The organism is Mycobacterium shigaense (assembly GCF_002356315.1).
GTDB lineage: Bacteria > Actinomycetota > Actinomycetes > Mycobacteriales > Mycobacteriaceae > Mycobacterium > Mycobacterium shigaense.
Genome location: NZ_AP018164.1, coordinates 115,344 through 1,038,089 on the forward strand (window position 1 = coordinate 115,344; position 922,746 = coordinate 1,038,089).

The 922,746-nt window shown below is 67.4% G+C and carries 827 protein-coding genes, 6 tRNA genes, 46 pseudogenes and 3 riboswitches (2 of these 882 running past the window's edge); of the genes and pseudogenes, 515 read left to right on the forward strand and 364 right to left on the reverse strand.

Annotated elements, in window-relative coordinates; translation table 11 throughout:
- Positions 1–334: the end of a TIGR03854 family LLM class F420-dependent oxidoreductase gene (locus tag MSG_RS00570; RefSeq protein WP_096443863.1), read on the forward strand. The gene continues 518 nt to the left of window position 1, outside the view; the window shows 334 of its 852 coding nt (coding positions 519–852); the start codon falls outside the window, past its left edge; the stop codon is at positions 332–334.
- Here MSG_RS00570 and MSG_RS00575 read toward each other — a convergent pair.
- The 3 genes and pseudogenes from MSG_RS00575 to MSG_RS00585 all read right to left on the reverse strand — a co-directional run bounded on the left by MSG_RS00575 (position 331) and on the right by MSG_RS00585 (position 3,328).
- A pseudogene (locus tag MSG_RS00575) lies at positions 331–1,229 on the reverse strand (class I SAM-dependent methyltransferase). The gene MSG_RS00570 and the pseudogene MSG_RS00575 overlap by 4 nt on opposite strands.
- Before the next feature lie 69 nt (positions 1,230–1,298).
- Positions 1,299–1,874: a hemerythrin domain-containing protein gene (locus MSG_RS00580; RefSeq protein ID WP_096443864.1), complete on the reverse strand. Its 576-nt coding sequence runs from the start codon at positions 1,872–1,874 to the stop codon at positions 1,299–1,301.
- A 65-nt stretch (positions 1,875–1,939) separates the two neighbouring features.
- Positions 1,940–3,328 (reverse strand): MFS transporter, encoded by a 1,389-nt coding sequence (locus MSG_RS00585; RefSeq protein ID WP_096436188.1) that lies wholly within the window; start codon positions 3,326–3,328, stop codon positions 1,940–1,942.
- Positions 3,329–3,453: 125 nt separating this feature from the next.
- Here MSG_RS00585 and MSG_RS00590 point away from each other — a divergent pair, with 125 nt between their 5' ends.
- Positions 3,454–4,173: an NUDIX hydrolase gene (locus tag MSG_RS00590; protein WP_096436190.1), complete on the forward strand. Its 720-nt coding sequence runs from the start codon at positions 3,454–3,456 to the stop codon at positions 4,171–4,173.
- Here MSG_RS00590 and MSG_RS00595 read toward each other — a convergent pair whose 3' ends face one another.
- Positions 4,174–5,244 carry an LLM class flavin-dependent oxidoreductase gene (locus MSG_RS00595; RefSeq protein WP_096436192.1) on the reverse strand — a complete coding sequence of 357 codons (1,071 nt, stop codon included), beginning with the start codon at positions 5,242–5,244 and terminating at the stop codon, positions 4,174–4,176.
- A gap of 55 nt (positions 5,245–5,299) precedes the next feature.
- Positions 5,300–6,238, reverse strand: coding sequence for a catalase family peroxidase (locus MSG_RS00600; RefSeq protein ID WP_096436194.1), 939 nt, complete (start codon positions 6,236–6,238; stop codon positions 5,300–5,302).
- Between the two features lie 250 nt (positions 6,239–6,488).
- Here MSG_RS00600 and MSG_RS00605 point away from each other — a divergent pair, with 250 nt between their 5' ends.
- The 5 genes from MSG_RS00605 (at position 6,489) to MSG_RS00630 (ending at position 13,423) form a co-directional block, all read left to right on the forward strand.
- Positions 6,489–7,277 (forward strand): TauD/TfdA dioxygenase family protein, encoded by a 789-nt coding sequence (locus tag MSG_RS00605; RefSeq protein WP_096443866.1) that lies wholly within the window; start codon positions 6,489–6,491, stop codon positions 7,275–7,277.
- A 152-nt stretch (positions 7,278–7,429) separates the two neighbouring features.
- On the forward strand, positions 7,430–10,360 hold the full coding sequence (locus MSG_RS00610; RefSeq protein ID WP_096436196.1) for an aminotransferase class I/II-fold pyridoxal phosphate-dependent enzyme: 2,931 nt from the start codon (positions 7,430–7,432) through the stop codon (positions 10,358–10,360).
- Between the two features lie 533 nt (positions 10,361–10,893).
- Positions 10,894–11,688, forward strand: a complete 795-nt coding sequence (locus MSG_RS00620; RefSeq protein WP_096436200.1) for an ABC transporter ATP-binding protein — start codon at positions 10,894–10,896, stop codon at positions 11,686–11,688.
- Positions 11,689–11,732: 44 nt separating this feature from the next.
- The gene (locus MSG_RS00625; protein WP_170063184.1) at positions 11,733–12,650 is read left to right on the forward strand and encodes an aliphatic sulfonate ABC transporter substrate-binding protein; all 918 of its coding nucleotides are present in this window, start codon (positions 11,733–11,735) and stop codon (positions 12,648–12,650) included.
- A 71-nt stretch (positions 12,651–12,721) separates the two neighbouring features.
- On the forward strand, positions 12,722–13,423 hold the full coding sequence (locus tag MSG_RS00630) for an ABC transporter permease (RefSeq protein WP_170063185.1): 702 nt from the start codon (positions 12,722–12,724) through the stop codon (positions 13,421–13,423).
- On the opposite strand, the gene MSG_RS00635 is transcribed toward MSG_RS00630, so the two are convergent.
- Positions 13,424–13,726 (reverse strand): hypothetical protein, encoded by a 303-nt coding sequence (locus MSG_RS00635; protein ID WP_142404491.1) that lies wholly within the window; start codon positions 13,724–13,726, stop codon positions 13,424–13,426. It lies immediately after the preceding gene.
- 100 nt (positions 13,727–13,826) lie between these two features.
- Between MSG_RS00635 and MSG_RS00640 the strand changes: the two genes are divergently transcribed.
- A complete protein-coding gene (locus MSG_RS00640) occupies positions 13,827–14,786 on the forward strand; it encodes an alpha/beta fold hydrolase (RefSeq protein ID WP_096436206.1) in 960 nt (319 codons plus the stop codon).
- Position 14,787: 1 nt separating this feature from the next.
- Here MSG_RS00640 and MSG_RS00645 read toward each other — a convergent pair whose 3' ends face one another.
- The gene (locus tag MSG_RS00645; protein WP_181159201.1) at positions 14,788–15,714 is read right to left on the reverse strand and encodes a 2-hydroxyacid dehydrogenase; all 927 of its coding nucleotides are present in this window, start codon (positions 15,712–15,714) and stop codon (positions 14,788–14,790) included.
- Positions 15,715–15,809: 95 nt separating this feature from the next.
- On the opposite strand from MSG_RS00645, the gene MSG_RS00650 reads away from it, so the two are divergent.
- Positions 15,810–16,670: an alpha/beta fold hydrolase gene (locus tag MSG_RS00650; protein ID WP_162899121.1), complete on the forward strand. Its 861-nt coding sequence runs from the start codon at positions 15,810–15,812 to the stop codon at positions 16,668–16,670.
- Here the strand turns inward: MSG_RS00650 and MSG_RS00655 are convergent.
- The 3 genes from MSG_RS00655 to MSG_RS00665 are packed head-to-tail and all read right to left on the reverse strand — an operon-like array spanning position 16,667 to position 20,461.
- Positions 16,667–17,884 (reverse strand): GNAT family N-acetyltransferase, encoded by a 1,218-nt coding sequence (locus MSG_RS00655; RefSeq protein WP_096436212.1) that lies wholly within the window; start codon positions 17,882–17,884, stop codon positions 16,667–16,669. The genes MSG_RS00650 and MSG_RS00655 overlap by 4 nt on opposite strands.
- A 34-nt stretch (positions 17,885–17,918) precedes the next feature.
- On the reverse strand, positions 17,919–19,157 hold the full coding sequence (locus tag MSG_RS00660; RefSeq protein ID WP_096436214.1) for an acyl-CoA dehydrogenase family protein: 1,239 nt from the start codon (positions 19,155–19,157) through the stop codon (positions 17,919–17,921).
- Complete coding sequence (locus MSG_RS00665; protein WP_096436216.1) at positions 19,157–20,461, reverse strand: NtaA/DmoA family FMN-dependent monooxygenase; 1,305 nt, start codon at positions 20,459–20,461, stop codon at positions 19,157–19,159. The genes MSG_RS00660 and MSG_RS00665 overlap by 1 nt, the downstream gene beginning before the upstream one ends.
- 99 nt (positions 20,462–20,560) lie before the next feature.
- Here MSG_RS00665 and MSG_RS00670 point away from each other — a divergent pair, with 99 nt between their 5' ends.
- The 4 genes from MSG_RS00670 (at position 20,561) to MSG_RS00685 (ending at position 25,653) form a co-directional block, all read left to right on the forward strand.
- Complete coding sequence (locus MSG_RS00670) at positions 20,561–21,646, forward strand: LLM class flavin-dependent oxidoreductase (protein WP_096436218.1); 1,086 nt, start codon at positions 20,561–20,563, stop codon at positions 21,644–21,646.
- Positions 21,647–21,940: 294 nt separating this feature from the next.
- Complete coding sequence (locus tag MSG_RS00675) at positions 21,941–23,110, forward strand: LLM class flavin-dependent oxidoreductase (RefSeq protein ID WP_096436220.1); 1,170 nt, start codon at positions 21,941–21,943, stop codon at positions 23,108–23,110.
- A 27-nt stretch (positions 23,111–23,137) separates the two neighbouring features.
- Positions 23,138–24,523 (forward strand): NtaA/DmoA family FMN-dependent monooxygenase, encoded by a 1,386-nt coding sequence (locus MSG_RS00680; protein ID WP_096443870.1) that lies wholly within the window; start codon positions 23,138–23,140, stop codon positions 24,521–24,523.
- Positions 24,524–24,528: 5 nt separating this feature from the next.
- Entirely contained in the window at positions 24,529–25,653 is a 1,125-nt protein-coding gene (locus tag MSG_RS00685) for an LLM class flavin-dependent oxidoreductase (protein WP_096436222.1), read from the forward strand.
- A gap of 31 nt (positions 25,654–25,684) precedes the next feature.
- On the opposite strand, the gene MSG_RS00690 is transcribed toward MSG_RS00685, so the two are convergent.
- Both MSG_RS00690 and MSG_RS00695 read right to left on the reverse strand, forming a co-directional pair.
- The gene (locus tag MSG_RS00690; RefSeq protein WP_096436224.1) at positions 25,685–26,896 is read right to left on the reverse strand and encodes an acyl-CoA dehydrogenase family protein; all 1,212 of its coding nucleotides are present in this window, start codon (positions 26,894–26,896) and stop codon (positions 25,685–25,687) included.
- A 26-nt stretch (positions 26,897–26,922) separates the two neighbouring features.
- On the reverse strand, positions 26,923–27,534 hold the full coding sequence (locus MSG_RS00695) for a TetR/AcrR family transcriptional regulator (RefSeq protein ID WP_096436226.1): 612 nt from the start codon (positions 27,532–27,534) through the stop codon (positions 26,923–26,925).
- Positions 27,535–27,678: 144 nt separating this feature from the next.
- Between MSG_RS00695 and MSG_RS00700 the strand changes: the two genes are divergently transcribed.
- Genes MSG_RS00700 through nrfD form a run of 4 tightly spaced genes read left to right on the forward strand, consistent with a single transcriptional unit; the run spans position 27,679 to position 33,945 of the window.
- Positions 27,679–28,566: a fructose bisphosphate aldolase gene (locus MSG_RS00700; RefSeq protein WP_258173951.1), complete on the forward strand. Its 888-nt coding sequence runs from the start codon at positions 27,679–27,681 to the stop codon at positions 28,564–28,566.
- A gap of 53 nt (positions 28,567–28,619) precedes the next feature.
- The gene (gene fdh, locus MSG_RS00710) at positions 28,620–31,907 is read left to right on the forward strand and encodes a formate dehydrogenase (protein ID WP_232011131.1); all 3,288 of its coding nucleotides are present in this window, start codon (positions 28,620–28,622) and stop codon (positions 31,905–31,907) included.
- Positions 31,907–32,881 (forward strand): 4Fe-4S dicluster domain-containing protein, encoded by a 975-nt coding sequence (locus MSG_RS00715; protein ID WP_096436234.1) that lies wholly within the window; start codon positions 31,907–31,909, stop codon positions 32,879–32,881. Before fdh ends, MSG_RS00715 begins: the two co-directional genes overlap by 1 nt.
- Positions 32,878–33,945, forward strand: a complete 1,068-nt coding sequence (gene nrfD / locus MSG_RS00720) for an NrfD/PsrC family molybdoenzyme membrane anchor subunit (protein WP_096443872.1) — start codon at positions 32,878–32,880, stop codon at positions 33,943–33,945. The genes MSG_RS00715 and nrfD overlap by 4 nt, the downstream gene beginning before the upstream one ends.
- A 1-nt stretch (position 33,946) precedes the next feature.
- Here nrfD and selD read toward each other — a convergent pair whose 3' ends face one another.
- Complete coding sequence (selD, locus tag MSG_RS00725; protein ID WP_096436236.1) at positions 33,947–34,924, reverse strand: selenide, water dikinase SelD; 978 nt, start codon at positions 34,922–34,924, stop codon at positions 33,947–33,949.
- An 83-nt stretch (positions 34,925–35,007) separates the two neighbouring features.
- Between selD and MSG_RS00730 the strand changes: the two genes are divergently transcribed.
- The 6 genes from MSG_RS00730 to MSG_RS00755 all read left to right on the forward strand — a co-directional run bounded on the left by MSG_RS00730 (position 35,008) and on the right by MSG_RS00755 (position 42,155).
- Positions 35,008–35,103: transfer RNA gene (locus tag MSG_RS00730), tRNA-Sec, on the forward strand.
- A 27-nt stretch (positions 35,104–35,130) separates the two neighbouring features.
- Complete coding sequence (gene selA, locus MSG_RS00735) at positions 35,131–36,450, forward strand: L-seryl-tRNA(Sec) selenium transferase (protein WP_096436238.1); 1,320 nt, start codon at positions 35,131–35,133, stop codon at positions 36,448–36,450.
- Between the two features lie 20 nt (positions 36,451–36,470).
- On the forward strand, positions 36,471–38,264 hold the full coding sequence (selB, locus tag MSG_RS00740) for a selenocysteine-specific translation elongation factor (RefSeq protein ID WP_197705009.1): 1,794 nt from the start codon (positions 36,471–36,473) through the stop codon (positions 38,262–38,264).
- A 41-nt stretch (positions 38,265–38,305) separates the two neighbouring features.
- Positions 38,306–39,634, forward strand: coding sequence for a sensor histidine kinase (locus MSG_RS00745; protein ID WP_096443874.1), 1,329 nt, complete (start codon positions 38,306–38,308; stop codon positions 39,632–39,634).
- A gap of 287 nt (positions 39,635–39,921) precedes the next feature.
- Positions 39,922–41,487, forward strand: a complete 1,566-nt coding sequence (locus tag MSG_RS00750) for a SulP family inorganic anion transporter (protein ID WP_096436240.1) — start codon at positions 39,922–39,924, stop codon at positions 41,485–41,487.
- Positions 41,488–41,564: 77 nt separating this feature from the next.
- The gene (locus tag MSG_RS00755; RefSeq protein ID WP_170063186.1) at positions 41,565–42,155 is read left to right on the forward strand and encodes a class I SAM-dependent methyltransferase; all 591 of its coding nucleotides are present in this window, start codon (positions 41,565–41,567) and stop codon (positions 42,153–42,155) included.
- Positions 42,156–42,180: 25 nt separating this feature from the next.
- On the opposite strand, the gene MSG_RS00760 is transcribed toward MSG_RS00755, so the two are convergent.
- The 3 genes from MSG_RS00760 to MSG_RS00770 form a co-directional block, all read right to left on the reverse strand.
- A complete protein-coding gene (locus tag MSG_RS00760) occupies positions 42,181–42,561 on the reverse strand; it encodes a hypothetical protein (RefSeq protein WP_232011132.1) in 381 nt (126 codons plus the stop codon).
- A gap of 88 nt (positions 42,562–42,649) precedes the next feature.
- Positions 42,650–43,987 carry an aromatic ring-hydroxylating oxygenase subunit alpha gene (locus MSG_RS00765; protein ID WP_096436246.1) on the reverse strand — a complete coding sequence of 446 codons (1,338 nt, stop codon included), beginning with the start codon at positions 43,985–43,987 and terminating at the stop codon, positions 42,650–42,652.
- Positions 43,988–44,004: 17 nt separating this feature from the next.
- Positions 44,005–45,765 carry an N-acyl-D-amino-acid deacylase family protein gene (locus MSG_RS00770; RefSeq protein WP_096436248.1) on the reverse strand — a complete coding sequence of 587 codons (1,761 nt, stop codon included), beginning with the start codon at positions 45,763–45,765 and terminating at the stop codon, positions 44,005–44,007.
- A gap of 294 nt (positions 45,766–46,059) precedes the next feature.
- Here MSG_RS00770 and MSG_RS00775 point away from each other — a divergent pair.
- Positions 46,060–47,176, forward strand: a pseudogene (locus MSG_RS00775) (catalase family peroxidase).
- Entirely contained in the window at positions 47,173–47,745 is a 573-nt protein-coding gene (locus MSG_RS00780; RefSeq protein WP_096436250.1) for a cytochrome b, read from the forward strand. The pseudogene MSG_RS00775 and the gene MSG_RS00780 overlap by 4 nt, the downstream one beginning before the upstream one ends.
- On the opposite strand, the gene MSG_RS00785 is transcribed toward MSG_RS00780, so the two are convergent.
- Positions 47,742–48,761, reverse strand: a complete 1,020-nt coding sequence (locus MSG_RS00785; RefSeq protein ID WP_232011133.1) for an alpha/beta hydrolase — start codon at positions 48,759–48,761, stop codon at positions 47,742–47,744. The genes MSG_RS00780 and MSG_RS00785 overlap by 4 nt on opposite strands.
- A gap of 68 nt (positions 48,762–48,829) precedes the next feature.
- Entirely contained in the window at positions 48,830–49,426 is a 597-nt protein-coding gene (locus tag MSG_RS00790; RefSeq protein WP_096436254.1) for a TetR/AcrR family transcriptional regulator, read from the reverse strand.
- A 194-nt stretch (positions 49,427–49,620) separates the two neighbouring features.
- Here MSG_RS00790 and MSG_RS00795 point away from each other — a divergent pair, with 194 nt between their 5' ends.
- The 3 genes from MSG_RS00795 to MSG_RS00805 are packed head-to-tail and all read left to right on the forward strand — an operon-like array spanning position 49,621 to position 53,494.
- Positions 49,621–51,846: an acyl-CoA dehydrogenase gene (locus MSG_RS00795; RefSeq protein WP_096436256.1), complete on the forward strand. Its 2,226-nt coding sequence runs from the start codon at positions 49,621–49,623 to the stop codon at positions 51,844–51,846.
- Between the two features lie 8 nt (positions 51,847–51,854).
- Entirely contained in the window at positions 51,855–53,075 is a 1,221-nt protein-coding gene (locus MSG_RS00800) for a thiolase family protein (RefSeq protein ID WP_096436258.1), read from the forward strand.
- A gap of 2 nt (positions 53,076–53,077) precedes the next feature.
- Positions 53,078–53,494, forward strand: a complete 417-nt coding sequence (locus MSG_RS00805; RefSeq protein ID WP_096436260.1) for a Zn-ribbon domain-containing OB-fold protein — start codon at positions 53,078–53,080, stop codon at positions 53,492–53,494.
- 21 nt (positions 53,495–53,515) lie between these two features.
- On the opposite strand, the gene MSG_RS00810 is transcribed toward MSG_RS00805, so the two are convergent.
- Positions 53,516–54,700, reverse strand: a complete 1,185-nt coding sequence (locus tag MSG_RS00810) for a sulfotransferase family protein (protein ID WP_096436261.1) — start codon at positions 54,698–54,700, stop codon at positions 53,516–53,518.
- Positions 54,697–55,772 (reverse strand): annotated as a pseudogene (locus tag MSG_RS00815) (DUF1214 domain-containing protein). The gene MSG_RS00810 and the pseudogene MSG_RS00815 overlap by 4 nt, the downstream one beginning before the upstream one ends.
- Positions 55,773–55,789: 17 nt before the next feature.
- On the opposite strand from MSG_RS00815, the gene MSG_RS00820 reads away from it, so the two are divergent.
- Positions 55,790–56,401 carry a TetR family transcriptional regulator gene (locus MSG_RS00820; RefSeq protein WP_096436263.1) on the forward strand — a complete coding sequence of 204 codons (612 nt, stop codon included), beginning with the start codon at positions 55,790–55,792 and terminating at the stop codon, positions 56,399–56,401.
- A 117-nt stretch (positions 56,402–56,518) separates the two neighbouring features.
- Positions 56,519–57,427: a DUF4436 domain-containing protein gene (locus MSG_RS00825; RefSeq protein WP_232011134.1), complete on the forward strand. Its 909-nt coding sequence runs from the start codon at positions 56,519–56,521 to the stop codon at positions 57,425–57,427.
- Here MSG_RS00825 and MSG_RS00830 read toward each other — a convergent pair.
- Positions 57,424–58,428, reverse strand: coding sequence for a LacI family DNA-binding transcriptional regulator (locus MSG_RS00830; protein ID WP_096436265.1), 1,005 nt, complete (start codon positions 58,426–58,428; stop codon positions 57,424–57,426). The genes MSG_RS00825 and MSG_RS00830 overlap by 4 nt on opposite strands.
- 201 nt (positions 58,429–58,629) lie before the next feature.
- Here MSG_RS00830 and MSG_RS00835 point away from each other — a divergent pair, with 201 nt between their 5' ends.
- Genes MSG_RS00835 through MSG_RS00860 form a run of 6 tightly spaced genes read left to right on the forward strand, consistent with a single transcriptional unit; the run spans position 58,630 to position 64,923 of the window.
- A complete protein-coding gene (locus MSG_RS00835) occupies positions 58,630–59,979 on the forward strand; it encodes an amidohydrolase family protein (protein ID WP_096436267.1) in 1,350 nt (449 codons plus the stop codon).
- 2 nt (positions 59,980–59,981) lie between these two features.
- Positions 59,982–62,321 carry a CaiB/BaiF CoA-transferase family protein gene (locus tag MSG_RS00840; protein ID WP_096436269.1) on the forward strand — a complete coding sequence of 780 codons (2,340 nt, stop codon included), beginning with the start codon at positions 59,982–59,984 and terminating at the stop codon, positions 62,319–62,321.
- Between the two features lie 12 nt (positions 62,322–62,333).
- Positions 62,334–62,687, forward strand: coding sequence for a hypothetical protein (locus MSG_RS00845; protein WP_096436271.1), 354 nt, complete (start codon positions 62,334–62,336; stop codon positions 62,685–62,687).
- A 12-nt stretch (positions 62,688–62,699) separates the two neighbouring features.
- Positions 62,700–63,860, forward strand: coding sequence for a thiolase family protein (locus MSG_RS00850; RefSeq protein ID WP_096436273.1), 1,161 nt, complete (start codon positions 62,700–62,702; stop codon positions 63,858–63,860).
- On the forward strand, positions 63,857–64,279 hold the full coding sequence (locus MSG_RS00855; protein WP_096436275.1) for a Zn-ribbon domain-containing OB-fold protein: 423 nt from the start codon (positions 63,857–63,859) through the stop codon (positions 64,277–64,279). Before MSG_RS00850 ends, MSG_RS00855 begins: the two co-directional genes overlap by 4 nt.
- Positions 64,276–64,923, forward strand: a complete 648-nt coding sequence (locus MSG_RS00860; protein ID WP_096436277.1) for a MarR family transcriptional regulator — start codon at positions 64,276–64,278, stop codon at positions 64,921–64,923. Before MSG_RS00855 ends, MSG_RS00860 begins: the two co-directional genes overlap by 4 nt.
- On the opposite strand, the gene fadD1 is transcribed toward MSG_RS00860, so the two are convergent.
- From fadD1 to MSG_RS00875, 3 genes are all read right to left on the reverse strand, one after another.
- On the reverse strand, positions 64,868–66,505 hold the full coding sequence (fadD1, locus tag MSG_RS00865) for a fatty-acid--CoA ligase FadD1 (RefSeq protein WP_096443878.1): 1,638 nt from the start codon (positions 66,503–66,505) through the stop codon (positions 64,868–64,870). The two genes, MSG_RS00860 and fadD1, sit on opposite strands and share 56 nt — an antisense overlap.
- Before the next feature lie 78 nt (positions 66,506–66,583).
- The gene (locus MSG_RS00870) at positions 66,584–67,354 is read right to left on the reverse strand and encodes an SDR family NAD(P)-dependent oxidoreductase (protein WP_096436279.1); all 771 of its coding nucleotides are present in this window, start codon (positions 67,352–67,354) and stop codon (positions 66,584–66,586) included.
- A gap of 441 nt (positions 67,355–67,795) precedes the next feature.
- The gene (locus tag MSG_RS00875) at positions 67,796–68,626 is read right to left on the reverse strand and encodes an alpha/beta fold hydrolase (RefSeq protein ID WP_096436281.1); all 831 of its coding nucleotides are present in this window, start codon (positions 68,624–68,626) and stop codon (positions 67,796–67,798) included.
- Between the two features lie 66 nt (positions 68,627–68,692).
- On the opposite strand from MSG_RS00875, the gene MSG_RS00880 reads away from it, so the two are divergent.
- Positions 68,693–69,301 carry a TetR/AcrR family transcriptional regulator gene (locus tag MSG_RS00880; protein ID WP_096436283.1) on the forward strand — a complete coding sequence of 203 codons (609 nt, stop codon included), beginning with the start codon at positions 68,693–68,695 and terminating at the stop codon, positions 69,299–69,301.
- Positions 69,302–69,518: 217 nt separating this feature from the next.
- On the opposite strand, the gene MSG_RS00885 is transcribed toward MSG_RS00880, so the two are convergent.
- From MSG_RS00885 to MSG_RS00900, 4 genes are all read right to left on the reverse strand, one after another.
- On the reverse strand, positions 69,519–70,292 hold the full coding sequence (locus MSG_RS00885; protein ID WP_142404493.1) for an HD domain-containing protein: 774 nt from the start codon (positions 70,290–70,292) through the stop codon (positions 69,519–69,521).
- A gap of 9 nt (positions 70,293–70,301) precedes the next feature.
- Positions 70,302–71,120 (reverse strand): polysaccharide deacetylase family protein, encoded by an 819-nt coding sequence (locus MSG_RS00890; RefSeq protein WP_096443880.1) that lies wholly within the window; start codon positions 71,118–71,120, stop codon positions 70,302–70,304.
- A gap of 201 nt (positions 71,121–71,321) precedes the next feature.
- Positions 71,322–72,704 carry an alpha/beta hydrolase gene (locus tag MSG_RS00895; RefSeq protein WP_096436287.1) on the reverse strand — a complete coding sequence of 461 codons (1,383 nt, stop codon included), beginning with the start codon at positions 72,702–72,704 and terminating at the stop codon, positions 71,322–71,324.
- A gap of 72 nt (positions 72,705–72,776) precedes the next feature.
- On the reverse strand, positions 72,777–75,056 hold the full coding sequence (locus MSG_RS00900; protein WP_096436289.1) for a heavy metal translocating P-type ATPase: 2,280 nt from the start codon (positions 75,054–75,056) through the stop codon (positions 72,777–72,779).
- 218 nt (positions 75,057–75,274) lie between these two features.
- Here MSG_RS00900 and MSG_RS00905 point away from each other — a divergent pair, with 218 nt between their 5' ends.
- Positions 75,275–75,745, forward strand: coding sequence for an SRPBCC family protein (locus MSG_RS00905; protein ID WP_096436291.1), 471 nt, complete (start codon positions 75,275–75,277; stop codon positions 75,743–75,745).
- 6 nt (positions 75,746–75,751) lie between these two features.
- Here the strand turns inward: MSG_RS00905 and MSG_RS00910 are convergent, their stop codons facing one another.
- Positions 75,752–76,312, reverse strand: a complete 561-nt coding sequence (locus MSG_RS00910) for a pyridoxamine 5'-phosphate oxidase family protein (RefSeq protein WP_096436293.1) — start codon at positions 76,310–76,312, stop codon at positions 75,752–75,754.
- A gap of 166 nt (positions 76,313–76,478) precedes the next feature.
- Here MSG_RS00910 and MSG_RS00915 point away from each other — a divergent pair, with 166 nt between their 5' ends.
- Complete coding sequence (locus MSG_RS00915; protein ID WP_096436295.1) at positions 76,479–77,099, forward strand: TetR/AcrR family transcriptional regulator; 621 nt, start codon at positions 76,479–76,481, stop codon at positions 77,097–77,099.
- A 63-nt stretch (positions 77,100–77,162) separates the two neighbouring features.
- Here the strand turns inward: MSG_RS00915 and MSG_RS00920 are convergent, their stop codons facing one another.
- Entirely contained in the window at positions 77,163–77,786 is a 624-nt protein-coding gene (locus MSG_RS00920) for a TetR/AcrR family transcriptional regulator (RefSeq protein WP_331716599.1), read from the reverse strand.
- 89 nt (positions 77,787–77,875) lie between these two features.
- On the opposite strand from MSG_RS00920, the gene MSG_RS00925 reads away from it, so the two are divergent.
- Genes MSG_RS00925 through MSG_RS00935 form a run of 3 tightly spaced genes read left to right on the forward strand, consistent with a single transcriptional unit; the run spans position 77,876 to position 81,917 of the window.
- Positions 77,876–78,493 (forward strand): TetR/AcrR family transcriptional regulator, encoded by a 618-nt coding sequence (locus MSG_RS00925; RefSeq protein ID WP_096436297.1) that lies wholly within the window; start codon positions 77,876–77,878, stop codon positions 78,491–78,493.
- 53 nt (positions 78,494–78,546) lie between these two features.
- Positions 78,547–80,355 (forward strand): flavin-containing monooxygenase, encoded by a 1,809-nt coding sequence (locus MSG_RS00930; RefSeq protein ID WP_096436299.1) that lies wholly within the window; start codon positions 78,547–78,549, stop codon positions 80,353–80,355.
- A 47-nt stretch (positions 80,356–80,402) separates the two neighbouring features.
- Positions 80,403–81,917: a flavin-containing monooxygenase gene (locus tag MSG_RS00935; RefSeq protein WP_181159197.1), complete on the forward strand. Its 1,515-nt coding sequence runs from the start codon at positions 80,403–80,405 to the stop codon at positions 81,915–81,917.
- A gap of 28 nt (positions 81,918–81,945) precedes the next feature.
- Here the strand turns inward: MSG_RS00935 and MSG_RS00940 are convergent, their stop codons facing one another.
- Positions 81,946–83,346, reverse strand: coding sequence for a DUF2252 domain-containing protein (locus MSG_RS00940; RefSeq protein WP_096436303.1), 1,401 nt, complete (start codon positions 83,344–83,346; stop codon positions 81,946–81,948).
- 138 nt (positions 83,347–83,484) lie between these two features.
- Here MSG_RS00940 and MSG_RS00945 point away from each other — a divergent pair, with 138 nt between their 5' ends.
- Together MSG_RS00945 and MSG_RS00950 are read left to right on the forward strand one after the other, a co-directional pair.
- Complete coding sequence (locus MSG_RS00945) at positions 83,485–84,567, forward strand: sulfate ABC transporter substrate-binding protein (protein WP_096443882.1); 1,083 nt, start codon at positions 83,485–83,487, stop codon at positions 84,565–84,567.
- Between the two features lie 16 nt (positions 84,568–84,583).
- The gene (locus MSG_RS00950; RefSeq protein ID WP_096436305.1) at positions 84,584–86,359 is read left to right on the forward strand and encodes a SulP family inorganic anion transporter; all 1,776 of its coding nucleotides are present in this window, start codon (positions 84,584–84,586) and stop codon (positions 86,357–86,359) included.
- Here the strand turns inward: MSG_RS00950 and MSG_RS00955 are convergent.
- The 4 genes and pseudogenes from MSG_RS00955 to MSG_RS00970 form a co-directional block, all read right to left on the reverse strand.
- On the reverse strand, positions 86,356–87,192 hold the full coding sequence (locus tag MSG_RS00955) for an SDR family oxidoreductase (RefSeq protein WP_096436307.1): 837 nt from the start codon (positions 87,190–87,192) through the stop codon (positions 86,356–86,358). The genes MSG_RS00950 and MSG_RS00955 overlap by 4 nt on opposite strands.
- 25 nt (positions 87,193–87,217) lie before the next feature.
- On the reverse strand, positions 87,218–88,516 hold the full coding sequence (locus MSG_RS00960; RefSeq protein WP_232011135.1) for a sodium:proton exchanger: 1,299 nt from the start codon (positions 88,514–88,516) through the stop codon (positions 87,218–87,220).
- A 247-nt stretch (positions 88,517–88,763) separates the two neighbouring features.
- Positions 88,764–88,910 (reverse strand): annotated as a pseudogene (locus MSG_RS25965) (SDR family NAD(P)-dependent oxidoreductase); the annotation flags it as partial.
- Positions 88,911–88,940: 30 nt separating this feature from the next.
- Entirely contained in the window at positions 88,941–89,480 is a 540-nt protein-coding gene (locus tag MSG_RS00970; RefSeq protein ID WP_232011136.1) for a carboxymuconolactone decarboxylase family protein, read from the reverse strand.
- 142 nt (positions 89,481–89,622) lie between these two features.
- Here MSG_RS00970 and MSG_RS00975 point away from each other — a divergent pair, with 142 nt between their 5' ends.
- The 3 genes from MSG_RS00975 (at position 89,623) to MSG_RS00985 (ending at position 92,893) form a co-directional block, all read left to right on the forward strand.
- Positions 89,623–90,579 (forward strand): LysR family transcriptional regulator, encoded by a 957-nt coding sequence (locus MSG_RS00975; protein ID WP_096436313.1) that lies wholly within the window; start codon positions 89,623–89,625, stop codon positions 90,577–90,579.
- A 90-nt stretch (positions 90,580–90,669) separates the two neighbouring features.
- The gene (locus tag MSG_RS00980) at positions 90,670–92,076 is read left to right on the forward strand and encodes an MmgE/PrpD family protein (protein ID WP_096436315.1); all 1,407 of its coding nucleotides are present in this window, start codon (positions 90,670–90,672) and stop codon (positions 92,074–92,076) included.
- 52 nt (positions 92,077–92,128) lie between these two features.
- Positions 92,129–92,893, forward strand: a complete 765-nt coding sequence (locus MSG_RS00985) for a DUF2127 domain-containing protein (RefSeq protein ID WP_096436317.1) — start codon at positions 92,129–92,131, stop codon at positions 92,891–92,893.
- A gap of 4 nt (positions 92,894–92,897) precedes the next feature.
- Here MSG_RS00985 and MSG_RS00990 read toward each other — a convergent pair whose 3' ends face one another.
- A complete protein-coding gene (locus MSG_RS00990) occupies positions 92,898–93,500 on the reverse strand; it encodes a PaaI family thioesterase (protein WP_096436318.1) in 603 nt (200 codons plus the stop codon).
- Between the two features lie 182 nt (positions 93,501–93,682).
- Between MSG_RS00990 and MSG_RS25055 the strand changes: the two genes are divergently transcribed.
- Positions 93,683–93,847 carry a hypothetical protein gene (locus MSG_RS25055; RefSeq protein ID WP_162899122.1) on the forward strand — a complete coding sequence of 55 codons (165 nt, stop codon included), beginning with the start codon at positions 93,683–93,685 and terminating at the stop codon, positions 93,845–93,847.
- 56 nt (positions 93,848–93,903) lie between these two features.
- Positions 93,904–94,339, forward strand: a pseudogene (locus tag MSG_RS00995) (5'-methylthioadenosine/S-adenosylhomocysteine nucleosidase).
- Here the strand turns inward: MSG_RS00995 and MSG_RS01000 are convergent.
- Positions 94,293–94,925, reverse strand: coding sequence for a CGNR zinc finger domain-containing protein (locus tag MSG_RS01000; protein WP_170063129.1), 633 nt, complete (start codon positions 94,923–94,925; stop codon positions 94,293–94,295). The pseudogene MSG_RS00995 and the gene MSG_RS01000 sit on opposite strands and share 47 nt — an antisense overlap.
- A gap of 86 nt (positions 94,926–95,011) precedes the next feature.
- Here MSG_RS01000 and MSG_RS01005 point away from each other — a divergent pair, with 86 nt between their 5' ends.
- The 3 genes from MSG_RS01005 to MSG_RS01015 all read left to right on the forward strand — a co-directional run bounded on the left by MSG_RS01005 (position 95,012) and on the right by MSG_RS01015 (position 97,052).
- Positions 95,012–95,701 (forward strand): SDR family oxidoreductase, encoded by a 690-nt coding sequence (locus tag MSG_RS01005; RefSeq protein ID WP_096436320.1) that lies wholly within the window; start codon positions 95,012–95,014, stop codon positions 95,699–95,701.
- A 77-nt stretch (positions 95,702–95,778) separates the two neighbouring features.
- Positions 95,779–96,234, forward strand: coding sequence for an SRPBCC family protein (locus MSG_RS01010; RefSeq protein ID WP_096436322.1), 456 nt, complete (start codon positions 95,779–95,781; stop codon positions 96,232–96,234).
- A gap of 11 nt (positions 96,235–96,245) precedes the next feature.
- On the forward strand, positions 96,246–97,052 hold the full coding sequence (locus MSG_RS01015; RefSeq protein ID WP_096436324.1) for an SDR family NAD(P)-dependent oxidoreductase: 807 nt from the start codon (positions 96,246–96,248) through the stop codon (positions 97,050–97,052).
- Here the strand turns inward: MSG_RS01015 and MSG_RS01020 are convergent.
- Positions 97,049–97,789, reverse strand: coding sequence for a methyltransferase domain-containing protein (locus MSG_RS01020; RefSeq protein WP_096436326.1), 741 nt, complete (start codon positions 97,787–97,789; stop codon positions 97,049–97,051). The two genes, MSG_RS01015 and MSG_RS01020, sit on opposite strands and share 4 nt — an antisense overlap.
- Before the next feature lie 223 nt (positions 97,790–98,012).
- On the reverse strand, positions 98,013–98,624 hold the full coding sequence (locus MSG_RS01025; RefSeq protein WP_096443886.1) for a TetR/AcrR family transcriptional regulator: 612 nt from the start codon (positions 98,622–98,624) through the stop codon (positions 98,013–98,015).
- A gap of 88 nt (positions 98,625–98,712) precedes the next feature.
- On the opposite strand from MSG_RS01025, the gene MSG_RS01030 reads away from it, so the two are divergent.
- The gene (locus MSG_RS01030) at positions 98,713–99,666 is read left to right on the forward strand and encodes an oxygenase MpaB family protein (RefSeq protein WP_096436328.1); all 954 of its coding nucleotides are present in this window, start codon (positions 98,713–98,715) and stop codon (positions 99,664–99,666) included.
- A gap of 8 nt (positions 99,667–99,674) precedes the next feature.
- Here MSG_RS01030 and MSG_RS25395 read toward each other — a convergent pair whose 3' ends face one another.
- Positions 99,675–99,794, reverse strand: a complete 120-nt coding sequence (locus MSG_RS25395; RefSeq protein ID WP_219845606.1) for an amidohydrolase — start codon at positions 99,792–99,794, stop codon at positions 99,675–99,677.
- Between the two features lie 123 nt (positions 99,795–99,917).
- Here MSG_RS25395 and MSG_RS01035 point away from each other — a divergent pair, with 123 nt between their 5' ends.
- Together MSG_RS01035 and MSG_RS01040 are read left to right on the forward strand one after the other, a co-directional pair.
- The gene (locus MSG_RS01035) at positions 99,918–101,009 is read left to right on the forward strand and encodes an acyl-CoA synthetase family protein (RefSeq protein WP_096436330.1); all 1,092 of its coding nucleotides are present in this window, start codon (positions 99,918–99,920) and stop codon (positions 101,007–101,009) included.
- 34 nt (positions 101,010–101,043) lie between these two features.
- Complete coding sequence (locus MSG_RS01040) at positions 101,044–102,408, forward strand: aldehyde dehydrogenase family protein (RefSeq protein WP_096443888.1); 1,365 nt, start codon at positions 101,044–101,046, stop codon at positions 102,406–102,408.
- Here MSG_RS01040 and rpsR read toward each other — a convergent pair.
- The 4 genes from rpsR to rpmB are packed head-to-tail and all read right to left on the reverse strand — an operon-like array spanning position 102,405 to position 103,358.
- On the reverse strand, positions 102,405–102,653 hold the full coding sequence (gene rpsR, locus MSG_RS01045; RefSeq protein ID WP_096436332.1) for a 30S ribosomal protein S18: 249 nt from the start codon (positions 102,651–102,653) through the stop codon (positions 102,405–102,407). The two genes, MSG_RS01040 and rpsR, sit on opposite strands and share 4 nt — an antisense overlap.
- Entirely contained in the window at positions 102,653–102,958 is a 306-nt protein-coding gene (gene rpsN / locus MSG_RS01050) for a 30S ribosomal protein S14 (protein ID WP_096436334.1), read from the reverse strand. The genes rpsR and rpsN overlap by 1 nt, the downstream gene beginning before the upstream one ends.
- Positions 102,958–103,122 (reverse strand): 50S ribosomal protein L33, encoded by a 165-nt coding sequence (gene rpmG / locus MSG_RS01055; protein WP_096436336.1) that lies wholly within the window; start codon positions 103,120–103,122, stop codon positions 102,958–102,960. The genes rpsN and rpmG (MSG_RS01055) overlap by 1 nt, the downstream gene beginning before the upstream one ends.
- Positions 103,122–103,358, reverse strand: a complete 237-nt coding sequence (gene rpmB / locus MSG_RS01060) for a 50S ribosomal protein L28 (protein WP_096436338.1) — start codon at positions 103,356–103,358, stop codon at positions 103,122–103,124. The genes rpmG (MSG_RS01055) and rpmB overlap by 1 nt, the downstream gene beginning before the upstream one ends.
- Positions 103,359–103,470: 112 nt before the next feature.
- Here rpmB and mrf point away from each other — a divergent pair, with 112 nt between their 5' ends.
- Complete coding sequence (gene mrf / locus MSG_RS01065; RefSeq protein ID WP_096436340.1) at positions 103,471–104,667, forward strand: ribosome hibernation factor-recruiting GTPase MRF; 1,197 nt, start codon at positions 103,471–103,473, stop codon at positions 104,665–104,667.
- Between the two features lie 35 nt (positions 104,668–104,702).
- Here mrf and MSG_RS01070 read toward each other — a convergent pair whose 3' ends face one another.
- From MSG_RS01070 to MSG_RS01080, 3 genes are all read right to left on the reverse strand, one after another.
- Positions 104,703–109,532, reverse strand: coding sequence for a cation-translocating P-type ATPase (locus MSG_RS01070; protein WP_096436342.1), 4,830 nt, complete (start codon positions 109,530–109,532; stop codon positions 104,703–104,705).
- Between the two features lie 158 nt (positions 109,533–109,690).
- Positions 109,691–110,275 (reverse strand): sigma factor, encoded by a 585-nt coding sequence (locus MSG_RS01075; protein WP_308737774.1) that lies wholly within the window; start codon positions 110,273–110,275, stop codon positions 109,691–109,693.
- A 97-nt stretch (positions 110,276–110,372) separates the two neighbouring features.
- Positions 110,373–110,597 (reverse strand): hypothetical protein, encoded by a 225-nt coding sequence (locus tag MSG_RS01080; protein ID WP_096436346.1) that lies wholly within the window; start codon positions 110,595–110,597, stop codon positions 110,373–110,375.
- Positions 110,598–110,790: 193 nt separating this feature from the next.
- Between MSG_RS01080 and MSG_RS01085 the strand changes: the two are divergent.
- Positions 110,791–111,045, forward strand: a pseudogene (locus MSG_RS01085) (HNH endonuclease signature motif containing protein); the annotation flags it as partial.
- A gap of 195 nt (positions 111,046–111,240) precedes the next feature.
- Here the strand turns inward: MSG_RS01085 and MSG_RS01090 are convergent.
- Positions 111,241–111,612 carry a nuclear transport factor 2 family protein gene (locus tag MSG_RS01090; protein ID WP_096436348.1) on the reverse strand — a complete coding sequence of 124 codons (372 nt, stop codon included), beginning with the start codon at positions 111,610–111,612 and terminating at the stop codon, positions 111,241–111,243.
- A 68-nt stretch (positions 111,613–111,680) separates the two neighbouring features.
- Between MSG_RS01090 and MSG_RS01095 the strand changes: the two genes are divergently transcribed.
- Positions 111,681–112,160, forward strand: coding sequence for an SRPBCC family protein (locus tag MSG_RS01095; protein ID WP_096436350.1), 480 nt, complete (start codon positions 111,681–111,683; stop codon positions 112,158–112,160).
- Positions 112,157–113,317 (forward strand): NDMA-dependent alcohol dehydrogenase, encoded by a 1,161-nt coding sequence (locus MSG_RS01100; RefSeq protein WP_258173954.1) that lies wholly within the window; start codon positions 112,157–112,159, stop codon positions 113,315–113,317. Before MSG_RS01095 ends, MSG_RS01100 begins: the two co-directional genes overlap by 4 nt.
- Before the next feature lie 16 nt (positions 113,318–113,333).
- Here the strand turns inward: MSG_RS01100 and MSG_RS01105 are convergent, their stop codons facing one another.
- From MSG_RS01105 to MSG_RS01120, 4 genes are read right to left on the reverse strand one after another with little or no spacing between them, the layout of a single operon-like run.
- Positions 113,334–114,107, reverse strand: coding sequence for an SDR family NAD(P)-dependent oxidoreductase (locus MSG_RS01105; protein WP_096436354.1), 774 nt, complete (start codon positions 114,105–114,107; stop codon positions 113,334–113,336).
- A gap of 1 nt (position 114,108) precedes the next feature.
- Entirely contained in the window at positions 114,109–115,725 is a 1,617-nt protein-coding gene (locus MSG_RS01110; RefSeq protein WP_096436356.1) for an AMP-binding protein, read from the reverse strand.
- Between the two features lie 10 nt (positions 115,726–115,735).
- Entirely contained in the window at positions 115,736–116,476 is a 741-nt protein-coding gene (locus MSG_RS01115; RefSeq protein WP_096436358.1) for a GntR family transcriptional regulator, read from the reverse strand.
- Positions 116,476–118,104 (reverse strand): SMP-30/gluconolactonase/LRE family protein, encoded by a 1,629-nt coding sequence (locus MSG_RS01120; protein ID WP_096436360.1) that lies wholly within the window; start codon positions 118,102–118,104, stop codon positions 116,476–116,478. Before MSG_RS01120 ends, MSG_RS01115 begins: the two co-directional genes overlap by 1 nt.
- Positions 118,105–118,319: 215 nt before the next feature.
- Here MSG_RS01120 and MSG_RS01125 point away from each other — a divergent pair, with 215 nt between their 5' ends.
- The 8 genes from MSG_RS01125 to MSG_RS01160 all read left to right on the forward strand — a co-directional run bounded on the left by MSG_RS01125 (position 118,320) and on the right by MSG_RS01160 (position 129,931).
- Positions 118,320–119,165, forward strand: coding sequence for an SDR family NAD(P)-dependent oxidoreductase (locus MSG_RS01125; protein ID WP_096436362.1), 846 nt, complete (start codon positions 118,320–118,322; stop codon positions 119,163–119,165).
- Entirely contained in the window at positions 119,165–120,541 is a 1,377-nt protein-coding gene (locus MSG_RS01130; protein WP_096436364.1) for an aromatic ring-hydroxylating oxygenase subunit alpha, read from the forward strand. Before MSG_RS01125 ends, MSG_RS01130 begins: the two co-directional genes overlap by 1 nt.
- Entirely contained in the window at positions 120,538–122,394 is a 1,857-nt protein-coding gene (locus tag MSG_RS01135; protein ID WP_096436366.1) for a flavin-containing monooxygenase, read from the forward strand. The genes MSG_RS01130 and MSG_RS01135 overlap by 4 nt, the downstream gene beginning before the upstream one ends.
- Complete coding sequence (locus MSG_RS01140) at positions 122,391–123,326, forward strand: SDR family NAD(P)-dependent oxidoreductase (protein ID WP_096436368.1); 936 nt, start codon at positions 122,391–122,393, stop codon at positions 123,324–123,326. Before MSG_RS01135 ends, MSG_RS01140 begins: the two co-directional genes overlap by 4 nt.
- 13 nt (positions 123,327–123,339) lie before the next feature.
- Positions 123,340–124,527 carry a CaiB/BaiF CoA transferase family protein gene (locus MSG_RS01145; RefSeq protein ID WP_096443890.1) on the forward strand — a complete coding sequence of 396 codons (1,188 nt, stop codon included), beginning with the start codon at positions 123,340–123,342 and terminating at the stop codon, positions 124,525–124,527.
- A gap of 2 nt (positions 124,528–124,529) precedes the next feature.
- Positions 124,530–126,242: a thiamine pyrophosphate-binding protein gene (locus MSG_RS01150; protein ID WP_096436370.1), complete on the forward strand. Its 1,713-nt coding sequence runs from the start codon at positions 124,530–124,532 to the stop codon at positions 126,240–126,242.
- Between the two features lie 15 nt (positions 126,243–126,257).
- Positions 126,258–127,688, forward strand: a complete 1,431-nt coding sequence (locus MSG_RS01155) for an aldehyde dehydrogenase family protein (protein WP_096436372.1) — start codon at positions 126,258–126,260, stop codon at positions 127,686–127,688.
- A 239-nt stretch (positions 127,689–127,927) separates the two neighbouring features.
- Complete coding sequence (locus tag MSG_RS01160) at positions 127,928–129,931, forward strand: acyltransferase family protein (RefSeq protein ID WP_096436374.1); 2,004 nt, start codon at positions 127,928–127,930, stop codon at positions 129,929–129,931.
- Positions 129,932–129,934: 3 nt separating this feature from the next.
- Here the strand turns inward: MSG_RS01160 and MSG_RS01165 are convergent, their stop codons facing one another.
- Entirely contained in the window at positions 129,935–130,594 is a 660-nt protein-coding gene (locus tag MSG_RS01165) for an O-methyltransferase (protein ID WP_096436376.1), read from the reverse strand.
- A 134-nt stretch (positions 130,595–130,728) separates the two neighbouring features.
- A riboswitch (M-box (ykoK) riboswitch) is annotated at positions 130,729–130,902 on the forward strand.
- A 228-nt stretch (positions 130,903–131,130) separates the two neighbouring features.
- Here MSG_RS01165 and MSG_RS01170 point away from each other — a divergent pair.
- Positions 131,131–131,346, forward strand: coding sequence for a hypothetical protein (locus MSG_RS01170; protein WP_142404494.1), 216 nt, complete (start codon positions 131,131–131,133; stop codon positions 131,344–131,346).
- Between the two features lie 106 nt (positions 131,347–131,452).
- The gene (locus tag MSG_RS01175) at positions 131,453–133,198 is read left to right on the forward strand and encodes an NRAMP family divalent metal transporter (protein ID WP_096436380.1); all 1,746 of its coding nucleotides are present in this window, start codon (positions 131,453–131,455) and stop codon (positions 133,196–133,198) included.
- Here MSG_RS01175 and MSG_RS01180 read toward each other — a convergent pair.
- Positions 133,178–134,140 carry an NADP-dependent oxidoreductase gene (locus tag MSG_RS01180; RefSeq protein ID WP_096436382.1) on the reverse strand — a complete coding sequence of 321 codons (963 nt, stop codon included), beginning with the start codon at positions 134,138–134,140 and terminating at the stop codon, positions 133,178–133,180. The genes MSG_RS01175 and MSG_RS01180 overlap by 21 nt on opposite strands.
- A 93-nt stretch (positions 134,141–134,233) precedes the next feature.
- Here MSG_RS01180 and MSG_RS01185 point away from each other — a divergent pair, with 93 nt between their 5' ends.
- The gene (locus MSG_RS01185; RefSeq protein ID WP_096436384.1) at positions 134,234–134,839 is read left to right on the forward strand and encodes a hypothetical protein; all 606 of its coding nucleotides are present in this window, start codon (positions 134,234–134,236) and stop codon (positions 134,837–134,839) included.
- 9 nt (positions 134,840–134,848) lie between these two features.
- Here MSG_RS01185 and car read toward each other — a convergent pair whose 3' ends face one another.
- Together car and MSG_RS01195 are read right to left on the reverse strand one after the other, a co-directional pair.
- The gene (gene car, locus MSG_RS01190) at positions 134,849–138,424 is read right to left on the reverse strand and encodes a carboxylic acid reductase (protein WP_170063130.1); all 3,576 of its coding nucleotides are present in this window, start codon (positions 138,422–138,424) and stop codon (positions 134,849–134,851) included.
- A 162-nt stretch (positions 138,425–138,586) separates the two neighbouring features.
- Positions 138,587–139,354 carry a L,D-transpeptidase gene (locus MSG_RS01195; protein WP_096436386.1) on the reverse strand — a complete coding sequence of 256 codons (768 nt, stop codon included), beginning with the start codon at positions 139,352–139,354 and terminating at the stop codon, positions 138,587–138,589.
- A gap of 162 nt (positions 139,355–139,516) precedes the next feature.
- Here MSG_RS01195 and MSG_RS01200 point away from each other — a divergent pair, with 162 nt between their 5' ends.
- Both MSG_RS01200 and MSG_RS01205 read left to right on the forward strand, forming a co-directional pair.
- Complete coding sequence (locus tag MSG_RS01200) at positions 139,517–140,170, forward strand: cysteine hydrolase family protein (RefSeq protein WP_096443894.1); 654 nt, start codon at positions 139,517–139,519, stop codon at positions 140,168–140,170.
- A gap of 53 nt (positions 140,171–140,223) precedes the next feature.
- A complete protein-coding gene (locus MSG_RS01205; protein WP_096436388.1) occupies positions 140,224–141,156 on the forward strand; it encodes a LysR family transcriptional regulator in 933 nt (310 codons plus the stop codon).
- Here the strand turns inward: MSG_RS01205 and oxc are convergent.
- The gene (oxc, locus tag MSG_RS01210; RefSeq protein ID WP_258173955.1) at positions 141,140–142,888 is read right to left on the reverse strand and encodes an oxalyl-CoA decarboxylase; all 1,749 of its coding nucleotides are present in this window, start codon (positions 142,886–142,888) and stop codon (positions 141,140–141,142) included. The two genes, MSG_RS01205 and oxc, sit on opposite strands and share 17 nt — an antisense overlap.
- Before the next feature lie 209 nt (positions 142,889–143,097).
- Between oxc and MSG_RS01215 the strand changes: the two genes are divergently transcribed.
- Complete coding sequence (locus MSG_RS01215; RefSeq protein ID WP_096436392.1) at positions 143,098–144,672, forward strand: FadD7 family fatty acid--CoA ligase; 1,575 nt, start codon at positions 143,098–143,100, stop codon at positions 144,670–144,672.
- A 10-nt stretch (positions 144,673–144,682) separates the two neighbouring features.
- Here the strand turns inward: MSG_RS01215 and MSG_RS01220 are convergent, their stop codons facing one another.
- From MSG_RS01220 to MSG_RS01230, 3 genes are all read right to left on the reverse strand, one after another.
- Positions 144,683–145,156, reverse strand: a complete 474-nt coding sequence (locus MSG_RS01220) for a DUF2231 domain-containing protein (RefSeq protein WP_096436393.1) — start codon at positions 145,154–145,156, stop codon at positions 144,683–144,685.
- A gap of 42 nt (positions 145,157–145,198) precedes the next feature.
- Entirely contained in the window at positions 145,199–147,358 is a 2,160-nt protein-coding gene (locus MSG_RS01225; protein ID WP_096436395.1) for an elongation factor G-like protein EF-G2, read from the reverse strand.
- A 113-nt stretch (positions 147,359–147,471) separates the two neighbouring features.
- A complete protein-coding gene (locus tag MSG_RS01230; RefSeq protein ID WP_096436397.1) occupies positions 147,472–147,915 on the reverse strand; it encodes a TIGR03668 family PPOX class F420-dependent oxidoreductase in 444 nt (147 codons plus the stop codon).
- Positions 147,916–148,039: 124 nt separating this feature from the next.
- Between MSG_RS01230 and MSG_RS01235 the strand changes: the two genes are divergently transcribed.
- From MSG_RS01235 to MSG_RS01255, 5 genes are all read left to right on the forward strand, one after another.
- Positions 148,040–149,065, forward strand: a complete 1,026-nt coding sequence (locus tag MSG_RS01235) for a S1C family serine protease (protein ID WP_096436399.1) — start codon at positions 148,040–148,042, stop codon at positions 149,063–149,065.
- Positions 149,066–149,174: 109 nt separating this feature from the next.
- On the forward strand, positions 149,175–150,950 hold the full coding sequence (gene treS, locus MSG_RS01240; protein ID WP_096443896.1) for a maltose alpha-D-glucosyltransferase: 1,776 nt from the start codon (positions 149,175–149,177) through the stop codon (positions 150,948–150,950).
- A 73-nt stretch (positions 150,951–151,023) separates the two neighbouring features.
- Positions 151,024–152,376, forward strand: a complete 1,353-nt coding sequence (locus MSG_RS01245) for a maltokinase N-terminal cap-like domain-containing protein (RefSeq protein WP_096436401.1) — start codon at positions 151,024–151,026, stop codon at positions 152,374–152,376.
- A gap of 30 nt (positions 152,377–152,406) precedes the next feature.
- Positions 152,407–153,093, forward strand: a complete 687-nt coding sequence (locus MSG_RS01250) for a YoaK family protein (protein WP_373421169.1) — start codon at positions 152,407–152,409, stop codon at positions 153,091–153,093.
- A 115-nt stretch (positions 153,094–153,208) separates the two neighbouring features.
- Positions 153,209–154,216, forward strand: a complete 1,008-nt coding sequence (locus MSG_RS01255) for an IS481 family transposase (protein ID WP_118915815.1) — start codon at positions 153,209–153,211, stop codon at positions 154,214–154,216.
- Positions 154,217–154,280: 64 nt separating this feature from the next.
- On the opposite strand, the gene ag85C is transcribed toward MSG_RS01255, so the two are convergent.
- The 5 genes from ag85C to MSG_RS01280 all read right to left on the reverse strand — a co-directional run bounded on the left by ag85C (position 154,281) and on the right by MSG_RS01280 (position 158,201).
- Entirely contained in the window at positions 154,281–155,309 is a 1,029-nt protein-coding gene (ag85C, locus tag MSG_RS01260) for a diacylglycerol acyltransferase/mycolyltransferase Ag85C (protein WP_096436405.1), read from the reverse strand.
- 247 nt (positions 155,310–155,556) lie between these two features.
- Positions 155,557–156,375 (reverse strand): ABC transporter permease, encoded by an 819-nt coding sequence (locus MSG_RS01265; RefSeq protein ID WP_373421122.1) that lies wholly within the window; start codon positions 156,373–156,375, stop codon positions 155,557–155,559.
- Positions 156,365–157,192: an ATP-binding cassette domain-containing protein gene (locus MSG_RS01270; protein WP_096436407.1), complete on the reverse strand. Its 828-nt coding sequence runs from the start codon at positions 157,190–157,192 to the stop codon at positions 156,365–156,367. Before MSG_RS01270 ends, MSG_RS01265 begins: the two co-directional genes overlap by 11 nt.
- Positions 157,189–157,647: a MarR family winged helix-turn-helix transcriptional regulator gene (locus MSG_RS01275; RefSeq protein WP_096436409.1), complete on the reverse strand. Its 459-nt coding sequence runs from the start codon at positions 157,645–157,647 to the stop codon at positions 157,189–157,191. Before MSG_RS01275 ends, MSG_RS01270 begins: the two co-directional genes overlap by 4 nt.
- A gap of 56 nt (positions 157,648–157,703) precedes the next feature.
- Positions 157,704–158,201, reverse strand: a complete 498-nt coding sequence (locus tag MSG_RS01280; protein WP_096436411.1) for a metallophosphoesterase family protein — start codon at positions 158,199–158,201, stop codon at positions 157,704–157,706.
- 35 nt (positions 158,202–158,236) lie between these two features.
- Between MSG_RS01280 and MSG_RS01285 the strand changes: the two genes are divergently transcribed.
- Together MSG_RS01285 and MSG_RS01290 are read left to right on the forward strand one after the other, a co-directional pair.
- Positions 158,237–158,692 carry a MaoC family dehydratase gene (locus tag MSG_RS01285; protein WP_096436413.1) on the forward strand — a complete coding sequence of 152 codons (456 nt, stop codon included), beginning with the start codon at positions 158,237–158,239 and terminating at the stop codon, positions 158,690–158,692.
- Between the two features lie 4 nt (positions 158,693–158,696).
- Complete coding sequence (locus MSG_RS01290) at positions 158,697–158,978, forward strand: DivIVA domain-containing protein (RefSeq protein WP_096436415.1); 282 nt, start codon at positions 158,697–158,699, stop codon at positions 158,976–158,978.
- 43 nt (positions 158,979–159,021) lie between these two features.
- Here the strand turns inward: MSG_RS01290 and MSG_RS01295 are convergent, their stop codons facing one another.
- Together MSG_RS01295 and MSG_RS01300 are read right to left on the reverse strand one after the other, a co-directional pair.
- Positions 159,022–160,314, reverse strand: a complete 1,293-nt coding sequence (locus MSG_RS01295; RefSeq protein ID WP_181159136.1) for an acyl-CoA dehydrogenase family protein — start codon at positions 160,312–160,314, stop codon at positions 159,022–159,024.
- Positions 160,315–160,431: 117 nt separating this feature from the next.
- Positions 160,432–161,529: a F420-dependent hydroxymycolic acid dehydrogenase gene (locus MSG_RS01300; RefSeq protein WP_096436419.1), complete on the reverse strand. Its 1,098-nt coding sequence runs from the start codon at positions 161,527–161,529 to the stop codon at positions 160,432–160,434.
- A 42-nt stretch (positions 161,530–161,571) separates the two neighbouring features.
- On the opposite strand from MSG_RS01300, the gene MSG_RS01305 reads away from it, so the two are divergent.
- Positions 161,572–162,177 carry a GNAT family N-acetyltransferase gene (locus MSG_RS01305; protein WP_096436421.1) on the forward strand — a complete coding sequence of 202 codons (606 nt, stop codon included), beginning with the start codon at positions 161,572–161,574 and terminating at the stop codon, positions 162,175–162,177.
- A 10-nt stretch (positions 162,178–162,187) separates the two neighbouring features.
- Here the strand turns inward: MSG_RS01305 and MSG_RS01310 are convergent, their stop codons facing one another.
- The gene (locus MSG_RS01310; RefSeq protein ID WP_096436423.1) at positions 162,188–162,859 is read right to left on the reverse strand and encodes a TetR family transcriptional regulator; all 672 of its coding nucleotides are present in this window, start codon (positions 162,857–162,859) and stop codon (positions 162,188–162,190) included.
- 70 nt (positions 162,860–162,929) lie between these two features.
- Between MSG_RS01310 and MSG_RS01315 the strand changes: the two genes are divergently transcribed.
- The 4 genes and pseudogenes from MSG_RS01315 to MSG_RS25970 all read left to right on the forward strand — a co-directional run bounded on the left by MSG_RS01315 (position 162,930) and on the right by MSG_RS25970 (position 165,870).
- Positions 162,930–164,021 (forward strand): ferredoxin reductase, encoded by a 1,092-nt coding sequence (locus tag MSG_RS01315; RefSeq protein WP_096436425.1) that lies wholly within the window; start codon positions 162,930–162,932, stop codon positions 164,019–164,021.
- 24 nt (positions 164,022–164,045) lie between these two features.
- Positions 164,046–165,176, forward strand: coding sequence for a fatty acid desaturase family protein (locus tag MSG_RS01320; RefSeq protein WP_096443902.1), 1,131 nt, complete (start codon positions 164,046–164,048; stop codon positions 165,174–165,176).
- Between the two features lie 35 nt (positions 165,177–165,211).
- Positions 165,212–165,466, forward strand: a pseudogene (locus MSG_RS25400) (LLM class flavin-dependent oxidoreductase); the annotation flags it as partial.
- A gap of 56 nt (positions 165,467–165,522) precedes the next feature.
- On the forward strand, positions 165,523–165,870 hold the full coding sequence (locus tag MSG_RS25970; protein ID WP_096436427.1) for a hypothetical protein: 348 nt from the start codon (positions 165,523–165,525) through the stop codon (positions 165,868–165,870).
- 3 nt (positions 165,871–165,873) lie between these two features.
- Here the strand turns inward: MSG_RS25970 and MSG_RS01335 are convergent, their stop codons facing one another.
- Together MSG_RS01335 and MSG_RS01340 are read right to left on the reverse strand one after the other, a co-directional pair.
- A complete protein-coding gene (locus MSG_RS01335; protein WP_096436429.1) occupies positions 165,874–166,986 on the reverse strand; it encodes a DUF1214 domain-containing protein in 1,113 nt (370 codons plus the stop codon).
- Positions 166,983–167,570, reverse strand: coding sequence for a TetR/AcrR family transcriptional regulator (locus MSG_RS01340; RefSeq protein WP_096436431.1), 588 nt, complete (start codon positions 167,568–167,570; stop codon positions 166,983–166,985). Before MSG_RS01340 ends, MSG_RS01335 begins: the two co-directional genes overlap by 4 nt.
- 28 nt (positions 167,571–167,598) lie before the next feature.
- On the opposite strand from MSG_RS01340, the gene MSG_RS01345 reads away from it, so the two are divergent.
- From MSG_RS01345 to MSG_RS26060, 5 genes and pseudogenes are all read left to right on the forward strand, one after another.
- Positions 167,599–168,834: a sulfotransferase family protein gene (locus MSG_RS01345; protein ID WP_096436433.1), complete on the forward strand. Its 1,236-nt coding sequence runs from the start codon at positions 167,599–167,601 to the stop codon at positions 168,832–168,834.
- A 91-nt stretch (positions 168,835–168,925) separates the two neighbouring features.
- On the forward strand, positions 168,926–169,333 hold the full coding sequence (locus MSG_RS01350) for a CsbD family protein (RefSeq protein WP_232011137.1): 408 nt from the start codon (positions 168,926–168,928) through the stop codon (positions 169,331–169,333).
- A gap of 28 nt (positions 169,334–169,361) precedes the next feature.
- Positions 169,362–169,649, forward strand: coding sequence for a hypothetical protein (locus MSG_RS25410; RefSeq protein ID WP_232011138.1), 288 nt, complete (start codon positions 169,362–169,364; stop codon positions 169,647–169,649).
- A gap of 531 nt (positions 169,650–170,180) precedes the next feature.
- Positions 170,181–171,515: a phenylacetate--CoA ligase family protein gene (locus tag MSG_RS01360; RefSeq protein WP_096436437.1), complete on the forward strand. Its 1,335-nt coding sequence runs from the start codon at positions 170,181–170,183 to the stop codon at positions 171,513–171,515.
- 72 nt (positions 171,516–171,587) lie between these two features.
- Positions 171,588–171,782, forward strand: a pseudogene (locus MSG_RS26060) (hypothetical protein); the annotation flags it as partial.
- Here the strand turns inward: MSG_RS26060 and MSG_RS01370 are convergent.
- On the reverse strand, positions 171,779–172,483 hold the full coding sequence (locus MSG_RS01370; RefSeq protein ID WP_096436441.1) for a GntR family transcriptional regulator: 705 nt from the start codon (positions 172,481–172,483) through the stop codon (positions 171,779–171,781). The pseudogene MSG_RS26060 and the gene MSG_RS01370 sit on opposite strands and share 4 nt — an antisense overlap.
- Before the next feature lie 1,073 nt (positions 172,484–173,556).
- Between MSG_RS01370 and MSG_RS01375 the strand changes: the two genes are divergently transcribed.
- The 6 genes and pseudogenes from MSG_RS01375 to MSG_RS01400 all read left to right on the forward strand — a co-directional run bounded on the left by MSG_RS01375 (position 173,557) and on the right by MSG_RS01400 (position 184,066).
- Positions 173,557–173,802 carry an acyl carrier protein gene (locus MSG_RS01375; RefSeq protein ID WP_162899125.1) on the forward strand — a complete coding sequence of 82 codons (246 nt, stop codon included), beginning with the start codon at positions 173,557–173,559 and terminating at the stop codon, positions 173,800–173,802.
- Between the two features lie 41 nt (positions 173,803–173,843).
- Positions 173,844–178,397, forward strand: a complete 4,554-nt coding sequence (locus MSG_RS01380) for a type I polyketide synthase (RefSeq protein WP_096436445.1) — start codon at positions 173,844–173,846, stop codon at positions 178,395–178,397.
- An 11-nt stretch (positions 178,398–178,408) separates the two neighbouring features.
- Positions 178,409–180,151 (forward strand): fatty acyl-AMP ligase, encoded by a 1,743-nt coding sequence (locus tag MSG_RS01385; RefSeq protein WP_096436447.1) that lies wholly within the window; start codon positions 178,409–178,411, stop codon positions 180,149–180,151.
- A 26-nt stretch (positions 180,152–180,177) separates the two neighbouring features.
- Positions 180,178–180,606, forward strand: a complete 429-nt coding sequence (locus MSG_RS01390) for an MmpS family transport accessory protein (RefSeq protein WP_096436449.1) — start codon at positions 180,178–180,180, stop codon at positions 180,604–180,606.
- Positions 180,603–183,483 (forward strand): annotated as a pseudogene (locus MSG_RS01395) (MMPL/RND family transporter); the annotation flags it as partial. The gene MSG_RS01390 and the pseudogene MSG_RS01395, both read left to right, overlap by 4 nt.
- A 214-nt stretch (positions 183,484–183,697) precedes the next feature.
- Positions 183,698–184,066 (forward strand): hypothetical protein, encoded by a 369-nt coding sequence (locus tag MSG_RS01400; protein ID WP_096436451.1) that lies wholly within the window; start codon positions 183,698–183,700, stop codon positions 184,064–184,066.
- A gap of 299 nt (positions 184,067–184,365) precedes the next feature.
- On the opposite strand, the gene MSG_RS01410 is transcribed toward MSG_RS01400, so the two are convergent.
- From MSG_RS01410 to MSG_RS25790, 4 genes are read right to left on the reverse strand one after another with little or no spacing between them, the layout of a single operon-like run.
- Positions 184,366–184,734 carry a NifU family protein gene (locus tag MSG_RS01410; RefSeq protein ID WP_096436455.1) on the reverse strand — a complete coding sequence of 123 codons (369 nt, stop codon included), beginning with the start codon at positions 184,732–184,734 and terminating at the stop codon, positions 184,366–184,368.
- On the reverse strand, positions 184,731–185,780 hold the full coding sequence (locus tag MSG_RS01415; protein ID WP_162899127.1) for an amidohydrolase family protein: 1,050 nt from the start codon (positions 185,778–185,780) through the stop codon (positions 184,731–184,733). Before MSG_RS01415 ends, MSG_RS01410 begins: the two co-directional genes overlap by 4 nt.
- Positions 185,767–186,723, reverse strand: coding sequence for an NAD(P)-dependent oxidoreductase (locus MSG_RS01420; protein WP_162899128.1), 957 nt, complete (start codon positions 186,721–186,723; stop codon positions 185,767–185,769). Before MSG_RS01420 ends, MSG_RS01415 begins: the two co-directional genes overlap by 14 nt.
- Positions 186,724–186,741: 18 nt before the next feature.
- Entirely contained in the window at positions 186,742–186,864 is a 123-nt protein-coding gene (locus MSG_RS25790; protein ID WP_258173932.1) for a hypothetical protein, read from the reverse strand.
- A 455-nt stretch (positions 186,865–187,319) separates the two neighbouring features.
- Between MSG_RS25790 and MSG_RS01425 the strand changes: the two genes are divergently transcribed.
- From MSG_RS01425 to MSG_RS01435, 3 genes are all read left to right on the forward strand, one after another.
- Positions 187,320–187,910 (forward strand): PPE domain-containing protein, encoded by a 591-nt coding sequence (locus MSG_RS01425; protein WP_162899129.1) that lies wholly within the window; start codon positions 187,320–187,322, stop codon positions 187,908–187,910.
- Between the two features lie 754 nt (positions 187,911–188,664).
- Positions 188,665–189,312 (forward strand): superoxide dismutase, encoded by a 648-nt coding sequence (locus MSG_RS01430; RefSeq protein WP_096436463.1) that lies wholly within the window; start codon positions 188,665–188,667, stop codon positions 189,310–189,312.
- Positions 189,313–189,781: 469 nt separating this feature from the next.
- Positions 189,782–190,675: an alpha/beta fold hydrolase gene (locus tag MSG_RS01435; protein ID WP_096436465.1), complete on the forward strand. Its 894-nt coding sequence runs from the start codon at positions 189,782–189,784 to the stop codon at positions 190,673–190,675.
- On the opposite strand, the gene MSG_RS01440 is transcribed toward MSG_RS01435, so the two are convergent.
- Positions 190,676–190,888: a TOBE domain-containing protein gene (locus MSG_RS01440; RefSeq protein WP_096436467.1), complete on the reverse strand. Its 213-nt coding sequence runs from the start codon at positions 190,886–190,888 to the stop codon at positions 190,676–190,678.
- 36 nt (positions 190,889–190,924) lie between these two features.
- Entirely contained in the window at positions 190,925–191,548 is a 624-nt protein-coding gene (locus tag MSG_RS01445; RefSeq protein WP_096436469.1) for a TetR/AcrR family transcriptional regulator, read from the reverse strand.
- Between the two features lie 131 nt (positions 191,549–191,679).
- Between MSG_RS01445 and MSG_RS01450 the strand changes: the two genes are divergently transcribed.
- Entirely contained in the window at positions 191,680–192,999 is a 1,320-nt protein-coding gene (locus MSG_RS01450; RefSeq protein ID WP_096436471.1) for a cytochrome P450, read from the forward strand.
- Position 193,000: 1 nt separating this feature from the next.
- Here the strand turns inward: MSG_RS01450 and msrA are convergent, their stop codons facing one another.
- On the reverse strand, positions 193,001–193,528 hold the full coding sequence (gene msrA / locus MSG_RS01455; RefSeq protein WP_096436473.1) for a peptide-methionine (S)-S-oxide reductase MsrA: 528 nt from the start codon (positions 193,526–193,528) through the stop codon (positions 193,001–193,003).
- Between the two features lie 87 nt (positions 193,529–193,615).
- Here msrA and MSG_RS01460 point away from each other — a divergent pair, with 87 nt between their 5' ends.
- The 3 genes from MSG_RS01460 (at position 193,616) to MSG_RS01470 (ending at position 195,591) form a co-directional block, all read left to right on the forward strand.
- Positions 193,616–194,122: a nuclear transport factor 2 family protein gene (locus MSG_RS01460; protein WP_096436475.1), complete on the forward strand. Its 507-nt coding sequence runs from the start codon at positions 193,616–193,618 to the stop codon at positions 194,120–194,122.
- The gene (locus MSG_RS01465; protein WP_096436477.1) at positions 194,119–195,144 is read left to right on the forward strand and encodes an NAD-dependent epimerase/dehydratase family protein; all 1,026 of its coding nucleotides are present in this window, start codon (positions 194,119–194,121) and stop codon (positions 195,142–195,144) included. The genes MSG_RS01460 and MSG_RS01465 overlap by 4 nt, the downstream gene beginning before the upstream one ends.
- 69 nt (positions 195,145–195,213) lie before the next feature.
- Positions 195,214–195,591 (forward strand): DUF427 domain-containing protein, encoded by a 378-nt coding sequence (locus MSG_RS01470; protein ID WP_096436479.1) that lies wholly within the window; start codon positions 195,214–195,216, stop codon positions 195,589–195,591.
- Here MSG_RS01470 and MSG_RS01475 read toward each other — a convergent pair.
- Positions 195,575–195,994 carry a nuclear transport factor 2 family protein gene (locus MSG_RS01475; protein ID WP_232011140.1) on the reverse strand — a complete coding sequence of 140 codons (420 nt, stop codon included), beginning with the start codon at positions 195,992–195,994 and terminating at the stop codon, positions 195,575–195,577. The two genes, MSG_RS01470 and MSG_RS01475, sit on opposite strands and share 17 nt — an antisense overlap.
- A gap of 60 nt (positions 195,995–196,054) precedes the next feature.
- Between MSG_RS01475 and MSG_RS01480 the strand changes: the two genes are divergently transcribed.
- Together MSG_RS01480 and MSG_RS01485 are read left to right on the forward strand one after the other, a co-directional pair.
- Positions 196,055–196,966 carry a DNA-3-methyladenine glycosylase family protein gene (locus MSG_RS01480; protein WP_096436481.1) on the forward strand — a complete coding sequence of 304 codons (912 nt, stop codon included), beginning with the start codon at positions 196,055–196,057 and terminating at the stop codon, positions 196,964–196,966.
- Between the two features lie 76 nt (positions 196,967–197,042).
- Positions 197,043–197,594 carry a Dps family protein gene (locus MSG_RS01485; protein ID WP_096436483.1) on the forward strand — a complete coding sequence of 184 codons (552 nt, stop codon included), beginning with the start codon at positions 197,043–197,045 and terminating at the stop codon, positions 197,592–197,594.
- Here the strand turns inward: MSG_RS01485 and MSG_RS01490 are convergent.
- Positions 197,591–199,036, reverse strand: a complete 1,446-nt coding sequence (locus MSG_RS01490) for a chloride channel protein (RefSeq protein ID WP_096436485.1) — start codon at positions 199,034–199,036, stop codon at positions 197,591–197,593. The two genes, MSG_RS01485 and MSG_RS01490, sit on opposite strands and share 4 nt — an antisense overlap.
- Positions 199,037–199,112: 76 nt before the next feature.
- On the opposite strand from MSG_RS01490, the pseudogene MSG_RS01495 reads away from it, so the two are divergent.
- The 7 genes and pseudogenes from MSG_RS01495 to MSG_RS01525 all read left to right on the forward strand — a co-directional run.
- Positions 199,113–200,078, forward strand: a pseudogene (locus MSG_RS01495) (pirin family protein); the annotation flags it as partial.
- Between the two features lie 19 nt (positions 200,079–200,097).
- Positions 200,098–200,733 carry a TetR/AcrR family transcriptional regulator gene (locus MSG_RS01500; protein WP_096436489.1) on the forward strand — a complete coding sequence of 212 codons (636 nt, stop codon included), beginning with the start codon at positions 200,098–200,100 and terminating at the stop codon, positions 200,731–200,733.
- Positions 200,734–200,812: 79 nt separating this feature from the next.
- On the forward strand, positions 200,813–201,760 hold the full coding sequence (locus tag MSG_RS01505; protein ID WP_096436491.1) for a class I SAM-dependent methyltransferase: 948 nt from the start codon (positions 200,813–200,815) through the stop codon (positions 201,758–201,760).
- Between the two features lie 26 nt (positions 201,761–201,786).
- The gene (locus MSG_RS01510) at positions 201,787–202,728 is read left to right on the forward strand and encodes a class I SAM-dependent methyltransferase (protein ID WP_096436493.1); all 942 of its coding nucleotides are present in this window, start codon (positions 201,787–201,789) and stop codon (positions 202,726–202,728) included.
- A gap of 92 nt (positions 202,729–202,820) precedes the next feature.
- The gene (locus MSG_RS01515) at positions 202,821–204,371 is read left to right on the forward strand and encodes an LCP family protein (protein ID WP_096436495.1); all 1,551 of its coding nucleotides are present in this window, start codon (positions 202,821–202,823) and stop codon (positions 204,369–204,371) included.
- Between the two features lie 152 nt (positions 204,372–204,523).
- Positions 204,524–205,945 carry an aldehyde dehydrogenase family protein gene (locus tag MSG_RS01520; RefSeq protein WP_096436497.1) on the forward strand — a complete coding sequence of 474 codons (1,422 nt, stop codon included), beginning with the start codon at positions 204,524–204,526 and terminating at the stop codon, positions 205,943–205,945.
- Between the two features lie 57 nt (positions 205,946–206,002).
- Positions 206,003–206,866 carry an SDR family oxidoreductase gene (locus tag MSG_RS01525; RefSeq protein ID WP_096436499.1) on the forward strand — a complete coding sequence of 288 codons (864 nt, stop codon included), beginning with the start codon at positions 206,003–206,005 and terminating at the stop codon, positions 206,864–206,866.
- Between the two features lie 3 nt (positions 206,867–206,869).
- Here MSG_RS01525 and MSG_RS01530 read toward each other — a convergent pair whose 3' ends face one another.
- Positions 206,870–207,697 (reverse strand): tyrosine-protein phosphatase, encoded by an 828-nt coding sequence (locus tag MSG_RS01530; RefSeq protein ID WP_096436500.1) that lies wholly within the window; start codon positions 207,695–207,697, stop codon positions 206,870–206,872.
- Positions 207,690–208,910 (reverse strand): acyl-CoA dehydrogenase family protein, encoded by a 1,221-nt coding sequence (locus MSG_RS01535; RefSeq protein ID WP_096443906.1) that lies wholly within the window; start codon positions 208,908–208,910, stop codon positions 207,690–207,692. The genes MSG_RS01530 and MSG_RS01535 overlap by 8 nt, the downstream gene beginning before the upstream one ends.
- Before the next feature lie 133 nt (positions 208,911–209,043).
- Between MSG_RS01535 and MSG_RS01540 the strand changes: the two genes are divergently transcribed.
- From MSG_RS01540 to MSG_RS01555, 4 genes are all read left to right on the forward strand, one after another.
- Entirely contained in the window at positions 209,044–209,505 is a 462-nt protein-coding gene (locus MSG_RS01540; protein ID WP_096436502.1) for a nuclear transport factor 2 family protein, read from the forward strand.
- Positions 209,506–209,579: 74 nt separating this feature from the next.
- Positions 209,580–210,680 (forward strand): Re/Si-specific NAD(P)(+) transhydrogenase subunit alpha, encoded by a 1,101-nt coding sequence (locus MSG_RS01545; protein WP_096436504.1) that lies wholly within the window; start codon positions 209,580–209,582, stop codon positions 210,678–210,680.
- Positions 210,681–210,998, forward strand: coding sequence for an NAD(P) transhydrogenase subunit alpha (locus MSG_RS01550; protein WP_096436506.1), 318 nt, complete (start codon positions 210,681–210,683; stop codon positions 210,996–210,998).
- Positions 210,995–212,419, forward strand: coding sequence for an NAD(P)(+) transhydrogenase (Re/Si-specific) subunit beta (locus MSG_RS01555; RefSeq protein WP_096436508.1), 1,425 nt, complete (start codon positions 210,995–210,997; stop codon positions 212,417–212,419). Before MSG_RS01550 ends, MSG_RS01555 begins: the two co-directional genes overlap by 4 nt.
- A 57-nt stretch (positions 212,420–212,476) precedes the next feature.
- On the opposite strand, the gene MSG_RS01560 is transcribed toward MSG_RS01555, so the two are convergent.
- Positions 212,477–212,605: a hypothetical protein gene (locus tag MSG_RS01560; RefSeq protein ID WP_181159135.1), complete on the reverse strand. Its 129-nt coding sequence runs from the start codon at positions 212,603–212,605 to the stop codon at positions 212,477–212,479.
- A 173-nt stretch (positions 212,606–212,778) separates the two neighbouring features.
- Between MSG_RS01560 and MSG_RS01565 the strand changes: the two genes are divergently transcribed.
- The 5 genes from MSG_RS01565 to MSG_RS25795 all read left to right on the forward strand — a co-directional run bounded on the left by MSG_RS01565 (position 212,779) and on the right by MSG_RS25795 (position 217,123).
- Positions 212,779–213,414, forward strand: a complete 636-nt coding sequence (locus MSG_RS01565; RefSeq protein ID WP_096436512.1) for a TetR/AcrR family transcriptional regulator — start codon at positions 212,779–212,781, stop codon at positions 213,412–213,414.
- A 208-nt stretch (positions 213,415–213,622) separates the two neighbouring features.
- Entirely contained in the window at positions 213,623–214,723 is a 1,101-nt protein-coding gene (locus MSG_RS01570; protein ID WP_096443908.1) for an NAD(P)H-dependent amine dehydrogenase family protein, read from the forward strand.
- A 16-nt stretch (positions 214,724–214,739) separates the two neighbouring features.
- Positions 214,740–215,480 (forward strand): glucose 1-dehydrogenase, encoded by a 741-nt coding sequence (locus MSG_RS01575; protein ID WP_096436514.1) that lies wholly within the window; start codon positions 214,740–214,742, stop codon positions 215,478–215,480.
- Between the two features lie 21 nt (positions 215,481–215,501).
- A complete protein-coding gene (locus MSG_RS01580; RefSeq protein ID WP_096436516.1) occupies positions 215,502–216,845 on the forward strand; it encodes an FAD-binding oxidoreductase in 1,344 nt (447 codons plus the stop codon).
- 125 nt (positions 216,846–216,970) lie between these two features.
- The gene (locus MSG_RS25795; protein ID WP_170063131.1) at positions 216,971–217,123 is read left to right on the forward strand and encodes a hypothetical protein; all 153 of its coding nucleotides are present in this window, start codon (positions 216,971–216,973) and stop codon (positions 217,121–217,123) included.
- A gap of 199 nt (positions 217,124–217,322) precedes the next feature.
- On the opposite strand, the gene MSG_RS25060 is transcribed toward MSG_RS25795, so the two are convergent.
- The gene (locus tag MSG_RS25060) at positions 217,323–217,475 is read right to left on the reverse strand and encodes a hypothetical protein (protein ID WP_170063132.1); all 153 of its coding nucleotides are present in this window, start codon (positions 217,473–217,475) and stop codon (positions 217,323–217,325) included.
- A gap of 497 nt (positions 217,476–217,972) precedes the next feature.
- Between MSG_RS25060 and MSG_RS01590 the strand changes: the two genes are divergently transcribed.
- Positions 217,973–218,473 (forward strand): MarR family winged helix-turn-helix transcriptional regulator, encoded by a 501-nt coding sequence (locus MSG_RS01590; RefSeq protein WP_096436518.1) that lies wholly within the window; start codon positions 217,973–217,975, stop codon positions 218,471–218,473.
- 22 nt (positions 218,474–218,495) lie between these two features.
- On the opposite strand, the gene MSG_RS01595 is transcribed toward MSG_RS01590, so the two are convergent.
- The 4 genes and pseudogenes from MSG_RS01595 to MSG_RS26065 all read right to left on the reverse strand — a co-directional run.
- Positions 218,496–219,035, reverse strand: coding sequence for a TetR/AcrR family transcriptional regulator (locus MSG_RS01595; RefSeq protein WP_096436520.1), 540 nt, complete (start codon positions 219,033–219,035; stop codon positions 218,496–218,498).
- Between the two features lie 53 nt (positions 219,036–219,088).
- The gene (locus tag MSG_RS01600) at positions 219,089–219,922 is read right to left on the reverse strand and encodes a thioesterase family protein (protein WP_096436522.1); all 834 of its coding nucleotides are present in this window, start codon (positions 219,920–219,922) and stop codon (positions 219,089–219,091) included.
- Between the two features lie 19 nt (positions 219,923–219,941).
- Positions 219,942–220,760: an SMP-30/gluconolactonase/LRE family protein gene (locus MSG_RS01605; protein WP_096436524.1), complete on the reverse strand. Its 819-nt coding sequence runs from the start codon at positions 220,758–220,760 to the stop codon at positions 219,942–219,944.
- Between the two features lie 70 nt (positions 220,761–220,830).
- Positions 220,831–220,917 (reverse strand): annotated as a pseudogene (locus tag MSG_RS26065) (SRPBCC family protein); the annotation flags it as partial.
- Positions 220,918–221,038: 121 nt separating this feature from the next.
- Between MSG_RS26065 and MSG_RS01610 the strand changes: the two are divergent.
- The 4 genes and pseudogenes from MSG_RS01610 to MSG_RS01625 all read left to right on the forward strand — a co-directional run bounded on the left by MSG_RS01610 (position 221,039) and on the right by MSG_RS01625 (position 224,806).
- Positions 221,039–221,920, forward strand: a complete 882-nt coding sequence (locus tag MSG_RS01610) for an acyl-CoA thioesterase (RefSeq protein WP_096443910.1) — start codon at positions 221,039–221,041, stop codon at positions 221,918–221,920.
- Positions 221,921–221,925: 5 nt separating this feature from the next.
- On the forward strand, positions 221,926–222,846 hold the full coding sequence (locus MSG_RS01615; RefSeq protein WP_096436526.1) for an LLM class F420-dependent oxidoreductase: 921 nt from the start codon (positions 221,926–221,928) through the stop codon (positions 222,844–222,846).
- 17 nt (positions 222,847–222,863) lie between these two features.
- A pseudogene (locus MSG_RS01620) lies at positions 222,864–224,029 on the forward strand (acyl-CoA dehydrogenase family protein).
- A gap of 48 nt (positions 224,030–224,077) precedes the next feature.
- Positions 224,078–224,806 carry a ZIP family metal transporter gene (locus tag MSG_RS01625; RefSeq protein WP_096436528.1) on the forward strand — a complete coding sequence of 243 codons (729 nt, stop codon included), beginning with the start codon at positions 224,078–224,080 and terminating at the stop codon, positions 224,804–224,806.
- Between the two features lie 69 nt (positions 224,807–224,875).
- Here MSG_RS01625 and MSG_RS01630 read toward each other — a convergent pair whose 3' ends face one another.
- The gene (locus tag MSG_RS01630; protein ID WP_096436530.1) at positions 224,876–226,579 is read right to left on the reverse strand and encodes an FAD-dependent monooxygenase; all 1,704 of its coding nucleotides are present in this window, start codon (positions 226,577–226,579) and stop codon (positions 224,876–224,878) included.
- Between the two features lie 372 nt (positions 226,580–226,951).
- The gene (locus tag MSG_RS01635) at positions 226,952–227,617 is read right to left on the reverse strand and encodes a DUF427 domain-containing protein (RefSeq protein ID WP_096436532.1); all 666 of its coding nucleotides are present in this window, start codon (positions 227,615–227,617) and stop codon (positions 226,952–226,954) included.
- A gap of 59 nt (positions 227,618–227,676) precedes the next feature.
- Between MSG_RS01635 and MSG_RS01640 the strand changes: the two genes are divergently transcribed.
- From MSG_RS01640 to MSG_RS01700, 13 genes and pseudogenes are all read left to right on the forward strand, one after another.
- Positions 227,677–227,955, forward strand: a complete 279-nt coding sequence (locus MSG_RS01640) for a hypothetical protein (protein WP_096436534.1) — start codon at positions 227,677–227,679, stop codon at positions 227,953–227,955.
- 10 nt (positions 227,956–227,965) lie between these two features.
- Complete coding sequence (locus tag MSG_RS01645) at positions 227,966–229,135, forward strand: CaiB/BaiF CoA transferase family protein (RefSeq protein WP_096436536.1); 1,170 nt, start codon at positions 227,966–227,968, stop codon at positions 229,133–229,135.
- A gap of 164 nt (positions 229,136–229,299) precedes the next feature.
- Entirely contained in the window at positions 229,300–229,860 is a 561-nt protein-coding gene (locus MSG_RS01650) for a hypothetical protein (RefSeq protein ID WP_096443912.1), read from the forward strand.
- A gap of 4 nt (positions 229,861–229,864) precedes the next feature.
- Positions 229,865–230,569, forward strand: a complete 705-nt coding sequence (locus MSG_RS01655) for an NIPSNAP family protein (protein ID WP_096436538.1) — start codon at positions 229,865–229,867, stop codon at positions 230,567–230,569.
- A 41-nt stretch (positions 230,570–230,610) separates the two neighbouring features.
- Positions 230,611–231,786: a cytochrome P450 gene (locus tag MSG_RS01660; RefSeq protein WP_096443914.1), complete on the forward strand. Its 1,176-nt coding sequence runs from the start codon at positions 230,611–230,613 to the stop codon at positions 231,784–231,786.
- A gap of 1 nt (position 231,787) precedes the next feature.
- Positions 231,788–232,754: pseudogene (locus tag MSG_RS01665) on the forward strand (zinc-binding dehydrogenase).
- On the forward strand, positions 232,751–233,494 hold the full coding sequence (locus MSG_RS01670) for an HpcH/HpaI aldolase family protein (RefSeq protein ID WP_096436540.1): 744 nt from the start codon (positions 232,751–232,753) through the stop codon (positions 233,492–233,494). Before MSG_RS01665 ends, MSG_RS01670 begins: the two are co-directional and overlap by 4 nt.
- A gap of 76 nt (positions 233,495–233,570) precedes the next feature.
- Positions 233,571–234,299, forward strand: a complete 729-nt coding sequence (locus MSG_RS01675; RefSeq protein WP_096436542.1) for an SDR family NAD(P)-dependent oxidoreductase — start codon at positions 233,571–233,573, stop codon at positions 234,297–234,299.
- Positions 234,296–235,810, forward strand: coding sequence for a flavin-containing monooxygenase (locus MSG_RS01680; protein ID WP_096436544.1), 1,515 nt, complete (start codon positions 234,296–234,298; stop codon positions 235,808–235,810). The genes MSG_RS01675 and MSG_RS01680 overlap by 4 nt, the downstream gene beginning before the upstream one ends.
- Positions 235,807–236,739: an alpha/beta hydrolase gene (locus tag MSG_RS01685; RefSeq protein ID WP_096436546.1), complete on the forward strand. Its 933-nt coding sequence runs from the start codon at positions 235,807–235,809 to the stop codon at positions 236,737–236,739. The genes MSG_RS01680 and MSG_RS01685 overlap by 4 nt, the downstream gene beginning before the upstream one ends.
- A 90-nt stretch (positions 236,740–236,829) precedes the next feature.
- Positions 236,830–238,023 carry an enolase C-terminal domain-like protein gene (locus MSG_RS01690; protein ID WP_162899131.1) on the forward strand — a complete coding sequence of 398 codons (1,194 nt, stop codon included), beginning with the start codon at positions 236,830–236,832 and terminating at the stop codon, positions 238,021–238,023.
- Positions 238,024–238,069: 46 nt separating this feature from the next.
- A complete protein-coding gene (locus MSG_RS01695) occupies positions 238,070–238,543 on the forward strand; it encodes an acyl-CoA thioesterase (RefSeq protein WP_096436550.1) in 474 nt (157 codons plus the stop codon).
- Positions 238,544–238,602: 59 nt separating this feature from the next.
- Positions 238,603–239,043: an SRPBCC family protein gene (locus tag MSG_RS01700; protein WP_096436552.1), complete on the forward strand. Its 441-nt coding sequence runs from the start codon at positions 238,603–238,605 to the stop codon at positions 239,041–239,043.
- Here MSG_RS01700 and MSG_RS01705 read toward each other — a convergent pair.
- Positions 239,040–239,735, reverse strand: coding sequence for a GntR family transcriptional regulator (locus MSG_RS01705; RefSeq protein ID WP_096436554.1), 696 nt, complete (start codon positions 239,733–239,735; stop codon positions 239,040–239,042). The genes MSG_RS01700 and MSG_RS01705 overlap by 4 nt on opposite strands.
- 150 nt (positions 239,736–239,885) lie before the next feature.
- Here MSG_RS01705 and fadD5 point away from each other — a divergent pair, with 150 nt between their 5' ends.
- The 14 genes from fadD5 (at position 239,886) to MSG_RS01775 (ending at position 255,618) form a co-directional block, all read left to right on the forward strand.
- Positions 239,886–241,538 (forward strand): fatty-acid--CoA ligase FadD5, encoded by a 1,653-nt coding sequence (gene fadD5, locus MSG_RS01710; protein WP_096436556.1) that lies wholly within the window; start codon positions 239,886–239,888, stop codon positions 241,536–241,538.
- Positions 241,539–241,794: 256 nt separating this feature from the next.
- On the forward strand, positions 241,795–242,607 hold the full coding sequence (locus tag MSG_RS01715) for an MlaE family ABC transporter permease (RefSeq protein WP_373421121.1): 813 nt from the start codon (positions 241,795–241,797) through the stop codon (positions 242,605–242,607).
- 1 nt (position 242,608) lies between these two features.
- Positions 242,609–243,478 (forward strand): MlaE family ABC transporter permease, encoded by an 870-nt coding sequence (locus tag MSG_RS01720; protein ID WP_096436560.1) that lies wholly within the window; start codon positions 242,609–242,611, stop codon positions 243,476–243,478.
- A 5-nt stretch (positions 243,479–243,483) separates the two neighbouring features.
- A complete protein-coding gene (locus tag MSG_RS01725; protein WP_096436562.1) occupies positions 243,484–244,785 on the forward strand; it encodes an MCE family protein in 1,302 nt (433 codons plus the stop codon).
- Positions 244,782–245,822, forward strand: a complete 1,041-nt coding sequence (locus tag MSG_RS01730) for a virulence factor Mce family protein (protein WP_096436564.1) — start codon at positions 244,782–244,784, stop codon at positions 245,820–245,822. Before MSG_RS01725 ends, MSG_RS01730 begins: the two co-directional genes overlap by 4 nt.
- Entirely contained in the window at positions 245,819–247,408 is a 1,590-nt protein-coding gene (locus MSG_RS01735; RefSeq protein ID WP_096436566.1) for a virulence factor Mce family protein, read from the forward strand. The genes MSG_RS01730 and MSG_RS01735 overlap by 4 nt, the downstream gene beginning before the upstream one ends.
- The gene (locus MSG_RS01740; RefSeq protein ID WP_096436568.1) at positions 247,405–248,997 is read left to right on the forward strand and encodes a virulence factor Mce family protein; all 1,593 of its coding nucleotides are present in this window, start codon (positions 247,405–247,407) and stop codon (positions 248,995–248,997) included. The genes MSG_RS01735 and MSG_RS01740 overlap by 4 nt, the downstream gene beginning before the upstream one ends.
- A gap of 170 nt (positions 248,998–249,167) precedes the next feature.
- The gene (locus MSG_RS01745) at positions 249,168–250,319 is read left to right on the forward strand and encodes a virulence factor Mce family protein (RefSeq protein WP_162899132.1); all 1,152 of its coding nucleotides are present in this window, start codon (positions 249,168–249,170) and stop codon (positions 250,317–250,319) included.
- Complete coding sequence (locus MSG_RS01750; RefSeq protein ID WP_096436572.1) at positions 250,313–251,863, forward strand: virulence factor Mce family protein; 1,551 nt, start codon at positions 250,313–250,315, stop codon at positions 251,861–251,863. The genes MSG_RS01745 and MSG_RS01750 overlap by 7 nt, the downstream gene beginning before the upstream one ends.
- On the forward strand, positions 251,833–252,549 hold the full coding sequence (locus MSG_RS01755) for an Mce protein (protein ID WP_096436574.1): 717 nt from the start codon (positions 251,833–251,835) through the stop codon (positions 252,547–252,549). The genes MSG_RS01750 and MSG_RS01755 overlap by 31 nt, the downstream gene beginning before the upstream one ends.
- Positions 252,546–253,529: an RDD family protein gene (locus MSG_RS01760; RefSeq protein WP_373421120.1), complete on the forward strand. Its 984-nt coding sequence runs from the start codon at positions 252,546–252,548 to the stop codon at positions 253,527–253,529. The genes MSG_RS01755 and MSG_RS01760 overlap by 4 nt, the downstream gene beginning before the upstream one ends.
- On the forward strand, positions 253,526–254,080 hold the full coding sequence (locus tag MSG_RS01765; RefSeq protein WP_096436576.1) for a mammalian cell entry protein: 555 nt from the start codon (positions 253,526–253,528) through the stop codon (positions 254,078–254,080). Before MSG_RS01760 ends, MSG_RS01765 begins: the two co-directional genes overlap by 4 nt.
- Positions 254,047–254,868, forward strand: coding sequence for a hypothetical protein (locus MSG_RS01770; protein ID WP_162899133.1), 822 nt, complete (start codon positions 254,047–254,049; stop codon positions 254,866–254,868). The genes MSG_RS01765 and MSG_RS01770 overlap by 34 nt, the downstream gene beginning before the upstream one ends.
- Before the next feature lie 48 nt (positions 254,869–254,916).
- The gene (locus MSG_RS01775; RefSeq protein ID WP_096436578.1) at positions 254,917–255,618 is read left to right on the forward strand and encodes a YoaK family protein; all 702 of its coding nucleotides are present in this window, start codon (positions 254,917–254,919) and stop codon (positions 255,616–255,618) included.
- On the opposite strand, the gene MSG_RS01780 is transcribed toward MSG_RS01775, so the two are convergent.
- The 4 genes from MSG_RS01780 to MSG_RS01795 form a co-directional block, all read right to left on the reverse strand.
- On the reverse strand, positions 255,615–256,709 hold the full coding sequence (locus tag MSG_RS01780; protein ID WP_162899134.1) for a phosphodiester glycosidase family protein: 1,095 nt from the start codon (positions 256,707–256,709) through the stop codon (positions 255,615–255,617). The two genes, MSG_RS01775 and MSG_RS01780, sit on opposite strands and share 4 nt — an antisense overlap.
- A 106-nt stretch (positions 256,710–256,815) precedes the next feature.
- Positions 256,816–258,264 (reverse strand): YhgE/Pip domain-containing protein, encoded by a 1,449-nt coding sequence (locus MSG_RS01785; protein WP_096436582.1) that lies wholly within the window; start codon positions 258,262–258,264, stop codon positions 256,816–256,818.
- A 35-nt stretch (positions 258,265–258,299) separates the two neighbouring features.
- On the reverse strand, positions 258,300–259,025 hold the full coding sequence (locus MSG_RS01790) for a pirin family protein (RefSeq protein WP_096436584.1): 726 nt from the start codon (positions 259,023–259,025) through the stop codon (positions 258,300–258,302).
- 5 nt (positions 259,026–259,030) lie between these two features.
- Positions 259,031–259,894, reverse strand: coding sequence for a MarR family transcriptional regulator (locus MSG_RS01795; protein ID WP_096436586.1), 864 nt, complete (start codon positions 259,892–259,894; stop codon positions 259,031–259,033).
- Between the two features lie 60 nt (positions 259,895–259,954).
- Between MSG_RS01795 and MSG_RS01800 the strand changes: the two genes are divergently transcribed.
- Entirely contained in the window at positions 259,955–261,094 is a 1,140-nt protein-coding gene (locus MSG_RS01800; RefSeq protein WP_096436588.1) for an NAD(P)H-dependent amine dehydrogenase family protein, read from the forward strand.
- Here the strand turns inward: MSG_RS01800 and MSG_RS01805 are convergent.
- Positions 261,085–262,035, reverse strand: coding sequence for a DMT family transporter (locus MSG_RS01805; protein WP_096436590.1), 951 nt, complete (start codon positions 262,033–262,035; stop codon positions 261,085–261,087). The two genes, MSG_RS01800 and MSG_RS01805, sit on opposite strands and share 10 nt — an antisense overlap.
- A gap of 170 nt (positions 262,036–262,205) precedes the next feature.
- Between MSG_RS01805 and MSG_RS01810 the strand changes: the two genes are divergently transcribed.
- Positions 262,206–263,057: a LysR family transcriptional regulator gene (locus MSG_RS01810; RefSeq protein ID WP_096436592.1), complete on the forward strand. Its 852-nt coding sequence runs from the start codon at positions 262,206–262,208 to the stop codon at positions 263,055–263,057.
- A 2-nt stretch (positions 263,058–263,059) separates the two neighbouring features.
- Here the strand turns inward: MSG_RS01810 and MSG_RS01815 are convergent, their stop codons facing one another.
- Together MSG_RS01815 and MSG_RS01820 are read right to left on the reverse strand one after the other, a co-directional pair.
- Complete coding sequence (locus tag MSG_RS01815) at positions 263,060–264,478, reverse strand: alpha/beta hydrolase domain-containing protein (protein ID WP_096436594.1); 1,419 nt, start codon at positions 264,476–264,478, stop codon at positions 263,060–263,062.
- Positions 264,479–264,502: 24 nt separating this feature from the next.
- Positions 264,503–264,685 (reverse strand): annotated as a pseudogene (locus tag MSG_RS01820) (RNA polymerase subunit sigma-70); the annotation flags it as partial.
- 165 nt (positions 264,686–264,850) lie between these two features.
- On the opposite strand from MSG_RS01820, the gene MSG_RS01825 reads away from it, so the two are divergent.
- Genes MSG_RS01825 through MSG_RS01840 form a run of 4 tightly spaced genes read left to right on the forward strand, consistent with a single transcriptional unit; the run spans position 264,851 to position 269,102 of the window.
- The gene (locus MSG_RS01825) at positions 264,851–265,693 is read left to right on the forward strand and encodes an alpha/beta hydrolase (RefSeq protein WP_096436596.1); all 843 of its coding nucleotides are present in this window, start codon (positions 264,851–264,853) and stop codon (positions 265,691–265,693) included.
- A 34-nt stretch (positions 265,694–265,727) separates the two neighbouring features.
- On the forward strand, positions 265,728–266,477 hold the full coding sequence (locus tag MSG_RS01830; RefSeq protein WP_096436598.1) for a DUF2786 domain-containing protein: 750 nt from the start codon (positions 265,728–265,730) through the stop codon (positions 266,475–266,477).
- Positions 266,474–266,989 (forward strand): TIGR04338 family metallohydrolase, encoded by a 516-nt coding sequence (locus MSG_RS01835; RefSeq protein ID WP_096436599.1) that lies wholly within the window; start codon positions 266,474–266,476, stop codon positions 266,987–266,989. Before MSG_RS01830 ends, MSG_RS01835 begins: the two co-directional genes overlap by 4 nt.
- Before the next feature lies 1 nt (position 266,990).
- Positions 266,991–269,102 (forward strand): beta-glucosidase family protein, encoded by a 2,112-nt coding sequence (locus MSG_RS01840; RefSeq protein ID WP_181159134.1) that lies wholly within the window; start codon positions 266,991–266,993, stop codon positions 269,100–269,102.
- A gap of 39 nt (positions 269,103–269,141) precedes the next feature.
- Here the strand turns inward: MSG_RS01840 and mymT are convergent, their stop codons facing one another.
- Positions 269,142–269,297: a copper-binding metallothionein MymT gene (gene mymT, locus MSG_RS25420; protein WP_096436601.1), complete on the reverse strand. Its 156-nt coding sequence runs from the start codon at positions 269,295–269,297 to the stop codon at positions 269,142–269,144.
- A 155-nt stretch (positions 269,298–269,452) separates the two neighbouring features.
- On the opposite strand from mymT, the gene MSG_RS01850 reads away from it, so the two are divergent.
- Positions 269,453–270,112, forward strand: a complete 660-nt coding sequence (locus tag MSG_RS01850; protein ID WP_096443922.1) for an O-methyltransferase — start codon at positions 269,453–269,455, stop codon at positions 270,110–270,112.
- An 8-nt stretch (positions 270,113–270,120) separates the two neighbouring features.
- On the opposite strand, the gene ilvD is transcribed toward MSG_RS01850, so the two are convergent.
- A complete protein-coding gene (gene ilvD, locus MSG_RS01855; RefSeq protein ID WP_096436603.1) occupies positions 270,121–271,812 on the reverse strand; it encodes a dihydroxy-acid dehydratase in 1,692 nt (563 codons plus the stop codon).
- Between the two features lie 76 nt (positions 271,813–271,888).
- Here ilvD and ricR point away from each other — a divergent pair, with 76 nt between their 5' ends.
- From ricR to MSG_RS01880, 5 genes are all read left to right on the forward strand, one after another.
- Positions 271,889–272,179 carry a copper-sensing transcriptional repressor RicR gene (gene ricR, locus MSG_RS01860; protein ID WP_096436605.1) on the forward strand — a complete coding sequence of 97 codons (291 nt, stop codon included), beginning with the start codon at positions 271,889–271,891 and terminating at the stop codon, positions 272,177–272,179.
- A 134-nt stretch (positions 272,180–272,313) separates the two neighbouring features.
- Positions 272,314–273,555: an MFS transporter gene (locus MSG_RS01865; RefSeq protein WP_096443924.1), complete on the forward strand. Its 1,242-nt coding sequence runs from the start codon at positions 272,314–272,316 to the stop codon at positions 273,553–273,555.
- Between the two features lie 117 nt (positions 273,556–273,672).
- Positions 273,673–274,707: a L,D-transpeptidase gene (locus tag MSG_RS01870; RefSeq protein ID WP_096436607.1), complete on the forward strand. Its 1,035-nt coding sequence runs from the start codon at positions 273,673–273,675 to the stop codon at positions 274,705–274,707.
- Between the two features lie 83 nt (positions 274,708–274,790).
- Positions 274,791–275,384: a TetR/AcrR family transcriptional regulator gene (locus MSG_RS01875; protein ID WP_096443926.1), complete on the forward strand. Its 594-nt coding sequence runs from the start codon at positions 274,791–274,793 to the stop codon at positions 275,382–275,384.
- Positions 275,374–277,623: a molybdopterin-dependent oxidoreductase gene (locus MSG_RS01880; protein ID WP_096436609.1), complete on the forward strand. Its 2,250-nt coding sequence runs from the start codon at positions 275,374–275,376 to the stop codon at positions 277,621–277,623. The genes MSG_RS01875 and MSG_RS01880 overlap by 11 nt, the downstream gene beginning before the upstream one ends.
- Here MSG_RS01880 and MSG_RS01885 read toward each other — a convergent pair.
- Complete coding sequence (locus MSG_RS01885) at positions 277,607–279,601, reverse strand: M13 family metallopeptidase (RefSeq protein ID WP_096436611.1); 1,995 nt, start codon at positions 279,599–279,601, stop codon at positions 277,607–277,609. The genes MSG_RS01880 and MSG_RS01885 overlap by 17 nt on opposite strands.
- Positions 279,602–279,679: 78 nt before the next feature.
- Here MSG_RS01885 and MSG_RS01890 point away from each other — a divergent pair, with 78 nt between their 5' ends.
- Positions 279,680–280,342, forward strand: coding sequence for a hypothetical protein (locus MSG_RS01890; protein WP_096436613.1), 663 nt, complete (start codon positions 279,680–279,682; stop codon positions 280,340–280,342).
- Complete coding sequence (locus MSG_RS01895; protein WP_096436615.1) at positions 280,339–281,025, forward strand: hypothetical protein; 687 nt, start codon at positions 280,339–280,341, stop codon at positions 281,023–281,025. Before MSG_RS01890 ends, MSG_RS01895 begins: the two co-directional genes overlap by 4 nt.
- Before the next feature lie 12 nt (positions 281,026–281,037).
- On the opposite strand, the gene MSG_RS01900 is transcribed toward MSG_RS01895, so the two are convergent.
- Positions 281,038–281,553, reverse strand: a complete 516-nt coding sequence (locus tag MSG_RS01900; RefSeq protein WP_096436617.1) for a transcriptional regulator — start codon at positions 281,551–281,553, stop codon at positions 281,038–281,040.
- Positions 281,550–284,597, reverse strand: a complete 3,048-nt coding sequence (locus MSG_RS01905; protein ID WP_096443928.1) for an MMPL family transporter — start codon at positions 284,595–284,597, stop codon at positions 281,550–281,552. Before MSG_RS01905 ends, MSG_RS01900 begins: the two co-directional genes overlap by 4 nt.
- A 320-nt stretch (positions 284,598–284,917) precedes the next feature.
- Here MSG_RS01905 and MSG_RS01910 point away from each other — a divergent pair, with 320 nt between their 5' ends.
- Positions 284,918–285,412: a hemophore gene (locus MSG_RS01910; RefSeq protein WP_096436619.1), complete on the forward strand. Its 495-nt coding sequence runs from the start codon at positions 284,918–284,920 to the stop codon at positions 285,410–285,412.
- Here the strand turns inward: MSG_RS01910 and MSG_RS01915 are convergent.
- A complete protein-coding gene (locus tag MSG_RS01915; RefSeq protein ID WP_232011142.1) occupies positions 285,409–286,596 on the reverse strand; it encodes a lysylphosphatidylglycerol synthase transmembrane domain-containing protein in 1,188 nt (395 codons plus the stop codon). The two genes, MSG_RS01910 and MSG_RS01915, sit on opposite strands and share 4 nt — an antisense overlap.
- A 138-nt stretch (positions 286,597–286,734) precedes the next feature.
- Between MSG_RS01915 and MSG_RS01920 the strand changes: the two genes are divergently transcribed.
- Complete coding sequence (locus MSG_RS01920) at positions 286,735–287,880, forward strand: AI-2E family transporter (RefSeq protein ID WP_096436623.1); 1,146 nt, start codon at positions 286,735–286,737, stop codon at positions 287,878–287,880.
- A gap of 18 nt (positions 287,881–287,898) precedes the next feature.
- Here MSG_RS01920 and MSG_RS01925 read toward each other — a convergent pair whose 3' ends face one another.
- The 3 genes and pseudogenes from MSG_RS01925 to trmB all read right to left on the reverse strand — a co-directional run.
- Positions 287,899–290,730, reverse strand: a complete 2,832-nt coding sequence (locus tag MSG_RS01925) for an MMPL family transporter (protein ID WP_096436625.1) — start codon at positions 290,728–290,730, stop codon at positions 287,899–287,901.
- A gap of 61 nt (positions 290,731–290,791) precedes the next feature.
- Positions 290,792–291,526 carry a PIN domain-containing protein gene (locus MSG_RS01930; RefSeq protein WP_096443930.1) on the reverse strand — a complete coding sequence of 245 codons (735 nt, stop codon included), beginning with the start codon at positions 291,524–291,526 and terminating at the stop codon, positions 290,792–290,794.
- 19 nt (positions 291,527–291,545) lie between these two features.
- Positions 291,546–292,214, reverse strand: a pseudogene (trmB, locus tag MSG_RS01935) (tRNA (guanosine(46)-N7)-methyltransferase TrmB); the annotation flags it as partial.
- 308 nt (positions 292,215–292,522) lie between these two features.
- Here trmB and MSG_RS01940 point away from each other — a divergent pair.
- From MSG_RS01940 to MSG_RS01965, 6 genes are all read left to right on the forward strand, one after another.
- Positions 292,523–293,608, forward strand: a complete 1,086-nt coding sequence (locus MSG_RS01940) for a hypothetical protein (protein ID WP_096436629.1) — start codon at positions 292,523–292,525, stop codon at positions 293,606–293,608.
- Positions 293,605–295,110: a hypothetical protein gene (locus MSG_RS01945; protein ID WP_232011143.1), complete on the forward strand. Its 1,506-nt coding sequence runs from the start codon at positions 293,605–293,607 to the stop codon at positions 295,108–295,110. Before MSG_RS01940 ends, MSG_RS01945 begins: the two co-directional genes overlap by 4 nt.
- 210 nt (positions 295,111–295,320) lie before the next feature.
- Entirely contained in the window at positions 295,321–297,162 is a 1,842-nt protein-coding gene (locus MSG_RS01950; protein WP_096436633.1) for a phosphoenolpyruvate carboxykinase (GTP), read from the forward strand.
- Between the two features lie 120 nt (positions 297,163–297,282).
- The gene (locus MSG_RS01955) at positions 297,283–297,573 is read left to right on the forward strand and encodes a hypothetical protein (protein ID WP_373421123.1); all 291 of its coding nucleotides are present in this window, start codon (positions 297,283–297,285) and stop codon (positions 297,571–297,573) included.
- Between the two features lie 79 nt (positions 297,574–297,652).
- A complete protein-coding gene (fadD4, locus tag MSG_RS01960) occupies positions 297,653–299,170 on the forward strand; it encodes a fatty-acid--CoA ligase FadD4 (protein WP_096436635.1) in 1,518 nt (505 codons plus the stop codon).
- Between the two features lie 4 nt (positions 299,171–299,174).
- Positions 299,175–300,152, forward strand: a complete 978-nt coding sequence (locus MSG_RS01965) for an enoyl-CoA hydratase/isomerase family protein (protein ID WP_096443934.1) — start codon at positions 299,175–299,177, stop codon at positions 300,150–300,152.
- On the opposite strand, the gene MSG_RS01970 is transcribed toward MSG_RS01965, so the two are convergent.
- Entirely contained in the window at positions 300,149–300,601 is a 453-nt protein-coding gene (locus MSG_RS01970) for a CD225/dispanin family protein (RefSeq protein ID WP_096436637.1), read from the reverse strand. The genes MSG_RS01965 and MSG_RS01970 overlap by 4 nt on opposite strands.
- Positions 300,602–300,712: 111 nt before the next feature.
- Positions 300,713–301,858: an acyl-CoA dehydrogenase family protein gene (locus MSG_RS01975; protein WP_096436639.1), complete on the reverse strand. Its 1,146-nt coding sequence runs from the start codon at positions 301,856–301,858 to the stop codon at positions 300,713–300,715.
- Positions 301,859–301,929: 71 nt separating this feature from the next.
- Here MSG_RS01975 and MSG_RS01980 point away from each other — a divergent pair, with 71 nt between their 5' ends.
- The 3 genes from MSG_RS01980 to MSG_RS01990 are packed head-to-tail and all read left to right on the forward strand — an operon-like array spanning position 301,930 to position 305,446.
- On the forward strand, positions 301,930–302,949 hold the full coding sequence (locus MSG_RS01980) for a MaoC family dehydratase (protein WP_096436641.1): 1,020 nt from the start codon (positions 301,930–301,932) through the stop codon (positions 302,947–302,949).
- A gap of 20 nt (positions 302,950–302,969) precedes the next feature.
- Positions 302,970–304,148, forward strand: coding sequence for a CoA transferase (locus MSG_RS01985; protein ID WP_096436642.1), 1,179 nt, complete (start codon positions 302,970–302,972; stop codon positions 304,146–304,148).
- The gene (locus tag MSG_RS01990; RefSeq protein ID WP_096436644.1) at positions 304,142–305,446 is read left to right on the forward strand and encodes an amidohydrolase family protein; all 1,305 of its coding nucleotides are present in this window, start codon (positions 304,142–304,144) and stop codon (positions 305,444–305,446) included. Before MSG_RS01985 ends, MSG_RS01990 begins: the two co-directional genes overlap by 7 nt.
- Here the strand turns inward: MSG_RS01990 and MSG_RS01995 are convergent.
- Positions 305,447–306,059: pseudogene (locus tag MSG_RS01995) on the reverse strand (alpha/beta hydrolase fold domain-containing protein); the annotation flags it as partial.
- Positions 306,060–306,131: 72 nt separating this feature from the next.
- Here MSG_RS01995 and MSG_RS02000 point away from each other — a divergent pair.
- From MSG_RS02000 to MSG_RS02030, 6 genes and pseudogenes are all read left to right on the forward strand, one after another.
- Positions 306,132–306,431 (forward strand): annotated as a pseudogene (locus MSG_RS02000) (Rieske (2Fe-2S) protein); the annotation flags it as partial.
- A 203-nt stretch (positions 306,432–306,634) separates the two neighbouring features.
- Positions 306,635–307,837, forward strand: coding sequence for an alpha/beta hydrolase (locus tag MSG_RS02005; RefSeq protein ID WP_096436648.1), 1,203 nt, complete (start codon positions 306,635–306,637; stop codon positions 307,835–307,837).
- A gap of 43 nt (positions 307,838–307,880) precedes the next feature.
- Positions 307,881–309,290, forward strand: coding sequence for a WS/DGAT/MGAT family O-acyltransferase (locus MSG_RS02010; protein WP_096443936.1), 1,410 nt, complete (start codon positions 307,881–307,883; stop codon positions 309,288–309,290).
- Between the two features lie 145 nt (positions 309,291–309,435).
- Positions 309,436–310,221: a crotonase/enoyl-CoA hydratase family protein gene (locus tag MSG_RS02015; RefSeq protein WP_096436650.1), complete on the forward strand. Its 786-nt coding sequence runs from the start codon at positions 309,436–309,438 to the stop codon at positions 310,219–310,221.
- 463 nt (positions 310,222–310,684) lie between these two features.
- The gene (locus tag MSG_RS02025) at positions 310,685–312,187 is read left to right on the forward strand and encodes a class I adenylate-forming enzyme family protein (protein WP_096436652.1); all 1,503 of its coding nucleotides are present in this window, start codon (positions 310,685–310,687) and stop codon (positions 312,185–312,187) included.
- Positions 312,184–312,480: a hypothetical protein gene (locus tag MSG_RS02030; RefSeq protein WP_096436654.1), complete on the forward strand. Its 297-nt coding sequence runs from the start codon at positions 312,184–312,186 to the stop codon at positions 312,478–312,480. The genes MSG_RS02025 and MSG_RS02030 overlap by 4 nt, the downstream gene beginning before the upstream one ends.
- Before the next feature lie 4 nt (positions 312,481–312,484).
- Here the strand turns inward: MSG_RS02030 and MSG_RS02035 are convergent, their stop codons facing one another.
- The 4 genes from MSG_RS02035 to MSG_RS02045 form a co-directional block, all read right to left on the reverse strand.
- A complete protein-coding gene (locus MSG_RS02035; protein ID WP_096443938.1) occupies positions 312,485–313,075 on the reverse strand; it encodes a TetR/AcrR family transcriptional regulator in 591 nt (196 codons plus the stop codon).
- 88 nt (positions 313,076–313,163) lie between these two features.
- Positions 313,164–313,295: a hypothetical protein gene (locus tag MSG_RS25805; protein ID WP_258173929.1), complete on the reverse strand. Its 132-nt coding sequence runs from the start codon at positions 313,293–313,295 to the stop codon at positions 313,164–313,166.
- A gap of 337 nt (positions 313,296–313,632) precedes the next feature.
- The gene (locus MSG_RS02040) at positions 313,633–315,105 is read right to left on the reverse strand and encodes an aldehyde dehydrogenase (protein ID WP_096436656.1); all 1,473 of its coding nucleotides are present in this window, start codon (positions 315,103–315,105) and stop codon (positions 313,633–313,635) included.
- Between the two features lie 42 nt (positions 315,106–315,147).
- Positions 315,148–315,918 carry a class I SAM-dependent methyltransferase gene (locus MSG_RS02045; RefSeq protein ID WP_096436658.1) on the reverse strand — a complete coding sequence of 257 codons (771 nt, stop codon included), beginning with the start codon at positions 315,916–315,918 and terminating at the stop codon, positions 315,148–315,150.
- 40 nt (positions 315,919–315,958) lie between these two features.
- On the opposite strand from MSG_RS02045, the gene MSG_RS02050 reads away from it, so the two are divergent.
- A complete protein-coding gene (locus MSG_RS02050) occupies positions 315,959–317,113 on the forward strand; it encodes a glycosyltransferase family 4 protein (RefSeq protein ID WP_096436660.1) in 1,155 nt (384 codons plus the stop codon).
- Here the strand turns inward: MSG_RS02050 and MSG_RS02055 are convergent.
- Together MSG_RS02055 and MSG_RS02060 are read right to left on the reverse strand one after the other, a co-directional pair.
- On the reverse strand, positions 317,097–318,803 hold the full coding sequence (locus MSG_RS02055) for a hypothetical protein (protein WP_096436662.1): 1,707 nt from the start codon (positions 318,801–318,803) through the stop codon (positions 317,097–317,099). The two genes, MSG_RS02050 and MSG_RS02055, sit on opposite strands and share 17 nt — an antisense overlap.
- A gap of 9 nt (positions 318,804–318,812) precedes the next feature.
- Positions 318,813–320,093 (reverse strand): DUF3068 domain-containing protein, encoded by a 1,281-nt coding sequence (locus MSG_RS02060; protein WP_162899135.1) that lies wholly within the window; start codon positions 320,091–320,093, stop codon positions 318,813–318,815.
- A gap of 253 nt (positions 320,094–320,346) precedes the next feature.
- On the opposite strand from MSG_RS02060, the gene MSG_RS02065 reads away from it, so the two are divergent.
- Positions 320,347–321,468, forward strand: coding sequence for an acyltransferase family protein (locus tag MSG_RS02065; RefSeq protein WP_096443942.1), 1,122 nt, complete (start codon positions 320,347–320,349; stop codon positions 321,466–321,468).
- Here the strand turns inward: MSG_RS02065 and MSG_RS02070 are convergent.
- From MSG_RS02070 to MSG_RS02080, 3 genes are all read right to left on the reverse strand, one after another.
- Positions 321,465–321,944 (reverse strand): type III secretion system chaperone family protein, encoded by a 480-nt coding sequence (locus MSG_RS02070; RefSeq protein ID WP_096436664.1) that lies wholly within the window; start codon positions 321,942–321,944, stop codon positions 321,465–321,467. The two genes, MSG_RS02065 and MSG_RS02070, sit on opposite strands and share 4 nt — an antisense overlap.
- Positions 321,945–322,013: 69 nt before the next feature.
- Positions 322,014–323,504 carry an AMP-binding protein gene (locus tag MSG_RS02075; RefSeq protein WP_096436666.1) on the reverse strand — a complete coding sequence of 497 codons (1,491 nt, stop codon included), beginning with the start codon at positions 323,502–323,504 and terminating at the stop codon, positions 322,014–322,016.
- Positions 323,497–324,477, reverse strand: a complete 981-nt coding sequence (locus MSG_RS02080; RefSeq protein WP_096436668.1) for a phosphotriesterase family protein — start codon at positions 324,475–324,477, stop codon at positions 323,497–323,499. The genes MSG_RS02075 and MSG_RS02080 overlap by 8 nt, the downstream gene beginning before the upstream one ends.
- Positions 324,478–324,584: 107 nt before the next feature.
- On the opposite strand from MSG_RS02080, the gene MSG_RS02085 reads away from it, so the two are divergent.
- The 3 genes from MSG_RS02085 to MSG_RS02095 all read left to right on the forward strand — a co-directional run bounded on the left by MSG_RS02085 (position 324,585) and on the right by MSG_RS02095 (position 328,024).
- Positions 324,585–326,294: an acyl-CoA dehydrogenase gene (locus MSG_RS02085; RefSeq protein WP_096436670.1), complete on the forward strand. Its 1,710-nt coding sequence runs from the start codon at positions 324,585–324,587 to the stop codon at positions 326,292–326,294.
- A 96-nt stretch (positions 326,295–326,390) separates the two neighbouring features.
- Positions 326,391–327,092 carry a TetR/AcrR family transcriptional regulator gene (locus MSG_RS02090; protein WP_096436672.1) on the forward strand — a complete coding sequence of 234 codons (702 nt, stop codon included), beginning with the start codon at positions 326,391–326,393 and terminating at the stop codon, positions 327,090–327,092.
- Positions 327,089–328,024 (forward strand): R2-like ligand-binding oxidase, encoded by a 936-nt coding sequence (locus MSG_RS02095; protein WP_096436674.1) that lies wholly within the window; start codon positions 327,089–327,091, stop codon positions 328,022–328,024. Before MSG_RS02090 ends, MSG_RS02095 begins: the two co-directional genes overlap by 4 nt.
- Positions 328,025–328,028: 4 nt before the next feature.
- Here MSG_RS02095 and MSG_RS02100 read toward each other — a convergent pair whose 3' ends face one another.
- Positions 328,029–329,405 (reverse strand): NADP-dependent succinic semialdehyde dehydrogenase, encoded by a 1,377-nt coding sequence (locus MSG_RS02100; RefSeq protein WP_096436676.1) that lies wholly within the window; start codon positions 329,403–329,405, stop codon positions 328,029–328,031.
- 82 nt (positions 329,406–329,487) lie between these two features.
- On the opposite strand from MSG_RS02100, the gene MSG_RS02105 reads away from it, so the two are divergent.
- The 4 genes and pseudogenes from MSG_RS02105 to MSG_RS02120 form a co-directional block, all read left to right on the forward strand.
- Positions 329,488–331,137 carry an acetolactate synthase large subunit gene (locus MSG_RS02105; protein WP_096436678.1) on the forward strand — a complete coding sequence of 550 codons (1,650 nt, stop codon included), beginning with the start codon at positions 329,488–329,490 and terminating at the stop codon, positions 331,135–331,137.
- A 49-nt stretch (positions 331,138–331,186) separates the two neighbouring features.
- Positions 331,187–331,510, forward strand: a pseudogene (locus tag MSG_RS02110) (HNH endonuclease signature motif containing protein); the annotation flags it as partial.
- Positions 331,511–331,544: 34 nt separating this feature from the next.
- Positions 331,545–332,453 (forward strand): LysR family transcriptional regulator, encoded by a 909-nt coding sequence (locus MSG_RS02115; protein WP_096436680.1) that lies wholly within the window; start codon positions 331,545–331,547, stop codon positions 332,451–332,453.
- Positions 332,454–332,556: 103 nt separating this feature from the next.
- Positions 332,557–333,639 (forward strand): annotated as a pseudogene (locus MSG_RS02120) (NAD-dependent formate dehydrogenase); the annotation flags it as partial.
- A 171-nt stretch (positions 333,640–333,810) separates the two neighbouring features.
- Here the strand turns inward: MSG_RS02120 and MSG_RS02125 are convergent.
- The 5 genes and pseudogenes from MSG_RS02125 to MSG_RS02145 all read right to left on the reverse strand — a co-directional run.
- Positions 333,811–334,162: pseudogene (locus MSG_RS02125) on the reverse strand (PPE family protein); the annotation flags it as partial.
- A gap of 516 nt (positions 334,163–334,678) precedes the next feature.
- Complete coding sequence (locus MSG_RS02130) at positions 334,679–336,127, reverse strand: lipase maturation factor family protein (RefSeq protein ID WP_096436682.1); 1,449 nt, start codon at positions 336,125–336,127, stop codon at positions 334,679–334,681.
- Between the two features lie 36 nt (positions 336,128–336,163).
- Positions 336,164–340,399, reverse strand: coding sequence for an alpha-(1->3)-arabinofuranosyltransferase (locus MSG_RS02135; RefSeq protein ID WP_096436684.1), 4,236 nt, complete (start codon positions 340,397–340,399; stop codon positions 336,164–336,166).
- Positions 340,400–340,571: 172 nt separating this feature from the next.
- Positions 340,572–340,745 (reverse strand): DUF2613 domain-containing protein, encoded by a 174-nt coding sequence (locus MSG_RS02140; RefSeq protein WP_096436686.1) that lies wholly within the window; start codon positions 340,743–340,745, stop codon positions 340,572–340,574.
- A gap of 107 nt (positions 340,746–340,852) precedes the next feature.
- On the reverse strand, positions 340,853–341,059 hold the full coding sequence (locus tag MSG_RS02145) for a DUF2613 family protein (protein WP_096436688.1): 207 nt from the start codon (positions 341,057–341,059) through the stop codon (positions 340,853–340,855).
- A gap of 127 nt (positions 341,060–341,186) precedes the next feature.
- Between MSG_RS02145 and MSG_RS02150 the strand changes: the two genes are divergently transcribed.
- The 3 genes from MSG_RS02150 (at position 341,187) to MSG_RS02160 (ending at position 344,331) form a co-directional block, all read left to right on the forward strand.
- Positions 341,187–342,326 carry a glycoside hydrolase family 3 N-terminal domain-containing protein gene (locus tag MSG_RS02150; protein ID WP_096436690.1) on the forward strand — a complete coding sequence of 380 codons (1,140 nt, stop codon included), beginning with the start codon at positions 341,187–341,189 and terminating at the stop codon, positions 342,324–342,326.
- A 67-nt stretch (positions 342,327–342,393) separates the two neighbouring features.
- Positions 342,394–343,038, forward strand: a complete 645-nt coding sequence (locus tag MSG_RS02155; protein ID WP_096436692.1) for a TetR/AcrR family transcriptional regulator — start codon at positions 342,394–342,396, stop codon at positions 343,036–343,038.
- Positions 343,039–343,062: 24 nt separating this feature from the next.
- On the forward strand, positions 343,063–344,331 hold the full coding sequence (locus MSG_RS02160) for a chloride channel protein (RefSeq protein WP_096436694.1): 1,269 nt from the start codon (positions 343,063–343,065) through the stop codon (positions 344,329–344,331).
- Between the two features lie 4 nt (positions 344,332–344,335).
- On the opposite strand, the gene MSG_RS02165 is transcribed toward MSG_RS02160, so the two are convergent.
- Both MSG_RS02165 and MSG_RS02170 read right to left on the reverse strand, forming a co-directional pair.
- Positions 344,336–345,178 (reverse strand): MaoC/PaaZ C-terminal domain-containing protein, encoded by an 843-nt coding sequence (locus tag MSG_RS02165; RefSeq protein WP_096436696.1) that lies wholly within the window; start codon positions 345,176–345,178, stop codon positions 344,336–344,338.
- Positions 345,178–346,554, reverse strand: a complete 1,377-nt coding sequence (locus MSG_RS02170; protein WP_096443944.1) for a 3-oxoacyl-ACP reductase — start codon at positions 346,552–346,554, stop codon at positions 345,178–345,180. The genes MSG_RS02165 and MSG_RS02170 overlap by 1 nt, the downstream gene beginning before the upstream one ends.
- A gap of 165 nt (positions 346,555–346,719) precedes the next feature.
- On the opposite strand from MSG_RS02170, the gene MSG_RS02175 reads away from it, so the two are divergent.
- A complete protein-coding gene (locus tag MSG_RS02175) occupies positions 346,720–348,063 on the forward strand; it encodes an acetyl-CoA C-acetyltransferase (protein ID WP_096436698.1) in 1,344 nt (447 codons plus the stop codon).
- Positions 348,064–348,344: 281 nt separating this feature from the next.
- On the opposite strand, the gene MSG_RS02180 is transcribed toward MSG_RS02175, so the two are convergent.
- On the reverse strand, positions 348,345–350,180 hold the full coding sequence (locus tag MSG_RS02180) for an acyl-CoA dehydrogenase (protein ID WP_096436699.1): 1,836 nt from the start codon (positions 350,178–350,180) through the stop codon (positions 348,345–348,347).
- A gap of 204 nt (positions 350,181–350,384) precedes the next feature.
- On the opposite strand from MSG_RS02180, the gene MSG_RS02185 reads away from it, so the two are divergent.
- Both MSG_RS02185 and MSG_RS02190 read left to right on the forward strand, forming a co-directional pair.
- A complete protein-coding gene (locus tag MSG_RS02185; protein WP_096436701.1) occupies positions 350,385–351,410 on the forward strand; it encodes an isopenicillin N synthase family dioxygenase in 1,026 nt (341 codons plus the stop codon).
- Positions 351,411–351,443: 33 nt separating this feature from the next.
- Complete coding sequence (locus MSG_RS02190) at positions 351,444–351,935, forward strand: flavin reductase family protein (RefSeq protein ID WP_096436703.1); 492 nt, start codon at positions 351,444–351,446, stop codon at positions 351,933–351,935.
- A gap of 38 nt (positions 351,936–351,973) precedes the next feature.
- Here the strand turns inward: MSG_RS02190 and MSG_RS02195 are convergent, their stop codons facing one another.
- The 5 genes from MSG_RS02195 to MSG_RS02215 form a co-directional block, all read right to left on the reverse strand.
- Positions 351,974–352,720: a succinate dehydrogenase/fumarate reductase iron-sulfur subunit gene (locus MSG_RS02195; RefSeq protein ID WP_096436705.1), complete on the reverse strand. Its 747-nt coding sequence runs from the start codon at positions 352,718–352,720 to the stop codon at positions 351,974–351,976.
- Positions 352,720–354,636 carry a fumarate reductase/succinate dehydrogenase flavoprotein subunit gene (locus tag MSG_RS02200; protein ID WP_096436707.1) on the reverse strand — a complete coding sequence of 639 codons (1,917 nt, stop codon included), beginning with the start codon at positions 354,634–354,636 and terminating at the stop codon, positions 352,720–352,722. Before MSG_RS02200 ends, MSG_RS02195 begins: the two co-directional genes overlap by 1 nt.
- Positions 354,637–354,678: 42 nt before the next feature.
- Complete coding sequence (locus tag MSG_RS02205) at positions 354,679–355,509, reverse strand: hypothetical protein (protein ID WP_096436709.1); 831 nt, start codon at positions 355,507–355,509, stop codon at positions 354,679–354,681.
- An 81-nt stretch (positions 355,510–355,590) separates the two neighbouring features.
- Complete coding sequence (locus MSG_RS02210) at positions 355,591–355,887, reverse strand: hypothetical protein (protein ID WP_096436711.1); 297 nt, start codon at positions 355,885–355,887, stop codon at positions 355,591–355,593.
- A 130-nt stretch (positions 355,888–356,017) separates the two neighbouring features.
- The gene (locus tag MSG_RS02215) at positions 356,018–356,512 is read right to left on the reverse strand and encodes a winged helix-turn-helix transcriptional regulator (protein ID WP_096436713.1); all 495 of its coding nucleotides are present in this window, start codon (positions 356,510–356,512) and stop codon (positions 356,018–356,020) included.
- Positions 356,513–356,618: 106 nt separating this feature from the next.
- Here MSG_RS02215 and MSG_RS02220 point away from each other — a divergent pair, with 106 nt between their 5' ends.
- The gene (locus tag MSG_RS02220) at positions 356,619–357,149 is read left to right on the forward strand and encodes a DUF302 domain-containing protein (protein WP_096436715.1); all 531 of its coding nucleotides are present in this window, start codon (positions 356,619–356,621) and stop codon (positions 357,147–357,149) included.
- A gap of 77 nt (positions 357,150–357,226) precedes the next feature.
- Here the strand turns inward: MSG_RS02220 and MSG_RS02225 are convergent, their stop codons facing one another.
- Positions 357,227–357,688 (reverse strand): Hsp20/alpha crystallin family protein, encoded by a 462-nt coding sequence (locus tag MSG_RS02225; protein WP_096436717.1) that lies wholly within the window; start codon positions 357,686–357,688, stop codon positions 357,227–357,229.
- Between the two features lie 243 nt (positions 357,689–357,931).
- On the opposite strand from MSG_RS02225, the pseudogene nirB reads away from it, so the two are divergent.
- Together nirB and nirD are read left to right on the forward strand one after the other, a co-directional pair.
- Positions 357,932–360,503 (forward strand): annotated as a pseudogene (gene nirB / locus MSG_RS02230) (nitrite reductase large subunit NirB).
- Between the two features lie 10 nt (positions 360,504–360,513).
- On the forward strand, positions 360,514–360,882 hold the full coding sequence (gene nirD, locus MSG_RS02235; RefSeq protein WP_096436719.1) for a nitrite reductase small subunit NirD: 369 nt from the start codon (positions 360,514–360,516) through the stop codon (positions 360,880–360,882).
- 22 nt (positions 360,883–360,904) lie between these two features.
- Here the strand turns inward: nirD and MSG_RS02240 are convergent, their stop codons facing one another.
- The 10 genes from MSG_RS02240 to MSG_RS02285 form a co-directional block, all read right to left on the reverse strand.
- Positions 360,905–361,357 carry a TetR/AcrR family transcriptional regulator gene (locus tag MSG_RS02240; protein WP_096436721.1) on the reverse strand — a complete coding sequence of 151 codons (453 nt, stop codon included), beginning with the start codon at positions 361,355–361,357 and terminating at the stop codon, positions 360,905–360,907.
- 24 nt (positions 361,358–361,381) lie between these two features.
- Positions 361,382–362,134, reverse strand: a complete 753-nt coding sequence (locus tag MSG_RS02245) for a sirohydrochlorin chelatase (protein ID WP_096443946.1) — start codon at positions 362,132–362,134, stop codon at positions 361,382–361,384.
- The gene (locus MSG_RS02250; protein ID WP_096436723.1) at positions 362,131–363,276 is read right to left on the reverse strand and encodes a uroporphyrinogen-III synthase; all 1,146 of its coding nucleotides are present in this window, start codon (positions 363,274–363,276) and stop codon (positions 362,131–362,133) included. Before MSG_RS02250 ends, MSG_RS02245 begins: the two co-directional genes overlap by 4 nt.
- 34 nt (positions 363,277–363,310) lie before the next feature.
- A complete protein-coding gene (locus MSG_RS02255) occupies positions 363,311–364,750 on the reverse strand; it encodes a nitrate/nitrite transporter (protein ID WP_096436724.1) in 1,440 nt (479 codons plus the stop codon).
- A gap of 511 nt (positions 364,751–365,261) precedes the next feature.
- Complete coding sequence (locus MSG_RS02260) at positions 365,262–366,671, reverse strand: nitrate/nitrite transporter (protein ID WP_096443948.1); 1,410 nt, start codon at positions 366,669–366,671, stop codon at positions 365,262–365,264.
- A 243-nt stretch (positions 366,672–366,914) separates the two neighbouring features.
- Positions 366,915–367,460 carry a GNAT family N-acetyltransferase gene (locus MSG_RS02265; RefSeq protein ID WP_096436725.1) on the reverse strand — a complete coding sequence of 182 codons (546 nt, stop codon included), beginning with the start codon at positions 367,458–367,460 and terminating at the stop codon, positions 366,915–366,917.
- 35 nt (positions 367,461–367,495) lie between these two features.
- Positions 367,496–368,413, reverse strand: a complete 918-nt coding sequence (locus MSG_RS02270) for a 5-oxoprolinase/urea amidolyase family protein (RefSeq protein ID WP_096436727.1) — start codon at positions 368,411–368,413, stop codon at positions 367,496–367,498.
- A 13-nt stretch (positions 368,414–368,426) separates the two neighbouring features.
- A complete protein-coding gene (locus tag MSG_RS02275; RefSeq protein WP_096436729.1) occupies positions 368,427–369,089 on the reverse strand; it encodes a 5-oxoprolinase subunit B family protein in 663 nt (220 codons plus the stop codon).
- A 110-nt stretch (positions 369,090–369,199) separates the two neighbouring features.
- Positions 369,200–370,201 (reverse strand): ABC transporter substrate-binding protein, encoded by a 1,002-nt coding sequence (locus MSG_RS02280; protein WP_096436731.1) that lies wholly within the window; start codon positions 370,199–370,201, stop codon positions 369,200–369,202.
- Between the two features lie 89 nt (positions 370,202–370,290).
- Positions 370,291–371,520: a DNA polymerase domain-containing protein gene (locus MSG_RS02285; protein WP_373421119.1), complete on the reverse strand. Its 1,230-nt coding sequence runs from the start codon at positions 371,518–371,520 to the stop codon at positions 370,291–370,293.
- 59 nt (positions 371,521–371,579) lie between these two features.
- On the opposite strand from MSG_RS02285, the gene fadD2 reads away from it, so the two are divergent.
- On the forward strand, positions 371,580–373,259 hold the full coding sequence (gene fadD2 / locus MSG_RS02290; protein ID WP_096443950.1) for a long-chain-fatty-acid--CoA ligase FadD2: 1,680 nt from the start codon (positions 371,580–371,582) through the stop codon (positions 373,257–373,259).
- 9 nt (positions 373,260–373,268) lie between these two features.
- On the opposite strand, the gene MSG_RS02295 is transcribed toward fadD2, so the two are convergent.
- Entirely contained in the window at positions 373,269–373,661 is a 393-nt protein-coding gene (locus MSG_RS02295) for an ATPase (protein ID WP_096443952.1), read from the reverse strand.
- A gap of 566 nt (positions 373,662–374,227) precedes the next feature.
- On the opposite strand from MSG_RS02295, the gene MSG_RS25065 reads away from it, so the two are divergent.
- A complete protein-coding gene (locus MSG_RS25065; RefSeq protein WP_162899108.1) occupies positions 374,228–374,581 on the forward strand; it encodes a hypothetical protein in 354 nt (117 codons plus the stop codon).
- Positions 374,582–374,704: 123 nt separating this feature from the next.
- On the opposite strand, the gene MSG_RS02305 is transcribed toward MSG_RS25065, so the two are convergent.
- The 4 genes from MSG_RS02305 to MSG_RS02320 are packed head-to-tail and all read right to left on the reverse strand — an operon-like array spanning position 374,705 to position 379,663.
- Positions 374,705–376,903: an acyl-CoA dehydrogenase gene (locus MSG_RS02305; protein ID WP_096436734.1), complete on the reverse strand. Its 2,199-nt coding sequence runs from the start codon at positions 376,901–376,903 to the stop codon at positions 374,705–374,707.
- A 51-nt stretch (positions 376,904–376,954) separates the two neighbouring features.
- Positions 376,955–377,911 (reverse strand): 2-hydroxyacid dehydrogenase, encoded by a 957-nt coding sequence (locus MSG_RS02310; RefSeq protein WP_181159133.1) that lies wholly within the window; start codon positions 377,909–377,911, stop codon positions 376,955–376,957.
- The gene (locus MSG_RS02315; RefSeq protein WP_096436736.1) at positions 377,902–379,035 is read right to left on the reverse strand and encodes an alpha/beta hydrolase; all 1,134 of its coding nucleotides are present in this window, start codon (positions 379,033–379,035) and stop codon (positions 377,902–377,904) included. The genes MSG_RS02310 and MSG_RS02315 overlap by 10 nt, the downstream gene beginning before the upstream one ends.
- 1 nt (position 379,036) lies before the next feature.
- Positions 379,037–379,663 (reverse strand): TetR/AcrR family transcriptional regulator, encoded by a 627-nt coding sequence (locus tag MSG_RS02320; protein ID WP_232011144.1) that lies wholly within the window; start codon positions 379,661–379,663, stop codon positions 379,037–379,039.
- A 121-nt stretch (positions 379,664–379,784) separates the two neighbouring features.
- Here MSG_RS02320 and MSG_RS02325 point away from each other — a divergent pair, with 121 nt between their 5' ends.
- Both MSG_RS02325 and MSG_RS02330 read left to right on the forward strand, forming a co-directional pair.
- Complete coding sequence (locus MSG_RS02325; protein ID WP_096436738.1) at positions 379,785–380,366, forward strand: VOC family protein; 582 nt, start codon at positions 379,785–379,787, stop codon at positions 380,364–380,366.
- Between the two features lie 35 nt (positions 380,367–380,401).
- Entirely contained in the window at positions 380,402–380,950 is a 549-nt protein-coding gene (locus MSG_RS02330) for a hypothetical protein (RefSeq protein WP_096436740.1), read from the forward strand.
- Here MSG_RS02330 and MSG_RS02335 read toward each other — a convergent pair.
- Positions 380,907–381,566 (reverse strand): TetR/AcrR family transcriptional regulator, encoded by a 660-nt coding sequence (locus MSG_RS02335; protein ID WP_096436742.1) that lies wholly within the window; start codon positions 381,564–381,566, stop codon positions 380,907–380,909. The genes MSG_RS02330 and MSG_RS02335 overlap by 44 nt on opposite strands.
- 90 nt (positions 381,567–381,656) lie before the next feature.
- On the opposite strand from MSG_RS02335, the gene MSG_RS02340 reads away from it, so the two are divergent.
- From MSG_RS02340 to eccE, 15 genes are all read left to right on the forward strand, one after another.
- Positions 381,657–382,565, forward strand: a complete 909-nt coding sequence (locus MSG_RS02340; RefSeq protein ID WP_096436744.1) for an oxygenase MpaB family protein — start codon at positions 381,657–381,659, stop codon at positions 382,563–382,565.
- Between the two features lie 93 nt (positions 382,566–382,658).
- Positions 382,659–384,293, forward strand: a complete 1,635-nt coding sequence (locus MSG_RS02345; RefSeq protein WP_096436746.1) for a PPE family protein — start codon at positions 382,659–382,661, stop codon at positions 384,291–384,293.
- 159 nt (positions 384,294–384,452) lie between these two features.
- The gene (locus MSG_RS02350) at positions 384,453–385,358 is read left to right on the forward strand and encodes a class I SAM-dependent methyltransferase (protein WP_096436748.1); all 906 of its coding nucleotides are present in this window, start codon (positions 384,453–384,455) and stop codon (positions 385,356–385,358) included.
- 164 nt (positions 385,359–385,522) lie between these two features.
- The gene (locus MSG_RS02355) at positions 385,523–387,013 is read left to right on the forward strand and encodes a PPE family protein (RefSeq protein ID WP_096436750.1); all 1,491 of its coding nucleotides are present in this window, start codon (positions 385,523–385,525) and stop codon (positions 387,011–387,013) included.
- 573 nt (positions 387,014–387,586) lie between these two features.
- Entirely contained in the window at positions 387,587–389,440 is a 1,854-nt protein-coding gene (eccA, locus tag MSG_RS02360; RefSeq protein WP_181159124.1) for a type VII secretion AAA-ATPase EccA, read from the forward strand.
- Positions 389,437–391,038 (forward strand): type VII secretion protein EccB, encoded by a 1,602-nt coding sequence (gene eccB, locus MSG_RS02365; protein ID WP_096436752.1) that lies wholly within the window; start codon positions 389,437–389,439, stop codon positions 391,036–391,038. The genes eccA and eccB (MSG_RS02365) overlap by 4 nt, the downstream gene beginning before the upstream one ends.
- Entirely contained in the window at positions 391,035–395,018 is a 3,984-nt protein-coding gene (gene eccCa / locus MSG_RS02370) for a type VII secretion protein EccCa (protein ID WP_096436754.1), read from the forward strand. The genes eccB (MSG_RS02365) and eccCa (MSG_RS02370) overlap by 4 nt, the downstream gene beginning before the upstream one ends.
- A gap of 11 nt (positions 395,019–395,029) precedes the next feature.
- The gene (locus MSG_RS02375) at positions 395,030–395,338 is read left to right on the forward strand and encodes a PE family protein (protein WP_096436756.1); all 309 of its coding nucleotides are present in this window, start codon (positions 395,030–395,032) and stop codon (positions 395,336–395,338) included.
- A gap of 2 nt (positions 395,339–395,340) precedes the next feature.
- Positions 395,341–396,846, forward strand: a complete 1,506-nt coding sequence (locus MSG_RS02380; RefSeq protein ID WP_096436758.1) for a PPE family protein — start codon at positions 395,341–395,343, stop codon at positions 396,844–396,846.
- A 54-nt stretch (positions 396,847–396,900) separates the two neighbouring features.
- Positions 396,901–397,194, forward strand: a complete 294-nt coding sequence (esxG, locus tag MSG_RS02385) for a type VII secretion system protein EsxG (protein ID WP_096436760.1) — start codon at positions 396,901–396,903, stop codon at positions 397,192–397,194.
- A gap of 30 nt (positions 397,195–397,224) precedes the next feature.
- The gene (locus MSG_RS02390) at positions 397,225–397,515 is read left to right on the forward strand and encodes a WXG100 family type VII secretion target (protein ID WP_096436762.1); all 291 of its coding nucleotides are present in this window, start codon (positions 397,225–397,227) and stop codon (positions 397,513–397,515) included.
- A gap of 10 nt (positions 397,516–397,525) precedes the next feature.
- Positions 397,526–398,404, forward strand: coding sequence for an ESX secretion-associated protein EspG (locus MSG_RS02395; RefSeq protein ID WP_096436764.1), 879 nt, complete (start codon positions 397,526–397,528; stop codon positions 398,402–398,404).
- Positions 398,405–398,484: 80 nt separating this feature from the next.
- Positions 398,485–399,897 (forward strand): type VII secretion integral membrane protein EccD, encoded by a 1,413-nt coding sequence (gene eccD / locus MSG_RS02400; protein ID WP_096443962.1) that lies wholly within the window; start codon positions 398,485–398,487, stop codon positions 399,895–399,897.
- On the forward strand, positions 399,894–401,285 hold the full coding sequence (gene mycP, locus MSG_RS02405) for a type VII secretion-associated serine protease mycosin (protein WP_096436766.1): 1,392 nt from the start codon (positions 399,894–399,896) through the stop codon (positions 401,283–401,285). The genes eccD (MSG_RS02400) and mycP (MSG_RS02405) overlap by 4 nt, the downstream gene beginning before the upstream one ends.
- Positions 401,282–402,286: a type VII secretion protein EccE gene (gene eccE / locus MSG_RS02410; protein WP_096436768.1), complete on the forward strand. Its 1,005-nt coding sequence runs from the start codon at positions 401,282–401,284 to the stop codon at positions 402,284–402,286. Before mycP (MSG_RS02405) ends, eccE begins: the two co-directional genes overlap by 4 nt.
- Here the strand turns inward: eccE and MSG_RS02415 are convergent.
- Positions 402,273–403,469 carry an alpha/beta hydrolase family protein gene (locus MSG_RS02415; RefSeq protein WP_096436770.1) on the reverse strand — a complete coding sequence of 399 codons (1,197 nt, stop codon included), beginning with the start codon at positions 403,467–403,469 and terminating at the stop codon, positions 402,273–402,275. The two genes, eccE and MSG_RS02415, sit on opposite strands and share 14 nt — an antisense overlap.
- 109 nt (positions 403,470–403,578) lie before the next feature.
- On the opposite strand from MSG_RS02415, the gene MSG_RS02420 reads away from it, so the two are divergent.
- Entirely contained in the window at positions 403,579–404,364 is a 786-nt protein-coding gene (locus tag MSG_RS02420; protein WP_096436772.1) for a trans-aconitate 2-methyltransferase, read from the forward strand.
- A gap of 12 nt (positions 404,365–404,376) precedes the next feature.
- Here MSG_RS02420 and MSG_RS02425 read toward each other — a convergent pair whose 3' ends face one another.
- Positions 404,377–405,741, reverse strand: a complete 1,365-nt coding sequence (locus MSG_RS02425; RefSeq protein WP_096436774.1) for a sulfatase family protein — start codon at positions 405,739–405,741, stop codon at positions 404,377–404,379.
- A gap of 123 nt (positions 405,742–405,864) precedes the next feature.
- Between MSG_RS02425 and MSG_RS02430 the strand changes: the two genes are divergently transcribed.
- Positions 405,865–406,743, forward strand: coding sequence for an SMP-30/gluconolactonase/LRE family protein (locus tag MSG_RS02430; RefSeq protein WP_096436776.1), 879 nt, complete (start codon positions 405,865–405,867; stop codon positions 406,741–406,743).
- On the opposite strand, the gene bluB is transcribed toward MSG_RS02430, so the two are convergent.
- Positions 406,659–407,429 (reverse strand): 5,6-dimethylbenzimidazole synthase, encoded by a 771-nt coding sequence (bluB, locus tag MSG_RS02435; RefSeq protein WP_096436778.1) that lies wholly within the window; start codon positions 407,427–407,429, stop codon positions 406,659–406,661. The genes MSG_RS02430 and bluB overlap by 85 nt on opposite strands.
- A 56-nt stretch (positions 407,430–407,485) precedes the next feature.
- On the opposite strand from bluB, the gene MSG_RS02440 reads away from it, so the two are divergent.
- On the forward strand, positions 407,486–407,767 hold the full coding sequence (locus MSG_RS02440; RefSeq protein ID WP_096436780.1) for a hypothetical protein: 282 nt from the start codon (positions 407,486–407,488) through the stop codon (positions 407,765–407,767).
- Positions 407,768–407,811: 44 nt separating this feature from the next.
- Positions 407,812–408,708 carry an alpha/beta fold hydrolase gene (locus MSG_RS02445; RefSeq protein WP_096443964.1) on the forward strand — a complete coding sequence of 299 codons (897 nt, stop codon included), beginning with the start codon at positions 407,812–407,814 and terminating at the stop codon, positions 408,706–408,708.
- Positions 408,709–408,717: 9 nt separating this feature from the next.
- On the opposite strand, the gene MSG_RS02450 is transcribed toward MSG_RS02445, so the two are convergent.
- Complete coding sequence (locus MSG_RS02450; RefSeq protein ID WP_096436782.1) at positions 408,718–409,200, reverse strand: hypothetical protein; 483 nt, start codon at positions 409,198–409,200, stop codon at positions 408,718–408,720.
- A gap of 58 nt (positions 409,201–409,258) precedes the next feature.
- On the opposite strand from MSG_RS02450, the gene MSG_RS02455 reads away from it, so the two are divergent.
- Both MSG_RS02455 and MSG_RS02460 read left to right on the forward strand, forming a co-directional pair.
- Positions 409,259–409,900 (forward strand): phosphatase PAP2 family protein, encoded by a 642-nt coding sequence (locus MSG_RS02455; protein WP_096436784.1) that lies wholly within the window; start codon positions 409,259–409,261, stop codon positions 409,898–409,900.
- Between the two features lie 60 nt (positions 409,901–409,960).
- On the forward strand, positions 409,961–410,641 hold the full coding sequence (locus MSG_RS02460; protein ID WP_096436786.1) for a L,D-transpeptidase family protein: 681 nt from the start codon (positions 409,961–409,963) through the stop codon (positions 410,639–410,641).
- 3 nt (positions 410,642–410,644) lie between these two features.
- Here the strand turns inward: MSG_RS02460 and MSG_RS02465 are convergent, their stop codons facing one another.
- Together MSG_RS02465 and MSG_RS02470 are read right to left on the reverse strand one after the other, a co-directional pair.
- Positions 410,645–411,124 (reverse strand): nuclear transport factor 2 family protein, encoded by a 480-nt coding sequence (locus tag MSG_RS02465; RefSeq protein WP_181159123.1) that lies wholly within the window; start codon positions 411,122–411,124, stop codon positions 410,645–410,647.
- A gap of 4 nt (positions 411,125–411,128) precedes the next feature.
- Positions 411,129–411,749: a TetR/AcrR family transcriptional regulator gene (locus MSG_RS02470; protein ID WP_096436790.1), complete on the reverse strand. Its 621-nt coding sequence runs from the start codon at positions 411,747–411,749 to the stop codon at positions 411,129–411,131.
- Positions 411,750–411,787: 38 nt separating this feature from the next.
- Between MSG_RS02470 and MSG_RS02475 the strand changes: the two genes are divergently transcribed.
- The 3 genes from MSG_RS02475 to MSG_RS02485 all read left to right on the forward strand — a co-directional run bounded on the left by MSG_RS02475 (position 411,788) and on the right by MSG_RS02485 (position 415,593).
- Positions 411,788–413,011, forward strand: a complete 1,224-nt coding sequence (locus MSG_RS02475; RefSeq protein ID WP_096436792.1) for a hypothetical protein — start codon at positions 411,788–411,790, stop codon at positions 413,009–413,011.
- Positions 413,012–413,164: 153 nt separating this feature from the next.
- Positions 413,165–415,114 carry an Hsp70 family protein gene (locus MSG_RS02480; RefSeq protein ID WP_096436795.1) on the forward strand — a complete coding sequence of 650 codons (1,950 nt, stop codon included), beginning with the start codon at positions 413,165–413,167 and terminating at the stop codon, positions 415,112–415,114.
- A 92-nt stretch (positions 415,115–415,206) separates the two neighbouring features.
- A complete protein-coding gene (locus MSG_RS02485) occupies positions 415,207–415,593 on the forward strand; it encodes a hypothetical protein (RefSeq protein ID WP_096443966.1) in 387 nt (128 codons plus the stop codon).
- Positions 415,594–415,608: 15 nt separating this feature from the next.
- Here the strand turns inward: MSG_RS02485 and MSG_RS02490 are convergent, their stop codons facing one another.
- The gene (locus MSG_RS02490; protein ID WP_096436797.1) at positions 415,609–416,361 is read right to left on the reverse strand and encodes a DUF3060 domain-containing protein; all 753 of its coding nucleotides are present in this window, start codon (positions 416,359–416,361) and stop codon (positions 415,609–415,611) included.
- A gap of 47 nt (positions 416,362–416,408) precedes the next feature.
- On the opposite strand from MSG_RS02490, the gene MSG_RS02495 reads away from it, so the two are divergent.
- Positions 416,409–417,437, forward strand: a complete 1,029-nt coding sequence (locus tag MSG_RS02495; protein WP_096443968.1) for an NADP-dependent oxidoreductase — start codon at positions 416,409–416,411, stop codon at positions 417,435–417,437.
- Here MSG_RS02495 and MSG_RS02500 read toward each other — a convergent pair.
- Positions 417,434–418,093 carry a hypothetical protein gene (locus tag MSG_RS02500; RefSeq protein WP_096436799.1) on the reverse strand — a complete coding sequence of 220 codons (660 nt, stop codon included), beginning with the start codon at positions 418,091–418,093 and terminating at the stop codon, positions 417,434–417,436. The two genes, MSG_RS02495 and MSG_RS02500, sit on opposite strands and share 4 nt — an antisense overlap.
- A gap of 116 nt (positions 418,094–418,209) precedes the next feature.
- Here MSG_RS02500 and MSG_RS02505 point away from each other — a divergent pair, with 116 nt between their 5' ends.
- From MSG_RS02505 to MSG_RS02515, 3 genes are all read left to right on the forward strand, one after another.
- Complete coding sequence (locus MSG_RS02505; RefSeq protein WP_096436801.1) at positions 418,210–418,629, forward strand: MarR family winged helix-turn-helix transcriptional regulator; 420 nt, start codon at positions 418,210–418,212, stop codon at positions 418,627–418,629.
- A 12-nt stretch (positions 418,630–418,641) separates the two neighbouring features.
- Entirely contained in the window at positions 418,642–419,478 is an 837-nt protein-coding gene (locus tag MSG_RS02510; protein WP_096436803.1) for a glycoside hydrolase family 16 protein, read from the forward strand.
- Positions 419,479–419,605: 127 nt separating this feature from the next.
- Complete coding sequence (locus MSG_RS02515) at positions 419,606–420,439, forward strand: glycoside hydrolase family 16 protein (RefSeq protein ID WP_096436805.1); 834 nt, start codon at positions 419,606–419,608, stop codon at positions 420,437–420,439.
- 3 nt (positions 420,440–420,442) lie between these two features.
- On the opposite strand, the gene MSG_RS02520 is transcribed toward MSG_RS02515, so the two are convergent.
- The 3 genes from MSG_RS02520 to MSG_RS02530 form a co-directional block, all read right to left on the reverse strand.
- Entirely contained in the window at positions 420,443–421,963 is a 1,521-nt protein-coding gene (locus MSG_RS02520) for a glycosyltransferase family 39 protein (protein ID WP_096436807.1), read from the reverse strand.
- 69 nt (positions 421,964–422,032) lie between these two features.
- Positions 422,033–422,257 (reverse strand): hypothetical protein, encoded by a 225-nt coding sequence (locus MSG_RS02525; protein WP_096436809.1) that lies wholly within the window; start codon positions 422,255–422,257, stop codon positions 422,033–422,035.
- A gap of 129 nt (positions 422,258–422,386) precedes the next feature.
- Positions 422,387–422,614, reverse strand: a complete 228-nt coding sequence (locus MSG_RS02530; RefSeq protein ID WP_096436811.1) for a hypothetical protein — start codon at positions 422,612–422,614, stop codon at positions 422,387–422,389.
- Positions 422,615–422,720: 106 nt separating this feature from the next.
- Between MSG_RS02530 and MSG_RS02535 the strand changes: the two genes are divergently transcribed.
- Together MSG_RS02535 and MSG_RS02540 are read left to right on the forward strand one after the other, a co-directional pair.
- On the forward strand, positions 422,721–423,026 hold the full coding sequence (locus tag MSG_RS02535; RefSeq protein ID WP_096436813.1) for a hypothetical protein: 306 nt from the start codon (positions 422,721–422,723) through the stop codon (positions 423,024–423,026).
- A gap of 24 nt (positions 423,027–423,050) precedes the next feature.
- A complete protein-coding gene (locus MSG_RS02540; protein ID WP_096436815.1) occupies positions 423,051–423,740 on the forward strand; it encodes a GAP family protein in 690 nt (229 codons plus the stop codon).
- Between the two features lie 12 nt (positions 423,741–423,752).
- Here the strand turns inward: MSG_RS02540 and MSG_RS02545 are convergent, their stop codons facing one another.
- Positions 423,753–424,526, reverse strand: coding sequence for a hypothetical protein (locus MSG_RS02545; protein ID WP_096436817.1), 774 nt, complete (start codon positions 424,524–424,526; stop codon positions 423,753–423,755).
- A 44-nt stretch (positions 424,527–424,570) separates the two neighbouring features.
- Between MSG_RS02545 and MSG_RS02550 the strand changes: the two genes are divergently transcribed.
- The gene (locus MSG_RS02550; protein ID WP_096436819.1) at positions 424,571–426,061 is read left to right on the forward strand and encodes a bifunctional phosphatase PAP2/diacylglycerol kinase family protein; all 1,491 of its coding nucleotides are present in this window, start codon (positions 424,571–424,573) and stop codon (positions 426,059–426,061) included.
- A 17-nt stretch (positions 426,062–426,078) separates the two neighbouring features.
- Here the strand turns inward: MSG_RS02550 and MSG_RS02555 are convergent, their stop codons facing one another.
- Positions 426,079–426,843 carry an alpha/beta hydrolase family protein gene (locus MSG_RS02555; protein WP_096436821.1) on the reverse strand — a complete coding sequence of 255 codons (765 nt, stop codon included), beginning with the start codon at positions 426,841–426,843 and terminating at the stop codon, positions 426,079–426,081.
- Between the two features lie 397 nt (positions 426,844–427,240).
- On the opposite strand from MSG_RS02555, the gene MSG_RS02560 reads away from it, so the two are divergent.
- Positions 427,241–427,756, forward strand: coding sequence for a hypothetical protein (locus MSG_RS02560; protein WP_232011145.1), 516 nt, complete (start codon positions 427,241–427,243; stop codon positions 427,754–427,756).
- Between the two features lie 129 nt (positions 427,757–427,885).
- Here the strand turns inward: MSG_RS02560 and MSG_RS02565 are convergent, their stop codons facing one another.
- The 3 genes from MSG_RS02565 to MSG_RS02575 form a co-directional block, all read right to left on the reverse strand.
- Complete coding sequence (locus tag MSG_RS02565) at positions 427,886–428,692, reverse strand: L,D-transpeptidase (RefSeq protein WP_096436825.1); 807 nt, start codon at positions 428,690–428,692, stop codon at positions 427,886–427,888.
- 134 nt (positions 428,693–428,826) lie between these two features.
- Complete coding sequence (locus MSG_RS02570; RefSeq protein WP_096436827.1) at positions 428,827–430,152, reverse strand: adenylate/guanylate cyclase domain-containing protein; 1,326 nt, start codon at positions 430,150–430,152, stop codon at positions 428,827–428,829.
- 19 nt (positions 430,153–430,171) lie between these two features.
- Positions 430,172–430,507 carry a winged helix-turn-helix transcriptional regulator gene (locus MSG_RS02575; protein WP_096436829.1) on the reverse strand — a complete coding sequence of 112 codons (336 nt, stop codon included), beginning with the start codon at positions 430,505–430,507 and terminating at the stop codon, positions 430,172–430,174.
- Positions 430,508–430,547: 40 nt separating this feature from the next.
- On the opposite strand from MSG_RS02575, the gene MSG_RS02580 reads away from it, so the two are divergent.
- Complete coding sequence (locus tag MSG_RS02580; protein ID WP_096436831.1) at positions 430,548–431,105, forward strand: carboxymuconolactone decarboxylase family protein; 558 nt, start codon at positions 430,548–430,550, stop codon at positions 431,103–431,105.
- Positions 431,106–431,163: 58 nt separating this feature from the next.
- On the opposite strand, the gene MSG_RS02585 is transcribed toward MSG_RS02580, so the two are convergent.
- A complete protein-coding gene (locus MSG_RS02585; RefSeq protein ID WP_096436833.1) occupies positions 431,164–431,967 on the reverse strand; it encodes a mycofactocin-coupled SDR family oxidoreductase in 804 nt (267 codons plus the stop codon).
- Between the two features lie 75 nt (positions 431,968–432,042).
- On the reverse strand, positions 432,043–433,152 hold the full coding sequence (locus tag MSG_RS02590; RefSeq protein WP_096436835.1) for a ferritin-like domain-containing protein: 1,110 nt from the start codon (positions 433,150–433,152) through the stop codon (positions 432,043–432,045).
- Positions 433,153–433,362: 210 nt separating this feature from the next.
- On the opposite strand from MSG_RS02590, the gene MSG_RS02595 reads away from it, so the two are divergent.
- Positions 433,363–433,737 carry a hypothetical protein gene (locus MSG_RS02595; protein ID WP_096436837.1) on the forward strand — a complete coding sequence of 125 codons (375 nt, stop codon included), beginning with the start codon at positions 433,363–433,365 and terminating at the stop codon, positions 433,735–433,737.
- 140 nt (positions 433,738–433,877) lie between these two features.
- On the opposite strand, the gene MSG_RS02600 is transcribed toward MSG_RS02595, so the two are convergent.
- Together MSG_RS02600 and MSG_RS02605 are read right to left on the reverse strand one after the other, a co-directional pair.
- Complete coding sequence (locus MSG_RS02600; RefSeq protein WP_232011347.1) at positions 433,878–435,176, reverse strand: adenylate/guanylate cyclase domain-containing protein; 1,299 nt, start codon at positions 435,174–435,176, stop codon at positions 433,878–433,880.
- Positions 435,177–435,409: 233 nt separating this feature from the next.
- Positions 435,410–435,483: transfer RNA gene (locus MSG_RS02605), tRNA-Gly, on the reverse strand.
- 149 nt (positions 435,484–435,632) lie between these two features.
- Between MSG_RS02605 and MSG_RS02610 the strand changes: the two genes are divergently transcribed.
- From MSG_RS02610 to rfbA, 8 genes are all read left to right on the forward strand, one after another.
- Positions 435,633–436,280: a hypothetical protein gene (locus tag MSG_RS02610; protein ID WP_096436841.1), complete on the forward strand. Its 648-nt coding sequence runs from the start codon at positions 435,633–435,635 to the stop codon at positions 436,278–436,280.
- 41 nt (positions 436,281–436,321) lie between these two features.
- A complete protein-coding gene (gene dcd / locus MSG_RS02615) occupies positions 436,322–436,894 on the forward strand; it encodes a dCTP deaminase (RefSeq protein WP_096436843.1) in 573 nt (190 codons plus the stop codon).
- A gap of 126 nt (positions 436,895–437,020) precedes the next feature.
- On the forward strand, positions 437,021–438,916 hold the full coding sequence (locus MSG_RS25285; protein ID WP_181159122.1) for a DUF7159 family protein: 1,896 nt from the start codon (positions 437,021–437,023) through the stop codon (positions 438,914–438,916).
- Positions 438,917–439,071: 155 nt separating this feature from the next.
- Positions 439,072–440,529, forward strand: a complete 1,458-nt coding sequence (locus tag MSG_RS02625; protein WP_441338205.1) for a DUF7159 family protein — start codon at positions 439,072–439,074, stop codon at positions 440,527–440,529.
- A gap of 97 nt (positions 440,530–440,626) precedes the next feature.
- Entirely contained in the window at positions 440,627–441,952 is a 1,326-nt protein-coding gene (locus tag MSG_RS02630) for a UDP-glucose dehydrogenase family protein (protein WP_096436847.1), read from the forward strand.
- A 25-nt stretch (positions 441,953–441,977) separates the two neighbouring features.
- Positions 441,978–442,733: a maleylpyruvate isomerase family mycothiol-dependent enzyme gene (locus MSG_RS02635; RefSeq protein WP_096436849.1), complete on the forward strand. Its 756-nt coding sequence runs from the start codon at positions 441,978–441,980 to the stop codon at positions 442,731–442,733.
- 53 nt (positions 442,734–442,786) lie between these two features.
- A complete protein-coding gene (locus MSG_RS02640; protein WP_096436851.1) occupies positions 442,787–443,149 on the forward strand; it encodes a nuclear transport factor 2 family protein in 363 nt (120 codons plus the stop codon).
- A gap of 17 nt (positions 443,150–443,166) precedes the next feature.
- Positions 443,167–444,033 carry a glucose-1-phosphate thymidylyltransferase RfbA gene (rfbA, locus tag MSG_RS02645; RefSeq protein WP_096436853.1) on the forward strand — a complete coding sequence of 289 codons (867 nt, stop codon included), beginning with the start codon at positions 443,167–443,169 and terminating at the stop codon, positions 444,031–444,033.
- On the opposite strand, the gene MSG_RS02650 is transcribed toward rfbA, so the two are convergent.
- The 4 genes from MSG_RS02650 to iniR form a co-directional block, all read right to left on the reverse strand.
- Positions 443,984–445,255 (reverse strand): YibE/F family protein, encoded by a 1,272-nt coding sequence (locus MSG_RS02650; protein WP_096443970.1) that lies wholly within the window; start codon positions 445,253–445,255, stop codon positions 443,984–443,986. The genes rfbA and MSG_RS02650 overlap by 50 nt on opposite strands.
- Before the next feature lie 31 nt (positions 445,256–445,286).
- The gene (locus tag MSG_RS02655; RefSeq protein WP_096436855.1) at positions 445,287–446,576 is read right to left on the reverse strand and encodes a pyridoxal phosphate-dependent aminotransferase; all 1,290 of its coding nucleotides are present in this window, start codon (positions 446,574–446,576) and stop codon (positions 445,287–445,289) included.
- Between the two features lie 30 nt (positions 446,577–446,606).
- Positions 446,607–449,480 carry a (Fe-S)-binding protein gene (locus MSG_RS02660; RefSeq protein WP_096436857.1) on the reverse strand — a complete coding sequence of 958 codons (2,874 nt, stop codon included), beginning with the start codon at positions 449,478–449,480 and terminating at the stop codon, positions 446,607–446,609.
- A 102-nt stretch (positions 449,481–449,582) separates the two neighbouring features.
- On the reverse strand, positions 449,583–451,991 hold the full coding sequence (gene iniR / locus MSG_RS02665) for an isoniazid response ATPase/transcriptional regulator IniR (protein ID WP_096443972.1): 2,409 nt from the start codon (positions 451,989–451,991) through the stop codon (positions 449,583–449,585).
- Positions 451,992–452,176: 185 nt separating this feature from the next.
- Here iniR and MSG_RS02670 point away from each other — a divergent pair, with 185 nt between their 5' ends.
- From MSG_RS02670 to iniC, 4 genes and pseudogenes are all read left to right on the forward strand, one after another.
- Complete coding sequence (locus MSG_RS02670) at positions 452,177–452,716, forward strand: Rv0340 family IniB-related protein (protein WP_096443973.1); 540 nt, start codon at positions 452,177–452,179, stop codon at positions 452,714–452,716.
- A 235-nt stretch (positions 452,717–452,951) separates the two neighbouring features.
- Positions 452,952–454,505, forward strand: coding sequence for an IniB N-terminal domain-containing protein (locus tag MSG_RS02675; RefSeq protein ID WP_096436859.1), 1,554 nt, complete (start codon positions 452,952–452,954; stop codon positions 454,503–454,505).
- Positions 454,506–454,562: 57 nt separating this feature from the next.
- Positions 454,563–456,405: pseudogene (locus MSG_RS02680) on the forward strand (dynamin family protein).
- Positions 456,402–457,898 (forward strand): isoniazid-induced dynamin-like GTPase IniC, encoded by a 1,497-nt coding sequence (iniC, locus tag MSG_RS02685; protein ID WP_096436861.1) that lies wholly within the window; start codon positions 456,402–456,404, stop codon positions 457,896–457,898. Before MSG_RS02680 ends, iniC begins: the two are co-directional and overlap by 4 nt.
- Here iniC and MSG_RS02690 read toward each other — a convergent pair.
- The 6 genes from MSG_RS02690 to MSG_RS02715 all read right to left on the reverse strand — a co-directional run bounded on the left by MSG_RS02690 (position 457,895) and on the right by MSG_RS02715 (position 463,831).
- The gene (locus MSG_RS02690; RefSeq protein WP_096436863.1) at positions 457,895–459,565 is read right to left on the reverse strand and encodes an Hsp70 family protein; all 1,671 of its coding nucleotides are present in this window, start codon (positions 459,563–459,565) and stop codon (positions 457,895–457,897) included. The two genes, iniC and MSG_RS02690, sit on opposite strands and share 4 nt — an antisense overlap.
- A gap of 56 nt (positions 459,566–459,621) precedes the next feature.
- A complete protein-coding gene (locus MSG_RS02695) occupies positions 459,622–460,092 on the reverse strand; it encodes a superantigen-like protein SSL4 (RefSeq protein WP_096436865.1) in 471 nt (156 codons plus the stop codon).
- 97 nt (positions 460,093–460,189) lie between these two features.
- The gene (locus tag MSG_RS25070) at positions 460,190–460,669 is read right to left on the reverse strand and encodes a hypothetical protein (RefSeq protein WP_096436867.1); all 480 of its coding nucleotides are present in this window, start codon (positions 460,667–460,669) and stop codon (positions 460,190–460,192) included.
- 27 nt (positions 460,670–460,696) lie between these two features.
- Complete coding sequence (locus MSG_RS02705) at positions 460,697–461,278, reverse strand: hypothetical protein (RefSeq protein ID WP_096436869.1); 582 nt, start codon at positions 461,276–461,278, stop codon at positions 460,697–460,699.
- A gap of 104 nt (positions 461,279–461,382) precedes the next feature.
- On the reverse strand, positions 461,383–462,333 hold the full coding sequence (locus MSG_RS02710; RefSeq protein WP_096436871.1) for an amidohydrolase family protein: 951 nt from the start codon (positions 462,331–462,333) through the stop codon (positions 461,383–461,385).
- Positions 462,334–462,340: 7 nt separating this feature from the next.
- Positions 462,341–463,831: an aldehyde dehydrogenase family protein gene (locus MSG_RS02715; RefSeq protein WP_096436873.1), complete on the reverse strand. Its 1,491-nt coding sequence runs from the start codon at positions 463,829–463,831 to the stop codon at positions 462,341–462,343.
- An 86-nt stretch (positions 463,832–463,917) separates the two neighbouring features.
- Here MSG_RS02715 and MSG_RS02720 point away from each other — a divergent pair, with 86 nt between their 5' ends.
- Entirely contained in the window at positions 463,918–464,859 is a 942-nt protein-coding gene (locus MSG_RS02720) for a LysR family transcriptional regulator (protein ID WP_096436875.1), read from the forward strand.
- Here MSG_RS02720 and MSG_RS02725 read toward each other — a convergent pair.
- Together MSG_RS02725 and MSG_RS02730 are read right to left on the reverse strand one after the other, a co-directional pair.
- Positions 464,813–465,955, reverse strand: coding sequence for a sulfotransferase family protein (locus MSG_RS02725; RefSeq protein WP_096436877.1), 1,143 nt, complete (start codon positions 465,953–465,955; stop codon positions 464,813–464,815). The genes MSG_RS02720 and MSG_RS02725 overlap by 47 nt on opposite strands.
- Positions 465,952–467,361 (reverse strand): cytochrome P450, encoded by a 1,410-nt coding sequence (locus tag MSG_RS02730; protein WP_096436879.1) that lies wholly within the window; start codon positions 467,359–467,361, stop codon positions 465,952–465,954. The genes MSG_RS02725 and MSG_RS02730 overlap by 4 nt, the downstream gene beginning before the upstream one ends.
- A 342-nt stretch (positions 467,362–467,703) precedes the next feature.
- Between MSG_RS02730 and dnaK the strand changes: the two genes are divergently transcribed.
- From dnaK to MSG_RS02760, 6 genes are all read left to right on the forward strand, one after another.
- The gene (gene dnaK, locus MSG_RS02735) at positions 467,704–469,572 is read left to right on the forward strand and encodes a molecular chaperone DnaK (RefSeq protein ID WP_096436881.1); all 1,869 of its coding nucleotides are present in this window, start codon (positions 467,704–467,706) and stop codon (positions 469,570–469,572) included.
- A complete protein-coding gene (grpE, locus tag MSG_RS02740) occupies positions 469,569–470,198 on the forward strand; it encodes a nucleotide exchange factor GrpE (RefSeq protein ID WP_096436883.1) in 630 nt (209 codons plus the stop codon). The genes dnaK and grpE overlap by 4 nt, the downstream gene beginning before the upstream one ends.
- A 76-nt stretch (positions 470,199–470,274) precedes the next feature.
- Positions 470,275–471,456: a molecular chaperone DnaJ gene (dnaJ, locus tag MSG_RS02745; RefSeq protein ID WP_096436885.1), complete on the forward strand. Its 1,182-nt coding sequence runs from the start codon at positions 470,275–470,277 to the stop codon at positions 471,454–471,456.
- A complete protein-coding gene (locus MSG_RS02750; protein WP_096436887.1) occupies positions 471,456–471,842 on the forward strand; it encodes a heat shock protein transcriptional repressor HspR in 387 nt (128 codons plus the stop codon). Before dnaJ ends, MSG_RS02750 begins: the two co-directional genes overlap by 1 nt.
- A gap of 102 nt (positions 471,843–471,944) precedes the next feature.
- Positions 471,945–473,120 carry an oxygenase MpaB family protein gene (locus tag MSG_RS02755; protein ID WP_096436889.1) on the forward strand — a complete coding sequence of 392 codons (1,176 nt, stop codon included), beginning with the start codon at positions 471,945–471,947 and terminating at the stop codon, positions 473,118–473,120.
- Positions 473,117–473,932, forward strand: coding sequence for a DUF5995 family protein (locus tag MSG_RS02760; RefSeq protein WP_096436891.1), 816 nt, complete (start codon positions 473,117–473,119; stop codon positions 473,930–473,932). The genes MSG_RS02755 and MSG_RS02760 overlap by 4 nt, the downstream gene beginning before the upstream one ends.
- A gap of 16 nt (positions 473,933–473,948) precedes the next feature.
- On the opposite strand, the gene MSG_RS02765 is transcribed toward MSG_RS02760, so the two are convergent.
- From MSG_RS02765 to MSG_RS02775, 3 genes are all read right to left on the reverse strand, one after another.
- Complete coding sequence (locus MSG_RS02765; RefSeq protein WP_096436893.1) at positions 473,949–477,131, reverse strand: ATP-binding protein; 3,183 nt, start codon at positions 477,129–477,131, stop codon at positions 473,949–473,951.
- Positions 477,132–477,220: 89 nt separating this feature from the next.
- A complete protein-coding gene (locus MSG_RS02770) occupies positions 477,221–478,111 on the reverse strand; it encodes an aldose 1-epimerase (protein ID WP_096436895.1) in 891 nt (296 codons plus the stop codon).
- A 28-nt stretch (positions 478,112–478,139) separates the two neighbouring features.
- Positions 478,140–479,309: an FAD-binding oxidoreductase gene (locus MSG_RS02775; protein WP_096436898.1), complete on the reverse strand. Its 1,170-nt coding sequence runs from the start codon at positions 479,307–479,309 to the stop codon at positions 478,140–478,142.
- 203 nt (positions 479,310–479,512) lie between these two features.
- Between MSG_RS02775 and clpB the strand changes: the two genes are divergently transcribed.
- Positions 479,513–482,059 carry an ATP-dependent chaperone ClpB gene (gene clpB / locus MSG_RS02780; RefSeq protein WP_096443975.1) on the forward strand — a complete coding sequence of 849 codons (2,547 nt, stop codon included), beginning with the start codon at positions 479,513–479,515 and terminating at the stop codon, positions 482,057–482,059.
- Positions 482,060–482,148: 89 nt separating this feature from the next.
- Here the strand turns inward: clpB and MSG_RS02785 are convergent, their stop codons facing one another.
- Positions 482,149–482,964, reverse strand: a complete 816-nt coding sequence (locus MSG_RS02785; RefSeq protein WP_096436902.1) for an enoyl-CoA hydratase/isomerase family protein — start codon at positions 482,962–482,964, stop codon at positions 482,149–482,151.
- Positions 482,965–483,063: 99 nt separating this feature from the next.
- Between MSG_RS02785 and ttfA the strand changes: the two genes are divergently transcribed.
- From ttfA to MSG_RS02805, 4 genes are read left to right on the forward strand one after another with little or no spacing between them, the layout of a single operon-like run.
- Positions 483,064–483,909: a trehalose monomycolate transport factor TtfA gene (gene ttfA, locus MSG_RS02790; protein ID WP_096436904.1), complete on the forward strand. Its 846-nt coding sequence runs from the start codon at positions 483,064–483,066 to the stop codon at positions 483,907–483,909.
- A gap of 46 nt (positions 483,910–483,955) precedes the next feature.
- Complete coding sequence (pyrE, locus tag MSG_RS02795; RefSeq protein WP_096436906.1) at positions 483,956–484,489, forward strand: orotate phosphoribosyltransferase; 534 nt, start codon at positions 483,956–483,958, stop codon at positions 484,487–484,489.
- A 13-nt stretch (positions 484,490–484,502) separates the two neighbouring features.
- Positions 484,503–485,402, forward strand: a complete 900-nt coding sequence (locus tag MSG_RS02800) for a hypothetical protein (protein WP_096443979.1) — start codon at positions 484,503–484,505, stop codon at positions 485,400–485,402.
- On the forward strand, positions 485,399–486,049 hold the full coding sequence (locus MSG_RS02805; RefSeq protein WP_096443977.1) for a TrmH family RNA methyltransferase: 651 nt from the start codon (positions 485,399–485,401) through the stop codon (positions 486,047–486,049). The genes MSG_RS02800 and MSG_RS02805 overlap by 4 nt, the downstream gene beginning before the upstream one ends.
- A gap of 109 nt (positions 486,050–486,158) precedes the next feature.
- Here MSG_RS02805 and eutC read toward each other — a convergent pair whose 3' ends face one another.
- Both eutC and MSG_RS02815 read right to left on the reverse strand, forming a co-directional pair.
- Positions 486,159–486,938 carry an ethanolamine ammonia-lyase subunit EutC gene (gene eutC / locus MSG_RS02810; RefSeq protein ID WP_096436908.1) on the reverse strand — a complete coding sequence of 260 codons (780 nt, stop codon included), beginning with the start codon at positions 486,936–486,938 and terminating at the stop codon, positions 486,159–486,161.
- On the reverse strand, positions 486,938–488,344 hold the full coding sequence (locus MSG_RS02815) for an ethanolamine ammonia-lyase subunit EutB (RefSeq protein ID WP_096436910.1): 1,407 nt from the start codon (positions 488,342–488,344) through the stop codon (positions 486,938–486,940). Before MSG_RS02815 ends, eutC begins: the two co-directional genes overlap by 1 nt.
- Before the next feature lie 48 nt (positions 488,345–488,392).
- On the opposite strand from MSG_RS02815, the gene MSG_RS02820 reads away from it, so the two are divergent.
- Together MSG_RS02820 and MSG_RS02825 are read left to right on the forward strand one after the other, a co-directional pair.
- The gene (locus MSG_RS02820; RefSeq protein ID WP_096436912.1) at positions 488,393–489,535 is read left to right on the forward strand and encodes a glycoside hydrolase family 76 protein; all 1,143 of its coding nucleotides are present in this window, start codon (positions 488,393–488,395) and stop codon (positions 489,533–489,535) included.
- Positions 489,532–491,493, forward strand: coding sequence for an acetoacetate--CoA ligase (locus MSG_RS02825; protein ID WP_096436914.1), 1,962 nt, complete (start codon positions 489,532–489,534; stop codon positions 491,491–491,493). Before MSG_RS02820 ends, MSG_RS02825 begins: the two co-directional genes overlap by 4 nt.
- Here the strand turns inward: MSG_RS02825 and MSG_RS02830 are convergent.
- Positions 491,449–492,117 carry a DedA family protein gene (locus tag MSG_RS02830; protein ID WP_096436916.1) on the reverse strand — a complete coding sequence of 223 codons (669 nt, stop codon included), beginning with the start codon at positions 492,115–492,117 and terminating at the stop codon, positions 491,449–491,451. The genes MSG_RS02825 and MSG_RS02830 overlap by 45 nt on opposite strands.
- Positions 492,118–492,241: 124 nt before the next feature.
- On the opposite strand from MSG_RS02830, the gene fbaA reads away from it, so the two are divergent.
- A complete protein-coding gene (gene fbaA / locus MSG_RS02835; RefSeq protein WP_096436918.1) occupies positions 492,242–493,276 on the forward strand; it encodes a class II fructose-bisphosphate aldolase in 1,035 nt (344 codons plus the stop codon).
- Positions 493,277–493,356: 80 nt separating this feature from the next.
- Here fbaA and MSG_RS02840 read toward each other — a convergent pair whose 3' ends face one another.
- Complete coding sequence (locus MSG_RS02840) at positions 493,357–494,220, reverse strand: Rv0361 family membrane protein (protein WP_096436920.1); 864 nt, start codon at positions 494,218–494,220, stop codon at positions 493,357–493,359.
- Between the two features lie 44 nt (positions 494,221–494,264).
- On the opposite strand from MSG_RS02840, the gene MSG_RS02845 reads away from it, so the two are divergent.
- Positions 494,265–494,687, forward strand: a complete 423-nt coding sequence (locus tag MSG_RS02845; RefSeq protein WP_096443980.1) for a DUF3151 domain-containing protein — start codon at positions 494,265–494,267, stop codon at positions 494,685–494,687.
- Here MSG_RS02845 and MSG_RS02850 read toward each other — a convergent pair.
- From MSG_RS02850 to MSG_RS02860, 3 genes are read right to left on the reverse strand one after another with little or no spacing between them, the layout of a single operon-like run.
- A complete protein-coding gene (locus tag MSG_RS02850; protein WP_096436922.1) occupies positions 494,684–495,583 on the reverse strand; it encodes a cation diffusion facilitator family transporter in 900 nt (299 codons plus the stop codon). The two genes, MSG_RS02845 and MSG_RS02850, sit on opposite strands and share 4 nt — an antisense overlap.
- 41 nt (positions 495,584–495,624) lie before the next feature.
- Positions 495,625–496,404, reverse strand: a complete 780-nt coding sequence (locus MSG_RS02855; protein ID WP_096436924.1) for a site-2 protease family protein — start codon at positions 496,402–496,404, stop codon at positions 495,625–495,627.
- 9 nt (positions 496,405–496,413) lie between these two features.
- Positions 496,414–497,076 carry a peptidase M50 gene (locus MSG_RS02860; protein ID WP_096436926.1) on the reverse strand — a complete coding sequence of 221 codons (663 nt, stop codon included), beginning with the start codon at positions 497,074–497,076 and terminating at the stop codon, positions 496,414–496,416.
- An 80-nt stretch (positions 497,077–497,156) separates the two neighbouring features.
- Here MSG_RS02860 and MSG_RS02865 point away from each other — a divergent pair, with 80 nt between their 5' ends.
- From MSG_RS02865 to MSG_RS02885, 5 genes are read left to right on the forward strand one after another with little or no spacing between them, the layout of a single operon-like run.
- Complete coding sequence (locus MSG_RS02865) at positions 497,157–498,455, forward strand: adenylosuccinate synthase (protein WP_096436928.1); 1,299 nt, start codon at positions 497,157–497,159, stop codon at positions 498,453–498,455.
- Positions 498,452–499,105 (forward strand): PaaI family thioesterase, encoded by a 654-nt coding sequence (locus tag MSG_RS02870; protein ID WP_096436930.1) that lies wholly within the window; start codon positions 498,452–498,454, stop codon positions 499,103–499,105. Before MSG_RS02865 ends, MSG_RS02870 begins: the two co-directional genes overlap by 4 nt.
- Before the next feature lie 41 nt (positions 499,106–499,146).
- Positions 499,147–500,391, forward strand: coding sequence for a formate-dependent phosphoribosylglycinamide formyltransferase (gene purT, locus MSG_RS02875; RefSeq protein ID WP_232011147.1), 1,245 nt, complete (start codon positions 499,147–499,149; stop codon positions 500,389–500,391).
- A gap of 19 nt (positions 500,392–500,410) precedes the next feature.
- Positions 500,411–500,827 carry a rhodanese-like domain-containing protein gene (locus tag MSG_RS02880; RefSeq protein ID WP_096436934.1) on the forward strand — a complete coding sequence of 139 codons (417 nt, stop codon included), beginning with the start codon at positions 500,411–500,413 and terminating at the stop codon, positions 500,825–500,827.
- Between the two features lie 7 nt (positions 500,828–500,834).
- Positions 500,835–502,064 (forward strand): O-succinylhomoserine sulfhydrylase, encoded by a 1,230-nt coding sequence (locus MSG_RS02885; protein WP_096436936.1) that lies wholly within the window; start codon positions 500,835–500,837, stop codon positions 502,062–502,064.
- Here the strand turns inward: MSG_RS02885 and MSG_RS02890 are convergent.
- Positions 502,061–503,434, reverse strand: a complete 1,374-nt coding sequence (locus tag MSG_RS02890; protein WP_096436938.1) for an NAD(P)/FAD-dependent oxidoreductase — start codon at positions 503,432–503,434, stop codon at positions 502,061–502,063. The two genes, MSG_RS02885 and MSG_RS02890, sit on opposite strands and share 4 nt — an antisense overlap.
- 501 nt (positions 503,435–503,935) lie before the next feature.
- Here MSG_RS02890 and MSG_RS25075 point away from each other — a divergent pair.
- Entirely contained in the window at positions 503,936–504,328 is a 393-nt protein-coding gene (locus tag MSG_RS25075) for a DUF4189 domain-containing protein (RefSeq protein ID WP_162899138.1), read from the forward strand.
- Between the two features lie 42 nt (positions 504,329–504,370).
- Here the strand turns inward: MSG_RS25075 and MSG_RS02900 are convergent, their stop codons facing one another.
- Positions 504,371–504,982: a TetR/AcrR family transcriptional regulator gene (locus MSG_RS02900; protein WP_162899139.1), complete on the reverse strand. Its 612-nt coding sequence runs from the start codon at positions 504,980–504,982 to the stop codon at positions 504,371–504,373.
- 220 nt (positions 504,983–505,202) lie between these two features.
- On the opposite strand from MSG_RS02900, the gene MSG_RS02905 reads away from it, so the two are divergent.
- The gene (locus MSG_RS02905; protein ID WP_096443982.1) at positions 505,203–505,817 is read left to right on the forward strand and encodes a hypothetical protein; all 615 of its coding nucleotides are present in this window, start codon (positions 505,203–505,205) and stop codon (positions 505,815–505,817) included.
- Positions 505,818–505,846: 29 nt separating this feature from the next.
- The gene (locus MSG_RS02910; protein ID WP_096436944.1) at positions 505,847–506,752 is read left to right on the forward strand and encodes a haloalkane dehalogenase; all 906 of its coding nucleotides are present in this window, start codon (positions 505,847–505,849) and stop codon (positions 506,750–506,752) included.
- Positions 506,753–506,765: 13 nt separating this feature from the next.
- Here the strand turns inward: MSG_RS02910 and MSG_RS02915 are convergent, their stop codons facing one another.
- Both MSG_RS02915 and MSG_RS02920 read right to left on the reverse strand, forming a co-directional pair.
- Entirely contained in the window at positions 506,766–507,365 is a 600-nt protein-coding gene (locus MSG_RS02915) for a hypothetical protein (RefSeq protein WP_096436946.1), read from the reverse strand.
- Positions 507,366–507,404: 39 nt separating this feature from the next.
- Complete coding sequence (locus tag MSG_RS02920) at positions 507,405–508,589, reverse strand: acyl-CoA dehydrogenase family protein (RefSeq protein WP_096436948.1); 1,185 nt, start codon at positions 508,587–508,589, stop codon at positions 507,405–507,407.
- Positions 508,590–508,625: 36 nt separating this feature from the next.
- Between MSG_RS02920 and MSG_RS02925 the strand changes: the two genes are divergently transcribed.
- The 6 genes and pseudogenes from MSG_RS02925 (at position 508,626) to MSG_RS02950 (ending at position 513,988) form a co-directional block, all read left to right on the forward strand.
- Positions 508,626–508,997 carry a DUF3054 domain-containing protein gene (locus tag MSG_RS02925; RefSeq protein WP_096436950.1) on the forward strand — a complete coding sequence of 124 codons (372 nt, stop codon included), beginning with the start codon at positions 508,626–508,628 and terminating at the stop codon, positions 508,995–508,997.
- Positions 508,998–509,004: 7 nt separating this feature from the next.
- A pseudogene (locus MSG_RS02930) lies at positions 509,005–509,952 on the forward strand (SAM-dependent methyltransferase).
- Between the two features lie 7 nt (positions 509,953–509,959).
- The gene (locus tag MSG_RS02935) at positions 509,960–510,448 is read left to right on the forward strand and encodes a GNAT family N-acetyltransferase (protein WP_096436952.1); all 489 of its coding nucleotides are present in this window, start codon (positions 509,960–509,962) and stop codon (positions 510,446–510,448) included.
- A complete protein-coding gene (locus MSG_RS02940) occupies positions 510,445–511,539 on the forward strand; it encodes an LLM class flavin-dependent oxidoreductase (RefSeq protein ID WP_096436954.1) in 1,095 nt (364 codons plus the stop codon). Before MSG_RS02935 ends, MSG_RS02940 begins: the two co-directional genes overlap by 4 nt.
- A complete protein-coding gene (locus MSG_RS02945) occupies positions 511,536–512,654 on the forward strand; it encodes an LLM class flavin-dependent oxidoreductase (protein ID WP_096436956.1) in 1,119 nt (372 codons plus the stop codon). The genes MSG_RS02940 and MSG_RS02945 overlap by 4 nt, the downstream gene beginning before the upstream one ends.
- The gene (locus tag MSG_RS02950; RefSeq protein WP_096436958.1) at positions 512,651–513,988 is read left to right on the forward strand and encodes an NtaA/DmoA family FMN-dependent monooxygenase; all 1,338 of its coding nucleotides are present in this window, start codon (positions 512,651–512,653) and stop codon (positions 513,986–513,988) included. Before MSG_RS02945 ends, MSG_RS02950 begins: the two co-directional genes overlap by 4 nt.
- Here the strand turns inward: MSG_RS02950 and MSG_RS02955 are convergent.
- A complete protein-coding gene (locus tag MSG_RS02955) occupies positions 513,963–514,310 on the reverse strand; it encodes a YnfA family protein (protein ID WP_096436960.1) in 348 nt (115 codons plus the stop codon). The two genes, MSG_RS02950 and MSG_RS02955, sit on opposite strands and share 26 nt — an antisense overlap.
- The gene (locus MSG_RS02960) at positions 514,307–515,059 is read right to left on the reverse strand and encodes an MBL fold metallo-hydrolase (protein WP_096443984.1); all 753 of its coding nucleotides are present in this window, start codon (positions 515,057–515,059) and stop codon (positions 514,307–514,309) included. Before MSG_RS02960 ends, MSG_RS02955 begins: the two co-directional genes overlap by 4 nt.
- 84 nt (positions 515,060–515,143) lie before the next feature.
- Here MSG_RS02960 and fgd point away from each other — a divergent pair, with 84 nt between their 5' ends.
- The 3 genes from fgd to MSG_RS02975 are packed head-to-tail and all read left to right on the forward strand — an operon-like array spanning position 515,144 to position 519,391.
- Positions 515,144–516,154, forward strand: coding sequence for a glucose-6-phosphate dehydrogenase (coenzyme-F420) (gene fgd, locus MSG_RS02965; RefSeq protein ID WP_096436962.1), 1,011 nt, complete (start codon positions 515,144–515,146; stop codon positions 516,152–516,154).
- Between the two features lie 11 nt (positions 516,155–516,165).
- Positions 516,166–518,250: a phosphate acetyltransferase gene (gene pta / locus MSG_RS02970; protein WP_096436964.1), complete on the forward strand. Its 2,085-nt coding sequence runs from the start codon at positions 516,166–516,168 to the stop codon at positions 518,248–518,250.
- Entirely contained in the window at positions 518,240–519,391 is a 1,152-nt protein-coding gene (locus tag MSG_RS02975) for an acetate kinase (protein WP_096436966.1), read from the forward strand. Before pta ends, MSG_RS02975 begins: the two co-directional genes overlap by 11 nt.
- Here MSG_RS02975 and MSG_RS02980 read toward each other — a convergent pair.
- Both MSG_RS02980 and MSG_RS02985 read right to left on the reverse strand, forming a co-directional pair.
- Positions 519,380–520,579, reverse strand: coding sequence for a DUF1501 domain-containing protein (locus MSG_RS02980; RefSeq protein ID WP_096436968.1), 1,200 nt, complete (start codon positions 520,577–520,579; stop codon positions 519,380–519,382). The two genes, MSG_RS02975 and MSG_RS02980, sit on opposite strands and share 12 nt — an antisense overlap.
- A gap of 11 nt (positions 520,580–520,590) precedes the next feature.
- The gene (locus MSG_RS02985) at positions 520,591–521,907 is read right to left on the reverse strand and encodes a DUF1800 domain-containing protein (protein ID WP_096436970.1); all 1,317 of its coding nucleotides are present in this window, start codon (positions 521,905–521,907) and stop codon (positions 520,591–520,593) included.
- A gap of 115 nt (positions 521,908–522,022) precedes the next feature.
- Here MSG_RS02985 and MSG_RS02990 point away from each other — a divergent pair, with 115 nt between their 5' ends.
- Entirely contained in the window at positions 522,023–522,877 is an 855-nt protein-coding gene (locus MSG_RS02990; protein ID WP_373421118.1) for an endonuclease domain-containing protein, read from the forward strand.
- 155 nt (positions 522,878–523,032) lie between these two features.
- On the opposite strand, the gene MSG_RS02995 is transcribed toward MSG_RS02990, so the two are convergent.
- From MSG_RS02995 to glnX, 3 genes are read right to left on the reverse strand one after another with little or no spacing between them, the layout of a single operon-like run.
- Positions 523,033–525,354, reverse strand: a complete 2,322-nt coding sequence (locus MSG_RS02995) for a serine/threonine-protein kinase PknG (RefSeq protein ID WP_096436972.1) — start codon at positions 525,352–525,354, stop codon at positions 523,033–523,035.
- A complete protein-coding gene (locus MSG_RS03000; RefSeq protein WP_096436974.1) occupies positions 525,354–526,325 on the reverse strand; it encodes a glutamate ABC transporter substrate-binding protein in 972 nt (323 codons plus the stop codon). Before MSG_RS03000 ends, MSG_RS02995 begins: the two co-directional genes overlap by 1 nt.
- Entirely contained in the window at positions 526,322–527,641 is a 1,320-nt protein-coding gene (gene glnX, locus MSG_RS03005) for a protein kinase G-activating protein GlnX (RefSeq protein WP_096436976.1), read from the reverse strand. Before glnX ends, MSG_RS03000 begins: the two co-directional genes overlap by 4 nt.
- Before the next feature lie 131 nt (positions 527,642–527,772).
- Here glnX and MSG_RS03010 point away from each other — a divergent pair, with 131 nt between their 5' ends.
- The gene (locus tag MSG_RS03010) at positions 527,773–528,408 is read left to right on the forward strand and encodes an NUDIX hydrolase (protein WP_181159121.1); all 636 of its coding nucleotides are present in this window, start codon (positions 527,773–527,775) and stop codon (positions 528,406–528,408) included.
- Here MSG_RS03010 and thiE read toward each other — a convergent pair.
- Entirely contained in the window at positions 528,380–529,060 is a 681-nt protein-coding gene (thiE, locus tag MSG_RS03015) for a thiamine phosphate synthase (protein WP_096436978.1), read from the reverse strand. The genes MSG_RS03010 and thiE overlap by 29 nt on opposite strands.
- A 35-nt stretch (positions 529,061–529,095) precedes the next feature.
- Positions 529,096–529,214, forward strand: a riboswitch (TPP riboswitch).
- Between thiE and thiO the strand changes: the two genes are divergently transcribed.
- Genes thiO through MSG_RS03035 form a run of 4 tightly spaced genes read left to right on the forward strand, consistent with a single transcriptional unit; the run spans position 529,215 to position 531,964 of the window.
- On the forward strand, positions 529,215–530,246 hold the full coding sequence (gene thiO, locus MSG_RS03020; RefSeq protein WP_142404443.1) for a glycine oxidase ThiO: 1,032 nt from the start codon (positions 529,215–529,217) through the stop codon (positions 530,244–530,246).
- Positions 530,243–530,452, forward strand: a complete 210-nt coding sequence (thiS, locus tag MSG_RS03025) for a sulfur carrier protein ThiS (protein WP_096436982.1) — start codon at positions 530,243–530,245, stop codon at positions 530,450–530,452. Before thiO ends, thiS begins: the two co-directional genes overlap by 4 nt.
- Positions 530,453–530,495: 43 nt before the next feature.
- Complete coding sequence (thiG, locus tag MSG_RS03030; RefSeq protein ID WP_232011230.1) at positions 530,496–531,200, forward strand: thiazole synthase; 705 nt, start codon at positions 530,496–530,498, stop codon at positions 531,198–531,200.
- A complete protein-coding gene (locus MSG_RS03035; RefSeq protein ID WP_096436986.1) occupies positions 531,197–531,964 on the forward strand; it encodes an SGNH/GDSL hydrolase family protein in 768 nt (255 codons plus the stop codon). Before thiG ends, MSG_RS03035 begins: the two co-directional genes overlap by 4 nt.
- A gap of 4 nt (positions 531,965–531,968) precedes the next feature.
- Here the strand turns inward: MSG_RS03035 and MSG_RS03040 are convergent, their stop codons facing one another.
- Together MSG_RS03040 and MSG_RS03045 are read right to left on the reverse strand one after the other, a co-directional pair.
- Positions 531,969–532,490 (reverse strand): serine/threonine protein kinase, encoded by a 522-nt coding sequence (locus MSG_RS03040; protein ID WP_096436988.1) that lies wholly within the window; start codon positions 532,488–532,490, stop codon positions 531,969–531,971.
- Between the two features lie 77 nt (positions 532,491–532,567).
- The gene (locus MSG_RS03045) at positions 532,568–533,089 is read right to left on the reverse strand and encodes a serine/threonine protein kinase (protein WP_096436990.1); all 522 of its coding nucleotides are present in this window, start codon (positions 533,087–533,089) and stop codon (positions 532,568–532,570) included.
- 59 nt (positions 533,090–533,148) lie between these two features.
- On the opposite strand from MSG_RS03045, the gene MSG_RS03050 reads away from it, so the two are divergent.
- From MSG_RS03050 to MSG_RS03070, 5 genes are all read left to right on the forward strand, one after another.
- Entirely contained in the window at positions 533,149–533,574 is a 426-nt protein-coding gene (locus MSG_RS03050; RefSeq protein ID WP_096436992.1) for a DUF2752 domain-containing protein, read from the forward strand.
- 51 nt (positions 533,575–533,625) lie between these two features.
- Complete coding sequence (locus MSG_RS03055) at positions 533,626–535,137, forward strand: M28 family metallopeptidase (protein WP_096436994.1); 1,512 nt, start codon at positions 533,626–533,628, stop codon at positions 535,135–535,137.
- Positions 535,134–536,603, forward strand: a complete 1,470-nt coding sequence (locus MSG_RS03060; RefSeq protein WP_096436996.1) for a M28 family peptidase — start codon at positions 535,134–535,136, stop codon at positions 536,601–536,603. The genes MSG_RS03055 and MSG_RS03060 overlap by 4 nt, the downstream gene beginning before the upstream one ends.
- 105 nt (positions 536,604–536,708) lie before the next feature.
- Positions 536,709–538,181 carry a neutral zinc metallopeptidase gene (locus MSG_RS03065; RefSeq protein WP_408632016.1) on the forward strand — a complete coding sequence of 491 codons (1,473 nt, stop codon included), beginning with the start codon at positions 536,709–536,711 and terminating at the stop codon, positions 538,179–538,181.
- A 78-nt stretch (positions 538,182–538,259) separates the two neighbouring features.
- Complete coding sequence (locus MSG_RS03070) at positions 538,260–538,706, forward strand: DUF4190 domain-containing protein (protein ID WP_096437000.1); 447 nt, start codon at positions 538,260–538,262, stop codon at positions 538,704–538,706.
- Positions 538,707–538,717: 11 nt separating this feature from the next.
- Here MSG_RS03070 and MSG_RS03075 read toward each other — a convergent pair whose 3' ends face one another.
- The 6 genes from MSG_RS03075 to MSG_RS03100 form a co-directional block, all read right to left on the reverse strand.
- On the reverse strand, positions 538,718–539,590 hold the full coding sequence (locus MSG_RS03075) for an LLM class F420-dependent oxidoreductase (protein ID WP_096437002.1): 873 nt from the start codon (positions 539,588–539,590) through the stop codon (positions 538,718–538,720).
- Between the two features lie 18 nt (positions 539,591–539,608).
- Positions 539,609–540,043, reverse strand: coding sequence for a MarR family winged helix-turn-helix transcriptional regulator (locus MSG_RS03080; RefSeq protein WP_096437004.1), 435 nt, complete (start codon positions 540,041–540,043; stop codon positions 539,609–539,611).
- A gap of 78 nt (positions 540,044–540,121) precedes the next feature.
- Positions 540,122–540,748, reverse strand: coding sequence for an alpha/beta hydrolase family protein (locus MSG_RS03085; RefSeq protein WP_096443990.1), 627 nt, complete (start codon positions 540,746–540,748; stop codon positions 540,122–540,124).
- Complete coding sequence (gene thiD / locus MSG_RS03090; protein WP_096437006.1) at positions 540,748–541,575, reverse strand: bifunctional hydroxymethylpyrimidine kinase/phosphomethylpyrimidine kinase; 828 nt, start codon at positions 541,573–541,575, stop codon at positions 540,748–540,750. The genes MSG_RS03085 and thiD overlap by 1 nt, the downstream gene beginning before the upstream one ends.
- Before the next feature lie 10 nt (positions 541,576–541,585).
- On the reverse strand, positions 541,586–543,232 hold the full coding sequence (gene thiC, locus MSG_RS03095) for a phosphomethylpyrimidine synthase ThiC (RefSeq protein WP_096443992.1): 1,647 nt from the start codon (positions 543,230–543,232) through the stop codon (positions 541,586–541,588).
- A riboswitch (TPP riboswitch) is annotated at positions 543,223–543,333 on the reverse strand. Its footprint overlaps the gene before it by 10 nt.
- A gap of 66 nt (positions 543,334–543,399) precedes the next feature.
- Positions 543,400–543,675, reverse strand: a complete 276-nt coding sequence (locus tag MSG_RS03100) for a hypothetical protein (RefSeq protein ID WP_096443994.1) — start codon at positions 543,673–543,675, stop codon at positions 543,400–543,402.
- Between the two features lie 62 nt (positions 543,676–543,737).
- Between MSG_RS03100 and MSG_RS03105 the strand changes: the two genes are divergently transcribed.
- Complete coding sequence (locus MSG_RS03105) at positions 543,738–544,004, forward strand: Rv1535 domain-containing protein (protein ID WP_096437008.1); 267 nt, start codon at positions 543,738–543,740, stop codon at positions 544,002–544,004.
- 34 nt (positions 544,005–544,038) lie between these two features.
- Here MSG_RS03105 and MSG_RS03110 read toward each other — a convergent pair whose 3' ends face one another.
- The 4 genes from MSG_RS03110 to MSG_RS03125 form a co-directional block, all read right to left on the reverse strand.
- A complete protein-coding gene (locus tag MSG_RS03110) occupies positions 544,039–544,500 on the reverse strand; it encodes a hypothetical protein (protein ID WP_096443996.1) in 462 nt (153 codons plus the stop codon).
- 158 nt (positions 544,501–544,658) lie between these two features.
- Positions 544,659–545,489: an exodeoxyribonuclease III gene (locus MSG_RS03115; protein WP_232011231.1), complete on the reverse strand. Its 831-nt coding sequence runs from the start codon at positions 545,487–545,489 to the stop codon at positions 544,659–544,661.
- 56 nt (positions 545,490–545,545) lie between these two features.
- Positions 545,546–546,310, reverse strand: a complete 765-nt coding sequence (locus MSG_RS03120; protein ID WP_096437012.1) for a GNAT family N-acetyltransferase, cg3035/Rv0428c family — start codon at positions 546,308–546,310, stop codon at positions 545,546–545,548.
- A complete protein-coding gene (locus MSG_RS03125; RefSeq protein WP_096437014.1) occupies positions 546,310–546,903 on the reverse strand; it encodes a peptide deformylase in 594 nt (197 codons plus the stop codon). The genes MSG_RS03120 and MSG_RS03125 overlap by 1 nt, the downstream gene beginning before the upstream one ends.
- A 225-nt stretch (positions 546,904–547,128) precedes the next feature.
- On the opposite strand from MSG_RS03125, the gene MSG_RS03130 reads away from it, so the two are divergent.
- From MSG_RS03130 to MSG_RS03160, 7 genes are read left to right on the forward strand one after another with little or no spacing between them, the layout of a single operon-like run.
- Positions 547,129–547,437, forward strand: a complete 309-nt coding sequence (locus tag MSG_RS03130) for a DUF3263 domain-containing protein (protein WP_096437016.1) — start codon at positions 547,129–547,131, stop codon at positions 547,435–547,437.
- Positions 547,438–547,456: 19 nt separating this feature from the next.
- Positions 547,457–547,939: a LytR C-terminal domain-containing protein gene (locus tag MSG_RS03135; protein WP_096437018.1), complete on the forward strand. Its 483-nt coding sequence runs from the start codon at positions 547,457–547,459 to the stop codon at positions 547,937–547,939.
- A 32-nt stretch (positions 547,940–547,971) separates the two neighbouring features.
- Positions 547,972–548,703: a superoxide dismutase[Cu-Zn] gene (gene sodC / locus MSG_RS03140; protein ID WP_096437020.1), complete on the forward strand. Its 732-nt coding sequence runs from the start codon at positions 547,972–547,974 to the stop codon at positions 548,701–548,703.
- Positions 548,684–549,823 (forward strand): glutamate--cysteine ligase, encoded by a 1,140-nt coding sequence (locus tag MSG_RS03145; RefSeq protein ID WP_096437022.1) that lies wholly within the window; start codon positions 548,684–548,686, stop codon positions 549,821–549,823. Before sodC ends, MSG_RS03145 begins: the two co-directional genes overlap by 20 nt.
- Positions 549,823–550,467 carry an LON peptidase substrate-binding domain-containing protein gene (locus tag MSG_RS03150; protein ID WP_096437024.1) on the forward strand — a complete coding sequence of 215 codons (645 nt, stop codon included), beginning with the start codon at positions 549,823–549,825 and terminating at the stop codon, positions 550,465–550,467. The genes MSG_RS03145 and MSG_RS03150 overlap by 1 nt, the downstream gene beginning before the upstream one ends.
- Positions 550,468–550,483: 16 nt before the next feature.
- Complete coding sequence (locus MSG_RS03155) at positions 550,484–551,506, forward strand: TIGR03617 family F420-dependent LLM class oxidoreductase (RefSeq protein ID WP_096437026.1); 1,023 nt, start codon at positions 550,484–550,486, stop codon at positions 551,504–551,506.
- Positions 551,503–552,321, forward strand: a complete 819-nt coding sequence (locus tag MSG_RS03160) for an enoyl-CoA hydratase/isomerase family protein (RefSeq protein WP_096437028.1) — start codon at positions 551,503–551,505, stop codon at positions 552,319–552,321. The genes MSG_RS03155 and MSG_RS03160 overlap by 4 nt, the downstream gene beginning before the upstream one ends.
- 12 nt (positions 552,322–552,333) lie before the next feature.
- Here the strand turns inward: MSG_RS03160 and MSG_RS03165 are convergent, their stop codons facing one another.
- From MSG_RS03165 to moeA, 6 genes are all read right to left on the reverse strand, one after another.
- Positions 552,334–553,251 (reverse strand): SDR family NAD(P)-dependent oxidoreductase, encoded by a 918-nt coding sequence (locus MSG_RS03165; protein ID WP_096437030.1) that lies wholly within the window; start codon positions 553,249–553,251, stop codon positions 552,334–552,336.
- Positions 553,248–554,702, reverse strand: a complete 1,455-nt coding sequence (locus MSG_RS03170) for an MFS transporter (protein WP_232011148.1) — start codon at positions 554,700–554,702, stop codon at positions 553,248–553,250. The genes MSG_RS03165 and MSG_RS03170 overlap by 4 nt, the downstream gene beginning before the upstream one ends.
- 141 nt (positions 554,703–554,843) lie before the next feature.
- Positions 554,844–557,009, reverse strand: a complete 2,166-nt coding sequence (locus MSG_RS03175) for an AAA family ATPase (RefSeq protein WP_096437032.1) — start codon at positions 557,007–557,009, stop codon at positions 554,844–554,846.
- The gene (gene pssA / locus MSG_RS03180) at positions 557,006–557,878 is read right to left on the reverse strand and encodes a CDP-diacylglycerol--serine O-phosphatidyltransferase (protein WP_096437034.1); all 873 of its coding nucleotides are present in this window, start codon (positions 557,876–557,878) and stop codon (positions 557,006–557,008) included. Before pssA ends, MSG_RS03175 begins: the two co-directional genes overlap by 4 nt.
- Before the next feature lie 26 nt (positions 557,879–557,904).
- On the reverse strand, positions 557,905–558,627 hold the full coding sequence (locus MSG_RS03185; protein WP_096437036.1) for a phosphatidylserine decarboxylase: 723 nt from the start codon (positions 558,625–558,627) through the stop codon (positions 557,905–557,907).
- 24 nt (positions 558,628–558,651) lie between these two features.
- Positions 558,652–559,851, reverse strand: coding sequence for a molybdopterin molybdotransferase MoeA (gene moeA / locus MSG_RS03190; RefSeq protein ID WP_096437038.1), 1,200 nt, complete (start codon positions 559,849–559,851; stop codon positions 558,652–558,654).
- 63 nt (positions 559,852–559,914) lie between these two features.
- Here moeA and MSG_RS26070 point away from each other — a divergent pair, with 63 nt between their 5' ends.
- Together MSG_RS26070 and MSG_RS03195 are read left to right on the forward strand one after the other, a co-directional pair.
- Entirely contained in the window at positions 559,915–560,235 is a 321-nt protein-coding gene (locus tag MSG_RS26070) for a VOC family protein (protein ID WP_408632017.1), read from the forward strand.
- A pseudogene (locus MSG_RS03195) lies at positions 560,166–560,567 on the forward strand (TetR/AcrR family transcriptional regulator); the annotation flags it as partial. The gene MSG_RS26070 and the pseudogene MSG_RS03195, both read left to right, overlap by 70 nt.
- Here the strand turns inward: MSG_RS03195 and MSG_RS03200 are convergent.
- Entirely contained in the window at positions 560,555–561,046 is a 492-nt protein-coding gene (locus MSG_RS03200) for a cupin domain-containing protein (RefSeq protein WP_096444000.1), read from the reverse strand. The pseudogene MSG_RS03195 and the gene MSG_RS03200 overlap by 13 nt on opposite strands.
- Before the next feature lie 31 nt (positions 561,047–561,077).
- On the opposite strand from MSG_RS03200, the pseudogene MSG_RS03205 reads away from it, so the two are divergent.
- Positions 561,078–561,779: pseudogene (locus tag MSG_RS03205) on the forward strand (M24 family metallopeptidase).
- On the opposite strand, the gene MSG_RS03210 reads toward MSG_RS03205, so the two are convergent.
- Positions 561,776–562,690 carry an SDR family NAD(P)-dependent oxidoreductase gene (locus MSG_RS03210; RefSeq protein ID WP_096437040.1) on the reverse strand — a complete coding sequence of 305 codons (915 nt, stop codon included), beginning with the start codon at positions 562,688–562,690 and terminating at the stop codon, positions 561,776–561,778. The pseudogene MSG_RS03205 and the gene MSG_RS03210 sit on opposite strands and share 4 nt — an antisense overlap.
- Before the next feature lie 103 nt (positions 562,691–562,793).
- Between MSG_RS03210 and MSG_RS03215 the strand changes: the two genes are divergently transcribed.
- From MSG_RS03215 to MSG_RS03225, 3 genes are all read left to right on the forward strand, one after another.
- Complete coding sequence (locus MSG_RS03215) at positions 562,794–563,360, forward strand: TetR/AcrR family transcriptional regulator (protein ID WP_096437042.1); 567 nt, start codon at positions 562,794–562,796, stop codon at positions 563,358–563,360.
- Between the two features lie 198 nt (positions 563,361–563,558).
- Positions 563,559–565,184: a chaperonin GroEL gene (groL, locus tag MSG_RS03220; RefSeq protein ID WP_096437044.1), complete on the forward strand. Its 1,626-nt coding sequence runs from the start codon at positions 563,559–563,561 to the stop codon at positions 565,182–565,184.
- Between the two features lie 394 nt (positions 565,185–565,578).
- Positions 565,579–565,731 carry a heme-binding protein gene (locus tag MSG_RS03225; protein WP_232011149.1) on the forward strand — a complete coding sequence of 51 codons (153 nt, stop codon included), beginning with the start codon at positions 565,579–565,581 and terminating at the stop codon, positions 565,729–565,731.
- Positions 565,732–565,782: 51 nt separating this feature from the next.
- Here the strand turns inward: MSG_RS03225 and MSG_RS03230 are convergent, their stop codons facing one another.
- The 3 genes from MSG_RS03230 to MSG_RS03240 are packed head-to-tail and all read right to left on the reverse strand — an operon-like array spanning position 565,783 to position 568,829.
- Positions 565,783–566,178 (reverse strand): hypothetical protein, encoded by a 396-nt coding sequence (locus MSG_RS03230; RefSeq protein ID WP_096437048.1) that lies wholly within the window; start codon positions 566,176–566,178, stop codon positions 565,783–565,785.
- Positions 566,179–566,223: 45 nt separating this feature from the next.
- Positions 566,224–567,051 carry a PPE family protein gene (locus tag MSG_RS03235; RefSeq protein WP_096437050.1) on the reverse strand — a complete coding sequence of 276 codons (828 nt, stop codon included), beginning with the start codon at positions 567,049–567,051 and terminating at the stop codon, positions 566,224–566,226.
- A gap of 38 nt (positions 567,052–567,089) precedes the next feature.
- Entirely contained in the window at positions 567,090–568,829 is a 1,740-nt protein-coding gene (locus MSG_RS03240; protein WP_096437052.1) for an N-acyl-D-amino-acid deacylase family protein, read from the reverse strand.
- A gap of 98 nt (positions 568,830–568,927) precedes the next feature.
- Here MSG_RS03240 and MSG_RS03245 point away from each other — a divergent pair, with 98 nt between their 5' ends.
- Genes MSG_RS03245 through MSG_RS03255 form a run of 3 tightly spaced genes read left to right on the forward strand, consistent with a single transcriptional unit; the run spans position 568,928 to position 571,713 of the window.
- Complete coding sequence (locus tag MSG_RS03245; RefSeq protein WP_096437054.1) at positions 568,928–569,443, forward strand: mycothiol transferase; 516 nt, start codon at positions 568,928–568,930, stop codon at positions 569,441–569,443.
- Positions 569,444–569,453: 10 nt separating this feature from the next.
- Positions 569,454–570,326, forward strand: coding sequence for a hypothetical protein (locus MSG_RS03250; protein WP_096437056.1), 873 nt, complete (start codon positions 569,454–569,456; stop codon positions 570,324–570,326).
- A gap of 1 nt (position 570,327) precedes the next feature.
- A complete protein-coding gene (locus MSG_RS03255; protein WP_096437058.1) occupies positions 570,328–571,713 on the forward strand; it encodes a cytochrome P450 in 1,386 nt (461 codons plus the stop codon).
- Positions 571,714–571,727: 14 nt separating this feature from the next.
- Here the strand turns inward: MSG_RS03255 and MSG_RS03260 are convergent, their stop codons facing one another.
- From MSG_RS03260 to MSG_RS03275, 4 genes are read right to left on the reverse strand one after another with little or no spacing between them, the layout of a single operon-like run.
- Positions 571,728–572,432: an anti-sigma factor gene (locus tag MSG_RS03260; RefSeq protein WP_096437060.1), complete on the reverse strand. Its 705-nt coding sequence runs from the start codon at positions 572,430–572,432 to the stop codon at positions 571,728–571,730.
- On the reverse strand, positions 572,429–573,007 hold the full coding sequence (sigK, locus tag MSG_RS03265; protein ID WP_096437062.1) for an ECF RNA polymerase sigma factor SigK: 579 nt from the start codon (positions 573,005–573,007) through the stop codon (positions 572,429–572,431). Before sigK ends, MSG_RS03260 begins: the two co-directional genes overlap by 4 nt.
- Before the next feature lie 57 nt (positions 573,008–573,064).
- Positions 573,065–574,795, reverse strand: coding sequence for a cytochrome c biogenesis protein DipZ (locus MSG_RS03270; protein ID WP_096437064.1), 1,731 nt, complete (start codon positions 574,793–574,795; stop codon positions 573,065–573,067).
- 44 nt (positions 574,796–574,839) lie between these two features.
- Positions 574,840–577,731, reverse strand: a complete 2,892-nt coding sequence (locus MSG_RS03275; RefSeq protein ID WP_105886853.1) for an MMPL/RND family transporter — start codon at positions 577,729–577,731, stop codon at positions 574,840–574,842.
- Between the two features lie 269 nt (positions 577,732–578,000).
- Between MSG_RS03275 and MSG_RS03280 the strand changes: the two are divergent.
- The 3 genes and pseudogenes from MSG_RS03280 to MSG_RS03290 all read left to right on the forward strand — a co-directional run bounded on the left by MSG_RS03280 (position 578,001) and on the right by MSG_RS03290 (position 582,175).
- Positions 578,001–578,688: pseudogene (locus MSG_RS03280) on the forward strand (TetR family transcriptional regulator).
- 71 nt (positions 578,689–578,759) lie between these two features.
- Positions 578,760–579,203 carry an MmpS family transport accessory protein gene (locus MSG_RS03285; protein WP_096437068.1) on the forward strand — a complete coding sequence of 148 codons (444 nt, stop codon included), beginning with the start codon at positions 578,760–578,762 and terminating at the stop codon, positions 579,201–579,203.
- On the forward strand, positions 579,200–582,175 hold the full coding sequence (locus MSG_RS03290; RefSeq protein WP_096437070.1) for an MMPL/RND family transporter: 2,976 nt from the start codon (positions 579,200–579,202) through the stop codon (positions 582,173–582,175). The genes MSG_RS03285 and MSG_RS03290 overlap by 4 nt, the downstream gene beginning before the upstream one ends.
- Positions 582,176–582,181: 6 nt before the next feature.
- Here MSG_RS03290 and MSG_RS03295 read toward each other — a convergent pair whose 3' ends face one another.
- From MSG_RS03295 to MSG_RS03315, 5 genes are all read right to left on the reverse strand, one after another.
- Positions 582,182–582,448 (reverse strand): hypothetical protein, encoded by a 267-nt coding sequence (locus MSG_RS03295; protein WP_096437072.1) that lies wholly within the window; start codon positions 582,446–582,448, stop codon positions 582,182–582,184.
- A 118-nt stretch (positions 582,449–582,566) separates the two neighbouring features.
- Positions 582,567–583,019 (reverse strand): DUF5078 domain-containing protein, encoded by a 453-nt coding sequence (locus MSG_RS03300; RefSeq protein WP_096437074.1) that lies wholly within the window; start codon positions 583,017–583,019, stop codon positions 582,567–582,569.
- A gap of 65 nt (positions 583,020–583,084) precedes the next feature.
- The gene (locus MSG_RS03305; RefSeq protein ID WP_096437076.1) at positions 583,085–583,999 is read right to left on the reverse strand and encodes a crotonase/enoyl-CoA hydratase family protein; all 915 of its coding nucleotides are present in this window, start codon (positions 583,997–583,999) and stop codon (positions 583,085–583,087) included.
- Positions 583,996–584,307, reverse strand: coding sequence for a hypothetical protein (locus MSG_RS03310; protein WP_096444004.1), 312 nt, complete (start codon positions 584,305–584,307; stop codon positions 583,996–583,998). The genes MSG_RS03305 and MSG_RS03310 overlap by 4 nt, the downstream gene beginning before the upstream one ends.
- A gap of 27 nt (positions 584,308–584,334) precedes the next feature.
- On the reverse strand, positions 584,335–586,365 hold the full coding sequence (locus MSG_RS03315) for a prolyl oligopeptidase family serine peptidase (RefSeq protein ID WP_096437078.1): 2,031 nt from the start codon (positions 586,363–586,365) through the stop codon (positions 584,335–584,337).
- A gap of 77 nt (positions 586,366–586,442) precedes the next feature.
- Between MSG_RS03315 and exaC the strand changes: the two genes are divergently transcribed.
- Genes exaC through MSG_RS03345 form a run of 6 tightly spaced genes read left to right on the forward strand, consistent with a single transcriptional unit; the run spans position 586,443 to position 591,038 of the window.
- Positions 586,443–587,966 carry an acetaldehyde dehydrogenase ExaC gene (gene exaC / locus MSG_RS03320; protein ID WP_096437080.1) on the forward strand — a complete coding sequence of 508 codons (1,524 nt, stop codon included), beginning with the start codon at positions 586,443–586,445 and terminating at the stop codon, positions 587,964–587,966.
- A complete protein-coding gene (locus MSG_RS03325; protein WP_096437082.1) occupies positions 587,966–588,514 on the forward strand; it encodes a DUF779 domain-containing protein in 549 nt (182 codons plus the stop codon). Before exaC ends, MSG_RS03325 begins: the two co-directional genes overlap by 1 nt.
- A 10-nt stretch (positions 588,515–588,524) precedes the next feature.
- A complete protein-coding gene (locus tag MSG_RS03330) occupies positions 588,525–588,803 on the forward strand; it encodes a putative holin (RefSeq protein ID WP_181159119.1) in 279 nt (92 codons plus the stop codon).
- Positions 588,796–589,344: a hypothetical protein gene (locus tag MSG_RS03335; protein ID WP_096437084.1), complete on the forward strand. Its 549-nt coding sequence runs from the start codon at positions 588,796–588,798 to the stop codon at positions 589,342–589,344. The genes MSG_RS03330 and MSG_RS03335 overlap by 8 nt, the downstream gene beginning before the upstream one ends.
- Before the next feature lie 17 nt (positions 589,345–589,361).
- Complete coding sequence (gene lpdA / locus MSG_RS03340) at positions 589,362–590,759, forward strand: dihydrolipoyl dehydrogenase (protein ID WP_096437086.1); 1,398 nt, start codon at positions 589,362–589,364, stop codon at positions 590,757–590,759.
- A 3-nt stretch (positions 590,760–590,762) separates the two neighbouring features.
- Entirely contained in the window at positions 590,763–591,038 is a 276-nt protein-coding gene (locus MSG_RS03345) for a hypothetical protein (protein WP_096437088.1), read from the forward strand.
- Here the strand turns inward: MSG_RS03345 and MSG_RS03350 are convergent.
- Together MSG_RS03350 and ramB are read right to left on the reverse strand one after the other, a co-directional pair.
- On the reverse strand, positions 591,035–591,610 hold the full coding sequence (locus MSG_RS03350; RefSeq protein ID WP_096437090.1) for a carboxymuconolactone decarboxylase family protein: 576 nt from the start codon (positions 591,608–591,610) through the stop codon (positions 591,035–591,037). The genes MSG_RS03345 and MSG_RS03350 overlap by 4 nt on opposite strands.
- Positions 591,607–593,034 carry an acetate metabolism transcriptional regulator RamB gene (gene ramB, locus MSG_RS03355; RefSeq protein ID WP_096437092.1) on the reverse strand — a complete coding sequence of 476 codons (1,428 nt, stop codon included), beginning with the start codon at positions 593,032–593,034 and terminating at the stop codon, positions 591,607–591,609. Before ramB ends, MSG_RS03350 begins: the two co-directional genes overlap by 4 nt.
- 146 nt (positions 593,035–593,180) lie before the next feature.
- On the opposite strand from ramB, the gene MSG_RS03360 reads away from it, so the two are divergent.
- The 4 genes from MSG_RS03360 to MSG_RS03375 all read left to right on the forward strand — a co-directional run bounded on the left by MSG_RS03360 (position 593,181) and on the right by MSG_RS03375 (position 597,513).
- Positions 593,181–593,987, forward strand: coding sequence for an acyl-[acyl-carrier-protein] thioesterase (locus MSG_RS03360; protein ID WP_096437094.1), 807 nt, complete (start codon positions 593,181–593,183; stop codon positions 593,985–593,987).
- A gap of 272 nt (positions 593,988–594,259) precedes the next feature.
- Positions 594,260–595,546, forward strand: coding sequence for an isocitrate lyase (aceA, locus tag MSG_RS03365; protein ID WP_096437096.1), 1,287 nt, complete (start codon positions 594,260–594,262; stop codon positions 595,544–595,546).
- A 173-nt stretch (positions 595,547–595,719) separates the two neighbouring features.
- Positions 595,720–596,577 (forward strand): 3-hydroxybutyryl-CoA dehydrogenase, encoded by an 858-nt coding sequence (locus MSG_RS03370; protein WP_096437098.1) that lies wholly within the window; start codon positions 595,720–595,722, stop codon positions 596,575–596,577.
- Positions 596,578–596,652: 75 nt separating this feature from the next.
- Positions 596,653–597,513, forward strand: a complete 861-nt coding sequence (locus MSG_RS03375) for a cyclopropane mycolic acid synthase family methyltransferase (protein WP_096437100.1) — start codon at positions 596,653–596,655, stop codon at positions 597,511–597,513.
- 19 nt (positions 597,514–597,532) lie between these two features.
- Here MSG_RS03375 and pcaA read toward each other — a convergent pair whose 3' ends face one another.
- Entirely contained in the window at positions 597,533–598,396 is an 864-nt protein-coding gene (pcaA, locus tag MSG_RS03380; protein WP_096437102.1) for a cyclopropane mycolic acid synthase PcaA, read from the reverse strand.
- A 190-nt stretch (positions 598,397–598,586) separates the two neighbouring features.
- On the reverse strand, positions 598,587–599,288 hold the full coding sequence (locus MSG_RS03385) for a TetR/AcrR family transcriptional regulator (RefSeq protein ID WP_096444008.1): 702 nt from the start codon (positions 599,286–599,288) through the stop codon (positions 598,587–598,589).
- Between the two features lie 134 nt (positions 599,289–599,422).
- Here MSG_RS03385 and MSG_RS03390 point away from each other — a divergent pair, with 134 nt between their 5' ends.
- From MSG_RS03390 to deoC, 6 genes are all read left to right on the forward strand, one after another.
- Positions 599,423–600,775, forward strand: coding sequence for a DUF445 domain-containing protein (locus MSG_RS03390; RefSeq protein ID WP_096437104.1), 1,353 nt, complete (start codon positions 599,423–599,425; stop codon positions 600,773–600,775).
- 94 nt (positions 600,776–600,869) lie between these two features.
- Positions 600,870–601,301, forward strand: coding sequence for a helix-turn-helix domain-containing protein (locus MSG_RS03395; RefSeq protein WP_096437106.1), 432 nt, complete (start codon positions 600,870–600,872; stop codon positions 601,299–601,301).
- 300 nt (positions 601,302–601,601) lie between these two features.
- On the forward strand, positions 601,602–602,204 hold the full coding sequence (gene hbhA / locus MSG_RS03400) for a heparin-binding hemagglutinin HbhA (protein WP_096437108.1): 603 nt from the start codon (positions 601,602–601,604) through the stop codon (positions 602,202–602,204).
- A 73-nt stretch (positions 602,205–602,277) separates the two neighbouring features.
- Positions 602,278–602,565, forward strand: coding sequence for a DUF2516 family protein (locus MSG_RS03405; RefSeq protein WP_181159118.1), 288 nt, complete (start codon positions 602,278–602,280; stop codon positions 602,563–602,565).
- Between the two features lie 4 nt (positions 602,566–602,569).
- The gene (locus MSG_RS03410; protein WP_096437112.1) at positions 602,570–602,989 is read left to right on the forward strand and encodes a DUF2599 domain-containing protein; all 420 of its coding nucleotides are present in this window, start codon (positions 602,570–602,572) and stop codon (positions 602,987–602,989) included.
- Positions 602,989–603,666 (forward strand): deoxyribose-phosphate aldolase, encoded by a 678-nt coding sequence (deoC, locus tag MSG_RS03415; protein ID WP_096437114.1) that lies wholly within the window; start codon positions 602,989–602,991, stop codon positions 603,664–603,666. The genes MSG_RS03410 and deoC overlap by 1 nt, the downstream gene beginning before the upstream one ends.
- A gap of 10 nt (positions 603,667–603,676) precedes the next feature.
- Here the strand turns inward: deoC and MSG_RS03420 are convergent, their stop codons facing one another.
- The 3 genes from MSG_RS03420 to MSG_RS03430 all read right to left on the reverse strand — a co-directional run bounded on the left by MSG_RS03420 (position 603,677) and on the right by MSG_RS03430 (position 606,224).
- The gene (locus tag MSG_RS03420) at positions 603,677–604,708 is read right to left on the reverse strand and encodes an LmeA family phospholipid-binding protein (RefSeq protein WP_096437116.1); all 1,032 of its coding nucleotides are present in this window, start codon (positions 604,706–604,708) and stop codon (positions 603,677–603,679) included.
- The gene (locus tag MSG_RS03425; RefSeq protein WP_096437118.1) at positions 604,705–605,559 is read right to left on the reverse strand and encodes a carbon-nitrogen hydrolase family protein; all 855 of its coding nucleotides are present in this window, start codon (positions 605,557–605,559) and stop codon (positions 604,705–604,707) included. Before MSG_RS03425 ends, MSG_RS03420 begins: the two co-directional genes overlap by 4 nt.
- Positions 605,560–605,711: 152 nt before the next feature.
- Positions 605,712–606,224 (reverse strand): DUF2505 domain-containing protein, encoded by a 513-nt coding sequence (locus tag MSG_RS03430; protein ID WP_096437120.1) that lies wholly within the window; start codon positions 606,222–606,224, stop codon positions 605,712–605,714.
- Positions 606,225–606,250: 26 nt separating this feature from the next.
- Between MSG_RS03430 and MSG_RS03435 the strand changes: the two genes are divergently transcribed.
- A complete protein-coding gene (locus MSG_RS03435) occupies positions 606,251–607,351 on the forward strand; it encodes a UDP-N-acetylmuramate dehydrogenase (protein WP_096437122.1) in 1,101 nt (366 codons plus the stop codon).
- Between the two features lie 31 nt (positions 607,352–607,382).
- Positions 607,383–608,774: a L,D-transpeptidase gene (locus tag MSG_RS03440; RefSeq protein WP_096437124.1), complete on the forward strand. Its 1,392-nt coding sequence runs from the start codon at positions 607,383–607,385 to the stop codon at positions 608,772–608,774.
- On the opposite strand, the gene MSG_RS03445 is transcribed toward MSG_RS03440, so the two are convergent.
- Positions 608,758–609,507: an SDR family oxidoreductase gene (locus tag MSG_RS03445; RefSeq protein ID WP_096437126.1), complete on the reverse strand. Its 750-nt coding sequence runs from the start codon at positions 609,505–609,507 to the stop codon at positions 608,758–608,760. The genes MSG_RS03440 and MSG_RS03445 overlap by 17 nt on opposite strands.
- A 169-nt stretch (positions 609,508–609,676) precedes the next feature.
- Between MSG_RS03445 and MSG_RS03450 the strand changes: the two genes are divergently transcribed.
- The 7 genes from MSG_RS03450 (at position 609,677) to MSG_RS25815 (ending at position 617,538) form a co-directional block, all read left to right on the forward strand.
- Positions 609,677–610,990 (forward strand): ROK family transcriptional regulator, encoded by a 1,314-nt coding sequence (locus MSG_RS03450; RefSeq protein ID WP_096437128.1) that lies wholly within the window; start codon positions 609,677–609,679, stop codon positions 610,988–610,990.
- Between the two features lie 58 nt (positions 610,991–611,048).
- Positions 611,049–612,383, forward strand: a complete 1,335-nt coding sequence (gene mshA, locus MSG_RS03455; protein ID WP_170063133.1) for a D-inositol-3-phosphate glycosyltransferase — start codon at positions 611,049–611,051, stop codon at positions 612,381–612,383.
- A 52-nt stretch (positions 612,384–612,435) separates the two neighbouring features.
- Positions 612,436–612,942 (forward strand): type III secretion system chaperone family protein, encoded by a 507-nt coding sequence (locus tag MSG_RS03460; RefSeq protein WP_096437130.1) that lies wholly within the window; start codon positions 612,436–612,438, stop codon positions 612,940–612,942.
- Positions 612,943–613,039: 97 nt separating this feature from the next.
- Positions 613,040–613,789, forward strand: coding sequence for a phosphoglyceromutase (locus MSG_RS03465; protein WP_096437132.1), 750 nt, complete (start codon positions 613,040–613,042; stop codon positions 613,787–613,789).
- Between the two features lie 174 nt (positions 613,790–613,963).
- On the forward strand, positions 613,964–615,193 hold the full coding sequence (locus MSG_RS03470) for a sensor histidine kinase (RefSeq protein ID WP_096437134.1): 1,230 nt from the start codon (positions 613,964–613,966) through the stop codon (positions 615,191–615,193).
- Between the two features lie 49 nt (positions 615,194–615,242).
- The gene (gene regX / locus MSG_RS03475) at positions 615,243–615,926 is read left to right on the forward strand and encodes a two-component sensory transduction protein RegX (protein WP_096444012.1); all 684 of its coding nucleotides are present in this window, start codon (positions 615,243–615,245) and stop codon (positions 615,924–615,926) included.
- Positions 615,927–616,266: 340 nt separating this feature from the next.
- On the forward strand, positions 616,267–617,538 hold the full coding sequence (locus tag MSG_RS25815; RefSeq protein ID WP_096437136.1) for a PPE family protein: 1,272 nt from the start codon (positions 616,267–616,269) through the stop codon (positions 617,536–617,538).
- A 58-nt stretch (positions 617,539–617,596) separates the two neighbouring features.
- Here the strand turns inward: MSG_RS25815 and MSG_RS03485 are convergent, their stop codons facing one another.
- Genes MSG_RS03485 through MSG_RS03495 form a run of 3 tightly spaced genes read right to left on the reverse strand, consistent with a single transcriptional unit; the run spans position 617,597 to position 619,835 of the window.
- On the reverse strand, positions 617,597–618,511 hold the full coding sequence (locus MSG_RS03485) for a hypothetical protein (protein WP_181159117.1): 915 nt from the start codon (positions 618,509–618,511) through the stop codon (positions 617,597–617,599).
- 10 nt (positions 618,512–618,521) lie between these two features.
- Entirely contained in the window at positions 618,522–619,007 is a 486-nt protein-coding gene (locus MSG_RS03490; protein WP_096437140.1) for an NUDIX hydrolase, read from the reverse strand.
- Between the two features lie 15 nt (positions 619,008–619,022).
- A complete protein-coding gene (locus MSG_RS03495; RefSeq protein WP_096437142.1) occupies positions 619,023–619,835 on the reverse strand; it encodes a hypothetical protein in 813 nt (270 codons plus the stop codon).
- Positions 619,836–619,935: 100 nt separating this feature from the next.
- On the opposite strand from MSG_RS03495, the gene MSG_RS03500 reads away from it, so the two are divergent.
- From MSG_RS03500 to MSG_RS03540, 9 genes are all read left to right on the forward strand, one after another.
- Positions 619,936–620,952, forward strand: coding sequence for a Ppx/GppA phosphatase family protein (locus MSG_RS03500; RefSeq protein WP_096437144.1), 1,017 nt, complete (start codon positions 619,936–619,938; stop codon positions 620,950–620,952).
- Complete coding sequence (locus tag MSG_RS03505; protein WP_096437146.1) at positions 620,949–621,998, forward strand: hypothetical protein; 1,050 nt, start codon at positions 620,949–620,951, stop codon at positions 621,996–621,998. Before MSG_RS03500 ends, MSG_RS03505 begins: the two co-directional genes overlap by 4 nt.
- A 15-nt stretch (positions 621,999–622,013) precedes the next feature.
- Entirely contained in the window at positions 622,014–622,856 is an 843-nt protein-coding gene (locus tag MSG_RS03510) for a sugar phosphate isomerase/epimerase family protein (RefSeq protein ID WP_096437148.1), read from the forward strand.
- Between the two features lie 25 nt (positions 622,857–622,881).
- Positions 622,882–623,706, forward strand: coding sequence for a thioesterase family protein (locus MSG_RS03515; protein ID WP_096437150.1), 825 nt, complete (start codon positions 622,882–622,884; stop codon positions 623,704–623,706).
- Positions 623,707–623,753: 47 nt separating this feature from the next.
- On the forward strand, positions 623,754–624,629 hold the full coding sequence (proC, locus tag MSG_RS03520) for a pyrroline-5-carboxylate reductase (RefSeq protein WP_181159116.1): 876 nt from the start codon (positions 623,754–623,756) through the stop codon (positions 624,627–624,629).
- A 140-nt stretch (positions 624,630–624,769) separates the two neighbouring features.
- Positions 624,770–625,027, forward strand: a complete 258-nt coding sequence (locus tag MSG_RS03525) for a cell division/environmental response transcriptional regulator (protein ID WP_096437154.1) — start codon at positions 624,770–624,772, stop codon at positions 625,025–625,027.
- Positions 625,028–625,196: 169 nt separating this feature from the next.
- Entirely contained in the window at positions 625,197–625,298 is a 102-nt protein-coding gene (locus MSG_RS03530; protein ID WP_003402602.1) for a 30S ribosomal protein bS22, read from the forward strand.
- A gap of 125 nt (positions 625,299–625,423) precedes the next feature.
- Positions 625,424–626,497, forward strand: coding sequence for an SDR family oxidoreductase (locus MSG_RS03535; protein ID WP_170063187.1), 1,074 nt, complete (start codon positions 625,424–625,426; stop codon positions 626,495–626,497).
- A complete protein-coding gene (locus tag MSG_RS03540) occupies positions 626,479–627,570 on the forward strand; it encodes a lysophospholipid acyltransferase family protein (protein ID WP_096437158.1) in 1,092 nt (363 codons plus the stop codon). The genes MSG_RS03535 and MSG_RS03540 overlap by 19 nt, the downstream gene beginning before the upstream one ends.
- Positions 627,571–627,649: 79 nt before the next feature.
- Here the strand turns inward: MSG_RS03540 and MSG_RS03545 are convergent, their stop codons facing one another.
- The 8 genes from MSG_RS03545 to MSG_RS03580 form a co-directional block, all read right to left on the reverse strand.
- Positions 627,650–628,579: a cyclopropane mycolic acid synthase family methyltransferase gene (locus tag MSG_RS03545; RefSeq protein ID WP_096437160.1), complete on the reverse strand. Its 930-nt coding sequence runs from the start codon at positions 628,577–628,579 to the stop codon at positions 627,650–627,652.
- Between the two features lie 9 nt (positions 628,580–628,588).
- Entirely contained in the window at positions 628,589–629,104 is a 516-nt protein-coding gene (locus tag MSG_RS03550) for an FAS1-like dehydratase domain-containing protein (protein WP_096437162.1), read from the reverse strand.
- A gap of 41 nt (positions 629,105–629,145) precedes the next feature.
- A complete protein-coding gene (locus MSG_RS03555) occupies positions 629,146–630,066 on the reverse strand; it encodes an HAD family hydrolase (RefSeq protein ID WP_096437164.1) in 921 nt (306 codons plus the stop codon).
- A gap of 120 nt (positions 630,067–630,186) precedes the next feature.
- The gene (locus MSG_RS03560) at positions 630,187–630,819 is read right to left on the reverse strand and encodes a hypothetical protein (RefSeq protein WP_096437166.1); all 633 of its coding nucleotides are present in this window, start codon (positions 630,817–630,819) and stop codon (positions 630,187–630,189) included.
- Positions 630,820–630,838: 19 nt separating this feature from the next.
- Positions 630,839–631,156 carry a TNT domain-containing protein gene (locus MSG_RS03565; RefSeq protein ID WP_170063134.1) on the reverse strand — a complete coding sequence of 106 codons (318 nt, stop codon included), beginning with the start codon at positions 631,154–631,156 and terminating at the stop codon, positions 630,839–630,841.
- Positions 631,157–632,039: 883 nt separating this feature from the next.
- Positions 632,040–633,347, reverse strand: coding sequence for a hypothetical protein (locus tag MSG_RS03570; protein WP_096437170.1), 1,308 nt, complete (start codon positions 633,345–633,347; stop codon positions 632,040–632,042).
- Positions 633,348–633,351: 4 nt separating this feature from the next.
- Positions 633,352–633,642 carry a WXG100 family type VII secretion target gene (locus tag MSG_RS03575; protein WP_096437172.1) on the reverse strand — a complete coding sequence of 97 codons (291 nt, stop codon included), beginning with the start codon at positions 633,640–633,642 and terminating at the stop codon, positions 633,352–633,354.
- Complete coding sequence (locus tag MSG_RS03580; RefSeq protein WP_096437174.1) at positions 633,635–633,946, reverse strand: WXG100 family type VII secretion target; 312 nt, start codon at positions 633,944–633,946, stop codon at positions 633,635–633,637. The genes MSG_RS03575 and MSG_RS03580 overlap by 8 nt, the downstream gene beginning before the upstream one ends.
- Before the next feature lie 70 nt (positions 633,947–634,016).
- Between MSG_RS03580 and MSG_RS03585 the strand changes: the two genes are divergently transcribed.
- The 7 genes from MSG_RS03585 to MSG_RS03615 all read left to right on the forward strand — a co-directional run bounded on the left by MSG_RS03585 (position 634,017) and on the right by MSG_RS03615 (position 640,331).
- The gene (locus tag MSG_RS03585; protein WP_096437176.1) at positions 634,017–634,274 is read left to right on the forward strand and encodes a glutaredoxin family protein; all 258 of its coding nucleotides are present in this window, start codon (positions 634,017–634,019) and stop codon (positions 634,272–634,274) included.
- 124 nt (positions 634,275–634,398) lie between these two features.
- Positions 634,399–635,799, forward strand: a complete 1,401-nt coding sequence (locus tag MSG_RS03590) for a glutamyl-tRNA reductase (protein WP_096437178.1) — start codon at positions 634,399–634,401, stop codon at positions 635,797–635,799.
- 13 nt (positions 635,800–635,812) lie between these two features.
- Positions 635,813–636,760, forward strand: coding sequence for a hydroxymethylbilane synthase (gene hemC / locus MSG_RS03595; protein WP_096437180.1), 948 nt, complete (start codon positions 635,813–635,815; stop codon positions 636,758–636,760).
- 32 nt (positions 636,761–636,792) lie between these two features.
- A complete protein-coding gene (locus tag MSG_RS03600) occupies positions 636,793–638,466 on the forward strand; it encodes a bifunctional uroporphyrinogen-III C-methyltransferase/uroporphyrinogen-III synthase (protein WP_162899142.1) in 1,674 nt (557 codons plus the stop codon).
- Between the two features lie 16 nt (positions 638,467–638,482).
- Positions 638,483–639,472 carry a porphobilinogen synthase gene (gene hemB, locus MSG_RS03605; RefSeq protein ID WP_096444014.1) on the forward strand — a complete coding sequence of 330 codons (990 nt, stop codon included), beginning with the start codon at positions 638,483–638,485 and terminating at the stop codon, positions 639,470–639,472.
- Positions 639,473–639,513: 41 nt separating this feature from the next.
- Positions 639,514–640,065, forward strand: coding sequence for a DUF3093 domain-containing protein (locus tag MSG_RS03610; protein WP_232011152.1), 552 nt, complete (start codon positions 639,514–639,516; stop codon positions 640,063–640,065).
- Complete coding sequence (locus tag MSG_RS03615) at positions 640,062–640,331, forward strand: MHYT domain-containing protein (RefSeq protein ID WP_096437184.1); 270 nt, start codon at positions 640,062–640,064, stop codon at positions 640,329–640,331. The genes MSG_RS03610 and MSG_RS03615 overlap by 4 nt, the downstream gene beginning before the upstream one ends.
- On the opposite strand, the gene MSG_RS03620 is transcribed toward MSG_RS03615, so the two are convergent.
- On the reverse strand, positions 640,312–640,752 hold the full coding sequence (locus tag MSG_RS03620; RefSeq protein ID WP_096437186.1) for an STAS domain-containing protein: 441 nt from the start codon (positions 640,750–640,752) through the stop codon (positions 640,312–640,314). The genes MSG_RS03615 and MSG_RS03620 overlap by 20 nt on opposite strands.
- 327 nt (positions 640,753–641,079) lie before the next feature.
- Here MSG_RS03620 and MSG_RS03625 point away from each other — a divergent pair, with 327 nt between their 5' ends.
- A complete protein-coding gene (locus tag MSG_RS03625) occupies positions 641,080–642,336 on the forward strand; it encodes an acyltransferase family protein (protein ID WP_096437187.1) in 1,257 nt (418 codons plus the stop codon).
- A gap of 146 nt (positions 642,337–642,482) precedes the next feature.
- Positions 642,483–643,178, forward strand: a complete 696-nt coding sequence (locus MSG_RS03630) for an Rv0518 family GDSL lipase (RefSeq protein WP_096437189.1) — start codon at positions 642,483–642,485, stop codon at positions 643,176–643,178.
- Position 643,179: 1 nt separating this feature from the next.
- On the opposite strand, the gene MSG_RS03635 is transcribed toward MSG_RS03630, so the two are convergent.
- The 3 genes from MSG_RS03635 to MSG_RS03645 all read right to left on the reverse strand — a co-directional run bounded on the left by MSG_RS03635 (position 643,180) and on the right by MSG_RS03645 (position 649,852).
- Entirely contained in the window at positions 643,180–646,497 is a 3,318-nt protein-coding gene (locus MSG_RS03635; RefSeq protein WP_096444018.1) for a helix-turn-helix transcriptional regulator, read from the reverse strand.
- 274 nt (positions 646,498–646,771) lie between these two features.
- A complete protein-coding gene (locus MSG_RS03640; protein ID WP_096437191.1) occupies positions 646,772–648,925 on the reverse strand; it encodes an acyltransferase family protein in 2,154 nt (717 codons plus the stop codon).
- Positions 648,926–648,976: 51 nt separating this feature from the next.
- The gene (locus tag MSG_RS03645; RefSeq protein ID WP_096437193.1) at positions 648,977–649,852 is read right to left on the reverse strand and encodes an alpha/beta hydrolase; all 876 of its coding nucleotides are present in this window, start codon (positions 649,850–649,852) and stop codon (positions 648,977–648,979) included.
- A 210-nt stretch (positions 649,853–650,062) separates the two neighbouring features.
- On the opposite strand from MSG_RS03645, the gene MSG_RS03650 reads away from it, so the two are divergent.
- The 4 genes and pseudogenes from MSG_RS03650 to MSG_RS03665 all read left to right on the forward strand — a co-directional run bounded on the left by MSG_RS03650 (position 650,063) and on the right by MSG_RS03665 (position 654,230).
- A complete protein-coding gene (locus tag MSG_RS03650; RefSeq protein WP_096444020.1) occupies positions 650,063–651,208 on the forward strand; it encodes an LLM class flavin-dependent oxidoreductase in 1,146 nt (381 codons plus the stop codon).
- Positions 651,209–651,210: 2 nt separating this feature from the next.
- Entirely contained in the window at positions 651,211–652,545 is a 1,335-nt protein-coding gene (locus tag MSG_RS03655; protein WP_096437195.1) for an MFS transporter, read from the forward strand.
- A gap of 92 nt (positions 652,546–652,637) precedes the next feature.
- Positions 652,638–652,787 (forward strand): annotated as a pseudogene (locus MSG_RS03660) (class I SAM-dependent methyltransferase); the annotation flags it as partial.
- Between the two features lie 99 nt (positions 652,788–652,886).
- On the forward strand, positions 652,887–654,230 hold the full coding sequence (locus MSG_RS03665; protein WP_096437197.1) for an amino acid permease: 1,344 nt from the start codon (positions 652,887–652,889) through the stop codon (positions 654,228–654,230).
- Here MSG_RS03665 and MSG_RS03670 read toward each other — a convergent pair.
- On the reverse strand, positions 654,227–654,622 hold the full coding sequence (locus MSG_RS03670) for a nitroreductase family deazaflavin-dependent oxidoreductase (protein ID WP_096444021.1): 396 nt from the start codon (positions 654,620–654,622) through the stop codon (positions 654,227–654,229). The two genes, MSG_RS03665 and MSG_RS03670, sit on opposite strands and share 4 nt — an antisense overlap.
- 152 nt (positions 654,623–654,774) lie before the next feature.
- On the opposite strand from MSG_RS03670, the gene hemL reads away from it, so the two are divergent.
- The 7 genes from hemL to MSG_RS03705 all read left to right on the forward strand — a co-directional run bounded on the left by hemL (position 654,775) and on the right by MSG_RS03705 (position 662,041).
- Positions 654,775–656,115, forward strand: a complete 1,341-nt coding sequence (gene hemL, locus MSG_RS03675; protein ID WP_096437199.1) for a glutamate-1-semialdehyde 2,1-aminomutase — start codon at positions 654,775–654,777, stop codon at positions 656,113–656,115.
- Positions 656,115–656,723, forward strand: coding sequence for a histidine phosphatase family protein (locus tag MSG_RS03680; RefSeq protein WP_096437201.1), 609 nt, complete (start codon positions 656,115–656,117; stop codon positions 656,721–656,723). Before hemL ends, MSG_RS03680 begins: the two co-directional genes overlap by 1 nt.
- A complete protein-coding gene (locus tag MSG_RS03685; RefSeq protein WP_181159115.1) occupies positions 656,720–657,322 on the forward strand; it encodes a TlpA disulfide reductase family protein in 603 nt (200 codons plus the stop codon). The genes MSG_RS03680 and MSG_RS03685 overlap by 4 nt, the downstream gene beginning before the upstream one ends.
- Entirely contained in the window at positions 657,319–658,110 is a 792-nt protein-coding gene (locus MSG_RS03690) for a cytochrome c biogenesis CcdA family protein (protein WP_096437203.1), read from the forward strand. The genes MSG_RS03685 and MSG_RS03690 overlap by 4 nt, the downstream gene beginning before the upstream one ends.
- 50 nt (positions 658,111–658,160) lie before the next feature.
- Entirely contained in the window at positions 658,161–659,741 is a 1,581-nt protein-coding gene (locus MSG_RS03695; RefSeq protein ID WP_096444025.1) for a cytochrome c biogenesis protein ResB, read from the forward strand.
- A complete protein-coding gene (ccsB, locus tag MSG_RS03700; RefSeq protein WP_096437205.1) occupies positions 659,738–660,715 on the forward strand; it encodes a c-type cytochrome biogenesis protein CcsB in 978 nt (325 codons plus the stop codon). Before MSG_RS03695 ends, ccsB begins: the two co-directional genes overlap by 4 nt.
- A gap of 90 nt (positions 660,716–660,805) precedes the next feature.
- On the forward strand, positions 660,806–662,041 hold the full coding sequence (locus tag MSG_RS03705; protein ID WP_096444027.1) for a MinD/ParA family ATP-binding protein: 1,236 nt from the start codon (positions 660,806–660,808) through the stop codon (positions 662,039–662,041).
- On the opposite strand, the gene MSG_RS03710 is transcribed toward MSG_RS03705, so the two are convergent.
- Positions 662,038–663,045, reverse strand: a complete 1,008-nt coding sequence (locus MSG_RS03710; RefSeq protein ID WP_118915815.1) for an IS481 family transposase — start codon at positions 663,043–663,045, stop codon at positions 662,038–662,040. The two genes, MSG_RS03705 and MSG_RS03710, sit on opposite strands and share 4 nt — an antisense overlap.
- Positions 663,046–663,171: 126 nt before the next feature.
- Complete coding sequence (locus tag MSG_RS25080; protein WP_096444029.1) at positions 663,172–663,333, reverse strand: hypothetical protein; 162 nt, start codon at positions 663,331–663,333, stop codon at positions 663,172–663,174.
- A gap of 44 nt (positions 663,334–663,377) precedes the next feature.
- Here MSG_RS25080 and MSG_RS03720 point away from each other — a divergent pair, with 44 nt between their 5' ends.
- Positions 663,378–663,752 carry a DUF4229 domain-containing protein gene (locus MSG_RS03720; protein ID WP_096437207.1) on the forward strand — a complete coding sequence of 125 codons (375 nt, stop codon included), beginning with the start codon at positions 663,378–663,380 and terminating at the stop codon, positions 663,750–663,752.
- Here the strand turns inward: MSG_RS03720 and fabH are convergent.
- The gene (gene fabH / locus MSG_RS03725; protein WP_096437209.1) at positions 663,749–664,756 is read right to left on the reverse strand and encodes a beta-ketoacyl-ACP synthase III; all 1,008 of its coding nucleotides are present in this window, start codon (positions 664,754–664,756) and stop codon (positions 663,749–663,751) included. The two genes, MSG_RS03720 and fabH, sit on opposite strands and share 4 nt — an antisense overlap.
- Positions 664,757–664,868: 112 nt before the next feature.
- Positions 664,869–665,747, reverse strand: a complete 879-nt coding sequence (locus tag MSG_RS03730) for a 1,4-dihydroxy-2-naphthoate polyprenyltransferase (RefSeq protein ID WP_096437211.1) — start codon at positions 665,745–665,747, stop codon at positions 664,869–664,871.
- Positions 665,748–665,781: 34 nt separating this feature from the next.
- On the opposite strand from MSG_RS03730, the gene MSG_RS03735 reads away from it, so the two are divergent.
- Together MSG_RS03735 and MSG_RS03740 are read left to right on the forward strand one after the other, a co-directional pair.
- On the forward strand, positions 665,782–666,558 hold the full coding sequence (locus MSG_RS03735; protein WP_232011153.1) for an S-methyl-5'-thioadenosine phosphorylase: 777 nt from the start codon (positions 665,782–665,784) through the stop codon (positions 666,556–666,558).
- Positions 666,555–667,574, forward strand: coding sequence for an NAD-dependent epimerase/dehydratase family protein (locus MSG_RS03740; protein WP_096437215.1), 1,020 nt, complete (start codon positions 666,555–666,557; stop codon positions 667,572–667,574). Before MSG_RS03735 ends, MSG_RS03740 begins: the two co-directional genes overlap by 4 nt.
- Positions 667,575–667,598: 24 nt before the next feature.
- Here the strand turns inward: MSG_RS03740 and MSG_RS03745 are convergent, their stop codons facing one another.
- On the reverse strand, positions 667,599–669,251 hold the full coding sequence (locus MSG_RS03745; RefSeq protein ID WP_096437217.1) for a DUF7937 domain-containing protein: 1,653 nt from the start codon (positions 669,249–669,251) through the stop codon (positions 667,599–667,601).
- A gap of 288 nt (positions 669,252–669,539) precedes the next feature.
- On the opposite strand from MSG_RS03745, the gene MSG_RS03750 reads away from it, so the two are divergent.
- The 3 genes and pseudogenes from MSG_RS03750 to MSG_RS03760 form a co-directional block, all read left to right on the forward strand.
- Entirely contained in the window at positions 669,540–671,243 is a 1,704-nt protein-coding gene (locus MSG_RS03750) for a hypothetical protein (RefSeq protein ID WP_096437219.1), read from the forward strand.
- A gap of 24 nt (positions 671,244–671,267) precedes the next feature.
- Positions 671,268–671,675, forward strand: a pseudogene (locus tag MSG_RS03755) (glycosyltransferase family 2 protein); the annotation flags it as partial.
- 102 nt (positions 671,676–671,777) lie between these two features.
- Positions 671,778–672,090 (forward strand): annotated as a pseudogene (locus MSG_RS03760) (glycosyltransferase); the annotation flags it as partial.
- Between the two features lie 11 nt (positions 672,091–672,101).
- On the opposite strand, the gene MSG_RS03765 reads toward MSG_RS03760, so the two are convergent.
- The 11 genes and pseudogenes from MSG_RS03765 to MSG_RS03815 all read right to left on the reverse strand — a co-directional run bounded on the left by MSG_RS03765 (position 672,102) and on the right by MSG_RS03815 (position 681,316).
- Positions 672,102–673,334, reverse strand: coding sequence for an APC family permease (locus MSG_RS03765; protein ID WP_096437223.1), 1,233 nt, complete (start codon positions 673,332–673,334; stop codon positions 672,102–672,104).
- 8 nt (positions 673,335–673,342) lie between these two features.
- Positions 673,343–674,695, reverse strand: a pseudogene (locus MSG_RS03770) (hypothetical protein).
- Between the two features lie 11 nt (positions 674,696–674,706).
- Positions 674,707–675,804, reverse strand: coding sequence for an o-succinylbenzoate--CoA ligase (gene menE, locus MSG_RS03775; protein WP_219845613.1), 1,098 nt, complete (start codon positions 675,802–675,804; stop codon positions 674,707–674,709).
- Between the two features lie 44 nt (positions 675,805–675,848).
- Entirely contained in the window at positions 675,849–676,187 is a 339-nt protein-coding gene (locus MSG_RS03780; protein ID WP_096437227.1) for a DUF3349 domain-containing protein, read from the reverse strand.
- Positions 676,188–676,240: 53 nt separating this feature from the next.
- Positions 676,241–676,540 carry a hypothetical protein gene (locus MSG_RS03785; RefSeq protein WP_096437229.1) on the reverse strand — a complete coding sequence of 100 codons (300 nt, stop codon included), beginning with the start codon at positions 676,538–676,540 and terminating at the stop codon, positions 676,241–676,243.
- The gene (locus MSG_RS03790) at positions 676,537–677,748 is read right to left on the reverse strand and encodes an inorganic phosphate transporter (RefSeq protein WP_096437231.1); all 1,212 of its coding nucleotides are present in this window, start codon (positions 677,746–677,748) and stop codon (positions 676,537–676,539) included. Before MSG_RS03790 ends, MSG_RS03785 begins: the two co-directional genes overlap by 4 nt.
- Positions 677,749–677,845: 97 nt before the next feature.
- Positions 677,846–678,253, reverse strand: coding sequence for a VOC family protein (locus tag MSG_RS03795; protein WP_096437233.1), 408 nt, complete (start codon positions 678,251–678,253; stop codon positions 677,846–677,848).
- Positions 678,254–678,275: 22 nt separating this feature from the next.
- Positions 678,276–679,172: an SDR family oxidoreductase gene (locus tag MSG_RS03800; RefSeq protein WP_096437235.1), complete on the reverse strand. Its 897-nt coding sequence runs from the start codon at positions 679,170–679,172 to the stop codon at positions 678,276–678,278.
- A gap of 33 nt (positions 679,173–679,205) precedes the next feature.
- Positions 679,206–680,108, reverse strand: coding sequence for a 1,4-dihydroxy-2-naphthoyl-CoA synthase (locus tag MSG_RS03805; RefSeq protein ID WP_096437237.1), 903 nt, complete (start codon positions 680,106–680,108; stop codon positions 679,206–679,208).
- Positions 680,101–680,301 (reverse strand): annotated as a pseudogene (locus MSG_RS03810) (deazaflavin-dependent nitroreductase); the annotation flags it as partial. The gene MSG_RS03805 and the pseudogene MSG_RS03810, both read right to left, overlap by 8 nt.
- A gap of 76 nt (positions 680,302–680,377) precedes the next feature.
- Complete coding sequence (locus MSG_RS03815; RefSeq protein WP_096437239.1) at positions 680,378–681,316, reverse strand: aldo/keto reductase; 939 nt, start codon at positions 681,314–681,316, stop codon at positions 680,378–680,380.
- A gap of 84 nt (positions 681,317–681,400) precedes the next feature.
- Between MSG_RS03815 and MSG_RS03820 the strand changes: the two genes are divergently transcribed.
- Positions 681,401–681,949, forward strand: a complete 549-nt coding sequence (locus MSG_RS03820) for a TetR/AcrR family transcriptional regulator (RefSeq protein WP_096437241.1) — start codon at positions 681,401–681,403, stop codon at positions 681,947–681,949.
- A gap of 94 nt (positions 681,950–682,043) precedes the next feature.
- Here the strand turns inward: MSG_RS03820 and fadD8 are convergent, their stop codons facing one another.
- The gene (gene fadD8 / locus MSG_RS03825; RefSeq protein WP_096437243.1) at positions 682,044–683,645 is read right to left on the reverse strand and encodes a fatty-acid--CoA ligase FadD8; all 1,602 of its coding nucleotides are present in this window, start codon (positions 683,643–683,645) and stop codon (positions 682,044–682,046) included.
- A 134-nt stretch (positions 683,646–683,779) separates the two neighbouring features.
- Here fadD8 and MSG_RS03830 point away from each other — a divergent pair, with 134 nt between their 5' ends.
- The 6 genes from MSG_RS03830 (at position 683,780) to MSG_RS03855 (ending at position 690,638) form a co-directional block, all read left to right on the forward strand.
- Positions 683,780–685,384 carry an amidohydrolase gene (locus MSG_RS03830; RefSeq protein WP_096437245.1) on the forward strand — a complete coding sequence of 535 codons (1,605 nt, stop codon included), beginning with the start codon at positions 683,780–683,782 and terminating at the stop codon, positions 685,382–685,384.
- The gene (locus MSG_RS03835) at positions 685,381–686,361 is read left to right on the forward strand and encodes an o-succinylbenzoate synthase (RefSeq protein WP_096437247.1); all 981 of its coding nucleotides are present in this window, start codon (positions 685,381–685,383) and stop codon (positions 686,359–686,361) included. The genes MSG_RS03830 and MSG_RS03835 overlap by 4 nt, the downstream gene beginning before the upstream one ends.
- Complete coding sequence (locus MSG_RS03840) at positions 686,358–687,140, forward strand: alpha/beta fold hydrolase (RefSeq protein ID WP_096437251.1); 783 nt, start codon at positions 686,358–686,360, stop codon at positions 687,138–687,140. The genes MSG_RS03835 and MSG_RS03840 overlap by 4 nt, the downstream gene beginning before the upstream one ends.
- Positions 687,141–687,238: 98 nt before the next feature.
- Positions 687,239–688,897 (forward strand): 2-succinyl-5-enolpyruvyl-6-hydroxy-3-cyclohexene-1-carboxylic-acid synthase, encoded by a 1,659-nt coding sequence (gene menD, locus MSG_RS03845; protein ID WP_096437253.1) that lies wholly within the window; start codon positions 687,239–687,241, stop codon positions 688,895–688,897.
- Positions 688,894–689,409 (forward strand): DUF3592 domain-containing protein, encoded by a 516-nt coding sequence (locus tag MSG_RS03850; RefSeq protein ID WP_096437255.1) that lies wholly within the window; start codon positions 688,894–688,896, stop codon positions 689,407–689,409. Before menD ends, MSG_RS03850 begins: the two co-directional genes overlap by 4 nt.
- Positions 689,410–689,486: 77 nt before the next feature.
- Positions 689,487–690,638 carry a glycosyltransferase family 4 protein gene (locus MSG_RS03855; protein ID WP_181159233.1) on the forward strand — a complete coding sequence of 384 codons (1,152 nt, stop codon included), beginning with the start codon at positions 689,487–689,489 and terminating at the stop codon, positions 690,636–690,638.
- Positions 690,639–690,649: 11 nt separating this feature from the next.
- Here MSG_RS03855 and MSG_RS03860 read toward each other — a convergent pair whose 3' ends face one another.
- A complete protein-coding gene (locus MSG_RS03860) occupies positions 690,650–691,474 on the reverse strand; it encodes an SDR family oxidoreductase (RefSeq protein ID WP_096437259.1) in 825 nt (274 codons plus the stop codon).
- Between the two features lie 64 nt (positions 691,475–691,538).
- Between MSG_RS03860 and MSG_RS03865 the strand changes: the two genes are divergently transcribed.
- Complete coding sequence (locus MSG_RS03865; protein WP_096437261.1) at positions 691,539–692,231, forward strand: demethylmenaquinone methyltransferase; 693 nt, start codon at positions 691,539–691,541, stop codon at positions 692,229–692,231.
- Positions 692,232–692,238: 7 nt separating this feature from the next.
- On the opposite strand, the gene MSG_RS03870 is transcribed toward MSG_RS03865, so the two are convergent.
- From MSG_RS03870 to menJ, 3 genes are all read right to left on the reverse strand, one after another.
- Positions 692,239–692,634: a DUF732 domain-containing protein gene (locus tag MSG_RS03870; protein ID WP_096437263.1), complete on the reverse strand. Its 396-nt coding sequence runs from the start codon at positions 692,632–692,634 to the stop codon at positions 692,239–692,241.
- 44 nt (positions 692,635–692,678) lie between these two features.
- Positions 692,679–693,353 (reverse strand): class I SAM-dependent methyltransferase, encoded by a 675-nt coding sequence (locus tag MSG_RS03875; RefSeq protein WP_096437265.1) that lies wholly within the window; start codon positions 693,351–693,353, stop codon positions 692,679–692,681.
- Between the two features lie 82 nt (positions 693,354–693,435).
- Positions 693,436–694,662 (reverse strand): menaquinone reductase, encoded by a 1,227-nt coding sequence (menJ, locus tag MSG_RS03880; protein ID WP_181159234.1) that lies wholly within the window; start codon positions 694,660–694,662, stop codon positions 693,436–693,438.
- A gap of 36 nt (positions 694,663–694,698) precedes the next feature.
- Here menJ and grcC1 point away from each other — a divergent pair, with 36 nt between their 5' ends.
- From grcC1 to msrB, 3 genes are all read left to right on the forward strand, one after another.
- Positions 694,699–695,706, forward strand: coding sequence for a nonaprenyl/(2E,6E)-farnesyl/geranylgeranyl diphosphat synthase (gene grcC1 / locus MSG_RS03885; protein ID WP_096437267.1), 1,008 nt, complete (start codon positions 694,699–694,701; stop codon positions 695,704–695,706).
- A gap of 103 nt (positions 695,707–695,809) precedes the next feature.
- Entirely contained in the window at positions 695,810–696,673 is an 864-nt protein-coding gene (htpX, locus tag MSG_RS03890) for a zinc metalloprotease HtpX (protein WP_096437269.1), read from the forward strand.
- 86 nt (positions 696,674–696,759) lie between these two features.
- A complete protein-coding gene (msrB, locus tag MSG_RS03895) occupies positions 696,760–697,242 on the forward strand; it encodes a peptide-methionine (R)-S-oxide reductase MsrB (protein ID WP_096437271.1) in 483 nt (160 codons plus the stop codon).
- 14 nt (positions 697,243–697,256) lie between these two features.
- On the opposite strand, the gene MSG_RS03900 is transcribed toward msrB, so the two are convergent.
- Both MSG_RS03900 and MSG_RS03905 read right to left on the reverse strand, forming a co-directional pair.
- Positions 697,257–698,801 (reverse strand): SulP family inorganic anion transporter, encoded by a 1,545-nt coding sequence (locus MSG_RS03900; RefSeq protein WP_162899143.1) that lies wholly within the window; start codon positions 698,799–698,801, stop codon positions 697,257–697,259.
- 246 nt (positions 698,802–699,047) lie between these two features.
- Positions 699,048–700,073 (reverse strand): NAD(P)H-dependent glycerol-3-phosphate dehydrogenase, encoded by a 1,026-nt coding sequence (locus tag MSG_RS03905; protein WP_096437273.1) that lies wholly within the window; start codon positions 700,071–700,073, stop codon positions 699,048–699,050.
- A gap of 239 nt (positions 700,074–700,312) precedes the next feature.
- On the opposite strand from MSG_RS03905, the gene MSG_RS03910 reads away from it, so the two are divergent.
- The gene (locus MSG_RS03910; RefSeq protein ID WP_232011154.1) at positions 700,313–701,695 is read left to right on the forward strand and encodes a trypsin-like peptidase domain-containing protein; all 1,383 of its coding nucleotides are present in this window, start codon (positions 700,313–700,315) and stop codon (positions 701,693–701,695) included.
- A gap of 7 nt (positions 701,696–701,702) precedes the next feature.
- On the opposite strand, the gene MSG_RS03915 is transcribed toward MSG_RS03910, so the two are convergent.
- The 5 genes from MSG_RS03915 to MSG_RS03930 all read right to left on the reverse strand — a co-directional run bounded on the left by MSG_RS03915 (position 701,703) and on the right by MSG_RS03930 (position 705,433).
- Positions 701,703–703,214 (reverse strand): flavin-containing monooxygenase, encoded by a 1,512-nt coding sequence (locus MSG_RS03915; protein ID WP_096437276.1) that lies wholly within the window; start codon positions 703,212–703,214, stop codon positions 701,703–701,705.
- A gap of 32 nt (positions 703,215–703,246) precedes the next feature.
- Entirely contained in the window at positions 703,247–703,750 is a 504-nt protein-coding gene (locus MSG_RS03920) for a DinB family protein (RefSeq protein WP_096437278.1), read from the reverse strand.
- Positions 703,747–704,361 carry an RES family NAD+ phosphorylase gene (locus MSG_RS25085; RefSeq protein ID WP_162899144.1) on the reverse strand — a complete coding sequence of 205 codons (615 nt, stop codon included), beginning with the start codon at positions 704,359–704,361 and terminating at the stop codon, positions 703,747–703,749. Before MSG_RS25085 ends, MSG_RS03920 begins: the two co-directional genes overlap by 4 nt.
- The gene (locus MSG_RS25090) at positions 704,358–704,867 is read right to left on the reverse strand and encodes a hypothetical protein (protein ID WP_170063135.1); all 510 of its coding nucleotides are present in this window, start codon (positions 704,865–704,867) and stop codon (positions 704,358–704,360) included. The genes MSG_RS25085 and MSG_RS25090 overlap by 4 nt, the downstream gene beginning before the upstream one ends.
- A 74-nt stretch (positions 704,868–704,941) precedes the next feature.
- Entirely contained in the window at positions 704,942–705,433 is a 492-nt protein-coding gene (locus MSG_RS03930) for a YajQ family cyclic di-GMP-binding protein (RefSeq protein WP_096437281.1), read from the reverse strand.
- Between the two features lie 69 nt (positions 705,434–705,502).
- On the opposite strand from MSG_RS03930, the gene MSG_RS03935 reads away from it, so the two are divergent.
- From MSG_RS03935 to MSG_RS03945, 3 genes are all read left to right on the forward strand, one after another.
- A tRNA-Tyr gene (locus tag MSG_RS03935) sits at positions 705,503–705,588 on the forward strand.
- Positions 705,589–705,925: 337 nt separating this feature from the next.
- A complete protein-coding gene (hsaA, locus tag MSG_RS03940; protein ID WP_096437283.1) occupies positions 705,926–707,110 on the forward strand; it encodes a 3-hydroxy-9,10-secoandrosta-1,3,5(10)-triene-9,17-dione monooxygenase oxygenase subunit in 1,185 nt (394 codons plus the stop codon).
- Between the two features lie 58 nt (positions 707,111–707,168).
- Positions 707,169–708,431, forward strand: coding sequence for a cytochrome P450 (locus tag MSG_RS03945; protein WP_096444035.1), 1,263 nt, complete (start codon positions 707,169–707,171; stop codon positions 708,429–708,431).
- Positions 708,432–708,541: 110 nt separating this feature from the next.
- On the opposite strand, the gene MSG_RS03950 is transcribed toward MSG_RS03945, so the two are convergent.
- The 7 genes and pseudogenes from MSG_RS03950 to MSG_RS03985 form a co-directional block, all read right to left on the reverse strand.
- Positions 708,542–709,492 carry an IS481 family transposase gene (locus MSG_RS03950; RefSeq protein WP_096437285.1) on the reverse strand — a complete coding sequence of 317 codons (951 nt, stop codon included), beginning with the start codon at positions 709,490–709,492 and terminating at the stop codon, positions 708,542–708,544.
- A gap of 105 nt (positions 709,493–709,597) precedes the next feature.
- Complete coding sequence (locus MSG_RS03955; RefSeq protein ID WP_096437287.1) at positions 709,598–710,740, reverse strand: Rieske 2Fe-2S domain-containing protein; 1,143 nt, start codon at positions 710,738–710,740, stop codon at positions 709,598–709,600.
- An 860-nt stretch (positions 710,741–711,600) separates the two neighbouring features.
- Positions 711,601–711,819, reverse strand: coding sequence for a hypothetical protein (locus MSG_RS03965; RefSeq protein WP_096437289.1), 219 nt, complete (start codon positions 711,817–711,819; stop codon positions 711,601–711,603).
- Positions 711,820–712,030: 211 nt separating this feature from the next.
- Positions 712,031–713,377, reverse strand: a complete 1,347-nt coding sequence (locus MSG_RS03970) for a hypothetical protein (RefSeq protein ID WP_096437291.1) — start codon at positions 713,375–713,377, stop codon at positions 712,031–712,033.
- A 94-nt stretch (positions 713,378–713,471) separates the two neighbouring features.
- Positions 713,472–716,063: an ATP-binding protein gene (locus MSG_RS03975; RefSeq protein ID WP_096437293.1), complete on the reverse strand. Its 2,592-nt coding sequence runs from the start codon at positions 716,061–716,063 to the stop codon at positions 713,472–713,474.
- A 9-nt stretch (positions 716,064–716,072) separates the two neighbouring features.
- Positions 716,073–716,443, reverse strand: a pseudogene (locus MSG_RS03980) (cytochrome P450); the annotation flags it as partial.
- Positions 716,444–716,474: 31 nt separating this feature from the next.
- Complete coding sequence (locus tag MSG_RS03985; RefSeq protein WP_096444037.1) at positions 716,475–718,640, reverse strand: FUSC family protein; 2,166 nt, start codon at positions 718,638–718,640, stop codon at positions 716,475–716,477.
- A gap of 88 nt (positions 718,641–718,728) precedes the next feature.
- On the opposite strand from MSG_RS03985, the gene galT reads away from it, so the two are divergent.
- Both galT and MSG_RS03995 read left to right on the forward strand, forming a co-directional pair.
- On the forward strand, positions 718,729–719,823 hold the full coding sequence (galT, locus tag MSG_RS03990; RefSeq protein WP_096437295.1) for a galactose-1-phosphate uridylyltransferase: 1,095 nt from the start codon (positions 718,729–718,731) through the stop codon (positions 719,821–719,823).
- Complete coding sequence (locus MSG_RS03995) at positions 719,820–720,941, forward strand: galactokinase (RefSeq protein ID WP_096437297.1); 1,122 nt, start codon at positions 719,820–719,822, stop codon at positions 720,939–720,941. Before galT ends, MSG_RS03995 begins: the two co-directional genes overlap by 4 nt.
- 260 nt (positions 720,942–721,201) lie before the next feature.
- Here MSG_RS03995 and MSG_RS04000 read toward each other — a convergent pair whose 3' ends face one another.
- The gene (locus MSG_RS04000) at positions 721,202–721,687 is read right to left on the reverse strand and encodes a hypothetical protein (RefSeq protein WP_096437299.1); all 486 of its coding nucleotides are present in this window, start codon (positions 721,685–721,687) and stop codon (positions 721,202–721,204) included.
- Positions 721,688–721,775: 88 nt separating this feature from the next.
- On the opposite strand from MSG_RS04000, the gene MSG_RS04005 reads away from it, so the two are divergent.
- Positions 721,776–724,397 (forward strand): GH92 family glycosyl hydrolase, encoded by a 2,622-nt coding sequence (locus MSG_RS04005; protein WP_096437301.1) that lies wholly within the window; start codon positions 721,776–721,778, stop codon positions 724,395–724,397.
- 8 nt (positions 724,398–724,405) lie between these two features.
- Here MSG_RS04005 and MSG_RS04010 read toward each other — a convergent pair whose 3' ends face one another.
- Positions 724,406–726,793 carry a lysylphosphatidylglycerol synthase transmembrane domain-containing protein gene (locus MSG_RS04010; RefSeq protein ID WP_096437303.1) on the reverse strand — a complete coding sequence of 796 codons (2,388 nt, stop codon included), beginning with the start codon at positions 726,791–726,793 and terminating at the stop codon, positions 724,406–724,408.
- A 161-nt stretch (positions 726,794–726,954) separates the two neighbouring features.
- On the opposite strand from MSG_RS04010, the gene MSG_RS04015 reads away from it, so the two are divergent.
- Positions 726,955–727,902 carry a class I SAM-dependent methyltransferase gene (locus tag MSG_RS04015; protein WP_096437305.1) on the forward strand — a complete coding sequence of 316 codons (948 nt, stop codon included), beginning with the start codon at positions 726,955–726,957 and terminating at the stop codon, positions 727,900–727,902.
- Between the two features lie 32 nt (positions 727,903–727,934).
- A complete protein-coding gene (locus MSG_RS04020; protein WP_096437307.1) occupies positions 727,935–728,450 on the forward strand; it encodes a nitroreductase family protein in 516 nt (171 codons plus the stop codon).
- A gap of 15 nt (positions 728,451–728,465) precedes the next feature.
- Here the strand turns inward: MSG_RS04020 and MSG_RS04025 are convergent, their stop codons facing one another.
- Genes MSG_RS04025 through MSG_RS04035 form a run of 3 tightly spaced genes read right to left on the reverse strand, consistent with a single transcriptional unit; the run spans position 728,466 to position 731,397 of the window.
- Positions 728,466–729,746 (reverse strand): cytochrome P450, encoded by a 1,281-nt coding sequence (locus MSG_RS04025; protein WP_096437309.1) that lies wholly within the window; start codon positions 729,744–729,746, stop codon positions 728,466–728,468.
- Between the two features lie 49 nt (positions 729,747–729,795).
- On the reverse strand, positions 729,796–731,187 hold the full coding sequence (locus MSG_RS04030) for an NAD(P)/FAD-dependent oxidoreductase (RefSeq protein WP_232011155.1): 1,392 nt from the start codon (positions 731,185–731,187) through the stop codon (positions 729,796–729,798).
- Positions 731,188–731,196: 9 nt separating this feature from the next.
- On the reverse strand, positions 731,197–731,397 hold the full coding sequence (locus MSG_RS04035; protein WP_096437313.1) for a ferredoxin: 201 nt from the start codon (positions 731,395–731,397) through the stop codon (positions 731,197–731,199).
- Between the two features lie 94 nt (positions 731,398–731,491).
- On the opposite strand from MSG_RS04035, the gene MSG_RS04040 reads away from it, so the two are divergent.
- Positions 731,492–732,511, forward strand: coding sequence for a patatin-like phospholipase family protein (locus MSG_RS04040; protein ID WP_096437315.1), 1,020 nt, complete (start codon positions 731,492–731,494; stop codon positions 732,509–732,511).
- A gap of 127 nt (positions 732,512–732,638) precedes the next feature.
- Here the strand turns inward: MSG_RS04040 and MSG_RS04045 are convergent, their stop codons facing one another.
- The 3 genes from MSG_RS04045 to MSG_RS04055 all read right to left on the reverse strand — a co-directional run bounded on the left by MSG_RS04045 (position 732,639) and on the right by MSG_RS04055 (position 735,064).
- Entirely contained in the window at positions 732,639–733,334 is a 696-nt protein-coding gene (locus tag MSG_RS04045) for a crotonase/enoyl-CoA hydratase family protein (RefSeq protein ID WP_096437317.1), read from the reverse strand.
- A gap of 78 nt (positions 733,335–733,412) precedes the next feature.
- On the reverse strand, positions 733,413–734,246 hold the full coding sequence (locus tag MSG_RS04050) for a hypothetical protein (RefSeq protein WP_096437319.1): 834 nt from the start codon (positions 734,244–734,246) through the stop codon (positions 733,413–733,415).
- A 95-nt stretch (positions 734,247–734,341) separates the two neighbouring features.
- Positions 734,342–735,064, reverse strand: coding sequence for an MBL fold metallo-hydrolase (locus tag MSG_RS04055; protein ID WP_096437321.1), 723 nt, complete (start codon positions 735,062–735,064; stop codon positions 734,342–734,344).
- 113 nt (positions 735,065–735,177) lie between these two features.
- Between MSG_RS04055 and MSG_RS04060 the strand changes: the two genes are divergently transcribed.
- From MSG_RS04060 to rplA, 12 genes are all read left to right on the forward strand, one after another.
- Positions 735,178–735,378: a type II toxin-antitoxin system VapB family antitoxin gene (locus MSG_RS04060; protein WP_096437323.1), complete on the forward strand. Its 201-nt coding sequence runs from the start codon at positions 735,178–735,180 to the stop codon at positions 735,376–735,378.
- Positions 735,379–735,474: 96 nt separating this feature from the next.
- Positions 735,475–735,547: transfer RNA gene (locus tag MSG_RS04065), tRNA-Thr, on the forward strand.
- Positions 735,548–735,581: 34 nt separating this feature from the next.
- Positions 735,582–735,655 (forward strand) — tRNA-Met (locus MSG_RS04070).
- 48 nt (positions 735,656–735,703) lie between these two features.
- Positions 735,704–735,871 carry a 50S ribosomal protein L33 gene (gene rpmG, locus MSG_RS04075; protein WP_003898538.1) on the forward strand — a complete coding sequence of 56 codons (168 nt, stop codon included), beginning with the start codon at positions 735,704–735,706 and terminating at the stop codon, positions 735,869–735,871.
- A gap of 57 nt (positions 735,872–735,928) precedes the next feature.
- The gene (gene hadA / locus MSG_RS04080) at positions 735,929–736,408 is read left to right on the forward strand and encodes a (3R)-hydroxyacyl-ACP dehydratase subunit HadA (protein WP_096437325.1); all 480 of its coding nucleotides are present in this window, start codon (positions 735,929–735,931) and stop codon (positions 736,406–736,408) included.
- Positions 736,395–736,823 (forward strand): (3R)-hydroxyacyl-ACP dehydratase subunit HadB, encoded by a 429-nt coding sequence (gene hadB, locus MSG_RS04085; protein WP_096437327.1) that lies wholly within the window; start codon positions 736,395–736,397, stop codon positions 736,821–736,823. Before hadA ends, hadB begins: the two co-directional genes overlap by 14 nt.
- 13 nt (positions 736,824–736,836) lie before the next feature.
- On the forward strand, positions 736,837–737,337 hold the full coding sequence (gene hadC / locus MSG_RS04090) for a (3R)-hydroxyacyl-ACP dehydratase subunit HadC (RefSeq protein ID WP_096437329.1): 501 nt from the start codon (positions 736,837–736,839) through the stop codon (positions 737,335–737,337).
- Positions 737,338–737,496: 159 nt separating this feature from the next.
- Positions 737,497–737,569 (forward strand) — tRNA-Trp (locus tag MSG_RS04095).
- 143 nt (positions 737,570–737,712) lie between these two features.
- Positions 737,713–738,156 (forward strand): preprotein translocase subunit SecE, encoded by a 444-nt coding sequence (gene secE / locus MSG_RS04100; protein WP_096437331.1) that lies wholly within the window; start codon positions 737,713–737,715, stop codon positions 738,154–738,156.
- Positions 738,157–738,188: 32 nt separating this feature from the next.
- Entirely contained in the window at positions 738,189–738,950 is a 762-nt protein-coding gene (gene nusG, locus MSG_RS04105) for a transcription termination/antitermination protein NusG (RefSeq protein WP_096437333.1), read from the forward strand.
- Between the two features lie 95 nt (positions 738,951–739,045).
- On the forward strand, positions 739,046–739,474 hold the full coding sequence (gene rplK, locus MSG_RS04110) for a 50S ribosomal protein L11 (RefSeq protein WP_077086342.1): 429 nt from the start codon (positions 739,046–739,048) through the stop codon (positions 739,472–739,474).
- 77 nt (positions 739,475–739,551) lie between these two features.
- Positions 739,552–740,259, forward strand: coding sequence for a 50S ribosomal protein L1 (gene rplA, locus MSG_RS04115; RefSeq protein WP_096444039.1), 708 nt, complete (start codon positions 739,552–739,554; stop codon positions 740,257–740,259).
- A gap of 3 nt (positions 740,260–740,262) precedes the next feature.
- Here the strand turns inward: rplA and MSG_RS04120 are convergent, their stop codons facing one another.
- The 9 genes and pseudogenes from MSG_RS04120 to MSG_RS04160 all read right to left on the reverse strand — a co-directional run.
- Positions 740,263–741,501: an RNA polymerase sigma factor gene (locus tag MSG_RS04120; protein WP_096437335.1), complete on the reverse strand. Its 1,239-nt coding sequence runs from the start codon at positions 741,499–741,501 to the stop codon at positions 740,263–740,265.
- Positions 741,502–741,510: 9 nt separating this feature from the next.
- Positions 741,511–742,209, reverse strand: a complete 699-nt coding sequence (locus tag MSG_RS04125) for a YciI family protein (RefSeq protein ID WP_096437337.1) — start codon at positions 742,207–742,209, stop codon at positions 741,511–741,513.
- A 99-nt stretch (positions 742,210–742,308) separates the two neighbouring features.
- Positions 742,309–743,205 carry a hydroxymycolate synthase MmaA4 gene (mmaA4, locus tag MSG_RS04130; RefSeq protein WP_096437339.1) on the reverse strand — a complete coding sequence of 299 codons (897 nt, stop codon included), beginning with the start codon at positions 743,203–743,205 and terminating at the stop codon, positions 742,309–742,311.
- A 173-nt stretch (positions 743,206–743,378) separates the two neighbouring features.
- A complete protein-coding gene (gene mmaA3, locus MSG_RS04135; RefSeq protein WP_096437341.1) occupies positions 743,379–744,260 on the reverse strand; it encodes a methoxy mycolic acid synthase MmaA3 in 882 nt (293 codons plus the stop codon).
- A 160-nt stretch (positions 744,261–744,420) separates the two neighbouring features.
- Positions 744,421–745,284 (reverse strand): cyclopropane mycolic acid synthase MmaA2, encoded by an 864-nt coding sequence (gene mmaA2, locus MSG_RS04140; RefSeq protein ID WP_096437343.1) that lies wholly within the window; start codon positions 745,282–745,284, stop codon positions 744,421–744,423.
- Between the two features lie 18 nt (positions 745,285–745,302).
- Entirely contained in the window at positions 745,303–746,163 is an 861-nt protein-coding gene (locus MSG_RS04145) for a cyclopropane mycolic acid synthase family methyltransferase (RefSeq protein WP_096437345.1), read from the reverse strand.
- A gap of 97 nt (positions 746,164–746,260) precedes the next feature.
- Positions 746,261–747,178, reverse strand: coding sequence for an alpha/beta fold hydrolase (locus MSG_RS04150; RefSeq protein WP_373421124.1), 918 nt, complete (start codon positions 747,176–747,178; stop codon positions 746,261–746,263).
- A complete protein-coding gene (locus MSG_RS04155; RefSeq protein ID WP_181159137.1) occupies positions 747,178–748,524 on the reverse strand; it encodes an ABC1 kinase family protein in 1,347 nt (448 codons plus the stop codon). Before MSG_RS04155 ends, MSG_RS04150 begins: the two co-directional genes overlap by 1 nt.
- A 169-nt stretch (positions 748,525–748,693) precedes the next feature.
- Positions 748,694–748,918, reverse strand: a pseudogene (locus MSG_RS04160) (mycothiol transferase); the annotation flags it as partial.
- A gap of 76 nt (positions 748,919–748,994) precedes the next feature.
- Between MSG_RS04160 and MSG_RS04165 the strand changes: the two are divergent.
- From MSG_RS04165 to rplL, 5 genes are all read left to right on the forward strand, one after another.
- Positions 748,995–753,194 (forward strand): glycoside hydrolase family 38 N-terminal domain-containing protein, encoded by a 4,200-nt coding sequence (locus MSG_RS04165; protein WP_096437347.1) that lies wholly within the window; start codon positions 748,995–748,997, stop codon positions 753,192–753,194.
- Positions 753,191–753,811, forward strand: a complete 621-nt coding sequence (locus MSG_RS04170; protein ID WP_096437349.1) for a DUF7158 domain-containing protein — start codon at positions 753,191–753,193, stop codon at positions 753,809–753,811. Before MSG_RS04165 ends, MSG_RS04170 begins: the two co-directional genes overlap by 4 nt.
- Before the next feature lie 6 nt (positions 753,812–753,817).
- On the forward strand, positions 753,818–754,723 hold the full coding sequence (locus tag MSG_RS04175) for an ROK family protein (RefSeq protein WP_096437351.1): 906 nt from the start codon (positions 753,818–753,820) through the stop codon (positions 754,721–754,723).
- Between the two features lie 262 nt (positions 754,724–754,985).
- Entirely contained in the window at positions 754,986–755,609 is a 624-nt protein-coding gene (rplJ, locus tag MSG_RS04180; protein WP_096437353.1) for a 50S ribosomal protein L10, read from the forward strand.
- 50 nt (positions 755,610–755,659) lie between these two features.
- On the forward strand, positions 755,660–756,055 hold the full coding sequence (rplL, locus tag MSG_RS04185; protein ID WP_096437355.1) for a 50S ribosomal protein L7/L12: 396 nt from the start codon (positions 755,660–755,662) through the stop codon (positions 756,053–756,055).
- A gap of 7 nt (positions 756,056–756,062) precedes the next feature.
- On the opposite strand, the gene MSG_RS04190 is transcribed toward rplL, so the two are convergent.
- Entirely contained in the window at positions 756,063–756,794 is a 732-nt protein-coding gene (locus MSG_RS04190) for a TetR/AcrR family transcriptional regulator (protein ID WP_096437357.1), read from the reverse strand.
- Between the two features lie 71 nt (positions 756,795–756,865).
- On the opposite strand from MSG_RS04190, the gene MSG_RS04195 reads away from it, so the two are divergent.
- From MSG_RS04195 to MSG_RS04210, 4 genes are all read left to right on the forward strand, one after another.
- Positions 756,866–758,377 (forward strand): carotenoid oxygenase family protein, encoded by a 1,512-nt coding sequence (locus MSG_RS04195; protein ID WP_096437359.1) that lies wholly within the window; start codon positions 756,866–756,868, stop codon positions 758,375–758,377.
- Positions 758,378–758,557: 180 nt separating this feature from the next.
- Complete coding sequence (locus tag MSG_RS04200) at positions 758,558–759,568, forward strand: ABC transporter ATP-binding protein (protein ID WP_096437361.1); 1,011 nt, start codon at positions 758,558–758,560, stop codon at positions 759,566–759,568.
- 464 nt (positions 759,569–760,032) lie between these two features.
- Positions 760,033–763,524 carry a DNA-directed RNA polymerase subunit beta gene (rpoB, locus tag MSG_RS04205; RefSeq protein WP_373421125.1) on the forward strand — a complete coding sequence of 1,164 codons (3,492 nt, stop codon included), beginning with the start codon at positions 760,033–760,035 and terminating at the stop codon, positions 763,522–763,524.
- A 35-nt stretch (positions 763,525–763,559) separates the two neighbouring features.
- A complete protein-coding gene (locus tag MSG_RS04210; protein WP_096437365.1) occupies positions 763,560–767,510 on the forward strand; it encodes a DNA-directed RNA polymerase subunit beta' in 3,951 nt (1,316 codons plus the stop codon).
- A 96-nt stretch (positions 767,511–767,606) separates the two neighbouring features.
- Here MSG_RS04210 and MSG_RS04215 read toward each other — a convergent pair.
- The 3 genes and pseudogenes from MSG_RS04215 to MSG_RS04225 form a co-directional block, all read right to left on the reverse strand.
- Positions 767,607–769,067: pseudogene (locus tag MSG_RS04215) on the reverse strand (APC family permease); the annotation flags it as partial.
- 129 nt (positions 769,068–769,196) lie between these two features.
- Positions 769,197–770,414 carry a saccharopine dehydrogenase family protein gene (locus MSG_RS04220; RefSeq protein ID WP_096437367.1) on the reverse strand — a complete coding sequence of 406 codons (1,218 nt, stop codon included), beginning with the start codon at positions 770,412–770,414 and terminating at the stop codon, positions 769,197–769,199.
- 78 nt (positions 770,415–770,492) lie between these two features.
- Positions 770,493–771,980 (reverse strand): gamma-aminobutyraldehyde dehydrogenase, encoded by a 1,488-nt coding sequence (locus MSG_RS04225; protein WP_096437369.1) that lies wholly within the window; start codon positions 771,978–771,980, stop codon positions 770,493–770,495.
- A 120-nt stretch (positions 771,981–772,100) separates the two neighbouring features.
- Here MSG_RS04225 and MSG_RS04230 point away from each other — a divergent pair, with 120 nt between their 5' ends.
- The 7 genes from MSG_RS04230 to MSG_RS04260 all read left to right on the forward strand — a co-directional run bounded on the left by MSG_RS04230 (position 772,101) and on the right by MSG_RS04260 (position 779,015).
- Entirely contained in the window at positions 772,101–772,625 is a 525-nt protein-coding gene (locus tag MSG_RS04230) for an Lrp/AsnC family transcriptional regulator (RefSeq protein WP_096437371.1), read from the forward strand.
- The gene (locus tag MSG_RS04235) at positions 772,622–773,977 is read left to right on the forward strand and encodes an aspartate aminotransferase family protein (RefSeq protein WP_096437373.1); all 1,356 of its coding nucleotides are present in this window, start codon (positions 772,622–772,624) and stop codon (positions 773,975–773,977) included. Before MSG_RS04230 ends, MSG_RS04235 begins: the two co-directional genes overlap by 4 nt.
- Positions 773,978–774,078: 101 nt before the next feature.
- Positions 774,079–774,837: a deoxyribonuclease IV gene (locus MSG_RS04240; RefSeq protein ID WP_096437375.1), complete on the forward strand. Its 759-nt coding sequence runs from the start codon at positions 774,079–774,081 to the stop codon at positions 774,835–774,837.
- Between the two features lie 60 nt (positions 774,838–774,897).
- Positions 774,898–776,526, forward strand: a complete 1,629-nt coding sequence (locus tag MSG_RS04245; RefSeq protein WP_096437383.1) for an acyl-CoA dehydrogenase family protein — start codon at positions 774,898–774,900, stop codon at positions 776,524–776,526.
- A gap of 61 nt (positions 776,527–776,587) precedes the next feature.
- A complete protein-coding gene (locus MSG_RS04250) occupies positions 776,588–777,526 on the forward strand; it encodes a crotonase/enoyl-CoA hydratase family protein (RefSeq protein ID WP_096437385.1) in 939 nt (312 codons plus the stop codon).
- A gap of 2 nt (positions 777,527–777,528) precedes the next feature.
- A complete protein-coding gene (locus MSG_RS04255) occupies positions 777,529–778,251 on the forward strand; it encodes a PaaX family transcriptional regulator C-terminal domain-containing protein (RefSeq protein WP_096437387.1) in 723 nt (240 codons plus the stop codon).
- Positions 778,248–779,015 (forward strand): crotonase/enoyl-CoA hydratase family protein, encoded by a 768-nt coding sequence (locus MSG_RS04260; protein WP_096437389.1) that lies wholly within the window; start codon positions 778,248–778,250, stop codon positions 779,013–779,015. Before MSG_RS04255 ends, MSG_RS04260 begins: the two co-directional genes overlap by 4 nt.
- A 15-nt stretch (positions 779,016–779,030) precedes the next feature.
- On the opposite strand, the gene MSG_RS04265 is transcribed toward MSG_RS04260, so the two are convergent.
- Together MSG_RS04265 and MSG_RS04270 are read right to left on the reverse strand one after the other, a co-directional pair.
- Complete coding sequence (locus tag MSG_RS04265; protein ID WP_096444047.1) at positions 779,031–779,465, reverse strand: DUF3060 domain-containing protein; 435 nt, start codon at positions 779,463–779,465, stop codon at positions 779,031–779,033.
- A gap of 78 nt (positions 779,466–779,543) precedes the next feature.
- Positions 779,544–779,912 carry a DUF3060 domain-containing protein gene (locus tag MSG_RS04270; RefSeq protein ID WP_096437391.1) on the reverse strand — a complete coding sequence of 123 codons (369 nt, stop codon included), beginning with the start codon at positions 779,910–779,912 and terminating at the stop codon, positions 779,544–779,546.
- Positions 779,913–780,111: 199 nt separating this feature from the next.
- Here MSG_RS04270 and MSG_RS04275 point away from each other — a divergent pair, with 199 nt between their 5' ends.
- From MSG_RS04275 to MSG_RS04320, 10 genes are all read left to right on the forward strand, one after another.
- Positions 780,112–780,756, forward strand: a complete 645-nt coding sequence (locus MSG_RS04275) for a TetR/AcrR family transcriptional regulator (RefSeq protein ID WP_096437393.1) — start codon at positions 780,112–780,114, stop codon at positions 780,754–780,756.
- Between the two features lie 281 nt (positions 780,757–781,037).
- On the forward strand, positions 781,038–781,412 hold the full coding sequence (gene rpsL, locus MSG_RS04280; protein ID WP_007167812.1) for a 30S ribosomal protein S12: 375 nt from the start codon (positions 781,038–781,040) through the stop codon (positions 781,410–781,412).
- Positions 781,412–781,882, forward strand: coding sequence for a 30S ribosomal protein S7 (gene rpsG, locus MSG_RS04285; protein ID WP_044509806.1), 471 nt, complete (start codon positions 781,412–781,414; stop codon positions 781,880–781,882). The genes rpsL and rpsG overlap by 1 nt, the downstream gene beginning before the upstream one ends.
- 92 nt (positions 781,883–781,974) lie before the next feature.
- Positions 781,975–784,080: an elongation factor G gene (gene fusA, locus MSG_RS04290; protein ID WP_096437396.1), complete on the forward strand. Its 2,106-nt coding sequence runs from the start codon at positions 781,975–781,977 to the stop codon at positions 784,078–784,080.
- 182 nt (positions 784,081–784,262) lie between these two features.
- Positions 784,263–785,453 carry an elongation factor Tu gene (gene tuf, locus MSG_RS04295; RefSeq protein ID WP_096437398.1) on the forward strand — a complete coding sequence of 397 codons (1,191 nt, stop codon included), beginning with the start codon at positions 784,263–784,265 and terminating at the stop codon, positions 785,451–785,453.
- 165 nt (positions 785,454–785,618) lie between these two features.
- Complete coding sequence (locus MSG_RS25820; protein WP_105886860.1) at positions 785,619–786,413, forward strand: PE family protein; 795 nt, start codon at positions 785,619–785,621, stop codon at positions 786,411–786,413.
- A gap of 133 nt (positions 786,414–786,546) precedes the next feature.
- Positions 786,547–787,368: an SHOCT domain-containing protein gene (locus MSG_RS04305; RefSeq protein ID WP_096437400.1), complete on the forward strand. Its 822-nt coding sequence runs from the start codon at positions 786,547–786,549 to the stop codon at positions 787,366–787,368.
- Between the two features lie 79 nt (positions 787,369–787,447).
- The gene (locus tag MSG_RS04310) at positions 787,448–788,275 is read left to right on the forward strand and encodes a mycofactocin-coupled SDR family oxidoreductase (RefSeq protein WP_096437402.1); all 828 of its coding nucleotides are present in this window, start codon (positions 787,448–787,450) and stop codon (positions 788,273–788,275) included.
- 9 nt (positions 788,276–788,284) lie between these two features.
- Positions 788,285–789,484, forward strand: a complete 1,200-nt coding sequence (locus MSG_RS04315; RefSeq protein WP_096437404.1) for an NAD(P)/FAD-dependent oxidoreductase — start codon at positions 788,285–788,287, stop codon at positions 789,482–789,484.
- A 5-nt stretch (positions 789,485–789,489) separates the two neighbouring features.
- The gene (locus MSG_RS04320) at positions 789,490–790,479 is read left to right on the forward strand and encodes a D-2-hydroxyacid dehydrogenase family protein (protein ID WP_096437406.1); all 990 of its coding nucleotides are present in this window, start codon (positions 789,490–789,492) and stop codon (positions 790,477–790,479) included.
- Positions 790,480–790,519: 40 nt separating this feature from the next.
- Here the strand turns inward: MSG_RS04320 and MSG_RS04325 are convergent.
- Together MSG_RS04325 and mftR are read right to left on the reverse strand one after the other, a co-directional pair.
- A pseudogene (locus MSG_RS04325) lies at positions 790,520–790,858 on the reverse strand (DUF2332 family protein); the annotation flags it as partial.
- A complete protein-coding gene (mftR, locus tag MSG_RS04330) occupies positions 790,859–791,455 on the reverse strand; it encodes a mycofactocin system transcriptional regulator (protein ID WP_162899146.1) in 597 nt (198 codons plus the stop codon).
- An 86-nt stretch (positions 791,456–791,541) separates the two neighbouring features.
- Here mftR and mftA point away from each other — a divergent pair, with 86 nt between their 5' ends.
- The 7 genes from mftA to mftG all read left to right on the forward strand — a co-directional run bounded on the left by mftA (position 791,542) and on the right by mftG (position 798,199).
- Positions 791,542–791,631: a mycofactocin precursor MftA gene (gene mftA / locus MSG_RS04335; RefSeq protein ID WP_096437408.1), complete on the forward strand. Its 90-nt coding sequence runs from the start codon at positions 791,542–791,544 to the stop codon at positions 791,629–791,631.
- Positions 791,616–791,945, forward strand: coding sequence for a mycofactocin biosynthesis chaperone MftB (gene mftB / locus MSG_RS04340; RefSeq protein WP_181159138.1), 330 nt, complete (start codon positions 791,616–791,618; stop codon positions 791,943–791,945). The genes mftA and mftB overlap by 16 nt, the downstream gene beginning before the upstream one ends.
- Complete coding sequence (gene mftC, locus MSG_RS04345; RefSeq protein WP_096437412.1) at positions 791,942–793,147, forward strand: mycofactocin radical SAM maturase; 1,206 nt, start codon at positions 791,942–791,944, stop codon at positions 793,145–793,147. The genes mftB and mftC overlap by 4 nt, the downstream gene beginning before the upstream one ends.
- Positions 793,148–793,149: 2 nt before the next feature.
- Positions 793,150–794,340: a pre-mycofactocin synthase MftD gene (gene mftD / locus MSG_RS04350; protein ID WP_096437414.1), complete on the forward strand. Its 1,191-nt coding sequence runs from the start codon at positions 793,150–793,152 to the stop codon at positions 794,338–794,340.
- A 232-nt stretch (positions 794,341–794,572) separates the two neighbouring features.
- On the forward strand, positions 794,573–795,304 hold the full coding sequence (gene mftE / locus MSG_RS04355) for a mycofactocin biosynthesis peptidyl-dipeptidase MftE (RefSeq protein WP_096437416.1): 732 nt from the start codon (positions 794,573–794,575) through the stop codon (positions 795,302–795,304).
- Between the two features lie 34 nt (positions 795,305–795,338).
- Entirely contained in the window at positions 795,339–796,751 is a 1,413-nt protein-coding gene (gene mftF, locus MSG_RS04360) for a mycofactocin biosynthesis glycosyltransferase MftF (protein ID WP_096444050.1), read from the forward strand.
- 8 nt (positions 796,752–796,759) lie between these two features.
- On the forward strand, positions 796,760–798,199 hold the full coding sequence (mftG, locus tag MSG_RS04365; RefSeq protein WP_096437418.1) for a mycofactocin dehydrogenase MftG: 1,440 nt from the start codon (positions 796,760–796,762) through the stop codon (positions 798,197–798,199).
- A gap of 21 nt (positions 798,200–798,220) precedes the next feature.
- On the opposite strand, the pseudogene MSG_RS04370 reads toward mftG, so the two are convergent.
- Positions 798,221–799,468 (reverse strand): annotated as a pseudogene (locus MSG_RS04370) (glycosyltransferase); the annotation flags it as partial.
- 348 nt (positions 799,469–799,816) lie between these two features.
- On the opposite strand from MSG_RS04370, the gene MSG_RS04375 reads away from it, so the two are divergent.
- Entirely contained in the window at positions 799,817–800,620 is an 804-nt protein-coding gene (locus MSG_RS04375; RefSeq protein WP_096437420.1) for a GAP family protein, read from the forward strand.
- Between the two features lie 96 nt (positions 800,621–800,716).
- On the opposite strand, the gene MSG_RS04380 is transcribed toward MSG_RS04375, so the two are convergent.
- Entirely contained in the window at positions 800,717–801,322 is a 606-nt protein-coding gene (locus tag MSG_RS04380) for a TetR/AcrR family transcriptional regulator (RefSeq protein ID WP_232011239.1), read from the reverse strand.
- 874 nt (positions 801,323–802,196) lie between these two features.
- Here MSG_RS04380 and MSG_RS04385 point away from each other — a divergent pair.
- The 4 genes from MSG_RS04385 to MSG_RS04395 all read left to right on the forward strand — a co-directional run bounded on the left by MSG_RS04385 (position 802,197) and on the right by MSG_RS04395 (position 827,115).
- A complete protein-coding gene (locus tag MSG_RS04385; RefSeq protein ID WP_096444052.1) occupies positions 802,197–802,433 on the forward strand; it encodes an MbtH family protein in 237 nt (78 codons plus the stop codon).
- 255 nt (positions 802,434–802,688) lie between these two features.
- Entirely contained in the window at positions 802,689–816,911 is a 14,223-nt protein-coding gene (locus MSG_RS26075) for a non-ribosomal peptide synthetase (protein ID WP_408632020.1), read from the forward strand.
- Complete coding sequence (locus MSG_RS26080; protein WP_408632021.1) at positions 816,815–825,715, forward strand: amino acid adenylation domain-containing protein; 8,901 nt, start codon at positions 816,815–816,817, stop codon at positions 825,713–825,715. Before MSG_RS26075 ends, MSG_RS26080 begins: the two co-directional genes overlap by 97 nt.
- Positions 825,716–825,792: 77 nt before the next feature.
- Complete coding sequence (locus tag MSG_RS04395; protein ID WP_232011156.1) at positions 825,793–827,115, forward strand: hypothetical protein; 1,323 nt, start codon at positions 825,793–825,795, stop codon at positions 827,113–827,115.
- Positions 827,116–827,196: 81 nt separating this feature from the next.
- On the opposite strand, the pseudogene MSG_RS04400 reads toward MSG_RS04395, so the two are convergent.
- From MSG_RS04400 to MSG_RS04420, 6 genes and pseudogenes are all read right to left on the reverse strand, one after another.
- A pseudogene (locus MSG_RS04400) lies at positions 827,197–827,691 on the reverse strand (integrase core domain-containing protein); the annotation flags it as partial.
- 68 nt (positions 827,692–827,759) lie between these two features.
- Positions 827,760–828,083 (reverse strand): YcgJ family protein, encoded by a 324-nt coding sequence (locus tag MSG_RS04405; RefSeq protein WP_197705011.1) that lies wholly within the window; start codon positions 828,081–828,083, stop codon positions 827,760–827,762.
- Between the two features lie 62 nt (positions 828,084–828,145).
- Positions 828,146–828,273 (reverse strand): annotated as a pseudogene (locus tag MSG_RS26085) (IS3 family transposase); the annotation flags it as partial.
- A 33-nt stretch (positions 828,274–828,306) separates the two neighbouring features.
- Positions 828,307–829,472, reverse strand: a protein-coding gene (locus MSG_RS04410) for an IS3 family transposase (RefSeq protein ID WP_096437424.1) whose coding sequence is annotated in 2 segments (ribosomal slippage) — positions 828,307–829,185 and positions 829,188–829,472 — 1,164 coding nt in all. Because the reading frame shifts where the segments join, the coding sequence is not laid out codon by codon here.
- A 90-nt stretch (positions 829,473–829,562) separates the two neighbouring features.
- A pseudogene (locus MSG_RS04415) lies at positions 829,563–829,727 on the reverse strand (transposase); the annotation flags it as partial.
- A gap of 138 nt (positions 829,728–829,865) precedes the next feature.
- A complete protein-coding gene (locus MSG_RS04420; RefSeq protein ID WP_096437428.1) occupies positions 829,866–830,639 on the reverse strand; it encodes a sulfite exporter TauE/SafE family protein in 774 nt (257 codons plus the stop codon).
- A 621-nt stretch (positions 830,640–831,260) separates the two neighbouring features.
- On the opposite strand from MSG_RS04420, the gene MSG_RS04430 reads away from it, so the two are divergent.
- Positions 831,261–831,635, forward strand: coding sequence for a hypothetical protein (locus MSG_RS04430; protein WP_096437432.1), 375 nt, complete (start codon positions 831,261–831,263; stop codon positions 831,633–831,635).
- Between the two features lie 20 nt (positions 831,636–831,655).
- Here MSG_RS04430 and MSG_RS04435 read toward each other — a convergent pair whose 3' ends face one another.
- The gene (locus MSG_RS04435; RefSeq protein ID WP_105886903.1) at positions 831,656–832,510 is read right to left on the reverse strand and encodes an IS1 family transposase; all 855 of its coding nucleotides are present in this window, start codon (positions 832,508–832,510) and stop codon (positions 831,656–831,658) included.
- Positions 832,511–832,598: 88 nt separating this feature from the next.
- Between MSG_RS04435 and MSG_RS04440 the strand changes: the two genes are divergently transcribed.
- The 15 genes from MSG_RS04440 to MSG_RS04515 all read left to right on the forward strand — a co-directional run bounded on the left by MSG_RS04440 (position 832,599) and on the right by MSG_RS04515 (position 844,171).
- Positions 832,599–833,159, forward strand: a complete 561-nt coding sequence (locus MSG_RS04440) for a hypothetical protein (protein ID WP_142404553.1) — start codon at positions 832,599–832,601, stop codon at positions 833,157–833,159.
- 26 nt (positions 833,160–833,185) lie between these two features.
- The gene (locus MSG_RS04445; protein WP_142404552.1) at positions 833,186–834,247 is read left to right on the forward strand and encodes an XRE family transcriptional regulator; all 1,062 of its coding nucleotides are present in this window, start codon (positions 833,186–833,188) and stop codon (positions 834,245–834,247) included.
- A 776-nt stretch (positions 834,248–835,023) separates the two neighbouring features.
- Positions 835,024–835,329, forward strand: a complete 306-nt coding sequence (gene rpsJ / locus MSG_RS04455) for a 30S ribosomal protein S10 (RefSeq protein ID WP_003873519.1) — start codon at positions 835,024–835,026, stop codon at positions 835,327–835,329.
- A gap of 15 nt (positions 835,330–835,344) precedes the next feature.
- A complete protein-coding gene (gene rplC / locus MSG_RS04460; RefSeq protein WP_096437443.1) occupies positions 835,345–835,998 on the forward strand; it encodes a 50S ribosomal protein L3 in 654 nt (217 codons plus the stop codon).
- Entirely contained in the window at positions 835,998–836,666 is a 669-nt protein-coding gene (gene rplD, locus MSG_RS04465) for a 50S ribosomal protein L4 (RefSeq protein ID WP_096437445.1), read from the forward strand. The genes rplC and rplD overlap by 1 nt, the downstream gene beginning before the upstream one ends.
- Positions 836,666–836,968 carry a 50S ribosomal protein L23 gene (gene rplW / locus MSG_RS04470; RefSeq protein WP_096437447.1) on the forward strand — a complete coding sequence of 101 codons (303 nt, stop codon included), beginning with the start codon at positions 836,666–836,668 and terminating at the stop codon, positions 836,966–836,968. The genes rplD and rplW overlap by 1 nt, the downstream gene beginning before the upstream one ends.
- Positions 836,969–836,997: 29 nt before the next feature.
- Positions 836,998–837,840, forward strand: a complete 843-nt coding sequence (gene rplB, locus MSG_RS04475) for a 50S ribosomal protein L2 (protein ID WP_096437449.1) — start codon at positions 836,998–837,000, stop codon at positions 837,838–837,840.
- A gap of 74 nt (positions 837,841–837,914) precedes the next feature.
- Positions 837,915–838,196 carry a 30S ribosomal protein S19 gene (gene rpsS, locus MSG_RS04480; protein WP_025738376.1) on the forward strand — a complete coding sequence of 94 codons (282 nt, stop codon included), beginning with the start codon at positions 837,915–837,917 and terminating at the stop codon, positions 838,194–838,196.
- Positions 838,193–838,747, forward strand: coding sequence for a 50S ribosomal protein L22 (gene rplV, locus MSG_RS04485; RefSeq protein ID WP_096437451.1), 555 nt, complete (start codon positions 838,193–838,195; stop codon positions 838,745–838,747). Before rpsS ends, rplV begins: the two co-directional genes overlap by 4 nt.
- Positions 838,747–839,589, forward strand: coding sequence for a 30S ribosomal protein S3 (rpsC, locus tag MSG_RS04490; RefSeq protein ID WP_096437452.1), 843 nt, complete (start codon positions 838,747–838,749; stop codon positions 839,587–839,589). Before rplV ends, rpsC begins: the two co-directional genes overlap by 1 nt.
- Before the next feature lie 3 nt (positions 839,590–839,592).
- Positions 839,593–840,009: a 50S ribosomal protein L16 gene (rplP, locus tag MSG_RS04495; RefSeq protein ID WP_044509828.1), complete on the forward strand. Its 417-nt coding sequence runs from the start codon at positions 839,593–839,595 to the stop codon at positions 840,007–840,009.
- On the forward strand, positions 840,009–840,254 hold the full coding sequence (gene rpmC / locus MSG_RS04500; RefSeq protein WP_096437453.1) for a 50S ribosomal protein L29: 246 nt from the start codon (positions 840,009–840,011) through the stop codon (positions 840,252–840,254). The genes rplP and rpmC overlap by 1 nt, the downstream gene beginning before the upstream one ends.
- A complete protein-coding gene (gene rpsQ, locus MSG_RS04505) occupies positions 840,254–840,598 on the forward strand; it encodes a 30S ribosomal protein S17 (RefSeq protein WP_096437455.1) in 345 nt (114 codons plus the stop codon). The genes rpmC and rpsQ overlap by 1 nt, the downstream gene beginning before the upstream one ends.
- 115 nt (positions 840,599–840,713) lie before the next feature.
- Complete coding sequence (locus tag MSG_RS04510) at positions 840,714–843,065, forward strand: arylsulfatase (protein WP_096437457.1); 2,352 nt, start codon at positions 840,714–840,716, stop codon at positions 843,063–843,065.
- A gap of 167 nt (positions 843,066–843,232) precedes the next feature.
- Complete coding sequence (locus MSG_RS04515; RefSeq protein WP_096437459.1) at positions 843,233–844,171, forward strand: DUF4436 domain-containing protein; 939 nt, start codon at positions 843,233–843,235, stop codon at positions 844,169–844,171.
- Between the two features lies 1 nt (position 844,172).
- On the opposite strand, the gene pstS is transcribed toward MSG_RS04515, so the two are convergent.
- Positions 844,173–845,309: a phosphate ABC transporter substrate-binding protein PstS gene (gene pstS, locus MSG_RS04520; protein WP_181159239.1), complete on the reverse strand. Its 1,137-nt coding sequence runs from the start codon at positions 845,307–845,309 to the stop codon at positions 844,173–844,175.
- Positions 845,310–845,756: 447 nt separating this feature from the next.
- Between pstS and MSG_RS04525 the strand changes: the two genes are divergently transcribed.
- The 4 genes from MSG_RS04525 to MSG_RS04540 all read left to right on the forward strand — a co-directional run bounded on the left by MSG_RS04525 (position 845,757) and on the right by MSG_RS04540 (position 849,935).
- The gene (locus tag MSG_RS04525) at positions 845,757–846,656 is read left to right on the forward strand and encodes a DUF4436 domain-containing protein (protein WP_096437461.1); all 900 of its coding nucleotides are present in this window, start codon (positions 845,757–845,759) and stop codon (positions 846,654–846,656) included.
- A 60-nt stretch (positions 846,657–846,716) separates the two neighbouring features.
- Entirely contained in the window at positions 846,717–847,616 is a 900-nt protein-coding gene (locus MSG_RS04530) for a formylglycine-generating enzyme family protein (RefSeq protein WP_096444060.1), read from the forward strand.
- Between the two features lie 377 nt (positions 847,617–847,993).
- The gene (locus MSG_RS04535) at positions 847,994–848,830 is read left to right on the forward strand and encodes a DUF4436 domain-containing protein (RefSeq protein WP_232011240.1); all 837 of its coding nucleotides are present in this window, start codon (positions 847,994–847,996) and stop codon (positions 848,828–848,830) included.
- Positions 848,831–849,005: 175 nt separating this feature from the next.
- On the forward strand, positions 849,006–849,935 hold the full coding sequence (locus MSG_RS04540; protein ID WP_373421205.1) for a DUF4436 domain-containing protein: 930 nt from the start codon (positions 849,006–849,008) through the stop codon (positions 849,933–849,935).
- Between the two features lies 1 nt (position 849,936).
- On the opposite strand, the gene MSG_RS04545 is transcribed toward MSG_RS04540, so the two are convergent.
- The gene (locus MSG_RS04545; RefSeq protein WP_096437463.1) at positions 849,937–851,376 is read right to left on the reverse strand and encodes an FAD-dependent oxidoreductase; all 1,440 of its coding nucleotides are present in this window, start codon (positions 851,374–851,376) and stop codon (positions 849,937–849,939) included.
- Positions 851,377–851,603: 227 nt separating this feature from the next.
- Here MSG_RS04545 and MSG_RS04550 point away from each other — a divergent pair, with 227 nt between their 5' ends.
- From MSG_RS04550 to rplO, 11 genes are all read left to right on the forward strand, one after another.
- Complete coding sequence (locus tag MSG_RS04550) at positions 851,604–852,026, forward strand: pyridoxamine 5'-phosphate oxidase family protein (protein WP_232011241.1); 423 nt, start codon at positions 851,604–851,606, stop codon at positions 852,024–852,026.
- A gap of 345 nt (positions 852,027–852,371) precedes the next feature.
- Complete coding sequence (rplN, locus tag MSG_RS04555; protein ID WP_003403649.1) at positions 852,372–852,740, forward strand: 50S ribosomal protein L14; 369 nt, start codon at positions 852,372–852,374, stop codon at positions 852,738–852,740.
- On the forward strand, positions 852,741–853,058 hold the full coding sequence (gene rplX / locus MSG_RS04560; protein WP_096437467.1) for a 50S ribosomal protein L24: 318 nt from the start codon (positions 852,741–852,743) through the stop codon (positions 853,056–853,058).
- 1 nt (position 853,059) lies between these two features.
- The gene (rplE, locus tag MSG_RS04565; protein WP_096437469.1) at positions 853,060–853,623 is read left to right on the forward strand and encodes a 50S ribosomal protein L5; all 564 of its coding nucleotides are present in this window, start codon (positions 853,060–853,062) and stop codon (positions 853,621–853,623) included.
- Positions 853,624–853,627: 4 nt separating this feature from the next.
- A complete protein-coding gene (locus MSG_RS04570) occupies positions 853,628–853,813 on the forward strand; it encodes a type Z 30S ribosomal protein S14 (RefSeq protein ID WP_003873499.1) in 186 nt (61 codons plus the stop codon).
- Between the two features lie 143 nt (positions 853,814–853,956).
- Positions 853,957–854,355, forward strand: coding sequence for a 30S ribosomal protein S8 (gene rpsH / locus MSG_RS04575; RefSeq protein WP_096437471.1), 399 nt, complete (start codon positions 853,957–853,959; stop codon positions 854,353–854,355).
- Between the two features lie 23 nt (positions 854,356–854,378).
- Positions 854,379–854,918 (forward strand): 50S ribosomal protein L6, encoded by a 540-nt coding sequence (rplF, locus tag MSG_RS04580; protein WP_096437473.1) that lies wholly within the window; start codon positions 854,379–854,381, stop codon positions 854,916–854,918.
- A 38-nt stretch (positions 854,919–854,956) separates the two neighbouring features.
- Positions 854,957–855,325 carry a 50S ribosomal protein L18 gene (gene rplR / locus MSG_RS04585; RefSeq protein ID WP_096444066.1) on the forward strand — a complete coding sequence of 123 codons (369 nt, stop codon included), beginning with the start codon at positions 854,957–854,959 and terminating at the stop codon, positions 855,323–855,325.
- A gap of 46 nt (positions 855,326–855,371) precedes the next feature.
- Positions 855,372–856,058 (forward strand): 30S ribosomal protein S5, encoded by a 687-nt coding sequence (gene rpsE, locus MSG_RS04590; protein WP_096437475.1) that lies wholly within the window; start codon positions 855,372–855,374, stop codon positions 856,056–856,058.
- Entirely contained in the window at positions 856,055–856,255 is a 201-nt protein-coding gene (gene rpmD, locus MSG_RS04595) for a 50S ribosomal protein L30 (protein ID WP_096437477.1), read from the forward strand. The genes rpsE and rpmD overlap by 4 nt, the downstream gene beginning before the upstream one ends.
- Positions 856,252–856,692, forward strand: coding sequence for a 50S ribosomal protein L15 (gene rplO, locus MSG_RS04600; RefSeq protein ID WP_096437479.1), 441 nt, complete (start codon positions 856,252–856,254; stop codon positions 856,690–856,692). The genes rpmD and rplO overlap by 4 nt, the downstream gene beginning before the upstream one ends.
- Before the next feature lie 114 nt (positions 856,693–856,806).
- On the opposite strand, the pseudogene MSG_RS04605 reads toward rplO, so the two are convergent.
- Positions 856,807–857,738 (reverse strand): annotated as a pseudogene (locus MSG_RS04605) (LLM class flavin-dependent oxidoreductase).
- Between the two features lie 39 nt (positions 857,739–857,777).
- On the opposite strand from MSG_RS04605, the gene sppA reads away from it, so the two are divergent.
- Complete coding sequence (sppA, locus tag MSG_RS04610) at positions 857,778–859,562, forward strand: signal peptide peptidase SppA (protein WP_096437481.1); 1,785 nt, start codon at positions 857,778–857,780, stop codon at positions 859,560–859,562.
- Between the two features lie 50 nt (positions 859,563–859,612).
- Here the strand turns inward: sppA and MSG_RS04615 are convergent, their stop codons facing one another.
- From MSG_RS04615 to MSG_RS04625, 3 genes and pseudogenes are all read right to left on the reverse strand, one after another.
- Positions 859,613–860,524, reverse strand: coding sequence for a class I SAM-dependent methyltransferase (locus MSG_RS04615; RefSeq protein ID WP_096437483.1), 912 nt, complete (start codon positions 860,522–860,524; stop codon positions 859,613–859,615).
- A gap of 9 nt (positions 860,525–860,533) precedes the next feature.
- Positions 860,534–861,458 (reverse strand): annotated as a pseudogene (locus tag MSG_RS04620) (class I SAM-dependent methyltransferase).
- The gene (locus tag MSG_RS04625; RefSeq protein WP_096437485.1) at positions 861,455–862,420 is read right to left on the reverse strand and encodes a class I SAM-dependent methyltransferase; all 966 of its coding nucleotides are present in this window, start codon (positions 862,418–862,420) and stop codon (positions 861,455–861,457) included. The pseudogene MSG_RS04620 and the gene MSG_RS04625 overlap by 4 nt, the downstream one beginning before the upstream one ends.
- Before the next feature lie 120 nt (positions 862,421–862,540).
- Between MSG_RS04625 and MSG_RS04630 the strand changes: the two are divergent.
- Positions 862,541–863,231 (forward strand): annotated as a pseudogene (locus MSG_RS04630) (zinc-binding dehydrogenase); the annotation flags it as partial.
- Here MSG_RS04630 and MSG_RS04635 read toward each other — a convergent pair.
- Positions 863,228–863,722, reverse strand: a complete 495-nt coding sequence (locus MSG_RS04635) for a methyltransferase domain-containing protein (protein ID WP_096437487.1) — start codon at positions 863,720–863,722, stop codon at positions 863,228–863,230. The pseudogene MSG_RS04630 and the gene MSG_RS04635 sit on opposite strands and share 4 nt — an antisense overlap.
- Positions 863,723–863,739: 17 nt before the next feature.
- Here MSG_RS04635 and MSG_RS04640 point away from each other — a divergent pair.
- Positions 863,740–863,929 (forward strand): annotated as a pseudogene (locus MSG_RS04640) (helix-turn-helix transcriptional regulator); the annotation flags it as partial.
- A 39-nt stretch (positions 863,930–863,968) separates the two neighbouring features.
- Entirely contained in the window at positions 863,969–865,510 is a 1,542-nt protein-coding gene (locus tag MSG_RS25445; RefSeq protein ID WP_232011242.1) for a xylulokinase, read from the forward strand.
- A gap of 70 nt (positions 865,511–865,580) precedes the next feature.
- Here the strand turns inward: MSG_RS25445 and MSG_RS04650 are convergent, their stop codons facing one another.
- Genes MSG_RS04650 through MSG_RS04665 form a run of 4 tightly spaced genes read right to left on the reverse strand, consistent with a single transcriptional unit; the run spans position 865,581 to position 869,183 of the window.
- Entirely contained in the window at positions 865,581–866,612 is a 1,032-nt protein-coding gene (locus MSG_RS04650) for an NAD(P)H-dependent amine dehydrogenase family protein (RefSeq protein ID WP_096437489.1), read from the reverse strand.
- Complete coding sequence (locus tag MSG_RS04655) at positions 866,609–867,505, reverse strand: MBL fold metallo-hydrolase (protein WP_373421203.1); 897 nt, start codon at positions 867,503–867,505, stop codon at positions 866,609–866,611. The genes MSG_RS04650 and MSG_RS04655 overlap by 4 nt, the downstream gene beginning before the upstream one ends.
- Before the next feature lie 26 nt (positions 867,506–867,531).
- Positions 867,532–868,188, reverse strand: coding sequence for an L-fuculose-phosphate aldolase (locus tag MSG_RS04660; protein WP_096444069.1), 657 nt, complete (start codon positions 868,186–868,188; stop codon positions 867,532–867,534).
- Between the two features lie 5 nt (positions 868,189–868,193).
- Positions 868,194–869,183, reverse strand: coding sequence for an NAD(P)-dependent oxidoreductase (locus MSG_RS04665; RefSeq protein WP_096444071.1), 990 nt, complete (start codon positions 869,181–869,183; stop codon positions 868,194–868,196).
- A gap of 21 nt (positions 869,184–869,204) precedes the next feature.
- Between MSG_RS04665 and MSG_RS04670 the strand changes: the two genes are divergently transcribed.
- The gene (locus tag MSG_RS04670) at positions 869,205–870,584 is read left to right on the forward strand and encodes a xylulokinase (protein WP_096437493.1); all 1,380 of its coding nucleotides are present in this window, start codon (positions 869,205–869,207) and stop codon (positions 870,582–870,584) included.
- A gap of 34 nt (positions 870,585–870,618) precedes the next feature.
- Positions 870,619–871,284 carry a GNAT family N-acetyltransferase gene (locus MSG_RS04675; protein ID WP_096437495.1) on the forward strand — a complete coding sequence of 222 codons (666 nt, stop codon included), beginning with the start codon at positions 870,619–870,621 and terminating at the stop codon, positions 871,282–871,284.
- Between the two features lie 3 nt (positions 871,285–871,287).
- Here MSG_RS04675 and MSG_RS04680 read toward each other — a convergent pair whose 3' ends face one another.
- The 3 genes from MSG_RS04680 to MSG_RS04690 are packed head-to-tail and all read right to left on the reverse strand — an operon-like array spanning position 871,288 to position 874,074.
- Entirely contained in the window at positions 871,288–872,217 is a 930-nt protein-coding gene (locus tag MSG_RS04680; RefSeq protein ID WP_096437497.1) for a class I SAM-dependent methyltransferase, read from the reverse strand.
- Between the two features lie 11 nt (positions 872,218–872,228).
- Positions 872,229–873,149, reverse strand: coding sequence for a class I SAM-dependent methyltransferase (locus MSG_RS04685; protein ID WP_096437499.1), 921 nt, complete (start codon positions 873,147–873,149; stop codon positions 872,229–872,231).
- Between the two features lie 10 nt (positions 873,150–873,159).
- Positions 873,160–874,074, reverse strand: a complete 915-nt coding sequence (locus MSG_RS04690; RefSeq protein ID WP_096437501.1) for a class I SAM-dependent methyltransferase — start codon at positions 874,072–874,074, stop codon at positions 873,160–873,162.
- A gap of 444 nt (positions 874,075–874,518) precedes the next feature.
- Between MSG_RS04690 and secY the strand changes: the two genes are divergently transcribed.
- From secY to MSG_RS04735, 9 genes are all read left to right on the forward strand, one after another.
- Entirely contained in the window at positions 874,519–875,844 is a 1,326-nt protein-coding gene (gene secY, locus MSG_RS04695) for a preprotein translocase subunit SecY (RefSeq protein WP_096437503.1), read from the forward strand.
- On the forward strand, positions 875,841–876,386 hold the full coding sequence (locus tag MSG_RS04700) for an adenylate kinase (RefSeq protein WP_096437505.1): 546 nt from the start codon (positions 875,841–875,843) through the stop codon (positions 876,384–876,386). The genes secY and MSG_RS04700 overlap by 4 nt, the downstream gene beginning before the upstream one ends.
- Before the next feature lie 2 nt (positions 876,387–876,388).
- Positions 876,389–877,189, forward strand: a complete 801-nt coding sequence (gene map, locus MSG_RS04705) for a type I methionyl aminopeptidase (RefSeq protein ID WP_096437507.1) — start codon at positions 876,389–876,391, stop codon at positions 877,187–877,189.
- A gap of 40 nt (positions 877,190–877,229) precedes the next feature.
- The gene (locus MSG_RS04710; RefSeq protein ID WP_096437509.1) at positions 877,230–877,775 is read left to right on the forward strand and encodes a sigma-70 family RNA polymerase sigma factor; all 546 of its coding nucleotides are present in this window, start codon (positions 877,230–877,232) and stop codon (positions 877,773–877,775) included.
- Between the two features lie 70 nt (positions 877,776–877,845).
- Positions 877,846–878,613: an anti-sigma factor family protein gene (locus MSG_RS04715; RefSeq protein ID WP_373421202.1), complete on the forward strand. Its 768-nt coding sequence runs from the start codon at positions 877,846–877,848 to the stop codon at positions 878,611–878,613.
- Positions 878,614–878,856: 243 nt separating this feature from the next.
- Positions 878,857–879,357: a MarR family transcriptional regulator gene (locus MSG_RS04720; protein ID WP_096437511.1), complete on the forward strand. Its 501-nt coding sequence runs from the start codon at positions 878,857–878,859 to the stop codon at positions 879,355–879,357.
- A 352-nt stretch (positions 879,358–879,709) separates the two neighbouring features.
- A complete protein-coding gene (locus MSG_RS25450) occupies positions 879,710–879,952 on the forward strand; it encodes a Rieske (2Fe-2S) protein (protein ID WP_096437513.1) in 243 nt (80 codons plus the stop codon).
- 152 nt (positions 879,953–880,104) lie between these two features.
- Entirely contained in the window at positions 880,105–881,013 is a 909-nt protein-coding gene (locus MSG_RS04730; RefSeq protein ID WP_096444075.1) for a metallophosphoesterase family protein, read from the forward strand.
- On the forward strand, positions 881,010–881,441 hold the full coding sequence (locus MSG_RS04735; protein WP_096437515.1) for a hypothetical protein: 432 nt from the start codon (positions 881,010–881,012) through the stop codon (positions 881,439–881,441). Before MSG_RS04730 ends, MSG_RS04735 begins: the two co-directional genes overlap by 4 nt.
- A gap of 34 nt (positions 881,442–881,475) precedes the next feature.
- Here MSG_RS04735 and mmsB read toward each other — a convergent pair whose 3' ends face one another.
- From mmsB to MSG_RS04750, 3 genes are read right to left on the reverse strand one after another with little or no spacing between them, the layout of a single operon-like run.
- Complete coding sequence (gene mmsB / locus MSG_RS04740) at positions 881,476–882,360, reverse strand: 3-hydroxyisobutyrate dehydrogenase (RefSeq protein ID WP_096437517.1); 885 nt, start codon at positions 882,358–882,360, stop codon at positions 881,476–881,478.
- A gap of 13 nt (positions 882,361–882,373) precedes the next feature.
- Positions 882,374–883,543, reverse strand: a complete 1,170-nt coding sequence (locus MSG_RS04745; RefSeq protein ID WP_096437519.1) for an acyl-CoA dehydrogenase family protein — start codon at positions 883,541–883,543, stop codon at positions 882,374–882,376.
- A gap of 4 nt (positions 883,544–883,547) precedes the next feature.
- Entirely contained in the window at positions 883,548–885,068 is a 1,521-nt protein-coding gene (locus MSG_RS04750; RefSeq protein WP_096437521.1) for a CoA-acylating methylmalonate-semialdehyde dehydrogenase, read from the reverse strand.
- Between the two features lie 105 nt (positions 885,069–885,173).
- Here MSG_RS04750 and MSG_RS04755 point away from each other — a divergent pair.
- The 3 genes and pseudogenes from MSG_RS04755 (at position 885,174) to MSG_RS04765 (ending at position 887,834) form a co-directional block, all read left to right on the forward strand.
- Positions 885,174–886,555, forward strand: a pseudogene (locus MSG_RS04755) (NAD(P)/FAD-dependent oxidoreductase).
- 38 nt (positions 886,556–886,593) lie between these two features.
- Entirely contained in the window at positions 886,594–887,142 is a 549-nt protein-coding gene (locus tag MSG_RS04760) for an RNA polymerase sigma factor (protein WP_096437522.1), read from the forward strand.
- Entirely contained in the window at positions 887,139–887,834 is a 696-nt protein-coding gene (locus MSG_RS04765) for a QcrA and Rieske domain-containing protein (RefSeq protein ID WP_096437524.1), read from the forward strand. Before MSG_RS04760 ends, MSG_RS04765 begins: the two co-directional genes overlap by 4 nt.
- Positions 887,835–887,873: 39 nt before the next feature.
- On the opposite strand, the gene MSG_RS04770 is transcribed toward MSG_RS04765, so the two are convergent.
- From MSG_RS04770 to MSG_RS04815, 10 genes are all read right to left on the reverse strand, one after another.
- Positions 887,874–888,938 carry an acyltransferase family protein gene (locus tag MSG_RS04770; protein ID WP_096437526.1) on the reverse strand — a complete coding sequence of 355 codons (1,065 nt, stop codon included), beginning with the start codon at positions 888,936–888,938 and terminating at the stop codon, positions 887,874–887,876.
- A 67-nt stretch (positions 888,939–889,005) separates the two neighbouring features.
- Positions 889,006–890,082 carry an acyltransferase family protein gene (locus MSG_RS04775; RefSeq protein ID WP_096437528.1) on the reverse strand — a complete coding sequence of 359 codons (1,077 nt, stop codon included), beginning with the start codon at positions 890,080–890,082 and terminating at the stop codon, positions 889,006–889,008.
- A 113-nt stretch (positions 890,083–890,195) separates the two neighbouring features.
- A complete protein-coding gene (locus MSG_RS04780) occupies positions 890,196–891,302 on the reverse strand; it encodes an acyltransferase family protein (protein ID WP_096437530.1) in 1,107 nt (368 codons plus the stop codon).
- 109 nt (positions 891,303–891,411) lie between these two features.
- The gene (locus tag MSG_RS04785) at positions 891,412–891,900 is read right to left on the reverse strand and encodes a lipoprotein LpqH (RefSeq protein WP_096437532.1); all 489 of its coding nucleotides are present in this window, start codon (positions 891,898–891,900) and stop codon (positions 891,412–891,414) included.
- On the reverse strand, positions 891,897–892,520 hold the full coding sequence (rfbC, locus tag MSG_RS04790) for a dTDP-4-dehydrorhamnose 3,5-epimerase (RefSeq protein ID WP_096437534.1): 624 nt from the start codon (positions 892,518–892,520) through the stop codon (positions 891,897–891,899). The genes MSG_RS04785 and rfbC overlap by 4 nt, the downstream gene beginning before the upstream one ends.
- A 1-nt stretch (position 892,521) precedes the next feature.
- Positions 892,522–893,517, reverse strand: coding sequence for a dTDP-glucose 4,6-dehydratase (gene rfbB / locus MSG_RS04795; protein ID WP_096437536.1), 996 nt, complete (start codon positions 893,515–893,517; stop codon positions 892,522–892,524).
- Between the two features lie 27 nt (positions 893,518–893,544).
- Complete coding sequence (locus tag MSG_RS04800; protein ID WP_096437538.1) at positions 893,545–894,411, reverse strand: LLM class F420-dependent oxidoreductase; 867 nt, start codon at positions 894,409–894,411, stop codon at positions 893,545–893,547.
- Positions 894,412–894,431: 20 nt separating this feature from the next.
- A complete protein-coding gene (locus MSG_RS04805; RefSeq protein WP_096437540.1) occupies positions 894,432–895,277 on the reverse strand; it encodes an LLM class F420-dependent oxidoreductase in 846 nt (281 codons plus the stop codon).
- 28 nt (positions 895,278–895,305) lie between these two features.
- The gene (locus MSG_RS04810) at positions 895,306–896,835 is read right to left on the reverse strand and encodes an ATP-binding protein (RefSeq protein WP_096437542.1); all 1,530 of its coding nucleotides are present in this window, start codon (positions 896,833–896,835) and stop codon (positions 895,306–895,308) included.
- A gap of 7 nt (positions 896,836–896,842) precedes the next feature.
- Complete coding sequence (locus MSG_RS04815; protein WP_096437544.1) at positions 896,843–898,519, reverse strand: FAD-dependent oxidoreductase; 1,677 nt, start codon at positions 898,517–898,519, stop codon at positions 896,843–896,845.
- A 256-nt stretch (positions 898,520–898,775) separates the two neighbouring features.
- On the opposite strand from MSG_RS04815, the gene infA reads away from it, so the two are divergent.
- From infA to truA, 8 genes are all read left to right on the forward strand, one after another.
- Positions 898,776–898,997, forward strand: a complete 222-nt coding sequence (infA, locus tag MSG_RS04820) for a translation initiation factor IF-1 (protein WP_003418601.1) — start codon at positions 898,776–898,778, stop codon at positions 898,995–898,997.
- 47 nt (positions 898,998–899,044) lie between these two features.
- Positions 899,045–899,158, forward strand: coding sequence for a 50S ribosomal protein L36 (gene rpmJ, locus MSG_RS04825; RefSeq protein ID WP_003879483.1), 114 nt, complete (start codon positions 899,045–899,047; stop codon positions 899,156–899,158).
- A 203-nt stretch (positions 899,159–899,361) separates the two neighbouring features.
- Positions 899,362–899,736: a 30S ribosomal protein S13 gene (gene rpsM / locus MSG_RS04830; RefSeq protein WP_096437546.1), complete on the forward strand. Its 375-nt coding sequence runs from the start codon at positions 899,362–899,364 to the stop codon at positions 899,734–899,736.
- 6 nt (positions 899,737–899,742) lie between these two features.
- The gene (rpsK, locus tag MSG_RS04835; RefSeq protein ID WP_046182344.1) at positions 899,743–900,159 is read left to right on the forward strand and encodes a 30S ribosomal protein S11; all 417 of its coding nucleotides are present in this window, start codon (positions 899,743–899,745) and stop codon (positions 900,157–900,159) included.
- A 10-nt stretch (positions 900,160–900,169) separates the two neighbouring features.
- Positions 900,170–900,775, forward strand: a complete 606-nt coding sequence (rpsD, locus tag MSG_RS04840; protein WP_096437548.1) for a 30S ribosomal protein S4 — start codon at positions 900,170–900,172, stop codon at positions 900,773–900,775.
- A 97-nt stretch (positions 900,776–900,872) separates the two neighbouring features.
- Positions 900,873–901,949 (forward strand): DNA-directed RNA polymerase subunit alpha, encoded by a 1,077-nt coding sequence (locus MSG_RS04845; protein WP_258173983.1) that lies wholly within the window; start codon positions 900,873–900,875, stop codon positions 901,947–901,949.
- A gap of 57 nt (positions 901,950–902,006) precedes the next feature.
- Entirely contained in the window at positions 902,007–902,555 is a 549-nt protein-coding gene (gene rplQ, locus MSG_RS04850; RefSeq protein WP_096437552.1) for a 50S ribosomal protein L17, read from the forward strand.
- The gene (truA, locus tag MSG_RS04855) at positions 902,461–903,405 is read left to right on the forward strand and encodes a tRNA pseudouridine(38-40) synthase TruA (protein ID WP_096437554.1); all 945 of its coding nucleotides are present in this window, start codon (positions 902,461–902,463) and stop codon (positions 903,403–903,405) included. The genes rplQ and truA overlap by 95 nt, the downstream gene beginning before the upstream one ends.
- Position 903,406: 1 nt before the next feature.
- On the opposite strand, the gene MSG_RS04860 is transcribed toward truA, so the two are convergent.
- Positions 903,407–904,051 carry a cutinase family protein gene (locus MSG_RS04860; RefSeq protein WP_096437556.1) on the reverse strand — a complete coding sequence of 215 codons (645 nt, stop codon included), beginning with the start codon at positions 904,049–904,051 and terminating at the stop codon, positions 903,407–903,409.
- Positions 904,052–904,162: 111 nt separating this feature from the next.
- Positions 904,163–905,038, reverse strand: a complete 876-nt coding sequence (locus MSG_RS04865) for a cutinase family protein (RefSeq protein ID WP_373421204.1) — start codon at positions 905,036–905,038, stop codon at positions 904,163–904,165.
- A 122-nt stretch (positions 905,039–905,160) separates the two neighbouring features.
- On the opposite strand from MSG_RS04865, the gene eccB (MSG_RS04870) reads away from it, so the two are divergent.
- Positions 905,161–906,552, forward strand: a complete 1,392-nt coding sequence (eccB, locus tag MSG_RS04870) for a type VII secretion protein EccB (RefSeq protein ID WP_096437558.1) — start codon at positions 905,161–905,163, stop codon at positions 906,550–906,552.
- On the opposite strand, the gene mycP (MSG_RS04875) is transcribed toward eccB (MSG_RS04870), so the two are convergent.
- Complete coding sequence (gene mycP / locus MSG_RS04875; protein WP_269458618.1) at positions 906,517–907,839, reverse strand: type VII secretion-associated serine protease mycosin; 1,323 nt, start codon at positions 907,837–907,839, stop codon at positions 906,517–906,519. The two genes, eccB (MSG_RS04870) and mycP (MSG_RS04875), sit on opposite strands and share 36 nt — an antisense overlap.
- Positions 907,836–909,142: pseudogene (gene eccD, locus MSG_RS04880) on the reverse strand (type VII secretion integral membrane protein EccD). The gene mycP (MSG_RS04875) and the pseudogene eccD (MSG_RS04880) overlap by 4 nt, the downstream one beginning before the upstream one ends.
- Positions 909,143–909,354: 212 nt before the next feature.
- Here eccD (MSG_RS04880) and eccCa (MSG_RS04885) point away from each other — a divergent pair.
- From eccCa (MSG_RS04885) to MSG_RS04900, 4 genes are all read left to right on the forward strand, one after another.
- A complete protein-coding gene (eccCa, locus tag MSG_RS04885; protein WP_096437560.1) occupies positions 909,355–913,092 on the forward strand; it encodes a type VII secretion protein EccCa in 3,738 nt (1,245 codons plus the stop codon).
- Between the two features lie 7 nt (positions 913,093–913,099).
- On the forward strand, positions 913,100–914,341 hold the full coding sequence (locus MSG_RS04890; protein WP_096437562.1) for a type VII secretion-associated protein: 1,242 nt from the start codon (positions 913,100–913,102) through the stop codon (positions 914,339–914,341).
- A 76-nt stretch (positions 914,342–914,417) separates the two neighbouring features.
- Positions 914,418–914,744, forward strand: a complete 327-nt coding sequence (locus MSG_RS04895) for a WXG100 family type VII secretion target (protein ID WP_096437564.1) — start codon at positions 914,418–914,420, stop codon at positions 914,742–914,744.
- A gap of 15 nt (positions 914,745–914,759) precedes the next feature.
- A complete protein-coding gene (locus tag MSG_RS04900) occupies positions 914,760–915,056 on the forward strand; it encodes a WXG100 family type VII secretion target (RefSeq protein ID WP_096437566.1) in 297 nt (98 codons plus the stop codon).
- A 131-nt stretch (positions 915,057–915,187) separates the two neighbouring features.
- Here the strand turns inward: MSG_RS04900 and MSG_RS25980 are convergent.
- Positions 915,188–915,405, reverse strand: a pseudogene (locus MSG_RS25980) (hypothetical protein); the annotation flags it as partial.
- Positions 915,406–915,664: 259 nt separating this feature from the next.
- Here MSG_RS25980 and rplM point away from each other — a divergent pair.
- The 5 genes from rplM to MSG_RS04930 all read left to right on the forward strand — a co-directional run bounded on the left by rplM (position 915,665) and on the right by MSG_RS04930 (position 919,881).
- Positions 915,665–916,108, forward strand: a complete 444-nt coding sequence (rplM, locus tag MSG_RS04910; RefSeq protein WP_096437568.1) for a 50S ribosomal protein L13 — start codon at positions 915,665–915,667, stop codon at positions 916,106–916,108.
- Positions 916,105–916,602 carry a 30S ribosomal protein S9 gene (gene rpsI, locus MSG_RS04915; RefSeq protein ID WP_373421201.1) on the forward strand — a complete coding sequence of 166 codons (498 nt, stop codon included), beginning with the start codon at positions 916,105–916,107 and terminating at the stop codon, positions 916,600–916,602. The genes rplM and rpsI overlap by 4 nt, the downstream gene beginning before the upstream one ends.
- A gap of 149 nt (positions 916,603–916,751) precedes the next feature.
- Positions 916,752–918,089 carry a phosphoglucosamine mutase gene (gene glmM, locus MSG_RS04920; RefSeq protein ID WP_096437570.1) on the forward strand — a complete coding sequence of 446 codons (1,338 nt, stop codon included), beginning with the start codon at positions 916,752–916,754 and terminating at the stop codon, positions 918,087–918,089.
- 47 nt (positions 918,090–918,136) lie between these two features.
- Complete coding sequence (locus MSG_RS04925; RefSeq protein ID WP_096437572.1) at positions 918,137–918,457, forward strand: type VII secretion target; 321 nt, start codon at positions 918,137–918,139, stop codon at positions 918,455–918,457.
- A 2-nt stretch (positions 918,458–918,459) separates the two neighbouring features.
- Complete coding sequence (locus tag MSG_RS04930; RefSeq protein WP_096437574.1) at positions 918,460–919,881, forward strand: hypothetical protein; 1,422 nt, start codon at positions 918,460–918,462, stop codon at positions 919,879–919,881.
- 5 nt (positions 919,882–919,886) lie between these two features.
- Here the strand turns inward: MSG_RS04930 and MSG_RS04935 are convergent, their stop codons facing one another.
- Complete coding sequence (locus MSG_RS04935; RefSeq protein ID WP_096437576.1) at positions 919,887–920,930, reverse strand: LLM class F420-dependent oxidoreductase; 1,044 nt, start codon at positions 920,928–920,930, stop codon at positions 919,887–919,889.
- A 208-nt stretch (positions 920,931–921,138) separates the two neighbouring features.
- Entirely contained in the window at positions 921,139–921,978 is an 840-nt protein-coding gene (locus tag MSG_RS04940; protein WP_096437578.1) for a dienelactone hydrolase family protein, read from the reverse strand.
- Positions 921,979–922,128: 150 nt separating this feature from the next.
- Between MSG_RS04940 and glmS the strand changes: the two genes are divergently transcribed.
- Positions 922,129–922,746, forward strand: partial view of a glutamine--fructose-6-phosphate transaminase (isomerizing) gene (gene glmS, locus MSG_RS04945; protein ID WP_096437580.1) — the start only. Its footprint extends 1,251 nt past the window's final position; the window shows 618 of its 1,869 coding nt (coding positions 1–618); its start codon is at positions 922,129–922,131; the stop codon falls past the right edge of the window.

Consider the following 922,746-nt stretch of genomic DNA (forward strand, 5'->3'; position numbering starts at 1 on the left):
CTTTCTCACGCCGGCCGAGGCGCGGGCCGGGCGCGAGGCGATCGAGCGGGCCGCCGAGCAGGCCGGCCGGCACATCGAGCCCGACCACTTCGGCATCAACTTGGCCGTGGTCGACGGGCAGGTGCCGCCCGAGTTGGCCGCGGCGGCCCGCAGCCGCCGGCCCGACGTCGATCCCGCCGAGCTGATCGCCGCGGGCTGGGACCGGCTGCACCGTCAGCTCGACGCCTACCTGGATGCCGGTCTGACGAAATTCGTCATCCGGCACGCCGGAGCCGGGCCGGTCGACGACTTCATCGAGCGGTTCGTCGCCGAGCTGGTTGCCCGGCAGAACTAGGCAAGCGTCGCCGACAGGTAGCCGGAATTGCCGCCGAACGAGGCCAGCTCGTCGTCAGGCACCTGAAAACCGTTGGCGGCGAAGGCTTCTTCGGTGGTGCGGATGGCCACGCGCCAGCCGTGCCCGGCGAGGTACTCGGCGGCGCCGTTGCGCTCGCCGGTGTAGAACAGCGACGCCAGGTCGATGTCGGAGCCGGCGCGTTGGGCCCGCTGCGTCAGCTTCTGCGCCCAGTCCGACGGGATGTTGCGCATGTCCATGTGTTCGGTGGCAATCCGGCTGCCGGCGCCGACAGGGCGGTGATGTTGTCCAGCAGGCGGTCCTGCGCGTCCGGGGGCAGGTAGACCAGCAGGCCTTCCGCGCTCCACGCGGTCGGCTGCGCCGGGTCGAAGCCGGCCGCGGACAGGGCCGCCGGCCAGTCGTCACGCAGGTCGATCGCGACCGTGCGCCGCGTCGCGCTGGGCTCGGCGCCCAGACCGGCCAGCGTCCGGGTCTTGAACTCGATGACCTCGGGCTGGTCGATCTCGTAGACCACGGCGCCGGCCGGCCACGGCAGCCGGTAAGCCCGGGTGTCCAGACCTGACGCAACGATCACGGCCTGGCGAATGCCGGACTCGGCCGCCCGCAGGAAGAAGTCGTCGAAGAAGCGGGTGCGCACGGTGATCTGCTCGCGGACGGGCTGGCGGCTGAGCACCGGGTCGGCGTTGTCACCGCGCTCGCCGTCGAGCAGCGTGATGAAGGTTTGCGAGCCCACCGCGCGAACCAGCGGATCGGCCCAGGGGTCGTCGAGCAGCGGCTCCGGCCCCTGGGACGCCATCGCACGTTGCGTGGCAACCGCCGTCGCGGTCGCGCCGACGCTGGACGCCAAATCCCAGGAGTCATTATCCGAACGGGCCATTCACAAGATCCTTCGCTGCGCGCGCGTGCGTTACTTAGTCAAGTTAAGTGATACGCCGTAGTCTACGGCTCATTGGCCTTTCAGGCTGCCGATGCGAAGGGAGAAATCATCGCGCCGGGGGCGGGGGCCGTTCGTGACCTCTTCGACGTAGCGCTGGGGGTCGCGGTCGATGATGGACAGCCCCTTGGTGGTGGGATGGGCGGCCATGAACTCGCTGTATTGCTGCCCGAGCGCCTGGCGCAGCCCGATCGGGGCGTTGCGGCGGAAGTCCGAAAGTCCTTCGCGCTCTTCTTCGCCCATGTGATCGTCGTTGGCCACCCGGGTGCGGCCGACCGCGGCCCACCACCGCTCGGTGCCGACTCCGGCGGCGTTGGCGTCGCGAACCCCGTCGCGGATGTCGTTGTGATCGCCGATGGCGTCCAGCGTCTCGCCCTCGGGGTCGGCGGTGCCCCGCTGCAGCAGTTGCGGGTAGAAGATCTTCTCCTCGATGTAGGCGTGCACGTCGAGCTTGTCGGCGAGCGGACGCCATACCCGCGCGAGCGCGCGGGGCGTGACCTCGGGCTGCGCCTGCAGCTCGTCCAGCCTGGCGAACTGCGCGCGGAACCATTCGTGGTCGGCGAGGATCAGCATGGTGATGTCCGCCATCGCAGAGTCCCCGCCTCCCATCGCCGCGCCTTTGGCGCCATCGTGTCCGACGACCGCTGACGGCGTCAACCGTCGTCGGCCGGGGACCGCCACCACACGGCCAGCGCGGTGGCGATCAGCGCTGCGGAGCCGGCCGCAACGGCGATGAATACCCACCCGCGCCGGATGGCGGCCAGATCGATCCCGGGCTGACAGATCATGGTGAGGACCGCGGTGCCCAACACCGTGCCCAGCTGACGGGCGGTGTTCGTCAGCGCCGAGCCGGCACCCCACCGATGGGAAGGCAGCGCGAGACCGCTGACCGCGGACAGGCTGGGCATCACCAGGCCCACGCCCGCACCGGTAAATAGTTGTCCCGGAAGGAAATCGGCGACGTAGTGCGGTTCGGGTCCCACCCGCAGCAACCAGATGACGATGCCGACGGCATACAGCGCCGCACCCGTTGCGGCGACCACGCCGACGCCGAGCCTGCCGATGAGCCGGCCGGCCAGTGTCAGCGAGACGACCACCACGACGACCGGTCCGGGAGACAGACACCATCCGGCGGCGGCCGGTGTCTTACCCCATACGGTGGTGAGCAGCATGACGCTGCCCAGCAGCATGGCGCCGAACGCCGCGGCGAATAGCAACAGCGCCAGGCAACTGCACCACATCGGCAGCACCCGCACGGCGGCCAGGTCCAGCACCGGCGAGGGATGGCGTAGTGAACGCCATATCGCGACCGCCATCGCGCCCGCCGCGCCGGTGGTCGCCAGCAGCACCTTCGAACCGCTGAAGCCCGACGCGGGCAGCTCGATGAGCGCCCAAACCAGCGCCCCGACGCCGAGCACCAGGCTTAGCGCACCGAAGAGATCCGGGATCCCGCTGCCGGTGGCGCGGGATTTGGCGATCACCCACGGACCGGCGGCCAATGCCAGCAGTCCAATCGGCAGATTGACGAAAAAGATCCAACGCCAGGATAATTCGACCAGGACACCGCCGATCGGCGGTCCCAGTGCGGCGGCCATGGCGGCCACCGCCGACCAGGTGCTGACCGCGACCGCGCGCCGCGGCGCTGCGACGGCGGCCAGCAACAGCGCCAGTGAACTCGGCATGAGCATCGCGGCGCCCAAGGCCTGAACGACGCGGAACGCCAGCAGCATCGGAAACGATCCCGACAGTCCGCATGCGGCGGAGGCCAGGGTGAATACCGCTAGGCCGCACAGGAAGATTCGGCGATGCCCGTAGCGGTCTCCGAGTCGGCCGGCCGGATTCAAAAAGGCCGCGAAGACCAACGTGTACGCGTTGAGAATCCAGGACATGGCACCGAGGTCGGCGGTGTGGAAGGCCCGACGGATATCGGGGAAGGCGATATTGACGATGAACAGGTCCAGGCTGGCCAGAAATGCCGCAGCCGACACCACGACGATCGTCGCCGTGGCACGCGTGGTCGGTGCGTGCGTCGTCGTTGCCAAGGCCGCCTCATCGTTGAATCGTTGACCGCTCGGCGAGCACCGACGGCCGCCGTTTGCTGAATATAGTTAACTATACTCTGCGCTGCTCGGGGGGCTCGAACTCGGGCCCGGCATAGGCTGCAGCGGTGACCATCCCCTACGACGAGTCGCTGCGCGACCGGGTGCGGCACAACCTGGCGGCGCACGACCGCCGCGCCGTGACCGATCCGAGCAAGCGCCACGCCGCCGTCGCGGTGGTGCTGGTCGAGTCGGAGGTCGGGGAGGACCGAGTAGATCCGGTGGTGGTGGACGACTGGAACGCGGGGCGCCCCATGGCGGCGCCCGGCCTGGACGGCCGCATGGTCGGGGTGTCCGGCGGTGCGGCTTTTCTATTGTGCCGCAGGACATCCCGGCTTAGTTCGCATGCCGCGCAGTGGGCGCTTCCGGGCGGTCGCCTGGATCCGGGCGAGACTGCGGTCGACGCGGCGTTGCGCGAACTGCAGGAAGAAGTCGGCGTCACGCTGCCCGACTCGACGGTGCTAGGCCTGCTCGACGACTACCCGACGCGATCCGGTTACGTCATCACGCCGGTGGTGATCTGGGGCGGCGGGCGGCTGGATCTACGTCCGGCGCCGGACGAGGTCGTGGCGGTGTACCGGGTGGGGTTGCATCAGCTGCAACGCGACGACTCGCCCCGATTCATCACCATCCCGGAGAGCCCGCGACCGGTCGTGCAGATCCCGCTGGGCAACGACCTCATCCACGCACCCACCGGTGCCGTCCTGTTGCAGCTGCGCTGGTTGTGCCTGGAGGGGCGAAGCGACCCGGTTGACGGGCTGGAGCAGCCGGTCTTCGCGTGGAAGTAGTTATCCCACGGCCTCTTTGCCAACGGACTGCGCGATGAGCGGCCGGCTCGGAATGAGTGCCCGCAGCACCGGGGCCACCTCGGACTGGAACAGCTCGAAACTGCGGCGCTGCTGGTCAGCCGTCACACCGTCGGCGTCGGCGGACACGTGCATCACCTCGTGGCCGAGCCGCTCATGGTAGCGACCGACCTTGTCGATCACCTGCTCGGGGCTGCCGATCAATGCCGAACTTCGCTCGACGAAGTCGTCGAGCGAGTCGAAGACCGCAGGGAGCCCGGCGCGGCGCGCGAACGCCGTGCGTGCCTCGAACGTCGGCCGGTAGGCGTCCACGGCCTCCTGTGACGTCCGAGTGACGTAGAACCCGGCGGTGCCCGCACCGACGAGCGCGTCCCGGGGGTGACGACCGTAGAACTCCCAGCGCTCCCGGTAGTGACGAACCAGCTCGGCGTAGGGCTCGACGGGATGGCTGACGTTCGCTGAAAAGATCGGGTCACCGTGGCGCGCGGCGAGGTCGACGGAGTCCTTGCTCGTTGCGCTGCCATGCCAGACGCGGATCCGCTCCTGCAGCGGACGCGGCAGGGCCTTGGCGTTGACGAGCGGTGGCCGGAACCGGCCGGACCACGTCACGTTGTCGCTCTCCCAGAGCCGGCGGAACAGCTCGTAACCTTCCCGATTGCGGTCCCACTGATCGGCGGTGGTCACCTGGAACAACTCCGCCTGCGCTGCGCCGTTGCCCTTGCCGATGATCAACTCCAGGCGCCCGCCGGACAGATTGTCCAGCGTCGAATAGTCCTCGAACGCGCGAACGGGGTCGAGCAGACTCAACGTGGTAACCCCGGTGAAAAGGGCGACTTTCGAGGTGCGCGCGGCGATGTTGCTCAGCACCACCGGCGGCGAGGAGGAGATGAACGGATCCTCGTGCCGCTCACCGACCGCGAATCCGTCGAACCCCAGTTCCTCGGCGAGCAGCGCCTTGTCGATGACATCACGCAGCCGATCCGCCGGGCTCTTCTTCTCGCCCGAAACCGGGTCGGGGACGTGGGTGATCAGCGTGATCAGCAGAAACTTCATTGGCTTGTATGAACCGACGGGCGGCTGACTTCATTCCTGCATCGGTGGGCCCACGTCACGCCGTGCGGCGCCGGCGCCCGCTGATCAGGTAGAGCGCGGCGCGGAACTCCAGCAGCGGGTCGTCGGACGGCTCGATACCCGCCAACCGGGGGATCGGGTCGAAGATGATCTGTTTCTGCTGCGCGGCGTCGTCGGCGACCGGGGTGGCCAGCTCGATCGTGCCCAGCTCGACGACCTCCCGGTCGGCCGGCCACCGCACGGTGATGTCGTTGACCTCGTCCCCGTCCTCGGCCAGCTGCAGCGTAAGCGTCAGCCGCGTCGGCCGGGCCGCGATGCGCTCGACGATCTCGGTGAACAGGTAGTTGTCGTCTTTGGACCGCACCGCCTCGTCGTCCAGGTACTCGTTGCCGGCCTCCGGGACGATCCGGTAGCGCCCGAATCTGCTCCGGCCCGCCGCGTCGGTGAATTTCAGCGCGTTCAGGCCGAAATACGATTCGCGTGCAAAACTGGCCGGAAATGGTTTGGGCTGAACGAAATTCAGCGCAGCCGGGTGCGTACCCAAAAATGCCTCCAGCGGCGATCCGGCCGGGTTGGCCGGATCGCTGCTTGCCAGCGCCTCGAGAAATTCCAAGAATTCCTCGCCGTCGCGTGCCGGGAACGCGTCAGCCGAATGGCCGATGACGTCGGTGTGCACGTGTTCGGCCAATACGAATCGGACACCAATTCCCTTGGGGAGGCTGTTCGGATCGGTGTCGGGAATCGTCGGAAGCCCCGTGGAGTCCGAGAACCGGACGAGCACCGGAGTCGATGCCTGCTGAAAGTGTTGCGCGACCGACAACTCGGCAGCGGCGGCCGTGGGGGTGAAGGTCCCACTCAACAGGATGCCCTTGCCGTGAGCCGGGCGAATCCCGGGATGCTCGCCGAAGATCTTCGCGAACGCGGCCAGAACGTCGTCGCTGAGTTGCAATAGCTTCTCGTCGGTGGGCAAGGGCACGGTGTTTCTCCTGTCCGGCGCCGGGTGTGGCGCAACAACTGTAAACCGGTCGGCGCCCGCGGGCAGCGAGGCCGACGGGCCCGCCAGGCCCACCCTTGCGACCGGTGGGATCGAAAAGCCAAGGCACACTGCGGGTATATGAAATGGCGCCGATGACTGTTGCATCGGCGCATTCGGATCCAAACCATTCCGCTTCGCGGGTGGGTGCGGGAGAATTTTCTCCGACACGAGGCAAGTGGAGGCGATTCAGATGACGACCACCCAAGCCGTCCCGTATGTGGTGGCACCGGCCAGTCCGATCCTGGGAGCCGAGATCGTCGGTCTGGACCTGGCCGGCGGTGTCGATGAGGCGACCGCCCAAGCGCTGCGCGAGGACTTTTACCGCTACAAGGTGCTGGTCTTCCGCAACCAGCAGCTGTCCCCCGACGCGCACGTCGAGGCTGTGCGGATCTTCGACGAACCGTTCGATCACCCGCTGTGGCGCAAGCGCGACCAGCACAACCGGCTGGTCTATGTCTTCGATCTGGAAAAGGCTGGCGCGGCCGCGAGTTGGCACATCGGCGGCACATGGCGCAACCCCCCGTTCAACATCGAATCGCTGACCTATCAGGTGGTGCCCGAGATCGGCGGCCGCACGCTGTGGGCTGACCTGCAGGCGGCTTACGACGGCCTCTCCGAGCCGTTCAAACAATTACTGGAGTCGGTGGGCGCCGAGTACAGCGCCTATCCGGGCGACGGCACCTACCACCGCCCACCGGCGACGGAGACTGTCGAACACCCGGTGGTGCGCACGCACCGGCACACCGGCCGCAAGGGGCTTTTCCTCAGTTCGTCGGCGATCCGTCTCACCGGCATCGAGCAAGCGGAGGGGCAAGCGCTCCTGCCGTTTCTGCTGGCACACGCGTCCTCGCCCAACTATGCCGTCGGATTCAGCTGGAAGGCCGGGGATTTCGTCATCTGGGACAACCAGGCCACCTGGCATTTCGCCGTCAACGATTACCAGGGGCCGCGGGCCTATCGCAAGGTGATCGGAGGTTGACCTCCGGTGCCCGTGCCGGGATCCCGCGCACTGTTAGCTGACGGACACGCAGTGTTTGCCTGCTGGCCACCATGGGGGACCGGCAGGTCTGCAAGCCTGGACCGCATGCACGGGGGCGGATGAGTCGCCGCGCGACTCGGGAAAGGGCCGTCATGACAGAGCATTTGCGCGCATACAACAGCCTGTGGCAGGTCCGCAGCGACTCCTGGTGCCGGTTGGAGGAAGCTGCCGACCGCCTCACGCGCCCGACCACCACCGGGGAGCTGCGGGAAAAGTACAGCGAAATCTGCCGCGAACTCCTGGGGCGCCTGAGCACGCTAGAGCCCTACTGGGCATATCCGGGTTGGCCTCAATTCGCACGCATAACAAGGCTTTTCGCTTCCGGAAATTTTGACAAGTTCGCTCAGACGCTGGTCCGGGTCAACCGGGCGCTGACCACGGAGTCTTACCGGACCGGCGACGTGGACAACGCCGGCGCCGACGAGCTGGACATGTTCCCGGCCGATCCGCGCCGGCTCGAGGAACTCTCGACGCAACGCGACCGCCCCTATTTCGAGGTGCTCGTCGTCGAGAAGATGACCGAGGACCAGGAGCGGGCGCTGCACACCGAGGTGCGCAAGTGGCGGCGTCCGGACGACGAGTTCGTCTACGAGCTGGTGGTGGTGTCCAGCGGCGAAGAGGCTCTGATCGCGGCCCGGCTCAACGTCAACCTGCAGGCCGTGGTGATTCGGCGGCGCTTTACGGCAGATTCGACGCGCGACCTGTCCGCCCTGGCGGAGTTCGTCGACGACGATGTGTCCCACGACTTGCTCGACCACCAGTCACCCGACGAGCGGGCGCAGATCCTCGCGGTCTCGCTGGGCAAGCTGCGGCCCGAAATCGACCTGTACCTGATGACCGAAGTCGAGGTAGAGGACATCGCCGGGCGGCTGGGCCAGTACTTCCGCCGGGTGTTCCATGCCCGGGAAGGCATGCTCGAACTCCACCTGTCGATCCTGCAGGGCGTGGCCGCGCGATATCGCACGCCGTTTTTCAGTGCTCTCAAGCAGTACAGCCACCGGCCAACGGGTGTCTTTCACGCCCTGCCTATTTCGCAGGGCAAGTCGATCGTCAATTCGCACTGGATCAAGGACATGGTTGGCTTCTACGGCCTGGACGTGTTCATGGCCGAGACGTCAGCGACCTGCGGCGGCCTGGACTCGCTGCTGGAACCGACCGGTCCGCTGCGGGAAGCACAGCAACTCGCCGCCCAGGCCTACGGATCCCGTCATACCTACTTCGTCACCAATGGGACGTCGACGGCGAATAAGATCGTCACCCAGGCGCTGGTGGCTCCCGGCGACATCGTGTTGCTGGACCGCAACTGTCATCAGTCGCATCACTACGGGATGATGCTCGCCGGCGCGAAAGTCAGTTACCTGGAAGCGTATCCGCTGAACGACTACTCGATGTACGGCGCGGTGCCGCTGCGGGAGATCAAGTCGAAGTTGTTGGCGCTCAAGCGCGCCGGCAAGCTCGACCGGGTAAAGATGATGTCGCTGACGAACTGTACGTTCGACGGCATCGTCTACGACGTACAGCGGGTCATGGAGGAATGCCTCGCACTCAAGCCCGATCTGGTGTTCTTGTGGGACGAGGCATGGTTCGCTTTCGCGCGGTTCCACCCGGTTTACCGCAATCGGACAGCCATGGCGGCAGCGGCGACGTTGCGGGACCGGTTAGGCGATCCGGATTACAAACGTCGCTACTCCCAGCAGCTGGCGGCCCACGGTCCGCTCGACGAGGCAACCGACGACGAGCTGCTGCAGCGGCGCCTGCTCCCCGACCCGGCGCGAGCCCGGGTACGGGTGTACGCCACGCAGTCGACGCACAAGACCTTGACCGCGCTGCGCCAGGGGTCGATGATCCACGTCTTCGATCAGGACTTCGATCAAAAGGTCGCCGAGCCGTTCCACGAGGCGTACATGGCGCACACCTCGACGTCGCCCAACTACCAGATCCTCGCCTCGCTGGATCTGGGCCGCCGCCAGGTCGCGTTGGAAGGTGTCGAGTTGGTGCAGCGGCAGATTGAGAACGCGATGCAGCTGCGCGATGCGATCGACAATCATCCGCTGCTCAGCAGGTACGTGCGCTGCCTGCGGACGTCGGATCTGATCCCGGAGAATTTCCGGCCGTCAGCCATCGACCAGCCGCTGCGCTCGGGGCTGCGGAACATGATGGCAGCCTGGGAGCACGACGAATTCGTGCTCGACCCGTCGCGCATTACCCTGTACATCGGCAACACCGGCTACGACGGCGACACTTTCAAGCGCCAACAGCTGATGGACCGGTATGGAATTCAGATCAACAAGACGTCGCGCAACAGCGTGTTGTTCATGACCAACATCGGCACCACGCGCAGCTCGGTCGCCTTCCTGGTCGAAGTTCTGGTCAGCATCGCCCATGAGCTCGACCAGAACATCTCCGAGATGAGTCGCGGTGAGCGTGAGTATTTCGAGCGCGCTGTGCACCGGTTGACCAAGCAACCCGTGCCGCTGCCCGACTTCAGCGGCTTCCACCCGGCATTCTTGGACCACAGCGGGTCCAAGCCGACACCCGAAGGAGACGTCCGGCCGGCGTTCTACCTGTCCTACGATGACGCCAACTGCGAATATCTCACCGGCGAGCAGATCGACGAAAAGCTGGACGTCGGAATCGACATCGTTTCAGCCACTTTCGTGACGCCGTACCCGCCGGGCTTCCCCGTTCTGGTGCCGGGGCAGGTGGTCAGTCGCGAAATCCTGCAATTCATGCGCGATCTCGACACCCCCGAGATCCACGGCTACCTGCCGAACTTCGGCTACCGTCTCTACACCGAGAAGGCCATCGAAATCGTCACGGAATCAGCGGGGGTGGTTCTCAACGGCCATCGCCCCGGAGCGCTGCCGACATCGGAGAAGGCGTCCAAAAAGAAACCGACGAAACGCAGCGGCGGCGACGGCAATCGCAATCTCCCTGAGGTCGGCCACGACGAGTTGCTCGACCAGCAGCATCCCGGTGACGCGGTGACGGTGCCGCCGCCGATCAGCAATCCCACCGCATAGCTGTCGAAGACCGCGTCGAGCGTGCTCCTGTCGACATGCTGGCGGTCGCTCAGCGCCGGGATCAGCCCGGCGAAATGATTGGCGGCCCCACCCGTCGCCAGCAACAAGGCCAGCAGCCCGGCGAACAGAAACCCGGCGGCATCGAAACCGCCGCGCTCGACCCGCTCGTCGGCCGTGACGACACCCTATCGCGCGACCGCAACCTTCGACGAAGACACGGACCTCCCCATTAAGGCGTCTTTGGACAGTCGACCGAACGACGACGCCGCCCCGGGAGTTATTCCCGTCGATTCGGATGCAAACCACTGTTGTCAAAGGCGAAGCGCTGTTGACGCGCGGCCCATTGCGGGTCCAGGCCCACCGACGGATTCCGCCACGGCGTGCATGAGATCCTGCTCGGCGTAAGAAGATAACGCGCTCACGACATGCTCGGCGCGGCACCGGTTGGAATCACGGACAATCCAAACCTGGCACCCGACGAGGACGGTTCCTAGGCTACTGCGGTGACCTCGACAGGCGCGGCTCCCGCGCGGGTGTCTCTCCGGGGCGTCAATCGCACGTTCGGCAGCCACACCGTGCTCCACGAGGTCGATGTCGAGATAGAACCCGGCGAGGTGGTGGCGCTGCTCGGCTCCTCCGGCAGCGGCAAGTCCACTCTGCTGCGGCTCATCGCGGGTCTGGACCAGCCGAGCGACGGGTGGATCGAGATCGACGGCGACGGAGTCCGCGGAATCGACCCGCGGTGCGCCGTGGTATTCCAGGAACCGCGGCTGCTGCCATGGCGAACGCTGGCAGGCAACGTCGAATACGGGCTGCCACCGGGCACACAGCGAGCGAAAGGCACTGACGCAGTCCAGCATTGGCTCGACATCGTCGGGCTAGGCGACTTCGGCTCGCACTACCCGCGCCAGGTCTCCGGCGGTATGGCGCAGCGCGCGGGACTGGCTCGCGCGCTCGCACGGCGCCCAGGGGTGCTGCTGCTCGACGAGCCGCTCGCCGCACTCGACGCCCTGACCCGGCTGCGCATGCAGGATCTGCTCGACGAGGTCCAGCAAGAGACTGGCACCACAACAGTTTTGGTGACGCACGATGTCGACGAGGCCGTGATCCTGGCCGACCGAGTGCTGATCCTGCGGGCCTCGGACGGGGCAGCCACCGGCGGTGCCCGTATCGCCGCGACATCCGACATCGCGATTCCCAAGCCACGCGATCGCGCGGACCCGCGCATCGCGGCATTGCGTGACCAATTGCTGGACGAACTCGGCGTTCCCCGACGCAGCAGTGACAGCCTGCGCAACGCTGTCAAGGAGGATACGAACGTATCGTGAAAAGTCGTTATTTGGACCCGATTTCGGTGCTCGCTGCCCTGTTCATGGTGTCCGGCTGCGGCTCGAGTGGCGGGACAGCGGCGTCGAAAGACATTCATCTGGATTACGCCTACTACAATCCGCTGAGCCTGGTGATCCGCGATCAGCACCTGCTCGAGAAACAGGGCTACAACGTCACCTGGGTGCTTTCGCAAGGCAGCAACAAGGCCAACGAAGGCCTCCGTTCGAAGGCCCTGGACTTCGGCTCCACCGCCGGTTCCGCCGCGTTGCTGGCGCGGGCCAATGGGACCCAGATCAAGACCATCGATGTGTATGCCAGATCGGAATGGACCGCCCTGGTCGTCGCCAAGAACTCGCCGATCAACTCAGTTACCGACCTCAAGGGCAAGAAGGTCGCCGTCACCAAGGGGACGGACCCCTACTTCTTCTTGTTGCAATCGCTTGCGGCAGCTGGCCTTTCGCCCGCCGACATTGAGATCGTCAATTTACAGCACGCGGACGGCAAGACCGCCCTCGAGCGCGGCGATGTCGACGCGTGGTCCGGACTGGACCCGTTCATGGCGGAGACGATTCAGCAACAAGGCTCCCGGATCGTCTACCGCAACCCGGACTTCAATTCCGGCGGTGTATTGGACGTTAGCGAGGACTTCATCGCCAGCCACCCCGATACCGTCCAGTTAGTGGTCAACACCTACGAGGAGGCCCGGAAGTGGGCGAAGACGCACCCCGACCAGCTGGCGGCATTGCTGGCCTCGCAAGCGAAGGTGACGCTGAGCGTGGCGCAAGAAGAATTGCAGCGAACGGCGTTGGACATCGACCCGGTGCCGGCGGATTGGCTGCACCAGGTGCTGACCCGGGTCGAGCCGCTGGCCGTGGCCGACGGCGATATCAAATCCGACGAGGCCGGCCGCAGCGCACTGAACACGCTGTTCGAGCCGAAATACGCCCAGCAAGCTCACTGACGTCGCGGCTGGGGCCGCCGGCCAAGTGGCGGGCGGCGCTGATCGGGCTGATCGTCCCGGTGCTGCTGCTGGTGGTCTGGCAGCTTGCCACGGCCGTGACCGGATACTTCTCGCCCAGCCAGTTCCCTCCTCCGCTCGACGTGGTGACGGCCCTGGGCGGGCTGCTGCGGCAGGGCGACCTGTGGACGCACCTGGAGGCCAGCGGCTCGCGGGTGCTGATCGGCTACCTGGCGGGCGCGGCGGCCGCGCTCGCGCTGGGTTCGCTTGTCGGGCTGTCGGCGTTCGTGCGAAAACTGCTGGCGCCGACCGTCGCCGCCTTCCGCACCGTGCCGTCCCTGGCCTGGGCCCCGTTGCTGCTCTTGTGGTTTGGCATCGACGAAACCCCGAAGATCCTCATGGTCGCGATCGGTGCGTTCTTTCCGATCTACACGACGACGGCGTCGGCGCTCTCCCACGTCGACCCGCAACTTTTGGAGGTGGGACGGGCCTACGGTCGGCACGGCGCCGCACTGCTGACGACGGTGATGCTGCCCGCCGCGGCGCCGGAATTGGTGAACGGGTTGCGGCTGGGACTGGCGAATGCGTGGCTGTTCGTCGTCGCCGCCGAGCTCATCGCGTCGTCGAAGGGCCTCGGGTTTCTTCTGATCGATAGCCAGAACACGGGCCGCACCGACGTGATGCTGCTCGCGATCGTGTTGCTGGCCGGACTCGGCAAACTCAGCGACGCGCTGTTAGGCGCGATCGAGGACCGGATGGTGCGGCGGCGTCGGTAGTCACGGGCGCCGAGTGCTCACGATATCGATGGCGATAACCAGCTGCCACAGGATAATTGAGTACACGCTGCCGCGTTCCCATGCCCCGTCGGGCAGCAGCTCGGCCCGGGCTGTCCGCGCGTTGATTGTCAGCATGATCAGGCACAGCACGCCGAAGGTCGCGACGAGGATGCAGATGCGGCGATACCAATGCCGAGCCGCGTAGCCGTAGGTGGGCCCGGCACTTGCGGCCACGGCGGACTCGAGGACCAGGTACCCGACGGCTGCGAGGATCCAGAGCACGGCTCCACGCGTGGCAGCCAAGGTGGTTGCCTCCCGCGGCGCCGGCCCTCGCTGCGATTTCAGGCGCGACACGTGATGCGCGCAGCTAGCTAGCCCATGCGCGGCCCCGCACAATGACCGGATGCGGATAGTCGGTAGATTTCGGGCTCGGCCGTCGGCGACGGCCAGCAGCGCCGCCCGTCGGTTCCTGTCGATCACCGCTGCGCTGCTCGCGCTGGCGGGGTGCGGCCAGCACAGCCGCGCGGGATCGGGCTCATCGGGCGACTTTCGCGGCCCGATCGCGATCGGCAACGGACGCCATCTGTATCTCGAATGTCGCGGAAAGGGCGGCCCCACCGTCATTCTGGAGTCGGGATATCACAACTCGTCAGATCTGTGGAATCAGGCCGACGTTACCGCGCCGGCCGTGGGCCCCGCCGTGGTGTCCGCCTTGGCCGGCTCACATCGTGTTTGTGCCTACGACCGGCCTGGCACCCTGCGTGCTTCCGACCCGCTCACCATCACCGACCGCAGCTCGCCGGTGGCAATGCCACGTACCGCGGCTGACGTCGTCAGCGACCTGCATGCGCTGCTCGCCGCGGCGCATCTTCCGGGTCCATATCTGTTGGTCGGGCACTCGCTGGGCGGTCTGTTCGCCCGGTTGTACGCCCAGACCTACCCCGACCAGGTGTGCGGGGCGGTCTTCGTCGACGCCTTCGCCGCAGAGATACCCAGCGCCTTGGGACCCGATTGGCCCGCCTATCGCCAGCAACTGGACGGGCCTCCGCCGCAGTTCGCCGATGCGCCCGCGTTCGAGGAGATCGACATCGACAAAAGCGTCGCGCAGGTCGGCACCGCCGCCTTCCCGGCGGTCCCCATCGCCGTACTGGCCAGGACCGAGCCGTTCCTGATTCCCCCGACTGCCACCGCAGAGCAGGGCGAGAAGCTGGAGCGGGCATGGGCAGACGGCGCCTCGGCTCTTGCCGCGCTGCGGCCGCAGACGCCGCGCATCGTCGCGACGTCCAGCGATCACTTCATCCAGATCCACCAGCCGGACCTGGTGGCGGCTGCCGTCGGTCTGGTGTCGGCCAGGTCCCGCTGACTCACCTGCGTGGGTGCAGCACTGGTGTCACCAGCTGACCGGTGTTCAGATACGTGTCGAGGTTTTGAATCGCCAACGTCGCCATTGCTCTCCGGGTCCGTCGCGTTGCGCTGCCGATATGCGGGAACAGCACCACGTTGTCCAGATCACGAAGTGCCGCAGGCACATTCGGCTCGTCGACGTACACGTCCAGCCCGGCTCCGCCGAGCCGCCCGCCCTGGAGCAGGTCCACCAGCGCGTCCTGGTCGATGACGCTGCCGCGCGCGATGTTGATCACATACCCCGCGGGGCCCAGCGCCTCGAGGACGGCGCGGTCGACGAGATTGCGGGCCTTCGGGTCACCCGTGGTGGCGACGACGAGAACGTCAACCGACTCGGCCAGCTCCAGCGGCGACGCCGCATATCGGTACGGCGAGCCGTCGATCCGGTGACGGTTGTGATAGGCGATGGCGCAACCGAATCCGAGCAATCGAGTTGCGATCGCCGAACCGATCCGGCCCAGGCCCAGGATGCCGACCTGTAGTCCGCTGAGGTCGCGGCCGTAGGGGAACCGTCCCTCGCTCGCCCACCGGCCCGCCCGCACGTAGCGATCGGCGGCGCCGAAACGGCGCAGCGTCATCAGAATCAGACCGAGTGCGGTATCGGCGACGGTGTCCGACAGCACGTCCGGGGTGTTGCTCACGGCGATCCCGCGTCGCCGCGCGGCTTCCAGGTCAATCGAATCCACGCCCGCCCCGTAGTTGATGATCGCCTCCAGGTTGGGCAGGGCCGCGATGGTGTCGGCGTCGATGCCGAGGGGTGGGCCGGAGGTCAGCACCACCCGAATATCGGCGGCATGCTCGGCGAGAAAGGGAGTCCGCGCCGGGCCGCCGGGGAGCTCGGCGATTTCGTACCGCGCGGCCAGTTCCTCTTCGTAGGTCGGTTCCATCCGGCCGGTGCGCAGCACGTCATCCCTTTTTTCGACCGTCACGATGGTTTCGTCTCCCGCCGATGGCCCCCGCTGATATGCGGCAGAATAACCTCATGGATGCTCCCGGGGCGTGGCAATGGATCGGGCAGTGCGAGACCTTGCTCAGCCGGCGGGGACACCGCATCGCTTTCCGACGTCGCGGCCACGGGCCGAAAATCCTTCTGCTGCATGGATTTCCTACCTGGTCCTACGACTATGCCGAGATCGCCGCGGACCTTGCCGCCGACCATGACGTGATCACCCTGGACTTCCTCGGCTATGGCGCCTCGGACAAGCCGAACCCCTACGACTACTCCGTCGCCGAATCGGCCGATGTGGTCGAGGATTTGGCGGCGCACCTGCAGCTGGAATCGGTCTGCCTGGTCGCCCACGACTATGGGGGCATCGTCGCCCAGGAGCTGATCGACCGAGTGCGGGCGGGCGCGCTCGGGTTCCGAATTTCCAGCCTCGTGCTGCTGAACTCGGGCGTCAGCTACAGCGCGTATCGGCCGACCCGGTTGCAGCGCCTGTTGATCCTGCCGGTGATCGGCAAGCTGGTCGCGGGCCGGATCACTGCCGGCCGGCTGCGAGCGGTGCTGGACGGGGTGCGCGCGTCGCGGCTCACCGACGCCGAGTTGGACGATCTCTGGTACGGCGTCTCGCTGTGCGACGGGCACAAGCTCGCGCATCTACTCATCCGCTACAACGCCGAGCGCGCGGCGCATCATCGGCGGTGGGAGCAGGCCCTGGCGCAATGGGACGGTCCGCTGCGGCTGGTGTGGGGACTCGACGACCCGGTGTCGGGCCGCCACGTTCTCGAGGCGGCCACCGCGACCCTGCCGCGCGCCGGGGTGACCGCGCTCGAGAACGTTGGCCACTACCCGCAATCCGAGGCGCCGCAGGCCGTGGCGGCCGCAATACGCGCGCACTCCTAGAAGAACGTTCCCGAGTAGGGCGCCTCGGGCACCCCGAACAGCCGGTCGGCCACGGCCAGTATCGCGGGATCGTCGGCCCGCGCCAGGCCCGCCAGGGCCAGGCTGCGCCAGGTGGTGCCGCCGAGCAGCGCCGCGCCGAGTCCCTCAATCCCGACGTGGATCTGCGCGGGCCGCTTGGTGGCTTCCGCGCCGTCGGCTGTGATGGCGAATGCCAATGAATTCTGCTGCAGCAGTGGGTCATTGACGGAAATCGTCACGGAGCCTGCACCGGCATAGCGGCGAGATCCCAGCGCCGCGCCGGCATCGACGACGCGCAGCCACGTTTCGTCGCGGACCGCGGTGACTTTGACGGCCCTCCGGTCGGTCAGGAGCCAGGGCAGCGGATTGTCGACCGGGAGCATCCAAAACGTCACGCGGTCAATCAAATCCAGCTCGAGGAGGAATCGCACCAGCCCCACCCAGGCGTCGATGGTGGGCGCGAAGAAGTCCTCGACGACGATGGTGCGTTGGTCGCTGACGAACCATCTCTCGGTGCCGGTGGGGCGATAGCGGACGAAGCCCGACTCGGCTCCAGGCTCCCCGTACACCGCGACATACCATGCTCCCGAAGCGGATTCGGTGCGCATCCGGACGCCGTGCCACCACGACGCGGGCCGGGCGATGGTCCCCGGCCGGGACGGGCGATTGGCGTCGTAGATGCGCGGCAGGGTATCCCACACTTCGGCGACGCCGAGCAGGCGCACCGGACCGCCGACTGTCACGCCGGGACGCAGCGTCGCGCGCGTGGTGTGCACCTCGACGGTCTGCGCCGAGCTCGCTACGCCGTAGCCGTAACGCTCGTAGATCGTCGCCTCGGAGGCCCGCAGCGTGCCGACGACCTCGCCGCGTGCGGCGATATCGCGCAACTGGTGACGTATCAGATCGGTGGCGATGCCCCTGCGGGTGAAGGATGGCAGGACCCCGATGTGCGTGACGGCGGCGTGGCCGACCGTAGCTCCACCGGGCAGGGTCAGGGTGCTCGTCACGGCATCGGTCGTCCCGACGAGTTGCCCGTCGACGAATGCACCGAGGGTGCGCCCGGGATCCAACAAAGCGGTGATCTGGCCGGCCGGCAGATCCGGCAGCGGCGGAAAGCCCACCATCGCGACGCGGAACAGGTTGAGCGCGGCGACGAGGTCGTCCTCGGTCTCGAGAACGCGGAGCTCAATGGTCACCCGAACATCATGTCCTCTTGCCGTGGCCGCCGTTTCAGTTGCCCTGCCCGCCACGGCCGAGCTTCTCCAGATCAGGCACCGGGTCTTTGCCGTTGATCAGCCAATCACCGACGATGCGCGCCTTGTAGACCCGCGGGTTGTGTGACGCCAGCGTGCGGGCATTGCGCCAGTGCCGGTCCAGGAGCAGCTCCTCGGACACTCCGGATGCACCCAGCGCGTCGAAGACTGTGGTGGTGGCCTGCAGCGCGGCGGCGATGATCACCAACTGCGACTGGGTGACTGCGACGTCGGCCTCGATCAGGCGTCGCCGGTCGCTGGCGGCATCGAGGCCGTCGAGTTTGCCGGCGACGACGTGATCCAAACTGCGGGCGGCCTTTTCCAGTGCGGCTTGGGCGGCGAACACTTCGGCCGACACCTGCCCGATGACTTGCAGCAATTGTGGATCCTCGGCCGGCCTTTCGGCCAGGCCCTGCGGGTAGTTGCGGACGCGGCGCTGCAGCGCGGCCCCGCCGTCGCGCAACGCTGCCCTGGCGATCCCGGTCAGCGCGGCCAGCATCGCGAATTGGTAGAAGTGCGGTTGATAGCTGAATCGCTCGGCGACCGGAAACACATCGCCCCGCTCGGCGCGCACCCGGTCGTAGCGGGCCGATCCACTGGCCGTGGTGCGTTGCCCGAATCCTTGCCAGTCGTCGACGAGCGTCACGCCGTCGGCGTCCGCGCGCACCAGCGCCGTCCAGAGTTGGCCGTCGTCACCGCGTCCGATCACGTCGAGCCAGTCGGCGTAAAGGCTCCCGGTGGCGTAGAACTTCGCCCCCGACACCGCCCAGTGGTCGTCTTCGGCCACCACCGTGGTGGCGATGTTGGCCAGCGTGCCGTTGTTGGCTTCCGTCCAGCCGCCGCCCACGAACGTCCCGGCCAGGAAACGCTTGATCCATCGGTCGTTGGTGTCCGACACCGCGGCGTTGAGCCGGTCTTCGACGAACGCCAGATGGTTGCGCCAGATGTGTGACACGTTGGCGTCGGCCTCGCCGAGATCGGCCAGCAGCGCGAAGGTCTGCTCGAGCGATGCGCCCAGCCCGCCGAACTCCTCGGGAATGCGCACGGCGCCCAATCCGGCGTCACGAAGCCAGCGGACCTGCTCATGGGGGAAGATGCGGGAGCGCTCACGTTCCACGTTGTCCTCGGCGACTCGATCGAAGATCGACTCGAACCGTGCTCGCAACTGTGCGCTGCTCGCCGTCGGTTCTCTCAGATACGTTGGGGGGAAGTTCATTACACCTCGTGTTGATTGACGGGCGGAGCTAGGCCCAGGTGGCTACGCAGGGTGGTGCCGGTGTACTCGTGGCGAAACAACCCCCGCTTACGCAGTAACGGCACGACCTGTTCGACGAAGTTCTCGAATTGACCCGGCAGCCCGGAATCGCCCAGCACGAAACCATCGGAGGCCCGCGAGGCGAACCACTCCTCGATCTCGTCGCAGATCTGCTCCGGCGTTCCGGTGACGCTAGCGCCCCAGCCATTCACTGTGCGATACAAGAACTCTCGCACGGTAGGCCGGCCGTCCGCGGCCAGCGCCCGGTAGCCGGCGAGCGCGGTTTGGTGGGTCTGGGTGCTCTCGGGAAATGCCGAGGCGGGCACCGGCCCGTCCAGGTCGGCCCCGGTGACGTCGACGTCGACCTCCAGCAGCCAGCCGGCCTGGTACTCGGGACTGAAGTACTCGTAAGCCTCCCGTTCGTTGCGCCGCACCTCTTCTTCGGTCGAACCGACGAGGAAGCGCAGGGAGGGGGTGATCAGCGGTGGCGTGCGCCCGACGCTGTGCGCCGCCTCGTGGATCTGCCGATAGAACTGCTGAGCGCCGGCGCGGGTGCCCTGGCCGGTGAAGATCACCTCGGCGTGCCGGGCGGCGAAGTGCCGGCCCGTCGGTGAGGATCCGGCCTGGAACAGCACCGGTTGGCCCTGCGGCGAGCGGGCCGAACCCAGCGGCCCACGCACGTCGAAATATTCGCCGTGATGGTCAGCCACCCGAATCTTGCTGACATCGTTGAAGATTCCGGCCGCACGGTCTTCGACGATGGTGTCGTCGGACCAGCCATCCCACAGCTTCCTCACCACCGCGAGGGCTTCCTCGGCGATGCGGTACCGCTTGTCATGGTCGACGACGCCGCGGGCGCTGAAATTGTCGGCCGCCGCGGCGGCGAAGCTGGTGACCAGGTTCCAGCCCGCTCGACCACCGCTGAGGTGATCCAGCGACAACAGCTGGCGCGCCAGGGCATACGGGGGGACCAGGGTCGCCGAACCGGTGACGACCAATCCGATGGCCTCGGTGACCGACGACAGGGCCGCCGTGGTGGTCAGCGGTTCGAAGTCCTCGGTGGTCTTGTACGCCCAGGTCGCCGGTGGTCCGTAGTTGAGACCGTCGGCGAAGAACAGCGCATCCAAACCGCCGGCCTCTGCGGCCTGGGCCCGGGCGATCAGACGCCGGCGAACACCCGCGGGGCTGTTGTCGATCGCGGGATGCCGCCACGGCCCGGCCGATCGCGTGTTTCCGAAGGCCAAAAGATGCAGTTCGCGCGGCACGCGAGGCAAATGTAGTCCGCCCAGCCGGGCAGGGGACGGGTTAAATCCGCCCGGAGTGCAACTTGTCCTTCGACCGCCGCGCCCCTACCTTGGCCAGAGATGTCTGCACGATTTTTCTGGTTCCTGCCGACCACAGGTGACAGCCGTTCGATCGTCGGCGGTTCGCACGCCTCGTCGAACCGCGATATCCCCGCCGGGTATCGGGCACCGAGCCGCCGCTACCTGGCCGAGGTGGCCCGCGCCGCCGACCGTCTGGGCTTCGAGGGTGTGCTGACGCCGACGGGGACCTGGTGTGAGGACGCGTGGCTCACCTCGGCCGCGCTGTTGGCCGAGACCGAGAAGCTGAAGTTCCTGGTCGCGTTCCGTCCCGGGCTGGTGCCGCCCACCCTGGCCGCGCAGCAGACCGCGACGCTGCAGCGCTTCTCCGATGGCCGGGTGCTGCTCAACGTGGTCAGCGGCAGCGACGACGCCGAGCAGCGCCGGTTCGGCGACTTCCTCGGTCACGACGAGCGTTACGCCCGCACCGCCGAGTTCCTGCACATCGTCCGATCCGTGTGGACGCAGGAGTCGGTGAACTTCACCGGCGAGTACTACAAGGTGGAAGACGCCCGGGTGTCGGCGCCGCCGAATCCCTTGCCGGAGATCTACTTCGGCGGTTCGTCAGGGCCCGCGCTGCCCATCGCGGGGCAGTTCTCCGATGTCTACCTGACCTGGGGCGAGCCCCCACAGACCGCGGCCGCCAAGATCGAGAAAGTGCGGGCCGAGGCCGAATCTCGGGGCCGCAAGGTGCGGTTCGGGATTCGGCTGCACACCATCAGCCGGGACACCTCGGCGGCGGCCTGGGCCGTAGCCAACGATCTGCTCGCCGACATCACTGACGAGCAGATCGCCAAAGCTACTGCGCTGCATTCCAGTTCGCAATCCGAGGGACAGCGACGGATGACGGCGCTGCACGGCGGTCAGCTCGACAACCTGGAGATCTACCCCAATCTGTGGGCCGGGGTGGGCCTGGTGCGTGGCGGTGCCGGCACCGCGTTGGTGGGCAGCCATCAGGAGGTCGCGAACCTGATTCGCGAATATCATTCGCTGGGCTTCGACGAATTCATCCTGTCCGGCTACCCGCACCTGGAAGAGGCCTACTGGTTCGCTGAAGGCGTCCTGCCGCTGCTGGCCAAGGCGCAATAGCGGCACTGGGGACGGTTTTACTCGCGGTGATTTAAGCAGGGCCACTGCAACATGGGCCCGGTGAAGTATCCGGGCCGGGAATTAACGACACGACGTGGTCGGTTCTACCTCACTAGCATGGCAATTGCGCGATATGAGAGCGCGATATGAGAGTAGGACGGGAGTCGGCGATGCGGTCAGCACAGTGTTGTCAGCCGTCGGCACCACGTGCGTGCGCGGCGGCTTTCCCGGCTTGACCATTCCTCCTCGTAGCGGGGATTGACTGCCCGTCCCATAACGAAAGTTTTTCCGCCGATGACCGATTCGTCTAATCGTATCCGCCTCGCGATCGCCTTGGACGGTGCGGGATGGCACCCGGCGGCCTGGCGCGAGGCCGATGCTCGCCCGGACGAGTTGTTCACCGCGGGCTACTGGGCGGAACTGGTCGCAGAATCCGAGCGGGGGTTGCTGGATTTCGTGACGATCGAAGACGCGCTGACGCTGCAGTCCGACCATCCCCTCGAGCCCGACGACCGCGTCGATCGCGTCCGCGGGCGGCTGGACGCGGTGCTCATTGCCGCCCGGGTTGCCCCGCGCTCCCGGCACATCGGGTTGATACCGACGGCGATCGTGACGCACACCGAGCCGTTTCACGTCTCGAAGTCGATTGCCACCCTCGACTACGTCAGCACCGGGCGCGCCGGGGTCCGAGTGCAGATCACACCGCGTCCCGATGCGGCCGCGCACTTCGGCCGTCGCGACGCGGGACAGCAGGATGTGGGCGAATACTTCGCTGAGGCAGCGGATTATGTCGAGGTGCTGCGGCGGCTGTGGGACAGCTGGGAGGACGACGCTGAAATACGTGATGTCACTACGGGGCGGTTTATCGACCGAAATCGGTTGCACTACATCGACTTCGAGGGTCGGTGGTTCTCCGTCAAGGGGCCATCGATCACCCCGCGTCCGCCCCAGGGTCAGCCGATCGTCGCGGCGTTGGGTCTCGGCGGTCAGTCTTACCAGCTGATCGCCGAGGCCGCCGATATCGGATTCGTGACCCCGCGTGACGCCGCGGAGGCGGCCGACATCGTCGTCGAGATCGGCGCGCTGAGCCAGGCGGTCGGCCGCAGCCCTGCCCGCGTGCACGTCTTCGCCGATCTCGTCGTCTTCCTCGATCGCACGCCGGAGGCCGCGCAGACTCGCAAGGATCGGCTCGACGAGCTGCTGGATGCCGAATATCGCAGCGACGCGGACATTTTCGTCGGCACACCGGCGCAGCTGGCCGACCAGCTGCAGGACTGGCATGCCGTCGGGCTTTCGGGCTTTCGGCTGCGTCCGGGCACGCTGCCGCATGACCTGGCCCAGATCACCGAGTCATTGGTACCCGAGTTGCGCCGCCGCGGGGCATTCCGCGACGCCTATGACACCGACACGCTTCGCGGGTTGCTCGGACTTGGCCGTCCCGCCAACCGTTACGCGACCGCCTGAGTCACCCGGGAGATTTCGATGACTTCAATAACCAAGCCCATCAAGCAGATTCATTTGGCGGCGCATTTCCCTGGCGTCAACAACACCACGGTGTGGAGCGATCCCGCCGCGGGCAGTCACATCGAGTTCAGCTCGTTCGCACAATTCGCGCAGAGCGCCGAGCGCGGCAAGTTCGACTTTTTGTTCCTCGCCGAGGGATTGCGGCTGCGCGAGCAGGGCGGCGAAATCTACGATCTGGACGTGGTCGGCCGGCCCGACACCTTCACCGTGCTGGCGGCGCTGGCCGCGGTCACCGAGCGCATCGGACTGACCGGCACCATCAACTCCACCTTCAACGAGCCCTACGAGGTGGCCCGTCAGTTCGCCTCGTTGGACCATCTGTCCGGCGGCCGGGCCGCCTGGAATGTCGTGACGTCGTGGGATGCGTTCACCGGGGAGAACTTTCGCCGCGGCGGCTTCCTGGCCGAGGACCAGCGCTACGAACGGGCGAAGACGTTCCTGCAGACCGCCCAAGAGCTGTTCGACTCCTGGCGCGGGGACGAGATCGTCGCGGACAAGGCAGCCGGAGTATTTTTGTCCGACCCACGCGCCGGCGAGTTCATGCACCGCGACGCGCATTTCGACATCCGAGGCCGCTTCAACGTCCCGAGGAGCCCGCAGGGCCGCCCGGTGATCTTCCAGGCCGGTGACTCCGACGAGGGCCGCGAGTTCGCCGCCGCCGCCGCGGACGCGATCTTCTCGCGGCACAGCACCCTGGGCGCCGGGCAGGCGTTCTACGAGGACGTCAAGGGCCGGCTGGCCCGCTACGGCCGCCGCCGCGACGAGCTGCTGATCCTGCCCGCCGCGACGTTCGTGATCGGCGATACCGACGCCGAGGCCGACGAGATCGCCCAGCAGGTGCGGCTGGCGCAGGTGTCGCCGCAGACGGCGATCAAGTTCCTCGAGCAGCTCTGGAACCGCGACTTGTCCGACCACGACCCCGACGGGCCCCTGCCCAGCGTGGACCCGGTCGTGGGCGAGAACACCATCTCGCGCGGCCGCGCCAGCGTCCGCATGTTCCGCGACCCGATCGCGATCGCCAACGACTGGCGGGCCAAGGCCGAGGCCGAGAATCTGACGACCCGCGAGCTGATCGTCGAGGTCACGGGGCGGCAGTCCTTCGTCGGGTCGCCGCAGACCGTCGCGGCGACGATCAACGACTTCGTCCAGGCCGACGCCAGCGACGGCTTCATCCTGGTACCCCACATCACACCCGGCGGGCTGGACCCCTTCGTCGACCGGGTGGTGCCGCTACTGCAGGAGCGCGGGGTGTTCCGCGCGGACTACGCCGGCAGCACGCTGCGCGAACACCTCGGTCTGGCACCGCTGCCCACGCCGCGGCGGCCCGCCGCCTCGACCGAGGTGGCGTCGTAAGCGCCATGACTACTCCGCTCAACGTGCTCGACCTCGTCCCGATCTCGTCGGGCTCGAACGCGACGCAGGCCCTGCGCAACAGCATCGATCTGGCTCGCCGCACCGAGGCCCTGGGATACGCGCGCTACTGGTTCGCCGAGCACCACCTGAACCCCGGCGTCGCCGGGACGTCGCCCGCGGTGGTGCTCGCGTTGATCGCGGGGGAGACCTCCACGATCCGGCTCGGCTCGGGTGCGGTGCAGATGGGGCATCGCACGGCGCTGGCCACCGTGGAGGAATTCGGGCTGCTGGACGCGCTGCACCCGGGCCGGTTCGACCTCGGCCTGGGGCGCTCGGGCGGCAAACCGCGTGAGCCGGCACTGGTATCGTCGGCGCCCCGGCAGCCGGTGATCGACGGACGTACCTCCAACGGGCTGCTCATCCCGCCGAAGTTCGACTTCACCCCCCTGCTGAAATCGCCGCGGTTCGCGTTGCACCGGGCGCTGCTGCAGCTGCCCGGCGCGGAGTCGCAAAACTACACCGAGCAAATCGGCGACGTCCTGGCGCTGATCGCCGACACCTACCGCTCCGACGACGGCGAGCGGGCGCACGTCGTGCCGGGCGGTGGCGCCGATCTGCAGATTTGGATCCTGGGCAGTAGCGGCGGGGAGAGCGCCGTCGTCGCCGGCAACCGGGGGTTGCGGTTCGCCACCAACTATCACGTCGCCCCGGCCACCGTGCTCGAGGCGGCCGACGGCTACCGGGCTGCGTTTCGGCCCTCGGCCGAGCTGGAGAAGCCCTACGTCGCGGTGTCCGCGGACGTCGTCGTCGCCGACAACGAGGCCACCGCGCGCGAGCTGGCCACCGGTTACGGGCTGTGGGTGCGCAGCATCCGCACCGGCGAGGGCGCCATCCCGTTCCCCACCCCGGCCGAGGCGCGCGCCCACACCTGGACCGACGCCGACCGCGCGCTGGTCGCCGACCGGGTCGACACCCAATTCGTCGGAACCCCATCGCAAGTTGCCGACGATTTGGAGCGGTTGCGGGACGCCACCGAGGCCGACGAACTGATCGTCACGACGATCACCCACGACCACGAGGACCGGGTGCGGTCTTATCAGCTGCTCGCCGAGGAGTGGGCGCGCCGCTGACTACTGCGCCCGGACACCGATTCCATGTATGTCATCGAATCGGGAGGCCGGTCAGCGCCCGAGAGATCACCAGCCGCTGGATCTCGCTGGTGCCCTCGAAGATGGTGAAGATCTTTGCGTCCCGGTGCATTCGCTCCACCGGGTAGTCGCGAGTGTAGCCGTTGCCGCCGAGAATCTGGATGGCCTCGTCGGTGACGTACACCGCGGTCTCGCTGGCCACCAGTTTGGCCATCGAGCCTTCGGCGGAATCGAAGGCCTGGTTGTTGCGTGCCATCCAGCCGGCCCGCCACACCAACAGGCGGGCGGCGTCGATCCGGCTTCTCATGTCGGCCAGCTTGAACGCCACCGCCTGGAATTCCCCGATCTTGCGGCCGAATTGTTCACGCTGCGAGGCGTATTCGAGGGCGTATTCATACGCGGCCCGGGCCACGCCGACGGCCATGGCGCCGACGGTCGGCCGGGTGCGTTCGAAGGTCTTCATCGCCGCCTGCCCGCCGGCGGAGGAACCGGACTTCACCCGGGCGATGCGTGCCTCGAACTTTTCGCGGCCGCCGAGAATGCCGTCCTCGGGCAGCCGGACGTTGTCGAGGACCACCTCGGCGGTGTGCGAGGCACGGATGCCGTGCTTCTTGAATTTCTGGCCCTGAGCCAGGCCTTTGGTGTCCGGCGGGATGACGAAGGAAGCCTGGCCGCGGGTGCCGAGCTCGGGATAGACCGAGGCCACCACGATGTGCACGTTGGCGATCCCGCCGTTGGTGGCCCAGGTCTTGGTGCCGTTGAGCACCCACTCGCCCGCGGCCTCGTCGTAGCGCGCGCGGGTGCGGATTGCGCCCACGTCGGAGCCCGCATCGGGCTCCGACGAGCAGAACGCCCCGAGCTTGGGGTCGCCGGGCGTCCCGAACATCTCGGGGAGCCAGCGACCCAGCTGTTCGGGAGTTCCGTTGCCCGCCAACGCCGCCGCGGCCAGGCCCGTCCCCATGATGGACAGCGCGATACCGGCGTCGCCCCAGAACATCTCCTCGAATGCGGCCAGCATGCCCAGCCCGGTCGGCTCGGCGGCCTGCTGCGCGAAGAAGTCGGGCGAGTACAGCCCGACCTTCGCCGCCTCCTGGATCACGGGCCAGGGAGTTTCCTCGCGCTCGTCCCATTCGGCCGCGGCCGGCCGGATGACCTCGGCCGCGAATTGATGCACCCAATCGCGGACTTCGATCACGTCTTCGCTGAGTTCTAATGAGAATGTCATGTTCTGCTCCTGGAATCGCTTGGTAGTCAGGGGTTTTTGGGATTCGTGTACTGGGCGAGGACGCTGACCGTCTGGTTGACCCACGCCTCGAAATAACGCTCGCCGTCGATGTTGCCCGGCATACGGCCAGTTAACGCCTGCAACGTCGGGGCGTAGGACAGCGAGCCGATCGCCACGGCGGCGGCCGCCTCGGGGTCCGGGATGCTGGTGCGCCCGGACCGGTTGGACGCGACGAGCTCGTCGGCAAATCGCTGATAGGCGTTGTCGGTGATGACCTGCCACGTCTTCTCGTCGAGGTCGCCGACTTCGTCTGGCTCACGCAGCATCACCTTGAGCACCTCCTCGCTTTCGACGAGGTTGCTCCAGATCAGTTGGCCCGCGGTGCGCACGGCGTGCTCGACGCTGCCCGGCTCGTCGGCGTCGAACTGCTCGCGCGCAGTCACAATGCTGTCGATCCGGTGGGCCACGGCCGCCTCCAGCAGCTCGCGCTTGGAGGCGAAGTGTTTGTAGAGCGCACCCGAGCCCGGTGCCAGGCCGGACGCCCGCTGGATGTCCGCCACCGAGGTCGCCGCATAGCCCTTTGCGGCGAACAGCTTCAGTGCCTCGGCCAGCAGCCGATTCCGTCCGGAGAGGACCATGGTGAGAGAGTACTCACTCACCACACAGGGTGGCAAATCCGGGGGTGGTGGTAGCCCGAGGGCATCGGGATGCGCGATGCTGGGACTCAGCTCGCGGCTCCCGGGGGCACCGGGGCCGGCGGGCGCGACGACGGAAGGAATGCAGTGAACGAAGAGCAGCGCAACGTTATGGCGTCGGGCCGCGGCTTCATCGCCGCACTGGACCAAAGCGGCGGCAGCTCGCCAAAAGCCTTGAAGCTCTATGGGATTGACGAGGACACCTACAACGGCGACGACCAGATGTTCGACCTCATCCACCAGATGCGCGCGCGGCTGATCACCAGCCCGAGCTTCACCGGCGCTCACGTGATCGCGACCATCCTGTTCGAGCAGACCATGGACCGGACTGTCAACGGCGAGGACTCCGCGGCTTTCCTGTGGAAGCAGAAGCACATCGTGCCGTTCGTGAAGGTTGACCAGGGGCTGGCCGACGCCGAAAACGGCGTGCAGCTGATGAAGCCGATGACGAAGCTCGACTCCCTGCTCGAGCGGGCCGTCGACAAAGGGATTTTCGGTACCAAGATGCGCTCGTTCATCCAGGAACCGAACGCCGCGGGCATCAGGGCGATCGTCGACCAGCAATTCGAGTACGCGGACAAGATCGCCGTGAGCGGGCTGATCCCGATCATCGAGCCCGAGGTCAGCATCAAGAGCCCCGACAAGCCCGCGGCGGACAGCCTGCTGGTGTCGGCGCTGACCGCCAAGCTCGACGAGCTCCCCGGCAACCGTCAGGTCATGTTGAAGCTGACCCTGCCCGACGAGGACAACCTGTATGCGCCGCTGATCGGCCACCCCCGGGTATTGCGGGTGGTTGCCCTGTCCGGCGGCTACAGCCTCGCGGAGAGTTGCACGATCCTCGCCCGCAACAAGGGGTTGATCGCCAGCTTCTCGCGGGCGCTCACTGAGGGGTTGACCGTTCAGCAAAGCGACGCGGAATTCGACGAGAAGCTCGGATCGAACATCGAGCAGATCTACCAGGCGTCGATCACCTAGCCCGGCTTTCGCGTCCGTCGCAGGCGGTGGCGGCGCGCACTACGCTTTCAAGCATGGCCCCGAAGCTGCCCTCGCCGAAGATCCTCCTCGAATGGCCCGTACTCCGTCAGCTGCGTTCGGGCGATGCGTTCGGCCGCGGGACGGCGGTGACGTCCAAGCACACCCGCGCTCTTGCTCCGCGCACCACGACGGCCGATCGCGTCGTGCAGAGCGTGTGCCCGTATTGCGCGGTGGGGTGTGGCCAGAAAGTTTTCGTCAAGGACGAGCAGGTCGTGGCGATCGAGGGCGATCCGGACTCGCCGATTTCGCGGGGTCGGCTGTGCCCCAAGGGGTCGGCCAGCGAGCAGTTGGTCAATTCGCCGGGACGGCAGACCAAGATGCTCTACCGCGCCCCGCGGGCAACCGAATGGCAGTCGCTGGATCTGGACACCGCCGTCGACATGGTGGCCGACCGTTTCGTCGAGGCCCGTCGCCATGCTTGGCAGGACATCGACAAGAAGGGCCACCCGTTGCGGCGCACCATGAAGATCGCCGCGCTCGGCGGCGCCACACTGGACAACGAAGAGAACTACGTCATCAAGAAGCTCTTCACCGCCGCCGGCGCCATCCAGATCGAGAACCAAGCTCGTATTTGACACAGCTCCACGGTTCCCGGTCTGGGAACCTCCTTCGGGCGCGGTGGCGCCACCCAATCACTGCAAGACATGGCCAACGCCGACTGCATCGTTATCCAGGGCTCCAACATGGCCGAGTGCCATCCGGTGGGATTCCAGTGGGTCGAGGAGGCAAAAGCGCGCGGCGCGAAGGTGATTCACGTCGACCCCCGGTTTACCCGCACCTCGGCGGTGTGCGACAGGCACGTCGCGATCCGAGCCGGGTCCGACGTGGTGCTGTTGGGTGCGCTCATCAATCACGTCATCAGCAACGACCTTTGGTTCAGGGAGTATGTGGTCGCGTACACCAACGCGGCCACGCTGATCAACGAAAACTACCGTGATGCCGAGGATTTGGGCGGGCTGTTCTCCGGCTTCGACCCCGAGACGGGACAGTACGACCCGTCGACGTGGGCGTACGCAGGACAGGAAGCGGACGAGGCCGACACCGAACATGGGGCCAGTGCGTCCGCCCGCGCCGCCGGCGATGTGCACGGCAGCGGTGGCCCGCCGTTGCCGCACGCTCGGGTGCAGCGCGACGAGACGTTGCAGCATCCGCGCTCGGTGTTCCAGATCCTCAAGCGGCATTACGCCCGCTACACGCCGGAGATGGTGAAGAACGTCTGCGGCATCAGCCTCGAAGACTTCGACTTCCTCGCCCGCACGATCACCGAGAACTCTGGTCGCGAGCGCACCACCTGTTTCGCCTATGCCGTCGGCTGGACGCAGCACACGCTGGGGGCCCAATTCATCCGCACCGCAACGATTCTGCAGCTGCTGTTGGGTAACGTCGGGCGCCCGGGCAGCGGCATCATGGCGCTGCGCGGGCACGCCACCATCCAAGGCTCCACCGATATCCCGACGCTGTTCAACCTGCTGCCCGGTTACCTGTCCATGCCGAAAGCCGGTGTGCACGACACCTTTCAGGACTACATCGAAGCCGTCGGGCCGAAGAATCAGAAGGGTTTCTGGGCTAACGCGGACACCTACATCGTCAGCCTGCTCAAGGCGTGGTGGGGAGACGCCGCGCGCGCGGACAACGACTGGGCCTACGACTACCTGCCCCGGCTATCCGGCCCGCACGGCACCTATCAGACGGTGATGTCGATGCTCGACGACGAGGTCGACGGATACTTCCTGCTCGGCCAGAACCCGGCCGTCGGGTCGGCACACGGCCGAATGCAGCGCATGGGCATGTCGCACCTGAAGTGGCTGGTGGTGCGCGACCTCAACCTCATCGAGTCGGCCACCTTCTGGAAGGACGGCCCAGAGATCGCATCCGGCGAGCTGAAGACCGAGGACATCGAGACCGAGGTGTTCTTCTTCCCGGCGGCGACGCACGTCGAGAAGGCCGGCTCGTTCACCCAGACGCAACGACTGGTGCAGTGGCGGCACAAGGCCGTCGAGCCGCCCGGCGACTGCCAGAGCGAGCTGCAGTTCTTCGTCGAGCTGGGCAACCGGATCAGGCAGCGGCTGGCCGGGTCGACCGATCCGCGCGACCGGCCGCTACTCGATCTGACGTGGGACTATCCCGTCGACGAGAGCGGCGAGCCCGATGCCACGGCAGTCCTGGCCGAGATCAGTGGCTGCTACCTGACCGGGCCCGACGCCGGCAAACCCGTTCCCGGATATACCGAATTGGGTGCCGACGGGTCGACGGCATGCGGGTGCTGGATCTACTCGGGCGTGTTCGCCGACGGCGTCAACCAAGCCGCTCGCCGGGCGCCGGGCGGCGGCCCGGCGCCGAACCAGTCGCAATGGGGTTGGGCATGGCCGGCCGACCGGCGGATTCTGTACAACCGTGCCTCGGCCGACCCGGACGGAAAGCCGTGGAGCGAGCGCAAGCGCTACATCTGGTGGGACGAAACGTTGGGTCGATGGGTTGGTGATGACGTGCCCGACTTCCCCGTCGACCGTGCGCCCCACGTCCGCCCGGACCCCGACGTCGGCGGCCCCGACGCGTTGGCGGGCGACGACCCGTTCATCATGCAGGCCGACGGCAAGGCCTGGCTGTTCGCGCCCAAGGGCATGGTGGACGGACCGCTGCCCACCCACTACGAGCCGCAGGAGTCGCCGGTCGCCAACGCGCTGTATCCGCAGCAGCAGAATCCGTCGCGAATCATGTTCCCGCGCAAGGACAATCTCTGGGCACCGAGCGCGGGCGACCCCGGCGCGGACGTCTACCCGTATGTGTTCACCACCTACCGGCTCACCGAGCACCACACCGCCGGCGGGATGAGCCGTTGGCTGCCCTATCTGTCCGAGCTGCAGCCCGAGATGTTCTGCGAGGTGTCCCCGGAACTGGCCGCCGAACGCGGGCTCGAGCCCTACGGGTGGGCCACGATCGTCTCGCCGCGGGCCGCGATCGAGGCGCGGGTACTGGTCACCGAACGGATGACGCCGCTGGTGATCGGCGGCCACACCGTGCACCAGATCGGGCTGCCCTACCACTGGGGCGTCGGCAGTGACGCGGTGGTGAGCGGTGACGCGGCCAACGACCTGCTCGGTGTGACTCTCGACCCGAACGTGCAGATCCAGGAGTCCAAGGCCGGGTCCTGCGACATTCGCCCGGGCCGCCGGCCGCGGGGCGAGGCGCTGCTGCGGCTGATCGACGAGTACCAGTCCCGCGCGGGGGTAACCGTGGAGACGGACAATATCCGGATCACCGAGCCTCGCGAGGAGGGCTGATGGGGCAGCTGAGCGGTCCGACCGACCCCGCCGCGGCCGCCGGCTGGGCTGCTGCCAAGCCGCGCAAGGGGTTTTTCACCGACACCTCGATCTGCATCGGTTGCAAGGCCTGCGAAGTCGCGTGCAAGGAATGGAATCGCAACCCCCGCGACGGCGACCTCGAACTGCTGGGCTCTTCGTACGACAACACCGGGGCACTGGGGGCGAGCACCTGGCGGCACGTGGCCTTCATCGAGCAGGGACGGGACCGCATCGAGGAGGCCCGCGAATCCGGCCGCGCGCTCGTCGGTTTGGGGATGCCCGCGATCCCCGGATCCGCCGACGCTCAGGCGGCTGCGAAGCCGCCGGACACCCCGGAGTTCCGCTGGCTGATGTCCTCGGACGTGTGCAAGCACTGCACGCACGCCGGCTGTCTCGACGTCTGCCCGACGGGCGCATTGTTCCGCACCGAGTTCGGCACCGTCGTGGTGCAGCACGACGTGTGCAACGGCTGTGGGACCTGCGTGGCGGGCTGTCCGTTCGGCGTGGTGGAGCGGCGCAGCGACGGCACCTACGCGACTCCGGTGGAGCGACCCGGCCGCCCGAAAGAGGATTTCGTCACGGGAGTGGCCCAGAAGTGCACGCTGTGCTACGACCGCCTCGTCGAGGACCAGACACCAGCCTGCGCCCAGACCTGCCCGACCACGTCGATCAAATTCGGCGATCACGACGACCTGGTAGCTGCTGCGCGGCAACGCGTCGCGCAGCTGCATGACGAAGGCCGCACGGAGGCAAGGCTTTACGGCGCCAACGAAAAAGACGGCGTCGGCGGCACGGGATCGGTGTTCTTGTTGCTCGACGAGCCAGAGGTCTACGGCCTGCCGCCCGACCCGCGGGTGTGTACGGCCGACCTGCCGACGATGTTCAAGCGGGCGACCATGGCCGCGGCCGGCATGGTCGGCGCGGCCGTGTGGGCGTTCTGGAGAAGTCGGTGAGTACCTCCGAATTCGACAGCCTCCGGCCGCCGGAGCCCGCGGGGGGCAAGCGCCGTCGTCGAGGTAAGGGCCGCCGCCGCGACGAGTCGTTGATGGTGCCCGAGGCCGAGTTCACCTCGTATTACGGGAGGCCGGTGGTCAAGCCCGCGCCATGGGGACACGAGGTGGGGGCCTACCTCTTCCTGGGTGGCGTCGCCGGCGGCTCGGGCCTACTGGCGGCCGGTGCCCAGCTCAGCGGGCGAAAGATGTTGCGCCGCAACACCAGATTATCCGCCCTGATCGCGGTGTCGCTGGGCGCCGTCGCGCTGGTGAAGGACCTGGGTCGGCCCGAGCGCTTCGTCAACATGCTGCGGACGGTGAAGCTGACCTCGCCGATGAGCATCGGCTCCTGGATTCTCAGCCTGTTCAGCGCCGGCATCGGTGTCGCCGCGGTCTCCGAGATCGACCGGATGACCGGGGAGCGAATCCCGTTGGGCCCGTTGCGGCCCGTGCTACGCGCGGTCGAGGGGCCGGCCGGATTGGAAGCCGGCGTCTTCGCGGCGCCGCTTGCCGTCTATACCGCCGTGTTGCTCACGGACACCGCGACACCGACGTGGAACGCCGCGTACCGAGACCTGCCGTTCGTGTTCGTCAGCTCGGCGACCCTGGCGGCATCGGGCTTGGCGATGATCACCACCCCGGTCGCCGAGGCCGGGCCCGCCCGCAAGCTGGCGGTCATCGGTGCGGTCTGCGATCTGATCTCCGCCCGGTTCACCGAGTCCCGGATGGACCCGCTGACCAGGGAGCCGCTACACCACGGCACGCCGGGCCGATTGCTGCAGTGCAGCGAATTGCTCGCCGCCGCAGGTGGTTTGGGGGCGTTCTTCGGCGGGGGCCGCCGCGACGTCGCGGCCCTGTCGGGACTGACGCTGCTGACGGCGTCGGCAATGCTGCGGTTCGGTTTCTTCGAAGCCGGCAAGGAATCGGCGCGCGACCCCCGCTACACGATCGAGCCGCAAAAGCGCCGGCTGGCCGCCCGCCGCGCGGCGGGCACCACCGACGACTCGATCACCACCGCGGGTTGACTCAGCCGATCTCGATGCCCTCGCCCGCGACGGTGTGGCCGATCACCGGGTGACCGGGTAGCTCGCCGACGACGAGGAGGCCGCCCGACGTCTGTGCGTCGGCGAGCAACAGCAGGTCGTCCTCGGTGACCCCGGGTCCCGAATGTAATTGCGGCCGAACCCAATCGAGGTTACGTCGCGTCCCGCCGGAGACGAAGCCGTCGCGCAGTGCGTCCCGAGCGGCATCGAGCACCGGTACCGCGGCGCGGTCGATGACGGCGCCCACCTTCGAAGCCCGGCACATCTTGTAGAGGTGGCCCAGCAGGCCGAACCCGGTGACATCGGTGGCCGCCTTCGCGTTCGCCGCCAGGGCGGCCTCGGCGGCGTCGCGGTTGAGCCGGGTCATCGTCGCGATGGCTTCGGCGAACACCTCGCCGGTCTGCTTGTGGCGGTTGTTGAGCAGCCCGGTGCCCAGCGGCTTAGTCAGCGTCAGCGGCAGATCCGGCGCGGCGGAATCGTTGCGCAACAATCGATGTGGATCGGCCACGCCCGTCACCGCCATACCGTACTTCGGTTCCGGGTCGTCGATGGAGTGGCCGCCGATCACCGGGCAGTCTGCCTCCGAGGCCACCGCGAGCCCGCCGCGCAGCACCTCGGTCATCAGCTCCAGGGGTAGCAGGTCCCGGGGCCAGCCCACCAGGTTGATGGCGACGACCGGGCGCCCGCCCATCGCGTACACATCCGACAGCGCGTTGGCCGCCGCGATGCGGCCCCAGTCGTAGGCGTCGTCGACGACCGGCGTGAAGAAGTCCGCCGTGGACAGCACCGCGAGATCGCCGACCAATACCGCCGCCGCGTCGTCGCCGTCGTCGAGCCCGACGAGCACGTCCCCGTGGGTCTGTCCGGCCAGCCCGCGCACCGCCTCCTCGAGCTCGCCGGGCGGGATCTTGCAGGCGCAGCCGCCGCCGTGGGCATACCCGGTGAGGCGTGTGGGGGTCATGGCGCGAGCCTACGACCTCCGCAGCCGCCGGTGGGACGAGTGTTGGTCGGCCGGGACGGGTGCCGACCGCTACGTTGATGCGTGGAGGCGTTTGGGTTCCTGGTGGTCCCCCCGGTCTTCAAAACTGGTGAGGCCGAGCATCTCGGTCTGGCGGGTTCGATTCCCGTCCGCCTCCGCCAGCCGTGCCGAGGAGGTCGAGGACGTAAGTGACACAGGTCGACCCGCGGCGCCTGATTCCGCGCACCGATCAGCTGCTGGCGCTCGCGGCCGTGCAGCAGGCGCGGACCCGGCTGGGCGACACCGTCGTCCGGGCGGTGGTGCGCGACGTTCAGGATGCGGCGCGGCGCGGCGACCTGGCCCCCGATCAGGTGCAGGACGCCGTGCTGTCGGCCCTGGACGCCCACCGGAACACCCGGCTGCGGCCGGTGCTCAACGCCACCGGTGTCGTCGTCCACACCAACCTGGGCCGTGCGCCGCTCGCGGCGAGCGCCGTCGAGGCCCTGATCGCCGCGAGCGGCTACGTCGACGTCGAGCTCGACCTCGCCACCGGCACGCGGTCCAAGCGCGGCGTCGTCCTTCGCCAGGCGCTGCTGGGCGCCTGCCCCGCGGCCGGGGAGGCGTTGGTGGTCAACAACGGCGCCGCCGCGCTGGTGCTGGCGACCACGGCGCTGGCCGCCGGGCGTGAGGTCGTGGTCAGCCGCGGTGAGCTCATCGAGATCGGCGCCGGCTTCCGGCTGCCCGACCTGATCGCCTCGACCGGTGCCTATCTGCGTGAGGTGGGCACCACCAACCGCACCCATCTGCGGGACTACGCCGACGCGATCGGGCCGCAGACCGGGTGCGTCCTGAAGGTGCATCAGAGCAACTTCCGGGTCGAAGGGTTCACCACCGCCGTCTCGACGCCCGAGCTTGCGGCGTTGACCACGGAAAACGGCGTCCCCCTGGTCGTCGACCTGGGCAGTGGGCTGCTCGCGCCCGACCCGCTGCTGCCCGACGAGCCCGACGCGGCCACCGCCCTGGCCGAGGGCGCCGACATCGTCACCGCAAGCGGCGACAAGCTGCTCGGCGGACCCCAGGCTGGCATTGTGTTCGGGAGTGCCGAGGTCGTCGCCCGACTGGCGCGGCACCCGCTGGCCCGCGCGGTCCGCGCGGACAAGCTCACCCTCGCCGCGCTCGAGGCAACGGTCCGTGCCGGCGCCTCGCCGGTCACCCAGGCCCTGCACGCCGACGCCGAGTCGCTGCGTGCCCGGGCGGAGCGGCTGGCCGGTGCCGTCGGCGGGTCGGTGGTCGCCCACGACGGCCGCGTCGGCGGCGGGGGAGCACCCGGCGTGCCGCTACCCGGATGGGCCGTCCGCCTGCCCGAAGCCGCCGCCGCGGCACTGCGCACCGGAGACCCCGCCGTCTTGCCGCGTGTGCACGACGGCGCCTGCCTGGTCGACCTGCGTTGCATCCCCGAATCCGACGACGACCGGCTGCTGGCCGCGGTGCAGGCCGCCCTGGCGACCCTGCCGGGGGCGGACCGCTGAACACGCACGGCACCTATGTCGTGGCCACCGCCGGCCACGTAGACCACGGCAAAAGCACGTTGATCCGGGCCCTGACCGGGATGGAACCCGACCGCTGGGCCGAGGAACGCCGCCGCGGGCTGACCATCGACCTCGGCTTCGCGTGGACCACGCTGCCGTCCGGGCGCGAGATCTCCTTCGTCGACGTGCCCGGCCACCAGCGCTTTCTGGGCAATACTCTGGCCGGGCTGGGTCCGGCGCCGGTGGTCTGCTTCGTCGTCGCCGCCGACGAGGGCTGGCAGGCGCAATCCAGCGATCACCGCGACGCGATCGCCGCGCTGGGCATCGAGCACGGCCTCATCGTGATCACCCGCGCCGACCGCGCACCCGACCGGGCGGACGACGCCCTCGCGCAAGCGCGCACGGAACTGGTCGGAACCGGACTGCGCGATGCGCCCGGCCTGATCGTGTCGGCGGTCGAGGGCGCCGGGTTACCGGAATTGCGCGCCACCCTGGACCGGGTGCTGGCCCAACTGCCTCCACCGCAGACCGCCGCCCGGCTGCGGCTTTGGGTCGATCGCTGCTTCTCCATCGCCGGGGCGGGCACCGTCGTGACCGGCACTTTCGCGGCCGGCAGCCTGGCCCGCGGGGACCGGCTCGATCTGCTCGGCGCCGAGACCCGCTCGGTGGTCATCCGGGGCCTGCAGAGCCGCGGCAGGCCCTACCCGGCGGTGGGACCGGTGGCTCGCGTGGCACTCAACCTGCGCGGCGTCTCGCGCGACGCCGCCCGGCGTGGCGACGCGCTCCTCACCCCGGGTGCGTGGCTCACCACCCACGCGCTCGACGTGCGCCGCACCACCGGCGATCCGCTGACCGAAGGTCCGGCCGGGGTGATCGCCTATGTCGGCACGGCGGCCGTGCCCGCCCGGCTGCGACCGTTCGACGACGACCACGCCCGGCTCACCCTCGACCGGCAATTACCGCTGATCCTCGGCGACCGATTGGTGCTGCGAGACCCGGGTGGCAGCCGAGCCCTGGGCGGCGTCCTGGTACTCGACGCCGACCCGCCCGCGTTGCGGCGACGCGGGGACGGCGCGCGCCGGGCCGCGGCGCTGAGCGGGCTGGACGTCTCCGGCGACCTCACCGCCGAGGTGGCCCGCCGGGGCGCGGTCCAAGAAAGCCACCTGCGCCGGCTGGGCCTGTTGCACGGCGCCGACAGCACGCCGCCCGCCGGGGTACGCGTGCTCGACGGCTGGTGGGTGCACGCGGCGACCTACGACGCGTGGCGGCACCGCCTGCAGGCCGCGGTGACCGAACTGCATACGCGAGATCCCTTGGCCGAGGGCCTGTCTCGCGGGGCTGCCCGGGACTTGCTGGAGCTGCCCGACGAGTCGCTGCTCGATGCGCTGGCCCGGGACGCCGGCCTCGAACAGGGCGGCGGCCACATCCAGGCGGCCGGGGCGCCCGACGACCTCGGTGCCGCCGAAGCCGCAGTCAGCGAACTGGAGGCCCGGCTGTGCGCCGAGCCGTTCCACGCACCGGAGGCCGACGACCTGTCGGCGCTGCGCCTCGGCGCCCGGGAGTTAGCCGCGGCCGAACGCGCCGGGCGGGTGCTGCGGTTGCGCGACGGCTCGCAGACCGGGATCGTGCTGCTGCCGACGGCACCCGCATTGGCCATGCGCGCTCTTGCCCGGCTCGACCAGCCGTTCACCACAAGCCAAGCGCGCCAGGCTCTTGACACCTCTCGACGTGTCGCGATTCCGTTGCTGGAACACCTTGACGCGCGGGGCTGGACCCGCCGATTGGATGCCGGTCACCGCGAGGTCGTGCGCTGAGAACGATAATCGGGGGGATGTTTGATTCGATTCGGCTGCCGATGCGGGTGCTGTCTTTGCGCACCATCGTCATCGTGGCGCAACTCGGCGTCATCGCCCTCGTCGTCACGTTGGGCGTCTGGGTGTGGGTCGGCGTCACCAACGACCAATACAGCCAGCTCGACCGGCGCCTGGATTCGGTGAACAGCCTCGGCGACATCAACACGCTGCTCAATAGCCCGCAGCAAACCAGCGCCGATCGGCCGTCGCCGGACGGCAATGTGGTGCGGACCGCCCGGATCGGGGGTGTCACGGTGTCGGTGCCCAGCAACATCGTGGTGCCCAAACTCGACGACGGTTATGCGAACACCACCATCAACGGCGTGAAGTACCGTGTGCGCACCTTCTCCGCGGGCCCGGCGTCGATCGCGCTGGCGGCGCCGCTGGCCGAGGCACAGCACCGGATCAACGAATTGCATCTGCGGGTCCTGTTGATCTGTGGCGGCGTCATTACCGGCACCGTCCTGGTCGGCTGGGTGATCTCGCTGATCATGGTCAATCCCTTCCTGCTGCTGGCCCGCCAGGCTCGCGCCATCAACGCCAAGTCCAGCCCGGACGAGGTTCAGGTCCGCGGCGTGCGTGAGGCCGTCGAGATCGCCGAGGCGGTCGAGGGCATGCTGGATCGCATCGGCAGGGAGCAACAGCGCACCACGGCCGCGCTTGAATCGGCGCGCGACTTCGCCGCCGTCGCCTCCCACGAACTGCGGACGCCGCTGACCGCGATGCGGACCAACTTGGAGGTGCTGTCCACTCTCGAGCTCGGCCCCGAGCAGCGCCAGGAGGTGCTCGGTGACGTCATCCGCACCCAGAGCCGGATCGAGGCCACGCTGACCGCTCTCGAGAGGCTGGCGCAGGGCGAGCTGACGACCGTCGATGACTTCGTCCCCTTCGACATCACCGAGCTGTTGGACCGCGCCGCGCACGACGCGCCGCGCACCTACCCGAACGCGGTGGTGTCGCTGGTGCCGTCGCCGACGGTGTTGATGATCGGTCTGCCGACGGGTCTTCGGCTGGTGATCGACAATGCCATCGCCAACGCCGTCAAACACGGCGGGGCCACCAAGATTCAGCTCACCGTGAGTAGTTCCGGTGAGGGAGTCGAGATCACTATCGACGACAACGGGACGGGTGTTCCCGAGGAGGAACGCACCGCGGTGTTCGCACGCTTCTCGCGCGGGTCGACGGCATCGCGATCGGGGTCCGGGCTGGGCTTGGCGCTCGTCGCCCAGCAGGCCGAATTGCACGGCGGCAGCGCCTCCTTGCATGCCAGCCCGCTGGGCGGAACGCGCCTGCTGCTGAAGCTCGCCGGCGATGGCCGCGGACCCGACTGATCAGGATCACTCGAAACTGTCTAGGAATCAATGCCTTTGCCATTATGTGTGCGTCACGCGCACGTAACATATGGCCCTTCATAAGATTTGCGTTCCGTATGCAGGAGGCTCGTTCGGTTGACCCGTGCGCGACCGCGCACCTACCTTCGAACCCAGCAGCCTGGCGTGCCCAGCCGGACAACGGAGTTGGTGGATCGCGTAATCGCCTGTGCTCTAACGAACAGACCGCTGCCGCTACTCGCGGGTGGTAACCATGCCCGGTTTTCAGACCTGACCAGGGAGGGTCGATGCAGCGGAGGACACAGGCCGACAGCGAGGCCGGGCAGGGCCCGGCCTCGCGATTGGGCCGACTACGCGCGGTGATTTGCCACGACATGTCGGCGTCGCTGGTGGTTTTCCTGGTCGCGCTCCCGTTGTCGCTGGGCATCGCGATCGCCTCGGACGCGCCGGTGCTCGCCGGTCTGATCGCCGCGATCGTCGGCGGCATCGTCGGAGGGGCGATCGGCGGCTCGCCCCTGCAGGTCAGCGGTCCCGCGGCCGGGCTGACGGTCGTCGTCGCCGATCTCATCGGCGAATTCGGCTGGCAAATAACGTGTTTCATCACAGTGATCGCGGGGATCATGCAGGTTCTGTTGGGCCTCAGCCGCGTCGCGCGCGCCGCTCTGGCGATCTCGCCCGTCGTCGTCCACGCGATGCTGGCCGGCATCGGAATCACGATCGCCCTGCAGCAGGTTCACGTGCTGCTGGGCGGCGAGTCGATGAGTTCGTCGTGGGACAACGTCACAGCGCTGCCCGCGCAGATTCTGAGCGCCCACCGGCCCGGGCTCGTGCTGGGTGTGCTGGTGATCGGCATCCTGATCGCCTGGCGCTGGGCCCCGGCCAAGGTGGCCGCTGTTCCGGGCCCGCTGGTCGCCATCGTGGTGGTAACGGTTGTCTCGCTGATCTTTCCGTTTCGGGTGTCCCGCATCGAGCTGGACGGGTCGGTGCTGGAGGCGGTGCAGTTGCCAGGCATTCCCCACGGAAACTGGGGCGCGGTCGTCGTCGGCATCGTTACCGTCACGCTCATCACCAGCGTGCAGAGCCTGCTGACCGCCGTCTCGATCGACCGGATGCATCACGGTCCGCGCACCGATTTCAATCGCGAGCTGATCGGTCAGGGCGCGTCGAACATCGTGTCCGGGGCCATCGGAGGCCTGCCGATCGCCGGCGTCATCGTCCGCAGCGCGGCAAATGTCAACGCGGGCGCTAAAACCCGCGCCTCGACGATCATGCACGGCTTCTGGATCCTTGTCTTCGCCCTGCCGTTCGCGGAGCTGGTGGAGCAGATACCGACCGCGGCACTGGCCGGGCTGCTCATCGTCATCGGGATCCAGTTGCTGCAGCCGGCCCATATCGAAACAGCGATGAAGACAGGCGATTTCACCGTCTACCTGATCACGGTCGTCGGCGTGGTGTTCCTGAACCTGCTGCAGGGTGTGATGATCGGGCTGGCTGTGGCCATCGCCCTGACCGGGTGGCGGGTGATACGGGCCAAGGTGGAAGCCACACCCGACGGCGACGACGAATGGCGGGTGGTCGTCGAAGGGGCGTGCACCTTCCTCGCCCTGCCCCGGTTGACGCGCGTGTTGGCCTCCGTGCCGGAGCGCACCACCGTCAACGTGCACCTGCTGGTGAATTACCTGGATCACGCCGCGCATCAGGCGATCAGCGACTGGCAGAACCAGCATCGTGCCCGCGGCGGCACGGTGGAGATCCACGGCGCCACCGAAGTAAGCCGGCTCACGCGCCGCGTCGACCACGATCCCGCGCAAGCCCATCACCTGACACTCGTCGACGCGAAGACGCCGGCCTAAGCGGCCCTTGCAATCACTTGAAGTTAGGATACCCTAAGTTCAACGACGAGCAAGGAGGCGCTATGCCGACAACGTGGGTGGACGCATTGCTGCACAAGGCGCGCGAGAAGGGCGCCTCGCCCTATCCGCATCAGGCGGCGTTCTTCCTCAATAACCCTGTGCGCCGGGCGTTTTCCAAGCCCGGCCGGATCGTCGACGAGATCGGACTCAACGGATCCGAGCGCGTACTGGAGGTCGGGCCAGGGCCGGGCTTCTACAGCGTGGAGATCGCCCGCCGGCTCATCTACGGGCGCCTCGACCTGTTCGACCTGCAGCCCGAGATGCTGCAGAAGGCGCGGCGGGAACTCGAGCACGCCGGCTTTCACGACGTCGGCTTCACGGCGGGGCAGGCCGCCGAGGGATTCCCGTTCCCGGATCACGCGTTTGACACCGCATTCCTGGCGGCGGTGATCGGCGAGGTGCCGGACCAGCAAGCGTGCATCCGGTCGCTGGCCCGCGTGTTGAAGCCGGGCGGGCAGCTGGTGTTCGCGGAGGCGTTCCCCGACCCCGACCGCCTGAGTGTTCAGCGGCTGCGTGAACTCGCCGAGCCGGAAGGCTTCGAATTCGTCGACGCGACCGGCAATCGATGGCGAGACTTCGTGCGTTTTCGCAATGGCAACGCCGCCTGAGGCAGTGCCGCCGCGCGTCGAGCAGTTACAACGGCGGGGCCTGGTCGGTCAGGTTCAGCATGAGATAGGCGATGCAGAACAGGAAGTTCAACACCAACAAGATCAGCCCGGCAAATATCGCCGAGCGGGTGCCCTGGCGTTGCAGGCGCTTGAACTTCGCGGTGCGCTGATCGCGTTCCATCTGCGTAGCGATCAGGGCGAAATGGATATCGGTCGCTTCGTTTTCGGTGCAGGGCATGCCCGCGAGCATCTGCTGAAGGCGATCCGGCGCGGTGTCTATTCCGACACGGGCAAACCGCCGGCTCATCCGCCGTGCCCGCCGCTTTCCCAGAATCTGATATCGCATGTGAACTTGGTGCGAGAGTCGTCCTCGTTCTTCGTCAAGGGGATTCGAAGCGGCTGTCACAAGCGGGAGTCTAGACCCGTTCGGGCGCTTTCGGGTGTGCAGCGCGTGATTACTTTGGCCGAATCCGATGCGCGATTTCGGGTGCTGCTCATGGGGCGTCGGCACCCCCGCTCATCCGCTCCGATTCGGGTAGGTCGAGGTAGCGCTCGAGGTTGCGATGCAAGTTGATCACCCGGCGTTCCTCACCCGAAAGGGCGAGGTGCGTGAAGCCCGGCTGGTGCATGCCCCGCTGTAAGCCGGCGAGCACGCGAATGTCTTGGCTCAGCACCACGCCCGGCTCGGCCGCCTCGGCGGACAACCGAACGTCGGCCGGATTGGTGCGGGGCGCGCCCGGCGCCATCCGCGTCATCAGGAACATCACCAGCTCACCGTGATCGGGGTCCATGCCCGGGCGCGAGCACATGATCGTCAGGTGGTCGGCATTGGCCAGCAGCGTCATGTTGGGGAACACGTTGTACTGGTGCAGCCGCGTGATCCGATCGGTGTCGGCCCATTCGAGATTCACGCCCCGCGAAGCCGCGAATTCCCGGGTGCGCGCCGCGATCAGTTCCTGGACGGTCAGCCCGGCCCGGCATTCGTCGGCCGGGAAGGCCGTGCCCTGGGCCGCGCCCATTAGCGCGCCCTGGGTGTATACGTAAGCGTCCCAGACCTCTTCGTCGCTCAGCGCGCCCTCAAAGCGCGGGCTTGGCACGCCGTAGGGCTGGTCGGATTTGCCGGTATGACCCCAAATCTGTTGCGGCGCATGTATATCGTCGACGCAGCGCAGCAGCTCCGGATGCAGGGTCTGGATGTGGTAGGTCTCGCTGTAGCCGTCGGCGATCGTCTTCCAGTTTGCCTCGACGTCGACCGTGAGGCTGGCATAGCACCGGAAATCTTCCAGCTGACACCAGGCGATGTCATCGGGTATCTCCTCGAGATAGTCGAGCAATGGCATCGCGTCCGGGTCGAGATTGACGAAGACGAGCCCCGCCCAGCTGTCGACCCTAGCTGGCAGCAAGGGGAACTCGGCCAGGCGCAGCGCGCCGAAGGCCTTGCGATTGGGCACCCGCTTGAGCTTGCCGGCCAGATCCCAGGTCCATCCGTGATATCCGCACTTGAGCTCGCGCAGACCCGAACCCGAGCCGGTGCACAGCGAATTGCCGCGATGGCGGCAGGCGTTCTGAAAAGCGCGCAGCACACCGTCCTCGCCGCGGACGATCAGCACCCCGTACGGGCCGCAGCGGTATTCGAAATAGTCGCCCGGTTCGGCGACGTGGTCGACCATGCAGGCGACCTGCCACACTTTCGGCCACATGCGTTCGGTTTCGAGCGCCGCGAACGCCGGGGAGTAATAGCGCTGCGCCGGAACCAGAGTGGGGCTCGGCGGCGGGATGCCGATGGCGTCCTCGTCGCGGCTGCGAGTCCGGTTGCCTGCGGCTGCCGTCATGGGTCTGCCTCGGAGCCTTACCGCGCTCCTCGGACCAGACGCCCGGGCCGTGCCCCGGTGTCGACGTCCTTGCGGCGGGTCACGGTACCGCTGACGATGGTCGCGGCGTACCCGCTGGCGCCCTGCAGGATCCGGTTCCCGCCGGCCGGCAGGTCGAACGCCATCGCCGCCGGGTGCAGCGTCAGCGCATCCAGGTCGATCACGTTGATGTCGGCCTTCTTGCCCGGCTCGATCGTGCCGCGGTCGGTGAGGCCGAACAGGTGCGCGGTGTCGCGGGATTGCTTGCGGATCACGTACTCCAGCGACAGCTTGTCGCCCCGGTGCCGGTCCCGCGCCCAGTGCGTGAGCAGGAACGTGGGATAGGAAGCGTCGCAGATCATCCCGCAGTGGGCGCCGCCGTCGGACAGCCCGAGCACGCCGGCGGGGTGCAGCAGCATCTCCCGGATTGCGTCGTGGTTGCCCTCGGCGTAGTTGAACAGCGGCAGCATCAGCATCGCGGTCGCGTTCCGCTCGAGCATCAGGTCGTACAGCGTGGAAAGCGGGTCCTCGCCGCGCGCCTTGGCGATGGCCGCGACCGTGCGGTCGGGGGTGGGCTCGTAGTCGGGCGGATCGCCCAGGGCGAAGAGCCGGCCCAGCGAGTGCTGCACCAGCGCGAACATGCCGTCGAACAGCAGGCTCGGGTTGGCGGGCAGGTCTTCCTCGGACAGGATCGCGGCCTTCACCGCGGGGTCGGCTAGCCGTTGCACGAGCTCTTCGCGGCTGTGCTCCGCCGCCAGCCGGCGGTAGGTGGGCCGATGGCTGAAGCCGTGGTGGCCCTGGAAGCCGATCATCATGCCGAACGGCCGGGCAGCGACCTGCGGGTACAGCCGGGCGCCGTCGGCATGCGCGTCGGCCGAGCGGTCGAGCATCTCGCGCCACAGGTTCGGATCGGCGTCCACCTGGATGAGGGCGAACGACACCGGGCGGTCGATCTCGGAGCTCAGCCGTCGCATCCAGTCCAGTTCCTTCTTGGGCGCGACGATGTCCTCACCCGCGGACCCCTGCGGCGCCAGCTCGAACACCGCCTGGCCGCCGGCGGCCATGGCCCGGCCCAGGCCGAACAGCTCATCCTCGGCCGCGTAGGTGCCGGGGACCGGTTCGCCGTCCATCGCGCGGTGGCCCATCGTGCGCGACGTCGAGAAGCCCAGCGCACCCGCCTCGATCGCCTCGCGAACCAGCCGGCCCATCGCCTCGATGTCCTCGGGGGTCGCCGGCTCGTTACGCGCACCCCGCTCGCCCATCGCGTAGGCGCGAATGGCGCCGTGCGCGACCTGGCTGCCCACGTCGATCGAGAAACTGTGCTTGCCGATCGCGTCGAGGTATTCGGGGTAGGTCTCCCAGCCCCATTCGATGCCCTCGGTCAGGGCGGTACCGGGAATGTCCTCGACACCCTCCATCAGCTCGATCAGCCATTGCTCGCTGCCGGGGCGCACCGGCGCGAAGCCGACGCCGCAGTTGCCGGTGACGATGGTGGTGACGCCGTGGCCGCTGGACGGCTCGAGCAGGCCGTCCCAGCTCACCTGGCCGTCGTAGTGGGTGTGAATGTCGACAAAACCGGGGGCCACCACATGACCTGTCGCGTCGATGGTTTCGGCCGCCGGACCGCCCAATTCGGGGTCGTTGGCCCCGCGCCGAAAGACGTCGACGATCTTGCCGTCTTTGATGCCGATGTCGGCCTGGTAGCGCTCGGCGCCCGCCCCGTCGACGACAGTGCCACCGGTGATTTTGAGGTCGAACACGAGTTCCTCCGGGTCTGTTCGGGGTCGCCATGGGCTGGCTGGCCGAAGCTGGTGGACACGAGACCGGGGGCCGCCCGGCCTCGGCCGCCATTTACGCTACGCCTCGTCCCGTAAATAGTGAAGGCATTCGCGGTGATGGGTTGAACGTTTCCCTGTCGGCCGCCGTGATCCGGGTTGTCTGAATCGATCGCCACAGAAGTTGCGCACGCGATAGGCCCGTGGGTGAATTGCGTTCACCGACTTCGTTCCCACGCCGCGCGCTACCGCAGGAAAAAAGCGGAAAGGACGGTGGGCATGCAGCCCGCTGATCGCGACAGCGAGCACAATGACGAGCCGGCCGCAGCCCCGCCACCGCGTGCACTGAGCCGCCGGGGTGCGCTGCTTGGCATCGGCGCGGTGGCCGGTGCTGCCGCGGTCGACGTGGGCGGGTTCGGCTATGCCGGTGGTTGGCTGCGGCCCGACGACCTGACCCCGCCGCGGTTCGCCGATCGCTTCGAGCATGTCTACGGCCGCCATGACGGGTTTCGGCGCAACCACGCCAAAGGCCTCAGTGCCACAGGGGTTTTCGAAAGCACCGGGGAAGCCGCGGCGATCTGCCGGGCGGCATTGTTCCGCCGGGGCAGCGTCCCGGTGACGGGCCGGTTCTCGCTGGGCGGCGGACTGCCCGACCAGGCCGACAAGCCGGACACGGTCCGCGGCCTGGGCCTGCTGTTCCAGGCGGCCGACGGCCAGCAGTGGCGCACTGCGATGATCAACCTTCCGGTGTTCACCGACCGCACGCCGCAGGGCTTCTACGAGCGGTTGCTCGCGTCCAAGGCCGTGCCCGCCACCGGCAAGCCGGACCCGCAGAAGATGGCCGCATTCCTCGACCGGCATCCCGAGACCGCCGCCGCGCTGAAAATTATCAAGCAGACGCCGCCCAGCACGGGCTTCGCCGACAGCACGTTTCACGGCCTCAATGCCCTTCCTGTTCACCAACGGCGCCGGCGCGACCGTTCCGGTGCGATGGTCGGCGGTGCCGCAGGCCGGCGAAACGGCCGCACCGCCGTCGCTCGGCAAGGACTACCTGTTCGACGCGCTCATCGACACGGTCGCGCAGCGGCCGGTGCACTGGCGGCTGGTTGTCACGATCGGAGAGCCGGGCGACCCGACCGACGACGCCACCACACCCTGGCCCGGGTCGCGGCGGTCGATCGAGGCCGGCACCATCACGATCACGGCGGTGCAGACCGAGGAGGCGGGCAACGCCCGCGATGTCAACTTCGACCCGACGGTGCTGCCGGACGGCATCACCGTCTCCGACGATCCCCTGCTGGCCGCGCGCTCGGCCGTCTACGCCCGCTCGTTCACCCGCCGCGCCGAGGAACCGAAATCGCCCAGTGAGGTCGATGTCCGCGCGATGCGCTCATGAACACGCGTGAAGACGAAAAGTCAAAGCTAACAGTACGATTCACGGTGCTTTCCCGGATCCTGCACTGGACGATGGCGCCGATGGTCATCATGCAGCTGCTGATCGGCGTCACGATGATCGCCTCCCTGAGCTACTACCCGCTGTTGCTCGCGATCCATCGGCCGCTCGGAATCGCGATCCTGGTCTTCGCGGTGGTCCGCTTGGCGAATCGGCTGACACATCGCCCGCCGCCGTTCCTGGCGACCATGGGCCGCGTCGAACGACGGATCGCGACCTGGTCGGAGTACTTGCTGTACGCCTTGTTGTTGGCCCAGCCCGTCGTCGGGTGGGCCATGCTGTCGGCCGCGCGGTTCCCGATCGTCATCGTGGGCCCGATCCGGCTGCCCGGCATCGCACCGCACAATCTCGACCTGTACGCGGTGCTGCAGGAATGCCACGGCATCTTGGCGGTTCTGCTCTTCGCGGCGTTCACCGCACATGCCTGCGCGGTGTTGTTCCACACCCTGGTGCTGCGCGACAGGCTGATCGACCGGATGGCGCTGTGGCCCGCCCGGACCGGCCGTGGCTAGAGTCGGCCGCGCAAGTAGTCGACCGACTTGCGGCGAAAGTCGGTCATCGCCGGTGCCTTCGGGGCCATGATGTCGGCGCCGTGGTACATGCCGGGAACGACGAGCAGCTCGCAGGGCACCCCGCTGGCCCGCAACGCCTCGGCGTAGGCGACGGATTCGTCGTAGAACAGGTCGAGGGTGCCGACGCCGATCCAGGCCGGGGCCAGACCGGACAGGTCGGTGCGCCGGGCGGGCGCCGCGTACTCCGGCGCGTCGGACAGCCGCGGCGGCCTGCCGAGGTACGCCGTCCACCCGAAGCGATTCGATTGGGCGGTCCACATGAATCTACCTCGGCCGCAATGGTTGTCACGCAGGGCGGTGCGGTCGTCGAGCATCGGGTAGCAGAGGATCTGGGCGCGTAGGGCGATGCCCTCGTCGTGTGCGCGTTGAGCGACGGCCGCGGACAGGCCGCCCCCGGCGCTCGAACCGATGACCGCGATGCGGTCCGGGTCGAGGCCGAGTTCCTCGGCGTGGTCGCGCATCCAGTGCAGCGCCGTCATGCAGTCGTCGAGGGCGGCGGGAAAAGGGTGTTCGGGTGCGAGGCGATAATCCGGTGAAACCACTACGACGTCGAGTTCGTCGGCTAGCGGGCCGTAACCACCGGCCTCCAGTTGCGGTGAGCCCAGGATCATTCCGCCCCCGTGAATCCACAGCAGCGCCGGTCGGTTGCGTGGTCCCGGGCGGGTCGGTGTGGCGACGAGGACGGTGACGGGGCAGACGTCGCCGGCCTGTCGGCTGGTCAGCGCCACCCCATCGCCCGCCGATGCTTTGATCCGGGCAAGCGGCCGGCTGAGCCGCATTCTCGGCGTGGTCATGGGGCCGGTGAGCAGCAGCAGGGGACTACGCAGCGCGGGGTCGATTTCGCCGATGGCATCACGCAGGGCCAGATAGCGCCGCGCGACGAAACCGGCTCCAGCAACGGCCAGCACCGCCAGGGCCTTCTTGAACACCGGGGCACCGCCTTTCGTGGTCGTCACGATCGTCGGATTATGCCCCATCCGACGAGCCGAACTGCGCCAGCGCCCACGTCACGCGGACGACGTGGTCAACGAGCTAGCGAGTCGACGACGAGCCGGGCGGTCAGCTCGGCCCGCTTGCGCGAGAACGACTGTGCGTCAGACAGGATCGGGTAGACCACGCCGCCGACGATCGCGTCGGCGGCCGACGCGGCGGTCGGCTCGTCGATGCCCTCGGCCAAGAGCCGGGTCCGCACGCTGTCGTGCAGCGGCAGGCTGAACCCGGCCCGCAGTCTGACGGCAGTGTCCTCGTGTTCCATGCAGGCGACGGTCAAGGTGCGCAGCATGGCCGAGCCGCGTGCCGTCGTCAGCGTCGCCGTGAGTTTGAGCACCCAGCCCACCAGGTCGGCCGCGAGGTCGCCGGTGTGGTCCACCGACGCGAGGATTTTGTCGGCGTCTTCCAGCATCACGTCGGCGACCAGCGCGGGGCGGCTGGGCCACCAGCGATAGATGGTCTGCTTGCCGACGCCGGCCCGCGCGGCCACGGCTTCGATGGTCAGGCCGTCGAAGCCGCGCTCGAGGAGCAGCTCCCGGGTGGCGGTGACGATCGCCGTGCGTGACTTCTCGCTGCGCCGCCGCGTCGAGCCGGCCGCTGGTGGGCTCGCCCGGGTGGGGTCGGCTGACATTTTGTGATCCTCGTTTCTGCCGATACCGCGCGGTGATGGCCCTCGCCGCCCGCACCGGGCGCGCTTTACATATCCTGACCCGGACCGTAATCTTCCACAAGACGAGACGGTTCGTCTTGTAAGACGGAAGGATATCAGTCCGTGCGGCCTAAGCCCACGTTCGCCACTTTCGGAACCTGCTGCGGACCACTCTCATGACCCTGGGACTCACCCCCGAGCAGCACGACCTTGGTGCGGCCGTCGGCCAGTTCGCCGCTCGGCATGCACCGATCGCCAGCACCCGCGACAGCTTCGACGAGTTGGCGGCGGGAAAGCCGCCGCAATGGTGGGATATGTTGGTAGGAAACGGCTTTCATGCGGTACACCTGCCCGAAGAGCTCGGCGGCCAGGGCGGCCGGCTGATCGATGCGGCGTGCGTGCTGGAGTCGGCGGGCAAAGCCCTGCTGCCCGGGCCGCTGCTGCCCACTGTGACGGCGGGCGCCGTGGCTCTGCTGGCAGACCCGTCGCCGGCCGCCGAATCACTGATCCGCGACCTCGCTTCGGGCACACCCGCCGCGCTCGTCCTGCCCGGCGACGCGGACTTCTGCGCGCGCCGCGACGGCCAGCGCTGGCTGCTGGCCGGCCGCTCGAAGGTGACCACCGGCGCCCGCGCGGCGCGGGTGATCCTGGTCGGCGTTCACGCCGACGGCGGCGAGATCGTCTGGGTGCCGGTGCATACCGGAAACCCGTCCGTCGCAGTCGAATCGGTGCCGGGCACCGATCTGGTCGGCGATATCGGAGTCCTGCGGCTCACCGACTACGCCGCGGACCAGTCGAGTGCCCTGACCGGCATCGACCCGGACCGCGCCGCGGGTGTCGTGGTGGGGCTGGTGGCGAGCACGATGGCCGGTATCGCGCAGTGGTGCGTCGACGTCGTCACCGCGCACCTGCGCACCCGCGAACAGTTCGGCAAGGTCATCGGGACGTTTCAGGCTTTGCAGCACAACGCGGCGATGCTGTTGGTGAACAGCGAGCTGGCCACCGCCGCGGCCTGGGACGCGGTGCGCGCCGCGGACGAACCACTCGACCAGCACCGCCTGGCGGCGGCCGGGGCGGCGACGATCGCCGTCTCGCCGATACCGGACCTGGTGCTCGACGCCCTGACGATGCTCGGGGCCATCGGGTTCACCTGGGAGCACGACATGCACCTGTACTGGCGGCGGGCGATCAGCCTGGCGGGCTCGATCGGCCCGGCGAACCGCTGGGCGCGACGGCTGGGCGAGCTCACCTGCACCCAGACGCGCGACATGTCGGTGAATCTGGGTGACGCCGAAGCCGACTTCCGGGCGTGGGTCGCCGAAACGCTGGATGCGGCAATGCAATTACGCAATGACACGCCCGCACCGCACGGCGACTACCCGGACCAGGCCTCGGGGCCGCAGCGCACGTTGATCGCCGACGCCGGCCTGATGGCACCGCACTGGCCGGCGCCGTGGGGCGTCGACGCCGGACCCCTCAAACAGCTCATCATCGACGAAGAGTTCGCCAGGCGGCCGGACCTGGTGCGGCCATCGTTGAATATCGCCGAGTGGATCCTGCCCTCGGTGCTGGCCGCCGCGTCGAAAGAGTTGCAGGAGAAGCTGATCCCGCCGACCCAGCGCGGTGATATCCATTGGTGTCAGCTGTTCAGCGAACCCGGAGCCGGCTCCGACCTCGCGTCGCTGGCCACCCGGGCGACCAAGGTCGACGGCGGCTGGCGCATCAGCGGCCACAAGATCTGGACGTCGCTGGCACAGTACGCCGACCTGGGGGCGCTGCTGGCGCGCACCGACCCCGAAGCCAGCAAGCACCGCGGCATCGGCTACTTCATCATCGATATGCGCTCTCCCGGAATCGAAATCCAGCCGATCAAGACGGCCACCGGGCAGGCGCACTTCAACGAGGTGTTTTTCAACGACGTCTTCGTGCCGGACGAGATGCTGCTCGGCGGTCCCACCGACGGGTGGAGCCTCGCGATCGCCACTATGGCCGAAGAGCGCTCGGCCATCAGCGGATACGTCAAGTTCGACCGGGCCATCGCGCTCCGCCGGCTCGCCGCGCAACCCGGGCCGGATCGGGTCGACGCGCTGCGGGCGCTCGGCGAACTCGACGCCTACACCAACGCGATCCGGGCGCTCGGCGTGCGGGAGACCATCCGGCTGCTCGACGGGCAGGCGTCGGGTCCAGCGTCGAGCATCGCCAAGGTGGCAATGAACGTGTTGCTGCGCCGCACGTTCGAGGCCACGCTGCAGTTGACCGGACAGGTAGCGATGGTCGATGACGTCGAGGCCGCGGTCGTGGAACCTTACCTGCATCTGCCGGCCGAGTTGATCGGCGGCGGAACGAGGGAGATCCAGCTCAACATCATCGCGCAGATGATTCTTGGTCTACCCCGGAAATAAGGACGCTGATGGGATTACGTGGAGAAGCCGCGATCGTCGGGTACGTCGAGCTACCGCCGGAGCGCATGACCAAGGCGTTGAACCAGTCTGAGCCGGCCCCGTTCGCGATCGAGCAATGGGCCGAGCTCGGCGCCGCCGCGCTCGGCGACGCGGGACTGCCGTTCGAGGTCGTCGACGGCATCGTGGCCTCGCACCTGGCCGAGTCGGAGATCTTCGTGCCCTCGACCATTGCCGAATACCTGGGAGTGGGAGCGAGATTCGCCGAGCACGTCGATCTCAGCGGCGCGAGCGCCGCGGCCATGGTGTGGCGGGCCGCCGCCGCGGTCGAACTCGGCATCTGCGACGCGGTGCTGTGCGCGCTGCCCGCACGCTACATCACCCCGATGTCTCCTAAGAAGCCAAAGACCTACGGTGATGCGTTGTATTTCGGGTCATCGAGCAACCAATACGGCTCTCCGCAAGCCGAATTCGAGATTCCCTACGGAAATCTCGGCCAGAACGGCCCATACGGTCAGGTGGCGCGGCGTTATGCGGCGGTCTACGGCTACGACGAGCGGGCAATGGCCAAGCTCGTCGTCGACACGCGCGTCAATGCCAACCATACCGACGGCGCGATCTGGAAGGACAAGCCGCTCAGCGTCGACGACGTGCTGGCCAGCCCGGTGATCGCCGATCCGCTGCACATGCTGGAGATCGTCATGCCCTGCGTCGGCGGCGCGGCCGTCGTCGTGGCCAACGCGGACTTGGCGCGGCGGTCGCGCAATCGCCCGGTGTGGGTCAAGGGCTTCGGCGAACATGTGCCGTTCAAGACCCCGACCTACGCCAAGGATCTGTTGCACACCCCGATCGCGGAGGCCGCCGCCACCGCTTTTGCCATGACCGACCTGACCCGTGACCAGATGGACATGGTGTCGATCTACGACTGCTACACCATCACCGTACTGCTGTCCCTGGAGGACGCGGGCTTCTGCGAGAAGGGCAAGGGCATGGAGTTCGTGGCCAACCACGACCTGACCTTCCGCGGGGACTTCCCGCTCAACACCGCCGGCGGCCAACTCGGTTTCGGCCAGGCCGGATTGGCGGGCGGCATGCACCACGTCTGCGACGCGAGCCGGCAGATCATGGGCCGCGCGGGTGCGGCCCAGGTCGCCGACTGTAACCGCGCCTTCGTGTCCGGCAACGGCGGCATCCTGTCCGAGCAGACGACGCTGATCTTGGAGGGCGACTGACGGTGGCCGCTTTCGAACGACCAATGCCGGTGAAAACGCCTACCACCGCACCATTTTGGGCTGCGCTGGCTCAGCACCGCATCGTCATCCAGTATTCGCCGTCGTTACAGTCCTACGTGTTCTACCCGCGGGTGCGTGCGCCCGGCACCCTGGCCGACGACCTGGAGTGGCGGGAGATCTCCGGCCTGGGGACGCTGTATTCTTACACCGTGGCGCACCGGCCGGTCAGTCCGCATTTCGCCGACGCCGTCCCGCAGCTGCTCGCGATCGTCGAATGGGACGAGGGCCCAAGGTTTTCCACCGAGATGGTCAACGTCGACCCGGCCGACCTGCGAGTCGGGATGCGGGTGCGGCCGGTGTTCTGCGACTACCCGGAGCACGACGTCACCCTGCTGCGCTACGAACCGGCCGGGGAGTAGCCCGAACGCCGGGCGCGATCGTCAGCGCAGTTCTTCGGCCGGGACCCCGTAGCGCTCCTGGTAGGCACTCACCCGCTCGCGCACCTCGCCGGCGTCCAGGCCGGTGTCCGACCAGGTGTAGCGGCCGCGCCCGCCGTCGCCGGGATGCTCGGCCAAAAAATCGCGCATCTTCTGCTCGGTGCCGGGCTTCAGCTCGCGGCCGAGCTTGGTGTAGATGTCCTTGATCGTGGTCCACGGATCGTTGATGAAATCCGTGAACTGTACGTCGATCACCTGGCCCTCGGGGACCACGCCCTTGTCGCGCAGTGCCATCCCCCGGTCGAGGCCGACAACGATCTCCTCGTAGGACTGCGCCGCGCACTCGGCGATGTTGGACTCGTCGCTGGCCATGCGGCGCAGATGATGGGTCAGCGCGGCGATGGACGAGATGACGTTGAGCGGGTCGCGGTGTGTCTGCACGATCAACGCGTCGGGATACTCGGCGAGCAGCTTGTCCAGCTGCCACAGGTGCGCCGGCGACTTCAGCAGCCACTGACCTGGCACGCGGGACTGCAAGTGCTGCAAGAAGATTCGGTGATAGCGGTACGCGCCGGTGTGGTCGGCGTCGTACAGCAGCCAGCGATAGTAGGTCGGCAGGCGGTACTGCACCGTGAAGATCATGCTGGTGAATTCGCTGGCGGTGATGCGCACGCACTCCTGGCCCACCAGAGCCCCCATCGGGTGAAACTTCAGGAACCCGGGAATGATCTGCTCGGACATCTCGATGCTGGCCTGCGCCTGGGCGATGCGCGGATCGGTGTGGTAGGTCTCGGGCTGCGGGACCGGGAACGGCGCGTCGACCTCCCAGGTCAACGGTGCGCGCAGCTCCGGATCCTGGGCGAGTAGGTCGTAGAGGATCGTTGTCCCGGTGCGGGGCTGGCCGACGATAAAAATCGGCGCGTCAATGGGTTTGGTGGCGATGTCCGGATTCAGCTTGCGCCACGCGATCACATCGAGCCGGTTCTTCAGCGCGCGGATCACGTCGAGGTGGGCGACCTCCACCCCGATCGGCGACAATCGCGCCTCGTTGGCCAACCCGTCGGCGACGAGCTGAAGCCCGTGCCGCCAGCCCTCGAAGCCGGGAGCGTCGCCGAAGTCGTCGCTGCCGGCTTCCGCGCACGCGGCGGCAATCAGGGCTTCCGGATCGAATCGCTCCTGCAGCGTCATGGCCGCCCCTCACCTCGGCGCACCGACACCGCGACGGCGGGCGGCTCGGGGTTGTCCAGCCAACGCAGCACGACGAATCCGCGATGGCGGCCGCCGGTGTCGAGCCAATGCCCGAACCCGTAGTCGGCAGCCGAAATGGCGATGCGCACCTTGCCGTCCTCGTCCGGCCGCACCGCGCGGCTGGTCACCGAGCTGTGCCGGCGACGGGGCTCGAGGCACTCGTGCCAGATGCTTTCCAGCGTGACGTTCCAGTATCTGGTTTCGGGCGGGTCGATCTCGAGGACCAGGGCCTGATCGGCTTCCAGCCGGAAGGTGCCCATCATGTACAGATTGTCCGGCGTGGTGTCGGCCGCACCCAGCTCGCGGCCTCGGCGGTCAGCAGCGTGTTGGGGTTTTGCAGCAGCTCCGGCTTGATAGTGCGATGCAGCGTAACGAGTTTCATCAGAGTCCACGCCATCGCGGTGAATTGTTCGGCGAGTTCGCCGTCGGAGAGCGGCGCCAGCGGGTCGGGGTCGAGGGCCTCGATTCGCATGGTGGCCAGCTCTTCGGTGGCCTGGTCACCGATGTACTCCCGGACGACGACCGACGAGGCGTCCTCGGGGATTCGCACCCAGTGCGCGCCGCCGAGATCCGCGGGCTCATCGGCTGAGAGCACGAGCGCGAATTCGCCGGAGCGCAGGGTCAGGTCGACGTCACTGACGTAGTTGGACATTCGCCGTGGCGTCAACCCGGTGCCCGCCAGGATCTGGAAGCCGAGGTAGGCGCTGGTGCCGCGGGTGCCGGTGATCCGGAAGTGTCGGTCGCCCCGGATCATCGCCAGGTAGTAATTGCCGTCGGGGTTGGGGCCGCCGATCATCCGGTTCGGCGAGCACATATCGAAAAACGACGGGGCTCCGAGGTCGGCCTCGACGGACAATTGCGAGCACAGCGACGAGACCCTGGCGATGACCCGAAGCCCCTCCAGCAGCTCACATTCCGTTTCGGCGTCCTCGGTAACGATCTTGGTGACATCGGCGAGCATCTGCTGGAAAAACTGCCACGCCGCCAGCGCCTTTGCCGGACTTTGAGTCATAGTCTTACATTTAGACTATGTCTCACCCATTGTCCAGCACGACCTCGCCCATCGAGCGCCGGCGCGCGGCGACGCGCCAGCGGGTTGCGGCGGCGGCCGCGCAGCTGGTAGCCGACCGCGGCCTGGCGGCGGCAACGGTGGAGCACATCGCCGATGCCGCCGACATCAGCCGGGCGACCTTCTTCCGGTATTTCAACTCCAAGGAAGACGCCATCGCCGAGGGCGTGAACCTGGTGTGGCTGAATCGGATCACCGCCGCGCTCGCGGTCCAGCCGCCCCAGCTGACGGGCACCGAGGCCGTCGTCGCGGCCTTCGCCGACCTCGCGCTCGGATTCGCTGAGATCGAGGACCAGGTACGCGAATTGGCCTTGCTCACAAGGTCATCCGAAACACTGGACGCCTGGACGCTGCACATCTACGCGCGATACGAATCGGCCATCGCCGAGCTGGTCGCGCCGCGGATGGCCGACCTGGCCCCCCAGGATCCCAGGCCGCGCCTCCTCGGCGCGCTCGCGATGGCCGCGGTGCGCATCGCCCTGGACGATTGGCTGACCCACGGCGGATCGCTACCCGATCGGGTGCATCAGGGTCTTGCGGCGCTGGCCATTTCAGAATCCGCGGGGCCGTAGGGCGGCTTCCGCACGTAACCTGTTGAACTCCTTGGAAGGCCCTGCCATACCCGGGTGTCTCGCGCGTGCCCGACTATTGTGGAACGAACGTCACGGTTGGGAGGCAAAGGGGTGCCGGTGCAGTTGGCAGCGCGAGCCGAACCTGAATCCACGGTCGCCGCGCGCACGTCACACAAAAGGGTCGGCGTCGTCGTGCTGCTGGCCGTCGTCGTCGGCGCGATGTTCATGTCGATCGTGCTTTACATCGATGGTGCTGCGCCGCATCGTGTTTCAAGCGATGGACGGACGGCCGGCACTGGCACCGCCGTGACACTGGACGTCGAGAGTATCCAATCCAATTACAGCCTGCTCATGGGCAACCTCGAGATCTCGCCGGGATCTGCGCTACTCGATCGGGACACCCAGAGCCTCAAGCAAGACCTCACGGTAGAGGTCACCTCGGTCGCGACGCCGGTCAAGCGCACCTGGCGCAAGGGCATGCTGCCCGGTGTCATTCCTGTGCCGCTGACCTTGTCGCGTGACGTCGAACGCTGGCCATTCGATCGCTACTACACCGGACCGATCACGGTCGAATTGTTCGTCGGCGCGGCGCCGACACCCGAACGCGCCCACGTGATGATCGTCGACCGACTGCCTGGCTGGAGGCTCGACTCCGGGGGGCCCACGAAGTCCAGCCCGTTCGCGCCGTACGAGCTACAGATGCGACGCTCGGTGAGCACCATGGTGTTCGCGATCACCATCCTGTGCATCCTGGTCGCGATTGCCGGTGCGGCCGTTTTCGTGGCCGTCCAGACACTGCGGGGCCGGCGAAAGTTCCAGTCGCCGCTGACCGCCTGGTACGCGGCCATGCTGTTCGCGGTGGTCCCGCTCAGAAACGCCCTTCCCGGGTCGCCGGTGTTCGGCAGCTGGATCGACCTGACGATCGTGTTGTGGGTGCTGGTCGCGCTGGTGGTCTCGATGCTGCTGTACATCGCGAGTTGGTGGCTGCAGCTGCGGACCGGGCCGGACGGCGGCGCGCCCGGCTAGGTCGTCGCCCGGACCACGAGGCGGGCGATATCGGAGGACTGGGGCGCCGCTTCGGCGGGATACCCCAACTGGTCGTAGACGGCGGCAAGCGCGACGTCGGCGACGGCGCGTGGTTCGAACTTCACCGTCGTCAACGGGGGCGTGCTCACCAGCCCCATGGCGCTGGCGTCCGCACCGATCACGGCGAGGTCGTCCGGGCAGCGCAACCGCGCCTGGTGCATGCCGTAGAGCACCATGCACGCGATCTCATCGCTTTGCGCGCAGACCGCGCTGACACCGTCGCGCACCCACCTGATCACCACCTCCTCGGCGGTCTCGGGGGTGACCACGGCGACGGCCAGTGGCGGTAGTTGGCGCGACCGCGTCGCGCGTGAGACGCCTTCGAACCAGTAATCGCCCAGCTCGCGCCACCGCGGAATTCCGGTGTAGGCGAAGGCCATTCGCTGATGGCCGCGCGAGACCAGGTGCGCCACCCGCATCTCGCCGACCGACAGGTGGGGTTCGCCGAGCGCGGGCAGCGTGCCGATGTTGATGTGCGGTATGCCGGCCGCGCGGATCGCGGCGCGGGCTGCGGCGCTGAGCGGGAACAAGCTGGTGACCGCGATCGGGTCGAGGTTTTGAATCGCATCCACCACGTGCCGGTCGTCCTCGGTCTCGAAGATCTGCACCTGCAGCAGGCCCAGCCGGGCCAAGGCGGTGGTCATGCGACTGCCTGCCTGCATGGGCATCTCGCCCAGCGCCACGTGCGGGACCACGTAGACAACCACGCTGCTCTTGCCGCGGGCGAGATTGCGGGCGGCGAGATTGGGCCGGTAACCCAGTGACTGCGCCGCGCGGTGGACCGCGTCGCGGGTTTGCGGGGAGATCTTGCGGCCCTGGGCGTTGTTCAGGACGTAGCTGACGGTCGCCGTCGACACCCCGGCCAACCGGGCCACGTCGGCGTTGGTCGGACGGGCAAACTTGTTTGCCGTCATCGTGCCTTTTCCCCCGGGCCCGGCCATGGCTCATGGTGGCACGCGACACCAGGCTGCGGGGCGTGATCGGGCGATATCGCCCGGACAAATCCAACAGACTAATAGTCACTCAAATCAAGCCGAGTTAGTGGGATTAGTCGGCGACAATTCGCCGGAATACACGCTTTTGGTGCATTGACAGTGCATTCGATACCATTGTCTACTAGTCACATAGCGAAGGAATGTGACATGAACAAGGACGATCTGATCCTGATCAGCGTGGACGATCACATCGCCGAGCCGGCCGACATGTTCGACGCGCACGTCCCCGCCAAATACCGGGATCGGGCCCCGCGGGTCGTGCTCGAGCCCGACGGCATCCAGCAGTGGTACTACGGCGACGTGCGCGGCCGGAACATGGGCCTCAACGCCGTCGCGGGCAAGCCGCGCGAGATGTACAACATCGACGCCTCGCGCTACGACGAGATGCGGCCCGGCTGCTTCAACGTCGACGAGCGGGTCCGCGACATGAACGCCGGCGGCCAGCTGGCGGGCCTGAACTTCCCGAACTTCACCGGCTTCTCCGGCCAAGTGCTCAACCAGGGCCCCGACCGCGACGTCAACCTGGTGATGATCAAGGCCTACAACGACTGGCACATCGACGAGTGGTGTGCGGCTTACCCGGGCCGGTTTATTCCGTGCGGCATCCTGCCGCTGTACGACGTCGCCGAGGCGGCCAAGGAAGTCAACCGCCTGGCCGACAAGGGGTGTCACGCTGTGACGTTCTCCGAGAACCCAGAAGCGTTGCAAATGCCCAGCATTCACACCAGGTATTGGTATCCGCTGTTCGAGGCCGTGTGCGAGAACAAGACGGTGCTGTGCACGCATGTCGGCTCCGCTTCGCGGTCTGCGCAGGTGTCGACGGACGCGCCGCCCAGCGTTCAGATGACGGCGTCGTCGATGATGAGCATGTTCACCTTCACCGAGCTGATCTGGGCCGAATTCTGGACCGATTTCCCGCAACTGAAGTTCTCACTCACCGAGGGTGACGTCGGCTGGATCCCCTACTTCCTGTGGCGGGCCGAGCACGTCTACAACCGGCACTCGGGCTGGACGCTGGCGCAATTCCCGCCCGGCTACGACGGGCCCATCGATGTATTCAAGCGGCACTTCTACACCTGCTTCATCAGCGACAAGGTCGGCGTGCACAACATGGACTGGTTCAACGAGGACATGCTGTGCTGGGAATCCGACTTCCCGCATTCCGACAGCAACTGGCCGTTCGCACCCGAGGACATCATCGCGACGATGGGTCATCTCGACGACGCGGTCATCAACAAGATCACCCACGAAAACGCCATGGCCGCATACTCGTTCGACCCGTTCGAACACGTCCCGAAGGAGCATGCGCGGGCCGGGCAGCTGCGAGCACAGGCCACCGATGTCGACGTGGTCACCCACGTCGGCCGCCGGGCCAGTCAGCGGGACAGGGACGCTTGGACGCGGATGACACAGTTCGCGCTGCGGGCGCAGGTCTCGGGGCAGGCGACGGTCGAGGCGGCCGGTATCGCCGGGCGCGCCACCACCCTGGGCAACTGAGCGTGGGAGCCGAGGCCCCGTTCGCCGGCTGGCGCGTCCTGGAGTTGTCCAACGGTATTGCCGTGTCGTACGCCGGCAAGATGTTCGCCGACGCGGGCGCCGAGGTGGTGAAAGTCGAGTCCCCGCAGGGCGATCGCCTGCGCGCGAGGTCTGCCGGGGGGCCGCCCGGAGCATTGTTCGGCTACCTGGCCGCCGGCAAGAAATCGGTGGTCGCCTCCGATCATGCCGAAGTCCGGCCGCTGTTGGCCGGCGCCGACGTCGTTCTCACCGACCTGACCGGCGGATGGACCTTGCACGACATCACCGCGCGCACCGGCGATTCGGCGGTGGTGGTCTGCGTGACGCCGTTCGGAACGACGGGACCCTACGTCGACGAGGGCGTGGTGGCCAACGAATTCATCCTGCAGGCCTTGTGCGGATCGACCGCCGGACGCGGCTGGCCGGACGACGAGCCCGTGCAGGCCGGCGGCCAGCTCGGTGACTGGTTGTCGGGCACGTTCGCCGCGGCGGTCGGCGCGGCCTGCGCCCGGCATGCCGCCCGGGGCGGTGGCGGCGAGGTCATCGACGTCTCCGCCTACGAGGCGATGGTGATCGCGATGGGCGGCCTCTCGGCGATGTCGGCCAGTGTCCTGGGCGCGGATTCCCTGATCAGCCAACGCAGTCTGGAACTGCCCTCCATCGTTCCGACCGCCGACGGCCTGGTGGGCTTCTGCACGATCACCGCGCAGCAGTTCCAGGATTTCCTGGTGATGATCGATCGTGCCGACCTGGTCGACGACGCCGAGCTGGCATCGTTCGCCGGGCGCGTCGCGCGCCGCGACGAGTTCCTCGGCATGGTCACCGAGTGGGCGCGGACCCGCACCACGAGCGAGATCGTCGACCTCGCGGTGGCCTTCCGAATCCCGGTGGCCCCCATCGCCACACCGGCCACGCTGCCCGACGTCGATCACTTCGTCACACGCGGCGTGTTCGTCGAGTCGGAACTCGGGGCGCTGCAGCCGCGGGTGCCGTATCGCAGCGCCGCCATCGCGACGAAGCCGCCCGGGCGTCCACCGCTGCTGGGCGCCGATACCGGCAATGTGCACTGGCCGCCTCGCCCGCATCGACGCGGGCCCGCCGATCCGGACGCGCTGCCGTTGGCCGACATCCGAATTACCGACTTCACCGCGTTCTGGGCGGGGCCGGTCGCGACCCAATTCCTCGGCGCTCTCGGCGCCGACGTGGTCAAGCTCGAAGGTGTGCGCCGGCCGGACGGCATGCGTTATTCCGCCGGACGACCCCCGGACTGGGACCAGTGGTGGGAATGGGGGCCGGTTTTCCTGTGCAGCAACAGCAACAAGCGCGACGTGAGCGTCGAACTCAGTACGGACGCCGGCCGGTCACTCGCGTTGCAGCTCGTCGCCGTCAGCGATCTCGTGCTGGAGAACTTCTCGCCCAGGGTGATGGAGAACTTCCGCCTGGACTGGGACGCCGTCGCGGCCGCGAATCCTCGTGCGATCATGGTGCGGATGCCCGCATTCGGCCTCGACGGCCCGTGGCGCGATCGGGTCGGCTTCGCACAGACGATGGAACAGGCGACCGGAATGGCTTGGACAACAGGTCATTCCGACGGCCCGCCGGTGATTCCGCGCGGTGTGTGCGACCCGATAGCCGGTTTGCACGCCGCCTTCGCCGCCATCGCGGCGCTGGCGGTCCGTGACCGGCGGGGTGCGGGCATGCTCGTGGAATCGACGATGGTGGAATCGGCGTTGAACGTGGCCGCCGAAATGCTGGTCGAGTATTCCCGCAATGGAATCCAATTGCGCCGGGCGGGAAATCGTGGCGTCGAGGCGACACCGCAGGGCGTCTACCGCTGCGCCGGCGACGACGACTGGGTGGCCCTCAGCGCGCTCGACGACACCGCCCGGGCGGCGCTGGCGAACCTCATCGGGCTTCCCGAACTGGATGCCGACGAGGCCGGCTGGCGCGATCGGGCCGACGAGGTCGACAAGCTGATCGCCGACTGGGCCGCACGACGTTCGCTGGCCGAGGCCGTCGACGCCCTGCGGGCGGTGAGGGTGCCGGCGGCCCCGGTCACGGAATCGCCCGCGCTGCTGAACAATCCGCACCTGCGCGCGCGGGGCTTCTGGGAGAGGGTCGACCACCCGGTCGCCGGCTCCTTCCTGTGCACCGGGATGCCGTTCGCCTTTGTCGGAAAGCCGCGGCGCTGGATTCGGCGGGTGCCGCCGCTGTACGGCCAGCACAGCGACGAGGTGTTGACGGGTCTGCTGGGGCACAGCCCGCAAGAGGTGGCACAGTTGCGGGCCGCGGGGGCCACCGGTGTCCGGCCGGCGGGCCTGTGAAGGGGCGCTGACATGGCCGTCACGTTGTGTGTGCCGCCGCGCCCCGGCGAGTTGTGTGCCCCGGTCCGCTTCCTGGTCCGCCAGGACTCCGTCGTGATGGAGCTGACCGCGCGGCATCGCATCGTCAGCGTCGAGTGGGACGAGCGCGAACACGCGGTGGCGATGGTCGTCGAGATCACCGACCCGCAGACCGCGCGGCCAGTCGACGTGCGCATCGACGTCGTGGAAAGAGGCGTGGCGCCAGGAGCCAAATCCGACGCCGGATCCTCGAATGCGCGGACAGCCACCATCGGCACCGTTGTGCGGGGCGGCCGCCAATGCGACGTAGTGGGCACCTATCTAGGGGTAGTAGCGGATGAAAATTGAAGGGCCACAAGGGTGAGCAGGAGACCGCGCACCGCGGCAATCGTCGGGGTGCACAACACCCGGCAGGGGCGCCGCCTGGACGGAGAGACCTCACGCGGCCTGGCGCTCAAGGCGATCCAGGGTGCGCTCGGCGACGCGGGCCTGACCCTAGACGACGTCGACGGGCTCAGCGCGGGCCCGCTGTCCACCGCGTTGATCTACGACCTGCGGCTGGGGCCGGCGTGGCAGGGGCTGGCGTTCGGGGTGGGCATGATCACCGAGGCGGCCACCGCGATCGAACACGGCATGGCCGATGTGGTGGTCCTGGTCGCCGCCCAGGCGGGCGAATACCGCGATCACGAGTCGACGGCCCCGTGGACGCGGCCCGAGAACGAATTCGTCGCGCCGTGGGGGATGTTCACCACCGCAGAGTTCGCGCTGATCGCCCGGCGGCACATGCACCGCTTCGGCACCACGCGCGAGCAGTTGTCGATGGTCGCGGCGACCATCCGTAACAACGGGTCGCAAAACCCGGAAGCCGTGTACTACCAACGCGGCCCGTTCACGCCCGACGACATCACCGCCTCCCGGCCCATCGCGGACCCGTTCCATCTGCTCGACTGCGCCACCACCTCCGAGGGCGGTTGTGCGCTGGTCGTCGCCAACGTCGATGAAATCGACGTCACAAGCCAGCCGATCTACGTGTTGGGCAGCGGGGCGGACTTTCACGGCCCGTCGTATCAGCATCCGCCCGCGTGGGATCTGGCTGGCCGGCGCGGTGACTACGTCAACGGTCTGGTCGGCGGACGCGCCGCCGACCTCGCGTTCAGCCACGCCGGCCTGCGCCGCGACGAGGTCGACGTGCTGGAACTCTACGACCCGTTCTCGTTCGAAATCATCCGCCAGCTCGAGGCTTTCGGATTCTGCGGCGAGGGCGAGGGCGGCCCGTTCGTCGCCGACGGCCACATCGCCATCGACGGCAGCCATCCGATCACCACCGACGGAGGGACCATGTCTTTCAGCCACGCGGGATCCAATCCGCAGATGATGCAGCGCGCCATCCGAGCCGTCCAGCAGTTGCGCGGCGATGCCGGTGGCCTGCAGGTGCCCGACGCGCATATTGCGTTGTGCAGCAACGGCGGAGCGGGCGCGCTGTTCACCACGCTGCTGATCCTGGGGGACGAGCGACCATGACTTCCGAGTCCCTGCGCCCGCAGACCGGGCCCGTGCCCCACGCCAGCAGTCAGCTCAGCATCCCGTTCTGGCGGGGCTGCGCCGAGGAGGAGCTGCGTTACCAGCGCTGCGCGTCGTGCGATGAGGCCAACTTCCCGCCGACCGAACACTGCCGCCAATGCCTTTCGCTCGACCTGCGGTGGACCACCAGCGGGGGGTTCGGCGAGATCTACAGCTGGACGGTGGTCTACCGCCCGGTGTCGCCCGAGTTCGCACCGCCCTATGCGCCGGCCATCATCACCCTCGACGAGGGGTACCAGATGTTGAGCAATGTCGTCGGGGTCACGCCCGAGGACCTGGCGGTCGGGATGCGCGTTCGGGTGCGATTCCATGCGGTCGGCCCGGACCTGACCCTGCCGTACTTCACCGAGTTCTCGTGAGCCCCGTCCGCACCAGCAACGGCCTGCCGGCGACGGCTTACCTGGTGCTGGGCGTGCTGGCTGCCAACGACGAACAACTCACCGCCGGCGAGATCAAGGTGCGGGCCGAACTGTCCGTCGGCCACTTCTACTGGTCCCCCTCGGTCAGCCACGTGCGACGTGAGCTCAGCCGGCTGCTGCAGCGGGGGATGGTGAGGCAGATCCGTGCCCAAACCGGCAAGCGCGCGATTACGCTTTACGAGACAACGGATTCCGGGCTCGACGCGCTGCGGCAGTGGGTCCAGCTCTTTCCCGGCCAGGACCAGGTAGTCATCAAACACCCGGTCATCTTGAAGACCTGGCTCGCGCGCGGCGAGGATCCCGAGCGCATCGTCGACACGCTGGATCGGCACCTCGAGTCGACCCGGGCCCGGCTGGACGAGGCGCTGTGGTCGCGGCAGCGCTCCCGTGAGCTGGGCATCGTCGACGACCCGGACCAACGCTTTTCGTTTGCCGTCCTGGATTACGCGATTCGCGGTCTGTACTCCGAGATCTCCAACATCTCCCAGCTACGTGACGAAATCGCCAGCGGCACAACCAAGGATCCCGTCACCCGGGTGCGACGGGCGAAGGGGCAGATCCGACGCCGGGCACCGAAGAGCTAGGCGCGGCGATCCGGTAGGCAGTGCCGCGCGGATCCCGGTGCCACAGGATGCCGTCGGGGCCGACGGCCGTTCCCTGGGCGATCAACTGCCGCTTGAGAACCTTGTGGGTCGCGGTGCTCGGCAGGTCGGCCGCGATCCACACGAATCGGGGGCGTGCCTTGGGGGACAGGTCGGGTTGGGCGTCGAGGAATGCCTCGAAGGCAGCGGGTTCGAGGACCTGGCCGTCGTTGAGTACCACCGCGGCCATCACCTGATCGCCGACATGGCCGTCCGGCACGGCATACACCGCGACGCGGTTGATAGAGCCGTGCCGCAACAAGATTCGCTCGATCGGCGCCGCGGCCAGGTTCTCGCCGTCCACCCGCATCCAGTCGGCGGTCCGGCCGGCCAGGTAGATCCATCCCTCCGCGTCGCGGTAGGCTAGGTCACCGGACCAGTACATGCCGTGCCGCATGCGTTCGGCATTGGCCTCGGGATCGTTGTAGTAGCCGGTGAAGAAGCCCGATCCGGCGGTGTTGACCAATTCGCCCACGGCCTCGTCGGCGTTGGCCAGCGCGCCGTTCTCGTCGAAGCATGCCACCGCGCACTCGGTGACAGTGTCACTGTTGTAGATCGCGATCCCGTCGATGCCCCGGCCGATCGAACCCTTCGGGGTTCCCTCCTCGCGGATGACGATGACCGCGTTCTCCGTCGAGCCGAAGCCGTCCTCCACCCGCACGCCGAAGCGGCGCCCGAATTCCGCGATGTCCTTGTCGTTGGCCTCATTGCCGAAGGCCACCCGCAGCGGGTTGTCGGCGTCGTCGTCGCGTTCGGGGGTGGCCAGGATGTAGGCCAGCGGCTTGCCGACGTAGTTCATGTACGTCGCGCCGTACCGGCGCACGTCGTCGAGGAAGCTGCTCGCCGAGAACTTCGCCGGCACGATCGCTGCCCCCGAACAGACCGCCGGCGCCCACCCCGCCACGACGGCGTTAGAGTGAAACAGCGGCATCGACACGTAACACGTGTCCCGATCGGTCAGGGCGAAGCGCTGGACCAGGTTGGTGCCGGCGAACATGGCCATCAGGTGAGATACCTGAACCGCCTTGGGATTTCCACTCGTCCCAGAGGTGAAGATCATCATGAACGCGTCCATGGCGTCCACTTCCCGGTGCGGGACCAGATCGCCGGCTCCGTCGATTAGTTCGGTCCACTGCGCGGTCGAGATGTCGAGGACCTGCGTGGCCCCGAGATCCAGTCCGTCCAGCAACGGCCGGTGCTCGGCGTCGGTCACGACGTACTGACAGTCGGCCCGCCGGATGTCGGCGGCCAGCGCCTCGCCGCGCCGGGTGTTGTTCAGGCCGCACAGCACGTAACCACCGAGCCCGGCCGCCGCCATCTGCGCGCACATCTCCGGGGTGTTGCCCAACAGCGCGCCGACGTGCATGGGCCGGTGCGGGTCGGCGGCGGCGATGAGTGCCGCGGCCCGGGCCGCCGATAACGCCAGATACTCGCGCCAACTCCATTGGAGGTCAACGTGTTTCACGGCGATACCGGGGTCGGACAAGCGGCGGCGCAGAAACGCCTGCATGGTGTCGTCGGTCATCGGCTCGGTGTCCACCTCCGCTATCCGCCTTTTACGAGACGAGACGGTCCGTCTTATACTAGCGGCCGACCAGGATCGCTAGCCGCCCACCATCATTAGGCCGCCGTCGACGGCCAGCAGCTGCCCGGTGATGAAGTCCGAGCCGGTGCCGGCCAGGAATACCAGCATCGGGCCGAGGTCGCGCGTCGGGTCGCCCAACGTCCCGCCGAGCGGGATCATCATTTTCATCTGCTGGTCGATCAGTGCGGCAGCGTCCGGCCCCAGAAAATCCCGGAGCCGGTCGGCACCCGCGGTCTGGACCGCGGGCGCCAGGGCGTTGACGGTGACGTTGTCGGCGGCCCAGGCCTTGGCGGCCGACCGCGTCCAAGCTTGCACGGCGCCCTTGGTCGCGGCATACACGGCGGAAATCGGGCTGCCCATCACGGCTTCGGAGGACCCGAAGTTGATGATCCGGCCGCCCCTGGGGGCTTGATCCTTCATGACGGCGTAGGCGGCCTGATTGGTCAGGATCGTCGCCTTGATGTTGGTGTCGAGCAGGAACGATATGTCGTCGGCACCGATATAGCCCGGAATGCCGGCTTGCCACAGACCCGCGGCGTTGACCAGGACGTCGAGGCCGCCGAGGTGCTCCGCGGCCTGCCGGACCATCGCCGAAACGGCGTCGGCGTCGCGCACATCGCACCGCAGCCAGGTGGCCGCGAGACCGTCCGGCGGCGGCGTCTGATGCTGGGTCGCGGCGACAGCCGCGCCGGCCTCGGCGAGGACCGCGACGGCAGCAGCACCGATGCCGGACGCACCGCCGGTGACCAGAATTCGCCGGCCGTGCAGGGGTGAGGTCGCATTCGACATGGGCGAAACGCTACCAACCGTCCAACCGGCCCCTCGGCTCCGAATCCAGCGGAGTGGCAGGGTTTGCTTACGCGATCGTCATCTGGGGGACTTATCGTGGGAAACGTGATGACTAGGGCCAGTAGGGCGATCGCGGCGGCGATCTGCGTCGCGGTCGCACTCGCGCCGGGCGGGCCATCGGCGACCGCCGATACCACGACGCCCGGTGCCACGGGGCAAACATCTGCACCCCCAAGCGATCCCGGGGCGGGCGGAGCGGTGCCCGTGGTTCCGGTGCACGGCGGGTGCATCATCGGACTCAATTGCGGGTGCATCCGCGGGACCACCGGCCCGTGCAGTGGCCCCCCGCTGTTGAAGCACCCCGCCATCCATGACGCTCCACAGAACGCCCGCACCGGCGCCGCGGACGGTCACCCCTGATCCGGCGCCGCGGGTAGTGCGCTAGGTCCGCACCGCGATTCCGGACAGCAGCTCGGCGAGCCGGTCGGGCCGGTCCAGCATCGAAAAGGTCCGCGCCCCGTCGATGACTTCGAAGCGGGCGTTCGGAATGGTCGCGGCCAGTCTTTCGCCATCGCCCAGCTCGAAGAATGTGTCGTCGGCGGACCAGGCGATGAGCGTGGGCTTGTCGAACTCGGGCAGCCGGGCGGCGACGCCGGTGGTGACCTCCGTGCGCATCGAGAGCGTGAACTGGCGCAGGTCCTCGGCGATCGCCGGGTCGGCGATCCCCGGCTGCACCCAGGCCTCGGTGAGCGCGTCGATGTTGCGATGGGCCAGCCCGTCGAACGCGCGGTTGCGCACCGCCGGGACCCGCATGGCCTGAGCCGCGGCCCGAAATGTCTTCTTGGACTTGGCCGCCAGGATCACCGGCTTGAGGACCGGTGGCGGAAAGTGCTCGAATGCGTCGCAACTGGTGAGCACGAGCGCGCCGAGCCGTTCGGGGTGGTGCACCGCCACCAGCTGGGTGATCACTCCGCCAGTGTCGTTGCCGACCAGCACGACGTCCTCGAGGTGGAGAGCGGCGAGGAACTCGGCGACCATGCCGGCGACGCCGGTGATGGTGCGGTCGGCACCGGGGCGCAGCGGCTGCGGATGTGCGCCGAGCGGCCAGGTGGGGGCGATGCAGCGCAGACCGAGGCTGCCGAGGCGCTCGCTGACGTCGCGCCACAGTTCGCGGCCCATCAGGTAGCCGTGCACGAAGACCACGGGCCTGCCGTGCTCGGGTCCGGTTGCTTCGTAATGGATGGTTGCGGCACTAATGTCGATCGTCGACATAAATGACTCCTACTCGAGAATGCATTTACAAACAGACTGTCTGTTCGTAAATTACCAACAGGTTGTATGGAAATCAAGAGACGCACCCAGGAGGAGCGCTCCGCGGCGACCCGCGACGCGCTGATCTCGGCCGCCCGCTCGTTGTGGGGCCAACGGGGCTACGCGGAGGTGGGAACCCCGCAGATCGCCGCGGCCGCAGGGGTTACCCGCGGCGCGATGTATCACCAATTCGCCGACAAGGCAGCGCTATTCCGCGAGGTCGTCGAGGTGGTGGAGCAGGACGTGATGACGCGGATGGGCAGCATCGTCGCCTCGTCGGGTGCAACGTCGCCGGCCGATGCCATCCGGGCCGCCGTCGATGCCTGGCTGGAGGTTTCCGGCGACCCGGAGGTGCGTCAGCTGATCCTGCTGGATGCGCCCAGCGTGCTCGGCTGGGCCGCGTTCCGCGATGTCGCCCAGCGGTACAGCCTGGGCATGACCGAACAGATGCTCATCGAGGCGATCAAGGCGGGCCAGCTGGCTCACCAGCCCACCCGGCCGCTGGCCCATGTGCTGATCGGCGCGCTCGACGAGGCGGCCATGGCCATCGCCACCGCCGACGACCCGAAGCGCGCCCGCCGGGAGACCAGGCAGGTGCTGCAGGCGCTCATCGATGGCATGCTGAACGAAGCCTGAGCCGCGGCGGTCCCGACGCGACACTGAACTCACGCAGGCGACACGCCGTGCGTAGGGTGCGTGGTTTCAGTCTCGGCGCGGCGGCGGGCTTCACCAGCCAGTCGTCGCGCACATCATGCGCGCGACGCTCAAAGAGCTTTGGTTCCAAGCGCGGTGGGACCGCCGGGTTGGCTGCGATGATTGCCGACACGATCACCGAAGAGCCGGACATTGTGGTTCAAGAGTCGAATGGCGCCAGCCGCACGGCCAGGGGCATTCCGCAGCGAACGAGCAGCCCGAAGCGCCCGTCCGGCACTGCCGCCGCCTCCGCTCGAATCATGTTCACCAGATCGCGCTTGAAATCGCCTCGCGGGTAGCGCCGTAAGGCTTCGGCCACGTTGTCCGGAGCGATGTCCCAGATGCGCAGCCCGGCGCCGTCGACCATGGCGCCCCATTGCAGATAGCAGCCCATCACCCCGTCGGCTTCGACCGTGATACCCGGTGTCGTGTGCACGCAGATGCCGTCGCCAAGCAACTCCGCGCGTTGGTCATCGACGCCCGCGGCACTCGCGCAGGAGAACATCCGCTCGGCGCTGCCCAGCGTGAAATCTCGGTTGGCCGTTGGGTTGACGATGCCGTAGTCGTGCAGCAGCGCCCCGCAATAGAAGAGCTCGTCGTCGAGCTCGCGCCCATCGACCGCCGCGAGTGCATGACCGAACAGCCAGGTGCGGTAGGAGTGGCCTTGGAGCGTCGGCGGCAGTTCCGAGCAGGCATCTTCGGCCTCGCGCGCGAATCGGGAATCGGGTATTCGCAACGCGTTCAGGTCGACCCGTGCGGCCGCCGCCGGAATCCGGCCCAGCGCGAGCTTGACCCGTCCGACGGCGTTGGTCCACTGGCCGACTGCCGTCGCCAGTAGCAGGCGCCTGCGCTCCGCGCGCGAGAGCCGCCCACCGGTGCGACGCACCCAGGCCAGACCTCCCAGCCGGTGCGGATCCGTTGTGCTGCCTGCCAATTGGGGTCGCTATGGCGTCCGCAGAAAGACGTCGTTAAGCGTGACAGTGCGAAGGTTGCGCTCGCGGATGGTGTCGAGAAGTTCCGGATACACGTGCGTGACGGGCGGGTGGTTGAGGTGCCCGATCACGATGGCCTGGGGAACGAAGTACTCGTCGGCCATCTTGACGATGTATTCCTCGGTGATCAGCGTCGAGTCCGACAGCGAACCCGACCACAGCGTGGGCACGGTGTAGCCGAGTTCGTCGGCCACCGCGTCGACGGCGGCGTTGTGCTTGCCGTAGGGCGGCCGGTAGTACGGTTTGGCGCCGATGCCATAGGTGTTCTTCAGGAAGTCGTCGTTGCGCTTGAGCTGTTCTTCGACCTTGCTTTGCGGCACCGACGTCAGGTCCGGGTGCGACCAGGTGTGGTTGCCGAGTTGGATCTGCCCGGAGTCCACCAGCGGATGCAGCAGTTCGCGATTCTCGGTCCAGGAGTCGTAGATGCCGTTGACGAAAAACGTCATCCGCAGGCCGGTGTCCTTGGCCAGTTGCGCGTAGGCGCGCACGACCTCACTGTTGACCCCGTCATCCAAGGTCAGCGCGAGTAAATCCCCGTCACCGGGGATCTTCGTCAGCGCGCCGCCGCCCGGTAGCGGGATGCGGGCACTCAGCGGTGGCGGCGGCAACAGGCCCCCCGCCGCGGAGGGGGCGACCGGTCCGGAGGTTGCGGCGCCGGCATCTACCGGCGAAGCGAACGTGCGCGGTTGCGGGTCGACGATCAGGCGGGCCGCTCCCACGCCGGCAACCGTGGCCGCGGCCAGCGATCCCAGAAAACGGCGGCGATTCAGCTCAGGCATGGCGGCCACGCCCGCGGTCCGACTGAGGAAGCGGCGCGGGCCGGAAGAGAGCCCGCCGGGGACTCCCTACCTCGACAAACATCGCATCCACAGCAGCGAACCGTACCACCCGACGAGGGATTATGTCGGCGACGTTACGGGAGGGTCAGCTGGGATTCGCGTTGCAAATAGATAACGGTGCAGACCAGGTATTCAGCGCGGCTCGTCGCCGCCGCGCTGCGGCAGCGGCACCGGCGGGACGCCCGGGGTGCCCAGTCTCGAGGCAAGCCAGGGCAGCGATGCCGTGAACGCCTGCGCAGCAAACGGCCAGTCGTGCCGGCCGGGCTGGGTGACCACCGCGCAGCTGATGCCGTGCGCGCCGGCGATGGTGCATAACGCGTTCGCGGCCGCGTCCTGGCCCTCCGGGTTGACGGACGAAGTGGCGTCCAGGGCCTGGTCGGCCGCCTGTGCCCCGCTGTGCGCGCCGGGCGGTGCGGGCACGTCGAACCACCCCGACAGCCCGGTATAACGCCCGTGCCTGGTCATGACGCTGATCGGGTCGAATTCGGCCCACGCGCGGGCGTCGCCGCCGAACAATCGGGCGATGCTCTGGTCGGTGGGGCCGATGCCGGGGCGGATGTCGCCGGCGATGTCCACGAACGCGCTGAACAGGTCGGGGTGCATCACGGCGAGGGTGACGGCGCAGGTGCCGCCCATCGACCATCCGGCCACGCCCCAGTTGGCGCGGTCGGCGCTCACCCCGAAGTTGGCGACGACGAACGGCACCACGTCCTTGGTCAGGTGGTCGGCGGCGTTGCCCCGGCTGCCGTTGACGCACTCGGTGTCGTTGTCGAACGACCCGGTCGGGTCGACGAACACCAGCACCGGGGCGAAGCCGTGATGCGCGGCGGCGAAGTCGTCGATGGCCGTGAAGGCGCCGCCGGGGCCCAGCCAGTCGGCCGTGGTGTTGAACGCCGAGCTGATCATCATGACCGCCGGCAGCCGGGGTGGCGGATTGGTGTTGAACCACGCCGGGGGCAGGTAGACGAGTTCCTGGCGGTGCGCGAAGTGCGAGGCGTCGGCGTCGATGGTGACCGGCACCACGACGCCCTTGGACGGCTTGGTCCCGGCGACTTGCATCTCGGTGACCCGAAGCCGGTCGATCTGGTCGGGCAGGGGCACCGACGTCAGCTGATTCCACGCGCTGAGCACCGTGGGGAAGTAGCCGACCCAATCGTTGAGGGCCACGCCCGCGCACAACACGCAGAGGGGCACCGAGAGCACGGCCACCCCGCGACGCCACCAGCGGATGCCGCGCCACCCGAGCAACAGCAGGGTCGCGGTCAGCCCGCTGGCCGCGATCCACACCCACAGCGACACGGGCGCCGGGTCGCCGGCCACCCCGATGGACCCGATGTACCAGTACGCCAGCCCCGCCGTCGCGGCCCCGGCGATCAGTCCGGCCGGCAGTGCCCTTTTACACCAGCTGCCGCGGCGCCAATCGACGGCGGTGACGGCGACGAGCGCCGCGAGAATTTGCAGTGTCGGCGGCAACCAACCGCGCAGCAAGGACAGCTGTCCGAAGAATTCGCGCAACGATGAGAACCTTCGCTAAATCCGATTGCCGCGCTAGACGCGCTGTGGTTGCCGAGGCGTGGGCCAGTTCAACTATCCCACATCACCTGGTGTGGTCAGGCTCGCGAAGGAACGCAGCCGCAGACTGTTGGCGACCACGAAGAAGCTCGAGAACGCCATCGCGGCACCCGCGAGCATGGGATTCAGCAGGCCAAGCGCGGCCAGCGGGATCGCGGCCACGTTGTAGCCGAAGGCCCAGAACAGGTTCGCCTTGATCGTGGCGAGGGTCCTGCGCGAAAGCCGGATCGCGTCCGCGGCGGCACGTAGGTCGCCGCGCACCAGGGTGAGGTCCGCGGCCTGGATCGCCGCGTCGGTGCCGGTGCCCATGGCCAGGCCCAGATCGGCGGTGGCCAGCGCGGCGGCGTCGTTGACCCCGTCGCCGACCATCGCCACCACCCGGCCGTCGGCTTGCAGTCGTTTGACCGCCGCGACCTTACCGGCGGGCAACACCTCGGCGATGACCCGGGTGATGCCGACCTCGTCGGCGATGCGCCGCGCGACGGTGTCGTTGTCCCCGGTCAGCAACACCGGCGTCAATCCCAGTCGCTCGAATTGCCGGATGGCCTCGGCGGAGGTGGGTTTGACGGAGTCGGCGATCACCAGGATGCCGCGGGCGATGCCGTCCCAGCCCACCGCGACCGCGGTCTTGCCCTCGGCCTCGGCACGAACCTTAGCCTCCGACAAGGCTTTTGGAAGAGCGACGGACGGCTGCCTGCCGACGATCACCCGATGCCCTTCGATAATCCCTTGCACGCCTTGGCTTTCGGCGTTCGCAAAGTCCTCGGATGTCGGCAGCGAGCCCAGTTCCGACCTGGCACCCTTGGCGATCGCCCGGGCGACGGGGTGTTCGGAGGCGTCCTCGAGGCCCCCGGCGTAGCGCAGCAGCGTCTCACGATCGGTGTCGGCTGCGGTGATGACCCCGACGAGGGTCATCCTGCCGGTGGTGATGGTGCCGGTCTTGTCGAGCACGATCGTGTCGACTCGCCGGGTCGACTCCAGCACTTCGGGTCCTTTGATGAGCACACCGAGCTGAGCCGCGCGCCCGGTGCCCACCAGCAGCGCCGTCGGAGTGGCCAGTCCGAGCGCGCACGGGCAGGCGATGATGAGCACCGCGACCGCCGCCGTCATCGCCGCGGTGAGCGCAAAGCCGGCCAGCAGCCACCCGGCGAGGGTAGCCAGGGCGATGGCGATGACGATCGGAACGAAAACCCCGGAGACGCGGTCGGCGAGACGCTGCACGTCGGCCTTGCCGGCCTGGGCCGCTTCGACGAGCGCGGCCATCTGCGCCAGCTGTGTTTCGGCGCCGACCCGGGTGGCTCGGACGGTAAGGCGCCCACCGACATTCACGGTGGCGCCGGTGACCGCGTCGTCGGGGCCCACCTCGATGGGGGTGGACTCGCCGGTGAGCAGCGCGGCGTCGATGGCCGAAGAGCCGGACACGACCACCCCGTCCGTGGCGATTTTTTCGCCGGGGCGCACCACGAACTCGTCGCCGACCCGCAACTGGTCGATGGGGATGCGGATTTCGACGCCCGGGGTGCCGGGGCGCAGGATGTCGGGGCGCAGCACCGCGACGTCTTTCGCGCCGAGCTCGAACAGTGCGCGCAATGCGGCGCCGGCTCGGCGCTTGGCGCGCCTCTCGAAGTAGCGCCCGGCCAGAACGAAGAGTGTCACGCCCGCGGCCACTTCGAGGTAGATGTTGCCGGCGCCCGTGCTGCGCCCCGCGGTCAGGTGGAAGTGGTGATGCGTGCTCGCCTTGCCGGCGGTCCCGAGGAACAGTGCGTACAGCGACCAACCGAATGCCGACAACGTCCCGATCGAAATGAGCGTGTCCATGGTGGCCGCGCGGTGCCGCAGGTTGGCCCAGGCCGCCGCGTGGAACGGCCGGCCCGCCCACAGGACGACCGGTGCGGCGAGCGCCAGCGAGACCCACTGCCAGTAGCGGAACTGCAGGGCCGGGATCATCGCCATGGCGATCACGGGGGTGGCGAGCACCGCCGCGGCGATCAGCCGGGTGCGCAGCGAGGCCAGCTCCGGGTCGTCGGTCGCGGCCTTCGCAGCCGACTCGGCGCGGCGTCGCGGCAGGGCGGCGGTGTAGCCGGCCTTTTCGACTTCGGCGACCAGCACCCGGGGGTCGAACCCGGATGGCACTGTCACGGTGGCGGTTTCGGTCGCGTAGTTGACCGACGCGTTCACGCCGTCGAGCTTGTTCAGCTTCTCCTGGATGTGCGCCGCGCACGAGGCGCAGCTCATCCCGGCGATGTCGAGCTTGACGCTGCTCTGCTCAGCCGGTGATGCGGTCACCCGGAACATTGTGCCTGCATGCGGCCCGCGGTGCGGTCGTGCGTGTTCGCTCGTGGTCATGACGGGCCTCCCAATACCCCCAGTGGGTATTAAACGTACCCGGCAACATATACCCCCGGTGGGTAACCCAGTCAAGCGCTACCGGCTGCTCGCTGTCGCCGGACCCGAACTCGTCCGAGCCGCAGAACCCGGCGGGCTAGGCTGCGCGGTAGACCGAAGGAGACACCATGGATGTCACTGTTGTCGATCGGGGACCTCGCCAGGTGAGCCGGCGGGTCGATGTCGCCGCGCCGGCCGACGACCTGTGGGCGCTCGTCGCCGATCCCCGGCGGCATCACGAACTGGACGGGTCCAAAACCGTTCAGGGAAACCTCGAGGTGCCGGCGGAAGTCGTTGCGGGATCGAAGTTTTCGACGAGCATGAAGATGCTCGGCGTCCCCTACCGGATCACCAGCACCTTCACCGTGTTGAAGCCCTACGAGGTGGTCGAATGGCGCCACCCCTTGGGTCATCGCTGGCGCTGGGAATTCGAATCGCTCGGGCCGAGCCTGACCAGGGTCACCGAAACGTTCGACTACCGCGACGCGGGCCCGATCAAGAACACGCTGAGATACTACGAGCGGACGGGTTTCGCCAAGGCCAACGCGAACGGCATCGAGGCCACGCTGGCCAAGCTGCGCGATCGCTTCGCGCACTAGAGCCGCTCAGCCGGCCACCGGATCGGCGGCATCCCACGGGACCACGCCCGACACCCAGTGACTGAGTTGCGCGACCTCGTCGTTGCGGTGCAGGTGGCGCGGCGGGGTCGCGAAGGTCGCATAGGGCCGGCAGCGGATGACCACGCGGTGCTCCCGCGCCGACATCGCCGCGATCTGCGGCCGCGCCTCCTCGCCGAGCGGTTGGCCCGACATCCGGCCGGCCACCGCCATCATCACGTCGACCGCGAGTTCGTGATTGTCTTCGATCGTTGCGTCGGCGTAGACCTGCAGGTAGGTGAAGGGCCACCGCTCGTCGAGGACGCACAGGCTGACCTTGCCGTCGCGGCCGATGACGCGGGCTTTCCCGCGGCCGGCCATCGTGGACACGAGGAGCTCGTCGGTATCGGTCGGGATGTAGTAGACGACGGACATGCCGGGGCCGTCGTTGCGCCGGCGGTAACCGAATACGCAGGTGCGGTGGGTGCGGACGAATTCGCGGCGCTCGGACGGGAGCATGTCGCGATCGGTCGGGGCGCTGAACGGTTCCGGTGCGAGGGGCAACAGCATGACGAAACATCCTCACGTGCAAGCGTATTGATCCGGATCCGATTTACGGATACAGTGTGACCGTTATTTATCGAAGTGTCAAGCCGCGGAAGGATCACCAGTGGGCGATGGGAATACCGCCGACCGGTCGTCGTCGGGCCGATCCCGCGGGCGCCCTTCCCTCCCGGTGGACCGCATCCTGTCGGCCGCAGTCGAGCTCGTCGATGAGCAGGGGGCCGATGCGTTGTCGATGCGGTCGCTGGCGCAGCGCCTGCAATCGGGTACCGCCACGCTCTATCGTCACTTCGCCAACCGATCGGAACTGGTCTCCGCGGTAATCGATCACATCCTCGGAGAGGTCGACCTCGATCCGGAGGCACTCACCGTACTGCCCTGGCAGCAAGCCTGTATCTCGTTCGCCCAGCACATGCTCGACGCGCTGAGCCGGCACGGGAATGTCGCGGTCCTGCTGATCGAGTACACCCCGGTCGGGATGCATGCGCTGGCCATCCGCGAGGTGTGCCTATCGGTGTTGCTCGCCAACGGTTTTCAGGGAAGGGTGGCCGCTCACGCCTATGCGATGCTGGCTCGTTACGTCCTCGGCTTCGCGATCCAGCTGTCCGGCACCGCGGCGGGCGACAGCGAGCACGACGCCCGGCTGGCGGCCGCCTTTCGCGAGCTCGACCCGGCACGCTATCCCGCGACCGTCGCCGTGGCCGGCGATCTGCCGGTCCCGTTGGCCGACGAGTTCACTTTCGGATTGCGGCTCATCGTCGGCGGACTCGAGCAACTTCGGCTAAGCGGGTGAACCAAACGCCGACACGCCTCGTCTCGTCGATGATCATCGAATCGGTGCGACGAGCATCTGCGGCTACCTCGCGAACAATGATCCCCGGATGAGTTTGTTGGCCGAGACGAGCGTGGCTTCGTAGGCGGCCGGCGACGGGGCGCCCGCGCGCTCCGACAGGCCACGGTTCAGCGCGCAGATGGCCTCCACCACGGCCTCCTGCCCGGCCCCGGGCAACGATCCCGGGGGCCGCGCGCGACCGGGCCGCATGGTTGCGCCGGCGCGGACCGCCCGGAGGAAGGCGGCCAGGTCGGGGTAGTCGCGGATCAACCGCTGCGACTCGTCCAGCACCACTTCCAGTCGGTCCAGCACGTCGGCGGAGTGGGCGGCCGCGGCGCGCAATCGCGGCCTGACGATGTTCTCGATCTCGTCGCCCGTCGCCTCGAGCAGCTCGGACTTGTTCGGAAAATAGTGATAGAGGCTGGCGCTGGTCATGTCGGCGGCGCGGGCGATCACGCGGATCGTCGTCTGCGAATAGCCGACCTCGGCCACACAGCGCATTGCCGCGGTGAGGATGCGGCGGCGCGTCTGCGCGGCATTCGCGCCGACCGGCCGGCCGAGCCGTTCACGCACCGCACACCTCCGCGCCAGCCGGTCCTCATCGGTGAGACGAATATATTCCACCGTTTCGGGCGAGAAGTTGTGCAACGAAAGCCGAAGTCAGCTGATGGGAGACGTTAAGGACGACGCGATCGTCAATGACATCAGCTAGCGACGACCGGAGCTATATTCGACGGATGTCCCGGACACAGCTGGGTCGCCCCGTCGGTGCAAGTGGTGAAGAGACCCGGCAGCGGATCATCGTCGCGACCATGAGATGTGTTGCCCGCAAGGGATATTCGCGGACGACGATCCGGGAGATCGCCCGCCTGGCCGACATGACCAGCGCCAGTCTGTACAACTACTTTCCGACCAAGTCCGAACTGATCAAGGCGACGATCGCGGCCCGGGCCGAGGTCGCCATGCCGCGGCTGCGTCGGGCCGCCGCGGGCGCGGGGAACGTCGTCGACCGGATCGAAGCGGTGTTGGAGGAATCGGGCGCGTTGATGCGTGAGTATCCGGACCTGGCGGCATTCGAATGGGCGATCCGCGCCGAGAATCTGCTCGCCTCCGACCACGGCCACGCCGAAGGGTTCGAGGTGTTCCGCGCGATCATCGAGAACGCGGTCGACGACGCCCACCGCCGCGGCGAGCTGGGCGAGCACGCCGACCCGCGCGGGGCGGTGGAGGCGATCTACGCACTCGTCTACGGGCTGACCGAGCTGGCCGCCGCCACCACACCGGCGGACTACCAGGCCGCGCTGAGCGCGGCGAAGTTGCTGATCAGGGGAGCCCTTTTCACCGACTCCCCTTGATACGATCAAGCGATTGATTATCTCGTCGGCTCACGAGAAGCGGAGTCGAGACCTTGACCGAGACTGCTGACCTGACGTTCGACGTGGAAGCGTTGCGGCAGAAATATGCCGAAGAGCGCGCCCGCCGGATGCGCCCCGACGGCATCGCCCAGTACGTCGAGATCGCCGGCGAGTTCGCGCACTTCGGGGAGGACCCCTGGGTCGACGGCACGGTGGCTCGCGAACCCTTCAGCGACGAGGTCGACGTGGCGATCATCGGCGCCGGCTTCGGCGGCCTGCTGACGGGAGCGCGGTTGCGCGAGCGCGGCGTCGAGAGCGTGCGGCTCATGGACCGGGCAGCCGACGTCGGCGGCACCTGGTATTGGAATCGGTATCCGGGCATCGCCTGCGATGTCGAGTCCTACGTGTACATGCCGCTGCTGGAAGAGCTCGGCTATATCCCGACGGAGAAATACGCCAAGGGCGCCGAGATCTTCGCGCACTGCCGGCGCATCGCCGAACACTACGATCTGTACCGCGACGCGTGCCTGCAAACCGACGTCCATGAGGTCCGTTGGGAGGCGGCGTCTTCGCGCTGGATCATCCGGACAAACCGCGGCGACGAGATGCGGGCCAAGTTCGTCTCGATGGCAAACGGGTATCAAGCCAAGCCCAAGCTGCCCGGCATCCCCGGTCTGGGCACGTTCCGCGGCCACACGTTCCACACCAGTCGGTGGGACTACGGTTATACCGGCGCGGAGCTGGAACACCTGGCCGGCCGGCGTGTCGGCATCATCGGCACCGGCGCGACGGCGGTCCAGTGCGTGCCGCATCTCGCCGCGGCGGCCGGGCAGCTCTTCGTCTTTCAGCGCACCCCGTCGTCGGTGGATGTGCGGGCCAATCAGCCGACCGACCCGAAGTGGGCCGACGCGTTGGCGCCCGGCTGGCAGCGCCGGCGGATACAGAACTTCCAGATCCTCACCGCCGGTGGGCAGGCCGCCGAGGATCTGGTCGCCGATGCCTGGACGAGCATCACCCGCAAGCTGCCGGTGATGCGGCATGACAGCGAAGATGCTCGCGGCTCCGCGGACCCCGCGCAGCGGAGCCGCGACATCGAGATCGCGGACTTCGCGAAGATGGAGGAGATCCGCGCACGGGTCGACGGGATCGTCACCGACCGCGCCACCGCCGAAGCGCTCAAGCCCTGGTATGGCTACTTCTGCAAGCGGCCGTGCTTTCACGACGAGTACCTGCAGACGTTCAACCGGGACAACGTGACGCTCGTCGACACCCGCGGCCTCGGTGTGGAGCGCATCGCCGAGTCCGGAGTGGTGGTGGACGGGACGTCATACGAGCTCGACTGCCTGATCTTCGCGACGGGTTTCGAGGTCGGCACCGACTACTGCCGCCGCACCGGCTTCGAGCTGATCGGCTGTGACGGGGCGACGCTGACCGAGCACTGGCGTGACGGGGTACGCACCTTTCAGGGCTTGTGCGCCAACGGTTTTCCAAACTGCTTCATCGAGAGCATCTCGCAGGCCGGCTTGACGGTGAACTTTCCCTACCTGCTGGACGTGCAGGCAAAGCAGGCTGCCTGGATCATCGCGTGGGCCCTCGAGCACGGCGCCACCGAGGTCGAGGCGTCCGCCACCGCCGAAGCCACGTGGGTCGACACGGTTGTCGCGCGATCGGCCGCCACCGCCGAGCGGGCTGCCAGCTGTACTCCCGGCTATTACAACCGAGAGGGCAAGGCCGACGCCAAAACACGTCAGGGCAGCTTCTTCTTCGGTACGCCCACCGAGTACGCGGACATCCTGGAAACCTGGCGCGCCAAGGGTGATTTGGCGGGGCTGGACATTCGCGGCGGCGAGGTGGTGCCGTGACGAGCCGGCGCGCCCGGCTCCGATATGCCGTTGGCCGCGTCCGGGCGATGACGAGGCGCCGACCCGCACCGAGGGTCGCGATCATCGGGGCGGGCTTCGGCGGGCTGGCCACGGCGGTGGCGCTGCGCCGGGCAGGGATCGACGACCTGGTCATCATCGAGGCCGGCGACGGCGTCGGCGGCACCTGGCGGCGCAATACCTATCCCGGCGCCGCCTGCGACATCCAAAGTCACCTCTACTCGTTTTCGTTCGCGCCCAACAAGTCCTGGAGCCGCACCTACGCGCGGCAGCCGGAGATCCTGGCCTATCTGGAATCGGTGACCGACGATTTCGATCTGCGCCGCCATCTCATGCTCGACACCAGCCTGCGCGCCCTGCGGTGGGGTGGGGAGACCTGGGATTGTGAGCTCGACGGCGTCGACGGCAGCCGCACGTTGACCGTCGACGCCGTGGTCTGTGCCGTCGGGTTGTTCGGATCGCTGAGATTGCCCGAGATCGACGGGCTCGACGATTTCGGCGGTGTGCTGATGCACACCGCCCAGTGGGATCACCGCGTCGACCTGACCGGGCGGCGGGTGGCGGTGATCGGGACCGGCGCCAGCGGAGTGCAGGTGGTTCCCGAGTTGGCGAAGATCGCCGAGCGGGTGACGGTATTCCAGCGCACCCCGCCGTGGATGGTTCCCAAAGACGATCGCCCATACACCGCAATCGAATTGACGCAGTTTCGGCGCAACCCGCTGGCCGTGCCGCGCACCCGCTGGCAGATCTGGAAATTTCAGCACGACAACACCGCGACCTTCGCCGACGACCCGATCGTCGCCGCGCGCAGCGACTTCGCCACCGCATTCCTGGAACGCACCGTGTCCGATGAGCGGCTGCGGCGCGCGCTGACACCGGGCTACCCGTTTAGGTGCAAGCGGGTGCTGCTCGGCGACGAGTACTACCGGGCGTTACAACAAGACAATGTCGAGCTGGTCACCGACCCCGTCGAACGGATCACCCAGCACTCGGTGGTCACCACATCCGGCCGCGCGGTCGACGCGGACGTCATCGTGCTGGCCACCGGGTTCGAGACGTCGCGGTACTTGTCGGGCATCGAGGTCATCGGCGCGAAAAGCCAACGGCTGCACGGCCGGTGGGGCGACGATCCCAGCGCATATCTGGGCGTCGCGGTCAGCGGCTTTCCCAACTTCTTCATGCTCTACGGCCCGAACACCAACCAAGGCGGTAACTCGATCGTCTACATTCTCGAAGCCGGCGCGCGCCTGGTGGCCAGCGCGGTGAGCAGGGTGGCGCGGCGGGGCGGCTACCTGGATGTGCGCCCCGAGGCCGAAAGGCGTTACAACGAGCGGCTTTCGCGCGATCTGGAGCGCACCATCTGGACGCAGTGCGACAGCTACTTCCGCTCGCCGAGCGGGCGCATCGTCACCCAGTGGCCCTACACCGAGCTGGAGTACGCGCGTCGGACCTGGCGCCTGCGGCCACGAGATTGGCTGCACCGCAACGGCGCACCGGCGGGCCCTCGACCAGCGAATGTCGGAATCGAGCACGCCGCGCACTGATTGAACGGCGGCGAGGTTGGCGCCACGCTCACCGTGCGGGGTCGTCTGCCACCTCGATGTCGCCGGCCTTGGCGGCTGCGTGCAGTTGGTGGAAGTCGTGGAGCGACTTGTCGGCGTATGCGTATGACCATTCGGCGACCGCGTCGTGCACGGCGTTACTGGTGCCGACGTAGCCCCGCAAGATCGACGCGTTGGCGCTCTGCGCATGCGCTCGGGCCAGCAGCACCGCACAGGCAACGGTGTACTCGGAGAAGACGGCGGCCGACATCGCCTCGACGTCGATGCTGCCTTTCATGTCGTGGAATTGGCGGACGTAGTAGTCGCGGCCGTCGTTGCGGGTGGTGCCCAGAAACACATCCGACATCGCCTGCAGGATCAGCTGGCCATCGACGACCCGGACCCCCTGTCCCTTGGCCGCAACGGCTGCGGTCAGCGTGTCGGGTTGCGGCCACCCGCCGTATTCGTCGAGCACCGATCGGGTGGCCTCTTTGATCTGCAGGATCAGGGGCGTTCCGCCGGGTCCGACCAGGATGACCAGATAGCACCGGGTGCCGACACTGCCGACGCCGACGACGCGCAGCGCGACATCGGTGACGCGGAAATGCGACAGCAGCAACGCCACGTCGGCGGGGACGGCAGCGAGATACTCCCCGACCGACGCCACCAAAGGAGCTTCGATGTCCTGTTCCACGTGCTGTAGGACGGGTGGTGCCTCCCGAAGACGCGGAGTACCGTCTGGCCCAATCATCATGATCTGCTTGAAGACTCGGGCTGACGTCCGAGTGCGGGCCCGCGAGATCGTCTTCTGTATCACGGCCTGCAGGCCCTTGGACACCTTGCCGGTGTAATGCTCGGGTTCTACCCGCAGGTAGTAGCGGTCGACAACGTTCATCTCCTCGAGCATCGCTTCGAGACTGGTTTGATAGCCCGTCAACGCCTGTTCGACACAGCGGCGGATAGCCTTGGCCGGGTATCCGGCGTGGCGGCCTCCGATGATGGCGCTGGTGATCAGGCGTTTGACATCCCACTCGGCGGGTGCCACCGCAGCCTCGTCGAAGTCGTTCAAGTCGAAGACAATTGATCGGTGCGGCGCAGCGTACAAGCCGAAATTCGACACGTGCGCGTCACCGCAGCACATGATCTCGATGCCGCTCGACGGGCTCGCCGCCAGGTCGGCAGCCATGACCGCGGCCGAACCTCGGTAGAAAGAGAACGGATCGGCGAGCATTCGGGCAAACCGGAGCGGGACGAGTTCGCTTAGCCGCCCGGAATTTTGGTCGACGAGAATTTCCGTGGCCGTCCGCACGGACGGGGTCAACTGTCCCAGTGAGCGCCTGGGCACGGTCTTGCGCAGTGCCCGGCCGCGAGCGACGTCCTCGCCCGGCACCTCGAGATCGATCAGGCGGTCACGCAACACCGGTTGCGGCATTTGACCAGCATAGTTTCCGCGCGCATTTGCGTCAGGCTGATTTTCAGGGCTGTCCGAAAGTGGCCTGTTGGTTAACATCGGCAAAAGTGCTCGATGCCAGACTCCATGCTGGTCGATCGCGTGAGGGGACGGCCGTCGATGTCAGAAACGCCGCCGTTGACTCGGCGCGCGCCGGCGTGGCGGCGCATTCCCTGGCTCAACATTCTCGGCGTGGTCGCCATCGTCTTCGCTGCGACCGCGCTCGTGGTCAAGAACGTGCCCTCGGCCAGTAGAAACCAGATCCTCAATGTCTCCTACGATCCGACGCGCGAGCTGTACGCGGCGATCGACAGGGCGTTCATCCCGCAATATCGCGCGCGCACCGGAAATACGGTGGAGGTCAAGGAATCCCACGGTGGTTCGGGCCGCCAACTGCGCAGCGTGCTCGACGGCAGTCAGAAGGCCAGCGTGGTGTCGCTGGCGTTGATCAGCGATATCGACGCCTTGAGTAAGCGGGGGCTGGTCGCTGCGAACTGGCGACAGCGCCTGCCGAACGGGTCGGTGCCCTACACCTCGACCATCGTCTTCGTCGTTCGCAAGGGCAACCCGAAGGAGATCCACGACTGGCCCGACCTGATTCGCCCGACCATGTCGGTGGTGTCCCCGAATCCGCGAACCTCCGGCAACGGGCAGTTGAGCATCCTCGCGGCGTGGGGCTCGGTGACCACGCGCGGCGGCAGCCCGGCGCAGGCGGGCACGTACCTGAGGTCGTTGCTGCAGCACGTGGTGGTCTCGGACGCCGGGGCCCGCGGTGCCGGCGACAGCTTCACGATCGCGAAGACCGGTGACGTCCAGCTGACCTGGGAGAACGAGGCGCTGCGCGAGGTCGCCGCCAATCGCGACGAGCTGCAGGTTGTCTATCCCCCGGTGAGCATCCTCGCCGAGCCCGCGGTGGCCTGGGTCGATGCGAACCTCACCGACCCCAGGACGGCGACGTACGCGAAGGCGTACCTGGATTACTTGTTCAGCGATGCCGCGCAGGAACAGGTGGCTCAATACGGCTACCGGCCGTTCAAGGCGGAGGTGCTGGCCAAGCACGCCGACCGGCTGCCCGCGCTGACGCTGTTTCCCGTCAGCGCCATCGCCAAGGATTGGACCGACGCGCGCGAACAGTTCTTCGGCAGCAACGGAATTCTCGACACGGTCTCGTCGGCGCCGCCGGGTGCGGTGTCGGGCATCTAGCGAAAGACGAAACACGGTGGCCCTCACTCTGAATTACGACCTCGTGAAGGGCCGGCACGATGTGATCGCCGGCCTCACCGTCGCCGCGATCTCCTTTCCCCAGGCGATGGCGTACGCGCTGATCGCCGGCGTCGATCCTCGGTTCGGTGTCTACTCGGCGATCGTCGTCACGATCGTCGCGTCGATTTTCGGGTCGTCGTCACACCTGATCAACGGTCCGACGAGCGCGATATCGCTGCTGGTGTTCACGGCGTTGGCCTTCATCGACTCGGAGAACAGCACGGAGCTGTTCGAGGGCCTGTTCTTGTTGGCGGTCCTCGTCGGCGCGTTTCAGATCGTGATCAGCCTGTTCAAACTGGGCAACCTGACGCGTTACATCTCCGAGTCGGTCATCGTCGGATTCATGGCGGCCGCGGCATTCCTGCTCGCCGTCGGGCAGTTGGGCAACGCGCTGGGCGTCCACGACAAGGGCAACGGGCATATGCAGGTCCTGCGCCGCCTATGGCTGACCCTGTTCCACGGCGATCAGTACAACTACCGTGCGCTGGCGCTCAGCGCCGGGGCGGTGGCCCTGGCCGTAATTTTGCGAAAACTGGTGCAGCGCTTCGGTTTACCGCAGATCGATATGCTGGCAGTGCTGATCATCACGGCGTTGGTCGCCTACTTCGCGGGATGGTCGATTCCGGGAGCCAACGGGCACACCGCGGTGTCGGTGGCCGCCAAGATCCCCCGGAGCCTGCCCACGCCGCACGTTCCCGAGGTGAACACCGAGTGGCTGCCGCACCTGTCGACGGGCGCGCTGGCCATCGCCTTCGTCGGCATCATCGAAGCGTTGTCCATCGCCAAAGCCATTGCGTACCAGACCCAACAGAAGATCGACTACAACCGGCAGATCATGGCCGAAGGCCTGGCCAATCTGGCGGGCGGCTTCTTCCAGAGCCTGCCGGGCTCGGGTTCGCTGTCCCGATCGGCGATCAACTTCCAGTCCGGCGCCAAGACGAGATTCTCCGGAATCGTCTCGGCCGCAACGGTGGCCGCCGCGCTGTTGCTGTTCGCGCCGTTGCTGCGCTATGTGCCCCAGGCGGCACTGGCCGGGCTGCTGCTGGTGACCGCCGCACGGCTGGTCGATTTCAAGCGCTTGGTCTACACCCTCAAGGCGTCCCGCTATGACGCCGGTCTAGTGATAATCACAGCCTTCACCGGGGTGGCCATCGATCTCGACAAGTCGGTGCTGCTCGGCGTGATCCTGTCCATCGCCTTGTTCGTCCCGCGGGCGGCCAAGCTGAAGGCCAAGGAACTTACCGTGACACCCGAACGTGTGGTACGCGAACGCATCCCCAGCGACCCGCCGGACCCGTCGATCGTGATCTACGACCTCGAAGGCGAGCTGTTCTTTGGGGCGGCACCGGAATTGGACCGCTATCTCCTGGACCTCAGCAAGCGGATCGCCGCCGACGACGTGAAGTTCGTGGTGCTGCGGCTCAAACGGGTGCGCAATCCCGACGTCGTCTGCATCGAGCGCATCGAGCACTTCCTGCGCGCGGAGACCGCGCGCGGCGTCACCATACTGCTGGCCGGGGTGCGCCCCGACACGCTGCACGTCTTGAACAACGTGGGCTTCCAAGACTGGTTCGACGCCGACCATGTCTTCGCCGAACAGGACGAGGAGTACTCGGCGACGCTGAAGGCGGTGCGATACGCCCACAACAAGCTGGCCGAGCTCCAACTCAAACCGCCGTTCACCTCAGCCCCGGAGCTCGCCCCGCACACCGAGCTCTACTACCTCGTCTAGCCGGCGGCGGCCGCCCGGGCTCGTTCTGTCATCGAGGCGACGACGCCACCATCGTTGAGGATGTCGGCGCCGGTGAGGTAGCCGGCCTTGTCGCTGGCGCAGAAGGCGAGCAGCTCCGCCATCTCCTCGGCCTTTCCCCACCGCGGGACAGCGGCGTCGGCGACCATCGCCCCGGCCCCGGCCTGCTCCTCGAGCCGGCCCATCTCGGTGTCGGTGGAGCCCGGGGACACCGAAACGATGCGTAGTCCGCGCGCGTTGAACCGCTCGGCCTGCGACTGGCTGTACCACTTCACGAAGGTCTTGCTCAGGGCATAGGCGATGCCGGATCGGAACTCTTCCGGGGCTATCTCACACGCGGTCAACATCGCGTCGAAGAAAGCGTCAGTGTCGTTGAGCGCCAGCGGGAATTGCCCAAGGGGAATCACCTCGACAGGCAACACGTGCGCCGCCATCGATGCCACGTTGACGATCACCGAGCCCTCGTCGGCCGTCGCGTGGAAGGCCTCATTGACGTGGATCGTGCCGATGGCATTGGTGCGCATGACGTAGTCCGCGGCACCCATGCTTGGGCTGACTCCCGCCGTGTGAATGACCGAGGCGAGGGTGCCGAGGGCCTTGGCGGTGTCGAGCAGTTCCGCGACGGCGGCCCGATCGGTGACATCGCAGTTGACGGTCGTCGCCTCGATGCCGAGATCCTTAAGCGTGGTGGCCGCGCCGTCGAGCCGATCCTGCCGGACGTCGCAGAGGACGACCGTGTGGTCGCGGCCAACGACCTTCGCCGTGGCCAGACCCATGCCGCCGACACCGCCTGTGATTACCGACACTCGAGTCATATCTGCGACCGTATATGCACCGCGGCTACCCGGCGGGGCCGGGTTCCTCGGCCAGATGGCGGGGGTGACCGGTGTGCAGGATGGCCGTGCCCACGAATGGCGCCCGCACGGTGGCGCCCAGGTAGCGGTGGTTGACGAGCAGCCCGCCGGCGGCGATCACGCCGTAGACACCGCAGAGCACCAGTCGGCCCGGGGTCGAGGTGACCGGGAATTGCACGAGGAACAGCACGAGCAGCGCCCAGGCGGACACCCGGCCGAACCGCAGCGCCAGGATCACCGTGACGCCCATCAGCGTCTGGATCGCCGTCAGCAGGACCTCCTCGACCTGGCGCGCATCGAGGTCGAGGGAGAAGCCGCCACCGCCCAGCAGGTGCGCGATCGGCAACGAGCCGATCAGCAGCGTCCACTGATTGACCTTCGACGAGATCAGCGTCGCGATCGCCGCGGTGCCCTTGCCGCGCGAGGCGAAGATGGTCGCGATGATGAATTCCGGGGCCTCCGAGGCCAACGGAGCGAGCCACTGCACCAACAGGAACCGGTCGATGCCCAGCTCGGTGCCCGCCGCGACCAGGTTGTCCGCAAAGGGCTTCGCGCACAACAGGATCACCGCGCCCGACACTACGAACAGGCCGCCGACGATGATGCGCCGGAGCAGGTCCGAGAGTGCCCCGAGGGCGGCGGCGGTGCCGATCAGGTCGGGCTCCTCCACGTCCCCGTGGCTGATCTTGTAGAGGTAGAAACCGAACCAGGCCAGCAGCGCCAGCCCGAGCGCGAAGTGAATTTGACCGGTTGCCGGAATCGCGAACGCCACCACGCCGGCGAACAGCAGGAAGCCGAGCTCGACGCGGTTGGCGGGCTCCAGCGTCAGGCCGGTGGGCTTTCCGGCGCCGGACTTGCGCGCCACCACAATGCTGACCAACACCACCACCGGCCAGCCCAGGCCCATCAGCAGCCGGTTCGATCCGGTCATGTTAGCCGCCGCGTACTGCGTGTACTCGGGATTGTGCCCCGATACGTACGCGTAGTAGAGGTCGACGGCGTACTCGGGCAGTACCGCGACCAGCGCCAGCGCCGCGATCGCTAGTCCGCCCGCGACGTCGATCTGGGCTGCCTCGGCTCCCCACGCCAACAGGAAGCTCGCGGCCACCACCGCGGCCCCGTAGAGCACCAGGGCGGCAACCGGGTCGAGATGCAGGCCGGCAATGCGCACCACCATCGCGGGGACGATGAACACGGCGGTGACGACGGCCGAACGGGTCAGAGTGCGCCAGGGCGCCCGGGCCCCCGCCGCCGCGGCGGCAACGGGCCTGTCGGTGGCAAGCATCGTCATCCTTCGGTCGACGGGGCCGATCATCAATCGCTAGGTCGGTTCGCGGCCGTGGCTTGATCTGCTCGCTCACGCTACCTGGCCCTCGCGGTCCCAGCAACGCGGCGAGAGCGCCAAGTGGTACCGACCGATGCCTCGTCTTTGCTGCATAAGGGCCACAATAGCGAAAGTTAGGGCCGCCTAATTCCAAGTTTTGGCAAACCGTCTCCGCCGAGTCCGGGGTTGCAGCTGGGAGTCTGCAGCGATCGGGACCCATCGCCGCGGCGGCGGCCAGGGTGAGCAGCTCGACGATCTGCTTGCGGCTCAAGGCGGCCATCATTTGCAGGGCGGCACGCAGGTCTTCGCCCAGCATCCAGGTCGGACCGTTGGTCAGGTTCGCGAATGCCTCTGAGCGGGATCCGGATGCAGTGCCTCGCGTCGTCTAATCGGAGTCGTAGGCATTGAGTGTCACGGCAACCATGGAAAAGCAGCCCACCAGAAACACGATCTCGGCGGCCCCTTGCTCGCCGAACCGATGCACCGCGGCGCGATAGGTGGTGTCCGGAAGGGTCCCACCGCGGTTGAGCGCGGCTGCCATGTCGTAGGCGACCCGCTCGTCATCGGTCAGGTCCGCTGGCCGTTCGCCGGCGACGACGGTTGCGATTTTGTCCTCGGGCAGCCCGGCACGGCTCGCGAAGTATTCGTGGCCGCGGATCTCGTAGCGCGCTCCGAATTTCGCGCCGGTGACGAGGATGACCAACTGATGAATCGCGGGGGGCAGCGCGGCTTTTTCCCACAGCGACTTGTTGAAAGCCCAAGCCGGCGCGCCAAATTGGGGAAAGTGCAACCAGCCGTTGAACGGACCGATGAGCGCGCCGTCCTGCCGGCAGGCCACGAGTTCACCGAAGCCACTGTCGATTACGGCGCGCATGTCGCTATAGAGAGCCTGCTGCGCCGCGGTCAGACCGCTCGGCGGCAACAACGGAAGTCGCATGCGGCACCCCTTAGGTGATTACGGTTGGTTACTCCAGCAAATCCCGCAGCGGTCGGCGTCGCCACGATGCGTTTTCGACCGCTCTTAAGTGCAGCTTCCCACCGCAGCTGGGGCCACCTAGGCTCGTCGAATGGAGCTGCGGCAATTACGCTACTTCGTGGCGGTTGCCGAGGAGTTGCACTTCGGGCGCGCGGCCACCCGGCTCCACCTCTCGGGACCGGCTTTGTCCCAACAGATCATCGCTTTGGAACGCGAGCTGGGAACTGATCTGTTCGTGCGAGACCGGCGCGGCGTCCAGTTAACCGAAGCCGGACGCACGTTCCTGCCGGACGCGCGCGGGATATTGGCCCAGGCCGACGATGCCAAACGCCGGCTGCAACGGGCGGCAAGCGAAAGTGCGCCGCTGCGGCTGGGATACGTCAGCTGGTTGCCAGACGACATCAACTCCCTGGTCGGGCACGCGGTGGCGCTGCGCGTCGACGATTGGGTCTTGCCGTCGCACGCGCAGGTCGACCGGGTGGCGGAGGGCACGCTCGATGTCGCGCTGGCGTGGGTGACCGCTGCGCACGCCAGTCGGCGTGGACTGGCCGCACACCTGCTGCGCGCGGAGCCACTGCGTGCTGTCGTTCCGGGCATGAGTTCGACCGAACCCGTTGCTGCCCAACAACTAAGCGTATTGATCGATGCCGACGAGTCGGCGTGGTCGTCGTGGAATCAGTTCGCCCTGGAATTCGGCGATTACGCCGGCGCACAGGTGGTCCGGATCGACGACGGCGGCATCACCGGAGACGCGTTCTACGCCCACGTGCGCAAGATCGGCGCGCCGGTGCTCGCCTCACCGAAGCGCAACAACGCGGTGATCCCGCCCAGTCTGGGTCAGCGTCCCGTCACCGAACCCGTTCCACTGTGGACATGGTCGTTGGTGCATCGCCAGGACGACGCACGGGCGGGGGTGCTTCGTGTCGTGGATTCCTTGCTCGCGGCCGGGCGCGGCCACGGCTGGCCGATGCCTCCCACTGGGCGGTGGTGGGCGCCCGCCGGCGACCCACACCGGCGTGCTCTCGTTGCGGGCGCTGACCAGCGGTAGAAAGTCGAACCGAGCACAGGTAAGAGGTCGGTTCTGGACGCCGGATCGTCACCGCGCTTGAGTGGGAAGCGTTGGCGGAAGGGCTGACTTATGGGGCAACAGTATGTGGTTCGGGATATTGGAAAATTCGTCGCCGGTGCCGAGGCCTCGGATTTGGTTGGTCGCTCGCGGAGGCAGCTGAAACGCAATGTGCTGGACAGCATCGCGTGCGCCGTCGGCGCGCTGGACGGTGAGCTGATCGGCACGATTCGTGAGCACGCGGCCCAGTTCAGTGGCGTCCCCACGGCGACATTGGTCGGCGGCGGACGCGCCTCGGTCGACCAGGCCGCCTTTTTCAACTCCGTGCTGGTGCGCTACCCCGACCTGCTCGACACCTATCTGACGGCGGGCGGATTGTGCCATCCCGCGGACAACTTCGGCGCCGTCCTTGCCGTGGCCGAGTACACCGGCGCCAGCGGCGCGGACTTCCTGCTCGCTTTGGCGGTCGCCTACGAAGTCCAATGCCGCTTCAGCGCAAAGGTTCCTGTGATGGCGCGCGGCCTCAACCATGCGCTGCAGCTGGCGATGTCGGTCGCCGCGGGATCGGCGAAGCTGCTGGGATTGGGCGTCGATCAGACGGCCAGCGCTATCGCCGCCGCCGCGGTTGACAACGTATCGCTGGCGGCCGTGCACGCCGAACCGGTTTCGAACTGGAAGGGCATCTCGCCGGCCATCACCGGCATGCGCGCGATCTATGCGACGATGTTGACCGGCCGCGGCATCACCGGTCCTGACGCGCTATTCGACGGGCCGTACGGATTGGCTCAACTTTTCGGTGAGCCAATCGATTTCGATGCCGACGATCGGCCGCTGACCGCGGTCGAGCAGACCTATCTCAAGCAGTACTGTTCGTTGATCCACGGCCAGGCGATCGTCGACGCCGTGTTGGCTATCCGCACCGAGAACCAGCTGAGTGGCCAGGACGCCGCGAGTGTCACCTTGGAGGTCTTCCAGGGTGCATATGACTTCGCCGGCGGGGGAGCCTATGGCGCCAAAGATCACCCGCGGACCAAGGAGCAGGCCGACTACAACCTCAAATATCTCAGCGCCGTCGCACTGATCGACGGCGGGGTGGGCCCCGAACAACTTGAAAGCAAACGGGTTACGCGCGCCGATGTCCAGGACCTGCTGGCCAGGGTCGAGGTGCGGCCGGCGGCCGACCTGACCGCCGACTATCCGCGTCGCACCGCGGCCCGCGTGCATGTCAGGACGCGCGACGGGCGGGAATTCAGCCGCGAGGAAACCGATTACGAGGGATCGCCCACCCGACCGATGTCCTGGGAGCGGGTGGTGGACAAATTCGACTGGCTCGCGGAGCCGTTCTGCGGCGCCGCGTTGCGCGCCGACATCGTGGCTGCCGTCGCCCAGATCGACGAGATCCCCATCACCGAGCTCACGGCGCTTCTCGGTGCGGTGAGCCCGGTCGCCGCGGGCCCACGATCGAAGCCCCGTTTCTGAACTACGCGCGAGTCCCCTTGCGCGGCTCGCCGCCGGCGTTCGATGATCGGCCATGCGTAAAGATCGCGGCATCAACCGCTGGGAGCTGGTCACCTGCGCGGTGCAGGGACATGTCACCTACGCACCGGACGAGCAGGAATTGGCCGACCGCCTCAGCGGCACGACCGGGTTGGGCGAGGTGTGGCGCTGCCTGCGCTGCGGTGAATTCACTGTCGGCCAGCCACACGGCCGTGGCCGTGCCGAGGACGCGCCAATGATCATGCGCGGCAAGGCTTTACGCCAAGCGATCGTCATCCGAGCGCTCGCCCTCGAGCGGCTGTTGCGGGCCGTGGTCATCGCCCTCGCCGCCTACGCCGTGTGGAAATTCCGCGGCGCGCGGGGGGCCATCCAGGAAACCCTCGACCGCGACCTGCCGGTCTTTCGCGCCGCGGGCTTCCGGGTCGACCAGATGACCGCCGTGCACGAGCTGGAGAAGGCGTTGGCCGCCAAACCCTCGACGTTGGTATTGCTGACGCTCGCGCTGACCGTATACGCGCTGATCGAGGTCCTCGAGGCGGTGGGGTTGTGGTTGCTCAAACGCTGGGGTGAGTACTTCGCGGTGATCGCCACTTCGGTATTTTTGCCGCTGGAGATTCACGACCTGGCCAAGGGCATCACGATGACGCGGCTGGTGACCTTCGCGATCAATATCGCCGCGGTGCTCTATCTGTTGTTCTCCAAGCGACTGTTCGGTCTGCGGGGCGGCCGCAAGGCTTACGACGAGGAACGACGCGGTGAGCAATTGCTCGACGTCGAGCGGGCCGCCGCGGCGAGCTGATGCCTCACCGCCGGGGGGAGATGAACACGCCCTCCGCCTCGACCGTTTTGCCGTCGTCGTCGGCCAGGTGACCGACGGAGAAAGTTTTGACCCCCTCGGTGCGCTCGACGCGAGCCTCGACCCGCAGGCGCCGGCCCAGTGCGGTCGGGCGCCGGTAGCGCAGCGTGAGCGTTCCGGTGTACGCGGGGCGGCCTGGTTGGTGCGCCGTCGCGCCCAACACGTGGTCGAGGATGAGGGCGGACACGCCTCCGTGCACGTGGTGCGGTGGGCCCTCGTAGGGCGCGCCGAGTTCGAACTCCGACCACACCAGCCCGTCGGGATCGTGATGGAGCACTAACGGCGGCGCGACGGGATTGCGCAGACCGACCACCGCGTTGCCCCAGGCGATGGTCCGGCCGTCGGGCAGATCCTGCACACCAAACGGCTCCGACCGCGCCGAAACTTTCAATTCCGCAGTGGCGCTGTCGATTTTGTCCTTGACCGCTGCTATGGTCATGGGGTCGGCTTCGGTGCGGATGCTGATGTCAACGAGGCGGCGGATTGATTCGGCCAGCGGGCCGAACACCGATCCGAGTCGGCTGTCATCAATGCAGAGTTCGTCAGACATATAGGCAACCTAACATTCTGTCGGCTGACGAGCCTGATGAGCGGCCCCGGCTTCCCTACCTGTGCGCTAGGCCACAAGCGGGCTTATCGCGGCGTTCACCGATGTCCTGCACACTTGTAAAGCAGCCGAGGTGCAACTTGACGGATCGGCCAGTTCGGCCGAACGAAGGAAAGGTCGCGACTGTGTCAACACTGCAGACCTGGATCAACCAGAATTCAACCAACCTTGACGTGGTGACCCCCATCAAGGAACGCGCGTGCGACGCGCTCGCCGCCGTGCTACGCAGCAGGCCGCGCCGGGCGAAGGCGGACTCGCGGGTCATGCGTAAGGGCGTCGAGCGCTGCTGAGCGGTCGACGGCGTTGCAGGTCCGCGACCTGCTGACCGATCGATACAATTCGCGCGGTGACAATCGGCGTCATTTGTGACATCCCGCAGGAGTGGGCACACCTGCGCAGCGTGCTGGCGGGTCCCGGCCGGCAACACGTTGCGCACACCACCTTTGACAGCGGCGAGCTTGACGGGCATCGCGTGGTGCTGGCCGCCACCGGCATGGGCAAGGTCAACGCGGGACTGGTCGCGACGCTACTCCCGACCGAGCGGCTGGGCTACCCGGTAGCACCCGCGACCGGCTGCACCAGGATCTGGGCGGCCTCGCCGTGGAGATGCAAGGCGGTGCGGCGGCAAGGGTCTGCGAGGCCTTCGGTATGCCGTGGCTGGTGATCCGCGCGCTGTCCGATCGGCCGGTGCCAACTCCGGCCTGGACTTCAACCGGTTCGCCGCGGAGGTCGCCGTCAGCTCGGCCCGCGTCCTGCTGCACCTGCTGTCGGTGCTGGGCTGAGTGCGTCGCCAGCGCGTTCGCGTTCGCGGCGCCGGGCTCGCGAGGCCCGCAGATTCTCGGCGTTACCGCATGTCTTCACGTTGTGCCAGACGCCGCTGTTGTTCTTCGAACGGTCATAGAACGTCGAATCGCAGCCGTGCCGCTGGCATTGCTTGAGCCGTCTGAAGGTGTCGGCCTGTTGGCTCAGCAGGATCTCCGCCCACAAGATCGACGCCAGCCAGCGCCAGCCGCTGCCGGCCGGCTTCAGTTGCACCCGATTGCCGCATAGCCCGAACGACGCCGACACGGTGCCCACGACCGAGTCGTCGACCTGCTCGCCGCGCACCAGCTTCGCGATCGTGTCACGCAGGGCGCGCAACTTGGACAGGTCACCCTCGGTCAGGGCGGGCACCGTGGCAGGAACGCCGCGCAGCGCCGACCACGTCCGCGACGCCCCCGCCGACCACTGCTGGGCGAGCGGCCCGTCGGCCAGCAAGTCTGGGCCGTAGTCGCCGATCCCGACGGTGTTCAGGAAATCCTGCACCAGCCCGAGCCCGCCGGGAGCCGTGGCGAGTTCGTAACGGTGTGACGCAGGCCATTGAGACATATCCAAACTCTACTTGACTATGTCAGATCCGTCAATTAATTTGACAGAATCAAACAAGCTTCATCTCAGTCAAAGGAGGACGAGTCATGGTCAACATCAAGGGGTCGACGGTCGTAGTCACCGGTGGACAGCGGGGTCTGGGCAAGGCCATTGTGGCGGCGTTCTTGGCGGGTGGTGCCGCAAAGGTGTACGCGACCGCACGCACGCCCAAGACCTCCGACGACCCGCGCGTGGTGCCCGTCGAGCTCGATGTCACGAAGCCGGAATCCGTTGCAGCCCTGGCTGTTACGGCGGCAGATGCCGATATCGTCGTGAACAACGCGGGCGTGCTTGGAGCCGCGAAGCTGCTCGACAGCGACATCGAGGAGGTCAAGGCGGTGTTCGAGACGAACTACTTCGGCGCGCTCCGGGTCGCCAAGGCCTTTGCGCCGATCCTGGCTGAAAACGGCGGCGGGGCGCTGGTGAACGTCAGCTCCGTGCTGTCCTGGGTCGGCGGCTTCGGCGGCTACGGCGACTCGAAGGCCGCCATCTGGTCGCTGAGCAACTCCCTGCGCATCGAGCTCGAGAAGCAGGGCACGCTGGTCACCAGCGCGCACCTGGGGTACACCGAGACCGACATGACCACGGGATTCGACGTCCCGAAGAACGACCCGCGCGACGTGGCCCGCCAGATCGTGGATGCTGTCCGGCAGGGCGACTCGGAGGTGCTCGCCGACGACATGACGCGGCAGTACAAGGCCATGCTGTCCGGACCGGCTGAGGCGCTGCGCGCCTGACGCTTCCCGATTCACCCGACTGGGGGCCGGCACGATGCCGGCCCCCAGTCGCGCGCTCGACATGTTTGGATTGGCCTATGACCGAACCCGAACAAATCGTGAGCGCGACCCGGGCGATTTCTGCCAGCGCCGACACGATCTTCGAGCTGATCGCCGAGCCGTCCAACCAGCCGCGCTGGGACGGCAACGACAATCTCGCCTCGGCCGCGCCCGGCCAGCGCGTCCGCCAGATCGGCGACGTGTTCAAGATGACGCTGACCAACGGCGCGGTCCGCGAAAACCACGTGGTGGAATTCATCGAGGGCAGCAAAATCGCTTGGCGCCCAGCCGACCCCGGCAAGCAACCGCCCGGTCACCTGTGGCGTTGGGAGCTGAGCCCGATCAACGCCACGCTGACCAACGTGACGCACACCTACGACTGGTCCGCGCTGACCGACCGGAACCGGATGGAAAAGGCACGCGCGACGACACCGGAGATGCTGCGCGAGTCGATGGACAAGCTGGCGATGCTCGCCCAGTCCGCCGCTTTCTGAGGGCGGCGGGCATGTCGCTTCCGGCACCGGCGCCCGACCGTGCGGCCATTGTCACCGGTGCCTCCTCGGGCATCGGCGAACAGCTGGCCGGGATCCTCGCCCGGCGCGGCTACCAGGTGGTGCTGGTCGCCCGCAGCGCCGATCGCCTCGACCAGCTCGCCGCGCGGTTAGGGCCGGGGGCACACCCGTTACCCGCGGACCTGTCCGATCGGTCCGCGCGGGCGAAACTCCCCGACCGCGTCGCAGGCCTCGGGTTGACTGCCGACATCCTGGTCAACAACGCCGGGTTTTCGACCTTGGGAGTGGTCGCGAAAGCGGTTCCGGAGCAAGAGGTCAACCTCGTCGAGGTCGACGTGGCCGCGGTGGTCGACCTGTGCAGCAGGTTCCTGCCCGGCATGGTGCAGCGTGGGCGCGGCGCGGTGCTGAACGTGGCCTCGGTGGCGGGCTTCGGCCCGTTACCCGGCCAAGCCGCGTACGGCGGCGCCAAGGCATTCGTCCTGTCCTACACGCACAGCCTGCGCGGCGAGCTGCGCGGCACCGGCGTCAGCGCGACCGCGCTGTGCCCCGGGCCGGTGGACACCGGGTTCGGTGACGCGGCCGGCTTCAAGAAGGAAGAGGCCGAGGCCGCGCTGCCCCGGGTGATGTGGATTCCCGCCGACCAGGTGGCCCAGGCCGGGATCGACGGCCTGGCCGCCGGCAAGGCGGTGGTGGTGCCCGGCCGCGTCAACCGGATCGCGGCAGCGTTTTTCCGGATTGCCCCACCGGAGTGGTTGTTGCCGGTGCTGAGGCGCGGCCACCCGGCCTTCAAAAACGCCTAGCCGTTCTTGGCGCGTATCGTCTGGAACATCCCGAAATTGTTCACCCGCACGGCGGCAAATCCGATGTCTTCCAGGATGTCCGCGATCTCGTCCTCGCCGAAAGCGTGCGCCCCGATGTCAGGCAGTAGCCGCCACAGCCGGGCCGCCCGCCCCGCGGTCGGGACCATGATGGCTAGCCTCCCAGCCGGGCGCAACACCCGCGCCATCTCGGCGAGGGCAGCGGCCGGATCCGGCACCAGTTGCAGGACGGCCATCGATACCACGGCGTCAACAGTGTTGTCGCGCAGCGGAATTCGTTGCGCGTCGGCGCGGATGAAGCCGACGCGGGGGCCGGCTTCATTGTGGACGGCCCGGGCCAGCATCGCCTCGGAGATGTCGAGGCCCAGGGCCAGTCCGTCCGGACCGGCGCTGCGCGCGAGCGCCGAAGTGACGTTGCCCGGACCCGAGCCGACGTCCAACGCGACCCCGCCCGCCGGGATGTTCAGCCACTCGGCGGGATGCTGAAACGCGGTCAGCAGCCGGCGCGATATCGCCTGCGCGTTGTCGTAGAGCATCGACCCGAGCGGGGATGCCCACGCCGCCTGGATGGGGCCGGTGTTCTTCGCGACGGTGTCGCCCGCGGCCGCGCCGATCAGATCGAGGTACCCCTTGGTCACGTCCGGTGCCGCCGGCGGGTCGGCCAGCAGCTCCATTGCGCGGCGCAGTGCGGGAGGAAGCGAGATGTGCACGTCGGTCATGCGTACTCCTTCGGGCAAATGCCAAGCCGTGCGCGGAAATCGGAGTGGGATCGGCAACGCTGACCGACCCCGACAGCAGCCTACGCCCGGCGATCGGGCGTCTCGACTCGTCGTGAAGTGGCCTTCGTCGACGCTGCGTGACCGCGTGTTCGCGTACCAGCGCGCACAATTGCATATCGGGCTCGTGGCGCCTCGGACCACCCGGCCACGGATACGGGCTAAATCACGGGACCGACAAGCCGGTGCCGCCGATGATCGGGACCAGATACCGCGCGGCGTAGTCGCGGACCGCTTTCTCGTCGGAGGTGTCGAGGCGGTCGGTGGGGAAGACGATGATGCCGAGCGCGACGCGCAGCAAGACGTCGGCGATGTCGGCCAGGTCGGCGTCGGGCAGGTCGGCCCCGCACCGGCGCAACGTGTGGGCGATGCCGTCGGAGAATTGGCGGATCGGGAACACGTCCGATCGGGAGAACAAGCCGAACAGCTCGGGCTCGCTTTCGACGATCCGGGAGTACAGCGCCGAGTCCTGGACCAGACGCACGCCCAGCGTGAACGCCTCGATCACCGCCTGCTGCGGGTTTCGGCCCGTGGTCGCGCGGTCCAGCGTGACGAAGAACAGTTCGGCCTCACGGCGCACCACCCGCTCGAACAGGTCGTCCTTGGTGGGAAAGCGCCGGTAGACGGTGCTGCGACTGACCCCCGCACGCACCGCGATGTCCTCGATGTTGGCGCGGCGCAGGCCGTAGGTCTCGAACACCATGCGCGCGGTGTCCAGGATGGTCCGTTCCACGTCGGTGCTCTCACCGAGATCACCGCTGGGGTTGTGGTTGTGCATGATCACGGTCCCCTCGGCGACATCGATACGGCGATGATAGGCTTGAAACAAAGATACAGTTTTGTGTCAGTGCGTTACAGGAGGTGCCATGACCGCCCAGCATGACCAGCTTGCCGGGCCGACGGCCGGCGCCCGGTTCGACAGCGGGGTCCGCGAGGCGGTGCCTATGCCGATCGACGACATCCCCGACGCCGGCGCTCGGTTGGGGCCCGATTCGCTGATCTGGAAGTTTTACGGCGATTACCGCACCCAGCTGTTCGGGTTCCAGCGCGTCGCCGGCGTCGAGAACTGCATCGAGCAGTTGGGCCAGGGCGTGCTCGACCACTCGGTCGTTTTCAGCGACACCCTCGGCCGGGCCAAGCGCACCGCGCCGCCGTTGATGAACACCGTCTATTCCGACGACCCCCACGAGTGGGGGCGCAAGGTCCGGGATTTCCACAAGCCGATCAAGGGCACCGTCAGCGACGGGTCCAGGTATCACGCCCTGAATCCCGAGTTGTTCTATTGGGCGCACGCCACTTTCGTCGATCAGGTTATCTACAACACCGACACGTTCATCCGGCGGCTCTCGGAGGCGGAGAAGGAACAGATCTTCGAGGAAGGCAAGATCTGGTACGGCTGCTACGGCGTCAGCGACCGCGGCCAGCCGCAGACGTACGCCGAGTTCCTGACGTACTGGGACGACATGCTCGAACGCTTCGTCCCGCACAAGACCGTCCTGTACGGCACCGGCTACATCCGCAAGGGATTGCCAGGCCCGCGCTGGATTCCCAAGCCGGTGTGGAAACTGCTGTCGGCGCCCCTGAACGCCTACACCCGGCTGGTCCTGGTCGGCACACTACCGCAGCAAATGCGTGACGTGTGCCAGCTCGAGTGGAATGCCAAGAAGGAAAAGCGCTTTCAGCGGTTCGCCGCCGTCGTGCGCGCGCTCAACCCGCTGGTCAATCGGCTTCCACTGGCGGTGATCTACGCGCCCTGGGCGGCGACCGCATGGCGGCGCGCCGGCGTCGATCCGCGCGGGCTGCACAACGTCGCCGCCTGACGGATACGTCAGATGCGAAGCAGCCGTTCGGCATTGCCGTGCGCGATCTTTTGCCGGTCCGCGGTGGCCAGCGTCTTCTGCTCGAAGCCCCGGATCGGCTCGTAGGAAGACTGACATGCGTTCGGCACCTATCGATAGGTGCCCGCGTCGCAGAGAATTCGCCGCGACATCGGCCAACGTTCAGTCTTTGTATGCCCGGTGGACCGCGAGCCGATTGCCTGGCCGGCCCGGCATGCGACAGGATCGGTGACATGGCCGAAGTCGATTTCTCGCTGCTGGATGTCCCGAGAGCGGTTCCGATCGACGACCCCGAGGCCTACCTGCGTGCCGCGATCGCGTGGCACTTCGGCGCGGACACCGGCTCGGCGTTCTGGCTCCGCCACGCCCAGACGCTGGACTTCGACCCGCTCACCGATGTCAGGACCTTCGCGGATTTGCGCCTGTTTCCCAACCTGCTCACCGAGCTGCGCAATGTGCCGGTGGAGGACCTGATCCCCCGGGGATACGGCACGCCCCCGCCGGTGCCGCAGGTCTTCGAATCCGGGGGCACCACGGGCGCGCCGAAACGCACTGCGCAGCTTCCGGATTGGGTCGCCCAGGTCATCGAATGGCAGACCGAGGACTTCGCCGCCGGCGGATTTCGGCAGGGGCTGGGTTTCCTGTGTCTGATGCCGAGCGGCCCGCACGGTGTGGGGTTCTTCTCCCGGGTGGCCTCGCAGCGGCTGGGCTCGGCGTTTCACGCGATCGACATCGATCCCCGCTGGGTGAAGAAGATCGCGGCGCGCAATGCCGCAGGCGAGGTGGCAGCCTACCTCGACCACGTCCTCGAGCAGGCCAGGCACGTGCTGCAGACGCAGAACGTGGCCAACCTGCACGCCACGCCGCCGATGCTGGACGCGATCGCCCGCAACGACGACCTGGTCGACCTGGTGAACGCCAAGATTCGCTATCTGCTGCTCAGCGGCGCGCATGTGGACGCCGACACGCTGGACCTGTTGCGCGACATCTTCCCGGAGACGACGATCACGATGGCGTTTGGCAGCACCATGATTCTCTCGCAGGCCATCACCCGGACGGAGGGCGATGCGTTCGTCTTCGACCCGCGGACGCCGTACGTGGTGTTCTGGGTGATCGATCCGGACACCGGGGAACAGGTGCCCTACGGAGAGCTCGGCCAGGTGGTGATGAATCACATCAGCAAGGGCATGTTCCTGCCGAACAACCTGGAACGTGACATGGCCGTCCGCCTGCCGGGGCCGACACCGGAGCTCAGCGACTCGGTCAGCGCCGTGCGGCCGGTCGCCACGTTCGAGGGCGAGGCCGTCATCGAAGGCGTGTACTGACGTGGTCGGCGAAACACCCGGTGTCGCGGCCGATCTGATCGGCATCGATGCGCTGGGCCCGGACGGTCCGTACCGTACCCGTAACCGCGAGGTCGTGCTGAGCACCGCGGGCGTGCCGGTGGCGGAGCTGAGTATCGTTCCACCGCTCTATGTTTCGCGTGCCATCGGGGCCCAGCGCAAGGTCCGGCCGTTGCCCCTGGCGCAGCGCGAGGCGGCGCTGGCCAGCGCGGCGGATGTGTTCGTGAACTCGGTCGTCGCCGGCCTGGACTTCGCCGGCTATGTCGAACTGGTCAGCCGGATCTCGGGGCTGCCTATCGCGGTGGCCCGCGCCGGCGCCCGCAGCGTGGCCGAGGCCACCGCGACCGCATTCGATGCCGTGCGGCCCGCGCGCCCGGTGGGTGCGGCTCTGGACTGGCGCGAGGAGCGCACCCGCACCGGCGGCGCGGTCTGGGCGCGCCGCGGCGAGGTGTTCGCCGTGCACGCCGCTGGCAACGGCCCGGGCGTGCACGGCCTGTGGCCGCAGGCGCTGGCGTTGGGCTACCGGGTCGCGGTACGCCCGTCGCGACGTGAACCGCTGACCGGGCACCGGCTGATCAACGCATTGCGCCAGGCCGGTTTTCGTAGCCAGGACGCGGTGTATCTGCCGACCGATCACGGCGGAGCCGACGAGATCATCCGGTCGGCCGACCTCGCGATGGTGTATGGCGGTCAAGACGTGGTGGACAAATACGCCGCCGATCCGGCGGTGGTGGTGAACGGGCCCGGCCGCACCAAGATCCTGATCACCGCCGATCGCGATTGGCGCGACTATCTCGACGTGATCGTCGACTCGATCGCGAACCTGGGCGGCATGGCGTGCGTCAACACCACCGCGGTGCTCTACGAGGGCGACCCGGGCCCGCTCGCCGCGGCGATCGCGGAGCGCCTGGCGGCGATCGAACCGCTGGCCTCCGAGGACGAGCGAGCGATCCTGCCCACCCAGCCCATCGTCAAGGCGCAGGCGCTCGCGGACCACCTGGCGATCAAGGCCGCGGGCACGTCCGCGCTGCTGGGCGCCGACCAGGTCGTCGCCCCGCTCGGCGACGGGTACGCCGCCCTGCGCCCCGCCGTGCACCTGCTGGCCGAGCCCGATGCCGACAAGCTCAACGTCGAACTGCCCTTCCCGTGCGTGTGGGTGTCGGGATGGTCACGTGCGGCCGGTGTCGCGCCGCTGCGGAAGTCATTGGTGATCAACGCGATTACGGATGACGACGACCTGATCGACGACCTGATCGCCGAACCGACGGTGGCCAACGTGTACCGCGGACACCACGCGACCTACTACGGCGCGCCCGAAATCCCGCACGACGGATTCCTGGCGGACGCTCTGATGCGCAACAAAGGTTTCATCCGGGACTAACGCAAGCCGACGTAGGGCAACAGCGCCATCTCGCGGGCATTCCTGATCGCGGTGGCGACTTGGCGCTGCTGTTGAACAGTCAGGCCGGTGACGCGTCGCGATCGCATTCGACCGCGATCGGAGATGAACATCGGCAAAGTGGTGATGTCTTTGTAGTCGACATGCGTAAGTCCCATGCTCGTCAAGAGATTCTTCTTTTTCGAGACCGGCTGAATGCGGCTCGGACGCTTGGGTTTACCGGCCATCACCAACTCGCCTTGCGTACGCCTGGAAGCTGGCCCTGATGGGCGAGTTCACGCATTCGCAGTCGGGACAACCCGAACTTTCGCAGGTGCCCGCGGGGACGACCGTCGACCGCGTCGCGATTGCGCAGGCGCACAGGGCTTGCGTCCCGGGGCTGGCGGCCGAGTTCCTGCTGCGCGGTCAGGCGTTGGTCGGGAGTGCTGGCCGGCGACCGGATGATCTCCTTGAGCTCGGCGCGGCGCTGGGCGTAACGCGCCACAACCTCGCGGCGCCGCTCGTTCTTCGCGATCTTGGATTTCTTCGCCATCAGCGCTCTTCCCGGAACTCGACGTGGCGGCGGATCACCGGATCGTACTTGCGCAGGGTCAGCCGGTCGGGGTCGTTGCGCCGGTTCTTGCGGGTGATGTAGGTGTAGCCAGTGGCCGCGGTGGAGCGCAGCTTGACGATCGGACGAATCTCGTTGCGCGCCATCAGAATTCCACACCCTCGCGGCGAAGTCGGGCGACGACGGCTTCGATGCCGTCGCGGTCGATGACCTTGATGCCTTTGGCGCTCACTCGCAGCGTGATGCGGCTGCCCTGCGACGGCAGGTAATACGTCTTGGTCTGGATGTTGGGTGACCACCTGCGCCGGGTGCGGCGGTGCGAGTGTGACACCGCATTACCGAATCCCACAGTGCGGCCTGTTACTTGGCAGCGCGCGGACATGACGCCCCTTCCCACGGCTCAGCGCTTGTTGAAAATCGTTTTCGACAACGACTGTCCCGCACTGTACTGTCAATGGTGCATTATTGAAAACCATTTTCAAAAAGGAGCGGGGATGCGGACTCCCGTGGTGCTGGTGGCGGGCGATGGTGACACCGACGCGGTGGCGGGCGCATTGTTGCGCCGGCCAGGCACCATCGTCGTCGAGCACCGGTTCGACGGGCACGTCGTGCGGCGCACCACGAGCGTCTGGCGCGACGGAGAACTGGCCGTCACCGAGGATGCGCTGGAGCTGGCCCACGGCTGCGTGCCGTGTACGGTGCGTTACGACCTGCTGGTGCTGCTGCGCAAGCTGCACCGCCGTGACGGCATCGACCGCATCGTCGTGCACCTGGCCCCGGCGCTGGAACCCGAACCCATCTGCGTGGCGATCAATCACGTCGACGTCCGCGTCGGCCCCGGCTTCCAGGACGGGCCGGCCGCCCTGGATGTGGAGATCGCCGGCGTGGTCACCTGCGTCGACTCAGACACCTGGCTCAGCCGCGCGCTCGGTGAGGACAGCCTCGCCGACGGGCGCACGGTCGCCCAGGTCGCCGTCGGGCAGGCCGAATTCGCCGACGTGGTGGTTCCCACCCGCCCGGAGCCGGTGACGCTGGCGGTGCTGCGCCGGCTGGCTCCCCGCGCGCGGATCACGGTCGGCATCGACCGCCTCGAGATGGCGCTGGCCAACCTGGACGATGATTCCCGGCGCGGCCGCAGCGATCATCCGCACGGCTGGCTGCTGGCCGGCCTCCCGCCGCTGGGCGCCGACGGAGCGGTGCGGATCGTCGAGTTCAACGCGCGCCGTCCGTTTCACCCCGAGCGTCTGCACGCCGCTGTCGACCTGCTGCTGGCCGGGGTGGTGCGTAGCCGCGGCCGGCTGTGGCTGGCCAACCGGCCCGACCAGGTGATGTGGCTGGAATCCGCAGGGGGCGGCCTGCGGGTTGCCTGCGCGGGCAAGTGGCTGGCGGCCATGACCGCCGCGGAGGCGGCCACCGTCGACGCCGAGCGGCGGATATTCGCCGAGCTGCAGTGGGAGTATCGCTTCGGCGATCGGCACACGGCGATGACGGTGCTGGTCTGCGGCGCCGATCCCGCCCCGATTCTCGACGCGCTGAACGGCGCGCTGCTCACCGACCGGGAGCTGGCCGCGCCGCAGGAGTGGCGCCGGTACTTAGACCCCTTCGGCGACTGGCATCAGGACCCGTGCGACGAATCGGCGGAACCATCGGATGGGGTCGCGTCGGAGCGCGACGGCCGTCGCGAATCGTGACCTGACCGCCAGGTCATCCGCAAGGAGCTGGCGACCTAGGCGGTGCCGTTGGGCTGAATGGCGCCGATGGCCTTGTTCAGCCAGTTGGGCGCGAGCACCGAGATCGCGGTGGCTCCTGCCGTCGCGCCCATGACTCCCGACCAGGCCACCGGGCCCAGCGGTGTACACCCGAAGAATTGACTGACGACCGGCGTCTGGACGATGCCGATCAGAACACCCGCGCTGCCCAGCGCGGTGGCCACGACAAGCGGGCTGTGCTGACGGGTCAGCAACGTCTGCGCCAGCTGGGTCGTCACCAGGGCCGTCAATCCCATTGTCGCCGTTCGACGTTCGGTACCGGGCGTGTAACGACCGATCGCCCAGGCTGCCGTTGCACCCGCGGCGGTGACGGCACCGCGGTTGACGATCTGGCGCATCAACGGGGCATCGAGCGACGGCGTCGGTCCGGTCAGCACCGCGAGACGGTGTGCGGCGCGGGCCCTTTCGGCTTGTTCGCCGGTCTCGAACTCGGCTTCGTCGGGCTCGACGTACTGCGAGGTCACGGCAACCGCGAGCGCCGGGAACATATCGGTGAGCAGGTTCACCAACAGCAACTGGCGGGTGCCGATCGGCGCCCGCCCATGCCCGAACGCGGTCCCGATGATCGTGAAGAGCACCTCTCCGACGTTGCCGCCGACCAGGATGGTGACCGCATCGCGCACGCCGGCCCACATGCTGCGGCCCTCGACCAAGGCGTCCAGCAGCACGCTCAGGTCGCGGTCGGTCAGGACGATGTCGGCCGCGCCCCGGGCGGCCGACGAACCGCGACCGCTCACCCCGATGCCCACATCGGCCATCCGGATCGCGGCCGCGTCGTTCGCGCCGTCGCCGACCATCGCGGTCACCCGCCCGTTGCGTTGCAGCGCGGCCACGATCTGCACCTTCTGTTCCGGGCTGACCCGGGCGAACACCTGAACGCCGGCAACGAGTTTGGCGCACGCGTCTTCGTCCAGACCGGTGAGCTCGGCGCCGGTCACGACCCGGACGTCCTCCATGCCCAGCTGGCGCGCGATCGCGCGCGCGGTGATGGGGTGGTCGCCGGTGATCAGCACGACGTTGCGGTTGGCGTCCACCAGGGCCTCGATCAGCGGACGCGACGAGGCGCGCGCGGTGTCCGCCAAACCCACGTAGCCGAGCAGCTCGAGGTCCTGTGCTGTGCCGTCGACGGCGTCGGCATCGGTGTCGTCGTCGTGGTTGGTCCCGTTGGGCCAGGGACGCTGTGCGACCGCCAGCACCCGCAATCCCTGTTCGGCGAGGCTGTGGACCAATGCCTCGGCGTGTGCCACGTCGGCATCCGGGTCGGCGAAGCGGCAGCGGGGCAGCACCACCTCGGGAGCGCCCTTGAGCATCAGCATCGGCGCGTCGGACGAGTTGCTCAGTGTTCCGATGGCGGCTGCGAAACCGCGACTGGACTCGAACGGCACCTCGGCGAGTACCGCCCATCCCGAATCGCTCTCGCTGATAAGCGAACTGGCCGCGGTGAGAATTGCCTCGTCGGTGGCGTGCGCATGGCCCTGGCCGTCTTGCGGCTGGGTGGATGCCCTTGCGGCAGCCCGGAGCACGGCGGCGGACTCCGGGTCGGAGGCATCCGGGAAGGACTCGTGCGGTCGGGCCGTGTGGGGCAAGGCGCAGACGACCCGCAGCCGGTTCTCGGTGAGGGTGCCGGTCTTGTCGAAGCAGATGGTGTCGACCCGGCCCAATGCTTCGATCGTGCGTGGCGAGCGGACTAAAGCCCCACGCGCCGTGAGGCGTTGGGCCGCGGCGAGCTGAGACAGCGTGGCCACCAACGGCAGCCCCTCGGGGACGGCCGCCACCGCGATCGCGACGCCGTCGGCAACGGCTTGGCGCAGTGTCGCGCTCCGCAGCAGCGCCAGCACGCTCACCGCGGCTCCGCCCGTCAGGGTAAGCGGCAGCACCTTGTTGGTGAGTTCCTTCAGTCGGGCCTGCACCCCGGCGGATGTTTCGACGTCCGCGACCGCCGAGATCGCCCGGTGCGCAGCGGTGTTGACGCCGGTGGCCACGACGATTGCCCGCGCGTGCCCCGCGACGATCGTGCTGCCCTCGAACAGCATGCTCGCCCGGTCGGGGTCGTTCACCGCGACGGGGTCGACCTGCTTGTCCACCGGCAGCGACTCGCCGGTGAGCAGTGACTCGTCGACCTCGAGGTCTTCGGCGACCAGCAACCGGGCGTCGGCCGGGACCACCTCGGGTGCGGCCAGATCGATGATGTCGCCCGGCCGCAGCGACTTGGCCGACACCTTGGCCGTCCGCGTGGCATGTTGCGCGGCATCCAGCCGGCGTCGTGTCGTGGCCACCGCCGGAACGACGACGCGGCGCACCAGTTGGTCCTGTTCGGCGAACAGCTCGGCGGCGGCGGCCTCGGCGCGAAGCCGTTGCACACCACCGGTTATCGCATTGACGGTCATCACGCCGGCGACCAACAGCGCGTCGACATTGCTGCCGACGATCGCCGACGCCGCCGCGCCCACGGCCAGGATCGGGGTCAGCGGGTCGGCCAGCTCGGACCGGGTGGCCGACGCCAGCCGGGCCAGGTTGCCGGCCGGCCCGCGCAGCGGCGCCAGCGCCGGGCTGTAGGTCAAGTCGTCGAGGCGCCGCCGCCAGTAGGACGCGCCGGTCTCGACGGCCAGCGGTCGCGCGCCGCCCGCCAGGCGTGAGAACACGATCTCCGGGTCCAGCGCGTGCCAGGCGGTGAGTGGCTGCGGGGTGGGATCGGGCAGCCGCAGCACCCTGGTGGCCGAAAAGCTGCCCGCCAGAAGGGCAGTCGCGGCGGCGGTGTTGACCGGGTTGAGCCAGCGGCGGAAGCTCACCGGGTTGCTCGGACGCTCCTGCTCGCTGCCGGTCACCAGGAGCAGCCCCGCCAGCGTGGTGCCGCCTTGGGCGAGGTGGACGGCAGATTCGCTGGCCGAGCGCGCCACCGGGATCGCCGACAGGATCCGCACCGCATCGGCCAGGTCGGTGCCGGTGATGATGTCAGCCGTCCACGCCGTGGCCGCGCGCGGATCATCAAGGGCCACACCGACATCGGCGATGGCTAGCGCCGCCAGCGTGTCGGTGGAGGCGAAATCGCGATGTAAGGCGGTGATCAGCAGGACCGGCCCCCGGTCGCCGCGCAGCTCACGCACCAGGTTGAGCAGCGGGGTGCCGGGCGGATGCGAAGCGCCGACGCTGGCGGTCAGGTCCTCGGTGCCCGCCACATGGCGCAACACCACCCGGGCCCCGGTCCGGTTCGCGGTCTGCAGCAGGGGGATCGCGTACGGATCGACCTCCCAGCCGACGTCGACCCGGCCCACGCGTTCGCCATCCACCAGCAGGTCGGCGCGTTCCAGTCCCTGCGCCGGCATTTCCGAGGGGCCTTGTAACGGAACCCATTTCAGCCGGGCGCCGGTGGCGGGCAACTCGTCGGGATCGGGTTCGGGCGCCTCTTCGCCGTGTAGCAGCGCGTCGGCCACCTCGTAGACGCGGTCGTCGTCCCAGCCGGGGGCCTCACCCGTCGATTGCAGTACCGCCCGGTGGTCACCACGCAGGGCGGCGCCGTCGATGACGACCACCTTGACGCGGTCCAGGCGGCGCAACGCGCCGGGGTCGAGCACCAGCTGCCCGGAGTTGGCGAGCCCGCGGCCGAGCACCGTCGCGAAGGCCTGACGGCCCATGTGCGCGGCGCGCGGCACCCCGGCTTCGATCGCGGCCGCCGCGTCTTCGGTGCCGCCGCCCGCCACCAACGCACTCACCGCGGCGATCAGCGAACCGTTCGCCGCCGAATCGATGTAGCTTTCCACCGGCCCGGCCATCGAGCCCTTCGCCGTGTCCATGGCCGCGTCGACCGCCCCGCCAACCACGACGTGCGAGGCCTCGCCCGCCGCGGCGGCCGCCCAGCTATGCCGGGGCACCTCGGACTTGGCCGACGAGATGACCGGCACCACCGGGGCTTGCGGTCGCTCGGGCGAGGCGAGATGGGGTTCCCGATCGCGCCAGACGCGGCGGTGTGCGGTCGCCTCGGAGATCTGCAGGGTGCGCTGGGTCAGGTCCAGCATCGGGGTGCCCCACGCCTGGGTGAGTCCGTTCGCGGCCGCCGTGGTCGCGGCCAGCGCGATGTCGGCACCGACCCGCCCCAGCCGCTTCTCCAGGATGGACACCATGCGCGGTTGGTGATTGATCAGGGCCGCCGCGGCCCGGGTCGTCTGCGGCGCCGCGGGCAGCCGCGTCACCCACCCGGTGAATGCGGCACTCATCGCGACGAAGTCCATCGCGGCGGCGGTCAGCGGCACCAGGATCGCCAGCGGATTACCGGGATCGGCGAACGGCGCCGAACGCGGCGCCGACTCCGACTTCGTCGCCGCCAGGTCGATCGCGAGGTCGGCAACCGTCGACCGCACCTCGTCGACGACGGCGGCGTTGTCGGCGTCCTGGTCCAGCTCGACCACCAGGCGACCGAGTGCGCCCTCGACGTGGGCCTTGGCGACGCCCGGGATGCGGCGCACCGGTTCCTCGACCACCGCGGAGTACTCGTACCACCGGGAGAACGGCAGCAACGGATCCAGGTCGAGGTGCACGCGCTGGCCGCTGTGCCAGCGCACCGGCGGCAGGGCGACGTGGGGAGAGCCGTCCGCGGGGGCGTTCATCCCCAGTGCGCGTCCGGTCGAATCGGCCATCGACTGCATCACCGGTCCGGCCAACTCAACGACTGGACTGGCCAGCAGTTGCACCGCGCCGGCGGCGCTTGCCGCAGTGGACACGCCCGCACGCACTATGTGGGCCGCTCCGTCGGTGACACCAGCAACCACGCTGGATACACCCGGAATCCTCATTCAGTCACCCTTCGATTAACCTCTGCCGCGCCCCATGATCCCGGCGTGCCGCGGACCTGTCCACAGATGGCCTCGTGGGCAGGCCCCGCGCTGACGTCGGTGGGTGCGGGGGCGCGGTGTCCGCACGTCGGACGACGCGCCATGTATTCCATGATGGCTTATCGGCTGGGCGGCAAGCCAAACGCGGAGAACAGCGCCCGATCCAGGAAGACGGTGATGGCAGCGATCCCGGCAGAGTTCGCGTCCAGGACATGGATCGAGTGCGCTTGCCTGATGTCGTCCGCGGTGCGCCGGTATTCCGCCACCGCGGGTTGGATTTTGACCGCCGTCGGGAGCATGACTACATCACGGCGCGCCGGCAGCTCCTGCAGGGCTGTCATCACGGCCAGCCGGACACTGTGCCGCACCGCGACGGTGTCCTCCGGGGTCGGCGCCGGGAGCGCGGCCAACAGGCTGTCGGGAATCGGCTCGAGCCACTGATGGGTGCCGCCGTTGTCGTCGAGGCTCGCCTTCGGGTCGACCGAGCTGTCACCGAGCCCGGCCGGCAGCACGCGTCGGCCTCGGTGCTGCAGCGCACGCAGGCACGCCGTCGTCGCGATCCGGTACAGCCAGGTCCGCAGCGCGGCCCGCTCCTCGAACGCCGGGTAGCCACGCCAGCCGCGCAGATAGGTCTCCTGGACGAGGTCCTCGGCATCGTGCACCGAGCCGAAACCACGGCATCCGGCCGCGCGGCGCTTAGACAGGACGGTCCAATCGACCTCGAGACAGGCGCCGAATAACACGAATGCGCGGTAGCCGTCCGACGGCTACTCGCGCACTATCCGGGCAAGGAGAATTCGGTTACAGAATTCGGTGGTGTGCCCTATCGACCTGATACCCCGCCGGGAATGATTTCTCGATGACCTGCAGCCGGTGATCGATCCTGGATTCGAGTTCGAGCACCACGCAGCTGTCGCCGACGGTTTTCGACTCCAGGACTATGTACCGCTGACCACAATCGGTGATCGGGTCGCCGGAGTGCAATTTCTCGACCGGCACCGACTCCGGAGTTGCCTCTGCCTCCATCCATCACACGGTAGGTCAATACCGCGGACGAGGAAATAGATCGCTACGGGCCGGCTGCCGCCGGTTTCGTCGGTCTTTCGCCGGCCGGCTGTTGCCGGCTCGTTGACGCCGCCTAACAAAGCCGCGCAATGGTCCTGCGCTCCAACCCGCAAACCGACGACCGCCACCGTTGATCGGCTATTGCGATAGGCGCACCGAGTTGTCCAATCTGGTGCTGGTCTGCCCGTATCACCATCGGCTGCACCACCAGGGCACCATCACCCTCACCGGCCCCGCCGCCGACCTGCTCGTCACCGACAGCTCCGGCCGGCGGCTCGGCGCGGGATCGCTCGCGTGTCCGCCGAACCTGCCCCCGCCGAACGTTCCACCGTGTCCCGGCCCCACCGGTGAACGCGCCGACTGGTGGTGGTACACACCCTTCCAACCCCAACCACTGCCCACCAACTAGCATTGCTGGGCAGCATAATATCGGCGCTGAACTCGTTGAGACATCGAGGAATTCGGTGTGCGCTACCCACTGCCATCCGACCTTGACAGTCGAGGTCAACAATATCGCCGCACCACCGCCCACCCGATACCCACGGCTCTTATCAAGATCCACGCCGACGCGCGCACCAGCTTGAGCCCAGCCGGGAATAGATCGCTAAGCGGTGTCGGCACGGCGTTGCTTGAAAAAAACGCTGAACCGGGCGATCAGGCCGTCGTCGTCCCGCTCGAAGCGGGTGCATTCGGGCCAGGTGGTCGCGACCTCGTCGATCTCGAACGTCTCGGACAGTTCGGCGTAGGACACCCGGGAGTCGACGTGCGATACCCGCTGCACCTGCAACCGATGGCCCTTGAGCGTGGTGCACACCTTGCGCAAGTAGGCGACATTGCGCGCCTTGCCCTCGACGACATCGCAGAACGGCCCCTCCCGGGTCAGGCCTGCCTCGGCAATGGTGTCGGCCAGCCCGTCCCAGTCGTGCGCCGCCAGGCAGTCCAGGTAGCGCTCGACCACTCGACCGTCCGTGCCCACGTCGTCTCCATCGCTCGGCTAGGTCAAACGGTAGGCCCGGCGCTGCCGTGGGGCTAGGTTCGATTGCTATGAGCTGGTGGACCGTCCACGCCGACCGGATGCTGTCCGAATGGGTGCCCGCGCCGCCCGAGGCCGTCCGCGGCTTCTACGTGGACCTCGACAACATCAGGCTCGTGCATCCGTTGATCGTCTCCGTGGAAACGGTGTCCCGCACCGAAACCGACGCTGGTTACCAGCAGACCTACCGGGTGGTCGACCGAATCCCTCTGGGGCCGTTCACCATTCGGACCGTGTATCAGGCCCGGCTGCGCGTGCCCACGCACGGCGATGTGCTGACCGAGGCCGATCAGTCACCCGGGGTGCGGCTGCGCGGGACGGTGAGTTTCGATCCGGTCGACGGTGGAACCCGGGTCACCGAGCGAATAGGGATCACCGCCCCACGGTTGCTGGCCGGGGTGACCATCCGCGAGGGGGCCAAGGCGCACATCAAGATGCTGGCGGGGATCCGGAGTCACTTCGAATCCGAAACGCCGAGGAGATCGCAATGAAGTGTCGTGGCGCTGTGCTCGAAGGAGTCGGCAGGGACTGGCAGATCCGTGAGATCGAGCTCGACCCGCCCCGCGACGGTGAGGTCCTGGTGCGGATGATCGTTGCCAGGGTCTGCCACTCCGACGACCACCTGGTCACCGGCGACGTGCTGCCGACCCCCGAGGTGCGGGCCTCGACCGGCATCCCTGAGCCGGACTGGTTTCCGATACTCGGTGGTCACGAGGGCGCCGGTGTCGTCGAGGAAGTCGGGCCCGGCGTGACGGCGGTGCGGCCGGGCGACCACGTGGCGATGTCGTTCATTCCCGCGTGCGGCAGCTGCCGGTTCTGCGTCGACGGCCAGAGCTATATCTGCGACGCCGGCGCGACGCTGTTCTTGCGGGAGATGCCGACCGACGGCACCTGCCGCCATCATCTCGGCGACGAAAACCTCATGGCCTACGGCCAACTCGGCACCTTCGCGGAATATGCGGTGCTCACCGAACGGTCCGTCATCAAGATCGATGACGCGATCCCCTTCCATGCGGCCTCGCTGGTGTCGTGTGGCGTCAGCACCGGCTGGGGATCCGCGACGATTTCGGCGGGCACCGAGCCCGGTGACACCGTCGTGGTCCTGGGCACCGGTGGTGTCGGGATGAACGCCCTACAAGGCGCGCGCGCCGCTGGCGCGAAACACGTCGTAGCGGTGGATCCCGTTGAATACAAACGGAATTCGGTCAAGATCTTCGGCGCCACGCACAGCGCCGTCTCGGCCGAGGAGGCGATACTGCTGGTGGCCGACATCACGGCGGGCGTCATGGCCGATCGCGTCGTCGTCACAGCCGGTGTCGTGCACGTGGACCTGATCCCGTTGGCCATGCGGCTGCTGCGCAAGGGCGGGACGTGCGTGATCACCGGCATCACCCCCTACACCGAGGGAACGGTTCCACTGGTCCTGCAGGAGATGGTGCTGTCGTCCAAACAACTCAAGGGTGCGCTCTACGGCGGGATGAACCCGCGCACCAGCGTGCCGATGTTGCTGTCGATGTATCAGGCGGGGGCGCTGAAGCTCGACGAGTTGGTCACCCGCCACTATCGGCTCGACGAGATCAACGAGGCGATGGCAGACCTGCGCGAGGGCCGCAACATCCGCGGAATCGTCGACTTCGCCGGGGTGTGAGCGGCGGTCGGGCCGACTACTGCTCGACCCACCGCGACGACAGCGCGAACTCCGACAGATATTTCGTCGAACTCCACCCGCCGTCGACCACGATCGTCTGTCCGTTGATGAACGCCGCACCCGGCGAGCACAGGAAGGCGACGGTGCTGGCGATGTCATCGATCGTGCCCAGCCGCGGGTGCGGCGTCATTTCGGTGTTGATCTTGCGGAATCGCTCGTCCTGCAGCCGTTTTTCGACCATCGGCGTCGCCGTCACCCCGGGCGCGACGGCGTTACAACGGATGCCGGACGCACCGTACTGGCAGGCGATGTGCGTGGTCAGCGCGGTCAGTCCGCCCTTGGCGGCCGAGTAGGCGCCGCCGCGCAGGCCGCCGACGACTGCGAACGTCGATGTCACGTTGATGATCGCCGACCCGGGCGCCATGTGCGGCAGCACGTCCCGGGCGAGCCGAAACGGCGCCCGGAGCATCAAATTCAGGAAGTAGTCCAGGGTCTGGTCGTCGGTCTCGTGCAGCGGCTTGGGGCCCCCCACTCCGGCGTTGTTGACCAGGAAGTCGACCTGGCCCCACCGATCGACCGCGAGGTCCACGATGCGCCGCGGCGCGTCGTCGTCGGTCAGGTCGACCGCAAGCGTCGCAACGCGATCGGGATCGCCGACCGTCTTTTCGAGCGCGGCCAGCCGGCCCCGGTCGCGGCCGGTGCCGACGATCGCCATGCCCTGCTCGGCAAGCTTGGTGGCGCACCCCAAGCCGATGCCGCTGCTTGCTCCCGTCACGATTGCGACCTGCATCTCACCCCTCCTTCGTCTGTGCCCGCGTCAACGACGCCCGGATCTGATGTTTCAGAACCTTGCCCGCGTCGTTCTTCGGCAGGGCATCGGTGATCACAACCTGTTCTGGCGCCTTGAATTTGGCGACTCCCTTGCTTACCAGCAGGGCGAGCAGGCTTGCGACGTCGGGGTGCGCCGCGGCGGTGGGCACGATCACCGCGCAGGCCCGTTCTCCGGTGCGTTGGTCGGGTAGCCCGACGACGGCGATCTCGGCGATGCCGGGATGGTCGGCGAGCAGGTCCTCGACCTCCTTAGCGGAGATGTTCTCGCCGCTGCGGATGATGACGTCCTTCGCGCGGCCCGTCACGACGAGATATCGCTCATCGGAACCGGCCGAGACCCAGCGCCCCAGGTCGCCGGTGCGGAAAAAGCCCGCCTCGTCGAAAGAGTCGTCTTCGGGATGGCGATAGCCGACCAGCATCTGCGGGCCGCGCACGCAGATCTCGCCGTCACCGGCCGGTGCGGCCTCGTGCGCGACGAGCTTGATCTCGGCGATCCCGGGCCGCCCGTCCGTGTCGGCGGCGTGGTCGGCCTCGTTCGGCCGGGGCGCGCCGACGGTCGCGACCGGCACCTCGGTGCAGCCGTAGACTCGGGTGACGGCCGCATGATCGAAATACCCTGCGGCGCGGTGAATTAGCGATGGCGATACGGAGGCGCCGCCGCAGATGAACACCTTCAAGTCGGGCAGCCGGGTGCCGGCGCCTTCGGCTGCGGCCAACAACTGCTGCAGAAACGGTGTGGCCCCGGCCATGTGGGTGCACCGCTGCGAGTCCATCAACGCGACCGCCTCGGCCGGCTCCCAGCGGTCCATGAGCACCGCTGTCGTGCCCAGCAGCAGCGGGCATTCGAACGCATAGATCGACCCGCCGATATGGGCGATCGGCGAGGGCACCAGGAACGTGTCGCCGGGGGCGATCATCCACTGGTCGCGCAGCTGACAGATCAGCGCGTGCATCGAGTTGTGGCTGTGCAGCACGCCTTTCGGTCGGCTGGTGGTACCGGAGGTATACAGGATCATTCGTACCGAATCGGGATCGAGCGCGGGAAACACAGCGGCATCCGGGGCCTGTTCCAGCAGCGCCGGGTACGCGGTGTGCGCACCGGGGTCGCCGCGCAGCACCACCACCTCCGGGGCTGGGCTCATCGCGGCGGTCACGCGACCCAGCATCGCCGCGTAGTCGTGGCCGCCGTATTTGTTCGGAACGAAAACAATTGCGGCGCGGCTGTCTTCGAGGATGAAGCGTAGGTCGTGGTCGCGCAGCGACGGCAGGATCGGATTCACGACCATTCCGGCCAGCGTCGCGGCCAGATAGACGACGGCGGCTTCGTGCCAGTTCGGCAACATGAACGACACGACGCTGCCGGTCGGCATCCGCGCCAGCAGGGCCGCCGCCAGGCCGCGGGCCTGTGTGTGCAGCGTGCCGCAGTCGAGTCGAATATCCTTGTCCACCAACAATGTTCGCTGCGGTGACGCCTCAGCGGCCGCACGCAGCGAATCGGCCAGGGTGGTGTGCACCCACAAGCCGCTGCGGTATGCCTGCGACGCGTATGCCGTGTCCTGCGCGGCCCGGGTAATCATCTCCGCCGGCCTAATTATTCACGCGGCGCATCGTCATCGCGTAGCGGAACTTCGACGACAGGTGCGTGTTGATCGTCACCTGGGCCACCTCGCCGTCGGAGGTCGTATAGGTGCGCCGCATCTGCAGGGCCGCCGTGCCGGCCTCGGAGCCGAGCCCGTCGGCCAGCTCCGGCGACAGTGGCACTGCGGCGATCTCCTGGTGTAGTTGGGCCACGCTCACGCCGAACAGGTCCTCGATCAGCGGGAAGATCGGGCCGGCATGACGTTGCAGCAACCTGCCGACCGCGGCGAAGGTCCGGCTGATGTAGTACTCGGTTCGGCACAGTGGCACCGCCGCACCCTCGGCCTGCCGGAAACCGCGAACCGATAGCCACTGGCTGCCGACCTCGAGTCCGGTCCGGGCCGCCAGATCGGCGTCGATCGTGACCATCGCGTTGGATTCGATGGTCAGCTGCGCACCGGCCGCGAACGCGACGAGGTCGTCGATCGACATCGCATCCTGGGCATAGGAACTCGACGCCGGCCGGGGAACCACCCGAGTGCCCGCCCGCGGTCGCGACGCGACCAGGTTGTCCTCCCGCAGCCGGCGCAGGGCCTCGCGGACCGTGTAGCGGCTCACCGCGAAGCGCTCGCACAGTTGGTGTTCGGTCGGCAGCTGCGAGCCCACGGGGTAGACCCCGTCGACGATCTCCTTGCGGAGCGTGCGGGCGATCTGGAGGTAGCGGTGGTCGCCCGCGACGGCCTGGGACATCAACGGCCGTCCGGTTTCGGGCGTAACGCCAGCACGCTGCCGTCGCCGTCCGCCGAGACGTAGAGCGTCCCGTCGGCCGCGGCGGCGATACCGGCGAACGGGCCCTGCGGCCCGGAAAACGGTGGCATGCCGAGCAGCGGCTTGGGCGTCACGCCCGGAGGCGGACCCACCGGCAGCCCGGATGCGATCGTGCGCCGTGCGCCGGTGGTCGCATCGAACGCGATCAGCTCTTTGGCGCCGGCGTCGACGATGTAGAGCACCCCGCCGCGGACCAGAATGCCCTGCGGGCGTTGCAGATCGGAAACGACGGTGTCAACGGTCGACCCGTGCGGCCGGACCACCCGTCCGGCACCGGCCTCGGCGACCAGACACGTCCCGTCGGCTTCGACCGCGACGCCGACCGGCTCACGCAGCCCGGTGGCCAGCACCTCGATGCCGCCGGACCGCAGCGAAAGCGACAGCACCCGTCCGGCGCCCAGCTCCGCAAAGACGACCGCGCCGGGGCTCAGGGCCACGCCGTAGAGCTGGTCGAAACCGTCTGCGAGCAACTCGGTTTCGTTCGCTTCCGGCCGGTAGCGGCTGACCTGGCCGCCCGAGGTGGTCACGACGAACTCGCCGGGTCCGCTTGCCGCGACGCCGCGCAGGAATCCAGGATAGCCGGGACTGAACAGCATTCCGGCGGTGTGCAGGGACCCGTCGGGCAGCGCGACGTAAAAGTAGGTGCCGTCGGCGATGTAGAGCTGACCGTCGTGCCCCATCGTCAGGTCCATCGGCCAGTTGAGCCCGCCGGCAAGCACGGATTCTGTGGTCCCGTCGGGGGAGATCTCGGTGATCTCGCCGGTGAAGTTGGAGACGAACAATTGGTCGCCGACGAAGGTGCAGTTGTCCAGTCCCGGATTCAGCTGGGCGAGCACCCGCCGTTCGCCGCTGCGCGGATCGATGCGCAACACCTGCCCGTTGGCCACCTGCGTCGAGACGAGGTAGCCGTGCGCGTCGAACTTGACCGAGTCGGGCACTCCGAGATCGCCCGCGACCCGCTGCGCCGCGCCGCCGTCGGGGTCGATGCGCCAGATCTCGTTGGCCCCCATCACCGGGAAGTAGAGCAGGCCGTCAGGGCCGACCTCCATCGCGTTCGGCGAGGGCACGTTCTCCAGGAGCACCCGCGGCGGCCCGCCGGAGAGGTCGAATTCCAGCAGCCGTCCGCCCTCCCGGCATTCGCCGATGAACAGCCGGCCGTGGTACACGGTGATGCCGTTGGCCGACGGGACGTCGTCGCGCAACACCCGTGTCCGGCCTGCGGTGTCGCGCACGCTGACCCGGCCGTCCATCACCTCGGTGGCGTACAGGTTGCCGCTGGCGTCGAAAGCGACATCGTCGGGCGCCACGATGTCGCCGCCCTTGGGGCTGGCGGTCACGAGTTCCCCGGTGCGATGGTCCAGCACGCTGATCTGACTGCCGGTCACCTGGGCGATGTAGATGCGACCGTCCGGCCCGGTGCGCAGGCCGTTGGCGCCGAACAGCCGACTGGGGGCGGTGACCCGCTCGAGTTCCCAGCCCTGCGCGACTTCGACCGGATGCGGCGCCGCATAGCGCGATGGCTGCGTCGAGATGGCTCGCGAAACGGACATGCTTGGCGGGTGTCCTTCCGTCGGCCGGTTGGACTGGACGCTATCAACTGCTACTAGTCCAGACAATAGCTGGCGATGCTTCCCGGATTGGCCTTGACAGCAAAGTCTACCGATCGGAATAGTATTCTCCGATGGACAGAATGACATATTTTGTCCGGACATAAGCACACCACACCCGCCGCGGGCAGTGCGGTCAGCGCAGCGGAGAGCAGGTCATGGACGATCCTTTCGGCCTCGACGGTCGTGTCGTCGTGGTTTCCGGCGCCGGCGGGGGCGGCATCGGCACCACCGTCACGGCCATGACCGCCCGCGCGGGTGCGACGGTCGTCGCGGTGAGCCGGTCGAAGGAAAACCTCGACGAGCACATCGCCCCGCTGGCGGCCCAGGGGCTGCCGGTGGTGCCCGTCGCGGCCGATGCGTCCACCGACGAGGGCATCGCCGCGGTGCTCGACCGCGCGCGCCGCGCCGACGGCACGCTGTACGGGTTGGTGAATGTCGCAGGTGGCGCCGCTCCTTCGACGTGGATGCCGTCGACCCGGGTGACGCGTGCGGACTGGCGCACGATCTTCGCCGACAATCTCGAGACGACCTTCTTCATGAGTCGGGCCGTGGCGGCCGAGCTCGTCGCGCAGCACCGGCCGGGGTCGATCGTGTCGATCTCCTCGATCAGCGGCATGAACACGGCTCCGTTTCACATCGCCTACGGCACGGCCAAGTCCGCGATCGCGGCGATGACGCGGACGATGGCCCTCGAGTTGGCGCAGGCGGGAATCCGCGTGAATGCCGTGGCGCCCGGCGTCACCGAGACGGCGGCCTCGCGCACCTACGTCGACGAGGATCGCGAGCGGGACCGCCAGGCGATCGCGATGGGGCGGCGCGGGCGGTCCGAGGAGCAGGCGGGGGCCATCCTGTTTTTGCTCTCGGAGCTGTCGAGTTACGTCACCGGCCAGACGCTGCTCGTCGACGGCGGCCTGGACCTCAAATGGAGCCATCTGGGCGCCGACAACACGTCACTTTTCCTCAAGGACGAGTCCTTCCGCGCGCAGATCAGGAGGATGTGATGACCGACCTGGCCAAAGATACGGCGGCCGAGGAACTTTCGACACCGATGACGATCGGGGTCGAGGCCTACATCTCCGCGGAGTACGCCCGCGCCGAACGGGACAAGCTGTGGCGCAAGGTCTGGCAGCAGGTCGGCCGCGTCGAGGAGCTGCCCGAGGTTGGCAGTTACCTGACCTACGACATCCTCGACGACTCGATCATCGTGGTGCGCAGCGGTGCCGATGAGTTTCACGCGCACCACAACGTGTGTATGCACCGCGGCCGGCGCCTCGTCGACACGCCCGAGGGCGCCAAGAACGCCTGTGCCCGCACGCGAAAGTCGTTCGTCTGCGGCTTCCACGGCTGGACCTACGGCCTCGACGGTGCGTGCACGCACATCCGCGAGCAGCAGGACTGGCAGGACGCGCTCACGCCCGACAACACCCACCTGTGCCCGGTCCGGGTCGATACCTGGGGCGGCTGGTTGTGGATCAACATGGACCCCGACTGCGAATCGCTGGCCGACTTCCTGTTCCCCGCCGCAAAGATGCTCGACCCCTTCTGCCTGGAGAACCTGCGCTACAAATGGCGCAAGTGGCTGAACTTCGACTGCAACTGGAAGGTCGCGCTGGAGGCCTTCAACGAGACCTACCACGTCTACACCACGCATCCGGAGTTCAACAAGTTCGGCGAATTCAAGGGCTGGGCGAAAGCGCAAGGCAGGCACAGCAATATCGGCTACGACGCCCCGGACGACCTCGCGGCGACCAAGTCCAAGATCCGCCTCGGCACCGGCGCCGATCCCCGCGTGTCGACCGCTCGGATGCAGATCTACACGATGGAGCAAACCAACACCTCCACCACCGAGACGCTGGTGAACGCCGCCAGAAGGCTGGTCGACGAGCTGCCCGAGGGCACCTCGGCCGACAAGGTGCTCGAGCACTGGCTGGCGTCGGCACGCCGCGACGACGAAGCCCGCGGCGTCATCTGGCCGACGATTCCCTCCGACATCCTCGGGCAGGCCGGCACCGCGTGGCAGATCTTTCCGAACTTCCAGATCGGGCAGGGTCTGACGGTTGCGCTGTGCTACGGCGCGCGGCCGCACCCCAGCTACGATCCCGACAAATGCATCTTCGAGGTTTCTGTCTTCGAGCTGTACCCGAAAGGCCAAGAGCCGCAGACTGAATGGGAGTACACGCCGGTCGGCGACCCCCGGTGGCGCTCGGTGCTGCCGCAGGACTTCTCCAACATGGCCGCCGTGCAACAGGGCATGAAATCCCTCGGCTTCCCGAGCACCAAGCCCAACCCGTACCGCGAGCGCAGCACCGTCAACCTGCACTACCAGCTGTCGAGATACATGGGCACCGGCGAGCCGCAGGAGCTTCGAGATAGATGACCATCGCTGACACGCCGTGCGGACCCACCGAGGTACCGCAGGACGTCGACATCGACGCGATGCGGGCCAAGTACGCCCAGGAGCGCAAGAAGCGCCTGCGCAAGGATGGCGGCGCGCAGTACCTCGAACTCCACGGTGACCTGGCCGACCTCTACGAGGTAGACCCATACACGCCGGTAGCCGATCGCGCCCCGGTCCACGAAGACATCGAGGTGGTCGTCCTCGGCGGCGGGTTCTCCGGATTGTTGTCGGGCGCCTACCTGAAAAAGGCTGGTGTGCAGGATGTTCGGATCATCGAAATGGCCGGGGACTTCGGCGGAGTGTGGTATTGGAACCGTTTCCCGGGCATCCAGTGCGACAACGACGCCTACTGCTACATCCCGATGCTCGAGGAACTCGGCTTCATGCCGAGCAAGAAGTTCGCCGACGGCGCCGAGATCTTCGCGCATTGCCAGGCCATGGGCAAACACTTCGACCTCTACGACGGCGCGATCTTCTCGACCCGGGTCGAGACCATGCGCTGGGACGAGAACAGCAAGCGCTGGCGGCTGATCACCAACCGCGGCGACGACATTCGCGCGCGTTTCGTGGTGATGGCGCAGGGCTCGTACAACAAGCCAAAGCTGCCCGGCATCCCCGGTATCAAGGAGTACTTGGCTGCCGGCGGCCACGCGTTCCATTCCGCGCGCTGGGACTACGACTACACCGGCGGCGACTCGGGGGGCGGCCTGCACAGGCTGGCCGACAAGCGGGTCGCACTCGTCGGGACGGGGGCCACCGGCGTGCAGCTGGTACCGCATCTCGGACGGGACGCCAAACAGCTCGTCGTGTTCCAGCGCACACCGTCGTCGGTGGACATGCGCGCAAACACGCCCACCGACCCGGTCTGGGCCGCGGCCCTGCAGCCAGGTTGGCAGGAGCAGCGCAAGCGCAACTTCCACAACTGGTCACCGTTTGTCGGGGTGGTCTTCGGCGAACCGGATCTGGTGTGCGACTTCTGGACCGAATTGGGCCGCAACATGACCGCCCGGATCGCCGCCAGTCCGGATCCCGCCTCGCTGGGGATCGAGGAGATCATGGCGATACGGGAGGAAGAGGACTACAAGATCATGGAGCGGCTTCGGCGCCGCGTGGCCGCGCTGGTCGACGACCCCGACACTGCCGAGGCGCTCAAGCCGTACTACCGCTTCATGTGCAAGCGGCCGTGCTCGAGCGAGACGTACCTGCCTGCGTTCAACCTGCCCAACGTGACACTGGTGGACATATCGGAATCCAAGGGCGTGGAACGCCTGACGGAAAAGGGTATCGTCGCCAACGGCGTTGAGTACGAGGTCGATTGCGTCGTGTTCGCCAGCGGATTCGAGATCTCCACGGAGATCAGCCGGCGCTTCGCGGTCGACGTCATCGAGGGCCGAGACGGGCTGTCGCTGCTCGACTACTGGCACGACAAGTACCAGACGCTGCACGGCATGACCACCCGCGGATTCCCCAATCAGTTCTTCACAGGCTTCATCCAGGGCGGCGTCTCGGCCAACACCACCGCGATGTTCGAGCAACAGGCCGAGCACATCGCCTACATCATCGGCGAGGCGCAGAAACGTGGCGCGCGGACCGTCGAACCCAGTCAGGAGGGTCAGGACGGGTGGGTCAAGACGGTCGCCGACCTCGCGATCGACAACTCGTCCTTCGAGATGTCCTGCACCCCTGGTTATTACAACAACGAGGGTCAAGGCGGCGCCAAAGACAATGGTGCATTCCTCGGCGATTTCTACTCGCCGGGCTTCTACGCCTTCGGTGACCTGATCGCCGAGTGGCGCGTCAGGGGTGACCTGAAAGGCCTTGAGCTTTCATGAGCGAGTTGCGATTTGACGGCCGCGTCGCCGTGGTGACCGGGGCCGGACGCGGGCTGGGCCGCGCCTACGCGCATCTGCTCGCCTCGCGCGGGGCGAAGGTGGTCGTCGACGACGCGGGTAGCGAACTCGACGGGGAGGGGGCGGACGCCGGCCCAGCCAAACAGGTGGTCGACGAGATCACCGCGGCCGGTGGGCAGGCCGTCGCGTGCGGCGCCTCGGTCGCGACCGCCGAGGGGGGCCAGGTCATCATCCGCACGGCGCTCGAAACCTACGGCGGAATCGACATTCTGGTGCACAACGCCGGCAACGTCCGGCGCGGGTCGCTGAAGGAAATGAGCTACGAGGATTTCGACGCCGTGCTCGACGTGCACCTGCGCGGCGCGTTTCACGTGGTGCGGCCGGCCTTCCCGCCGATGTGTGCGGCGGGCTACGGCCGCATCGTGCTGACGTCGTCGATCGGCGGTCTGTATGGCAATCACAACGTGGCCAACTACGCCGCCGCCAAGGCCGGCGTGATCGGGTTGTCGAACGTCGCCGCGCTCGAGGGCGCCGCGGAGGGCGTGCAGTGCAACGTGATCGTGCCGGCCGCGGTGACGCGCATGGCCGAAGGCATCGACACCTCGGCCTACCCGCCGATGGGCGCGGAACTCGTTGCCCCCGTAGTGGGTTGGCTCGCACACGAATCGTGCTCGGTGACGGGCGAGCTGTTCGTCGCGCTGGCGGGTCGCGTGGCGCGGGCGGTCATAGCCGAGAGTCCCGGCGTGTGCCGGCGCTCATGGACGATCGAGGATGTCGGCACCCATTTGGACGCGATCCGGTACGCCGAGGCACCGCTGATGTTTCCGGTCGTTCCGGACGGACACAACGACCACCTCCGCTACAGCTTCGAGCTGGCTCACCGCGCGAACGAGCAAGGAGCGCTTCATGCCTAGCCCGACGGGACCGCTGGCCGGTGTGCGCGTGATCGATTTGACGGCGATGGTGATGGGGCCGTACTGCACGCAGATCATGGCCGACATGGGCGCCGATGTGATCAAAGTCGAACCCCCACAGGGGGATAACACGCGGTACATCTCGGTGGGTCCGGCACCGGGCATGAGCGGGGTGTTCGTCAACGTCAACCGAGGCAAGCGTGGCATCGTGCTGGACCTGCGCACCGACGCCGGTGCGGCCGCGTTACTCACGCTGGTCGAGACGGCCGACGTGTTCATCCACTCGATGCGCGCCAAGGCCATTGCGAAGCTCGGCTTCGGTTATGACGAAGTCGCCGCGATCAACCCCGCGATCGTGTACACCAATTGTTACGGATACGGACGACGCGGACCCGATCACGACCGCCCCGCCTACGACGACACCATCCAGGCCGAGTGCGGATTGCCCGCGGTGCAAGAGCAATTGACCGGAGAGGCCGATTACGTCGGCACCATCATGGCCGACAAGGTCGCCGGGCTGACGGCGCTGTACGCGACGACGATGGCGCTGTTCCACCGGGAGCGCACCGGACAGGGACAAGAGGTCGAGGTCGCCATGTTCGAGACCATGGCCTCGTTCATGCTCGTCGAACACGCCAGCGGCGCCATTTTCGACCCCCCGCTCGGGCCCGCGGTGTATCCGCGCACCGTGGCGCCCAACCGCCGCCCCTACCGGACCAGCGACGGTCACATCTCCGCGTTGATCTACAACGACAAGCATTGGAACGCGTTCATGAAGGCCGTACAGCCGCCGTGGGCCAGCGATTTGTACGCGACGCTGGAACAACGTGCCCGCCAGATCGACACCGTCTACAGCCTGGTGGCCGAGACGATGAAGGAGCGGTCCACCGCGGAGTGGCTGGACCTGCTGCGCCAACTCGAGATACCGGCCGCGCCGCTGAACACGCCCGGCGCGCTCTTCGACGATCCGCATCTGGCCGCCGTCGGCATGTTCGAGACGGTGGACACCCCGCACGGGCCGGTGCGCTTCCCGGGCGTGCCCACCTGGTTTTCCCGGACGCCGGGACGTGTCGCGGGGCCGGCGCCGGAACTAGGCGCCCACACCGAGGAGGTGCTCGCCGAAATCAGTCGGGACAGCATCAACCCAAACACGCGGCCGGAGCGTGATTTTGCCGCGGCCCGCGAGGGAAAGGAACTTTGAGCATGGCCGTGCCCGTCTACAAACGCATCCTCGACCTGTTCGAGGCCGAGGGCGTCAATACCCTGTTCGGCATCCCGGACCCGAACTTCGTGCACATGTTCGCCGAGGCCGACGCTCGCGGCTGGTCGGTGGTCGCCCCGCATCACGAACTGAGTGCGGGATTCATGGCGGAGGCGGCGTCGCGCATGACGGGCAAGCCCGGACTGTGCATCGGCACGCTCGGCCCGGGCATGGCCAACATCGCCGGAGCGATGCAGTGCGCACTCGTGGAGAACTCGCCGGTGATCTTCCTCGGCGGGCAGCGCGCCCGCATCACCGAACGCCGGGTGCGGCGCGGGCGCATCCAATTCGTGCAGCAGGAGCCTCTTTTCGCCGCATCGGTGAAGTACAGCAGCTCGATCGAATACGCCGACCAGACCGACGAGATCATCCACGAGGCCATCCGCCGGGCCTTGTCCGGCACCCCGGGTCCCGCCTACGTCGAGTTCCCGTCGCATGTCATCCTCGAGGAGCTCGACGTACCGGACCCGTTGCCGCCCAACCGGTACCGGCTGGTCGACCAGGGCGCCGGCACCCGCGAGGTGGCCGAGGCCGTCCAGCTGATCCGCGAGGCCAAGAGCCCGATTCTGTTGGTCGGCCACGGCGTGCACACCTCCCGCACCCAACAACAGGTCAGGGAGCTGGCCGAGCTGATGGCCTGCCCGGTGATCCAGACCTCCGGCGGCACCTCGTTCATCCCGGGCTTGCAGGAGCGGACCTTCCCGTACCTGTTCTCGCCGGCCGCCAACGAGGCCGTCGAGGAGTCCGACCTGTGCGTGGCGCTCGGCACCGAACTGGGTGAACCCATGCACTACGGCCGGACTCAGCATTGGGCCGGCAACGACGCCAACCGCAAGTGGGTGTACGTCGAGCAGGACCCGGCCGCCATCGGCGTCAACCGCCAGTTCGACGTGGCACTGGTCGGCGATCTGCGCGGAGTGGTGCCGCAGCTGGTCTCCGCACTCAGGGATTCGCCGCGTCAACCCGCACCCGCGCTGCGGCTGCTGATCGACAAGGATGCGAAAGAGCGTGCGGACGTGGCGGAATCGGCTCCGTCCGGACGCTCGCCGATCCACCCGGCGCGCTACGTCGTCGAAGCGACCAAGGCGCTCAACGAACTCGAGGATCCCATCCTGGTGCGCGACGGCGGTGCGACGGTGATCTTCCAATGGACCTACTCACAGTCCAAGCCGCGCGACGTCATCTGGAACCAGAACTTCGGCCACCTCGGCACCGGGCTGCCGTACGCGGTCGGAGCCTCGGTCGCCGAGGGCGGAAAGCGCCCGGTGATGCTGCTGACCAGCGATTCGGCATTCCTCTTCCACATCGCCGAGTTGGAAACCGCTGCGCGGCAGAACCTTCCGCTGGTGTGTGTGGTGGGCGTCGACCACCAGTGGGGCCTGGAAGTGGGCGTGTACAAACGCACTTTCGCCCAGCCGTCTCCGCAGCCGGGTGTGCACTGGAGCAAGGACGTCCGGATGGACAAGATCGCCGAAGGCTTCGGTTGCCACGGTGAGTACGTCGAGAAGGAATCCGAGATCGGCCTGGCGATCGCCCGCGCCTACGCCAGCGGCAAAGTCGGCGTGGTCCATGTCTGCATCGATCCGAAGGCCAACTCCGAGGAGATGCCCAAGTACGACCGATTCCGGACCTGGTATGCCGAAGGAACGCAGTAGGAAAAGGATGAGCTGATGCGCGAATACCTCAAGTTCTACATCGACGGAAAGTGGGTTGATCCGTTGCAGCCCAATCCCTTCGACGTGGATAACCCCGCGACCGAGCAGGTGTCCGGGAAGATCTCGCTGGGCTCGGCGGCCGACGTCGACGTGGCTGTCAAGGCCGCCCGGCGCGCTTTCGCCGGCTGGTCGCAGAGCACCCGCGAAGAGCGCTTGGACCTGTTGCAGGCCATCCTCGCCGAATACCAGAAGCGGGCGGGCGATATCGCCGCCGCGATCACCGAGGAAATGGGCGCGCCGCCCTCGCTGGCCGCGGGGCCGCAGGTCTTTCTCGGGATCGGGCACCTGACGACGGCCATCGACGCCCTGAAGAACTTCCCGTTCTCCGAGCAGCGCGGGGAGACGCTGATCGCCAAGGAGCCGATCGGTGTCTGCGGTCTGATCACGCCGTGGAACTGGCCGATCAACCAGGTTGCGGTCAAGGTCTACCCGGCGCTGGCGACCGGCTGCACCGTCGTCCTGAAACCGTCTGAGGTGGCGCCGTATTCGCCGTATCTCTTCGCCGAGGTGCTCGATGCGGCGGGCGTGCCCGCCGGGGTGTTCAACCTGGTCAACGGTGACGGCGCGGGCGTGGGCGTGGCCCTGGCGACCCATCCCGACATCGACATGGTGTCGTTCACCGGCTCCACGCGCGCCGGCATCGAGGTGGCCAAGCTTGCCGCCCCGACGGTCAAGCGGGTGACCCAGGAGCTCGGTGGCAAGAGCCCCAACATCGTCCTGGACGACAGTGGCTTCACCGAGAGCGTGACCGCCGGCGTGGCCAACATGATGCCCAACTCAGGGCAGAGCTGTAATGCGCCGTCGCGGATGCTGGTTCCGAATTCGCGGATGGACGAGGCGATTACCATCGCGCGTGCGGTGGCAGAGGAGGTCCGGGTGGGTAAGGCCGACGACAAGACGGCGATCGGCCCGGTGGCGTCCAAGACGCAGTTCGACAAGGTTCAGGGCCTGATCCAGAAGGGCATCGACGAGGGCGCGACCGTCGTGGTGGGGGGCCCGGGCCGGCCGGCGGGGCTGGTGCAGGGTTACTACGTAAAGCCGACCGTCTTCGCGCATGTCACCAACGACATGACGATCGCGCGCGAGGAGATCTTCGGGCCGGTGCTGTGTATCCTCGGCTACGACGACCTGGACCAGGCCGTCGAGATCGCCAACGACACCGAATACGGCCTCGCCGGGTACGTTTCGGGAGCCGACCTGGACAAGGCCCGCGAGGTGGCCCGCAAGATCCGCGCGGGCTGGGTGACGATCAACCACGCCTTCGACATGAACGCGCCGTTCGGCGGCTACAAGCGCAGCGGCAACGGCCGCGAATGGAGCGCGTTCGCCTTCGAGGAGTACCTGGAAGTGAAGAGCACCCTGGGCTACGCACCCAGCAGCGCCTGAAGCTCGAGCCGAAATCCGCACGCATCGCAGCGGAAAACCGTTGCGTGTCCTCCACTGAATCACGCCCGCCCGCCTCTAGGCTGGCTTGCTGAAATCAAGAGGAGGGGCAGCGACGTATCGGCAGCAACTATGGCGCCGTGCGACACGACGGGCAGGGCGCTCGAACAGCGGGCACTGAACCGGGCGGGGCGCATCCCGCACCGGCCTCTTCTGCTCGGCAGCGCGGCTGGGTCGACCCGGTGCGCCGCGCCGGCCGGCTCGCGATCTGGGACAAGCCCGAGCGCCCCGGTGGCATCCCCGCGCTCGACGGGCTGCGCGCACTAGCCGTCGCCCTGGTGCTCGCCGACCACGGCGGCATCGCCGGCATGAGCGGTGGGTTCCTCGGCGTCGACGTGTTCTTCGTCCTGTCCGGATTCCTCATCACCTCGCTGCTGCTCGACGAGCTGGGCCGCAGCGGCCGTATCAGCCTGACCGGGTTCTGGATTCGCCGCGCCCGCCGCTTGTTGCCGGCGCTGGTGCTCATGGTGCTCGCCGTGGGCGCGGCCCGTGAACTGCTGCCGGCGCAGTCGCTCAACGGGTTACGCGACGATGCGCTCGCCGCGTTTCTGTGGGTGGCGAACTGGCGGTTCGTCGCGCAGCACACCGACTACTTCACGCAGGGCGCCCCGCCGTCGCCGCTGCAGCACGCCTGGTCGCTCGGGGTCGAGGAGCAGTACTATTTCGTCTGGCCAATGCTGCTGATCGGCGTGACCCTGCTGCTTGCGTGGCGCGCCAAGCGCTACTTCCAGCGGGCCACCGTGGGCGACGTTCGATTCGCCATCTTCCTGATCGCCACGGTAGGCGCGTTGGCGTCCGCGGCCGCCGCCATCGTCTTCGTCTCCGACCGCACGCGGGACCGGATCTATTTCGGCACCGACACCCGCGTGCAGGCGTTGCTGGTCGGCTCGGCGGCGGCGGCCCTGCTGGTGCGGGACTGGCCGTCGCTCAACCGCGGCTGGTGCTTGATCCGCAGCCGCTGGGGACGGCGGCTCGCCCGCGCGCTGCCGATCGTCGGACTGGCCGGCCTGGCCGCGGCGACGCACTGGGCGACGGGCAGCGCCGGCGACTTCCGGCACGGCCTGCTGATCGAGGTTGCGATCGCGGCCGTCCTCGTCGTCGCGCCGGTCGCCCTCGAGCAGCGCGGCCTGGTGGCCCGCGCGCTGGCCCTGCCTCCGCTGGTGTGGCTTGGGGCCATCTCCTACGGCATCTACCTATGGCACTGGCCAATCTTCCTGGCGCTCAATGGCGAACTCACCCGGTGGAGCGGGCTGCCGCTGTTCGCGGCCCGATGCGGGGCCACCCTGGTGGTGTCCGCGGCCTCGTACTGGCTGATCGAGCAACCCATCCGGCGCTGGCGACCCGCCCGGGTGGCGTTGCTGCCGCTGGCAGCTGCAACGGTGGCCTCGGCCGCTGCGGTGACGTTGCTGGTCATCCCGGTGGGCACCGGCACCGGCCTGCATGAGGCCGGCCTGCCGCCCGGGATATCGGCGGTCGCGGCGGTCTCCCCGGCGCAGCCGGGCGGCAGCCGCCCGGTCGGGCCGCGGGATCCCAACCGGCCGTTCACGGTTTCGGTGTTCGGTGATTCGATCGGCTGGACCTGGATGCACTACCTGCCGCCCACACCGGGATTCGCGTTCCTCGACCACACGGTGATCGGCTGCAGCCTGGTGCGCGGAACTCCGTACCGCTACCTCGGCCAGACCCTCGAGCAAAGATCGGAGTGCGACGGCTGGCCGATCAGATGGGCGGCCCAGGTCAGCCAGGACCAGCCGGACGTCGCGCTGCTGGTCATCGGCCGCTGGGAAACCGTCGATCGGGTCAACGAGGGGCAGTGGACGCACATCGGCGATCCCACGTTCGACGCCTACCTCAACGGCGAGCTGCAGCGAGCCCTGAACATCGTGAGCGCCAACGGTGTTCGCGTGGTGGTGGCCAGTGTGCCCTACAGCCGCGGCGGCGAGAAGCCGGACGGCCGCCTGTATCCGGAGGACCAGCCGGACCGAGTCAATCAGTGGAACACCATGCTGCGCAACACCGTTGCGCAACACCCGGGCGTGCAGATCCTGGACCTCAACAAAAAGCTATGCCCCGACGGTGTCTACACCGCCAAGGTCGACGGCATCAAGGTGCGCAGCGACGGCGTCCATCTGACCCCCGAGGGGGTGCGATGGCTGACGCCGTGGCTCGAGGAGTCGCTGCGTTAGGCGTCAATCCCCGGTGCGGCAGCTGATTTCCATGCTGTCGGCGTCGCGGACGAGGAAATTGAAGCTCACGTAGCCGCTATCCTGGTTGCGCACTCGATCCAGATACGGCGCCATGTCAGCCGAGCTGGCGTTGTCCGCGATGACCAACGCGCCGGTGGACAGGCGGGGCTCCAACAGCTCGATCACGGGCAGGTACAAATCCTTCCAACCGTCCAGCAGCACGAAATCAATTGCGCCGTCAACGCTTTCCAGCGTGGTCAGCGCGTCGCCTTCCAGGATGGTGATCACGTCGTCCAGGCCCGTCTCGGCGAACGTCTTCTTCGCCGCCGCGATCTTGGTCTCACTGAGCTCGGTGGTGACCACCCGCCCGGAGCCGTTGTCGCGCACCCCGGCCGCCAGATGCAGGGCGGAGATACCGAAGGACATGCCGAATTCGACGATGGTGGCGGGGCGGGTGGCCCGCACCAGCGAGTACAGCAGCCGGCCGGCGTCCGGCGTCACCGGGATGTAGAAGTCGCTCATCGCCTCGGCGCGCTCCCGCGTGGTCATCGGGCGATTGAAATCACGGCCCCGCTCGTGCAACTGCGACATCTGCTCTTTCGATGCGGTGTACATCCGGTCCAGCACGGTCGCGACGCGGGGGTCTTGCAAGGTAGTCGACATATTTTCGAGGATAGGCCCCGCAAACTAAGGCACGCTCAGTGGCCGAACTGGTGAGGGTGAGCCCGATCACGCCGACGTAACGGGAGCGGTAAGCCGTTTGACGTGCGGCGGGTCGCGGTGCGAACATGGTTGGGCAAGCACCTCGGTAGGTGAGGCGTCTGCATGGATACAGGCCACTGACCCCGAACGTCGAGAGACGCCCCGGGTCAGGACAGCTCTTCCCGGACCGAAGGGTCGAGCCCAAGTGGCTTCTGGAATTACTCCAGATACGCCGTGCAGTGCCAAAGCTCCGACGAGAGGGGTGCGAGCGGTGGCATTTCCGCTGCTCCTCCGCGCCTCTTCTCAGACAGGTGAGGTAGCGACACCCGCGTGTGTCCCGGCCGCGAGGAGGTGAGGACGAGATGAGTCCCGGCGATAGTCCCTATCCGAAATCTGTCTTATCCCGATCCGGTCGCGGCATTCCTTCTGGCACCTGAACTTTCGCGGGTACGCCGCGGGGTGACGCGAGCCGATCGGATCTCCGAGAGGGAAAGATCATGGCTTTTGTTGTCACACATCACGTTTCCGGCATGAACGGGTTGCGCGGAAGGTCGATGCTGCGTGCGGGCCGACTGCTGTTGGGGAAGTTGTGCGCACGGACCGCGCTGACTCCGCAAGAGCGGGCCAACCTGTATGTATCGCGGATGCCGATTGCGGTGGTCACCGCATCGCTTGGTGGACATTCGCCCGATGCCGTCGATCACCGTCGGTAGTTCGTTTGCACTCAGCGGCGCGCGGCGACGCGACGCGCGCCGCTGAGTGCCCGCCGGAACAACACCGTCCGCAGCCACCCGTCAACTCGAGTTAGTGAGAACCCAAATGACTTCATTGCTACCTGGAAGCACTCCCCACGAGGCGGTGGGGCAGGCCGTCTTGGACCCGGCGCACACCGGCGATATCGTCGGCGCGTTCGGCCGCATCCGCCGCGACGGCGACGGCGCCTTCACCGGCCGCCTTCGGCGACTACGGACGCTGCTGGTCATCACCGGCCCGGGGTTGATCGTGATGGTCGGCGACAACGACGCGGGCGGTGTCGCGACCTACACACAAGCCGGGCAGAACTACGGCATGGCGTTGCTGTGGACGTTGGCGCTGCTGATCCCGGTCCTTTACGTGAACCAGGAGATGGTGTTGCGCTTGGGTGCGGTCAGCCGGGTCGGCCACGCGCGCCTCATCTTCGAGCGCTTCGGCAAGTTCTGGGGCGCCTTCAGCCTCGCTGACCTGTTGATCGTCAACGCGTTGACGATTGTCACCGAATTCATCGGTGTCGCAATGTCACTCGGATTCCTGGGTTGCCCCAAAGTTGTTGCGGTCCCGGCCGCCGCCGTGCTGCTGTTCGCTGTTGTCGCGGGCGGATCGTTTCGGCGCTGGGAAGCTTTGATGTTCCTGCTGATCGCGGTGAACGTGCTGTTCATCCCGATGGTCCTGCTGGTCCACCCCTCCCTGACGGGAACCGCCGCCGGTCTGGTACCGCAGTTCCCGGGCGGGATGAATTCCACCGTGTTGTTGTTGACCGTCGCGATCGTGGGCACCACGGTGGCGCCGTGGCAGTTGTTCTTCCAGCAGTCCAACGTCGTCGACAAGCGCATCACGGCTCGTTGGATTCCCTACGGGAGAGCCGATTTGGTCATCGGGATTATTGTTGTCACGGTGGGTGCGACGGCCCTGATGGCGGTGAGCGCCTTCGGGTTGGCCGGCACCGCTGATGCCGGCAACTTCACCGATGCCGGTGCGGTGGCGACCGGGCTGTCCCACCACCTCGGCAGCACGGTGGGTGTCTTGTTCGCCGTCATCTTGCTGGACGCATCGTTGATCGGGGCCAATGCCGTCGGACTGGCGACCACATATGCCATCGGCGACGCGATGGGCAAGCGGCACTCGCTGCACTGGAAGGTCACCGAGGCCCCGCTGTTCTACGGTGGATACGCGGTGATTCTCGCCGTCTCGGCTGGTGTCGCTTTCAGCCCGGACCACATTCTGGGGCTGGTGACTCAAGGTGTGCAGGCACTGGCCGGGGTCTTGCTGCCGTCGGCGACGGTCTTTCTGGTGCTGCTCTGCAACGACCGCGCCATCCTGGGACCGTGGGTAAACACGTTGCGACAGAACATCGTTGCTTGGATAATCGTGTGGTCTTTGGTGCTGTTGTCGCTGGCGCTGACGGCTACGACGCTCTTCAGCAACCTGTCCACCGCCGTCATCGAAGCAGGGTTCGCGGCTGGCGCCGCACTCGGAATCGTCGGCGGCGCTGCCGCCATCGTGGCGGCTCGGCGCTACAACGACCGATGCGAGGCACGCGTCGTGGCAGCAGAACTCGGCGGAGGGCTGAACCCCAAGGACGTCGATGAGATCGACGACGTCCCGTCGCTCACGCGTGCCGAACGCCGGGCGGTCCTCCGGCAGGACCGCAACACGTGGCAGACACCCAACCTGGCGACCCTGGAACGGCCGACGATGTCGCCGATTCGCCGGGCGGGTCTGTTGACACTGCGTGGCTATCTGGTCCTGGCCGTCGTATTCGTCGTGATCAAGGTCGTCGAGGTTGCCTTAGCCGTGCACGCTGGATGATCCTGACCCGTTGGGCAGCAGGACGATTTTGCCGTGCGTGTGCCGCTTTTCGAGCTCCTCGAAGGCGTCGGCAACCCGGTCCAGCGGATAGGTCGCCGCGATGTCGAACTCGAGGGCACCGGAAGCGATCAGCTCGGCGATCTCGGCGAGCACTTCCCGCGTCGACGCATCGGTGCTGCCCTCCGTCTTGGCGCCGACCTCGGCCGCCTTCGCGAACGAGATGATGGTGTCGATCCGCTGCGGTGCTACACCGAGGTCGACGGCCACCTGGATGTAGTCGGGGCCGAACAGGTCGATGAACGCATCGATTCCGTTCGGCGCGGCCGCCCGCAGCCGGTCGGCCAGCCCGTCCCCGTAGGGGATCGGCGTGACGCTGCGCGCTCGCAGCCAGTCGGCGTTGCCCGGCCCGGCGATGCCCAGCACCCGCGCCTGGCGCAGGGTCAGCAGTTGCACTACCAGGCTGCCGACGCCGCCGGCGGCAGCCGACACGGCGACCGTCTCGCCGGGCCGGGGGTCGACCGCGCGGACGGCGGCGTAAGCCGTCGCGCCGACGACATACAGCGAACCCGCCGCTGCCCAACTCAATTGGGCAGGTTTGCGGATCAATTGCTGCACCGGGACGACGGCGTGGGTGGCATGGCTGGACCGCTGGAAACTGAACCCCAGCACCTCGTCGCCGACCGCGAAATCCCCGACCCCGGGTCCCACCGCCGTGACGACGCCGGCCAAGTCGCTGCCTTCGCCCGACGGGAACGTGGCGGGGAACAAATCGTGCAGCGCGCCCGAGCGGATGGCGGCCTCGCCGGGGTTGATCGCGGCGGCGCGCACCTCGACGACCACCTCGTCGGCTCCGGGGCGCGGCATGTCGATGTCGGCCACATACAACACGTTCCGATCGCCGTACCGGTCGAACCGCACCGCGCGTGCCGTTGCCGTGGCCATCTCGATCTCCCTATCCCTCGAATCCAACCCGTTGCCGGCTACACCGGGCGCGTATCTTCGTATCCGCTGGCCTTTTCCACGGAAGGAATGCCCATGCACAGTGCCCAAAAACCCGTCGCCGGCCGGGCGGTCGTCGCCATTGTGATGGCTGCAGCGGCTGCCGCCGGCTGCGCCAACAGCGGCAAAGCCCCGTCGTCGACCCCCGCCCCGCTTCCCGGCCCGGGCGCGATGACCGGCCCGTCACCCGCACAGGCCACCGACTACAGCGGGTTGCTGATCAAGCCGAACGACCTGGGTGCGGATTTCGTCGCGGCGCAGCCGCCGGTGCTCAACCCGAACAACACCTCCGGTGTTTCGCAGTTCTTCATCAACGCCGACAAGAGCCGCCGGGTCGGCGACAGCATCCAGATCGTCGCCGATCCCGCCACGGCGGTGGTCGGCGTCGACAACACCAAGACGAACTATGGGGGCAAGGTCAGCGGCGCCTGGCAACCGGTCGACGTCGGCTCGAACGGGGTCATCATTTCGGGTGTGTCGCCGGATAATTCCCAATCGATGACGGTGTTGCTGTTCACCGAGGGCAGGGCGTTGGTCGACCTGGAATTCGATGGGGCTCCCGATGATCCGATCGACCCCGCCGTGGCGACGGATATCGGCCGCAAACAAGACGCCGCGATCAAGAGCGGATTGCACAGCTAGCCTGGGAGTTCAGATCAGGCCCAGCAGCCGCAGATCCGCGACGTACTTGTCGATCAATGCCGCCGAGAGGTTTGGAATATCTTTGTCCGCACCAATTTTGGCTTCCCGCACCGCCGCCCGGAACGCATCCGTGGGAGCCGGCGCGCCACGCAGCGGTCGCTCCGGCCTGCGGTAGGCGTTGAGCAAGGGCAGCACCGACAGCTGACGCTGCTTCTCCGGTAGGGCCCGTAGCGCGGTCTCGAAGCGCGCGAGCCATTCGTCATGGTCGTCGATACGCCGGATGTCGTGACCGGCCTCGATCAGCCAATCCACGAACACATCCAGTGAGATGCCGTCGTCGTGCGGATTCATCACGTCGAATGACCGGTAGCTCGCCGTCGTCTCGACGCAGGTGGCCGTCTGCTCGCCGAGTGTGGTGACCGATTCGGCGACGAACTCCGCTGGCAGACCGTCGAAATGCGCGATCGCGCGGTGGCCCTGGGCGTCGGTCTGGTAGAACGAGAACGGCGCGATGCCCGTCGCCAGCAGGCTGATGATCAAGCGGGTGAACATGTCCGGCACGTTCAACTGCCCCGCGTAGCGGCTGTGGGCAAGGATCAGGTCGGACCTGAACACCGCGACCGGCAGGCCGCACAGGTCGTTCGCCTCGCGCAGCAGCACCTCGCCGGCCCACTTGCTGTTGCCGTACCCGTTGGCATAACTGTCGTCGATGGGCCGGACCGGGCTGATCGCGCGGATGTCGCCGTCCTCGGTGAACCTGGCCGGATCGACCGACATGGCCACCGAGACCGTCGACAAGTAGGTGATCGGCTTGATGCGCGTGGTGATGGCCAGCCGGATCAGCTCGGCGGTGCCGACGACGTTGGGGCCGAACAACTGGTCGTAGGGCAAGACGTGGTTGACCAGGGCCGCGGGATGGACGATGAGGTCCACCCGCTGCGCCAGTTTATCCCAGACTGCTTGATCCAGACCAAGATTCGGCTCACCGATATCGCCGACGATGATCTCCAGGTGTGCGGCAGCCAGATCGCGGAACTGCTCCAGTAGTTGCGGATCCCCGCTGTCGAAGACGCCCTCGAGCCGGCGCGCGGCGGCGTCCGGGTCGGCGCCGCGCACGATCGTGACGAGCTTGCCCCCGCTCTCGGCCAGCCGCTGCAGCCACTCGAGCGCCAAGAACCGCCCCAGATAGCCGTTGGCGCCGGTCAACAAAACCGTGTGTGGTGTGCCGGTCACCCGCGGCAGGTTGGGGGACTCGGCCAAGGTTTTGGCGTCGATGAACTTGTCCAGCGTCAGGTCGGCCGCGCGAACCTGTGTCGCGCCGCGCCCGTGCACGGTGGCGAAGGTGGGCCGCTTGGATCCCGAGCGGCGTTCAGCCTCAACGTAATCAGCGATCTGTCGCAGGCTCGACGCCGGGCTGATGATCTGACCGACCGGCACCTCCACGTCGAAGAGGTCGTAGAGCAGGTTGGAGTAGGTCAGCGCAGACAACGAGTCCCCGCCGAGTTCGAGGAACTGCGCATCCGGTTGCGGCGGACCGCCGGGCAGGCCCAGCAGCGATTGGGCGGCGCGCGTGAGCGTGTCGATCACCGGACGGTCGGCGGCGCCGTCGCGCAGCGCGCGCAGGTCGGCCGAGCGGCTGGCCGACAGCTCGGCGTAGCGTGCCTCGAGCTGCTCGCCGTAGTGCTCCTTGAGCTTGGGCCGCAACAGCTTTCCCACGCTCGACAGCAGCCCGTTTTCCTCGCTGAACGGCTCGTCCTCCACGAGGAAGTCGGCGGGTATCTCGTACGATTGCAGCTCAGCCTGATTGGCCGTCTGGCGCAGCGATTCGCTGAGCACCGCTCTGAGTGCATCGCCGGCGAACTTGTTCCGCGCCTCGTCGGTCGGGACCACGACGGCCAACAAGTAAGGGCGCTCGCTATTGCCGTACAGGAAGATCTGCCGGACCAGGGCGGCGGTGGAGAACACGGCTTCCAGCCGCGCGACGGCGACGAATTCGCCCTGCGCCAGCTTCAACACGTTGTTGCGCCGGTCGACGTACTTGACGTGGTCGGGCCCGAGCTCGGCCATCACGTCGCCGGTGCGGTAGTAGCCGTCGTCGTCGAACGCGGCCGCGGTGACGTCGGGGCGTTTGAAATACCCGGGGAAAGCCGTCTCCGACTTCACCAGCAGCTCGCCCCGCGGAAATGGCTTGTCGGTCAGGAAATAACCCAGCTCGGGAACGTCGACCAATTTGTAGTCGATGACGGGCGGCCGTGCCATCACGCCGTCCCTGGCGACCATCAGCAGCTCGGTCAGGCCGTACCCGTCGAAGACATTGACGTCCAGGCAAGCCTCGATGAAGTTCTTCATCTCGGCCGCCAGCGGCGCCGTGGTGGAGAAGCTCTTGACGATGCGGCCACCCAGAATATGCTCGCGCAGTTCGGTTTTGGCCTCGGCGTCGGCTTCCGCGGGATCGGCGCCCTCGAAGACGAGACGGTCGACCGCGCTCTGATAACGCTGGTAGAGCATCTCGGCAACCCGAGGCACCATGCCCAGGTCGGTGGGACGCACCAGGTTCCAGTCCTCGAACAGCGTGGACAGGTCGCTTTCCGGGACGAAATAGCTGGTCCCCCCGGACTGGAACGCCGTCGCCAGCGGAATGCGCCCGCCGACGTGATTCAGCGGCATGAAGTTCACGTTGAACACCGGGATGTCGGCGAAGTCGGGTTGCAGCTCGGCGGTCCACCACTTGGCGACCATTCGTTCGGTTTGCATGGCGCCCTTGGGCAATCCGGTGCTTCCCGAGGTGTAGAGGATCATGGCCAGCCGCTCATCGGTATCGCCGGTAAACATCGGCTGGGCCGGCAGCGCCCGACCGCGTCGAACCAACTCGTCGAAAATCTCGATGGTCACCGCCATGCCGGCGTCGGCCAGCCGCGCCCGCGCCCGCGCCAGGCTTTCGCGTTGCTCGTCGACCTGCGGTTCGTAATCGAAGACCACCAGCCGCCGCAGCGAGGAGCTGCCCAGGGCCGCGTCGACGGCCAAATCGAGATACCCTGCGCCCGAGGCAATTACCCGGGGCTCGACCTCGGCGATGATCGGCTGCAACCGCGATGCTGCGGCACTCTGCTGCAAGGGGACCGCCACCAGGCCGAGGTAACCGCAGGCCAGGTCGAGGGTCAGATACTCCGGGCTGGCGAAACCGACGGTGGCGACGAAATCGCCCGGCGTCAGGGGATCGGCCACGTCCTGCGCCCACGCCGCCGCCACCGCGCGGACGTTGGCCCACAGATCGCGGTAGGTGATGGTGTCGAACCGCGGCAGCAACCGCGCGGCGGTGCGGCCCGTCGCCGGATCGGTCACCAGCGAACGCGCCCGCCACCCCAGCGCCGGGCGATCGGCGTATCCCTGGACGAACATCTCGAGGATCTGCGGCAGCCGCAGACCGGGCCGGCGGGCCGCCTCTTGCAGGGAAAGGTCAGGTTTGGCGTTGCGGAACTGTTCGTCGTCTGCCTGCAACCGGCCGATTCGCTCGGCCGCCCTGGCCCGGGCCGTCGGGAACGTGTCGGGATTGGCGTCGTCGATGAGTTTCGCAACCTCAGTCATGGCCGGCCTCTCGTTCGGGTGACTCCCTAAACGGAACTTGCCGTCTGCCCGGAGTCTTCCATCAGGCCGGTGTGACTGCCGCCACACACCTGTCGAGAGGCCGGGCCCGCGATGCGGGTTCGCATGTCAGGGCCGTTGAGAGCGCCGGCACAACAGCCGTTGTCAGGCCACGACCTCGATGGGATCGCCGACGTTGACCTGGTTGAAATACCAGGCGGCATTGTCCGGGCTCAGGTTGATGCACCCGTGACTGACGTTGGAGTGGCCCTGCGAGTCGACCGACCACGGCGCCGAATGCACGTAGACGCCGCTCCAGGTCACCCGGACCGCGTATTGAGCGGTGATCTTGTATCCCTCGGGGGAGCTCAGCGGGATGCCGATGGTCCGCGAATCCATCACGACGCTGCGCTGCTTCTCCAGGGCGGTGAAGTTGCCGATCGGTGTCGGACGACTGGGTTTGCCCATCGATGCCGGCATGGTCCGCAGTACCTCGCCGTTGCGGCTGGCGGTGAAGGTGTGTCCGGAGATGCTGGCGACGCCGAGGAACTGGTCACCGACATCAAAGCCCGTCGTCAGCTCCTGCACGCCCACCGCGACGTGGCTGTGAGCGGGCCAGTAGTGATTCGGAATCCACTGCACGACATTGTTCTCGGGCCACTCGAAATGGCCGGTCATGTTGCCGGGCGAGCTGACCCGGATGGTGCGTTCGGCCCCGGCGCGATCGGTCACCGGCGCGGTGAATGTCACGACGACGGGATGCGCGACGCCCACCACGGCACCATCCGCGGGCAAAACCGAGGCGACGGTGGGAGCCGATTGGGGTAGTGCGACCGAGGCGCCGCTGGGCGCGGGCGATGCTACGGTGGTTCCGGCGATGCCCAAGCCCGTGATCGCGGCCAGCACAGCCAGATAACGAACCCCTCGACGCATGGCGCCCGCCCTTCGGGATGGTGCGATTACTACGACGATATCGTACTGGCTGTCTCGGCATCAGGGGTTTTGGGCAAACGTGGGATTCCCGCTCGCGGTGACGATTCGATCTCGGTTTGAGGTCGATCCCAGCACTGGCCGGTGGACAGGGAGCGGGTTGAGGTGACGCAAGGCGACCGGTATACCCGCCCGCTGGCGGAATCGGCGGCATTGCTGCTGATCGACGTGCAGCGCGATTTTCTGGACGCACCGGGCGGGCAGGCGGCGATGCCCGTCGCGGGCACGCATGCGGTGATCCCGGCAATCGCGAAGCTGGCCACCGCGTTCCGGCGGCGGGGGCTGCCCATCGTCCACATCGTCCGGCTGCATCGACCGGACGGGTCGAACGTCGACCTGGTCCGGCGGCAGTCGATCGAGCAGGGGGCTCGCATCGCGCTGCCGGGCAGCCCGGGGTCACAGATCGCCGCCGAATTGCTACCCGCAGAAATCGAACTGGATTATGAGCTGCTGCTGTCCGGCGGCCTGCAACAAATCGGCCCAGCAGAGCACGTCTTGTACAAGTCGCGTTGGGGCGCCTTCTACGACACCGGACTTGAGCGACACCTGCGTGAGAGTGGCAGCAGCACTCTGGTTTTCGCGGGCTGCAATTTTCCCAACTGTCCGCGGACGTCGATCTACGAGGCCTCCGAACGTGATTTCCGGGTCGTGCTGGTCTCGGATGCGGTGTCGGGGGTCTACGAGCGGGGAATCGGCGAATGTTCCGCCATCGGGGTGGCGGTCCTCGACACAGCGCGGACGCTGGATTGGCTGGCCTGATGGCGGCACGCTAGCCTCAGCGAAATCGGTGCGGGCCAGACCGAGGAGGTGCGGTGCTCTTCCGACAATTGGAGTACTTTGTCGCGGTTGCCCAGGAGCGCCACTTCGCGCGAGCCGCGGAGAAGTGCTACGTGTCGCAACCCGCCCTGTCCGCCGCGATCGCCAAACTGGAACGCGAGCTGAACGTCACGCTGATCAACCGCGGCCACAGCTTCGAGGGTCTGACCCCCGAAGGCGATCGGTTGGTCGTGTGGGCCAAGCGGATCCTGGCCGAGCACGACGCGTTCAAGGCCGAGGTGGACGCGGTGCGTTCCGGAATCGCCGGAACCCTGCGGCTGGGCACCGTTCCCGCCGCGTCGACGACGGTGTCGCTGCTGCTGTGGGCATTCTGCTCGGCGCACCCCCTGGCGAAGGTTCAGATCAGCTCCCGGCTGGCTTCCACCGAACTCCTTCGCCGCCTGCGCGAGTTCGAGCTGGACGCCGCGATCGTGCACATTGCCCCGGACGACGCCGACGACGTCGAGATGACACCGCTTTACCAGGAGCGCTATGTGCTGCTGTCGTCGGCGGAGATGTTGCCCGCCGGCGGCTCGACGTTGACCTGGCCGGAAGCCGCGCAGCTGCCGCTGGCACTGCTCACGCCGGACATGCGCAACCGGCAGATCATCGACGAAGCCTTCGCCGCGCACGCGATCACCATCGAGCCCCAGGTCCAAACCGACTCTGTGGCTTCGCTTTTCGCCCAGGTGGCCACGGGCAACTGGGCGTGCATCGTCCCGCATACCTGGCTGTGGGCGTCGCGGCCCAGGGCCGACATCCGCGCGGTCGAGATGGTCGATCCGGTTATCAAATCCGAAGTCGCGCTCGCGACCAGCCGCGTCGGGCCGGGATCGCCGATCGCCCGCGCGCTCATCGCATCCGCCCGGCAGCTGGCGCTGAACGAGTTCTTCGACGCCCAGCTGACCGACGTCACGCATCGGCGCTGACCGCGGCGGGAGACGCGGTCGCCGCGCTGGCCGGGTTGAGGCCTGCCAGATGTCCGCTCTCCACGCCGGCCGCCGGGTCGAGCTCACAGTCGACGATCGACGGCCCGCCCGAGGCGACCGCTTCGGCCAGCGCCGCGCGCAGCTCGGACGGCGTCGAGACGTGATATCCCTTGCCGCCGAACGCCTCTGCGATCAACTCGTGACGGGCCCGTGCGTTGAGCACGGTGGGTGCCGGGTCATCCCCGGTTGTCGCCTCGTCGCCGCGGTAGACACCGCCGTTGTTGAGGATGACGACGGTCACCGGCAACTGGTAGCGGCAGATCGTCTCTATCTCCATGCCGGAGAAGCCGAAGGCGCTGTCACCCTCGATCGCGACGACCGGCCTGCCGGTCTCGACGGCGGCCGCGATGGCATAACCCATGCCGATACCCATGACGCCCCAGGTCCCGGTGTCGAGCCGGTGTCGCGGCAACTGCATTTCGATCACGTTGCGGGCCAAATCGAGTGCGTTGGCTCCCTCGTTGACCACGTATATGTCCGGATTGTCCTGCAACACGGCATGAATAGCGCCGAGTGCGTTGTAAAACCGCATGGGGTAAGGGTCTTCGTCCAGCCGTTCGCGCATCTTGGCGTCGTTGCGTGCCCTGCGCTCGGCCAGCTCGTCGGTCCACTGCGCGGACACCGCGATCGGACGGGCGCCCAGGCCGTCGCAGAGCGCCGACAGCACCGACCCGATGTCGCCGACCAACGGCGCAAAGATCGGCTGGTTGCTGTCGAACTCCGTGGGCGCGATGTCGACTTGCACGAATTTCGCATCGGCGGACCACTGCGGTGACTCCCCGTGGCCGAGCAGCCAGTTCAGCCGGGCGCCGACCAGCAACACCGCGTCGGCGCGGGCGATCGCCAGCGAGCGCGCCGCCGCGGCGGACTGCGGGTGGCAGTCCGGCAGCAGGCCCTTCGCCATCGACATCGGCAGATACGGAATCCCGGTGGACTCAACGAATTTCCGGATCACGCCGTCGGCCTGCGCGTAGGCTGCGCCCTTGCCGAGCACGATCAGCGGTCGCTGCGCGCCCGCGAGCACTTCGAGTGCCCGATCGACCGCCTCGGGCGCCGGCAACTGTCGCGGAGCCGGGTCGACCACCCGCCAGACGGTGTCCGCCGCGGCGGACACATCCATGGCCTGGCCCAGTACGGCGCCGGGGATGTCGAGGTACACGCCCCCGGGACGTCCGGAGACCGCGGTGCGAATCGCGCGGGCGACGCCCCGGCCGATGTCCTCCACCCGGGTGATCCGGTAGGCCGCCTTCGCGAACGGCCGTGCGGCCTCCAGCTGATCGAGGTCCTGGTAGTCGCCGCGCTGCAAGTCGACCAGCGCGCGATTGCTCGATCCGGAAATCTGGATCATCGGGAAGCAGTTCGTGGTGGCGTTGGCCAGCGCGGGCAGGCCGTTGAGGAACCCGGGTCCGGAGGTCGTGAGGCAGATGCCGGGACGCTGGGTGAGAAACCCGGCGGCCGCGGCCGCGTTGCCGGCGGAGGCCTCTTGCCGGAAACCGATGTAACGAAGTCCGGACGCCTGTGCGACGCGGGCCAGGTCGGTGATCGGGATGCCGACGATCCCGTAGATGGTGTGGACGCCGTTGGCCTTCAAGGCATCCACCACCAGGTGAAAACCATCGGTCAGTGTGGTCATGTGCCGACTCCTCGTGTGTCTGTGCCTGTCACCCGTCACTGTGGCCCGGGTGTCCCGCCGGTGTCCAAGACCGAACCGCTATGCACCGATCCACGCTGATTATCGACCACCGGCGGCCGCGGGGAGCCGACTCGATAGCTGCCGATTATCGATCGTGAGCTGAACAGTATTGGACGAATAGGGAGGTTTCTCGGCATCGTGCAACCAGGTACTGGTACACATTCGAGCAAAGCGGAAGGACCACGGCGATGTCTGACTTGATCACCCCGTCGGCGGAGTTGACCGACGAATCCCCCAGCGTCGCCGATCTGGTTGCCGCGGCGGCGGCCCGGGACCCCGAGGCGCCGGCGCTGGTCGTCTCGGCCGATCGCCTGCCGATCAGCTACCGCGACTTGTCCGCCCTGGTCGAGGACCTGGCCGCGCAATTGAAGCAGGGCGGACTGGCGCCAGGTGACCGCGTCGGGCTGCGTACCGGGAGCAGTGCCGAATTCGTCGTCGGGTTGTTGGCGGCAGCGCGGGCCGGGCTGGTTGCGGTGCCGTTGGATCCGGCGTTGCCCGTCGGCGAGCAGGTGGTGCGCAGCGATGCGGTGGGCGCGCGTGTGGTGCTCGTCGACGGTGACGGCGATCCCGAGGCCGGCGCGCGGTGGTGGCCCCTCGCGGTGACCCCCGGCGGCGACGGCCGCGCTCCCGGGGTCGCCCTGGACACCGCGGCGGCGCCCAGGTCGGATGTTGCGACGCCGCAGGGGCTGCGTCGCGACGACGCCATGATCATGTTCACCGGGGGCACGACGGGCGTGCCGAAGATGGTGCCGTGGACTCGGGCCAACCTGGCTGACTCGGTTCGGGCGATCGTCGCCGGCTATCGGCTGGGCCCGCGGGACGCCACCGTCGCGGTGATGCCGCTCTATCACGGGCACGGGCTGGTGGCCGCGCTGTTGTCGACGCTGGCATCAGGGGGGACGGTGTTGTTGCCGGCGCGCGGGAAGTTCTCTGCGCACACCTTCTGGGACGACATCGATGCCGTCCGGGCCACCTGGTACACCGCGGTCCCGACGATCCACCAGATCCTGTTGGAGCGCGCGAAAACCGAGCAGCCCGACAGCGACAAGATCGCACTGCGCTTCATCCGCAGCTGCAGCGCCCCGCTCACCACGGAAACAGCTGCGGCGCTGCAAGATACGTTCTCGGCTCCGGTGGTGTGTGCGTTCGGGATGACCGAGGCCACCCATCAGGTGGCCACCACAGGTATCGACGCCCACGAAAACCCTTCTGAGACTACGGGTCTCGTAGGCAAGTCGACCTGCCCGGAAATCCGGATCGCCGGCCCCGACGGGCAACCCCTTGCCGCCGAGTCCGTCGGGGAGGTCTGGCTGCACGGCCCGACGGTGGTGCGCGGCTATCTCGGGGATCCGGCGATCACCGCCGCCAACTTCACCGACGGCTGGTTGCGCACCGGCGATCTGGGATCGCTTTCGACCGCAGGCGATCTCACCATCCGGGGCCGCATCAAGGAACTCATCAACCGGGGCGGGGAAAAGATTTCCCCGGAGCGCGTCGAGGGCGTGTTGGCCAGCCACCCGGGCGTGCTGGAGGTCGCCGTGTTCGCGCTGCTGGACAAGATGTACGGCGAGACGGTGGCCGCGGTGATCGTTGCACGGGAACCTGGTTCACCGACGCCGGACGAGCTGGCGGCGTTCTGTCGCGACCGGCTGGCGCCGTTCGAAATCCCGACCAGCTACGTCGAAGCCGAAGAGTTGCCGCACACGGCCAAGGGCTCGCTGGATCGTCGGGCCGTGGCCGAACAATTCGGCCGACCCGCGTGAGCGCGGGCGCTCACCCGGCCGACGACGTCAGGTTGCCCCAGGCGGCCCGGGCGCCCGAGTCGCCGACGCGGTAGGTCTGCACCAGCGTGGCCACGGCCGCGACGACGACCAACACCGCGATCGCTGCGTGCAGCGCCGCTTTGACGTGCACCCCGCGCTCCAGCCGAACGTGCAGGGCGGCCAGCAGCGCCACCGTGCCCGCCAGCGCCGCGATGATGTAGATCAGCGTCGAGCCGAGCTGTTCGTGATTGATCAGGATTGGCGACGGCCTACCGACGCGGGCCGACAACCACACGCCCGCGGTGGTCGTCATCGGCGTCAGCACGAGCGTGCCCACCGCCAGCAGCAGGACCAGCCAGATCAGCCGGCGCCGCGCCGCGGGCCACACCACGCACACGATCGCCAAGATCGCGGTCAACGGGGCAAAAACGACGATGAAATGGTTGAGCAGGATGTGGACGGGCAGGCCGTTGAACGTCGACATGATCGAATCCGAGGTCCCAATCTGGTTGCTTCTCAGGTGCTTTCACACAGTAGCCTGCACCCGGTTCGCCGCGGATTCCGGCATCGGTTCGTAGCGGGCAAACGAACGCGTGAAGGACGCGGCCCCGTGCGCCAGTGACCGCAGATCGATCGCGTACCGGGTCAGCTCGACCTGCGGCACCTCGGCCCGCACCACCGTGCGGTCGTGGCCCGCGGTATCGGTGCCGAGCACGCGGCCCCGACGGCCCGACAGGTCGCCCATCACCGCCCCGACGAAATCGTCGGGTATCAATACCGAGATCTCGTCGATCGGCTCGAGCAGGCTGACCTTGGTGGCGGCCGCGGCCTCCCGCAGCGCGAGGGAACCGGCCATCTGGAACGCGAAGTCCGAGGAGTCCACGCTGTGGGCCTTGCCGTCGAGCAGGGTGACCCGGATGTCGACCACCGGGTAGCCGGCGTGGACGCCCTTGTCCATCTGCGCGCGCACGCCCTTCTCGACGCTGGGGATGAACTGCCGCGGTACCGCGCCGCCGACAACTTTGTCGAGGAACTCGAAACCCGAGCCCTCGGGCAGCGGTTCGACTTCGATCTCGCAGACCGCGTACTGGCCGTGGCCGCCGGACTGCTTGACGTGCCGGCCGTGCCCTTTTGCCTTGCCGCCGAACGTTTCTCGTAGCGGCACGCGCAGCTCGACGGTGTCCACCGTGACGCCGTACCGGTTGGCCAGCGCATCGAGCACGACGCCGGCGTGAGCCTCGCCCATGCACCACAGCACGATCTGGTGCGTTTCCTGGTTCTGCTCGATCCGCAGCGTCGGGTCTTCGGCGGCGAGCCGTCCCAGCCCCACGGAGAGCTTGTCCTCGTCGGTCTTGGCGTGCGCGGCAATCGCTATCGGCAGCAGCGGTTCCGGCATCGCCCAGGGCCGCAGGACCAGGGGTTCGGACTTATCCGACAGCGTGTCACCGGTTTCGGCCCGGCTCAGCTTGCCGATCGCGCAGATGTCGCCGGCGACCACAGCCGGCGCCGGACGCTGCTGCTTGCCCAGCGGGAAGGACAGCACGCCGATGCGTTCGTCCTCGTCGTGGTCGGGGTGGGTGTTGCCGTTCCCGTTGGACTCGCCGAAGAACGACGAAAAATGGCCCGACACATGGACGGTCGTGTCGGGCCGGATGGTCCCGGAGAAGACCCGGACCAGGCTGACCCTGCCGACGTAGGGGTCCGAGGTCGTCTTCACCACCTCGGCCAGCAGCGGGGCCCCCACATCGCACGCCAGCTCGGCGTGCGGGGCGCCCAGCGGGGTAAAGACTTCGGGCATCGAGTGTTCCATCGGGGAGGGGAATCCGCGGGTGGCGATTTCCAGCAATTCCAGCGTGCCCACGCCGGTACCGCTGCACACCGGGAGCACCGGGAAGAACGAACCGCGGGCGACGGCCCGCTCCAGGTCTTTTATGAGCACCGACTCGTCGATCCTCTCGCCGCCGAGGTACCGCTCCATGAGTGACTCGTCCTCGGATTCCTCGATGATGCCTTCGATCAGGGTGCCGCGCGCGTCCTCGACGCGCTCGGCATCGGCGGGATCCGGGGGCTCGGCGGTCCGCTTGCCGCCGGAGTACAGGTAGCGCTGCTGCGACAGCAGGCCGATCAGCCCCGTGCAGGACGGTAGGCCGGTCGGCAGATACAGCGGCATGACCTTGTCGCCGAACGCGTCCTGGGCGGCGGCCAGGGCCTCGGCGTAGTTGGCCCGGGCGTGGTCGAGCTTGGTGATCACTACGGCGCGGGGCATGCCGACCTGGCTGCACTCTTGCCACAGCGATTTGGTCGGCTCGTCGACACCCTCGTTGGCCGCGATCACGAACAGTGCGCAGTCCGCGGCCCGCAGCCCGGCCCGCAGCTCGCCGACGAAATCGGCGTAGCCGGGGGTGTCGACCAGGTTGATCTTGATGCCGTCCTGCACCAGGGAGGCCACCGCGACGCCGACCGACCGTTGCTGGCGGATTTCCGCTTCCTCGTAGTCGCAGATGGTGCTGCCGTCGACGACCGAGCCGGGCCTCGTCAGCACCCCGCCCGCCACCAGCAGGGTCTCGACCAGCGTGGTCTTGCCGCCGCCCGACGGGCCTACCAGCACGATGTTGCGAACGTCGCCCGGACCGTTCGCGGTGGGAGCGGCTCCCGTCCCCGGGGCGGCGTTCGCTTTGTCGGCCATCACGTTCCTCCACTTCGGCCGCGCCGGCGGGACCGTGCCGCGCTCGGTGTGGCCCAGCTCACAGATCTAGTAGGCAACCTTTCTCTCAACTGCGGCTCAGCACAAGACCGGCGTCAGGCGTGCCAGCCCGACCAACGGCGCACCGTTACCGCGATCACCGGACCGTCTAGCGAAACAGATTGGTACTGAGGGTATTTCGCGCGCAGCAGTGCATATCCGGTGTCCATTTGGGCGCCGTCGGAATGAACCGCGGCGGTGCCGTCAGCGCGGACCCACCACAACTGCGTCCACTCCTCGGTGTAGTGGTCGACGAGCAGGCTCACCTGCGGATTGGCCTGGATGTTCGCGAGCCGGCGCAGCCGTTTGGTCGTCTTCGGCTTCGCGTCGACGGCCGTGTACACCACGTCGTACCCGTCGTACCCGTCGTGCCCGTCCGGCCCGCCGGTGGCCACCGCGAACACCACCGGCACCAGGTGCGGGTTGCCGTCGGGCGTGCTGGTGGCCAACCGCGCCACCGGGGACTGTGAGAAGCTGGCCCGCGGGTCGAATTCGCCCATCCTGCCAGCTTATGGACCTGAGCGGCGTCTCAACTAGCTACCTGCACTACGGTGATGTACACAATCTGTACCGCTCAGAGCAAAGGCTGAGCGGATTCTGATCTTCGCAGCAGGAGGCACGGGGATGAATAGACGGCACCACCGCCCGATCTGGTGGTCATGGTTGGCCAGCGTGCTGGCAGTGACCGCGCTGGGTCTGGGCCTGGCCACGGTGCCGGCGTCCGCCACACCCCTCAGGCCGCTGCCGCTGGATCCCGCGGCAATCGTCACGCCGCAGATCGTCAACGTCAACACCAAGTTCGGCTACAACAGCGCGATCGGCGCCGGCACCGGCATCGTCATCGACCCGGGCGGCGTCGTGCTGACCAATAACCACGTGATCTCCGGCGCCACCGACATCAACGCCTTCGACGTCGGCAACGGCCAGACCTATGCCGTCGACGTGATCGGCTATGACCGCAACGCCGACGTCGCGGTGCTGCAACTGCGCGGCGCGGGGGGCCTGCCCACCGCGGCTATCGGCGGCGGCGTCGCCATCGGCGAGCCGGTGACCGCCGTCGGCAACGCCGGCGGCAGCGGCGCGCCCGAGGCGGTGCACGGCCGGGTCGTCGCGCTCAACCAGACCGTCTCGGCCACCGACACGCTGACCGGCGCCGACGAACGGCTGGGCGGCCTGATCCAGGCCGACACCGCGATCCGCCCGGGCGATTCGGGCGGCCCGCTGGTCAACGCCGCGGGCCAGGTGGTCGGGATGAACACCGCGGCCAGCGACAGCTACAAGATGTCGGGCGGGCAGGGCTTTGCCATCCCGATCGGTCGCGCGATGGGGGTGGCCGGTGCCATCCGCAGCGGGGCCGGCTCCAACACCGTGCACATCGGACCGACGGCCTTCCTCGGCCTCGGAGTCGCCGAGGGCGGCGGCAACGGCGCGCGGGTTGCGCGGGTGGTCAACGGGGGGCCGGCCGCGGGCTCCGGGATCGCGGCGGGTGACACCATCATCGGCGTCGACAACGTCCCGATCAACGGTCCCACCTCGATGACCGACGTGCTGGTGCCGCATCACCCCGGGGACACCATCACCTTGCGCTGGCGCTCCCAGGACGGCGAGCACAGCGTGCCGGTGGTGCTGGGCGACGGGCCGCCCGCCTGATCGTCGCGCAACTACCGTCCGGCGACCGGCCAATTCGGTTGTCATTAGGCAAGTCTGCTCACGTGATTCCCAAGTTGCGGCCTCGGGTACCCGTGGCATCGTGGAATTGATGAACGACGCAAAAGACGCTGTCGAGCACCATCCCGCCGGGGGCAGTCACGTCGAGGGAGGCGTGGTCGAACACCCCGAGGCCGAGGATTTCGAGAATGCCACCGCGCTGCCCGCCGACCCGACGTGGTTCAAGCACGCCGTGTTCTACGAGGTTCTGGTCCGGGCGTTCTGCGACGCCAACGCGGACGGCTCGGGCGACCTGCAGGGGCTGATCGGTCGCCTGGACTACCTGCAGTGGCTGGGGATCGACTGCATCTGGCTGCCGCCGTTCTACGACTCCCCGCTGCGCGACGGCGGCTATGACATCCGCGACTTCTACAAGGTATTACCCGAGTTCGGCACCGTCGAGGACTTCGTGGCGTTGCTGAACGCCGCGCACGAGCGAGGAATCCGTGTCATCACCGACCTGGTGATGAATCACACCTCGGATTCCCACCCGTGGTTCCAGGAGTCCCGGCACGACCCGGACGGCCCGTACGGCGACTACTACGTGTGGAGCGACACCAGCGAGAAGTACGAAGACGCCCGGATCATCTTCATCGACACCGAGGAGTCGAACTGGACGTTCGACCCGGTGCGCAAGCAGTTCTACTGGCACCGGTTCTTCTCGCACCAGCCGGACCTGAACTACGACAACCCCACCGTGCAGGAAGCGATGATCGACGTGCTGCGCTTCTGGCTCGACCTCGGGATTGACGGATTTCGGCTGGACGCCGTGCCGTACCTGTTCGAGCGCGAGGGCACCAACTGCGAGAACCTGCCGGAGACGCACGCCTTCCTCAAGAAGGTCCGCAAGGTCATCGACGACGAATTCCCGGGCCGGGTGCTGCTGGCAGAGGCCAACCAGTGGCCGGCCGACGTCGTCGAATACTTCGGGGATGCCAGCACCGGCGGCGACGAATGCCACATGGCGTTCCACTTCCCGCTGATGCCGCGCATCTTCATGGCCGTCCGCCGGGAATCGCGGTTCCCGATCTCGGAGATCCTGGCGCAGACGCCGGACATCCCGGACATGGCGCAGTGGGGGATCTTCCTGCGTAACCACGACGAGCTGACCCTGGAAATGGTCACCGACGAGGAACGCGACTACATGTACTCCGAGTACGCCAAGGATCCACGGATGAAGGCGAACGTCGGGATTCGCCGCCGGCTGGCGCCGCTGCTGGACAACGACCGCAACCAGATGCAATTGTTCACCGCATTGCTGTTGTCGCTGCCGGGCTCACCCGTCCTCTATTACGGGGACGAAATCGGGATGGGCGACGTGATCTGGTTGGGTGACCGCGACGGGGTGCGCACCCCGATGCAGTGGACGCCGGACCGCAACGCGGGTTTCTCGAAGGCCACCCCCGGCCGGCTGTATCTGCCGCCCAACCAGGACTCGGTCTACGGATATCAGGCGGTCAACGTCGAGGCACAGCGTGACACCTCGACGTCGTTGCTCAACTGGACGCGCACCATGCTCGCGGTGCGGCGCCGCCACGAGGCCTTCGCCATCGGCTCGTTCGAGGAATTGGGCGGGTCCAACCCGTCGGTGCTGGCGTATGCGCGCCAGGTGCCGGGCGACGGCGACACCGTGCTGTGCGTGAACAACCTGTCGCGTTTCCCGCAGCCCATCGAACTGAACCTGCAGCAGTGGAGCGGGTGCACGCCGGTCGAGCTGACCGGCCAGGTGGAGTTTCCCCGCATCGGCCACCTGCCCTATCTGCTGACACTGCCGGGACACGGGTTCTACTGGTTCCAGTTGCTGCACCACGCCGAGGAGAACGCATGACCACCGCGAATCGCCATGCAGCGGAGGTACTGCCCAACCGCGGCGGACGCTGCGATGAGGAGGAACGTCGCTCATGACACGAACTGCCAACCTGCCGTGGGCCGAATGGCTGCCACAACAGCGCTGGTATGCCGGACGCAACCGCGAACTGTCGACCGCCGAGACCGCTCTCGTCGTCTCGTTGCGCGACGACCTCGACCTGGTGCTGGTCGACGCCGGCTACACCAATGGCTCGTCGGAGCGTTACCAGGTGATCGTTGAATGGGACGTCGCGCCGGTCTCCGAATACAGCACGGTCGCCACGATCGGCGCCGCGGACGACCAGACCGGCTTCGACGCGCTCTATGACGCCGACGCGCCGCAATTCCTGCTGTCGTTGATGGACTCCGCGGCTGTGCGCGACGGGACGGGCGCCGAGGTGTCGTTTGCCAAGGAGCCGGACACCGTCCTGCCCCTGGATGCGGTGCCGCACGTCTCCGACGCCGAGCAGTCCAACACCAGCGTCATCTTCGATCGCCGCGCCATCTTCAAGGTGTTCCGCCGGGTCAGCCGCGGCGTCAACCCCGACATCGAACTCAACCGGGTGCTCGGTCGCGCCGGCAACCCGCACGTGGCCCGATTGCTCGGCACCTACGAGCTCAACTCCGACGGCGCCCGGGCCGCCGATGCCGCGTGGCCGCTGGGCATGGTGACGGAGTTCGCGGCCAACGCCGCCGAGGGCTGGGCGATGGCCACGGCCAGCGTTCGCGACCTGTTCGCCGAGGGCGACCTGTACGCCCACGAGGTGGGCGGTGACTTCGCCGGCGAGTCCAACCGGCTGGGCGAAGCCGTCGCGTCCGTGCACGCGACCCTGGCCGAATCCCTGGGAACGGAGCAGACGACCTTCCCGGTGGACACGGTGCTCGCCCGGTTGGCGGCGGCGGTCGAGCTGGTTCCCGAATTGAGGGAACACGCGGACGCCATCGAGCAGCAATTCCAGAAGGTCGAGGGCGAGCCGGTGACCGTGCAGCGCGTCCACGGCGACCTGCACCTCGGGCAGGTGCTGCGCACCCCCGAGCGCTGGCTGCTGATCGACTTCGAAGGTGAGCCGGGTCAGCCGCTCGAGGAGCGGCGGGCACCAGATTCGCCGTTGCGGGACGTGGCCGGTGTGCTGCGCTCGTTCGAGTACGCCGCTTACGGCCCGTTGGTGGATCAGGGTTCGGACAAGCAGCGGGCCGCGCGCGCCCGGGAGTGGGTGGAGCGCAACCGGACCGCGTTCTGCGAGGGATATGCGGCCGCGTCGGGCGTCGACCCGCGGGATCACTCGCAGCTACTGGCCGCGTACGAACTCGACAAGGCGGTGTACGAGGCCGGGTACGAGGCGCGTCACCGGCCCGGGTGGCTGCCGATCCCGCTGCGTTCCATCGCTCGGCTCGCCGCCGTTTGACGGGCGTGGGCCCGCGCCGTTTGACAGCATATGCGGGTGACAAGTCCGATATTCGACAGCGAGAACCGCTTGTCGTGGCTGCTGGCCGCGCTGGCAGGCGTGTTGGGGGCGACCGCATTCACCCATTCCGAGGGTTATTTCGTCACGTTCATGACGGGCAACGCGCAGCGCGCGGTGCTGGGGTACTTCCGGCATGACGTGTTGCTCTCGATCACCGCGGGGCTGCTGCTGGTGTGCTTCGTCGCCGGCGTGGTGATCGCCTCGGTGGCCCGCAGGCGCTTCTGGTCGGGGCATCCGCACGGTCCCACGGTGCTGACGACGACCAGCCTGGTGGCGGCGACCGCGCTGGACGTCATCGAAGACGGCTGGGGCGAGAACATGCTCGATTTCGCGCCGATCATGTTGGTGGTCTTCGGTATCGGCGCGCTGAACACCTCATTCGTCAAGGACGGCGAGGTGTCGATCCCGCTGAGTTACGTGACGGGCACGCTCGTCAAGATGGGCCAGGGCATCGAACGGCACCTGGCCGGCGGAACCATCGCGGACTGGCTGGGATACTTCCTGCTGTTCATCAGCTTCGTGCTCGGCGCCGCGTTCGGCGGCGCCATCAGCCTTGTCGTCAACGGCACCTGGATGCTGGTGGTGGCCACCGTCGTCTGCGCGGTGACCACCGCCTTCACGTATTTGCACATGGACCGCCGCCGCGCCGTGGACTAGCTGTGATGTCCAGGGAGGTTGTTTCTCCCGTTATCGGTGAGTCTGTGTGACAGGGAAGGCCTCCGGTTGTGAAGTGGAGCTGTCTAGGAACCGCTTCATCAACCAGGAGGCCTTCGTGTCCCACGCTAACGCTGCACTGACCCCGCGCGCTCGATTGAGGCTCGCCAGACTCGTCGTCGAGTCCGGTTGGACCTACGCGGCGGCGGCGAAGATGTTCATGGTCGCCCCGCGAACCGCCAAGAAGTGGGCCGATCGGTTCCGCGCCGAGGGGCCCGCCGGGATGGCCGACCGCAGCTCACGTCCGCACGTCAGCCCCACCAGGACCGCACCGGCGCTGATGCGCCGGATCGTGGATCTGCGATGGCGCAAGCGGCTCGGGCCGGTGCAGATCGGCGGGCGCTTGGGGGTGCCGGCCTCCACTGTGCACGCGGTACTGACCCGGTGCCGCATCAACCGGCTATCCCACATCGACCGCGTCACCGGCGAACCGCTGCGCCGCTACGAACATCCCCATCCCGGCGCGTTGATCCACGTCGACGTCACCAAGTTCGCCAACATCCCCGACGGTGGCGGTCACAGATTCCTGAGTCGAGAACAAAGCAAACGCAACGCCATCGCCACCGGCCACCGCACCGGGGAACGCGGTGGCATCTCGACGAATTACCGCCCGAAGATCGGAATCGCGTTCGTACACACCGTGATCGACGATCACTCTCGGATGGCTTACGCCGAGATCTGTACCGATGAGAAGGCCGCGACGGCCGTCGCCGTGCTGCAGCGCGCAGTCGCGTGGTTCGCCGAGTGCGGGGTCGTCGTCGAACGGGTGCTCTCAGACAACGGATCGGCCTACCGATCCTTCGCGTGGCGTGACGCCTGTGCCGAGTTGCGCGTCACTCCGAAGCGGACCCGCCCGTACCGGCCGCAAACCAACGGAAAGATCGAGAGATTCCATCGCACCATGGCCGACGGTTGGGCCTACGCCCGTCACTACCAGTCCACTAAAGAACGCGACACCGCTTTAGCGGGCTGGCTGCACTTCTACAATTTCCATCGAGCCCACTCCGCCATCGCAGGCAAGCCACCAGTCACCAGACTGACCAACCTCCCTGGACATCACAACTAGCTCGCGAAAAAAGCATCGGCAGCAGCGCTGACCGGTGCGCTGCTGCCGATGCTGGCTTGGGGAATCAGGTCCCCGGCGTGGCGGCTGGGGCCGGCGGGGGCGTGTTGACCGCGTTGATGACCTGAATCATGTCAGGCTTCATCGCCATCAGCTGCTGATTCCAGTAGGGCCACGAGTGCGTCCCGTTGGCAGGGAAGTTGAACACGCCGTTGCGTCCACCCGCTGCCGTGTAGGTGTTCTGGAACTGCTCGTTGGTGCGCAGCGTCAGGCCTTCGAGGAACTTCGCCGGCATGTTGTCGCCGCCGAGGTCGCTCGGTGTGCCGTTACCGCAGTAGATCCAGACGCGGGTGTTGTTGGCCACCAGCCGCGGGATCTGCAGCATCGGGTCGTTGCGCTTCCAGGCAGGGTCGCTCGACGGGCCCCACATGCTGTTGGCGTTGTAGCCGCCCGAGTCGTTCATGGCCAGGCCGATCAGCGTCGGCCACCAGCCCTCGGACGGGTTGAGGAAGCCGGACAGCGATGCAGCATAAGGGAACTGCTGCGGGTAGTACGCGGCCAGGATCAGCGCGGAACCGCCCGACATCGACAGACCCACCGCGGCGTTGTTGAGCGGGGAGACCTGCTTGTTGGCCTGCAGCCACAGCGGCATCTCCTGGGTCAGGAACGTCTCCCACTTGTAGGTGTAGTTCTGGCCGTTGCCCGACGACGGCTGGTACCAGTTGCTGTAGAAGCTGGACTGGCCGCCCACGGGCATGATCACCGACAGGCCGGACTGGTAGAACTCCTCGAAGGCCGGGGTGTTGATGTCCCAGCCGTTGTAGTCGTCCTGAGCCCGCAGACCGTCCAGCAGGTACACGGCGTGCGCACCGCCGCCCTGGAATTCGACCTTGATGTTGCGGCCCATCGACGGCGAGGGGATCTGCAGGTACTCCACGGGCAGCCCCGCCTTGGAGAACGCCCCCGCGGGCGCCGAGCCGCCGCCGGCGGCCACCAGACCCGACAGCAGGGCCGCACCCATGGCCGCGATCGCCAGCCGGCGCGGCATGCCCGCCGCGGCGACACGCAACCTTCGCACCTCTTGTAAGAACGACATAGCCCTCTACCCCATCTCAACTTTCAATCGTTTTCCGGTGCCGTGCACCACACGTGGAATCCGTTCTCGGGGAGTGAAACACAGCCGCCCGACGTAATCGGTGCGTCACGGCCGCGCGACAAGATCGCGGTTGGGCAACGATTGGGACACGGCCGGCAAACGTCGCAAACGAGTCACGATCGCCTATCGAAACGATGCGGCCACCTTGCAGATCTGGGTACCGGTGCGCTATCGGCCCGCGGTCCCGCTACGCGACGAGGCGACGCAATAGCGTTGCGGCCGTGCCGATTCCGATCACAGCGGCGGCCGCCAGCACGCTGAAGTCCAGCGGATTGAGCGGCGTGCCGATCAGCATCGCCCGCAGGGCGTCGACCTCGTAGCTCAGCGGATTGACGGTGCTGAGCACCCGCAGCCAGGACGGCATGACGTCGACCGGGTACAGCGCGTTGGACCCGAAGAACAGCGGCATGGTGATGGCCTGACCGATACCCATCAGCCGGTCGCGGCTGCGCACCAACCCGGCCAACGTCATCGACTGGCAGGCGAAGAACGCCGCGCCCAGCATCACGACGACCATCGCCGCCAGGATCCGCAGCGGGTTGACGGTGAGGCCCACGTTCATCACGTACGCCAGCGCCAGCACGCCGACGACCTGCGCGACCGAGCGCACCCCGGCGGCGAATGCCTTGCCGGTGATCAGTGCCGACGCCGGAGCCGGGGTGACCATGAGTTTGGCCAGCACGCCGGCATCGCGATCCCAAATGATCTGGATGCCATAGAAAATCGAGCTGAACAGCGCCGACTGCGCGATGATGCCCGGCGCCAGAAATGCCAGGTAGGACACCGACCCGGTGTGGATGACGTGTAGCTTGGAAAAAGTCGTGCCGAAGATCAGCAGCCACAACGCCGGCTGCACCATGCGGGTGACGAGTTCGGTGCGATCGTGCCGCAGCTTCTGCATTTCGACGATCGCGAAGGCGCCGACGCGGCTCATGGTGGCGCACACTCGCTGCCACCCCCGCGGGGCGCGGACCAGGGTCGGCTGGACGGCTTGGTCAACTGGCACGGCTGGCAACCCTTCTACTGGAACGGATTTCGCGGAACTCGGACGACGCCGCAGATTCGGTGAGGTCGGAGGCCGCGTAGTGGCGGAATACGTCCTCGAGCGTGGCGCGGGGCGACACCTTGGACACGTGTGCCTTTAGATCTGCCGGCGTCCCCACCGCCCGTAACACGCCGCGATGCATCAGCGCCACCCGGTCGCACAGGGCGTCGGCTTCTTCCATGTAGTGGGTGGTCAGCAGCACAGTCATGCCGAACTGGGCCTGCATGCTCTGCACCTGGGTCCAGACGCCTTCGCGGGCAATGGGATCCAGTCCGACGGTCGGTTCGTCGAGCACCAGCAGCGACGGGCGGTTGACCAGTGCCTGGGCGACTTCCAGGCGGCGCACCATGCCGCCGGAATAGGAGCCCGCCAGCCGGTCGGCGACTTCGAGCAGCTCCATGGCGGCCAGCGCCTGCTCGACGCGGTCCGCCCGTTCGGCGCGCGGGACGCCGTACAGCCGCGCGAACCATGCCACATTTTGCCGCCCGGTCAGCGCCGGCTCGATCGAGAGTTGTTGCGGCACATAGCCGATATTGCTGCGGATATCGGTGGTCTGACGCACCGAGTCCAGCCCGAAGATGCGCAGCTCGCCGTTCTGGACCGGTGTCAGCGTGGTCAGCATCCGCACCAGGGTCGTCTTGCCGGCGCCGTTCGGCCCGAGCAGGCCCATCGTCTCGCCGGGGCGCACCTGCAACGTCAGGTCATCGACCGCGGTGAACTGGCCGTAGCGGTAGGTCAGGTGCTGGCAGTCGATCGCCATCGGCAGTAGTTCGGTCATGGTCTGCGCTCCCGTAATCGTCGTGTCATCGTGTGGAGAACCCTCAACCCCGCTGTCAGAGAATCGATTTGATCGCTGTCGAGTTCGTCGAGCACGTCGGACAGCAGCACCCGGTGGGCGGCTCTGGACGCGTCGACGATCTGCTGTGCGGGCTCGGCGAGCCGCAACTGGCAGGCGCGCCGGTCGGCCGAGTCGACGGTCCGGATCAGCAGGCCGCCCGCGACCAGCTTCGAGACCAGTGTCGAGGCGGTGTTGGGCACCAGCCCCAGTTCGGCCGCCGCGGCGCGCACCGAGATCCCCGGTTGCCGGCCGATCAGCCACAGCAGCTCCGACTGTGACTCGGTGACCCGGGCGGAGGCAAAGCCGCGACCCGCGGACCGCAGCTGCCGCCGGAATCGGCCGAGGACGCCGAACACCTCGGTGACCAGGTCGACCTCAGACTTCACTGCGGGCATACAGCTCTGTTTACGAGCTAACTATGTGCGCGGGCTATGTCGCGCCTGTCCCTGCGCTAGTTGTCGAGGCGGTGCAGGATGACGTCCGTCACGTTTCCGTCGTCGACGCGGGCGGTCATGTAGCTGCAGAACGGCTGCCGGCGCCGGTCGGTGGGCGAGCCCGGGTTGAGCAGGCGCAGTCCCGTGTCCGTCGTGGTGTCCCACGGGATGTGGCTGTGCCCGAACACCACGACGTCGCGATCCGGGTACAGCCGCGACATCCGGGCCTCGCGGCCGGCGGCAGCGCCGGTCTCGTGCACCACGGTCAGGCGGAGGCCGGCCAACGTCACGTCGGCCAGTTCCGGCAGCCGCGCCCGCACCGCGGGCCCGTCGTTGTTGCCCCAGCATCCGATCAGCCGGGCAGCCCTGGCTTGCAGCTCGTCGATCAACTCGACCCCCACCCAGTCACCGGCATGCACGACGACGTCCGCGCCGGCGACTTCGTCCCACAGCTGCGGGGGCAACTGGCGGGCCCGCTTCGGAACGTGGGTATCGGCAATGAGCAGCAGTCGCATGAGTTCTATGCTTACCCACGATCAAAGGAGAGGCCATGCGCACTTTCGAGTCAGTCGCCGACCTCGCCGCCGCCGCGGGCGAGACCATCGGTCAGAGCGACTGGGTGACCATAACGCAGGAAGAGGTCAATCTGTTCGCCGATGCGACCGGCGATCACCAATGGATCCACGTCGACCCGGAGCAGGCGGCCGCCGGTCCGTTCGGCACGACCATCGCGCACGGCTTCATGACCCTGGCGCTGCTGCCGCGGCTGCAGCATGACATGTACACCGTCAAGGGCATCAAGCTCGCGATCAATTACGGCCTCAACAAGGTTCGCTTTCCCGCGCCGGTTCCGGTCGGTTCCAGGGTGCGCGCGCAGAGTTCGTTGGTTAGCGTCGACGACGTCGGCAATGGGGCCGTGCAGGCGACGGTGTCGACCACCGTCGAGATCGACGGGTCGGCCAAGCCGGCCTGTGTGGCCGAAAGCATCGTGCGCTACATCTCCTGAGCGCATGCCGAAGTCGCGCCGCGAACTTCTCACCGCCGACGACGTCCGCGAGGTCACGTTCTCGTCGCCGCCGATCGGCGAACGCGGTTACCGCCGCGATGACGTGGACGACCTGCTGAGGCGGATCGAAGAGCGTCTCGAATCACACAACAGGCTGTCAGCGCAGGAGGTGCGTACCGCGGTGTTTCGCCCACCGCCGCTGTTTCGCCGCGGCTACCACGAAGATCAGGTTGACGAATTTCTCGACCGCGCGGTGGTCGCCATCCAGTCGCTCGAGTCGGGCTGACCTTGCGCCCCGCGCCCGGCAGGCCGGCGCTCTGCCGGTGCCGCTAGAACTCGGCGATCGAGTGCTCTAAACGTGCGGCCAGCCGCGCGTGCGACTCGGCGCGCCGGGTCGGTATGTGCGCGGACGGGAAAGGCGTCGTCACGGGCTGATATTCGCGCAGCGTGCGTCGGGCCACCGTCATCTTGTGCAGCTCGGTGGCGCCGTCGGCGATACCCAGCGACTCCGCGGCCACCAGCATCTTGACGAACGGCATCTCGTCGGAAACTCCGAGCGCGCCGTGCAGGTGCAGGGCTCGCTGAGCCACGTCGTGCAGCACCGCGGGCATCGCGACCTTCACGGCGGCGATGTCGCGGCGCACCTTCTGGTAGTCGTGATGCTTGTCGATCAGCCAGGCGGTGCGCAGCACCAACAGCCGGAACTGCTCGATCTGGATCCAGCTGTCGGCGATCTTCTCCTGAGTCATCTGAAAATCGGAGAGATGGCCATGCCTGGTCTTGCGTGACACCGCGCGCTCACACATCATGTCAAAAGCTTTGCGGGCCAATGCAATTGTGCGCATCGCGTGGTGAACACGGCCGCCACCGAGGCGCGTCTGGGCGATCATGAACGCCGATCCCTCGCCGCCCAGCACATGATCGGCAGGCACCCGGACGTCGTTGTAACGGACGTAACCGTGCGACCCGTGCTTTGACTCGCCGCCCACCCCGACATTGCGAATGATCTCGATCCCCGGCGTCTCGCCCGGGACGATGAACAGCGACATCTTGTCGTACGTGCGCGCGTCAGGTTTGGTCACGGCCATGACGATGAAGAATGACGCGTGCTTGGCGTTGCTGGAAAACCACTTCTCCCCGTTGATGACCCAATCGTCGCCGTCGCGGACCGCGTTCGTCACGAACATCCCCGGATCGGAGCCGCCCTGGGGTTCGGTCATCGAGTAGCACGAGGAGATCTCGCCGTCGAGCAACGGCTGCAGGTAGCGGGCCTTCTGCTCGTCGGTGCCGAACAGCGCGAGGATCTCGGCGTTACCGGAATCCGGCGCCTGGCAGCCGAACACCGACGGCGCCCAGCGGGAGCGCCCGAGGATTTCGTTGAGCAGCGCCAACTTCACTTGACCGAAGCCCTGACCGCCGAGTTCGGGCCCCAGATGCGCGGCCCACAGACCCTGGTCCTTCGCCTGCTGCTGCAGCGGCCGCAGGATGCCCATCATCTCGGGGTTCTGTTTGTCGTACGGATCAAGGGCGACCAGATCGAGCGGTTCCAGCTCGTCGACCATGAACTTTTCGACCCAGTCCAGCTTCGCCTGATATTCCGGGTCCGTCTCGAAGTCCCACACGGTGGCCAACCATTCCCCGGCGCACCGTCGCGCCGGCATCTGAGCGATCGCTAGTTGGAGCTACCTCATCGTAGGTGCGCGGCACCTAGGGCCTCGTTGCGACCGCCGCGTTGATGATCAGTGCAGCTTGGGCAAGACGTTGTCGCGATAGAAGTTGATGGCGGTGATCGGGTCGTCCTGCGGGAAGTGCAGGAACGGGACGGCACCGGCGTCGAGCAGCGCCTGCACGGCGGCGACGTGCGCGCCCGCATCCGTGCCGACCGTCCAGTTGGCCAGCACCTTGTCGAGCGGAACCGACGCGGCGGATCGCTGGATCTCGGCGGGGTTGGGCCGGTCGAAGCCACCGGCGCTGAACCGCCACAGGTCGGCGGCCTTGGTGGCCTGCGCGTTATCGCCGACGACGGCGAACATCTCGACGCGCTTGCCCAGGGTCTTGGGGTCGCGCCCGGCGGCCTGCGCACCCGCGTTCAGCGCGGCGACGAGCTTCGGGTTCGTGACGTCGCGGGCCTGGGTGATCCAGCCGTCGCCGTACTGGCCGGCCAGTGTCGCGCTCTTGGGGCCGCTGGCCGCCACGAAAATCGGCGGCGGTGCGGCCGGCACGTCGTACAGCTTCAAGGAATCGGTTTGAAAGTAGCGGCCCGCAAACGAGATTCGCTGGCCGCTCCACAGCTGGCGGATCAGCCCGATCGCCTCGACCAGCCGGTCGTGCCGCTCCCTGTACTTGCCCCAGGTGTTGGTGGTGGCCAGCTCGTTGAGCTGCTCGCCGGTACCCACACCGAGAAACACCCGCCCCGGGCTGAGAATCGCCAGGGACGCGAACGCCTGCGCGACGATCGCGGGGTGGTAGCGGTAAGTCGGGGTGGTGACGCCGGTGCCGAAGGTGATGCGGCTGGTGCTGTTGCCGACCAGCGCCAGGGTCAGCCAGGGAAACATCGAGTGGCCTTCGTTGTCCTGCCACGGCTGGATGTGGTCGCTGGCCCAGACGTACTGAAAGCCGGCATCTTCGGCTGCCTTGGCCTGTGCCACCAGCTGATCGGTGCGGAACTGCTCGTGTGCGAGCACCAGCCCCACATTCTTGGGCGCCGGTGGCGGGGGAGCGGCGGGCTTGGCCTGATCGCCGCCCTGCTTGCCGCACGCGGCGGCCGCCCCGGCGGCACCGAGCACGCCAGCCCCGGCGGCCACCCGCGCGAACGTCCGCCGCGAAAAATCGGCCATCGGAGCAGAATAACCGCTCCGGCGACCCGCTAGCCTGACGATGTGACCCCGCAGGCACGTCCGGCGCACCAGTCCGACATCGGCGAACTCGCCGCCACCTTGAGCCGGGCCTTCTACGACGACCCGGTCATGGAATGGATCCTGCCCGACTCGGGTAAGCGGCTGCGTCAGCTGAGCCGCATGTTTACGGCGATAACCCGGCACCACCACCTGGCCCACGGTGGGGTGGAGGTCGCGTCCGACGGGCCGGCCATCGGCGCTGCGGCTCTGTGGGATCCGCCGAATCACTGGCGGGAGACACGTCGTGCGGAATGGGCGATGGTGCCGAGTTTTCTGCGGGTCTTCGGCTTGCGCACGGCACAGGCCCGCGGGGTGCAGGAACTCATGAAGCGCTTCCACCCCGAAGAGCCGCACTGGTATCTGGCCGCCATCGGCAGCGCCCCCTCGGTCCGTGGCCAAGGTTTCGGGCAGGCGTTGATGCGGTCCCGGTTGGACCGCTGCGACGCCGAGCACTGTCCGGCCTATCTCGAGTCGAGCAAGCCCGAAAACGTGTCGTATTACCAGCGTTTCGGCTTCGCGGTCACCCGGGAAATCGAGCTGCCCGGCGGGGGACCCCCGTTGTTTGCGATGTGGCGGGACGCGCGTTAGCGGCCCGGACTCACGGTTTGCTTCGCCAGCCGGCGATGCCGATGGCGATCATCCGTAGCTGCTTGACGGCAAGGCGGCGGATATCGTCCAGCGCCTCGGCGGTCTGGGCGTCCTCGATCGCCTCGGCGATGACGATCATCGAGTTGACGAACAGGGTCGCCAACACGTTGAGGTCCTCGGTGCTCCACGCGTTGAGGCCCGGGAAGCGGGCCAGGTCGGTCGCCAGCTCCGAGGTGATCAGCCGGATCTCGGTGCGAATGGCGTAGCGCAGCACGCTCAGCCCGCTGTTGCGCTCGCGGCCGATGAGCCGCCAGTGCTCCCGGCGATCGGCGACGCTGGCGACCAGAATCTCGACGGACGACTCGATCACCCGGTTCGGATCGAGCTTGCCGGCGCGCGCCTCGCGCAGCGTGTCGCGCAGGCTGCGGAACGACTCGTCGACGAGCACGAGGCCCAGTGCTTCCATCGACTCGAAGTGGCGGTAGAACGCGGCAGGCACGATGCCGACCTCCCGCGTGACCTCGCGCAGGCTCAGGCTGGACAGGCTGCGGTCCTGCAAGAGCTTGAGTGCCGCGGCGATGATGGCGCGCCGGGTCGCCTCCTTGCGCTCCTCGCGCGACTGGCTTTCGCCCGAGCGGCTCCGGCTGGACTTGTGCCGTGAACCAGGAGTACGACCGTTCACTATGTGAACCCTACCACAAACCGCGGCAAAACCCTTGACGATCTGGCTCTAGCGCCTACACGGTGTACATATGTTCACTCAAAATCTGACCCGGACGCTGACCCAACGCGTCCTGGGCTCGGACCTGGTCGACCTGCTGGCCGGGCCGCACGGTGTGGACCGCTACACCGAGCTGGTGTCGCCGACGTGGACGCTGGGTGAGGCCCGCGCGAAAGTGGTCGACGTGCGCCGCAGCACGCCGCGCAGCGTCACCCTCACCCTGGCGCCGAACGCGACCTTCCGGTCCGCCCACACCGTGCAGGCCGGTCAATACGTCAACCTCACCGTCGAGATCGACGGCCGCCGGCATACCCGCTGCTATTCCCCGGCCGACGCCCAGGGCAGCCGCACCTTCGAGCTCACGATCGGCCGCCATGAGGGCGGCCTGGTGTCGAATTACCTTTACGACTACGCCCACCGCGGCATGGTGGTCGGGCTGGCGGGGGCGGGCGGCGAGTTCGTGCTGCCCGCGCAGCGGCCGCGGCGGATCCTGTTCGTGTCGGGGGGCAGCGGCATCACGCCGGTGCTGGCGATGCTGCGCACCCTGGTCGCCGAGGGCCACGTCGACGCCGGAGGGGAGCTGGCGTTCGTGCACTACGCCCGCACGCCCGCCGAGGCGTGCTACCGCGAGGAGCTGGCCGCCGTGCCGGGCGTGCGTGTGCTGCACGGTTTCACCCGATCTGGCGACGGTGACCTCGAAGGGGCCTTCGGACCGCAACACCTGGCCGCGGCCATGCCGGCGCCGGACGCGGTATTCGTCTGCGGGCCAACCCCTTTGGTCGACACCGTCCGACAGCACTGTGAAAACGTGTTCACCGAAAGCTTTGTGCCCCCGGCCTTGACCACTCCACCCGCCTCGACCAACCCGTCGGGCGGCCGGGTCACGTTCGCCGACAGCGGCATCGACACCGGCGACGACGGCCGGTCGCTGCTCGAGCAGCCCGAATCGGCTGGCCTGAACCCGCAGAACGGATGCCGGATGGGCATCTGCCACACCTGCACCCGCCGCAAGAACACCGGCACCGTGCGCAGCCTGACCACCGGAGCGGTGTCCAGCGCACCCGACGAAGACATACAGATCTGCGTATCCGTCCCCGTCGGCGATGTCGACCTATCGCTCTGACACCGGATGATGGGAGCAAAAATCATGTCAGACAACAAGATCACCCTCACCCCCGAGCAGGCCGAGGAATTCGGCCGGGAACTCGATGCGGTCAGGGATCGCGTGATTGCGCAGCTCGGCGAGGAAGACGCCGACTACATCCGGCGTGTCATCAAGACGCAGCGTGCCTTGGAGCTGAGTGGTCGGGCCCTACTGTTTGCCGGGTTTCTGCCGCCGGCCTGGCTGCTCGGAACCACCATGCTGGGTCTGTCGAAGATCCTGGACAACATGGAGATTGGCCACAACATCATGCACGGCCAATACGACTGGATGCGTGACCCGGCGATCTCGGGCCGCACCTTCGAGTGGGACACGGCCTGCCCGGCCGACCAGTGGCGGCATTCGCACAACTACATGCACCACACCCACACCAACATCGTGGGCATGGACCGCGACATCGGCTACGGCATTCTGCGGATGAGCCAGGACCAGAAGTGGCACCCCTACTACCTGGGCAACCCCGTCTACGCGTTTCTGCTGATGGTGCTGTTTCAGTACGGCGTCGCGCTGCACGAACTGGAAACCGAGCGCATCCGTTCCGGCGAGATCAAGCTCCGCGACAAGCGCGAGGTGCTGCGCGAGATCTGGCAAAAGACGCGCCGGCAGACCCTCAAGGACTACGTCGCCTTTCCGTTGCTGGCCGGGCCGTTCGCGCCGTTCGTCCTCACCGGCAACCTGACTGCCAACCTGATGCGCAACATTTGGTCGTACATGATCATCTTCTGCGGCCACTTTCCGGACGGCACACGGGAATTCACCGTCGAGGAGACCCAGAACGAGTCGCGCGGCCAATGGTATTTCCGCCAGGTGCTCGGTTCGGCGAACCTGACCGGCGGTAGGTTCTTCCATCTGTTGTCCGGCAACCTGTCGCATCAGATCGAGCATCACCTGTTCCCGGACCTGCCGGCGCGCCGGTATTCCGACATCGCGCCCGAGGTGCAAGAGCTCTGCCAGCGTTACGGCATCCCGTACAACAAGGGCCCGCTGCCGCAGCAGTTCGCGACCGTGGTGCGCAAGATCGTCAAGCTGACCTTCCCGACGCCGGGGAAAGTCCTGTCCTTGCTGCCGAAGATCAACGCCGGCAACCCGGGCGATCGGGACCCCGTCGCGGCCTAGGACCCGCCTTCGGGTGGGGGCACAATGGGGTCCGTAGGCAGGGCTGGGCCGAGGTCGCCGGCGAGGTGCGGGGGCGCTGGCAGCGCGGTGACCGCGACGGTGCGGCGCAGCTGGTGACCGACGACATGCTGCTGGCCACCACGCTGATCGGGACCGAGGACAGAGTCTGCGAACGCCTTGCGGTCTGGCGCAACGCCGGGGTGAACACCGTGCGGCTCTATCCCGCGGGCGACACCCTGGATGCCAAGCTCGCGACGCTGGCCCGCGGCATCGAATTGTCCCGCGAGGCCGAGCGCCACCGCGAAGTTGTGATCGGTAGCGACGGCCAGGGCCTGGACTTGACGCCATGTACCGCACAGTCATCAAGGGAATGGCGGCGGCCGCCGTGGCGCTCGGCTCGGTGGGCCTGGCCCTGGGGGTCACGGCCGCCGCGCACGCAGCGCTGAGCCCCGCGCCGGAGTCGCCGAGCCCGTTCGCCACGGACAACTTCACCGTCCCGCACAACTGGTGCCCGGGCCAACCGTTGCCGATGCCTGACGTCCGCTGGGACATGAACGTGTGCCACCACTGGTACTGGGTCGCCGTCGGCGGCACGGGCAACGTCGGCCAATTCGTCTGGGAGGGTGCCGCTCCGCGCCGCCCGCTCGGGCCGCCCCCGTGCTACGGAGCCCCGATCTGCTTACCCGGTCACTAGCTCTCAGGACGGCTGGGTCGGCGCGTCGGCGACCTTCACCAGCTGCACCTGCGGACGGGCCGGCACCTCTTCGGCGAGGAACCACCGGAATGCCAGATTGCCCCGCGGATAGCCCAGGGCGGTAAGCGAATTCGGGTGTTTGGTCAGTCCGCGCGACAAGACGACGGTGACGGTGCCGTCGCTGTTCGGTACGGCGCTGTGGCCGTTGATGGAGCAACGCGCGTCGGGCCCCTCGGCGGGCCCGAACGTGGCCATGAACTGGTTCCACACCACCAGGTTCCAGAACCGGCACGCCGGCGGCCGGTGTGTGACGACCAACGCCTCGTCCTCATCGAGCACGAAACTGCCGTACGCGTAGCAGGCGTCGCGCGCCGACCACCCGAAGTTCGCATCCGGCACCTGATAAGGCTCGGCGAATTCATTTGCGGCGTGCACGGTTTCGTGCCCGAGGGCGTGCTCGTCGTCGAGCCGTGTGCCGACGGCCATCGGCACGATCGCGAACATGGTCCGCAGCCAGGTGGCTGCCGCCCGTAGGCTCGCGGCCGTCTCGGCGTCGCCATGCCGGATCGGGTCGGGCTCGTCGAGCGTTTCGATGTTCCACACCACCGGCCGGCCGGTCAGCGGATTCCCCTGGTAGTCACGGGTCATCAGCACCGCCGCTTCGGGCGTGGCGGGGAACTCGAAGCTGAAATTGCCGTCGGCGTCGACGTCGAGGTCGGTGTCCCTGATTATCGTCACGACCCGGTCCGACCAGGCGCCGGGCGCGGGCTCGTTGTAGGCCGTCAGCGAGAAGTACACGCTGTCGCCCTTGTTGCCGCTGACGCGGTAGCGCCGCTGCGGGTCGACCGGACAGATGAAGTAGTAGGCGTCGGTGTTGTCGCCACCCCACCGGCGGTCCCGGCGGAACGGCGTGTTGACCGCGACGAACTGCGGCCGGCTGGGCTCGGGGAACAGATAGGTGTCGAGTGCGACGCCCAGCGTGGCGGCGATCATCCGGTAGCCGTCGGCTATGTGCCGATCGTCGGTGACCGCGCGGTCGCCTTCGAGGAAACTGTGGTCGACGTCGCCGAGGGTGGCGAGCAGCTCATTCCACGCGGCCGTCGATTCGTGCGTCATGCGCTGATTCCTTTCAAGAGCAACGTGGTGGTGCGGTCGACCCAGCTGTCGTCGAGTTCGCCGGGGCGGGTGAGCAGGCCCATCAGGGTGATACCGGCGATGGCCTCCGTAAGCTGCGCGGCGAGCTCGGCGGCGTTGAAGTCGGGTGAGATCTCGCCGCGCGCGCCCGCACGCCCGAGCAGCTCGGCGAGGCCACCGCCGATGACGCCGGCGAACCGCTCCAACAGGGCCGAATGCAGCGTCGGGTCCGCGGCCATCTCGCCGACCAGCCCCGGCAGCGCCGCCCGCGCGGCCGGGGTGGTGAGGAAAGCCATTGAACGACAGACCATTTCGTGTAGGTCCTCGGGCAGCGACCCGGTGTCGGGAAGCTCCGTGGCGGCGCCGAGGGGAAAGACCGCTTCGTGCACCAGGTGTGCCTTACTCGGCCAGCGCCGGTAGATGGCGGGCTTGCTGGTGCCGGCGCGCTCGGCGATCGCGGAGACCAACAGCGAGGCGTAGCCGGTCTCGGCGAGCAGCTCGACGGTCGCGCTCAGGACCGCGGCGTCGATCCGCGGGTCACGAGGCCGGCCAAAGTCTACTACCATTACGAAACTCAGAGTAACATAAGTTGCCGTGACCGACGCCGTTCGCCTTGATGACCTCGCCCACCCCCAGTTCGGCCCCGAGGCCCAGCAGATCCTCGACATGATGGCCGCGATCGCTCCGGGTACTCCACTGGATGCCGACGTGCTGCATGCCCAGGCCAGCGCCGATACCGGTCTGCATGACTTCGGCCCGGGCGACTACCGCGAACGGCTCGACGTCTATCTCGCGGCGCTGCGCGAGATAGCGGGGCTGCACCCCGCCGGGATCGTGAACTTCTACGGCCAGGTGCTGCAGCTGCTCAAGAACCGGTTGCTGCTGACGGATCTGCTCACCCGGCATCCCGAGATCGACGACATCGAACTGCGCTCACCGGTCGTCATCGCCGGCCTGCCCCGGACCGGCACTACCCACCTGCACAACCTGCTGGCCGCGCCGCCCACCTTCCGCACCATGCCGTACTGGGAAAGCGTCGAGCCGTTTCCGTTGCCGGCCGAGGTCGGCGTCGAGCCGGATCCGCGGCGCGCCCGGATGGACGTCGCCGTCGGGCTGGTCGACACCGTGATGCCGCATTTCGCGCTGATGCACGAGATGACGACCGATCACGTGCACGAGGAGATCCAGCTGCTGGCCAACGATTTCTCGACGATGCTGTTCGAGACGCTCGGCGAGGTGCCGCGCTGGCGCGACTATTACCGCGCCCACGACCAGACGCCGCACTACCGATACCTGGCTCGGCAGCTCAAAGCCATGCAGTTCCTGCGCGGTGGGCGCCGCTGGCTGCTGAAGTCGCCCCAGCACCTCGAGCAGGTGCCGGTGCTGGACCGCGTCTTCGGGGACAGCATCGTCGTGTTCACCCACCGCGATCCCGTGCCGGTGGCGTTGTCGATGATCGCGATGATCACCTACTCGGCCCGCATGCACCGCACCCCGGTGCCGGTGGAACAGATCGCGCGGTCCTGGATCGACCGGCTCGATCAGATGCTGACCGCCCTGATCCGCGATCGCGACACGCTCGGCCCCGAGCGCTCGATCGACATTCGCTTCGACGATTTCATGGCGAACGAGCTCGGTGTCGCCGAGCACGTGTACGCGCTCGCCGACGAGCCATTCACCGACGATGCGCGCGGCGCCGTCGCCGACTACCTGGCGGGTCACCGGCGCGGCCGGCACGGACACGTCGAAACATCGCCCGAGATGTTCGGTCTGACCGAGCGAGCGCTGCGCGATCGTTTCGCGCCCTATGTCGAGCGCTTCCTGGAATAGTTTCGATTACGCGACTCGTGCCACGGCACGTGGGAACTCCTTAACCAGTCGGGCTGAACAGCAGTCCTTCAGTGCGGGGTCATGCGCCGGCGTGCGCTTCGAAACCCATGAAATGACCGGGTTTCGCGCGCCAACCCACATGCAGCGCCGAAGGAGAGCTATGGCTGAACACGTTAAATCCGGCCAAGCGCGTCGGGGACTGATTGATTCCATCAAGGGCAAGGCGAAAGAAGTCTCCGGCGCGATCACGGGTAACGACTCGCTGACCGCCGAGGCGCAGCTCGAGCAAAAGCAGGCACAGGAACGTAAGGAAGCCAACGCAATTGAGGTCCTCGCGGACGCCGAGGCCCGTGAGGCTCGCGCCGAGGAAGCCGAGACGAAGGTCGATGGCGCCGCCAAGCAGCAGAGCTCGGTGCAGGCGACCGCCGACGAAAAGCTGGAAGCCGATCGCCTGCGACGCCAGGCCGATGATCTCACCAACGAGGTCGGCCTGCCCTGACGACGTGACGGACAGAGGAGCAATACGCATGAAGATATCCGGTATTCCATTGGCGGCCTTGCGGTTTCAGTACAATCTCGCCAGGCTTCCGCTGCAGCTGATCGAGGGCCGCGTGGTCACCCGGGTCGGTAGCGAAGTGCCTGCGCGGCTGCTGTACGAGCGCTCGCTGGGCATGCTGGACGCCACCGTGGGTCGAGCGCTTCGCGACGCGGACATCGTCGAACGCGGCGCCGCGCTGCTGGAGCGCACTGACGCGCTGGGGCGGGCGGCCAGGCTCGACGCGAAGGCAACGGCGCGGCAGGTGCAGGCCGATTAAATACTGAAGGCTTTGCGCGACAAAGTGATCGAAGAAAGACGGGAAGCTCGCGAGGCGACCGAGCAGGAGATCAAAGACGTCCGCACTGCCGCGCAGGAGCGCAAGTGAGAAGCGGTCGATGCCGCGCTGAAGCAGAGCGCCGCGGCCAGGCGCCAGGCCGAGCAGGCCGCCGCCAGCCGCAAGGAGGCCGCCGAATCGGCCCGTAGTCTGGCGGAGAAGAAGACGCGCGTCGCCGAAAAGGTCGCGTCCAACACCGCAGGCTCGAAGCGCGAGAAGGCGCAGTCTAAGCGGGACGAGGCCGCAAGCATCGTGCCGAGGCGGATCGGATCGCGGAATTGGCGACCGCCGAGAAGGAGAAACGCCGGGCCGAGCGCGCGACCGACTAGCCGGCTGCCGGCCGTCGCTGCTGTGAGCGGCCGGCACCAGCACCAGCCTCCCAGGCCGAGGCCGCTGCAGGCCATTCGCCGACACATATATACTCAGCAATATCACATATAGGTGTCGCGAGAACAGGCAGGTCTTAGGCAGGCAATGGACATCCAAAGATGGTCTAAGACTCTCGATCGGTGGCTCGATGGAAGCCTGCAGGCCAACGAACTCCACCAGTGGCAGTGCGCCTCGCTTCGTGCGGTTGTCGACCACGTTCAACGCCATTCGCGTTTCTACGCCGACCAACTGGCGTGGGTTCGGTCATCGACACTGACCCTGGAAGACATCGTCACGCTGCCGTTCACCACTAACGACGACGTGCGCGACGCGATGTATGACATCCTCTGCGGATCGGTCGGCGACGCCCAGCTTTACTTCGAGACCATGGGTACCTCCGACTACCCCACCCCGTGTCCCAGCACCGAAATCGACTTTGACCTGAACTATCGTCCGGTGGCGCACGCGCTACGCGCCGTCGTTGACCGTCATTTTTCGGATGGCAAGAGACCCATACTTGCTGTCGTCGTCCCCAATGAACTGCATCCCACATGCAGCACTATCGCTTATGCGGCAAAGGATGTCGGAATCACCAAGCTCGACATCTTTCCGTTGTCGCCTACCGTAGGCTTCGATCGATTCTTTGAGGTGCTGCTGGACGTCGGGGTCAGCTTGGTGCTGGGCTCCCCGTCCATGCTGATGAGAGTGGCAGATTTGAGTCAACGCTACGGTGTTGACATCCGCCAAGACCTCGACATCCGCGGTGTCCTGGCCACCGGCGAATCCTGTTCCGACGGGATGAAGGCCTTGCTGGCCCAGGCCTGGGGCTCAACCGTATACAACTTGGTGTACGGCCCGCCGGAGGTCGGCGTTGCCGCGGTCTTCACCGCGTCGGGCGAGCTCGCCGCCATCGCTCCCAATTATCTGTACGAAGTCGTTGATCCCGATAGTGAACGGTCGCTTGGTTTCCAAGGCTCCGGCGAGCTGTGCGTGACTACCCTGATCCCCGGAATCAAGCCATTGATCCGGTACCGAACCGGAGATCTCGTCACCCTCGCGCCCGATAGCCGATCCGAACGAATGACCGTCGACATGCTCGGTCGGGTCAGCGACCGGGTCTGCATCGCGGGGCGGCAACGGACCACATCCGAGATCGAAAATGCGATCCTCGTCGACGCGGGGTGGATCACGGGATACGTCCTCGACATTTACACCCGGGACGAGAGAGACCATCTCGAAATTCGTCTCGGCGCAAAAGTCGATGCCGATCACGATGCTCTCGAGGCCGCGGTCCGGGATCGTGTGCTGCGTGCCTTTGACATCGGCGCCGATGTAAAGAGCTTTCCCTGGTCGGACTTCCCTGACTTCAAGGGTGTCGGAGCCGAAAGTGATTGGCAGGGCTGGAAGTCAGGTCGCGTACGCGACTTCAGACACGACTGAGGAAACAGGACGCGGTAATCCTGCTGGCTCTGCAGGCACCAGTCGCCGGTGTCCACCATGTCGGTTGATCAGCACTGGACGCACGGCGGATCGGCCGCCGTCGATGCCACACTGCGCGAGCGCTGCTACGAACGCTTCGCCGGTCACGCCGTCCAGATCGGCGACAGGATCACTTTCCAGGCAACCGGCACAGCTGTGCGCGCGCCAGCCCGATCGATCCGGTCGAGGCGCGCGGCGTGGTGGTGCCGAAGCGGTCAGTCGGGTTAGCCGGCCGGGCTTTCGAAGGACTTCAACATGATGTTGATGACGCGGTCTAGGTGTTCAGCTCTGGCGTGCGCCGCCTTGGCGGGATCGCCTTTTCGGATCGCCGTGACCACAGTTCGGTGGTACCGGTTGGCTTTGACCGCTAGTGCTGGATCGTCTCGCATCATTTTTGCCACCGGAAGCATTGATCGGTTGCGCAACGTTTCGATCATGTTGAACAACAAGGGCCACCTGGTACGCAGGGGTTCGACGAGGCATGCGTGCAGGTCGTGATTCAGCGTCGTCCATGCGCCCATGTCTGTCTCGCTCTCTATCTGCTTGACCAGTCTGGACGCGATGGTGCAGGCGACGATCCGGTCCTCTTCGGCTAGCGCAGCCACCTCAGCCATCGCTCGTGATTCCAGCAGCGATCGCAACGAATAGATTTCGGTCAACTCGGCGGCACTGGACGCGTGCACCCGGGCACCCTTATGTGCGTCGATGTCGACCAATCCGGACGCAGCAAGGTCACGCAACGCCTCACGAACCGGAGTGACGCTCGTCCCGATCCGCTTCGCAACGTCGGCGAGGATCACGCGGCTACCGACTTCGATCTCCCCCCGTACAATCATGTCCCGCAACGTGTCGCGCGCTAGATCCACTCCGGTGCGAGGACTGTCAGGATGTCCGTCGCTCCTGTAAGTGGCGTAAGATACGCTGCCCATCTTCGCATGTGCTCCTTGCTGCCGCGTCCGTCTTACAAGATCGTATATTTTCTAGCCTGCGATTCCTAACCGAATCGCTTGACAGGATCGGACTGATTTGTAAATTCTTGGTGTCGCGCGAGAGCTTCCTCGCGCGGTGGGCCCCGGGGTGCGTAGCGGCTATTGAGCGAATCTCTCAGTCGTGACAGTACCCGGGTCATCCCGGAATCAATCTGGCGTAGTTCTACATTCTCGGCGCACACGCGTTCCAGTGGCCGAGCACATGCCACGATCACAACCGGCCAAAACCGGTGAGGACTGATGCTCAATAGGAAGGCCTCCCTGACTGAGATTCGCGACGGGAGCCAATACCAGCGCGCAACGCGAAGCGCTGGCCGGTGTTGAGCCTTCGTCGCACCCACTGATGGGCGCCGCCACCTCGGATGGCCTGGCATCGTTGTCGAGGTTGAGGGCGCCGCGATCGTGCCGATCTAAATGGTCGAAGTTGCGATGGTCGAAGTTGCGGTGAAGCAGATCACATTTGCTGACGGCAGCGGCGTTTGCCCACCCGAACAAGTCCGATGACGCCGTCGCCGACACCCACGATAAGTCCCGTTGCGAGTCGGGAGCAGAACGTCACCGAGGGTAACGGGTCTTCTGGCGTCATGGCTTTGTCCGTCCATGCGTAGCGCTAGAGGATTGGTACGCCGGGTAGTCACTGCCCGGCGTGGCTGCGAGCGCCCTTTTCCCACAACAACATTGACGGTGCGAGCTTGATGCTGGTAGTCGATCACCGTGCCGCCCCTGTTAGACGGCTAGTAGGAAAAATATATGAAAAATCTACTGTATGTCAGTGGCCCGACCTGGGCGTCGCCACTGGATACGCCAGCCGAACCGTCACTCCGGCCTCGTCGGCATGCGAATATATGACTGAATCGATAATATACGAAATCCGTAAGTTGATGTTGTTCAGGGGGCTACGGTAGCCGTAGGTTGATATTGCTCGGGGGGGAGCTGTGGGCCGATGTATCGATGAGGCCGGCAGTACCTCCAATGCAGACAGTGCGATTGGAGACATTTCGATGACGATGCGTATGCCACAGACCGAAGACGTTCTAGACATCATCAAGCTGGGGGTGGTGTCGGTGGCTGAAACCCGAACACCGGAAATGACGACCGATCTTGAGATCGAGGACCTAGGGCTTAACTCTGTGCAAACCCTGGAACTGTTGGCGTGCATCGAAGAGATCGCTGGCGTCTCGTTGCCGCGGGAGGCGTTGATGACAGTGGAAACCATCGCGGATCTCGCGGCTGTGGTGTCGTCGACGATGTCGGAGTGAGTTGGACCGCCGCCTGACGCTAGCTCACGGAGGAGGAGCCTATGCCACAACAACCGCAGGATCGTCAGCGATTGGCCGTAGTGGGAATGGCAGCCAACTTCCCCGGAGCTGCTGATGTGAAATCGTTTTGGCAGATGTTGGTGTCTGCGGAATCTGCGTTCGGAAAGGTCCCGATGCAGCGCTGGGACCACCGGCCGTTCTTCGATCCTCAAGGGCGCAAGCCAAATAGCGCCTACAGCGACGTGATAGCCACCGTCGCCGATATCGACGGGTTCGACGCACTCGGGTTCGGGATTTCGCCTCGACAAGCCGAGGTGATGGACCCCCAGCACCGAATTCTGTTGACAGCAACCCGCGAAGCATTAGACGACGCCGGGCTGGATGCGCGGAAGCTCGCCGACAGTGTGGTCGGAGTCTACGTGGGGATCTCTGCCAGTGACTTCCGTGAGGTGATGGTCGCTCCACTACGTGCCACACAGTTCGCGACAGGTGCGTTCGGTGCACCCGGTGACGGTGACATTGCCGACGTGGCCTCTGCGGTGCCTCAGGTGCGAGCGTTCACCATGCCGGGATCGCTATTGAATATGGCTGCGGCGGCAATCAGTCGCGCGTTCAATCTGCGCGGCCCCTCGATGGCAGTCGATGCCGCGTGCGCTTCGTCGTTGGCGGCCCTGTACAACGCCGTACTGGCACTACGTGCCCAGCAGTGTGAAGTCGCGATCGTGGCGGGTGTACACCTCAACCTGGTGCCCGACGGTTTGGTCCTGTTCTCCAAGATCGGTGCAGTGTCGAAGTCTGGCATCTGTGCACCCTTCGACGCCCACGCCGACGGCTTTGTTCTCAGCGAAGGTGTTGGTGTGGTCGTGATCACGCGCGAAGATGCGGTTCCCGAGTTCAGTGACGTCTACGCCTGGGTGCGGGGCATTGGGTGCACTAGCGATGGCGGGGGCGCCGGCGCGATGGAACCTCAAGTCGGTGGTCAGCGTGCGGCCATCGAAGCGGCGCTTGCGGATTCCGGAATTTCGAGTGCCGACATCGACTACATCGAAGCGCACGGTACTGCAACGGTAGTCGGCGATCTGGTAGAGGTCGAGTCGTTGGGCGCGTGCCTGCCGCCAAGGGATGCTCTGCCGCGATTCCTCGGCAGCGCGAAAGCCAACGTCGGACATGCGATGTCAGCAGCTGGTGCAGCCGGTCTCATCAAGGCGGCCTTGGTATTGCGGCATGGAGTCGTTCCGCCACAGCCCAATTTGAAAAAAGAGCGGACCGAGCTCCGGCTGTCCGAGCGGGGATTCGCGATTGCACGCGAGACTTGCGCGTTGCCACAGGTGGAGCGGCCGCATGCGGCAGGGGTCAGCGCATTCGGCTTCGGCGGGACCAATGTCCATGTAATTCTGGAGGCCGCCGATACCGAGCCGGTGCAGAACTCGCGATCGAGCTGGATCATTCCGGTCCGCGGACAAAGCCGTGGTGAGATCGCGTTCCGGTGCACAGCACTACTAAATGACCTCGACTCGGATCCCGGACTAGATCTGGGCGAGGTGGCGACCACGTTGCACCGGCGCGCAGATCGTGGCGTCGAATTGATTCTGGTGTCCTCGTCGACGATGGAATTGCGCTGCCAGCTGCTCGATGCATTGGCTGCCGTCGAGGGAGACCATCTTGCCAACGGCCAGATAGGCGACGGTATCTATTATCGGAGCGCCGATTTCGCTGCAGAGAACCCGCCCCAGCTGTGCTTTCTGTTCCCGGGCCAGGGCTCTCAAACCGTCAGTGATGCAGCAATATTGCGGTCCTACGATCCGGCGCTCGCGCGGTCGGTCGAATACCTGGGAGCCGCTGCCGACAGCCCCGGTCTACTGGCGGCGATGTATCCGGCTGAGCCGAGCGCCCAGTCCGCGGCAGCGCTGGCCGCGACCGAACTTTGCCAACCGGCGTTGATGGTGACCCAACTTGCGGTGGCTTGTCAGCTCCGGGCGGCCGGGATCAGCCCGGACGTGGTGCTAGGCCACAGTGTCGGAGAGTTCTCCGCGGCAGCAGTCGCCGGCGTGTTGGCACCCGAGGACGCGGTCTACTTCGCTGCCAGGCGCGGTGAAGCGATCGCCAACACCGACATCCCCGAGGGGGGCATGTTGGCGTGCCGAGCAGATGAAAACACGGTGCGGGGCTTGCTCGGTGGCGAATTGCGCGCGTGGATCGCCAATGTCAATTCTCCGAGGCAAACCGTGGTGGCCGGCACAGTCGACGCGATCGCCCTGGTCGCCGAGCGGCTGAGCAGCGCCGCCATCGCCTTCAAAAAGCTGAACGTGTCCCACGCTTTCCATAGTCCGTTGATCGAGGACGCCAACTTTCACATCGCGAAGCACGTCGATGCTCTGGCTCTGGCTGATCCAGCGGTCCGGTTCGTCTCGTGTGTGTACGCGCGGCAGTACGAGGGTGTCGACGAGATGCGCTCCGCGTGGCGCCAGCATGCAATTCTTCCGGTCCGGTTTGGCGCCGCCCTCGCCGAGGTCGACATCGAAAACACGGTGTTCGTCGAGATCGGCTCGGGGTCCACGCTGTTGAACCTGGCACGGGACGCGGGGGCACCGCGCCAGCACCTGATCGCCTCCGGTGACTTCGAGGGCGACGCCGAGCGCGCTACCAACCGTATTCGAGCTCAACTGTGCGCACTCGGCGTGCCGATGGCTCAACCCGCCCCGCAACCGCGCAGAGGTGCGTTGCTGTCTGCCAAGCCCTACCCGGCACCACCGTTGTGGCCGTTGCGGACTCGGCCTACTTCGCGCACCGACTGGCAAGCCGGGAAGCTCCTGCTCGCGGGCGGGGCGAGACGTAACCCCCAAGTCGGCGACCCGGCCAACGCAAGGCCGGAACTGGACGGCAACGTCGATCACCACGATGAGAGAAAGGACATCGTCATGCATGAACTGGTCGCGCTATGGCGCGAGCAGACGGCTGTAGCTGCCAAGTTGATCGACCGCCATGCCGCGGAGCAGCCGGCAGCTCCGCGTGCCGTGCTTGGCGACCACGCCCACGCCCACGCCGACACCGAAGCCGACACCGAAACCGGCGCGGCTGCCCGGCCAACGGATGCAGTCCTAGCTCAAATCGCTGACATCGGCGCATATGACGTAAATCAGTTGAAGCCCGAGCACCTGCTGCTGGGCGATCTGGGATTCGACTCACTGATGATGACCCAGTTAATGAACCGACTGCGAAGCCGCCACCCGGATTTGAAGGTACAGCACCTCAACCCTGCGGAGCTGACCGTGCAGGCGGTCCTCAACGCGGCGACTGGACGACACCGCGCCGTGGACGATTTCGACGACCGCCCGGTGGCGCAGCTCCATGCCGAGCCGGCCATCTCACCCGTTGTCGCAGAGCGTGGAATCAAAGAATTCCCCGAATGGCGGGCGCTCAGGGATCGTCTCAAGGCGGCCGAAGACGCCGGACTCGGCAATCCCTACTACACCGTGCACGAACGCGTCGTCAACGACACCACGCAAATCGGCAGGCGGGTGATGGTCAACTACTCCAGCTACAACTACCTGGGCTTGTCGGGCGACCCGCGCGTCAGCAGCAGTGCCCAGGAGGCTATTTCCCGTTATGGCACTTCGGTTTCGGCCAGCCGATTGCTGTCCGGCGAAAAACCCGTCCATCGGGAGCTGGAAGCCTCGATCGCCGGTTTGCTCGGTGTCGAGGACGCTGTCACCTTGGTGGGCGGACATTCGACCAACGTGACGGCCATCGGCCACCTGTTGGGTGAGCAGGACATCGTGTTGCCCGACGCGCTGGCCCACGACAGCATCATGCAGGGTTGCCTGCTCTCCGGCGCGAGCCGGCGCCCATTTCGGCACAACGATCCGGCACACCTGCGGGAGCTGTTGTCCAACAGTCGCGGCCGTTACCGCAGGGCTCTGGTGGTCATCGAAGGCGTCTACAGCATGGACGGCGACATCGCCGATCTGCCGGCATTCATCGACGTGGCCAAAGAATACGACGCGATGCTCATGGTCGATGAGGCACATTCGATCGGCGTGCTCGGGGCGACCGGGGGTGGAGTCGGCGAGCACTTTGGCGTGGACAGAACGCAGGTCGACATTTGGATGGGGACTTTGTCGAAGTCCTTGTCGAGCTGCGGGGGCTATCTGGCCGGATCGAGTGAACTCATCGAATACTTCAAATACACCTTGCCCGGCTTCATCTATAGCTGCGGTCTCCCGCCGGCGTCTGCCGCTGCTGCGCTTGAAGCGATCGAGATCTTGCGCGCAGAACCCGAGCGGATCCGGGCCTTGCACGCCAACGCCGACCACATGCGATCGCAATTTACCGCTCATGGATTGCAGTTTGAAAAGAGTAAGGGAACACCGATTATCCCGTTCGTCGTGGGAGATTCGATGCTGTGCCTGTCGCTGGCTTCCCGGCTGCGGGATTCGGGGATCAACGTCGATCCGATCATGGACCCGGCAGTTCCGAACGACCAAGCACGCCTTCGGTTTTTCGTCACGGCGATGCACAGCCATGGACAGATCGACAGAACGGTCGATTTATTGGCCCGCGAATTCCGGAATCTGACCGATTGCGCAATCCTCTGAAAGGAAGACCGATGCCCCCTGCTGTGCCGGTATCCCTGGTGGAAAGACTGCAAATCAATGCAGCCTGCAACTCGCATGGATTCACGTTTGTCAGCGGCAATCGATGTGAGACCGAAACGTTCGTATCCGCCGCCAGGCTGCGCGATTCGGTCGCGCGTGCGGCCAATAACCTGTGCGCCCGCGGCGTCCGCAAGGGCAATCTGGTGGCCCTGATCGTCCCTGACGCACAAGAATTCGTGATCGGTTTTCTCGCCGCCGTGTGGGCCGGAGCGGTCCCAGTACCGCTCTATCCGCCGGTCGGTTTCGGCAAGCAGCAGGCCTATCTGAACTACGTCATCGGCTTGATCGATGCGGCTGGCGTCGACGCCCTCATCATCCCGGAATGGCTCGACGGGGTGCTGGGTTTGGGTCAACGATTCCGCGCCCAGAACAAGGCGGTGGCTCACGCCGATGCACTGGACGCCGGCGAGGAACTGTTGGACCCCGTCGAACGTGGACCCGACCAACCCGTCTTCTTGCAGTTCACCAGCGGCAGCACCGGCAAGCCCAAAGCCGTGGTCGTCAACGGTTCGTCGTTGTGGGCGAATTCCAAATCTTTTGTCACGGCCTTGGGTTGCACCGAGCAAGATCACGGCGTCAGCTGGTTGCCCCTCTACCACGACCTGGGCCTCGTCGGAAAAGTGCTTGCCCCACTGCTTTTCTCGGTCGCGGTCACCTTTGTGCCAACGATGTCTTTCCTAGGGGATCCGGGCGTTTGGCTCGATGTCATCTCCCGTAAACGTGCCACGCTGTCGTTTGCGCCGAATTTCGCCTTCGCCTTGACGGCGAAAAAGGCCAGGCAACGGGACCAAGCGTGGGACTTGTCGAGCATGCGGGTGTTCGGCTGCGGCGCCGAGCCCATCAACGCGGACACGTTGGATCTCTTCATCGATACGTTCACGCCATATGGATTGAGGTCCGAATCGGTAGTACCCGCGTACGGAATGGCCGAGGCGACGCTTGGCATCACCTTCGACCGCATCGACCGCCGTTTCACGCGGCTGCGGGCCAGTGCCGACTCCTACCACGCCAGCGGTGAGATCAAGGCGCCGGTGGGCGATGAAGAGACGTTGTCGTTCGTCAACTGCGGCAGAGCACTCGAAGGACATTCGTTACGGATCGTTGACGATCAAGGAGTCGATCTGCCGCCGGGCCGCGTTGGTGACGTGGAACTGCGCGGGCCGTCCTTGGCGGCCGGCTACTACGACAACCAAGCAGCGACTGACGCAACCTTTCGTGCAGACGGCTGGCTGGTGACCGGGGACCGGGGCTTCATCGTCGAGGGCGATCTGTATGTCACCGGCCGCAAGAAAGATGTCCTCATCGTCAACGGGCGCAACTACGATCCGCAACACGTCGAATGGGCCGCGGCCGACGTACCGGGGATCCGCAAGGGAAACGTCGTGGCGTTCTCGATCCCGGGCGACGCCACCGAGCGGGTAGTGGTGGTCGCCGAGTGTGCCGACTTCGCCGATGATCTTCACCAGCAGGTGCGACGTTCCGTCCACGCCCAAACCCGTCTAGTGATCGATGAGCTGGTGTTGCTGAACCCCGGCCAACTACCAAAAACCTCCTCCGGCAAGGTGCAGCGATCGCAGACCCGAGATTTGTACCTGACTGCCGCACTGGTGGATGTCACGGTCGCCACCCGTACGCACGCGCATGCCGGCCCCGCTGGCGACCCGACGCGAGGCCTGCCGACTGAGTCCGGGTAACGACGACACAAAAGGAGGGCAAGAAGATGTTTTCCGCATTCAAGTATGGCTGGCTGCCGTTGGTGGCCGTAGCGGTGATCGTCCTATCCGGCTACGCGGTTTTCCAGCTACACGACGTCTTTGGCTCGCAAAACATCAACACCGCCACTGAGACCAAGGACGACTCGCGAAACACGATGCCCAAGGACGTGGTGTACGAAATTTTCGGGCCGTCTTCCACCCGCGGCCAGGTCAACTATCTAGATGAGCGAACCCAACCGCAGCGCGAATACTTCACCGCGCTGCCATGGAGATTCGTCATCACTACCACGCTGCCGTCAGTATTCGCAAGCGTTGTCGCACAAGGAGATAAAGACAGCATCGGGTGCCGCATCATCGTCGATGGAGTGATTCGCGACGAACAAACCGCCCACAATCGAGATGCCCAAACCTTTTGCTTGGTGAAAGCAGCATGACAATACAAAATTCGCTCACGCAGCCCACGCGTTCCGCACACTTCGTCCGCCGCTATTCCGTAGCGATCATCCTGGCGTGGCTCGCGCTCACTGCCGTGCTCAACATCTTCGTCCCACAGTTGGAGGCGGTCGGAAAGACCAACTCGGTATCGTTGGCGTCCAAGGCGTCACAGTCCTACAAAGCCCTCAAACGTCAGGGCGCCCTCTTTGAGCAATTCGACTCCGACAGCATCGCGATGGTGTTGCTCGAAAGCGATGCCCCGCTTGGGGACGATGCCAAAGCCTACTACCGCGGCTTGGTAAGGCGGCTGCAAGACGATACGACCCACGTCCAACATGTCCAAGACTTTTGGGGCGACCGCATCACCGCGGGCGGTGCTCAAAGTTCCGACATGAAATCGGCGTATCTGCAGTTGAACCTGGTCGGCGATCAAGGCACTACCACGGGGAAGAATTCCGTGCAGGCGGTGCGTCAGATCGTCGACCATGATCCGCCGCCTGCGGGCGTGAAAGTCTATGTGACCGGGCAGGCGGCACTGACGGCCGACATGAACAACGCGGGCGATCAGAGCCTCACCAAGATGACGGTGATCACCATCGCGGTTATCACCGTGGTGTTACTGCTGATCTACCGTTCCATCAGCACCGTCTTGCTGGTCCTACTGGTGGTTATTATCGAGCTCGGCGCGTCTCGCGGTGTGGTTGCGTTGCTGGGCAATTACCATTTGTTCGGGTTGTCGGTATTTGCCGTGAGTCTGATCACGTCACTGGCCATCGCGGCGGGCACCGACTATGTGATCTTCTTCCTGGGGCGCTATCAGGAAGCACGTGCGGCAGGCCGGGACCGGATGACCGCGTACTACATCACCTACCGAAGTGTCTCGCACGTTGTGCTGGCGTCCGGACTGACGGTTGCCGGTGCGACCTTGTGCTTGAGCTTCACCAGATTGCCTTATTTGCAGACGCTCGGCATTCCGTGCTTCATCGGAATGCTCGTTATCGTGGCGGGCGCGCTCACCATTACGCCCGCAATATTGTTGCTGGCAACCCGATTTGGACTCATGGAGTCGACCACTCTCGACCAGAGGCTGGCGCCGAATCGGTACCGCTACGGTGCGCTGGCCGGTGCCGATCCTGGCGGTCACTGGCGTGGTGGCGTTGGTCGGAATAGCGGTCCTTCCTTCGTATTCGGTGAGTTACAACGAGCGATACTACGTTCCGGACCGGCTCGCGGCGATTCAGGGTCTCGAAGCGTCCGAAAAGCATTTCTCCAAGGCGAGGATGAACCCGGACATATTTTTGATCCACGCCGACCATGATCTGCGCACGCCGGCCAACATGCTGGTGCTGGACAAGATCGCCCGTAGCATCTTCCAGCTCAAGGGAATCGACAAGGTACAGGCCATCACTCGTCCGCTGGGGTCGCCGCTCGAGCATAGCTCAGTGCCGTTCCAGGTCAGCCTGCAATCCATCCCGATCAACGAGAATCTGCAGTTGCTGAAAGACCGTATGAATGATCTGCACAAGATGATTGGCGACACTGGCAGGTTGATCGCGATCATGGAGCGCATCCAAAAAGACATGGGCGAGCTGACCAAGACCAACCACATCGCGCTGCAAGACACGAGAGTGATGCAAGGCAATACCTCGGATATGCGCGACCAATTCGCCGACTTCGACGACACGTTCCGTCCGCTACGCAGCTACTTCTATTGGGAGAAGCACTGTTTCGACATTCCGTTGTGTTGGGGCATCAGATCGCTGTTCGATTCGGTCGACAAGATGGACCAGCTGAACGACAACATGACGGTGATGAACGACCACTTTGCGCAGATTGACGGGTACTTGGCGCAGATCAACGATCAAATGGAACCGTTGATTGCTGTATCGAAGACGATCAAGGACACGATGTCGATCATGTACAGCAGCTACAGCAACATGGTCGACCAGATGGGCCGCATGGCCGATACAGCCGACGTCATGGGAATGGCATTCGACGAAGCCAAGAATTCCGATCTGTTCTATCTGCCACCGGAGGCGTTCGACAACGAGGACTTCAAGAAGGGGATGAAACAGTTCCTGTCTCCAGATGGCAAGACCGCCCAGATCATCATCACCCACAAAGGTGACCCTGCCAGTAACGCGGCGCTAACCACGACGGATGCCGAGCTAGAAGCGGCGCAAAATGCAATCAAAGGCACGCCGCTGGACGGTGCCTCTGTGTATCTCGGTGGCACGGCAGCCTCGTATCACGATATCGGCGAAGCGGTGAAATACGACCTGATGATCGCGGTGATCGCATCGCTGAGTCTCATCTTCATCATCATGCTGGTGATTACCCGCTCCGTGGTTGCTGCCTGCGTCATCGTCGGCACCATCGCGGTTTCGTTGGGGTCATCGTTCGGTCTGTCAATTCTGCTCTGGCAGCACATTATTGGCCTTCCCTTGCACTGGATGGTCATGCCGTTCACGGTTATCGCATTGTTGGCGGTGGGATCTGACTACAACCTGCTACTGGTATCACGGATCAAAGAAGAACTCGATGGCGGGTTGAACACCGCGATCATCCGTGGTGTAGCTGGCTCCGGACAGGTGGTCACCGCGGCCGGACTGGTGTTTGCACTCACGATGGGTTCGATGATCGTCAGCGATCTGAAGGCAATCGGGCAGGTGGGTACTGCGATCTTTTTGGGTCTGCTGTTCGATACGTTCGTGGTGCGGGCCTTGATGACACCGTCGATTGCGGCTTTGTTGGGGCGGTGGTTCTGGTGGCCGATGAAGGTGCGCAAGCGGGCCGCCGCGCCGCAGGAGGTGCAATCAGCCTCGCCTACCCGCGAATGGCAGCTGGCGTACACGGCACCGATCCCCATCGTGCCGGTGTCTCGCGACGAGCAGAGGCCGCTGGTCCGGAGAACAAACCCGATGGTTCGCGTATTGGCCCGTCGCTGCCGGCGTGCGCTGGGGTTAGCACCGAGACAGCAGGATTCGGCGTCGGCACCGGTGAAGCCTGCGATCCGTGAGCCGGTGGCGCCTACTAGACAACGGTGATCCGGGCTCAGAAGCTAGTCGTGCAACCAGTGGAGGCATCGCAGTGCAGGTGGCGTTCGGCAATCCGCTGAAGAAGCTCACGTTGGTCTACGAGGTGTCGCACTGCAAGGGTTTTCTTCCCGCTCCTGATCTCTACCTGTATGACAACGGCACGTATTGGATTCGATCGGCCGGTGTGGACTTCTACGGGGTTTACGCTGTGACAGCGGGCTCGTTGAGCGATGCACGCTTCGGTATCGACTTCATCGCCTTTCCGTCCCCGTACAGCGGTGGGCAGACCGTGCATCATCATCTTCATTTCGACGCGATGGCAGGCGAGTTCACCCAAGATGCGGCGGCTGCGCGGAATTCGGGAATTCCCCCGCAGTGCGGGGTTTTTCGCATGGAGGACAACACGACTGTCGTCCGCTGATCGATCTCGGGCCGCAATTCCTCAGCTGTGCCACGTTTCGGTGTGCGCCGCGGACCCGTGCGTGCCGGCCGCGACAGCGAGGTAGACCGCCGGGTCGACAGGAAGGCGGTAGTAGCACCCGACTACGGAGATTGCCTCCGCCAATGCCTCAGTGGTTCGCTTCGGCACGGCGAACATGGCTGCTGCCCTCGACTCAATGCTCGACTTGATCCGTTGCAGCGCGGCGGCAGTCGCCCAAATCGTCGTGCAGCCTGCTGCGAATAGAAATGACATCTCAATTCCTCCTTCGGGTGCCGTCCTCAGGCCCCGGTCGGTGACTCATCGTTGGCATAGGAGCCGACGTCGAGCGGGTGATCGCGGTAAGCGGCCTTGACACGCGCAATCGCGGCGGCCGAGAGCCGCACGTCCTGCATCACTACATCGGTGACGCCCGGGATCTCCATCAGACGCTGTCGAACAGAAACGGCATAGGTCACCGCTTTGAGGGGGCAGGCCCGGCAGGCATCGTGAAAGCAGAGTTGGACTACGCCTTGTTCGGATACTGACAGCACTTCGAGGTCGCCGCCGTGGACATGCAGCAACGGCCGAATCTGAGATTCGACTACGTCGATGACGCTCGCCCGCGTCCGAAGGGACGTAGGGGAGTTGGCACTGGCGCGCCTCGTCATGGCGCGTCACCGCTGGTCCTGCCGCTGCGCGCACGTCTGATGACTCGTTGGGGATCAACTCCGAACAGACGTGCCTGATTGAGCCCGAGGATGTTTCGCTTGTCGCTGTCACTGATGGCCGGATAGCCATGCCTGTCTTGTAGCTCGTCGTCGATCTGCATCTCCCAAAACCACTCGATTGCGGGCCGTGGTGGTCCGGTGAGCGGCGCTTCGGATCCCCAGAGCACGCGATCGGAGCCGACATCACGGAGTAACCGGCCGACGTATGTCTTGAAATCCCAGGGTGCAACGAAGGGAAGATGCATGGTGCCAGACAGGACCAGGACGATATTGGCATGGCGCGCAGCCATATACACGCACTCCTCGAAGTACGGCAAGGCCAGGTGGTGGATCGCGAATATCAAATCGGGAAAATCAAGGGCGGCGCGTTCGATGTCGAGCGGACGCAGCGATTCCAGTGGTGCCCGTGTAATCGGGAAACCCTTATGGAATTGCAGCACTTTGACGCCGAGCTCCTGTGCCTGCTCGTACATGGGGTATGCCAAATCGCGGTCGTCGCAACGCCACGAGCTGTCGATATGGCCGTTGTAGAACTTGAACGATCGTGCTCCTAACTCGACGACTTGCTGCGTCATGGCGTCGCGCGTGCTGTGGCTGCTTCCTAGATGGAGCGGGTCGACGCCACCACAGAAGAGAACCTTGTCGGGGTAGGCTTGCGCGAATTCGTATTGAGCCCGCACCGGTGCGAACCCGTCTTTATACACGTCGTAGAGGACGACGGCTTGTGCCATCGCCATGTCGGTGACGCCGTCGGCGAACACCACTCGGGCCATGTCGTGCACCGACCAGCGGCGATCGTATCCGTGTCCGACCCCAGGGTTGCTTGGACTCTTGCTCCGTGAACGATCGGCCTCGCCGCGCATGCGGGATCCAATGGTTAGATGTCCCAATCGGTCTTCGCCCGACTCGGGACGAACAAGATTGTCATCCGATAGGTCATACATGTGCACGACGTTGTCGAAAACGAAAACGTCATCGTTGAGCATGCGCAATCCCGTCGGGCTCGGGGTGGTGGTCCCTGACGGCCGCATGCTGCCCGTGAGGGCGGGGCAACCTTGCGTACACGGCGTGAATTGCGCTGACATCGTGACCGCCGAAGCCGATCGCTTCTGCGGCGCGGTAGAGATCGGCGGCCGTAGTCAGCAGCGGGGCAGGTGAATTGGTCGCGCACACGAGTTCGCTTATCAGATCGACGTCTTTGACGAAGGTGGCGACGGTAGCCGTCATGGGCTTGTAGGTACCCGACGCCATCATCGGCCCGCGCAATTCCAACTGACGCGAACTAGCACCCGTTCCAGCTAAGACATCGACGGCCATTTCGGGATCGATGCCGAGCCGTTGCGCCAAGTTGATCGCTTCAGCGGTCACTGCGTTATGAACGGTGACAAGGTGATTCGCGACCAGCTTCATGTTCGCGCCGGCTCCCAGTTCGCCCATGTACTCGACTCGCTTGCTGAACGTGTCAAGCACACACTTGATCGCTTCGATCCCGGCCCTGGGGCCTGACGCACAGACGACAACGTCGCGTCCGTACGCCTGAGCGCTGGTGCCGATGATCGGGCAGTCCAGCAACGTAATGCCGGCCGGCTGCAAACTTGCGGCAGCTTCGGCCTTGGCGTCGGCGGGAAGCGTGCTCACGTCGACCAGGTAGCGGGTCCGTCGGTCGCGACACCGCTTCAACTGTGCGCAAACCGCATTGAGCGATTCGATGCTCGGTAGCACCGTAATGACGACGCGAGCCGCATTGGCCGCTTCGGCGAGGTTGTCGACGACGGGAATACCCACGGCACTGGCCGTCGCCCTTCGGTATGGGTCGATGTCGACACAACCGGCTAGCTGATGTTCCGAGCCGAGAAGGTGAAGGGCAATAGGAATGCCGAGAAGTCCCAGCCCGACGACGGTTGTGGAAAGGCGCTGCGGTTCAGCCATTGTCATGAGGCATTCCAGTTAGTGCAGCCGGCGAATGTGGCTGTAGCGCTGCCGATCCGGATCGGGGCGGATGTGGGCGTAGCCGCATTCGATGCCCTCACCAAGGCGATCGATGGCGGGCTGCAGGGGCAGGTCAACCAAGCGACTCCCACGGATGTACCGCCCTATCGGTTACTGGTATATAATCAAATCGACCGTATATGAGTCGCACGAGGGGGGCAACCTTTTAACCCAGATTCCGGTCGACGGCCTGGCCTTGCCAAAAGGTAGGGTGCAAGCCACCCGGCGTGACCAAGGGTGTAGCTCTGAGTTCGTATGAACCCATCGGGGGGTCCGTCCGCAACCAACACCCGGGCGAAGCTCGGAAAGTGTGACCGATATCAATCAGGGTTAGCAACATTGGTTTTGTCCGGCAGTGCAGTTGACTGCTGGCCCGCCGCCTGCTGGATCAAAGAATAACTGATTCGGACATGCCCATCATCGTCCGCCAGCTTGCGCATCGGCGGCCTTGTGCTGAGCACAGCCGCTCGAAGATGGGGCCGAAGAAAAATGCTGTCGCGCGTCGCTAGAAGTCGCTCGACCAAAGAGGAGGAATGATGAATGACTGTACCTCGTTATGGCCGGAGATGAACCCCGCCAACAACTTTGCTACGACGGCCGCGGAGCCGTTGTTCGTCGCAGCTGCGGCATGGGAAGACCTGGCCGCCGACCTCGGGGCGTCGGCTTCGTCCTTTGGAGAGGTGATTTCGATGGCGTTGGGAAGTGAAGCTTGGTCGGAGCCTTCGTCGGCGCCAGTGTCGGCTGCTCTGCGGGGCACCGCAGAGGCATACTTGGATTGGTTGAAAATAGCCGCGTCTCAAGCCAAGCAATCGGCGTTGGATGCACGCACCGCGGCAACGATTGTCGGCCCCTCGACTACGGGCTCCCTGCCTCCGACTGCTATGGCTGCGAATCGAAAGATGCGGGCATCACTGATCGAGAACAACTTCTTTGGACAGAACGCGGCGACGATCGGCTGCTTGGAGGCGGCCTATGCGGAAATGTGGACGACGGAACTCAGTGCGAGGCTAAACAACGAAACGAGAGATCCGTCGGCGAGGTCGATGTCGAAGCGCGCCTGCGGGTTCACGGCCGAATTATCCAGTCCCTCCGGCGATTTGGATCGCCTCGCAGCGGAAGAGCGTTGATGTGCCGATGCTCGATCTGGTCTCGTTGTAGGAGATATCAGCGAATCTAGCGCGATGCTGGGAGTGGCCGGGCGACGCCGTGGCCGATGCCGACGTGACCTACTCCGGTAGTTGTTGCCGCGCGGATCGTCTCGATCATCGGGCTGCTTGATGGCCGCGAAGGGGCGCACCGAGTCGATGACGCCCCGATATATGACAATAGCTATAATATACGTATGCTACGGTGCTGGAACGCCGGGCGTGAGCGAGGGGTGACGCCCGGCGTGCCAGTGCCGACCGACGGCAGACGTGAGCAGGAGGGGACGGGATGTCGATACACGGCGTGAGTGCTGTTGTCGGGGGCCCTACCGGGCCGGGAAGCTGAGGCAACAAGAGGCGAACGACAAGCTCGACATGGTCAACCAGGGTGCGCAATCCATGCGCGATGTCGACACCAACCAGCCCCTTCCCGGCATCGGCCTCTTTCAGCGCGACGGACGCGTCGATAACAGCATGAACGACGCTGTCGAATCGCTCTTCCGATCCCCGTGGCGCCTATCGGGCCGGTCGCCGATGCCAGAACGCTGAATTGCTGCAGATTCGATTGCCCCATAACAGTTCCTGTGCGGGCTGGGGTCTGCCTGTCGGCGCGTCTGTTGTGACGACCCCGATCGTTTTCGGCGGTGTTTCGAGGCGGCAAAATAAATAGTTCGTAAAGCCTAACTTCCTGGGTTAGAGTCAAGTTGCGACATCGAAGCTGACGAGAGGTACCAGTATGCCGAGGTATCGGTTGCCAGAGCTGCCGTACGATTACGCCGCGCTCGAACCCGCCATCAGCGGAACGATCATGGAGCTCCATCACGGCGCGCACCACGCCGCGTACGTCAAGGGTGCCAATGCGACTGCCGAGCAGCTAGCCGAAGTTCGAGCCGGCGGTGATCTCGGGACTGTGCCTGGGCTGGAACGTACTTTGGCGTTCTTCCTGGCCGGGCATGCGTTGCATTCGATCTTCTGGCGGAACCTCTCCCCCGATGGTGGCGATGAGCCCCACGGCGCGCTAGCCGCGGCCATCGACGAATTCTTCGGCGGATTCCAGAGATTCCGCGCGGAAATGACTACCGTGACCGTGACTCTGCATGGTTCAGGTTGGGGCGTGCTGGCCTGGGATCCGATCGGGCAACGGCTCGTCATACACCAAATCCACGACCATCATCTCAATCTGGCCATCACCAGCATGCCCTTACTCGTCTTCGATGCGTGGGAGCATGCCTTCTACCTGCAGTACCGCAACGACAAAATCGCCTACATCGCCCAGTTGTGGTCCCTCGTGGATTGGGCTGATGTCGGGGCTCGATTCGAGGCCGCCCGCGCCGGGATCCCTGGTGAATTTCTGAACTGTGCCGAGATGAGCGAATCGGGTTGACTGCCTGTCGCTTCCCGGATTCCAAGTCGAAGTTAGGTCAGCGCCATCAAACTAGTTCGTGCCCGGTGAGATCCACATCGGGGGTCATGGGCCGGAGACTCACGGCCTCGCAGTGATTTTCCGCTTGCTGTCGAGAAGCAGCACAGGCAGCTCTCCCCGGCGCTCCGAAGCAGCATCGCCTCACCTACATATGGTATGCAGGATTGCATAGCTACGACGGATGGCCGAACTTGCGCTACAAGGGAGTAGTCGGTGCGACGGGCAGAAAATTCCCCGAAGACTGCGGACACCTTCCAAAAGTGTTATTTGCAAACTATTTTCAGCATGACTATGCCGCAAGTAAGTCGAACCGACCGAGACACGGATGGGGTATCGCCGCCGGCACTGGGGTGATGTCGTGAAACAGCTGGGGCCACATGTCTAGATTGAGAGGTTCCTGAAATCATCACTGTCGGCTACGTTCTCCAGCATGGTCACCATGCCCGTGCTGGACGGCTCTATTGCTTTGGAACATCGGTACATCGAACTGGGTGACGGCGTCACCATCCACGTCGCCGATGCGGGCCCGGCTGACGGGCCGGCGGTGATGCTGGTCCACGGCTTCCCGGAAAACTGGTGGGAGTGGCACGAGCTGATCGGGCCGCTGGCCGCCGACGGCTATCGGGTGCTTTGTCCCGACCTGCGCGGCGCGGGATGGAGTTCGGCGCCCGATAGCCGCTACACCAAGGCGGAGAAGGCCGAGGATCTGGCCGCCGTGTTGGACCACCTGGGCATCGATCAGGTGAAACTCGTCGCGCACGACTGGGGTGGACCCACCGCGTTCATCATGATGCTGCGTCATCCGGAGAAGGTGACCGGCTTCTTCGGGATCAACACCGTGGCGCCCTTCGTAAAGTTCAGTCCCGCGTCGGTCCTCAACCTGTGGCGGCTGTGGTACCAGATTCCGATTTCGCTGCCGGTCATCGGCCCGCGGTTACTTCGCGACCCCAACTCCCGGTTTCTCCGGATGTTGGGTCCTTGGGTCGGCGGCGGGTTCTCGATTCCCGACGACAGCGCACACCTCTACCTCGCGTGCATGCGCGAGCCCGGCCATGCGGAGGCGGGCTCGCGCTGGTACCGCAGCTACCAGGCCGGCGAGATGCTGCGCTGGGTGCGCGGCGAGTACGCGGACGCCCGCGTCGACGTTCCCGTCCGCTGGCTGACCGGCACGCGGGATCCAGTGATCACGCCCGACCTGACCCGCGGATATGCCGACCACATCAGCGATTTCGAGGTGGAGTTGGTCGACGACGCCGGTCATTGGATCATCGCGCAGCGACCGGACCTGGTGCTCGACCGGTTGCGAGCGTTCCTGAAGCTGTAGTCAGTCGACGCCGATGATGACTTCGGTGGACTTGATGAACACCGTCGCGGCCTGACCGACCGCCAGGCCGAGGTCAAGCACCGCATCCTTGGTCACCGAGGACGTGACGATCTGATCGCCGCCGTCGAGCCTGACCTTGACGATCGCCATCACGGCACCGAGATCGACCTCGGTGATGGTCCCTTTGAGCTGGTTTCGGGTGGATAGCCGCATGCGGTGAGCGTAGCCGGGCAATCGAGCCCGGACGGGCTAGTGGCGCGGACCGAGCAACGCGATGGAAGCATCCACGGCCGGTTCGACGATGTCGCGAACGGGCTGCTGGTCTTCGACGGCCAGCGCGGTCAATTCGCGCAGCCCGCCCAGCAGGATCACCGCCAGCGGGGCGGTCAGGGGCGGCAGCTCGGCGCGCCGGAAACCCGGGCTGGCGCTGAGGTCGATCAGCAGGGTCGACAGCAGCTGCAGCCCGCGGCGCTGTACCGGGCGGGCGACGGCTCCCAGCGAGGGCAGTTGGCGAATCCAGCTCAAGGTGATGGCCGGCCGGGCCTCGATGTAGCCAACATAGGCCTCGACCGCCTGACGGATCTGGCGGTGCCAGTCGGCCTCGGGATCGACAGCGGCCTGGATGTTTTCGCCGAGCCTTTCGATGTCGGCGCTCAGCAGTTCGAGGAAGCACTCCTCCTTGCCGGCGAAGTGGCCGTAGAACGTGCGCTTGGACGTGCGCGCGTGCCGCACGATGTCGGCCACGGTGCTCGCCGGGTAGCCGCGCTCGCAGATCGAGGCGGCCAGGCCGTCGAGTAGGCGCACCCGAAACGGGTCGGGCTCATCGGCAACCGCGTTGTCGACCGGCGCTGGCGCCGTCGTCGCTGCTGGCACGGTTCGCGGCCCTCCCGTCGGATCTGACGTCTTGTCAGGCTTGGTACCACAGAGTACCGTACTGGGAAAGAACTTTGGTACACCGCCGTACCAACCCCGGGTTGGGGGGAGATGTTGGGAGCAGCGCCGCCATGAGCGATCTAGCCACCGCCCCGGCGGTCCCCGCAATCAACTTGCCTCCGGCCGCCCGAATGCCGAAGTTGTTGCAGGGCTTGGGATTTTCGATGTCGCGGCGAATGATGATGCAGCGACTGTCCCGTCGTTACGGCAACGTGTTCACGCTGCGCCTGCCGATGTGGGGGCATGTGGTCATGGTCAGTGACCCGCAGCTGGCCAAGCAGATCTTCACCACCAGCCCGGACGAACTCGGCAACATTCAGCCCAATCTGAGCAGGTTCTTCGGCTCCGGCTCGGTATTCGGGCTCGAGGGCGACGACCATCGCCGGCGGCGGCGGCTGCTGGCACCGCCGTTCCACGGCAAGAGCATGAAGAACTACGAGAGCATCATCGAGGAAGAGACACTGCGCGAGCTGGCCGGCTGGCCCGAGGGCAGGTCATTGGCGACCTTGGCGCCGATGATGCGAATCACCCTCAACGCGATCCTGCGCGCGGTCTTCGGGGCCGAGGGCGCCGAACTCGACGAGCTGCGCCGACTCATTCCGCCGTGGGTCACCCTGGGCTCGCGGATGGCCGCGCTGCCGAAGCCCAAGCGGTATCCCCCGTTCGGCCCATGGGCACGGCTGGACAACTGGCGGCGCGATTACGACAGCGTCATCGAAACGCTGATCGCCGCCGAGCGGGCCGACCCGAACTTCGCCGACCGCACCGACGTGCTCGCGCTGCTGCTGCACAGCAGCTATGACGATGGTGCAGCCATGTCGCACAAGGAGATTGGCGACGAGCTCCTGGCCCTGTTGGCCGCCGGCCACGAGACGACGGCGTCCACGCTGGCGTGGGCTTTCGAGCGGATCAGCCGACACCCCGAGTTGCTGGCGACGCTGGTCGAGGAGGCCGACGGCGGCGGCAGCGAGCTGCGCCAGGCGACGATCCTGGAGGTCCAACGGGCAAGGACGGTAATCGATTTCGCCGGCCGCCACGTCTACCCCGAGGCCTACCGGCTGGGCGAATGGTCGATCCCGCGCGGATACTCGATCATCGTCGGCATCGGGCAGATACACGACAATGCCGACGTATTCCCCGATCCCAGGCGCTTCGACCCGCAGCGCTTCATCGAATCGAAACCGTCGGCGCTGTCCTGGATCCCGTTCGGTGGCGGCACCCGCCGGTGTGTGGGGGCGGCGTTCGCCAACATGGAGATGGACGTGGTGCTGCGAACGGTGTTGCGGCACTTGACCATCGATACCACCGACGCGCCCGACGAGCATTGGCACTGCCGGGGCGTCGCCTTCACCCCGAAGGACGGCGGCCGAATCGTGATGCGGCGGCGCTGAGTTACTGTGCCGCCGGGGCGCGCTTACCTTCTCGGACGGGCAGCTTCCAGCCCGGCCGGATGTAGTGGCAGGTGTATCCGGTGGGGTAGCGCTCCAGGTAGTCCTGATGCTCGGGCTCAGCCTCCCAGAAATCGCCCGCCGGGCTGACCTCGGTCACGACCTTGCCGGGCCATAGGCCCGACGCCTCGACATCGGCGATGGTGTCCCGCGCGATGCGCCGCTGCTCGTCGTCGACGTAGAAGATCGCCGACCGGTAGCTGGTGCCGATGTCGTTGCCCTGACGGTTCTTCGTTGTCGGATCGTGGATTTGGAAGAAGAACTCAAGCAGCGTGCGGTAGTCGGTGGCCGTGGGGTCGTACTCGATCTCGATGGCCTCGGCGTGTGTGCCGTGGTTGCGGTACGTCGCGTTGGGGACATCACCGCCGGTGTAGCCGACGCGGGTGGAGACGACGCCGGGAAGCTTGCGGATCAGATCCTGCATGCCCCAGAAGCAGCCGCCGGCAAGGATCGCCTTTCGGGTGTCTGCCATGTCTTGTCCTCCTCAACCGGCCACGGCCTGGGCACAATCAAGCCCAGGTTACACTCCGCCGATGATCTGCAACGGTGCCGCGAAGCCATGAGCAGGCCCAAGTTCTCCCGGAGCGAACTGGCTGCCGCCTTCGAAAAATTCGAAGCGACGGTCGATGCCGCCGCCCGGTCGCAGGACTGGGACGCCTGGGTCCAGCACTACACGCCCGACGTCTTGTACATCGAACACGCGGCGGGCACCATGCGCGGGCGCGACGAGGTCCGCGAATGGATCGGCCGCACGATGGGCAGCTTCCCGGGCAGCCACATGGTCGCGTTCCCGTCGCTGTGGTCGGTCATCGACGAGCCAACCGGACGCATCATCATGGAACTCGATAACCCGATGCGCGATCCCGGTGACGGCACCGTCATCGGCGCAACGAACATCTCGATCATCACCTACGCCGGCGACGGCCTGTGGCGCCAGCAGGAAGACATCTACAACCCGCTGCGGTTCGTCCAGGCCACGCTGAAGTGGTGCCGCAAGGCGGCCGAACTGGGCACCCTCGACGAGGCGGGCGCGCAATTCATGGAGCAGTACGGAGGGGCTCAGTGACCACCAAACCCAAGCTAGTCATCGGCGCCAACGGCTTTCTGGGTTCCCACGTCACCCGGCAGCTGGTCGGCCAAGGTGCCTCGGAAGGCCACCAGGTGCGGGTGATGGTGCGCGAGGGAGCCAACACCCGGTCCATCGACGACCTCGACGTGACCCGCTTTCACGGCGACGTGTTCGACACCGACACCGTGCGCGCGGCGATGGAGGGCGTCGACGACGTGTACTACTGCGTCGTCGACACCCGCGCGTGGCTGCGCGACGCCGCGCCGCTGTTCCGCACCAACGTCGAGGGGCTGCGCAACGTCCTGGACGTCGCCGTCGACCAGCCCCTGCGCCGGTTCATCTTCACCAGCACCTACGCGACCGTCGGCAGGAAGCACGGCCGCGTGGCGACCGAGGACGACGTGATCGCCGCCCGCGGGCTGACGCCCTACGTGCAATCCCGCGTCCAGGCCGAGAACTTGGTCATGCGCTACGTCGCCGACGCCGGCCTGCCCGCCGTCGCGATGTGCGTGTCCACCACCTACGGCGACGGCGACTGGGGTGGCACGCCGCACGGCGCCTTCATCGCGGGGGCAGTCTTCGGCAAGCTGCCCTTCCTGATGAACGGCATCCAGCTGGAGGTCGTCGGCGTCGACGATGCCGCCCGGGCCATGATCCTGGCCGCCGAGCGCGGCCGCATCGGCGAACGGTACCTGGTCTCCGAGAAGATGATGGCGCTCAACGACTCGATCCGGATCGCGGCCGACGAAGCCGGCGTCCCGCCGCCGCAGCGCGCGATCTCCGTACCGATGCTCTACGCCCTGGCCGCCGCGGGCACGCTGAAGGCCAAGCTCACCGGCACGGACGCCCAACTCAGCCTGGCGTCGGTGCGGATGATGCGCGCCGAGGCTCCCGTGGACAGCAGCAAGGCCAAGCGGGAGCTGGGCTGGCAGCCGCGCCCGGTCGAGGAATCGATCCGCGACGCCGCCCGGTTCTGGGCCGCGATGCGCGCCCCGCGAACGGCCGCCCAACCCGAATAGGCGAAAACGGGAAGTGTTGCGCGCCCGTCGGTGTTGCAGACGCTGTCTGCGTCTGAGGAGGTTTCACCCATGACCCACCGCGAAGTCCTAGAACCCAACGCGGGGCACCCGATCACCATCGAGCCCACCAAGGGGCGAGTGCAGGTTCGCATCAACGGCGAGGTCGTCGCCGACACCACCGCGGCGCTCGAATTGCGGGAGGCCACAATCCCTGCTGTGCAATACATTCCGCTCGCCGACGTGGCCGCCGAACGGCTGACGCGCACCGACACCGTCACGTATTGCCCGTTCAAGGGTGACGCCAGCTATTACAGCGTGACCACCGCGACCGGGGAGACCGTCGAGGATGCGATCTGGACCTATGAGCAGCCCTACCCCGCGGTCGCCCAGATCGCCGGGCACGTGGCGTTCTACCCGAACAAGGCCGAGATCAGCGTTCTTCAATAGGCGACGGGGCGCCCCAGTCGGGGAACACCTCCGCCGCCGATTCCGTGTCGCTGTATTCGCGCATCGACACGATCAGTCCGTCCTGGGTGTCGAAGACGCAGATGAACGGGGATTCGTAGTGCCTGCCGTCGGTCAACTTCCCGGTGGCGGACGCCTCGACGACCACCGTGTCGCCCTCGTGAATGCAGCGGAGCAGATCGATGCCGAACGCGACGAACTGCCTGCGGCGGTCGATCTCGCGCCGGAAGTCGTCCTTGCCGATGCACAGTCGCGTATACAGGCTCCAGTAGGTGAAATCGTCGTGCAGCAGCGTGAAACCCTCGTCCACATCGCCGCCCTCGCTGAGGCACTGCAGGAACATCCACACGAGTTCGGCGAGCGGGGCGTCGAACGGCGTCGTCACCTCGCAATAGTGTCTTGGGAAGTAGTTGCCGGTCAATGACGGCGGGATTCGGAGCGTGGGGTGGATAACGCGCGCACGGTGACGTTGTCCGGAGCGGCCAACTTCGGGCACACGCTGGCGCCGCTTCGGCGCGGACCACGAGATCCGTGCTTTCAGCTGCCGGGGGACGGCACCATCTGGCGGACCAGCCTGCTGCCGACGGGAGCCGTGACGGCGCGGTTGCGCCGTGCGGCTCCCGACGCCGTGCACTGCCAGGCGTGGGGGAGCGGGGCCCAGGAGTTTCTCGACGCGCTGCCCGCGGCGCTGGGCGCGGACGACGACCCGTCGGATTTCGAGCCGCGGCACCCGACGGTGGCCGCGGCCCATCGGCGGGTGCCGCACTTTCGCCTGGGCCGCACCGGCCAAGTCCTCGAGGCGTTGATTCCGGCGATCATCGAGCAGCGCGTGCCCGGTGCCGACGCGTTTCGGTCCTGGCGGGTGTTGGTGTCCAAGTACGGCACACCGGCGCCCGGTCCGGCGCCGCCCGGAATGCGGGTGCTGCCGTCGGCGCAGGTCTGGCGGACCATTCCGTCCTGGGAGTTCCACCTCGCCAACGTCGATCCGCGGCGGGCGCAGACGGTGGTCGCCTGCGCGCGACGGGCCGAGTCGCTGGAACGGTTGGTGTCGCGTCCGGCCGAGCAGGCACGCGAGGCGTTGATGGCGTTGCCCGGGGTGGGCGTGTGGACCGCCGCCGAGACCGCGCAACGCGCCTTCGGCGACGCCGACGCCCTCTCGGTCGGCGACTATCACGTGCCGAAGATGATCGGCTGGACGCTGCTGGGCCGTCCCGTCGACGACGCAGCCATGCTCGCGTTGCTCGAACCGATGCGGCCGCACCGGCACCGGGTGGTCTGCCTGCTCTATGCCAGTGGGCTGGCCTGCGAACCCCGCCGGGGTGCGCGACTGCCGGTACAGCAAATCCAATCGCTCTGACCGGCCAGTGTTTTCCGCCCGGGCCATCGGGTACCCGCCCGATTAAGTACGTGTGCGAAACCCAGGGAAGGAAGCAATGACTCAGTTCACGATTCCGGGATTGACCGACAAGCAGGCGGCGCGGCTCACCGAGCTGCTGCAGAAGCAACTGAGCACCTACAACGATCTTCACCTCACCCTCAAGCACATTCACTGGAATGTGGTGGGCCCCAACTTCATCGGGGTGCACGAGATGATCGACCCCCAGGTGGACGCGGTGCGCGCCTACGCCGACGATGTCGCCGAACGCATTGCGGCCCTTGGGGCTTCGCCGCAAGGCACGCCCGCCGCCATCATCCGGGACCGGTCCTGGGACGACTATTCCGTCGGCCGCGACACCGTGCAGTCACATCTGGCCGCGCTGGACCTGGTGTACAACGGTGTGATCGAGGACATCCGCCAAGCCATCGACGAAACAGACGAACTCGATCCGGTCACGCAGGATCTGCTCATCGGGCAGGCCGGAAGCCTGGAGAAATTCCAGTGGTTCGTCCGCGCCCATCTGGAGAGCTCCGGCGGGCAGCTGCAGCACGAGGGCTCCTCGACGGAGAAGAGTGCCGCCGACTCCGCGCGAGGCAAGTCGAGCTAGTCCGGCGACCCTTGTCGCTCCCGCTCCGCTTGTGCGGCTTCACGATTGAGCCGCTGCGCTTCGTAGATGGTCACGTTGGTGCGCGACAGCAGCAGCGCGGCAATGCCCACTGAGATGATCGCGCCGGGCACGACTGAAAACGAGCCCGTCATCTCCGCCACCATGATCATGATCGCCAGCGGCGCGCGGGCGACGCTGCCGAAACAGGTCATCATCCCGACCACCACGAAGATGCCGGGATCGGGTGGCACGCCGGGTAGCTGACACAGCTCGCCCAGCCGCCAGATGGCGCCCCCGACAAACGCGCCGATGACGATGCCCGGGCCGAACAGGCCGCCGGATCCTCCGGTTCCGATCGACAGCGACGTCGCGACGATCTTGGCGATCGGCAGGACGACGACGATCCACAACGGGATCTGCATCAGCGAGCCGCGCTCGGCCGCGAGCTGGGCCCAGCCGTAGCCGCTGCTCAGGATCTCCGGTATCAGCAGTCCGAGCAGCCCGACCAGGAGGCCGCCCACCGCGGGCTTGAGCACCGGACCGCCGGGCAACCGGTGGCTGAGCCGGACCGTGGTGTGGAAGGTGCGGGCATACAGGTAGCCGACCGCGGCCCCCACCAGGCCGATCACCACGAACCACAGCAGTGGCCCCGCCTTTTCGAAGCGGTACTCGGCATCGATATAGCCGAACAGCGGATCGAAGCCGAGGAAGGAACCGAGTACGGCGTATGCGGTGCCCGAGGTGATGAAACCGGGCAGCAGGCACCGGTAGTCGAAGTCGTCGCGGTAGGTGATCGACGCGGCCAGCACCGCTCCGCCCAGCGGTGCGGCGAAGATGGCGCCGATACCCGCGCCGATACCCAGCGCCACCGCGATCCGGCCGTCCTCGTCGGACAGGCGCAGGCGCCGGGTCAGCAGCGAGCCGAAGCCCGCCGAGATCTGCGCCGTCGGGCCTTCGCGGCCGCCGGACCCGCCCGAGCCGATGGTCAGCGCGCTGGCCACCATCTTGACCAGCACCGCGCGGAAGCGGATCGCGCGCGGGTCGCCGTGCACCGCTTCGATGGCCTCGTCGGTGCCGTGACCGGTCGCTTCCGGGGCAAGTTTGGTGACCAGCACCGCCGACACGAGCGCCCCGGCGGTCGTCACCAGGGGGATCGCCCAGGGGCGGGAGAATCCGGTGGATCCGTGGCTGCCGCCTTCGCCGACGGGCGTCGGCTGGTGATAGCCGGCCAGGTGCCCGAGCAGAAAGTCGGCGGTGTATTTCAGGCCGAGGTAGAACACGACAGCGCCCAGGCCCGAGATGACGCCGATGGTGGCACCCAGCAGGAACCATTTGCGCAAGTAGCCCGAGCTTCGAAGCACCGCCCCGAATCGCCCGCCGGCGGCTGCGGCCGGAGCTACCGAGGGCTGGGGCTCGTCCTCGGTCGGCTCAGTGGCGGGCACCGGGCCATCCTAGGCCACCGAGGAATAAATGGACCGTAGTCCGGTTATATTGGCAGCATCGGAAAAGGAGATTCACATGCCTGCTATCACCGCAAACACGTTGACGTTGCCCCGGATCACGTCGGCCGGCGCCGGTGACACCGAGCGGCCGGTACGGTCCATCACCACCGGGCCGCGCGGGTACGAGGGCGAGGGCTTCCCCGTTGTGCGGGCGTTCGCCGGGGTCAGTGCCGCCGCCCTGGACCCTTTCGTCCACATGGACCAGATGGGCGAGGTGAACTATCAGCCGGGCGAACCCAGGGGGACCGATTGGCACCCGCACCGCGGTTTCGAGACGGTCACCTACATGATCGACGGCAAATTCGCGCACCAGGATTCGCACGGCGGCGGCGGTCTGATCACCGACGGCGCCACGCAATGGATGACGGCGGGATCAGGCATCTTGCACATCGAGACCCCGCCCGTCGAGTTGGTCGAAAGCGGCGGACTCTTCCACGGGATCCAGCTGTGGGTGAATCTGCCCGGAAAAGACAAGTTCTCGACGCCGCGCTATCAGGCCATCGACGGTGGCGACACCCGGTTGCTGGCCTCCGACGATGGCGGGGCACTGGTGCGCATTATCGCCGGTGAGGTCGACGGTCACCGCGGGCCCGGTGTCGCCCACACGCCAATCACGTTGGCGCATACGACGATTCAAAATGGCGCCAGGCTGAATATGCCGTGGCGACGCGATTTCAACGCCCTGGTTTATGTGCTGTCGGGTAGTGGATATGTCGGCCCGGTGAGTCATCCAGTTCGCGCGGGTCAGCTGGTCGTGCTGGGGCCCGGTGATCGAATCACCGTCGGCGCTCAGGCGGCCCAGGAATCCGCGGACACCGCGGAAATTGACGTTTTGCTATTGGGCGGCCGACCGATTCGCGAACCGGTATTCCACTACGGGCCTTTCGTGATGAACTCGCGGGTGGAATTGATCGAGGCACTGGAGGACTACCAGGCGGGGAAGTTTGGCCATATTCCGCCGAACGCGTTAATGCCGCATCGTGGCGTGGCACAATCCGCTAGTGTCATCAACGGGGAGGCGCAGGCCGGGGCGCCCCCCAGCCGCGAAAGCAGATGAGACGCGCAAGAGGATCTTGCGCGCCGCTCGCTTGGTGTTCAGCGAACGTGGGTACGAGGGGGCCACGTTCCAGGCCATCGCGGTGCGCGCCGACCTGACACGGCCCGCCATCAATCACTACTTTTCCAGCAAGCGTGTGTTGTATCGGGAAGCGTTGGCGCAAACGGCCGAACTCATATTCGGCGCCGGTATCGCACAGGCGGACCGGGAGACGACGCTGTTGCCGCGGCTGACCGGGTTCATCGCGGCGGCCGTGGCGGTGAATCGCGAGTATCCCTCGGCCTCAGCGTTTTTGATGGGCTCGATCCTGGAAACTCAGCGCCACCCGGAATTGAACCAAGCCGAAAACGATGCGGTGCTGATTTGCCGCGGGTTTTTGACCCGGGTGGTCAACGAGGCCATCGAGGCCGACGAGATAGACCCCGCCATCGACGCCGGCGCCCTCATCGAGACCCTGCTGGTCGTCATGTGCGGGGCGGGGTTCTATTCCGGGTTCGTGCACAGCTATCCGGAGTTTCAGCCCATCACCGAGATGCTGGGACTGCTGCTCGACGGTGCGCTGTCGCGGTCCAAGGATTGACCCACGGTCCGCCGCGGCCAGTGAGATCGGGCACAAAGCGTATAGGCTAGCTAACTTATTCGGGTATCATGGCCGGGAAATGACTGATTTAGGCGACTCCTCTTCGTCAGTGTCCTCGTTGCGTACCGAGGGCGACTCCTGGGCCATCACCGAACTCGTCGGCGCGACCGCGCTGGGTGTCGCCGCATCGCGCGCGGCGGAGACGGCCGGCCCGAACCCGCTGATTCGCGACGAGTTCGCCCGGACACTGGTCTCGGCGGCCGGACCGGCGTGGGCCCGCCTGACCGACCCCGAACTCGCCTGGTTGGACGGCGACGAGGCGGGGCAGCGCGCACACCGCCTCGGCATCGATTACCAGGCCGTCCGCACCCATTTCTTCGACTCCTACTTCGCCGACGCCGTCGCCGACGGGCTCCGGCAGGTGGTGATCCTGGCTGCCGGGCTGGACTCGCGCGCCTATCGCCTGGATTGGCCCGCCGGCACCGCGGTCTACGAGGTCGACCAGCCCAAGGTGCTCGAATACAAGACCGGAATCCTGGAAGCCCACGGCGCGGTGCCTGCCGCCGACCGGCGCCCCGTGGCGGTGGATCTGCGCGGCGACTGGCCGGCCGCGCTGGCCGCCGCCGGTTTCGACCGGAGCCGCCCGACCGCGTGGCTCGCCGAGGGCCTGCTGCCCTACCTGCCCAGCGACGCCCAGGACCGCCTCTTCGAGATGGTCACCGCGCTGAGCGCCCCGGGCAGCCAAGTCGCCATCGAGGCGTTCGGCCCGAACACGATCAGTAACAACAGCCGCCGGCAGCGGATGCGCGACCGCCTCGGCCTGGACGTCAACGTCGAGGCGCTGACCTTCCACGAGCCCGACCGGTCAGACGCCGCCGAGTGGCTGTCCGACCACGGCTGGCAGGTGCGCGCGGTGAGCAACCGCGACGAGTTGGCCCGATTGGGCCGTGCCGTCCCCCAAGATCTGGCCGACGACGCCGTGCGCAGCACCCTGTTGCGGGCCCGTCTCGACAGCCAGTCCACCTAGCCCAACGTAGAAAACTGGGAGCATCCATGAGCTCACTGCGCACTCACGACGACACCTGGGACATCAAGACCAGCGTCGGCAGCACCGCGGTCATGGTGGCCGCCGCGCGCGCCATCGAGACCGAGCAGCCTGACGCGCTGATCCGCGACCCCTACGCCCGGCTGCTGGTCGACAACGCCGGCGCCGAGGTCTTGTGGGAGGCCATGCTGGCCCCGGAGGTCGTGGCCAAGATCGAGGCGATCGACGAAGAGTCCGCCGCTCGTATCTGGCACATGCGCGGCTACCAGGCGGTGCGGACCCACTTCTTCGACTCCTACTTCGCCGAGGCCGTCGCCGCCGGTATCCGGCAGGTGGTGATCCTGGCGTCGGGACTGGACTCCAGGGCGTACCGGCTGGACTGGCCGGCCGGCACCACGGTGTACGAGATCGACCAGCCGCAGGTACTGCACTACAAATCGACCACCCTGGCCGAAAGCGGGGCCACGCCGTCCGCCGATCGCCGCGAGGTCGCCATCGACCTGCGCGAGGACTGGCCCGCCGCGCTGCGCGCGGCCGGCTTCGACCAAACCAAGCCGACCGCCTGGCTGGCCGAGGGGCTGCTGATGTACCTGCCCGCGGAAGCCCAGGACAAGTTGTTCACCCAGATCGGCGAGTTGAGCCCGGCCGGCAGTCGCGTCTCCGCCGAAACCGCACCCATGCACGCTGAGGAGCGGCGCCAGCAGATGCGGGAGCGCTTCAAGAAGGTGGCCGACGAGCTCGGCTTGGCAGAGACCATCGACATCGGCGAGCTGATGTACCGCGACGAGCATCGAGCGGACGTCACCGAGTGGCTCAACGAACACGGCTGGCGCGCCACCGCCCAGAACTCGATCGACGAGATGCAGCGGCTGAACCGCAGGGTGCAGAGCGTCGAGCTGGACGACGACAAGGACGCCTTCTCCGACTTCGTCGTCGCCGAGAAGTTGTAATGCCCAAGCCTTGAGCGCCGGGGACTCGCCGCTGGCTCGCGGTTGTGGTTACCGCGAAATGGCCAGCTCGTCGGGAACAATGTTCAGTCATCATGGCTGACGGTGAAGCTGACCAATCGCAGCGTTGGGTGCTGAGAAAGGGACGGTTTGTCGCCGCCCTCGCCTCGGCTTCCGTGATGGCCGTCACCGGCATGGGGTGGACGGGTTACCACACGGCGCTGGGCAAAATCATCATCTCGCACGCGCTCCCGAATGCATCGTCGTCGCTGAGCGGGGACCAGAACATCCTGTTGATGGGCCTGGACAGCCGGTTGGACCAGAACGGGCGGCCGCTGCCCCAGGACGTCTACGACGCATTGCACGCCGGGGACGAAAGCTCGGGCGGCTACAACGCGAATGTGCTGATCGTCGTTCATATTTCGGACGGCGACGGGCCGGTCACCGCGGTGTCGATTCCCCGCGACGACTACGCGGAGTTGCCGGGCTGCCCGGGGTCGGTCTGCACGGGCAAGATCAAGCAGGCCTACGGTCTGGCCTACCAGCAGTCGTTGAACGCGCAGGCGTCGGGCAATTCCGACGGCGCGGGTGCCAACGATTTGGCGGCCCGCGAGCAGACCGCGCGCGAGGCCGGCCGCAAGGCCGAAATCGCCGCCGTCAACGACTTCCTCGGCATCTCGGTCGACCACTTCGTCGAGGTCACACTGGGTGCCTTCTTCCAGATCGCCAAGGCCGTCGAGCCAATCACGGTGTGCCTCAACGGCGATACGCGAGACAGCTACTCGGGTGCCGACTTCCACCAAGGGGTGCAGCGCATCGATGCCGCCGACGCGATGGCCTTCGTGCGGCAGCGGCGCGACGAAGACGACGGCTCCTTCACCGATTTCGACCGGACCCGGCGACAGCAGGCGTTCCTGGTGTCGTTGGTCGCCGCGGCGCGCAACGGCGGTGCGTTGTCCACCGTGAGCGGGCTGCGCAAGCTGCTGCAGGTCGCCCGCGACAACGTCGCCGTCGACTCCGGGCTGGACCTCGTCGACCTTGCGTCGCGGGCATCGAAGCTGACCGGGCGACCGTTGTCGCTGTACACACTGCCGATCTCGGGCTTCGGCAAGGATTCCAACGGATCCGACATCAACCTCGTCGACCTGCCGACCATCCGGCGCATCGTCCACGAACGCTTCGACTCAGACGCCCCGGCCGCGCTCGACGCCGCGTCCCCGACCACCCTGTCGCAACCGGTGACCCTCGACGTCGTCAACGCCACCGCGCGCGACGGGCTGGCCGCCGCGATCGAGGAGTCGTTCGCCGCGCGCGGCTTCACCCGGGGCAGTGCCACGACGGCCGCGACCCCGTCGGATCAGACCGTGATCGAGTACGGCCCCGGCGCCGATCAGGGCGCGCAGTTGCTGGCCGAGCAGCTGCACGTGCCCGCGACCGCCAACAGCGCCGTGGCCGCCGGGACGGTCCGGTTGACGGTGGGCACGCAATTTCCGGCGGGTGACTACCTAGGCCGGCCGGGTGCCGGAGGCGGCGCGTCGGTGCCCGGGCAGGTCGCGACCGTGGCCGCCACCGGCAGCGGTGATCGCTCGCCGGCGCCGACCGACCTCAGCCAGATGACGGCGACGAACGTTCCCTGCGTCAAGTAAATCGGGCTACGGGCTGAGCGGGTCAAGGCCGCAACCACAGCGCACTTACTGCCCTCCCAACCGGATGGTTAGGATCGCGGGTATCACCCAATCTAGTGTCCGCGTGCCGAGCAGCGGGCACCCCTGGGAAGGTGCACAAGGGAAGGACAACGATGACCACCGAATCGGTTGCACCAAAGACCTCCGCCGCCAACGGCGCCGCCCAGCCGGCCGACGTCGCAGCAACGGTGGCCCGGCTTCGCCGGACCTTCGCCACCGGGCGCACGCGCGACATCGAATGGCGCAAGCGGCAGCTGGTGCAGCTGACCAAGCTGATGGAGGAGAACGAGGGCGCCATCGCGGCCGCCCTCGCCGAAGACCTCGACCGCAGCCCGTTCGAGGCGTTCATCGCCGACATCGCGACGACGTCCGGCGAGGCGAAGTACGCGGCCAAGAAGCTGCGCCGATGGACGAAGCGTCGCTACCAGCTGCTTGAGATGCCTCAGCTGCCCGGCCGCGGCTGGATCGAGTACGAGCCCTACGGCACGGTGCTGATCATCGGCGCCTGGAACTACCCGTTCTACCTGACGCTGGGGCCGGCCGTCGGCGCCATCGCCGCGGGCAATGCCGTCATCCTCAAGCCCTCGGAGATCGCCGCGGCGTCGGCCCATGTGATGGCCGAGTTGGTGCCGCGCTACCTCGACAGCGACGCGATCGCGGTGGTCGAGGGTGACGGCTCGACCAGCCAGGAGCTCATCGCGCAGGGGCTGGACCGGGTGCTGTTCACCGGCGGCACCGAGATCGGACGCAAGGTCTACGAGGGCGCGGCACCGCACCTGACCCCGTGCACGCTTGAGCTGGGCGGCAAGAGCCCGGTGATCGTGGCCGCCGACGCCGACCTGGACGTCGCGGCCAAGCGCATCGCCTGGATGAAACTGCTGAACGCAGGACAGACCTGCGTCGCACCCGATTACGTGTTGGCCGACGCCAAGATTCGCGACGAGCTGGTCAGCAAGATCGGCGCGGCGATCACCAAGTTCACCGCTGACAAGCCCGACGGCATGCGGATCGTCAATCAGCGGCAGTTCGACCGGATCAGCGGCTACCTGGCCGGCGGGGACGGCAAGGTCGTCGTCGGCGGCAAGTGCAACGCGTCGAACCTGCGCATCCAGCCCGCCGTCGTCGTCGACCCCGACCCGGACGGCCCGCTGATGCAGAACGAGATCTTCGGGCCGGTGTTGCCGGTCGTCACCGTCCAATCCCTGGACGACGCAATACGTTTCGTCAACTCGCGGCCCAAGCCGCTGTCGGCGTACCTGTTCACCAAGACGCGCGAGACCCGCGAGCGCGTGATCAAGGAGGTGCCCGCCGGCGGCATGCTGGTCAACCACCTCGCCTTCCAGGTGTCGACGGCGAAACTGCCCTTCGGTGGCGTCGGCGCATCGGGCATGGGTGCCTACCACGGCAAGTTCGGCTTCGAGGAGTTCAGCCACCGCAAGTCGGTGCTGACCAAGCCGACCCGGCCCGACCTGTCGAGCTTCATCTACCCGCCGTACACCGCGCGAGCCATGAAGCTGGCCCGCCGCATGTTCTGATGGTCTTCGCACCAAGCCGTTTGCTAGACAAAGTTTTTCACATCAGAGAGGAAACTCATGCCCGGAGTGCAGGATCGCGTCATCGTCGTCACCGGAGCCGGTGGGGGATTGGGGCGTGAGTACGCTCTGGCCCTCGCCAAAGAAGGCGCCAGCGTCATCGTCAACGACCTGGGTGGATCCCGTGACGGCACCGGCGCCGGCCACAACATGGCCGACCAGGTGGTCAAGGAGATCAAGGACGCCGGCGGCCGGGCGGCCGCCAACTACGACAGCGTCGCCGAGCCGGAGGGCGCCGAGAACATCATCAAGACTGCGCTCGATGAGTTCGGTGCGATCCACGGCGTGGTGAGCAACGCGGGCATCCTGCGCGACGGCACCTTCCACAAGATGACGTTCGAGAACTGGGACGCCGTGCTCAAGGTGCACCTGTACGGCGGGTACAACGTGATCCGCGCCGCCTGGCCGCACTTCCGCGAGCAGAGCTACGGCCGCGTGGTCGTCGCCACCTCGACCAGCGGGCTGTTCGGCAACTTCGGCCAGACCAACTACGGCGCGGCCAAACTCGGGCTGGTCGGACTGATCAACAGCCTCGCGCTGGAAGGCGCCAAGTACAACATCCACGCCAACGCGGTCGCGCCGATCGCGGCAACGCGGATGACCGAGGACATCCTGCCCAAGGAGGTCCTGGAGAAGCTGACGCCCGAATACGTCGCGCCGGTGGTGGCCTACCTGTGCACCGAGGAAAACCCGAACAATGCTTCGGTTTTCGTGGTGGGCGGCGGCAAGGTGCAGCGTGTCGCGCTGTTCCAGAACGACGGTGTCAACTTCGACAAGCCGCCCACGGTCGACGACGTCGCCGCGCACTGGGACGACATCGCCGACCTGTCGGCGGCCAAGCAGGCCGACTTCAAGCTGGGATGAGGCTCAGGCGAGCAGTTCGTCACGCAGGCGGTCCACCACCGCCTGCGTGACACCCGCGTCGCGCAGGTAGGCATCCAGCGACCCGAACTCCGCGTCGATCGTCTGGCGTGCGGCCGCCAGGTACTCCGGGCGCACGCCCAGCACACCGTCGGCCAGCCGGGCCTTGGTGAACGTGACTACCTCCGGGGTCAATTCGACGTCGGAGCGTTGCTGGATCATCTGGTAGATGTGCTCGCGCAGCTGCGGTACCGCAGCGTTGCTGCGCAGGTAGTCGGCGACGATGGTGTCCTGATCGATGCCGATCGTCTCCAGCACCGTGGCGATCACGAAACCGGTGCGGTCCTTGCCCGCAAAGCAGTGCGTGAGCACCGGACGTCCCGCTGCCAGCAACGAAAAGACATGTGCCACAGCACGTTGCGCCCCTTTGCGGGTGGGGAATTGCCGGTATTCGTCGGTCATGTGGCGGACGGCGGCCGCATTGACCTCTTCGTCGGACTGATCGGTGTCGCCCTGGAACAGCCGCCGAAACGCGGTCTCGTGCGGAGCGTCGTGATCGTCGGTCTGCTCCTCGTCGCCGAGGTCGGGAAAGGGCAGCAGATGGATGTCGATACCATCGGGTACCAGTCCCGGCCCGCGCCGGGCGACTTCGCGCGCGGCGCGCAGATCCGCGACGTCGGTAACCCCCAACTCGCGCAGCGTGGCGCGGCCCTCGTCGTCGAGGCGGCTCAGCTCACCGGACCGGAACAGCCGGCCCGGCCGCAGCGCGGGAGTGCCGTCGGCGACATCGCGAAAGTTCCACGCGCCGGACAGTTCTCGAAGAGTTTCAGTCATGCGCGGTGACCGCCGCGGCGAGCGCAGATCTTTCCCGGCCGAGCTCGGCGCGCGCGATGGTCCGCATGTGCACCTCATCGGGCCCGTCGAAGAGCCGCATGGCGCGGTGCCAGGCGTACATCCTGGCCAGCGCTGTGTCCTCGCTGACGCCGGCGGCCCCGTGCACCTGGATGGCGCGGTCGATAACGTTGCACGCCACCTGCGGGGCGACCGCCTTGATCTGCGAGACCAGCGTATGTGCGGCCTTGTTGCCGTGCTGGTCGATCGTCCACGCGGCCTTTTCGCAGAGCAACCGGGCCTGGTCGATCTCGTTGCGGGACTTGGCAATTTGCTCGCGCACCACGCCCTGTTCGGCCAGCGGGCGGCCGAACGCCACCCGCTTGGAGGCCCGGTCCACCATGAGCGCCAGCGCCCGCTCGGAGCCGCCCAGCGCGCGCATGCAGTGGTGGATGCGACCCGGCCCCAACCGGGCCTGCGCGATCGCGAACCCCCCGCCCTCCTCGCCGAGCAGGTTGGTGACGGGGACCCGGACGTTGTCGTAGATGATCTCGCAGTGCCCGGGCTGGTCCTGGAAGCCGAAGACCGTCGTCGAGCGGACCACTGTCACCCCTGGGGTGTCTATGGGCACCAGCACCATCGACTGCTGCTGGTGGCTGGCCGCCTCCGGGTTGGTGCGCCCCATCACGATGAGGATCTTGCAGCGCGGGTCCGACGCCCCGGAGGTCCACCACTTGCGGCCGTTGATGACGTAGTCACCGCCGTCGCGGACGATGGAGGTCTCGATGTTGCGGGCGTCGCTGCTGGCGACTGCGGGCTCGGTCATCGAGAAACCGCTGCGGATCTCGCCGGCCAGCAAGGGCTCCAGCCATTGCTTGCGCTGTTCCTCGGTGGCGAACAGGTGCAGGGTCTCCATGTTGCCGGTGTCGGGGGCCGCGCAGTTGAGCGCCTCGGGGGCGATCTCCAGGCTCCAGCCGGTGATCTCGGCCAGCGGCGCGTATTCCAGGTTGGTCAGGCCCGACTCCGCCGGCAGGAACAGGTTCCACAGGCCCTGCGCCCGGGCCTTGATCTTGAGCTCCTCGACGATGGGCGGGACCGTGTGGTCGTGCGGGCCGGCTTCGTCGCGGTATTTGTCGTACTCGGCCTCGGCCGGAAAGACGTACTCGGTCATGAAGTCGGACAGTCGCTGGTGGTAGTCGCTGGCTTTGGCCGACATCGCGAAGTCCATTCCGTCACGATAGGACACCCGCGTGAACCCCCGGCGAGCAGACGCAGACTCGCGCGATTCGCTGAGAATTCATGCGATTCTATGCCTGCTCGCGGTGGGGCCGGCGGGAGACTCTGAAGTCATGACCGAATCCCGCCCACCGTTTCCCCCGTTCACCCACGAGACGGCGATCCAGAAGGTGCAGGCCGCTGAGGATTCCTGGAACACTCGCGATCCCGAGAAGGTCAGCCTGGCCTACACCCCCGACTCGCAGTGGCGAAACCGCAGCGAGCATGTCGTCGGCCGGGCCGAGATCGTGGCGTTTCTGACCCGCAAATGGCGACGCGAACTCGATTACGTGCTGCGCAAGAGCCTGTGGGATTTCCACGACAACCGGATCGCCGTGCGGTTCCAGTACGAGTGCCACGACGCCACCGGGCAGTGGTACCGCAGCTACGGCAACGAGCTGTGGGAATTCGCGCCTTCCGGTTTGATGGCGCGCCGGGAGGCAAGTATCAACGACGTGCCGATCGAGGAATCGGAACGGCGCTACTTCGGGCCGCGGCCGGCTGCCGAGCACGGTCAAGACATTCCGCTCTGGTAGTCCCCGCTAGGGTGTTCAACTCGGGCGGTGTTCGTATTCACGCAGCTTAGCTAAGGAAAGTAGATGTACGCGCCATGACAGAGCCGCAGGCCAATGCGATCAGGGTCGGGGTGGTTGCCGAGTCCGGGACCGATGAGCGGCGCGTCGCGCTGGTACCCAAGGCGGTCGCATCCCTGGTGAACAGCGGCGTGGCGGTCGTTGTCGAGTCCGGTGCGGGCGAGCGGGCGCTGCTGCCCGACGAGCTCTACACCCAGGCCGGCGCCACCATCGGCGACGCCTGGTCCGCCGACGTCGTTGTCAAAGTCGCGCCGCCGACCGCCGACGAGGTGGGCAAGCTGCACAGCGGCCAGACCCTGATCGGCTTCCTGGCCCCGCGCAATGCCGAAAACGTGATCGGTGCGCTGACGCAGGCGGGCGTGCAGGCATTCGCGCTGGAGGCGATCCCGCGCATCTCGCGAGCCCAGGCGATGGACGCGTTGTCGTCGCAGGGCAACGTGTCCGGCTACAAGGCCGTGCTGCTGGCGGCGTCGGAGTCCACCCGGTTTTTCCCGATGCTGACGACGGCGGCCGGAACGGTGAAGCCCGCCACGGTGCTGGTGCTCGGGGTCGGCGTGGCCGGCCTGCAGGCGCTGGCGACGGCGAAGCGGCTGGGCGCCCGCACTACCGGTTACGACGTTCGTCCGGAGGTCGCCGACCAGGTGCGCTCGGTGGGCGCGCAGTGGCTCGATATCGGAATCGATGCCGCCGGCGAGGGCGGCTATGCCCGCGAACTCACCGAGTCCGAACGCGCGCAGCAGCAGCAGGCGCTGGAGAAGGCGATCAGCGGGTTCGACGTCGTGATCACCACCGCGCTCGTTCCCGGCCGGCCGGCGCCGCGGCTGGTGACCGCCGCGGCCGTGCAGGCGATGAAGCCGGGCAGCGTCGTGGTCGACCTGGCCGGCGAGACCGGCGGCAACTGCGAGCTCACCGAGCCCGGGCGCACGGTCGTCAAGCATGACGTCACGATCGCCTCGCCGTTCAACCTGCCGGCCACCATGCCCGAGCACGCCAGCGAGCTCTACAGCAAGAACATCACCGCGTTGCTGGACCTGTTGATCGCCGACGGCAAGCTGGCACCGGATTTCGACGACGAGGTCGTCGCGGAGTCGTGTGTGACCCGCGGGAAGGATTCCTAGATGTACGACGAGCTGTTGGCTAACCTGGCGATCCTGGTGCTGTCCGGGTTCGTCGGGTTCGCGGTGATCTCCAAGGTCCCCAATACCCTGCACACGCCGCTGATGTCGGGGACGAATGCCATCCACGGCATCGTGGTACTCGGCGCGCTGGTGGTGTTCGGGGAAGTGGAGCATCCGTCGCTGGCGGTGCAGATCATCCTGTTCGTCGCGGTGGTGTTCGGGACCCTCAACGTCATCGGCGGGTTCATCGTCACCGACCGGATGCTGGGCATGTTCAAGGGGAAGAAGCCCGCCAAGGCGGACGAGGTCGCCAAGTGAACTACCTCGTCACGACCCTCTACATCATCTCGTTCGCGCTGTTCATCTATGGTCTGATGGGGCTGACCGGGCCCAAGACCGCAGTGCGTGGCAACCTGATCGCCGCGGTCGGTATGGTCATCGCCGTCGGCGCGACGCTGATCAAGATCCGGCACACCGAGTCGTGGGTGCTGATCATCGCCGGCCTGGTCGTCGGCGTCCTGCTGGGCGTGCCCCCGGCGCGGCTGACCAAGATGACCGCCATGCCGCAGCTGGTGGCGTTCTTCAACGGCGTGGGTGGCGGCACCGTCGCGCTGATCGCGCTGGCCGAATTCATTGAGACGAAGGGCTTTTCGGCCTTCCAGCACGGCGAATCGCCGACGGTGCACATCGTGGTGGCGTCGTTGTTCGCCGCGATCATCGGGTCGATCTCGTTCTGGGGCTCGATCATCGCGTTCGGCAAGTTGCAGGAGATCATCTCCGGCTCGCCGATCGGCTTCGGGCGGGCCCAACAGCCGATCAACCTGCTGCTGCTGGTCGCCGCGGTGGCCGCGGCCGTCGTCATCGGCCTGCACGCGCATCCCGGTACCGGCGGGGCTCCGCTGTGGTGGATGATCGGCCTGCTCGTCGCGGCCGGCGTGCTCGGCCTAATGGTGGTGCTGCCCATCGGCGGCGCCGACATGCCGGTGGTGATCTCGCTGCTCAACGCGATGACGGGGCTCTCGGCCGCGGCCGCGGGCCTGGCGCTGAACAACACCGCGATGATCGTGGCCGGCATGATCGTCGGCGCGTCGGGCTCGATCCTGACCAACCTGATGGCCAAGGCGATGAACCGCTCGATCCCGGCCATCGTCGCCGGCGGCTTCGGCGGCGGCGGGGTGGCGCCCAGCGGCGGGGACGGTGGCGACAAGACCGTCAAGGCCACCTCGGCCGCCGACGCCGCGATCCAGATGGCCTACGCCAACCAGGTGATCGTGGTGCCGGGTTACGGCCTGGCCGTCGCGCAGGCCCAGCACGCCGTCAAGGACATGGCGTCACTGCTGGAGAGCAAGGGCGTGACGGTCAAGTACGCGATCCACCCGGTGGCCGGCCGGATGCCCGGGCACATGAATGTCTTGCTGGCCGAGGCCGAGGTCGACTACGACGCGATGAAGGACATGGACGACATCAACGACGAGTTCGCCCGCACCGACGTGGCGATCGTCATCGGCGCCAACGACGTCACCAACCCGGCGGCCCGCAATGACGCCTCCAGTCCGATCTACGGCATGCCGATCCTCAACGTGGACAAGGCCAAGTCGGTGATCGTGCTCAAGCGGTCGATGAACTCCGGGTTCGCCGGCATCGACAACCCGCTGTTCTACGGCGAGGGCACCAGCATGCTGTTCGGCGATGCGAAGAAGTCGGTGACCGAGGTCGCCGAGGAACTCAAGGCCCTCTAGGGGCGGGCGTACCGCGCTCGCGCGGCGGCGACCCCTCAGCCGGGCAGGTCGGGCTGGTCAGACGGGCGGGTAAGCGGGCGGCGGGTAGCCGTGGCCGTCCTCGACGCCGCGCAGGCCCCAGGTGAGATACCGCATGAAGAACTCGATCTCGTCACTGCCGTCGTAGTCCGGGCTCGGATCCATCAGCGTTACCTCTCCCACCCGCGGTCTAGTTCGAAGTTCGAGTCTAGTCCCATCCGCAACGGTGCGACAGGCGGCGATGGTCTTAAACTGTCCAACCAGTTAGTTGGTACTTTGCCTTTGCCGGGCCGCACCGGAACCGTATACCGGCCCGCGGGCAGCGACGATAGCGAGAACAGATGTCATCGGAGAGCAGCACCGCCAACGGTTTGACGCGCCGCGAGGAGTTGCTGGCCGTGGCCACCAAGCTGTTCGCCGCGCGCGGCTATCACGGGACCCGGATGGACGACGTCGCCGACGTGATCGGCCTGAACAAGGCCACCGTCTACCACTACTACGCCAGCAAGTCGCTGATCCTTTTCGACATCTACCGCCAGGCCGCCGAGGGCACGTTGGCCGCCGTGCACGACGACCCGTCCTGGACCGCGCGCGAGGCGCTCTACCAGTACACGGTCCGGTTGCTCACCGGGATCGCGGCAGACCCCGAGCGCGCCGCGGTCTACTTCCAGGAGCAGCCCTACATCACCGAATGGTTCACCGACGAGCAGGTCGCCGAGGTCCGCGAAAAGGAAGCCCAGGTCTACCACCACGTGCACGGCCTCATCGACCGCGGGATCGCCAGCGGTGAGTTCTACGAGTGCGACTCGCACGTGCTGGCGCTGGGCTACATCGGCATGACGCTGGGCAGCTACCGCTGGCTGCGGCCCAGCGGGCGCCGGTCGGCCAAGGAGATCGCCGCGGAGTTCAGCACCGCGCTGTTGCGGGGGCTGATCCGCGACGAGGGCGTCCGCACGACGTCCCCGCTCGGGCCGTAGTTCCTAGCCGCGCGCGGCTGTCTGTCGAGCTAGGTCTTTCGCGCCGAACGTGCACTCGGCGTGGCAAATCCGCCGGGATCTCGCAGTGATTGCACGTTCGGCGCAACGAAGCCTCGCCGACGTCGCGACGGAAGCCACCCCGGTAGGCGCCACAGAAATTGTGGACTACTGTCTGGAAAAGTTTCAGGCTCAAGGGATGGAGGCTGTGATGGCGATCCGTGTCGCGCACGTCGGTACCGGAAATGTCGGAAGGCTTGCCCTCGCTGAGCTCGTCACCAACCCGCAATTTGAGTTGACCGGCGTGTGTGTCTCGACGCCCGAGAAGGTGGGCAAGGACGCGGGGGAACTCTGCGGCATCGGACTGGACGTGCCGGTCGAGACGGGGGTCAAAGCCGTCAACGACCTGGACACCCTGCTGGCCACCAAGCCCGAGTGCGTCGTCTACTGCGCCATGGGCGACACCCGGCTGCCCGACGCGATGGCCGACGTCATGCGCATCCTGGCCGCCGGCGTCAACGTGGTGGGGTCGTCGCCCGGGCTGCTGCAATTCCCGTGGGGCGTGATGCCCGATAAGTACATCGGGCGCGTGGAAGACGCTGCTAAGCAAGGTAATTCGAGCATCTTTATCAGCGGCGTCGACCCCGGGTTCGCCAACGACCTGCTCGCGTTCGCGCTGGCCGGCACGTGTCAGCGCATCGAGCAGGTGCGCTGCATGGAGCTGCACGACTACGCCAGTTACGACGGCGAAGAAGTCATGAGCTACATGGGGTTCGCCCGGCCCATGGACGAAATACCGATGTTGCTGCAGCCGGGCATTCTCAGCATCGCCTGGGGAACCGCGATCCGCCAGCTGGCCGCTGGACTGGGCATCGAGGTCGACGAGATCGCCGAGTCCTACCAGCGTGAGCCGGCGCCGGAAGACTTCGACATCGCCATCGGCCGCGTGGCCAAGGGCACGGTTGCCGTGCTGCAGTTCGAGATTCGCGGCATGGTCAAGGGTCACCCCGCCATCGTCATCGAGCACGTCACCAGGCTGCGGCCCGACCTGCGACCCGACCTGCCGCGCCCCGCCTCCGGCGACGGCTCGTACCGCATCGAGATCACCGGCGAGCCGTCGTATGCCGTCGACATCATTCCCAGCAGCCGCAAGGGCGACCACAACCACGCCGCCATCGCCGGCGCGGCGGGCCGGATCGTCAACGCGATCCCGGACGTGATCGCCGCGCCGCAGGGCATCCGGACGACGCTCGATCTGCCGCTGGTGACCGGCAAAGGCCTTTACGCGCCAAGCACTTTGGTGACCACCTAAACGAAAGGAGACCCGCGTGGGTCGGGTAGACGGCAAGGTAGCGCTCATCAGTGGTGGCGCCGGGGGTATGGGAGCCGAAGACGCGCGGCTGCTGGTCGAAGAGGGCGCCAAGGTCGTCATCGGCGACATTCTGGACGACCAGGGCAAGGCGCTGGCCGACGAGATCGGCGACTCCGCGCGCTACGTCCATCTCGACGTCACCCAGCCCGATCAGTGGGACGCCGCCGTGGCCACCGCGATCGGCGAATTCGGCAAGCTCAACGTATTGGTCAACAATGCCGGCACCGTTGCGCTCGGCCCGCTGAAGAGTTTCGATCTGGCCAAGTGGCAGAAGGTAATCGACGTCAACCTCACCGGGACGTTCCTGGGCATGCGGGCTTCGGTCGAACCGATGATCGCGGCCGGTGGCGGCTCGATTATCAACGTGTCGTCCATCGAGGGGCTGCGGGGCGCGCCCATGGTGCACCCCTACGTCGCGTCCAAGTGGGGCGTGCGTGGCCTGGCGAAGTCGGCCGCATTGGAGCTGGCGCCACACAACATTCGGGTGAACTCGGTGCACCCGGGGTTCATCCGGACGCCGATGACCGCTCACCTGCCCGAGGACATGGTGACGATTCCGCTGGGGCGGCCGGGCGAAGTCCGGGAAGTCGCGACGTTCGTGCTCTTTCTGGCCAGTGACGAATCGTCCTACTCCACCGGCAGCGAGTTCATCATGGACGGCGGGCTGATCACCGACGTGAATCACAAGGAGTTCTAGGGCGGTGCTATAACCGCGAGCATGCCCCTGGAAACCCTGGCGAGCATCGTCGGAGCCAGCCACGTGATCACCGATCCCGACGTGCTGGCCGGGCGCAGTGTCGACCACACCGGGCGTTATCGCGGCCGGGCCAGGGCGTTGGTGCGACCCGGCGACGCCGAGCAGGTCGCCGACGTGTTGCGGGTGTGCAGTGCGGCCGGGCTGAACGTGACCGTGCAGGGCGGGCGCACCTCGCTGGTGGCCGGGACGGTTCCGGAGCACGACGACGTGCTGCTGTCCACCGAGCGGCTGACCGCCATCGGCGACGTGGACACGGTGGAGCGCCGCGTCGAGGCCGGGGCGGGCGCCACGCTGGCCGCGGTGCAACACGCCGCGGGTGTGGCGGGCCTGGTGTTCGGCGTGGATCTGGCCGCCCGCGACACCGCGACCGTCGGCGGCATGGCCTCGACCAACGCCGGTGGCCTGCGTACGGTGCGCTACGGCAACATGGCCGAACAGGTCCTCGGGCTGCAGGTCGCGCTGCCCGACGGCTCGCTGATGCGCCGGCACAGCCTGGTGCGCAGCGACAACACCGGATACGACCTGCCGGCGCTGTTCGTCGGCGCAGAGGGCACCCTCGGCGTCATCACCGCGCTCGATCTGCGGCTGCATCCCACCCCGTCGCATCGGGTGACGGCGGTATGCGGATTCGCCGATCTGGAGGCGCTGATCGAGGCGGGCCGGGCCTTTCGCGACGTGGACGGCATCGCCGCGCTGGAACTGATCGACGGCCGAGCGGCCGCGCTGGCCGCCGAGCACCTGGGCGTCGGCGCCCCGGTACAGGGCGACTGGCTGCTGCTGGTGGAACTGGCCGCCGACCACGACCAGACCGAGCGGCTGGCCGAGCTGCTGGACGGTGCCCGGCTGTGCGACGAGCCCGCGGTGGGTGTGGATTCGGCTGCCCAGCAACGACTTTGGCGTATTCGCGAATCGCTGGCCGAGGTGCTCGGCGTGTACGGGCCACCGTTGAAGTTCGACGTGTCGCTGCCGCTGTCGGCCATCGGCGCCTTCGCCCGGGAGGCCGCCGCCCTGATCGAAGCCCGGGTCAGCGACGCTGTGCCGGTGTTGTTCGGCCATGTCGGCGAAGGCAACCTGCACCTCAACGTGCTGCGCGTGCCGGTCGACGAGGAGAAGGCGTTGTACGGGCCGATGATGGACTTGATCGCGCAGTGCGGCGGCAACGTCAGTTCCGAACACGGTGTCGGCAGCCGCAAGCGCGCCTACCTCGAAATGTCCAGGGAGGCAGCGGATATCACGGTGATGCGGTCGGTCAAGGCCGCGCTGGACCCGACCGGCTACCTCAATGCGGCGGTGCTGTTCGACTAGTCACGGCTTCCGGCGACGATATTTCGGGCGGCGGGCAATGCCCACCGCCCGAAATCGTCCCCCCGCCGGGCTGGCTTCCCGCTGAGTGTGCAGCACTAGCGACGGCCGCCACCACCGCCGGAGCTGTGGCCGCCGCCACCACCGCCGAAGCCGCCACCACCGCCGAAGCCGCCACCACCGCCGAAGCCGCCACCACCGCCGAAGCTGCGCCCGCCGCCGCCCCCCGAGCCACCCCCGCCGAAGAGGCCACTGCCGCCACCGCCGATGGCTGGGCCTGAGCCGCCGCCGATGGCGGCAGGGCCTCCTGCGCCACCGCCGATGGCTGGGCTTGAGCCGCCGCCGATGGCTGGGCTTGAGCCGCCGCCGATGGCGGCAGGGCCTCCTGCGCCACCGCTGGTGGGGCCGCCATCTGTCGGGCCAACGACAGCGGTCCCGCCGCCCGTGGGGCCGCCGGCGGCAGCTCCGCCGCCGTCTGGTTTAGCGGGCGCCGCCGTTGCCGGGGTGTCTGGTTTGGCGGGCGCCGCCGTTGCCGGGGTGTCTGGTTTGGCGGGCGCCGCCGTTGCCGGAGGTATCGGCGTTGCCGGCGTAAGCGGTGTCCATGGCACCGAGGGCGGAGGCGGAGGCGGCCACCAGCCCGGGGTGTTCCAGTCCGGGTCGTCGAGATACCACGTATAGATCGGCCAGATAAACGGGTAATTCTCGTACTGCCGTAGGCAGAACGCTTTAGCCTCCGGGCTGTTGTCATTGATCGGGTTGGGGCCCAAGCACAGCGGTGGCGGTGGCGGTGGACCCGGGGGCGGCGACGGGTCGGTTTCGGTGTCCACCAATCGCACCGATGTCGATTCGAGAGCAGGCCCCGGCGTACCGGGTGGCGCGGCTTCGAACACGGCGAACATCGCGGTTGCAGCCGTCGCGGCAAGAACTGCCGACTTCAACCGGGATTGCAATCCGCCGCAGCCGCGGATTGTGTGCTGCCGCCGGTGCTTTCCACCGGCGGCCCGTATTCTCTTTGTCATCATCTGTGGCCCTATCTTCAATTGGCGTATGTGATCATTATTTAAATATGTGACTAGACAACATATATACGATCTAACGAATCATAAGCGGGCTGGTCTATACTGTCAACCGTGGTTGTCAAATCTGATGTAGAGGCGCCCCAGACCGATTTCGGGGAGGCGTTGCGGGTTGCGTGGTGGAGTTACTCCCAGCGCATTGATGCGGAGCTGGCGGCTATTGGTTTGCCGGGGCGTGAATTCCCACTGAACTATGTGTTCGCGCTGTATGGTCATCCCGGTCCGATGACGATTTCGGAGATGGGTCGGCAATTTGCTATCAGTCGTCAGGCGGCCAGCAAGATCACGGCCGAACTGGGCCGGCGCGGGTATATAAGGGTGGCTGCGTCGAGGACCGATCAGCGGGAGAAGGTGGTGGAACTCACGGCAAAAGCGGTCGAGCTCGTCACTGCGCGCCGGAGCGCGGCAGCCGCGCTGGACGGGGAAATCTGTGAACGCCTGGGCTCGGCCGGGCTTACCGAGCTGCAACGTGCCATGGAAACCGTGGGTGAGGTTTCCATGGGTAAGAAACGCGTCGATTTCGGCAACACTTACCGCTCACCCAAGCTGTGGTGAGGGCGTTGCGAAGCGGGGACCGCTAGTCGACAGTCGGTTTGATTCCGACGGCGTGCCGTAGCTGGGCCAGGAACTGCTCGCCGTCGTCACTGCGAACGATGTAGTGCGAGATGGCGATTCGGATCACGGTCGCGGCCTTCACCGCGGCGTTGGGGCCCGGAAGGTGGCGCTGCAGCCCGTCGCGCATCTGCGGGATGACGTGAGCGAACGCGGCGATGGTGTGCTCGGGTTCGACGTCGACCATGCGCACACCCGAATACGAATGCTGGTACTCGACGATGAAGCGCAACACCGCATCGAGCTTGTCGATCCCCTTGAGCCCCGCGGTGGCCTTGGCCAAACCGCTTTCGAAAACCTGCCGCTCGTAGGCGGAAAACGCGGAGAGCAGCTCCTCTTTGGACGCGAACCATCGATACAACGTGGGCCGGGACACGCCGGCCTGGGCGGCGACCTCGGACAGGCTGAGTTTGGACTTGCCGTTTCGGCCCAGCACCTCGGCGGTGGCCGCGAGGATCCGCTGCGGGGTCGAGCCGTCGGTTTCGGCCGTCAGCGGATTGCTCATATCTGAGACTTTACGAACTATTGCCGAAGTAGCCACGTTCTTCTGCCCTCGCGTCAGGCTCGGGGTGGCCGGCGGCGCACCAGGACGGACTGCTGGATAGCGCCGACCGCGCCCTGCTCGTCGTACAACGTGCCGATCGTGGTCCCGATGCCGTCCGGCCCATAGCTGGTCTCCGCGCGAATGCCGACCCACTCCCCGTCGGGAACGCGAAAGACGTGCACCGCCAAATCGGTGTTCAAGAAGGTCCACTTGGTGATGTCGAGCTTGCTGCCGATGCCGTTGGCGCAATCGGCCACCGCGAACAGCCGCTCCAGCTGCGTCATCGTCTCGCCCTGGACCAGGTCGACCTCCGGCTTGATCCATGACTCGCCCGGGCCCGGCGTTAGCGGCTCGGTGAGCCACAGCCACTGAAGGCTGTGCACGTAGTTGCGGTCCCACTCCTTGGCCTTGAGGTTGCGGTTGCGGGCTTCGGCGCGCGGCCGGGGCAACTCGGCCGCCGCGTGCGCGATCGCCTGGGTGTCCTGCAGCTGCAGCCGCCAACCACTCGCCCGCGCGACGGGCCGGGGCTCGCCGTCGGGACCGGTGGCCAGCATCTCGGCGGTCACCAGCTCGATCTGCTTGCCGCGGCGCTGAACCTCCGAGCGGACCCAGAGGTCACCGTCCGACGGCACGCCGCCCAGTAGGTCGATCACGACCCGCGACAGCCGGGTGTCGTCGCGCCGCTCGCAGCGCTCCAGCGCCCGGACCAGCAGCGCCGAGACCGGGCCGCCGTGCTGGATCGCCGCCGACCAGGTGCCGCGAGCCAGGTCGGTCGCGCGGAACTTCTCGCCCAACGCATCGGCCAGGCCACCAGGGGGGTCGATCAGCTCGTAATAGGAGTCGGTCACGTGTGTCCTCTCGGGTGTCTCAGGGCAACCCGGCGCCGGGCATGGCGACCTGCACGGCGTCGAGCCGCGATCCCCGGGTGCCCACCAGGCGCTGAGGATAGGCGTCGGTGCTCGACAGCAGAAACAGGATGCGGCGTTCGGGGCCGCCGAGCGCGCAGGCAATCGCGACGCGCTCGCCCATGTCGATGCGGTCGGTGACGGTGCCGCCCTCGACGATCCGCTCGAACTGGTGCGCCAGGGTCATCGACGTCCACACTGCACCGTCGGCGTCGAGCGCGATGCCGTCCGGCGGGCCGTCCAGATCGTCGGCGAAAACCCGCCGATCCCGTAGCGCGCTGTCATTGTCGATGGTGAACGCGGTGAGCCGCCGGCCGACCGACTCCGCGACGATCAGCGTCGTGCGGTCGTCGGTGATGACCATGCCGTTGGGAAAGTCGAGGTCAGAGGCGACAATACGGGCGGTGTCGTCGGGATCGAGCCGAATGATCACCCCGCCCGAACGCGCCTGGGAGCCGATGTAGGCGCGGCCCCGGTCGTCGACGACCATGTCGCCGAGGTTGGTCGGCGCCAGGCCGGAGAGGTCGGCGATGGGCACGACCGTCTCCCCGTCATAGCGCAGCACCTGCCGGTCCTCGGAGGAGGCGATCAGCAGCGACCCATCGGGCCGGAAGCCGAGGCCGGACGGGGAACGCCCGGGCAACGGCAGTGTCGTCAGGGAACCGCTCAGGGTCGACGTGTGCACGGCCTCGCCCAACATGTCGGAAAACCACAGCAGGCCTTCGAACCAGCGCGGGCCCTCGCCGAAGCAGAAACCGTTGGCCAGCGGCTCGGGGATCATCCGGTGCCTCTGGACACAATTTCCGCTTTACAAAACACCGCAGAAGTGTCATGCACCGCGGGTGCCGGTGTCAATTGCCTGCCAGCTCGCGCGCGACGGCCGCGTGGTACTCGTCGATTTTGGCGGGGTTGGCCTGCTGGAAGAGCTGATCGGGCACCCGTCCGGCCGGCGGTTCGGCGTCTAGTTAGCCGAGCTTTACAAATCTTACGTAAAGTGTCACGCTGTGCGGTGGGCTGCGCTCGCGACTCGGCCATCGATAACTAGAGGTGGAGCGGATTTTGACCACGGAATCTGAGCAGACTGAGTGGACCGTGCAGGGGCTGCTGGACCTGTTCGACGTCCAGGAAGACGGACAGGACCGGTTCACCGGCGAGACGGGCATCGCCGTCGGCGACGAACGCCAGGTGGTCGAGGGCACCCAGGTGCTGGCCCAGGCGATCGTCGCGGTCGCCAAGCGATTCCCGGACAAGTCGGTTCGCTCCGCGCACGCGGTGTTCTCCCGCGCCGTCACGGTCGGGCCGCTCGTCGAGCTGATCCTCGACGTCGTGTCCGACGGCCGGTCGACGGCGACAGCCGTCGTCGCCGTGCATCAGAATGGGCGGCGCTGCCTGAGCATCACCGTGTTGGCCGACGTCCCGACCGCCGACGTCATACGCCACCACCTGCCGCGACCCGACGTCGCGCCGCCGGCCCAGGCCAACCACTCGCCGATGCCGATGATCGGGCGCGAACTGCGCCTGGTCGACGTCGTCGACGTCAACAGCCCCGACGAGGTCGGGCCGCCGGAGCTGTACGCCTGGCTGCGCTACGACCCGATTCCAGAGCGCGACGACCTGGCCAAGGCGCTGCTCGCGTACTTCACCGGGCATCTCGGGATCTCCACCACGATGCGCGCGCACGAGGGCATCGGCACCGCCCAGGCGCATCTGACCGTGTCTACGGCGCCGATGAGCATCTCGGTCGCGTTCCACGAGCCGGTGCACTGGACCGGTTGGCTGCTCTACACCCACGAGAGCACCCAGGTCGGCGCGGGGATGTCCTATGTCCGGGGCGCCGTGCACTCCGAGGAGGGTGAGCTGTTGGCCTCGTTTACGCAGGAGGCGCTGATCCGCCCGCTGCGCACCTCCGACACGGCGATCGATTCCCGCGCGCGCTTCTGACGTCCATGCACTTCACCATCACCCACCCGATGCACAGCCATCCCTACAACCCGGAGTTGGTGAGCGGCGCCGGCATCGGAAAGGTGGCTGCGGCCGCCGAGGCGGCGGGCATCCACGGGTTCGGCTTCACTGACCACCCGGCACCCTCGCAGCGCTGGCTGGACGCCGGCGGGCACGACGCTTTGGATCCCTTCGTCGCCTTGGGTTTCGCGGCAGCCACGACGACGACGCTACGACTGATTCCCAACATCGTGGTGCTGCCGTATCGAAATCCCTTCGTGGTGGCCAAGTCCGGCGCCACCCTGGACCTGCTGTCCGGGGGGCGGTTCACGCTCGCGGTCGGCGTGGGTTACCTCAAGCGCGAATTCGCGGCGCTGGGGGTGAGCTACGACCAGCGAGCAGAGCTGTTCGAGGAGTCGCTCCAGGTGATCCGGGCCGTCTGGACCGGCGACGACATCTCTTTCGAGGGAAAGCATTTCAGCGCACGGGGGATCACTGCGCATCCGCGGCCGCTCAGCGATCCGCACCCGCCGATCTGGATCGGCGGCAACACATCGGCGTCGCGGCAGCGGGTGGCGCTCTACGGTGACGGCTGGTGCCCGTTCCCCGCCCCGCCGCAGCTAGCCCAGACCGCGGGCACGGCGTCGATCACCTCTACCGAACAGCTATCGGCGGCCGTCGACGACCTGCGACGCAGATGCGATGCGGCGGATCGAGATTGGTCGACGATCGACATCACGTTCACCAACTTCGAGGGCGGCAGCATCACCGACGACGACTTCAACGCCGACGCCTACCTGCACGGCTTGGCGAAGCTGGAGAAGTTGGGGGTGACGTGGGTCAGCGTCCACCTGCCCGGCGACAGCATGGCGCATGCCCTGGACACCCTCGAGCGGTTCCGTACCCTCGTCGTCGAAGCGGCGTAGCTGGACTGAAGACGAAAATGGACTTCTCCCGCGTCGAACTCTCACCCGAGGACCAGGAATTCAGAGACCAGTTCCGGGCGTTCCTGGCCGAGCATGTCACCGACGAGGTACTGCGGCGCGACCGCGAATCCGGTGAAAACTTCAGCGAACCCGTGCATTTGGCACTGGGTGAAGCGGGCTATCTGGAATCGGATTTCAAGCAGGAGGCCGACGGCGGGTTCGACCCCGTGCGCCGCCGGATCTTCCAGTTGGAGATCGGCCGCGCCCATACACCGTGGTTCCACTGGGGAACCACGGCGGTCGTCGCCAAGTTGATGCGGCAATTCGGAGATCCCAAGCTCGTCGACGCGGTGCTGCCCGGTGTGCTGTCCGTGAGATCCGGCTGTGCCTGGGCTACACCGAGCCCGAGGGCGGCTCCGACGTCGCGACGTGCAAGACCCGCGCCGTGCGCGACGGTGACGGATCTAGCTGGGTGATCAATGGCTCCAAGATGTTCACCTCCAACGCGCAGCACGCCAAGTATGTCTTCCTGCTCACCAACACCGACCCGAACGGCCGCAAGCACCAGAACCTGACCATGTTCCTGGTGCCGCTGGACTCGCCGGGCATCGAGATCCAGGGCATCCGCACGCTGGATGGCGACCGCACCAACATCGTGTACTACAGTGACGTCCGCGTCGACGATCTGTACCGGATCGGCGAGGTCAACGCCGGCTGGACCGTGATGCGGTTCGCCCTCGACGCCGAGCACGGCATCACCGACCCGGCAGACCATGGGCTGCAGAACATTTCGATGATGTCAGAGCACGGCCACCTGATGGCCGAGGCCGCCGACGGCGTCGCGGCGATACTGGCGCAGCGTGGCGACGACGCGGTCAACTACCGCTTGGGGCGCGCCATGGCCCGCATCGAGGCGGCGCTGTCCACCCCGGGGACCTACGGCCGCGTCGCGCTGATCCAGACCATGCGCGAGGTGTCGGCGGAATTGATGGACCTGCTCGGAGCCGCGTCCGCATTGCCCACCGACACAACGGGATCCGCCGACTTCGCCGACAATGGCGCGATCGAATTCATCTTCCGCCACGCCGTGCCCGCCGGCATCTACGGCGGAACGATGGAGGTGTTTCGCAACATGATCGCCCAGCACGAGCTCAAGCTGGGCCGCCCCAGCTATGGCGGCTGAGGGGTAGCCTGCTAGCGGATCGATCGTCCGAAGAGAGGCGGGCCGGTAGTGGCTGTGCTCGTGGCCCTCGGTTCGTTCATCACCACGCTGTTGGGCGGCTATTCGGCGCTGCGCATCGGCTCCTATCGCAACCTGGTGCTCGGGTTGGCCGCGGGGCTGATGCTCGGCGCGGTCGGCTTCGACCTGCTGCCCGAGGCGCTGAGCCCGGGATTCTGGGTCTTATGGGGCATCCCTACTCCGTTGCTGGCCTTCGTTTCTGGCTTCCTGGTGCTACACATCGTCGAGCGAACTGTGGGCATCCATCTCGGTCAGACATCGAATGACGCGGATGTCTCCGACGCCCCGGGCGTCGGGCTCTTGGCGGCCGCGGGGCTGGTGGGCCACAGCGTGATGGACGGATTCGCGATCGGCGCCGCGTTTCAGGCCGGGACCGGCGTGGGGGCGGTGGTCGCGGTCGCGGTGATCGGACACGACTTCGCCGACGGCTTCAACACCTACACCATCACGTCGCTCTATGGGAACGACCGGCGCAGGGCGCTGACGCTGCTGGCCGCGGACGCCGTCGCACCAGTTGCCGGCGCTGCCCTGACGCTGGCGGTGACGATTCCCCATCGCGTCCTCGACGTGTATCTCGGATTCTTCGCCGGTTTCCTGATGTACCTGGCGAGCGCCGATGTCCTGCCAAGGGCACACACCGGCCGGCGCACTGCTGCGACCCTGGCGTGCACCGTCGGCGCGGTGCTGTTCATGCTCGCGGTCGTCGGGCTGGCGAGCTGAGGATCGCACGGAATGTCGGCGCGGGCGGTGTCGAGTCGGCCGGGAAGACATAGGCTTTTGGTGTATGCGTCAGGTCGGCTCGAGTGATGCTGTTGATTCGGTGGACAGCAGGTAAGCACTCAAAAACGGCGCCAACGTGTTCCGGTCTTGCCACGCGGACCGGAACGCGATATAGCAGTCGGGCCGAATAACGATCACGGTCGGTGTTGTTGCGCCGTAGGCCTTGTGCATCTCGGCCGCCACGTCGTGTACTAAGGGGAAGCCAAAGGTGCTGGCTTTCCAGGTATCTCGCAGGCGCACACCGATGAAGTGCAACTCGTCGCCGAATACGTCGCGCAGCTCTCTGGCGAAATCGACGACGGCGTCGCCCGCCAGATCCGTCTGGCGCTTGCCCTGCAGGAAAACGACGGTGTGCCCGTTGTGGCGCAGCAGGTCGTACAGCCGGATCGTCGGCGAATCGGGCAAGAGCTTGAGATGTGGTGCGCGGGGAGCGTGGTCCCCCGGCTGGGCGACCAGTCGCGGGCGCCGCCCCCATTGCCGTTGCCGGGCGCCATCGGCTGGGGCCGGGCTGGTGTAGCCGCGCGCACGGTAGTTGATGCCGACTTGGCTGATCGAGCGGGTCAGGTAATCGTGAACTGGCAAGAGCCCGATCGCGAAGCGGCCCAGCGTGTTTAGGGTCTGCTGGTCGACTTTGCGGCGCAGCGTGAATGCCCTGGTTGCCAGATCGGTGCCCCACAGGACGCTGCGGATGACCGGGAGTCTCTCCTCCTCGTAGGTGTCAAGCAGTCGTGGCTCGGCCTGGCCGCGCACGGACAGGGCGAGCTTCCAGCCGAGGTTGATCGCGTCCTGTAATCCGGTATTCATGCCTTGTCCGCCGACCTGGCTGTGAATATGTGCCGCATCTCCAGCGATGAAAACGCGCCCCACCCGAAGCCGGTCGGCCTGTTTGTGTCCGATGCGGAACGGCGTGATCCAGATGGGGTCGAAAACCCGAACCGCACGGCGCGTATGTTTCAGCAACACCGTCTCGAATTCCTCGACGGTCGCGGGAGCGGCCGCCTCGGTGGGGTCGGCGACCTTGCGCACGGCTATCAGCCGCCAGCGATCTCCGGGGAGCGGAAAGACCGCCAGGAAATGCCGCAGCTCGACAAACAGCGATGCCTCATCGCGGACAAAGAAGTCGGTCTCCAGCTGGACGTCGGCAAGGATCCATTCCTCCTCGTAGGCCAGCCCTTCGAAGGTGATTCCCGCCTTGTCGCGGACCGTGCTGCGGGATCCGTCGCAGCCAACGAGATATCGGGTGCGAACCTCTTCGATCGACCCGTCCGGGTGACGCAGTCGGCTCGTGACGCCCCCATCATCCTGATCGAAGTCGAGGAACTCCACGGACCGTTCGACGTGCACGCCCACGTCGGCAAGGCGGGTGCCAAGGATGTTCTCGGTGACGTCCTGCGGGATGCAGAGCACGAATGGATAGCGCGTGTCGGTGCCGACAAAGTCCAGCTGCGCCACCCGCTTGGATTGGACGAAAAACGACACCGAATGGACCATCGTTCCGCGGGCCAGGAATGTCTGCTCAAGCTCCAAATGATCGAAATGCTCCAGCATTCGCGCGTGCACGATGACGGCCTTCGACTTGTCCGTCGGCTGTGGCGCTCGATCCACGATGCGACACGTTGCCCCGTACCGCTGTAGTTCCGCCGCGAGCGTCAGGCCGACCGGTCCCGCGCCCACGACCAACACGTCGATTGATCCCGGGCGTTCGTCAGCCATGGGCCTTCCTTCCGTCCGGACACGTCCGGCAGCTCAATGTCACCTATACCGCATGAGCGGCGGATCGGACGACCGGCGACGATTGTGCCTCCCAATGCGAGCGGCGACCGACGCGAAAGCGTGGCCCGCCCGCGAACGCCGCGTGCCACGCCGGCGGCGCGCTGGAGCCACGCGGATCGGCGTCCGAGGTTGGGCCGCAACGTTGCTCGGGTGTCACCCGGGTGGAACGGGCCAGCAGCGCACCCCCGCGGCATGGCGGGAGCCGGACCATCGATGACCGGGGCGGCCGGCGTTGGTGTCGCGTTCAAAAAGATCGGGCCGATTGTATGTGGTCGATCCGGCCGCCACGTCCCGGTGCGCGATCGCGTGCGACTAGGGGTTAGGCAGCTCCGCAAGGATCTCGACGCGCGTCGGGTCGAAGCTCAAAAACCCTTTGATGGGAAGGCTTTCCGGCAGCGGATCCGGATAGCACCAGGCGACGTCGTCGACATCGCCGGTGGACCAGTACGTCGCGGGACCCTTGTAGTTGCAGTAGCTCGACGTCTCCGAGCGGTGCAGCAGATCGGTGTGTACCAGCGCCGGATCGACGTAGAGCCGGGGTTCCAGCGCGGTCTCGAAGACGATCACCGTGTCATCGGTGTCCACCAGCGTGGCGCCGGCGACATCGACGCGCAGGCGTCGCTTGGTGGGCCGGCAGTCGACCCGGTGGTAGGGATTCGGTGGGTAGTGGACGAGCTCGCGGCCTTCCTCCAGCCAGGTGTCGACGGCGTCCCACGGAACGTGGACGTGGCCAGGTGCCTCCGGCTCGGGCTCGGACGGCAGTCCCGCGACGACGTAGGCCGGGAAGATGTAGCTCAGCGGACGGCCCTGCCGGTGCACCAGCAGCGCCTGCTCGGTGTCGATCACCACGCGCCCGCCCCGGAGCGCCTGGATGCGGCGGGGGTGTGGCTCGATGTAGACGGCGCCGGCGGGGATCGGGGGAGCAAACCGCCCGGCCGGATCGCTGGACAGCGGTCCACGTCCTGCTACCAGAGTCATAAAGTCAAAGCTTATGGTCGGGGCGACTGCAGAAGTACGGAACATCGCCAACGATCGCGATGTTGTGTGAGCCGGACGAACACAGCGGCCTTCCCGTCCTCGTCAACGGACACTTTGCCGATCCCCGGCATGCGGCCTCCGTCATCGAGTCCGGGATCGGTGACGTCGTCACACTGGCTAAACCAGCATTGGCCAACTGCAATTGGCCGGATTTGGTTCGCGCGGCTCAGACGCTCGCCGGCGACATCCCCGCCGGTCTATTTGGCCCCGTCGCCGACATCAAGGACCTGGAAACTGGTCGCCCCGGCAGGGCCAAGCTGATCCTGGCATCGGGCTAAGGTGCCAGTCATGGCGGGACCGCTGGCAGGCATCAAGGTTGTCGAACTCGGAGTGTGGGTGGCCGGCCCGGCCGCGGCCGGCATCCTGGCCGACTGGGGCGCCGACGTCATCAAGATCGAGCCGCCGACGGGCGACCCGGCGCGAACGTTCGGCCGGATCATGGGACTCGACGTCGGGGTCAACCCGCCGTTCGAAATGGACAATCGCTCCAAGCGCAGCATCGTCTTGAACCTCACGGCCGACGAGGACAGCGAGGCCGCGCTCGAATTACTCTCCGACGCAGATGTTTTCGTGACGAACGTGCGTCCCGGCGCACTACAACGGCTGGGCCTGGACTTCGAGTCGGTGGCGCCGCGAAATCCCCGCCTGGTGTACGGGCTGATCACCGGATACGGCCAGCACGGCCCCGATGCCAATCGGCCCGCCTACGACGTGGCGGCGTTCTGGGCGCGGGCCGGGGTGGCTCATCTGCTCACCCGGCCCGGGCAGACGCCGCCGTTCCAGCGCGGTGGAATGGGCGACCACTCCGCGGGCATGACGCTGGCTGCCGCGATCTGCGCGGCGCTGGTGGCCCGGCAGGGCACCGGGAGCGGCCAGCTGGTCACCACCTCGCTGTACCGGCAGGGCGCTTACACCGTGAGCTTCGACCTGAACACCTACCTGTTGGCCGGCCAGGCCATCGCGGTCGGGCAGCGCGAAACCATGGCCAACCCGTGTATGAACAACTACGCGACCGCCGACGGGCGGCGGTTCTGGATCGTCGGGCTCGAAGTCGACCGCCATTGGCCCCCGCTGTGCCGGGTCGTCGGGTACCCGGAGTGGCTGGACGATCCCAAGTTTTCCGACGCCTACGCCCGCTTCCTCAACGCGGCGGAACTGATCGGCGAGTTGGACGTCATCTTTGCCACCCGCACCCTCGACGAATGGGCACAGGCGTTCGCGGCCGAACCCGATTTCTTCTGGTCGCCGGTCAACAGCCTCGAGGACGTCGTCGCCGACGAGCAGTTCCATGCCGCGGGTGGATTGGTGGATGTACCGGAGGGGCAGTCCAGCGTCGCAATGGTCGCCACCCCGGCGGATTTTCACGGCACCCCGTGGTCGCCGCGTTCTGCGGCACCGGAACTGGGTCAGCACACCGACGAGATTCGCGCCGAACTCAAGGCGCGCCGCGGCTCCTGACCACAGCACAGAACCTTTACAAAATTCGGCATAAGTGTCACGCTGTCGGGTGAGTCGCGTCACCCGGGGCACCGCCGCGTGATGCGACATGGCCCAGGACGAAGACGCCCACCGAAGACGTGTCAGCTCGCGACGCGGACCCCGGGCGGTGAGGAACGGATGTGATGGTCAGTCCAACGATCGACATCAGCGGGAGCGGGCGGGTCAGCGCCGGTGCTTGCCTGCGTTATCGGCTGGACGTCGTTGCGGCCGACGCCGTTGACGTCGTGCACGCGGCGGGGGGTTGGCTGTACGACCGGGTGATGGCGGGATGGGAGGTGACCGTGCTGCTGCCGAACGACCGCAACACCCGGTCGTTGCGCATCCTCGGCGTCTCCATGGTCGACGCCGAATCGGAGTTCATCGAGGCCGCGCTGAACTCGACGAGCCAGACGCTGGCGGTCAGCGCCGCGGCGTTCACCGTGGATGCGCGGCTGCGGGACAAGGTGCGCGATGCCCTGGACAACCGGTTGACCGAAGTTGCTCTGTGGGGCGAGCGGTGGCCGCTGGGAGTGGACCGCGGCCTGGCCGCGGCGCAGCACCTGCTCAGCGGGGCGGCCCGGCGGTTCAAGGCCGCGGCCCTGGCTGCCGCGGAAATCCCTTGCGGCGCGGTTGGTTTCACCGAGACGCTGCTGTGTGATGCATCTCGCTCGCCCGGCGACTCGGAACTGATCCGACTCACCTGACGCGATGAAGAAGTACTACGGCCACACACTGCTCTATCTGCACGAGACGATTTCGCTGGGATCGGGCCGAAGCGACCGTTTCACCGAGGTCTTCGCCGACACCTACCGGCCGATGATGGACGAACTCGACGCGCGGTTGTTCGCAATCTGGGAATCCACCGCGTACAACGGGCACTGGCCGCAGGTGACGATCATCTGGGAAATCGACGGGTTCGCTGACTACGCCCGGATCGGGGCCGCCCAGGCCCGCGGCGGCAGCCACGAGGCGGTGGCCGGCAAATGGTCGGAGTTTCTGGCCGACATCGGCGCCTCGGGCGAGGGCCGCATCATGTACCCCGGCCCGAGCAATAAAACGCTGGCGCAGCTGCGCGAGGCCAATTTCACTGCGCCGCTGGTGATCCAGGAGATCATGCAGACCAAGCCGGGCCGCCAGGACGATTACATCCGCGAGCTGGAACGGCTCTACGTCCCGTGGTCGGAGCGCACGGGCAAACGGTGGCTGGGCTCGTTCACCACGACCTTCCGCTTCAACGAGGTCATCCACTACTGGGCGCTGGACGGTGGCTGGGACTGCTTCGCCAACCACTACCCGTCGTGGAAGGACAGCCCGCCCGCCGAGATCGTCACCTGGATGAGCGTGGCTCCCGCGCTGCGCGACGGCTGGGAGGACTCGATCCTGCAAGCCCTACCGCCATCTCCGCTGCAGTGAGTAGCCCGGACTTCGCCTACGACCCGTTCGACCCGCGGGTGATGGCAGACCCGCTGTCCTACTACCGGGCGCTGCGCGACCACCACCCGGTGTACTACATGCCGCAGTGGGATACCTACGCGCTCTCCCGATTCGAGGACATCTGGCAGGTGCTGGAGGTCAACGACGGCACCTTTGTCGCGACGGAGGGGACGCTGCCGCCTGCCTCGGTGCTGGCCAAGCACAACGCCGGACCGCTCGACGATCCACCGCTGCACCCGTTGCCGTTTCACGCGGTGTTCGACGCCGACCTGTACGGCGAGATCCGGCGCGCGCACTCGGCGCCGCTGCGGCCGAGGTCGGTTGCCGCCCTGGAAAGCAGAATCCGCGAGCTGGCCAACGAACGACTCGACCTGCTGCTGCCGCGGGGATCGTTCGACCTGACCCAGGAGTACGGCGGGGTGGTGGCGGCCTCGATGGTGTGCGACTTGCTCGGTCTCCCAACGGATCTCGCGCCCGAAGTGTTGGCGGCCGTCAACGCCGGCAGTCTGGCGCAACCCGGCGAGGGCGTGGACACCGCGCAGAACCGCCCCAACTATCTGCAATACCTGACGCCGGTCGTCGAGCGCCGCAGGGCCGACGCGTCCGGCGCGCCGCTGCCGGTAGTCGACGGCCTGCTCGGCTACCGCCTGCCTGACGGCAGCGCGCTGTCCGATCTCGAGGCCGCCACGCAGATGCTGTGCATCTTCATCGGCGGCACCGAGACGGTGCCCAAGATCGTCGCGCACGGACTGTGGGAGCTGAGTCAGCAGCCCGACCAGTTGGCGCGGGTGCGCTCCGACCCGGGCACCAACGTCGCCATCGCCCGCGAGGAGATGCTGCGCTTCTGTGCCCCCGCGCAGTGGTTCGCTCGCACGGCGCGCAAGCCGTACCCGATTCACGGCACCACGATTCAGCCCGGCCAGCGCATCATCAGCCTGCTGGCGTCGGCCAGCCGCGACGAGCGGGAGTATCCGGACCCCGACGAGTTCGTCTGGAACCGGGAGATCCGCCGCACGCTGGTGTTCGGTCGCGGCCAGCACTTTTGCATCGGCTATCACCTGGCCCGGCTGGAAATCGATGTGCTGTTGACCGAATGGCTGCGCCGCGTGCCGGACTACGCGATCCAGGCCGGCGCCGCCACCCGGCTGCCGTCCAGCTTCCAGTGGGGTTGGAACAACATCCCGGTGGAGGTCTGAGGTGTGGTCCTACCGGCTTGTCGCCCCCTATCAATTCGAGCGCGCGGCGATTCCCGACAAGACGCCGGACGACCTTGCCGACGGGCAGGTGCTGTTGCGCTTCCTGGCCGCCGGTGTCTGCGGCAGCGACATCCCGGCCTTTCGCGGCGCGCAGGGCCGGCTGCCGGGCGACGACGGCCGTAGCGCCGCGGAGAAGGACGGGTTCCCGGTGCACGAGGTGGTCGGCGAGGTGATCGCCAGCCGGCATCCCGAGCACCGGCCCGGCGATCGGGTGGTGGGCTGGGCCTCCGGATTCGACGGGCTGATGCAGCGGGTCATCAGCGACGGCAACGGGCTGGCGCCCTACGACCCGGCACTGACCCCGGCTCAGGCCGTGGGCCTGCAGCCGCTGGCATGCGTCCTGTACGCCTGCGAGCAGCTACCGGAGCTGGCCGGCCGGCACGTCGCGATCATCGGACAGGGTTCGATCGGATTGCTGTTCGCCTATGTCGCCAAGGCGGCCGGCGCCCGGCGTCGACCCGGTCGACCGGTTGAGCCTCGCAGCCACATTCGGGGTCGACGACCCGGTGCGAGCCACCAGCGACCGGTGGGTGGGCCAACTGGCGGCCGCCGACCGGGCCGATATCGTCATCGAGGCCGTCGGACATCAGGTCGCCACACTGAGCCACGCCATCGAGGCGACCGCGTTCGGCGGCACCGTCTTCTATTTCGGGGTGGCCGACGACGAGGCCTACCCGATCAGCATGCGGCTGATGCTGCGCAACAACCTGACGCTGAAATCCGGTGTGACACTTGACCGGCGCCGGATGCTCGAGGCGGCGGGCAAATTCGCCGCCGGGCACCCCGAGCTGCTCGGCACCTACCTGACCCACACCTTCGCCGTCCAAAATGTTGATGACGTGCAGGGCGCGTTCGAGTTGGCCTCTCGCCCTGTGCCCGAGCGTGTGAAGATTGCGATCGCGCAGTGAACGCCTTCGCGCGGGCGCTGAAGAGACCACCGATCTGGGGCGGTTGGATCACCGGTCCCACCGCGATCGGTCCGGAGGAATTCGCCCGGGCCGGTTACGACTACGTGGGGTTCGACGCCCAGCACGGGTATCTTGACGACGCCGACGTCGCCAGCATGCTGCGGCGCCTCGAGCACGTCCCGATCGGCACCGCGGTGCGGCTGCCCAACGCCGACCCCGCGCCGATCGGGCGGGTGCTCGACGCCGGGGCCGACGCCGTGTTCATCGCGATGATCGAGTCCGCCGACCAGGCCGCTGACGCGGTGGCCGCGACCCGCTACCCGCCGGGCGGCAGCCGCAGCTTCGGCCCGCTGCGCGCCGGCCTGGGCTACGACAGCGCCGCGCTGCAGGCCCGGGTCAGCGTGTTCGCGATGGTCGAAACCGCCGCTGCGCTGTCCGGCCTCGAACAGATCTGCGCGGTGGACGGCCTGGCCGGAATCTACGTCGGCCCGGCCGATCTGGCCATCTCGATGGGATTCGACGCCGTCGGCTCGACCAGGAACCCCGACGTGCTGGACGCGATCGAGCAGATCCGTGCGACGGCGACGGCCGCCGGGCTGATCGCCGGTATCCACGCCAGCGACGGCAGGACCGGTAATGTCATGGCGCAGAGCGGCTTTCAGCTGATCACCCTGGCGGCCGAAGCGCAGGCGCTGCGCCGCGGAGCGGCCGAGCATCTGCGTGAGGCCACCGGGCAATGAACAAGCCGTCGACCGATCAGGCCAGCCGGTTCAGCACCAGCAATGGCCTGTCCGACCCGCCCGAGGAGGCGTGCGCATGACCCCACGTGTCGCTCTGGTGACCGGCGCCGCCGGCGGCCAGGGCTGGGCAATCACCAAACGGCTTCGCTCGGAAGGCTATTCGGTGGCGGCCGGCGATCTGCGGTTCGACGACGTCGCCGCCGCGGTCGCCGAACTGGCCGACGAGGAGGTGATTGCGGTCGGCCTCGACGTCACCTCCGCCGAGCAGTGGGACGCGACGGTGCGTCGGGTGGTGGATCGGTTCGGCGCGCTGAGCGCGCTGGTCAACAACGCCGGAATGCTGCACCGGGCGTCGTTGGCCGACGAAACGCCGGAGGGTTTCGAAAAATCTTGGCGGATAAACTGTCTGGGCGCTTTCCTCGGCATCCGGGCGGTACTGGATCAGCTGCGCGCGGCCGACCACGCGTCGATCGTCAACATCTGCAGCACCGGGGCGATCCGTCCCTTTCCGCAGCACTGCGCCTATGGTTCGGCGAAATGGGCGCTGCGCGGCCTGACCCAGGCCGCGGCCGCCGAACTGGGTTCCTCCGGTATCCGCGTCAACGCGGTGTTCCCCGGACCGATCGCGACCTCCATGCTCGACGAGGTCACCCAGACCCGGCTTGCGGCCACGGCCATGTTCGGGCGCATCGGCCGGCCCGCCGAGATCGCCGACGCGGTCACGTTCCTGGTCTCCGAGGCGGCCTCGTTCATCACCGGCTCCGAACTCGTCGTCGACGGCGGCCAATGCCTGCAAATCAAATGACGGACAGCTTCACGATCGGCATCATCGGGGCCGGACCGGGCGGGATAGCGCTGGGAATCCTGCTGTCCCGTGCGGGTTTTGACGACTTCACCATCTTCGACCGGGAAGATGACGTGGGGGGCACCTGGCTGATCAACACCTATCCGGGGCTCGCATGTGACGTCAAGTCGCATCTGTACTCCTATTCGTTCGACCTGAACTCGGACTGGTCGCGACTGTGGCCGGCCCAGCCCGAGATCCTGGCATACTTCCAGCGCTGCGCCGACAAGTACGGGCTGCGCACCCACTTGCGGTTGAACACCGACATCCGTTCGGCGCGTTGGGAACACGCATCCCGGCAATGGTGCCTGACCACCGCGACCGGAGACGAACAACGGTTTGACGTCGTGGTCTCCGCCGTCGGCGTGTTCGGCCGGCCCCGTCTCCCGGACTTGGTCGAGGAGGAGCCGTTCGCCGGCACGGTGATGCACACCGCACGTTGGGAGCATTCGGTTTCGGTCGAAGGCGCACGAGTGGCGGTGTTGGGCACCGGTTCCACTGCCTCGCAGCTGATACCGGAATTGGCCAAGGTGGCCGAAAAGGTCTACTCGGTGCAACGATCACCCACTTGGGTGTTGCCCAAGCCGGATCGGCCCTACACCCGGCGAGAGCGTTGGCTGTTCGCCCGGATACCGTTCGCCAAGAAGCTGTATCGGACTCGGCTGTGGTTGCGCAGCGAAGCCAACATCTCGGTGATCGAGCATGGCAGTGAGAAGACCAAGGAGTTCACGGCGCTCGCCCTCGACCTCCTGGAAAAGACCGTCGCCGACGAGGACCTGCGCCGCAAGCTCACTCCGGACTACCCGATGGGTTGCAAGCGACTGGTGTTCTCCTCGGACTTTCTGCCCGCGCTGACGCGACCCAATGTCGAGGTGGTGACCAGCCCGGCGCGCGCCCTCAAGGCCCGTTCCCTGGTCACCGAGGACGGCACCGAACGCGAGGTCGACGTCGTCGTGTGTGCCACCGGATACGCTGCGGCGGACTACCTGGGGGAGCTGGACGTCGTGGGCGAAGATGGAATCACGTTGCGAAAGCGGTGGAATGACGGGGCTCAGGCGTATTTCGGCATGGCGGTTCCGGGCTTCCCGAACTTCTTCATGTTGTACGGGCCCAACACCAATGTCGGGTCCAACAGCGTGATCTTCATGCTGGAAGCCCAGGCGCGCTACATCGTGCGGGCGCTGAGATACCTGCGGCGCAACAACAAGGCCTACATCGCGGTGCGCCCGTCCGCGTTGGCGGAGTTCATCGCCAAAATCGACCAGTGGATGGTCGGCACCGTGTGGACCACGAAGTGCAGCAACTACTTCCGCGCGGCCAACGGGCGGGTGGTCACCCAGTGGCCGCGCAGTGCTCGCAGCTTCTGGGAGATGACGCGCAGGTTCAAGGCGGCCGACTACAGCTTCTCACCGCCGCGGGGCGCCCCCGTCGACGACGGTGCGCTCACCGCGCCGGACGGGCGGGCCCAATGACCGAGTTGGACGGCGCCGAGCGGCTCGACCCAGCCCTGCGAGCCATCGCCACCACGCGGACCGCGTTCTCGATCGAGGCGATCCAGCTCATGCGCGAGCCGTTCGATGAGCGCCGCCGCGACTACGCCCGGAACGCCGACACACCCGGCGTGCAGATCAGCGAACACCACGTCATCGCCGAATCGGGCGTCGTGCCCGTGCGCCTCTATCGCGGCGGGCCCGCGCCCGCTCCGGCTGTCGTCTATTGCCACGCGGGCGGATTCGCGCTGGGCAACCTCGACACCGATCACCGCCAGTGCGTCGAGCTCGCGCGGCGCGCCAAGTGCACGGTGGTGTCCGTCGAGTACCGCCTTGCGCCCGAGCACCCATATCCCGCTGCCTTCGACGACGCGATCGCGGTGCTGAATTGGGTTGCCGGCAATGCGAAGGGGTTGGCCATCGACGCGGCGCGGCTGGCCTTCGCGGGCAGCAGCGCGGGCGGCGCGCTGGCCGCCTGCCTGGCGCACGGCGCCGCCGACGAGTGGCTGCCTCCGATCGTGTTCCAGCTGCTGCATCAGCCGGTCCTCGACGATCGCCCGACGGCGTCGAAGACCGAGTTCCGCACCAGCCCGGCCTTCGACGGCGAGGCCGCGGACCTGATGTGGCGGCACTACCTGGGTGAGGACGAGCCGTCGCCTGACGCCGTGCCGGCGCAGCGCGCCGAATTCCACGGCGTCGCACCCGCTTTGATCACGTGCGCCGAGATCGATCCGTTCCGTGACGAGGCCATCGACTACGCGCTGCAACTGCTGCGGGCCGGAGTCTCGGCCGAACTGCACGTGTTCGGCGGGGCATGCCACGGCTTCGATTCGCTGCTGCCCGACTGGGCCGGCTCGCAGCGGCTGTTCGCGTTGCAGGGTGACGCCCTGTTGCGCGCCTTCTCCGGCTGACCCGGCGCCGCGTTGCAGGACCTTAGCCCCTACCGCGGCCAAGGTCGACTGGGGAAAGATTCTCCTGCGTCGACGCTGGAGAGGGGCACCGTGAAGATCACCGGCCTGCAGGTCGTCCCCTTCGAGACGTTCGTGGATCGTGTCTCGTTCGGCGAGTTGCTGACGGACTACCGCGTGGTGCAGACGGTCACCAAGGTGCTCACTGACGAGGGGGTCGAGGGCTATTACTTCGGCGGTCACTTTCACGGAGACCAGGACGGCCTGCTGCCCGGCGATCAGGCGTTGATAACGCAATTTCTCAGTCCGCTTCTCGCGGGCCAGGATCCGTTGGACCGGGCGGAGATCTGGCGGCAATTGTGGGCGGCGAAGCTACCCGAGAACGTCTGCAGCGTGATCGATCTGGCGCTGTGGGATCTCGCCGGCCGGGTGGCCGGGCTGCCCGTGCGCAAGCTGCTGGGCGGTGCCCGCGAGCGGGTCAAGGCCTACGCGAGCAGCTTCAACAACCTCGGATCGCCCGACGAATACGCGGCCCATGCCGCCGAATGCCGGCGCCGGGGCTACCGCGCCTACAAGATTCACCCGTACCACTACTGGAACCCGGCGACGCGCGAGCCGGCGTTGCCCCGCCCGTCCTATGTGGACTGGGATCTCGAGGCGTGCCGGCAGGTTCGCGCGGCGGTGGGCGAGGACATGGTGCTCATGTTCGACCCCTGGGGCACTTATCACACCTACGAGGACGCGCTGCGGGTCGGCCGGGAGCTGGAGCGGCTGGGGTTCTACTGGTATGAGCATCCGATGCCCGAGTACCGGGTCGAGTCGTATGTGAAGTTGGCCGGCGCGCTCGATATCCCGATCTGCTCACCCGAGATCGCCGAGGGCGGCATCTACACGCGGGCCGACTGGATCCTGCGCAATGCGTCCGACATCAGCCGCATCGACGTGCTGCGCGGCGGTATCACCGGCGTCATGAAGCTCGTCGGGATGTGCGAGGCGGTCGGCATGCGCTGCGAGCTGCACATGAGCGGCTTCGGCAACCTGCAAGTCCTCGGCGCGACGGGCGACGACGTCTGCGAATACTACGAGCGCGGTCTGCTTGGACCCGGGGCGCGCTACGACACCGTCCCGCCGTATCTCGCGGCCGCCTGCGACCCGCTCGGCCCGGACGGGTTCGTCGATCTGCCGGCGGCGCCCGGGCTGGGCTACCAAATCCATTGGGACTACATCGAAGGCCACCGCCTCCCCGATTCGACGGTGGATCCGGTCGCGCCGCTGCATCCGAGGTAGCCGCCGGTCGAGGTCGGTCTGTCGGCAACCGTGCTGGAATACAGCCATGACTTCGGTTCCATCCGCACCCGACGGGCTCACCGGCGGTGACTTCCCGGTGTGGTGGCCGGTGGGCACCCGGTGGGCGGACAACGACATGTTCGGCCACCTCAACAACGCGGTCTACTACCAGCTGTTTGACACCGCGATCAACGCCTGGATCAACACCAGCACCGGGCTCGACCCGATGGCCACGCCCGCTTTGGGCGTCGTCGCGGACTCGGGCTGCCGCTACTTCTCGGAACTGCAGTTCCCGCAGCGTCTGGCGGTCGGGATCGCCGTGACCCGGCTGGGCCGCAGCAGCGTCACCTACCGGCTCGGGTTGTTTCGCTCGAGCGGCGGCCAACGGGAAGACCGGGCCGAGCCGATCACCGCGCTGGGGCACTGGGTGCACGTCTACGTCGACCGGATCAGCCGCAAGGCGGTGCCGATTCCCGAGGCCATCCGTTCGGTGTTGGCGACGGCCACCGTCGACGCCTGACCTCCGGCTGGAATAGCGCCCCGCGCTTCGGCTTTCACGTGCCCGGCTATGCTTCGGCAATGCCGGTTCTGAGCAAGACGGTCGAAGTCGGTGCCGACGCGGCCGCGATCATGGCCATCGTCTCCGACTTCGAGCGCTACCCGGAGTGGAACGAGGGGGTCAAGGGCTGCTGGGTGCTCGCGCGCTACGACGACGGCCGCCCCAGCCAGCTGCGCCTGGACGCCTCCTACCAGGGCTTCGAGGGCGTCTTCATCCAGGCCGTCTACTACCCGGGCCCGAACCAGATTCAGACCATCCAGCAACAGGGCGAGTTGTTCAAGAAGCAGGAGCAGCTGTTCTCCGTGGTGGAGATGGGAGCGTCGAGCCTGCTGACGGTGGACGCCGACGTCGAGTCGTCCCTGCCGGTGCCAGCGCTGATGGTGAAGTCGCTGCTGAACAACGTGCTGGAACGCCTGGCCGACAACCTCAAGCAGCGCGCCGAGCAGCTGGCCGCCGGCTAACCCAGGATTCCCGCACGGTCCCGCATCTCGGTCAGTCGCTGGGCCGCGTCGGTGAACTGCCAGACCGTGTGCTCGATGACCGCGGGGGTGTCGCGCCGGCGCAGCGCGGCGATCAACTGGCGGTGATTCTCGACGGCCGCGACGCCCCACTGCGGGTCGGCGGCGTAGACCAGCACCGGCATGTAGCGCGCGGCGTTGAGGAGGAACCACGCCAGTTTGATGCGTCCGCTCGCCTGGTTGAAGACGCGGTGAAACGCGAACTCGATCCCCGCGACCGTCTCGGCATCGCTGGTGCCTACGGCCTCGGCCAGCGTGCCGTTGACGCGCTCCAGCTCGTCGATCTCGGCGTCGGTGATGTGGGCCGTCGCCGTGCCGGCCACCTCGCGGGCGATCGTCGCCTGCAGCCAGATGATGTCGTCGATGTCGTGCGTGGTCAGCGGGAGCACGACGTGGCCGCGATGCGGCTCCAGCTGCACCATGCCCTCGCCGCGCAGCTTCAGCAGCGCCTCGCGCACAGGTGTCACGCTGACCCCGAGTTCGGCGGCGGTCTCGTCGAGGCGGATGAACGTTCCGGGTCGCAACGCCCCCGACATGATCGCTCCGCGCAGGTGGCCCGCGACCTCGTCGGACAGCTGCGGCCGCCGCAGTGGTCGGCGCCTTCTGAGAGGCCGCGCGGATATCGGTGCGTTCACGTCGGCTGCCTGGGTTTTTTGAAGTTTCTTAGGGATTCACCGGGGTCTTGTCATCAGGGCGATCAGGCCATAGCGTGACCCACACAACACCATGTTTTATCAAATATCAACCTGTCGCAAGCGGTGCGTAAGTGAAGGGAATACATCTAGTTGACCGCGCAACTTGCCAGCCACCTGACACCACAGGAGTCGCACGGCTCGCGCGTCCATGAGCAGCCATACCTGGCCCGCCGGCAGAACTGGGTCAACCAGCTGGAGCGGCACGCGATGATGCAGCCGCAGGCGACCGCGCTGAGGTTCACCGGCCGCACGTGGACGTGGGTGGAACTGCATCGCCGGGTCGCAGCGCTGGCCGGGGCCCTGAGCCGTCGAGGGGTCGGCTTTGGGGACCGGGTCATGATCCTCATGCTCAACCGGACCGAGTTCGTCGAGTCGATGCTGGCCGTCAACATGCTCGGCGCGATCGCGGTTCCGTTGAACTTCCGCCTCACGCCGGCCGAGATCGCGCTCCTGGTCGACGACTGCGAAGCCCGCACGATGATCACCGAGGCGGTGCTGGCGCCGGTGGCCACCGCAGTCCGCGAGGTCGCGCCCCTGGTGGGCACGATCGTCGTCGCCGGTGGCGGGTCGGACGAGCAGGTCCTCGGCTACGAAGACCTGCTCGACGAGCCGGGCGATCCTGCGCAGCTCGTCGACATCCCGAACGACTCGCCCGCGCTGATCATGTACACCTCGGGCACCACCGGCCGGCCCAAGGGCGCGGTGCTGACTCACACCAATCTGACCGGTCAGACGATGACCGGCCTCTATACCAATGGCGCCGACATCAACAACGACGTCGGCTTCGTCGGTGTCCCGCTCTTCCACATCGCCGGGGTCGGCAACCTGCTGGGCGGCCTGCTGCTCGGCCTGCCGACCGTGATCTATCCGCTGGGCGCGTTTGAGCCCGGCCAGCTGCTCGACGTGCTGGCCGCCGAGAAGGTGACCGGCATCTTCCTGGTCCCGGCGCAGTGGCAGGCCGTCTGTGCCGAGCAGCAGGCCCGGCCCCGCGACCTGAAACTGCGGATCATGTCGTGGGGGGCGGCGCCGGCGCCGGACGCCCTGCTGCGGGAGATGTCGGCGACGTTCCCCGGCACCCACATCCTGGCGGCGTTCGGTCAGACCGAGATGTCGCCGGTCACCTGCATGCTGCTTGGCGAGGACGCCATCCGTAAGCGCGGCTCGGTCGGCAAGGTGATCCCGACGGTCGCGGCCCGCGTGGTCGACGAAAACATGAACGACGTGCCCGTCGGTGAGATCGGCGAAATCGTCTACCGCGCACCGACGCTGATGAGCGGTTACTGGAACAACCCGGAAGCCACCGCGGCGGCGTTCGCCGGGGGCTGGTTTCACTCCGGAGACCTCGTCCGGATGGACGAGGAAGGCTACGTCTGGGTCGTCGACCGCAAGAAGGACATGATCATCTCCGGCGGCGAGAACGTCTACTGCGCGGAAGTGGAAAACGTACTCGCCGAGCACCCGGTCATCGTCGAGGTCGCGGTCATCGGCCGGGCCCACGACAAGTGGGGCGAGGTACCGATCGCGGTCGCGGCCGTCACCGACGCGGCGTTGCGGCTCGAGGCCCTGGACGAGTTTCTGACCGAGCGCCTTGCGCGCTACAAGCATCCGAAGGCGCTCGAGATCGTCGACGCGCTGCCCCGCAACCCCGCCGGGAAGGTCCTCAAGACCGAGTTGAGGGTTCGCTACGGTACCCAGGATTTTGCTGAAATCCACTCGTTACCAGCAGATTTCACGCCTAAATAGGAAATTTGAGGATTCCGTAACGTTTGCCAGCTGTTGACGAAGGGTTAATTGTGCATCTGCGGTTCACACATGCTTGGCCATCGGGTACATTCCTGTGGTCTCCGTTACTACTTGCCAGTAGGGAGCCGATGGTCACATATGTGGGTTCCGGGCGAAGTGAGGGTTTCCCCGGCCGCGCGGCGGCCTGGGCTGGGGGCGTGCAGCACGATCCGCCGCGGCGCTGGGAGGCCCGTGGGACTGGCGTGAGGGGACAGGTGTGACGGCTTCGACAGGTCGACAGGGCCCCTATTTGGTTGGCTACGTACGCGACCAGTTGCAGACGCCGCTGACCCTCATCGGTGGGTTTTTCCGGATGTGCGTGCTGACCGGTAAGGCGCTGTTCCGCTGGCCGTTCCAGTGGCGCGAGTTCATCCTGCAGTGCTGGTTCATCATGAAGGTGGCGTTTCTGCCGACGATCATGGTGGCGATCCCGCTGACGGTCCTGCTGATCTTCACGCTCAACGTGCTGTTGGCGCAGTTCGGCGCCGCCGACCTGTCCGGCGCCGGCGCGGCGATCGGCGCGGTCACCCAGCTCGGCCCGTTGACCACGGTGCTGGTGGTGGCCGGGGCCGGCTCGACGGCGATCTGCGCGGACCTGGGTGCGCGCACCATCCGCGAGGAGATCGACGCGATGGAGGTGCTGGGCATCGACCCGATCCACCGCCTGGTGGTGCCCCGGGTGGTGGCCGCGACCCTGGTGGCCACCCTGCTCAACGGCCTGGTCATCACCGTCGGCCTGGTGGGCGGCTACCTGTTCGGGGTGTATCTGCAGAACGTGTCGGGTGGGGCGTATCTGGCCACCCTGACCACCATCACCGGCCTGCCCGAGGTCGTCATCGCCACCGCCAAGGCCGCCATTTTCGGCCTGATCGCCGGGCTGGTCGGCTGTTATCGCGGCCTGACCGTCAGGGGCGGCTCCAAGGGATTGGGCACCGCGGTCAACGAGACCGTGGTGCTGTGTGTGGTCGCCCTGTACGCGGTCAACGTGGTGCTGACCACCATCGGCGTGCGCTTCGGAACGGGGCACTGACATGTCGACTGCTGCCGTGTTGCGCGCCCGCTTCCCGCGGGCAGTTGAGAATCTCGATCGCTACGGCGGTGCCGCCGGCCGGGGGCTCGACGACCTCGGCCGGATGACCTGGTTCGCAATGGTCTGCATCGGGCAGGTGCCGCACGCGCTGCGCAACTACCGCAAGGAGACGTTGCGGTTGATCGCTCAGATCGGCATGGGCACTGGGGCGATGGCCGTCGTCGGCGGCACCGTGGCGATCGTCGGTTTCGTGACGCTGTCGGGTAGCTCGCTGGTCGCGATCCAGGGTTTCGCCTCGCTGGGCAACATTGGCGTGGAGGCGTTCACCGGCTTCTTCGCCGCGCTGATCAACGTGCGCATCGCCGCGCCGGTCGTCACCGGGATCGCGATGGCCGCCACGGTCGGTGCCGGCGCCACCGCGGAGCTGGGGGCGATGCGGATCAGCGAGGAGATCGACGCCCTGGAGGTCATGGGTATCAAGTCGATCTCGTTTTTGGCGACCACCCGGTTCATGGCCGGGCTGGTGGTGATCATCCCGATCTACGCGCTGGCGATGATCATGTGCTTCCTGTCGCCGCAGATCACCACGACCGTGCTCTACGGGCAGTCCAACGGAACCTACGACCACTACTTCCGCACGTTCCTGCGTCCCGATGACGTGTTCTGGTCGTTCCTGGAAGCCATCATCATCACCGCGGTCGTGATGATCACGCACTGCTACTACGGCTACAACGCCGGCGGCGGACCCGTCGGCGTGGGCGAGGGCGTCGGCCGCTCCATGCGCTTCTCGCTGGTCTCGGTCCAGGTGGTTGTCCTGTCCGCCGCGTTGGCGCTCTACGGCGTCAACCCCAATTTCGCCCTCACGGTGTAGCCGCCATGGTCAGGCCCGTCAAGAGCAACAAATCGCGGACGCCCCCGTACAAGTGGGCCGGCGTCGGGCTGCTGGTCGTCGCGGCGCTGGCTTTCGCGCTGATCTTCGGGCAGTTCCGCGGCGACTTCACGCCGAAGACGAAGTTGACCATGCTGGCCTCGCGAGCCGGCCTGGTGATGGACCCCGGCTCCAAGGTCACCTACAACGGCGTGGAGATCGGCCGGGTGGCCACCATTGCGGAGACGCAGCGCGACGGTAAGCCGGCAGCCAAGTTCACCCTGGACGTGTACCCGAGGTACCTGTCGCTGATCCCGGCCAACGTCAAAGCCGACATCAAGGCCACCACCGTGTTCGGCGGTAAGTATGTATCGCTGACGACGCCGCCGAACCCGTCGGCGCAACGGCTGTCGCCGTCCTCGGTGATCGACGCCCGCTCGGTGACCACCGAAATCAACACGCTGTTCCAGACCATCACCTCGATCTCGGAGAAGGTGGACCCGGTCAAGCTGAACCTGACGCTGAGCGCGGCCGCGCAGTCGCTGGCCGGCCTGGGTGACAAGTTCGGACAGTCGGTGGTCAACGCCAACGCCATCCTCGACGACGTCAACCCGCAGATGTCCCAGGCCCGCCGCGATATTCAGCAGCTGGCGGCGCTGGGCGACACCTACGCCAATGCCGCACCCGACCTCACCGAATTCCTCAACAACGCCGACGTCACGGCGCGCACGATCAATGCGCAGCAGAAGGACCTGGACTCCGCGCTGCTCTCGGCGGCCGGATTCGGCAACACCGGCGCCGAGATCTTCGAGAAGGGCGGGCCGTACCTGGCCCGCGGCGCACAGGATCTGGTCCCGTCGGCCCAGCTGCTGGATACCTATAGCCCGGCGATCTATTGCACGCTGCGCAACTACCACGACATCGAACCCAAGGCCGCCTCGTTCCTGGGCGGCAATGGTTACTCGCTCAATGCCCACACCCAGGCACTCTCCGGGCTGGGTCTGGTCGCGAACCCGGTATCGGCGGTCGCCGTGATCGCGAGCCTGCTGGGCGGGGTCGCCGGTGTGGTCGGCGGTGCGCCCAACCCCTACACCTATCCGGAGAACCTGCCGCGGGTGAACGCCCGTGGTGGACCCGGTGGCGCACCGGGGTGCTGGCAGCACATCACCCATGACCTGTGGCCCGCGCCGGAGCTGGTCATGGACACCGGCAACAGCATCGCGCCGTACAACCATCTGGATACCGGTTCGCCATACGCCATCGAGTACGTCTGGGGCCGCCAAGTCGGGGACAACACGATCAACCCATGAAAATCACCGGAACCATCATCCGACTCAGCATCTTCTCGCTGGTGCTGCTGCTCTTCACGGTGATGATCGTCGTCGTGTTCGGCCAGATGCGCTTCGACCGGACCAACAGCTACTCGGCGGAATTCAACAACATCAGCGGGCTGCGGCAGGGCCAGTTCGTGCGCGCCTCGGGGGTGGAGATCGGCAAGGTCTCCTCGGTCGAACTCGTCGACGGCGGCAAGCGGGCTCGGGTGAACTTTGACGTCGACCGCTCGGTGCCGCTGTACCAATCGACGACCGCGCAGATCCGTTACCTCGACCTGATCGGCAACCGCTACCTGGAGCTCAAGCGCGGCGAGGGCGAAGGCGCCGACCGGGTGCTGCCGCCAGGTGGGTTCATCCCGCTGGCCCACACGTCGCCGGCGCTGGACCTCGACGCGCTGATCGGCGGGTTCAAGCCGCTGTTTCGGGCGCTGGACCCCGAGAAGGTGAACACGATTGCGACGGCGCTGGTCACCGTCTTCCAGGGACAGGGCGGCACGATCAACGACATCCTCGACCAGACCGCACAGCTGACCAACGCGATCGGCGAGCGTGACCAGGCGATCGGTGAGGTCATCAAGAACCTCAACATCGTCTTGGACACCACGGTCAAACATCGCCAGCACTTCGACCAGACGATCAACAACCTCGAGGTGCTGATCACCGGGCTGAAGAACCACGCCGAACCGCTGGCCGCCGGCACCGCGCACATCAGCGATGCCGCCGGAACGGTCGCCGATCTGCTGGCCGAGGACCGCGGGTTGCTGCACAAGACCCTCAACTACCTCGACCAGGTGCAGCAGCCGCTCATCGATCAGCGCGAACAGCTCAACGACTACTTCCACAAGGTGCCGACCGCGCTGAACCTCATCGGTCGCTCGATCGGGTCCTACGGGGACTTCGTCAACTTCTACGCCTGCGACGTCACGTTGAAGATCAACGGGCTGCAGGCCGGGGGCCCGGTCCGCACGGTCCGGTTGTTCCAGCAGCCGACGGGTAGGTGCACGCCGCAATGAGGACCCTGGAACCTCCCAACCGGATGCGCATCGGCCTGATGGGCATCGTGGTGACTTTGCTGGTGATCGGCGTCGGCCAGAGCTTCACGAGCGTGCCTATCCTGATGGCCCGGCCGGCCTATTACGGGCAGTTCACCGACTCCGGCGGCATCAACGCGGGCGACAAGGTGCGCATCGCCGGGATGGACGTCGGCAAGGTGGAGGGTCTCGACATCGACGGTGACCACATCGTCGTGAAGTTCTCCATCGGCACCCACTCCATCGGAACCGAGAGCCGGCTGGCGATCAAGACCGACACCATCCTGGGCAAGAAGATCATGGAGATCGAGACGCGCGGCACCCAGCAGCTGCGGCCCGGGGCCACGTTGCCGATCGGTCAAAGCACCACGCCGTATCAGATCTATGACGCGTTCTTCGACGTCACCAAGGCCGCGTCGGGCTGGAACATCGACGAGGTCAAGCAGTCGCTGCACGTGCTATCGCAGACCATCGATCAGACCTACCCGCACCTGAGCGCCGCCCTCGAAGGCGTCGCCAAGTTCTCCGACACCGTCGGTCAACGCGACGAGGAGGTCAAGCATCTACTGGCCCAGGCTAACCAGGTGGCTACCATCCTCGGCGATCGCAGCGAGCAGTTCGACCGGCTGCTGGTCAACGCCAAGACGCTGCTGGCCGCCTTCGACGAACGCGGCCGGGCGATCAATGCCCTGCTGAGCAACATTGCGGCGTTCTCCGAGCAGGTCAAGGGATTCATCAACGACAACCCGAACCTCAACCACGTGCTCGAGCAGCTGCACACGGTCAGCGACGTCCTGGTCCAACGCAAAGACGACATCGCCAAAGGTCTGGTCGAGGTCGGTGCGTTCCTGCCATCGCTGAACGAAGCCATCGCGTCCGGACCGTTCTTCAAGGTGGTCCTGCACAACCTGGCCTTCTACCAAATTCTGCAGCCCTGGGTCGACGCCGCCTTCAAGAAGCGCGGCATCGATCCGGAGAACTTCTGGCGCAGCGCCGGGCTGCCGGAGTCCAAGTGGCCCGACCCGAACGGGACCCGGTTCCCCAACGGGGCACCGCCACCACCGCCGCAGCTGCTTGAGGGCACCCCGGAACACCCGGGACCAGCCGTCCCACCGGGGTCGCCCTGCTCGTATACGCCGGCGAATCCCGGCGGCAATGTCACCGTCGGCGACGAGGGTCTGCCACGGCCGTGGAATCCGTTGCCGTGCGCGGGAGCGGCGGTTGGCCCGTTCGGCGGCGCCTCGTTCCCGGCGCCGGTGGACATCGCGACCTCGCCGCCGAATCCTGATGGTTTGCCGCCGACGCCGGGCATCCCGATCGCCGGGCGCCCGGGTGATCCGCCGCCGGATGTACCGGGCACCCCGGTGCCGTTGCCGGCGCAGGCGCCGCCGGGTGCGCGTACTGAGAACCTCGGGCCGCCCGCGCCGCTGGGACCACCGTCGGCGTTCGCGCCGGCGCTTCCGCCGGGCCCGCCCGCGCCCCCCGGGCCGGGCAACCAGTTGCCTGCTCCGTTCATCAATCCGGGGGGATCGGGTGGCAGCGGCGTGACGGGAGGTAGCCAGAATTGAGCACCATCTTTGATATCCGCAATGCGCGGCTACCGAGGCTGACCCGGACGTCGGTGATCATCGGGTCGCTGGTGGTGGTGTTGGCCCTCGTCGTCGGCTACATCGGCTACCGCCTTTATGACAAGCTGACCAACAACACCGTGGTGGCCTACTTCCCGGCGGCCAACGCGCTCTACCCGGGCGACAAGGTCCAGATCATGGGTCTGCGGGTGGGTGCGATCGACAAGATCGAGCCGGCCGGCGACAAGATGAAGGTGACCTTTCACTACGAGAACAAGTACAAGGTCCCGGCCAACGCCTCGGCGGTGATCCTCAATCCCACCTTGGTGGCGTCGCGGGCCATTCAGCTCGAGCCGCCCTACAAGGGTGGGCCCGCGCTGGCCGATAACGCGGTGATCCCCGAGGAGCGCACCCAGGTTCCGGTGGAGTGGGACCAGCTGCGCAACAGCATCACCAACATCATCTCCAAGCTCGGTCCGACCAAGGAGCAGCCGACCGGGCCCTTCGGTGAGGTCATCACCTCGTTCGCGGATGGGTTGGCCGGCAAGAGCACGCAGATCAACACCACCCTCAACAGCTTGTCGCAGGCGCTGAACGCACTGAACGAGGGGCGCGGCGACTTCTTCGCGGTGGTGCGCAGCCTGGCGTTGTTCGTCAACGCGCTGCACCAAGACGATCAGCAGTTCGTCGCGTTGAACCAGAACCTGGCCGACGTCACCGGTCAGCTCGCGAGCACTGACGGCGCGCTGTCGCAGGCGATACAGCAGTTCGACAGCCTGCTGTCCACCGTGCGGCCGTTCCTGGACAAGAACCGGCAGGTGCTCACGCAGGACATCAACAACCTGGCCACCTCGACCAACACGCTGCTGCAGCCGGAGTCGTTGAACGGGCTGGAGACTGGGCTGCACGTGCTGCCGACGGCCGCGGCCAACATCAACCAGATCTATCACCCCTCGCACGGCTCGGTGGTCGCCATTCCGTCGATCACCAGCTTTGCCAACCCGATGCAGTTCATCTGCAGCTCGATTCAGGCCGGCAGCCGGCTGGGTTATCAGGAGTCGGCCGAACTCTGTGCGCAGTACCTGGGACCGATCCTGGATGCGATCAAGTTCAACTACCCGCCGTTCGGATTGAACCTGTTCAGCACCGCCGAGACGCTGCCCAAGGAAGTCGCCTACTCCGAGCCGCGGCTACACCCGCCACCGGGCTACAAGGACACCACCGTGCCGGGTATCTGGTCGCCGGATACGCCGACGTCGCATCGCAATACGCAGCCGGGCTGGATCGTGGCCCCGGGCATGCAAGGCCAGCAGGTGGGCCCGATCACCGCCGGTCTGATGACCCCGGACTCGCTGGCCGAACTCATGGGTGGCCCCGACATCGCGCCAGTCCAGTCCCAATACCAGACGCCGCCGGGACCGCCGAACGCCTACGACGAAAACCCGATCCTGCCCCCCATCGGCCTACGGGCTCCCACGCCGATCCAGCCGCCGGCGCCGGGACCGGGAGTGCTTCCGGGTCCGGTCGCCCCGACGCCGGCACCCGGGGGCGGTCCGGCTTCACCCGCTGACTTCGGGGGTGGCCAGTGAGGCGCGCGATGAGCGCGGTATGCGCGAAGAGGAAGCCGAACAGACAGCCAGTGAGGCGCGCGATGAGCGCGGTATGCGCGAAGAGGAAGCCGAACAGACAGCCAGTGAGGCGCGCGATGAGCGCGGTATGCGCGAAGAGGAAGCCGAACAGACAGCCAGTGAGGCGCGCGATGAGCTTGATGCAGCGCGGATCCTGGCAGGCGCTGGTGCTGCTGGTGGCCGCGCTGGTGCTGAGTTCGTGTGGTTGGCGCGGCATCTCCAATGTCGCGATCCCGGGTGGCCCCGGCAGCGGATCGGGTTCCTACACCGTGTATGTGCAGGTGCCCGACACTTTGGCGATCAACGGCAACAGCAAGGTGATGGTCGCCGACGTGTTCGTCGGCTCGATCAAGGCCATCCAGCTGAAGAACTGGGTGGCGACCCTGACGCTGGGGCTGAGCAAGAACACCAAGCTGCCGAAGAACGCCCTGGCCAAGATCGGCCAGACCTCGCTGCTGGGTTCGCAGCACGTGGAGCTGGCCGCGCCGCCCAACCCGTCGCCGGAGCTGCTCAAGGACGGCGACACCATCCCGCTGAAGAACTCCTCGGCCTATCCGACTACCGAGCAGACGCTGGCCAGCCTGTCGTTGATCCTGCGCGGCGGCGGCATCCCCAACCTCGAGGTGCTGCAGAACGAGGTCTTCAACATCTTCAACGGCCGCGGTGAGCAGATCCGGGCGTTCCTGGGCAAGCTGGACACCTTCACCAGCCAGCTCAACGCGCAGCGCGACGACATCACCCACGCGATCGACTCCACCAGCAGGCTGCTGACCTACATCGGCAACCGATCCGACGTGCTGGACCGGGCGCTGACGGACTTCCCGCCGCTGATCAAGCATTTCGCCGACACCCAGAACCTGCTGATCAACGCGGTGAGTTCGGTGGGACGGCTCAGCGGGGCGGCCGACCAGTACCTGTCGGAGGCACGCGCGCCGCTGCACACCGACCTGCAGGCGCTGCAATGCCCGCTCAAGGAATTCGGGCGTGCCTCGCCGTACCTGGTCGGTGCGCTGAAGTTGATCCTCACTCAGCCCTACGACATCGACACCGTGCCGAAGATGTTCCGCGGTGACTACCAGAACATCTCGCTCACACTCGACGTGACCTACAGCGCGGTGGACAATGCGTTCCTCACCGGTACGGGATTGTCGGGAGCACTGCGCGCACTCGAGCAGTCCTTCGGTCGCGACCCGGAGACGATGATCCCCGACGTGCGCTACACGCCGAACCCAAATGACGCGCCCGGCGGTCCGTTGGTGGAAAGGGGGGACCGGAATTGCTGACCCCCTTCATCAAGCGCCAGCTGGTGGCGTTCGGAATTCTGACGGTGATCTCGCTGCTGGTGCTGGGCATCTACTATCTGCAGGTGCCCAGCCTGGTCGGGATCGGCCGGTACACCTTGAAGGCCGAGCTGCCCGCATCCGGGGGTTTGTACCCCACGGCCAACGTCACCTACCGCGGCATCACCATCGGTAAGGTCACCGACGTCGAGCCCACCGAACACGGCGCCGAAGCGACGATGAGTCTCGACAGCCACTACAAGATCCCGGTCGACGCGGTGGCCAACGTCCACTCGGTGTCCGCGGTCGGTGAGCAGTATCTGGACCTGGTCTCCACCGGCAACCCTGGACGGTATCTGTCGGAGGGACAAACCATCACCAAGGGCACCGTCCCGGCCGAGATCGGGCCGGCATTGGACACGGCTAACCACGGGCTCGAGGTGTTACCGAAGGACAAGATCGCCACCCTGCTCGACGAGACCGCGCAATCCGTCGGCGGGTTGGGGCCCGCACTGCAACGGCTGGTCGACTCCACCCAGGCGATCGTCGGGGATTTCAAGACGAATATCACCAGTGTCAACGACATCCTGCAGAACTCCGGCCCGGTGCTGGACAGCCAGGTGAAGTCCGGTGATGCGATCGAGCGCTGGGCGCGCAACCTCAACTCGTTGTCCGCGCAGGCCGCGCGGCGCGATCAAAACGTGAAAAGCGTGCTATCCCAAGCGGCGCCGACCGCCGATCAGGTCAGCTCGGTGTTCAGCGACGTCAAGGAGTCGCTGCCGCAGACGCTGGCGAATCTCGAGGTGATCTTCGACCTGCTCAAGCGCTATCACGCCGGCGTGGAGCAGGTGCTGGTGTTCCTGCCGCAGGGCGCCTCGATTGCCCAGACGGTGGCCGCGCCGTTCCCGAACCAGGCCGCGCTCGACCTGGCGTTGTCGATCAACCAACCGCCGCCGTGTCTGACCGGCTTCATCCCGGCGCCGGAATGGCGGGCCCCGGCCGACACCAGCCTGGCGCCGTTGCCCTCGGGTACCTACTGCAAGATCCCGATGGACACCCCGGCCAACAGCGTGCGTGGATCACGCAACATGCCGTGTGTCGACGTCCCGGGCAAGCGGGCCGCCTCACCACGGGAGTGCCGCGACCCCAAGCCCTACGTCCCGGCAGGAACCAACCCCTGGTACGGCGACCCCAACCAGATCCTGACCTGCCCCGCGCCGTCGGCGCGCTGCGACCAGTCGGTCCGACCGGGCATGGTGATCCCCGCACCCTCGGTCGATAACGGCATGAACCCCGCGCCGTCGGACCGGGTGGCCGGGACGCCGCCGGCGACCAGCGATCCGTTGTCTCGTCCGGGGTCGGGAACGGTGCAGTGCAACGGCCAACAGCCCAACCCGTGTGTCTACACGCCGAGCGGGCCTCCCTCGGCGGTGTACAGTCCCCAGAGCGGCGAGCTGGTAGGCCCCGACGGCGTCAAATACTCCGTCGAGAACTCGAAGAAAACAGGAGACGACGGATGGAAGGAGATGCTGGCGCCAGCCAGCTGAACCCCCCACCGATGTCGGTGATCAGTCGTCTACGCCGGCGACGGCCGAAGGATCCGCAGGAACCCGGCGAGGCCGCCGACGAGACCGATACCCAGGCCGCGACCGAGGAGTCGCCGGTCGCGGACACGGAAGCCGCGACCGAAGCGGAGGCCGAGGTCGCCACCGCGGGTGCGGCCGTCGAGCGTGGACCGTCGTGGCTCAGCGGCAAGTGGCGAGTGGGCATCGCGGCACTTCTGGTCGTGGTGGCCGGAGCCGTCGGCGCCGGTGGCTACCTCACGCTGCGCTTTCACCAGCAGAGCCTGGCGATCGCGCGCGACGACGCGGCCGCGGTGAAGGCGGCGATCGACTGCGTATCGGCGACGCAGGCGCCGGACACCAACACGATGCTGGCGAGCGAACAGAAAATAATCGACTGTGGCACCGACGCGTTCCGCACCCAGGCCATCATGTACACCCAGATGCTGGTCCAGGCCTACCGGGCGTCGAACGCCCACGTGGAAGTGTCCGATATCCGGGCGGCCGTCGAACGCAACAACCCCGATGGTTCGATCGATGTGCTGGTCGCAATGCGGGTCAAGGTATCCGGCGACCAGGCGCAAAACGAGACCGGCTACCGGCTGCGGGTGAGGATGTCGAATGCCGAGGGCGCCTACCGGATTGCCAAGCTCGACCAGGTGACCAAGTGACGGCGGTGGTCGACGAACACCCGATCCAGACTCAGACCACGGCGGTGACCTCAATGTCATCGGGAAATATTTTGGCGCCGTGGCATATTCGCGCCCGCGCCTGGGCGATCGACGTGCTGCCGGCTATCGCCGTGGTGACGACGATGGGATTGGTGTCCTTCACGGTGCCGGCCCGTGGCCCCTGGTGGTGGGGGTGCGTGTCACTGCTGGGCCTGGCGATCCTGGCGCTGCTGGTCAATCGCCTGCTGCTGCCGGCCGTGGTCGGCTGGAGCCTGGGGCGGGCGCTGTGCGGGATCGCCGTGGTCCGCGGCGACGGCGCCGCCGTCGGAGCGTGGGGGCTGCTGCTGCGGGACCTGGCGCACCTGCTCGACACCGTGGCCATCGTGGGATGGCTTTGGCCGCTGTGGGATTCACAGCGTCGCACGTTCGCCGACATGTTGGTGGGCACCGAGGTGCGACGAACCGAGCCGGTCGTGCCGCTGCCGAAGGTGCGGCAGTGGGCCGCCGCGGCGGTGTTGACCGCCGCGGCGCTGTGCCTGGGCGGTGCCGCCGTGAGCTACGCGGTGGTGTACTCCCGGGATCAGGCGACCGAGCGGACGCGGGCCCAGATCGCGATCCAGGGGCCCAAGATCGTCGCGCAAATGCTGACCTACGACCCGAAGTCGTTGCAGGATGATTTCGCGCGCGCCCGCTCGTTGGCCACCGACAAGTACCGGGGCCAGCTGAAGACCCAGCAGGACATCGTGCAACACGGCAACCCGGTCATCAACGAATACTGGGTGACGGACAGCTCGATTCAATCGGCATCGCCGGATCGGGCGACGATGCTGCTGTTCATGCAGGGGCGACGCGGTGTCGCGCCCGAAGAGCGCTACATCACCGCCACCGTTCGGGTGAGCTTCGCCAAGGTCGGCGACGATTGGCGCGTCGACGACCTGGCTGTCCTGACCAAACCGAAACAGCCGGGGAACGGAAAATGAGTCCCCGCCGCAAGATCGAGCCGGGGGAGGCGCCGCTGCTCCACGACCAGCCGGTGCCGCCGGGGCCCGCGTGGCGGCTGCCGCTGACCGGTGCGGTCGCCGCGGTGCTGATGATCGCGGCGATCACCGTGTGCACCCTGATGTTGATCTCGCACGAGTCCCGGGAGAGCACCGCGTCGAAGAATCGCGAGGTACTCAATTACGTCACCGGGTTCATGACGGGGTTCACCTCACTTGATCCGTTCCACGCGAACGACTACATCGCGCGGGTGCAGGCGCAGGCCACCGGCGAATTCGCCAAGCAGTACCGCGACAAGGCAAACGAGATCCTGCTGCAGGTCGCCCGTGCCGAACCGGCCACCGGGACCGTGCTCGACGCGGGCGTGGAGCGCTGGAACGACGACGGCAGCGTCAACGTGATCGTGGCGACCGAAGTCACCTCCAAGTCGCCGGACGGCAAGCAGACTTTCGAGAACACGACTCGTTGGATGGCAACCACTACCCGGGAAGGAAATCAGTGGAAGATAAGCAACCTGCTGCGGGTGGTCTGACGGACGACGAGGCCGTGACGGCCGTTGTCGCAACGGAATCCGACGACGAGCAGACGGCGGACGAGAGTGCGGCCGAAGACGCTCCGGTGTGGCGTAAATGGTTGCGCGGGAAACGCTCTCGCGGCTTGTCCGCCACCGGATCCGTCGCCGACACGGCGCCGACCGATGCCGATGACGCCGAGGCGACCGCGGCACCCGACGCCGCCGCGACCGACGCCGGCGACGCGGCCGTCGGCGACGACACCACGGACGGCGAGGCCCCGCGACGATGGCGCAGCGACAAGTGGGCGGGCATCGCCGTCGCGACGGCCGCGGCGCTGTTCATCGGCTCCGCGGCGTTCGCGGGCGCGACCTTGCAGCCCTACCTGACCGATCGCGCCACTGCGGCAACGAAATTGAAGGTCGCCCAGACCGCCGCGAACGCGATCACGACGCTGTGGACCTACACCCCCGAGAACATGGACAAGCTGGCCGACCGCGCGGCGTCTTACCTCAGCGGTGACTTCGAGGCGCAGTATCGCAAATTCGTCGACGCGATCGTCGCACCCAACAAGCAGGCGAAGATCACCAACAGCACCCAGGTCACCGGCGCGGCCGTCGAATCGCTGGACGGCCCGACCGCCGTCGTCATCGTCTACACCAACACCACCTCCACCAGCCCGCTGACCAAGGACGTCCCGGCGCTGAAATACCTGTCCTACCGGCTGTTCATGAAACGTGTCAGCGGACACTGGCTGGTTACCAGGATGACGACCGTCACCTCGCTGGATCTCACGCCGCACGTGTAGGGTTCGGGCCGAACGAAGCCGAGGCCGCAGCGAAAGGTACTGCACCCCATGGCCGTTACTTCGCCGGTCGCCGAGCGCTGGCTCACCGTCGCCTTGCTGCTGCTCACTTTGGCGACTGGACTAGCCGACTCGATCAGCATCCTGATCTTGGGCCACGTCTTCGTCGCCAACATGACCGGCAACGTGATCTTCCTCGGCTTCTGGTTGGCCCCGCGGTCCACGGTCGATCTGACCGCCGTCGTGGTGGCGCTGCCTACCTTCGTGTGCACCACGATCGTCAGCGGGCGGCTGGCGCGGCACTTCAGCGACCGGACGCGAGTGTGGATCGGCACGGTGCTGTGCACCGAGATCGCCCTGCTGCTGACCTTGGCGGTCCTGGCAGGAGCGGGCGTGCTGCACTATCACGACAACACCAAGCTGATCATGATCGCCGCTCTGGGGGTGACGTTCGGCCTGCAGCACTCGAGCGCGCGCCAGTTCGGGATTCAGGAACTGTCCACCACGGTGCTGACGTCGACGATCGTGAGCTTAGGGCTGGACAGCCGCCTGGCTGGCGGCACGGGTGCGCGCGAAAAGCTGCGTATCACCGTCGTTTTGACGATGTGCGCGGGCGCCTTCGCCGGGGCGACCATGTCGCGGTTCGTCGTCGCCCCGGTGTTCGCGGTGACCGCGGCCGTCATCGCGGTCAGCCTGTCGATCTTCTTGCTCGGGCCGGTGGCCGCGAAAGAGGTTGCGCTGGAAGGTGACTAGTTGAACGCCAGCCAGCTGGGCAGCGCGCGCTCATGAGAATCACAGAGCACCCCGCGGATGTCACACGATCCCCTTGGTGAGCCGGCGCCGGCCCACATCCCCCCGGTATCGCGGCGCAGCACGATCGCCGAGGATCCGCCCCCGTCCAGCAGGACCGCCGTGTCGCTGCCCAGGCCGCGGAACAGGTCCTGCATGTTGTCCGGGGTGTAGCTGCCACCTTCGAAGATGTACATCTCGTCGCGCTGCTTGACGTAGGCGAGGGCCGTGCGCGCCGCGCTGGGTCCGCCGTCGTGCAGCTGTTGCGTCTGGCCGGGGGCCAGCAGCCCGATCCCGGACACCGCGACAAACTTCTCGTTCTTGTTGAGCAGGTCGGCGACCACCGGGGTGGCGGCGTCGTAGTCGTTCTTGCTACGCGGCCACACCACGTACGGCGCACCGCCGGACGGCAGGATCATCGTCGTCAACGACGACCAGCTCTCGCCGCCGCCGGACAGGCCCTGCTTGCCCGGGTAGGCGATGGTCCCGGTGACCGCCTGGTTGGCGCGGCCCTGCCCGTTGGTGTTGTCCACGAACGCGCCCAGCGGCGAGCTGCAACCGGTCTGGCGCCAACTGCCGCCCTTTTGCCCGCGCACGTCGAAGAAGTTGGCGTTGATCGCGATGCTCGGCTGCCCCATCCGCTGCCACGCCTGCAGCGGCGTGTAGAGCTCGGAGGCCTGCCACAACCCCTCACTGGTGCGGGCCCCGGGATTGTTCTCGCAACGCGCCTGGTCGCCCTGGTGCGTGTCGACCAGCAGGTGCGGGGACAGCCGGCTCGCCGCGTTCTTGATGATCATCAGGTGGCCGCCGTTGTTCATCTCGTACCAGTGACCGGCGGCGTTCAACAGCGGGGTGGGGTGCCCGGGGCCGAAGTTGTACACCAGATATGTGCCCTTGGTGGCGCCGATGGCGCTCGCCAGCATCTCGCGGCCGTCGGCGGCGTGCGCGGTGGGCGCGCCCGCGACGGTGGCCAGCGTCACGCACCCCACGACCGCCGTCAGGCTGGCCGCGAAGTTGGCCGCCAGTCGGCGCAACCTGGCGGTACGTGTCCGCACGATAGCCCTTTCGGCCCGAACGTCAGTGCAACATAAACATCATCAGCCACATCTGTCACAGTGTCAATCAAAGTCACGGTTGCATGACGCTTCAGCAGCGCCGGAATTACGTTCGGTCGCTTGGGGTTTCGGGCCGGGGGTCATCCGCGGGCGCGGCGTCGTGCGTGGGCTCGGGGTCGCCAGCGGCCGCGGCGTCCCGCTTGGACCCCGCGGGCGATGCCTGCGCGGTCTTGCGCGACTTGTGGTGCGCCTGGTGGGCCTCGGCGATCGCCAGCTCGACCGCCCCCGGGATCCGGTGAAAGCCGCTGCGGTCGTAGATCCGCGTGATGATGCCGCCCACGAGCAGGCCGATCACCAGGCCGAGCGACGTCATCCACAACGCCTGCGAAAGGCCGGCCTGGCCGGCGCCGTTGAGGTACAGCAGCGCACGCACGCCCAGGAAAACTTGGTGCATCGGCTCGAATTCGGCCAGCCAACGGAACAGCGGTGGCACCGCCTCCAGCGGCACCGTGGCGCCCGCCGAAGGCAGGCCGAGGATCACGAAAACCAGCATGCTGAATAGCAATCCGGTCGAGCCGAGCACCGCGATCAGCGAACTGGACGTGACGCCGACCGCGACGATCGCGAACACCCCGAACGCCCACAGCGGGAAACCGAGCGGGATGGGCATGCCGAGCGCGTGCGCGATGGCCAGATAAATTGCCGACGTCGCCAGCGCCAGCACCACCATGATCGCCCACTTCACCAGCAGGGTGCGGAAGCGCGAGATGTTGGCCTGTTCGGCGAAGCGGTATACGGGGCCCCACTCGGCGGGCACGTAGCCGAGCAGGGAGTCGACCAGCGTGCTGACCACGATGCTGCCGGTGAATCCGGCGAGCAACAGCAGCAGCGCGTAGTAGAACGCCGACAGCCCGTTGCCGGTGCCGTTCGGCAGTGGGTTGTAGGTCGTCGACTTGAAGTCGATCGGACTGGCGAGCCCGAGCTGCGCGGCCCCGGTCAGCGGCGCGCCGCCGGACTGGGCAGCGACCTGATCCGAAAGTTCTTGGCCTACGGCCTGATTGATGTTCACCGCGGCCGAGTTCAGGGTCTGCCCCGCGATGCCGGCGCCGAGGGTCCCGGCGCGCTGATTGGTTAAAATCGTGATCGACGGGCGCTCCACCCGGCCGGGCACCAGCGAACCCTCGCCGAATTCACGGAGCCGGGTCGACAGGTTGACCGGAATCGCCATCTCGCCATACACCTGGGCGTTGTCCAGCAGGCGCTTGGCCTCGTCCCGCGAAACCACCCGAACGTCGAATTTGTCCTTGTCCAGGTTGGTCGTCAGACCCGCGACGATCCGTGCGCCGGTAGGCCCGGCGTCCTCGTTGACCACCGCGATCGGGAAGTGGTGCAGGTTGGTCGCCGGGTTCAGGATGCCGCCGAGATACAGGGCGCACAGGGCCAACATCAACGCCAGCGTGGCCAGGATCGGCAGCGCCCAGAAGCGCACGCTGCGTAGGGCTTTTACGTTGTGCTTCGGGTTGGGCGCCGCGTGCCGCGGCTGCGATTGAGACATGCGGGCTCCTGTTCGTCGTGCGCAACTCTATTGGGCTAGCCGCCCAGGCCCGCGTGCATCTCCCAGATCAGGACTTCCGCCGGCTCGCGCGCCGTCAGGCGCCGGCTGTCGGCGTCGGTGAACCGGACGGCGTCGCCCGCCCCGAGCTCGCCGATGCCCTCCACCGCGACCGCGCCGCGCGGGACGAACAGGTGCACGTAGCGGGCGGCGGGCGTGACGACGGTCGCGCCCGCTTGCAGCCGCGCGGCGTGCAGCGCGGCGTTGCGGTTGTGCAGCGAGATGGCGGCATCGTGCCCGGGCATTCCCGACGCGATCGTCACCAGGCCGGCGGTCAGCAGGTCGTCGTCGACGAGCTGCTGCTGGTAGCCGGGAGAGATGCCGGTCTCGTCGGGCACCACCCACATCTGCACGAAATGCACCGGCTCCGTAGATGACTCGTTCTTCTCGGAGTGCAGAATCCCGCTGCCCGCCGACATGCGCTGCGCCAGCCCGGGATAGATCACGCCATGATTTCCGGTTGAGTCGGAGTGGGTGAGTTCGCCGGCGAGCACCCAGGTCACGATCTCCATGTCCCGGTGCGGGTGGGTGTCGAATCCCGAATCGGGTTCGACGATGTCGTCGTTGTTCACCAGCAGCAGCCCGTGGTGGGTGTTGTCGGGCTCGTAGTGGTCGCCGAACGAGAACGAGTGCCGGGATCGCAGCCAGGGCGCCGTGGTGACCGCCCGGTCGGCCGCTCGGCGAAGCTCCGCGGTGGCAGGCATGCCGTTCAGGGTAGTGCCGCCAACAGATCCTGTGCATGTCTGAGCGCGGCATTCAGTGCGGCCAGCGACAGACCGGCCGGGCGGCCCAGATGGATCTCGATCTGGTATTCGGGTTGGTCGTCTTGCCCGAAGATGGGCAGGACGACGAATTCGGTTGACGGCAAATCTTTTTCGAGCGATCCGGTCACCGACTGCAATGTGACCATCGTCATCAACGTCGTCAGCTGGTGGGCGACCTGGGCGGTGGGCTCCAGCGAGGCCAGGACGCCGGCCAGGCGGTGGTGCAGGGACTCGTGGGTGTCGTCGAACCGCCACGCGCCGTAGCCGCGGGTCCGGATGTCGGCGAGCACCCGTTGGTGCTGCGCAATCTCGGCGCGGGTCAGCCTCGGCAGGACGCGCTGCAGCCAGGCCTGGACGGACTCTTCGTCGCGCCACGCCATCGCGACCAACCCGAACGGCGGGTCGATCGGGAAGTGCTGCCCGACGGCGTGCCCGCCGTCCGCGCCGTGCCCGACCGTGTCGATGGTGGTGAGCCGCCGGCCGCCGATCCGCGACATCGAACAGCCCGCGCCGAGCGCGTCGTGCAGGAAGTCCAGCGCTTCGCGCCCCCGGTCCAGCAGCGGGAACTGCACCCGCAGTCCGTGCACCAACCCGAACAGGCCGCTGCCCAGACAGAACCGGCGATCCGCGCGGCGGGTCACCCAGGACCGGCGTTCCAGCTCGGTCAGCACCAGCGCACACGTCGACGTGCTGATGCCGCAGATCTTCGCCAGTTCGGCCGAAGTGCGGCCCTGCGGTGAATTCGCCAACGTGCCAAGCACGTCCATCACCCGGCCGGTGGGCGGCGACTTGGCGGTTGACGTATCCATGCCTGGTTCCTACCATCCGTCCAAAATATAAGAAAGAACGTCCTAATATTAGGAGTACTCGTGATCAAGGTGGGGGTCTGGGGCCCGGGCTCGATGGGGGTGATCGCCCTGCGCGCGGTGATCGACCACCCCGAGCTGCATCTGGTCGGCGTGGTCGTGCACAGCGACGCCAAGGCCGGGCGCGACGCGGGGGAGCTGTGCGGCAGCGCGCCGGTCGGGGTGGTGGCCACGCAGGATCCGGCCCAGCTGCTGGCCGGCGATGCCGACGTGGTGGTCTACGCCGCCGGCGCCAACCTGCGCCCGCTGGAGGCCGTCGCGGACATGGTGTCGATCCTGCGGGCCGGAAAGAACGTGGTGTCGTGTTCGGTGGTGCCGCTGGTCTATCCCGACGGCGTCGACGCGGCGTTCACCGAACCGCTACGACAGGCCGCGCTGGACGGCGGCGTGTCCTTCTTTACCACCGGCATCGACTCCGGGTTCGCCAATGACGTTCTGCCACTGGTGCTCACGGGGGTCTCCAGGGTCATCGAATCGGTGCGGGTAACGGAGATGTTCAACTACGCCACCTACCCGGACAAGGCCGCCGTCTACGAGATCCTCGGGTTCGGCAAGCCGCCCGAGTACCAGGCCTTCGCGGCCCAGCCGGGAATCTTCACCTTCGGCTGGGGGCCCGTCGTGCACCAGCTCGCCGCCGGGCTCGGCGTCAAGGTCGACCGCATCGAGGAGAGCAACGAACGGGTCGCCGCGACCGAGTCGTTCGACACCCCGACTGGACGCATCGAGGCCGACACGATCGCGGCGATGCGCTCCACCCTGACCGGATACATCGGGGAGACGGCCACTTTCGTCGTCGACCATGTGACCCGGATGCGCGACGACATCGCCCCCGAGTGGCCCCAGCCGCACATCAGCATTGCGCCGAAAGACCTCGGCTACGGGCTCGCCTCGGGCCGCGGCGTGTACCGCGTCGAGATCGAGGGATCCCCGAGCATGCGCTGCGAATTCGAGATGGCCGAGGACCACGACCACGACCTGGGCGCGCGCATCGCGGGCTCGTCGCGGATGGTCAACGCCATCCCCGCGGTGTGCGCGGCGGCGCCCGGCCTGCTGTCCGCGCTGGATCTGCCCCTGATCACCGGCGCCGGCCTGGTCCGCCCGGTGGACGGCCCACCGCCGGACAGCCGGCTGCTTCAGTTCTGACCGTCGGCGTAGACCGACGCCGAACACGTCGCCATCTTCGGTTGCACTGCAACGGGTTCCGGCTCAGCGACCTGTTGCGCCGCGCGACGCCGGCCCGCGGCCCGGCTGTTCAGCCAGCACGCCAGGCCGCCGGCGACCAGCCCGATCGCCACACCGATGTCCGGGCGCTGCCCGAGCGCCAGCCAGCACAGCATCGCGGCCACCGCGGGAATGACGGCGAACAACATCGCGACCGCCGCCGCCCCGTGCATGCTGATGGCGCGCAGGTAAAGACTGACCGCGAGCGTGGCGTTGAGCAGCACCATGGCGGTGACGGCGAAGGCGGCTTTGACCGCGTCGTGGACGGCGAAGGGTGTCAGCAGTGTCAACGCCGCCGCGGGTAGCAGGGCGACGGCATTCTGCACGGCACCCATGGCACGGAAGTCGACGCCCGCGCAATACCGCTGCTGGTACACGCCTCCTGCCGACAACCCGAGCAACGCGGCGACGAGCAGGACAATGACGGGGTCGACGCCGTGCGAGCCCATCAGTCGGCGGGCGCAGGCGGCCAGCACCGCGGCGACGCCGAGGGCCAGCGCGGCGACTCGCAGCGGACCGATCCGCTCACGCAGGAAGATCGCGGCCAACAGGGCCGTGGCGACCGGGTTCATGGCGATCACCACCGCGCAGAGCACCGCCGGCGCCCCGAGCAGCAACGCCTCGTAGACACAGCAGAATTGCACGGCCTGGACGAACAGCCCGGCGACCACGACATGCCAAAACTGCGTTCCGCGCGGCCAGGCTGACCTGGCGAGCAGCGCCAGGGCCGCCAAAATGATTGCTGCAGAACTGAATCGGAGCACCAGTACGGCCATGGGAGACATCGAGGAGACGGCGAGCGCCCCGATGGGAAAGCCGACCGCGTAGGTCAGCGTCACCCACGACGCGGTGGTCCATGGCATACGGGGGAGATCCATGCCGCCCATCGTCGCGAAGATCGACCCATTCCGTCCAACGATTATTGGCGATCAAGATCGATCACCCTGTCTTATCAATTATCGCCTAGTAGGTGCATTTCATGGATTCTTCCGGAATAATTGATCATTATCCCTAATCGACCTAGGGTGTTGATATGCCTCAGGTGCTCGATATCGCGCCGCTGCGCAGCCTCGTCGCCGTCGCCGACTGTGGCGGATTTCACCGGGCCGCCGCCGCGCTGCATCTGAGCCAGTCCGCGGTCAGCCAGCACCTGCGCAAGGTGGAGAGCGTCGTCGGCCAGCCGGTGGTGGAGCGTGCCGGCCGTGGCGTGCTGTTCACCGAGGTCGGTCAGAAGGTGCTGCGGCACGCCCGCGCTATCCTGGCGGCGCACGACGCGGCCCTGCATGATCTGGGCGCCACCGAGCCCAGGCTGTTGACGATCGGCGCCACCGAGCACGGTGCCGACGTGATGCTGCCCGCCCTGACCGGCACGCTGCGCAAGCGGCTGCCCGATCGCCGGCCGCGCTTCCGGCTGGACCGCAACGTGTCGCTGGCCGACGCGCTGGACCGGGGCCTGGTGGACCTGGCGATCCTGCTCGACGGTTCGGGACTGGACCGGGCTAACGCCTCGGGAATCGTTGGGCTGCAATGGGTATCGGCGCGATCCTTCAATGTTCCCGCGGGCGGTCCACTGCCGTTGGTGATCTATTCCGAGCCGTGCACGCTGCGTGAGCCGGCCTTCTCGGTCCTGGAAAAGCACGGCGTCGACTACGAGATCGTAGCCGAATGCGGGGATTTGTCGGGGCTTTACGCGGCGGTGCGGTCCGGTCTCGGGGTGGCGCTGCTGCCGATGATCGGCAAGCTGCCCGATGGGCTGTGCCCGGCCGAGGGGATGCCGGCGCCCAATTCCGCCTCGATACTGGTGCGCGGCCGCGCCGGCATCGACCAGGAGCTGCTGGCGACCGTGGATGCCGCCGTGCGCGACGTGCTGGTCGCCGAAAACTGAACTCAGGTGCGGTATGTCGCGGCCGCGAGGTCCAGGATCTCGGCGCGGTCGGCGGGCAGGATGAACCCGGATTGGATCGCCGCGTCGAGCGCGGTGGTGAAGCGATCCAGGTATTCGGCCACCCCGCCCGGGTAGAGCCGACTCAGGGTCGCGGCGTCGAACGGCTCGCCCGAGCCGAAGATCGCGGACATGACGTTGGTGGCGGCGAGCTCGGCGCCACCCGCGCCGGACGTCCGGGCGATCGGCACGTCGACCCACGGGGTGCGGACACCGCCCTGGGCGAGCCCATTGCTGTCCGAAACCGGTTGTAAATCTTCGGTTTCCCGAATCTGGATCGGGTCCGCGGCGGACGCCGGCTCGCCGGTTTCGACCCACCCGCGCAGCGCGGCCAACGCGGCCTGCACGACGTAGTGGTGTTGCGGCGCGAAGTTGAGGTAGTGGTCGAGTTGTTGACCCATCAGCATGTCGGTGGGCGCGTAGGCGGCCACGATGTCGTCGAGCGGCGCGGTCCCGGTGTCGATCGGTGCGACCTGGATCGTGTAGTTGTCCGCGTGCGCGGCACCGGCGATTTCCCAGACCCGCAGCCGGTCGGTGTCCGGTTGCCGGGCGAAGTAGTAGCCGTGCTGGACGGCGCCGAAAAGGTCGGTCTCGGTGATGATCGTGAGGACCGGAACCCGCAGATCGGGGCGGAACTTCACCGCCTGCGGGGTGGGGTTTTCCAGGTGGTCGAAGATGGAACTGCCGTCCAGCGGGGCGACGGACCCGAATCGGGAGTGCACCAGGAAGCCGTCGTACACCGTGGCGAGCGGATCGACGGCGTTGAGGTAGCTGCTGAGGAACATCGCCGATTGCGATTCACCCAGGGCCACAACGTTTTCCGCGCGCAAACCGCGCAGCGGGGTGTCGTCTCCGACGGCCCTGGCCAGCGCTCCGGCCTGCGAGAAGATGTCGAAGCAGAACGCGTCGCCCGGGTGCCGTAGGCCGGCGTACCGGGCGGGATCCTGGCTCTTGAGCGACATGTCCATGCCGAGCAGGCTGGCGCCGCCGTCGACCCCGACCTTCTGCGCCGACACCGCGACGTAGGCGTAACCCGTGCGCACGATCTCCCGGTGCGCCATCATCCACACCGCCGGGGCGTCGATGCCGCCGCTGACGTTGAGCCATTCGACCAGCACCGTGCCGTTGAAATGGGCGCGGTCGGCGGGGGTCAGCACCACGATCCGCGTGGTGTACTCCTGCTCGTCGGCCGGTGTCACCGGCCAGCGCCCGTCCGGGCCCAGCTCGCCGGCCGGGGCGTAGGAGGTCGCCGTTCCGGAGACGAAGAATTCCTCGGCGACATAGCCCAGGCTCGCGATCTCGAAGCCCCCCAACAACAACGCGGGCTTTCCGGGCACGGGCGTAGCGAGCGGCAAATCCGTCATGGGCACACCTTCGTGGGCGAGCCGTCACAGCGAACTGGGCAGCCCGAATTTCGCGAACAATCTGTCGTCGAGGAATGCAACCACATGCGAAACCCCGTCGCCGCGGACGTCCAGCACATGCAACTGGAAAGCCGCGCCCATCCGCAGGTACATCGCCGCGGCGGGCTGGCCGTTGGCGGGCAGCGGGATCATGCGCATGTCGCCGACGGGGCACTGCAGTTCGCGAGCTATTCGCGCCGGTAGGGGTCGGCGACCGCGGAAAAATCCGCGTCGCCGGACCGCTCCGCGAGCACGCTCACCCGATCGAGCCTACGCAGTGCCTACGACCCTTAAATCCCAAAGGGCTGTGCGTGAGCCACTACGCTGCCCGTAATGACAACGACGACGCGCACGGAACGGACCTTCGACGGCGTGGGCGGCGTGCGCATCGTGTACGACGTCTGGACACCCGACACCGCGCCGCGTGGGGTGGTCGTGCTCTCGCACGGCCTCGGTGAGTACGCCCGCCGCTATGACCACGTGGCGCAGCGCTTCGGGGAGGCCGGGCTGGTCACCTACGCGCTGGACCACCGCGGCCACGGCCGCTCCGGCGGCAAGCGCATGCTGGTGCGCGACATCGGGGAGTACACCGCCGACTTCGACACCCTGGTCGGCATCGCCACCCGGGAACAGCACGGGTGCAAGTGCATCGTGCTGGGGCACAGCATGGGCGGCGGGATCGTCTTCGCCTACGGCGTCGAACGCCCGGACAACTACGACCTCATGGTGCTGTCCGCTCCGGTGGTGGCGGCCCAGGAAGGGGTGTCGCCGCTGCTGGTGTTCGCCGCCAAGACGCTCGGTACCGTGATCCCCGGCGTGCCGGCGCAGGAACTCGACGTCGACGCGATCTCCCGCGATCCCGCCGTGGTCGCGGCCTACCGGGCGGACCCCCTGATCTACCACGGCAAGATTCCCTTCGGCGTGGGCCGGGCCTTGCTGCAGGTCGGCGAGACCATGCCGCAGCGCGCGCCGGCGCTGACCGCGCCGCTGCTGGTGGTGCACGGGTCCGCGGACCGGCTGGTGCCCGTCGAGGGCAGCCGCCGCCTGGTCGCTAGCGTGGGCTCCTCCGACGTCGAGCTGAAGGTGTATCCCGGGCTGTATCACGAAGTCTTCAACGAGCCGGAGCAAGACCAGGTGCTCGGCGACGTGGTCGCGTGGATCACCGCTCGGCTCTGAGCGAAATGTCGGACCGCTGTCGTAGGTTGGCGCTGTGAGTGACGACAAGATGCTGGCCCGCATCGCCGCGCTGCTGCGTCAGGCCGAGGGCACCGACAACACGCACGAGGCCGACGCGTTCATGAGCGCCGCGCAGCGACTGGCGACGTCGGCCTCGATCGATCTGGCCGTGGCCCGGTCGCATTCCTCGAATCGTTCGGCGGCGCAGGCCCCGACGCAGCGGACCATCACGATCGGGGAGGCCGGCACCAAGGGCCTGCGGACCTACGTGCAGCTGTTCGTGCTGATCGCGGCGGCCAACGACGTCAAATGCGACATCGCCTCGAATTCGACGTTCTGCTACGCTTACGGGTTTCCCGAGGACATCGACGCCAGCCACGCCCTATACGCCAGCCTGGTGGTCCAGATGGTGCGTGCGTCGGATGCCTACCTCGCCACCGGTGCGCACCGGCCCACGCCGACGATCACCGCCCGGCTGAACTTCCAGCTCGCGTTCGGGGCCCGCATCGGTCAGCGCCTGGCCGAAGCCCGCGAGGAGGCCCGGCGCGAAGCCACCAGGGATCGTGCGCGCCGACCAGGAACCGCTATTGCTCTGCGGGACAAAGAGGTTGAGCTGCGCGACTACTACCGCGGCACGTCCAAGGCGCGCGGCACCTGGCAGGCCAGCCGGGCCACCGCCGGCTACTCGTCTGCCGCGCGGCGCGCGGGCGACCGCGCGGGCAGGCGGGCGCGGCTCGGGAACAGCCCCGAGTTGCCGGGGTCGCGGAGCGCGTTGGGCCGGTGACGGAGGCGGGCTCCGGTCAGCGGGATTCGCAGCGCACCAAGGTTTACGCCGCTGAGGAGTTCGTCCGGACAATGTTCGACCGGGCCGCCGAGCGCGGCCTGCCCAACGTCGAGTTCTTCGGCACCCAGTTGACGCTGCCCCCAGAGGGGCGATTCGGCTCGGTGGACGCCGTCCAGCGCTATGTTGACCAAGTGCTCGAACTACCGGCGATACGGCAACGCTGGCCGGGCGTGTCGCCGCTGCGGGTACGGCCCCGCCGGGCGGCCACCGCGGCTCACTACGAAAATCGCGACGGCACAGGCGTTATCGCGGTGCCCGACCGGGACACCGCCGACTGGGCGCTGCGTGAGCTGGTGGTGCTGCACGAGGTCGCCCACCACGTCTGTCAGGCGGAGCCGGCGCACGGTCCCGAGTTCGTCGCGACGATCTGTGAGCTGGCGGAGCTCGTGATGGGCCCCGAACTGGGGCACGTGCTGCGGGTGGTCTACGCGAAAGAGGGTGTGCGTGGCTGACATGGCGGATCCCGACGCCCGGGCGCGCGAGGTCGAGAGTCGGATGACCGACGACGAACGCTTCTCGCTGTTGGTCGGCGTGATGGGGGCGGGCGAGCTATGGCCGTTGCCCGACAAGCGTATTCCTCCGGGCACACCGATGAGCGCCGGGTACGTGCCCGGCGTTCCCCGGCTCGGCGTACCGGCGCTGCTGATGAGCGATGCGGGCCTGGGTGTCACCAACCCCGGATATCGCCCCGGCGACACCGCGACCGCGCTGCCGGCCGGCCTGGCGCTGGCCGCCGGCTTCGATCCCGCCGTGGCCCTCGCCGCGGGCCAGGTGATCGGCCGCGAGGCGCGCAGCCGCGGATTCAACGTCCAACTGGCGGGATCGATGAACCTGGCCCGGGACCCGCGCAACGGCCGCAACTTCGAATACCTCTCCGAGGACCCGCTGTTGACCGCGACGATGGCCGCCGAGCAGGTCACCGGCATCCAGCAGCAGGGCGTGATCTCGACGGTCAAGCACTTCTCGCTGAATTGCAATGAGACCAACCGGCATTGGCTCGATGCGCTGATCGACCCCGACGCGCACCGCGAATCCGACCTGCTGGCCTTCGAGATCGCCATCGAGCGCGCGCAGCCGGGCGCGGTGATGACCGCCTACAACAAGGTCAACGGCGACTACGCGGCGGCCAACCACGTGCTGATCAGCGAGGTGCTCAAGGGCGCGTGGGGGTTTCGCGGTTGGGTCATGTCCGACTGGGGCGGGACGCCGAGCTGGGAATGTGCGCTCGCCGGTCTCGACCAGGAGTGCGGCGCCCAGATCGACGCGATCTTCTGGCAGGCGGAGACCTTCACCGACCCGCTGCGCACCGCCTACGCCGACGGTCGGCTGCCCAAGGAGCGGCTGTCCGACATGGTACGGCGCATCCTGCGGTCGATGTTCGCCGTCGGGATCGCCGATCGCGGCCCGGCACCGCAGCCGGATATCAACGCGCACAACGAGATTGCTCTGCAGGTCGCGCGGCAGGGCATCGTGCTGCTGCAGAACCGCGGTGTGCTGCCGTTGCGCCCCGAGTCGACCAGCCGGATCGCCGTCATCGGCGGGTACGCGCAGCGGGGTGTGCCGACGGGGTGCGGCTCGAGTGCGGTCGTCCCGCCCGGGGGCTACGCGGACGTGATCCCGATCGGCGGATCCGGGATGATGGCCGGCACCCACAACCTGTACCTGCTGCCGCCGAGCCCCGTCGCAGAGCTCCGCAAGCAATTTCCGAATGCGCAGATCGAGTTCGACCCCGGCATCAGCCCGGCCGAGGCGGTGCTGGCCGCGCGGCGCGCGGACGTCGTCGTGGTCTTCGCGATCCGCGTGGAGGGCGAGGGCGCCGACAGCGCCGACCTCTCGCTGCCCTGGGGCCAGGACGCGGTGATCGAGGCGGTCGCGGCCGCCAACCCCAACACCGTGGTGGTGTTGCAGACCGGCAACCCGGTGGCCATGCCCTGGCGAGAATCCGCGAACGCCATCGTGCAGGCGTGGTATCCGGGGCAGGCCGGCGCGACGGCCATCGCGGAAATCCTTGCAGGACGGGTGAATCCGTCTGGGCGCCTACCGATCACTTTCCCGGCCGACCTGTCCCAGACGCCGCGGCCCGAGTTGCCCGGCCTGGGCGACCCGTTCGGCACGGCCACCACGATCGACTACTTCGAGGGCGCCGAGGTCGGTTACCGCTGGTTCGCGCAACAAGGCGTGCACCCGATGTTCGCCTTCGGACATGGCTTGTCCTACACCAGGTTCGAGTACTGCGACCTGGTGGTCACCGGGGGGGATACCGTGCGGGCCGGCTTCACCGTCGTCAACGTCGGCGAGCGCCGCGGGGCCGACGTCCCGCAGCTATATCTGACCTCGGGGCCCGACGGGCAACGCCTGCGCCTGCTCGGATTTCAGCGCGTGCAGCTCGAGCCCGGCGCGGCCGCCCGCGTGGACATCGAGGCCGATCCGCGGCTGGTCGCCCGTTACTGCGGCGGCGCCTGGCGCATCGCGCCGGGCGGCTACGCGGTGGCCGTCGGGGCGTCGGCGGTCGCGCCGGTGCTGACCGCCGAGGTCGAGTTGGCCGGCCGTGTGTTCGCGGGCTGAGAAGCAGGGGCCGCCGCGAACGCACGACCGGCCCGTGCGCTAGCTGACCGGCGTCAACTCGTCGCCGCAGGTGCAGCGGTACGCGACAGCGGAGTCGGAGCAATGACACTCGACCTCGACACGCACGCGACAGCCGCAGCCGTCGTGCCCACAGGTCAGCAGGGTTCCAGCCTCATAGTTCGCCATGTGAATCATCCTTGTCTGGTTGGGATTCCGGTGCACCCACCGGCAGGACCCACTGTATACCCCATACCGGTATGCAGTAAATACCCGCGGCCGTGTCGGCACCGTCGATCCCGGCCGAACAGGCGTTACTGCACGGCCCGGGCCGCGAGGCTAGCGTGGACGGCATGAGTCAAACCCCCACCCCGCAAGACGTTGACGCCTTCTTGGACAGCACGACCATCGGCGACGACCCGGCGCTCGCGGCCGCGCTCGAGGACAGCGACGCGGCCGGGCTGCCGCACATCGCGGTATCGGCGCAGCAGGGTAAGTTCCTGTCGCTGCTGGCCGGCGCCATCCAGGCGCGCCGCATCCTCGAAATCGGCACTCTTGGTGGCTTCAGCACGATTTGGCTGGCGCGCGGGGTGGGCCCGCAGGGGCGGGTGGTCACCCTGGAATACGAGCCCAAGCACGCCGAGGTCGCACGGGCCAACCTGCGGCGCGCCGGGGTGGCCGACCGGGTGGAGGTGGTGGTCGGCGCCGCGCTGGACACCCTGCCGGCGGTCACGGGCGGCCCCTTCGATCTGATCTTCGTCGATGCCGACAAGGAGAACTACCCCGCCTACCTGGACTGGGCGGTCAAGCTGGCGCGGCCAGGCTCGGTGATCGTGCTGGACAACGTCATTCGCGACGGCCAGATCCTCACGCCGGAGCACGCGGACGAGCGCGTGCGGGCGACGCGGCGGACGCTGGAGCTGATGGGCGAGCACCCGCGACTGGACACCGCGGTGATCCAGACGGTCGGCGCCAAGCATTGGGACGGCTTCGCCCTTGCGACCGTGAAGTAGCCGGCGGCCTATCCGCAGACCGCGCCGATGGCCGCCGAGCTGACCAGCTTGACGTACTTGGCCAGCACGCCGGTGGTGTAGCGTGGCGGGGGAGGCGTGAAACCCGCACGGCGGGAGTCGAATTCGGCCGCGTCGACCAACACGTCGAGCGTGCCGGTGGCCACGTCGAGCCGGATATGGTCGCCGTCGCGCAAGAAGGCGATCGGCCCGGCGTCGACCGCTTCGGGCGCGACGTGCCCCACGCACAGGCCGGTCGTCCCACCGGAGAACCGGCCGTCGGTGAGCAGCAGCACGTCCTTGCCGAGCCCGGCGCCCTTGATCGCGCCGGTGATGGCCAGCATCTCGCGCATCCCCGGGCCGCCCTTCGGGCCTTCGTAGCGGATCACCACCGCGTCGCCCTTGGTGATGGTGCCGTCCTCCAAGGCGTCCAGGGCGGCCCGCTCGCCATCGAAAACCCTTGCGGTGCCTTCGAAGACGTCGGAGTCGAAGCCGGCCGACTTGACCACCGCGCCCTCCGGCGCCAGCGAGCCGTGCAGGACGGTGATGCCGCCAGTCGGGTGAATCGGGTTGGCCAGCGCCCGCAGCACCTTGCCGTCCGGGTCCGGCGGGGCGATGTCTGCCAGGTTCTCGGCCATGGTCGCACCGGTCACCGTCAGGCAATCTCCGTGCAGCAGACCGGCATCCAGCAGCGCCTTCATCACCACCGGCACGCCGCCGATGTGGTCGACGTCGAACATCACGTGCTTGCCGAACGGCTTGACGTCGGCCAGGTGCGGCACCTTCGATCCGATCCGGCTGAAGTCCTCGAGCGAGAGCGCGACGCCGGCTTCGTGCGCGATGGCCAGCAAGTGCAGCACCGCGTTGGTCGAGCCGCCGAACGCCATCACCACCGCGATCGCATTCTCGAAGGCCTCTTTGGTGAGGATGTCGCGGGCGGTGATGCCGCGGCGCAGCAGTTCGATGACGGCCGCACCGCTACGTCGCGCGAACCCGTCGCGGCGGCGGTCGGTCGCCGGCGGCGCCGCGCTGCCCGGCAGCGACATGCCCAGCGCCTCGGCGGCGCTGGCCATCGTGTTGGCCGTGTACATACCGCCGCAGGCGCCCTCGCCTGGACAGATCGCGCGCTCGATGGCGTCGACGTCCTCGCGCGACATCAACCCGCGGGCGCAGGCACCGACCGCCTCGAAGGCGTCGATGACCGTGACGTCGCGCTCGCTGCCGTCGGACAACTTGGCCCGTCCCGGCAGGATCGAGCCCGCATAGAGGAAGACCGCGGCCAGATCCAGCCGCGCGGCGGCCATCAGCATCCCGGGCAGCGACTTGTCGCAACCGGCCAGCAGCACCGAGCCGTCCAGCCGCTCGGCCTGCATCACGGTTTCCACGCTGTCGGCGATCACCTCGCGGGACACCAGCGAGAAGTGCATTCCCTCGTGGCCCATCGAGATGCCGTCGGACACCGAGATGGTGCCGAACTCCAGCGGGTAACCGCCCGCGGAGAACACGCCCTCCTTGACGGCCTTGGCGAGCCGGTCCAGCGACAGGTTGCACGGCGTGATCTCGTTCCACGACGATGCGACCCCGATCTGCGGCTTGGCGAAGTCCTCGTCGTCCATGCCTACCGCGCGCAGCATCCCGCGGGCGGCGGTCTTCTCCAGACCGTCGGTGACGTCGCGGCTGCGGGGTTTGATGTCAGGGGCCATCGGTCAAGTATGCGCGGTGCGGCCAAGCCAATATTTGCCGGCATACCCCGTCGGGGTATGAGGTAGAATCTAACGCGTGACGACCGAGCGCGGGTATTCCGAGCAGAAGGACAACTACGCCAAACGGCTGCGGCGCATCGAGGGTCAAGTGCGCGGGATCGCGCGGATGATCGACGAGGACAAGTACTGCATCGACGTGCTGACCCAGATCAGCGCAGTCAACAGCGCCCTGCGGTCGGTGGCGCTGAATCTGCTCGACGAGCACCTGGGCCACTGCGTCACCCGAGCGGTCGCCGACGGCGGCAGCGAGGCGGATCAAAAGCTGGCCGAGGCATCGGCCGCCATCGCGCGGCTGGTTCGTTCCTGATCGGTGACTCAAGTGAGACCGATTCCCGCGCCCTAAGTCGGGGAATCTGGTTGTCGGGGTGCGTACCGTAAGGCAGTGTGATCGCATTAGGCTCGACCACCCAGGAACTGGGTGCCCCGGCCGACACCGACGCCATGACTGCCGAACCCGCAACAGCCACCGCCGCCGCGCGGACGTGGACGCCACGCATCGCCGCGCAGCTGGCTGTGCTGGCCGCGGCGGCCTTCACCTATGTGACCGCCGAGATACTGCCGGTGGGCGCGCTGTCCGCGATCTCCCGCGACCTGCATGTCAGCGTCGTTTACGTGGGCACGCTGCTGACCTGGTATGCGCTGGTCGCGGCCCTGACCACCGTTCCGCTGGTGCGCTGGACGGCGCACTGGCCGCGCCGGCGCACGCTGTTGCTCAGCTTGACCTGCCTGACTGCCTCCCAGGTTATCTCGGCGCTGGCGCCTAACTTCGGGGTGCTGGCCGCGGGCCGGGTGCTGTGCGCCTTCACCCACGGGCTGCTGTGGGCGGTGATCGCGCCGATCGCCACCCGGCTGGTGCCGCCCAGCCATGCCGGCCGTGCCACCACGTCGATCTATCTGGGCACCAGCCTGGCGCTGGTGGTGGGCAGCCCGCTGACCGCGGCGATGAGCCTGATGTGGGGCTGGCGCCTGGCGGTGGTCTGCGTGACGGTGGCCGCGGCCGTCGTCACGGTGGCCGCACGGCTGATGCTGCCGCCGCTGGTGCTCACCGAAGACCAGCTGCTCTACGTGGGACCGCGGTCGCGCCACCACCGCAACGCGCGGTTGATCAAGGTGAGCATGCTCGCGATGATCGCGGTCACCGGGCACTTCGTGTCCTACACCTTCATCGTGGTGGTCATCCGCGACGTGGTCGGCGTGCGCGGACCCAACCAGGCCTGGTTGCTGGCCGCCTACGGTGTGGCGGGCCTGTTGTCGGTGCCGCTGGTGGCGCGGCCGCTGGACCGTCGGCCCAAGGGCGCGATCCTGCTCTGCATGGCCGGGCTGACCGTTCCCTTCGTGGTGCTCACCGCGCTGGCGTTCCACGCCGACACCAACGCCGCGACCGTTCTGATCGGCACCGGCGCGATCGTGCTGTGGGGTGCCATGGCCGCCGCGGTATCGCCGATGATGCAATCCGCGGCGATGCGCGCCGGTGCCGACGACCCGGACGGGGCGTCGGGTATGTATGTGACGGCGTTCCAGGTGGGCATCATGGCGGGCTCGCTGTTGGGCGGACTGCTCTACGAGCGTGGGGTGGCGCAGATGCTCACCGCGTCGGCAGTCCTGATGGGTGTCGCGTTGCTCGGTGTCGCCGCGAACAAGCGGATGCTGGACTTTGCTCCGACACGCTCACGTGATTCATAGTCGCGCAGTTCAGCTCGACTAATTTGGGATTTTCCGGCCGTTGGTACGGGCCCCGAGATAGGTAGCTGGCTGCCGCGCTATGGGACACTGGTCAGAACTTTGACTGGAGGTACGCATATGTCGGGCTGGACGTCGGCCTGGGGTACACGGGGTCTGTTCGCGGCACTGAACGCGGCCGGACTGGCGGCCGCGCTGGTGCTGGGCGCCGGCCCCGCCGTGGCGGATCCGGACCCCCCGCCCGGGGACCCCGGCGTGGTCGCCGCCCCGCCGGCTCCGTCCCCACCGCCCTTCCAGCTGCCCTCGTTGCCGGGGTGGCCACCCTCAACTCCCGCGCCGGGTGACCCCGCGGCGCCACCACCGCCGTGGGCGCCCCCCGGCGCGGTGCCGGTTGCCGCGGGTGCCGCCGACGGGCAGGACCCGACCCCGTTCACCGGCACCGCCCCGTTCGGGCCGCCGTCGTTCGTCCCGAAGACCGGATCGATGGTGGGCGTCGCGCAGCCGATCATCATCAACTTCCCGGGGACGGTCGAGGATTCCGGCGCGGCCCAGGCCGCCGTGCACGTGTCGTCGATCCCGCCGGTACCGGGCAAGTTCTACTGGATGACCCCGACTCAATTGCGTTGGCGCCCCATTAATTTCTGGCCCGCCAATACGGCGGTGAACGTCGACGCCGGCGGCACCAAGACGAGCTTCCGCACCGGCGACCAGCTGATCGCCACGGCCGACGACGCCACGCACCAGCTGACCATCACCCGCAACGGCACCGTGGAGAAGACCTTCCCGATGTCGATGGGCATGACGTCGGGCAATCACCAGACCCCCAACGGCACCTACTACGTGCAGGACAAGAAGGCATCGGTGGTGATGGATTCGTCGACCTACGGCGTGCCGGTCAACTCGACCTACGGCTACAAGGTGACGGTCGAGGACGCGGTCCGCTTCGACAACGTCGGCGACTACGTGCACAGCGCGCCGTGGTCGGTGGACGATCAGGGCAAGCGCGACGTCAGCCACGGCTGCATCAACATCAGCCCGACCAACGCCAAGTGGTTCTTCGACAACTTCGGTCCCGGCGACCCGATCATCGTCAAGAACTCCAGCGGCGGCTCGTACAAGAAGAACGACGGCTCCAGCGACTGGATCACCAACTAGCGTTCGCCCCCCGAAAACACGGGGGCTTTCGCTGGCCCAGGGATTATGTATAGCATCATACATAGCCTGGTGAAGGGGTGGCGATGCGAAGTCCACGCGAGCGGATGGTTGTCTCCGCCGCACTGCTGATCCGGGAGCGCGGCGCGCACGCGACGGCGATCTCCGACGTGTTGGCGCACAGCCGCGCGCCGCGCGGATCGGCCTACCACTACTTCCCGGGCGGGCGTACTCAGCTGCTCCGCGAGGCCGTCGACTACGCGGGCGACCATGTGGGCGCCGTCATCGCCGGGGCCGACACCGGGCTGAACCTGCTGGACACCCTGATCGACAAGTACCGGAAACAATTGCTGGACAGTGACTTTCGCGCGGGATGCCCGATCGTGGCGGTGTCCGTCGAATCCGGTGACGATCAGGACCGCGAACGGATGGCCCCAGTGATCGAGCGGGCGGCCGCCGCCTTCGACCATTGGACCGACCTGATCGCCCAGCGCTTCATCGCCGACGGCATCCCGGCCGGCGAGGCCACCGGATTGGCGGTGCTGGCGATCTCCGCACTCGAAGGGGCGATCGTGCTGGCACGCGTGCGGCGCGATGTGGCACCCCTGGAACTCGTTCACCGCCAGCTGCGGAACTCGCTGCTGACCGCGCTGGGAAGGACGCCCACCGATGACCGCTGAGTGGCAAGCCACCGCCTGCATCCTCTGTGAATGCAACTGCGGGATCGTCGTGCACGTCGAGGATGGCCGGCTGGCGCGCATCCGGGGTGACAAGGACCATCCCGGATCGCAGGGCTATACCTGCAACAAGGCGTTACGCCTCGATCATTACCAGAACAACGGTGCACGCCTGACGTCGCCGCTGCGGCGCCGCCCCGACGGCATCTTCGAGGAAATCGACTGGGACACCGCGATCGTCGAGATCGCCGAGGGGTTCAAGCAGATCCGCGACAGCTACGGCGGTGACAAGATCTTCTACTACGGCGGCGGCGGGCAGGGCAACCACCTGGGCGGGGCCTACAGCGGGGCGTTCCTCAAGGCCCTGGGGGCGCGATACCGGTCGAATGCGCTGGCGCAGGAAAAGACCGGCGAAGCCTGGGTCGACGCGCAGCTGTACGGCAGCCACACGCGCGGCGAATTCGAGCACGCGGAGGTGTCAGTGTTCGTCGGCAAGAACCCGTGGATGTCGCAGAGCTTTCCGCGGGCCCGGGTGGTGCTCAACGAGATCGCCAAGGACCCCGCCCGATCGCTGATCGTGATCGATCCCGTGGTCACCGACACCGCGAAGATGTCCGACTTCCACCTGCGGGTGCGCCCCGGCACCGACGCGTGGTGCCTGGCCGCGCTGGCCGCCGTGCTGGTGCAGGAAAACCTCTGCGACGAAGCGTTCCTCGCCGAGCACGTGCACGGCGCGGACGCCGTCCGGGATGCACTGCGCGACGTCCCGATCGCCGACTACGCGCAGCACTGCGGCGTCGGCGAAGAGCTGATCCGGACCGCGGCCCGGCGCGTCGGCACCGCCGCCAGCGTCGCGGTGTTCGAGGACCTCGGCATCCAGCAGGCCCCCAACAGCACCTTGTGCTCCTACCTGAACAAGATGCTGTGGATCCTGACCGGCAACTTCGCGAAAAAGGGCAGCCAGCATCTGCATTCGACCTTCGCGCCGCTGTTCGGCACCGTCTCCGGCCGGACCCCGGTCACCGGGTCGCCGATCATCGCCGGGCTGATCCCGAGCAACGTCGTTCCGGAGGAGATCCTGACCGACCACCCCGACCGGATCCGGGCCATGATCGTCGAGAGCAGCAATCCCGCTCATTCCCTTGCCAATTCGTCAGCCTGCCGCGAGGCTTTCAGCGCGCTGGAGCTGATGGTCGTCGTCGACGTGGCGATGACCGAGACCGCCCGGCTCGCCCACTACGTGCTGCCCGCGGCCTCCCAGTTCGAGAAGCCGGAAGCCACTTTCTTCAATTTCGAGTTCCCGCACAACGGCTTTCACCTGCGCCGGCCGCTGTTTCAGCCGCTGCCGGGAACGCTGCCGGAACCGGAGATCTGGGCGCGGCTGGTGCGGGCGCTCGGCGTGCTCGACGACGCGGAGTTGCGGCCGTTGCGCGAGGCTGCCGGGCGCGGCCGGCAGGCCTACGCCGAGGCGTTCTTCACCGCCGTCGCCGCCAATCCGACGGTGGCAAAACTGGTTCCGTACGTCCTCTACGAGACGCTCGGGCCCACGCTGCCGGACGGACTGGCCGCCGCGGCCGCGCTGTGGGGGCTCGCGCAGAAGACCGCACTGACCTACCCCGACGCGGTGCGGCGGGCCGGCCACGCCGACGGCGACGCGCTGTTCGACGCCATCCTGAACAGCCCGTCCGGGATCACCTTCACCGCGCATAACTACGAGGACGACTTCGCCCTGATTGGCCACTCCGACCACAAGATTGCCCTGGAGATTCCCGAAATGCTCGGCGATCTGCGCGAACTCGCCGGCGCCCCGGCGCAGCTGACCACGCCGGACTTCCCGATCGTGCTGTCGGTGGGCGAGCGGCGGGCCTACACGGCCAACGACATCATCCGCGACCCGTCCTGGCGCAAACGCGACACCGACGGGGCGCTGCGCGTCAGTGTGGAGGACGCCCAAGCCCTCGGTCTGGTCGACGGTGGCCGGGTGCGTATCACCACCGCGGCCGGCAGCGCCGAGGGAGCCGTCGAGATCAGCGAGACGATGCTGCCCGGACATGCGGCACTGCCCAACGGTTTTGGGCTCGACTACACCGAACCCGACGGCCGTACCGTCGTCCCGGGCGTGGCCCCCAACATGCTGACTTCCACGCAGTGGCGCGACGCCTACGCCGGCACCCCGTGGCACAAGCACGTGCCCGCGCGCATCGAGGCCTTGGTGGGCGCCGGCGTCAGTTCCAGATCCTGACCCGGCGCTGCGGCGCCAGGAAAAGCTCGTCGTCCTCGGCGACCGCGAAGGCCTCGTAGAACGCGTCGATGTTGCGCAGCACACCGTTGCAGCGGAACTCCGGCGGCGAATGTGGATCGATCGCCAGCCGCCGGATCGCCTCGGCGTCACGGGATTTGGTCCGCCACACCTGCGCCCAGCCGTAGAACACCCGCTGCACGCCGGTGAGCCCGTCGAGCACGGGCGCGGGCTCGCCGCCCAGCGAAAGCCGGTAGGCCAGCAACGCGATGGACAGCCCGCCCAGATCACCGATGTTCTCGCCGACGGTGAACGCGCCGTTGACGTGATGGCCGTTGTCGAGCTGGCGCGGGATATAGGCGTCGTACTGCTCGATGAGTGCCTTGGTGCGGGCCCCGAACTCGGTACGGTCGTCGTCGGTCCACCAGTCGACCAGATTGCCGTCGCCGTCGTACTTGGCGCCCTGATCGTCGAAGCCGTGCCCGATCTCGTGTCCGATGACCGCGCCGATGCCACCGTAGTTGGCGGCGTCGTCGGACTCGGCGTCGAAGAACGGCGGCTGCAGAATGGCTGCGGGAAAGACGATTTCGTTCATGCCGGGGTTATAGTACGCGTTGACGGTCTGCGGCGTCATGAACCATTCGTCGCGGTCCACCGGGCCGCCGAGCTTGGCCAACTCGCGCTCGTGCTCGAGCGCGTAGCCGCGCTGGTAGTTCCCGTACAGGTCGCCGCGGTCGATCACCAGCGCCGAGTAATCCCGCCACTTGACGGGGTAGCCGACTTTGGCGGTGAACTTGCTCAGCTTGGTCAGCGCGCGTTCTCGGGTCTGCGGCGTCATCCAGTCCAGTTCGCTGATGGACAGTCGGTAGGCCTCCCGCACGTTGTCCACCAGCGTGTCGATGCGGGCCTTGGCCCCCGGCGGGAAATGCCTTTGCACGTAGAGCTTTCCGACGGCATCACCCATCAGGCTCTCCACCAGCGAAACGCCGCGCTTCCAGCGGTCCCGGATCTGCTCGGCGCCGGTCAGCAGGCGACCGTAGAAGTCGAAGTCGGCGGCGACGATGTCGTCGGTCAGCCAGCTCGCGCGGGAGCGGATCAGCCGCCACCGCGCCCAGTTCTTCCAGTCCTCGAGATCGGCGCTGCTCCACAGCCCGGCGAAGGAGACCAGGTAATCCGGTTGGCGGACAACGACTTCTGCGAGGATTTCGGCACTGCCGCCCAGCGCGTCGACCCAGCCGGCCCAGTCGAAGCCCGCTGCCTCGCTTTGCAGTTCGGCGAAGGTGCGCAGGTTATAGGTCAGGTCGGCGTCGCGGCGCTTGACCACATCCCAATGCGCCGCGGCGAGTTGGGTCTCCAGCGCCACGATGCGGGCCGCGGTGTCGTCGTGTTGGGCGGCCTCGCCGCCCAACACCAGCCCGAACATCCGCGCGATGTGTGCCGGGTAGGCCGCGAGCACCCGCGCGTGCTGCGGGTCGCGGTAGTAGGACTCGTCGGGCAAGCCGAGGCCGGACTGGTTGAGATACACCAGGTACCGAGCGGAGTTCTTCGAATCGGTGTCCACGTACGCGCCGACGCCGCCGCCCACCCCGGTGCGCTGCAGGGCGCCGACGGCGGCGGCCAGCGCGGCCGCGTCGGCCGCCTCGTCGATGATGCCGAGCTCGTCGCGCAGCGGCCGGGTGCCGCGGCGCTCGACCGTCTCCTCGTCCAGGAAGCTGGCGTAGAGGTCGCCGATGCGCTGCGCGTCAGCGTCGGCGGTGCCGTTGCTCGAGGCCTGCTTGCTGGCTTCGATGATCAGGTCGCGCACCTGCTCCTCGGCGCGGTCGTACAAGTGGCGGAACGCGCCGTCGGTGGCCCGGTCGGCGGGAATGTCGTAGTCGGCCAGCCAGCGGCCGTTGACATGACCGAACAGGTCATCCTGGGGTCGCGCGTTCTCGTCGAGGTAGCTCAGGTCGATGCCCGAGCGAATGGCGGCATGCGTCACCCCGCCATCCTTCCATCTCCCGCGGGTGCGGCGCGGGGGGCGCGCGCCCGGGATGGGCCGCGAGGTACCCTCGCGCCCATGCCCGACGGCGAGCAAACCGAGCGACCGGCCGACGAGGCGGACGACGCCGAGATCGATGCCGGCCCGGCGGAGCCCGCGGCCGACGATCGCGACGAGGGTGCGGTAGGCCCGACGTTCTCGAACTACGGCATCGCCTCGGCGGTGCTGGGCGTGCTGTCGGTCGCCGCGGTGGTGCTCGGCGCCATCGTCTGGTCCGCCCACCGCGACGATGCCGCCGAGCGCACCTACCAGTCCCGCGTCATGCAGACCGCGGCCGATTGGACGACCGTGCTGATCAACATGAACAGCGGCAACGTCGATGCCAGCCTGCAGCGCCTGCACGACGGCACGGTCGGCGAACTCAACACCTACTTCGATGCTGCGGTGCAGCCCTATCGGCAGGTGGTCGAGAAGTTGCAATCGCACAGCACCGGCCAGCTCCAGGCGGTGGCGATCGACGCCGTGCACCGCGACCTGGACAGCCGGCCCGGGGTTTCGCGGCCGGTCGTCACCACCAAGTTGCCGCCGTTCGCCTCCCGCACCGACTCGGTGCTGCTGGTTGCCACCTCGGTGAGCGAAAACGCCGGCGCCAAGCCGCAGACCGTGCACTGGAACCTGCGGCTGGACGTGTCCGACGTCGACGGCAAGCTGATGATCTCCAAGCTGGAGTCGGTCCGATGAGGAACCTGTGGCGGCTGCTGGCCTTCGACATCGTGGCCCCGCTGGCGACCATCGGCGCACTGCTGATGATCGGGGTGGTGCTCGGCTGGCCGCTGTGGTGGGTGTCGGCGTGCTCGGTGTTGCTGCTGCTCATCGTCGAGGGTGTCGCGATCAACTTTTGGCTGCTGCGCCGCGATTCGGTCAGCCTCGGCACCGACGACGAGGCGCCGGGGCTGCGGTTGGCCGTGGTCTTCCTGTGCGCGGCCGCGCTGTCGGCGGCGGTGCTGACCGAGTACACGCACTGGACCGCGACCGATCGGGACTTCAAGCAGGATTCCCGTGAGGTGGTGCAGATCGCCAGCGGGATGGCCGAGGCGCTGGCGTCGTTCACCCCCGGCGCGCCGGGCAGTTCGATCGATCGGGCCGCGGCGCTGATGGTGCCCGAGCATGCTGGGGCGTTCAAGGAGCAGTACCAGAAGTCGAGCGCGGAGATGGCCCAGCACAACGTATCGGCCCAGGCCACGACGCTCGCGGCCGGGGTGGAGGCCCTGGGGCCGTCGGCGGCCAGCGTGGCGGTCATCCTGCGGGTCGTGCAGACCACGCCCGGCCAGCCGCCGAGTCAGGCGGCGCCGACGCTGCGGGTGGCGCTGACCAAGCGCGGGGGCACCTGGCTGGTGTCCGACGTGGTGCCGATCCGGGCTTAGGTCAGATGGAGCTCAGTTGGTTTCGGCGGACCGCTCGGACTTCGCCTTGGCGAAGCGGTCCGACAATCGGCGGATCCGGATCATCAGCGACGCGGACGGGCTGACGCTGCCGTCGAGGTAGGTCGCCAGCAGGTCGGGCGCCACCCCGATGCGCGCGGCGAACTCCTGCTCGCCCAGTCCCGAGCGCTCGATCAGCAGCCGCACATGGCGGGCCACCTCGGCGCGCTCGTTGGCTTCGAGGTGGACGCGGGCGCGGTCCAGGACCTCCCACAGCGCCTTGGAGATGCCGTACGGGCGTGCGCCCTCGAGGATCTCCTCGACCTGACGGGCGGTGCGGCCGTACGGGTCACGCTTCAGCGCCGCGGCGATGCGTTTCCAGGTCTCGATGTCGCCGCCCTGCATGGCAGAGCGGATGGCCGAGGTCGGCCAGAACTCCACCGGCTGATCGAAGTCGGGAACCGGCCCGTTCCTGTCTAACGCGGGCCGCTGAGGGGACGGCACGCGGCGTCGGTCGGGTGCCAACGTCACCTCGCCTCCTCCAGCATCGCCACGGCCACCGACAGGCAGCGCTGCCGGACTTCTTCCCAGTCTTCCTGAAATTCTGGCGCACCGGTGAGATCGGCGGGATGCGGATCGGCAAGACGGCGGACCAGCTGCGAGGCGATCCACTGCTGCCTGGGCGCGCGGCAACCGTAGTACCTGTCCATTCCGGCCAGGACCACGGCGGCGGTCTCCGGCTCCACGGTGTCGACCATGTCTGCGAATTCGGCGAAATCCCGGCTGCTGTTACGGCTCATGATCAGGTAGCCCTTGAGGCGCAGGGTCTCGGCGCCGGTCGGGACCTGCAGCCGGTCGCCGGTGGGCAACTGCACGTGGGTGGTCTCCACCGGGCTGCGCCGTTCGTACTTCGGCTGGTCGGCGGTGCCGCGTTTCGCGACGCCCTGGGTTTCCAGCGCGTCGATCGCGACCGACAGCCGGCCCCGCCACAGGGTGACCGGATGGATCGGCCGGCCGCCGCCGACGATCGCGCGGGCGATCCCGTTGCGCGACGTCAGGCCGTCGACCAGCTTCTTGGCCCCCGATTGAGCCCGGGGGAGCCCGTCGGCTCCGTTCTTCGGGCTAGGGCCCGTCCCGATCCCGACGACGTCATCGGTGATGTTGACCTGGTGGGGAATATCTCCGGGGCCAAGGTGGGGAATATCTCCGGGGCCAAGGCCGCGGCTGTCGTCGGTGGCCTTGCCGCTGCGCCCGCAACCGGTAAAGGCCAGCGGATCGGCCACGCAGATCGCGTCGGGCGCCAGGTGCTTGAGCTTGGCGGCCGACTTGAGCACCATCCGCAAGTCCGCCGAAGGCGCGGTGAGCGCTGAGATGTCGTCGGGGATGACGACGACATCGGCGAGGTCGACCTCGGGCAGCGGCCGGTCGAAGTCGACCGACGGCAGGATCCGGGCCATCCACCGGGGCAGCCACCAGTTCCACTGCGCGAACATCGCCATCAGCGCCGGCACCAGGACCAGCCGCACGACGGTGGCGTCCACCGCGATGGCGACGGCACACGCCACGCCGATCTCGGCGACCAGCGGCATGCCCGCGAACGCGAACCCGACGAACACCGCGATCATGATCAGCGCGGCGCTGGTGATGGTACGGGCGCTGGTGCTGACGCCGTAGGCGACCGCGTCGCGGGTGTTGCCGGTGTGCAGGAAGCGTTCCCGGATGCGGGCGAGCAGGAAGATCTCGTAGTCCATCGACAGGCCGAACGTCATGGCCAGCACCAGCGGGGGAACGGTGCTGTCAATCGAGCTGATGTGGGCGAACCCGAGGTCCTGCCCCCAGCCCCACTGGAAGATCACCACCAGGCTGCCGTAGGCGGCGGCGACCGACAGCAACGTCATCAGCACGCCCTTGAGCGCCAAAAACACGGAGTGGATGGAGATCAACAGCATCACGAACGCGATCAGGGCGACGAAGACCAGCACCAGCGGCTCGGTCGCCGAGACCCGGTCGTCGAAATCCTTGATCAGGGCGGTGGACCCGCCGACGTCGATGCGGGCGCCTGCGTCCCCGGCGGCCTTGGGCAGCTGGCTGCGCATCCAGTCGACGGTTTGCCGGGCGCCCATGTCCTCGGGATCGACCGACAGCACCGCCGTCATCAGCGCGCTGGTGTTGTCGTCGGCGAATGCCGGCGGCGTCACCGAGATGACGTTGGGAGCCTGTGTCATGCGCTGGCGAATCGCCGCCAGGGTATGGGTGTGCTCGGGCGCGGACGCGCCGGTCGGGTAGGAGACCAACACCTGAATCGGGCCCTGGGCGCCGGGTCCCAGCGCCTGGGAGGCGGCGGCGACCCCGGCGCGGATCTCGTGCGAGGAATCGAATTGCCGCAACAGGCTGTTGCCCAGCACCATCGACGCCGCCGGCACCGCCATGATCAGCAGCACCGTCGACGCGGCGACCGCCGTGATCCAGGGCCGGCGCATGACGAATCCGACCCAGCGGTTCCAGAACCGCGACTGCGTGCTCTCCGGGCGGCGCGACCAGTGCAGCAGCGCCGACCGCTTGGCGGCCGACCGCCCGAACGTCGCGAGCACCGCCGGCGTCAGAGTGGTCGACGTCAGCATCGCGACCGCGACGGCCAGGATCGCCCCGGTGGCCATCGATTTCAGCGCCGGGGTGTTGATCAGGTAGATGCCGGTCAGGGAGGCGACGACGGTCATCCCGGACAGCACGACCGCCAGGCCGGAGGTGGCCATCGCGGCGTCGACGGCCTCGCGCGGCTCGCGGCCGGTGCGCAGTTCCTCGCGGAAGCGCATCAGGATGAACAGCGAATAGTCCACGGCGAGCGCGATGCCGAACATCGAGACCGTGGACGTGACGAACACCGACATCGTGGTGAACGACGACAGCAGATAGACCAGGCCCATGGTCACCGCGACCGTGCAGACACCCAAGGCCAGCGGGATCGCCGCCGCCGCGAGCGACCCGAACACCGCGAGCAGCACGACCAGGATGATCGGCAGGTTCCAGCTTTCCGCCTTCGCGATGTCATGTTTGGTGTTGGCCGCCGCCGCGGCGGACAACGCGCCCTGCCCGATGACGTAGAGCCGCACTCGGCCGTTCTCGGTCTGCCCGGACTGATCGCCGTTGATGCCGACCGTCTTGCGCAGCTGCTTGGCGACGTCGCTGGTGCCGGACAGGGTGGGGTCCAGCCGCAGCGTCACCACATAGGGCCGGTCGGGTTGCGGCGGGCGCTGGGCGGGGTTGGGCTTCTCGGTCACGCCGGGCACGTCGCCCGCGATCTGCCTGAGCTGAGCCACCGCGTCGTTGATGTCCTGATACGTGGCGTCCGGGCGCGGGGCGGCCACCAGCGCCAGCGAGGAAGCGCCGAGATCGTGGTACTGCTCCTGGAGCTGATCGTGGACCAGCAGCGATTGCGAGCCGGCCACTTCGAAGCCGCCGCCGGTGAGGTTCCCTGATTCAGACATCACGAGATAGACGGCCGGCACCAGTGCCAGCAACCAGCCTGCGAAGACCAGCCACCGGTACCTGCGCAGGCTGCGGCTCAGGCGCAACATGAACTGCTGGATGTCGTCACTCCCCGATATCTCGCGCAACGCGTGAGTCCCGAGAATACCGCAGCAACCTGTGGAATACGGCGGGTTGGAAAGTTCCTGAGCTGCGCAGACGCTCCCGTAGCCAACTTGCGGCCAAGTCGTTGTGAACCGGTTAACGAGCGGGATCTGGGTCACACCGGGTGGGCATCCCGCGGGCCCGAATGGCAAGATGTCGCTGTCCGCGGGGGGCCGCGGGGTCTCGGTGATATCCCGTCTCGTCCATCGCAATGGTGTTGCGGCACCCGGGAAGTCGGCCGGCTTCGCAAACTGAGGAGTTACGCATGAAGGCAACCGGCGCGAGGCGACGCCGCAGGTTTGTCGGCGGGCTGATGGCCGCCGCCGTCCCGGGCGTTGCCCTTGCCGTCCTGGCCGGGCCGCCCGCGACGGGCGCCAGCGACCCGTGCGCGGCCAGTCAGGTCGCCCGCACGATCGGGTCGGTCTCCAAGTCGATGGGCGACTATCTGGACTCCCATCCCGAGACCAACGAGGCGATGACCGCGATGCTGCAGCAGCAGGCCGGGCCCGAATCGGCCGCCTCGCTGAAGTCTTATTTCCAGGGACACCCGACGGTCGCTGCCGACCTGGCATCGATCGCCCAACCGCTGACCAACATGTCGATGCAGTGCAAGCTGCCGATCAGCATTCCGCAGGCCCTGGGCCTGGCCCAGCAGGCCCAGGGAGGCGGCGGCCTGCCCGCTCTGCCGCCCGCCGCGACCGCAGCGATTCCGCCGGGCGGTGCGCTCGGCGGGCCGTCGCGGCAGAACAACGTCGGCTAGCGCTGACGGTCACTTTCGGACGTTCGATCGAGGGCTTCCTCGGGCGGCGGTAGCGGACCCTGCAGCGCGCTGTCCGTCGGATCGTTCCAGGGCTGCGGGACCTGCAGGATGGGCAGGGGCCCGGTGGGCGAATCGTCGTCGGAGCCGGCGAGGCTCTCGGTGCGGAACACGAAGAAGAACACCACCCACCCGACCGCGGAGATGAGCAGCCAGCTGATCAGCCGGTACAGCAGCATCGCGGAGATGGCGTTGGGCAGCGACATGCCGCTGGACACCAGGCCCGGCACCAGCACCGCCTCGACCACCAACAGCCCGCCGGGCATCAGCGGGATGGTGCCGACGGCGCGCGCGGCGGCGTAGGCGACGGTCAGCCCCGCCACCGACGCGTGGTCCCCGGCGGCATACGCGGCGAAGCCCAGGCAGGCCACGTCGGCGATCCAGTTGAACATCGACCAGCTGAACGCCACCCCCAGGTCGCGGCGGCCGAGGCTCACCGATTCCAGCTGCATCAGCGTCTCGCGCCACTTCGCCAGGCCGGTGTCGGCCGGTTTGCCACGAACCGAGTTGGCCCGCGCCAGCAGCCGGCTGCCGATCCCGTCGATGAGCTCGGGCCGCGACGCCACCGCCTGGGCCAGCAACAGCAGCGCGACGAAACCGCCGAGCGTGAACAACAACGAGAAGGGGTTGTTCTTCGCGCCCAGGAAAAACGCTCCACCCAGCCCGAGCAGCGCCAATCCCACGGCCTGCAACACGCCCGACATCACCAGCTGCCAGGACGCCACCACCGTCGAGGCACCCCACATGCGTTGCTGGCGGAACAGGAACGTCGTCGACAGAACCGGTCCGCCGGGCAGCGTGGTGCTCAGCGAATTCGCGGCGTAAAACGCCGCCTCGGACCGCAACTGGTTGACGTGCACCCCGGCAGATTTGAGCAGGGTCCGCTGGATCTGGGCGAAGCTGTGCATGCTGGCCGCCGCAGCCAGCACTGCCGCGAGCAGCCACCACCAGTTGGCCTCGTAGAGGCTCATCCAGGCCTTGGCCAGCTGATTCCAGCCCAGCGAAATCTCGACGGCGAGCACGATCGCGACGATGCCGAGCACCACCCAGCGCAGCCACCAGTACCTGCCACGCGAGGTCTCGTCGTGCGGCAAGTCGATTTTGCGGGCGGGTGCGTCGTAGGACACGCGTTTTAGGGTAACCGTGCAGGTGGCACGGCCCTCGGTGCGCAGCTCCGACCGTGTCGTGGAAGTTCCGAGGTCGTAACCCGATTGTGCCGCGTTCATGGCACCCGACCAGGCGTGCGCGCCGGATAGGCTGGCCGAATGTCAGCAAACGTCGAAGATGCCGCGGTCGAACCGCTGGTCCGCAAAACCGCGGCCTGGGCGTGGCGGTTGCTGGTCATCTTGTTAGCCGCCATGGCGTTGCTGTGGGTGGTCTCGAAGCTCGAGGTGATCGTGGTGCCGGTGCTGCTGGCGCTGATGCTCAGCGCGCTGCTGTTGCCGGGGGTCGACTGGCTGGACCGGCACGGCTTGCCGCGCGGCGGCGCGGTGTCGCTGATCTTGCTGAGCGGATTCGCCGTGCTCGGCGGCATTTTGACGTTCGTGGTCCTGCAGTTCATCGACGGCATTCCGGGGCTGACCGAGCAGGTGACCCGCAGCATCGACTCCACCCGCCGATGGCTGATCCAGGGTCCGGCGCATCTGCGCAGCGAGCAGATCGACAACGCGGGTAACGCGGCGATCCAGGCGTTGCACGACAATCAGGCCAAGCTGACCAGCGGGGCGCTCTCCACGGCGGCCACCGTCACCGAGCTGGTCACCGCCGCGGTGCTGGTGCTGTTCACGTTGATCTTCTTCCTGTACGGCGGCCGCAACATCTGTGAGTACGTCATCAAGATCTTCCCGGCCGGGGTCCGGAACCGCGTCCACGAAGCCGGCATCGCCGGCTACGGCTCGCTGATCGGGTACGTGCGCGCGACTTTTCTGGTGGCGCTGACCGACGCCGCCGGCGTCGGCACCGGGCTGGCGATCATGGGGGTGCCGCTGGCGCTGCCGTTGGCCTCGCTGGTGTTCCTCGGTGCCTTCATCCCGCTGATCGGTGCGCTCGTCTCGGGCCTGGTTGCGGTGGTCGTCGCGCTGCTGGCGAAGGGGATCGTCTACGCGCTGCTCACGCTGGGCCTGCTGGTGGTGATCAACCAGCTGGAGGCTCATATCCTGCAGCCGCTGGTGATGGGCCGCGCGGTCTCGATCCACCCGCTGGGGGTGGTGCTCGCGATCTCCACCGGCGGGGTACTGGCCGGCATCGTCGGCGCCCTGCTGGCGGTGCCGACGGTCGCGTTCCTCAACAACGCGCTGCAGGTGCTGCTCGCGCCCGACCCGGCCGCCGAAGCCGACAAACAGACCGAAGGCGCCGGTGACAAAGCCATCATTGCGGCGAAGCCAGACCGTCCACGGGACGAATCCGGTTGAGCATCAGCAACTTTCGGGTTATAACCGGCCCTCGCGGCGCAGCAGATCCTGGGCGGACAGCCCGCCGCCGGCGCGGCGCCGCGGCCGCGGCTCCTCGCCGTTGTCGCTCTGGGCGCCCTTGCCGCGGGCGTTGATCTTTTCGGTGGCAGCCTCGGCGTCGTCGCCCTCCGGGCGCATCGCCGGAAGCGCGGTGGTGGGTTCGGCCGGGTCGCCGTTGCCCGGGAGCGGCATGGCCCGGGTCTGACCGTCCGCCGGCGCCGCCGGACGCGGCGCCGGGGCGCCCGGCACCGACAGGCGCGACGTCTGGGCTTCCGTGGGCTGGCTGGGCCTGGTCTGGATGCGCGTGGTGCTGGCTCCCGACGGCGGGACGTCGACTCGTTCCACGGCCGGCTTGGCCTCCGGCAGCCCGGCCGGGCGCGCCCGCGACGGCTCGGGGAGCGCGCCGGGATGGGTGGGGTCGTGCGCTGGGCGCGGCTTGGCGGCGACCAGGCTGGCCGCCACCGGCGGACGGGCCGGCCGGCCGCTGACCGTGGGCCGCTTGCGCTCGTCGGGCAGGTCGATCTCCCCCAACCCGATGCGGTTCTGCAGCCGCCGGGCCCAGCGCGGCGCCCACCAGCAGTCGTCGCCGAGCAGCTTCATCACCGACGGCACCAGGAACATCCGGACCACGGTTGCGTCCAGCAGCAGCGCCGCGGCCAAGCCGAACGCCAGGTACTTCATCATGACCAGGTCGGAGAACATGAACGAGCCGGCGACCACGGCCAGCACCAGCGCGGCGGCCGTGATCAGGCGACCGGTGGTGGCGGTGCCGATCCGGATGGCTTCCGCGGTCGACATGCCGCGCTCGCGGGCCTCGACCATGCGGGACACCAGGAACACCTCGTAGTCGGTGGCCAGGCCGAAACCGACCGCGACGACCAGCGCGATCAGCACCACCATCAGCGGCGTTGGCGTGAAATTCAGCAAGTTCGAGAAGTGCCCGTCGACGAAGATCCAGGTCAGGATGCCCAGGGTCGAGCCCAATGTCAGCGCACTCATCAGCGCGGCCTTGATCGGCAGCACCACCGAGCCGAACGCCAGGAACATCAGCACCAGGCTGGCGCTGAGCAGCAGCACCAGCATCAGTGGGGCCTTGTCGAACAGGCTATGGATGCTGTCCTGCTCCAGCGCCGGCGTGCCGCCGACCAGCAGGGTCAGCCCCTTCGGCGGGCTTATCGCCCGCAGCTCGGTGATTTTCTTGGCGGCGTCGTTCTTGTTGACCAGCCCGTTCTGGATCACCCGCAGCGAGTCGTCCTTGGGCTGCGTCGTCCCGTTCGGCCCGGCGACGCAGGGGTTGCCGGCGATGTTTGGGCACGGCCGCTCCTCCCACGTCTTGTCGGTGAAGCCGGTGACCGATGCGAGCCTGTTGCGGATGTCGGCGACCTGCTGGTCGGTGACCTTGCTGTGGTTGTTGCTCTGGATCACCACCGTGAGCTGCTCGGTCCGGTAGCCGGGGAAGAGCTTGTCGAAGTGCTCCTGCGCCAGGCGCACAGCGTTGTCCGGCGGCAGGTACTTCTCGCTCATGCCGCCCAGCGACAGGTTGCCCAGCGGGATGACCAGCAGGATCATGCCGACGGCGATCGGGATGGCGAAGGCCAGCGGCCGCTTCATCACCCAGTTGACCAGCTTGCCCCAGAAGCCGGCCTCCACCTCTTCGCGGGTCTTGGTCTTCTGCAGCCGGTCCGCCAGCCAGTTCAGGTAGGCGCGCGAGTACTTCCAGTTGCGCAGGAACGGCACCCGAAACGCGGTTCGCACGCCCAGCGCGTCGACGTTCGCCCCGAGAATGCCCAGGCAGGCCGGCAGCAGCGTGATCGACAGCAGCGCCGCCAGGCCCACCGCCGCGAAGATCGCGTAGGTCAGCGAATGCACGAATCCCTGGGGCAGCACCAGCAGGCTGGCGCTGCAGGCGATGATCAGCAGCGCCGAGAACACGACGGTGCGCCCGGCCGTCATCACGGTGCGGCGCACTGCCGCCTCGGTGTCGTAGCCCTCGGCGATCTCCTCCCGGAACCGGCTCACGATGAAAAGGCCATAATCGATGGCGATACCGAAACCGATCAGTGACACCACCGGCTGGGCGAAGAAGTGCACGGGGCCGAACATCGCGGCGAACCGCAAGATACCCGTCGCACCCGCGATGCTGAGCCCACCCACGATGACGGGCAGGCCGGCGGCGACCGCGCCGCCGAACACCAGGAACAGCACCACCGTGACCAGTGGTAGGCCGAGATACTCGAGGAGCTTCTGGTCGCTGGCAATGGTGCCGGTCAGGGCGTTGGCGACGGGCTCAAGGCCGGCGAGCTCGACCTTGCCGCCCTCCAGCTTCTGCAGGTCTGGCGCGATGGCCTTGTAGTTGTTCAGGATGGAATCATCGTCGTCGCCCTTGAGCGGGATGGTGACGAAGGTGTGCTTGCGATCCTCCGTCGCCATCCCCTTGATCTGCGCGTTGGGCGCCTCGGCGCCGGGGGGCAACGCCAGCCAGCCGGCCCAGCCGAGCACCTGGTCGGGATGGTCCTTGACGAACTTGTTCAGCTCGTCAACGGTCTGCTGGTGCCAGGCCGGGTCGTCGACGGTCTTGCCGTCGGGAGCGGTGAAAGTCGCCACGATCTGCGCGGTCCGGTCCCGGCCGTAGGTCTTGTCGCCCAATATCGACGCCTTGACGGACTGGCTGCCGTCGTCGTAAAAACCACTCTGCGTGACATGCTTGCCCAGGCTCAGGCCGAAGATGCCGCCGCCGAGGCACAGGGCCACCATGACCCCGATCACGATGTACCGGTACCGGTACACGGTTCGACCCCACCAGGCGAACACGTAAGCTCCTTACTGGATCGCTAACGACCCGCGCAGCGTCTTTCGGTTTTTCAAGCCAGTGTCACACACGCGTGGCTAATAGCGTGGACAGCGGCCGGAACGGCTGCAGCCACGCCCCCTGGTCAGGCAACGAATCAAGGCCGATTCGCGGCAACGGCTCCCGGAAGACACCGTCGATGTCTTCCAGGTCGATGAATTCCAAGGTATCCGACGCTAGTGCCCAACTGGCGTGCTCGCGAAATCCGATCACCTGGACCGGAACTTCCCCCATCCCGGCGCGCGCGATGTCCTCCAGCGGCTGGCGAAATGCCTGTCCGTCCGCGGATGCCACGACCAGCGCCGCGAGTCCCTCCCGACGCCGCTGTTCGATGTGGGCGAGCATGTCGCGGTCGACATCGCTGTCTTCATCGATCTTTGGTTTGGCGAAGACCGCGAAGCCCACGTTACGCAACGCGTCGACCCACGGTCGAACGACGTCGGCGCTACCAGGGGCGATATTGGTGAAGACGGTGGCCTCGGGTTCGACCACGACGCCGGGGCGGCCGGCGCTGACCTCCGCGGTGCGTGCCAGCAGCCACCGGCCCAGCGCGTCGAACCGCGGGCGCTCCAGGGCGGTCGGCCGCCGGCCCAGGATCGAGCCGAGCCCCATGTCGAGGTTGGGTGCGTCCCACACCAGCAGCACGCGGCGCGGCGCGGCGTCGAACTCGCCGGAGGACTCGATGGCGGTACCGGTGACCTCCGCCGAAGTCGAAACGTCGTCCGGTGCCGGCGTTGCCGTCGCTTCAGTAAGACTCATGGTCATCGTCTTTTCCGTGTCAACGGCGCTTCTCCCAGATCAACTCGGTCACCGAGCTGCCCGTTTCCCGGGCCTTCATCTCGTACTTCGTCGTCGGGCGGGCGACCGAGATCGGCAGTGCGTCGCCGGGGTCGACGCGACGCAGCCGGGATTCGGCGTCGCCGACTTCGGCGATCTGCTCGGCGTAACCGGTGTGGTCCGTCGCGGCGTGCAGGACACCTCCGGGGAGTAACCGGTCTCCGATCAGGCCAATCGTGGACGGTTGCAGGAACCGGCGTTTGTGGTGGCGCGCCTTCGGCCACGGGTCGGGGAAGAACACCCGCACCCCGATCAGGGAGGCCGGGGCGATCAGATGCCGCAGCACGTCGACGCCGTTGCCGCGGATCAGCCGGATGTTGTGCACCTGCTCGCGGTCGATCGAGGACAGCAGCTGCGCCAGCCCGCGTTTGTAGACCTCCACCGCGATCACGTCGATGCCCGGCTCGGTCTTGGCCATCTCCAGCGTCGATGTGCCGCTACCGCAACCGATTTCGAGCAAAACGGGCGCCGTGCGGCCGAACCACGCGGCGGTGTCCAGCGGCGCGAAGTGCTCGGGGATCTCGGACCTGCCGAGCTCGGGCCACAGCCGCTCCCAGGTGTCGCGCTGAGCGCCCGACAACGTGGACCGCCGGGAGCGAAAGCTCGTGGCCGGCAGGTAGCCGTGCTGGGGCGCGCTGGGACCCGGGGGCTCGGGTGTCGGGCTCACGTCGTCACTGGCCTCCGCCTCCACCGGCGGGTCGGGAGGTGTCCCGACCCCGGGTTGCGCGTGCATTTGTCCATGGTGGCGCATGAACGCCGGATGTAGCCGCCCCTGGTCCAGATTGATACCCAACAGTTGCCTTCAGCTGGTAACTGATAAACAGTGGCTCGCATCCCGATGACACAGGTGCCACCATTCGGTGGAACCCAAGCCTCCCGGCACCCCGCTGCGGTCCACCCGGCTCGGGCAGACCGCACATGAAAGGACAGGGGCACCACATTTTCGTCGACGAGCTGAACCGTTTCGCCGCCGCCCAGGACGACGCCCGCGTGACGGCGATCGCCGAGCGTGCGGCAGCGCCGCTGCAGGTAGCTGTCCAGGGCCGACGGGGAGTCGGTCGCGGCACCGTGGCGCGCGCCCTCGGCCGCGCCGCGGCGGCGGGGATCACGGTGCACCCGCCGGGGGCCGGCACCGGCCAGGACGTCGACGTCGTCGTGTACGTCACCGCGGAGGTGATCAAGCCCGAGGACGCCGACGCGATCGCCGCGGCCCGCCGGCCGCTGTTGGCGGTGCTGAACAAGGCCGACCTGACCGGCTCGCTGTCCGGGCGGACCGGCAGTGGGCCGATCGCGGCGGCGCGGGTCCGGTGCGCCGAACTCGCGGTGCTGGTGGGGGTGCCGGTCGAGCCGATGATCGGGGTGCTCGCCGTCGCCGCGGACGGGGGTTTGGACGACACCTCGTGGGCGGCGCTGCGGATACTGGCCGCCCATCCCGGCGGCGCCGACGGCCTGGACGGCTCTTTCGAAGGCTTTCTCGCGGCGGACAATCCGGTGCCGCCAGACGCGCGACGGCGGTTGCTGGACACCCTTGACCTGTTCGGCACGGCCCTGGGCGTGGCGGCGGCCCACCGGGGTCGCACGCGGGCACAGGTCGCGGCCCTGCTGCGGCGGATGAGCGGCGTCGACGCCGTCGTCGACCGGGTCGCGGCGCTGGGTGCCGAGATCCGTTACCAGCGGTTGCTCGACGCCGTCGCGGAGTTGGAGGCCCTGGCCGTCGGCCATAGCGGGATCGCGGACCGGATCGGCGGATTCCTCTCTCACGACGACACCGTGGTCGCGCGGATGGCCGCAGCGGTGGACCTCGCCGAGGCGGCCGGGCTGGACGTCGGGCGCTGCGACGAGCCGGCCGAACACCTGCCGCGGGCGGCGTGCTGGCAGCGCTACAGCCGCGGGTCGGTCAGCGACCTGCACCGGGCTTGCGGCGCCGACATCGCCAGGGGGTCGCTGCGGCTGTGGTCGCAGACCTGCGGGTCGCTGCCCGAACCGCACGGGGAGTCATGGTGAGCGAGTCCGACGACGACGATCCGGCCAGCGAGGTGGACGCGGTGGTGGCCGCGTTCGGGCCGCGCCTGGAGCCGCCTGCCGTCGACCGCCGCGACGTGGTGCTGGTGACCGGCCCCTGGATGGCCGGGGTGACCGGATTGGTCGCGGCGCTGACCGAGCGGCTGCCGCAGCACACCTTCGTCGAGACGGCGGAGTTGGAGCCCGGCGAGGCGCCGCTGGCGGTGGTCTTCGTGGTGTCCGCGGCGGCGCAGCTGACGGAATCGGACTGCGTGCTGCTGGATACCGCCGTCGAGCACACCGACGTGGTGATCGGCGCGGTCGCCAAGATCGACGTGCACCGCAACTGGGGCGACGTGCTCAACGCCAACCGCGACATCCTGGCCGCACACGCGCCGCGCTATGCGAAGGTGCGCTGGGTGGGTGTGGCCGCCGCACCCGATCTGGGCGACCCGATCCTCGACGACGCCGTCGACGCCATCTCGGCGGCGCTGGCCGATCCCCAATTCGCACGGCGAAACAGGTTGCGGGCGTGGGAGTCCCGGCTGCGTACCGTGGCGCAGCGATTCGACCGCGACGCCGACGGCGCGGGCCGTCAAGCCCGGGTCGCTGCGCTGCGCGAGCAGCGCAGCGAAGCCCTGCGCCAGCGGCGGCAGGAGAAATCCGAGCGCGCCGTCGCGCTGCGCGGCCAGCTCCAGCAGGCGCAGGTCCAGCTGTCCCACTACGCGCGCAATCGGTGCTCGTCGCTGCGCGGCGAGTTGCAGGCGGACGCCGCGCAGCTGTCCCGGCGGACGATGGCCGGCTTCGAGGCGCAGACGCGGGAGCGGGCCGCCGTGGTGGTGACCGAGGTGAACCAGGGCACCGTCGCCCAGCTCGACGCCGTCGCCGAGGCGGTCGGGATGCCGCTGACGCTGCCGGCACTCGACACGCTGCCGACGGTCGACGTCGCCCCACCGCCGTTGCGGGCGCGGCGCCAGGAGACCTGGCTGATGATGCTGCTGGGCGCCGGGTTCGGGCTGGGGGTGGCGCTGACGCTCAGCCGGCTGATGGCCGGCGCCACCGCGAAGCTGAACCCCGTGTTCGCGATCGCCGCGGGGGTGGCGTGCGTGGTGATCGGCCTGGCGGTCACCTTCGTGGTCGTCAAGCTGCGCAGCCTGCTGCGCGACCGTGCGTTGCTGGACCGCTGGGCGGGTGACGTGACGACGTCGCTGCGCTCGGCGGTCGAGGAGCTGGTCGCCACCCGCGTGCTGACCGCGGAGACGCTGCTGACCACCGAGCTGAACACCCGCGACGAGGCGGCCGCCGCGCAGGTATCCGAGCAGGTCAGCGCCATCGACAGCGAACTGCGCGCGCACGCCGTCGCTGTCGCGCGGGCCGCGGCCACCCGCGACCGGGAGATGCCGACGGTGCAGGCCGCGCTGGACGCCGTGCGTGCAGAACTGGGCGAACCGGGTATACCCCACAGCGAGAACCACGCTGGGGAAGCCGCCGAAGCCGAAGAATAGGTCTTTTGAGAACCGCCGTTGGACATATTGGACGACGTTTTTCGGGCCTTCTGAATCGGTCCTGTGAGAAGGCTTATACCCTCCCGGACCTTCCCCAGCAAGGTGATCACGATAGCCTGTAGATAAAGCTTCGCCGTGTCAACAGTTGTGTGGGTGAATGCGAACAACGCAGCAGTCCCACCCTTACTTGAATGAATTCAGGAGAGTTCGATGACCTCAGCGACCATTCCCGGTCTGGATACAGCGCCCACCAAACATCAGGGGCTGCTGTCGTGGGTGGAGGAGGTCGCCGAGCTGACCCAGCCCGACCGGGTGGTGTTTGCTGACGGCTCCGACGAGGAGTTCAACCGGCTGGCCGCGCAACTGGTCGAGGCCGGCACCCTGACGAAGCTGAACGAGGAGAAGCGGCCCAACTCCTACCTGGCGCTGTCGGACCCGTCCGACGTGGCGCGGGTGGAATCCCGGACGTTCATCTGTTCCGAGCGCCAAGAAGACGCCGGCCCCACCAACAACTGGACTGACCCGACCGAGATGCGGGCCACCCTGAAGGACCTGTTCCGCGGCTGCATGCGCGGTCGCACCATGTGGGTGGTGCCGTTCTGCATGGGCCCGCTCGGCGCCGACGACCCGAAGCTGGGTGTGGAGATCACCGACTCCGAGTACGTCGTCATCTCGATGAAGGTGATGACCCGGATGGGCCAGGCCGCGCTCGACAAGATCGGCGGCGACGGGTTCTTCGTCAAGGCGTTGCACTCGGTGGGCGCCCCGCTCGTAGACGAGTCAGGACTCCGAAAAGACGACGTGCCGTGGCCGTGCAGCGACACGAAGTACATCACCCACTTCCCGGAGACCCGCGAGATCGTGAGCTACGGCTCGGGTTACGGCGGTAATGCGCTGCTGGGCAAGAAGTGCTACTCGCTGCGCATCGCGTCGGCGATGGCCCACGACGAGGGCTGGCTGGCCGAGCACATGCTGATCCTCAAGCTGATCTCCCCGGAGAACAAGGCGTACTACTTCGCCGCGGCCTTCCCGTCGGCGTGCGGCAAGACCAACCTTGCGATGCTGCAGCCGACCATTCCGGGCTGGCGCGCCGAGACGCTCGGCGACGACATCGCCTGGATGCGGTTCGGCAAGGACGGCCGGCTCTACGCCGTCAATCCGGAGTTCGGCTTCTTCGGCGTCGCGCCGGGCACCAACTGGAAGTCCAACCCGAACGCCATGCGCACCATGGAGGCCGGCAACACCGTCTTCACCAACGTCGCGCTGACCGATGATCACGACGTGTGGTGGGAAGGCCTGGAGGGCGAACCCGAACACCTGATCGACTGGAAGGGCAACGACTGGATCCTGCGCGAGTCGGATACCAAAGCGGCGCACCCGAACTCGCGGTACTGCACCCCGATGTCGCAGTGCCCGATCCTCGCGCCCGAGTGGGACGACCCGCAGGGCGTGCCGATCTCCGGCATCCTGTTCGGCGCCCGCCGCAAGACGACGGTGCCGCTGGTGACGCAGGCCCGCGACTGGCAGCACGGCGTCTTCATGGGCGCCACCATGGGCAGCGAGCAGACCGCCGCGGCCGAGGGCAAGGTCGGCACCGTGCGCCGAGACCCGATGGCCATGCTGCCCTTCCTGGGCTACCACGTCGGTGACTACTTCCAGCACTGGATCGACCTGGGCAAGAACTCCGACGAGTCCAAGCTGCCGAAGGTGTTCTTCGTCAACTGGTTCCGCCGCGACGAGGACGGCGGCTTCCTGTGGCCGGGCTTCGGTGAGAACAGCCGGGTGCTGAAGTGGATCGTCGACCGCATCGAGCACCAGGCCGGCGGCCAGGACACCCCCATCGGCATCGTGCCGACGGCCGACGACCTGGACCTGGACGGACTCGACATCGCGGGCGGCGACGTGGCCAAGGCGCTGGCGGTCAACGCCGCCGAGTGGCGCGAGGAGCTGCCCCTGATCGAGGAGTGGTTCGACTTCGTCGGCGACAAGCTGCCGACCGGCGTCCGCGACGAGTTCGAGGCTCTCAAGCAGCGACTGTCGGAATCCGACTAGTCAGCACCACTTGAAAAACCCAAACGCCCATCGCGACCGGGCGTTTGGGTTTGTTCTGCTTGGTCTACAGATAGCTAACAGAACGTTCCTGGAAGGCCGACAGTGAAGTCAGTGAAGTCAGTGAAGTCCCAGACACTTGCGCCGATCGCGACAGCGATTGCCGCGGCGGGAATTCTGCTCAGTGGATGTTCGGCATCGCAGGTGATCAACACCGGTGGCGATACGAAGTGCAAGGACTTCAGCACCCAGGAGCAGAAGAAGCAGAACGACGAGATCAGCAAAATGCTCAAGGACAAGAGCGGCACCGATCCGACCAATCTGCAGATCGACGCCACCCGACTGTCCGCCCAGACCTGGTGCCAGATGCTGGGCAAGCCGGACAGCAAGATCTCCGAGGCGCCACACGGCTGACGGCGCCCGGCTTCTGGCCTGACGCACCGTCCCCGGCCCACTTAACACCCGTCAACTTTGGCGGTTGTACAGTCGGCCCATGCAGATACGCCCCTATGTCGGCGCCGACAAACCTGCCATCATTCTTTACCCGTCCGGAACGGTCGTCACCTTCGGCGAGCTGGAGGCACGGGCCAACCGGCTGGCACACCGGTTCCGGCAGGCCGGGCTGCGCGAGGGCGACAGCGTCGCGATCCTGATGGAGAACAACCAGCACATCCACGCCGTCATGTGGGCGGCCCGGCGCAGCGGCCTGTACTACGTCCCGATCAACACCCACCTGACCCCGGCCGAGGCCGCCTACATCATCGACAACAGCAATGCCAAGGCAATTGTCGGGTCGGCGGCATTGCGGGACACCCTGGCCGGGCTGGCCGAGCACCTGCCGAACGGGCTGCCCGAGCTGCTGCTGATCGCGGACGGCGACCTGCCCGGCTGGGAGCGTTACCCGGAATGCGTTGCCGGTCAACCGGATACCCCGATCGACGACGAGATCGAGGGCGATCTGCTGCAGTACTCCTCTGGCACCACGGGCCGGCCCAAGGGCATCCGGCGCGAATTGCCGCACCTCCCACCGGAAGACGTACCGGGCATGATGTCGGCCCTGGTCGGCTTCTGGCTGGATCCCGACGCGGTGTACCTGAGCCCGGCACCGCTCTACCACACCGCGCCGTCGGTGTGGTCGATGACGATTCAGGCCGCCGGCATCACCACGGTGATCATGGAGAAGTTCGACGCCGAGGGGACGCTGGACGCGATCCAGCGTCACCAGGTGACCCACGGCCAGTTCGTCCCGGCCATGTTTGTCCGGATGCTGAAACTGCCTCAGGCCGTTCGTGATTCGTATGACCTGTCCAGCCTCAAGCGGGTGATGCACGCCGCGGCGCCGTGTCCGGTGCAGATCAAGAAACAGATGATCGACTGGTGGGGACCGATCGTCGACGAGTACTACGCGTCCTCCGAAGCGCACGGGTCGACCCTGATCACCGCCGAGGACTGGCTGGCGCATCCGGGTTCGGTAGGCAAACCCATGGGCGTCGCGGTGCACATCCTCGACGAGGACGGCAACGAACTCCCCCCCAACCAAGCCGGCGAGATCTACTTCGAAGGCGGCTACTCGTTCGAATACCTCAACGACCCGACCAAGACCGCTGGGTCCCGCGAGAAGCACGGCTGGGCCACGGTCGGCGACATCGGCTACCTCGACGAGGAGGGCTATCTGTACCTGACCGACCGGCGCCATCACATGATCATCTCCGGCGGGGTGAACATCTATCCGCAGGAAGCCGAGAACCTTCTGGTCACGCATCCGAAGGTGCTCGACGCCGCGGTGTTCGGGGTGCCTGACGACGAGATGGGCCAGCGCGTCATGGCGGCGGTGCAAACGACCGATCCGGCCGATGCCACCGACCACTTCGCCGACGAGCTGATCGGGTGGCTGCGAGAACACCTGTCGCATTTCAAATGCCCGCGGTCGATCGCGTTCGAGTCGCAGCTGCCGCGCACCGACACCGGGAAGCTCTACAAGAACGGGCTGATCGAGAAGTATTCGGTGTGAGGTGATGCTGCGCGTGGTCGACCTGTCGGATGCGGAGCCGAGCGCACCGGATACCGGGTCGGCCGCGCCGCCCGGTGTGATCGTCGCGGTAGGGTCGGGCGCTGACCTGGTCTGGGCCGAATCCTGGCTCGAGGCAGCGACTTTCACGCTCACCGAGGAACCCAGCGCCGATCGTCGGGTGATCGCCGTCGAATCTGTGTCCGAAACCCTCGCCGCGCTTCGGCAGCGCTGCGAACGCTGGCCGCACGCCAGCGCAGTCTGCGACGACGTGCTACGTGCGGTGCGACCCGAGGCCGCGGCCCTGGCGGGCGTCATCACCGAGTCGTTGGCGTACTCGACGCTGCAGGCCGGCCCGGAATTCGCGCGGTGGCTCGACGAACGCGGCCCGGCTCGGCTGCCCGGGACCGCCGACCCGGTGACCGCCGAGCGCGACGGCGACGTCGTGACGATCAGGTTCAATCGGCCGCAGCGGCACAACGCATTCTCCACCGACGCCCGCGCCGCCCTGCTGGAGGCGCTGGCCGTCGCGCGGCTCGACCCGTCGGTCGCCGGAGTCGTGTTGACCGGCAACGGCCCGTCCTTTTGCAGCGGTGGCGATCTCGCCGAATTCGGCACGTTCGACGATCCCACGAGCGCGCATCTGGCCCGCACCCGGCACAGCCCCGCGCTGGCCCTCGACGCGCTGACCGCCAGGCTGGGACGGGCGTGTCGCGCCGAGGTGCACGGACGCGTGCTGGGCAGCGGGCTTGAGATGGCCGCATTCTGCGGATGGATTGAGGCACACGAAGATTCGGTCTTCGGTCTGCCCGAGTTGGGGCTGGGGTTGATCCCCGGCGCCGGCGGTACCGTCAGCGTCACCCGCCGGATCGGCCGGTGGCGCACGGCCTACCTGGTGCTGACGGGGCGCACCCTGGGTGCGGGCACCGCGCTGCAGTGGGGCCTAGTGGACGCGATTTACGCTGCGGCCCAACAACTTCCCTAGAAGCCCGGGACCGTGGTGGTCGTGGTCGGGATGTTGGGCAGCTCGTGGACGACGACCGCCGCGATGAACGCGAAGTAGATCACCAGGAAGGCGATGTAGAGGATCGGGCCGACGATCGCACCGATGATGGCCCACTTCTTTGCGTTGTTGGCTGCCTCCTGCGCCTCGGGGTAGCGGCCCTGCGCCCACAGCCCGGAGACCTTGTTGGAGTAGACGATCGAGACGATCCCGAAGGGCAGGCAGCACAGCACCGTGACCAGAATGGCCCACACCAGATAGTTTTCCGGCTCCTGTTGGGCCGGCCAGCCTGGCTGCTGGCCACCCCAGCCCGCCGGCGGCGGGGTTTGCCAGCCAGGTTGCTGCTGAGGCTGCCACTCGGGTGGTTGCTGCGGCGGCTGCTGACCCTGCCACTCGGGGGAACCTTCATACGGCCCGGGGGGATAACTCATGGCAGTTGCCTTCCTTCGGTTTCCTCCGGCCCGAACCGGATTACCTCCGCACCGCTTTGCTGTGCCGAAGTCAGCAAGAATATAACGCACGCACCTGCCAATCGGAGATCTTTAGATCCCGCCGCGGGCCATCAGCTGGCCGGCGATCACGTTGCGCTGAATCTCGTTGGTGCCCTCGCCGACGATCATCAGCGGCGCGTCGCGGAAGTAGCGTTCGACGTCGTACTCGGTCGAGTAGCCGTAGCCGCCGTGGATGCGCACCGCGTTGAGCGCGATTTCCATCGCGACCTCGGAGGCGAACAACTTCGCCATCCCGGCTTCCATGTCGCAGCGCTCGCCGCTGTCGTAGCGCTCGGCGGCGTAGCGGGTGAGCTGACGCGCGGCGGTAAGCTTGGTCGCCATGTCGGCCAGGTAGTTGCCGATCGCCTGGTGCTTCCAGATCGGCTGGCCGAAGCTCTCCCGCTGCTGGGCATACGCCAGCGCGTCCTCGAGCGCCGCGGTCGCCACGCCCAGGGCCCGGGCGGCGACCTGAATGCGGCCGGTCTCAAGGCCTTTCATCATCTGCGAAAAGCCTTCGCCCGTCCGGCCGCCCAGGACGGCCGAGTTCGCGGTGCGATATCCGTCGAACGACAGCTCGCAGGACTCGACGCCCTTATAGCCGAGCTTGGGCAGATCCCTCGACACCGTCAGGCCCGGGCCGTGCTCGACCAGCACGATCGAGATGCCCCTATGGCGCGGAACGGCGTGCGGGTCGGTCTTGCACAGCAGCGCGATCAGACGGGAGTGGCGCGCGTTGCTGATCCAGGTCTTCGAGCCGTTGATCACCAGACCGCCGGCCCCGTCCGGCCGCGCGGTCGTCGACATGTTCTGCAGGTCGGAGCCGCCGCCCGGCTCGGTCAGCGCCATGGTGGCGCGAACCTCGCCGGTCGCCATGGCCGGCAGGTAGGCCTGCTTCTGCTCGTCGGTGCCGAACAACGTCAGCAGCTTGGCCACCACGGTGTGCCCGCCCATCGCGCCGGCCAGGCTCATCCAGCCGCGGGCCAGCTCCTGGGTGACCGCCACGTAGCAGGGCATCGACACCGGCGACCCGCCGTATTCCTCGGGAACGGCCAGGCCGTAGATGCCGATCTGCTTCATCTGGTCGATCCACGCCTCGGGGTAGGAGTTGGCGTGCTCGATTTCACGGACGGTCGGCTTCACCTCGCGGTCGACGAACGCGCGCACCGTGGCGACCAGCAGGGCTTCCTCGTCAGTCATCACCGTCTGACCCTTCCTTCCGCCCCTGGGGCGTTGCGCTCAGATTCGACAGCCTGCCAGCATGTGGCGTTGTGACGAGTAACGGGTACGCGGGGGTCCGCGACGGCGGGGCCTATTTCGACGAGCTCACGGTCGGTCAGGTGTTCGACTGGGCGCCGACGATGACGCTGTCGGCAGGGCTGGCAGCCGCCCATCAGGCGATCGTGGGGGACCGGTTGCGGCTGGCGCTGGACACCGGCCTGTGCAACGCGGTGACCGGCGCACCGGGGCCCCTGGCGCACCCGGCGCTGGTGTGCGACGTCGCGATCGGGCAGAGCACGCTGGTCACCCAGCGGGTGAAAGCCAACCTGTTCTACCGCGGCCTGACGTTTCACCGCTTCCCGGTCGTCGGCGATTCCCTGTACACGCGCACCGAAGTCGTTGGGCTGCGCGCCAACTCGGTCAAGCCCGGCCGCGCGCCGACGGGCCTGGCTGCGCTGCGCATGACCACGATCGACCAGGCCGACCAGCTGGTGCTCGACTTCTATCGCTGCGCCATGCTGCCCGGCAGCCCCGGCTGGAACCCCGGCCCGGCCGCCTCCGGCGACGACCTGTCGACCATCGGCGCCGACGCGGTGCCGCCGGCGTCCGATCCGGCCGCCCGGTGGGACGGCGCCGCGTTCCGAATGCGAATTCCCGGACCGTATTTCGACACCGCCATGTCCGGTGCGCTGTTGCGCAGCACCGCCGACGTGGTCAGTAGCGCGCCCGAACTGGCCCGGCTTACGCTGAATATCGCCGCTGCGCATCATGATTCGCGGGTCGGCGGCCGGCGGCTGGTGTACGGGGGCCACACCATCGGCCTCGCGCTTGCGCAGGCGAGTCGGCTGCTGCCCAACCTGGCCACGGTGCTGGGCTGGCACTCCTGCGACCACACCGGGCCCGTGCACGAAGGTGACACGCTGTACAGCGAGCTACAGGTGCAGTCCGCTCGTCCCGCCGACCAGGGCGGCGTGCTGGAGCTGCGTTCGGTGGTCTACGCGGTCGGCGACTCGATCGACGAGCCGGACCGCCAGGTGCTCGACTGGCGGTTCAGCGTCCTGCATTTCTGACCGCGCGCACAATGGTTCGGATGAGCGACGCGGCAACCCGGTGGGGGAGCAGCGGGCTGGCCTGGCTGACCGGGCCGCCCGACGGACCTCCCGACTTCTCCCGCGCCGCCGTGCTGAGCCGCGCCGACCGCGTCGCGGCCGCGCTTGGCGAGCAGCTGGGCGTCGCCGTCGATGCGGCACTGTTGCTCGGCGGGCGGGCCGGTCTGCTGGGGTTGACCCGCGGCGGCCAGACGTCGGCCGGCGGCGCCACCCGGTTACTGCAAGCCCGGGACGGCTGGTGTGCCGTGACGTTGTCGCGGCCCGACGACATCGCCGCCGTCCCGGCGCTGCTGCACGCCGACGCGGCCCCCGCTGACCCGTGGCCGACGCTGGGGCATTGGGCTGCAACATGTCCGGTGTCCGAGATCGTCGATCGCGCCGCGCTGCTGGACATCCCGGTGGCGAGCCTGGGTGAGGCCGTGGCCGAGCCGCCGAGGGTCTCGGCGATCGGCGAGCGGGCACCCCGGCGGTCGCTGACCGGCCTGCTGGTGACGGATCTGTCCTCGATGTGGGCCGGCCCGCTGTGCGCGGGCCTGCTGGCCCACGGGGGTGCGACGGTCGTCAAGGTCGAAAGCCCCGGCCGGCCGGACGGCACCCGCGCGGGCAACCCCGCGTTCTTCGACTGGATGAATGGCGAAAAGCTATCGTATTGTCTGGATTTCGACGATCAGATCGACGAATTGCGCGCCCTGCTCGCGGTCTCCGACGTCGTGCTCGAGGGCTCGCGGCCCGCGGCGTTGGCCCGGCGCCGCCTCGGGCCGGAGCACGCGGCTCCCCGGGCCGGCCGAATCTGGGTGCGGATCACCGGCCATGGCGCGGATTCCGGGCGCGCGGCATTCGGCGACGACGCCGCGGTGGCCGGCGGCCTGGTCGGCGCGGGCCCGGTCTTCTGCGGCGACGCCATCGCCGACCCGTTGACAGGGCTGGAGGCAGCCGCGGCGGTGGTCGCCGCGCTGGGCCGCGGCGGCGGCGAACTGATCCAGTTCTCGATGGCGGCGGTGGCCGCGACCTACGCGGCGCTGCCGGTCGCGGCACCGGGCTCGCAACACCCCGCGGCACGCCCGCCGGTGCCGCCTGCGGTCACCCCGGTGCCGCCGCTGGGCGCCGATAACGCCGCCGTGCGCCGCCTGGTCGACGAAAAGCGGTGTTTGTCATGCTGATTCGGCGCGCCAGGTTGCTAAGCGGTGCGGCAGCCGACATCCGGGTGGGCGCCCGGATCGAGGCCGTGGGCGCCACGCTTGCCGCCGAGCCGGGCGAGCGCGTCCTCGACGCGGCCGGCGGAACGGTGCTGCCCGGGCTGCACGATCATCACGTGCACGTGCGTTCGGCGGCGTCCGCGCTGGATTCGCCGTCGGTCGGGCCGCCCGCGGTTCGCACGAAAGAGCAACTGGCGCAACAGCTCACGCAAGCCGTGCCGGGCTACGACGGATGGATTCGCGCGGTCGGCTACCACGATTCGGTCGCCGGCGAGCTCGATCGCGGCGACCTCGATACCCTGGTGCCGGAGACGCCGGTGCGCATCCAGCATCGCAGCGGAGCCCTGTGGATCCTGAATTCCGCAGCGCTGCACAGAATCGGCATGACCGATCATCCTGACGGTCGCCTGCGCGCCGCCGACCGCGGCTGGTCGGATCGGTTGCAGCGCCGCGACACCGACCTTGCCGAACTGAGCAGTCGCCTGGTCGCCCTCGGTGTCACCGGGGTCACCGACGCCACCCCCGATCTCGACGCGAACGACATGGTGGCGCTGCTGGTGGCGCATCGGCGCGGCGAGTTTCGCCCGCGGCTGGGCTTTCTGTCGCCGGGCAAGAAGATCCTGCGAGACGACGATCTGGACCTGGACACGCTGACCGGGTGGATCGCCGACATGCACGCCGAACAACGGCCGGTAGCCGTGCACTGCGTCACCGCGGCCCAGCTGGTCGTGGCGATAGCCGCGCTGCGCGCGGCCGGCGGCCATCCGCACGACCGCATCGAGCACGCCGCGGTCGTCGACGACGACAGCCTGACCGACCTCGCCGAGCTCGGGGTCACCGTGGTGACTCAGCCGAATTTCGTTGCCGAACGCGGAGATCAGTACCTGGCCGACATTCCGGCGGCCGAACACGGTCAGCTCTGGCGGGTCGCGTCCCTGCTCGAGGCGAACGTGCGGGTGGCGCTGTCGACTGACATGCCGTTCGGCCGTGGCGACCCGTGGGCGGCGATGCGGGCCGCGGTGCACCGCAGCACGCCCAGCGGCGCGGTGTTAGGCGCCGACGAATGTGTTTCGGCGCGAACGGCTTTGACGATGTTCCTCGGGCATGCCGAACAACCGGCCCGGGCCCGTGGCGTCGCGGCCGGGCAGCCCGGGGACCTGTGCGTGCTGGCGGTGCCGCCCGCGACCGCGTTGGCCGAGCTGGACGCCGCCATGGTGGCCGCCACGATCATCGGCGGCGAGATCGCCTACGCGGTGAAATAGTCAGGCTGCCGCAGCCACCCCGACCCGCAGCACGTCGCATTGGCTGTCGAAAAAGCGGCGCGACACTTGGGCTTTCGGCACGAACAGGTCGAAGCCGTGAAAGGCGCCCGCGATGACGTCGACCTGACACGGGACGCCCGCGCTGCGCAGCCGCTCGGCCTAGGCGAGATCCTCGTCGTGGAACAGGTCGTGGGTTCCGACTCCCATCCACGCCGGCGGCAGTCCGGCCAGGTCGTCGCGCCGGGCCGGGACCGCCACGTGGGGATCCGCGTCACCGAGGTACGCCGTCCAGCCGAAGTGGTTGCTGCGCGGGCTCCACAGCCGGTAGTTGGGGTCGGCTGCCGTCGCCGAGCTGCGGTCGTCGATCATCGGGTACGACAGCAGCTGGAAGGCGGGGCTGAGCTCGCCGCGGTCGCGGGCCAGCAACGCCAGGGCCACCGCGAGGCCCCCGCCGGCACTCGCGCCGCCGATCGCCACCCGGCCGGGGCCCACGGACGGCTGCCCGGCCAGCCATTTCAGCGCGGCATAGCAGTCCTCGAGCGGCGCGGGATACGGATGTTCGGGCGCGCATGCAGAAATCGGTCGATGCGTACGAGGACCCGTGGCGGCAGGACCGAAAACCCGACGCGGCAAAAAACTTTCGGTCAGCCTTGCCACTGATTCCGCTTCCGCGGGTGCCAGTCCGATGAGCGACATCGCGCTGGGTTCCGTGGATGACATCCCGCTGGGCGAGGGCCGCGCTTATGCGGTAGAAGGCCAACAGATCGCGGTCTTTCGGTTGCGTGACGGCTCGCTGTGCGCCTTGGACGCGGTGTGTCCGCACCGCGGTGGGCCATTGGCCGACGGGCTCATCGACACAAAGGTTGTCGTGTGTCCGCTGCACAACTTCACCTACGACCTACAGACCGGATCCGAGGTTGCAGGTGGTGGCGTTGCGGTGACCGCCTATTCCGTGCACGCCGACGAGACGGGGATGCTCCGCCTGCGCATGGACGGCAATAGCCCACCCCTGCGGTGCGGCGACACCGCGTCGTCGTCAGCTGAAGATTTTCCGGTTTGGTAGCCATTCGGGCCCGGCCGGGTGAAACCCGCCGTCAGCAAAGCCCTGCCGGGCGGAATTCCCGTCGCGCCCGCCGCCTTGACCCAAACGTCAGTTTCCGGCCTCGCCGCAAGGGTAGTCTGCCCTTCATGGCGGCGAGGGTTCCGGGCGTGATTCCTTCTTTGAAATGGCTGCTGCGGGCTCGCCCTGCCGACTACGCGCTGGCGATGAGCGTCGCCAGCGCGTCGCTACCGGTCGTGGGCAAACACCTCGAACCGCTGGGCGGCATCACCGCGATGAGCGTGTGGGGGATGCGGCTCGCGCCGGAGGCGATCTCGGCGATACGCAAGGACTTGATGACGCCGGGCAAGGGAGACACGCGCCGCCGCGACCGCCAAAGCACCCACCAGGTCTCCATCGCCGCGCTGCGCGGGGTGGTGTCGGCCGCGGACCTGGACGCGGAGTGGCCCGCGCCCGACCGCACCCCGCCCATGTGGAGTGTCCTGCGTCAGCGCCCGTACCTGTACCGCCGCAGCGTCCACTACGGTGACCACCCGGCGCAGCTGCTCGACGTGTGGCGGCTCAAGGAGCTGCCCGTCGAACCCGCGCCGGTGCTGATCTTCGTCCCGGGCGGCGCTTGGGTGCACGGCCGCGCCATGCTGCAGGGGTCGGCGCTGATGTCCTACCTGGCATCGCAGGGGTGGGTGTGTCTGGCCATCGACTACCGCGCCTCGCCGAACCATCGCTGGCCGCGGCACATCACCGACGTCAAGACCGCCATCGCCTGGGCGCGCGCCAACGTCGACAAATTCGGTGGCGACCGGAATTTCGTTGCGGTGGCTGGTTGTTCGGCCGGCGGGCACCTGTCCGCGCTGGCCGGGCTCACGCCCGACGACGCGCGGCTCGGGTCGAAACTGCCCGAGGGCGCTGACAGCTCGGTGGACGCCGTGGTCGGCATCTATGGCCGCTACGACTGGGAGGATCGCTCCACGCCCGAACGCGAGCGATTCGTCGAGTTCCTGGAGCGGGTGGTGGTCAAACGCAGGATCGCGCGCCATCCCGAGGTGTTCCGCGACGCGTCGCCGATCGCCCGTGTGCACCGAAATTCCCCGCCGTTCTTGGTGATTCACGGCAGCAAAGACAGCGTGATCCCTGTCGAACAGGCGCGCAGTTTCGTGGAGCGGTTACGTGCCGCCTCGCAGTCGATGGTCGGCTACCTCGAGCTGCCCGGCGCCGGACACGGCTTCGACCTGGTGGACGGCGAACGCGCCGGCGTGGTGGCCCACGCGATATCGCTGTTCCTGCACCAGGTGTATCGCACGGCAACACAGCGGGCGAAAGAGGTCATCTAAAGCCCGCCCCTGAGTAAAGTCCGGTTATAGGCAAGGGGTGGCGGTGAAGCGGCTAAGCGGCTGGGATTCGGTACTGCTGTACAGCGAAGCGCCGAACGTGCACATGCACACTCTCAAAGTCGCGGTGATCGAGCTGGACCCGAATCGCCGGGACTTCGACATCGACGCCTTCCGTCAGGTGATCGGGGCCCGGCTGAACAAGCTCGAACCGTTCACCTACCAGCTCGTCGACATCCCATGGAAGTTCCACCACCCGATGTGGCGGGAGCACTGCGCGGTCGACCTGAGCTATCACATCCGGCCCTGGCGGCTGCCCGAGCCGGGCGGGCGACGCGAACTGGACGAGGCGATCGGGCAGATCGCCAGCACCCCGCTGAACCGGGATCGTCCGCTGTGGGAGATGTACTTCATCGAGGGTCTGGCCAACAACCGCGTCGCGGTGGTCGGCAAGATCCACCACGCCCTGGCCGACGGCGTCGCCTCGGCGAATCTGATGGCGCGCGGCATGGATCTGGTGCCCACCCCGGAAAGCGGCCCGCAGGTAACCGACCCGGCGCCGTCGCGGCGAAAGCTGGTGGGGTCGGCGTTCGCCGATCACCTGCGGCAGGCGCGCAAGTTACCCGGCACCATTCGCTATACGGCCCAGGGCATCGCACGGGTCCGGCGCAGCTCGCGCAAGCTCTCGCCGGAACTCACCATGCCGTTCACCCCGCCGCCCACCTTCCTCAACCACCGCATCACCCCGGAGCGCCGGTTCGCCACCGCGACGCTGTCCCTCGCGGACGTCAAGGAGACGGGCAAGAAGCTCGGAGTCAAGATCAACGACGTGGTGCTGGCCATCTCGACCGGCGCGCTGCGCACCCTGCTGCTGCGTTACGACGGCACCGCCGAACCGCTGTTGGCCTCGGTGCCGGCGAGTTTCGACTTCTCGCCCGAGCGGATATCGGGCAACTACTTCACCGGGATGATGGTGGCGTTGCCGGCCGACCTCGATGATCCGGTGCAGCGGCTGCAGGCCTGCCACGACAACGCCAACTCCGCCAAGGAAGCCTTCCACCTGGTCGGGCCCGAGCTGATCAGCCGGTGGTCGGCGTACCTGCCGCCGCTGGCCACCGAGTCGTTCTTCCGCTGGGCGTCCAGCCGCGACGGCCAGAACAAGGTGCTCAACCTGCCGATCTCGAACGTGCCCGGTCCCCGCGAGCGGGGCAAGGTCGGCGACGCCATGGTCACCGAGATCTACTCGGTCGGGCCGCTGACGGCCGGCAGCGGTCTGAACATCACCGTGTGGAGCTACGTCGATCAGCTCAACATCTCGGTGCTCTCCGACGGCGCCACCGTCAAGGACCCGCACGAGGTCACCGAGGCGATGGTCGCCGACTTCATCGGATTACGCAGGGCCGCAGGACTTTCCGAGGAATTAACCGAGGTCCCGGCCGCGATGGCACCGGCCTGACGGCCGCTGCTCGCCGCGCTGCCCGTAGTTGGGGTAACGGGACTCTTTGCTGGTGTTAATGCCATTTCCGTCGGCCGCTACCATCAGTCGTTGACAGCCACTGGATTGCGACAACGCCGACATTCGAAGGAGCTGGGTAGCCACCGTGAGCACAGGCAACGAGGAAGCCAACGAGCCCGAGGTTCTGGTCGAACAACGAGGCCGGATCCTGATCATCACGATCAACCGCCCGAAAGCCAAGAATGCGGTCAACCTCGCGGTGGCGACCGGCCTGGCCGAGGCCGTCGACCGGCTCGACGCCGACGCGGGTCTTTCGGTCGGGATCCTGACCGGCGCCGGGGGGTCATTCTGCGCCGGCATGGACCTGAAGGCGTTTGCGCGCGGCGAATTTCCCGTAGTCGAGGGCCGCGGTATGGGATTTACCGAGCGGCCGCCGGACAAGCCGCTGATCGCGGCCGTCGAAGGCTACGCGCTGGCCGGCGGCACCGAGCTGGCGCTGGCCACCGACCTGATCGTGGCGTCGAAGGATTCGGCATTCGGCATCCCCGAGGTCAAACGCGGTCTGGTGGCCGGTGGTGGCGGGCTGCTGCGGCTGCCGCAGCGCATTCCGTCGGCGATCGCCATGGAGCTGGCATTGACCGGTGCGAACCTGAGCGCTGAGCGGGCTCACGCGCTGGGCATGGTCAACGTGCTGACCGAGCCGGGTGGCGCGCTGGACGCCGCGATCGAGCTGGCCGAGCAGATCGCCGCGAACGGGCCGCTGGCGGTGGCCGTCACCAAGCGGATCATCGTTGAGTCCCGCGGCTGGAGCCCGGACACCATGTTCGCCGAGCAGGGCAAGCTGCTGATGCCGGTGTTCGGTTCCAACGACGCCAAGGAAGGCGCGATCGCGTTCGCCGAGAAACGGGCGCCGCAGTGGACCGGCACCTGAGTTCAGGCGGCCTGCTCCTCGTTCTCGTCGGCGTCCGCACTGTCTTCGACGGTGACGGGGCCCGCCACCGTTAACGCGGCATCGGTGGTCGGCGGCGGTGCCGGGCAGGCCGACCACGTTGAGTGCGCAGGTGCCCAGGCCCAGTAGCAGCAGCACGAAGGTGCCGAAGAATTCGGCGAGCGTCGCGCCGGGCAGCCCCGCGCGCATTCGGACAGATATCGATGCCGATTTCACGTGTTTCCCACTGGATCGCAGGTGCGGTCGGCCGCGGCGCCGTTGGGCGGCAGGATGGGTTTCGCGGTGGGTTAACCCATCCCGGCCTGGGCGTAAACGTGGTTGGAGCGCCCCGATTTTCGGCCAGGCCCATGCGCTGGGCCGGAAGATCCGCGCGTGATCTAAACTACAGTCGAGCATGACACTTCGGGTCATGTTTGTAACGTGTCGATAGTGGAGACGATCAAGCGTGAGTATTTCGTTGCTGCTCGAGATGGCTGCCTCGAGCGACGCCGATCGCACGGCGATCGTCTCGGGCGATCTGCGGCTTACGACGCAGCAGCTCAGCGATCTCGCCGACGGCGGTGCGGGCGTCATCGCGGAGTCGGGCGCGCAGCACGTGGCCTACGTCGGGGTGGGCGGCGCGATGCTGCCGGTGCTGATCTTCGCCTCGGCCCGGGCCGGGCTGGCCTTCACACCGCTGAACTACCGGCTTTCCGCGGAGTCCCTGCAGGCTCTGATCGAGCGGTTGCCCGAGCCGCTGATCGTTGTCGACAGCCGCCACCGGGACATGATCGGTGATTCGTCCAAGCGGGTCGTGCTGTCCGACGACTTTCTGGCCGCCGCCCGCGCCGCCGATCCGGCCACCGATAGCCTCGCGTTCCCCGACCCGGATTCGGTCGCGATCGTGCTGTTCACGTCGGGCACCACGTCACAGCCCAAGGCCGTCGAACTTTCGCACAACAATCTGACCAGCTACATCACCGGGTCGGTGGAATTCGAGTCGGCCGACGAGGCCGACGCGGCGCTGATCTGCGTGCCGCCGTACCACATCGCCGGGGTCAGCGCGGCACTGTCGAATCTGTATGCCGGCCGCAAGATGGTCTACCTGCCCGACTTCGATGCCCAGGAGTGGGTGCGGCTGGTCAACGCCGAGCACGTGACCACCGCGACCGTGGTGCCGACCATGCTGGACCGCATCGTCACCGCGATCGAGTCGGCCGGCCACCAGCTGCCGTCGCTGCGCAACCTCGCCTACGGCGGCTCGAAGGTGGGTCTGCCCCTGGTCCGCCGGGCCCTGGAGCTGCTGCCGGGGGTGGGGTTCGTCAACGCCTACGGGCTGACCGAGACGAGCTCGACTATCGCGGTGTTGGGCCCCGACGACCACCGCACGGCGCATGCCGCCACCGACGTGGCGATCACCCGGCGGCTGGGCTCGGTCGGGCAGCCGGTGCCCGGGATCGAATTGCAGGTTCGCGACGATGAGGGCAACGTGCTGGGCCCAGGTGAGACCGGTGAGCTGTTCGTGCGCGGCGAGCAGGTCTCGGGGCGCTACACCGGGATCGGGTCGGTGCTCGACGAAAATGGTTGGTTCCCAACCAAAGACATCGCGATGCTCGACGAAGACGGCTACCTGTTCATCGGCGGCCGCAGCGACGACACGATCATCCGCGGCGGTGAGAACATCGCGCCCGCCGAGCTGGAGGAGGTGCTGATCGAGCACGCCCATGTGCGCGACGTCGCCGTGGTCGGAGTCGAGGATCCGCAGTGGGGCCAGGCGATCGTCGCCGTGGTGGTGCCGGCAGTGGGCATCGATCCTGATCCCGAGGAACTGCGCGAACATGTCCGCAAGAGTCTGCGGGGGTCGCGCACCCCGGACCGGGTAGTCTTTCGCGACGAGCTGCCCACGACTCCCACCGGGAAGGTACTTCGCCGGGAAATCATCGAGAACCTCAAAGGACTACACGCATGATCAAGAACGGAACCCGGCTCGCCAGCCAGGTCTGTGACACCCAGGTGATCGTCGTCAGAAGTTCGGACAGTCTGGACGACCTGCGTTGCGGCGGTGCGCCGATGGTGCCGGTCGGCGGCGAGCGGTCGGGCGAACTCGACCCGGCGTTCTCCGACGGCACGGTGATGGGCAAGCGCTATGTTGACGAGACCGGGGCCGAGGTGCTGGTGACCAAGCCGGGCGCCGGCAGCCTGAGCATCGGCGCTACCGCGCTGTCGCTCAAAGAGGTCAAACCGCTGCCCGCCAGCGACTGACTCGCTAGGAAGCGGGCGCTTCCTCGTTTTTGGCGGGAAAGCCGTTGCGGCTGACGAATTCCCTTGCCTTGATCAGGAATTCGAGTTGCTCGCCGACCTGGCTGAGGGGACGCACGCAGCGCGTCGAGCGAGACAGCACGATCGCGCCTTCCAGCGCGGAGATCGACATCACCGCCAGGGATGCGGCATCGTCGGCGTCGAATCCGTCGCTGACGAACGCCTGAGTGAGTGCGCTGCACCAGCGGCCCAAAATGAGGCCGGCTTCCGAGGTCAGCTGGAAATCGTCCTCGCCGGAACCGATCGCGGCCGCCACCACGGGGCAGCCGGCGTGGAAGTCGCCGTCGGTCAGCAGGCGTTCCCACAGTTCGATGAACTCGCGCAGCAGGGCCCGGGCGCCGCGGCCGGCGGCGGCATCGATGGTGGCGGTGATGGAATCGCCAGAGTACCGCAGCGCCTCCGTCAGAATCTGAGTGCGCCCCTCGGGGAAGTGGTAGTAGACCGAACCGCGCGGCGCGCCGCTACGGGCCAGGACGGCATCGATGGTTACGCCGGACGCCCCGCGCTCGCGCATCACGTCGGCGGCGCTGGCCAACATTTTCGCCCGGGTACCGCCGCGCTTGGCGGTGACGGAAGTCGGGGTGGTGTCGCTGGTAGTCGGCACTGACGCACCTCCTCTAGCTAGGTCACGCAGCGTTCGAATGCCGCAGTACCGGCCAGTGGATATTACGCGGGCTGAAGCGGAACGGCGGACGTTTCACGCCGGGAAACTCGCGCGTGAAGTGATAGCCCGCGACGTTGACCTCGATGATCCACATGTTCTCTCCCGGCCTTGGTGTTGCACTCATGTGCCGGGGCCGGCGGCTCATAAGATTATGCTTAGAACCATATAAGACATCGGTCTACTAAGCAAGTTGTTAGTCCACCTAATACCGCAGACCAGGGGGATTTGTGACCTAGGTCATTCCGACGGCGCAGCGCAAAGCTAAGCGTACTATAAAATTTATGGTTTTTTGCATAATTACACGAACGGGCCTGTCTTCGCTCGCATCGTTGTAACGGCCCGGCCGGCCGGCTTCTTCCCGGCACACGTATCGGGGCCCGAGCGCGCCTCAAGCCGCACACTCGAGCCCCGATACGTAGTTGGCGGGACGGCTAGCCCTCCAGGGTGTAACCTAGAGGCATCAGCACGCTCTTCTGCTGCGTGAAGTGCTCGACACCCTCGGGCCCGTTCTCGCGGCCGATGCCGGAGTTCTTGTAGCCGCCGAACGGGCAGCACGGGTCGAACGCGTACCAGTTGATCGCGTAGGTCCCGGTGCGGATCTGCTCCGAGACCTTGATGCCGCGCGGCACGTCGGTGGTCCACACGCTGCCGGCCAGTCCGTAGGCCGAGTCGTTGGCGATCTCGATCGCGTCTTCCTCGGTGTCGTAGGGAATGATGCTCAGCACCGGCCCGAAGATCTCCTCCTGGGCGATCGTCATCTTGTTGTCGACGTCGGCGAACACCGTCGGGTTCACGAAGAAGCCCTCGTCCAGGCCCTCGGGGCGGCCGCCGCCGCACACCAGCCGCGCGCCCTCCTCGATGCCCTTGGCGATGTAGCCCTCGACCCTGGCGCGCTGCTTCTCCGAGATCAGCGACCCGATCTGGGCGGCCGGGTCGTCCGGCTTGCCGACCGGCAGCGTCTGCACGAAATTGCTTACCGCGTCCACGATTTCGTCGTAGCGCGAGCGCGGCGCCAGGATGCGGGTCTGGGCCACGCAGGCCTGCCCGGTGTTCATGATCCCGGAGAACACCAGCATCGGGATCGAGGCCGCCAGGTCGACGTCCTCGAGGACGATCGCCGCCGACTTGCCCCCGAGCTCCAGGGTGCACGGCTTGAGCAGCTCCGCCGCGCGCTTGCCGATCTCCTTGCCGACGGCCGAGCTGCCGGTGAAGGAGAACACGTCGACGTCCGGGTTCGACGTCAGCGCCTGACCCGTCTCGATGCCGCCGGGCACCACCGACAGCACACCCTCGGGCAGGCCGGCCTCGGCGAACGCCTCCGCGAAAGCGTTTGCGCTCAAGGGAGTTTCGGCGGCCGGCTTGAGCACCACGGTGCAGCCGGCCAGCAGTGCCGGGCCCAGCTTGTTGATCGCCAGGAACAGCGGCACGTTCCACGCGACGATCGCGCCGACCACGCCCAGCGGCTCCCGATGGACGATGGTCTGGCCGTAGCCGCCGGTGCGGATCTCCTGCCACTTGACCTGGTCGACGGCGGGGCCGGCGAAGAAGTTCATCGCCCCGATGCCACTCATCCACTGCATCGTCTCGACCGAGGTCGGCGGCTGGCCGGTCTCGAGACCGAGAATCTTGACGAAATGGTCCTTGCGCTCCTCCATCAGTTTGAGCACGTTGCCGATGACGGCCGCGCGCTCCTTCGGCGGCGTCGACGGCCACGGGCCGTTGTCGAACGCGGCGCGTGCCGCGGCGACCGCGGCGTCGACGTCGGCCTTGGCGGCCAGCGGCACCTTGCCCACGTACTCGCCGGTGGCGGGGCAGTGCACTTCGATGACTTCGGCGGACGACGGCGGGGTCCACTTGCCGCCGATGAAGAGTTTGTCGTATTCGGTCTTGGCTTCGTCGCTCATGGCCGCGAGCCTACCCAAGCCGAGGCAAAACGAGAACATGTTTCATTCTCGCGGCGAAAGCACCAGCACGAGATTGCTCACCAGGAACTCGCGCAGCATCGGTACGCCCGTCAGCCACCACGCCCATCGCGGGTGGTAGCGCGGAAATGCGGCCACCAGCGCCCCGGTGTTCGCGGCCCAGCTCAGCCCGTCGGCGGCGGAAACGGCGAACAACGACGATCCGTAGTTGTTTTTGGCCGGACGGCCGTGTTTGCGGGCGTAGCGGGCGGCGGCTCGCGCCCCGCCCAGGTAGTGCGTCAGCCCCATCTCGTGCCCGCCGAACGGGCCCAGCCAAACGGTGTAGGACAGCACGACCAGCCCGCCCGGCTTGGTCACCCGCAGCATCTCCCCGCCGAGCTGCCACGGCCGCGGCACGTGCTCGGCGACGTTGGACGACAGGCAGATGTCTACCGAGGCGTCGGCGAAGGGCAGCGCCATTCCCGAGGCCCGGACGAAGGTGTCCGTCGCGGCGCCGACCGCCGGGCCCGCGGCGTGCATCTCGCTCTCGTCCGGCTCCACGCCGATATAGCGGACGCCGGCGTCGGCGAACGCCGTCGCGAAATACCCCGGGCCGCCCCCGACGTCGAGCAGCATGCGGCCGGCCGGCGGCTCACCGTGCCCGGCCCGCCACAGGTCGCCGATCAGGGCGACGGTGTCGTCGGCCAGCGCGCCGTAGAACCGCGCCGGATCCGCCTGCTCGTGTTGGAACTCAGACAGCAGCCGCACCGAGCGGGCCAGGGTCGCCCGTCGTGCGAAGAGGTCCGTCACGGTCACAACAGGAACCCTACGGACATCCCCGCTAGGCTGACGATTGATGTCTGACCTGCGATCCGTCCTGCTGCTGTGCTGGCGCGACACTGGCCACCCGCAGGGTGGGGGCAGCGAGACCTACCTGCAGCGCGTCGGCGCGCAGCTGGCCGCGTCCGGGGTCGCCGTGACGCTGCGCACCGCTCGCTACCCAGGCGCGCCGCGTCGCGAAGTCGTCGACGGTGTCCGGATCAGTCGCGCGGGCGGGCGCTACACCGTCTACGTGTGGGCGCTGCTGGCGATGGTCGCGGCCCGGCTGGGCCTGGGGCCGCTGCGTGGCGTGCGCCCGGACGTCGTGGTCGACGCGCAGAACGGCATTCCTTTCTGCGCCCGGCTGCTGTACGGCCGGCGCGTGGTCGTCCTGGTGCATCATTGCCACCGTGAGCAGTGGCCGGTGGCCGGGCCGCTGCTGGGCCGGCTGGGCTGGTTCGTCGAGTCGTGGCTGTCGCCGCGGCTGTACCGGCACAACCAATACCTGACCGTCTCGCTGCCCTCGGCGCGGGACCTGGTCGCGCTCGGCGTGGGCAACGAGCGGATCGCGGTGGTGCGCAACGGCCTCGACGAGGCGCCGGCGCAGTCGCTGACCGGCCCGCGCTCGGCTGCGCCGCGGGTGGTGGTGCTGTCGCGGCTGGTGCCGCACAAGCAGATCGAGGACGCCCTGCAGGCCGTCGCCGAGCTGCTGCCCGCCTTGCCCGAGCTGCACCTGGACATCGTCGGCGACGGATGGTGGCGACCGCGACTCGTCGAACACGTCGTGGCGCTCGGCATATCCGACGCGGTGACCTTCCACGGTCACATCGACGACGACGCCAAACATCATGTGCTGCAACGCTCCTGGGTCCACGTGCTGCCCTCCCGCAAGGAGGGCTGGGGCCTTGCCGTCGTCGAGGCGGCCCAGCACCGGGTGCCGACCATCGGCTACCGGTCCTCGGGTGGTCTGTCGGACTCGGTCGTCGACGGCGTGACCGGGATTCTGGTCGACACGGGCGCAGAGCTGTCCGATCGCCTGCACGAGCTGCTGATCGACCCGGTGCTGCGCGATCAGCTCGGCGCCAAGGCGCAGACCCGCAGCGGCGAGTTCTCCTGGGCGCAAAGCGCCGAGGCCGTGCGCGACGTGCTGCTGGCGGTCCGCGACGGCCGGTTCGTCAGCGGCGTCGTCTGACCCGGCGCCGGGCCCCGAGCACGAGCACGCCGCCGGCGCCGGTGACGAGCATGGCCAGCCACGCCAGATGCGCGATCAGCGTCACGCGGCGCCCGGGCGCCGCCCCGGCGATCCCGTCGCCCACCCGATAGAGCGCGAACTCCTTGTCCTGCAGGACCGGTGTGAGCGCGCCGAGCGTGCGACCGGCCGCGCCCAGGTCGCCGGCGCTGTCGGATTCGACGACGAGCCAGCGCAGCCCGGCCGGGGCGAGCGCCGACGGATCCGGCCCCGACAGCAGCAACTGCTGCACGGCCCGGGCGCGGTCGCCCTCGCCCGGGATGGTCACGCCCGAGATGGTGAGGTCTCCGGTGATCAGCACGTCGGCGCGGACCCAGCGGGGCAGCGGATCCAGCACTGGTACGGGACCGGACCAGGAGAACCGTCGCATCGTGCCGGCGGGCAACACCGCGACGACGCCGGGCGATTGGTTGATCGCGGCGGCCACGGCGGTCCAGCCGGGCGGGTACCGCACCGCGACGACCTTGCCGCCAACGCCCCACGCCAGGTCGGGCAGGACCAGGATCACCGCCAGGCAGCAGACCAGCGCCGTCACACCGGGCCGCAGCCAGTGGCGCAGCGTCACCACCGCCGCGGCGGCCGCCAGGGTGTAGCCGGGCTCCGCCAGCGCCACCCACTTCTGCCCGTCCCGCAGCACGCCGAGGCCGGGCACGGCGTCGATCACCGCGCTCAGCAGGTGCAGGCCCGGGCCGGTCGCCAGGGCGGCCGGCACCACCACGGCGACGGCCGCCAGCGCCAGCAGCGGAACCGCCGCCGGCCGCCGCGTCGCCGTCGGCAACCCGGCCACCAGCACCGCCAGCAGCACGAGCGTCGCGGACACCGCGAAAAGCGTTGTCCGCGAATCGGGTACGGCCTCGCCATTCCAGATCCCGCCGAGGCCGGCCAGGCTGCCCAGCGTGCCCAGGCCGGGCTCGGCGCGCGGCGCGAACGCGGTGACCCCGAGCGCGCTGCCCGACGTGCGGCCGCTCAACGTCGCGCCGATCGCCGACGCGGTCAGCCAGGGCAGCGCCGCCACCGCCGCGGCGCCGAGCGCCACCGCCGCGCACCGTCGGCGCGATTGGCCTTCGCCGGGGCCGACCACGCAGACCAGCGCCACCGTCGCGGCCAGCATCTGCCCCGTCGGGGTAAGGCCGGCCAGCGCCAGCCAGAAGCACATCCCGAAAACGCCGGACCAGCCGCCGGCGGTGTCCGAGCGCAGCGTCAGCATCACCGTGGCCACCCAGGGCAGGCAGCCGTAACCGAGCAGCAGGCTCCAGTGGCCCTGCAAAAGCCGTTCGGCGACATAGGGATTCCAGATCGCCAGCGTCGCGGCGACGAACTGGCCCGGCACGCCCGCGTCGGGCAGCACGGTCGCGACCAGCCGGGCCGCACCCCAGCCCGCCAGCCACAGCCCCGCGAACAGCAGCGCCTTGACGACCATGCCGCCGTCGATCACGCGGGAGGCCAGGGCCAGCGCGAAATCTTGCGGCGTCGCGCGCGGCGCCGCCGTCAGCCCGAGGGCGGCGTCGGTCAGATACGAGCGCGGCGTGGACACCGCGTCGCGCAGCAGCAGGTACCCGGGCCGCAACAGGGGCGCGAGCACCAGCAGCGCCAGGACAAACGCGTACGCCGGGAGGAGCCAGCCGCGCCGCATTGCGTTGCGCTAACCCCGTTCGGGCGGGCCGGGATCGGCTGGTCCCGATTCGGGCGGCTCGCCCGAGAGCTCCGGGTCCGCCCCGGGCGCACCCGGATCCGAGCGCACATCGGGGCGCTGCGTAGGCAGCTTCTCGGTCTCGGCTTCGGCGCCCGGAACCTTTTCTTCCAGCCCGCTGCGACCGAAGAACTCGTCGTCGCCGCGGTCCAGGCCGGGGTCGGTCAGCGCGCTCTCGGTCCGCAGGCTGAACGAGGCGAACAGGCCGCCGCCGATCAGCGCGATCAGGCCCACTGCGGTGAACGTGATGGGCAGCACCCGCGACCACAGCGCCAGCCGGTCGCGCTCGTCGCGGGCGGCGTTGACCTGAGATTCGATGGTGTCCTCGTTGGAGGCGACCTTGTAATCGACCAGCGTCACCTCGGGCTTCAGCGGGTCCCGGGCGAAGTAGTGGTCGGCGTGCTCGGTCTCCTTGACGATGGTGCCCGACGTCGGGTCCACCCAGAAGATGCGCTGCGCGGCGTAATAACGGGTCATACTGATCTGCTCGGCGGGGTCGCCGCCCGGTAGGCCCCACATTGCTGCGGACGCGGTGACCTTGGCGTCTTCGTCGCCGGCGTAGAGCGACGGATACTTCACCGGAGCCACCAGCTTGCCGTCGCCGTTGTAGCCGACGTTCTGGGTGAACTTGTAGGTGGTCAGGCCGTTGACGTCCTCCTGGCTGTCGTAGTTGACGTCGAATGCCTTCTGTGCGATCGGATCGAAGTAGGGGTAGGTCTTCTTCTCGGTGTGGAACGGGAACCGGTAGGACAGCCCGTCGTGGCGCAGCGGGGAGGCGGTGGGCGGGTTCTCGTCGCCATAGGCACGCGGCTTCTGCAGCGAGCCGCCGGTGTGCGTGTCGTCCGACACGGCCAGCGCCGTCTTGCGGTTCAGCGTCACGGTGTCGACGATCGCCAGCAGGAGTCCGTTGTCCTTCTGCTTGTCGGTGCGCCGCAGCGAGCTGCCGACCTGCAGCGTCACCACGTCGGCGTTGGCGGGCGACTCCACGCTGACTTGCTGCTGGGAAACCACCGGCACGTTCTGGTTGATGATGAAGTGGTCGCCCGACAACGACGCGGTGTCCAGCGCCTGGCTGGCGACGCCGTCGCTGACCAGAGTGGCGTCGATGTCGAGGGGGACTTTGGCGATCCGGCTGCTGGTGTACGTCGTGAGCAGCAGCGCGGCTATCAGCAGGGCGGCCCCGAGTCCGATGATTCCGCATGCGGCGAAGCGCAACATGACTGCGCGGTTCACGTTGCTGTGCCCTCCTAGTGGTCCCTGAAAAATCGTTGGACTCATCGGCCGCGACCCGCTTCGACCCGACCAAGCAGCGAGGCAAACCCGTTCGACCCTAACAGCAGAAACTAAGGCACCGACCTACCAACCCTGCGCGGCTTTGCCCGGGTGTACCCGCTTCGCCGGAGACCACACGACAGGCAGACTTAGGCGCGTGACCGAAAGCGAGCAGGCGGGAGGAATCCGCAGCTTCCTGCCGGCCGTAGAGGGAATGCGCGCCTGCGCAGCGATGGGCGTCGTCGTCACGCACGTCGCTTTCCAGACCGGGCATTCCAGCGGGGTGGACGGCCGCCTGTTCGGCCGTTTCGACCTTGCCGTGGCGGTGTTCTTCGCACTGTCGGGCTTCCTGTTGTGGCGCGCACATGCCGCCGCGGCAAGGGGTCTGGGCACCCGGCCGCGCACCGGCCACTACCTGCGATCCAGGGTGGTGCGCATCATGCCGGCCTACCTGGTGGCCGTCGTGGTGATCCTGACTCTGTTGCCCGAGGCGGATCACCCCAGCCCGACGGTGTGGCTGGCTAACCTGACACTGACCCAGATCTACGTGCCGCTCACCCTGACCGGCGGCCTGACCCAGATGTGGAGCCTTTCGGTCGAGGTCACCTTCTACTTGGCCCTGCCGATCCTCGCCCTGCTGGCCCGGCGCCTGCCGGTGGCTGCGCGGGTGCCCGCGATCGCCGGGCTGGCGGTGCTGTCCTGGGCCTGGGGCTGGGTGCCCGTCGCGCAGGCCGGGCCCGGCATCAACCCGTTGAACTGGCCACCGGCCTTCTTCTCCTGGTTCGCCGCCGGCATGGTGTTGGCGGAATGGGCCTACAGCGGCGTCGGGCTGCCGCACCGGCTGGCCCGAAAAAAGGGGGGCCGCGTGCTGATGGCCGTCGTCGCGATGGCGGCCTTCCTGGTCGCGGCGTCCCCGTTGGCCGGGCCCGAAGGGCTGATTCCCGCCACTGCCGCGCAGTTCGCGGTGAAGACGGCGATGGGCGCGGTGGTCGCGTTCGCGTTGGTCGCCCCGCTGGTGCTCGACCGTGTCGACACCGCCCACCGGCTGCTCGGCAGCACCGCCATGGTGACGCTGGGTCGCTGGTCCTACGGGCTGTTCATCTGGCACCTGGCCGCGCTGGCGATGGCGTTCCCGGTGCTCGGGACGTTCGCCTTCACCGGCCGAATGCCGACGGTGTTGGTGCTGACGCTGTTGTTCGGTTGGGCGATCGCCGCGGTCAGTTACGCCCTGGTGGAATCGCCGGCCCGAGAAGCGTTGCGCCGCTGGGAGAAACGCGAGAAGGCGGCCGGCGCGGACCAGGCCGTCGATGCCGAGGCGGACGCGATCGCGCCCTAGCCGGTGCGGTCCATCCACTCTTCCAGCGTGTCGGCGGACGGCAGGGCAATGGCCTGGTCGATCTTGCCGAACAGATCGGCTCCGTACTCGACGCCGGACTTGATGAAGTTGCCCAGCGCCGCGAGGTGGATCCCGTCGGCCAGTAGGTAGGCGGTTTCACCGACCACGCTGACGCGACCGGGCTCCGGGGTTTCGCGGACAAACGCCTTGGGCCAGTGGTTGTCGCGGTTCCAGTCGTTCACCAGCTCCATCAGGCGCGCGCGCTCGCCGGCCTGGTAGTAGCCGGCGGGGCTGATCGCGATCTCCAGGATGTCGCGGCGCAGGCCGTTGATGCGCAGGTTGACGTGCAGCTTGCCGCGCTCGTAATTGGACAGCACCAGCAGGAATTCCTCGCCGTCGCCACTGCGGAAATACCGCAGCTGCCGCGACTGCAAATAACGTTCGATCAACTCGGTGCTCAGGGGCTCGATCTGCATGGCCCGAAGCCTGGGGCCGCGGGCTACGGGGATCCTTGGCGGATTCTTGGCGCCCAGGTCGGGTGCATGTCAGGCCGGCTCGGCGGCCTGCAGGCGCGCGATAATCTCGGCACGCACCGCCGATCGACGGGCCTTGCCGGCGTCGTCGCGCAGCGGTGTGTCGACGAATTCGATGAACTCGGCCGACGGCGGCACCTTGTACCCGGCGATGCGCTCACGCAGAAACTCCCGAACGCCCGCGGCGTCCAGCGTGGATCCGTCGGCCGTGTGCACCAGCGCATAGGGGACCTGCCCCAGGTCGCCGGCGTTCGGATCGGGAACCCCGACGACCAGGCAGGACAACACCTCCGGATGCGCCGACAGCGCTCCCTCGATCTCGGCGGGGTACACGTTGCGGCCGCCGACGGTGAACATGTCCACCCGGCGATCCGACAGGTACAGGAACCCGTCTTCGTCGAAGTAGCCGAGGTCGCCCAGCGACTCCCAGCCGTCGCGGCTTTTGGCCGAGGCCCCGACGTAGCGGTAGGTCGGCGCGCTGCCGGGCGCCGGACGCATGTAGACCTCGCCGACCACGCCTGGCGGACAAGGGTTTGCGTCGTCGTCGAGCACCTTCATCTCCCCGGCGACCACCACGCCGACCGAGCCGCGGTGGGTCAGCCACTGGTCGCCGCGGATGAACGTGAGAGCCTGTAATTCGGTGCCGCCGTAGAGTTCCCAGACGACCTCGGGACCCACCAGGTCGATCCAAGCCTCCTTGACGGCCGGCGGGCACGGCGCCCCCATGTGCCAGAACCGCCGCAGCGACGACAGGTCGTAGTCGTCCGGATCGGCGTGGTATACCGGCAGCGCCCGCTGCATGATCGTCGGCACCGTCGTCAGGAACGTGACGCGATGGTCGGTGATCAGCCGCAGGAACCCATGCGGGTCGAATCGGCTCATCACCACCAGATGATGGCGCATGATCAGCGCGATCGTCGCGGTGGTGAAACCGGTGTTGTGCGACAGCGGGATCGGCACCAGCGTGGTGTCGCCTTCCTGTGCGCCCAGCGGATAGCCGATGGCGGCGGGGATGCGGCTGTCACCGCCGGACTCGATGAGCTTGGGCCGCCCGGTGCTGCCGCCGGAGCCCATCGCCTTCCACACCGGCGAGACCGCCTCGGGCAACGCGGCGTCCGAGAGCGCCGGATCGGGCACGAAACCTGTTGGCAAACTAGGTATTTCATGGCTATCACGACCCACGAGCAGGGCGGGCGGGCGCAGGCCGACCAGGCCCTGCAACTCGGCGTCGGGCAACCGCGCCGACAACGGCTGCGGCACCGCACCGAGCTTCCAGCACGCCACCGCGACCTGGATCCACTCGATCGAGTTGGGCAGCACCATCGTCACGTAGTCGCCGACGCCTACGCCACGCTCGGCATAGGCACGCGCCAGTCGGTTGGTCGAGCGGTCGAGCTCGCGGCGGGTGAGGGTCACGCCGTCGCAGCTGACCGCCGGCTCGTCGGGGGCCAGCTCGGCCAGCGCGGAAATCTGCGCGCCGATCGGCGGGGTGGGCTCACTCATAGGCACCCTGACTCTCGAAGATGCGGCGGGGGTTGTCGATCAGCATGGTGTGCAGCTGCTCGTCGCTGACCCCGCGGTCCTTCAGGGCCGGGATGACGTCGGTGTGGATGTGCAGGTAGTGCCAGTTCGGCATCACCTGGGACACCAGTTCGTCGGGCAGCGCGTCGAAGTAACAGTTGGCGTCGTGCGAGAGCACCATCTTGTCGGCGTGCCCGCGCTCGCACATCCGGGCCACCGTGTTCACCCGATCCTCGAACGGCAGGAACGCGTCGATGCCGAAGCGGTCCATCCCGAGGTAGGACCCGGCGGCGATGAGCTCCTCGAGGTAGCCGATGTCGGTGCTGTCGCCGGAGTGGCCGATGATCACCCGGGTCAGGTCGACGCCCTCTTCTTCGAAGATGCGCTGCTGATCGAGGCCGCGCCGCAGGCCCGCGTGCGTGTGCGTCGAGATCGGCACGCCGGTGCGTTTGTGGGCCTGGGCCACCGCGCGCAGCACCCGCTCGACGCCGGGGGTCAGGCCGGGTGTGTCGGTGGCGCATTTGAGGATCCCGGCCTTGATGCCGGTGCCGGCGATGCCCTGCTCGATGTCACGCACGAACATGTCGGTCATGATCTCCGGGCCGCCCAGCTCACCGCCCGGGCCGAGGTAGTGAAAGTACATCGGCACGTCGTTGTAGGTGTAAAGACCGGTTGCCACAACGATTTTCAGGTCGGTGGCTGCCGCAACGCGGGCGATGCGGGGAATGCAACGGCCGAGGCCGATCACCGTGAGGTCGACGATGGTGTCCACCCCGCGGGCCTTGAGTTCGTTGAGCCGTTCGATGGCATCGGCGACGCGCTTGTCCTCGTCGCCCCACGCTTCCGGATAGTTCTCCGCGATCTCGGTGGTCATGATGAAGACGTGCTCGTGCATAAGGGTGACGCCGAGATCGGCGGTGTCGATTGTTCCGCTTGCGGTATTGAGTTCTGACACGTCGCTGATGCTAGGCCCGCGCGGCGGTGGTCCAACAGGGGTGTTTTTCTACCCGCCTGCTCAAGTACCGTCGCTCTCGTCCAGGTCCGAACCCGCAGGAGTCCGTCATGTTGCTCAATCCCAACCAGCTGCAACGCTGGTACCCCGATCGCCGCTCGGGCGAGATCATGGCGGCTACGGTGGATTTCTTCGAGTCCAGGGGCAAGGCCCGGCTCAAGGAAGACGACCACGAACGGCGGTGGTATTCCGATTTCTTAGACCACGTGGGCCGCGAGCGCATCTTCGCCGCGCTGCTGACCCCGTCGTCCTACGGTGGTGCCGACTGTCGCTGGGACACCTACCGAATCAGCGAATTCGCCGAGATCGTGGGCTTTTACGGGCTGAACTACTGGTATCCGTTCCAGGTCACCGCCCTCGGCCTGGGTCCGATCTGGATGAGTGACAACGAGAACGCCAAGCGCAAGGCCGCTGCTCAGCTGGACGCCGGGGAGGTCTTCGGCTTCGGGCTGTCCGAGCAGACCCACGGGGCCGACGTCTACCAGACCGACATGATCCTCACCCCCGGCGACGGCGGCTGGGTGGCCAACGGCGAGAAGTACTACATCGGCAACGCCAACGTGGCTCGCACGGTGTCGACGTTCGGCAAGATCGCCGACTCCTCAAAGGACGCCGACGAGTATGTGTTCTTTGCCGCCGACTCGCAGCACGACCGTTACGACCTGATCAAGAACGTGGTGAACTCGCAGAACTTCGTCGCCAACTACGCGCTGCGCGACTACCCCGTCACCGAGGCCGACATCCTGCACCGCGGCCCCGCGGCCTTCCACGCCGCGCTGAACACCGTCAACATCTGCAAGTACAACCTGGGCTGGGGCGCGGTCGGCATGTGCACCCACGCCATGTACGAGGCGGTCACCCACGCCTCCAACCGCATCCTGTACGGCACCGTCGTCACTGACTTCACCCATGTGCGACGGCTGCTCACCGACGCGTACACCCGATTGATCGCGATGAAGCTGGTCGCCACCCGCGCCTGCGACTACATGCGCGGCGCATCCGAGACCGACCGTCGCTACCTGCTCTACAGCCCGCTCACGAAGGCGAAGATCACCAGCGAAGGCGAGCGCGTCATCACCGCGTTGTGGGATGTCATCGCCGCTAAAGGTGTTGAGAAGGACACCATTTTCGAGGCCATGGCCCGGGAGATCGGTCTGCTGCCCCGGTTGGAGGGCACCGTCCACATCAACATCGGGCTGCTCGCCAAGTTCATGCCCAACTTCCTGTTCGCCCCCAACAGCGACCTGCCCATTCTCGACCGGCGCGACGACGCGGCCGACGACGCGTTCCTGTTCGCCCAGGGGCCGACCGGCGGCCTGGGCAAGGTGCGGTTCCACGATTGGCGGCCGCCGTTCGACGGCTTCGCGCACTTGCCCAACGTCGCCGTGCTGCGCGCCCAGATCGAGGTGTTGGCCGAGATGTTGGCCGGCGCTACCCCGGATGCCTTGCAGCAGAAGGACATTGATTTCGCATTCGCCGTGGGGCAGCTGTTCGCGGTTGTGCCGTATGCCCAGCTCATCCTGGAGGAGGCGGCGCTGTCCGACGTGGACGAGACGCTGATCGACGCGATCTTCGCGGTGCTGGTCCGGGACTTCAACGGCTATGCCGTCGAGCTCAACGACAAGCCGTCGACCACCGATGCGCAGAGCCGCTTCGCGACGCGGATGGTCCGCCGCCCGGTGCACGACCCGTCGCGCTACGAGCAGATCTGGAAAGAGCACATCGCACCGATCAACGGCGCTTACCAGATGCGGCCGTAGGTTCGGCGCCGCGCGACGGAGGCCGTCGGTACCCGCCCTTGACTGTGGCGTGGCTCACAGTAAGATGACCACTGGTCATTGACGCAAGGAGGCGCGGTGCCGACGGTCACATGGGCGCGGGTCGATCCGGCTCGGCGCGCGGCGATTATCGAGGCCGCCGAGGAAGAATTCGGGGCGCACGGATTCTCCCGCGGCAGCCTGAACGTCATCGCCCGGCGGGCGGGGGTAGCCAAAGGCAGCCTCTTCCAATACTTTGCGGACAAGCGGGACCTGTTCGCGTTCATCGCCGACATCGGCAGCCAGCGCGTGCGCGACTACATGGAGGGCCGGATCCGCGAGCTGGACCCGGGCCGGCCGTTCTTCGAATTCCTCACCGACTGGCTCGACGTCTGGGTTAGCTACTTCGCCGACCACCCGCACGAGCGCGCGCTGCACGCCGCGGCCTCGCTGGAGGTCGACACCGACGCCCGCATCAGCGTGCGGTCCGTCATTCACCGCCACTACCTCGAAGTGCTGCGGCCGCTGGTGCGGGACGCCCAGAGGCGGGGCGACTTCCGCGCCGACGCCGACATCGACGCGATGCTGTCGCTGCTGCTGTTGATCTGCCCGCACCTGGCGCTCGCGCCCTACCTGCGCGGCCTGGACCCGATCCTCGGGCTCGACGAGCCGACGCCCGAGCAACCGGCGCTGGCGGTGCGCCGGCTGGTGGCCGTGCTGGCCGCGGCATTCTCGGCATCGCCTGAAAGCCCAAGCGCCGCCGTCGACTCAGCCCCATTGCGATCTGAGGAGGTCACATGAACAGAACCCGAATTGCCTCGATGGCACAAGGCGGACTCAACTGGGATAGCTTGCCGCTCAAGCTGTTTGCCGGAGGTAATGCGAAATTCTGGAACCCCGCCGACATCGACTTCTCCCGCGATCGCGAGGACTGGGAACGGCTGACCGACGACGAACGCCACTACGCGACCCGGTTGTGCGCCGAGTTCATCGCCGGCGAGGAATCGGTGACCCAGGACATCCAGCCGTTCATGGCCGCGATGCGGGCCGAGGGCCGGCTGGGCGACGAGATGTATCTGACGCAATTCGCCTTCGAGGAAGCCAAGCATGTCCAGGTCTTCCGCATGTGGCTCGACGCCGTCGGCGTCACCGACGACCTGCATCCGTTCATCGACGACGTCCCGACCTACCGCACGATCTTCTACGAGGAACTGCCAGAGTGCTTGAGCGCCTTGACCGTTGACCCGTCGCCGGCCGCCCAGGTCCGGGCGTCGGTCACCTACAACCACATGGTCGAGGGCATGCTGGCGCTGACGGGCTACTACATCTGGCACAAGATCTGCGTGCAACGTGGCATCCTGCCCGGCATGCAGGAGCTGGTGCGGCGCATCGGCGACGACGAGCGGCGCCACATGGCCTGGGGCACCTTCACCTGCCGCCGGCACGTCGCCGCCGACGACGCCAACTGGGGCGTGTTCGAAACGCGGATGAACGAGCTGATGCCGCTCGGGCTGCGCCTCATCGAAGAGGGGTTCGTCCTGTACGACCCGATGCCCTTCGGTCTGTCGACGGACGAGTCCATGGCCTACGCGGCGGACAAGGGGATGCGCCGGTTCGGCACCATCTCCAGCGCCCGGGGGCGCCCGGTCGCCGAGATCGACCTCGACTACTCACCGGTGCAGCTCGAGGATACCTTCGCCGACGAGGACGAAAAGGCCCTGGCGAGCGTCTGAGCCGCTAACCGACCCAGACGGTCTTGGCGTTGACGAAGGCGCGGATGCCTGGGGCGGCAAGCTCGCGGCCGTAGCCCGAACGTTTGACGCCGCCGAACCCCAACTCGGGGTAGGACACCGTCATCCCGTTGATGAAGACTTGCCCGGCCTCGATGTCGTCGATGAAGCGTTGTTGCTCCGCCTCGTCGTTGGTCCAGGCGTTGGACCCCAACCCGAACGTGGTGGCGTTGGCGATCTCGATGGCCTCGTCGATGTCCTTGGCGCGGTACATCGATGCCACCGGGCCGAACACCTCCTCGGTGTACAGCGCCATCTCCTTGGTGATGTCGGTGACCACGGTCGGCGGGTAAAACCAACCGGGCCGGTCGATGGACTTACCGCCCAAGCGGATGGTGGCCCCGGCCGCTGCGGCGTCGTCGACCTGCTTGGCGATCTCGTCGCGGCCCGACTCCGTAGCCAGCGGGCCCACATCGGTGTCCGGGTCGGTGGGGTCGCCGATCTTCAGCGCCTGCATCCGCTCGGTGAACTTCTCGACGAACGCGTCGTAAATGTCGGTGTGGATGATGAACCGCTTGGCGGCGATACAGGACTGGCCGTTGTTCTGCACGCGGGCGGTGACCGCGGTCTTGGCAGCCTCGTCCAGATTGGCCGACGGCATCACGATGAACGGGTCGCTGCCGCCGAGCTCGAGCACCGTCGGCTTGATCTCGTCGCCGGCGATGGCGGCGACCGACTGCCCGGCCGGCTCGCTGCCGGTCAGCGTCGCCGCTGCGACGCGCGGGTCGCGCAGGATGCGCTCGACGGCGCTGGACGACACCAGCAGCGTCTGGAAGCAGCCCTCGGGGAAGCCGCCCCGGGTGATCACATCGGACAGGTACAGCGCGCTCTGGGGCACATTCGAGGCGTGCTTGAGGATGCCCACGTTGCCGGCCATCAGGCCCGGCGCGGCGAACCGGACGGCCTGCCAGAGCGGGAAGTTCCACGGCATCACGGCCAGCACCACCCCGAGCGGCTGGTAGCGGGTGTAGGCGCGCTTCGCGCCCACCGCCTTGGCGTCGGCCGGCTCGTCGGCGAGCAGCTGCTCGGCGTGCTCGGCGTAGTAGCGAAAACCCTTGGCGCACTTGAGCGTTTCGGCCTTGGCCGACTTCAGGGTCTTGCCCATCTCCAGGGTCATCATCGCCGCGACCTCGTCGGCCTCCGCTTCCAAGAGGTCGGCGGTGGCGTTGGCCCACTGCGCGCGCTGGGCGAAGGTGGTGTTGTGGCGGTAGTCCTGATACCGGGCATACGCACGGGCGATCGCGGCATCGACCTCGTCGTCCGTCGCCGGGGTGAAGGTTTTGACTGTCTCGCCGGTAGCCGGGTTGATGGTGGCAATGGGCACGCTGACATCCTTCGGGTTTAATAGTTGGCAATGCGTCCAACACCTAGCCTGCCACTATCGTTCCCTTCAAGGGAGGTGCCGGATGAGTAGAGCGGCTGAACTGATGGTCAAGTGCCTGGAAAACGAGGGCGTTGCCGTGGTGTTCGGCCTGCCGGGCGAGGAGAACATCCGCTTCGTGCAGGCGCTGGCGTCCTCGACGATCCGCTACGTGCTGACCCGGCACGAGCAGGGGGCGGCGTTCATGGCCGAGATGTACGGGCGGGTGACCGGCCGGGCGGCAGTGGTGTCGGCCACGCTGGGTCCCGGCGCGATCAACATGCAGCTGGGCGTCGCCGACGCGACCACCAACAGCACCCCGATGGTGGCGATCTCCGCGCAGGTCGGTCAGGATCGCGAGTACAAGGAGTCCCACCAATACGTCGACCTGGTGTCGATGTTCGCCCCGATCACCCGGTGGGCGGCCAGGGTCCCCACCCCGCACGCGATTCCGGAGATGTTCCGCAAGGCGTTCAAGCTCGCCGAGAGCGAACGCCCAGCCGCCGTCTACCTGGCGGTGCCGGAGAACATAGATGCAGATGCCGCCGACTATCCCGATCTGAACCCGTTGCCGCGCAATGTGGTTCGTGCCGACGCGCCGGCGCCCGGGCAGATCGAGCGCGCGGCAGAAATTCTGCGGGCCGCGAAGCGACCGGTGGTGCTGGCCGGGCACGGCGCCGCCCGCAGCCATGCGACCGAGGCGCTGGTGCGCTTCTCCGACAAGCTCGGCATCCCCGTGGCCAACACCTTCCACGGCAAGGGCGTCATGCCCGACGATCACCCCAACGCCATCGGGACGCTAGGGTTCATGCGGCATGACTACGTCAACTTCGGCTTCGACAACGCCGACGTCGTCGTCACGGTCGGCTACGAGCTGCAGGAGTTCGACCCCGTCCGGATCAACCCCCAGGCCGACAAGAAGATCATCCACATCCACCGTTTCCCGGCGGAGGTCGACGCGCACTATTCGGTCGACGTCGGCATCATCGGCGACATCAGCGCCTCGGTGGATGCGCTCACCGACGCGCTCGCCGGCCACGGCTTCGACGCCGAGCCGGAGGTCCCCGGATCGGGCTTGCTGGCCGAGGAATTCGCTCGGGGACAACAGGATTCGCGCTATCCCCTGGCGCCCGCGCGGGTGGTGGCCGACACCCGAGAGGCGTTGGGCCGCAACGACATCGTGCTGGTTGACACCGGGGCCACCAAGATGTGGATGGCCCGGCTCTACCCGACGTACGAGCCGAACACATGCCTGATCTCGAATGGTTTGTCCACCATGAGTTTTGCGCTGCCGGGGGCGCTCGGTGTCAAGCTGGCCATCCCCGAGTCCAAGGTGTTGGCCGTCGTGGGCGACGGGGCCTTCCTGATGAACTCGCAGGAGATCGAGACCGCGGTGCGCGAACGCATTCCGTTGGTGGTGCTCATCTGGGAGGACGGCGGCTACGGGCTCATCGAATGGAAGATGGATCTCGAACTCGGCGAGCACTACTACGTGAAGTTCGGCAATCCCGACATCATCAAATACGCGGAAAGCTTTGGCGCCAAGGGCTACCGGATTAACAGTGCCGAGGAACTATTGCCGACGCTGCGGACCGCGCTGGCCGACGACGGCGTCTCGCTGATCTGCTGCCCGGTGGACTACTCGGAGAACCTGCGGCTGACCGACCGGCTGGGGGAGTTGGACGAGACGCTCTAGTCATTCGCCAAAGTTATTGTACGAGTGTGCATCCAGGGTGTTCCGGGGCCTGGCCTCCCCAGGCCAACGAATCGTCCTGTACGCCAAGGACCGCGGCTGCAGCGCCCCCGGCTGCACCGTGGGCGGCTACTACTGCGAAGTCCACCACATCACCGACTACGCCTAATCCCACACCACCGACATCAACGAGCTGACCTTCGCCTGCGGCCCGCATCACCGACTCCTGCGACCAAAAGGCTGGACCACCCGAAAACACCCCAACGGCAAAACCCAATGGATCCCCCCACCACACCTCGACCACGGTCAACCCCGCACCAACACCCACCACCACCCCGAACAAATGCTCCTCGACGAAAACGACGACGGCAGGTAACCGCCGCCGCGCGACCTCGTGATCGAATGAGTCCATGCTGTTTCGTCAGCTGGAGTACTTTGTCACGCTGGCCCGCGAGCGTCATTTCGCCCGCGCCGCCGAGGCCAGCCACGTGTCCCAGCCCGCGCTGTCGGAGGCCATCCGCAAGCTCGAACACGAACTAAAGGTGCCGTTGGTCCGGCGCGGACAGAAGTTCGAGGGCCTGACGCCCGAGGGCGAACGGCTGGTGCATTGGGCCCGGCGCATCCTGGCCGACCGTGACGCGCTCACGCTCGAAGTCGCGGCGCTGCAGACCGGCCTCGTCGGCGAGCTGCGTCTAGGCGTGGTGCCCAACGCCGCGACTACCGTAGCGCTGCTGACGGATCCGTTTTGCGCCGCGCATCCGTTGGTGCGGGTGCAGGTGGAGGCCAACCTGCGTTCGGCCGAGATCATCGAACGGATCCGCCGATTCGAATTGGACGCGGGCATGCTCTACCCGGACCGACACGACACCCAGGAACTGCTGGTCACCCCGCTGTATCAGGAACACCAGGTGCTCGTCGTCGGCGGCGACCTGCTGGCCGGGAAGCCCGACACCATCAGTTGGTCTGATGCCCTGGCGCTGCCGCTGTGCCTGCTGACCGTGGGGATGCGCGGACGACGCGTCATCGACGATGCGCTGGCCACCCAGAGCCTGACCATCAATCCGCAACTCGAAACCGATTCTGTCGCAACATTATTCGCGCACATCGCCACCGGTCGCTGGGCGAGCATCGTGCCGCACACCTGGATACGAGTCCTCGGGGTCCCCGCCGGCGCTTCGGTGCTGCGGCTGCACGATCCGTCGGTCACGGCGCCGATGGCGCTCGTCACCAACGCCGCTGAACCCGGCTCGGTCATCACCCGGGTGCTGCTGCAGACCGCGCAGGACGCGGACCTCGGCGAGGCATTCGGCCGCGTTTGAGTCTGATAGGCGGGACCTATCGGCCAGTCGGAATCCCGTCTTGGACAGCGGCGACTCGACGGCGAAACCTGGGAGGGGAGGAACGCGCCCAAAGGAGAATGCGATGGCCAAGTGTGTGATGGTGCTCTACCCGGACCCCGTCAACGGGTACCCGCCGAAGTACGCCCGCGACAGAATCCCGACGATCCAGAGCTATCCCGACGGCAGCACGGTGCCGTCGCCGTCGGGCATCGACTTCACCCCGGGTGAGTTGCTCGGTTGCGTCTCGGGCGCGCTGGGGCTTCGCAAGTTCTTCGCCGACGGCGGCCACGAGCTGGTGGTGACCTCGGACAAGGACGGGCCGGACTCCGAATTCGAGCGTGAGCTCGTCGACGCCGACGTCGTTATCTCCCAACCGTTTTGGCCGGCTTACCTGACCAAGGAGCGGATCGACAAGGCGCCGAACCTCAAACTGGCGCTGACCGCGGGCATCGGCTCGGACCACGTGGACCTCGAGGTGGCCCAGCAGCGCGGGATCACCGTGGCGGAGGTGACCTACAGCAACAGCATCAGCGTCGCCGAGCACACCGTGATGCAGATCCTCACGCTGGTGCGCAATTTCGTACCGTCGCACCGATGGGCCACCGACGGCGGCTGGAACATCGCGGACTGCGTGGAGCGCGCCTACGACGTGGAGGGCATGGACGTCGGGCTGATCGCCGCGGGCCGCATCGGACGGGCGGTGCTGCGCCGGCTGGCCCCGTTCGACGTCAACCTGCACTACACCGACACCCGCCGGCTCTCGCCGGAAGCCGAGAGGGAACTCAACGTGACGTTTCACCCAGACGTGGAGTCGCTGGTGCGCTCGGTCGACATCGTCTCCATCCATTCACCGCTGTACGACGCGACCCGCCGGATGTTCGACGAGCGGCTGCTCGGCACGATGCGCCGCGGCTCCTACATCGTCAACACCGCCCGCGGTGAGGAAACCGTCCCCGAGGCGATCGCGGCCGCGCTGCGCAGTGGGCAGCTCGCGGGATACGCCGGCGACGTCTGGTACCCGCAGCCGCCGCCCGCCGACCACCCTTGGCGGACCATGCCCAATAACGCCATGACGCCGCATGTTTCGGGCACCACGCTGTCCGCGCAGGCGCGGTATGCGGCCGGCACCCGGGAGATCCTGGAGAGTTGGCTGGCCGGTACACCCACCCTCGAGAGGAGCTTCAAACAGGCGGATCGGGTGTCCATGGCGGTGAGCCATGGCCGCCTTTACCGCCGCCGGCATCTTGCAGCTGTCTTGGGCAAAAGGCCTTCGCCGATATGGTCGCGAACTGGGCGGCGCCGGTGCTGCTCAGCCCGGGGTTCTTGTCCTCCAGGTTGCCAACAACGACCGGTTGGCCGCGATCACCGGTGGCGGCACAGTCGCCACGAAGACGGCCTCGTATGCGCCTGCCGCCGCCCTGGCTTGAAGTGCTGTTTGCTCAGCCTGCGCAGCGCTTTTGGCGAGCCATGCGATGTACGGCGCTACCGCGACCGCCATCGTCGTCGCGGACGGGCCGTGCCAGCTGGTACTCAGCTCCGAAATTTGTGATCCGTAAGATGTTGCCGCCCGAATCTAATTCGGCGGCCAATCCATCCCAGGCGGCCGCGGCGGCCAACAGCGGCGCCGGTCCTGGCCCAGAGTAGATCCTGCCGGAGTTGATCTCCGGTGGCAACGCTCCGAAATCCATGTGGTCCCTCCTTCTCCGGGGTGCTATCACCAACAGATGACAGTAGAAGCCACCGATAGCGTTGATGTGCAACGTAATTCGGAAAATTCAGCCATCGCGATCCCATGGCTGCGGGCGCCGCAATGCTCGTGTGACCAGAACACTAGCCAGCTCTGTGGCAACCGAGGCCCGTCGGCACCGACCGTCGCGGCGCCAGCGGAGCCTGCCGAGGCGGGCCGCGGCAGCTCCGGGACTTCGTCGAGCGCGGCAACCAATTAGGCCCGGCCACCTGCGACGCTCTCAGATCTGTCAGGCAGCCAAGCAGAAGATAAATCTGGGAAAAAGTATCCTGAAGAAACTATGTCAATAGATTAAAAATCCGGGTCGAAAAACTAACTTGCGGGACTCTCACCCTGAACGAGGCATTCGCCGCGCCGTCGGTCGAGTCGGCCGAGCGGACAACCTCGTCGCCCGTACTCGGCCGTCGATAACAGTCGACGGCTAAGGGCGCAGGTCAGCGTAAGCCCGGGGATGGAGCTAACCGTGCTGCCGCGAAGGCTCCGCCGGCGCCGCGAGTGGTCCCGCGTAGCCACCGACCAGGGCGCGATGCCACCACGCCCGGTCGCGCCGCAGTTCGGCCGGCGTCGTGAAGCGGTACCGATAGAGCTGGGCGCGCACATACGTCGGCGGCGACGCCGGGAAGGGGTTGTGCCGCAGCAGGCGCAGCGTCGGCGCGTCGTTGCGCAGTAGCCGCTGCAGGAACGGCGTCAGCCACGGCTGCGCGTAGCCCGGTGACAGGGCGGCGAACCACATCAGCCAGTCCAGCCGCAGATGATAGGGCGCAAATTGTCGCGACAGCCGGCCCACCGCGCCGGGCTTGCCCTTGAATTCGTATTCCCGCCAGACCGTTTGCGCGGAGATCCTGGCCTCGTCGGTGCCCTCGATCACCACCTCGCGGCGCACGCGACCGATGCTGCCGAAGGCTCCGTAGGTATTGACCAGATGAAAGGGGTTGAACGACATGTTCATTCGCTGCCGCGACGACAACATGTTGCGTATCGGCCAGTAACTGAGGAACACCACCGCGGTCGCGAAGGTGCACACCGCGACGACGAACCACGCCGGTGGCGAGCCCCAGGTAGGGGCGGCGGGTATCGACAGCAGCGCCGCCAGCGACGACTGGTCGATCGCGCTGCACGCCAAGACGATCGTCACCCAGTTCAGCCAGGCGAAGTTGCCCGACAACACCAGCCACAACTGGGTCACGACGATGATCACCGCGGCCACGGTGGCGACGGGCTGGGGCGCGAACAGCCCGAACGGCACGATCAGCTGGGCAAAGTGGTTGCCCGCCACCTCGATCCGGTGCAGCGGTTTCGGTAGATGGTGGAAGAACCAGCTCAGCGGACCGGGCATCGGCTGCGTTTCGTGGTGGTAGTACAGGCAGGTCAGTTCGCGCCAGCACGGGTCGCCGCGTAGCTTGATCAGCCCGGCGCCGAACTCGACCCGGAACAGCAGCAGCCGCGCCATCCGCAGCGTCAGCACCGGCGGTCCGGTGCGGTCGTTGCCCAGAAAGATCATCAGGAAGCCGGTCTCCAGCAGCAGCGATTCCCACCCGAACGAGTACCAGGCCTGGCCGACGTTGACGATCGACAGGTACAGAATCCACAGGGTCAACCACATCAGCATCGCGACCCACAGCGGCGCCAGGTCGGCCACGCCGGCGACGATCGCCGTCGACAGCGCGGCGCCGAACCAAGCGAGGCTCGCGAAGAGCCGGTCGGAGTAGCGGAGATGGAAGATGCTCGGCGTTCTCCAGAACGATCGGTCAGCCAAAAACCTTGGCACCGGCAGCATTCCGTATTCTCCGATGAGTGCGCGGAACTGGACCGCGGCCGCGACGAAGGCGATCAGGTAGATCGCCGCGGTGCCGCGCTCCAGCAACAGTCTGCCCAGCCAGTACCCGGGTGCGGTAAACCATCCCATGGCCGTAACTCCTCGGACGGCGGCGATTTGACCAACCTAGCAGTCGTCGCGGGAGCGTCCCAGGTGCTCGGGCAGCACGACGACCGACGCGGTCACCGCGGCGAGCGAAATCAATGCCAGCAGTTGAACACTCGCGGAATGGCCGGCATAACCGTCGACCGATCGCCAGGGATGCCGCGACAGTGCCGCGCCGGCGAGGATCAGGCCGCCGGCGCTGATCGCCACGGTGAGCTGGTTACGCAGCCGATCCCGGCGGCGCAGCGCATACCGCAGGCCCAGGGCGCCGCCGACCAGCACGGTCCCGGCCGCCCCCGCGATCAGCGCGCTGGCCGCCACCGCCGGCACCGCGGCCCAGGGCCCGGAGGGCCACGGCTGCGCGGGTGCGTCGTCGGGCCGAGCGCGGCGGGTACGCCACAACGCGAGCACCGCCAGCAGCGGCAGCAACGCCAGGCCCGTCGCCAGCCCGGCCCGGTACAGCGAGTTGGACGCGAAGGTCAGCGTGATGGTTTCGGCGTCTCCCGCGGGCACCACCCAGCCCTGCTGCCAGCCGTTGACCGCGACCGGTGTCAGCCGGGCCCCGCTGCCGGTGCGCGCCACCCAGCCCGGGTTGATGCTCTCGGGAATGACGAGCACCCGCGAGTTGGCCGATGCGGGGGCTCGTATTTCGCGCCGGTCGGCGCTCCAGGCCCCGGTGGTGGCGGCGACCGGGGGCGGACCGGCGGCGCCCCGGTCAAAGCCGGGAGCCGACAACCGCGCGCCGTCCACCACGAACTGGGCGCCAGGGCTGATCAGGAATTCCTGCTGTCCGGCCGGCAGCGCGATCGGCGCGCGGTCGCAGGGGATGGCGGGAATCGGTTCGTCGCCCAGCAGCGCGCCCGCCGTCGTCCGGATCCAGGTGTGCACGAACCGGCCGGCGACCGCCATCACCGGCCCGTGGTCGCAGTCGACGACGATCTCCCGCTCGCGGTTGCGCGCGGAATCCGCGGGCGCGATCGGATTACCGTCGGCGCCGAGTACCGCGACACCGGCCAGTCCGGGCGGCTTGAGCTGGTCGAAGCCCAACGCGTTGCGGTCGATCACGTCCTGCCAGTCGAGCAGGCTCAGCGTGACGGTGTCGGTCAGCCGGGGTCGCAGTGACAGCACGCTCTCGTCGCCGTGTAGTGCCCGTACCTGCGGGCCGTCGCCCAGGTCGACCGCCACCATCGTCGGGTGGGCCGGCAATGCCGAGCGGCTGGCGGTCAGCCGCAGGCCGGCGACCTCCGCCGGGCGCGGCAGCGTCACGGTCAACGTCGGCGGGGTCTTGTACTGCACCACGCGCTGCGGCGCCGTCCACGCCGTGGCCGGGTCGCCGTCGGTGGCCGCATAGGCCGACCCGAGGAGGTCCAGCGCATCCGAATCGCCTTGGGCGCGAGTCGTATTCGGCTCGGCGATCAGGTCGGCAAGTTTTGGGCCCTGCCGCGGGCGCACCCACAGCGCTGGCGTCACCGACACCGGCGTCGCGACGGTCAGGGTCCGGCTGAAGTTGACCGGCTCCTCGGGCGCCAGGGCCATCGACGACGCGCAGCGCACGGAGTCGGGTGCCGGGGCGCAGCCCGGCCGACCGCGTAGGTCCGAGCCCAGGTCCCACGCCGCGACCGGCGCGCCGGGCGGCGGCCCGGGTACCTGCACGGTGTGCCGCAGGTTCACCGGGTGCGCGAAGCCGGCCGCGTCGTACTGCGTAACCGACAGGTCGGTGATGCCGAATTGCACACCGCCGGAACCGTTTTCGGTGCCGATGGCGGTGACCCGCACCCACGGCGTCTCGCCATAGGGCAGGGCGGCGGTCAGCGGCTTGCCGGCCTCGTCGAACCGCAAAGTGGTGCTGCCGTTGGCGGTCTCGATCAGGATGCGCCGGACCTGGGCGCCCACGGCGGTCGCACTGGGCGTCAGGGTGATCGCGGCGTTATTGACCGGGTGGTCGAAATCCACCCGCAGCCACTGCCCGACGGCGGTCTGCAGGGCGTTGGACACCCAGGACGTCGCCGGGTCGCCGTCGATCGCGGCGGCCGGCGAGGTGGCCGGCGCGACGTCGGGCATCGCGGTCGAATCCGACGACGAGCTCGACACGCTGATCCGGCCGCCGGTCCAGCCGCCGTACACCGGGTCGGCGCCCGGGACGGGGTAATCGGGCACGCGGTTGTAGGTGTGCCTGGTGTCCCCGGCGGCGCGAATCGCCGACGAGTGCTCGTCGACCCGGCCGTAGTCCGTCTCGCGCGCCAGCGGAGTGTCCGTCACGGTCACCGGGGCGGCCATCAGCAGGCCGGCGCCGCGGGCATCCCTCAAATCCTGGTTCATCAGTACCGGCCCCAGCGGCGGGAGGCCCTGCAGGCGGCGCCGCTCGTCTAGGCGCAGCAGCACCTCGGGGCCGCCGTCGACGCGGGCCAGCCGGTCGGTGTCGACGAAGTAGGGCGCACCGGGATTGCCGGGCGCGACCCCGCTCGGCGCGACGGAAAAGATCTCGACCGCCGGGTAGCTCGGGCGCAGCCCGCTGTCGGCGACGAACCCGGCCAGGGTACCGGGCCCCACCGGGTCGCCGAACTGCGCGACCTTGACCAGCCCCGGCGAGCCCTCGATGGCGCGGTGCACCAGGATCGGGCGGGCCGAGCGTGACGTCTCGGGATCCAGGTCGTTGCGCAGCACGACGTACGAAATACCTTGGCGGGCAAGGGTATCGGCCAGCCCGGCGGAGGGGAGCCCGGCGGCGAACAGGCGCTGCACCGAATCCAGCGCCCGGATGGTCTGCGGCGGGGTCAACGGGATCGAGTCGCGCACGCCCCAGGGGCTGGTGCCGAGCACCTGCAGTGGCTCGTCGTGGCTGGTGCCCCAGGTCTGGGTGGCGAACGGCGCCCCCGGCGCCACCAGCACGCGTCCGGGGGTGGGCGTCCCGGTGTTGTGCTGGGCGAGCCAGTCGGCGGTCTGCTGCCAATACCGCGGTATCGCGCTGAACGTGCCCGGCGGGGTGAGCCGGCCGGTCCAGGCCAGCGAGGTGCCGGCGGTCAGCGCGGTCAGTATCACGACGCCCGCGGCGACGCGCCTGTCGCGCTCGGGGTGCGCGAAGGCGGGCAACCACACCGTTCGCGGCGCGCTGCCCGGCAGCGGGATCCGGCCCAGCAGCTGCGCGACGCCCAGCACCAGCGGGATCCGGATCACCGATTCCAGCTTGTGCACGTTGCGCAGCGGGGCTCCCGCGGCGTCCAGGAAAACCTGCACCTGGTGGGCCAGCGGCGAGCCCAGCCCCCCGCTGTATCCGACGGCCATCAGGACCACGCCGACCAGCAGCATGGTCACCAGTCGTCCCCGCGCCGGCATCCCCCTGCTGGCCAGCCCGGCCAGGCCCGCCGCCGCGACCAGGGAGGTGGCCAGGATGGCCGCCGACCCGGTCACCAGCGGCGCGCCCGCGGTGGCGGTCGGTGCGACGAACGGGGTCCAGCTGTCGGTGCCGCGCAGCATCTCGGTCAGCGACGACCACTGCGTCGTCACGCCGGACGATTCGATGAAGTCGAGGAACGGCGGGCTGACCTTGCGCAGCAGGACCAGCGCCACCACCCACCACAGCGTCGCCAGGGCCAGGGTCAGCAGCCACCACGCGGTGTAGCGCCGCCACCGTCGGTTGGGCCGATGACTGGCCCACCAGATCACCGCGGGCAGGCAGCCCGCCAGCGTGGCAATGGCGTTGACGGCGCCCATCAGCGCCACTGCCAGCCCGGCCTGGCCGGCCAGCGCGCGCACCGACCGGCCCGAAGTCCCTCGCCCCCCAAATCTCAAAGCGAGGATCGTCGGCAGCAACACCCACGGCGCCAGCATGATCGGCAGCGTCTCCGACGAGATCGAGCCGAGGGTGGTCAGCACACGCGGAGACAGCGCGAACGCCGCGGCGGCGATCACCCGCGACGTCGGGCTACCGATTCCCAGCGCCTCGGCGACTCGCAGCAGACCCCAGAAGCCGACCGTCAGCAGCAGCGCCCACCACAGCCGCTGGGTCACCCAGCCGGGCAGCCCGAGTACGTGGCCGAGCAGAAAGAAGGCGCCGTGCGGAAACAGGTAGCCGTAGGCCTGGTTCTGCGCCTGCCCGAACGGCAGCTGGCTGTTCCACAAGTTGGTGGCGCGCAGCAGGAGCCGCAACGGGTTGGCGGTGAGGTCCAGCTTGGTGTCGGGGGAGGTCCGCCCCGGCGACTGCAGGAACGTCAACGCCAGCGCGAGAATCCCGACCAACACCAGCCAGCGGCGCGACAGCGGGCTTGCCGACGGGCCCCCGGCCGGTTGCGCAAGCCCGGACGACGGGGTCTGGGCCGTCGTTGAGTCCGATGGCGCCGACCCGCTGCGCGCGGCTACTTCCGGTGGTGGCGACCCGCTGCGCCCGGCTACGCCGCCCTTGCGATCGCCGCGGCCGCGCTTGCGATCGCCGCTAGCTACGGTTGCCGTACTCGACCCGGTTGAGCACTGACGACTGCGGATCGCCCCCGGGGATTGGCGGCTTCGTGTCCTGTTGCACCATCAGCGTGACGCCGAAGATCGCCGCCGCGCCCAGCAACAAACCAACCACCACGCTCGCGGCGGCGGGCGCAATGATGCGGTTCATTCGATGGCTCCTTGGAGTTCACGGTCGTAGCTGAGACGACCTAACGCCAACCTAGCAGAACGCCTGGTGCGGGTCCGGCCGCGAGTCGCGCGGGCTCATGAGGGCCCTCATGAAGGCCAGGGAATACAGTGCCCGCGCCAGCACCGGTCGCCGTAATTCACCAGATACGGCCCGGTGGGGAGCTGCGTCGCCGGGGTCGTCGCGGGCACGGCGGCGTGGCCCTCGACCGCGATGGTGACGCCGACCGCCGCCGCGGCGCCGATCGTCAGGCCCGCCGCGATGCTCGCCGCGGCAGCCAGCGTGAACCCGGGCATCGCCAGCCCCCTTGCGTCGTCCCTGCTAGCTCGCGCTAGTACCCCCGCCGGTCAAACCGGTCAATCGTCAAGGTAACAGGGGTCGCCCCCTGGGCCCGGGTCGAAACACCCGTGACAACATGGCCCGATGCCCTTTCCGCGCACTCTTGCAGCGCTCGTCGCCGCATCGGTGCTGGTGGTCGGTTGCGGGCACACCGCGACGCGACCCAGCCCGTCCACCTCCGGCAAGCCGGTCGCCGCGCCCGCGCCGCCGGTGTGCGGCGACCCCACCACGTCGTTGTCGACCCGCGACAAGCTGGCTCAGCTGCTGATGGTCGGCGTGAAGAACGCCGACGATGCCCGGGCCGTCGTGGACACCTACCACGTCGGTGGGATCTTCATCGGCGGCTGGACGGACCTGTCGCTCTTCCAGGGGCCCCTGGCCGACATCGCGGGCAGCGCCGGGCCGTTGCCGCTGGCGGTCAGCGTCGACGAGGAGGGTGGGCGGGTGTCGCGGTTACGGTCGCTGATCGGCTCGGCCCCATCGGCCCGGACGCTGGCCCGAACCCAGACCCCGACCCAGGTGCACGACCTGGCCGCGCAGCGTGGCAAGAAGCTGCACGACCTGGGCATCACGATCGATTTCGCGCCGGTGGTCGACGTGTCGGACGAGCCCGACGATGCCGTGATCGGGGACCGCTCGTTCAGCAACGATCCGCAGACGGTCACCGACTACGCCGGCGCCTACGCGCAGGGCCTGCGCGATGCCGGGGTGCTGCCGGTGCTCAAACACTTCCCGGGTCACGGGCATGGCTCGGGCGATTCACACAAGGGCGGGGTGGTGACGCCGCCGCTGAGTGACCTGCAGACCGTCGACCTGGTGCCGTACCGGACGCTGGTGACCGCCGCGCCCGTCGGAGTCATGCTGGGTCACCTGCAGGTTCCCGGGCTGACCGGCGACGACCCGGCCACTCTGAGCCGGCCCGCGGTGCAGTTGCTGCGTGACGGCATCGGCTACGGCGCCCCGCCCTTCGACGGCCCGGTGTTCAGCGACGACCTGTCCAGCATGGCCGCGATCACCGAGCGGTTCGGCGTGGCCGAGGCGGTGCTGCGCACCTTGCAGGCCGGTATCGACGAGGCGCTTTGGGTCACCACCGACGAGGTGCCGGCCGTGCTCGACCGACTCGAGAAGTCCGTCGCGGCAGGCGAATTGGCCCTGCCCGCGGTGAACCAGTCGGTGGCGCGGCTGGCGGCGATGAAAGGCCCAAGTCGGGCGTGTGGACACTAATTTGCCGCATCATCGTTACTCTGGATTCAGATAGACGAGGCCCGGGGGCCTGAAAGGGCAGAGCACGATGGCAGGTGGTACCAAACGGTTGCCGCGCGCTGTCCGGGAGCAGCAGATGCTCGACGCCGCCGTGCAGATGTTCTCGGTCAACGGCTACCACGAGACCTCGATGGACACGATCGCGGCCGCGGCCGAGATCTCCAAGCCGATGCTCTACCTGTACTACGGCTCCAAAGAGGATCTGTTCGGCGCCTGCCTGAACCGCGAGCTGACCCGGTTCATCGAGGCGGTGCGCGCCGACATCGACTTCACCAAGAGCCCCCGGGACCTGTTGCGCAACACCATCGTGTCGTTCCTGCGCTACATCGATGCCAACCGCGCGTCGTGGATCGTGATGTACACCCAGGCCATCAGCTCGCAGGCGTTCGCCCACACCGTCCGCGAAGGACGCGAGCAGATCATCGAAATGGTGGCTGGGCTGGTGCGTTCCGGCAGCCGCACGCCGCGCTCGGACGCCGAGCACCAGATGATGGCGGTGGCCTTGGTGGGTGCCGGTGAGGCGATGGCCACCCGGCTGTCCACCGGGGACATCGACGTCGACGACGCCGCCGAGCTGATGATCGGGCTGTTCTGGCACGGCCTGCGCGGCGCGCCCCAGGACCGCGACGGCGCGCTGCCGGAAGTGGACGGCCACAACGTCGCTGCCGGCTGACCGCCGGTGACATAGATTCGAGCCGTGGCCTTCCGCGGGCGCCGCCAGTCGCACGTCGACTTCTTCTGCGCGGTCGTCATCGTCGGGTTGCTGGCCGGGGTTGCGGGCTTGTCCACGACGTTCGTGCTGCGCAGCGTTCAGCACCTGACCTATCACTACAGCTTCGGCACCATGCTGTCCGGCGTCAGGGCCAGCAGCACCACTCGGCGCGTGCTGGGACCGATGGTCGGCGCCGCACTGGCCGGGGCCGGCTGGTGGATCCTGCGGCACCGGGCCGAGGTGCCGCCGCTGGCCGGGACCATCGCCCGGTATGAACGGATACCCCGGTGGTCCTGGAGCATCGACGCCATGCTGCAGGTGCTGCTGGTCGGCTCGGGGGCGTCCCTGGGCCGGGAGGGTGCGCCGCGCCAATTCGCGGCCGCACTGGGCGATTTGGCGACGGGCTGGCTGCGGCGGCTGTCCGGCCGCGACCGCGAGATCCTGCTGGCCTGCGCGGCCGGCGCCGGGCTGGGCGCGGTGTACGCCGTGCCGCTGGCCGGGGCGCTGTTCTCGGTGCGCATCATGCTGAACACCTGGCATCCGCGCGCGCTGGGCGCGGCGTTGCTCACCTCGAGCCTGGCCGTCGCGGTCGGTTCGGCCAGCACCCGCGATCAACCCAGCCTGGATTGGCCGATCGGAGAGTCGACGTACCTACTGACCGCGCACGGGCTGGTGATGGCGCCGTTGGCGCTGGGCGTCGGGCTGGCGTTCAACCGGATCATGGCCGCGGCGCGGCCAACCCGGCAGATCCGCGGCTGGGTGCTGGTCCCGGCGCTCGCCGGCGCCGGGCTGGTAATGGGATTCTGCGCGCAGTGGTGGCCGGAACTGCCGGGCAACGGCCGCAGCATCCTGACCGTCAGCCTGGCCAGCGGGCTGACGCTGTCGGCCGCGGCGGCGATCCTGCTGCTCAAGCCGCTGCTGACCGCCCTGTTCCTGCGCGCCGGCGGCGCCGGCGGCATGCTCACGCCGTCGCTGGCCACCGGCGCCGCGGCGGGAGCGTTGCTGGTGTTGACCATCAACTGGCTGGCCGGGACGCAGCTGCACGTCCCGGCGGTGTCGCTGGCCGGCGCGGCCGGCGTGCTTGCGGTCACCCAGGGGTCGCCGATCTGGGCGGCGATCTTCGTCTGGGAGCTGGCCCGGCCGCCGCTCTGGCTGTTCGGCGTCTTCCTGCTGACCGCTACCGGCGCCCACGGGCTCCGCCGGCTGCTGCGCCGCCGCCTGCCCGCGCAAAAGCAGGACGAACGCGCCGGGTGAGCGGCTAAAGGGGCTGCACGCGACCCGTCAGGTGCGGGTATCCCTTCGCGATGTTGCGCAGCGAGAGGTCCCAGCCGGCGTCGTCCTCGTCGATGTAGAGGCCGACGGTGGCAGGCAGCACCACCGGCTTGCCGAACCGCACCGAATACTGCACGGCGTCGGGCAGTCTGGCCTCGATGTTGGCCAGTACCGCTGCCGCACTGAACATTCCGTGCGCAATGACGGTCGGGAATCCGAACAGCTTGGCGGCGATCGGAGTGGTGTGGATCGGGTTGTGATCGCCGCCGACAGCCGCGTAACGCCGGATCCGGCCGGGGGTGATGCGCAGCACGGTGCTCGGCGGTGGCAGCTTGGGCTGCTTCTGCGGCGGCGGCTTGGGCTCGTCGGACAGGCTGGTGCGCTGTTGGTGCAGGAACGTCGTAACCTGGTGCCACGCAACGTCGTTGCCTACATGTAAGTTGGTCACCAGGTCGACTAGCAGGCCCTTGCGGTGCTCGCGCAGGTTTTCCGCGTGCACCTGCACCCCGACCGTGTCGGTGACCGAGATGGGCCGGTACTGCGTAATGTTGTTCTCGGTGTGCACCGATCCCATTGCGGCAAAGGGAAAGTCGAGCCCGGTCACCAGGGCCATCAGCGCGGGGAAGGTCAGCGCGAACGGGTAGGTGAGCGGGACGTTGTTGCCGAAGCGCAAACCGGTGACAGCCGCGTACTCGGCGACGTTGGTCCGGTCGATGGCCAGCTCGTCGACGGTCACGGTGCGGCCGGGCAGTCTGTCGCCCCGCGGCACCAGGGGCAGGGCCCCAGCGACCGCCCGCAGCATGTTTCGCAGGCCGCTAGGTTGTTCCATCATGCGCCTAACATGGCCTGACCGCAGACGCGGATGACGTTGCCCGTCACCGCGTTTGACGCCGGGCTTGCGAAGTAGGCGATGGTCTCGGCGACGTCGACGGGCTGGCCGCCCTGCAGCAGCGAGTTCAGCCGACGGCCGACCTCCCTGGTGGCCAGTGGAATGGCCGCCGTCATCTTGGTCTCGATGAAACCCGGGGCCACCGCGTTGATCGTGATGCCCTTCTCGTAGAGCCCGGGAGCCAGCGCCTGGGTGAGCCCGATCATGCCGGCCTTGGTGGTGGCGTAGTTCGTCTGGCCGCGGTTGCCCGCGATGCCGGCCATCGAGGACAAGCCGATCACCCGGCCCCCGGCGCCGATGCTGCCGTTGTCGATCAGTCCTTCGGTAAGCCGTTGCGGGGCAAGCAGATTGACGGCCAACACGGCGTCCCAGCGGGCGTCGTCCATGTTGACCAGCAGCTTGTCGCGGGTGATGCCGGCGTTGTTGACCAGGATGTCGGCGTGCCCGGCGTAATGGTCGCGCAGGTGCTCGGTGATCTTCTCGACCGCGTCGGTGGCGGTGACATCGAGCCACAGCGCGGTGCCGCCTACGCGACTCGCGGTCTCGGCCAGGGCCTCCGCGGCGGACTCCACGTCGATCGCGACGACCCGCGCGCCGTCGCGGGCGAACACCTCCGCGATTGTCGCGCCGATGCCGCGGGCGGCGCCGGTCACGATGGCGACCTTGCCGTCCAGCGGCCGGTCCCAGTCGGCGGGCGGGGTCGAGTCGGCCTCCCCGACGTAGAAGACCTGCCCGTCGACGTAGGCCGACTTGGCCGACAGGATGAACCGCATCGTCGATTCCAGGCCGGTCGCGGCGGGTTTGGCCTCGGGCGACAGGTACACCAGCGCGACGGTGGAGCCGCCGCGCAACTCCTTGCCCAGCGAGCGGGTGAAGCCCTCCAGAGCGCGCTGCGCTATCCGCTCGTCGCTGCTGGCCGCCAGGTCGGGCGTGGTGCCGACGACGACAACGCGGCCGTTGCGGCCCAGATTGCGCAACAGCGGCGTGAAGAACTCGTGCAGCGCCTTGAGCCCGGACGGGGTCGTGATCCCGGTGGCGTCGAAGACCAGGCCGGCGAACTCGTCGGCCCAACGACCGCCCAAGTTGTTGCCCACCAGGTCGTAATCCTTTTCCAGCGCCACACGCAGCGGCTCGACCACCCGGCCCTGCTGGTCCGGGGGGCCGCCGATCAACACGGACCCAGCCAGGGGCGGGTCGCCGGGTGAGTAGCGGCGGAGGTTTTCGGGTCGCGGGACACCAAGCTGCTTCGCGACGAACGACCCGGGGGCGGAGTTGACAACCTGCGAGAGCAGATCGGACGAATGAGTGGTAGCCACGGAGCTGCCTTCCATATTTTTGGCGGTCGAAATGTAGGGGTGGGATGTGCCGGGTATTAGCCAACCGTAACGAAGGACGAACTTACTGCAGAGTAAGAACCGTGAGTAGTATGGCCTCGTCGGGCGATCCTCAAACTGCCAAAGCGCAAGAGGCACGGAGAAAACATGGCTGCTGCGAGTTCCGAAGCGAATAACCAGGCTGCTCAGGCGCGGGCAGCCCGGAGAAGGGTCGCCGTGCTGGGCGGCAACCGCATTCCGTTCGCGCGCTCGGACGGCGCCTACGCGGAGGCATCCAACCAGGACATGTTCACCGCCGCCCTGGGCGGGCTGGTGGACCGGTTCGGGCTGGCGGGCCAGCGCCTCGGCGTCGTTGTCGGCGGCGCGGTGATCAAGCACAGCCGGGACTTCAACCTGACCCGCGAGTGCGTGCTGGGCTCGGAGTTGTCCTCTTACACGCCGGCATTCGATCTCCAGCAGGCGTGCGGCACCGGCCTGCAGGCGGCCATCGCCGCCGCGGACGGCATCGCCGCCGGCCGCTATGACGTGGCTGCCGCCGGCGGGGTCGACACCACCTCCGACCCGCCGATCGGCCTGGGCGACAACCTGCGCCGCCAGTTGCTGAAGTTGCGCCGGTCCAAGTCCAACGTTCAGCGGCTGCGCCTGGTCGGCACGCTGCCCGCCGCCCTGGGCATCGAGATTCCGGTCAATAGCGAGCCGCGCACCGGTCTGTCGATGGGAGAACACCAGGCGATCACCGCCAAGCAGTTGGGGATCAAGCGCGTCGACCAGGACGAGCTGGCCGCCGCCAGCCACCGCAACATGGCCGCCGCCTACGATCGCGGCTTCTTCGACGACCTGGTCACCCCCTTCTTGGGGCTGTACCGCGACGACAACCTGCGCCCGGACTCGTCCGCCGAGAAGCTGGCCAAGCTCAAGCCAGTGTTCGGCGTGAAGGCCGGCGACGCGACGATGACGGCCGGCAACTCGACCCCGCTGACCGACGGCGCTTCGGTCGCGCTGCTGGCCTCCGAGGACTGGGCCGCCGAGCATTCGTTGTCGCCGCTGGCCTACCTGGTGGACGCCGAAACCGCCGCGGTCGACTACGTCAACGGCCGCGACGGGTTGCTGATGGCGCCGACCTACGCGGTGCCCCGGCTACTGGCCCGCAACGGGCTGAGCCTGCAGGATTTCGACTTCTACGAGATCCACGAGGCGTTCGCCTCCGTGGTGCTGGCTCACCTGCACGCCTGGGAGTCCGAGGAGTACTGCAAGGGGCGGCTGGGTCTGGATGCCGCGCTGGGGTCGATCGACCGGTCCAAACTCAACGTCAACGGCTCGTCGCTGGCCGCCGGGCACCCGTTCGCGGCCACCGGCGGGCGGATTCTGGCGCAGACGGCCAAGCAGCTGGCCGAGAAGAAGGCCGAAGGCACAGGTGGCGGGCCCGTCCGGGCGCTGATCTCCATTTGCGCCGCCGGGGGCCAGGGTGTGGCCGCAATCCTGGAGGCCTGATACCCGCCGGATAACGATGCGGAATGAAAATTGTCACAGTGGCTTAGGCGCCGGACTACGTGGGTAATCCACTCCCTGGATAGCCCCGTGTTGTGGTCAGACCCCCGACCCCGACGGCGACACGGGGCATCTCCTAGGGCGACCGCCGGCCAGTGGCACGGCGTGCGAAAAGGGCCGCCGCTGGAGTGAGGGGATCCAGCGGCGGTCTTTTTTGCACGCTGCCCATGAACACAAGAACCCCCGCTTCAATGGGGAAGCGGGGGATTCTTGCGTCTGGAGATCTAGAAGGCGGCTTCGTCGAGCTCCATGATGTCGTTGTCCAGCGTCTCGATGATCTCGCGCGTGCTGGTCAACAGCGGCAGGAAGTTCTTCGCGAAGAACGACGCCACCGCGATCTTGCCCTCGTAGAAGGACCGCTCGGAGCCGGTGGCGGCGGCGTCGAGCGCCTCGACGGCCACCGCCGCCTGACGCTGCAGCAACCAGCCGATCAGCAGGTCGCCGACGCTGAGCAGGAAGCGCACCGAGCCCAGACCGACCTTGTACAGGCTGGATACGTCCTCCTGGGCGGACATCAGGTAGCCGGTCAGTGTGGCCGCCATCGCCTGGACGTCGCCGAGCGCCTTGGCCAGGTGCTCGCGCTCGTTCTTGAGCCGGCCGTTGCCGGACTCGCTGTCGACGAACTTCTGGATCTCCCCGGACACGAAGGCCAGCGCGGCACCCTTGTCGCGGACGATCTTCCGGAAGAAGAAGTCCTGCGCCTGGATGGCGGTGGTGCCCTCGTACAGCGAGTCGATCTTGGCGTCCCGGATGTACTGCTCGATCGGGTAGTCCTGCAGGAAGCCGGAACCACCGAAGGTCTGCAGGCTCTCGGTGAGCTTGGCGTAGGCCTGCTCGGAGCCGGCGCCCTTGACCACGGGCAGCATCAGGTCGTTGATCCGGACGGCCATATCCGCATCCACGCCGTGCACCGCTTCGGCGACGGCCGCGTCCTGGAACGTCGCGGTGTAGAGGTACAGGGCGCGCAAGCCCTCGGCGTATGCCTTCTGGGTCATCAGCGACCGGCGGACGTCGGGGTGGTGCGTGATGGTCACCCGCGGCGCGGTCTTGTCGGTCATCTGGGTCAGGTCGGCGCCCTGGACCCGCGACTTGGCGTATTCCAGCGCGTTCAGGTAGCCGGTGGACAGCGTGGCAATTGCTTTGGTGCCCACCATCATTCGGGCCATCTCGATGACCTCGAACATCTGGGCGATGCCGTTGTGCACCTCGCCGACCAGCCAGCCCTGGGCGGGCACGTCGTGCTGACCGAAGGACAGCTCGCAGGTCGCCGAGACCTTCAGGCCCATCTTGTGCTCGACGTTGGTGACGAACACGCCATTGCGCTCGCCGGGTTCGCCCGTCTCGGGGTCGAACAGGAACTTGGGCACGATGAACAGCGAAAGGCCCTTGGTGCCGGGGCCGGCGCCCTCGGGCCGGGCCAGCACCAGGTGGACGATGTTCTCGAACAGGTCGTCGGAGTCGGCGGAGGTGATGAACCGTTTGACGCCGTCGATGTGCCAGGAGCCGTCGGCTTGCTGGACCGCCTTGGTGCGGCCGGCACCCACGTCCGAGCCGGCATCCGGCTCGGTCAGCACCATGGTCGCGCCCCAGCCGCGCTCAGCGCACAGCACGGCCCACTTCTTTTGCTCCTCGGTGCCGAGGTGGTAGATGATGTTGGCGAATCCGGCGCCGCCGGAGTACATCCACACCGCCGGGTTGGCGCCGAGCAGGTGCTCGTGCAGCGCCCACACCAGGGCCTTGGGCATCGGCATGCCGCCGAGCACCTCGTCGATGCCGGCCTTGTCCCAGCCGGCGTCGATCACGGCGCGGACGGACTTCTTGAAGGATTCCGGCAGCGTCACCGAGTGCGTCTTGGGGTTGAACACCGGCGGGTTGCGGTCACCCTCGACGAAGGACTCGGCGACCGGTCCCTCGGCCAGCCGGCTCATCTCGGTAAGCATTTCTCGGGCGGTGTCGACGTCGAGGTCGCTGAACACGCCTTGGCCTAGTGCCTTGTCAACGCCCAACACCTCAAACAGGTTGAATACCTGGTCGCGGACGTTGCTCTTGTAGTGGCTCACTCTAGTGTTCCTCCTCGTTGAGAATGCCACGTGTGGTTGGGTACTCGGGCTAAGTTACCCACCAGTAACACCGCTAAAAGTAATCGGGCCCTGACGCGGATGCAAGTTAATGTGAGCTACATTGCACCGCCTAACTAACCAACCGGTTGGCCTATCCGATTTTGCGCCATTTGCAGCCCCTCTACCTGCGGCGATAATGGAGAGATGACCAGTGTGGCGGCGGGCACAGCCCTACCCGTCGTGGACCTGCGCGCCCCGTCCGGCCAACTACGGCAGACCCTGCGCGAGGCCGCTCACGAGGTGGGTTTCTTCTACCTGACCGGCCATGACGTGCCCGCGACGCTCGTCGATCGGCTACTCGCCGCGGCGCGCGAATTGTTTTCGCTTCCCCAGGCCGACAAGGACGCGATCGCGATGGCGCGCAGCCCGCACTTCCGGGGCTACACGCGGCTCGGCGGCGAGTTGACCCGTGGGCAGGTGGATTGGCGCGAGCAGATTGATATCGGGCCCGAGCGCCCGCCGGCCGGCGGGCCCGGCGCACCCGACTACCTGTGGCTGCAGGGGCCGAACCAGTGGCCCTCCGCCCTGCCCGAGCTGCCCGCGATCGTCGCCGAATGGGATGCGGCGCTGTCCGCGGTGGCCCGAACGCTGCTCCGCCACTGGGCGGCCTCGCTCGGCGCCGCGCCCGACGTCTTCGACGCGGCATTCGCCGGAGCCCCCGCCACCTTGATCAAGATCATCCGATACCCCGCCCGCGCGGCCAGCCCCCAGGGTGTGGGCGCGCATCGAGATTCCGGGGTGTTGACGCTGCTGCTGGCCGAGCCGGGCAGTCGCGGCCTACAGGTTCGGCGCGCGGCCGACGGATGGATCGAGGTGCCGCCGCTCCCAGGGGCATTCATCGTCAACATCGGTGAGCTGCTCGAGCTCGCGACCGGCGGCTACCTGCGTGCGACCGAGCACCGGGTGAACCTGGCCGGGCGGGCGGCCGAACGAATCTCGGTGCCGTTCTTCTTCAATCCGCGGCTCGACGCGCAGATCCCGGTGCTGACGCTGCCCCCGGAACTGCTGGCGCTGGCGCCGCGGGCCGGTAACCGGTGGTCGCCCACCGAGGATCCGGCGGACCCGATCTTCTCGATTTACGGGCGTAATGCATGGAAGAGCAGATTGCGGGCGCACCCGGATGTGGCTGACGCACATGGGTACTCGGCAGGTAGGGTCAATCAGCAGTAATCCGTCTTCGGCTCGAGGGGCGACTGAACTGTGGTGAACGCGACCAACAAGCTGACGCCCACCTCACTGCGCGAGGCCTTCGGCCACTTCCCGACCGGCGTGGTCGCCATCGCCGCCGAGGTCTCCGGGGTCCGGGTCGGCCTGGCGGCGAGCACCTTCGTCCCCGTCTCGCTCGACCCGCCGCTGGTGTCCTTCTGCGTGCAGAACACCTCGACCACCTGGCCCAAGCTCAAGGACCTGCCGATGCTGGGCATCAGCGTGCTGGGGGAGGCCCACGACGAGGCCGCCCGCACGCTGGCCGCGAAAACCGGGGATCGTTTCGCCGGTTTGGAGACGGTGTCCAACGAATCCGGTGCGGTCTTCATCAAGGGCACCGGCTTGTGGCTGGAGAGCGCGATCGAGCAACTGGTCCCGGCCGGCGATCACACCATCGTCTTGCTGCGCGTCAACGAACTCACGATCGACGCCGACGTGGCGCCGATCGTCTTCCACCGCAGCGCTTTTCGGCGACTGACGCCGCACTGAGTCCACTCAACGGCGAGTCTGCTCAATGGCGAGTCCGCTCAGCGGCGAAACAGCTTGTTGCCCAGCCACACCACGGGGTCATACTTGCGGTCGGCGACGCGCTCCTTCATCGGAATCAGCGCGTTGTCGGTGATCTTGATGTGTTCCGGGCAGACCTCGGTGCAGCACTTGGTGATGTTGCAGTAGCCCAGGCCATGCTCCTCTTGCGCCTGGTCGCGCCGGTCGAGGGTGTCCAGCGGATGCATTTCCAGCTCGGCGATGCGCATCAGGAAGCGCGGTCCGGCGAACGCCTCCTTGTTCTCCTCGTGGTCGCGGACCACGTGGCAGACGTTCTGACACAGGAAGCATTCGATGCACTTGCGGAACTCCTGCGAACGCTGCACATCGACCTGCGCCATCCGGTACTCGCCGGGTTGCAGGTCCTTGGGCGGCGCGAAGGACGGGATCTCGCGGGCCTTCTCGTAGTTGAACGAGACGTCGGTGACCAGGTCGCGAATCACCGGGAAGGTCCGCAACGGCGTGACGGTCACGACCTCGTCCTCGGCGAACGAGGACATCCGGGTCATGCACATCAACCGGGGCTTGCCGTTGATCTCGGCCGAGCACGATCCGCACTTGCCCGCCTTGCAGTTCCATCGCACGGCGAGGTCAGGCGTCTGGGTCTGCTGCAGGCGGTGGATGATGTCGAGCACCACCTCACCCTCGTTGACCTCGACCGTGAAGTTTTGCAGCGCGCCGCTGTCGTCGTCGCCGCGCCAGACCCGCAGGGTCGCGTTGTAGCCCATCAGCCTCTCCGTCCTGAGTGGTCGGCCAGCTCGTCGTCGGTGAAGTACTTCTCCAGCTCGGAGATCTCGAAGAGCTCCAGCAGATCGGCCCGCATCGGCACCTGGTCTTCGCGAGTGATGCTGACGTCGGGAATGACGTCGTCGCCGCCGCCGGCACGGCAGACCAGCAACACCTTGCGCCACGACGAGTCCATGCCCGGGTGGTCGTCGCGGGTGTGTCCGCCGCGGCTCTCGGTGCGCTCCAGTGCGGCCTTCGCGACGCATTCGCTCACCAGCAGCATGTTGCGCAGGTCGATGGCCAGGTTCCAGCCGGGGTTGTACAGCCGATCGCCCTCGACCTTGATGTTCTTGAACCGTTCGCGCAGCTTGACGAGCCGCTCCAACGCCTCGGAGATCTCCTCGGACTTGCGGATGATGCCGACCAGGTCGTTCATCGACTGCTGCAGCTCCAGTTGCAGCGTGTACGGGTTCTCGGGGGTGACCCCGTTGGCCGGTCCGTCGAAGGGCGCCAGCGCCCGCCGCGCCGCTGCCTCGACGGCCTCGTCGCTCACGGTGGGCCGGCTGGCCAGGGCGCGCGCGTAATCGGCGGCGCCGAGTCCGGCGCGCCGGCCGAAGACCAGCAGGTCGCTCAGCGAGTTACCGCCCAGTCGGTTGGAGCCGTGCATGCCGCCGGAGCACTCGCCCGCGGCGAACAGGCCGGCGACGGTGGCCGCGCCGGTGTCGGGGTCGACCTCGACACCGCCCATCACGTAGTGGCAGGTGGGCCCGACTTCCATCGGTTCCTTGGTGATGTCGACCCCGGCCAGCTCCATGAACTGGTGGTACATCGACGGCAGCCGGCGCTTGACCTCGTCGGGCGTCAGCCGCGAGGCGATGTCCAGGTAGACGCCGCCGTGCGGGGTGCCGCGGCCGGCCTTGACCTCGGAGTTGATCGCGCGGGCGACCTCATCGCGGGGCAGCAGGTCCGGGGTGCGGCGGGCCGAGTCGTTGTCCTTGAGCCATTGGTCGGCCTCTTGCTCGCTCTCCGCGTACTGGCCCTTGAACACCGGGGGGATGTAGTCGAACATGAAACGCTTGTTGTCGGAGTTCTTCAGCACTCCGCCGTCGCCGCGCACACCCTCGGTGACCAGGATCCCTTTCACGCTGGGCGGCCACACCATGCCGGTCGGGTGGAACTGGATGAACTCCATGTTGATCAGCGTCGCACCGGCGCGCAGGGCCAGGGCGTGGCCGTCGCCGGTGTACTCCCACGAGTTCGACGTGACCTTGAACGACTTGCCGATGCCGCCGGTGGCCAGCACCACCGCGGGCGTCTCGAACAGGACGAACTTGCCGCTCTGTCGCCAATAGCCGAAGGCCCCGGCGATGACGTCGCCGTCCTTGATCAGCTCGGTGATCGCGCATTCTGCGAACACCTTGATGCGTGCCTCGTAGTCGCCGAGTTCGGCGAAATCCTCCTGCTGCAGCGAGACGATCTTCTGCTGCATGGTGCGGATCAGCTCCAGGCCGGTGCGGTCACCCACGTGCGCCAGCCGCGGATAGGTGTGCCCGCCGAAGTTGCGCTGGCTGATCTTTCCGTCCTTGAGGCGGTCGAACAGCGCGCCGTAGGTCTCCAGCTCCCAGACCCGTTCCGGGGCTTCCTTGGCGTGCAACTCGGCCATCCGCCAGTTGTTCAGGAACTTGCCACCGCGCATCGTGTCGCCGAAGTGGGTCTTCCAGTTGTCCTTCGGGTTCGTGTTGCCCATCGACGCCGCGCAGCCGCCCTCGGCCATCACCGTGTGCGCCTTGCCGAATAGCGACTTGGACACCACCGCGACCTTGAGGCCTCGTTCCCGTGCTTCGATGACCGCACGCAATCCGGCGCCGCCGGCGCCGATGACGACTACGTCGTAGGCATGCCGCTCGACCTCAACCATGAAACCCTCGCTCGCTATCTCTGATTACTGTGAAAAAGCCTGTCAGCCAACAAATCTCAGGTCTGAGATGGTGCCACTGGCCACCAGTGCGATGTAGAAGTCGGTGAGCATCAGCGTGCCCAGTGTGATCCATGCGTACAGCTTGTGCCGAGTGTTGAGCCGACTGACTTGGGTCCAGATCCAGTACCGCACAGGGTTTTTGGAGAAGTGTTTAAGGCGCCCGCCGGTCACGTGCCGGCACGAGTGGCAGGACAGCGTGTAGACCCACAACATGATGACGTTGCCGACCAGGATCACGTTGCCCAGGCCGAAGCCGAAACCGCCGGGGCCGGAGTCGGAGTGGAACGCGACGATCGCGTCGTAGCTGTTGATCACCGAGATGATGCCGGCGACATAAAAGAAATACCGGTGCGTGTTCTGCACGATCAGCGGGAACTTGGTCTCGCCCGTGTAGTGCACGCGGGGCTCGGCGACCGCGCAGGCCGTGGGCGACTGCCACACCGTGCGGTAGTAGGCGCCGCGGTAGTAGTAGCAGGTCAGCCGGAACAGCAACAGGAAGGGCAGCGTCAGCGCGGCGTACGGCAACCACCAGACGTCCGGCAGGACCCGGGGCCAGAAATCGCTGGACTCCGGGACGCACCCCTGGCTGACGCACGGCGAGTAGAACGGCGTCAAATAGTGGTACTGGGCGACGTAGTAGTTGTTCTGCAGGAACGCACGCACCGTCGCATAAATGACGAATGCGGCAAAACCCAGGTCGACCCGCAGCGGCGACAACCACCACCGGTCGGTGCGTAGTGTGCGTTGGGAAATTTGGGCTCGCGTCGGTGAAAAGACGCCGGAGGCAGGACGGTTCGCCGCAGGTGCGCTCATCTACTGTGTTCCTCTTCGAACGGGCTGTTGAGTCGAAGGGTACACAGACAAGGCCCCCCATTTCGCGGGGGGCTTCGATTGTCAGGACCGGCTGTGACCCCCGACACCCTCGTCGTCGACGTCGCGCCAGAAATCGCTGTCGTACTGGGTGTCGGGAATGGCGATCTTCTCGCCGGATTGCTGCACGGTAGCGCGTGCCCAGTCCAATTCCGAAACATCGGTGTCGAGTAATTCGACGTCGCTCAGGATCCGGTCGGCATCAATGACAATGCGGCGCATTGCCGGATTGTCCCCGTAGCGCTGCTTTAAGGAGTTCACGCACCGCCGCAGACCGCCGATGAGATCGTGCAGTTCGGTGATTTCAGTAGTGGCGGACAATGGATCTCCTCGGCCAGATGGTGCTACGGATCACAGTATGACTTTCGATACTATCCACCGCACCCGACTGGCGTCGGCAGATCACTCAGCGCTGGCCGGGCCGCAGCGCTGCCGGCGCGCCGGGCCTGAGTCAGATCTGTTCCAGCATCCGATGCGGTCGCGCCAGGGCGCGGCTGACGGGATCGTCGCGCCGCGGATCGTGCGGGCGTCGCGGCGGGTGGACGACGAGCTCACCGACCTCGGGCACCTGCGCGCAGCGCTGGCAGGTGCGATTGGAGTCGATCGAGCCGCCGCATCCCGCGTGCCGATACGTCCGGGTCGGCTGGTTCAGCAGGTGCTGTTTGCCCCACGTGATCATCGACCAGATCAGCGGCCACAGCTGTAGGCCCTTGGCGGTGAGCCGATACTCGCTGCCTTCTTTGGCCAGAACGCCTTCGGCCACCAGGAACGCCAGGCGGTCGGCCAGCACCGCCTTGGGGACGCCCAGGTGATGGTGGAAATCGCTGAAGCGGCGGGCCCCGTAGAACGTGTCGCGCACGATCAGCAGCGTCCACCGCTCGCCGACGATCTCCAGGGACCGCGCGATCGGGCAGTTCTCGTCGGGATACTCGCGGGGCAGGGCCATACCGCAATCCTACCCTTGTCGGTTCATTCACCGAACCGTATACTCGGCCGCGGTGAGTTCAGTGACCGAACCAGAGAGTCCAGACGAACGGATCGTGAGGAACACCATGACAACTACCGTGAAAAACTTCGAGGTAGTCCGGCACGTCATGAACCGCATCGACATCGCGACCGGAGTCGACTTCGACGAATTCCGGGCCGCCTTCGAAGCGGCCGCACCAACTTTCGATCCGACGCCGGTGCGTGAGATCGCCGAGCGAGGTGGCAGCTGGGACGAGGTCCTGGCGGCCGCGGCGGACAACGCGCCGCACGAGCTGATGGTCTACGCGACCATCGATGCGCTGCCACTGTTCGGCATCGCCGGCCACACCACCAGGGCGGTGGAGTACCTGCTCGGCAACCACACGATCGCCGAGACGATGTTCCGTCACGACCCAAAGGCGTTGCTCTACGCACCGTTACGGGTACTCATCCACGCTGATGCCGACGGCAACGCGATCTTCTCGATCGACCAGCCCAGCGCCGCCTTCGGCAGCCTCGGCATCGCCAAGGTCACGAAGGTGGGCCAGAGCCTAGACCGCAAGATGGCAAACCTGTTGCGAGTCTTAGGGATTGAGGCCGATCAGGCCTTCTCCTGATGCGCCGACGTCGAGTTATCGGGCGATTCTGTCGAATTCGGTCCCAATAACTCGACGTTCGGACTGCCGCGTTGGGCTTACGTGGTGATCTCGATGCGCTGCGCCGGGCTTTCGGCGGGCTTTTTCAAGGCACCGGTGACCCGCACGGTCAGCACGCCGGCGTCGTAGGAGGCCTTGACGGCCTCGCCCGTGACGTGGGCGGGCAGCCGGAACGACCGGCGGAACGAGCCATACCGGATCTCGCGCAACGTGCGGCCGTTCTGCTCCTCGGCGTGCTCGTCGCGGTGTTCGCCGTGGATCACCAGGCGGCTCACCCCATTGTGGGAGTCCACCTCGACGTTGACGTCCTTCTCGACGTCGACGCCGGGCAGCTCCAGGCGTACCACCGCGTCATCGCCGTCCGTGACGATCTCCGCCGCGGGGGTGAAACCACTGGTCACCGGCTTGGCCCAGTCGGCGGCGGCCGCCGGTCCGAAGAAGTCGCGCAGCCACCGGTCGGTGTCCCAGGCCGGTCGCGACCACAGTGCGAGGTTGCTCATGTCGTCTCCTCTTTGCTTCCTTGAACTTCTTTGCTTCCTTGAACTTCATTGTGAGGTTGCTGTGACCGGCGCCTTGCCGGCCGGCTGTATCCAATAACTTGAGTCAACTACGCTTAAGTTCCACTCGGCCGTTCGCCCGGAGTGAACACTCATCACACAGGAAACTGTGAGGTGTGAGACCCACGTCATGCGAGCGATACATTGCGCGATTGTTGCTTAATTTGCGGCCCATATCCTCGACGTATGGCCCGCACCCCGAATTCGAGCGCAGGCTGTGCCGCCCGTCACATGGTGGTGGTCGGGCACGGCATGGTGGGCCACCGTTTGGTCGAGGCACTGCGAGCCCGCGATGACGACGGGACTTGGCAGATCACGGTTTTGGCCGAAGAGTCAGATGCCGCCTACGACCGCGTCGGCCTGACCTCGTATACCGAAAGCTGGGACCGTGCGCTGCTGGCGCTGCCCGGGAACGACTACGCCGGTGACGAACGGGTGCGGCTGCTGCTGAACGCGCGGGTCACCGAAATCGACCGTGCGGCGAAGTCGGTACTCACCGCGGACGGGCAGCGGCACGACTACGACACCCTGGTCCTGGCCACCGGTTCCCACGCCTTCGTCCCGCCGGTGCCCGGACACGACCTGCCCGGCTGCCACGTATACCGCACGCTGGACGACCTCGACGCGATCCGCGCGGCCGCCGAGCAAGCCCACCACGCCGGTCACGACAGTGCCGGCGTGGTGATCGGGGGTGGCCTGCTCGGGCTGGAGGCCGCCAACGCGTTGCGCCAGTTCGGCTTGCAGACCCACGTCGTCGAGATGATGCCGCGGCTGATGGCCCAGCAGATCGACGAGGGCGGCGGCGCACTGCTGGCCCGGATGATCACCGACCTCGGCATCGCCGTGCACGTCGGTACCGGCACCGAGTCGATCGAGGCCGTCGGGCGGCCGGACGGTTCGTCGTCGATGCGGGTGCGACTGACCGACGGCGAGGTCGTCGACGCCGGCGTGGTGATCTTCGCGGCCGGCATCCGGCCACGTGACGAGCTGGCCGCGGCGGCCGGCTTGAAGCTCGCCGAGCGTGGCGGTGTATTCACCGACTTGGCTTGCCAGACAAGCGATCCCGACATCTACGCCGTCGGCGAGGTGGCCGCGATCGACGGTCGCTGCTACGGCCTGGTCGCGCCGGGCTACACCTCCGCGGAGGTCGTGGTGGACCGGCTGCTCGGCGGTGGCGCCGAGTTCCCCGAGGCCGACATGTCGACCAAGCTCAAGCTGCTCGGCGTCGACGTCGCCAGCTTCGGTGACGCGATGGGGGCGACCGCGAACTGCCTCGAGGTCGCCATCAACGACGCGGTGAATCGGACCTACGCCAAACTCGTGCTGTCCGACGACGCCAAGACCCTGCTCGGCGGAGTGCTGGTGGGTGACGCCTCCGCCTACGGAGTACTGCGACCGATGGTCGGCAGCGAGCTGCCCGGCGATCCGCTGGCGCTTATCGCGCCGGCGCAATCCGGTGGCGGCGCTTCGGCATTGGGGGTGGGCGCGCTGCCGGACTCGGCACAGATCTGCTCCTGCAACAACGTCACCAAGGGCGATCTGAAGTGCGCGATCGCTGACGGCTGCGCCGACGTTCCGGCCCTCAAGTCGTGCACGGCGGCCGGTACCTCATGCGGGTCGTGCGTGCCGCTGCTCAAGCAGTTGCTGGAAGCCGAGGGTGTCGAGCAGTCCAAGGCGCTGTGCGAGCACTTCAGCCAATCACGCGCCGAGCTGTTCGAGATCATCTCGGCGACCGAGCTCCGGACCTTCTCGGGCTTGCTGCAGCGCTATGGTCGCGGAAGGGGTTGCGACATCTGCAAACCCGTGGTCGCCTCGATCTTGGCCTCCACCGGATCCGAGCACATCCTGGACGGCGAGCAGGCCGCGCTGCAGGACTCCAACGACCACTTCCTGGCCAACATCCAGAAGAACGGCAGCTACTCGATCGTGCCGCGGGTTCCCGGCGGCGACATCAAGCCGGAGCACCTGATCCTGATCGGCCAGATCGCCCAGGACTTCGGGCTGTACACGAAGATCACCGGCGGCCAGCGGATCGACATGTTCGGGGCGCGGGTGGACCAGCCTTCCGGAGATCTGGCGGCGACTGGTGGACGGCGGCATGGAGTCGGGCCACGCCTACGGCAAGGCGCTGCGCACGGTGAAAAGCTGTGTGGGCAGCGACTGGTGCCGGTACGGGCAGCAGGATTCGGTCCAGCTGGCCATCGACCTGGAGCTGCGCTACCGCGGTCTGCGGGCGCCGCACAAGATCAAGCTGGGTGTCTCGGGATGTGCGCGGGAATGCGCCGAGGCCCGCGGCAAGGACGTCGGCATCATCGCCACCGAAAAGGGTTGGAATCTCTACGTAGCCGGCAACGGCGGGATGACTCCGCGGCATGCCCAGCTGCTGGCCGGTGACCTGGACACCGAGATCCTGGTCCGCTATATCGACCGGTTCCTCATGTACTACATCCGCACAGCCGACCGGCTGCAGCGCACGGCGCCGTGGGTCGAATCGATCGAGGGCGGACTCGACCATGTGCGCGACGTCGTATGCGCGGACTCGTTGGGTCTGGCTGCGGAATTCGAGGCCGCAATGGAGCGCCACGTCGCGAACTACAAGTGCGAGTGGAAGGGCGTGCTGGAGGACCCGGACAAGCTGTCGCGATTCGTCTCCTTCGTCAACGCCCCCGACGAGATCGATTCGACAGTGACCTTCACCGAGCGTGCGGGGCGCAAAGTGCCTGTGCCCATTGGCATGCCCCAGGTCCGTTCACGATGAGGGAGGAACCATGACACTTCTCCACGACATCTGTGTGTGGACCAACGCTTGCGCCTACGACCACCTCCTTCCGGGCCGTGGTGTGGGCGTGCTGCTCGACGACGGCTCCCAGGCGGCCCTGTTCCGGCTCGACGACGGCTCGCTGTACGCGGTGGGCAACGTCGACCCGTTCTCCGGCGCGGCGGTCATGTCGCGCGGCATCGTGGGCGACCGGGCCGGCCGCGTCACGGTGCAGTCGCCCATTCTCAAGCAGGCGTTTTCGCTCGAAGACGGTTCCTGCCTGGATGACCCGGCGGTGTCGGTGCCGGTGTATGCGGTGCGGGTGACGGCCGACGGCCTCGTTCAGGTCGGTCGCGACTTCCAAGAGCGGATCGCCTGAGTCGCGGCCCGGCCAGCCGGCTTCACCGGCCTATGTCGCCGACCAGGTAGCGCTGCATCGTCGGGCCGATGGCGTCGACGAGCGCGTCGACCGACAGGGAGTGCAGCGGCTCGGAGCGTACCCCGTAGCGCATGATTCCCAACCCGACCAGTTGCGAGGCGCACAAGGACGCCCGCACGGCGGCCTTGTCGGCGCCGAGCATTCTGAGCATCGGGCCGAAAACCGGCCCGATGAACATGTTCTGCACGATCTCGGCGGTCTTGGCCAGGCCGGTGGACGCGATGGCACTGGCCGCAAACGGGCCGCCGCCCGCGGCGTCCCAGGTATTGATCAGCAGATTCAGTGTCTGACGGCCCACCTGATTGACCCCGCCCGTGACGATGCGATCGATGAATTCCGTTGTGCCGAAAGGCAACCGCAGCGCCTCCGCGACGGGATCGAGGAGCCCGCGCGACGGCTCCTCGCGACGGGGCATGGTGTCAGGATCGCCCCTGGGCCATCAAAGATCAAGCATTGCCGGGCCTGTCGGCGTGCCCGCTCGGTGGCGCCGGACCGGGCGGCGGCCGCCGGCGTTCACCACCGGAGGCACTGCGCGGCGGAACCGGTCGGCGATCAAGCGCGCCATTCCCGGATGAGTGCCCAGCGGCCGGCTGACCAGGTCGGCGCCGGCGGCCTGCAGCCTGTCCTGGAACAGGCCGTCGGACAACAGGTAGGACGCCACGACCACGCGGCGCGCACCGTCGGCGCTGGCCCGCACCACCGCCTCGCGGATGCGCGGTTCGCCGGTGGCGGCGAAGCCGAGGTTCACCCGCGAGCCGGTCATCGCCGACAACAACGTGGCGGTGGTGTGCAGGTCCGCGCCTGCCCGGACATCGGATGTCCCCGCCGCGCCGAGAATCACCGAATCCCCTGGACGCCAACCGATTTGGATCAGCTGATCGGCGACGATCCGCGCGATGCGGCCGCCCGGTCCCAGGGCCGGGGTGACGACGACATCGTGGTGTCCGCTGGCCGCGACGTGGGCGGGCAGATCGGTCCGGACGTGGTAGCCGCGGGACAGGAACGCCGGCACCACGATGGCACGCGGGCCGGCGGCGGCGGAAAGCACTTCGCTGGGCGTAGGGCCCAGGACGTCGACAAAGGCAACTTGCACGGTCCGGCCGAGTAGCGTGCTCACCCGCGCGGCAAGGTCTCCGACCATCGCGACGCCACCCGGCCGGCGGGTGCCGTGCGCGGCCAAGATCAGGCTCACCATGTCCGGTCCTGTTCGTCGATCGCCAGCCGGTAGCCGCGCTTGACCACTGTCGCGACAATGTTCTTGTCGCCCAACGCCGTTCGCAGCCGCAGCACGGCGGTGTCGACGGCGTGGGTGTCGTTGCTGCTGCCGGGCAGCGCCCGCAGCAGGTCAGCGCGCGAGACGACGTCGCCGGGGCGCTGCGCCAGCGCGCGCAGTATCGCCATCCCCGATCCGGACAGCGATTTGACCGAGTCGTCGACCAACACGCAGGTACCCCGGATCTCTACTATGTGACCGGCGGCCCGCACGGTGCGTGACACCAGCGGCGGCAGCTCGTCGGCGATGTGACGCGCCAAGGCGCCCAGGCGCATTCGCTCCGGCGACGACGTCGGCACGCCCTTGCGGATCAGCGGCTGGGAGGTCACCGGTCCGACGCACATCGCATGCACATCGGTGCGCAGTGCCTCGAGTACCTGGTTCTCGATCTGCAGGTCGCGGCTGCGCTCCAGGACCGCGGCGGCCGCGGGTGCGGAGGTGAAGCTGACCGCGTCGAATTGCCGGCGCGCGATTCCGGTGACCAACTGGTCGAAGTTGCCGCCCAACGGCGTTGACTTCCAGCGATAGACGCGGATGGGCACGACTTCGGCACCGGCCGCGCGCAGGCCGCCGACGAATTCCGGGAAGGGATCCCAGGCATCCGCGGCGCCGTGCAGCTGGACGGCGATGCGTGCGCCGGACACTCCCGTGTTGAGCAGGTATTCGAGAAGCTCCTGGGAGGATTCGGATTTCGGGGACCACTCCTCGTGCAGGCCCGCGGCACGCAGCGCGCCGGTGGCCTTCGGCCCACGGGCCACGACCCGGGCCTTGGACAGCGCCGCGACCAGCTGGCTGGACAGCCCCCAGCCCTCGGCCGCGGCCAGCCAGCCGCGGAGGCCGATACCGGTGTGGGCGACCAGGATGTCCGGCGGTTCGGCGATCAGGGCCTGGGTGCTGGCGTGCAGTTCGTCGTCCTCCGGCAGCGCGATCATGTTGATGGCGGGGGCGCTGCACACCTCGGCGCCGTTGCGGCTCAGCAACGCGCACAGCTCCTCGGAGCGCCGCGCCGACGTTACCGCAATGCGGTAGCCCGTCAACGGCGTCGAGGCGGGCTGGGACATATGCCTTGTGTATGCCTGTGACATTTCCGTCGCATTACCAAGTGATTGCTGCAGCATTGCTCTGTTGCGCTGTCGATCGCGCCCGCGCGGGCCTGGGCTCGAGCGCCGCGTCGGGCACGACCGGAGCCGTGGCCGGGCGGCGAACGTACACCATCCAAGCGAGGACGGCCGAGATGACGTAGGAGGCCAGGAACAGCCAGTAGGCCGATGTTTCGGTGCCGCTGCGCAGGTAGGACTCGCGCAGCGACAGGTTGATGGCGACGCCGCCGAGCGCGCCGACCGCCGAGCAGATGCCGATCAGGGAGCCCGATTTCGAGCGCGCCCACTGGCGGCGCTGCGCCTCGCCGAGCTCCAGTGAACGACTGCGCGCCTCGAATACCGTTGGGATCATCTTGAACACCGATCCGTTGCCCATCCCGGACAAGACGAACAGGATCAGGAAGCCGATCACGCAACCGACCATCGCGGTCGTGGTTGCGCCGGCCTCAGGACCGTTCGCCATGCTGATGGCGGCCAGCAGCCCGGCAGCCAGGGTCATGCCGCCCAGGATCCAGAGGGTGACGTGGCTGCCGCCGAGGCGGTCGGCCAGCCGGCCGCCGTAGATTCGTGCCAGCGAGCCCAACAGCGGTCCCACAAAGGCGATTTGGGCGGCGTGCAGCGACGCATGCCGGGCCGATTCGCCATTGGCCAGGAAGTTGACCTGCAGCACTTGGCCGAAAGTGAAGGAAAACCCGATCCAGCTGCCGAAAGTGCAGATGTAGAGCAGCGATATCAGCCAGGTGTCGCGGTCGAACAGGATCGACCGCATCTGGTTCGGTTCGTCGCCGCGATCGAGGTTGTCCATGAACAGCGCCGCGGCGATGCCGGCGGCGCTAAGCAACACCAGATAGATCGCGCACACCCAGTACGGCGCCTCGTGCCCCGCGGTGGCCAGCACCAGCAGACCGACCAACTGAACGACCGCGACGCCGAGGTTGCCGACGCCCGCGTAGACGGCCAGCGCCGTGCCCTTGAGCCGTTGTGGATAAAAGGCATTGACGTTGGCCAGGGAAGCCGCGTAATTGCCACCGCCCAGGCCGGTCAGCGCCGCGCACACCACATACGGCCACAGCGGTGACCCGGGGTTGTCGAGCAGCACGATAGTGCCCGCCGTCGGGATCAGCAGCACGAACGCCGAGAAAGTCGTCCAGGTACGCCCGCCGAATGCGGTGGTGCCCAAGGTGTAGGGGATGCGGGCGCAGCGTCCCACCAAGGTCGCCACCGCACCGAGCAGCAGTTTGTCGCCAGCCGAAAAGCCATAGACGGACGCCGGCATGAACAGCGCCATCACCGACCAGAGGCTCCAGATCGAAAACGCCACATGGTCGCCCGCCATCGTGCAGAGCAGATTGCGACGGGCGATTTTGTTGTTGCCGCCCGCCCAGGCGGTCGTGTCTTCCGGATTCCAGTCCGTCAGGTGATGGCTGCGACTCATGCGAACTGGACCGTTCGTGGCCGAACTGCCGGCAATCGCACCGGAGCACCTATGGGTAACGAAATCTGTTGGGCAACAGAAGAATAGACATTGACGCCCGATGCGATCACGCACACCCCCGTCGATAACCTGGCGTGCATGAACCCCCCCTCGTCGAGCCGGGCGGCAACGAGCCCACTCCTGAGGTGGAGAAGTGTGCTGCTGCCCGGCTGTCGATTGCCCTTGCGGGCGCCGCGATTTGAGAGTCGTGCCCTGCCGTGACTTTGATGCTCACATTTCGAGCGGAAGGCAGTCAACTCAGTTCGGCCCATTTCGCCTGTAAGTTGCTTCCCAGTTATCTGGTAAATCCATGATGGGCAACACTACTGACGAATCCGCACGTCAGAAGCGAATCGGGGCGCCATATGGCGCCGGGGCGGCGCAAATCGACGACGCCATTCAAGGCGCTGCGGAATTCGGTGTGGCGCGAAATACATCTCGTGCTAATCCGATTCGGTATCGATGCCGGGGACTACACGCGGGCCAGGGTTGCCGCGGCCGGGGAGCCCGCCTCGGCCGGCGGGCCCACCTGTAGCGGCCTGCGCACGTAGATCGCCCAGGTCAGCACCGAGGCCGCCACGTAGACGACCGTGAATGCCCAGAATGCCGCCGTCGCCGAGCCGCTGTGTAGATACGACTGCCGCAGAGCGAGATTGACGCCAACACCGCCGAGTGCACCGACCGCACCGGCAAACCCGATGAGCGCCCCGGACATCGAGCGCGACCACTGCCGGCGCTCGGTCTCGCCGACCTGCAGCTGGTGGCTGCGCGACTCGAAGATCGACGGAATCATTTTGTAGACCGAGCCGTTGCCGATGCCCGACAAGATGAACAGTGCGACAAAGCCGATGACGTAGCCGACCATCACCCCGTCTGACGTGCGGCCTGCGCCGTGGCTGCCGAAAGTGCTCGCGCTGACCAGTATCCCGGCGGCGAGAATCATCGAACCGAAGACCGCCAGCGTGACTGTGCCCCCGCCGACGCGGTCGGCGAGCTTGCCGCCGTACACCCGCGAGATGGATCCTAGTAACGGCCCCAGGAAAGCGATCTGAGCGGCATGCAGCGAGGCCTGTGCCGCATTCTGCCCGCTGGCGACGAAGTTCATCTGCAACACCTGGCCGAACGCGAACGAGAAGCCGATGAACGAACCGAAGGTGCCGATATAGAGCAGGGAGATCACCCAGGTGTGCGGCTCGGCCAGCACCGCGCGGATAGTGTTCATCTCGATGCGGTAGTGCTCCAGATTGTCCATGAAGAGCGCGGCGCCGATGCCCGCGAAAGCAAGCAGCACAAGGTAAATCGCGCACACCCAGTACGGCTGGCGATTACCCGCCGTTGCGATCACGAGCAGGCCGACCAGTTGCACCACCGGCACGCCGAGGTTCCCGCCGCCCGCGTTGACCGCCAACGCCCACCCCTTCAGTCGCTGCGGGTAGAAGGCGTTGATATTCGTCATCGAGGAAGCGAAGTTACCGCCGCCCAGCCCCGCCAGCGCCGCGCAGATCAGATAAGGCCACAGCGGCAGGCCGGGGTGGGCCAGCAACAGCATGGTACCCACGGTCGGAATCAGCAGCACGAAGGCGGAGAACACCGTCCAGTTGCGACCGCCGAATTTCGCGGTGGCGAACGTGTAGGGGAACCGCAGGCAGGCCCCGACCAGCGTGGAGGTGGCTCCGAGCAGGAACTTGTCGCCCGCCGAGAAGTGGAAGACCGAGGCGGGCATGAACAGCACCATTACCGACCAGATCGACCAGATCGAGAAGCCGATGTGCTCGGCGGCCACGGACCAGATCAGGTTGCGGCGGGCGATCTTGTCGTTGCCGTTCTCCCATGCCGCGGTGTCTTCGGGGTCCCAGTCCGAGAGGACGTGCGAGCGGCCCAGCGAGATTCCCATGCGACTCCCATCGTCATCGCTCTTGGCGATAACGCTAGAAATCCTTTGTTGCCCGGGCGCTGCCGGCAATGACCCGGGCGTGAATTTCAGCTCACCACATCGCGACTGGTCCTGTGAGGGCGGCCGAACCACGTGATGCGCGCCACATTGTCGAGACCGGCGCGACGGTTCAGCTTTCCGTCCGCGCACTCATTGATCAGCGAAAAAGGTTGCTGCACAGCTGTTTTCGCGTCACCACGCGTCACCCGCCCGCCAATCGCACATCAGCTCCGCGGAGGTGTCCACGCCGACCTGGACCGGCAACACGAAAATCGTTCCGTCGTCCTCGGGTGTGCGCATCGGCCCGTGTGGGGTCAGCACTGACGTCGGCCCGTCCCACGGCAGCCAGCCGCGCCGCGCGTAGAGCCCGCGGGCACGGGCAGACGAACTCAGCGCGCCGAGTTCGTAGGCGCCTCGCATCACCTGCTCGACGCCGTCGAGCAGGGCGTGAACCAGCCCTCGTCCGCGGCAATCCTCGCGCACCGCGACGCCTTCGACGTAGCCGCAGCGCAGCGCGGCGCCCGCGTAGAACAGCCGCCGCTGGACGACGGCGGCGTGGGCGATGATCGCGCCGTGCCGCCAGACCAGCGCGTGCATCCCGCCGAGCGCGTGCTCCCAGTCGTCCTCGGTGAAGTCGCCCGCGAAGGCCTCGCCGACCATCTCATGGACCTGCTGCAGGGTCGTGCTGTCGAGATCGGCGGTGTGTACCAGGCGTGCGGTGTGGACCTGGGTATGCACGCTCCCTGTCTACCAGCCCGGGCCGGCGGTACGCATTACGAGAACGGCCAGCCCGCGCCGCTCGATGCCGACACCGCGCCCACGCCCGCCCGGGGCCGCGCCCAATGCAACCGCACCCGCTGGCCGGCCCGCACCTGAGCGGCCTTGTCCATGTCCTCGTCGATCACTACGCCGACCACGGGGTATCCGCCGGTGACGGGATGATCGGGTCCCAGGATCACGGGTAATCCGTTGGGAGGCACCTGAATTGCGCCGCGGGTGGCCCCCTCGCTGGGCAGCTGCCGGTCCGGGAAGCGGTGCTGCAGCGGGCGGCCCACCAGTCGCATGCCCACCCGGTCACTGCGATCCGACGCCACCCATTCGGTATGCACCAGCAGGTCCGGATCGACGAACCAGTCGTCGCGGGGTCCGGGCACCACCGAGAGCTCGATCGCGTCGCCGGTGATCGCCGCCACCGGGGCCTGGTCGATTTCGGGGTAGTCGGCAGTGTGCTCGCCGATCGGCAGCTGGTCGCCGGCGCGCAGCGGCGCCGGCCCGATCGCGGACATCACGTCGTAGCTGCGCGAGCCGAGCACCGGTTCCACGCAGATTCCACCGCGTACCGCCAGATAGGTCCGCAGCCCGGCGCGCGGAGTGCCGAATGAGATCAGCTGGCCGTCACGGACATGCTGAATGCTGTTGGTGCCGAACTTGATTCCGTTGACGGCCGGGTCGGTGTCGGCGCCCGTTACCGCGATGTCGATGTCGCCGCCGCGGACCCGGGCGCAGAATCCGCCGAACGTCACCTCCACGGTGGCGCGGTCGTCAGGGTTTGCGACCAGCCGGTTGGCCAGCTTGTGCGACCGGCGATCGGCCGCCCCGGACCGGCCCACGCCGAGGTCGCTCCGGCCGATCCGGCCGAGGTCCTGGATGACGGCGAGCGGCCCGGTGCGCAGGATTTCCAGCGTGGTCACGGCTTGCTCCTTGTCAGGCGGGGCGGAACTGAACCCACATGCCCTGGGCGAGCAATGCGGGATTGTCTCGGTCGAGGTCCCACAGCACCGCGTCGGTGTGGCCGATGAGTTGCCAGCCGCCGGGGGATCGGCGCGGGTAGACGGCGCTGAATTCGCCCGCGAGCCCGACCGAACCGGCCGGAACCGAGGTCCGCGGCTCGGCGCGGCGGGGGACCCGCAGGCGGGGATCGCCGTCGACGAGGTAGGCGAAACCCGGTGCGAATCCACTGAATCCGATGCGCCACGGGGTGGCCGTGTGAGCGTGCACGATCTGAGCCGTGGTCAGCCCGGTGTGGTGGGCGACCTCGGCGAGGTCGGGGCCGTCGTAGACGACGTCGATCACGAAGTCGGCGCGGCGCTCCGCCGGGGCGGCGGGCCCGGCGTTGATTCGCATCGTGCGGAGCCGCTGCCGGACGACTCCCTGGTAACGCGGGCCGTTGAGCTTCACCAGTACGGTGCGGGCGGCGGGAACGACGTCGAGCACACCGGGCAGCGCCGCGGCACGCAACGCATCCGCCCATGCCAATACCTCAGCGGTACTGCCGCACTGCACCAACAGGGCCTGGTCGCCGTAATCGTGAACGACGCTGCCGACCAGCTCCGAAGCCAGGTCCTGGGAAACATCCGCCACGCTCATTACTCGAGAGTAACTTGGGATCGCGGCAGGCGGGAGGGGTCGGACCCGGATTTTCGAACACTGCCAGAGCTGCCTTAGCGCACGCTCAAACAGGCGGGGCGCAGCGGGTTTTAGCCCAGGATCTTGCTGATTTGTGGCGGCAGTTGATCGGCGACCAACGGATAGCTGAGCGGTGAGGAGAAGGCGATCGCGCCGGCCTGCTCCTTGGTGGTGAAGACGTGGTGGTTCTGCGCGGTCGCCCCGGACGCCGCCACCTCGGGATCGGCCAGCAGCGCCTTCTGGTCGTCGGGGCTCTCGGTCGTCCAGATCACCACATCGGCGGAATCGAGCACCGTCTTGATCTGATCGCGCGGGATGACGGCACGATGATCGTCGGTGCCCAATCCCTTGATGCTGTCGGCGATGACCAGACCCATCTGATTGAGGAAGTCGGTTCGCCACCCCGCGAGGGTGGCGACCACCGTGCCGCGCCAGAGCTTGCCCTGCATCAGCAGCGCCTTCTTGCCCTGCCATTGCGGATTCCTCTGGGCGACGGCGGCGAACTGCTTGTCGACGTTGTCGACCAACGACTTCATCTGGTCGGCCTGGAACACGGCTTGGCCGATCGTCGCCGCCTGCACCTTCCACGGCTCGAAGAACGCGTCGCCGTCCGCCTGCGCGATGGTCGGGGCGATCGCGGTCAGCTTCTGGTAGGTGTCGGCGTCCAGGCCCGCGTTGACCGCCACGATCAAATCCGGTCTCAGGCCGGCGATCTGGTCGACGGGAATCCCGTTGTCCAGGTTCAGCACCGTCGGGTGCGCGCCGCCGAGCTTGGGCTGGGCCCACGGCCACACCCCGGACGGTTGGTCACCGAACCAGTTGGTCACCGCGATCGGCACCACGCCCACCGCGAGGAGGTCGTCTTGCTCGGTGAAGCCGGCGCTGACCACCCGCCTGGGTGGATCCTTGATGACGGTCTGGCCGAACAGATGGGTGACGGTGACCGACCCGCCGCTTGCGGGATTGGACGCCGGTTTCGGTGACGAGCACCCCGCCGAAACCGCGGCGCCGGTGGCGGCCGCGGCAGCCCCGGCGAGCTGGAGGAAGCCCCGCCGATTCCATGCCTGTCGCATCGCGTGAGAGTATCGCGTCCGTAGCCCTCACCTGCATCGCCGCGCGGTTTGCTCGATCAGCCCGGCCCGGCTGCCGCGTCCACCCTAGTTCAATGACCTTGCCAGGGACTGTAATCGGCGATCAGGTCTTCTTGCGGCGGACGCTCGGCGGGCGGCACATGCTGCAGGTTGATCCGGATGCGGTACCAGATCGAACTTGGTCCGCGCATGCCGTCGACCAGGACATCGGCCGGCTGCAGCCGCTCGGCGACCGCGGGATAGCGGGCGCGCCAGGTGTCCAGCGCGGCCACCGCCTCGTCCTTGGTCTTGGTGCGGGCAATCTCGATCAGCGGCTTGGACGACTGGCGTCTGCCGTCCGCGCCCTTGGCCGAACCTTTCGGCGCGCGCTCCGGGGGGCCGAGGTCCTCGGCCAGCATGAGCAGCCGATCGAGCTCCCCGGCCGCGTCGTCCATTCCCGCCCAGGGATCGCCGATGTCGGCGAACCGGTCGGACACGGTCGCGATGGTGAACGCCGCCGGCCGGCAGCCGGCGACCTCGTCCCACTGCAACGGCGTCGACACCCGGGCGTCCGGCGTGGCCCGCACCGAATAGGCCGACGCGACTGTGCGGTCCTTGGCGTTCTGGTTGAAGTCGACGAACACGCCCTCGCGCTCTTCCTTCCACCAGCGGCTGGTGGCCGCCTCGGGTATCCGTCGTTCGATCTCGCGGGCGACGGTCTGCGCGGCCAGCCGCAGCTGGCGAAACTCCCAGCGCGGGACGATGCGGGCGTAGATGTGAAAGCCGCGCGAGCCGGAGGTCTTCGGCCAGGCCACCAGGCCGTAGTCCTCGAGGACCTCGCGGGCCACCAGCGCGACGTCGACGATGCGCTGCCAGCCGACCCCGGGCATGGGGTCCAGGTCGACGCGCAGTTCGTCGGGGTGGTCGAGGTCGCCGGCCAGCACCGGATGCGGGTTGAGGTCCACGCAGCCCAGATTGATGACCCAGGCCAGCCCCGCGGCATCGTGGATGACGGCTTCCGCCGCGGAGGTGCCGCGCGCATAGTGCAATTCGGCGACGTCGACGTAGTCCGGCCGGTTGGCGGGCGCCCGCTTCTGGAACACGGCCTCTTGCCCGATGCCCTTCACGAAACGCTTGAGGATCATCGGCCGGCCCGCGACGCCGCGCAGTGCCCCGTCGGCGACGGACAGGTAATACCGAACGAGGTCGAGCTTGGTGTGCGGGCCCGAGCCGTCGTGGGCTTCGAATACCACTTTGTCGGGGTGGGTGACGGTGACCTCGCGCCCGGACACCTCCAGCGTCACGGGGCCCATGTTCATCATCGTAAGTCCGTGGGTACTAACCCCTGGTAATGCGACGGACGTCACATATGGTGGGATCCATGCCTAATCTGATTGGTCTTCCCGGGCAGGCGGTTGCCAAGGTCCAGCAGTATCTGGAGCGCGGCTCCGCCGAACTGCACTATCTGCGCCGCATCATCGAATCGGGCGCGTTCCGACTGGAGCCGCCGCAGAACTACGCCGCGATGGCTGCCGACATCTACAAGTGGGGCGAGTTCGGCATGCTGCCGTCGCTCAACGCCCGGCGCACCCCCGACCGTGCGGCGTGCATCGACGAGGACGGCGAACTCACCTATCGCGAGCTCGACGAGGCGGCCCACGCGGTGGCCAACGGCCTGATCGACAAGGGGATCAAGGGCGGCGACGGCGTCGCGCTGCTGGCCCGCAACCATCGCTGGTTCCTGATCGCCTACTTCGGGTGCGCCCGGGTCGGCGCCCGCGTCATCCTGCTCAACAGCGAGTTCTCCGGCCCGCAGATCAAGGAGGTGTCCGAGCGTGAGGGCGCCAGGCTGATCATCTACGACGACGAGTACACCAAGGCCGTCAGCAAGGCCGAGCCGGAGCTGGGCAAGATCCGGGCGCTGGGTGTCAATCCGGATGCCGACGAGCCGTCCGGCAGCGAAGACGAGACGCTGGCCGACCTGATCGAGCGCAGCAGCAAAGAACCCGCTCCCAAGGCCGCCAAGCACGCGTCGATCATCATCCTGACCAGCGGGACGACCGGTACCCCCAAGGGCGCCAACCGCCGCACCCCACCGACGCTCGCGCCGATCGGCGGCATCCTGTCCCACGTCCCGTTCAAGGCCAACGAGGTGACGTCGCTGCCCGCTCCGATGTTCCACGCGCTCGGCTTCCTGCACGGCACCATCGCGATGTTTCTGGGCTCGACGCTGGTGCTGCGGCGAAAGTTCAAGCCACCGCTGGTGCTCGAGGACATCGAGAAGCACCAGGTGACGGCCATGGTAGTGGTCCCGGTGATGCTGTCGCGGATCCTCGACGCGATCGAGAAGATGGACTCCAAGCCGGACCTGTCCAGCCTGCGCATCGTGTTCGTGTCCGGGTCGCAGCTGGGCGCCGAGTTGGCCACCCGTGCGCTCAAGGACATGGGCCCCGTCATCTACAACATGTACGGCTCGACCGAGATCGCCTTCGCCACCATCGCCGGGCCCAAGGATCTGGAGAAGAACGCGGCGACGGTCGGCCCGGTCGTCAAGGGCGTGAAGGTCAAACTGCTCGACGACAACGGTAAGGAGGTGCCGCGGGGTGACGTCGGGCGGATCTTCGTCGGCAACGCGTTCCCCTTCGAGGGCTACACCGGCGGCGGCCACAAGCAGATCATCGACGGCCTGATGTCCTCCGGCGACGTCGGCTACTTCGACGAGGACGGCCTGCTGTACGTCAGCGGCCGTGACGACGAGATGATCGTCTCCGGTGGCGAGAACGTCTTCCCCGCGGAGGTCGAGGACCTCATCAGCGGGCATCCCGAGGTCGTCGAGGCGACCGCGATCGGCGTCGAGGACAAGGAGTGGGGCCACCGGTTGCGCGCGTTCGTCGTCAAGAAGGACGGCTCCGACGTCGACGAGGACACGATCAAGGGATACGTGCGCGACCACCTGGCCCGCTACAAGGTGCCTCGCGAGGTGGTCTTCCTCGAGGAGCTGCCGCGCAACCCGACCGGCAAGATCCTCAAGCGCGAGCTACGCGAGATCGAGGTCGAGTAGCGGGGCGCGTCAGCGCCGGTCTTGAATGGCCTGGGTGATCTGGGCCGCGAGCTTGGGATCGGCCAGCAGTTGGTCGATGAGCGCGGTCAGCACCTCCTGACCGGTCACCCGGGCCACTCCGAGGCGGTCGGCCGCTTCGCGTTGCCAAATGTCGAGGGCGCGGTGCTTGGCCGCGGGCAGGTCGACCGTGCGTCGTGTCCGCTGGATGCGCGGTTGCTGATCGCCGCCGGACCGGTCGCTCGGTCGGGGTTCGCCGGACGGGCTGGACGGCCGATGGGCCCGCGGCTGCCGGAAGCCGGTGAGGCGCTCCGTGGGCGCGGCGTCTCCGGAGGGCGTCGCGGCGTACACGTTGGCGCGGAGCTGTCCGGCGCCGGATCCGATGTGGCCGGGGTTCAAGCTCACTGCGGCGACCGTCCCTTCCTGGGTGCCCATCAGTACACCGTGTCTTACGCAGATACTGATTGTCTCACTGGGCCCAGCTTAAGTCGCGACGCCGAGCCGAGGGTGTCAGCGCGCGGGCGCATCGGCGGCCGTCGGCGAATCGACGCCACTACCAGCGATTTGCGGTCGTAATGGGGCGGTTCCGTCGACCTATATCGCGAATATTCGCACGTCGGTGCGGGGTGTTCTGGTGGCGAGCACGGAATCGGACGAAAACCATTCGATTTCCGCTTGTATGCGAATAAGATAATACGAATCCACGGATGTACTGAATTGTGCAAATCTGCATTTCAGTAACTCAGTGGATAGATTATGAGCTGCGGTTATGTAGGTCCATGGGAAGTACTGATTTCAGTATCCGCGGAGCTCAGTAATGGCGTGCAAATTTCAGTAATGGAGCAGCTCTGGAAATGTGAGGATTGTCAGTAAATTGGCAGCATTGAATTTCGCATTTGGTGTTGTTTGCCGTGGAATTGATGGGTACTTTCTGAATTGTCAGTACCAAGCTCTCGGAAGGAGCCACCCGCATGATGCTGTCAATGCGAACGATCCGCGGCGCCGCCGCCGGCACTATCGGCGCCGCCGCGGTGGCCACAGCCATGCTGTTCGGCGGCACGCCCGCCGCGAACGCCGCCCCAGCACCTTCTCCCTCGACAAGCTTCGCGACGGTCGGCCCGCACGGCCCCGCTGATATCCCGAGTTGGGGCGGCCACGGTTTCGGTGGCGGCCACGGCGGTTGGGGTCACGGCGGTTGGGGTCCCGGCGGCTGGGGACGCGGTGGCGGTTGGGGCCATGGCGGTTGGGGTCCCGGCGGCTGGGGACGCGGTTTGGGCCACGGTGGTTGGGGATGGTTCAACCGCGGCTGGAACCCGTGGTGGTAACACACCAGCCTGCGTGGGTCACCGCCTTCTCTCCTGCCTGAGTCACCAGTTGGCGGGCCCACGTTCACGGGGGATTCATGCCGGCCTGGCACCAGCCAGGCCGGCATGAATTTTTTACGCTGATTACGGATCTCGGGGCAGGCCGAGCAGCCGCTCGGCGATGATGTTGAGCTGCACTTCGGAGGTGCCCCCGTAGATGGTGGTGGCCCTGCTGGCCAGCAGATACTCTCCCCACCTGCCCGGCGGCTCGGCGGGATCGCCGATCGCCGCGTCGGTGCCGAACGAGGACACCGCGAATTCGGCGTAACCCTGCCCGGTCCGCATCGACAACAGCTTGGAGATCGCCGCGGACGGCATCGCGTCGCCGCCGGCCAGCGTCAACAAGGTCGAGCGCAGGTTCAGCACCTTGGCGGCATGGCCTTCGGCGATCAGCTGCCCGGCCCGCTGCTGGGCCACCTGGTCGAAATGCCCGTCGCGTACGAAGTCTACGAACTGCGGCAGCGTCGCCAGGAAATTGGCGTCGCTGCTGCCGATCGAAACCCGCTCGGCCGTCAGGGTGTTGCGGCTGACCTCCCACCCGCGGTTCACCTCGCCCAGCACGCATTCGTCGGGGACGAACACGTCGTCGATGTAGACGGTGTTGAACATCGCGTTGCCGGTGAGCTCGCGCAGCGGCTTGACGTCGACGCCCTCGCTCTTCATGTCCAGCAGGAAGTAGGTGATGCCGTTGTGCTTCGGCGCCGACGGGTCGGTCCGGGCCAGCAGCGCGCCGTAGTGGGAGAACTGCGCGGCGGTGGTCCAGATCTTCTGGCCGGTGATGCGCCAGCCGCCGTCGGTCCGGGTGGCCTTCGTGGTCAGCCCGGCGAGGTCCGAACCGGCGCCCGGCTCGGAGAACAGCTGGCACCAGATCATCTCGCCGCGGAACGTGGGCGGCAGGAAGCGCTGCTTTTGCTCCTCGGTGCCGAACGCGACGATCGACGGAATGATCCACGCCGCGATGCCCACCTGCGGCCGCTTGACCCGGCCGGTGGTGAACTCCTGGGCGATCAGCACCTGTTCGACCGGGCTGGAGCCGCGCCCCCACGGCTTGGGCAGATATGGCAGCACCCAGCCGCCCTCGGCGAGGGCGACCGTGCGCGCTCCGCGCTCCATCTCCTTGAACGCCGCCACCTCGTCGCGGATCTCGGCCCGCAGCTTCTCGGTCTCGGGGTCCAGGTCGATATCCACCGGGCGCATCCCAGTGGTGGTGGCGGTGTCGACGACCTTTTGCGGATACTCCGTGCGGCGGCCGAAGCAGGCGGCCACCATCAGCGCCCGGCGGTAGTAGACGTTGGTGTCGTGTTCCCAGGTGTAGCCGATACCGCCGTGCACCTGGATGCAGTCCTGCGTGCACCGCTGGGCGGCGGCCGGCGCCAGCGTCGCCGCCACGGCCGCGGCGAACTCGACGGCCGAGGCCTCGATGTCCCAATCGTTTTGGCTCGCGTCGTCGATCGCGCGGGCGGCATCCCAGACCGCGGCGGTGGCCCGCTCGGTGTCCGCGATCATCTCCGCGCACTTGTGCTTGATCGCCTGGAACTGCCCGATCGGCCGGCCGAACTGTTCGCGGATCTTGGCGTACTGCGCCGCCGTGTCGGTTGCCCAGCGCGCCACCCCGACCGCCTCGGCGGACAGCAGCGTGGACATCAGCGCATAGGCGGTGGCCATGGTCAGGTTGCTCAGCGCGTCGTCGTCGCCGACCTCGACGCGGTCGGCCACCACATGCGCGATCGGGCGCAACGGGTCCAGGCTCTTCACCGGCACGATCTCGAGTTGATCGGCGCGCAGCACCACCCACTCGTCGCGGCTCTCGATCGCCACAGGTAGCACCAAGATAGAGGCCTGCGCCGCGGCGGGCACCGCGCGGACTTCGCCGCGGATGACCAGCACGTCACCCTGCTGCGTGGCGGTCAGCCCGGAATCCAGCGCGTAAGTGGCGATGGCCGCGCCCGATGCCAGCTCGGCGAGCACCTTCGCATGCGGGTCGTGCGCGGCGATCAGCGCGCTGGCGATCGCCGACGGCACGAACGGTCCTGGCACCGCCCCGTAGCCGAATTCGGCCAGCACGATGGCCAACTCGAGGATGCCGAAGCCCTGCCCGCCGACCTCCTCGGCCAGGTGCACGCCCTGCAGGCCCTGCTCGGCGGCCGCCTGCCAGTACGGCGGCGGGTTGTCGAGCGGCGTCTCCATGGACGCGTGCAGCACCTCCGACGGCGCGACGCGCGCCACCAGGGACCGCACCGATTCGGCCAGGTCTTGGTGCTCAGGATTTATCGCGATCGGCATTGGTCGCCTTCCCATGCGCTCGGGGTTCGTTTCGGCCAAGCAACCCTCAATCTAATAACCGGTCGGTTGGTTGACCAGATTGGCCGGGGGTTGCCCGTCGTGCAGCCGACGGCAGTTGGCCACGGCTTCGATCAGATAGCGCCGCATGGTGTCGGCGGTGTACCAGGTGACGTGCGGCGTCAGCACCACGTTGGCAAGGCCCAGCAGGGGGTTGTCGGTCGCAACCGGCTCCGCCTCGAAGACGTCCAGCCCCGCGGCGGCCAGCCGCCCGCCGGACAGCACGTCGACCAGCGCCGTTTCGTCGACGACTGCACCGCGCGAGGTGTTGACCAGGACCGCGTTCGGTCGCATCCGGGCCAGCGCGTCCCGGTCGAGCAGATGATGGGTCTGTGCCGTCAGCGGCAGGTGCAGCGAGACGACGTCGCTGGCGGACAGCAGTTCGGGTAGCGGCCGCCAGCCGGGCCGCCCGTCGTCGCGGGTGCTGGTGTGCACGACGTCGGCACCCATGGCGCCGACGATCGCGGCGACGCGCTGGGCGATGTTGCCGAAGCCGACCAGGCCGACGGTGCAGCTGCCGAGATCGCGGACCGTCTCGCCCAGCGCCGGATCCGTCGGCCAGCCGCGGCCCTGACGGGTTGCGCGGTCGAGGGCCGGCAGTGTGCGCAGGGCCGCCAGCATCAACAGCACGGTCCCCTCGGCCACCGACGGCGCATTGGCGCCGGGCATGTTGGCGACCGCGATGCCGCGCTCGGTCGCGGTCGGCACGTCGATGGTGTTCACCCCGGCGCCCAGCTTGTGCACCAGCCGCAGCCGCGTCCCCTGCCGCAGGTCGTCGCCCGACAGCGGCCGCAGCACGTGCCACAGCACCTCGGCCTCGGGCAACTCGCGGTAGAAGGTCGCGTCGTCGTCCTCCGCGCACCAGCGGATGTCCAGCCAATCTGATTCGGCCGCAAGAAAATCCAGGACTTTGTTGCCGGGAACGAAGTGGGCGAGAACCCTCAGCGCCACCTTTTGCTGATCCACCTGGCGATGGTATCGGCCTGCTCGGTGCGCGCGCCCGGGGTGGTGAAGTAGTGGTCGGTGTCGATGGAGGTCTGCGATTTGTCGGTACCGGCGAGCGCGTCGTAAATGCGCTGGGCATCCGACGGGAACACCCCGGTGTCGGCCGCGGCGTTGATCACCAGCGCGGGGGAGGTGATGCGGCCCAGGTGCGGCTCGGCCCGGGTCTGCGCGACGCGCAGGCTCCACATGCTCAGCCAGTTGCGCAGGGTGCAGGCCGCGGCGATGCCGTACGCCGAGCGGTTCGCCTTGACGGGCACGCCGGCGTAGCACTGGTTCGGCGGTCGTTTGGTCGGCTCGATATCCGGATCCACCATCCGGGGGTCCGCCCAGGTGCGCATGACGGTGAAGGGCCGATCCGAAAAGCCCTTGACACGAACCCTTTTGAGCTCGGATTCGACCCAGTCGGTGATGGCATGGTTGCGCGCGACCTGCGCCGCGCGGTAGCGGGCGAGGAACTCCGGTGAGTACGGCGGGCCGTTGTTCCCCTCGAACAGGTCGAGCTCGGGATCGGTGGCCACCGGGTCGTTTTCGTCGACCACGGCGGCGTCCATCCACGCCGTCAGCACCTCCGGGCGCCCGGGGTGGGCGGCGGTCGCGACATAGCCGTCAGCGGGTGGCAACTCGGCCAGGCCCGCGGCCGGGCGCATGCCGTCGAAGGGAGTCACATTCGGGTCCACGGCCTGCGACTGGTAGGCCGCCATCAGTGATCCGCCGCCCGAATTGCCCAGCAACACAACGGCGTCGACTCCCTGGACCTGGCGCAGCCAGCGCACTCCGACGCCGATGTCGACCAGCGCGTGGTCGAGAAGGAAGTTCGTCTCGAAGCCGCGGAACCGGGTGTTCCAGCCCAGAAAGCCGATGCCGCGGATGGCCATGTAGTCGGCGAGATAATGTTCGGAGAAATCGATCTGATAATGCGTGGCGATCATCGCGACCTTGGGTTTGCGCCCGACCCCGCGGTAGTACAGGCCCTGGCATGGATGCCCGCCCGCACCGGCGCGTCCGGCGGTTCGCGACGGCAGTCCGACGAATTCACGGATGACCCCTGCGGTACCCCCACGACCGGTCAAATCAACCCCTTGGTGAATAGATGGCGCGGTAATAGATGTTGGCCAGGGTTGCAATGCACGCTACGTCGTCGGGTTCGCCCGACCGCGTTCCGCTGAGCTGGGCGTAGCAGAACTGATTCAACATCGCCACGATGGCCTCGGCGATCAGTCGCGGGTCGTCGCCGGCGCAGTAACCCTGCGCCTGGGCGCGTCTGACCGACTCCGCGATGAAAGATATTGGCATCTCGCAAATCTCGGCCCAGAACTGGGTGAAGTCGTCGTTGATCATCGCCAGCTGGATCACGCCGATCACCTCGGCCAGCCGATTGCGGAAGGTGAGCCACTGCGCGGCGGCGAAGTAGTGCGCGCGCTGCTGGTCGGACCGGCCATGCCGGGTCACCGAAAGCGCGCGCTCGTTGGCCTCGTCGCGGAAACGCAGGGCCCACTGCCGGACCATCGCCTCCTTGGAGTCGTAGTAGTTGTAGAACGACGCTGGCGAGCGCCCCGCCTCCGCGGCGATGTCGGCGATGGTGGTCGCCAGAATGCCCTTGCGCGCCACCACGGTTCGGGCGGCCGCATCGATGGCGGCCTGCGTCCGCCTGCCCCGGTGCGTCGGAAACTCGGCCGGCCGGCCGGGCGGGCCGACCACCGGATTCGGCCGCGATCGACAATGCGCCGCATCCTCCCCTGGATCGAAACTGAACCTGATGTTAGGTTCAGATTTGGATCTTGGCCAGGGCGCCTTCGGAGGTAATGAAGGGAACCGCAACATGATCAGGCCGCAGAACACCAACACCGAATTCGAACTCGGGGGGATCAACCATGTGGCGTTGGTGTGCTCCGACATGGAGCGCACGGTGCACTTCTACCGCGACATCCTCGGTATGCCGCTGATCAAATCGCTGGATCTGCCCGGCGGGGCGGGGCAGCACTTCTTCTTCGACGCCGGCCACGGTGACTGCGTCGCGTTCTTCTGGTTCGCCGACGCACCCGACCGGGTGCCGGGCATCTCGTCGCCGGGAGCGATTCCGGGCATCGGCGACATTACCAGCGCCGTGAGCACGATGAACCATCTGGCGTTTCATGTCCCGCCCGAGAAGTTCGACGCCTACCGTCAGCAGCTCAAGGACAAGGGCGTGCGGGTAGGCCCGGTGCTCAATCACGACGAGAGCGAGCGGCAGGTGTCGGCGACGGTGCATCCCGGCGTCTACGTACGCTCGTTCTACTTCCAGGACCCCGACGGCGTCACCCTGGAATTCGCTTGTTGGGTGAAGGAATTCGCTGAGGGCGAGGCCAAGGCCATGCCGAAGACCGCGTCGGATCGGAGGCCGCGCGTCCAGGTCGTAGGCTGACGAGTAAAACCGTGCCGACCCGGGGGTGAGCCACGATGACCGACGGACTGTTGACCGACGAGCAGATCGCGGCGCTGACGCCGGAGCAGCGACGGGATCTAATCACGCGGCTGGAAGCGCCGCTGAATGAGGTGATCGATCCGGAGTTGCTGAACCGGATTCGGCGTATCCGCTTGGGGCTCATGGTCGGTGGTTCGATCGCGATGATTCCGTGGCTGGCGTATCTGGCGCTGACGTTGCCGGAAAGCTACGTCGCCCGCAACTGGTGGCTCACCTGGGTGGGCTTTGACGTCTTGTTGGTCGGATTCATGGTGGCGACGGCGATATTCGGGTACCTGCGCCGTCAGGTGCTGCTGTTTGCCGCGTTCACCGCCGGGGTGCTGATGATCTGCGACGCGTGGTTCGACCTGATGACCGCCGGACCCAACGACATCTGGCTGTCGGTGGTCACGGCTCTGGGGATCGAGGTACCGTTGGCGGTCCTCCTGATTACTGGTGCGCAGCGCATCATGCGACTCACCATGATGCGGTTGTGGATGCTCAATCCCGGGATGCGGCTTTGGCACCTGCCGCTGTTTCCTTGAGGCCGTACAGGTTTGGGTGAGCGATCTCATCGAGCAGCAGCGCCAGCTGATCGATGAGCTGGTCGGGCTCGAGCCGGACGTCGCCGGACAACCACGCGCTGATCATCTGCCCGACGCCGCCGACGGCGAAGTACGCGCCCCCCTTCATGCGCTCGTTCGCCGGCATCCGCGCCGCCGCGCCGGCGTGTTGCCCCAGCAGCATGGCGAACAGCGCGGTGGATTCGGCGCGCTTGCGCATGATCACGGCGTCGGCCAGCTGCGTGCTGAACAGCAAGCGGCCGATCCGGGAGTCCGACGCGACGGTCCGCACGATGTTGGCCATACCGGCACGAGCCTGTTCGGGCACCGGCGCCGCGGCGACGGCGGCCTGAGTCGTGGCAGCCAGGTCGGCCACCACCCAATCGAAGACGGCGCCGACGAATTCGTCCTTGTCGCCGAAGCCTTCGTAGAAGTAGCGCGGGGTCAGCCCGGCACGGCCGCACACGGCCCGAACCGTCACCGCGGGCCCGGTCCCCAGCAGGTCCAGACCGGCGTCCAGCAGCCGGGCGCGGCGTTCGGCCACCCGCTCGCGCGCGTCGACGCCGCGGTAGGGGCGGTCGCTCGCGGTGTCGGCCATCGCACCATCTTGACACCGAAGCGGCGCCCCGGCAATATCAGGAAACGTTCGTTATCACATTAGGCGGCGAGGGCCCCGGGAGGTCGTGCAATGGCAATTCGACAGACGCTGCACCCGCCCGTCCCGCATGTCGAACGCCCGATTGCCGACCCGCCCCGGTCGCACCCGGCCAGGCGTCCGCGGCGGGTGGCCGAGGACTACGCGCTGATGGGGGTGGCGCTGCTGGCGGGTTCGGCCAACGTGATCATGGAGCTGTCGCATCCGAGCGTGGGCCACGGCGTGGCGGAGAGCCGCGTCGAGAGCGGCCGGATCGACCGCCATCCAATCAAGCGGGCGCGCACCACGTTTACCTACATTGCGGTGGCCAACGCCGGGACCCCCGAGCAGAAGGCCGCCTACCGCCGCGCGGTCAACCGGTCGCACGCGGAGGTCTATTCGAGGCCCGGCGATCCGGTGCAGTACAACGCCTTCGATCCGGACTTGCAGTTGTGGGTGGCGGCGTGCATCTACAAAGGCGGGGTCGACATCTACCGCACCTTCGTCGGCGAAATGGCCGACGAGGACGCCGACCGGCTCTATCGCGAGGCCATGACACTGGCCACCACGCTGCAGGTGCCGCCCGAGATGTGGCCGGCGGATCGGACCGCCTTCGACAAGTACTGGCAGAAGTCGCTAGACCGGGTGCACATCGACGACACCGTGCGCGAATTCCTGTATCCGATCGCCGTCTCCCGAGTGCGGGGGGTTCGCCTGCCTCGCCGGGTGCGGGAACCGCTGGAGAACTTCAACCTGCTGATCACCACCGGCTTTCTGCCGCAACGCTTTCGTGACGAGATGAGGTTGCCCTGGGATGCGGCCAAACAGCGGCGCTTCGATCGGTTGATGGCGGTGGTGGGTGCAGTGAACTGCAGGCTGCCGAAGGTCGTCCGGCAGTTCCCGTTCAACCTGATGCTCTGGGACCTGGACCGGCGGATCCGGACGGGCAGGCCGCTGGTGTAGGGAGGCGGGGCCACCGGCTCCGGTTGATAATGACAATCATATTCATTAAGCTCTCTTCGGTCAGGTTCGACCCCAGCCCGAGGAGTTCGTCGTATGACCGCGCCGATTTGGATGGCCGCGCCGCCGGAGGTGCATTCGGCGCTGCTGAGCAGCGGACCGGGGCCGGGCCCGTTGGTGGCGGCCGCGGGCGCTTGGAGCGGCCTCAGTGCCGAATATGCCGCGGTGGCAACCGAACTCGGCGCGCTGCTGGCCGAGGTGCAGGGCGGGGTGTGGGAGGGTCCGAGCGCGGCGTCGTACGCCGCCGCGCACGCGCCGTATCTGGCGTGGTTGACCAAGGCGAGCGCCGACGCCGCCGCGACCGCCGCCCAGCACGAGACGGCGGCCGCTGCCTACACCGCGGCGCTGGCGGCCATGCCGACCCTGCCGGAGCTGGCCACCAACCACGTGGTCCATGGCGCGCTGCTGGCCACCAATTTCTTTGGTATCAACACGATTCCGATTGCGGTCAATGAAGCCGACTATGCGCGGATGTGGGTCCAGGCCGCCACCACCATGGGCACCTATCAGGCGGTGTCCACCGCGGCGCTGGCCTCGACGCCGCGGGCCGATCCGGCGCCGCAGATCCTGAAATCCGACGCGCAAGCCCAGTCCTCGTCGGGTTTCAATTTCTGGCAGTGGTTGCAGAACTTTCTGTCCGGCATCTCGAACCAGACCGTCGACCACGACCCGACGGTCAACAACTGGCTCGACCAACTGATCGCCTCGATGCTGCGCAATTTCGGTTACGTGTGGGACCCGGCTCAAGGCACACTGAATGGCCTTGACTACGACGCCTATACGAACGCGGGCACCCTGAGCTTTTGGGTCGCGCGGGCCCTGGAGTTGTTCGAGGATTTCCAGCAGTTCTTCGTGTACCTGCAACAGAATCCGATCTTGGCGATTCAGTATCTGATCAGCCTCGCATTGTTCGACTGGCCGACGCACATCGCCGAAATCTTCTTGTCCCAGCCGGAGTTGTTGGCGCCCGCACTGATCGTGGTGGCCGCGCCCCTCGCGCCGCTGGGTGCGTTGGCGGGGCTGGCCGGGTTGGCCGCGGTTCCGGCGCCGGCGGTGGTTCCGGCGCCGCCACCGATTGTGCCCGCACCGCCGTCGCTGTTACCGGCGCTCGGATCGACGCCCCTTGCCGCTCCGGCCGGGGTCCCCGCTTCGGCGCCGGCGCCCGCTGCGACCGCCACCACCGGCACGGTTGCCGGGTCCACACTCCCGCCTGCACCGCCGGCGCCGGGCGCACCCGCATTCTTCCCGCCGTACGTCGTCGGACCGCCGGGCATGGGCGTCGGCTCCGGCGTGAGTGTGGCTGCCGGCGCCGGCGCGAAAAGGAAGTCACCCGAACCCGATACGACGGCAGCGGCGGCCGCGGGCGCGGTGCGGGAGACCGCCCGCGCCCGCCGCCGCCGGCGGGCGCGGCAGCGCGACCATGGCGACGAGTTCATGGAGATGAACGTCGACGTCGACCCGGACTGGGGCGCCGATCCCGTCGTGTCCGCGTCGGATCGCGGTGCCGGCGATCTGGGGTTCGCCGGCACCGCCCGCGGACGGGCCGCGGGGGCCGCGGGCCTGACCACGCTGGCGCCCGGCGAGTTCGGCGGCGGCCCGCGGATGCCGATGCTGCCCGGCAGCTGGACCCCCGACGGTGAGCCCTACCCGCGCGACGACAGCGCGCGGTAGCCCGGCGAGCGCCGGTTCGATGGTCGACCTCCCAACCGTCAGCGTGAGCGTGGCGCTGCCAGCATCGCAGGCCGACACGCGGTTTGCCACGTCCGTGTCCACCACTACTGTTGCGCCCCACAGGGAAAGGGTGTGGCCGACGCGGCGTAGTCTCGTGGAGTGCGTAGCGAAGGCGATACCTGGGACATCACCACGAGTGTCGGTTCGACGGCGTTGTTCGTCGCCACAGCGCGAGCGCTCGAGGCGCAGAAGCCCGACCCGCTGGCCGTCGACCCATACGCGGAGATCTTCTGCCGCGCCGTCGGCGGCGAGGCTGCCGACGTCCTCGACGGCAAGGCTCCCGATCACCAGCTGAAGACCGTGGATTTCGGCCAGCATTTCGTCAACTTTCAGGGCGCGCGTACCAAGTATTTCGATGAGTACTTCCGCCGGGCCGCAGAGGCCGGTGTCCGGCAGGTGGTCATCCTGGCCGCCGGGTTGGACTCGCGCGCCTACCGGCTGGACTGGCCCGCGGGCACGGCGATCTTCGAGCTGGACCAGCCACAGGTGCTGGATTTCAAGCGTGAGGTGCTGGCTGGCCAGGGCGCCACACCGCGGGCCGACCGCCGGGAGATCGCGGTCGATCTGCGTGACGATTGGCCACAAGCATTGCGGGACAGCGGTTTCGACCCCGACAAGCCGTCGGCCTGGATTGCCGAGGGTCTGTTGATCTACCTGCCGGCCACCGCCCAGGAGCAGCTGTTCACCGGTATCGACTCGCTGGCCGGGCCGGGCAGCCATGTCGCGGTCGAGGACGGCGCGCCGATGACCGCCGAGGCGTACGAGGCTGCGGTCGCCGAAGAACGCGCCGCCACCGCCGAAGGTGACGGACGGGTGTTTTTCCAGCTGATCTACAACGAGCAGCACGCACCGGCCACCGAATGGCTCGACCAGCACGGCTGGACCGCAGTCGGCACCCCGCTGACCGATTATCTGCGGGAGGTCGGCCGGCCCGTGCCCGGTCCGGATACCGAGGCCGGCCCGATGGTCGGGCGCAACACGCTGGTCAGCGCCGTCCGGCCCTAATCCATTCGCACGCGGCCGGGCGCCGATTGGCGCCCGGTTTGGATGTCTTTGTGATGAGTCGCTTCGGCGCGGGAACTTTTGTGCGCCGCCGACCGACTACTGACGAGCTGATATTTGTGCCGCCTCCGGCTCAGGTGGCTGTGCTCAGCCCGTGAGGAGTCCTTATGACCGCGCCGGTGTGGATGGCGCTGCCCCCGGAGGGGCATTCCACCCTGCTGAGCAGCGGCCCGGGGCCGGGCGCCCTGCTGGCCTCGGCGGCGTCCTGGAGTTCGCTGAGTGCCACCTACGCGTCGGTCGCCGACGAGCTCGGCGCGACCCTGGCCGCGGTGCAGGGCGGTGCGTGGGAGGGGCCCAGCGCCGCGCAGTACGTCGCCGCCCATCAGCCCTACCTGGCGTGGCTGGTGCAGGCCAGCGCCGACAGCGCGGCGCAGGCTGCCGAGCAGGAAACCGCGGCCGCCGCCTATACCGCGGCGCTGGCGGCGATGCCGACCCTGCCCGAGTTGGCTGCCAACCACATTGTTCATGGGGCGTTGGTGGCCACCAACTTCTTTGGCATCAACACGATTCCGATCGCGGTCAACGAGGCCGACTACGTCCGGATGTGGGTCCAGGCCGCCACCACCATGACCACCTACCAGGCGGTGTCGACCACCGCGCTGGCCGCCGCCCCGCAGACGACCGCCGCCCCGCAAATCATGACGGCCGACAGCGGCGGCAACGGCGACAGCGGCGACAGCGGACTTCTCGACATCGTCGACAACGACGGCGGCAATCCGTACGACCTGTGCTGGTGGATCAACCGCTTCCTGGAAATCCCGCAGACCCTGTTTCGCGATCTGCAACTGATCGCCGAGGGTGACCCCGAAGGCTTCCTGCAACTGGAGACCGACATCTTCGCGCTGATCGGTGACGAGGTCGGCCACGTGGGCGAGGTTATCCAGGCTTTCCTGCCCCAGATCGTGGCGCTGGCGGTGGCGGCACCGGCCGTCCTCGCCAGTGGCGTCGCGGGTCTGGCCGGGCTGGCCGGTATTCAGCCCGCACCGGCCCCGGCCGTCGCCGTGCCGTTGCCGCCGCAGGCACCGAGCATGCCGACGGTGGCCGCCGGCGCTCCCGCCCTCGGCGCCGCGGGCGCGGCCCCGACGCCCTCGTCGTCTCCGGCCTCCGCGCCGGCTGCCGCCGCCACGGCGGCCCCGGCGCCGACGGCCCCGCCGTCACCTCCCGCCGTCGCGGGAGCCGCCTTCCCCTATCTGGTGAGCCCCCCCACCATCGGGAACGGGCTGGGTGCGGGTGCCGGTGCCCAGCGCAAGGCGCCCGAGCCGGATGCCGTGGCCGCCGCGGCGGCGGCAGCGGCGTCCGCACGGGAGGCGCAACGAGCGCGCCGGCGGCGAAGGGCCGCGATGAATGCCGACCAGCGCGGCTATCGCTACGAATTTCTCGACGCCGACCAGACCGTGGACGCCGACCCGGGCGAACAGGTGGTCGGCGCGACGCGGCCGTCCGATCGCGGGGCGGGGCCGCTGGGCTTTGCCGGGACGGTCCGCCAGAACGCCGCCGAGGCGACGGGATTGGCCACGCTGATCGGCGACGACTTCGGCGGCGACCCGAAGCTCCCGATGATGCCGGGTACCTGGCAGTCCGACGACCACGACCGGTGAGGGCGACCGAGTTCGTCGCCAGACTCGTGGCCCCACAGCGGGAACTTTTCCGGGCCGCCAGCCGACTAGTTTTTGCCTGCTCGTCGCGCCGTCCCGGCCCGGGCGGTTGCCCGAGTGCATCCCTGATCGGTGAGGAGTCGCGTGCTATGACTGCGCCGGTCCGGATGGCATTGTCGGCCGAGACGCGGCAGTCGGTCCTTTGCTGGAGCCGTCCGCAGAGACACCGTCGAGTGGCCATATCGGGGCCCGCCGGACGGGGGTGGCGCCCGGCGGGGATCGCCGCCTCGCACAACGCGGTCGTGCCCCCGATCCGCCCCGGATTGCTAATGAAAATCATTTTCAGTAAGGTTCCCTGCATGGCTGCCGCGGAAGGCGCCCCGCCCCGCCTTATGCGGCTTTACCCGAAGGCCAAGATGGGGCGAGTGATCACGGATGGGGCCAGTGTGAGCGGAACCGGAGCGGGGTGCGGGGGCATGAGTCGAGGGCTGCCGAGCACCTCGACAGTTAGCTTATGCAATGCTAACTTCAGGCGAATTGGGTTAGGGGAGACTACCTAGATGGAAAGAGTGAGCCGTGGAACGCGGTGAGACCGGCATGCTCGCAGCTCAGCCGGCCAATTCGGGCCTGAACGGCAAGGTCGACGGCGACGTCGTCAGCCGATTCGCCACCTGTTGCCGGGCGCTTGGCATCGCCGTCTACGAGCGCAAGCGACCCGCCGATCTGGCGGCCGCGCGCTCCGGTTTCACCGAACTCGCCCGCATCGCCTACGACCAGTGCGACGCATGGACGGGTCTGGCCGCGGCCGGTGATCCGTCGCTGCGCACACTCGAGGCGATTTCGCGCACCGCGGCGACGGCCGGCAGGCTGCAGCGGCAGGTCGAACTCGCGCCCGGCGCCCTCGGCTTCCGCTACGACACCGGGTTGTACCTACAGTTCCGCGCCAGCACCACCGACGAATTCCACCTCGCCTACGCCGCGGGCCTAGCAACCGCCGGACGGTTTGCCGAGGCCGACCAGATCGTCACCGGCCTGACCGGGCGCCGCCCCAATTGGCGCGAGGCCCGCTGGGTCTCCGTCGTCGTCAACTACCGCGCCGAGCGGTGGTCGGATGTCGTCAAGCTGCTGACCCCCATCGTCAACGACCCCGAACTCGACGAGTCGTTCTCGCACGCGGCCAAGATCGCCCTGGGTACCTCGCTCGCCCGGCTGGGCATGTTCGCCCCGGCGCTGTCCTACCTCGAAGAGCCCGACGGCCCCGTCGCCGTGGCCGCCCTCGATGGGACGCTGGCCAAGGCGCTCGTGTTGCGCTCGCACGTCGACGAGGAGTCGGCGAGCGAGGTGCTGCAGGACCTCTACGCGGCCCACCCGGAGAACGAGCAGGTCGAGCTGGCCCTGACCGACACCAGCTTCGGGATCGTGACCACCACCGCCGCCCGCGTCGAGGCGCGCACCGATCCGTGGGATCCCGCCACCGAGCCCAGCGCGGAGGACTTTGTCGACCCGTCCGCCCACGAGCGCAAGGGCGTGCTGCTGCACGAGGCCGAACGCCAGCTGGACGAATTCATCGGCCTGGAAGAGGTCAAGAATCAGGTGGCGCGGCTCAAGAGCTCGGTGGCCATGGAGATCCTGCGCAAGCAACGCGGTCTCGCCGTGGCGCAGCGCGCTCACCACCTGGTCTTCGCCGGCCCGCCCGGGACCGGTAAGACCACCATCGCCCGTGTGGTCGCCAAAATCTATTGCGGGCTAGGCCTTTTGAAGCGGGAGAACATCCGGGAGGTGCACCGCGCCGATTTGATCGGCCAGCACATCGGGGAGACCGAGGCCAAGACGAACGCCATCATCGACAGCGCGCTGGACGGGGTGTTGTTCCTCGACGAGGCGTATGCGCTGGTGGCCACCGGGGCCAAGAACGACTTCGGCCTGGTGGCCATCGACACGCTGCTGGCCCGCATGGAGAACGACCGCGACCGGCTGGTCGTCATCATCGCCGGCTACCGCGCCGATCTGGACAAGTTCCTCGACACCAACGAGGGCCTGCGGTCGCGGTTCACCCGCAACATCACCTTCCCGTCGTACAACGCGTCGGAGTTGGTGGAGATCGCGAACACGATGGCCCAACAGCGCGACAGCATCTTCGAGCAATCCGCGCTCGATCACATGGCGGCGCTGTTCGAGAAACTGGCCGCGACCAGCACGCCCGACTCCAACGGAGTCGAGCGCCGCAGCCTGGACATCGCGGGTAACGGCCGGTTCGTCCGGAACATCGTCGAACGATCCGAGGAAGAACGGGAATTCCGGTTGGACCATTCAGAACAGGCGGGCACCGGCGAGTTCAGCGACGCCGAACTCATGACCATCACCGACCAGGACGTCAGTAATTCCGTGGAGCCGCTGCTGCGCGGTCTCGGGTTGTCGGTGCCGGCATGACCAACCCGGAACCGCTCGATGAACGCCGCTCCTTTTCCTCCCGGACCCCGGTCAACGACAATCCCGACAAGGTCGTCTACCGGCGCGGCTTCGTCACTCGTCACCAGGTGACCGGCTGGCGTTTCGTGATGCGCCGCATCGCCTCCGGAATCGCCCTGCACGACACCAGGATGCTGGTCGACCCGTTGCGCACCCAGTCGCGGGCGGTGCTGATGGGTGTGCTCCTCGTGGTCACCGGCCTCGCGGGCTGCTTCGTGTTTTCGCTCATCCGGCCCAACGGGCAGGCGGGCAACAACGCGGTACTCGCCGACCGGGAGACGGCGGCGCTGTATGTGCGGGTGGGCGATGCGCTGCACCCCGTGCTCAACCTGACCTCGGCCCGGCTGGTCGTCGGTAAGCCGGTCAACCCGACAACCGTGAAAAGCACTGAGCTGGACCGCTTTCCACGCGGCAACCTGATCGGGATTCCGGGCGCTCCGGAGCGGATGGTGCAGAACACCTCGCGCGACGCGAACTGGACGGTCTGCGACACGATCAGCGAAGCGGCCCCGGGCGGCCATGCCGCCCATAGCACCGGCATCACCGTGATCGCGGGCCCGCCCGACACCCACGGCGCGCGTGCCACCAACCTCGGTGCCGCACAGGGCATCCTCGTCGACAACGCCAACAGCACCTGGCTGCTGTGGGACGGCAAGCGCAGCCAGATCGATCTGGCCGACCGCGCCGTCACCAACGCCCTCGGCCTCGGTGCCGACGTCCCGGCGCCGCGGCCCGTGGCGCCGGGGTTGTTCAACGCGATTCCGGAATCCCCGGCGCTGACGGCCCCGGCCATCCCGAATGCCGGTGCCGCGCCGGCATTCGCGGCTCCCGGCCCGATCGGCTCGGTGCTGGTGTCCTACGGCTTGGACAGGTCGGCGTCCGACGCGGTGCGGTACTACGCTGTGCTGCCGGATGGCCTGCAGCCGATCTCGCCGGTGCTCGCCGCGATCCTGCGCAACACCAACTCCTACGGCCTGGATCAGCCGCCGCGGGTCGGCGCCGACCAGGTGGCGAAGCTGCCGGTGTCGCGGTTGCTGGACACCGCTGGCTATCCCGACCAGTCGCTCAGCCTGGTCGATGCGGCCAAAAACCCTGTCGCCTGCGCCTATTGGACCAAGCCCGCCGGAGCCGCCAGCAGCTCGCTGAGCCTGTTGTCGGGCTCGGCGGTGCCGGTGCCCGATGCCGTCCGCACCCTCGATCTCGTCGGGGCGGGCGGCGGCGTCGCCACCCGGGTGGCCCTGGCGCCGGGCACCGGCTACTTCGCCCAGACCGTCGGCGGCGGCCCGACCTCACCGGGCGTCGGATCGTTGTTCTGGATCTCCGACACCGGAGTGCGCTACGGCATCGATACCGAATCCGACAGCTCCGGGGCCGGACGCTCGAAAGCCGTTGAGGCCCTTGGTCTCAACCCGCCGGCGGTGCCGATCCCGTGGTCGATCCTGTCGCTGTTCGCGAGCGGGCCGACGTTGTCGCGCGCCGATGCGCTGCTCGCGCACGACGGATTGCCGCCCGACAGCAAGCCCGGCCGCCCCGTGTCGGCCGAAGGAGGACCTCGATGAGCCGCCTGATCTTCGAAGCGCGCCGACGGCTGGCGCCGCCAACCACCCGCAAGGGCGCCATCGCCATCGAGGCGCCCCCCGAGCTGCCCCGGGTGATTCCGCCGTCGTTCCTGCGGCGCGCGATGCCGTATGTGATCGTCATTCTGATTGTCGGCATGATCGTCGCGCTGGTCGCGACCGGGATGCGGGTGATTTCCCCACAGACCCTGTTCTTCCCGTTCGTGCTGCTGTTGGCGGCGACCGCCCTCTATCGCGGCAACGACAACAAGATGCGCACCGAGGAGGTCGACGCCGAGCGGGCCGACTACCTGCGTTACCTATCGGTGGTCCGGGACAACATCCGGACCCAGGCCGCCCAGCAGCGCGCCGCGGCGCAATGGTCGCATCCGGAACCGGCGGCCCTGGCGGCCATCCCGGGATCGCGTCGCCAGTGGGAGCGCGACCCGCACGACCCCGATTTCCTGGTGGTGCGGGCGGGCCGCGATCAGGTGCCGCTCGACACCGCACTGCGGGTCAACGACACCGCCGACGAGATCGACCTGGAACCGGTGTCGCACAGCGCATTACGTAGCCTGCTCGATACCCAGCGCATCGTCCGCGACGTGCCCGTCGGGATCGATCTGACCAAGGTCTCCCGCATCACCGTGCTGGGTGCGGCCGACGAGGTCCGGGCGGCGCTGCGCGCGTGGGTCGCTCAGGCCGTCACCTGGCACGACCCGACCGTGCTGGGGGTGGCGCTGGCCAGCCGCGACCTGGAGGGCCGCGACTGGTCCTGGCTGAAATGGCTGCCGCACGTCGACATTCCCGGCCAGGTCGACGGCGTCGGGCCGGCCCGCTATCTGTCGACCAATGCCGACGAGCTCGCCGCGTCGCTGGGCTCGACGGTCGCCGATCGGCCCGCGTTCACCGGCGGGGCCGCCGATGCCCTGCGGCACCTGCTGATCGTGGTCGACGACCCCGACTTCGATGTGCACTCCTCGGCGCTGGCCGCGGACCGGGCCGGGGTCACCGTCATTCAGCGCCGCACCACCGAGCCGAACCGCGAACAGTATTCGGATCCCGAAAGGCCGATCCTGCGCGTCGAACGCGGTTCGCTGCAGCGCTGGCAGACCGGCGGTTGGCAGCCCTACATCGACAACGCCGATGCGTTCGGTGCCGACGATGCGGGGCACCTCGCCCGGCAACTGTCGCGCTGGGATTCCAATCCGACGCACACCGGGCTGCGCTCGGCGGCCACCCGGGGCGCCAGCTTCACCACGCTGCTGGGGATTTCGGACGCCTCGCAGCTGGACGTGGCCACACTGTGGGCGCCGCGGCGCCGCGACGATGAGTTGCGGGTTCCGATCGGCGTCACCACGACCGGCGAGCCGCTGCTGTTCGACCTCAAGGACGAGGCGGAGGGTGGCATGGGGCCGCACGGCCTGATGATCGGTATGACCGGGTCGGGCAAGTCGCAGACCCTGATGTCGATTCTGTTGTCGCTGTTGACGACTCACTCCGCCGATCGGCTGATCGTGATCTATGCGGACTTCAAGGGTGAGGCCGGGGCCGACAGCTTCCGTAACTTCCCCCAGGTCGTTGCGGTGATCTCGAACATGGCCGAGAAGAAGTCGCTGGCCGACCGGTTCGCCGACACCCTGCGCGGTGAGGTTGCCCGGCGCGAGACGCTGCTGCGCGAGGCCGGTCGCCGCGTTCAGGGCAGCGCGTTCAACTCGGTTACCGAGTACGAAAACGCTCAGGCATCCGGCGCGCCGGGCGCCGCAGATCTCCCGCCGATCCCGACGCTGTTCGTGGTCGCCGACGAGTTCACCCTGATGCTGGCCGACTACCCGGAGTATGCCGAGCTTTTCGACTACGTCGCACGTAAGGGCCGGTCGTTCCGCATCCACATCCTGTTCGCGTCGCAGACGCTGGACGTGGGCAAGATCAAGGACATCGACAAGAACACCTCCTACCGAATCGGGTTGAAGGTGGCGAGCCCTTCGGTATCACGCCAGATCATCGGCGTGGAGGACGCCTACCACGTCGAATCCGGCAAGGAGCACAAGGGGGTGGGCTTCCTGGTCCCCGCTCCCGGCGCCGCCCCGATCAAGTTCCGCAGCACCTACGTCGACGGCATTTACGACCCGCCGCGCGCCGCCAAAGAGCTTGTCGTGCAATCGGTCCCGGAGCCCCGGCTGTTCGCGGCGGGGTGGGTCGAGCCGGACCAGGGCACCGTGATCTCCGGTGCCGACGAAGCGGAGTTGCCCGAGCCGCCGCGCAAGCTGATCGCGACCATCGGCCAGCAGCTCGCGCAGTACGGGCCGCGGGCGCCCCAGCTGTGGCTGCCGCCGCTGGACGAGCCCATCCCGTTGACCGAGGTGCTGGAGCAGGCCGCAGTGCCGCCGCGGCAGTGGCGCTGGCCGCTCGGCGAGATAGACAAGCCGTTCGAGATGCGCCGCGACCCGCTGGTCTTCGACGCCACCTCGGCAGCCGGCAACGTGGTGATCCACGGCGGGTCCAAGTCCGGCAAATCGACCGCACTGCAGACGTTCATCCTGTCGGCGGCCAGCCTGCATTCGCCGCGCGACGTCACGTTCTACTGCCTGGACTACGGCGGCGGGCAGTTGCGGGCGCTGGAGAACCTGGCGCATGTCGGCAGCGTGGCCTCGGCGCTGGAGCCCGAACGTATTCGCCGTACCTTCGGCGAGCTGGAGCAGCTGTTGCTGTCCCGGCAGCGGCGCGAGCTGTTCCGCGACAAGCACGGCAGCGCCCCCGACGACGGCTTCGGCGAGACCTTCCTGATCATCGACAACCTGTATGCCTTCGGCCGGGACAACACCGACCAGTTCAACACCCGCAACCCGTTGCTGGCCAGGGTGACCGAACTCGTCAATGTCGGCTTGGCGTATGGCATCCACGTGATCATCACCACCCCGAGCTGGCTGGAGGTGCCGCTGGCCATGCGCGACGGCCTCGGGCTGCGGCTCGAGCTCAAGCTGCACGACGCGCGCGACAGCAACGTGCGGGTGCCCGGTGCACTGCGCCGGCCGGCCGAAGCCGTGCCGCACGACCAGCCCGGCCGGGGGCTGACGATGGCCGCCGAGCACTTCCTATTCGCCAGCCCCGAGCTGGACGCGGAGACAGACCCGGTGGCCGCGATCAACGCCCGCTACCCCGGGGTGGCCGCTCCGCCCGTCCGGTTGCTGCCGACCAACCTGTCGCCCGACGCGCTCGGACCCTTGCATCGGGGCCAGGAGAAGGTGGTCATCGGTCAGCGCGAAGAAGATCTGGAACCGGTCGTCGTCGACTTCGCCGAGAACCCGTTGTTGATGGTGTTCGGCGACAGCAAGTCTGGAAAGACCACGCTGCTGCGCCACGTCATTCGCACGATCCGGGAGAACTCCACCGCGGATCGGGTGGCCTTCACGGTGCTGGACCGGCGGCTGCATCTCGTCGAGGAGCCGCTGTTCGCGGACAACGAATACACTGCCAACATCGATCGGATCATCCCGGCGATACTCGGCCTGTCCAACATCATCGAATCGCGCCGCCCGCCGGCGGGCTTGTCGGCGGCCGAGCTGGCCCGGTGGACCTACGCGGGCCACACCCACTACCTGATCATCGACGACGTGGACCAGATCCCCGACGCACCCGCGATGAGCGGTCCCTACGTCGGGCAGCGGCCGTGGGCCAGCCTGATTCCGCAACTGTCGCAGGCCGCCGACTTGGGGTTGCGGGTGATCGTCACCGCCCGCGCCACCGGGTCGGGGCACGCGTTGATGACCAGCCCGTTGTTGCGGCGGTTCAACGACCTGCAGGCGACGACGCTGATGCTGGCGGGCAATCCGCAGGACAGCGGGAAGATCCGAGGCCAACGATTCGGCCGGTTGCCCGCCGGACGCGCAATTCTGTTGGGGGACAGCGACAGTCCCACCTATGTGCAGCTGGTCAACCCGTTGGTTGGCGAGTCCGCCGTGTTTGGTGAAACGCGACAGTAGAAGGAGTTGCCATGACATTGCGAGTGGTTCCCGAAGGCCTGGCCGCGACCAGCGCGGCGGTCGAGGCGCTGACGGCGCGGCTGGCGGCCGCGCACGCGGCGGCCGCCCCGGCCATCACCGCGGTGGTGCCGCCGGCGGCGGATCCGGTGTCGCTGCAGACCGCCCTCGGGTTCAGCGCCCAGGGTCAGGAGCACGCCGCGGTCGCCGCCGAGGGTGTCGAAGAGCTGGGCCGCGCCGGCGTCGGCGTGGGCCAGTCCGGCGTGAGCTACCTCGCGGGCGACACCGCGGCCGCCGCGAGCTATGGAGTGGCGGGCGCCTGACGATGACCGCGCCCGTCTGGATGGCTTCGCCGCCGGAGTTGCACTCCGCGCTGCTGAGCGCTGGCCCGGGACCGGGCCCGCTGCTGGCGGCCGCCGGCGCGTGGATGTCGTTGAGCGCCGAATACGCCTCGACGGCAGCCGAACTCGGCGGGCTGTTGGACGCGGTGCAGGCGGGGGAGTGGCAGGGGCCGAGCGCCGAGCAGTACGCCGCGGCTCACCTGCCGTATCTGGCGTGGTTGCAGCAGGCCAGCGTCGACAGCGCCGGTGTCGCCGCGCAACACGAGGTCACGGCGGCGGCCTACACGAGCGCCCTGGCGATGATGCCGACGCTGCCGGAGCTGGCCACCAACCACGTCATCCACGCGGCGCTGGTGGCGACGAATTTCTTTGGTATCAATACGATTCCGATCGCGCTCAACGAGGCTGACTACGTCCGGATGTGGGTGCAGGCCGCCACGACCATGGGGACCTACCAGGCGGTGTTGGGGACCGCGCTGGCGGCCGCGCCCAGGACCACCGCGGCACCCAACATCGTCAATCCCGGTGCAATGGAGGCCGACAACGTGTCGACCTTCGCCGCGCCGAACGCCACCGGTTCGGGCAACTGGCTGCAACAACTCCTGCAGCAGATTGCGCAGCTGCTGCAGACTTTCATGCAGGACCTGTCCGACATGCTGCAAAACTTCGCATCGGAGTTCTTGCCGTGGTTGGTGGCCAACTTCCCGCTGCTGTTCTTCGTCGCCTACCAGCTGTTCTTCAACGCCATCGGCTGGCCCACCTGGGGCGCGATCCTGACTGCGCCATTGTTGATACCCCTGGTGCTCGCCATCGGCATCACGATGTATCTGCAGCAGCTTCCCGACTTGGGTCCCCTCGACGATATGCCTGCCGCCGCATCGGGTCTCGGGTCCCAGAGTCCCGCGCCGATGCCGGCGGCGGCCACGGCTCCGCCCTCGGTGGGCACGGCCGCAGGCGCGCCCGCCTCGTCCCCCGCCAGCGCCGGTGCGCCTGCCCCGTCGGCCCCGGCACCGGCTCCGGCAGTGTCCTTTCTCTACGCGGTGGCCATGGGTGGCGACGAGGGGCCCGGCTTTTCGCCGACCGTGGGCGGTCGCGGCGGCATCAAGGCGCCGGGTAGCACCATCCCAGCGGCCGCGGCGGCGGTACCGGCCAGCGCCGCGGCGGCGCGGCGGCGACGGCGCGCGGCCATGCGCGACCACGGCGACGAGTTCGCGGATATGAACGTCGACGTCGACCCCGACTGGGGTGCGCCGCCCAACGACGCGGAGGCACTGACCTTCGCGACGGCCTCCGCCAGCGGGGCAGGGCCGTTGGGATTTGCCGGGACCGCGGCCAAAGACGCGGACATGCGGGCCGCGGGGCTGAGCAAGCTGGCCGGCGACGACTTCGGCAGCGGGCCGCGCATGCCGATGGTGCCAAGTACCTGGGATCAGGACACCGATCGCCCGAACGGGTCCGGTGAAACAGGGAGGGGGGGTCGAGACAGTTAGCAGCACGGTTTTCGAAGACCTAATTCCAAACAGACGGAACAGAAAGGAATCACGATGAGTCTTCTCGATGCTCACATCCCGCAGTTGGTGGCGTCACAGTCGGCGTTCAGCGCCAAGGCGGCGCTGATGCGCAGCACCATCAGCCAAGCCGAGCAGGAAGCGTTGTCCGCGCAGGGATTTCACCAGGGTGAGTCCTCGGCAGCGTTCCAGGCCGCGCACGCCCGGTTCGTCGAAGCCGCTGCGCGGGTCAACACGCTGCTGGACATCGCGCAGGCGAACCTGGGCGACGCCGCGGGCACCTATGTGGCCGCCGACGCCGCCGCCGCGTCCAGCTACACCGGATTCTGACCCGACCGATAACACACGAAAGGACTTGTGATGTCGCAAATCATGTACAACTACCCGGCGATGCTGGGTCACGCGGCGGACATGTCGGCCTTCTCCGGCACGCTGCAGGGGCTCGGCGCCGACATCTCCACCGAGCAGGCCGCGCTGCAGAACGCGTGGCAGGGCGACACCGGAATGACCTACCAGGTTTGGCAGGCGCAGTGGAACCAGGCGATGGAGTCGTTGGTGCGGGCCTACCAGTCGATGGCCACGACCCACGAATCCAACACCATGGCGATGTATGCGCGCGACACCGCCGAAGCCGCTAAATGGGGCGGCTAGTTTTACCTAGATGAGTGCCGAACCCAACGCCGTCGAGCTGACAGTCGACCACGCGTGGTTCATCGCCGAAACCATCGGAGCCGGTAGCTTCCCGTGGGTACTGGCGATCACCACGCCGTACTCTGATGCCGCGCAACGAGACGCGTTCTTCCAACGTCAGAAGGACGAGCTGACTCAGCTGGGTCTGGTGTCGGCAGATGGTGTTGTCAACCCAGCGGTGGCCGACTGGATCCGGGCGGTGTGCTTCCCGGACCGGTGGCTGGATCTGCGTTACGTGGTGCCTGCCACGGCTACCGCTACCGACGAGTTGCTGCGCGGCGTGATCGCGCAGCGCGTCATCGGCACCGACAGAACACCGAAAACGGTCGTCGCGCTGCGCAGCGCGCAGCTGATCACGTTCACCGCGATGCATATCGACGACGCGCTGGGGCTGGTACCGGTGCTGGGCGTCGGGCTGGGCCGGCGCCCGCCCGCACGCTTCGACCAGTTCAGCATGCCCGCCCGCGTCGGGGCCCGCGCCGACGAACGGCTGCGGTCCGGCGCTTCGCTGGCGGAAGTCGTTGACTACCTGGGCATCCCGCGCTCGGCACGGCCGGTGGTCGAGTCCGTTTTCACCGGGCCGCGCAGCTACGTCGAGATCGTCGCGGGCGTTCGCCGCGACGGGCAGCACCACACCACCGAGGTCGGCATGAGTCTGGTGGACACGACCGCGGGCCGCGTACTGGTCAGCCCGTCCCGCGCGTTCGACGGCGAATGGGTCTCGACGTTCCAGCCGGGAACCCCCATTGCGATCGCCACCGCGATCGAACAGCTGACCGCCAGCTTGCCCGACGGCCACTGGTTCCCCGGCCGGCGGCTGTCCCGAGATTCCTCCACCCAGCACGCGTAACAGCATCGAAAGAGAGAGAGCACGATGTCCCAGCAATGGCCCCAGCGTAATCCGGGGGTCCGGTGACCGCCGGCACCGTCATGCCGATCGTCCGCGTCGCGATTCTCGCGGACAGCCGGCTGACGGAGCTGGCCCTGCCCGCGGAGCTGCCGCTGCGCGAAATCCTGCCCGCGGTGCAGCGATTGGTCGTTCCCTCAGCCCAGAACGGCGATGGCGGCGGGCACACCGACGCCGCGACCGGCGCGGTCTCGCACCTGAGCCTGGCGCCGATCGGCGGGGCGCCGTTCAGCCTGGACACCAGCCTGGACACCGTTGGCGTCGTCGACGGCGATCTGCTGGCGTTGCAGCCGATTCCCGTGGGTCCGGCCGCGCCCGGCATCGTCGAGGACATCGCCGACGCCGCGATGATCTTCTCCACGTCGCGGCTGAAACCTTGGGGTCCGGCGCATATCCAGGGAGGCGCGCTGGCCGCGGCCATCTTCGTCGCGCTTGCGGCGACGGGGCTGGGCATCACCTACCGGGTGGTCACTGGCGCGCTGACCGGCCTGGTCGCCGTCAGCGTGGTTGCGGCGCTGACCGCGGTGGCCGGCTTGCTCGTCACGGCGCGGTCGGAGCGCACCGGCACGGCGCTGTCGATCGCCGCGCTGGTGCCCATCGCCGCCGCCTGCGCGTTGGCGGTGCCCGGCAAGTTCGGGGCGGCGCAGCTGATGCTGGCCGCGGCGGGAGTTACCGCGTGGTCGCTGATCGCCCTGTTGGTGCCCAGCCCGGAACGCGAACGCATCGTCGGTTTCTTCACCACCACGACCGTGGTCGGCGGTGGCGTGCTGCTGGCGGCCGGTGCCGAATTGCTCTGGCGGCTATCGCTTCTCACCATCGGCGCCGGGCTGATCGTGGCGGCGCTGCTGGTCGCCGTCGAGACCGCGCAACTGTCCGCGCTGTGGGCACGCTTCCCGCTGCCGGCCATCCCGGCACCGGGAGACCCCACCCCGTCGGCGCCGTCGTTGCGGGTCCTCGAGGACTTCCCGCGGCGGGTCCGCATCAGCGACGCCCACCAGAGCGGCTTCATCGCCGGCGCGATGCTGCTCAGCGTGCTCGGATCGGTGACGATCGCGCTGCGACCCGAAGCGCTGAGCGTGGCGGGCTGGTACGTGGTGGCCGCCACCGCGGCCACTTCCGTGCTGCGCGCCCGGGTGTGGGACTCGGCCACCTGCAAGGGGTGGCTGCTTGCTCAGCCCTACCTGGTGGCCGGTGTCCTGCTGGTGATCTACACCGCCACGGGGCGGTACGGCGCCGCGCTCGGTGCGGTGCTGGTGCTCGGCGTGCTGCTGGCGGCGTGGCTCGTGGTGGCGGTGAACCCGCTCATCGCCTCGCCGGACAGCTACTCGCTGCCGCTGCGCCGGCTGCTGGGCTTCGCGGCCTCGGGCCTTGACGCCTCGCTGATCCCCGTCATCGCCTTTCTCGTCGGTCTGTTCAGCTGGGTCCTGAATCGATGATGCGGGCCGGCCTAGCCTGCCTGACCGCGACCCTGACGGCCACGGTCTGGGCCTGCCCGACGGCGCTGGCGATCAACCAGCCTGCGGTCGACCCGGGGGCGCCGCCGCCGAGCGGCGCGCCGGGGCCCGTACAGCCGACGGAGGAGCGCGGCCCGTGCGGCACGTCGGGCGTCGTTTCCGGCAGCGACGCGGACGCCGTCACGCCCAGCCAGGCGATGCTGAATTTGCCTGCGGCATGGCAGTTTTCCCGCGGTGAGGGCCAGCTGGTGGCCGTCCTCGACACCGGCGTGCGACCGGGTCCGCGGCTGCCCAACGTCGAGCCCGGCGGCGATTTCGTCGAGACGACCGACGGCCTGACCGATTGCGATGGGCACGGCACGTTGGTCGCCGGACTCGTGGCCGGCCAGCCGTCCGGAGCGGACGGCTTCGCGGGCGTGGCGCCGGCGGCCAGGGTGCTGTCGATCCGCACGACGTCCGCCAAGTTCTCGCCGCGCACTCCCGGCGGTGATCCGCTGCTGAGCAGGGCGACGCTGGACGTCACCGCGTTGGGCCGCGCGATCGTGCACGCCGCCGACCTCGGTGCGCGGGTCATCGATGTGTCGACGGTGATCTGCGTGCCCGCCGACCGGCCCGTCGACCAGGCGGCGCTGGGCGCTGCGGTCCGTTACGCGGCGGTGGACAAGGACGCGGTCGTCGTGGCGGCCGCCGGCAACACCGGGTCGACGGGATCGGCCGGCGAAGGCACGTCCTGCGAGTCCAACCCCCTCACCGACCTGAGCCGCCCCGGCGACCCGCGGAACTGGGCGGGCGTCACCTCGATCTCCATCCCGTCGCAGTGGCAGCCCTACGTGCTGTCGGTGGCGGCGTTGACCCCGGACGGTCAGCCGTCGAAATTCAGCATGGCCGGACCGTGGGTGGGCGTCGCGGCGCCGGGCGAAAACATCGTCTCGGTGAGCAATCGGGACGGCGGCGGCCTGGCCAACGGGTTGCCCGACGAACATCAGCAGCTGGTCGCGCTGAACGGCACCAGCTATGCGGCGGGCTATGTGGCCGGGGTCGCGGCGCTGGTGCGCAGTAAGTATCCCGCGCTGAGCGCACCGGAGGTGATGCGTCGCATCACCGCGACCGCCCACAACGGTTCCCGTGCGCCCTCCGACGTTGTCGGCACCGGCAGCGTGGACCCGGTCGCGGCACTGACCTGGCAACTGCCCGCCGGCAGCGCCCCGGCCGCGCCGTCGGTGAAGCCGGTCGCGCTGCCGCCGGCGCCGGCGCCGGCGGACACCACACCGCGCACCGTCGCGTTCGCCGGCACCGCCGGCCTGGCTTTGGTTGTTGCGGTGATCGCCGCCGTCGCGGTGATCACCCGGAGGAAGGAGTCCACCCAATGAGCCAGCTGCGCTCGATCCCGATCCCCAGCCCGGGCCGAATCACGTTGGCGGCGTTGGTCGTAGTGCCCGCGGTGCTGGCCTACCCGTGGCACTCCGCCCGCGACTACTGGCTGCTCGGCATCGCCGCTGCGGTCGTCGTCCTGTTGTTCGGCTGGTGGGGGGGACTGCACTTCACCACCATCCTGGGCCGCCGCCTGGCGATGACGGGCCGTCGCGGAAAGCCCATCCCGCCCGCGGAATCCGCGACGACGACCGTGCTGGTGCGCATCGGGCCGCCGGTCGACGAGCGCGAGGTGCTGCCGCTGCCGGTGATCGCCCAGTACCTGGACCGCTACGGCATTCGCGCCGACAAGATCCGAATCACCAGTCGCGACAACGCCTCCGACACCTCGCGGCGTCAGACGTGGATCGGCATCACGATCGCGGCGGCCGATAACCTGGCGGCGCTGCAGGCCCGCTCGGCGCGGATCCCGTTGCACGAGACCGCGGAAGTCGCGGCGCGCCGCCTCGCCGATCACCTACGCGAGATCGGTTGGGAAGCCAACACCGTCGCGGCCGACGACGTGCCGCGGCTGGTCACCCCGAACGCCCGCGAGACGTGGTCCTCGGTGCAGCGCGGCGCATCGGATCACGTGGTGGCATACCAGGTCGTCGTCGACGATGCCCTCGCCGAGACGCTGGACGAGATCCGGTCGTATCCGGCGCGCGAGACGTGCACGGCGCTGGAGATCGCGGGCGGCGGCTCGGGTCGCCCCCGTACCATCGCGGCCGCGTGCGCGTTTCTCACCGAGGCCGTTCCCGAGACGGGGACACCGCTGCCCGGCCTGATCGCACAACGCGGCAATCAGCTGCCGGCATTGATCGCCTTGGATCTGTTGTCCACGCGACGGCTCGACGGGCACACGGCGGCGGCCGACGGTGTGCTGGCCGGCTTGGATTGGCCCACTCCCGAGGCTGGGGCGCACCGGGCTTCGGAAAGCGCGCACGCTAGCCGAACATGACCTCGTGTAGGAAGCCGGTCATCCGGCGCAGGTAGTCCAGCTGGCTCACGTGCAGCACGTGATTGCCGGGAAACCAGTGCAGCGCGCAGCGATCCCAGTGGTTCCACAGCAGGACGGCCTGTTCCGGTGGGGCCATCCGGTCGCCCAGTCCGGTGATGATCATCCGGCGATCCCGGGGCAGCCGCGGCCGGTAGTTCAGCGGGCCGTGGTAGGCCAGGCCCGCGTCCAGCTCCGCGCGGTTGATGTCGTACAGGTGGAACCCCAGCTGGACGAGTTTGTTGGCCGGGAACCATTGGTCGAACATCGTCGCGGGGGTGACGACCGGGCAGTTGGGGATGACGGCCTCGAGCCGATCGTCCACCGATGCCACCAGCGCACTGGTGTAGCCGCCCAGCGAGATTCCGGTCAGCGCGATGCGCTGCACACCGGTGTGCCGCAAATAGTCGATGACTGAACGGAAGTCGTGTACGGCCTGCGCCATTGACTCGGCGAACCCGCTGAGCCCACCGGCGAAAAAGCCGAAGCCACTGAACGGGGACAGTTTTTCGGCTCGTTGACCGTGAAACGGCAGGGTGAACATCAGCACGTCGTAGCCCGCCCGGTAATACCACGGCATCGAGAAGAACCGGCCGTTGGCCAGATACGACGACCCCATGAAGCCGTGGATGACGCACAGTGTGGGGCGGGGCCCGTCGTCGTGGCGCCAATGTTGGGCGCGCACAACATTGTTCGACTTCCACCCGGCCCAGCGCTTCCGCAGCGCCGGATTGATGGCCGTGAAGCTGCTGTCGAAGGAGATGTTGTCGACCGTGCCGCGCGCGAGCCAGGCCGCGAGCCGGCCCGCGGGCCGGGACGAAACTCGGGGCGGTTCGATGGGCGGCGGAAACGACTTCTCCGAGTCTCGTGCGGCCGCGAGTTCGGCGTAGAAGTTCAGGTTGCCGCGCTCGTCTCGGGATTGACGCAGCGACGTCGCGGCGACGAGTGGCGTCACCGTGGTGGCCAGCAGCGAGGCGACCCAGGTACGTAGCGCGAGATCGCCGAGCGCAGATGCCCCGACGACGAGTCGGGTACTCGGGGTCAGCGCCGACAGCGGTGGTAGTGTGTCGGCGCCGGGGGGTAGATCGGCACCGGGGACATCGGGAAGCCCCGGGGGCGAATCGATCGGATCCGAGTCGGACGCCACAAACTTTGATGTTATCGGTTCGCGGCGGATCCCCGCCCCAACCGGGCCCGTGTGCGCCGTACCGTAATACGGTTGCTATCCGCCGAGGTTGCTGAGCAGGAGGACCGACATGTGGGATCCCGACGTCTACCTGGCGTTTGCGGACCAGCGCAGCCGCGCGTTCTACGACTTGCTGTCGCGGGTCGGGGCCGAGCGACCGCGTCGGGTGGCTGACCTGGGTTGCGGGCCCGGCAACCTGACCAAGTACCTGGAGAAGCGGTGGCCCGGCGCGGTCATCGAGGCATTGGACACCTCTCCGGAGATGGTCGCCGCAGCCCGGGAACGCGGCATCGACGCCACCGTCGGCGATCTGCGCGACTGGACACCCAAGCCCGACACCGACGTGGTCGTCAGCAACGCGGCGTTGCATTGGGTGCCCGAACACGCCGACCTGTTGCTGCGCTGGGTCGCAAAGCTGGCGCCGGGATCCTGGGCTGCCGTGCAGATTCCGGGCAATTTCGAGACACCGTCACATGCCGCGGTGCGGGCGGTGGCCCGCCGTGAACACTACGCAAAGACTTTGAAAGACATACCGTTTCGGGTAGGCGCCGTGGTCCAGCCGCCGACGGACTACGCCAACATCTTGCTGGACGCCGGATGCCGCGTCGACGCCTGGGAAACGACGTATCTGCACCAGCTCACCGGGGAACACCCGGTGCTGGAATGGATCACCGGCACCGTGCTCGTCCCGGTGCGGGAGCGACTCGACGACGCGGGATGGGCGGAGTTCCGTCAGGAGCTGATCCCGTTGCTCGACGACGCCTACCCCGCCCGCGCCGACGGCACGACGATCTTCCCGTTCCGGCGGGTGTTCATCGTCGCCCAGGTCGGCGGCTCGAGCCGCTCGCCTCGGTAGCCCGGGCGGCGTTCACTCCTCGATACCGCGGTCGACGGCGATGGCCGACCGGCTGCTGGGCGCGTTGAGGTGGATCTGCACATACGTTTCGGTGTAGCGCAGCGCGATGCGGCTGCCCGCGAAGTCCGAAGGGATGACATCGCCCGTCCGCTGGCGCCAATCATGCAGGCGCACAGCAAGATCGGCTGCGATGGCCTCCGCACCCGGATCGCCGTCGGCGAGCAGATTAAGGGTCTCGGTGGGATCGGTTCGAAGATCGTAGAGTTCGCGCGCCGGCCGCGGCGACGTGACGAACGGTGCGACCGCCTGACCCGAGGGGCTCTCCTGGATGTCCCACGGCAGGTCCAGCAGCGGCCGGGGCACGTAGTTCTCGATGTAGCTGTATTCCTTGGTGCGGATGGCGCGAATCGGGTCGAACGAGTCGTGATAGGTCTTCATGCTGTAGACCTGCTCGCGCACCGGGTCGGCCGGGGTATCGGGTGCGTGCAGGGCGTGCGCGTGGGAGACGCCCTCGACGTCGGCGGGCACGTCGAGGCCCAGCAATTCCAGCAACGTCGGCACCAGATCGACGCCGCTGAACAACTCGTCGTAGACGCCGGATGCGATGTCTCGGCGGCCGGCGGGCGGCCGGATCAGCAGGGCGACGCCGGTTCCCGCGTCATACAGCGTGGATTTCGCGCGAGGCAGGGCCGGACCGTGGTCGGTGAAGAACACCACCCAGGTGTTGGCGTCCAGCCCGGTTTCGGCCAGCGTGTCCAGGATCCGGCCGACCGCCGCGTCGGCGGTGCTGATGGCCCCGTAGAAGCCGGCGAGGTCGCCGCGCACCTCGGGGGTGTCGGGCAGGTAGTCGGGCGGCTCGACGGTCGCGCTGTTGGCCGGTTCGTAGCGCTCCTGCGGGTAAGGCCGGTGCGTCTCGAAGAACCCCGCCGTCAACAGGAATGGTTGCCCGGCGCGGCACGGCACGTCGCCGTGCAGCCAATCGATCACCTTCTCCACCACGTACTCGCAGTAGGAGTTGGACACGTCGAACTCGTCGAAGCCCAGCCGTTTGGGGTATGACGATTCGTGTTGCATCCCGAAAAGCGCCGAATACCAACCCGATTGCGAAAGTATCTGCGGCAGCGTCTGGACATCGGCGCGATACTCCCACCCGTGGTGAGCCAGCCCGACCAGCCCGTTGCTCTGGGGGTAGCGACCGGTGAAAAACGATCCCCGCGACGGCGAGCACAACGGTGCGCAGGCATGGGCTCGGGTGAACAGGATGCTGTCGGCGGCAAGCGCGTCGAGCCGGGGGCTGGACACGTCTTGGTGACCGTAGGCGCCGAGGTAGCGCCCCAGATCGTGCCAATGCACGAGCAGCACGTTGTCGCCCGCCATCCGCGTCACCTCCTCACCATGCCTTGCGACCGGCGACGATACCGCAGTCACTTGCGATGATTCTGAGTGTGCCGACCAGTCAGACCACGCAGATGGCATTTTGCTCTCGGTGAAGGGAACCCGATGCGGACGCTGCTGAGCGGCCTGGGATTGCTGGAATCGCCGCGCTGGCATGACGGCCGGCTATGGGTGGCCGACTGGACGGCCGGCTCGATCGGCCGCATCGACGGCGCGGGCCGGGTCCGCACCGTGGTCGAACACAAGTCGTTGCCACTGTGTTTCGATTTCCTGCCGGACGTGCCCGGCGGCGAGGCGCTGGTGCTGGCGTCGAGCGCGCAGCGGGCGTTGCTGCGACTGTCGGCGGACGGCACCCTGACGCGGTATGCCGAGCTGGCGTCGTTGTCCCCCCACGGCCCCAACGACATCGTGATCGACGGCCGCGGCAACGCCTACGTCAACAACGTCAACTTCGACTTCGCGGCGGGTCCGCCGGCCGGGGACATCGCCCCCGGGTTCGTCGCCCTAGTGCGCGCCGGGACCGCCCGCATCGTCGCCGCGGACCTGTCGTTCCCCAACGGCATGGCGGTGACTCCCGACAACGCCACCCTCATCGTGGCGGAGTCGTACCGCCACCGGCTGACGGCCTTCGACATCGCCCCCGACGGCTCGCTGTCGAATCGCCGAGTGTGGGCGGAGTTGGGCGCACACTCACCCGACGGCATCTGCCTGGATCGCGACGGCGCCGTCTGGTACGCCGACGTCGGCGACCGGTGCTGCGTCCGGGTACGCGAGGGTGGCGAGGTGGCCGACCGGATCCGGCTCGATCGCGGCGCATTCGCCTGCATGCTCGGCGGCGACGACCGCGCCACGCTGTTCGTGGTCGCCGCGCACTGGCCCGGCCCGCAGCGCCTGCTGCGTCACACCGACTGGGACGGCACCGTGCTGGCGGTTCCGGTCTCCGTACCCGGCGCGGGCTGGCCGGGCCGGGTATCGGCCGGCTGACCCCATTGGTTATCGGAGACGAACTCCGAGAGCGGCCGCGCGTGGGTCCACCCGTCGAGCTCGAGGGCCGGCCGGTCCGGGAACTCGGGCACCGGGCCCACGCACAGGATGGCCACCGGCTCGGCATCGGCGGGCATTCCCAGCAGCCGGGCCAACGGTTGCGGGTCGAACAGCGACACCCAGCCGACGCCGAGGCCCTCGGCCCGGGCCGCCAGCCACAGGTTCTGGATCGCGCAGGACACCGACGCGAGGTCCATCTGTGGCAGCGTGCGCCGGCCGAAGACGTGCATGTCGCGCTTGTCGGCCAGCGCCACCACCAGCAACTCGGCGCATTCCAGAATGCCCTCGACCTTCAGCCGCAGAAACTCCGCGCCGCGCGGTCCCAGCGCCGCCGCGGTACGCGGCCGCTCCTCGTCGACCAGGGCGTGGATGCGCTTGCGCAGCGCCTCATCGGTGACCCGGATGAAACGCCACGGCTGCATCAGGCCGACGCTGGGCGCGGCGTGCGCGGCCTGCAGCAGCCGGGCCAGGACGTCCTCGGGCACTGTGCTGCCGGGCACAAAGCGGCGCATGTCGCGCCGTTCGGCGATCACCCGGTAGATGGCTCGGCGTTCCTGGGCGCTGAACGCATACCCGTTGACAGCGCCATCGGAGAAATCGGGGAAGTCGCCAGGCGAGAATGGCATTAGCGTGAATGTACCAACGAGACGGTCCCGCAACACCAGCACAAGGGAATGTCGAAGTGAAGTATTCGGAAGTTCTCGCGCAACTGCCCGCCGACCGGTCCGTCCGCGGGTACGGCGAGCCGTACCAGACGCCCGACGGGGCCACCGTGATCCTGGTGACCAAGCCCAGCGGCGTGTTCGTCATCCGCGACGGCGTGGCCTCCTGGGTGCCCGCCATCGACGCGAACAGGGTCGCGTTGATCGGCGTGATCACCGGACTGCTGGCGGCCGTGATCGGCAGCCTCGCGGTGCTGCGGCAGCCGCCGTGGCCGCGGATGACGGTCACGGAATACCGGTAACGCCGCTCGCGCGCCCGCCGCACCGCGTCAGGCAGGATCAGGACGTGTTTTCCCGTTCTCACCTGACGCCGGCCGAACCGTCCTGGTTCACCGCCGCGCTTGCCCAGAAGCCGGACCATCTTGACGTCGACGTCGGCGGTTGCCGGGTGCACGTGCGCGCCTGGGGCGCACCCAATCAACCGCCTGTGGTGTTCGTCCACGGCGGCGGCGCGCACTCGGGCTGGTGGGACCACATCGCGCCGTTCTTCTCCCGCACCCACCGTGTGGTCGCCCCCGATCTGTCGGGGCACGGCGACAGCGGCACCCGTGCCCGCTATGACCTGCAGACCTGGGCGAGGGAAGTCATGGAGGTGTTGCCGGCCGCGGGGGCCTCGGGCCGGCCCACCATCGTCGGCCACAGCATGGGCGGCTGGGTGGCCGCGACTGCGGCCACCCGCTACGGCGACGACATCAACAGCGTCGTGGTGGTCGACTCGCCGTTGCGCGACCGCGCGCCCGAAGCGGCACGACTGCGCAACCCCAAACCCAGCGACTACGGGTCACGCGACGAAATCCTGTCTCACTTCACCCCGGTGCCTCGGCAGGAGCTGGTTCTGCCCTACATCGGGGCGCACATCGCGTCGGAGTCGATACGCAAAGTGGGCAAAAGGTGGACGTGGAAATTCGACCGGGCGATTTTCCGGGGTGAGTTCCTCGAGGCAAGTCCCGCCGACGACGAGTCGATGGAGGCGATGATTGCCAAAATGCGTTGCCGAATAGGCTATCTGAGCTGCGAGGCCGGTTTGGTATCCGCGACGATGGCCGCGCGGTTGCGCTCGATCTTCCAGCTCAGGGGCCCGTTCGTGGAGCTGGCCGAAGCGGGCCACCATCCCATGCTCGACCAACCTCTTCCGCTCGTCGCGACGTTGCGGACCCTGCTTGAATTCTGGTCGATCACCTAGCCGGGGCGATCACGGGCTGTAAGTGACCCCGACCGCCCGGTAGATGTACTCCGGCGGCATGTCGAAGGCCAGCTCCCGCAGCGGCAACCCGGCGAGCACGTCGGCCGGGATCGTCGTCTTGTAGTGCAGCGAGAGGTCGCCGCTGAACTTCGGGTCCACCCGGGCGACGTCGAGGTCGACGCGCAGGCCGGTCGACGAGATCTCGGCCGTCGCCGCCCCCGCCTGCGCGGCGTCCCAGCGCACGTCGACCGTCGGGCCGGCGAGCCGGGGCAGCTGCGAGATCGTGGCCAGCACCCGCTGCGAGGTGAAGGCCAACGAACCGGTGTAGCTGGCGACGCTGTGCGGCAGCCGCACACCGGGAATGGCGCCGCTGAAGCGCCGGGTCACCGCCACGTAGTCGGCGAGGTAGACAAGGCCCTCCGCCTCGAGCTGAGCGTGCAGGTCGTCGGGCAGCTTGCCGATGCCGAACAACCTTCGGACGAAGACGGGCATGACGCCAGTATGACTCCGAACGCCGCGGCCGCCGGCCGGTGCTGGTATCGGTGTAGGCATGACCCGCACCCGGACCGTGGTCCTCGGCGCCGCCCTAGCCGCCGCGGTGGTCTACGCGGTCATGTGGGTGGGCTTCCTGCAGAATTGGGGCTGGTTGCACGGCCTGGACTGGTCGTTGTTGACCGCGGCACACGACGTCGCGGTCAAGCATCCGGGCTGGCTGCGCTTCTGGGCCGGGCTGTCGACCGTGCTCGGCCCGGAACCGCTGCGGCTGCTGGGAGCGGCCGTGGCGGTGGTCCTGCTGGTCCTGCGCCGCCTGCGCGCGGCGCTGCTGGTGGTGGCCTGCGCGCCGCTGAACGGATTGGTCACGACGGGGGTCAAGGCGCTGGCGAACCGCCCACGGCCGCCCACGATGTTGGTGTACGCGCCCTCGACGTCGTTTCCGTCGGGCCACGCGCTGGAAACCACCGCGGCCTGGCTGGCGCTGTTGATCCTGCTGTTGCCGGTGCTGAGCCGGTCGCTGCGGGGGGTGGCGACCGTGGTTACCGCGGTGATCCTGCTGTTGGTCGGGATCTCCCGCGTGGCGCTGAACGTGCATTACCCGTCCGACGTGCTGGCGGGCTGGTCGCTGGGCTATCTCTATTTCCTGCTGTGCCTGTTGGTTTTTCGGCCCAGATCGGTGTTGGTCACGGCGCAGTGACCCAACTGGGTCTAAAGCTTGACTTGACCTCAAATGCTGCGGCGCTTGACGATTGAACGTATGCGCCGACTGCTAGCTTTGCTGCGCGCCGCGGCGTGCGCACTATTCACGTTGTTCGTGCTGACCCCGGCGGCCAGCGCGGCCCCGACCGGCAACCCCCTGGCCGGCACACCCTGGTTCGCCAACCAGGTCGGCAATGCCACCCAGGTGGTTTCGGTCGTCAGCACCGGCGGCTCGAACGCGACCATCGACATTTACCAGCGCACTGCCGCCGGCTGGCAGGCGCTGCGCACCGGGGTTCCGACCCACGTCGGTTCGGCGGGCATGGCGCCGCAGGCCAAGAGCGGGGTGCCGGCCACCCCCACGGGCGTGTACAGCCTTGACTCCGCGTTCGGCACGGCGCCGAATCCCGGCACCGGTCTGCCCTACACCCAGGTCACCGACGGCAACCATTGGTGGAGCGGCGACGACCACAGCCCCACGTTCAACTCCATGCAGGTCTGCGCGAAGGCGCAGTGCCCGTTCAACACGGCCGACAGCGAGAATCTGCAAATCCCGCAGTACAAGCACGCGGTCGTGATGGGCGTCAACAAGAACAAGACCCCGGGCGGCGGTGCGGCGTTCTTCTTCCACACCACCGACGGCGCGCCCACCGAGGGTTGCGTGGCGGTCGACGACGCTCAGCTGGTGTCGATCATGAAATGGCTGCGCCCCGGCGCGGTCATCGCGATCACCAAGTAGGGCTCAGTCGACGCCCGCGATGGCGCGGCCGGGCTTGACCGTGAAGTTCAGGCCTTCCAAAGACATTGTGGCGTCGTAGGTTCGGTCGTAGCCGGTGCCGCTGATCTTCCAGCCGCCGTCGGTGCGCCGGTAGGTGTCCTTGTAGAACGCCGCGCCGATCAGCATGAAGTTGAGGTCGCCGACGATGACGCGGTCCTGCAGATACCAACTGCCCGTTGCGGTATCGCCGTTGACGACGATGTCGGGATGGGTCACTCGGTGTTCGGTGATGACGTTGGCCGGCAGCGAGGTGCGCATGTACTCGACCAGGTCGGCGCGGTTGGTGAAGTGCAGTTCGTTGCCGATGGACGGGCCGTAGTCGGCCTTGATGTCCTCGGCGAGGGTGTCGCTGAAGTCGTCCCAGTGCTTGGTGTCCAGCGCGCGCAGATAGCGGTATTTGACTTGCTTGATGGCTTCGATATCGGCCAGATCGTCGAGGGTCATCCCGTCATTGCAGCACACGGGTGACCATGTCGATCAGGGCCCGCCGTTCCAGGCTCCAATCGACGTCGCCGCCGGTCACCATCTGCACCAGCACCACCCCCCGCAGCGTGGCCCAAATGACCTCGGACACACCGGTATTGGCGGGATCGTCGGTGATCAGCCGGCCTAGCTCGCTGATTGCGGAGTTCATCTCCAGCAGGTGGCGACGCGACGATGAGCCCAGGGCGCCGCGGGTGGCCCGCAAGATCTCGAAGGCCGCCAGCGACGTCGGGCTGCTGTAGCAACTCCACGCGGTGTCGACGACGACTTCGATGCGCTCGCGCAGCGGCAGCTCGCTGACGTCGGCGGCGGACAGGCTCTCGATCAGCCGGTCCACCCCGTCGTCGACGACGGCCATCAGTACGCCGTTGCGGTCGCCGAAGTGGTACTGGATGACGCCCCAGGTGACGCCGGCGCGTTCGGCCACGTGCTTGGCCGTGGCGGCGGCGAAGCCCTCCTCCACGATGCAGCGGACCGTCTCGTCGATGATCTTGGCCCGGGTGGCGTCGCCGCGCTTGCGTGGCGCGCTGGTGCGCCGCGTGGGGCTCGCCGACCGCGCGGGCGCCTGGCCTGCAGCAATGGACATTATTGACTTTATAACATAGCCACCACTATTTTTGGGCCGTGAGCCCATCCCGCTACGCGAAATTGTCCCGTGAACAGCTGGCCGTGTTGGTGCCCGAACTGCTGTTGATCGGACAGCTGATCGACCGTTCCGGCATGGCCTGGTGCATCAGCTCGTTCGGCCGCGACGAGATGGTGCAGATCGCCATCGAGGAGTGGGCGGGGTCCAGCCCGATCTACACCCGGCGCATGCAGCGGGCGCTGAACTACGAGGGCAACGACGTCGTCACGATCTTCAAGGGCCTACAGCTCGACATCGGCGCCCCACCGCAATTCATGGATTTCCGCTACACCGTGCACGACCGGTGGCACGGCGAATTCCACCTCGACCACTGCGGCGCCCTGCTCGACGTGGAGCCGATGGGCGAGAAGTACGTGTTCGGGATGTGCCACACCATCGAGGACCCGACGTTCGACGCGACCGCGGTGGCCACCAACGCCCGCGCCCAGGTGCGCCCGATCCATCGGCCGCCCCGAACACCGGCGGACCGGCAGCCGCACTGCGCCTGGACCGTCATCATCGACGAGTCCTACGCCGAGGCCCAGAGCATCCCAGCGCTGGACCTCGTCGGCCAAACCCGGGCTGCGACATGGGAACTCGACCCCATCGATCGCTCCGACGACGGAGCGGCGGACTACTCGGGTCCGCTGCTGTCCGATTTCGACTTCGCCGCGTTCTCGCATTCCGCGCTGGTGCGCATGGCCGACGAGGTCTGCCTGCAGATGCATCTGCTCTACCTGTCGTTCGCGATCGCCGTGCGCGCCCGCGCCGCCGACGAGGCCGAGGCCGTCAAGGTGTGCACGCAAGGCCTGATCGGCATCGCCGGTGTGGCCGCCGAACGCATTCACCGCGCGCTGGGCCTGCCCGGCGGAATCCAGGGTGTGCTCGAGGTCCTCGAACTGCACCCGTTGCTGAACCCCGCGGGCTACGTGGTGGCCGAAACCGCCAATCGGCTCGTCGTGCACCGCTCGCCGGCGCACGACGACCGTTCGTGGATCTCCTTGTGCTCTCCGGAGTCCGTGCTGCCGCTGCGGGCGGTCGCCGCGGCGGTGGATCCGCGCATCGATGTTCGAGTTAGCGGAACGGACACCGACTGGACCGCCGAGTTCTTCGAAACCGACACCGCGGCCGACGAACTGCCAGAGGTTTCGGTGGTCAAAGTCAGTGGCGGAGCGTCGTTTGTGTTCGAGCCGAGGCGTTCGCTGCCGCTGACCGTGGTCTGATCTCGGCGACTTTGTCAAGGGGGTCTTGATACCGCTTCGGTGACACGATCGCATCGAGGCGGTACCAATGGCATTGCAAGCCATCGGCTTTCCGCGTGTCCGCGGCTATCGTTAACGCTGGCCACGACCCCTATAGACGAAAGTATTCGCTCTATGTACGACCCCGTTGGGTTGTCGATCGGGACCACGAACCTGGTCGCCGCGAGTAGTGGAAGTACGCCGGTGAGCCGCCGCGCCGTACTGACGCTCTACCCGCACTGCGCGCCGAAAATCGGTGTGCCCGGCGGTAACCCACCGCACAGCGAGCCGGGCATGATGCTGGGCGGCTTTGTTGAGCGCATCGGCGACTCGGTGGCGCTGGTGTCGGCCGACGGGTCGGCACACGACCCGGATCTGTTGATGGTCGAGGCCCTGGACGCAATGGTTCTCGAGGCCGGTGCGGACGCGGCCTCCTCGGAGATCTCGATCGCCGTTCCCGCGTACTGGAAAGCCGGCAATGTGCAAGCGTTACGCAACGCGCTACGAACGCATTTGGGCTTCGTCCGAAGCGGCATGGCACCCCGGCTGGTCTCGGATGCCATCGCGTCGCTGACCGCGGCGAACGCGGAGCTCTGCCTTGCGGCGACGGGCGTGGTCGGCGTGATCGACTTCGGCGGATCGGGAACCTCCGCCACCCTGGTGAACATCGCTGGGGATTTCGAACCCGTCACGCCGACGCTGCGCTATCCGGACTTCTCCGGCGACGAGATCGACGCGGCAATATTGTTGCGGGTGTTCGAGGAACTGGGACACGCCAGCGGTATCGACCCGGCGAGCACCGCCGCGGTCGGGCAGCTCGCCAAGCTCAGGGAGCAATGCCGCACCGCCAAAGAGCAGTTATCCATCGACACGGCAACGGAATTCACGGCGGAGCTGGGTGGCCGCAGGTCGAGCATGCGGCTGACCCGCGACGAGCTGGGCGACCTGATCCAGGACCGGCTGACCGGGTTGATCTACGCCCTGGACAAGATGCTGGTCAGGCACCACAAGAGCTGGACGGACCTGGCGGCGGTGGTCACCGTCGGCGGCGCGGCCAGCATTCCGCTTATCACGGAGCGTCTTTCGGTGCATTCCCGCCGCCCGGTGGTATCCCCGGCCGAACCGGCGTTGGCGGCCGCCGCCGGCGCGCTGATGCTGGCCTCTCGTGGGGAGGAAGTGGATCTTCGCACCCGCACGTCCGTGGGCCTGCTCGCTTCGTCGGCCGCCGCCGGCGAGGTCGTCGACCTCGGTGCCGGCGACGTGCTGGTGATCGACCACGACGCGCTGACCGATCGCGAATTGGCCTGGTCGCAAACCGAATACCCGGGCGATATCCGGCTGCCGTATGTGCCCGAGGACTACGGCGAGGACAACCAGGCCGGCTGGTCGATGCGGCTGAACGTGATAGACCCGGTCCCCGTCGGGCGGCCGTGGCGGCGATTGCGCTTGTCGCAGTTCATCATCGGCATGTGCGCCATGGTCGCCATGACGGCGATCGGCGGCGTGGCCTACACCTTGGCCGGTATCGAGAACCGCGAGGCACCGCCGGTGCCCACCGTGGTGCCGGTGCCCGCGCCACCGGTCAGCTCGCTGATGCCCCGTCCCGCCCCGCCGCCGCCCACGGCGGTCCCGCCGCCGCCCAGTGTCGAGCCGGTGCCCAGCAACGTGCCGCCACCGCCACCGCCACCGCCGCCGCCCCCGCCGGTGGTGGTCAGCCCCGAGCCGCCGCCCGTCGTGACGACGCATCCGCATCCGCATCCGCCGCCGTCGACCCAGGCGACTCAGACGCCGACCATGACGACCCCGACGACCATGACGACCCCGACGACCCCGCCACCGCCGCCGTCGACGACGACCCCCCCGCCGCCGCCGACCACCACGACCACGACGGTGCCGATGACCACGCAGTGGGTTCACGTCCCACTGCTGCCGATACCGATACCGATTCAGGTCCCGGCAAGTCAGGCGCCGCAGACCCCGCAGTACCCGGGGCAGTACCCCAGCCAGTATCCGGGGCAGTACCCCGGGCAGTACCCCGGGCAGTACCCGGGCGGCGGTAACCCGTTCCTGAGCCCGGGTTACTAGCCCGCGGAGTTCGGCTGGGAGCAAATCCCATGGCGGATCGCGGCGGCCGGGCGCACACTGGCAGGGACACCTACAAGCGGCGAGGAGGCCACGTGGCTGAGTACGGTGCGTTCGGATTCGATCCCGACGAGTTCGATCGGGTGATCAGGGAAGGTAGCGAGGGTCTGCGCGACGTGTTCGAGCGCGTGAGCAGGTTTGTCGGAACCCCGGGTGGCCGGACGGGGTGGTCGGCGTTCTTCGACGACATCTCGCGCCGGCCGCGGGCCACGCCGGAAACCGCCGGCGAGGCCGGGGACGGCGTGTGGGCCATCTACACGGTGGACGCCGCCGGCGGCGCCCGCGTCGAGCAGGTCTACGCGACCGAGCTCGACGCGCTGCGCGCGAACAAGGACAACCTCGACCCGAAGCGCAGGGTCCGCTTCCTGCCGTACGGCATCGCGGTCAGCGTCCTCGACGACGACGCGGAGGGCCCCGCGTAACGACGCCTTGCGGCGTCAGCCCTGGCTCACGACGTTGTCGACACCGGAGTTGGAGATCTTCGGCGCGCCCGCGTGATACGTCACCTGGTTGTTCATGCCCGACGCCTCGATGGTGTCGACCGCGTCGACGGTGACCGAGTTCTTCATGCCGGACACGGTCACGCTCGCGCAGTGGCCGGTGATGACGATCGTGTTGGAAATCCCGCTGACGGTGACGGCGTTGTCGTTGCACGCGACCGTCTTGTTCTCGTCGATGCCGGACACGTCCAGCGGTCCGCCGGGCGACGGTGACGTCGACGTCGACGGGGTCACGGTGCCGGTCGACGGCCTCGGGCTGCGCGTCGTCGTCCGGGGCAGCGTCGGCACCGTCGTGCTGCTTGGCAGGGTCGAGTTGATGATCGAACGGACCCCGGACAGTTGGTGTGCGGCGAAGGCGGCGATGCCTCCCGCCAGCGCCAGCACACCGACGACGATCAGGGTGCCCACGATCCACCACATGCGGTTGCCGCCGCCGGGATTCGGCGTCCCCGTCGAGTACGGCGTGTTGTAGCTGTACGGGGGCGGGGTGCCGTACTGGGGCGGCGTGTCATAGCCAGGTGGCGCGGTGTAGGTGGGCGGTGGCACGGGGCCCGGTGGGGGCGGCGGATAGGGATGCGAACCGGGCGGAGTCCTGCTGAAATCGGAGCCCAGTTCGGAGGCGCGCGCGGTGTCGGCCAGCGGGCGCTCGAGGTCCCGGATGCGTTTTTCCGGATCGTCCTGCGATTCCATGGACCGATGCTCCCACCGCGCGGCCTCTAATGGGTAGTTTCAGCACCGTGCCCGAACTGCCGAACCGCCACATTCTGTTGCGTCGCCGTCCCACCGGCCTGGTTGCGCCCGGCGACACCGAGCTGGTGACCACCCCGGCACCCCGACCCGTCGAGGGCGAGGCGTTGCTGCGCACCACCTATGTGGGGCTCGACGCCGCCGTCCGGACCTGGCTCAACGACCAACCGGGCTACCTGCCGCCGGTACAGCTCGGCGAGGTCATTCGCGCGGCCGGCATCGGCGAGGTCGTCGAGTCGCGGTGCGGCGCCTTCGCGGTCGGGGACGTGGTCACCACGCTGTCCGGTTTCCAGGAGTACGTGATCATTCGCGACGACGTCTTCAGCACGCCCGTCCCGAGCGAGGACGAACAGCAGGCGGTGATGTCGGTCTACGGCCCGACCGGGGCCACTGCCTACATCGGCATGGTCGACGTCGGCATGCCGCAGGCCGGTGAGACGGTGGTGGTCTCGGCGGCGGCGGGTGCCACCGGGTCGATCGCCGGCCAGATCGCCAAGATCGCCGGCGCACGGGTGGTGGGCATCGCGGGCGGGCCCGAGAAGTGCCGGGCGGTGGTGCAGGACTTCGGATTCGACGCGTGCATCGACTACAAGAACGACGACCTGCCGGCCGCGCTCAAGCAGCACTGCCCGAAACGGGTCGACGTCTACTTCGACAACGTGGGCGGACCGATCCTCGACGCGGTGCTGGGGCGGTTGGCCGCCAATGCTCGCGTGGTGCTGTGCGGGGTCATATCCAGCTACCTGACCGGGGAGCACCCGGGGCCGTCCAACTATGTGAACCTGCTGTCGAAGACCGCGCGGATGCAGGGATTCAACGCCCTCGACCAGTGGGGCCGGTTCGATGAGGCGCACGCCGCGTTGCGCAAGTGGGGGGCCGAGGGCCTGCTCACGCATCGCGCGACCGTCTTCGACGGCATCGGCTCCTGCGTGGACGCCCTCAACGGGCTGTTCACCGGCGCCAACATCGGCAAGACGTTGGTCAAGCTGAGCGAACCCTCGGCCCCCGCTGGCCGCTAGTCCTCGCCGAGGACGCGGTGCAGCGTCTTCTTGACGTCGGTCAGGGCTTCCAACAGCTTGGTCCGGGTCTCGGCGAGCTGTTGCTTCTGCTCGTCGGTGCCCGTCCAGGCAATGGTGCGAGCCAGTCCGGCGACTTCGAAGAACGTGCGACGGATCTTGAAGACGTCGGCATGCTTGGCCCGATGCTTCAGGAATGCGTGCGCGCTCTCGCTGCTGACGCCCCGGTACTTGAGCAGGTTCTCGCCGAGTTCGGTCAGCGTCGCCACGCCGTTGTCGACCTTGACTACGCCGCGGCCGGCGAGCAGGCCGATGGCAAGCTCCACCCTGTCCTGCGGCGGGGTGAATGCGCCGTCGGTCGCGTCCGCTACGCGCTGCACGATTTGCGCGGCGTCAGCCGGCCCGTCGACCAACAACGCCGCGGTGACGAACGCCGCGCGTTTGAGCGGCGGCAGGCCACCGGGGCCACCGAAGCCGAAACCGCCTGGGCCGCTGCCGAAGCCGGGCCCGCCCGGTTCGCCCTGACCCCAACCGTGCTTGCCCCAGCCACCGCCGAAACCACCGGGGCCACCGAAGCCGAAACCGCCTGGGCCGCCACCGAAACCGCCGGGGCCATCGAACCCTGGGCCGCCGAAGCCGCCGAAAAATCCACCAGACATCCTTGCCATTCCTTTCCAGCCAAAGTATCAACCTCCTTGATACCACTGTGTGCGGCAATGTCAATGAAATTGATGGTTGCTGATGCGAACCGATAGCTGCGTGCCAGCATGTAGCTATGGGTCGATCCGACGACGAGCCGCTGGGCTTCCTGCTCTACCGGGTGATGGCGTCGTTGCGGCCCCAGGTCGCCGCCGAGCTCAAGCCGCTCGACCTCGGCCTGCCCGAATTCGTGTGCCTGCGGATTCTGGCCAGCCGGCCCGGACTCACCAGCGCCGAGTTGGCCCGCGGCACCAACGTGTCCGCGCAGGCGGCCAACCAGGTGCTGCGCGCACTCGAGGAGCGCGGCGCGCTGTGCCGCCCTGCCGTCACACCGGCCGGCCGGGCGATGCCGGCGCAGCTCACCCGGCAGGGCAAGGCGCTGTTGAAGCGCGCGGATGCCGCGGTGCACCGGGCTGAACAACGAATCTTGACGCGGCTCTCCGCGGAGCAGCAAAGCCAGCTCAAACAACTGCTTTATGCTGCGGGAAGCCCGTAACCCGAAAGCAGCGTGCTCATGCCAGAGATGGATCGTCGCCGGGCGATGATGCTGGCGGGGTTCGGCGCACTGGCGGCCGCGGTTGTCGCTCCGCGCGCCGCGGCGGCCCCGGCGACGGCGGGCGGGGCCTACCTCTTCCACGACGAGTTCGACGGCCCGGCCGGCTCGGCCCCCGATGGGTCGAAGTGGGTGGTGTCCAACAACCGGACGCCGATCAAGAACCCCACCGGATTCGACCGCCCCGAGTTCTTCGGCCAGTACCGCGACAGCCGCCGAAACGTGTTCCTGGACGGCAACTCCAATCTCGTGCTGCGTGCCACCCGCGAGGCCGACGGCTACTACGGCGGGTTGGTCAGCGGCACCTGGCGCGGCGCCATCGGGACCACCTGGGAGGCCCGCATCAAACTCAACTGCCTCGCCGGCGGGTGCTGGCCGGCCTGGTGGCTGTCCAACGACGATCCCGGCCGCAGCGGGGAGATCGACCTGATGGAGTGGTACGGCAACGGGCAGTGGCCGTCGGGCACCACCGTCCACGCCAACCCGGATGGCACGGCCTTCAAGACCCAACCGATCGCGGTGGACGGCGCCTGGCACACCTGGCGCGTTAGCTGGAACCGCGGCGGGATGTCGTTCTGGGAGGACTACGCCGAGGGCGCGCAACCGTACTTCAGCGTCCCGGCGACCGGCATCGACGACCTCAACGACCCCATCCGCATGTGGCCCTTCAACGACGTCGGCTACACGGTGTTTCCGGTGCTGAACCTGGCGGTGGGAGGCGCGGGTGGCGGCGACCCCGCGTCGGGTGTCTACCCGGCGGAAATGCTGGTCGATTGGGTTCGCGTGTTCTAAGCCCCACCTCATCCGGGGGTGCGCGCCCTGCCCGCGCATGATTTCATAACACCGTTTGCGAAAAGTTATCAAGGGGGATCGCAGCGGGCTTGACGTCCCCGACCGATTGATTGGTGGGTATTTGCAGATGGATCGTCGCAGCATGTTGTTGACGACGGGGCTCGGCATGCTGGCGGCGGTGGCGTCGATGCCGCTCCCGGAGGCCGCGGCTGTCCCGTCGGCCCCGAAGGCACCGCCGTCGGCCGGGGGCGGCCCGTACATCTTCGCCGACGAGTTCGACGGGCCCGCGGGTTCTCCTCCCGACCCGGCCAAGTGGACGATCCAGACCTGGCAGGACGACGTGTACCCGCCGGTCGAGGGGATCTATCGCAACGACCGCCAAAACGTGTTCCAGGACGGCCACTCCAACCTCGTCCTGTGCGCCACCCACGATTTCATGAACAACACCTATTACACCGGCAAGCTGCGCGGCAACTTCCGCAGCATGATCAACCAGACTTGGGAAGCGAAGATCAAGCTCGACTGCCTGTTCCCCGGCCTGTGGCCGTCGTTCTGGGGCGTCAACGAGGACCCACTGCCCGACGGAGAGGTCGACATCTTCGAGTGGTACGGCAACGGCAACTGGGCCCCGGGTACCACGGTCCACGCCGCCTCCAACGGCAAGACGTGGGAAGGCAAATCCATTCCCGGCCTGGTCGACGGGGACTGGCACACCTGGCGGATGCATTGGGGCCCTGAGGGTTTCGAGTTCGCGCGGGACGGCGCCGAATACTTCAAGGTGCCCAACAAGCCCATCCACGTCGCCGGCGGCGCTCCCGACGACTTCCGGTGGCCGTTCAACATCCCGGGTTACTGGATGACGCCGATGTTCACGCTTGCCGTGGGCGGTGTCGGCGCTGGCGATCCGGCCGCGGGTACCTTCCCGGCGTCGATGCTGGTCGACTACATCCGCATCTGGTGAGCGTCAGCGCTCGGCTTTGATCACCTGAACCAGGTTGAACTGCCAGCGCTCGACGAGCCGGAATCCCAGATCGTGGGGCACGGCGAACGCCGGGGTGAATCCGTAACGCGGGCCGGGCGGGATCGCCGGACCCTGTTCGTGGGCGGGCATCGACTCGTCGGCTTGGGTGATGATCCACACGACGCGGCAGTGGCCGAGCGGCGCGGCGACGACCTCCGGGATGAGGTTGGTGTCGAACACCTCGTTGCGATCGGCGGCCCGTTGCCACAGGGTGAGGTCGATCAGCTTCCGGTAGGCGTCCGGTCGGGCCGCTAGCAGCGGGCGCATCGGGGCCGGCATGAACGTCACCGTGTCGTTGACCAACAGGCAGTCGCCGGGCGCGGCCTTGGCGGTGATCAGGTCGGCGACCTGGCTGTAGTCCATCCCGTACTTGGCGTACGGGCCGCGCTGCGCCCGAACGTAATTGGGGGTCGCGGCCACGGCGAACAGGCCGACGATCGCGGCTGCTATCCATGGCTTGGCGGCCGCGGCGCCCGCACAGACGCCCAGGATCAGCGCTATCGCCGGCGTGGTGAACGACAAGTAGCGTGGCGTGTAGATCGGATGTGCGGCAACGGCCGAAAAGGTCACGATCACGGCGGTCGGTATCACCAGCCATGCCACCGCCAGCGTCAGCAGTTGCCGATCCGCCGCGTCGGGCCGGCCGGATGTGCGCAGCCACAAGGCAATTGCCGTCACGACTAGTACCGCGGAGAGAACGGCGAATGGCGGGCTGCGTTCGAAGTATTGCTGGACCACCACGTCTTCGATCGTCCGCCGGCCGATCGGTGCGATCCATTTGATCTGCGGGGCCTGCCGGACGACCTCGATCGCGAACGGGGTCATGACGCCGACCGTCAGCACCGAAGCAAGGACGAACGGGACGACGACCGTGCGGGTGCGCCGGAACGAGAAGATGAAGACGACGTGTGCCAGCAGCACCAGCGAGAGATACACGTCGAGCAGCATCGACATCGCCAGGGCGATCGCGTAACACAGCCAGAGCCAACGACTTTCGCGTCGTGTGGTGACAACCAACAGCACGGTCAGCCACACCGCGGCCGCCATCGACAGGGCATATGGGCGAGCCTCGATGCCGGCCCAGGTCGACCGCGGCAGAATCGCACACATGGCCCCGGAGGCCAGTGCGACGGTGCGAGAGCAGAACTGCCGGCCCAGCACGACGACGCCGGCTGCGGCGGCGCCGACGGCCAGCCCGCTCGGCGCGCGAGACCAGAACTCGCTTGCGCCGAATACCTGGAACCAGGCGTGCATGAGCAGGTAGTACAGGCCGTGGACGGCGTCGACGGTGCCCAGCATGTGCCACAGCGCAATCAGCGGACGGGTGTAGGACGCCGAGATGGTCGCGGCCTCGTCGTACCAGAACGACGGGCGGGCGGCCCCCGCCAGACTTATCGCCGCGGCAAGGATTCCGATGACCAGCGGGTCGCGCCAGACGGGCGCACCACGGGACTCGCTGGACACGCCGCTATGTTGCCAGAAGCGGCCCAGCGCCTTTCGCCGGCCGAACCGGCGCGGTTGGCGAGCTGCGGGTTAGGGGCTCAGCCAAACGTGCCAGAAGCCGTCGGAGCCCAACCGGCAGTCGAAGTGGTGGTAGAGGTTGTCGTTGTAGGTCAGCTCGACGTGCGGACCGTCGGCTAGGCAACCCGCCTCGCTCGAGTAGTTGCCCTCGACCTCGACGTCGGCGTTTGCCACACCAACTCCTGCGGTCAGCAGGCCGACGAATGCCACCAGACCGGCAGCCACCATTCTGATCATGCGGATTTCCCCTCATAGACGTCCGTCGCGCGGCCCGTCGCGCGGGCCCAACTATAACGAGCGCACGGGCGCGCCGCGCGGGAAATGAACGGACTCCGCAAACTTCGGATGTCGTGCCGTGGGCGTCGGCTAGTTGGTCAGGTAGAGGTAATAGAGACCGTCGCGACCCTGGCGGCAGTCCCAGTGCGTCCACAAATTGTTGTTGTGGGCGACTTCGACGTACGGCCCGTCGGTCTGGCAGGCCGACAGCGTCGCGTAGCCGCCGTTGACCTGGATTTCGTCGGCTTCGGCCACCGTCGCCGGGGTGGCCAGCAGCATGCCCAGCGCCAGCGATCCTGCGGCGAAAACCCTATTCATGCGAACCCTTTGGGTGGCTGTCGGTTCCGAGCCGGACTCTATCGAGCCGGCGGGCCGAACGCGAGGCAGAGGTTCCGCCCCGGCAATTCGAACGTATGATCGATCAATGGGTTCGCTTGCCTCGATCGGGTACAACGGCCAGCCGGCCCGGGACCCGTTTCGGGCAGTGTGGCCGCCGATCGCCGTGCTCGTCGATCTGACCACGCTGTTCCCCCGCGCACCCCACCGCTCGGGTCGCTATCACCCCAACGGTCTGCAGCTGCACAAGGTGGTCGAGGGGCGGCTCAGCTGCTGGGGCATCTGCGAGCAGGGCGACTGGTGGGGACTGGTCACCTACCCGGTCGCATACGGCTCCAAGCGGCGAACGGTCACGCACTGGGTGCCGGCGTGGACGTTGCGGCGCAAACCCTAGGCCGGTGGCACCGCGGCGGTGGGAATGAGAGGATTGCTGCCCGTGGCAGGTAGCTGGACGTCGGTGTTGGGCACGCTGATTGCGTTGGCACTCGTGATCGCCGTCTCCCCGCTGACGCTCATCCCGGCAGTCCTTGTCCTGCACGCGCCGCGGCCCCGGCCCGCCGGGCTGGCGTTCCTCGGCGGCTGGGTGTTCGGGCTGGCGGCGCTGACGGTGCTCTTCGAGGCGGGTTCCGGCGCGCTCGGCGACATGCACAATTCCCCGCCCGGCTGGGCGTCCTGGTCGCGCGTGGTCCTGGGCTCGGCGCTGATCGTGTTCGGCATCTACCGGTGGTTCACCCGGCACGGTCGCATCGAGTCACCGGCCTGGATGCGACCCTTTACCAGCATGACCCCCAGGCGCGCCGCCATCACCGCACTAGTGCTGACGGTGGTCCGGGTCGAGGTGTTGCTGATGTGCTTGGCGGCCGGCCTGGCCATCGGCACCAACCACCTCGGTGACACCGACAAGGTGGTGGCCGGCGTAGTCTTCGTCGCCATCGCCGCGTCGACGGTCGCGGCCCCCATCCTCGCCTACGCCGCCGCCGGCCAGCGCCTCGACGCATTCCTGGAGAAGCTCAAGAACTGGATGGCGAACAACAACGCCGCGCTGATGGCGGCCATCCTGGTCCTGATCGGTTTTATGGTGCTGCACAACGGGATTAGTGCTCTGTAACCCGCGCGGCGGTCACCGGTAGCCGCCGTCGGCCAGGCCGGCGTCCACTTCGAGCCGATTCGCCTTGCGAAAGGCTTTGTCGCGGAACACTTCCCAGAGGTACGCGGCGATCATGCGGGCGTGACCCTTGTCGGCCCACTGCTGAGCGTGCAACTCCTCGTGGTGCAGCACCCGGTCCAGCGCGAGCTTGCTCTGGCACGGCTTGCCCGTGCGGTCGGTGTACCAGGCGCGACCCGACTGCACGATTTGGCGCAGCCGACGGGCGGGGTCGCCGCCGAGGTTGACCAGGAAGATGTCGCCCCAGGCGGTGCCGCCCTGCCGGCTGAATTGCTGCTGGATCCAGTTGCCGCCCAGGCCCATCAGCATGCCGTTCGGGGTGGTGACCAGGCGCCCACCGTTACCGTCTACGAATGCGACGTCCTGGTCGTAACTCCAGCTGTTGGCGTGCTGCCGGTCGATGATCCGCTGTACCTCGTCGGCGGAGTATGGCGTCTCGGCGAAGTCCGTCGGCTGCTTGTGCGCATCGCCGTAGCCGGTGCCGGCGTTGACGATGTAGGTCAGCAGCGTCGCCCGGCGGGCGTCGCGCGCGTCGGTGCCCCGGGGCAGCAGGAAGAAGGACTTGCCGTCCGGGTCGTTGATCTCCATCAGCCTCGCGAGGACGGCGAAACTGTCCGCGGTGATGCCGTGCCGTTGGGCGATCTCGGCCATGACCGTCGACGGCACGCCCCGGCGCTCGGCGTTTTCCCGCCACTTCGCGTGGTAATCGGTAACCGCGAGCCTGGTCATACTTCGTCAATTCTTATCAGCGGGCGCCGGTTAGGGTGTAGCAAATGAACTTCGGCCCTTGGCGACGCCCGCGCGGCATCAAACAGATCACCCGGGGTCTGGGCACCCTGGACCGAGAGTTGTTCGCGGCGATCGCCGATAGCCCCACCCCGCTGCTCGACACCGTGATGCCACCGCTCACCCGGGCGGCCGACCATTCCAAGCTGTGGCTGGCCATCGCCGCCGGGTTGCTCGCGTCGGGCAAGCCGGACATACAGCGTGGCGCGACCCGCGGGGTCGTGACCGTCGGCGTCACCAGCCTCCTGACCAATCAGGTGGCCAAGCGAATACACCAGCGCCCGCGCCCGTTGTCCGACTCGGTGCCGGTGGTCCGGCGGGTCCGGCGCCGTCCCACGTCGAACTCGCTGCCGTCGGGGCACTCGGCCAGCGCCGCCGCGTTCGCCGTCGGGGTGGGTCTGGAGAATCCGCCGTTGGGCTTCGTGCTGGCACTGCTGGCCGGGCTGGTCGGATTGTCCCGTGTCGCGACCGGGGCACACTACCCGGGCGACGTCGTCGCGGGATTCGCCATCGGCGCCGGGATCGCGGTGGCCGGTGGCCGGCTTGTCCCACCGATCGCCGAAACCCGCCTGCCCAGAACGGAACCGCTGCGGGTCGCGACGCCCGAGCGGCCGGACGGCTCCGGCGTGGTGCTCGTGCTCAACCCGAACTCGGGCAGCGGCACGGGCGGCCGCGTCGCCGACGAGGTCCGTGCCGAACTGCCGAGGGCGCAAATCCGTGAACTCGGCCCCGACGACGATCCGGCGGAGGTCTTGCGCGGCGCCGCCGCCGATGCCGAGGTGCTCGCGGTCGGTGGCGGCGACGGCACCGTTTCCACGGCCGCCGCGGTTGCGGTCGACGCGGGATTGCCGCTGGCGGTCTTTCCCGCCGGAACGTTCAACCACTTCGCCAAGGATATCGGCTGCGACACCGTGGCCAAGACGGTGGATGCGATCCGGCGCGGCAGCGTGGTGCGCGTTGACGCGTTGTGCCTCAACGAGAATCGGACGGTGCTCAACACCGCCAGCATCGGCGCCTACCCCGCGTTCGTGCGGCGGCGCGAGAAGCTGGAAAAGCGGATCGGCAAGCCGCTGGCGAGCTTCTACGCGATGCTGCGCACGTTGCGCAGCGGCCAGCCCGTGCGCATCCGCTACGACGACAAGACGCTGCTGACGTCGTTGTTCTTTCTCGGCAACTCGGTATATCTGCCGACGGGATTCGCCCCGTCGCGCCGCAGTCGGATGGACGACGGCCTGATCGACGTGCGCATCCTGGAAGCCGGCCGCCGGTTCGCGCGGACCCGGATCCTGACCGCGCTGGCGCTGGGGCGGTTGCAGCGCAGCCCGCTCTACCACGAGCTGCAGGTGCCCGAGTTCAGCTTCACCGCCGTCGACGGTCCGACGGTCGTCGCCCGCGACGGCGAGCTCGACGACGAGTACGAGCATGCCAGCTTCGTCGCGAAATACCGTGTCTTGCCCGTCTTTTCGCTATTGCCCTAGGGCCGGGGCGTCGGGTCCTAGTTGGGCGCGCCGAGGTAGGCGTCGGCCCAGGCGCCGATGATCCGGCCGGCCCGTTGAGCCTGGCCGCGCACGGTGAGCAGGTGATCGGAACCCTCGAGTGAGACGAAGCTGCGTGGGTGCCGGGCCAGCAGAAAGATTTCGCTCGCGTTCTCGATGCCGACGGTGTTGTCGGTGGGGGAGTGCAGGATCAGCAGCGGCAGCCGCAAGTTCGTGATCTTGTCCTCGAGGTGAGCGGCGCGGACGTCCTCCACGAATGCGCGCTTCAGGGTGAGGGTGCGTCCACCGGTCATCCATTCGGCGGCTCCATCGGAGAACACGCGCTCAACTACTGCGTCGTAATGCTTTTCGACGTGGCTGGGGTCGAAAGGGGCGGCCACCGTGACCACCGACCGCACGCCCGGGGCCCGCATCGCCGCGGCGATGACGGCCGCGCCTCCCCACGAGTGCCCCACCAGGATGCCGGCCGGGGTCCCGCGGTCGGTCATGAACTGGCATGCCCTGATGATGTCGTCGACCTTGACGGTGAACGAGCCGTCGCCCCAGTCGCCCTCGGAGGCGCCGAGTCCCAGCGCGTCGAAGCGCAACATGCCGATGCCGTCGGAGGCCAGCTGTTTGCAGATGCGGGCGGCGGCCGGGCAGTCCTTGCCGAGCGTGAAGCCGTGCGCGAACACACCCCAGCCGCGCACCGGTCCCTCGGGCACTTCGACGGTCCCGGCCAGTGTCGGGCCGGTGGAGCTTGAAAATGTCACACGTTCGGCCATATTTCCGATCTAACCCGCTGCGGGCGGGTCTTTCGTAGTTTGAGTGTGCATTAGCGGCTTTGAGCGTGCACCGGCGGCGGGAAATCGGCCGAGACCCCACCCTGGAGGCACCTTCAAAGCCCTGATTGCACGGCCGACGCCCCGGCCGCACACTTTAGCCGCTTTTGCGCGCGCTGATCGGTACTCCACGGTGAAAATGTGATCTCGCTATGCGTCCCGGGGCGCCGCGGTAAGCAACGTCACCGTTTGGAAACGGTTGCAAACGGCGCGGTGCGGCGCGGCGTGTCTGGTATGTCGGCTGCTCACAATTGAGCCGGTCGTCTAACCATGACCTCGGTACGGCTCGGCAGTGTCGATTGAAGAAATATCTGGGCGCGAATATAAGGAGTTGACGTTGATGGCGATCTTCGATCGGTTCAACATCAAAGTGGTGGCCAGCGCTGGGTTGTTCGGAGCCGCGATAGCGATGAGCCCGGACGCGGCAGCCATGCCGCTGAAAACGGGTGGTGCGTGCATTCAGGGACAGGCGGGTGAGGTTCCGCCGCTGCCCGCCGCGGGCGCCCCAGCGGTGGCCGGAGCGCCGGTCGCCGCCGCGTGCGGCGCTCCGCTCACCGACATGGCCGGTGGTGTCCCGATGGCTTTTCCCGGGCCCGTGCCGGTGGTGCCGTTAGTGCCCCCGGTGCCGCTGGTCCCCCCGGTGCCGGTGGTGCCGGCCGGTGTTCCAGTAGGCGCTCCGCTCCCGATCGGCGCGCCGCTGGTCGCCATGGGCGGTGCTCCGGTGGATGGCCCGCCCGGCGTACCGCTGGTCGACATGTCCGGGGTCAAGGATGCTCCCATCGGCCCGGCACCGACGGGCGGGCCACAACCCGGTAAGCCGATTCAGCCCGGCCCTGCTGATCGGCCTCCGAGTTAAAGCCGAATCCCCCTTTCGAAAAACGGGCCCGCTGGTTGTTACCAGCGGGCCAGTTTTTGTGTTGGGTCTAAAAGGCTTGCGCGAAGGTACGTTAGCGGCGGACCGCTACAAAAACGGCTGTCGCCGAGGTTATTCCTGAACGATCACCGGGTCGCCGACGTTGACGGTGTTGTAGTACCACTCGGCATCCTGCGGGCTCAGGCTGATGCAGCCGTGGCTGACGTTCTGCAGCCCGAGCGCATTGACCGCCCAGGGAGCCGAATGCACGAACAGGCCGCGACGAGTGATGCGAACGGCGTAGTCCACCGACAGCAGATAACCGTTGGGATCGTCGACCGGAATGCCTACGCTGCTCGAATCCATAAGCACCGTGCGGTCTTTCGACAAGACGGTGTAATTGCCGACCGGTGTTTCGTACTCGGGCCTACCCATCGAGGCCGGCAACACGCCCGGTTCGCCGAAATGCGGCCGATGATGCGGCACGGGGAGTGCCGGCGGCGGCCCATCGTCGACTCCGTCCACGCTCACCCGAAACGTGTGCTCCGACAGGCTGGCGACCCCGACGACCTTGGGGCCTGTTTTGAACTCCTCGGACCGCCCGTCCACCGAGAGTGCCACCGTGGTGTGCGCCGGCCAGTACCGGTCGGGAACCCACTGCACGACCTTGTTGTCGAGCCAGTCGAACTTGCCGGTTATCGCGGGCGTCGACGTGAGGTGAATCGCCCGCTCGGCGGCGTGCCGGTTGGCAACGGGCGCATCGAAAGTCACCACCACCGGGTGTGCGACGCCCACGACCTCGCCCGGCGTCGGCAGGATCGACGCGATGGCCAGGTCGGACGACCGGCTGGCCGCGGTCAGCTGCACGCCGGGCGGCTCCGCAATCGCGCTCGCGGCAATCCCGATCGCCGTAACAGCACACCACAAGACCGGCCGCATATTCCAATTCCTTTGACTGACAGCGTTGCAATGGTGATGATGGTAAATGCGCCCTGACCAGTGGAACTGAAAGGGCGCGTGAGTAATTGATCAAGGATTCGTCACGATTTGGCCACGGCGCGGTTGGCGCGCTGTTATCCGCGCAGGCGGCAGACGTCGACCTCGTCGGGCAGGCCCTTGAGTCGTTGCGGTCCAAGGCTTTCGAAGGTAAGGCCCGATCCGGCGGACAGATCGCGAACCGTGCGGCTGGTCAGGACCTCGCCCGCGGCCGCCAGTGCGCCGATGCGAGCACCGGTGTGCACCGCCATGCCGCTCCACTCCTCGCCGCGCCGTTCGCATTCGCCGGTGTGCAGGCCCGCGCGGATCCGGATGCCGCGGGTGGCCAGGGCCAGGATCAGTTCCAGCGCGCAGCGCGCGGCCTTGGTGGGGCCGTCGAAGAGCGCGAAGATTCCGTCCCCGGTGTGTTTCGCGCGTCGGCCGCCGTATTTCTCCAGCAACCAGTCAACCGCCTTGTCATGCGCGTCGAGCTGGCGACGCCACTGGGCGTCGCCACGGGCACTGAGCAGTTCGGTGGAGCTGACAATGTCGGTGAAAAGCACCGTCTTGACCACTCGTTCGTCGATGGCGGCACCGACTGTGCCGCAGACGAAGTCGAGAACCGCTGAACCCACCACATCGTCCAATATGGAATGCGGTCCCTCGGGCAGCGTCTTGAGCTGGGCCCCGGGGATAGCAGCCACCATTGCCGCCGCGCCCTCGAAAGGAGCCACTCGGTCATCCGGCCTGGCTAGCACCAGCGTAGGGGCGCGGACGGAACCAAGAATTCCGCGCACGTCGATCTCCAGGAGCGCCTGCCACAGCCAGGCAGCCATCGTCGGGCTTGCGCTCACCCGTTGCACCCGGCCATAGAAGTCACGAAATCCCGGGATGTCGGCAAAGTCACCGAAGAACAATTCGCCGAGCGCGCCTTCGCCCCAATGACTTTCGATGTCTTCCAGATGTGCGGCCTTCTCTTCGGCGGTGAATCCCCACGGGTAATCCGGCAATTCCTGCGAAAACCGTGCCGAGACGCCGTACATCACCAGGGACTGAACGCGCTCGGGGTGCGTGGCCGCGAACAACAGGCTCATCGGGCCGCCCTCGGACATACCGAAAAGGGCCGGGCGCTCCACCTGCGCCGCATCGAGGACGGCGCGCAGGTCGTCCATCCGCTCGTCGAGTGGGGGCACGTGGGTGGCCGGATCCGACAGACCGGTGCCGCGTTTGTCCCACACGATGAGGCGGGTGGCCTCGGCCAGCTGCTCGATGACGCCCATGATCGGGCTCATCGGCTCATCGAGAATTTCGACGTTGCTGAACCAGCCGGGGTTCCACACGAGCGTCGTCTCGCCCCCGCCGAATTCGCGGTACGCGAGCCGGGTCGAGCCGTTGCGTGCATAGCGAACTCGCCGGTCGCTCATGCCGACATCTTGGCACCACTCAGGGCTGGCGGTGTCCAGAATCGGCGGCCCACTGCTCGGCCCACGCTTGCAGCGAGTTCAGAACCTGCCCGAGCTGGTGCCCCTGTTTGGTGAGGCGATAGCCAGCCTCTTTGTGCTCGATAATGGCGAGGTCGCGAAGTTCCCGCAGGCGGGTGTTGATCGAGCCGGGGTTACTCTCACACGCCGCCTGCAGAGCGCGGAAGGTCAACGGGCCGTCGCGCAGCTCCCAGAGCACCCGCAGGGCTCCGCGCCGTCCAAGGACGTCGAGGACCACCATGATCGGTCGCCCGGTCGACGAGCCCCGTACAGGGACACCCGCCTTCGGAGAACTCATGCTTTACATTTTATAGCATACGCAAGTATGGTTCACGGCCATGAGTAGCTATAGGAATCATAGCGCCCGTGTCGAGCCCGCGCCGCCTCCGCTGCCGGCCGACATCCGCGCGGCCATCGATGCCGTCATGCGGGGGAGCGAACCGCTGGTTCTGTTCACCACACTGGCGCGCGATCGCCGCCTATTCGGCAAGTTGTTCAGCGGCGGTCTGCTCGACCGCGGTCACCTGACCATCCGGCAGCGCGAGATCGTCATCGACCGCGTGACGGCGCAATGCGGTGCCGAATACGAGTGGGGCGTTCATGTTTCGGCATACGCCGCCAAAGCTGGTCTCGATTCCGAGCAGATCGCGGCACTGCTGCGAGGCGGTGACGCTCAATGGAGCGAACAGGACCAGGTGCTCATCCGGCTCTGTGACAGCTTGCAAGCTACCTGCACCGTCGATGACGAATTGTGGGAGAGCCTCGGCAGATACCATTCGGACGAGGCGATCATCGAATTGCTCATGCTCGCCGGCTATTACCGGATGGTGAGCTATCTGGTGAACGGGCTTCGGCTACCGCTGGAGCCGGGGGCGGCGCGATTCGCCGATTTCTGACGGCGTTCCGGACGCGGTGGCCGAAGTCGAGGGCGAGAACATGCGGCCCGTAACGGTGTCAGTGGATGCGCGCGCTGCCGCCAAGGGCGATCTCTAAGACGCTTCCGGTGATCACGCCCGGGTCGGTGACCAGATACAGCACCCCGCGACTGACGTCCTCTGGTTGCAGCCACGGCTGAGGGATCGGGTTGGCTCTCGTCATCCGGCGCACCAGTTCGTCGGGGACGTCGTCACTTCCGGGGGGCTGCACCATCGGTGTCTGGGTGGTGGTCGGGCAGACGACGTTGATCGTGATGCCCTCCTTGGCGACCTCCAAGGCGGCCGACTTCGCTAGGCCGATGACACCCCACTTGGTGGCGTTGTAGGCGGCCAGCTCAGGGATGCCCATGCGGCCGCCCATCGAGGAGGTCACGACGATCCGGCCGAACCGCTGGCGTCTCATCACCGGGATGGCCGCCCGCAGGGTGTGGAAGGCGCCGGTCAGGTTGGTGTCGACCAGCTGTCGCCACACCACGTCGCTGACGTCTTCGAGCAAACCGGTGCTGACGATTCCGGCGTTGGCCACCACGATGTCCAGGCTGCCCATGTCCGCGACGATCTGCGTGACCGCGGCATTGACCGCGGCCCCGTCGCGCACGTCCAGAGCTAGCGGGACACAACGTCCGCCCAACTCGTCGACCAGCTTGGTCGTTTCCCGTAAGTCGGCCTCGGTGCCCAGCGGGTAGGTCAGGTCCGTCATTGCACCGGGCGCATCGGCGACGACGACGTCGGCCCCTTCGCCCGCCAACGCCAGCGCGTGCGCGCGCCCCTGCCCCCGAGCTCCGCCGGTAATCAAGGCCACACGTCCAGTCAGGGCGCCCATGGGGGTAAAGCTACCGGCGCGTGTCGCAGCGGCCACGTTCGGTCCGCGGCTGACTACGAAAGCGCGTGCTGCGGTCTATGTTTCGACGGTCGCGCCAACCGCGATCACCTGGTCCACCTCGACGGCCCGGGCGGCCATCTCGGCGTGCGCCTGGTCCAGCGCTTCGGCCTGGTCCTCGTCGGCCTTCATCAGCGCATCGATGTCGAAGCCGCCCATGTCGAGGACGCCCATCTCCGCGAAGGCCTTCTGCACCTTGTCGCCCCACAAGCCGATGTCCTTGACGATCGGCACGACGCGGCTGAACAGGTGCGCGCGGAACTGGACCATGATCGGCGACGTGTCGACCCACTCGGCACAGGCCTTGACGTCGAGGCCGAGGGTCTCGAACACCTCCTCGCCGCGGAACCGATCCCGCATCAGGTAGCAGGCATCCACGACGAACTCTTCGCGCTCGTCCCGCTCGGCTTTGGTCAGCGCGGAGTAATAGTCCTTCAGCGAGATTCGGCCGAAGGCGACATGGCGGGCCTCGTCCTGCATGACGTAGGACAGCAACTGCTTGGCCAGCGAGTCCGGCGTCGCCAAGTCACGCAGTGTTCCGAAGGCGGCAAGCGCGAGCCCCTCGATGAGCACCTGCATGCCGAGGTAAGGCAAGTCCCAGCGTGAGTCGCGCAGGGTGTCGTCCAGCAGTGCGGTCAGGTGCTTGTTGATCGGGTAGACCACGCCGACCTTCTCCTGCAGGAACCGCGAGAAGGCTTCCACGTGCCGGGCCTCGTCCATCGTCTGGGTGGCCGCATAGAACTTCGCGTCCATATCCGGGACGACCTCGACGATCTTCGCCGCGCACACCATCGCCCCCTGCTCGCCATGCAGGAACTGCGAGAACTGCCAGGCCTGGCTGTGCTGGCGCATTTGCGCGCGAAGCGATTCATCGGCGTCGTTCCACATCGGGCTGTTGAACAGCGGGTGGAACTCGTCGGGCAGTCCTACCGGGTTCATCGGGTCGACGTCCTGGGACCAGTCGATGCGCGACTGCGCGTCCCACTGTTTGTCTTTTCCCTTCTGGTACAGGGAGAGCAGGCGGGCGCGGCCCTCGTCGTACTCCCAGGTGAAGCGCGCGTCGCCGGCGCTCGGGACAACCATGGAGAACGGCTCGGGCACGTCGGTGTACTTGTCCCTCGTGGTCATGAGCTGCGCCTCTCTGCGGGGATGACCAGTGGTCATGTGATGGCTATCACAATGCGCCGCACCGGGTGGCGCAGTCAACCCTCTCGAGCTTGGCAGCGGTGAAACCGCAGCACACGAGTAGTCGGCTACTTCACCTTTTGCGATCGGTAGCGACCCGCAGAAGGTGCACTTTTCGCGACGAGCCAGATCGGTTCTCCCCGAGGAGGTCCCATGCGGATTGCCGCGATCGTGCTCGCCGGCCTGGTGGCCGGCGCACCGCTTACCGCAAACACCGCCCAGGCAGACGTGCCGGCCGGGCCGGTGCCGGCGCACGTGTATCCGCTGCAGCCACCGCCCGGTCCGGCTATCGACCCCGATCCGCTGGTGGCGGTGCAGAACTTTCAGGGTCACATCGCGGATCTGCACGACAACTGGGAGACGCTCAGCCCGGATGAGCGCAGTCGGCGGCTGAAGGCCCTGCAGCAGGAGGCGCCCATGGTCGAGGCCGAGACTCGCAACTTGCCGCCGGGTCAGCAGTTGCAGGTCGAGGGCATGCTGTTGTCGGCGATGTTCCAGCTGACCGATCTTCTCCGGAGGATGCGCTAACCGACGACCCGGTGGACAAGCGTGGAGCGGTTTCGAGCGCGCCAGCGGAATCAGGTCAGGGGGGTCACACCGGCGACTACGCTATCGCGGTGCTCGGCGCGTTGGCGATACCAAGGCTCAAGGCGAGCAATGTGATAGCGCTACTTCGCTAAGCCTCTGGTCGGTGTGGTGACCCGGTAGACATCGACCTCTTCGGGCAAGCCCTTGAGCCGTTGTGGACCAAGGCTTTCGAAGAGCAGGTCTGATCCTGCGGAAAGGTCACGCACCGTTCTGCTGGCCAGCAGTTCCCTGGCACCCGCCAGTGCGGCGATGCGCGCCCCGGTGTGTACGGCTATTCCGCTCCATTCTTGGTCCCGCCGTTCGCATTCACCGGTGTGAATGCCCGCTCGGATGAGTATGTCGCGCGCGGCCAGGGCCGGAACAAGGTCCAGTGCACAGCGCGCGGCCTTCGTCGGTGCGTCGAACAGGGCGAAGATTCCGTCCCCGGTGTGTTTTGCGCGGACCCCGTCGTGACTTGCGAGCAGATGGCTGACCAATGTGTCGTGACTGTCGAGCTGATGGCGCCAGTGTGCGTCGCCGTGCGCTGTCAGCCGCTCCGTGGAGCTCACGATGTCGGTGAAAAGCACCGTTTTGAGCACCCGGTCGTCGGCTGGACCGTTCGCTTCGGCGCCAACGAATTCGGTTACCTGCGTTATCAATTCGTCAAGAATGTCGAATCCGTTGTGTGCGCCTGCACGCAGCGCGTGGAAACTCGAATTCGGGATCGCCGTGGCCAGGGCGGCCGCCGCCTCGATAGGTACGAAGCGGTCGTCGGGGCGTGCTAGAACCAGCGTTGGCGCCCGGACCGCAGGAAGGACCGCGCGGACATCGATCTCCATCAATGCCTGCCACCACAGCTTTGCCGTGGTCGGGCTGGCGATCGAGCGTTGGCGCTTGCCGAACATCTCGCGTACCCCCGGCACCTCGGCGGTTGCTCCGTGGTAGACCTCGGCAAGTGCCCCCTCCCCCCAGTGCTGGTCGATATCGTCGATCTGCGCTTCGACCTCCTGCGAAGTGAAGCCCCACGGGAAACCAGGAAGGTCCTGGGAGAAGCGAGCCGCGCTCGCATAGATCCCCAGTGAACGGACGCGCTCTGGATAGGTTGCCGCGAAGAGGATGCTGATCGGCCCGCCTTCGCCCGACCCGAGGATCGTCGGCTGGTCTGCTCCGACCGACTCGACGACCGCGCGGAGGTCGTCCATCCTTTCGTCCAACGACAAGATCTGGGCAGCCGGATCTGAGAGCCCGGTTCCACGCTTGTCCCAGATGACCAACCGCATGAATTGCGAGAAGGCGGTTACCAGCTTGGCGTAGGGGCTGCTCGGTTCGTCGATGGTGTCGACGTTGTCGATGACCCAACCCGGTGTCCAGACGACAACCGGCCCTGTGTCGCCGAACATCCGATAGGCCAACCGCACGTCCCCATTGCGCGCGTAATGCACCCGACCGCCACTCACATCAATATCGTGACATTTCGCCGGCGTCTGAACACGGGCTACGGGCGACGACCTGTCCAGACGACCGCTGAGATGGTTCGTTGCCGTTCGCCGCGCGGACCGGTGACCTCCCCGACCGAGCAAGGGACTGCCAGCCCCCGGCGCGGGCGAGCAGGCAGTTATGCCCAGTTCACGCGTGGAGCCGATGACGGGAATCGAACCCGCGTATTCAGCTTGGGAAGCTGATGTTCTGCCATTGAACTACATCGGCACTTCTCGCCAAGAGAGGCTAGCACCTGGCGACAGACGTGGTGGCCAGCTCGTGTGGGCGGCGCGACTCGGGCGGATAAGTAATATTCTTTTCGTGAATTTACAATTCCCATATTTATTAATTCGTTATTGCGCCGTAATGTGCTTGCCGTGGGCCGCCACAGGTTAGCCAAGAAGCGTCGCAGTTCGGCGGTAGTCCTGGCTGCACTGCTGCTCACCGCCGATGTCTTCTTCGCCGTGGGCGGCGATGTCCACCCATTCGCCAACGCCGAAGCCGCCAAACCCGTGATTGGTGATGCCGCGCCCAGTGATCTGGAAATCGTCGCGGCGGGACTGAAGACGTCGCACCACTCGGCCGAGACCGCATTCCCCGACGGCCAGCAGGCGGCATCGAGATACCACACGCGATCGCGCTTCTTGCCCGCCGGCGTCGCACCGGAACACGGGTTGCAGGTCCGCACCATCCTGGTCGCCCGCAGCATCAGCGCGAAGTTCCCCCAAATCCACGAAATCGGCGGCGTGCGACCGGATCCGCTGCCGTGGCACCCGCTCGGCCTCGCCATCGACATGATGATCCCGGACCCCGGAAGCGCGCAGGGCATCGCGCTGGGCGACGCGATCGTCGCCTACGTCATGTCGAACGCGAAACGGTTCGGGATACAGGACGCGATTTGGCGCGGCGTCTACTACACACCCGACGGCGCCAAGGCGAGCCGGCTCGGTCACTACGACCACGTCCACGTCACGACGACCGGGGGCGGATACCCCACGGGCGGGGAAATGTATCTCGCCGATTGAAGGCGCGGCGATGCGCGCCGGGCAACGGTTAGGCTCGTCGCGTGCTGCTCTCCGATCGTGACCTCAGAGCCGAAATCACCGCCGGGCGGTTGGGCATCGACCCCTTCGACGACACCTTGGTGCAGCCGTCCAGCATTGACGTTCGCCTCGACTGCATGTTCCGGGTGTTCAACAACACCCGCTACACCCACATCGACCCGGCCAAGCAGCAGGACGAGCTGACCACCCTCGTCGAGCCCGCGGCCGGCGAGCCCTTCGTCCTGCACCCGGGCGAGTTCGTGCTCGGCTCGACGCTGGAGCTCATCACCCTGCCCGACGACCTCGCCGGCCGCCTGGAAGGCAAGTCCTCGTTGGGCCGGCTGGGTCTGCTGACGCACTCGACGGCCGGCTTCATCGACCCCGGTTTCAGCGGTCACATCACGCTCGAGCTCTCCAACGTCGCCAACCTGCCGATCACGCTGTGGCCCGGCATGAAGATCGGGCAGCTGTGCATCCTGCGCCTGACCAGTGCGGCCGAACATCCCTACGGCAGTTCGCGCGCCGGTTCGAAGTACCAGGGCCAGCGCGGCCCGACGCCGTCGCGGTCCTATCAGAATTTCATAAGTTCTACATAAGTTGCGGAGCGTGCCCGCAACGCCTCGATGCGCAATGATTAGTTAGTCAAAAGATTTCCTCCTCCGCCGGAGCATCGCTCGGCTCGCACCGCCTTAGGAGGGGTTGGTTTGCATACCGTGCTCGGGGTGTCGATGGCACCGGCCTCGGTCCAGATGGTTCTGGTCGAAGGCGAAAACGCCGATGGCGCTTTGATAGAAGAGGACGAGTTCGCAGTCACCGCCGCCGCAGACTCCGACCCGACGGCGCTGCCGGATCAGGTCATCTCCGCCATCCTGGGTACTCGCGAGGGCGCGGCCGAGGCGGGGTTCGACGTGGCTTCTATCGGGGTGACGTGGACCGACCAGGTCCAGGCTGCCGTCTTGCGCGACGCCCTGTCTGCCCACCGGCTCGACAACGTGATGCTGGTCTCGTCGTTCCTGGCTGCCACCGCATTAGGCCAATTCGTCGGTGGCGCAATGGGTTATGAGCGCACCGCGGTGCTCTTCGTGGAACCGGAGACCGCGACTCTGGCGGTGGTCGAGACCTCCGACGGCTCCATAGTCGACCTTTACAAGGAACGCATCGAAGCGGAGTCCTACGACGAAGCCATCGCACAGCTCACCGGGATGGTCTACTGGCTGGAGGAGCAGGCTTGGGCTCCCGGGGGCGTATTCGTCCTCGGCTCGGGTGTCGATGTCGCCCCGATCATTCCGGCACTGGCGTCGGCGAGTTCGCTTCAAGTGAATGCCGCCGAAGAGCCGGCGACGGCGCTGGCGCTCGGTGCCGCCCTGGCTTCAGCCAACGCGCCGTTGTTTGCCTCGTCGACGGCGGCGCTGGCCTACGCGCAAGACCCCGGCACCGGCTCGGTCAGCCCCTATGTCATGCCCGAATATTTCGTCAATCCCTTTGCAAAACACGATGATTCGGCTGATGAGCTGGCCTACAGCCTGGTGTTGGATGAGGACGCCGACGCCCCGACCGTTGTCATCGACACCTCCGACGGGTTCGGTTCGGACGAGAGTCAACGGCGCCGGCCCGTCCTGCTGGTCGGCAGCGGGCTCGCGGTGGTCGCCATCAGCGCGGTGGTGGCGCTCGAGATTGCGCTGGCGATCGGCATCCGCACGACGGTCGCGTTGCAGCCCAGCCCGAGCCAAAGTCTCATCGTCCCAACCCAACAGGCCCCGGCGCCTCCTCGAATCGAGGCGTCGGCCCCGGCGCAGAAGATCAATCTGCCAGCCCCGGTGGCGGCACCGAAGCCGCCGGTCCTCGCAGCGTTGCCCGCGGCCCCGGCTCCCGCAGCGCCTCCGTTGCCCGCGGCTCCACCGGTGCCGGTCGCGGCCCCGCCGATCGTGCCGATTCCGGTGCCCGTTCGTTTGCCGGTTCCGGGTCCGGTGCTGCGACCGCCGGTGATCGAGGCCCCGCCGGTGCTGCGACCGCCGGTGATCGAGGCCCCGCCGGTGCTCTCGCCGCTGCAACACGTCGTGACCGAGCCTCCGCACCAGCTTCCCCCGATGCAGGGCCTGCCGCCCAACCCCAGCCAGGGTGAGGGCCACACGCTGCCTCCCGGCGCGGAGCCAGGCGGTCCCAATGGCGTTGGGCTAGGCCATTTTCCGGGTAGCAGCCCCGGTGGTCTCGGCGGTGGGCCGGGCAGCCCGCCGTCACTCGGGAGTGGTCACGGCGGCGGGCCCCTCGGTGGCGGGCCGTTCGGCGGTGGTCTCGGCGGTGAGCCGGGCACTCCGCCCCCGCTCGGCGGTGGTCATGGCGGACCCGTCGGCGGCGGACTACTCGGTGGCGGCCCGCTCGGTGGTGAGCCGGGCAGTCCGCCCCCGCTCGGCGGTGGCCACGGCGGTCCGTTTGGCGGCGGCGGTCCGCGCGGCGGCGGCCCCTTCGGCGGCGGCGGCGCGCCCAGCGGTCCGTTCGGCGGCGGCGGCGGGTTGGGCGGCTTCGGTGGCGGTCACGCCGGCGGCGGCCTCGGCGGCCTCGGCGGCGGGCATCTGCCCTTCGGCGGTGGCCACGGCTCTGGTGGCTTCGGGCATCGCTAGCGTGCGTTGTCGCAGCCCGGAACGAGCAGGGTGGCGGGCTTAAAATTGAAAAATAGGGGAATACGGGGGGTATTCGAATGGTCCGGTCTAGGGCTGGCGTTTGCGACGAAGACGCTTCCGATATCACTGGCTAGCAAACGATTGAGGGAGGAGCTTTGGACACCGTACTTGGTGTTTCGATGGCACCGACAGCGGTCAGGATGGTGCTGGTCGAAGGCGAGAATGGTGACGGCGCCACCGTCGACGAAGACAACTTCGACGTTGCCTCCGACGACGATGCGGCAACGCTATCTGCCGCCGACCAGGTGGTCTCCGCAATTCTGGGCACCCAGGAGGGTGCGGCCCAGGGCGGCTATCAGCTGACCTCGACCGGAGTCACATGGACGGACCCCATCGAAGCCGCCGCGCTGCGCGATGCGCTGGCCGCGCACAAGGTCGAGAACGTGATGCTGGTCTCGGCCTTCCTGGCCGCGGCCGCGTTGGCCCAGACCGTCGGCAGCCAGACGAACTACGCGCAGACGGCGCTGTTGTTCATCGAGCCCGACACCGCCACGCTCGCGGTGGTCGACACCTCCGACGGTTCCATCGCCGACGTTCATCGTCAGGCCCTGCCGGAGGACGACGAGGCGGCGGTGGCGCAGCTGACCTTGATGATCTCCGAAGCCGAGAAGTTACAGACGCGCCCCGACGCCGTCTTCGTTGTCGGCTCCGGCATCGATGTCCCGCTGATCAAGCCGGCCCTCGAGGCGGCGACAACGCTGCCGGTTACGGTGCCCGGGGAGCCGGAAACCGCGCTCGCCCGCGGAGCGGCCCTGGCCTCGGCAAATGCGCCGCTGTTCGTGTCGTCGACGGCGGCGCGCGCCTACGCCCAGGACCCGGGCACCGGAGCGATCGACCCGTTCGCCGTCGCCCCGGGCTACTTCGACACCCCGCAGGCGGGTGACGCCGCCCTCGCTTACAGCGCGGTCGGCGACGACTTCGCCGACCCGTACACGGGTGCGCAGACTGCCGCGACCGAGCTGGTCAACACCGACCGCCGGGAGCGCAAGTCGTTCGGCCTGGTCGGAAGCGCCCTGGCCGGGATCTTCATCGTGGGGGTGGCCGCGCTCGTCGTCTCGCTGGCGATCGCGATCCGGCCAACGGCCGGGGTCCGTCCCGTCCCGGGCCAGAACGTCGTCGCACCCGCGCAAGGGGTCCCCGCGCCCGCGGCTCCCGCGCCCGCTGCCGCACCCGCCCCGGCGCCGGCTGCTGCGCCGGCTCCTGCGCCCGTGCCCGTTCCCGCGGCGCCGGCACCCGTCGCGGCGCCCGTGCCTGTTCCCGACGCGCCTGCCCCGCTTCCCGCGGCGCCCGCTCCGGCCCCGCCCCCGGTGGCGGCGCCGATTCCGGTGCCGATCCCGCTGCCCATCCCGCCGATCATCGGCGCGCCCGGGGCCCCCTTCGGGCCCGGTGGTGGCGGTCCGGGTGGCCCCGGCCGCGGTGGCTTCCCCGGCGGCGGACACCCCGGCGGCGGTGCGGGACCGATCGGTGGGGGTGGCGGACCGTTCGGCGGCGGCCACGGCGGCTTCGGCGGGCCCTTCGGGGGCGGCGGTCACGGAGGGTTTGGCCACCGCTAACGCAGTGGCGGCATCGGGGTCACCTGGTCACCTCCCGTTTGCCTCCCGCTCAGCGCCGCGATGCAGTTAGCTCACCGCGGCCCCCTACACCAGTTGTATGCGATGCACCGTCTTCGGCACCGGTTACCTGGGCGCCACGCATGCGGTCGGTATGGCCGAACTGGGACACGAGGTCGTCGGGGTCGACATCGACCCGGGCAAGGTCGCCAAGCTAGCCGCGGGCGACATCCCGTTCTACGAACCCGGCCTGCGTACGCTGCTGACCGACAACCTGGCTGCCGGCCGGCTGCGGTTCACCACTGACTACGCCATGGCGGCCGACTTCGCCGACGTGCATTTTCTGGGCGTGGGCACGCCGCAGAAGAAGGGCGAGTACGGCGCCGACCTGTCGCACGTGCACGCCGTCATCGACAGTCTGGTGCCAAGGTTGTCCAGATCGGCGGTGCTGGTTGGCAAATCGACGGTGCCGGTAGGGGCCTCGGCGGAGCTTCGGCAGCGGGCGGCCGCGCTGGCGCCCGCGGGAGTCGACGTCGAAATCGCGTGGAATCCGGAGTTTCTGCGCGAGGGTTACGCGGTGCACGACACCTTGCATCCCGACCGCATTGTGCTTGGCGTGCAAGATGATTCGCAGCACGCCGAGGCCGTGGTCCGCGAGCTGTACGCGCCCCTGCTCGACGCCGGCGCGCCGCTGCTGGTGACCGACCTGCAGACCGCCGAGTTGGTCAAGGTTTCGGCTAATGCCTTTCTGGCGACTAAGATTTCGTTCATCAACGCCATCTCCGAGGTCTGCGAGGCCGCGGACGCCGACGTCACCCTGCTGGCCGACGCGTTGGGCTATGACCCGCGGATCGGACGCAAATTCCTCAACGCCGGTTTGGGTTTCGGCGGCGGCTGCCTGCCCAAGGACATCCGCGCGTTCATGGCCCGCGCCGGCGAGCTCGGGGCCAACCAGGCGCTGACCTTCCTGCGCGAGGTGGACAGCATCAACATGCGCCGGCGCACCAAGATGGTCGAACTGGCCACCACCGCCTGCGGCGGCTCGCTGCTGGGCGCCAACATCGCCGTGCTCGGTGCCGCCTTCAAACCCGAATCCGACGACGTGCGTGACTCTCCCGCACTCAACGTCGCCGGCCAGCTGCAGCTCAACGGCGCCGCGGTCAACGTCTACGACCCGAAGGCGTTGGAAAACGCCCGCCGGCTCTTTCCGACCCTGAACTACGCCGTCTCGGTGACCGAGGCGTGCCAGGGGGCCGACGCCGTCCTGGTGCTCACCGAGTGGACCGAGTTCACCGAACTCGACCCCGACGAGCTCGCCGACGGGGTGCGGGCCCGGATCGTGGTCGACGGCCGCAACTGCCTGGATGCCGAACGCTGGAAGCAGGCCGGCTGGAAGGTGTTCCGGCTCGGGGCCCGGCGGCCGTAGCACCCCGGCGGGGTAGCCTGAGCGCGTGGACTACGCGGCCGCCTTCCTCGCCGAAAACCACGCCTTTTCCGAGCTTTTCCACGACGCCGACGACGCCACCCCGGTCCCGACATGCCCGGGCTGGAGCCTCGATCAGCTGTTTCGTCATGTCGGCCGCGGCGATCGATGGGCGGCCCAGATCGTGCGCGACCGCCTCCAGGAGTTCCTGGAATTCCGCAGCGTCGAGGCGGGCAAACCGCCGCCCGGCCGGGCCGAGGCTATCTCCTGGTTGCACGGCGGGGCGCAGCGGCTGGTTGCCGCCGTGGAGATGACCGGGGCGGAAACGCCGGTGTGGACGTTCCTCGGCGGCCGCCCGGCGAACTGGTGGATCCGGCGCCGGCTACACGAGACTGCGGTGCATCGCGCGGACGCCGCGCTGGCCGTCGGCGCCGACTTCGCGCTCGCGCCCGAGGTGGCCGCGGACGGGATCACCGAATTTCTGGAGCGGATCGCGGTCCAGGCCGGCGCTGACGGCGCAGCGTTGCCGCTGGACGACGGCCACACCGTGCACCTGCACGCCACCGATGCCGGACTCGGTGTTGCCGGTGAATGGACGATCGCCGTGGACCAGGGGCGCATCGCGTGGTCGCATGAGCACGGCAAGGGCAGCGTCGCGCTGCGCGGCGGCGCCACCGAGCTGTTGCTGGCGATGGTGCGGCGCACCGGCATCGGCGACACCGGCATCGAGCTGTTCGGCGACGACGCCGTATGGCAGAACTGGCTGAATCGCACGCCTCTCTAGCCAGCGCAGGGGAAACGGCATGCTGGGAAGGGTCACACGGTAACTTTCAGATCATGACCACATCGGAGATCGCCACCGTGTTGGCTTGGCACGACGCGCTCAACGCCGCTGACATCGAGACCTTGGAGGCCTTGTCCAGCGACGACATCGACATCAGCGATGCACACGGCGCCCAGCAAGGCCACCAGGCGCTGCGCCGGTGGGCCGCCTCCCACCCGGTGGCCGCCGAACTCGGCCAGATGTACGTGCACGACGGCGTGGTGGTCGTCGAGCAGAAGGGCGGTTCCGACGATCCCGGGACGGCCGCGCTGGCGTTCCGGGTGGTGCACGACCGCGTCGCCTCCGTCTTCCGGCACGAGGATCTGGCGTCGGCGCTGGCGGCCACCGAACTCACCGAGGCCGACCTCGTCACCTAGGCATAGGAGCCACACCCATGCGCGGAATCATCTTGGCCGGCGGGTCGGGCACCCGCCTGCATCCCATCACCATGGGCATCAGCAAGCAGTTGTTGCCGGTCTATGACAAACCGATGATCTACTACCCGCTGTCCACCCTGATGATGGCCGGCATTCGCGACATCCTGGTGATCACCACCCCGCACGACGCCGACGGCTTCACGCGACTGTTGGGCGACGGCTCGCAATTCGGCATCAACCTGAGCTATATCCAGCAGGAGAGCCCCAACGGCCTGGCGCAGGCTTTCGTCTTGGGGGAGCGTCACATCGCCAATGACTCGGTGGCTTTGGTGTTGGGGGACAACATCTTCTACGGACCCAGGCTTGGCACCAGCCTTCTTCGCTTCCAATCCATCAGCGGCGGAGCTATTTTCGCGTACTGGGTGGCCAACCCGTCGGCCTACGGTGTCGTCGAGTTCAGCCCCGACGGCCTGGCGCTGTCGCTGGAGGAGAAGCCGGCGACGCCGAAGTCCAATTACGCGGTACCCGGTCTTTATTTCTACGACAACGACGTGATCGAGGTCGCCAAGGGCCTTAAGCCCTCGGCGCGCGGCGAATACGAGATCACCGACGTGAACCGGATCTATCTCAACCGTGGGCGCCTGGCGGTCGAGGTGATGGCCCGCGGTACTGCCTGGCTGGACACCGGAACGTTCGACTCGCTACTCGATGCCAGCGACTTCGTCCGCACCCTGGAGAGGCGGCAAGGCCTGAAAGTCAGTGTGCCCGAAGAGGTTGCCTGGCGGCAGGGCTGGGTGAGCGACGAGGAGCTCGAGGCCCGAGCGCACACCATGATCAAGTCCGGCTATGGCGGCTATCTGCTGGAGCTGCTGGAACGGGGCTGACCCCGCCGGGTTTGGCGAGCACGGCGGCTATCCCCGTCGTCAACGGCACCGACAGAGCCAACCCGATGCCGCCCACCGCCGAGCGGACGATCTCGATGGCCACGCTCTCGCTCATCAACACATCGCCCAGCGAGCGGTTGGCGACGCTGAACAGCAACAGCAGCGGCAGCGAACTGCCCGCGTAGGCCAGCACCAGCGTGTAGACGGTGCTGGCGATGTGGTCGCGCCCGACCCGGATCGCGCTGACGAAGATGGCGCGCCGCGACGTGTCGGCGCCGACATGGGCCAGCTCGAAGACGGTCGACGCCTGCGTCACGGTCACGTCGTTGAGCACTCCGAGCGAGCCGATGATGAAGCCGGCCAGCAGCAGGCCGCTGATCGACACGCTGCCCAGGTATGCGCTGACCGTGGAGTTCTGCTCATCGGCGAGCCCGGTGAGATGAGTCAATTCGATTGCCGTCCAAGACAAGAGGGCTGCCAGTAGCAGCGATGACAACGTCCCGAGCAGGGCGGCGCTGGTCCGCAGGCTGACGCCGTGTGCCAGATAGATCACCGCATACAAGATCGCCGCCGACGCCACCAGTGCCACCGGGACCGCTGGGGCGCCCTCGCGCAGGGCCGGCAGCAGGAACACCACCAGCACCGCGAACGACACCAGGATGCCGACCAGCGCCAGCAACCCGCGCCAGCGGGCGACGGCCACGATCACGACGGCGAACACGATGGCGATCGCGACCAGCGACCAGCCACGCTCGAAGTCGTAGAACGCATAACTCGTGCCGCCCTCGGCGTCGACCTGCCGCGAGACGCGGATGTGGTCGCCCACCGCGAAATGTGGCTGGCCGGGTCCGGGGGAGGACTCCAGCAATGTGTTCGCGCCGGCGTTCGGCCCAGAGTCGATCGCGACCAGGGTCAGGATGCATCGTCCCGAGCCGGGCATGCCCGGCTGCGGCGCGTTGGTCAGCACCTGGTTGGCCGACGGGCTGCCGCAGTCGCCCAGCCCGCTGGACAGCACGTGCCCGCGCTGGGTGCTCACGGCCCCGCCGACGGCGTTCTGCAACGGCATCGGGATGTCGACGTGCTGGCGGCTCGGCCAGAGCAGCGCCGCGCCGGCGATCACGGCCACCCCGATCGCGACCAACAGCCCGACGACGATCTTGGCGGGCAGCGGTCCCAGCGGGGACGGGCCGGACGACAAGTTGTGCGAGTGTGCGTGGGTCACCCGCTCCACCGTAGAGGCGGAGCCTTGCCGCTTACTGTCGGTAGCCGGTCAGGAAGTTGCCCAGCCGGTCGATCGCGGCCGACAGGTCGCGCGCCCAGGGCAGCGTCACGAGGCGCAGGTGGTCCGGGGCGGGCCAGTTGAAGCCGGTGCCCTGGGTGACCAGAATCTTCTCCTGTAGCAGCAGGTCGAGGACGAGCTGCTCGTCGTCCTCGATGTCGTAGACCTCGGGATCCAACCGCGGGAAGGCGTAGAGCGCGCCGTCCGGCTTGACGCAGGACACCCCAGGAATCGCGTTGAGCTTGGTCCAGGCGATGTCGCGCTGCTCGAGCAGCCGGCCGCCGGGCAGGACCAGGTCTTCAATGCTCTGATGGCCGCCCAGGGCCACCTGGATCGCATGCTGCGCCGGGACGTTGGGGCACAGCCGCATGTTGGCCAGCAGGTTGATGCCCTCGATGAAGCTGCCGGCGTGGTCCTTGGGGCCGGTGATCGCCAGCCAGCCCGCGCGGTAGCCGGCGACGCGGTAGGCCTTCGACAGGCCGTTGAAGGTCAGACACAACATGTCGGGCGCCAGGCTCGCCAGGCTGATGTGCTTGGCCTCGCCGTAGAGGATCTTGTCGTAGATCTCGTCGGCCAGCAGCAGCAGCTGATGCTTGCGTGCCAGATCGACCATTTGCGTGAGGATTTCGCGGCTGTACACGGCGCCGGTGGGGTTGTTCGGGTTGATCACCACCAGCGCCTTGGTGCGCTCGGTGATCTTGGATTCCAAATCGGCGATGTCCGGCTGCCAACCCTGCGTCTCGTCGCACAGGTAGTGCACCGGAGTGCCGCCCGCCAGCGAGGTCGATGCCGTCCACAGCGGGTAGTCCGGGGAGGGGATCAGGACCTGATCGCCGTTGTCCAGCAGTGCCTGCAGCGTCATCGTGATCAGCTCGGAGACGCCGTTGCCCAGGTAGACGTCGTCGACGTCGAATCGCGGGAAGCCCTCGACCAGCTCGTAGCGGGTGACCACCGCTCGCCGGGCCGGCAGGATGCCCTGGGAGTCCGAGTAGCCCTGCGCATAGGGCAGCGCCTGGATCATGTCGCGCATGATCACGTCGGGCGCCTCGAAGCCGAACGGCGCCGGGTTGCCGATGTTCAGTTTGAGGATGCGGTGCCCCTCGGCCTCCAGGCGCGCGGCGTGCTGGTGCACCGGGCCGCGGATCTCGTACAGAACGTCCTGAAGCTTGGACGACTGCGCGAACGTCCGCTGCCGGTGATGGCCGGTCAGGTGCGCGGGCAGCTGGTGAGTGGTCACGTCACCTATGGTGCCACTGTTGTCCAGCGAGATTTGCTGACAGAACCCAATCTGTGATCAACGCTTGCCCGGCGGGCGCGCGCCGCGCGCGATCCCCAGGCCCTTCACGGGCGGCTGCTCGGCGGCCCCGTTGCCGCCGGATTGCTCCTTCGACTCCGGTTTCGCCTCGGCTTCCGGTTTCGCTTCCGGTTGCTCGGCGGACGGGGCCGCGGGGGCTTCGGCCTTAGCTGCGGGCGCGGCGGGGGTCGCCTTCTTGGCGCCGGGGCGCTTGGCCCCGGCGGTGATGCCCAGCCCCTTGACCGGCGCGGCGGGCGTGGCCGGTGCGCCGGCCGTCTTCGGTGTCTCCGCCTCGGTCGCGGGGGCCTGCGCGGGCGCTGCCGGTGCCGCCTTCTTGGCGCCGGGCCGCTTGGCGCCGCCGGCGATGCCGAGGCCTTTCACCGGCGCGGCCGGCGCCTTGGCTTCGCCGGCGTCCGCGGTCTCGGCGGCGGGTTCGGCCGCCTTCTTGGCACCCGGCTTCCTGGCGCCACCGGCGATCCCCAGCCCCTTGACGGGGGCGGCGGTCGCCGCGGGCTGCGCGGGAGCCTCCTCGGCTTCTTCCGCGGCCGCCTCGACGGGTGCCTCCGCGGTTGCCGTCGCGACCGCAGCCTTCGGCGTGGCCTCTTCGGCCTTGGCGGCCCGCTGTTCGGCTTCCTTTGCGGCCGCGCCCTTTTCGGGCAGCGTCGCCTTGTCGTAGTCGAGGGACGCGAGCAGGACCTGCGACACGTCGAGCACCTCGGCGGTGTGGCCGGCCTCCTCGGACCGGTCGTTGACGCCGTCGGTGACCATCACCCGGCAGAACGGGCAGCCGGTGGCGATGGTCGCGGCGTTGGTGGCCAGCGCTTCGTCCACCCGTTCGTGGTTGATCCGCTTGCCGATGTGCTCTTCCATCCACATCCGGGCGCCGCCAGCGCCGCAGCAGAAGCTGCGCTCGGCGTGTCGCGGCATCTCGGTGAGCCTGGCCCCCGTGGCGCCGATCAGCTCACGCGGCGCCTCGTACACCTTGTTGTGCCGGCCCAGGTAACACGGGTCGTGGTAGGTGATGTCCTGCGAGACCGACGTGACCGGCACCAGCTTCTTGTCGCGCACCAGCCGGTTCAGCAGCTGGGTGTGGTGCAGCACCGAGTAGCTGGCGCCCAATTGCCGGTATTCGCGGCCCAGCGTGTTGAAGCAGTGCGGGCAGCTGACCACGATCTTGCGGTCGACGGTCTCGACGCCCTCGAACAGCCCGTCCAACGTCTCGACGGCCTGGGCGGCCAGTTGCTGGAACAGGAACTCGTTGCCCGAGCGGCGGGCCGAGTCGCCGTTACAGGATTCGCCGGTGCCCAGCACCAGGAACTTCACCCCGGCCACGGCGAGCAGTTCGGCAACGGCCTTGGTGGTCTTCTTGGCTTTGTCGTCGTAGGCGCCCGCGCAGCCCACCCAGAACAGGTACTCGAAGCCGTCGAAGCTGTCGACGTCCTCGCCGTAGACCGGGACGTCGAAGTCGACCTCACTGATCCAGTTGGTTCGGTCGGCCGCGTTCTGCCCCCACGGGTTGCCCTTGGTTTCCAGATTCTTGAACAGCGTGGACAGCTCGGTGGGGAACTCCGACTCCATCATCACCTGGTAGCGGCGCATATCGATGATGTGGTCGACGTGTTCGATGTCCACCGGGCACTGCTCCACGCAGGCGCCGCAGGACACGCAGGACCACAGCACGTCGGGATCGATGACGCCGCCCTGCTCGGCCGTGCCGACCAGCGGGCGGGTCGCCTGGGCCGGCCCGGACCCGGTGATCCGGCCGAAGCCCGACTCCGGCACATGGTGCTCCTCGGCGTGCTTTTCGCCGGCCAAGTCCTCGGCGACCCCGCCCTCAGGGGTGCTCTCCAGCGGAGTTTCCTTGTCGCCCAGGATGTATGGCGCCTTGGCCATCCAGTGGTCGCGCAGGTCCATGATGACGAGCTTGGGCGACAGCGGCTTGCCGGTGTTCCATGCGGGGCATTGCGACTGGCAGCGCCCGCACTCGGTGCAGGTGGCGAAGTCGAGCATGCCCTTCCAGCTGAAGTCCTCGATCTTGCCGCGGCCGAACACGGCGTCGTCGGCGGGATCTTCGAAATCGATCGGCTTACCGCCGGACTCGACCGGCAGCAGCGGGCCCAGGCCGTCGGGCAGCCGCTTGAACGTGACGTTGATGGGCGCCAGGAAGATGTGCAGGTGCTTGGAGTGCAGCACGATCAGCAGGAAGATCAGCGCCACGGCGATGTGGGCGAGCAGCGCGAAGGTTTCGATCCACTCGTTGGCGGTGGTGCCCAGCGGCTGCATCAGCGCGCCCATGGCGTGCGAGAAGAACGCGCCTTTGCCGTACTGGAAGTTTCCGGTGACCACCGACGCGCCGCGGAAGATCGCGAAGCTGATGATGACCAGGGAGATCATGAACAGGATCAGCCAGGCGCCACCGGTGTGCGAACCGTAGAAGCGGGATTGGCGACCGTATTCCTTCGGCTCGCTGCGCAACCGGATGATCGCGAAGGTGATGATGCCGGCCAGCACGGCCAGGGCGATGAAGTCCTGCAGGAAACCCAGCGCGTCCCAGCGGCCGACGATCGGGATGTGGAAGTTGGGCTGGAACAGGGTGCCGTATGCCTCGATGTAGACCGTGATGAGGATGAAGAAGCCCCACATGGTGAAGAAGTGGGCGAGGCCGGGCACCGACCACTTCAGCAGCTTGCGCTGACCGAATACCTCGGAGACCTGCGCCCAAATCCGGGCGCCGACGTCGTCGGTCCGTCCGCTTGCCGGCTGGCCGGACATGACCAGCCGGTACAGCCACCAGACCCGCTTCAGTGCCAACAAGACCACGACCGCGGTCAAGCCGAGCCCCAACACCAGTCTGATGAGCGTCTGCGTGGTCACAGCAGGTCTCTCCCCAATGCGTCGTCACGGAACGAAAATTCGTTCGATCTTTGCCCTGCTCATAGTGACATCTGTGCGGCTTAGGACGCGAGAAAGGCTGCCCTAACTGCCGGGCTCCAGCATGGCGCGCAGCATCGACAGCATCTCCGATCGAGACCCGGCCCCGAGCCGCCGCCGGATCCGGGCGACGTGGTGCTCGACGGTCTTCGCCGAGATGAACAGCTGCGCGCCGATGTCCCGATACGGCATGCCCAGCAGCAGCAGCTCGGCGACTTCGCGTTCGCGATCCGACAGCGGCGACCCGGCCGGCGGCTGGTGCGAAGCCGCCGCCGTGGCACCCTGCGGCTCGTCCCCGGGCGGCTCGACGGGAAGGTCGCCGGGCGCCGCCCCCAACTTGAGATCGCGGGCCAGTTGCAGCATGGCGCCCGACACCCGCCCGTCCGACGTCTGCAGGGCGGCCTGACCGGCCAGCCGGGTCGCGTCGGAGGTGAGTCCGACCTGCGACAGCGCCCGGGCCGCCGCGGTGACCTCGTCGTCGTTGACCTGGTCGCCCAGCACCCGCAGCCAGGTCCGGCCGGCCGCGGACAGCGCCCGCGCCAGGCTGCTATCACCCGCCGCCGCGGCCAGGGCTTGCCCGTGCGGCGCGACGGATTCCGGCGAGTTGGCCAGGATGCTCGCGTGCACCCCCGACCAGTGCAGCGGTATCGACCACAAGGCCGGGCTGCCCAGCGATTCCAGCAACCCGAAGGCGTGGTCCAGGTGGTGGCGCAGCTGGTCGGCCCGCCGCATCCGGGCGCCTGCGACCCACAGCTCGCCCAGGGGCAGCAGCGCGCACAGGTCGATGGAGTACTCGGCGAGCACGTCCATGGCCGCGTACCAGTACTTCTGTAGGGCGCCGGCGTCGCCGCTGCGACGCGCGATCGCGGTCTGCAGCGCCGCCGCCCATAACGCGTCGCGCGGGTGCAGGTCGGCGGTGCCGACGGCGCCGGCGTCCGCGCTGGCCGACGGCAGTTGCCCGTCGTGCATCTTGATCCAGCCGGACAACAGGATGTGCCGGGCATCGAAGAGCGCGACACCGCGGGCCCGCAGGGCGCGGCCGATCACGCTGCGGGCCCGGACCGGATCGCCGGCGTGGATCGCGGCCAGGGTGACCAGCGCGGCCGGGCTGTCCGGGAGCGCGTGCGGCATCGGCTGGTCGGCCGCGATCGCCTGGCCGAGGCGTGCCATTGCCGCCGGGTAGGGCCGATCCATCGTCAGCAGCAGGCCCTCGGCGAGAGCGCGCGAGGTGCGTGCGGCGGTGGTCGGCGGATCGGCGTTCGCCGGCTCCAGGGCGGCGCGGGCGGCCGCCAGGTCGCCGGTCGCGGCGAAGGTGACGGCCGCGGCCGCGCCGACGATCGCGTCTGGGTGCGGGCCCAGCCAGCCGAACAATTCTGCGGCCTGGCTCGCGGCGCCGTCGTGGGCGGCGACGCTGGCAGCGACGCGCACCGCGGCGGCGCGCTCCGCGAAATCGCTGGAGCCGAGCAGCCTGTCGGTCAACGCCGCCGCGGCCGCGCAGTCTCCGGCGAGCGCCAGGGCGTCGGCGAGGTGCGCGGTCAGGCCTTCGGCGCCGGCATCGACCGCGGCCCGGTACAGCCGCGCGGCCCGGGCATCCTCGCCGCCCGCGGCTGCGGCGTGTCCGGCGAGGATGCCGGCCAGCCGCTCGTCGCGCAGGCCGTGTTCGGCGAGCCGCAGCGCGAGGCCGGGCGACATGGCCGAGAGGTCGAGCTGTGAGCGCACCAACGCGGTCTCGACGTCGCGGTGGTGGGCGTTGCCGGCGAGCTGGGCGAGCGCCCCGTGCAGCAGGTGCAGGAATTCCGGGCCGTGTGAAGGCTCGGCGAGCCCCGCGGCGCGAGCTCGGTCGACCCACTGGTGTGCCTGCGTCGCCGAGACGCCCAGCGCGGCGGCCACGTCGGCGGCGCCGAGCTCGTGGCTGAGCGACATCAGCAGCAGGGTGTCCAGCGTGCGGTCGTCGAGCCGCCGCAGGCGTTCGATCAGCGCGAACCTCGCTGCCTGCGCCGGGGGTGTCGCCACGTCGGCGGTCGCGTGCACCAGGAACGGGACGCCCCCGGTGCAGTCCCGGAGTTGCCCGGTGACCGGCAGCGGACCCAGCGCGATGCGCGGCCGCTCGCGTTCGATGGCCACGGCCAGGTCCCGAAGCTGCTCCCGGGGCTCGGCGGCCACCACGACGGTCGCCCCGGCGTCGGCGACGCGCTCGGCCAGCGCGCGCAAGTCGGGCTCGCTCAGCAGGTGGGCGTCGTCGACGGCCACCGCCGCGTCGGGGGGATCGCCCGCCCGGGGCGGACGTGCGAGGACCGTGAGCCCGGCCGCGCGCAGTACCTCGCGCGCGGCCGCCAGAGCGGTGCTCTTGCCCGTGCCGATACCGCCGGTGATCAGGACTTTCGCCGGGATTGCCGCGACCGCGCGGACGGCCTCCCGAGTGCCCGGTAACGCCTCGGCAGACGGCTCGGAAATCGGGCGGCTCGCCACCCCCGTAACGCTACCGTTCCCCTAATGGGGCATCCCCTAATGGCGCGGCGAGTCCGGTGGGTTTCGCACCGATCTCACGGGCGGCCGCAGCCGATAGCATCGTGATAGTCGCCTGGGGCTTCGCGCGGGGCCCGGACGTGGCCGCACCGGCGACGCGAGGAGGTGTGCGGGTGGCAAACTCGTTGCTCGATTTCGTCATCGCGCTGGTGCGCGACCCCGATGCCGCGGCGCGCTACGCCGCGAACCCCGCGCAGTCGATCGCCGACGCTCACCTTACCAATGTGACCAGCGCCGACGTCAACAATCTGATCCCGATGGTGTCCGATTCGCTGTCGATGTCCGGCTCCGGAATCGCCGGCGCGGGAGCGCCGGTCGCCGACCACGGCAACGTGTGGGCGAGCGGTGCGGCCGCGGCCGCACTCGACGCATTCACGCCGCAGGTGCCCGCCGCGCCGACCGACCCGCACCCTTCTCAGGGCGGGGTGATCAGCCAACCGCCCACCCAGCCGCCTGCGCCGGCGGCGGGGTACCCGCACCCGCTGGACCTCGAGTCGCAGGGGCCATCCCCGCTGCTTACGGGCGCGGATGTGTCCGATCCCGCAGTGCATCACGGCGGGCTGCCGGCCGACGATCCGGGTATTTGGGCTCACCCGGGCCCGCGCCCGCATCCCGCCGACCCCGATCACCACGATTTCGGCATCCACGGCTGAATCCATCTTCCGAATCACCTGCTGAAGTGCGCAAATGCCGCACATCCGGGGGCGTTACGGACCCCTAGGAACGGTCTGAAAATCCCCTAATCCCCTAACCGGATGGCGCGGACGATCCCGGGGAGGTCCCGATCAGCTGGGGGATCGCGCCCCGATTCCACGGGACCGCGAGATCCATAGCGTAGGTAACGGACGCCGGTCAGCCCGGCGCGGGAGATTTCGGAGGGAACCGATCATGAACGAGCTGATCCAGTACATCCTGGGCCTGTTTACCAACCCGGCGGCCGCGCAGGCGTTCGTGTCCGGCCCTAACCAGGCCATGATCGACAACGGCCTGGTCAACGTGGCGCCCGACGAGTTCTCGTCCGCCGTGGCCAGCGCGATGCCCGGCGTGGACCTCGGCCCCGGCGACCCGATCGGCGGTCTGCAGCAAGTGCTCACGGACCAGTACGGCTTCGACCAGGGCTATGCCGGCTACGACGCGGGCTACGGCGGGTACGGCGGCGGATACGACGCGGGCTACGGGCCCGTCGTGGATGGCGTGGGCGCAGTTCTCGGTACCGGCGATGCCATCGCGGGTGATGTGGCCGGCGGACTCGTCGGAGCCGTCGATGCCGGCCTGTACGGCGGAGCGGGCGGGTTCTTCGGACCGGTTGGACCCGGGTTCGGCTGGCAACCGGGATGGGGAGCATTTGGTCCAGGAACCGGTGACTGCGGTCCCGGTTACGGGCCCGGCTGGTACGGGCACCGGCCGGGATGGGGGGAACCGCGGCCGGGCTGGGGTGAACCGCGACCAGGCTGGGACGGGTACCGGTCAGGTTGGGGCGAATTCCGGCCCGGTTGCGGCCCAGGCACCGGCGATTGTGGGCCCGGTTGGGGTCGGCCGGGCTTTGGTGTTGGTGAGCGCGTCGGCTTCGTTGGCGGCGCCGGACTCGGTGGCGTGAATGGCGCTGCCGGTCTTGGCGGCCAGGCGGCCCTGGGTGCGGGTTCTGCCGGCAATGTCGGCGGGCTCGCTGGCGGCAATGCGGCGCTGGGTGCCAGCGCGAGCGGTCAGGTGGGGTTGATCGCTAGCGAAGGTGCCGCGCTGAACGGCGCCGCCACCCCGCATGTGGCGGGGCCGCTAGGCGGTGTCGGTGTCGGCGGTCAAGCCGGCGTCGGTGCCGCGGGCGGCGCTGGCCTGGGCCTCGGGGGTGAACGCGGCATCGCCTCGGTTGGTGGCAACACCGCGTTCGGCGGCCACGCCACGGCCCAATCCGGCACCCCGGCCCTGGCGGGCGGGGCCGGACTGGGCGGTCACGCCGGTGGCGGTGCCGCCGGCGGAGTCGGGCCGGGCGGGCAGGCCGCCGGTGGTTCTCTGGGTGCCGGCGCGGGCGGCGGAGTTCACGGCGGCGGCATCCTCGGCCAAGAGAGCGCGGCCCTCGGCGGCGGCGGCACGGTCGGCGGTGGTGCGGGAGTCACCGCCCCGCACAGCCCGGGTGCCCTGGGCGGCGCGGGCCCGGTCATCCAGGGCGGGGCCGGTGCCGGCGGCACCGTCGGCGGCCACGCAGGTATCCCGTCGAGCCCCGGACCCGTCAACCACGGCGGCGGCACACCCGTAATCCAGCAGCCGCAGGTGCATTCGCCGGCCCCGGTCGAGCACGCACCGGCGCCGGTGCAGCATTCGCCCGCGCCGGTTCAACACGCGCCGGCCCCGGTCGAGCACGCGCCCGCCCCGGCGTCGCACAGCCCGTCGGTGTTCGAGGGCACGCCGCACGCGCCCGCGCCGGTGCACGCCGGCCCGCATGGGTGAGATGGATCCGCTGAGCGCCTACCGTGATCACATCGCCGCGAGAAGTGGAGTAGCACGGTGACTCAGCCCCAGGATCCGCGACGGGTCGGTGTGATCGTCGAGCTGATCGACCACACGGTCGCGATCGCCGAGCTCAACGATCGCGACGACCTTGCGCAGCGACTGGCTCGGGCCCGCCGGCGCATCACCGATCCGCAGATCCGGGTGGTGATCGCCGGCCAGCTCAAGCAGGGCAAGAGTCAACTGCTCAACTCGCTGCTGAACCTGCCGGTCGCCCGGGTGGGCGACGACGAGGCCACCGTGGTGGTCACGGTCGTCGGCTACGGCGACCCGCCGTCGGCGCGGCTGGTGGTCGCGTCCGGACCCGACGGCGAGACCGTCGCCGTCGACATCCCGATCGACGACATCAACACCGATCTGCGCGGGGCGCCGCAGGCCGGCGGCCGGGAGGTGCTGCGCGTCGAAATCGGCGCGCCCAGCCCGCTTCTGCAGGGCGGGCTGGCGTTCATCGACACCCCCGGCGTCGGCGGCCACGGGCAGCCGCACCTGTCGGCGACGCTGGGACTGCTGCCCGACGCCGACGCGCTGATCATGGTCAGCGACACCAGCCAGGAGCTGACCGAACCCGAGATGTGGTTCCTGCGGCAGGCACACCGGATCTGCCCGGTGTCGGTGCTGGCGGCCACCAAGACCGACCTGTATGCGCATTGGCGCGACGTCGTCGACGCCAACGCCGGATACCTGCAGCGCGCCGGGGGTGTCGATTCCCATCGTGGCGGTCTCGTCGCTGCTGCGCAGCTACGCCGTCTCCAGCAACGACCAAGAGCTCAACGAGGAATCCAATTTCCCGGCGATCGTCAAATTCCTCAGCGAGCGGGTGCTGTCGCGCGAGACCGATCGAGTCCGCGACATGGTGCTTGGTGAAATACGTTCGGCGGCAGAGCAATTGACGATGTCGGTGGGCTCCGAGCTGGCGGTTGTCAACGATCCGGGGCTGCGTGACCGGATCACCGACGACCTGGAGCGGCGCAAGCGCGAAGCGCTGGGCGCGCTGGAGCAGACCGCGTTGTGGCAGCAGGTGCTCAACGACGGGTTCACCGACCTGAGCACCGACGTCGACCATGACATGCGGGCCCGGTTCCGGTCGCTGACCGAGGACATCGAGCGCCAGATCGATTCCTGTGACCCGACGCGGCACTGGGCCGAGATCGGTGCCGACGTGGAAGACGCGGTCGCTACCGCCGTCGGCGACAATTTCGTGTGGGCCTACCAACGTGCCGAGGCGCTCGCGGACGACGTCGCGAACTCCTTCGCCGACGCGGGTCTGGATTCGGTGGTACTGCCCGCGCTGAGCCCGCACGAGATGGGCGGCGATTTCGGCGGTCTCAACTCACTGGCCCAGCTGGACGCCAAGCCGGCCGGCAAGGGACAGAAAGTGGTGACCGGCCTGCGCGGTTCGTACGGCGGCGTGGTGATGATCGGCATGCTCTCCTCGGTGGCCGGGCTCGGCCTGTTCAACCCGCTGTCGGTGGGGGCGGGACTGCTGCTTGGCCGGATGGCCTACAAGGAGGACAAGGAGAACCGGTTGCTGCGGGCGCGCGCGGAGGCGAAGACCAACGTGCGGCGTTTCGTCGACGACGTGTCCTTCGTGGTGGGCAAGGAATCTCGGGACCGGCTCAAGCTGATCCACCGCGCCCTGCGCGACCACTACCGCGGCATCGCCAACGAAATCACCCGGTCGCTCAACGAATCGCTGCAATCCACCGTCGCCGCGGCGCACGTCGAAGAGGCCGAACGCGACAACACGGTCCGCGAACTCGAGCGGCAGTTGAATATCCTGAACCAGGTCACCGACAATGTGGACAAACTGACGCCGAAGGTGACCGTAGGACGGGTGTGAGCACAAGCGATCGGGTCCGCGCAATCCTGGGCGGGACCATCGAGGCCTATCGAGGGGAGCCGGCGTTCCGGCAGCGGCCCGAAGTCTTCTACGAGCTGGACCGCATCGGCGCCCGTCTCAACGAGCCCGTCCGCATCGCGCTGGCCGGCACGCTCAAGGCCGGAAAGTCCACCCTGGTCAATGCGTTGGTGGGCCAGGACATCGCCCCCACGGATGCCACCGAGGCCACCCGGATCGTGACCTGGTTTCGCCACGGGCCGACTCCGCGGGTCACCGCAAACCATTGGGGCGGAAGGCATTCCAACGTTCCGATCAGCCATGACGGCGGACTGTCCTTCGACTTGCGGGCGCTCGATCCGGCCGACGTGGCCGATCTGGACGTCCAGTGGCCCGCCGAGGAGCTTGTGGACGCCACGCTCATCGACACGCCCGGGACGTCGTCGCTGACGCGCGATGCGTCCGAGCGCACCCTGCGCCTGCTGGTGCCCGGCGATGGCGTGCCGCGCGTGGACGCGGTGGTGTTCCTGCTGCGCACGCTCAACGCCGCCGACATCGCGCTGCTCAAACAGATCGGCCAGCTCGTCGGCGGGTCGGCGGGCGCGCTGGGCATCATCGGGGTGGCCTCGCGGGCCGACGAGATCGGCGCCGGGCGCATCGATGCGATGCTGTCGGCGGCCGACGTGGCAAAGCGGTTCACCAGTGAGATGAATCAGACCGGCATCTGCCAAGCGGTGGTGCCGGTATCCGGATTGCTGGCGTTGACCGCGCGCACGTTGCGCCAAGGCGAGTTCATGGCGTTGCAAAAACTCGCCGGCTCCGACCCCGCCGAACTCGGCAAGGCCCTGCTCAGCGCGGATCGCTTCGCGCGCACCAACGATCGGCTACCGGTGGACGCGGCGACCCGCGCCGATCTCCTCGAACGGTTCGGCATGTTCGGCCTCCGGATTTCGATCGCCGTGCTGGTCGCCGGCGTCGGCGATGCGGCGGCCCTGGCCGACGAACTGCTCGAGCGCAGCGGGCTGGTGGCGTTGCGCGACGTCATCGACCAGCAGTTCGCCCAGCGCTCCGACATGCTCAAGGCGCACACGGCGCTGGTGTCGTTACGCAGGTTCGTCGAGGCGTTTCCGATCGTGGCGACACCGTACGTGATCGCCGACATCGCCCCCCTGCTCGCCGACACCCATGCCTTCGAGGAGCTCCGGCTTCTCAGTCAATTACATTCGCGCACGACGACATTGAATGAGGAAGAGATCGTCTCGTTGCGCCGTATCATCGGCGGTTCAGGCACCCTGCCGGCCAGCAGGCTGGGCTTGAGCGTCGACGATCCGGACGCCGCGGCGCACGAGGGCCCGCGCGCCGCCTTCGCCGCCGCGCAACGCTGGCGGCGGCGCGCGGAGCATCCGCTCAACGACCCGTTCACCACCCGCGCCTGTCGTGCCGCGGTCCGCAGCGCCGAGGCGATGGTCGCCGACTTCACCGTCCAGCCGCGCTAGAAGCGCCACCGCGGGAACAACCGGGGCCTGTCTCGCGTGGGCGGGGATTCGGTGGTGGTGATCGTAGGCACGGTCGTGGTCACCGGCGGCTGTGTCGTCGTGACGGGAGGCGGTGTCGTCGTCACCGGCGCCTCCGTGGTGGTGGTGGTCGTCGACGGTGGTGGCGGCGCGGTCGTCACGGTCGTCACGGTCTCGGTGGGCGTGTCGGTGACGGTCACGGTTTGCGGCGATGGCGGGGGCAACGGGGGCGGCGCCGGCGTCGACCGGGTGGGTGGGGGAGCTGGTGGGGTCTCCGGGTGGTCGAGAGTCAGTGCCAGCACCACGCCCAGCAGCAACAGCGCCACCGCCGCGCCGACCACGCTCAGCACCAGCACCGTGCGCTTGTACCACGGCAGGCGCCCCACCTCGGCGGCGTAGCGATTGTCCTCCGGATCGTCGAAACCCATTGCCTCCCGGGCATATTGACCGCTGTGCTCCGGGCCGGTGTAGGGAACCGGCTCGTCGGCCTCGGGGTCTTCCGACCAGGCCAGCGGGTGCTCCTCCTCGATCCGCGCACCGGGGATGGCCTGGGTCATGTCGAGTGGGGCGGCGCGTGCCAGCTGCGTCGGGTTGTCCAGGACCGGACCCGCTGCGGGGCTCGCCGGGGGCTGCTGCTCACCGATCAGCGCCGCCCCGGCGGCGGCGCACAGCGCCGGCGCGGCCGCAGTGAGGACCGGCACACCGAGTCTTGCCGGAATCCGGCCGGCGAGCAGCGGAATCGCGGCGCCGCCGCCGACGGTCGCCACCGCTGCCAGTTTGTCCCTCGGAATGTCGTTGCGCTGCAACACTTGTTCTACCGTGGCGAGGAATCGGTCCAGGGGCTCGGAGATGAGCTCCTCGAAGTCGTTGCGGGACACCTCGACATCCTCACCGGCGCCCAAAGCGACGGTGGCCACCTCGTCGGTCGACAGCCGCTCTTTGGCGCGCCGGCACTGGTCGAGCCCGCGGGCCAGCGAACCCATCCGGGTGGTGCTGGCGAGGCCGCCGGTGGTGTCGGGGCTCGCGACGTCGTCGCGCACGTGGTTCAGGATCAGCTGATCGATCGCGTCGCCGGAGAATTCGGTGTAGCGCACCGACGGGCCGATCTGCGCACCGGCCGATCCGGCGTTGGCCAGCGTCACGGTCGTGCCGCCGGCACCGAAGTCGCACAGCGCGACGACGCCCTCGGCGGGGAAGCCCGGCTCGGCGCGCAGCGCCTCGAGCGCGGCCGTCGCATCGGAGATCAGCGTCGGCGGTGCACCGTCGGACGTCAGCCCGGGTTGGGCAAAGAACTCCTCGCGCAGCTCGTCGGCCTGCTCGTCGGACCAATACGCCGGTACCGCGATGGTGATCGGCGTGCCGTAGCCGACGGTGCGTGCCATCACCTCCAGAGCCTCGACCGTCAGCGCGTCACCGAGGTACTTCGTCCCGTCGGACGCCACCAACGGCGTGCGGTCCCCGACCCGTTCGACGAAGCCCCGTATCAGCAGTCCGGATTCGGCCAGGTTCGAATGTTCTTCCGGCAGGCCGACTTCGGAGGGCTGGTCATCGAAGAGGGTCAGCACGGACCGACGGGCCACCGGGTTGCTGCCGGCGCGCGCTGCGACCAGGTTGGCCACCCCGATCGACAACCCGAGCGACTCGCTCATCTCGCATACCCCTACTGGTGACTGTGGATCTCGTGAGTCTAGGTGGGCGAGGAGTGCTACAGGCCCGGGGGCAAGGTGATCTCGGTGGGCAGGCCGGGCAGCGCCGGCAACGTGATCACCGACGGCAGCGGGGGCAGCGGGAACGCCCCGGGCGACGAGGGGCTGCCGGTGGTGAGTGGCGGCACGGTGTCGGCGGCCGTGGTCGAAGGGGCCGGAATCTCCGTGGTGGCGGTCGGGGTCGTCTGCTGGAACGTCCGACGTTGGGTGGGCGGGGGCACCGGCGCGGCGCTGGACGACGGCGTCGTCGCCGGGGTGGTGATCGTGATCGCCGGCTCCTGCGGCGCGCTTCCGTGCGCGAGTTGGATGATGCCCCAGACGATCAGCGCGACCAGGACCGCGATGAGGATGCCCCACCCGGCCAACGCAAGTGGCGTGCGCCAACCCGGAATCGGCTCCTCGGGTTCGCACTCCTCGGACCACGCGGTCGGGTCGGTGACGCCGTAGTCGGGCGGCGCGAGCCTTGCCATGGTTGCTGAGCGTATCGGTGCCCGTCCCACCTGCTCGGTAGCCACCCCCGCGGCTACCGAGCAGCAGCCAAACGTTGACCTGATCGCAACCAAACCGTTAGGGCAATTGCGGCACGGTCGTGGGCAGCCACGACGGCCAGTGATGCCGGTGTGTGGGCTGTTGTTGGGTCGGCTGGCGGGTCGGCTGTTCCGACGACGGCACGACGGCCTCGGTGCTGGTCGACGTCGTGGTGCTGGTCGCCGGTGGTGTCGTGGTGGTCGTGGTCGTGGTCGTGGTTGAGGTTGTGGTGGTCGTCGGCGTGCGGCTGGTCGTCGACGTGGTGCTGGGGGTGGTACCGGTGCCCTGGTCGTGCACCAGCTGGAGGATCCCGTAGACGATCAGCGCGACCAGGATCAGGACGGACAGGGCCCAGATGAGAAGCCCCGCGGGCCTGCGGTACCACGGGGCGGGTTCGGGCTCGTCGCCGAGCGGTTCCAGGGCAGGCTCCGGCTCTTGCGGGGGTGGTTGCGGTCCAGCCGCATTGGCGTGCCGGGTCACCTGGTTGTTGAAATCGTCCGGTGGTCCGTTGGGTGGCACGGCACCGATCGTACTGAACCCGAGCGCCTAGAACGTGGTGACCTTCTCGACGCTGACGAACATGCCGTGACCGGTGCGGTCGTTACTGAACCTGGTGCCGGCCTCGGTGGCGTCGATGGTCCAGCCCTGTGCGCCGTATTTCTTGTAGTCGATGGTGACGGCCGGGATGGCGCCCAGGTTGCCCAGCACCCACTGCACCGAGCCGCCCGCGCTGATGCTGACGCCGTTGGCGTGCTCGCCGTCCTGCATCGGGGAGTTGGTGAAGGGCGCCTCGCATCCGACGGTGTCGTTGTTGATCTGGCAGCGGGTGATGCCGGACTTGGTCTCGATGAACACGTACCCGTTCTGGTCCGGCGGCAGGGGTATGGCGCCGGCCGGCGTGGTCGGCCCGACGGGCGCCGGGTTGGGGTTGGTGGGCGTCGTCGGGGGCAGCGCCGTGGCGCTGGGCCGCGGCGTCGGAAAGGTGGGCTCGGTCGGGCCGGCTCCCGGCGCGGCGATCGGCTTTCCGTCGATTTTCGAGCTGCAGCCAGAAACCAGCACCGGGCTGGCCAGCGCGAGCAACAGCGAACCACCGGCCAGACCTCGTCGTGCATTCTGCGATAACCGCACGCGTTGCTCCCCGCAAATCTCCGAATACCAGGGGCCAGGGTACGCAGCTACCGGCCGAAGTTGCTGGCGCGACGCGGTTTTGAAATAGCGCCGATAGTAAAGTGTTACCGGCCGAGCAACTTTTCGGCGTTGCGGTGGCTGATCGCGGCCCGGTCGTCGTCGGACAGCGGCAGGTGGTCCAGGAAGGCGCGGGCGGCCTTCATCGATCCGAACGGGTAGTCGGCCGAAAACGCCACGCGCTCAATGCCGACGTGGGCGACCAGGTTGGCATAGGTTGCCTCGTCGTTGAAGTTGGCGAAGGTGTAGTACAGGTTGTGCCGCAGGTAGGCGCTCACGGGATGGCGCAGTCCCGTCAGTTCGGGCCGCAGCGTGGCGTCGAAGCGCGGCAGCATGAACGACGTCCCTTCGCCCATGTGCCCAATGATGATTCGCAACCCGGGGTAGCGGTCGAACACGCCGCCGAGAATCAGCCGCAACACATGCGTGGCGGTGTTGATGTGCCAGCCCCAGCCCACCGTCGCCAGCGCGAAGGTGACCTCGTCCGAGAAGCCCGCGTAGCTGGACTCGATCACGCCCGCGGGTGGGATCGTGGGATGCAGGTAGATCGGAACGTTCAGTGCCGCCGCGCGGCCGAGCACCGGATCGAAAAGCGGGTCGTCCAGGTAGCGACCCTGGCTGTGCCCGTTGATGACCGCGCCGACGAACCCGAGTTCGTGAATTGCCCGCTGCAGCTCGTCGGCCGCGGTGTCGGGCGCGCTGATCGGCACGGTCGCGAAGCCGGCCAGCCGGCCGGGGTACCGCGCCACCGCCGCCGCCAACTCGTTGTTGCAATCACGCGCCAGCGCAATAGCTTCCGGGCCGTCCAACTGCTCGACACCGGGAGCGGCCAGCGAGAGCACCGCGAGGTCGACCCCCGCGTCGTCCATCGCCGCGATGCGACCGTCGCCGAGGTCGGAGATCGGCTCGATCACCCCCGCGCGGGCCGTCAGCCAGCGGCCCGGCCCGTCCAGGAAGGCCGTTGTGGCGTAATGCTCTTCGAGCGCGACCGTCCGCATCCGGGTGTTACCCCTCCAGCACCCGGGTGGCAGCCGACCAGTAAGCCAACTCATCGGGCCGTGCGGGCAACCGGATTGTCTTGGTGTACCCGTATTCCGCCAGCGTCTCCTGGGCGTGTTCGCGCCCGAATCCGCTGTGGCCGACCCCGCCGAACCCGGTGCCGACCGATATCCGCTGGTAGTTGTTGACGAAGACGGCTCCGGCACGGATCTGCCGGCTGACGCGCAGCGCCCGGTCGCTATTGCGGGTGTACACCGCGGCCACGAGCCCGAAGGGGGTGCTGTTGGCGATTCGCACCGCCTCGTCATCGTCGCCGAACCGGAGCGCGGTGACCACCGGGCCGAAGATCTCCTCGCGGGCCACCCGCATGCGCGGGGTCACGTCGGTCAGCACCGTCGGTGCGACGTAGAAGCCGGCGGTTAACCGTGGATCGTCGGGCAGGGGCGCCTGGGCCGCGACGCGGGCGCCCTCGGCCACGCCGATCTTGAGGTAGTTCAGGACCTGTTGCTGTTGGCCGCGGGTCACCAAGGGCCCCACGTCGGTGCGCGGGTCGACGCCATCGCCCACCCGCAGCCGGGTCACCGCCGCGCACAGCCTTTCGGTGAATTCCTCATAGACTTTGTCCTGCAACAGGATTCGTGATGCAGCGGTGCAGGCCTCGCCTTGGTTGAAAAAGTCGCCGTCGACGGCGGCCAGTAGTGCCTCGCGCAGATTCGCGTCATCGAACACCAGCAGCGGGTTCTTGCCGCCCAGCTCCATCAACGCCGGCGTGAGGTTGTTCGCCGCGGTGTGCAACACCGCCGCGCCGGTCTTGGGGGAGCCGGTGAACGAGACCTTGCCCACCAGTCGATGCCCGGCCAGCGCCGCGCCCACGTCGCCCCGCCCGGGCACCGCGTGCACCACGCGCTCGGGCAGCACGGACTGCATCAGTTCGACCATGCGAAGCACCACCGACGGCGCCTGTTCCGGCGGTTTGAGCACGACGGCGTTGCCGACGGCCAGCGCCGGGGCGACCTTGCCGGCGGTGTGGATGGGCGGCCAGTTGAACGGCACGATGCCCGCGATCACCCCGTAGGGTTCCAGCGTGGTGACGTCCAGCACCGGACCGTAGTCGCGGGCCTGGCTCGGCAGCGCCTCCACCGCGCCCGCGAAATACTCGAAGATCGAGATCGCCATTTCGACGTCGAAGGTGCGTGCCTGGGTGATCGGCTTGCCCATTTCCAGCGATTCGAGCTCGGCGATTTCGTCCGCGTGCGCGCGGATGACCTCGGCGATCCTGCGCAGGTAGGCGCCGCGCTCCCGCGCCGGGCGCAATTTCCAGCGCAGGTGGGCGAGGTGGGCCTTGCGCACCGCCTGGTCGACTTCGACCGGTCCGGCGCCTTGCACGACGGCGATGGTCTGGCCGTTGGCGGGGTTCTCCACCACGAACTGGTCGTCGGTGGACGCGGAGGACCAGCGAGTTCGGGTGCGTGTCAAGGGAAACGTCTGCTGCGTCATACTGCGCTCGACGCTACGGTGACCTGCGCAATCAGGTCCAACGACAGCTTTTGATGGATACCAGCAGCTGAGGTGATAATGGCTGCGTGGAGCTGCGCCACCTCGAGTACTTCCTCGCCGTCGCCGAGAATCGGAGCTTCACCGCAGCCGCGAAGCGCCTGCACGTCGTCCAGTCCGGGGTGTCCGCGACCATCAAGGCGCTGGAACGCGAACTCGATGCGGAGTTGTTCGTCCGGGGTCCGGGGGGCGTGGCCCTGACCCCCGCCGGCGAGGAGCTGCGACCGCGTGCCCGCGAGACCCTGGACGCCGCCCGCGCGGCCAAAGATGCCGTCAACGCCACCCGCGGCTCCATTCGCGGCACGGTCACGCTCGGTACCTTGACGAGTATCAACGTCATCGACCTGCCCACGCTGCTGGTCGAGCTGCATGACCGGCATCCCGACGTGGTGGTGCACCTGCGCGCCGCCGCCGCCGGATCGGACGGACTGCTGCGGCAACTGCGCGACGGCGACCTCGACGCCGCCTTTTTGGTCTTCACCGGCCCGCCGCCCGTCGATCTGCAGGCCCGGCTCATCGCGGCCGTCCCGCTGCTTCTGGTCGTTCCCGCCGAACATGAACTGGCCCATCGTGATTCGGTGCGGCTGACTGACCTGGCCGGAATGTCGTTCGTGGACAGCCCGCCCGGGTATGGCACCCGGACCGTGATCGACAACGCCTTTGCCGCTGCGGGCATCCAGCGGACCGTCGCAGTGGAGGTCGCCGACCTGGGCACGGCCGCCAGGTACATCCGAAATCGGTTGGGCATCGGACTGTTGAGCTGGCCCATCCTCGACGACACCGACGATTCCGGCCTGGCCACCGTCCGCATCGCCGATTACGACCTGCAATGGCGGCTGTTCGTGACGACGTCGGCCCTGCGGCCGCCCGGCGCGGCCACCCGCGCCCTGCTCGCGCTGATCGAGGAAAAGGCCTATCCGCTGGCTACCGCCGCACCTCATGTGCCGTGCGATAACCGTAACGATCGATGAGTTGGCCCCAGTTCTCGTCGACCGTCGCGCGCTGTTCGGCCGTCAGCTCGTAGCTGTTGGTTCGGTAGTTCACGTGCTCGGCGAGATACTGGCGCAGGCGCGGCAGGTAGCGGTCGAACTCGCCTAGGCCCAGGTGCTCGTAGAGGCGACGCAGCTGCTCCTCGGGATCGGCGATCAAGTCCTCGTAACGCAGTTCGTGAAAGCGGGACGGGTCAACGAGTTTGCGCCCCTCATCGACCTTGCGGTACAGGTCGACGTAGGTCGCCAGCACCCTTTCGTCCAGGCCCTCGAACCTCGGCCGCTGCAGGCTGTGCACCCGCGACAGCGACTTGAGCAGATGGATGCTGGACGGATACACGACATACGGGTCGCGCACGATGTGGATGAACTTCGCCTGCGGAAAAACGTCCAGCAGCACCCTGATTCGGAAGCTGTGGTTGGGATTCTTCAGGACCACGGTCTTGCGGTGGCGGTAGTACAGCTGCTGAACGAAGCGCAGCAACGGCCGCTGCCATGCCGCCAGTTCGTCCGGGGTCAGCTCTTCGAGATCCAGGTACCGCTCGTGCTCGGGCGGCCGGTTCGGAAACGCCAGCGTCAGGTAGGGAGACGGCTGGCCCTGCATGATCCAGACGAATTCGTCTTCCTGCGGATGGTTCAGGCTCGAGTCCATGTTGTCCATGGCCCGATGCTTAGACACCATGAACCCTGCCAGCGGCGCGAACCGTTCGGTAAGCAGAAAATGTTGCGGTGCAACGCATTCAAATCCCGTCGGCCCGACGAAGCGATCGTCGAGCACCAGCATTTCGTGCAGCAGCGTGGTGCCGGTACGCCAATGTCCGATGACGAAGATGGGCGGCTCGGCGATCACGGTGTCGGCCACTCGCCTGCCGAACACGGCCTTCTGCAGCAAGCCCAGGGCCGAATTGACAACGCTGACAAACGTATACAACACGACGTAGTGCCAGCGGCTCGGATGCACGGCGAACCGGTTGCGGATCAGCAGCCGCGACCAGGCCGAGAAGTTGCAGCCGATCCATACCGGTGCCGCCCACTCGCGCCACCGGGATAACAGCGACGCCCAGCGGCGCGTCGTCATCGCACGGGCGACAGGCTCGGCGCGGCTACCCGGGGCGCGACGGCGACCCGCAGTCGGGCCAGGCCGCGCAGGTTGGCGTTCGTCGTCCACGCCGGGGGCTCGATCACGTCGATGCGGCCGATGTTGGCAACGATCTCGCGCAGTACCGCCTGGCCCTCCATCCGGGCCAGGTGCGCGCCCGGACACCCGTGGATGCCGGTGCCGAACGCTAGATGCCCGGCCGGATTGCGGTCGACGCGAAAGACATCCGGATCCTCGAATTGCCGCGGGTCGCGGTTGGCCGCACCCCAGGCCAACAGCACCAGCGAGCCGGCCGGGATGACCACCTCACCCACGCGGTAGTCGGCGCGCGTGGTCCGGCAGATGTTTTGCACCGGCGACATCAGGCGGAGTTGTTCCTCGATCGCCGGTCCGATCAGCTCCGGTCGCTGCGCGAGCAGCTCAAGCTGATCCGGATGGTTGGCTAGCGTCAGGAACAGGGTGCTGATCATGTTGGCGCTGGTCTCGAAGCCGGCGACCATGAGCAGCACCGCGAACAGCGACAATTCGCTGTCGCTCAGCCGCCCCTGTTCGGCGTGCGCGGCCAGCCGGCCAAGGACGGTGGCGTCGCGCAGCGTCCCGTTATCGCGCCGATGGGTGAACAGTGCGCGCAGGCGCCGGAATCCCGTGATGCCCTGCACCAGCGAGACCAGGCCCGGCACCGAGAAATTGACGTCGGTGATGCGGATGGCCTGGCTGGACAGCTTGCGGAACGCCTCTACGTCGGCGCCGGCGACGCCGAGCACGTTGGTGATCGTGCGCATCGTCATCGGAGTGGCCACGGTGGCGACGACGTCTGCGGTCGTCTTGGTCAGCAGGTTGCCGACCACCTCTTGGGCGAGCCGTTCGACCAACGGGCGCCAGGACTCCAGCGCGCTGCGTGTCATGCCCGGCGACAGCTGCTTGCGCATCCGCGTGTGCTCCGGCTGGTCGGAGGTGGGCAGAAAGGGCGGCGACCCCTGGGAGAACGTGACTCCGCGGGCGCTGGAGAGCACCTCGTGGTCGCGCGCGGCCGCCCGGACGTCGGCGTAACGACTCAGGATGTAGGCGTCGCGCCGGGGGTTGTAATGCACTCGCTCGCCCGCCAGGAGCTCCCGGTAGTACGGGTACGGGTCGGCGGCGATCGCGGGGTCCAAGGGGTCGAAAGCGGTGAGCTGTACGTGTCTATCTGCGTGCGCGCCGGCCAGCTTCGTCCGGGCTTTTTTGGCGGTGGTGAGCGCGAGAACCTTGGCGACCATCGGCGCGGAAACCCGGGCCAGCTGCGCGTCGCGCTTCATCGTTGTTGCAGGTCCAGCCGTTGCGCTGGACCTGTACGGACAGCAAGGTTCCCCGTCCTGTGCTGCCGCGGATTGCCGCATAGCGGTCATCTGCTGCGCCCTTCCCCCACGGAGCTTTCGATACGACCGTACTAATCCGGTCGTCCGTCCACACCGTAGTTAACGGAAGTGTAATTAAGGCCGGGTGGCCTCCAGGACACAATTTTGGGAACCAAACCTGGGCGTCACCTGTGCGGATCGTGAGCATTGCCACAGCGATCGTGAAGACCCCGGGAACAAGTTGGGCCAGTCGCCCGTTAGCATCATCGATAAGTTGAGTGAATCGGACTCAATCCTGGGTTGACAGCATGGCGTCGCCGGTAGCAGGCTTGAGCGAGGTTCACTCAGCATAGTGGCACCAAACATGCTCTACAGAAATCAGGAGGAATCACTATGGCTCGTGCGGTCGGTATCGACCTCGGGACCACCAACTCCGTCGTCGCAGTTCTCGAGGGCGGCGACCCCGTGGTCGTCGCAAACTCGGAGGGCTCGCGGACCACGCCGTCCATCGTCGCCTTTGCGCGCAATGGAGAGGTGCTCGTCGGGCAGCCCGCCAAGAACCAGGCGGTCACCAACGTCGACCGCACGATCCGTTCGGTCAAGCGGCACATGGGCACTGACTGGTCCGTCGAGATCGACGGCAAGAAGTACACCGCTCAGGAGATCAGCGCCCGCACTCTGCAGAAGCTGAAGCGCGACGCCGAGGCCTACCTGGGCGAGGACATCGCCGACGCGGTCATCACTGTGCCGGCGTACTTCAACGACGCCCAGCGCCAGGCGACCAAGGAAGCCGGCCAGATCGCCGGCCTCAACGTGCTGCGCATCGTCAACGAGCCCACCGCCGCGGCCCTGGCCTACGGCCTGGACAAGGGCGAGAAGGAACAGACCATCCTGGTCTTCGACCTGGGCGGCGGCACGTTCGACGTCTCGCTGCTCGAGATCGGCGAGGGAGTCGTCGAGGTCCGCGCCACCAGCGGTGACAACCACCTCGGTGGGGACGACTGGGACGACCGCGTCGTCGAGTGGCTGGTCGACAAGTTCAAGGGCACCAGTGGAATTGACCTGACCAAGGACAAGATGGCGATGCAGCGGCTGCGTGAGGCCGCCGAGAAGGCCAAGATCGAACTGTCGAGTTCGCAGAGCACCTCGATCAATCTGCCGTACATCACGGTCGACGCGGACAAGAACCCGCTTTTCCTCGACGAGCAGCTGACCCGTGCCGAATTCCAGCGCATCACACAGGATCTGCTGGACCGCACCCGTCAGCCCTTCCAGTCCGTGATCAAGGACGCCGGCATCTCGGTCTCCGAGATCGACCACGTGGTGCTGGTGGGTGGTTCCACCCGCATGCCCGCGGTGACCGACCTGGTCAAGGAGCTCACCGGCGGCAAGGAGCCCAACAAGGGCGTGAACCCCGACGAAGTCGTGGCCGTCGGAGCGGCCCTGCAGGCGGGTGTGCTCAAGGGTGAGGTGAAAGACGTTCTGCTGCTTGATGTCACACCGCTGAGCCTCGGTATCGAGACCAAGGGTGGCGTGATGACCAAGCTGATCGAGCGCAACACCACGATCCCGACCAAGCGGTCGGAGACCTTCACCACGGCCGATGACAACCAGCCGTCGGTGCAGATCCAGGTCTTCCAGGGTGAGCGCGAAATCGCTTCGCACAACAAGCTGCTCGGCTCCTTCGAGCTGACTGGCATCCCGCCGGCTCCGCGCGGCGTGCCGCAGATCGAGGTCACCTTCGACATCGATGCCAACGGCATCGTGCACGTCACGGCCAAGGACAAGGGCACCGGCAAGGAGAACACGATCAAAATCCAGGAGGGCTCCGGCCTGTCCAAGGAGGAGATCGACCGGATGATCAAGGACGCCGAGGCTCACGCCGAGGAGGACCGTCAGCGTCGCGAAGAGGCCGACGTCCGCAACCAGGCGGAATCGCTGATCTACCAAACGGAGAAGTTCGTCGCCGAACAACGGGGCGCAGCCTCCGAGGGCGGGTCGAAGGTCCCCGAGGACACGCTGGGCAAGGTCGACGCCGCGATCGCCGAGGCCAAGTCGGCACTCGGCGGAACCGACATCAGCGCGATCAAGTCGGCGATGGAGAAGCTGGGCGAGGAGTCCCAGGCGCTGGGTCAGGCCATCTACGAGGCGACCCAGGCGGCCGGGGAGCAGACCGGTGCCGGCGCGGCCGGCGGCGCCTCCAACTCGGCTGACGACGTCGTGGACGCGGAGGTGGTTGACGACGACCGGGAGTCCAAGTGACGGAATCGAATCAGGAACCGGTGACCGTCACCGACAAGCGGCGGATCGACCCCGAAACCGGTGAAGTACGGCATGTCCCTCCCGGCGCTGAGCCGGGAGGGACGGCATCCGGCCCATTCGCGGGCGAAAGCCCGGAGGAGGCCGGCAAGGCCGCCGAACTGCTCGGCGACCTGCAGCGCGTCCAGGCCGACTTCGCCAACTACCGCAAGCGGGCGCTGCGCGACCAGCAGGCCGCGGCAGACCGCGCTAAGGCCGCCGTCGTCGGCCAATTGCTGGGCGTACTCGACGATCTCGACCGGGCGCGCAAGCACGGCGATCTGGAGTCCGGACCGTTGAAGTCGGTGGCCGACAAGCTGGAGAGCGCACTGTCCGGGCTCGGGCTGACCGCGTTCGGCGAGGAGGGCGAGGACTTCGACCCGGTGTTGCACGAAGCCGTGCAGCACGAGGGTGACGGCTCTCGTCCGGTGATCGGCACCGTCATGAGGCAGGGCTACCGGCTCGGCGATCAGGTGCTGCGGCACGCTCTGGTCGGTGTCGTGGACACCGTGCCCGGCGAGGGCGAACAGGGCAACCCCGGGGCCAGCGCAGTCGACACCGACGAAAATGTCGACACCTCGGGCAGTTAAGGCACAGAATCTCAATCCAAAGAGACAACGACGAACAAAAGAAATGAAATAGAGAAAGGTGAGGGGGTGACGCGACATGGCCCAGCGTGAGTGGGTCGAAAAGGACTTCTACAAGGAGCTGGGCGTCTCCTCCGACGCCACACCCGAGGAGATCAAGCGCGCCTACCGCAAGTTGGCGCGCGATCTGCACCCGGACGCCAATCCCGACAACCCCGCCGCCGGTGAGCGTTTCAAGGCGGTGTCGGAGGCGCACAACGTGCTGTCGGACCCGGCCAAGCGCAAGGAATACGACGAAACCCGCCGGCTGTTCGCCGGCGGTGGCTTCGGCGGGCGCAGGTTCGATGGCGGTGGATTCGGTGGCTTCAGCAGTGCGGGCGGCGACGGCGCCGAGTTCAACCTGAACGACTTGTTCGATGCCGCCGGTCGCAGCGGGGGCACCAACATTGGCGACCTGTTCGGCGGGCTGTTCGGGCGCGGCGCGGGCGCCCGTCCCAGCCGGCCGCGACGCGGCAACGATCTCGAGACCGAGACCGAGCTGGATTTCGTCGAGGCCGCCAAGGGTGTGGCGATGCCGCTGCGGCTGACCAGCCCGGCGCCGTGCACCAATTGCCATGGCAGCGGGGCGCGCCCGGGCACCAGCCCCAAGGTGTGTCCCGCCTGTAACGGCTCCGGCGTGATCAGTCGCAACCAGGGCGCGTTCGGTTTCTCCGAACCCTGCACCGACTGCCGGGGCAGCGGCTCGATCATCGAGAACCCCTGCGACGAGTGCAAGGGCACCGGGGTCACCACTCGCACCCGCACCATCAACGTGCGAATCCCGCCGGGTGTCGAAGACGGACAACGGATTCGGCTGCCCGGGCAGGGCGAGGCCGGGTTGCGCGGCGCCCCGTCGGGCGACCTCTACGTGACGGTGCACGTACGGCCGGACAAGGTCTTCGGTCGCGACGGCGACGACCTCACCGTGACGGTGCCGGTCAGCTTCAGCGAATTGGCTTTGGGCTCAACCCTTTCGGTACCCACACTGGATGGCAAGGTTGGCGTTCGGGTGCCCAAGGGCACCGCCGACGGCCGCATCCTGCGAGTGCGCGGACGCGGTGTGCCCAAGCGCAGCGGCGGCAACGGCGACCTGTTGGTCACCGTGAAAGTCGCTGTGCCGCCTAACCTGGAGGGCGCCGCGGCCGAGGCGCTCGAGGCGTACGCCGAAGCCGAGCGGTCCAGTGGCTTCAATCCCCGGGCTGGATGGGCAGGTAATCGCTGATGGCCAAGAACTCCAAACGAGAAGAGGCTCGGACCTTCCTGATCTCCGTGGCGGCGGAACTGGCCGGCATGCATGCCCAGACCCTGCGCACCTACGATCGCCTCGGGCTGGTGACCCCCAGCCGGACTTCCGGTGGGGGGCGCCGGTATTCGCAGCACGACGTCGATCTGCTGCGCGAGGTGCAGCGGCTGTCGCAGGACGAGGGCGTCAACCTGGCCGGCATCAAGCGCATCATCGAGTTGACCAATCAGGTCGACGCGCTGCAGTCACGGCTCAAGGAAATGGCCGAGGAGATAGCCATGCTGCGGGCCAACCAGCGCCGCGAGGTCGCGGTGGTGCCCAAGAGCACCGCGCTGGTGGTCTGGCAGCCGCGCAAGCGTCGCTGAGGCCGCCGCGCAGCAGGTAGTCGACTACTCCATTTCGGTGATATCAGGGTGAACTGACAGTTTGCTCTGGCACGGGCGTCGCCGATCTGCCATGCTGCCTGCATGACGGGCGCACCTGGGGGCTCCCGGTGGACGGACACGCTGCTGAATAGCAAGCGGCAGCAGGGGGATCCCTTCGGGGACGACGTCGTCGAAAAACTGTTTGCGCAGGGCAACGTCCAGGCAGTTAATGATCTGATGCGCACGCTGGTGAGCAATGACCAGCCGGTGCCGGCGGGTTTGCCCACGCTCGTGCAGGGCTACCTAGCCAAGAATGTAGCGCTGCCGGTGTGGGCCGAACCCGCCAAGATCAAGCGCGGGCAGAAGTTGTTCGAAGAACTCGGCCTGCAGATCTCACTGTGTCTGTTCTGTGCATCGCTGCCGTCGGCCTACGCGGCGGCCAAGGGCGTCAAGGTGCTCAGTCGCACGGCTCAGCTCGAAACGAATGCGCGCAGGCGGGTGATGGAGACCGGCCAGTTCCTGATCAACGTGCTCGCCGTCGACAGCTTCGAGCCACAGGGCAAGGGCTTTCGCGCCATCCAGCACGTCCGGCTGATGCACGCCGCCGTGCGCAAGATGATCGTGAACCGCAACAACCAGCACCCCGGCTTCTGGGACCCCAACTGGGGCGTCCCGATCAACCAGGAAGACCTTGCCGGCACGATGCTCTCGTTCTCCTATGTTCCGGTCGGGCCGATGCGGCAGTTGGGTGTCGAGCTGTCCACCGAGGACAAAGAGGCCTACCTGCACCTGTGGAACGTCATCGCCCACCTACTCGGCGTCGACGACGACATGCGGGTGGAAGGTATCGAAGATGCCACCGCCCTGGTCGAGACGATCCGGCGCCGACAGTTCAGGGCGTCGCCGGAAGGCCAGCAGATGGCAGCCGCGCTCATGGAGCTGCTCGACGAACTGACGCCCGGGCACGAGTTTGACAAGACGATTCCGCCGTTGATCCGTCACCTGGCCGGCGACGACATCGCCGACATGCTGGCGGTACCGCCGTCGAAGTTCACCGACGACCTGGGACGTCTCACCCAGGTGGCCAATTGGTTCTGGTTGCGTGCCTTCGGCAAGAAGTTGCGTAGTAATTCTCCGCGCTATCAAGTGGTTTCGGATCTGGTCCGCCCGTTCGGGCGCGAGCTGATGCTGGGGATGTTCGCCCTGCAGCGCGGTGGGGTGCGAGCGGCATTCGACATACCTGATCACCTGGCCAGAAAATGGGAGGTATCGAAATGACGCCACTGGGCCGCCTCGCCGAGCCTCAGTCGGTCGAGGACGTTCTGCACAACATCGATCAGATCATCGACTGGGCGACCAAAGCCGAAAGCCACATCGGCTACTTTGCCGTTCTCTATCGGAGGACCACCCTCGCCATTCGAGACGCGGTCAAAGCAGGAGCGTTCGAAGACGGGCCGCGCATGGAAGCGCTCGACGTCGCGTTCGCCCGGCGCTACTTCAACGCGGTGAACGCATATTTCCAGCCGGGCTCTGCCGATGGGCCGACGCTGCCGTGGGAGGTGGCGTTCCTCGGCGACCACGATGGTCAGGCGATCATCCTGCAGCACTTGATGGCCGGACTGAATGCCCACATCACGTTCGACCTCGGGCTCGCCGTCCATGCGATTGCGCCCGAGTCGATGGACAGCCTGGAGGTGGATTTCTTCCGGGTGAACAAGGTCTTGTGTCAGCAGCTACCCGGCGTCCTCAAAGTCATCGACCAGCTCTCCCCCGAGATCCGCTGGACTCGTTGGCTGATACCTGGCGAGGTTCAGGTGCTCGATCGAACCCTCATGAAACTGCGACGGGGAGCCTGGGATTTCGCCTACTACCTGGCAACGCACCGGCCGACCGTTGCCCAACGGACGGTGCACCAAGAGGCCTTCGCGGCGGCAGTGGGTTCATGGTACCTGCAACCGCCGGCACGGGTGACTCCCTTCCCTGCGCTCGTACGCCAGATCGGCAAGCACGAAATCCGTGACGTGCCAAGCAATCTGAAAGCGCTCGATGAAGTGTCACACAATCCGTACAAGCCCCAAAAAGGTTACTGACCTTACCGCGCGCGGGTTATGAGAGCAGCTCCTGTGTCCGCGCGAATTCTGGCCATCGAGCATCGCCTGGGAACCGAGAAGCAATGTCGCTGAGGGCGGAGCGATCACCGTAAAGATCGAAAAGATCTAAGCTACAACGTAATTCGAATAACGTAGCGCCCTGGCGTTGGCTGAACTGCAGCGCAGCAGTCAGGGCGTTGCGGCGTTCCTGCGGGTCGGCGAGCGTTTGCGCGCGCACCCGCAGTAGCTCACCATCGTAGAAATGCATTCCCGTCTCAACCGCGTGGCCCAACGCTATCTCCAATCGTTCCCGCGCCCGCTCTGGTAGGCCCGCCGCAATCAGCAGGCGGCCGATGATCGCATCGTGAAACGTGAGGAACATCTTGAGATGCATGCGGCGGGAGCTGTCCACCCACCGCGCCAACTTTTCGGCGCGGGTGGTCAGGGTGGCGGTGTCGGCCTCCGCCGTCAACGCTGCTAGTGCCTCAACGGTAGCGTGTTGGGTCCTGCCGACCCATTGCCACAGGTCCAGTCCAGACCGTTCGCTGAGCTCGCGAAGTTCCGCGACCAGAGCCGCGGCCTTGTCGATTTGGCTGTTCTCCAAGCGCATCCAGATTTCCATGTAATAGGTGTTCGCCCTGTTATAGGCATTCCGCGGGAATGCCAAGCCATCGCATCGTCGGAACGAATCGGTCAACTCCGTGTGTGCGCTGTCGATATCACCGCATACCGTATCCGTGAGCGCCATATACGTGTGCGCCAACGAGATGGGGTCGACGTTCACCCACCAGGCGGTGTCCAGCACATTAGGATCTGCCGCCGAACTTTCCGCCAGCGCCCGCAACAAGTGCTCGCGGGCAGCCGAGAAATCGCCTTCCAGCCAGACGACAGAACCCAGCACCGCCGCTATGGCTGGTTGAATCCAGGATCGGGTGATCCGGCCGGACAGCGAGTCGAGCAGATCGTGGGCCCGGCGCAGTTCGGCGCGCGGGACGTAATAGCCGATCAAACCTATTAGGGTGGTTAGCAATTCGTCCTCATAGTCGCCGTTGCTCGCCAATGCCAGGCAGCGTCGGAAGTCGGCAGGTCCCTCACCACTCATGCTGCCCTGGGTGGCGCCCGCCAGGAAACCGCGCTCCATCCGGATCGCAATCTCTGTGCGGTCGCGTGTCGCGCCCGATGGGCAGCATGTGAGCTCGTCGAGCGCATTGGTGAGGCACGCGACAGCCTCGTGTGCGGCACCGCGGCGTCTGGCGCTGATCGAGGCCTTGCGATAAGCGTCGACGGCTCCGTCGTGATGGTCTGCATGCTCGAAATGGCCTGCGATCAGCCGCCAATCCGGTTCGGCGGTCGCCGCGGCGGCGACCAGAGCGCGGGCGGCACGCGCGTGCAGGTTACGGCTGACCGAGGGCGGGGCCAGCTCGGCGGCCACCTCGCGGAGCAACTCGTGGCGGAATCGCCAGCCGTCGGTCCCGCGCCTTTCGAACACCCGCACCCGCTCGAGTTCCGCGACGATGTCGTCGACGCCGTCGACGTGCGGATCGACCACAGCGCGAAGCAATGCCAGGTCACCAGCGCGCCCGATCACCGCGGCCGCCTCGACCACCGGCACGACCTCGGCATGCGAATGATGCAACCGGGCGAACAGCGGCTCGTACAGGGCCTCGGGTACCCCGGCGTCGGGCTCGACGACATCGAGTTCATTGAGGACATGCTCGATGTAGAACGGCACCCCATCGCATCGGGCGCGCACCGCGGCCCGCTGGGCAGCGGTCACCGACGGCTCCAACGCGTCGATCAGCGCGTCGGACTCCTGGTCGGTCAGCGGTGAAAGTTCGAAAACCGTTACCGGCCAGTCTTTTTTCAGCCAGCCGTCTTCTCGCCCGGTCAACACGACAAGCAGCCGTCCGTCCGCGCCGGTCAGTATTGAGTCGAGCAGTTCGACGGTGGACGGATCGAACCAGTGCACGTCCTCGGCGACCACCAGCCCGGCTTGATCGCCGAAGCCGGCCAGCATGTATTGGCGAACCGTCGCGCCGATAGCGTCATAGAGCGAGCGGCCCTCGACTGCGGCGGCCTGATAACCGTGTTCGGGGCCGACACCGATCACCGGGCCGAGCAAAGGCACGGCGCTGTCCGAATCCAGACCACGCGCGCGCAATTCGGCCTGCAGCAGGCGCAGCCGCTCGGCCCCGCCGGTGAGCCGGGTGATGCCACAACGGCGTTCGATGAGCCGGCGAACCGGGTGCAGGCCGGTGTCGGAATGCAGCGGCGAGCCGAACAGCGCGATCACGGGCGCCCTTGAGCTCTGGGCCAATTGGGCCGCCTCGGCGACCAGTCGGGTCTTGCCGATGCCCGCCTCGCCGCGAAATGCGACACCCGGGGTGGTGAGGACGCCGTCGCGCGCCTGTTGCCAGCTCTGCTGAAGCCGCGTGCGCTCACGGTCGCGACCGATCAGTGGCGGCGTCCGTGGCGGCGGTGCGTCCTGGCGTTCCCCGAGCACCTGGTGATGGCCGATCAATCCCTCGACGCCTTTGACTACGACGGGTAGCCCGGCGTGGAGGTCGAACGCATCGGCCACCAGTGGAGCGACGGCATCGGACACCGACACAGTGCCCGGACTGGCCATGGCACAAAGACGGGCCGACAGGTTCGCGGCGAATCCGTAGACGTCGTCCTGGTCGGTGTCGAGATAGACCAGGCCGCGGTGGATGCCGACCCGAACGTTGATAGCCACGCCGAACTTGTGTTCGGATTGGATGCTCAGCTGCGCGACGACGCGGGTGATGTCCAGCCCGGACGCGACGGCGCGCCGCACGTCATTCTCATGCGCCTTGGGGTGGCCGAAGACGGCCAACAGGCCGTCGCCCTTGATCGAACAGACATGGCCCTCGTATCGGTCGACGACCCGCTGCACCTCATCGCGATACCGACCGACCAAGGCGCGATACGTCTCGGGTTCCAGCCGGGTGGACAGCGCGGTCGAGTCGACGAGGTCGGCGACCAGGATGGTCAGCCGGCGGATTTCACCGAACCGCGGCGGCGCGGTGAGCAGGTCCTCGGCCTCCGGGTTGCCGCGGTCGACCGCGAGAACCTGCGCCGCCAGTGCGGTCGCCGTCGTGCGGTCGCCATCATTGATGGCCCGCACCGCGCGCTGCAGCAAGTCGTCGATCGATGCAACGCTGTCGCTAGCGCCCAACCCGCGCCTCCTGTCTGCCCCCAGGATTGGCTCAGAATACCGATCTATCCCGCGTATTTCAGCGGATGGGCAGCAGAACTTTCGGGGTGCTAGACGCGAATCGAGAACACCGCGACCGCGGGCTCGCCGGGGCGCGCGCTGCGGTAGCCGCCGCGGCGCAGTGCATCGGTCGGTGCGGTCATCGGCTCGAAGCAGATCAGGTCCTCGGCCGGCGGCGCGAAGATCTGGGTGGCCGAATAGCCTTGCTCGAAGCGGACTTCCATGCGACGCCCGCCGCCGGAAACCGCGAACACCGCACCGTCCTCGATCTGGTCGTAAGCATCGTCAAAGGCCTTGTCGCCCAGCAACTCCGAGCCGGGCGGCTGGGCCGCGGTCGCGCCGTTGGGCAGACCGCGCTCGTCGAGACTCAGATGCCGCAGCGCGGGCGTCTCGATGAGCCATTCGCCGCGGGCCGCCTCCGGCACGCGCAGATATGGGTGGAACCCAAAGCACAGCGGGACGGCGGTGTCACCGGTCGCGGTGACGGTGGTGCGCACCGTCAGCGTCCGGTCGGCCAGCAGCACGCTCACCGCGAGCAGGTGCGGGTACGGGAAGCTGGCCAACAGCTCCGGTTCGGCACCGAAGTTCACCTCGGCGGTCAGCTCGTTGTCCGAGTTCGCCGTCACCTTCCAGCCCGGGTAGGCGGCCAGCACGCCGTGGATGGGCAACCCGTTGGGATCGGCCCGCACCCCGTGTTCGCCCGGCGTCAGCGTCACCGTCACGTTTTCGGCCGTATAAGTGTTGGCACCCAACCGGTTTGCCCACGGATACAGGATCGGTATCCCCATGGTCTTGCCGGCCTCGAGGTAGGCATCGAGCCCGCGCCGTTGGCCGAGCAACTCCACCGCCGCGTCGGTCAGCGAGGTGCCGATCATGCCCGCCTCCGGGACGAACTGCGCGGCGACCGCCGAGGACGGGTCGCGCAGGGTGACGACATGCACGCCGTCAGACTAACCCGTGGCCGCCGGCTTAGCGGGACAGCGGGTCGTGCTGAATGCGCTCGGGCGGGGCGCCTTTGGCGGTCAGGGCGGCCGCGGTGGCACGGACCATCGCGGGTCCGCCGCAGATCAGGATCTGGCGGTCGCCCCAGCCGCCGTACTTGGTGACGACCTCGGGCAGCCGTCCGGTCTGGTGCACATGCAGCCCCCGCGGCGGGGTCACGTCGGGATAGTCGGCCGCCCACGCGGGGTCTCGGCTGTACTCCGACACCGGCGATACCGACAGCCAGGGATTGTGCGAGGCGATCTGCCAGAGCGTGGGCAGGTCGTAGAGCTCGCAGCGGTAGCGCGCGCCGTAGAACAGATGTATTCGCGGGTTTTCCGCGAGGCGGGACAGGTCCATGATCAGCGAGCGCAGCGGGGCCAGGCCGGTGCTCCCGGCCACCATGAGCACGTCGCCGCCGTCGCGGTCGACGTGCAGGCCGCCATGCGGGCTGGACATCCGCCACCGGTCACCCATGCGGGTCTCGTTGACGATCGCCGTGCTGACCAGGCCGCCCGGGACCTGGCGGACGTGGAACTCGATGCCGCCGTCCGGGTCGGCCGGAATCGCGGGGGACAGGTAACGCCAGCGGCGCGGGCACTGCGGGACGTGGACGTTCACGTACTGGCCGGGGTGATAGTGCATCGGGCGGTCCAGGCGCAGCCGGACGACGGCGAGATCGCGGGACATGCGGTGGTGCTCGACGACTGTCCCGTCCCACCACGCGGGCCCCTCCTCGGCGTCGGCCGCTCCGCTCATGACTCCGGTGATCAGGTTGAGCGAGGACGCCGCGGCGGCGTCGACGGCGTCGGTCCACGCACCGCCGAGCCGGCTGCGCAGCGTCGCGTACAAGGCGCGGCGCAGCGTCTCGTAATGGCTTGGCAGCACACCGTATTTACGGTGGTCGCGACCGAGCTGGGCGAGGAAGGCCACCGGCTTGGCGGCGCGCTGGGCCACCAGTTCCTCGTAGACCCAGTGCATCGCGTGGCCGAAAGCGCTTCGCTGTGCGGCCATTTCGGGTGGAAAGAGGTCGCGAACCGACACGTCGAGGGCGAACCAATGGTTGTAGAACCGGAGGACGAGTTCGCCCGCGTCCGGCCCGTCCGGCTGGAAGGCATCGCGCAGCACCCGCAACGCGTCGGAGTCCTCGAGGCTCACGGAGCCCGATTCTAGGCTCGCGCGCCGCCGTGGCCGGCCTCGTCGCGGGCGAGGTCGTTGTGCGTCTGAATCATGGACTAAAGGCCTCTATCGGAGCGCGCGGAAAAAAATTAAACTTGAGCGGAACAGACTCAACCTTGACGGCGTTGAACAACGCGACAAGCATTTTGCATATCCCTTTTAGACCCACGATGGAGGGCGGAGTGGACTCCTTTAACCCGACAACCAAGACTCAAGCGGCCCTGACGTCGGCCTTACAGGCGGCCTCAGCTGCCGGTAACCCCGAGATCCGGCCCGCCCACCTGCTGATGGCCCTGCTGACGCAGGCGGACGGCATCGCCGGACCGCTGTTGGAGGCCGTCGGCGTCCAGCCCGCCACCATCCGCACCGAGGCCGAGCGCCTGGTCGAAAAGCTGCCCCAGACCAGCGGCGCCAGCTCGCAGCCCCAGCTGTCACGCGAATCGCTGGCCGCGATCACCACCGCCCAGCAACTGGCCACCGAGATGGACGACGAGTACGTCTCGACCGAGCACCTGCTGGTCGGCCTGGCCACCGGCGATTCCGATGTCGCCAAGCTGCTGACCGGCCACGGCGCGTCGCCGCAGGCCCTGCGGGACGGCTTCGTCAAGGTCCGCGGCAGCGCCCGCGTCACCAGCCCCGAGCCCGAGGCCACCTACCAGGCACTGGAGAAGTACTCCACCGACCTGACCGCCCGCGCCCGGGAAGGCAAGCTCGACCCGGTGATCGGGCGGGACAACGAGATCCGCCGCGTCGTGCAGGTACTCTCCCGTCGCACCAAGAACAACCCGGTGCTGATCGGCGAGCCCGGCGTCGGCAAGACCGCGATCGTCGAGGGCCTGGCCCAGCGCATCGTGGCCGGCGACGTCCCGGAAAGCCTGCGCGACAAGACCGTCATCAGCCTGGATCTGGGTTCGATGGTGGCCGGCGCGAAGTACCGCGGTGAATTCGAGGAGCGGCTCAAGGCCGTGCTCGACGACATCAAGAACTCCGCCGGGCAGATCATCACGTTCATCGACGAGCTGCACACCATCGTCGGCGCCGGCGCGACCGGTGAGGGCGCGATGGACGCCGGCAACATGATCAAGCCGATGCTGGCGCGAGGCGAGCTGCGGTTGGTCGGCGCCACCACCCTCGACGAGTACCGAAAGTACATCGAAAAGGACGCCGCGCTCGAGCGCCGCTTCCAGCAGGTGCTGGTCGGTGAGCCGTCCGTGGAGGACACCGTCGGGATTCTGCGCGGCCTGAAAGACCGCTACGAGGTGCACCACGGCGTGCGCATCACCGACTCGGCGCTGGTCGCCGCGGCGACGCTGTCCGATCGCTACATCACCGCCCGCTTCCTGCCGGACAAGGCCATCGACCTGGTCGACGAGGCCGCGTCCCGCCTGAAGATGGAGATCGACTCGCGGCCCGTCGAGATCGACGAGGTCGAGCGCTTGGTGCGCCGCCTCGAGATCGAGGAGATGGCGCTGGCCAAGGAGGAGGACGCGGCGTCCAAGGAGCGGCTGGAGAAGCTGCGCTCCGAGCTGGCCGACCAGAAGGAGAAGCTGGCCGAGCTGACCACCCGGTGGCAGAACGAGAAGAGCGCCATCGACGTCGTCCGCGACCTCAAGGAGCAGCTGGACGTGCTGCGCGGCGAGTCCGAGCGCGCCGAGCGCGATGGCGACCTGGCCAAGGCCGCTGAGCTGCGCTACGGGCGGATCCCCGAGCTGGAGAAGAAGCTCGACGCCGCGCTGCCCCACGCCGAGGCCCGCGAGAACGTGATGCTCAAGGAGGAGGTCGGTCCCGACGACATCGCCGACGTGGTGTCCGCGTGGACGGGCATCCCGGCCGGCCGGATGCTCGAGGGCGAGACCGCCAAGCTGCTGCGCATGGAAGAGGAGCTAGGCAAGCGCGTCATCGGGCAGAAGAAGGCGGTGACCGCGGTGTCCGACGCCGTGCGCCGTTCGCGCGCCGGGGTCGCCGACCCCAACCGGCCGACCGGCTCGTTCATGTTCCTCGGGCCTACCGGTGTCGGTAAGACCGAGCTGGCCAAGGCGCTGGCGGAGTTCCTGTTCGACGACGAACGGGCGATGGTCCGCATCGACATGAGCGAGTACGGCGAAAAGCACTCGGTGGCCCGGCTGGTCGGCGCCCCGCCCGGATACATCGGCTACGACCAGGGCGGCCAGCTGACCGAGGCGGTGCGGCGGCGTCCGTACACGGTGATCCTGTTCGACGAGATCGAGAAGGCGCACCCGGACGTGTTCGACGTGCTGCTGCAGGTGCTCGACGAGGGCCGGCTGACTGACGGACAGGGCCGCACGGTCGACTTCCGCAACACCATCCTGATCCTGACGTCCAACCTGGGATCGGGTGGCAGCGAGGAGCAGGTGATGGCCGCGGTGCGCTCGGCGTTCAAGCCGGAGTTCATCAACCGGCTCGACGACGTGATCATCTTCCACGGCCTCGAACCCGGTGAGCTGGTCTCGATCGTCGACATCCAGCTGGCCCAGCTGCAGAAGCGGCTGGCGCAGCGTCGCCTCATGCTGGAGGTGTCGTTGCCGGCCAAGCAGTGGCTGGCTCAGCGCGGTTTCGACCCGGTGTACGGTGCCCGTCCGCTGCGCCGGTTGGTGCAGCAGGCCATCGGCGACCAGCTGGCCAAGCTGCTGCTGGCCGGCGACGTCCACGACGGCGACACCGTGCCGGTCAACGTCAGCCCGGACGGCGACAGCCTGATCCTGGGCTAAATCAGCTGCGCCGAACGTGCACTCACCGTCAAAATCGGGCGATTTTTTCGCAGTGAGTGCACGTTCGGCATCCGCTACCGGCGCGCCGGCTAGCTGGAGCCCAGCTCGAACTCTCGGGTCTGCGCGCCGGCGTCGACGATCGCATCCAGCAGCCGGCGGGCGGCCGGCTGGGCCACGGTCTCGCGCAGCAGCTGATCCTCGATGCGCAGGCCGGTCCTCACGTCGATCCGCTCGTCCAGGGCGGCGTCGACGGCGCGCTTGGCCGCCGCGATCGCGGCCGGCGGGCTCGTCGCGATGCGCGCGGCCAGCCGGTCGACGAACGGCCGCAACTTCTCCGCCGGCAGGGCCCGGTCGAGGTATCCCCACGCCTCGGCGGTCGCGGCGTCGACGTCTCGGCCGCCGAGGATCACTTCGAGGGCCCGGCCGCGGCCGACCAGCCGCGGCAGTCGCTGCGTGCCGCCGCCACCGGGGATGATGCCCACCGACACCTCCGGGTGGCCGAGCACCGTCGTGCCGAGCGCCGCGTAGCGCAGGTCGAAGGCCATCACGAATTCGCAGCCGCCGCCGCGGCAGACACCGTCGATGACGGCGACGGTGGCCTTGGGCAGCGTCCGGACCTGTTCGGTGATGGCGTGGAAGAACGACAGCTCCTCGTGCAGCCCGACGTCGTCCGGCGGCAGGTGCTGGATCAACGCGATGTCGGCGTGCGCGATGAAGATCTGCGGGTCGGCCGAGTCGACGATCAGCACCCGCACCTCGTCGTCGGTCCCGACCTCGTCCAGCAGGCGGTTGAACTCGGTAAGGAGCGGCACATCGAGGAGGTTGACCGGCGGATTGTCGATCGTCGCCCGGCAGATACCGCCCTGCGCCGCGACGCGAATGAGCTGGTAGTCCTCGTAGGCCATGGCCGGAACGCTACCTGCCAAGCGGCCCAGCAAACCTTAATTTGGTTGTGACCTGGTCGCATTCTCGGTTCCGGGGCAAAAACAGATACCCTGTTTGGGATGGTCCCCCTTTGGTTCACGCTCTCCGCGCTGTGCTTTGTCGGCGCGGTGGTGTTGCTGTACGTCGACGTCGATCGACGCCGCGGTCGCAGCAGACGCCGCAGGTCGTGGGCGCGGTCGCATGGCTTCGACTACGAGCGTGATTCGACCGACATCCTCAAGCGCTGGAAGCGCGGCGTGATCTCGACCGTCGGCGACGTTCCCGCCTACAACGTGGTGCTGGGCCAGATCCGCGGCGAGGCGGTCTACATCTTCGACCTGGAGGAAGTCGCGACGGTGATCGCGCTGCACCGCAAGGTGGGCACCAACGTCGTCGTCGACCTGCGGCTCAAGGGGCTCAAAGAGCCACGCGAGAGCGACATTTGGCTGTTGGGCGCCATCGGGCCGCGGATGGTGTACTCCACCAATCTGGACGCGGCCCGGCGGGCCTGCGACCGGCGTATGGTCACCTTCGCGCACACCGCGCCCGACTGCGCCGAGATCATGTGGAACGAGCAGAACTGGACGTTGGTCGCGCTGCCCATCGCCAGCACCCGCACCCAGTGGGACGAGGGGCTGCGCACGGTGCGCCAGTTCAACGACTTGCTGCGGGTGCTGCCGCCGATACCGGCGGAGGCGGAAGAGGGCGCGGCTCCGCGCAACGTGGCGCCGAGCCGTCCCTTGGCGCCGGCCGGCCGAGCGGAGCTACCGCCCCGGCGTGAGGGCCAGGACGTGGCCGGACTCCTCGGGGACGCCGCGCGCCGCGGCCCGGAGCCGGTCCGCCGCGAGGAGGCACGCCCGGACACGCTCCGGCGCCCGCCACCGTCCGGACGCAACGGCCATCAGGCCTCGAACTACCAGCACTGAAAACCTCTGCACCGCAATCGCGGGGCGCTTCGCTACGCTATCGGTCATGTCTGACCGCGACGAGCTGGCCGACCTGGTGAGCCGGCTGTCGGTGGTGCACGGACGCGTCACACTGTCCTCCGGCAAGGAAGCCGATTACTACGTCGACCTGCGCCGCGCCACCCTGCATCACCGGGCGTCGGCACTCATCGGCAAGCTGATGCGCGAACTCACCGCGGATTGGGACTATTCGGTGGTCGGGGGCCTGACGCTGGGCGCCGACCCCGTCGCCACCGCCATCATGCATTCGCCCGGCCGTCCCATCGACGCGTTCGTCGTCCGGAAGTCGGCGAAAACCCATGGGCTGCAACGGCTTATCGAGGGGTCCGAGGTGTCGGGTCAGCGGGTGCTGGTGGTCGAGGACACCAGCACCACCGGCGGTTCGGCGCTGACGGCGGTGCACGCTGTGCAGGAGGCCGGGGGCGAGGTGGTCGGCGTGGCCACCGTGGTGGACCGCGCCACCGGCGCCGCCGAGGCCATCGAAGCCGAAGGACTGCCGTACCGCAGCGTGCTCGGCCTTGCCGATCTGGGGCTGGGCTGAGGCCGCCATCGTTGTGCGCATACTCATCGCGGTAACCGCCTGCCTGGCGCTGCTGCTGTCGGGCTGCTCGAGCTCGCGCCACCCCGCCCGCCCCTACGGGGCGCAACGGGCGCGGATCGGCGAGTCACTGGCGCTGCTCGGCTGGAATATGTCGGTGGCGGATCTGCGCTGGGACGGCGACTATGTGCTGATCGACGTCGACGCCTCCCCGACGGACCCCAAAGCGCCGCATGCCAAGCCGGACGACGTCCGGTTCGGCCTCTACGGGGCGCTCGCGCATCCGCTGGAGGCCAACGCGCTGGGCAGCTGCGATGCGGCGATGACCACCGTGCGCGACATCCACACCCCGCTGACGGCGCCGCCGGACCGGATGACCGGCACCGTCTGCCTGGGCCCGTTGAAGGACCGCAGTCAGGTCCGCGGTGTGTACGGCTACTCGACGCGCGACCGGATCTCGGACACTTCGGCGGCCTACCCGGCGGCGTTCCCGGTGGGGTTGATGCCGACCAACGTCAACGACACCGGCCTGGTGGTGAAGACGATCAGCCTGTCGGCGTGGCGCGCTGACGGAGTCCCGGTGACCAAGGCCCAACTCGGCGACCCCGCCGCCTTCACCGGCAACGGCTACATGCTGCTGGGCTTGCAGGCCGACGCCTTGGCCGACCGCTATCGCGACGACTCCGCCAAGCGGGGCGGCCCGATGATGCTGCTGGCCTCGCCGACCCTGCCCGGCCGCGGCCTGAACCCCGCCTGCGCGACGTACGGCGCCGCGGTGCTGATCCTGCCGGACGCGGCGTTGGACGCGGTGCACGTCGACGCGTCGCTGTGCACCCAGGGCGAGATCAACGACGCGCTGCTGTACGCGACGGTGGCGATCGTCGGCACCCACGCCGGCGTGTGGACCACGCGATGAGCGAACCGGGGCCGGGGCCCACCGAATGGGCGGCTTCGGTCAACGGAGTCGGGCCGTGGGTGGGCGACCCGCCCGGCGATCCGCGGTATGACCCGATCCTGTTGCGCGACGGCGATACCCGCAACGTCGTCGACGCCTACCGCTACTGGACCCGCGAGGCGATCGTCGCCGACATCGACACGCGCCGGCATCCGCTGCACGTCGCGATCGAGAACTTCGGCCACGATGCCAACATCGGCTCGGTCGTGCGCACCGCCAACGCGTTCGCGGTCGACACCGTGCACATCGTCGGGCGCCGGCGTTGGAATCGGCGCGGGGCAATGGTGACCGATCGCTACCAGCGGCTGTGCCACCACGACAGCACCGCCGAATTGCTGGCGTTCGCAACCGAAGCCGGGTTGACGGTGGTTGCGGTGGACAACGTCCCCGGCGCCGCACGCCTCGAGGAGACGACGCTGCCGCGCCAGTGTCTGCTGGTGTTCGGCCAGGAAGGCCCCGGCATCACCGACGGCATCCGGGACGGCGCGGCTCGCACGGTCTCGATCGCCCAGTTCGGCTCGACGCGCAGCATCAACGCCGGCGTGGCCGCCGGGATCGCGATGCACACCTGGATCCGCCAGCACGGGGACCTGAACACCGCCTGGTAGTTACGGGTGGGGCATCGGGTGTGCCTGCACGGTGACGCGAGTGCATCCTTGGCATCGAGCGTGCGTTCGCGGCGGCGACACGCCGAGCTGGGCCGCCGCGAGCGCACACTCAAAACCCTGAGGGCGCACTCAAAGTCCCTGGGGTACAACCAAAGTTCGTCGATGGCACACTCAATCCGCGGGTGGTGTCCTTCAGTGCGACGCCGGAGCGGCCGAGCTTGCGGGCCCCGGCCACCAGTGCCGCCGCGACGGCCGCGGCCGTCGCGTAGTCCAGGCCATCGGGCGGATGGATGTTGGAGATGCAGTTGCGGTCGGCGTCGGTGACGCCCGGCTTCGGGCGATGCGTCAGGTAGATGCCCAGGCTGTCGGCGACCGACAGGCCCGGGCGCTCGCCGATCAGCACGAGAACCGTTGCCACGCCAAGGGATTGACCGATGTGATCGGCGAGCGCCACCCGCGCCTGGGTCGCGACGACCAGCGGCGCGATGCGGTAGCGGCCGTCGAACTGGCGGATCAGCGCGCCGACCATGCCCGCGCCGTGGTCGGTCAGGGCACGCGGGGAAAGGCCGTCGGCGAGCACTAAACCGATGTCCGCGTTGCACTTTGGCAGGTGCGACAAACCTTCGGGGCTGCGACCGAGGTCGGGCCGGCGTAGGTACTCGCCGCGGGTGGTCGCCCGGCTGCGCACCCGCAGCGGCTCGTCGACGCCGATGTCGCGCAGCTGCCCGACGAGGCGGTCGACGTCCAGCGGGTCATGCACGGCGTCGCGCGCCGCGGCGTGCGCGGCCTGAAACTCCAGTACCCGCCGGGTCGGCAGCGAGTAACCTGCGCGCCCCAGCCCGATGCGCGCCTGCGTGGTCGCCCGCAGCGGCGCCCAAAGGTCGGTCATCAGCCGGCCGCCAGCGCCCGCAGGGGCGACGTGGCGAGATCGACGGGCAGGATCCTGCCGTCGGCGTCGGCCATGCCCAGGCTCGCCAGCCAGGCCTCGAATTCGGGTGCGGGCCGCAGCCCCAAGGCTTTTCGCGCGTACAACACGTCGTGGAACGACAGGCTCTGATACCCGAGCATGATGTCGTCGGCGCCGGGCACGGCGATCACGAACGCGGTGCCCGCCGTGCCCAGCAGGGTCAGCAGCGTGTCCATGTCGTCCTGGTCGGCTTCGGCGTGGTTGGTGTAGCAGACGTCGACGCCCATTGGCAGCCCGAGTATCTTCCCGCAGAAGTTGTCCTCCAGCCCGGCCCGGATGATCTGCTTGCCGTCGTAGAGATACTCGGGCCCGATGAATCCGACCACGGTGTCGACCAGCATCGGTTGCAGCGCCCGGGCCACCGCGTAGGCCCTCGCCTCCAGCGTCTGCTGGTCGACCGGTTGGTTCCCCACCCCGAGATGGGCCCCGGCCGACAGGGCCGCGCCCTGTCCCGTCTCCAGGTACATGACGTTGTCGCCGACGGTCCCGCGGTGCAGCGACCGGGCCGCCTCGTTGGCCTCCAGCAGCATCGCGATCGACGTGCCGAAGCCGGTGTTGGCGCCCTCGGTGCCCGCGATCGACTGGAACACCAGGTCGACGGGCGCGCCCCGCTCGATCAGCTCCATCGTCGTCGTGACGTGGCACAGCACGCACGACTGCACGGGGATCGCGAACCGCTGGCGGATGTTGTCGAGCAGGTTCAACAAGTCCGCCGCGGCGTGCGGCGAGTCGGTCGCGGGGTTGATGCCGATGACGGCGTCGCCGCAGCCCAGCAGCAGGCCGTCGAGCATCGCGGCCGCGATGCCGCGTGGGTCGTCGGTGGGGTGGTTGGGCTGCAGGCGGCTGGCCAGCGTGCCCGGCAATCCGATGGTGGTGCGAAACGCCGCGGTGTTGGTCGCCGCGGCAGCAACCAGGATCAGGTCCTGGTTGCGCATGATCTTCGACGCCGCGGCCACCATCTCCGGCGTCAGCCCGGGCGAGACGGCGGCGATGCGTGCCGCGCCGTCGTCGCGGGACGCAGCATCCAGCAGCCAGTCGCGGAAGCCGCCCACGGTCAAATGCGCGATCGGGGCGAACGCCTCGCGGTCGTGGCCGTCGATGATGAGCCGGGTGACCTCGTCGGTCTCGTACGGGACAACCACGTCGTCGAGGAACGTTGCCAGCGGGATGTCGGCCAACACCCAGGCCGCCGCGGCCCGCTGCGCATCGGAGTCGGCGGCGCAGCCGGCCAGCTGGTCACCGGAGCGCAGCGGCGTCGCCTTAGCCATTACGTCGACCAGCCCAGCAAAGGAATGGGTGGTCCCCGAAACGGTTTGCCGGTAGCGCATATGCCACAGTAGGCCACCCTTGACTCGGCATGCGGCAGGATCGGCGGTATGGACCAGCTATGGGCGAACCGGGCGGCCAGCTCCGAAGCCGCTGTCGCGCAACGACACCTGCGGCGCCTGTGGGGGCTGCCCGGCACGCAGCTGGGCGTGGTGGCCTGGCCGCCGGCGCGCCAGGAGCGGCTGTTCGGTACCTGGCACTACTGGTGGCAGGCGCACCTGCTGGATTGCCTCGTCGACGCGCAGTTGCGCGACCCCCAGCCACACCGCCTCACCGAGATCAAGCGTCAGGTCCGCTCGCACCACCTGCGCAACATCACCTGGACCAACAACTACTACGACGACATGGCATGGCTGGCGCTGGCGCTGGAGCGCGCCGCCCGGCTGGCGGGCGTCGAGCGCAAGCGCGCGCTGCGCACGTTGGCCGACCAATTCGTGCGGGCATGGATGCCCGAGGCCGGCGGCGGCATCCCGTGGCGCAAGCGCGAACAGTTCTTCAACGCCCCGGCCAACGGCCCGGCCGGCATCTTTCTCGCCCGTTACGGCGATCACCTGCGGCTCGCCGGGCAGATCGGGGACTGGATCGACCAGACGCTGATCGACCCGGAGACGCACCTGGTGTTCGACGGCATCAAGGACGGGTCGATGGTCCGCGCGCAGTACACCTACTGCCAGGGTGTGGTGCTCGGGCTGGAGACGGAGTTGGCCGCACGCACCGGGGCCGAGGTCAGGAACCGGCACGCCGAGCGGGTGCACCGCCTGGTCGGGGCCGTCGGCGAGCATATGGCGCCGTCGGGGGTGCTGCAGGGCTCCGGCGGGGGCGACGGCGGGTTGTTCGCCGGCATCACGGCCCGCTACCTCGCGCTGGTGGCTACCACGCTGCCGGGCGAGTCCGCCGACGACGTGGTGGCCCGCGACACCGCCCGCGCGATCGTGCTGCGGTCGGCGAAGTCGGCGTGGGACTACCGGCAGACCCTCGACGGGTTGCCGGTGTTCGGCGCATTCTGGGACCGCGATGCCGAGGTGCCGACGGAAGGCGGGCAGCAGGCGCAGTTCGTCGCCGGCGCGGTGAACGCCTCCGAGACGGCCGAGCGGGATCTTTCGGTACAGCTGTCCGGGTGGATGCTGATGGAGGCCGCAGGTAAGGTCACCGCCGTGACATCAGGCAACGACGCCGACCGGCCGTCGCCGTGAGTGAGTTCGACGGCAGCTGGACCCCGGACGAGGCGAACCTCGCCGCGGCGAACCTGACCCGCTTCACGGGCTGGCTCGCCGAGACCGGGCGCGGTACCTACACCGATTACCAAGAGCTGTGGGCGAAGTCGGTCGACGACGTCGCCTGGTTCTGGGACGCCGTGTGGAACTACTTCGACATCGAGACCGACGGCCCGCCGACCGCGGTGCTGGGCAACTCCGAGATGCCGGGCGCCGAGTGGTTTCCCGGCGCCACCATCAACTACGCCGGCGAGATCTTCCGGCACGCCACCGACGCGCGCCCTGCGATGATCGTCGTCGGCGAGGACGGCTCGACCGAATGGTCGTGGGCACGGCTGCAGCGCGAGACCGCCGCGTTCGCCGCGTACCTGCGCGGCCTCGGGGTGCGGTCCGGCGACGCCGTCGTCGGGTATCTGCCCAATGTCGGCGAGGCCGTCGTCGCCGCGCTGGCCGCGGCCAGCATCGGGGCGATCTGGGCGGTGTGCAACCAGGACGTGTCGGTCGACGGCGTGATCGCGCGGCTGGGTCAGCTACGGCCTTCGGTGCTGGTTGCCACCGACGGCTCGCTGTACAGCGGCAAACGCATCGACCGGCGCACCGAACTGGCCGCGATCCGCGGGGGGATGCTGACGCTGCGGGCCACCGTGGTGGTGCCGCGTCTCGGCCTGGACCTCGAAGACCAAGGGGCGCAGGTGGTTTCGTGGGCGGCGGCGGTCGAGGCGGAGGCGCCCCTCGAGATCGCGCCGGTGCCGTTCGCGCACCCGCTGTGGGTGATGTTCTCGTCGGGAACCACCGGCAAGCCGAAGGGGATCGTGCACGGCCACGGCGGCGCGACGCTGGAACACCTCAAATACCTGACGCTGCAACTGGATTTACACGCCGGCGACCGATTCTTCTGGTACTCGTCGACCAGCTGGATGATGTGGAACTTCCAGGTCTCCGGGCTGCTGGTGGACACCACGATCGTGCTCTACGACGGCAGCCCGACCTACCCGACGACCGACGGCCTGTTCAAGGTGGCCGCCGACGCCGGGGTTACCTTCCTGGGCGCCGGCGCCGGCTATTTCCTCGGCTGCGCGAAACAGGAACTCACACCAGGCAAGTCGTATCAGCTCGACCAGGTGCGCGCGGTGGGGTCGACGGGGTCGCCGCTGCCGGCGGCGGCATTCCGCTGGGTGCAGGAGGGGCTGGGTCGGCGGGTTCCGGTGATCTCGATGTCCGGCGGCACCGACGTCTGCACGGCCTTCATCGGCGGCAGCCCGACCATGCCGGTGGTCGCGGGCGAGCTGAACTGCATCTGCCTGGGCGCCGCCATCGAGGCGTGGGTGGGCCCGCAGAGCCCGGTCATCGGGGAGGAGGGCGAGCTGGTCGTGACCAAGCCCATGCCGTCGATGCCGGTGTTCTTCTGGAACGACGACGACGGCAGCCGCTACCGCGCCGCCTACTTCGACAAGTACCCGGGCGTCTGGTGCCACGGTGATTGGCTGACCATCAGCGAGCGGGGATCGGTTGTGGTGCATGGACGTTCGGATGCCACGCTGAACCGGATGGGCGTGCGGATGGGCAGCGCGGACATCTACGGCCCCGTCGAACGCATGCCCGAAATACGCGACTGCGTCGTGGTCGGCATCGAGCAGGACGACGGCGGCTACTGGATGCCGCTGTTCGTTGACCTGGCCGACGGCGTCGACCTGGACGAGGACCTGCGCTCGCGAATCGTCGCGGCCATCCGGACCCACGCCTCGCCGCGGCACGTCCCCGACGACATCCTGGCGGTGGCCGGCATCCCGCGCACGTTGACCGGCAAGCGGCTGGAAATCCCGATCAAGCGGATCCTGCTCGGCACGGCGCCCGCCGATGCGGTGCAGAAGAGTTCGGTGGACCGGCCCGAGCTATTCGACGGGTTCGTTCAATACCGCAGGACTCGGGTCTCCTGAGCGGCGCGCGCGTCGGCGGCCCAGGTAGCCGCGCCCGGCGGCGATCAGCGCCGGCAGCAGCGACACGAACAGGATGACCAGGATGATCTTCTCCAGGTTCTGGTGCACCAGCGGCACGTTGCCCAGGAAGTAACCGGCCACCGTCACGCCGCCGCCCCACAGCACGCCGCCGACGATGTCGAACGCCAGGTACACCGGGTAGCGCATGTAGGACACCCCGGCGACGACCGGCGTGAACGTCCGGATGAACGGCATGAAGCGGGCCAGGATGATGGCCGCAGGTCCGTACTTCTCGAAGAAGGCGTGCGAGTCGGTGACGTAATGCTGCTTGAAGAACCGGGAGTCTTCCTTCTTGAACAGCGCGGGCCCGATCCGGCGGCCGATGAAATACCCCGTCTGGTCGCCCAGCACCGCCACCACCGCGACGGCCGGCGCCAGCACCCAGATGTTCAGCGTTCCGTGCGCGGCCAGCAAACCACCGGTGAACAGCAGCGACTCACCCGGCAGCAGGGGGAACAGCAGGCCGGTCTCGACGAAGACAATGACCAGGATGGTCGGCAACACCGCGGAGGCGAACAGGCCCTGGGGCCCGATCCAGAACATCGGATCGATGATGTCGGGCATCAAAACCACTCAGCCGTCACGGCGGTGCTCATGTCGTCACAACTTACCGGTCCCCGGTCGGCTGCCCACCGGCAACGCGTCCTTGCCATACTTAGGCGACCGCAGTCTCTCCAGGAGGAACGTCATGCCCATCGCAACGCCCGAGGTCTACGCGGAGATGCTGGGCCGCGCCAAGGAGAACTCCTACGCCTTCCCGGCCATCAACTGCACCTCGTCGGAGACGGTCAACGCCGCCATCAAGGGCTTTGCCGACGCGGGCAGCGACGGCATCATCCAATTCTCCACCGGCGGTGCGGAATTCGCTTCCGGGCTTGGAGTCAAGGACATGGTGACTGGCGCGGTGGCACTGGCGAAGTTCACTCGGACCATCGCGGCCAAGTACCCCATCAACGTGGCCCTGCACACTGACCACTGCCCCAAGGACAAGCTGGACACCTACGTGCGCCCGCTGCTGGCCATCTCGGCCGAGCGGGTGGCGGCCGGCAAGAACCCGCTTTTCCAGTCGCACATGTGGGACGGCTCGGCGGTGCCGATCGACGAAAACCTGTCGATCGCCAAGGAGCTGCTCAAGACGGCCGCGGCGGCCAAGATCATCCTCGAGGTCGAGATCGGCGTGGTGGGCGGCGAGGAGGACGGCGTCGAGGGCGCGATCGACGACAAGCTGTACACCACCCCGGAGGATTTCGAGAAGACCATCGACGCGCTGGGCCACGGTGAGCACGGCCAGTACCTGCTGGCCGCCACGTTCGGCAACGTGCACGGTGTCTACAAGCCGGGCAACGTCAAGCTGCGTCCCGACATCCTCGACGAGGGCCAGAGGGTCGCGGTCACCAAGCTCGGGCTGCCCGAGGGGTCCAAGCCCTTCGACTTCGTGTTCCACGGCGGCTCGGGGTCGCTGAAGTCGGAGATCGAGGAGGCGCTGCGTTACGGCGTGGTGAAGATGAACGTCGACACCGACACCCAGTACGCGTTTACCCGGCCACTGGCCGCTCACATGTTCACCAACTACGACGGCGTCCTCAAGGTCGACGGCGAGGTCGGCAACAAGAAGGTCTACGACCCACGCAGCTACCTCAAGAAGGCCGAGGCGTCGATGACCGAGCGCGTGATCGAGGCCTGCAACGACCTGCACTGCGCCGGCAAGTCCCTCGGCGCTTAGCTTTCTGCGCCGAGCGTGTACTGACTGCGAGATATCGGCCCGAATTTCGCTGTGGTTACACGTTGGGCGTTAAAGCAGGCTTAGCCGCTAGGGGACTGGCAGATCTTCCACTGGTCGTCGCGGAACTGTAGGTCCAGGCTGCGCGTCGAGCGGACCTGCGGGTCGTAGGCTATGAATGTGGTGATGTTCGCTTCGGCGTGCTGGCCGTTGACCACGACCTGGTCGATGCTGGCGATCACCGGGTACTGCCTGGCCGCCGAAACCCGGTGGTAGGTCTCGTCCCACGCGCGCTCGTCGTAATCGACATAGCCGTCCCGCGCGGTGCCGCACGTCATGGTGCGCAGCGCGGCCAGATCGCCCCGCTGCACCGCGACGTCGTAGGACTGGATGGTCTGGCGCACCTGGTCTTCCTGCGACACCCTGGCGTGCTTGCCGCGCGTCAACAGCACGGTGCCCAGGATGGCGATGGCCGCCAGCGCCAGCACGATCACGGTGATCGCCAGCACCCAGCCCCAGTTGAAGTTCTTGCCCAGCGACCGCAGCTTGCCGTCATCACGGCCCGGAATTGATTGCGGCACAGCAGATTTAGGGGAAATTGGGGGGGTCTGTCCCGGGGGGAACGGCGGCGGTGCGGGCGGCGGCACCGGCTGGCCCGGCGCCGCGGGCGGGCTCGCGAACACCTCCGTCGCGGGATCGGCGGCGGTCGTGATGATCGCCGTCTCCTTCGCGTCGAAGCCGGGGGCGGTGAACCTGCGTTCGGGCTGCTGGTCTTCGGACTCCGGCGCCGGCTCGTCGGCCGGACCGGGCTTGCTGATCACCACGGTCTCGGTCTCGGGGTCGGGCGGCAACAGGGGATAGTCCTCGGTTGCGTCTTCGGCCTGCTCGGTGCCCGGCTGGTCGCTAGGCGCCGCGTCACCGCGGTCGGGCTCCGATGCGTTAGGCATGATTGGAGCTTAGCGACCAACGGCGGAACGGCAGAATGGAAGCCATGACGCCGATGGGTGACCTCCTAGGACCTGATCCGATCCTGCTGCCTGCCGACAGCGAAGCCGAAACCGAACTGCTCGCCGGCGAAAAACCGGGCATCGTGGCGGCCGCGCATCCGGCGGCCTCGGTCGCCTGGGCGGCGCTGGCCGAGGCGGCCTTGGCTTCCGGGGCCGACGACGCGGCCATCACGGCCTACGCCTACGCGCGCACCGGCTACCACCGCGGCCTCGACCGACTGCGCCGCAACGGCTGGAAGGGCTTCGGCCCGGTGCCGTATTCGCACGAACCGAACCGGGGCTTCCTGCGGTGTGTGGCCGCGCTGGCGCACGCCGCCGACACGATCGGGGAGACCGACGAATACCGGCGCTGCCTGGATTTGCTCGACGACTGCGATCCCGAGGCCCGCAAAGCCCTGGGGCTCTAAAAAGTATCCGAGCAGTCGCCGCTGCGGTCCGGGTTCTCGATCTGCACGGTGGCGTGCTCGATCCCGCGGTGGTGCAGCACCTCGCGGGCGTCGCTGAGCACACGGGCGGAGTCGCTGGCACTGGTCAGGTGCACGGTGCACATGTCCTTGCCGGGCGATAGCGTCCACACGTGCAGGTCGTGCACCTCGCTCACGCCGTCGACGGCGCCCAGCGCGGACCGCAGCTCCTCGACGTCGATGTGGGCCGGCGACGTCTCGGACAGGATCCTCAGCGCCGCGCGGGCCAGTGCGATGGCGCGGGGCAGCACCCAGAGGGCCACGAGTACGGCGACGACGACGTCCGCGTACGGCCAGTGCGTCGTGACGGTGACGATTCCCGCGATCAGCACGCCCAGGCTGCCGACGGTGTCGGCGACGACCTCCATATAGGCGCCCTTGACGGCCAGGCTGCCCTCGGAGTGTGACCGCAGCAGCATCGCCACCACGAAGTTGGCGACCAGCCCGGCCAGCGCCACCACGATCATCGGTACTCCCGGCACCTCGGCGCCCTTACCGAGTCGTTCGCCCGCCTGGTAGAGGATGAACGTCGCCACCCCGACCAGCAGCACGGCGTTGGCGACCGCGGTGAAGACCTCGGCGCGGTGCCAGCCGTACGTGCGATCCGGCGACGTGCTGCCGCGCTTGGCCAGCACGATCGCGGCCAGCCCCATGAACACCGCGACGACGTCAGTCAGCATGTGCCCGGCATCGGCAAGCAGCGCAAGCGAATTGATCAGCAGCGAGGTGGTCAGTTCCACCACGAAGAACGTCGCCAAGATCCCGGCGGCCATGACCATGCGGGGAATCATCCGAGACGCATCGGCCTCGGCAGGGGTGTGACTGTGTCCGGCGCCCATGATCGATCAATATATGCGTGCTATCGCATATATCGCAAGCGTTAGAACCACTGGCTCCAGAAGCGGGTCAGCGAGTTACCCGCGGTTGCCAGCAACACCGGCACACCGGAGAACTCGAAGAACCAGGCCGACAGGCCGTAGAGCCACTGCCCCACCGCCGGCGCCAGAAACAGGAACAGGAGGATGAACACCGCGTACTGCTTCGCCGGAGCCACGGCCCGCTGGGTCTCCGGGCTCAGATGCGGCTCCAGGGCGTCGTAGCCGTCCAGACCGGGGATGGGCAGCAGGTTGAGTATCACGGCCATGATCTGTAGGAAGCCCAGAAACGCGACGCCCGCCCACAGCACCCAGTGGTTCGGGTCGAACAAGAACCGGGTCAGTGTCAGCAACAGCACCGCGAGCACCACGTTGGCCGCCGGGCCCGCGAGGCTGACCAGGGTGCGGCGCGTCGGCGTCATGAACCAAGTCCGCAGATAGACCGCGGCCCCCGGCAGGCCGATCCCGCCCAGCGCGATGAACACCATCGGCAGCAGCAGCGACAGCCCGGGATGGGAGTAGTGCCGCGGATCCAGGGTCAGGTAACCGCGGACCGCGTCGTCGCGGTCGCCGAAATGCCAGGCGGTCGCCGCGTGCCCGAACTCGTGCAGGCACAGCGAGACCAGCCAGCCGGCGATCACGAAGACGAATACGCCGGCGTAGGCCAGCGGGCGGGCGGTCGCCCCGGCCAGCCAGGCCAGCAGGGCCCCCACGGCCGTCACGCCGACGAGAGCCAAAAAGATGGGGCTGGGCCGGACCGATCCTCGGGCTCTGGGGAAGCTCACCGGATGAAACTACCGGACCAGCAACCAGCCTTCGACGTGGCGGTAGAACGTCGATCGGCGCGCGCTGCGGGGCGCGCGCACGCCGTCACGCACCACCACGACACCGGTGCTGCCCAGCTGCGCGGCGCGGCCGGCGACCCAGCGGCGCCAGGATCGGTGCGGGCCGTGGACGGAGGTGCGCAGGCCTGGCACGGCCAGGGTCGGTTCGATGCGGACGCCGGCCGCATCGCCGTCGAACAACACCGTGTCGTCTACGACCGCCTCGCCGTGCAGCGGCTGCCCCGGAGCGGGCGGCAGCCAATCGGCCCGCCCGACGATCACCGAACCGGTCTCGTCGCGGACCAGGGTCACCCGCCGGGCGGTGCCGCTGAGGGCACGCCGGGCGGCGCGGCGTCCCGCCGGCAGCCGGTACACGCGGGTGGCCGGGGTGCGGCCGGGCGGCACGTAGGCCACCTCGACGTCGAGCCGCTCGGCGCGCAGCAGCCCGCCCAGCGTCGCGGCCAGGTCGGCGTCGCCGCCGACGACCACCAGCCGCCGGTTGGGCCCGACTATCGCGTCGAAGTCGGCGGGGCCGTCCACCCGGTGAACGGGCAGGCCGCGCAGCGGCGCGGGGGCGCGCGCGGCGCCGAACAACAACACCGCCACGCTGGACGTGTCGGCGGCGATATTCATGAGCTCCTCGCGACCTGCTGGGATAGGGTTGGTCCCCGGCTGGACCACAATAAGCAGGCGAGACCAGGCAGGAGCATGCCATGCCGGCAATCGTCCTCATCGGCGCCCAATGGGGTGACGAGGGCAAAGGTAAGGCCACTGACCTGCTTGGTGGCCGCGTGCAGTGGGTGGTGCGGTATCAGGGCGGCAACAACGCCGGGCACACGGTCGTCTTGCCGACCGGCGAGAACTTCGCGCTGCACCTGATTCCGTCGGGGGTGCTGACGCCCGGGGTCACCAACGTCATCGGCAACGGCGTGGTGATTGATCCCGGTGTGCTGCTCGACGAGCTGAAGGGCCTCGAGGACCGCGGCGTGGACACCTCCAAGCTGCTGATCTCCGCCGACGCGCACCTGCTGCTGCCCTACCACGTCGCCATCGACAAGGTCACCGAGCGCTACATGGGCAACAAGAAGATCGGCACGACCGGCCGCGGCATCGGGCCGTGCTACCAGGACAAGATCGCCCGCCAGGGCATCCGGGTCGCCGACGTGCTCGACCCCGAGCTGCTCACCCACAAGGTCGAAGGCGCGCTGGAACTGAAAAACCAGATCCTGGTCAAGATCTACAACCGCAAGGCGCTGGATCCCCACCAGGTGGTCGACGCGCTGCTGCGCCAGGCCGAGGGCTTCAAGCACCGCATCGCCGACACCCGGCTGCTGCTCAACGAAGCGCTCGAGGCCGGCGAGATCGTGCTGCTGGAGGGGTCGCAGGGCACGCTGCTCGACGTCGATCACGGCACATATCCCTATGTGACGTCGTCGAATCCGACGGCGGGCGGCGCGGCCGTCGGGTCCGGGATCGGCCCGACCCGGATTACCACCGTGCTGGGAATCCTCAAGGCCTACACGACGCGGGTGGGCTCGGGCCCCTTCCCCACGGAGTTGTTCGACGAGAACGGCGAGTACCTGTCCAAGACCGGCGGTGAGTTCGGGGTCACCACCGGGCGCCGCCGGCGCACCGGCTGGTTCGACGCCGTCATCGCGCGCTATGCCACCCGGGTCAACGGCATCACCGACTACTTCCTGACCAAGCTCGACGTGCTGTCCAGCCTGGAGACCGTGCCGGTGTGCGTCGGTTATACGGTCGACGGTTCCCGCACCGACGAGATGCCGATGACCCAAAGCGAGCTGCACCGCGCCCAGCCGATCTATGAGGAGCTGCCGGGCTGGTGGGAGGACATCTCAGCGGCCCGGGAGTTCGACGACCTGCCCGCCAAGGCGCGCGACTATGTGTTGCGGTTGGAAGAGCTTGCGGGAGCCCATGTTTCGTGCATCGGTGTGGGCCCCGGCCGGGATCAGACCATCGTGCGCCGCGACATCCTGGCGGCGCGCCCGTGACGGATGCCGCCCGGGATCCCAAGGAGCTCGACCCGGAGTACGAACACCACGGCGGCTTTCCCGAATACGGGGTGGCCAACCCCGGACCCGGATTCGGGCGATTCGTCGCGGCCATGCGCCGGCTGCAGGACCTCGCGGTGTCGGCCGACCCCCCCGACGAGGTGTGGGACGACGCGGCCGATCGCGTCGTCGCGCTGACCGAGCTGCTGGGGCCCTTCCAGGCTCTGGAGGGCCAGGCGCCGTCCGGGCGCGCGCCCGGCCTGCCCGGCATGGGCAGCCTGCTGCTGCCGCCGTGGACGCTGACGCGCTACCAGCCCGACGGCTGCGAAATGCGGGGTCATTTCACGCGGTTTCACGTCGGCGGCAACATGGCGGTGCACGGCGGCGTGCTGCCGCTGCTGTTCGACCACATGTTCGGGATGGTCTCGCACGCGTCCAACCGGCCCATCAGCCGCACGGCGTTCCTGCACGTCGATTACCGCAAGATCACCCCGATCGACGCGCCGTTGGTGGTGCGCGGCCGGGTCGACCGCACCGAGGGCCGCAAGGCGTTCGTGTCCGCGGAGTTGGCCGACGCCTCGGAAAATCCAGGCGCGCTGCTGGCCGAAGCCAACGGCCTGATGGTGCAGTTGCTGCCGGGCCAGCCGTGATCGGCGCCCGCAGCCGTGCCCGGCGCACCTATCCTTAGCTGGTGACCGATGGCGTGACCGAAGGACAGCACGAGCCCCTACGACCCCGAATTGTGCTGCTCGGATCCGACGAACTCAGCCGGGAGCTGGCGATCGCCCTGCGCCATCTCGGCGCCGAGGTGATCGCCGTCGACGATCACCCGGATGCGCCCGCGCACGCGGCGGCCGACCAGTCGGTGGTGATCCCGATGACCGACGCCGGCGAGTTGTCGGCGTTGATCAAACGGCTGCAGCCCGACTTCGTGGTGACCGCCTCGGAAGCGGTCGCCCTCGACGCCCTGGATGCGTTGGTGGCCGGCTTCGACAACGACCTCACGGAGCTGGTACCCGGTGCCCGGTCCGTCCGGCTCACCGCGGACCGGGAAGGTCTGCGCCGGCTGGCCGCCGACGAGCTGGGCCTGCCCACCGCACCGTTCTGGTTCGCCGGATCGCTGGACGATCTCAAGGCGGTGGCCGCCCACGCCGGATCTCAGCTGTTGGTCGAGCCGGTCAGGGGCCCGGTCGGCCAGCGGCGTTCGGTGATCCGGGGGCCGGGCGATATCGAGGCTGCCTGGCAGCGGGCCGTGGGATCGGTGAGCGCGCCGGAGCAGCAGCGGGTGCTGGCCGAGACGGTGGTCGACGTCGAGTTTTACGTCACCCTGCTCGCAATACGCAGCGACGGCCCCAACGGTCCGGTGATCGAATTCTGCTCGCCCATCGGCCACGGCGGCGCCCAGGCCGACGCGGTTGAATCCTGGCAACCGCAGCAGCTGAGCCCGGCTGCGACCGACGCCGCCAAGTCGATCGCCGCGCGCATCGTCAAGGCGCTGGGCGGCCGCGGCGTGTTCAGCGTCGAACTGATGATCAACGGAGACGAGGTGTACTTCGCCAGCGTCAGCACCAGGCTGCCCCCGACCGCCTGGGTCACTCTGCGCAGCCAGCGGCTTTCGGTGTTCGAGCTGCAGGCGCGGGCGATTCTCGGCCTGCCGGTGGACACGCTGATGATCTCGCCGGCCGCCGCGCGGTCGATACGGCGCGCACCGGATGCGGGCCGCGCGCCGGCGGCCGCCGCGCTGAGCGCCGACGCGCTTGCCGCCGCGCTGGGTGTCCCGGAAACGGACCTTCGCGTGTTCGGGCGGGGCTCGGCGCGGCTGCTGGGTGTGGCGCTGGCGATGGGGCCGGACGTGGCTGGCGCCCGCGCCCGCGCCCGCGACGCGGCCGCCGTCCTGTCCGGCGTGTCGGCTACGGGTTCGCAGCGGCCCAGCTGAATATGCGAGACTCACGCGAATGAGCTACGCAGGAGACATCACGCCGCTGGAAGCCTGGAAGCTGCTGAGCGACAACCCTGACGCGGTACTGGTCGATGTGCGCACCGACGCGGAATGGCGGTTCGTCGGGGTGCCGGACTTGTCGAGCCTGGGCCGCGACGTGGTCTACATCGAGTGGAACACGTCCGACGGGCGCCGCAACGAGCACTTCCTCACCGAACTGCAGGAGCAGGTGCCGTCGGCCGAGGGCGAGCGCCCAGTGGTCTTCCTGTGTCGCTCGGGCAACCGCTCCATCGGCGCCGCCGAGGCCGCCACCGCGGCCGGTATCGTCCCGTCCTACAACGTGCTGGACGGCTTCGAGGGAAATCTCGACGCGCACGGTCACCGTGGCGAAACCGGTTGGCGAGCAGTCGGATTGCCCTGGAAACAGGGCTGAAGCGGCAATGACCGACAGCGATTCGGTCCGCACCCCCAAGGCGTTGCCCGACGGCGTGGACCAGGCCACCCTCGGAGTGCGCGGCGGACTGCTGCGGTCCGGATTCGACGAGACCGCCGAGGCGATGTATCTGACCTCCGGCTACGTCTATCCGTCGGCCGCCGTCGCGGAGCGGTCGTTCACCGGTGAGCTGGACCACTTCGTGTACTCGCGCTACGGCAACCCGACCGTCTCGATGTTCGAGGAGCGGCTGCGCCTGATCGAGGGGGCGCCGGCCGCGTTCGCCACGGCCAGCGGCATGGCCGCGGTGTTCACCTCCCTGGGCGCGCTGCTGGCCGCAGGGGATCGATTGGTGGCCGCGCGCAGCCTGTTCGGCTCGTGCTTCGTGGTCTGCAACGAGATCCTGCCGCGCTGGGGCGTCGAGACCGTCTTCGTCGACGGCGACGACCTCTCGCAGTGGGAGCAGGCGTTGTCCAAGCCGACCCAGGCGGTGTTCTTCGAGACGCCGTCGAATCCGATGCAGTCGCTGGTGGATATCTCGGCGGTGGTCGAGCTGGCTCACGCCGCGGGGGCAAAGGTGGTGCTGGACAACGTCTTTGCCACACCGTTGCTGCAGCAGGGGTTTCCGCTCGGGGTCGACGTGGTGGTGTATTCGGGCACCAAGCACATCGACGGCCAGGGCCGGGTGCTGGGCGGGGCGATCCTCGGCGACAAGGAATACATCGACGGGCCCGTGCAGAAGCTGATGCGGCACACCGGCCCGGCGATGAGCGCTTTCAACGCCTGGGTATTACTCAAAGGGCTTGAAACACTTGCGATTCGCGTTCAGTACAGCAATTCGTCGGCATACCGGATCGCGGAGTTCCTCGAGGCTCATCCGGCGGTGAGTTGGGTGCGCTACCCGTATCTCGCGTCGCACCCGCAGCACGACCTGGCCAAGCGCCAGATGTCCGGCGGCGGGACGGTGCTCACCTTCGAGCTCAAGACCCCTGCGGGTCGCGAAAGCACGGCCAAGGATCGGGCCTTCGAGGTGCTGGACAAGTTGCGGCTGATCGACATATCGAACAACCTCGGCGACGCCAAATCGCTCGTCACACATCCCGCTACGACGACGCACCGGGCGATGGGCCCGGAGGGTCGGGCCGCGATCGGGCTGGGTGACGGGGTGGTGCGGATCTCGGTCGGCCTGGAAGGCACCGACGATCTGATCGCCGACATCGACCAGGCCCTCAGCTAACCGGCCCGCTGTTCGACCGGCGGATTTGCGGCCTGCGTCGCCGGTTCCTGCGTCTGGGATTCCACCCAGTTGGTCACCACCCGGGCGTACATCATCTGGTTGGTGATGGCCATCTGACTGCGGCCGTCACCCAGGAACGTGATGAACCAGGCGACCACCGTGGTGAACCGGTTCTTGAAGCCGACCAGGTAAAGCAGGTGCAGTCCCAGCCACGCCAGCCAGGCGATGAAGCCGCCGAACTCCAGCTTGCCGACCTGGGCGACGGCGCTGAACCGGGAGATGGTGGCCATGCTGCCCTTGTCGAAATAGGTGAAGGGCTTGCGGTTTGCCGGATCGTCGGTGCCCTGGACCGTGTGCTTGATCAACGTGGCGGCGTAGCGCGCGCCCTGGATCGCGCCCTGGGCCATGCCGGGGACTTCGGGAACCGACATCAAGTCGCCGACGATGAAGACGTTGGGGTGGCCCTTGACCGTCAGATCGGGCTCGACGATGACTCGTCCGGCGCGGTCGACCTCGGTGCCGTCGGACTGGTCGGCGATGATCTTGCCCAGCGAGCTGGCTTGGACGCCGGCCGCCCAGACCTTGCACGCGCACTCGATGCGGCGCTTCGTGCCGTCCTTTTCCCTGATCGTGATGCCCATGTAGTCCACGTCGTCGACCATCGCGTTGAGCTGGACCTCGACACCCATTTCCTCTAGCCGGTGCTGTGCCTTGAGGCCCAGCTTCTCGCCCATCGGCGGCAACACCGTGGGCGCGGCGTCGAGTAGGATGACCCGGCAGTCGCGGGGCTCGATGGTGCGGAACGCTTGCTTGAGGGTGCGGTGGGCGAGTTCCTTGATCTGTCCCGCTACCTCGACTCCGGTGGGGCCCGCGCCCACGACGACGAACGTCAGCCGGCGCTGGCGCTCGGCCGGATCGTGGGTGAACTCCGCGGCCTCGAACGCGCTGAGGATTCGCCCGCGTAACTCCAGGGCGTCGTCGATGGTCTTCATGCCGGGCGCGTACGTCGCGAACTGGTCGTTGCCGAAGTAGGACTGCTGGGCGCCCGCGGCCACGATGAGGCTGTCGAAGGGTGTCACCGTCTCCATGCCCATCAATGTCGACGTCACGGTGTTGGCCGTGATGTCGATGCCGGTGACCTCGCCCAGTAACACCTGGACGTTTTTCTGCCGCTGCAGAATCAGGCGGGTGGCCGGCGCGATCTCGCCCTCGGACAGGATGCCGGTGGCCACCTGATACAGCAGCGGCTGGAACAAGTGGGTGGTCGTCTTCGAGATGAGGGTGACGTCGACGTCGGCGCGCTTGAGCGCCTTGGCGGCATTCAGCCCGCCGAATCCACTACCGATGATGACGACGCGATGGCGCGACATGCTGATCCCTTCCGGTACCCGACGTTCTGCTGGTTTCCAATGGTCTCCGCAGCTCATGTCCACCGTACGACTCCACGTAACGCCTTGATGTCGCGGTCGTGACACTCAGCTTTCCGGGGCCGGTCGGGGCCGGTTACCCGCTTTAGCATTGAACACATATTCGACTTCGACGTCGTCGACCGGATGCGCGACGCGGGGCGGGCCGAGGCCCCGGGCGGCGGCCGGCCGGCTGGACGCGATCGGCGACTTGTTCGAGCTGCGTCCCCGTCGGCCGGTGTCGGGCCGCGAGGCCGCGATGCCCATCGGGTCTCGCACCCGTGCGCGGGGCCGCGCCCAGCGTGTCGCGGCCGAGCGCCGGCGCAATCACCTCGATCGTCAAGCATGGCAAACGGTTTCGGTACCCATACCGTCCACAGCGAGCGATCCCGACCCGCCGCCGTTCTAACGGTCTTCAGGGTCGATTCTCACGTCGCTGAAAGCTGCGGCTGCGATGTTGTGGCCATGAAAAGCGTTGGGACGGCGGCGTTGGTCGGCGCGCTGGTCGCGGCGGGCTCGGCGGCGCCGGCCGCCCGCGCCGACATCTCGTTGTACTGCAGACCGGGGTGCTGGGGTGCGATCGCGACGTCGCAGTCGACCGGACAAATCTCGCTGCGGCTCAACTACACGGCTCAGCAGCGGGCCGAGGACGCCGCCCTGATGTGGTGCGACATCCTGGGCCAAACGAACGACTGCCAGGTGGCCATATCGGGGCTGGGCTGCCTGTCCATCGCGGAGAGCAGCGACGGGAAGCTCGCGGGGCGCCAGGCGTTCACCCAGGACGCCGCCGACGCCGCGGCGTTGGACAGCGCGGGCCCCGGGTCGAAGATCGACCTCAACGGGTGCAGCGGCTGGTGAATCGCACGGCCACCGGGCTATCCGTCGTCTTGAGCCTGCGGGTCAAGCCGCGAGCAACACCCGCAGCGCCGACCGCCACGATCGGCTGATCTGTCGGGGAGAACGGCCATGGGTCCTGGTCATCACCTCGAACGCCTCGGGGGAGGTTAGCGAGTCCAGCAGGGACCACAGGTGTGAGGTGTCGGCCTCGCTGCGCCCGGTGATTTCGGTCCAGAAGCACTCGCGGGTCTGCGCCGCCAGCGCGGCACGGTTGTACGCGACCGCTTGGGCCATCGTTTCGTGGTCGAGTGCGCGGCCGCGAGCCAGCATCAACAACTTCCCGGCGCGCTCGTACAACCCGACCCGAGTGCGGACGAAGAACCCGATTCGTGATTCGAGGTCTGCGCCCGGCGCCGGCCTGGCGGAGACGAAATGCGAGTAACGGGATTGGAACTGACCCAGAGCCTGGCGCTGAAGGTCGGCCAGGCCGTCGAAATTTCGGAACACCGTCGAGACTGACACGCCGGCCCGCTCGGCCACGTCCTGGACCGACGGTGGGGCCGTGCCTTCCAGGATCAGCGCGAACGCCGCGTCGACCACCGCCTGTCGGCCGCGCTCCCGGCGGGCCCGCCTTCCGTCGGATTCCGCAGTCGGGGCATCGGGGTGCGCGCTCACCTCGACGAGCGTACGGCGTGAGGGATGCCCGTGTATTGCGAGTAACACTCGCAATACACGGGCGGTGCATGGTTCACTTGTCGGCGTGGGATCTCATCGACATCGCGGCCGGGTCGCGGTGGTGGCCGGCCTCGCCGGGTTGAGCCTGGTGGCCGTGGCGTGCGGCTCGGCGCCGGCCACCGCCCCGGCGGCCTCCGCGCCGGCCGCCACCTCGCGCGCGGTGGCCAGCGGCCTGCTGGACAAGCGGTATTGCGAGGTTTTGTTGGTCTACGCGGGTCTTAGCGGGTTGAGCGCGGACGTCTACAACTCCTACGGGCTCAATGACTGTCCGCAGTCGGCATGGTCGGCGTTGAACGCGGATCGGATCGCCGACGACAACGGCGCGCTGACCGCCGTGCTCAACGGGCCGCGGTATTGGCTGATGGATTCGATCACCAAAGACAATCCGGCGCAGCAGACCAAGACCTTCGGCAGCCTCGCCATGCGCAAGGAGGCCACCGTGGACATCGGCGATCCGCTGACGGCCAGGCGACCCTACACGGCGCATGCCGTCAACCGCCAGACGGTGTTCAGCTTCGACGCCGGACGCCAGATCTACGAGCTGGTGGAACCCAGTGGGACGCGCTGGGTCATGCAGACCTGGAGCCAGCAGAAGGATCCCCGGCTCTCCCGAGCCGATCTGGCAAGCCTGGGGTCTCGGTTGTCCCTGCCGGCCGGGTGGAAATATGAAGTGCGGACTCTGTCCGCGCCTCTGCAGATCGTCACCACAGCAACCAACGCCCTGGTCCTGCAGGACGACCTGAACAATAGTTACAGCAAGCAGTCCTCGGGTTGACCTGAATTGGCCTGCACTTGGAGAGTGTTATGAAAATTCTGCGCACCCCTGATAGTCGCTTCGACGGTCTGCCGGACTGGCCCTTCACGCCGCATTACACCGAAATCTCCGATGCGGACACCGGGCAAGTCCTGCGGGTGGCCTCTGTTGACGAGGGTCCTCGCGATGGCCGCACAGTGTTGCTGCTACACGGTGAGCCGAGCTGGTCTTATCTCTACCGGCATGTCGTGCCTACGCTCGTCTCGGCGGGCCTCCGCGTTGTCGCTCCCGACCTCATCGGCTTCGGTCGTTCCGACAAGCCGGCCGACCGGCACGACTACACCTACGAGCGCCATGTCGCGTGGCTCAGCGATTGGTTCACGACAGTGAACCTGCAGGATGTGACGTTGTTCTGCCAGGACTGGGGTGGACTGCTGGGCTTGCGACTCGTGGCTGCTTTCCCCGAACGCTTCGCCGGCGTTGTCGTCGCCAACACCGGGCTGCCGGTGGGAACGCCACTGTCCGAGAGTTTCATGCAGTGGCTGGCCTTCAGCCAAAGCACGGCCGACCTGCCCATCGGCCAGATTGTTGCCGGCGGGACCGATCGGGAACTGACTCCGGCCGAGGTGGCGGCCTACGACGCGCCATTTCCTGACGCAAGCTATAAAGCAGGCGCGTGTGCGTTTCCTACGCTCGTTCCGATCACACCCCAACACGGCTCCGTGGCAGAAAACAAGGCCGCGTGGGAAGTGCTGACTCAATTCAATAAGCGGGTCGTTACTGCGTTCAGTGACAACGATCCGATCACCCGGGGTGGGGACACAATTTTCCAGGACTTGATTCCCGGCGCCAAAGGCCAACCTCACGTCACGCTCAAAGGTGCGCATTTTCTGCAGGAAGACTGCCCCGAGGAGATCGCCGCCGTCATCGAGGGTGTCGTTCGCGGCCGAGGTTGACCCTGGGGCTAACTCACGGCCACGCGGAGGCGCTGGTCTTATAGTTCCCGTTAAGCGCGCTGCAGAAGTCGGAGTTGGTGCCGGCCAGCAGGACCGTGTAGTCGCCGCCCCTTTTGTTGAAGTCCAGCGGGGGATAGGTCCAACTGCCGTTGCACATCGAAGTGGTGCTGCCCGCCGAAGGCCGGCGCCAATTCGACATTTCGCACATCTTCATGGCGTCGGTGTCGGGGTAGGCGCTCTTGGGGATCACCAGCATCGCGCCACCCCACAGGCCGTCATTGCGCCGGTAGGCCCGCGCCCCGAATCCGGCGTTGTTCTGCTGGCAGGCCAAGGCCCGCTGCAACGCCATGAACGGGGAGGCAAGGTCGCGGTTTGTCAGACCTGCTGCGGCACTGATGAATTGGGCCGCATCGGGCCCGTCTACCTCTTGGACGTTCGGGTCGTTCAGGCTCTTGAGTTGCGGCCTCATCTGTGCCGCGTTGCCGCCGCCGCCGATGATCGGCCCGCCGTTGGTGGCCGTCATCGGCGGCAGGGTGTCGTCGGCGAGCGCCGTCGCCGGCGCGCACAGGGCGACCACGGTCACAGCGCACGCCGCGATAGGTCCGATCCGCATGTTCGTCAACGTAGCAGGCCGTCGCGTGCGGCGGCCAGGTCAGCGGAAGGCGTCGCTACCCGTGAAGGCCTGGCCGAGCACCAACTGGTGCATCTCGGGCGTCCCCTCGTAGGTCAGCACCGACTCCAGGTTGACCATGTGCCGGATGACCGGGTACTCCAACGATATCCCGTTGCCGCCCAATATTGTTCGGGCGGTGCGGCAGATTTTAATCGCCTCCCGGGTGTTGTTGAGCTTGCCGAAGCTGACCTGTTCGGGACGCAGCCCGACGCTGTCCTTGAGGCGGCCGAGGTGCAGCGACAGCAACTGTCCCTTGTGTAACTCGATGGCCATGTCGGCGAGTTTGGCCTGTGTCAGCTGGAATCCGGCGATGGGACGGCCGAACTGGGTGCGCTGGTTGGCGTAGTCGAGGGCGGCCCGCCACGCGGACCGGGCTGCGCCCATCGATCCCCAGATGATGCCGTAGCGCGCCTCGGACAGACACGACAGTGGCCCGCGCAGCCCCTTCGCGTCGGGCAGCAGCGCGTCGGCCGGCAACCGCACGTCATCGAGCACCAGCTCACTGGTGATCGACGCCCGCAACGACAGCTTGTGGTGAATGGTGTTAGCGGTGAAGCCCGGCGTTTTGGTGGGGACGACGAACCCGCGGATGCCGTCGTCGGTGGCCGCCCACACCACCGCGACGTCGGCGACCGAGCCGTTGGTGATCCACAGCTTGCGGCCGTTCAGGATCCAGTCCGAACCATCCTGTCGCGCACGGGTTTTCATTGCTGCCGGATCGGATCCGACATCGGGCTCGGTGAGCCCGAAACAGCCGAGCAGTTCGCCAGCGGCCATCCCGGGCAGCCATTGCTGCTTCTGCTCCTCGGACCCGAAGTTCCAGATCGCGAACATCGCCAGCGAGCCTTGCACCGACACCATCGACCGGATGCCGGAGTCGGCGGCCTCGAGCTCGACGCAGGCCAGGCCGTAGTGCACCGCCGACGCCCCGCCGCACCCGTAGCCGTGCAGGTGCATGCCGAGCAGGCCGAGCTGGCCGAAACCCTTGGCGAGTTCGCGGACCGGCAGGTCGCCGATCTCGAACCACTCGGCGATGTGGGGGAGCACGTGCTCGGCGCAGAACTCTCTGGTGGTGTCGCGCACCGCGATCTCGTCGCTGGACAGCGATGCGTCCAGGCCCAGCGGGTCGTCGCGGTCGAAGGCGGGTGGCGATTGTGTGCTCATGGTATTCAGCCTGCCACTTTTCGGTAGTCTCGCTGCATGCAGCGGCTGGCATGGCTGGCGTACTTCACCGCAGACGTCGTTGGCGTCGTGGTGTTTTGCGCGGTGGGGCGGCGCAGTCACGCCGAGGGCCTCACGATCGCCGGCGTCGCCACCACGGCCTGGCCGTTTCTCACCGGAACCGTCGTCGGGTGGCTGGCGTCCCGCGGCTGGCGGCGGCCCACCGCGGTGGCGCCGACCGGGCTGATCGTCTGGCTGTGCACCGTCGTGATCGGCATGGTGCTGCGCAAACTCAGTTCGGCGGGCGTGGCGGCCAGTTTCGTGGTCGTGGCGGCCTCGGTCACCGCCGTGATGTTGCTCGGCTGGCGAGCGGCGCTGCGGCTCGCCCTGCGGCGTCGCGCCGGCGTCTGAGAAGTCGATGGCACGGACAGCCGACGACATCTGGGATCCGGCCACCGGCGTCGGGATGACTGCGACGTTCGGCGCGGTCGTGCGGGCTGTGGCCACCAACAAGGGGCTCCTCGACGATCCGTTCGCCGAACGATTGGTGCGCGCGGCCGGCGTGCATTACTTCACTTCACCCAAATGGTCGCAAACGAGCTGTATTCCGACGACGATCCCAACTCCGTCACCGCGGGCCTGATCGCCGTCCTCGGGGCGCACACCCGGTACCTCGACGACTTTCTCGCCGACGCCGGACGCGCCGGCATCCGCCAGGTCGTCCTGCTCGCCTCGGGCCTGGATACCCGGCCCTACCGGCTGTGGTGGCCGTCGGGCACCACGGTCTACGAACTCGACCAGCCGGCCGTCATCGATTTCAAGACCGACGTCGTGGGTGGGCTGGGCGCCGAGCTGACCGCGCACCGCCGCGCAGTCGGCGTCGACCTGCGTCAGGACTGGCTGGCCGCGCTGTACCGGGTGGGTTTCGACGCCGCCCTTCCCGCCGTGTGGGTCGCCGAGAACCTGCTGGTCGGTTACCTGCCGCCGGCCGCGCAGGACCGGCTGTTGCGCGACGTCACAGCGGCGAGCGCTCCGGGCAGCCGGTTCGCCGCCGACCACATTCCCACCTGGAATCCGCTGCTGCTCGAGGCCGGCCGCGGGTTCGTCGACCGCTGGCGGCAGTTCGGCCTGGACATCGACCTCGCCGAACTGATCTATCAGGGTGAATACCGCCACGTCCCGGCGTACCTGGCCGAGCGTGGGTGGCAGACGCAGGAGCGCAGCGTCGCCGACTTGTTCGCCACGATTGGGATGGCGGGCAGGCGGCGGGGGGGGCCGAAAAGGCGAAGCCATCGCCCCGGGCTACGTCACGGCGACACGGTTGACCGCCGAATCGGCCGGAATGCCTCCGGCCGGCCAGCGTTGAGAAGGGGATGGTGGCCGACATTCAGCTCAGATTCATCCCGGCCGCGCTGGACGACGCGGTGGCGCAGCCGCTGCTGGCGGAGTTGGCGGTCGAGTACGCGACGCGATACGAGCGCCCCGTCCCGATGGTGTCGGCGTGGTTGCGGGACAGTCCGACCGACGAATTCGCGCCGCCCGGCGGCGGCATGCTGATCGGCCTGCTGGACGGCCAGCCGGTCACCGGCGGCGGATTTCGCCGCCTCGACGCGCAGACCGCCGAACTGAAGCGGATCTGGACCGACAGCGCGCACCGCCGCCGCGGATACGCCTCGGCGCTGCTGGCCGAGCTGGAAACCGAGATCGCGAACCGCGGGTACCGCAGGGTCTATCTGATGACCGGCGATCGTCAGCCAGAGGCCGAGGAGCTGTACCGGGCCACCGGATACACCCGGCTGCCGGGGCCGCTGCCGTCCGAGGGGCCGGTCTTTCCGATCGCCTTCGAGAAGTGGCTCGCATGAGCGGTCAGCTGCATCTGGGCGTCGCGCTGGACGGGTTCGGTTGGGACCCGCAGGCGTGGCGGGCTACCCTGGCCGCCACCCCCGGCGCTTCGGCGCTCAGCGGCCGGTATTGGGCCGGCCTCGCGGCCACCGCCGAGCGCGGGCTGCTCGACTTCCTGACCATCGACGACTCGCTGATGCCGCAGCCCGGCCGCGGCGAACGCATCGACCCGAAACGGTTGACCGGCCGCGGCGACGCCGTGCTGGTCGCGGCGCGAATCGCACCGGCGACGCGGCACATCGGGCTGATCCCGGTCGCGACGGTGACGCACACCGAGCCCTTTCACATCTCCAAAGCCGTTGCCACGCTTGACTTTGTCTCACACGGCCGGGCGGGCTGGCAGCCGCGGGTGAGCTCCACCGCGCACGAGGCGGCGCTGTTCGGCCGCCGGACTGTCCCGCTGGACGGTCTGTTCGAGGAGGCGGTGGACTACGTCGAGGTGGTGCGCCGGCTGTGGGACAGCTGGGAGGACGACGCGATCATCCGGGACGCGGCGACCGGCCGCTACGTCGACATCGACAAGCTGCACCACATCGACTTCGCCGGAAAGTACTTCTCGGTCAAGGGCCCGTCGATCACGCCCCGCCCGCCGCAGGGTCAACCCGTGGTGGCCGCCCTGGCCCACCTCGGCCCGGTGTATGAATTCGCGGCCGCCAGCACCGATCTCGTGTTCATCACACCCAAGGACGAGGCGTCCCTGCGCGGCATCCTGGCTGAGGTGGCCGCCGCCGGCGGTGCAAAGCTGAAGGTCTATGCCGACGTGGTGGTGTCGTTCGGCGGCCCGGGTGATCCCCGGTCCGACGCCCTCAACTTCACCGGCAGCCCAACGGAATTGGTGGAGCTGCTGCTGGCGTGGCAGCGCCTGGGCATCGACGGCGCCCGACTGCGCCCGGCCGTCAACGCCGCCGATCTGCCGGTGATCGTCGATCAGGTGGTGCCGATGCTGCAGCGGGCCGGGCGGTTTCGCACCGGCTACGTCCACGGCGAGACGCTGCGCGAGCGGCTCGGCCTGCCGGTGGCACTCAACCGATACACGGCGGCCGCGCGATGAACGTCCCCCTGTCGATTTTGGACCTGGCGCCGATCAGCGCGGGCAGCGACGCCACGACGGCGCTGCGCAACACCATCGACCTGGCCCGGCATGCCGAAGCGTGGGGTTTTCGCCGCTATTGGGTCGCCGAGCATCACTTCGTCGGCGTGGCCAGTTCGGCACCGGCCGTGCTGATCGGGCAAATTGCGGCCGCTACCAACAGGATTCGGGTCGGTGCCGCGGCGGTGCAATTGGGCTACACTACCGCCGTCGCGGTGGTCGAGAGTTTCGGCATGCTGGAAGCCTTCCACCCCGGACGCATCGACCTGGGTGTCGGCCGGTCCGGGCAACGCCGCGCCGAGGAACGCAAACCGAAGAAGCCACGCGAACCGCGGCCGCCGCGGGTGTGGCACGAGGTGGACGGCGTCGTCGTCCCCACTCCCTTCGATCTGCGCGGGCTGCTCGACCTCGAACAATTGCAGGCCACTATGGGGCTGCTGCAGCAACCGGAGGCGGTGTCGCCGGATTTCGCCGACCAGGTCGAGGAAATCCTCGCCTTCCTCGACGGCACCTACCATGTCGGCGAGTTCGACGTGCACGCGGTGCCCGGCGAGCGAAGCGGGTTGCTGCCGTGGGTCTTCGGCAGCACCCGGGGGCAGAGCGCGCGGGTCGCCGGGGCGCGGGGACTGCCATTCGTCGCGAGCTATCACATCACGCCGGCGACGGCGCTGGAGGCGATCGCGGCCTACCGCGAGACGTTCGTGCCGTCGGTGGTGTTGCCCGAGCCCTACGTGGTGGTCTCGGCCGACATCGTCGTCGCCGACGACAGTGCGACCGCCCGGCGCCTGGCCGCCGGATACGGCCACTGGGTGTATTCCATCCGGACTGGCGTCGGCGCCATGCCCTACCCCGACCCCGACGACTGCCCGCCGCTGACCGACGAGCAGCGCGACGTCGTCAAGGACCGGCTGGCAACGCAATTCGTGGGCACGCCGGACGAGGTCGCCGAACGTTTGCAGGCGCTGCAGCGGCACACCGGCGCCGACGAACTCGTCATCACCTCGGTGACGCATCGGCACGAGGACCGGCTGCGCTCGCACCAGCTGATCGCCGAGCGTTGGGGGCTGAATTCATGAGCCGCAAACCGATTCACCTCGCCGTCCACTTCCCGGGCGTCAACAACACCACGGTGTGGGCCGACCCCGGCGCGGGCAGCCAGATCGAATTCGACTCCTTCGTCCACCTCGCCCGCACCGCTGAGCGGGGACTGTTCGACTTCTTCTTCCTGGCTGAAGGACTGCGGCTACGCGAGCACCGCGGCCGGATCCACGATCTGGACGTGGTGGGGCGCCCGGACACCTTCTCCGTGCTGGCGGCCTTGGCCGGCGTCACCGAGCGGATCGGGCTGACCGGGACGATCAACACCACCTTCAACGAGCCCTTCGAAGTGGCAAGGCAATTCGCGACCCTCGACCAGCTGTCGGGTGGGCGCGCCGGCTGGAACGTTGTCACCTCGTCCGACGCCTTCACCGGCGCCAACTTCCGCCGCGGTGGCTTCCTGGCACATTCCGAGCGGTACCAGCGCGCCGAGGAGTTCGTCACCGTCGCGCGCCAATTCTGGGACAGCTGGCAACCCGGCGCCGTACTGGGCGACGTGGCGGCCGGCGTCTATGTGGACCCCGACCGGATCCGCGCGGTCGAGCACTCCGGTCCCCAATTCGACGTGCGCGGGTTCGGGACGCTTCCGGTGGGGCCGCAGGGGCATCCGATCCTGTTGCAGGCGGGCGACTCCGACGAAGGCCGGGCGTTCGGCGCCCGCTACGCCGACGCGCTGTTCACCCTGCACGGCTCGCTGCAGGACGGCCAGCGCTACTACGCCGACGTTAAGGGCCGGGCGGCGGCGGCCGGTCGAGACCCCAATCAGCTCAAGGTGTTTCCGGCCGCGACCTTCGTCCTCGGCGACACCGACGCCGAGGCGCAGGACAGGGCGCGCCACATCCGCCACCAGCAGGTCAGCGGCGCGACGGCGATTGCGGTGCTCGAGCAGGTGTGGGGTCGCGAGCTCGGCGACTTCGATCCGGATTGCCCGCTGCCCGACTTCGATCCCGTCGTGGACAGCGACATCACCCAGGGGCGGGTGCGCCACGTCGATCCCGTCGCGGTTGCCGGCAAGTGGCGCGAACGCGCTTTGGCCGAAAAGCTGTCGATTCGTAAGCTGATCATCGCTGTCACCACCCGCGAGCAGTTCGTCGGCACTGCCAGCCGGATCGCCGACGAGATCGACCGCTACATCCAGGCCGACGCCTGCGACGGGTTCATCCTGGTGCCGCACTTGACGCCGCACGGTCTCGACGAGTTCGTCGACCGGGTGGTCCCGCTGCTACAGGAGCGCGGCGCCTACCGCAGCGAGTACACCGGCGAAACGCTGCGAGATCAGCTGGGGCTCAGCGAGTTCGCGGCGCATACATGAGGACGGCCACGCCGAGCAGGCAGATCAGTGCGCCGGCGACATCCCAGCGGTCGGGACGGAACCCGTCAAAACCCATGCCCCACAACAGCGAACCGGCCACGAAGATGCCGCCGTACGCGGCCAGGATGCGGCCGAAGTGGGCCCCAGAGCCAAACGAGGGCTGCAGGGTGGCGACAAAGCCGTAGGCGCCCAGCGCCACCACGCCCCAGCCCACCCACGCCCAGCCGCGGTGTTCGCGCACGCCCTGCCACACCAGCCAAGCGCCGCCGATCTCGAATAGCGCCGCCAGCGCGAACAACGCGATCGACTTGGCGACCGTCACAGTGCACCCGCCTTCCGCAACGCGGCGTCCGTCGCCTCCCGGATCGGTCCGCGCCACAGCGGTCCGTGACCCGGCGCCAGGATCTCGGTCTCCAGCAGAGCCAGCGCCGACAGGGTCCGGATGCAGTTCTGCTGGCTGTGGCTGAAGATCGCCGGAAGCAGCTGCGGCCCGTCCTGCCGTATCAGCGGGTGCCCGGTGATCAGCGCGTCGCCGCTGGCCAGCACGCCGTCGACCAGGTAGGAGCAGTGCCCGTTCGTGTGGCCGGGGCTGAAGACGGGCCGCGGATGGCCCGGCAGGGCCGCGGCGATTTCGGGCGTCAGCGGCTGCGTGGTCGGGATGCCGTCGCGGATCAGGCCGCCGCTGCGCACCACGTGGGCGGTCCACACCGCCCACCGTGGCCGCCAGATGCGCAGCGCGAGATCGAGGATCGACACCTGTTCCAGGTACTCGCGCTTGGCGTGGCCGACCTCATCGGCGTGGCAGTAGACGGGGGTGCCGTGCTCGCCGGCGAACCAGATCGCCGAGCCCAGGTGGTCGATGTGGGCGTGTGTCAGCAGGATGGCACGCACGTCGTCGGGGTCGAAGCCCAGCGCGCGCAGCGACGCCAGCACGTCCTCGCGGTCACCGGGATAGCCGGCGTCGATCAACAGCACGCCGGTGTCGTCGGTGACCAATGTCCAGTTGACGGCCGCACCGTGAGCGAGGTGCACGTTGTCGGTTACTTGAACAAGCGCTGGTGCCGGTCCCATGCCGAACACTGTAGGAGCGATCGCAAGCGCGGCGAAGCCGGGCGCGGCGGGTCGCGGCCATCGATGTAGGAGTAGAAAGAACCTGTGGCTGAACTGAAACTGGGATACAAGGCGTCCGCTGAACAATTCGCTCCGCGTGAGCTCGTCGAACTTGCCGTCGCCGCCGAAGGGCACGGCATGGACAGCGCCACCGTCAGCGATCACTTTCAGCCGTGGCGCCACGAGGGTGGCCACGCCCCGTTCTCGCTGGCCTGGATGACCGCGGTCGGCGAACGCACCGAGCGGCTGCAGCTGGGCACGTCCGTGCTCACCCCGACGTTCCGGTACAACCCGGCGGTCATCGCTCAGGCCTTCGCGACGATGGGATGTCTCTACCCGGGCCGCATCTTCCTCGGTGTCGGCACCGGCGAGTCGCTCAACGAGATCGCCACCGGCTACGAGGGCGAGTGGCCGGAGTTCAAGGAGCGCTACGCGCGGCTGCGCGAATCGGTCCGGCTGATGCGCGAGCTGTGGCTCGGCGACCGCGTCGACTTCGAGGGGGAGTACTACCACACCAAGGGTGCGTCGATTTACGACGTGCCCGAGGGCGGCATCCCGATCTACATCGCCGCGGGCGGGCCGCAGGTGGCCAAGTACGCCGGCCGCGCCGGTGACGGCTTCATCTGCACGTCCGGCAAGGGCGAGGAACTGTATAAGGACAAGCTCATTCCCGCGATGCGCGAGGGTGCCGAGGCGGCGGGCAAGAATCCCGACGATGTCGACCGGATGATCGAGATCAAGATCTCCTACGACACCGACCCGGAGCTGGCACTGGAGAACACCAGGTTCTGGGCGCCGCTGTCTTTGACCGCCGAGCAGAAGACCAGCATCCACGATCCCCTCGAGATGGAGAAGGCCGCCGACGAGCTGCCGATCGAGCAGGTGGCCAAGCGCTGGATCGTGGCCTCGGATCCCGACGAGGCCGTCGAGAAGGTCGGCCAGTACGTCAAGTGGGGCCTCAACCACCTGGTATTCCACGCGCCCGGACACGACCAGCGCCGATTCCTGGATCTGTTTGAAAAGGATCTGGCGCCCAGGTTGCGACGGCTGGCCTGACAGGCGCGCGGATGCCCGAGGGTTCAGCGTCCGCGATCTACGTCGCTGCGCCGGAGCCCGAGACCGGCAAGTCGACGATCGCGCTTGGGTTGCTCAATCGGTTGACGGCGACGGTCGCGAAAGTCGGTGTGTTCCGGCCCATTACGCGGCTCGGTGAAGACCGCGACTACATCCTCGAATTGCTGCTGTCGCGCACCACCGCGGGTCAGTCTTACGAGCAGTGCGTGGGCGTGAGCTATCCCCAGCTGCACGCGGACGCCGACGCCGCGATCGCCAGCATCGTCGACTCCTATCACGCGATGGCGCAGGACTGCGACGCGGTGGTGATCGTGGGCAGCGACTACACCGATGTCGCCACTCCCGCCGAACTCTCGGTCAACGCGCGGATCGCGGTCAACTTGGGCGCGCCGGTGCTGCTGGCGGTGCGGGCCAAGGGCCGGACCGCGGATCAGGTCGTCGCCGTCGTCGACGTCTGTCTGGCGGAGGTGGCGGCGCAACGTGCGCACACGGCCGCCGTGGTGGCCAGCCGATGCGAGCCAACACAAATCACGGCCGTCGCCGAGGCGCTGCACGTGTTCGCTCCGCCCAGCTACGTGCTGCCGGACGAGCCCCTGCTGTCGGCGCCGACGGCGGGCGAACTGCAGAACGCGGTCGGCGGCACGCTGGTGAGCGGTGACGCCGAACTGGTCGAGCGCGAGGCTACCAGCGTTCTGGCGGCCGGGATGACCGCGGATCACGTGCTGGAACGGCTGCGCGACGGGATGGCGGTGATCACCCCCGGCGACCGCTCCGACGTCGTGCTGGCCGTCGCTAGCGCGCATGCCGCCGAAGGGTTTCCGTCGCTGAGCTGCCTGATCCTCAACGGCGGCTTCGACCTGCATCCCTCGATCTCTGCCCTGGTGTCGGGATTGCGGCTGCGGCTGCCCATTATCGCAACCAGCCTGGGCACCTACGAAACGGCCAGCGTGGTGGCCGCGACGCGCGGCCGGATCACGGCGAACTCACAGCGCAAGATCGACACTGCCGTCGGGCTGATGGAGCGTCACGTCGACATCGCGGATCTGGTTGCACAACTGGCTATTCCGATACCCTCGGTCACCACGCCGCAAATGTTCACCCACCAGCTGACGGAGCGGGCGCGGGGCGACCGCAAGCACATCGTGCTCCCGGAAGGGGACGACGACCGGATCCTCAAGGCGGCCGGACGGGTGCTGAAGCGATGCATTGCCGACCTGACGGTCCTCGGCGACGAAGCGCAGATCCGGTTGCGTTCGGCCGAACTCGGCGTGGACCTGAGCGCGGCGAAGATCATCGACCCGCGCGGCGGCAGTCTGTGCGAACAGTTCGCCGAGCAGTACGCGGAGCTGCGCAAGGCCAAGGGCGTCACCGTCGAGCGGGCCCAAGAGATCATGCACGACGTCTCCTATTTCGGAACCATGCTGGTGTACAACGGCATGGTCGACGGCATGGTGTCCGGCGCGGCGCACACCACCGCGCACACCGTTCGTCCGGCACTCGAGATCATCCGGACCGTCCCGGACGTGTCGACGGTGTCGAGCATCTTCCTGATGTGCCTGCCTGATCGGGTGCTGGCCTACGGCGACTGCGCCATCGTCCCGGATCCCACCCCCGAGGAACTCGCGGACATCGCGATCAGTTCGGCGCGCACCGCGGCGCAGTTCGGTATCGAACCCAAGGTGGCGATGCTGTCGTATTCCACCGGGGACTCCGGCAGCGGCGCGGGTGTAGACAAGGTAAGGAAGGCAACTGAATTGGTGCGCGCACGGGCTCCCCAGCTGCTGGTCGAGGGTCCCATCCAGTACGACGCCGCGATAGACCCCTCGGTCGCGGCCACCAAGCTGCGGAATTCCCCGGTCGCCGGGCACGCCACGGTGCTGATCTTCCCGGACCTCAACACCGGCAACAACACCTACAAGGCGGTGCAGCGCAGTGCCGGGGCAATCGCGATCGGCCCGGTGCTACAGGGCCTGCGCAAACCGGTGAACGACCTGTCGCGGGGTGCGCTGGTCGAAGACATCGTCAACACCATCGCGATCACCGCGATCCAGGCGCAGGGCGTCCGCGATGGCCGATAACACCGTGCTCGTCATCAATTCCGGGTCTTCGTCGTTGAAATTTCAACTGGTAGAGCCCGATTCGGGTGAGGCGCTGGCCAGCGGCGTCATCGGGGAGATCGGCGAGCCGTCGGGGCGGGCGGCTGACCACGAAGAGGCGCTGCGCCTGGCCTTCGCCCAGATGTCCGAGGACGGCATTGACCTCAGGGCGTGCGGCCTGCTGGCGGTGGGGCACCGAGTCGTGCACGGGGGCAAGACGTTCTATCGTCCGACGCTGCTGGACGACAAGCGGATCGCCGACCTGGAGCGGCTGTCCGAGCTTGCCCCGCTGCACAATCCGCCTGCGCTGCAGGGTATCAAGGTGGCACGCAAGCTGTTGCCGGATGTGCCGCACATCGCCGTGTTCGACACCGCGTTCTTCCACCACCTGCCGGCCGCGGCCGCGACCTACGCGATGAATCGCGAGCTGGCCGAGCGATACCATATCCGCCGCTACGGGTTTCACGGCACATCGCACCACTACGTCGCCGAGCACGCCGCCGTTTTTCTGGACCGGCCGCTGGAATCGGTGAATCAGATTGTGCTGCATTTGGGTAACGGGGCCTCGGCCTCGGCGATCGCCGGTGGCCGGCCGGTCGACACCTCGATGGGCCTGACGCCGCTGGAGGGCCTGGTGATGGGCACCCGCAGCGGCGACATAGACCCCGGCGTGATCAGCTACCTGTGGCGGCGCGCGAACATGAGCGTCGACCAGATCGAGTCGATGCTCAACAACCAGTCCGGCGTCTGGGGCCTGGCCGCCGAGCGCGACTTCCGCCGGCTGCACGCGATGATCGAATCGGGCGACGGCTCGGCGCAATTGGCTTACGACGTGTTCATCCACCGGTTGCGCAAATACCTCGGCGCGTACCTGGCGGTGCTGGGACACACCGACGTGATCAGCTTCACCGCCGGCATCGGCGAGAACGATTCCGCCGTGCGCCGCGACGCGGTGGCGGGCCTGAGCGAGCTGGGCATCGTCCTCGACGACGACCGCAACGCGGCCGACAGCACGGGGGCGCGGCGGATCTCCGCCGACGAGTCGCGCATCGCCATCCTGGTGGTGCCCACCAACGAGGAACTGGCCATCGCCCGCGACTGCGTCAAGTCGCTAAGGGGTTAGGAAGCCCAGGCTGGTCCGGCCGGCGCCGACCGCCGGCGCGGGATCGGTACCGACGGTACGCACCAGCAATTCGTGGTAGATGTCACGGAAGTCAGTGGTGTACTTCAGGTCTCCGTGGTCGAGGTTGGTCAAGCTGGGCTCCTCGCCGTAGAAGCCGCCCTTGACGGGAGCGCCCGCGATGAAGACCGGGCCGGCGGTGCCGTGGTCGGTGCCCTGCGACGCATTGGCCGCCACTCGCCGCCCGAACTCCGAATACGCCATCAGCACGACGTTGCGGCCGTAGCGGTCTCCGGCCATCTCGCGCAGGAAGGGAGTCACGGCCTCGTCGAGCGTCTGCAGCAGCCGTTGCTGGGTGGCGCGTTCGTTCGCGTGGGTGTCGAATCCGCCGAGTTGCACGGTGTAGACCCGGGTCGGCACGCCGGCCCGCACCGCGGCCGCCACCATGCTCAGCTGGGTGGGCAGCGAATTGCGTTCTTCGGCAGCAGGTTTGACGGATTCGAAGGTCTTGTTGGTGGTGTGCGCCGCGCGGTAGGCCTTGCACACGGCCGCCATGGCCGGCGTGTCGGTGGGGTCGTCGGCGCCGAGCGCGGTCATGATCGCGTCGAACCTGTCCGCCTGCTGCGACGCAACGTGTGTCGTGGAAAGTGCTCCGGCCGTGAACTTGTCGCCAACGGCGAGCGGGGGAAGCACGGGCCCGATGTTGACCGCGCGCAACGGATCATCGCCGGTGGCGTCGAGCCAGCGGCCGATCCAGCCCGTCGAAACGGGCTCGGCCGGTGAGGCCGTCTGCCAGATGTCCATGGAGCGAAAGTGGCTGTGGTCGGGCTGCGGATACCCCACGCCGCGCACGATGGCCAGCCGGCGCTGGTTCCACAGGTCGGCAAGCCCCTTCATCGCCGGGTTGAGCCCCAGCTGCGCGTCCAGCCGCAAGACGTCGGTCGGGGCGTAGGCAAGCTCGGGACGCGCATCGTGATACGCGTTGTCCGCGTAGGGGATCAGGGTGGAGATGCCGTCGTTGCCGCCATAGAGAGTGACGAGCACCAGCACGCCGGCGCCGTCGGCCAGCGGTCGGTCCTGGGCCGCGCGCATCAGGTCGGGCCAATTCACCGCCACCGCCGTGGAGAGCAGACCCGCGGCGCCGGCGCCCGCGCTGGCGATCAGGAATTTGCGGCGATTGATCTCGGGCATCTGGTGGGTCGCTACGAGGTGAGGTATTCGGGCGTGTTGACGGCGGCGGCCACCAACTCCGGTGGGTTGCGTACCAGGGGTTGCAGCGCGTCGGCGGTCCGGTCCGACCACGCCCCGACGCCGATCGCGTAGCCGACCGCGTCGATGCGCTCGCCGGGGGCGGTGCTCTCGATGCCGGACAGGTCCGCGAGGTGAGCGAGCCGGCCGGCGGCGCGGAGCCTGGCCTGCGCGCTGGCGGTGGACAGCCAGACCTGGCCGCGCGGCCAGCCGCCGACGCTGGGCGGGTAGAACGGGCGCTGTCCCAGCGCCCGCAGCGTCGCGTGGGCCGCCGTGAGGTGCGCGGGGGTGTCGAGGGGAACCCTAAGGGTGCGGAGCACGCCGATGAGCCATTCGATCGGCGGGTTGACGACCGCCGCCCGGCTGCCGGTGAACTCGGGGTCGGTGAGGATAGCGGTGGTCAGGGCGCGCAGGCTGCGGCCCGGGCCGTAGGCGGCGACTGACCGGGCGAGTGCTTGCGGCGACGGTGCGTCGTCGGAGGCCAGGTGCTGCCACAGCCGGTCGGCGACATATTCCGCCGACTTGGGCTGGGCCAGCACGGTATCGCAGAAGCCGGCGGCGTCGAAGTCGCGGTGCAGGCCGAACAATGTCTTGGGTCCGGCGTCGTGGCGTCTGGCGATCATCGAGGTGCGGCCGTCCGGTTCGATCACCCAGCCCGTCAGCGCGCGCGCCCCGGCCCGCACGTCGTCCTCGGTGTAGCCGTTGCCATGCCCGAGGGCGAACAGCTCCATGAATTCGCGGGCGAGGTTTTCGTTGGGCGCCTTGGCCGTACTGCTCTGCCCGTCGAGCCAGCGCAACATCGCGGCGTCGGTCAGCATCGCGTAGGCCAGGCCGCGGAAATCGCCCAGCGACAGCGTGCGCAGCTTCTGGTTCTGTGCGGCCAGGTGCGCCGCGGAGCGGACCTTTTGCGCGGACGTGGCAAAGTGGTTGTGCCACAACAATGTCAGCTTCTCGTGTATCGGGTTGTGCACCAAGGTCATTCGTTGTAGCCACCAGTCAGACAACACGCGCTGTTGCTCGGCGAGGTCCTGATTGTATTGCTTGCGGGCGGCCGGCGTGGCGCCCTTGCCGGGCGGGCGGCGAGTCGCGAGCGGGGGCATCGGGGTGGCCCTCGCGCCCGGGTCCGCGTCGGGGTCGCCGCCCAGCATGGAGTCGACATAGGAGGGCCAGTCCCGGCCGACGACGGCGTCGACCTCGGGCCCGGTCACACCGAATCCGGTCCGGCGCAGCACGCGGGCCGTCGCGATCCATTGTCTGGACTGTCCCGGCATGCACTAACTGTGCTGCATCAACCTATGTTTTGGCTGTGCGCCGAGGGCGGAAAAGTCCGATCTCCCTGTGGATGGCGGAAAACGCGCGCGGCGCGAACCTGCGAGCGTTCGCCCCATGATGGACTTGACACAGCCGTTCATCGGCACTGAGGCCCTGGCAAGCGGGAAGCTGAAGCGACACCAATTGCGCATGCGCTATCGCGCGATCTTGCCCAACGTCTACGTCGCCAAGGACGTTTCACCTTCGCTGCACCAGCGCATCGCGGCGGCGTGGCTGTGGTCGCGCCGCCGGGCGACGATCGCCGGTGCGGCGGCCGCCGCGCTGCATGGCGTCCAGTGGATTCCCGACAATGTTCCCGTTGAACTGGCGTACGCCAATCCGCGTGCACCGCAGGGAGTGCTGACTCGGCGCGGTGTGCTCAAAGACAGCGAGATCCAAACGATCGCCGGATACCCTGTCACCACACCGGAGCGAACTGCCTTCGATATCGGTCGGCGTGGAGCGGTGCATTCAGCGGTGACCCGGCTCGACGCGCTCGCTCGCGCAACGGGTTTTAAGGCCGAAGACGTGCTCCGGGTCGCGCAGAATCATCCACGTTCACCGGGGCTGCGAAGCTTGGAAACCGCGCTCGAGCTCGTCGACCCGGGCGCCCAGTCGCCCCGGGAAAGCTACTTGCAGCTGCTGCTCATCGATGCGGGTTTGCCTCGACCGCAGACTCAGATACCGGTGCTGGGGGTGGACGGCATGCCGATCGCGTACCTCGACCTTGGTTGGCCGGAACACCGGGTTGCAGTCGAGTACGACGGCGACGAACATCGCAGCGACCGAAGGCAATACGTCAAGGACGTTCGCCGGCAGGAGCTGCTGGAGGAGCTCGGTTGGACGATCGTCCGAGTCGTCGCCGAGGACGGTCCGGCGGTCGTACTGCGGCGCGTTCGCGCCGCGCTGTCCGCATCGGGTGTGCGGTGATGGCATTGCGTGTGCATCCACGGCGGTGGGTGTGCGGTGACGGTGTTCAGCGTGCGCCGCCGCCGGGATTCCCGGCTATTACGCGCCGTGGACGCACACGCAATGCCGTGGATGCACACCCAGTGCCCTGGACGCTCACGCGGCGCAGGCAGCGCCTAGAAGGTGCTTGTCGGCCGCACCCGGTTGGCCATGTCGACCAGGGTGTAGCGGTGGCGCTGGGTCGGCGCGACGCGGGCCAGGCTGCGCAGCGACGCCTCGACGCCCAGCCGCAGGCCGTGCTCGGTGAACGGAAAACCGAGGATGTGGTTGGTACTGGCTTCGTTGTCCTCGAGCCAGTCCATCGCGCCGCCGAGCACCAGCGCGCGGATCTGCAGCACGCGGGGTTCGGTGGCCGGCAGCGCCTCGACCCGCCGGGCGGCGTCGCGGATCTGCTCCTCGGTGATCTCGGTCGTCGACCGACCGGACAACAGGGTCACCGCGCTGGTCAACCGCGCCGTGGTGAAATGCCTCGACGCGGGCGGTACTTCGTCGAGTGTGCGTACCGCCCCGATGCGATCCCCCTCGGCAGAAAGGGATCTTGCCAGGCCGAAGGCGGCCGAGATGACGCCGTCGTTGGTGCGCCACACCGTCTGATAGAACTTGTGCTCGTCGGCGCGGCCGGCGAGTTCGCCGGTGGCGGCCAGCGCCAGCTTCGGGCCCAGCTCGCCGGGGAAGGTGTCGAGCACCTCGGTGAAATGCTTGATGGCGGAGTCGTAGTCACCGGTGAGCAGCTCCGCGACGGCCCGGTACCAGACCAACCGCCACCGCCAGCCGACGCGCTCGGCCAGGTCGTCGAGTTTGCGCGTGGCCTTGGCGACGTCGCCCAAATCCAGCAGGGCGCGCACCTCCATCAGCGGCAGCTCGATCGACTCCGAGACGTCGACGCCTTGGGCGTCCAGGACTCCGTGCCGAGCGGCGCGCAGCGAGTCCAGGGTCTGCACCGGCTGGGAAAGCACCGTCGCCTGCAGCACGGAGGCCGCGACGTCGGTCGGATCGACCAGCGGAACCGGCAGGGCTGTCACGATTTCCCGGGCGGTCAGCTTCTCCGAATGCACCTGGCCATCGAGATACACGTCGGTGTGGGCGACCAGCAGGTCCACCCCGAAGGTCGACCGGCTGGGGCTGAAAATCGTTGACAGCCCGGGCCGTGCAACCCCGGAGTCGTGGGCGACGACCTCCCGCAACACGCCCATCATCTGTGCAGACATCTCCTCGGCGGAGGAGAACCGGCGCCGCGGGTCGGGGTCGGTGGCGCGGCGCAGCAGCCGCCCGAAGGAGTCGTAGGTTTTCAGCAGCGGGTCGTCGTCGGGCAGCCCGTCCGCGTAGCGGCCGTTGCGGGTGCGCAGGTTTAGGGTGAGCGCGGCCAGCGTGCGTCCCACTGTGTAGATGTCGGTGGCGATCGTCGGGCCGGTGCGCACGATCTCGGGCGCCTGAAAGCCCGGTGTGCCGTAGAGGTAGCCGAACGAATTGATCCGCGACACCGCGCCCAGGTCGATCAGCTCGAGCTGCTCCTCGGTGAGCATGATGTTTTCCGGCTTCAGGTCGTTGTACACCAAGCCGATGGAGTGCAAATAGCTGAGCGCCGGAAGGATTTCCAGCAGGTACGCGATGGCCTCAGCGACCGGCAGCTTCTCGTCTTTTTTCAGGCCCTGCTTGAGCGACTGGCCACCGATGTACTCCATGACGATGTAACCGACCGGGTCGCCGTGGCGGTCGGTGTGCTCGACGAAGTTGAAGATCTGCACGATCTGCGGGTGAACCACTTCGGCCAGGAACTGCCGTTCGGCCATCGCGATGGCCTGCGCCTCGGCGTCACCGGAATGCACCAGTCCCTTGAGCACCACCGGGCGATCGTTGACGTTGTGGTCGAAGGCCAGGTAAACCCAGCCCAGCCCGCCGTGCGCGATGCAGCCCTTCACCTCGTACTGCCCCGCGACGATATCGCCCGGATTCAATTGCGGCAGAAACGGATACGGGCTGGCGCAGAATGGGCAAATGCCCTCCGAAGGGCCCTTGCCCTCCGAACTCGACCGGCCCACCGGCTTCCCGCAGTTCCAGCAGAACCGCTTGGATTCTGGCACCACCGGGTTGGTCATCAGGGCTTCCAGCGGATCGATGTCCCGCACCCGGGGAATCTCGACAAGCCCGCCGCCGAGCTTGCGGGTCGGCGGCAACACCCGCGTCGCGACGGTCATCCGATCCTGCGGTTCGGTGTCCATCGTGCCGAGCACGATGTGCGGCAGGTCGTCGTCATCGTCGTCGTCGAAATTGGGGCGGAACAACGCCTGCGTGGCGTGCAACCGGCCCGTCGTCGCGCCCGTGGCCGTGTCGGGCGGTTGGGTGCCCGGACTCTGCTCGGCTTCCGTTTCCTGCTGCGCCGCTGGGCTTTCGGCGTCTTTTCCGAGGTCTTTTCCGGGGTCTTTTCCGGGGTCGGACATCAGTCCACGTACCTCGGTGTGGGTGCGACGGGCGCAGGTCCCAGAACTGTTAACCACTTGCGGTACAACGTGTTCCAGGTGCCGTCGAGTCGGATCCGCTCAAGGGTGCCGTTGACGAACCGGACCAGACCGGCGTTGTCCAGGTTGATCCCGATGCCGTACGGCTGGGTGGCCATGTTCGGGCCGACGATATGCAGATAGGGGTCCTCTTCGACCAGCCCGGCCAGGATCGAATCGTCGGTGCTGACGGCGTCGATCTCGCGCTGCTGCATGGCCACCAGGCAGTCAGCCCAATTCACCACCGACACGACGACCGGCGGCGGGTTGATCTGCCGGATCCGGTGCAGCGACGTGGTGCCGCGCGCCACGCAGACGCGCTTGCCGGACAGGTCGCCCACCTTGACGATCGGCGAGTCCCGCGGCGCCAGGATGCGCTGGTTGGCGTCGAGGTAGACGGTGGAGAAGTTCACCAGCTTGCGCCGCTCGCAGGTGATGGTCATGGTCTTGACGACGACGTCGACCTCGGATTTCTGCAGCGCGGTGATGCGCTCGTCGCTCGACAGGATCCGGTACTCGACGTGCGAGGGGGCGCCGAAGATGTCCCGCGCGATCTCACTGGCGATGTCGACGTCGAACCCGGTGATCTCGCCGGTGATCGGGTCGCGGAAGCTGAACAGGTTGCTGCCGATGTCGAGCCCGACGATCAGCCGGCCCCGCGCCCGGATGTCGGCCACCGCGGCGTCGGCGTCCGCCTTGTTGGCGAACGGGCGCAAACTGGCGGTGGCATTGCAGTTGTCCGCGCCGTCGTCCGGCGGCAGCGGGGGTTCCGGCGCCAGCTGGCTCATGCCGACCGGCGTGGGCGGGGGCAGCGTCGGCACGGTGGCCGTCGTCAGCGATTCGGTGTGCCCGCACCCCGCCACTGTCAGCGCCGCGGCCAACACCGCGCACGCCCGGCGAATCCGCGGCGTCATCGATACTCCTTCAGCCGCGGCCACAGGCCGAGGGCGACGGCGATCGCGGCGCCCAGGCTCAGCACCACGCCGCCGACCTGCGCCCCGGACAGCCCGCTGCGCGCGTTGATGACGTCGTTGCGCAGGTGCGTGCGGCTCTGCGACATGGCCTTGCCCAGCGCATCCTCGAGCTTGTCGAACGCGGGCGTGGAGTCGTCTTCGGCGCTGCCCAGCGCGACCTGGGTGGCGGCCCGGTAGTTACCGACGGAAATGTAGGAGTTGATCCGGTCGTTGGCCTGGCGCCACCGGACCAGCAGCTGGTCGGCGCCCTGCAGGTCGGGCTTGTCGACGGCATCCGGGCGCGCCATGTACTGGTCGATCTGGGCGTGCATGGCGTCGATGCGCTGGTAGAACGATTGCTTGCGCATCTCTTCGTCGCCCCGCCGGATCAACGACAGCGTCTCGTCTGCTCGTGCTTGCTGGGCGGTGATCGCGACGTTGGTCACGGTCCTGAGCGACTCGGCCGCGGTGTCTTTCGCGCTGCGGCTGGCGGTCGTGGAAATCGTCAGCGCAGTTCCTACCCACACCACCATGACGAGAATACCGAGCGCGCCCACCACCAGTCCGGGATTGATGCGGCGCCGGGTCCGCCGCGCCAGCCAGCGATGGGAGAACGCACCGAAGACGACCGTGCCCGCGACGACGAGGATCACCGGCGCCGGGAAGTGCGTCGATGCCGTCGTCTCCGTGTCCACGCGTTCCGACGTCGCCTGGTAGAGCTGCGCCGCATCGGGCAGGATCGTCGACTGCATCAGCCCCGAGGCCTCCGACAGGTAGGACGAGCCGACCGGGTTGCCTTCCCGGTTATTGGTGCGCGCGATTTCGATCAGGCCGGTATAGACGGCCAGCTCCGCGTTGATCTTGCCCAGCAACTGCACCAACGGTTCGTCGGTCAACCCGCTGGACGCCCGGGTGACCGCCACCGCGGCGTCGGTGATGGCCTGCTCGTAGCGCAACCGGACCGGCCGCGGCTCGGCCTGGGCGATGAACGCGGTGGCCGCCGCGGCGTCGGCCACCGACAGTGTCGTGTAGAGCCGCCCGGCCGCGAATGCCAGCGGCTCGGTGTGGTTGAGCACGGTGGACAGCACTTGTTGCCGGTGGTTGATGGTCGTCGAGGTGGCGAACGCGCTGGAGACGCCCAGCGCCGCGAGCACGATGCCGATGGTCAGAATCCGGCCGGGCGTCGTCGAAATGAACCACCAGCGCGGATGGGCCGGTTCTACCGGCGACCTCGACCCCTGCGGCTCGGTCGACGGGTGCGCCAGCTCAACCGTCACGTCTGTTCAGACCTCAGCTTTCGGCCCCACGAATTAGCTGTATCGACTGTATAAGCAAATTCTAAGAGAATGTCCGGCCGGATGGGGGGAGGTGGACCCGATTTCGGCGAGCGCCTGCATATCCTGATCTCGTGCATGGCGACGGTGACGGATGGGTGATGTCCGACAGCGGCGCCCATTACTGGGGTCGGTTCGGCGCGGCGGGCCTGCTGCTGCGGGCCCCGCAGCCCGACGGCACCCCCGCGGTGCTGCTGCAGCATCGCGCGGTGTGGAGCCATCAGGGCGGGACCTGGGGTCTGCCCGGCGGTGCCCGGGACAGCCACGAGACGGCCCAGGAAACGGCGGTGCGCGAGGCGCACGAGGAGGCCGGCGTGCTCGCCGAGCTGCTGACCGTGCGGGCGACCGTGGTCACGGCTCAGGTCGCCGGGATTGCCGGCACGCAGTGGAGCTACACCACCGTCATCGCCGATGCGGGTGAATTGCTGCAGACCGTGCCGAACCGGGAGAGCGCCGAAATGCGCTGGGTCGCCGAGAGCGAAGTGGACGAGCTGCCGCTGCATCCCGGCTTCGCCGCCAGCTGGCACCGCCTGCGCACCTCCCCGGCGCTGGTGCCGCTGGGCCATGCCGACGAACGGCGCCAGCGCCTGCCCCGAACGCTGGAGCTCGAGACCGGCGCGTTCGTCTGGTGTATGCCGGGCCCACCCCTGCCGGCGGACCAGGCGCCGCTGAGCCCGCACCTCAATTCGCTGCTGCAAGCGCTGATGTGAGCTTTTCGGCCGCCGCCCGGGGATCCGCGGCAGCCGTGATCGCGCGGACCACGACAATGCGCCGGGCGCCGGCCTCGAGTACCTCGGGCAGGCGTTGCGCGTCGATGCCGCCGATCGCGAACCAGGGTTTGTCGGTGCCGAGTGCGGCGGCGGCGCGGACCAGCTCCAGGCCGGGCGCGGCCCGCCCGGGTTTGGTCGGGGTGGGCCAGCAGGGGCCGACGCAGAAGTAATCAGGGCCCCCAGGCCCCGAAGAACCAACGTCGGCCAACTGCGGCGCGTCGTGCGTGGACAGGCCGATCACCGTGTCCGCCCCCGCGATGTCCCGCGCAACGTCCACCGGCAGGTCGCCCTGGCCCAGGTGCAGCACGTCCGCGCCGGCCACGCGGGCGATGTCGGCGCGGTCGTTGACCGCGAACAGGGCGCCGTGGCGGCGGGCCGCGTCCGCCAGGATCTCGCACGCCGCCAGCTCCTCGCGCGCTTCCAACACGCCGAACCGCTCCTCGCCGGCCGATCCCTTGTCGCGCAGCTGGATGATGTCCACCCCGCCGGCCAGCGCGGCGTCGGCGAACTGCGCCAGATCACCGCGCTCACGACGGGCGTCGGTACACAGATACAGCCGGGCGGCGGCAAGGCGAGTCAGGTGCTGGTGCACACCGCGACGCTAGCGCGCTAGCGTAGAAGCCGAAGAATCTAGAACACGGGAGTCCCTGGAGCGGGGCTGAGAGTGGGCACGGCGACAAGCACCTGCCCTTACCGTCACACCTGATCCGGATCATGCCGGCGAAGGGAGGTCACGAATGACCGGGATGCCGCCAGATCCTCCCGTGCGGCTGCTGGCCGACTTAGCCGTTATCGGCGGCGGGGTGATCGGGTTGTCGGTGGCGCGCCGGGCGGCGCGCGCCGGGTGGTCGGTCCTGGTGCATCGCACCGGCGATCCGGGTGCGTCCTGGGTGGCGGGCGGCATGCTGGCGCCGCACAGCGAGGGCTGGCCCGGCGAGGAGCGACTGCTGCGCCTGGGTCTGGAATCGCTGCGGCTGTGGCGCGAAGGCGGCTATCTGGACGGGCTGCCGGCCGGGCTGATCACCGCCCGCGAGTCGCTGGTGGTGGCTGTCGACCAGGCCGACGCGGCCGATCTGCGGACCGTCGCGGACTGGCTGTCGCAGCAGGGGCATCCGGTGAGTTGGGAGTCGGCGGCGCGCGACGTCGAACCGCTGCTGGCTCAGGGCATCCGGCACGGCTTCCGGGCACCGACCGAGCTCGCGGTGGACAACCGCGCGCTGCTCGGCGCGCTGGCGGCGGACTGTGAGCGTCTCGGGGTCGCCTGGGCGCCCCCGGTGCACCACCTGAGCGAGGTCGACGGCGACGCGGTGGTGATCGCCAACGGTCTCGACGCCCCGGCGCTGTGGCCCGGCCTGCCGATCCGCCCGGTCAAGGGGGAGGTGCTGCGGCTGCGCTGGCGGAAGGGTTGTATGCCTTTGCTGGACAAGGTGATCCGCGCCCGGGTGCACGGCCGGCAGGTGTACCTGGTGCCGCGCGCCGACGGGGTGGTCGTCGGTGCCACGCAGTACGAGCACGGCCGCGACGTCGCGCCGGTGGTGTCGGGCGTGCGCGACCTGCTCGACGACGCCTGCGCGGTGCTGCCCGCGCTGGGCGAGTACGAGCTGGCCGAGTGCGCCGCCGGGCTACGCCCGATGACACCCGATAACCTGCCCCTTGTGCACCGCCTGGACGAACGCACCTTCGTCGCCGCCGGCCATGGCCGGTCGGGTTTCCTGCTGGCGCCCTGGACGGCAGAACAGATCGTTTCCGAACTGGCCCCGGTGGGAGCGCACCGATGATCGTCGTGGTCAACGAACGGCAGGTCGACGTCGATGCGCACACCACGGTCGCGGCGCTGCTGGATTCCCTGGGCTTCCCCGACCGCGGTGTCGCGGTGGCGATGGGCGACGCCGTGCTGCCGCGATCACGCTGGGCCACGGAACTTTCACAGTTTTCCGGGGCACCCGTGCGCCTCGAGGTGCTGACGGCGGTGCAAGGTGGCTGACAAGTTGACGATCGCCGACCGCAGCTTCGCGTCGCGGCTGATCATGGGCACCGGGGGAGCGGCCAATCTGGCGGTCCTCGAGGAGGCGCTGGTCGCTTCGGGCACCGAATTGACCACCGTCGCGATGCGCCGGGTCGACGCCGAGGGTGGCACCGGACTGCTGGACCTGCTCAACCGGCTGGGCATCACGCCGCTGCCCAACACGGCGGGCTGCCGCGGCGCGGCCGAGGCGGTGCTCACCGCGCAGCTGGCCCGCGAGGCGCTGGACACCAACTGGGTCAAGCTCGAAGTGATCGCCGACGAACGCACTCTGTTGCCCGACGCGGTCGAATTGGTGAGGGCGGCCGAGCAATTGGTCGACGACGGTTTCGTCGTGTTGCCCTACACCAACGACGACCCGGCGCTGGCCCGCCGGCTAGAGGACGCCGGATGCGCGGCGGTGATGCCGCTGGGCTCGCCGATCGGTACCGGCCTGGGCATCACCAATCCGCACAACATCGAGATGATCGTCGCCCGGGCCGGCGTGCCCGTGGTGCTCGACGCCGGTATCGGTACGGCCAGCGATGCCGCGCTGGCGATGGAGTTAGGTTGTGATGCAGTGCTTTTGGCGACAGCCGTGACACGCGCCTCCGATCCGCCTGCGATGGCCGCCGCGATGGCCGCCGCCGTGACGGCCGGGCACCTGGCGCGCCGGGCCGGCCGAATACCCAAGCGATTCTGGGCTCAGGCCTCCAGCCCAATCCGATGAGGCGCTATGTCGCGCTGGGCAGTTCGATGGCTGCCGGCCCCGGCATCGCGCCCCGGGCCGCGGGGGCGCCGCGTTGGTCGGGCCGATCGGCAAGCAACTACCCACACCTGGTCGCCGAACGTTGCGGCCTGGAGCTGACCGACGTCACCTTTTCCGGGGCGACCACCGCCCACCTGCTCACCGACCGTCAACACGATGCGCCACCGCAACTTTCGACACTGGACGGCTCCGAGAGCCTGGTCACGGTGACCATCGGCGGCAACGACGTGGGCTACGTTCCACTGCTGATTGCGGCGACGCTGCCGCGGGCGGTGCGCCGCCTGCCGCTGGTCGGCGCGCGCATCTCGGCGCTGTTGGATCCCGCGGCCCGCGACCGGGCCCTGGGTGAGGTATTCGATTCGTTGTGTGCGGTCGGTCGAGAGTCACGCCGACGCGCTCCGCAGGCGCGGATCTTCTTCGTTGACTATCTGACGCTGTTGCCGCCCGAAGGCATTGCGGCCCCGCCGCTGTCGCCAGCCGACGCGGACCTGGGCCGCCACGTCGCCGCCGCCCTGGAAAGACTCACGGGCGACGCTGCGGCGGCCACGGGCTGCGAGATCGTGCGCGCCGCGGCGGCCAGCCGGGAGCACCACGCGTGGTCGGCCCAGCCATGGACGACCAAGCCGGCCAAATACGTTGTTTCACTTCCCGGCCGGCCCGCTCCGCTGCACCCGAATGCAGCGGGCATGCGTGCCGTCGCCGAGCTGATCTCAGCTCAGCTGTGACGAATCAGCCGTTGGCCTGCCACCACTTGTAGAGGGACGCGGTGTCGCCGTCGGACGCGCGGATGAAGGCCAGCACGTTCTTGGCGTCGACGGTCCACAGGACCTCGGCCTTACCGGAATCCGTCCCGCACGCGACCTGTCCGGCCGAGTCGGTGTTGCTGCCCTGGTGCCAGGTGGTCGGCGATGACGCCGACCCGCAATTTGCCAGGGTGTCGCCGCTGATCAGCTTGGTGAACGAGCTGGCGGTGTCGGCGCTATTGCCGAACAAGAAATATTTGCCGCCCATCGGGCCGCTGGAATCGGAATTCTGCCCGCATTGCAGCACCGCGAGCACGGTGGCGTTGAAGGAGCCCTGGACCTCCGACGGCTGTTGCGGCTTGCAGTTGCTGCTGGTGTAGCCCTTCGACAGGGCACCGGCAAGCGTGTCGTTGGCATCCGCATTCGCGGTGGCAGTTCCCATACAGGCGATGGTGCTCATCAGTGCTGCCGCCATCGTGGCGCGCAGCGCGGGGTTGATATGGGACATGGGACTCCTTAGCCCCCCGAACGGCTATACGGACATTCGGATTGTATGGCGTTGCGCGCCGAAAAACAGCTGGGAATTCAGCCGTTGGCATGCCACCACTGAAACAGCGCGGGGACATCGGTATTGGCGGCGCGAATGAGGTTCAAGACGTTTTTCGCGTCGTTGGTCCAAATGATCTCGGCGCCGTTCTGATAGGTCCCGCAGGCGATCGATCCCGCTTTGGCGGTCGAATTGCCTTGGTGCCACACGGTGGGCGACTGGCCTTGATCGCCGCAGGCGGTCAACACATCGTCGTTGATGCTGTTCTTGAACACCGCGGCCAGATTGTCGCCGTTGGCGAACAGGATGTACTTCCCCTGCACCGGTCCGCTGGGATCCGGGCTTTGCCCGCAGACCAGCGCAGCGAGTTCGCCCGGGACGATGTTCTGGGGCGTGCAGTTATTCAGGCCATAGCCCTTCGACAGGGCGGCCGCAAGGGTGTTGAGATCCGCCGAGCTGGCGGTGGGGTCCGCCCTCGCCGTCGCGGCGCCCGCGAGAACGACACAGCCCATGAGTGCGGCAGCCGTCGCGGCGCGCAGCGGGCCGGCGAGATGGGGCATCCGCTCACTCCTTTGTTCCAGCGATCGTATAGCGGGGACCTTCTCACTAGCATTGCCCTATGGCGACAAGTCGTCAGCATGCCCGGCTCGGCCTCGGCGCCCCACTGATCGTGGCGGCGTCGGCGACGCTGGCGTGCGCGGCCATCTGGGTCGGCGATCCGACCAGTCCACACGGTCCGTTGCCGGTCTGTCCCACCAAGGCGCTGTTGGGCATCGACTGTCCCGGCTGCGGCAGTCTGCGGATGCTGTATTCGCTCATGCACGGCAACGTGTTGGCGGCCGCGAGATTCAATGCGCTGGGGTTGGTGGCGGTCGCGCTGCTCGGGTGGGCATACCTGGTGTGGACCTACGGTCGGGTGACCGGTCGGCGCATCCGGAGCTGGCAGCACCGGCGGTGGGCGCCGATGGTGACCCTGTGCCTGGTAACGGCGTGGTTTGTGGTGCGCAACATCCCGATTGCACCCTTCAACTGGCTGTATGTCTGATCCGCGGGTGATCGGGGGCCCAGCGCGGGCCGCGGTCTAACCTTGGGCGGGATGGCGAACAAATCAAGGACGGTGTCGGCGCTACTGGCCGCGGTCGCCCTCGCTGCGATGACGACCGGCTGTTCTCATCGTTCGGCCGGCCCGCAGCAGACGACCGGCGATTCCGCGGCGGCCGAGTTCGCCACCGAGTTCGCCACCACACTGCGTGACAAGGTCACGACGGACGCGATGATGACGCATCTGTCGAAGCTGCAGGACATTGCCAACGCCAACAACGGCACGCGGGCAGTGGGCACACCCGGCTACGACGCCACCGTCGACTACGTGGTGAAAACCTTGCGCGGCGGCGGTTTTGATGTCCAGACGCCCGAGTTCTCGGCGCGGGTCTTCCACTCCGACAAGCCGTTGGTGTCTGTCGGCGGCCAGGCTGTGGAGGCAAGTGCGCTCCAATTCAGTCTGGGGACCGGGCCGGGCGGCGTGAGCGGGCCGCTGGTGGCCGCGCCGGGCCCCGGCGGCGCCGGATGCGCGCCGACCGATTACGACAAGTCGCCGGTGCGCGGGGCGGTCGTTTTGGTGGACCGCGGTATCTGCCCGTTCGCGCAGAAGGAAGATGCCGCGGCCCAGCGCGGGGCCGTGGCGATGATCGTGGCCGACAATGTCGACGAGCAGGAGATGGGTGGGACCCTGGGCGCCGACACCGACGTGAAGATCCCGGTGGTGAGCGTGACCCGCTCGGTCGGGGTGCAGTTGCACGTGCGGCCTGCGCCGGTGACGATCACGCTGAGCGCGAGCAGCAGGAGCTTCAAGGCGCGCAACGTCATCGCCCAGACCAAGACGGGTTCACCCACCGACGTGGTGATGGCCGGTGCGCACCTGGACAGCGTGCTCGAGGGACCGGGCATCAACGACGACGGCTCGGGAGTGGCCGCGATCCTGGAAACCGCGGTACAACTGGGCAATTCGCCACACGTTCACAACGCGGTGCGATTCGGATTCTGGGGTGCGGAAGAGCTCGGGCTGATCGGGTCGCGGAACTACGTCGAGTCGCTGAACCTGGAGAACTTGAAAAACATTGCGCTGTATCTGAATTTCGACATGCTCGCGTCGCCCAATCCCGGTTACTTCACCCTTGACGGCGACCAATCGCTGCCGTCGGACAGCCGCGGCAACCCGGTGGTGCCGGAGGGCTCGGCCGGCATCGAGCGCACGTTGGTCGCCTACTTGAAGTCGGCGGGCAAGCCGGCGCAGGACACGTCGTTCGACGGCCGCTCCGATTACGACGGGTTCACGCGGGCCGGCATCCCGGCAGGCGGCCTGTTTTCGGGGGCAGAGGCCAAGATGTCCGACGACCAGGCCAAGCTGTGGGGCGGCACCGCGGGTGCCGAGTTCGACCCCAACTACCACAAAAAGACCGACACCCTGGACCATATCGACCGCACGTCGCTGGGCATCCAGGGCGGCGGGGTCGCCTACGCGGTGGCCCGCTACGCACAGGATCTAGGCGGTCACAACGGCGTTCCCGGCATGGCCGATCGCATCCGTCACCTCCTGTCGCAACCATGATTCGCCGGCTGGGTGCGGTGCTGCTCGCCGCCGCGCTCGCGACGGGATGTTCGTCACCGCGGCTGGCGCCGCCTGCCGCCGCACCCGATCTGGGCCGTGAGATGGCGGCCAAAGTGACCGCGGAGCGGATGCTGGCCCACCTGCGCGCGCTGCAGGACATCGCCAACGCCAACAAGGGCACCCGGGCCGACGGCACACCAGGCTACGACGCCAGCGCCGAATACGTGGCGAAGGCATTGCGCGACAGGGGTTTCGACGTGTCGACCCCGGAGTTCGACCGGGTGTACCCGATTTCGCCGGGCACGCCGACGCTGACCGTCGCTGGCCGCGGCTACCCGGTCGACCAGGCCTCGCTGTTGGTCCGGACCCCGCCCGCCGGCCTGACCGGACAACCGGTCCGCCCGATCGACCCGAAGGGCTGCGCGGTCGGCGACTATCCCGCCACGGTACCGGCGGGGGCGATCGCCTTCGTCAACGACGCCGGCTGCTCGGTGGTGGACAAGCAGAACACCGCGCTGGCCAAGGGCGCGGTGGCGCTGATCGTGGTGCGGGCGCCCAACAGTCAGGCTGTCCCGCCGACGCTGTTCAGCCCCGGATACTTCAAGCAGCTGACGGTGCCGGTAGCCGTCGTCGACGACTACGGCGGCCACGCGCTGGCCCAGGCCACTGCGCCGGTGCGCCTGCTTCTCGATGCCGAGAATATTAAGATCACGTCGCGAAATGTGTTGGCACAGACCAGGACCGGCTCGCCGGGCAACGCGATCGTGGTCGGCGCTCGGCTCGACAGCCCGCGGGACAGCCCGGGCATCAACGACAACGGATCGGGAGTGGCCGCGGTACTGGAGACCGCCCTGCAGCTCGGGCCGTTGGCGCCGGTGAACAACGCGGTGCGGTTCATGTTCTGGGGTGCCGAGGAGGACGGCCTGGGCGGCGTGATGGACTACCTGTTCGGGTTGGACCGCGACCAGCTCAACGATATCGCGATGTACCTCGACTTCGCCGTGCTCGCCTCGCCCAACGCCGGCTTCTTCACCGACGACGGCGATCAATCCGGTCCGCCCGCTCCCGGCGTGGCCGCCGGTGATGTGCCCGAAGGGTCGGCCGGCATCGAGCGCGTGCTGGGCGGCTATCTGAACCTGGCCGGCAAGCGGCCGGCCGACATGCCGTTGAACACCCGGGCCGACTACCACCCCTTCATGGTGGCCGGCATCCCGATCGGGGGCATGACCGCGGGCGCCGCGCAGCCGAAAAGCCCTGTGCAAGCACGACTGTGGGGTGGGCAAGCCGGTGTGCCGTTCGACCCCAATTTTCAGACCCCACGCGACACGATCGACAACATCAACCGGGAAGTCCTGGCGGTCATGGGTTCTGGCGTGGCCTTTGCGGTGGGCAGCTACGCCCAGTCGATCGGCGGCGTCAACGGGGTCGCGCCGCATGACAAGCGGCACCGGGCTCGGCTGCCGTAACGGCGAGTTCGTCGCGCTTTCGAATCGGTAGACCCGTTTCCGGGTTGTGTGGTTTGCTGGGAATCGCAGTTCTGCTCCGCCCGGTAAGGCACGGATCGAGTCGGGATGAGGTTGGCCATGAAGAACCGCGGCCGCGCACGACGCTGGCGGGCGGCAACCGTCTGCGCGTTGGCGGTACTCGTCGTCGCCGGGTGCAGCACGGTCACCCAGGGACGCGCGCTGTCGATGCTCAACGATCCGTTCCGGGTGGGAGATCTGCCTGCGACCAACGGCCCCAGCGGCATCCGTTCCAACGCGCCCGCGCCGAACGGCACCGTGGTCAACACCGACAACGGCCAAATCGACAAGTTGTCGTTGCTGTCGGTCAACGACATCGAGGACTACTGGGAATCCGTCTACAGCCAAACGTTGAAGGGAACCTTCGTCCCCGTCGGCAAGCTGGTGTCTTACGACTCGGGTGAGCGCAGCAGTCCGATCGTTTGCCGCGAGGACACCTATAAGCTCGTCAACGCCTTCTTCACCGGGCGCTGCAACCTGATCGCGTGGGATCGCGGGGTTTTCATGCCCGTCGCGCAGCGCTATTTCGGCGATCTGGCCGTGACGGGTGTACTGGCGCACGAGTTCGGGCACGCCCTGCAGCAGATGGCGAAGCTGGTGACCAGAGCGGATCCGACCATCGTTCGTGAGCAGCAAGCCGATTGCTTCGCCGGCGTGTACCTGTACTGGGTCGCCTCCGGTAAGTCTCCGCGCTTCACGCTGAGCACCGGCGACGGGCTCGACCACGTGTTGGCCGGGATCATCACCACCCGCGACCCGGTGCTGGACGCCGACACCGAGAACGACGACGAGCACGGGTCGGCGCTGGATCGGATCGGCGCTTTCCAGATGGGCTTCATCACCGGCGCCTCGGCCTGCGCTGGAATCAACAAGCAAGAGATCGCGCAGCGCCGCGGCGACCTGCCGACCGCACTGCAGGTCGATGCCAGCGGCGACCCGGTGACCGGTGAGGTCGAGATCACCGAGGACACGTTGTCCACGCTGATGAAGGTGCTGGGCAAGGTGTTCTCGCCCAAGAGTCCGCCGACATTGTCCTACCAGCCCGCGAAGTCCTACCAGCCCGGGAATTGCCCGGACGCCAAACCCAGCCCGCCGGCGTCCTACTGTCCGGCCACCAACACCATCGTGATCGACCTGCCCGGGCTGGCGGCGATGGGCAAGGCGTCCGGCGAGAGCGAACACACGCTGCCGCAAGGTGACGACACCGCCCTGTCGATCGTGATGTCGAGGTACGCGCTGGCCGTGCAGCACGAGCGCGGCCTACCGATGCAGAGCCCGTGGACGGCGCTGCGGACCGCGTGCCTGACCGGTGTCGTGCACCGCAAGATGGCCGAGCCCGACAACGACTTGACGCTGACCGCCAGCGATCTCGACGAGGCGGTGGCCGGCCTGCTCACCAACCGCATGGTCGCCAGCGACGCCGACGGAACCACCGTGCCGGCCGGCTTCACGCGCATCTCGGCGTTCCGCGGCGGCGTGGCCGGCAACATGGACGCGTGCTACACCCGCTACCCCGGATAAGCGGAGATTTTTTTCAGCGACAAGCCACCAACCGCAGCGTAGAGTGTGTGCCACTTGACCCCTGCCTAGGAGGCTTCCTTGACGGAGCAACCGCCCAGCTACCCCCCACCGCCGCCGGGTGACTACCCGCCGCCAGGGCCGCCCGGGCCCGGTTACCCGCCGCCGGGCGCCGGTTACCCGCCGCCGGGCGCCGGTTACCCGCCGCCGGCCGCCGGTACCAACACCTTGGCCATCGCCTCGTTGGTGGCCTCGCTGCTGGGTTGGCTGTGCGGCATCGGGCCCATCCTCGGCGTGATCTTCGGGTTCATCGCGCTGAACCAGATCAAGAAGACGGGGCAGGGTGGCCGCGGCCTGGCCCTCGCCGGCATCATCATCGGCGCGGTTGCCATCGTCCTGGGCATCATCTACGGGATCATCGTCGGCATCGCCGCGGTGAACCACCCCGACGTGCAGACGTCAACCGCCCCGCCCGCGGTGGTGATGATCGTCGACCAGCAGCCGGCGGCCGCCGCGTTGGCGGGGTAACTGCCTGCCGCTCAACCTATCTCCGCGAGCCTGGGCACCAGCTCGTCGCCCAGGCGCCGGATGAAGCCGACCGGGTCCAGGTTGCCGGGCATCGGACCGACGTTGATCGTCTCGACGCCCAGTTCGGCATAGCGTTGCGCGGTCCTCAGATAAGCGTCGAGGTCCTCGAACGGGTCCGCGGCAACGGCTACCGTGCGCCGGATTTCGGCGGGATCGCGGCCGGCGGCGTCGCAGTGCCGCATCAGCACATCGACCTTGTGCTCGAGCACCTCGACATCGGACGTCGTCGTGTTCCAGACGTCGGCATACTGCGCGACGAGCCGTAACTTCTTCTTCTCGCCGTCGCCGCCGATCAGGATCGGAGGCCGGCGAATCGGTTGCGGCTCACAGATTGTCTCGGCCAGCTGGTAATGCTTGCCGTGGTAGGTGCCGTTGTCGTCGCTCCACATCTGCCGGCAGATCTGCAGTGTCTCCTCGAGCATCTCGAACCGTTGGCTCAGCGGCGGATACGCGATGCCCAGGGCCGCGTGTTCGCGGTCGTACCATGCCGCGCCCAGGCCCAACATCGAGCGGCCCTGCGACAGCACATCGAGCGTGCTGACGGTTTTGGCCAGGATGCCCGGGTACCGGTAGGTGACACCGGTGACCAGCAGGCTCAAGTCGATCGTGAGCGTTTGACCCGCAAGAAAACCCAGCGATGTGTAGCCCTCGAGGAACGGATCCTCGGCGGGACGCCCGGTGCCTTCCATCTGCAGGAAATGGTCGGCCAGGGTGAACATCGTGGCGCCCGCTTGCTCTGCGGTTTTGGCCGCGTCGGCCAGGGTTGGGCTCAGTGTCGCGGGGTCGCTGGGCAGGAAGTCGATGAAGTGCACGCCTATTTCCATTGCTATCAGTGCCTTTCGTCATTCGGTCAATCTTTCGAGCAGCGATAGCGCGTCGAGGATGGTGCGGCGCTCGGGCTCGGAGTAGCGCTCTTGCATGGCGCGTGCCAGCCACTCCTCCCGCACTTGATGACCGGTCTCGGCGCGCCGGCGGCCCAGCTCGGTCAACGAAAGCACTTGGCGCCGACCATCTTCGGGGTCGGGGGTGCGCTCGATGAGCCCGCGCTGGTCCAGGGCGGCCACTATGGTTGCCATCGATTGGGGGCGTACTCGTTCCGCGCCGGCCAGCGCGCTGGCCGACGACGCGCCCTCTTTCCAGAGCCGGATGAGCACCGCCGTTTGCGACGGTGTCAGATCGCCGTCGATCGCGACATCTCTCAACCGGCGCCGTAGTCGGCTGAACACCACCCGGAGGTCCCGGGCGGCAGCTCCGGCGGATTCACCGATGCCGTCCATGCCTCGATCCTAAAGTAGACAGCTAAAGCTGTCCAGTTTCAACTGTCTAAATCAGGGGAGTGCTGCAGGCGCGGTGGCTCAGCCCAGCAGTCGCAGCGCCGCGTCGACGGCGAGCGCCGGTACGTCGAGCGTCTTCGAGCGCAAGTCATGGCGCGCCCCGGAGATCTCGACGACCGCGGTGACAGCGGCGATCAACGCCGCAGCCTCGCGGACGTCGTCGAGCGTGCCGAAGGGGTCGGAGCTGCCGTGGGTAAACACGGTGGGCACGGTGATGGCGGGCAGATGTTCGGTGCGGCGCCGTTCCGGCTTGCCCGGCGGATGGACCGGATAGGAGAACAGGGTCAAGACATCGACCGGCGTCGAGCTTGCCTCGGCGATGACCATCGACGTCTGGCGGCCGCCGTAAGAATGCCCGCCGGCGATCAGCGGGCCATCGGTGAGCTTGCGGCACAACGCGATCGCCTCGTCGATCCCGGCGCGGTCGCCCGCCGGCGAGCCGGACGGCGGGCCCTTGGGGCGGCGTCGCCGGTAGGGCAGGTTGTAGCGTACGGCCAACCAGCCACGCCGCGCCCACTCGTCGCAAATCTGTTGCAACAGGGTGGAATCACGGTCGCCGCCAGCGCCGTGGGTGAGCACCGCCACGCCTTTCGGAGTGGCCTGGGGTTCGTGCGCTATGCCCGCGATCGGCTCGAGGTTCCTGGCAATCACGAGAGCCGGAACAGTGGTGAGACGGGTCCGTGGCCGTGGCCCAGCGGGTAGGCGGCGCGCAAACTCTCGGTGACCCATCGCTTCCCGAAACCGATGGCGTCGGGCACGGTGAACCCGTGCGCCAGCGCGCAGGCGACCGCGGCGGCCAGGGTGTCGCCGCCGCCGTGGTCGTTGCCGGTCGCGATGCGCTCGGCATCGAACTCGTGGAAGTCGGCGCCGTCATAGAGGAGGTCACAGCTGCGCTCAGATGAGCGCAGGTGCCCGCCCTTGACCAGTACCCACTGCGGCCCCAGCGCGTGCAGCGCCTTGGCCGCCGCGCGCTGCGACTCCGGATCCACCACGTCGACACCGACCAGCAGGCGCACCTCGTCGAGGTTGGGTGTCACCAGCGTGGCCAACGGAAACAATTGGCCGCGAAGCGAATCCAGAGCCGACGGCGCCATCAGCGCGTCGCCGTGCATGGATGCCGCCACGGGGTCGACGACGAGCGGGATCGTCAACCCGAGCCTGCGCCAGGTGGTGGCCACGGTGTCGATGATGCGCGGCGAGGCCAGCATCCCGGTCTTGGCGGCCTGCACGCCGATATCGCTGACGACGGCTTCGATCTGCCCCGCCACCACGTCGTCGGGAACCTCATGAAAGCGCTGGACTCCCGTCGTGTTCTGCACCGTCACCGCGGTCACCGCCACGCAGGCGTGCAACCCGAGCAGTGCGATGGTGCGCATGTCGGCCTGGATGCCCGCGCCGCCGCCGGAGTCCGATCCCGCGATGGTCAGCACCCGACGCGGCGTGGTGGCCGGCGGGGACAGCGGCAGGAACGTCACTGTGCCGCGATCACCCCTGCGCCAGCGGCAGATACACCCGGTTTCCCTGCTCGGCGAACTCCCGGGACTTCTCCGCCATGCCCTCACTCATGGCCGCCTCGATCGCCTCCTCGCTGTCCAAGCCGTGCTTGGCGGCGTAGTCGCGGACGTCCTGCGTGATGCGCATCGAACAGAATTTCGGTCCGCACATCGAGCAGAAGTGCGCCGTCTTGGCCGGTTCGGCCGGCAGCGTCTCGTCGTGGTACGCCCGCGCCGTATCGGGATCCAGCGACAGCGCGAACTGGTCGTTCCAGCGGAACTCGAAGCGCGCCTGGCTCAATGCGTTGTCGCGATTCTGTGCGTGCGGATGGCCCTTGGCCAGGTCGCCCGCGTGCGCGGCGATCTTGTACGCGATCACCCCGTCCTTGACGTCCTTGCGATCCGGCAGTCCGAGGTGTTCCTTGGGGGTCACGTAACACAGCATCGCGGTGCCGGCCTGCGCGATGATGGCCGCGCCGATCGCCGAGGTGATGTGGTCGTAGGCCGGGGCGATGTCGGTGGCCAGTGGGCCCAGCGTGTAGAACGGGGCCTCCTCGCACCATTCCTCTTCCAGCCGAACGTTTTCCACGATCTTGTGCATCGGGACGTGGCCCGGGCCCTCGATCATCACCTGCACGCCATGGGATTTCGCGATCTTCGTGAGCTCGCCCAGGGTGCGTAGCTCGGCGAACTGCGCCGCGTCGTTGGCGTCGGCGATCGAGCCCGGCCGCAATCCGTCGCCCAGCGAGAAAGTGACGTCGTAGCGGGCGAAGATTTCGCACAGCTCGTCGAAGTTTGTGTACAGGAACGACTCCCGGTGATGCGCCAGGCACCACGCCGCCATGATCGAGCCGCCGCGCGACACGATGCCGGTGACCCGCTTGGCCGTCAGCGGAACGTAGCGCAGCAGCACGCCGGCGTGCACGGTCATGTAGTCCACACCTTGCTCGCACTGCTCGATCACGGTGTCGCGGTAGAGCTCCCAGGTCAGCTCGGTCGGGTCGCCCTTGGTCTTTTCCAGCGCCTGGTAGATCGGCACGGTGCCGACCGGCACCGGCGAGTTACGCAGGATCCACTCGCGGGTCTCGTGAATGTTCTTGCCGGTGGACAGGTCCATGATCGTGTCGGCGCCCCACCGGGTGGCCCACACCATCTTGTCGACCTCCTCGGCGATCGACGACGTCACCGCCGAGTTGCCGATGTTCGCGTTCACCTTGGTCGCGAAGGCCTTGCCGATGATCATCGGCTCGATCTCGGGGTGGTTGTGGTTGGCCGGGATCACCGCGCGACCGCGGGCGACCTCGTCGCGCACCAGCTCGGCCGGCATCCCCTCGCGCGCGGCGATGAAGGCCATCTCCGCGGTGATCTCACCGGCCCGGGCCCGCTGCAGCTGTGTGCCGCGGTCGCGGACCACGCCGGGCCGCGGCGGGAGGCCGCCCGCCAGGTCGATCACGGCGTCGGGATCGGTATAGGGGCCGGAGGTGTCGTAGAGGTCGAAGTGCTCCCCGGTGGATAGCTGCACGCGCCGTAACGGCACGCGCGCACCGGGAACCCCGTCGAGCTCCAGATAAGCCTTGGTGCTGCCCCAGATCGGTCCGGTGGTGACGGATGGTTCGACGATTACCTCTGAAGCGGTCATTTTCATTCTCCCTACGCCGGCATTACCCGGTCAGGTTCTTACGGTCGACGGCCCCGAGCCGTCCTCTCAGCGCCTTGGTGTGCGCTCCCGCGTTGGTGGATGGTCCGCACGCGACGTTACCCCCACCTCGGGTGGTGCGGGGCAGACGGGCGGGCGCCATCCGGGGGCTAAACCTCTTCCATCGCCTCGCCGAGCTCCTCGAGGAGCTTGTTGTGATGGTTGCTGGCCAGCACGTGCCCGGCGGCGATGACCAGCGCGACGGGCCAGTCGATGAGTTCGAGGGCGGCCAGCGTCGCCAAACCGCCGTAATAGGCCAATTGCTCGGGCCGCGGAATCTCGACTTGACCGACGATCGGCAGGTTCAGAATGAAGGTCTCACCCGCGCGGATCTTCTCCACTGCCTCCGCCTGGGACGTCGTTCGGCGAGTTTTCTTTTCCGCCATCATTTACCTCTCAGTAACAAAGGGTTTGCCGTCGCGCCGGGTGATGCGGTCAACGTCGGATTATGTCGACGACCAACGACCTGGCCGATCCGATAGTTTCGTCGTTTGTTTCCGTGTTGAGCGTGCCCCTGTTCGAACTCTATGCGCTGTTGTGGCGCGCGGGGATCGTGGAGATCCGCCACCACCAGCCCCGCGGCCGGGCGGCGCGCCTGGTGGCCCGGGTGGCGCCGGGTCCGCGCCGACCCATCTGTCCGGACCCCGCGGCCCACGGTTGCCCGCGTTCCCGGCCACAATCGCCGCACCGGGCCTACAGCCAAGCGGTCGGCTGAAAACGAGAACACACAGGCCCCGCCGGGGGCCTGATCAATTGGTGCTGCGCAACTCGGCGGCGCCGGCCCGACGACCCGTCGCCTTCTTGGCGGTCGACTTCGCGCTGGCCTTGCGGGGCGCGGAGGTCTTCTTTTCCGCCTTTTCCAGCCTTTCCAGGGCCGGCTCGGTGGGCACCGGCTTGAGGTTCGCCTTCGCACGCGGCTGGGGCTTCTGACTCAGCCGGTGCAGCAACAGTGCGCCGCCGCCCACCGCCAGCAGCACCGGCCATTCCACCAGGCCGGCGACACCGAGTGCGCCGAGCGCCAATGCGGCGGCCGGCGTCGAGTGACTGCCCGAGCTGATTCCGCGCTTGATGCCCTCGGCTGCTCCGGTGATTCCGCCGACGACCCCGTTGACCGCTGCTCCGCCAACAGCGCCGGCGGCGGCCGTGGTTGCGTCGGCCGCGCGATTGACCGTTTTCCCCACGCTGCGGACTGCCCCTCCGACGACACTCATCATGACTCCTGGCTCTTCGTCGCTCGCTGCGAGTTACGTGTCAACATTTATACCCGCTGAACACACAGTTAACGGCGACAACGAAAATTGATCACACATCTAACAAGGAAAATGCTGCCACGTTGTAATCGCGTAGACAACGTGACTTCGCCGGGAATTTAGCTGGTCGGGGTTTGGCTCAGGTCGACCAATACCGGTGCGTGATCGCTGGGTGCTTTGCCTTTGCGTTCATCGCGGACAATTTGTGCGCCGGTGACGCGGCCGGCCAACGCCGGTGACCCGAGGATGAAGTCGATCCGCATGCCCTGTCGTTTCGGGAACCGCAACTGGGTGTAGTCCCAGTAGGTGTAGACGCCCGGTCCAGGTGTGTAAGGTCGTACGACGTCCGTGAACCGGGCGTCGACGATCGCGTTGAAGGCGCGGCGTTCCGGCTCCGAGACATGCGTTGCGCCGGTGAAGAACTCGGGATCCCAGACGTCCTCGTCGGTGGGGGCGATGTTCCAGTCGCCGACCAGCGCGATCTGCGCGGCGGGATCGTCGCGCAGCCAGCCGGACGCCGTATCGTGCAGCGCCGCAAGCCAATCCAGCTTGTAGATGTAATGCGGATCGCTCAGAGTGCGGCCGTTGGGCACGTACAGGCTCCACACCCGGACCCCGGCGCAGGTGGCCCCGAGGGCGCGGGCTTCCGAGGTGGCGGCCACCTCGGGCTTGCTGCTCCAGCTGGGCTGGCCGTCGAATCCGATCTGCACGTCGTCGAGGCCGACGCGAGAGGCGATCGCCACACCGTTCCACTGGTTGAAGCCGACGTGGGCCACTTCGTAGCCCAGTTCGAAAAACGGCAGTGTCGGGAATTGGCCGTCGGAGCACTTGGTCTCCTGCATGGCCAGCACGTCGACGTCGGCGCGGGAGAGCCAGTCGACGACACGGTCCACGCGGGTGCGAATCGAGTTCACGTTCCAGGTTGCCAGCCTTAGCCGCGGCGATCGCAAGCCCGGCGAAGCCGGTCGAAGCGGGTCGCCGCCATCAGGTGTGCCGTCGGGCATTGCTAGACGCTATCCCAGCGGCCGGCCCGGGCCGCGAAGTAGCGGCGGCGATGATGCAGCCGGAAGCCCAGCGATTCGGCGAGGCCGACGGTGCGGGTGTCTTGCGCGGCGACGGCGATGTAGCCGCGGGACGCGCCGCGGCGGGCACCCCAGACGAGCAGGGCTTCGCGCGGCGCCGAAAGGCCCACCCAACGAGTGCCATCGGGCGCGTCGGCGACGGTCGCGGCGGCGGACGAATCCGCTACGGTGCCCGACGGTTCGCGGGCGACGAGATCCGCCACGTCGCGCACCATCAGCCGCTCGGCGTGCTCGCCCGTCCAGGAGGTCGGCACGCTCAGCAACCGATCGGGGATGGCCAGCCGCGGCGTGCGGCCGCGGCGCTGATACCAGGCGGCGATTGCCGGCAGTGTGCTCAGCCGAGCCGAAATATCCAGCGGCACAGCGGAATTCAGCGGCAATTCGTCGTCGCTGTCGGCGCGCAGCAACCAGCCGTTCAGCCAGGCCTGTTCAGCGGCGGGCCGGGCGGTCGCCGCGGCTTGCTCGAGTGCCCGGATCGCCGAGGTCCGCACCGGCGCGTCGGTCAACGGTCGCAGTGCTACCACATCGGCGGGCCCGAACTCGACCACGGCGCCCGTCTTGGTCTGCACCCGCACCACCGGATCGATCGCCAGTAGGTGCCCGACGGCGTCGGTGAGCGGCGGGAGCGCTCCGGCCGGGCGCCGGTAGCGAACTGTGACCCGCGTACCGAGGTCCGGCCACGAGACCATCAGTGGCCGAAGGGGTCCGGTTCCTCGCCCGGCATCCATGACCGGCCGGGCACACCCCAACCGTGGGACTTGACGGCGCGCTTCGCCGCTCGGGCATGCCGGCCGATGAGCCGGTCGAGGTAGAGAAATCCGTCGAGGTGCCCGGTTTCGTGCTGCAGCATCCGGGCGAACAGGTCGGTGCCCTCGAGGGTGATCGGTTTGCCGTCGGCATCCAGGCCGGTGACCCGAGCCCACTTCGCGCGGCCGGTGGGGAACGACTCGCCGGGAACCGACAGGCACCCCTCGTCGTCGTCGCCCGGGTCCGGCATGGTCTCGGGGATCTCGGAGGTTTCCAGGATCGGGTTGATGACAACGCCGCGGCGACGCTGCGTCAGGCCACGCTCGTCGGCGCAGTCGTAGACGAACAGCCGCAGCCCGTGCCCGATCTGGTTGGCCGCCAGCCCGACGCCATGGGCGGCGTCCATCGTGTCGTACAGGTTGGCGATCAGCTCGGGCAGATCCGCGGGCAGTGAACCGTCCGCGGCGACCGGCACCGGTGTTGTCGGGGTGTGCAAGACCGGATCTCCCACGATGCGAATCGGTACGACTGCCATGGTCGGCAAGCTTAGGCGGGGTGCAGAAGCGCAGCGCGCAGCGGTGCGCCGTGGAGGCGGGCAATCAGGCGGGGCGGGGCAATGAAAGGCAATCCGCCGACTCGCGGGTCTGCATTACGGCTTGAGGGTTCGCGGCGTGGTTCAATATTCGCCGAAACATGCCCCTATGTAAGTCAAGTCATTCGAGCAACACGGAATTCGCCGGAAGGGTCCAGGGGAAGCGATATGGACAGCGCCATGGCGCGGGCAAATCGATCGGGGGACGAGTCTGAAATCGCCGATGGGCTGACCCGCCGCGAGCATGACATCTTGGCGTTCGAACGCCAGTGGTGGAAATTCGCCGGTATCAAAGAAGACGCGATCAAAGAGCTGTTCTCGATGTCGGCCACGCGCTACTACCAAGTGCTCAACGCGCTCGTTGATCGGCCCGAGGCACTGGCCGCCGACCCGATGCTGGTGAAACGGTTGCGGCGGTTGCGCGCCAGCCGGCAAAAGGCCCGCGCGGCGCGGCGCCTCGGCTTCGAGGTGACCTGACTCGCTACAGTAGGGCTCGATGAAAGAGCGCGTCCCGGACTCGACGGGCCTTCCCCTGCGGGCCATGGTGATGGTGCTGTTGTTCCTCGGCGTCATCTTTCTGCTGCTCGGCTGGCAGGCGCTGAGCTCTTCGGGGCACTCCGACGACGACACGGCATCGTCGGTCGCCAGCAGCACCAGTAGCGCCGTGAGCGCCACGTCGTCGACGCCTACCAGCGCCAAGCCCGCGACGAATGCCGACGTGCACGTCTACAACATCTCCGGCAAGGAGGGCGTCGCCGGGCACGCCGCCGATCAGCTCAAGGCAGCCGGGTTCAAGGTCGTCGACGTCGGAAATCTGACGATGCCCGACGTGCCGACCACGACGGTGTACTTCACCGACGCCGACGGCGAGCACGTCACCGCCGACGCGGTGGGCAAAAACCTCGGCGCGCCGGTTGAACAGCGAACTCCCGGATTGGCCGGCCAGCCGCCCGGCGTCATCGTCTTGGTGACGGGCTGACTCGAGGTCCTGAGCCGGGTTAGGCTTCCGCTATGCCAATGCCTGCCGGTCATCGCAATGCCGTTGCGGCCACCACGTCCGCACTGTCTGTTTCGTTGTTAGCCGCGAGCGTTGCGCTGGTGAGCGCCTGCTCGTCGCCGCAACACGCATCGTCGGTCCCGGGGACCACGCCCGCGGTCTGGACCGGATCGCCCGCGCCGGCGGGTGCTTCGAGCGTCGCGGGCGCCGAGGGTGGCCAGCCCGTCGCGCAGAGCGTGCTGACCCAGCTGCGGGCCCCGGACGGCACCCAGGTGGCGACGGCGAAGTTCGACTTCAGCAACGGCTACGCCACCGTCACGATCGCCACGACCGGCGCCGGTCAGATCGCGCCCGGCTTTCACGGGGTCCACATCCACAAGGTCGGCAAGTGTGAACCCAATTCGGTGGGTCCGACCGGTGGCGCGCCCGGCGACTTTCTGTCCGCCGGCGGCCACTTCCAGGCGCCCGGGCACTCGGCCGAGCCCGCCAGCGGCGACCTCACCTCCCTGCAGGTGCGCCGCGACGGCGTCGGGACGTTGGTGACCACCACCGACGCCTTCACGCTGGACGACCTGACGAGCGGTCAAAAGACGGCCATCATCATCCACGCCGGAGCCGACAACTTCGCCAACATTCCTGCGGAACGCTACAACCAGACCAATGGCGCGCCGGGTCCGGACGCCATGACGATGAGCACCGGTGACTCCGGCAAGCGGGTAGCGTGCGGTGTCATTGGTGCCGGCTAGCAGACCTGTCCCGCACATCGAATTCGCCCGGTCACCACGGCCGACCATCGGCGTCGAGTGGGAGTTCGCTCTCGTCGACGCGCAGACCCGCGACCTGAGTAACGAGGCCACCGCGGTGATCGCCGAGCTCGGCGAAAACCCGCGCGTGCACAAGGAATTGTTGCGCAACACCGTCGAGGTGGTCAGCGGCGTCGCGGATTACACCGGCCAGGCGATGGAGGATCTGCGCGAGACGCTGCGCCCCGCTCGCCGCATCGTCCGCGCCCGCGGCATGGAGTTGTTCTCCGCCGGGACCCACCCGTTCGCGCGGTGGTCCTCGCAGCAGCTCACCGACGCCCCGCGTTATGCCGAGCTGATCAAGCGCACGCAGTGGTGGGGCCGGCAGATGCTGATCTGGGGTGTGCATGTGCACGTTGGCATCTCGTCGGCGCACAAGGTGATGCCGATCATGACGTCCCTGCTGCAGTACTACCCGCACCTGTTGGCGTTGTCGGCGTCCTCACCATGGTGGGTGGGCGAAGACACCGGATACGCCAGCAACAGGGCGATGATGTTTCAGCAGTTGCCCACCGCCGGGCTGCCGTTCCAGTTCCAGACCTGGAGAGAGTTCGAGGGCTTCGTCTACGACCAGAAGAAGACCGGCATCATCGACCACATGAACGAAATCCGTTGGGACATCCGGCCTTCGCCGCACCTCGGCACGCTCGAGCTGCGGATCTGCGACGGCGTGTCCAACCTGCGTGAGCTTGGCGCGCTGGTCGCACTGACGCATTGCCTGGTGGTGGACCTGGACCGACGGCTGGAAGCCGACGAGACGCTGCCGATCATGCCGCCCTGGCATGTCCAGGAAAACAAGTGGCGCGCAGCCCGTTACGGTCTGGATGCGGTGATCATCCTGGACGCCGAGAGCAACGAGCGGCTGGTGACCGACGATCTCGTCGACGTGCTGAACCGGCTGGAGCCGATCGCCAAGTCGCTGCACTGCTCCGACGAGCTGGCCGCGGTGGCCGACATCTGGCGCGGCGGCGGGTCGTATCAGCGGCAGCGGCGGGTGGCCGAGGAACACGACGGTGATCTGCGCGCGGTCGTCGACGCGCTCGTGGGCGAGCTCGAGATCTGATGAGCGACCTCCTCGAGTTGGCGATGTTCCCGCTAGAGGTGGCGCTGCTGCCGGACCAGGATCTGCCGCTGCGCATCTTCGAGCCGCGTTATGTCGCGCTGGTGCGGCACTGTGTCGACGGCGGCAACCCGTTCGGTGTGGTGCTGATCTCGCGGGGCCGCGAGGTCGGCGGCGGCGACTCCCGTTGCGACGTCGGGGTTTTGTCCCGGATCACCGAATGCGTCGATCTCGGTGCGAACCGGTACTCCCTGGCCTGCAAGACCGGTGCGCGGTTTCGGGTGGCCGAATGGCTGCCCGACGATCCCTTCCCGCGGGCCTCGGTGCGGCTGTGGCCCGACGAGCCCGGCGATCCGGTGACGTCCGCCCAGCTCCGCGGCGTCGAGGACAAGGTGATCGCCCTGTTCGAGCGGATCGCGCAGGCGCGCGGCGCCGCGTTGCCGGACCGCGATGTGCTGCTGGGTTACGCCGAAACCGGCGCCGCGGACGCCGGCCAGCGGTTGTTCACGTTGGCCTCCCGCATCCCGCTCGGTGCGGCCGACAAGTACGGCGTGCTGTCGGCACCGTCGGCGGCCGAGCGGCTAGCCGTCCTCGAAGAGGCGGTGGTGGCGGTTGCCGAGATGGTCGAGTTCCAGCTGTCGGAGTAGAGGGCGAAACGGGAAAGTGAAAGTACATCTGCAGATCGACGGGTCGCCGACCGCGGCCGCGGCCAGCGCGGCCGAGATCGCCGCGACGGGCGCCGACGGGGTCTTCACCTTCGAGGGCCAGCACGACGTGTTCTTTCCGCTGCTGCTCGCGGCCGGCACCACCAACGCGGACCTGATGACCAATGTGGCGATCGCACCGCCACGCAGCCCGTTGCATGTGGCGCACTCCGCATACGACTTGCAGGCCTATAGCGGCGGCCGATTCCGGTTAGGGCTCGGTTCGCAGATCAAGGTGCACATCGAAAAGCGTTATGGCAGTAAGTGGGAACGGCCGGCGGCGCGCATGGCCGAGGCCGTCGCCGCGATCAAGGCGATTTTCGCGGCCTGGGAAGGCCAGTCCCGCTTGAATTTCCGCGGCGATTTTTATACGCACACCATCATGGCGCCCAACTTCAACCCCGGCCCCAACCCGTTCGGGCCGCCGCCGGTGCTGCTGGGCGCGCTGGGCCCGGTCATGACCCGCACGGCCGCCGAAGTCGCCGACGGGCTGCTGGTGATGCCGTTCAACAGCGCGCGCCACTTCGCCGAGCGCACGCTGCCGGCGGTGAGCGAGGGCCTGCGTCGTTCGGGGCGGGCGGCCGGCGAACTTCAGGTCATCGTGCAGGCCATGGTCGCCGTCGGCCGCGACGAGGCGGACCTGGCATCTGCGGTGAACGGCGTCGCCTCCCTGATCGCGTTCTACGGCTCGACCCCGGCATATCTGCCCGTCCTGGAGGTCGAGGGGTGGGCGGATATCCAGCCCGAGCTCAACGCGCTGTCCAAGCAGGGCCGCTTCGCCGAGATGCGGGCGCTGATCACCGACGAGATGGTGGCCCGCATCGGGATCATGGGGACACCCGAGCAATGTGCGCAGCAAATCGCCGAGCGGTTCGGCGGTCACGCCGGCGAAGTGTGTTGTTATTTCCCGGGTTACCCGCCGCGCAGCGCCGACGTCGCCGATCTGATCGGCGCGCTGCACCGAGTGCCTGCCCTCCGATGAGCGCCGACGTGCTGGTCGAAGTGAGCGCCGGCGTCGCGGTGCTCACCCTCAACCGGCCCGAGCAGCTCAACGCCTACACCGCCGAGATGGGCGCGCTGCTGAGCCGCGCATACCGGGACTGCGACGCGGACGACGACGTCCGCGCGATCGTGATCACCGGTGCGGGACGGGCCTTTTGCACCGGCGCGGACATCTCCGGGGAGGCGTCGCCGTTCGACGCCCCGTCCGCCGACGGCTCGTTCTCCGCGTCGCCGATCGATCCGGCCGCCTTCGAATTGCGCAAGCCGGTGATCGCCGCGCTCAACGGCCACGCCGTGGGCATCGGATTGACCATCGCGCTGCAGGCTGACATCCGCATCGTCGCCGAAGACGCGAAATACGGTGTGGTGCAGGTGCGCCGGGGCGTGCTTCCCGACTGCATGTCGCACTGGACGTGTGCGCACCTGACCAACCTGGGGGTGGCGGCCGAGGTGCTGCTGACCGGCCGGACGTTTTCCGGCGGCGAGGCCGCGGCACTCGGGATCGCCAACCGCGCGCTGCCCGCCGACCAGGTGCTCGACCACGCGCTCGAGATGGCCCGCGACATCGCGGTCAACGTGGCGCCGATGTCGGCGGCATTGTGCAAAAGGCTGTTGTGGGACAGCGCAATTCACGGCTACACGCCGCGGCAGGTCGCGTCGCTGGAAACCCGGCTGCACCACCGGGTGATGGGCACCCCGGATGCCGCCGAAGGCGTGGCGGCCTTCGTCGGCAAGCGGGCCCCGCGATTCAGCGCGACCGTGTCCAGCGAGTGGACGCCCCTGCCCGAGCCGTGACGGGCGTCCCCCTCAGCTGCCGCAGAGCTTTTCGGAGAGCGCCCAGAAATCCACCGCGCGTTGCTCGTCACATGCATACGGCGCGACCGCGTCGCTGATCCGGCAGTCTTCCAGGTACAGTCCGCCCCGGCCGTCGAGCTCGGGGCTGACGGCGGCCCACACCTGGGTGGCCGCTCCCTGATCGGGCGTGAGGAAGTCGAGCCGGCTGGCACCGGGCCCGCCGTTGGCGGCGATGAGTTTGCGGAGGTTGGAGAAATCCTCGCGGGACATGTAGCGGGCCAGTGACGTGGCCACCGTGCCGGGGTGGACGGCGAAGGCGCGGATTCCCTCGTCGCGCAGGCGACGGTCAGCCTCTTTGGCGTGCAGGATGTTGGCTGTCTTGGATGCGCCGTAGGCGACGAACTTGTCGTATTCGCGGCGGTCCCAGTTGAGATCGTCGAAGTCGACGTCCCCCATGATGTGCCCGCCGGAAGAGAGCGTGACAAGCCGAGCACCCTGCGCGGCGGCCAACTGGCCGATCCGCAGGCGGGTGAGTTCGAAGTGGCCGAAATGATTCGTCCCTATTTGGTTTTCGAACCCATCGGCGGTTTGTCCGAAGGGGGTGAACATCACCCCGGCGTTGTTCATCAAAACGTGGATCGCCGGCGCGATGTCGGCGATCAGCGCGGCCGCGGCACGAACACTGGACAGCGCGGTGAGGTCGAGCGGCACCGTGGAGGTACGTGCACCGGGCACCTCGGTGGCTATCCATTGGGCGGTTTCGGCCAATGCCGCGGGGTTGCGCGCCGCGAGGACGACGTGCGCGCCCGCGGCGGCCAAGGCGCGCGCCGCCCAGCGGCCCAGTCCGGCCGAGGCGCCGGTGATCACGCAAGCCTTGCCGGACAGGTCGATTCCCTCGACGACATCGACCGCAGTGCGGCGTTCGGTCATGCCGTAACTGTAGGAGTGGAACCCGCGACGTCGAGTGGCCGGGTGACCAACAGCCCGGCGACCAGCGCGCCGACGAAATACAGGCCCGCGGCGACGTGCAGCAGCCGTGCGAAGCTGGCGTCGGTCAGCGTGCCGGCGGCGATCAGGCCCACGCAGGCAACGGAACTCAGCGCCGACGTCCTGCCCACGGCGTTCTGCAGTGCCGCCGCGACCCCGCTGCGCGCCGCGTCGATCGACGACAGATTCACCGCGGCCAGCGGCGTCAGGGTGAGCACCGAACCGATGGCCACCACAATCGTCCCCGGCAGCAGATGTGTGACGATGTTGAATCCGTGGCCGGGCCGGATGAGCAACAGTCCCAGCCCGGCCAGCACCGGGCCGGTCGTCAGGAAGACCCTGGGGTCGATCCGTGCGGCCAGCCTGCCGACGCGCTTGGCGAACAGGAACGAGACGAGGGGGGTGGGCAGCGTGGCCAGACCGGCGACCGTCGCGCAATAACCGGCGACCTCTTGGGTATACAGAGCGACCGCGAGGGCGCCCATCGTGATCGCGCCGTAGACGAACCCGGTGGTCACATTGGCGCCCGCGAAATTTCGGATCCTGAACAGGCCGAGCGGCACCAAGGGGTGAGGGGCGCGGCGCTGCCAGGCCGCAAACCCGAGCAGTGCGCCGACACCCACGCCCAGCGACGCCGCGACGCGGGGATCCGACCAGCCTTGCTCCCGCGATTCGATGAGGGCGTACACGGTGGCGGCCAGGCCGGCGGCCGACAGCACGGCGCCGGCAACGTCGAGGCGGACCCGCTGGACGGGCCGCGGCGTCGGGCGCAGCCAGAACGTCAGCGCGAAACCGATGACCATCGGAACGGCCGACAAGGCGTAGATCCAGCGCCAACTCAGGAAGTCCACCGCCAAGCCGCCCAGCAGCGGGCCCAGGGCGAACGCCGTGCCGGTCCACGCGGTCCAGGAGCCGATGGCCGCGGGGCGATCGGCGCGATCGAACGTCGAATTGATCAACGCCAGCGACCCGGGCACCAGGAACGCCGCGCCGAGACCCTGGATGACGCGGCCGGCGATGAGCGCGACCGGTGACGGCGCGCCGGCGGCCAGCACCGAGCCCGTCCCGAAGGCCACCAGCCCGAACCGGATCACCGGCACCCGGCCGAACAGGTCGGACAGGGAACCGCCCGGCAGGATCATGGCCGCCTGCGCCAGCAGGTAACCGTCGACGATCCACTGCTGAAGGCACAGACCACCGCCGAGGTCACGCGCGGTGGCCGGCAGGGCCAGGTTCACCACGGTGGTGTCGAGGAAAGCGACCATCGACACCATGGTCGCCACGATCATGACCCGGTTCGCCGGCGTGACGTCACCCAGCCTGGCCAGTAGTAGCCGAGCCCGGGGTGCGGGCGGGGTGGCAGCGACCGCGCGAGCGGGCTGTAGCGCGATCATGCCCGTATTACGGTGCAGCGGTCGGCGTCGTTCATTGCGGTCCTCCTGGACGGCCCGGAACCCGGTGCTCCGGCAACGCCCTCGGCAAGATGTATCGGGCGGGGTTACACGCGGACCGCAAGTCGGGCGGTGCGGGCGATGTCAGACAGCTTTGGCAAACGCGCGTAGCGACTCGACCTGGGCGGGATCCAGCGAGGGACGCACGGTTTTGCGGGCCGCGTCCAGATCGGCGGCCGTCACGTCGGCGGCGTCGATGGAGCGGCGCATCGCGGTCAGTGCGGCCTCGCGCAGCAGTGCCACGCAGTCGGCCGCGCTGTAGCCGTCGAGTGTGGCGGCGATGTCGTCCAAGTCGACGTCGGCGGCCAGCGGGATGTTCTTGCCTGCGGTGCGCAGGATTTCGCGGCGGGCGGCGGCATCGGGCGGCTCGACGAACACTAGCCGCTCCAGCCGGCCCGGGCGCAACAGCGCGGGATCGATCAGATCGGGCCGGTTGGTGGCGCCCAACACCACGACGTCGCGCAGCGGGTTGATGCCGTCGAGCTCGGTGAGCAGCGCGGCCACCACCCGATCGGTTACGCCGGAGTCGAAGCTCTGCCCGCGCCGGGGCGCCAGTGCGTCCACCTCGTCGAGGAACACCAGCGAGGGCGCCGAATCACGGGCCCGCCGGAACAATTCGCGGACCGCCTTCTCCGAGGCTCCCACCCATTTGTCCATCAGCTCGGAGCCTTTGACGGCGTGGACGCTGAGCTGCCCGGTGCTGGCCAGGGCGCGGACGATGAAGGTCTTGCCGCAGCCGGGCGGTCCGTAGAGCAGCACGCCGCGCGGCGGGTCGATACCCAACCGCGCGAACGTGTCGGGGTGCTGCAACGGCCACAGCACCGCCTCGGTCAGCGCCTGTTTGGCCTCGGCCATGTCCCCGACATCGCCGAGGGTCACGTTCCCGACGGTCAGCTCCTCGCTGGCCGAGCGGGACAGCGGCCGGATGACGGTCAACGCGCCGGCGAGATCGTCCTGGTTCAACTTCGGCGGCTCGCCGTCGGCGCTGGCCCGAGACGCCGCCCGCAGTGCCGCCTCGCGGACCAGTGCGGCCAGGTCGGCAACGACGAAACCCGGTGTACGGCTGGCAATTTCGGCGATGTCGAGATCGCCGGTCGGCACCGGCTTGAGCAGCGCCTCCAGCAGTGCCTTGCGGGTCGCGGCGTCGGGCAGCGGCAGCGTCAGCTCTCGGTCGCACAGGTCGGGGGCGCGCAGCCGGGCGTCGAGCTGGTCGGGCAGGGCGGAGGTGGCGATCAAGGCGACGCCCTCGGTGGCCACCGCGCCGCGCAACTCACCCAGGATCAGTGCGGCCACCGGCTCGGCGGCGGCGGGCAGCAGGGCGTCGACATCGGTGATCAGCAGCACGCCGCCGCCCTCGCGGACCCGCTGCGCCGCCGAGGCCACCGCTTTGAGCCGGTCTTCCGCACCCAGTGCGCCCGCCTCCGGGCCGTCCAGTTGCACCAGCTTGCGTCCGTCGCACACCGCGCGCACCATCGTCACCTTGCCCACGCCGGCCGGGCCCGACACCAGCACACCGAGGTTGGTGGCGGCGCCCAACGCCTTGAGTAGATGCCGCTCGTCGAGGGCGAGCTTGAGCCATTCGCTGAGCTTGGCGGCCTGCGGCTGCGAGCCCTTGAGCTCCTCGACCAGGATGTCCGGGCTGGTGATCTCGAACGGTTCCCGACTGGGAGCCGCGGTCGCGACGGTCACGGGAACGCCGGCGCCCCAACCGACTTGGGAGTTCGGCTGCACGCTGACCGGTCCCTCGGGGTCGACGCCGGTCACGGTCAGCAGCTCCGATGTCCAGCTGATGCCGACCGCCGTGGCCAGTGCCCGGGTGGCGGCCGACGTCGAGGTGCCCGGGCCCAGATCGCGGGGCAGCAGCGACACCGCGTCGCCGATGGTCATCACCTTGCCGAGCAACGCCTGGCGCAGGGTGGCCGCCGAGATCGACTGACTGGTCAGCGACGAGCCGCTCAGGGTCACCGACCGCGCGCCGTAGACAGTGACGGTGCTGACGATCACCGCGCTGCCCTCGCGTAGCCCCGCGTTGGACAGCGTCACGTCATCGAGCAGGACCGTGGTCACCGGCGAGGCCGGGTCGGCCAGGCCCGCGACGGCCGCCGTGGTCCGCGACCCGGTCAGCGACACCGCATCCCACTCCCGGATACCCAGTGCTGCAACGGCATTCGGGTGCAGCCGGACGACACAGCGACGGGAGTCGACGGCCGAGGTGTTCAGCCGCGCCGTCAGGGTGAGCCGTTGGGTCATGGAACGCGTCCGCCCGGCTTACGCAGCCCCAGGCGGGTCATCGATCGTCCGCGCGGTTTGCCCAGTCCCAGCCGCGGTATCGGCCGGCGGTGTGGCTGCTCGCGGCGGTTCGCGCGCCGCACGGCGCGCCGCTGCTCCGGTTTTTCATCCCACACCTCGGGGTGCGCGGCCAGCCAGCGCTGGTTGCGAATCGCGAACGGGATGTGGCAGAGGTAGGCGATGATAATCACCCAGATCAACACGTAGGGCGCCAACACTGCTGCGGCGGCACAGATCGCGAGGATCGCCAGCAGCGGCGCGGCCCAGGTCGGCGGCACGGCGGCGGCGTGCATCTTGCGCATCGGGATCTTGCTGATCATCAGCATCGACGTCCCGGTGATCCAGATGCACAGGAACACCGGCGAGGTCCACCAGCCATTGCCGAACTGCAGTTTGAGCCCGATCAGGCCGATCATCGAGACCGCGCCCGCCGGCGCGGGCATCCCGGCGAAGAATTCGTGCGTCCACGCGGGCTGACTGCCGTCGTCCTGCAGCGCGTTGAACCGCGCGAGCCGCAGCACCACGCAGACCGCGTAGAGCAGCACCACCACCCAGCCAGCCGGCGACGTGGCGAACAGCGTCACGTAGAGCACGATCGCGGGCGTCACGCCGAAGTTCACCGCGTCGGCCAGCGAGTCGATCTCGGCGCCGATGCGCGACTGGGCGTCCAGGATGCGGGCTACCCGGCCGTCCAGTCCGTCCAGGATCGCGGCCGCGGCGATCAGTGCCATGGCGGCCTTCGGTTGATGCTCGAGCGCGAATTTGATCGACGTCAGCCCCGCGCAGATGGACAGCACCGTCATCGCGCTGGGCAGGATCTGCAGGTTCATCGGTCGTCTGCTGCGCAGCCTGCTGCTCACGACAGGTCGGCCAATAACGTCTCGCCGCCGACGGCGCGCTGGCCCACCCGCACGACCGGTTCGGTGCCCGGCGGCAGGTAGGTGTCCAGCCGCGAGCCGAACCGGATCAGGCCGTAGGTGTCGCCGATCGACAGCTTGTCGCCGACGCGCGCGTCGCACACGATGCGCCGGGCCACCAGGCCGGCGATCTGCACGGCGACCACCTCGCCGCCGCCGGAGGTCCGGATGCGCAGGCTGGTGCGCTCGTTTTCGTTGCTCGCCGCCGGAAGATCGGCCGAACCGAACCGGCCCGCCCGGTGCTCGACGGCGATCACTTCGCCGCTGACGGGGGCGCGCTGCACGTGCGCGTCCAGGATCGACAGGAAGATGCTGACCCGCGGGCGGGGTTGTTCGCCCATGCCGAGTTCCGCGGGCGGGGCCGCGGCGTCGATCACGCAGATCACGCCGTCGGCCGGGGCGACGACCGCCCCGGGCCGGGTGGGCGGCACCCGCGGGGGATGCCGGAAGAACGCCGCGCAGGCGCCCGCGGTGAGCAGGCCCGTCCGGCGCAACCAGCGATGGTTGCGCCCGGCCAGCGCGACGGCCAGGCCGGCGGAGATGAACGGCGTGCCGGCGGGATGAACGGGCGGCACGCTCGCGCGTACCAGCTCCACGACGTGCTGGAGGTCGAAGGAGGGGTCCTCGGCGGTGGGGCCGATCGTGCGGGGGCGTCGTGCCACCCGGTCATCTTACGAAGAGCGGGCCTAGCGCAGATCCCAGACCGGCAGCTCGGTGCCGGCGGCCACCTCGACGACGTCTTCGGGGATCTCCAGCAGTGCGTTCGCCGAAGCGAGCCAGCGCAAATGGTGCGACGCCGGGGGACCGTAGCTGGTGACGCTGCCGTCGTCGAGGATCGCGCGGCGGAACTGGCGCTTGCCGCGCGGCGAGGTCAGCGACTCCGACAGGGTCGCGGTCCGCCGCGGGCGCTCGGGGTCCGGCAGGCCCATCGCGCGGCGCAGCGCGGGACGCAGGAACACCTCGAAGGACACCAGGGAGCTGACCGGGTTTCCGGGTAGGGTGACTATCGTCGCGCCGGCCACCCGGCCGACCCCTTGCGGCATGCCCGGTTGCATCGCCACCTTGACGAACTCCACGCCTTGATCGCCCGCCCTGCCGAACGCGTCCTTGACCACCTCGTAGGCTCCGGCGCTGACGCCGCCGCTGGTGATGATCACGTCGCAGCCGGCGGCGTACCGGTCGACGATCGCGCCGAACTGCGCGACGTCGTCCTCGGCCGTCGCGACCGCGACCACCGCGGCACCCGCCTCGCGAACGGCGCCGGCCAGCATCACCGAGTTGGACTCGTAGATCTGCCCCGGCTGCAGCGGCGTGCCCGGCGTCACCAGCTCGGTGCCGGTCGAGATCACCAGCACCCGCTGCCGCGGGATCACCGACAGCCCGGCCAGTCCCAGCGCCGCGGCCAGGCCGAGGATCGCCGGTGTTACCACCTGGCCAGCACGCAGCACGGTGGTCCCGGGCGCCACGTCGTCGCCGGCGAGCCGAATGTGCTTGCCGGCCGGCGAGCTCTGCCGGATCGTCACCGAACCCGCACCGCCGTCGGTGTTTTCGACTGGCACGATGGCCGTGGCCCCGGCGGGCAGCGGCGCGCCGGTCATGATCCGGTGCGCGGTCCCCGGGTCCAGCGCCAGCAGGTCGGTGCGCCCGGCCGGGATGTCCTCGGCGACGGGCAACACGACCGGGTGGTCGGGCGTGGCATCGGCGACGTCCTCGGCGCGCACCGCGTAGCCATCCATCGCCGAGTTGTCGAAGACCGGCAGCGCCAGCTGCGCGACCACGTCGTCGGCGAGCACCAGCCCCTGGGCCTCGGGCAGCGTCACCGTGACCGCCGAGCGGGCACGGATCATCTCGGCTACGACGCGCTGGTGTTCGTCAACAGACCGCACCCGGCCATTATCGGCCCGGACTCACGGTCCCGGATCGACGCCGCCCGACGTAGAGTTGAGAATGTGATTACCGGGATTGCCCACACCGGGGTGTGCGTACCGGATTGTGAAGGCGCGGTGGCGTTCTATCGTGACGTATTAGGCCTGCGTGTGCTGTCGCCGCCGTATGTCATGGCCGGTAATGCCATTCGCAACGACATGGGTGAGCTGGTGTCCGACCCGACGATGACGGCGGCCATCGTCGGATTTCCGGACGGCGGCGATCGCGTTCTCGAGGTGATCGAGTACCTCAACGTCGACGGCGCCGACGACGTCCGCAGAAATGGCTGGAAAACATCGCCGAGACCTGGACCACGCCGATCGATCGGCTGGGCGCCGCGCTGATCAGGTTTTTGCTGGCAAGCTGGGCCGACGACGAGGTCGGGCCGACCCTGCGCGCCATCCTGCAGACCGCCGCACACGAACCGGCCATCCGCGAAAAGCTGCGGCGGGTGGTCGAGGGCAGCTTGATGGGGGTGTCGCAGCTGGGCTCCGACGAACGGGATCGGCTGATCCGCAGCGGGCTGGTGTCGTCACAGATGATGGGCTTCGCGCTGATGCGCTACGTCTGGCAGATCGAGCCCGTCGCGTCGATGACGGACGACGAGGCGGTCGCCGCGGTCGCTCCCAATCTGCAGCGCTACGTCAACGGGGACCTGAGCGCTCAGATCCAGTAGTTGTCGTGGCGGACGAACCACTCTTGCCGCTCGTCATCGGTCATGTCGGCCAGCGCGCCCAAGCCCTCGAAGTAAGCCTCGCGCGGCGCGCCGGGCGCGAACAGGATCAGGATCGACGCCGGCTCGCCGGCCTCGTTGCGGAAGCCGTGGATCCCGCCAGGCGGCACGTAGAGGAAGTCGCCCTCCCGGGCGTCGGCCCACTGGGTCCCGTCGTAAAGCTGCATGTTTCCGGACAGCACGAAGAAGGCCTCGGATATGGCGCGGTGGTAGTGCGCCGGCGGCCCGCCGCCGGCGGGGGCGATGTCGACCCGGTACAGGCCGTAATCGCCGTCGGTGTGCTGCTGGTCGGCCAGGTAGTGGTAGGTGACCCCGGACGTCGCGTAGTCGGGTGGCTGGTCGGCCCGTCTGAGCCGCGCGCTGACCTCCGGCTCGGCGGCGGTGTAGCGGGGCGGCGGATATGGCGGCACGACGAGCGACATGGTTTCCACTCTGCCAGTTAGCATCGGCGGGGTGGAGTCTGCCGAAGACGCGCGCGTGCGGCGGCTTCTCGACGCCGAAAGCAAGGCGGCGGAACTGTTCGACGAGATCGAGCGACGCGCGATGATCCGGCCCGGCGTGGGCGAGAAGGCGTTGTCCGACGAGGTCCGCGACCTGGCCGCCGAGATGTTCGGCGTGACGCGGCACTGGCACCGGCGGATCGTGCGCGCCGGCGAGAACACGTTGCTGCCGTTCAAGGAGCATCCGCCGGACCGGGTGATCGCCGCCGACGACATCGCCTTCCTGGACCTCGGGCCGATTTTCGACGAGTGGGAGGCGGATTTCGGGCGCACCTTCGTGCTGGGCGATGACCCGGCAAAAGTGGCTGTGCGTGAAGCGCTTCCGCGAGTTTGGCAGGCCGGCCGCGACTATTTCCGCAAGCACCCCGACATCACCGGAGCCGAGTTGTACGACCACGTCGTCGGTCTGAGCCGCGCCGAGGGATTCGAGTGGGGCAGTCCGATCGCCGGACATCTCGTCGGGGAATTCCCGCACAAGAAGATCATCGGCGACGGCGCCCAGTGGTACATCACGCCCGGCTCGGATAAACCCATGCGGCGCAACGACGGACGCGGGCGGCCATGTCACTAGATTCTCGAGGTCCATCTGGTCGACCGCCCGCGCGCGTTCGGCGGGTTCTACGAGCAGCTGCTCGACGTGCCACCGTCGGGTTAGTCGATGCCGTAGACGACCCCGGTCAGTTCCTCGGAGACCGCCCACAGCCGGCGCTGCCGCTCGGCGTCGTGCGACTTGGCGCTGGAGCTGACGACCTTGGGATAGCCGCGTGTCTCGCCGAGGCCATCGGGCCCGTAGTACTGGCCGCCCAGCACGCCGGGGTCGGTGGCGGCACGCAACTGCGGCAGCGCGCCGGCGGCCGCGTCTTGCGCGATGACGTTGAAGAACACGTCGACGAACGGCCGGAACGTCGCGGGTGTGTAGCGGCCCAGCTCGGTGTTCGACCCGCCGGGGTGCGCCGCCACGGCGATCGTCGTGCCGTGCGGGGCAAGCCGGCGCTGCAGTTCGTAGGTGAACAACAGGTTGGCCAGCTTGGCCTGGCCGTAGGCGGCGACCCGGTTGTAACGACGTTCCCACTGCAGGTCGTCGAAGTGGATGTCGGCCAGGATGCGGTGACCGATGCTGCTGATCGTGACGACCCGCGAGCCGGCGACCGGCAGCAGCCGGTCCAGCAGCAGGCCGGTCAGGGCGAAGTGGCCCAGGTGGTTGGTGCCGAACTGCAGCTCGAAGCCGTCCTTGGTGGTCAACTTCGGCGTGTACATCACGCCGGCGTTGTTGATCAGCAGGTCGATGCGGTCGTAGTTGGAGCGCAGCTGCTCGGCCGCGGCGCGGACTGACTGCAGCGACGTCAGGTCGAGTTCGGCCAGCGCGACGTCGGCCTGCGGGCTGGTGGCGGTGATGCGCGCGACGGCGTCCTTGCCCTTGTCGAGATTGCGCACCGCCAGCACGACATGGGCGCCGTGCTCGGCGAGGGTCAGGGCCGTCTCGTAGCCGAGGCCGGTGTTGGCGCCGGTGACGACGGCGACGCGGCCCGTCTGATCGGGGATGTCCGCGGTGGTCCACTTGGCCATGGGGGAAGCTCCTCAGCTTGTAGAGTAAACGGGGCGAACGCTCCGATTGATTGCCCACTATACGGAACGTACGCCCCGGTTTGTCAATGGAAATGTAGGTGACATGGCGGAACCCGTCCGGCCGTTGCGCGCCGATGCGGTGCGCAACCGCGCGCGCGTCTTGGACGTCGCCTACGAAACCTTCGCGGCCGAGGGCTTGGCCGTACCCATCGACGAGATCGCCCGGCGCGCCGGCGTCGGCGCCGGAACCGTCTACCGGCACTTCCCGACCAAGGAGGCCCTGTTCGCGGCTGTCATCGACGACCGAATGCGGCATCTGGTCGACGATGGCTACGCGCTGCTGCGGTCCGGCGAACCCGGTGAGGCGCTCTTCACGTACCTGCGCTCGCTGGTGTTGAAGTGGGGTGCGCGGGACCGCGGCCTGGTCGACGCGCTGGCCGGGCTCGGTATCAACATCGAGACCGTGGCGCCGGAGGCCGAGGAGGCGTTCCTGGCGATGCTCGGTGAGCTGCTGAGCGCGGCGCAGCAGGCGGGAGCCGCGCGGCGCGACATCGGGGTGCGCGAAGTGAAATCGCTCCTGGTCGGATGCCAGGCGATGGAGGCGTACGACTCGGCGCTGGCTGAACGGGTAACCGATGTCGTCGTCGACGGTTTACGCGCTGGGCGATAGCGGCTGCCCGTTCTTGCACTCGGCATAGGCGAGTGCTAAGAATGACGTTGGCACTCGCGACTGGCGAGTGCTAGGTCGGGACGGTGAGGCCAGCTCTGGTCGTCCGTCGCGGGCACTGCGCCCGGCCAGCGTAAGTAATTGGGTTGTCGCCACCCGGCGACCCCAATTTCATTCCCAATCCGGAGGAATCACTTCGCAATGGCCAAGACAATTGCGTACGACGAAGAGGCCCGGCGCGGCCTCGAGCGGGGGCTCAATGCCCTTGCCGACGCGGTAAAGGTGACGTTGGGGCCCAAGGGTCGCAACGTCGTCCTGGAGAAGAAGTGGGGCGCTCCCACGATCACCAACGATGGTGTGTCCATCGCCAAGGAGATCGAGCTGGAGGACCCCTACGAGAAGATCGGCGCCGAGCTGGTCAAGGAAGTCGCCAAGAAGACCGACGACGTTGCCGGTGACGGCACGACGACGGCCACCGTGCTCGCTCAGGCACTCGTCAAAGAGGGCCTGCGCAACGTGGCGGCCGGCGCCAACCCGTTGGCCCTCAAGCGCGGCATCGAGAAGGCTGTCGAGAGCGTCACCGAGACGCTGCTCAAGTCGGCCAAGGACGTCGAGACCAAGGAGCAGATCGCGGCCACCGCGGGTATCTCCGCGGGCGACCAGTCGATCGGCGATCTGATCGCCGAGGCCTTGGACAAGGTCGGCAACGAGGGCGTCATCACTGTCGAGGAGTCCAACACCTTCGGCCTGCAGCTCGAGCTCACCGAGGGCATGCGGTTCGACAAGGGCTACATCTCGGGCTACTTCGTCACCGACCCCGAGCGTCAGGAAGCGGTCCTCGAGGACCCCTACATCCTGCTGGTCAGCTCCAAGGTGTCGACCGTCAAGGATCTGCTGCCCCTGCTGGAGAAGGTCATCCAGTCCGGCAAGCCGCTGCTGATCATCGCCGAGGACGTCGAGGGCGAGGCGCTGAGCACCCTGGTCGTCAACAAGATCCGCGGCACGTTCAAGTCGGTGGCGGTCAAGGCCCCCGGTTTCGGTGACCGTCGCAAGGCGATCTTGCAGGACATCGCCATCCTGACCGGCGGCCAGGTGATCAGCGAAGAGGTCGGCCTGTCGTTGGAGAACACCGACCTTTCGCTGCTGGGCAAGGCCCGCAAGGTCGTGATCACCAAGGACGAGACCACCGTCGTCGAGGGCGCCGGTGACACCGACGCCATCGCCGGCCGGGTGGCCCAGATCCGCGCCGAGATCGAGAACAGCGACTCCGACTACGACCGCGAGAAGCTGCAGGAGCGTCTGGCCAAACTGGCCGGCGGTGTTGCGGTGATCAAGGCCGGCGCCGCCACCGAGGTGGAGCTCAAGGAGCGCAAGCACCGCATCGAGGACGCGGTGCGCAACGCCAAGGCCGCCGTCGAGGAGGGCATCGTCGCCGGTGGTGGCGTGGCCCTGCTGCAGGCGGCCCCGTCGCTGGACAAGCTGAAGCTGTCGGGTGACGAGGCGACCGGCGCCAACATCGTCCGCGTGGCGCTGTCGGCTCCGCTGAAGCAGATCGCCTTCAACTCCGGGCTGGAGCCCGGCGTGGTCGCCGAGAAGGTCCAGAACTCGCCCGCGGGTACCGGTCTGAACGCCGCCACCAACGAGTACGAGGACCTGCTCAAGGCCGGCGTTGCCGACCCGGTCAAGGTGACCCGTTCGGCGCTGCAGAACGCGGCGTCCATTGCGGGCCTGTTCCTGACGACCGAGGCCGTCGTTGCCGACAAGCCGGAGAAGGCCGCCGCTCCCGTCGGCGACCCGACCGGTGGCATGGGCGGTATGGACTTCTAGAACGTCGACGAAAAAGCCCGGTTCCCCTTGGGGGCCGGGCTTTTTCGTGCTTCGGGTCCGTCTAGCCTGGGCGGCGAGTGTGCGGCCTGGGCCTCGCGTGTGAACATTCGGCGGAGCGGGTGCGCGTAGGGCGGCATTTCGGCGGCGATTTTTCCGCCCTGGCTGCACTGCGAAAGTCGTGACCGCGCGGCCGATGCGCTCACCGCCGAATTGTCGCTACGAGGCGGGCAAGTCGACCATTGCGCCGGTCCGCACCGTCCCTGTCGCTCGGCGCTCGTTTTTCGGTACTTGATGTACTCAACGTTTGATCAGTTGGCCACGAAGCGACCAGGCAATGAGCAAATCGTTATGGCGCAAGGTTTTCGGAGTGATCGCTGCCTGCGCTCTGTGCGTCATGATCGCGCCAACCGGGGTTGCCACGCCCGACTCCTGCTCGGCGAGCGGGGTCGCCGCTAGCGCCAGCGGGGTGCTGAACTCGGCGAGTGGATATCTGGATGGCCATCCCGAGGCCAACAACGTGCTTCGCCGCGCTTGCGATCGCCGCTAGGCCGATGGCGGCGACCCGCGGCGCCCGGCTTCGCCGCGCTTGCGATCGCCGCTAGGCCGGCAGCGAGAACACCACGCAGTCGTGCAGGCAGCCCTTGGCGGCCGCGGGGGAGTCGGCGTTGCGGTGCAGCAACGCGCGGGTGGGCACGATGCGGCAGCGGGCCGTCTCGCCCTCGACCTCCGACAATTCGGCCTGCCCGTCGACGATCAGCGAGTAGCCGCCGGGCACGGTCGGGGGCCACAGCACGGTGACGTCGCCGCGCCGGGCAAGGTTGGCTCGGGTGCCGCCGCCGACCAGGCCGATATCCAGAACGGTGTCGCGCAGCTGCGGCTCGACCGTCACGGTGTGCACGCGGTAGTCATCGCCTACGGTGATCAGGTACGCGAACGGATAGTCGGGGAGAGCCGCGGCGAGCCGCGCAAAATCCACCCTCTTCTGGGTGCGCATGGCTTCGAGGATAGGCGCCGCAGCGGCCGCCCCAGGGGGGCGCTGCTAGCTGGGCACCGCGGGCTTGGGGGCGACCGCGTCCATACCGCCGACATAGGTCGCCGGGTGCAGCAGGTCCGGGTGGCCGAGGCTCGGGGTCAAGCCCGTGCCGGGAGTCGCCGGGTTGAGCAGGCTATAGCCGGCGCTGGCCGTGCTGACCCCGCCCGTGACGTCGTGCGCGGAGGTCAGTGCCCCGGTATCGGCCGGGGCGAAGCCGCCGAAGGCCAACGGTGTATTGCCTGTCGGTGGGGTGGCACCGGGGAGCCCGGAGGTCAGTTGGCCATGGTTGAAGTCGAATCCGAGGGTGTGCAAGACCTGCTGCCAGGGCGCCAGGTGTGCCACGGCCGCGGACGCGTCGGCGTGGTAGTCGGACATCGCCGCCACGTCAGACGCCCACATCTGCTCGTAGGCGGACTCGATGTCCATGATCGTCGGGGCGTTCTGACCCAGATAGTTGGTCGACGCCAGCACCTGCACCAGCTGGCGGTTGGCCGACACCACCGCCGGCTGGACGGTGGCCGATTGCGCGTTCTCGAAGGCGGCCGCCATTGCCGACGCCTGGGTGGACGTCGCCTCCGCCTGGGCCGCGGCCGCGCTGAGCCAGCTGGTGTACTTCGACGCGACCTCCATCATCGCGATCGCCGCCGGGCCCTGCCATGAACTCTTGGCCAGGTCGGCCGTCACCGAAACGAAAGTCGTGGCCGACGACGCCAGATTTTCGGCAAGCCCGTACCACGCCGCCGCAGCGGCGAGCATGGGCGCGGACCCAGGACCGGCGAACAATAACGCCGAGTTGATTTCTGGAGGCAACCGCGCGTAGTGCGGCCTCGTCACCGATATAACTTAACCGTGCGAGGCCACCGCGCGCGGCGTTATGGCGTAGGGGCCAGCTGCCGGCCCCGAACCAGCTTGCCGGGGCGGGCGGCGGTCGGCACGCCGTTTTCGGCGATCACCTCACCGGACACTACGGTCGCGACGTAGCCGTCGGCCGTCTGGTCCAGCCGACGACCGCCGGCGGGCAAGTCGTGGCTGATGGTCGGCTTGTGTAGCCGCAGCCGCGCGTGGTCGATGACGTTCAGGTCCGCTTTGTAGCCGACGGCGATTCGCCCGCGGTCGCCCAGGCCGGCGACACGGGCTGGGACGGAAGTCAATTCGCGGACCGCCTCGGCGACGGTGAACCGTCCCGACTTGCGGTCGCGCGCCCAGTGCGTCAGGAAGTACGTCGAGTAGCTGGCGTCGCAGATCATGCCGTAGTGCGCGCCGCCGTCGCCCAGGCCGAGCACCACGTCCTCGCGATGCAGCAGTTTGCCGACGGTGTCTAGCGAGTGGTCCTGCAGGTTGCTCATGGCGACCAGCAGCATGGCCCGGCCGTCGTCGTCGAGCAGCCGGTCGTAGGCCTCCTCCATAGGCTCCACGCCCTTGGCGCGGGCACGGGCCCCGATGCTGTCGGCGGGGTCCGGTTCGTAGTTGGGGTTGTCGCCGAGCGGGAAGATCCAGTCCCACATCTGCGCGACGTAGAGGATCGGATGCCCATGGCCGGGCTTGTCGGCCAGGATGCGGGCGCGGACCTCGGGCTTGCGCATCTCGGCGACCCGCTCGGCCAGCGGCAGGTGCGCGATCTCGCGATAGCTGGGGTAGAGCACGAACGGGTTGGCGGTCAGCTGCAACCCGATGATCAGCCCGATCGGGCGGGGCAGCAGCTGGGCGGTGACGCGGACGGCCCCCGCGTTTTTGTTGGCCTTCTCGACCATCGTGACGGCGTCCTCCCACGTCGGGTCGCCGGTGTTGGCGACCACGAGGGTGAAGGTGACCGGCAGGTCCAGGTCCTCGGCGACGTCGAACACCGTCTGCAGCACGGGCTGGTAGCCGCCGGCCGGAATGTCGGGGACGAATTGCAACAGGCCGCCGCCGGCGTCGACCACGCCCTTGGCGATCTCCTCGATCTCCTCGCGGGCAGCGTCATAACTCGGTATGGGAGAACCGCTTTCGGTCTTGTGGATGGTCAACCGCGACGACGCGAAACCGAGCGCGCCGATCTCGATCGCCTCCTTGGCCAGTGCCCGCATCTTGGCGAGGTCCTCGGCGGTGGCCGGCTCGCGGTCGGCACCGCGCTGACCCATCACGTAGACCCGCAGCGGGGAGTGCGGCAGGTAGGCCGCGACGTCGATGTCGCGCTTGCCGGACTCCAGCGCGTCCAGGTACTCGGGGAAGGTTTCCCACGTCCAGGGCAGGCCATCGGTCATGACAACGCCGGGGATGTCCTCGACGCCGGCCATCACGTCGACGAGGACGTCATGGTCTTCCTGGCGGCACGGCGCGAACCCGACGCCGCAGTTGCCCACCACCACCGTGGTCACCCCGTGCGCCGACGACGGGGTCAACCGCTCCGCCCAGATGGCCTGCCCGTCGTAGTGGGTGTGCAGGTCGACGAAACCCGGCGTGACCAACAACCCGGTGGCGTCGATCTCGCGCTCGGCGGTGGCGCCCCGTAGATCTCCGTTCGCCCCCACCGCGGCGATGACGCCGTCGCCCACCGCGACGTCGCCGACGTACGGCTCACTCCCCGAACCGTCGACAATGGTGCCATTGCGGATGATGAGGTCATAGGTCATCTAAATAACTTACGACCGAGGCGGGGGGGGGCGTGCCAGGGTCAACAACACTTCGGCCGAGCGGCACGGGGCCCTTGGCAGTCCGTAGTGTCGTCGATATGCCCCATGCCGACGCCGCCGCACAAGAGTTACTGCGTGACGCGTTCACCCGGTTGATCGAACACGTCGACGCGTTGACCGAGGACCTGACCGACGAGGTCTCCAGCTACCGGCCCGCCCCGGACGCCAACAGCATCGCCTGGCTGATCTGGCACAGCGCGCGGGTGCAGGACATTCAGCTGGCCGACGTGGCCGGGGTGGAGCAGGTGTGGTTCCGCGACGGCTGGGTGGACCGGTTCGGCCTGGACCTGGCGCGCAACGACACCGGCTACGGCCACAACGCCGAACAGGTCGCGAAGGTGCGGGCTCCGGCCGACCTGCTGTCCGGTTACTACCACGCGGTGCACAAGCTCACGTTGGAGTACGTCGCCAGTGTGACCGCCGAGGAGTTGGCTCGCATCGTGGACACCAACTGGGACCCGCCGGTGACCGCCAGCGCCCGGTTGGTGAGCATCATCGACGACTGCGCGCAACACCTCGGGCAGGCCGCCTATCTGCGAGGGATCGCGCAGTAGGTTCAAGGGCGTGCGATTCGCGGCGACGCTGCTGTGCTGGCTGGCCACCACCCTCGCGCTGGCCGTCGTGGTGCCCGCGACCTGGGTGCAGCGCAACATCGTGAACCCCGACGGCTACGCCGCGTTGGCGGAGCAAGCCGCATACGATCCGGGGCTGCAGTCGGCCATGGCCGCCGAATTGACCACTCGGGCAACGGCACTCATCGCGGCCCGCAACGGCGGGCGGGTACCCGCCGACAGCAGCCAGGTGCACACCGCCGCGGCGGCGTTCACCTCCGGCCCGTCGTTCCCGGCGTTGTTCGCCCAGGCCAACCGGGCCGCGCACGGCTGGTTGTTCAGCGATCCGCGGTCCGGGCAGGACGGCGACGGGTGGACGGTCGACCTGGCCCCGATGCTCAAAGACCCCGCGATTGCCCAGTTGCTGGCCAGCTATCGCGTGCAAGTGCCCGCGACTCTGACCGTTCCGCTGACGGTGTCGCTGTCCTCGATGTCCGAGCCGGTGCGGCAGGGGGAGCTGAGCCCGCTCGGCGATTGGGGCTCGCGGGCGACCACCGTGGCGTTGGTGTGGTGCGGCGGTTGCGCCGCGCTGACGCTGCTGGCCGCCCGGCGGCGCGGCAAGGCACTGACCAGCCTGGGAGTCTCGGCGCTGTTGGTCGGGGCGGCCGGCTGGGTGGGCATCGAAGTCGGTGCCCCCTACGTCAACGACGCGCTCAACTGCACCACCGGAAACGTCCGCCAGGTCGCGGACGTCATGGTCGCGCACGCCGGGGCCGGCCTGCGCGAATGGCTCGACCTCACCCTGGGCGCCGGGGCGGCGCTCGTGGTGTTCGGCGTGTTTGTCGCGATGGCTGGCAGCGTCGCGCGGGGCAAGCGAGGATCGTGACATGGACGTCGCGGCCATCCCTCACCCGCCTCGCCGTGTGCCGATCCTCGGGGATGTGGTGGGCATCAAGCTCGGCAAGCCCGTCCAGTCGGTACTGCGCCAGACCCGCGATGTCGGGCCGATCACGGCCCGCAAGGTGTTACGGACCGAGGTCGTCACGGTGGGTGGAGCCGACCTGGTCGGCGAGCTGAGCGACGAGAGCCGGTTTTGCAAATTCGTCGGGCTGCACCTGCCGCCGCTGCGGCGCATCGTCGGTGATGCCCTGTTCACCGCCGAGAATGACGAGCCGAATTGGCAGTTGGCGCATGACATCCTGATGCCGGCCTTCACCCGCGACGCGATGAGCGGTTATCACGCCATCATGCTGCAGGTGGCCCGCGAGCTGCTGGGTCGCTGGGACGTCGCCGCTGCCGGCGGCCAACCGGTCGACGTCACCCCCGACATGACCCGGCTGACGCTGGAGACCATCGGGCGCGCCGGATTCGGCTACCGCTTCGCCTCGTTCGAGCGCGACCGGCCGCACCCCTTCGTCGTCGCGATGACCCGGGCGCTGCGCTACGCCAACGTCTCGGCCGTGCTGCCGTGGGCCCCGGTGCGCCGCATCCTGTCGAGTTCTGCCGCCCAGCATCGCGCCGATGTCGCGACGATGCAGGGGATCGTCGACGAGGTCGTCCGGGCGCGCCTGGACGATCCGGCGTCGGGCACGGCCGACCTGCTCAGCCTGATGCTGCGCACCGCGCACCCCGACACCGGCCACCGGCTGGATCCGGTCAACATCCGCCACCAGGTGATCACCTTCATGGTCGCCGGCCACGAAACCACTTCGGGCGCACTATCGTTCGCGCTGTATTACCTCACCCGGGATCGGCAGGCGCTGGCGCGGGCCCAGGCGGAGGTGGATGCGCTGTGGGGCGATGCGGAGGACCCCGAGCCCGCGTTCGCCGACATCGCCAAACTACGCTACGTGCGGGCCGCCCTCGACGAGGCGCTGCGGCTGTGGCCGACCGCCCCCGGCTACCTGCGGGCGGCCCGCGCCGACACCGTGCTCGGCGGGCGGTACCGGATGAATCGGGGCGACTGGGCGCTGGTCTTCCTGCCGCTGCTGCACCGCGACCCGCAGGTGTGGCCGGAGCCCGACCGGTTCGATCCCGACCGCTTCGCGCCGGGACAGGCGAAAGGCCGTCCACCGCATGCCTATAAGCCGTTCGGCACCGGTAAGCGGGCCTGCATCGGTCGACAGTTTGCGCTGCACGAGGCGGTGCTGGCGCTCGGGCTGATCCTGTACCGCTACGAGCTGACGCCGACCGACGGCTACGAGCTGCAGATCGTCGAGTCGCTAACGCTGAAACCCCAGGGCTTTCTGCTGCTGCCGCGCCGCCGCCGGTGAGCGGCGGGTTGCCGCTAGCGCAGCGGCAATTCGGCCAGGATCGCCGTGGTCGGTTGCGTCGAGCCCTTACCGGGCTCGACGGTGAACGCCAGGGCCGTCGACGAACCGATGTTGGCGAGCATCGCCGTCGTCGAGGGTGTCACGGCCGCGGGGCCCATGGTGCCGACCGACTTGGGGCCGTTGGCCCCGATCAGCCACATTTGGTAGACGGTGCCCGGGGCCGGCGGCGGAACGTCATTCATCACCAGCACACCCGCGTTGCGGTCGTGGGAGAACATCACCGTCGCGTTGCCGGTGCCCAGCGGCGCCGAAACCGTCCGCACATCCGGCGCCGCCAGCACCTGTTGGGCCAGCGACGGCGCTGCCGACGGCCGCAGCAGCACCTGCACGCCCAGAGCGGTCAGGCCCGCCACGATCGCGGCCGCCACGGACACCACTACCGTTGTGCGCCAACGCACTGAGCGCTTCGCGGACGCGGCGGGCTGCGCTAGCCCCAGGATGGTGGTGCGCAGTTGCGCCGGTGGCTCCGCGCTGGTCGCCGCCGACAGCACCGCCATAGTTTCCCGCACGGCGCGCACCTCGTCGGCGAAGGCCGCCGCGATCGGCGACGGCGCGGCCGCCACCCGCCGGTCGATGTCCGCGCGCTCGGCGTCGGTCACCGCGTGCAGGGCGTACGGGGCGGCAAGTTCGAGAAGTTCGAATTCGTTCGGATCGGTCATGGCACTTCCAGGCAATTACGCAGACCGCGCAGCCCATCGCGAATGCGCGACTTGATGGTCGACAGGTTGGCGGCCAAGCGCTGCGAGACCTCGGCATACGTCAGACCGCCGTAGTACGCCAGCTCGATGCACTGGCGTTGCGCGTCGGTCAGCGCACCGAGGCATTCGGCAACCCGGCGGCGTTCGTCACCGGCGATTGCCGAGTCGGCGACCGGGTCGGGCGCCGCCGCGCTCTCGGGTACGAGATTGGCCGCGCCGTAACGCGATTCGCGGCGGGTGCCGGCTTGCTCGGCGCGCACGCGGTCGATGGCCCGCCGGTGGGCGATGGTCAGCAGCCAGGACAGTGCCGACCCCCTGGTGGAGTCGTAGTCCGACGCCGTCCGCCACACCTCGAGGTAGACCTCCTGCGTGGTTTCTTCGCTGTAGCCGGCATCCCGCAGCACCCGCACCACCAGCCCGAACACCCGGCTCTTGGTGAGGTCGTAGACGGCGGCGAATGCCGCGGCGTCCCCGGCGGCGACGCGGCGCAGCAACGCGTCGAGCTCGTCTCCTGCCGTAGTCGCCGTGTCGGTCATCGTGGCAACTTTAGCGTCTGCGGGCGCGGGCCTATTCCGATTTCTCTCATCGAACCGCTAGCCGAAGGTGAAGGAAAACACTTGTAGTCCCTTGCTCACCTGCAGGTCCAGCTGATCGCGGTGCGCGCCGGGATCGGCGACGATCTGATGCAGGGTGGGCGGCCCGCCGATGGGCGTCGTGGTGGTGTTGCCGGCTCGGGTCGTGGTGACGGTGCCGGAACCACCGACGACGACGAAGACGTCCTTGGCCGTGTAGTTCAGCCGAATCGCGGCATCGTCGCTGTCGGCGGTGGCGCCTTGGTCATCCAGCGTCCAGCGGCCGCGCAACGCGAACTTGTCGTCGGCCAGCTGCGCGGGGAAGCTGAACGCGCCGCCGCCAGCCTTGTATTCGCCGCCGCCGCCATAGTTTCCGGCTTTCTCGGGGGCCAGGTAGGTCTCGGGGGTGAGCATGGTCTGCGGGGTGGTGTCGACGCCGTTCACCGCGGCGGGCAGTCGGGTGTCCGGGTTGGCGTCGAGGAGCAGTTGGCGGATCAGCTTCTCGGTTCCGTCGTAGTCACCCTCGCCGAACTTGGTGTGTCGGACGTTTCCGTGCGCGTCGATCAGATACTCGGCCGGCCAGTACAGGTTGTGGAAGTTGTTCCAGGTCGCGTAGTCGTTGTCGAGCGCGACGGGATAGTCGATGTGCAACCCGGCGGTACCGCTGGCCACGTTGCCGGGCACGCGTTCGAACGCGTACTCGGGGGTGTGCACCCCGATGACCACCAATCCGTTGTCGCGATATCGGTTGTACCAATCGACCAGGTGTGGGATCGCGCGTTGACAGTTGATGCAGGAGTAGGCCCAGAAGTCGATCAGGACTACCTTGCCCCGCACCGCGGCGGCGTCAAGCGGCTTGCCGTCCGGGGTGTTGAGCCATCCCGTGATGCCGGTGAGGGCGGGCGCCGGGCCGCACTGTTGCAGCTGCGGGTCGCCGGGGGTGCAGTTGATCAGTGAGCTGTCGCTGCTGCCGCCCTGGCTCAGCTGCAGTGCGCTGCCCGTGGCGGGCGACGGTGGCGGCCGCTCCGAGTTCAGCGTGCGCTCAATGTCGTTGGTAGCCAGTCGGTTCTGCATGGCCGAGGTGTAGTCCGGCACGACGCGCTGCAGCATCGCGGGCAGGTTGAACACCAGCGCGACGGCCAGCACGATCATCGTGAGTCCGCCGGCGATCTGAATCTGGCGCTGCCGGCGCCGGAAAGTCGCGACGCGTTGCCCGACGTGGCGCCCGGCCAGGGCGAAAGCCAACAGCGGCAAGGCATTACCCAGAGCGAACGTCGCGGTCAGCACGAGCGCGGCGGGTCCGAGGGATGCCGTGCCTCCGGCTACCACGATCGCGGCAAGCACCGGTCCCGCGCACGGCACGTAGAGCGCGCCCAACGTCAGGCCTAAACCGAAACCATCTGTGCTGCGGCCGATTTGGCGTTGCGGCAGGGCGGCAAACGGGCGCTCGATCAGATGCTGCAGGGGCGGGAAGATCAAGCCGAGGCCGATGAGCGTCAGCACCACCAGGGCGGCCCAGCGGATGGCGTCCTGCGGCAGCTGGAACGCCGACAGCAACGCGGACCCGAGCAGGGTGGCCAGGCTGAAGCTGCACACCAGGCCCGCGATCACCAGATACGGGCGCACCGCGGAACTCAAGCCCCGGCCGCCGCCCGCGCCGGACAGGAAAATCACGGGCAACACCGGCAGGATGCACGGCGAGATGCCGGTGATCAGGCCACCGAGGAAGCCGATCAGCGCGATGGTGTGCATGGGTGGTATTCGGAGTCAGCCCGGATAAGGACGGTGTAGGGCGGTCATTCGCTGTGCACCAGGGCGCGAACCCAGGGTCGCGGCCCCATCGACCGAAGCAGGGTACTGGCAGGGCGGGTGCGCACCCGCAACGGCCACCAGAACCACCGTCCTAGCAGCGCCGCGATGGACGGCGTCATAAACGCGCGCACGATCAACGTGTCGAACATCAGGCCGAGGCCGATCGTGGTGCCCACCTGGGCGATGATCACCAGGTCGCCGACGATCATGGACGCCATCGTGAAGGCGAACACCAGGCCGGCATTGGTCACCACCTTTCCGGTACCGCCCATCGCGCGAATGATGCCGGTGTTCAGCCCGGCGTGGATCTCCTCCCGGAAGCGGGACACCAGCAACAGGTTGTAGTCGGATCCCACCGCCAGCAACACGATCACCGACATCGCCAGCACCAGCCAGTGCAGGGGTGTGCTGAACAGGTATTGCCACACCAGCACGGATAGCCCGAACGACGCGCCCAGCGACAGCGCGACCGTTCCGACGATCACGGCGGCGGCGGCGAGCGCCCGGGTGAGGACGAGCATGATGACGAAAACCAGGCACAGCGACGAGACGCCGGCAATCAAAAGATCCCACTTCGCGCCGGCGGAGAAGTCCTTGAAGACGGCCGCGGTGCCGTACATGTAGATCTTGGCGTCCTCCAAAGGCGTTACCTTCAGCGCTTCTTCGGCGGCCGTCTGCAGCGCGTCCACGCTTTTCATGCCCGCTTCGGTGGCGGGGTCGTCCCGGTGCAGGATGATGAACCGGGCCGCGTGCCCGTCGGCCGACAGGAAGCTGTCCTCGGCCCGCTTGAAGTCCTTGTTCTTGAACACATCCGGCGGCAGATAGAACGAGTCGTCGTTTTTCGAGTCGTCGAAGGCACGTCCCATCGCCGTGGAATTGTCGGTCTCGCTGTCCATCTGGCTGAAGATCCCGGACATGGTGCTGTGCATGGTCAGCATCATGTTCTGCATGCCTTGCATGATCGCGATCTGCGGGGGGAGCTGGGCCGCGAGTTGCGGGACGAGCGTGTCCAGCTTGTCCAGGCTCGCAACCAGGTCACGCAACTTCTCGGTGATCTCATCGATACTGTCGAGCGCGTCGAAGACCGATCTTATGGAAAAGCAGATCGGGATGTCGTAACAGTGTTTCTCCCAATAGAAATAGCTGCGAAGCGGGCGGAAGAAATCCTCGAAATCCGCGATGTGGTCCCGCAATTCGTCTGTCTTGTCTTCTATTTCGTGCGTGACGCCGGTCATCTGGTGCGTCAGCCCGTTCAGCTCGACAAGCAGAGAGTGCATGCGCCCCATGATCACTACCATTTTCCCCAGGTCCTCGGCCTGGGTGAGCAGGTCCTCCATCCGCTTTTTCTGAAACTTCAGATCCTGCCCCTGGAAGGCCTGCACCATGCTCATGAAAAACGGCAATGTGGTGTGCGCCAGCGGCGTTCCGTCCGGCCGGGTGATCGCCTGCACGCGCGAGATTCCCGGGACATCGATGAGAGCCTTGGCGACCTTGTTGAGTACCAGGAAGTCCGCCGGATCTCGCATGTCATGGTCGGTCTCGATCATCAGGATTTCGGGCTTCATCCTGGCCGGCGAGAAGTGGCGGTCCGCGGCGTCGAAACCCTGATTGGCGGGGATCCAGTCGGGCAGATAAGCGCGGTCGTTATAGCTGGGATGGTAGCCGGGCAGGGTGAGTAGCCCGACCAGCGCGACGGCCAGGGTGGCGACCAGGATGGGTGCCGGCCAGCGGGCGATCGCTGTGCCGATCCGCCGCCAGCCACGGAACTGCAGCTTGCGCCTCGGCTCGAAGAGACCGAACCGGCTGCCGAAAGCCACCAGCGCCGGCCCCAGCGTGAGCGCCACCGCGATCGCCATCAGCAGTCCTGCCGCACACGGGATGCCCAGGGTGTGAAAGGACGGCATGCGCGCGAAGTGCAGGCAGAACATGGCCCCGGCGATCGTCAACCCGGAGCCCAGGATGACATGGGCGGTGCCGCGATACATGGTGTACCACGCGGTTTCTTTGTCCTGACCGGCTTGCCGCGCTTCCTGATACCGCCCGACGACGAATATCCCGTAGTCGGTTCCCGCCGCGATGGTCAGCGACGTGATCAGGCTGATCGCGAACGTGGTGAGGCCGATCGCGCCGGTTTCCCCGAGCGCGGCCACGGCGCCGCGCGCGGCCGCCATTTCGATGCCGACCGTCAGCAGCAGCAGAATCACCGTGAAGATCGAGCGGTAGACGAGCAGCAACATGACGCAGACCACCGCGGCCGACACAATGGTGATCGTGGCCGTCGATTTGTCCCCGGCCGCGCGAGTGTCGTCCGCGAGCGCCGACGCCCCGGTGAGCCAGACCTTCACCCCGGGCGGCGGGCGCTGGCTGTCCACGATCTTGCGCACCGCCTCGACGGATTCGTTGGCCAGCGCCTCGCCCTGGTTGCCGGTGAGGTTCACCTGGACGATGACAGCTTTCCCGTCATTGCTTAGCGCGCCGGCCGCCGTGAGCGGATCGCCCCACCAATCCTGAACGTGCTGAACGTGTTTGGTGTCGGCGCGTAGCTTGCGGATCATGTTGTCGTAGAACTCGTGGGCGTCGTCGCTCAGGGGCTTGTCGCCCTCCAACACGATCATCGCGGTGCTGTCCGAACTTCCTTCGTTGAACACCCTGCCGATGTGCCGCATTGCCTTGAACGACGACGCATCGTTCGGGCTCAGCGAGACGGCTCGCTGGGCGCCGACCACTTCCAGCGGCGGCAGCGTGGCGCCGAGGAAGATGACGAATCCCGCCCAGCCCACGATGATGGGCAGAGAAAACCGGTGGATCACCCTCGCGAGGAACGGCCGTTCGTTATGTGCGTGGGGAGGGGCGTCGTTGGCGAATTGGGTTCTCACGCGAGCGTCACCGGGGCAGCCGCCGGGCATCGGCAGCCGGCCCGCGTCCGCGCCCGAAGCCTAGAATTTCGCGAATCCCCTTCACCGGTTGGCGTTCCCCTGCCGGACAATGCTGCGTCCATCGCTGCAAGTCAATCTACAGATCGCCGTGCCGGCGATGCGATCCGAAGTATAACCAAGGGGACCCTAACTAAACGCCGGAGCGCTGTGGACCCCGCAACGGTGATCCCAAACAAATCACGCGATGTGCGTTATACAAATCACGCGACGTGCGTTATCCTTCGGCGCGTGGCGCAACTCACGTTTCAACGCGCCCGCACCGCGGAGAACAAGCGTCGACGTGCGGCCGCACTCGTCGAAGCCGCGCGCTCGCTGGCTATCGAGAGCGGCGTCACGTCGGTCACGCTGACCGCGGTCGCGGGCCGCGCCGGGATTCACTACTCCGCGGTGCGCCGCTACTTCTCTTCGCACAAAGAGGTGCTCATGCACCTCGCCGCCGAGGGCTGGGTGCGCTTCTCGGAGACGGTATGCGCGGAGTTGGGAGAGCCGGGACCCAAGTCGCCGGCGCAGGTGGCCGAGACGCTGGCCAACGCGCTGGCGGCCGACACGCTTTTTTGCGATCTGCTGGCCAACCTGCACCTGCATCTCGAGCACGAGGTGCACATCGAGCGGGTGGTCGAATTCAGGCGGACCATCAGCGCCGCCGCCGTCGCAGTCGCCGACGCGACGCAACAAGCACTGCCCGCGCTGGGGCGGTCGGGCGCATTCGACATCCTGATCGCCGCGTATTCGATGGCCGCCGCGTTCTGGCAGATCGCCAATCCACCGCAGCGGCTCACCGATGCCTATGCCGAGGAGCCCGAGGTGCTGCCGCCGGAGTGGAACATCGACTTCGCCTCCGCGCTCAACCGGTTGTTGACCGCGACCTGCATCGGTCTGGTTTCCGAATCATCGTGAACAGAAACGAGATCGGGATGGCGGGAGCAGCCGAACGGACGGGCGCGCGCCCGATTAGTGGAAGGCCTTGAGTGGCAAAGACTTCTGTGGCCAACACCGTCAGACGAGGGTGGGTCCTGCTCGTCATCGTCGTCGTGGTCTTGGTCGCGGGTTTCTGCGTCGTCCGGCTCCGCTCTTTCTTCGGCGATCACGACAATCGCGGAATCGGCAACAGCAGCCTGGACGACATCAAGCCGTTCAATCCCAAGCACGTGGTCTACAAGGTGTACGGGTCCGGAGCCACCGCGAATATCAACTACCTGGACATCAACGCGCAGCCGCGGCGGGTCGACAACGTGCCGCTGCCCTGGACGCTCTCGGTCACCACGACGCTGCCGTCGGTCAGCGTGAACGTCGTCGCCCAAACCGAGGGAGACCAGATCGGCTGCCAGATCATCGTGAACGACGTGGTCAAAGACGAGAGGTCGGTGACCGGAGTGAACGCTGAAACCTTCTGCATTGTGAAGTCCGCATGAGCAACAACGGTGACGTCCACCCGCACAAGAACGATGCCGTCGGCCTTCCCCACATGCCATTCTTCGCGCGGACGGTGTACAGGTTCGCGCCGCTGATCGTGCTGGGCTGGGTGGGCCTGGTGGTCGTCCTGTCGATGTTCGTCCCCGACCTGGAAACGGTCGGCAAGCAACACACGGTGCCGATGAGCCCGAAAGAGGCGGCATCGATGAAGGCGACGCAGCGGGTCGGCAAGGTGTTCAACGAGTTCGACAGCGACAGCGCGATCATGATCGTCCTGGAGGGCGACAAGCCGCTCGGCGACGACGCGCACCACTACTACGACGGCCTGGTCAAGAAGCTCGAAGCTGACACAAAGCACGTGGAGCACGTGCAGGACTTCTGGGGAGATCCGCTGACGGCCGCCGGCTCGCAGAGCACCGACGGCAAGGCCGCCTATGTGCAGGTGTATCTGCAGGGCAACCAGGGCGAGACCAGAGCCAACGAATCCGTCCGGGCGGTCCGTAAGTTGGTGGAGGACGACCCGGCACCACCGGGCATCCACGCCTATGTGACCGGCGCGGCCGCGCTGACCGCCGATCAGTCCGCGGCCGGTGACAAGGGCGTCATCCTGGTCACGCTGCTCACCTTCGTCGTGATCATCTTCATGCTGCTGTGGGTGTACCGCTCGATCGTCACCGTGTTCAGCACGCTGATCATGGTGGTGCTCGAGCTCTTCGCGGCGCGGCAGGTGGTCGCATTTCTGGCTCACAACAACATCATTGGGCTGTCGACCTTCGCGGTGAACCTGTTGGTGTTGATGGTTATCGCGGCAAGCACCGACTATGCGATCTTCGTGCTGGGCCGGTATCAGGAGGCGCGGTCGCTCGGCGAGGACCGAGAACAGGCGTTTTACACCATGTTTCACGGGACCGCGCACGTCGTCCTAGGCTCCGGCCTGACCATCGCCGGTGCGATGTACTGCTTGAGCTTCACCCGGCTGCCGTATTTCCAGAGCCTCGGCGTCCCGTGCGCGGTGGGGACGCTGGTCGCCGTCATGGCGGCACTCACGCTGGGTCCGGCGCTGCTGGCGGTGGGCAGTCGCAGCCGCTTCCACCTGTTCGACCCCAAACGCAAGATGCGGACGCGGGGCTGGCGCCGGGTGGGCACCGCCATCGTCCGGTGGCCCGGGCCGATCCTGGCGGTCTCGATCGGCATTGCGCTCATCGGGCTGCTGGCCCTGCCCGGTTACCGGACGAACTACGACAACCGCCAGTATCTGCCGCCGAGCACCAAGGCCGTCGTCGGATACGAGGCCGCCGAGCGGCACTTTTCCAATGCGCGGATGAACCCCGAATTGTTGATGATCGAGACCGATCACGACATGCGCAATCCGGCGAACATGTTGGTGCTGGACAGGATTGCGCGCTTCGTCTTCCACATCCCCGGCGTCGCACGGGTGCAGACGATCACCCGCCCGCTCGGAGCGCCGATCGAGCACACGTCGATCCCGTTCCAGATCAGCATGCAGAACACCACCCAGGTGGAAAACCAGGAGTACATGAAGAAGCGGATGGCCGACATGCTCACGCAGGCCGACGCCATGCAGCAGTCGATCGACACGATGCAGCGCATGTACGAGATCACCTCGAAGATGGCCGCCGTCACGCACCACATGGACGGCCTGACGCACGAAATGCTAGACGTCACAAGCAATATGCGTGACGAGATCGCCAACTTCGATGACTTCTTCCGGCCGATCCGCAGCTACTTCTATTGGGAGAAGCACTGTTTTGACGTTCCGGTCTGCTGGTCACTGCGATCCATCCTGGACGCGCTGGACGGCCTCGATCAGATCGTCGAAAAATTCAAGTTCCTTTCCGACGACCTCGCCCAGATGGACGCGCTGCTGCCGCAGATGCTGGCGCAGATGCCGCCGATGATCGCGACGATGACGACGATGAAGCAAATGATGCTGACCATGCACAGCTCGATGAACTCGATGTATGACCAGATGGATGTCATGAGTCAGAACTCGACGGCCATGGGCCAGGCCTACGACGCCGCGAAGAACGACGACTCGTTCTACATCCCGCCGGAGGTCTTCGACAACCCGGACTTCAAGCGGGGCCTGAAGATGTTCCTGTCGCCCGACGGCCACGCGGCTCGGTTCATCATCTCTCACGACGTTCCTCCGGCGACGCCCGAAGGGATTTCGCACGTCGACCCCATCAAGAGCGCGGCGAAGGAAGCCATCAAGGGCACCCCGCTGGAGGGCTCCAAGATCTGGCTCGGCGGCACGGCCGCGGTCTACAAGGACATGCGCGACGGATCCAAGTACGACCTGATGATTGCCGGGATCTCGGCGGCCAGCCTCATCTTGATCATCATGCTGATCATCACCCGAAGCCTGGTCGCCGCAATCACCATCGTGGGCACGGTGCTGCTTTCGCTCGGCGCCTCGTTTGGGCTCTCGGTGCTGGTGTGGCAGGACATCCTGGGCATTGAACTGCATTGGATGGTGCTGGCTATGTCGGTCATCCTGCTGTTGGCGGTGGGCTCGGACTACAACCTGCTGCTGGTTTCCCGGTTCAAAGAGGAGATCCACGCCGGAATCAAGACCGGCATCATCCGGTCGATGGCCGGAACCGGCGCCGTGGTCACGTCCGCGGGTCTGGTCTTCGCCGCCACCATGGGGACTTTCGCGATCAGCCCGCTGCGAGTGATGGGCCAGGTGGGGACCACGATCGCCCTGGGTCTGCTGTTCGACACCTTGATCGTGCGTTCGTTCATGATGCCGTCCGTCGCCGCTCTGATGGGGCGCTGGTTCTGGTGGCCGCAACGGGTGCGCAACCGCCCGGCCAGTGAGATGCTCCGGCCCTACGGGTCGCGGTCGGCGGTGCGTGCCTACATGTTGCCGCCGGAGCCGCGCCCGCCCCGTTCGGCGCATTCGGCCGACACCGACCGGTTCCCGGTCGGCGCGCCGCACTACTGACCGGGCTTAGAGCGGGACCAGCTCGCGGACGGCCTCGCGGGTCACTTCGCTGCCGCACGTCCGGCAGTGGGTGCCGGGGTAACGCCTGGCCCTACCGACCTTGAGTGTGACCTCGACGCCGCTGGCACGGGCGGAGACGACGCCCACGACATCGACGATCTCGGCCCCGTCGAAGGCATGCAGGTGCACGGCGCCCACGTCGGAGTTCGCGCGGTCCAGGATCGCCAGGGTGTCGAGCTTCGCGTCGGTGCCGTAGCCGGTGATCGTGTGCATGCCCCAAATATCTCGCCGGGGCTCGGCTCGCAACATCCGCCGAACAGCCCGTCATAGGGATGATTTGGGCGTCCCCCGTTCAGGGGACAGACCGCACCGCGGTCGGCTGAGGCCTAGGTCAGGCCCAGTTCCACACCGACATGTCGCCTGCCGGGTATTGGCTGCACACCTCGGTGGACTTCGCGACGACGCCCTTGTTGTTGAAGAAGATCTTCATGTGGTTGGGCCAGGCCACCCACAGCGGGTCGGAGACCGGCGCGTAGAAGTTCTCGGAGTACGACCGGCGGTCCTCCGGCGACAGCGAGTAGAACCAGTGCGCCTTGTCGATGGTCGCCTGCTGGACGTTCGGGTGGTTGTTGAAGTCGATCATGTAGCGCTGGTAGTACACCGGGCTGGTGTCGCGAGTGGCCGCCAGCAGCTGCTCGGCGTCGCAGGTGGTGTTGATCATCCGGCGCGGTACCGGGAAGTCCTCGGTGGAGTCGGCGGCCGCGGTCGTCGGGAAGACCGTTGCGGCGATACCCAGGGCGAGGAAAGCGACGCCTGCGCGCAGGCTGTTACTGAGCCGAGACATAGCATCAAAGGTAACACTTTTGCCGGGCGCTGGGCCACCGGGTGCCAAATTTTTAGCCGACCTTACTAATGATCTTCATCAGGAACGATGACGTGCGTCGGGTCGGGCCGCAGCTCCGGTGGGGCCTGGCTGTAGTCGCCGAACGGGCCGTCCCGGCGGCGCACCGTGGCCCGCACGCCCTGGGTCTGAGCGGTCTGGATGAACTCGAGCGCATCGGGGGTGTTGCGCATCAGCCCGTCGAGAATGCCGCCGAGCAGCTGGGTGGAGGCCAGGCCCATGTTCTCGTAGGCCTGGTTGACGATCAGCTTCTGCGCCCGCAGCTGTGACAACGGAATCTGGGCGAGCTCGGCGGCGATTTCGGCGACCCGGGCCTCGAGGCGCTCGAAGGGCACCGCCTCGTTGATCAATTCGACCTCCGCGGCCTGGCTGCCGGTCAGCGGCCGGCCGGTCAGCGAGTGCCATTTGACCTTGGCCAGGCTCAGCCGGTAGAGCCACATCCCTGTCAGATACGCCCCCCACATCCGGCTGTATGGCGTGCCGATCACCGCGTCTTCGCTGGCGACGACGATGTCGGCGCACAACGCGTAGTCGCTGGCCCCGCCGACGCACCAGCCGTGCACCTGGGCAATCACCGGTTTGGAGGCCCGCCAGATCGCCATGAACTTCTGCGTCGGTCCGGTCTCGCGGGCGCTGACCATCGCGAAATCCTTGCCGGGATCCCAGTGCCCGTCGGTCATCATGGTTTCGCCCCAGTGCTGGAAGCCGCCACTGAAGTCGTAGCCGCCGGAGAAGGCGCGCCCGGCGCCGCGCAGCACGATCACCTTGACGTCGTGGTCGCGCTCGGCCAGGCCGATCGCGGCTTCGATCTCGTCGGGCATGGGCGGCACGATGGTGTTGAGATGCTCGGGGCGGTTCAACGTGATCGTGGCGATCGGGCCGGCAGTCCGGTACAGCAGGGTCTCGAAGGCGGGCGGGTTCATTCCGGGTCGGGCTCCCGGTTCTCCGGGTTGGAGGCGTAGATCTGCCCGCCGATCTTCAGGTACGGCGTGATCATGTACGCGGCTCCCACGACGATGGCCGTGAAGATCGCCGCCGAGGCGATGGCGTTGGGCCAGAGCCGGCCCGTGCCCACGGCGAAGCACACGATGCCGATGACCGACGTGAGCCAGTAGAAGTGTCGGCCCCGTGGGCGATCCTTGACAAAGCGGTAGCGTGCCTGCGCGTGCCCCGCGATGATGAACACCAGGCCGACCACGACCAGCGCGGTCTCGATACTTTCTAGCGGCACGTGCACATCCTATGGCCGGCCCACTCCTCAGGCCGACAGCGTCTGCCACAGGAACGAATAGCTGAGTGCCGCCTTGAAGGCGGCCTGCTCGTTGTCGGCCGCGCCGGCGTGCCCGCCCTCGATGTTCTCGTAGTACCAGACCCGGTGGCCCGCTTGTTCCAACGCCGCCACCATCTTGCGCGCGTGGCCCGGGTGTACGCGGTCGTCTCGGGTGGAGGTGGTGAACAGCACCGACGGGTACTGGGCGGTGGCCGAAATATTCTGGTAGGGAGAGTATTTGGAGATGAACTCCCAGTCATCCGGGTTGTCCGGGTCGCCGTATTCGGCCACCCACGACGCGCCGGCCAGCAGCAGGTGATAGCGCCTCATGTCCAGCAGCGGGACGTCACAGACGAGCGCGCCGAATTTGTCCGGATACTTGGTCAGCATGATGCCCATGAGCAGCCCGCCGTTGCTGCCGCCCTGGGCGCCGAGCTGCTCGACGCGCGCGATGCCGCGCTGCACCAAATCGGTTGCTACCGCAGCGAAGTCCTCGTCGACCTTGTGCCGGTTCTCCCGCATGGCCTGGGTGTGCCAGCCGGGCCCGTACTCGCCGCCGCCGCGGATGTTGGCCATCACGTAGGCGCCGCCCCGGGCCAGCCACAGCCGGCCCAGCACGCCGCTGTACCCGGGCGTCTTGGACGACTCGAATCCGCCGTACCCGCCCAGCAGGGTGGGCCCGGGGCCGGCGGCGTCGCGTGAGCGGACCACGAAGTAGGGGACTTTCGTGCCGTCCTTCGATGCCACGAAATGCTGTACCACGTCCAGGTTTTCGGCGTCGAAGAAGGCGGGAGCGGACTTGATTCGCTCCAGCGGCCCGTCGCCGGTGCCGCGCAGCAGGCGCGACGGCGTGTCGAAACCGCTTGAATCCAAGAAGAATTCGTCGCCGGTGTCGTCGGCAGCCACGATCACGGTGTGGGTTGCCGGCGGGACGCCGGGCACCACTTCGCGCTGCCAGGATCCGGGTGTGACGATCTCCACCCGGCTGGCCACGTCGGCCAGCGTCACCAGCAACAGCCGGTCGCGCGTCCATGCGCTCTGATGCAGGCAGGTGTGCTCGTCGGGCTCGAAGACCACCTGCAATTTGACCTTGCCGGAGAGGAATTCGTCGTAGTCGGCGGCCAGCAGCGAGCCGGCCGGGTAGGTGGTCTCGCCGACGGTCCAGTCGCTGCGCGGCTCGATCAGCAGCCACTCGCGGTGGATCGACACGCTGGCGTCGGTGGGTGTCTGGATGCGGACCAGGTCCGCGCCCCGTACCTCGTAGATCTCTTCGTTCCAGAAGTCGATGGTGCGCCCGGCGAAGGTGCGCTCGAAACCGGGCGTGCGATCGGCATTCACCGACGCGCTGACATCGGTGGGCGTGCCCTCGAAGACGACCTGGGCGTCGGCCAACGGCGTGCCCCGCCGCCACCGCTTGACGATCCGCGGATAGCCGGACTCGGTGAGCGTGCCGGGACCGAAGTCGGTGCCCACCAGCACGGTATCCGGGTCGGCCCAGCCGATCTGCGACTTGGCCTCCGGCAGCGAGAACCCGTCGGCAATGAATTCCCGTGTAATCATGTCGAATTCACGCACAATCACCGCATCCGAGCCGCCGCGGGAGAGGTTGACCAACGCGCGGGTGAACTCCGGTTCGATCACGCTCGCGCCGGCCCACACCCACTTCTCGTCGTCGGCCCGGCCCAATTCGTCGACATCGATCAGCACATCCCACTCGGGGGAGTCGCTGCGGTAACTGTCCAGGGTGGTGCGTCGCCACAGCCCGCGCGGGTTGGCCGCGTCGCGCCAGAAGTTGTACAAGTATTCGCCGCGGCGCCGCACGTAGGGGATCCGGGCATCGGTGTCAAGCACCTCGAGCGCCTCGATGCGCAGTTGCTCGAACCGTGCATCGCAGAACTCCGCCTGGGTCGGTTCGTTGCGGGCGCGGACCCAGTCCAGCGCCGCCGGACCCGTCACGTCCTCGAGCCACCGGTAGGGGTCGTCGGGCGAGTTCCGGTCGTCGGCAGGCTGCGCTGTCATGGAAGCCATTGTGGCCCGAGCGGTAGTGTGAGGTGGGTTACAGGTGTAGCACCACAGCCGGACGAGGAGCCGAGGAGATGACCGTTTTCGCACGTCCCGGTGCTGCCGGGGCGCTGATGTCCTATGAGTCGCGCTACGACAACTTCATCGGGGGGCAGTGGGTGAAACCGGCCAAGGGTCTGTACTTCGAAAACCCGACACCGGTGACCGGGCAGGTGTTTTGCGAAGTCGCGCGCAGCGACGAGTCCGACGTCGACAAGGCACTCGACGCCGCCCACGCGGCCGCCCCCGCCTGGGGTAAGACGTCCCCGGGCGAGCGCGCCGCCGTGCTGAACAAGATCGCCGACCGCATCGAGGCCAACACCGACGCGCTGGCGCTGGCCGAGGTGTGGGACAACGGCAAACCCATCCGCGAGACGCTGGCCGCCGACATCCCGCTGGCCGCCGACCACTTCCGGTATTTCGCCGCGGCGATCCGCGCCCAGGAGGGCTCGCTGTCACAGATCGACGACGACACCGTCGCCTACCACTTCCACGAGCCGCTCGGGGTGGTCGGGCAGATCATCCCGTGGAACTTCCCGATCCTGATGGGCGCCTGGAAGCTGGCGCCGGCCCTGGCCGCGGGCAACACGGTGGTGCTCAAGCCCGCCGAGCAGACGCCGGCCTCGATCCTGTACCTGATGTCGCTGATCGGCGACCTGATCCCGCCGGGCGTGGTCAACATTGTCAGTGGCTTCGGCGTCGAGGCCGGCAAGCCGCTGGCGTCCAGTGACCGCATCGCCAAGGTGTCGTTCACTGGGGAGACCACCACCGGGCGGTTGATCATGCAGTACGCCTCGCAGAACCTGATCCCGGTCACGCTCGAGCTCGGCGGCAAGAGCCCGAACATCTTCTTCTCCGACGTGATGGCCGCCAACGACAACTTCCAGGACAAGGCCCTCGAGGGCTTCACGATGTTCGCCCTCAATCAGGGCGAGGTCTGCACCTGCCCGTCGCGCAGCCTGATCCAATCCGACATCCACGACGAGTTTCTGGAATTGGCCGCGATCCGCACCAAGGCGGTCCGGCAGGGCGACCCGCTGGACACCGAGACCATGCTGGGCTCGCAGGCCTCCAACGACCAGCTCGAAAAGATCTTGTCCTACATCGAGATCGGCAAGGCCGAGGGCGCCAAGGTCGTCACCGGCGGTGAGCGCGCCGAGCTCGGTGGCGACCTGTCCGGTGGCTACTACGTGCAGCCAACGATCTTCGCCGGCAACAACAAGATGCGTATTTTCCAGGAGGAGATCTTCGGGCCGGTGGTCGCGGTGACGTCGTTCGGCGACTACGACGACGCTCTCGCGATTGCCAACGACACCCTGTACGGCCTCGGTGCCGGCGTGTGGAGCCGCGACGGCAACACCGCCTACCGCGCCGGCCGCGATATCAAGGCGGGCCGGGTGTGGGTGAACTGCTACCACGTCTATCCGCCGCACGCGGCTTTCGGCGGATACAAGCAATCCGGGTTCGGCCGGGAAACCCACCAGATGGCGCTCGACCACTACCAGCAGACCAAGAATCTGCTGGTGTCCTACACCGACAAGGCGCAGGGCTTCTTCTGATGCGCGTCGGCGACGACGCAGAGCGCAGCGATGAGGAGGAGTGGCGCCATTATGTCGTGCCGGCGCCGGTGGTCGTCACCGCCGCGGCCGCCGAGTTGCTGACTCGACTGCAGGACCGGCACGGCCCGGTGATGTTCCACCAGTCCGGCGGCTGCTGCGACGGGTCGTCGCCGATGTGCTACCCGGTCGGGGACTTTCTAGTCGGCGATCGCGACGTCCTGCTCGGCGTCCTCGACGTGGCCGCTCCAGGCTCGGGGGGCGTGCCGGTGTGGATCTCGGGTCCGCAGTACCGTGCCTGGAAGCACACCCAGCTGGTCATCGACATCGTGCCGGGCCGCGGCGGCGGGTTCAGCCTGGAAGCTCCGGAGGGCGTGCGGTTCCTGAGCCGGGGCCGGGTCTTCACCGACGACGAAAAGGCTCAGCTGGCAGCCGCTCCCGTCATCACCGGCGCCGGCTACGAGCGCGGCGAACGTCCGGCGATACGCGGCCCGGTGGTCGGCGAGACCGCGCCGGAAACGTGCCCGGCTGGCCCTGCCGAACCGCAGTAAGGTCGTCAGAGTGATCCCGCTGCCGCGCCCCTGGCTGCTGGCCAGCGCCATGTTGATCGGCATCGCGGTCGGCCTGCTGGCGGGAGTCGCGGGCACGCTGGTGATGCACGCCCGGGTCCGCCCCGACATCATCATCGCCCTGGTCGCCGGGCTGCCCAGCATCCTCGGCCTGCTGGTGATTCTGTTCTCGGGGCGCCGGTGGGTCACCATGGTCGGCGCGTTCATCCTCGCCCTGACGCCCGGTTGGTTGGGGGTCCTCGTCGCAATCCAGGTGACCTCCGGTGCCTGACGACGAGGACACCGGTACGCGGGCCTTCGTGCCGGACTTCGGCGATTCCGAGGACAGCGGCGAGCACTCGGTGCCGTTCAAGCCGAATTTCGACGACACGGGCACGCTTCCGGCAAAGCCGTCCGCCGCGCCGGAGCCCGCGCACGAGGCCGAGGCCCCCGTCGAGCACGCCGAATCGGTTGCGGCGTCGGTGCACCCGGTCGCCGTCCCCGGGCGTTACCAGTACCTGAAGTGGTGGAAGCTGGTCCTGGTGATCCTGGGCGTGTGGATCGGCGCGGCCGAGGTCGGCCTCAGCCTGTTCTATTGGTGGTATCACACGATCGACAAGACGCCGGCGGTGTTCATGGTGCTGGTCTATGTCGTCGCGTGCGCGGTGGGCGGGGTGATGCTGGCGATGGTGCAGGGCAGGCCGCTGATCTCGGCGTTGTCCATCGCGGTGATGTCGGGGCCGTTCGCGTCCGTCGCCGCGGCGGCGCCGCTGTACGGCTATTACTACTGCGCGCGCGCGGGTCATTGTCTGATCGGCGTCATCCCGTATTGACCCATTAGGGTGGGCTCGTGACTTCTCACTATGACGTCGTCGTCCTCGGAGCCGGTCCCGGCGGTTATGTCGCCGCTATTCGTGCCGCGCAACTCGGCCTGAACACCGCAGTCGTCGAACCGAAATACTGGGGTGGCGTCTGCCTCAACGTCGGCTGCATCCCGTCCAAGGCGCTGCTGCGCAACGCCGAACTCGCGCACATCTTCACCAAAGAGGCCAAGACGTTTGGCATCAGCGGCGAGGCGACGTTCGATTACGGGGTCGCCTTCGACCGCAGCCGCAAGGTCGCCGAGGGCCGCGTCGCCGGCGTGCACTTCCTGATGAAGAAGAACAAGATCACCGAGATCCACGGCTACGGGAAGTTCACCGACGCCCACACGTTGTCGGTCGACCTGAACGAGGGCGGGACCGACACGGTCACCTTCGACAACATCATCATCGCCACCGGCAGCAGCACCCGGCTGGTTCCCGGCACCACGCTGTCGGAAAACGTGGTCACCTACGAGAAGCTGATCCTGACCCGGGAGCTGCCCCAGTCGATCATCATCGCCGGGGCCGGCGCCATCGGCATGGAATTCGGCTACGTGCTGAAGAACTACGGCGTCGACGTGACCATCGTCGAGTTCCTGCCGCGCGCGCTGCCCAACGAGGACGCCGACGCCTCCAAAGAGATCGAGAAGCAGTTCAAGAAGCTGGGCGTGAAGATATTGACCGGAACCAAGGTCGAGTCCATCACCGACGGTGGTTCCGAGGTCACGGTCAGCGTCAGCAAGGACGGCAACAACCAACAGCTCAAGGCCGAAAAGGTGTTGCAGGCCATCGGCTTTGCGCCCAACGTCGAGGGCTACGGGCTGGACGCCGCCGGGGTCGCGCTGACCGACCGTCGGGCCATCGGGATCACCGACTACATGCGCACCAACGTCGACCACATCTACGCCATCGGCGACGTCACCGGCAAGCTGCAGCTCGCCCACGTCGCCGAGGCCCAAGGGGTGGTCGCCGCCGAAACCATCGCCGGCGCAGAGACATTGGCGCTCGGCGACTACCGCATGCTCCCGCGCGCCACGTTCTGCCAGCCCAATGTGGCCAGCTTCGGGCTCACCGAGGAGCAGGCCCGCGACGAGGGTTACGACGTGGTGGTGGCGAAGTTCCCGTTCACTGCGAACGCCAAGGCGCACGGCGTCGGTGACCCGAGCGGATTCGTCAAGCTGGTCGCCGACGCCAAGTACGGCGAGCTGCTGGGCGGGCACCTGGTCGGCCACGACGTGTCCGAGCTGCTGCCGGAGCTCACACTGGCGCAGAAGTGGGACCTGACCGCCACCGAGCTGGCGCGCAACGTGCACACGCATCCGACCATGTCCGAGGCGCTGCAAGAGTGCTTCCACGGCCTAACCGGCCACATGATCAACTTCTAGCCGATGATCCGTGGGGACACCATTGTCGGTGCCATCGGCGGCGTGGTCGTCGGCTATGTGCTGTGGCTGATCGCCATCTCGGTTGCCGGCGACAACGCGACGGCCGGCCGGTGGGCACCGGTGGTCCTGGTGGCATCGGCCGTGCTGGCGCTGGTCGCCGGGGTATGGGGCTGGCGGCTGGGCCGGCGCGGCCGATATCCTTGGGCGGCATTGGCTTTCGGCCTGCCGACGCTGCCGGTGATACTCACGCTGGCCGTGCTGGCCAACATCTACATCTAACGGCTGCCCGGGTAGTCCAGCGGCACCTTCAGCGCGGTGATCGTCGCGGCCAGCGCGTCGTATTGTGTTGCGAGCAAGCAGAATTCGATGAGTAGCCGCCGATCAAGGTGCGCCGCCAGCTGTTGCCAGGTGTCGTCGCTGACGGACCGGTCATTGATCAACTCATCGGTCGCCTTGAGCAGCGCCTGTTGCCTGGCGCTCAAGATCTTTCGCGGTCCGTCGCCCTCCGGGACGTCGGGCCAGGCGAAGATCGTGGCCTGCATGTGAGCGTCCAGACCATGCTGGCGCGCCATCTGACGATGATGCTGCAGCTCGTATTCGCACGAGCGCAAATGCGCGACGCGCAGGATCACCAGTTCGGTGTCGACGCGCGGCAGTCGGCCGTGCAGCAGCCGGCCGCCGTAAAGCGACCACGCCCAAAACAGCCCCTGGCGCTGACCGAGCGTGGTGAACAGATGCATCTCGGGTGCCCGCGTGGTGCGCGCAGCCCCTTTGGCCAGGGCCCAGTTCAGCGGGCCGAGCCGGCGCAGCTTGCTGGACGACGGCACTCGCCCGACCTGCTCGTCGGTCATGTCTGCTTCACCAGATACGGCGAGACCGTGCTGCGGTGTTCGTCGAGGTCAAGTGATCGCCCCAGCGCGGGGAAGGCCCGCTGCGGGCAGTTGTCGCGTTCGCAGACCCGGCATCCCGCGCCGATGGGTGTCGCAACGTCCCCGGACAAATCGAGTCCTTCCGAGTAGACGAGCCGGTGCGCATGGCGAAGCTCGCAGCCCAGACCGATGGCAAAGGTTTTGCCGGGCTGACCATACCGCGCAGCGCGGCGTTCCACCGTGCGTGCCACCCACATATAGTTGCGCCCGTCGGGCATCTGCGCGATCTGCACTAGGATCTTGCCGGGGTAGGCGAACGTCTCGTAGACGTTCCACAACGGGCAGGTCCCACCGCTGGAGGAGAAGTGAAAACCTGTGGCGGACTGGCGCTTCGACATGTTCCCCGCCCGGTCCACCCGGACGAAGGAAAATGGCACGCCGCGCATCGACGGCCGCTGCATCGTGGAAAGCCGGTGTGCGATGGTCTCGTAACTCACCGAATAGAACGAGGACAGTCGCTCGACGTCGTAGCGAAAATTCTCCGCGACGTCGTGGAACTGGCGGTAGGGCAACACCGCGGCGGCGGCGAAGTAATTGGCCAATCCCAGCCGGGCCAGCGTGTGCGACTCCGGGCTGGTGAACTTGCCCTCGGCGACCATGCTGTTGATCAGGTCGCCGAACTCTAGGTAGGCCAGTTCGGCGGCCATCTTGAAAACCTGCTGGCCCAGTGACAGGTGGTTGTTGATTTCCAGCGTCTTGGTCCCGGTGTCGTAGCGGTGCAGCACGGCCTCGCCGAGGTCGATCCGCTTGGTGATGTGCACCCCGTGCACCTCGGTGAGTCGCCGCGTCAGCTCGCGGGCCAGATCGCCGTGGTGCAACCGCATCTGGTTGGTCAGGTTTTCGGCCGCGGTGTCCAGCTCGTGCAGGTAGTTCTGCCGCTCGTAGAAATAGTCGCGCACCTCTTCGTGCGGCATGGTGATCGAACCGCTGCCGCTGCTGCCGTCGAAGAACCTTTCCTCGGTGGCGGCGGCGAGCTGGGCGGTGGTGATCCGGTAGCGCCGGTGCAGGTTGACCACGGCCCGGGCCAGGGCGGGATGCGCGCTGACCATCTCGGCGATCTCGGGCGGGTCGACATCGATGTCCAGGTCGCGGTCCATCGTCACCTCCCGCAGTTCGGCGACCAGCCGGGTGTCGTCCTGCGGCGCGAAGAAGGTCGCGTCCACCCCGAACACCTCGGTGATGCGCAGCAGCACGGCGACCGTCAGCGGGCGGACGTCGTGTTCGATCTGGTTGAGATAACTCGGCGAGATGTCGAGCATCTGAGCCAGCGCCGCCTGAGAAAATCCGCGCTCACTGCGTAGTTGGCGCACGCGGGAGCCCACAAACGTCCGGGATGTCTTGGACATTTTTTGAGCGTACTCGCGAATGTGAAGGTGTGGTTTGCAGAGTTCGCACAGGTCGCTGGTCTTCGACCGGGCGCATCGGCATGATCCGCACCGGGGGCCTCGGGTTAGCCTGAGGTACGCAGGAACGTACAACGGGGAGCGCATTGGTGAGCCTGGACAAAAAAATGATGCCGGTGCTCGACGGTCATCCCGACGTGTTCGATCGCGAATGGCCGCTGCGGGTCGGCGACATCGACCGCACCGGCCGGCTGCGCTTGGACGCCGCCTGCCGGCACATCCAGGACATCGGCCAGGACCAGCTGCGCCAGATGGGTTTCGAGGAGACCCACCCGCTGTGGATCGTCCGCCGCACCATGGTCGACCTGATCCGCCCGATCGAGTTCCAGGACATGCTGCGCTGTCGGCGCTGGTGTTCGGGCACCTCGAACCGATGGTGCGAGATGCGGGTCCGCATCGACGGGCGCAAGGGCGGGCTGATCGAATCCGAGGCGTTCTGGATCAACATCAACCGGGAAACCCAGATGCCGTCGCGCATCGCCGACGACTTCCTGGCGGGCCTGCACAAGACGACGTCGGTCGACCGGCTGCGGTGGAAGGGCTACCTGAAGCCGTTCACCCGCGGCGAGGCGTCGGAGATCCACGAGTTCCCGGTCCGGGTCACCGACATCGACCTGTTCGATCACATGAACAACTCCGTGTACTGGAGCGTGATCGAGGACTACCTGGCGTCGCACCCCGAGCTGCTGGCCGGGCTTCCGGAACGGGCGCTGCGCATCACCATCGAGCACGAGGCTCCCGTCGCCCTAGGCGACAAACTCGAGATCCTGTCGCGTGTTCACCCGGCCGGATCCACGGATCAATTCGGCCCGGGGCTGGCCGATCGGGCTGTTACAACGCTCACATACGCGGTCGGCGACGAGACGAAAGCCGTCGCATCGATCTTCGCGGTTTAACCGGACAAGCGTACCGTTAAATCCCTGTGTGACCTGCGAATTCTTGTTACCAGCCGGTAGCTTCTGAAACGGTTAAGTTACACGCCTCCTTCGCAAGCTTCGCAAGTCTGGGCCGTGTCGTAGCCTAAATTGGCAACTGAAATGGGTGGACCAGCATCAACGGGCTATGCCATGGTCGTGTTAGCACGCCAGTGAAGTTAAGCCGTTAGCCACCGCCCAGCCGGCGGTGTGGCGTTAGCCGTTCACCATTTGAGTTGAAGGAGTCAAGCCCAATGTCTGTCGCTGGAGCCCCGAAGAGCGCCGAACAGATCAAGAAGGACTGGGACACCAACCCCCGTTGGAAGGGTGTCACCCGCACCTACAGCGCCGAGGACGTCCTCGCGCTGCAGGGCAGCGTCGTGGAGGAGGCCACCCTGGCCCGCCGCGGCGCCGAGGTGCTGTGGAACCAGCTGCACGACCTGGAGTTCGTCAACGCGCTCGGCGCGCTGACCGGCAACATGGCCGTCCAGCAGGTGCGCGCCGGCCTCAAGGCCATCTACCTGTCGGGTTGGCAGGTCGCCGGTGACGCCAACCTCTCCGGCCACACCTACCCCGACCAGAGCCTGTACCCGGCCAACTCGGTGCCGCAGGTCGTTCGCCGGATCAACAACGCGTTGCTGCGTGCCGACCAGATCGCCAAGGTCGAGGGCGACACCTCGGTGGAGAACTGGCTCGCCCCGATCGTCGCCGACGGTGAGGCGGGCTTCGGTGGCGCGCTCAACGTCTACGAGCTGCAGAAGGCCATGATCGCCGCCGGTGTCGCCGGTTCGCATTGGGAAGACCAGCTGGCCTCCGAGAAGAAGTGCGGCCACCTCGGCGGCAAGGTGCTGATCCCGACCCAGCAGCACATCCGTACCCTGACCTCGGCCCGTCTGGCGGCCGACGTCGCCGACGTGCCGACCGTCGTCATCGCGCGCACCGACGCCGAGGCGGCCACGCTGATCACGTCCGACGTCGACGAGCGCGACCAGCCGTTCATCACCGGTGAGCGGACCAAGGAAGGCTTCTACCGGGTCAAGAACGGCTTGGAGCCCTGCATCGCCCGGGCCAAGGCCTACGCGCCGTACTCTGACCTGATCTGGATGGAGACCGGCACTCCGGACCTGGAGCTGGCGGCGAAGTTCGCCGAGGGCGTCAAATCCGAGTTCCCCGACCAGATGCTGGCCTACAACTGCTCGCCGTCGTTCAACTGGAAGAAGCACCTCGACGACGCGACCATCGCCAAGTTCCAAAAGGAGCTGGGCGCAATGGGATTCAAGTTCCAGTTCATCACGCTGGCCGGCTTCCACGCGCTGAACTACTCGATGTTCGATCTGGCCTACGGCTACGCCCGCAACCAGATGAGCGCCTACGTCGAGCTGCAGGAGCGCGAGTTCGACGCCGAGGAGCGCGGCTACACCGCCACCAAGCACCAGCGTGAGGTCGGTGCGGGTTACTTCGACCGCATCGCCACCACGGTGGACCCGACCTCGTCGACCACCGCGCTGACCGGCTCGACCGAAGAGGGTCAGTTTCACTGAGGACGAGCGGGCCGCGGGCTCGCGAGGACGAAGTTGAACCGGCGGCGTCGGTCGCTGAGCTGAGGGCGAAAGGCCTGAGCCGCTGAGTTAGTCTGCCGAGCAGACGCAGAGTCGCACTTCTGCAGCCCAGTCGATGCGATTCTGCGTCTGCTCGCGCGTATGAGGAGGCAAAATTGGCAGCGATCCAGCGAGTAGGGGTTGTCGGGGCCGGGCAGATGGGCGCCGGCATCGCCGAGGTCTCGGTTCGGGCCGGTGTCGACGTGACCGTGTTCGAGACCACCGACGCGCTGATCACGGCGGGACGCAACCGCATCGTGAAGTCGCTCGAGCGCGGCGTCAGCGCCGGCAAGGTGACCGAGCGGGAGCGCGACCGCGCGCTGAGCAAGCTCACCTTCACCACGGATCTGAAGGACCTCGCCGACCGCCAACTCGTCATCGAGGCGATCATTGAAGACGACGCCATCAAGGCCCAGGTCTTCGCCGAACTCGACAGCGTCATAACCGACCCCGACGCGGTACTGGCGTCGAACACCTCCAGCATTCCGATCATGAGGATCGCCGCGGCCACCAAGAATCCGCAGCGCGTGCTGGGTCTGCACTTCTTCAACCCGGTTCCGGTGCTCCCGCTGGTCGAGTTGGTCAGCACCTTGGTCACCGACGAGGCCGCCGCCGCGCGCACCGAGGAGTTCGCCGCCGCGGTGCTGGGCAAGCAGGTGGTCCGTTGTTCGGACCGATCGGGGTTCGTGGTCAATGCGCTGCTGGTGCCCTACCTGCTGTCCGCGATCCGGATGGTCGAGGCCGGCTTCGCCACCGTCGACGATGTCGACAAGGCCATCGTTGCCGGGCTGTCGCACCCGATGGGTCCGCTGCGGCTGTCCGATCTCGTAGGCCTGGACACCCTCAAGCTGATCGCGGACAAGATGTTCGATGAGTTCAAGGAGCCGCATTACGCTCCGCCGCCCTTGCTGCTGCGCATGGTCGAGGCCGGCCGGCTGGGAAAGAAATCGGGCCAGGGCTTTTACGCCTACTGACGTGCGTTCTTTGGCGTACGTTTGGTTTGTTGGATAGGATCCTCGCGGTCCACTGACGAGAGGTTTTACCCGCGCATGACCCAATTGCGGCCGTATTACGAAGAATCCCAATCCATCTACGACGTTTCCAACGAATTTTTCGCCTTGTTCCTCGACCCCACGATGGCCTATACGTGCGCCTATTTCGAGCGTGACGACATGACTCTCGAAGAGGCGTCGAACGCGAAGTTCGACCTGGCGCTCGGGAAGCTCAACCTCGAACCGGGGATGACACTGCTGGACATCGGCTGCGGCTGGGGCGGTGCGCTGGTGCGGGCGATCGAGAAGTTCGACGTCAACGTCATCGGTATCACGCTGAGCCGCAACCAGTTCGAATACAGCAAAGCCAAGCTCGCCAAGATTCCGACCGACCGCACCGTCGAGGTGCGGCTGCAGGGCTGGGAGGAATTCGAGGACAAGGTCGACCGGATCGTCACCATCGGTGCCTTCGAAGCGTTCAAGATGGAACGGTATGCGGCGTTCTTCGAACGCTCCTACAACATCCTTCCCGACGACGGCCGAATGTTGCTGCACACCATCTTGACCTACACCCAGCAGCAACAGCTCGAGCGCGGCGTCAGCATCACGATGAACGACCTTCGTTTCGCGCGATTCATCGGCACCGAGATTTTCCCGGGCGGACAGCTGCCGGCGCAGGAAGACATTTTCAAGTTCGCGGGCGACGCGGGTTTCACGATCGAGCGGGTGCAGCTGCTGCAGGAGCACTACGAGCGCACGCTGCATCTGTGGGCGGCCAAGTTGGAAGCCAACAAGGAGAAAGCCATCGAGCTGCAATCGGAAGCCGTGTACGACAAGTACATGCATTACCTGACCGGGTGCGAGAAGTTCTTCCGGAAAGGGATCAGCAATGTCGGGCAGTTCACCTGCGTGAAGTAGGCGCCACGGCCCGTGCGGGCTACTTCACCAAGGTGAACTGATCGATGTCCGTGTAGCCCTCTCTGAACAGCTTGGCGCAGCCCGTCAGGTACTTCATGTACCGGTCGTAGACCTGCTGCGACTGAAGCGCGATGGCCTTGTCCTTATTGGACTCCAGCGCCTCGGCCCACAGGTCGAGGGTTCGCGCGTAATGGAGCTGCAACGACTGGGTGCGGGTGAGCTTGAAGCCGGCGTCGGACGCGTGCTCTTCCACCAAGTGCGGAGTGGGCAGCCAGCCGCCGGGGAAGATCTCGGTCAGGATGAACTGCGTGAAGTGCACGACCTCGTGCGTCAGTGGCCGCCCCTTGGCCCTGGCTTCCTTGAACGAGGGGCGCACGATCGTGTGCAGCATCATGATGCCGTCGGCCGGCAGCACCGAATACGCCATCTCGAAAAAGCGGGCCCAGCGCGCGCGGCCGAAGTGCTCGAAGGCGCCGATCGACACGATCCGGTCGACCGGCTCGTCGAACTTCTCCCAGCCTTCCAGCAACACTCGCCGGGTGCGCGGGGTGTCCAGCTCGTCGAACGACTTCTGCACGTGCTCGGCCTGGTTCTCGGACAGGGTCAGGCCCACGACGTTGACGTCGTATTTCTCGATCGCTCGGCGCAGGGTGGCCCCCCAGCCGCAGCCGATGTCGAGCAGTGTCATCCCGGGCTCGAGGTTGAGCTTGCCCAACGACAGGTCGATCTTGGCCAGCTGAGCCTCGTGCAGCGTCATGTCGTCACGTTCGAAGTAAGCGCAGCTGTAGGTCTGGGTGGGGTCCAGAAACAGCCGGAAGAAGTCGTCGGACAGGTCATAGTGCGCCTGCACGTTCTCAAAATGGGGCGTGAGCTGCGCGGACATTAGAAGGTAAGCCTTTCTATGGCCTGGGGCGTTGGGCTGCCGACTGACAAATGGGGTCGGTCTGCCCCGGGAGCATCTCTGCATGCTATCGGCTGGAGCAGGTTGGGACTGCACGCCCGGCTGGAGTCCCGGGTCACGCGGGTGCGCGCAATCGACAAACGAATGGGAGGGTTCGCCTCGCCGGACCTGCTCAGCGTGCGTCGGGCGGCACAGTCGGGGCAGGGTGGGGTTCTGCGCGGAATCTCTCCAGGGACCCGCCGACCTGGACGATGCCGCACAGCGCGCTCCAGCTGAGCATGGTCAGGTAGTCGATCAACTCGTCGCGGGTCATCCGCGGATCCGACATCCACGAGTGGGTAGCCAGCTGCACGCCGCCGACGATCAGGTAGGACCAGGGTTCCGCGCCGCCGGTGTCCACGCCGCTCTGCTGCATGCGGCGGCGCATCAGCACCGCGATCATGCGGGCGATGATCCGCTCGGAGTCGGCGATCACCTTGCTCTTGCTGGCCGAGCTGTTCGCCATCACGAACCGGTACGGCTCTGGTTCGTTGGCCACCGTTTCGACGTACACCCGGATCACCTCGCGGGTCAGGTCGATACCGTCGAGGTCCGACAGCAGGGCGGCGGCCATGTTGGGGATCAGAGTCGTCTGGGTGAACCGCATCATCACCGCGGTCGTCAGGTCGTTCTTGTCGACGAAGTAGCGGTAGAGCACGGTCTTGGAGACGCCGATCTCCGCGGCGATCTCGTCCATACTCAGGTAGCGGCCGAGTCTGCGGATTGCTTCGATGGTCCCGTCGACCAGCTCGTTGCGCCGGTCGACCTTGTGTTGATGCCAGCGCCGCTTACGACCGTCCGTCTTCGCGGTCGCCGCCGGGATTCGCTCTGCCACAGTCGCCGATTCCATTCCGTAGACGACTTGATACTACGGTGTGCCGCGGTGGGTTGGGGGACCCGACGCGACCGCCCGACAACCGCGCTGACCAGTTGTCGTAACACATACTCGCCCCGGCAATACATGATGGTGTGGTGGTACACAGAGCCCCGCAGAAATCCGAGACATCGGGACCGCCCGCCGCTGCGGGCAGCACCCGCACGTCCTTCGCGGAATCCTTCGCCGGGGCCGACCCGAAGGCAGACGCCGAGCGGCGGGTGGCGCTGCGCCGGATGAAACTGGTGGCGCTGAGTTTCCTGATCGGTGCCACGGTCGTCTTCCTCGCCTGCCGGTGGGCGCAGGCCCATGCCGTCACCGGCGCGTGGGTCGGTTACGTCGGCGCGGCCGCCGAAGCCGGCATGGTGGGCGCGCTGGCCGACTGGTTCGCGGTGACCGCGCTGTTCAAGCACCCGTTGGGCATCCCGATTCCGCACACCGCGATCATCAAGCGCAAGAAGGACCAGCTCGGCGAGGGCCTGGGCACCTTCGTGCGGGAGAACTTTCTGTCGCCGGCGGTGGTAGAGGCCAAGCTGCGCGACGCTCAGGTGCCCGGCCGGCTCGGCAAGTGGCTGTCGGAGACCGCACATGCCCACCGGGTCGCCAGCGAGGCGGCAACGGTGCTGCGCGTGCTGGTGGAGCTGTTGCGCGACGAGGACGTCCAGCAGGTGATCGACCGGATGATCGTGCGCCGCATCGCCGAGCCGCAGTGGGGCCCGCCGGTGGGCCGGGTGCTGGGGACGCTGCTGGCCGAGAACCGGCAGGAGGCGCTGATCCAGTTGCTCGCCGACCGGGCGTTCCAGTGGTCGCTGAACGCGGGCGAGATCATCCAGCGGGTGGTCGAGCGCGATTCGCCGACCTGGTCGCCGCGCTTCGTCGATCATCTCGTCGGCGACCGCATCCACCGCGAGCTGATGGACTTCACCGACAAGGTGCGCCGCAACCCCGACCACGAGCTGCGGCGCTCGGCTACCCGCTTCCTGTTCGAATTCGCCGATGACCTGCAGCACGACCCGGACACCATCGCGCGCGCGGAAACCGTCAAGGAGCAGCTGATGGCCCGCGATGAGATCGCCGGCGCGGCGGCGACGGCGTGGAAGACGCTGAAGCGGCTGGTGCTCGAGGGCGTCGACGACCCGTCGTCGGCGTTGCGTACCCGCATCGCCGACACTGTGATTCGCATCGGGGAGTCGCTCCGCGACGACGCCGACCTGCGCGACAAGGTGGACAGCTGGATCGTGCGGGCGGCCCAGCACCTGGTCACCCAGTACGGGGTCGAAATCACCGCGATTATCACCGACACGATCGAGCGCTGGGACGCCGAGGAGGCCAGCCGGCGCATCGAGCTGCACGTCGGTCGTGACCTGCAGTTCATCCGGATCAACGGAACCGTGGTGGGATCTCTGGCCGGCCTGGTGATTTACGCCGTCGCGCAGCTGTTCTTCTAGCGGCGGTGGCTAGTAGCGCTAACAAGTGCTTGCAAAAGCAAGCACTTGTCTCTACGCTGATGCCGGATACGGCGATCGGACTGAGGAGCACGCGATGTCGTCGGAGGACAAACTCTCCGCCAAGGTGTCGATCGCTGCCTCCGACATGGCCTCCGACATCGGCAGCTTCATCCGCACCCAGCGGGAAAACGCTCAGGTGTCGGTCCGCCAGCTGGCCGAGCGGGCCGGCGTGAGCAACCCATACTTGAGCCAGGTCGAACGCGGACTGCGCAAGCCGTCGGCCGATGTTCTCAATCAGATCGCCAAGGCGCTGCGGGTGTCAGCAGAAGTCCTTTACGTGCAGGCCGGCATTCTTGAGCCGAGTGACAAGAGCCAGGTGCGTGACGCCATCGTCACCGACACGGCCATCACCGAGCGGCAAAAGCAAATACTGCTCGACATCTACACCTCGTTCGCCCAACAGAATGAATCCGTATCCAACGCCGAAGAGGAGTGTTCGTCGCCCGACGAGGCCGTGCAGGCATAGACCGGCGGCCATCGGGCTATTCACAAGCAAGGCAAGTGATCCCACCGCTGCGGGCCGCTACCGGGCTGAGTACCGACAACGCAGTCGACATCGGCCCGGCCTGAGCCCCGGGTGCGTCCACCGCACCGATGTCCCCTCAATCCTCAATCTGACCCGACCGATTGGAGGTTTTTGGCAAGCCGCGTGCGACGTCAATCCGCGGGTCTTGACCCTCCCCTCGAGGGAGCCTGCGCTTGCCCCAACTTCCCTATGAATGACGCAACACGACCGATAACGAATCCAAACCAGAAAGGAAACAGCATGGCCGAAAACTCGAACATCGAAGAATTGCGGGCTCCGTTGCTGGCGGCCCTGGGCGCCGCGGACCTGGCCCTGGCCACCGTGAACGAGCTCATCGCCGGCCTGCGTGAGCGCGCCGAGGACACCCGCACCGACACCCGCAGCCGGGTCGAGGAGAGCCGTGCCCGCCTGGCCAAGCTGCAGGACGACCTGCCCGACCAGTTCACCGAGCTGCGCGAGCGCTTCACCCCCGAGGAGCTGCGCAAGGCGGCGGAGGGCTACCTGGATGCCGCGACCAACCGGTACAACGAGCTGGTCGAGCGCGGCGAAGCCGCGTTGCAGCGCCTGCGCAGCCAGCGGCCGTTCGAGGAGACCACGGCGCGCGCCGAGGGCTACGTCGACCAGGCCGTCGAGCTGACCCAGGAGGCCCTCGGCACCGTCGCGACGCAGACCCGCGCGGTCGGCGAGCGGGCCGCCAAGCTGGTCGGTATCGAGCTGCCCAAGAAAGCGGAGTCGGTCAAGGCGGCGGCGAAGGCCCCGGCCAAGAAGGCCCCGGCCAAGAAGGCCCCGGCGAAGAAGGCCCCGGCGAAGAAGGCCCCAGCCAAGAAGGTCACCCAGAAGTAGGTTCGACCTCCGGGTTGCCCTTCGGGGCAACCCGGAGTCGACGTTTTCGACGCGGCCCGCATACCCTTAAGGCGTGAGTCACGCCGTGGGTACCGTCATGTTGATCTTGCAGATCGCCGTCCTGGTGACCGCGGTGTACGCGTTCATTCACGCGGCGATGCAGCGCACCGACGCCTACACCGCCGCCGACAAGCTGACCAAGCCGGTGTGGCTGGTGATCCTGGGCGGCGCCGTGGCCCTGACATCCATCCTGAGTTTCGTCTTCGGCGTGCTCGGCATGGCGATCGCCGCCTGCGCGGCGGGCGTGTATCTGGTCGACGTGCGGCCCAAGCTCCTCGAAATTCAGGGCAAGTCGCGCTAGACGGATGAAAGCCCTGCTGGCTCTGTCGGCGATGACGACTGCCGCGATGGCGGGCCTCTCACCGGCGGCGGCCACGGCCTCGGCAGATCCGGCGTACTCCCCGCCCTTCATCGATCACACCCAATGGACGCAATGGCAGCGGCTGACCAGCCTGCGGGTTTTCCCGACGCCGTCGGGGCGAGCGGCCGCCCGGCAGCCCGGCGGTGACGCCGCCGCCGACGAGGCCTGGACCGAGGTACTCGCGAAGTCGCCGAATGCGGACACCCCGGGCATGCGCGCCCAATTCTTCTGTCACTGGCAACTGGCCGAACTCGTCCAGCCCGGCAAACCCAGCTGGAACCTGGAACCGTGGCGACCGGTCGTCGACGACGCCGAGATGACCGCGACCGGGTGTAACCCCGGCGGCCCGGAGGAACAATTCTGATGGACACCGACGTCAGCAGGAAGCGCGTCGCGGCGCTGGTGGACCACACCCTGCTCAAACCCGAAGCCACCGAGGCCGACGTGGCTGCGCTGGTCGCCGAGGCCGTCGACCTCGGTGTCTACGCGGTGTGCGTGTCGCCGTCGATGGTGCCGGTCGCGGTGGCGGCCGGCGGCGGCGTGCCGATCGCCGCCGTGGCCGGTTTTCCGTCCGGCAAGCACGAGTCGGCGGTCAAGGCAGACGAGGCCGCCCGGGCCGTCGCTGCCGGGGCCGTCGAGATCGACATGGTCATCGACGTCGGCGCCGCGCTGGCCGGAGCGCTCGACGCTGTGCGGCACGACATCCGCGCCGTGCGGGCGGCGGTGCCGGCCGCGGTGCTCAAGGTGATCGTGGAATCGGCGGTCCTATTGAGGCAGTCGGAGAGCACGCTGACCGGCGTCTGCCGAGCCGCCGAGGACGCCGGCGCCGACTTCGTCAAAACCTCAACTGGCTTTCATCCCGCGGGCGGGGCATCGGTGCGGGCGATCGCGCTGATGGCCGAGACCATCGGCGGGCGCCTCGGCGTCAAGGCCAGCGGCGGCATTCGCACCGCCGCCGACGCGATCGCGATGCTGGACGCCGGCGCCACCCGGCTGGGCCTGTCCGGCACCCGGGCCGTCCTCGACGGGCTGGGCAGGTAGTGCGCGACACCTAGATGTTGGCGAAGCAGGAGTCGTTGTTGTCGCCGGCGGGAATGGTGGCGTTCTGCGTCGAGAAGTGACTCGTCACGCCGGTGGGGGTCACCTGCACGCTGTCTGCGTGGATGCCCAGCGGGTAGTTGGCGGTCAGTTTCGCGGTGTAGGCGTCCAGCGTCGACTGGATGCTCTCCCGCGGCAGCGTCAGGCCCAGCGCGTTGAAGCTCTGGATCTGCAGCTGGATTCCGGTGCCGGAGACCACCGGCTTGGTGGTGATGTTGTCGAGCATGCCCTTCAGCTCGATGGTGCCGTCGGCGGGATGGGTGGTGACGCTGTTGGTGACGAACTCGCCCAGAATCGGAATCGCGTTCTGCACGGACTGCTTGATGCCGTCACTCGTCCAGGTGATGGTGGCGTCCAGCGAGCCTACGGTGCCCTTCGACGTCGAGGTTCGGTCCAGCTTGACGTTCTTGATGCTGATGTCGATCTTCATGCCCTTGGCGTCGCGGATCTGGTTGCCGGCGGTCGCCACCGAGATGTTGGTGAAGTGTTGGGTGGCGAGCTGCCACAGGAGCAGCGGCGCCACCCCGAACGACGCGGTGGCCTGGTCCTGAACCTCACAGGCGACGGCCTGGGCGACCTTGGTGTCGGCGACGTGCCGCGCGTACAGCTCGCCACCGATCAGGCCGGCGATGACGAGCGAGACCACGATGATGCCGATCAGCACGAGCGACAGCGGGTCACGAATGGACCGCCGTTTGCGCTGCTCCTCCGGCGCCGGCTGGCCGCCGGGGCTGGACGGCCGCGCGCTGGGGCGCGGGGCGACCGGCGGGGGCGGCGGGCTCGGCGGCGGCTCCGCGGTGGCGCCGAATTGCTCGGTGCGCTCCTGCGGATGGACGGGCGTGGTCGGCGGTGACACGTCAGGGCCGCCGGTGCCGAAATGCTCGGTGGGCCGCGCGGTGGTCGGCGGTTCGCCGGACGGACCCTGGTTGCCGGGCTGGGCCCACGGTGGCGGGCCCGCGTTCGGTGGTCCTGGTGGGTTCGTCACCGGACCGATTCTGCCGTATCGCACCGAGCAAAGTCGGACTGGTTGCGCAGCACCGCGATGCTCTCGCGGGCCTTCGCGACTCGGTCGAGGTCGATGTCGGCAACCACCAACTGCGGCTCGGAGCCGGCAGACGCGATGACTTCACCCAACGGCGAGGCCACCAGACTGCCGCCCACCCCGGTCGGCGCGCCCGAGCCGAATCCCGAGCGTGCCAGCGTGTCGCCGGGGTCGGCCTGACCGGCTGCGGCGATGTAACTCTGCGAGTCCAGCGCCCGGGCGCGGGCGAGCAGCGTCCACTGCTCGAGCTTGCCCGGACCCGAACCCCAGGACGCACAGACAACGATGAGTTGGGCGCCGCGCCGGGCCAGCTCGGTGTAGAGGGCGGGAAACCGGATGTCATAGCAAACGGTCAACCCGATGCCGACGCCGTCGACCGTGATCACCACCGGCTCGCGACCGGGTGCGACCGTACGCGACTCGGTGAAGCCGAACGCGTCATACAGGTGGATCTTGTCGTAGTGGGCCCACACCCCATCCGAGGGCTGATTCGGCGGACCCGGGCTCGCCGCGATGACGGTGTTCGTCACCCGCCCGTCGCCGGACGGGGTGAACATGCCGGCGATCACGGTGACTCCGGAGTCGGCGGCGATCCGCCGGACACCGTCGCCCCACGGCCCGTCGACCGGCTCGGCGATCGGCTCCAGCGGCACCCCGAACCGGCACATGGTTGCCTCCGGGAAGACCACCAGCGCGGCACCGGCGTCTGCGGCACGGGCGGTGTATTCACGCACCAGCTGCAGGTTCGCCGCCGGATCGGTGCCGCTGAGGAGTTGCGCCAGGGCGATTCGCATAGCCGCCAGCTTAGGCGCGGCGACGATGCGCGCCGTGTGCGGCGCGGGGAGGAGGCGGGCGGTTCAGCTTAGGCGCGGCGACGATGCGCGCCGTGTGCGGCGCGGGGAGGAGGCGGGCGGTTCAGCTTAGGCGCGGCGACGATGCGCGCCGATCAGCCGTGGCTGATGATCCACTCCGAGGTGAACTGCTGTTCGGCGCTCACCAGGTTGGCCAATTCTGTTCCGATGATCTTCTCCAGCTTGCCGCCGATGAGCGGAATCCGGACGTGGACCGTGAGTTGGCACTCCAGCCGCGAACCGCCCGACTCGGCCGCGGGGAACAGTGTTGCGGTGCCGGAGACTTTCGCCGGGGCGCCCGCGACCGATCCCGAGAAGGTGCTCGAGGCCGTGCCGTCGGTGACCGGGCCCCAGCTCTCCTCACGCCGGATGCAGAGGTCGCCGCGGTGCAACTGCGAGATCATCCCGGGCAGTTTGTCGCTGTGCACGATCTGCAGGGTGACCACCTCGAGGGCCCCGTTGTCGCCGGGCTCCAGCAACTCGAGTTTCGCGTCGTCGACACCGGAGGCCGCCAGCCTGGCCAGCCAGTAGGCCTCATCGGTGAAGGCTTGCAGGACCTCTTCCACGCTGTCCTGATACTCGGCGGACAAGTCGAATGAACGCGGCATAGCTGGTCAGGCTACCGTTACGGGCCATGAATGGGCGCGAAGTCGGATCCCTGGATGCCGGTGCGTCTGTCGCTGAGGCGGTGTCGCTGGCCCCGCTGACAACTTTGCGGGTCGGGCCGGTCGCCCGCCGTCTGATCACCTGCACCAGCACCGATCAGGTGGTCGCGGTGGTGCGGCAGCTGGACGCGGAACCCGCCGAGCGCGGCGCTGGCCCGCTGCTGATCTTTTCCGGTGGCTCCAATCTGGTGCTCGCCGACACATTGACCGATCTGACCGCGGTCCGGGTCGCCAACGGCGGTATCGCGATCGACGGCAACCTGGTCCGCGCTGAGGCCGGGGCGGTCTGGGACGACGTGGTGGTCGCGGCCATCGAACACGGGCTGGGCGGTCTGGAATGCCTGTCCGGCATCCCCGGCTCGGCGGGGGCGACGCCGGTGCAGAACGTCGGGGCCTACGGCGCGGAAGTGTCCGACACCATCACCCGGGTGCGGGTGCTCGATCGACGCAGCGGCGAAGTGCGCTGGATACCAGCCGACGAGCTCGGCTTCGGGTATCGCACCAGCGCATTCAAGCGCGCCGGCGGTGGGCACACCCCGGTGGTGGTGCTGGAAGTGGAGTTTGCGTTGGACGGTTCGGGACGCGGTGCGCCGCTGCGTTACGGCGAGCTGGCTGCCGCGCTCGGGGCCCAGGCCGGCGATCGGCCCGACTCGCGCGTGGTCCGCGACGCGGTATTGGCGCTGCGCGCGCGCAAGGGCATGGTCCTCGATCCGGCCGACCACGACACCTGGAGCGTCGGCTCGTTCTTCACCAACCCGGTGGTGACGCCGGAGGCCTACGAGCGGCTCGCAGCCCGCGCCGACGGTCCGGTGCCGCACTGGCCGGCACCCGGGGGCGTCAAGCTGGCCGCCGGCTGGCTGGTGGAGCGGGCGGGTTTCGGCAAGGGCTATCCGGGCGACGAAGCGGCGACCTGCCGGTTGTCGACCAAACATGCGCTCGCCCTGACCAACCGCGGCGGCGCCAGCACCGAGGACGTGATCGCCCTGGCCCGCATCGTCCGGGACGGGGTCCGCGACGTGTTTGCCATCACACTCGAGCCCGAGCCCGTTCTGCTCGGTTGCCCGCTGTAGCTGTTAATTTAGCCGCGGACCCGCGTCGTCATTGCGCTGTCGTGGCGGGCAACGACGGTGTGTCCCGGTATCTTTGGATGTCGTGAACACCTCCGATCGCCAGCCGCCGGTCAACCGGCGCCTGGCTTTGGCGGCCCTCGGGCTTGGTGTGTTCGCTCCCAGCGTGTTGGCCGCCTGCGGTGACACCGCGGCCAAGCAAGCGGAGAAGAACAAGGAGCGGGCCGCGCCGCATCTGAAATACCAGCCCGCCGACGCGGCTACCGACGTCGGGCCGATCACGCCGATCAGTGTTCAGGTCTCCGATGGCTGGTTCCAGAAGGTGGCGCTGACGAACTCGTCGGGCAAGCCCGTCGCCGGGTCGTTCAACGACGACCGCACGGTCTACACCGTCACCGAGCCGCTGGGCTACGACGGGGCCTACACCTGGAGCGGCTCGGTCGTGGGCCACGACGGCAAGACGATTCCCGTCGCGGGCAAGTTCACCACCGTGGCGCCGACGAAGAAGATCGACGGCGGATTCCAGTTGGCTGACGGCCAGACCGTGGGTGTGGCGGCCCCGATCATCATCCAGTTCGATGCGCCCATCACCGACAAGGCGACCGTCGAGAAGGCGCTCACCATCACCACCACCCCGCCGGTCGAGGGCAGCTGGGCCTGGTTGCCCGACGAGGCGCAGGGCGCCCGGATCCATTACCGGCCCCGCGAGTACTACCCGGCGGGCACCACCATCAACGTCGACGCCAAGTTCTACGGGCTGCCGTTCGGCGACGGTGCCTACGGCCTGCAGGACATGTCGCTGAAGATCGCGATCGGCCGCAAGCAGGTCGTCAAGGCCGAGGTCTCGTCGCACCGCATCCAGGTGGTCCGCGACGAGGGCGTCATCATGGACTTCCCGTGCAGCTACGGCGAGGCGGACAAGGCACGCAACGTCACCCGCAACGGCATCCACGTGGTGACCGAGAAATACGCGGACTTCTACATGTCCAACCCGGCCGCCGGCTACAGCCACGTGCACGAGCGCTGGGCGGTGCGCATCTCCAACAACGGCGAGTTCATCCACGCCAACCCCAGCAGCGCCGGCGCCCAGGGCAACACCAACGTCACCAACGGCTGCGTCAACCTGTCCACCGAGGACGCCGAGCAGTACTACCAGACCGCGATCTACGGCGACCCCGTCGAGGTGACCGGCAGCACCATCCAGCTTTCCTACTCCGACGGCGACATCTGGGACTGGGCCGTGGACTGGGACACCTGGGTGGCCATGTCGGCGCTGCCGCCACCGACGGCACGCCCGCCGTCGACTCAGATCCCCGTCACCGCCCCGGTCACCCCGTCGAACGCGCCAACTCTGTCGGGTACCCCCACTACTTCGACGTCTGGGAGCGCCACGACCACTACCGTTTCGCCTAGCCCCGGCGGTTAAACCGCCGGGTGTCGGCCTGGTCGCGCGGCTTCATCACGATCAGGTCCAAGTCCACGTGCGACGGCCGCGAGGCCACGAATCCGATCACCTCGGCGACGTCGGCTGCCACCAGCGGCGTGATGCCGGTGTAGACGGCGTCGGCGCGCTGTTCGTCGCCGTCGAATCGAACCAGGGAAAACTCGGTTTCCACTGCGCCGGGCGCAATCTCAGTGAGCCGTACCGGTTTTCCGAGTAGTTCGCCGCGCATCGTGCGGTGCAGCGCGCTCTGGGCGTGTTTGGCCGCCGTGTAGCCGGCACCGCCGTCGTAGATCTCCATCGCGGCGACCGAGGTGACCGTGACGATCAAGCCGTCGCCGGACTCGATCAGCTTGGGGAGCAGCGCGCGGGTGACCCGGAGCGTGCCCAGCACGTTCGTCTCCCACATCCACTGCCAGTGCGCCAGGTCGGCGTCGGCGACGAACTCCAGTCCGCGGGCGCCTCCGGCGTTGTTGACCAGCACGTCGACCCGGTTCAGCCGGCTCGCCAGCTCGGCGACGGCGGCGTCGTCTGTGACGTCAGCCACAATTGCGGTGCCGCCGATTTCGTTCGCGAGAGCGGTGATCCGATCCGCACGGCGGGCCACCGCCACGACGTGCAACCCAAGGGCCGCAAGGGTTTTGGCGGTCGCCTCGCCGATACCCGAGCTGGCACCGGTGACTACGGCGATTCGTTGGTCAGTATTAGCTGCAGTCATCGAGACAATTCTAATAAACGTGCTAAATTCCCTTTGTGCATCACAGCACCTTGTTCAACGCCACCACCGCGTGTCTGTGCGCGGCGGGTGCGTGTTGTTGCCGCGCACTTTGCCGCGCCTGACTCAGCACAGGTGGGGCCGAAGACCGGCCATAGAACTCGGACAAAGGATGCTCGTGCGCTCGACCACTCTCACCCATTCACACCATTCCACCACTCGCAAGAATCACCTGCGACTGCACCGGCAGATTCTGCCGCCGGCCCTGCACATCGCTGACTCGGCGGCGGCGTCGGTCTTCCGCGCGGTGCGGCTGCGCGGCCCGGTGGGCCGCGACGTCATCGCCGGCGTCACCTCGCTGAGCATCGCCACGGTGAACCGTCAGGTCATCGCGCTGCTCGATGCGGGCCTGCTTCGGGAGCGGGCCGACTTGGCCGTCTCCGGCGCCATCGGGCGCCCCCGGGTTCCCGTGGAGATCAACCACGAACCCTTTGTGGCGCTGGGCATTCACGTCGGTGCGCGGACCACCAGCATCGTCGCGGCCGACCTGTTCGGCCGGACGCTGGACACCGTCGAGACGCCCACACCGCTGAGCCCCGCGGGCCCGGCGCTGGCGTCACTGGCCGAAAGCGCGACCCGTTACCTGCGACGCTGGCACCGGCGCCGTCCGCTGTGGGTCGGGGTCGCCATCGGTGGCACCGTCGACAGCGCCACCGGCCACGTCGACCACCCGAGGCTGGGCTGGCGCCAGGCGCCCGTCGGCCCCGTGCTGGCCGACGCGCTGAGCCTGCCAGTGTCGGTGGCGTCGCACGTGGACGCGATGGCGGGCGCCGAGCTGTTGCTCGGCATGCGGCGGTTCGCGCCGAGCTCGCCGACCAGCCTGTATGTCTACGCCCGCGAGACCGTCGGCTACGCGCTGGTGATCGGCGGACGGGTGCACTGCCCGTCCAGCGGTCCGGGCACCATCGCCGGCCTGCCCGCGTACTCCGAGCTGCTGGGCGGCACCGGCCAGCTGGAGTCCACGGTCAGCGACGAAGCGGTGCTCGCCGCGGCCCGCAAGCTGCGCATCCTGCCCGCGGCCCCGCCGGGCCGCCCGAACGGCTCGTCGACCGGGATCGCGGACCTGCTGCGGCTGGCCCGGGCCGGCAACAAGCCGGCCCAGGAGCTGCTGACCGAGCGGGCCCGGGTGCTTGGCGAGGCGGTCGCGCTGCTGCGTGACCTGCTCAACCCTGACGAGCTGGTGGTCGGCGGCCAGGCGTTCACCGAGTATCCGGAAGCCCTGGAGCAGGTCGAAGAGTCGTTCGCCGAGCGCTCCGTGCTGGCGCCGCGCGACCTTCGGGTCACCGCCTTCGGCAACCGTGTGCAGGAGGCCGGAGCCGGGATCGTGTCGCTGGGCGGGCTGTATGCCGACCCGCTCGGTGCGATGCGCCGCGCCGGCGCCATCGGCTCCCGGCTGCCGGAGATCGCGCCCGAGAACACCGCGTAACGCGAGGTTCTGCGCACGCTTGAACTGGGCGCGAGGGCCGTCCTGTAAAGATGACAGTGTGCGGCACGACGACGTCCTCTCGCTGAACGATCCGCGCCGGGTGGCGGTGTTGGCCGTGCACACCTCGCCATTGGCCCAGCCGGGGACCGGCGACGCCGGCGGGATGAACGTCTACGTGCTGCAGAGCGCGTTGCATCTGGCCCGCCGCGGCATCGAGGTGGAGATCTTCACCCGAGCTACCGCGTCCACGGATCCGCCGGTCCAGCGGGTGGCTCCCGGCGTGTTGGTGCGCAACGTCGTGGCGGGGCCTTTCGAGGGCCTGGACAAATACGATCTGCCCACCCAGCTGTGCGCGTTCGCGGCCGGGGTGCTGCGTGCCGAGGCGTCGCACGAACCGGGCTACTACGATATCGTGCACTCGCACTACTGGCTGTCTGGGCAGGTGGGTTGGCTGGCCCGGGACCGGTGGGCGGTGCCGCTGGTGCACACCGCGCACACGCTCGCCGCGGTGAAGAACGCCGCCCTGGCCGAAGGCGACGCACCCGAGCCGCCGCTGCGCACGGTGGGCGAACAGCAGGTGGTCGACGAGGCGGACCGGCTGATCGTCAACACCGATGACGAAGCGAGGCAGCTGATTTCACTGCATCACGCCGCTCCCGCGAAAATCGACGTGGTGCATCCCGGCGTCGACCTGGAGGTGTTCCGCCCGGGTGATCGCGCGGCCGCGCGGGCCAGGCTCGGGCTCGCACCAGACGAGGACGTGGTGGCCTTCGTCGGCCGGATCCAGCCGCTGAAGGCGCCCGACATCGTGCTGCGCGCCGCCGCGAAGCTGCCCGGGGTGCGCATCCTGGTGGCCGGCGGCCCGTCGGGCAGCGGCCTGGCTTCCCCGGACGGCTTGCTGCGGCTGGCCGACGAACTCGGCATCACCGAGCGGGTGACGTTCTTGCCGCCGCAGTCCCGGCAGAATCTGGCCACCGTGTTCCAGGCCGCCAATCTGGTTGCGGTGCCTAGCTATTCGGAATCGTTCGGATTGGTCGCGCTGGAGGCGCAGGCGTGCGGCACGCCGGTGGCCGCAGCCGCCGTCGGGGGACTGCCGGTGGCCGTGCGCGACGGGGTGACCGGGACGCTGGTGCCGGGGCACGACGTCGGCGACTGGGCAGACGCGCTCGACGGGCTGCTGCGACTCGGCGCCGGGCCGCGGGGCCGGGCGATGAGCCGGGTGGCGGCCGCCCACGCGGCGACGTTCTCCTGGGACAACACCACCGACGCGCTGCTGGCCAGTTACCGGCGCGCGATCGGCAACTTCACCGCCGGCCGCCAGCACCGGGTTCGCGACCGGCTCTCGGCGCGCAAGCCGCGCCGTTGGACGTCGCGTCGGGGGGTGGGCGCATGAGCTCCGGCGCCCGCGGCGATGCGGAGCGGAGCGATGAGCAGGAGCGGCGTTCATGACTGTGCAGCAGGTGATCGAGCATGCGCTGCAGGCCAGCGAGCTGGCCTACTCGAAACACGAAGGCGCACATGGTGGTTTGCCCGGTCTGGTGGTCGAACTGCCCGGCGAGCGCAGGCTCAAGACCAACACCATCTTGAGCATCGGCGAGCACTCGGTGCGGGTCGAGGCGTTCGTGTGCCGCAAGCCCGACGAGAACCACGAGGGCGTGTACCGCTTCCTGCTCAAGCGCAACCGCCGGCTCTACGGCGTCGCATACACGCTGGACAACGTCGGCGACATCTACCTCGTGGGCCGGATGTCGCTGGCTTCGGTTGATGCCGACGAGATCGACCGGGTGCTTGGGCAAGTTCTCGAAGCGGTGGATTCGGACTTTAACACCTTGCTGGAGTTGGGTTTTCGCTCGTCGATCCAGAAGGAGTGGGAATGGCGGGTGTCGCGCGGGGAGTCGTTGAAGAATCTGCAGGCCTTCGCTCATCTGATCGACGAAGACGACGACGACTAGCTCCGCGAGCGCAAGCCGGCCGCGGTTTGTGGAACCCAACTTTCGCAGTGGCCTTACGCTCGGCGCGCTTCGCAGAGTGCGTGAGAGACTAACCGGCATGGGAGACACGGCCACGCTGGTATTGCTTCGCCACGGCGAAAGCGAATGGAACTCGCTGAACCTGTTCACCGGCTGGGTCGACGTCGGGCTCACCGAAAAGGGCCGGGCCGAGGCCGTTCGAAGCGGCGAGCTACTGACCGAACACAAGCTGCTGCCCGACGTGCTCTACACCTCGCTGCTGCGCCGCGCGATCACCACCGCGCACCTGGCGCTGGACGCCGCGGACCGGCTGTGGATCCCGGTGCATCGCAGCTGGCGGCTCAACGAGCGGCACTACGGCGCGCTGCAGGGACTGGACAAGGCCGAGACGAAGGCCAAGTACGGCGAAGAGCAGTTCATGACCTGGCGGCGCAGCTACGACACGCCGCCACCGCCCATCGAGCGGGGCAGCGAATTCAGCCAGGACGCCGACCCGCGCTACGTTGACATCGGCGGCGGGCCCCTCACCGAGTGCCTGGCCGACGTGGTGGTCCGGTTCCTGCCGTATTTCACCGACGTCATCGTGCCGGATCTGCGGTTCGGCAAGACGGTGCTGATCGTGGCGCACGGAAACTCGCTGCGCGCCCTGGTCAAGCACCTCGATCAGCTGTCGGACGAGGAGGTCGTCAGCCTGAACATCCCGACCGGCATTCCGCTGCGCTACGACCTGGACGCCGATCTGCGACCGGTGGTGCCCGGTGGAACGTATCTGGACCCGGAGGCGGCCGCCGCGGGCGCCGCGGCGGTTGCCAGCCAGGGCTCGCGGTAGCTTCCCCGGCGTGTCGCCGCACCATGCGTTTGCGGCACCGTTTTGCGGTTTACCGGCCAGTTGGCCAAATTTCGTGTGAACGGGGGCCGAACACCTGTAGCTCAGGTTGTGACTTGTCCGATTTTGTCCTCGTTCCGCTAGGGCTGCGTTCACCAAATTTGTAGGATTTTGTACGTGACCGTGTTCTCGGCGCTGTTGCTGGCCGGGGTGTTGTCCGTGCTGGCACTGGTCGTGGGTGTAGCGGCCGGCACTCGGTTGTCGCCGCGGGTAGCCCGACGCCGCCAGCGGGTGGCTGCTGAGTCGACCGGGATCACCGTTGCGCAGATGCTGCAACGGATCGTCGCGCTGATGCCGATGGGCGCCGCGGTAGTGGATACCCACCGCGACGTCGTCTATCTCAACGATCGGGCCAAGGAGTTGGGCCTGGTGCGCGACCGTCAACTCGACGACCAGGCGTGGCAGGCCGCGCAGCAGGCGCTCGCCGGCGACGACGCCGAATTCGACCTGCAGCCGCACAAGCGCGCGGCGGGTGGCCGGGCGGGGATCTCGGTGCACGGCCAGGCGCGGCTGCTCAGCGAGGAAGACCGCCGCTTCGCCGTGGTGTTCGTGCACGACCAGTCCGACCATGTCCGCATGGAGGCCACCCGGCGCGACTTCGTCGCCAACGTCAGCCACGAGCTCAAAACCCCGGTCGGTGCCATGGCGCTGCTCGCCGAGGCATTGCTGGCCTCGGCCGACGACTCCGAGACGGTGCGCCGCTTCGCCGAGAAGGTGCTGATCGAAGCCAACCGGTTGGGCGACATGGTCGCCGAGTTGATCGAGCTGTCCCGGCTGCAGGGTGCCGAGCGGCTGCCCAACGTGACCGCCGTGGATGTCGACAGCGTTGTCTCCGAGGCGATTTCGCGCCACAAGGTGGCCGCCGAGAACGCCAACATCGAGGTTCGCACCGATGCGCCCAGCGGCCTGCGGGTGCTCGGCGACCAGACGCTGCTGGTCACGGCCCTGGCGAACCTGGTGTCCAATGCCATCGCCTATTCGGCCCCGGGTTCGCCGGTGTCGATCAGCCGTCGCCGCCGCGGCGACAACATCGAGATTGCCGTCACCGACCGCGGCATCGGCATCGCGCTGGAGGACCAGGAGCGCGTGTTCGAGCGCTTCTTCCGGGGGGATAAGGCCCGTTCGCGCGCCACCGGCGGCAGCGGGCTGGGGTTGGCGATCGTCAAACATGTTGCGGCTAACCACAACGGCACTATCGGCGTGTGGAGCAAGCCGGGCACTGGATCCACGTTCACCTTGTCGATTCCGGCGTATCAAGAGGCCGACGGCGACGAGGAACCCGAGGCGCCCCGGGCTCGCGAATTGCGGCCCAACCGCTCACAACGAGAGGAAGAACTAAGTAGATGACCCGCGCTGACGACGATGCAGAGCGTAGCGACGAGGAGGAGTGGCGCTCATGACCAGTGTGCTGATCGTGGAAGACGAGGAGTCGCTTGCCGATCCGCTGGCCTTTCTCCTCCGCAAGGAAGGCTTCGAAGCCACGGTGGTGACCGACGGCTCGGCGGCGCTCGCCGAGTTTGATCGCGCCGGCGCCGACATCGTGCTGCTTGACCTGATGCTGCCCGGCATGTCGGGCACGGATGTGTGCAAGCAGCTGCGGGCTCGGTCCGGCGTGCCGGTGATCATGGTGACCGCGCGCGACAGCGAGATCGACAAGGTGGTCGGTCTAGAGCTGGGCGCCGATGACTATGTGACCAAGCCGTATTCGGCGCGCGAGTTGATCGCCCGCATCCGGGCGGTGCTGCGTCGCGGCGGCGACGACGACTCCGAGGTCAGCGACGGCGTCCTCGAGTCGGGGCCGGTACGCATGGATGTCGAGCGGCACGTGGTGTCGGTCAATGGTGATGCAATCACGTTGCCGCTCAAGGAGTTCGACTTGCTCGAGTACTTGATGCGCAACAGCGGACGGGTGCTCACCCGCGGACAGCTGATCGATCGCGTCTGGGGAGCCGACTATGTCGGGGACACCAAGACGCTCGACGTCCACGTCAAGCGCCTGCGGTCCAAGATCGAGGCTGACCCCGCCAACCCGGTGCACCTGGTGACGGTCCGAGGGTTGGGCTACAAGTTGGAGGGCTGACTGCGCTCGCGCGCAACACATTCGGGAACCCCAGTCCGCGTGCGGACGCGGAAGACTCGCCGGGCGCTCAAACGCCAGGTAGCTGAGCATGATGCCGGCTACCCGCGTGGTGCGGGCACTCTTCGAACATTGACTGCGCATGGTATTGCGCTCAGATCGACGTAAACCGCGGGTGTGCGGGTGTTGTTCCGAAAAGTCCTGCCTCACTGTCATTTTCGTCATTTCGCTACACAATTTTCCGCTGGTGTAAGCGCGAAGTCACGAGGCGTTCACGCGACTCCATTAAATATCCTTGCTATACGTGCGCCGAATAACGGGCCGATGGGAAAGGATCCGGCGAATGGATTTTGCGTTGCTGCCGCCAGAGGTCAACTCCGCGCTTATCTATGCCGGTCCGGGATCGGGGCCTTTGTTGGCGGCCGCGGCGGCCTGGGACAGTGTGGCCGCCGAGCTGGAATCCACGGCCGGCGGTTATGCCACGGAGGTCTCGGGGCTGGCCGGCCAGAGCTGGTTTGGCCCGTCGTCGGTCGCGATGGCGGCGGCGGCCACCTCCTATGCGGACTGGTTGTCGGCTGCGGCGGCTGCGGCCGGTCAGACCGCCGCCCAGGCGTACGGGGCGGCGGCGGCATATGAGGCGGCGTTTGCCGCCACGGTGCCCCCGCCGTTGGTCGCGGCCAATCGGGCGTTGTTGACGGGCCTGGTCGCGACCAATTTCTTCGGGCAGAACACGCCGGCGATCGCGGCGACCGAGGCCCAGTACGCGGCGATGTGGGTCCAAGACGCCACCGCGATGTATACCTACGCTGCGGACTCCTCGGCGGCGAGCACGTTGGGCTCGTTTAGTGAGCCGCCGCAGACGACGAATCAGTCAGGGCAGGATGCCCAGGCTCGCGCCGCGGCGCAGACCGTTGGTAATGCCACGAGTTCGCGGACTCAGTCCGTGGCACAGCTCAGCTCGACCAACACTGCCCAACAGGCGGGCTCCACCATCCCGGGAGACCCCCCCATCCCTGAGGGCTCCACCACCACCGTTCCGGCCGGCAGCACCCTGACGGTCGGGCCCGGTTCGGTCGCATACATTAATAGCGGCTCAGTCACCATCGCGACCACCAGCAGTGATGGTTCCGTCTATTTCGGGAGCGCTACCTCCATCATCGTGAACGCCGGTAGCGCCGTCACTCTTGGCACCGAAGCCGTGGGCGCCGACGGCGTGCTGTATCAGGCCGGCGCTACGGTGGCTGCCGGCGCCAATCCCCTTACCCTGACCCCCGTAGAGGCTTTCCCGGACGTCGTGGCTTACCTCATCAGCGGGTCCGCCGTCATTACCGGTAACCCGGTTGCGGATACGACCGGCATCGTCAACCTCAGCTCCTCCTCGATCACCGCCGTCGTCGGCTCCTCCGCCGCGTCGATCACCAACGCCACCGGCAGTGTCGGCTATGTCGCCGCCGCCCCGGCCGCTTCCAGCGGCGCGGTGCCTGGGCTCGGCTTGCTGACCAGCTCACCGGGCTTAGCGGGAACATCGGGAATCCAACCCCAGCTGGACGTGGAGGGGCTTCTGGAATGGGCCGGCACTCTATCGGGCACCGAGTTGGCCGGCGCGATCGGCTAAGGCAAGCAAGGGCAGCGAGGGCTGCGGGGCATCCCGTTCAGGGCGGGTGCCCTCGTGATCAACGCAGGCCCACTTCGGCGTGACCGGTGCCGAGCACCGACCACTTCCGGCCACCGAGTTCGACGTCGATGTCGGCCTGCTCGGTGTTGGTGCACACCACCGTGGCTCCGTCGGGATCGGTGTATTCGAGGCTGACGCACCTGTCCCGGGGCTGATGAACCCGGATGGTCACGTCGTGACCCTTGATGCGCCCCGCGAGTTGCCAGTGCGGCAGACCCAACGCGGCCCGCATCCGCGGCGCCGGCAAAGTGCTTGCGGGCCAATCCTTTCCGTCGATCCGGAAGCGGACGAAGGCCAGCGGCGGAAGCCGGCGCAGGCTCGGTTTGCGTGACACCGCGGCGACCGCCTCGACGACGTTGCCGCCGCCGAGGTCGGCGTGGATCCATCCCCAGCGCTCGGCATTGCCGTGCCCGTAGATGTGGGCGATGTCGCCGCGCCAATCCGTGACGTGGTGGGCGTCGTCGCCGACGGTCAGCGATCCGGCGAAGTCGGCGGTGGGTGCGATCACCACCTGGGCGGCGGGCAGCAGCTCGCGCTCCCAGGCCTGTCGGGGGAACGTCCACAGCGGCGCGCCGGTATCCGTCCAGGACAGTTCCCACGACAGCGAGCCGGCCCGCCCGGTCAGCTCGGCGGGGCCAAGCCGCATTCCGCTCACGTCGAACCACGTTGCGCCGGTGGCGGATTGGGCGGGCTCGGGGCCGAACCGCTCGGTGCGCGGCGGCCCGGCCGGTGGGAACCAGCTCGCCCAGCCGTGGGAGTAGGCGCCGCCGCCTCCGGTCGGGGCGAGGGTTTCGCCGTGAATCCACAGCCCGGTACGCGTCAGCGGATCCGACAGGGTGGCATACCAGACTTCGAGGCGCCCGGCGCGGCCCCGCCAGCGCGGGGCGGCAGCCGACCGCCTCTCGTCGTCCATGGCTCGAAGGCTAACCGGGCGGGCCCTGCGTGGTTTCGAAGACGGTCCGCACATCGTCAGTGGCGCTCAACGCGATACGGCGGCGCATGTCGTCGGTCATGGGCGGCAGCTCGTCGAGGTCGAACCAGGCCGCCTCGGTGTTCTCGTCGTCGGCGGGGTAAGGCTCTCCGGACAGCCATTGCATCCGGAACACGTGATCGAGGTACTGCGCCCGATCGCCGTTGGGATAGACGCGCGGGCCGGTCACGTGCACCCACGCGAGTCGGGTGGCCCGCGCGGTGACCCCGGTTTCCTCGAGGACCTCGCGGGCGGCGCCGTCCGCGGGGTTCTCGCCGGGATCCAGGATGCCGGTCACGGCCGTCCACGCCCCGTTGTCGGATCGCTTGACCAGCAACACTTTTCGATCGCGAATCGTGACAGCGCTGACGCCGGACAACCACAACAGCGCGTGGCCCACCGCGCGGCGCAGCTCGGCGATGAAATCGGGCGTCGGCACGGGGCGTGCGCCCGGTTACTCGGCGAGCCGTGTCGCCGGGTGCACCGCGATGAGCCCTAGCCCGCTGCGGCGCTTACACATTGCGGCCAGCTCGGTGTACGCCTTCGCGCCGAGCAGTTCGGTGAGCTCGTCGGCCAGGCTCTCCCACACCGGCGTCGCGCCGACGTGGGCGGCCGGGTCGCCCGTGCAATACCAATGCAGGTCGGCTCCGCCGGAGCCCCAGCCGCGGCGGTCGTACTCGGTGACCCAGGTCTTGAGGATCTCGGTGCCGTCGGGCCGAGTCACCCACTCCTGGCTGCGCCGGATCGGCAGTTGCCAGCACACGTCGGGCTTCATCGTCAGCGGCGGCACCCCGAGCTTGAGCGCCCTGCTGTGCAGCGCACAACCGGCACCCGCGGGAAACCCGGGCCGGTTCAAGAAGATGCATGCCCCTTTGTATTTGCGGGTGCGGTACTGCGGCTGCCCCTCATGTTCGTCGAGTTCTAGAAATCCCTTGCGGCCCAAGCCTTTTTCGCGGTACTGCCAGTCGGCATCGGTCAGCGTCTGCACTGCGTCGTCGAGCCGGGCGCGGTCGTCGTCGTCGGACAGGAACGCGCCGTGCGAGCAACATCCGTCGTCCGGGCGGCCCTCCACAGTTCCATGGCAGGCCGGGGTGCCGAAGACGCACGTCCAGCGCGACAGCAACCAGGTGAGGTCGGCGGCGATCAGGTGCTCGGGATTGTCCGGGTCGAAGAATTCCACCCATTCGCGGGCAAAGTCCAATTCGACCTCTTGCCCGGGTTCAAGGTGTGAATTCGACACGAATTCAAGGTTAGAACACAAATCCATCGGCCCGCTCAGCTGACACCCGGGCGTCGGCGGATGTGAATTGCCGCGCAACTGCGCGGGGTGCGGGACGGCTCACATCCCCGCACGATAGGTTTTTGGCGTGCGATTGGGCGTGCTCGATGTGGGTAGTAACACGGTGCATCTGCTGGTGGTTGATGCCCACCGTGGCGGGCACCCGACTCCTATGAGTTCGACGAAGGCCACGCTGCGGCTGGCCGAGTCCATCGACAACTCGGGCAAGCTGACCAAGCGGGGTGCCGAGAAACTGATTTCCACGATCGACGAGTTCGGCAAGATCGCCGACAGCTCCGGCTGCGAGGAACTGATGGCCTTCGCCACCTCGGCGGTCCGGGACGCCGAAAACACCGACGACGTGCTGTCGCGCGTCCGCAAGGAAACCGGCGTCGAGCTGCAGGTGCTGACCGGAGTCGCCGAGTCGCGACTGACGTTCCTGGCGGTGCGCCGGTGGTACGGCTGGAGCGCGGGACGCATCATCAACCTCGACATCGGCGGCGGCTCGCTGGAGTTGTCCAGCGGCGTCGACGAGGAGCCCGAGGTCGCGCTCTCGCTGCCGCTGGGCGCCGGGCGGCTGACCCGCGAGTGGCTGCCGGACGACCCGCCCGGCCGACGCCGGGTCGCGATGCTGCGCGACTGGCTGGACGCCGAGCTGGCGGACGCCAGCGCCGACGTGCTCGAGGCCGGCAGCCCCGACCTGGCGGTCGCCACCTCGAAGACGTTTCGCTCGCTGGCAAGGCTCACCGGGGCGGCCCCGTCGGCCGCCGGGCCGCGGGTGAAGCGGACGCTGACCGCCAACGGCCTCAGGCAACTCATATCTTTCATCTCTAGGATGACGACCGCTGACCGGGCAGAACTGGAGGGAGTGAGCGCCGAGCGGGCACCACAAATCGTGGCGGGGGCTCTGGTGGCGGAGGCGAGTATGCGTGCACTGTCGATAGAAACGGTGGATATCTGCCCGTGGGCATTACGGGAAGGTCTCATCTTGCGCAAACTGGACAGCGAAGCCGACGGAACTGCCCTCGTCGAGGCTTCGGTGCGTGATGCTAGAGGTCACGTGGTTGATCGGAACTCGTACCGATCGAGAGGCGACAAATCATGACCGGACCGCAGCCCGAGTCCGAAAACACCGGCACCCGACCGATCTCGGTGGCCGAATTGCTGGCTCGGAATGGAACTATCGGTGCCCCGGCGGTAACCCGGCGGCGGCGCCGCCGGCGCGGGGACAGCGACGCGATCACCGTCGCCGAGCTGACGGGCGAGCTGCCGATCATCCGGGACGAGGGACACGACACCGGCGCGCCCGGCCCCGCCAACGGATCCGTCGACGTCGCCGAACCCGCCACGCCGGTCGCCGACGACGAGCACGTCGCCGCAGAGAAAGCCAAGCCCCCCTACTGGACGGAGCCCGAGCCGCGCTGGCCCAAGTCACCGCCGCAGCCCGACCGCGCGGGGCCGCAACTGAGCTCCTACCCGCGCCCGCCGCGCCGCCCCGAGGCCGCCCAGGCCACGCCCGCCGCGGAGCGTGGCGCCCAGCCGGGCTCGCAGTCCGACGCGGAGACGATGAGGCCGGATCCGCTGGACCGGTACTCCGATATGCCGGTGGACGTCATGGACGCCGAGGTGCGCGAGGCCGAACTTGAGACGGAGGATTCGGCCTACGTGCGCTCCTACCTACAGTCGTCGGATCCGGCGGCCGGCTCGGATTCGACCCTGTTCGGCGGCGAGACCCTTGCCGATGAGGTGGCCCGGCGCCGCGGCGCCGAGCGGTCGGCGGGGTCCGGCGCTGCGGCCGGCGAGGCCGACCTGGACCGGGGCGAGCACGCGGCGGAGGCCGGTCGCGCCGCGCCGGCCGCAGACGCCCACCCGGGACCCGGCAAATTCGAGTCGCTGTGGCGCGGCAGCCTGATCGTGTTGCAGTCGATCCTGGCCGTCGCATTCGGTGCCGGCCTGTTCATCGCCTTCGACCAGCTGTGGCGGTGGAACAGCCTGGTGGCCCTCGTGCTGTCGGTGTTGGTCATCCTCGGCCTGGTCGCCGGGGTGCGAGTGGTGCGCAAGACCGAGGACATTGCCAGCACGCTGATCGCCGTGGCGGTCGGGGCGCTGATCACGCTGGGACCGCTGGTCCTGTCGTTGCAATCGGGCTAGGCGTCACCGCAGCCCGTGCGTCCAGCAATCAAAGTCGGCCTGTCCACGGCATCGGTCTATCCATTGCGGGCGGAGGCCGCGTTCGAATACGCGGCCCGACTCGGTTACGACGGCGTCGAGCTGATGGTGTGGAGCGAGTCGGTCAGCCAGGACGTCGCCGCCGTCAAGAAGCTGTCGCGCCGTCACCACGTCCCGGTGCTCTCGGTGCACGCTCCCTGCCTGCTGATCTCCCAGCGGGTGTGGGGGCCCAACCCCATTCCCAAGCTGGAACGCAGCGTGCGGGCCGCCGAAGAGCTGGGCGCGCAAACCGTCGTGGTGCACCCGCCGTTTCGCTGGCAGCGGCGCTACGCCGAGGGGTTCACCGACCAGGTCTCGACGCTGGAGGCCACCAGCGACGTGCTGATCGCCGTGGAGAACATGTTCCCCTTCCGGACCGATCGCTTCTTCGGCGCCGACCAGTCGCGGGAGCGGATGCGCAGGCGCGGCGGTGGTCCGGGGCCGGGCATCTCGGCGTTCGCGCCGTCCTACGACCCGCTCGACGGCAACCACGCGCACTACACGCTCGACTTGTCGCACACCTCGACGGCCGGCACCGATGCGCTGGACATGGCGCAGCGGATGGGCGCGGGGCTGGTCCATCTGCACCTGTGCGACGGCAGCGGCCTGCCCGCCGATGAACATCTGGTGCCCGGGCGCGGCACCGAACCCACCGCCGAGGTGTGTCAGATGCTGGCCGCCGGCCATTTCGCGGGCCATGTGATCCTCGAGGTGTCCACATCCAGCGCGCGATCGGCCAACAAGCGCGAAGCCATGCTCACCGAGGCGCTGCAGTTCGCCCGCACACACCTGCTGCGGTGAGCTGCGGAGAATTCACCAGGAGACCATGACCACGCTATTCACCACCGCAATGACCCTGCGGGAGGCCGAACCGGGCTGCTATCACGGCGAACTCGACAAGCACTGGACGATCGGTCCCAAGGTGCACGGCGGTGCGATGCTGGCGCTGTGCGCCAACGCCGCCCGTCACGCCTGCGCAGAGGCCGGGCACGAACCCGTCGCCGTCTCGGCGAGCTTCCTGTGGGCCCCCGATCCGGGACCTATGCGGCTGGTCACCTCGATCCGCAAGCGCGGCCGTCGGATCAGCGTGGTCGACGTCGAGCTGATGCAGGGCGAACGCACGGCGGTGCATGCCGTGGTCAATCTCGGCGAGCCCGAACACTTCGCGCCCGGCGGCGGCCCGGCGCCGCTGCTGTCGGCGAATCCGGTGGTGGACCTGATGGCGCCGGAACCGCCCGACGACGTGGAACCGATCGGGCCGGGCCATCCGCTCGCGGGCCTGGTGCACCTGGGCGAGGGCTGCGAGATCCGGCCGCTGCTGTCCACGATGCGGCCCGGCAGTGACGAACGACCCCCGATGCTGCAGATGTGGGCGCGACCGCGTGATGTGGCTCCTGACGCGCTGTTTGCCCTCATGTGCGGCGACCTGTCGGCGCCGGTGACCTTCGCCGTGGACCGCACCGGCTGGGCCCCCACCATCCAGCTGACGGCCTTCCTGCGGGCCCGGCCCGCCGACGGCTGGCTGCGCGTGGTCTGCACCTGCCTCGAGATCGGCCACGACTGGTTCGACGAGGACCACATCGTCGTCGACAGCCTGGGCCGTCTGGTGGTGCAGTCGCGCCAACTGGCGATGGTGCCCGCCGCACGGTAGAGCCCCGGAAGCCGCGATCGGCGCTGCCGTCTGCGATGCTTTGCGGCATGGCAAGAATCGCGATCATCGGTGGTGGCAGCATCGGCGAGGGATTGCTGTCGGGTCTGCTGCGCGCCGGGCACCAGGTCAAGGACCTGGTGGTGGCAGAACGCGTGCCCGAACGCGCGAAGTACCTCGCCGACACGTATTCGGTGCGGGTCGCCTCGCCGAGCGAGGCGGTCGACAACGCGGCGGTCGTCGTCGTCGCGGTGAAGCCGGGCGACGTCGATTCGGTGGTAGGGGACCTGGTCCGGGCCACCGCCGAGGCCGAGGACGGCGGCGCCGAGCGGGTGTTCATCACTGTCGCCGCGGGGATCACGATCTCCTACTTCGAGTCCAAGCTGCCCGCCGGGACCCCCGTGATCCGGGCGATGCCCAACGCGGCGATGCTGGTAGGCGCCGGGGTGACCGCGCTGGCCAAGGGCCGTTTCGTCACCCCGGAACAGCTCGACGACGCGTCGGCGCTGTTCGGTGCGGTCGGCGGCGTGCTGACGGTTCCCGAGGTCCAGATGGACGCGGTGACCGCGCTGTCCGGCTCGGGGCCTGCGTATTTCTTCCTGATGGTCGAAGCCCTGGTCGATGCCGGTGTCGCGGCCGGGCTGAGCCGGGACGTGGCGACCGACCTGACCGCCCAGACGCTGGGCGGGTCGGCGGCCATGCTGCTGAACCGGATGGACGAGGCGCCGCAGCCGGGCGACCGCGAGACGGCGGGGACGCGGCCGGACGCCACCGCGGCCCAGCTGCGGGCGATGGTGACGTCGCCGGGCGGTACGACCGCGGCTGCGCTGCGAGAACTCGAGCGGGGCGGATTTCGGGCGGCCGTCGATGCCGCCGTTCAAGCCGCCAAAAGCCGCTCTGAACAGCTAAGAGTTACATCTGGGTAATTTAAAGATTTCAAAATGATTGTCCCCCACCAGTACCAGTAACCCCACTAGTCCCGCTATTCTCCTTTCTGTATGCCCGTGTGGGTGCCGGCGGAGGGGAAGCCGCTGGCATTGCGCGGGCCTGACATGATTGGGTTGCGATGACGTCTACGAACGGACCATCGGCGCGAGATTCCGCAGGTAAGCCGCGGGAGACCGGCTCTGTCGATGGCCAGCAGGCCAGGACACAATTTCTCACCGTCGCCGAAGTGGCGGCCCTGATGCGGGTCTCCAAGATGACGGTGTACCGCCTGGTGCACAACGGCGAACTGCCGGCGGTGCGGGTCGGCCGGTCCTTCCGGGTGCATGCCAAGGCCGTCCACGACATGCTCGAGACGTCGTACTTCGACGCCGGCTGAGTCGAAACCCCGCGCGACCTCACCGCGCAGCGCGACCGGCGATCGGTGCTGGCTCGCGCGCCAGGGGAGTCGGCGACCGCCGGTTGGTATTTCGTGCGACCAGCCGGGTAAAGTGGCCAGGTCCTTGGGTAGACCCCCACATGTGGTCACGGGTTAGATAGCGGAGTTCATGGGTTCAGTAATCAAGAAGCGGCGCAAGCGTATGTCGAAGAAGAAGCACCGCAAACTGCTGCGTCGCACTCGGGTGCAGCGCAGAAAACTCGGCAAGTAAGCCCGCTCCGCGAAGGTCCTAAAGACGGTCACCCGTCGTGTTGCTGCAAGGCCGCGCTGGTCGGCGGCCGTTAGGCTGATCGGGTGGATTCCTCGAGCGGGGAAGGCGCCGGCACCGGCGACACCATGCACTACCCCAAGGTCGTGCTGGTCACCGGTGCCTGCCGGTTTCTCGGCGGCTACCTGACGGCCCGGCTCGCGCAGAACCCGTTGATCAACACGGTGATCGCGGTGGACGCCATCGCCCCCAGCAAAGACATGCTGCGCCGGATGGGCCGCGCCGAGTTCGTGCGCGCCGACATCCGTAATCCGTTCATCGCCAAGGTGATTCGCAACGGCGGTGTCGACACGGTGGTGCATGCTGCGGCGGCGTCGTACGCGCCCCGGTCCGGTGGTACCGCGGCGTTGAAGGAACTGAACGTGATGGGCGCGATGCAACTGTTCGCCGCCTGCCAGAAGGCGCCCTCGGTGCGTCGCGTCGTGCTGAAGTCGACCTCGGAGGTGTACGGCTCCAGCCCCCACGATCCGGTGATGTTCACCGAGGACAGCACCAGCCGCCGGCCCATCCGGGGCGGGTTCGCCAAGGACAGCCTCGACATCGAGGGCTATGCGCGGGGACTCGGCCGGCGCCGGCCCGACATCGCGGTGACGATTCTGCGGCTGGCCAACATGATCGGGCCGGCGATGGACACCACGTTGTCGCGCTATCTGGCCGGGCCGATAGTCCCGACGATGTTCGGCCGCGACGCCCGATTGCAGCTCTTGCACGAGCAAGACGCGCTGGGCGCGCTGGAGCGCGCCGCGATGGCCGGCAAGGCCGGAACGTTCAACATCGGCGGCGACGGCATCATCATGCTGTCGCAGGCGATCCGGCGGTCGGGCCGAATTCCGTTGCCAGTACCGGGTTTTGGGGTGTGGGCCCTGGATTCGCTGAGACGGGCTAATCGTTATACCGAGATCAATCGCGCGCAGTTCGATTACCTGAGTTTCGGTCGCGTGATGGACACTACGAGGATGCGCTCCGAGCTCGGCTACCAGCCGAAATGGACGACGGCGGAGGCCTTTGACGACTACGTTCGCGGCCGCGGCTTGACTCCCATAATCGACCCGCATCGGGTACGCTCCTTGGAGGGTCGCGCCATTGCCTTAGCGCAGCGCTGGGGAAGCCGAAATCCAATTCCATGGGGTGGGGTCAGGTAGATATCGTGGCGGGTGAAAACAGAGCGAATGTCATTCCCCTGCATAGCAATAGGGGTCGCGTCGCAGCTCGCCGCAAAGCCGATCAACGTGCTGAAGCCTCGCGTCAGCATCCGTCTTTACTCACCGATCCGCACGGCCGCGCGTCGGCCGAACAGATCGCGGCTGTCGTCCGCGAAATCGACGAGCACCGTCGCGTCGCGGGTTCGGCCTCGGCGGCCGAGGGGCCACTCAACGAGCGTGCACAGCAGGTGGCGGCGGTCGCGGAGTTTCTACGGAAGCGCTTGACCGGTGACTACACCGTCGACGAGTTCGGCTTCGATCCGCACTTCAACAACGCCATCGTCCGGCCGCTGCTGAGATTCTTCTTCAAGTCGTGGTTTCGGGTGGAAGTCAGCGGCATCGAGAACCTGCCGAGCGAGGGTGCGGCGCTGTTGGTGGCCAATCACGCCGGGGTGCTGCCGTTCGACGGGCTGATGCTGTCGGTGGCGGTGCACGACGAGCACCCCGCGCACCGCGACATGCGACTGCTCGCGGCCGACATGGTCTTCGACCTGCCGCTGGTCGGCGAGGCCGCCCGCAAAGCCGGTCACACCATGGCCTGCACCACCGACGCGCATCGGCTGCTGGCCGCCGGCGAGCTCACCGCCGTGTTCCCAGAGGGCTACAAGGGCCTGGGTAAGCGGTTCGAGGACCGCTACCGGTTGCAGCGGTTCGGGCGTGGGGGTTTCGTGACGGCGGCCCTACGGACCAAGGCGCCGATCATCCCCTGCTCGATCATCGGTTCCGAAGAGATCTACCCGATGCTCACCGACGTCAAGCTGTTGGCGCGGCTGTTCGGCCTGCCCTATTTCCCGATCACTCCGCTGTTCCCGCTGGCCGGGCCGGCGGGCCTACTGCCGCTGCCGTCGAAGTGGCGCATCGACTTCGGCGAGCCGATCTACACCACCGACTATGGCGCTTCCGACGCCGAAGATCCGATGGTCACCTTCGAGTTGACCGATCAGGTGCGCGAGACGATTCAGCAGACGCTGTACCGGCTGCTTGCCGGGCGCCGCAACGTCTTCCTGGGCTGACGTCCGCCCGACTGCGCGACGTCTGGACAGACGAGCGCCCCGGCGCCGATGGCGTCGGGGCGCTCGTGCGGGCAAGCGGTTACTTGACCAGAGTGAACTGACAGACGTTGGTGTAGCCGTCGCGGAACAGGTCCGAGCAGCCCCGCAGGTACTTCAGGTAGATGTCGTAGGTCTCCTGGCCCTTCAGCGTGATCGCCTCTTCCTTGTGCGCCTCGAGGGCGTCGCCCCACGCCGTCAGCGTCGGAACGTAGTTCTTGCCGATGAAGTGGTGTCGCTCGATCTTGAAACCCGCGTCGGTCGAGTACTTGTCGACCAGATCGACCTGGGGCAACTTTCCGCCCGGGTAGATCTCCTTCAGGATGAAACTGATGAACCGCAGCAAGGTCATGTTGACCTTCAGGCCCATCGCTTTGCCCTCTTCGGCGGTGGGCACCACGATGCTGTGCAGCAGCATGCGGCCGTCGTCGGGCAGCAAGTCGTAGTACTTCTTGAAAAAGGTGGCGTACCGCTCGTACCCGGCGTCGCCGGTGCCGTCGGCGAAGTGCTCGAACGCGCCCAGCGACACGATGCGGTCGATCGGTTCGTCGGGGAATTCCTCCCAGCCCTGGATCCGCACCTCTTTGCGGCGGGGGCTGTCCATTTTCTCGAACTCCGCCACGCAGTGGGCGTGCTGGTTTTCGCTCAGCGTCAAGCCGATGACGTTGACGTCGTACTCGGCCACCGCGTGCCGCATCGTCGAGCCCCAGCCGCTGCCGATGTCCAGCAGCGTCATGCCCGGCTCGAGGTTCAGTTTGTCCAGGGCCAGCTTGCGCTTGGCGTACTGCGCCTCTTCCAGCGTCTTGGTCAGGTTCTGCGGGTCCGGATTCTCGTCGAAGTAGCCGCAGCTGTACGTCATCGACGGGTCAAGCCAGAGTTTGAAGAACTCATTCGACTTGTCGTAATGGGATCGGACCGCTTGAACTGGTGGCTTTAACTGGATGGTGCTACTCGTCTCCCCCTGTGAAGTCATTGAATGACCCTACTTTCGTGCAGAAATGGATGCAACGGCGGCGACGGTTTCTTCAGCGCGCGCGTCTGGGTGTGAGCCTTCACCCAGCATCGTGACGATGCTGGTGACTACCGGGTTCCCCTCGGCGTCGGTGACCTCGCTGCGGATCTCGACGATGACGGCGCCGTGGGACTCAGTCACTGAGTCTAGATAGGTGTCGAAGTACAACTTGTCGTGGGCCAGGATCGGCCGGTGGAAGGTGAATTTCTGGTCGCGATGCAGCACCCGCGCGATGTTGATCGGGATGCTGAACTTGGTGAAGATCTCCAACTGCACGCGCCGGCCGGCGAATGCCAGGAAGGTCAGCGGGGCCACCAAGGCGGGGTATCCCGCGTCCTCGGCGTCGCTTTCGTCGTAGTGCGTGGGGTGGTCGTCCTTGACGGCCTGCGCGAATTCCCGGATCTTCTCGCGGCCGACGTCGAAGTAGTCCGGCGCTCGGTAGTGGCTGCCGATGAGAGCCTGGGCTCCTTCTGGAACTACTGACATGCGGTGCTTTCCCCTCGACTATGTGATAGCGGCGCAGCTTATCAGCGCGATTGGCGCTTGGACGCCAACGCAGCCAGCGCACCGCCCGCCGCACCCAGGGCCAGGGCCGACGGCACTCCGATCCGGGCGGCCTTGCGGGCGGTCCGGAAATCGCGGACCTCCCAGCCCCGCTCGCGCGCCAGGCTACGCAGGCGAGCATCGGGATTGATGGCGACGGCCGTGCCCACCAGCGACAGCATCGGCACGTCGTTGAAGCTGTCGGAGTAGGCCGTGCAGCGTTTGAGGTTGAGGCCCTCGCGAATGGCCAGCGAGCGCACCGCGTGCGCCTTGCCCGGCCCGTGCAGGATTTCGCCGACGAGCTGGCCGGTGAAGATCCCGTCGACCGACTCGGCGACGGTGCCCAGAGCGCCCGTCAATCCGAGCCGGCGGGCGATGGTCGCGGCGAGCTCGTACGGAGTGGCGGTGATCAGCCACACCTGCTGGCCGGCGTCGAGATGCATCTGGGTGAGTTCGCGGGTGCCGGCCCAGATCTTGTCGGCGATGATCTCGTCGTAGATCTCCTCGCCGAGCGCGACCAGTTGGTCGACCGACCGGCCCTCGATGAAGGCGAGTGCCTTGCGTCGGCCGGCGGCGACGTCGTTGCTGTTCTCCTTGCCGAGCAACTGAAACTTCGCCTGGGCGTAGATGAATCCGATGACGTCGCGATAGGTGAAGTAGTCGCGTGCGGCCAGCCCGCGCCCGAAATGCACGGCAGAGGAGCCCTGCACGAGCGTGTTGTCCACGTCGAAGAAGGCGGCGGCGGTCAGATCGATCGGCGGCTGGGCGTGGTCCTCGCCCGCGGCAGCCTCGGTCTGCAGGCCTTCGAGAGCCCGGGCGGCGCTGGCGTTCGCCGCCACCGATTCCATGTCGTCGCGGCCCGCGGATTCTGCGCTGTTCGACTCAGTCGACTCAGAGGAAGTCATCGCCAAACCTCCTAGATCGCAGTGCCGCCCGGTGGCCGCGCGGTGCCCGCTCCGCGGCCGCTATCAACCCTATCCGGCAGGCGTGCAGGGCAGGCTTACGGCTCGGGGTTTGGGGAGCGGCTAGTCACCTTGAGTGCTAATGGTGAACCAGTCTGCCGGCAGTCCCTCGCGGAGAAGGGAATCGAGATCCTCGAAGCTGAGAAACACGATATGTGACGCTGCGGTCGCGTCGGTCTCGCCTATCCAACCGCGATCATCGTCTTCTCCATTTACCCGCAAGCTCACCCGTCCCGGATAATTCAAGGGATCCGGTTTGCTCAAGGTCACGCGTGGATCTACCGCTCTTTCGAGCCGGTCCATCGCAGGTGAATCTATATAGCGCCCGGACAAGGCTCGCTTACCTATAGAAAACAAAAGAAGCTTTTCAGCATCGGGATAGTGATTTAACATCCAGTACTTGTCGCGAGATCCTCTTTCTTGCTCGTCAATGAAATAACGTCCGTTTTCCCAGACTAAATATTCCGAAACGCCCCCATCGTCGATAAAGCCGAGTTCGTTGATGCTTGTCATCTCGGGCGGACGGCCGTCCCAAAATACTTGTGCCTCGGTCTCCCAGAGTCTAGGCTCCCGCTGGTCGTAGCCAGGGTATTTACCCTGGCTGAGAAGGTAGGCGCCCTGCCACGTGTACCAGGAGCGCACGATGCGATGCAAGAATTCGGGATACCTGGCGAGATCGATCCGGTAGCTAACCATTAAATTCCCTCCGAAATGGTCACGGCCTTAGTAAAAATTTTCTGATGAGCAACTGTTCAATGCTGGCCCTCTGGCCGTCCGATGCAAGTATGAGAAACTGGGGCCCGCCGCCCGGATGTCCAAACCATGGAGCTGCCAAAGAATATTCCATCTTCCAGCCCGGCGGAAGGCCGGCGGCAGCATTACTCTTATAAGAATAATAGAGCTCATTCAAGCTAGTATGAGGTAGCGCTCGACCTTCGTACGGAATTCCCTCCAGGGCGAGCCATTTTCCTCTCTCTGCGCCGATTCGATCTAGCCACTTACCGTCCAAGGAAGTGATATCCGCATCGGTCAAAGTCCGTACTGTCCCGGGGATAGCATAAGGCTTAGCGGGATCATTCTCATCCGGATATCTAGGCCAACCATTTTCGTCGATGAAGCGATCTCGGTACTCGTCTTCCGTCAGGTCGCCGTAGTCCTGGCGTCCGGGAACACCTCATTCGCTTTCGGCGGCCCAGCCCCGTCGTGGTGGTGGCCGTCGTTGTCCGGTGGATGTGAATCATGTGTCCCGTCACCGTCGCCCGGGTGATGCGATCCGTCGCTCTTGCCATCGCCGAGGTGGTGTGACCCATCGCCCTTACCGTCGCCCGGCCCGTGCGGACCGCCGCCGTCGCCGGGGCCATGCGGTCCGCCCCCGCCGGGACCGCCCGGATCGCCGCCGTGCGGTAGCCCACCGCCGGGTGGTGACGGTTCGCCCGGGAGCCCACCCGAGGGGGGCGTCGGTAGAGACGGCGGCTCGGGTGGGGACGGCATCGCGGCGGGCGCTGAAGCGGCGGCGTCAGCGGCGGCCGGTACGGCGGCCGCGGCAGGCACTCTCCCCGGGGCCGGCTCGTGCGGATCCGGCGCCGACGGCGGTTCGGCCGGCGCGTGCGCGGGCGGCTTGGCCGACTCGGGCGGCGATCCAACCGGCTTCGGCTCCCCAGCGTGGGGCGGCCCGCCGCCTGGCCGCTTGGATTCGGTCGGGCCGTGTGGCACGGGACCTTCAGCGGGCGCCGGTCCCGGCTTCGGCGGTGGGGCAGGTGCGGGGCGGCCGGGTTCGGGTGGCTTCGGGCCCGGCTCGGGCGGTTTGGGTCCCGCAGGCGGAGCCTTGGGTTCAGCTGGCGGAGCCTTGGGTTCGGCGGGTGGCGTGACCTCCGGCACCTTCGGAAGGTCGGCTATCGCCGGCCTCCTCAAGCCCTTCAGCGCATCGAGGGCGGCGCGGCCCTTGGTGCCCAGCTTGGTGAGCGGGCCGCCGGGCAGGGCCAACGTGGCGACGTCGAACAGGCTCGCGCCGGCGGCACCGACCGGGTCGGTTTTCCACTGCTCCCAGTGCGAGATGTCCTTGCCCAGTGCCTTCCACGAATCCAAGACCGATGGCGCACCATCGGGGCCCAGGCCGACCAGCGGCGCGGCCCCCTCGGCCATCCCCGCCAGATCCTTCGCGAAACCGATTGGGTCGACGAACAACCGGAACTGGGAGATACTCCAGAGTCCGACGACGGCATGGCCTGCCTCGCCCCAGAAGTTTTTTTGAAGTGGCCGATGAGGTCGATGACCCGGCCCACCTCGGTGCCGTGCAGGAACTGATCCCACTGCTTGGCGGCGTAGTCGCCCATCGTGTTGACGATCGTCTCCGCCTCGGAGGCGATGGAGGACAGCTCCCGGCCCAAGGCTGCGACTTCGGACGTGAACTGGTCGACCACCGTGCGGATGTCGTCGGCGATCTTCTTGATCTCGTCTTCGTCCTCGTCGGTCAGGAAATCCCAGACCTCTTTGATCCCGGTCATCGGGTCGCAGATGCGGGCCAGCAGATCAAGGATCGCCGCGTGAACTTTGTCGACTTTGGCCGCGTAGCTGGTGAGCTGGACCGCGACCTGTTGGCACTGCTGCACAATCCCGGTGGTGCTGGTGTAGGCCACGGTGAAGGCATGGTCTATGGCTGGGCCTTCTGGAATCTGTTGGGCGCGAATGGCTCCCATCGGGGCGCCGGTCCCCAGGATCTCGGCGAGCCCGAACTGGGTGCCCGCCGCGGTCCAGGCGGTGGCCGCGGTACGCAGCTTCCCGGAATCCGCTGTAGGCCAGATCATTCCGATGTAGGGGGCGACCCAGCCCCAACCGGCGGGGGCGCCGACGCCGGTGCCGACCGACGGCGGCAGCGAAACCGACGACATGGGGCCCGGCAACGCGGGTGTCGGAAGTGGGTCGGCGTGGCCGGAGATGGTGGACTGCGCCTCGGCCAGCGAGTAGTTCAGCGCCGACATGCGTACGCCAAAACCCAGCCAGCACAACCCATTTCGAGTGTCCAACATCGCCTGGACGAGCTTGGCCGCCGAACTGTCGCAGCTGTGACCGACTTCGATGCCGGCGGGGTCATCGCCGGCCATCCCGGAGCGGCCCGACAGCGCGGCGATCAGCGTGGAGATCACCGAGCCCAAACCCTCGCCGGCAGTGACGACCTCGGAGCCCGCTTTGTCGAGGGCCGCGGGGTTTACCGCCAGCGGCGCCATCAGCTCACGACCACATGCTCATGTTCTTGGCCATCGCGCCGGTGTAGTTGCCATGGGCGGTGTGGACGATGGTGCGCAATTGACTCAGCGCCTCGCGCATCATCGCCTCGCCCCGGGCCCAGTGCTGGTGCGCACCGGTGTGGGCCGTCGCGGCCTCGCCGGTCCATTCGGCGTGCAAATGGCTTACCTGAGAATCGATTTCGGCAATCATGCTCTCGGCGTAGCGCTGAAATTCCGCCATCCGCTGCACCGATTCGGCAAGCGCGTCAGGATTGACCTCGAATGCCTCAGCCACCGTGCACCTGCCGCAGCGTCTGCGCGGAGCCGGTCTCGTTGTGCCGATAACCGTTGTCGGCCTCGGCGACCGCCTTGGCCAGCGCCGACAGGCCCAGCTCGACCTCGGCGGCGCCGCGGTGCCACAGCTCCCAGGCGGACCCGTAGGCGTCGCCGGCCCCGCCGCGCCAGCCCCCGAGCATTTCGCCGACCTGCCCGTCGAGTTCGGTCAGGCGAGTCCGCAGCGATTCGGCCGCGCCGAGCAAGCCCTGGGCGAACCCCTGCATCACCTCGGGATCTACCCGCAGATTGTCGGCGGCGGTCATAGCCGAAATTTAACGATTGCCACTACCGCCCACAATTCACTCTGTCGTGCCGTGGATGCACACTGAAGCAATGACCCGACCCCAGGTGCAGTTGCTGACTCGCGCCGGCTGCACCATCTGCGAACGGGTACACGCGCGGCTGGCCGAGCTGGCCGGCGAACTGGACTTCGACCTGTCCACCACCGACGTCGACGCCGCCGCGCGGGCCGGCGATTCCGGGTTACGGGCCGAGTTCGGCGATCGCCTACCGGTGATCCTGCTCGACGGCCGCGAGCACAGCTACTGGGAAATCGACGAGCGGCGGCTGCGTGCTGACCTGGCGCGATAGCGCCACAGCCTGCGATCCCAGTGGCCGTGGACTCAATATTTGGTGGCCCAACGAATAAACCATTAACGTAGACCAGTAGTTCAGTTACTGCTGGAAGCAAGGGAGCTGGCCAGGTGATGCTGCCGTGAGCATCCTGCTCTTCGGGGTTTCGCACCGCAGTGCGCCGGTCTCCGTCCTGGAACAACTCAGCATCGACGAATCCGATCAGATCAAGATCGTCGACCGGGTGCTGCAATCCCCGCTGGTGACCGAGGCGATGGTGCTGTCGACCTGCAACCGCGTCGAGGTCTATGCGGTGGTCGACGCGTTCCACGGCGGACTGGCCGCCGTCGGGCAGGTGCTCGCGGATCACTCCGGGATGTCGATGACCGACCTGACCAAACACGCTTACGTGCGCTACAGCGAGGCCGCCGTCGAGCACCTGTTCGCCGTTGCCAGCGGCCTGGATTCGGCGGTCATCGGCGAGCAGCAGGTGCTCGGCCAGGTGCGACGCGCCTATGCCGCCGCGGAGGCGAACCGCACCGTCGGCCGGGTGCTGCACGAGCTGGCCCAGCGGGCGCTGTCGGTGGGCAAGCGCGTGCATTCCGAGACGGGCATCGACGCCGCCGGCGCCTCCGTCGTGTCCGTCGCGCTGGGCATGGCCGAACGCAAGCTGGGCGGACTCTCGGGCAAGACGGCCGTGGTGGTCGGCGCGGGCGCGATGGGCGCCCTGTCGTCGACTCACCTCATCCGGTCCGGCATCTCCGACGTCGTGGTGCTCAACCGGTCGCTGCCCCGCGCGCAGCGGCTGGCCCGCAAGATCCGTGAAACGGGCGCGCGGGCTCAGGCGATGACGCTGGATCGGCTGGACCACGCGCTGGTCGCGGCCGACGTCCTGGTCAGTTGCACGGGAGCGGTCAGCCCGGTGGTGTCGCTGGCCGACGTGCACCACGCGCTGGCCAACGCTCGCCGCGATGAGACCGCCCAGCCGTTGGTGATCTGCGATCTCGGCATGCCGCGCGACGTCGATCCGGCCGCGGCCGGCCTGCCCGGTGTGTGGGTCGTCGACGTGGACCGCATCCAGCGCGAACCCGCCGCCCACGCTACGGCCGCCGACGTCGACGCCGGCCGCCGGATCGTGGCCACCGAGGTCGCCGCGTACCTGGCGGGCCAGCGGATGGCCGAGGTGACCCCGACCGTGACGGCGCTGCGTCAGCGCGCCGCTGACGTCGTCGAGGCCGAGCTGCTGCGGCTGGAGAACCGGCTGCCCGGCTTGGAAAGTGCCCAGCGCGAGGAGGTGGCGCGCACGGTCCGCCGCGTGGTGGACAAGCTGCTGCACTCGCCGACGGTGCGAATCAAGCAGCTGGCCAGCGCTCCCGGCGGCGACAGCTACGCCGAGGCGCTGCGTGAGCTGTTCGAGCTTGACCAGACATCCGTCGACGCCGTCGCCACCGCCGGGGAATTGCCAGTGGTGCCAACAGGATTCGACGCGGGCCCCCACGGTGCGGCCGACTTCGCGGCCGGACCGACACAGTCGGCCGAGTAGCCGATTGGCGCACGTGATCCGGATAGGCACGCGGGGCAGTCTGCTCGCTACCACCCAGGCCGGCCTCGTCAAGGACGCCCTGGTCGCCAACGGCCACGTTGCGGAGCTGGTGGTCATCAGCACGGTCGGTGACCGCTCCTCGGCGCCCATCGAAAGTCTCGGTGTTGGGGTGTTCACGACGGCGTTGCGCGAGGCCATCGAGGACGGTCGCGTCGATGCGGCGGTGCACTCGCACAAGGATTTGCCGACGGCCGAGGACCCAAGGTTCACGCTAGCGGCCATACCGGCTCGCAACGACCCGCGTGATGCGCTGGTCGCACGCGACGGGCTGGTGCTCGGAGAGTTGCCGGCAGGTTCGCTCGTCGGCACGTCGTCCCCGCGCCGGGCTGCGCAGCTTAGAGCATTGGGTCTCGGTTTGGAAATCCGCCCCCTACGAGGCAACCTAGATACCAGGTTGAACAGGGTAAGCAGTGGTGATCTTGACGCCATCGTGGTGGCCCGGGCCGGTCTGGCCCGTCTGGGCCGTCTCGGTGATGTCACCGAGACGCTAGAGCCGGTGCAGATGTTGCCAGCACCGGCTCAGGGCGCGCTCGCCGTTGAATGCCGCGCCGGTGACAGCGGGCTGGCGGCAGTGCTGGCGGAGTTGGACGATGCCGACACGCGAGCGGCGGTCACCGCGGAGCGAGCCCTGCTGGCCGAACTGGAGGCGGGCTGCTCCGCACCGGTGGGAGCGATCGCCGAGGTGGTCGAGTCCATTGATGAGGATGGCCGTGTCTTCGAAGAGCTGTCGCTGCGCGGGTGCGTGGCGGCGCTGGACGGGTCCGATGTGATCCGTGCGTCCGGTATCGGCACTCCCGGTCGGGCTCGAGAGCTGGGGCTCTCGGTGGCCGCGGAGTTGTTCGAGCTGGGGGCCGGGGAGCTGATCGGCAATGCGCGGCAGTACCCCGCGCACGAGAACTAAATGACGTCAAAAGGGATGTGTTGGGAGCGACAATGACGACGCGAGGGCGTAAGCCGAGACCGGGCCGCATCACGTTCGTGGGCTCCGGCCCGGGCGATCCGGGGTTGTTGACCACGAAGGCCGCCGCGGTGCTGGCCAACGCGGCCCTGGTGTTCACCGACCCCGACGTGCCTGCACCGGTGCTGGCGCTGATCGGCAAGGATCTGCCGCCGGTCTCCGGTCCCGCGCCCGCCGAACCGGCACCGGTGGCCGTCGACGGGACCACCCCCGACGGCGATCAGCAACCGGCCTCGCCGGCGGTGATCACGGGCGGCCCCGACATCCGCCCGGCGCTGGGCGAACCCGCCGAGGTCGCCAAGACGCTGGTCGCCGAGGCCCGCACCGGAGTCGACGTGGTCCGCCTCGTGGCCGGTGACCCGCTGACGCTCGACGCGGTCACCACCGAGGTGAACGCCGTCGCGCGCAGCCACCTGCACCTCGAGATCGTGCCGGGCCTAGCCGCCACCAGCGCGGTCCCGACCTACACGGGGCTGCCGCTGGGCTCCTCGCACACCGTCGCCGACGTGCGCGATCCACATGTCGATTGGGAGGCGCTGGCCGCCGCCCCCGGGCCGCTGATCCTGCAGGCCACCGCGTCGCATCTGGCCGATGCCGCCCGCACCCTGATCGAGCACGAGCTGGCCGAGACCACCCCGTGCGTGGTGACCGCGCAGGGCACCACCTGTCAGCAGCGTTCGGTGGAGACCACGCTGCACGGGCTGACCGAGCCGGGCGTGCTCGACGGCGGCGGCAGCCCCGCGGGACCGCTCACCGGTTCGCTGGTGGTGACCATCGGCAAAACGGTGGCCAGCCGCGCGAAGCTGAACTGGTGGGAGAGCCGCGAGCTGTACGGCTGGACCGTGCTGGTGCCGCGCACCAAGGACCAGGCCGGTGAGATGAGCGAGCGGCTCACCTCCTACGGCGCGCTGCCGATCGAGGTGCCGACCATCGCGGTCGAGCCGCCGCGCAGCCCCGCCCAAATGGAGCGTGCCGTCAAGGGTTTGGTCGACGGTCGGTTCCAGTGGGTGGTGTTCACCTCCACCAACGCGGTGCGTGCGGTGTGGGAGAAGTTCGGCGAGTTCGGCTTGGACGCCCGTGCGTTTTCCGGGGTGAAGATCGCGTGTGTCGGCGAGTCGACGGCCGACCGGGTCCGAGCGTTCGGGATCAGCCCCGAATTGGTGCCGGCCGGCGAGCAGTCCTCGCTGGGCCTGCTGGACGACTTCCCGGACTACGACAGCATTTTCGATCCGGTGAACCGCGTCCTGCTGCCGCGCGCCGACATCGCCACCGAGACCCTGGCCGAGGGGCTGCGCGAACGCGGTTGGGAGATCGAGGATGTCACCGCCTACCGGACCGTACGCGCCGCGCCGCCGCCGGCGGCTACCCGCGAGATGATCAAGACGGGCGGCTTCGACGCGGTGTGCTTCACGTCGAGCTCGACCGTGCGCAACCTGGTGGGAATCGCCGGTAAGCCGCACGCGCGCACCATCATTGCGTGCATCGGACCCAAGACGGCCGAGACCGCCGCCGAGTTCGGTTTGCGGGTCGACGTCCAGCCCGAGACGGCGGCCATCGGTCCGCTGGTCGACGCACTGGCCGAACATGCCGCGCGGCTGCGCGCCGAGGGCGCGCTGCCACCGCCGCGTAAGAAGAGCCGCAGGCGCTAGTGGCGGGCTGCCACCGATCGTCATGAGCGCATATCCTCGGGTACGCCCGCGCCGGCTTCGCAGCACCCCCGCGCTGCGCCGTTTGGTGGCGCAAACGTCTTTGGAGCCAAGGCATTTAGTGTTGCCGATGTTCGTTGCCGACGGCATCGACGAGCCGCGGCCCATTCCGTCCATGCCCGGCGTGGTGCAGCACACCCGCGATTCGCTGCGCAGCGCGGCCGTCGATGCCGTGGCCGCCGGCGTGGGCGGGCTGATGCTGTTCGGCGTGCCCCGCGAGCAGGACAAGGACGCGACCGGTTCGGCCGGCACCGACCCCAACGGCATCCTCAACGTCGCGCTGCGCGATCTGGCCAAGGACCTCGGCGACGCGACTGTGCTGATGGCCGACACCTGCCTGGACGAGTTCACCGATCACGGCCACTGCGGCGTCCTCGACGAGCGCGGCCGGGTCGACAACGATGCCACGCTGACACGCTATGTGAAACTTGCTGTGGCACAGGCGGAGTCGGGCGCCCATGTGGTCGGGCCGAGCGGGATGATGGACGGCCAGGTGGCCGCGATCCGCGACGGCCTGGACGACGCGGGCCACAGCGACGTGGTGATCCTGGCCTACGCCGCGAAGTTCGCCTCGGCGTTCTACGGCCCGTTCCGCGAGGCGGTGAGCTCGAGCCTGTCCGGCGACCGGCGCACCTACCAGCAGGAGGCGGGCAATATCCGGGAGGCGCTGCACGAGGTCGAGCTGGATCTCGACGAGGGCGCCGACATCGTGATGGTCAAACCCGCGATGAGCTACCTCGACGTGCTGGCAGCCGCGGCGGCGATCTCGCAGGTGCCGGTCGCCGCCTACCAGGTGTCAGGGGAGTACGCGATGATTCGCGCCGCGGCCGGTAACGGCTGGATCGACGAGCGTGCCGTCGCGCTGGAGTCGCTGATCAGCATCCGCCGTGCCGGCGCCGACATCGTGCTGACCTACTGGGCCGTGGAGGCGGCGGCTTGGCTCGCATGATCGGGGCAGGCCCCGGGGGACAATCAGGGGAAGAGGCCGCAATGATCGGCGACGTCAAAACGAAGCCGTTGTTCTACGAACCTGGCGCCAGCTGGTGGTGGGTGTTGTCCGGCCCGGCCGCGGCCGCCTCGATGATCCTGATCGAGGTGTGGAGCGGCGCCCCGGTGAGCCTCGTTGTCCCGGCGATCTTTTTGGTGATGGTGTCGGCGTTCATCGCGTTGCAGGTGAAGGCGGCGCGGATCCACGTGTCGGTCGAACTCACCGAAGACGCGTTGCGTCAGGGCACCGAGACCATCCTGGTGCGCGAAATCGTCAAGGTCTATCCGGAGGCCGCGTACTCACCGAAGTCGGACAAGCCGCTGGCCAAGTGGCAGACGGCGCGGACGCTCGGCGAGCTGGCCGGCGTGCCACGCGGCCGGTTCGGCATCGGCCTGCGCCTCACCGGAGGCCGCACCGCGCAGGCGTGGGCGAAGCGCCATCGTCGCCTGCGCGACGCGCTGACCCCACTGGTGCAGGAGCGGGTGGAGCCGGCCCGGGCCGACGGTATCGACGGCGACGACCCCTATGGGGACCGGGCCGGGTCGGGTCTGTGAACGGCCGCTACCGGGCGCTGATCGAACTCGTATTCGCCGGTATCGCGCTGATCGGAGCCGGGGCGGCCTGGACGCACGCGAGCCAGACGCGGAGTGTGGCGCCCATCGCGGAGGGGCAGCCGGCCACGACGTCGCTGGTCTATGACCCGCAGCTGCTGCTGTTGACGATGGTGCTGGCGATCCTGGCCGGACTGCTCGCGGTGGCCGGCGCGGCGAGGCTCAGGCGCTCGCGCGCACGTTGGGCAACTAAGCCGTCTTCTGGATGAGCGGCAAAACCGCCTGACGGCGGATAACGATCGCGTTGGCCAGGTCGCGAAGGGCCTCCTGCACCGAGCGGGTGACCGGGAACATCTCGTCCTGCTCGTCGCTGTCACCCAGCACGTCCAGGACCGCCGGGCCGGCGACCAACGTCCACTCCACACCGGTGGCGCGGCACTCGTCGTCGAACACCGACAACAGCGAGATGCCGGCTGCCGCAAAGTGTGTCACGCCGCTCATGTCGAGCACGACGGGATTGCTCGCCAGGATGAAGCGACGCAGGTACTCGCTGACCGCGTCGAGATTGAGGGCGTCGATTTCGCCGCGGACCGTCACCACGGTCGCCAAGTGCCGGCAGTGCGCCCGAATCTGGGCGCCGCTGTACTCGAAGACGTAGTTCTCCTGCCGGGTGGCGGTCGCGATTGTCATAAGCAGCCTCTCGTGGCGGTGTGGCGGCCGACGCGTCGCCGACCAACCTGCCCTTAACGGTGCCCGCCAAAGTTAAGGGGACCGACAGCCGCGTCTATTTTTTTGCTAAAAACCGAGCCGCCGTGGTGTCCGGCCCGTTCAACGCACATCCGGTGCGCCCTAGCCCGATGCCACGCCACCCGCCCTGACGGCAGCGGGGCGCTTGCGCTGTTAGGCTGCTTGGGCTACCGGTTGCAGGTCAGGGGGCCTGTGCCAGGGTGAAATTGCCCGGTCAGCCGAGGGAATGGGCGAACGAAACTGCAAAGTCCGGACGGAAAGAAAAGCCTCGTGCGCACCGCGGAGATCAAGGGTGAAATCAAGGCCCTGACCGGACTCCGCATCGTCGCCGCGGTATGGGTGGTGCTCTTCCACTTCCGGCCGATGCTCAGCGACGTCTCGCCGGACTTCCGCGAGAACCTCGCACCCGTGCTCAACTCCGGCGCGCAGGGCGTTGACTTGTTCTTCATCCTCAGCGGCTTCGTACTGACCTACAACTACCTCGACCGCATGGGCCGGTCCTGGTCGACGCGCGAGACCCTGCACTTCCTGTGGCTGCGGCTGGCCCGGGTGTGGCCGGTGTACCTGGTCACCCTGCACCTGGCGGCGCTACTGGTCATCCTGTCGCTGCACGTCGGTCACGTGCCGTTGCCCGAGGCGGGTGACCTCACCGCCATCAGCTACGTGCGCCAGGTCCTGCTCGTGCAGCTGTGGTTCGAGCCGTTCTTCGACGGGACCAGCTGGGATGGGCCCGCCTGGTCGATCAGCGCGGAGTGGCTGGCCTACCTGCTGTTCGCTCTGCTGGCGCTGGTGATCTTCCGGATGAAGCTGGCCACCCGGGCGCGGACCCTGACGTTTCTGGCCATCGCGGCCGCGCTGCCGCCGGTGTTGCTGCTGTTGGCCAGCGGACACTTCTACACACCGTGGAGCTGGCTGCCGCGGATCGTGACGCAGTTCGCCGCGGGTGCGCTGGCGTGTGCCGCCGTGCGCCGGCTGCGGCTGACCGATCGCGGCCGCCACGTCGCCGGGTATCTCTCCCTGCTGCTGCTGGCCGCGGTGGTGGGTGTTCTGTACTGGTGCAATGCGCACCCGATCTCCGGCGTCGTGGAAAACGACAGCGGCGGCGTGGTCGACGTGCTGTTCATTCCGCTGGTGATGACGCTGGCGGTCGGCCTGGGCAGCCTGCCGAGGCTGCTGTCCACCCGGGTAATGGTGTACGGCGGGCAGATCTCGTTCTGCCTGTACATGGTCCACGAGCTGGTGCACACATCCTGGGGCTGGGCCGTCGAGCAATTCGAGCTCGCACCGTGGCATTCCGATTCCCCCTGGAAATGGAACGTCCTCGGCCTGTTCGCGATCGCCCTGGCCATCTCGAGCCTGATGTACCACTTCGTCGAAGAGCCCGCCCGCCGCTGGATGCGTAGGATGGTCAACGTCCGGCCGGCGGCCACGAAGATCGAACCCGTCGAGCCGGGCGTCGATTCCGGGAGGGCGAAGCTTCACCAGATCGACGGCGCACTGGAAGCGGTTTCGGCCCGCGCGGTGTGAACGATGCACCGGGCCGCCAATCATGCTGTGGCCCATGCCTCATCGAAAGCGGCAAACGCGAAAGCGGCCGGCCGCAGTGCGATTGCGCCGGTATCCTCGTACGGTTGCGTTGATGTGAACGACTATGCCGTTCATAGGGGGTTGCGGTGAATCGACTGGCCACGTTCGTCATCGGGCTCGCACTGCTGGCGGGCGTCCTCGCGAATACGCTGGAGCGGCCGGCGCGCGTGCGGCCGTACGAGACGTTAACGCTGGATTCCCGGGTGAGCCACATCGCGGTGGTCGGTGACTCGTACACCACCGGCACCGACGAGGGTGGTCTGGGACCGAAGGCGTGGACGGTACGGGCCTGGCAGTCGCTTGCGCAGCGCGGGATTCGGCTCGCCGCCGATGTCGCGGCCGAGGGGCGAGCCGGTTACGGCGTGCCCGGCGACCACGGCAGCATCTTCGAGGATCTGACCGCCCGCGTGGTGAAGCCGCAGGATGTCCTGGTGGTGTTCTTCGGTTCCCGCAACGATCAGGGTGTCGATCCGGTGCTGCTGGCCGACCGCGCCCGCGACACCTTCGCGCTGGCGCGCCGCTTCGCCCCCACGGCGAGGTTTTTGGTGATCGGCCCGCCGTGGCCGACCGCCGATGTGCCCGTGCCGGTGCTGCAGATCCGCGACATCCTCAACACCGCCGCCCGGTCGGCGGGAGCGGCGTTCGTCGACCCGATCGGCGACCGCTGGTTCGTCGACCGGCCCGACCTGATCGGCCCGGACGGCGTGCATCCCAACGACGAGGGGCATGCTTACCTGGCGGAAAAGATTGCCCCGCTGGTGGGCATGCAGTTGTCCCGCTGAGCTAGGCGTGGCGGGCTGCTTGCTGGGCGAGCTGAACCCGTGATGACACAGCCAGTTTCGTGTAGACGTGGGTGAGATGGGACTGCACGGTGCGCGGGGAGATGAACAGGCGCGCGGCGATGTCCTTGTTGGGTAGGCCCTCGCTGACCAGCCGCACGACGTCGAGCTCGGTGGGCGTCAGGGACTCCCAGCCGCCGGCCGGCCGGCCGCGGTGGCCGCGACCGCGCCGCGCGTAGCCGATTGCCTCGGCGGTGGACAGCGCGAAGCCTTCGGCCCATGCTGCTTCAAAAACGTTGGGCTCCAGGGATTCTCGCACTTCTGCCAGCGACGCGTCGTAGTCGGCCTGAAAGACCTGAAAGCGTGCCTCGGTGTGCCGTTGCCGCATGCTGCCGGCCGCCCCGAGAAGCCGGGCGGCATGCTCGGCGTTGGTGCGGGCGGCCAGCGCCGCCAGACACTCGAGGACATCGGGCACCCGCAGGAATCCGCTCATCCGTTCGGCGGCCTCGAGGGCGTCGTGCAGGTCGCGTTCGGCCTGCTGCGGCTCGCCCTGGGCGACGGCGACCCGGGCGCGCGCCAGCAGCGCTTGCACCCGATGACATCCCGGGACGATCGCGACGGTGCCGTCCGCCCACTCGCGGGCGGCGGCGAGATCCCCGGCGGCCAGGGTCGCCTCGGCCATCGGCAGCAGGCTTCGCACGAACAGTCCCTTGAGGGCAGAGGTGTGCTGCCAGGCCGCCTCGCAGGCCCGTTTAGCGGCCGCGATGTTGCCTTCTGCCAGCTCGGCGTTGGCCAGAGACGTGTAGGCGCTGTCTTCGTGGAAACCGCCAAGGGCAGCGCCGCTTTGCAGCGCGGCTTCCGCGGCGGCCCGGGCGGCCGGGGCGTCGCCAGTCATCGCGAGCACTTGCGCCAGGGTGATCAGGCCGAAGACTTCCATCGGGACGTCCTGTGCGGCTCGCGTCTCGTCGACCAGGTTGCGGGCTATTTGCAGCGCCTCGGTCAGCTTCCCCTGTGCCGTCAGCGCACCACTGAGGAAGGTGCGGCTGTATCGGGACATGAAGCTGTCGCCGAACTTATCGGCCAGGTCTCGCCCCTCCTCGCCGGCGGCTTGGGTGGCAAGGGGATCGCCGGCTACATTGCCGATGAACGACTGGTAGGCGCGCATGCGGTAGAGCGCAGCCGAATTGCCCACTGCGCGAGCCAAATCGACCGCCTCGACCAGATAGGGCTGGCTTATGTCGGGCTGGAAAATAGCCAGCATGCCGCAAGTCACCAAGGCATGCACGATGAGTAACTCATCGCCGAGCTGACGCGCGGCGGCCAGGGCTTCTTCCGCGCGCGACAACTCAAACGGTACCGAGAACCACACCGCCAGTAGCCCCGCGTCGGCGACAGCCCGCACCCACACGGCGGCGTCGACGCCGTCATCGCGGTACCGCTCGTCGCCGAACACGGTATCGAAGCCGGCGGCACCTTCGCGGAACCGCGCGCGGGTCAACCAGAGCCGCTGCAACGCAGACACCAGCTTCAGCGCCGACTCGAATTCTCCTCCGTCGCAACTCCATCCGTGGGCAGCCCGCAGGTTTGCCATCTCGACCTCGGCCCACGGCACCAACGGTGTTCCGTCACCCCGCGACTGGGATTCCAGCGCCACGGCGGCGCCGGTGTAGTGGTCGCGATGGCGGGTCCGCGCCGCCTCGGCTTCGCCTGAATCCGCGAGCTTTTCGAGACCGTACTGACGGACCGTCTCCAGCAGGCGGTAGCGCATCACGCCGCCGCTCTCCTCGGCGACCACCAGCGACTTGTCGACGAGCAGCCCCAGCAGGTCGACGAGTTGGAAATGTTCCACATCGGTGTCGGCGCCCACCGCCTGCGCGGCGTCGAGGTCGAAGCTGCCCATGAACACCGCGAGACGGCGGAACAGATCGCGTTCCGGCTCGGTGAGCATGGCGTGCGACCAGTCGATGGACGCACGCAGCGTCTGCTGGCGGCGGACCGCGGTGCGCGCGCCGCCGGCGAGCAGGCGGAAGTTGTGGTGGAGGCTGTCGACGATCTGCGTCAGCGACAGGGTCCGAATCCGGGCGGCCGCCAGCTCGATCGCCAGCGGCATGCCGTCCAGGCGGCGACAGATCTCGGCGATCGCGGGTGAATTGTCATGAGTGAGCGTGAAATCCGGCCTCGTCCGGCGGGCGCGGTCGACGAACAGGGCGACGGCCTCGCCGTCCACCGACAGCGAGGGCACCCGCCAGGTGAGCTCACCGGCGATGCCGATCGGCTCGCGGCTGGTCGCCAAGATCGTGACGCCGGGCCCGGCGTCGAGCAGTGCTACCACCAGTTCCGCACTGGCGTCCAGCAGATGCTCACAATTGTCCAGTACCAGCAACATCTTTCGGTCGCGGACGAACCTCGTGACAAGGTCCATCGTGGAGCGGCCCGGCTGGTCGGCCAGCCCCAACGTGCGGGCCAGGACGACGGGCGCGACAAGAGGATTGGTGACCGGCGCGAGATCGACAAACCAAACGCCGCCGCGGAATTCGGCCGCGACGTCGGCGGCGGCCTGCACCGCCAACCGTGTCTTGCCGACACCGCCCGCCCCGGTCAGGGTCACCAGCCGGTTCTCTTTCAAGAGCTGGCCGACGTCGCCGATCTGTGCGGCCCGGCCCACGAAGCTGGTCAGCTGAACCGGAAGATGAGCATTGGCAACGTCATTCGCGCTGCGCAGCGGAGGGAAGTCGGTGCGCAGGTCGGGATGATTGAGCTGCAGGACGCGTTCCGGACGCGGCAGGTCGCGTAACGGGTGGATGCCCAGATCGGTCAGCCAGGCGTCGGCCGGCAACCGGTCGACCACCAACTGTTCGGTGGCGCCGGACAAGACGGTCTGTCCGCCGTGCGCGAGGTCGCGCACCCGCGCGGTCCGGTTGACCGTGGGGCCGGCGTAGTTGCCGGCATCGCGTAACTGGACTTCGCCGGTGTGCAGGCCGATGCGTATCCGGATCGGCGCCAGGTCCGCTTGCTGCAACCGTAGGGCGCAGGCAACGGCGTCGCTGGCGCGGGCGAACGCGAGCACGAAGCTGTCGCCTTCGCCCTGCTCGACCGGCCGCACCCCGCAGTGGGCGGCGACCAGGTCATTGACGGTGAGATTCAGCCGCTCGAGCGCGTCCGTCATGGCCTCGGACTGGCTTTCCCACAACCGCGTCGAGCCCTCGACATCGGCGAGTAGCAAGGTGACTGTCCCAATGGGCAGGTCGCTCACTCTTTGCTCGTTCCAGTCCGGCGGTAGCGCGTCGGTCGGTGAATCAATTCCGCTCATGTTAGCCAGCATGCGAGCGCTGCGGTCGCGAAACATCAGCACAAATGCGCAGATTTCACCTGTGCCATAGCGCAGGTACGGCTAGGGGTCAGTCCTCGGCGTGGCGCTCGTAGTCCCAGCGCTCCAGGCGTGCCTGCAGTTGCATCAGGCCGACGCCGACGACCGGCATCACGGTCGCAAGGCAAACCAGCAGCAGCGGAGTCATCCCCAAACCTCCAAACCCCTTATCTTCCTAACACGTTCGTTGTCGTTGCGAGGTTCATCGGACAATAAAGTCACGACTGAGTTATTCGCCCGTGATGGCGCGGTCGCTGAGCGCGCCGAGCACCGGCGCCATCAATTGCGCGTATTCGGTGGTCACGTGGTTGTCGTCGCGGAAAACCAGGGTGTTGCCGACGATCATCGGGCAACGCTCTTCAGTGCAGAACAGGTCGGTCAGATCGGCGTATTGGCCGCCGGCCGCCGTGGTCGCGGCGTGTTCGGCAGCGATTCCAGCTCCGTCGACCGCGCCCGAGCGGGCCGGCGCGCAGGCGGTCGCGTCGTCGAGGTGCCCGGACAGACAGGTGGGCACCACCGAACGTGGATCCGGTGCCGGCCCGAGGACCAGGACCGCCGCGCCGCTTTTGCGCAGCTGCGCGACGGCGCGGCCCAGGGCGTCGATCCAGGCCGGATCGTAGGCGGCGAAGCCGAAGTCGGCTCCGTAGCGCCGGCTCATACCGAGCACCACCAGCTGTGGGTGCTCGGCCGCGACGCGCGCCGCGACCTGGCCGCGCCACTGTTCGCATTCGGTGTACTCGCGGCCCAGGTATGGGCTGTTGATCGGCAGATCCTGCACCGGGCAGGTCACCTTGGCCAGCGTCTCGAGCCGCCAGTGCCGCTGCGCGGCGAGCTGCTGGAACGCCGGGTCCCACATCGCGGCGTGCGAGTCACCGATCAGGGCCACGGTGGTCGGCGAGGCAACGTCGCCCGACGCGCACTCGCCCTGACCGACCTCGCGCCAGGACCGCACGCATCCGTTGACGAAGACCCCGGCCTTGTCGGCGGGAGCGGCGGCGAGCGACGGGTCCAGGTTCGACGGCACCGCGCGCAGGCTCGCCGATGCCGCGACCGCGTCGCGCACCGGCGCGAAGGCCTGCCCGACGGCGGCCTCCCGCGGATCGACGGCGCGCGCGTTGGCGGTGGGGACTGTCGTCGAGGGCAGCGCGACGATGTTGGCCTTCGAGGCCGCCGGCCCGTGACCGACCGGCACCGGGATTACGGTCAGCAGCAACGAGCAGGCGCACGCGGCGGCCCCGCTGGCGACGCCGGCCACGGCCAGGCTGGTCTTCGCAGACCGGCGCAGTGCCGCGGCGAAGCGGCCGGGGTTTTCCACCAGGTGCAGGGTGATCACCGCGAGTCCGGCCGACAGGAAGATCGCGGTCAGCCGGGCGGGCATGCCCGCGGGCTCGCCCAGCAGCGGCGGCATCAGCAGCAGCACCGGCCAGTGCCACAGATACCAGGAATACGAGAGCCGGCCGATCCCCCGCATGGCGGGGCGGCACAGCAGGCGACCGGGACCCAGGCCGCGGGTGACGCTGCCGCCGCCGATCACCAGCGCGGTGCCCAGGACCGGCAGCAGCGCCGAGGTGCCGGGGTAGGGGGTATGCGGCCCCAACTGGGTGCAGGTCAGCACGATCAGCGCGAGACCGCCCCAGCCGGCGACCGCCGCGGACAGCAGCGGCAGCCGGCGCCAGTGCTGGATCGACAGCGCCACCAGACCGCCGGCGGCCAGCTCCCAGGCGCGGGTGGGCAGCGAGAAGAACGCCCAGGACGGCGACGTACGGGTCCAGATCACGGCCGCCGCCAGCGACGCCGCGCCGACCAGCACGAGTACCACCGCGTAGGGCAGCACCCGGGTCGCCGCACCGGGTCGCAGCCGGCCGATCAGCCACGCGGTGCCGATGATCAACATCGGCCAGACCAGATAGAACTGCTCCTCGACGCCCAGCGACCAGTAGTGCTGATACGGCGACGGCAGATCCGCTGCCAGGTAATCGGTGCCGCGGGCGGCGAACCGGTAATTGCCCGCGTACAGGGCACTGGCGACGCCGTCGGCGAAGACGCTGCGCGCCTGCAGCGGTGGCAGCACGACCGCGGCCGCGATCGCGGTGGCGACGCCGACGGTGGCCGCCGCGGGGAGCAGGCGACGAGCCCGCGCGCCGTAAAAGCGGCCCAGCGCAACGGTATTGGTGGCGGCGACCTCGCGCCACAGCACGCCGGTGATGAGGAACCCGGAGATCACAAAGAACACGTCCACGCCGATGTAGCCGCCGGCCAGCCCCGGGATCTCGGCGTGGTATAACACGACCGCTATCACCGCGACCGCGCGCAAGCCTTCGATATCCGGGCGAAATCCCCGTCGCCGGGTTTGGCGGATGGGGCTATCGCCCGCTCCTGACAGCGGGCTGGCGGTGCTTCCTGCCGGACTGTCATGCCGTGTTGGGATGCCTCGCTAGGTCGCCAGCCAGGAGAGCTCGCCGGGTAATTGCAAGCGCCACCACGTCATGTCGTGGCCGCCGACCGTGAAGCTTACTGCCGGTGGCGTTTTGAGTTGGCTCACGAACTGGCGTGTCGCGGGATAGAAACGGTCAAAGGTCCCGCAGTCCACCCGCAGCGGAATCTGCGACAGCTCCGGCAGGCCCAGCACGCTGTTGGCCAGCCAGTCCTCTTCGCTGTCAAACGCTTTGGGCGCGCAGTCGGCGTAGGAGCTGTACAGCGCCGGGCTGATCGCGCAGATCCCCGCGGTGCGCGCCGGCCCCAGCTTGGCGCCCAGGTGCAGCGCCCCGTATCCGCCCATCGACCAGCCCATGAAGGCCACCCGCGAGGTGTCCAGGCCCATCGAGCCCAGCATCGGCAGCAGCTCGTCGAGGACCATCGCGCCCGAGTCCGTGCCGTCGGCCCGTTTGTGCCAGTAGGAATCCGAACCGCCGTCGACGCTGACCACCGCGAACGGCGGCTTGCCCTCCTTGACCAGGCGGGCAAGCGCGTCGGGCACACCGCAGTCGAGCATCATGTTCGCGTCGCCGTCCTTGCCGTGCAGCGCGATCACCGGTCGCAGCAGCCCGCTCTGCGACGTTTGGCCGGGCGGCAGCGCGATCACCCAGTTGGTCTTGACGCCGCCGCGCGCTTTGGAGATGAACGAGCCGGTCAGTTTGTTGGGCAGGTTGCTGCTCGCGGTCGACGGCTCGAACGGGGATGGCAGCGGCGCCGCTTGTGGTTGCGGTGGGTCCACGAGGGCGCTCAGTGCCCAGACGCCCATGGCCGCAGCGCTGGCACTAGCGCCCATTCGCAGCACCGCGCGGCGGGTCAGATCGGGCACGAAGGTCATAATGCCGCGCCCACAGGGCTTTTCCGACCCTGTCGCGCCATTTGCAAGGGCATCGTGATGCGGCGGTCACCGAGCGGTGACTTGTGCGACCCGCCCGGGTCGGCCGCGATCGAATCTACCGAATTGCAACCCTCCCGCGACGGCCCGTTTTCGCAGATGATGGGCCTTTCGTATGCCTTCACGCGTCGACCGAGAACGGAAGAGGACCGGATGAGCCTGGCATTTCATTGGTTTTTGCCGACATACGGGGATTCGCGAAACCTGGTTGCCGGCGGACACGGCACCGCCATGCACGGCGACCGACCCGCGACGTCGCGGTACCTGCACCAGATCTGCGCGGCGGCCGAGGACAACGGTTTCGAGGCGGTGCTGACGCCCACCGGATTGTGGTGCGAGGATGCGTGGTTGACGACGGCGATGCTGATCGAGCGCACCGAGACGCTGAAATTCCTGGTGGCGCTTCGTCCGGGGCTGCTCAGCCCGACCCTGGCCGCGCAGATGGCCGGCACGTTCCAGCGCCACTCCGAGGGAAGGCTGCTGCTCAACGTCGTCACCGGTGGCGAGCCGCACGAGCAGCGGGCCTACGGCGACTTCCTGGACAAGCAGGCCCGCTACGCGCGTACCGCCGAGTTCCTGCACGTGGTCCGGGAGCTGTGGACCTCGAACGAGCCGGTGACGTACGCCGGTGAGCACATTCACATCGAGGGCGCGCAGCTGAACAACCCGCCCGACCCGGTGCCCCCGGTGTTCTTCGGCGGTTCGTCGGGTTCGGCCGGTCCGGTCGCCGCGAAATACTCCGACGTCTACCTGACGTGGGGCGAGCCGCTGGCCGCGGTCGGCGAGAAACTGGACTGGATTCGTGGATTGGCGGCCGACGCCGGCCGAACCCTGCAGTACGGCTTGCGCATTCACGTGATCAGCCGCCCGACCGCCGCGGAGGCGTGGGCCGAGGCCGACCGTCTGCTGGCGGCCGTGGACCCTGCCGATGTGCAGCGGGTGCAGGCCAACCTGGCGCGCAGCGAGTCCGAGGGACAGCGCCGCATGCTCGACCTGCACGGCGGCGACAGCGGCAAGCTGCAGGTCGGACCCAACTTGTGGGCTGGGGTCGGGCTGGTCCGCGGGGGAGCGGGCACCGCCCTGGTCGGATCTTACGACGAGGTCGCAGAAAGGCTCTCGGAATACGCGCAATTGGGAATCGACCACTTCGTCTTGTCGGGCTATCCGCACCTGGAAGAGGCCTACTGGTTCGGCGAGGGCGTGCTGCCTTTGCTCGAGCGCAAGGGCCTGTGGGAGCACCCCACGCGTCGCAGCGAACCGCCGCCGTCGACGCCGTTCGCGATCTCCTCAGCCCACTAGTCATGGCGACGACGCTGCCCACTTCGGCAGCGGCTGACGCTCTGGACGAAACCGATGCCGATCGGCGCCGGCGGCTTCGCACCGTCGTCGCCGCGAGCCTGCTCGGCACGACGGTGGAGTGGTATGACTTCTTTCTCTACGCCACCGCAGCCGGGTTGGTGTTCAGCAAGCTGTTCTTTCCCAACGCCAGCTCCCTGGTCGGGACGCTGCTGGCCTTCGCGACCTTCGCCGTCGGGTTCGTCATGCGGCCGGTCGGCGGGCTGGTGTTCGGCCACATCGGGGACCGGATCGGCCGCAAGCGCAGCCTCGCGTTGACGATGCTGATCATGGGCGGAGCGACGGCGTTGATCGGCGCGTTGCCGACCGCCGCGCAAATCGGGGTGGGGGCGCCCGTGCTACTGCTCGTCCTGCGAATCCTGCAGGGCTTCGCGCTGGGCGGCGAGTGGGGTGGCGCCGTGTTGCTGGCCGTCGAGCACAGTCCCGGCGATCGGCGCGGACGGTACGGGGCGATTCCGCAGATCGGCCTGGCGCTCGGGCTGGCGTTGGGCACCGGAATCTTCGCCTACCTGCAGGTGGCGTTGGGCTCGGCACAGTTCCTGGCCTACGGCTGGCGGATCGCCTTCCTGCTCAGCGTGGTCCTGGTCGCGGTCGGCATCGTGGTTCGGCTCCGGGTGGACGAGACGCCGGCGTTCCAGGAGCTGCGCGACCTCGAGCAGTCCTCCACGGTTCCGGTCCGCGACATCTTCCGCGGGGCCCGCACCCGCCGCAACACCTTCCTCGGCCTGCTGGCCCGCTGGGCCGAGGGCTCGGCGTTCAACACCTGGGGTGTGTTCGCGATCAGCTACGCCACCGGGGCGCTGGGCTTCCACAAGGTGCCCGTGCTGCTCGTCGTGACCCTCGCCGCACTGGTGATGGCCGTACTGCTGCCCGTCTCCGGCGTGCTGACCGACCGGTACGGGCCGCGCCGGGTGTATCTGACCGGGGTCTTGTGCTTCGGCCTGGCCACTTTCCCGGTCTTCGCGCTGTTCGGCGCGAGGAACCTCGTCCTGTTCGGGCTGGCGATGGTCATCGTGTTCGGCGTCGTGCACGCGCTCTTCTACGGCGCACAGGGCACGCTGTTCTCGTCGCTGTTTCCGACCGAGACCCGCTACACCGGGCTGTCGTTCGTCTACCAGTTCTCGGGCATCTACGCCTCGGGCGTCACGCCGATGATCTTGACCGCGCTGATCGCGGCGCTGCATGGTGCGCCGTGGCTCGCGTGCGGGTATCTGGTGGCCACGGCGGCCATCAGCGTGGTCGCCACCGCGCTGATTCGCGAGCAAGATCTGCATCTTTGACCGCAGCACGTAGTAGACAATCACGTTCGTGGTTAGGCTGAACGCCTAGATTTGTTGTCCCCGTGGGAAGTCGCGAAGAGGCGAGCAGGCCAATGACTGACGCGAACGTCACCGGATTCGAGCCGCTGTACGAACAGGCGGAGCACACCGACCGGCGCATCCCCTGGGACATCGGCGGCCCGCAACCGGCGGTGCAGCAGTTGGTGGCGTACGGCGGGATCCGCGGCGCGGTGCTCGACCCGTTGCTGGAAAACCGCCAGGTGCACCTTCCGGTGTGGTCCGTGGTTGCGACCCGGCTGGACTGACCCGATTGGACTGCTGTGTCCAGGAGGCAGCCGGCCATGGCTAGCGTTTCGCAACTGCGCCAGGGACTTTCGCAGCGGCAGCTGAGTATGATCGCGCTCGGCGGTGTCATCGGGGCCGGGTTGTTCGTCGGATCCGGCGTGGTGATCAAGGACACCGGGCCCGCCGCGTTCCTCACCTACGCCCTGTGCGGCCTGCTGGTTGTGCTGGTGATGCGGATGCTCGGCGAGATGGCCGCCGCGAACCCGTCGACCGGGTCGTTCGCCGACTACGCCGCCAAGGCGCTCGGCGGCTGGGCGGGGTTCTCCGTCGGCTGGCTGTATTGGTACTTCTGGGTGATCGTCGTCGGGTTCGAGGCGGTGGCCGGCGGCAAGGTTCTCAACTATTGGTTCCACGCGCCGCTGTGGCTGCTGTCGCTGTGCCTGATGGTGTTGATGACCGCGACGAACCTGTTCTCGGTGTCCTCCTTCGGGGAATTCGAATTCTGGTTCGCCGGAATCAAAGTCGCGACGATCGTGGCCTTCCTCTGCGTCGGTGTGGTGTTCGTGTGCGGTCTGCTGCCGGGCCACGCCGGCGGGCTGGCCAACCTGACCGCCCACGGCGGCTTCTTCCCGAAGGGCGTGGCCGCGGTCTTCGCCGCCATCGTGGTGGTGATCTTTTCGATGGTCGGCGCCGAAATCGTCACCGTGGCCGCGGCCGAGAGCCGCGACCCGGTGCTGGCGGTCCAGCGCGCGACGCGATCGGTGGTCGCGCGGATCGCGATCTTCTACGTCGGGTCGGTTTTCCTGCTCGTGGCGATCCTGCCGTGGAACTCGGTGGAACTGGGCGCCTCACCGTACGTCGTCGTGTTCAAGCACATGGGTTTGCCCGGCGCGGATCAGGTGATGAACGCGGTGGTGCTCACCGCGGTGCTGTCCTGCTTGAACTCCGGCCTGTACACCTCGTCGCGCATGCTGTTCGTGCTCGCCGCCCGCAACGAGGCACCGCAACGGCTGGTCACCCTCAGCGGGCGCGGGGTGCCCTCGGCCGCGATCCTGTTCTCCTCGGCGATCGGGTTCGGGTGCGTGCTCATGTCCTGGCTCGCGCCGCGCACGGTGTTCCTGTTCCTGCTCAACTCCTCGGGCGCCATCATCCTGTTCGTCTACTGGCTGATCGCGCTGTCGCAGATCGTGCTGCGCCGCCGCACGCCCCCGGATCAGCTGCGGCTCAAGATGTGGTTCTTTCCGGCGCTGTCGCTGATCACGCTGGCCGGGATCACCGCCGTGCTCGTGCAGATGGCATTCGACCGCTCAGCGCGCAGCCAGCTATGGCTGTCGCTGCTGTCCTGGGCGGTCGTGCTGGGCCTGTACGGCGTCGCGCGTCTGCGCGCCCGCCGCGCCTAGGACGTCTTGGTGAACAGCACGGCCTGCTCGAACGGCAGCCGCCCGAACACCTTCTGCGCCCTGCCGCTGACGTGCTCGGCCGCCTCGTCGCGGGTGACGATCCGCGGGTCGGCGATGCCGAACGTCTTGCCGTGGCGGCGCATCTGCCCGCCCCCGGCGGCCTTGAGGTTCTTCAGCCAGTCGCGGTCGGGGCCGTAGGTCAGCAGCACCGCGACGCCGGGCTTGCCGTCGACGGTGGCGTCGAACACGGTGACCGGCGTGCGGAACTGGGTGCCGGACTTTCGCCCGACGTGCTCGATGATGCCGAACGACGGGGCCCAGCCGGCCCACGTCTTCTGGATGGGGTTGGTGACGTGCCGGTTGAAACGGGCCAGGCCTTGGGGAAGTTGCATGACCACCATCCAACTCTTCGGCCACCAGGGACTTCAAGGCATCGCCGCTTAATCGAGCGCGAACGGCACGAGACCGCACGGGCGACCGACAGGATGCGTGACTGCTACACCCTGTAGTCGAGCGATCGGCGGAGGCTGGGACACTGGACGGCATGGGCAGCACTGACCAGGCCGCCCCTGCGACCAGGGGGGCTGTAACGCGCTCGGCGCGTCTGTTCGACGAGGCATGCGCCGTCATCCCCGGCGGGGTGAACTCGCCGGTTCGCGCCTTCACTGCGGTGGGCGGCACGCCGCGCTTCATCACCGAGGCGCGCGGCTGCTGGCTCACCGACGCCGACGGCAACCGCTATGTCGACCTGGTGTGTTCGTGGGGACCGATGATTCTGGGCCACGCGCATCCGGCCGTGGTCGACGCGGTCGCCACAGCCGCCGCCTCCGGCCTGTCGTTCGGCGCGCCGACCCCGGCCGAGATTCAACTGGCCACCGAGATCATCGGGCGGGTCGCGCCGGTAGACCGGATCCGGCTGGTGAACTCCGGCACCGAGGCCACCATGAGCGCGGTCCGGCTTGCGCGCGGGTTCACCGGCAGGGCCAAGATCGTCAAGTTCTCCGGCTGCTACCACGGCCATGCGGACGCGTTGCTCGCCGACGCGGGTTCCGGGGTGGCGACCCTGGGCCTGCCGTCGACTCCCGGGGTGACCGGCGCCGCCGCGGCCGACACGATAGTGTTGCCCTACAACGATATTGACGCGGTGATCGAGACGTTCGACCGGTTCGGCGAGGAGATCGCGGCGGTGATCACCGAGGCCAGCCCCGGCAACATGGGGGTCGTCCCACCGGCGCCCGGCTACAACGCGGCGCTGCGCGCCGTCACCGCCGAGCATGGCGCGCTGCTGATCATCGACGAGGTGATGACCGGCTTCCGCGTCAGCCGAAGTGGTTGGTACGGAATCGATCCCGTCGACGCCGACCTGTTCACCTTTGGCAAGGTGATGAGCGGCGGACTGCCCGCGGCGGCGTTCGGTGGGCGCGCCGAGGTGATGGAGCGGTTGGCGCCGCTGGGCCCGGTGTATCAGGCCGGCACGTTGTCGGGCAATCCGGTGGCGGTGGCCGCCGGGCTGGCCACGCTGCGTGCCGCCGACGGCGCCGTGTACACCGCGCTGGACGCCAACGCCGGCCGGCTGGCCGGCCTGTTCGCCGAGGCATTGACCACCGCCGGTGTGCCACATCAGATTCCGCGAGCGGGCAACATGCTCAGCGTCTTCTTCTCCGAGACGCCGGTCACCGACTTCGCGTCCGCGCGCGACACCCAGACCTGGCGCTACCCGCCGTTCTTTCACGCCCTGCTCGACGCCGGTGTCTACCCGCCGTGCAGCGCCTTCGAGGCGTGGTTCGTCTCGAGTGCGTTGGACGACAACGCCTTCGAGCGGATCGCCGATGCCCTGCCCGGTGCGGCCCGTGCCGCCGCCCACGCCGCCAAGGAGCGACTCTGATGGCCGAGCAGACCCGCGTGCACGTGATGCGGCACGGCGAGGTGTACAACCCCGAGGGAATCCTCTACGGGCGGCTGCCCGGATTTCGCCTGTCCGACAAGGGTAAAGCGCAGGCGGCCGCGGTCGCCGACGCGCTGGCTCACCGCGACATCGTCGCGGTGATCGCCTCGCCGCTGCAGCGGGCCCAGGAGACCGCCGCCTTCATCGGCGACAAGCACGACGTCCCGGTGGACTCCGATCCTGATCTGATCGAGTCGGCCAACTTCTTCCAGGGCCGGCGCGTCAGCCCGGGCGACGGCGCCTGGCGCGACCCGCGAGTGTGGTGGCAGCTGCGCAATCCGTTCACGCCGTCGTGGGGCGAGCCCTACCGCGAGATCGCGGCGCGGATGACGACCGCGGTAGACAAGGCGCGGGCCCGCGGCGCGGGCCACGAGGTCGTGTGCATCAGCCACCAACTGCCGGTGTGGACGCTGCGCCTGCACCTGACCGGCAAGCGGCTCTGGCACGATCCGCGGCGCCGCGAATGCGGCCTGGCCTCGGTGACGACGCTGGTCTACGACGGTGATCGACTGGTCGACGTCGAGTACTTCGAACCGGTGGTTTCTTGATCGTGCGGCGGCTGGCGTTGGCCGGGGCGGTGTTGGCGGTCTGCGGGCTGCTGGCCGGCTGCTCGAGCGGTCACGACGCCGTCGCGCAGGGCGGAACGTTCGAATTCGTCTCGCCCGGCGGCAAAACCGACCTCTTCTACGACCCCCCCGCGAGCCGCAGCCGGCCCGGGCCGCTGTCCGGGCCGGATCTCGCCGACCCCGCGCACCCGTTGTCGCTGGACGACCCGATCTTCGTCGGCAACGTCGTCGTCATCAACGTCTGGGGGCAGTGGTGCGGACCGTGTCGCGCCGAAGTCACCCAGCTGCAGCAGGTGTACGACGCCACCCGCGCTTCCGGGGTGTCCTTTCTGGGTATCGACGTCCGTGACAACAATCGCCAGGCGGCCCTGGATTTCGTCAACGACCGCGGGGTGACGTTCCCGTCGATCTTCGACCCGGCGATGCGCACCCTGATCGCCTTCGGTGGCAAATACCCGACCACCGTGATCCCGTCCACGCTGGTGCTCGACCGCCAGCACCGGGTCGCGGCGGTATTCCTGCGGGAACTGCTGGCGCAGGATCTGCAGCCCGTCGTGCAAAAGCTGGCCCGCGAGCAATGAATCAGTTTACCCAAATTGCTTCCGCTGGACCACTTTTGGTGGCCCTCGGGGTGTGCCTGCTGGCCGGGCTGGTGTCGTTCGCCTCGCCCTGCGTGGTGCCGCTGGTGCCCGGCTACCTGTCGTATCTGGCCGCGGTGGTCGGGGTGGACGAGCAGCCGCCGCCGGGCGCTGGCCATGCTTTTTGGCGCCCCGCGAGTTCAGCCCGTTGGCGTGTCGCCGGATCGGCCGCGTTGTTCGTCGCCGGCTTCACCACGGTGTTCGTCCTCGGCACCGTCGCCGTGCTCGGAATGGCCAGCACGCTGATCACCAACCAGCTGGTGCTGCAACGACTGGGCGGCGTGCTGACCATCGTGATGGGGCTGGTGTTCGTCGGGTTCGTCCCGGCCCTGCAGCGCCAGGTCCGGTTCAGCCCGCAGCAGCTGACGACGGTCGCGGGGGCGCCGCTGCTGGGCGCGGTGTTCGCGCTGGGCTGGACACCGTGCCTGGGCCCGACCCTGACCGGGGTGATCACCGTCGCGTCGGCCACTGACGGCGCCAACGTCGCCCGCGGCATCGCGCTCGTGGTCGCCTACTGCCTGGGCCTGGGCATCCCGTTCGTCCTGCTGGCCTTCGGGTCGGCGGGCGCGGTAGGGGCGCTGGGCTGGCTGCGACGCCACAGCCGGGCGATCCAGATCTTCGGCGGCGCCCTGCTGATCGCCGTCGGCGTGCTGCTGGTCACCGGGGTGTGGAACGACTTCGTCTCCTGGCTGCGCGACGCCTTCGTGTCCGACGCGAGGTTGCCGATTTGATCCCGCTGATAGTCGCCTACGCGCGCAACACCTGGCGCGCGCTGACGTCGATGGGCACCGCGCTGGTGCTGCTGTGCCTGCTGGCGCTGGGCGCGATCCCCGGCGCCCTGCTGCCGCAGCGCAGCCTCAACGCCGGCAAGGTCAGCGAGTATCTGGCCGCGCACCCGACGATCGGCCCCTGGCTCGACCGGGTGCAGGCGTTCGACGTGTTCTCCAGCTTCTGGTTCACCGCTATCTATGTGCTGCTGTTCGTGTCCCTGGTGGGCTGCCTGACGCCGCGGATGATCGAGCACGCCCGCAGCCTGCGCGCGACCCCGGTGGCCGCCCCCCGCAACCTGGGTCGGCTGCCCAAGCACGCAGCCTCCGAGCTGGTGCTCGCCGACGACGCCGACCTGAACGCCGTCGCGAACACCATCGCGGGGCGGCTGCATGGCTGGCGTACCGCGATCCGGCACGACGACGCGACCGAGGCGGCGGAGGTCTCCGCCGAGAAGGGCTACCTGCGCGAGTTCGGCAACATCGTCTTCCACTTCTCGTTGCTGGGCCTGCTGGTCGCGGTGGCCGTCGGCAAGCTGTTCGGCTACGAGGGCAACGTCATCGTCATCGCCGACAGCGGCCCGGGCTTCTGCTCCGCCTCACCGGCCGCGTTCGACTCGTTTCGCGCCGGCAACACCGTCGACGGCACGTCGCTGCATCCGATTTGCTTGCGGGTCAACGACTTTCAGGCGCACTATCTGCCGTCGGGCCAGGCCACCTCGTTCGCCGCGGACATCGACTACCAGGCCGGACGCGACCTGAGCGCCAACAACTGGCGGTCCTATCGGCTGGAGGTCAACCACCCGCTGCGGGTCGGCGGCGACCGGGTGTACCTGCAGGGCCACGGCTACGCGCCCACCTTCACGGTGACCTTCCCGGACGGGCAGACGCGCACGTCGACCGTGCAGTGGCGGCCCGACAACCCGCAGACGCTGCTCTCGTCGGGCGTCGCGCGCATCGACCCGCCGGCGGGCAGCTATCCCAACCCCGCCGAGCGCCGCAACCACGAGATCGCGATCCAGGGCCTGCTTGCGCCGACCGCGCAGCTCGACGGCGCCCTGCTGTCGTCGCGGTTCCCCGCGCTGAACGCCCCCGCGGTCGCCATCGACATCTACCGCGGCGACACCGGCCTGGACACCGGGCGGCCGCAGTCGCTGTTCACCCTGGATCCCCGGCTGATCGAGCAGGGCCGGCTGGTCAAGGAGAAGCGCGTCAACCTGCAGGCCGGGCAGGAGGTCCGGATCGACCAGGGGCCGGCGGCCGGCACCGTCGTCCGCTTCGACGCCGCCGTGCCGTTCGTCAACCTGCAGGTCTCCCACGACCCGGGCCAGGTCTGGGTGCTGATTTTCGCCATCACGATGATGGGCGGTCTGCTGGTGTCGCTGCTGGTGCGGCGGCGCCGGGTGTGGGTTCGTCTGACACCGGCGCCGGGACCAGCAGGTACGGTGAGCGTCGAGCTGGGCGGCCTGGCGCGCACCGACAATTCGGGTTGGGGCGACGAGTTCGAGAAGCTGACCGAGCGGTTACTCGCCGATCTCGGCGACACGGACCCCGCCGCAGCCTCGTTAAGGAGTTCTCAGGTGGACGTCACATGAATACCCTGCACGTCGACATCGGCCTGGCCCGGTACTCGGACTGGGCCTTCACCTCGGCCGTCGTGGCCCTGGTGGTCGCGCTGTTGCTGCTGGCGTTCGAGCTGGCCTACGTCGGCGCCCGCCGCGCCGACACCCGCGAGCGGGTGCTTGCCGGCGCCGTGCCGGTCGACAGCACCGCGCCGGGCATCGTCGCGGAGGCCGGCCAGCGGCCCTTCGACGAACGCGTCGGGCGGGCCGGCCTGGCGGTCACCTATCTCGGCATCGGGCTGCTGCTGGCCTGCATCGTGCTGCGCGGGCTGGCCACCATGCGGGTGCCCTGGGGCAACATGTACGAGTTCATCAACCTGACCTGCATGTGCGCACTGCTCGCCGGGGCCTTCGTGCTGCGCCGCCCGCAGTACCGTCCGCTGTGGGTGTTCCTGCTGCTGCCGGTGCTGATCCTGCTCACGGTGTCCGGGCGCTGGCTCTACACCAACGCCGCGCCCGTGATGCCGGCCCTGCAGTCCTACTGGCTGCCCATCCACGTGTCGGTGGTCAGCCTGGGCTCCGGGGTGTTCCTGGTCGCCGGCATCGCCAGCATCCTTTTCCTGCTGCGCACATCGCGGTTCGGCGACCCGGCCACCCCCGGCGCGCTGGCGCGGATCGTGCAGCGCTTCCCCGACGCGCAGACTCTGGACCGCATCGCCTACCGCACGACGATCTTCGCGTTCCCGGTCTTCGGGTTCGGCGTGATCTTCGGCGCCATCTGGGCCGAGGAGGCCTGGGGCCGGTACTGGGGATGGGATCCCAAGGAAACGGTTTCGTTCATCGCGTGGGTGTTATACGCCGCATACCTGCACGCCAGGTCGACCGCGGGATGGCGGGACCGCAAGGCCGCCTGGATCAACGTGGTGGGGTTCGTGGCGATGGTCTTCAATCTGTTCTTCGTTAACCTGGTGACGGTGGGTCTGCATTCGTACGCGGGCGTGGGGTGACAGTTAGCAACCGACGGCCAAACAGGGGGAGTGCACGTGTCTGACCAGGGAACGAGCGGCGTGGGGGCGCCCGAGCATCCGACGACCGAGATGTCTGCTCCGCAGGAGCGGCCTCAGCAGTCCGCCGAAGCACGCGAGGATGCGCCGACGCGCGCCTTCGCGGGATTTCGCACCGAGCGCCGGGTCCCGGCGCCCGAGCAGCGGGAGTCCGCGCCCCCGACGGACGTGCGGCCGGCCGCCGGAATGCCATCGTGGGACGCCACCCCGGTCACCGGGATTCCCCGCGTCGACCCGACGGCGTACGGCGCCTACTACAACGGGCCGGCCGAGGCGCCGCCGCGCCAAGCCCCGACTCCGCCCTACCGCCCGGAGTATCTGCCGCACACGCCGTACCCGGAGCTGTCTACCGGCATGCTGCTGCGCCCGATCAAGCCGCCGCCGTCGGAGGGCTGGCGCCGATGGCTCTACGTGCTCTCCGGCCGGCTGATCAACCTCGGCGAGAGCCCGCGCGCTGCGCGGCACAACAACCTGGTGGCCCAGGTCAACCGGCCGCTGCGGGGGAGTTACCGCGTGGCGCTGCTCTCGCTGAAGGGGGGCGTCGGTAAGACCACGATCGCCGCGACGTTGGGATCCACCTTCGCCGCCATCCGCGGCGACCGGGTGGTGGCCGTCGACGCCAACCCCGACCGCGGCACGCTCAGCCAAAAAATCCCGCTGGAGACTACGTCGACCGTGCGGCAGCTGCTGCGCGACGCCGGAACCATCGAGCGCTACAGCGACGTGCGCCGCTACACCTCGAAGGGCCCGGCCGGGCTGGAGGTGCTGGCCTCGGAAACCGACCCGGCCATCTCGGAGGCGTTCAGCGCCGACGACTACACCCGCACCCTCGAGATCGTCGAGCGGTTCTACGGCCTGGTGCTCACCGATTGCGGTCCCGGCCTGCTGCACTCGGCGATGTCGTCGGTGCTGGAGAACGCCGACGTGCTGACTGTGGTCGCGTCGGGCTCCATCGACGGCGCCCGTGCGGCCTCGGCGACGTTGGACTGGCTGGACGCGCACGGCCACGAGGCGTTGGTGCGCAACTCGATCGCGGTCATCAACGCGGTGCGGCCGCGGACCGGCAAGGTCGACATGACCAAGGTCATCGATCACTTCTCGCGGCGCTGCCGCGCGGTGCGGTTGATCCCCTACGACCCCCATCTCGACCAGGGCGCCGAGATTTCGCTGGAGCAGCTGCGCCGGAACACCCGCGAGGCGTTCACCGAGCTGGCCGCCGTTGTGGCCGAAGGATTTCCGGGCGACCAGCCGAACTTAGGCGTGGGCTAGTTGTGATGTCCAGGGAGGTTGGTCAGTCTGGTGACTGGTGGCTTGCCTGCGATGGCGGAGTGGGCTCGATGGAAATTGTAGAAGTGCAGCCAGCCCGCTAAAGCGGTGTCGCGTTCTTTAGTGGACTGGTAGTGACGGGCGTAGGCCCAACCGTCGGCCATGGTGCGATGGAATCTCTCGATCTTTCCGTTGGTTTGCGGCCGGTACGGGCGGGTCCGCTTCGGAGTGACGCGCAACTCGGCACAGGCGTCACGCCACGCGAAGGATCGGTAGGCCGATCCGTTGTCTGAGAGCACTCGTTCGACGACGACCCCGCACTCGGCGAACCACGCGACTGCGCGCTGCAGCACGGCGACGGCCGTCGCGGCCTTCTCATCGGTACAGATCTCGGCGTAAGCCATCCGAGAGTGATCGTCGATCACGGTGTGTACGAACGCGATTCCGATCTTCGGGCGGTAATTCGTCGAGATGCCACCGCGTTCCCCGGTGCGGTGGCCGGTGGCGATGGCGTTGCGTTTGCTTTGTTCTCGACTCAGGAATCTGTGACCGCCACCGTCGGGGATGTTGGCGAACTTGGTGACGTCGACGTGGATCAACGCGCCGGGATGGGGATGTTCGTAGCGGCGCAGCGGTTCGCCGGTGACGCGGTCGATGTGGGATAGCCGGTTGATGCGGCACCGGGTCAGTACCGCGTGCACAGTGGAGGCCGGCACCCCCAAGCGCCCGCCGATCTGCACCGGCCCGAGCCGCTTGCGCCATCGCAGATCCACGATCCGGCGCATCAGCGCCGGTGCGGTCCTGGTGGGGCTGACGTGCGGACGTGAGCTGCGGTCGGCCATCCCGGCGGGCCCCTCGGCGCGGAACCGATCGGCCCACTTCTTGGCGGTTCGCGGGGCGACCATGAACATCTTCGCCGCCGCCGCGTAGGTCCAACCGGACTCGACGACGAGTCTGGCGAGCCTCAATCGAGCGCGCGGGGTCAGTGCAGCGTTAGCGTGGGACACGAAGGCCTCCTGGTTGATGAAGCGGTTCCTAGACAGCTCCACTTCACAACCGGAGGCCTTCCCTGTCACACAGACTCACCGATAACGGGAGAAACAACCTCCCTGGACATCACAGCTAGCCGCGGACTAGCGGGGGTTGTTGTCGCCGCGGCCTAACCGTCGCAGGAAGTCTGGGTCGTCATCGGGTCCGATGACGCGACTCTTCGCGCGATGTGACTGTGACCGCGCAGCGCGCCAGCCGATGTAGACGAGCGTCCCCAGAACCAGGACGATCAGCAGGTAGACCATCAACACCTCCTCCGACGAATATACGCGCGCCGTAGGCTCGACCTGTGTCAGAAGGGCCGAGCGACAACAGCACTGAGGATCAGGCCAGCCGCGGCAATCGGGCGCTGCTCGACGTGGGGTGGTATGCGGCCGCGCGGTTGCTGTTGGCGGCCGCGCTCACCGGGGCGATCTACCTGGCGGCGCGGCTGCTCGGGGTCAGCCAATTCCCGCTCGGCATCGCGGCCCTGTTCGGGCTGATCATCGCGATGCCCCTGGGGATCTGGCTGTTCGGCCCGCTGCGGCGCCGTGCCACGGCCAGCCTCGCCGTCGTCGGCGAACGCCGCCGCGCCGAGCGCGAACAACTGCAGGCCCGGCTGCGCGGCGAGACACCGCCGGACGACGAACCCGAAGCCGAACCCGACGAGCCGTCGCGCGCTTAGCCGTTCGGCATCCGCACGACCTGAGCGGCGTAGCTCAGGCCCGCGCCGTACCCGATCAGCAGCGCCAGATCGCCGCCCTTGGCTGTGCCGGTGCCCAGCAGTTCGGCCATCGCCAGCGGGATCGAGGCAGCGGACGTGTTGCCGGTGTGCTCGATGTCGTTGGCGACGACCGCGTCGGGGCGCAAGCCCAGATTCTTGGCCAGCACCTCGTTGATTCGGGAGTTGGCCTGATGTGGGAGGAACACGTCGATCTCGTCGGGCCGCACCCCCGCGGCGTCCATCGCCTGCCGCCCGACCTTGCCCATCTCGAAGGCCGCCCAACGGAACACCGCGCTGCCTTCGAGCCGAAGAAACGGGCGGGGCCCGGTGGGCTCGTCCATGTAGTCGATCCAGTCGATGTCCTGGCGGATGGCTTGCACCTGGTCGCCGTCGCTGCCCGCCACCGTCGGCCCGATGCCCTGCTCGGGCGTCTCGGCGACCACGACGGCGGCGGCGCCGTCGGCGAAGATGAAACAGTTGCTGCGGTCGGTCATGTCGATCGTGGGGGACAGCTTCTCCGTGCCGACCACCAGCATCTTGGTGGCGCTGCCACCCCGGATCATGTCGGCCGCGACGCCCAGCGCGTACCCGAAGCCGGCGCACCCCGCCCCGATGTCGAACGCGGCGATGCCCGACGCGCCCAGCCCCGCGGCGACTTCCGGGGCGCACGGCGGCGTCTGCAGGAAGTGCGTGCTGGTGGCGACGATGACGCCGTCGATGTCTGCCGCCGTCAGCTCGGCGTTGGCGATCGCCTCGCGGCCGGCCTCGATCGCCATCGACGCGGCGGATTCCGCGCGGGCGGCGAATCGGCGCGTCTTGATGCCGGTTCTGGAGTGGATCCATTCGTCGGACGAGTCGATGTTTTCGCAGATCTCGTCATTGGTGACCACCCGCTCGGGGCGGTAGGCGCCGACGCTGAGCAATCCGATGTTCTTGGGCCCGCTGGTGATGGCGATCTGCTTCATTGCACTCCTCGCTCGGTGTTTCTCCAGCTAGCGGCGAAAGGGCCCCCGAAGTCAATCCCCCATTGTCACCGGATTCGTCGACCCGTGGTGGTGGTCGGTGCTTGGTGCCGGGCTATCCCGAGTGTGCCAGCGCCAGCGCCGCGCCCACCGCGATCGCCCACACCAGCATGGCCAGCCCGGTGTCGCGCAGCACCGGAATCAGCTGGGGTCCGCCGCCCCCGGAGCGCACGGGCCGGGCGGCGCGTAACGCCAGCGGGGTGGTCACCAGCCCGACCGCGCACCACGGCGTGGCAAGCATCAGCACCAGGGTCAGCACCCCCGCTGTCGCCAACAGCAATTGGTAGAGCATGCGGGTGCGGGCGTCGCCCAGGCGGACCGCGAGGGTGATCTTGCCGGACAGTGCGTCGGTGGGGATGTCGCGAAGGTTGTTGGCCACCAGCACCGCCGACGACAGCGCCCCGATCGAGACGGCCAGTGCCGCGCCCACCCAGTCGATCCGCAGCGCCTGGGTGTACTGCGTGCCGAGCACCGCGACCAGGCCGAAGAACACGAACACCGCGACCTCGCCAAAACCCGCGTAGCCGTAGGGTTTCGACCCGCCGGTGTACAGCCACGCCCCGGCGATGCAGGCGGCGCCGACCGCGATCAGCCACGGCGCGCTGGCCAGCGCCAGCGCCAGGCCGGCGGCCGCGCCCACCGCCAGGCTGGTCACCGCGGCGGTCAGCACCGATCGCGGGGTCGCCAGCCGCGAGCCCACCAGCCGCATCGGGCCGGCGCGGTCGTCGTCGGTGCCGCGGATGCCGTCGGAGTAGTCGTTGGCGTAGTTGACGCCGACGATCAGCGCGAGCGCCACCGCCAGCGCCAGCAGGGCCTTCCACCACACGGCCGATCCCAGCCAGGCCGCGGCGCCAGTGCCCGCGATGACCGGGGCTACCGCGTTGGGCAGCGTCCGCGGCCGCGCACCCGAGATCCACTGCCCAACACTCGCCACCAGGCCATCCTGCCCTATGCACAACAATGGGCGGATGCTCGGAGTGATCGGCGGCAGCGGCTTCTATACCTTTTTCGATTCCGGCGTCCGCAGCGTCACCGTGGACACCCCGTACGGCGAGCCCAGTGCCGCGGTCACGGTCGGCACCATCGGCGAGCACGAGGTCGCGTTCCTGCCGCGGCACGGCGCCGGCCACGAATTCTCGGCACACACGGTGCCGTACCGGGCCAACATGTGGGCGCTGCGCAAGCTCGGGGTGCGCCGGGTGCTGGCGCCGTGCGCGGTCGGCAGCCTGGATCCGCGCTACGGCCCGGGCGCGGTGGTGGTGCCCGACCAGCTGGTGGATCGCACCACCGGCCGTGCCGACACCTACTTCGACTCCGGGGCTATCCACGTCGACTTCGCCGACCCGTATTGCCCGGAGCTGCGCGGCGCGGTCACCGGCCTGCCCGACGTGGTCGACGGCGCCACGATGGTGGTGATTCAGGGGCCGCGGTTTTCCACCCGGGCCGAGAGTCAGTGGTTCGCCTCGGCCGGGTTCACGCTGGTCAACATGACCGGGTATCCCGAGGCTGTGCTGGCCAGGGAACTCGAAATATGCTATGCAGCAATCGCTTTGGTAACCGATCTGGATGCCGGGATCGCGGCCGGCGACGGCGTGAAGGCCATCGACGTGTTCGCGCAGTTCGAAAAGAACATGACGTCGTTCAAGGCGCTGGTGCGCGCGGCGATCGGGCGGGTCGCCGCCGAGCACGACTGCACGCATTGCCAGGCGCACACCGGCGTCACGCTGCCGTTCGACCTGCCATGAGGGTGCTGCTCACCGGCGCGGCCGGTTTCATCGGTGCGCGGGTGGACACGGCGCTGCGGGCGGCAGGCCACGAGGTGATCGGCGTCGATGTGTTGCTGGCCGCCGCACACGGTCCAAGCTCTGTGTTGCCCAACGGATGCCACCGGGTCGACGTCCGCGACGGTGAGGCGCTGGCGCCGCTGCTGCACGGGGTCGACCTGGTGTGCCACCAGGCCGCGATGGTCGGCGCCGGGGTCGACGCGCCCGCCTACGGCGGCCACAACGATCTCGCCACCACGGTGCTGCTGGCGCAGATGTTCGCCGCGGGCGTGCGGCGGCTGGTCCTGGCGTCGTCGATGGTGGTGTACGGGCAGGGCCGCTACGCGTGTCCCGAGCACGGTTCGGTCGCCCCGCTGCCGCGCCGGCGGGCCGACCTCGACGCGGGACTCTTCGAGCACCGCTGTCCCGCTTGCGATTTGCCGGTCGCCTGGCAGCTGGTCGACGAGGACGCCGCCCTGCGGCCGCGCAGCCTGTACGCGGCCAGCAAGACCGCCCAGGAGCACTACGCGCTGGCCTGGTCGGAGTCCACCGGCGGCTCGGTGGTGGCGCTGCGCTACCACAACGTCTACGGCCCCGGCATGCCGCGCGACACTCCCTACTCCGGGGTTGCGGCGATCTTCCGGTCAGCGCTGGAAAAAGGTCAGCCGCCAAGGGTTTTCGAGGACGGCGGCCAAATGCGCGACTTTGTCCACGTCGACGACTTGGCCGCGGCCAACCTCGCCGCGACTGGTGAACGGGTCGGCTTCACCGCGGTCAACGTTTGCTCCGGACGGCCCATCTCCATTCTGGAGGTGGCGACCGCCCTGTGCGAGGCGCGCGACAGTTCGGCGTCCCCGATGGTCACCGGACAGTACCGCAGCGGGGACGTGCGCCACATCGTCGCCGACCCCACCCGCGCCGCCGACGTGCTCGATTTCCGCGCGGCGGTCGACCCGCGTGCGGGCCTGCGTGAGTTCGCGTTTGCGCCGCTGCGCTAAACCCGTGCGCGTCTACGGTTTACGTCAAGCGTTCGGGGGCCGGTAGATATGCGGCTTGGGCACGGGAATCTGACTGGTGGCCGAGTCGTCGCCGCGGAAGATCCGCGGCGAGTGGGCCGGGTGCGGGTCGGTCGGGATCCGGGTGGTGGCCGCGGCCGACGGCGGCGCGGTGCCCACCGGGATGCGGGTGGTCTCCTGGGCCGCCCGCGGTGCCGCGGCGGCCGTGGGCCGGCCGGCGGCGCGGCGTCGTTGGCGGCGCAGCCGGCGACCGCTGAAGTGTCCGGTGACGATCGCCGCCGCCAGGATGCACAGGCCCAGCACGCTCAGCGTGACGTCGAACAGGCTAGTGATCTGCTGCGCCAGATCGTTTCCGTAGACCGGGTTTTCGGCGACGCCGGTGGGCGGTTGAGCGAAACGCGGAGCCAGCGCGACACCGATCACGATGCGGGCGATGCTCAGCGTCGCGACCAGCCCGCACAGCGACGAGGTCAATCGCGCCGACAGTGTCTCCCTGACCAGGTTGCGGCGCAGCCAGATCGCCAGCACCGCGGTCACCAGGTCGAAGCCGGCCAGCACCAGGGTGTCGTACCGCGAGAACGGGTAATCCAGCGTGATCGCGACCACGAGGTCGTTGATCCGCATCGCCACCGACCCCAGACACCAAACGGCGATGAGCAGCAAGCCATTTCGGGCCGCTGTGCGCCACGCGTTCTCCTCGGTCGTCGACGGGTGGCGCTGGCGGGACAGGGCGCGCGGCGCGAAGATCGCCGCGGCCGCCGCCCACGCCAGGTAGCCCTCGAAGCCCACCCCGGCCGTCGAGGTGTTCTGCGCGATGCCGTGGAACGCGTCGATGTCGCGGCCGACGGGCAGGGTCCACACGACGATCCCGGCGAGCAGCGCGGAGGACCCCAGCGCGACGGTTTCCAGCCGAGAACCCTGGGAACTGCGCAGCAGCCACCGTGACGCGACGACCACGGCGATCAACGCGACGACGCCGTAGACCACCGCGGTGGCGATGACCGCGATGTTCTGCTGGCCGAACCCACTCGAGCCGTCCGGGTTGTGCACGGCGTAGCGCACCCGCCAGTACAGGTTGAAACCGAAGCTGGCCAGCGCGCCCAGGATCGACGCGTAGCCGATGATCCGGGCCGATCGCACCCACCGCTGGAACCCGGCTTCGTCCGGGCCGGCGAGCGAGGGTTGCGCGCCCAGCAGCGCCCCGGCCACGCCCACCCAGGCCCCCGGCCCCACGCCGCCGGGCACGGTGACGGTGCCGCCGAATCGGACGGTCTCGAATGCGTCGAAGCCCACGAAGGCGAGGACCAGCAGCAGGTAGGGGACTTGGAGCCAGAATCGAATCCCGCCGGCGGGTCGCCGGGACGCGCCCAGCGCGACGGAGATCAGGGAGAGCGCCGTCACGCCGAGCAGCACCCAGAACAGGGCCATGCTGCTGTCGGGGATGCCGATGCCGAAATACAGGTTCCAGGGCAGCAACGGGGCGACGACAAGCAGGGCGGCTGCCGTCAGGGCGATCACGACGGCCGCCCGTCGGGGCGCCTGGACGGCCGCGGCCGCCCCCGCCGGCGGGTGGGCGCGGTCTGTGTCAGTCGTAGCAGTCTGCTGTGCGTGGTCGCCGGTGATCGGGCCGGTCGGCGCGTCGTCGCTGCTCTGGCTCATTGTTCCCCTCGGGTATCGAGGACGGTTAAGGGCGGAGCAATTTCGCGTGTGTGGCGAGGGAACCCCCCGCCGCCGCGACTGCGTTGCTTACTTGGAAACATAATCTCCGTTCGGGCGACGCGTCAGTGGCTAACAACGTCCGGCTCCGCGGACACGGCTTCGCGCCGCGGTTTGGAAACCCGGTTACGCTGCGCTCGTAGGCGAACGTTGATTTGGTAGTCCGACGGTATCGCAGTCTAGTGATGCCGGAACATGCTGGTCTGGGTGGCCAGCCGAAGGAGAGCCGGGATGGACGTCGTTTTGGGGGTTGCGGTCACCGGCCCCGTCGCGCGCTTGGCCCTTGTCGGAACGGGCGCCGACGCCACGGGTGTAATTGATCAGTCCGTCGTCGACCTGGCTAACAACCCGATTGAGCAACTTCGGGAGACAGTCGTCGGCACCGATCGGCTGCTGGCCGGCGAGAATCACCGGCTGGTCGGCACCCGGGTGTGTTGGACCGACCATCCCCAAGCCGATCAGCTGCGCCGGGCGCTGGAAGATTCCGGGGTCCACAACGTCGCGGTGCTGTCGGAGTCGCAGGCCGTTCGGGCTCTGATGCGGGCGGCCGGGCGGCCGGGCAGCGCGCTGCTGTTCGACGACGCGACGGCCTCGCTGTCGCTGGTGGATCCCGCCGCCGCGGACGACGATGCGCCGCCGACGCTGCTGGCCCAGGGACCGGTGACGGACGACGCGACGGGCGCGCTGGACACGGTACTGGCCCGGCTCGGCGACCAGTCAGGCGGCCCGCGGGATGTGCTGCTGGTCGGCGCATCCGGTGATCTCGACCGGGTCGCCGAGCAACTGCGCGAGTCGTCGACGATGCGCGTGCGGATTCCCGAGGACCCCACGTTCGCCCTGGCCCGCGGCGCCGCGCTCGCGGCCGCGCCGCCTGCCCCGGACGGCACGGCCATGGCACCGGCCGTCGCGCTCACCGGCGACGAGACGGCGATGGCGCCGGCCGCGGGGCTGGATCCCGACGCGACGACGATCGTGCCAGCCGAGGCGCAGGCCGCCGACGCGCAGCTGGCCTATTCGATGGCCGAGGACGACTCCGGCCTGCCGCCGGGTGATCTCGACGAGTTCGACGACTACTACGAGTCCGAGGCCGAAACCGGCCCGCTGAAGCTGAGCCGACGGTCGTTGCTGGTCGGCAACGCCGTCATCGCGTTCGCGGTCATCGGCGTCGCCTCGCTGGCCGTCGCGGTCGTGGTCGCCGTCCGGCCGACCGCGAGCACCGAACCGGTGATCGGACACCAGAACGCCGCTCCGGGCAAGTTCATGCCACTGCTGCCGACCCAGCAGCAGGCGCCGGTGCCGCCGCCCCCGCTCGAGGCGCCCAACGCCGGATACCAGGGCGGCACGATCGTCGCCCCACGGGCGCCCGCCGTGGGCCCGGCCCCGATCGTGCCGGGCACGCCGGGCACGCCGGGTGCCCCCGGCTTTGTGCCCAACCCGAACCCCGCTGTGCCGATCCCGATCCCGATCATCATCCCGTTCCCGGGTTGGCGGCCGCAGCCGCCGCCGTACTGGCCGCCGTACACGCCGCCGACGTGGACGACAACGACGACGACGTCGCCCACGAGCTCCACCAACCCGACGACGCCGACGACCTCCACCACGTCCACCACGTCCACGACGTCCACCACGTCCACGACGTCCACGACGTCCACGACGTCCACGACGTCCACCACGTCGACGACCTCGTCGACGCCGACGACGTCGTCGACACCGACTACCACCGTCGCCCCGACGACGACGCAGTACACGCCGCTCAACCCGACCACGACCGTCGCCCCCACGACGGCCCCCAGCACGGTGCCGACGACGGTCGCGCCGAAGACGCAGGTGCCGACGCAGTCGGTGCAGCCGACGATGACCGCGCCGCACACGTCGGCGCCGGTCACTCCCAAGCCGGTCATCCCGCAACAGCCCCGCTCGCACAGCGGATCCTGACCGCCGCGCTCTAGGGTCGAAGGCGTGCCCGACGATCCCGTCACCGTGGTGCTGCCCTGCCTGAACGAGGCGGAGTCGTTGCCGGCGGTACTCGCGGCCATCCCGGCCGGCTATCAGGCGCTGGTAGTCGACAACGACAGCACCGACGACACCGCCGCGGTGGCCCGGCGGCTCGGCGCGGACGTGGTCACCGAGCCGCGGCCCGGATATGGCTCGGCGGTGCACGCGGGCGTGGTCGGCGCGACGACCCCGATCGTGGCGGTCATCGACGCCGACGGTTCGATGGATCCCGCCCAGTTGCCGCGGCTGGTGGCCGCGTTGCAGGAGGGCGTCGATCTGGTGGTGGGCCGCCGCCGGCCGGTGCCCGGCCTGCACTGGCCGTGGGTCGCCCGGGTGGGCACCGTGGTGGTGAGCTGGCGGCTGCGCACCCGGACCGGATGCGAGAACCGCGGGCAACCTCGACGCTCTTGAGTGAGTTGACGTTCTTTGTCTCGCTGAAGCCAGCGGGGACCCGAACCCGGACGGGCCAAGACCCGGCTCGCCAACGCCCACGCCGATTCGGCCGGCGGATACCTGGTGCTGCAGATCGGGATGGACACCCCGCAGGTCACCGGCGACCTGCGGGCCGCGTGCGCACACCCGCGATGGCCGAGTGCCTGCGCTCCGTGCCGATGTCTCATCCCGACACCGGCGAGCTCACCCTAAAGGCGCCGCGCGACAACGGTGTCGACGTCGAGCATTGGCATCGCTGGCCGACTTCGACATCGCCGGCGACGTCGTCGCGGTGCGCGACGCCTGCGGGCCGGACAGCCGCTTCGCGCGTATCATCCGCGCTACCGGGTTGTAGCCGCGTCGAGGTCAGGCGCGACGGCGCAAAACCACTGCGCGCCCGGCGATTCCGACCGCGAACATGCCCAGGCCAGCCACGGCCGATTGCCACGGCAGCGTGGCCATCAGCACCAAGCACCCGACCAAACCGCAGGCGTTGAGGACGCGGCGGCGACGCAGCGTGTACGCGGCCGCATTGGCGATCGCGTAGTAGATCAGCACCCCGAACGAGGAGAAGCCGATCACCCCGCGCAGGTCGACCGTTGCCACCAGGGCGCAGACGACGACGCTCAGCGTGATCTCCGCGCGGTGCGGCACGTGATAGCGCGGATGTACGGCGGCCAGCCAGCCGGGCAGATCGCGATGACGCGACATCGCCAGTGTGGTGCGCCCGAGCCCGGCGACCAGCGCCAGCAGCGCGCCCATGCTGGCCAGCGCGGCCCCGACGGTGATCACGGGTACCAGGGCCGGCACGCCGGCGGCGCGGACGGCCTCGGCCAGCGGCGCCGCGGCGTGGGCCAGCCGGTCCGGCCCCGCCGCGGCCAGCGCGGCAACGGCGACCAGCAGATAGATCGCCACCGCGACCGCCAGCGCGAGCGTGATCGCCCGCGGGATGGTGCGCGCCGGGTCGCGCACCTCTTCACCCATCGTCGCGATCCGGGCATAACCGGCGAACGCGAAAAACAACAGCCCGGCCGACTGCAGCACGCCGTAGGCGCCACCGGTGAACCATTCGTGCAACGGCTCGGTCTTGCCCGCCGCGATGCCCACTACTACCGCGGTCAGCGCAATCAGCGTGCACACCAACAGGATTCGGGCCAACATCGCGGTCTTGGTGACGCCGCGATAGTTCAGAGTGGTCAGCAGCAGCACGGCGGCGACCGCGACGGCCCGCTGGGCCCACGCCGCCGCCCCGGGGGCCGCGTAGGCGGCCACGGTCAGCGCCATGGCCGCGCACGACGCGGTCTTGCCGATCACGAAGCCCCAGCCCGCGATGAAACCCCACCACGGGCCCAGGCGTTCGCGCCCGTAGATGTACGTTCCGCCCGACGTCGGATACACCGCGGCGAGTTGGGCCGACGCGGTGGCGTTGCAGTACGCGATCGCCGCGGCCAGCGCCAGCCCGATCAGCAGGCCTGCGCCGGCGGCGCGGGCGGCCGGGCCGAACGCGGAGAACACCCCGGCGCCGATCATCGACCCGAGCCCGATCACGACGGCGTCGGTGGTGTCGAGCCGACGCGCCAATCCCGGTTGCTCTGTCATCGGTCCACCTACCAGTTCGTCACCATGACGGTGTTGATCAGCAGCGCGCCGGCCGCGTTGAGCGCCAGCCAGATTCGGTGCGACCATGCCGGGAGCAGTGCCGGCGCCGCGGTGAGCCAGACGGTGAACGGCAGCCAGATCCGTTCGACCTCAGCCTTGCTCAGCATGCTCAGGTCCGCGCAGGCGATGGCCGCCAGCATCGCCAGCGCCACCAGGTGGAAGCCGCTGCGGCGGCGGATCGCGGCGCGGTCGAACAGCCGGGTGAGGCCGGCGACGCTGCCCAGCCCGATCGCGCACACCACGCAGGCCAGGTTGGCCCACCACCAATACTGGAACGGCCGGTCGTTGGCGATGCCCTGCCAATAGCGCTGCTGCACAAGGGTATAACCGTCGAACCAGGAAAACCCGGCGGCGGCGAAACTCACCGCCACGGCCAGCGCGGCCAGCACCACGGTCCGAAGACCCGCAGCGCCACTCGCCACCCCGGGGCGGACACCAGTACCGCCAATGCCGGGAGGCCCAGCAACGCCAGGCCGTAATTGAGGAAGACCGCCCAGCCGAGCAACAGGCCGGCCGCGGCCTCCGTCGCCGCGGGGAAGCGGGGTCGGCTGTGTACGGCGACGGCCAGCAGCGCGAGACCCCAGGCCGCGACCCCGGCGAAGTAGCCGTCCGCCGAGACCGCCACCCAGATGGCAGTCGGCGCCACCGCGACGAACGGCGCGGCCCGGCGTGCGGTCCGCTCGCCGGCCAGCGCCCGCACGGCGATCAGCACGGCCGCCGCGGCGCTGGAGCCGGCCAGCAGGCACAGCAGGCCGGCTCAGGCACCGCCGCGCAGCCCGACCCGGTCCCAGCCACACGAACGTCAGCAGCGCGCCCGGCGGATGCCCGGAGACGTGTGTCACCCACGAGTTCGGCTGGAAGTCGAGAATCCGGCCGGTGAACGTGCGCAGCGTCGCCGGGATGTCGGTGATGCCCGGCACCTCCCACAGGTATTCGTGCCGCGTGGTCAGCCGCCCGGCGAAGCCGCGTTGCCAGCCGTCGATCATCGCCAGGGCGAACGCCCACCCGCAGGCCACCGCCCAGCTGACCAGCGTCAGCACGCGCCATGAAAGGCGTTGCGCCACAACAGGTCCCCCTGCCACCACGGCCACGGCGATCAACAGCGCGGGCACCGTTCCCCAGCTGGCATAGATCTCCCAGGCGCCGAACAACGGCGCCGCCTCGGCGTGGGTGGCGAACCGCTCTCGTCCGATGTCGAGCCGCGGTCGGACGCCCCAATTCAGCGCGGGCAGCACCACGGCGGCGGCCACCAGGATCAGTCCGCCGGTGGCCGCGGCCAGTTCGCGGCGAGCGACTCTCACGAGCGCCCAGCCTATTGATCCGCGTCGGCGGCGAACCGGCGTGCCAGCGTCGTGCGGTCCAGCTTGCCGATACCGCGTCGCGGCAGCGCGTCGACGACGTGTAGCTCGCGGGGGGCCGCGGTGGGGTCCAGCGTGTGGCCCAGGTGGGCGCGCAGCGCCTCGAGCGTCGGGGCCGTCCACCCGTCGCGCACCACGATCGCGGCCACCACGCGCTGTCCCAGCCGGTTGTCGGCGACACCGAATACCGCGCAGTCGCCGACGGCGGGATGGGTGGCCAGCGCCGCCTCGACCGGCTGCGGCAGGACCGTCAGCCCGCCCGAGCTGATCGCGTCGTCGGCGCGGCCGAGCACGGTCAGCACCCCCGCGTCGTCGATCGAACCCAGGTCGTCGGTGTGAAACCAGCCGGGCTCGGCGAACGGGTCGGGATCGACCGGGTTGCGATAGCCCTTGGCCAGCGTCGCGCCGCCGATCGCGATGCGCTCGTCCACCACCCGCAGCGCGACGCCGTCCAGCGCGACGCCGTCGTAGACGCAGCCGCCCGCCGTCTCACTCATGCCGTAGGTGCGCACCACCGCGATGCCCGCGGCCGCCGCCGCGTCCAGGACCGGTCGCGGCGCCGGGCCGCCGCCCAGCAGCACGGCGTCCAATTCGGCCAGGGCGGCGGTGGCGGCCGGGTCGGCGAGGGCCTTGGCCAGCTGGGCGGCGACCAGCGACGTGTAGCGGCGGCCGGTGCCCAGCGCGCGCACCGCGGCGGGGAGCTCGGCCGGGTCAAACCCGTGGGAAACGTTGAGTTCGACCGGAGTCGAGCCGGCGACCAGGCTGCGCACCAGCACCTGGGTGCCGGCGATGTGGTGGGGCGGCAGCGCCAGCAGCCAGCTGCCCGGGCCGCCGAGGCGATCGTGGGTGGCGCGCACGCCGGCGGTCAGCGCCGCGGCCGTCAGCAGCGCCCCTTTGGGAGCGCCCGTGGTTCCCGACGTCGTCACCACCAGGGCCACGTCGTCGTCGATGGGTTCCCCGATGCGCAGCGCGGGCGGTGGTTCGCCCGGACCCACCGCGACCAGGGCGGGATCGCGGCCGGCCAGGACTCGCTCCAGGGCGGGCAGCAACACTGCGCTGGCCGAGCCGGGGGAGACGGGCAGCGCACGCAGAACAGCTATGTGTGCGCCTCGCCGTTCGGACCGCCGCCGTCGAGTTCGTTGTGCTCGTCGTCGTGCGGGTCGTCCAGCGGCCAGCCCTGCGCGGCCAGCCGGGTCCGTACCCGCTCGATGTCCGCCTCGGACGGCAGCTCGTCGGTGAGCTTGCTGATCAGCACTCCGATGTCGATCTTGTCGAAGTCGCCGCGCAGGATCAGCTCGTTGGCCACCAGCTTGACCTCATCGTTGGTCAGGCGATTGGCAAGCAATGCCAGTAGCGCAAACGAGTCGGTCGGCGGAATGCCGTCGGGGTATCCCGCCCGCAACCACGAGACCACCGAGGTGAGGAATCGGTTCACTTAGATCAACTCCGCCCGGGGGCTCGGTAGTTCGGGTGGACGACGATTCAATGCTACTTTAGCTTGGCTCCCAGGAACGGATAGCCGGTGTGGTGCGCGATGAAATCGCGGGCGATGTAGAGCACCCCGATGACGATCACCGCGACAACCAGCGCGTAGATCAGCCACGCCAGGCCGGACAGCACCGGGTTGGGACGCGCCGTGGTCCCGTCGGCGCCGGCTCCTCCGGCACCGAGCGCCTGCAGCCGGATGCCGACGGCGAACAGCCCGGGCAGGAACGCGCCGGCCAGCATGCTGAACAGCAGGATTTTCAGGGTGGCTTCGTAGTTGAACCAGTCGCCGAAGTGGCTCATGAGGGGCTCCCCGCGCTCACCGTGTCGTCGCCGACCTTGGGGCCGCCGGAGGTCTTCTGATCTTCCGTGCCGTCCAGTCCGGCGGTCAGGTCGCCCTTCCATTCGTCGTTGACGTTGTTGTGGTCGACCTTGGTCTTGCGCGAGCGCTGGTAGATGACGGCGGACACCGCGACCAGCAGCCCGAAGCCGACGATCGCGCCGGGGTAGCCGCCGATGTAGTGGACGATCCAGTAGGTGACGGCTCCGACCAGACCGGCCAGCGGAAGCGTCACCAACCAGGCGACAGCCATCCGGCCGGCCACGCCCCAGCGGACCTCGCCGCCTGGCTTGCCCAGGCCGCTGCCCATCACCGAACCGGTGCAGACCTGGGTGGTCGACAGCGCGTAGCCGAAGTGGGCCGACAGCAGAATGACTGCGGCCGAGGACGACTCGGCGGCCATCCCCTGCGGCGACGAGATTTCGACGAGGCCCTTGCCCAGGGTGCGGATGATCCGCCAGCCGCCCAGGTAGGTACCGGTGGCCATGGCCAGCGCGCAGGCGACGATCACCCACAGCGGCGGCACCGCGGCGCTCTTGCTGACGGAGCCGTAGGACATCAGTGCCAGGAAGATGATGCCCATCGTCTTCTGGGCGTCGTTGGTGCCGTGCGCCAGCGAGACCAGCGACGCGGAGCCGATCTGGCCGCGCCGGAACCCGGCCTCGGTGCGTTCCTTTTGCAGGCCCCGGGTGATCCGGAAGACCAGCCAGGTCGCGACCGCCCCGACCACGATGGCCAGGAACACCGACACGATGGCCGGGATGATCGCCTTGGACATCACGCCCTTCCAGATCACCCCGTGCGCGCCCACGGCCGCGATCGTGGCGCCGACGATGCCGCCGATCAACGCGTGCGAGGAGCTCGAGGGGATACCGAGGAGCCAGGTCAGCAGGTTCCAGACGACGCCGCCGACCAGGCCGGCGAACACGAGTTCCAGTGTCACTACGCTGGAATCGATGAGTCCCTTGGCGATCGTCGCCGCGACCGTCGTCGACAGGAAGGCGCCGACGAGGTTGAGCGCGGCGGAGAGCGCTACTGCCGTTTTGGGCTTCAGCGCGCCACTGGCGATAGAGGTCGCCATCGCGTTCGCGGTGTCATGGAAGCCGTTGGTGAAATCGAAAGCCAATGCCGTGACTACGACAATGATCAAGAGGAACAGTTGTATGTCCACAGGCCCTGATTCTGGTGGTAGGAGCAATCCATTGTCGAATGCACACGGAGCGGAAACGCAGGTTGGCTAGGAATCGTCGCCAGATGTTACCTGTCAGTTAACCGGCCTTTCCCTGTTGTTCATTTCGACTGTCGCGCCGCAATGGATGCTCCGGCGGCACCTCGACGAAGATCAGCGTAAGGCCATCCGGATCCGTCACGTGCATCTCGTTCAAGCCCCACGGCTCGCGGCGCGCTTCGCGGGCAATCTGTACTCCGCGGCCCTGCAGTTCGGCCTGGGTGGCCTCGATGTCGCGGACCTGCAACCACAGCGCGCCGGGGAAGGCCGCCTGCGCGGGATCGGGCTCGCCGTAACCGGCCAGCTCCAGCAGGGACTGACCCGCAAAAAACACTGTGCCAGCACCGTAGTCGCGCCAAATCGCCAGCCCGAGCTCGTCGCGGTAGAAGGCTAGCGACCGCTGATAGTCCGAGGGTCGCAGCAGCATCCGGCTGGCCAGGATTTCCATGCTGTCGTGTCTACCACTCGGCTCAGCCGTCGCTGGTGTTGTTGGGCTGCAGCGTCTGGCGTTGCATGACGGCGTTGACCCAGCGGGGGCCGAACGTGTCCAGCGCCTTGGCCGCCGCCCGCATCCGCGGCGCGATGCGCACCGGGCGGGTGCGGGCGGCGGTGATCATCCACTCGGCGGCCTCCTGCGACGTCAGCGCCGGCATGCCCGCGTAGGCCTTGGTCGGCGCGATCATCGGGGTGGCCACCAGCGGGTAGTACAGCGTGGTCGAATGCACGCCCTGGTGGCCCCATTCCGTTTCGACGACCCGGCTCACCGTCGACAGCGCGGCCTTGGACGCGTTGTAGACCGCGAACAGCGGCGACGCCTCCGACAGCACCCCCCACGTCGACACATTGATGATGTGGCCGTCGCCGCGCTCGATCATGCCGGGCGCCAGGCCGCGGATCAGCCGCAGCGGCGCGTAGTAGTTCAGCACCATGGTCCGCTCGACGTCGTGCCATCGCTCGAGCGATTCGGCCAGCGGCCGCCGGATGGACCGGCCGGCGTTGTTGATCAGGATGTCGACCCCGCCCAGGCGCTGTTCGACGTCGGCGATCAACGCGTCGACGGCGTCCATGTCCGAGACGTCGCACGGGATCGCGATGACGTCACCGCCGGCCACGGTGATCCGCTCGGCCAGCGCGTCCAAGAGTTCTGCGCGCCGGGCGACGACGACCACCGTCGCGCCCTGACGGGCGAACTCCTCGGCCCCCGCCTCGCCGATGCCCGACGAGGCCCCGGTCAACAGGATGCGTTTGCCGGCGAGTTCGACGGGCTTGATCGCCGGGCGGTTGACCAGAAGCTGCGGCGCAATCGGGGGTCGCATGGTCGCCAATACGAACTGGTCGGTCAGCCGGCGCAGGGGACTCTTACTCACGACGGGAGTCTAGGCGGGGGCTCACCCAGCGCCCTAGAAATACCGCGGGAAGGGGCTCCAGTCGGGGTTGCGCTTCTCCAGGAAAGCGTCGCGGCCCTCGACGGCCTCGTCGGTCATGTACGCCAGCCGGGTGGCCTCGCCGGCGAACAGTTGCTGGCCCACCAGCCCGTCGTCGAGCAGGTTGAACGCGAACTTCAGCATCCGTTGCGCCTGGGGCGATTTGGCGTTGATCTCGCGCGCCCACTGAATAGCCTCGGTTTCCAGCTCGGCGTGGTCGACGACGGCGTTGACCGCACCCATGTGGTGCATCTGCTCGGCGGTGTAGGGGCGGCCCAGGAAGAAGATCTCGCGGGCGAACTTCTGGCCGACCTGCCGAGCCAGGTACGCGCTGCCGTAGCCCCCGTCGAAGCTGCCCACGTCGGCGTCGGTCTGTTTGAACCGCGCATGCTCGCGGCTGGCCAGCGTCAGGTCGCAGACCACGTGCAGGCTGTGCCCGCCGCCGGCGGCCCACCCGTTGACCAGGCAGATCACCACCTTGGGCATGAACCGGATCAGCCGCTGCACCTCGAGAATGTGCAGCCTGCCTGCGCGGGCCGCGTCGATCGTCTCGGCGGTGTCTCCGCTGGCGTATTGATAGCCCGAGCGCCCGCGGATGCGCTGATCGCCGCCGGAACAGAACGCCCAGCCGCCGTCCTTCGGCGACGGCCCGTTGCCGGTCAACAGCACCACCCCGACGTCGGACGACATCCGGGCGTGGTCGAGCACCCGGTAGAGCTCGTCGACGGTGTGCGGCCGAAATGCGTTGCGCACCTCGGGCCGGTCGAACGCCACGCGCACGGTCGCGTCGTCGACGTGCCGGTGGTACGTGATGTCGGTCAGATCGCCGAAGCCGTCGACCTCGCGCCAGACCTGGGCATCAAAGGGGTTGTCACTCAAGGCTGTTGAACTCCTCTACCGGGTCCGGGCGGAATACCGGGCACACCCCGGCCAGCGCCTCGAACTCGTCGGGGCGCCCGTCTTCTAACAACCCAGAGCGTTTCATGAAGCCCATGCCGGTCGGCATCTCGGTCGGAAAGGCCCGCAGGATCGGACGCGCCGCGTCGGCGGGCAACTCCACCATCCGCACCCGGAAATCCGTCCACCAGCTACCGTTTGCCGTCCACGGTGCCTGAGTCCGTCGGGCGTACCCATGCCTGACACAGTAGTCAGGTTTGCGGCGCCTCCAGGAAGGGTTCGACGCCGTGCGCCCAGGGGTCGGCCCCGGGTGTGGCGACGGCGTCCAGCCGGGCCATCGCGTCGGCGCCGAGCGTGACGCCCGCCGCGCCGAGGTTCTCCTGCAGGTGCGCGACCGACCGGGTGCCCGGGATCAGGAAGGTGTTCGGCGCGTGCGCCAGGATCCAAGCCAGCCCGACCTGCGCCGGTGTGACGCCGAGTTGGGCGGCGATGTCCACCACGACGGCGTTGTCGGTCGCCTTGGGGAACCCCGGGAACGCCGACCCCAGCGGGAAATACGGCACCCACGCGATGCCCTCCGCCACGCAGACGTCGACCATCTCCTCCTGGGAGCGGTCGAGCAGGCTGTAGGCGTTCTGCACGCACACGATCCCGGCGGGCAGTGCGCGCCGCAGCACGTCCAGCGGCACGCTGCTGATCCCGATCGCGCCGATCTTGCCCTCGTCGCGCAGTGCGATCATCTCGGCCAGCTGGTCGTCCAGGTCGACGATCTGGTCGCCCTCGGCGCCCACGCCGGGACCCAGATCCATCCGCCGCAAGTTGACCACCGGGACGCGGTCCAGGCCGAGTTGGCTCAGGTCGTCCTCGACGGCGCCGCGCAGCTCGGCGGGCCGCTGCGCGGCGGTCAGCGGAATCAGTTCTTCGCCGGTGTGGCGCGCGCCGACTTTGCTGACGATGACGAGGTCGTCGGGGTACGGCGCCAGCGCCGCGCGGATGCGGCGATTGACCTCGCCGGGGCCGTAGAACGACGCGGTGTCGATGTGGTTGACACCGAGTTCGACGGCGCGACGCAGCACCGCGATGGCGTCGTCGGGCGAGGTCTCGAACAGTTGCATGGCGCCGTACCCGACGCGGGCTACCAGGTGAATGCCGATGTTGCCGAGGCCGCCGGGGTGTGGCTTGTCCGTCATGGTGTTCCCTATCCCGTGAGACACTGGAGAGATGCGGAGGTTCCTCCGCTTGACCGAGCGTAGCAGAAACGGAGGATCCTCCGCTTGGCTGGCAGCACCCGGTCCGATGCGCGCCGGAATCGCGAGAAGCTCCTCGAGGTCGCCACGGCGGCCTTCGCCGGTGCCGAGGGGCGCCCGGTGTCGCTGGAGTCGATCGCGCGCGATGCCGGCGTCGGGATCGGCACGCTGTACCGGCATTTCCCGAGCCGCGAGGCGCTGGTCGAGGCGATTTTCCGCACCGAGCTCGCCGAAGTGGCCGCGGCCGCGGAACAGCTGCTGGACAGGCATCCCTCCCGAATTGCCCTGCGGCGCTGGATGGATCGCTACGCGAGCTTTGTCGCCGCCAAGAAGGGGATGGCCGAGACGCTGCACGCGATCTTCGACTCCGGCGCTCTTGCGCCCAGCCAGACGCGCGACAGCATCGCCGGTGCCGTCGGCCTGCTGTTGCGCGCCGGCGCCGACGATGGCAGCCTGCGCGCCGACGTCCTGGCCGACGACGTGGTCAGCAGCCTGATCGGAATCTTTCTGGCCAGCGGTTCGCCGGAGCAGACCGGCCGCATGCTCGACCTCTTGGTGGCCGGCATCGCAGCCTAGGGCTCAGACTCCCTCAGCCTCCCCGAACGTGACGGCACAGTCACGCTGGGCCTCGACCGTGACTGCAGCGTCACGTTCGGCCCCAGGCGAAGAACTAGCCGACGGCGCGGTCGGCGCCCTCCCAGAACCGTGCCCGCACGGCTTTCTTGTCCGGCTTGCCCAGCGCGGTCACCGGCACCGACTCGACGACGACGACCTGCTTGGGCGATTGCACCGAGCCCTTGCGCTCCTTGACCGCGGACTGGATCTCGACGGTCACCTTCGCCACCGCCTCCTCGTCGGACGGGTGGTCAGGCCGCAGCACGATCACCGCGGTCACGGCCTCACCCCACTTCTCGTCGGGCGTGCCGATCACGCAGACCTGCGCGACGGCCGGGTGCTCGGCGACGACGTCCTCGACCTCGCGCGGGAAGACGTTGAACCCGCCGGTGACGATCATGTCCTTGACCCGGTCGACGATGAACCAGAAGCCGTCCTCGTCCTCGCGGGCCATGTCACCGGTGTGCAGCCAGCCGTCTTTGAAGGTCTTGGCCGTCTCCTCCGGGAGATTCCAGTAACCGCCGCTCAGCAGCGGCCCCGACACGCAGATCTCGCCGACCTCGCCCTGCGCCACCTCGTTGCCGTCGGCGTCCAGCAGCGCGGTACGCGCGAACAGGGTCGGCCTTCCGCAGGAGGTGAGCCGCTTCTCGTCGTGGTCGGCCTTGGCCAGATACGAGATCACCATCGGGGCCTCGGACTGCCCGTAGTACTGGGCGAAGATCGGTCCGAACCGGCGGATGGCCTCGGCCAGCCGCACAGGGTTCATCGCCGAGGCGCCGTAGTAGACGGTCTCCAGCGAGGACAGGTCGCGGGTGTGCGAATCCGGGTGGTCCATCAGCGCGTAGATCATCGACGGCACCAGCATGGTCGCGGTGATCTTGTGCTCCTCGATCACCCGCAGCACCTCGGCCGGGTCGAACTTGGTCAGCACCACCAGCTCGCCGCCTTTGATGATGGTCGGCACGAAGAACGCCGCCCCGGCATGCGACAGCGGGGTGCACATCAGGAAGCGCGGGTTTTCCGGCCACTCCCACTCGGCGAGCTGGATCGTCGTCATGGTGGTGATCGACTGCGCGGTACCCAGCACACCTTTGGGCTTACCGGTGGTGCCGCCGGTGTAGGCCATCCCGCCGATATGGTCGGGCGGAAGGTCGGCCGCCACCAGCGGCTTCGGCGAATACTTCGCGGCCTCGGCCACCAGGTCCACCGCCGAATCGGCCAGTTCCTCGGGAACCGGGCCGATGGTCAGGATCTGCTTGAGGCCGGGCACCTTCTCGAGCAGGCCCTGCGCCCGCTCGACGAACGCCGGGTTCGGGTCGATGATCAGCGACGTCACGCCGGCGTCGCCCAGCACGTAGGCGTGGTCGTCCAGGGAGCCCAGCGGGTGCAGCGCCACGCGCCGATAACCCTGGGTCTGGCCGGCGCCGATGATCATCAGCACCTCGGGCCGGTTCAGCGACAGCAGCCCGACGGTGGCGCCGGTGCCCGCACCGAGCGCCTCGAACGCCTGGATGTACTGGCTGATGCGCTCGGCGAGCTGACCACCGGTCAGGGTGGTGTCGCCGAGATGCAACACCGGTTTGTTCTTGTTGCGCTTGAGCGCACCGACGGTCAGGTGTCCAGAATGAATGGGATGGCGCAACAGATCGTCACTCATGGGGCAAGACTAGAACGTGTTGCAATTCTTGTCTGCCACCCCCGAGAAAGGCGGCCGCAGCACTGGGTTTGACGTGTGGCGACTCGCTTCGTCCGGCTTCGCAGCCCTTGCGATCGCCACTAGGCTTTCTGCCCATGGCCGATGCAGATGTCGTCATCACCGGAACCGTGTTAACCGTCGACGACGCCCGGCCCACGGCCGCTGCGCTCGCCATCGCCGACGGCCGGATCGTCGCGGTCGGCGACCGCTCCGACGTCGAGGCCCTCATCGGCCCGAACACCGAAACGATCGACATCGGTGACGGTTGCGTGATGCCGGGATTCGTTGAGGCACACGGACATCCGTTGATGGAAGCCGTCGCGCTATCAGACCGGATCGTCGACATCCGGCCGGTCACCATCGCCGACCCCGACGACGTCGTGGCCGCCATCCGCACCGAGGTGGCCCGGCGCGGATCCGATGGCGCCTACCTCAACGGCTGGGACGCGCTGCTGCAGACGGGCCTGTCCGACCCGACGCTGGCCTGGCTCGACGACATCGCGCCGGACGGTCCGCTAGTGATCATCCACAACTCCGGGCACAAGGCCTTCTTCAATTCGCGCGCCGCCCAGCTACACGGCCTGACCCGCGACACCCCGGACCCCAAGGGCGCCAAGTACGGCCGCGACGGCAGTGGCGAACTCGACGGCACCGCCGAGGAGATCGCCGCGGTGTTCCCGCTGCTCGGCGGAGCCATCGACGCCTCCAGCTACCCGGCGATGCTGGCCGCCGAATGCGCCCGGCTCAACCGGGCCGGGCTGACCACCTGCTCGGAGATGGCGTTCGACCCGAACTTCGGGCCGCTGGTCTCTCGGCTGCACGACCAGCTCACCGTCCGGCTGCGCACCTACGAAGTGTCCAACCCGCAGATGGCCACCGACGCCACACCCGGCCAGGGCGACGACATCGTGCGCCAGGTGGGCATCAAGATCTGGGTGGACGGCTCGCCGTGGATCGGCAACATCGCGCTGTCGTTTCCGTACCTGGACACCGAGGCCACCCGGGCCATCGGCGTCAAGCCCGGGTCCTGCGGATGCGCCAACTACACGAAGGAACAGCTGGAAGAGATCGTCGGCGCCTACTACCCGCTGGGCTGGCAGATGGCCTGCCACGTGCAGGGCGACGCCGGTGTGGACACCATTTTGGACGTCTACGAGGACGCGTTGCGCCGCGACCCGCGCGACGATCACCGGCTGCGCCTCGAGCACGTCGGCGCCATCCGGCCGGAGCAACTCCAGCGCGCCGCCGACCTGGGCGTGACGTGCAGCATCTTCGTCGACCAGATCCACTACTGGGGGGACGTCATCGTCGACGGTCTGTTCGGCGAGGAGCGCGGATCCCGGTGGATGCCGACAGGTTCCGCGGTCGCCACCGGGATGCGCATTTCGCTGCACAACGACCCGCCGGTTACGCCCGAGGAGCCGCTGCGCAACATCTCCGTTGCCGCGACCCGGACCGCGCCGAGCGGCCGGGTGCTGGCGCCGGAGGAGCGGCTGACCGTCGACCAGGCCATCCGCGCGCAGACCATCGATGCGGCATGGCAGCTGTTCGCCGACGACGTGACCGGGTCGATCGAGGTCGGTAAGTACGCCGACCTGGTGGTGCTGTCGGCCGATCCGCGCGCGGTGCCGCCCGAGCAGATCGCCGGTCTGCAGGTGCGGGCGACGTACCTGGCAGGGCGCCGGGTCTACGGCGAGTGAAGCCGGTGCTCGCGGAGCTGTTGGACCGCCTGCAGGTGGTGGCCCTGCCGATGCGGGTGCGCTTCCGCGGCATCACCACCCGTGAGGTCGCGCTGATCGAGGGCCCGGCCGGCTGGGGCGAATTCGGGGCGTTCGTCGAATACGAGCCGCCGGAGGCGGCGCACTGGCTGGCGGCGGGCATCGAGGGCGCCTACCGGCCGCCGCCGCCGGCGCTTCGCGACCGCATCCCGATCAACGCCACCGTGCCGGCCGTGGCCGCCGCGCAGGTCGGCGAGGTGCTGGCGCGCTTTCCCGGCGCCTGCACGGCCAAAGTCAAAGTCGCCGAACCGGGCCAAACGCTGGCCGACGATGTCGCGCGGGTCAACGCCGTGCGTGAGCTCGTGCCGACAGTACGGGTGGACGCCAACGGCGGGTGGAGCGTCGAGCAAGCGGTGCGGGCCGCGACCGCGCTGACCGCCGACGGCCCGCTGGAGTACCTCGAGCAGCCCTGCGCGGGAGTCGACGAGCTCGCCGAGCTGCGCCGCCGGCCGGACATGCCGGACGTGCCGATCGCCGCCGACGAAAGCATCCGCAAGGCCGACGACCCGCTGGCCGTGGTCCGGGCCCGGGCGGCCGACATCGCTGTGCTGAAAGTTGCTCCGCTGGGCGGGATTTCGGCCATGCTCGATGTCGCCGCGCAGATCGATATCCCGGTCGTGGTGTCCAGCGCGCTGGACACGGCGGTGGGGATCGCCGCCGGGCTGGCAGCCGCGGCGGCGCTGCCGCGGCTGCAGCACGCCTGTGGGTTGGGCACCGGCGGGCTGTTTCTAGAGGACGTAGTCGACGTCGCCGCGCCCGTCGACGGCAGCCTGCCGGTCGGGCCGGTGACGCCTGATCCCGCGCGGCTGCGCGCGCTGGCGGCTCCGCCGGAGCGGCGGCAGTGGTGGATCGACCGGGTCAAGGAGTGTTATCCGCTGCTTGTACCGTCGTCCGGGTGATCAATCTGGCTTACGACGACCGCGGGTCCGGTGACCCCGTGGTGTTCATCGCCGGCCAAGGCGGGCCCGGGCGCACCTGGCTGCCGCACCAGGTCCCGGCCTTTCTGCAGGCGGGATACCGCGTCATCACGTTCGACAATCGCGGGATCGGCGCCACCGGGAGCGCCGAAGGCTTCACGACGCAGACCATGGTCGCCGACACCGCCGCCCTGATCGAATCCCTGGACGCCGCGCCGGCGCGCATCGTCGGGGTGTCGATGGGTGCCTTCATCGCCCAGGAGCTGATGGTGGCCCGGCCGGAGCTGGTCACCGCCGCCGTGCTGATGGCCACCCGCGGCCGCCTGGACAAGGCCCGCCAGTCCTTCCACGAAGCCGAGGACGAACTGTACGCGTCCGGCATCGATCTGCCGCCCGCCTACGAAGCCAAAGTGCGCATATTGGAAAGCTTTTCGCGCAAAACTATCAACGACGACGCGGCCGTGGCGGACTGGTTCACGATGTTCAGCACCTGGCCCGTGCAGCGCACCCCGGGGCTGCGCACCCAGCTGGGGGTCTCCCCGAAGGACAACCGCCTGCCGGCGTACCGCAGCATTGCCGCGCCGGTGCTGGTGATGGGCTTCTCCGACGACGTGGTGACGCCGCCGCACCTCGGGCGCGAGGTCGCGTCCGCCCTGCCCAACGGGCGCTACCTGCAGATCCCCGACGCCGGGCACCTCGGATTCCTGGAGCGGCCCGAGGCGGTCAACAACGCGGCGCTGCAGTTCTTCAAGACCACGTAATTGGCGCCCAACGTCGACTTGTCGTGCAGAAACGCGCCCGGCGGACCCAACAACTCCACGCTCGCCAGGCGCAGCACACCCTGTGACACCCTGTACTCATGAACCCGTCGACGACGCAGGCGCGCATTGTCGTTGACGAGCTCATTCGCGGCGGCGTCCTAGACGTGGTGTTGTGCCCGGGCTCCCGGAACGCGCCGCTGGCCTTCGCGTTACAGGACGCCGATCGGGCGGGGCGCCTCCGCCTGCACGTGCGCATCGACGAACGCACCGCGGGGTATCTGGCGATCGGCCTGGCCATCGCCGCGGGCGCGCCGGTGTGCGTCGCGATGACCTCGGGCACGGCAGTGGCCAACCTCGGGCCGGCGGTGGTGGAGGCCAACTACGCGCGGGTGCCGTTGATCGTGTTGTCCGCCAACCGGCCCTACGAACTGCTCGGCACCGGGGCCAACCAGACGATGGAACAACTCGGCTACTTCGGTACCCAGGTGCGGGCCACGATCAGCCTGGGTCTGGCCGAGGACGCGCCCGAGCGGCTTGATTCACTCAACGCCACCTGGCGGTCGGCCACCTGCCGAGTGTTGGCCGCCGCCACGGGTTCTCGCAGCGCCAACGCCGGCCCGGTGCACTTCGACGTCCCGCTGCGCGAGCCGCTGGTGCCCGACCCCGAGCCGCATGGGGCGATCGTGCCGCCGGGGCGGTCCGACGGCCGGCCGTGGACCTACACGCCGCCGGTCACCTTCGACCAGCCGCTGGATATCGACCTGTCCATCGACACCGTCGTGATCGCCGGGCACGGGGCGGGCGTGCATCCCAACCTCGCCCAGCTGCCGACGGTCGCCGAGCCCACTGCGCCGCACCCGCCGTCGGGAGGCAACCCGCTGCACCCGTTGGCGCTGCGGTTGCTGCGGCCCAAGCAGGTGATCATGCTCGGCCGTCCGACCCTGCACCGCCCGGTGTCGGCGCTGCTGGCCGACCCGCAAGTGCCGGTGTACGCGCTGACCACCGGGCCGCGCTGGCCCGACGTCTCGGGCAATTCGCAGGCCACCGGCACCCGCGCGATCACCACCGGCACGCCGAATCCGGCGTGGCTGCGGCGGTGTGCGGAGCTCAGCGGGCACGCGCTCGCCGCGGTCCGCGACCAGCTGGCGGCCCACCCGTTGACCACCGGCATGCATGTCGCCGCCGCCGTCGCCGACGCGTTGCGCATCGGCGACCAGCTGGTTCTCGGGGCGTCCAACCCGGTCCGGGACGCCGCGCTGGTCGGCCTGTCCACCGACGGCATCAAGGTCCGGTCCAACCGCGGGGTGGCCGGCATCGACGGCACGGTGTCGACGGCGATCGGGGCGGCGCTGGCCCACGAGCGCACCGGCAGCCCGGCCAGCCCGGCCCGCACCGTCGCGCTGATCGGCGATCTGACGTTCGTGCACGACAGCTCCGGGCTGCTGATCGGTCCCACCGAGCCGACGCCGAAGCATCTGACCATCGTGGTCTCCAACGACAACGGGGGCGGCATCTTCGAGCTGCTCGAACAGGGCGACCCGAGGTTCTCCGACGTGTCGTCGCGAGTCTTCGGCACCCCGCACGACGTGGATGTGGGCGCGTTGTGTCGCGCCTATCACGTGGAGAGCCGGCAGATCGAGGTCGACGAGCTGGACGAGGCGCTCAACGAATCCACCGCGGGCATGCGGGTATTGGAGGTCAAGGCGGACCGCTCCTCGCTGCGACAATTGCACGCCGCCATCAGAGCCGCCCTGTGAGATCGCCAAAGGCATTGCTGCGCCTCCTGATCCACGGGCGCAGCGATGAACCGGCGAACACCGGCCCCCGGGTGATACTGCGGTGGGTGCGAATCGCGGTGCTGATCGTCGCCGGTCTGGTCACGCTGCAGTCCGTCCTGCTGGTGGCCGGCGCCTGGCGCGACGACCTTGCGATTCAACGGAATATGGGAGTGGCGCAGGCGGAGGTGCTCAGCGCGGGACCACGCCGCTCCACTATTGAATTCGTCACACCCGAGCGGGTCACGTACCGTCCCGAGCTCGGCGTGTTATACCCGTCCGAATTGTCTACGGGCATGCGGATATACGTGGAATACAACAAGAACAATCCCAACCTGGTCCGGGTGCAGCACCGCACCGCCGGGCTCGCGATCATCCCGGCGGGGTCCATTGCGGTGGTCGCCTGGCTGGTGGCGCTGGTTACGCTGATAGGGCTGGCGCTGCTGGACCAGCGGCTGGACCGGCGCGCCGAGGCCCACAAGGCGAGTTCATAGCTTGTTGACCAGGAGATTTCGCGCCCTGTATGCCCGTCGGCAACCTTGACGACAGTCAACGCTGCCACCGTAGGGGTGTGCGCGTTGCGATCGTCGCAGAATCATTCCTCCCGCATGTCAATGGTGTCAGCAACTCGGTGATCCGAGTACTCGAGCATCTACGTCGAACCGGTCACGAGGCTCTGGTCATCGCACCGGACAACCCACCGGGGGAGCCTCGGGCCGACCGCGTCTACGACGGCGTCCGGGTGCACCGGGTGCCGTCGCGCATGTTCCCGAAGGTCACCACGTTGCCGCTCGGTGTGCCGATGCCCCGAATGGTGAAGTTGCTACGCGCATTCGATCCGGACGTGGTCCATCTCGCGTCGCCGGCGCTGCTGGGCTACGGCGGGCTGCATGCGGCCCGCTACCTGGGCGTGCCGACGGTCGCCGTGTACCAAACCGACGTCCCGGGATTCGCGGAGAGCTACGGCATCGGGATGACGGCGCGGGCGGCCTGGGCGTGGTTCCGCCACCTGCACCGCTTGGCGGACCGCACGTTGGCGCCATCCACCGCGACAGTGGAATCCCTTGTCGACCATCGTATTCCGCGAGTGCACAAGTGGGCACGCGGTGTCGACATGCTCGGCTTTGCCCCGTCGGCGCGCGACGAGGTGCTCCGCAGGCGGTGGTCGCCCGACGGCAAGCCGATCGTCGGGTTCGTCGGTCGCCTGGCGCCGGAGAAACATGTCGAGCGGCTTGCCACGCTGGCGGCCGGCGACGCGGTGCAGGTCGTCATCGTCGGCGACGGCGTCGACCGCGAGAAGCTCCAATCGGCCATGCCCTCAGCGATTTTCACCGGTGCGCTCTACGGCGACGAGCTCGCCGCCGCCTACGCCAGCATGGACGTCTTCGTGCACGCCGGCGAACACGAGACGTTCTGCCAGGTGGTGCAGGAGGCGCTGGCGTCCGGGTTGCCGGTGATCGCGCCCGACGCCGGCGGCCCGCGCGACCTGGTCACTCCCTGGCGCACCGGGTTGCTGCTGGGAGTCGACGAGTTCGAGGCGCGGCTGCCGGAGGCCGTCGCGCATCTGCTCGACGAGCGCCAGCGCTACTCGCAGGCGGCGCGCCGCAGCGTCCTGGAACGCAGCTGGCCGGCCATCTGCGACGAGCTGCTCGGCCACTACTGGGCGGTGCAGTCGCCCTACGCGCGCGCCAAAGCCCGTACCTCGCTCCGGCGTTACGCGTAGCCGATGCGTGGTCAGCCCTGCGCCAACTCGGCGACGGGCTGCCATTGCTCCCAGGTGCGCAGCCGGTTCTCGTAGTCGGCCTTGGCCGTCGCCAGCGGGGAAGCACCGAAAAACACTCGCAGCGGCGGAGTTTCGGCATCCACCACCTGGAGCAGGGCGGCGGCTGAAGCCGCGGGATCGCCCGGGCTGGCCCACCGCTTGCTGCGCTCGGCCTGCACGGCGGCGCGCACCTCGTCGTAGTCGGGCAGCGGGTCTGAGTGGGTGGCCGACGCCCCGGACCAGTCGGTGTCGAAGCCGCCGGGTTCGATCAACGTGACGTGTACCCCGAACGGCGCCACTTCCTGCGCCAGCGCCTGCGAGAAGCCCTCCAGCGCCCACTTCGAGGCGTGGTAGATGCCGACCAACGGGAACGCGGTGATGCCGCCGATCGAGGAGACCTGGATGATGTGCCCGCTGCGCTGCGCACGCAGATACGGCAACGCGGCCTGGGTAATCCACAGCGCGCCGAACACATTGGTCTCGATCTGATCCCGGGCATCCTGCTCGGAAAGCTCCTCGACGAACCCGAAGTGCCCGTAGCCGGCGTTGTTGACGACGATGTCCAGCCGCCCGAAGTGATCGTGCGCCCGCCGCACCGCCGCGAAGTCCGCGTCGCGATCGGTCACGTCCAGTTGGATCGGCAGCAGCGCCTCGCCGTACTTGTCCGCCAGGTCGTCCAGCGAGGAGGTGTTGCGCGCCGTGGCGGCCACCTTGTCGCCGCGCTCTAGCGCCGCGATCGCCCAGGCTCGCCCGAAGCCACGCGATGTACCGGTGATAAGCCACACTTTTTCGCTCATGGGCAATTGCAACGCATCTGGCGTCTTGCCATTCCCGGATCATGGGCAAGGTAGCGTTCAGGTCGTGAGTCGTGCGGCCCTGGACAAGGACCCCCGGGACGTCGCGTCGATGTTCGACGGCGTCGCCCGCCGCTACGACGTGACCAACACCGTGCTGTCGCTGGGCCAGGACCGGTACTGGCGGCGCGCCACCCGGTCGGCGCTGCGAATCGGCCCCGGCCACAAGGTTCTCGACCTGGCCGCGGGTACCGCGGTGTCCTCTGTCGAGCTCAGTAAGTCGGGTGCGTGGTGTGTGGCGGCGGACTTCTCGGTCGGGATGCTGGCCGCCGGGGCCGCGCGCAAGGTGCCGAAGGTGGCCGGGGACGCCACCAAGCTGCCGTTCGGTGACGGCGTCTTCGACGCGGTCACCATCAGCTTCGGATTGCGCAATGTCGTGGACACGCTGGCCGGGCTCGGCGAGATGGCCCGCGTCACGCGGCCCGGCGGACGGTTGGTGGTATGCGAATTCTCCACGCCCACCAACGCTTTGTTCGCCACGGCTTACAAGGAATACCTGATGGGGGCGTTGCCGCGGGTGGCGACCGCCGTGTCGAGCAACCCCGAGGCCTACGTGTACCTGGCGGAGTCGATCCGGGCCTGGCCCGATCAGGCGACGCTGGCGAGCCAGATCGCTCGGGCCGGTTGGGCCGGTGTGCGATGGCGCAATCTGACCGGCGGTATCGTGGCGTTACACGCCGCGCACAAGCCGCTGCGGTGACGCGCGCTTAGTGCGCGCCCGCCGCCTGCACGACGCCTACCTGATCGGGGCAGTAGTGGTCGACGGCCGCGCCGAGGAACTGCAGCGATTGTCCCTCGGTGGTGCCCCGCGGCAGGTTGCGCTGGATGAAGGTGGCCGACTGGTGTGCGTCGTGGTCCACGCCGCGGCCCAACCGGTCGCAGGTGATCTTGCCCAGCCACGCGAGCTGGTCCTGCGGCTGGTAGATGCCGAAGCTGTTGACGGTGTTCTTGAACGGCGCGTCGTAGTCGCTGGGCGGCGACGGCGTCCTGGGCGTCGGGATCGGCGGATTCGCTGGGTCGGCCAGTGTCGGCGCGGCCAGCCCGATGGCGGCCCCCGCCATCACCGCCATCACGGCGCTCGTAAGCAGCTTAGTACCCCTCATTAGCCGGACTATACACCTCGACAATGACTCGGTCTCGCGGATGATCAGTCCCGGTGAGCGATCAACAGCCACGCGCTGACCGACTTGCGGCCGTTGCCTTCGTCGCGGACTCCGACGAACGGCAGTTCGGGACCGTTGTCCGGCAAGTTGGCGTAAATGCGGGCCGGGCGGATGTCGTCGACGGTCCAATAGTCCGATACCGCGGCACGCAACTCGTCGGCGGTCACGGCGTTGATCGGGCCCTCCGGTGCGGCCGCCTTGTCGAAGACGAGGGCGAAGTAGGAGGCGCCCGGAGCTGCGGCCCGGCTGATCGAGCGCTGGTAGCCCTCGCGTGCCTCGACCGGGATGGAGTGGAACAGGGTGCTGTCGACAATGGTGCCGAACCGGCCGTCATAACCGGTGAAGTCGCTGATGTCGGCGACTTCGAAGGAGGCTCTGGTCAGTCCCCACTTCGCGGCCTCGGCCCGGGCCAGCTCGATCGCGGTCGGCGACAGATCGAGACCCACCGTGGTGTGGCCGAGTTCGGCGAGCGTCAGCGAGATGGCGCCTTCTCCGCAGCCCACGTCGAGCACATCGCCGTGGAACCTGCCCTGGTCGATCAACGCGGACAGCTCCGGCTGCGGGGTGCCGATGCTCCACGGCGGGCGGAATCCCTCGCCGAACTCGGTGGATTCGCCTCGGTAAGCCGCCTCGAACTGGAAGTCAGTTGGTTGAGTCATACCTCCAGGTATAGCAACACGCCTGATAGGTGTCAACCAAGTTGATATATCGTGCGCGATGCGCCGATTACCCGAAATTGGGCTAGTTGAACGGTTTTCGGCGATCGATGAGCCGGGAGAGCCGACCGCCGCCGCGCCATGCCCGCGCCACCCAGTCCGCGTCGTCGTCGGTGACCAGGTTGGCCATCACCCGCACCGCGATCGTCATCAGCGTGGTGGAACGCATCGCCACGGGCCCGGTCGTCGGCAGGAACCGCTGAAAGGTCAGCAGCAGCGCGAGCCGTCGCGCCACCGAAAAGCCGCGGCCGTAGTGCTGTTCCAGCAACGACGGCCACACCGTCGACAGGTCTTGCGACAGGCCACCGCCCTCCAGCAGTTCGGCGGCCAGCCGGCCCGTCTCCAGGCCGTAGTCGATGCCCTCGCCGTTGAGGGGATTCACGCAGGCCGCCGCGTCGCCGATCAGCATCCAGTTCGGCCCCGCCACGCCGGACACCGCGCCGCCCATCGGCAGCAGCGCGGACGACACTGCCCTGGGCGTGCCCGCAAAGCCCCACTCGGCACGGCGCAGGTCGGTGTAGTAGTTGATCAGCGGTCGCAGTGCCAGGTCGGCGGGCCGTTTCGAAGTGGACAGCGCCCCGACGCCGATGTTCACCTCGCCGTTGCCCAGCGGAAAGATCCAGCCGTATCCGGGCAGCACCGCACCGTCCGGTGAGCGTAGTTCCAGATGCGAGGTCAGCCAGGGGTCCTCGCTGCGCTCGGTGGCCAGATATCCGCGGGCGGCGACGCCGTACACCGTCTCCTGATGCCAGCGCCGGCCCAGCTTGCGGCCCAGCGGGGAGCGGGCGCCGTCGGCGACGATCAACCGGCGACACCCCACCTCGGTGCCGTCTGCCAGGGTCAGCGAGGCCACCCGCCGAGACGAGTCATGCTGGGCGGCAACGACTTTGACGCCGAGTAGCATGCGCGCCCCGGACTCCTCGGCGACTTTGCGGATCCGGTCGTCGAGTTCGAGCCGAGCCACCGCGCTGCCGGTGGCCGGAAAGGACGGCCCGGGCCAATCGACCTCGATCTGCCCCCCGAAGCCACTCATCCGCAACCCCCGATGGCGGATGCGGGTGTCCAGCCAGTCGCCCAGGCCGAGCCGTTCCAGCTCGGCCACCGCGCGCGGTGTCAGCCCGTCGCCGCACGGCTTGTCGCGGGGAAAACTCGCCGAGTCGACGACCAGGACGTCGTTGCCCGCGCGGGCTGCCCAGGCGGCCGCCGCCGAACCGGCGGGTCCGGCGCCCACGACCACCACATGGGCCTCCAAGGCCTTAGTGTTCACCCTCACCAGTATGTTGGTCGGGTGAAGACTCCGGCGACGGTGGTGGCGGGCTTCGACTTCGGCGACGCCGCATTTGCCGCAACGGTGCGCGACGGTGTCGAGAAGATCGAGCTGCTCATGGATCTAGAGCTGGGTACCGCGGATGCGATCATGACCGATTCGCTGACGCATCTGCTCAGGGCGGGCGGCAAGCGGTTCCGGCCGCTGTTCACCGTGCTGGCCGCGCAGATCGGGCCGAACCCCGGCGCCGACGAGGTGACGATCGCCGGCTCGGTGATCGAGCTGGTGCACCTGGCCACGCTCTACCACGACGACGTGATGGACGAGGCGGAGGTGCGCCGCGGCGCGCCGACCGCCAATGTGCGCTGGGGCAACAACGTCGCGATCCTGGCTGGCGACTACTTGTTCGCGACGGCGTCCCGGTTGGTGTCCCGGCTGGGCCCGGACGCGGTGCGGCTGATCGCCGAGACGTTCGCTCAGTTGGTGACGGGCCAGATGCGCGAGACTCGTGGCGCGGCCGAGGGCGTGGACTCGATCGAGCACTACCTGAAGGTGGTGTACGAGAAGACCGCCTGCCTGATCTCGGCGGCCGGCGAATTCGGCGCGATGTTCTCCGGCGCCGATACCGAAACGGTCGCTCGGTTGAGCCGCCTGGGCGGCATCGTTGGCACCGCGTTCCAGATCTCCGACGACATCATCGACATCGACAGCGACTCGCACGAGTCGGGCAAGCTGCCCGGCACCGACATCCGCGAGGGCGTGCACACGCTGCCGATGGTGTTCGCACTGCAGGACTCGGGCTCGGCGGGGGATCGGCTGCGCGAATTGCTGGTGGGTCCGGTGGCAGACGACGACGCGGTGACCGAGGCGCTGACGCTGCTGCGGGCGTCGGCCGGGATGGCCCAGGCGAAGGAGTTCCTGGCGCAATACGCCGGCAAGGCCCGCGCCGAGCTGGCCCTGCTGCCGGACGTGCCGGGCCGCTATGCGCTGGAGACGTTGGTCGATTACACGGTCAGCAGGCACGGCTGACGCGAATCGCCGTGAGTCGCGGAACCCGGAAGGTCATCCCGGGCGTTCAATTGGCGGTAATGAGCAATCGACGAGTGTTCCCGTCGTCTCAAGGAGGACACGCATGACCTGGCATCCGCATCACAACACGTTCAAGACGTTCGCGTTGTTGGTTGGTATGTCGGCACTGATCGTGTTCGTCGGCGCGCTGTTCGGCAGGACCGCGATGTTCATCGCGGTGCTGTTCGCCATCGGGATCAACATCTACACGTACTACAACAGCGACAAGCTGGCGCTGCGCGCGATGCACGCCCAGCCGGTTTCGGAGCTGCAGGCGCCAGTGATCTACCGGATCGTGCGCGAGCTGGCCACGGCCGCGCACCAGCCGATGCCGCGGCTCTACATCAGCGACACCAACGCACCCAACGCGTTCGCCACCGGCCGCAACCCGCGCAATGCCGCGGTGTGCTGCACGTCGGGCATCCTGCAGATCCTCAACGAGCGTGAGCTGCGAGCGGTGCTGGGGCACGAGCTGTCGCACGTCTACAACCGCGACATCCTGATCTCGTGCGTCGCCGGCGCGATGGCATCGGTGATCACGGCGCTCGCAAACATGGCCATGTTCGCCGGCATGTTTGGCGGGAACGACCGCGACGGTGAGAATCCCTTTGCGCTGCTGCTGGTTTCGCTGTTGGGCCCGATCGCCGCGTCGGTGGTGCGGCTTGCCGTATCCCGGTCGCGGGAGTACCAGGCCGACGAGTCGGGCGCGGTGCTGACCGGTGACCCGCTGGCGTTGGCGGCGGCGCTGCGCAAGATTTCGGGGGGCGTGCAGGCGGCGCCGTTGCCGCCGGAGCCGCAGCTGGCCAGCCAGGCGCACCTGATGATCGCCAACCCGTTTCGCGCGGGGGAGCGCATCGGCTCGCTGTTTTCCACCCACCCGCCGATCGAGGACCGTATCCGCCGGCTGGAGGAGATGGCGCGGGGCTGATTGCCGCATGCGCCGCCACTGCGAGAGCCGCCTACGATAGCAAGGTGATTTCGCGGACATCGGGGCCGGCTGTCAGCCGACGGTGCATGCTGATCGGCACGGCGTTTTTCGGCGCACTCACCGGGTGCGGGGTTGGGGGTGCTGCGCTTTCGGCCGGTGCGCCGAGCGTTGCGACCGATGCATTCGCAGTCACCCACACCGACGCGGAGTGGCGACAACTTCTGACCCCACAGCAGTACGCCGTGCTGCGGCAGGGTTCCACCGAGGCGCCCTACAGCAGCCCGCTCAACGATCAGCACAACGCGGGGATCTTCGGATGTGCGGGCTGTGCCCAGGACCTCTTCTCATCTACCACCAAGTTCGACAGCGGCACCGGCTGGCCGAGCTTCTGGAAGGCCCTGCCCAACACGGTGGTCGAGCGGCAAGACAACACCCTGGGCATGTCACGCACCGAGGTCCTGTGCAGCCGCTGCGGCGGGCATCTGGGCCATGTCTTCGACGACGGCCCGCAACCAACCGGCTTGCGCTACTGCATGAACGGCGTGGCGCTGCAGTTCCGGTCGGTGTAGAACGCGGTCGCCGGCTAGGCGGCGGCCTCAGGTCGCTCGCCTGCGACCAGGTCATGCTCGGGCCGGCGAACGAAGCGGCCCGTCTCGACCACACCTTGGATCCACACCGTGCCGCCCGTCGCCTGGTACTGCTGCTGCCAGTCGGTGATCGCTTGGTGCGCGGCGTGATCCAGATAGCTCACCAAGATGGTGACGGTTACCCGCTGGCCGGACGGGATCGAGGACAGCACGCGGGTCAGCCGCGGCAGCGCCAAGAAGGTGCACGCCGCGCCCTCGACCGTCACGCGCCACCCGTCGCCGACCGCCTCGGCCTCGACCTTGGCCCGGATCACCCGCCACCCGGTCAACACGATGGCCAGGGTGAGGCCGATGAGCACGCCGTGCAGCAGGTTAAGGAAGACCACGCAGACGGCGGTGACGAGATAGACGGCGAGATCGCCGTGCTTCATCGCAGTTTCGATGTGGGCGGGCTTGAGCAGCTGAACTCCGATGACGATGAGCAGGCCGGCCAGCGCCGCGGTCGGGATGTAGTCGACCAACCCGGCGAACGGGATGCTGAACAGCAGGATCCACAGGCCGTGCATGATCGACGAGGCGCGGGATTTCGCACCCGCGTTGACATTCGTTGAGCTGCGCACGATTACGCCGGTGACCGGTAGACCGCCAATGGTCCCCGAGACGATGTTGGCCGCGCCCTGTCCAATCAGCTCACGGTTGAAGTCGGTGCGCGGCCCGTTGTGCATCCGATCGACGGACACCGCGGACAGCAGGCTCTCGACGCTGGCGATGAGCGCCACTGTGATAACGCCGATCGCGACCTTACCCCAGTCGCCGTCGGGAAGCTGCGGCAGCTGCAGCGCGTCCAGGGGGGACCCGTCCAGGTCGATGCGCCGCACCTGGAACGGGAAGACGACCGAAATGACTGTCACCGCAACGATTGCGACCAGAGGGCCCGGCACCGCACGCAGGCTGGCCGGCACCCATCGCCAGACGATGAGGATCGCGATGACTAAGACACCGAGCAGCACGCCGGGTCGATGCGAGTCGACGATCTGACCCGGCAGGCCGATAAGGTTGTGCCAGGCAGTGCTTTTGGATTTGCCGCCCAGCAGGACGTGCGCTTGCTGCAGCGCAATGGTGATCCCGATGCCGGCCAGCATCGCGTGGACGACGACGGGCGAGATTGCCAGCGCGGCCCGCGCCACCCGGCTGAGCCCCAACGCAACCTGCAGGACACCCGCGGCAACGGTGATTAGACACGTTACGGCCCAACCAAAGTCGGACACCAGACCAGCCACGATCACGGTGAGTCCGGCTGCCGGGCCGCTGACCTGTAGCGGGGACCCGCCGAGGAAGCCGACGACGATCCCGCCCACGATCGCGGCGATCAGGCCCGCCAGCACCGGCGCGTTCGAGGCGATCGCGATGCCCAGCGAAAGGGGCAGCGCCACCAGGAAGACCACAAGTGACGACGGCAGGTCGCGCCGGATGATCGAACGCAGCCGGGCACGTCGTGGAGAGGTGTCGCCCGGGCGGAGATGTTGTTCGGTGCGTTGCATCGGTCGCTTCCCTTGTTGGTCTTAGGGGGGACGCTCCGATAGCCGCCCCGTAATCGCGACAAGTCAACATCACCGTAAACCTGTTCGCGCACAGGCGGTTTCAATAGTGCCAGCCCACGGTGAGCGGCCGGAAACGCCTGGCTACCTGTCTTGACGCTATGGGCGCGGCCGAGCGTGGGTCAAGCTAAGGCGCCGGGGACATATAGAACGCAAAGATTTCTGTAACTCGTTGGCTGCCTGATCGACTCAGAAGCCTGACCCGTACACCTCGTGACCTGGGACTTCGGCGATCAGGCCGCTGTAGGCCTGTTCCACCGTCGAGCCGTGATTGATGACCCCGTCGACCTCGCGGGCGATCGGCATGCTCAGGCCGAACTCGTTGGCGAACTCCATGATCACGCTGGCGGCCTTGACGCCTTCGGCGACCTGGTTCATCGAGCCGATGATCTCGTCGATCGGCTTGCCCGCACCGAGCTGTTCCCCGACGTGCCGGTTGCGGCTGCGCTGGCTGGTACAGGTGACGATGAGGTCGCCCAGGCCGGCCAGCCCGGGGAACGTGTCGGGATTACCGCCCAGCGCGACTCCCAGCTTCGTCATCTCCCGCAGCGCGCGGGCGATCACCAGGGCGCGGGTGTTCTCCCCGATGCCCAGCGAGTAGCCCATTCCCACCGATATCGCGTAGACGTTCTTCAGCGCGCCCGCCATCTCGACGCCGACGACGTCGTCGGTGGTGTAGACGCGGAAGCGCCGGGTGCGGAACAGCCCAGACAGCCGGGTCGCCAGGTGCTGGTCGGGCATCGCCAGCACCGCCGCGGCCGCGTAGCCCTCGCCAACCTCGCGGGCGATGTTCGGCCCGGCCAGGATGCCCGCCGGGTGGCCGGGCAGCACCTCCTCGACGATCTGAGACATGCGCATGTTGGTGCCCTGCTCGAGCCCTTTGACCAGCGACACCACCGGGACCCACGGCCGCAGTTCCTTGCCCAGTTCGGTGAGCACGCCGCGAAAGCCGTGCGAGGGCACCCCCATGACGAGCACGTCGGCGCAGTTCGCCGCTTCGGCGAAATCGGTGGTGGCGCGCAGCGTCTCGCTGAGGACTACGTCGTTGCCGAGGTAGCGGCTGTTGCGGTGATGCTCGTTGATGTCTTTGGCGGTCTCCTCCGAGCGCACCCACTGCAGCGTCGGCCCGCGCCGCGCGCAGATCGACGCCACCGTGGTTCCCCAGGAACCACCACCAAGGACAACGACTTTGGGTTCGCGCTTCTCGGTAGCCATGAGGTCAGCGTATTGCCGAAACCTCACATTTAGTAGCAGTTCATGCGCGGCCGCTCCGCGCGTGGGAGAGCAAAGGCCCCGGTCAGCGGGCCCGGCCGGGGAAGTCCGAACCAATGACCTCTCGATATGGGACTTCGTCCCCTACCTGATCACCTCCGTGACCACGGATCGTCAGGGGGAGCGCCCTGAGCGGAGGAGGAAACATGTCCCGACGAGTGAACTCGCCGAGGTGTGGGGCCGTGGCCCGGGCATTCGCATTGCTTTTTTCCGTCCTACTCGCGATGTGGGTTGCTCCGGCGGGTATCGCGCGTGCTGACGACGGCCGTCCCCAGGTAAACCCCGAGGAAGAGGCGGCGGCCATGATCCGGCCCGCGGTGGTGTACCTCGCCGGCCTGGGCTCCGGCCTGGTCCGCCTGCCCGGCGGGCAGGTATTGTCCGAATTCGGCCGGGGCTCGAATATGCCGTTTCTCGCGACGTGGGGCTGTACCGGCTTCGTCGTGAATCCCGATGGGTGGGTGGCCACGGCGGGTCACTGCGTCGATCCCCAGAACGCCACCGCGCAAATCCTCAAGCGGGCCGCCAACGAGTACATCACCGAATTCCCGGATGCGCCCGAATCCCGTTATCCCGCAACCGCTTTGGAGTGGTTGCAGAAGAACGGGCGGGTCGAGGGCGAAAACACCGCCGGGGGGCCCGACGTCGGCCTCACGTTGGTGTACGGCACGGGGAAAAACGTCGTCGCGAAGATGTCGGCCAACGTCGTGGATTTCCGGCCGCTCGGTAAGGGCGATGTCGCCCTGCTCCGGGTGGAAAAGCACAATCTGCCGTCGTCGGAGCTGGCACCCGATTCTGACGTGAGTGTCGGTACGTCGGTTCTCGCGGTGGGTTTCCCGCAGACCACCGAAAGCATCACCGGCCCGTCGCTGGATCCGACGAACAAGAGCGGCAAGGTCAGCAAGAAAACGACCATGGGCTCTGTCGCCGAGTACGAGATCGACGCGGCGGTCACCGAAGGCATGAGTGGCGGTCCCACCGTCGAGCTCAACGGCAAGGTGATCGGCGTCAACAGCTTTGCGCCCGTCGGGGAACCGCAGGCATTCAACTTCATCGCACCTGCGGACGGTCTGGCCGCACTCATGGCGGGCAAAGGTGTCAAACCGATGCTGGGGCCCGCCGACCGGACTTATCGCAGCGGTCTCGCACATTACTTCCAGGGGCACTACAGCGACGCCGTCGACGATTTCGACCAGACCTTGGCGATGTCGCCCGACTATCCGGGATTGGTCGACCTCAAGGCCCATGCGGTCAATCTACGCGAGCAGTTTGGTGATGCCTCGGCGCTGAGCGGTTCAAACCTGTTGTGGTACACCGTGGTCAGCGTCGCACTGGTGCTCGTCGTCGGCGCGGGCGCCACCTTCATGGCGCTGAAAGCCGGCAAGGGCCCGATCGGCCCGCACGCTCAGCCGCTGCGCCTGGTCCCGGCCAAGCAGCCCGCACCCGACGAACCCCACTTCTGTGCGAATTGTGGTGCGCAACACCACCCGGCCGAACGGTTCTGCCCGGATTGTGGCAAACACATATTGATCGGCGAGCCCGCGGGCAACACCAGCGAAATACGTTGACGGTTGACTAGCCGGCCAGGCGGGCCCGGTCGCCGACCCGGCCGAACACCATCGACTCCTCGATGCGGTCGAAGCGGTAGTCGAGCGCGTCGGCAAGAAAGTTCTGGCGCACGTTCCACGGCCGCTTGGTCCCCGACTTGGGCAGTTGATGCGCCGACCGCTGCACGTAGCCCGCGGCGATGTTCCACGAGGGCTTCTCGGCCATCGGCTGGTCGCCCAGATGCGGGCTGGCGTGGGTGTAGCCGTGGGCGGCCATGTGCGCCAACAGCTTCGCGGTAGCGCGGGCCGTGATGTCGGCCCGCAGCGTCCACGAGGCGTTGGTGTAGCCGACGCACCAGAACAGGTTGGGGACATCCTCGAGCATGTGTGCCTTGTAGACGAAGCGCTCGCGGTGGTCGATCGGGACGCCGTCCATGCTGATCTTCGCGCCGCCGAGGGCCTGCAGCTGCAACCCGGTAGCCGTGACGACGATATCGGCATCGAGATGCTCCCCGGATTCCAGGGCGATGCCGGTCGCATCGAAGTGGTCGATGGTGTCGGTGACCACGTCGGCGCGCCCCGCGGCGATCGCCTCGTACAAGTCGGCGTCGGGGATCAGGCACATCCGCTGATCCCACGGGTTGTACCGCGGCTTGAAATGGACGTCGACCGCGTAGCCTTCGGGCAGGCTGTTGACCGCCTTGCGGCGCAGCAGCCGCTTGATCAGTCCGGGCAGCTTTTGGGAGATGAAGAAGAACACGGCCTCGGTCAGGGCGTTGTAGGTCCGGATAGCCAGGTGAGCGGCCTTGCGGGGCAACAGGGCTCGTACGACGGGAGGGATCTTGCTGTACCTGGGCGCCGAGATCAGATAGGTCGGGGAGCGTTGCAGCATGGTCACCTTCGCCGCTTTTTCCGACATCGACGGCAGCAGCGTGACCGCGGTGGCGCCGCTGCCGATCACCACCACCTTCTTGCCGGTGTAATCCAGGTCTTCGGGCCAGTGCTGGGGATGAACGACGGTGCCGCCGAACTGTTCGATGCCGGGGAAGTCGGGCGTGTAGCCCTCGTCGTAGTTGTAGTAACCGGTGCCGAAGAACACGAACCTGGCGCGGTAATGCGTGGTGGCGCCGTCTTGTTCGGCGGTGATCGTCCAGGTGTCGGTCGACGAATCCCAGTCCACGGCGCGGACGTAGGTGTTGAACCGGATGTGGGTGTCGATGCCGTACTTGTGCGCGGTGCTCGCCAGGTATTCGCGGATGTGGACGCCGTCGGCGACGCCCTCCTTGCGGGTCCACGGCTCGAACGGGAAGGACAGCGTGAAGATGCTGCTGTCGGAGCGCACTCCCGGATACCGGAACAGGTCCCACGTGCCGCCGATCTGCGCGCGCCGCTCCAGGAGGGCGTACCTCAGTCGCGGATTGCGCTCGGTGAGCCGGTAGGCCGCTCCGATGCCGGAGATCCCGGCACCGATGATGACGACGTCGAGATCGTCGGCCTCCGGCGGCGTGCGGCCGGCGGCTTCTTGGGGAGTCACGGTCATCGTGAACCTCGCTTGAATTGTCGGACCCGTCACTAGCCTAGGACCTGGCCTCGGATGTCGAGGAGGTGGTGTTGCGCCTCATGCAGCGTATGCACCGCGACCCAGCGCAGCGGCCGTTCGGCGGTTTCGGGGTAGTGGTACACCAGGGCGCGGTCCCAGTCCGCGGCGGACAACCGGCCCAGGACGTGGCCGAACATCAGCGCGGCGTCGGTGAGCTGGCGGGCCACATCCGCCGGGTCCTGGACGGAGTACCCGTCGTGCACCGCCCGCTCGTCGCGGCCCATCGCCGCGGCGTCGGGCCGATCCAGGCGAAGCGCCGCCAGCACGCGCTCGCGCTGGACCAGCAGCACGTCGCGCAGGTGGCAGCCGTACTCGAGCGCGGACCATACCGCGGGCCGGCGTCGGACACGCGCGTCCGGCCCGGCCTCGCGCAGCAGGGCGGCGGCCGCGCCGACCCGCTCGTTGATGGCCCCGGCCGCGCTCGGCGCCCGATCCACGTCGTAGACGAAACCGCATTGCGCGCATTCATCTTTCATGAGGGCTCCACGAGCACGTCGACGTGCAGCGGTGCGCACCGGTCGATCAGCCAGATCTGGTCGGCGGGGCTGGCGAAGATGCGCGCGTGGGTGGGGTCCTGGGCGAAGGCGTGCGCGCACCGGTCGCCGAAGAAGACGTATGCCTTGGTGTCGTTGCATTGCCGCGACATCCACACCAATCCGTCCAGCCCCGCGCCGTGGGTCGCGGCCGCCCACTGCACGGTGCTGTCGTAGCTTGACGCCGGGCCGGACGTGAGCTCGGCGGCGGTCACCTGGAGACGGCGCAGCCCCGTGCCGTGCAGCACTCCGACGCGTACCGGCCGCGTCAGCTCGAGGCGTACCAACACCTTGGTGGCGTATTGGTCGTAGGGCAGCAGGCCGCCCTCGGCCGGGATGTCGTGCAGCAGCGTCTCGGCGATGGCGGCGTCCTCGCTGTCCGCGGCGTACATGACCGGCACGACCGGTTTTCCGAAGAAGCCGAACCGGGTGCGCCCGCCGTGCCCGGGGTTGAACTCGGTGGCGGTCCGGACGGCCGACAGCACGCGGTAGAGCAGGTGCCCCGCCGGCAGGGTGGCGGTGGCCGGATCGAAGGGGTCTGGCGGTTGCCTCACCACGAGACGGACATGGCCTCCGCGGCCACCGCGACGACGCGATCCGGGTCCGTGGCCAGGTGGTCGACGGGCCGGTCGCCGTCCAGGTAGGTGGTCGGCGAGCACAGCCACTGCACCAGGCCCGCCTCCGACCAGCCGTTGCTGTCGGCGACCGCGAGCAGCCGCCCGATGACGCCCAGCGGCTTTCCGTCCGGCCCGAACTGGAAGCCGGGGTAGGCCAGATAGTTGCCCTGACGGACGGCGGCCAGGGTCTTGTTGCGGCGCGCGGTGGTGGCCAGGTTGCGCGGGGCGCTGGACCGCGACCCCATCCGCTTGCCGGCCTCGGTGCTGGTCAGCATGCCGAACTCGGCCTCGATGCGGGCGTAGAGGTTCAGCTCGGCCTGTACGGCCCGGGCGACCGCGGGCTCGGTGTACACCGTGACCGACGACAGGGCGGCGCCCACGGCGTGGGCGCTGTCGCGCAGGCGCCGGTTGGCGGCGTCCAGCTCGGCGACCGTGGGCGTCATGGTGCCCCCTCACGTGCGGTTCGTGCACTCCATTCTAACGCATGAACCGCACGCTGAACCGCGCGCTGTCGGCGCTAGCGGTAGTTGACGAACTGCAGCGCGACGTCCAGGTCGGCGTTGCGCAGCAGCGCCTGAACAGACTGCAGGTCGTCGCGTTTCTTGCTGCTGACGCGGATCTCGTCGCCCTGGATCTGAGCCTTGACGCCCTTGGGCCCCTCGTCGCGGATCAGTTTGGTGATCTTCTTCGCGTTCTCGCTGTCGATGCCCTGCTTGAGGGTGCCGGTGACCTTGAACGTCTTGCCGGAAGGCTGCGGCTCGCCGGCGTCGAAGGCCTTCATCGAGATGTCGCGGCGGATCAGCTTCTCCTTGAAGACGTCGACCGCGGCCTTGATGCGCTCCTCGGTCGACGAGGTCAGCTCGACGGATTCTTCGCCCTTCCACGCGATCGTGGTGTCGGTGCCGCGGAAGTCGAAACGGGTGGACAGCTCCTTGGCCGCCTGGTTGAGCGCGTTGTCGACCTCTTGCCGGTCGAACTTGCTGACGATGTCGAACGATGAGTCGGCCATGCGATCGCCCTTCCTCGTTGGTGCTAGCCGTTTGTGATCTGTCTACCGGTTCGTTGTAACCTGCTAGGCGGCAGGTTGCCCGAGTGGCCAATGGGAGCGGACTGTAAATCCGTCGGCTTACGCCTACACTGGTTCGAATCCAGTACCTGCCACCATAGGCAGAGGGCTTTTTCCTCTTTACCGCAACGGTTTACAGGTATCGCCCCGGTGCATCAGGATGGCGACACCACAGGCCGCGGGCTGTTACCCGCTCCGGCGATCAGCTCGGCGGCGTTCGAATAGCCGAGCGCCATCGCACTCCCGTAACCGCATCGTCGCATCGTGCGGCGGCCGCCCCGCGGCCCAGCCACTGGGGTCGACCGGTCGATATACCAGAACTAGAACACGTTATCGAGGTCAAAAGTTACCTTTTATGCTGGATTAATAGGGTTATCATCCACAACAGGCACAATGTGTTCTAGTACGTGCAGGCCCCACGCATGGAGGATGGCAATGACGTCGACCCAGCAACGCCACGCCCAATCGGTCTTGGCCGACATCGATGATCTGCTGCCGCGGATCAGCGCGCGCACACTGATGACGGAGGATCGGCGCCGGCTGCCCGAAGAGTCCGTTCAAGAGCTGCGGGACATCGGCTTTTTCACCTTGCTCCAACCTGAGCAGTGGGGTGGGCTGCAATGCGATCCGACGCTGTTCTTCGAGGCCGTGCGGCGGCTGGCCAGTGCGTGCGGGTCCACCGGCTGGGTGGCATCGATTCTCGGCGTGCACAACTGGCACCTGGCGCAGTTCGACCAGCGGGCCCAGGAGGACGTGTGGGGCGAGGACCCGAACTTGCGGGTGTCGTCGTCGTATGCGCCGATGGGTGCCGGCGAGGCCGTCGACGGCGGCTACCTGGTCAACGGCTCGTGGAATTGGTCGTCGGGGTGTGATCACGCCACGTGGGCGTTCCTCGGCGGTCCGGTCATCAAGGACGGTCGCCCGGTCGACTTCGGCAGCTTCCTGATTCCGTCCAGCGAGTACCGCATCGACGACGTGTGGCATGTGGTCGGGCTGAAGGGCACCGGCAGCAACACCGTCGTCGTCAAGGACGTCTTCGTTCCCGCGCACCGGTTCCTGTCGTACCAGGCGATGAACGACCACACCGCGGGGGGCCTGCGCACCAATACCGCTCCGGTCTACAAAATGCCTTGGGGCACAATGCATCCCACCACAATCTCGGCGCCTATCGTCGGGATGGCCTACGGCGCCTACGACGCCCACGTCGAGCACCAGGGCAAGCGGGTGCGCGCCGCGTTCGCCGGGGAAAAGGCCAAGGACGACCCGTTTGCCAAGGTCCGCATCGCCGAGGCGGCCAGCGACATCGACGCCGCGTGGCGCCAGTTGATGGGCAACGTCGGCGACGAGTACGCGCTGCTGGCGGCCGGCAAGGAGATCCCGTTCGAGCTGCGGGCGCGGGCTCGCCGCGACCAAGTGCGGGCCACGGCCCGGTCAATCGCCTCCATCGACCGCTTGTTCGAGGCTGCCGGGGCTACCGCATTGGCCAACGACGCACCGGTGCAACGGTTCTGGCGTGACGCGCACGCCGGGCGGGTGCACGCCGCCAACGACCCGGAGCGCGCGTATGTGATCTTCGGGAACAACGAGTTCGGGTTGCCGCCCGGCGACACCATGGTCTAGCCGGCCGGGGTCTTTGGTTTCAGATGCTCACCAGACATCGTCGTATGAGGAGTTCATGATGGCCCATCCGCAACTGCCCCCCGGGTTCGACTTCACCGATCCCGATATCTACGCCGAGCGTCTGCCGGTCGAGGAGTTGGCCGATTTACGCCGTACGGCGCCGATCTGGTGGAACGAGCAACCGATCGGCAAGGGTGGCTTCAACGACGGTGGCTACTGGGTGGTGACCAAACACAAAGACGTCAAGGAGGTGTCGCGACGCAGCGACGTGTTCTCCACCTGGCAGAACACCGCGATTCCCCGCTTCGCCGACGACATGACCCGGGAAGACATCGAGCTGCAGCGCTTCGTCCTGCTGAACATGGATCCGCCGCAGCACACCCGGCTGCGGCGGATCATCTCGCGCGGGTTCACGCCCCGGGCGATCGGCCGGCTGCGCGACGAGCTCAATGAGCGGGCGCAGGGCATCGCCAAGGCGGCCGCCGCCGAGGGCTCCGGAGATTTCGTCGAGCAGGTGGCGTGCGAGCTGCCGCTGCAGGCGATTGCCGGGCTGCTGGGCGTGCCCCAGGAGGACCGCACCAAGCTGTTTCAGTGGTCCAACGAGATGACCGGCAGCTCGGACCCGGAGTATGCACACATCGACCCCAAGGTGTCGTCGGCCGAGGTGCTGGCCTATGCGATGAAAATGGCCGAAATCAAGGCCAAGAACCCGGGCAACGACATCGTCACGACACTGATCGAGGCGGACGTCGAGGGGGAGAAGCTCTCCGAGGACGAGTTTGGATTCTTCGTCATGATGCTGGCGGTGGCGGGCAACGAGACCACCCGCAACTCCATCACCCAGGGCATGATGGCTTTCGCCGATTTCCCCGACCAGTGGGAGCTGTACAAAGAGCAGCGCCCAGAGACCGCCGCGGACGAGATCGTGCGGTGGGCAACGCCGGTCACGGCATTTCAGCGCACCGCGCTGGCGGATACCGAACTGTCGGGCGTCGCGATCAAGAAGGATCAGCGAGTGCTGATGTTCTATCGCTCGGCCAACTTCGACGAGGATGTCTTCGATAATCCGCACGCGTTCAACATCTTTCGGAATCCGAACCCGCATGTGGGGTTCGGCGGCACCGGTGAGCATTACTGCATCGGCGCCAACCTGGCCAAGCTGACGATCGGCCTGATGTTCAACGCGATCGCCGACCACATGCCGGATCTGACGTCGGTCGCCAAGCCCGAGCGACTCCGGTCGGGATGGCTCAATGGGATCAAGCACTGGCAGGTCGACTACCAGGGCGGCTCATCGGGCGGGTGCCCCGTCGCCCATTAGGCCGTGCGATACCGAATCCCGCTGCTTTGCAGCGGGATTCGGTATATAACTGCAAGGAGCGCCCCCTAGTGCAGGGTTCGTGCCCTAGTTGTACCGAGACATCACGTTGGTCACAGTCGGCTGATGGGCGGATAGCCGCCGAGTGAGCTGTGACGGCGTTGAGTGTTGTAGACAGTGAGCCATGGCGCAAGGGCCTGAGCTCTGGCGGCGTTGGACACAAAGACCCGCCGATAGGCCCACTCGGATTGCAGAGTGCGGTTGTATCTTTCGGCTTTGCCATTCTGCCAGGGGCAGTGCGGCTTGATGAAAAGTTGGCTGGCCCCTAACTGCTCGACCGCCTCGGCGAAGGCCGTTGAGCGGCGGTAGCTGAGGTGGTTGTCGGTGATGACCTGCTCGATGCGGGTGATCCCGCAAGCGGCGAAGTAGGCCGCACCACGGCTAAGGAAGCCGGCACAGGTAGGCCCTTTCTCATCGAGCAAGATCTCGGAGTACGCCAGCCGGGAGTGGTCATCGACCATGGAATGCACATAGTCATAGCCGATCCCGCGGCCGCGAACCTCCTCGCTGCGTCCGTGGGCACGCCAGCCACCGCCGTCGGGGATCCTGCCGAGCTTCTTGACATCGACGTGCACCAGCTCACCGGGACGTTCCCGTTCGTAGCGCACCGCGCTGGCTTTGGATGCTCGGATCGGTACGCCGGTTATCGGATCGCAGTCGCGCAGATAGGACACACTGCGGCGGCGCAACACCCGCGAGACGGTGCGGGTGGACACCCCCAGCTTGATCCCGATCTCCTCCGGGCCGCAGCGATGCCGGCGTCGCCAGGCCACGATCTGGTTCTCCAAACCCTGTGGCGTGCGGGTGGGCATCGTGTGCGGCCGGCAGGAACGGTCAACCAGGCCCGCCTGCCCGTCGATCTCAAAGCGCCTGATCCAGGTATGCACGCACTTGCGTGATACCCCCATCGCCGCGGCGATATGGGCCTTGGGCCAGCCCTGGTGATACCGCTGCACCATGAGCAGTCGGCCATGAAACGTGGTGCGGGCATTACGGTGGGACACGAGAACCTCCGAGCGGATGTGGGCCTTAGACAAGCCACACCCCACCCGGGGGTTCTCCTCACATCAAGCCGACACGCCTGCTACCAACGTCATGTCCAGGGACACCTAGCGCAGCTGGGCGGCCTCGCTTTGCAGGTTCTCTGCCACCTCGGTCTGCCAGTACTCATTCGCGGTGCTCGTGTCGACCTCGAACTCGAAGCGGTCGGTCATTGCCGCCGTGACGTCGGCGGAGTCGACGTAGAACTGTTCATACCAGCGGCGCAGCTGGTAGACCGGCCCATCCTCTTCCACCAGCAGCGGGTTTTCGATGCGGGTCTTGTGCTTCCAGATTTCGACGTCCTGCAGGAATCCCATGCTGACACCGTCGGTGAAAGCTGCGGAGAGCTTGTCGGTGTCCGCGTCGCTCATGCCCTGCGGCTTTTGCACGCTGATGCCCCACTGCAGCATGAAAGAGTTCTGTGTGACGGGGTAATGGCAGTTGATCAGAATCGACTCCACTTTGTAGCCGCCGTAACTGTTGTGCAGCCAGTTGATCATGAAGGACGGACCGAAATAGGACGCTTCGGAGTCCAGGATTTGTTCGCCGGTGTAGTGCGAACCGCCCAGCTTGACGTCGGGACGGCCCACGGTGCGTAGGTATTGCGACGCGATGTGGCCCTCGAAGACGTTCTTGAAGTAGGTGGGGAACCCGTAGTGGATGTAGAAGAAGTGCGCCATGTCGACGATGTTGTCGATGATCTCGCGGCAGTTGGAGCCTTCGATAAGCTTTCTGTTCCAACGCCATTCGGTCCACGAGTCACTGTGGGCCTCGGGAATCTCGGGGATCTGCAGCTCCGGGGGCGGCGGGTTGTCCTCCGGGTCGTGCCAGACGAACAACAGCCCGCCGCGTGTGTCGGTTGTCCACGACCGGGTGCGGGCGAACCGTGGGGTGCGCTTGGCATAGGGGACGTGGCGGCATTTGCCGTCGCCGCCCCACCGCCAGTCGTGGAACGGGCACGCGACGGTCCCGTCCTTGATCGTGCCCTGCGACAGGTCCCCGCCCATGTGCCGGCAGTACGCGTCGAGAACATGCACGGTGTCACGCTCGGCGTCGGCGAAGACGACCAGCTTGGTGCCGAACGCGTTGATCGGGTGCGGTTCGCCGTCCAGGAAATCCTTGACCGGGCCCAGGCAATGCCAGCCGCGGGCGAACCTGCTCGGCAGACTGCCGGCATCGATCTCCCGAACGCCGGCGGTATCGGCTCCCATAGCGCGCCTCCGCTCCCTAACTAGAACACGTTACAGTTTTGTCGTTCTGCTAGAGACTAAGCCGAGGCCGGTACCCCTGAACAAGTGACTTATGGCCCTTTGTTGATTTTTCGGCAGGCCGGATCCGCGTTCGACAGGCCGCCGTAGGCTCATGGCGATGCTGGACAAGTCCGCGATCCAGTTCCTACCCCTCGGCGCGGCGCATCGCCTACGAGGTCCGCGGCGACGGTCCACCGCTCGTGGCACCCGCGTGGTGGGTCAGCCTCGCGAGCGCGGATCCCTGGCACCCCCGCCGCCTCCGCCGGCTTGTATGCCATTCCTTCCCTGCTGAGGGTTCGATCAGCAGGGGGTGACTGCGGACGCGGTGGACGCCGCCGATGACCGCCGGCGTTCCACAGCGTCTGCTGCTTTACTTGTCCGCCAACACGATTCGCAATTGGGTACAGCAAATCGGGCATTCCCGCCGGCGCATGCGAACGAGCAGCCGATGCGGGAACGCCCTCTGGGTGGCGCGGGGGGCGCGGCCCGGCCCGCTACGCGGCTCTACCCGCTGGTGATGGCGAACAGCGCAAAGACCGGAGAGCATCCCGACGCGGCGACGGCGGTAACGGCGAGGATTGCCGCGACACTGATTTTCCTGGTAACGCCCGACATAAATTTCACTCCATATCGTCATGACAGCCCGGCTCAGGGACCGGTGGCGATGTGGGGAGGAGCCACGAGTTGGCCGCTCCCGAGTCCGAACAACAACAGGGGATGAAGGCGCCCACCGCCGCATTCAGCCCGACCTGCCGGAGCACTTGCTCTGGCACGCACGATTTATCTGGAACCTGTAACGTTCAGGCCCCGCGGCCCGAAGTTTAGAAGGAGAACAGCGAAAAGACCGGGGTGCAACCCGACGCCGTCAAGGCGGTGAAGGCGAGAACTGCGGCGATACTGACCTTGGTGGTGACGCGCGACATACGTACTCCATTCGTTCCGATGACGACCCGGCTCGAGAGAAGCCGGGACGGTGGCACCAGGAGATAGAAGAACGCGGCCTCTCCCGGTTCCCGAACAAAGAGGATGAAGGCGCCCACCGTCGCATCCAGACCCGATTCGGCCGGAGCGATATTAACCCGCGGTAACATCGCGCATGTCCGAAACCGACAGATAGGTATTTATTCATAGCCAGTACGCCGGGTAGGTAAATCGCCCAATCAGCAATACATAGCGTCTCTACGGTTGGCGCTCATGGTGCTACGGCTGGGAGGCTGCTGCCCGGGCGCTACGACGACCAGAACCAGACGGCTAGAACCAGGGGCCCGGGTAGTGCCCGTCCTGGTCTTGCACCAGCACGATTTCCTTGCACTGCCCGGCCGACTGCGGGGCCGTCTCGCTGCGACAGACCAGCGTCCAGCCGGATATCCGCGAAAAGGGCCGAACCGACCAGTTCGTCGCGACGGGGTCGGTCGCCGTCAGGGCGACGACGGCGAAGGTCCCGCCGTCGTTGGTGATGTAGACGTGGTCGTCGAAGAACGCGAGCTTGGCTATCGATAGCTTCTTCGCGTCGTCCCGCTTCTTCAGCAGATCCCACTGCTGGGTTCGCAGATTCCAGACGCCGAAGCCGAACTGCGAGTTATCCGAATTCAGGGCGTCGACGAACAACTTGCCATTGGACAGTGTCGCGGACAGGCCGCCGCCCGAAACACGTTCGGAATCGCCGAGTTTGATCGGCGTTTTGGCGTTGAGGTCGAAGAAGACCGTCGACACGACCACCGGATCATGCGGATCGCGCTGGGTCAGTTTCACTAATTTGTCCGGCCCGTCGGACAATTCGCCGTCGACCGTCGCAATGTCGTTGTCCTGGAGAATCGGTTCTCCGGTCGGGCGGCGCAACTCGGCTCCCGACGTCTTGCCAGGCTCGTTGTTGCGCTGGAAGGAGAGCACGTCCTGCCAGACCCTGGCCGGCCGCGGGTCATTCCAGGTCGCCGACAGGTCGCTGGCCGACAGGATCACGGTTCGGGGCGGCGACGCGCGGTGCCCGTCGGTAAACGCGTTGAGCCAGGCTACTCCGGATGAGGTGGCGACCAGTTCCCACTCTTTGGCATCCGCCAACTTCAGATCGGGCGTCGGCGGTTGCAGCTCCTTGGTGGCCGCCTGCTGGCCCGACTTGAAGTCGAACGCGTAGGCCGTTGCCTTGCTCGTTTGGGGCTCCAGCGCCTGCGCCGGCTTGTTGGTCGTGATGACGTAGACGATCTTCAAATCGTCAACGGTCCCCGATAGCGCACACACGCCACCGGTCACATTTTCGCCGGCAGGAATCGCGGGGACGGGTGGCGTCACGTACTGCCCCGTCTTGGTGTCGAAGACCTTGGGCCGGATGTCGTCGAGCGCGGCCTTGCTGAGGGAGAACTTGTCCGGGCAGCCGAAGTAGGCGGTTCCGCCGTAGGTCTTCCAATCCTTTTCCAGCGGGCCAGTCACCGACGGGGGCGGGGGAGCCGTACTCGTCGGGGGCTTAGAGGTCGACGTGGTTGCGGTGGTCGTCGGGGGCGGAGAGGCGGTCTCCGAACACGAGGCCAGGGTCAGACAAACGGCCGACGCGACGACGGCAACGCTGCCACCTCGGCTTTTTCCGCGCCGATAACGCCGACCCATCAATCAACCCCCGTTTACGTCGTGCAACCCATGAGCGTAAAGCCGCCGCGTCGTGGCCGCGACTTCTACTGTCTTCGTCACATATGCCCGCGTACTACATGGCCGCGGCGAGTGCGACGTGGCCCTCGAAACCGAGGTCGGCGGCCTTTCGCCGATAGCGGTCCCGAAAATCGCGAAAATCGGATTCCTCTTTGCGGGCGCGGGCGAGTTGGGCGCGCATCCGAAGCGACCAGATCTCGTGCAACGTCACCCCGAGTTCGCACGTCGCGCTCGTCCACCGCTCGATGACTGCCTCGGCCTCGGCGACATCCCGGGCCAGGCGACGGGTCAGCAACACGTCGACGAGGGCCGCGGTGGCCGGCATGTTCCACATCAGGGAGCCCGCGGCGGTGAGATGCTCGACCGCGTGCCGTGCCGACTCGAGGGCTTCGTCGATAGCGCCTCGCCGCGCCTTCTCCCGCGCCACGTAAGCCTCGGTGATCGCCAGCATGCTGGAAAACGAGCGCTGCCAAGCGCCTTCGCGTTCGCATACCGATACCAGTAGCGCAAGGCCGGTCGCGCGATCGGAGCCGCCGTTATGGATCAACACGATGCCGCGAGCGCCCCTGGCCAGGTCGAGCCCGAGGTCATCACCCGTCTGCTCCGCCATTGCCAATGTGTCCGCGGTATCGCGCAGCATCGCCGCATGGGGCCGCGCTACCCCGTAAATCAGCGGCGTGACGTACGCATACCAGCTCACGCCGGAGAACGAGAAGGCGTCCAACGTGCGCGCGTACGCCATGGCCTGGTCAAAGTCGGCCTGCCAGCCGGGCATCGCCAGACAGCTGCGGGCCAGGCCTCGCATGGCGATCGCCGTCGGCACCGGAACCGCGAAGGTCAACTTGCCCTGCCCGAGGTCCCCCTCGGCGAGGTCGATGACGCGCCGGGCGAAGCGCAGAACGGCGGTCACATCGCCGGCCTCGTGTTTGGCGCTCAGCACCGCCGACGACAGCGACACCGTCAGCGTCGGATCGCCGATCTTGTCGAGCAACGCGGCAAGTTCCGTGGCCAGATGTGCCGCCTCCCAGACGTGCGAACTCCTGAAGCGCGCCCGGATCAAACCGGCCATGCCGATGGCCAGCGACCGCTGATCGTCGGCAGCAGTGCACAGCTCGCGCAGCTCGGCGAACTCGGCGTCATCGCCGCCGCGTCCGACACGGAAATCGGTCAGGCACAGCAATGTTCGGGGCGCAATACGCATGGACAGGCGATCGCGATCGTGTTCGGGGATGCGGTCTGCCAAGGCCTTGGCGCGTTGCCAGCGCGCGCGGGCCGCGCCGAAGTCGCGGTTGCGCGACCAGGTCGCCGCCCGCATGTGCCAGGTGAAAGCCCCGCGCGCATCCCCCGCGGCCTCCAGGTGCTCGGCGATCAGGGCGGCATTGCCGTCTGCCGAAGTCTGAGTAGTCTCGATGGCCTCGGCCAGTCTCCGATGCAGTTGGGAGCGGTCGGATTTCAGCTGCGATTCGTAGGCGACCGCACGGATGAGTGGATGACGGAACGCATACTCCGGGTGCGAGCCGAACCGCACCTGGTCGACGACTTCCGCGTCGAGCAGCGCGGACACGTCGGCCTCGCCTCCCAGTGTGGTGAGGATGTCGGCGTCGAAGCGCAACCCGATCACCGCGGCCGCATCGAGGGTGCGTCTTGCTGTCGCGTCCAGCCGATCGATGCGCGCCCCGATCGTAGCCTGCAAGGTGGCCGGCACCTGTACGTCGGCGAGGTCCACTCGGCTGCGGTACTCGCCGCGACGGCCGTGCAGCACGCCGCGTTCGACGAAGTCGCGCACGATTTCCTCGGCGAAGAAAGGGTTTCCGGCGGCGCGTTGGGTCACCTGCGCGGCCACGGCCGTCACCGATCCGTCCGCGCCCAACAGCTGGGTCGTCAGCGCCGAGGCCTGCGTGTCGCTGAGCGGACGGAGCGCCACCACCTGAGCTCCGGATATCCGGCTGAGGGCGCCCCGATATTCGGGGCGGTAGGTGATCAGCACCAGCGACGGCGTATGTGGCAGTACCGCAAGAAGATTGGTCAGCAGCGACTCGCTGGCCTCGTCGATCCAGTGAGCGTCTTCGACCACGTAGACCGCCGGGGTGCTGCGGGCCAGCGATGCGGTGTTGATCAGGGTGATCAGCCGCCGGCGGCGGGCGTCGGGCGCGACCTCGGGCAGCGGCACCGAAGGGTCGCGGAGGCCCACCAGGTCGTCGAGCAGCAGCAGGTCGTCGGACTCGGCGGCGGCGAATCGCTCGCGTATCACACTACGAGCGACTTCGGTTGGGCGCTGGTCGATTTCGAGCGCCGCACGCAGCAGCTGCGCCAGCGTGCGAAACGGGATATCGCAAGTGTGCGATTCACAGTAGGAGCTGAATACCGGGATGCCGCGGGCTGCTGCGACGGCCGCGGTTTCCCGGGCCAGCCGGCTCTTACCGATGCCCGCCGGGCCGGTGAGGCTGACGATGCATCCCGCGCCGCGCATGGCCTCGTCGAGGATGCCACCGAGGGTGTTGAGTTCCCAGCCGCGCCCGACCAGCGGTGTGTCGCTCGGCGGGTGTCTTGACGGCGCGGCCGACACCAGCGCCGATCCGCAGGCGTGGCAGAACCGCGCATCAGCCGCCAGGGCCTCGGTGCCGCACGACCGGCACGTTGCTGACACGGTCCGATACTAACGGGCCACTTCGAACGCGATGGGCAGGCTCTTCGGCCCGCTCAGCGTCACTATCGGCTTCCACGGCACCGGCCCGTCGGTGCGCGGGTTGGCCAGTCGTTGGGCGAGGACATTGAGGGGACATTGAGGGCCTCGGCGATTTCGCGCCGGGCGAGGTTGGCGCCCAAGCAGTAGTGGACACCGCCGCCGAACGTTAGGATCGCCGGCGCGCCCTGCCGGGTGATGTCCACCCGGTCGGGATTGTCGTAGACGGACGGATCACGTTTGGCTGCAAGGGTATTCGTCAGCACTGGCGTGCCGGCGGGAAACAGGTAGCCGTCGATCTCGGCGTCCTCGGTCACCATGCGCAGCGTCCCGCATACGATCGGCCCCCGCCCGGAGAGTAAAGCGGCGAAGGCGTCAGCTCGCCGTGGGGGCCGGGACCTGTGTGCGGTCGCGCGCACCCAGATTGATTGCCGCGGTAATGGTGGACCGCTCGATCTGGCGTAGCGCGTGCACGGCGGTGAGGAATCGCCGGGTATCCGGATCCGGTTCGGCCCCGTCGGCGCGATGCCGGGCCCGGCATTCGGCGGCGTCGAGGTCGTCGGTCGCGGAGTCCACAGTCCCGCCCTTTGCGCCGTCGACCATCGCGATTAACGTATCGATGTTGCGCCGGGTCTGCGCCGCAGCCGAGGTGAAGGCGTCGGACAGGGCTTCGGCTCCCACCGGGTCCCGGTACTGCTCGCTGGTGCGGGCCAGGCTTCGTCCATAGCGGTCACACGCGGTGAAGATCTGCAGGCCGCGCCGAATGCTGCGGCGACCGGCCAGACCCGCGACCCCCGCCAGCAGGGGCTTCGCGGAAATCCGGAATTGTTGTAGATTGCGGTCGAGCTGCCGGGCCTGCTCAGTCGGGCTGACCACCTCGTCGCCGCCGAACATCGTCGCCGTAGAGATCTCAATCAGGTCGGACAGGCTGGTCAGGAAAGCTTTGGTGTCCTTGCGAATCGTGGTTTGGGTCCGGGTCGGCAACACCAGGATGGCCACGGCGATGCCGATCACGGCCCCGATCGCGGTCTCTTCGATCCGCAGCATCAGCACCCCGAAGGAGAACTGACCGAGCAGGCCGTACAGCAACGCCAGCATCGTGGTGATCCAGAACGTCATCAGGCTGTAGGTGACTGTCATGAAGTAGAAGGCGCAGAACAGGCACACGAAGATCGCCACCAGCGACGCCGTCTTGTCGCCACCGAACAACGTGGCGACCAGCACGCCGGCCGGCACGCCGAGCATCGTGCCGAGCAGTCGTTGCCAGCCTTTGGTGAGGGTCTCACCCCAGGAGTTGGTGCCCGCGAAGATCACGAACGCGGCGATCACCGCCCAATACCAACGGGCGGGTGCCAGCAGCTCGCCGGTCACGATGGCCAGCGACGCGGCGACGCTGACCTGGATCGCCTGCCGGGTGGTCTGCCGCAGACCGGGCTGCGATTCCTTCTCCTCGGGCGGCGCCGGCGGGGTGTCGGCGGATTCGACGGGCTGTCCCGCCGCGGCGCCCTCGACGATCGCCCGCACTTCGGCGGTTGCTTTGGCCGCGTTGATGATCGCCAGCGCGAGGCGGCGTACCGCGGCGTTGCCCTCCGCATCGCCGTCGGCCGGGTCGGGTTGGTCGAGCACGCGTTGCGCCTGGCGCGCGGCCTGCTGCAGCCCGCTTTCCTCGGGCACGCGGATCGCTCGCGACAGCATCGACAGCGCGGTGACCAACTCGGCGCGAGTGCGGGCCGGTATCGCCGCGGGGTTGTCCGCGGCCGCCGCCGCTCGCCGGCCCGCGGTGGCAACCCATTCGATCGCGAGCTCGGCGTCGAACAGCCACGGGGCCAGTTGCTCGACGGTCACCCCGCGATAGAGCATGGCGGGGTTGGCTTTGTCCTCGATCTGGCCCTGCACCATCAAGGCGGTCTCGTTGAGCCGGATGGTGCGGGCTCGCATGTGCCGGCGCCGCCGCCCGTCGAGGTGGCCGGTGCGTACCGCCTCCGCGGTGGTGTCCACCACGATCGCCATCCGCGCGCGCAGCGCCCGAATAGTGGAGCGCAGCACGGCTTCTGGGCGATCGGGCAACACGTAGGCGGTCATCACGAACGTGCACACCGTGCCCACCACGATGGCCACGATCAACCACGGCAACTCCGACACGCTGGCCCGCAGATACAGCGTGAAGAAATACGACATGAACGCGACCATGCCCAGCGCCCGTCCGCGGGGACCGAAACGCCGGATGTATACCGCGCCGAACACCACGGCCACGAAGACGACGTCGGCGGCGATGTTGTGCGGAGCCAGCAACGTGGCCAGCGTGACGGACAGCGCCCCGGGCAACGGCAGCAACGCCATCGTGATCCGCTGCTGACGGGGATCCGGCTCGGTCACCGAGCGCGACGCGATCATCGTGATCACCACCCCGAGCAGGGCGACCGTCAGCGGCTGCCCCGTGGCCTTGGTCAGCAGGAACAGCACGGCCAACGAGCAACCCAGCGACGCCGTCGTGCGGGTGGCCATCCGCAGCCGCAGCAGCCCCGGATCGGAGCCGATCAACCAGTTGCGGGCCTTGTCGTAGCGCACTGGGCCCCCTCACCGTCGGACACCACATGGTTACCTCAACTGTCGCGCACTGGCCAAGCTAGTGTTCGACATCGTGACAGCGCCGACCCGGGCGAAGCTGGCCGATGGCCGTGACCTGTTGTTCTTCGCGCTGCCCGGGCATCGTCCCGTGCCGGTGCCCGACCGCAGGCCGTTGCCGGAGCGTGACCCGGACCAGTCGCAACTGCGGTTCGACCGGTCAACCGGGCAGTGGGTGATCATCGCTGCGCGCCGCCAGGACCGCACGTACAAGCCGCCCGCCGACCAGTGCCCGCTGTGTCCCGGGCCGACTGGGCTGACGAGCGAGGTGCCGGCGCCGGACTACGACGTCGTCGTATTCGAGAACCGGTTCCCCAGCCTGTGCGGTGCCGGCCGGTCGTTGGGCGCGCCCGACGGCGACGGCTTCGTGTCCGTGCCCGGGCATGGCCGCACCGAGGTGATCTGTTTTTCCAGCAACCACACCGGGTCGTTCGCGGAGTTGGCACCGGCGCATGCCGTGTTGGTCGTCCAGGCATGGCGGCACCGCACCGCCGACCTGCTGGCCACTCCGGGCATCGAGCAGGTTTTCTGCTTCGAGAACCGTGGCGAAGAGATCGGCGTGACGCTGGCCCATCCGCACGGCCAGATCTACGGCTACCCCTATCTGACGCCGCGCACCGCCGCGATGCTGGGGCAAGCACGTGAGCATCGAATCCGACACGGCCACAACTTGTTTGCCGATCTGCTGGCGCGCGAGGTCGCCGACGGCAGCCGGATCGTCGCGCGCACCGAGCTGTTCACGGCGTTCGTGCCGTTCGCGGCGCGCTGGCCGGTCGAGGTGCACATCTACCCGAACAGGTTCGTGCGCAACCTCGTCGAGTTCGGCGACGCCGAACTGGATGCGTTCGCGCGGCTCTACCTTGACGTGCTGGATCGGTTTGACCGCCTGTATTCGGCTCCGCTGCCGTATATTTCGGCGCTGCATCAGTTCGCCGACACCGAGGCGCAGGCCGACGGGTACTTCCACGTCGAGTTGATGTCGATCCGGCGCAGCGCCACCAAGCTCAAGTACCTCGCGGCCTCCGAATCGGCGATGGACGCGTTCATCGGCGACGTCATGCCCGAAAGCGTGGCCCAGCGGCTGCGAGACCTTGCGTGACGGTCCGCTACGCCGCGCCGGGGCGGATCAATCTGATCGGGGAGCACACCGACTACAACCTGGGGTTCGCGTTGCCGATCGCGCTGCCCCAGCGCACGGTGGTGACCTTCGCGCCCGATGACTCCGACGCGATCACCGTGCGCAGCGATCGAGCCCGCACCGCCGCCCGCATTCCGGTCTCCACCACGCCGGGGGAGGTGTCCGATTGGGCCGGTTATGTCGCCGGCGTGATCTGGGCACTGGGCCGGGCCGGGTATCCGGTGCCCGGCGGCGCGATGTCGATCACCAGCGACGTGCAGATGGGATCGGGCCTGTCGTCGTCGGCGGCACTGGAATGCGCGGCACTGGGCGCGATCGCCGCGGCGGCCGGCACGCGCATCGACAGAACAGAGCAGGCGCGCCTGGCCCAGCGCGCCGAAAACGAATACGTCGGTGCGCCAACGGGTTTACTCGATCAACTGTCCGCACTGTTCGGGGCGCCGTCGACCGCCCTGCTGATCGACTTTCGCGACGTCACCGTCGATCCGGTGGCCTTCGACCCGGACGCGGGCGATGTGGCCCTGCTGCTGATCGACTCCCGGGCGCGGCATCGGCATGCCGGCGGCGAGTATGCGGCCCGGCGCGCGTCGTGCGAGCGGGCGGCCGCAGACTTGGGGGCGTCGTCGCTGCGCGAAATCCAGGACCGCGATCTGTCGGCGCTTGCCGCGGTCGAGGACCCCGTCGACGCCCGTCGGGCCCGACACGTGCTGACCGAGAACCGTCGGGTGCTCGACTTCGTCGCGGCGCTGCGCGACGCGGACTTCGGCGCGGCCGGCCGACTCATGACCGCCTCGCACGCGTCCATGCGCGACGACTTCGCGATCACGACCGAGCACCTCGACCTGCTCGCCGACACCGCCCTGCGCGCGGGCGCGCTGGGCGCCCGGATGACGGGCGGCGGCTTCGGCGGTTGCGTCATCGCGTTGGTGCCGACCAGTCGGGTGGACCCGGTGCGGGAGTCGGTGCGACAAGCGACGGAAAAGGCCGGCTTCGCGCCGCCGCTGATCACCCGAACCCGCGCGGCGGCGGGCGCCGGGCCCGCCGCCGCGCCGGACACTCGGGAGCACCCCTTCTGCTAGGCGCCTGAATAGCTGTAACTGTGACGGCATGGCCTAAGAACCCGACGGGCAAGCCAGCGCGCGAGCGGACGTTGGCCGGCGGTGCGCCGCAATCGGTGGGCTGGTCCCGGTTCTACTTCGAAGACCAGCGCTGGGAATGAGCCGACGAGGTGCAGCGCATCCACGGATACACCGATTTTTGCGGCCTGAGCCCAGACAACGTCGCGCCTGGGTCAGCGCACTGCTGCTCGGCGCGCACGAGAGCGCCCACAGCGCCGGACCTACGGCGTCGGGGTGAACCGGACCGCGGCCAGGTGCATCCGGTCGACGGCCTCGGAGAACTCGTCGAGGGTGGGGATGCGCCGGTCGCGGAACTTCAATCCGACGAGCACCTGCGCGCGCCGTAGGCCGTAAGACTGCGCGCACCGCAGGTAGAGATCCGAGACGGTGGCACGATCGGCAATCAGCTCGCCGCGCATGGCCGTCTGCCTGCCGTCCCAGACGACCTGTGCGGGTGCGCCGCCGCGGAAGTTCGCTTTCCACACCGCGCCGGTCAGCGCGTAGAGATCGTTGTCGATGACGTGAGCACTCACCGGAATTGTGAACTGCCGCCCCGTCTTTCGGCCGGTGAAGCTCAACACCATGAGCTGCTTGCGGGACGGACCGGCGAGCGGAGTGCGTAGCAAGAAGCCCAGAATCGGGTTGATGAGCTTGAGCAATGCCGACGGCGGATGCCCGGCGTCGACCGCGTACGACTGGTCTGCCATGCGACCACCGTACGGCCAATTCGTGGATCTCGGCGTTGCGATGTCGAAACCACCACGAAAACACGCGGTTATGCAGTAAGAGACAGCTATGCGGTCGCGAAAGGCCCCTATCGCGCTGGTGGCGGCAATGGTCGTCTTCGCCACGTTCATCGCGGCGGCCCCGCCCACCGCCTACGACGGCGAGCCCCACCTTGTCACCGATCCGGCGGCCTACGTCAACACCCTCATCGGCACCGGCACGGGCGGCGAGACGGTCGGGGAGATCAACAACTTTCCCGGCGCCACCGTGCCATTCGGGATGGTGCAGTATTCGCCGGACACCGTCGGCAACTACGCCGGCTACAGCTACAGCAACCCGCGCTCGACCGGGTTCAGCATGACCCACGCCTCGGTGGGCTGCGCCGCGTTCGGCGACATCTCGATGCTGCCGACGACCCGCTCGATGGGCCCGCAGCCGTGGAACGCCTGGGAACGGATCTCCCACGACGACTCCGAGCACGGCGCTCCCGGTTATTACACCGTGCGGTTCCCCGACACCGGGGTGACCGCGGAGCTGACGGCCACCACCCGCACGGGCGTCGGCCGGTTCAGCTACCCGCACAACGGCCTTCCGGCCTTGTTCCACGTCCGCTCCGGCGCATCGTTGGCGGGCAACTCCCGCGCGGCCCTACAGATCGGTGTCGACAACACCACCATCACCGGGTGGGCGGGCAGCGGCAGCTTCTGCGACAAGAAAAACACCTACACGGTGTATTTCGCCATGCGGTTCAGCCAGCCGTTCACCACCTTCGGCACCTGGGATGGCTACGCGATCTACCCCGGCACGCGCGACAGGGACTCGCCCTACAGCGGTGGATATGTGCAGTTCCCCGCGGGGTCCACAGTCGAGGTGCGCACCGCCATCTCCTACGTCAGCATCGACGCGGCGCGGGCGAACCTGGCCGCCGAGGGCGCGGCGAGCTTCCAGGACGTCCGCGGCGCCGCACGGTCGCAATGGAAGGCCGCGCTTGCGCGCATCACGGTGGCCGGGAGAAACGCCGGGGAGCTGAGGACGTTCTATACCTCCTTGTATCGATCGCTGTTGCATCCCAACACATTCAGCGATGCGGACGGACGATACATCGGATTCGACCGTCAAATCCACGTTGTCGCCAACGGGCGCACCCAGTACGCGAATTTCTCCGATTGGGATACCTACCGATGTCTGGCGCCCCTGCAGGCGCTGCTCTTTCCCGAGCACGCCAGCGATATGGCTCAGTCGCTGGTGAACGACGCCGAGCAGAGCGGCGCGCTTCCGCGCTGGGCGCTGGCCAACGTCGCGACCGGTGAGATGAGCGGGGACAGCGTGGTGCCACTGATCGTGAACCTTTACACCTATGGGGCAACTGATTTCGACACCAAGGCGGCGCTGCACTACATGGTCGAAGGGGCGACCAAAGGTGGAGTGGGGCTGAACGGCTATGTGGAGCGGCCGGGCATCGCGACGTACTTGCGCCTGGGCTATGCCCCGAACACGCCGGAATTCGGTACCGTCGATGCCTCGATAACGCTGGAGTGGTCCGTCGACGACTTCACCATTTCACGATTCGCCGACGCACTGGGCGACACCGCGACCGCCGCCGAATTCCAGCAGCGTGCCCAGTACTGGCAGAACCTGTTCAATCCCACTACCCGCTACATCTCGCCGCGTAGCGGCTTCGGATTGTTCAGCGGCGGAACGGGTTTCTTCCGGTCTCCCTCCGGCTTCGGCCAGGAAGGATACGACGAGGGCAACGCGGAACAATACGTCTGGTGGGTGCCGCACAATGTCGCGGGCCTGGTGACCGCCCTGGGTGGCCGCCAGGCGGTAGCCGCCCGGCTCCATCGATTCACCAAGCGGCTCAACGACGGTCCCGACGAGCCCTACCTGTGGGCCGGCAACGAACCGGACTTCGCGGTGCCGTGGCTGTACAACTATGTCGGTCAGCCGTGGAACACGCAGCAGACGGTCGACCGGGTGCGCGGCTTGTTCGGTCCCACGCCCAATGGCGCGCCCGGCAACGACGATCTCGGCGCACTGGCCAGCTGGTATGTCTGGGCGGCCCTGGGCCTGTACCCGAGCACGCCGGGAGTCCCGATCCTGACATTGAGCACACCGATCTTCGATCGCATCGAAATCTCCCTTCCGGCAGGCAAATCCATCCGGATATCGGCACCAGGTGCGTCGGGTCCCCGGCCGTTGAGGTACATCAGCGGATTACGCATCGACGGCCAAGTCACCGGTCACACCTGGCTGCCGGAGTCGATCATCCGCAGCGGCGGCGATCTCACGTACTCGCTTGCCGCCCATCCCGACAAGGCCTGGGGCACCTCAGAATCCGACGCGCCACCCTCCTTCGGCGCACAGAGTTCAGCGGTGACCGCGAACATCGCGAACCCCGTTGTCAGCGCCAGGCCGGGCAGCACCGCGGTCACCGTCGACGCGCAACGGATGAGCGATGGCGCCGGCGGCTACACCGTCAACGGCACATCCGACGACGTCGGGATCACGGTGGCGCAGGTGTCCGGCCAGTTCGACAAGGACGGATCGGCCGCCATCCCGGTCGTGATCACTGTGGCGCCGACGGTGCGCGAGGGTTACTACCTGGTTCATCTGACTACCACGGTGGGCGAGAGCATGCGGCGGTTGACGGTCCTGGTGAGCGTCGACGACGATTCCGGCGATTCCTGACCGGGCCGTCAGACCATCTCGTTCTCGGTCAGCCAGCGCATCACCGGCCAGCCGACGAAGACGGGCAGCCAACAGGTGAGCACCCGATACAACAGGACCGACGGCACGCCGACGGCCGCGGGCACGCCGAACGCGGCGAGCCCACCGATCAGCGCCGCCTCGACGGCACCGACGCCACCGGGTGTCGGCGCGGCCGAGGCAAGGGTGCCGCCGACCATCGTCACCACGGTGCAGGTGACAAACGTCGCACCGCCGCCGAAGGCTTCGATGCTGGCCCACAGCGCCAGCGCGGCCCCCAGAGTTGTTCCGGAGCAACCGAGTACGATCAATCCCAGGCGCTTGGGTTCGCGCGCCACCTCGACCAGGTCGTCGGCCAGCTCCTTGATCTTCGGGCGCAGATCCGTTGCCAGCCAGCGCCGCAGCGTGGGCACGAACAGAAACGTGCCCACGATGCCCAGCGCGACGCCGGCGATCAGATAGAGCACCGTGGCATCCGGCACGAAATGCGAGAGATTCGTCGACACGCCCGCGACGGCGCTGAACAAGATCAGCAGTGCCAGGTGCATGATCACCTGGACGGATTGCTGCAACGCCACCGCCGTGGTGGCCCGCATTGCCGACAACCCGCCGCCCTTCTGTAGGTACCGGGTGCTCAGCGCCAGCCCGCCGACCCCGGCCGGTGTCGTGGTCGCTGCAAAAGTGTTGGCCACCTGGGCAATTGATAATCGCCAGAAGCTCACCGTCTCGTCGGCCGACGCCCACAACGCGGCCGCGGCGCCCACGTAGGTCGACGCCGAGATCGCCAAACCCAGCAGGGCCCACCACCAGTTCGCGGTGCGCAGCTCGGAGAAGAAGGTAGGAACCGTGCTGATGAACGGATAGGCGACGTAGACCAGGGCGCCGAGAAGGACTAGCTGAATCAGCTGGCTACGGGTGAACCGGGTGATGGGTTCGGTCTTGATCTCGTCGGCACCCGTTTGCCGTTTGACCTCGACGCGCAGACTGGAAATCGTACCGCGTGGATCGGGCACCGCCCTCCGGATTCGTTTTGACACAGCCGATTTGGTGAGTCTGCGCGACGCGCGCAAGATGACGTCCTTGCCGAACGCGTCGATCGCCGCGCCCACCGCGGATTTCGCGTCGTACAGGGCGGACGTCGTCACCAGGAGTTGCGCGATGTCCGATTGCAGCTGCGCGTCGGTGGCGCCGTATTCGGCGCTGCCGAAGCCGCCGAACAGCACCTCGCCATCGTCGACTGTGATCTCGTTGCCGCGCAGGTCGCCATGCGAGATCCGGTAGCCGTGCAGTGTGTGCAGCGCCTCCCAGACCTTCTGGACGGGTGTCGTCGTCGCGCATTCGTCGAGCGGAGTTCCGCGAACGGGCTTGTGCGCGTAGAGCGTCCACCCGCGGTCGAGGGCCGCGAAGGCGATGGTCTCGGTGTTGGCGACGCCCGCGTCATTGATGGCGATGGTCATCAGCGCGCGGTGCTCCACCGCGCGGCGCATCGAGGCCTGCAGCGGCGCGGTTTCGGCATCGCGCAGCCGCAGCTTGCGCCAGAGCTCGCGCAGGGCACCGCCGCTGCGTTGATGCGGGCCGTACAACTCGATCTGCGCCCGTCCCCCGTCGGTGCCCGACTCGTCGGGACCGGTGCACAAAACGAGCGCGCCGGGGCCGGCGGGGCGGACCACCGTGAGCCGCGACACCACGAATCCGCGTTTGGCCATCGCGCGCACCGCGTCCTCCAGTGGAACCTCCAGCGCGGGGGTGCCGACGACGAGGACGATCAACGCGCCGACGAACCACCCCACCCCCAGGCCCACCAGCGAGCGGGCCGGGACGATGGCGCTGATGGCGAGGTGAATCGGCACGAAGGCCAGCAGCAGGGTCCACCACCAGCGCCGCCAGCGCGCGGGCAGCCACGGGCCGGACACCGTCAGCACCGCCGCCAGCATCGCGATCCACCGCGGGTCGTCGAGGAACTGGGCCGGCAGCGTGCTCAGCCGGTCCGAGACGTCGAAGTGCCATCGGAACGCGGCGATGCGGTTGCTGCTGATCGACAGCGGCAGGACGGCGAGAAGGGCGGCGGCCGCGTACGCGCCCAGCGTTTTCCACTGCCGGCCGACGATCAGGCCGATCAGGATCATGAACGGCAACGCCACGATGGCCAACCCGTAGACCAGGTACACGACGTCGGATTGCGTCGGCGTCAGGACGCCGACGACCCCGGAGATGGATTTCTCCAGCGCGATCCAGCGCGTGTGGGTGATCACGGTGCTGGTGATCACGGTCGCGAGGAACGCGGTAGCCAGCAGCAGCCGCAGGATGTCGTTGGTCCGCCGCGTCACGGGTTGCAGCAAGCTGCCGGAGACGCTGATGTCGCGCCCGTCAACTCGCATCTCCAGGTCCCTTTGCGATCCCGCCGCGCGGTAGGCGGCCCGTCGACAACTTAACCGGATACCTGAGGGCCAGCGCGCATGAACCTCGCGGACAGCTCGCTCACATATCACGGGCGTAAGGTCGTTACCTAGCCGTACTAGTCAAACGGGAGGACATCGGCGTGGCCAGAACCGACAACGACAGCTGGGAAATCACCGAGAGTGTGGGGGCCACCGCGCTGGGCGTCGCGGCCTCCCGGGCTGCCGAAACCGAAAGCGACGATCCGCTAATCCGCGACCCGTTCGCGCGGGTCTTCCTCGATGCCGCGGGCGACGGAGTGTGGAATTGGTTCGCCGCCCCGCAGCTGCCCGCCGAGCTGCTGGAGGCCGAACCGGACCTCGCGCTGCAGCAGCAGGCGATGGTCGGCTACATGGCGTCGCGGACCGCGTTCTTCGATTCGTTCTTTCTCGACGCGACGACCGCGGGCATTCGCCAGGTCGTGATCCTCGCGGCCGGCCTGGATGCCCGGTCGTGGCGGTTGCCGTGGCCGCACGGGACCACGGTCTACGAACTCGACCAGCCCCGGGTGCTGGACTTCAAGGCATCGACGCTGGCCGAGCACGGCGCGGAGCCTGCCTGCAACCGGGTCGCCGTGCCGGTGGACCTGCGTCACGACTGGCCGACGGCGTTGCGGCAGGCGGGTTTTGACCCCGCGGCGCCCAGCGCGTGGTCGGCCGAGGGATTGATGCCTTACCTGCCCGCCGCGGCTCAGGAGCTGCTGTTCGAGCGGATTCAGCAACTCAGCGCCGTCGGCAGCCGGGTGGCCGTCGAGGCGTTGGGACCGAAGTTCCTCGATCCCGAGCTCCGTGCGAAGCGGCGGGCCCGGATGGACCGCGTCCGCGCCATCATGGCCGACGCGGACCCGCAGCGCGAGATTCCCAGCACCGACGAATTGTGGTACTTCGAGGAGCGCGAAGACGTCGGCAGTTGGTTCGGCCGCCACGGCTGGGATGTGACCGTCACGCCGTCGGTCGAACTGATGGCCGGCTACGGCCGCAAACCGCCGCAACAGGTCGAGGACCAGGTGCCGGGAAACCTGTTCGTCGCCGCGCAGCGGTCCAAATCCTGACGAAACACGGTGCGGCACAAGGAGGGTCGAACATGGAAACCTGGGATGCAATCTGCGCGCGGCGCAACGTTCGGGAGTACACGCCCGACCCGGTATCGCGAGACGATCTGAACCGGATCGCCGAGGCCGGCTGGCGGGCGCCGTCGGCGAAAAACCGCCAGCCGTGGGACTTCGTCGTCGTCACCGACAAGGCCCAGTTGCAGGAGCTGTCCACAGTGTGGCGGGGCGCCGGGCACATCGCCAAGGCGCCGGCGGCCATCGCGCTGGTGGTTCCGGTGCCACCGGACGAGCGCCGGCTGGTGACCGACAACTACGACGTCGGTCAGGCGACGATGGCGATGATGCTCGCGGCCACCGACCTGGGCGTCGGCACCGGCCATTCGTCGGTGGGTGATCAGGAGAAGGCCCGCGCGATACTGGGCGTGCCGGACGACTATCTGGTGGCTTTCCTGCTGGGCATCGGATATCCGGCCGACCGACCGCTGCGGGTGATCCGCAAACCCGACCGCCGGCCGTTCGACGAGGTCGTCCACCACGGTCGCTGGTGAGCGGGTCCTGGGCGTTCAGGGCAGGATTTCGTCGTAGTCGACGGGCAGATGAAGTGGCCCGCGAAACACCTGGCTGATCCGGTACGGCGGCGGATCGGCCACCAGCCGTGGGTTTTTCACCCGGCGCAGGAAGGCCTCGAATGCGGTGTTGACCTCGAGGCGGGCCAGCGGGCCGCCGAAGCAGACGTGGATGCCGCGGCCCCAGCCGACGTGCTCGTTGTCCGGACGTTGCGGATCGAACGTGTCGGGATCGGCAAACCGCCGGGGATCGCGATTGGCCGCGGCGTAGATGAGATAGATGGGCGCGCCCTTGGGAATGGTCGTGCCGGCGATGTCGATGTCGGCCAGCGCCGACCGGGTCGGGAAGAACTGCACCGACGACTGCAGCCGGAGCACCTCCTCCACGGCGCCGGGGATCAATTCCGGTCTGCTGCGCAGCAATTCGATGGACCACGGGTTGCGCAGCGCGGTCAGCACGCAGTGCGAGATCAGGTTGACCGTCGAATCGTGACCGGCGAAGAACAGCAGAATGGTGTTGTTCACGATCGCACTCGGCGACATCCGGCCGTCAGGACCGTCGTAGTGGACCAATTGCGAAATCATCCCGTTTCCAGGTGATTTCACGGCCTTCTCGGCCAGCCCGGCGATGTACGCGTTGAGCTCGGCGTCGGCGGCTTCGCCCTTGGCGCGCCGGGCCTGGCCCTCCTCGGTGTGGATATCGGGGCCGAGGTCGAAGACGCCGGCCGTGATGTCGGCGAGCCACGCGTGGAATTGCGGCTCGTCTTCGACGGGCACGCCCATGATCCTGCAGATCACGTTGACCGGCAGCGGATAGGCGAACTCGTCGACCACGTCGATGCGCGTCTTGCCCCTCGCTTTGTCGAGCATTTCGTTGGCGATCTGCTGACACAGCGGCTCCTGGCCCGGGATCAGATCCGGCGAGTCCGGTGGGCCGAAAAAGTGCATGCACACCCGGCGCGCCCGGTCGTGCTCGGGCGGGTCCTGAGCGATGAAGCTCGGCTCCTTGCCGTATGCGCCCGCGATTTCGGGGGCGATTTCGGCGGGCGACTCGTCGGTGAACCGGCGACCGGGGCCGGCCGGCGGGCGGCTCTTGCGCAGGTCGGAACTCACCCGGGGATCGTGGGCCAGCGCCATGAGTTCCTCGTATCCGGTCACGGCGTAGATGCCGCCCGACACCCGCACCACCGGTGTCTTGCGCAGCTCGTCGAAAAACGGATACGGATTCGCGCGGTGCTCGAAGCGCATCGCGGCGTCGAAGGCTTCCTCGGGGGTCATCGGCGCCGCTCCTCCTCATCGCTTCGCTCTGCATCGTCGCCGGCGGGGTTCATCGGCGCCGCTCCTGTTGTCGGGGACGGAATTCGGCCCGCCGCTCGCTGGGGTCGTGTCCGGTCAACACCACGTCCGGTGTCTCGGTTGGCACGCCCCGCGCGGGAAAGTCGGCAGGCAGAACGCGCATATTCTCCGGGAAATCGAACCCGGGCGGATGGGGGGGAAACGGCCCCGAGTGCTCGATCTGATTGCGGTAGTAGTCGATCCACTTCGCGTGATTGAAGGTGACCGCGCCGACGATGCGGCCCTGGCGGCCGTAGGCCGCGGCGAACCGGCGCTCCTTGACCGAGCCCTGCGTGAAGACGATCTCGTCGCCGAACGACGGCACGCCAACGGATTTGATGTTCACGCCGAACTGCGCCGACCAGAACTGCGGAACCAGCAGATGTGCCCACCGGTCGACCTCGTCGCAGACCATGTTGTGCGCGGCGACCCGCGCACCCAGCACAGCGTTGTCCCAGTGCTCCATCGCCAGGAACTCGTAGTCGTACAGGACGTGCGGCGCTCGAGCGATGTCGCCCGCCACGAAGATGTGGTTGGTGACCACGCCGTTGATGTCGAACGCGCGACATCCGGCGTCGCAACCCACGCCCCAGGGACCCGCCGCCAACCCAGCGCCGTTGAGCCATTCGACGTTGCGGATCGACCCCAGCGACGTCACGACGACGTCCACGTCGAGGGTGTCGCCGTCGGAGAGCCGCGCGCGCCGCACCCGGCCGGCCGCGTCGCCCTCCAGCCCGAGCACCGAGACGCCGGTGCGCAGGTCCACGCCGGCGGCGCGCTGCATCTCGGCGGCGATCGCGCCGATCACGCCGCCCAGCGGACCGGACAGCGGCGCCGGGCCGCGCTCGGTGACCGTGACCTGAAGCCCGAGCTCGCGGCACATCGAGGCGACCTCCGAGCCGATGAATCCAGAGCCGATGATCAGCACCCGGCGCGGCCGGGCGGCCAGCGCGGCCTGCAGCCGCGCGGCATCGATGTTGGTGCGCACGGTGTACACGCCGCCCAACGCGGCCTCTTCGGTGTTGGGCCACCGCCGCGATCGCACGCCGGTGGCGATCAGCAGGCGGTCGCCGCCGACCTCGCTGCCGTCGGCCAGGCGCACCACCTGGCTGCTCCGGTCCAGGGCGGTCGCGGCGACCCCGAGTCGCCACTGCGCCTCGACCGCCCGCAGGCGCGGCAGCTTCGTGTGATCGGCCGCCACCCAACCCTTGAGGACCTGCTTGGACAGCGGCGGCCGGTCATAGGGCTCGTCCGGCTCGTCGCCGATGATGGTCAACTGGCCGCGAAAACCCTCATCCCGCAACGCCTCCGCGGCGCGCAGGCCGGCCAGTGAGGCGCCGACGATGACGATGCGGCCCGTGTCTTTGAAGCCGTCCCCGACCACGCGGATCCGCTACTCGAAGTCGAGCTTGTCGACGATGATCGCCTGCACCGGGCAGGCCGCCGCCGCCCGCAGCACCCGCAGCCGCTGCCTGTCATCGGGGTTGGGGTCGTAGGTGAGAGCCTCTTCGCCGTTGAGCTTGAGCACCTCCGGGGCCAGCGGGACGCAGTGCGCGTAGCCGAGGCAACGGTTCAAGTCGACGACAATCCGCATAGCGACCCCGATCCTCGAGACTGAAGATCCGACGCCTGGCAGCGTACCCCTGGACGCGGTGCGATATCGGACCATTGGAGGGCATGCTGGGGCGATGAGCAAACCTGTGGATCTGGTGCTGTCCGGCGGCGGAGTCAAGTTCATCGGCCTGGTGGGTGCCGTCGTCGCGCTGATGGATGCCGGATATGTGATCCGGCGGGTGTCAGGCGTGTCGGCCGGCTCGATCGTCGCGGCGGTGTTGGCCGCCGGGGCCACCGACGGCCAGCTCACCGGCGCGCAGGTCAAGGAGCTGGCCTTCTCGGTGCCGCTGCAGAAGTGGCGCGACGCGGGGCCGGTGCCGCTGCTCGGTGCCGCGTGGGGATTGGTGCGCGATACCAGCATGTTTCGCGGCGACGTCGCGTACGACTGGATCCGCGGCGAGCTGGCGAACCTAGGGGTCAACACCTTCGGCGACCTGATTCTCGACGAGGATCACCTGGTCGAGGGGCGGCGCTCAAAGCTGGTGGTGACCGTCGCCGATCTGACCGCCGCCCAGCTCGTGCGACTGCCGTGGGACTACCGCAGACTCTACGGCCTGGATCCCGACGAGCAGCCGGTCGCCGACGCCGTGCGCGCGTCGATTGCGATCCCGTTCTTCTACCCCCCGGTGAGACTGAAGAGCCGCCTCGGGGCAACCGCGACGACCCTCGTCGACGGCGGGGTGCTGTCGAACTTTCCGATCGACACCTTCGACCGGCCGGACGCAAAACCGCCGCGCTGGCCCACCTTTGGGGTCACGGTCCTACCTCGGTTGACCGAGGGCTTCAGCGCGGTGATGCCCGCGCTGAAGCCGCTGCGGTTCTTCGAACAGACGGCACTGCTGGAGAGCCTGCTCACGACGATGCTGACCGGCCACGACCAGACGCATCTGAACCAGCCGTGGGTCGCGGCTCGTGCCATCGCGGTCGAATCGACCAATGTGGGCGTGCTCGACTTCGATGTGTCGCGAGACCGCCTCGAAGAGCTCTTCGACAAGGGCTACGAGGCGGCTCAGGAATTCCTCACGACATGGGACTGGGCGGCGTATCTCGAACGGTTCCGCTGGCAAGTCGACGGCCGGCCAAAGGTGAAGTGACGGCGCCACGCGGACGTGCCAGACTCCGCAGTGGAGGAGGCGACAAGGGGGTGAGGCGGTTGCCCGGGCAACCGCGTCGCCTTCTCCGAAGGTCAGTTCATCGACCGTTGGGGCCGAGAGTTCGCGGCTACAGGCCGAACTCGGACTCTATGCCGTCGATTCCGGCACGCAGCGCCTTCAACGCGTCCGCCCGGGCGCGCAACTTGGTCGCCGCGTGGGCGTGCTGATGCAATTCGGCAAATCCACGGGCGGCCTCTTCGGCGCGGCTCAACACCATCTCGGGCAACACGATCTCGTCGACGAAGCCGGAGGCGACGGCGGTTTCGCCGAAGAACGACTTGGCCAGTCCGGTGGCCTGCTGGTACGCCGACTGCGTCAGTCGCAGCTTCAGGATCTCTAGGGCGGCGTACGGGATGGTCATGCCGATCGCGACCTCGTTGGCCTGGATGTTGTAGGCATGCGCGGCCACCCGATGATCGCCCGACGCCAGCAGGAATGCCCCCATCGCGATGGCATGACCGGTGCAGGCCATCACGACCGGCTTCGGGTAGGACAGCAGCCGATACGCCAACTCGAAACCGCCCCTGAGCATGTCGATCGCCGGCTGGACTTCGCCGGAGGTCAGGATCTTCAGATCGAAGCCGCCGCTGAACACGCGCTCGTTGCCGGCGATCACCAGCGCCCCGGCGTTGTCGCCGTCGGCATGGTCGATCGCGTCGTTGAGTGCCTGCTGCATCGTCGGGCCCAGCGCGTTGACTTTGCCGTCGTCCATCCGGATCACCGCGATGGAATCCAGGTGGGTGTAGGTGACCGGGCCGCTCATGGGCACTCCTTCGAAACCGACAGTTCGATTGAATCGGGTTGACCAAGGCCGAATTTACGCGCGGCGCCCAACCGGCCGTCACACGGACTGGTCGCGATGCTTACTCAGGTCGTCCTCGGCGTTGCTCCAGCGCAGCCGGACGTCGGTGGGTGCGTCCAGCTGCCTGGTGCGCCACCTGTCCTGAGTTTCGGCCACCGCCTTGTTGATTCGTTCGATTTCGCTGCGGAACACCTCGGGACTCGTTTCCTTGCTGGCGTAGTGGAAGTAGGTCAGCAGGCTGCGCAACAACTCGAGCTTCTGTTTCTCCCGCTTCGCCAGGTCGTGCGTCGTCATCAACTCGATGCGTTGCACGGGCGGCAGGGCGTCCCAGTCCAGCACCACCTCGGTCCGCAGCGGCTGACGCTCGCGCTCCCAGAATCGCCACCCGCGGGGCGTCTCCGGGCGGTCGTAGTAGATCACCGTCCCGGTGAAACGAGATTCGATGCCGGTGCCGATTTCCCGGCGGTCCAGCGCGGAATCCCACACCATCCGCCACTCTTGACCGGGGGCCAGCACGGGTAATTCGCGGGGGAGCTGCAGTTCGGCGACGTCGGCGTAGCCGTCGGTGGAATTCTCGTATTCGGCGACCGTCGGCGGATTCGCAAAAGAGAAGTGCACGTTGTAGGCGGCCGTGCGGCCGAAATTCTTGACCACCAACTCGATCACGTGCCAGTCCGCGGCGTGCGGCTCCATCAGCATGCCGACATGGGGCCTGGCCTGCTCGGCGGCCAGCCGGCGATTGCGGTTGATCTGGCGATTTGCGAAAACCAGCGTGACGATCGCGAGCGCGATTGCCGCCCACGCGGCCCACGCTATCCAGGTGCTGGGCTCCACATTGTTGACCCCGTGCCAGCCGTCCTGCATCCACCCCATGGAATTTATCCCCCCGCTTATGTGACAGCGATCTGCACAGAACATTTGCCGACTGCGGAATCACAATGACTCAACGTTGAAGCGCCGCCGAGTCGTCAGCCGCCCATCAACATTCGCCACTGGTGAAGGTTAGCGGCCCGATACACGTAATTGGAACGCTTGACGTCCGACAGCGACGCGCTCGGTTCCTCGGAATACCAATGGCCGGGAAATACCGTCGGGTTGCCCGGAAGCGCGGCGAGCTGCTGCAGGCTGCGATACATCTCGTCGGAGTCGCCGCCCGGGAAATCGGTGCGCCCGCAGCCATCCAGGAACAGGGTGTCGCCGGCCACCAGCCGGCCGTCGAGCAAGAAGCACTGGCTACCGGGTGTGTGCCCGGGAGTGTGCAGCAGCTCGATCTCGATATCGCCGATGCTGACCTTGTCGTGATTTTCGTGCGTGGTGAGATCGCCGACACCGATTCCGGTGACCCGCGACACCCAAAGTGCCTCATGGGAATTCACGTGGACGGGCACGTCGACCCGCTCCAGCAGCTCGGCCAGGCCCTTGAGTTCGAAACCCATCATCGATCCGCCCACATGGTCGGGATGATGGTGCGTCACCAGCATCCCGGACAGGTGCATGCCGTCGGCTTCCAGAGTGTCGAGGAGATCGCCGGCCGCGTACGCCGGATCGACCACCACGCAATCACCGGTCTGCTGATCGCCGATCAGGTAGGCGAAATTGCGCATTTGCGTCGCGACCATGTCACCTGCGGCGAAATCGCGCCCGGACAGCAGTTGGCGGAAGTAGAGCCGGTCCGCGGACGAATCTGACACGTCGATCAGACTATGACCCGGTGATCCGATCTCGTATTTCGGGCAGCACGGTCGGGACGACGATCGTCGCCTCGGCCCGGATTAGCCCTGCATGCAGTGGGTATTGTGTTCCCATGCTCAAGAAGGTCGAGATCGAGCTCGATGACGATCTGGTCCAAGAGGCTATCCGCCGATTCCACGTGGCCGACGCGCGCGAGGCCGTCCATCTCGCGCTGCGCAACCTGCTCGGCAAGGCGGACGAGGCGGGTGAGGTGTACGACGAGTTCAGTGACCCGAGTGCGTGGCTGCCGCGCCGAAACGGCGAGGCCGGCTGATCGCCGGCCGCCGCTGTCGGCTGGTTTGGTGCCGTTGCGCGCCAGGCTGTACCCTCTTTTAGGCCCGAGCCGTGACCAAATTGCTACGGGTGAAAGGCCCCCTTAGCTCAGTCGGTAGAGCGTTTCCATGGTAAGGAAAAGGTCAACGGTTCGATTCCGTTAGGGGGCTCGGCGGACGCCGAGCAGGCTGGCGGCGCACCAGAGGCGATGTAGCTCAGTCGGTTAGAGCGAACGACTCATAATCGTTAGGTCGCCGGTTCGAGTCCGGCCATCGCTACAACTGAAACAACGCGACGTAAAACGACAGATTTGAAAGAGAACGGTCATGGCTTCCAGTACCGATGTGCGGCCCAAGATCACCTTGGCGTGCGAGGTGTGTAAACACCGCAACTACATCACCAAGAAAAATCGCCGCAACGACCCCGACCGGCTGGAGCTGAAGAAATTCTGCCCCAACTGCGGCAAGCATCAGGCGCACCGCGAAACGCGCTGAATTTCCTGCGACCATTGAGCCCAGCTACTCCAGAGTGACCAGGTAGGTTCCAGAGCCGTGTCGTTGGCTGCAAGCATCGTCGGGAAGCATTATCGATACCCCGACTATTACGTGGTGGAGCGCGAGAAGATCCGCGAGTATGCGGTCGCTGTCCAGAACGACGAAACGTACTTCTTCGACGAGGATGCGGCCGCCGCGCTCGGTTACAAGGGGCTGCCCGCGCCGCTGACGTTCATCTGCGTTTTCGGCTACAAGGCGCAGGCCGCCTTCTTCAAGTACGCCAACATCGCGATCGAGGACTCCCAGGTCGTCCAGGTCGATCAGGTGCTTAGATTCAAGAAGCCCATCGTGGCGGGCGACAAGCTGTACTGCGACGTGACCGTGGATTCGGTTCGCGAAACGCACGGCACTCAAATCATCGTCACCAAGAACATCATCACCAACGATGCCGGTGAGGTCGTTCAGGAGACGTACACGACCCTGGCGGGCCGTGCCGGTGAGAACGGAGAAAAGGGATTTTCTGATGGCGCTGCGTGAGTTCAGTTCGGTGAAGGTGGGGGACCAGCTTCCGGAGAAGATCTACCCGTTGACCCGCCAGGATCTGGTCAATTACGCGGGAGTCTCGGGTGACTTGAACCCGATCCACTGGGACGACGAAATCGCCAAGATTGTCGGGCTGGACACCGTGATCGCGCACGGCATGCTGACCATGGGCATCGGCGGGGGCTACGTCACCTCGTGGGTCGGCGACCCGGGTGCCGTCACGGAGTACAACGTGCGATTCACCGCCGTCGTGCCGGTACCCAACGACGGCAAGGGTGCCGAGCTCGTCTTCAGCGGCAAGGTGAAATCGGTCGAGCCGGAGAGCAAGACGGTGACGATCGCCATCTCGGCCACCACCGGGGGCAAAAAGATCTTCGGCCGGGCCATCGCGTCGGCAAAGCTGGCGTAGGCGGGGCTGGTTTATGGCGCTCAAAACCGACGTCCGCGGAATGAGCTGGATCTACCCGGACCACTTCGAGGTCGGCCGCGAGCAATTGCGTGCCTTTGCCAGAGCGGCCAAGTACGACAATCCTGCCCACTTCGACGAGGCGGCGGCGGCGGAACTGGGCTACGACGGCCTGATTGCGCCGCTGACTTTCGTGTCGATCTTCGCGAAGATCATCCAGGACGACTTCTTCCGCAATGTCGACGTGGGCATGGAGACCATGCAGATCGTCCAGGTCGACCAGCAGTTCGTCTACCACCGGCCGCTGCTTGTCGGCGACAAGATCTTCGGCCGGATGGACATCGAGTCCGTCAACGAGCGCTTCGGCGCGGACATCGTCGTCACGAAGAACACCTGCACCAATCAGGATGGCGAAGTCGTTCTGCTCGCCTACACCACCCTGATGGGGCACGAGGGTGACGACTCCATCCAGCTCAGGTGGGACAAGGAAAGCGGCCAGGTCGTCAGAACCGCGTGATCAGTATCGGATTTCCCGCGCTCGGGGGCGATCAAGTACACTCGGACCTCGGGGTTTTCCCATTGCAGCGCGCTGTCCGGTTCGGCCCATTTCCGAACGGGGAGCGCGCGCGTCATGTAGGCCCCGGTAGGTAAGCGCAGGTTGGCCTGCCAACCGCGAAGGGGCGTAGCTCAACTGGCAGAGCAGCGGTCTCCAAAACCGCAGGTTGCAGGTTCAAGTCCTGTCGCCCCTGCAGAAGGCGACGTCCGACGACGATGCGGGCCGGAACGGCCCGAGGAGGAGTCGGACGATGAGATACGTGCCATGCTGGTCACTGGAGTGCCCGATCAGCACGGCACGGATCCCAGATACAGCTAGCGAACAAAGGAGCATGCGGTGAGCGACGAAGGCGATGTTGCCAACGACGCCGCAAGCGACGGTGGCGACGCCGAGCAGAGCCGCGAGAGCGGCGGTCGCACTGCCGTGGTGACGCGGCCGCAGCGCCCGACGGGCAAGCGGTCCCGGCAGCGCACGGCCGACGTGGACGAGGACGCGTCGGACGATGTCGAGGTCTCCAAGGAGGACAGGGCCAAAAAGGCTCCCACGGCCAAGCAGGCTAAGAAGCCGAAGAAAGCCGGCGAGCGTCGGGCCAATCCGTTCGCCTTCGTCTTCAACTACCTCAAGCAGGTCGTTGCGGAGATGCGGAAGGTCATCTGGCCGAACCGCAAACAGATGCTCACCTACACCTCGGTGGTGCTGGCGTTTCTGGCGTTCATGGTGGCGCTGGTCGGGCTTGCCGACTTGGGCCTGACCAAGCTGGTCCTGCTGGTGTTCGGCTGAGCTTGTGCAAGTGACAGAGAGGACTGAAAACCGTGACTACCTTCGACGGTGAACCGTCCGCGGGTGAGGCGGTCGACGTGCAGGACGAGGCCGCCGAGGCGACCGATACCCCAGCGGCCGCGGAGCCGGTAGCAGCGGCCGCTGAGTCGGCAGAGGAGTCCGCCGAGGACGTAGACCCCGCCGCGGCACTGAAGGCCGAGCTGCGTAGCAAGCCCGGTGACTGGTACGTCATCCACTCCTATGCGGGGTACGAGAACAAGGTCAAGGCCAACCTCGAAACCCGGGTGCAGAACCTGGACGTCGGCGACTACATCTTCCAGGTGGAGGTGCCCACCGAGGAAGTCACTGAGATCAAGAATGGCCAGCGCAAGCAGGTCAATCGCAAGGTGCTGCCCGGATACATCCTGGTGCGCATGGACCTGACCGACGACTCCTGGTCCGCGGTGCGCAACACCCCCGGCGTCACCGGATTCGTCGGCGCCACGTCGCGTCCGTCGGCTCTGCGGCTCGACGATGTGGTGAAGTTCCTGCTCCCGCCCGCCGCGACGAAGAAGCCGGCCAAGGGCGCAGCCACCACCGCTGCCGCCGCCGAGACCGGTGGCATTGAGCGTCCTGTTATCGACGTCGAGTACGAGGTCGGCGAATCGGTGACGGTCATGGACGGACCGTTCGCCACGCTGCCCGCCACGATCAACGAGATCAACGCCGAACAGCAGAAGCTCAAGGTGCTGGTGTCGATCTTCGGCCGTGAAACGCCGGTCGAACTGACCTTTACCCAAGTCTCCAAGATTTAGCTGGTGGTGATGCCGCGGACGCGGCAGCTACGCCCGAGCCGGGCGGGGCGGGTCACCACCATCAAACCCAGTCAGGAAGGAACGAACAACATCTCATGGCCCCGAAGAAGAAAGTCGTCGGGCTGATCAAGCTTCAGATCCAGGCGGGGCAGGCCAACCCTGCGCCGCCGGTCGGCCCTGCGCTCGGCCAGCACGGCGTCAACATCATGGAGTTCTGCAAGGCGTACAACGCCGCGACCGAGAGCCAGCGCGGTCAGGTGATACCGGTGGAGATCACGGTCTACGAGGACCGCAGCTTCACCTTCGCGCTCAAGACCCCGCCAGCCGCCAAGCTGCTGCTCAAGGCCGCCGGTGTCGGCAAGGGCTCGGCCGAGCCGCACAAGACCAAGGTCGCCAAGGTCACCTGGGACCAGGTCAAAGAGATCGCCGAGACCAAGAAGAGCGACCTCAACGCCAACGACATCGACGCCGCCGCCAAGATCATCGCCGGGACCGCCCGGTCGATGGGCATTACCGTTGAATAGGTCTGCATAAGCCCCTAACCGTGGGAGGGCCAGCTTCGGCCCGACTAACCACGACCCAACACAGATTGGATCAGCACGTGAGCAAGAACAGCAAGGCATACCGCGCCGCCGCCGAAAAGGTGGATCACGACAACCTCTACTCCCCGCTGCAAGCCGCCAAGCTCGCCAAGGAGACGTCGTCGAGCAAGCAGGACGCGACCGTCGAGGTGGCGATCCGGCTCGGCGTCGACCCGCGCAAGGCCGACCAGATGGTCCGCGGCACCGTCAACCTGCCGCACGGCACCGGTAAGACCGCCCGCGTCGCAGTGTTTGCGGTCGGCGACAAGGCGGAGCAGGCGCAGGCGGCCGGCGCCGACATCGTCGGCAGCGACGACCTGATCGAGAAGATCCAGGGTGGGTTCCTGGACTTCGACGCCGCGATCGCGACCCCGGACCAGATGGCCAAGGTCGGTCGCATCGCTCGGGTGCTCGGTCCGCGCGGTCTGATGCCGAACCCCAAGACCGGGACCGTCACACCCGACGTTGCCAAGGCCGTGTCCGACATCAAGGGCGGCAAGATCAACTTCCGCATCGACAAGCAGGCCAACCTGCACTTCGTGATCGGCAAGGCGTCGTTCGACGAGAAGAGCCTGGCCGAGAACTACGGCGCCGCGCTGGACGAGGTGCTGCGGCTCAAGCCGTCGTCGTCCAAGGGGCGCTACCTGAAGAAGATCACCGTGTCGACGACCACGGGCCCGGGCATTCCGGTCGACCCGTCCGTCACGCGCAACTTCACCGAGGCCTGACCTTCACCGCTCCGGTGTGAGTTCCGCGCCGGCGCACTCGTCGATGCGTCGCCGAAGGAACGCGCGGCCCGGGTCGGAGCCGTTGGACGCCAACGCAATCCGGTACCAACCGGCGGCGTCGGTATATCGTCCCGCGCGCCGCAGCAGGTCGGCACGCACCGTGGCGACGAGATTCGAGTGCGCCAGCCGAGGGTCGTCGGCCACCAGGTCCAGGGCGGCCAGACCGGCGTCGGGGCCGTCGCGCAGACCCACTGCCAGCGCGCGATTGGCCCGCACCACCGGCGATTCGGTCAGCTGTAGCAGCCGGTCGTAGGCCGCGCAGATGGTTACCCAGTCGGTCTGGTCCCAGGACGGGGCCGTCGCGTGCAGCGCGGCGATCACCGCCTGCGGCAGGTAGGGGCCGGTCGATCCCTGCGCGCGGCGCAACCGGTCCAGCCCGCGGGCGATGCGGCCGCGGTCCCAGGCGCCGCGGTCCTGCTCCTCGAGCGGAACCGGCATGCCCGCGTCGTCCCGGCGCGTCGCCCGCCGCGAATCGTGCAACAGCATCAGGGCGGCCAGCGCCTGCCCCTCCCGCTCGTCGGGCATCAGGGCGCACAGCTCGCCGGCCAGCCGAATCCCCTCGTCGCACAGTTCGTCACGGACCGCCGACGGGCCTGCGGTCGACCAGTACCCCTCGGTGAACACCGAGTAGATGCAGCCGAGCACGTGCGGGGTGCGCTCACCGAGCAGCTCGGCGGGCGGCACCCGCAGCGGAATGTTGGCATGCCGGACCTTGTTCTTGGCGCGGGTGATTCGCTGCCCGACGGCGGTCTCGGTCTGCAGCAGTGCGCGGGCGATCTCGGCGACGGTCAAACCCGACACCAGCCGCAGCGTCAGCGCCAGTTGCGATTGCCGGTCCAGCGCCGGATGCGCGCAGGTGAACATCATCCGCAGCTCGTCGTCGCGGACCGGATGCGGATCGGTGTGCTCGGTGCGGGCCCGGATCTCGTCCACGAAAGCCGCCAATTCCTTCCCGGGACGGACGGATTCGCGCCGCAACCGATCCCGGGCGCGGTTGCGCGCGACGGTCAACAGCCAGCCGCCGGGATGATCGGGCACGCCGGCGTCCGGCCAGGTGCGCAGCGCCTCGGCGCAAGCCTCCTGGACGGCGTCCTCCGCGACGGTGAGATCGCCGGACCATCGCGCGAGCGCGGCGACGGCGGGCCCCCACTCCCGGCGAAAGACGCCGTCCAGGTTGGTCATCGCGGCGGTTTAGAGTGCCGAGACCCCGGCCAGTTGCCGCAGCTGCACCGTCGAAGCGGGGATCATCGACGCGATCTTGACGGCATCGTCACGATCCGCCGCGCCGATCAGGTAGATGCCGGTGGCGATCTCGGCGTCCTCCACAAAGGGCCCGTCGGTGATCAGTACCTCGCCATCGCGCACCCGCACCGTCGTCGCCGTGGACCGGTCGTGCAGCGCGGCGCCGCCGACGATGTGATCGCCCGCGGCCGCGTGCAGGTCTGCGTGCTTGGCGGCGAGTGCTTCCCATTCCGGGGTGCCCGGCGGGTACGCGGTTTCCGGCGGTTCCAGCAGCAGTGCGAGCCAGTCGCTGCCGGTAAGCTGCCGGGACGGCTCGACCGAGTGGACCACGGGCCACAACTCCACGGCGCCGTAGGTGGCGATGGGGACGTCACGGGCCAGCGCCAACGCCTCGTCGAGGTTTTCCGCCTCGAACACGTAGTAGCCGCAGGCCACCTCGGTGCCCTCGGCGAAGGGGCCGTCGGTGACCACCGGGGCGTCACGGCCGCCGGTGATGACCACTCCCGCGGCGGCGGGCGCCAGGGCGTCGCCGGCCTTTATCGCCGGGCCGGCCTTGGTGTGGAAGTTCTGCCAGGCCGCCATGGCCGCGGCCGGGTCGTCGGGCGTGCGGTCTTGTTCCTTGCCGATCAACAGCGCGAAATACTGCATGTTCGTCACCTCTGGTCGTGAGCGCAGCCGTGTGCTCCACTCTCTACCTATTCGACGAACAGCGCAGCCTCAATCCGACACGGGCGCGGAATCGGCACCCTACGAGTTCGCGGCGCCCGGCTTAAGGTAGGTCACCAGACTGACATCGAGCATCTCGTCGGCGAAGTAGTGCTCGCAGCCGCGCAGGTATTTGATGTAGCGGTTGTAGACCTCTTCGGAGGTGACCTCGATGGCCTTTTCCCGGTTCGACTCGAGCGTGTCGCCCCAGATGCGCAACGTCTTGATGTAGTGCGGCCGCAACGAAAGTGGTTGGGGTACTAAGAATCCCGCCTCTTCGCCGTGATCGACCATCATCTGGGTGGACGGCAGGCGCCCGCCGGGGAAGATCTCGGTGACGATGAACTTGATAAACCGGGCCGTTTCGAAGGTCAGCTTCTTACCCCGGGCGTGCAGGTCGTTGGGGTGGTAGCTGACGCTACTCTGGACGGTCATCCGGCCGTCGTCGGGCATGATGTCGAACGTCCGCTTGAAGAAGTCGTCGTAGTTCTCGTGCCCGAAATGCTCGAATGCCTCGATCGACACGATGCGGTCGACCGGATCGGTGAAGTCCTCCCAGTTCTGCAACCGCACCTCGCGCGAGCGCCCGGTATCCAGGCCCGTCAGCAACTGCTGGCTGCGGGCGTGCTGATTCTTGGACAGCGTCAGGCCGATGACATTGACGTCGTATTTCTCGACGGCGCGCTTCATCGTGGTGCCCCACCCGCAACCGATGTCCAGCAGGGTCATGCCGGGCTTGAGGTCCAGTTTGTCAAGGTTGAGATCGATCTTGGCGTACTGGGCCTCTTCGAGGCTGAGCTCCGGCGGTTCGAAGTACGCGCAGCTGTAGGTGCGGGTGGGATCCTGGAACAACGAAAAGAAATCGTCGGAGAGGTCGTAGTGCGCCTGGATGTCTTCGGATCGCGTACGCTTGCTTATCCTGCCCTGTTCCAGCGTCATAGTCGTGTCCGCTCCTGCACATTGGTCCAAACTGCATGCAGGCAGGCCAAAACCCCCGATTGTGTTGAGGTGCAAACCCCCACCGAGGACGCGGCGCGCCCCTAAATCCCCCAGCGTCAGCTGGCCCTAGAGCTAGTACCCATTAACGACGGCCTTGAAAAGCCAATCTGCGACTACCTTTCTAAAGTGAACTGGTTGCAATCGATGTAGCCCATCCGGAATGCTTTGGCGCAGCCGGTCAAGAACTTCATGTAGCGCTCGTAGACCTCTTCGGACTGGATCTCGATCGCCTCGTTTTTGTGGGCCTCCAGCGCATCGGACCACAGGTCCAGAGTCTTGACGAAGTCCGGCTGCAGTGACTGTTGCCGGGTCACTGTGAAACCCACCTTCGCGCAATGTTCTTCGACCTTCTCGATGGTCGGTAGCCGGCCACCCGGGAAGATGTCGGTGACGATGAACCGGATGAACTTCGCCAACTCCATCGTCACCGGTATGCCGCGCTCGATGATCTGTCTGGCGTGCAGCCCGGTGATGGAATGCAAGAGCATCACCCCGTCGCCGGGCATGGTGTTGTAGGCAAATTTGAAGAAGTCATCGTAGCGGTGAAAACCGAAGTGCTCCAACGCTTCAATGGTCACGATGCGGTCCACCGACTCGTCGAAGTTCGCCCAATCGCGGAGCAAAACCCGCCGGGATCTCTCGGAGTCGATGTCGCTGAGCAGCTGCTGGCAGTAGGCATGCTGATTTCTCGACAGCGTGAGTCCGACGACGTTGACGTCGTACTTCTCCACCGCGCGCTTCATCACCGAGCCCCAGCCGCAACCGACGTCGAGCAGGGTCATGCCGGGTTCCAATCCGAGTTTGTCCAGCGTCAGATCGAGCTTGGCGACCTGGGCTTCGTGCAGCGTCATGTCCTCGTGCGGAAAATAAGCGCAGCTGTAGGTACGGGTTGGATCCACGAACAGCGCGAAGAACTCGTTGGACAGGTCGTAATGAGCCCGGACGTCGTCGACTTGGGAGCGCATCCGCAGAGCTCCAGCTGACTTATCTGGCATTTGTTCCCCACCCCCCAAAAAAATGCAACCGGCACCCTCACGAGGTGACCATCCCGGGGACCCTACACTGGTCCGGGAGTATCCCCCGCATTTGACGTTCTGTGGCGCCGTATCTCTCGATCGGAGAGCGATCCGCGATCGGTGTGACCTGGCGTGGTGGCTATTTCTCCAGAGTAAATTGGTTGACGTCGATGTAGCCGACCCGAAATGCGTTGGCGCAGCCCGTCAGATACTTCACGTAGCGCTGGTAGACCTCGTCGGATTGAATCGCGATAGCCTGATCCTTGTGTGCCTGCAGCGCCTCGGCCCACAGGTCGAGGGTGCGCGCGTAGTGCGGCTGCAGGGACTGGCGCCGGGTCAGCCGTAAGCCCGCTTTCGCCGAGCGCTCCCCGACCATCTCGATCGACGGCAACCGGCCGCCCGGGAATATCTCGGTGACCATGAATTTGATGAACCGGGCCATCGCGAACGTCAGCGGGATGCCCTGCTCGACGCATTGCGGGCCGGTCAACCCGGTGATGGTGTGCAGCAGCATCACACCGTCGGCCGGCAGTACCTTGACAGTCATCGCGAAGAAGTCGTCATAGCGCTCGTGGCCGAAGTGCTCGAACGCACCGATTGACACGATCCGATCGACGGGCTGGTCGAATTGTTCCCAGCCGTTGAGCAACACCTGCTTGGAGCGCGGGCTGTCCATCTCGTCGAACAACTTCTGCACGTGCGCAGCCTGATTCTTCGACAGCGTGAGCCCGATGACGTTGACGTCGTACTTCTCGATGCCCCGCCGCATGGTGGCGCCCCAGCCGCAACCGACGTCGAGCAACGTCATTCCGGGCTGCAGGCCCAGCTTGCCCAGCGCCAGGTCGATCTTGGCGAGCTGCGCCTCTTCCAGCGTCATGTCCTCGCGCTCGAAATAGGCGCAGCTGTAGGTTTGGGTGGGGTCCAGGAACAACCGGAAGAAGTCGTCGGACAAGTCGTAGTGCGCCTGTACGTCGGCGAAATGCGGCGTGAGTTTCTTGCCCATGTCGTCAGTTGGGCCGGGTCACTTGGCGAGCGTGAACTGGGCCACGTTGGCGAGGCCTTTGCGGAACAGGCCCGCGCAACCGGTCAAGTAGCGCATGAACCGCTCGTAGACCTCTTCGGACTGGATGGCGATGGCGAGTTCGCGATTGGCCTCGAGATTGGCCGCCCACGTCTCCAGAGTCCGCACATAGTGCAGATCCAGGGATTGAACGTCTTCGATGGTGAATCCGCTGGCCAGTGAATTGTCGACGATGTCCGCCTCGCCGCACATGCTGCCGTTGGGGAAGATCTCGGTGCTGAGGAAGCGAAAGAACCGCAGATCGCTCATCGTCACCGTGATGCCATGATCGCGCCAGTACGTCTGCGGGTGGGTGTAAATCGAGTGCAAGAGCATCCGGCCGTCGTCGGGAAGGATGTCGTAGGCGCGGTCGAAGAACAACGCATAACGTTCCTTTTTGAAGGCGTCGAAAGCCTCGAAGCTCACGATGCGGTCGACGCGCTCCTCGAACTCTTCCCAGCCCTGCAGCCGGGCCTCGGCCTGCCGCGTCGTCGAGACGGCGGCCAGCCCCTCTTTGGTGCGCGCATAGTGGTTTTTGCTGAGCGTGATGCCGATGACGTTCACGTCGTATTTCTCCACCGCTCGCACCACGGCTCCGCCCCAGCCGCAGCCGACGTCGAGCAGCGTCATCCCGGGCTCGAGGTCAAGCTTGTTCAGTGCCAAATCCAATTTGGCGAGCTGTGCTTCTTCCAGCGTCATGTCGTCGCGCTCGAAGTATGCACAGGTGTAGACCATGTTGGGGTCTAAGAACAGCGCGAAGAAGTCGTCCGAAATATCGTAAGTGGCCTGCGATTCTTCGTAATACGGCTTCAGGTTCGCCATGTTCACGTCCTCCCAGTGCTTTTAACGCTACAACGCTGTGAGACCTGTCGCGAACTCGCGGCGAATCGGAAATGCGGAGCCGGCTGCTCGACTCCGCTCAGCTGGCCTCGGCGAAGTTGCCCGTCAAAACACCCACCACCGGATCCCACAGCTGCTGTGGCAGATCATGGCCCATTCCGTCGAATAACACCAATCGGGCACCGCCGATCGCGCGCGCGATCGCGCGGCCCCCGAAGGGACGCATCAACTTGTCGGATCGGCCATGGATCACCACCGTCGGCGCGACGATGCGGCGGTCATGGTGGGCGAGGCTGCCGCTGGCCAGGATGGCGCCGAACTGCCGGGCGATGCCCTGCGGGTAGTAGTTGCGGTCGTATCCCTCGGCCGCCTCGGCACGGACCTGCTCGGCGGGGATGCGGTAGCCCGGGCTGCCGATGATCCGGCTGACGCGCACGGCGTTGTCCAGGATGACGTCGCGGGGGGAGTCCGGCGGCGGCCCGATCAACAGCGACAGCAACGCCCGGGGAGCCGGCGGCGGCAGGAATGCCGAATTGTTGCTCGAGAAAAGAATTCCCAGTGACCTGGTGCGCTCGGCGAATCGGGCGGCGACGATCTGGGCGATCATGCCGCCCATCGACGCGCCGACGATGTGGGCCCGTTCGATGCCGAGGTGGTCCAGCACCGCGGCGGCGTCGCCGGCCATGTCCTCCAGTGTGTAGGCGGCGCGGCTGGGCAGCCCGGCCCAGGATCGGAGCAATCGCACCACGATCGGCTGCCCGGAGGTGTGCAGCTCGGTTTTGCTGGACAGGCCGATATCGCGGTTGTCGTAGCGGATGACGCGGAAGCCCTGGTCGACCAGCTTCTGGCAGAAATCGGTGCGCCACAGCAACATTTGGGCGCCCAGTCCCATGATGAGCAGCACGGGCGGGTCGGCGGGATCGCCCATGTCCTCGTAGTAGAGCTTCAGGTCGCTCGGCCCGGCGGCCGACGTCGCATAACCGGTGCGGATGTGCACTAGGCCTCCAGGTCGGTGTCGTGCTCCCGGCTGACCTCGACCATGAAGTTGGCGAAGTAACCCGTCAATTGTGGGTCGGACATCAGCTGCCACTTCGGTGCGAGCAGCTTCATGTACCGCTCGACGTAGAGGAACTGCTTGCCGATCAAGACCAGCTCGCGGGGGAGCTTGACGTCGTAGGCATCGGCCAGCGTCGACAGCTGCCGGCCGATGTCGGCGTACGACATGTCGCCGAGGGTCTGCATGGTCAGGGGGGTGGCGAACTTTTCCAGGTCCTTGGCGGCCTGGGCCTCCGGCTTCACCGCGCCGACGGCGCCCATCAACACGACGATCTTGCCGGCCGCGGCGTGGTCCTTCTTGACCAGCAGGGCGTAGACGAGCTCGCGCAGCAGCCAACGGGTGCGCGGGTCGATGCGGCCCATGATCCCGAAGTCGAAGAACACGATGCGGCCCGCCTCGTCGACGTAGAGGTTGCCCGCGTGCAGGTCGCCGTGGAACAGCCCGTGCCGCAGCCCGCCCTCGAACAGCGAGAACAGCAACGCCTTGACCAGCTCGGTGCCGTCGAAGCCTGCCTTGCGGATGGCGGCGACGTTGTCGATGCGGATGCCGTGCACCCGCTCCATCGTCAGCACCCGGTCGCTGGTGAAGTCCCAGAACACTTGCGGCACCCGGATGTTGCGGCCCAGCGGGGAGCCCTGCAGGTGTGACACCCACGCCTCCATCGACTGCGCCTCGAGCCGGAAGTTCAGCTCCTCGGCCAGGTTGTCGGAGAAGTCGGCAACCACGTCTTGTGCCGACAGCCGGCGGCCCAGCTTGGCCAGCTCGACGGCCTGGGCGAAGCGCTTGAGGATCTGCAGGTCCGCAGCGACGCGGCGGCGGATCCCCGGGCGCTGGATCTTGACCACGACGTCCTCGCCGGTGTGCAGGGTGGCATAGTGCACCTGGGCGATGGACGCCGAGGCGAACGGCGTCTCGTCCCACGTGGCGAACAGCTCCGCCGGCTCTCCGCCGAGCTCCTCGACGAGCAGCTTGTGCACCTCGCTGGTGTCGGCCGGCGGCACCCGGTCGAGCAGACCGCGGAACTCGCGCGACAGCGACTCGCCGAACGCGCCGGGACTCGAGGCGATGATCTGCCCGAACTTCACGTACGTGGGCCCCAGCTCGGCGAAGGTCTGGGGGAGCTGCCTGATGACTTTCTGCTGCAGCGGGCCCCTGCTCGGCAGCGTGCTTACGACGCGAGCGGCGGTGCGGGTCACCTGCCAACCGGTGACGGCCATCCGGGCCGCTTCGACCGGCAACGGCACCCGGTCCAGCTTGGCCACCTCGCGGTGTTTGGCGGAACTCATCCCAGCAGTCTGCCAAACCCGCGGTGTCAACTCCCAATTCCTGCGGGGCCCGCCCGCAGGCGGGTGGATTCGCCGTTTACCCGTCGGAGCGGCTCCGCCCGGCCGGATTCGCGCCCTTTCGCCAGGGCGTCACCTAGCCGTCGATCTCCCAGCCCGCCAGCCCGGCGATGGGAGGTAGGTCCGGAGCGGCGGCCACCCGTGCCATCCAGTTGTGCTGCATGCGGGTGACGTGTTTGACCAGGCCGCCGATCGACAGTGCACCGTCCGACGGTGTGGACCGGGCCTGCTCGTCGGTGAGGCCGTAAGCCACTGCGAAGTAGGAGCTTTGGTGGAGGGCCAGGTACTCGGGCAGGGCGCCGTGCTCGTCGGCCACGGGTGGCGCGAGGGCGGGCATGGCCAGAGCCTAGGTCCGCCGCGTCCGGGCCCGCCATTGCCGACATGTCGGAGCCCCGCGCCGTTAAGGTGCTCAGATGCGGCTGATTTCGGCGGAGTCGACGGAGCTTTTCGTCGGGCCGCCGCGAGCGCCGTTGCAGCTGGCGCGGGTCACGGTCGCCGGGGTCGCCAAGCCCACACTGGTGCGCATCGTGGGCGACGGCCTGGCCGGGGAGGCGGTTGCCGCGGCCGGCGACGAGGTCGTCGAGATTCCGGTCGCGGTCGAACAGCCGGTCGTGGGTCAGCGCCGAGCCGCCCGGGTGCAGGCCGGTGCCGCCGGTGCGGCGTTCGCCTTCGTCGTGGCCGAGCCGGGTTGGACGATGTTCATGGTCAGCCACTTCCACTACGACCCGGTGTGGTGGAACACCCAGGGCGCCTACACCAGCGAGTGGCACGAGGTGCCCGAGGGCCGCGCCCGGCAGACCAACGGCTTCGCATTGGTGCACGCGCACCTGGAAATGGCCCGCCGCGAGCCCGAGTACAAGTTCGTGTTGGCCGAGGTGGATTACCTCAAGCCGTACTGGGACACCCACCCCGAGGACCGCGCCGATCTTCGCCGTCTGATCGCCGAAGGCCGGGTCGAGATCATGGGCGGAACCTACAACGAGCCCAACACCAACCTCACAAGCCCGGAAACGACTATCCGAAACCTGGTGCACGGCATAGGTTTTCAGCGCGATGTGCTGGGTGCGCGACCGGAGACGGCGTGGCTGCTCGATGTGTTCGGCCACGATCCGCAGTTCCCGGGGATGGCCGCCGATGCCGGGCTGACGTCGAGTTCGTGGGCGCGTGGGCCGCACCACCAGTGGGGCCCGGTGCACAGCCAGGCCGGAATGGCCGGAATGCAGTTCTGCAGCGAGTTCGAATGGATCGCCCCGTCTGGCCGCGGGCTGCTCACCCACTACATGCCGGCGCACTACTCGGCGGGTTGGTGGATGGACTCTTCGACCTGCCTGGCCGACGCCGAGCAGGCCACCTACGAGCTGTTCGCTCAGCTGAAACCGGTCGCGCTGACGCGCAATGTGCTGCTGCCGGTCGGCACCGACTACACCCCGCCGAACAAATGGGTCACCGAGATCCACCGCGACTGGGCCGCGCGCTACACCTGGCCGCGATTCGTGTGCGCGCTGCCCGGCGAGTTCTTTGCGGCCGTGCGCGCCGAACTCGACGAGCGGGGGGGCCGTCCGTCGCCGCAAACCCGCGACATGAACCCGATCTACACCGGCAAGGACGTCTCCTACATCGACACCAAGCAAGCCAACCGGGCCGCCGAGAACGCCGTCCTGGATGCCGAGCGTTTTGCGGTGTTCGCGGGCCCCATCGGCGGCGCCGACTACCCGCAGGCCGCCCTGGCCAAGGCCTGGGTGCAACTGGCCTATGGCGCGCACCACGACGCCATCACCGGCTCGGAATCCGACCAGGTCTACCTCGACCTGCTGACCGGCTGGCGCGACGCGTGGGAGCTGGGCCGGGCGGTCCGCGACAACTCCCTGGCCCTGCTGTCCGGCGTCGTCGCGGACTCGCCGGAATCGGTCGTGGTGTGGAACCCGTTGACACACCGCCGCACCGACGTCGTTACCGCCCGACTCGACCCACCGCGGCCCGACGGGGTGCGCGTGCTCGATGCCGACGGCGCCGAGCTGCCGGCGCACCTCGAGCACGGCGGGCATTCGGTCAGCTGGCTGGCCGCCGGCGTGCCGTCGCTGGGCTGGCGCGTCTACCGGCTGGCCCCCGCGGCGCAATCGAGCGGCTGGATCGAGACGCCGGGGTCGGCGATCGCCAACGAGCACTACCGGCTGGCGGTGGACGCGGCCCGCGGCGGGGGAGTCCTGTCCCTGACGCAGGACGGCCGCGAGCTGATCGCGCCCGGACGGGTGGGCAACGAGCTCGCGGTGTACGAGGAGTACCCGTCGCATCCCACCGAAAGCGAGGGGCCCTGGCACCTGCTGCCCAAGGGGCCGGTGGTGTGCTCGTCGGAATCGCCCGCCCAGGTGCGGGCCTACCACGGCCCGCTCGGCCAGCGACTGGTCGTGCACGGCCGGATCGGCGCGATGCTGCGCTACACCCAGACGCTGACCCTGTGGCGCGGCGTGGCGCGGGTGGACTGCCGCACCACCATCGACGAGTTCACCGGCGAGGACAGCCTGGTGCGGCTGCGTTGGCCGTGCCCCGTTCCGGGCGCGATGCCGGTCAGCGAGGTGGGCGACGCGGTCATCGGTCGCGGGTTCGGGTTGCTGCACGGGCCGTCCGGTGGGCCCGACTCGGTGGACACCGCCCACCACCTCTGGACGCTGGACAACCCCGCGTACGGCTGGTTCGGGCTGTCGGCGACGGCCCGGGTGCGGGTCGGCGGCTCGACGCGGGCGGTGTCGGTGGCCGAGGTGGTCTCGCCCGCCGAGGCGCAGTCCGGATCGCTGGCGCGCGAGCTGATGGTCGCGCTGGTCCGCGCCGGCGTCACGGCCACCTGCAGCGGCGCCGACAAGCCGCGCTACGGGAATCTCGACGTCGACTCCAACCTGCCCGACGTCCGCATCGTGCTGGGCGGCCCCGCCCGCAATGCATTCGCGAAAGCCGTGCTCGTCGAGGCGGGCCCGGCCTACGCCGACGAGCTCGACCGGCAACTGGCCGACCGGGGCCGGGCCCGGGTGTGGGTGCCCGCGACAGCGCCGTTGGGGGACGTGTGGGTGCCCGGCGCCGACCTGAGCGCGCCGCGGGCGTTGCCGGTGCTGGTGATCGACGGCGCCGACGACGAGGGCCTGACCGCCGAGATCGCGTCGGTGGCCGCCGATCTCGAGGACGCCGAGATCGCCGTCAGCCAAGACGTCCAGCAGGCCCCGCCGCGGGCCGAACCCTTCGAGGCCCGGACGGTGGCGCTGCTCAACCGCGGCGTGCCCAGCTTCGCCGTCGACACCGAAGGCACCTTGCACTCCGCGCTGATGCGGTCCTGCACCGGTTGGCCGTCGGGCACCTGGATCGACGAGCCGCGCCGCGCCGCACCCGACGGCTCCAACTTCCAGCTGCAGCACTGGACACACCACTTCGACTACGCGCTGGTGTGTGGCGACGGCGACTGGCGGCAGGCCGAAATCCCCACCCGCAGTGCACAGTTCTCGCATCCGCTGGTGGCGGTGTGTCCGCAACGACCCGAGGCCCAGCTGGGACCCGAGGGTTCGCTGCTGCGCGTGGAGCCCGCCGACGCGGTGCAGCTGGGCGCGCTCAAGGCGACCGGCAACCCGCTGACCGCGGGCAAAGCCCGGCCGGTCGATCCGGCCGCGGTGACCCTGCGGCTGGTGCAGACGACCGGTTCGCCCACGCGCGTCGCGATCGCCTGCGACCACGGTGAGGTCGGCGCGCTGCAGGCGGCCGATCTGCTCGAGGTTCCATCGACGGAAGGGCCCGCCGGCACGGGGCGGGTCGACCTGCACGGCTACCAGGTGGCCACCGTGCTGGCGCGGCTCGCGCTGCCCGCGCTGTCGTGTCACCCGGCCGCGCTGGGCCCCGACGCCGAGCCCGCCCAGCCGCTCTACGCGCGGTATTGGCTGCACAACCGGGGCCCCGCGCCGCTGGGTGGGCTGCCGGCCGTCGCCCACCTGCACCCCCAGACGCTGACGGCCGAACCGGGCGGCAAGGTGTCGTTGCGCCTCAGCGCCGCCAGCGACAGCACCGACGCCGCGTTACACGGCACGGTGACGCTGCGATGTCCAGACGGCTGGCGCGCGACGCCCGCCGAGCTGCCGTTCACGCTGGCCGGCGGCGCGTATCAGGAGGCCGACGTGGTGCTGGCGGTCCCGGCGGGCGCACGGTCCGGGCGCTACCCGGTCCGGGCGCAGTTGCGCCTCACCGGCGACGCCGTCCCGCCCGCCTGGCGTCAGCTGGTCGAGGACGTGTCCATCGTCGAGGTGGGCGAGGGGCAGGACGGCGAGCTGGTCTACCTCGTCGACGAGCCGTCCGACGTCGAGCTCGCGGCCGGCGACTCGGCCCGGATCACCGTCACGGTCGGCACGCGCGCCGGGGCGGAGTTGTCGCTGGAGGCGCACCTGATCAGCCCCTGGGGCACCTGGGAGTGGATCGGGCCGCCCGCCCTTGGGGCGGTCCTGCCCGCGGGTGACACCGTCGAGCTCGGCTTCGACGTGACCCCGCCGGTCGGGCTGCAATCGGGCCAGTGGTGGGCTTTGGTCCGCGTCGGCTGCGCCGGCCGGCTGGTGTATTCGCCGGCGGTGCGGGTGGTCGTCCGATGAGCGGCCAGCTCGTCGTCGCGACCGTCGCCGGCACCCCGGTGGCGGTCCGGGAAGTGGACGCGGCCGAGGCGCGACTGCGCGGCGGTGCCCGCGCGGCCGCGTTGCCGGCCAGCGGCACCAGCGAGGGCCGCCAGTTGCGGCGCTGGCTCACCCAGCTGATCGTGACGCAGCGCGTGGTGGCCGCCGAGGCCGCCGCGCGCGGTCTGTCCGCAGCCGGGGCGCCGGCCGAGAACGAGGTGCTGCCCGACGTCACGGCCCGGCTCGAGATCGGCAGCGTGGCCGCGGCCGCGTTGGCCGATCCGCGGGCCCGCGCACTGTTCGCCCACGTCACCGCGGCCGTCGACGTCACCGACGAGGACGTGGCCGACTATCACGCCCGCAATCCGTTCCGCTTCGCCGCCCCGCGTCCCGCTCCGCACGGCTGGCGCGTCCCGTCGTCGACCACCCCGGCCCTGCGCGAGGTGGCCTCGGAGGTGGCGGCGCACCTGCGGGGCGCCGCGCGCCGGCGCGCCTTCCGGCTGTGGCTGGACGCGCGCCGGGCCGCGCTGGTCCAGCTCGCGCCCGGCTACGAGCATCCCGGCGATCCCCGCCAGCCCGACAACGTCCATCGGCACTGATCGCCCATGCTCACTCTTTGCCTGGACATCGGCGGCACCAAGATCGCCGCCGGTTTGGCCGACGCCCAGGGCGCTCTGGTGTGTACGACCACCTGTCCCACCCCGGCCGGCGGTTCGGCCGAACAGGTCTGGGCGGCCGTCGACACGACGATCGCGGGCATGTTGCACGCGGCGGGCGGGGCGGTCCGTGCGGTGGGCATCGCCTGTTCCGGGCCTATCGATCTGCGCGACGGAAGCGTCAGTCCGATCAACATCGCCGGTTGGGACGGCTTCCCGTTGCGAGACCGGGTCGCGGCCGCGGTGCCCGGCGTCCCGGTCCGGCTCGGCGGCGACGGCGTGTGCATGGCCCTGGGCGAGCACTGGCGCGGCGCCGGGCGCGGCGCGGGCTTCCTGTTGGGCATGGTGGTGTCCACCGGGGTGGGCGGCGGGCTGATCCTCAACGGCGCGCCCTACGCCGGACGCACCGGCAATGCCGGACACGTCGGTCACGTCGTGGTCGAACCGGACGGCGAGGCGTGTACCTGCGGCGGCCGGGGCTGCGTCGAGACCGTCGCGGCCGGCCCGTGGCTGGTGCGCTGGGCGTTGGCGAACGGCTGGTCCGCGCCGCCCGGTGTCGGGGCTCGGGACCTGGCGGCGGCGGCGGCCGGCGGCGATGCGGTCGCCGTGCGGGCGTTTCACCGGGGTGCCGGCGCGCTCGCGGCGATGATCGCCTCGGTGGCGGCGGTGTGCGACTTGGACCTCGTCGTGGTCGGGGGAGGCGTCGCCAAATCCGGCCGGCTGCTCTTCGATCCGCTGCGCGCCGCGCTGGCCGACTACGCCGGCCTGGACTTCCTGTCCGGCTTGCGCGTGCTGCCGGCCGAACTGGGTGGCGAGGCCGGCCTGGTCGGCGCGGCCCGGCTCGCGGGCGTCTAGCAGACGTCCCTGCGCTCGTTTTGGCCGACCGCGGGTGCGCAGGCTATTCTTGTCGTCGATCCACCGAAGACCGTCGGTCACCGAGCAATCGGTTGAAGGTCCGGGAGCATCCCGGCGGCCCACGCAGGAGGACGAGGCATTACCGTCGGCGCGAGCGCCGGTGTATCTCAACGCCCCGGCCGACCCCTGCGCCGGGGCGTTCGTCGTTTCTCGGTGATCACAGAGCGCAGCGCGCTGAAGACTTTCCACCGAGGAGGCATGCATGGCCAAGGCTGACAAGGCCACCGCCGTTGCAGACATCACCGAGCAGTTCACGGGCTCGACGGCGACCCTGATCACCGAATACCGCGGGTTGACGGTCGCCGCCCTGGCCGAGCTGCGGCGGTCGCTGTCCGGATCGGCTACCTACACGGTCGCCAAGAACACGCTGATCAAGCGGGCGGCATCGGAAGCCGGGATCGAGGGGCTCGACGAGCTGTTCGCCGGGCCGACGGCCATCGCCTTCGTGCGCGGTGAGCCGGTCGACGCCGCCAAGGCTCTGAAGACCTTCGCCAAGGACAACGCGGCGCTGGTCATCAAGGGCGGCTACATGGACGGCCAGCGGCTGACGGTCGCCGAGGTCGAGCGCATCGCCGACCTGGAATCCCGCGAGGTCCTGCTGGCTAAACTGGCCGGCGCGATGAAGGGCAACCTCGCCAAGGCGGCCGGGCTGTTCAACGCGCCCGCCTCGCAGATGGCTCGCCTGTTGGCCGCGCTGCAGGAAAAGAAGCCGGCCTCCGAGGCCGCAGCACCCGCTGCCGAAGCCCCCGCGGAGGCACCCGCCGCCGAAGAGCCGGCCGCAGACGCACCGGCGGAAACCCCCGAAGCACCGGCTGACGCCGAGTAGAACCAACCCGCAACCACCAGACCAGGGAAAACAAGGAAGGACCCACAACCATGGCAAAGATATCCACCGACGATCTGCTCGACGTCTTCAAGGAAATGACCCTGTTGGAGCTGTCGGACTTCGTCAAGAAGTTCGAGGAGACCTTCGAGGTCACCGCGGCCGCCCCCGTCGCGGTCGCCGCTGCCGGTGGTCCCGCCGCCGGTGGTGCGCCCGCCGAGGCCGCTGAGGAGCAGTCGGAGTTCGACGTCATCCTCGAGGCCGCCGGCGACAAGAAGATCGGCGTCATCAAGGTCGTCCGCGAGATCGTCTCGGGCCTGGGGCTCAAGGAGGCCAAGGACCTGGTTGACAGCGCCCCCAAGCCGCTGCTGGAGAAGGTCGCCAAGGAGGCCGCCGACGAGGCCAAGGCCAAGCTCGAGGCCGCCGGCGCCACCGTCACCGTCAAGTAGTTCTGCTTCAGGGAAGACCCCCGGGACCCGTTTCGACACGGGCCCGGGGGTTTTCGTGTATTCGGTGCTTCGCCGTCCGCACCGACCGGGTCACGCGCTCGGGCGAATCGCCGAGCGCGACAAGCAGATTTGAATTCATCGCCTCTAGTACCGGAGCGACGGCCGAGCCGTCGGCGCCGTAGAAGCCGCCCAGTTCGAGCATCACGAACCCGTGCACCAGGGCCCAAGCCTGGGCCGCCGTGGCAACGACGGCAGCGTCATCGTCCGCTGAACCGACTGTGATCCGGCCGACCCGCATGGCCCGGCGAACGGTGCGCACCACATGGGCGAAGCTGGGAATGCGCCGTTCGATCTCGGCGACCGTCAGGCCCAGGACGTTGCCCGCCGGTGCATGAATGCCATGGGCGCTGGTGCTGCCGAACATCAACCGATACATGTGCGGGTGCTCGATGGCGTAGCGCCGGTAGGCCCCGACGATGGCGAACATGTCGGCGACCGGGTCAGCGGTTTCCGGCACTGTCAGCGCGTCATCGAATTGTCGATAACCCTCCGCGGCAACCGCGGTGATCAACCCCTGCATGCCGCCGAAGTGGGTGTAGACCGCCATCGTCGAGGTCCCTGCCGCGCCGGCCACTTTGCGGGTCTGCAGGGCGTCGGGACCGTGCTCGTCCAGCAGTCCCACGGCGGCATGCAGCATCTCATCGCGTACGTCGCGAGCGGGCTGCAACTCTGAAGTCATCCTTGCCATCTTCCCATCGAGGGCGTAGCGTCCAAATAACGCTGAAATAACGATGTTATAGGAGTTCAGCTATGACTTTAACGGAAACCGCTAAGTCCGCGAATCCGTATCTCGAGGGCTTTCTGGCGCCGGTGCGCACGGAGGTGACGGCGACCGACCTGGAGGTCAGCGGCCACCTGCCCGGGCACCTCGACGGGCGCTACCTGCGCAACGGTCCGAATCCCGTCGCCGAGGTCGATCCCGCCACCTACCACTGGTTCAGCGGCGACGGCATGGTGCACGGTGTCGCGCTGCGGGACGGACGGGCGTGCTGGTACCGCAACCGCTGGGTCCGCAGCCCCGCGGTGTGTCGCGGGCTCGGCGAACCCGAGCCGACGGCCCTGAACCCGCGCGCCGGGATGCTGTCGGTCGGGGCCAACACCAACGTGCTGACCCACGGCGGCCGCACGCTGGCCCTCGTCGAGGGCGGCGGCGCCAACTATCAGCTGACCGACGAGTTGGACACCGTCGGCACCTGCGACTTCGACGGCACGCTGAGTGGCGGTTACACCGCCCATCCGCACCGCGATCCGCGCACCGGCGAACTGCACGCCGTGTCGTATTCCTTCGGGCGCGGGCACACCGTGCAGTACTCGGTGATCGATACGGACGGACGTGCGCGCCGCACCGTCGACATCGATGTCACCGGGTCGCCGATGATCCACGACTTCTCCCTGACAGATAAGTACGTGGTCATCTACGACCTGCCGGTGACATTCGATGCGGCGCGGGTCGCGTCGGCGACTGTGCCGCGGTGGCTGGATTTGCCGGCCCGCCTGGTCACGCAGTCGCTGCTCGGCCGCGTACGGATTCCCACCCCGGTGATGACGGCTATCAGCGGAAACCGGCAGCCGATGAGCGTGATGCCCTACAGCTGGAAGGACAACTACCCGGCGCGCATCGGCGTGATGCCGCGCGACGGCTCCAACAAGGACGTGCGCTGGTTCGACATCGAGCCCTGCTACGTCTATCATCCGCTCAATGCCTACTCGGAGACGCGAAACGGGGCTGAGGTCCTGGTGCTCGACGTCGTCCGCTATGCGCGGATGTTCGACCGCGACCTGCGCGGCCCCGGGGACAGCCGACCCACCCTGGACCGGTGGACCATCAATCTGACGACCGGTGCGGTGGCCAGCGAACGCCGCGACGACCGCCCGCAGGAGTTCCCGCGGATCAACGAGACGCTCCTCGGTGGCCGGCATCGCTTCGGCTACGCCGTCGGGCTGGACGGCGGCTACCTGTCCGGCGGCGCGACCGAGATGTCGTCGGCGCTGTACAAGCACGATTATGCGACCGGTTCGAGCACGACCGCCGCGCTGGATCCCGCCCTTTTGCTCGGCGAGATGTGCTTCGTGCCGAACCCGGCGGGCGACGGCGAACCCGCCGAGGACGACGGGCTGCTGATGGGCTACGGCTATCACCGCGGCCGCGACGAGGGCCAGCTGGTGTTGCTGGATGCGCAGACGCTCGAATCGGTGGCGACCGTGCACCTGCCGCAGCGGGTCCCGATGGGCTTTCACGGCAACTGGGCGCCGCGAGTCTGACGTGCCTTTCCGCCAGGTTGGCGGGCCGATTACGCTGCTGGGCGGGCCGGGTCTCAGGTCAGCGAATTTTTGGCCCCGGCGCCGTGCAACCATGATGCGCGACCCCGGGTGTGCGCTACAGTGACTCATGCCACACAAAGGGGCAGCTAGCAGGGGCAAGCGTGGACGGAAGGATCTCCTATGGGTGTCGCTATCGAGGTCAACGGCCTGACGAAATCCTTCGGATCATCGAGGATTTGGGAAGACGTCACCCTCGACATCCCGCAGGGCGAGGTCAGCGTTTTGCTGGGCCCCTCGGGTACCGGCAAGTCGGTGTTCCTGAAGTCGCTGATCGGCCTGCTGCGGCCCGAGCGGGGCTCGATCATCATCGACGGCACCGACATCCTCGAATGCTCGGCCAAGGAGCTCTACGAGATCCGCACCCTGTTCGGCGTGCTGTTCCAGGATGGTGCGCTGTTCGGTTCGATGAACCTCTTTGACAACACTGCCTTCCCGCTTCGTGAGCACACCAAGAAGAAGGAAGGCGAGATCCGTGACATCGTCATGGAGAAGCTGGAGATGGTCGGTCTCGGGGGTGACGAGAAGAAGTTCCCCGGCGAGATCTCCGGCGGTATGCGCAAGCGTGCCGGCCTGGCCCGCGCCCTGGTCCTGGATCCGCAAATCATCCTGTGCGACGAGCCGGACTCGGGTCTGGACCCGGTTCGTACCGCTTATCTGAGCCAGCTGATTCTCGACATCAACGCCCAGATCGACGCGACCATCCTCATCGTGACGCACAACATCAACATCGCCCGCACGGTGCCAGACAACATCGGCATGCTGTTCCGCAAGCACCTGGTGATGTTCGGTCCTCGTGAGGTTCTGCTGACCAGCGACGAGCCGGTGGTGCGCCAGTTCCTCAACGGCCGCCGCATCGGCCCCATCGGCATGTCCGAGGAAAAGGACGAGGCGACCATGGCCGAAGAGCAGGCGCTGCTCGACGCCGGTCACCACGCCGGTGGCACCGAGGAAGTCGAGGGCGTGCCGCCGCAGATCACCGCGACCCCGGGCATGCCGGAGCGCAAAGGCGTGGCGCGGCGTCAGGCGCGCGTGCGCGAGATGCTGCACACGCTGCCGAAAGAGGCCCAGGCCGCGATCCTCGACGACCTCGAGGGCACGCACAAGTTCCAGTCGCACGAGTTCGGCGGCTAGCCAGGCCCCCGGCGTCTCCCCGCGGCCGCACGGCTTGGCGGGCTGGTTTTGCGCTGCGTGACTACAAACGGTGACCGGAGAATTCCGCGCTAACTCCATGTAACTCGCCGCCCGCTCCTCTTGACGACAGGGGGATGCACGGGTCAATCTGTTGGGCAGCATGTACCCACGGGAAAAGTCGAGATGCCAGCCAGCGCCGAACTTCCTGGGCAGCTAGTTTGTGGGCAGTTGAGTAATGCGCGCGCCTGCGCTATTGTTGGACGTTGCGCTGGCTACCTCCTGCCCACCTCACCCGCCACTTGACACCGTGGTCTTAGCCTGAGCCTCCTATCGTGGCTCAGCTATTTAGTTGCGTGCGTGAGATACGGACAGATCGTTCGCCAGCTTGACCGACACAATTCGCGGCGAACAGGCCCGGTGGCCCCGGTTCTCGTGAGTCGCACGAGGTGCTGGAAGGACGCATCTTGGCAGATTTCCGCCAGAGCAAGACGGATCACCCACAGAGTTCTGCTGACAACTCCGTACCCGGAGCACCTAACCGAGTTTCCTTTGCCAAGCTTCGCGAACCGCTTGAGGTTCCGGGGCTTCTCGATGTGCAGACCGACTCGTTTGAGTGGCTGATCGGCTCGCCCCGCTGGCGCGAGAGCGCGACCGCACGCGGCGAGGTCAGCCCGGTGGGTGGCCTCGAAGAGGTGCTCTACGAGCTGTCGCCGATCGAGGACTTCTCCGGCTCGATGTCGCTGTCGTTCTCCGACCCGCGTTTCGACGAGGTCAAGGCGCCGGTCGACGAGTGCAAAGACAAGGACATGACGTACGCAGCCCCGCTGTTCGTCACGGCCGAGTTCATCAACAACAACACCGGCGAGATCAAAAGCCAGACGGTGTTCATGGGCGACTTCCCGATGATGACCGAGAAGGGCACCTTCATCATCAACGGGACCGAGCGCGTGGTCGTCAGCCAGCTGGTCCGGTCGCCCGGTGTGTACTTCGACGAGTCCATCGACAAGTCGACCGAGAAACTGCTGCACAGCGTGAAGGTGATCCCGAGCCGGGGCGCCTGGCTGGAGTTCGACGTCGACAAGCGCGACACCGTCGGCGTGCGCATCGACCGCAAGCGCCGGCAGCCGGTCACCGTGCTGCTCAAGGCGCTGGGCTGGACCAACGAGCAGATCACCGAGCGGTTCGGCTTCTCCGAGATCATGATCTCGACGCTGGAGAAGGACAATACCGCCGGCACCGACGAGGCGTTGCTGGACATCTACCGCAAGCTGCGACCGGGCGAGCCGCCGACCAAGGAATCCGCGCAGACCCTGCTGGAGAACCTGTTCTTCAAGGAGAAGCGCTACGACCTGGCCCGGGTGGGCCGCTACAAGGTCAACAAGAAGCTCGGCCTGCACGCGGGCGAGCCGATCACCTCGTCGACGCTGACCGAGGAAGACGTCGTCGCCACCATCGAGTACCTGGTGCGGCTGCACGAGGGCCAGGCCACGATGACGGTGCCCGGCGGCTCCGAGGTTCCGGTGGAGACCGACGACATCGACCACTTCGGCAACCGCCGGTTACGCACGGTCGGTGAGCTGATCCAGAACCAGATCCGGGTCGGTATGTCCCGGATGGAGCGCGTGGTCCGGGAGCGGATGACCACCCAGGACGTCGAGGCCATCACGCCGCAGACCCTGATCAACATCCGCCCGGTGGTCGCCGCGATCAAGGAGTTCTTCGGCACGAGCCAGCTGTCGCAGTTCATGGACCAGAACAACCCGCTGTCGGGTCTGACCCACAAGCGGCGTCTGTCGGCGCTGGGCCCGGGTGGTCTGTCCCGTGAGCGCGCCGGCCTGGAGGTCCGCGACGTGCATCCGTCGCACTACGGCCGGATGTGTCCGATCGAGACCCCGGAGGGTCCGAACATCGGTTTGATCGGTTCGCTGTCGGTGTACGCGCGGGTGAACCCGTTCGGGTTCATCGAGACGCCGTACCGCAAGGTGGTCGACGGAGTCGTCACTGACGAGATCCACTACCTGACCGCCGACGAGGAGGACCGCCACGTCGTGGCGCAGGCCAACTCGCCGATCGACGCGGCGGGCCGGTTCGAAGAGGCGCGTGTCCTGGTCCGCCGGAAGGCGGGCGAGGTCGAGTACGTGGCATCGTCCGAGGTGGACTACATGGACGTGTCGCCGCGCCAGATGGTGTCGGTGGCCACGGCCATGATCCCGTTCCTCGAGCACGACGACGCCAACCGTGCCCTGATGGGTGCGAACATGCAGCGCCAGGCGGTTCCGCTGGTGCGCAGCGAGGCGCCGCTGGTCGGCACCGGGATGGAGCTGCGCGCCGCGATCGACGCCGGCGACGTCGTCGTCGCCGACAAGGCCGGGGTGATCGAGGAGGTCTCCGCCGACTACATCACCGTGATGGCCGACGACGGCAGCCGGCACACCTACCGGATGCGCAAGTTCGCGCGGTCCAACCACGGCACCTGCGCCAACCAGTCGCCGATCGTGGACGCCGGCGAACGCGTCGAAGCCGGCCAGGTGATTGCCGACGGCCCGTGCACCGAAAACGGTGAGATGGCGCTGGGCAAGAACCTGCTGGTCGCGGTCATGCCGTGGGAGGGGCACAACTACGAGGACGCGATCATCCTGTCCAACCGCCTGGTTGAAGAGGACGTGCTCACCTCGATCCACATCGAGGAGCACGAAATCGACGCCCGCGACACCAAGCTGGGCGCCGAGGAGATCACGCGGGACATCCCGAACGTCTCCGACGAGGTGCTCGCCGACCTGGACGAGCGCGGCATCGTGCGTATCGGTGCCGAGGTCCGCGACGGCGACATCCTGGTCGGCAAGGTCACCCCGAAGGGTGAGACCGAGCTGACACCGGAGGAGCGGCTGCTGCGCGCGATCTTCGGTGAAAAGGCCCGCGAGGTCCGCGACACGTCGCTGAAGGTGCCGCACGGTGAGTCCGGCAAGGTGATCGGTATCCGGGTGTTCTCCCGCGAAGACGACGACGAACTGCCCGCCGGCGTCAACGAGCTGGTCCGGGTCTACGTCGCCCAGAAGCGCAAGATCTCCGATGGCGACAAGCTGGCCGGACGGCACGGCAACAAGGGCGTCATCGGCAAGATCCTGCCGGTGGAGGACATGCCCTTCATGCCGGACGGCACTCCGGTCGACATCATCCTGAACACCCACGGTGTGCCGCGACGGATGAACATCGGTCAGATCCTGGAGACGCACCTGGGGTGGGTCGCCAAGGCCGGCTGGAACATCGAGGGCACGCCCGACTGGGCGGCGAATCTGCCGGAGGACCTGCGCCACGCTGCGCCGGACCAGACGGTGTCGACCCCGGTGTTCGACGGCGCCAAGGAGGAGGAGCTGCAGGGCCTGTTGTCCTGCACACTGCCTAACCGCGACGGCGACGTGATGGTCAACGCCGACGGCAAGGCGCAGCTCTTCGATGGCCGCAGCGGGGAGCCGTTCCCGTACCCGGTGACCGTTGGCTACATGTACATCATGAAGCTGCACCACCTGGTGGACGACAAGATCCACGCCCGTTCCACCGGCCCGTACTCGATGATCACCCAGCAGCCGTTGGGTGGTAAGGCGCAGTTCGGTGGCCAGCGGTTCGGCGAGATGGAGTGCTGGGCCATGCAGGCCTACGGCGCCGCGTACACGCTGCAGGAACTACTGACCATCAAGTCCGACGACACCGTCGGCCGGGTCAAGGTGTACGAGGCGATCGTCAAGGGCGAGAACATCCCAGAGCCGGGGATTCCCGAGTCGTTCAAGGTGTTGCTCAAGGAGCTGCAGTCGCTGTGCCTCAACGTCGAGGTGCTGTCGAGCGACGGTGCGGCGATCGAGCTGCGCGAGGGCGAGGACGAAGACCTCGAGCGCGCTGCGGCGAACCTGGGAATCAACCTGTCGCGCAACGAATCTGCGTCCGTTGAGGATTTGGCTTAATTAGTTACTAAACCCGCAAGGGGAAAGGGAGTTACGTGCTCGACGTCAACTTCTTCGATGAACTCCGTATCGGCTTGGCGACCGCGGAGGACATCAGGCAATGGTCTTACGGCGAGGTCAAGAAGCCGGAGACGATCAACTACCGCACGCTGAAGCCCGAGAAGGACGGCCTGTTCTGCGAGAAGATCTTCGGACCCACTCGCGACTGGGAGTGCTACTGCGGTAAGTACAAGCGGGTGCGTTTCAAGGGCATCATCTGTGAGCGCTGTGGCGTGGAGGTGACCCGCGCCAAGGTGCGCCGCGAGCGGATGGGCCACATCGAGTTGGCCGCGCCCGTCACGCACATCTGGTACTTCAAGGGTGTGCCGTCGCGGCTCGGGTACCTGCTCGACCTGGCGCCGAAGGATCTTGAGAAGATCATCTACTTCGCCGCGTACGTCATCACCGCGGTCGACGACGAGATGCGTCACAACGAGCTCTCGACGCTCGAGGCCGAGATGGTGGTGGAGCGCAAGGCCGTTGAGGACCAGCGCGACGCCGACCTGGAGGCCCGTGCCCAGAAGCTCGAGGCCGACCTGGCCGAGCTGGAGGCCGAGGGCGCCAAGGCCGATGCGCGGCGCAAGGTTCGCGACGGCGGCGAGCGCGAGATGCGCCAGATGCGCGATCGGGCCCAGCGTGAGCTGGACCGCCTCGAGGACATCTGGAGCACCTTCACCAAGCTGGCTCCCAAGCAGCTGATCGTCGACGAGAACCTGTACCGCGAGCTGGTCGACCGTTACGGCGAGTACTTCACCGGCGCCATGGGCGCGGAGTCGATCCAGAAGCTGATCGAGAACTTCGATATCGACGCCGAGGCCGACATCCTGCGCGACGTCATCCGAAACGGCAAGGGGCAGAAGAAGCTTCGCGCCCTGAAACGGCTGAAGGTCGTCGCGGCGTTCCAGCAGTCGGGCAACTCGCCCATGGGCATGGTGCTCGACGCAGTCCCGGTGATCCCGCCGGAGCTGCGCCCGATGGTGCAGCTCGACGGTGGCCGGTTCGCGACATCGGACCTCAACGACCTGTACCGCCGCGTGATCAACCGCAACAACCGCCTCAAGAGGCTGATCGACCTCGGCGCGCCCGAGATCATCGTCAACAACGAGAAGCGGATGCTGCAGGAGTCCGTGGACGCGCTGTTCGACAACGGTCGTCGCGGTCGCCCGGTCACCGGGCCGGGCAACCGTCCGCTGAAGTCGTTGAGCGATCTGCTCAAGGGCAAGCAGGGCCGGTTCCGGCAGAACCTGCTCGGTAAGCGTGTCGACTACTCGGGCCGTTCGGTCATCGTGGTCGGTCCGCAGCTCAAGCTGCACCAGTGCGGTCTGCCCAAGCTGATGGCGCTGGAGCTGTTCAAGCCGTTCGTGATGAAGCGACTGGTCGACCTCAACCACGCGCAGAACATCAAGAGCGCCAAGCGGATGGTGGAGCGTCAGCGTCCGCAGGTGTGGGACGTGCTCGAAGAGGTCATCGCCGAGCACCCGGTGCTGCTGAACCGCGCGCCCACCCTGCACCGCCTCGGCATCCAGGCCTTCGAGCCAATGCTGGTGGAAGGCAAGGCTATTCAGCTGCATCCGTTGGTGTGTGAGGCGTTCAACGCCGACTTCGACGGTGACCAGATGGCCGTGCACCTGCCGCTGAGCGCCGAGGCGCAGGCCGAGGCCCGCATCCTGATGCTGTCGAGCAACAACATCCTGTCGCCCGCGTCGGGCCGCCCGCTGGCCATGCCGCGTCTGGACATGGTGACTGGGCTGTACTACCTGACCACCGAGGTCGACGGTGCCGACGGCGAATACCAGCCGGCCGCCAAGGATCAGCCGGAGGTCGGCGTGTACTCCTCGCCGGCCGAGGCGATCATGGCGTCCGACCGTGGCGCGCTCTCGGTGCGCGCGAAGATCAAGGTGCGGTTGACGCAGCTGCGTCCGCCCGCCGAGATCGAAGCCGAGCTGTTTGGCGCCAACGGTTGGCAGCCCGGCGACGCGTGGCTGGCCGACACGACGCTGGGCCGGGTGCTGTTCAACGAGCTGCTGCCGCTGGGCTATCCGTTCGTGAACAAGCAGATGCACAAGAAGGTGCAGGCTTCGATCATCAACGATCTGGCCGAGCGCTACCCGATGATCGTGGTCGCGCAGACCGTCGACAAGCTCAAGGACGCCGGTTTCTACTGGGCGACCCGCAGCGGTGTGACGGTCTCGATGGCCGACGTGTTGGTCCCGCCGCGCAAGAAGGAGATCCTCGACCACTATGAGGATCGGGCGGACAAGGTCGAAAAGCAGTTCCAGCGTGGTGCTTTGAACCACGACGAGCGCAACGAGGCGCTGGTGGAGATCTGGAAGGAAGCCACCGACGAGGTCGGTAAGGCGCTGCGCGAGCACTACCCGGCCGACAACCCGATCATCACGATCGTCGACTCGGGCGCCACGGGTAACTTCACCCAGACGCGGACACTGGCCGGCATGAAGGGGCTGGTGACCAACCCGAAGGGTGAATTCATCCCGCGTCCGGTGAAGTCGTCCTTCCGCGAGGGCCTGACCGTGCTGGAGTACTTCATCAACACGCACGGCGCTCGAAAGGGCTTGGCCGACACCGCATTGCGCACCGCCGACTCGGGGTACCTGACCCGTCGTCTGGTGGACGTCTCGCAGGACGTCATCGTCCGCGAGCACGACTGCGAGACCGAGCGCGGCATCATCGTCGAGCTGGCCGAGCGTCAGCCCGACGGCACGCTGATCCGTGACCCGTACATCGAAACCTCGGCGTACGCACGGACTTTGGGTGCCGACGCGGTCGACGAGGCGGGCAACGTGGTCGTCGCGCGCGGTGAAGACCTGGGCGACCCGTCGATCGAGGCGCTGCTGGCTGCGGGCATCACGCAGGTGAAGGTCCGCTCGGTGCTGACCTGCACCACCGGTACCGGCGTCTGCGCGACCTGCTACGGCCGCTCGATGGCCACCGGAAAGCTGGTCGACATCGGTGAGGCCGTCGGTATCGTCGCCGCGCAGTCGATCGGTGAGCCCGGTACGCAGCTGACGATGCGTACGTTCCACCAGGGTGGTGTCGGTGAGGACATCACCGGCGGTCTGCCCCGGGTTCAGGAGCTGTTCGAGGCGCGCGTGCCGCGCGGCAAGGCGCCGATCGCCGATGTCACCGGGCGGGTTCAGCTCGAGGACGGCGAGCGCTTCTACAAGATCACCATCGTCCCCGACGACGGCAGTGAGGAAGTCGTCTACGACAAGCTCTCCAAGCGGCAGCGGCTGCGTGTGTTCAAGCACGAGGACGGCTCCGAGCGAGTGCTGTCCGACGGCGACCACGTCGAGGTGGGCCAGCAGCTGATGGAGGGCTCGGCCGACCCGCACGAGGTGCTGCGCGTGCAGGGCCCCCGCGAGGTGCAGATCCACCTGGTCCGCGAGGTCCAGGAGGTCTACCGCGCTCAGGGTGTGTCCATCCACGACAAGCACATCGAGGTGATCGTCCGCCAGATGCTGCGCCGGGTGACCATCATCGACTCGGGCTCGACGGAGTTCCTGCCCGGCTCGCTGATCGAGCGCGCCGGCTTCGAGTCGGAGAACCGTCGGGTGGTGGCCGAGGGCGGCGAGCCCGCCGCCGGACGCCCCGTGCTGATGGGTATCACGAAGGCGTCGCTGGCCACCGACTCGTGGCTGTCCGCGGCGTCGTTCCAGGAGACCACGCGCGTGTTGACTGATGCGGCGATCAACTGCCGCAGCGACAAGCTCAACGGTCTGAAGGAGAACGTGATCATCGGAAAGCTGATCCCGGCCGGTACCGGTATCAACCGCTACCGCAACATCCAGGTGCAGCCGACGGAGGAGGCCCGCGCCGCGGCATACACGATCCCGTCCTACGAGGATCAGTACTACAGCCCGGACTTCGGCCAGGCGACCGGAGCCGCGGTTCCACTGGACGACTACGGCTACAGCGACTATCGGTAGTCCACAAGCGAAAAAGCCCCGGGTTCGCCCGGGGCTTTTTCGTATGCTTGCCCTGCGGAGCGGGCGTCATGAGCGTCATGAGGCACGCATTCGATCCCGGAAGAAGCCGGGGGAGACCGCCCACCAGATGCACATCAAAACCGCGCCGAGCACTATTGAGCCGATGCCGACGACCGCCACTGCGCCTATCCCGAAGATCGTGACGTTGTGGCCGTCTTCGACAAGCCAATCGGGCCTGGCGTATTGGGCCAGGCCGACGACGAAGACGACGGTTAAGAGCACCCCGCCCAGCAAAGGTAGTACGCCGCGCATCACGAAGTCGCGTAATGAGCTGGTCAGAACTTTGCGGTAATAGCGCACGCAGGCAAAGCCGGTGAGCCCGTAATAGATCGCGATCACCAACCCGACAGAACCGATGACCGCACTGAGCAAACTCTCGCTGATCAGCGTGAACAACACGTAGAACAGGGCCGATGCGGTTCCCATCGCGATCGTCGACGCGGTCGGGGTAAGAAATCGAGGATGGATCTTGGCGAACACGTCGGGGAGAGCCTTACGCGCCGCCATCGACAGCGTTGTCCGTGCGGTGGGCAGGATTGTCGTCTGCGTCGACGCCGACGCCGACGTCAAGATCGAGGCAGACAGCAGCAATAACGCGACCTTGCCGAACATCCCGTTACCGAACAACGTCGGGCCGATCGCGGCGAACACGTCCGCAGAGTTGTGTTCGTTGCCCAGGCCGATGCCGTCCGTGCCTACCCCGGCGAATGCAATGCTCGACACAGTGACCAAAGCATATGTCGATAACAGCAGCAAGGTGGACAGTACAGCCGCGCGTCCCGGCGTTCGACTGGGATCAGCGGTTTCCTCGTTGCACGCTACGGCGGTGTCGAAACCCCAGTAGATGAAGATTGCAATGAGCAGCGCCGGGGCGATATCAGAGCTGAAGCTCAATCCGTCGACCCAAAACCAGGACAGCGACGGTCGCAGCGAGCCCGGTGTGGCATGGTTGGTGTACACCTTGATAAGGGCCACGATTGAAAGCGCGGCTAGCACGACGAGTTCGATCGACAACATGAAACACTGCAGACGGGCTGATACCTCAATTCCGCGGTAGCAGATGTAGGTCATTATCGCGATCCACGCGACGCCGGCGACGGTGGACCACAGCGTGCTGTGGGCCAGATCTGACACCGCCCGCCAGCCGAGGTCGCCGACAAACGTGAACGAATAGGCGCCAGCGATTTGCGCCAGGTTGGCCATCACGATCACGTCGGAGGCGATTATGCTCCACCCCCCGAGCCAACCGGTGACCGGTCCGAATACGCGTGACGCCCAGGTGAACGTGGTGCCGCAGTCAGGTTCGGCGTTGTTGAGCTCTTGATAGGCGACCGCGATCATGAACATAGGGATGAACGAGATCACAACGATGGCAGGCGTTTTCACACCGCAGAGCAATTCGCCGCGGCGTGCCACGATCAGCCCCAACGTTGCCGCCAGGCTGTAGGCGGGCGCGGTGGAGGCGGTGCCGACGACGATGCTAGCGAGCAGCCCCATCGCGCCTTTTTTCAGACCTTTGCTCGGAACGGTGATACTCGTGCTGTCGCCGCTGCTCACTGAGTCTCCTCTGCCGTGAACCGGCTCGCCGGCGTCAAGCACCCGCGGCCGAGCTGGGGTATCCGAGGTTCAATTCCGTATGGGTAGCTCTTGTATGCCCCACGGTGATCCGTAGGCTTTGAGCAGCTCCAGGAAGGGCACGGAGTCGAATGCTTCCGGGCCCAGCACCCCTGAGCCTTGCCATGCGCCGGTGGCTAAGAGTTCAAGTGCTACAACCGGATTGATCGCCGTTTGCCATACGACGCATTGATGCCCGTACTCGGCCATCGACCACTGGTTGTCGACGACGTGATACAGGTAGGTTGATCGTGGGTTGCCGTCTTTGCCGGTTCCCGTTATCCACACTCCTGCGCATGTCTTGCCGCGCATCTTGGGCCCCAGGGTGGCCGGATCGGGTAGGCAGGCCGAAACCACGTCGCGAGGGCTAATTTGGGCTTCGCCGATCGTGATCTTATCGGTACGGTCTAACCCGAGGTTGTTCAATGTTTTGAGCACGCCTATGAATTCGGCGCCAAGACCGTACTTGAAGGTAACGCGCTTGGCCTTGATCCATCGGGGCATCAGCAGTACTTCTTCGTGCTCCACGTTGACGCATTCCACCGTGCCGATGCCTTCGGGGAAGTCGAAATCCTCTGCTCCACTGAATGGTTCGGTGACGAACCAGCCGCGGTCGCGCTCCCAGATGACCGGTGGATTGAGGCACTCCTCGATGGTGGTCCAGATCGAAAACGATGGAGCGAAGGCGTGCCCATCCACGGTGAGGTTTGCGCCGTCGCGGGTGCCAAGCTCGTCGATGTCGGTGAAGAGGTGATCGGCGGCATATCGGGCGAACACGTCTGAAAGGCCCGGTTCGACTCCCATGCCCACCAGTGCAAGACGACCAGCATTGCGCCATTGCTCGTCGGCAGCGAACTGCTGGTCCCCGAGTTTCACTCCTGTTAGCCGGTAGGGTTGTTCAGGATGTCGGCGCGACAAGCTCATGGCCATGTCCAAATAGTCCGCTCCGGCTGCCAGGGCTCCGGCGAAAATGGGCATCACGAAGCGCGGGTCAATCGCATTCACCACGTGGGTGATCCGGTGATGTCGAACCGCGGCCGCTACGGCGGCCGCAGAGCTGGCGTCCAAGTGATCCGAGGTAAACCTGGAATCTGCCGTCAGCGCAGTGACTCGGTGAGCTTTTGCTTGCTGGTAATCGCAGACCACCACATGGTCGAAAAAGTTGCGACGCAAGGCAACCGAACAGAATGCCGCCCCCACACCGCCGGCGCCTATCAATAGAATTCGCATCGAGCAGTTTCTCCAGTTTCGGTGTGCACGCCGGACGGCGTCGGTTTTCGGCTGGAAGATAAGGGTCGTCCAGTATTACTAGGTATGAGTGAATATCGTTCGATGCCAGGGCTTTTTGGCGACTCCGGTGATATCGCTCATCACGTGTTTGACAGTCAGGTATTCCTCGAAGGAATAGTCGGACATATCCTTGCCGTATCCGGACGCACCGACGCCGCCGTGCGGCATCTCACTGACGATCGGGATGTGGTCGTTGATCCAGACGCAACCAGCCTTGATTGCGCGTGAAGCCCGCTGCGCACGGTAAATGTCTCGCGTCCATGCGGAGGCGGCAAGGCCGTAGTCGGTGTCGTTGGCCTGACGTAGTGCGTCGTCTTCGCCGTCGTGCGACCGGACGGTTAGCACCGGTCCGAAGATCTCGGTTCGATAGGCCTCTGAGCGTTCGTCGACATCGGCAAGCAGCGTCGGAAGGTAAAAGGCGCCAACCGAGTCCAACGCCTTGCCGCCGGCCACCACGCGGGCACCTTCACCGGGCGCTCTGGCGACAATACCCGCTACCTTGTCCCGATGTGCGATTGAAATCAGTGGGCCCATATCGGTTTCCGCGTCGGATGGATCGCCAACCACGACCTTCGCCATCACCTCTGCGACTCCCGATACGAAGTCTTCATACAGGTTGCGCGCCACGATTGCACGCGTCGCCGCGGTGCAATCCTGTCCCGAGTTGATCAGCGCGCCCGCCACTGCGCCTTGAACCGCGGCATCGATGTCAGCGTCGTCGAACACCACGAATGGCGCCTTGCCGCCGAGTTCGAGCTGGGTGCGGTTGCCGTGGACGGCGGCCGCGGCCATCACGTTGCGGCCCACCGCCGTTGAGCCGGTAAAGGTCACCATGTCCACTCCGGAATGGCTGGCCAGTGCCGTCCCTACATCGGCGCCATAGCCGGTGACGACATTGAGGACGCCGTCGGGCAGACCCGCTTCGCTCGCCAGCCGTGCCAGGGTCAGGGTGGTGAGCGGGGTGAGCTCACTGGGCTTGATGACGACCGTGCATCCGGCGGCCAAGGCGGGCATGGTCTTCCAGACCGCCATCTGCAACGGATAGTTCCATGGCGTGATGGTGGCTACTACCCCGACTGCTTCGCGCCGGATGCTCGAGGTGTGGTCGGCCGAATACTCGGCCGTCGCTTGTCCCTGCAGATGCCGAGCGGCGCCGGCGAAGAACGCGATGTTGTCGACACTGCCCGGAATGTCGAACTGTTCAGCCAACCGAACCGGCTTACCGGTTTGGCGCACCTCGTCCGCGACCAGTTCGTGCGCATGCTGCTCGGTTAATTCCGCGAGCTTGGTCAACACGGCGCCGCGTTCTGCGGGTGTCGCGGTAGACCATCCTGGCAGTGCCTGGCGAGCGGAGGCCACTGCTCGGTCGACGGCAGCGGGGGTTGCGAGGGTTAATTCCGCAACCGTTTCCAAGTTGGCTGGATTGACCACTGCGTGCGCTGGCCCGCGGGTGAACTCGGCGGCGCCCTTGATCCAACTTCCGGCGAGCGATTCCGTTGTTGTCATCGGGCCAACATAGCGGCCCCGGTCGCTTCAGTCTACTGATAACGTACATATTCGGCGGCATGAGTGCGGGTTTCCGTAGTGCTATTGCACTATGGCGACTGATTCCGTATAAATGTGGTTGTGGCCCACAGCGCTGCGACTTCTGACCCCGCGCCGCAAACTCCTCGCGCACGTGCGCGTTCCAACCAAGATGCGCCTCTCCAGCTCGACGAGGTCTCTCGGCAGATCATCGAGGTTCTGCAAAAGGACGGCAGGTGTTCGTATGCGGCAATTGGCAAGACAGTGGGGTTGTCCGAAGCCGCAGTGCGTCAGCGTATTCAGCGGCTGACCGACGCCGGCGTGATGCAGATCGTTGCGGTCACCGACCCCATGCAGCTCGGGTGCGCCCGTCAAGCCATGATTGGCATCCGTTGCACGGGCCACACCCGTGAGCTTGCCGAACGACTTGCGGAGTTGCCCGAAGTCGATTACGTGGTGCTGACCGCAGGGTCGTTCGACATCATTGTCGAGCTCGTTTGCAAAGACGATGAGCAATTGCTCGACTTGCTCAACGACAGGATTCGATCGCTGCCCGGCGTCAATTCAACCGAAACATTCGTCTACTTGAAACTCATTAAGCAGCAATACAACTGGGGGGCCCGATGACGAACCGCACTGCCGCCGCCGACAGTCGACTGTGGGGACACTTCGCCCGGCACGGTCAGGGCATCACCCCGCGTGTGATCACCCGCGGCGATGGCGTCACAATCTGGGACGACCAGGGTAGGAGCTACCTCGACGGCCTGTCGGGATTGTTCGTTGTGCAGGTCGGTCACGGGCGCGAAGAACTGGCTGCAGCGGCCGCGGCGCAAGCGCAGACTCTTGCCTACTTCCCACTGTGGTCGTACGCGACGCCATCCGCGGTCGAGCTTGCCGAACGACTCTCCAATCACGCTCCGGGAGAAGGCAATCGCGTGTTCTTCACCACCGGTGGTGGCGAGGCCGTCGAAGCGGCTTGGAAGCTAGCCAAACAGTATTACAAGGTGACCGGTAAACCCGGAAAATACAAAGTGCTTTCGCGATCCGTTGCGTATCACGGCACCACACACGGCGCGTTGGCCATTACCGGTGTGCCGGCATTCAAGGCACCTTTCGAACCCGTGACCCCCGGGTCCGTGCGTGTCCCGAACACCAACTTCTACCGTGCGCCCGCACCGTATCAAGATGACCTCAAGGGGTTCGGGCAATGGGCCGCGAATCGCATTGCTGAGGCGATCGAGTTTGAGGGACCCGACTCGGTGGCAGCGGTCTTCCTGGAGCCGGTACAAAACGCCGGCGGCTGTTTTCCGCCGCCGCCAGGCTATTTCGATCGAGTGCGCGAAGTCTGCGACGAATATGATGTGCTGCTGGTCTCTGATGAAGTGATCTGTGCGTTCGGTCGTCTTGGATCGACGTTCGCGTGCAACGAATTTGGCTACGTGCCCGACATCATCACCTGTGCCAAGGGCATGACCTCAGGTTATTCTCCGCTGGGCGCGATGATCGCCAGTGGCAGGCTCTTTGAGCCATTCAACGATGGCAAAACGACATTCACGCATGGCTACACGTTCGGGGGCCATCCGGTTTCGTGCGCGGTGGCGTTGGCCAACTTGGACATCATGGAGCGGGAAAGACTCAACGACCATGTCAAGGAGTCCGCACCCGCCTTTCGCGCCACACTGGAGAAGCTGCTCGATCTGCCGATCGTCGGTGACGTGCGCGGCGAGGGGTTCTTCTACGGTATCGAGTTGGTCAAAGACAAATCGACAAAGGAGACCTTTTCCGTCCCGGAGTGCGAACGGATCCTGCGCGGCTTCGTATCCGAGGCGCTGATGGAGGCGGGTCTGTATTGTCGCGCCGACGACCGGGGCGACCCGGTCGTGCAACTGGCGCCCCCGCTGATCAGCGGTCAAAAGGAGTTCGACCAGATCGAGCAGGTTCTGCGCGGGGTGCTCACAGAGGCGTGGAATCGGCTTTAGCGCCGAGGCCCTGCAGCTCGTGTCTGCTCAGGCGATTCGACGGTGGTGCCGCGCGGCCAGCGGAATGCCTGCCGTCCGGGCCCGTCACTAGACTGGCGAACGTGCTGATCGGTTCCCACGTCAGTCCCCAAGACCCGCTGGCCGCAGCGGAGGCCGAGGGCGCTGACGTTGTACAGATATTCCTCGGCAACCCGCAGAGTTGGAAGGCGCCCAAGCCCCGTGAGGACGCCGCCGTGCTGAAGGCCGCCGCGCTGCCGATCTACGTGCATGCGCCCTACCTGATCAATGTCGCGTCGGCGAACAACAAGGTACGGATCCCGTCGCGCAAGATCCTGCAGCAAACCTGCGATGCGGCCGCCGACATCGGCGCCGCGGCAGTCATCGTGCACGGTGGCCACGTCACCGACGACAACGACCTCGACGAGGGTTTCCAGCGCTGGCGCAAGGCGCTCGATCAGCTGGAATCCACCGTGCCGGTGTTTTTGGAAAACACGGCGGGCGGCGACCATGCGATGGCCCGCCACTTCGACACCATCGCCAGGTTGTGGGATGTCATCGGCGACAGTGGAATTGGGTTCTGCCTGGACACCTGCCACACCTGGGCTGCCGGCGAGGCGCTGGTCGATGCCGTCGATCGGATCAAGGCCATCACCGGACGGATCGATCTGGTGCACTGCAACGACTCCAAGGACGAGGCGGGCTCGGGCCGGGACCGGCACGCCAACCTCGGCACCGGCCAGATCGATCCCGACTTGCTGGTCGCGGCGGTCAAGGCCGCGGACGCGCCGGTGATCTGCGAAACGTCCGACGAGGGCCGTAAAGACGACATCGCGTTCCTGCGCGAGAACGCCAACGCCTAAGCTCCAGACCGGCGCATTACACTTCTTGTGCAGTTGTCGGAAAACTGTAATATGGGTGGCATGTCAGACACGCATGTCGTCACCAACCAGGTTCCGCCGCTGGAGAACTACAACCCCGCCACCTCACCGATGCTCGTCGAGGCCCTGGTCCGCGAGGGCGGGCAGTGGGGACTGGACGAGGTGCACGCGGTGGGGGCTTTGTCGGCCAGTCGCGAAGCCCAGCGCTGGGGCGAGCTCGCCGACCGCAATCAGCCCATCCTGCATACGCACGACCGCACCGGGCATCGGGTCGACGAGGTCGAATACGACCCGGCTTACCACGAGTTGATGCGCGCGGCGATCGCGCACGGCATGCACGCGGCGCCGTGGGCCGACGACCGCCCGGGCGCACACGTGGTGCGGGCCGCGAAGACATCGGCGTGGAACGTCGAGCCGGGCCACGTCTGCCCGATCTCGATGACATATGCCGTCGTCCCGGCGCTGCGCTACAACCCCGAGCTGGCGGCCGTCTACGAGCCGTTGCTGACCAGTCGCGAGTACGACCCGGAGCTCAAACTGGCCACCACGAAGGCCGGCATCACCGCGGGTATGTCGATGACCGAGAAGCAGGGCGGCTCCGACGTGCGCGCCGGCACCACCCAGGCGACCCCCAACGGCGACGGCACCTACAGCCTGATCGGCCACAAATGGTTCACCTCGGCGCCGATGTGCGACATCTTCCTGGTCCTCGCGCAGGCGCCCGGCGGATTGTCGTGCTTCATGCTGCCGCGCATCCTGCCCGACGGCACCCGCAACCGGATGTTGCTGCAGCGCCTCAAAGACAAGCTCGGCAACCACGCCAACGCCTCGAGCGAGGTTGAATACGACGGCGCCACGGCCTGGCTGGTGGGCGAGGAGGGGCGCGGGGTGCCGACCATCATCGAGATGGTCAACCTGACCCGCCTGGACTGCACCCTGGGCAGCGCCACCAGCATGCGTACCGGGCTGACCCGTGCCATCCACCACGCCCAGCATCGGAAAGCGTTCGGCGCCTACCTGATTGATCAGCCGCTGATGCGCAACGTGCTCGCCGACCTGGCCGTCGAGGCCGAGGCCGCCACGATCGTCGCGATGCGGATGGCCGGTGCCACCGACGCCGCGTTGCGCGGGGATGAGAAGGAAGCCCTGCTGCGCCGCATCGGCTTGGCGGCCAGCAAGTACTGGGTGTGCAAGCGCTCCACCCCGCATGCCGCCGAAGCGCTGGAATGCCTGGGCGGCAACGGCTATGTCGAAGAGTCCGGCATGCCGCGCCTGTACCGCGAGGCGCCGCTGATGGGTATCTGGGAAGGATCCGGCAACGTCAGCGCGCTGGACACCTTGCGCGCCATGGCGACTCGGCCCGAATGCGTCGAGGTGCTGTTCGCCGAGCTGGAAGAGGGCACGCACCAGGATCCACGGCTGGGCAGCCACGTCGAACGGCTCCGGCACGACCTGAGCGACTTCGACACCATCCAGTACCGCGCCCGCAAGGTCGCCGAGGACATCTGCCTGGCTCTGCAGGGCTCGCTGCTGGTGCGCCACGGCCACCCGGCCGTTGCCGAGGCATTCCTGGCGACGCGTCTAGACGGGCAATGGGGTGGTGCGTTCGGCACCATGCCGACCGGTCTGGATCTGGCCCCTATCCTGGAGCGGTCGCTGGTAAAGGGCTGAGCCACAAGATGACCCGCGCCGTCGACGATGCAGAGCGTAGCAATGAGGAGGAGCGGCGCCCGTGACACATGCGATCAGGCCGGTCGACTTCGACAACCTGAAAACGATGACTTACGAGGTCACCGACCGGGTTGCGCGGATCACGTTCAACCGGCCGGAAAAGGGCAACGCGATCGTCGCGGACACCCCGCTGGAGCTCTCGGCGTTGGTCGAGCGTGCCGATCTTGACCCGAACGTCCACGTCATTCTGGTATCCGGTCGCGGCGAAGGCTTTTGCGCCGGCTTCGACCTTTCCGCCTATGCCGACCGCACCGGCTCGGCGGGCGGCACCGGCCCGTACGCGGGCACCGTGCTGGACGGAAAGACCCAGGCGGTCAACCATTTGGCCGATCAGCCGTGGGACCCGATGATCGACTACCAGATGATGAGCCGCTTCGTGCGCGGCTTCTCCAGCCTGATGCACGCCGACAAGCCAACCGTGGTCAAGATTCACGGCTACTGCGTGGCCGGCGGTACCGACATCGCCCTGCATGCCGACCAGGTGATCGCCGCGGCGGACGCCAAGATCGGCTACCCGCCGACCCGGGTGTGGGGCGTGCCTGCGGCGGGGTTGTGGGCCCACCGGCTCGGCGATCAGCGCGCCAAACGCCTGCTTTTCACCGGCGATTCGATCACCGGCGCCCAGGCGGCCGAGTGGGGCCTGGCAGTCGAGGCGCCGGACGCGGCAGACCTCGACGAGCGCACCGAACGACTGGTACAGCGGATCGCGACGGTGCCGGTCAACCAGTTGATCATGGTCAAGCTCGCGCTGAATTCAGCTTTGCTGCAACAGGGTGTGGCCACCAGCAGGATGGTCAGCACGGTGTTCGACGGCGTCGCGCGCCATACACCCGAGGGACACGCTTTCGTTGCCGACTCGGTCGAGCATGGCTTCCGTGAGGCGGTTCGGCACCGTGACGAGCCATTCGGCGACTATGGCAGGCGGGCCTCGGAGGTCTAGTCATGCGGAAGATGACGGCGCGTTCCGTGGTGCTCAGCGTGCTCCTCGGTGCCCACCCGGCGTGGGCCAGTGCCAGCGAATTGATCACGCTGACAGCGGATTTCGGGATCAAGGAGTCCGCGCTGCGCGTCGCGCTGACCCGCATGGTCGGCGCCGGCGACCTGATCCGTTCCGACGACGGTTACCGGCTGTCGGATCGGCTGCTGGCTCGCCAGCGCCGCCAGGACGACGCGATGCGCCCGCGCACCCGGAACTGGCGTGGATCCTGGCAAGTCCTCATCGTCACGAGCGTGGGCACCGATGCCAGCACCCGCGCCGCGCTGCGAACGACCATGCACCACAAGCGGTTCGGTGAGTTGCGCGAAGGTGTGTGGATGCGGCCAGACAATCTCGAGCTCGAGCTCGAGCCCGACATGGGGAAGCGGGTGCGAATACTGAGCGCCCGCGATGATGCGCCCGCTGAGCTGGCGGGTCGGCTGTGGGACCTGCCCGAGTGGGCCGGCACCGGACACCGGCTGCTTGATGAAATGGCCGGGGCCCGCGACATTCCGGCTCGCTTCGTGGTGGCGGCGGCCACGGTGCGCCACCTGCTCACCGACCCGATGCTGCCCGCTGAACTGTTGCCTACCGATTGGCCCGGTGCCCCGTTGCGCGCCGCCTACCACGATTTCGCCACTGAGCTCGCGCACCGACGCAACCTGACCCAACTTATGGAGGTGACATGAACGAGCCGGTGCGGGTAGAACGCAAGGGTCCGGTGACCACGGTGATCCTGGACCGGCCCGGCGCGCGCAACGCCGTCAACGGGCCGACGGCGGCCGCCCTCTACCAGGCGTTCGACGACTTCGATCGCGACGATTCCGCGTCGGTCGCCGTGCTGTGGGGCGACAACGGAACCTTCTGCGCGGGAGCCGATTTGAAGGCTTTCGGCACACCGGAGGCCAACGCGGTGCACCGGGATGGTCCCGGCCCGATGGGGCCATCGCGCATGGTCTTGTCGAAACCGGTGATAGCGGCGGTAAGCGGCTACGCCGTGGCCGGCGGTCTGGAGCTGGCCATCTGGTGCGACCTGCGAGTCGCCGAGGAGGACGCCGTATTCGGTGTCTTCTGCCGGCGCTGGGGCGTGCCGCTGATCGACGGGGGCACGGTGCGACTGCCACGGTTGATCGGCCAGAGCCGGGCGATGGACATGATCCTCACCGGCCGCGGTGTCCGGGCCGACGAAGCGCTGGCGATGGGACTGGCCAATCGGGTGGTCCCGAAGGGCCACGCCCGCCGGGCGGCCGAGGAGTTGGCGGCCGAATTGGCCGCGCTGCCGCAGCAGTGCCTGCGCTCGGATCGGCTGTCGGCCCTGCAGCAGTGGGGATTGTCGGAATCCGAGGCGATCGACCGCGAGTTCGCGAGCATCGCCAAGGTGGCCGCTGAGGCCACCGAGGGGGCGGGACGGTTCGCCGCGGGCGCGGGCCGCCACGGTGCGGCCGCGGGCTGATCCAACGACCCGCGGTCAGCTTCCCTTGCTGATGGTGTTGCCCGAGCCGAGGTTGTCCACCTTCGGGTCGCCGTCCCTGTAGGTGATGGTGTTGTTTAAGCCCAGCACCGTGATGCGTGTTTCGACCTTGTCGACGGTGACCTTGTTGTCGGTGCCGCCGATGGATACCGTCGCGCAGCTCCCGGTGACGGTCAGGGTGTTGTCCGAGCCTGCGACGTTGAGCGACTTGCCGGTGGCGCAATCGAGGGTGGTCGTGGTCCCCATCGACCCGTAGTTCAGCATGTTGCCGATCTCCACCGAAGCGGTGGTGCTCGGGCTGCCCGTGGTCGGCGCGGCCGCGGCACTGGTTGTTGTTGTTGTTGTTGTGCTGCCTGCCGGTGGGTTGGCTGTCGAACTGCAGCCGGCCAGCGCTACGGCGGCGACGGCCGGGGCCAACGCGAACGCAGTCAGTCGGGGACAGCGGTCAAATATGTTGGCGTGCAAGGTTTCTCGATCCTCTCGATGGGACGGGCGGCGCAGGTGCGCGTTCTAGGTGCCGACCTGCTGCAGCCGATTCGTCATACCCAGTTCGCGGCCGCGATCCCAGAGGAACGGTGAGCCGCTCTTGTAGAACACCGTCTCGTCGTAGCCGTAAACGGTGATGTCGTGCGAGACCGAGTCGGCGACGATGGTGTTCCCCGAACCCATCACCGTCACCGCGTAGCAGTTCCCCAGCGCGGTGACATTGTTGCCCGTGCCGTTGACGATCAGCGTGGCGTCGTTGCAGTCGACCACCTGGACCGTGTCCTGCCCGATCACGTGCGTGTCGCCGTTGTTGGCGTGAGCCTGCGGTGCCGGGGCCCCAGCGACGGCGACGACACAGACCGCCAGCGAGCCGGTGACTGCGGTCCAGTTCATTGCGGGCCCCCTCGCGACGGGTGGATCAGCTCAACAGAGCCTGCAAAGAGATTACGTGCATACCCGCGCTCGATGGCAGAGTTTTCTCTCCAGTGGTGATCGCTCCCCACCTGGCGGTCGCCGGAGCAGGTTCGCGGGTGCGTCAACTAGAGTCATTAGCTGACTTTGATCCGGGTCCCGCTAGCGAAGGGCGATCGCCATGGCAGCTCGGCCGGAACCACCGGCGGCCGGGCGTCAGCGCGCGGGCAGGTCTGCGTCCCGCCCCGCCAAGCTGAGTCGTGAGGGCATCGTCGACGGAGCGCTCACGTTCCTGGACCGGGAGGGCTGGGATTCCCTGACCATCAATGCCCTGGCGACGCAGCTGGGCACCAAGGGCCCGTCGCTGTACAACCACGTCGACAGCCTGGAGGACCTGCGCCGCGCGGTGCGGATCCGGGTCATCGACGACATCATCCTGATGCTCAATCGGGTGGGCGAGGGCCGTGCCCGTGACGACGCGGTGCTGATGATGGCCGGTGCCTACCGCAGCTATGCCCATCACCACCCGGGGAGGTACTCGGCGTTCACCCGGATGCCCCTGGGCGGCGACGACCCGGAGTACACCGCGGCCACCCGGGGCGCGGCCGCGCCGGTGATCGCCGTGCTGTCCTCCTACGGTCTGGACGGCGAAGAGGCTTTTTACGCGGCGCTGGAGTTCTGGTCGGCGTTGCACGGGTTTGTGCTGCTGGAGATGACCGGCGTGATGGACGACATCGACACCGATGCGCTGTTCTCGGACATGGTGTTGCGCCTGGCGGCGGGGCTGGACCGGCGCACCGCGGGGCACGGCGCCGGGCCGCAGTGACCGCAGGCCGCCCGGCTGACTCGCGCGCGGTGGCCGTCGTCCAGCGGCCGCTTTGACCTGTCCGACCAGGGCCGGGTATTGTGGTGGCTCGTGCCTGGCGGCTTACGGCGCCTGACGTAAGGGAGCGGATGCCGGGCTAATTCGCATGTCTCCGACGCAACGGATTCCTCCGCTGCCGAGCGCATGCGACACACCCGGCCGCGGGGTAAGGCGGCGGGGCATAACTGCAGTACACAGACTTAAAGACAGCTAGCACGACCTCGAACACAGAAAGCCGGTAGATGCCAACCATTCAGCAGCTGGTCCGCAAGGGTCGCCGCGACAAGATCGCCAAGGTCAAAACCGCGGCCCTGAAGGGCAGCCCGCAGCGTCGTGGCGTATGCACTCGCGTGTACACCACCACCCCGAAGAAGCCGAACTCGGCGCTTCGGAAGGTAGCGCGTGTGAAGCTGACGAGCCAGGTCGAGGTCACCGCCTACATCCCCGGTGAGGGCCACAACCTGCAGGAGCACTCGATGGTGCTGGTGCGCGGCGGTCGTGTGAAGGACCTGCCCGGTGTGCGGTACAAGATCATCCGCGGTTCGCTGGACACCCAGGGCGTCAAGAACCGCAAGCAGGCCCGCAGCCGCTACGGCGCCAAGAAGGAGAAGAGCTGATGCCGCGCAAGGGACCCGCGCCCAAGCGTCCGTTGGTCAATGACCCGGTCTACGGGTCGCAGTTGGTGACCCAGCTGGTCAACAAAGTTCTGCTGCAGGGGAAGAAATCGCTGGCCGAGCGCATTGTCTATGGTGCGCTCGAGCAGGCCCGCGACAAGACCGGTACCGATCCGGTGATCACCCTCAAGCGGGCGCTGGACAACGTCAAACCAGCCCTGGAGGTGCGCAGCCGCCGCGTGGGTGGTGCGACCTACCAGGTGCCTGTCGAGGTGCGTCCGGACCGGTCCACCACGCTGGCGCTGCGCTGGCTTGTCAGCTTCTCGCGGCAGCGTCGGGAGAAGACCATGATCGAGCGCCTGGCGAACGAGATTTTGGACGCCAGCAATGGTCTCGGGGCCTCCGTCAAACGGCGCGAGGACACCCACAAGATGGCCGAGGCCAACCGCGCCTTCGCGCACTATCGCTGGTAGGAGCCGGGAAACGGCGCCAATTGGCAGGGTGGCCGGGCGGCGCGAGACCGACAGCGAACTAACCAAGCAATCGAAAGAGTGGGAAGACTTCTGTGGCACAGAAGGACGTGCTGACCGACCTGACCAAGGTCCGCAATATCGGCATCATGGCGCACATCGACGCCGGCAAGACCACGACGACCGAGCGCATCCTCTACTACACCGGCATCAGCTACAAGATCGGTGAGGTGCACGACGGTGCCGCCACCATGGACTGGATGGAGCAGGAGCAGGAGCGGGGGATCACCATCACCTCCGCCGCCACCACCTGCTTCTGGAACGACAACCAGATCAACATCATCGACACCCCGGGCCACGTCGACTTCACCGTCGAGGTGGAGCGCAGCCTGCGCGTGCTCGACGGTGCCGTGGCCGTCTTCGACGGCAAGGAGGGTGTCGAGCCGCAGTCCGAGCAGGTTTGGCGGCAGGCCGACAAGTACGACGTTCCGCGCATCTGCTTCGTCAACAAGATGGACAAGATCGGCGCCGACTTCTATTTCTCGGTGAAGACCATGGAGGAGCGCCTCGGCGCCAACGTCATTCCGATTCAGCTGCCCGTCGGCTCCGAAGGTGACTTCGAGGGCGTCATCGACCTGGTCGAGATGAAGGCCAAGGTGTGGAGCGCCGAGGCCAAGCTGGGTGAGAAGTACGACGTCGTCGACATCCCCGCCGACCTGCAGGACAAGGCCGACGAGTACCGCACCAAGTTGCTCGAGGCCGTCGCCGAGACCGACGAGGCGTTGCTGGAGAAGTACCTCGGCGGCGAAGAGCTCACGGTCGCCGAGATCAAGGGCGCGATCCGCAAGCTGACCATCAGCTCGGAGGCCTACCCGGTGCTGTGCGGCAGTGCGTTCAAGAACAAGGGCGTGCAGCCGATGCTCGACGCCGTCATCGACTACCTGCCCTCGCCGCTGGACGTGCCGCCTGCCATCGGCCACGCGCCAGGCAAGGAGGACGAGGAGAGCGTCCGCAAGCCGTCGACCGACGAGCCGTTCTCGGCGCTGGCGTTCAAGGTCGCCACGCACCCGTTCTTCGGCAAGCTGACCTACGTCCGGGTGTACTCGGGCAAGGTCGACTCCGGCAGCCAGGTCATCAACGCCACCAAGGGTAAGAAGGAGCGGCTGGGCAAGCTGTTCCAGATGCACTCCAACAAGGAGAACCCGGTGGAGACCGCGTCGGCGGGCCACATCTACGCGGTGATCGGGCTCAAGGACACCACCACCGGTGACACCTTGAGCGACCCCAACAACCAGATCGTGCTGGAGTCGATGACCTTCCCCGACCCGGTCATCGAGGTCGCCATCGAGCCCAAGACAAAGAGCGACCAGGAGAAGCTGAGCCTGTCGATCCAGAAGCTCGCCGAAGAAGACCCGACGTTCAAGGTGCACCTGGACCAGGAGACCGGCCAGACCGTGATCGGCGGCATGGGCGAGTTGCACCTGGACATTCTGGTGGACCGCATGCGCCGCGAGTTCAAGGTCGAGGCCAACGTCGGCAAGCCGCAGGTGGCCTACAAGGAGACCATCAAGCGGGCGGCCAACAACGTCGAGTTCACCCACAAGAAGCAGACGGGTGGCTCGGGCCAGTTCGCCAAGGTCATCATCAACCTCGAGCCGTTCACCGGCGAAGACGGTGCCACCTACGAGTTCGAGAACAAGGTCACCGGTGGGCGCATCCCGCGGGAGTACATCCCGTCGGTGGACGCCGGCGCCCAGGACGCGATGCAGTACGGCGTGCTGGCCGGCTACCCGCTGGTGAACATGAAGGTCACCTTGCTTGACGGCGCCTACCACGAGGTGGACTCCTCGGAAATGGCGTTCAAGATCGCGGGTTCACAGGTGCTGAAAAAGGCTGCGCAGCAAGCCCAGCCGGTGATCCTCGAGCCGATTATGGCGGTCGAAGTGACCACACCCGAGGACTACATGGGTGACGTGATCGGCGACCTGAACTCTCGCCGTGGCCAGATTCAGGCCATGGAGGAGCGGGCTGGTGCGCGCGTCGTTCGGGCGCACGTGCCGCTGTCGGAGATGTTCGGCTACGTCGGCGACCTGCGGTCCAAGACACAAGGCCGGGCGAACTACTCCATGGTGTTCGACTCGTACGCGGAAGTTCCGTCGAACGTGTCGAAGGAGATCATCGCGAAGGCGACGGGCGAGTGAGTCGCGAGGCGACGGCGAGTGAGCGCAGCTCACGAGTGAGGAGCCGAGCAATGAATTCGTCGGATCCGAGCGGTGGTCGTCAGTCCGCCAAGGGGTAACCTGGCCCGGTCACAAACCGCGGCACAACTACAAACATCAACACTGCTTTTTAACAAGCACCAACAGTCCAGGAGGACACAAAAGTGGCGAAGGCGAAGTTCGAGCGGACGAAGCCGCACGTCAACATCGGGACCATTGGTCACGTTGACCACGGCAAGACCACGCTGACCGCGGCTATCACCAAGGTTTTGCACGACAAGTACCCCAACCTGAACGAGTCGCGCGCATTCGACCAGATCGACAATGCGCCCGAGGAGCGTCAGCGCGGTATCACGATCAACATCTCGCACGTCGAGTACCAGACCGAGAAGCGGCACTACGCCCACGTCGACGCCCCGGGTCACGCCGACTACATCAAGAACATGATCACCGGCGCCGCCCAGATGGATGGCGCGATCCTGGTGGTAGCCGCGACTGACGGACCGATGCCGCAGACCCGGGAGCACGTGCTGCTGGCCCGCCAGGTCGGCGTGCCCTACATCCTGGTGGCGCTGAACAAGGCCGACATGGTCGACGACGAGGAGCTGCTCGAGCTCGTCGAGCTGGAGGTCCGCGAGCTGCTGGCCGCCCAGGAGTTCGACGAGGAGGCCCCGGTTATCCGCGTCTCGGCGCTGAAGGCGCTGGAGGGCGACGCCGAGTGGGTGAAGTCCGTCGAGGAGCTGATGGACGCCGTCGACGAGTCGATCCCGGACCCCGTCCGCGAGACCGACAAGCCGTTCCTGATGCCTGTTGAGGACGTCTTCACGATCACCGGCCGTGGCACCGTGGTGACCGGTCGTGTGGAGCGCGGCGTCATCAACGTGAACGAGGAAGTCGAGATTGTCGGCATCCGTCCGACTAGCACCAAGACCACGGTCACCGGTGTGGAGATGTTCCGCAAGCTGCTGGACCAGGGCCAAGCCGGCGACAACGTCGGGCTGCTGCTGCGTGGTATCAAGCGTGAGGACGTCGAGCGCGGTCAGGTCGTGGTCAAGCCCGGCACCACCACGCCGCACACCGAGTTCGAGGGCAGCGTCTACATCCTGTCCAAGGACGAGGGCGGCCGGCACACGCCGTTCTTCAACAACTACCGTCCGCAGTTCTACTTCCGCACCACCGACGTGACCGGTGTGGTGACGCTGCCGGAGGGCACCGAGATGGTAATGCCCGGTGACAACACCAACATCTCGGTGAAGCTGATCCAGCCCGTCGCCATGGACGACGGTCTGCGATTCGCGATCCGCGAGGGTGGCCGCACCGTCGGCGCCGGCCGGGTCGTCAAGATCATCAACTGATACACCAGGCATAGTCAGCACAAGGCCCGGGTTGCCAGCGGCAATTCGGGCCTTGTGCTTTCGTTTGGGTCAAAATCGTGCGCCCAACTCCGGTAAGATCAACGATGCCCAGTATCGAGTTGACGGTGCGTTTGGCCCACCGTCGCGGTCTGGCGGGAGGTTCGGATGTCGTTTGTGAACGCGACGCCGGAGTATGTGGCGGCGGCGGCATCTGACCTGGCCAATATCGGATCGGCGATCGGCGACGCCAACTTGGCGGCATCGGGTCCAACCTCCAGCGTTTCTGCGGCGGGCGCCGATGTCGTCTCGGCGACCATCGCCCAGCTCTTCGGCGCGCATGCGCAGGCATATCAGGCGATCAGCGCCCAGGCGGCGCAGTTCCACCAGCAATTCGTCCAGTTGATGAGCAGCGGCGCCGCCGAGTATGCGGGCGTCGAGGCGTCCAACGCCGCGCCCCTGCAGGCGACGCAGCCGCTGATCAGCGGCGCGGCGCAGGCGGGTTCGGTCGCGGCGGGGGTGCCCGCGGCGGGTGCGGCGCAGGCACCTGCCGCTGTGGCGCCGGCCGCGGCCCCGGCCGCCGCTGCCGCGCCGCTGTCGTCGGCCGTCTCCCCGGCGGTGGCGGCGCCGGTGAGCGCCGCGATCGCCTCGTCGCCGGCCGGATCGCCGGCAACCGGCGCTGTGCTCGCGTCGGCGCGGGTCGAGACGCCGGGATATCCAGATGCGCCCGCAGCGCCCGCGGCTGCTTCCGCGCCAGCGGAAATAGACGCCGCGGTGTCGTCGGCCACCGCGCTGCCGGTCGCCCCGCAGGCGGAAGCCTTGGACGTGTCGTCGGCCAGCGCCCTGCCGGCGGTGGCGCCGCCGGTCGCGGCCGCGCCCGCGGTGCTGGCAGCGTCGCACGCGAACGCACCGACCGCCGGCTCGGATGCCGCCAAGATGCGGCCGAAAGTGACGCCACGCTGAACGCTTGCGCCGGTGGAAGCGCTTAACTAGCCCGCAAAGCCAAGAGCAAACGCGGACGCGACTGCGGTTCCGCTGTACCGCGACCGGCGCGGGGCTAGTCTGGCACGGACTCCCCGAGGGCTAGGAGAGATACGTGCTGGCGCGCTACCTGAAGACACAGTTGTTGGTGTTGCTGTGCGGTGGCCTGGTGGGGCCGATTTTCCTGGTGGTGTACTTCACCCTCGGCCTGGACAACCTGCTGCAGTGGATGCTCTATGTCGGCCTGCTCATCACCGTGGCCGATGTGCTGATCGCCCTGGCGTTGACCAACTACGGCGCGAAGTCGGCGGCCAAATCGGCGGAGCTGGAGCAGCACGGAGTGCTTGCGCTGGCCCAGATTACCGGGCTCACCGAGACCGGGACCCGGATCAACGAGCAGCCGGTAGTCAAGGTGAACCTGCACATCGCCGGACCGGGGTTCGTGCCGTTCGAGCGCCAGGACCGGGTCATCGCCAGCGTCACCCGCCTGGGTAATCTCACCGCACGCAAGCTTGTGGTGCTGGTCAATCCCACCACCCAGGAGCACCAAATCGACTGGGAACGCAGTGCTTTGGTCAACGGCCTGGTGCCAGCCCAGTTCAACTTGGCCGAGGACAACAGAACCTACGATTTGAGCGGGCAAGCCGGGCCGTTGATGGAGATTTTGCAGATCCTCAAGGCCAACGGGGTTCCACTGAACCGGATGGTCGACATCCGGTCGAACCCAGGGCTGCGCGCGCAGATCCAGGCTGTGGTGCGCCGCGCGGTCGAACAGCAGCCGCCGGCCGCGCAGCCCGCTGCCGGCACACCCGCTGCCGCACCGGGTCAACCGTCGATCGCCGAACGGCTCCAAGAGCTCGAGACGCTGCGCGCCAGCGGCGCGGTGACGGACGAGGAGTACAACGTCCGCCGCACCCAGATCATCTCGGAGATCTGAACCGGTCCCGACTTCGGGAGACGTTAGAACACGTTTCAGTTCCGCTGCTAGCCTGTTTTTCGGCGAAAGGGGCGTGCCCGTGGCGGGTCAGGGTGGAGCACTGCAGGGACGGGTCGCGTTCGTGACCGGCGCGGCGCGCGCCCAAGGGCGATCGCACGCGGTGCGGCTGGCCCGCGAGGGCGCCGACATCATCGCGCTCGACATCTGCGCGCCGGTGTCGAGCACGGTGACCTACACCCCGGCGACGCCCGAGGACCTGGTCGAAACCGTGCGGCTGGTGGAGGCGGAGGGGCGCAAGGTGCTGGCCCGCGAGGTCGATGTCCGCGACGATGCGGCGGTGCGGCAACTGGTTGCCGACGGCGTCGAACAATTCGGCCGCCTCGACATTGTGGTGGCCAACGCCGGCGTGCTGGGCTGGGGCCGGGTCTGGGAGCTCACCGACGAGCAGTGGGACACGGTGATCGGCGTCAACCTGACCGGCACCTGGCGCACCCTGCGCGCGGCAATACCCGCGATGATCGAGGCCGGCAACGGTGGCTCCATCGTGGTGGTCAGCTCGGCCGCGGGCGTGAAGGCCACCCCGGGCAACGGCCATTACGCCGCAAGCAAATTCGGGCTCACCGCCCTGACCAACACGCTGGCCATCGAGCTGGGGGAGTTCGGCATCCGGGTCAATTCCATTCACCCCTACTCGATCGACACCCCGATGATCGAGCCGGAGGCGATGATGGAGATCTTCGCCAAGTATCCCGCCTTCGTGCACAGCTTCCCGCCAATGCCGCTGCAGCCCAATGGCTTCATGAAACCCGACGAGGTATCCGACGTTGTGGTGTGGCTCGCCGGCGACGGGTCCGGCACGGTTTCGGGCACCCAGATCAACGTCGACAAGGGCGCCTTGAAGTACTGATTCGCGATCGTGTATGAACACCACGTGACCAGTAGCCAGAGCGACAAAGGGATCGTGATCGTCGGCGGCGGGCTGGCCGCCGCCCGGACCGCCGAGCAACTCCGCCGGTCGGAGTACCCCGGGCGCATCACGATCGTGAGCGACGAGACGCATCTGCCCTACGATCGGCCGCCGCTGTCCAAGGAAGTGCTGCGCAAAGAGGTCGACGACGTCGCGCTCAAGCCGCGCGAGTTCTACGAGGAAAAAGACATCACGCTGCGGCTGGGCGCCGCGGCCACCGCCCTGGACCCCAGCGCGCAGACGGTGACCCTCGCCGACGGGACCGTGCTCGGCTACGACGAGTTGGTGATCGCCACCGGGTTGGTTCCGCGGCGCATTCCGGCATTCCCGGATCTCGAGGGCATACGTGTGCTGCGGTCGTTCGACGAGAGCATGGCGCTGCGCGAACACGCATCCGAGGCCAGGCGTGCCGTGGTGATCGGCGCCGGCTTCATCGGCTGCGAGGTCGCGGCCAGCCTGCGCAGCCTGGGCGTCGATGTGGTGCTGGTCGAGCCGCAACCTACCCCGCTGGCCGCGGTGCTCGGCGAGCAGATTGGTGAATTGGTGGCTCGCCTGCACCGCGACGAGGGCGTGGACGTGCGCACCGGTGTCGGCGTGGCGGAGGTGTTCGGCGACGGGCATGTCGAGCAGGTGGTGCTCAGCGACGGCACCGAGCTGACCGCGGACCTGGTCGTCGTCGGCATCGGATCGCGACCGGCCACCGAATGGCTCGAGGGCAGCGGCGTCGAGGTCGACAACGGAGTGATCTGCGACGAGTCCGGAAAAACCAGCACGCCCAACGTGTGGGCGCTCGGCGACGTCGCATCCTGGCGGGATGCGGCGGGACACCAAGCGCGGGTGGAACATTGGAGCAATGTCGCCGACCAGGCACGAGTCGTGGTGCCCGCGATGCTGGGGCAGGAGGTGCCCGAGGTCGTGGTGGTCCCGTACTTCTGGAGTGACCAGTACGACGTGAAGATCCAGTGCCTCGGCGAGCCGGAGGCCACCGACATCGTGCATGTGGTGGAAGACGACGGACGAAAGTTCCTGGCCTACTACGAGCGTGATGGCGTCGTCGTCGGCGTGGTCGGCGGCGGCATGCCCGGCAAGGTCATGAAGGTCCGCGGCAAAATCGCCGCCGCTACCCCCATCTCCGAACTGCTGGGCTGATCCGCATGCCCCGAGTGGCGATCCTCGACGACTATGCCCGCGTCGCGACCGAACTCGCGGACTGGTCGCCGGTGCAAAGCCGTTCCGAGGTCTCCGTTTTCGACCGGCACCTGTCCGAAGCGCAGGCCGTGGAAGCGCTGCGGCCGTTCCAGGTGCTGTGCACCCTGCGCGAACGAATGGCCCTGCCCCGCACGCTGATCGAGCGGCTGCCGAGCCTCAAGCTCATCACGATCGTGGGGCGAAGCCTGCCGAACCTGGACTTGGACGCCGCCACCGATCACGGCGTCCTGGTCGCACACTCCGATTTCGCGAGCCCGCGATTCCGCGCCGTGCGCGACGCGACTCCGGAACTGGCCTGGGGACTGATGATTGCCACGGTACGTCATCTCGCCGACGAACATCGCCGAATGCGCGACGGCGGGTGGCAGACGACGGTGGGTATGACACTGTCCGGCAAGACACTCGGAATCCTTGGCCTCGGCAGGACCGGCACCCGAATGGCCGAATACGCGAAAGCGTTCGGCATGAACGTCATTGCGTGGAGTCAAAACCTCACCGACGAGACCGCGGCCGCGGCCGGGGCGCGCAAGGTCGAGAAGGCGGAGCTGTTCGAGCAATCCGACGTGGTCTCAATCCACCTGGTGCTCTCCGAACGCACCCGCGGTGTGGTCGGCGAGACCGAGCTGGCCCTGATGAGGCCGCACGCCTACCTGATCAACACCTCTCGGGGACCGATCGTCGACGAGCCCGCGCTGATCGCCGCGTTGCGTGCCGGGCGCATCGCCGGCGCCGGGCTGGACGTCTTCGGCGCCGAACCGCCCGCGCCCGACCATCCGTTGCGCCTGCTGCCGAATGTGACATTGTCGCCTCATCTCGGCTACGTCACCCGGGAAATGCTAGCCGCCTTCTACGCCGACACCATCGAAGCCGTGGTGGCCTGGCTGGACGGAACGCCGATCCGAATCGCCAACCCCGAGGCAGTGCCCAACGGCTAGGCCGCCGGGAAAACCCTTGCAATCATTCCCAATTCACTAGCAGTCGGCCGCGCCAGGCGTCGTCGATGGTCACCGGCGAGTCGACCGGTCCCCACTGCCCGCCGGCGTGCCGGTATTGGTAGTGATCGGCCCGCAGGTTCAGCCCGGCGCTCGATCCGACCTCGAAAAGTCATACGAGCAAGCCAAATTCGTGATTTATCCGCAACAGTGCGCCGATCAGCGCCGCGGATCGGCCCACCTCGTTGGTCTGCGGCGGTTGGGCAAGCCTCGCGCACAGCGGGTCGGCGTGCTCGACCGCCGCGGCCGTGATCGAGGGCCAGGCGGCCGGGGCGTCCCAGCTGCCCCCGGTGCTCGGATACCAGCGCCGCAGAACCGGCGCTCACGGTTCGAGGTCGTTCAGGCCGGCGCCGACGACATCGAAGGCATACCCGAGGGCGTCGGGCAGTGTCACCGATTCGTCGCCGAGCCAGTGCTCGTAGGCGCTCAGCGCGACGCCCAGCATCGTCCAGGCGACCGTCTGGGGCAGCGGGTCGTCGGTCTTCCGATTCAGCCGGCGGGCCACAAAGGCCGCCATCACCCCCCGCCAGCCCGCGTACATGGTCATCGAATACGCCTGCAGTTCGGCGGTCTGCAGGATGACCCGCATGCGTTGGCGGTGCCCGACCGTCTCGGACTCGTCAAAGGTGTTGAAGGCCAACAGCGCCGCGCGCAGGGCCGCGCCCAGCCGGACCTGCGGATCGACAGCGTCGAGCAGGTCCTCGAGGTGGGCGAGGTGGGTGTCGAAGTCGCCCCAAAGGATGGCGTTCTTGGAAGCGTAATAGCGGAACAGCGTCCGGCGGGAGATGCCGGCGGCCTGCGCGACGTCGTCGACGCTCACCTCCGCGAAGCCGTGGTTGACGAAGAGCTCGATGGCGACGTCGGTGATGTGTTGGGGGGTCGTCGAGCGGCGCCGGCCCAGTCGCGACTGCGGCATCATCAGGTCCGCCCTTCCATTGCGGCACTCGATGCCATATTGTGTCCAGATCGACCGATCATTGTCGAGTCCTAACGAGAGGCGGATTCATGGACCACGAGACCGAGACTGCCACCGAGCTTGTCACCGAAAGCCTGGTGGAGGAAGTGTCCATCGACGGTATGTGCGGGGTCTACTGACCGTGCCTGCGCCCGCGCAGGCCGGGCCGGGGCAAACCCTGTTCGATCCTGATCGCGGCTGGCGGTTGCACCCGCAGGTGGCGGTTCGACCGGAACCGTTTGGCGCACTGCTCTACCACTTCGGCACCCGCAAGCTGTCTTTTCTGAAGAACCGCACCATCCTTGCGGTGGTGCACTCGCTGGCCGACCATCCCGACGTCCGGTCGGCCTTGCGCGCCGCGGGCCTGGACGACTCCGGGCAGGCGCCGTACCTACACGCGCTGGGTGTGCTGGTCGATTCACGCATGCTGGTACCCCAGGAGGACCATCGATGACAACAGCGGCCCCCGTTCCCCGGCTCATCGAGCAGTTCGAGCACGGACTGGACGCACCCATCTGCCTGACCTGGGAGCTCACCTACGCTTGCAACCTGGCCTGCGTGCACTGCCTGTCCTCGTCGGGCAAGCGTGACCCACGAGAGCTGTCCACCCGCCAATGCATGGACATCATCGACGAGCTGGAACGCCTGCAGGTGTTCTACGTCAACATCGGCGGCGGGGAACCCACTGTGCGCCCGGACTTTTGGGAGCTGGTCGACTACGCCACCGAGCACCACGTCGGGGTGAAGTTCTCGACCAACGGGGTGCGCATCACCCCGGAGGTCGCCGCCCGACTGGCCGCCAGCGACTACGTGGATGTCCAGATCTCGCTGGACGGCGCGACGGCCGACGTCAACGACGCCGTCCGCGGGCCCGGCTCGTTCGCGATGGCGGTGCGCGCGCTGGAGAACCTCGCCGCGGCCGGCTTCTCCGACGCCAAGATCTCCGTGGTGGTCACCCGGCACAACGTCGACCAGCTTGACGAATTCGCTGCCCTGGCAAGCCGTTACGGCGCCACGCTGCGGATCACCCGGTTGCGGCCGTCCGGGCGCGGCGCGGATGTCTGGGAGGATCTGCACCCCACCGCGGCTCAGCAGGTCCAGCTCTACGACTGGCTCGTCGCCAAGGGGGAGCGGGTCCTCACCGGCGACTCCTTCTTCCATCTGGCGCCGCTGGGCTCGTCGGGCGCGTTGGCCGGCCTGAACATGTGCGGAGCCGGCCGGGTGGTGTGCCTGATCGACCCGGTGGGCGACGTCTACGCCTGCCCGTTCGCCATCCACGACCGATTCCTGGCCGGAAACGTGTTGACGGACACCGGTTTTGGGGTTGGTTTTGACAACGTATGGAAGAACGCCCCGCTATTCCGCGAGTTGCGGGAGCCGCAGTCGGCGGGCGCCTGCGGCAGTTGCGGGCATTACGACAGCTGTCGCGGCGGCTGCATGGCGGCGAAGTTCTTCATGGGCCTGCCGATGGATGGGCCGGACCCCGAATGCGTCCAGGGGCGCAGCGCCTCCGCGCTGGCGCGCGACCGGCAGACCCCGCGCCCGCGTGCCGACCACTCGCGCGGCCAACGCATCCGCCAGCCGGTGCCGCTGACCCTGTCGGTGCGGCCGCCGCAGCAACCGCCGGCGCGGCTGTGTAACGAGAGCCCGGTTTAACCGTGGCCGACGAATGGTTCGAAACTGTCGCTATCGCTCAGCGACGCGCAAAGCGCCGCTTGCCGAAATCCGTTTATGCGGCACTGGTTGCGGCGAGCGAAAAAGGAATTACGGTCTCCGATAACGTCGAAGCTTTCGGTGAGCTCGGCTTTGCGCCTCACGTCATAGGTGCTCAGGAAAAGCGTGACTTGTCGACCACCGTTATGGGACAGGATATTTCCATGCCGGTGGTGATTTCCCCCACCGGCGTTCAAGCGGTCGACCCCGACGGCGAGGTCGCCGTCGCGCGAGCCGCCGCCGCACGCGGAACGGCGATGGGTCTGTCCTCGTTTGCCAGCAAGCCGATCGAGGAAGTCATCGCGGCAAACCCCAAGCTGTTCTTCCAGGTGTACTGGCTGGGCGGCCGTGACGCGATCGCGCAGCGGGTGGAGCGGGCGCGCGCGGCCGGTGCGGTCGGTTTGATCGTCACCACCGACTGGTCCTTCTCGCACGGGCGCGACTGGGGCAGCCCCAAGATTCCCGAAGAGATGAACCTGCGGACCATTCTGCGACTGTCACCGGAGGCGGCCTTCAAGCCCCGGTGGTTCCTGAAGTGGGCGAAGACCCTGCGCCCGCCGGCGTTGTCGGTGCCGAACCAGGCGGCGCGCGGCGAGGCCGGTCCACCTTTCTTTGCCGCCTACGGGGAGTGGATGGGCACGCCCCCGCCGACGTGGGAGGACATCGCCTGGTTGCGCGAGCTATGGGGCGGCCCCTTCATGCTCAAGGGCGTGATGCGCGTCGATGACGCGAAAAGAGCTGTGGATGCCGGGGTTTCGGCCATATCGGTGTCCAACCACGGCGGCAACAACCTGGACGGGACACCGGCGTCGATCCGTGCGCTCCCGCCAGTGGTGGCGGCGGTCGGCGACCAGGTCGAGGTGTTGCTCGACGGTGGCATCCGGCGCGGGAGCGATGTCGTCAAGGCAGTGGCACTGGGGGCGCGGGCGGTGCTGATCGGGCGCGCCTATCTGTGGGGTCTGGCCGCGAATGGTCAGGCTGGCGTCGAGAACGTGCTCGACGTTCTGCGCGGCGGCATCGACTCCGCGCTCATGGGGCTCGGGCATGCCTCGGTGCACGACCTGACCCCCGCCGACATCCTGCTGCCACCCGGCTTCACGCGGGCCCTGGGCGTGCCGTCGGCTCCGGAGGGCTGAGCCCGGACCCATGCCGATCTTGACCAATTCGGGCGGCTTTGCCAGGTATTGAATTGGTCGGTGGATGTGCCAGTCGGGTACTGGCGAAAGTAGCTATCAGCGAGCAGAATCGACGCCGACGACAATTGTGATACGCGCGGGGCAACCGTGACGCACGAGCCGAATATCGACCGTTCGATGAACAGCCCAGAAAAAAGTTAACTTTGAAGGTGCAACAATTGGTGCACGCCAGGTGAATTCGGCCTACCATCACCGAGTGCCCGTACTCGGCGAGTTAGGAACTACGACGTCGAGCCAGCTGTCAAGCACCTCGTCGTCGATATTGATCCCGCTGGGGTCGACTGAGCAACACGGTCCGCACTTGCCGTTGGACACCGATACCCGGATCGCGACCGCTGTCGCCCGGGGGGCACGGGCCCGCCTCGACGAGCAATGGTTGGTCGCACCGGCCATCGCGTACGGCGCCAGCGGCGAGCACCAGAGTTTCGCCGGGACCATCTCCATCGGCACCGACGCCCTCACCACGCTGCTGGTGGAGTACGGCAGGTCGGCGGCGTCCTGGGGCCACCGGCTGGTCTTCGTCAACGGTCACGGCGGCAACGTCGCGGCGCTGGACGCCGCCGTGCGACAGCTGCGGTCGGAGGGCCGTGACGCCGGTTGGTGCCCCTGCGCCGCCGCCGGCGCTGACGCCCATGCCGGCCACACCGAAACATCAGTGTTACTGCATATCTCGCCGACCGATGTGCTGACCGACCGCTGGCTTGCCGGAAACCGGGCGCCGCTGCCCGACCTGCTGCCGTCGATGCGCAGCGGCGGAGTCGAGGCGGTTAGCCCGGTGGGCATCCTGGGGGACCCGACCACGGCGACCGCCGCCGAGGGCAAGCGCATCTTCTCCGAGATGGTCGACGGCTGCGTGCGCCGGGTCGCCCGCTGGGCACCCGGGCCCGACGGGATGCTGACATGAGCGCGCCTCCCGGTTGTGGGGGAGAGCGGTGCACATGACCGCGCCCCGATTGCCGGACGGATTCGCCGTCCAGGTCGATCGCCGCGTCCGAGTACTCGGCGACGGCTCGGCTCTGCTCGGCGGCTCGCCGACCCGCCTGCTCAAGCTGGCTCCCGCGGCTCAGGGCATGCTGTCCGACGGCCGCCTCAAGGTGCGCGACGACGTCAGCGCGCAGTTGGCCCGCACCCTGCTCGACGCCACGGTGGCGCATCCACGGCCGGCCGGTGGCCCGTCACACCGGGATGTGACCGTGGTAATTCCGGTGCGGGACAACGTTTCTGGTGTGCGTCGCCTGGTGAGCCAGCTGCGCGGGTTGCGCGTCATCGTGGTGGATGACGGTTCGGTTTTTCCCATCGAGCCCGAAGACTTCGCCGGCGCGCACTGCGACGTCCAGGTGCTGCGTCACCCGCGCAGCAGGGGCCCGGCGGCGGCGCGCAACACCGGCCTGGCGGCCTGCACGTCCGAATTCGTCGCGTTCCTGGATTCCGACGTCTCGCCGCGCCGGGGTTGGCTGGAAGCCCTGCTCGGCCATTTCTGCGATCCCACTGTCGCGCTGGTCGCACCGCGGATCGTCGGCCTGGCCCAGAGCGAGAACCTGGTGGCGCGCTACGAGGCGGTGCACTCGTCGCTGGACCTCGGTCAGCGCGAGGCGCCGGTCTTGCCGCACAGCACGGTGTCCTACGTGCCCAGTGCGGCAATCATCTGCCGCCGCTCGGCCATCGCCGACGTGGGCGGGTTCGATGAGACCATGCAGTCCGGCGAGGACGTCGACCTGTGTTGGCGCCTGATCGAAGCGGGCGCCCGCCTGCGTTACGAGCCGATCGCGCTCGTCGCCCACGACCACCGCACGCAGCTGCGAGATTGGCTCGCGCGCAAGGCATTCTACGGCGGATCCGCAGCTCCGCTGTCGGTGCGGCATCCGGACAAGACGGCGCCGGTGGTGATCTCCGGCTGGGCGCTGACGGCGTGGATCCTGATGGCGCTGGGGACCAGCCTGTCCCAGCTGGCGTCGATCGTGATCGCGGTCTTGACCGGCCGGCGGATCGCCAGGGCGATGCGCGGCGCCGACACCTCGATCGCCGACGTCGTGGTGATCGCGACCCGCGGCCTGTGGTCGGCGGCGCTGCAACTGGCCTCGGCTCTGTGCCGGCACTACTGGCCCCTGGCGCTGCTCGCCGCCGTGGTGTCGCGCCACTGCAGGCGAGTCCTGGTGGTCGCCGCCGTCATGGACGGCGTGGTCGACTGGCTCCGGCGCCGGGACAGCACCGGCGACGACGCCGAACCGATCGGGCTGCTGACTTATCTCTTGCTCAAGCGCGTCGACGACCTTGCTTATGGTCTGGGACTGTGGAGGGGCGTGTTGCGAGAGCGCAACCTGCGCGCGCTCAAGCCGCAGATCCGCACCTAGCTCCTGCCTTGACCACGGCTGCCTCGCACAGCGATGTGCTGATTGTCGGCGCCGGCAGCGCTGGATCGGTTGTTGCCGAACGCCTTTCCGCCGATTCGCGGTGTGCGGTGACCGTCCTCGAGGCGGGACCCGGCCTCGAGGACCCGAGCCTGCTGGCGCGGACCACGAACGGGTTGCAGCTGCCGATCGGTGCCGGCAGCCCGCTGGTTAAGCGGTATCAGACCCGGCTCACCGACCGGCCCGTCCGCCTCGTGCCGATCGTGCGCGGGGCGACGGTCGGCGGCTCGGGCGCCGTCAACGGCGGTTACTTCTGCCGCGGCCTGCCCCGGGATTTCGATCGGGCCGCCGTTCCCGGCTGGGCGTGGTCCGACGTCGTCGGGCATTTCCGGGCGATCGAGACCGACCTGGATTTCGCGAGCCCCGCCCATGGCGCCACGGGTCCCATCCGCGTTCGCCGCACCCACGAACTGACCGGGACCTCGGAGAGCTTTGCGTCGGCCGCACAGCGCGCAGGCTTCCCCTGGATCGCCGACCTCAATGACTGTGGGCCGGAACTTGTTTCGGGCGTGGGTACGGTCCCGCTCAACATCGTGGACGGACTACGGCTCGGGTCGGGGGCAGGATTCCTGATCCCGGCCCTGCGACGGCCGAACCTGACCTTGCTGGCGCGGACGCGGGCCCTGCGCCTGCGCTTCGACGGTACCGTCGCGGTCGGCGTCGATGCGGTGGGCCCGCAGGGGCCGACCAGGCTCACCGCGGATCGGATTGTGCTGTGCAGCGGCGCAATCCAATCTGCTCACTTGTTGATGCTCTCCGGTGTCGGCGATGAGGCGATGCTGCGGGCCGCTGGCGTGCCCGTGCTGGCCGCGCTACCGGTGGGAATGTTTTGCAGCGACCACCCCGAATGGGTGCTGCCGACGAATTGGGCGGTGGCCGCCGGCCGTCCGGTGCTGGAGGTGGTGCTCAGCACCGACTACGGCGTCGAGATCAGGCCGTATACAGGCGGTTTCGTCGCGATGACCGGGGACGGCACCGCAGGCCATCCCGATTGGCCGCATATCGGGGTGGCGCTGATGCAGCCCCGCTCGCGGGGGCGCATCACGCTGGTGTCGGCAGATCCCGATGTGTCGCCACGTATCGAACACCGCTACGACAGTGAGCCCGACGATGTCGCGACGTTGCGCCGGGGCAGCGAACTCGCCCGCGAACTGGCCAGTGCGGCAACATATGTCGGCTCACCGGTATGGGCCACCTCGCAACACCTTTGCGCCAGCGCCCCGATGGGTGCCGACGGGGATCCGCACGCCGTCGTCGATCCGCGGTGTCGGGTCCGCGGGCTCGAGAACTTGTGGGTGATCGACGGCTCCGTGCTGCCCGAGATCACCAGCCGGGGCCCGCACGCGACCATCGTGATGATCGGGCATCGCGCCGCTGGGTTCGTTGGCTGATTCAGGCACAGAAGACCTGCGAGCGAGACCCTCTACAAGATCGGCAGCAGCCAGGGGACTCGCTGCAGGTCGGGTCATCTGGGCTGCGATCTCGCGGGCCCGCGTGGCGTATTCCGGGGCGAGGACGGTACGCAGGTCCGCAATCAGCGTCTTCTCGGTGACGCTCGACAAACTCCGCGTGGCACCGACTTTCAGTCGGGTGACCCGAGCCCCCCAAATTTTTTGGTCAATGTCTGTCGACAGGATCAAGGTGGGGACGCCGGCACGCAAGCTCGCAGCCGTGGTGCCGGTGCCACCATGGTGCACCACCGCGCGGCAGTAAGGGAACGTGGTCGCGTAGTTGACGGTGTCGACAACTTGCACATGGTCCGCATGGGCGACATCGCCGAAATCGGTTGCGGCAGAGCAAATGAGCGCCCGGGCGCCCAATTGCGCGCAGGCCGCGCTGATCATGTCGAACGCGTCGGCCGGGGATTTGATCGGCATGCTACCGAAGCCGAAAAAAATCGGTGGTGATCCCGCGGCGATCCACGACATGACTTCGTCGTCGGCATCCGTTGGCAATTCCAGCGTCAGCGCCCCGACGAACGGCCGCTGCCAATCCCCATGCGCCCATTCGGCAGCCAACCCGGGAAAACACACGGCGTCATAAGCCTGGATCTCCAGCGATCCACGTTCGGTGAATCGACGCGACAAGGGCCCCCGTGCCTTAGGTAAGCCCAGGTCGCGGCGCTGTGCGCGCTCGAGCTTGCTACTTAGACGCCAAGCCACCCATTCGTACACTTTCATTGCGGCACGGCTCAACCGCGGCGGCAGCGCCGAGATGAGCTGGCCGTTTGACCGCAACGGGAAGTGATGCAGTGTCACCAAAGGAATGTCATGGTAATCCGCGACGTTGACGGCGGCCTGTTCGAAATTCACGCCGGTGACAAGGAGATCCGCACCATCGGTCAACGACGCCAGCGTGGCGCAGATGTGGTCCCAGCGCTGCAGGGCGGGTAGCACCGTTTCACGCCGCAACCTGATCAGACGTCGGATCTTCCAAAAGTTGGCGAAGAATGCCGTCCAGAAGTCGCGGTGCGCGTTCATAGTCGAGCGCGAGTCAGGCCCGAAAGCGACCACGGTGGGCACAGTCAGCTGGGCGAACTCAACCAGGTCTGGAGGAGCGGCCATGCAAACGTCGTGGCCGCGACTCAGCAGTTCACGACCAAGAGCAACGCATGGCTCGATATCGCCACGACTCCCATAGCTCGCCAGCACAAATTTCATCGTGGATCACACGCCCTCAATTGCCTTACGCGTTGCATGTAGTGGGGGTGGCCCGTGCCGCTCGCTGTTCGACGCTGATCCAAAGTCCAAAGCCTTTGCACCCCGCCTGTCCCCAGCTCGTCAGATCGCGTAGAACTCAGTTATATGTGCATGAAATGCCAGATCGTACCATAGACATTGGATCGTATATGACAAGTGTCTTTCGAAGATCAGCGAAAGTGACTCACTGTCAAGGTGTTCGAAGTCTTGACGAGCAGTTGACGCTAGGCGGTGAGCGGCCATGGGATGAATCGCCGCAAGGAGCTGTCAGCGCGACGAGGAAAACATCATGGGGTACTGTGTGCTGTCATGTGGGGGTCAGTCCTATTGCTGACGCTTTTGGCTGCGCTCGATCCGGCGCGTCTTAGTATCACTCTTCTCTTGATTTCGCGGTCCCGGCCAGTGCAGAACCTGCTCGTCTACGGAGTTGGCGGCCTGACAGCGTGCATACCTACCATGGTGATTCCGCTGACGTTGCTACAGGCCACACATACTTTTGGTGCACGTGGCCATGATTTGGCCAACTCGACCACGAGTGCCCTCGTCCGCCAGATCCAAATCGGCACTGCGGTTGTCGTCTTGTCAATCGCTGCGGTGATCGTGCTGCGCCTGCGGGTGCGTGCGCGCCAGCGGACGCTGTCTTCGGCATCGAGTGGTAACTCGTCCGTCCTGATGCTGGATTCGACTTCGCAGAGTCCGATCTCGTCACCGCTGGGCAACATCGCAGACCCGTCGACCGGAGGCGGATCGGCAATTCGGCGGCTGCGCCGTCGTGCCGAAGGCGCATGGACAAATGGATCCGTGTGGGTCGCGTTCGTGGTCGGTCTGTTTACGGGGGGACCACCCCTCGACGGCCTGCCGTTCCTGCTCGCCATCGTCGCGGCCTCGGGAGCCGCAATTGGCACAATGGCTAGTGCTCTTGTGGTTTTCGTTGTCGGCATGTTTGCCGTCGTTGAGATCGTCTTCGTCAGTCATCTCGTGGCGCCGACGAAAACCCAAGCGGTACTGGGCCTCTTGCATGACTGGGCGCTTGCGCATCGTCCGCACCTCGTCGCGGCTATCTTTACTGTGCTTGGGATCTCGCTGGCAGTTCGGGGATTCGGTATCTTCTAAATGGAAGTGCCGGAACTTGACACCTGCACGATCCTTGGCATACAGGCCGAGATCCGCACATCCATTCGGTGTTCGGTTACGACATAAGTAGGTGGCTCAAGCACCTGCCGATTCGATGCTGGCAGCGTCAGCTCTGCCCTGTAAGCGCTGAACGTGCAGAAAACCCTCGACGGCCGCGAGCGCACATTCCCGATAGTCGAAGTCTGGCAGTGTGGACAGCCGTCCCAGGACTAGGGGGCCGATCAGCATGGCAATGGCCTGGGAACGGTCCACCTCGCCGAGCTCCGCGGCCTCCGGGCTGTCGAATAAGGCGTCGAATGGCGCCGCATATTGCTGAGCGATGCGTTCGCGAAGCGTGGTGATTGCGGGGCTGGCCGCGCAGCTGGTGTGGTGGGGTTCTGGCAAACCCTCTAGGTCGCGGCCCAGGGCCAACCAGGACATCGCTGTCATCACGGCGGGTGCTTGAGCCACCGACTCGGCCTGGGCGAGGACCAAGGCGACCAGTCGATCCCGAAGGGAGCCGTCGTCGGGCGGTGTGGGGCACGGCGGTATCAGACTGTTGAACGCCGCCGCCAGCAAATCGTTCCCACTCGGGAAGTGGCGATACAGGGTGGCTCTGGCTACGTTAGCGGTGCGGGTGACCGCTTCTACGGTGACTGCGCTGGGACCTCCGGACCTCAAGAGGGCCGCGGCGGCTTCCAGTAAACGAGCCCGCGACCGGGCAGGCCGGGGATCGGTACTTTCCTCGGCGATGGGGACTCACCTCCCTGTTTCGAACAAGACTATCGGTCTACCTGCGCAGCCTTTCGGTGGCCGAAGTTCTTCCAGTCCCGAAAGCAGGGCACCTCCTAGCCAATGTCTTGATCCGGCCTGACCAGCGTACTGATGCAGTAGGCAGTGGCGATAGCCCGCGTGTGCGGTGTTTCGGGCACGGGCGCTCGCCCGGATAGGCGTCGCGCTGGTGATGGTGACGCCGGAAGCCCCGAACAGCGCCGGACGAACCCATGCTGACCGCGGCTGACCTGGGTCATCGACGATCACACCGTGGTGTTGCCTCGCGGTCGACGCAACATACCCCGAGGCTCCCGCCACTCATTGATGGCCGCCCGAAGACCGTTCGTGGCTCCTTTTCTATGGCACATTTTCTATGGCACACGGTAGGTCTGGCGGGTCGTGGGCGCTTCGTGGCGGCTGATCGAATCAGCCTCGGGCCGTGCATGATCCCGGGGGGCATATCGGCGAGAGCGCACTAGTAAAGCGTAAGCCGTCGGCCCGACACTGACACGCGAGAATCCGTCGAATAACCCATCGTCCCAGCACTTTCGGTGGAGAACTTACGTGCACGAAGCCAGTCGGGCGAGCTCGCGCCGTAGTGGCCGCTGCCCGCCGACGGGCTGTGGGGCGGCAGCGATGTGCACGCTAGTGCCGCCGAAGTCGCCGACCCGCTATCGGGGCCATGGGGAGCTGAACCGATGCGGCACAAGCACTAGTCAGCGGCTGCGATCTATAGTATATGTGATACGACACCATATAGGATCTACGTAACCATATCACAAGTACGATTTTGGAGAACTTCTTGAGCATCAACCCTTTTGATAGCGAGCAGGGTGGCTTTCTCGTCCTAGTCAACGACGAAGAACAACACAGTCTTTGGCCGGCGTTTGTCAGCGTCCCAGCGGGTTGGCGGGTGGTTTACGGCGAGGCTGACCGTGCTTCGTGCCTTGACTATATGGAGCAGAACTGGCCTGACATAAGACCGCGAAGCTTGCGGGAGCGGCTGGCGGCTCAGCAGCCGGATGTATCGACTGCTTAGTAGCAGGCTTCGTGGCGTGAAGCTGTGCCCCAGCGAGCGAATCGAGGGCACGAGTTCGGTTTCTCAGCAACAGCCGTCCTCCGGATGGCCTTCTCAAAGTTAGCGGGACGTGCGCCGGGGGGGCGTGCGATAAGCACTTCAACGGCACGGGATTTCAGATGCCGGTCAGCGGCTAGACCTAGGGGGTTCGCATAAATGCTTGATTTCGGCGCGCAATCGGATGTAGTGGGACCTCTGACCGCTGCTCAGTGGTCAATGTGGGCGGCCCAACAACTTCAGCCTGAGATTGCCTATAACTTCGCCGGTTTTGTGCCGATCGACCATTTCGTCGACCTCGAACGGTTGTCGGTGGCGTGTAACGCCGCAGCGGCGCGGTTCGGTACGCCTTGTGCGCGCTTGGCCTTGCAGGACGATGAGCCGATCTTCATAGTGGACCGCAGGTTTCCGCGGACCGCGCGATGCATCGATCTGCGTGCGGAATCCGATCCGTTAGCCGCCGCGCACCGCTGGATGAATGACGATTACCGTCGACCCATCGACCTGATCCGTGATCGGCTCACGGAGTTCGCCTTGCTTCGGATAAGCGATGATCTGTCGTACTTTTACTTGCGTGCCCACCACGTCCTTTGCGACGGGTATGGCGCGTACAACATTGTCCGCCATATCGCGGCCGTCTACTCGGGATCGGCCGACGCTACTACCGAGGTCGATTTTTCAGAATTTACCTTGCTGCGCAACGCCGACAGCAAGTACCAGCGGTCCGCACGTAGCCAGGCTGACGCCCAGTACTGGAAAGCCATCCTGTGCGAGCGTACGGACAGCGCTGATCTGTCAGGGGTCGCCAGACTGGTGACGCCGCGCCATCCGTTGGTTCGTCGGCTGGAATGCGAACAGCGATTGCCGAATGCCCATGGCGATCACCTCCACGTCGCGAGGGTCGTTGCGGCGCTTGCGGTTTTCATGGCGAAATCAACGGGACGCCGATCTGTATCGATGTCGATGCCGGTTTCCGCGCGTACGACTGCCGCGCTGAAAAAGAGCGCCGGCATGGTCTCCAATATGGTGCCGCTGACTATCCGCGTGGATGACACAGACACCGTTGGTGAACTGACCGATCAGGTCGCCACAGCGCTGATCGGCGCGTTGCGTCACCAACAGTTCCGGCGTTGGGCGGCGCTGTTGCCCGACACGGGCCATCTTGGCATGAACGTGGAGTTCGGGCCCATCATCAATGTCTTGGACTTCAATGCTCCGCTTCGTTTCGGCCCTTCGGAAGGGGCGATTGAAGTGTTGTCCACTTTCCCCATTCAAGACATTTCGATCATCGTCCATCCACGGCTGAGTGACGGTGCACCGCGGATCGACTTCGCGTGGAATCCCGAACGTTACACCGCCGATGAGATCGCCCGGCATGCCGCTCGTTTGGAGTCGGTCCTGGACCGCGTGATGGTGGCTGATCCTGCGGTGGTGGTGTCGGGCATTGATGTGGTGGGTGTGGATGAGCGTGCGCGGTTGGAGGTGTGGGGTAACCGTGCGGTGTTGGATGTGGCGGCGGTGTCGTCGGTGTCGGTGCCGGTGGTCTTTGGTGAGCAGGTTGCGCGGGTTCCTGATGCGGTGGCGGTCAGTTGTGCTGGCCGGTGTGTGACGTATCGGGAGTTGGATGAGGCTTCGAATCGGTTGGCGCGGTTCTTGGTTGGTCGTGGTGTGGGGCCGGGGTCGTGTGTGGGGTTGTTGGTGCCGCGTTCGATTGAGGCGATCACCGCGATTGTGGGGGTGCTCAAATCGGGGGCGGCCTATGTGCCGATGGATCCTGCGGTGCCTGATGCCCGGTTGGGGTTCATCATCGATGATGCCGCTCCGGTAGCGGTGCTCACCACGGCGGCTCTTGCTGATCGGGTCGCGGGTTTAGGTGCTCAGGTCATCGATATCGAGGACCGGGCTATCACCACAACACCGGCCACCGCGCTACCCGCACCCGCAGCCGATGACATGGCCTATGTCATTTACACCTCGGGCACTACTGGTGTGCCCAAAGGGGTGGGCATCGCCCACCACAACATCACCGAGCTGATCGATTCTTTTGATGAGCATGTGGAGTTGTCCTCGGGTCAGGCGTGGTCGCAGTGGCATTCCTATGCCTTTGATGTGTCGGTGTGGGAGATCTTTGGGGCGTTGTTGCGTGGTGGGCGTGTGGTGGTGGTGCCCGAGGCGGTGGTGTCTTCTCCGCAGGATTTCCATGCGTTGCTAGTCGCGGAGCAGGTCAGTGTGTTGAGTCAGACTCCGTCGGCGTTTTATGCGTTGCAAAGTGTGGATGGGGTGCGTTTGGAGTTGGGTCGTCAGCTCAAGCTTGAGGCGGTGGTGTTCGGTGGGGAGGCGTTAGATCCGCAGCGTTTGGCGGGTTGGGTTGATCATCATTCGGGGTTGCCGCGGTTGATCAATATGTATGGCATTACTGAGACGACGGTGCATGCGTCGTTTCGTGAGGTCACGCTCAGCGATGTCGACAGCAGTATTTCCCCGGTTGGTGTGCCGTTGGGGCATTTGGCGTTTTTCGTGCTGGATGGGTGGTTGCGTCCGGTGCCTGTGGGTGTGGTGGGTGAGTTGTATGTGGCTGGTCGTGGTGTGGGTGTGGGGTATGTGGGTCGGTCGGGGTTGACTGGTTCGCGGTTTGTGGCGTGCCCGTTTGGGGGTGTGGGTGCGCGGATGTATCGCAGTGGGGATTTGGTGTGTTGGGGCGCTGATGGTCAGTTGCGGTATGTGGGGCGTGTTGATGAGCAGGTCAAGATTCGTGGGTATCGCATCGAGTTGGGTGAGGTGCGTGCTGCTTTAGCGGCGGTGCAGGGTGTGGATCAGGCGGTGGTGATCGCGCGTGAGGATCAGCCCGGTGTGAAGCAGTTGGTGGGGTATGTGACCGAATCGGTGCCGGGGGTGGTTGATCCTGCTGCGGTGCGTGAGCAGTTGGGGCAGCGGTTGCCGGGTTATATGGTGCCCGCGGCGGTGGTTGTGGTGGCGGGGTTGCCGTTGACGGTGAACGGCAAGTTGGATGTGCGGGCGTTGCCGGCTCCGGAATATGGTGATGCGCAACGGTATCGGGCTCCTCAGACCGCGGTCGAAGAAATCCTGGCCGGTATCTTCGCCCAGGTCCTTGGTGTGGACCGCGTCGGTATCGACGACTCCTTTTTCGACCTCGGTGGCGACTCGCTATCAGCGACGCGTGCATTGGCCGCGATCAATAAGGCTTTCAACACCAACCTCACCGTGCGGGCGGTGTTTGAGGCGCCGACGGTGGCGGGGTTGGCGGGGTGTGTGGGTGAGGCTGGGGATGGGGTTGCTGCGTTGGTGGCGGGGCCGCGTCCTTTGGTGGTGCCGTTGTCGTTTGCGCAGTCGCGGTTGTGGTTTTTGGATCAGTTGCAGGGTCCTTCGTCGGTGTACAACATGCCGTTGGTGTTGGGTGTTGATGGGGTGTTGGATGCTGCGGTGTTGGGTGCGGCTTTGGGTGATGTGGTATGTCGCCATGAGAGTTTGCGTACGGTGTTCGCGGTGGTTGACGGGGTCCCGCGCCAGGTAGTGGTGGCCGCCGAAGATGTGGTGTTTGGGTGGGAGGTTGTTGATGCTTCGGGGTGGTCGGAGGCTCAGTTAGCGGCTGCGATTGAGGGTGTGGCGCGGCATTGTTTTGATTTAGCGTGTGAGATTCCGTTGCGGGCCAAGCTTTTCCGGGTCAGTGATGGTGAGCATGTGTTGGTGGCGGTGGTGCACCATATTGCTGCTGATGGTTTGTCGATTGCGCCGTTGGTGGCGGATTTGAATGTGGCCTATACCGCGCGGTGTGCGGGGCGGGCTCCGCAGTGGGAGCCGTTAGCGGTGCAGTATGTGGATTACACGTTGTGGCAGCACGAGCAGTTCGGTGAGCTTTCCGATAGTGGTAGTCGTATTGCGGGGCAGCTTCGGTATTGGCGTGAGGCGTTAGCGGGGATGGCGCCGCAGTTGGTGTTGCCCACCGATCGGCCGTATCCGGTGGTGGCTGATCAGCGTGGGGCCAGTGTGGGTGTGGTGTGGCCGGCGCAGTTGCAGCAGCAGATCGCAGCGCTGGCGCGGGCGCATAATGCGACCAGTTTCATGGTGGTTCAGGCTGGGCTTGCGGTGTTGTTGTCGCGGTTGAGTGCTAGTTCTGATGTGGCGGTGGGGTTCCCGATCGCGGGGCGTACCGATCCGGCGTTGGAGCCGTTGATCGGGTTTTTCGTCAACACGTTGGTGTTACGTGTGCAGGTCGATGCTGATCTGACGGTGGGGCAGTTGTTGGCCCAGGTGCGGGCGCGTAGTTTGGCGGCCTTTGAGCATCAGGATGTGCCTTTTGAGGTGTTAGTGGAGCAGCTCAATCCGGTGCGCTCGATGGCTCATCATCCGTTGATCCAGGTGATGTTGGCCTGGCAGAACCTTGGCCTGGGTGCTGGTGGTGTCGGTGATGTCGCCGATGGGTTGGCGCTAGGTGATCTCTCGCTACGGGAGTTGGCGCTCGAAACCCAGACCGCGCGAATGGATCTGTCGTTCTCGTTGGCTGAACGCTGGACTGCTCAGGGTCAGCCCGCCGGGATCGAGGGCAGCGTGGAGTTTCGCACCGATGTGTTTGATGCGGCCACCATTGAGGGGTTGGTGGGTCGGTTGCAGCAGGTGTTGGTGGCGATGGTGGCTGATCCTGCGGTGGTGGTGTCGGGCATTGATGTGGTGGGTGTGGATGAGCGTGCGCGGTTGGAGGTGTGGGGTAACCGTGCGGTGTTGGATGTGGCGGCGGTGTCGTCGGTGTCGGTGCCGGTGGTCTTTGGTGAGCAGGTTGCGCGGGTTCCTGATGCGGTGGCGGTCAGTTGTGCTGGCCGGTGTGTGACGTATCGGGAGTTGGATGAGGCTTCGAATCGGTTGGCGCGGTTCTTGGTTGGTCGTGGTGTGGGGCCGGGGTCGTGTGTGGGGTTGTTGGTGCCGCGTTCGATTGAGGCGATCACCGCGATTGTGGGGGTGCTCAAATCGGGGGCGGCCTATGTGCCGATGGATCCTGCGGTGCCTGATGCCCGGTTGGGGTTCATCATCGATGATGCCGCTCCGGTAGCGGTGCTCACCACGGCGGCTCTTGCTGATCGGGTCGCGGGTTTAGGTGCTCAGGTCATCGATATCGAGGACCGGGCTATCACCACAACACCGGCCACCGCGCTACCCGCACCCGCAGCCGATGACATTGCTCATATTGTGTATACGTCGGGGACTACTGGCACACCCAAAGGTGTTGCGGTCACCCATCACAACGTGACACGGATGTTTGAGTCCTTTGATGAGCATCTGGAGTTGTCCTCGGGGCGGGTGTTGACGCAGTTCCACTCGTATTCGTTTGACTTTTCGGTGTGGGAGATCTTTGGGGCGTTGTTGTTTGGTGGGCGTGTGGTGGTGGTGCCCGAGGCGGTGGTGTCTTCTCCGCAGGATTTCCATGCGTTGCTAGTCGCGGAGCAGGTGGAGGTGTTGACGCAGACCCCGTCGGCGGTGTCGGTGTTGTCGCCGCAGGGTTTGGACTCGGTGGCGTTGGTGATTGGTGCTGAGGTGTGTCCGCCGGAGTTGGTGGATCGGTGGGCGCCGGGGCGGGTGATGGTCAACGTTTATGGCCCGACTGAGACCACGGTGTTCGCGTCGATTAGTGCGCCGTTGGTAGCGGGTTCGGGGGTGCCCCCGATTGGTGTGCCGGTGCCGGGGGCGGTGTTGTTGGTGCTGGATGGGTGGTTGCGTCCGGTGCCTGTGGGTGTGGTGGGTGAGTTGTATGTGGCTGGTCGTGGTGTGGGTGTGGGGTATGTGGGTCGGTCGGGGTTGACTGGTTCGCGGTTTGTGGCGTGCCCGTTTGGGGGTGTGGGTGCGCGGATGTATCGCAGTGGGGATTTGGTGTGTTGGGGCGCTGATGGTCAGTTGCGGTATGTGGGGCGTGTTGATGAGCAGGTCAAGATTCGTGGGTATCGCATCGAGTTGGGTGAGGTGCGTGCTGCTTTAGCGGCGGTGCAGGGTGTGGATCAGGCGGTGGTGATCGCGCGTGAGGATCAGCCCGGTGTGAAGCAGTTGGTGGGGTATGTGACCGAATCGGTGCCGGGGGTGGTTGATCCTGCTGCGGTGCGTGAGCAGTTGGGGCAGCGGTTGCCGGGTTATATGGTGCCCGCGGCGGTGGTTGTGGTGGCGGGGTTGCCGTTGACGGTGAACGGCAAGTTGGATGTGCGGGCGTTGCCGGCTCCGGAATATGGTGATGCGCAACGGTATCGGGCTCCTCAGACCGCGGTCGAAGAAATCCTGGCCGGTATCTTCGCCCAGGTCCTTGGTGTGGACCGCGTCGGTATCGACGACTCCTTTTTCGACCTCGGTGGCGACTCGCTATCAGCGACGCGTGCATTGGCCGCGATCAATAAGGCTTTCAACACCAACCTCACCGTGCGGGCGGTGTTTGAGGCGCCGACGGTGGCGGGGTTGGCGGGGTGTGTGGGTGAGGCTGGGGATGGGGTTGCTGCGTTGGTGGCGGGGCCGCGTCCTTTGGTGGTGCCGTTGTCGTTTGCGCAGTCGCGGTTGTGGTTTTTGGATCAGTTGCAGGGTCCTTCGTCGGTGTACAACATGCCGTTGGTGTTGGGTGTTGATGGGGTGTTGGATGCTGCGGTGTTGGGTGCGGCTTTGGGTGATGTGGTATGTCGCCATGAGAGTTTGCGTACGGTGTTCGCGGTGGTTGACGGGGTCCCGCGCCAGGTAGTGGTGGCCGCCGAAGATGTGGTGTTTGGGTGGGAGGTTGTTGATGCTTCGGGGTGGTCGGAGGCTCAGTTAGCGGCTGCGATTGAGGGTGTGGCGCGGCATTGTTTTGATTTAGCGTGTGAGATTCCGTTGCGGGCCAAGCTTTTCCGGGTCAGTGATGGTGAGCATGTGTTGGTGGCGGTGGTGCACCATATTGCTGCTGATGGTTTGTCGATTGCGCCGTTGGTGGCGGATTTGAATGTGGCCTATACCGCGCGGTGTGCGGGGCGGGCTCCGCAGTGGGAGCCGTTAGCGGTGCAGTATGTGGATTACACGTTGTGGCAGCACGAGCAGTTCGGTGAGCTTTCCGATAGTGGTAGTCGTATTGCGGGGCAGCTTCGGTATTGGCGTGAGGCGTTAGCGGGGATGGCGCCGCAGTTGGTGTTGCCCACCGATCGGCCGTATCCGGTGGTGGCTGATCAGCGTGGGGCCAGTGTGGGTGTGGTGTGGCCGGCGCAGTTGCAGCAGCAGATCGCAGCGCTGGCGCGGGCGCATAATGCGACCAGTTTCATGGTGGTTCAGGCTGGGCTTGCGGTGTTGTTGTCGCGGTTGAGTGCTAGTTCTGATGTGGCGGTGGGGTTCCCGATCGCGGGGCGTACCGATCCGGCGTTGGAGCCGTTGATCGGGTTTTTCGTCAACACGTTGGTGTTACGTGTGCAGGTCGATGCTGATCTGACGGTGGGGCAGTTGTTGGCCCAGGTGCGGGCGCGTAGTTTGGCGGCCTTTGAGCATCAGGATGTGCCTTTTGAGGTGTTAGTGGAGCAGCTCAATCCGGTGCGCTCGATGGCTCATCATCCGTTGATCCAGGTGATGTTGGCCTGGCAGAACCTTGGCCTGGGTGCTGGTGGTGTCGGTGATGTCGCCGATGGGTTGGCGCTAGGTGATCTCTCGCTACGGGAGTTGGCGCTCGAAACCCAGACCGCGCGAATGGATCTGTCGTTCTCGTTGGCTGAACGCTGGACTGCTCAGGGTCAGCCCGCCGGGATCGAGGGCAGCGTGGAGTTTCGCACCGATGTGTTTGATGCGGCCACCATTGAGGGGTTGGTGGGTCGGTTGCAGCAGGTGTTGGTGGCGATGGTGGCTGATCCTGCGGTGGTGGTGTCGGGCATTGATGTGGTGGGTGTGGATGAGCGTGCGCGGTTGGAGGTGTGGGGTAACCGTGCGGTGTTGGATGTGGCGGCGGTGTCGTCGGTGTCGGTGCCGGTGGTCTTTGGTGAGCAGGTTGCGCGGGTTCCTGATGCGGTGGCGGTCAGTTGTGCTGGCCGGTGTGTGACGTATCGGGAGTTGGATGAGGCTTCGAATCGGTTGGCGCGGTTCTTGGTTGGTCGTGGTGTGGGGCCGGGGTCGTGTGTGGGGTTGTTGGTGCCGCGTTCGATTGAGGCGATCACCGCGATTGTGGGGGTGCTCAAATCGGGGGCGGCCTATGTGCCGATGGATCCTGCGGTGCCTGATGCCCGGTTGGGGTTCATCATCGATGATGCCGCTCCGGTAGCGGTGCTCACCACGGCGGCTCTTGCTGATCGGGTCGCGGGTTTAGGTGCTCAGGTCATCGATATCGAGGACCGGGCTATCACCACAACACCGGCCACCGCGCTACCCGCACCCGCAGCCGATGACATGGCCTATGTCATTTACACCTCGGGCACTACTGGTGTGCCCAAAGGGGTGGGCATCGCCCACCACAACATCACCGAGCTGATCCGATCGTTGGATGCGAGTCTGCCCTGTGAAGGCGTGTGGTCCCAGACTCACTCGCTAGCCTTCGACGCTTCGGTGTGGGAGATCTTTGGGGCGTTGTTGTTTGGTGGGCGTGTGGTGGTGGTGCCCGAGGCGGTGGTGTCTTCTCCGCAGGATTTCCATGCGTTGCTAGTCGCGGAGCAGGTCAGTGTGTTGACGCAGACCCCGTCGGCGGTGTCGGTGTTGTCGCCGCAGGGTTTGGACTCGGTCACCGTCGTAACAATCGGTGAGGCCTGCCCGCCTGAGTTGGTGGATCGGTGGGCGACCGACCGGGTGATGGTCAACGCCTATGGCCCGACTGAGACCACGATGTGCGCGTCGATTAGTGCGCCGTTGGTAGCGGGTTCGGGGGTGCCCCCGATTGGTGTGCCGGTGCCGGGGGCGGTGTTGTTGGTGCTGGATGGGTGGTTGCGTCCGGTGCCTGTGGGTGTGGTGGGTGAGTTGTATGTGGCTGGTCGTGGTGTGGGTGTGGGGTATGTGGGTCGGTCGGGGTTGACTGGTTCGCGGTTTGTGGCGTGCCCGTTTGGGGGTGTGGGTGCGCGGATGTATCGCAGTGGGGATTTGGTGTGTTGGGGCGCTGATGGTCAGTTGCGGTATGTGGGGCGTGTTGATGAGCAGGTCAAGATTCGTGGGTATCGCATCGAGTTGGGTGAGGTGCGTGCTGCTTTAGCGGCGGTGCAGGGTGTGGATCAGGCGGTGGTGATCGCGCGTGAGGATCAGCCCGGTGTGAAGCAGTTGGTGGGGTATGTGACCGAATCGGTGCCGGGGGTGGTTGATCCTGCTGCGGTGCGTGAGCAGTTGGGGCAGCGGTTGCCGGGTTATATGGTGCCCGCGGCGGTGGTTGTGGTGGCGGGGTTGCCGTTGACGGTGAACGGCAAGTTGGATGTGCGGGCGTTGCCGGCTCCGGAATATGGTGATGCGCAACGGTATCGGGCTCCTCAGACCGCGGTCGAAGAAATCCTGGCCGGTATCTTCGCCCAGGTCCTTGGTGTGGACCGCGTCGGTATCGACGACTCCTTTTTCGACCTCGGTGGCGACTCCATCTTGTCGATGCAGGTGGTGGGGCGTGCTCGTGCGGCGGGGTTGACGTGTCGGCCGCGTGACGTTTTTGTGGAGCAGTCGGTGGCGCGGTTGGCCCGGGTGGTGGGGGTCGCCGGTGATGAGGTGGCCGTTGATGAGGGTCTGGGGTCGGTGGTGGCGACTCCGATCATTCGGTGGTTGCAAAGTGTTGAAGGTCCGGTTGGGGAGTTCAACCAGACGGTGGTGGCGCAGGCCCCGGCGGGGGTCGGTGTTGCTGATGTGGTGGTGGTGTTGCAGGCGCTGCTGGATCGGCATGCGATGTTGCGGTTGCGGGTCGACGACGACGGTGTGGGTGGTTGGTCGTTGTGGGTGCCGCCGGTGGGGTCGGTGGATGCCGCGGGCTGTGTGCAGTCGGTGGATGTGCTCAGTGATGAGGCGTTGGTAGCGGCGCGGTCGCGATTGGACCCCGCTGCTGGGGTGATGCTCAGTGCGTTGTGGGTGGCCTCGACGGGTCAGTTGGTGCTGATTGTGCATCATTTGGCTGTTGATGGGGTGTCGTGGCGAATCCTGTTGGAAGACCTCAATATTGGGTGGGCTCAGCATCGCGATGGTCAGCCGATTGCGTTGTTGGCGTCGGGGTCGTCGTTTCAGCGGTGGGCCTCGGTGTTGGCCGAACATGCGTTAGCGCCTGAGGTTGTTGCGCAGCTGCCGGTGTGGCAGCAGGTGTTGGACACGCCGGCGGTGTTAGCGCCGGTGGTGCCGGGTGTGGATACGTTTGCCACGGCGGGGCGGTTGTCGGTGTCGTTGGATGGTGAGACGACTCAGATGGTGCTCGGTGAGGTGCCCGCGGCGTTTCATGCGGGGATCAACGACATTTTGGTGATCGCCTACGGGTTGGCGTGGGCACAGTTTTTGGGTAGCGGCGCGGGGCCGATCGGTATTGATGTGGAGGGTCACGGTCGCCACGAAGAGCTCGCCGATGATGTCGACTTGTCGCGCACGGTGGGCTGGTTTACCGCGAAGTATCCGGTGTCGTTGAGGTTCGGGGTATTGTCCTGGCCGCAGGTAGTGGCCGGGGATCCCGCCTTGGCTGCGGTGATCAAAGACGCCAAAGAACAATTGCGGGCATTGCCTGATGGTCTGACCTATGGGATGTTGCGGTATCTGAACCCTGAGGTGGATCTATCCGGGCCAGAACCGGTGATCGGGTTCAACTACCTAGGACGCATAAGTCCAACCGCGAGCGAACTTTCCAACGATCTATGGCAACTCAGCCAACAAGACGTATCGGTAACGGCGGAAGTGCCCACGACGTTGGCACACGCGGTGGAGCTCAACGCTGTTGCTATCGATACCGGTAGCGGCGCACAGTTGCACGCCAACTGGTCGTGGGCGCGTTCGGTGTTGGATGAGGCGGCGGTTGGTCGGCTTGGTGCGTTGTGGTTTGAGGCGTTGGCCGGGATGTGTGCGTGTGTGCGTGGTGGCGGGGGTGGGTTAACCCCGTCGGACATTGTTCCGTTGCGTCTTGCTCAGCATCAGATTGATGAGTTGGCGTCATCGGGGCGGGTTGCCGATGTGTTGCCATTGACTCCTTTGCAGCGGGGCCTGTTGTTCCACGCGGATCTTGCTGGTGTGGGTGGCGATGATGTGTACGCGGTGCAGTTGGATATTGCGTTGCGTGGGGGGCTTGATCCGCACCGGCTGCATGATGCGGTGCAGATGGTGGTGGGTCGTCACCCGAACTTGGTGGCGTTGTTCAGCCAGCAGTTCGGGGACCCGGTGCAGGTGATCCCGGCCGATCCCGTTGCGCCGTGGCGGTATGTGGAACTCGACGGTGGGGATGCTGGTGTCGAGGAGCAGGTTCAGCAGGTGTGTGCTGCTGAACGGGTGCGGGTCTGTGAACTGGCGGATTCCCCGGCGTTGCGGGTGGCGTTGCTGCGTACCGCCCCCGAGCAGTACCGCATGGTGGTGACCAGCCATCACATCGTGCTCGACGGGTGGTCGCTACCTATCTTGTTGCAGGAGATCTTCGCCGGTTATTACGGGCAGCGGTTAGGGTCGGCGGGGTCGTTCCGCCGGTTTGTGATGTGGTTGGCAGAGCGCGATTTCGATCATGCGCGAGCGGTGTGGGGTGAGGTGTTGGCGGGGTTTGACACCCCCACGCTGGTCGCTCCGAACCGGGGCACGGCCTTAGGGCCGCGCGATAGCGCATCGTGGGAACTGACCGCCGAGCTCACCAGGGCTATCCATGAGGTGGCCCGTCGCTGTCGTACCACCGTCAACACGGTGCTTCAAGCCGGCTGGGCGCAGCTGCTGGCCTCGTTGACCGGCCACCACGACGTCGTGTTCGGCGTCGCGGTGTCGGGGCGCCCGGCGGAGTTGGTTGGGGTGGAATCGATTGTGGGCCTGTTGGTCAACACCGTGCCGGTGCGGGCCCAGATCACCCCGCAGATCACCGTTGCTGGTCTGCTCGAGCAACTGCAACACCGTTATAGCCAGACCCTGGATCATCAGCACCTCGCGCTCAGTGAGATCCACCGGGTGACCGGACATGACCAACTGTTTGACACGTTGTTCGCGTTCGAGAACTACCCCATCGATACCAGCGCACCGTTAGGCGCTGACGGGTTGGCCATCACCGGGTTGAACACCCGCGAATACAACCACCACCCCCTGTCGATCCAATTCGCTCCTGGTGAGGTGTTGACGATGCGGGTCGAGTTCGACACCGATGTGTTTGATGCGGCCACCATTGAGGGGTTGGTGGGTCGGTTGCAGCAGGTGTTGGTGGCGATGGTGGCTGATCCTGCGGTGGTGGTGTCGGGCATTGATGTGGTGGGTGTGGATGAGCGTGCGCGGTTGGAGGTGTGGGGTAACCGTGCGGTGTTGGATGTGGCGGCGGTGTCGTCGGTGTCGGTGCCGGTGGTCTTTGGTGAGCAGGTTGCGCGGGTTCCTGATGCGGTGGCGGTCAGTTGTGCTGGCCGGTGTGTGACGTATCGGGAGTTGGATGAGGCTTCGAATCGGTTGGCGCGGTTCTTGGTTGGTCGTGGTGTGGGGCCGGGGTCGTGTGTGGGGTTGTTGGTGCCGCGTTCGATTGAGGCGATCACCGCGATTGTGGGGGTGCTCAAATCGGGGGCGGCCTATGTGCCGATGGATCCTGCGGTGCCTGATGCCCGGTTGGGGTTCATCATCGATGATGCCGCTCCGGTAGCGGTGCTCACCACGGCGGCTCTTGCTGATCGGGTCGCGGGTTTAGGTGCTCAGGTCATCGATATCGAGGACCGGGCTATCACCACAACACCGGCCACCGCGCTACCCGCACCCGCAGCCGATGACATTGCTCATATTGTGTATACGTCGGGGACTACTGGCACACCCAAAGGTGTTGCGGTCACCCATCACAACGTGACACGGATGTTTGAGTCCTTTGATGAGCATCTGGAGTTGTCCTCGGGGCGGGTGTTGACGCAGTTCCACTCGTATTCGTTTGACTTTTCGGTGTGGGAGATCTTTGGGGCGTTGTTGTTTGGTGGGCGTGTGGTGGTGGTGCCCGAGGCGGTGGTGTCTTCTCCGCAGGATTTCCATGCGTTGCTAGTCGCGGAGCAGGTGGAGGTGTTGACGCAGACCCCGTCGGCGGTGTCGGTGTTGTCGCCGCAGGGTTTGGACTCGGTGGCGTTGGTGATTGGTGCTGAGGTGTGTCCGCCGGAGTTGGTGGATCGGTGGGCGCCGGGGCGGGTGATGGTCAACGTTTATGGCCCGACTGAGACCACGGTGTTCGCGTCGATTAGTGCGCCGTTGGTAGCGGGTTCGGGGGTGCCCCCGATTGGTGTGCCGGTGCCGGGGGCGGTGTTGTTGGTGCTGGATGGGTGGTTGCGTCCGGTGCCTGTGGGTGTGGTGGGTGAGTTGTATGTGGCTGGTCGTGGTGTGGGTGTGGGGTATGTGGGTCGGTCGGGGTTGACTGGTTCGCGGTTTGTGGCGTGCCCGTTTGGGGGTGTGGGTGCGCGGATGTATCGCAGTGGGGATTTGGTGTGTTGGGGCGCTGATGGTCAGTTGCGGTATGTGGGGCGTGTTGATGAGCAGGTCAAGATTCGTGGGTATCGCATCGAGTTGGGTGAGGTGCGTGCTGCTTTAGCGGCGGTGCAGGGTGTGGATCAGGCGGTGGTGATCGCGCGTGAGGATCAGCCCGGTGTGAAGCAGTTGGTGGGGTATGTGACCGAATCGGTGCCGGGGGTGGTTGATCCTGCTGCGGTGCGTGAGCAGTTGGGGCAGCGGTTGCCGGGTTATATGGTGCCCGCGGCGGTGGTTGTGGTGGCGGGGTTGCCGTTGACGGTGAACGGCAAGTTGGATGTGCGGGCGTTGCCGGCTCCGGAATATGGTGATGCGCAACGGTATCGGGCTCCTCAGACCGCGGTCGAAGAAATCCTGGCCGGTATCTTCGCCCAGGTCCTTGGTGTGGACCGCGTCGGTATCGACGACTCCTTTTTCGACCTCGGTGGCGACTCCATCTTGTCGATGCAGGTGGTGGGGCGTGCTCGTGCGGCGGGGTTGACGTGTCGGCCGCGTGACGTTTTTGTGGAGCAGTCGGTGGCGCGGTTGGCCCGGGTGGTGGGGGTCGCCGGTGATGAGGTGGCCGTTGATGAGGGTCTGGGGTCGGTGGTGGCGACTCCGATCATTCGGTGGTTGCAAAGTGTTGAAGGTCCGGTTGGGGAGTTCAACCAGACGGTGGTGGCGCAGGCCCGGCGGGGGTCGGTGTTGCTGATGTGGTGGTGGTGTTGCAGGCGCTGCTGGATCGGCATGCGATGTTGCGGTTGCGGGTCGACGACGACGGTGTGGGTGGTTGGTCGTTGTGGGTGCCGCCGGTGGGGTCGGTGGATGCCGCGGGCTGTGTGCAGTCGGTGGATGTGCTCAGTGATGAGGCGTTGGTAGCGGCGCGGTCGCGATTGGACCCCGCTGCTGGGGTGATGCTCAGTGCGTTGTGGGTGGCCTCGACGGGTCAGTTGGTGCTGATTGTGCATCATTTGGCTGTTGATGGGGTGTCGTGGCGAATCCTGTTGGAAGACCTCAATATTGGGTGGGCTCAGCATCGCGATGGTCAGCCGATTGCGTTGTTGGCGTCGGGGTCGTCGTTTCAGCGGTGGGCCTCGGTGTTGGCCGAACATGCGTTAGCGCCTGAGGTTGTTGCGCAGCTGCCGGTGTGGCAGCAGGTGTTGGACACGCCGGCGGTGTTAGCGCCGGTGGTGCCGGGTGTGGATACGTTTGCCACGGCGGGGCGGTTGTCGGTGTCGTTGGATGGTGAGACGACTCAGATGGTGCTCGGTGAGGTGCCCGCGGCGTTTCATGCGGGGATCAACGACATTTTGGTGATCGCCTACGGGTTGGCGTGGGCACAGTTTTTGGGTAGCGGCGCGGGGCCGATCGGTATTGATGTGGAGGGTCACGGTCGCCACGAAGAGCTCGCCGATGATGTCGACTTGTCGCGCACGGTGGGCTGGTTTACCGCGAAGTATCCGGTGTCGTTGAGGTTCGGGGTATTGTCCTGGCCGCAGGTAGTGGCCGGGGATCCCGCCTTGGCTGCGGTGATCAAAGACGCCAAAGAACAATTGCGGGCATTGCCTGATGGTCTGACCTATGGGATGTTGCGGTATCTGAACCCTGAGGTGGATCTATCCGGGCCAGAACCGGTGATCGGGTTCAACTACCTAGGACGCATAAGTCCAACCGCGAGCGAACTTTCCAACGATCTATGGCAACTCAGCCAACAAGACGTATCGGTAACGGCGGAAGTGCCCACGACGTTGGCACACGCGGTGGAGCTCAACGCTGTTGCTATCGATACCGGTAGCGGCGCACAGTTGCACGCCAACTGGTCGTGGGCGCGTTCGGTGTTGGATGAGGCGGCGGTTGGTCGGCTTGGTGCGTTGTGGTTTGAGGCGTTGGCCGGGATGTGTGCGTGTGTGCGTGGTGGCGGGGGTGGGTTAACCCCGTCGGACATTGTTCCGTTGCGTCTTGCTCAGCATCAGATTGATGAGTTGGCGTCATCGGGGCGGGTTGCCGATGTGTTGCCATTGACTCCTTTGCAGCGGGGCCTGTTGTTCCACGCGGATCTTGCTGGTGTGGGTGGCGATGATGTGTACGCGGTGCAGTTGGATATTGCGTTGCGTGGGGGGCTTGATCCGCACCGGCTGCATGATGCGGTGCAGATGGTGGTGGGTCGTCACCCGAACTTGGTGGCGTTGTTCAGCCAGCAGTTCGGGGACCCGGTGCAGGTGATCCCGGCCGATCCCGTTGCGCCGTGGCGGTATGTGGAACTCGACGGTGGGGATGCTGGTGTCGAGGAGCAGGTTCAGCAGGTGTGTGCTGCTGAACGGGTGCGGGTCTGTGAACTGGCGGATTCCCCGGCGTTGCGGGTGGCGTTGCTGCGTACCGCCCCCGAGCAGTACCGCATGGTGGTGACCAGCCATCACATCGTGCTCGGCGGGTGGTCGCTGGCCATCTTGTTGCAGGAGATCTTCGCCGGTTATTACGGGCAGCGGTTAGGGTCGGCGGGGTCGTTCCGCCGGTTTGTGATGTGGTTGGCAGAGCGCGATTTCGATCATGCGCGAGCGGTGTGGGGTGAGGTGTTGGCGGGGTTTGACACCCCCACGCTGGTCGCTCCGAACCGGGGCACGGCCTTAGGGCCGCGCGATAGCGCATCGTGGGAACTGACCGCCGAGCTCACCAGGGCTATCCATGAGGTGGCCCGTCGCTGTCGTACCACCGTCAACACGGTGCTTCAAGCCGGCTGGGCGCAGCTGCTGGCCTCGTTGACCGGCCACCACGACGTCGTGTTCGGCGTCGCGGTCGCCACCCGCCCGGCGGAGTTGGTTGGGGTGGAATCGATTGTGGGCCTGTTGGTCAACACCGTGCCGGTGCGGGCCCAGATCACCCCGCAGATCACCGTTGCTGGTCTGCTCGAGCAACTGCAACACCGTTATAGCCAGACCCTGGATCATCAGCACCTCGCGCTCAGTGAGATCCACCGGGTGACCGGACATTACCAACTGTTTGACACGTTGTTCGCGTTCGAGAACTACCCCATCGATACCAGCGCACCGTTAGGCGCTGACGGGTTGGCCATCACCGGGTTGAACACCCGCGAATACAACCACCACCCCCTGTCGATCCAAGTGCTTCCTGGTGAGGTGTTGACGATGCGGGTCGAGTTCGACACCGATGTGTTTGATGCGGCCACCATTGAGGGGTTGGTGGGTCGGTTGCAGCAGGTGTTGGTGGCGATGGTGGCTGATCCTGCGGTGGTGGTGTCGGGCATTGATGTGGTGGGTGTGGATGAGCGTGCGCGGTTGGAGGTGTGGGGTAACCGTGCGGTGTTGGATGTGGCGGCGGTGTCGTCGGTGTCGGTGCCGGTGGTCTTTGGTGAGCAGGTTGCGCGGGTTCCTGATGCGGTGGCGGTCAGTTGTGCTGGCCGGTGTGTGACGTATCGGGAGTTGGATGAGGCTTCGAATCGGTTGGCGCGGTTCTTGGTTGGTCGTGGTGTGGGGCCGGGGTCGTGTGTGGGGTTGTTGGTGCCGCGTTCGATTGAGGCGATCACCGCGATTGTGGGGGTGCTCAAATCGGGGGCGGCCTATGTGCCGATGGATCCTGCGGTGCCTGATGCCCGGTTGGGGTTCATCATCGATGATGCCGCTCCGGTAGCGGTGCTCACCACGGCGGCTCTTGCTGATCGGGTCGCGGGTTTAGGTGCTCAGGTCATCGATATCGAGGACCGGGCTATCACCACAACACCGGCCACCGCGCTACCCGCACCCGCAGCCGATGACATGGCCTATGTCATTTACACCTCGGGCACTACTGGTGTGCCCAAAGGGGTGGGCATCGCCCACCACAACATCACCGAGCTGATCCGATCGTTGGATGCGAGTCTGCCCTGTGAAGGCGTGTGGTCCCAGACTCACTCGCTAGCTTTCGATTTCGCGGTGTGGGAGATCTTTGGGGCGTTGTTGCGTGGTGGGCGTGTGGTGGTGGTGCCCGAGGCGGTGGTGTCTTCTCCGCAGGATTTCCATGCGTTGCTAGTCGCGGAGCAGGTCAGTGTGTTGAGTCAGACTCCGTCGGCGTTTTATGCGTTGCAAAGTGTGGATGGGGTGCGTTTGGAGTTGGGTCGTCAGCTCAAGCTTGAGGCGGTGGTGTTCGGTGGGGAGGCGTTAGATCCGCAGCGTTTGGCGGGTTGGGTTGATCATCATTCGGGGTTGCCGCGGTTGATCAATATGTATGGCATTACTGAGACGACGGTGCATGCGTCGTTTCGTGAGGTCACGCTCAGCGATGTCGACAGCAGTATTTCCCCGGTTGGTGTGCCGTTGGGGCATTTGGCGTTTTTCGTGCTGGATGGGTGGTTGCGTCCGGTGCCTGTGGGTGTGGTGGGTGAGTTGTATGTGGCTGGTCGTGGTGTGGGTGTGGGGTATGTGGGTCGGTCGGGGTTGACTGGTTCGCGGTTTGTGGCGTGCCCGTTTGGGGGTGTGGGTGCGCGGATGTATCGCAGTGGGGATTTGGTGTGTTGGGGCGCTGATGGTCAGTTGCGGTATGTGGGGCGTGTTGATGAGCAGGTCAAGATTCGTGGGTATCGCATCGAGTTGGGTGAGGTGCGTGCTGCTTTAGCGGCGGTGCAGGGTGTGGATCAGGCGGTGGTGATCGCGCGTGAGGATCAGCCCGGTGTGAAGCAGTTGGTGGGGTATGTGACCGAATCGGTGCCGGGGGTGGTTGATCCTGCTGCGGTGCGTGAGCAGTTGGGGCAGCGGTTGCCGGGTTATATGGTGCCCGCGGCGGTGGTTGTGGTGGCGGGGTTGCCGTTGACGGTGAACGGCAAGTTGGATGTGCGGGCGTTGCCGGCTCCGGAATATGGTGATGCGCAACGGTATCGGGCTCCTCAGACCGCGGTCGAAGAAATCCTGGCCGGTATCTTCGCCCAGGTCCTTGGTGTGGACCGCGTCGGTATCGACGACTCCTTTTTCGACCTCGGTGGCGACTCGCTATCAGCGACGCGTGCATTGGCCGCGATCAATAAGGCTTTCAACACCAACCTCACCGTGCGGGCGGTGTTTGAGGCGCCGACGGTGGCGGGGTTGGCGGGGTGTGTGGGTGAGGCTGGGGATGGGGTTGCTGCGTTGGTGGCGGGGCCGCGTCCTTTGGTGGTGCCGTTGTCGTTTGCGCAGTCGCGGTTGTGGTTTTTGGATCAGTTGCAGGGTCCTTCGTCGGTGTACAACATGCCGTTGGTGTTGGGTGTTGATGGGGTGTTGGATGCTGCGGTGTTGGGTGCGGCTTTGGGTGATGTGGTATGTCGCCATGAGAGTTTGCGTACGGTGTTCGCGGTGGTTGACGGGGTCCCGCGCCAGGTAGTGGTGGCCGCCGAAGATGTGGTGTTTGGGTGGGAGGTTGTTGATGCTTCGGGGTGGTCGGAGGCTCAGTTAGCGGCTGCGATTGAGGGTGTGGCGCGGCATTGTTTTGATTTAGCGTGTGAGATTCCGTTGCGGGCCAAGCTTTTCCGGGTCAGTGATGGTGAGCATGTGTTGGTGGCGGTGGTGCACCATATTGCTGCTGATGGTTTGTCGATTGCGCCGTTGGTGGCGGATTTGAATGTGGCCTATACCGCGCGGTGTGCGGGGCGGGCTCCGCAGTGGGAGCCGTTAGCGGTGCAGTATGTGGATTACACGTTGTGGCAGCACGAGCAGTTCGGTGAGCTTTCCGATAGTGGTAGTCGTATTGCGGGGCAGCTTCGGTATTGGCGTGAGGCGTTAGCGGGGATGGCGCCGCAGTTGGTGTTGCCCACCGATCGGCCGTATCCGGTGGTGGCTGATCAGCGTGGGGCCAGTGTGGGTGTGGTGTGGCCGGCGCAGTTGCAGCAGCAGATCGCAGCGCTGGCGCGGGCGCATAATGCGACCAGTTTCATGGTGGTTCAGGCTGGGCTTGCGGTGTTGTTGTCGCGGTTGAGTGCTAGTTCTGATGTGGCGGTGGGGTTCCCGATCGCGGGGCGTACCGATCCGGCGTTGGAGCCGTTGATCGGGTTTTTCGTCAACACGTTGGTGTTACGTGTGCAGGTCGATGCTGATCTGACGGTGGGGCAGTTGTTGGCCCAGGTGCGGGCGCGTAGTTTGGCGGCCTTTGAGCATCAGGATGTGCCTTTTGAGGTGTTAGTGGAGCAGCTCAATCCGGTGCGCTCGATGGCTCATCATCCGTTGATCCAGGTGATGTTGGCCTGGCAGAACCTTGGCCTGGGTGCTGGTGGTGTCGGTGATGTCGCCGATGGGTTGGCGCTAGGTGATCTCTCGCTACGGGAGTTGGCGCTCGAAACCCAGACCGCGCGAATGGATCTGTCGTTCTCGTTGGCTGAACGCTGGACTGCTCAGGGTCAGCCCGCCGGGATCGAGGGCAGCGTGGAGTTTCGCACCGATGTGTTTGATGCGGCCACCATTGAGGGGTTGGTGGGTCGGTTGCAGCAGGTGTTGGTGGCGATGGTGGCTGATCCTGCGGTGGTGGTGTCGGGCATTGATGTGGTGGGTGTGGATGAGCGTGCGCGGTTGGAGGTGTGGGGTAACCGTGCGGTGTTGGATGTGGCGGCGGTGTCGTCGGTGTCGGTGCCGGTGGTCTTTGGTGAGCAGGTTGCGCGGGTTCCTGATGCGGTGGCGGTCAGTTGTGCTGGCCGGTGTGTGACGTATCGGGAGTTGGATGAGGCTTCGAATCGGTTGGCGCGGTTCTTGGTTGGTCGTGGTGTGGGGCCGGGGTCGTGTGTGGGGTTGTTGGTGCCGCGTTCGATTGAGGCGATCACCGCGATTGTGGGGGTGCTCAAATCGGGGGCGGCCTATGTGCCGATGGATCCTGCGGTGCCTGATGCCCGGTTGGGGTTCATCATCGATGATGCCGCTCCGGTAGCGGTGCTCACCACGGCGGCTCTTGCTGATCGGGTCGCGGGTTTAGGTGCTCAGGTCATCGATATCGAGGACCGGGCTATCACCACAACACCGGCCACCGCGCTACCCGCACCCGCAGCCGATGACATGGCCTATGTCATTTACACCTCGGGCACTACTGGTGTGCCCAAAGGGGTGGGCATCGCCCACCACAACATCACCGAGCTGATCGATTCTTTTGATGAGCATGTGGAGTTGTCCTCGGGTCAGGCGTGGTCGCAGTGGCATTCCTATGCCTTTGATGTGTCGGTGTGGGAGATCTTTGGGGCGTTGTTGCGTGGTGGGCGTGTGGTGGTGGTGCCCGAGGCGGTGGTGTCTTCTCCGCAGGATTTCCATGCGTTGCTAGTCGCGGAGCAGGTCAGTGTGTTGAGTCAGACTCCGTCGGCGTTTTATGCGTTGCAAAGTGTGGATGGGGTGCGTTTGGAGTTGGGTCGTCAGCTCAAGCTTGAGGCGGTGGTGTTCGCTGGGGAGGCGTTAGATCCGCAGCGTTTGGCGGGTTGGGTTGATCATCATTCGGGGTTGCCGCGGTTGATCAATATGTATGGCATTACTGAGACGACGGTGCATGCGTCGTTTCGTGAGGTCACGCTCAGCGATGTCGACAGCAGTATTTCCCCGGTTGGTGTGCCGTTGGGGCATTTGGCGTTTTTCGTGCTGGATGGGTGGTTGCGTCCGGTGCCTGTGGGTGTGGTGGGTGAGTTGTATGTGGCTGGTCGTGGTGTGGGTGTGGGGTATGTGGGTCGGTCGGGGTTGACTGGTTCGCGGTTTGTGGCGTGCCCGTTTGGGGGTGTGGGTGCGCGGATGTATCGCAGTGGGGATTTGGTGTGTTGGGGCGCTGATGGTCAGTTGCGGTATGTGGGGCGTGTTGATGAGCAGGTCAAGATTCGTGGGTATCGCATCGAGTTGGGTGAGGTGCGTGCTGCTTTAGCGGCGGTGCAGGGTGTGGATCAGGCGGTGGTGATCGCGCGTGAGGATCAGCCCGGTGTGAAGCAGTTGGTGGGGTATGTGACCGAATCGGTGCCGGGGGTGGTTGATCCTGCTGCGGTGCGTGAGCAGTTGGGGCAGCGGTTGCCGGGTTATATGGTGCCCGCGGCGGTGGTGGTGGTTGAGGTGTTGCCGTTGACGGTGAACGGCAAGTTGGATGTGCGGGCGTTGCCGGCTCCGGAATATGGTGATGCGCAACGGTATCGGGCTCCTCAGACCGCGGTCGAAGAAATCCTGGCCGGTATCTTCGCCCAGGTCCTTGGTGTGGACCGCGTCGGTATCGACGACTCCTTTTTCGACCTCGGTGGCGACTCGCTATCAGCGACGCGTGCATTGGCCGCGATCAATAAGGCTTTCAACACCAACCTCACCGTGCGGGCGGTGTTTGAGGCGCCGACCGTCGTGAGCCTGAGCCAACGGGTGGAGAACTGCACCAGCGCGGGCGAGGCGGTGTCGGAGCTCTATGCCGCAGTGCATGGCCGCGAGGCCGTCGAGGTGCACGCAGCTGATCTCAGGCTGGATAAATTCATCGACGCCCAGACCTTGGCCGGTGCCACCACGGTGCCGGGTCCGGTGGCGGAGCCGCGGACCGTTCTGCTCACCGGTGCCACTGGATTCCTGGGACGTTATTTGGCATTGGAATGGCTCGAACGGATGCAGCGGGTCGGCGGCACGCTGGTGTGTCTGGTGCGAGCGAAATCCGACGAGGATGCCCGTCGACGCCTGGACAAGACGTTCGACGGGGGTGACGCGCAATTACTGCGCCATTTCCAGGAGCTGGCTGCCGATCATCTGGTGGTCCTCGCCGGGGACAAGGGTGACGCCGATCTGGGCTTGGACGAGCGAACCTGGTGGCGGCTGGCCGAGACGGTCGATCTGATCGTCGATTGCGCAGCCCAGGTCAATGGTGTGTTGCCCTACAGCGAGTTGTTCGGACCCAACGTGGTGGGCACCGCTGAGTTGATCCGGCTTGCGCTGTCTAGCAGGCTCAAGCCGTTCACCTACCTCTCCACGTCCGATGTGGGCCGCCAAATCGAGCCTGCAGCGTTCACCGAGGACGCCGATATTCGCGTCATGAGCGCCACCCGGATCGTCGATAACAGCCCCACCAACGGCTATGGCAACAGCAAATGGGCCGGTGAGGTACTGCTACGGGACGCCAATGATCTATGTGGACTACCGGTGGCGGTGTTCCGTTCCGGGATGATCCTGGCCGACACCACCTATGCAGGTCAGCTCAACTTGGCGGACATGGTGACCCGGGCGGTGCTCAGTGTGGTGGCGACCGGCGTCGCGCCCACCTCGTTCTATCAACTCGACGAGGCGGGTAATCGGCAGTCGACCCACTTCAACGGGCTACCCGTTGAATTCGTCGCCGAGGCGATCACCACGCTGGGTGCTCAGGTGACGGACGGGTTCGAGACCTATCACGTCATGAACCCGCACGACGATGACGGCATCGGCCTCGACGAATACGTCGACTGGTTGATCGACGCCGGCTACCCGATCGAACGCATCGATGATTTCGGGGAGTGGTTGCGGCTGCTCGAGACTGGCCTGCGTGCCCTGCCGGAACCGCAGCGTCGGCATTCGCTGTTGGAGACGGTGTTGTTGCGTGGGGCCAGCGACGAGGCGCCAGCGCCGCCTCGTCAACCCACCCCATCAGCTGAGCGTTTCCGTGCCGCGGTGCAGCAGGCGCAGATCGGACCCGACAACGACATCCCGCATGTCTCGCCGCCGATCATCGTCCAATACGTCACCAACTTGCAGCTGCTTGGCCTGCTCTAATGCCCCGATTCGGCAAGGCACGTGTCAAGCCCCGCGCTTCCCGTGGCGACACTCGGCGCAACAATTGGCTCGGATACGTGGACAACGGCCTTTTCACGCTGAATCGCGCCATCGGCCGCAATCTCGTGATGCAGTGTTTGTGGATCTTCGACCACGCCGTCGACCTCGAAGGGTTAAGGACGTTCCACCACAACCTCGGTTTGGGGTTACTGGGGCGCCGTATCGAATGTTCGCCGCTGAAATTCGCGCGGAATAGGTGGGTCTTCGGCGGGGAATCGGTGGACATCGATATCGTCGAGTGCGCCCGGCCATACGCTGAAGTCAGGCAATGGGCCGATGAACGTTCATTAGTACCCATCGACCCGGAGCGAGGGCCCGGCTGGCATCTCGGTGTTCTGCCCCTAACGGACGGGTCGACCGCGGTGAGTTTGGTGTGTTCCCACCATTTGATCGATGGCTTTGGGCTCATCGGCGCTGTCCTCGAGGCGGTCTCGGGCACGCCGCGCGACTTGGGTGTGCCGCCGCCGCATTCACGCACTCGTTGGCGAGCGGTGTTTCAGGACGCCCGCCGGACTCTAGCGGATGTGCCTGACGCCGCTCGGGCCGTTGCCGTAGTGGCCAAACAGGCTCGGCGCCGCCGAGACGTAGGCCGGCCGCCGGTAGCGCGTCCCGTCATTGTCGGTGGCGACGACGCTGAGACTATCGTCCTGCCGACCGTCACGATCAAGGTCAGCGTGCACGACTGGGAAGCTCGTGCGAACGCTCTCGGTGGAACGACGCGGACCCTGGTCGCCGGGTTGGCCGCAAAACTTGCCCAGCACCTGACGCGTCAACGCGCCGACGACGGTGCCGTCACCTTGTCCCTTCCCATCGTCGAGGGCCAGACGGAGGGCCAGCGTACGAACGCGCCGTCATTTGTCACCACCTTTGTGATCACCAAGGTCGATCCGACACTGGTGACGACGGATCTGGGTGACGTCCGTGGGGCCATCAAGCAGGGGCTCGAGACGCTGCGGCGAGACGGTGATGATTCCTCGCAGTACCTGCGGTTAGTGGGTTTCAAGCGGAAGCGATCGTGGAAGCGGATGTTCGATGCGTCGCCCGCTGATGTCGATGCCACCGTGATTTGTTCTTACTTGGGCGAAATCGACCCGGCGTTCTGCCGTCTTGACGGTACGGACTCGGACTTGATCCTGGCCCGACTGGTCGACCAGCACGAACATCGCCAGGTCTTGGAACGAACCGGTGGTCAGATGATTGCCCAGGCGTGGCATCTGCACAACACGGTGTGCATCTGTGTCAACGCCTATCAGCCGGGCGCCGAGAACACCCAACGCGCTCTGCGGGACCTCGCTGTCAAAACATTGGCCGACTTTGGCCTGACCGGTCAGGTCGACTAACCGCGCACCCTCCGCGCATCCGTGTGCGAACCTGATGACTCGTAGGAGCGGAGCCGGCGCGTAGCGGACCCGTTGCAGACCTCACCGCCGTGGCAGCAGTTGAGACCTGACGGAGCCGCTTGACCGGACCCCGTGAACTGGTCCACAGCGAACGAGAGTTGTTAATTGGTGGGTACAGGTGGCAGCGTAGCGGGCTGGGGGCTGGTAGCCCAGTGACGAGTGGCGACGGTGGTGGTTGTACTCGTGTTTGCAGTCGCTGATGACCACCCGGGCCTGGGCCAGTGACCAGAAGCTGTTGATGTTCAAGCATTCGTCGCGGATGCGGGAGTTGAAGGATTCGATGTAGCCGTTTCGCCACGGCTCGCCGGGCGGGATGAAGTGCAGGCCTACCTGTCCGGCGGCCCAGTCGGTCATTGCGCTGCAGGCTAATTCGGGGCCGTTGTCACACCGCAGTACCGCTGGATAAGTGCCGCGCTGGCCGGCCAGACGGTCGAGCTCGGCGATCAGGTGCTCGCCGGTGATGCTGCGCTCGACCATGCCACCGAGGCATTCGCGGGTGTGTTCGTCGACGATGGAGATGGCCTGACCCCGATCGGGGTCAGGCCAATCTGCGCCAGACCCGGTGCCTGTACCGCCCGGGCGTGTTAGCCAAACAGCATCGCGGTGTACTTCTCGGATACGGGGCTGCGCTGGCCATGGGCATCGAAGTAGCGGTCTAAGTAACATAATTGCTGCTTCGTATCGCAGAAGATGCCGTTGTCCAAGGTGAATTCGGTGAGGTTGACAAGACCTTCTGACAACAGCTTGTCTTGGGCTTGGTCGCCGAGGTAGAGCGCGGTCAGCCCGAAGGAAATGCCTTGTTTGTCCACACAGACCTTGTGGCCGCAGACCACACCCGGCGCTGGGGAGAACACAGCATGGTCATCAGCGTGCGACGGCGGGGCGGACATGGCCGGGAGCAGTGCCACCGAAAGCATAGTGAACACCAAAGCAAGCCTCCGATTGATCACAGAACTCAATTATACAGCAGACCCAACGGCTGCCCGCCGGCGTTCCGGGCCTAGAAGTTTCCCTTCGCGGTCTCCTTGAGCGCGACCTTCTCCAACTCCGCATCAGCCAACAACCGTTTCAACGTGGCGTTTCACGCTCAAGGTCTTTGGGGTCTGCTGCACCGATAGGTGACAGTTTCGGTCACGCGGCCTGATTGGCCGGTGTGGTCATGATTGCTTCGAACTCGACGGGGGTCAACCGGCCGAGAGCGAGTTGTCGCCGTCGCCGGTGGTAGGTGCGTTCGATCCAGGTGACGATGGCGATGCGGAGCTGTTCTCGGGTGTCCCAGCGGCGGCGGTCCAAAACGTTCTTCTGCAACAGGCTGAAGAAGCTCTCCATGGCGGCGTTGTCGCCGGCCGCGCCGACGCGGCCCATGGAACCGACCATGTCGCAGCGGCCCAGGGCGTGGACGAATCGTCGGCTGCGAAATTGACTGCCGCGGTCGCTGTGGACCACGCAGCCGGCGACGTCACCGCGACGGGCTATGGCGCTGGCCAAGGCTTGGGTGGCCAGTCGTGATTTCATTCGCGAGTCGATGCTGTAGCCGACAATGCGGTTGGAGAACACGTCCTTGATCGCACACAGGTAGAGTTTGCCTTCGGCGGTGCGATGTTCAGTAATATCCGCCAGCCACAATTGATTTGGTGCCTCAGCGGTGAAGTCTCGGCCGACCAGATCATCGTGTACTGGCGGCCCGACCTTTCCGTTCTTGCCCCGCCTGCGCTTGCCGAACGCACTCCACCAGCCGTTGTCGGCGCAGATCCGCCACGCGGTGCGCTCGGCCATCGGTTGGCCGGCATCTCGGGCCTCTTCGACCAGGAAACGGTAGCCGAACTCCGGGTCATCGTGGTGGGCGTCGAATAAGGCGTTGGCCCGATGCGCCGCAACGTATTCGGCGTCGGTGACCGGATCAGCCAGCCAGCGGTAATAGGGCTGGCGGGCGAGCTTGAGGACCCGGCACGTCACCGCCACGGGAATCCCGTTGGCGGCGAGCTCTTTCACGAGCGGGTAGAGCCTTTTCCCGGCAGGTTGGACTGCGACAGATACGCCGCGGCCCGGCGTAGTACCTCGTTCTCCTGCTCGAGCAGCTTGATCCGCCGACGCGCCTCTCGTAGCTCTACCGAATCGGTGGTGGCCCTGCCGGGCTTGGAGCCATCGTCCACATCGGCCTGGCGCAGCCACTTCGACAACGTGATCGGATGCACCCCGAAATCGGCGGCGATCTGCTCAAGCGTCACACCGTCGTCGCGGTTGCCGGCCACGCGCACCACGTCGTCGCGGAACTCGCGGGGATAGGGCCGTGCCATGGTGACATCCTCCCAGCCTGCCCACGCTGGGCAAGCCATCTCAGGTGTCACCTATTCGTGCAGCAGACCCTTGAGCCGTTTGGCGTCTTAGGCCTTCAAGCCGCCGAACTGGTTACGCCACCGGTGATAGGTCGCTTCGGAGACACCCAGCTCGCGGCGCACTGCTGCGGTGTCCTTGCCCTCGGCCAGCAGCCGATCGGCCGCCATCAGCTTGCGCACAATCTGTTCGGGGCTGTGCCTTTTCCTCGTTGCCATGATCTTGTCGAGCCTTCCTGCCCATGTCGTGGGCCGTAAGACTCTCATAAGCCATGGATCAACCGATCGGGGTCAGGCCACGCTGACCAAGGCATAAGCAGGGCGACGCGGCCACCCCACCGCTGGTCTGTGGGCCATTTATGTGAGTACTTGGGTGAGGTAGGTTGTTGCGATTCCGATGGCCATGAGTCCTAGCGTGGTGCGCAGGATGCGTTCTGGCAGCTGGGGTTGTAGGGCTGCGCCGAGGTAGCCGCCGAGTACGCCGCCGAGCCCGGCGGTGATTCCGATGAGCCAGTTGGGGGCGATGTCGGGTGCGGTGACGGCCAGGGCGGTGTAGGTCAGCGCGCCTGCGATGGAGGTGGCGAACGTGGATGTCAAGGCCGCTGGGGCCACCCTGGTGACGGGCAGTCCTCGTCCGACGAGGATGGGGCTCAGTAGTGAGCCGCCGCCGATGCCGTAGATGCCGCCGATGACGCCGACACCGATGGCGAGGGTGGCCAGGAATCGGCGAGACAGCTGTCGGGGTTGTGCGCTGGGGTGGTGGCGCAGCAGTAGCCACACCCCAAGGGGTAGGAGGAAGGCGGCCGCGATCAGCCGAAACGCCTGCGCGCCGGGCAGCAGAAAGACCCGTATGACCGCACCGACGATCACGCCGGGCACCGTCCCCACGAGCAGCACGGCGGTGAGAGGGTTCCACAAAGATGCCTGCTGCCAATACCGGGCCAACGCCCCTGGTGTGGCGATCACATTGAACAGCAGATTCGTCGGGGTCACCGCAGGGCTGGGAATGTGCAGCACGCTGAACTGGACGGGTAGCAGGAAGACCGCACCCGAAACCCCCACAGGCGCAGTCAGAATCGCCAACCCGAGCCCGGCCGCGAAACTCGCAGCAACGGCAGCAGTAACCGACACCGTTGCACTATCAGCCAACCACGACGCCGGCCGCCACCCTTTAACTCGCCCTACTCGACGCGGCTCGGCAAGGAATCGCCGTCCAGTGCGGCATTGACTGTGTCGCCTGGTCCTGCCTCGAGGTGTCAAGGTCCGGGTTGGTCGGTCGCATCGCTGACGATGGACGCCGCCGAAGACTTGAGGTCACCGGGCCGTTTTACGGGAGCCATCCCGGATGGTCTCCATCGTCCCATCAAGCCACCTCAGCCGGTGAATTACATCGCGTCAAACCGGCGCACTGGTAGTGGGTCAGTTTGAAAAGGTCAGTTTGAAAAGGTCAGTTGGAACCGGCAGGTCAACCGAATCCTAATCGTGTAGTTTGTCTAGTGCGGCATTGACTATGTTGTCTAGTGCGGTCTAGACTGCTAGGGTGCCAAAGCGGGCGGATGTCATCAGAAAGATCGAGAAGGCGGCGAGGGGCGCCGAACTGAAGTTCGTCCAGGTACGCGAGGGCGCTAACCACACTATCTTCGAGCTAGATGGCGTAATGATTCCAATTGCCCGCCACAGGGAGCTTGGCCAGCGCTATGCCGAGACCGTGTACAAGCAATGCGAGACCAAGCTGGGAGGGGGTTGGTGGCGATGAAGACCTATCACGCTGTCGCGAGCCGCGACGGCAGGTATTGGCTCGTCCATATTGTAGAGCTGGACCAGTACACGCAGGCGCGCACGCTGTCGGAAGTTGAGCCGATGGCCCGTTCGCTTATTTCACTCCTGCTGGAAGTCCCTGACGACTCCTTCCAGATCGAGCTGCAAAACGAACTATCGGACTCTGTTCGTCACTATCTTGAGTTGGCGCGCAAATATGCGGATGAAGCTTCCTGGTATCAGACGGAGGCGGCCCAGCAGCGCCGCTTTGCAGCGCGTGAAATGCGAGCCGAAGGCATGACCGTTCGTGACATTGGCGCGGCGCTCGGAGTGTCACATCAGCGCGCACAGCAGCTCCTTTCGTCATAGGAACGGCGATTATCGCCGGCTTAGTCAAGCAGTGCTGCGATGTCGCGGACTGTCCAGACGCGGTCTGCGACACCGGCTGCCATTGCGGGTGTGGTGGGGCGACCGCCAGCAGCCTTGGTCAGGGTCGTGTGGGGACGCGCGAAGTTGTAGAACATGTAGTGCAGCGACACCGCGTGGGCCAGGTTCTCCACTTTCTTGCTGAAGGCGTTGGTGAGCCGGGTGAAGCGGCGCATCCCCATTCGCATGGTGAGGTTTTGGCGCTCCACGTAGGACGTGCTGGCCTTGTCCAGGTCGGGATTGCCGTTGACCTTCCGAACATCGATCCCTGTGCAGACAGCGGGGCTGTAGCGGCGCTCATCGTCAAAAGCATTGGGGGTCGCGTAAATCTTGTGCAGCATGGCGTAGTCAATGTCACCATGGAAAGCGCTCTCCACCGCGCTCACGTACAGCCGTAGACCATCAGTGGTGAGCTGCACCCGGTTGGCGAGCCGAGAAGCCAAATCACGGATGAACACTTCGGCGTCCTCGGCGGTGCGCTCACCCACCAGCCAGGAAGGGACGATTTTGGTGTCGGCGCAGATCGCCGTCCACGTCCACACATCGCCGTAGCCGAACTCGTCCCGGTGCTCATCCGGAACGTTCTTGCGCTTGGCATAACAAAATGACCAAATCTCGTCGCACTGAATGTTCTTGCAGGGCAAGTCAAACAGCGCAGCAGCCTGGTACTCGGCGCACGCTCCACCCAAGTCCACGAGCAGCTTCACAATGGTGTTTTTCGCGGCCCCGGTCACGCGCACGGTGGCGCGGATGCTCATGCCCTCGCACAAGCAGGCCACGATCTGCGCCCGCTTCTCGGTGGAGAGTCGGTTGACCATACTGACCATTATGCTTGAGCAACCTTAGATCTGTCAATTTTGGTGTGATAATATTTTGAGAAATCTACACCACAGGAGGTCGGGACTGGTGGTTAGCGAAGCTATGGTTCGTCAGATCGTCGGGGTTGACGGTGCTCAAGCCCTTATCCGAATCACGGAAGGCGCTTGGCAGGACTACATCGATGAGGAGCGCATCCGCTTCCATCGCTCAACGCGTGCGCACGTCGTGTGGGATTACATGGTGCAACGGGCAGATGCGCTGCTCGTTGAGATGGAGGGCGTCGAGCGCATCGAGCGCCAAACTCGTCCCCTCTACGTTCTGCGGGACACAATCGCCATCCGGCCCAAGCTGCATACACGCGATGCGACGACCAGGAATTATCCCACCCAGGCTCAACAGAATGTTGAAGCCACCGGGCTTTTCCCCGACACCAGATTCCAAAACGTCACGTTCGGTTACAGGCTGGACGCGGCCGAAGCGGGTATAGAACAGTATGTGATTACCAGCCCGGCTGACTCGTGGCTAATCGACCTTCGGGAACTCGCCAGTGGCGAACTGCGCCCTGTCGCTGGGATGTTGGAGATGCCAGACGTCGAAGCACCCTGGCGAGACATTCCAAGCATTCGATTCGGAACTGACTCACAGTGACGGCCCCTGCCGTATTCAATCCAGCGATGTTGACCCTTGCCAAAGAATCAGCCGGATTGACCCAAGGGGCTATCGCTGCGCATGCCGGTATTTCTCAGTCGCTCATGTCAAAGATTGAGAACGGATTTGAGGATCCATCTGATGACTTCATAATGAAGGCGGCAGAGATCACCGGGGTTCCCCGAGAACTTTTTTTTCAGAACGATCCGCTACCGTCCGACACGATTTTTGATATCTTCCACAAGAAAAGGGTCACTCTCCCACAAAAGCCGTTGCGCAAAGCGAATTCCAACGCGCGGATGCTGCGGGCTGAGGTCGGAAGGTTATTGCGTTCATTCGATGTTCCTGTCGTCTTGCCGTTCCCAAGCCTGCCTATCGACCAGCACGACTCACCGGAAGAAATCGCAGCGCTCACACGGGCCATCTGGCGACTTCCTACCGGTCCTCTGCCAGACCTCGTCAAGGTGGTGGAGGCAACCGGCACTCCGGTAATAACGGCCGATCTGGAACACGAGAAGCTGCGCGCCATGAGCATGGCTGGCGTCAAGACGGACAATGCACACATCATTGTCGTGAACAATCGCTTGCCTGCCTCCGCACAGCGCTTCGCCCTGGCTCACGAAATCGGGCATCTCGTCATGCATGAGGGGATTGCGACGAAGGAGATGGAAAAACAGGCTGATGATTTCGCTTCCGCACTTCTGATGCCAGCAGCGGAGATTTCTCCGCGACTCAGGAATATAAAATTTCGTGATCTTGGCGCATTAAAACAACAGTGGCGAGTGTCGCTTGCCGCCCTTATATATCGAGCGCACGCCCTCGGATTGATCTCCGAGCGGCACAACACAACCCTGAATATGGAGCTCAATAGACTTCCCAATGGACGCAAGCGGGAACCTGGAGAGTTTAAACCAGAAGAACCTACTCTGATTCGCCGGGTTGTGGCGACTTACAGGAACGACCTCGGCTACAGCATTGATGAACTCTGCCGCCTTATGGTTGTGACCCGAGAAAAATTTATGCAGTTTTATATTGATGAACCGGGAACGCCAGAAGACGTTCCACGGTTCAGGGTGATACGCAATTAATCTGGCCTATTCCACCGAGCAGTAGCGGCCTTCTTGGCGATCTCTGACCGCTGCTCGGCGGTGAGATTGTCCGCGCGGGCCCTCCCGCCCTTCAGGCCACCCTTACGCCCTGCGGCGACCGCTGCCGAGTCCTTGCCAGCACCGACCACGTCCCGTACAAGTCGTTCGATGCCAGCGAGGGCTTTCCCTTTGTCTGGGTCTAGCCATGACAGTGCCGGCAGCTCCACACACAGGCCGACCCATTCGTTGTCTTCGTCGGACCACTCCACGCGGTAGGTGTAGTGGTCGGGGGTTTCGTCGGTCGCATCAGCGACGATGGACGCCGCTAAAGAGTTGAGGTCACGAGGCCGTCTACGGGGACCGTCTGGCATGGTTCCCATCATCCCATCAGTCCAGCCCACCGCGAGAGTTACATGACTTCAAACTGACCCACTACCGGCGCACTACCGAATTTTGTTCACGCCACGATCTAGGGCATACTGTTCAGGTTGCTTTGCGCCGGGCTCGCGCCTGGCCGGGCATACGACCAGCGCCCAAACGGGCGCGTCCGGTCCCATCCTTGAACGCGACGATTTTGGCCGCGGACGAGGCTGCGTGCGGGTGACACACCCGACCGCGGGGGCCGGTGAACCACGACAGGTAAACAGCGGCGCAGTATCCGGCGTGACGCTCGATCGGCCCGAGACGGGCCGTGTCGAGCCAGTGCGCCGGGGGCACTGGGACATGGATATCAAGCCCGATTACCGGGCTTCAACAGGAGTGAGGGTAGGAGAAGCGTGGCGGGACAGAAGATCCGCATCAGGCTTAAGGCCTACGACCATGAGGCTATCGACGCGTCGGCGCGCAAGATCGTCGAGACCGTCGTCCGCACAGGTGCCAGCGTCGTAGGGCCAGTGCCGCTGCCGACCGAAAAGAATGTGTATTGCGTCATCCGCTCCCCGCACAAGTACAAGGACTCGCGGGAGCACTTCGAGATGCGCACGCACAAGCGGTTGATCGACATTCTCGATCCGACGCCGAAGACCGTTGACGCATTGATGCGTATCGATCTTCCGGCCAGTGTCGACGTCAACATCCAGTAGGGGATCGGCGAACTCATGGCAAGAAAAGGCATTCTGGGTACCAAGCTGGGCATGACTCAGGTGTTCGACGAGAACAACCGGGTCGTCCCGGTGACTGTGGTCAAGGCGGGGCCTAACATCGTGACGCGTATCCGTACGCCGGAGACCGATGGCTACAGCGCCGTGCAGCTGGCCTATGGCGAGATCAGTCCTCGTAAGGTCAACAAGCCGGTGACGGGCCAGTACACCGCGGCGGGCGTCAACCCGCGCCGGTTTCTGGCGGAGCTGCGTCTGGACAACCCCGATGCGGCAGCAGAATACGAAGTCGGCCAGGAGCTGACGGCGGAGATCTTCGCCGACGGTGCCTATGTCGACGTGACCGGTACCTCCAAGGGCAAGGGCTTCGCGGGAACGATGAAGCGCCACGGTTTCCGCGGTCAGGGCGCCAGCCACGGTGCTCAGGCCGTGCACCGTCGGCCGGGCTCCATCGGTGGCTGTGCCACTCCCGCGCGCGTGTTCAAGGGCACGCGGATGGCGGGCCGGATGGGTAACGACCGGGTGACGGTGCAGAACCTGGTGGTGCACAAGGTCGATGCCGAGAACGGCGTGCTGTTGATCAAGGGCGCGGTCCCGGGCCGCACCGGTGGACTCGTGGTGGTCCGCAGCGCGATCAAACGAGGTGAGAAGTAATGGCAGCGGTAAAGATTGACGTCAAGACGCCGGACGGCAAGGTCGACGGCTCCATCGAGCTGCCCGCCGAACTGTTCGATGCCCCGGCCAACATCGCGTTGATGCACCAGGTGGTCACCGCGCAGCGCGCGGCGGCCCGGCAGGGTACGCACTCGACCAAGACCCGCGGCGAGGTCAGCGGCGGTGGCCGCAAGCCCTACCGGCAGAAGGGAACTGGACGCGCCCGGCAGGGTTCGACCCGGGCTCCCCAGTTCACCGGCGGTGGCATCGTGCACGGTCCCAAGCCGCGCGACTACTCCCAGCGCACCCCTAAGAAGATGATCGCAGCCGCACTGCGCGGGGCGTTGTCCGACCGGGCGCGCAACGGGCGTATTCACGCCATCACCGAAATTGTCGCCGGCCAAACCCCTTCGACGAAGAGCGCCGCGCAGTTCCTGCGCACGCTGACCGACCGCAAACAGGTGCTGGTGGTCATCGGCCGCAGCGACGAGGCCGGCCAGAAGAGCGTGCGCAACATTCCCGGCGTGCACATCCTGGCGCCGGACCAGCTCAACACCTACGACGTGTTGCGCTCCGACGACGTGGTGTTCAGCGTCGAGGCCCTCAACGGCTACATCGCCGCGCAGACGGCCGCGGGCACCGCTGGCACCGAGGAGGTTTCGGCCTGATGGCGACCGTGACTGATCCCCGCGACATCATCCTGGCTCCGGTCATCTCGGAGAAGTCCTACGGACTGCTCGACGACAACGTGTACACCTTTGTGGTGCACCCCGATTCGAACAAGACGCAGATCAAGATCGCTATCGAGAAGATCTTCGCCGTCAAGGTCGCGTCGGTGAACACGGCGAACCGGCAGGGCAAGCGCAAGCGCACCCGCACCGGATTCGGCAAGCGCAAGGGCACCAAGCGCGCCATCGTGACACTGGCGCCGGGCAGCAAGCCAATCGACCTTTTCGGAGCACCGGCGTAGCCGGGCGCGAGAGAGAGATTTGATCAGACATGGCAATTCGCAAGTACAAGCCGACGACCCCGGGTCGCCGCGGCGCCAGCGTCTCCGATTTCGCCGAGATCACTCGGACGGAGCCGGAGAAGTCGCTGGTGCGTCCGCTGCACGGGCACGGTGGGCGTAATGCCCACGGCCGGATCACCACTCGTCACAAGGGTGGTGGCCACAAGCGCGCCTACCGGGTGATCGACTTCCGCCGCAACGACAAAGACGGTGTCAATGCCAAGGTCGCGCACATCGAGTACGACCCCAACCGCACCGCCAACATCGCGCTGCTGCACTTCCTCGATGGCGAGAAGCGTTACATCATTGCCCCGCAGGGTCTTTCGCAGGGTGACGTGGTGGAGTCGGGTGCCAACGCCGACATCAAGCCGGGTAACAACCTACCGCTGCGCAACATCCCGGCCGGTACGTTAATCCATGCCGTGGAGCTGCGCCCGGGCGGTGGGGCCAAGCTGGCTCGCTCGGCCGGGTCCAGCATCCAGTTGCTGGGCAAAGAAGGCACCTACGCCTCGCTGCGGATGCCCAGCGGTGAGATCCGTCGTGTCGACGTGCGCTGCCGTGCCACCGTCGGCGAGGTGGGCAACGCCGAGCAGGCCAACATCAACTGGGGCAAGGCCGGCCGGATGCGCTGGAAGGGCAAGCGCCCCACGGTCCGTGGTGTCGTCATGAACCCGGTCGACCACCCGCACGGTGGTGGTGAGGGCAAGACCTCCGGTGGCCGCCACCCGGTCAGCCCGTGGGGTAAGCCGGAAGGCCGCACCCGCCACCCGAACAAAGCCAGCAACAAACTCATCGTCCGGCGCCGGCGCACCGGCAAGAAGCACGGTCGCTAGCGCGTGATGACGATGCAGAGCGCGCAGCGCGATGAGAAGGAATCGCGCCGACTACTTGAGTCGAGGAGTAACACATGCCACGCAGCCTGAAAAAGGGACCGTTCGTCGACGACCACCTGCTCAAAAAGGTGGACGTGCAGAACGAGAAGAACAGCAAGCAGGTCATCAAGACCTGGTCGCGTCGTTCGACGATCATCCCCGACTTCATCGGCCACACCTTCGCGGTGCACGACGGGCGCAAGCACGTCCCGGTGTTCGTCACCGAGGCGATGGTCGGTCACAAGCTTGGTGAATTCGCGCCGACGCGCACCTTCAAGGGGCACATCAAAGACGACCGGAAGGCCAAACGGCGATGACCACAACTGAATCCCCGTCGGCTTTCCCATCGGCAACGGCCAAGGCACGGTTCGTGCGGGTGTCGCCGACCAAGGCGCGCCGGGTGATCGATCTGGTGCGCGGCAAGTCGGTGGCCGACGCGCTGGACATCTTGCGCTGGGCGCCGCAGGCCGCCAGCGAGCCCGTCGCCAAGGTGATCGCCAGCGCCGCGGCCAACGCGCAGAACAACGACGGGTTGGACCCGACGACCCTGGTGGTCGCCACGGTGTACGCCGACGAGGGCCCGACCGCCAAGCGCATTCGTCCGCGCGCCCAGGGCCGCGCGTTCCGGATTCGCAAGCGCACCAGCCACATCACCGTCGTGGTCGAAAGCCGCCCGAGCAAGGACCAGCAGGCGAAGTCGTCACGGGCGCGCCGTGCCGAGGGCAGCAAGGCCGCCGCGAAGGCTGGACCCCGTTCCGAGGCCAAGAAGGCCCCGGCCGCCAAGAAGGCGCCCGCCAAGAAGGCGCCGGCGAAAACCGCTGAAGCCAAGACGTCTGAGACTTCTGAAGCGAAGGGAGGCTCAGACTAGTGGGCCAGAAGATCAATCCGCATGGCTTCCGGTTGGGCATCACCACTGACTGGAAGTCGCGCTGGTACGCCGACAAGCAGTACGCCGACTACGTCAAGGAAGACGTGGCGATCCGTCGACTGCTGTCCACGGGCCTCGAGCGCGCCGGTATCGCCGACGTGGAGATCGAGCGCACCCGTGACCGGGTCCGGGTGGACATCCACACCGCCCGTCCGGGCATTGTGATCGGACGCCGCGGCACCGAGGCAGACCGGATTCGTGCCGACCTGGAAAAGCTGACCGGAAAGCAGGTTCAGCTCAACATCCTCGAGGTGAAAAACCCTGAGTCGCAGGCACAATTGGTGGCCCAGGGTGTCGCCGAGCAGCTGAGCAACCGCGTGGCGTTCCGCCGGGCGATGCGCAAGGCGATCCAGTCTGCGATGCGCCAGCCCAACGTCAAGGGCATCCGGGTGCAGTGCTCGGGCCGCCTCGGCGGCGCCGAGATGAGCCGCTCGGAGTTCTACCGCGAGGGCCGCGTACCGCTGCACACGTTGCGTGCCGACATTGACTACGGCCTGTACGAGGCCAAGACCACCTTCGGCCGGATCGGCGTGAAGGTGTGGATTTACAAGGGCGACATCGTCGGCGGTAAGCGTGAGCTGGCCGCTGCCGCGCCGGCAGGCGCCGACCGTCCGCGCCGCGAGCGGCCGTCGGGCACCCGCCCACGTCGCAGCGGCGCGTCGGGGACCACGGCGACCAGCACCGACGCCGGACGGGCCGCGGGTGCCGAGGAAAGCACTGCCGCCACCGCACCGACCGCCGACGCTGCGCCCGCACCGGAACCGCAGAGCACGGAGAGCTGAATCATGTTGATTCCCCGCAGAGTCAAGCACCGCAAGCAACACCACCCCCGCCAGCGCGGCATCGCCAGCGGCGGCACGGCGGTGAACTTCGGCGACTACGGCATTCAGGCACTCGAGCACGCCTACGTCACCAACCGGCAGATCGAGTCCGCTCGTATCGCCATCAACCGGCACATCAAGCGTGGCGGCAAGGTGTGGATCAACGTCTTCCCGGACCGCCCGCTGACCAAGAAGCCCGCCGAAACCCGAATGGGTTCGGGTAAGGGATCCCCGGAGTGGTGGGTCGTCAACGTCAAGCCCGGCCGGGTGCTGTTCGAGCTCAGCTACCCCAACGAGCAGACCGCTCGGGAAGCGCTGACCCGGGCAATTCACAAGCTGCCGATCAAGGCACGCATCATCACCCGAGAGGATCAGTTCTGATGGCAGTGGGCATTTCGCCTGGCGAACTGCGTGAGCTCACCGACGAGGAGCTGACCGAACGCCTGCGCGAATCCAAGGAGGAGCTGTTCAACCTCCGGTTCCAGATGGCGACCGGGCAGCTCAGTAACAACCGTCGGCTGCGTACGGTCCGTCAGGAGATCGCGCGCGTTTACACCGTCCTTCGGGAACGAGAACTCGGTTTGGCTTCTGGTCCTGGGGGCCACGACGGAAATAAGGAATCGTGATGACAGAAGCCAAGAAGGCCGCGCCGAAGGCGGACGCCGCGTCGAAAGCCGGTACTGCCAAAGGCCCCAAGCACACTCCGGCCAACCCCAAGACGCGCGGTCGCCGCAAGACCCGCATCGGCTACGTGGTGAGCGACAAGATGGAAAAGACTATCGTGGTCGAGCTGGAAGACCGCATGCGTCACGCGCTGTACGGCAAGATCATCCGGACCACCAAGAAGGTCAAGGCGCACGACGAGAACAGCATCGCCGGCGTCGGCGACCGCGTCTTGCTGATGGAGACCCGGCCCATATCGGCGACTAAGCGTTGGCGGCTCGTCGAGATCCGGGAAAAGGCCAAGTAACTCCCAGCGACATCGAAACGCCCGAGACCTGACGGACTCGGGCGTTTTGCTCTGCCGAGCGTAGCGGCACCGCGAAAAAAGATCGGAATTTTCGCAGTGGCGTTACGCTCGGCGCATGGCGATTGAGTTCCAAGGAAAGATCGAGCTGGATATCCGCGATTCCGAGCCGGATTGGGGTCCGTATGCGGCACCGACCGCTCCCGAGAACTCGCCGAACGTCCTCTATCTGGTCTGGGACGACACCGGCATCGCGACCTGGGACTGCTTCGGCGGCCTCGTCGAGATGCCCGCGATGACGCGCATCGCCGACCGGGGGATACGGCTGTCGCAATTTCACACCACCGCGCTGTGCTCCCCGACCAGGGCCTCGCTGCTGACCGGTCGCAACGCCACCACCGTCGGCATGGCCACCATCGAAGAATTCACCGATGGTTTCCCGAACTGCAACGGCCGGATCCCGGCCGATACGGCCTTGCTGTCCGAGGCGCTCAACGAGAGCGGCTACAACACCTACTGCATCGGCAAGTGGCACCTGACGCCCCTGGAAGAGTCGAGCATGGCGTCGACCAAGCGGCACTGGCCGACGTCGCGCGGCTTTGAACGGTTCTACGGCTTTCTGGGCGGCGAAACCGATCAGTGGTATCCGGATCTGGTGTACGACAACCATCCGGTCAGTCCGCCCGGCACGCCCGAGGACGGCTACCACCTGTCGAAGGATCTTGCGGACAAGGCAATCGAATTCATCCGCGACGCCAAGGTCATCGCGCCGGATAAGCCCTGGTTCAGTTACGTGTGCCCCGGCGCCGGACACGCCCCGCATCACGTCTTCAAAGAATGGGCCGACAAGTACGCGGGCAAGTTCGATATGGGCTACGAGAAATACCGCGAGATCGTGCTGGAACGGCAGAAGTCGCTGGGCATCGTGCCGGTCGACACCGAATTGTCGCCGGTGAACCCGTATCTGGATGTCAAGGGGCCCAACGGCGAACCGTGGCCGCTGCAGGACACGGTGCGGCCGTGGGACTCGCTCAACGACGAAGAGAAGCGGCTGTTCAGCCGTTTTGCCGAGGTGTTCGCCGGTTTCCTCAGCTACACCGACGCCCAGATCGGCCGCATCCTGGACTATCTCGAGGAGTCCGGTCAGCTGGACAACACGATCATCGTGGTGATCTCCGACAACGGCGCCAGCGGTGAGGGTGGCCCGAACGGGTCGGTCAACGAGGGCAAGTTCTTCAACGGCTACATCGACACCGTCGAAGAGAGCATGAAGCTGTTCGACCACCTCGGTGGGCCGCAGACCTACAATCATTACCCGATCGGGTGGGCGATGGCGTTCAACACGCCCTACAAGCTCTACAAGCGCTACGCCTCGCACGAGGGTGGTATCGCTGACACGGCAATCATTTCCTGGCCCAACGGTATTGCGGCGCACGGGGAGATCCGCGACAACTACGTCAATGTCTGCGACATCACCCCGACGATCTACGACCTGCTCGGCATGACACCGCCCGACACGGTCAAGGGTATCGCGCAGAAGCCGCTGGATGGGGTGAGTTTCAAAGCGGCCCTTGCTGATCCAGCAGCAGACACTGGAAAGCAGACCCAGTTCTACACCATGTTGGGTACTCGCGGGATCTGGCATCAGGGCTGGTTCGCCAACACCATCCACGCGGCCTCGCCCGCCGGCTGGTCGCACTTCGACGCCGACCGCTGGGAGCTGTTCCACATCGAGGCCGACCGCAGTCAATGCCATGACCTGGCCGCCGAGCACCCCGGCAAGCTCGAGGAGCTCAAAGCGCTGTGGTTTTCCGAAGCCGCCAAGTACAACGGCCTGCCACTCGGTGATCTCAACATTTTCGAGACGATGTCGCGGTCGCGCCCGTCTATCGTCGGCGAACGGGACAGCTATGTCTACTATCCCGACTGCGCCGACGTCGGCGTCGGTGCCGCCGTCGAGTTGCGCGGGCGCTCGTTCGCGGTGGTCGCCGAGGTCACCGTCGACACCACCGGCGCGGAGGGCGTGCTGTACAAGCAAGGCGGCGCGCACGGCGGTCACGTGCTCTTCATCCAGGACGGACGCCTGCACTACGTCTACAACTTCCTCGGCGAGCGCGAGCAGCTGGTGTCGTCGTCGCGTGCAGTGCCATTGGGGCGACACCTGCTCGGCGCTCGCTATGCCCTCAAGGGGACGGCGCAGAACAGCCACACGCCTCTTGGCGACGTGAGCCTCTACATCGACGACGAGGTGGTCGGCACGCTCGACGACGTAAGCGCCCACCCGGGAACGTTCGGGTTGGCAGGGGCCGGCATCACCGTCGGCCGCAACGGTGGTTCCGGGGTGTCCAGTCGCTACAAGGCGCCCTTCGTCTTCACCGGCGGAATCATCGACAAGGTCACCGTCGACGTGTCGGGCCGGCCCTACCGGGACGTGGAAAGAGAACTCGCGCTGGCGTTCTCGCGGGACTGAGCGTAGGGAGCGCCATGCACGGCGCGAGATCGGCCGCGTGTGGCGCCGCGCCGCCGGGCATCTCGCGATCAGTTGCGCTGGCAAAACACCGCTGAACTGCTAGCATCTGTCCCCGTACCGTTCGGGATGGCTCCAGTTTTTCGTCCTACTTCTGGTGGTGAGGCCAAATGACGACCGAAGCTCCGCCGCTACCGCCGACACCGGACTCGCGAGGACGACGCGTCGCGATTGCTTTTGGAGTCGTCGTAGCCCTCGTTGTTATCTACGTCCTGTCCCTGATTGCCGTGCACCTGTTGGCCAAATCGGCGCCTCCGTTGCCGGCGGTGGACTTCAGCAAGGTCGAGGAGGACGACAACGTGGTGTCGGTCCACCTCGAGAAGCTGGATACGGTGGCCAACCGACTGACGGTGAATGTGCTTGTCTACCCGAAGACTTCGCTGTACGACAAGAACTTCGGCGTGCTGACCACCGATGCGGCCGTGCGCCTGTATCCGGACAACGACCTGGGTGACCTGCAGTACCCGGTGGGCAAGGCGCCAGCGCAGGTGAGCACCAACATCGAGGCGCGCGGCGATCCCGGTAACTGGCCGTTCGATACGTACAAGACCGACACGATCGCGGCCGATGTGTTCACCGGGTCGGGCCCGTCACGCGAAAAGACCGCCGCCCGAGTCGAAGTCACGGGAAGGTTGGACGGCTGGGACGCCAGCGTCACCCGCGTGCACGACCCGGACGATTCGAACCCGAATTCGCTGGACAACGTCGTCATCACGCTGCAGCGGTCCAAGGGGCCGTTGATCTTCGACCTCGGCATCATCCTGGTCCTGATCGCCCTGCCAGTGCTGGCGCTGTGGGTGGCCGTTCCCGTCGCGCTCGGCAGGACGTCGTTCCTGCCACCGATGACGACGTGGTACGGCGCGATGCTGTTCGCGATCGTCCCGCTGCGAAATATCCTGCCGGGCAGTCCGCCTTACGGTTCGTGGATCGATCAGGCCGTCGTGCTCTGGGTACTGATCGCTTTGGTCGTCGCCCTGGCCTTGTTCCTGATCGGTTGGTGGCAGCAACGCGATCGAAAAGGGCCGAAGCCCAGGAAGCAGAAGACCTGAACTAGCCGGTCAGCCCGTTCGTCGCTCCCGGCGTCGCGGTGATCGCGTCGACGGCGCCGAACACCTTCGACTGGAAGTCCGGTGGCAGCGGGATGTAGCCGTGCTTGTCGAGGTCGGCCTGCCCCGGTCCGACCGCGGCCTGCAGGAACGCCTTCACCGCCTGGCCCACTTCGGGGCTGGGGTACTTCGAGCAGATGATCTCGTAGGTGACCATGACGATCGGGTAGACGTCGGGTTGGGTGGGGTTGTAGAACGCGGACAGATCGAGCACCAGGTCGTTGCCCTTGCCCGCGATCTTGGCGTTGCTGATGGTCTTGCCGACCGTGTCGGCGCCGATGCGCACCGGCCGCAGCGATTTGCGGCTCGCCGACGTCTTGATCTGGGCGCTGAAAAGGTTCTGCTGCTGGGCGAATGAGTATTCGTTGTAGCTGATCGCGCCCTCGGTGTTCTTCACCTCCACGGAGGTGCCGCTGTTGCCGTGCCTGCCGATACCCACGCCGCCGTTGAAGATCTTGCCGGTGCCTTTGTCCCACGTTCCACCGGATGCGGCCTGCAGGTAGGCCTGAAAGTTTGCGGTGGTGCCGGACGGGTCCTCGCGGTAGACGACGTGGATGTCCTCCGGCGGCATTGACGTGTTGAGCGCGGTGAGGGCCGGGTCGTCCCAGCGCGTGATACTGCCGTTGAAGATCCGTGCCAGCGTGGGCGCGTCGAGTACCAGGTTGTCGACGGCATTGAGGTTGTAGGTGATGGCGATCGGACCGAAGACCACGGGCAGATTCCACGCGTCGTTGCCGCCGCAGCGCTGCTTGGCAGCCGCGTACTGGTCACCGGACAGCGGTAGGTCGGAGGCGCCGAAATCGGTCTTGCCGGCAAGGAAGTCGCTGATTCCCGCGCCGGAGCCGTTGGCGGTGTAGTCGAGGGTTTGGCCCTTGCACGCCTTGGTGAACGCGGCGATGAACTGCGTGACCGCGTTGGCCTGCGCGGTCGAGCCGCTTGCCGTGATGGCTTGCTTGCCACCGCAATCCACCCGGGCCCCGTTGGCGTAGGCCAGGGCCGTGTGCGGCTTGCTGCACCCCGACAGCATCAGCGCGGCCGCGGTCAGGACGCTGATCGCGGCACCCGATCGGTTGCGCTTCACGTTGATTGCCTCCTCGGGAACGACAGACGGTAAAAGGATGCGGCGGTTGTGGCGCCGGTGATGCCCGGCGACGGCGAGGTCATCCCGGGGGTGGGGGTGCGATAAGGGGTCTCCACTTGCTCTCCGGCAACGTAGCGATAGGGCAAGCCGGGCGAGTGGCAGCGGCGGCCACGGCGTCCGACTTCAGCGGTGAGACCGGTGCCGGGACGCCCGACATACCGTTTTCGCCGCCCGTCGAAATTTACGGCTATCGAGCTACGCGCAAACAAACATCAGATGAACGGGAACGGGTCCAGATCGCGGCTTCGAACGAACATTCTCGGAAATCCTCATGTCGTAGCGCAACGGGGGCCGGTTTATTACCATTCGAATTCGTGTCGCTCCCGATCGGCTTGTCCGTCCAGCGAATGCGCGCCCGCCCCTTGCTAGCGGTGATGGTGGTGTCCGATGACCGTTGAGAACCCGCCCGCCGAACACGCCCTACCGTCCAAAGAGCGCTCACCTCTGATTGTCGGTGTGGGCATTCTCATCGCGTTCATCGCGGTCTACGGCCTGTCGTTGTTCGGCTTTCACCTGCTGGGCCGATCGGCGGCGCCGCTGAAGGCTCCGGATCTCAACGCGGCCGAGGACACCGTCGTGCTTGTGCGCATCGAGGAGCTCAAGACCGTCGCCAATCGACTCGCGGTGAAGGTGCTTGTGTATCCGAAGGAGGACATGTGGGACTCGCGGCTCGAGGTCCTCAAATCCGACACCGCAGTTCGCATGGATCCGCCGAATGACCTGGGAGACTTGGTCTATCCGGCGGGGAAGTCGCCCGCGCAGGTGTCCACCACGGTCGAGGCCCACGGGGATCCCGAGATCTGGCCCTTCGACTCCTACACGACGGACACGCTGTCCGCCGACGTGCTGGTCGGCTCTGGCGACGACCGCAAATACATACCTGCCCGTGTCGAAGTGGCCGGCAAGTTGGAAGGCTGGGACGTCAGCGTTCAGCGGGTCGGCGAAGGCGGCCGGGAGGACGCCACCGGCGACAGCGTGATAATCACGCTGCACAGATCAAAGGCCCCGCTGATTTTCGATCTGGGAATCTGTTTGGTGCTCTTCGCCCTGGCCACTATGGCGTTGGCGGTGGTCGTTCCGATGGCGACGGGTAAGCGGAAGTTGGTGCCGCCATTCGGCGGGTGGTTTGCCGCGCTGCTGTTCGCGGTGATTCCTATCCGCAACTTCCTTCCCGGTGCCCCGCCGCCGGGTGCCTGGATCGACCAAGCGCTGGTGATCTGGGTGCTGATCGCCCTCGTCGCGGCGATGGTGATGTACATGCGCACTTGGTACAAGAAGTCGGATTAGCGCTTGCCGCGGCACCGGGCTCGGGTCCCCGGGTGGCCCGGCGCGTCCTAGGCTGAGGTGGTGCTCACCGAGCTGGTCGATCTGCCCGGCGGTTCCTTCCGCATGGGCTCGACGAGTTTTTATCCCGAAGAGGCCCCGATCCATACGGCGACCGTGGGCCCCTTTGCGGTGGAGCGTCATCCGGTGACCAACGCGCAATTCGCCGAATTCGTCTCCGCTACAGACTATGTCACGGTCGCGGAACAGCCGGTCGATCCGGCGCTGTATCCGGGCATCGATCCCGCGGAGCTGCGAGCCGGCGCACTGGTCTTCCGCCCGACCCCGGGCCCGGTGGATCTGCGCGACTGGCGGCAATGGTGGACGTGGGTGCCGGGCGCCTGCTGGCGCCACCCGGTCGGTCCGGATAGCGGCGTCGACGACCGGGGCGATCACCCCGTCGTGCAAGTCGCCTACCCCGACGCCGCGGCCTACGCGCACTGGGCCGGTCGGCGGCTGCCGACCGAGGCCGAGTGGGAGTACGCGGCCCGGGCCGGCAGCAGCGCGATCTACGCCTGGGGCGACGAGGTGAATCCCGACGGCCGGCTGATGGCCAACAGGTGGCAGGGCAGATTCCCCTATCGAAACGACGGCGCACTCGGCTGGGTGGGCACGTCGCCGGTGGGGACGTTCCCGCCCAACGGTTTCGGGCTGTTCGACATGATCGGCAATGTCTGGGAGTGGACCTCCACCGAGTTCTCCGCTCACCATCGGCTCGAGCAACCGCCGAAGGCCTGCTGCACCCCGTCGGGCCCCCCGAAAGCGCCGGATCCGAGCATCAGCCAGACGTTGAAGGGCGGCTCGCACCTGTGCGCTCCCGAGTATTGTCACCGCTACCGTCCGGCGGCCCGATCGCCGCAATCGCAGGACACCTCGACCACGCACATCGGTTTTCGCTGCGTGTTGACCCGCGAGTCGGTCTAGCAACGTTTCCGTGCGGCGCGGTCGCGCACTCCGCCCGGATCGGCCCGCAGTGTGAACGCCGCCTGGCCAACAGGTGACGAAGTCCCTCCGACATGGGATTTCGCGAGCCCCGGTACGCGCTATTCGCTAGCATCGGACCCCGTGTCGTCTCGACGAACTCGATTGCATCGGCGATCTGGGCAAAGCGGCGCGCCCGCGGCACACGGGTTCGGGCGCGGCCGATGACCACTGACACGTCGCAGCTACCGCCCCCGCCACCGCCGGACGACGAGGCGCCTGCGCCGGAGCCCGAGGAAGAGCCGCCCACGACGCGCTTCGGGCGTTTTCAGGCCGCGTTCAACCGGCGCAAAAGGAATGTCTTGATCGCCGTCGGCGTCATGGTCGTTGTCGTGGGCGCCTACGCCCTGTCCCTGTTTGCCGTCCACTACCTGCAGCGATCCGCGGGTCCGCTGCCGCCGCTGGACTTGAGCGAGGGCGCGGGCAACTACACGATCGTGCAGCTGCGCCTCGACGAGCTGAAGACCTCGGCAAACCGGCTCACCGTGGATGTGCTGGTGTATCCGCCGGATTCGACTTACGACAAGCGCTTCGATGTGCTGGCCAAGGATGTGGCGGTGCGCCTGTATCCGACCAGTGACCTGGGCGACCTGGTGTTTCCGATCGGAAAGGCCCCGGCGCAGGTCCAGACGAAGATCGAGGCGCACGGCGATCCCGGTAACTGGCCATTCGACAAGTACACCACCGAAAAGATCTCGGCCGACACTTTCATCGGGACGGGCGACGGCCGCCGGAAGTATCCGGGTCGCGTCGAGGTGACCGGCTCGTTGGAGGGCTGGGACGTCGGCGTCTCCCGCGTCAACGACAACGGTGATGCAGCGCCCGCGGGCGATGACGACGCGAGCCTCGTGATCACCCTGAAACGGGCCAAGGGTCCGCTGGTCTTCGACCTGGCCATCATCGCGGTCCTGATCGCCTTGCCCACCCTGGCGCTGTGGGTCGCCATTCCGATGGTGCTGGGCCGGCGAAAGTTCGTGCCCCCGTTCGGAACCTGGTACGCCGCGATGCTGTTTGCCGTCGTCCCGCTGCGTAACTTCCTGCCGGGTTCGCCGCCCGCGGGCTCGTGGATCGACCAGGCCGTCGTCCAGTGGGTGCTGATCGGGTTGGGGACAGCCATGACCCTGTACATCATCGCCTGGGTACGGCAAGGCGACTGACGTTCGCGGCAGCGAATGTCAGCAGTGTGTTAACACCACGTAGCAACGCTGTTTTCTCCAAGGTCAGCAAATATCGGCGTTGCTAGCATCTCGGTGCGTGACCCTCCAACGGGAATTAACCCCGTCGGCGTATGAGCCTGCCGGCGGGGAGCCCGAGTTCGACCTGGCCGAGGTGCTGGCGGCGCGGACCGAGGCACCCGCTGGTGTGTCGCCGCCGGCCCCGCCGGAACCCGAATCCCAGGACAAGCCGAAGCGACGCCGGCACATAGTGCTGGACATCCTCATCGTGCTGGGCGTCGTCTGCATCTACGCCCTGTCGCTGCTCGGCTATCACCTGCTGGCCAGCGCGCCGAAGCTGCCCCAGCCGGAATTGAGCACGGCCGACGGCACCGTGGTGCTGGTCCGCCTCGAACAGCTGCACACCGTGGCCAATCGCCTCGATGTCAAGGTGCTGGTGATGCCCGACGACTCGCTGCTCAACAAGCGCCTCAACGTGTTGAACACCGACACCTCGGTGCGCTTCTTCCCACAGAACGACCTGGGTGACCTGCAGTACCCGGTGGGGAAGCTTCCGGCACAAGTTTCCACCACCATCGAGGCGCACGGCGACCCGGGCGACTGGCCCTTCGACTCTTACCGGACGGACCTGATTCAGGCTGACGTCCTCGTCGGCTCGGGCGACAACCGTCAATACAAATTCGGCCGGGTGGAAGTGACCGGCTCGCTCGAGGGCTGGGACGTCGAGGAAACCCGGGTCCCGCGCAACAAAACCGACCCCGATCGACCCGACAACGTCATCATCACCCTGCACCGGGCCAAGGGCCCCTTGGTGTTCGATCTCGGCATCTGCCTGGTCCTGATCACGCTGCCGACCCTGGCGCTGTTCGTGGCCATTCAGATGCTGACGGGGCGCAGGGCTTTCCTGCCGCCGTTTTCCACCTGGTATGCGGCCATGCTTTTCGCCGTGGTCCCGCTGCGCAACATTCTGCCCGGCACGCCACCCGCGGGTGCGTGGATCGATCAGGCCGTGGTGATCTGGGTGCTGATCGGGCTGGCCACCGCGCTGGTGCTCTACGTCATCGCGTGGTATCGAAGATCCAGCTGACTCAGAAGTTCAAGCCGGAGAACATGATTCGGCTTGGATCATACTTCTGTCGCACGGCAGTCAGCTTGGGCAGGTTCGGGCCGAAGTACCGCGACGGCGGCTGGTTGGCCTCGATGTAGTTCACGTATCCGCCGACCGAATACTGTTGCACCGCTTGGTGTGCCGTGGTCAACCAGGCGGTGGCCGCCGCCTGGTCACCGGTTTCCACGTACCACTGCACCAGGGACGCCTGTCGGCGCCAGGGGAAGGCGGTGGCCGTCGGCGCCACCGTCGCCAGGGCGCCGTCCAGCGCGTGCATGATCGCCAGCATGCGGCCCGCGCTGCGCGGGAAGGCGTTGACGGCGGCGGCGATTCCCTGCGCGGTCGCCGGGGTCATCGTGGTGAAGACATCGGAGCCGCCGACATATCCCAGCGGGGCCGGGTTGAGGTTGCCGACGGCCAGATACCGCACCAAGTCCATGTAGCCGAAGGTGTGGTTCTCGGTCCCGCTCGGCTGCACTCCCACCGCCGTTGTGATGGCGTTGGCCACGCTGCCGCCGGACCCGGCCGGGCACGTCGCCATGATGCGGCAGTGCTGGCCCATCGCGTCGGTCGTGCTGTCGGCCAGCGCCCAGCTGTTGCGGTCGGCGGTGCGCAGCCAGTTCTGCCAACCGACCAGCACCTGGGGGAACGCCTGCTGCGGGTAGTTGTGGACCACCACGTCGACGTCGTGGGTGGGGAACGTGGCGAAGGTCAGCGAGGTGGTCACCCCGAAGTTGCCGCCCCCGCCGCCGCGCAGCGCCCAGAACAGGTCGGGATTGCTGTTGGCCGACGCGGTCACCGCCTGGCCGCCGGGCAGCACCACCGACGCGGACATCAACTGGTCGCACAGCAGGCCCGCGTGCCGGGACTGCGCGCCCAGCCCGCCGCCCAGGGCGTGCCCCGCCGCGCCGACCGACGGGCAGGTGCCGGTCGGGATGCCGCGGCCCGCCGCGGCCAGCGCCTCGTGTATGGCGTACAGGCTGGTCGCCGGCGTCACCGTGACCTGCCCGGAGGCGGCGTCGTAGTTGATTCCGCCGGGCAGCTGGCGCAGGTCGAAGACCATCGCGCCGTTGGCCGTGGAGGCGCCGATATAGGAGTGCCCGCCGCTGCGGGGGGCGACCTTGAGATTGTGGGCGGCGGCGAAGGCCATGGCCTTTTGCACGTCGGCGACCGAGGTGGGCGTGACGACCGCCGCCGGGGTCGAGCCGTTGTAGTTGGTGTTGAAGACCTGTTTGACCGCGCCGAACTGCCCGTTGTCCGGGAGTATCAGGTGCCCGTTGAGGGCGGTGGACAGCGCGTCCCAGCCGGTGGCGTTGGGCGCCGCCGTCGCGCGCGGGGAACCGAGCACCGTCCCGGCAGCCAGAGTCGCTGCGGCGGCCCGTAGGAAGGCCTGCCGCGACATCTGCCGCACTACCGTCATCCCCGCATTCTGGGGCTTTGCGGCGGCACTAGCGCGCTGTCGCCCGCCGTGTCGTATAACGATTGGCCAACGACCGGTCGGCACCGGCGAGGGAGACAGTGTGCCACAGCCGGGTTCGCCGATCCGGTGTCCTTTTGTCATGCGGTGTAGGGCCCTATGGCCCTACACCGCATACCGGCGTCCAGAAAATGCTTAAGATCGTGAACTACCAAGGTTTTGATGGCGGGCTGGGACTGTCCCGACCGGCCCCTGGTTCCAAGCTGCTCAGCGATGTCGAGGCGATACAACTGCTCGACAGTGTCAGCTACGGGCGCGTCGTGTTTACGCTCAACGCGCTTCCAGCCATCCGCCCGGTCAATCACCTGCTGGACGAAGGACGGATCATCATCCGCACTCGGCTGAACGCGTCGATCTCAGCGTCCACACGTTCCAGCGAAGGCATGGTCGTGGCCTACGAGGCCGACAGCCTGGACCCACAGACACGCACGGGCTGGAGCGTCGTCGTCACTGGACGCGCCCGCACCGTCACCGATCCCGATCGAATATCGCGCTACGAACTGTTGCTCAAGCCCTGGGTCAATCACGCCGACACAGTCGTCGCCATCGAACCGGCGATGATCACTGGCCTCAGGATCGAGCCCGAGGCCTGAGCCAACAGGTCATGGATATCAGGGAAGGCGAGAACTTTCGCCCTGCATAACCCATTCGGCGCGCGGACGATCTCGATGGCGCATGCGCCATCGAGATCGTCTAGCAGCTGCTGGGCAACGGCGGCGACGTCGTGCTGGCAGGAATTTGGCGCTGCGCAGGTCTTCACCTAAACTCTAGGGGTTGCCTTGGGCAGACCTCGGCCGGTAATTGCACCACGTCGGCCCTGCGTGCCTTTCGGCGACAAAGACCGCGCACGTCAGGTTTTTTGGTGGGTGGTGCACGCTGCACCGTTCACCGAGACGAGATCTCCTGCCGTGCACACGTGAACCAGTTCAGGAGATCAGGTGATTCAGCAGGAATCGCGGCTGAAGGTCGCCGACAACACCGGTGCCAAGGAGATCTTGTGCATCCGGGTGCTCGGTGGTTCGTCGCGACGCTACGCCGGCATCGGTGATGTCATCGTCGCCACCGTCAAGGACGCCATTCCCGGCGGCAACGTCAAGCGCGGCGACGTCGTCAAGGCCGTGGTGGTGCGCACCGTCAAGGAGCGCAGGCGTCCCGACGGCAGCTACATCAAATTCGATGAGAACGCCGCAGTGATCATCAAGCCCGACAACGACCCGCGCGGAACGCGCATCTTCGGGCCGGTCGGCCGCGAACTGCGCGAGAAGCGATTTATGAAGATCATCTCGCTCGCTCCGGAGGTGTTGTAGATGAAGGTCAAAAAGGACGACACCGTCCTGGTGATCGCGGGCAAGGACAAGGGCGCCAAGGGCAAGGTCCTCAAGGTCTACCCGGAACGCAACCGGGTGCTGGTCCAGGGCGTCAACGCGATCAAGAAGCACACTGCGGTTTCGACAAACCAGCGCGGCGCGCAGTCTGGCGGAATCGTCACTCAGGAAGCCCCGATCGACGCGTCGAACGTGATGGTCGTCGACTCCGACGGCAAGCCGACCCGCATCGGCTACCGGGTCGACGAGGAGACCGGTAAGCGCGTCCGCATCTCCAAGCGCAACGGCAAGGACATCTAGCGTGACCACGACAGAGAAGGTGCAGCCCCGCCTGAAAGAGCGCTACCGCAACGAGATTCGTGATGCGCTGCAGAAGGAGTTCGGCTACGGCAACGTCATGCAGATCCCGACGGTGACCAAGGTCGTCGTCAACATGGGTGTCGGCGACGCCGCCCGCGACGCCAAGCTGATCAACGGTGCCGTCAGCGACCTGGCGCTGATCACCGGGCAGCGTCCGGAAATCCGCAAGGCCCGTAAGTCGATCGCGCAGTTCAAGTTGCGCGAGGGCATGCCGATCGGTGCGCGGGTCACTCTGCGCGGCGACCGGATGTGGGAGTTCCTCGACCGGCTCACTTCGATCGCGCTGCCGCGTATTCGCGACTTCCGCGGCCTGTCGCCCAAGCAGTTCGACGGTGTCGGAAACTACACCTTCGGGCTCGCCGAGCAGTCGGTGTTCCACGAGATCGACGTGGACAAGATCGACAGGGTCCGCGGCATGGACATCAACGTCGTCACCTCGGCGACAAACGACGACGAGGGACGAGCGCTGTTGCGGGCCCTCGGCTTTCCGTTCAAGGAGAACTGAGTAGATGGCTAAGAAGGCACTGGTCAACAAGGCCGCACGCAAGCCGAAGTTCGCCGTGCGCGGCTACACGCGCTGCAACAAGTGCGGCCGCCCGCGTGCGGTTTTCCGCAAGTTCGGGCTGTGCAGGATCTGCCTGCGCGAAATGGCGCACGCGGGCGAATTGCCCGGCGTGCAAAAGAGCAGCTGGTAACAGGCCACCCAGGACGACAGACCAACTACAGGACAGGCGCGCGGCAGGCCCTAGCCGGGAACCACCGCGAGGAAGGTGACAGACACTGTCATGACAGCGACAGCGACGATGCAGAGCGCAGCGATGAAGAGGAGTGGCGCTCGATGACTATGACGGACCCGATCGCAGACTTCTTGACACGTCTGCGCAACGCCAACTCGGCGTACCACGACGAGGTGACCCTGCCTCATTCGAAGATCAAGGCGAACATCGCCCAGATCCTCAAGAGCGAGGGCTACATCACCGATTTCCGGACCGAAGACGCTCGCGTCGGCAAGTCACTGGTCGTTCAACTCAAGTACGGACCGAGCCGGGAACGCAGCATTGCCGGCTTGCGACGGGTGTCCAAGCCGGGTTTGCGGGTGTACGCCAAGTCGACCAACCTGCCGCGGGTGCTCGGCGGTCTGGGCGTGGCGATCATCTCGACCTCTTCCGGCCTGCTCACCGATCGTCAGGCGGCCAGACAGGGCGTGGGCGGCGAAGTCCTCGCGTACGTGTGGTAGTCGGGGAGAGGTAACGAAAGACTATGTCGCGCATTGGTAAGCAGCCGGTTCCGGTTCCCGCCGGAGTCGACGTCACGATCGAAGGCCAGAACGTGTCGGTGAAGGGGCCCAAGGGCACCTTGAACCTGACCATCGCCGAGCCAATCACGGTGGCGCGCAACGAAGACGGCGCCATCGTGGTCACCCGCCCCGACGACGAGCGGGAGAACCGTTCGTTGCACGGGTTGTCGCGGACCCTGGTGTCCAACCTGGTCACCGGCGTGACGCAGGGCTACACCACCAAGATGGAAATCTTCGGTGTCGGTTACCGCGTGCAGCTCAAGGGCAGCAACCTGGAGTTCGCGCTCGGCTACAGCCACCCCGTGGTGATCGAAGCGCCCGAGGGCATCACGTTCGCGGTGGAGACGCCGACGAAGTTCAGTGTCACCGGCATCGACAAGCAGAAGGTCGGCCAGATCTCGGCGAACATCCGTCGGCTGCGCCGCCCCGACCCCTACAAGGGCAAGGGCGTGCGCTACGAAGGTGAGCAGATCCGCCGCAAGGTCGGAAAGACAGGTAAGTAGTCATGGCGCAAAAACAAGCCACCGCCGAGCGGAAGCCCGTGGGGCAGAGCGTTTCTGAAAGCCGCCGGGTCTCTCGGCTGCGTCGCCACGCACGGCTGCGCAAAAAGCTCACGGGCACCGTGGAGCGTCCGCGGCTGGTGGTGAACCGGTCCTCGCGGCACATTCACGTGCAGCTGGTCAACGACGAGAACGGCACCACGGTGGCCGCGGCTTCCTCGATCGAGGCCGATGTGCGCGGTCTGGACGGGGACAAGAAAGCCCGCAGCGTGCGGGTCGGTCAACTGATCGCAGAGCGGGCCAAGGCCGCCGGCATCGACACGGTGGTGTTCGACCGCGGGGGATACACCTACGGCGGACGGATCGCGGCGCTGGCGGACGCCGCCCGCGAGAACGGATTGCAATTCTGATGAGGAACATCAGCCTGATGACGAACAAGACTGGAAGGACCGCATAATGGCGGAACAGTCGGCTGGGTCGCAGGGCGGCCCGGACAGTCGTGACAGCCGCGGCGACCGGGGCGGCGACCGCGACGGCCGTGGCCGTGGCCGCGACGGCGGTGGCCGTGGTGGTCGTGACCGCGACGGTGACAAGAGCAATTACCTCGAGCGTGTGGTCGCGATCAACCGCGTGTCCAAGGTGGTCAAGGGTGGGCGGCGGTTCAGCTTCACCGCCCTGGTCATCGTCGGCGACGGCGCGGGCATGGTCGGTGTCGGATACGGCAAGGCCAAGGAAGTCCCCGCCGCGATCGCCAAGGGCGTCGAGGAGGCCCGCAAGGGCTTCTTCCGGGTGCCGCTGATCGGTGGCACCATCACGCACCCGGTGCAGGGTGAGGCCGCCGCGGGCGTAGTGCTGCTGCGTCCCGCCAGCCCCGGTACCGGTGTGATCGCCGGCGGCGCGGCGCGTGCGGTGCTGGAATGCGCTGGGGTGCACGACATCCTGGCCAAGTCGCTGGGTAGCGACAACGCGATCAACGTGGTGCACGCCACCGTCGCGGCGCTCAAGCTCTTGCAGCGCCCCGAGGAGGTGGCCGCTCGTCGCGGACTGCCGATCGAGGACGTCGCCCCGGCCGGAATGTTGAAGGCGCGGCGCGAAAGTGACGCGCTGGCCAGTGCGGCGGCAGCACGAGAGGCCCAACCATGAGCACTCAACTGAAAATCACCCAGGTGCGCAGCACAATCGGGGCACGCTGGAAGCAGCGTGAGAGCCTGCGCACCCTGGGGCTGCGGCGGATTCGCCATTCGGTGATTCGCGACGACAACCCTCAGACCCGCGGACTTATCGCGGTGGTGAGCCACCTCGTCGAGGTGGAGTCGGCTCCCGAAGGGAAGTCACAGTGACCATCAAACTGCACGACCTGAAGCCTGCGCCCGGGTCGAAGAAAGCCCGCACCCGCGTCGGTCGTGGTGAGGGCTCCAAGGGTAAGACCGCGGGCCGCGGCACCAAGGGCACCAAGGCACGCAAGAACGTGCCGGTGACCTTCGAGGGTGGGCAGATGCCCATCCACATGCGGCTGCCCAAGCTCAAGGGATTCCGTAACCGGTTCCGCACCGAGTACGAGATCGTCAATGTCGGTGACATCAGCCGGCTTTTCCCGCAGGGCGGCACGATCGGTGTCGACGAGCTGGTGGCCAAGGGCGCGGTCCGCAAGAACTCTCCGGTCAAGGTCCTCGGTGACGGCGAGCTGACCGTCAAGGTGGAGCTGACCGCGCACAAGTTCAGCGGCAGCGCGCGCGAGAAGATCACCGGCGCCGGCGGCTCGGCCACCGAGCTGTAGCTCCGGCGGACAACCGGCGAAAAGCCCCCGCACGCATCGCGTGTCGGGGGCTTTTGCTCGTGGCCAACGACGCCGAACGTGGGCCCCGCACTCGTCGGCCCGGCGTCCGCGCGGTTAGCTCAGCTGCGGAATGACTTCTGCGGCAAGGCGTTCCATCTGCTCGCGGTTTTGCGGCACGTCGGGCCCGACGGGGTTCAGCAGCAGCATCTCGGCGCCGGTGTCGATCACCTCGCGCAGCCCGCGGATGACATCGGCGGGCGTGCCGGAAACCCCGACGTTTTCGCCACCGGGAATGGAGTCGCCGTAGATGTTGTGCAGCCCTTCGACGACGCGTTCGCGGGCTCGCGTAGCGTCGTCGTCGATCATCAGGTAGACGCGCTTGCCGATGACGAAGTGCGCGGGATCCTTCTGCTGTTTGTCGAGTTCCTCGCGCACGATCTTGGCCGCGCCGGCGAACGACTCGGTGGTCGACGAACCGGCCCCGAGGAACGAATCGCCGAGGCGTACCGCCCGGGCCAGCGCCTTGGGCGCCAGCCCGCCGAACCAGATCGGCGGGTGCGGCCCCGCTGCACCGGCTTGGGGTTGGACCCCAGGCCGTCGACGTCACGGAATTGGCCGTGGAACGTCACGGTGGGCTCGTCGGACCAGGCCGCCTTCATCAGCTCCAGGCCCTCGGTGAAGTACGAGATGAAGCGATCTTTGTCGACGCCGAACGCGGCGAAGTTGCGTGCGCCGCCGCCGGGTGCCACGCCGACGTCGAGCCGGCCGTGGCTGATCCGGTCTACGGCGGTGATCGACTGCGCCAGCTGCAACGGTTCGTGCAGCGACGTCACCAGCACGCCGACCCCGAGCCGCAACCGTTCGGTGAAGGCCGCGCAGTAGGCCAGCAGTTCCAGCGGAGCCAGCAGGGGTGCAGAGCCGACGGTCTGCTCGATGAGCCAGCCGCCCTCGAATCCCAGTTCCTCGGCACTTGCCAGATACGAGCGCAGCCCGGCGCCGTCGAAGCCGTCGTAATCGAACTGAGGGATTGAGATCGAAAACCTCACGAAACCACCCTACGGTGACCGATCGGTACGCTGCAGAGCATGTTCGCCTTTCTATCTTCTGTCCCCGGTCTCGACGAAGTGCGCGCCCTGGCCGGCCGGGTCGATACCGCCCGCCACCGCGGTGTGCCCAATGGGTGTGTGCTCGAATTGAGCCTGCGCTCGGTCCCGTCGGAGACGACAGGACTGGACCCGATCGCGATCATCACCGGCAGCGGTCGGGGGTTGAGCCTGCGCGACGCCGTCGCCGCGATCCACCGCGCGGCCGACGACCCGCGGGTGGCCGGGCTGATCGCCCGCGTTCAGCTCAACGCGTCACCGGCGGCCACCGTCCAGGAAATACGCGAGGCGATCGCGGCTTTCACAGCGGTCAAGCCGTCGCTGGCCTGGGCGGAAACCTATCCGGGCACCCTGTCCTACTATCTGGCGTCGGCGTTCGGCGAGGTGTGGATGCAACCGTCGGGGACCGTGGGGCTGATCGGATTCGCCAGTAACGCCACCTTCCTGCGCGACGCGCTGGACAAGGCGGGCATCGAAGCCGAGTTCGTCGCGAAGGGCGAATACAAGTCGGCGGCAAACCTTTTCACCGAGGTCGGGTTCACCGACAGCCATCGCGAGGCCGTGACCCGGATGCTGGAAAGCCTGCAGGGCCAGGTGTGGCAGGCGATCGCCTCCTCGCGCAACATCGATCCGGACGGGTTAGACGCGCTGGCCGACCGGGCGCCGCTGCTGCGCGACGACGCCGTTGCGTCCGGCCTGGTCGACCGGATCGGTTTCCGCGACGAGGCGCATGCCAGGATCGCGGAACTCATTGGCGTGCAACCAGATTCATCGGAGCCCAGCGACGAGGGCAAACCGCCGCGACTCAGTCTGGTCCGCTACGCTGGCGCGTCGCGGCCGTGGGTCGTTCCGCCGATGCCGACGGTTCCCGGTCGCAAACCCAAGCCCACGTTGGCGGTCGTCACCCTCGAGGGCCCCATCGTCAACGGGCGCGGTGGACGTCAGTTCCTGCCGATCGGAATTTCGTCGGCCGGCGGCGACACGATCGCGGCGGCGTTACGGGAGGCGGCCGCCGACGATGCGGTGTCGGCGATCGTGCTGCGGGTGGAGAGTCCCGGCGGCTCGGTCACCGCGTCGGAGACCATTTGGCGCGAGGTGACCCGGGCCCGCGACCGCGGCAAGCCGGTGGTGGTGTCGATGGGTTCCGTCGCCGCCTCGGGTGGCTACTACGTCGCGATGAATGCCGACGCGATCGTGGCCAATCCGGCGACGATCACCGGCTCGATCGGTGTCATCACCGGAAAGCTGGTCGTCCGGGATCTGAAGGAACGTCTGGGTGTCGCCTCTGACGCCGTGCGCACCAACGCCAATGCCGACGCCTGGTCCATGGACACACCGTTTACCCCGGAGCAACGCGCGCATTGCGAGGCCGAGACGGACTTGTTCTACGCCGACTTTGTCGAGCGCGTCGCGCAGGGCCGTAACCTGACCACCGAGGCCGTGGAAGCCGTTGCCCGCGGCCGGATCTGGACCGGCGCCGATGCGCTGGAACGCGGCCTGGTCGACGAACTCGGCGGCCTGCGTGCCGCGGTGCGCAGGGCCAAAGTGCTGGCCGGGCTGGACGAGGATGCCGACGTGCGCATCGTCAGCTTCCCGGGCTCATCGCTGCTGGACATCGTGCGGCCCCGGCCGTCGTCGCAACCGGCCGCGTCGTTACCCGACGCCCTGGGCGCGCTGCTCGGCCGCTCGATCACCGGGATCCTGGACGGCGTCGAGCAGACGCTGAGCGGCGCCACCGCGCTGTGGCTGGGCGACCCGCGGCTCTAACCGATGGTGGCGACCCGCGGCGCCCGGCTTCGCCGCGCTTGTGATCGCCACTAACCGAGCCCTGCGCTGATGAAGATGATCTCGCCCAACGGGTCGTCGCGTTCCGGTGCGGGCATGGCGATGCCGGCGCGGCCGAACAACTCCGTGCGGGTGACGTCCTCGGCGTCCCACCCTTTGGTCCGCAGGTAATCGATGACGTGGTTGCGCTCGCCCGGGTATACGAGCGACGCCAAGTCGATGTCCGCGCCGTGGTCGCGGAAGAGGCTTGACATCTCCCGCACCCGGTCGGCGTCGAAATCGATGATGCCGGGCACGAATTCGGTCGCGATGGTGCTACCCGGGGCGGACAGCGCGGTGATGCTGTCGAACAGTCGGTCCTGGGCCTCGGACGGCAGGTAGATCAGCAGGCCTTCGGCCAACCAGGCCGTGGGCGCGGTCGTATCCAGCCCGGCCTCGCGCAGCGCCGTCGGCCAGTCTGCGCGCAGATCGATCGGAATGGTGCGCCGCGTCGCCGTGGGCTCGGCGCCGATACCCGCCAGGGTGCCGGACTTGAATTCGATCACCTGCGGTTGGTCGATCTCGTAGACGACCGTGCCGGCGGGCCATGGCAACCGGTAGGCCCGCGAGTCCAATCCCGACGCGAGAATGACGACCTGACGGACTCCATTGCCGGTCGCGTTGAGGAGGTAGTCATCGAAGTACTTCGTGCGCACCGCCATTCCGTCGGTCAGCGCTTGCAGGCGCGACGGGGTGGCGTTCTCGATCTCGTCGAGATCGAGAACGCCGTCGATCATCTTGATAAAGACGTCCACGCCGACCGCGCGCACCAGCGGTTCGGCGAACGGATCGTTGATCAGGCCGCGGGGATCCCTGGTCGCCACGGCGCGGCCGGCAGCGACCATGGTGGCGGTGGCGCCCACGCTGGACGCCAGATCCCAGTTGTCGTCGTGAGCGCGTGGCACCGGTTCACCCTATCGAAATCGGAGGGTCGCTGCTACGTAACTCATGTCCGCGAAGGGGTTCGGCACATCTTCGGGGAACTCAAACCCGTTGCGCGCATACAGCTCCCTGGTGGGGTGCTCCGTCACCTGCCAGCCGTGGCCGGTCAAGTAGTCGATCACGACGCTGCGCTCGCCCCGGTAGAACAGGTCGGCCGCGTTGAGGTCGAAGCCGAAGCTGCGCCACCGGTCGCTGATCTGTTGCAACCGCTCATCGGTGAACGCGTTGGGGTCCGCCACGTGCTCGGTAGCCACCCGACTGCCCGGTGCGGACAACTCGGTGATGTGGTCGAACAAGCGGTCCTGGGCGTCCGGCGGCAGGTAGGGCAGCAGGCCTTCCGCGCTCCACGCCGTGGGCCGCGTGACGTCGAAGCCGGCCGCGCGCAGCGCCGCGGGCCAGTCCTCGCGCAGGTCGATGGCGACGGTGCGGCGGTCGGCGGTCGGCGGTCGGGGTGGCGCCGAGGCCGGCCAGCGTATCGGTCTTGAACGCGATGACCCGCGGCTGGTCGATCTCGTAGACCACCGTCCTGGCCGGCCACGGAAGGCGGTAGGCCCGGGTGTCGAGTCCGGAAGCCAGGATTACCGCCTGCGGCACGCCGTCTTTGGCGGCGTCGAGGAAGAAGTTGTCGAAGAACCTCGTCCGCACCGCCATCTGCTGGTTCCGCGATGTGCGGTTCAGCAGCGCGTCGTCCTCCATCGTGATCTCGCCGTCGATGATGCGGATGAAGACATCCATGCCTACAGCCCGGACGAGCGGGTCGGCCCAGGGATCGTCGAGCAGCGCGTCGGGCCCCTGCGAGGCCACCGCGCGGGAGGCCGCGACCATGGTGGCCGTCGCTCCCACGCTGGAGGCCAGGTCCCAGGTGTCGCCTTCGGTGCGCCCGGTCTCAGTGGTCATTTCGCCTTCTTCTCCAAGGTGCCGCTGGTGTAAAGCAGCTCGCCCATGCGCATGTCGTCGTCCTCGAGCGGGGCAAAGCCGTTGTCCGCGAACAGCTCCTGAATACTACTGCTGTCGAGTGACCAGCCGCGGTCCGCCAGGTAACCAACCGCCTCGTTACGGTCGCCCAGGTAAACCAAACCCGCCATGTCCAGGTCGAAGCCGTGTGCGCGCCAGCGGTCGGCGATGGTCTGCATGCGCTCGCGCATCTTGGCCTCTTCGCCGGGCTCGAGACTGGGCGCGCTCTCAGTGGCCAGCCGGCTGCCCGGCGCGCTGAGTTCGGTGATGGTGTCCAGCAGGCGGTCCTGGGCGTCCGGCGGGAGGTAGCCCAGCAGGCCCTCGGCGCTCCATGCCGCCGGCTGGGTCGGGTCGAATCCCGCGGTGCGCAGCGCGGTGGGCCAGTCGTCGCGGAGGTCGACCGCCACCACCCGGCGGTAGGCGGTGGGCGTTACTCCCAACTCGGCCATAGTGCGCGACTTGAATTCGACGACCTGAGGCTGGTCGACCTCGTAGACCACCGTGCCCGCCGGCCAGGCCAGCCGGTAGGCGCGGGAGTCGAGCCCGGAAGCCAGGATGACAACCTGCTTGATGCCCGCGTTCGTCGCGTCGGTGAAGAACCCGTCGAAGAACTTGGTGCGCACCGCCATGTTGTCGGCCATGCGGGACATCGCGCCGGCAGATCCGGCGGCCCCGTCTCGAACATCGGCGACGTCGTTGAGTTCGGCGGGGTCCAGTTCGCCGCTGGCCAGGCGCGAGAGCAGGTCGACGCCGACGGCTTTGACCAGCGGTTCGGCGAACGGATCGTTGATGATCGGGCGCTCCGCGCGGGTCGCGATTGCGCGCGCGGCCGCGACCATGGTCGCGGTCACCCCGACGCTGGAGGCCAGGTCCCAGGTGTCGCCGTCGTATCTGGTGGAAGTCATGTGCGTGCCCCCTGAGGGAGTAACTAGATAACCTTTGCTAATACTTAGTTGATATAACAAGCTTCCACCACTGTACGCTTCCCGCGATCCGCGGCAATCTTGACGAATGGCGTGCCCAACGTCCCCGTCGAGGCGGCCGTCTTCGCCGACCCGTTCTCCGTGTCCTTGCACGCGATTACCCGCCATCCGCCGACCCGCTCCGGCCGGGCGCTGGTGTACGGGGCCGGCTCGCTCGGATTGTGCGCGGTGGCCATTTCGCGCGTGTTGTATCCGGACGTGGCCGTGGCCGTGGTGGCTCGCTTCGACGCGCAGGCCGAACTGGCCCGACGGTTCGGTGCCGCCAAAGTGCTTGCGCACGAACCACGTCTGGCCGTCATCGAAGAGCTCGTCGCGTGGGGCGGTGGACGCTTGCGCCCACCGCTGCTGGGATTGCCGATGGCGCACCCGGGCGCGGTCGACGTCGTCTACGACACCGTCGGTAAACCCGAGACCTTCGAGGTGGGCGTGCGGTGCTCGCCGCGCGGGAACGCTGGTGAAGGCTCGCGTGCACGCACCCGGCCGCTGGGAGTGGAGCCCGCTGTACTTCAAAGAGATCAGCTGGGTCGGCTCCAACGCCTTCGGATTCGAAGAGGTAGAGGGGGAGCGCAAGCACGCCATCGCCCACTACCTCGACCTGGTCGCTGCCGGCTGAATCGACCTGCGCCCCAAGCTGACCCACACCTTCGGGCTGGGCCAGTGGCGCGACGCCTTCCTGGCGATCGCCAACCAGGGCGACAGCGGCGCCGTGAAGGTCGCCTTCGATCTGCGCTAGGCGGGACGGGTGGCCTGATAGAAGGTGAGTTGGCCGATGATCCGTTGCCGTTTGGTGGCCAGTTCCGGGCAGTCGAATCCCGCCGTCCGCAGCAGCGTGGGCACGGCGTTCCCGAGGCTGCCTATCGACGATAGGACCCGATCGAATTCGCCGTCGGCGTAGGGAAGCCGTTCGGCGTAGGCCCGTTCGAAGCGAACGCCGGCCAATTGAACCGCCTTTCGCTTCGCAGTCGCCAAGATCCGTGGGTCGGGGTCGCAGCCGATCACGTCAGCCGAAGGCTCGGCCCGCTTCGCCTCTATCGTGAGAGTGCCTGTACCACAGCATATCTCGAGAATTCGATGACCGCCCTCGATATCCGCTTGGCGGACTAGCTGTCGATAGACGCTGTCCATGCCCATGGGGCGGGCGAGCACGTCGTATGCGGGCAGAAATGCGTCGTGACCGGTGGCGGGAAGATAGTCATGTGGATGATGTTTCGTCACATAGTCCATGGCGTAGCGCTAGGCCGCGCCACACTGAGCCGCTGTCGCTGCGCGACGTGGCGAACGAGGTCGGCATGACGCCGGGGCATTTGACCACCGTCGTGCGCCGCCCGCACCGGGCGCACCGTCGTCGAGTGGATCATCGAACGCCGAATGGCCGAGGCGCGCGGCTTGCTGGTCGATACGGATCTGCCGGTCGCCGAGATCGCCGGCCGCCGAGACCAGCGCGCCGTGCTTCCCGGCCGGGGACCCAGCATGACGTCTTTAGCCAATGCCGACATCGTGAGAAGAGCAGCGGTGAGCCTTTCTGGCAGACTGGCAATTGTGGCACACAGCTGTCTGGTCGGCCTTGACGTCGGAACAAGTGCCGTCAAGGCGATACTGATCGATACCGATGGGAACCGGCTGGCCGATTACACACGCCCACTGGCGTTGTCGCGCCCCTCGGCGGGCCACGTCGAGCAGGATCCAGCCGCTTGGATTGGCGGGGTGCTGACTGCGCTGACGGAATTTGAGTTCGGGCACGACCTTTCCGGACTCGTGGGAATCGGCATCACATCGCAAGTGAACACGCATGTGTTCATCGGCGCAGACGGCGAGACTCTAATGCCCGCAATCACGTGGCAAGACACCCGCTGCGCATTCGACGCTGCGGTGCTCGCGGCGCAAGTCAACGCCGAGCAGCAACAAGGTTGGTTCGGCACTCCGGTTCTGATCGACGCCAGTCACGCGTTGGCTCGGTTGGCGTATGTCGCGCGCGTGTACCCGGAGGTCTACGCGAAGACTCGACATGTCCTGCTGCCGAAGGACTATTGCGTAATGCGGCTAACCGGGGCGGTGTTCTCCGACACTATCTCAGCGGTGCGCCTCGCCAATGGCCAAGGCTACATAGACCAGTTGCTTGACTTGGTGCCGCGAGCGCAGGAGTTGCTGCCATCGTTACGAGGCTTTCATCATGTGGCAGGACGGGTGCGTGAAGGGATGCCTTGCGCCGGAACGCCGGTAGTTGTAGGTGTTATGGACGCGTGGGCTGGTATGTATGGTTCCGGCGTGCTGCGCGACGGTGAAGCGATGTATCAAAGCGGTACGAGCGAGATCTTGGGTATCATCTCGCCTACCGTCAACCCCACGCGAGGCGTGGTCGTGTTTCCCCCTTATGACAACGTCGTCCTCCACGCTGCGCCTACCCAATCCGGAGGAGCCGCCCTGCAATGGGTTTCGGAGTTACTCGGCAGGACGCCAGCTCAGTTGTCGGTGCTGGCGGCAGGAGCCGAGCCGGGGCCGTCCGTACCGTTGTTCCTGCCGCACTTGGAGGGCGAGCGTGCGCCGATCTGGGATGCCGGGTCAAAGGGTGCGTTTGCGGGCATCGGTTCCCAGGCGGGAGCCGCCGAGATGGCACGCAGCGTGATGGAAGGGGTAGCCTTCTCGGCACGGTGGGCTTTCCAGGCGTTACAGCAGTCGGCGAATCTTGATCTGTCGCAGGCGAATATCAGCGGCGACGGCTCTCGATCAGATACCTGGTGTCAGATCCGCGCCGATGCTCTCGGCTTTCCGCTTCGGCGCAGTGCGGTGGAGAATGCCGCGGTTCTCGGTGCAGCCCTGTTGGCCGGCGTGGGCACCCAAACGGTTCGCTGCATGAGTGACGCTGTGCGACAGCTTGTCCGGTTCGACCGGACTTTCGAGCCGCGAATTGCCTATCGTGAGTACTACGACGAAAAGTTCGCAGGTTTTCAGAAGCTCTACTACGCGCTGCGCCACATTCGCAAAGGGACTGCGGCAGAGGCGTTCTCGGAATAATAAAAAGACCACCAGTTGCGCTGATATGCGGAACCTTGTCGGCCGGGGGTGACGGCGATGTTGCCGATGCCTACTCCAGCGCGCCGTGAGATCCCATGATGGGCAGGTCGATTGGGGTGATGATGCCCGGCGGGGCGTCGCAGACGAAGGGGATGGCGTTGACCGCCGCGACGGCGGTGCTGTCCATCAGCACCGTCATCACGTCCTGCCCCGGATGGCCGAACCGAATCGTCGCGTCGACAGAGGGTTCGCCGTCGATCACCACGCTGAATCCCTTAGGTTCCTCCCATTGCGGGTCGAGCGCATCGTCGCTCATCGTCCAGCAGATCGCCAGCTCGATCACCGGGCGGCCGTTGCGCAGACCGCGATAGGTACGGCGTTGGCCTCCGCTGGTGCCGGCGGCGTAGTCCGTCCAGCCCAGGTGCAGATCGCGCGTCAGGACGGCGTTCTCGACCAGTCCCTCCGTCGAGTCGAGCTGCACGCCGAGCATGGTCGCGATCATGTCGAGCGTCTCGAAGTAGCCGAGGCCGTAGCGCTGGGTCTGCGGATCGACCCGCGCCACGCGCTCTTTCGGCGGCCTGCCGAACCCGAGCACCTTCCATACGTCGTGCACGGGATAGGTTGTACAGTCCAGGGTTTCGGCCAGCCGCACACTGCTCACACGCCGGCACGCCCCGGTCAGGAATCCGGCGACGACGTCGATGAAGCCCGGCTCGAAGCCCGTGCCCAAGAACGTCGCGCCGCCCTGGTCGGCTGCCTCCTGCAACGCGGCGCGCTCGCTGCGGCGGTAGGAACCGGTCAGGAAGTCTCCGGTGGTCACCACGTTGATGCCGCTGCGCAGCAGCCGGGCCACCAATTCGAAGTCGATGACGCGCGGCATGTAACACACGCAGTCCGGCGCCAGGTCGACCAAAGCGTCGACGTCGTCGGTCGCGGTCACGCCGATCGGCGGCCCGTCGATGAGAACTCCCGCGTCACAACCCGCTTTGTCGGCTCCGAAGGCATGCACGCCGACGACATCGAAATCGTCGCGGTCGATCAGCACCCCGAGTGCTCGCTTGCCGATGTTGCCGGTCGACCACTGGACCACCCGATAAGTCATAGGGATTCGACCTCCAGCCAGTCGTCGACGTCGAATCGGTCTCCGACGGCACGGATCGTGGCACCGCCGTGACCGGGGTAGTGCGCGGGTATCACCGTTGCCTGCGCGTCCACCGCTTCGGTGAAGATCCGGCGGCGGGTGACCGTCGCCGCGGCGGCGTCGACGTCGAAGGCGCAGGAGTCTTCCGGGCGGCGCACCTGCAGTGGGCTGTGCGTGAGGTCGCCCACGAACACGGCGGGTTGACCGGCATCCAGCCACAGCACCGACGAGCCCGGCGTGTGTCCGGGTGCGGGCCGCAGCCGCAGCGACGGGCTGATCTGATAGTCGTCCGACCATTGAACGAGCTGCCCGGCCTCCTCGACGGGCGTGACGCTGTCGGCGAACACCAGCTGGTCGCCGCGCTGCTGAGCCGCCTCGGCCTCGGTGCGCGGCGAGTGCTGCGCCACCGGCCCGTCCGGCGCGAAGTAGCGGTAATCGGCTGCGGCCGCGAGGTATCGGGCATTGGGAAAGGTCGGCACCCAGCCGCTCTGAGAGTTGCTGTCCAGCATGGTGTTCCACCCGACATGGTCGGAGTGGATGTGGGTGTTGATCACCACGTCCACGTCGCCGGGATCGATACCGGCCGACTCCCACGCGGCGAGGAATCCGGTGTTCAGATGATCCAGCGGCGGCATGTGTGGGCGTTCCCGATCGTTGCCGACACCGGTGTCCACGACGACGATCAGCCCGTCGACCTCCACGACCCAGCTCTGCACCGCGATGCGCCAGTGATCGGTGTCGGGGACGTAGAAGTCCGGCACCAGCAGGTCGGCATTGTCCCGCCATGCCGCCGCCGGGGTGTGGGCGAAAGACTTTGTCCCCAGCGCGAATTGGAATTCCACGATGCGTGTCACGCTGGCGCGGCCCACTTGGACGCGACTCACAGCGGATGGGCGCGCAGGTAGCCGTAGACGCCGGCGAAGTTGCGGTTCACCTCGTCGGGAATGGGCACCGGACCACCCAGAGCCTTTGCGCCCCAGACTATTTGCGCGGTCCTCTCCACCAGGGCGGTGATGTGCAGGACTTTGTCGGGGCGGGGCCCCACCGCCACCAGGCCGTGGTTGGCGATCAGGGCCGCGCCGCGCCCTTCGAGCGCTTTGACGGCGTTGGCCCCGACGTCGGGCGTGCCGGACGCGGCGTAGTCGGCGCAGCGGACGTCACCGCCGCAATAGACCGCGAACTCGTCGATGCATGCCGGGATCGGCTCGTGGGCGATGGCGAACATGGAGGCCCACACGGGATGGCTGTGAATGACGCTGCCGATGTCGTCGAACGCCTGATAGCAGGCAAGGTGCAGCTGCATCTCCGACGACGGCGCCCGGCCCTGCGCGGCCTGCAGCACGGCGCCCCCGGGGTCGACCAGGACCAGGTCCTCGAGCTGCATGTCGCGGTAATCGACCGACGACGGGGTGATCACGATGGCGCCGTCGGAGCGTCGCGCGGAGATGTTGCCCGCGGTTCCCTCGACCAGACCGCGGCGCAGCATGTCCTTGGCCGCGTCCAGCACCGCGGTCTCCGGGTTGTCGACGGATTTCACGATTGTCATGACCCCGGCACCTCCGGGTTGACGATATGGGCAGGCGTCTTGCCGGACAGCAACGCTTCCAGATCGTCGGCGACCATCTGTGCCTGCCGTGCCTCAGTGTCCCAGGTCGCTCCGCCGATGTGCGGCGTCAGGACGACATTGGGCATGCCCGCCAGCGGGTGATCGGTCGGCAGCCACTCGCCGGCGAAATGGTCCAGGCCGGCCGCGGCCACCTTCCCGGAGCGCAGCGCCTCGACCAGTGCGTCGGTGTCGTGCAGCTGGGCGCGAGCCGTGTTGAGGAAGACCACGCCGTCGCGCATGGCCGCGAACTGCTCGGCGCCGATCATGCCGGTGGTGTCGTCGGTGACCGGCGCGTGCAGGGAGACGACGTCGGCCTCGGTCAACAGGTCGTCGAGGCTGTGCTCGGCTTCGTCGCTGTACGGGTCGCAGGCGATGACCCGCAGGCCCAGCCCGGCCAGCCGCCACTTGCACGCGCGTCCGACGGCGCCCAGGCCCACCAGCCCGGCGGTGCGCCCGGCGATCTCCCAACCCCGGAACCGCTGGTAGGGAATGACGCCGTCGCGAAAGATGTTGCCGCCACGCACATCCGCGTCCGCGCTCAGCAGGTGACGGGTGGCCGCCAGCAGCAGGGCGACCGCCATCTCGGCAACCGCGTCGGCATTGCGGCCCGGCGTGTTCAGCACCGGGATTCTCGCCGCGGTCGCTCCGGCGACGTCGACGTTGTTCGGGTCGCCACGGGTGGACGCGATCGCGCGCAGGCTCAGATCGAAGACCGGTCCGCGCACCGAATCGCTTTCCACCACAACGACATCGGCGGCCTCGGCACTGACCCGTTCGGCAAGCTGTTCGGCGCTGTAGATGCGCAGCGGAGTTTGGTCGAGCTCACTTATCCAGGGGTCATACACCACGTCGGCGAGCTGCCGCAGTTTGGCGAACCCCGGACCGCGCAACGGGGCGGTCACCAGGGCACGCGGTCTTGACGTCACGATCCCCAATGCTGGCGTACGGTGACGCCCGTGTCACGCTCGAACATTCAGGACGTCACAATCGGCATCGACGTCGGCACCACCGCGGTCAAAGCGGTTGCCGCGGCCGAGGACGGGCGTGTGGTGGCACGGGCACGGATTCCCCATCAGCTGCGGGTGCCCGCCCCCAACCGGCTGGAGCACGACCCCGACGAAGCGTGGCGGCGGGGCCCGTTGGCCGCCCTGGCCCGACTGGACCAAGGGCCTCAGGTGCGCGCGGTGGCAGTCGCGGCCATGGTCCCGTCGCTGACCGCAGTCGATGCCACCGGCACGGCGCTGGCGCCGGGCCTGCTGTACGGCAATGAGCGCGGCCGCGTCGCCGGTGATCAGCCCCTTCCCGCGCTGGGTGAGGCCGCGGAGTTTTTGCGCTGGACGGCCGCCGCGGCGCCCGGCGCCGCCGGTTACTGGCCGGCACCCGCGGTTGCCAACCACGCCCTGGCGGGCGAGGCGGTGATCGACTTCGCCACCGCCGCCACGGCCTATCCCCTGTTCGGCGGGACGGGCTGGAACGCGGCGGCGTGCGCCGCGCACGGCGCGAGCGTCGAGCAGCTGCCCCGGGTGCAGAACATCGGCGCCGCCGCCGGGCAGGTGCGCCGGACCGGCGCCGTGCTGGGCGTCGGGGCCATCGACGCGATCTGCGAGCAGCTGGTGGCCGGCGCCGACCGCGACGGCGAGGTGGTGGTGATGTGCGGCACCACCCTGATCGTGTGGACCACCGTCGCCGAGGCCCGTCAGGTGCCGGGGCTGTGGACCATCCCGCACACCAGGGCCGGCAAGAGCCAGATCGGCGGCGCCAGCAATGCCGGGGGACTGTTCCTCGGCTGGATGGATCGCGTGATCGGCCCGGGCGACCCCACTGGCGTTGCCACGGTCGACCCGCGCCGGGTGCCGGTGTGGGCGCCCTACATTCGCGGCGAGCGCACGCCGTTTTACGACCCGGACCGCCGGGCCGTGCTGGACGGCCTCGACCTCACCCACGGCGCCGCCGCGCTGCGGCGGGCCGCCTACGAGGCGTCCGGCTTCGTGGTCCGTCAGCTCCTGGAGCGCAGCGGTGCCCCGGTGTCGCGCATCGTGGCCACCGGTGGCGGTACCCGCCTGCGGCCGTGGATGCAGGCCCTCGCCGATGCCACGGGCCGGCCGGTGGAGGTCTCCGGTGTCGCTGAGGGAGCCGCGCTGGGGGCGGCCTTCCTGGCCCGGATGGCCGCCGGCCTGGAGACGACGATCGACGACGCCGCGCGGTGGAGTTCTGTCGGGTCTGTCGTCGATCCCGATCCCGCCTGGGCGGGCCCGGTCGAGGACCGCTATCGGCGCTTCCTGGAGCTGGCGGACCGGCCGTCGCGACCACCCGGTTCGACGTACTAGCGCGATACCCGGCTTCGCGTTCTAGGCTGGTGCAATGACTGACCACGACCGCAAAGCTGCCCGTCGAGAGATCGCGGACGCGCTCTTGAAGGCCCTCGAACGCCGGCACGAAGTACTCGACCTCATCGTGGAGGCCGACGACAGCGCGGCCGCGATCGAGGCGATCGTCGGGTTGCTCGACATATCGCACGCGGGTGCCGAAGCGGTGATGGGCCTGTCCTTCGACCAGGTCACCAAGGACTCGCGCAAGATCATCCAGGCCGAGCTCGAGGATCTCAACAAGCAGCTCAGCTTCACGCTGGGGGAGCGGCCGGCCAGCTCGGGAGACAGCCTGGAGCTGCGCGCGTTTTCCGCCGAGACAGATCGCGATATCTTCGCGGTCCGCACCGAGGACATGGGCGCCGCTGGCGACGGATCCGGGGGACCGGCGGGCAACCTCGACGACGAGATCCGCTCGGCGCTGGCACGGGTCGACGACGAGGAGGCCGCCTGGTTCGTGGCGATCGATTCGGGCGAGAAGGTCGGCATGGTGTTCGGCGAGCTGCTCGGCGGCGAGGTGCAGGTGCGGATCTGGATCCACCCCGAGCACCGCAAGAAGGGTTACGGCACCGCCGCACTGCGCAAGTCGCGCACCGAGATGGCGTGGTGTTTCCCCGCCGCGCCGCTGGTGGTTCGGACCCCGGCCGCCAAACCCGGCTGAGCGTTACTGCTTGACGGCGATGACCGAGACCTGGTTCTGCAGCGCCTCGAGGCTTTTGCCCGGCGGCACGGGCAGCCCGGCGTCGACGAACTGATCGGCGCGGGTGCACGCCGAGATCTGCCAGTCACGGGCGCTCAGGTAGTCGGCCGCTGGAGTGCGCTCGCCGTGATACACCAGCGTGGACACGTCGGTGTTGAAGCCGTACCGTCCCCAGCGCTTTGCCATGGCCTTGGCGCGCTTCTCCAATAACGGGATCCCGTCGCGGTGGTACTCGGTGGCCAGCCGGCTGCCCGGGGCGCTGAGCGCGGTGATCACGTCGAACAGCCGATCCTGGGCGTCCGGGGGCAGGTACATCAGCAGGCCCTCGGCGCTCCACGCACTCGGTCGTGACTCGTCGAAACCGGCCTGCCGCAACGCGTTCTGCCAGTCGTCACGCAAGTCGACCGCGACGGTCCGGCGCTCGGCGGTGGGCTTTGCACCCAGGTTCGACAGCGCGGCGCTCTTGAACTCGACCACCGCCGGCTGGTCGACCTCGTACACGACGGTGCCCTCGGGCCAGGCCAGTCGGTAGAGCCGTGAATCCAGGCCGGAGGCCAGGATCACGACCTGGTGAACACCGGCAGCGGTTGCCTCGGTGAAGAAGTCGTCGAAATACCGGGTGCGCACGGCCATCATGTCGACCATCCGTTGTAGGTTGAACTCGACATCGGGGTCCGCGTCGGGGTCCAATCCGCCTGTGTCGTCGGTGATTTCGCCGTCGAGCACTTTGACGAAGAATTCCGCGCCTACCGCGCGAACCAGCGGGTCGGCGAAGCGATCGTCGATCAGGGCGCCGGACTGCTTGCTGGCTAACGCCCGGCAGGCGGCCACCCATGTTGCGGTCGCCCCCACGCTGGACGCCAGGTCCCACGTGTCATGGTCGGTACGCGTCATGCTCGAAACTCCTAGTTCAACGTCGCGGAAACGTATTTGATGTCGCCGAAGGCAGCCATAGATGGTTCGGAGGGAAACTCAAAACCGTTGCACGCGTACATCTCCGGTGTGCTGCGCACCGTCGTCTGCCAGCCGCGCTCGCCGAGGTAGGCCACCACGTCGTTGCGCTCACCGGTGTAAACCAGCTCGGACCAGTTGAGGTTCAGCCCCATCCGCCGCCAGCGTCCGCTCATCTCGCGACCCCGCTTCTCGACGCGGTCGCGCATGTCGGAGACGTAGCCGGTGCCGATCCGGCTGCCGGGAGCCGACAACGCGGTGATGTTGTCGAACAGGCGATCCTGGGCGTCGGGCGGCAAGTACCCCAGCAGCCCCTCGGCGATCCAGGCCGTCGGCTGGGCCGAGTCGAATCCGCTGCTGCGCAACGCGGCCACCCAGTCGTCACGCAGATCGATTGCGACCGCCCGGAGATCGGTGGTCGGGGCGGCGCCCAGATCGGCCAGGGTCCGCGTCTTGAACTCGATCACCCGCGGCTGGTCGATCTCATAGACCACGGTTCCGGCCGGCCACGGCAGCCGGTAGGCGCGGGTGTCCAGCCCGGAGGCGAGGATGACCGCTTGGCGCACACCGGCGTTTGCGGCGTCGAGGAAGAAGGTGTCGAAGAACCGGGTGCGCACGGCCATGCCCTCGCTGAGCCGTTGCGCCGTGAAGGCGGGATCGTCGTCGTCGAGTTCGACTTCGCCGTTCATCATGCGGATGAACGCACCGACGCCGACGGCGTTGACCAGGGGCTCGGCGAAGGGGTCGTCGATCAGCGGGTTCGGGCCCTTGGACGCCATCGCCCGCCGGGCCGCCACCGCGGTCGCCGTGGCCCCGACGCTGGACGCCAGATCCCAGCTGTCGCCGTCGAATCGCTTGGTGTCGGGATTGGTCATGGCGGCACTCCTATCCCAGGGTTGCGGTGAGGGCGACGATGTTGCGCAGTTGCGACGTCTCGTCATCGGGGAAGGTGCGGCCGTATTCGGTGAACAGCTCGCGCCGGGGCTGGGTGTGCACCTGCCAGCCGCGAGCGGTCAGGTAGTCGACGACGTTGCTGCGCTCGCCGTCGAAGAAGAGGCCGGACAGGTCTATGTCGCAGCCGATGGTCGCCCACCGCTGGCTGAACTGCTTTGCGCGATCCGACATCGTCAACGTCGTGTCCGTTTCGCCGTGATATTCGGTCGACAACTTGCTGCCAGGCGCCGACAGCGCGGTGATGTTGTCGAACAGCCGGTCTTGCGCGTCCGGTGGCAGGTACATCAGCAGGCCTTCGGCGCTCCAGGCCGTCGGCTGCGTCACGTCAAACCCGTTGCTGCGCAACGCGGCCGGCCAGTCATCCCGCAGATCTACGCTGACGGTACGCCGCTCGGCGGACGGTGCAGCGCCCAGTGACGACATCGTGGTGCTCTTGAATTCGATCACTTTGGGCTGATCGACTTCGTACACGACGCTGTCGCTCGGCCAGGCCAATCTGTACGCGCGTGCATCGAGACCCGCCGCCAGAATCACCGATTGGCGGATGCCGCCCCGGGCGGCAGTGAGGAAGAAGTCGTCGAAGAAGCGAGTGCGGACCGCGATGGAATCGGTCTCCGTCTGCAAATTCCGTTCACCGTCGTCCGACGTTTCGGATGGCGCGACTTCGCCGTCGACCAACCGGCGGAAGAAATCGAGCCCGACGGCCCGCACTAATGGCGCCGCGAAAGGGTCGTCGATAATCGGGCTGGCCTCATTGCTGGCCAATGCGCGGGCCGCGGCGACCATCGTGGCCGTGGCGCCGACGCTCGAGGCCAGGTCCCAGCTGTCCTGATCGGTGCGTGTCATGGTGCTCCTCTGCGGGTTCGGCCGATAGCGGAATGTGCGCGCCGCGGTTTGCGTCGTCGTTGATCGGCGGCGACGCGCGCTCGGGTCTCCGGGGTGCGTTAACCGGTGGCGGCCCCGGGGCGTCAGGGCCGAAGCGGGAGGCCAGGTCACCGGCGTCACCGCCGGACCGTGCGCCGCCCGCGTGCGTCATCTGCGCTCCTGTCGCCGTGACCCAGGTTTCGATACTTAGCAAATGCAACGAACCAGCAAAACTCTACGCCTAGTGGCTATGCCCGCGCTGTGTGTTTTCTGGCCGTTTTGGGAAGCTTGGATGACGGGCCTTTTAAGGAGCTACCCGCGCCAGCTGTTAGTCTCGTACACGATTTGACGCGCGACGCCGTTCGTCCTGGCCTGCGGGAGTTGGGCGCGTGACGCAGGATGAACCTAGGTTGCGCAGGAGGAAGAGTGCTTTCGGCTTTCATCTCATCGCTGCGGACAGTCGACCTGAGACGGAAGATCCTCTTTACGCTCGGCATCGTCGTGCTCTACCGGCTCGGCGCCGCGCTGCCGTCGCCCGGGGTCAACTTCCCTAACGTTCAGCAGTGCATCAAAGAGGCGAGCGGCGGCGAGGCCGGACAGATCTACTCCCTGATCAACCTGTTCTCCGGTGGCGCGCTGCTCAAGCTCACGGTGTTCGCGGTGGGCGTCATGCCCTACATCACGGCCAGCATCATCGTGCAGTTGCTCACCGTGGTGATCCCGCGGTTCGAGGAGTTGCGCAAGGAAGGCCAGTCCGGCCAGGCCAAGATGACGCAGTACACCCGGTATCTGGCGATCGCGCTGGCCGTGCTGCAGGCCACCAGCATCGTTGCCCTGGCGGCCAACGGCGGCCTGCTGCAGGGCTGCTCGCTGGACATCATCGCCGACCAGAGCATCTTTACCCTGGTCGTCATCGTGTTGGTGATGACTTCCGGCGCGGCGCTGGTGATGTGGATGGGTGAACTGATCACCGAGCGCGGCATCGGCAACGGCATGTCCCTGCTGATTTTCGTGGGTATCGCCGCGCGCATCCCGTCCGAGGGAAAGACCATCCTGGACAGCCGCGGTGGCGTCATCTTCGCCGCCGTCTGCGTCGCGGCGCTGGCCATCATCGTCGGCGTGGTATTCGTCGAGCAGGGCCAGCGGCGCATCCCGGTCCAGTACGCCAAGCGCATGGTGGGCCGGCGCATGTATGGCGGAACGTCGACGTATCTGCCGCTGAAGGTCAACCAGGCCGGTGTCATCCCGGTCATTTTCGCGTCGTCGCTGATCTACATTCCGCACCTGATCACCCAGCTGGTCCGCAGCGGCAGCGGCGGCGTCGGCAACAGCTGGTGGGACAAGTTCGTCGGCAGTTACCTGTCCGACCCGAGCGATCCGGTGTACATCGGCATCTACTTCGGGCTGATCATCTTCTTCACGTACTTCTACGTATCGATCACTTTCAACCCGGACGAGCGCGCCGACGAAATGAAGAAATTCGGTGGCTTCATTCCGGGCATTCGCCCCGGTAAGCCGACCGCCGACTATCTGCGGTACGTGCTGAGCAGGATTACGCTGCCGGGTTCGATCTACTTGGGTGCCATTTCCGTGCTGCCAAACCTGTTTCTCCAGATCGGCAATGGCGGAGCGGTCCAAAACTTGCCATTTGGCGGTACTGCGGTTCTCATCATGATTGGCGTCGGTTTGGATACGGTCAAACAGATCGAGAGCCAACTCATGCAGCGCAACTACGAAGGGTTTCTCAAGTGAGAGTCGTTTTGCTGGGACCGCCCGGGGCGGGGAAAGGCACGCAGGCCGAAAAGCTCGAGGAAAAGCTCGGGATCCCGCAGATCTCCACTGGCGAACTCTTTCGGCACAACATCGGCGAGGGCACCAGACTGGGACTGGAGGCCAAGCGCTACCTCGACGCCGGTGACCTGGTCCCCTCGGAGCTGACCAACCAACTCGTCGACGACCGGCTCGACGACGCGGCCGTGGCCAAGGGCTTCATCCTCGACGGGTACCCGCGCTCCGTCGAGCAGGCCAAAGCGCTGGACAGCATGCTCGAGCGCCGGGGCGCCACCATCGACGCGGTGCTGGAATTCCGCGTCTCGGAAGACGAGTTGTTGCAGCGTCTCAAGAGTCGCGGCCGCGCCGACGACACCGAGGACGTCATCGTCAACCGGATGAAGGTCTACCGCGACGAGACTGCGCCGCTGCTGGAGTACTACCGCGACCAGTTGAAGACCGTCGACGCCGTCGGCACGCTGGATGAGGTGTTCGCTCGCGCGCTGCAAGCGCTGGGTAAGTAGCGATGCGTCCGCTGGCACGGCTGCGGAGTCGCAGAATCGTGCCACAGCGCAGCGCGGCAGAACTCGAGGCGATGGCCGCGGCCGGTGCCGTGGTGGCCACCGCGCTGCAGGCGGTCCACGCGGCCGCGGTCGCCGGGGCTTCCACCCTGAGTCTCGACGAAATAGCCGAGTCTGTGATCCGTGCGGCGGGCGCGACGCCGTCGTTCCTGGGCTATCACGGCTACCCGGCGTCGATTTGCGCCTCGGTGAACGATCGGGTGGTGCACGGAATCCCGTCTGCTGCGGAGCTTCTCGCGCCCGGTGACCTGGTGTCCATCGATTGCGGCGCGGTGCTCGACGGTTGGCACGGCGACGCCGCGATCACGTTCGGCGTGGACGCATTGGACCCGGCCGACGAGGCGCTGTGCGCCGCGACCAGGGAGTCGCTGGAAGCCGGGATCGCGGCGATGATTCCGGGCAACCGGCTGACCGACGTCGCGCATGCCATCGAAATGGGTACCCGGGCGGCCGAGGTCCGGCACGGGCGCGCGTTCGGAATCGTCGAGGGCTACGGCGGGCACGGCATCGGCCGGCACATGCACATGGACCCCTTCTTGCCCAATGAGGGCGCCCCGGGCCGCGGCCCGCTGCTGGCCCCCGGCTCGGTCCTGGCCATCGAACCGATGCTGACCCTCGGACGCGGCAAAACCGTCGTCCTCGACGACGAATGGACGGTCACCACCACCGACGGGTCGCGCGCCGCGCACTGGGAGCACACCGTTGCCGTGACGGAGTCCGGGCCGCGCATCCTGACGCTGAACTAAACACCTGCTCGACTCGTTTCAGTAGACGGGAGGTGATCGCGTGGCTCGTGTGGTCGGCACGGCGAAGGCGTCCGAGGCTGCCGAAGCCGCGCTGATGAAGGCACTCTACGACGAGCATGCCGCGGTGTTGTGGCGGTACGCCTTGCGGCTCACCGGCGATGCCACCCACGCCGAGGACGTCGTCCAGGAAACGTTGCTGCGGGCCTGGCAGCATCCGGAGGTCATCGGCGACACCGAGCGCTCCGCGCGGGCTTGGCTGTTCACCGTGGCCCGCAACCTGATCATCGACGATCGGCGCAGCGCGCGGTATCGCAACGTGGTCGGTTCGCTCGACGAGGACGGGGCGCCCGAACAGGCCACCCCCGACGAGGTGAACGCGGCGCTGGACCGGCTGTTGATCGCCGACGCGATCGCGCAACTGTCCGTCGAACATCGCGCCGTGATCGAGCGGTCGTACTACCGCGGCTGGACCACCGCGCAGATCGCCTCCGACCTGCTGATCGCCGAGGGAACAGTGAAGTCGCGATTACACTATGCCGTGCGGGCATTGCGGCTCACTCTGCAGGAACTTGGGGTAACCCGATGACAGCACGAGACGTTGTTCGGGCACCAATCCGTGTGGTCATCGGCTCCGAATGCTTGAAGGGTGACGGGAGATGGGTGACATGAGTACGCCGATTCGGGGCGCCAGCCCCCCCGGCGACAACCAGGCTTTCGATCTGATCATGGGCGACGAGCACCGCTACGCGATGTGGGATGCCGCATACGTCCTGGGGTCGCTGTCTGCCAGCGACCGCCGCGAATTCGAGACGCACCTGGCGTCCTGCAAGGCCTGCCGCCAGGCCGTCGCCGAGCTCAGCGGTGTGCCCGCGCTGCTTTCGCAGCTCGACCGCGAGGAAGTCGCCGCGATCGACCGGTCGGGTACCACCGCGCCGGGGTTACCGGAGCCCTCGACGGACTTGTTGCCGTCGCTGTTGGCCAAGGCGCGTTGGCGCCGCCGGCGTACCCGCGTCGTCACCTGGGCCGGCTCGGCCGCGGCCGCCGCGGTGCTCGCGGTCGGGGTGTTCGTTGGTGTGCAGGGCCATTCGGCGGCGCCGCAGCAGCAGGTGGCCGCGTCCGCGGAGCCGATGTCACAGGTGGGCACCACGCTGCTGACGTCCACGGTGCAGCTGTCGGCCCAGCATTGGGGCACGTTCATCAACCTCAAATGCGTCTGCCTGGCTCCGGCGTACGCACACCACGACACGCTGGCGATGGTGGTGGTGGGTCGTGACGGCAGCCAGACCCGGCTGGCTACGTGGGTGGCCGAGCCCGGCCACACGGCGACACCGGCCGGCAGCATCTCGACTCCGCTCGACCAGATCGCCGCCGTGCGGGTGGTGTCCGCCGACAGCGGCCAAGTACTGCTGGAGCGGTCGCTCTAACGCCGGCGCGCTGGCGATGCTCGTCGGGTGAAGTCTCAACGGTGGCAATCGTTCTCGCGATTTGCGATTACTGCGAGCCGCCGATGTCGGCGTGGAAAGTCAGCTGCGGCAACGTATTCGGCGCATCGCCGGATGGGCTCCGGTGCACCCTGAGTAGTCACGCGTCCACGCGGGCGGTCGTCTCGGCAGTGGCAAAGGCGCTCCGCCCTCCCGCACGCGCCGCGGGTGCGGTAAGAAAAGGACGTGGCTGCCTCATCGAAACCCGATCCGATCGCCGCGGCGCGGAACAACTGGGAGCGGGCGGGTTGGGGCGACGTCGCGCAGGGCATGGTCGCGGTGACCTCGGTGATGCGGGCGCATCAGATCCTGCTCGCCCGCGTCGAGACAGCGCTGCGTCCCTACGACTTGAGCTTCTCCCGTTTCGAGCTGCTGCGGCTGCTGGCGTTCAGCCGCAGCGGAGCGTTGCCGATCACCAAAGCATCCGACCGGCTGCAGGTCCACGTCACCAGCGTCACCCACGCGATTCGCCGGCTGGAGGCCGACGGGTTGGTGCAACGGGTTCCACACCCCACCGACGGCCGCACCACCCTGGTGCAGATCACCGACCTCGGCCGGTCGACGGTCGAGGACGCCACCGTCACGCTCAACGAGCGGGTGTTCGCCGATGTGGGAATGACCGCTGACGAAGCGCGGGCCTTGGTGTCGTCCATCGAAACCCTGCGGCGCCACGCCGGCGACTTCTGAGCGGGGGACCGTGCGGTCACCGTCCGCAACCCCTACCGCACGTAACCCGTCGCCCTATCTGTTGGTGACCGCCCCAGGGGGGCGGGCCGCCAGCGATCGAGGAGGGCAAACCACGTGCCACAGGCGGAGGACAACGCAACAGAAATCGGATCTGCATACGCCCGCATGACGACCCGGCGCGGCGTCGTGATCGGTGCTTGCGGATTGGGCGCAGCCGCCGTGCTCGCCGCGTGTGCCGACAACAAGGCCAAGCCGGCATCGGAGCGCGCGGCCGCCGGCGGTCAGGCCGCATCCGCTGTGCGGCCGCAGGCATTGAAGCCCAACGACGTTCCGGTCGGCGGGGGGGGGGGGGGTGATTCTCGCCGACCAAGACACCGTGGTGACGCAGCCACAGCCGGACCAGTTCAAGGCATTCAGCGCCACCTGCAGCCATCTGGGGTGTCAGGTGGAACGCGTCAGCGACGGCACCATCAAGTGCCCTTGCCACGGTAGCCAATACAGCGTGGTCGACGGTTCGGTCGTCCACGGTCCGGCGACAAAGCCGCTGCCCGCCAAGACCGTAAGTGTCAGCAACGGCCTCCTGGCGATCTCGTAGCCAGGGGCGTGAACGCGCGTGTAACCCGCGCTACCTATCTATCGGTGATGCGTCCGTCAAGTGATCCTGGAGGCTAAGAAGCCGTGAGCATCGATCGAGATTCGAACAAGCCGGACCATGAACAAGGTTCGGATTCCCACGATCCGCGCGGCATGACGCGCCGGCAGCTGATACGGCATTCCGCATGGTTCGGCGCGGCCGTCGGGCTGGCCGTCGCCGGTGGCGAAGTGATCTCACACATCGCGGGCAGCACCACCGCCGTTGCGGCCCAGGCCAAGCCCACACTGCGCTTCGCACAGGTCAGTGACAGCCACATCGGGTTCACCGGAAAGGCGAACCCCGATGTCGCCGGTTCCTTCAGCCGCGCGATCGACCAGATCAATCACCTCGGCTATACGCCGGATTTCATCATCCACACCGGCGATCTCACTCACCTCGCGACCCCCGAGCAGTTCGATCAGGTCAAGCAGATGATGACCGGGTTCGCCACGCCGCATGTGTTCACCGTTCCCGGTGAGCACGACTCCTCCGATGATTCCGGGCAGAAGTACCTCAAGGCCTTCGGGGCGGGCTCTCGCGGTGACGGCTGGTACAGCTTCGACATCTCCGGTGTGCATGTGATCGCGTTGGTGAACACCTTGAACCTGGAAAAGCTTGGCCACCTCGGCAACGAACAGCTCGAATTCGTCCGGCAGGACGTCGCAGGGTTGTCGGCTGACACGCCGATCATCGTGTTCAGCCACATCCCGTTGTTCGCGATGTATCCCGCGTGGGGGTGGGGCACCGACGACGCCAGTCAGGCGTTGAGTCATCTGCGTCGATTCTCGTCGGTGACATGCCTGAATGGCCATGTCCACCAATTGTTTACCAAGACCGAAGGCAACGTCACCTTTTACAGCGGGACCACGACGGCCTACCCGTTGCCGCATCCCGGCGACGGGCCGGGACCCAAACCGGTAACCCTGCCCGCGGGGAAACTGCAGGACGCTTTGGGGATTCGCGAAGTCAGTTACTTCAAAGGCCAACAGGCACTGGCGCTCAAGGAGCAGAAACTGCAATGAAATCGATCGACATCGCGCTCCGGGCCGGGCTGGTGGCGACACTTGCGACCAGCGGCGTGGACCACGCCTACCTCTACCTCGACGGCTACCGCAACATCCCTGTGGTGGGGTTCGGCTTCCTTGCGCAGGCCAGCGTGTTCTGTGCGATCGCTGTGCTCATCGGGCTGGGCGGGCCCGATTGGTTGGTGTGGCTGGCCGGAGCGTTGTCCCTCGGCACGCTGGGTGCTTTCGCACTGTCTCGCACTGTCGGGCTGTTCGGCTTCGTCGAGCAAGGCTGGGAGCCCGCACCGCATCCCGCGCTGAGCGTCGCCGCCCAAGTCGGAACCGGCGTCCTGTCTCTGCTGTGGGTGGCAGATCGCCGCAAGGCCACCGGAGAACAGCGACCAACGGCACCGGATCATCTTGTGGGAGCGAAGGACAACGCCTGAGCCGCGCCCTGCGGACCGATGGTGACGCCTGCGCTCAGCCGGTGCGAAGCACGTCGATGACCGCGCTGAAGTCCAAAGCGCCGTGCTCGGCGGCGAACTTGGCGTAGATCTCGGCCGCGTGCGCCCCCAGCGGCGCCGAGGAGCCCGTCGACCTGACCGCGTCCATCGCCAGGCCCAGGTCCTTATTCATCAAAGCGGTCGCGAAGCCCGGCTTGAAGTCGTTGTTGGCCGGTGACGTCGGAACCGGTCCCGGCACCGGGCAATTGGTGTGCACCGCCCAGCAGTTGCCGGTCGCGCCGGTGATGACGTCGAACAGCGACTGCGCCGACAGGCCGAGCTTCTCGGCGAGGACGAAGGCCTCGCCGACGGCGATCTGCTGCACCGCCAGCACCATGTTGTTGCAGACCTTGGCGGCCTGGCCCGCCCCGGCGGCACCGCAGTGAATGATCTTGCCCGCCATGGGTTCCAGCACCCGCCGGGCGCGTTGCACCGCCTCGTCCTCGCCGCCGACCATGAACGCGAGCGTTCCGGCGACGGCGCCCTTCACCCCGCCGGAGACCGGCGCGTCCAGCTGGGCAACGCCGTGGGATTCCGCCAGCGCATGCACCTCGCGGGCGTCGCTGACCGAGATCGTGGAGCTGTCGATGAACAAGGCTCCGGCACGCGCGGACGGCAGCACTTCGGCGTAGCAGCGTTTGACCAGGTCGCCGTTGGGCAGCATGGTGATCACCACGTCGGCCCCGGTCACCGCGTCGGCAGCGCTGTCGAAACCGGTGACGCCGTTCGCCGCTGCGGCGGACAGTGCCGCTGGCGCGGGATCGAATCCGCGCACCGCGTGGTTGGCGGCGGCCAGATTCGCCGCCATGGGCGCGCCCATGTTACCCAGGCCCAGGAAGGCCACGGTCAAATGCTCAGTCATCTCCAAGACCCTTCTAGGCGTTGGCTTGAGAAGCCCTGAATCGTGCGGCCTCGGCCCGGCCGACGACCACCCGCATGATCTCGTTGGTGCCTTCCAGGATTCGGTGCACTCGCAGATCGCGGACGATCTTTTCCAGGCCGTACTCGCGCAGGTAGCCGTAGCCGCCGTGCAGTTGCAGGGCCTTGTCGGCGACGTCGAAGCAGGTGTCGGTGACGTAGCGTTTGGCCATCGCGCACAGCTCGACCTTGTCGGCGCTGTTGGCGTCCAGCGCACTTGCGGCTCGCCACAACATCATTCGCGAGGTCTCCAGCCCGGTCGCCATGTCGGCCAGGGTGAACCGGATGGTCGGCTCGTCGAGCAGCGACGACCCGAACGCCTGCCGCTCCCGCACATACGACCCAGCCTTGTCGAAGGCGGCTTGCGCCCCGCCCAGCGAGCACGCGGCGATGTTCAACCGACCACCGTTGAGGCCGTTCATCGCGATGCCGAAACCTGCGCCCTCGCCGTCGGCTCCGCCCAGCATGGCCCCGGCGGGCACCCGCACCCCCTCCAGGATCACCTGCGCGGTGGGTTGGGCGTGCCAGCCCATCTTCTCCTCGAGTGCGCCGAAACTCAGACCGGGCGTGCCTTTTTCGATGATGAACGCCGAGATTCCACGCGGGCCGTCACCACCGGTGCGAGCCATCACCACGTAGACGTCGGAGGCGCCCGCGCCGGAGATGAACTGCTTGACACCGTCGAGCACGTAGTCGCCACCGTGGGCGACCGCGCGGGTGCTCAACGCGCTGGCATCGGACCCGGCGCCCGGCTCGGTCAGGCAATAGCTGGCGATGACGTCCATCGGCGCCAGCCGCGGAATCCATTCCTTGCGTTGCTCGTCGGTGCCGAAGCTGTCGATCATCCACGCGCACATGTTGTGGATCGACAGGAACGCGGCGGTCGTCGGGTCGGCGATCGCCAGCTGCTCGAAGATGCGCACCCCGTCGAGCCGGCGCAGCCCGCTGCCGCCGACGTCGTCGCGGCAGTAGATCGCCGCCATGCCGAGCTGGGCGGCCTCCCGCAAGACATCCGTCGGAAAGTGCTTGGCCGCATCCCATTCCAGGGCGTACGGCGCGACACGTTTCGCGGCGAAGGCGGCGGCCGTCTCGGTGATGACGCGTTCGTCGTCGTTGAGGTCGAACATCGCCCTACTCCATTGTCGGAATCACGAATTCGGCGCCATCCTTGATGCCGGACGGCCACCGCGACGTCACCGTCTTGACCTTGGTGTAGAACTGGATCGACGCCGGGCCGTGCTGGTTGAGGTCGCCGAAGCCGGACCGCTTCCAGCCGCCGAAGGTGTGGTAGGCCACCGGGACCGGGATCGGCACGTTGACGCCGACCATGCCCACCTCGACCCGAGAGACGAAGTCGCGCGCGGCGTCGCCGTCGCGGGTGAAGACCGCCACGCCGTTGCCGTACTCATGCTCGGACGGCAGCCGCAACGCCTCCTCGTAATCGTGGGCCCGCACGATGCACAGCACCGGTCCGAAGATCTCGTCGGTGTAGATCGACATGTCGGTGGTGACGTGGTCGAACAGGGTGGGCCCGATGAAGAAGCCGCCCTCCAGGTTGGCATCGCCGAAGGTCAGGTCGTCGCTGGTCCGCTCGCGACCGTCGATGACCAGTTCGGCACCCGCTGCCACGCCCTGGCCGATGTAGTCACGCACCCGGGCTACGGCGGCCTCGGTGACCAGCGGGCCGTAGTCGGCCTTGGGGTCCAGGCTGTGCCCGACGCGCAGGTTGTTGATCCGCTCAATCAGCCGGGCGCGCAACCGGTCCGCGGTCTGCTCGCCGACGGGGACCGCGACGCTGATCGCCATGCAGCGTTCGCCGGCGCTGCCATAGCCGGCGCCGATCAGCGCGTCGACGGCCTGGTCGAGGTCGGCGTCGGGCATCACGATCATGTGGTTCTTGGCGCCGCCGAAGCACTGCGAGCGCTTGTCGTTGGCCGCGGCCGTCGAGTAGATGTAATGCGCGATGTCGGAGCTGCCGACAAAACCGACCGCCTTGATGTCGGGATGGTGCAGGATCGCGTCGACGGCCTCCTTGTCGCCGTGGACGACCTGGAAGACGCCCGGCGGCAGGCCGGCCTCGAGAAACAGCTCGGCCAGCCGTACCGGCACCGACGGGTCGCGCTCGCTCGGCTTGAGCACGAACGCGTTGCCACAGGCCAGCGCGGGTCCGGCCTTCCAGAGCGGGATCATCGCCGGGAAGTTGAACGGGGTGATGCCCGCGACCACGCCCAGCGGCTGGCGCAGAGAGTAGACGTCGATGCCTGGGCCGGCGCCCTCGCTGTATTCGCCCTTGAGCAGGTGGGGGATTCCGATCGCGAACTCGATCACCTCGATGCCGCGCTGGATATCGCCGCGCGCGTCGGGGACCGTCTTGCCGTGCTCGAGGGACAGCAGCTCGGCCAGCTCGTCCATATTGTTGTTGACCAGCTCGACGAACTTCATCATCACGCGCGCGCGGCGCTGTGGATTCCATGCGGCCCAACCCTTTTGGGCCTCGACAGCCGAGGCCACCGCCGCGTCGACGTCGGCTGCCGAGGCCATCGGGACTGATCCCTGGACCTTGCCGGTGCTCGGGTTGAAAACGTCAGCGGTGCGGCTGGACTGGCCTGCGGTGCGCTTCCCATCGATGAAGTGCGGGATCTGTGTGGTCATGAGGGTCCTCGAGTGCGCGAAGAAGGATAAGGAGTGGCCTTGGTTACTAGGAGATCCTAGTAACTGCCGAGGGAGGCTGGCAAGTGGGGTCAGCCTTGACCCGGTATGCACAGCATCGAGGCCGACTATCTGGTCGTCGGGGCCGGCGCCATGGGTATGGCGTTCATCGACACGCTCGTGTCCGAGACGCCGGCGCGCATCGTGATGGTCGATCGCAATCACCAGCCCGGCGGGCACTGGACCGCCGCGTACCCGTTCGCCCGGCTGCATCACCCGTCGGCGTTCTATGGCGTCAACTCCTACCCCTCGGCAGCGACACGATCGACCGGACCGGCTGGAACGAGGGTCTCTACGAACTCGCGACCGCAGGTGAGGTCAACGCCTACTACGACCACGTCCTGCGCCAGCGCCTGCTCCCGACGGGTCAGGTCAGCTATTTCCCGATGACCGAATACCTGGGCGCGGGCCGCTTCACCACGCTGGCGGGCGCGGAGTACACCGTCACCGCGCGCCGCATCGTCGACGCCACCTACATGCGGGTGATGGTTCCCTCGATGCGCCCGCCGCCCTACCGCGTGGCCCCCGGCATCGACTGAATCCCGCCCAACGACCTGCCACGCGCCGGCGCCCGCGAGCGCTACGTCGTCGTCGGGGCCGGGGAGACCGGCATCGACGTCTGCTTGCGGCTGCTGGGGCACGGCATCGCGCCGGACCGTGCGACGCTGCAACCCGGACCGGAATTCGCCGACGTCATCAAGGCCAGCTTCACCGCACAATTGCGCGCGGTCCGGGACGCGGTGTCGATCGGGGACCTGTTCACCCGCCTCGAAGACGCCGGCGTCTTGCTGCGGATCGATCCGGCGGTCCGGCCCACCATGTACCGCTGCGCGACCGTCTCCGGCCGCGAGCTCGAGCAGCTGCGCCGGATCACCGATGTCGTGCGCATGGGGCACCTGCTGCGCATCGAGGACGACCGGATGGTTCTCGAGGGCGGCGGCGTCGCGATGGACGGCCACGCCCTTTATGTCGCCCGCACCGCCGACGGTGCCGAAAAGAGGCCGGCCGCAGCCATTTTCGACGACGGGCAGATCACGCTGCAAAGCGTGCGGGGTTGTCAGCAGATTTTCAGCGCCGCGCTGATCGCGCACGTCGAAGCCGACTACCCCGACGACGCCACGAAGAATCGGCTTTGTCTGCCGCTGCCGCACCCCGACACCGACCTGGACTGGCTGCGGCTGGCGCAGGCCGACTACCGCAACCAGTTGCGTTTCCTGGACGACCCCGAGCTGACGGAGTGGCTGGCGTCGGTCCGCCTGGATCTCTTCGGTCATCTGATGGGACGTCTGCTCGCGCCGCCGTCGGCCAAGCCCAAGGTGCGAGACCGCATCCTGGGCATGGCCAAGAAGGCACTGTCGGCCACCGCTGCCAAACTGGACGCGCTGATGGCCGCCGAGGCCGCACTCTCGCCTGGACGGCGCCCCGTGTAACCCGAGCGGATATTGATCGGGGAAGGGGAAGGAGGCAGGTGACGGCGTTCAACGAACCCGGCGGCCCGCGGTCCCTGCGCGCGGTGCCCGACCAGGGCTTCGAGGGCTACCGCGATTGGGAAGCGGTGTACTCCGACAACGCCACCTGGGTGTACCGCATGCTGTTCGCCCGAGTCGGCAACCAGGCCGACGCCCAGGACCTCACCGCCGAGGTCTTCCTGGCGGCGCTGCGGCCGCTGCGCCTGACCGCGAGCGTGGGCGAAATTCGCGCCTACCTTCGGACCACGGCCCGCACGGTGCTGGCCGCGCACTGGCGGGAAACCCTGGGGCGGGAGATAACCTCGATCGACGACACCGAACAACCGCCGGAGAGCGAGGAAGCGATCAGCACCGCACCACAGCGTGTCGCCCAGGTGCTCGACGCGCTGCCGGACCGCTATCGCCGAATTCTGGAATTGCGATTCTTGCAAGGTAATTCGATCAAGGAGTCGGCTACCGAACTCGGGATAAGCGTCGCCAACGCCAAGGTGTTGCAGCATCGCGCACTGCGGTTGGCGGCACAGGTCAACGATGGGGGCCAGTCATGAACGCGCGAGGATTGCGCCGCTACGTCGACGATCTGCTGCGGGGCAGCCGGCCCAAGGCGTTTGCGCCCGACGATTTCGAGGCCGCGCAGATTCGCACGGCTATCGAGCTGCGGGCGGCGCGGCCCGGCGGCGACGCCCCACGCCAAGAATTCCTCACCGACCTGCACCGCCGCCTCGCCGAGCAAATGGCCGGTGCGCCGGCAGCACCGGCGCCCAAGCCGAACTCCACGCGCCGCCAGGTCATCGTCGGCACCTCGGCCGCCGCGGCCGCCGCGGTCACCGCGGTGGCCGTCGATCGGGCGGTGACCGGAAGCCGCAGCGACGCGCCGGTCGTCGCGGGCGAGCTGAGGCCCAACGACGGCAGCTGGCAGCGGGTCGCGGTCAGCGCCGACGTGCCGGACGGGCGGATGCATCCGTTCGATCTCGGTTCGGTCAGCGGATTCGTCCGTCGTGTCGACGGCAAGCCCCAGGCCGTGTCGGGGGTGTGCACCCATCAGGGGTGCCGGCTGTGGTTCGACGCGCCCGACGACCGGCTGCGCTGCCCCTGCCACTCGACGTCCTTCGCGCCCGACGGACAGGTGCTCACGCACCAACTGCCGATCGCGCCGAAGCCGTTGCCCGCGTTGATGGTTCGCGAGGTCAACGGGGTGATCGAGGTGCTCGCCCCGCCGCAGCCAGACCAGTCGACCTAGGAGCTCTAACCCGCCGCCGCGGTCTCGGAGCGGGCGCGGTCAGGTGGCGGCTGCCCCGGCGACCCGTTTGGGCAGGAACCGGGACTTGAGGGCGATCGCGCGCTTTTCGACCAGGAACCAGCTCAGCGTGGCCAGTGGCAGGGTGGCCAGCGTCGCGACCGGAAAGAACGCCAACGGTGGTAGTGCGCCGAGACCACACACGATCAGCAGCTGCTGTGTCGGGAACGCATAGATGTACACGCCGTAGGACACGTCGTTGCGTAGGTTAAGGCGCCGGTCGCGCAGCAGCGCACCGGACACGATGATCGCGTAGGCCAACGGAATCGCGGCCAGCACGCGGTAATTCGGCAGCCAGCTCGACGCGATCACGACGACGGCGCTCAGGGCGACCAACGACCAGCGGGCCGGAATGACATGTTGGTATTGCTGCAGCAGCGCCCCGGCCACGAACATCAGGGCGAAACGCGCACCCATCGTTGCGGGGGTCCATACCTCGGCGAAGCCGTTCCACGGCGTCACCAGCAGCGAGCAGACGAGCATCAACACCAGCAGCGTGGGAACAAGCCAGCGGCGGCGCAGCAGACCGGTGATGCCGAAGCCGGCAACCGCGATGTAGCAGAGCAGCTCGGGGAGCAGGGTCCAGATCGATCCATTCCAGGCGCCCGGAAACGGAACCCCCCGGGGCGTTCCGTCGATACCCGAATAGAGAAAGTTCAGCAGGGCGTTGTTCAGCACGTAATTGACCGGCGCCCCGGACCTCAGCAAATGTGCGACCGAACCCCCCTGAATCGCGACGGACAGCGGAGCGATGACAAACGCGGTGACGGCCACGCAGACCCACAATCCCGGGAAGATGCGCAGCCCGCGCGCAGCCGAGTACTGCCGCAGCCGCGGATTTCTGAGCCAGCTCGCGGTGATGAGGAATCCGGAGATCGCGAAGAAGCCGTCGACGAACACCTGACTGAGCAGCTGGTGGCCGGCGGCGAATGGGACGTGGCGCCCGGTCAGCGGGAACGAGTGCCACAGGATGACGCCCGTCGCCAGCACCAGCCGCCACGCGTTCAGCGCATTGTTGCGGGGGTCGAACACGTGTCCGAGCTTCATCTAATCCTGTCTGTCAGCCCCCGAGGCGCCATCGTAGCGGCAGCTATCAGCGGTACTGGTCAGCCAATCAGGTATCGCCAACGGCCGCCGGCTGGGCCGCGGCCGATGGCTCCCGCAGGATACGGGACTTCAACGACAGTGCGGGCTTTTCCACCAGGAACCAGCTCAGCGCGGCCAGCGGCAGGGTGGCCACCGTCGCGACGGGAAAGAATAGCAGCGGCGCGAGCCCACCGAGTCCGCAGACGATCAGCAGCTGCTGCATCGGGAATGCGTAGATGTAGACGCCGTAGGACAGATCCGTGCGCAGCCGCAGGCGCCTGCTGTGGACCAGCGAACCCGACACGATGATGGCGTAGGCCAGCGGAAGGGCGCCGACCACGCGGTAGTCCGGCATCAGGCTGGCCGCGCCGACGATCGCCAGGCACAGCCCCACCAGCGACCAGCGCGCCGGGACAACGTCCTTGAACCGGTTCAGCAGCGCCCCGGCCGCGAACATCATGGCAAACCGCGCGACGGCCTGCTGGATGGTCCATACCCCGGGGAACGTCATCGGCGGCAACGCCGCCGCCGACACCGCCGCCGCCACCATCACCGTGGGCAAGAACCACCGGCGGTTGAGCAGACCGGCGACCCCGAAAGCGGCAACGGCGATATAGCAGAACATTTCCCAGATCAGGGTCCACAACGAAACGTTCCATACGCCCGGAGACGGGACGTGGCGCGGTGTTCCGCCGACGTCGGGCTTGAGGATGACCAGCGTGCAGTTCATCAACACGTACTCGAACGGTGCCTTGGACGACAACACCCTGCCCGGCGAGCCGCCCTGAATCGCCTCGCTGAGCGGCGCGAAGACGAACGCGATGACGATCAGGCAGGTGTAGAAGCCGGGGAAGATGCGCAGGGCGCGCGCCTTGGAGTAGTCACGGACCCGCGGGTGGTGCAGCCAGCTCGCGGTGACCAAAAATCCGGAGACGGCAAAAAACCCGTCGACCCCGAGGGAGAAGAGCAGTTGACGTGCCGGCGCCGACGACACGAAATGGCCGGTGAGGGGAAAGGAATGCCAGAGAATCACCTCGGCGGCCAGCACCAGCCGCCAGGCGTTCAGGGCATTGTTTTGCGGATCGAATACCTGCCCGAGCTTCATGACACCCCGCCTGTCGTGTACGCCGCTGTACGGCGTCATAGTAACGTCGGTTAACGCCGACAACGAACAGATTTCGCACAAATGGGGCGGGCCAAGGCGAGATCGCCGCCGGTTCAGCCAACTTCGGAGGAGTCCCGGTCGTCCTCGGGCGGTGTCGCGGTGACTGCCGGTGGCGCGGGCGGCGACAACTTCTTGAAAACCCGAGACTTCACCGACATCGCGTGCTTCTCGATCAAGAACCAGCTCAGCGCGGCGAACGGCAGGGTGGCCGCCGCCGAAACAGGGAAGAACACCAGGGGATTCAGTGTGGCGAGTCCGCAGATGACCAGCAGCTGCTGGATCGGGAACGCATAAATGTACACGCCGTAGGAGACGTCGTTGTGCAGCGTCAGGCGCTTGTTTTGCAGCAGCGCGCCCGACACGATCACGGCGTAGGCCAGCGGGATGGCCCCGATGAGGCGGTAATCCGGCATCAGGCTGGACAGCGCGACGATGATCGCGCACAACCCGACGAGCGACCAGCGGGCTGGGATCTTCTCGCGGAACAGGTAGACCAGCGCGCCGGCCACGAACATCAAGCCGAAGCGCGAGGCGGCCTGCGCCCCGGTGATCGTCTCGGGAGCGGGCGGCGGCAATTGAATTGCCCAGTAAAAGAGCAGCACGAACAACACCGGCAGCAGCCACCGGCGCCGCAGCAGCCCGACCACCCCAAGCGCCGCTACCAGGATGTAGCAGAACACTTCCCAGATCAGCGTCCACAGCGACCCATTCCAGTACTTCGGAAACGGAATCCCCTGCGGCGTCCCGGCGATGTCGGGTTGCAGGATCAGAACCGCGATATTCTTCAGCACGAATTGGGCCGAGGCTCCCGACGTGATCAGCTTTGTGCCCCCGCGGCCCTGCAGGGCCACGCCGATCGGGGCCATGACGAACGCGGTGACGACCAGGCAGACCCAGAACGCGGGCAGGATGCGCAGGGCCCGGCCGATGCAGTATTCGCGCAGTCGCGGATGGCGAAGCCAGCTCGCGGTGATGAGGAACCCAGAGATCGCGAAGAAGCCGTCGACGCCTGCCTCGCCCAGCAGCTGGTGCAAGGGCGGGAATGTCACCTTGCGGCCCGTCAGCGGGAAGGAGTGCCACAGGATCACCTCGAACGCCAACGCCAACCGCCAGGCGTTCAGGGCATTGCTGCGCGGAGCGAATACCTGCCCGAGTTTCATCAACCCCAACCCCCGTCGTCGACCATCGAACTGTCGCGCCATCGTAACGTCACCTCGCGCCGCAACAGGGCCGATTCGCCCCACGGCCGGCGGGTCGTCGTCGCAACGCCTACGGGCAGGTCACGTCGACGGTGAACGGCTTATGAGTCTTGTTTGCACCGTCTTTGTCGACGCCGCTGGCAATGCCGGTGACGTGGTAGGTGCTGCCGTCCTTGGTGGCGCTGGCCTTGTCGCCCGGGGCGCCCTCGGTGAAGTTGAGGTTCACGCCGTTGACCTCGCCGAGCCCCACGAGATGGACGACTGAGGCGTCCTGCTCCAGCGCCACGATCACGCCGATGAACGGCTGGCCGATCGCGATCGAGAACTTGCCGTCCTTGGTATTGCAGTCGACCGGGTCGGTAACGGGCAGCGCATTGCCGTCGACGGTGATCTTCGCCGGGGGGACGGCCGGCGACGGTGGGGGCGCGGCGGTCGGCGATGCGGCGGCGGTGCTCGACGTCGCCGAAGCAGGCGTCGAGGATTTGTTGCCGTTCGAGCAGCCGGCCGCCCCGGCGACCAGCGCCGCGGCCGCAACGGCGATCACTAGCTCACGGTTCAACCGATATCTCCGTTCTTGAAGCCCAGCCCGCGGACGAAGCTGCGGGTCTCCTCCCACGTAGGCAGCACGCCCGACGCGCGCACTTCGGCGAAGCTGGGGGCTGCCGCATCGCGGTCGGACAGCGTGGGCGCGGCGCCGTCGACCAGCGGCCACTCGATGCCCAGGGCCGGATCCGTCGCGCGGATGGTGTGCTCGCGTTCGGGGCTGTATTCCGCCGAGCACAAGTACATCACCGTCGAATCATCTTGCAGCGCAAGGAATCCATGGCCAAGACCCTCGGAAATGTAGATCGTTCGGCGGTCGGAGTCGTCGAGCAGAACGGAGTCCCACTGCCCGAATGTCGGTGAGCCCACCCGAATGTCGACGACGACGTCGAAGACGGCACCTCGCACGCACGTCACATACTTGGCCTGACTCGGCGGCACCTGCGCGAAGTGTAGTCCGCGCAGCACGCCCGCCGCGGACACCGAGCAGTTGGCCTGCCGCACGTCGAGGGAATGACCGGCGAACGAGGCGAACCCGCGGTCGGTCAGCCACTCGAAGAACATGCCGCGGGAATCGCCATGGATGGTCGGGGTGATTTCCCAGGAGCCGGGGACGGCGAGTTCACGAACCTTCATCTCACTGACCACGTTCCTCGTAGCGGGCCTCGGCGGCATCCTTCAAGGGGCGCCACCAGGATTCGTTGGCACGATACCAGTCGATGGTTTCTCGCAACCCCTCGTCGAAGTCGGTGTGCTTTGGGGCCCAGCACAATTCGTCGTACAGCAGGGACGGATCGATGGCATAACGCAAATCGTGCCCGACACGGTCCGTGACGTGGTCGAAGTCGTCGGCGTCGTGGCCCATCAGCGTCAGGATCGCGCGCAGCACCGTCAGGTTGTTGCGCTCGCCCTCGGAGCTGATCAGGTAGGTCTGGCCGATCTGGCCCTTGTCTAGGATCCGCCACACCGCGCTGTTGTGGTCCTCGACGTGAATCCAGTCGCGCACGTTGGCGCCGCTGCCGTAAAGCTTGCACCTGCGACCGGTGAGGATATTGGTGATCTGGCGCGGGATGAACTTCTCGATGTGCTGGTAGGGCCCATAGTTGTTGGAGCAATTAGACAGGGTTGCCTGCACGCCGTAGGACCGCACCCAGGCACGCACCAGCATGTCGGAGGCGGCCTTGGTCGCCGAGTACGGGCTCGACGGGTTGTACGGCGTCGCCTCGTTGAACCGCGCGGGATCGTCGAGTTCCAGGTCGCCGTAGACCTCGTCGGTCGAGATGTGGTGCAGCCGTACGCCGTGGCGCCGGACGGCTTCCAGGATGGTGTAGGTCCCGACGACGTTGGTGTGCAGGAACGGCTCCGGGTTGTCCAGCGCGTTGTCCACGTGGCTCTCGGCGGCGAAGTGCACGACCGCATCCGACTCGGCGACCAGCCGGCCCACCAGACCCGAGTCGCAAATGTCGCCCTCGACCAGGCGGATCGCGGCATCGACGTCGGCCAGCGACTCCCGCCGCCCGGCGTAGGTCAAGGCGTCGAGCACCGTCACCGAGACGTCGGGACGTTCCCGCACCGTGCTATGGACGAAATTGGCGCCGATGAACCCGGCGCCACCGGTGACCAGCAAGCGCATGGCTCAAACCCTAACCGAGCCCCGGGGTCAGCTTGGCGGAGTTAGCCCCAGCGGCCCGGCCAGTTCGCTCAGCGTGGGCAGCAGCGTGTCCTCGTCGTAGCCGCCCAGCACCTGGATCGCCACGTGGTCGGCGCCGGCCCGCAGGTGCTCGTCCAGGCGTCTGACGATGTCCTCGGCGGTGCCGTAGGCGACCACCGCGTCGATCAGCCGGTCGCTGCCGGGCTTGCGCACGTCGTCCTCGCTGAACCCGAGCCGCAGCCAGTTGCTCACGTAATTGTGCAGACCCAGGTAGAACTCGACGACTCCGCGGCCGGCTTCCCGCGCCTTGGCAGGGTCGGTCGTCAGCACCACCTTGTGCTCGGGTGCCAGGAACACCGAGCTGCCGAGCTGGTCGTGGGCCTTGGCGGTGTGTTCCGGCGTGGTCAGATACGGATGCGCGCCGGCGCTGCGGTGCGCCGCGAGTTCCAGCACCCGCGGACCCAGTGCCGCCAGGACCCGGCGACTGGTCGGCACGCCCGCGGCGTCGAGTACGTCGAGGTAACTGACCAGCGCGTCGTACGGTTTGACGTATTCCTGAGTGTGCTCGGGGTGGCCCACCCCGATGCCCAGCAAAAACCTTCCGGGGTAACTGCTTTCGATGCGCTCGAAGGATTCGGCGACGGCCGGCGCCGGTGCGGTCCAGATGTTGACGATGCCCGTGGCCAGCTGCAGTGACGTCGTCGCGGCCAGGGCCGGCTCGACCCAGCCCAGCTCCGCGTCGGGCGATCCGCCGATCCATACGGCGCCGTAGCCCAGCGACTCGATCCGCGCCGCCAGTTCGGGCGTGATCGATCGCGTGCCCAACCAGACGCCGTAGCGGCCGAGGTTCGGTTTGAGTGAAGCTGCGTCTGTCATGGATCCCCCTACGGGTTAGGTCACGAGCCGTTGAGTCCGAGCGGGCCCGCCAGTTCGGCCAGCGCCGAGACCAGGTTTTCATCTTTGGTGAGGACCTGCACGGGCACGTGGTCGGCGCCGGCGTCGAGGTGCTGCTTGAGGCGCGCGGCGATAGCGTCCGGCGTCCCGTAGGCGATGACCGCGTCCACCAGGCGATCGCTGCCCGGCCGGGTGACCTCGTCCTCGGAAAAGCCCAGCCGCTTCCAGCTGTTGCGGTAATTGGCCAGGTTGAAATAAATGTCGAGCGCTTGGCGGCCGACCGCGCGGGCCTTCTCCGGATCGGTGGTCAGCACCACCTTGTGCTCGGGTGCCAGGAACGCCGACGGGCCGATCAGCTCGCGGGCCGCAGCTGTGTGTTCCGGGGTGGTCAGGTAGGGGTGTGCTCCGGCGGAGCGCTCGGCGGACAGCGCGAGCACTCGCGGTCCCAGCGCGGCGACCACCCGGCGATTGGCCGGCACGCCGTAGTCGTCGAGTTGCTTCAAGTAGTCCACCAGCGCGTCGTAGGGCTTGCGGTATTCGCTGACGGCCTCGCGGTGGCCGACGCCGATGCCCAGCAGAAAGCGGCCGGGATAGGCCCTGTCGATCCGGTGAAACGACTCGGCCACCGGCTTGGCCGCCGCGGTCCAGATGTTGACGATGCCGGTGGCCACCTGCAAGGTGGTCGTCGCCTCGAGGATGGGCTCCACCCAGGCCAGCTCGGCCGGCGGCGAGCCGCCCACCCAGACCGCCCCGTAGCCCAGGGCTTCGATTTCTTTGGCTTGCTGGGGTGTGACGCCGCGTCCGAACGATCCGAACCGGCCGAGATTGGGCTTGGCTGCACCTGTCATGGTCGTGCCAACCCGGGATATGCGGCCGCTATTCCTCGTCGCCGTCGTCGAGATCGACGGCCGCGACGTCGGGGACCGGCGGTAGTTCCAGCGGTAGCAGCACGATGAACCGGGTATCTCCGGGCACGGACTCCACGCGCAGATCTCCGTGATGCTTCTTGACGACGATGTTGAACGCCAGATCCAGCCCCAGGCCGGTACCTTCGCCGAAGGGTTTGGTCGTGAAGAACGGCTCGAAGATATGCTCGCGGATGTCGGCCGGGATTCCAGGCCCGGTATCGCAGATCTCGACACGGGCCATGTTCTCGCCGAAGCGGCAGGTGCGGACCGTCAGCGTGCCGCCCGTGTCGCGCATCGCGGCCAGCGCATTGTCGATGATGTTGGTCCAAACCTGGTTGAGATCTCCCGGGTAGCAAGGGATTTCGGGCAGCGTTTTGTCGAAATCCTTGACCACGGTGATCGCCTTGGCGTCCTTGGGGCCGTCCTTGCCGCTGTCCTTGGTGAGCCGGTCGGCGAACATCACCAGCGTGCTGTAGAGCAGGTCGTGCACATTGGCCACCTGGAACGGGGCCCGATCCATTTGCGAATACTGCTTGGCGTCGGCGACCAGCGCAGAAATCCGTTTGCTCGCCTCAAGAATCTGGTTCATCAGCAGCTCGCTTTCGATGGTGTAGTTGATCCATCGAATCGCCATCTCCAGCGAGGCGCTCGCAAGCTCGGCGCTGACGGCGGCGATGCGCTCCAGCCAATCGGTGTCGATGCCGCCCTCGACGAACGTCGGCGCGATGTCCCAGCCGTTCTCGATGCCGTGCTCGTCCAGCCAATCGCCGACGGCGTCCTCGCGGTCGGAGGTCTCGAGCGCGCTCAGGTGCTGCGCCCCACCTGGAGACGCCGTTTTGGCGACCTGCTCGGCGACCCGCTCCTGCAGCCGCACCAGAGCGCCCAGCGCCTCGGGGGAGACCGTCCCGTCGGCAAGCATCGCCAGCTTGTGCCGCATGCTGGCCACGCGCTCGCGCAGATCCGATGCGGCCCGCGAGATCGCCGCGGCGGGGTTGTTCAGCTGATGGGTCAGCCCGGCCGACAACCGGCCCAGCGCCAGCAGCTTCTCCCGGTTGTCGATGATGCGGCGGGTCCGGTCGGTGCCGACGGCGATGCCGTCGAGCAGGTGCACGGCCATGGGGAACTGGTCGCGCATGAACTGCGCGAACACCGGCGCGTCCATCACGAAGAACCGCGACGGCTTGGTCACGTGCACCGAGGCGTCGTAACTCTTCTGCTTGCCGCCGGTGAACGCCCGCCACGCGCCGGCGTACACGCCACGCTGCGAGGTCCGGTTGGTCTCGATGTCCTGGCCGCCGGAGAGTTTGGACATCATCAGCTCGCCCTCGATCAGCACGTAGAAGCAGGTCGCGGGTTCACCCTCGACGCAGATCGGGCCCGGTTCGTAATGCTGGATGTGCCCGTTGCTGCACAGCACCGCGAGCTGCTCGTCGGTGAGCGCCTCGAACAAGAACAGGCTGCGCAGCTCGTCGGGCTCGCAGGGCGTCTTGGCGGTCATGCCCCTCCTAGCTCTCGGCCAGGTACCGGTGGACCAGCATCACGGCCATCGATCCTTCCCCGACGGCGGCGGCGACCCGCTTGGCCGACGTCGAACGGACGTCGCCAGTGGCGAACACCCCCGGCACGCTGGTTTCCAGGTGATGCGGCGGGCGGTCCAGCGTCCAGCCGCAGACGTTGCGCAGGTCCGGCCCGGTCAGGATGAAGCCGTGGTCGTCGCGGGCCAGCACCCCGTCGAGCCAGTCGGTGCGCGGGGCGGCCCCGATGAAGATGAACATCCGGCCGCAGGTGACGTCCTCGACCTCGCCCGTCCGGTTGTTGACCAGGGTGAGCTTCTCCAGGTGGCCCTCGCCGGTGACCCGCCGCACCTCGGTGCAGGTCAGCACGTTGATCTTCGGATTCGCCTCGATCTGCTGGATCAGGTAGTAGGACATCGACGCCTCCAGCGACGGAGCCCGTACCACGATGTTGACCGACTTGGCCGCCCGCGAGAGGTACATCGCCGCCTGGCCGGCCGAGTTCGCGCCGCCGACCACGTAGACCTCTTCGCCCTCGCAGTCCGGGGCGACAGACACCGCGGCCCCGTAGTAGACGCCGCAGCCGGTCAGCTCGGTGCAGCCCTCGGCCTGCAGCTCGCGGTAGGTCACGCCGGTGGCCAGGATGACGGCGTGCGCGTCGATCGACTCGCCGTCGGCGAACCGCACGGTGCGCTTGGGCCCGTTGACCTCGAGGCCGGTCGCCTCGCGCGCGGTGATCAGCTCGGCGCCGAACTTCTCCGCTTGCCGGCGGGCGCGGTCGGCCAGCTGCCCGCCCGACACCCCGTCCGGGAAGCCGAGGTAGTTCTCGATGCGGGAGCTCTGTCCGGCCTGACCACCCGTCGCGATGTTCTCGATGAGCACCGTGCGCAGCCCCTCGGAGGCGCCGTATACGGCGGCGGCCAGCCCGGCCGGCCCGCCGCCGACGACGATCAGGTCGTAGAAGTCCTGCGACGGGGTTGACGACAGCCCGAGCTTGTCGGCCAGTTCGGCGTCGGTGGGTTCGATCAGCGGGTCGCCGCGTTCGGTGACGACGACGGGCAGCCGCAGGCTGTCGGCGCCGGCGGCGTTGAGCAGCCGCTCGCCGTCGGGCTCGTCGGCCATGAACCAGGAGTAATGCAGCCCGTTGCGGGCCAGGAAGTCGCGCACCTCCCAGGATCGCGCGGACCAGCGGTGCCCGATCACCTTGGTGTGCGGGATGGGGTGCTCCGGGGCCGCGCGCCACGCCTCCAGCAGCGCGTCGACGACGGGGTAGAGCTTCTCCTCCGGCGGATCCCACGGCTTGAGCAGGTAATGGTCCAGGTCGACGACGTTGATCGCGTCGATGGCGGCGTGGGTGTCGGCGTAGGCCGTCAGCAGGATCCGCCGCGCACTCGGGTACAGGTCCATCGCCTGTTCCAGGAAGTCGATGCCGGTCATGTGCGGCATCCGGTAGTCGGCGATGAGGGCGGCGACGGTCTCCCCCCGCAGTTTGAGCTGCTTGAGGGTCTCCATTGCCTCGGGGCCCGACTCCGCCCGCACGATGCGGTGTTCTTCGCCGTAGTGGCGCCGCAAATCCCGGGCCACCGCCCGCGACACCGCGGGGTCGTCGTCGACGGTGAGTAGAACGGGCTTTCGCGGCTGCGTTGTGCCGTCAAGAGGACGTGTCATCGGGTTCAAGTATGCGCTCGTCAGGAGCCTCGCGGCGGGGCGAGGCCGCGGCCCTGTTTCCGCTATGAGCGATTTTGGCCCACGCCCGTTGACCAGGTATCGTGGACCAACGGTGCGTCATCCGCGCCGATTTTTTGCGTGCCCTGTCCCTAGGAATTTTCCTGTCACCGGCTCACGTTCAAGGTCGGTGTGAATGTTGTGCCGATCCGGGCGCAGCTGCGAACGAAACCAAACGACGAGGATTTGACGAGAAGTTATGGCCAAGAAGGACGGCGCCATCGAGGTCGAGGGCCGCGTGGTCGAGCCCCTGCCCAATGCGATGTTTCGCATTGAGCTGGAGAACGGCCACAAGGTGCTTGCCCACATCAGCGGCAAGATGCGCCAGCACTACATCCGCATCCTGCCCGAGGACCGGGTGGTGGTGGAGCTGTCTCCCTACGACCTGTCCCGGGGCCGCATCGTGTACCGCTACAAGTAAAAGCCCGAACCGAAGACCTACGAGTAGAAGAACAGGATCGAACAGCCGTGAAGGTGAACCCGAGCGTCAAGCCAATCTGCGACAAGTGCAGGGTGATCCGTCGGCATGGGCGGGTCATGGTGATCTGCTCCGATCCGCGTCACAAGCAGCGCCAGGGCTGATCGCGCCCGAGCCGTCCGGTGACGATGAGGAACCGGACAGTCAAGCACTGAACAACTGAATGCAGACCTCCCAGCACCAGTGAGCGAATACGTCGCTCATCCACGCCCGGACGGAGGCCGGGCCCCGAGCCGAAATTCGCTTTTCGGCACCGGGAACGGACTGGGATAAGACCTCCGCATAGAAAAAGAGGAAAACGCCACCTATGGCACGACTAGTAGGCGTCGATCTGCCGCGCGACAAGCGGATGGAGATCGCGCTGACATACATCTTCGGCATCGGCCGGACCCGTTCCAACGAGATCCTGGCGGCTACGGGGATCGACAAGGACCTGCGTACCAGGGACCTCACCGACGACCAGCTGACCCACCTGCGCGACTACATCGAAGCCAACATCAAGGTCGAGGGTGACCTGCGCCGCGAGGTGCAGGCCGACATTCGCCGCAAGATCGAGATCGGCTGCTACCAGGGCCTGCGGCACCGCCGCGGCCTGCCGGTGCGCGGCCAGCGCACCAAGACCAATGCGCGTACCCGCAAGGGCCCCAAGCGCACCATCGCCGGCAAGAAGAAGGCCAGGTAACCGCTCATGCCACCAGCCAAGAAGGCAGCCTCTGCTCCCAAGAAGGGGCAGAAGACCCGTAAGCGGGAGAAGAAGAACATCCCGCACGGTGCCGCGCACATCAAGAGCACGTTCAACAACACGATCGTGAGCATCACCGACCCGCAGGGCAACGTCATTGCCTGGGCGTCGTCGGGTCACGTCGGCTTCAAGGGCTCGCGCAAGTCGACGCCGTTCGCCGCGCAGCTGGCCGCCGAGAACGCCGCACGCAAGGCCCAGGAGCACGGTGTGCGCAAGGTCGACGTGTTCGTGAAGGGCCCGGGTTCGGGTCGGGAGACCGCGATCCGCTCGCTGCAGGCCGCCGGCCTGGAAGTCGGCGCGATCTCCGACGTCACCCCGCAGCCGCACAACGGCTGCCGTCCGCCCAAGCGCAGAAGGGTCTAGGTAAGAAGACATGGCTCGTTACACCGGACCTATCACGCGCAAGTCGCGCCGGTTGCGCACCGACCTCGTCGGTGGAGACCAGGCGTTCGAGAAGCGCCCCTACCCGCCCGGCCAGCACGGCCGCGCGCGGATTAAGGAAAGCGAATACCTGCTGCAGCTGCAGGAGAAGCAGAAGGCCCGCTTCACCTACGGCGTGATGGAAAAGCAGTTCCGCCGCTACTACGAAGAGGCCGTTCGTCAGCCGGGCAAGACCGGTGAGGAACTGCTGCGCATCCTGGAAAGCCGCCTGGACAACGTGGTCTACCGGGCCGGCCTGGCGCGCACCCGCCGGATGGCTCGCCAGCTGGTCAGCCACGGCCACTTCAGCGTCAACGGCGTGCACGTCGACGTCCCCAGTTACCGGGTGTCGCAGTACGACATCATCGACGTCCGGGACGGGTCGCTGAACACCGTGCCGTTCCAGATCGCGCGGGAGACGGCGGGCGACCGCCCGATCCCGAGCTGGCTGCAGGTGGTCGGGGAGCGGCAGCGCATCCTCGTTCACCAGCTGCCCGAGCGGGCACAGATCGACGTGCCGCTCACCGAGCAGCTGATCGTCGAGTACTACTCGAAGTAGAAACTTTTCGGGCCGACCGGCTCGGAAAACTGCGACGAGCGCAAGCGCGGCGAAGCCGGGCGCAGCGGGTCGCCGCAGGACAGCACAGCGGCATCAAATAGCGGGTGCCGAGAAGGAGAACGAGAAAAACATGCTGATCTCACAGCGCCCCACACTGTCGGAGGAGATCCTCACCGACAGCCGGTCCCAGTTCGTCATCGAACCGCTGGAGCCCGGATTCGGTTACACCCTGGGCAATTCGCTGCGGCGCACGCTGCTGTCGTCGATCCCCGGGGCGGCCGTCACCAGCATCCGCATCGACGGCGTGCTGCATGAGTTCACCACCGTGCCTGGCGTCAAAGAGGACGTCACCGCGATCATCCTGAACCTCAAGGGTCTGGTCGTGTCCTCCGAGGAGGACGAGCCGGTCACCATGTACCTGCGCAAGCAGGGTCCGGGCGAGGTCACCGCCGGTGACATCGTTCCGCCCGCCGGCGTCACGGTGCACAACCCCGGCATGCACATCGCGACGCTGAACGACAAGGGCAAGCTCGAGGTCGAGCTGGTCGTCGAGCGTGGCCGTGGCTACGTCCCCGCGGTGCAGAACCGTGCTTCGGGTGCCGAAATCGGCCGTATCCCAGTCGATTCCATCTACTCGCCGGTCCTCAAAGTCACCTACAAGGTGGACGCGACCCGTGTCGAGCAGCGCACCGACTTCGACAAGCTGATCCTGGATGTCGAGACCAAGAACTCGATCACCCCGCGCGACGCCCTGGCGTCGGCCGGTAAGACCCTGGTCGAATTGTTCGGTCTGGCAAGGGAACTCAACGTCGAGGCCGAGGGCATCGAGATCGGGCCGTCGCCGGCGGAGGCCGACCACATCGCGTCGTTCGCCCTGCCGATCGACGACCTGGATCTGACCGTGCGGTCCTACAACTGCCTCAAGCGCGAGGGTGTGCACACCGTCGGCGAGCTGGTCAGCCGCACCGAGTCCGACCTGCTCGACATTCGCAACTTCGGCCAGAAGTCCATCGACGAGGTGAAGGTCAAGCTGCACCAGCTGGGCTTGTCGCTCAAGGACAGCCCGCCGAGCTTCGACCCGTCGGAGGTTGCGGGCTACGACGTCGCCACCGGAACCTGGTCCACCGAGGGTGCTTACGACGACGCGGACTACGCCGAAACCGAACAGCTCTAAAGAATCCGTCCCGGTCCTACCTCATACGGGGACCGGCCCCGATAAGGAGATAGCGCAATGCCCAAGCCCACCAAGGGCCCTCGCCTCGGCGGGTCGTCTTCGCATCAGAAAGCACTGCTGGCCAACCTGGCCACGTCGCTGTTCGAGCACGGTCGGATCAAGACGACCGAGCCGAAGGCGCGTGCCCTGCGGCCGTACGCGGAGAAGCTGATCACGCACGCGAAAAAGGGCGCGCTGCACAACCGTCGAGAGGTGCTGAAGAAGATCCGCGACAAGGACGTCGTGCACGCCTTGTTCGAGGAGATCGGGCCCTTCTTCGCCGATCGTGAGGGCGGTTACACCCGCATCATCAAGGTCGAGGCGCGCAAGGGCGACAACGCCCCGATGGCCGTGATCGAGCTGGTGCGGGAAAAGACGGTGACCTCGGAGGCCGATCGGGCCCGCCGCGTGAAGGCTTCGAAGAAGGCTCCCGAAGCTCAGGTGGCGGCAGCATCGGCTCCTCAGGCGGCGGTTGAGCCTGAGGAGGCCGTCGGCCCGACGGCCGAAGAAGCCGCCGAGACCGGGGCCGTCAGCGAGGCCGAAGCCACTGAGGCTGACGAGAGTTAACGACCCGGCTTCATCGGTTCGTCTGCGGCTCGATATCGCCTACGACGGAACCGATTTCGCGGGCTGGGCCGTTCAAGCCGGGCAGCGCACGGTTGCCGGTGTTCTGGACGAGGCGCTGACGACGGTCTTCCGCACGCCGGTGCGATTACGCGCGGCCGGACGCACCGACACCGGCGTGCATGCCACCGGGCAGGTCGCTCATCTGGATGTGCCTGCCGACGCGTTGCCGAACGCCTATTCGCGCTCGCCGCGCGCCGGTGAGCCGGAGTTCTCGTCGTTGGTGCGCCGACTGGGCCGGTTTCTGCCCACCGACGTGCGGGTTCTCGACATCGCCAGGGCGCCAGCCTCTTTCGATGCCCGGTTCTCGGCGCTGCGCCGGCACTACGTGTACCGGTTGTCGGCGGCACCCTACGGGGTGGCGCCCCAGCAGGCGTGCTACATCACCGCCTGGCCGCGGGATCTGGACATCGACGCGATGCGGACCGCCTCACGACACCTGCTGGGGCTGCACGACTTCGCGGCGTTCTGTAAGCACCGCGAGAACGCCACCACCATCCGCCATCTGCAGCGGCTGGACTGGGCGTGCGAGGGCGACCTGATCACCGCGCACGTCAGCGCCGACGCGTTCTGCTGGCAGATGGTGCGTTCGCTGGTTGGGGCGCTGCTGGCCGTCGGGGAGCACCGGCGCAGCCCCGATTGGTGTCGCGAATTGCTCACGGCGACAGAACGTTCCAGCGATTTCGCGGCCGCGCCGGCGCACGGCCTGACGCTGGTCGCAGTGGACTATCCGCCCGACGACGAGCTGGCGGCCCGGATCTTGATCACCCGCGATCTGCGCACGCGCGACTGAGTCAACGCAGCCTGCCCGCGGCGAAGCCCGCGGCCTGATCCACCAGCCCGGAGTTGATGTACGACGGCTGCAGATGCGACGGCCAGTTGGTGCCGCTCGAGCAGATCGGGTCGCCGGGGGCGCACTGGTCGATGGTCTTGCCGGCGAAGGCCGGGCTGAAGTCGGGGACCGGGCCGAGCACCCGCCGGGTGCCGTTGCCGAACAGCGCGACCGCGGCCACGTTTTGGTCCACACCCGGCGGCAGCGGGTTCTTGAACCCGAACGCGGGCTGGGTCGCCGCGACCACCAGGTCGGCCGAGATAGCGCCCAGCGAATAGCCGCCTAGCACCTCGCGGGTGGTCGGGCAGTGCTTGGCCATGGACTGGACGTGGTTGCTCATGTCGGTGGCGCCCTTGGCGGGGTCGACGTCGGCGGGGTAGTTCACCCCGTAGGACGCGACGGGCATCGACACCTTGGCTTGCAGAGCGTTGACGAACGCCTGACCGATGTAGCCGACGCCGGGCGGCTCCTCGCGGCCGCGCGCGAAGACCACCTCGGCGGCCGGGCAGGCCGCGGTGGCGCGCGGGATCGTCACCGTGGCCGGAGCGATTCCCAATACCGCGGTGGCGAGTACAACCGAGCCGAGCCGGGCCGAGCGAATCCCCACGAGCCGATGATAAGACGCGCATCGGCCCGGCCGGCTACCCGCTTCGGGGCGTTTTCGCAGGCCAGGCGGGCTATCGCGGTGGTGCGGCGTTACGCGATCGATGCCCCGACGTCACCGAACCGCATCGACCAGATCGGCTGACGGGGCCGGCGTCGGCGACGCGGGTGTGGGCGCCGTCGTGCCCGGCGCCCCGGGCGTCGCAGGCGAGGAGGGGCCGTGAATCGACGGCACCCCGTCGGGGGCCTGCGACGGGGAGCCGGGGGTCAGCGGGCCGGTGGCCGGAGACTGCGGACCGTACCCGGGCAGCTGCGAACCGGCGCCGCCCAGCAGCTTGGGCGCGACGAAGGCGACGGCCTGGGTGGTGTAGACGGGAACGTAGCCCTCGGTGTGCCCGCTCCACTCGTTGCCGGGGCCGGCGTGGCAGATCGGGTCGTTGGGGTTGCAGTAGTCGGCGGCCTTGGAGCCCAGCAACGCGCTCTGGGTGGGCAGCGTGCCGCCCGCGCGGTCGGCCACGTCACCGAAGGTGACCACGGCGGCGATGTTGTTGGCGTACTGCTCCGGCAGCTTGTTACCCCAGCTGATGCCGCCGATCGGCACGCCGGCGACGATGTCCATGACCGAAGCGCCCTGCGAGTAACCGCCCAGGACGATCTTGGTGTTGGGGCACGTTTCGACGCTCTTCTTGACCCGGTCGATGGTGTCGTTGGCCCCGTCGCCGCCGTGCAGCTGCAACTTGCTGGCGGCGTAGTTGACCCCGTAGGGCAGGATGTTGAGCCCGGTCTGCTGGCGCAGCGAGTCGACGAACGCGTCACCGACGCGCCCCAGGCCGGCCGGCTCGTTGGTGCCGCGGGCGAAGATCACCTCGGCGTCGGGGCAGTCGAAGGCGCGCGCGACGGGCGCCGCGGTGGGGCTGGCGAGCAGGCCGGCGGTGGTGATCAGCGCCGAGGCGCCCAGACCGACCCAACGACCGAGTTCGCAGTGACAAATCACGGTCCGATTTTACCCACTTTGCAGCCTGCCCAAACCTGCCCGGCTGTGGATAACCGGCCGCAGAGCTGTGGTTTTGCGACTTACCGTGAGCCCGGCCGATTGACGATCTTGGAGGTGAAGTGGCGGGCGGACCGACCACCTGGCTATACGTCAGCGGGTACCGATTTCTGCTGCACCGCGCGGAGTCCGCGTTGCTGGGTGTCGATAGCCGTGTGTCGGGCGAGTCCCTGCGCTCGCGGACGGCGCCGTTGACGATTGGGTGCGTCGTCGCCGCGATCGCGTTCGCAGGATGTGCACTTCTTGGTTTGCTGCGGCCCGAAGCAAGACTCGACCAACTGCAGATCGTGATGGGCAAACGGACCGGAGCGCTGTATGTCCGAGTCGATGATACCTGGCATCCGGTGCTGAACTTGGTCTCGGCGCGGTTGATCGCGGGGACCGATGCCGACCCGCAACCCGTGCGTGAGTCTGAACTGAGTCACACGAAACGTGGTCCACTGCTGGGAATTCCGGGTGCACCGCAGCTGGTTGGTTCACTATTGCCCGGCGAGCAAGCGGTGTGGACTATCTGCGATGGCGGCGAGGAATCCGCCACGACCGTCGTTGTCGAGGCCGCCCCAGCACCGCCGGACGGTCGGCTCACCGACGAGCAGGCGATCCTGGCCACCGCCGGCGCGGGTTCGCCCACGTACCTGCTCTACCGGGGGAAGCGGGCCGTCGTCGACCTGGCAGATCCCGCCGTGGTACGCGCGCTCGGGCTGCAGGGACGCGCGTCGTCCGCCGTGTCGCCGCTGTTGCTGAACGCCGTCCCGGAGGTGTCGCCGATTACGACGCCACGCATTCGCGGGGTGGGCGAGAAAGCGGCCGGACTGCCCGGCTTTCCCGTCGGCGCCCTGCTGCGCCTTGCCCGCGGCGACGGTGACGAGTATTACGCCGTTCTGGGTTCCGGGGTCCAGCGCATCGGCAGGGTGGCCGCGGATCTGCTGCGTTTCAGCGATTCGCGCGGCTCCGCCGACGTCCCCGCGGTAGCGCCCGACGTGCTGCACGCGGCTCCCGTCGTCACGGCACTGCCCGTGGCGACGTTTCCCGATCAGCCGCCGCAAACGTTGGTCTTCGCAACCCACCAGGCCGATTCCGTCGTATGTGCGGCGTGGGACCCGGGGCATTCGGACACCGCATCTTTGGCGGCCGGTCGGCTGCCGGTGCCCTCCGGGCAGGCACCGGTGACCCTGGCGCAGGCCGACGGCCGCGGTCCGGCGCTTGACGCGGTTTACCTGCCGCCGGGCCGGAGCGCCTACGTGCGGCCGTATGGACAAGCCGGCGCGCGCTACCTGGTCACCGACACCGGGGTGCGGTTCGTGATTCACGATGATGACGCCGCGCGTGACCTCGGTTTGCCCCCCGCGGCGACCCCGGTTCCCTGGCCGTTGCTGGCTGCTTTGCCTTCCGGGCCCGAGCTGAGCAGGGCAAGCGCTCTAGTCGCCCGCGACGCGGTCGCGGGCACCCCTTGATCGGGCCGGTATGCGAGCTTTCGCCCGACCGGCGAGGGGTACCGCGAGAAGGATGACCAGACAGACGACCGCCCCGCATATTGCGGTGTCCCGGCCGGGCGAGTCCGGCCGCTGTGCTGCTGGTGCCGGCGGGGCCGGCGGCTGCGGGGTGGGCGGGTTCGGGGTGCTGGCCGGCGGCGTCGAGTCGCTGCTGACGGCGGTCAGGATATCGACCGCGCCGCTGCCGACGAACGGATTCCAGCCGCCGGGCGGGTGGTGCGCGGTCGACTCGATGCGCTGCATCACCTGCCGCGCGCTCAGAGCCGGGAAGCGGGCCCGGATCAACGCGGCGAGTCCGCTGACGATGGGCGCGGCAAAGCTGGTGCCGGACAGCGCCGCCGACCCGAGCGATGTCACCCCCTCGCCGGTGGCCGCCACGTCGACCCACGGTCCGGCGAGGGTGAACGCGGACGGAGCACCGTCGGCAGTTACCGATCCCACCGTCAACACGTAGTCGTCGTACCAAGCGGGACTGACCGCGACGGTGGCCGTCTGCCAGGTCGCATCCGCCCGCTGCGGCGGGCACTGCCCAGCGCCGCCAGTGTTGCCGGCCGCGGCGACGATGACGACGTTCTTGACGTCGACCGCGTAGGCCAGCGCGGCGCCAAGCGAGCGGTCGTCGAGTGCCGACGCGACCGGGACGCAGGCCACCGACGAAATGTTGATCACCGAAGCGCCCAGATCGGCGGCCGTGCGCACGGCCCGTGCCATCGTGTCGACGTCACCGACGCCCGAGCTCGACGGATCGCTTGCCAGACCAAACTTCGCGCTGGACTGGCGGATGCTGATCAGGGTGGCGTCGGGCGCCACCCCGCCCGAACCGTCAGGCTCGGAGTCGATTGCGGCAGCGATGATCCCGGCCACCAAGGTGCCGTGCGCATCGCAGTCCTGGGTGCCGTCACCGGTAAACACGTAGTCGCCCCCCGGCACCACGCCGGGTAAGCCGCGATGTCGCGACACACCGGTATCGATGACTGCGACGCGTTGGCCGGCGCCGCGAGACAGCGGCCATACCCGTGGCAGGTCGAGAGCACCGGGCCTGCTGGGGCCCGTGCTGGAAGCCGTGGCGACCATCGCGCATACATCACGTTGCACCGTCGGCCGCGGCGGTGCCGGCAGGGCCGGCTTGGGCAACCATCGGTCGTCGACCTCCGGTGGCGAAACCGCATGTGCTGTCGGCACTCCGAGTTGCGGCAACGCGGTCAGCGCCATCGCCGCCAGCACGCGCGCGACGCGTGCTGGCGTCAGCCCCACGGCGGATACAGGTCGCGGGCGGCACCGTAGAGGCCGCACACCCAACAGGTCAGCGGCACCATCGCGACCAGTCCCAGCCACTCCAGCAGCTCGACGCTTCGCCGCGCGACGGGCGAAATCGACGTCGGTGCGGCGGCGAAGCCGAGCATGTACGCGACAGCGACGAGAGATACCGTCGCGGTGGCCATCCAGAGCCCCTGGTGCGGGGCGTGACCGCGGCGAAGCCCAATACCGTTGCCGTGCTGACAATCCCGTTGATGACGCAGATCAGCGTCCTGCGCTGAATCCGCTGGCCGTGCAGGACCAGGAGGGTGGCGCTCAGCGCGCCGAAGGCGCTGCAGGCCGCTCGTGGTGCGCCACCGACCGCGGTGGCGATCGCACCGGCCGCCGCCGACGACGAGAATGCGGCGACGAGGCTTGCCAGGCAGCCGTCGGCGCGAATCACCCTTTCCGGCAGCTCATCTGCGTGTGGCTCAGCGTTCGGTGCTTCGAATAGTATGGGTGCTAATCCGGCCAGGATGATCGAAACCCGCCCCGTGGCACCCAGTAGACCAAGCGATACCAGGGTTGCTACCGAGCTGACGGCACGCAGCGGGGCGTCGGTGACCAATCCGGCTAGCGCGGCGAGGGCGGCGGTCACCTCGAAGCACACCATGGCGGTGAATACGGTGGTACCACAGCCGGTGATGCGCATGACGACAGTCGAGGCGACGGCCGCCGCCATCGCGGCCAGCAGAACGTTGGCGAGTCCCGGAACGCCCGGTACCGCGAGGAAGCCTGCCGATGCGACGAATACGGTGGCGATTACGCCCAGCGTGGTCGTGGCGACCGCATCTCGGTGTGCGCGGTATCCGATTGTCGCGAACATCAAGGCGGCGATGCCGGCCAGAGCCAAGGCGCTGGCTGTCGCATCGAAATGACGAGTGATGTTCAGGAAAAGCGCATTTCGCAGTAGGGCGACGGAGCCGACGATGGTGAACAGAACCGCTGCCACCGCGCCGGTAAGTCGGGCCGCGTGCCGCCGTTGCGGTCGATCCGTGCCGCCCGTGGGTAAGGTCGACCAGACGGCCTCGGCCACATCGTCGTGCCTTGGAACGACCGCCCGCGCCTGGGTGCGGCTCAGGACCAACGTGTCGCCGTCTCGGATGCCGTTCTGCGCCAGCGTCATCGCCACATGCAGCGCGGCCGTGCCGGGGCGGCACAGTTGGTAGTGCCTGGCCGTCGGATCAGGGGGCCTGTCGACAGCCCGGCCTTCCACGATGTCGACGATTGGTGGAATGAGGGTACCGACGGGCATCTGCGACGGTAGCGCCACGTCGACGACGCTGCCGTCGGCGTGAATAGAGACCCGGCGTAACTCCCGATCTGATGCGGACACCGGTACCCCCCCTGCGACTCGGATTGCCGCCACACTAACCCGATTCCGATCCGCGAGTATCCGGCTTTCCACAGGCGAATTGCCGGCCGGTCTTGCGCTGCCTACGGTGTGAGCCGACTGGGAGGGGCCCGATGACACAAGCGTTCGTACCCGCTGCCCGACGGCCGCCGCTGCCGGTCGCCGGTCCGGACATCACCGTCGCGCCGCCACCGGATTTGCCCAGTCCCGCAACGGGCCTATCGACTCGGCTGCTGCCCGTCATCACGTCGGTCGCGGCAGTGGGGGTGATGGCGGTCGTGTTCTTCACGCGGTCGGGCTCGGGCCGCAATCCCGCCTTCCTCGCGCTCCCGGTGATGATGATCGTCTCGACGCTGCTGGCCGTGCTGACCGGGCGTGGCCAGCACCCGGGACGGCGGATCCGCGCGGAGCGGGTCGCGTATTTCCGGATGCTGAATCGCGTGCGCGACGAGGCGTCTGAAACCGCTGCTGCACAACGCTCGTCGCTCATCTGGAGTCATCCCGAACCGGATACCCTCTGGACGTTGATCGGCGGTACGCGGATGTGGGAGCGACGGGCCGGCGATACGGATTTTTGTGTGGTCCGAGTCGGCACCGGCGCTCAACCGCTGGCACGGCGCCTGGTCGCGCCGGACGGTCTGGATGCGGAGCGTTGCGACCCGGTGACCGTGATGGCGATGCGCCGCTTCATCCGCACTCATTCGACGATCGACCAGGTGCCCGTCGCTGTCGACTTGCGCGATCGCAACTCCGTGGCGATCGAGGGTGGCCTGAGCGAGGTGCGCGGCCTGCTGCGCGCCATGATCTGCCAGCTGGCCGTGTTCCACGCCCCGGACCAGGTGCTGATCGCCGGCCTGGTCGGTGAAGGCAATCAAGCGCATTGGGAATGGTTGAAGTGGTTGCCGCACAACCAACACCCGACCGCCGCCGATTTCGTGGGGTCCGCGCGCATGATATACCGCAGTCCAGCCGAATTACGAAGTGCGCTAGCCGATCTGGGCCCGAAGCAGCTAGTGGTGATCGCCGACCAGGACGGGGGAATCGAAGCCGATCTCTTCGTCACCATTCCGCAGATGACCGTCATCGAGGTCCGCCTCGGGCGGGAAGGCTCACCCCCGATGCTCAGGTATACCGATCACACCCGAGCGCTGTTTTGTCCGGATGACTTGGCACCCATGGATGCGCTGATATGTGGCCGCCGCCTGGCGGCGTACCGTGTCGACGCGGCGGTCAGTCACTTGAACTCGGACCGGGCTTGGCCGGGATTGGTGGGCATTGACGACGTCGCAGAATTCGACCCAATCACGTCGTGGGACAACCATTACGAAAGACTCCTGCGCATACCGATCGGGACGACCACCGATGGGGTGCCCCTCGAGCTGGATATCAAAGAGGCCGCGCAGGGCGGTGTCGGGCCGCATGGGCTGTGCGTCGGCGCCACCGGATCGGGCAAATCGGAGCTGTTACGTACCGTGGCGCTGGGCATGATGGTGCGCAATTCGCCCGAAGTCCTCAACCTGCTTCTCATCGACTTCAAAGGCGGCGCGACCTTTCTTGATCTAGCAGAGGCGCCGCATGTTGCGGCGATCATCACCAACCTCGCGGAGGAGGCGCCGCTGGTCGCCCGCATGCGAGACGCGCTGGCCGGCGAGATGAACCGGCGCCAACAGCTGCTGCGGGCCGCAGGCTGCGGCAGCATTGCCTCCTACGACCATGCACGCCGGACCGGAACGCGTCTGGTCGCCCTCCCCGCGTTGTTCGTGGTCGTCGACGAATTCTCCGAGTTGCTCAGCCAGCACCCGGATTTCACCGACACGTTCGTGGCGATCGGCCGGCTCGGCCGGTCGCTGGGCATGCATCTACTGCTGGCCAGCCAGCGTCTCGACGAAGGCAGGCTGAGGGGACTCGAAGCCCATCTGTCGTATCGGATGTGCCTGAAGACCCTCTCGGCCGGCGAATCACGAATCGCACTGGGAACGGCGGATGCCTATCAGCTGCCCAACACACCCGGCGCCGGTTTCCTGCGATCGGGCAGCGACGAGCCGGTCCGCTTCCAGGCCGCGTTCGTTTCGGCGCCGACGGCGGCAAGCGACGCTGATCACGCGACTGTGCCGGCGCCAACGGACGATGTGCGGCCGTTCACGTTGGCGGCCAGCGGACCGGTCATACGGGCGCCCGTCACAGCACGGGCGCACGCGCGACGGACGGTACTGCAGACGGTCGTGCGACGGTTGGCCGGTTTGGGTCCGCCCGCCCGCCGGGTCTGGCTGCCGCCGCTCGGTCCGGCGCCGTCGCTGGACAGCTTGCTGGCCGACGTGGGAACGGCGGCCACGAGCCTGATCGTGCCGGTCGGCGTCGTCGATCGTCCCTTCGAGCAATGCCGGACCCCGCTGACCATCGACTTAGCGGGCGCGGCAGGCAATCTCGCCGTGGTCGGTGCGCCGCAGTCGGGCAAGTCGACAGCCTTGCGCACGGTGATCACCGCGCTGGCGGCCACGCATGACCCGAGCCAGGTGCAGTTCTATTGCCTGGATTTCGGGGGCGGCGCGCTGTCATCCGTGCGTACCTTGCCGCATGTCGGTGCTGTCGCAAGCAGGGCCGAGCAGCAGCTCGTCACCCGCATCATCGCCGAACTCGAGTCGGTCGTGCAAACCCGCGAGGCCATCTATGCGGAGCGCGGCGTCGATTCGATGGCCCAGTACCGTCGGCAGCGCGAGGCAAGGGACTCCGATCCGTTCGGCGACGTCTTCCTCGTGGTCGACGGCTGGGGGACCCTGCGCCACGAGTTCGGTGGGCTGGAGGAGCCGGTCACCGCCCTGGCCGCACAGGGCCTTTCGTTTGGCGTGCACGTCGTCTTGTCCGCGTCGCGGTGGCCGGACATCAGGCCCTCGTTGAAGGATCAGATCGGCACTCGTATCGAATTGCGGCTCGGCGATCCCGCCGACTCCGAATTCGATCGCAAACGGGCCCATGATGTGCCCCTCGGCAGGCCGGGCCGCGGCCTGTCGCGTGACGGGTTGCACATGGTCATCGCCCGGCCTATCGACGGTGACGAGCGGTGGTGCAACCACAGCGGTTTCGCGGCGCCGCCCATCCCCCTGCTGCCTGTGCAGGTAGAACTCGACGCCATCGTTCAGCAGGCCGGACCGTGGCGGGGCACTCAGATCCTGCTCGGTGTCGACGAGCACCGACTTCGACCGGTCGCCATCGACTTCGAGCGCGATTCACATCTGCTGATCCTCGGTGATACGGAGTGTGGGAAGACGGCCACGCTGCGTACTGTGTGCCACGAGATCACCCGGACGAAGACCGTTGCGGAGGCCCGACTGTTCGTCGTCGACTTCCGGCGCTCCCTGCTCGGCGTCATCGAGTCGGAGCATCTCGGCGGCTACGCCGTGTCGCCGGCCGCGCTGGATGTGTTGCTACCCGATCTGCTGGCTCTGCTGCGGCGACGAATGCCTCCTGCGGATGCGAGCCAGGCGCAGTTGCGGACCGGGTCCTGGTGGTCGGGCCCGGACATCTATGTCGTGGTAGACGATTACGACCTCGTCGTCACCGCGACGGGGAACCCGTTGGCCCATATCATCGAATACCTGCCGTATGCGAGGGATTTAGGGCTGCACGTGGTCATAGCGCGCCGCAGCGGGGGCGCCGCGCGGGCCCTGTTCGAGCCGCTGTTGGCCGGACTGCGCGACCTTGGCTGCCTGGGGCTGATGATGAGTGGCCGGCCAGACGAGGGCGTGCTGTTGGGGTCGAGCCGACCGGCGCGACTGCCGCCGGGTCGCGGCCTTCTGGTCACCCGCACCGGTGCAGAACGGCTCGTACAGGTGGGTTGGTGCCCGGCGCCGTGAGCTTGCGGTGAACCGACACCAGGCGATGATCGAGGCGGGCCCCGGTGAAATTCGCCAATTGTGTTGTGGGACAGGCTCGATTGTCGAACCATCGGAAGTCGTCGACGCGGCGTTGGGTGCGCTCGACGATCGTGTCGCGTTGGTCGGCGGCCGTCCGATGGCGCTCGATTCATTGTGGCGGACCGCGCTGCAGTCGTTGGCATGCGGGGCCGACGATCCGGCGAGCGGGACCGTGATCCTCCACCCATCCTGGTGGTCGCCGTCGCGCATTGGTCTCGTCGCCCAAGCCGTCGAAAGCCTGCCGGGCGAAGTGCTGCTGCGTCCGCGATCCTGGCTGTCGAGGCAGGTGCCCGAGGCCGCTTCGGCACCCAGTGTGGTGGTGGAGATCGCCGAGCGGTTGGTAGCGATTGTCGGTACTGACATCAGCGGCATAGCCCGGACCGGGGAGCCGCGCGCCGTCGCCGAGGGTGTGGCACGGGCAGTGAGCGAGATGTTGTGCGGCGCAACTGCGGTCGTGCTGGTCGATGCGCCGGCCGGCGTCTCGGACGCGCCGGCGCTCGCGGCCCTGATCGCCCGGGAGGTACGCGATGGCGGTGCGTCGGCAATTGAAATCGATGCCGCCCGGTTAGCGAAGCTGGCGCTTTCGGCCCAGCCGACCCGGTCGCCGCAACGCAAGCCGCACCCGCCCGGACGCAGCGCCAGGTGTGGTCGATTGCGCGCCTCGGCGTGGCGGGGGCTGGCGGCTGCCGCTGTCGTCCTGGCGGCGGTGGTGCCGGTGATGGCCGGAGTCGGTCGCCACGGCCCAGCGACTACCGCCGCGACGACATTCTTGGTTGAGGGCCGGGTGGCGATGACCGTGCCCGCGAATTGGGTTGTGCAGCGCGTGCTGGCCGGGCCTGGCTCGGCCCGAGTGCAAATCACGTCGCCCGCTGATCCCGAAGTGGCCATGCACATGACGCAGTCGCTCGTGCCTCCCAACGAGACGTTGGCTGTGACCGCCGAGCGGTTGCAGCGCGCTATGGGCTCCGAGCCCGTCGGCGTCTTCGTCGACCTCAATGCGTCCGGGACCAGCGCCGGGCGTCCCGCGGTGACCTACCGGGAGGTCCGCGCCAGCCACCAGGTGCGCTGGACAGTGCTACTCGACGGGCTGGTTCGGATCAGCGTCGGATGTCAGAGCCGGCCGGGCGGGGACGATGCAGTCCGCGACGTGTGCGAGCAGGCCGTGCGATCCGCGCGCGCAGTCGGGTAGGGCTTCTCCGAAATTGGATGGAACCTAATCGGATCCGGCGCGGTCGTACTAGGTATCAGTTCGGGAAGGAGATCGGGTGAGCACACCGATGGGCGCTGACACGCTGAGTACGGACTTCGACCTGATGCGTTCGGTCGCAGGTACCACCGACGCTCGGAACGAAGAAATCCGGGCCATGATGCAGGCTTTCATCGGCCGCATGAGCAGTGTCCCGCCGTCGGTGTGGGGTGGGCTGGCGGCCGCACGGTTCAAGGACGTGGTCGAACGCTGGAACGCCGAATCAACACGGCTTTACCACGTCCTGCAAGCCATCGCGCAAACCATCCGGCAGAACGAAGCCATGTTGCAGGAGGCCGGTCAGAGCCATGCGCATCACATCGCCGCGGCCGGCGGCCAATTGTGACCGAAAGGAGTTTTTGTGGATCCGGTAATTTCCTATAACTTCGGCGAAATCGAGTATTCGGTGCGTCAGGAGATTCACACCACGTCGGCCCGCTTCAACGCCGCGCTGGACGACCTGCGGTCACACATCGCGCCGCTGCAACAGCTATGGACTCGCGAGGCCGCGGGTGCGTATCACGCGGAGCAGCTGAAGTGGAACCAGGCAGCGACCGCGCTGAACGAGATATTGATCGACCTCGGTAATGCGGTGCGTGACGGCGCGGAAGAGGTGGCCAAAGCCGACCGGCAAGCGGCTGGCGTCTGGACGCGGTAGTCACGGATAACAGGCTCTGTGTTGGTCCCGGTGGAGGAGAGCCGTCGGGACCAACACAGTTATCTTCGCCGCGCCGGAGCGCACCGAAAGCGTTGCCGGTGACGTCGTACGAGTCAGCCTGTGCTTCCCCTGGTCCGAGGACGGCCGGGCCTGCGTTCCCAATCGGTTGCAAACTTGCGCACCGCCGCGGCGTCCCATACCGCGCCACGACGCAGCTCGGCCAATGGTGCGGGGAGAGCGGGTTCTGCCGCAACTGGTGCACACGTTGGCGCGCATCGCCGAGTTCCTCGGCGATCTCCGCGGCGGACATCAGTTCGGGGAATTTCGGAGCTTGTGCGCGGCTCCTGTTCTGCTTCTCGAGCGATTTCCAACCCGATGGGGGCGGGCCGCGCGGCTGCAGGATTGGCAAGCAGAATTCGTCTGAGTGTTCCCAGCGGCTCATAGTCATTTTGACCTGCGGGGATGTCGATCGGTATGCTGCTCGGTTGGCGTGCGATACGCCGGGGCCTCGGGTCAATGTCGGTCGCCGAGATCATCCCCACCGCGAACGCCTGACCGGCCCCCGGCTTGCACCGGGATCCATCCGAGAGAAAGAAAAGGTAAGCGCTGTGCCCACCTATGCGCCCAAGGCGGGTGACACCACGAGGTCGTGGTACGTCATCGACGCCACGGACGTGGTGCTTGGCCGCCTTGCCGTTGCAGCAGCCACCCTGTTGCGCGGTAAGCACAAGCCGACGTTCGCTCCCAATGTCGACGGCGGCGATTTCGTCATCGTCATCAACGCCGACAAGGTCGCCATCAGCGGCGACAAACTGCGGAACAAGCTCGCTTACAGTCACTCGGGGTATCCCGGCGGTCTGCGCAAGCGCACCATCGGCGAGCTGCTGGAGAAGCACCCCGACCGCGTGGTCGAGAAGGCCATCGTCGGCATGCTCCCGCACAACAAGCTCAGCGCTCAGATCCAGCGCAAGCTCCACGTCTACGCCGGCCCGCAGCACCCGCACGTCGCGCAGAAGCCGATTCCGTTCGAGATCAAGCAGGTGGCCCAGTGACCGAAACAACCGAGGCAACGACTGAGGTGACCGAGGTCGTCGAGACCCCTGCCGAGGCGCCCGTGGAGAGCGCGCCGGCGGCCAAGCCCGTCGAGGCGTTCGTGTTCGAGCGCCCCATTCAGACCGTCGGTCGCCGCAAGGAGGCCGTGGTGCGGGTGCGCCTGGTGCCCGGCACCGGCAAATTCGACCTCAACGGCCGCAGCCTGGAGGAGTACTTCCCCAACAAGGTGCACCAGCAGCTCATCAAGGCGCCGCTGGTCACCGTTGACCGGGCGGAAAGCTTCGACATTTTTGCGCTCCTGCACGGTGGCGGCCCGTCGGGCCAGGCCGGCGCGCTGCGCCTGGGTATCGCCCGGGCCCTGATCGTGGCCGCACCGGACGACCGGCCCCCGCTGAAGAAGGCCGGCTTCCTGACCCGCGACCCGCGGGCCACCGAGCGCAAGAAGTACGGGCTGAAGAAGGCCCGCAAGGCGCCTCAGTACAGCAAGCGCTGATCGGCGATCACTTTCTGGCCGCAACAGTGCCGCGAGCTGGTCTCGCGCGCACTGTTGTCGGCGTGTCCGCGCGCAAATAGGCACGGCTTCGGTCAGAAAAGAACGGGCAGGTTAGGTCCAACGCCGCCAACTGTGAGAGGTTTGTCCGCATGGGTCGACTATTCGGCACCGACGGTGTGCGTGGGGTCGCCAACCGCGAGCTGACCGCTGAGCTGGCGCTTGCGTTGGGCGCCGCCGCGGCGCGCCGCCTGGCCAACCTCGGCAAGCCCGGCCGCCACGTCGCCGTCATCGGCCGCGATCCGCGGGCCAGCGGCGAGATGCTGGAGGCCGCGGTGATCGCCGGTCTGGCCAGCCAGGGGGTCGACGCCCTGCGGGTGGGGATCCTGCCCACCCCGGCGGTGGCCTACCTGACCGGCGCCTACGACGCGGACTTCGGCGTGATGATCTCGGCGTCGCACAATCCGATGCCCGACAACGGCATCAAGATCTTCGGCCCGGGCGGTCACAAGCTCGACGACGGCACCGAGGACGAGATCGAGGAACTGGTCGCCGCCCGGCCGGGCCTGCGTCCGGTCGGCGCCGGGATCGGGCGCGTCATCGACGCCGAGGACGCCGCCGATCGCTACCTTCGCCACGTCGGCAAGGCCAGCACCCTGCGCCTGGACGGCCTGACCGTCGTCGTCGACTGCGCCCACGGCGCGGCCTCCTCGGCGGCGCCGCGCGCCTACCGCGCCGCGGGTGCCCGGGTCATCGAGATCAACGCCGAGCCCAACGGCCTGAACATCAACGACAACTGCGGGTCCACCCATCTGGATTCGCTGCGCGAGGCGGTGCTGGCCCACCGCGCCGACGTCGGCCTGGCCCACGACGGCGACGCCGACCGGTGCCTGGCTATCGACGCCAACGGCGATCTTGTCGACGGCGACGCGATCCTGGTCGTGCTCGCGCTGGCGATGCAGGAGGCCGGCGAGCTGCACGCCGACACGGTGGTGACCACGGTGATGAGCAACCTCGGGCTGCACGTGGCCATGCGCGCGGCCGGCGTCGAGGTGCGCACGACCGGCGTCGGCGACCGCTACGTCCTCGAAGAACTGCGCGCGGGCGAATACAGCCTGGGCGGCGAGCAATCCGGCCACATCGTGATGCCCGCGCTGGGCTCTACCGGCGACGGCATCGTCACGGGGCTGCGGTTGATGACGCGCATGGTGCAGACCCATTCGCCGCTGGCCGACCTCGCATCGAGGATGCGGCCGATGCCGCAGGTGCTGATCAACGTCGAGGTCGCCGACAAGACCACCGCGGCCGCCGCGCCCGAGGTGCGGACCGCGGTCGACGAGGCCGAGGCCGAACTTGGTGACACCGGCCGAATCTTACTGCGCCCCTCGGGAACTGAGCCGCTGATCCGCGTCATGGTCGAAGCCCCCGAGGAGGACACCGCGCAGCGGGTGGCCGCTCGGGTCGCCGACGCGGTCAGCCAACAGCGCTAATCCCGGACGGCTGGAACCCCGGCGCGGGGTTCGGCGTCGGATTAGGCATGAGATTCGATAGTCGAGTTAGTTTGGCTGCCGCCGGGGTCGACGTCGCGGCCGTCCACCGAATCGCCGACCAGTTGACCGCCTCCGCCGAGCTGATCAACGGCGCCGTCGGCGATCACCTGGCGGGGCTGGGATTCAGCGGGGCCAGCGCCGGCCGGGCCTACACCGCGCGCGGTGACGCCCTGCGCCGCGAGCTGGAGCGGTTGGCGATGCAGTTGACGCAGTGGTCGCGGGCGTCCGTCGAAATCGCCGAGGCGCTGCGGGTGGGCGCCGACCGCTACGCCGACGCCGACCTGTACGCCGCGGCACGGATCGCCTGATCGTGGTCGAGCGGTTGGACGTCGCCGAGCGCCTTGCCGAGGGTCGGGTCGCCGTCGAGCACACCCAGGCCTACGTGCGGGCCTGCCACGCGCTCGGCTACCAGCAGCCGGATCTGACGTCGAGCCCGTCGCAGGTCCGCGACCAGTTCGACAGTGAAGACGCCCTGGATCTGCGGGTCCTGGACCGTGACTGTGCGCAACTGCGCGCCGCGGGCGACGCAGTCGCCGAGGGCCTGCGAATCCAGCGTGCCCAAGCCGGCGAGCTGGCAGCGGGGTGGACGGGGCCGGCCGGCGAGGCCGCGGGCCGGTTCCTGCAACGCCACTGCGATGCGGCGAACATGGTGGTCACCGAGGTGCGCGCGGCGGCCCAGCGGTGCGAGTCGTTACGCGACAACCTGTGGTTTCTGCTCGACTCGAAAGTCTCCTCGGCCATCGCCATTGACGACCGCTCGCAGTCGCAGCGCGCCGATTGGCTGGCCGCCGCGGCGGTGGTGACCAGCGGAGCGGGTGAGCGTTCGACGGCCGAGCAGGTCATCGGTCAACAGGTAATGCCTTACGTAGACAACGACATTCGCACGGACTGGCTTGATGCGATGCGTTCCTCGCTGGCCGGTTTCGCAACGGCCTACGACATGGTGATCGACAGAATGGCCGCCGCGCCCGCGGCCTGCTTCGAATCGCCCGGCAACCTCGGGCCCGAACCACCGCGGCCGTCGACCCCAAGCGCAGCCGAGGTGCCGGTGCCCGCACCCGCGCCCATCGTGGCGAGCCTGCCCGCGGATCCTGTTGCGGCACAACCCGCGCCGATCGCCGCGCCGGTTGCCGGGCCCGCGGCGCCGATGGCCGACGCCGCTCCGGTATTGCCGACGACGGTGCCCGCCCTGGGTTCCGCCCTGGGTGATGCGGCGGTCCCGGCCGGGGCGGGAGGTCTCGGAGGTCTGGGCGATATGGGTGCCGGGTCTGGTGGCCCGGGCGGACTCGGCGGGCTGGCCGGCCGGATCGTCGACGCGATCTCCGCCCTGTTGGACCCGGCGGCTGACCAATCGAGCGATCCTGCCACGCTCGACGACGCCCTGGACGATTCCGACGACGACAAGGGCGACGCCCTGGACGATTCCGACGACAACAAGTCCGACGACAAGTCCGACGACGACGCCTTCCACCCGGTGGCCGAAGAGGACGACGCTGCCGACGGCGAGGGCGGCGAAGCCGCCAAACCCGAAGACGCCCAACAGGTTCGACCGGTCGACGGACCTGCAGCCGCCCCGCCCCTGCCGGTCGAGGAATCACCGCCCGCCGAGGCACCGGTGCCTGCCGGCACGCCGGCAGGCGAGCCGTCACCCCCGGAGCACGGGCCCAACCCGACCGAGGGCGCAACCCCGTGTGAGATTGCCGCAGACCAGCTCCCGCAGGCCGGGCAATGACGGCCTCAGGCCGGCCGCAGCGCGAGCACATCCTCGACGTAGCGCACGGCATCCTTTGGGTCGGCCGCCGCCGGGCTGACCAACAACGTGGTGACCCCAGCCTCGCCGAACGCGGCCAGGCGTTCGGCGACGAATCCGCGGGGGCCGATCAATGACATCGCCCGCACCAGCTCGTCGGGCACCAAGTCGGTCGCCTCCCGTTTCTGGCCGGCAAGGTACAACTCCTGAATCCGGTCCGCCACTTCGCCGTAGCCATACCGCGTCGCCAGGTTGTGGTAAAAGTTGCGGCCCTTGGCGCCCATGCCGCCGATGTAGAGGGCCAGCTGCGGCTTGACCCAGGACAGCCGCTCCTCGACGTCGTCGCCGATCGCCAGCGACGTGTGCACCATGATGTCCAGAGGACCCAGCGCCGGGTCGCGTTTGGCCTTGCCCGCGGCCAGCGCCTCGCCCCAGACGGTTTGGGCCTTCTCGGGATGAAAGAACACCGGCTGCCAGCCCTCGGCGATCTCGGCGGTCAGTTCGACATTCTGGGGGCCCAGGGCCGCGATGGTAATCGGAATCCGTTCGCGCACAGGATGATTGATGAGCTGTAGCGGCTTACCCAGGCCGGTTCCGCGGCCCGCGGGCAGTGGCAGCTGGTAGTACTTGCCGTCGTACTGCACCCGCTCTCGGCGCCACACCTTCCGGCAGATCTCCACGATCTCGCGGGTGCGGCCGATCGGCGCGTCGAACTCCACGCCGTGGAAGCCCTCCATCACCTGCGGCCCGGACGTGCCGATGCCCAGCCGGAATCGGCCGTCGGACACGAAGTCCAGTCCGGCGGCGGTCATCGCCAGCAGCGACGGCGTGCGGATGTAGATGGGAACCACCCCGGTGGCCAATTCGACGGTGTTGGTCTTCGCGGCCAAGTACCCGAGCTGGCTGATGGCGTCGTAGGAATACGCCTCGGCCACCACCGCGATATCGATGCCGGACTTCTCGAGTTCGACGATGCGGTCGACGGCCTCGTGGAAACCACCCGAATAATCCAGCGCGATCCCGATTCTCATGGACGTCACTTAATCACGCCGCTGACGGCACCCGGCGGCGGGGCGGTCGCCGGCGGATCAGCCCGCCGACGTTGCGGTACCGGGCCGTCGGGCCGCGATGAAATCGCCTTCCCCCGGCGGGCCGATCTCGGCGGTCAACCTCGAGTCGGACAACGTGTTTCGTGTCTGCCCGATGATCTGCCGGAGGGCTACTCGATCGGGGCGCCGGTCACTTCAGCAGCGCGACGATCTTGTGTTCCAGGGTGACGGGTTCGGCGTCGGGATCGGGCCTGCTCGTCTTTGGCAGATCCGCGTCGGGATCGGCGAACTCGCGATAGGTCTTGTCGCCGCCGAGCGTGGCGAGCAGGTACCCGGTCAGCAGCGCCCGCACCGAGCGCTGTGTGCGGCGGTGCGGCCCGGGCAGCCCGAATGCCTGAGTGAGGCGCCGACCCTCGGTCAGGCCGCCGGGTTTGGCCTTGCTGACGACGCGCAACGTCGCCGTCTTCCACGCCTGCGACAGTCCCAGCGCGTTGGAATTCAGCGTGTCGGGATCCCCTGGAGCGGTCAGGATCAGTCCCGGAAGCTGCAGCGTCGCGGCCGGCTGCTCGGCCGGGGGACTGGTGGCGGTGGGAAACAGCGCGACCGCGGAGGCCAGCCGCGTGGGCATCCCGGCCGCGGCGAATACCGCGGCCGAGGCGCCGAAGCCGTGGCCGACGATGCCCAGCTTGGCCGGATGCACGCTGATCTTGCCCGGTCCCAGCCGCACACCGGACACGATGTCCAGCGCGGTCCCGAGGTCGGAGGCCAGGTTGAGCACCGACGGTGCCACGCCGCGCTCGGTCTCGGGTGCGCCGGCGACGATGCCCCACGACGCCAGATGCTCGAGCAGGCCCGAATAGCGTGCGGTACCGGCGAGCCAGTCGTGACCGAACGCGACGCCGGGCAGGTTCAGTCCGGCCTCCGGGGTGTACACCACCCCCGGCAAACCAGCGAAGGCCAGCTCACCGCGCAACACCTTGTGCGGTCCACGGCGGCTGAGGGCAGCGACGACTTTGCGGATGCGGGCCACGCATCGACGTTAGCGGGGATGGCTCCTGTCAGTCCACGCGGGTGGGCAGGCTCACGAGCGGCGGCTGAGCTGCGCAGATTCAAGCCTCAACTGCCCAGAGGCGGCGCCGTGCAACCGGCCCGAAGCCACCCCTGCACTACCCTGTTCAGAATGTGCGGAATCGTCGGCTATGTCGGGCGGGGCCCTGCCTGCCGCGTCGTCATGGACGCGCTGCGCCGCATGGAGTACCGCGGCTACGACTCCTCGGGCATCGCACTGGTCGACGGCGGCGGGACTCTCACGGTCAGTCGCCGCGCCGGACGGCTCGAAAACCTGGAGAAAGCGGTGGCCGAGATGCCGCCGGATGCCCTGGGCGGCACAACCGGCCTCGGGCACACCCGGTGGGCCACGCACGGCCGTCCCACCGACCGCAACGCGCACCCGCACTGCGACGCCGCCGGCAAGATCGCCGTCGTCCACAACGGCATCATCGAGAACTTCGCCATCCTGCGCCACGAGCTGGAGCAGGACGGCGTGGAGTTCGCCAGCGACACCGACACCGAGGTCGCCGTGCACCTGGTCGCCCAGGCCTATCGCCGCGGCGAGACGGCCGGTGACTTCGCGGCCTCCGTGCTGTCGGTGCTGCGCCGGCTCGAGGGCCACTTCACGCTGGTGTTCGCCAACGCCGACGATCCCGGCACCATCGTGGCCGCGCGGCGGTCGACCCCCCTGGTCGTCGGGATCGGTAACGGTGAAATGTTCGTCGGCTCCGACGTGGCCGCGTTCATC

Excerpts from the sequence above, each read along its gene's own strand:
- MSG_RS03295 (WP_096437072.1), bottom strand. The coding sequence starts at position 582,448 with ATGCACACGATCACCGGCTACGGCACCGACGCGAAGCTCGACACCCTG.
- MSG_RS01340 (WP_096436431.1), bottom strand. The coding sequence starts at position 167,570 with ATGGTAGTAGACTTTGGCCGGCCTCGTGACCCGCGGATCGACGCCGCG.
- MSG_RS01755 (WP_096436574.1), top strand. The coding sequence starts at position 251,833 with ATGGAAGGAGATGCTGGCGCCAGCCAGCTGAACCCCCCACCGATGTCG.
- MSG_RS03065 (WP_408632016.1), top strand. The coding sequence starts at position 536,709 with ATGAGGTTGGCCATGAAGAACCGCGGCCGCGCACGACGCTGGCGGGCG.
- MSG_RS01175 (WP_096436380.1), top strand. The coding sequence starts at position 131,453 with ATGACTTCATTGCTACCTGGAAGCACTCCCCACGAGGCGGTGGGGCAG.
- MSG_RS03620 (WP_096437186.1), bottom strand. The coding sequence starts at position 640,752 with ATGACAATCGCGACCGCCACCCGGCAGGAGAACTACGTCTTCGAGTAC.
- exaC (WP_096437080.1), top strand. The coding sequence starts at position 586,443 with ATGACCGTTTTCGCACGTCCCGGTGCTGCCGGGGCGCTGATGTCCTAT.
- MSG_RS02095 (WP_096436674.1), top strand. The coding sequence starts at position 327,089 with ATGAACAGAACCCGAATTGCCTCGATGGCACAAGGCGGACTCAACTGG.
- MSG_RS04270 (WP_096437391.1), bottom strand. The coding sequence starts at position 779,912 with ATGAACTGGACCGCAGTCACCGGCTCGCTGGCGGTCTGTGTCGTCGCC.
- MSG_RS00985 (WP_096436317.1), top strand. The coding sequence starts at position 92,129 with ATGCGTAAAGATCGCGGCATCAACCGCTGGGAGCTGGTCACCTGCGCG.
- MSG_RS04680 (WP_096437497.1), bottom strand. The coding sequence starts at position 872,217 with ATGACGCGTACCGACCATGACACGTGGGACCTGGCGTCCAGCGTGGGG.
- MSG_RS03795 (WP_096437233.1), bottom strand. The coding sequence starts at position 678,253 with ATGGAAATCCTGGCCAGCCGGATGCTGCTGCGACCCTCGGACTATCAG.
- MSG_RS01510 (WP_096436493.1), top strand. The coding sequence starts at position 201,787 with ATGAGCTCACTGCGCACTCACGACGACACCTGGGACATCAAGACCAGC.
- MSG_RS01440 (WP_096436467.1), bottom strand. The coding sequence starts at position 190,888 with ATGCGGCTATCCACCCGAAACCAGCTCAAAGGGACCATCACCGAGGTC.
- MSG_RS00855 (WP_096436275.1), top strand. The coding sequence starts at position 63,857 with ATGACTTCCGAGTCCCTGCGCCCGCAGACCGGGCCCGTGCCCCACGCC.
- MSG_RS01165 (WP_096436376.1), bottom strand. The coding sequence starts at position 130,594 with ATGTCGACTACCTTGCAAGACCCCCGCGTCGCGACCGTGCTGGACCGG.
- MSG_RS01985 (WP_096436642.1), top strand. The coding sequence starts at position 302,970 with ATGAGCGACGCGGCAACCCGGTGGGGGAGCAGCGGGCTGGCCTGGCTG.
- MSG_RS01125 (WP_096436362.1), top strand. The coding sequence starts at position 118,320 with ATGGACGATCCTTTCGGCCTCGACGGTCGTGTCGTCGTGGTTTCCGGC.
- MSG_RS03450 (WP_096437128.1), top strand. The coding sequence starts at position 609,677 with ATGCTCGTGCGCTCGACCACTCTCACCCATTCACACCATTCCACCACT.
- MSG_RS02595 (WP_096436837.1), top strand. The coding sequence starts at position 433,363 with ATGCGGATTGCCGCGATCGTGCTCGCCGGCCTGGTGGCCGGCGCACCG.
- MSG_RS03215 (WP_096437042.1), top strand. The coding sequence starts at position 562,794 with ATGGCGGAACCCGTCCGGCCGTTGCGCGCCGATGCGGTGCGCAACCGC.
- rplP (WP_044509828.1), top strand. The coding sequence starts at position 839,593 with ATGTTGATTCCCCGCAGAGTCAAGCACCGCAAGCAACACCACCCCCGC.
- MSG_RS25445 (WP_232011242.1), top strand. The coding sequence starts at position 863,969 with ATGACGTCTTTAGCCAATGCCGACATCGTGAGAAGAGCAGCGGTGAGC.
- MSG_RS02990 (WP_373421118.1), top strand. The coding sequence starts at position 522,023 with ATGATGGACTTGACACAGCCGTTCATCGGCACTGAGGCCCTGGCAAGC.
- MSG_RS04035 (WP_096437313.1), bottom strand. The coding sequence starts at position 731,397 with ATGCGGATTGTCGTCGACTTGAACCGTTGCCTCGGCTACGCGCACTGC.
- MSG_RS01640 (WP_096436534.1), top strand. The coding sequence starts at position 227,677 with ATGTTGTGTGAGCCGGACGAACACAGCGGCCTTCCCGTCCTCGTCAAC.
- MSG_RS02040 (WP_096436656.1), bottom strand. The coding sequence starts at position 315,105 with ATGAGCGACGAAGCCAAGACCGAATACGACAAACTCTTCATCGGCGGC.
- rplK (WP_077086342.1), top strand. The coding sequence starts at position 739,046 with ATGGCCCCGAAGAAGAAAGTCGTCGGGCTGATCAAGCTTCAGATCCAG.
- MSG_RS01870 (WP_096436607.1), top strand. The coding sequence starts at position 273,673 with ATGTCGGGCTGGACGTCGGCCTGGGGTACACGGGGTCTGTTCGCGGCA.
- MSG_RS03060 (WP_096436996.1), top strand. The coding sequence starts at position 535,134 with ATGATTCGCCGGCTGGGTGCGGTGCTGCTCGCCGCCGCGCTCGCGACG.
- MSG_RS02395 (WP_096436764.1), top strand. The coding sequence starts at position 397,526 with ATGAGTGCCGAACCCAACGCCGTCGAGCTGACAGTCGACCACGCGTGG.
- ttfA (WP_096436904.1), top strand. The coding sequence starts at position 483,064 with ATGGTCCCCCTTTGGTTCACGCTCTCCGCGCTGTGCTTTGTCGGCGCG.
- MSG_RS00835 (WP_096436267.1), top strand. The coding sequence starts at position 58,630 with ATGAACAAGGACGATCTGATCCTGATCAGCGTGGACGATCACATCGCC.
- MSG_RS04535 (WP_232011240.1), top strand. The coding sequence starts at position 847,994 with ATGGTCGTTGTCGTGGGCGCCTACGCCCTGTCCCTGTTTGCCGTCCAC.
- MSG_RS00800 (WP_096436258.1), top strand. The coding sequence starts at position 51,855 with ATGGGATTACGTGGAGAAGCCGCGATCGTCGGGTACGTCGAGCTACCG.
- MSG_RS01230 (WP_096436397.1), bottom strand. The coding sequence starts at position 147,915 with ATGGGCGAATTCGACCCGCGGGCCAGCTTCTCACAGTCCCCGGTGGCG.
- hadC (WP_096437329.1), top strand. The coding sequence starts at position 736,837 with ATGGCGCTCAAAACCGACGTCCGCGGAATGAGCTGGATCTACCCGGAC.
- MSG_RS02530 (WP_096436811.1), bottom strand. The coding sequence starts at position 422,614 with ATGAATAGGGTTTTCGCCGCAGGATCGCTGGCGCTGGGCATGCTGCTG.
- MSG_RS00640 (WP_096436206.1), top strand. The coding sequence starts at position 13,827 with ATGCGGATAGTCGGTAGATTTCGGGCTCGGCCGTCGGCGACGGCCAGC.
- MSG_RS02460 (WP_096436786.1), top strand. The coding sequence starts at position 409,961 with ATGCGCCGACTGCTAGCTTTGCTGCGCGCCGCGGCGTGCGCACTATTC.
- rplL (WP_096437355.1), top strand. The coding sequence starts at position 755,660 with ATGGCAAAGATATCCACCGACGATCTGCTCGACGTCTTCAAGGAAATG.
- pcaA (WP_096437102.1), bottom strand. The coding sequence starts at position 598,396 with ATGTCCGCGCAGCTCACGCCCCATTTTGAGAACGTGCAGGCGCACTAT.
- MSG_RS02450 (WP_096436782.1), bottom strand. The coding sequence starts at position 409,200 with ATGCCCGTCTTCGTCCGAAGGTTGTTCGGCATCGGCAAGCTGCCCGAC.
- fabH (WP_096437209.1), bottom strand. The coding sequence starts at position 664,756 with ATGAAGCAGATCGCCATCACCAGCGGGCCCAAGAACATCGGATTGCTC.
- htpX (WP_096437269.1), top strand. The coding sequence starts at position 695,810 with ATGACCTGGCATCCGCATCACAACACGTTCAAGACGTTCGCGTTGTTG.
- MSG_RS25820 (WP_105886860.1), top strand. The coding sequence starts at position 785,619 with ATGTCGTTTGTGAACGCGACGCCGGAGTATGTGGCGGCGGCGGCATCT.
- infA (WP_003418601.1), top strand. The coding sequence starts at position 898,776 with ATGGCCAAGAAGGACGGCGCCATCGAGGTCGAGGGCCGCGTGGTCGAG.
- MSG_RS02505 (WP_096436801.1), top strand. The coding sequence starts at position 418,210 with ATGGGTCGATCCGACGACGAGCCGCTGGGCTTCCTGCTCTACCGGGTG.
- MSG_RS02070 (WP_096436664.1), bottom strand. The coding sequence starts at position 321,944 with ATGCAGATCGAGCCCCTGAGCACCGAGTTGATCGAACGTTATTTGCAG.
- MSG_RS00960 (WP_232011135.1), bottom strand. The coding sequence starts at position 88,516 with ATGCTTGCCACCGACAGGCCCGTTGCCGCCGCGGCGGCGGGGGCCCGG.
- MSG_RS04060 (WP_096437323.1), top strand. The coding sequence starts at position 735,178 with ATGCTCAAGAAGGTCGAGATCGAGCTCGATGACGATCTGGTCCAAGAG.
- rpmG (WP_096436336.1), bottom strand. The coding sequence starts at position 103,122 with ATGGCGCGCAACGAGATTCGTCCGATCGTCAAGCTGCGCTCCACCGCG.
- MSG_RS03270 (WP_096437064.1), bottom strand. The coding sequence starts at position 574,795 with ATGCACACCATCGCGCTGATCGGCTTCCTCGGTGGCCTGATCACCGGC.
- thiG (WP_232011230.1), top strand. The coding sequence starts at position 530,496 with ATGGGCACCGGGGGAGCGGCCAATCTGGCGGTCCTCGAGGAGGCGCTG.
- MSG_RS03650 (WP_096444020.1), top strand. The coding sequence starts at position 650,063 with ATGAGCCTGGCATTTCATTGGTTTTTGCCGACATACGGGGATTCGCGA.
- MSG_RS03920 (WP_096437278.1), bottom strand. The coding sequence starts at position 703,750 with ATGAAAGATGAATGCGCGCAATGCGGTTTCGTCTACGACGTGGATCGG.
- MSG_RS01140 (WP_096436368.1), top strand. The coding sequence starts at position 122,391 with ATGAGCGAGTTGCGATTTGACGGCCGCGTCGCCGTGGTGACCGGGGCC.
- MSG_RS02390 (WP_096436762.1), top strand. The coding sequence starts at position 397,225 with ATGTCGCAAATCATGTACAACTACCCGGCGATGCTGGGTCACGCGGCG.
- bluB (WP_096436778.1), bottom strand. The coding sequence starts at position 407,429 with ATGCCATTCTCGCCTGGCGACTTCCCCGATTTCTCCGATGGCGCTGTC.
- MSG_RS00880 (WP_096436283.1), top strand. The coding sequence starts at position 68,693 with ATGGAAATCAAGAGACGCACCCAGGAGGAGCGCTCCGCGGCGACCCGC.
- MSG_RS02470 (WP_096436790.1), bottom strand. The coding sequence starts at position 411,749 with ATGTCCATTGCTGCAGGCCAGGCGCCCGCGCGGTCGGCGAGCCCCACG.
- sigK (WP_096437062.1), bottom strand. The coding sequence starts at position 573,007 with ATGACCGACACGGCGACTACGGCAGGAGACGAGCTCGACGCGTTGCTG.
- MSG_RS04125 (WP_096437337.1), bottom strand. The coding sequence starts at position 742,209 with ATGCAGTATTTCGCGCTGTTGATCGGCAAGGAACAAGACCGCACGCCC.
- MSG_RS01635 (WP_096436532.1), bottom strand. The coding sequence starts at position 227,617 with ATGACTCTGGTAGCAGGACGTGGACCGCTGTCCAGCGATCCGGCCGGG.
- MSG_RS03570 (WP_096437170.1), bottom strand. The coding sequence starts at position 633,347 with ATGGCGCCGCTGGCGGTAAACCCCGCGGCCCTCGACAAAGCGGGCTCC.
- MSG_RS02240 (WP_096436721.1), bottom strand. The coding sequence starts at position 361,357 with ATGCCCCGTCGCGAGGAGCCGTCGCGCGGGCTCCTCGATCCCGTCGCG.
- MSG_RS02165 (WP_096436696.1), bottom strand. The coding sequence starts at position 345,178 with ATGGAACAACCTAGCGGCCTGCGAAACATGCTGCGGGCGGTCGCTGGG.
- MSG_RS02330 (WP_096436740.1), top strand. The coding sequence starts at position 380,402 with ATGACCGACGGACTGTTGACCGACGAGCAGATCGCGGCGCTGACGCCG.
- MSG_RS04145 (WP_096437345.1), bottom strand. The coding sequence starts at position 746,163 with ATGGCGAACCTGAAGCCGTATTACGAAGAATCGCAGGCCACTTACGAT.
- MSG_RS02255 (WP_096436724.1), bottom strand. The coding sequence starts at position 364,750 with ATGAGTCGCAGCCATCACCTGACGGACTGGAATCCGGAAGACACGACC.
- MSG_RS00975 (WP_096436313.1), top strand. The coding sequence starts at position 89,623 with ATGGAGCTGCGGCAATTACGCTACTTCGTGGCGGTTGCCGAGGAGTTG.
- MSG_RS03705 (WP_096444027.1), top strand. The coding sequence starts at position 660,806 with ATGTCTGCTCCGCAGGAGCGGCCTCAGCAGTCCGCCGAAGCACGCGAG.
- rpsQ (WP_096437455.1), top strand. The coding sequence starts at position 840,254 with ATGACAGAAGCCAAGAAGGCCGCGCCGAAGGCGGACGCCGCGTCGAAA.
- MSG_RS04745 (WP_096437519.1), bottom strand. The coding sequence starts at position 883,543 with ATGTTCGACCTCAACGACGACGAACGCGTCATCACCGAGACGGCCGCC.
- MSG_RS01180 (WP_096436382.1), bottom strand. The coding sequence starts at position 134,140 with ATGGCCACGGCAACGGCACGCGCGGTGCGGTTCGACCGGTACGGCGAT.
- MSG_RS02500 (WP_096436799.1), bottom strand. The coding sequence starts at position 418,093 with ATGTCTGGTGGATTTTTCGGCGGCTTCGGCGGCCCAGGGTTCGATGGC.
- MSG_RS00925 (WP_096436297.1), top strand. The coding sequence starts at position 77,876 with ATGTCCCGGACACAGCTGGGTCGCCCCGTCGGTGCAAGTGGTGAAGAG.
- MSG_RS02130 (WP_096436682.1), bottom strand. The coding sequence starts at position 336,127 with ATGGGATGGTTTACCGCACCCGGGTACTGGCTGGGCAGACTGTTGCTG.
- mftF (WP_096444050.1), top strand. The coding sequence starts at position 795,339 with ATGACCGCGCCCCGATTGCCGGACGGATTCGCCGTCCAGGTCGATCGC.
- mmaA3 (WP_096437341.1), bottom strand. The coding sequence starts at position 744,260 with ATGCCAGATAAGTCAGCTGGAGCTCTGCGGATGCGCTCCCAAGTCGAC.
- MSG_RS02275 (WP_096436729.1), bottom strand. The coding sequence starts at position 369,089 with ATGAGCGTGGCGGATGTTTCCCAGGACCTGGCTTCGGAGCTGGTCGGC.
- MSG_RS03080 (WP_096437004.1), bottom strand. The coding sequence starts at position 540,043 with ATGGACGGCATCGGTGAATCCGCCGGAGCTGCCGCCCGGGACCTCCGG.
- MSG_RS02730 (WP_096436879.1), bottom strand. The coding sequence starts at position 467,361 with ATGACCGCTATGCGGCAATCCGCGGCAGCACAGGACGGGGAACCTTGC.
- MSG_RS01015 (WP_096436324.1), top strand. The coding sequence starts at position 96,246 with ATGTCGCTTCCGGCACCGGCGCCCGACCGTGCGGCCATTGTCACCGGT.
- MSG_RS03740 (WP_096437215.1), top strand. The coding sequence starts at position 666,555 with ATGAGGGTGCTGCTCACCGGCGCGGCCGGTTTCATCGGTGCGCGGGTG.
- MSG_RS04675 (WP_096437495.1), top strand. The coding sequence starts at position 870,619 with ATGACTGACCACGACCGCAAAGCTGCCCGTCGAGAGATCGCGGACGCG.
- MSG_RS03530 (WP_003402602.1), top strand. The coding sequence starts at position 625,197 with ATGGGTTCAGTAATCAAGAAGCGGCGCAAGCGTATGTCGAAGAAGAAG.
- glmM (WP_096437570.1), top strand. The coding sequence starts at position 916,752 with ATGGGTCGACTATTCGGCACCGACGGTGTGCGTGGGGTCGCCAACCGC.
- rpsE (WP_096437475.1), top strand. The coding sequence starts at position 855,372 with ATGGCGGAACAGTCGGCTGGGTCGCAGGGCGGCCCGGACAGTCGTGAC.
- MSG_RS00870 (WP_096436279.1), bottom strand. The coding sequence starts at position 67,354 with ATGTCGAATGCGACCTCACCCCTGCACGGCCGGCGAATTCTGGTCACC.
- MSG_RS00845 (WP_096436271.1), top strand. The coding sequence starts at position 62,334 with ATGGCCGTCACGTTGTGTGTGCCGCCGCGCCCCGGCGAGTTGTGTGCC.
- MSG_RS03970 (WP_096437291.1), bottom strand. The coding sequence starts at position 713,377 with ATGGGTCGGCGTTATCGGCGCGGAAAAAGCCGAGGTGGCAGCGTTGCC.
- MSG_RS03505 (WP_096437146.1), top strand. The coding sequence starts at position 620,949 with ATGACCGGACCGCAGCCCGAGTCCGAAAACACCGGCACCCGACCGATC.
- thiS (WP_096436982.1), top strand. The coding sequence starts at position 530,243 with ATGATCGTCGTGGTCAACGAACGGCAGGTCGACGTCGATGCGCACACC.
- rplQ (WP_096437552.1), top strand. The coding sequence starts at position 902,007 with ATGCCCAAGCCCACCAAGGGCCCTCGCCTCGGCGGGTCGTCTTCGCAT.
- rpmG (WP_003898538.1), top strand. The coding sequence starts at position 735,704 with ATGGCTTCCAGTACCGATGTGCGGCCCAAGATCACCTTGGCGTGCGAG.
- MSG_RS02715 (WP_096436873.1), bottom strand. The coding sequence starts at position 463,831 with ATGACGCAGCAGACGTTTCCCTTGACACGCACCCGAACTCGCTGGTCC.
- MSG_RS01530 (WP_096436500.1), bottom strand. The coding sequence starts at position 207,697 with ATGACTGAAACTCTTCGAGAACTGTCCGGCGCGTGGAACTTTCGCGAT.
- MSG_RS02940 (WP_096436954.1), top strand. The coding sequence starts at position 510,445 with ATGAGCGGTCAGCTGCATCTGGGCGTCGCGCTGGACGGGTTCGGTTGG.
- MSG_RS01360 (WP_096436437.1), top strand. The coding sequence starts at position 170,181 with ATGGACATCCAAAGATGGTCTAAGACTCTCGATCGGTGGCTCGATGGA.
- MSG_RS03410 (WP_096437112.1), top strand. The coding sequence starts at position 602,570 with ATGAAAGCCCTGCTGGCTCTGTCGGCGATGACGACTGCCGCGATGGCG.
- MSG_RS03125 (WP_096437014.1), bottom strand. The coding sequence starts at position 546,903 with ATGGCAGTCGTACCGATTCGCATCGTGGGAGATCCGGTCTTGCACACC.
- hbhA (WP_096437108.1), top strand. The coding sequence starts at position 601,602 with ATGGCCGAAAACTCGAACATCGAAGAATTGCGGGCTCCGTTGCTGGCG.
- MSG_RS02115 (WP_096436680.1), top strand. The coding sequence starts at position 331,545 with ATGCTGTTTCGTCAGCTGGAGTACTTTGTCACGCTGGCCCGCGAGCGT.
- MSG_RS04715 (WP_373421202.1), top strand. The coding sequence starts at position 877,846 with ATGGGTGACATGAGTACGCCGATTCGGGGCGCCAGCCCCCCCGGCGAC.
- MSG_RS04320 (WP_096437406.1), top strand. The coding sequence starts at position 789,490 with ATGCCCCGAGTGGCGATCCTCGACGACTATGCCCGCGTCGCGACCGAA.
- MSG_RS01415 (WP_162899127.1), bottom strand. The coding sequence starts at position 185,780 with ATGCTCAACGATGACGTTTTCGTTTTCGACAACGTCGTGCACATGTAT.
- mmsB (WP_096437517.1), bottom strand. The coding sequence starts at position 882,360 with ATGACTGAGCATTTGACCGTGGCCTTCCTGGGCCTGGGTAACATGGGC.
- MSG_RS03750 (WP_096437219.1), top strand. The coding sequence starts at position 669,540 with ATGGACGTCGTTTTGGGGGTTGCGGTCACCGGCCCCGTCGCGCGCTTG.
- MSG_RS02195 (WP_096436705.1), bottom strand. The coding sequence starts at position 352,720 with ATGGGCTACAACGCGACCCTGCGGGTCTGGCGCGGCGACGACGACAGC.
- MSG_RS03300 (WP_096437074.1), bottom strand. The coding sequence starts at position 583,019 with ATGTCTCGGCTCAGTAACAGCCTGCGCGCAGGCGTCGCTTTCCTCGCC.
- MSG_RS01680 (WP_096436544.1), top strand. The coding sequence starts at position 234,296 with ATGACGGACAGCTTCACGATCGGCATCATCGGGGCCGGACCGGGCGGG.
- MSG_RS02215 (WP_096436713.1), bottom strand. The coding sequence starts at position 356,512 with ATGGCCCTGCCCCGCGAGTATCCCGACGAGAACTGCCCGATCGCGCGG.
- mftA (WP_096437408.1), top strand. The coding sequence starts at position 791,542 with ATGGACCACGAGACCGAGACTGCCACCGAGCTTGTCACCGAAAGCCTG.
- MSG_RS01580 (WP_096436516.1), top strand. The coding sequence starts at position 215,502 with ATGCCCCTGGAAACCCTGGCGAGCATCGTCGGAGCCAGCCACGTGATC.
- MSG_RS01150 (WP_096436370.1), top strand. The coding sequence starts at position 124,530 with ATGGCCGTGCCCGTCTACAAACGCATCCTCGACCTGTTCGAGGCCGAG.
- MSG_RS04170 (WP_096437349.1), top strand. The coding sequence starts at position 753,191 with ATGAGCGGCCAGCTCGTCGTCGCGACCGTCGCCGGCACCCCGGTGGCG.
- rpsH (WP_096437471.1), top strand. The coding sequence starts at position 853,957 with ATGACTATGACGGACCCGATCGCAGACTTCTTGACACGTCTGCGCAAC.
- MSG_RS04375 (WP_096437420.1), top strand. The coding sequence starts at position 799,817 with ATGTGGGGGTCAGTCCTATTGCTGACGCTTTTGGCTGCGCTCGATCCG.
- MSG_RS00935 (WP_181159197.1), top strand. The coding sequence starts at position 80,403 with ATGACGAGGCGCCGACCCGCACCGAGGGTCGCGATCATCGGGGCGGGC.
- MSG_RS04155 (WP_181159137.1), bottom strand. The coding sequence starts at position 748,524 with ATGAGTTCCGCCAAACACCGCGAGGTGGCCAAGCTGGACCGGGTGCCG.
- MSG_RS01410 (WP_096436455.1), bottom strand. The coding sequence starts at position 184,734 with ATGACGAGGCGCGCCAGTGCCAACTCCCCTACGTCCCTTCGGACGCGG.
- MSG_RS25090 (WP_170063135.1), bottom strand. The coding sequence starts at position 704,867 with ATGACGCCCACGGTCGCCGAGCTGGACGCCGCCAACCGGCGCCTGCGC.
- MSG_RS01595 (WP_096436520.1), bottom strand. The coding sequence starts at position 219,035 with ATGAGCAATCCGCTGACGGCCGAAACCGACGGCTCGACCCCGCAGCGG.
- regX (WP_096444012.1), top strand. The coding sequence starts at position 615,243 with ATGACCAGTGTGCTGATCGTGGAAGACGAGGAGTCGCTTGCCGATCCG.
- MSG_RS03745 (WP_096437217.1), bottom strand. The coding sequence starts at position 669,251 with ATGAGCCAGAGCAGCGACGACGCGCCGACCGGCCCGATCACCGGCGAC.
- MSG_RS03905 (WP_096437273.1), bottom strand. The coding sequence starts at position 700,073 with ATGGCTACCGAGAAGCGCGAACCCAAAGTCGTTGTCCTTGGTGGTGGT.
- MSG_RS03875 (WP_096437265.1), bottom strand. The coding sequence starts at position 693,353 with ATGACTCAACCAACTGACTTCCAGTTCGAGGCGGCTTACCGAGGCGAA.
- MSG_RS02580 (WP_096436831.1), top strand. The coding sequence starts at position 430,548 with ATGAGTAGCTATAGGAATCATAGCGCCCGTGTCGAGCCCGCGCCGCCT.
- MSG_RS02185 (WP_096436701.1), top strand. The coding sequence starts at position 350,385 with ATGACCAGTGTGGCGGCGGGCACAGCCCTACCCGTCGTGGACCTGCGC.
- MSG_RS02055 (WP_096436662.1), bottom strand. The coding sequence starts at position 318,803 with ATGCGGCGCGGCTGGCTCCTCCCGGCGTACGCGTTTGTCCTGGCGCTG.
- MSG_RS02455 (WP_096436784.1), top strand. The coding sequence starts at position 409,259 with ATGACCCGCACCCGGACCGTGGTCCTCGGCGCCGCCCTAGCCGCCGCG.
- MSG_RS02915 (WP_096436946.1), bottom strand. The coding sequence starts at position 507,365 with ATGCGGATCGGACCTATCGCGGCGTGCGCTGTGACCGTGGTCGCCCTG.
- MSG_RS01685 (WP_096436546.1), top strand. The coding sequence starts at position 235,807 with ATGACCGAGTTGGACGGCGCCGAGCGGCTCGACCCAGCCCTGCGAGCC.
- MSG_RS04025 (WP_096437309.1), bottom strand. The coding sequence starts at position 729,746 with ATGACCCCCGAGGAAGCCTTCGACGCCGCGATGCGCTTCGAGCACCGC.
- MSG_RS03345 (WP_096437088.1), top strand. The coding sequence starts at position 590,763 with ATGATCCGTGGGGACACCATTGTCGGTGCCATCGGCGGCGTGGTCGTC.
- menD (WP_096437253.1), top strand. The coding sequence starts at position 687,239 with ATGAACCCGTCGACGACGCAGGCGCGCATTGTCGTTGACGAGCTCATT.
- MSG_RS26075 (WP_408632020.1), top strand. The coding sequence starts at position 802,689 with ATGTGGGCGGCCCAACAACTTCAGCCTGAGATTGCCTATAACTTCGCC.
- MSG_RS01025 (WP_096443886.1), bottom strand. The coding sequence starts at position 98,624 with ATGCACAACCACAACCCCAGCGGTGATCTCGGTGAGAGCACCGACGTG.
- MSG_RS00780 (WP_096436250.1), top strand. The coding sequence starts at position 47,173 with ATGAACACGCGTGAAGACGAAAAGTCAAAGCTAACAGTACGATTCACG.
- MSG_RS01930 (WP_096443930.1), bottom strand. The coding sequence starts at position 291,526 with ATGAGTCTTACTGAAGCGACGGCAACGCCGGCACCGGACGACGTTTCG.
- MSG_RS01990 (WP_096436644.1), top strand. The coding sequence starts at position 304,142 with ATGCTGATTCGGCGCGCCAGGTTGCTAAGCGGTGCGGCAGCCGACATC.
- MSG_RS02920 (WP_096436948.1), bottom strand. The coding sequence starts at position 508,589 with ATGAGCACACAATCGCCACCCGCCTTCGACCGCGACGACCCGCTGGGC.
- MSG_RS01745 (WP_162899132.1), top strand. The coding sequence starts at position 249,168 with ATGAGCTTGATGCAGCGCGGATCCTGGCAGGCGCTGGTGCTGCTGGTG.
- MSG_RS02490 (WP_096436797.1), bottom strand. The coding sequence starts at position 416,361 with ATGGAATCGCAGGACGATCCGGAAAAACGCATCCGGGACCTCGAGCGC.
- MSG_RS01000 (WP_170063129.1), bottom strand. The coding sequence starts at position 94,925 with ATGTCTCAATGGCCTGCGTCACACCGTTACGAACTCGCCACGGCTCCC.
- MSG_RS00955 (WP_096436307.1), bottom strand. The coding sequence starts at position 87,192 with ATGACTCGAGTGTCGGTAATCACAGGCGGTGTCGGCGGCATGGGTCTG.
- rplB (WP_096437449.1), top strand. The coding sequence starts at position 836,998 with ATGGCAATTCGCAAGTACAAGCCGACGACCCCGGGTCGCCGCGGCGCC.
- MSG_RS25410 (WP_232011138.1), top strand. The coding sequence starts at position 169,362 with ATGAAGATATCCGGTATTCCATTGGCGGCCTTGCGGTTTCAGTACAAT.
- MSG_RS01245 (WP_096436401.1), top strand. The coding sequence starts at position 151,024 with ATGACACGAACTGCCAACCTGCCGTGGGCCGAATGGCTGCCACAACAG.
- rpmB (WP_096436338.1), bottom strand. The coding sequence starts at position 103,358 with ATGTCCGCGCGCTGCCAAGTAACAGGCCGCACTGTGGGATTCGGTAAT.
- MSG_RS02785 (WP_096436902.1), bottom strand. The coding sequence starts at position 482,964 with ATGGCCTACGAGGACTACCAGCTCATTCGCGTCGCGGCGCAGGGCGGT.
- mftC (WP_096437412.1), top strand. The coding sequence starts at position 791,942 with ATGACAACAGCGGCCCCCGTTCCCCGGCTCATCGAGCAGTTCGAGCAC.
- MSG_RS01920 (WP_096436623.1), top strand. The coding sequence starts at position 286,735 with ATGTCAGCAAACGTCGAAGATGCCGCGGTCGAACCGCTGGTCCGCAAA.
- MSG_RS03465 (WP_096437132.1), top strand. The coding sequence starts at position 613,040 with ATGGGAGACACGGCCACGCTGGTATTGCTTCGCCACGGCGAAAGCGAA.
- MSG_RS01390 (WP_096436449.1), top strand. The coding sequence starts at position 180,178 with ATGTTTTCCGCATTCAAGTATGGCTGGCTGCCGTTGGTGGCCGTAGCG.
- MSG_RS04195 (WP_096437359.1), top strand. The coding sequence starts at position 756,866 with ATGACTTTAACGGAAACCGCTAAGTCCGCGAATCCGTATCTCGAGGGC.
- MSG_RS01765 (WP_096436576.1), top strand. The coding sequence starts at position 253,526 with ATGAGTCCCCGCCGCAAGATCGAGCCGGGGGAGGCGCCGCTGCTCCAC.
- MSG_RS01315 (WP_096436425.1), top strand. The coding sequence starts at position 162,930 with ATGTTCACTCAAAATCTGACCCGGACGCTGACCCAACGCGTCCTGGGC.
- MSG_RS03665 (WP_096437197.1), top strand. The coding sequence starts at position 652,887 with ATGGCTAGCGTTTCGCAACTGCGCCAGGGACTTTCGCAGCGGCAGCTG.
- MSG_RS04570 (WP_003873499.1), top strand. The coding sequence starts at position 853,628 with ATGGCTAAGAAGGCACTGGTCAACAAGGCCGCACGCAAGCCGAAGTTC.
- MSG_RS02590 (WP_096436835.1), bottom strand. The coding sequence starts at position 433,152 with ATGACCACGAGGGACAAGTACACCGACGTGCCCGAGCCGTTCTCCATG.
- MSG_RS01035 (WP_096436330.1), top strand. The coding sequence starts at position 99,918 with ATGGCCGAAGTCGATTTCTCGCTGCTGGATGTCCCGAGAGCGGTTCCG.
- thiC (WP_096443992.1), bottom strand. The coding sequence starts at position 543,232 with ATGACCGCTTCAGAGGTAATCGTCGAACCATCCGTCACCACCGGACCG.
- MSG_RS02975 (WP_096436966.1), top strand. The coding sequence starts at position 518,240 with ATGGCCGATAACACCGTGCTCGTCATCAATTCCGGGTCTTCGTCGTTG.
- MSG_RS02860 (WP_096436926.1), bottom strand. The coding sequence starts at position 497,076 with ATGAATATCGCCGCCGACACGTCCAGCGTGGCGGTGTTGTTGTTCGGC.
- MSG_RS02830 (WP_096436916.1), bottom strand. The coding sequence starts at position 492,117 with ATGCCCGACATCATCGATCCGATGTTCTGGATCGGGCCCCAGGGCCTG.
- MSG_RS04925 (WP_096437572.1), top strand. The coding sequence starts at position 918,137 with ATGAGATTCGATAGTCGAGTTAGTTTGGCTGCCGCCGGGGTCGACGTC.
- MSG_RS04120 (WP_096437335.1), bottom strand. The coding sequence starts at position 741,501 with ATGACCAACCTGGACGGCGTCTTTCGCCGGGAGTGGGGGCCCGCCGTC.
- MSG_RS04810 (WP_096437542.1), bottom strand. The coding sequence starts at position 896,835 with ATGACCGCCAAGACGCCCTGCGAGCCCGACGAGCTGCGCAGCCTGTTC.
- MSG_RS01535 (WP_096443906.1), bottom strand. The coding sequence starts at position 208,910 with ATGTCGGCCAAAGCCAGCGACTACCACCAGCGACTGTCCGACTTCATG.
- MSG_RS01570 (WP_096443908.1), top strand. The coding sequence starts at position 213,623 with ATGGCGATCCGTGTCGCGCACGTCGGTACCGGAAATGTCGGAAGGCTT.
- MSG_RS04775 (WP_096437528.1), bottom strand. The coding sequence starts at position 890,082 with ATGAAGCTCGGGCAGGTATTCGATCCGCAAAACAATGCCCTGAACGCC.
- MSG_RS01275 (WP_096436409.1), bottom strand. The coding sequence starts at position 157,647 with ATGCCCGCAGTGAAGTCTGAGGTCGACCTGGTCACCGAGGTGTTCGGC.
- MSG_RS01300 (WP_096436419.1), bottom strand. The coding sequence starts at position 161,529 with ATGGCCGATTTTTCGCGGCGGACGTTCGCGCGGGTGGCCGCCGGGGCT.
- MSG_RS03325 (WP_096437082.1), top strand. The coding sequence starts at position 587,966 with ATGCGCGTCGGCGACGACGCAGAGCGCAGCGATGAGGAGGAGTGGCGC.
- MSG_RS01110 (WP_096436356.1), bottom strand. The coding sequence starts at position 115,725 with ATGATTACCCGGGCCGCGCAGGACACGGCATACGCGTCGCAGGCATAC.
- MSG_RS00765 (WP_096436246.1), bottom strand. The coding sequence starts at position 43,987 with ATGACGGCAGCCGCAGGCAACCGGACTCGCAGCCGCGACGAGGACGCC.
- MSG_RS02640 (WP_096436851.1), top strand. The coding sequence starts at position 442,787 with ATGACCACATCGGAGATCGCCACCGTGTTGGCTTGGCACGACGCGCTC.
- MSG_RS00905 (WP_096436291.1), top strand. The coding sequence starts at position 75,275 with ATGGATGTCACTGTTGTCGATCGGGGACCTCGCCAGGTGAGCCGGCGG.
- MSG_RS01425 (WP_162899129.1), top strand. The coding sequence starts at position 187,320 with ATGAATGACTGTACCTCGTTATGGCCGGAGATGAACCCCGCCAACAAC.
- MSG_RS04220 (WP_096437367.1), bottom strand. The coding sequence starts at position 770,414 with ATGCGAATTCTATTGATAGGCGCCGGCGGTGTGGGGGCGGCATTCTGT.
- rfbB (WP_096437536.1), bottom strand. The coding sequence starts at position 893,517 with ATGCGCTTGCTGGTCACCGGTGGCGCCGGGTTCATCGGCGCCAATTTC.
- rpsS (WP_025738376.1), top strand. The coding sequence starts at position 837,915 with ATGCCACGCAGCCTGAAAAAGGGACCGTTCGTCGACGACCACCTGCTC.
- MSG_RS02850 (WP_096436922.1), bottom strand. The coding sequence starts at position 495,583 with ATGGGCGCCGGACACAGTCACACCCCTGCCGAGGCCGATGCGTCTCGG.
- MSG_RS00660 (WP_096436214.1), bottom strand. The coding sequence starts at position 19,157 with ATGAACTTCCCCCCAACGTATCTGAGAGAACCGACGGCGAGCAGCGCA.
- mftR (WP_162899146.1), bottom strand. The coding sequence starts at position 791,455 with ATGATGCCGCAGTCGCGACTGGGCCGGCGCCGCTCGACGACCCCCCAA.
- MSG_RS02430 (WP_096436776.1), top strand. The coding sequence starts at position 405,865 with ATGCGGACGCTGCTGAGCGGCCTGGGATTGCTGGAATCGCCGCGCTGG.
- eccE (WP_096436768.1), top strand. The coding sequence starts at position 401,282 with ATGAGCCAGCTGCGCTCGATCCCGATCCCCAGCCCGGGCCGAATCACG.
- fbaA (WP_096436918.1), top strand. The coding sequence starts at position 492,242 with ATGCCCATCGCAACGCCCGAGGTCTACGCGGAGATGCTGGGCCGCGCC.
- MSG_RS02525 (WP_096436809.1), bottom strand. The coding sequence starts at position 422,257 with ATGATCAGAATGGTGGCTGCCGGTCTGGTGGCATTCGTCGGCCTGCTG.
- MSG_RS01010 (WP_096436322.1), top strand. The coding sequence starts at position 95,779 with ATGACCGAACCCGAACAAATCGTGAGCGCGACCCGGGCGATTTCTGCC.
- MSG_RS03580 (WP_096437174.1), bottom strand. The coding sequence starts at position 633,946 with ATGACCGCCGCCGACAATCTGCGGGTAGATCCCGAGGTGATGCAGGGG.
- MSG_RS01660 (WP_096443914.1), top strand. The coding sequence starts at position 230,611 with ATGGCAGACCCGCTGTCCTACTACCGGGCGCTGCGCGACCACCACCCG.
- MSG_RS04235 (WP_096437373.1), top strand. The coding sequence starts at position 772,622 with ATGACGAACCGCACTGCCGCCGCCGACAGTCGACTGTGGGGACACTTC.
- rplV (WP_096437451.1), top strand. The coding sequence starts at position 838,193 with ATGACCACAACTGAATCCCCGTCGGCTTTCCCATCGGCAACGGCCAAG.
- MSG_RS01460 (WP_096436475.1), top strand. The coding sequence starts at position 193,616 with ATGAGCAGGCCCAAGTTCTCCCGGAGCGAACTGGCTGCCGCCTTCGAA.
- MSG_RS01470 (WP_096436479.1), top strand. The coding sequence starts at position 195,214 with ATGACCCACCGCGAAGTCCTAGAACCCAACGCGGGGCACCCGATCACC.
- MSG_RS01005 (WP_096436320.1), top strand. The coding sequence starts at position 95,012 with ATGGTCAACATCAAGGGGTCGACGGTCGTAGTCACCGGTGGACAGCGG.
- MSG_RS01450 (WP_096436471.1), top strand. The coding sequence starts at position 191,680 with ATGAGCGATCTAGCCACCGCCCCGGCGGTCCCCGCAATCAACTTGCCT.
- MSG_RS01380 (WP_096436445.1), top strand. The coding sequence starts at position 173,844 with ATGCCACAACAACCGCAGGATCGTCAGCGATTGGCCGTAGTGGGAATG.
- MSG_RS01910 (WP_096436619.1), top strand. The coding sequence starts at position 284,918 with ATGAAGGCAACCGGCGCGAGGCGACGCCGCAGGTTTGTCGGCGGGCTG.
- MSG_RS01975 (WP_096436639.1), bottom strand. The coding sequence starts at position 301,858 with ATGACTGACGAGGAAGCCCTGCTGGTCGCCACGGTGCGCGCGTTCGTC.
- MSG_RS02345 (WP_096436746.1), top strand. The coding sequence starts at position 382,659 with ATGACCGCGCCGATTTGGATGGCCGCGCCGCCGGAGGTGCATTCGGCG.
- eccB (WP_096436752.1), top strand. The coding sequence starts at position 389,437 with ATGACCAACCCGGAACCGCTCGATGAACGCCGCTCCTTTTCCTCCCGG.
- MSG_RS02985 (WP_096436970.1), bottom strand. The coding sequence starts at position 521,907 with ATGCCGGGACAGTCCAGACAATGGATCGCGACGGCCCGCGTGCTGCGC.
- MSG_RS03735 (WP_232011153.1), top strand. The coding sequence starts at position 665,782 with ATGCTCGGAGTGATCGGCGGCAGCGGCTTCTATACCTTTTTCGATTCC.
- MSG_RS01235 (WP_096436399.1), top strand. The coding sequence starts at position 148,040 with ATGAATAGACGGCACCACCGCCCGATCTGGTGGTCATGGTTGGCCAGC.
- MSG_RS03130 (WP_096437016.1), top strand. The coding sequence starts at position 547,129 with ATGGACAGCGCCATGGCGCGGGCAAATCGATCGGGGGACGAGTCTGAA.
- MSG_RS04005 (WP_096437301.1), top strand. The coding sequence starts at position 721,776 with ATGCGGTCGCGAAAGGCCCCTATCGCGCTGGTGGCGGCAATGGTCGTC.
- rplJ (WP_096437353.1), top strand. The coding sequence starts at position 754,986 with ATGGCCAAGGCTGACAAGGCCACCGCCGTTGCAGACATCACCGAGCAG.
- MSG_RS02150 (WP_096436690.1), top strand. The coding sequence starts at position 341,187 with ATGCCCTTTCCGCGCACTCTTGCAGCGCTCGTCGCCGCATCGGTGCTG.
- MSG_RS03075 (WP_096437002.1), bottom strand. The coding sequence starts at position 539,590 with ATGGAAATAGGCGTGCACTTCATCGACTTCCTGCCCAGCGACCCCGCG.
- MSG_RS02845 (WP_096443980.1), top strand. The coding sequence starts at position 494,265 with ATGACGCCGATGGGTGACCTCCTAGGACCTGATCCGATCCTGCTGCCT.
- MSG_RS04815 (WP_096437544.1), bottom strand. The coding sequence starts at position 898,519 with ATGACACGTCCTCTTGACGGCACAACGCAGCCGCGAAAGCCCGTTCTA.
- MSG_RS01195 (WP_096436386.1), bottom strand. The coding sequence starts at position 139,354 with ATGCGTCGAGGGGTTCGTTATCTGGCTGTGCTGGCCGCGATCACGGGC.
- MSG_RS01135 (WP_096436366.1), top strand. The coding sequence starts at position 120,538 with ATGACCATCGCTGACACGCCGTGCGGACCCACCGAGGTACCGCAGGAC.
- rpmC (WP_096437453.1), top strand. The coding sequence starts at position 840,009 with ATGGCAGTGGGCATTTCGCCTGGCGAACTGCGTGAGCTCACCGACGAG.
- aceA (WP_096437096.1), top strand. The coding sequence starts at position 594,260 with ATGTCTGTCGCTGGAGCCCCGAAGAGCGCCGAACAGATCAAGAAGGAC.
- MSG_RS03430 (WP_096437120.1), bottom strand. The coding sequence starts at position 606,224 with ATGCCGCGTTCATTCGACTTGTCCGCCGAGTATCAGGACAGCGTGGAA.
- MSG_RS00650 (WP_162899121.1), top strand. The coding sequence starts at position 15,810 with ATGGATGCTCCCGGGGCGTGGCAATGGATCGGGCAGTGCGAGACCTTG.
- MSG_RS01950 (WP_096436633.1), top strand. The coding sequence starts at position 295,321 with ATGACCTCAGCGACCATTCCCGGTCTGGATACAGCGCCCACCAAACAT.
- MSG_RS04625 (WP_096437485.1), bottom strand. The coding sequence starts at position 862,420 with ATGACTTCCACCAGATACGACGGCGACACCTGGGACCTGGCCTCCAGC.
- msrB (WP_096437271.1), top strand. The coding sequence starts at position 696,760 with ATGCTGATCGGCACGGCGTTTTTCGGCGCACTCACCGGGTGCGGGGTT.
- MSG_RS01525 (WP_096436499.1), top strand. The coding sequence starts at position 206,003 with ATGCCCGGAGTGCAGGATCGCGTCATCGTCGTCACCGGAGCCGGTGGG.
- MSG_RS03290 (WP_096437070.1), top strand. The coding sequence starts at position 579,200 with ATGAGCAACAACGGTGACGTCCACCCGCACAAGAACGATGCCGTCGGC.
- esxG (WP_096436760.1), top strand. The coding sequence starts at position 396,901 with ATGAGTCTTCTCGATGCTCACATCCCGCAGTTGGTGGCGTCACAGTCG.
- eccCa (WP_096436754.1), top strand. The coding sequence starts at position 391,035 with ATGAGCCGCCTGATCTTCGAAGCGCGCCGACGGCTGGCGCCGCCAACC.
- MSG_RS04510 (WP_096437457.1), top strand. The coding sequence starts at position 840,714 with ATGGCGATTGAGTTCCAAGGAAAGATCGAGCTGGATATCCGCGATTCC.
- MSG_RS00980 (WP_096436315.1), top strand. The coding sequence starts at position 90,670 with ATGGGGCAACAGTATGTGGTTCGGGATATTGGAAAATTCGTCGCCGGT.
- MSG_RS02075 (WP_096436666.1), bottom strand. The coding sequence starts at position 323,504 with ATGAGTGAGCCCACCCCGCCGATCGGCGCGCAGATTTCCGCGCTGGCC.
- MSG_RS02465 (WP_181159123.1), bottom strand. The coding sequence starts at position 411,124 with ATGACCCTCGACGATCTGGCCGATATCGAAGCCATCAAGCAAGTCAAA.
- MSG_RS02560 (WP_232011145.1), top strand. The coding sequence starts at position 427,241 with ATGGCGATCTTCGATCGGTTCAACATCAAAGTGGTGGCCAGCGCTGGG.
- MSG_RS04175 (WP_096437351.1), top strand. The coding sequence starts at position 753,818 with ATGCTCACTCTTTGCCTGGACATCGGCGGCACCAAGATCGCCGCCGGT.
- rpsK (WP_046182344.1), top strand. The coding sequence starts at position 899,743 with ATGCCACCAGCCAAGAAGGCAGCCTCTGCTCCCAAGAAGGGGCAGAAG.
- MSG_RS03170 (WP_232011148.1), bottom strand. The coding sequence starts at position 554,702 with ATGATCGCGCTACAGCCCGCTCGCGCGGTCGCTGCCACCCCGCCCGCA.
- MSG_RS03540 (WP_096437158.1), top strand. The coding sequence starts at position 626,479 with ATGGGGTGGGGTCAGGTAGATATCGTGGCGGGTGAAAACAGAGCGAAT.
- MSG_RS04010 (WP_096437303.1), bottom strand. The coding sequence starts at position 726,793 with ATGCGAGTTGACGGGCGCGACATCAGCGTCTCCGGCAGCTTGCTGCAA.
- msrA (WP_096436473.1), bottom strand. The coding sequence starts at position 193,528 with ATGGCAGACACCCGAAAGGCGATCCTTGCCGGCGGCTGCTTCTGGGGC.
- MSG_RS03550 (WP_096437162.1), bottom strand. The coding sequence starts at position 629,104 with ATGTCAGTAGTTCCAGAAGGAGCCCAGGCTCTCATCGGCAGCCACTAC.
- MSG_RS03110 (WP_096443996.1), bottom strand. The coding sequence starts at position 544,500 with ATGAGTGTCGTCGGAGGGGCAGTCCGCAGCGTGGGGAAAACGGTCAAT.
- MSG_RS04635 (WP_096437487.1), bottom strand. The coding sequence starts at position 863,722 with ATGGACTATGTGACGAAACATCATCCACATGACTATCTTCCCGCCACC.
- MSG_RS01615 (WP_096436526.1), top strand. The coding sequence starts at position 221,926 with ATGCACTTCACCATCACCCACCCGATGCACAGCCATCCCTACAACCCG.
- MSG_RS02335 (WP_096436742.1), bottom strand. The coding sequence starts at position 381,566 with ATGGCCGACACCGCGAGCGACCGCCCCTACCGCGGCGTCGACGCGCGC.
- MSG_RS00795 (WP_096436256.1), top strand. The coding sequence starts at position 49,621 with ATGACCCTGGGACTCACCCCCGAGCAGCACGACCTTGGTGCGGCCGTC.
- rplX (WP_096437467.1), top strand. The coding sequence starts at position 852,741 with ATGAAGGTCAAAAAGGACGACACCGTCCTGGTGATCGCGGGCAAGGAC.
- MSG_RS02960 (WP_096443984.1), bottom strand. The coding sequence starts at position 515,059 with ATGGGACCGGCACCAGCGCTTGTTCAAGTAACCGACAACGTGCACCTC.
- MSG_RS04690 (WP_096437501.1), bottom strand. The coding sequence starts at position 874,074 with ATGACACGCACCGATCAGGACAGCTGGGACCTGGCCTCGAGCGTCGGC.
- MSG_RS03525 (WP_096437154.1), top strand. The coding sequence starts at position 624,770 with ATGACGTCTACGAACGGACCATCGGCGCGAGATTCCGCAGGTAAGCCG.
- MSG_RS02555 (WP_096436821.1), bottom strand. The coding sequence starts at position 426,843 with ATGGCCGAACGTGTGACATTTTCAAGCTCCACCGGCCCGACACTGGCC.
- MSG_RS00670 (WP_096436218.1), top strand. The coding sequence starts at position 20,561 with ATGTCTGCACGATTTTTCTGGTTCCTGCCGACCACAGGTGACAGCCGT.
- MSG_RS01785 (WP_096436582.1), bottom strand. The coding sequence starts at position 258,264 with ATGTCTCAATCGCAGCCGCGGCACGCGGCGCCCAACCCGAAGCACAAC.
- MSG_RS00625 (WP_170063184.1), top strand. The coding sequence starts at position 11,733 with ATGGTGTCCGGCTGCGGCTCGAGTGGCGGGACAGCGGCGTCGAAAGAC.
- MSG_RS00900 (WP_096436289.1), bottom strand. The coding sequence starts at position 75,056 with ATGTTCCGGGTGACCGCATCACCGGCTGAGCAGAGCAGCGTCAAGCTC.
- MSG_RS01775 (WP_096436578.1), top strand. The coding sequence starts at position 254,917 with ATGGCCGTTACTTCGCCGGTCGCCGAGCGCTGGCTCACCGTCGCCTTG.
- MSG_RS03225 (WP_232011149.1), top strand. The coding sequence starts at position 565,579 with ATGATCGCGCCAACCGGGGTTGCCACGCCCGACTCCTGCTCGGCGAGC.
- MSG_RS01120 (WP_096436360.1), bottom strand. The coding sequence starts at position 118,104 with ATGTCCGTTTCGCGAGCCATCTCGACGCAGCCATCGCGCTATGCGGCG.
- MSG_RS00875 (WP_096436281.1), bottom strand. The coding sequence starts at position 68,626 with ATGTCGACGATCGACATTAGTGCCGCAACCATCCATTACGAAGCAACC.
- MSG_RS01825 (WP_096436596.1), top strand. The coding sequence starts at position 264,851 with ATGACAACGACGACGCGCACGGAACGGACCTTCGACGGCGTGGGCGGC.
- MSG_RS01030 (WP_096436328.1), top strand. The coding sequence starts at position 98,713 with ATGACCGCCCAGCATGACCAGCTTGCCGGGCCGACGGCCGGCGCCCGG.
- MSG_RS04190 (WP_096437357.1), bottom strand. The coding sequence starts at position 756,794 with ATGACTTCAGAGTTGCAGCCCGCTCGCGACGTACGCGATGAGATGCTG.
- MSG_RS01605 (WP_096436524.1), bottom strand. The coding sequence starts at position 220,760 with ATGATCCCCGAGCCGCTGGCCAACGGTTTCTGCTTCGGCGAGGGCCCG.
- MSG_RS01815 (WP_096436594.1), bottom strand. The coding sequence starts at position 264,478 with ATGACGGATTTGCCGCTCGCTACGCCCGTGCCCGGAAAGCCCGCGTTG.
- MSG_RS00645 (WP_181159201.1), bottom strand. The coding sequence starts at position 15,714 with ATGGAACCGACCTACGAAGAGGAACTGGCCGCGCGGTACGAAATCGCC.
- MSG_RS02105 (WP_096436678.1), top strand. The coding sequence starts at position 329,488 with ATGAGTAGAGCGGCTGAACTGATGGTCAAGTGCCTGGAAAACGAGGGC.
- groL (WP_096437044.1), top strand. The coding sequence starts at position 563,559 with ATGGCCAAGACAATTGCGTACGACGAAGAGGCCCGGCGCGGCCTCGAG.
- MSG_RS02175 (WP_096436698.1), top strand. The coding sequence starts at position 346,720 with ATGGCTGCTGCGAGTTCCGAAGCGAATAACCAGGCTGCTCAGGCGCGG.
- MSG_RS03040 (WP_096436988.1), bottom strand. The coding sequence starts at position 532,490 with ATGTCCCATATCAACCCCGCGCTGCGCGCCACGATGGCGGCAGCACTG.
- MSG_RS02200 (WP_096436707.1), bottom strand. The coding sequence starts at position 354,636 with ATGGTTGAGGTCGAGCGGCATGCCTACGACGTAGTCGTCATCGGCGCC.
- MSG_RS01515 (WP_096436495.1), top strand. The coding sequence starts at position 202,821 with ATGGCTGACGGTGAAGCTGACCAATCGCAGCGTTGGGTGCTGAGAAAG.
- MSG_RS01250 (WP_373421169.1), top strand. The coding sequence starts at position 152,407 with ATGCGGGTGACAAGTCCGATATTCGACAGCGAGAACCGCTTGTCGTGG.
- MSG_RS02085 (WP_096436670.1), top strand. The coding sequence starts at position 324,585 with ATGTTGCTCAATCCCAACCAGCTGCAACGCTGGTACCCCGATCGCCGC.
- MSG_RS03680 (WP_096437201.1), top strand. The coding sequence starts at position 656,115 with ATGGCCGAGCAGACCCGCGTGCACGTGATGCGGCACGGCGAGGTGTAC.
- fadD1 (WP_096443878.1), bottom strand. The coding sequence starts at position 66,505 with ATGACCGACGACACCATGCAGGCGTTTCTGCGCCGCCGCTTGTCCGAC.
- MSG_RS02420 (WP_096436772.1), top strand. The coding sequence starts at position 403,579 with ATGTGGGATCCCGACGTCTACCTGGCGTTTGCGGACCAGCGCAGCCGC.
- rpsN (WP_096436334.1), bottom strand. The coding sequence starts at position 102,958 with ATGGCGAAGAAATCCAAGATCGCGAAGAACGAGCGGCGCCGCGAGGTT.
- MSG_RS02480 (WP_096436795.1), top strand. The coding sequence starts at position 413,165 with ATGTACGACCCCGTTGGGTTGTCGATCGGGACCACGAACCTGGTCGCC.
- MSG_RS00745 (WP_096443874.1), top strand. The coding sequence starts at position 38,306 with ATGCGGGTGCTGTCTTTGCGCACCATCGTCATCGTGGCGCAACTCGGC.
- MSG_RS03315 (WP_096437078.1), bottom strand. The coding sequence starts at position 586,365 with ATGACAGCGCAGCCTGCCGACGACCGGAACTCGCCCGACGACCCCTAC.
- ilvD (WP_096436603.1), bottom strand. The coding sequence starts at position 271,812 with ATGGCCCCTGACATCAAACCCCGCAGCCGCGACGTCACCGACGGTCTG.
- MSG_RS03055 (WP_096436994.1), top strand. The coding sequence starts at position 533,626 with ATGGCGAACAAATCAAGGACGGTGTCGGCGCTACTGGCCGCGGTCGCC.
- MSG_RS01290 (WP_096436415.1), top strand. The coding sequence starts at position 158,697 with ATGCCGAAGTCGCGCCGCGAACTTCTCACCGCCGACGACGTCCGCGAG.
- dnaK (WP_096436881.1), top strand. The coding sequence starts at position 467,704 with ATGGCTCGTGCGGTCGGTATCGACCTCGGGACCACCAACTCCGTCGTC.
- MSG_RS01810 (WP_096436592.1), top strand. The coding sequence starts at position 262,206 with ATGCCTCAGGTGCTCGATATCGCGCCGCTGCGCAGCCTCGTCGCCGTC.
- MSG_RS03635 (WP_096444018.1), bottom strand. The coding sequence starts at position 646,497 with ATGCTGGCTAACATGAGCGGAATTGATTCACCGACCGACGCGCTACCG.
- rpsR (WP_096436332.1), bottom strand. The coding sequence starts at position 102,653 with ATGGCCGGTAAACCCAAGCGTCCGAGCCGCATTCAGCCGGTCTCGAAA.
- MSG_RS00990 (WP_096436318.1), bottom strand. The coding sequence starts at position 93,500 with ATGTCTGACGAACTCTGCATTGATGACAGCCGACTCGGATCGGTGTTC.
- MSG_RS02710 (WP_096436871.1), bottom strand. The coding sequence starts at position 462,333 with ATGCGGACGGTCGCGCTCGAAGAGCATTACGCCACAACGGCCTTCCTG.
- pyrE (WP_096436906.1), top strand. The coding sequence starts at position 483,956 with ATGTCTGACCGCGACGAGCTGGCCGACCTGGTGAGCCGGCTGTCGGTG.
- MSG_RS04260 (WP_096437389.1), top strand. The coding sequence starts at position 778,248 with ATGAACGAGCCGGTGCGGGTAGAACGCAAGGGTCCGGTGACCACGGTG.
- MSG_RS02550 (WP_096436819.1), top strand. The coding sequence starts at position 424,571 with ATGAACTTCGGCCCTTGGCGACGCCCGCGCGGCATCAAACAGATCACC.
- MSG_RS03160 (WP_096437028.1), top strand. The coding sequence starts at position 551,503 with ATGAGCGCCGACGTGCTGGTCGAAGTGAGCGCCGGCGTCGCGGTGCTC.
- fadD8 (WP_096437243.1), bottom strand. The coding sequence starts at position 683,645 with ATGAGTGACGATCTGTTGCGCCATCCCATTCATTCTGGACACCTGACC.
- MSG_RS04445 (WP_142404552.1), top strand. The coding sequence starts at position 833,186 with ATGTTGACCCTTGCCAAAGAATCAGCCGGATTGACCCAAGGGGCTATC.
- MSG_RS02585 (WP_096436833.1), bottom strand. The coding sequence starts at position 431,967 with ATGGGCGCCCTGACTGGACGTGTGGCCTTGATTACCGGCGGAGCTCGG.
- MSG_RS00830 (WP_096436265.1), bottom strand. The coding sequence starts at position 58,428 with ATGGCCGGGCCCGGGGGAAAAGGCACGATGACGGCAAACAAGTTTGCC.
- MSG_RS02815 (WP_096436910.1), bottom strand. The coding sequence starts at position 488,344 with ATGCGCTACCGGCAAACCGTTTCGGGGACCACCCATTCCTTTGCTGGG.
- MSG_RS02950 (WP_096436958.1), top strand. The coding sequence starts at position 512,651 with ATGAGCCGCAAACCGATTCACCTCGCCGTCCACTTCCCGGGCGTCAAC.
- MSG_RS03425 (WP_096437118.1), bottom strand. The coding sequence starts at position 605,559 with ATGCGAATCGCCCTGGCGCAACTCCTCAGCGGCACCGATCCGGCGGCG.
- mmaA4 (WP_096437339.1), bottom strand. The coding sequence starts at position 743,205 with ATGACGCTGGAACAGGGCAGGATAAGCAAGCGTACGCGATCCGAAGAC.
- MSG_RS03260 (WP_096437060.1), bottom strand. The coding sequence starts at position 572,432 with ATGACCGATCCGAACGAATTCGAACTTCTCGAACTTGCCGCCCCGTAC.
- MSG_RS00715 (WP_096436234.1), top strand. The coding sequence starts at position 31,907 with ATGGGGCAGCTGAGCGGTCCGACCGACCCCGCCGCGGCCGCCGGCTGG.
- MSG_RS25065 (WP_162899108.1), top strand. The coding sequence starts at position 374,228 with ATGATGCTGTCAATGCGAACGATCCGCGGCGCCGCCGCCGGCACTATC.
- MSG_RS00685 (WP_096436222.1), top strand. The coding sequence starts at position 24,529 with ATGACTACTCCGCTCAACGTGCTCGACCTCGTCCCGATCTCGTCGGGC.
- MSG_RS02005 (WP_096436648.1), top strand. The coding sequence starts at position 306,635 with ATGGCGGCGAGGGTTCCGGGCGTGATTCCTTCTTTGAAATGGCTGCTG.
- MSG_RS02565 (WP_096436825.1), bottom strand. The coding sequence starts at position 428,692 with ATGCGGCCGGTCTTGTGGTGTGCTGTTACGGCGATCGGGATTGCCGCG.
- MSG_RS01215 (WP_096436392.1), top strand. The coding sequence starts at position 143,098 with ATGTCTGACTTGATCACCCCGTCGGCGGAGTTGACCGACGAATCCCCC.
- MSG_RS02725 (WP_096436877.1), bottom strand. The coding sequence starts at position 465,955 with ATGACGACGCGCCGCTGGGCGTCGCTGTTATCCCGGTGGCGCGAGTGG.
- MSG_RS02820 (WP_096436912.1), top strand. The coding sequence starts at position 488,393 with ATGGACCAGCTATGGGCGAACCGGGCGGCCAGCTCCGAAGCCGCTGTC.
- eccD (WP_096443962.1), top strand. The coding sequence starts at position 398,485 with ATGCCGATCGTCCGCGTCGCGATTCTCGCGGACAGCCGGCTGACGGAG.
- fadD2 (WP_096443950.1), top strand. The coding sequence starts at position 371,580 with ATGCCTAATCTGATTGGTCTTCCCGGGCAGGCGGTTGCCAAGGTCCAG.
- MSG_RS01505 (WP_096436491.1), top strand. The coding sequence starts at position 200,813 with ATGACTGATTTAGGCGACTCCTCTTCGTCAGTGTCCTCGTTGCGTACC.
- MSG_RS04165 (WP_096437347.1), top strand. The coding sequence starts at position 748,995 with ATGCGGCTGATTTCGGCGGAGTCGACGGAGCTTTTCGTCGGGCCGCCG.
- mymT (WP_096436601.1), bottom strand. The coding sequence starts at position 269,297 with ATGATTCACATGGCGAACTATGAGGCTGGAACCCTGCTGACCTGTGGG.
- MSG_RS01100 (WP_258173954.1), top strand. The coding sequence starts at position 112,157 with ATGAAGTGTCGTGGCGCTGTGCTCGAAGGAGTCGGCAGGGACTGGCAG.
- MSG_RS03460 (WP_096437130.1), top strand. The coding sequence starts at position 612,436 with ATGACTGTGCAGCAGGTGATCGAGCATGCGCTGCAGGCCAGCGAGCTG.
- MSG_RS03165 (WP_096437030.1), bottom strand. The coding sequence starts at position 553,251 with ATGACCGAACGCCGCACTGCGGTCGATGTCGTCGAGGGAATCGACCTG.
- MSG_RS04730 (WP_096444075.1), top strand. The coding sequence starts at position 880,105 with ATGACGCGCCGGCAGCTGATACGGCATTCCGCATGGTTCGGCGCGGCC.
- MSG_RS02145 (WP_096436688.1), bottom strand. The coding sequence starts at position 341,059 with ATGCCCGGGTTCACGCTGGCTGCCGCGGCGAGCATCGCGGCGGGCCTG.
- MSG_RS02755 (WP_096436889.1), top strand. The coding sequence starts at position 471,945 with ATGACGGGCGCACCTGGGGGCTCCCGGTGGACGGACACGCTGCTGAAT.
- MSG_RS02035 (WP_096443938.1), bottom strand. The coding sequence starts at position 313,075 with ATGTTGGCCAGCGCCGCCGACGTGATGCGCGAGCGCGGGGCGTCCGGC.
- MSG_RS03655 (WP_096437195.1), top strand. The coding sequence starts at position 651,211 with ATGGCGACGACGCTGCCCACTTCGGCAGCGGCTGACGCTCTGGACGAA.
- MSG_RS03670 (WP_096444021.1), bottom strand. The coding sequence starts at position 654,622 with ATGCAACTTCCCCAAGGCCTGGCCCGTTTCAACCGGCACGTCACCAAC.
- MSG_RS03485 (WP_181159117.1), bottom strand. The coding sequence starts at position 618,511 with ATGGACGACGAGAGGCGGTCGGCTGCCGCCCCGCGCTGGCGGGGCCGC.
- MSG_RS03210 (WP_096437040.1), bottom strand. The coding sequence starts at position 562,690 with ATGGCCAAGTGGACCACCGCGGACATCCCCGATCAGACGGGCCGCGTC.
- MSG_RS03645 (WP_096437193.1), bottom strand. The coding sequence starts at position 649,852 with ATGACCTTCGTGCCCGATCTGACCCGCCGCGCGGTGCTGCGAATGGGC.
- MSG_RS02030 (WP_096436654.1), top strand. The coding sequence starts at position 312,184 with ATGATCAAGAACGGAACCCGGCTCGCCAGCCAGGTCTGTGACACCCAG.
- MSG_RS02535 (WP_096436813.1), top strand. The coding sequence starts at position 422,721 with ATGGGTTCGCTTGCCTCGATCGGGTACAACGGCCAGCCGGCCCGGGAC.
- MSG_RS01630 (WP_096436530.1), bottom strand. The coding sequence starts at position 226,579 with ATGGCTGACGAACGCCCGGGATCAATCGACGTGTTGGTCGTGGGCGCG.
- MSG_RS03815 (WP_096437239.1), bottom strand. The coding sequence starts at position 681,316 with ATGACGGACAAGCCACACCCCGGCGGCCTCGGCAACATCGGCATTCAC.
- car (WP_170063130.1), bottom strand. The coding sequence starts at position 138,424 with ATGACTGAGGTTGCGAAACTCATCGACGACGCCAATCCCGACACGTTC.
- MSG_RS04770 (WP_096437526.1), bottom strand. The coding sequence starts at position 888,938 with ATGAAGCTCGGACACGTGTTCGACCCCCGCAACAATGCGCTGAACGCG.
- MSG_RS02375 (WP_096436756.1), top strand. The coding sequence starts at position 395,030 with ATGACATTGCGAGTGGTTCCCGAAGGCCTGGCCGCGACCAGCGCGGCG.
- deoC (WP_096437114.1), top strand. The coding sequence starts at position 602,989 with ATGGACACCGACGTCAGCAGGAAGCGCGTCGCGGCGCTGGTGGACCAC.
- MSG_RS02840 (WP_096436920.1), bottom strand. The coding sequence starts at position 494,220 with ATGCCTAACGCATCGGAGCCCGACCGCGGTGACGCGGCGCCTAGCGAC.
- MSG_RS01320 (WP_096443902.1), top strand. The coding sequence starts at position 164,046 with ATGTCAGACAACAAGATCACCCTCACCCCCGAGCAGGCCGAGGAATTC.
- MSG_RS01080 (WP_096436346.1), bottom strand. The coding sequence starts at position 110,597 with ATGGAGGCAGAGGCAACTCCGGAGTCGGTGCCGGTCGAGAAATTGCAC.
- MSG_RS04800 (WP_096437538.1), bottom strand. The coding sequence starts at position 894,411 with ATGACAGACGCAGCTTCACTCAAACCGAACCTCGGCCGCTACGGCGTC.
- MSG_RS02885 (WP_096436936.1), top strand. The coding sequence starts at position 500,835 with ATGACCGACAGCGATTCGGTCCGCACCCCCAAGGCGTTGCCCGACGGC.
- MSG_RS01880 (WP_096436609.1), top strand. The coding sequence starts at position 275,374 with ATGACCGCTGAGTGGCAAGCCACCGCCTGCATCCTCTGTGAATGCAAC.
- MSG_RS02515 (WP_096436805.1), top strand. The coding sequence starts at position 419,606 with ATGGATCGTCGCAGCATGTTGTTGACGACGGGGCTCGGCATGCTGGCG.
- MSG_RS00910 (WP_096436293.1), bottom strand. The coding sequence starts at position 76,312 with ATGCTGTTGCCCCTCGCACCGGAACCGTTCAGCGCCCCGACCGATCGC.
- MSG_RS03240 (WP_096437052.1), bottom strand. The coding sequence starts at position 568,829 with ATGACCTATGACCTCATCATCCGCAATGGCACCATTGTCGACGGTTCG.
- MSG_RS02425 (WP_096436774.1), bottom strand. The coding sequence starts at position 405,741 with ATGGCGGGCGACAACGTGCTGCTCGTGCATTGGCACGATCTGGGGCGC.
- MSG_RS01645 (WP_096436536.1), top strand. The coding sequence starts at position 227,966 with ATGGCGGGACCGCTGGCAGGCATCAAGGTTGTCGAACTCGGAGTGTGG.
- MSG_RS01565 (WP_096436512.1), top strand. The coding sequence starts at position 212,779 with ATGTCATCGGAGAGCAGCACCGCCAACGGTTTGACGCGCCGCGAGGAG.
- MSG_RS01170 (WP_142404494.1), top strand. The coding sequence starts at position 131,131 with ATGGCTTTTGTTGTCACACATCACGTTTCCGGCATGAACGGGTTGCGC.
- MSG_RS03150 (WP_096437024.1), top strand. The coding sequence starts at position 549,823 with ATGAGCGACCTCCTCGAGTTGGCGATGTTCCCGCTAGAGGTGGCGCTG.
- MSG_RS01280 (WP_096436411.1), bottom strand. The coding sequence starts at position 158,201 with ATGCGACTGCTGCTCATTGCCGATACCCACGTTCCGAAGCGGGCCCGC.
- rpsG (WP_044509806.1), top strand. The coding sequence starts at position 781,412 with ATGCCGCGCAAGGGACCCGCGCCCAAGCGTCCGTTGGTCAATGACCCG.
- MSG_RS02675 (WP_096436859.1), top strand. The coding sequence starts at position 452,952 with ATGAACGAGCTGATCCAGTACATCCTGGGCCTGTTTACCAACCCGGCG.
- MSG_RS02545 (WP_096436817.1), bottom strand. The coding sequence starts at position 424,526 with ATGACCAGGCTCGCGGTTACCGATTACCACGCGAAGTGGCGGGAAAAC.
- MSG_RS04000 (WP_096437299.1), bottom strand. The coding sequence starts at position 721,687 with ATGGCAGACCAGTCGTACGCGGTCGACGCCGGGCATCCGCCGTCGGCA.
- MSG_RS04685 (WP_096437499.1), bottom strand. The coding sequence starts at position 873,149 with ATGACCAATCCCGACACCAAGCGATTCGACGGCGACAGCTGGGATCTG.
- MSG_RS03395 (WP_096437106.1), top strand. The coding sequence starts at position 600,870 with ATGTCGTCGGAGGACAAACTCTCCGCCAAGGTGTCGATCGCTGCCTCC.
- MSG_RS02570 (WP_096436827.1), bottom strand. The coding sequence starts at position 430,152 with ATGAGCGACCGGCGAGTTCGCTATGCACGCAACGGCTCGACCCGGCTC.
- rfbA (WP_096436853.1), top strand. The coding sequence starts at position 443,167 with ATGCGCGGAATCATCTTGGCCGGCGGGTCGGGCACCCGCCTGCATCCC.
- MSG_RS03765 (WP_096437223.1), bottom strand. The coding sequence starts at position 673,334 with ATGACAGAGCAACCGGGATTGGCGCGTCGGCTCGACACCACCGACGCC.
- MSG_RS03045 (WP_096436990.1), bottom strand. The coding sequence starts at position 533,089 with ATGCCCCATCTCGCCGGCCCGCTGCGCGCCGCGACGGCTGCCGCACTC.
- MSG_RS25075 (WP_162899138.1), top strand. The coding sequence starts at position 503,936 with ATGAAAAGCGTTGGGACGGCGGCGTTGGTCGGCGCGCTGGTCGCGGCG.
- MSG_RS02280 (WP_096436731.1), bottom strand. The coding sequence starts at position 370,201 with ATGCGACAGGCATGGAATCGGCGGGGCTTCCTCCAGCTCGCCGGGGCT.
- mrf (WP_096436340.1), top strand. The coding sequence starts at position 103,471 with ATGCGGACTCCCGTGGTGCTGGTGGCGGGCGATGGTGACACCGACGCG.
- MSG_RS02945 (WP_096436956.1), top strand. The coding sequence starts at position 511,536 with ATGAACGTCCCCCTGTCGATTTTGGACCTGGCGCCGATCAGCGCGGGC.
- MSG_RS01675 (WP_096436542.1), top strand. The coding sequence starts at position 233,571 with ATGACCCCACGTGTCGCTCTGGTGACCGGCGCCGCCGGCGGCCAGGGC.
- MSG_RS02380 (WP_096436758.1), top strand. The coding sequence starts at position 395,341 with ATGACCGCGCCCGTCTGGATGGCTTCGCCGCCGGAGTTGCACTCCGCG.
- MSG_RS01370 (WP_096436441.1), bottom strand. The coding sequence starts at position 172,483 with ATGGGCAGCGTATCTTACGCCACTTACAGGAGCGACGGACATCCTGAC.
- MSG_RS03555 (WP_096437164.1), bottom strand. The coding sequence starts at position 630,066 with ATGACTTCCTCTGAGTCGACTGAGTCGAACAGCGCAGAATCCGCGGGC.
- sodC (WP_096437020.1), top strand. The coding sequence starts at position 547,972 with ATGCCAATGCCTGCCGGTCATCGCAATGCCGTTGCGGCCACCACGTCC.
- MSG_RS01875 (WP_096443926.1), top strand. The coding sequence starts at position 274,791 with ATGCGAAGTCCACGCGAGCGGATGGTTGTCTCCGCCGCACTGCTGATC.
- dnaJ (WP_096436885.1), top strand. The coding sequence starts at position 470,275 with ATGGCCCAGCGTGAGTGGGTCGAAAAGGACTTCTACAAGGAGCTGGGC.
- MSG_RS01840 (WP_181159134.1), top strand. The coding sequence starts at position 266,991 with ATGGCGGATCCCGACGCCCGGGCGCGCGAGGTCGAGAGTCGGATGACC.
- MSG_RS01850 (WP_096443922.1), top strand. The coding sequence starts at position 269,453 with ATGAGTCAAACCCCCACCCCGCAAGACGTTGACGCCTTCTTGGACAGC.
- MSG_RS03610 (WP_232011152.1), top strand. The coding sequence starts at position 639,514 with ATGATCGGCGACGTCAAAACGAAGCCGTTGTTCTACGAACCTGGCGCC.
- rplC (WP_096437443.1), top strand. The coding sequence starts at position 835,345 with ATGGCAAGAAAAGGCATTCTGGGTACCAAGCTGGGCATGACTCAGGTG.
- MSG_RS04020 (WP_096437307.1), top strand. The coding sequence starts at position 727,935 with ATGGAAACCTGGGATGCAATCTGCGCGCGGCGCAACGTTCGGGAGTAC.
- MSG_RS03350 (WP_096437090.1), bottom strand. The coding sequence starts at position 591,610 with ATGACCGACGAGCAGGTCGGGCGAGTGCCGTCGTCCAGCAAGCTGCGC.
- MSG_RS04045 (WP_096437317.1), bottom strand. The coding sequence starts at position 733,334 with ATGAGCGGCCCGGTCACCTACACCCACCTGGATTCCATCGCGGTGATC.
- MSG_RS02285 (WP_373421119.1), bottom strand. The coding sequence starts at position 371,520 with ATGATGAACATGGGCCCCGTGACGCTGGAGGTGTCCGGGCGCGAGGTC.
- MSG_RS00690 (WP_096436224.1), bottom strand. The coding sequence starts at position 26,896 with ATGACATTCTCATTAGAACTCAGCGAAGACGTGATCGAAGTCCGCGAT.
- MSG_RS02890 (WP_096436938.1), bottom strand. The coding sequence starts at position 503,434 with ATGTCGCGCCATCGCGTCGTCATCATCGGTAGTGGATTCGGCGGGCTG.
- MSG_RS01130 (WP_096436364.1), top strand. The coding sequence starts at position 119,165 with ATGACCGACCTGGCCAAAGATACGGCGGCCGAGGAACTTTCGACACCG.
- MSG_RS03560 (WP_096437166.1), bottom strand. The coding sequence starts at position 630,819 with ATGGTTAGCTACCGGATCGATCTCGCCAGGTATCCCGAATTCTTGCAT.
- MSG_RS01700 (WP_096436552.1), top strand. The coding sequence starts at position 238,603 with ATGCCGGTTCTGAGCAAGACGGTCGAAGTCGGTGCCGACGCGGCCGCG.
- MSG_RS01155 (WP_096436372.1), top strand. The coding sequence starts at position 126,258 with ATGCGCGAATACCTCAAGTTCTACATCGACGGAAAGTGGGTTGATCCG.
- MSG_RS02140 (WP_096436686.1), bottom strand. The coding sequence starts at position 340,745 with ATGAACCGCATCATTGCGCCCGCCGCCGCGAGCGTGGTGGTTGGTTTG.
- MSG_RS02980 (WP_096436968.1), bottom strand. The coding sequence starts at position 520,579 with ATGCCCGAGATCAATCGCCGCAAATTCCTGATCGCCAGCGCGGGCGCC.
- MSG_RS00595 (WP_096436192.1), bottom strand. The coding sequence starts at position 5,244 with ATGAAGTTTCTGCTGATCACGCTGATCACCCACGTCCCCGACCCGGTT.
- MSG_RS03445 (WP_096437126.1), bottom strand. The coding sequence starts at position 609,507 with ATGACTGCAGCTAATACTGACCAACGAATCGCCGTAGTCACCGGTGCC.
- ag85C (WP_096436405.1), bottom strand. The coding sequence starts at position 155,309 with ATGTCGTTCTTACAAGAGGTGCGAAGGTTGCGTGTCGCCGCGGCGGGC.
- MSG_RS04200 (WP_096437361.1), top strand. The coding sequence starts at position 758,558 with ATGGGTGTCGCTATCGAGGTCAACGGCCTGACGAAATCCTTCGGATCA.
- thiO (WP_142404443.1), top strand. The coding sequence starts at position 529,215 with ATGCCGCCAGATCCTCCCGTGCGGCTGCTGGCCGACTTAGCCGTTATC.
- MSG_RS04935 (WP_096437576.1), bottom strand. The coding sequence starts at position 920,930 with ATGAGAATCGGGATCGCGCTGGATTATTCGGGTGGTTTCCACGAGGCC.
- MSG_RS01730 (WP_096436564.1), top strand. The coding sequence starts at position 244,782 with ATGAAAATCACCGGAACCATCATCCGACTCAGCATCTTCTCGCTGGTG.
- MSG_RS01220 (WP_096436393.1), bottom strand. The coding sequence starts at position 145,156 with ATGTCGACGTTCAACGGCCTGCCCGTCCACATCCTGCTCAACCATTTC.
- MSG_RS01720 (WP_096436560.1), top strand. The coding sequence starts at position 242,609 with ATGTCGACTGCTGCCGTGTTGCGCGCCCGCTTCCCGCGGGCAGTTGAG.
- MSG_RS00605 (WP_096443866.1), top strand. The coding sequence starts at position 6,489 with ATGACGACCACCCAAGCCGTCCCGTATGTGGTGGCACCGGCCAGTCCG.
- MSG_RS01865 (WP_096443924.1), top strand. The coding sequence starts at position 272,314 with ATGACTGCCGAACCCGCAACAGCCACCGCCGCCGCGCGGACGTGGACG.
- MSG_RS00695 (WP_096436226.1), bottom strand. The coding sequence starts at position 27,534 with ATGGTCCTCTCCGGACGGAATCGGCTGCTGGCCGAGGCACTGAAGCTG.
- MSG_RS01225 (WP_096436395.1), bottom strand. The coding sequence starts at position 147,358 with ATGGCCGACAAAGCGAACGCCGCCCCGGGGACGGGAGCCGCTCCCACC.
- ramB (WP_096437092.1), bottom strand. The coding sequence starts at position 593,034 with ATGTCCAAGACATCCCGGACGTTTGTGGGCTCCCGCGTGCGCCAACTA.
- MSG_RS02910 (WP_096436944.1), top strand. The coding sequence starts at position 505,847 with ATGAAAATTCTGCGCACCCCTGATAGTCGCTTCGACGGTCTGCCGGAC.
- MSG_RS01105 (WP_096436354.1), bottom strand. The coding sequence starts at position 114,107 with ATGCAGGTCGCAATCGTGACGGGAGCAAGCAGCGGCATCGGCTTGGGG.
- proC (WP_181159116.1), top strand. The coding sequence starts at position 623,754 with ATGGCAAGAATCGCGATCATCGGTGGTGGCAGCATCGGCGAGGGATTG.
- MSG_RS00580 (WP_096443864.1), bottom strand. The coding sequence starts at position 1,874 with ATGGCGGACATCACCATGCTGATCCTCGCCGACCACGAATGGTTCCGC.
- rplD (WP_096437445.1), top strand. The coding sequence starts at position 835,998 with ATGGCAGCGGTAAAGATTGACGTCAAGACGCCGGACGGCAAGGTCGAC.
- hsaA (WP_096437283.1), top strand. The coding sequence starts at position 705,926 with ATGACGTCGACCCAGCAACGCCACGCCCAATCGGTCTTGGCCGACATC.
- MSG_RS01270 (WP_096436407.1), bottom strand. The coding sequence starts at position 157,192 with ATGACCGAACTACTGCCGATGGCGATCGACTGCCAGCACCTGACCTAC.
- MSG_RS01115 (WP_096436358.1), bottom strand. The coding sequence starts at position 116,476 with ATGTCCCAGGCCGTCGCGGGCGACCACCGCTACCTCCAGATCGCCCGC.
- MSG_RS01790 (WP_096436584.1), bottom strand. The coding sequence starts at position 259,025 with ATGCCTGCCACCGCGGAGCTTCGCCGAGCGGCCGACCGGGCGGTCACC.
- MSG_RS03495 (WP_096437142.1), bottom strand. The coding sequence starts at position 619,835 with ATGGATTTGTGTTCTAACCTTGAATTCGTGTCGAATTCACACCTTGAA.
- MSG_RS00750 (WP_096436240.1), top strand. The coding sequence starts at position 39,922 with ATGCAGCGGAGGACACAGGCCGACAGCGAGGCCGGGCAGGGCCCGGCC.
- MSG_RS03830 (WP_096437245.1), top strand. The coding sequence starts at position 683,780 with ATGGCCGATGCAGATGTCGTCATCACCGGAACCGTGTTAACCGTCGAC.
- MSG_RS01805 (WP_096436590.1), bottom strand. The coding sequence starts at position 262,035 with ATGCCATGGACCACCGCGTCGTGGGTGACGCTGACCTACGCGGTCGGC.
- hemL (WP_096437199.1), top strand. The coding sequence starts at position 654,775 with ATGGGCAGCACTGACCAGGCCGCCCCTGCGACCAGGGGGGCTGTAACG.
- MSG_RS04750 (WP_096437521.1), bottom strand. The coding sequence starts at position 885,068 with ATGACCACACAGATCCCGCACTTCATCGATGGGAAGCGCACCGCAGGC.
- MSG_RS04765 (WP_096437524.1), top strand. The coding sequence starts at position 887,139 with ATGAACGCGCGAGGATTGCGCCGCTACGTCGACGATCTGCTGCGGGGC.
- MSG_RS02925 (WP_096436950.1), top strand. The coding sequence starts at position 508,626 with ATGCAGCGGCTGGCATGGCTGGCGTACTTCACCGCAGACGTCGTTGGC.
- mmaA2 (WP_096437343.1), bottom strand. The coding sequence starts at position 745,284 with ATGGGCAAGAAACTCACGCCGCATTTCGCCGACGTACAGGCGCACTAC.
- MSG_RS02325 (WP_096436738.1), top strand. The coding sequence starts at position 379,785 with ATGATCAGGCCGCAGAACACCAACACCGAATTCGAACTCGGGGGGATC.
- MSG_RS01650 (WP_096443912.1), top strand. The coding sequence starts at position 229,300 with ATGGTCAGTCCAACGATCGACATCAGCGGGAGCGGGCGGGTCAGCGCC.
- MSG_RS01485 (WP_096436483.1), top strand. The coding sequence starts at position 197,043 with ATGACTCAGTTCACGATTCCGGGATTGACCGACAAGCAGGCGGCGCGG.
- MSG_RS01385 (WP_096436447.1), top strand. The coding sequence starts at position 178,409 with ATGCCCCCTGCTGTGCCGGTATCCCTGGTGGAAAGACTGCAAATCAAT.
- MSG_RS03105 (WP_096437008.1), top strand. The coding sequence starts at position 543,738 with ATGTCGACGACCAACGACCTGGCCGATCCGATAGTTTCGTCGTTTGTT.
- MSG_RS02540 (WP_096436815.1), top strand. The coding sequence starts at position 423,051 with ATGAGAGGATTGCTGCCCGTGGCAGGTAGCTGGACGTCGGTGTTGGGC.
- MSG_RS01070 (WP_096436342.1), bottom strand. The coding sequence starts at position 109,532 with ATGAGGATTCCGGGTGTATCCAGCGTGGTTGCTGGTGTCACCGACGGA.
- MSG_RS01435 (WP_096436465.1), top strand. The coding sequence starts at position 189,782 with ATGGTCACCATGCCCGTGCTGGACGGCTCTATTGCTTTGGAACATCGG.
- MSG_RS04780 (WP_096437530.1), bottom strand. The coding sequence starts at position 891,302 with ATGAAACTCGGGCAGGTATTCGCTCCGCGCAGCAATGCCCTGAACGCC.
- MSG_RS03135 (WP_096437018.1), top strand. The coding sequence starts at position 547,457 with ATGAAAGAGCGCGTCCCGGACTCGACGGGCCTTCCCCTGCGGGCCATG.
- MSG_RS03930 (WP_096437281.1), bottom strand. The coding sequence starts at position 705,433 with ATGGCCGACTCATCGTTCGACATCGTCAGCAAGTTCGACCGGCAAGAG.
- MSG_RS02205 (WP_096436709.1), bottom strand. The coding sequence starts at position 355,509 with ATGAGCGCACCTGCGGCGAACCGTCCTGCCTCCGGCGTCTTTTCACCG.
- MSG_RS04435 (WP_105886903.1), bottom strand. The coding sequence starts at position 832,510 with ATGGTCAACCGACTCTCCACCGAGAAGCGGGCGCAGATCGTGGCCTGC.
- MSG_RS02695 (WP_096436865.1), bottom strand. The coding sequence starts at position 460,092 with ATGGCAAGGCTCGCGCCGCCCGACTACGGCGTCACCGACCCGACCGCG.
- MSG_RS01550 (WP_096436506.1), top strand. The coding sequence starts at position 210,681 with ATGTACGACGAGCTGTTGGCTAACCTGGCGATCCTGGTGCTGTCCGGG.
- MSG_RS01655 (WP_096436538.1), top strand. The coding sequence starts at position 229,865 with ATGAAGAAGTACTACGGCCACACACTGCTCTATCTGCACGAGACGATT.
- MSG_RS03435 (WP_096437122.1), top strand. The coding sequence starts at position 606,251 with ATGAATGGGCGCGAAGTCGGATCCCTGGATGCCGGTGCGTCTGTCGCT.
- MSG_RS01970 (WP_096436637.1), bottom strand. The coding sequence starts at position 300,601 with ATGAGTTATCCCCCCGGGCCGTATGAAGGTTCCCCCGAGTGGCAGGGT.
- MSG_RS00675 (WP_096436220.1), top strand. The coding sequence starts at position 21,941 with ATGACCGATTCGTCTAATCGTATCCGCCTCGCGATCGCCTTGGACGGT.
- MSG_RS01375 (WP_162899125.1), top strand. The coding sequence starts at position 173,557 with ATGCCACAGACCGAAGACGTTCTAGACATCATCAAGCTGGGGGTGGTG.
- MSG_RS03535 (WP_170063187.1), top strand. The coding sequence starts at position 625,424 with ATGCACTACCCCAAGGTCGTGCTGGTCACCGGTGCCTGCCGGTTTCTC.
- rplW (WP_096437447.1), top strand. The coding sequence starts at position 836,666 with ATGGCGACCGTGACTGATCCCCGCGACATCATCCTGGCTCCGGTCATC.
- MSG_RS03255 (WP_096437058.1), top strand. The coding sequence starts at position 570,328 with ATGGACGTCGCGGCCATCCCTCACCCGCCTCGCCGTGTGCCGATCCTC.
- MSG_RS03945 (WP_096444035.1), top strand. The coding sequence starts at position 707,169 with ATGGCCCATCCGCAACTGCCCCCCGGGTTCGACTTCACCGATCCCGAT.
- MSG_RS02340 (WP_096436744.1), top strand. The coding sequence starts at position 381,657 with ATGGCAATTCGACAGACGCTGCACCCGCCCGTCCCGCATGTCGAACGC.
- MSG_RS02865 (WP_096436928.1), top strand. The coding sequence starts at position 497,157 with ATGCCGGCAATCGTCCTCATCGGCGCCCAATGGGGTGACGAGGGCAAA.
- MSG_RS01725 (WP_096436562.1), top strand. The coding sequence starts at position 243,484 with ATGGTCAGGCCCGTCAAGAGCAACAAATCGCGGACGCCCCCGTACAAG.
- MSG_RS01540 (WP_096436502.1), top strand. The coding sequence starts at position 209,044 with ATGACCGAATCCCGCCCACCGTTTCCCCCGTTCACCCACGAGACGGCG.
- MSG_RS02355 (WP_096436750.1), top strand. The coding sequence starts at position 385,523 with ATGACCGCGCCGGTGTGGATGGCGCTGCCCCCGGAGGGGCATTCCACC.
- MSG_RS01895 (WP_096436615.1), top strand. The coding sequence starts at position 280,339 with ATGAGGAACCTGTGGCGGCTGCTGGCCTTCGACATCGTGGCCCCGCTG.
- MSG_RS25080 (WP_096444029.1), bottom strand. The coding sequence starts at position 663,333 with ATGGTCTACCTGCTGATCGTCCTGGTTCTGGGGACGCTCGTCTACATC.
- MSG_RS03860 (WP_096437259.1), bottom strand. The coding sequence starts at position 691,474 with ATGAGCGAAAAAGTGTGGCTTATCACCGGTACATCGCGTGGCTTCGGG.
- hadB (WP_096437327.1), top strand. The coding sequence starts at position 736,395 with ATGGCGCTGCGTGAGTTCAGTTCGGTGAAGGTGGGGGACCAGCTTCCG.
- MSG_RS03600 (WP_162899142.1), top strand. The coding sequence starts at position 636,793 with ATGACGACGCGAGGGCGTAAGCCGAGACCGGGCCGCATCACGTTCGTG.
- MSG_RS03175 (WP_096437032.1), bottom strand. The coding sequence starts at position 557,009 with ATGACCCAACGGCTCACCCTGACGGCGCGGCTGAACACCTCGGCCGTC.
- MSG_RS02600 (WP_232011347.1), bottom strand. The coding sequence starts at position 435,176 with ATGTTCGGCGACACAGGGCCGGTTGTCGTCTGGACACCGGGTTGGGTC.
- MSG_RS02880 (WP_096436934.1), top strand. The coding sequence starts at position 500,411 with ATGAGCTACGCAGGAGACATCACGCCGCTGGAAGCCTGGAAGCTGCTG.
- MSG_RS03515 (WP_096437150.1), top strand. The coding sequence starts at position 622,882 with ATGACCACGCTATTCACCACCGCAATGACCCTGCGGGAGGCCGAACCG.
- MSG_RS25805 (WP_258173929.1), bottom strand. The coding sequence starts at position 313,295 with ATGTGGATCATCGAGGTCAACGTCGCGGGCTATCACTTCACGCGCGAG.
- ccsB (WP_096437205.1), top strand. The coding sequence starts at position 659,738 with ATGAATACCCTGCACGTCGACATCGGCCTGGCCCGGTACTCGGACTGG.
- MSG_RS04525 (WP_096437461.1), top strand. The coding sequence starts at position 845,757 with ATGACCGTTGAGAACCCGCCCGCCGAACACGCCCTACCGTCCAAAGAG.
- MSG_RS03120 (WP_096437012.1), bottom strand. The coding sequence starts at position 546,310 with ATGGTCTCGTGGCCGGACCTCGGTACGCGGGTCACAGTTCGCTACCGG.
- rfbC (WP_096437534.1), bottom strand. The coding sequence starts at position 892,520 with ATGAAGGTTCGTGAACTCGCCGTCCCCGGCTCCTGGGAAATCACCCCG.
- eutC (WP_096436908.1), bottom strand. The coding sequence starts at position 486,938 with ATGACCGACCTTTGGGCGCCGCTGCGGGCGACCACGCAGGCGCGCATC.
- map (WP_096437507.1), top strand. The coding sequence starts at position 876,389 with ATGCGTCCGCTGGCACGGCTGCGGAGTCGCAGAATCGTGCCACAGCGC.
- MSG_RS02250 (WP_096436723.1), bottom strand. The coding sequence starts at position 363,276 with ATGTCCCAGCCCGCCTCGACGCCGTTGACGGGCTACCGCATTGCGGTA.
- sppA (WP_096437481.1), top strand. The coding sequence starts at position 857,778 with ATGTTCGCCTTTCTATCTTCTGTCCCCGGTCTCGACGAAGTGCGCGCC.
- MSG_RS04245 (WP_096437383.1), top strand. The coding sequence starts at position 774,898 with ATGTCAGACACGCATGTCGTCACCAACCAGGTTCCGCCGCTGGAGAAC.
- MSG_RS01095 (WP_096436350.1), top strand. The coding sequence starts at position 111,681 with ATGAGCTGGTGGACCGTCCACGCCGACCGGATGCTGTCCGAATGGGTG.
- MSG_RS02225 (WP_096436717.1), bottom strand. The coding sequence starts at position 357,688 with ATGAGCAACCTCGCACTGTGGTCGCGACCGGCCTGGGACACCGACCGG.
- selD (WP_096436236.1), bottom strand. The coding sequence starts at position 34,924 with ATGACCCCCACACGCCTCACCGGGTATGCCCACGGCGGCGGCTGCGCC.
- MSG_RS03050 (WP_096436992.1), top strand. The coding sequence starts at position 533,149 with ATGGCGACAAGTCGTCAGCATGCCCGGCTCGGCCTCGGCGCCCCACTG.
- MSG_RS01795 (WP_096436586.1), bottom strand. The coding sequence starts at position 259,894 with ATGGATACGTCAACCGCCAAGTCGCCGCCCACCGGCCGGGTGATGGAC.
- MSG_RS04805 (WP_096437540.1), bottom strand. The coding sequence starts at position 895,277 with ATGACAGGTGCAGCCAAGCCCAATCTCGGCCGGTTCGGATCGTTCGGA.
- MSG_RS04225 (WP_096437369.1), bottom strand. The coding sequence starts at position 771,980 with ATGACAACAACGGAATCGCTCGCCGGAAGTTGGATCAAGGGCGCCGCC.
- MSG_RS03545 (WP_096437160.1), bottom strand. The coding sequence starts at position 628,579 with ATGACTTCACAGGGGGAGACGAGTAGCACCATCCAGTTAAAGCCACCA.
- rpsD (WP_096437548.1), top strand. The coding sequence starts at position 900,170 with ATGGCTCGTTACACCGGACCTATCACGCGCAAGTCGCGCCGGTTGCGC.
- pssA (WP_096437034.1), bottom strand. The coding sequence starts at position 557,878 with ATGAACCTGCAGATCCTGCCCAGCGCGATGACGGTGCTGTCCATCTGC.
- MSG_RS01695 (WP_096436550.1), top strand. The coding sequence starts at position 238,070 with ATGACTTCGGTTCCATCCGCACCCGACGGGCTCACCGGCGGTGACTTC.
- MSG_RS04545 (WP_096437463.1), bottom strand. The coding sequence starts at position 851,376 with ATGACGGTAGTGCGGCAGATGTCGCGGCAGGCCTTCCTACGGGCCGCC.
- MSG_RS00940 (WP_096436303.1), bottom strand. The coding sequence starts at position 83,346 with ATGCCGCAACCGGTGTTGCGTGACCGCCTGATCGATCTCGAGGTGCCG.
- MSG_RS04735 (WP_096437515.1), top strand. The coding sequence starts at position 881,010 with ATGAAATCGATCGACATCGCGCTCCGGGCCGGGCTGGTGGCGACACTT.
- MSG_RS03200 (WP_096444000.1), bottom strand. The coding sequence starts at position 561,046 with ATGTCGCTCGTCGTGCCGCCATATCCGCCGCCCCGCTACACCGCCGCC.
- rplF (WP_096437473.1), top strand. The coding sequence starts at position 854,379 with ATGTCGCGCATTGGTAAGCAGCCGGTTCCGGTTCCCGCCGGAGTCGAC.
- MSG_RS01520 (WP_096436497.1), top strand. The coding sequence starts at position 204,524 with ATGACCACCGAATCGGTTGCACCAAAGACCTCCGCCGCCAACGGCGCC.
- MSG_RS00945 (WP_096443882.1), top strand. The coding sequence starts at position 83,485 with ATGTCAGAAACGCCGCCGTTGACTCGGCGCGCGCCGGCGTGGCGGCGC.
- MSG_RS04275 (WP_096437393.1), top strand. The coding sequence starts at position 780,112 with ATGGCAGCTCGGCCGGAACCACCGGCGGCCGGGCGTCAGCGCGCGGGC.
- rpsM (WP_096437546.1), top strand. The coding sequence starts at position 899,362 with ATGGCACGACTAGTAGGCGTCGATCTGCCGCGCGACAAGCGGATGGAG.
- MSG_RS03900 (WP_162899143.1), bottom strand. The coding sequence starts at position 698,801 with ATGCAACGCACCGAACAACATCTCCGCCCGGGCGACACCTCTCCACGA.
- MSG_RS01965 (WP_096443934.1), top strand. The coding sequence starts at position 299,175 with ATGCTGCGCGTGGTCGACCTGTCGGATGCGGAGCCGAGCGCACCGGAT.
- MSG_RS01940 (WP_096436629.1), top strand. The coding sequence starts at position 292,523 with ATGAAAGGACAGGGGCACCACATTTTCGTCGACGAGCTGAACCGTTTC.
- MSG_RS01185 (WP_096436384.1), top strand. The coding sequence starts at position 134,234 with ATGCACAGTGCCCAAAAACCCGTCGCCGGCCGGGCGGTCGTCGCCATT.
- MSG_RS04515 (WP_096437459.1), top strand. The coding sequence starts at position 843,233 with ATGACGACCGAAGCTCCGCCGCTACCGCCGACACCGGACTCGCGAGGA.
- MSG_RS01430 (WP_096436463.1), top strand. The coding sequence starts at position 188,665 with ATGCCGAGGTATCGGTTGCCAGAGCTGCCGTACGATTACGCCGCGCTC.
- MSG_RS02935 (WP_096436952.1), top strand. The coding sequence starts at position 509,960 with ATGGTGGCCGACATTCAGCTCAGATTCATCCCGGCCGCGCTGGACGAC.
- mycP (WP_096436766.1), top strand. The coding sequence starts at position 399,894 with ATGATGCGGGCCGGCCTAGCCTGCCTGACCGCGACCCTGACGGCCACG.
- MSG_RS02690 (WP_096436863.1), bottom strand. The coding sequence starts at position 459,565 with ATGAGCGAGTCGCTCGGGTTGTCGATCGGGGTGGCCAACCTGGTCGCA.
- MSG_RS04650 (WP_096437489.1), bottom strand. The coding sequence starts at position 866,612 with ATGACTTATCGGGTGGTCCAGTGGTCGACCGGCAACATCGGCAAGCGA.
- MSG_RS04255 (WP_096437387.1), top strand. The coding sequence starts at position 777,529 with ATGCGGAAGATGACGGCGCGTTCCGTGGTGCTCAGCGTGCTCCTCGGT.
- MSG_RS02065 (WP_096443942.1), top strand. The coding sequence starts at position 320,347 with ATGCGCGCCTGCGCAGCGATGGGCGTCGTCGTCACGCACGTCGCTTTC.
- MSG_RS03690 (WP_096437203.1), top strand. The coding sequence starts at position 657,319 with ATGAATCAGTTTACCCAAATTGCTTCCGCTGGACCACTTTTGGTGGCC.
- MSG_RS02995 (WP_096436972.1), bottom strand. The coding sequence starts at position 525,354 with ATGTCCGACCCCGGAAAAGACCCCGGAAAAGACCTCGGAAAAGACGCC.
- MSG_RS03785 (WP_096437229.1), bottom strand. The coding sequence starts at position 676,540 with ATGAGCCACTTCGGCGACTGGTTCAACTACGAAGCCACCCTGAAAATC.
- MSG_RS03870 (WP_096437263.1), bottom strand. The coding sequence starts at position 692,634 with ATGAGGGGTACTAAGCTGCTTACGAGCGCCGTGATGGCGGTGATGGCG.
- MSG_RS00610 (WP_096436196.1), top strand. The coding sequence starts at position 7,430 with ATGACAGAGCATTTGCGCGCATACAACAGCCTGTGGCAGGTCCGCAGC.
- MSG_RS02760 (WP_096436891.1), top strand. The coding sequence starts at position 473,117 with ATGACGCCACTGGGCCGCCTCGCCGAGCCTCAGTCGGTCGAGGACGTT.
- rpsL (WP_007167812.1), top strand. The coding sequence starts at position 781,038 with ATGCCAACCATTCAGCAGCTGGTCCGCAAGGGTCGCCGCGACAAGATC.
- MSG_RS02630 (WP_096436847.1), top strand. The coding sequence starts at position 440,627 with ATGCGATGCACCGTCTTCGGCACCGGTTACCTGGGCGCCACGCATGCG.
- MSG_RS01335 (WP_096436429.1), bottom strand. The coding sequence starts at position 166,986 with ATGACGCACGAATCGACGGCCGCGTGGAATGAGCTGCTCGCCACCCTC.
- MSG_RS25970 (WP_096436427.1), top strand. The coding sequence starts at position 165,523 with ATGTACCGCACAGTCATCAAGGGAATGGCGGCGGCCGCCGTGGCGCTC.
- eccCa (WP_096437560.1), top strand. The coding sequence starts at position 909,355 with ATGACACAAGCGTTCGTACCCGCTGCCCGACGGCCGCCGCTGCCGGTC.
- MSG_RS04050 (WP_096437319.1), bottom strand. The coding sequence starts at position 734,246 with ATGGGGTGGATGCAGGACGGCTGGCACGGGGTCAACAATGTGGAGCCC.
- MSG_RS02305 (WP_096436734.1), bottom strand. The coding sequence starts at position 376,903 with ATGCCGATCGCGATAAATCCTGAGCACCAAGACCTGGCCGAATCGGTG.
- MSG_RS02805 (WP_096443977.1), top strand. The coding sequence starts at position 485,399 with ATGAGCGAACCGGGGCCGGGGCCCACCGAATGGGCGGCTTCGGTCAAC.
- MSG_RS01020 (WP_096436326.1), bottom strand. The coding sequence starts at position 97,789 with ATGACCGACGTGCACATCTCGCTTCCTCCCGCACTGCGCCGCGCAATG.
- MSG_RS03375 (WP_096437100.1), top strand. The coding sequence starts at position 596,653 with ATGACCCAATTGCGGCCGTATTACGAAGAATCCCAATCCATCTACGAC.
- MSG_RS03035 (WP_096436986.1), top strand. The coding sequence starts at position 531,197 with ATGAGGCGCTATGTCGCGCTGGGCAGTTCGATGGCTGCCGGCCCCGGC.
- MSG_RS03955 (WP_096437287.1), bottom strand. The coding sequence starts at position 710,740 with ATGGGAGCCGATACCGCCGGCGTTCGGGAGATCGATGCCGGCAGTCTG.
- MSG_RS03000 (WP_096436974.1), bottom strand. The coding sequence starts at position 526,325 with ATGACGCCGCGGATTCGCCGGGCGTGCGCGGTGTTGGCCGCGGCGCTG.
- MSG_RS01890 (WP_096436613.1), top strand. The coding sequence starts at position 279,680 with ATGCCCGACGGCGAGCAAACCGAGCGACCGGCCGACGAGGCGGACGAC.
- treS (WP_096443896.1), top strand. The coding sequence starts at position 149,175 with ATGAACGACGCAAAAGACGCTGTCGAGCACCATCCCGCCGGGGGCAGT.
- MSG_RS02155 (WP_096436692.1), top strand. The coding sequence starts at position 342,394 with ATGGCAGGTGGTACCAAACGGTTGCCGCGCGCTGTCCGGGAGCAGCAG.
- nirD (WP_096436719.1), top strand. The coding sequence starts at position 360,514 with ATGACACTTCTCCACGACATCTGTGTGTGGACCAACGCTTGCGCCTAC.
- MSG_RS03695 (WP_096444025.1), top strand. The coding sequence starts at position 658,161 with ATGGGCACCGCGCTGGTGCTGCTGTGCCTGCTGGCGCTGGGCGCGATC.
- rpmD (WP_096437477.1), top strand. The coding sequence starts at position 856,055 with ATGAGCACTCAACTGAAAATCACCCAGGTGCGCAGCACAATCGGGGCA.
- pta (WP_096436964.1), top strand. The coding sequence starts at position 516,166 with ATGCCCGAGGGTTCAGCGTCCGCGATCTACGTCGCTGCGCCGGAGCCC.
- MSG_RS00820 (WP_096436263.1), top strand. The coding sequence starts at position 55,790 with ATGTCTCACCCATTGTCCAGCACGACCTCGCCCATCGAGCGCCGGCGC.
- MSG_RS25815 (WP_096437136.1), top strand. The coding sequence starts at position 616,267 with ATGGATTTTGCGTTGCTGCCGCCAGAGGTCAACTCCGCGCTTATCTAT.
- MSG_RS01545 (WP_096436504.1), top strand. The coding sequence starts at position 209,580 with ATGACAGAGCCGCAGGCCAATGCGATCAGGGTCGGGGTGGTTGCCGAG.
- MSG_RS01735 (WP_096436566.1), top strand. The coding sequence starts at position 245,819 with ATGAGGACCCTGGAACCTCCCAACCGGATGCGCATCGGCCTGATGGGC.
- MSG_RS01285 (WP_096436413.1), top strand. The coding sequence starts at position 158,237 with ATGCGCACTTTCGAGTCAGTCGCCGACCTCGCCGCCGCCGCGGGCGAG.
- MSG_RS02575 (WP_096436829.1), bottom strand. The coding sequence starts at position 430,507 with ATGAGTTCTCCGAAGGCGGGTGTCCCTGTACGGGGCTCGTCGACCGGG.
- MSG_RS02220 (WP_096436715.1), top strand. The coding sequence starts at position 356,619 with ATGACAACTACCGTGAAAAACTTCGAGGTAGTCCGGCACGTCATGAAC.
- MSG_RS04040 (WP_096437315.1), top strand. The coding sequence starts at position 731,492 with ATGAGCAAACCTGTGGATCTGGTGCTGTCCGGCGGCGGAGTCAAGTTC.
- MSG_RS00790 (WP_096436254.1), bottom strand. The coding sequence starts at position 49,426 with ATGTCAGCCGACCCCACCCGGGCGAGCCCACCAGCGGCCGGCTCGACG.
- MSG_RS04430 (WP_096437432.1), top strand. The coding sequence starts at position 831,261 with ATGAAGACCTATCACGCTGTCGCGAGCCGCGACGGCAGGTATTGGCTC.
- MSG_RS01420 (WP_162899128.1), bottom strand. The coding sequence starts at position 186,723 with ATGGCTGAACCGCAGCGCCTTTCCACAACCGTCGTCGGGCTGGGACTT.
- MSG_RS02050 (WP_096436660.1), top strand. The coding sequence starts at position 315,959 with ATGTCTGACCTGCGATCCGTCCTGCTGCTGTGCTGGCGCGACACTGGC.
- MSG_RS03585 (WP_096437176.1), top strand. The coding sequence starts at position 634,017 with ATGACCCGACCCCAGGTGCAGTTGCTGACTCGCGCCGGCTGCACCATC.
- MSG_RS03305 (WP_096437076.1), bottom strand. The coding sequence starts at position 583,999 with ATGAACCCGCCCGCCTTCGAGACCCTGCTGTACCGGACTGCCGGCCCG.
- MSG_RS03100 (WP_096443994.1), bottom strand. The coding sequence starts at position 543,675 with ATGGCGGAAAAGAAAACTCGCCGAACGACGTCCCAGGCGGAGGCAGTG.
- MSG_RS03245 (WP_096437054.1), top strand. The coding sequence starts at position 568,928 with ATGCCCCATGCCGACGCCGCCGCACAAGAGTTACTGCGTGACGCGTTC.
- MSG_RS03915 (WP_096437276.1), bottom strand. The coding sequence starts at position 703,214 with ATGACCGTGACTCCCCAAGAAGCCGCCGGCCGCACGCCGCCGGAGGCC.
- MSG_RS02750 (WP_096436887.1), top strand. The coding sequence starts at position 471,456 with ATGGCCAAGAACTCCAAACGAGAAGAGGCTCGGACCTTCCTGATCTCC.
- fadD4 (WP_096436635.1), top strand. The coding sequence starts at position 297,653 with ATGCAGATACGCCCCTATGTCGGCGCCGACAAACCTGCCATCATTCTT.
- MSG_RS03230 (WP_096437048.1), bottom strand. The coding sequence starts at position 566,178 with ATGCGCACCCAGAAGAGGGTGGATTTTGCGCGGCTCGCCGCGGCTCTC.
- MSG_RS01905 (WP_096443928.1), bottom strand. The coding sequence starts at position 284,597 with ATGTTGCGCCTGAGCCGCAGCCTGCGCAGGTACCGGTGGCTGGTCTTC.
- MSG_RS00810 (WP_096436261.1), bottom strand. The coding sequence starts at position 54,700 with ATGACGCTGCAGGAGCGATTCGATCCGGAAGCCCTGATTGCCGCCGCG.